The 922,746-nt window shown below is 68.3% G+C and carries 663 protein-coding genes, 24 tRNA genes, 3 rRNA genes, 1 other RNA gene, 10 pseudogenes, 1 CRISPR repeat array and 3 riboswitches (2 of these 705 cut by a window edge); of the genes and pseudogenes, 364 read left to right on the top strand and 337 right to left on the bottom strand.

The window, feature by feature from the left end; genetic code table 11:
• The 9 genes from tuf to ABYF38_RS06595 all read right to left on the bottom strand — a co-directional run.
• Positions 1 to 835 carry the 5' portion of an elongation factor Tu gene (tuf, locus tag ABYF38_RS06635; RefSeq protein WP_371151599.1) on the bottom strand. It extends 356 nt beyond the left edge of the window, so only the first 835 of its 1,191 coding nucleotides appear in the window; its start codon is at positions 833 to 835; its stop codon lies beyond the left edge, outside the window.
• A 121-nt stretch (positions 836 to 956) separates the two neighbouring features.
• The gene (gene fusA, locus ABYF38_RS06630; RefSeq protein ID WP_371151598.1) at positions 957 to 3,077 is read right to left on the bottom strand and encodes an elongation factor G; all 2,121 of its coding nucleotides are present in this window, start codon (positions 3,075 to 3,077) and stop codon (positions 957 to 959) included.
• Between the two features lie 30 nt (positions 3,078 to 3,107).
• Entirely contained in the window at positions 3,108 to 3,578 is a 471-nt protein-coding gene (rpsG, locus tag ABYF38_RS06625) for a 30S ribosomal protein S7 (RefSeq protein WP_371151597.1), read from the bottom strand.
• On the bottom strand, positions 3,578 to 3,952 hold the full coding sequence (rpsL, locus tag ABYF38_RS06620; protein ID WP_371151596.1) for a 30S ribosomal protein S12: 375 nt from the start codon (positions 3,950 to 3,952) through the stop codon (positions 3,578 to 3,580). The genes rpsG and rpsL overlap by 1 nt, the downstream gene beginning before the upstream one ends.
• Before the next feature lie 431 nt (positions 3,953 to 4,383).
• Positions 4,384 to 8,250, bottom strand: a complete 3,867-nt coding sequence (locus ABYF38_RS06615; RefSeq protein WP_371151595.1) for a DNA-directed RNA polymerase subunit beta' — start codon at positions 8,248 to 8,250, stop codon at positions 4,384 to 4,386.
• A gap of 107 nt (positions 8,251 to 8,357) precedes the next feature.
• On the bottom strand, positions 8,358 to 11,813 hold the full coding sequence (gene rpoB, locus ABYF38_RS06610; protein WP_371153011.1) for a DNA-directed RNA polymerase subunit beta: 3,456 nt from the start codon (positions 11,811 to 11,813) through the stop codon (positions 8,358 to 8,360).
• Positions 11,814 to 12,167: 354 nt separating this feature from the next.
• Positions 12,168 to 12,554 carry a 50S ribosomal protein L7/L12 gene (gene rplL / locus ABYF38_RS06605; RefSeq protein WP_371151594.1) on the bottom strand — a complete coding sequence of 129 codons (387 nt, stop codon included), beginning with the start codon at positions 12,552 to 12,554 and terminating at the stop codon, positions 12,168 to 12,170.
• A gap of 66 nt (positions 12,555 to 12,620) precedes the next feature.
• Positions 12,621 to 13,142 (bottom strand): 50S ribosomal protein L10, encoded by a 522-nt coding sequence (rplJ, locus tag ABYF38_RS06600; protein WP_371151593.1) that lies wholly within the window; start codon positions 13,140 to 13,142, stop codon positions 12,621 to 12,623.
• A gap of 287 nt (positions 13,143 to 13,429) precedes the next feature.
• On the bottom strand, positions 13,430 to 14,143 hold the full coding sequence (locus ABYF38_RS06595; RefSeq protein WP_371151592.1) for a response regulator transcription factor: 714 nt from the start codon (positions 14,141 to 14,143) through the stop codon (positions 13,430 to 13,432).
• A gap of 1,438 nt (positions 14,144 to 15,581) precedes the next feature.
• Between ABYF38_RS06595 and ABYF38_RS06590 the strand changes: the two genes are divergently transcribed.
• Positions 15,582 to 16,268 (top strand): hypothetical protein, encoded by a 687-nt coding sequence (locus ABYF38_RS06590; RefSeq protein WP_371151591.1) that lies wholly within the window; start codon positions 15,582 to 15,584, stop codon positions 16,266 to 16,268.
• Positions 16,269 to 16,402: 134 nt separating this feature from the next.
• Here the strand turns inward: ABYF38_RS06590 and rplA are convergent, their stop codons facing one another.
• The 5 genes from rplA to ABYF38_RS06565 all read right to left on the bottom strand — a co-directional run bounded on the left by rplA (position 16,403) and on the right by ABYF38_RS06565 (position 19,049).
• Positions 16,403 to 17,116 carry a 50S ribosomal protein L1 gene (rplA, locus tag ABYF38_RS06585; protein WP_371151590.1) on the bottom strand — a complete coding sequence of 238 codons (714 nt, stop codon included), beginning with the start codon at positions 17,114 to 17,116 and terminating at the stop codon, positions 16,403 to 16,405.
• 72 nt (positions 17,117 to 17,188) lie between these two features.
• Positions 17,189 to 17,620, bottom strand: coding sequence for a 50S ribosomal protein L11 (gene rplK, locus ABYF38_RS06580; protein WP_371151589.1), 432 nt, complete (start codon positions 17,618 to 17,620; stop codon positions 17,189 to 17,191).
• A gap of 212 nt (positions 17,621 to 17,832) precedes the next feature.
• Positions 17,833 to 18,636 carry a transcription termination/antitermination protein NusG gene (nusG, locus tag ABYF38_RS06575; RefSeq protein ID WP_371151588.1) on the bottom strand — a complete coding sequence of 268 codons (804 nt, stop codon included), beginning with the start codon at positions 18,634 to 18,636 and terminating at the stop codon, positions 17,833 to 17,835.
• 42 nt (positions 18,637 to 18,678) lie between these two features.
• Positions 18,679 to 18,915, bottom strand: coding sequence for a preprotein translocase subunit SecE (gene secE, locus ABYF38_RS06570; RefSeq protein WP_371151587.1), 237 nt, complete (start codon positions 18,913 to 18,915; stop codon positions 18,679 to 18,681).
• Positions 18,916 to 18,973: 58 nt separating this feature from the next.
• Positions 18,974 to 19,049: transfer RNA gene (locus ABYF38_RS06565), tRNA-Trp, on the bottom strand.
• A gap of 166 nt (positions 19,050 to 19,215) precedes the next feature.
• Here ABYF38_RS06565 and ABYF38_RS06560 point away from each other — a divergent pair.
• Positions 19,216 to 20,418 carry a pyridoxal phosphate-dependent aminotransferase gene (locus ABYF38_RS06560; RefSeq protein WP_371151586.1) on the top strand — a complete coding sequence of 401 codons (1,203 nt, stop codon included), beginning with the start codon at positions 19,216 to 19,218 and terminating at the stop codon, positions 20,416 to 20,418.
• Between the two features lie 110 nt (positions 20,419 to 20,528).
• On the opposite strand, the gene ABYF38_RS06555 is transcribed toward ABYF38_RS06560, so the two are convergent.
• The gene (locus tag ABYF38_RS06555; protein ID WP_371151585.1) at positions 20,529 to 21,509 is read right to left on the bottom strand and encodes a ribose-phosphate diphosphokinase; all 981 of its coding nucleotides are present in this window, start codon (positions 21,507 to 21,509) and stop codon (positions 20,529 to 20,531) included.
• 213 nt (positions 21,510 to 21,722) lie between these two features.
• Positions 21,723 to 21,794, bottom strand: a tRNA-Gln gene (locus ABYF38_RS06550).
• 107 nt (positions 21,795 to 21,901) lie between these two features.
• On the opposite strand from ABYF38_RS06550, the gene ABYF38_RS06545 reads away from it, so the two are divergent.
• Together ABYF38_RS06545 and ABYF38_RS06540 are read left to right on the top strand one after the other, a co-directional pair.
• Positions 21,902 to 22,507 carry a TetR/AcrR family transcriptional regulator gene (locus ABYF38_RS06545; RefSeq protein ID WP_371153010.1) on the top strand — a complete coding sequence of 202 codons (606 nt, stop codon included), beginning with the start codon at positions 21,902 to 21,904 and terminating at the stop codon, positions 22,505 to 22,507.
• 291 nt (positions 22,508 to 22,798) lie between these two features.
• Complete coding sequence (locus tag ABYF38_RS06540) at positions 22,799 to 27,859, top strand: S8 family serine peptidase (protein WP_371151584.1); 5,061 nt, start codon at positions 22,799 to 22,801, stop codon at positions 27,857 to 27,859.
• A gap of 342 nt (positions 27,860 to 28,201) precedes the next feature.
• Here ABYF38_RS06540 and ABYF38_RS06535 read toward each other — a convergent pair whose 3' ends face one another.
• The 6 genes from ABYF38_RS06535 to ABYF38_RS06510 form a co-directional block, all read right to left on the bottom strand.
• Positions 28,202 to 29,143, bottom strand: a complete 942-nt coding sequence (locus ABYF38_RS06535; protein WP_371151583.1) for a hypothetical protein — start codon at positions 29,141 to 29,143, stop codon at positions 28,202 to 28,204.
• Positions 29,140 to 30,054 carry an anchored repeat-type ABC transporter permease subunit gene (locus ABYF38_RS06530; RefSeq protein WP_371151582.1) on the bottom strand — a complete coding sequence of 305 codons (915 nt, stop codon included), beginning with the start codon at positions 30,052 to 30,054 and terminating at the stop codon, positions 29,140 to 29,142. Before ABYF38_RS06530 ends, ABYF38_RS06535 begins: the two co-directional genes overlap by 4 nt.
• Positions 30,051 to 30,821 carry an anchored repeat-type ABC transporter ATP-binding subunit gene (locus tag ABYF38_RS06525; RefSeq protein WP_371153009.1) on the bottom strand — a complete coding sequence of 257 codons (771 nt, stop codon included), beginning with the start codon at positions 30,819 to 30,821 and terminating at the stop codon, positions 30,051 to 30,053. The genes ABYF38_RS06530 and ABYF38_RS06525 overlap by 4 nt, the downstream gene beginning before the upstream one ends.
• Before the next feature lie 101 nt (positions 30,822 to 30,922).
• Complete coding sequence (locus tag ABYF38_RS06520; RefSeq protein WP_371151581.1) at positions 30,923 to 32,062, bottom strand: choice-of-anchor M domain-containing protein; 1,140 nt, start codon at positions 32,060 to 32,062, stop codon at positions 30,923 to 30,925.
• 12 nt (positions 32,063 to 32,074) lie between these two features.
• Positions 32,075 to 33,649: an anchored repeat ABC transporter, substrate-binding protein gene (locus ABYF38_RS06515; protein ID WP_371151580.1), complete on the bottom strand. Its 1,575-nt coding sequence runs from the start codon at positions 33,647 to 33,649 to the stop codon at positions 32,075 to 32,077.
• Entirely contained in the window at positions 33,637 to 36,309 is a 2,673-nt protein-coding gene (locus ABYF38_RS06510) for a TIGR03773 family transporter-associated surface protein (RefSeq protein WP_371151579.1), read from the bottom strand. Before ABYF38_RS06510 ends, ABYF38_RS06515 begins: the two co-directional genes overlap by 13 nt.
• Before the next feature lie 189 nt (positions 36,310 to 36,498).
• On the opposite strand from ABYF38_RS06510, the gene ABYF38_RS06505 reads away from it, so the two are divergent.
• Positions 36,499 to 38,457, top strand: a complete 1,959-nt coding sequence (locus tag ABYF38_RS06505; RefSeq protein WP_371151578.1) for a cell wall-binding repeat-containing protein — start codon at positions 36,499 to 36,501, stop codon at positions 38,455 to 38,457.
• 98 nt (positions 38,458 to 38,555) lie between these two features.
• On the opposite strand, the gene ABYF38_RS06500 is transcribed toward ABYF38_RS06505, so the two are convergent.
• The 6 genes from ABYF38_RS06500 to ABYF38_RS06475 form a co-directional block, all read right to left on the bottom strand.
• Positions 38,556 to 39,383, bottom strand: a complete 828-nt coding sequence (locus ABYF38_RS06500; RefSeq protein WP_371151577.1) for a Cof-type HAD-IIB family hydrolase — start codon at positions 39,381 to 39,383, stop codon at positions 38,556 to 38,558.
• A 58-nt stretch (positions 39,384 to 39,441) separates the two neighbouring features.
• A complete protein-coding gene (locus tag ABYF38_RS06495; protein WP_371151576.1) occupies positions 39,442 to 40,704 on the bottom strand; it encodes an ATP-binding protein in 1,263 nt (420 codons plus the stop codon).
• Between the two features lie 130 nt (positions 40,705 to 40,834).
• Positions 40,835 to 42,757, bottom strand: coding sequence for an ABC-F family ATP-binding cassette domain-containing protein (locus tag ABYF38_RS06490; RefSeq protein ID WP_371151575.1), 1,923 nt, complete (start codon positions 42,755 to 42,757; stop codon positions 40,835 to 40,837).
• Complete coding sequence (locus tag ABYF38_RS06485; RefSeq protein WP_371151574.1) at positions 42,758 to 44,044, bottom strand: 4-(cytidine 5'-diphospho)-2-C-methyl-D-erythritol kinase; 1,287 nt, start codon at positions 44,042 to 44,044, stop codon at positions 42,758 to 42,760.
• A complete protein-coding gene (gene rsmA, locus ABYF38_RS06480) occupies positions 44,041 to 45,000 on the bottom strand; it encodes a 16S rRNA (adenine(1518)-N(6)/adenine(1519)-N(6))-dimethyltransferase RsmA (protein WP_371151573.1) in 960 nt (319 codons plus the stop codon). The genes ABYF38_RS06485 and rsmA overlap by 4 nt, the downstream gene beginning before the upstream one ends.
• A 205-nt stretch (positions 45,001 to 45,205) precedes the next feature.
• On the bottom strand, positions 45,206 to 46,363 hold the full coding sequence (locus ABYF38_RS06475; RefSeq protein WP_371151572.1) for a transglycosylase family protein: 1,158 nt from the start codon (positions 46,361 to 46,363) through the stop codon (positions 45,206 to 45,208).
• 897 nt (positions 46,364 to 47,260) lie between these two features.
• Between ABYF38_RS06475 and ABYF38_RS06470 the strand changes: the two genes are divergently transcribed.
• Positions 47,261 to 48,187, top strand: a complete 927-nt coding sequence (locus tag ABYF38_RS06470) for a TatD family hydrolase (protein ID WP_371151571.1) — start codon at positions 47,261 to 47,263, stop codon at positions 48,185 to 48,187.
• A 177-nt stretch (positions 48,188 to 48,364) separates the two neighbouring features.
• On the opposite strand, the gene metG is transcribed toward ABYF38_RS06470, so the two are convergent.
• Both metG and rsmI read right to left on the bottom strand, forming a co-directional pair.
• On the bottom strand, positions 48,365 to 50,170 hold the full coding sequence (gene metG / locus ABYF38_RS06465) for a methionine--tRNA ligase (RefSeq protein ID WP_371151570.1): 1,806 nt from the start codon (positions 50,168 to 50,170) through the stop codon (positions 48,365 to 48,367).
• 117 nt (positions 50,171 to 50,287) lie between these two features.
• Positions 50,288 to 51,202, bottom strand: coding sequence for a 16S rRNA (cytidine(1402)-2'-O)-methyltransferase (rsmI, locus tag ABYF38_RS06460; RefSeq protein ID WP_371151569.1), 915 nt, complete (start codon positions 51,200 to 51,202; stop codon positions 50,288 to 50,290).
• Positions 51,203 to 51,244: 42 nt separating this feature from the next.
• Between rsmI and ABYF38_RS06455 the strand changes: the two genes are divergently transcribed.
• Positions 51,245 to 53,419 (top strand): dolichyl-phosphate-mannose--protein mannosyltransferase, encoded by a 2,175-nt coding sequence (locus ABYF38_RS06455; RefSeq protein ID WP_371151568.1) that lies wholly within the window; start codon positions 51,245 to 51,247, stop codon positions 53,417 to 53,419.
• 642 nt (positions 53,420 to 54,061) lie between these two features.
• On the opposite strand, the gene ABYF38_RS06450 is transcribed toward ABYF38_RS06455, so the two are convergent.
• The 8 genes from ABYF38_RS06450 to ABYF38_RS06415 form a co-directional block, all read right to left on the bottom strand.
• Positions 54,062 to 55,153, bottom strand: coding sequence for a hypothetical protein (locus ABYF38_RS06450; RefSeq protein WP_371151567.1), 1,092 nt, complete (start codon positions 55,151 to 55,153; stop codon positions 54,062 to 54,064).
• 432 nt (positions 55,154 to 55,585) lie between these two features.
• On the bottom strand, positions 55,586 to 56,377 hold the full coding sequence (locus tag ABYF38_RS06445) for a class I SAM-dependent DNA methyltransferase (RefSeq protein ID WP_371151566.1): 792 nt from the start codon (positions 56,375 to 56,377) through the stop codon (positions 55,586 to 55,588).
• Between the two features lie 101 nt (positions 56,378 to 56,478).
• Positions 56,479 to 59,265 carry a class I SAM-dependent DNA methyltransferase gene (locus ABYF38_RS06440; protein WP_371151565.1) on the bottom strand — a complete coding sequence of 929 codons (2,787 nt, stop codon included), beginning with the start codon at positions 59,263 to 59,265 and terminating at the stop codon, positions 56,479 to 56,481.
• Positions 59,266 to 60,480: 1,215 nt separating this feature from the next.
• Positions 60,481 to 61,782 carry an ISL3 family transposase gene (locus tag ABYF38_RS06435; RefSeq protein WP_371151564.1) on the bottom strand — a complete coding sequence of 434 codons (1,302 nt, stop codon included), beginning with the start codon at positions 61,780 to 61,782 and terminating at the stop codon, positions 60,481 to 60,483.
• Between the two features lie 911 nt (positions 61,783 to 62,693).
• A 5S ribosomal RNA gene (gene rrf, locus ABYF38_RS06430) occupies positions 62,694 to 62,810 on the bottom strand.
• A gap of 88 nt (positions 62,811 to 62,898) precedes the next feature.
• A 23S ribosomal RNA gene (locus ABYF38_RS06425) occupies positions 62,899 to 66,021 on the bottom strand.
• Positions 66,022 to 66,445: 424 nt separating this feature from the next.
• A 16S ribosomal RNA gene (locus ABYF38_RS06420) occupies positions 66,446 to 67,987 on the bottom strand.
• The 16S, 23S and 5S rRNA genes sit together here, the layout of an rRNA operon.
• A 1,744-nt stretch (positions 67,988 to 69,731) precedes the next feature.
• Positions 69,732 to 70,553 (bottom strand): siderophore-interacting protein, encoded by an 822-nt coding sequence (locus ABYF38_RS06415; RefSeq protein WP_371151563.1) that lies wholly within the window; start codon positions 70,551 to 70,553, stop codon positions 69,732 to 69,734.
• Between the two features lie 236 nt (positions 70,554 to 70,789).
• On the opposite strand from ABYF38_RS06415, the gene ahpC reads away from it, so the two are divergent.
• The 3 genes from ahpC to ABYF38_RS06400 all read left to right on the top strand — a co-directional run bounded on the left by ahpC (position 70,790) and on the right by ABYF38_RS06400 (position 73,997).
• Entirely contained in the window at positions 70,790 to 71,353 is a 564-nt protein-coding gene (ahpC, locus tag ABYF38_RS06410) for an alkyl hydroperoxide reductase subunit C (RefSeq protein WP_371151562.1), read from the top strand.
• Positions 71,354 to 71,443: 90 nt separating this feature from the next.
• Positions 71,444 to 73,018 (top strand): alkyl hydroperoxide reductase subunit F, encoded by a 1,575-nt coding sequence (gene ahpF / locus ABYF38_RS06405; RefSeq protein WP_371153007.1) that lies wholly within the window; start codon positions 71,444 to 71,446, stop codon positions 73,016 to 73,018.
• The gene (locus tag ABYF38_RS06400; protein ID WP_371151561.1) at positions 73,005 to 73,997 is read left to right on the top strand and encodes a LysR substrate-binding domain-containing protein; all 993 of its coding nucleotides are present in this window, start codon (positions 73,005 to 73,007) and stop codon (positions 73,995 to 73,997) included. The genes ahpF and ABYF38_RS06400 overlap by 14 nt, the downstream gene beginning before the upstream one ends.
• Positions 73,998 to 74,083: 86 nt before the next feature.
• Here ABYF38_RS06400 and ABYF38_RS06395 read toward each other — a convergent pair whose 3' ends face one another.
• Positions 74,084 to 75,934, bottom strand: a complete 1,851-nt coding sequence (locus ABYF38_RS06395) for a phosphoenolpyruvate carboxykinase (GTP) (protein WP_371151560.1) — start codon at positions 75,932 to 75,934, stop codon at positions 74,084 to 74,086.
• Between the two features lie 465 nt (positions 75,935 to 76,399).
• On the opposite strand from ABYF38_RS06395, the gene ABYF38_RS06390 reads away from it, so the two are divergent.
• The 4 genes and pseudogenes from ABYF38_RS06390 to trpB all read left to right on the top strand — a co-directional run bounded on the left by ABYF38_RS06390 (position 76,400) and on the right by trpB (position 82,054).
• A complete protein-coding gene (locus ABYF38_RS06390; protein WP_371151559.1) occupies positions 76,400 to 76,924 on the top strand; it encodes a PadR family transcriptional regulator in 525 nt (174 codons plus the stop codon).
• Positions 76,915 to 77,589, top strand: a pseudogene (locus ABYF38_RS06385) (ABC transporter ATP-binding protein); the annotation flags it as partial. The gene ABYF38_RS06390 and the pseudogene ABYF38_RS06385, both read left to right, overlap by 10 nt.
• 236 nt (positions 77,590 to 77,825) lie before the next feature.
• Complete coding sequence (locus ABYF38_RS06380; protein WP_371151558.1) at positions 77,826 to 80,018, top strand: ABC transporter permease; 2,193 nt, start codon at positions 77,826 to 77,828, stop codon at positions 80,016 to 80,018.
• 833 nt (positions 80,019 to 80,851) lie between these two features.
• On the top strand, positions 80,852 to 82,054 hold the full coding sequence (gene trpB, locus ABYF38_RS06375) for a tryptophan synthase subunit beta (protein ID WP_371151557.1): 1,203 nt from the start codon (positions 80,852 to 80,854) through the stop codon (positions 82,052 to 82,054).
• 79 nt (positions 82,055 to 82,133) lie between these two features.
• Here trpB and ABYF38_RS06370 read toward each other — a convergent pair whose 3' ends face one another.
• Both ABYF38_RS06370 and ABYF38_RS06365 read right to left on the bottom strand, forming a co-directional pair.
• Positions 82,134 to 83,834, bottom strand: a complete 1,701-nt coding sequence (locus ABYF38_RS06370) for an ATP-binding cassette domain-containing protein (protein ID WP_371151556.1) — start codon at positions 83,832 to 83,834, stop codon at positions 82,134 to 82,136.
• Positions 83,834 to 85,225 (bottom strand): ABC transporter permease, encoded by a 1,392-nt coding sequence (locus tag ABYF38_RS06365; protein WP_371151555.1) that lies wholly within the window; start codon positions 85,223 to 85,225, stop codon positions 83,834 to 83,836. The genes ABYF38_RS06370 and ABYF38_RS06365 overlap by 1 nt, the downstream gene beginning before the upstream one ends.
• 112 nt (positions 85,226 to 85,337) lie before the next feature.
• Here ABYF38_RS06365 and ABYF38_RS06360 point away from each other — a divergent pair, with 112 nt between their 5' ends.
• A complete protein-coding gene (locus ABYF38_RS06360; protein WP_371151554.1) occupies positions 85,338 to 86,021 on the top strand; it encodes a TetR family transcriptional regulator in 684 nt (227 codons plus the stop codon).
• A gap of 899 nt (positions 86,022 to 86,920) precedes the next feature.
• Here the strand turns inward: ABYF38_RS06360 and ABYF38_RS06355 are convergent.
• From ABYF38_RS06355 to ABYF38_RS06330, 6 genes are all read right to left on the bottom strand, one after another.
• Complete coding sequence (locus ABYF38_RS06355; protein WP_371151553.1) at positions 86,921 to 92,881, bottom strand: SdrD B-like domain-containing protein; 5,961 nt, start codon at positions 92,879 to 92,881, stop codon at positions 86,921 to 86,923.
• Between the two features lie 299 nt (positions 92,882 to 93,180).
• Positions 93,181 to 93,256, bottom strand: a tRNA-Ala gene (locus ABYF38_RS06350).
• A gap of 102 nt (positions 93,257 to 93,358) precedes the next feature.
• Positions 93,359 to 94,645, bottom strand: coding sequence for a hypothetical protein (locus ABYF38_RS06345; protein WP_371151552.1), 1,287 nt, complete (start codon positions 94,643 to 94,645; stop codon positions 93,359 to 93,361).
• A gap of 345 nt (positions 94,646 to 94,990) precedes the next feature.
• Positions 94,991 to 95,770, bottom strand: coding sequence for a GNAT family N-acetyltransferase (locus ABYF38_RS06340; RefSeq protein ID WP_371151551.1), 780 nt, complete (start codon positions 95,768 to 95,770; stop codon positions 94,991 to 94,993).
• Positions 95,771 to 95,780: 10 nt separating this feature from the next.
• The gene (gene glp, locus ABYF38_RS06335) at positions 95,781 to 96,995 is read right to left on the bottom strand and encodes a gephyrin-like molybdotransferase Glp (RefSeq protein WP_371151550.1); all 1,215 of its coding nucleotides are present in this window, start codon (positions 96,993 to 96,995) and stop codon (positions 95,781 to 95,783) included.
• Positions 96,992 to 98,014 (bottom strand): UTP--glucose-1-phosphate uridylyltransferase, encoded by a 1,023-nt coding sequence (locus ABYF38_RS06330; protein ID WP_371151549.1) that lies wholly within the window; start codon positions 98,012 to 98,014, stop codon positions 96,992 to 96,994. Before ABYF38_RS06330 ends, glp (ABYF38_RS06335) begins: the two co-directional genes overlap by 4 nt.
• 70 nt (positions 98,015 to 98,084) lie before the next feature.
• On the opposite strand from ABYF38_RS06330, the gene ABYF38_RS06325 reads away from it, so the two are divergent.
• The 3 genes from ABYF38_RS06325 (at position 98,085) to mscL (ending at position 100,037) form a co-directional block, all read left to right on the top strand.
• A complete protein-coding gene (locus tag ABYF38_RS06325) occupies positions 98,085 to 98,708 on the top strand; it encodes a 5-formyltetrahydrofolate cyclo-ligase (RefSeq protein WP_371151548.1) in 624 nt (207 codons plus the stop codon).
• A 256-nt stretch (positions 98,709 to 98,964) separates the two neighbouring features.
• Entirely contained in the window at positions 98,965 to 99,639 is a 675-nt protein-coding gene (locus ABYF38_RS06320; RefSeq protein WP_371151547.1) for an SAF domain-containing protein, read from the top strand.
• Positions 99,640 to 99,647: 8 nt separating this feature from the next.
• Positions 99,648 to 100,037 carry a large conductance mechanosensitive channel protein MscL gene (mscL, locus tag ABYF38_RS06315; protein ID WP_371151546.1) on the top strand — a complete coding sequence of 130 codons (390 nt, stop codon included), beginning with the start codon at positions 99,648 to 99,650 and terminating at the stop codon, positions 100,035 to 100,037.
• 250 nt (positions 100,038 to 100,287) lie between these two features.
• Here mscL and ABYF38_RS06310 read toward each other — a convergent pair whose 3' ends face one another.
• The 5 genes from ABYF38_RS06310 to ABYF38_RS06290 all read right to left on the bottom strand — a co-directional run bounded on the left by ABYF38_RS06310 (position 100,288) and on the right by ABYF38_RS06290 (position 107,959).
• On the bottom strand, positions 100,288 to 100,602 hold the full coding sequence (locus tag ABYF38_RS06310) for a hypothetical protein (RefSeq protein WP_371151545.1): 315 nt from the start codon (positions 100,600 to 100,602) through the stop codon (positions 100,288 to 100,290).
• Positions 100,602 to 105,242: a hypothetical protein gene (locus ABYF38_RS06305; protein WP_371151544.1), complete on the bottom strand. Its 4,641-nt coding sequence runs from the start codon at positions 105,240 to 105,242 to the stop codon at positions 100,602 to 100,604. Before ABYF38_RS06305 ends, ABYF38_RS06310 begins: the two co-directional genes overlap by 1 nt.
• A 53-nt stretch (positions 105,243 to 105,295) precedes the next feature.
• On the bottom strand, positions 105,296 to 105,877 hold the full coding sequence (locus tag ABYF38_RS06300) for an NUDIX domain-containing protein (protein ID WP_371151543.1): 582 nt from the start codon (positions 105,875 to 105,877) through the stop codon (positions 105,296 to 105,298).
• Between the two features lie 244 nt (positions 105,878 to 106,121).
• Entirely contained in the window at positions 106,122 to 106,283 is a 162-nt protein-coding gene (locus ABYF38_RS06295) for a hypothetical protein (protein WP_371151542.1), read from the bottom strand.
• Positions 106,284 to 106,285: 2 nt separating this feature from the next.
• Complete coding sequence (locus ABYF38_RS06290) at positions 106,286 to 107,959, bottom strand: FAD-dependent oxidoreductase (protein ID WP_371151541.1); 1,674 nt, start codon at positions 107,957 to 107,959, stop codon at positions 106,286 to 106,288.
• Between the two features lie 94 nt (positions 107,960 to 108,053).
• Between ABYF38_RS06290 and ABYF38_RS06285 the strand changes: the two genes are divergently transcribed.
• Complete coding sequence (locus ABYF38_RS06285; RefSeq protein WP_371151540.1) at positions 108,054 to 108,560, top strand: metal-sensitive transcriptional regulator; 507 nt, start codon at positions 108,054 to 108,056, stop codon at positions 108,558 to 108,560.
• Between the two features lie 112 nt (positions 108,561 to 108,672).
• Here the strand turns inward: ABYF38_RS06285 and ABYF38_RS06280 are convergent, their stop codons facing one another.
• Complete coding sequence (locus ABYF38_RS06280) at positions 108,673 to 109,722, bottom strand: hypothetical protein (RefSeq protein WP_371151539.1); 1,050 nt, start codon at positions 109,720 to 109,722, stop codon at positions 108,673 to 108,675.
• A gap of 411 nt (positions 109,723 to 110,133) precedes the next feature.
• Positions 110,134 to 110,847 carry a metal ABC transporter ATP-binding protein gene (locus tag ABYF38_RS06275; protein ID WP_371151538.1) on the bottom strand — a complete coding sequence of 238 codons (714 nt, stop codon included), beginning with the start codon at positions 110,845 to 110,847 and terminating at the stop codon, positions 110,134 to 110,136.
• A 51-nt stretch (positions 110,848 to 110,898) separates the two neighbouring features.
• Between ABYF38_RS06275 and aztB the strand changes: the two genes are divergently transcribed.
• From aztB to aztC, 3 genes are read left to right on the top strand one after another with little or no spacing between them, the layout of a single operon-like run.
• Positions 110,899 to 111,783: a zinc ABC transporter permease AztB gene (gene aztB, locus ABYF38_RS06270; RefSeq protein ID WP_371151537.1), complete on the top strand. Its 885-nt coding sequence runs from the start codon at positions 110,899 to 110,901 to the stop codon at positions 111,781 to 111,783.
• Between the two features lie 18 nt (positions 111,784 to 111,801).
• Positions 111,802 to 113,079, top strand: a complete 1,278-nt coding sequence (locus tag ABYF38_RS06265; protein ID WP_371151536.1) for a hypothetical protein — start codon at positions 111,802 to 111,804, stop codon at positions 113,077 to 113,079.
• Entirely contained in the window at positions 113,076 to 113,990 is a 915-nt protein-coding gene (gene aztC / locus ABYF38_RS06260) for a zinc ABC transporter substrate-binding protein AztC (RefSeq protein ID WP_371151535.1), read from the top strand. The genes ABYF38_RS06265 and aztC overlap by 4 nt, the downstream gene beginning before the upstream one ends.
• Positions 113,991 to 114,122: 132 nt before the next feature.
• Here aztC and ABYF38_RS06255 read toward each other — a convergent pair whose 3' ends face one another.
• Entirely contained in the window at positions 114,123 to 116,324 is a 2,202-nt protein-coding gene (locus ABYF38_RS06255) for a DUF6541 family protein (protein WP_371151534.1), read from the bottom strand.
• 139 nt (positions 116,325 to 116,463) lie between these two features.
• On the opposite strand from ABYF38_RS06255, the gene ABYF38_RS06250 reads away from it, so the two are divergent.
• The 3 genes from ABYF38_RS06250 (at position 116,464) to ABYF38_RS06240 (ending at position 121,652) form a co-directional block, all read left to right on the top strand.
• Positions 116,464 to 117,399: a glycosyltransferase gene (locus ABYF38_RS06250; RefSeq protein ID WP_371151533.1), complete on the top strand. Its 936-nt coding sequence runs from the start codon at positions 116,464 to 116,466 to the stop codon at positions 117,397 to 117,399.
• Positions 117,400 to 117,969: 570 nt separating this feature from the next.
• Positions 117,970 to 119,574: an ABC transporter ATP-binding protein/permease gene (locus ABYF38_RS06245; protein ID WP_371151532.1), complete on the top strand. Its 1,605-nt coding sequence runs from the start codon at positions 117,970 to 117,972 to the stop codon at positions 119,572 to 119,574.
• Positions 119,571 to 121,652 carry an amino acid ABC transporter ATP-binding/permease protein gene (locus ABYF38_RS06240; RefSeq protein ID WP_371151531.1) on the top strand — a complete coding sequence of 694 codons (2,082 nt, stop codon included), beginning with the start codon at positions 119,571 to 119,573 and terminating at the stop codon, positions 121,650 to 121,652. The genes ABYF38_RS06245 and ABYF38_RS06240 overlap by 4 nt, the downstream gene beginning before the upstream one ends.
• Before the next feature lie 152 nt (positions 121,653 to 121,804).
• On the opposite strand, the gene ABYF38_RS06235 is transcribed toward ABYF38_RS06240, so the two are convergent.
• Genes ABYF38_RS06235 through ABYF38_RS06225 form a run of 3 tightly spaced genes read right to left on the bottom strand, consistent with a single transcriptional unit; the run spans position 121,805 to position 123,846 of the window.
• Positions 121,805 to 122,599: a hypothetical protein gene (locus tag ABYF38_RS06235; RefSeq protein WP_371151530.1), complete on the bottom strand. Its 795-nt coding sequence runs from the start codon at positions 122,597 to 122,599 to the stop codon at positions 121,805 to 121,807.
• A 1-nt stretch (position 122,600) separates the two neighbouring features.
• On the bottom strand, positions 122,601 to 123,461 hold the full coding sequence (locus ABYF38_RS06230) for an ATP-binding cassette domain-containing protein (protein ID WP_371151529.1): 861 nt from the start codon (positions 123,459 to 123,461) through the stop codon (positions 122,601 to 122,603).
• Between the two features lies 1 nt (position 123,462).
• A complete protein-coding gene (locus tag ABYF38_RS06225; protein WP_371151528.1) occupies positions 123,463 to 123,846 on the bottom strand; it encodes a GntR family transcriptional regulator in 384 nt (127 codons plus the stop codon).
• 977 nt (positions 123,847 to 124,823) lie between these two features.
• Here ABYF38_RS06225 and ABYF38_RS06220 point away from each other — a divergent pair.
• From ABYF38_RS06220 to ABYF38_RS06205, 4 genes are all read left to right on the top strand, one after another.
• Positions 124,824 to 127,190: a glycogen/starch/alpha-glucan phosphorylase gene (locus ABYF38_RS06220; protein ID WP_371151527.1), complete on the top strand. Its 2,367-nt coding sequence runs from the start codon at positions 124,824 to 124,826 to the stop codon at positions 127,188 to 127,190.
• A 342-nt stretch (positions 127,191 to 127,532) separates the two neighbouring features.
• Positions 127,533 to 127,895 carry a GntR family transcriptional regulator gene (locus ABYF38_RS06215; RefSeq protein WP_371151526.1) on the top strand — a complete coding sequence of 121 codons (363 nt, stop codon included), beginning with the start codon at positions 127,533 to 127,535 and terminating at the stop codon, positions 127,893 to 127,895.
• A gap of 4 nt (positions 127,896 to 127,899) precedes the next feature.
• Positions 127,900 to 128,661 carry an ABC transporter ATP-binding protein gene (locus tag ABYF38_RS06210; protein WP_371151525.1) on the top strand — a complete coding sequence of 254 codons (762 nt, stop codon included), beginning with the start codon at positions 127,900 to 127,902 and terminating at the stop codon, positions 128,659 to 128,661.
• Complete coding sequence (locus tag ABYF38_RS06205) at positions 128,658 to 129,470, top strand: hypothetical protein (protein ID WP_371151524.1); 813 nt, start codon at positions 128,658 to 128,660, stop codon at positions 129,468 to 129,470. Before ABYF38_RS06210 ends, ABYF38_RS06205 begins: the two co-directional genes overlap by 4 nt.
• A gap of 69 nt (positions 129,471 to 129,539) precedes the next feature.
• Here the strand turns inward: ABYF38_RS06205 and ABYF38_RS06200 are convergent, their stop codons facing one another.
• From ABYF38_RS06200 to ABYF38_RS06180, 5 genes are all read right to left on the bottom strand, one after another.
• Positions 129,540 to 130,535 carry a cation diffusion facilitator family transporter gene (locus tag ABYF38_RS06200; protein WP_371151523.1) on the bottom strand — a complete coding sequence of 332 codons (996 nt, stop codon included), beginning with the start codon at positions 130,533 to 130,535 and terminating at the stop codon, positions 129,540 to 129,542.
• A 180-nt stretch (positions 130,536 to 130,715) separates the two neighbouring features.
• A tRNA-Arg gene (locus tag ABYF38_RS06195) sits at positions 130,716 to 130,788 on the bottom strand.
• A gap of 100 nt (positions 130,789 to 130,888) precedes the next feature.
• Complete coding sequence (locus tag ABYF38_RS06190) at positions 130,889 to 131,818, bottom strand: universal stress protein (protein ID WP_371151522.1); 930 nt, start codon at positions 131,816 to 131,818, stop codon at positions 130,889 to 130,891.
• Positions 131,819 to 131,973: 155 nt separating this feature from the next.
• Entirely contained in the window at positions 131,974 to 132,753 is a 780-nt protein-coding gene (locus ABYF38_RS06185) for a C40 family peptidase (protein ID WP_371151521.1), read from the bottom strand.
• Between the two features lie 3 nt (positions 132,754 to 132,756).
• Positions 132,757 to 132,910: riboswitch (cyclic di-AMP (ydaO/yuaA leader) on the bottom strand.
• Positions 132,911 to 133,276: 366 nt separating this feature from the next.
• The gene (locus ABYF38_RS06180; RefSeq protein WP_371151520.1) at positions 133,277 to 133,945 is read right to left on the bottom strand and encodes a metal-dependent transcriptional regulator; all 669 of its coding nucleotides are present in this window, start codon (positions 133,943 to 133,945) and stop codon (positions 133,277 to 133,279) included.
• 126 nt (positions 133,946 to 134,071) lie between these two features.
• On the opposite strand from ABYF38_RS06180, the gene serC reads away from it, so the two are divergent.
• Positions 134,072 to 135,199, top strand: a complete 1,128-nt coding sequence (gene serC / locus ABYF38_RS06175; protein WP_371151519.1) for a phosphoserine transaminase — start codon at positions 134,072 to 134,074, stop codon at positions 135,197 to 135,199.
• A 572-nt stretch (positions 135,200 to 135,771) separates the two neighbouring features.
• Here the strand turns inward: serC and ABYF38_RS06170 are convergent.
• From ABYF38_RS06170 to ABYF38_RS06160, 3 genes are all read right to left on the bottom strand, one after another.
• Positions 135,772 to 137,256 carry an NCS2 family permease gene (locus ABYF38_RS06170; protein ID WP_371151518.1) on the bottom strand — a complete coding sequence of 495 codons (1,485 nt, stop codon included), beginning with the start codon at positions 137,254 to 137,256 and terminating at the stop codon, positions 135,772 to 135,774.
• A gap of 138 nt (positions 137,257 to 137,394) precedes the next feature.
• Entirely contained in the window at positions 137,395 to 138,159 is a 765-nt protein-coding gene (locus ABYF38_RS06165) for a DUF3027 domain-containing protein (RefSeq protein WP_371151517.1), read from the bottom strand.
• A 10-nt stretch (positions 138,160 to 138,169) separates the two neighbouring features.
• Positions 138,170 to 138,535 carry a cold-shock protein gene (locus ABYF38_RS06160; RefSeq protein WP_371151516.1) on the bottom strand — a complete coding sequence of 122 codons (366 nt, stop codon included), beginning with the start codon at positions 138,533 to 138,535 and terminating at the stop codon, positions 138,170 to 138,172.
• Between the two features lie 271 nt (positions 138,536 to 138,806).
• On the opposite strand from ABYF38_RS06160, the gene ABYF38_RS06155 reads away from it, so the two are divergent.
• The 3 genes from ABYF38_RS06155 to ABYF38_RS06145 all read left to right on the top strand — a co-directional run bounded on the left by ABYF38_RS06155 (position 138,807) and on the right by ABYF38_RS06145 (position 141,259).
• On the top strand, positions 138,807 to 139,424 hold the full coding sequence (locus ABYF38_RS06155) for a nuclease (RefSeq protein WP_371151515.1): 618 nt from the start codon (positions 138,807 to 138,809) through the stop codon (positions 139,422 to 139,424).
• A 61-nt stretch (positions 139,425 to 139,485) separates the two neighbouring features.
• A complete protein-coding gene (locus ABYF38_RS06150) occupies positions 139,486 to 140,211 on the top strand; it encodes an ATP-binding protein (protein ID WP_371151514.1) in 726 nt (241 codons plus the stop codon).
• A gap of 256 nt (positions 140,212 to 140,467) precedes the next feature.
• On the top strand, positions 140,468 to 141,259 hold the full coding sequence (locus tag ABYF38_RS06145) for an NADPH-dependent oxidoreductase (RefSeq protein WP_371151513.1): 792 nt from the start codon (positions 140,468 to 140,470) through the stop codon (positions 141,257 to 141,259).
• 349 nt (positions 141,260 to 141,608) lie between these two features.
• Here the strand turns inward: ABYF38_RS06145 and ABYF38_RS06140 are convergent, their stop codons facing one another.
• The 6 genes from ABYF38_RS06140 to ABYF38_RS06115 all read right to left on the bottom strand — a co-directional run bounded on the left by ABYF38_RS06140 (position 141,609) and on the right by ABYF38_RS06115 (position 148,371).
• A complete protein-coding gene (locus ABYF38_RS06140; protein WP_371151512.1) occupies positions 141,609 to 143,198 on the bottom strand; it encodes a lysine--tRNA ligase in 1,590 nt (529 codons plus the stop codon).
• An 11-nt stretch (positions 143,199 to 143,209) separates the two neighbouring features.
• Positions 143,210 to 143,668, bottom strand: coding sequence for an aspartate 1-decarboxylase (panD, locus tag ABYF38_RS06135; RefSeq protein WP_371151511.1), 459 nt, complete (start codon positions 143,666 to 143,668; stop codon positions 143,210 to 143,212).
• Positions 143,665 to 144,516, bottom strand: a complete 852-nt coding sequence (gene panC / locus ABYF38_RS06130; RefSeq protein ID WP_371151510.1) for a pantoate--beta-alanine ligase — start codon at positions 144,514 to 144,516, stop codon at positions 143,665 to 143,667. Before panC ends, panD begins: the two co-directional genes overlap by 4 nt.
• 419 nt (positions 144,517 to 144,935) lie before the next feature.
• Positions 144,936 to 145,847: a Rossmann-like and DUF2520 domain-containing protein gene (locus ABYF38_RS06125; protein WP_371153006.1), complete on the bottom strand. Its 912-nt coding sequence runs from the start codon at positions 145,845 to 145,847 to the stop codon at positions 144,936 to 144,938.
• Entirely contained in the window at positions 145,847 to 147,886 is a 2,040-nt protein-coding gene (locus tag ABYF38_RS06120) for a PH domain-containing protein (protein ID WP_371151509.1), read from the bottom strand. Before ABYF38_RS06120 ends, ABYF38_RS06125 begins: the two co-directional genes overlap by 1 nt.
• On the bottom strand, positions 147,883 to 148,371 hold the full coding sequence (locus tag ABYF38_RS06115) for a PH domain-containing protein (RefSeq protein ID WP_371151508.1): 489 nt from the start codon (positions 148,369 to 148,371) through the stop codon (positions 147,883 to 147,885). Before ABYF38_RS06115 ends, ABYF38_RS06120 begins: the two co-directional genes overlap by 4 nt.
• Before the next feature lie 171 nt (positions 148,372 to 148,542).
• On the opposite strand from ABYF38_RS06115, the gene ABYF38_RS06110 reads away from it, so the two are divergent.
• The 3 genes from ABYF38_RS06110 to ABYF38_RS06100 all read left to right on the top strand — a co-directional run bounded on the left by ABYF38_RS06110 (position 148,543) and on the right by ABYF38_RS06100 (position 152,473).
• The gene (locus tag ABYF38_RS06110) at positions 148,543 to 149,268 is read left to right on the top strand and encodes a response regulator transcription factor (protein WP_371151507.1); all 726 of its coding nucleotides are present in this window, start codon (positions 148,543 to 148,545) and stop codon (positions 149,266 to 149,268) included.
• Between the two features lie 4 nt (positions 149,269 to 149,272).
• Complete coding sequence (locus ABYF38_RS06105) at positions 149,273 to 150,970, top strand: sensor histidine kinase (protein ID WP_371151506.1); 1,698 nt, start codon at positions 149,273 to 149,275, stop codon at positions 150,968 to 150,970.
• 108 nt (positions 150,971 to 151,078) lie between these two features.
• Positions 151,079 to 152,473 carry a hypothetical protein gene (locus tag ABYF38_RS06100; protein WP_371151505.1) on the top strand — a complete coding sequence of 465 codons (1,395 nt, stop codon included), beginning with the start codon at positions 151,079 to 151,081 and terminating at the stop codon, positions 152,471 to 152,473.
• 17 nt (positions 152,474 to 152,490) lie between these two features.
• Here ABYF38_RS06100 and ABYF38_RS06095 read toward each other — a convergent pair whose 3' ends face one another.
• The gene (locus ABYF38_RS06095; protein ID WP_420492504.1) at positions 152,491 to 154,092 is read right to left on the bottom strand and encodes an IS1634 family transposase; all 1,602 of its coding nucleotides are present in this window, start codon (positions 154,090 to 154,092) and stop codon (positions 152,491 to 152,493) included.
• A 130-nt stretch (positions 154,093 to 154,222) separates the two neighbouring features.
• Between ABYF38_RS06095 and ABYF38_RS06090 the strand changes: the two genes are divergently transcribed.
• Complete coding sequence (locus tag ABYF38_RS06090) at positions 154,223 to 154,660, top strand: hypothetical protein (RefSeq protein WP_371151504.1); 438 nt, start codon at positions 154,223 to 154,225, stop codon at positions 154,658 to 154,660.
• 39 nt (positions 154,661 to 154,699) lie between these two features.
• On the opposite strand, the gene ABYF38_RS06085 is transcribed toward ABYF38_RS06090, so the two are convergent.
• From ABYF38_RS06085 to ABYF38_RS06055, 7 genes are all read right to left on the bottom strand, one after another.
• Positions 154,700 to 155,164, bottom strand: a complete 465-nt coding sequence (locus tag ABYF38_RS06085; RefSeq protein WP_371151503.1) for an Imm61 family immunity protein — start codon at positions 155,162 to 155,164, stop codon at positions 154,700 to 154,702.
• Positions 155,165 to 155,295: 131 nt separating this feature from the next.
• The gene (locus ABYF38_RS06080; protein WP_371151502.1) at positions 155,296 to 155,823 is read right to left on the bottom strand and encodes an Imm61 family immunity protein; all 528 of its coding nucleotides are present in this window, start codon (positions 155,821 to 155,823) and stop codon (positions 155,296 to 155,298) included.
• A gap of 59 nt (positions 155,824 to 155,882) precedes the next feature.
• Positions 155,883 to 156,317 carry an Imm61 family immunity protein gene (locus ABYF38_RS06075; RefSeq protein ID WP_371151501.1) on the bottom strand — a complete coding sequence of 145 codons (435 nt, stop codon included), beginning with the start codon at positions 156,315 to 156,317 and terminating at the stop codon, positions 155,883 to 155,885.
• A 146-nt stretch (positions 156,318 to 156,463) separates the two neighbouring features.
• A complete protein-coding gene (locus ABYF38_RS06070; protein WP_371151500.1) occupies positions 156,464 to 156,922 on the bottom strand; it encodes an Imm61 family immunity protein in 459 nt (152 codons plus the stop codon).
• Positions 156,923 to 157,044: 122 nt separating this feature from the next.
• Complete coding sequence (locus ABYF38_RS06065) at positions 157,045 to 157,575, bottom strand: Imm61 family immunity protein (protein ID WP_371151499.1); 531 nt, start codon at positions 157,573 to 157,575, stop codon at positions 157,045 to 157,047.
• A 2-nt stretch (positions 157,576 to 157,577) separates the two neighbouring features.
• Positions 157,578 to 159,047 (bottom strand): glycohydrolase toxin TNT-related protein, encoded by a 1,470-nt coding sequence (locus tag ABYF38_RS06060; protein ID WP_371151498.1) that lies wholly within the window; start codon positions 159,045 to 159,047, stop codon positions 157,578 to 157,580.
• A 349-nt stretch (positions 159,048 to 159,396) separates the two neighbouring features.
• Entirely contained in the window at positions 159,397 to 159,864 is a 468-nt protein-coding gene (locus ABYF38_RS06055; protein WP_371151497.1) for a hypothetical protein, read from the bottom strand.
• A 219-nt stretch (positions 159,865 to 160,083) separates the two neighbouring features.
• On the opposite strand from ABYF38_RS06055, the gene ABYF38_RS06050 reads away from it, so the two are divergent.
• Positions 160,084 to 160,374: a WXG100 family type VII secretion target gene (locus ABYF38_RS06050; protein WP_371151496.1), complete on the top strand. Its 291-nt coding sequence runs from the start codon at positions 160,084 to 160,086 to the stop codon at positions 160,372 to 160,374.
• A 149-nt stretch (positions 160,375 to 160,523) separates the two neighbouring features.
• Here ABYF38_RS06050 and groL read toward each other — a convergent pair whose 3' ends face one another.
• Entirely contained in the window at positions 160,524 to 162,152 is a 1,629-nt protein-coding gene (gene groL / locus ABYF38_RS06045) for a chaperonin GroEL (RefSeq protein WP_371151495.1), read from the bottom strand.
• A gap of 230 nt (positions 162,153 to 162,382) precedes the next feature.
• Complete coding sequence (locus ABYF38_RS06040; RefSeq protein ID WP_371151494.1) at positions 162,383 to 162,997, bottom strand: LytR C-terminal domain-containing protein; 615 nt, start codon at positions 162,995 to 162,997, stop codon at positions 162,383 to 162,385.
• Positions 162,998 to 163,239: 242 nt separating this feature from the next.
• Here ABYF38_RS06040 and ABYF38_RS06035 point away from each other — a divergent pair, with 242 nt between their 5' ends.
• Positions 163,240 to 163,917, top strand: a complete 678-nt coding sequence (locus ABYF38_RS06035; protein WP_371151493.1) for a uracil-DNA glycosylase — start codon at positions 163,240 to 163,242, stop codon at positions 163,915 to 163,917.
• Between the two features lie 139 nt (positions 163,918 to 164,056).
• On the opposite strand, the gene ABYF38_RS06030 is transcribed toward ABYF38_RS06035, so the two are convergent.
• Positions 164,057 to 169,474 (bottom strand): glycoside hydrolase domain-containing protein, encoded by a 5,418-nt coding sequence (locus ABYF38_RS06030; RefSeq protein WP_371151492.1) that lies wholly within the window; start codon positions 169,472 to 169,474, stop codon positions 164,057 to 164,059.
• A gap of 361 nt (positions 169,475 to 169,835) precedes the next feature.
• Here ABYF38_RS06030 and pulA point away from each other — a divergent pair, with 361 nt between their 5' ends.
• The gene (gene pulA, locus ABYF38_RS06025) at positions 169,836 to 176,810 is read left to right on the top strand and encodes a pullulanase-type alpha-1,6-glucosidase (protein ID WP_371151491.1); all 6,975 of its coding nucleotides are present in this window, start codon (positions 169,836 to 169,838) and stop codon (positions 176,808 to 176,810) included.
• 154 nt (positions 176,811 to 176,964) lie between these two features.
• A complete protein-coding gene (locus ABYF38_RS06020) occupies positions 176,965 to 177,897 on the top strand; it encodes an SGNH/GDSL hydrolase family protein (protein WP_371151490.1) in 933 nt (310 codons plus the stop codon).
• 44 nt (positions 177,898 to 177,941) lie between these two features.
• Here ABYF38_RS06020 and ABYF38_RS06015 read toward each other — a convergent pair.
• The 3 genes from ABYF38_RS06015 to ABYF38_RS06005 all read right to left on the bottom strand — a co-directional run bounded on the left by ABYF38_RS06015 (position 177,942) and on the right by ABYF38_RS06005 (position 181,197).
• Positions 177,942 to 178,014: transfer RNA gene (locus ABYF38_RS06015), tRNA-Thr, on the bottom strand.
• Between the two features lie 122 nt (positions 178,015 to 178,136).
• Positions 178,137 to 178,979, bottom strand: coding sequence for a DsbA family protein (locus ABYF38_RS06010; protein WP_371151489.1), 843 nt, complete (start codon positions 178,977 to 178,979; stop codon positions 178,137 to 178,139).
• A 121-nt stretch (positions 178,980 to 179,100) separates the two neighbouring features.
• Complete coding sequence (locus ABYF38_RS06005) at positions 179,101 to 181,197, bottom strand: serine/threonine-protein kinase (RefSeq protein ID WP_371151488.1); 2,097 nt, start codon at positions 181,195 to 181,197, stop codon at positions 179,101 to 179,103.
• A gap of 204 nt (positions 181,198 to 181,401) precedes the next feature.
• Here ABYF38_RS06005 and ABYF38_RS06000 point away from each other — a divergent pair, with 204 nt between their 5' ends.
• A complete protein-coding gene (locus ABYF38_RS06000; RefSeq protein WP_371151487.1) occupies positions 181,402 to 182,520 on the top strand; it encodes an ABC transporter ATP-binding protein in 1,119 nt (372 codons plus the stop codon).
• 912 nt (positions 182,521 to 183,432) lie between these two features.
• Here the strand turns inward: ABYF38_RS06000 and ABYF38_RS05995 are convergent.
• Positions 183,433 to 183,693, bottom strand: coding sequence for a GlsB/YeaQ/YmgE family stress response membrane protein (locus ABYF38_RS05995; protein WP_371151486.1), 261 nt, complete (start codon positions 183,691 to 183,693; stop codon positions 183,433 to 183,435).
• Between the two features lie 305 nt (positions 183,694 to 183,998).
• Between ABYF38_RS05995 and ABYF38_RS05990 the strand changes: the two genes are divergently transcribed.
• Both ABYF38_RS05990 and ABYF38_RS05985 read left to right on the top strand, forming a co-directional pair.
• Positions 183,999 to 185,342, top strand: coding sequence for a DUF4032 domain-containing protein (locus tag ABYF38_RS05990; RefSeq protein WP_371151485.1), 1,344 nt, complete (start codon positions 183,999 to 184,001; stop codon positions 185,340 to 185,342).
• On the top strand, positions 185,342 to 186,088 hold the full coding sequence (locus ABYF38_RS05985) for a glycerophosphodiester phosphodiesterase family protein (protein WP_371151484.1): 747 nt from the start codon (positions 185,342 to 185,344) through the stop codon (positions 186,086 to 186,088). Before ABYF38_RS05990 ends, ABYF38_RS05985 begins: the two co-directional genes overlap by 1 nt.
• Positions 186,089 to 186,197: 109 nt before the next feature.
• Here the strand turns inward: ABYF38_RS05985 and ABYF38_RS05980 are convergent, their stop codons facing one another.
• From ABYF38_RS05980 to ABYF38_RS05940, 9 genes are all read right to left on the bottom strand, one after another.
• Positions 186,198 to 187,424 (bottom strand): hypothetical protein, encoded by a 1,227-nt coding sequence (locus ABYF38_RS05980; protein WP_371151483.1) that lies wholly within the window; start codon positions 187,422 to 187,424, stop codon positions 186,198 to 186,200.
• Positions 187,425 to 187,474: 50 nt separating this feature from the next.
• Complete coding sequence (locus ABYF38_RS05975; protein ID WP_371151482.1) at positions 187,475 to 189,709, bottom strand: beta-galactosidase; 2,235 nt, start codon at positions 189,707 to 189,709, stop codon at positions 187,475 to 187,477.
• Between the two features lie 115 nt (positions 189,710 to 189,824).
• Entirely contained in the window at positions 189,825 to 190,847 is a 1,023-nt protein-coding gene (fbaA, locus tag ABYF38_RS05970; protein ID WP_371151481.1) for a class II fructose-bisphosphate aldolase, read from the bottom strand.
• Between the two features lie 179 nt (positions 190,848 to 191,026).
• Positions 191,027 to 191,785, bottom strand: a complete 759-nt coding sequence (locus ABYF38_RS05965) for a TrmH family RNA methyltransferase (RefSeq protein ID WP_371151480.1) — start codon at positions 191,783 to 191,785, stop codon at positions 191,027 to 191,029.
• Entirely contained in the window at positions 191,786 to 192,361 is a 576-nt protein-coding gene (pyrE, locus tag ABYF38_RS05960) for an orotate phosphoribosyltransferase (RefSeq protein WP_371151479.1), read from the bottom strand.
• A gap of 75 nt (positions 192,362 to 192,436) precedes the next feature.
• A complete protein-coding gene (locus ABYF38_RS05955) occupies positions 192,437 to 193,198 on the bottom strand; it encodes an SDR family NAD(P)-dependent oxidoreductase (RefSeq protein ID WP_371151478.1) in 762 nt (253 codons plus the stop codon).
• Positions 193,199 to 193,362: 164 nt separating this feature from the next.
• The gene (locus ABYF38_RS05950) at positions 193,363 to 194,310 is read right to left on the bottom strand and encodes a carbohydrate ABC transporter permease (RefSeq protein WP_371151477.1); all 948 of its coding nucleotides are present in this window, start codon (positions 194,308 to 194,310) and stop codon (positions 193,363 to 193,365) included.
• The gene (locus ABYF38_RS05945; protein ID WP_371153004.1) at positions 194,310 to 195,272 is read right to left on the bottom strand and encodes a carbohydrate ABC transporter permease; all 963 of its coding nucleotides are present in this window, start codon (positions 195,270 to 195,272) and stop codon (positions 194,310 to 194,312) included. Before ABYF38_RS05945 ends, ABYF38_RS05950 begins: the two co-directional genes overlap by 1 nt.
• A 135-nt stretch (positions 195,273 to 195,407) precedes the next feature.
• Positions 195,408 to 196,751: an ABC transporter substrate-binding protein gene (locus ABYF38_RS05940; RefSeq protein ID WP_371151476.1), complete on the bottom strand. Its 1,344-nt coding sequence runs from the start codon at positions 196,749 to 196,751 to the stop codon at positions 195,408 to 195,410.
• 226 nt (positions 196,752 to 196,977) lie between these two features.
• Between ABYF38_RS05940 and ABYF38_RS05935 the strand changes: the two genes are divergently transcribed.
• Positions 196,978 to 197,760, top strand: a complete 783-nt coding sequence (locus ABYF38_RS05935; RefSeq protein ID WP_371151475.1) for an exodeoxyribonuclease III — start codon at positions 196,978 to 196,980, stop codon at positions 197,758 to 197,760.
• Positions 197,761 to 197,924: 164 nt separating this feature from the next.
• Here the strand turns inward: ABYF38_RS05935 and ABYF38_RS05930 are convergent, their stop codons facing one another.
• From ABYF38_RS05930 to ABYF38_RS05880, 11 genes are all read right to left on the bottom strand, one after another.
• Positions 197,925 to 198,731 carry a serine hydrolase domain-containing protein gene (locus ABYF38_RS05930; protein ID WP_371151474.1) on the bottom strand — a complete coding sequence of 269 codons (807 nt, stop codon included), beginning with the start codon at positions 198,729 to 198,731 and terminating at the stop codon, positions 197,925 to 197,927.
• 182 nt (positions 198,732 to 198,913) lie between these two features.
• Positions 198,914 to 201,514 carry an ATP-dependent chaperone ClpB gene (gene clpB / locus ABYF38_RS05925; protein WP_371151473.1) on the bottom strand — a complete coding sequence of 867 codons (2,601 nt, stop codon included), beginning with the start codon at positions 201,512 to 201,514 and terminating at the stop codon, positions 198,914 to 198,916.
• A 680-nt stretch (positions 201,515 to 202,194) separates the two neighbouring features.
• On the bottom strand, positions 202,195 to 203,550 hold the full coding sequence (locus ABYF38_RS05920; RefSeq protein WP_371151472.1) for a hypothetical protein: 1,356 nt from the start codon (positions 203,548 to 203,550) through the stop codon (positions 202,195 to 202,197).
• Between the two features lie 77 nt (positions 203,551 to 203,627).
• Entirely contained in the window at positions 203,628 to 206,633 is a 3,006-nt protein-coding gene (locus ABYF38_RS05915; RefSeq protein ID WP_371153003.1) for an FAD-binding and (Fe-S)-binding domain-containing protein, read from the bottom strand.
• A 395-nt stretch (positions 206,634 to 207,028) separates the two neighbouring features.
• Positions 207,029 to 209,764 (bottom strand): pyruvate, phosphate dikinase, encoded by a 2,736-nt coding sequence (gene ppdK, locus ABYF38_RS05910; RefSeq protein ID WP_371151471.1) that lies wholly within the window; start codon positions 209,762 to 209,764, stop codon positions 207,029 to 207,031.
• A 372-nt stretch (positions 209,765 to 210,136) separates the two neighbouring features.
• Positions 210,137 to 212,770, bottom strand: a complete 2,634-nt coding sequence (locus ABYF38_RS05905) for an ATP-dependent Clp protease ATP-binding subunit (RefSeq protein ID WP_371151470.1) — start codon at positions 212,768 to 212,770, stop codon at positions 210,137 to 210,139.
• Between the two features lie 1,758 nt (positions 212,771 to 214,528).
• Complete coding sequence (locus tag ABYF38_RS05900) at positions 214,529 to 218,260, bottom strand: proline dehydrogenase family protein (RefSeq protein WP_371151469.1); 3,732 nt, start codon at positions 218,258 to 218,260, stop codon at positions 214,529 to 214,531.
• 318 nt (positions 218,261 to 218,578) lie between these two features.
• Positions 218,579 to 219,121, bottom strand: coding sequence for a D-aminoacyl-tRNA deacylase (locus tag ABYF38_RS05895; RefSeq protein WP_371151468.1), 543 nt, complete (start codon positions 219,119 to 219,121; stop codon positions 218,579 to 218,581).
• A complete protein-coding gene (locus ABYF38_RS05890; RefSeq protein WP_371151467.1) occupies positions 219,121 to 220,395 on the bottom strand; it encodes a YgfZ/GcvT domain-containing protein in 1,275 nt (424 codons plus the stop codon). Before ABYF38_RS05890 ends, ABYF38_RS05895 begins: the two co-directional genes overlap by 1 nt.
• A 10-nt stretch (positions 220,396 to 220,405) precedes the next feature.
• Entirely contained in the window at positions 220,406 to 221,029 is a 624-nt protein-coding gene (locus ABYF38_RS05885) for an FABP family protein (protein ID WP_371151466.1), read from the bottom strand.
• Positions 221,030 to 221,183: 154 nt separating this feature from the next.
• Positions 221,184 to 222,245, bottom strand: a complete 1,062-nt coding sequence (locus tag ABYF38_RS05880) for a hypothetical protein (protein WP_371151465.1) — start codon at positions 222,243 to 222,245, stop codon at positions 221,184 to 221,186.
• 513 nt (positions 222,246 to 222,758) lie between these two features.
• Here ABYF38_RS05880 and ABYF38_RS05875 point away from each other — a divergent pair.
• Both ABYF38_RS05875 and ABYF38_RS05870 read left to right on the top strand, forming a co-directional pair.
• On the top strand, positions 222,759 to 223,379 hold the full coding sequence (locus tag ABYF38_RS05875) for a DUF47 domain-containing protein (protein WP_371151464.1): 621 nt from the start codon (positions 222,759 to 222,761) through the stop codon (positions 223,377 to 223,379).
• A 2-nt stretch (positions 223,380 to 223,381) separates the two neighbouring features.
• Positions 223,382 to 224,440, top strand: a complete 1,059-nt coding sequence (locus tag ABYF38_RS05870; RefSeq protein ID WP_371153002.1) for an inorganic phosphate transporter — start codon at positions 223,382 to 223,384, stop codon at positions 224,438 to 224,440.
• Positions 224,441 to 224,800: 360 nt separating this feature from the next.
• Here the strand turns inward: ABYF38_RS05870 and pstB are convergent, their stop codons facing one another.
• The 9 genes from pstB to ABYF38_RS05825 all read right to left on the bottom strand — a co-directional run bounded on the left by pstB (position 224,801) and on the right by ABYF38_RS05825 (position 235,922).
• On the bottom strand, positions 224,801 to 225,580 hold the full coding sequence (gene pstB / locus ABYF38_RS05865; protein ID WP_371151463.1) for a phosphate ABC transporter ATP-binding protein PstB: 780 nt from the start codon (positions 225,578 to 225,580) through the stop codon (positions 224,801 to 224,803).
• A gap of 247 nt (positions 225,581 to 225,827) precedes the next feature.
• Positions 225,828 to 226,877 (bottom strand): phosphate ABC transporter permease PstA, encoded by a 1,050-nt coding sequence (gene pstA, locus ABYF38_RS05860; RefSeq protein WP_371151462.1) that lies wholly within the window; start codon positions 226,875 to 226,877, stop codon positions 225,828 to 225,830.
• Complete coding sequence (gene pstC, locus ABYF38_RS05855; RefSeq protein ID WP_371151461.1) at positions 226,874 to 227,845, bottom strand: phosphate ABC transporter permease subunit PstC; 972 nt, start codon at positions 227,843 to 227,845, stop codon at positions 226,874 to 226,876. The genes pstA and pstC overlap by 4 nt, the downstream gene beginning before the upstream one ends.
• 147 nt (positions 227,846 to 227,992) lie before the next feature.
• The gene (pstS, locus tag ABYF38_RS05850; RefSeq protein ID WP_371151460.1) at positions 227,993 to 229,081 is read right to left on the bottom strand and encodes a phosphate ABC transporter substrate-binding protein PstS; all 1,089 of its coding nucleotides are present in this window, start codon (positions 229,079 to 229,081) and stop codon (positions 227,993 to 227,995) included.
• 139 nt (positions 229,082 to 229,220) lie between these two features.
• Positions 229,221 to 230,201 (bottom strand): NUDIX hydrolase, encoded by a 981-nt coding sequence (locus ABYF38_RS05845; protein WP_371151459.1) that lies wholly within the window; start codon positions 230,199 to 230,201, stop codon positions 229,221 to 229,223.
• Between the two features lie 82 nt (positions 230,202 to 230,283).
• Positions 230,284 to 232,878, bottom strand: a complete 2,595-nt coding sequence (locus ABYF38_RS05840) for an RNA degradosome polyphosphate kinase (protein ID WP_371151458.1) — start codon at positions 232,876 to 232,878, stop codon at positions 230,284 to 230,286.
• A 153-nt stretch (positions 232,879 to 233,031) separates the two neighbouring features.
• Positions 233,032 to 233,580 carry a hypothetical protein gene (locus ABYF38_RS05835; RefSeq protein ID WP_371151457.1) on the bottom strand — a complete coding sequence of 183 codons (549 nt, stop codon included), beginning with the start codon at positions 233,578 to 233,580 and terminating at the stop codon, positions 233,032 to 233,034.
• A gap of 1,215 nt (positions 233,581 to 234,795) precedes the next feature.
• Positions 234,796 to 234,868, bottom strand: a tRNA-Lys gene (locus tag ABYF38_RS05830).
• A gap of 562 nt (positions 234,869 to 235,430) precedes the next feature.
• Positions 235,431 to 235,922, bottom strand: coding sequence for a hypothetical protein (locus tag ABYF38_RS05825; RefSeq protein ID WP_371151456.1), 492 nt, complete (start codon positions 235,920 to 235,922; stop codon positions 235,431 to 235,433).
• A 317-nt stretch (positions 235,923 to 236,239) separates the two neighbouring features.
• Between ABYF38_RS05825 and ABYF38_RS05820 the strand changes: the two genes are divergently transcribed.
• The gene (locus tag ABYF38_RS05820; protein WP_371151455.1) at positions 236,240 to 236,914 is read left to right on the top strand and encodes a metal-dependent transcriptional regulator; all 675 of its coding nucleotides are present in this window, start codon (positions 236,240 to 236,242) and stop codon (positions 236,912 to 236,914) included.
• 222 nt (positions 236,915 to 237,136) lie between these two features.
• On the opposite strand, the gene ABYF38_RS05815 is transcribed toward ABYF38_RS05820, so the two are convergent.
• The 7 genes from ABYF38_RS05815 to ABYF38_RS05785 form a co-directional block, all read right to left on the bottom strand.
• Complete coding sequence (locus ABYF38_RS05815) at positions 237,137 to 238,084, bottom strand: metal ABC transporter permease (protein ID WP_371151454.1); 948 nt, start codon at positions 238,082 to 238,084, stop codon at positions 237,137 to 237,139.
• Positions 238,081 to 239,067, bottom strand: a complete 987-nt coding sequence (locus ABYF38_RS05810) for a metal ABC transporter permease (RefSeq protein WP_371151453.1) — start codon at positions 239,065 to 239,067, stop codon at positions 238,081 to 238,083. The genes ABYF38_RS05815 and ABYF38_RS05810 overlap by 4 nt, the downstream gene beginning before the upstream one ends.
• Positions 239,068 to 239,919: a metal ABC transporter ATP-binding protein gene (locus tag ABYF38_RS05805; RefSeq protein WP_371151452.1), complete on the bottom strand. Its 852-nt coding sequence runs from the start codon at positions 239,917 to 239,919 to the stop codon at positions 239,068 to 239,070.
• A 130-nt stretch (positions 239,920 to 240,049) separates the two neighbouring features.
• Positions 240,050 to 241,009, bottom strand: coding sequence for a metal ABC transporter substrate-binding protein (locus ABYF38_RS05800; RefSeq protein WP_371151451.1), 960 nt, complete (start codon positions 241,007 to 241,009; stop codon positions 240,050 to 240,052).
• Between the two features lie 338 nt (positions 241,010 to 241,347).
• A complete protein-coding gene (gene msrB / locus ABYF38_RS05795) occupies positions 241,348 to 241,821 on the bottom strand; it encodes a peptide-methionine (R)-S-oxide reductase MsrB (RefSeq protein ID WP_371151450.1) in 474 nt (157 codons plus the stop codon).
• A gap of 1 nt (position 241,822) precedes the next feature.
• A complete protein-coding gene (locus tag ABYF38_RS05790; RefSeq protein ID WP_371151449.1) occupies positions 241,823 to 242,920 on the bottom strand; it encodes a mechanosensitive ion channel family protein in 1,098 nt (365 codons plus the stop codon).
• Between the two features lie 190 nt (positions 242,921 to 243,110).
• Entirely contained in the window at positions 243,111 to 243,515 is a 405-nt protein-coding gene (locus ABYF38_RS05785; protein ID WP_371151448.1) for a metallopeptidase family protein, read from the bottom strand.
• 176 nt (positions 243,516 to 243,691) lie between these two features.
• On the opposite strand from ABYF38_RS05785, the gene ABYF38_RS05780 reads away from it, so the two are divergent.
• The 14 genes from ABYF38_RS05780 to ABYF38_RS05715 all read left to right on the top strand — a co-directional run bounded on the left by ABYF38_RS05780 (position 243,692) and on the right by ABYF38_RS05715 (position 263,323).
• Positions 243,692 to 243,764, top strand: a tRNA-Glu gene (locus tag ABYF38_RS05780).
• Between the two features lie 28 nt (positions 243,765 to 243,792).
• A tRNA-Asp gene (locus tag ABYF38_RS05775) sits at positions 243,793 to 243,866 on the top strand.
• A gap of 46 nt (positions 243,867 to 243,912) precedes the next feature.
• Positions 243,913 to 243,985 (top strand) — tRNA-Phe (locus tag ABYF38_RS05770).
• Between the two features lie 193 nt (positions 243,986 to 244,178).
• Positions 244,179 to 247,172 (top strand): CRISPR-associated helicase Cas3', encoded by a 2,994-nt coding sequence (gene cas3, locus ABYF38_RS05765; RefSeq protein ID WP_371151447.1) that lies wholly within the window; start codon positions 244,179 to 244,181, stop codon positions 247,170 to 247,172.
• Positions 247,169 to 248,818, top strand: coding sequence for a type I-E CRISPR-associated protein Cse1/CasA (casA, locus tag ABYF38_RS05760; protein WP_371151446.1), 1,650 nt, complete (start codon positions 247,169 to 247,171; stop codon positions 248,816 to 248,818). The genes cas3 and casA overlap by 4 nt, the downstream gene beginning before the upstream one ends.
• The gene (gene casB / locus ABYF38_RS05755; protein ID WP_371151445.1) at positions 248,815 to 249,498 is read left to right on the top strand and encodes a type I-E CRISPR-associated protein Cse2/CasB; all 684 of its coding nucleotides are present in this window, start codon (positions 248,815 to 248,817) and stop codon (positions 249,496 to 249,498) included. Before casA ends, casB begins: the two co-directional genes overlap by 4 nt.
• 1 nt (position 249,499) lies before the next feature.
• On the top strand, positions 249,500 to 250,630 hold the full coding sequence (cas7e, locus tag ABYF38_RS05750; RefSeq protein WP_371151444.1) for a type I-E CRISPR-associated protein Cas7/Cse4/CasC: 1,131 nt from the start codon (positions 249,500 to 249,502) through the stop codon (positions 250,628 to 250,630).
• A complete protein-coding gene (gene cas5e, locus ABYF38_RS05745; RefSeq protein ID WP_371151443.1) occupies positions 250,630 to 251,349 on the top strand; it encodes a type I-E CRISPR-associated protein Cas5/CasD in 720 nt (239 codons plus the stop codon). Before cas7e ends, cas5e begins: the two co-directional genes overlap by 1 nt.
• Positions 251,330 to 252,016 carry a type I-E CRISPR-associated protein Cas6/Cse3/CasE gene (cas6e, locus tag ABYF38_RS05740; RefSeq protein WP_371151442.1) on the top strand — a complete coding sequence of 229 codons (687 nt, stop codon included), beginning with the start codon at positions 251,330 to 251,332 and terminating at the stop codon, positions 252,014 to 252,016. The genes cas5e and cas6e overlap by 20 nt, the downstream gene beginning before the upstream one ends.
• A 2-nt stretch (positions 252,017 to 252,018) precedes the next feature.
• On the top strand, positions 252,019 to 252,951 hold the full coding sequence (gene cas1e / locus ABYF38_RS05735) for a type I-E CRISPR-associated endonuclease Cas1e (RefSeq protein WP_371151441.1): 933 nt from the start codon (positions 252,019 to 252,021) through the stop codon (positions 252,949 to 252,951).
• Positions 252,945 to 253,337: a type I-E CRISPR-associated endoribonuclease Cas2e gene (cas2e, locus tag ABYF38_RS05730; protein WP_371151440.1), complete on the top strand. Its 393-nt coding sequence runs from the start codon at positions 252,945 to 252,947 to the stop codon at positions 253,335 to 253,337. The genes cas1e and cas2e overlap by 7 nt, the downstream gene beginning before the upstream one ends.
• Before the next feature lie 56 nt (positions 253,338 to 253,393).
• A CRISPR array of direct repeats spans positions 253,394 to 261,902; the repeat unit is 28 nt; unit sequence GTCGACCCCGCGCAAGCGGGGATGATCC.
• A 73-nt stretch (positions 261,903 to 261,975) separates the two neighbouring features.
• Positions 261,976 to 262,278 (top strand): hypothetical protein, encoded by a 303-nt coding sequence (locus ABYF38_RS05725; protein WP_371151439.1) that lies wholly within the window; start codon positions 261,976 to 261,978, stop codon positions 262,276 to 262,278.
• Between the two features lie 637 nt (positions 262,279 to 262,915).
• Positions 262,916 to 263,071: a hypothetical protein gene (locus ABYF38_RS05720; RefSeq protein ID WP_371151438.1), complete on the top strand. Its 156-nt coding sequence runs from the start codon at positions 262,916 to 262,918 to the stop codon at positions 263,069 to 263,071.
• A 3-nt stretch (positions 263,072 to 263,074) separates the two neighbouring features.
• Positions 263,075 to 263,323 (top strand): helix-turn-helix transcriptional regulator, encoded by a 249-nt coding sequence (locus tag ABYF38_RS05715; protein WP_371151437.1) that lies wholly within the window; start codon positions 263,075 to 263,077, stop codon positions 263,321 to 263,323.
• A 77-nt stretch (positions 263,324 to 263,400) separates the two neighbouring features.
• Here ABYF38_RS05715 and ABYF38_RS05710 read toward each other — a convergent pair whose 3' ends face one another.
• The 3 genes from ABYF38_RS05710 to ABYF38_RS05700 all read right to left on the bottom strand — a co-directional run bounded on the left by ABYF38_RS05710 (position 263,401) and on the right by ABYF38_RS05700 (position 272,715).
• Positions 263,401 to 264,135: a nitroreductase gene (locus tag ABYF38_RS05710; RefSeq protein ID WP_371151436.1), complete on the bottom strand. Its 735-nt coding sequence runs from the start codon at positions 264,133 to 264,135 to the stop codon at positions 263,401 to 263,403.
• Between the two features lie 307 nt (positions 264,136 to 264,442).
• Positions 264,443 to 268,948, bottom strand: coding sequence for a glycosyl hydrolase family 95 catalytic domain-containing protein (locus ABYF38_RS05705; protein ID WP_371151435.1), 4,506 nt, complete (start codon positions 268,946 to 268,948; stop codon positions 264,443 to 264,445).
• A 149-nt stretch (positions 268,949 to 269,097) separates the two neighbouring features.
• Positions 269,098 to 272,715 carry a family 20 glycosylhydrolase gene (locus ABYF38_RS05700; RefSeq protein WP_371151434.1) on the bottom strand — a complete coding sequence of 1,206 codons (3,618 nt, stop codon included), beginning with the start codon at positions 272,713 to 272,715 and terminating at the stop codon, positions 269,098 to 269,100.
• 313 nt (positions 272,716 to 273,028) lie between these two features.
• On the opposite strand from ABYF38_RS05700, the gene ABYF38_RS05695 reads away from it, so the two are divergent.
• From ABYF38_RS05695 to ABYF38_RS05685, 3 genes are all read left to right on the top strand, one after another.
• Entirely contained in the window at positions 273,029 to 273,556 is a 528-nt protein-coding gene (locus ABYF38_RS05695; protein WP_371151433.1) for a phage holin family protein, read from the top strand.
• The gene (locus ABYF38_RS05690) at positions 273,553 to 273,840 is read left to right on the top strand and encodes a DUF3618 domain-containing protein (protein WP_371151432.1); all 288 of its coding nucleotides are present in this window, start codon (positions 273,553 to 273,555) and stop codon (positions 273,838 to 273,840) included. The genes ABYF38_RS05695 and ABYF38_RS05690 overlap by 4 nt, the downstream gene beginning before the upstream one ends.
• 203 nt (positions 273,841 to 274,043) lie before the next feature.
• A complete protein-coding gene (locus ABYF38_RS05685) occupies positions 274,044 to 274,229 on the top strand; it encodes a DUF3073 domain-containing protein (RefSeq protein ID WP_371151431.1) in 186 nt (61 codons plus the stop codon).
• Between the two features lie 197 nt (positions 274,230 to 274,426).
• On the opposite strand, the gene purM is transcribed toward ABYF38_RS05685, so the two are convergent.
• From purM to ABYF38_RS05665, 4 genes are all read right to left on the bottom strand, one after another.
• Positions 274,427 to 275,596 carry a phosphoribosylformylglycinamidine cyclo-ligase gene (purM, locus tag ABYF38_RS05680; protein WP_371151430.1) on the bottom strand — a complete coding sequence of 390 codons (1,170 nt, stop codon included), beginning with the start codon at positions 275,594 to 275,596 and terminating at the stop codon, positions 274,427 to 274,429.
• On the bottom strand, positions 275,597 to 277,324 hold the full coding sequence (gene purF, locus ABYF38_RS05675; RefSeq protein ID WP_371153001.1) for an amidophosphoribosyltransferase: 1,728 nt from the start codon (positions 277,322 to 277,324) through the stop codon (positions 275,597 to 275,599).
• A gap of 100 nt (positions 277,325 to 277,424) precedes the next feature.
• Positions 277,425 to 279,134, bottom strand: coding sequence for an RNB domain-containing ribonuclease (locus ABYF38_RS05670; protein ID WP_371151429.1), 1,710 nt, complete (start codon positions 279,132 to 279,134; stop codon positions 277,425 to 277,427).
• Positions 279,131 to 279,682: a sterol carrier family protein gene (locus ABYF38_RS05665; RefSeq protein ID WP_371151428.1), complete on the bottom strand. Its 552-nt coding sequence runs from the start codon at positions 279,680 to 279,682 to the stop codon at positions 279,131 to 279,133. Before ABYF38_RS05665 ends, ABYF38_RS05670 begins: the two co-directional genes overlap by 4 nt.
• A 183-nt stretch (positions 279,683 to 279,865) precedes the next feature.
• Between ABYF38_RS05665 and ABYF38_RS05660 the strand changes: the two genes are divergently transcribed.
• Entirely contained in the window at positions 279,866 to 280,615 is a 750-nt protein-coding gene (locus ABYF38_RS05660) for a RelA/SpoT domain-containing protein (RefSeq protein ID WP_371151427.1), read from the top strand.
• Between the two features lie 19 nt (positions 280,616 to 280,634).
• Entirely contained in the window at positions 280,635 to 280,874 is a 240-nt protein-coding gene (locus ABYF38_RS05655) for a hypothetical protein (RefSeq protein ID WP_371151426.1), read from the top strand.
• Between the two features lie 174 nt (positions 280,875 to 281,048).
• Here the strand turns inward: ABYF38_RS05655 and ABYF38_RS05650 are convergent, their stop codons facing one another.
• Together ABYF38_RS05650 and ABYF38_RS05645 are read right to left on the bottom strand one after the other, a co-directional pair.
• Positions 281,049 to 283,058: a PTS fructose transporter subunit IIABC gene (locus ABYF38_RS05650; RefSeq protein WP_371151425.1), complete on the bottom strand. Its 2,010-nt coding sequence runs from the start codon at positions 283,056 to 283,058 to the stop codon at positions 281,049 to 281,051.
• Between the two features lie 115 nt (positions 283,059 to 283,173).
• Entirely contained in the window at positions 283,174 to 284,169 is a 996-nt protein-coding gene (locus tag ABYF38_RS05645) for a 1-phosphofructokinase family hexose kinase (protein WP_371151424.1), read from the bottom strand.
• Positions 284,170 to 284,250: 81 nt separating this feature from the next.
• On the opposite strand from ABYF38_RS05645, the gene ABYF38_RS05640 reads away from it, so the two are divergent.
• On the top strand, positions 284,251 to 285,009 hold the full coding sequence (locus tag ABYF38_RS05640; RefSeq protein WP_371151423.1) for a copper homeostasis protein CutC: 759 nt from the start codon (positions 284,251 to 284,253) through the stop codon (positions 285,007 to 285,009).
• 296 nt (positions 285,010 to 285,305) lie between these two features.
• Here ABYF38_RS05640 and gdhA read toward each other — a convergent pair whose 3' ends face one another.
• The 4 genes from gdhA to purS form a co-directional block, all read right to left on the bottom strand.
• The gene (gene gdhA / locus ABYF38_RS05635; RefSeq protein WP_371151422.1) at positions 285,306 to 286,646 is read right to left on the bottom strand and encodes an NADP-specific glutamate dehydrogenase; all 1,341 of its coding nucleotides are present in this window, start codon (positions 286,644 to 286,646) and stop codon (positions 285,306 to 285,308) included.
• A 380-nt stretch (positions 286,647 to 287,026) separates the two neighbouring features.
• Complete coding sequence (purL, locus tag ABYF38_RS05630; RefSeq protein WP_371151421.1) at positions 287,027 to 289,366, bottom strand: phosphoribosylformylglycinamidine synthase subunit PurL; 2,340 nt, start codon at positions 289,364 to 289,366, stop codon at positions 287,027 to 287,029.
• On the bottom strand, positions 289,363 to 290,094 hold the full coding sequence (purQ, locus tag ABYF38_RS05625; RefSeq protein WP_371151420.1) for a phosphoribosylformylglycinamidine synthase subunit PurQ: 732 nt from the start codon (positions 290,092 to 290,094) through the stop codon (positions 289,363 to 289,365). Before purQ ends, purL begins: the two co-directional genes overlap by 4 nt.
• Entirely contained in the window at positions 290,091 to 290,351 is a 261-nt protein-coding gene (gene purS / locus ABYF38_RS05620) for a phosphoribosylformylglycinamidine synthase subunit PurS (RefSeq protein ID WP_371151419.1), read from the bottom strand. Before purS ends, purQ begins: the two co-directional genes overlap by 4 nt.
• A gap of 371 nt (positions 290,352 to 290,722) precedes the next feature.
• Between purS and ABYF38_RS05615 the strand changes: the two genes are divergently transcribed.
• The 6 genes from ABYF38_RS05615 to ABYF38_RS05590 all read left to right on the top strand — a co-directional run bounded on the left by ABYF38_RS05615 (position 290,723) and on the right by ABYF38_RS05590 (position 301,366).
• Positions 290,723 to 291,724 carry a phosphoribosylaminoimidazolesuccinocarboxamide synthase gene (locus ABYF38_RS05615; protein ID WP_371151418.1) on the top strand — a complete coding sequence of 334 codons (1,002 nt, stop codon included), beginning with the start codon at positions 290,723 to 290,725 and terminating at the stop codon, positions 291,722 to 291,724.
• A gap of 198 nt (positions 291,725 to 291,922) precedes the next feature.
• On the top strand, positions 291,923 to 293,314 hold the full coding sequence (locus ABYF38_RS05610) for an ATP-binding protein (protein ID WP_371151417.1): 1,392 nt from the start codon (positions 291,923 to 291,925) through the stop codon (positions 293,312 to 293,314).
• 263 nt (positions 293,315 to 293,577) lie between these two features.
• Entirely contained in the window at positions 293,578 to 294,810 is a 1,233-nt protein-coding gene (locus ABYF38_RS05605; protein ID WP_371151416.1) for a type II toxin-antitoxin system HipA family toxin, read from the top strand.
• Between the two features lie 66 nt (positions 294,811 to 294,876).
• Positions 294,877 to 295,680 carry a hypothetical protein gene (locus tag ABYF38_RS05600; protein ID WP_371151415.1) on the top strand — a complete coding sequence of 268 codons (804 nt, stop codon included), beginning with the start codon at positions 294,877 to 294,879 and terminating at the stop codon, positions 295,678 to 295,680.
• Between the two features lie 185 nt (positions 295,681 to 295,865).
• A complete protein-coding gene (locus ABYF38_RS05595) occupies positions 295,866 to 296,375 on the top strand; it encodes a toll/interleukin-1 receptor domain-containing protein (RefSeq protein WP_371151414.1) in 510 nt (169 codons plus the stop codon).
• A complete protein-coding gene (locus ABYF38_RS05590) occupies positions 296,372 to 301,366 on the top strand; it encodes an NACHT domain-containing protein (protein ID WP_371151413.1) in 4,995 nt (1,664 codons plus the stop codon). Before ABYF38_RS05595 ends, ABYF38_RS05590 begins: the two co-directional genes overlap by 4 nt.
• Before the next feature lie 94 nt (positions 301,367 to 301,460).
• On the opposite strand, the gene gndA is transcribed toward ABYF38_RS05590, so the two are convergent.
• The 4 genes from gndA to ABYF38_RS05570 all read right to left on the bottom strand — a co-directional run bounded on the left by gndA (position 301,461) and on the right by ABYF38_RS05570 (position 305,428).
• Entirely contained in the window at positions 301,461 to 302,918 is a 1,458-nt protein-coding gene (gene gndA / locus ABYF38_RS05585) for an NADP-dependent phosphogluconate dehydrogenase (RefSeq protein ID WP_371151412.1), read from the bottom strand.
• Between the two features lie 9 nt (positions 302,919 to 302,927).
• Positions 302,928 to 304,223 (bottom strand): phosphoribosylamine--glycine ligase, encoded by a 1,296-nt coding sequence (gene purD, locus ABYF38_RS05580; protein WP_371151411.1) that lies wholly within the window; start codon positions 304,221 to 304,223, stop codon positions 302,928 to 302,930.
• Positions 304,224 to 304,507: 284 nt separating this feature from the next.
• Positions 304,508 to 304,705, bottom strand: coding sequence for a phosphoenolpyruvate carboxykinase domain-containing protein (locus ABYF38_RS05575; RefSeq protein WP_371153000.1), 198 nt, complete (start codon positions 304,703 to 304,705; stop codon positions 304,508 to 304,510).
• A gap of 48 nt (positions 304,706 to 304,753) precedes the next feature.
• Positions 304,754 to 305,428 (bottom strand): hypothetical protein, encoded by a 675-nt coding sequence (locus ABYF38_RS05570; RefSeq protein WP_371151410.1) that lies wholly within the window; start codon positions 305,426 to 305,428, stop codon positions 304,754 to 304,756.
• A gap of 146 nt (positions 305,429 to 305,574) precedes the next feature.
• On the opposite strand from ABYF38_RS05570, the gene ABYF38_RS05565 reads away from it, so the two are divergent.
• Positions 305,575 to 305,916 carry a PadR family transcriptional regulator gene (locus ABYF38_RS05565; protein ID WP_371151409.1) on the top strand — a complete coding sequence of 114 codons (342 nt, stop codon included), beginning with the start codon at positions 305,575 to 305,577 and terminating at the stop codon, positions 305,914 to 305,916.
• Complete coding sequence (locus ABYF38_RS05560; protein WP_371151408.1) at positions 305,913 to 306,440, top strand: hypothetical protein; 528 nt, start codon at positions 305,913 to 305,915, stop codon at positions 306,438 to 306,440. Before ABYF38_RS05565 ends, ABYF38_RS05560 begins: the two co-directional genes overlap by 4 nt.
• Positions 306,441 to 306,620: 180 nt before the next feature.
• On the opposite strand, the gene ABYF38_RS05555 is transcribed toward ABYF38_RS05560, so the two are convergent.
• A complete protein-coding gene (locus ABYF38_RS05555; protein ID WP_371151407.1) occupies positions 306,621 to 308,459 on the bottom strand; it encodes a phosphoenolpyruvate carboxykinase (GTP) in 1,839 nt (612 codons plus the stop codon).
• A gap of 843 nt (positions 308,460 to 309,302) precedes the next feature.
• On the opposite strand from ABYF38_RS05555, the gene ABYF38_RS05550 reads away from it, so the two are divergent.
• Entirely contained in the window at positions 309,303 to 310,358 is a 1,056-nt protein-coding gene (locus tag ABYF38_RS05550) for a hypothetical protein (protein ID WP_371151406.1), read from the top strand.
• A 245-nt stretch (positions 310,359 to 310,603) separates the two neighbouring features.
• Here ABYF38_RS05550 and ABYF38_RS05545 read toward each other — a convergent pair whose 3' ends face one another.
• Positions 310,604 to 310,771 carry a hypothetical protein gene (locus tag ABYF38_RS05545; RefSeq protein WP_371151405.1) on the bottom strand — a complete coding sequence of 56 codons (168 nt, stop codon included), beginning with the start codon at positions 310,769 to 310,771 and terminating at the stop codon, positions 310,604 to 310,606.
• A gap of 445 nt (positions 310,772 to 311,216) precedes the next feature.
• On the opposite strand from ABYF38_RS05545, the gene ABYF38_RS05540 reads away from it, so the two are divergent.
• On the top strand, positions 311,217 to 312,026 hold the full coding sequence (locus ABYF38_RS05540; RefSeq protein WP_371151404.1) for a hypothetical protein: 810 nt from the start codon (positions 311,217 to 311,219) through the stop codon (positions 312,024 to 312,026).
• 432 nt (positions 312,027 to 312,458) lie between these two features.
• A complete protein-coding gene (locus ABYF38_RS05535) occupies positions 312,459 to 313,376 on the top strand; it encodes a hypothetical protein (protein WP_371151403.1) in 918 nt (305 codons plus the stop codon).
• Between the two features lie 217 nt (positions 313,377 to 313,593).
• Here the strand turns inward: ABYF38_RS05535 and ABYF38_RS05530 are convergent, their stop codons facing one another.
• The 3 genes from ABYF38_RS05530 to cysS all read right to left on the bottom strand — a co-directional run bounded on the left by ABYF38_RS05530 (position 313,594) and on the right by cysS (position 317,930).
• On the bottom strand, positions 313,594 to 314,877 hold the full coding sequence (locus tag ABYF38_RS05530) for an adenylosuccinate synthase (protein WP_371151402.1): 1,284 nt from the start codon (positions 314,875 to 314,877) through the stop codon (positions 313,594 to 313,596).
• A gap of 445 nt (positions 314,878 to 315,322) precedes the next feature.
• Positions 315,323 to 316,312, bottom strand: a complete 990-nt coding sequence (rlmB, locus tag ABYF38_RS05525; protein ID WP_371151401.1) for a 23S rRNA (guanosine(2251)-2'-O)-methyltransferase RlmB — start codon at positions 316,310 to 316,312, stop codon at positions 315,323 to 315,325.
• A gap of 82 nt (positions 316,313 to 316,394) precedes the next feature.
• Positions 316,395 to 317,930, bottom strand: a complete 1,536-nt coding sequence (cysS, locus tag ABYF38_RS05520; RefSeq protein ID WP_371151399.1) for a cysteine--tRNA ligase — start codon at positions 317,928 to 317,930, stop codon at positions 316,395 to 316,397.
• Between the two features lie 360 nt (positions 317,931 to 318,290).
• Between cysS and ABYF38_RS05515 the strand changes: the two genes are divergently transcribed.
• Positions 318,291 to 319,268 (top strand): hypothetical protein, encoded by a 978-nt coding sequence (locus ABYF38_RS05515; protein WP_371151397.1) that lies wholly within the window; start codon positions 318,291 to 318,293, stop codon positions 319,266 to 319,268.
• Between the two features lie 367 nt (positions 319,269 to 319,635).
• On the opposite strand, the gene ispF is transcribed toward ABYF38_RS05515, so the two are convergent.
• The 6 genes from ispF to ABYF38_RS05485 form a co-directional block, all read right to left on the bottom strand.
• Positions 319,636 to 320,115, bottom strand: a complete 480-nt coding sequence (gene ispF, locus ABYF38_RS05510) for a 2-C-methyl-D-erythritol 2,4-cyclodiphosphate synthase (RefSeq protein WP_371151396.1) — start codon at positions 320,113 to 320,115, stop codon at positions 319,636 to 319,638.
• On the bottom strand, positions 320,115 to 321,764 hold the full coding sequence (locus ABYF38_RS05505; protein WP_371151395.1) for an MFS transporter: 1,650 nt from the start codon (positions 321,762 to 321,764) through the stop codon (positions 320,115 to 320,117). The genes ispF and ABYF38_RS05505 overlap by 1 nt, the downstream gene beginning before the upstream one ends.
• Before the next feature lie 66 nt (positions 321,765 to 321,830).
• Positions 321,831 to 322,688: an IspD/TarI family cytidylyltransferase gene (locus ABYF38_RS05500; protein WP_371151393.1), complete on the bottom strand. Its 858-nt coding sequence runs from the start codon at positions 322,686 to 322,688 to the stop codon at positions 321,831 to 321,833.
• Between the two features lie 66 nt (positions 322,689 to 322,754).
• A complete protein-coding gene (locus ABYF38_RS05495) occupies positions 322,755 to 323,249 on the bottom strand; it encodes a CarD family transcriptional regulator (RefSeq protein ID WP_371151391.1) in 495 nt (164 codons plus the stop codon).
• Between the two features lie 75 nt (positions 323,250 to 323,324).
• A complete protein-coding gene (locus ABYF38_RS05490) occupies positions 323,325 to 324,011 on the bottom strand; it encodes a response regulator (RefSeq protein WP_371151389.1) in 687 nt (228 codons plus the stop codon).
• Entirely contained in the window at positions 324,008 to 325,153 is a 1,146-nt protein-coding gene (locus tag ABYF38_RS05485) for a sensor histidine kinase (RefSeq protein WP_371151387.1), read from the bottom strand. The genes ABYF38_RS05490 and ABYF38_RS05485 overlap by 4 nt, the downstream gene beginning before the upstream one ends.
• Before the next feature lie 197 nt (positions 325,154 to 325,350).
• On the opposite strand from ABYF38_RS05485, the gene phoU reads away from it, so the two are divergent.
• Entirely contained in the window at positions 325,351 to 326,028 is a 678-nt protein-coding gene (gene phoU / locus ABYF38_RS05480) for a phosphate signaling complex protein PhoU (RefSeq protein WP_371151385.1), read from the top strand.
• Between the two features lie 84 nt (positions 326,029 to 326,112).
• Here the strand turns inward: phoU and ABYF38_RS05475 are convergent, their stop codons facing one another.
• From ABYF38_RS05475 to ABYF38_RS05455, 5 genes are all read right to left on the bottom strand, one after another.
• Entirely contained in the window at positions 326,113 to 326,853 is a 741-nt protein-coding gene (locus tag ABYF38_RS05475; protein ID WP_371151383.1) for a phosphoglyceromutase, read from the bottom strand.
• Positions 326,854 to 326,890: 37 nt separating this feature from the next.
• On the bottom strand, positions 326,891 to 327,226 hold the full coding sequence (locus tag ABYF38_RS05470) for a histone-like nucleoid-structuring protein Lsr2 (RefSeq protein ID WP_371151382.1): 336 nt from the start codon (positions 327,224 to 327,226) through the stop codon (positions 326,891 to 326,893).
• 869 nt (positions 327,227 to 328,095) lie between these two features.
• Positions 328,096 to 328,168 (bottom strand) — tRNA-Thr (locus ABYF38_RS05465).
• Between the two features lie 924 nt (positions 328,169 to 329,092).
• The gene (locus tag ABYF38_RS05460) at positions 329,093 to 330,760 is read right to left on the bottom strand and encodes an alpha/beta hydrolase (RefSeq protein ID WP_371151381.1); all 1,668 of its coding nucleotides are present in this window, start codon (positions 330,758 to 330,760) and stop codon (positions 329,093 to 329,095) included.
• A gap of 86 nt (positions 330,761 to 330,846) precedes the next feature.
• A complete protein-coding gene (locus ABYF38_RS05455; RefSeq protein WP_371151380.1) occupies positions 330,847 to 331,998 on the bottom strand; it encodes a DNA polymerase III subunit delta' in 1,152 nt (383 codons plus the stop codon).
• A 406-nt stretch (positions 331,999 to 332,404) separates the two neighbouring features.
• On the opposite strand from ABYF38_RS05455, the gene ABYF38_RS05450 reads away from it, so the two are divergent.
• Positions 332,405 to 333,703 (top strand): GmrSD restriction endonuclease domain-containing protein, encoded by a 1,299-nt coding sequence (locus ABYF38_RS05450; RefSeq protein WP_371151378.1) that lies wholly within the window; start codon positions 332,405 to 332,407, stop codon positions 333,701 to 333,703.
• Positions 333,704 to 333,862: 159 nt separating this feature from the next.
• Here ABYF38_RS05450 and tmk read toward each other — a convergent pair whose 3' ends face one another.
• From tmk to ABYF38_RS05415, 7 genes are all read right to left on the bottom strand, one after another.
• Entirely contained in the window at positions 333,863 to 334,519 is a 657-nt protein-coding gene (tmk, locus tag ABYF38_RS05445) for a dTMP kinase (protein ID WP_371151376.1), read from the bottom strand.
• 129 nt (positions 334,520 to 334,648) lie between these two features.
• On the bottom strand, positions 334,649 to 337,468 hold the full coding sequence (topA, locus tag ABYF38_RS05440) for a type I DNA topoisomerase (protein ID WP_371151374.1): 2,820 nt from the start codon (positions 337,466 to 337,468) through the stop codon (positions 334,649 to 334,651).
• 167 nt (positions 337,469 to 337,635) lie between these two features.
• A complete protein-coding gene (locus ABYF38_RS05435; RefSeq protein ID WP_371151372.1) occupies positions 337,636 to 338,145 on the bottom strand; it encodes a DUF6301 family protein in 510 nt (169 codons plus the stop codon).
• A 53-nt stretch (positions 338,146 to 338,198) separates the two neighbouring features.
• Positions 338,199 to 338,558 carry an NTP pyrophosphohydrolase gene (locus ABYF38_RS05430; RefSeq protein ID WP_371151370.1) on the bottom strand — a complete coding sequence of 120 codons (360 nt, stop codon included), beginning with the start codon at positions 338,556 to 338,558 and terminating at the stop codon, positions 338,199 to 338,201.
• A 202-nt stretch (positions 338,559 to 338,760) separates the two neighbouring features.
• Positions 338,761 to 339,270: a DUF6301 family protein gene (locus tag ABYF38_RS05425; protein WP_371151368.1), complete on the bottom strand. Its 510-nt coding sequence runs from the start codon at positions 339,268 to 339,270 to the stop codon at positions 338,761 to 338,763.
• A gap of 58 nt (positions 339,271 to 339,328) precedes the next feature.
• Complete coding sequence (locus ABYF38_RS05420; protein WP_371151366.1) at positions 339,329 to 341,140, bottom strand: hypothetical protein; 1,812 nt, start codon at positions 341,138 to 341,140, stop codon at positions 339,329 to 339,331.
• A 491-nt stretch (positions 341,141 to 341,631) separates the two neighbouring features.
• Positions 341,632 to 343,350, bottom strand: a complete 1,719-nt coding sequence (locus ABYF38_RS05415) for a DUF7059 domain-containing protein (RefSeq protein WP_371151364.1) — start codon at positions 343,348 to 343,350, stop codon at positions 341,632 to 341,634.
• 51 nt (positions 343,351 to 343,401) lie between these two features.
• Here ABYF38_RS05415 and manA point away from each other — a divergent pair, with 51 nt between their 5' ends.
• On the top strand, positions 343,402 to 344,802 hold the full coding sequence (gene manA, locus ABYF38_RS05410) for a mannose-6-phosphate isomerase, class I (protein ID WP_371151362.1): 1,401 nt from the start codon (positions 343,402 to 343,404) through the stop codon (positions 344,800 to 344,802).
• Between the two features lie 78 nt (positions 344,803 to 344,880).
• Here manA and ABYF38_RS05405 read toward each other — a convergent pair whose 3' ends face one another.
• The 14 genes from ABYF38_RS05405 to ABYF38_RS05340 form a co-directional block, all read right to left on the bottom strand.
• Entirely contained in the window at positions 344,881 to 345,390 is a 510-nt protein-coding gene (locus ABYF38_RS05405; protein ID WP_371151360.1) for a DUF6301 family protein, read from the bottom strand.
• 53 nt (positions 345,391 to 345,443) lie between these two features.
• The gene (locus tag ABYF38_RS05400; RefSeq protein WP_371151358.1) at positions 345,444 to 345,752 is read right to left on the bottom strand and encodes an NTP pyrophosphohydrolase; all 309 of its coding nucleotides are present in this window, start codon (positions 345,750 to 345,752) and stop codon (positions 345,444 to 345,446) included.
• A 150-nt stretch (positions 345,753 to 345,902) separates the two neighbouring features.
• On the bottom strand, positions 345,903 to 347,504 hold the full coding sequence (locus ABYF38_RS05395) for an IS1634 family transposase (RefSeq protein ID WP_420492503.1): 1,602 nt from the start codon (positions 347,502 to 347,504) through the stop codon (positions 345,903 to 345,905).
• Between the two features lie 102 nt (positions 347,505 to 347,606).
• Complete coding sequence (locus ABYF38_RS05390) at positions 347,607 to 347,921, bottom strand: hypothetical protein (protein ID WP_371151356.1); 315 nt, start codon at positions 347,919 to 347,921, stop codon at positions 347,607 to 347,609.
• Between the two features lie 67 nt (positions 347,922 to 347,988).
• Positions 347,989 to 348,498: a DUF6301 family protein gene (locus ABYF38_RS05385; protein ID WP_371151355.1), complete on the bottom strand. Its 510-nt coding sequence runs from the start codon at positions 348,496 to 348,498 to the stop codon at positions 347,989 to 347,991.
• Positions 348,499 to 348,542: 44 nt separating this feature from the next.
• Positions 348,543 to 349,052, bottom strand: coding sequence for a DUF6301 family protein (locus ABYF38_RS05380; protein WP_371151353.1), 510 nt, complete (start codon positions 349,050 to 349,052; stop codon positions 348,543 to 348,545).
• 47 nt (positions 349,053 to 349,099) lie between these two features.
• A complete protein-coding gene (locus ABYF38_RS05375; RefSeq protein ID WP_371151351.1) occupies positions 349,100 to 349,609 on the bottom strand; it encodes a DUF6301 family protein in 510 nt (169 codons plus the stop codon).
• 44 nt (positions 349,610 to 349,653) lie between these two features.
• The gene (locus ABYF38_RS05370) at positions 349,654 to 350,163 is read right to left on the bottom strand and encodes a DUF6301 family protein (protein ID WP_371151349.1); all 510 of its coding nucleotides are present in this window, start codon (positions 350,161 to 350,163) and stop codon (positions 349,654 to 349,656) included.
• A 53-nt stretch (positions 350,164 to 350,216) separates the two neighbouring features.
• Entirely contained in the window at positions 350,217 to 350,525 is a 309-nt protein-coding gene (locus tag ABYF38_RS05365; protein ID WP_371151347.1) for an NTP pyrophosphohydrolase, read from the bottom strand.
• Positions 350,526 to 350,790: 265 nt separating this feature from the next.
• Positions 350,791 to 351,300: a DUF6301 family protein gene (locus ABYF38_RS05360; protein ID WP_371151345.1), complete on the bottom strand. Its 510-nt coding sequence runs from the start codon at positions 351,298 to 351,300 to the stop codon at positions 350,791 to 350,793.
• A 60-nt stretch (positions 351,301 to 351,360) separates the two neighbouring features.
• On the bottom strand, positions 351,361 to 353,172 hold the full coding sequence (locus ABYF38_RS05355) for a hypothetical protein (protein WP_371151343.1): 1,812 nt from the start codon (positions 353,170 to 353,172) through the stop codon (positions 351,361 to 351,363).
• A 220-nt stretch (positions 353,173 to 353,392) separates the two neighbouring features.
• Positions 353,393 to 354,100, bottom strand: a complete 708-nt coding sequence (locus tag ABYF38_RS05350) for an anaerobic ribonucleoside-triphosphate reductase activating protein (protein WP_371151341.1) — start codon at positions 354,098 to 354,100, stop codon at positions 353,393 to 353,395.
• Between the two features lie 213 nt (positions 354,101 to 354,313).
• Positions 354,314 to 356,350 carry a ribonucleoside triphosphate reductase gene (locus ABYF38_RS05345; RefSeq protein ID WP_371151339.1) on the bottom strand — a complete coding sequence of 679 codons (2,037 nt, stop codon included), beginning with the start codon at positions 356,348 to 356,350 and terminating at the stop codon, positions 354,314 to 354,316.
• A 474-nt stretch (positions 356,351 to 356,824) separates the two neighbouring features.
• Positions 356,825 to 357,976 (bottom strand): phosphatase PAP2 family protein, encoded by a 1,152-nt coding sequence (locus ABYF38_RS05340; protein WP_371151337.1) that lies wholly within the window; start codon positions 357,974 to 357,976, stop codon positions 356,825 to 356,827.
• Positions 357,977 to 358,134: 158 nt separating this feature from the next.
• On the opposite strand from ABYF38_RS05340, the gene ABYF38_RS05335 reads away from it, so the two are divergent.
• Complete coding sequence (locus tag ABYF38_RS05335; protein ID WP_371151335.1) at positions 358,135 to 360,735, top strand: DEAD/DEAH box helicase; 2,601 nt, start codon at positions 358,135 to 358,137, stop codon at positions 360,733 to 360,735.
• Between the two features lie 76 nt (positions 360,736 to 360,811).
• Here the strand turns inward: ABYF38_RS05335 and ABYF38_RS05330 are convergent, their stop codons facing one another.
• From ABYF38_RS05330 to ABYF38_RS05275, 12 genes are all read right to left on the bottom strand, one after another.
• Positions 360,812 to 361,426: an Eco29kI family restriction endonuclease gene (locus ABYF38_RS05330; protein ID WP_371151333.1), complete on the bottom strand. Its 615-nt coding sequence runs from the start codon at positions 361,424 to 361,426 to the stop codon at positions 360,812 to 360,814.
• Entirely contained in the window at positions 361,423 to 362,607 is a 1,185-nt protein-coding gene (locus ABYF38_RS05325; RefSeq protein ID WP_371151332.1) for a DNA cytosine methyltransferase, read from the bottom strand. The genes ABYF38_RS05330 and ABYF38_RS05325 overlap by 4 nt, the downstream gene beginning before the upstream one ends.
• 171 nt (positions 362,608 to 362,778) lie before the next feature.
• Positions 362,779 to 363,084, bottom strand: a complete 306-nt coding sequence (locus ABYF38_RS05320; RefSeq protein WP_371151331.1) for an Rv3654c family TadE-like protein — start codon at positions 363,082 to 363,084, stop codon at positions 362,779 to 362,781.
• Between the two features lie 8 nt (positions 363,085 to 363,092).
• Entirely contained in the window at positions 363,093 to 363,419 is a 327-nt protein-coding gene (locus ABYF38_RS05315) for a TadE family type IV pilus minor pilin (RefSeq protein ID WP_371151330.1), read from the bottom strand.
• A 43-nt stretch (positions 363,420 to 363,462) separates the two neighbouring features.
• Positions 363,463 to 363,645 (bottom strand): DUF4244 domain-containing protein, encoded by a 183-nt coding sequence (locus ABYF38_RS05310; protein ID WP_371151328.1) that lies wholly within the window; start codon positions 363,643 to 363,645, stop codon positions 363,463 to 363,465.
• 406 nt (positions 363,646 to 364,051) lie between these two features.
• Complete coding sequence (locus ABYF38_RS05305) at positions 364,052 to 365,188, bottom strand: ABC transporter permease (protein WP_371152999.1); 1,137 nt, start codon at positions 365,186 to 365,188, stop codon at positions 364,052 to 364,054.
• 5 nt (positions 365,189 to 365,193) lie between these two features.
• On the bottom strand, positions 365,194 to 366,072 hold the full coding sequence (locus ABYF38_RS05300) for an ABC transporter ATP-binding protein (protein WP_371151326.1): 879 nt from the start codon (positions 366,070 to 366,072) through the stop codon (positions 365,194 to 365,196).
• 85 nt (positions 366,073 to 366,157) lie between these two features.
• Positions 366,158 to 366,805 carry a response regulator gene (locus ABYF38_RS05295; protein WP_371151324.1) on the bottom strand — a complete coding sequence of 216 codons (648 nt, stop codon included), beginning with the start codon at positions 366,803 to 366,805 and terminating at the stop codon, positions 366,158 to 366,160.
• Complete coding sequence (locus ABYF38_RS05290) at positions 366,802 to 368,019, bottom strand: sensor histidine kinase (RefSeq protein WP_371151322.1); 1,218 nt, start codon at positions 368,017 to 368,019, stop codon at positions 366,802 to 366,804. Before ABYF38_RS05290 ends, ABYF38_RS05295 begins: the two co-directional genes overlap by 4 nt.
• Positions 368,020 to 368,169: 150 nt before the next feature.
• On the bottom strand, positions 368,170 to 369,510 hold the full coding sequence (locus ABYF38_RS05285; RefSeq protein WP_371151320.1) for a type II secretion system F family protein: 1,341 nt from the start codon (positions 369,508 to 369,510) through the stop codon (positions 368,170 to 368,172).
• A 13-nt stretch (positions 369,511 to 369,523) separates the two neighbouring features.
• Positions 369,524 to 370,708, bottom strand: a complete 1,185-nt coding sequence (locus tag ABYF38_RS05280) for a TadA family conjugal transfer-associated ATPase (protein WP_371151318.1) — start codon at positions 370,706 to 370,708, stop codon at positions 369,524 to 369,526.
• Positions 370,705 to 371,643 carry a hypothetical protein gene (locus ABYF38_RS05275; RefSeq protein ID WP_371151316.1) on the bottom strand — a complete coding sequence of 313 codons (939 nt, stop codon included), beginning with the start codon at positions 371,641 to 371,643 and terminating at the stop codon, positions 370,705 to 370,707. Before ABYF38_RS05275 ends, ABYF38_RS05280 begins: the two co-directional genes overlap by 4 nt.
• Before the next feature lie 190 nt (positions 371,644 to 371,833).
• On the opposite strand from ABYF38_RS05275, the gene ABYF38_RS05270 reads away from it, so the two are divergent.
• Positions 371,834 to 372,757 (top strand): HAD family hydrolase, encoded by a 924-nt coding sequence (locus ABYF38_RS05270; RefSeq protein WP_371151314.1) that lies wholly within the window; start codon positions 371,834 to 371,836, stop codon positions 372,755 to 372,757.
• A gap of 135 nt (positions 372,758 to 372,892) precedes the next feature.
• On the opposite strand, the gene ABYF38_RS05265 is transcribed toward ABYF38_RS05270, so the two are convergent.
• Positions 372,893 to 373,822 (bottom strand): hypothetical protein, encoded by a 930-nt coding sequence (locus tag ABYF38_RS05265; RefSeq protein ID WP_371151312.1) that lies wholly within the window; start codon positions 373,820 to 373,822, stop codon positions 372,893 to 372,895.
• Positions 373,823 to 373,930: 108 nt separating this feature from the next.
• Between ABYF38_RS05265 and ABYF38_RS05260 the strand changes: the two genes are divergently transcribed.
• Together ABYF38_RS05260 and ABYF38_RS05255 are read left to right on the top strand one after the other, a co-directional pair.
• Entirely contained in the window at positions 373,931 to 376,444 is a 2,514-nt protein-coding gene (locus tag ABYF38_RS05260) for a hypothetical protein (RefSeq protein ID WP_371151310.1), read from the top strand.
• 102 nt (positions 376,445 to 376,546) lie between these two features.
• The gene (locus ABYF38_RS05255) at positions 376,547 to 378,166 is read left to right on the top strand and encodes a hypothetical protein (protein ID WP_371151309.1); all 1,620 of its coding nucleotides are present in this window, start codon (positions 376,547 to 376,549) and stop codon (positions 378,164 to 378,166) included.
• On the opposite strand, the gene nth is transcribed toward ABYF38_RS05255, so the two are convergent.
• Entirely contained in the window at positions 378,112 to 378,792 is a 681-nt protein-coding gene (nth, locus tag ABYF38_RS05250; RefSeq protein ID WP_371151307.1) for an endonuclease III, read from the bottom strand. The two genes, ABYF38_RS05255 and nth, sit on opposite strands and share 55 nt — an antisense overlap.
• A gap of 121 nt (positions 378,793 to 378,913) precedes the next feature.
• Here nth and ABYF38_RS05245 point away from each other — a divergent pair, with 121 nt between their 5' ends.
• Entirely contained in the window at positions 378,914 to 379,591 is a 678-nt protein-coding gene (locus ABYF38_RS05245) for a Crp/Fnr family transcriptional regulator (protein WP_371151305.1), read from the top strand.
• 156 nt (positions 379,592 to 379,747) lie between these two features.
• Here the strand turns inward: ABYF38_RS05245 and ABYF38_RS05240 are convergent, their stop codons facing one another.
• The 3 genes from ABYF38_RS05240 to ABYF38_RS05230 are packed head-to-tail and all read right to left on the bottom strand — an operon-like array spanning position 379,748 to position 380,718.
• The gene (locus ABYF38_RS05240) at positions 379,748 to 380,206 is read right to left on the bottom strand and encodes a RidA family protein (protein WP_371151303.1); all 459 of its coding nucleotides are present in this window, start codon (positions 380,204 to 380,206) and stop codon (positions 379,748 to 379,750) included.
• Complete coding sequence (locus tag ABYF38_RS05235; RefSeq protein WP_371151301.1) at positions 380,203 to 380,367, bottom strand: hypothetical protein; 165 nt, start codon at positions 380,365 to 380,367, stop codon at positions 380,203 to 380,205. The genes ABYF38_RS05240 and ABYF38_RS05235 overlap by 4 nt, the downstream gene beginning before the upstream one ends.
• Before the next feature lie 45 nt (positions 380,368 to 380,412).
• On the bottom strand, positions 380,413 to 380,718 hold the full coding sequence (locus ABYF38_RS05230; protein WP_371152998.1) for a WhiB family transcriptional regulator: 306 nt from the start codon (positions 380,716 to 380,718) through the stop codon (positions 380,413 to 380,415).
• Positions 380,719 to 380,920: 202 nt separating this feature from the next.
• Here ABYF38_RS05230 and ABYF38_RS05225 point away from each other — a divergent pair, with 202 nt between their 5' ends.
• The 3 genes from ABYF38_RS05225 to ABYF38_RS05215 all read left to right on the top strand — a co-directional run bounded on the left by ABYF38_RS05225 (position 380,921) and on the right by ABYF38_RS05215 (position 384,439).
• Positions 380,921 to 383,164, top strand: a complete 2,244-nt coding sequence (locus ABYF38_RS05225) for a transglycosylase domain-containing protein (protein WP_371151299.1) — start codon at positions 380,921 to 380,923, stop codon at positions 383,162 to 383,164.
• A complete protein-coding gene (locus tag ABYF38_RS05220) occupies positions 383,164 to 384,189 on the top strand; it encodes a metallophosphoesterase (RefSeq protein ID WP_371151297.1) in 1,026 nt (341 codons plus the stop codon). The genes ABYF38_RS05225 and ABYF38_RS05220 overlap by 1 nt, the downstream gene beginning before the upstream one ends.
• A 173-nt stretch (positions 384,190 to 384,362) precedes the next feature.
• Positions 384,363 to 384,439, top strand: a tRNA-Pro gene (locus ABYF38_RS05215).
• Between the two features lie 354 nt (positions 384,440 to 384,793).
• Here ABYF38_RS05215 and ABYF38_RS05210 read toward each other — a convergent pair.
• On the bottom strand, positions 384,794 to 384,946 hold the full coding sequence (locus ABYF38_RS05210; RefSeq protein ID WP_371151295.1) for a hypothetical protein: 153 nt from the start codon (positions 384,944 to 384,946) through the stop codon (positions 384,794 to 384,796).
• Positions 384,947 to 385,052: 106 nt separating this feature from the next.
• Positions 385,053 to 385,349 (bottom strand): ArsR/SmtB family transcription factor, encoded by a 297-nt coding sequence (locus ABYF38_RS05205; RefSeq protein ID WP_371151293.1) that lies wholly within the window; start codon positions 385,347 to 385,349, stop codon positions 385,053 to 385,055.
• A gap of 55 nt (positions 385,350 to 385,404) precedes the next feature.
• On the opposite strand from ABYF38_RS05205, the gene ABYF38_RS05200 reads away from it, so the two are divergent.
• Positions 385,405 to 385,845 (top strand): RNA-binding S4 domain-containing protein, encoded by a 441-nt coding sequence (locus tag ABYF38_RS05200; RefSeq protein WP_371151291.1) that lies wholly within the window; start codon positions 385,405 to 385,407, stop codon positions 385,843 to 385,845.
• Positions 385,846 to 385,979: 134 nt separating this feature from the next.
• Here ABYF38_RS05200 and ABYF38_RS05195 read toward each other — a convergent pair whose 3' ends face one another.
• The 5 genes from ABYF38_RS05195 to ABYF38_RS05175 form a co-directional block, all read right to left on the bottom strand.
• Complete coding sequence (locus ABYF38_RS05195) at positions 385,980 to 387,122, bottom strand: endonuclease/exonuclease/phosphatase family protein (protein WP_371151289.1); 1,143 nt, start codon at positions 387,120 to 387,122, stop codon at positions 385,980 to 385,982.
• A gap of 233 nt (positions 387,123 to 387,355) precedes the next feature.
• A complete protein-coding gene (locus ABYF38_RS05190; RefSeq protein ID WP_371151287.1) occupies positions 387,356 to 389,254 on the bottom strand; it encodes an alpha/beta-hydrolase family protein in 1,899 nt (632 codons plus the stop codon).
• A gap of 166 nt (positions 389,255 to 389,420) precedes the next feature.
• The gene (locus ABYF38_RS05185; protein WP_371151285.1) at positions 389,421 to 391,049 is read right to left on the bottom strand and encodes a dihydrolipoamide acetyltransferase family protein; all 1,629 of its coding nucleotides are present in this window, start codon (positions 391,047 to 391,049) and stop codon (positions 389,421 to 389,423) included.
• Between the two features lie 2 nt (positions 391,050 to 391,051).
• On the bottom strand, positions 391,052 to 392,053 hold the full coding sequence (locus ABYF38_RS05180; RefSeq protein ID WP_371151283.1) for an alpha-ketoacid dehydrogenase subunit beta: 1,002 nt from the start codon (positions 392,051 to 392,053) through the stop codon (positions 391,052 to 391,054).
• Positions 392,050 to 393,162, bottom strand: a complete 1,113-nt coding sequence (locus ABYF38_RS05175) for a thiamine pyrophosphate-dependent enzyme (protein ID WP_371151281.1) — start codon at positions 393,160 to 393,162, stop codon at positions 392,050 to 392,052. Before ABYF38_RS05175 ends, ABYF38_RS05180 begins: the two co-directional genes overlap by 4 nt.
• A gap of 611 nt (positions 393,163 to 393,773) precedes the next feature.
• On the opposite strand from ABYF38_RS05175, the gene ABYF38_RS05170 reads away from it, so the two are divergent.
• Together ABYF38_RS05170 and ABYF38_RS05165 are read left to right on the top strand one after the other, a co-directional pair.
• Positions 393,774 to 394,583: a YwiC-like family protein gene (locus tag ABYF38_RS05170; RefSeq protein WP_371151279.1), complete on the top strand. Its 810-nt coding sequence runs from the start codon at positions 393,774 to 393,776 to the stop codon at positions 394,581 to 394,583.
• A gap of 446 nt (positions 394,584 to 395,029) precedes the next feature.
• On the top strand, positions 395,030 to 396,031 hold the full coding sequence (locus tag ABYF38_RS05165; RefSeq protein WP_371151277.1) for an Abi family protein: 1,002 nt from the start codon (positions 395,030 to 395,032) through the stop codon (positions 396,029 to 396,031).
• A 159-nt stretch (positions 396,032 to 396,190) separates the two neighbouring features.
• Here ABYF38_RS05165 and ABYF38_RS05160 read toward each other — a convergent pair whose 3' ends face one another.
• From ABYF38_RS05160 to hisC, 3 genes are all read right to left on the bottom strand, one after another.
• Positions 396,191 to 400,303 (bottom strand): type ISP restriction/modification enzyme, encoded by a 4,113-nt coding sequence (locus ABYF38_RS05160; RefSeq protein ID WP_371151275.1) that lies wholly within the window; start codon positions 400,301 to 400,303, stop codon positions 396,191 to 396,193.
• Positions 400,219 to 400,998, bottom strand: a complete 780-nt coding sequence (locus ABYF38_RS05155; RefSeq protein WP_371151273.1) for a DEAD/DEAH box helicase family protein — start codon at positions 400,996 to 400,998, stop codon at positions 400,219 to 400,221. The genes ABYF38_RS05160 and ABYF38_RS05155 overlap by 85 nt, the downstream gene beginning before the upstream one ends.
• Before the next feature lie 581 nt (positions 400,999 to 401,579).
• On the bottom strand, positions 401,580 to 402,758 hold the full coding sequence (hisC, locus tag ABYF38_RS05150) for a histidinol-phosphate transaminase (protein WP_371151271.1): 1,179 nt from the start codon (positions 402,756 to 402,758) through the stop codon (positions 401,580 to 401,582).
• A 56-nt stretch (positions 402,759 to 402,814) separates the two neighbouring features.
• Here hisC and ABYF38_RS05145 point away from each other — a divergent pair, with 56 nt between their 5' ends.
• Positions 402,815 to 403,204, top strand: a complete 390-nt coding sequence (locus tag ABYF38_RS05145; protein ID WP_371151269.1) for a phage holin family protein — start codon at positions 402,815 to 402,817, stop codon at positions 403,202 to 403,204.
• Here ABYF38_RS05145 and ABYF38_RS05140 read toward each other — a convergent pair.
• Together ABYF38_RS05140 and ABYF38_RS05135 are read right to left on the bottom strand one after the other, a co-directional pair.
• Positions 403,170 to 405,170: a hypothetical protein gene (locus ABYF38_RS05140; RefSeq protein WP_371151267.1), complete on the bottom strand. Its 2,001-nt coding sequence runs from the start codon at positions 405,168 to 405,170 to the stop codon at positions 403,170 to 403,172. The two genes, ABYF38_RS05145 and ABYF38_RS05140, sit on opposite strands and share 35 nt — an antisense overlap.
• Positions 405,163 to 405,417 carry a hypothetical protein gene (locus ABYF38_RS05135; protein WP_371151265.1) on the bottom strand — a complete coding sequence of 85 codons (255 nt, stop codon included), beginning with the start codon at positions 405,415 to 405,417 and terminating at the stop codon, positions 405,163 to 405,165. The genes ABYF38_RS05140 and ABYF38_RS05135 overlap by 8 nt, the downstream gene beginning before the upstream one ends.
• Positions 405,418 to 405,750: 333 nt before the next feature.
• Here ABYF38_RS05135 and purB point away from each other — a divergent pair, with 333 nt between their 5' ends.
• The 5 genes from purB (at position 405,751) to ABYF38_RS05110 (ending at position 410,688) form a co-directional block, all read left to right on the top strand.
• Positions 405,751 to 407,220 (top strand): adenylosuccinate lyase, encoded by a 1,470-nt coding sequence (gene purB, locus ABYF38_RS05130; protein WP_371151263.1) that lies wholly within the window; start codon positions 405,751 to 405,753, stop codon positions 407,218 to 407,220.
• Between the two features lie 166 nt (positions 407,221 to 407,386).
• Positions 407,387 to 408,307: a DsbA family protein gene (locus ABYF38_RS05125; protein WP_371151262.1), complete on the top strand. Its 921-nt coding sequence runs from the start codon at positions 407,387 to 407,389 to the stop codon at positions 408,305 to 408,307.
• Positions 408,304 to 409,401 (top strand): cytochrome c biogenesis CcdA family protein, encoded by a 1,098-nt coding sequence (locus ABYF38_RS05120; protein ID WP_371151260.1) that lies wholly within the window; start codon positions 408,304 to 408,306, stop codon positions 409,399 to 409,401. Before ABYF38_RS05125 ends, ABYF38_RS05120 begins: the two co-directional genes overlap by 4 nt.
• Before the next feature lie 29 nt (positions 409,402 to 409,430).
• Complete coding sequence (locus ABYF38_RS05115; RefSeq protein WP_371151258.1) at positions 409,431 to 410,132, top strand: DedA family protein; 702 nt, start codon at positions 409,431 to 409,433, stop codon at positions 410,130 to 410,132.
• Positions 410,133 to 410,148: 16 nt separating this feature from the next.
• Positions 410,149 to 410,688: a hypothetical protein gene (locus tag ABYF38_RS05110; protein WP_371151256.1), complete on the top strand. Its 540-nt coding sequence runs from the start codon at positions 410,149 to 410,151 to the stop codon at positions 410,686 to 410,688.
• 184 nt (positions 410,689 to 410,872) lie between these two features.
• Here the strand turns inward: ABYF38_RS05110 and ABYF38_RS05105 are convergent, their stop codons facing one another.
• Positions 410,873 to 414,466: a family 20 glycosylhydrolase gene (locus tag ABYF38_RS05105; RefSeq protein WP_371151254.1), complete on the bottom strand. Its 3,594-nt coding sequence runs from the start codon at positions 414,464 to 414,466 to the stop codon at positions 410,873 to 410,875.
• A 1,301-nt stretch (positions 414,467 to 415,767) separates the two neighbouring features.
• Positions 415,768 to 424,308 carry a SpaA isopeptide-forming pilin-related protein gene (locus ABYF38_RS05100; protein ID WP_371151253.1) on the bottom strand — a complete coding sequence of 2,847 codons (8,541 nt, stop codon included), beginning with the start codon at positions 424,306 to 424,308 and terminating at the stop codon, positions 415,768 to 415,770.
• Between the two features lie 587 nt (positions 424,309 to 424,895).
• Here ABYF38_RS05100 and ABYF38_RS05095 point away from each other — a divergent pair.
• The 5 genes from ABYF38_RS05095 to ABYF38_RS05075 all read left to right on the top strand — a co-directional run bounded on the left by ABYF38_RS05095 (position 424,896) and on the right by ABYF38_RS05075 (position 432,001).
• A complete protein-coding gene (locus ABYF38_RS05095; protein WP_371151251.1) occupies positions 424,896 to 425,177 on the top strand; it encodes a metal-sensitive transcriptional regulator in 282 nt (93 codons plus the stop codon).
• Positions 425,178 to 425,204: 27 nt separating this feature from the next.
• Positions 425,205 to 425,462, top strand: coding sequence for a heavy-metal-associated domain-containing protein (locus ABYF38_RS05090; protein WP_371151249.1), 258 nt, complete (start codon positions 425,205 to 425,207; stop codon positions 425,460 to 425,462).
• Between the two features lie 28 nt (positions 425,463 to 425,490).
• Complete coding sequence (locus ABYF38_RS05085) at positions 425,491 to 427,986, top strand: heavy metal translocating P-type ATPase (protein ID WP_371151247.1); 2,496 nt, start codon at positions 425,491 to 425,493, stop codon at positions 427,984 to 427,986.
• Positions 427,987 to 428,177: 191 nt separating this feature from the next.
• Positions 428,178 to 429,095 carry a hypothetical protein gene (locus ABYF38_RS05080; RefSeq protein ID WP_371151245.1) on the top strand — a complete coding sequence of 306 codons (918 nt, stop codon included), beginning with the start codon at positions 428,178 to 428,180 and terminating at the stop codon, positions 429,093 to 429,095.
• 71 nt (positions 429,096 to 429,166) lie between these two features.
• Positions 429,167 to 432,001: a lysylphosphatidylglycerol synthase domain-containing protein gene (locus ABYF38_RS05075; protein WP_371151243.1), complete on the top strand. Its 2,835-nt coding sequence runs from the start codon at positions 429,167 to 429,169 to the stop codon at positions 431,999 to 432,001.
• A 164-nt stretch (positions 432,002 to 432,165) separates the two neighbouring features.
• Here ABYF38_RS05075 and ABYF38_RS05070 read toward each other — a convergent pair whose 3' ends face one another.
• Complete coding sequence (locus tag ABYF38_RS05070) at positions 432,166 to 435,615, bottom strand: choice-of-anchor M domain-containing protein (protein ID WP_371151241.1); 3,450 nt, start codon at positions 435,613 to 435,615, stop codon at positions 432,166 to 432,168.
• A gap of 195 nt (positions 435,616 to 435,810) precedes the next feature.
• Positions 435,811 to 437,145, bottom strand: a complete 1,335-nt coding sequence (dnaB, locus tag ABYF38_RS05065; protein WP_371151240.1) for a replicative DNA helicase — start codon at positions 437,143 to 437,145, stop codon at positions 435,811 to 435,813.
• 579 nt (positions 437,146 to 437,724) lie between these two features.
• On the opposite strand from dnaB, the gene ABYF38_RS05060 reads away from it, so the two are divergent.
• Complete coding sequence (locus ABYF38_RS05060) at positions 437,725 to 439,527, top strand: MATE family efflux transporter (RefSeq protein WP_371151238.1); 1,803 nt, start codon at positions 437,725 to 437,727, stop codon at positions 439,525 to 439,527.
• A 615-nt stretch (positions 439,528 to 440,142) separates the two neighbouring features.
• On the opposite strand, the gene rplI is transcribed toward ABYF38_RS05060, so the two are convergent.
• From rplI to ABYF38_RS05035, 5 genes are all read right to left on the bottom strand, one after another.
• The gene (rplI, locus tag ABYF38_RS05055; RefSeq protein WP_371151237.1) at positions 440,143 to 440,592 is read right to left on the bottom strand and encodes a 50S ribosomal protein L9; all 450 of its coding nucleotides are present in this window, start codon (positions 440,590 to 440,592) and stop codon (positions 440,143 to 440,145) included.
• Between the two features lie 16 nt (positions 440,593 to 440,608).
• Complete coding sequence (gene rpsR, locus ABYF38_RS05050) at positions 440,609 to 440,851, bottom strand: 30S ribosomal protein S18 (protein ID WP_371151236.1); 243 nt, start codon at positions 440,849 to 440,851, stop codon at positions 440,609 to 440,611.
• A gap of 55 nt (positions 440,852 to 440,906) precedes the next feature.
• Complete coding sequence (gene ssb, locus ABYF38_RS05045; RefSeq protein WP_371151234.1) at positions 440,907 to 441,488, bottom strand: single-stranded DNA-binding protein; 582 nt, start codon at positions 441,486 to 441,488, stop codon at positions 440,907 to 440,909.
• A gap of 38 nt (positions 441,489 to 441,526) precedes the next feature.
• The gene (gene rpsF / locus ABYF38_RS05040) at positions 441,527 to 441,817 is read right to left on the bottom strand and encodes a 30S ribosomal protein S6 (protein ID WP_371151232.1); all 291 of its coding nucleotides are present in this window, start codon (positions 441,815 to 441,817) and stop codon (positions 441,527 to 441,529) included.
• A gap of 233 nt (positions 441,818 to 442,050) precedes the next feature.
• A complete protein-coding gene (locus ABYF38_RS05035) occupies positions 442,051 to 444,456 on the bottom strand; it encodes a transglycosylase domain-containing protein (RefSeq protein WP_371151231.1) in 2,406 nt (801 codons plus the stop codon).
• A gap of 253 nt (positions 444,457 to 444,709) precedes the next feature.
• Between ABYF38_RS05035 and ABYF38_RS05030 the strand changes: the two are divergent.
• From ABYF38_RS05030 to ABYF38_RS05020, 3 genes and pseudogenes are all read left to right on the top strand, one after another.
• A pseudogene (locus ABYF38_RS05030) lies at positions 444,710 to 444,949 on the top strand (PadR family transcriptional regulator); the annotation flags it as partial.
• 21 nt (positions 444,950 to 444,970) lie between these two features.
• On the top strand, positions 444,971 to 445,267 hold the full coding sequence (locus ABYF38_RS05025) for a hypothetical protein (RefSeq protein WP_371151229.1): 297 nt from the start codon (positions 444,971 to 444,973) through the stop codon (positions 445,265 to 445,267).
• A gap of 15 nt (positions 445,268 to 445,282) precedes the next feature.
• Positions 445,283 to 446,362, top strand: coding sequence for an inositol-3-phosphate synthase (locus tag ABYF38_RS05020; RefSeq protein WP_371151227.1), 1,080 nt, complete (start codon positions 445,283 to 445,285; stop codon positions 446,360 to 446,362).
• A gap of 189 nt (positions 446,363 to 446,551) precedes the next feature.
• Here ABYF38_RS05020 and ABYF38_RS05015 read toward each other — a convergent pair whose 3' ends face one another.
• From ABYF38_RS05015 to ABYF38_RS05000, 4 genes are all read right to left on the bottom strand, one after another.
• The gene (locus ABYF38_RS05015) at positions 446,552 to 448,651 is read right to left on the bottom strand and encodes an ATP-binding protein (protein ID WP_371151225.1); all 2,100 of its coding nucleotides are present in this window, start codon (positions 448,649 to 448,651) and stop codon (positions 446,552 to 446,554) included.
• Between the two features lie 213 nt (positions 448,652 to 448,864).
• Positions 448,865 to 449,542, bottom strand: coding sequence for a DNA-binding response regulator (locus tag ABYF38_RS05010; protein ID WP_371151223.1), 678 nt, complete (start codon positions 449,540 to 449,542; stop codon positions 448,865 to 448,867).
• A gap of 57 nt (positions 449,543 to 449,599) precedes the next feature.
• Positions 449,600 to 451,723 (bottom strand): sensor histidine kinase, encoded by a 2,124-nt coding sequence (locus tag ABYF38_RS05005; protein ID WP_371151221.1) that lies wholly within the window; start codon positions 451,721 to 451,723, stop codon positions 449,600 to 449,602.
• 411 nt (positions 451,724 to 452,134) lie between these two features.
• On the bottom strand, positions 452,135 to 453,706 hold the full coding sequence (locus tag ABYF38_RS05000) for a CCA tRNA nucleotidyltransferase (protein ID WP_371151219.1): 1,572 nt from the start codon (positions 453,704 to 453,706) through the stop codon (positions 452,135 to 452,137).
• A 61-nt stretch (positions 453,707 to 453,767) separates the two neighbouring features.
• Here ABYF38_RS05000 and ABYF38_RS04995 point away from each other — a divergent pair, with 61 nt between their 5' ends.
• The 10 genes from ABYF38_RS04995 to ABYF38_RS04950 all read left to right on the top strand — a co-directional run bounded on the left by ABYF38_RS04995 (position 453,768) and on the right by ABYF38_RS04950 (position 469,894).
• The gene (locus ABYF38_RS04995; RefSeq protein ID WP_371151217.1) at positions 453,768 to 454,277 is read left to right on the top strand and encodes an NUDIX hydrolase; all 510 of its coding nucleotides are present in this window, start codon (positions 453,768 to 453,770) and stop codon (positions 454,275 to 454,277) included.
• Positions 454,278 to 454,279: 2 nt separating this feature from the next.
• Positions 454,280 to 457,012, top strand: coding sequence for a DUF6049 family protein (locus ABYF38_RS04990; RefSeq protein ID WP_371152997.1), 2,733 nt, complete (start codon positions 454,280 to 454,282; stop codon positions 457,010 to 457,012).
• Entirely contained in the window at positions 457,009 to 460,605 is a 3,597-nt protein-coding gene (locus ABYF38_RS04985; protein ID WP_371151215.1) for a lipid II flippase MurJ, read from the top strand. Before ABYF38_RS04990 ends, ABYF38_RS04985 begins: the two co-directional genes overlap by 4 nt.
• 52 nt (positions 460,606 to 460,657) lie before the next feature.
• Positions 460,658 to 461,599 (top strand): thioredoxin-disulfide reductase, encoded by a 942-nt coding sequence (gene trxB, locus ABYF38_RS04980; RefSeq protein ID WP_371152996.1) that lies wholly within the window; start codon positions 460,658 to 460,660, stop codon positions 461,597 to 461,599.
• A gap of 3 nt (positions 461,600 to 461,602) precedes the next feature.
• Complete coding sequence (gene trxA / locus ABYF38_RS04975) at positions 461,603 to 461,932, top strand: thioredoxin (RefSeq protein ID WP_371151213.1); 330 nt, start codon at positions 461,603 to 461,605, stop codon at positions 461,930 to 461,932.
• 1,112 nt (positions 461,933 to 463,044) lie between these two features.
• Positions 463,045 to 464,901, top strand: a complete 1,857-nt coding sequence (locus ABYF38_RS04970; protein ID WP_371151211.1) for a D-glucuronyl C5-epimerase family protein — start codon at positions 463,045 to 463,047, stop codon at positions 464,899 to 464,901.
• Positions 464,902 to 465,000: 99 nt separating this feature from the next.
• Positions 465,001 to 466,359: a PLP-dependent aminotransferase family protein gene (locus ABYF38_RS04965; protein WP_371151209.1), complete on the top strand. Its 1,359-nt coding sequence runs from the start codon at positions 465,001 to 465,003 to the stop codon at positions 466,357 to 466,359.
• 36 nt (positions 466,360 to 466,395) lie between these two features.
• Positions 466,396 to 467,379: a D-alanine--D-alanine ligase family protein gene (locus ABYF38_RS04960; RefSeq protein WP_371151207.1), complete on the top strand. Its 984-nt coding sequence runs from the start codon at positions 466,396 to 466,398 to the stop codon at positions 467,377 to 467,379.
• A gap of 41 nt (positions 467,380 to 467,420) precedes the next feature.
• Positions 467,421 to 467,972 carry a hypothetical protein gene (locus ABYF38_RS04955; RefSeq protein WP_371151205.1) on the top strand — a complete coding sequence of 184 codons (552 nt, stop codon included), beginning with the start codon at positions 467,421 to 467,423 and terminating at the stop codon, positions 467,970 to 467,972.
• Positions 467,973 to 468,139: 167 nt separating this feature from the next.
• Positions 468,140 to 469,894 (top strand): cation:proton antiporter, encoded by a 1,755-nt coding sequence (locus ABYF38_RS04950; RefSeq protein WP_371151203.1) that lies wholly within the window; start codon positions 468,140 to 468,142, stop codon positions 469,892 to 469,894.
• Positions 469,895 to 470,303: 409 nt separating this feature from the next.
• On the opposite strand, the gene ABYF38_RS04945 is transcribed toward ABYF38_RS04950, so the two are convergent.
• The 8 genes from ABYF38_RS04945 to rpmH form a co-directional block, all read right to left on the bottom strand.
• Positions 470,304 to 471,833, bottom strand: a complete 1,530-nt coding sequence (locus ABYF38_RS04945) for a ParB/RepB/Spo0J family partition protein (protein WP_371151201.1) — start codon at positions 471,831 to 471,833, stop codon at positions 470,304 to 470,306.
• Positions 471,826 to 472,755: a ParA family protein gene (locus ABYF38_RS04940; RefSeq protein WP_371151199.1), complete on the bottom strand. Its 930-nt coding sequence runs from the start codon at positions 472,753 to 472,755 to the stop codon at positions 471,826 to 471,828. The genes ABYF38_RS04945 and ABYF38_RS04940 overlap by 8 nt, the downstream gene beginning before the upstream one ends.
• Positions 472,756 to 472,788: 33 nt before the next feature.
• On the bottom strand, positions 472,789 to 473,442 hold the full coding sequence (rsmG, locus tag ABYF38_RS04935) for a 16S rRNA (guanine(527)-N(7))-methyltransferase RsmG (RefSeq protein ID WP_371151197.1): 654 nt from the start codon (positions 473,440 to 473,442) through the stop codon (positions 472,789 to 472,791).
• A complete protein-coding gene (locus ABYF38_RS04930; protein ID WP_371151195.1) occupies positions 473,439 to 473,981 on the bottom strand; it encodes a protein jag in 543 nt (180 codons plus the stop codon). The genes rsmG and ABYF38_RS04930 overlap by 4 nt, the downstream gene beginning before the upstream one ends.
• Positions 473,982 to 474,029: 48 nt before the next feature.
• Positions 474,030 to 475,145 (bottom strand): membrane protein insertase YidC, encoded by a 1,116-nt coding sequence (yidC, locus tag ABYF38_RS04925; RefSeq protein WP_371151193.1) that lies wholly within the window; start codon positions 475,143 to 475,145, stop codon positions 474,030 to 474,032.
• Between the two features lie 105 nt (positions 475,146 to 475,250).
• On the bottom strand, positions 475,251 to 475,529 hold the full coding sequence (yidD, locus tag ABYF38_RS04920) for a membrane protein insertion efficiency factor YidD (protein WP_371151191.1): 279 nt from the start codon (positions 475,527 to 475,529) through the stop codon (positions 475,251 to 475,253).
• Complete coding sequence (gene rnpA, locus ABYF38_RS04915; RefSeq protein ID WP_371151189.1) at positions 475,526 to 475,963, bottom strand: ribonuclease P protein component; 438 nt, start codon at positions 475,961 to 475,963, stop codon at positions 475,526 to 475,528. The genes yidD and rnpA overlap by 4 nt, the downstream gene beginning before the upstream one ends.
• A 1-nt stretch (position 475,964) precedes the next feature.
• The gene (rpmH, locus tag ABYF38_RS04910; protein WP_371151187.1) at positions 475,965 to 476,102 is read right to left on the bottom strand and encodes a 50S ribosomal protein L34; all 138 of its coding nucleotides are present in this window, start codon (positions 476,100 to 476,102) and stop codon (positions 475,965 to 475,967) included.
• A 449-nt stretch (positions 476,103 to 476,551) separates the two neighbouring features.
• On the opposite strand from rpmH, the gene dnaA reads away from it, so the two are divergent.
• The 11 genes from dnaA to ABYF38_RS04855 all read left to right on the top strand — a co-directional run bounded on the left by dnaA (position 476,552) and on the right by ABYF38_RS04855 (position 489,388).
• Complete coding sequence (dnaA, locus tag ABYF38_RS04905) at positions 476,552 to 477,979, top strand: chromosomal replication initiator protein DnaA (protein ID WP_371151185.1); 1,428 nt, start codon at positions 476,552 to 476,554, stop codon at positions 477,977 to 477,979.
• Between the two features lie 612 nt (positions 477,980 to 478,591).
• A complete protein-coding gene (gene dnaN, locus ABYF38_RS04900) occupies positions 478,592 to 479,731 on the top strand; it encodes a DNA polymerase III subunit beta (protein ID WP_371151183.1) in 1,140 nt (379 codons plus the stop codon).
• A 3-nt stretch (positions 479,732 to 479,734) separates the two neighbouring features.
• Positions 479,735 to 481,030 (top strand): DNA replication/repair protein RecF, encoded by a 1,296-nt coding sequence (gene recF, locus ABYF38_RS04895; protein ID WP_371151181.1) that lies wholly within the window; start codon positions 479,735 to 479,737, stop codon positions 481,028 to 481,030.
• On the top strand, positions 481,027 to 481,686 hold the full coding sequence (locus ABYF38_RS04890; RefSeq protein WP_371151179.1) for a DUF721 domain-containing protein: 660 nt from the start codon (positions 481,027 to 481,029) through the stop codon (positions 481,684 to 481,686). Before recF ends, ABYF38_RS04890 begins: the two co-directional genes overlap by 4 nt.
• Before the next feature lie 172 nt (positions 481,687 to 481,858).
• Positions 481,859 to 483,868 (top strand): DNA topoisomerase (ATP-hydrolyzing) subunit B, encoded by a 2,010-nt coding sequence (gene gyrB, locus ABYF38_RS04885; protein WP_371151177.1) that lies wholly within the window; start codon positions 481,859 to 481,861, stop codon positions 483,866 to 483,868.
• Positions 483,869 to 483,919: 51 nt separating this feature from the next.
• Positions 483,920 to 486,517, top strand: coding sequence for a DNA gyrase subunit A (gene gyrA, locus ABYF38_RS04880; protein ID WP_371152995.1), 2,598 nt, complete (start codon positions 483,920 to 483,922; stop codon positions 486,515 to 486,517).
• 22 nt (positions 486,518 to 486,539) lie between these two features.
• Positions 486,540 to 486,932, top strand: coding sequence for a DUF3566 domain-containing protein (locus ABYF38_RS04875; RefSeq protein WP_371151175.1), 393 nt, complete (start codon positions 486,540 to 486,542; stop codon positions 486,930 to 486,932).
• Positions 486,933 to 487,016: 84 nt separating this feature from the next.
• Positions 487,017 to 487,090: transfer RNA gene (locus ABYF38_RS04870), tRNA-Ile, on the top strand.
• A 35-nt stretch (positions 487,091 to 487,125) separates the two neighbouring features.
• A tRNA-Ala gene (locus ABYF38_RS04865) sits at positions 487,126 to 487,198 on the top strand.
• Positions 487,199 to 487,872: 674 nt separating this feature from the next.
• The gene (locus ABYF38_RS04860) at positions 487,873 to 488,289 is read left to right on the top strand and encodes a hypothetical protein (RefSeq protein ID WP_371151173.1); all 417 of its coding nucleotides are present in this window, start codon (positions 487,873 to 487,875) and stop codon (positions 488,287 to 488,289) included.
• Between the two features lie 178 nt (positions 488,290 to 488,467).
• On the top strand, positions 488,468 to 489,388 hold the full coding sequence (locus ABYF38_RS04855; RefSeq protein WP_371151171.1) for an EamA family transporter: 921 nt from the start codon (positions 488,468 to 488,470) through the stop codon (positions 489,386 to 489,388).
• 21 nt (positions 489,389 to 489,409) lie between these two features.
• Here the strand turns inward: ABYF38_RS04855 and ABYF38_RS04850 are convergent, their stop codons facing one another.
• The 3 genes from ABYF38_RS04850 to ABYF38_RS04840 all read right to left on the bottom strand — a co-directional run bounded on the left by ABYF38_RS04850 (position 489,410) and on the right by ABYF38_RS04840 (position 493,615).
• Positions 489,410 to 490,882 carry a glycoside hydrolase family 1 protein gene (locus ABYF38_RS04850; protein ID WP_371151169.1) on the bottom strand — a complete coding sequence of 491 codons (1,473 nt, stop codon included), beginning with the start codon at positions 490,880 to 490,882 and terminating at the stop codon, positions 489,410 to 489,412.
• Positions 490,883 to 491,121: 239 nt separating this feature from the next.
• Complete coding sequence (locus ABYF38_RS04845; protein ID WP_371151167.1) at positions 491,122 to 492,750, bottom strand: MFS transporter; 1,629 nt, start codon at positions 492,748 to 492,750, stop codon at positions 491,122 to 491,124.
• 262 nt (positions 492,751 to 493,012) lie between these two features.
• A complete protein-coding gene (locus ABYF38_RS04840; protein ID WP_371151165.1) occupies positions 493,013 to 493,615 on the bottom strand; it encodes a hypothetical protein in 603 nt (200 codons plus the stop codon).
• Positions 493,616 to 493,902: 287 nt separating this feature from the next.
• Here ABYF38_RS04840 and ABYF38_RS04835 point away from each other — a divergent pair, with 287 nt between their 5' ends.
• A complete protein-coding gene (locus tag ABYF38_RS04835) occupies positions 493,903 to 494,424 on the top strand; it encodes a peptidylprolyl isomerase (protein ID WP_371151163.1) in 522 nt (173 codons plus the stop codon).
• Positions 494,425 to 494,641: 217 nt separating this feature from the next.
• Positions 494,642 to 495,523 carry a rhomboid family intramembrane serine protease gene (locus tag ABYF38_RS04830; protein WP_371151161.1) on the top strand — a complete coding sequence of 294 codons (882 nt, stop codon included), beginning with the start codon at positions 494,642 to 494,644 and terminating at the stop codon, positions 495,521 to 495,523.
• A gap of 495 nt (positions 495,524 to 496,018) precedes the next feature.
• Here the strand turns inward: ABYF38_RS04830 and ABYF38_RS04825 are convergent, their stop codons facing one another.
• Together ABYF38_RS04825 and ABYF38_RS04820 are read right to left on the bottom strand one after the other, a co-directional pair.
• Entirely contained in the window at positions 496,019 to 496,219 is a 201-nt protein-coding gene (locus tag ABYF38_RS04825) for a hypothetical protein (protein ID WP_371151160.1), read from the bottom strand.
• Between the two features lie 915 nt (positions 496,220 to 497,134).
• Positions 497,135 to 497,401, bottom strand: coding sequence for a cell division protein CrgA (locus ABYF38_RS04820; RefSeq protein ID WP_371151158.1), 267 nt, complete (start codon positions 497,399 to 497,401; stop codon positions 497,135 to 497,137).
• Positions 497,402 to 497,686: 285 nt separating this feature from the next.
• Between ABYF38_RS04820 and ABYF38_RS04815 the strand changes: the two genes are divergently transcribed.
• Genes ABYF38_RS04815 through ABYF38_RS04800 form a run of 4 tightly spaced genes read left to right on the top strand, consistent with a single transcriptional unit; the run spans position 497,687 to position 500,167 of the window.
• Positions 497,687 to 498,487 carry a DUF881 domain-containing protein gene (locus ABYF38_RS04815; RefSeq protein WP_371151156.1) on the top strand — a complete coding sequence of 267 codons (801 nt, stop codon included), beginning with the start codon at positions 497,687 to 497,689 and terminating at the stop codon, positions 498,485 to 498,487.
• Positions 498,484 to 499,329 (top strand): class E sortase, encoded by an 846-nt coding sequence (locus ABYF38_RS04810; RefSeq protein WP_371151154.1) that lies wholly within the window; start codon positions 498,484 to 498,486, stop codon positions 499,327 to 499,329. The genes ABYF38_RS04815 and ABYF38_RS04810 overlap by 4 nt, the downstream gene beginning before the upstream one ends.
• Positions 499,329 to 499,484 carry a hypothetical protein gene (locus tag ABYF38_RS04805; RefSeq protein WP_371151153.1) on the top strand — a complete coding sequence of 52 codons (156 nt, stop codon included), beginning with the start codon at positions 499,329 to 499,331 and terminating at the stop codon, positions 499,482 to 499,484. Before ABYF38_RS04810 ends, ABYF38_RS04805 begins: the two co-directional genes overlap by 1 nt.
• On the top strand, positions 499,484 to 500,167 hold the full coding sequence (locus ABYF38_RS04800) for an anthranilate synthase component II (RefSeq protein WP_371151151.1): 684 nt from the start codon (positions 499,484 to 499,486) through the stop codon (positions 500,165 to 500,167). Before ABYF38_RS04805 ends, ABYF38_RS04800 begins: the two co-directional genes overlap by 1 nt.
• A 104-nt stretch (positions 500,168 to 500,271) precedes the next feature.
• Here ABYF38_RS04800 and pknB read toward each other — a convergent pair whose 3' ends face one another.
• From pknB to ABYF38_RS04760, 8 genes are all read right to left on the bottom strand, one after another.
• Entirely contained in the window at positions 500,272 to 502,167 is a 1,896-nt protein-coding gene (gene pknB, locus ABYF38_RS04795; RefSeq protein WP_371151149.1) for a Stk1 family PASTA domain-containing Ser/Thr kinase, read from the bottom strand.
• An 18-nt stretch (positions 502,168 to 502,185) separates the two neighbouring features.
• Positions 502,186 to 503,688: a serine/threonine-protein kinase gene (locus ABYF38_RS04790; RefSeq protein WP_371152994.1), complete on the bottom strand. Its 1,503-nt coding sequence runs from the start codon at positions 503,686 to 503,688 to the stop codon at positions 502,186 to 502,188.
• A gap of 1 nt (position 503,689) precedes the next feature.
• Complete coding sequence (locus ABYF38_RS04785; protein ID WP_371151148.1) at positions 503,690 to 505,144, bottom strand: peptidoglycan D,D-transpeptidase FtsI family protein; 1,455 nt, start codon at positions 505,142 to 505,144, stop codon at positions 503,690 to 503,692.
• Complete coding sequence (locus ABYF38_RS04780; RefSeq protein ID WP_371151147.1) at positions 505,141 to 506,766, bottom strand: FtsW/RodA/SpoVE family cell cycle protein; 1,626 nt, start codon at positions 506,764 to 506,766, stop codon at positions 505,141 to 505,143. Before ABYF38_RS04780 ends, ABYF38_RS04785 begins: the two co-directional genes overlap by 4 nt.
• Positions 506,766 to 508,175 (bottom strand): PP2C family protein-serine/threonine phosphatase, encoded by a 1,410-nt coding sequence (locus ABYF38_RS04775; protein WP_371151145.1) that lies wholly within the window; start codon positions 508,173 to 508,175, stop codon positions 506,766 to 506,768. Before ABYF38_RS04775 ends, ABYF38_RS04780 begins: the two co-directional genes overlap by 1 nt.
• Positions 508,172 to 508,708, bottom strand: a complete 537-nt coding sequence (locus ABYF38_RS04770; protein ID WP_371151144.1) for an FHA domain-containing protein FhaB/FipA — start codon at positions 508,706 to 508,708, stop codon at positions 508,172 to 508,174. Before ABYF38_RS04770 ends, ABYF38_RS04775 begins: the two co-directional genes overlap by 4 nt.
• Entirely contained in the window at positions 508,705 to 509,403 is a 699-nt protein-coding gene (locus tag ABYF38_RS04765) for an FhaA domain-containing protein (RefSeq protein ID WP_371151143.1), read from the bottom strand. The genes ABYF38_RS04770 and ABYF38_RS04765 overlap by 4 nt, the downstream gene beginning before the upstream one ends.
• 127 nt (positions 509,404 to 509,530) lie before the next feature.
• Positions 509,531 to 509,613: transfer RNA gene (locus ABYF38_RS04760), tRNA-Leu, on the bottom strand.
• Between the two features lie 874 nt (positions 509,614 to 510,487).
• On the opposite strand from ABYF38_RS04760, the pseudogene ABYF38_RS04755 reads away from it, so the two are divergent.
• The 18 genes and pseudogenes from ABYF38_RS04755 to moaC form a co-directional block, all read left to right on the top strand.
• A pseudogene (locus tag ABYF38_RS04755) lies at positions 510,488 to 510,757 on the top strand (glycosyl hydrolase family 28-related protein); the annotation flags it as partial.
• Between the two features lie 36 nt (positions 510,758 to 510,793).
• Positions 510,794 to 514,966, top strand: a complete 4,173-nt coding sequence (locus ABYF38_RS04750; protein ID WP_371152993.1) for a cell wall-binding repeat-containing protein — start codon at positions 510,794 to 510,796, stop codon at positions 514,964 to 514,966.
• Positions 514,967 to 515,229: 263 nt separating this feature from the next.
• Positions 515,230 to 516,810 (top strand): aspartate:alanine exchanger family transporter, encoded by a 1,581-nt coding sequence (locus ABYF38_RS04745; RefSeq protein ID WP_371151141.1) that lies wholly within the window; start codon positions 515,230 to 515,232, stop codon positions 516,808 to 516,810.
• A gap of 15 nt (positions 516,811 to 516,825) precedes the next feature.
• Positions 516,826 to 517,200, top strand: coding sequence for a thiamine-binding protein (locus tag ABYF38_RS04740; protein WP_371151140.1), 375 nt, complete (start codon positions 516,826 to 516,828; stop codon positions 517,198 to 517,200).
• The gene (locus ABYF38_RS04735; RefSeq protein ID WP_371151138.1) at positions 517,197 to 517,565 is read left to right on the top strand and encodes a hypothetical protein; all 369 of its coding nucleotides are present in this window, start codon (positions 517,197 to 517,199) and stop codon (positions 517,563 to 517,565) included. Before ABYF38_RS04740 ends, ABYF38_RS04735 begins: the two co-directional genes overlap by 4 nt.
• Before the next feature lie 233 nt (positions 517,566 to 517,798).
• Positions 517,799 to 518,311, top strand: coding sequence for a MogA/MoaB family molybdenum cofactor biosynthesis protein (locus tag ABYF38_RS04730; protein WP_371151136.1), 513 nt, complete (start codon positions 517,799 to 517,801; stop codon positions 518,309 to 518,311).
• Positions 518,312 to 518,500: 189 nt separating this feature from the next.
• A complete protein-coding gene (gene mobA / locus ABYF38_RS04725; protein WP_371151134.1) occupies positions 518,501 to 519,211 on the top strand; it encodes a molybdenum cofactor guanylyltransferase in 711 nt (236 codons plus the stop codon).
• A 167-nt stretch (positions 519,212 to 519,378) separates the two neighbouring features.
• On the top strand, positions 519,379 to 520,524 hold the full coding sequence (moaA, locus tag ABYF38_RS04720) for a GTP 3',8-cyclase MoaA (protein ID WP_371151132.1): 1,146 nt from the start codon (positions 519,379 to 519,381) through the stop codon (positions 520,522 to 520,524).
• A gap of 381 nt (positions 520,525 to 520,905) precedes the next feature.
• Positions 520,906 to 522,249 carry an MFS transporter gene (locus ABYF38_RS04715; RefSeq protein WP_371151130.1) on the top strand — a complete coding sequence of 448 codons (1,344 nt, stop codon included), beginning with the start codon at positions 520,906 to 520,908 and terminating at the stop codon, positions 522,247 to 522,249.
• A gap of 53 nt (positions 522,250 to 522,302) precedes the next feature.
• Entirely contained in the window at positions 522,303 to 526,079 is a 3,777-nt protein-coding gene (locus tag ABYF38_RS04710) for a nitrate reductase subunit alpha (protein ID WP_371151128.1), read from the top strand.
• Complete coding sequence (narH, locus tag ABYF38_RS04705; RefSeq protein WP_371151126.1) at positions 526,079 to 527,623, top strand: nitrate reductase subunit beta; 1,545 nt, start codon at positions 526,079 to 526,081, stop codon at positions 527,621 to 527,623. Before ABYF38_RS04710 ends, narH begins: the two co-directional genes overlap by 1 nt.
• Positions 527,620 to 528,300, top strand: a complete 681-nt coding sequence (narJ, locus tag ABYF38_RS04700; protein WP_371151124.1) for a nitrate reductase molybdenum cofactor assembly chaperone — start codon at positions 527,620 to 527,622, stop codon at positions 528,298 to 528,300. The genes narH and narJ overlap by 4 nt, the downstream gene beginning before the upstream one ends.
• A gap of 5 nt (positions 528,301 to 528,305) precedes the next feature.
• Positions 528,306 to 529,094 (top strand): respiratory nitrate reductase subunit gamma, encoded by a 789-nt coding sequence (gene narI, locus ABYF38_RS04695; RefSeq protein WP_371151123.1) that lies wholly within the window; start codon positions 528,306 to 528,308, stop codon positions 529,092 to 529,094.
• A 71-nt stretch (positions 529,095 to 529,165) separates the two neighbouring features.
• Positions 529,166 to 530,161, top strand: coding sequence for a MoaD/ThiS family protein (locus ABYF38_RS04690; protein WP_371151122.1), 996 nt, complete (start codon positions 529,166 to 529,168; stop codon positions 530,159 to 530,161).
• Positions 530,162 to 530,276: 115 nt separating this feature from the next.
• On the top strand, positions 530,277 to 530,696 hold the full coding sequence (locus ABYF38_RS04685) for a molybdenum cofactor biosynthesis protein MoaE (RefSeq protein WP_371151120.1): 420 nt from the start codon (positions 530,277 to 530,279) through the stop codon (positions 530,694 to 530,696).
• A 113-nt stretch (positions 530,697 to 530,809) separates the two neighbouring features.
• On the top strand, positions 530,810 to 531,577 hold the full coding sequence (locus tag ABYF38_RS04680; RefSeq protein ID WP_371152992.1) for a HesA/MoeB/ThiF family protein: 768 nt from the start codon (positions 530,810 to 530,812) through the stop codon (positions 531,575 to 531,577).
• A gap of 108 nt (positions 531,578 to 531,685) precedes the next feature.
• Positions 531,686 to 533,089 (top strand): gephyrin-like molybdotransferase Glp, encoded by a 1,404-nt coding sequence (glp, locus tag ABYF38_RS04675; protein WP_371151118.1) that lies wholly within the window; start codon positions 531,686 to 531,688, stop codon positions 533,087 to 533,089.
• Positions 533,067 to 533,588, top strand: a complete 522-nt coding sequence (gene moaC, locus ABYF38_RS04670; RefSeq protein WP_371151116.1) for a cyclic pyranopterin monophosphate synthase MoaC — start codon at positions 533,067 to 533,069, stop codon at positions 533,586 to 533,588. Before glp (ABYF38_RS04675) ends, moaC begins: the two co-directional genes overlap by 23 nt.
• 68 nt (positions 533,589 to 533,656) lie before the next feature.
• Here the strand turns inward: moaC and ABYF38_RS04665 are convergent, their stop codons facing one another.
• Positions 533,657 to 534,151 carry a MogA/MoaB family molybdenum cofactor biosynthesis protein gene (locus ABYF38_RS04665; protein WP_371151114.1) on the bottom strand — a complete coding sequence of 165 codons (495 nt, stop codon included), beginning with the start codon at positions 534,149 to 534,151 and terminating at the stop codon, positions 533,657 to 533,659.
• Between the two features lie 207 nt (positions 534,152 to 534,358).
• On the opposite strand from ABYF38_RS04665, the gene modA reads away from it, so the two are divergent.
• Both modA and ABYF38_RS04655 read left to right on the top strand, forming a co-directional pair.
• Positions 534,359 to 535,180 (top strand): molybdate ABC transporter substrate-binding protein, encoded by an 822-nt coding sequence (gene modA, locus ABYF38_RS04660; RefSeq protein WP_371151112.1) that lies wholly within the window; start codon positions 534,359 to 534,361, stop codon positions 535,178 to 535,180.
• A 98-nt stretch (positions 535,181 to 535,278) separates the two neighbouring features.
• On the top strand, positions 535,279 to 537,348 hold the full coding sequence (locus tag ABYF38_RS04655) for an ABC transporter permease (RefSeq protein ID WP_371151110.1): 2,070 nt from the start codon (positions 535,279 to 535,281) through the stop codon (positions 537,346 to 537,348).
• 94 nt (positions 537,349 to 537,442) lie between these two features.
• Here the strand turns inward: ABYF38_RS04655 and ABYF38_RS04650 are convergent, their stop codons facing one another.
• The 5 genes from ABYF38_RS04650 to ABYF38_RS04630 all read right to left on the bottom strand — a co-directional run bounded on the left by ABYF38_RS04650 (position 537,443) and on the right by ABYF38_RS04630 (position 543,941).
• On the bottom strand, positions 537,443 to 538,609 hold the full coding sequence (locus ABYF38_RS04650) for a hypothetical protein (RefSeq protein WP_371151108.1): 1,167 nt from the start codon (positions 538,607 to 538,609) through the stop codon (positions 537,443 to 537,445).
• Between the two features lie 117 nt (positions 538,610 to 538,726).
• A complete protein-coding gene (locus tag ABYF38_RS04645; RefSeq protein WP_371151106.1) occupies positions 538,727 to 539,962 on the bottom strand; it encodes an MFS transporter in 1,236 nt (411 codons plus the stop codon).
• A 493-nt stretch (positions 539,963 to 540,455) separates the two neighbouring features.
• The gene (locus tag ABYF38_RS04640) at positions 540,456 to 541,055 is read right to left on the bottom strand and encodes a hypothetical protein (protein ID WP_371151104.1); all 600 of its coding nucleotides are present in this window, start codon (positions 541,053 to 541,055) and stop codon (positions 540,456 to 540,458) included.
• A 1,522-nt stretch (positions 541,056 to 542,577) separates the two neighbouring features.
• Positions 542,578 to 543,330, bottom strand: a complete 753-nt coding sequence (mtnN, locus tag ABYF38_RS04635) for a 5'-methylthioadenosine/S-adenosylhomocysteine nucleosidase (RefSeq protein ID WP_371151102.1) — start codon at positions 543,328 to 543,330, stop codon at positions 542,578 to 542,580.
• A 119-nt stretch (positions 543,331 to 543,449) separates the two neighbouring features.
• Complete coding sequence (locus ABYF38_RS04630; protein WP_371151100.1) at positions 543,450 to 543,941, bottom strand: S-ribosylhomocysteine lyase; 492 nt, start codon at positions 543,939 to 543,941, stop codon at positions 543,450 to 543,452.
• Between the two features lie 172 nt (positions 543,942 to 544,113).
• Here ABYF38_RS04630 and ABYF38_RS04625 point away from each other — a divergent pair, with 172 nt between their 5' ends.
• Together ABYF38_RS04625 and ABYF38_RS04620 are read left to right on the top strand one after the other, a co-directional pair.
• Positions 544,114 to 545,211, top strand: a complete 1,098-nt coding sequence (locus tag ABYF38_RS04625) for a Fic family protein (protein WP_371151098.1) — start codon at positions 544,114 to 544,116, stop codon at positions 545,209 to 545,211.
• 23 nt (positions 545,212 to 545,234) lie between these two features.
• A complete protein-coding gene (locus tag ABYF38_RS04620; protein ID WP_371151096.1) occupies positions 545,235 to 546,932 on the top strand; it encodes an L-serine ammonia-lyase in 1,698 nt (565 codons plus the stop codon).
• A gap of 76 nt (positions 546,933 to 547,008) precedes the next feature.
• Here ABYF38_RS04620 and ABYF38_RS04615 read toward each other — a convergent pair whose 3' ends face one another.
• The gene (locus tag ABYF38_RS04615; RefSeq protein ID WP_371152968.1) at positions 547,009 to 548,382 is read right to left on the bottom strand and encodes a Fic family protein; all 1,374 of its coding nucleotides are present in this window, start codon (positions 548,380 to 548,382) and stop codon (positions 547,009 to 547,011) included.
• Between the two features lie 610 nt (positions 548,383 to 548,992).
• Between ABYF38_RS04615 and nrdH the strand changes: the two genes are divergently transcribed.
• Genes nrdH through nrdE form a run of 3 tightly spaced genes read left to right on the top strand, consistent with a single transcriptional unit; the run spans position 548,993 to position 551,823 of the window.
• Entirely contained in the window at positions 548,993 to 549,262 is a 270-nt protein-coding gene (gene nrdH / locus ABYF38_RS04610) for a glutaredoxin-like protein NrdH (protein WP_371152967.1), read from the top strand.
• A gap of 18 nt (positions 549,263 to 549,280) precedes the next feature.
• Entirely contained in the window at positions 549,281 to 549,691 is a 411-nt protein-coding gene (gene nrdI, locus ABYF38_RS04605) for a class Ib ribonucleoside-diphosphate reductase assembly flavoprotein NrdI (RefSeq protein WP_371152966.1), read from the top strand.
• Positions 549,676 to 551,823 carry a class 1b ribonucleoside-diphosphate reductase subunit alpha gene (nrdE, locus tag ABYF38_RS04600; RefSeq protein WP_371152965.1) on the top strand — a complete coding sequence of 716 codons (2,148 nt, stop codon included), beginning with the start codon at positions 549,676 to 549,678 and terminating at the stop codon, positions 551,821 to 551,823. The genes nrdI and nrdE overlap by 16 nt, the downstream gene beginning before the upstream one ends.
• A gap of 157 nt (positions 551,824 to 551,980) precedes the next feature.
• Here nrdE and ABYF38_RS04595 read toward each other — a convergent pair whose 3' ends face one another.
• Positions 551,981 to 552,457, bottom strand: a complete 477-nt coding sequence (locus ABYF38_RS04595; protein WP_371152964.1) for a hypothetical protein — start codon at positions 552,455 to 552,457, stop codon at positions 551,981 to 551,983.
• Between the two features lie 536 nt (positions 552,458 to 552,993).
• Between ABYF38_RS04595 and ABYF38_RS04590 the strand changes: the two genes are divergently transcribed.
• The gene (locus ABYF38_RS04590) at positions 552,994 to 554,727 is read left to right on the top strand and encodes an ABC transporter ATP-binding protein (RefSeq protein ID WP_371152963.1); all 1,734 of its coding nucleotides are present in this window, start codon (positions 552,994 to 552,996) and stop codon (positions 554,725 to 554,727) included.
• Positions 554,724 to 556,772 carry an ABC transporter ATP-binding protein gene (locus ABYF38_RS04585; protein WP_371152962.1) on the top strand — a complete coding sequence of 683 codons (2,049 nt, stop codon included), beginning with the start codon at positions 554,724 to 554,726 and terminating at the stop codon, positions 556,770 to 556,772. Before ABYF38_RS04590 ends, ABYF38_RS04585 begins: the two co-directional genes overlap by 4 nt.
• Positions 556,773 to 556,822: 50 nt before the next feature.
• On the opposite strand, the gene ABYF38_RS04580 is transcribed toward ABYF38_RS04585, so the two are convergent.
• The 3 genes from ABYF38_RS04580 to ABYF38_RS04570 are packed head-to-tail and all read right to left on the bottom strand — an operon-like array spanning position 556,823 to position 558,570.
• Complete coding sequence (locus ABYF38_RS04580; protein WP_371152961.1) at positions 556,823 to 557,449, bottom strand: hypothetical protein; 627 nt, start codon at positions 557,447 to 557,449, stop codon at positions 556,823 to 556,825.
• Positions 557,450 to 557,452: 3 nt separating this feature from the next.
• A complete protein-coding gene (locus ABYF38_RS04575) occupies positions 557,453 to 558,250 on the bottom strand; it encodes an ImmA/IrrE family metallo-endopeptidase (protein WP_371152960.1) in 798 nt (265 codons plus the stop codon).
• Positions 558,247 to 558,570: a helix-turn-helix domain-containing protein gene (locus tag ABYF38_RS04570; RefSeq protein WP_371152959.1), complete on the bottom strand. Its 324-nt coding sequence runs from the start codon at positions 558,568 to 558,570 to the stop codon at positions 558,247 to 558,249. The genes ABYF38_RS04575 and ABYF38_RS04570 overlap by 4 nt, the downstream gene beginning before the upstream one ends.
• A 203-nt stretch (positions 558,571 to 558,773) precedes the next feature.
• Between ABYF38_RS04570 and ABYF38_RS04565 the strand changes: the two genes are divergently transcribed.
• The 5 genes from ABYF38_RS04565 (at position 558,774) to ABYF38_RS04545 (ending at position 565,164) form a co-directional block, all read left to right on the top strand.
• A complete protein-coding gene (locus ABYF38_RS04565) occupies positions 558,774 to 560,258 on the top strand; it encodes an amidohydrolase (protein ID WP_371152958.1) in 1,485 nt (494 codons plus the stop codon).
• Between the two features lie 104 nt (positions 560,259 to 560,362).
• The gene (locus tag ABYF38_RS04560; RefSeq protein ID WP_371152957.1) at positions 560,363 to 561,157 is read left to right on the top strand and encodes a TetR/AcrR family transcriptional regulator; all 795 of its coding nucleotides are present in this window, start codon (positions 560,363 to 560,365) and stop codon (positions 561,155 to 561,157) included.
• A 163-nt stretch (positions 561,158 to 561,320) separates the two neighbouring features.
• Entirely contained in the window at positions 561,321 to 562,295 is a 975-nt protein-coding gene (nrdF, locus tag ABYF38_RS04555) for a class 1b ribonucleoside-diphosphate reductase subunit beta (RefSeq protein WP_371152956.1), read from the top strand.
• Between the two features lie 4 nt (positions 562,296 to 562,299).
• A complete protein-coding gene (locus ABYF38_RS04550) occupies positions 562,300 to 564,501 on the top strand; it encodes a cell wall-binding repeat-containing protein (RefSeq protein WP_371152955.1) in 2,202 nt (733 codons plus the stop codon).
• A gap of 96 nt (positions 564,502 to 564,597) precedes the next feature.
• Positions 564,598 to 565,164, top strand: coding sequence for a low molecular weight protein-tyrosine-phosphatase (locus ABYF38_RS04545; RefSeq protein ID WP_371152954.1), 567 nt, complete (start codon positions 564,598 to 564,600; stop codon positions 565,162 to 565,164).
• 10 nt (positions 565,165 to 565,174) lie between these two features.
• Here ABYF38_RS04545 and ABYF38_RS04540 read toward each other — a convergent pair whose 3' ends face one another.
• Entirely contained in the window at positions 565,175 to 565,630 is a 456-nt protein-coding gene (locus tag ABYF38_RS04540; protein ID WP_371152953.1) for a SprT-like domain-containing protein, read from the bottom strand.
• 163 nt (positions 565,631 to 565,793) lie between these two features.
• On the opposite strand from ABYF38_RS04540, the gene ABYF38_RS04535 reads away from it, so the two are divergent.
• Together ABYF38_RS04535 and ABYF38_RS04530 are read left to right on the top strand one after the other, a co-directional pair.
• Positions 565,794 to 567,404, top strand: coding sequence for a Na+/H+ antiporter NhaC family protein (locus ABYF38_RS04535; RefSeq protein ID WP_371152952.1), 1,611 nt, complete (start codon positions 565,794 to 565,796; stop codon positions 567,402 to 567,404).
• A gap of 176 nt (positions 567,405 to 567,580) precedes the next feature.
• Positions 567,581 to 569,110, top strand: a complete 1,530-nt coding sequence (locus tag ABYF38_RS04530; RefSeq protein ID WP_371152951.1) for an ATP-binding protein — start codon at positions 567,581 to 567,583, stop codon at positions 569,108 to 569,110.
• 187 nt (positions 569,111 to 569,297) lie between these two features.
• Here ABYF38_RS04530 and ABYF38_RS04525 read toward each other — a convergent pair whose 3' ends face one another.
• On the bottom strand, positions 569,298 to 574,478 hold the full coding sequence (locus ABYF38_RS04525) for a DUF3418 domain-containing protein (protein WP_371152950.1): 5,181 nt from the start codon (positions 574,476 to 574,478) through the stop codon (positions 569,298 to 569,300).
• A 79-nt stretch (positions 574,479 to 574,557) separates the two neighbouring features.
• On the opposite strand from ABYF38_RS04525, the gene ABYF38_RS04520 reads away from it, so the two are divergent.
• The 10 genes from ABYF38_RS04520 to ABYF38_RS04475 all read left to right on the top strand — a co-directional run bounded on the left by ABYF38_RS04520 (position 574,558) and on the right by ABYF38_RS04475 (position 587,219).
• Complete coding sequence (locus tag ABYF38_RS04520) at positions 574,558 to 576,045, top strand: endonuclease/exonuclease/phosphatase family protein (RefSeq protein WP_371152949.1); 1,488 nt, start codon at positions 574,558 to 574,560, stop codon at positions 576,043 to 576,045.
• Positions 576,046 to 576,296: 251 nt separating this feature from the next.
• Positions 576,297 to 577,265 carry a methylenetetrahydrofolate reductase gene (locus ABYF38_RS04515; RefSeq protein WP_371152948.1) on the top strand — a complete coding sequence of 323 codons (969 nt, stop codon included), beginning with the start codon at positions 576,297 to 576,299 and terminating at the stop codon, positions 577,263 to 577,265.
• Positions 577,266 to 577,279: 14 nt separating this feature from the next.
• Complete coding sequence (metE, locus tag ABYF38_RS04510) at positions 577,280 to 579,643, top strand: 5-methyltetrahydropteroyltriglutamate--homocysteine S-methyltransferase (RefSeq protein WP_371152947.1); 2,364 nt, start codon at positions 577,280 to 577,282, stop codon at positions 579,641 to 579,643.
• Positions 579,644 to 579,826: 183 nt separating this feature from the next.
• Positions 579,827 to 580,102 carry a YtxH domain-containing protein gene (locus tag ABYF38_RS04505; RefSeq protein WP_371152946.1) on the top strand — a complete coding sequence of 92 codons (276 nt, stop codon included), beginning with the start codon at positions 579,827 to 579,829 and terminating at the stop codon, positions 580,100 to 580,102.
• Positions 580,103 to 580,112: 10 nt separating this feature from the next.
• Positions 580,113 to 581,312: a VIT1/CCC1 transporter family protein gene (locus ABYF38_RS04500; RefSeq protein ID WP_371152945.1), complete on the top strand. Its 1,200-nt coding sequence runs from the start codon at positions 580,113 to 580,115 to the stop codon at positions 581,310 to 581,312.
• Positions 581,313 to 581,320: 8 nt separating this feature from the next.
• Positions 581,321 to 582,139: a trimeric intracellular cation channel family protein gene (locus ABYF38_RS04495; RefSeq protein ID WP_371152944.1), complete on the top strand. Its 819-nt coding sequence runs from the start codon at positions 581,321 to 581,323 to the stop codon at positions 582,137 to 582,139.
• A 4-nt stretch (positions 582,140 to 582,143) separates the two neighbouring features.
• The gene (locus ABYF38_RS04490) at positions 582,144 to 582,860 is read left to right on the top strand and encodes an SOS response-associated peptidase (protein ID WP_371152943.1); all 717 of its coding nucleotides are present in this window, start codon (positions 582,144 to 582,146) and stop codon (positions 582,858 to 582,860) included.
• 140 nt (positions 582,861 to 583,000) lie between these two features.
• The gene (locus ABYF38_RS04485; protein ID WP_371152991.1) at positions 583,001 to 584,245 is read left to right on the top strand and encodes an AAA family ATPase; all 1,245 of its coding nucleotides are present in this window, start codon (positions 583,001 to 583,003) and stop codon (positions 584,243 to 584,245) included.
• A 339-nt stretch (positions 584,246 to 584,584) separates the two neighbouring features.
• A complete protein-coding gene (locus ABYF38_RS04480; RefSeq protein WP_371152942.1) occupies positions 584,585 to 586,033 on the top strand; it encodes an ATP-binding protein in 1,449 nt (482 codons plus the stop codon).
• A gap of 154 nt (positions 586,034 to 586,187) precedes the next feature.
• Positions 586,188 to 587,219 carry a VIT1/CCC1 transporter family protein gene (locus ABYF38_RS04475; protein WP_371152941.1) on the top strand — a complete coding sequence of 344 codons (1,032 nt, stop codon included), beginning with the start codon at positions 586,188 to 586,190 and terminating at the stop codon, positions 587,217 to 587,219.
• A 52-nt stretch (positions 587,220 to 587,271) separates the two neighbouring features.
• Here the strand turns inward: ABYF38_RS04475 and ABYF38_RS04470 are convergent, their stop codons facing one another.
• Both ABYF38_RS04470 and pgm read right to left on the bottom strand, forming a co-directional pair.
• Entirely contained in the window at positions 587,272 to 588,363 is a 1,092-nt protein-coding gene (locus ABYF38_RS04470) for an App1 family protein (protein ID WP_371152940.1), read from the bottom strand.
• Positions 588,364 to 588,568: 205 nt separating this feature from the next.
• On the bottom strand, positions 588,569 to 590,239 hold the full coding sequence (gene pgm / locus ABYF38_RS04465) for a phosphoglucomutase (alpha-D-glucose-1,6-bisphosphate-dependent) (protein WP_371152939.1): 1,671 nt from the start codon (positions 590,237 to 590,239) through the stop codon (positions 588,569 to 588,571).
• Between the two features lie 134 nt (positions 590,240 to 590,373).
• Here pgm and ABYF38_RS04460 point away from each other — a divergent pair, with 134 nt between their 5' ends.
• The 6 genes from ABYF38_RS04460 to ABYF38_RS04435 all read left to right on the top strand — a co-directional run bounded on the left by ABYF38_RS04460 (position 590,374) and on the right by ABYF38_RS04435 (position 596,723).
• On the top strand, positions 590,374 to 590,721 hold the full coding sequence (locus tag ABYF38_RS04460) for a rhodanese-like domain-containing protein (protein WP_371152938.1): 348 nt from the start codon (positions 590,374 to 590,376) through the stop codon (positions 590,719 to 590,721).
• Between the two features lie 27 nt (positions 590,722 to 590,748).
• On the top strand, positions 590,749 to 591,603 hold the full coding sequence (locus tag ABYF38_RS04455; protein ID WP_371152937.1) for a DUF5926 family protein: 855 nt from the start codon (positions 590,749 to 590,751) through the stop codon (positions 591,601 to 591,603).
• 165 nt (positions 591,604 to 591,768) lie between these two features.
• Positions 591,769 to 592,578: a glycosyltransferase gene (locus ABYF38_RS04450; RefSeq protein ID WP_371152936.1), complete on the top strand. Its 810-nt coding sequence runs from the start codon at positions 591,769 to 591,771 to the stop codon at positions 592,576 to 592,578.
• Between the two features lie 55 nt (positions 592,579 to 592,633).
• The gene (gene pheA / locus ABYF38_RS04445; RefSeq protein WP_371152935.1) at positions 592,634 to 593,695 is read left to right on the top strand and encodes a prephenate dehydratase; all 1,062 of its coding nucleotides are present in this window, start codon (positions 592,634 to 592,636) and stop codon (positions 593,693 to 593,695) included.
• 11 nt (positions 593,696 to 593,706) lie between these two features.
• Positions 593,707 to 594,858 carry a diacylglycerol/lipid kinase family protein gene (locus tag ABYF38_RS04440; protein WP_371152934.1) on the top strand — a complete coding sequence of 384 codons (1,152 nt, stop codon included), beginning with the start codon at positions 593,707 to 593,709 and terminating at the stop codon, positions 594,856 to 594,858.
• A gap of 365 nt (positions 594,859 to 595,223) precedes the next feature.
• On the top strand, positions 595,224 to 596,723 hold the full coding sequence (locus ABYF38_RS04435; RefSeq protein WP_371152933.1) for a hypothetical protein: 1,500 nt from the start codon (positions 595,224 to 595,226) through the stop codon (positions 596,721 to 596,723).
• A 72-nt stretch (positions 596,724 to 596,795) separates the two neighbouring features.
• On the opposite strand, the gene ABYF38_RS04430 is transcribed toward ABYF38_RS04435, so the two are convergent.
• On the bottom strand, positions 596,796 to 598,172 hold the full coding sequence (locus ABYF38_RS04430) for an alpha-amylase family glycosyl hydrolase (protein WP_371152932.1): 1,377 nt from the start codon (positions 598,170 to 598,172) through the stop codon (positions 596,796 to 596,798).
• A 155-nt stretch (positions 598,173 to 598,327) separates the two neighbouring features.
• On the opposite strand from ABYF38_RS04430, the gene serS reads away from it, so the two are divergent.
• From serS to ABYF38_RS04385, 9 genes and pseudogenes are all read left to right on the top strand, one after another.
• A complete protein-coding gene (serS, locus tag ABYF38_RS04425) occupies positions 598,328 to 599,599 on the top strand; it encodes a serine--tRNA ligase (protein WP_371152931.1) in 1,272 nt (423 codons plus the stop codon).
• Between the two features lies 1 nt (position 599,600).
• Positions 599,601 to 600,512: an HAD family hydrolase gene (locus ABYF38_RS04420; RefSeq protein WP_371152930.1), complete on the top strand. Its 912-nt coding sequence runs from the start codon at positions 599,601 to 599,603 to the stop codon at positions 600,510 to 600,512.
• Between the two features lie 205 nt (positions 600,513 to 600,717).
• Complete coding sequence (locus ABYF38_RS04415) at positions 600,718 to 602,046, top strand: AGE family epimerase/isomerase (RefSeq protein ID WP_371152929.1); 1,329 nt, start codon at positions 600,718 to 600,720, stop codon at positions 602,044 to 602,046.
• Between the two features lie 514 nt (positions 602,047 to 602,560).
• Complete coding sequence (locus ABYF38_RS04410; protein WP_371152928.1) at positions 602,561 to 603,166, top strand: NYN domain-containing protein; 606 nt, start codon at positions 602,561 to 602,563, stop codon at positions 603,164 to 603,166.
• A 70-nt stretch (positions 603,167 to 603,236) separates the two neighbouring features.
• Positions 603,237 to 604,889, top strand: coding sequence for a MurT ligase domain-containing protein (locus tag ABYF38_RS04405; protein ID WP_371152927.1), 1,653 nt, complete (start codon positions 603,237 to 603,239; stop codon positions 604,887 to 604,889).
• Positions 604,886 to 605,635 (top strand): type 1 glutamine amidotransferase, encoded by a 750-nt coding sequence (locus ABYF38_RS04400; RefSeq protein ID WP_371152926.1) that lies wholly within the window; start codon positions 604,886 to 604,888, stop codon positions 605,633 to 605,635. The genes ABYF38_RS04405 and ABYF38_RS04400 overlap by 4 nt, the downstream gene beginning before the upstream one ends.
• 144 nt (positions 605,636 to 605,779) lie before the next feature.
• Positions 605,780 to 605,870: transfer RNA gene (locus ABYF38_RS04395), tRNA-Ser, on the top strand.
• 81 nt (positions 605,871 to 605,951) lie between these two features.
• Positions 605,952 to 606,040 (top strand) — tRNA-Ser (locus tag ABYF38_RS04390).
• A gap of 438 nt (positions 606,041 to 606,478) precedes the next feature.
• Positions 606,479 to 607,462: pseudogene (locus tag ABYF38_RS04385) on the top strand (IS256 family transposase).
• A 281-nt stretch (positions 607,463 to 607,743) separates the two neighbouring features.
• Here the strand turns inward: ABYF38_RS04385 and ABYF38_RS04380 are convergent.
• Positions 607,744 to 607,816: transfer RNA gene (locus ABYF38_RS04380), tRNA-Arg, on the bottom strand.
• Positions 607,817 to 608,058: 242 nt separating this feature from the next.
• On the opposite strand from ABYF38_RS04380, the gene ABYF38_RS04375 reads away from it, so the two are divergent.
• Positions 608,059 to 608,598 carry an NADPH-dependent FMN reductase gene (locus tag ABYF38_RS04375; protein WP_371152925.1) on the top strand — a complete coding sequence of 180 codons (540 nt, stop codon included), beginning with the start codon at positions 608,059 to 608,061 and terminating at the stop codon, positions 608,596 to 608,598.
• Between the two features lie 76 nt (positions 608,599 to 608,674).
• Here ABYF38_RS04375 and ABYF38_RS04370 read toward each other — a convergent pair whose 3' ends face one another.
• Positions 608,675 to 610,615 (bottom strand): cell wall-binding repeat-containing protein, encoded by a 1,941-nt coding sequence (locus tag ABYF38_RS04370; RefSeq protein ID WP_371152924.1) that lies wholly within the window; start codon positions 610,613 to 610,615, stop codon positions 608,675 to 608,677.
• Positions 610,616 to 610,969: 354 nt separating this feature from the next.
• Positions 610,970 to 614,023 (bottom strand): cation-translocating P-type ATPase, encoded by a 3,054-nt coding sequence (locus ABYF38_RS04365; RefSeq protein ID WP_371152923.1) that lies wholly within the window; start codon positions 614,021 to 614,023, stop codon positions 610,970 to 610,972.
• Between the two features lie 199 nt (positions 614,024 to 614,222).
• Between ABYF38_RS04365 and ABYF38_RS04360 the strand changes: the two genes are divergently transcribed.
• The 3 genes from ABYF38_RS04360 to ABYF38_RS04350 all read left to right on the top strand — a co-directional run bounded on the left by ABYF38_RS04360 (position 614,223) and on the right by ABYF38_RS04350 (position 617,191).
• A complete protein-coding gene (locus ABYF38_RS04360; protein ID WP_371152922.1) occupies positions 614,223 to 615,143 on the top strand; it encodes a DUF3800 domain-containing protein in 921 nt (306 codons plus the stop codon).
• A 516-nt stretch (positions 615,144 to 615,659) separates the two neighbouring features.
• Entirely contained in the window at positions 615,660 to 615,947 is a 288-nt protein-coding gene (locus tag ABYF38_RS04355) for a helix-turn-helix domain-containing protein (RefSeq protein WP_371152921.1), read from the top strand.
• The gene (locus ABYF38_RS04350; RefSeq protein ID WP_371152920.1) at positions 615,944 to 617,191 is read left to right on the top strand and encodes a type II toxin-antitoxin system HipA family toxin; all 1,248 of its coding nucleotides are present in this window, start codon (positions 615,944 to 615,946) and stop codon (positions 617,189 to 617,191) included. The genes ABYF38_RS04355 and ABYF38_RS04350 overlap by 4 nt, the downstream gene beginning before the upstream one ends.
• Before the next feature lie 691 nt (positions 617,192 to 617,882).
• Here the strand turns inward: ABYF38_RS04350 and ABYF38_RS04345 are convergent.
• From ABYF38_RS04345 to ABYF38_RS04330, 4 genes are all read right to left on the bottom strand, one after another.
• Entirely contained in the window at positions 617,883 to 620,957 is a 3,075-nt protein-coding gene (locus ABYF38_RS04345) for a type I restriction endonuclease subunit R (protein WP_371152919.1), read from the bottom strand.
• Entirely contained in the window at positions 620,954 to 622,105 is a 1,152-nt protein-coding gene (locus ABYF38_RS04340) for a restriction endonuclease subunit S (protein WP_371152918.1), read from the bottom strand. The genes ABYF38_RS04345 and ABYF38_RS04340 overlap by 4 nt, the downstream gene beginning before the upstream one ends.
• Positions 622,102 to 623,676 carry a type I restriction-modification system subunit M gene (locus ABYF38_RS04335; protein ID WP_371152917.1) on the bottom strand — a complete coding sequence of 525 codons (1,575 nt, stop codon included), beginning with the start codon at positions 623,674 to 623,676 and terminating at the stop codon, positions 622,102 to 622,104. Before ABYF38_RS04335 ends, ABYF38_RS04340 begins: the two co-directional genes overlap by 4 nt.
• Positions 623,677 to 623,810: 134 nt before the next feature.
• Positions 623,811 to 624,761: an Abi family protein gene (locus tag ABYF38_RS04330; RefSeq protein ID WP_371152916.1), complete on the bottom strand. Its 951-nt coding sequence runs from the start codon at positions 624,759 to 624,761 to the stop codon at positions 623,811 to 623,813.
• 521 nt (positions 624,762 to 625,282) lie between these two features.
• On the opposite strand from ABYF38_RS04330, the gene ABYF38_RS04325 reads away from it, so the two are divergent.
• From ABYF38_RS04325 to ABYF38_RS04315, 3 genes are all read left to right on the top strand, one after another.
• The gene (locus ABYF38_RS04325; RefSeq protein ID WP_371152915.1) at positions 625,283 to 626,530 is read left to right on the top strand and encodes an ATP-binding protein; all 1,248 of its coding nucleotides are present in this window, start codon (positions 625,283 to 625,285) and stop codon (positions 626,528 to 626,530) included.
• 310 nt (positions 626,531 to 626,840) lie between these two features.
• A complete protein-coding gene (locus ABYF38_RS04320) occupies positions 626,841 to 628,877 on the top strand; it encodes an AMP-dependent synthetase/ligase (RefSeq protein ID WP_371152914.1) in 2,037 nt (678 codons plus the stop codon).
• A 227-nt stretch (positions 628,878 to 629,104) separates the two neighbouring features.
• Positions 629,105 to 629,473 (top strand): PH domain-containing protein, encoded by a 369-nt coding sequence (locus ABYF38_RS04315; protein WP_371152913.1) that lies wholly within the window; start codon positions 629,105 to 629,107, stop codon positions 629,471 to 629,473.
• Positions 629,474 to 629,501: 28 nt separating this feature from the next.
• On the opposite strand, the gene ABYF38_RS04310 is transcribed toward ABYF38_RS04315, so the two are convergent.
• From ABYF38_RS04310 to ABYF38_RS04275, 8 genes are all read right to left on the bottom strand, one after another.
• The gene (locus ABYF38_RS04310) at positions 629,502 to 630,059 is read right to left on the bottom strand and encodes a PIN domain-containing protein (RefSeq protein ID WP_371152912.1); all 558 of its coding nucleotides are present in this window, start codon (positions 630,057 to 630,059) and stop codon (positions 629,502 to 629,504) included.
• Between the two features lie 2 nt (positions 630,060 to 630,061).
• Positions 630,062 to 630,493 (bottom strand): helix-turn-helix domain-containing protein, encoded by a 432-nt coding sequence (locus tag ABYF38_RS04305; protein ID WP_371152911.1) that lies wholly within the window; start codon positions 630,491 to 630,493, stop codon positions 630,062 to 630,064.
• Positions 630,494 to 630,597: 104 nt separating this feature from the next.
• Complete coding sequence (locus tag ABYF38_RS04300) at positions 630,598 to 631,167, bottom strand: PIN domain-containing protein (protein WP_371152910.1); 570 nt, start codon at positions 631,165 to 631,167, stop codon at positions 630,598 to 630,600.
• Between the two features lie 62 nt (positions 631,168 to 631,229).
• Positions 631,230 to 631,730 carry a hypothetical protein gene (locus tag ABYF38_RS04295; RefSeq protein ID WP_371152909.1) on the bottom strand — a complete coding sequence of 167 codons (501 nt, stop codon included), beginning with the start codon at positions 631,728 to 631,730 and terminating at the stop codon, positions 631,230 to 631,232.
• A gap of 9 nt (positions 631,731 to 631,739) precedes the next feature.
• Entirely contained in the window at positions 631,740 to 632,711 is a 972-nt protein-coding gene (locus tag ABYF38_RS04290) for a PRD domain-containing protein (RefSeq protein ID WP_371152908.1), read from the bottom strand.
• A 71-nt stretch (positions 632,712 to 632,782) separates the two neighbouring features.
• Positions 632,783 to 634,810, bottom strand: coding sequence for a glucose PTS transporter subunit IIA (locus ABYF38_RS04285; RefSeq protein WP_371152907.1), 2,028 nt, complete (start codon positions 634,808 to 634,810; stop codon positions 632,783 to 632,785).
• A gap of 361 nt (positions 634,811 to 635,171) precedes the next feature.
• Entirely contained in the window at positions 635,172 to 636,296 is a 1,125-nt protein-coding gene (locus ABYF38_RS04280; protein ID WP_371152906.1) for a hypothetical protein, read from the bottom strand.
• Positions 636,297 to 636,368: 72 nt separating this feature from the next.
• Positions 636,369 to 637,442, bottom strand: coding sequence for an alpha/beta hydrolase (locus ABYF38_RS04275; protein ID WP_371152905.1), 1,074 nt, complete (start codon positions 637,440 to 637,442; stop codon positions 636,369 to 636,371).
• Positions 637,443 to 637,593: 151 nt separating this feature from the next.
• Positions 637,594 to 637,687, top strand: a riboswitch (SAM riboswitch).
• 4 nt (positions 637,688 to 637,691) lie between these two features.
• Here ABYF38_RS04275 and ABYF38_RS04270 point away from each other — a divergent pair.
• The 3 genes from ABYF38_RS04270 to ABYF38_RS04260 all read left to right on the top strand — a co-directional run bounded on the left by ABYF38_RS04270 (position 637,692) and on the right by ABYF38_RS04260 (position 640,590).
• The gene (locus ABYF38_RS04270) at positions 637,692 to 638,699 is read left to right on the top strand and encodes a methionine ABC transporter ATP-binding protein (RefSeq protein ID WP_371152904.1); all 1,008 of its coding nucleotides are present in this window, start codon (positions 637,692 to 637,694) and stop codon (positions 638,697 to 638,699) included.
• Positions 638,696 to 639,472: a methionine ABC transporter permease gene (locus ABYF38_RS04265; protein ID WP_371152903.1), complete on the top strand. Its 777-nt coding sequence runs from the start codon at positions 638,696 to 638,698 to the stop codon at positions 639,470 to 639,472. The genes ABYF38_RS04270 and ABYF38_RS04265 overlap by 4 nt, the downstream gene beginning before the upstream one ends.
• Before the next feature lie 233 nt (positions 639,473 to 639,705).
• On the top strand, positions 639,706 to 640,590 hold the full coding sequence (locus tag ABYF38_RS04260; protein WP_371152902.1) for a MetQ/NlpA family ABC transporter substrate-binding protein: 885 nt from the start codon (positions 639,706 to 639,708) through the stop codon (positions 640,588 to 640,590).
• Positions 640,591 to 640,773: 183 nt separating this feature from the next.
• Here ABYF38_RS04260 and upp read toward each other — a convergent pair whose 3' ends face one another.
• On the bottom strand, positions 640,774 to 641,415 hold the full coding sequence (gene upp / locus ABYF38_RS04255; RefSeq protein WP_371152900.1) for a uracil phosphoribosyltransferase: 642 nt from the start codon (positions 641,413 to 641,415) through the stop codon (positions 640,774 to 640,776).
• 201 nt (positions 641,416 to 641,616) lie between these two features.
• On the opposite strand from upp, the gene tadA reads away from it, so the two are divergent.
• From tadA to ABYF38_RS04235, 4 genes are all read left to right on the top strand, one after another.
• On the top strand, positions 641,617 to 642,078 hold the full coding sequence (tadA, locus tag ABYF38_RS04250) for a tRNA adenosine(34) deaminase TadA (RefSeq protein ID WP_371152899.1): 462 nt from the start codon (positions 641,617 to 641,619) through the stop codon (positions 642,076 to 642,078).
• 734 nt (positions 642,079 to 642,812) lie between these two features.
• Positions 642,813 to 645,335, top strand: a complete 2,523-nt coding sequence (locus tag ABYF38_RS04245) for a cell wall-binding repeat-containing protein (RefSeq protein ID WP_371152898.1) — start codon at positions 642,813 to 642,815, stop codon at positions 645,333 to 645,335.
• Positions 645,336 to 645,569: 234 nt separating this feature from the next.
• Entirely contained in the window at positions 645,570 to 648,173 is a 2,604-nt protein-coding gene (locus ABYF38_RS04240) for a cell wall-binding repeat-containing protein (RefSeq protein ID WP_371152897.1), read from the top strand.
• Between the two features lie 119 nt (positions 648,174 to 648,292).
• Positions 648,293 to 648,379 (top strand) — tRNA-Ser (locus ABYF38_RS04235).
• Positions 648,380 to 648,469: 90 nt separating this feature from the next.
• On the opposite strand, the gene ABYF38_RS04230 is transcribed toward ABYF38_RS04235, so the two are convergent.
• Entirely contained in the window at positions 648,470 to 649,222 is a 753-nt protein-coding gene (locus ABYF38_RS04230; protein ID WP_371152895.1) for a glutamine amidotransferase-related protein, read from the bottom strand.
• Between the two features lie 59 nt (positions 649,223 to 649,281).
• The gene (locus ABYF38_RS04225) at positions 649,282 to 649,632 is read right to left on the bottom strand and encodes a hypothetical protein (RefSeq protein WP_371152894.1); all 351 of its coding nucleotides are present in this window, start codon (positions 649,630 to 649,632) and stop codon (positions 649,282 to 649,284) included.
• 253 nt (positions 649,633 to 649,885) lie between these two features.
• Between ABYF38_RS04225 and ABYF38_RS04220 the strand changes: the two genes are divergently transcribed.
• Positions 649,886 to 651,256, top strand: a complete 1,371-nt coding sequence (locus ABYF38_RS04220) for a uracil-xanthine permease family protein (protein ID WP_371152893.1) — start codon at positions 649,886 to 649,888, stop codon at positions 651,254 to 651,256.
• Between the two features lie 442 nt (positions 651,257 to 651,698).
• Positions 651,699 to 655,688 (top strand): cell wall-binding repeat-containing protein, encoded by a 3,990-nt coding sequence (locus ABYF38_RS04215; protein ID WP_371152892.1) that lies wholly within the window; start codon positions 651,699 to 651,701, stop codon positions 655,686 to 655,688.
• Between the two features lie 85 nt (positions 655,689 to 655,773).
• Here ABYF38_RS04215 and ABYF38_RS04210 read toward each other — a convergent pair whose 3' ends face one another.
• On the bottom strand, positions 655,774 to 656,448 hold the full coding sequence (locus tag ABYF38_RS04210) for a LytR C-terminal domain-containing protein (RefSeq protein ID WP_371152891.1): 675 nt from the start codon (positions 656,446 to 656,448) through the stop codon (positions 655,774 to 655,776).
• Positions 656,449 to 656,808: 360 nt separating this feature from the next.
• On the opposite strand from ABYF38_RS04210, the gene ABYF38_RS04205 reads away from it, so the two are divergent.
• A complete protein-coding gene (locus ABYF38_RS04205; RefSeq protein ID WP_371152890.1) occupies positions 656,809 to 661,392 on the top strand; it encodes a cell wall-binding repeat-containing protein in 4,584 nt (1,527 codons plus the stop codon).
• Positions 661,393 to 661,825: 433 nt separating this feature from the next.
• On the opposite strand, the gene ABYF38_RS04200 is transcribed toward ABYF38_RS04205, so the two are convergent.
• Positions 661,826 to 661,913, bottom strand: a tRNA-Ser gene (locus ABYF38_RS04200).
• Positions 661,914 to 662,311: 398 nt separating this feature from the next.
• On the opposite strand from ABYF38_RS04200, the gene ffs reads away from it, so the two are divergent.
• The 6 genes from ffs to ABYF38_RS04170 all read left to right on the top strand — a co-directional run bounded on the left by ffs (position 662,312) and on the right by ABYF38_RS04170 (position 670,044).
• Positions 662,312 to 662,407: signal recognition particle sRNA small type (gene ffs, locus ABYF38_RS04195), an RNA gene on the top strand.
• A gap of 112 nt (positions 662,408 to 662,519) precedes the next feature.
• On the top strand, positions 662,520 to 665,744 hold the full coding sequence (locus tag ABYF38_RS04190) for a DNA polymerase III subunit gamma and tau (RefSeq protein ID WP_371152889.1): 3,225 nt from the start codon (positions 662,520 to 662,522) through the stop codon (positions 665,742 to 665,744).
• A 132-nt stretch (positions 665,745 to 665,876) separates the two neighbouring features.
• On the top strand, positions 665,877 to 666,497 hold the full coding sequence (gene recR, locus ABYF38_RS04185; RefSeq protein ID WP_371152888.1) for a recombination mediator RecR: 621 nt from the start codon (positions 665,877 to 665,879) through the stop codon (positions 666,495 to 666,497).
• A gap of 236 nt (positions 666,498 to 666,733) precedes the next feature.
• Positions 666,734 to 668,056 (top strand): aspartate kinase, encoded by a 1,323-nt coding sequence (locus ABYF38_RS04180; protein ID WP_371152887.1) that lies wholly within the window; start codon positions 666,734 to 666,736, stop codon positions 668,054 to 668,056.
• Positions 668,053 to 669,099, top strand: coding sequence for an aspartate-semialdehyde dehydrogenase (locus ABYF38_RS04175; protein ID WP_371152886.1), 1,047 nt, complete (start codon positions 668,053 to 668,055; stop codon positions 669,097 to 669,099). Before ABYF38_RS04180 ends, ABYF38_RS04175 begins: the two co-directional genes overlap by 4 nt.
• 606 nt (positions 669,100 to 669,705) lie before the next feature.
• Positions 669,706 to 670,044 (top strand): hypothetical protein, encoded by a 339-nt coding sequence (locus tag ABYF38_RS04170; protein WP_371152884.1) that lies wholly within the window; start codon positions 669,706 to 669,708, stop codon positions 670,042 to 670,044.
• 62 nt (positions 670,045 to 670,106) lie between these two features.
• On the opposite strand, the gene trxA (ABYF38_RS04165) is transcribed toward ABYF38_RS04170, so the two are convergent.
• Entirely contained in the window at positions 670,107 to 670,484 is a 378-nt protein-coding gene (gene trxA / locus ABYF38_RS04165) for a thioredoxin (protein WP_371152883.1), read from the bottom strand.
• Between the two features lie 593 nt (positions 670,485 to 671,077).
• Between trxA (ABYF38_RS04165) and ABYF38_RS04160 the strand changes: the two genes are divergently transcribed.
• The gene (locus ABYF38_RS04160; protein WP_371152882.1) at positions 671,078 to 671,326 is read left to right on the top strand and encodes a hypothetical protein; all 249 of its coding nucleotides are present in this window, start codon (positions 671,078 to 671,080) and stop codon (positions 671,324 to 671,326) included.
• A 297-nt stretch (positions 671,327 to 671,623) separates the two neighbouring features.
• Here ABYF38_RS04160 and ABYF38_RS04155 read toward each other — a convergent pair whose 3' ends face one another.
• Positions 671,624 to 672,757, bottom strand: coding sequence for a hypothetical protein (locus ABYF38_RS04155; RefSeq protein ID WP_371152881.1), 1,134 nt, complete (start codon positions 672,755 to 672,757; stop codon positions 671,624 to 671,626).
• A gap of 73 nt (positions 672,758 to 672,830) precedes the next feature.
• Between ABYF38_RS04155 and ABYF38_RS04150 the strand changes: the two genes are divergently transcribed.
• Complete coding sequence (locus ABYF38_RS04150) at positions 672,831 to 673,571, top strand: type I 3-dehydroquinate dehydratase (protein ID WP_371152880.1); 741 nt, start codon at positions 672,831 to 672,833, stop codon at positions 673,569 to 673,571.
• 95 nt (positions 673,572 to 673,666) lie between these two features.
• Here ABYF38_RS04150 and ABYF38_RS04145 read toward each other — a convergent pair whose 3' ends face one another.
• Together ABYF38_RS04145 and ABYF38_RS04140 are read right to left on the bottom strand one after the other, a co-directional pair.
• Positions 673,667 to 674,371 (bottom strand): TetR/AcrR family transcriptional regulator, encoded by a 705-nt coding sequence (locus ABYF38_RS04145; RefSeq protein ID WP_371152879.1) that lies wholly within the window; start codon positions 674,369 to 674,371, stop codon positions 673,667 to 673,669.
• Between the two features lie 92 nt (positions 674,372 to 674,463).
• Positions 674,464 to 674,940, bottom strand: coding sequence for a (deoxy)nucleoside triphosphate pyrophosphohydrolase (locus tag ABYF38_RS04140; RefSeq protein WP_371152878.1), 477 nt, complete (start codon positions 674,938 to 674,940; stop codon positions 674,464 to 674,466).
• 262 nt (positions 674,941 to 675,202) lie between these two features.
• Here ABYF38_RS04140 and ABYF38_RS09205 point away from each other — a divergent pair, with 262 nt between their 5' ends.
• Positions 675,203 to 675,790 (top strand): transposase-like zinc-binding domain-containing protein, encoded by a 588-nt coding sequence (locus ABYF38_RS09205; RefSeq protein WP_420492507.1) that lies wholly within the window; start codon positions 675,203 to 675,205, stop codon positions 675,788 to 675,790.
• Positions 675,791 to 676,258: 468 nt separating this feature from the next.
• Here ABYF38_RS09205 and ABYF38_RS04135 read toward each other — a convergent pair whose 3' ends face one another.
• The gene (locus ABYF38_RS04135) at positions 676,259 to 677,239 is read right to left on the bottom strand and encodes a pseudouridine synthase (RefSeq protein ID WP_371152877.1); all 981 of its coding nucleotides are present in this window, start codon (positions 677,237 to 677,239) and stop codon (positions 676,259 to 676,261) included.
• A 798-nt stretch (positions 677,240 to 678,037) separates the two neighbouring features.
• Between ABYF38_RS04135 and ABYF38_RS04130 the strand changes: the two genes are divergently transcribed.
• Positions 678,038 to 679,182 (top strand): IS3 family transposase gene (locus ABYF38_RS04130; RefSeq protein WP_371152876.1). Its coding sequence is split into 2 segments (ribosomal slippage): positions 678,038 to 678,323 and positions 678,323 to 679,182, totalling 1,146 coding nucleotides; the frame shifts between segments, so codons are not numbered across the junction.
• Positions 679,183 to 679,606: 424 nt separating this feature from the next.
• Here the strand turns inward: ABYF38_RS04130 and ABYF38_RS04125 are convergent.
• The 3 genes and pseudogenes from ABYF38_RS04125 to ABYF38_RS04115 all read right to left on the bottom strand — a co-directional run bounded on the left by ABYF38_RS04125 (position 679,607) and on the right by ABYF38_RS04115 (position 681,995).
• Positions 679,607 to 680,835, bottom strand: a pseudogene (locus ABYF38_RS04125) (IS3 family transposase).
• An 83-nt stretch (positions 680,836 to 680,918) separates the two neighbouring features.
• Positions 680,919 to 681,428 (bottom strand): annotated as a pseudogene (locus ABYF38_RS04120) (transposase); the annotation flags it as partial.
• A 496-nt stretch (positions 681,429 to 681,924) separates the two neighbouring features.
• Positions 681,925 to 681,995: transfer RNA gene (locus ABYF38_RS04115), tRNA-Gly, on the bottom strand.
• A 143-nt stretch (positions 681,996 to 682,138) separates the two neighbouring features.
• On the opposite strand from ABYF38_RS04115, the pseudogene dcd reads away from it, so the two are divergent.
• Positions 682,139 to 682,738 (top strand): annotated as a pseudogene (dcd, locus tag ABYF38_RS04110) (dCTP deaminase); the annotation flags it as partial.
• A 144-nt stretch (positions 682,739 to 682,882) separates the two neighbouring features.
• Complete coding sequence (locus tag ABYF38_RS04105; RefSeq protein WP_371152875.1) at positions 682,883 to 683,923, top strand: hypothetical protein; 1,041 nt, start codon at positions 682,883 to 682,885, stop codon at positions 683,921 to 683,923.
• On the opposite strand, the gene ABYF38_RS04100 is transcribed toward ABYF38_RS04105, so the two are convergent.
• Positions 683,920 to 686,475, bottom strand: a complete 2,556-nt coding sequence (locus tag ABYF38_RS04100; RefSeq protein ID WP_371152874.1) for a (Fe-S)-binding protein — start codon at positions 686,473 to 686,475, stop codon at positions 683,920 to 683,922. The two genes, ABYF38_RS04105 and ABYF38_RS04100, sit on opposite strands and share 4 nt — an antisense overlap.
• A gap of 788 nt (positions 686,476 to 687,263) precedes the next feature.
• On the opposite strand from ABYF38_RS04100, the gene ABYF38_RS04095 reads away from it, so the two are divergent.
• The 5 genes from ABYF38_RS04095 (at position 687,264) to ABYF38_RS04075 (ending at position 693,348) form a co-directional block, all read left to right on the top strand.
• Positions 687,264 to 687,542, top strand: a complete 279-nt coding sequence (locus tag ABYF38_RS04095) for a DUF4235 domain-containing protein (protein ID WP_371152873.1) — start codon at positions 687,264 to 687,266, stop codon at positions 687,540 to 687,542.
• Between the two features lie 536 nt (positions 687,543 to 688,078).
• Positions 688,079 to 688,187: riboswitch (TPP riboswitch) on the top strand.
• 29 nt (positions 688,188 to 688,216) lie between these two features.
• Positions 688,217 to 689,302: a thiamine ABC transporter substrate-binding protein gene (locus ABYF38_RS04090; RefSeq protein WP_371152872.1), complete on the top strand. Its 1,086-nt coding sequence runs from the start codon at positions 688,217 to 688,219 to the stop codon at positions 689,300 to 689,302.
• 60 nt (positions 689,303 to 689,362) lie between these two features.
• On the top strand, positions 689,363 to 691,021 hold the full coding sequence (locus tag ABYF38_RS04085; RefSeq protein ID WP_371152871.1) for an ABC transporter permease: 1,659 nt from the start codon (positions 689,363 to 689,365) through the stop codon (positions 691,019 to 691,021).
• Positions 691,018 to 691,827, top strand: a complete 810-nt coding sequence (locus ABYF38_RS04080; protein WP_371152870.1) for an ABC transporter ATP-binding protein — start codon at positions 691,018 to 691,020, stop codon at positions 691,825 to 691,827. Before ABYF38_RS04085 ends, ABYF38_RS04080 begins: the two co-directional genes overlap by 4 nt.
• A 357-nt stretch (positions 691,828 to 692,184) precedes the next feature.
• Positions 692,185 to 693,348 carry a glycosyltransferase family 2 protein gene (locus ABYF38_RS04075; RefSeq protein ID WP_371152869.1) on the top strand — a complete coding sequence of 388 codons (1,164 nt, stop codon included), beginning with the start codon at positions 692,185 to 692,187 and terminating at the stop codon, positions 693,346 to 693,348.
• A gap of 47 nt (positions 693,349 to 693,395) precedes the next feature.
• On the opposite strand, the gene ABYF38_RS04070 is transcribed toward ABYF38_RS04075, so the two are convergent.
• From ABYF38_RS04070 to ABYF38_RS04055, 4 genes are all read right to left on the bottom strand, one after another.
• Positions 693,396 to 694,700 (bottom strand): DUF4921 family protein, encoded by a 1,305-nt coding sequence (locus tag ABYF38_RS04070; protein WP_371152867.1) that lies wholly within the window; start codon positions 694,698 to 694,700, stop codon positions 693,396 to 693,398.
• 201 nt (positions 694,701 to 694,901) lie between these two features.
• Complete coding sequence (locus tag ABYF38_RS04065; protein ID WP_371152866.1) at positions 694,902 to 695,327, bottom strand: cupin domain-containing protein; 426 nt, start codon at positions 695,325 to 695,327, stop codon at positions 694,902 to 694,904.
• 402 nt (positions 695,328 to 695,729) lie between these two features.
• A complete protein-coding gene (locus tag ABYF38_RS04060; protein ID WP_371152865.1) occupies positions 695,730 to 701,543 on the bottom strand; it encodes an endo-alpha-N-acetylgalactosaminidase family protein in 5,814 nt (1,937 codons plus the stop codon).
• 470 nt (positions 701,544 to 702,013) lie between these two features.
• The gene (locus ABYF38_RS04055; RefSeq protein ID WP_371152864.1) at positions 702,014 to 702,874 is read right to left on the bottom strand and encodes a septum formation family protein; all 861 of its coding nucleotides are present in this window, start codon (positions 702,872 to 702,874) and stop codon (positions 702,014 to 702,016) included.
• A gap of 218 nt (positions 702,875 to 703,092) precedes the next feature.
• Here ABYF38_RS04055 and ABYF38_RS04050 point away from each other — a divergent pair, with 218 nt between their 5' ends.
• The 3 genes from ABYF38_RS04050 (at position 703,093) to ABYF38_RS04040 (ending at position 705,608) form a co-directional block, all read left to right on the top strand.
• Positions 703,093 to 703,536, top strand: coding sequence for a GNAT family N-acetyltransferase (locus ABYF38_RS04050; RefSeq protein ID WP_371152863.1), 444 nt, complete (start codon positions 703,093 to 703,095; stop codon positions 703,534 to 703,536).
• Entirely contained in the window at positions 703,529 to 704,458 is a 930-nt protein-coding gene (locus ABYF38_RS04045) for an aldo/keto reductase (RefSeq protein ID WP_371152862.1), read from the top strand. Before ABYF38_RS04050 ends, ABYF38_RS04045 begins: the two co-directional genes overlap by 8 nt.
• Positions 704,459 to 704,549: 91 nt before the next feature.
• The gene (locus tag ABYF38_RS04040) at positions 704,550 to 705,608 is read left to right on the top strand and encodes an SDR family NAD(P)-dependent oxidoreductase (protein WP_371152861.1); all 1,059 of its coding nucleotides are present in this window, start codon (positions 704,550 to 704,552) and stop codon (positions 705,606 to 705,608) included.
• A 93-nt stretch (positions 705,609 to 705,701) separates the two neighbouring features.
• Here the strand turns inward: ABYF38_RS04040 and ABYF38_RS04035 are convergent, their stop codons facing one another.
• Both ABYF38_RS04035 and ABYF38_RS04030 read right to left on the bottom strand, forming a co-directional pair.
• Positions 705,702 to 706,145 (bottom strand): GNAT family N-acetyltransferase, encoded by a 444-nt coding sequence (locus ABYF38_RS04035; RefSeq protein ID WP_371152860.1) that lies wholly within the window; start codon positions 706,143 to 706,145, stop codon positions 705,702 to 705,704.
• 2 nt (positions 706,146 to 706,147) lie between these two features.
• Entirely contained in the window at positions 706,148 to 707,407 is a 1,260-nt protein-coding gene (locus tag ABYF38_RS04030; protein WP_371152859.1) for an SAM-dependent methyltransferase, read from the bottom strand.
• An 86-nt stretch (positions 707,408 to 707,493) separates the two neighbouring features.
• Between ABYF38_RS04030 and ABYF38_RS04025 the strand changes: the two genes are divergently transcribed.
• Entirely contained in the window at positions 707,494 to 709,374 is a 1,881-nt protein-coding gene (locus tag ABYF38_RS04025; RefSeq protein ID WP_371152858.1) for an acyltransferase family protein, read from the top strand.
• Here ABYF38_RS04025 and ABYF38_RS04020 read toward each other — a convergent pair.
• Positions 709,371 to 710,480: a glycosyltransferase family protein gene (locus tag ABYF38_RS04020; protein ID WP_371152857.1), complete on the bottom strand. Its 1,110-nt coding sequence runs from the start codon at positions 710,478 to 710,480 to the stop codon at positions 709,371 to 709,373. The two genes, ABYF38_RS04025 and ABYF38_RS04020, sit on opposite strands and share 4 nt — an antisense overlap.
• Before the next feature lie 15 nt (positions 710,481 to 710,495).
• On the bottom strand, positions 710,496 to 711,767 hold the full coding sequence (locus ABYF38_RS04015; RefSeq protein ID WP_371152856.1) for a glycosyltransferase: 1,272 nt from the start codon (positions 711,765 to 711,767) through the stop codon (positions 710,496 to 710,498).
• Positions 711,768 to 711,856: 89 nt separating this feature from the next.
• On the opposite strand from ABYF38_RS04015, the gene ABYF38_RS04010 reads away from it, so the two are divergent.
• Both ABYF38_RS04010 and ABYF38_RS04005 read left to right on the top strand, forming a co-directional pair.
• Positions 711,857 to 713,470: an asparagine synthase-related protein gene (locus ABYF38_RS04010; protein WP_371152855.1), complete on the top strand. Its 1,614-nt coding sequence runs from the start codon at positions 711,857 to 711,859 to the stop codon at positions 713,468 to 713,470.
• Positions 713,463 to 715,412 (top strand): DUF6020 family protein, encoded by a 1,950-nt coding sequence (locus ABYF38_RS04005; protein ID WP_371152854.1) that lies wholly within the window; start codon positions 713,463 to 713,465, stop codon positions 715,410 to 715,412. The genes ABYF38_RS04010 and ABYF38_RS04005 overlap by 8 nt, the downstream gene beginning before the upstream one ends.
• Here ABYF38_RS04005 and ABYF38_RS04000 read toward each other — a convergent pair.
• Positions 715,409 to 716,620: a glycosyltransferase family 4 protein gene (locus ABYF38_RS04000; RefSeq protein ID WP_371152853.1), complete on the bottom strand. Its 1,212-nt coding sequence runs from the start codon at positions 716,618 to 716,620 to the stop codon at positions 715,409 to 715,411. The two genes, ABYF38_RS04005 and ABYF38_RS04000, sit on opposite strands and share 4 nt — an antisense overlap.
• Positions 716,617 to 717,804, bottom strand: coding sequence for a hypothetical protein (locus ABYF38_RS03995; protein WP_371152852.1), 1,188 nt, complete (start codon positions 717,802 to 717,804; stop codon positions 716,617 to 716,619). Before ABYF38_RS03995 ends, ABYF38_RS04000 begins: the two co-directional genes overlap by 4 nt.
• Positions 717,805 to 717,984: 180 nt before the next feature.
• On the opposite strand from ABYF38_RS03995, the gene wecB reads away from it, so the two are divergent.
• Positions 717,985 to 719,115, top strand: coding sequence for a non-hydrolyzing UDP-N-acetylglucosamine 2-epimerase (gene wecB, locus ABYF38_RS03990; RefSeq protein WP_371152990.1), 1,131 nt, complete (start codon positions 717,985 to 717,987; stop codon positions 719,113 to 719,115).
• Positions 719,116 to 719,179: 64 nt separating this feature from the next.
• On the opposite strand, the gene wecC is transcribed toward wecB, so the two are convergent.
• The 4 genes from wecC to ABYF38_RS03970 form a co-directional block, all read right to left on the bottom strand.
• Positions 719,180 to 720,436, bottom strand: coding sequence for a UDP-N-acetyl-D-mannosamine dehydrogenase (wecC, locus tag ABYF38_RS03985; protein ID WP_371152851.1), 1,257 nt, complete (start codon positions 720,434 to 720,436; stop codon positions 719,180 to 719,182).
• Between the two features lie 43 nt (positions 720,437 to 720,479).
• On the bottom strand, positions 720,480 to 722,258 hold the full coding sequence (locus ABYF38_RS03980; protein WP_371152850.1) for an ABC transporter ATP-binding protein: 1,779 nt from the start codon (positions 722,256 to 722,258) through the stop codon (positions 720,480 to 720,482).
• A gap of 183 nt (positions 722,259 to 722,441) precedes the next feature.
• Positions 722,442 to 724,127 carry a glycosyltransferase family 4 protein gene (locus tag ABYF38_RS03975; RefSeq protein ID WP_371152989.1) on the bottom strand — a complete coding sequence of 562 codons (1,686 nt, stop codon included), beginning with the start codon at positions 724,125 to 724,127 and terminating at the stop codon, positions 722,442 to 722,444.
• 610 nt (positions 724,128 to 724,737) lie between these two features.
• Positions 724,738 to 725,796 carry a hypothetical protein gene (locus ABYF38_RS03970; protein WP_371152849.1) on the bottom strand — a complete coding sequence of 353 codons (1,059 nt, stop codon included), beginning with the start codon at positions 725,794 to 725,796 and terminating at the stop codon, positions 724,738 to 724,740.
• 641 nt (positions 725,797 to 726,437) lie between these two features.
• On the opposite strand from ABYF38_RS03970, the gene dnaK reads away from it, so the two are divergent.
• The 5 genes from dnaK to ABYF38_RS03945 all read left to right on the top strand — a co-directional run bounded on the left by dnaK (position 726,438) and on the right by ABYF38_RS03945 (position 733,295).
• The gene (gene dnaK, locus ABYF38_RS03965) at positions 726,438 to 728,294 is read left to right on the top strand and encodes a molecular chaperone DnaK (protein ID WP_371152848.1); all 1,857 of its coding nucleotides are present in this window, start codon (positions 726,438 to 726,440) and stop codon (positions 728,292 to 728,294) included.
• Between the two features lie 145 nt (positions 728,295 to 728,439).
• Complete coding sequence (locus tag ABYF38_RS03960) at positions 728,440 to 729,156, top strand: nucleotide exchange factor GrpE (RefSeq protein ID WP_371152847.1); 717 nt, start codon at positions 728,440 to 728,442, stop codon at positions 729,154 to 729,156.
• Between the two features lie 155 nt (positions 729,157 to 729,311).
• Positions 729,312 to 730,382, top strand: a complete 1,071-nt coding sequence (locus ABYF38_RS03955) for a DnaJ domain-containing protein (protein ID WP_371152846.1) — start codon at positions 729,312 to 729,314, stop codon at positions 730,380 to 730,382.
• Positions 730,383 to 730,436: 54 nt separating this feature from the next.
• Positions 730,437 to 730,922, top strand: a complete 486-nt coding sequence (locus tag ABYF38_RS03950) for a heat shock protein transcriptional repressor HspR (RefSeq protein ID WP_371152845.1) — start codon at positions 730,437 to 730,439, stop codon at positions 730,920 to 730,922.
• Between the two features lie 159 nt (positions 730,923 to 731,081).
• Positions 731,082 to 733,295: a prolyl oligopeptidase family serine peptidase gene (locus ABYF38_RS03945; protein ID WP_371152844.1), complete on the top strand. Its 2,214-nt coding sequence runs from the start codon at positions 731,082 to 731,084 to the stop codon at positions 733,293 to 733,295.
• Between the two features lie 188 nt (positions 733,296 to 733,483).
• Here ABYF38_RS03945 and ABYF38_RS03940 read toward each other — a convergent pair whose 3' ends face one another.
• The 5 genes from ABYF38_RS03940 to ABYF38_RS03920 form a co-directional block, all read right to left on the bottom strand.
• Positions 733,484 to 734,164, bottom strand: coding sequence for a hypothetical protein (locus ABYF38_RS03940; RefSeq protein ID WP_371152843.1), 681 nt, complete (start codon positions 734,162 to 734,164; stop codon positions 733,484 to 733,486).
• Positions 734,165 to 734,321: 157 nt separating this feature from the next.
• Entirely contained in the window at positions 734,322 to 734,522 is a 201-nt protein-coding gene (locus ABYF38_RS03935) for an Rv0909 family putative TA system antitoxin (protein ID WP_371152842.1), read from the bottom strand.
• Between the two features lie 103 nt (positions 734,523 to 734,625).
• Positions 734,626 to 735,726 (bottom strand): alpha/beta fold hydrolase, encoded by a 1,101-nt coding sequence (locus tag ABYF38_RS03930; RefSeq protein WP_371152841.1) that lies wholly within the window; start codon positions 735,724 to 735,726, stop codon positions 734,626 to 734,628.
• Between the two features lie 83 nt (positions 735,727 to 735,809).
• Positions 735,810 to 737,135 carry a homoserine O-acetyltransferase MetX gene (gene metX, locus ABYF38_RS03925; RefSeq protein WP_371152840.1) on the bottom strand — a complete coding sequence of 442 codons (1,326 nt, stop codon included), beginning with the start codon at positions 737,133 to 737,135 and terminating at the stop codon, positions 735,810 to 735,812.
• Positions 737,136 to 737,173: 38 nt separating this feature from the next.
• On the bottom strand, positions 737,174 to 738,538 hold the full coding sequence (locus tag ABYF38_RS03920) for an O-acetylhomoserine aminocarboxypropyltransferase/cysteine synthase family protein (protein WP_371152988.1): 1,365 nt from the start codon (positions 738,536 to 738,538) through the stop codon (positions 737,174 to 737,176).
• 212 nt (positions 738,539 to 738,750) lie between these two features.
• Between ABYF38_RS03920 and ABYF38_RS03915 the strand changes: the two genes are divergently transcribed.
• The gene (locus tag ABYF38_RS03915; protein WP_371152839.1) at positions 738,751 to 740,109 is read left to right on the top strand and encodes an NlpC/P60 family protein; all 1,359 of its coding nucleotides are present in this window, start codon (positions 738,751 to 738,753) and stop codon (positions 740,107 to 740,109) included.
• A gap of 92 nt (positions 740,110 to 740,201) precedes the next feature.
• On the opposite strand, the gene ABYF38_RS03910 is transcribed toward ABYF38_RS03915, so the two are convergent.
• Positions 740,202 to 740,702 (bottom strand): inorganic diphosphatase, encoded by a 501-nt coding sequence (locus tag ABYF38_RS03910; RefSeq protein WP_371152838.1) that lies wholly within the window; start codon positions 740,700 to 740,702, stop codon positions 740,202 to 740,204.
• Positions 740,703 to 740,798: 96 nt separating this feature from the next.
• Between ABYF38_RS03910 and dacB the strand changes: the two genes are divergently transcribed.
• The 11 genes from dacB (at position 740,799) to disA (ending at position 755,167) form a co-directional block, all read left to right on the top strand.
• The gene (gene dacB, locus ABYF38_RS03905) at positions 740,799 to 742,250 is read left to right on the top strand and encodes a D-alanyl-D-alanine carboxypeptidase/D-alanyl-D-alanine-endopeptidase (RefSeq protein ID WP_371152837.1); all 1,452 of its coding nucleotides are present in this window, start codon (positions 740,799 to 740,801) and stop codon (positions 742,248 to 742,250) included.
• Between the two features lie 6 nt (positions 742,251 to 742,256).
• Complete coding sequence (tilS, locus tag ABYF38_RS03900; protein ID WP_371152836.1) at positions 742,257 to 743,447, top strand: tRNA lysidine(34) synthetase TilS; 1,191 nt, start codon at positions 742,257 to 742,259, stop codon at positions 743,445 to 743,447.
• A 74-nt stretch (positions 743,448 to 743,521) separates the two neighbouring features.
• Positions 743,522 to 744,082 carry a hypoxanthine phosphoribosyltransferase gene (hpt, locus tag ABYF38_RS03895; protein WP_371152835.1) on the top strand — a complete coding sequence of 187 codons (561 nt, stop codon included), beginning with the start codon at positions 743,522 to 743,524 and terminating at the stop codon, positions 744,080 to 744,082.
• Positions 744,083 to 744,262: 180 nt separating this feature from the next.
• Entirely contained in the window at positions 744,263 to 746,443 is a 2,181-nt protein-coding gene (gene ftsH, locus ABYF38_RS03890; RefSeq protein WP_371152834.1) for an ATP-dependent zinc metalloprotease FtsH, read from the top strand.
• Positions 746,440 to 747,216, top strand: coding sequence for a GTP cyclohydrolase I FolE (folE, locus tag ABYF38_RS03885; protein WP_420492506.1), 777 nt, complete (start codon positions 746,440 to 746,442; stop codon positions 747,214 to 747,216). The genes ftsH and folE overlap by 4 nt, the downstream gene beginning before the upstream one ends.
• Complete coding sequence (gene folP, locus ABYF38_RS03880) at positions 747,213 to 748,217, top strand: dihydropteroate synthase (protein ID WP_371152833.1); 1,005 nt, start codon at positions 747,213 to 747,215, stop codon at positions 748,215 to 748,217. The genes folE and folP overlap by 4 nt, the downstream gene beginning before the upstream one ends.
• An 89-nt stretch (positions 748,218 to 748,306) precedes the next feature.
• Positions 748,307 to 750,790 (top strand): 2-amino-4-hydroxy-6-hydroxymethyldihydropteridine diphosphokinase, encoded by a 2,484-nt coding sequence (gene folK / locus ABYF38_RS03875; RefSeq protein ID WP_371152832.1) that lies wholly within the window; start codon positions 748,307 to 748,309, stop codon positions 750,788 to 750,790.
• Between the two features lie 12 nt (positions 750,791 to 750,802).
• Positions 750,803 to 751,288: a DUF3180 domain-containing protein gene (locus tag ABYF38_RS03870; RefSeq protein ID WP_371152831.1), complete on the top strand. Its 486-nt coding sequence runs from the start codon at positions 750,803 to 750,805 to the stop codon at positions 751,286 to 751,288.
• A 482-nt stretch (positions 751,289 to 751,770) separates the two neighbouring features.
• Positions 751,771 to 752,352 carry a hypothetical protein gene (locus ABYF38_RS03865; RefSeq protein WP_371152830.1) on the top strand — a complete coding sequence of 194 codons (582 nt, stop codon included), beginning with the start codon at positions 751,771 to 751,773 and terminating at the stop codon, positions 752,350 to 752,352.
• Between the two features lie 146 nt (positions 752,353 to 752,498).
• Positions 752,499 to 753,893, top strand: coding sequence for a DNA repair protein RadA (radA, locus tag ABYF38_RS03860; RefSeq protein WP_371152829.1), 1,395 nt, complete (start codon positions 752,499 to 752,501; stop codon positions 753,891 to 753,893).
• Between the two features lie 200 nt (positions 753,894 to 754,093).
• Positions 754,094 to 755,167: a DNA integrity scanning diadenylate cyclase DisA gene (gene disA / locus ABYF38_RS03855; RefSeq protein WP_371152827.1), complete on the top strand. Its 1,074-nt coding sequence runs from the start codon at positions 754,094 to 754,096 to the stop codon at positions 755,165 to 755,167.
• 17 nt (positions 755,168 to 755,184) lie between these two features.
• Here the strand turns inward: disA and ABYF38_RS03850 are convergent, their stop codons facing one another.
• The 3 genes from ABYF38_RS03850 to ABYF38_RS03840 form a co-directional block, all read right to left on the bottom strand.
• Positions 755,185 to 755,541: a hypothetical protein gene (locus ABYF38_RS03850; protein WP_371152826.1), complete on the bottom strand. Its 357-nt coding sequence runs from the start codon at positions 755,539 to 755,541 to the stop codon at positions 755,185 to 755,187.
• 670 nt (positions 755,542 to 756,211) lie between these two features.
• Complete coding sequence (locus tag ABYF38_RS03845; RefSeq protein ID WP_371152825.1) at positions 756,212 to 756,877, bottom strand: potassium channel family protein; 666 nt, start codon at positions 756,875 to 756,877, stop codon at positions 756,212 to 756,214.
• Between the two features lie 166 nt (positions 756,878 to 757,043).
• Entirely contained in the window at positions 757,044 to 758,420 is a 1,377-nt protein-coding gene (locus ABYF38_RS03840; protein WP_371152824.1) for a TrkH family potassium uptake protein, read from the bottom strand.
• Positions 758,421 to 758,703: 283 nt separating this feature from the next.
• Here ABYF38_RS03840 and ABYF38_RS03835 point away from each other — a divergent pair, with 283 nt between their 5' ends.
• From ABYF38_RS03835 to ABYF38_RS03825, 3 genes are all read left to right on the top strand, one after another.
• Positions 758,704 to 758,802, top strand: coding sequence for a 30S ribosomal protein bS22 (locus tag ABYF38_RS03835; RefSeq protein ID WP_003792170.1), 99 nt, complete (start codon positions 758,704 to 758,706; stop codon positions 758,800 to 758,802).
• A gap of 105 nt (positions 758,803 to 758,907) precedes the next feature.
• The gene (locus tag ABYF38_RS03830; RefSeq protein ID WP_371152822.1) at positions 758,908 to 759,504 is read left to right on the top strand and encodes a MarR family winged helix-turn-helix transcriptional regulator; all 597 of its coding nucleotides are present in this window, start codon (positions 758,908 to 758,910) and stop codon (positions 759,502 to 759,504) included.
• 9 nt (positions 759,505 to 759,513) lie between these two features.
• Positions 759,514 to 760,194, top strand: a complete 681-nt coding sequence (locus tag ABYF38_RS03825) for a histidine phosphatase family protein (protein ID WP_371152821.1) — start codon at positions 759,514 to 759,516, stop codon at positions 760,192 to 760,194.
• A gap of 30 nt (positions 760,195 to 760,224) precedes the next feature.
• On the opposite strand, the gene ABYF38_RS03820 is transcribed toward ABYF38_RS03825, so the two are convergent.
• The 3 genes from ABYF38_RS03820 to ABYF38_RS03810 form a co-directional block, all read right to left on the bottom strand.
• Positions 760,225 to 760,767 carry a PLDc N-terminal domain-containing protein gene (locus ABYF38_RS03820; RefSeq protein WP_371152820.1) on the bottom strand — a complete coding sequence of 181 codons (543 nt, stop codon included), beginning with the start codon at positions 760,765 to 760,767 and terminating at the stop codon, positions 760,225 to 760,227.
• A 27-nt stretch (positions 760,768 to 760,794) separates the two neighbouring features.
• Positions 760,795 to 761,790 (bottom strand): 1,4-dihydroxy-2-naphthoate polyprenyltransferase, encoded by a 996-nt coding sequence (locus tag ABYF38_RS03815; protein ID WP_371152819.1) that lies wholly within the window; start codon positions 761,788 to 761,790, stop codon positions 760,795 to 760,797.
• A 331-nt stretch (positions 761,791 to 762,121) separates the two neighbouring features.
• Positions 762,122 to 763,993 (bottom strand): AMP-binding protein, encoded by a 1,872-nt coding sequence (locus tag ABYF38_RS03810; RefSeq protein WP_371152818.1) that lies wholly within the window; start codon positions 763,991 to 763,993, stop codon positions 762,122 to 762,124.
• Positions 763,994 to 764,125: 132 nt separating this feature from the next.
• Between ABYF38_RS03810 and ABYF38_RS03805 the strand changes: the two genes are divergently transcribed.
• The gene (locus tag ABYF38_RS03805) at positions 764,126 to 764,350 is read left to right on the top strand and encodes a hypothetical protein (protein WP_371152817.1); all 225 of its coding nucleotides are present in this window, start codon (positions 764,126 to 764,128) and stop codon (positions 764,348 to 764,350) included.
• A 697-nt stretch (positions 764,351 to 765,047) separates the two neighbouring features.
• On the opposite strand, the gene ABYF38_RS03800 is transcribed toward ABYF38_RS03805, so the two are convergent.
• The 3 genes from ABYF38_RS03800 to ABYF38_RS03790 form a co-directional block, all read right to left on the bottom strand.
• Positions 765,048 to 771,128, bottom strand: a complete 6,081-nt coding sequence (locus ABYF38_RS03800; protein ID WP_371152816.1) for an SdrD B-like domain-containing protein — start codon at positions 771,126 to 771,128, stop codon at positions 765,048 to 765,050.
• A gap of 529 nt (positions 771,129 to 771,657) precedes the next feature.
• Positions 771,658 to 778,635: an SdrD B-like domain-containing protein gene (locus ABYF38_RS03795; protein WP_371152815.1), complete on the bottom strand. Its 6,978-nt coding sequence runs from the start codon at positions 778,633 to 778,635 to the stop codon at positions 771,658 to 771,660.
• 773 nt (positions 778,636 to 779,408) lie between these two features.
• The gene (locus ABYF38_RS03790) at positions 779,409 to 780,485 is read right to left on the bottom strand and encodes a 1,4-dihydroxy-2-naphthoyl-CoA synthase (RefSeq protein ID WP_371152814.1); all 1,077 of its coding nucleotides are present in this window, start codon (positions 780,483 to 780,485) and stop codon (positions 779,409 to 779,411) included.
• Positions 780,486 to 780,554: 69 nt separating this feature from the next.
• Here ABYF38_RS03790 and ABYF38_RS03785 point away from each other — a divergent pair, with 69 nt between their 5' ends.
• The 14 genes from ABYF38_RS03785 (at position 780,555) to ABYF38_RS03720 (ending at position 810,736) form a co-directional block, all read left to right on the top strand.
• A complete protein-coding gene (locus ABYF38_RS03785) occupies positions 780,555 to 781,835 on the top strand; it encodes an arginine deiminase (protein ID WP_371152813.1) in 1,281 nt (426 codons plus the stop codon).
• 319 nt (positions 781,836 to 782,154) lie between these two features.
• Positions 782,155 to 783,342 carry a hypothetical protein gene (locus ABYF38_RS03780; protein WP_371152812.1) on the top strand — a complete coding sequence of 396 codons (1,188 nt, stop codon included), beginning with the start codon at positions 782,155 to 782,157 and terminating at the stop codon, positions 783,340 to 783,342.
• Between the two features lie 511 nt (positions 783,343 to 783,853).
• Positions 783,854 to 786,991, top strand: a complete 3,138-nt coding sequence (locus ABYF38_RS03775) for a hypothetical protein (RefSeq protein ID WP_371152811.1) — start codon at positions 783,854 to 783,856, stop codon at positions 786,989 to 786,991.
• 2 nt (positions 786,992 to 786,993) lie between these two features.
• Complete coding sequence (locus tag ABYF38_RS03770; RefSeq protein ID WP_371152810.1) at positions 786,994 to 790,050, top strand: hypothetical protein; 3,057 nt, start codon at positions 786,994 to 786,996, stop codon at positions 790,048 to 790,050.
• Between the two features lie 55 nt (positions 790,051 to 790,105).
• Complete coding sequence (locus ABYF38_RS03765; protein WP_371152809.1) at positions 790,106 to 791,299, top strand: hypothetical protein; 1,194 nt, start codon at positions 790,106 to 790,108, stop codon at positions 791,297 to 791,299.
• A gap of 158 nt (positions 791,300 to 791,457) precedes the next feature.
• Positions 791,458 to 797,565: an Ig-like domain-containing protein gene (locus tag ABYF38_RS03760; protein WP_371152808.1), complete on the top strand. Its 6,108-nt coding sequence runs from the start codon at positions 791,458 to 791,460 to the stop codon at positions 797,563 to 797,565.
• 37 nt (positions 797,566 to 797,602) lie between these two features.
• Positions 797,603 to 798,559, top strand: coding sequence for an AAA family ATPase (locus ABYF38_RS03755; RefSeq protein ID WP_371152807.1), 957 nt, complete (start codon positions 797,603 to 797,605; stop codon positions 798,557 to 798,559).
• A 7-nt stretch (positions 798,560 to 798,566) separates the two neighbouring features.
• Positions 798,567 to 799,892, top strand: coding sequence for a DUF58 domain-containing protein (locus tag ABYF38_RS03750; protein ID WP_371152806.1), 1,326 nt, complete (start codon positions 798,567 to 798,569; stop codon positions 799,890 to 799,892).
• Entirely contained in the window at positions 799,889 to 802,780 is a 2,892-nt protein-coding gene (locus ABYF38_RS03745; protein ID WP_371152805.1) for a transglutaminase-like domain-containing protein, read from the top strand. Before ABYF38_RS03750 ends, ABYF38_RS03745 begins: the two co-directional genes overlap by 4 nt.
• Positions 802,781 to 802,782: 2 nt before the next feature.
• Positions 802,783 to 804,213, top strand: coding sequence for a hypothetical protein (locus ABYF38_RS03740; RefSeq protein WP_371152804.1), 1,431 nt, complete (start codon positions 802,783 to 802,785; stop codon positions 804,211 to 804,213).
• A gap of 117 nt (positions 804,214 to 804,330) precedes the next feature.
• On the top strand, positions 804,331 to 805,341 hold the full coding sequence (gene argF, locus ABYF38_RS03735) for an ornithine carbamoyltransferase (protein ID WP_371152803.1): 1,011 nt from the start codon (positions 804,331 to 804,333) through the stop codon (positions 805,339 to 805,341).
• 59 nt (positions 805,342 to 805,400) lie between these two features.
• Entirely contained in the window at positions 805,401 to 806,510 is a 1,110-nt protein-coding gene (locus tag ABYF38_RS03730) for an enolase C-terminal domain-like protein (RefSeq protein ID WP_371152802.1), read from the top strand.
• Entirely contained in the window at positions 806,507 to 808,480 is a 1,974-nt protein-coding gene (menD, locus tag ABYF38_RS03725) for a 2-succinyl-5-enolpyruvyl-6-hydroxy-3-cyclohexene-1-carboxylate synthase (RefSeq protein WP_371152801.1), read from the top strand. Before ABYF38_RS03730 ends, menD begins: the two co-directional genes overlap by 4 nt.
• Positions 808,481 to 808,849: 369 nt before the next feature.
• Positions 808,850 to 810,736: a S1C family serine protease gene (locus ABYF38_RS03720; protein ID WP_371152800.1), complete on the top strand. Its 1,887-nt coding sequence runs from the start codon at positions 808,850 to 808,852 to the stop codon at positions 810,734 to 810,736.
• Positions 810,737 to 811,034: 298 nt separating this feature from the next.
• Here ABYF38_RS03720 and ABYF38_RS03715 read toward each other — a convergent pair whose 3' ends face one another.
• Complete coding sequence (locus tag ABYF38_RS03715; RefSeq protein WP_371152799.1) at positions 811,035 to 812,534, bottom strand: isochorismate synthase; 1,500 nt, start codon at positions 812,532 to 812,534, stop codon at positions 811,035 to 811,037.
• A gap of 69 nt (positions 812,535 to 812,603) precedes the next feature.
• On the opposite strand from ABYF38_RS03715, the gene ABYF38_RS03710 reads away from it, so the two are divergent.
• The 17 genes from ABYF38_RS03710 to ABYF38_RS03630 all read left to right on the top strand — a co-directional run bounded on the left by ABYF38_RS03710 (position 812,604) and on the right by ABYF38_RS03630 (position 832,330).
• Positions 812,604 to 813,299 carry a demethylmenaquinone methyltransferase gene (locus ABYF38_RS03710; RefSeq protein ID WP_371152798.1) on the top strand — a complete coding sequence of 232 codons (696 nt, stop codon included), beginning with the start codon at positions 812,604 to 812,606 and terminating at the stop codon, positions 813,297 to 813,299.
• A gap of 416 nt (positions 813,300 to 813,715) precedes the next feature.
• Entirely contained in the window at positions 813,716 to 814,075 is a 360-nt protein-coding gene (locus ABYF38_RS03705) for an NADH-quinone oxidoreductase subunit A (RefSeq protein ID WP_371152797.1), read from the top strand.
• 16 nt (positions 814,076 to 814,091) lie between these two features.
• A complete protein-coding gene (locus tag ABYF38_RS03700; protein WP_371152987.1) occupies positions 814,092 to 814,649 on the top strand; it encodes an NADH-quinone oxidoreductase subunit B in 558 nt (185 codons plus the stop codon).
• A gap of 53 nt (positions 814,650 to 814,702) precedes the next feature.
• Complete coding sequence (locus ABYF38_RS03695; RefSeq protein ID WP_371152986.1) at positions 814,703 to 815,392, top strand: NADH-quinone oxidoreductase subunit C; 690 nt, start codon at positions 814,703 to 814,705, stop codon at positions 815,390 to 815,392.
• Positions 815,392 to 816,753, top strand: a complete 1,362-nt coding sequence (locus ABYF38_RS03690) for an NADH-quinone oxidoreductase subunit D (protein WP_371152795.1) — start codon at positions 815,392 to 815,394, stop codon at positions 816,751 to 816,753. The genes ABYF38_RS03695 and ABYF38_RS03690 overlap by 1 nt, the downstream gene beginning before the upstream one ends.
• Positions 816,750 to 817,523 carry an NADH-quinone oxidoreductase subunit NuoE gene (nuoE, locus tag ABYF38_RS03685; RefSeq protein WP_371152794.1) on the top strand — a complete coding sequence of 258 codons (774 nt, stop codon included), beginning with the start codon at positions 816,750 to 816,752 and terminating at the stop codon, positions 817,521 to 817,523. Before ABYF38_RS03690 ends, nuoE begins: the two co-directional genes overlap by 4 nt.
• Complete coding sequence (nuoF, locus tag ABYF38_RS03680; RefSeq protein ID WP_371152793.1) at positions 817,520 to 818,833, top strand: NADH-quinone oxidoreductase subunit NuoF; 1,314 nt, start codon at positions 817,520 to 817,522, stop codon at positions 818,831 to 818,833. The genes nuoE and nuoF overlap by 4 nt, the downstream gene beginning before the upstream one ends.
• Positions 818,830 to 821,340 carry an NADH-quinone oxidoreductase subunit G gene (locus ABYF38_RS03675; RefSeq protein WP_371152792.1) on the top strand — a complete coding sequence of 837 codons (2,511 nt, stop codon included), beginning with the start codon at positions 818,830 to 818,832 and terminating at the stop codon, positions 821,338 to 821,340. Before nuoF ends, ABYF38_RS03675 begins: the two co-directional genes overlap by 4 nt.
• On the top strand, positions 821,340 to 822,680 hold the full coding sequence (gene nuoH, locus ABYF38_RS03670) for an NADH-quinone oxidoreductase subunit NuoH (protein ID WP_371152791.1): 1,341 nt from the start codon (positions 821,340 to 821,342) through the stop codon (positions 822,678 to 822,680). The genes ABYF38_RS03675 and nuoH overlap by 1 nt, the downstream gene beginning before the upstream one ends.
• Entirely contained in the window at positions 822,673 to 823,329 is a 657-nt protein-coding gene (nuoI, locus tag ABYF38_RS03665; RefSeq protein WP_371152790.1) for an NADH-quinone oxidoreductase subunit NuoI, read from the top strand. Before nuoH ends, nuoI begins: the two co-directional genes overlap by 8 nt.
• On the top strand, positions 823,326 to 824,345 hold the full coding sequence (locus ABYF38_RS03660) for an NADH-quinone oxidoreductase subunit J (protein WP_371152789.1): 1,020 nt from the start codon (positions 823,326 to 823,328) through the stop codon (positions 824,343 to 824,345). The genes nuoI and ABYF38_RS03660 overlap by 4 nt, the downstream gene beginning before the upstream one ends.
• A 3-nt stretch (positions 824,346 to 824,348) precedes the next feature.
• A complete protein-coding gene (gene nuoK, locus ABYF38_RS03655) occupies positions 824,349 to 824,648 on the top strand; it encodes an NADH-quinone oxidoreductase subunit NuoK (RefSeq protein WP_371152788.1) in 300 nt (99 codons plus the stop codon).
• Positions 824,649 to 824,659: 11 nt separating this feature from the next.
• The gene (nuoL, locus tag ABYF38_RS03650; protein ID WP_371152787.1) at positions 824,660 to 826,615 is read left to right on the top strand and encodes an NADH-quinone oxidoreductase subunit L; all 1,956 of its coding nucleotides are present in this window, start codon (positions 824,660 to 824,662) and stop codon (positions 826,613 to 826,615) included.
• Between the two features lie 12 nt (positions 826,616 to 826,627).
• On the top strand, positions 826,628 to 828,172 hold the full coding sequence (locus ABYF38_RS03645) for an NADH-quinone oxidoreductase subunit M (protein WP_371152785.1): 1,545 nt from the start codon (positions 826,628 to 826,630) through the stop codon (positions 828,170 to 828,172).
• Positions 828,169 to 829,746, top strand: coding sequence for an NADH-quinone oxidoreductase subunit NuoN (gene nuoN, locus ABYF38_RS03640; RefSeq protein WP_371152784.1), 1,578 nt, complete (start codon positions 828,169 to 828,171; stop codon positions 829,744 to 829,746). The genes ABYF38_RS03645 and nuoN overlap by 4 nt, the downstream gene beginning before the upstream one ends.
• On the top strand, positions 829,743 to 830,732 hold the full coding sequence (locus ABYF38_RS03635; protein WP_371152783.1) for a polyprenyl synthetase family protein: 990 nt from the start codon (positions 829,743 to 829,745) through the stop codon (positions 830,730 to 830,732). The genes nuoN and ABYF38_RS03635 overlap by 4 nt, the downstream gene beginning before the upstream one ends.
• 203 nt (positions 830,733 to 830,935) lie before the next feature.
• The gene (locus ABYF38_RS03630; protein ID WP_371152782.1) at positions 830,936 to 832,330 is read left to right on the top strand and encodes an FAD-dependent oxidoreductase; all 1,395 of its coding nucleotides are present in this window, start codon (positions 830,936 to 830,938) and stop codon (positions 832,328 to 832,330) included.
• Between the two features lie 210 nt (positions 832,331 to 832,540).
• On the opposite strand, the gene ABYF38_RS03625 is transcribed toward ABYF38_RS03630, so the two are convergent.
• Positions 832,541 to 833,038, bottom strand: coding sequence for a YajQ family cyclic di-GMP-binding protein (locus ABYF38_RS03625; RefSeq protein WP_371152781.1), 498 nt, complete (start codon positions 833,036 to 833,038; stop codon positions 832,541 to 832,543).
• A 166-nt stretch (positions 833,039 to 833,204) separates the two neighbouring features.
• Here ABYF38_RS03625 and ABYF38_RS03620 point away from each other — a divergent pair.
• From ABYF38_RS03620 to ABYF38_RS03585, 8 genes are all read left to right on the top strand, one after another.
• Positions 833,205 to 833,288, top strand: a tRNA-Tyr gene (locus tag ABYF38_RS03620).
• Between the two features lie 126 nt (positions 833,289 to 833,414).
• Positions 833,415 to 833,487: transfer RNA gene (locus tag ABYF38_RS03615), tRNA-Thr, on the top strand.
• A 40-nt stretch (positions 833,488 to 833,527) separates the two neighbouring features.
• Positions 833,528 to 833,601: transfer RNA gene (locus ABYF38_RS03610), tRNA-Met, on the top strand.
• Between the two features lie 56 nt (positions 833,602 to 833,657).
• Entirely contained in the window at positions 833,658 to 833,828 is a 171-nt protein-coding gene (rpmG, locus tag ABYF38_RS03605; RefSeq protein WP_371152780.1) for a 50S ribosomal protein L33, read from the top strand.
• 1,310 nt (positions 833,829 to 835,138) lie between these two features.
• Complete coding sequence (locus ABYF38_RS03600; protein WP_371152779.1) at positions 835,139 to 839,737, top strand: DUF5979 domain-containing protein; 4,599 nt, start codon at positions 835,139 to 835,141, stop codon at positions 839,735 to 839,737.
• Positions 839,738 to 839,898: 161 nt separating this feature from the next.
• Positions 839,899 to 840,873 (top strand): MaoC/PaaZ C-terminal domain-containing protein, encoded by a 975-nt coding sequence (locus ABYF38_RS03595; RefSeq protein WP_371152778.1) that lies wholly within the window; start codon positions 839,899 to 839,901, stop codon positions 840,871 to 840,873.
• A gap of 84 nt (positions 840,874 to 840,957) precedes the next feature.
• The gene (locus ABYF38_RS03590; protein WP_371152777.1) at positions 840,958 to 842,244 is read left to right on the top strand and encodes an MFS transporter; all 1,287 of its coding nucleotides are present in this window, start codon (positions 840,958 to 840,960) and stop codon (positions 842,242 to 842,244) included.
• A gap of 122 nt (positions 842,245 to 842,366) precedes the next feature.
• Positions 842,367 to 843,518 carry a UDP-N-acetylmuramate dehydrogenase gene (locus ABYF38_RS03585; protein WP_371152776.1) on the top strand — a complete coding sequence of 384 codons (1,152 nt, stop codon included), beginning with the start codon at positions 842,367 to 842,369 and terminating at the stop codon, positions 843,516 to 843,518.
• A gap of 140 nt (positions 843,519 to 843,658) precedes the next feature.
• On the opposite strand, the gene ABYF38_RS03580 is transcribed toward ABYF38_RS03585, so the two are convergent.
• Entirely contained in the window at positions 843,659 to 844,690 is a 1,032-nt protein-coding gene (locus ABYF38_RS03580; RefSeq protein WP_371152775.1) for an adenosine deaminase, read from the bottom strand.
• A gap of 224 nt (positions 844,691 to 844,914) precedes the next feature.
• On the opposite strand from ABYF38_RS03580, the gene ABYF38_RS03575 reads away from it, so the two are divergent.
• The 8 genes from ABYF38_RS03575 to ABYF38_RS03540 all read left to right on the top strand — a co-directional run bounded on the left by ABYF38_RS03575 (position 844,915) and on the right by ABYF38_RS03540 (position 855,317).
• Positions 844,915 to 845,214 carry a 50S ribosomal protein L25 gene (locus ABYF38_RS03575; protein WP_371152774.1) on the top strand — a complete coding sequence of 100 codons (300 nt, stop codon included), beginning with the start codon at positions 844,915 to 844,917 and terminating at the stop codon, positions 845,212 to 845,214.
• A 285-nt stretch (positions 845,215 to 845,499) separates the two neighbouring features.
• Positions 845,500 to 846,093, top strand: a complete 594-nt coding sequence (gene pth, locus ABYF38_RS03570) for an aminoacyl-tRNA hydrolase (protein WP_371152773.1) — start codon at positions 845,500 to 845,502, stop codon at positions 846,091 to 846,093.
• A gap of 198 nt (positions 846,094 to 846,291) precedes the next feature.
• Positions 846,292 to 850,023 carry a transcription-repair coupling factor gene (gene mfd / locus ABYF38_RS03565; protein ID WP_371152772.1) on the top strand — a complete coding sequence of 1,244 codons (3,732 nt, stop codon included), beginning with the start codon at positions 846,292 to 846,294 and terminating at the stop codon, positions 850,021 to 850,023.
• A 34-nt stretch (positions 850,024 to 850,057) separates the two neighbouring features.
• Entirely contained in the window at positions 850,058 to 850,612 is a 555-nt protein-coding gene (locus tag ABYF38_RS03560) for a hypothetical protein (protein ID WP_371152771.1), read from the top strand.
• A 202-nt stretch (positions 850,613 to 850,814) separates the two neighbouring features.
• On the top strand, positions 850,815 to 852,095 hold the full coding sequence (gene eno, locus ABYF38_RS03555; protein ID WP_371152770.1) for a phosphopyruvate hydratase: 1,281 nt from the start codon (positions 850,815 to 850,817) through the stop codon (positions 852,093 to 852,095).
• 391 nt (positions 852,096 to 852,486) lie between these two features.
• Positions 852,487 to 853,608: a septum formation initiator family protein gene (locus ABYF38_RS03550; protein ID WP_371152769.1), complete on the top strand. Its 1,122-nt coding sequence runs from the start codon at positions 852,487 to 852,489 to the stop codon at positions 853,606 to 853,608.
• Positions 853,605 to 854,147 (top strand): DUF501 domain-containing protein, encoded by a 543-nt coding sequence (locus tag ABYF38_RS03545; RefSeq protein ID WP_371152768.1) that lies wholly within the window; start codon positions 853,605 to 853,607, stop codon positions 854,145 to 854,147. The genes ABYF38_RS03550 and ABYF38_RS03545 overlap by 4 nt, the downstream gene beginning before the upstream one ends.
• A 30-nt stretch (positions 854,148 to 854,177) precedes the next feature.
• Positions 854,178 to 855,317: an exopolyphosphatase gene (locus ABYF38_RS03540; protein WP_371152767.1), complete on the top strand. Its 1,140-nt coding sequence runs from the start codon at positions 854,178 to 854,180 to the stop codon at positions 855,315 to 855,317.
• A gap of 782 nt (positions 855,318 to 856,099) precedes the next feature.
• Here ABYF38_RS03540 and nhaA read toward each other — a convergent pair.
• Positions 856,100 to 857,500 (bottom strand): Na+/H+ antiporter NhaA, encoded by a 1,401-nt coding sequence (nhaA, locus tag ABYF38_RS03535; RefSeq protein ID WP_371152766.1) that lies wholly within the window; start codon positions 857,498 to 857,500, stop codon positions 856,100 to 856,102.
• 40 nt (positions 857,501 to 857,540) lie between these two features.
• On the opposite strand from nhaA, the gene ABYF38_RS03530 reads away from it, so the two are divergent.
• Positions 857,541 to 857,614: transfer RNA gene (locus ABYF38_RS03530), tRNA-Leu, on the top strand.
• A gap of 246 nt (positions 857,615 to 857,860) precedes the next feature.
• Here the strand turns inward: ABYF38_RS03530 and ABYF38_RS03525 are convergent.
• From ABYF38_RS03525 to ABYF38_RS03505, 5 genes are all read right to left on the bottom strand, one after another.
• The gene (locus ABYF38_RS03525) at positions 857,861 to 859,351 is read right to left on the bottom strand and encodes a DUF1846 domain-containing protein (RefSeq protein ID WP_371152765.1); all 1,491 of its coding nucleotides are present in this window, start codon (positions 859,349 to 859,351) and stop codon (positions 857,861 to 857,863) included.
• A 118-nt stretch (positions 859,352 to 859,469) separates the two neighbouring features.
• Positions 859,470 to 860,153, bottom strand: coding sequence for a response regulator (locus tag ABYF38_RS03520; protein WP_371152764.1), 684 nt, complete (start codon positions 860,151 to 860,153; stop codon positions 859,470 to 859,472).
• Positions 860,150 to 861,898: a sensor histidine kinase gene (locus tag ABYF38_RS03515; RefSeq protein WP_371152763.1), complete on the bottom strand. Its 1,749-nt coding sequence runs from the start codon at positions 861,896 to 861,898 to the stop codon at positions 860,150 to 860,152. The genes ABYF38_RS03520 and ABYF38_RS03515 overlap by 4 nt, the downstream gene beginning before the upstream one ends.
• Before the next feature lie 150 nt (positions 861,899 to 862,048).
• A complete protein-coding gene (locus ABYF38_RS03510; RefSeq protein WP_371152762.1) occupies positions 862,049 to 862,930 on the bottom strand; it encodes an ABC transporter permease subunit in 882 nt (293 codons plus the stop codon).
• Positions 862,927 to 863,847 carry an ABC transporter ATP-binding protein gene (locus ABYF38_RS03505; RefSeq protein ID WP_371152761.1) on the bottom strand — a complete coding sequence of 307 codons (921 nt, stop codon included), beginning with the start codon at positions 863,845 to 863,847 and terminating at the stop codon, positions 862,927 to 862,929. Before ABYF38_RS03505 ends, ABYF38_RS03510 begins: the two co-directional genes overlap by 4 nt.
• 199 nt (positions 863,848 to 864,046) lie before the next feature.
• Between ABYF38_RS03505 and ABYF38_RS03500 the strand changes: the two genes are divergently transcribed.
• The 32 genes from ABYF38_RS03500 (at position 864,047) to rplQ (ending at position 882,582) form a co-directional block, all read left to right on the top strand.
• A complete protein-coding gene (locus ABYF38_RS03500) occupies positions 864,047 to 865,054 on the top strand; it encodes a Bax inhibitor-1/YccA family membrane protein (protein ID WP_371152760.1) in 1,008 nt (335 codons plus the stop codon).
• Between the two features lie 168 nt (positions 865,055 to 865,222).
• Positions 865,223 to 865,624, top strand: a complete 402-nt coding sequence (locus ABYF38_RS03495; RefSeq protein WP_371152759.1) for an FKBP-type peptidyl-prolyl cis-trans isomerase — start codon at positions 865,223 to 865,225, stop codon at positions 865,622 to 865,624.
• A gap of 742 nt (positions 865,625 to 866,366) precedes the next feature.
• Positions 866,367 to 866,675 carry a 30S ribosomal protein S10 gene (gene rpsJ, locus ABYF38_RS03490; RefSeq protein WP_371152758.1) on the top strand — a complete coding sequence of 103 codons (309 nt, stop codon included), beginning with the start codon at positions 866,367 to 866,369 and terminating at the stop codon, positions 866,673 to 866,675.
• A gap of 10 nt (positions 866,676 to 866,685) precedes the next feature.
• Positions 866,686 to 867,348 (top strand): 50S ribosomal protein L3, encoded by a 663-nt coding sequence (rplC, locus tag ABYF38_RS03485; protein WP_371152756.1) that lies wholly within the window; start codon positions 866,686 to 866,688, stop codon positions 867,346 to 867,348.
• A 1-nt stretch (position 867,349) separates the two neighbouring features.
• Entirely contained in the window at positions 867,350 to 867,991 is a 642-nt protein-coding gene (gene rplD, locus ABYF38_RS03480) for a 50S ribosomal protein L4 (RefSeq protein ID WP_371152755.1), read from the top strand.
• Entirely contained in the window at positions 867,988 to 868,293 is a 306-nt protein-coding gene (rplW, locus tag ABYF38_RS03475; protein WP_371152754.1) for a 50S ribosomal protein L23, read from the top strand. The genes rplD and rplW overlap by 4 nt, the downstream gene beginning before the upstream one ends.
• A 30-nt stretch (positions 868,294 to 868,323) precedes the next feature.
• On the top strand, positions 868,324 to 869,160 hold the full coding sequence (gene rplB, locus ABYF38_RS03470; RefSeq protein ID WP_371152753.1) for a 50S ribosomal protein L2: 837 nt from the start codon (positions 868,324 to 868,326) through the stop codon (positions 869,158 to 869,160).
• A gap of 12 nt (positions 869,161 to 869,172) precedes the next feature.
• The gene (gene rpsS, locus ABYF38_RS03465) at positions 869,173 to 869,454 is read left to right on the top strand and encodes a 30S ribosomal protein S19 (protein WP_371152752.1); all 282 of its coding nucleotides are present in this window, start codon (positions 869,173 to 869,175) and stop codon (positions 869,452 to 869,454) included.
• A gap of 33 nt (positions 869,455 to 869,487) precedes the next feature.
• Positions 869,488 to 869,853 carry a 50S ribosomal protein L22 gene (gene rplV, locus ABYF38_RS03460; protein WP_371152751.1) on the top strand — a complete coding sequence of 122 codons (366 nt, stop codon included), beginning with the start codon at positions 869,488 to 869,490 and terminating at the stop codon, positions 869,851 to 869,853.
• On the top strand, positions 869,853 to 870,659 hold the full coding sequence (rpsC, locus tag ABYF38_RS03455; protein WP_371152750.1) for a 30S ribosomal protein S3: 807 nt from the start codon (positions 869,853 to 869,855) through the stop codon (positions 870,657 to 870,659). The genes rplV and rpsC overlap by 1 nt, the downstream gene beginning before the upstream one ends.
• Before the next feature lie 3 nt (positions 870,660 to 870,662).
• Positions 870,663 to 871,082 carry a 50S ribosomal protein L16 gene (gene rplP / locus ABYF38_RS03450; protein ID WP_371152749.1) on the top strand — a complete coding sequence of 140 codons (420 nt, stop codon included), beginning with the start codon at positions 870,663 to 870,665 and terminating at the stop codon, positions 871,080 to 871,082.
• Positions 871,082 to 871,315 (top strand): 50S ribosomal protein L29, encoded by a 234-nt coding sequence (rpmC, locus tag ABYF38_RS03445; RefSeq protein WP_371152748.1) that lies wholly within the window; start codon positions 871,082 to 871,084, stop codon positions 871,313 to 871,315. The genes rplP and rpmC overlap by 1 nt, the downstream gene beginning before the upstream one ends.
• 5 nt (positions 871,316 to 871,320) lie before the next feature.
• Positions 871,321 to 871,602: a 30S ribosomal protein S17 gene (gene rpsQ / locus ABYF38_RS03440; RefSeq protein ID WP_371152747.1), complete on the top strand. Its 282-nt coding sequence runs from the start codon at positions 871,321 to 871,323 to the stop codon at positions 871,600 to 871,602.
• Between the two features lie 74 nt (positions 871,603 to 871,676).
• The gene (rplN, locus tag ABYF38_RS03435) at positions 871,677 to 872,045 is read left to right on the top strand and encodes a 50S ribosomal protein L14 (RefSeq protein ID WP_371152746.1); all 369 of its coding nucleotides are present in this window, start codon (positions 871,677 to 871,679) and stop codon (positions 872,043 to 872,045) included.
• Positions 872,046 to 872,049: 4 nt separating this feature from the next.
• Complete coding sequence (gene rplX, locus ABYF38_RS03430) at positions 872,050 to 872,394, top strand: 50S ribosomal protein L24 (protein WP_371152745.1); 345 nt, start codon at positions 872,050 to 872,052, stop codon at positions 872,392 to 872,394.
• An 11-nt stretch (positions 872,395 to 872,405) separates the two neighbouring features.
• Positions 872,406 to 872,948: a 50S ribosomal protein L5 gene (rplE, locus tag ABYF38_RS03425; protein WP_371152985.1), complete on the top strand. Its 543-nt coding sequence runs from the start codon at positions 872,406 to 872,408 to the stop codon at positions 872,946 to 872,948.
• Between the two features lie 2 nt (positions 872,949 to 872,950).
• On the top strand, positions 872,951 to 873,136 hold the full coding sequence (locus tag ABYF38_RS03420; RefSeq protein WP_371152744.1) for a type Z 30S ribosomal protein S14: 186 nt from the start codon (positions 872,951 to 872,953) through the stop codon (positions 873,134 to 873,136).
• 68 nt (positions 873,137 to 873,204) lie between these two features.
• The gene (rpsH, locus tag ABYF38_RS03415) at positions 873,205 to 873,603 is read left to right on the top strand and encodes a 30S ribosomal protein S8 (protein ID WP_371152743.1); all 399 of its coding nucleotides are present in this window, start codon (positions 873,205 to 873,207) and stop codon (positions 873,601 to 873,603) included.
• A 13-nt stretch (positions 873,604 to 873,616) separates the two neighbouring features.
• On the top strand, positions 873,617 to 874,153 hold the full coding sequence (rplF, locus tag ABYF38_RS03410) for a 50S ribosomal protein L6 (protein ID WP_371152742.1): 537 nt from the start codon (positions 873,617 to 873,619) through the stop codon (positions 874,151 to 874,153).
• The gene (rplR, locus tag ABYF38_RS03405; RefSeq protein ID WP_371152741.1) at positions 874,153 to 874,524 is read left to right on the top strand and encodes a 50S ribosomal protein L18; all 372 of its coding nucleotides are present in this window, start codon (positions 874,153 to 874,155) and stop codon (positions 874,522 to 874,524) included. The genes rplF and rplR overlap by 1 nt, the downstream gene beginning before the upstream one ends.
• A 32-nt stretch (positions 874,525 to 874,556) precedes the next feature.
• Positions 874,557 to 875,261: a 30S ribosomal protein S5 gene (gene rpsE, locus ABYF38_RS03400; protein WP_371152740.1), complete on the top strand. Its 705-nt coding sequence runs from the start codon at positions 874,557 to 874,559 to the stop codon at positions 875,259 to 875,261.
• Positions 875,261 to 875,443, top strand: coding sequence for a 50S ribosomal protein L30 (gene rpmD / locus ABYF38_RS03395; protein WP_371152739.1), 183 nt, complete (start codon positions 875,261 to 875,263; stop codon positions 875,441 to 875,443). The genes rpsE and rpmD overlap by 1 nt, the downstream gene beginning before the upstream one ends.
• 2 nt (positions 875,444 to 875,445) lie before the next feature.
• The gene (rplO, locus tag ABYF38_RS03390) at positions 875,446 to 875,931 is read left to right on the top strand and encodes a 50S ribosomal protein L15 (protein ID WP_371152738.1); all 486 of its coding nucleotides are present in this window, start codon (positions 875,446 to 875,448) and stop codon (positions 875,929 to 875,931) included.
• A gap of 222 nt (positions 875,932 to 876,153) precedes the next feature.
• Positions 876,154 to 877,443, top strand: coding sequence for a preprotein translocase subunit SecY (secY, locus tag ABYF38_RS03385; RefSeq protein WP_371152737.1), 1,290 nt, complete (start codon positions 876,154 to 876,156; stop codon positions 877,441 to 877,443).
• Complete coding sequence (locus ABYF38_RS03380; RefSeq protein ID WP_371152736.1) at positions 877,440 to 878,033, top strand: adenylate kinase; 594 nt, start codon at positions 877,440 to 877,442, stop codon at positions 878,031 to 878,033. Before secY ends, ABYF38_RS03380 begins: the two co-directional genes overlap by 4 nt.
• Positions 878,034 to 878,915, top strand: coding sequence for a type I methionyl aminopeptidase (gene map / locus ABYF38_RS03375; RefSeq protein ID WP_371152735.1), 882 nt, complete (start codon positions 878,034 to 878,036; stop codon positions 878,913 to 878,915). It begins immediately after the preceding gene.
• Between the two features lie 729 nt (positions 878,916 to 879,644).
• Positions 879,645 to 879,866 (top strand): translation initiation factor IF-1, encoded by a 222-nt coding sequence (gene infA / locus ABYF38_RS03370; RefSeq protein WP_371152734.1) that lies wholly within the window; start codon positions 879,645 to 879,647, stop codon positions 879,864 to 879,866.
• Between the two features lie 41 nt (positions 879,867 to 879,907).
• Entirely contained in the window at positions 879,908 to 880,021 is a 114-nt protein-coding gene (gene rpmJ, locus ABYF38_RS03365) for a 50S ribosomal protein L36 (protein ID WP_371152733.1), read from the top strand.
• Positions 880,022 to 880,148: 127 nt separating this feature from the next.
• Positions 880,149 to 880,523, top strand: coding sequence for a 30S ribosomal protein S13 (gene rpsM / locus ABYF38_RS03360; RefSeq protein ID WP_371152731.1), 375 nt, complete (start codon positions 880,149 to 880,151; stop codon positions 880,521 to 880,523).
• A gap of 46 nt (positions 880,524 to 880,569) precedes the next feature.
• Entirely contained in the window at positions 880,570 to 880,974 is a 405-nt protein-coding gene (rpsK, locus tag ABYF38_RS03355; RefSeq protein ID WP_371152730.1) for a 30S ribosomal protein S11, read from the top strand.
• Positions 880,975 to 881,088: 114 nt separating this feature from the next.
• A complete protein-coding gene (locus ABYF38_RS03350; RefSeq protein WP_371152729.1) occupies positions 881,089 to 882,093 on the top strand; it encodes a DNA-directed RNA polymerase subunit alpha in 1,005 nt (334 codons plus the stop codon).
• A 30-nt stretch (positions 882,094 to 882,123) separates the two neighbouring features.
• Entirely contained in the window at positions 882,124 to 882,582 is a 459-nt protein-coding gene (gene rplQ, locus ABYF38_RS03345) for a 50S ribosomal protein L17 (RefSeq protein ID WP_371152728.1), read from the top strand.
• A 107-nt stretch (positions 882,583 to 882,689) separates the two neighbouring features.
• Here rplQ and ABYF38_RS03340 read toward each other — a convergent pair whose 3' ends face one another.
• Both ABYF38_RS03340 and ABYF38_RS03335 read right to left on the bottom strand, forming a co-directional pair.
• On the bottom strand, positions 882,690 to 883,358 hold the full coding sequence (locus tag ABYF38_RS03340) for a YbjN domain-containing protein (protein WP_371152727.1): 669 nt from the start codon (positions 883,356 to 883,358) through the stop codon (positions 882,690 to 882,692).
• Between the two features lie 9 nt (positions 883,359 to 883,367).
• A complete protein-coding gene (locus tag ABYF38_RS03335) occupies positions 883,368 to 883,841 on the bottom strand; it encodes a YbjN domain-containing protein (RefSeq protein WP_371152726.1) in 474 nt (157 codons plus the stop codon).
• Between the two features lie 151 nt (positions 883,842 to 883,992).
• Here ABYF38_RS03335 and truA point away from each other — a divergent pair, with 151 nt between their 5' ends.
• The 3 genes from truA (at position 883,993) to rpsI (ending at position 886,198) form a co-directional block, all read left to right on the top strand.
• The gene (gene truA, locus ABYF38_RS03330) at positions 883,993 to 884,886 is read left to right on the top strand and encodes a tRNA pseudouridine(38-40) synthase TruA (protein ID WP_371152725.1); all 894 of its coding nucleotides are present in this window, start codon (positions 883,993 to 883,995) and stop codon (positions 884,884 to 884,886) included.
• Between the two features lie 352 nt (positions 884,887 to 885,238).
• Entirely contained in the window at positions 885,239 to 885,682 is a 444-nt protein-coding gene (rplM, locus tag ABYF38_RS03325) for a 50S ribosomal protein L13 (RefSeq protein WP_371152724.1), read from the top strand.
• A gap of 30 nt (positions 885,683 to 885,712) precedes the next feature.
• On the top strand, positions 885,713 to 886,198 hold the full coding sequence (rpsI, locus tag ABYF38_RS03320; RefSeq protein WP_371152723.1) for a 30S ribosomal protein S9: 486 nt from the start codon (positions 885,713 to 885,715) through the stop codon (positions 886,196 to 886,198).
• Between the two features lie 503 nt (positions 886,199 to 886,701).
• On the opposite strand, the gene ABYF38_RS03315 is transcribed toward rpsI, so the two are convergent.
• Positions 886,702 to 888,111, bottom strand: a complete 1,410-nt coding sequence (locus ABYF38_RS03315; RefSeq protein ID WP_371152722.1) for an IS3 family transposase — start codon at positions 888,109 to 888,111, stop codon at positions 886,702 to 886,704.
• A gap of 527 nt (positions 888,112 to 888,638) precedes the next feature.
• Here ABYF38_RS03315 and glmM point away from each other — a divergent pair.
• A complete protein-coding gene (gene glmM, locus ABYF38_RS03310) occupies positions 888,639 to 889,991 on the top strand; it encodes a phosphoglucosamine mutase (protein ID WP_371152721.1) in 1,353 nt (450 codons plus the stop codon).
• Between the two features lie 408 nt (positions 889,992 to 890,399).
• Complete coding sequence (locus tag ABYF38_RS03305) at positions 890,400 to 891,176, top strand: DedA family protein (RefSeq protein WP_371152720.1); 777 nt, start codon at positions 890,400 to 890,402, stop codon at positions 891,174 to 891,176.
• Here ABYF38_RS03305 and coaA read toward each other — a convergent pair.
• Positions 891,173 to 892,120, bottom strand: a complete 948-nt coding sequence (gene coaA, locus ABYF38_RS03300; RefSeq protein ID WP_371152719.1) for a type I pantothenate kinase — start codon at positions 892,118 to 892,120, stop codon at positions 891,173 to 891,175. The genes ABYF38_RS03305 and coaA overlap by 4 nt on opposite strands.
• 79 nt (positions 892,121 to 892,199) lie before the next feature.
• On the opposite strand from coaA, the gene ABYF38_RS03295 reads away from it, so the two are divergent.
• From ABYF38_RS03295 to ABYF38_RS03230, 14 genes are all read left to right on the top strand, one after another.
• Positions 892,200 to 892,550: a holo-ACP synthase gene (locus ABYF38_RS03295; protein WP_371152717.1), complete on the top strand. Its 351-nt coding sequence runs from the start codon at positions 892,200 to 892,202 to the stop codon at positions 892,548 to 892,550.
• Positions 892,547 to 894,697: a bifunctional ADP-dependent NAD(P)H-hydrate dehydratase/NAD(P)H-hydrate epimerase gene (locus ABYF38_RS03290; RefSeq protein ID WP_371152716.1), complete on the top strand. Its 2,151-nt coding sequence runs from the start codon at positions 892,547 to 892,549 to the stop codon at positions 894,695 to 894,697. Before ABYF38_RS03295 ends, ABYF38_RS03290 begins: the two co-directional genes overlap by 4 nt.
• Positions 894,694 to 895,941, top strand: coding sequence for an alanine racemase (locus ABYF38_RS03285; protein ID WP_371152715.1), 1,248 nt, complete (start codon positions 894,694 to 894,696; stop codon positions 895,939 to 895,941). The genes ABYF38_RS03290 and ABYF38_RS03285 overlap by 4 nt, the downstream gene beginning before the upstream one ends.
• Positions 895,938 to 896,525 carry a tRNA (adenosine(37)-N6)-threonylcarbamoyltransferase complex ATPase subunit type 1 TsaE gene (tsaE, locus tag ABYF38_RS03280; protein WP_371152714.1) on the top strand — a complete coding sequence of 196 codons (588 nt, stop codon included), beginning with the start codon at positions 895,938 to 895,940 and terminating at the stop codon, positions 896,523 to 896,525. The genes ABYF38_RS03285 and tsaE overlap by 4 nt, the downstream gene beginning before the upstream one ends.
• On the top strand, positions 896,525 to 897,193 hold the full coding sequence (gene tsaB, locus ABYF38_RS03275; protein WP_371152713.1) for a tRNA (adenosine(37)-N6)-threonylcarbamoyltransferase complex dimerization subunit type 1 TsaB: 669 nt from the start codon (positions 896,525 to 896,527) through the stop codon (positions 897,191 to 897,193). The genes tsaE and tsaB overlap by 1 nt, the downstream gene beginning before the upstream one ends.
• Positions 897,190 to 897,636: a ribosomal protein S18-alanine N-acetyltransferase gene (rimI, locus tag ABYF38_RS03270; protein ID WP_371152712.1), complete on the top strand. Its 447-nt coding sequence runs from the start codon at positions 897,190 to 897,192 to the stop codon at positions 897,634 to 897,636. The genes tsaB and rimI overlap by 4 nt, the downstream gene beginning before the upstream one ends.
• A 306-nt stretch (positions 897,637 to 897,942) precedes the next feature.
• Complete coding sequence (tdh, locus tag ABYF38_RS03265; RefSeq protein WP_371152711.1) at positions 897,943 to 899,001, top strand: L-threonine 3-dehydrogenase; 1,059 nt, start codon at positions 897,943 to 897,945, stop codon at positions 898,999 to 899,001.
• A gap of 71 nt (positions 899,002 to 899,072) precedes the next feature.
• Positions 899,073 to 900,269 (top strand): glycine C-acetyltransferase, encoded by a 1,197-nt coding sequence (locus ABYF38_RS03260; protein WP_371152710.1) that lies wholly within the window; start codon positions 899,073 to 899,075, stop codon positions 900,267 to 900,269.
• 345 nt (positions 900,270 to 900,614) lie between these two features.
• Positions 900,615 to 901,328: a succinate dehydrogenase cytochrome b subunit gene (locus ABYF38_RS03255; protein ID WP_371152708.1), complete on the top strand. Its 714-nt coding sequence runs from the start codon at positions 900,615 to 900,617 to the stop codon at positions 901,326 to 901,328.
• Between the two features lie 8 nt (positions 901,329 to 901,336).
• Positions 901,337 to 903,295: a fumarate reductase/succinate dehydrogenase flavoprotein subunit gene (locus ABYF38_RS03250; protein WP_371152707.1), complete on the top strand. Its 1,959-nt coding sequence runs from the start codon at positions 901,337 to 901,339 to the stop codon at positions 903,293 to 903,295.
• Complete coding sequence (locus tag ABYF38_RS03245) at positions 903,292 to 904,041, top strand: succinate dehydrogenase/fumarate reductase iron-sulfur subunit (protein WP_371152706.1); 750 nt, start codon at positions 903,292 to 903,294, stop codon at positions 904,039 to 904,041. The genes ABYF38_RS03250 and ABYF38_RS03245 overlap by 4 nt, the downstream gene beginning before the upstream one ends.
• A 95-nt stretch (positions 904,042 to 904,136) precedes the next feature.
• Positions 904,137 to 905,183, top strand: a complete 1,047-nt coding sequence (gene tsaD / locus ABYF38_RS03240; protein ID WP_371152704.1) for a tRNA (adenosine(37)-N6)-threonylcarbamoyltransferase complex transferase subunit TsaD — start codon at positions 904,137 to 904,139, stop codon at positions 905,181 to 905,183.
• A gap of 104 nt (positions 905,184 to 905,287) precedes the next feature.
• A complete protein-coding gene (locus tag ABYF38_RS03235) occupies positions 905,288 to 905,431 on the top strand; it encodes a hypothetical protein (protein WP_371152703.1) in 144 nt (47 codons plus the stop codon).
• Positions 905,428 to 905,808: a hypothetical protein gene (locus ABYF38_RS03230; RefSeq protein ID WP_371152702.1), complete on the top strand. Its 381-nt coding sequence runs from the start codon at positions 905,428 to 905,430 to the stop codon at positions 905,806 to 905,808. Before ABYF38_RS03235 ends, ABYF38_RS03230 begins: the two co-directional genes overlap by 4 nt.
• Before the next feature lie 31 nt (positions 905,809 to 905,839).
• On the opposite strand, the gene ABYF38_RS03225 is transcribed toward ABYF38_RS03230, so the two are convergent.
• Entirely contained in the window at positions 905,840 to 907,198 is a 1,359-nt protein-coding gene (locus tag ABYF38_RS03225; protein WP_371152701.1) for a THUMP-like domain-containing protein, read from the bottom strand.
• A 217-nt stretch (positions 907,199 to 907,415) separates the two neighbouring features.
• Between ABYF38_RS03225 and groES the strand changes: the two genes are divergently transcribed.
• On the top strand, positions 907,416 to 907,712 hold the full coding sequence (groES, locus tag ABYF38_RS03220; protein WP_371152700.1) for a co-chaperone GroES: 297 nt from the start codon (positions 907,416 to 907,418) through the stop codon (positions 907,710 to 907,712).
• 137 nt (positions 907,713 to 907,849) lie between these two features.
• On the opposite strand, the gene ABYF38_RS03215 is transcribed toward groES, so the two are convergent.
• A complete protein-coding gene (locus ABYF38_RS03215; RefSeq protein WP_371152698.1) occupies positions 907,850 to 908,140 on the bottom strand; it encodes a WhiB family transcriptional regulator in 291 nt (96 codons plus the stop codon).
• A 211-nt stretch (positions 908,141 to 908,351) separates the two neighbouring features.
• Here ABYF38_RS03215 and guaB point away from each other — a divergent pair, with 211 nt between their 5' ends.
• Positions 908,352 to 909,866 (top strand): IMP dehydrogenase, encoded by a 1,515-nt coding sequence (gene guaB / locus ABYF38_RS03210; protein ID WP_371152696.1) that lies wholly within the window; start codon positions 908,352 to 908,354, stop codon positions 909,864 to 909,866.
• Positions 909,867 to 910,075: 209 nt separating this feature from the next.
• Here the strand turns inward: guaB and ABYF38_RS03205 are convergent, their stop codons facing one another.
• From ABYF38_RS03205 to ABYF38_RS03185, 5 genes and pseudogenes are all read right to left on the bottom strand, one after another.
• Complete coding sequence (locus tag ABYF38_RS03205) at positions 910,076 to 910,258, bottom strand: hypothetical protein (RefSeq protein ID WP_371152695.1); 183 nt, start codon at positions 910,256 to 910,258, stop codon at positions 910,076 to 910,078.
• A 52-nt stretch (positions 910,259 to 910,310) separates the two neighbouring features.
• Positions 910,311 to 910,712 (bottom strand): annotated as a pseudogene (locus tag ABYF38_RS03200) (transposase); the annotation flags it as partial.
• A gap of 22 nt (positions 910,713 to 910,734) precedes the next feature.
• Entirely contained in the window at positions 910,735 to 911,010 is a 276-nt protein-coding gene (locus tag ABYF38_RS03195; protein ID WP_371152694.1) for an integrase core domain-containing protein, read from the bottom strand.
• A gap of 13 nt (positions 911,011 to 911,023) precedes the next feature.
• Positions 911,024 to 911,236 (bottom strand): annotated as a pseudogene (locus ABYF38_RS03190) (DDE-type integrase/transposase/recombinase); the annotation flags it as partial.
• A 367-nt stretch (positions 911,237 to 911,603) separates the two neighbouring features.
• Positions 911,604 to 911,753 (bottom strand): hypothetical protein, encoded by a 150-nt coding sequence (locus ABYF38_RS03185; RefSeq protein ID WP_371152693.1) that lies wholly within the window; start codon positions 911,751 to 911,753, stop codon positions 911,604 to 911,606.
• A gap of 984 nt (positions 911,754 to 912,737) precedes the next feature.
• Here ABYF38_RS03185 and ABYF38_RS03180 point away from each other — a divergent pair.
• The 3 genes from ABYF38_RS03180 (at position 912,738) to thiL (ending at position 915,614) form a co-directional block, all read left to right on the top strand.
• Positions 912,738 to 913,850, top strand: coding sequence for a hypothetical protein (locus ABYF38_RS03180; RefSeq protein ID WP_371152692.1), 1,113 nt, complete (start codon positions 912,738 to 912,740; stop codon positions 913,848 to 913,850).
• Positions 913,850 to 914,497, top strand: coding sequence for an HIT family protein (locus ABYF38_RS03175; RefSeq protein ID WP_371152691.1), 648 nt, complete (start codon positions 913,850 to 913,852; stop codon positions 914,495 to 914,497). The genes ABYF38_RS03180 and ABYF38_RS03175 overlap by 1 nt, the downstream gene beginning before the upstream one ends.
• Positions 914,498 to 914,603: 106 nt before the next feature.
• Positions 914,604 to 915,614, top strand: a complete 1,011-nt coding sequence (gene thiL / locus ABYF38_RS03170; RefSeq protein WP_371152689.1) for a thiamine-phosphate kinase — start codon at positions 914,604 to 914,606, stop codon at positions 915,612 to 915,614.
• 312 nt (positions 915,615 to 915,926) lie between these two features.
• Here thiL and ABYF38_RS03165 read toward each other — a convergent pair.
• Together ABYF38_RS03165 and ABYF38_RS03160 are read right to left on the bottom strand one after the other, a co-directional pair.
• Positions 915,927 to 917,133 (bottom strand): annotated as a pseudogene (locus tag ABYF38_RS03165) (IS110 family transposase).
• Between the two features lie 544 nt (positions 917,134 to 917,677).
• Positions 917,678 to 918,373, bottom strand: coding sequence for an exonuclease domain-containing protein (locus tag ABYF38_RS03160; protein WP_371152688.1), 696 nt, complete (start codon positions 918,371 to 918,373; stop codon positions 917,678 to 917,680).
• Positions 918,374 to 918,442: 69 nt separating this feature from the next.
• Here ABYF38_RS03160 and ABYF38_RS03155 point away from each other — a divergent pair, with 69 nt between their 5' ends.
• Both ABYF38_RS03155 and ABYF38_RS03150 read left to right on the top strand, forming a co-directional pair.
• Complete coding sequence (locus tag ABYF38_RS03155) at positions 918,443 to 919,564, top strand: GuaB3 family IMP dehydrogenase-related protein (RefSeq protein ID WP_371152687.1); 1,122 nt, start codon at positions 918,443 to 918,445, stop codon at positions 919,562 to 919,564.
• A 71-nt stretch (positions 919,565 to 919,635) separates the two neighbouring features.
• Positions 919,636 to 919,902, top strand: a complete 267-nt coding sequence (locus ABYF38_RS03150) for an HPr family phosphocarrier protein (protein WP_371152686.1) — start codon at positions 919,636 to 919,638, stop codon at positions 919,900 to 919,902.
• A 91-nt stretch (positions 919,903 to 919,993) separates the two neighbouring features.
• Here ABYF38_RS03150 and ABYF38_RS03145 read toward each other — a convergent pair whose 3' ends face one another.
• Complete coding sequence (locus tag ABYF38_RS03145; protein WP_371152685.1) at positions 919,994 to 921,691, bottom strand: fumarate hydratase; 1,698 nt, start codon at positions 921,689 to 921,691, stop codon at positions 919,994 to 919,996.
• A gap of 330 nt (positions 921,692 to 922,021) precedes the next feature.
• Here ABYF38_RS03145 and ABYF38_RS03140 point away from each other — a divergent pair, with 330 nt between their 5' ends.
• Positions 922,022 to 922,746: the 5' portion of a class II fumarate hydratase gene (locus ABYF38_RS03140; protein WP_371152684.1), read on the top strand. Its footprint extends 664 nt past the window's final position; the window shows 725 of its 1,389 coding nt (coding positions 1-725); it begins with the start codon at positions 922,022 to 922,024; the stop codon falls past the right edge of the window.

Genomic DNA, 922,746 nt, shown 5'->3' with positions numbered 1-922,746 from the left:
GACCACAGTTCTCACCAGCCAGAGCCTCGTCCATCTGCTTGTGGAACATCTCGATACCGGTAACGGTGGTCTTCTGCGGGGCGCGGATACCGAGGATCTCGACCTCGGAGTTGATCGGCAGGCGACCACGCTCGGCGCGGCCGGTCACCACGGTGCCACGGCCGGTGATGGTGAACACGTCCTCGATCGGCATCAGGAACGGCTTGTCGAGGTCACGCACCGGCTCCGGCACGGACTCGTCAACGGCGTCCATGAGCTCCTCGATCTTGGCAACCCACTCGGCGTCGCCCTCGAGGGCCTTCAGAGCGGACACGCGAACGACCGGAGCGTCGTCGCCCGGGAAGCCCTGGGAGGACAGCAGGTCGCGAACCTCGACCTCGACCAGCTCCAGGATCTCCTCGTCGTCCACCATGTCGGACTTGTTCAGGGCCACCAGCAGGTAGGGAACGCCCACCTGGCGGGCGAGCAGCACGTGCTCGCGGGTCTGGGCCATCGGGCCGTCGGTGGCGGCAACCACCAGGATGGCGCCATCCATCTGGGCCGCACCGGTGATCATGTTCTTGATGTAGTCAGCGTGACCGGGGGCGTCCACGTGAGCGTAGTGACGCTTCTCGGTCTGGTACTCGATGTGCGCGATGTTGATCGTGATACCGCGCTGACGCTCCTCGGGAGCCTTGTCGATGGAGTCGAACGGAGACGCCTCGTTCAGGTCCGGGTACTTGTCGTGCAGCACCTTAGAGATGGCAGCCGTCAGGGTGGTCTTACCGTGGTCAACGTGACCGATGGTACCGATGTTGACGTGCGGCTTGGTGCGCTCGAACTTGGCCTTAGCCACTTGTGTCCTCCTGGGACTCGGGTAGTTGTCTCACACTTGCACCGGTTCGGTTGAACCGGCTGGGGCGTGGGTTCCTACGGGTCGGATTTTGTTAATGATACTTCGGGTCGACCTGAGGGACTCACTCGCCCCGGGTCTTGGCGATGATCTCCTCGGCAACATTCCGGGGGACCTCCGCGTAGCTGTCGAACTGCATGGAGTAGACGGCGCGACCCTGGGTCTTCGACCGCAGGTCACCAACATACCCAAACATTTCCGAAAGCGGAACCTGCGCACGCACAACCTTCACACCAGACGCGTCGTCCATGGACTGGATCATGCCGCGACGGGAGTTCAGGTCACCGATTACGTCACCCATGTACTCCTCGGGCGTACGCACCTCGACGGCCATGACGGGCTCGAGGAGGACGGGCGAAGCCTTCTTCGCACCCTCCTTGAACGCCATGGAACCGGCGATCTTGAAGGCCATCTCAGACGAGTCAACGTCGTGGTATGCACCATCAAGAAGAATTGCCTTGACGCCAACCATCGGGTAGCCGGCGAGAACACCGGACTGCATGGCGTCCTGGATACCGAGGTCGACGGACGGAATGTACTCGCGCGGAACGCGACCACCCGTGACCTGGTCCTCGAACTCGTAGAACTTGCCCTCTTCGTCAGACTCGTAGGGCTCGAACGAGAGCTGGACCTTAGCGAACTGACCGGAACCACCGGTCTGCTTCTTGTGGGTGTAGTCCACGCGGTCGACCTTGGTGCGAATGGTCTCGCGGTAGGCGACCTGCGGCTTACCCACGTTGGCCTCGACCTTGAACTCGCGACGCATGCGGTCCACGAGGATGTCGAGGTGGAGCTCACCCATACCGCCGATGACGGTCTGGCCGGTCTCCTCGTCCAGGCGGACGGTGAAGGTCGGGTCCTCCTCGGCCAGCTTCTGGATGGCCGTGCCCAGCTTCTCCTGGTCGCCCTTGGTCTTGGGCTCGATGGCCACGTGGATAACCGGGTCGGGGAAGGTCATGGACTCGAGCACGATCGGCGCGTTGATGGCGCAGAGCGTGTCACCGGTGGTGGTGTCCTTCAGGCCCACGACGGCGTAGATGTGACCAGCGTGCGCAACCTCGACCGGGTTCTCCTTGTTGGAGTGCATCTGGAAGATCTTGCCGATGCGCTCCTTCTTGCCCTTGGTGGAGTTGACCACCTGGGAGCCGGAGGCGACCGTGCCGGAGTAGACGCGGATGAAGGTCAGCTTGCCGTAGAACGGGTGGACCGCGATCTTGAAGGCCAGGGCAGAGAACGGCTCGTCCTCGGAGGCCTTACGGGTGGCGACCACGTCCTCCTTGCCAACCTCGTGACCCTGCACGTCCGGAATGTCCAGCGGGGAGGGCAGGAAGTTGAGCACGCCGTCCAGCACCAGCTGGACGCCCTTGTTCTTGAAGGCGGAGCCACAGTAGACCGGGAAGATCTCGCCGGCGATGCACTGCTTGCGGATACCGGCAATGATCTCCTCGTTGGTGAGCTCGCCGTTCTCCAGGTAGGCCTCCATGAGGGACTCGTCGCCCTCGGCGGCGGCCTCGATCAGGGCCTCGCGGTACTCCTCGGCCTTGTCCTGCATGTCGGCCGGGATTTCCTTGCGCTCGATGAGCGAGCCGCGGGTGTCGTTACCCTGGGCGTCCTTCTCGGGGAAGTAGACGGCCTCCATGTTGAGCAGGTCGATGACGCCCTCGAAGTCGTTCTCGGCGCCGATCGGCAGCTCCATGACGACCGGGTTGGCGCCCAGACGCTCGCGGATGGTGCGCACCGAGAAGTAGAAGTCGGCGCCCAGCTTGTCCATCTTGTTGATGAAGCAGATGCGGGGGACGTTGTACTTGTCGGCCTGACGCCAAACGGTCTCGGACTGGGGCTCCACACCCTCCTTGCCGTCGAAGACGGCAACGGCACCGTCGAGCACACGCAGGGAACGCTCCACCTCAACGGTGAAGTCCACGTGGCCGGGGGTGTCGATCACGTTGATCTGGTGGCCCTTCCAGAAGGCGGTGACGGCGGCAGACGTAATCGTGATGCCGCGCTCCTTCTCCTGCTCCATCCAGTCGGTCGTGGAGGCGCCGTCGTGGGTCTCACCGAGCTTGTAGTTGATGCCGGTGTAGAACAGGATGCGCTCGGTAACGGTGGTCTTACCGGCATCGATGTGGGCCATGATGCCGATGTTGCGGACCTGCGTGAGGTCGGTAAGCACTTCAAGTGCCACGTGGGTGTCCTTCGCTCGGGGGTGGGTGGATTACCAGCGGTAGTGAGCGAAGGCCCGGTTGGACTCCGCCATCTTGTGCATGTCCTCGCGACGCTTCACGGCGGCACCGAGGCCGTTGGAGGCGTCCAGGATCTCGTTCATGAGGCGCTCAGTCATGGTCTTCTCGCGACGCTGGCGGGAGAAGTCCACCAGCCAGCGCAGAGCCAGCGTGGTGGCGCGGGAGGCGCGCACCTCGACGGGCACCTGGTAGGTGGCACCACCGACGCGGCGGGAGCGGACCTCCAGCGCGGGGCGGATGTTGTCCATGGCGCGCTTGAGCACGGAGACCGGGTCCTGGTCGGTCTTGCCACGAACGCCCTCGAGGGCGCCGTAGACGATGCGCTCGGCGGTGGACTTCTTGCCGTCCAGCAGCACGCGGTTGACCAGCTGGGTCACCATCGTGGAGCCGTAGACGGGGTCGTTGACGAGGGGGCGCTTCGGCGCGGGGCCCTTACGAGGCATTACTTCTTCTCCTTCTTAGCGCCGTAGCGGGAGCGGGCCTGCTGGCGGCCACGCACGCCCTGGGTGTCCAGGGCGCCGCGAACGATCTTGTAGCGAACACCCGGCAGGTCCTTCACACGACCACCGCGCACCAGCACGATGGAGTGCTCCTGCAGGTTGTGACCCACGCCCGGGATGTAAGCGGTGACCTCGATGCCGCTGGAGAGGCGCACACGGGCGACCTTGCGCAGGGCGGAGTTCGGCTTCTTCGGGGTGGTGGTGTACACACGGGTGCAAACGCCACGACGCTGCGGGCTGCCCTTAAGGGCCGGGGTCTTGCTCTTCCCGGGCTTTACGCTGCGTCCCTTGCGGACGAGCTGCTGAATAGTTGGCACTACGTCTCCGTCTCAATTGAGCGAATAATCAGCCTGCCGGCTCCCCCTGGGCATACGTCACCGCATGGGGGCCAGCCCGCCTACTGGAGACGTCTGGAGCTCGCGCGGTGTGCGGATCGAGCCCGATGGAACGCATGGTTCCGAGGGTTGCCTTTAGGCACCGGGTGCAACATTAGTGGCCGCCGCCCGCCTTTTCCAGTGGCTGACGGAAAACCGCGTGTGCCTCTGCTCACGCGCCTACCTGGGGGACGACGTTGCCGCCCGGCCGCCCCGCCGCGCGGCCGCCGCGCGCATCGGCAGGCGGCCACGTCGTGCCCGGGGCGCGCTATTGCGTGGGCCGGTGGGGCGTCGTCCAACCCGATAAAACTGGCGGAGATAGGCCGCGGGGCCGGGCGCTCAAATCGCACCCGGCCCCGTCAGCTCTCCCCTGCTCAGCGGAAGGAGAAGTCACCACCGTAGAACGTGTCGTCCTCCAGGGAGGAGGCGTCGTAGTTCACGAAGTTCTGGCGGTTGTAGAAGGACGCCATGGCCTCCTCGGTGGGGGCGACGTCGATCTCGTGGTAGCGGTTCAGACCGGTACCGGCCGGGATCAGCTTACCGAGGATGACGTTCTCCTTCAGGCCCAGCAGCGGGTCGGAGCGGCCCATCAGCGCGGCCTCCGTCAGGACCTTGGTGGTCTCCTGGAAGGACGCGGCGGACAGCCACGAGTCGGTCGCCAGCGAGGCCTTGGTGATACCCATCAGCTCGGGACGGCCGGAGGCGGGCTTGCCGCCCTCGGCCACGACGCGGCGGTTCTCCTCGCGGTAGCGGGCCGCCTCGATGAGCTCACCGGGCAGCAGCTTGGTGTCGCCGGAGTCCAGCACGGTGACGCGGCGCAGCATCTGGCGCACGATCACCTCGATGTGCTTGGAGTGGATGTCCACGCCCTGGGAGCGGTAGACCTCCTGCACCTCGTCCACCAGCTGCTTCTGGGTGGCGTTGGGGCCCTTGATGCGCAGCATCTTCTTCGGGTCGATGCGGCCCTCGGTGAGCTGGTCGCCCACCTGGACGTGGTCGCCGTCGTTCACCAGCAGCTTCTGGCGGCGGGAGACCTCGATGACCAGGTCCTCCTCGCCGTCGTCGCGGGTGACGACGATGCGGCGCGCCGCCGGGTCGTCGTCGTCGATCTTGACGCGGCCGGAGGCCTCGGTGATCTCAGCCTCACCCTTCGGGGTGCGAGCCTCGAAGAGCTCCTGGACACGCGGCAGACCCTGCGTGATGTCAGAGTCGGAGGCGGCACCACCGGTGTGGAAGGTACGCATCGTCAGCTGGGTACCGGGCTCGCCGATGGACTGCGCGGCGATGATGCCGACGGCCTCACCGATGTCCACGCGCTTACCGGTGGCCAGCGAGCGGCCGTAGCAGGCGGCGCAGGTGCCGACAGCGGACTCACAGGTGAGCACGGAGCGCACATGAATCTGCGAGATGCCGGCCTCGATCAGCTTGTCGATCAGCACGTCGCCGACGTCCTCGCCGGCCGTGGCGACCACGGCACCGGAGGCGTCCAGCGCATCCTTGGCCAGGGTGCGGGCGTAGGCGGTGGTCTCCACAGTCTTGGAGCGCACCAGGCCCTCGCTGGCCTCCTCGGCGATCACCATGAGCAGGCCGCGGCGGGTGCCACAGTCCTCCTCGCGCACGATCACGTCCTGGGAGACGTCCACCAGACGACGGGTGAGGTAACCGGAGTCGGCGGTACGCAGAGCGGTGTCGGCCAGACCCTTACGGGCACCGTGGGTAGCGATGAAGTACTCCAGCACGGACAAGCCCTCGCGGTAGTTGGACTTGATCGGGCGCTCGATGAGCTTCTGCTTCGGGTCAGACACCAGGCCACGCATACCGGCGATCTGGCGGATCTGGTCCCAGTTACCACGGGCACCGGAGGTGACCATGCGGAAGACCGTGTTGCGGGCCGGGAAGTTGTCGCGCATAGCCTGCGCAACTTCCTTGGTCGCGGCGGTCCAGATCTCCACCAGGGCGTTGTAGCGCTCGTCGTCGGTGATCAGACCGGCGTTGAACTCGCCCATCACCTTGGCGGCGCGCTCCTCGTATCCGGCCAGGATCTCCGGCTTGTTGGCCGGGCCCACCACGTCCGGGAAGGAGATGGAGATGCCGGACCAGGTGGCCCAGTAGAAGCCGGCGGCCTTCAGGTTGTCCAGGGCCTCGGCCACCTCGACACGCGGGTAGCGCTCGGCCAGGTCGTTGACCAGGGCGCCCAGGGCCTTCTTGTCCACCACGCCGGTGACGAACGGGTAGTCCGCCGGCAGCAGCTCGTTGAAGAGGCAGCGGCCCAGGGTGGTGTCCAGCACGACGTCGTCGCCCGGCTCCCAGCCCTCGGGGGCCTGCCAGCCCACCGGCGGGGTGACGCCGCGCAGGCGGATGCGCGCCACCTGGTTCAGGTCCAGGCGGCCGGCGTCGAAAGCCATGATCGCCTCGGCGACCGAGGTGAAGGACGGCACCTCCTCGGGCAGGTCCAGCTCCGGGTCCACGTCGGAGGTGAGGTGGAACAGGCCGATGATCATGTCCTGGGCGGGCATGGTCACGGGGCGACCGTCGGAGGGCTTGAGGATGTTGTTGGAGGACAGCATCAGGATGCGGGCCTCCGCCTGCGCCTCGGCGGACAGCGGCAGGTGAACCGCCATCTGGTCACCGTCGAAGTCGGCGTTGAAGGCGGCACACACGAGCGGGTGCAGCTGGATGGCCTTGCCCTCCACCAGCTGCGGCTCGAAGGCCTGGATGCCCAGGCGGTGCAGCGTGGGGGCGCGGTTGAGCAGCACGGGGTGCTCGCGGATGACCTCGTCCAGCACGTCCCACACCTGGGAGCGCATGCGCTCGACCATGCGCTTGGCGGTCTTGACGTTCTGGGCGTACTTCAGGTCCACCAGGCGCTTCATCACGAAGGGCTTGAACAGCTCCAGCGCCATCGCCTTGGGCAGACCGCACTGGTGCAGCTTCAGGGTGGGGCCACCCACGATCACGGAACGACCGGAGTAGTCCACGCGCTTACCCAGCAGGTTCTGGCGGAAGCGGCCCTGCTTACCCTTGAGCATGTCACTGATGGACTTCAGGGCGCGGTTGCCCGGGCCGGTGACCGGGCGGCCACGGCGACCGTTGTCGAACAGCGCGTCCACGGCCTCCTGCAGCATGCGCTTTTCGTTGTTCACGATGATCTCGGGGGCACCGAGGTCCAGCAGGCGCTTGAGGCGGTTGTTGCGGTTGATGACGCGACGGTAGAGGTCGTTCAGGTCGGAGGTCGCGAAGCGGCCACCGTCCAGCTGCACCATCGGGCGCAGGTCCGGCGGGATGACCGGGATGGAGTCCAGCACCATCACCTCGGGGCGGTTGCCCGTGGAGAGGAAGGCGTTGACCACCTTCAGGCGCTTCAGGGCGCGGGTCTTGCGCTGACCGGTGCCGGTGGCGATGATCTCGCGCAGCTCCTCGGCCTCGGCGGCCAGGTCAAAGGACTCCAGGCGGCGCTGGATGGCCTGCGCGCCCATGGCGCCCTTGAAGTAGATGCCGTAGCGCTTGACCATCTCGCGGTAGAGGCGCTCGTCGCCCTCCAGGTCGCCCACCTTCAGGCCGGTGAAGCGGTCCCACACGGCGTTCATGAAGTCCAGGTCGTCCTGGGCGCGGCGGCGGATGTTGGCCATCTCGCGCTCGCCGGCCTTGCGGAGCTTCTCGCGGGCGTCGGCCTTGGCGCCGGCCTCCTCCAGCTCCTTCAGGTCGGCCTCGAGCTTCTCCATGCGGAAGGCGATGTCGGCGTCGCGCTTGTCCTCCAGGCGCTTGCGCTCGACCTCGATCTCGTTGGTCAGCATCGCCATGTCCTCGTGGCGGCCCTCGGTGTCGACCTCGGTGACCATGTGGGCGGCGAAGTAGATGACCTTCTCCAGGTCCTTGGGCGCCAGGTTCAGCAGGTAGCCCAGGCGGGAGGGCACGCCCTTGAAGTACCAGATGTGCGTGACCGGGGCGGCCAGCTTGATGATGCCCATGCGCTCGCGACGCACCTTGGCGCGGGTAACCTCCACGCCGCAGCGCTCGCAAACGATGCCCTTGTAGCGCACGCGCTTGTACTTGCCGCACGCGCACTCCCAGTCACGGGTGGGGCCAAAGATCTTCTCGCAGAACAGGCCGTCCTTCTCCGGCTTGAGCGTGCGGTAGTTGATGGTCTCGGGCTTCTTGACCTCGCCGTAGGACCATTCGTCGATGTTCTCAGCCGTGGCCAGGCTGATGTGGAGCTTGTCGAAGGCGTTAGCGTCGAGCAAGGTGTCCTCTTTCCGGGTAATTCACCAATTCCGTATGGCCGGTGTCGGCCGGTGGGGTGGCCCGCCGCAGCCCGCCCGCGGGGAGCGGGCGGCGGCGGGTACCCGTTTTAGAGCTCTTCGAAGTCGCGCGCGTCGGGGCGGCGGCCCAGGTCGATGCCCAGTTCCTCGGAGGTGCGGAACACGTCCTCCTCGGTCTCGCGCAGCTCGATCGCGTTGCCCTGCTCGTCCAGGGCCTCCACGTTCAGGCACAGGGAGCGCATTTCCTTGACCAGAACCTTGAAGGACTCCGGGATGCCCGGGTCTGGGATGTCCTCGCCCTTGACGATCGCCTCGTAGACCTTGACACGGCCGGTGACGTCGTCGGACTTGACCGTGAGCAGCTCCTGCAGGGCGTAGGCGGCGCCGTAGGCCTCCAGGGCCCACACCTCCATTTCACCGAAGCGCTGGCCACCGAACTGGGCCTTACCACCCAGCGGCTGCTGCGTGATCATGGAGTACGGGCCGGTGGAGCGGGCGTGAATCTTGTCGTCCACCAGGTGGTGCAGCTTCAAGATGTACATGTAGCCCACGGAGATCGGGAACGGGAAGGGCTCACCGGAGCGGCCGTCGAACAGGCGGGCCTTTCCGTTGACGCCAACCAGGCGGTCGCCGTCGCGGGTGGGCAGCGTGCAGTCCAGCAGGCCGGTCAGCTCGTCGGCCTCCAGGCCGTCGAACACCGGGGTGGCCACGCGGGTGCCGGCCGGGGCGGCAACGCCGTCGGCGGGCAGCTTGGCCGCCCACTCCTTGGCCTGCGCCAGCGCGCCGGTGGCGTCCCAGCCCTGGGAGGCGATCCAACCGAGGTGGACCTCCAGCACCTGGCCGATGTTCATGCGGCCGGGCACACCCATCGGGTTGAGGATGATGTCAACCGGGGTGCCGTCCTCTAGGAACGGCATGTCCTCGACGGGCAGGATCTTGGAGATAACACCCTTGTTGCCGTGGCGACCGGAGAGCTTGTCACCGTCGGTGATCTTGCGACGCTGGGCGATGTAGACCGTGATGCGCTGGTTCACGCCTGCGGGCAGCTCGTCGTCGTCGCCGGACGCCTCCTTGACGCCGATGACGATGCCGGACTCGCCGTGGGGCACGCGCAGGGAGGTGTCGCGCACCTCGCGGGCCTTCTCACCGAAGATGGCGCGCAGCAGGCGCTCCTCGCTGGTCAGCTCGGTCTCACCCTTCGGGGTGACCTTGCCGACCAGGATGTCGCCGGCACCCACCTCGGCACCGATGCGGATGATGCCGCGCTCGTCCAGGTGAGCCAGGGTCTCCTCGCTCACGTTGGGGATGTCGCGGGTGATCTCCTCCGGGCCCAGCTTGGTGTCGCGGGCGTCGATCTCGTGCTCCTCGATGTGGATCGAGGTGAGGACGTCCTCGCTGACCAGGCGCTGGGAGAGGATGATGCCATCCTCGTAGTTGAAGCCCTCCCAGGACATGAAGGCGACCAGCAGGTTCTGGCCCAGGGCCAGCTCGCCGCCGGCGGTGGCGGGGCCATCGGCGATGACCTGGCCCTCCTCCACGCGGTCGCCCTCGTCCACGGTCACGCGCTGGTTGTAGCAGTTGCCCTGGTTGGAGCGACGGAACTTGGCCAGGCGGTAGGTGTGGTTGGAGCCGGAGTCCTCCATGACGCAGATGTAGTCGGCCGAGACCTCGGTGACCACGCCGGCGCCGCCCTTGCGGACCACGATCACGTCGCCAGCGTCCACGGCGGCGCGGGCCTCCATGCCGGTGCCGACCAGCGGGGAGACGGGGCGCAGCAGCGGCACGGCCTGGCGCTGCATGTTGGCGCCCATGAGCGCGCGGTTGGCGTCGTCGTGCTCCAGGAACGGAATCATGGAGGTAGCCACGGACACCATCTGGCGGGCCGAGACGTCCATGTAGTCGATGTCCTCGACGTCCACCAGCGCCGGCTCGCCACCGGAGACACGGCACAGCGCCTGCTTCTCCACGAAGCGGCCGTTCCTGTCCAGCGGAGCGGATGCCTGGGCGATGGCGTGACGGTCCTCGTCGTCCGCAGTCAGGTAGCGGGTCTCGTCGGTGACCTGGCCGTTCTTGACCACGCGGTAGGGGGTCTCAACGAAGCCGAAGGGGTTGATGCGGGCGTAGGTGGCCAGCGAGCCGATCAGACCGATGTTCGGGCCTTCAGGGGTCTCGATGGGGCACATGCGGCCGTAGTGCGACGGGTGGACGTCACGGACCTCCATGCCGGCGCGGTCACGGGACAGACCACCGGGGCCCAGCGCGGACAGACGACGCTTGTGGGTCAGGCCGGCCAGCGGGTTGTTCTGGTCCATGAACTGGGAGAGCTGCGAGGTGCCGAAGAACTCCTTGATCGCGGCCGTCACGGGACGGGTGTTGATCAGGGTGGTCGGCTGGATCGCCTGGGCGTCGGTGGTGGTCATGCGCTCGCGCACCACGCGCTCCATGCGGGACAGACCGGTGCGGACCTGGCCCTGGATCAGCTCACCGACGGCGCGGATGCGACGGTTACCGAAGTGGTCGATGTCGTCCTGCTCCACCGGGATCTCGACGTCCTCGCCACCGCGGCGACCGGGCAGGGTCTCCTCGCCCTTCTGCAGGGCCAGCAGGTAGCGCACGGCGGCCACGATGTCCTCGCGGCGCAGCAGGGCCTCGTCCAGCGGGGCGTCCAGTCCCAGCTTCTTGTTGATCTTGTAGCGACCAACCTTGGCCAGGTCGTAGCGCTTGGGAGCGAAGTAGTAGTTCTCCAGCAGGGCGCGACCGGCCTCGACGCTCGGCGGCTCACCCGGGCGGATCTTGCGGTAGATGTCCAGGAGCGCTTCCTCCTGGGTCATCGACCCGTCCTTGTCCAGGCCGGCCAGCAGCAGCGGGTAGTCGGCGAACTGCTCGCGCAGCTCGGACTCGCTCAGTCCAAGGGCGCGCAGGAACACGGTGATGGACTGCTTGCGCTTGCGGTCGATGCGCACGCCCACGGCGTCGCGCTTGTCGATCTCGAACTCCAGCCAGGCACCGCGAGAGGGGATGACCTTGCAGGAGAAGGTGTCCTTGTCGCTGGTGCGGTCGGAGGAGCGCTCGAAGTAGACGCCGGGGGAACGCACCAGCTGGGAAACGACCACGCGCTCGGTGCCGTTAATGATGAAGGTGCCGCGCTCGGTCATGAGCGGGAAGTCACCCATGAACACGGTCTGGCTCTTGATTTCACCGGTGCCGTGGTTGATGAACTCGGCGGTGACGTAGAGCGGGGCGGCGTAGGTGTGACCCTTTTCCTTGCACTCCTCGGCCGTGTACTTGGGAGGCTCGAGGCGGTGGTCACTGAAGGACAGCTCCATCGTCTCGGCAAAGTCTTGAATCGGAGAAATCTCCGTAAAGATCTCCTCCAGGCCAGAGACGGACGGCAGGGCGTCGGCGTCTGGAGCGGCCGCGAGGCGCTCCTTCCACCGCTCGTTGCCGAGCAGCCAGTCGAAAGACTCGGTCTGCAGACCCAGCAGGTCCGGGGCCTGGAGCGGCTCGTGAATCTTGCCAAAAGAAACACGCTTAGAAGCGTGCATAGCGGGGGTGCGCGAGGCAGCCAAAAGAGGTCCTTCCCTCCGGTGGAGAACAGACAACGCCGCGCCCAGAACTTCGCCCGATGTCAAAGCGAAGGCAGGTTAAGCGCAAAAATACATATTAGCCGACTTGACAGAGTTCGGGGTTGTGTGTTTCGTCACGAGCGTGGTAATGGGCTTTTGATGGCCGACGTTCCGCCCGCCACCCGGCCCACGCCCCCCCGCCCGGCGTACCACCAGACACTCCGCCAGGTGCGCAGCCAAGTGCGCGGCCGGGCGAGCGTGGCGGGCGCGCGAACATAAAGGAGGGCGGGGGCCGCATTCGCGACCCCCGCCCTGCCAGCGTTTAGATCAAGCTCACTTGAGCTCGACGGTGGCGCCAGCCTCCTCCAGCTGAGCCTTGGCCTTCTCAGCGGTGTCCTTGTCAACACCCTCGAGGACCGGCTTCGGGGCGCCGTCAACCAGCTCCTTGGCCTCCTTCAGGCCGAGGGAGGTGAGGGCGCGCACCTCCTTGATGACCTGGATCTTCTTGTCGCCGTGAGCGGCGAGGATGACGTCGAAGGAGTCCTTCTCCTCGGCGGCCGGGGCGTCGCCGGCGGCCGGGGCAGCAGCCACGGCAACGGCGGCCGGGGCGGCAGCGGTGACCTCGAAGGTCTCCTCGAACTGCTTCACGAACTCAGACAGCTCGATGAGGGTGAGCTCCTTGAAAGCGTCGATGAGCTCGGCGGGGGTGAGCTTCGCCATGATGGCGTTCCTTTCGGTTGGGTCCTGCTACGCGAGCAGGCAGGGTTTTTATGGGTTTGCCTGGGATCAGGCTTCGCCAGCCTGCTTTTCGCGCAGGGCCTCGACGGTGCGCACAGCCTTGGAGGCAGGTGCGGTGAACATGTAGGCAGCCTGGTAAAGGGCAGCCTTGAGGACGCCAGCGGACTTCGCCAGCAGAACCTCGCGGGACTCCAGGTCGGCAAGCTTGAGCACGCCATCCTTGGAGAGCAGAGCACCCTCCAGGACACCGGCCTTGATAACGAGCTTGTCGTTGGTCTTGGAGAACTCGCGCAGCGCCTTCGCAGCCTCCACCGGCTCACCGGTGACGAATGCGATGGCGGAGGGGCCAACGAGCTCATCAGCGATGATCTCGAGACCGGCCTCCTTGGCCGCGATAGCAGCCAGCGTGTTCTTCACGACCGCGAAGCTGGCCACACCCGCCAGGGAGCGACGCAGCTTGGACATCTCAGCAACCGTGAGCCCCCGGTATTCGGTCAGCAAAACGGCGTTCGCGTCGCGGAAACGCTCCGCGAGCTCAGCAATCGTTGCTGCCTTGTCAGGCCTCGCCATGGGCCCTCCTTCCGTGTCTGCCGCCGAGCCATGCCTCGCCAAAAACAAAATCCCCGGGCGCAGGCGCACGGGGACAGGGCTCCAACGGAGCAGTTCACGTTCACCTGCGCTGGCTTCTCGTTTAAGAACTTGGCCCCTCGAACGAGGGTGACCAGCGGTCTTGGGCTTTGCACAGCTTAGCGGCCCAGCCCGCGCCCGCTCAACAGGGCGTCCAGTGAGTCCGCTCACCCCACCTCGCTGCGGCCGTCATGGCAGGGCGGCGGGCGGCAACGTCGTCCAGCTAAAGGCTAGAAGCGGCGCGGAGTCAGGTTCGGGGCGCCGGGGTGGGAGACGCCACCCAGACCAAGCTCGCCGCCCCGGATCGGACCGCTCGGCAGCGTGGTCTCGCCGGCCCGCCACGCGGCCACGGCCTGCGCGCGGTTGTGCACGCGCAGCTTGGGGTAGGCCGAGTTGAGGTAGTTGCGCACGGTGCGCAGCGACAGGAAGAGCCGCTCCGCAATCTGGGCGTTCGTCAGGCCAGAGGAGGCCAGCTGCAGCACCTCCGCCTCGCGCCGGGTGAGCAGCAGACGAATCTTGTTGTTCACGCGCTGCGGCAACTCGGGCTGCACCACCGCCTGCGCGTTCGGCTGACGCAGACGGGACAGGCGGCGACGCTGGGCCGCGGCGATCGCGTCGCTAACCTGGCGCAGATTCAGCTTGCCCAACACCAGGCAGCCGGTGGCGCCCGAGGCCATCGCCCGCTCGATGAGGGCCTGCTCGTGGTGCTCGGTGATCATGATGACCGAGGCCGTGCGCGCCAACTCCTGCAGGCAGCGGAAGAGCTCCACCAGGTCGGGGCTGAAGTCGAGCAGCACCATGTCGGGCATGACCTCGCCCGCGACGCGCATGGCCTGGGAGCAGTCGCGCGCCTCGTAGATGGAGAGATCGTCAGCGCAACGGGAGAGGAGTTCTCGCAGCCCAGCACGTACAACGATCGACGGGTCCACAATGAGCACCCGCATGGCTACCTCCTCCATTCCTCGCTTGAGGCTAGCGCCAGTTCGACGGGGAACAGCATGCGAGGCTCCCCGTTTACGACTATCTAGGTTATTAAACCATCACTGTGACCTAAGGCCCGGCCGCATGGGGGAGCTGGGAGTGCCGAGTGAGCCACATTTAGGTGAGGCAAACGCGGTCTTGACAGGAGGCCCGCGCGCCGCTGCGGCGGGGAGCGCGCCGCCGACTGCGCGGTGCTCTCAGCTTCCCCTGGCGCGCGGCCCGGCGGCGGGGAGCGCGCCGCCGACTGCGCGGTGCAGCGAGACCTGCCTGCGGACGTGCGCAAACGCCTTCGCCTTTGTTGTTCCCGTTGGGCCTTTGTTGCACCGGTTGTAGCTTTCTTGCACCTCCTGTGGCGCTATGACGCCGATTAACGCCTCAACAGGTCGCCCAAAGGCTCAGACGCTGCAAGAAAGGCTCGGGAGCTGCAACAAAGGCTCAACCGCTTGCGCAATGCCCCACCCCCGTTGGTAGCCGGCCGGCCCCGCCTCAACCGCTTGCGCAATGCCCCACCCCCGTTGATAGCCGGCCGGCCCCGCCTCAACCGCTTGCGCAATGCCCCGCCCCCGTCGACAGGCAGCCGCGCCCCTTCGATGGCTTGCTCGACCGCTCATCCAGGCCCCCACCGTGGACGACGTTCCACCGGCCGCCCCGCCCAGCCCGCCGTTCGTGTGCACGGCCCGAGCCAGGGAGCGGACCGGCCGGGGTTGCGCAAACGATTGAGGGGTTACGCGACCTATTGAGCCCTTGGTGCACCTCTGGAGCTTTTGGTGCACCTATTGAGGGGTTACCCGACCGGGTAAGCCTACGACTGGTTCACTAAACCCACGAGAGGTCCACCAACCCTACGAGAGGTGCACTAAGCCCTCAATCGTTTGCGCACTACCAGGGCGAAGCCGGTGGAAAGGTCCGCGCGCACCCAGGGCGCGTCCAGCAGAGAAGCCCGCGCATACACCGAGGCCGGTGGAGATGTCCGCGCGCGCCGAGGGCGCGGCCAGCAAAGAAGCCCGCGCACACCCAGGGCGGACCCGGCGGTGGTTGCCGCGGACCCTCGCATGGTCGGGGGCACCCGCGCCACAAATGTTGCAACGGGGTACATCCGACCGCTTGGTGCCGCGCCCCCGGCCGGTCGCATGTACCCCGACCCTACGCTTGTACGCTCGGGGGCAGCACGCCCCAGCCACCCGCAGCCGCCGCCCGGCACAACCACCGACCGCACGGCGCCACCCGCCTCCAGCCGCACCCGCCATCGCCCCCGCCGCCCACCTCCAGCAGGTCAGCCCGGGGGCGCCGCCAAGCGCCCGACGAGGTGGCGCGCATCGCCCCTCTCCCCCACAGGCGCGGCGGGGAGCTTTTGCCCCGGCGCGCCTTTCTGGTTGCCTTGGGGCGGGGAGGTGAGACCGCGTGCACTGGCAGCTGTGGACCTACGGCGCGCTTGGCGCGACGTGCTGCGCGCTCGGCGCGGGGTGGCTGTGGCGGCTCCTGCCCTCGCTGGCCCGCAACTACCTTGGTGCCGGGCGCGGTCCCGACCCCCGCTTTGCCCCCGTGCCGGACACCCTTCGCCTTTGTCTGCCCATCGGAGTCTTCTGGGCGGCCCTGGTGCTCCTGACACTGCCCGCCCCGGCTGGTTTGCTGCTGGCGACGCCGCTACTGTTCGCGCCGGCGCTGGCATTGCTCGACGCTGAGAGTCACAGGCTGCCAGACACCCTCACCTCCGCCCTCTGGGCCAGCCAGTCGGCCCTGCTGCTGGCGGCTACCTCCGGGCTACTCGGGCCATACGGCCTGTCCCCAGCCAGCACCGCCATCGCGGCCCTGGCCTGGCTGGCCCTGGCGGTAGCCGGGCTCGCGGCCGCCGCCTTCCCCCTCGGGATCGGACTGGGCGACGCCAAGCTCGCCGCCCCCATCGGCGCCACCCTCGCCGCGCTCTCCCCCGCGCTGCTGTGGGCCTGGCTCACCTTGGCCGTTGTCCTGGCCGGCGCCTGGGCGGGGATCGGACTGGCGACGGGCCGATACGGCTGGCGGCAGTCGATCGCCTTCGGCCCGCCCCTGCTGCTCTCGCTAGGACTGCTCGCAGCCGCTCTGGCCGCCTAGCCGTCACCCGGTTGGCCGACGTTCCACCCGCCGCCTCTTTGCCGCCCCCGCCCGGATACGAGCGGGCCCGGATACGGCAGTGCGCCGGGGTACCTGCAGGTACCCCGGCGCACTAGCTCTGCTTACGCGCTACCTCAGGAGGCGTCCGAGGCGAGCAGGTTGCGGGTCTTCGTGATGTCCAGCGGGATACCCGGACCCATCGTGGTGGTCATGGTGCCCTTGACCATGTAGCGGCCCTTGGAGGTGGCCGGCTTCAGGCGCAGGATCTCCTCCATCGCAGCCGCGTAGTTCTCCACCAGCTGCTCCTCGGAGAAGGAAGCCTTACCGATGATGAAGTGCAGGTTGGAGTGCTTGTCCACACGGAACTCGATGCGGCCACCCTTGATGTCGGTGACGGCCTTGGCCACGTCCATCGTCACGGTGCCGGTCTTCGGGTTCGGCATGAGGCCACGCGGACCCAGCACGCGACCCAGGCGACCCACCTTGCCCATCAGGTCCGGGGTGGCCACGGCGGCGTCGAAGTCCGTCCAGCCACCGGCGACCTTGGCGATCAGCTCGTCGCCGCCCACCTCGTCGGCGCCGGCGGCGAGGGCCTGCTCGGCACGCTCACCAACGGCGAAGACGATCACGCGGGCGGTCTTACCCGTACCGTGCGGCAGGTTGACGGTGCCACGCACCATCTGGTCAGCCTTACGGGGGTCAACGCCGAGGCGGAAGACAACCTCGACGGTGGGGTCGAACTTAGCGCTCTGGCCCTTGGCCAGGCGCACGGCCTCCAGGGGGGTGTAGAGCACGCCGGCGTGGATCTTCTCCGCTGCGGCGCGGTAGCTCTTGCTGCGCTTTACCATAGCTTTACTCCTTGCTATTCGTGGTGAACGGGCCGCGCAGGCCCTGCCACTGTTCGCCTAAGCGAACTACTTTCAGTCGGTAACGGTCACGCCCATGGAGCGCGCGGTGCCGGCGATGATCTTCGCGGCAGCGTCCACGTCGTTAGCGTTGAGGTCGGGCAGCTTGGTCTCCGCGATCTCGCGGACCTGAGCGGCGGACAGGGTGGCAACCTTCGAGGCGTGCGGGGTCGCAGAACCCTTCTGCACACCGGCGGCCTTCTTGATGAGCTCCGCGGCCGGCGGGGTCTTGGTCACGAAGGTGAACGAGCGGTCCTCGTAAACCGTGATCTCGACCGGGATAACGTTGCCGCGCTGAGACTCGGTGGCAGCGTTGTAGGCCTTGCAGAACTCCATGATGTTCACACCGTGCTGACCGAGGGCGGGACCCACGGGCGGCGCCGGGTTGGCTGCACCGGCCTGAATCTGCAGCTTAATGAGGCCGGTGACCTTCTTCTTCGGGGGCATGGATGTACATCCTTCTTGTATTCCACTTACGTCAGGGGCTGTCTTCCTGGCCCCTGCCGGTTGGCGCCAAAGCGCCGGTGCACCGCGAGGGCGCACAAACGAGCATTTTACCGCTAATTGCGGACACCTCACCGGTGTAACTCGTCACAGCAATCTCCACCCAGAACGGCGCTGGCCGGGGCACAGCCCCGGCCAGCGACCACTTGGGAGGATCAGTTCGTGACCTTCTCCACCTGGCCGAAGCTCAGCTCCACCGGCGTCTGACGCTCGAAGATCGTCACCAGCACCGTCAGCTTGCGAGCCTCCAGGTGAATCTCGGAGACCTCCGCCATCTGGTCCTCGAACGGACCGTCGATGACCTTGACGATCTCGCCGACCTCCAGGTCGATGAACACGTCCGGGGCGGCGGCAGCCTGGTCCTCAGCGGAGACGCTGTCCAGGGTCTTCTGGTGCTCGCGCACCGCAGCCTTGATCAGCGGGTCAAACATGTTCATGACCTCGTCCTCGCTCAGCGGGACGGGGTTGCGAGCGTCACCCACGAAACCGGTGACGGCCGGGGTCTCCTTGACCAGGCGCCAGGCCTCGTCGGTCAGGTCCATGCGCACCAGCACGTAGCCGGGGATGCGGATCCGGGAGATCGTCTTCTTCTTGTTGTCGGCCTTGAGCTCCACGACCTCTTCCATCGGCACCTCGACCTGGAAGATGTAGTCCTCCATCTCGAAGTTGGCGATGCGGGTCTCCAGGTTCGCCTTCACCTTGCGCTCGAAACCGGCGTAGGAGTGAATCACGTACCAGTCACCGGGCAGGGAGCGCAGGTTCTCGCGGAACAGCTCCACCGGGTCAACGGCCTCAACTTCGCTCTCCGCCTCCTCGGCAGGAGCGTCGGCGGCAACGTCGTCCACCTCGGCTACCTCGACGTCGGCAACAACCTCGGCCTCGTCAGCAACGGGCTCAACCGCGACGTCGTCCAGCACCTCATCAGCAAGGGGCTCAAAGGGGTTTGCATTGGCAGTCACGATTGACTCCTAGGAAGAATCGACTTCGGCAAAAGCTCCTGCTCAGCCAAAGACGAGCTTGGCCAGCTGGTTGAAGATGAAGTCCAGAACACCGACGAAGGCCATGACGGCCAGCACGAACACGACCACTACCAGGAAGTAGGTCCACAGCTCGTCACGAGACGGGGTTACGACCTTCTTGAGTTCAGCGATCACCTGGCGGATGAACAGTGCGATGCGAGCGAAAAAGCCACGGCGCTGCGCGACCGACTGCTCTTGGCCCTTCTTCGCCTCGCTCATCAAGTACCCCCAGGTGTTGCTTGTACCAGGTATGCGGTTCAGCTTCGCCGATCCAGCATGGCAGGGCAGGCGGGACTCGAACCCACAACCGCCGGTTTTGGAGACCGGTGCGCTACCAATTGCGCCACTGCCCTTCGTCGTTTCCACCGGCCGCGTGAGCGTCCCGTGAACCTCGACCTGCGGAAGTCTACGGGGTGAACGCGAAAAACCCAAATGCTGTGTCGGCCACACCAGTTTCAGATAGCAAAATTGGGCGAAATCGCGTTGAACGCCCCGGGGCATCCGTGCCACGATCGTGCCGTGAACACTTCTCGCATTTCCCCCCGTCTTGCCGCCATCGCCGAGTCCGCCACGCTGGCCGTGGACGCCAAGGCGAAGGCCCTGAAGGCCGCCGGCCGCCCCGTCATCGGTTTCGGTGCCGGCGAGCCCGACTTCCCCACCCCGGACTACATCGTCGAGGCCGCCATCAAGGCCGCCTCCGACCCGGCCATGCACCGCTACTCGCCCGCCAAGGGCCTGCCGGCGCTGCGCGAGGCCATCGCGGCCAAGACGCTGCGCGACTCCGGCTACGAGGTCCACCCCGATGACATCGTGGTGACCAACGGCGGCAAGCAGGCCGTCTTCCAGGCTTTTGCCGCGATCATCGGGGAGGGCGACGAGGTGATCCTGCCCGCCCCCTACTGGACCTCCTACCCGGAGATGATCGCCCTGGCCGGTGGCCGCACCGTCTCCGTCTTCGCCGGCGCCGAGGCCAACTACAAGGTCACCGTCGAGCAGCTGGAGGCCGCCCGCACCGAGCGCACCAAGGCACTGCTTTTCTGCTCTCCCTCCAACCCGACCGGCTCGGTCTACACCCCTCAGGAGGCCAAGGCAATCGGCCAGTGGGCCCTGGACCACGGCGTGTGGATTATCACTGACGAGATCTACGAGCACCTGCTCTACGAAGGCGCCGAGCCCACCCACCTAGTCAAGCTCCTGCCCGAGTTGGCAGACACCACGATCGTGCTCAACGGCGTGGCCAAGACCTACGCGATGACCGGTTGGCGAGTCGGCTGGATGATCGGCCCCAAGGACGTCATCAAGGCCGCCACCAACTTCCAGTCCCACCTGACCTCCAACGTGTGCAACGTCGCCCAGCAGGCGGCCCTGGCCGCCGTGGCCGGCGACCTGACTGCGGTGGACGAGATGCGCGGGCACTTCGACCGCCGCCGTCAGCTCATGGTGAAGCTGCTCTCCGAGATCAACGGCTTCCAGGTGCCCGTGCCTCGCGGCGCGTTCTACGCCTACCCGAGCGTGGAGGGCCTGATGGGCACCCAGATTCGTGGCCGCGACATCAACTCCTCTGCGGACCTGGCCACCGCCATCCTCGAGGAGGTCGAGGTGGCTGCGGTTCCCGGCGAGGCCTTTGGCCCCTCCGGCTTCCTGCGCTTCTCCTACGCGACCTCCGACGCCGCCATCGAGGAAGGCATCGGGCGCATCAAGGAGCTCATCAACAACGGCTGATCCCGGTACGCCAAAGAGCGGGTGGCCCCTGGGATTTCCCAGGGGCCACCCGCTCTTTCCCCTCGCTCACCGCGCCGCACGCGGCGCAGCCCGGTTGGGCACTAGGGGGCTCAGTGCGTGTCGTCGAACAGCGAGGCCACGGAGCCGTCGTCGAACACCTCGCGGATGGCGCGGGCCAGCAGCGGGGCGATCGAGAGCACGGTCAGGCCCGGGAAGCGCTTCTCCGCCGGCAGCGGCAGGGTGTCGGTGATGATGACCTCGCGCGCGCCGGACTCGGCCAGGCGCTGGCAGGCCGGGTCGCTCAGCACGCCGTGGGTGGCGGCGATCAGAACGTCGGCGGCGCCGGCGTCCTTCAGCACGCGCACCGCGCCGGCGATCGTGCCGCCGGTGTCGATCAGGTCGTCCACCAGCACGCAGGTACGGCCCTCCACGTCACCCACCACGCGGTTAGAGACTGCCTGGTTCGGGCGCGTGGTGTCGCGGGTCTTGTGCACGAACGCCAGCGGGCCACCGCCCAGGCGGGCCGCCCACTGCTCGGCCACGCGGATGCGGCCGGCGTCCGGGGAGACCACCGTGATGTTGGAGGTGTCCACGCGGGAGCGCACGTACTCGGTCAGCACGGGCATGGCCCACAGGTGGTCCACCGGGCCGTCGAAGAAGCCCTGCGCCTGGGAGGCGTGCAGGTCCACGCTCATCAGGCGCTCGGCGCCGGCGGTCTTAAACAGGTCGGCCATCAGGCGAGCGGAGATGGGCTCGCGGCCCTGGTGCTTCTTGTCCTGGCGCGCATACGGGTAGAACGGCATCACAACGGTGATGCGCTTGGCGGAGGCGCGCTTGAGGGCGTCCACCATGATCAGCTGCTCCATCACCCACTGGTTGATCGGGGTGGTGTGGGACTGCAGCACAAAGACGTCGCAGCCGCGCACAGACTCGTTGAAGCGGACGTAAATCTCACCGTTGGCAAAGTCGTAGCTGGTGGTGGGCAGGATCTCAATGCCCAGCTCGTCTGCCACCGCCTGCGCGAGCTCGGGGTGTGCCCGTCCCGTAACTAGTACCAGTCGCTTTTCTCCGGAGGTGATGATCCCGGTCATTCCCTAGCCTTCCACGGTGGGCGCGCCGAACCGTCGGTGGCTGCGGCGGCGGATTGAGGTACTGGGCCATTCTAGCCGTCCACAGGCAGTGGTTGTACGCCTCAGGTCCGCCCCATCTTGTGGTAGCGGCGACATCTGCGGGCCCGGAACGGAAAGGGGCGGGGGCCGCCGCGCGACTCCCCGCCCTAACCGGCGCTGAGGCGCCGCAATCCGCTCCGCCCTTAGGATTCGAACCCAAACCGCAAGGCACCAAAAACCTGCGTGCTGCCATTACACCAGGGCGGACTTGCCCGCTCGGCCACAACTGACACTCCACCGGCCGGAAACGGGCAGTGAACATTGTGCCATCTTCCGGGCAAAATGGAGACATGGAACCTACCCGCCGCACCCGCATGAGCGGGGTACAGCGCCGCGAGCAGCTGCTAGCTGTTGGCCGTGAAGTGATCGCCGAGAAGGGCTACGAGGCCGCCAGCGTCGAGGAGATCGCCGCGCGCGCCGGGGTTTCCAAGCCGGTCATTTACGAGCACTTTGGCGGCAAGGAGGGCCTCTACGCGGTGGTGGTGGACCGCGAGGTGCAGGCGTTCACCTCCGCGATCCGCGATTCCCTGGCGGCGGGCGGCAACCTGCGGGAGATGGTGGAGCGCACCGTCTACACGCTGATGACCTACATCGAGGAATCCACCGACGGTTTTCGCATCCTGGTGCGCGATTCCCCGACGGCCTTCACCTCCAGTTCCTCCTCCGTGATGGGCGAGGTGGCCGGCGCCGTGGAGGACCTGCTGGCCGAGGCCTTCGCCCGCCGCAACTTCCCCACCGACGTCGCCCCGCTCTACGCCCAGATGCTGGTTGGCCTCTACGGCCTTACCGGCCAGTACTGGCTCGAGGACGACTCCCGCACCAAGGACGAGGTTGCCACCCACCTGGTCAACCTGGTGTGGAACGGCCTTCGGGGACTTGACCCGCACCCGCGCCTGCTGACCATTTCCGCCGAGCAGTAGGAAAAGGCCCCACCGGCCCCTAACGGCACCGGCCGCATCGATCAAGGCGGCCGGGCGGAACGTCGTACCCACGTTGGCCGACGCCGCCCACCGGCCGCACCGATCAAGGCAACCGGGCGGAACGTCGTACCCCAGGCGCCCCACCTATAAACGCCGCCAATATCACACTATTGCGTCCCGCCGCATGTGGGAACTTCTCCCTGTGTAAAGGACAATTCTTCAGACAACTTCCCAGCACCGGAGCTAGGGAGGCGAATGCCGGAAGATCCTTTAAATCGATAAGGAAACACCATGACAAAGGCCCGCTCACGCTGGAACGCCTTGGTTGCTGCCCTTGCCGGTAGCGCCCTGGTGGCGCTAGGCGCCCAACCAGCGGTCGCCACACCGTACGAAAACCCCACTCCCCCAGCAGTCGCTGAGGACGGCACGGACGCGGACTACAACACCGCGGAAGACTTCATCGACTACACCTCCCAGGAGCCAGGCACCTACTTCGTCAGGCTCCGCACCGAAAACACCGCTACCCGCGCCTTCGCCGCCGCGCACGGCCTGGAGGGCGAGGAGGCAGAGCGAGTAATTGAGCAAGTCGCGCAAGACACCCGCGACGAAATCGAGGCGAAGATCGACCAGATCACCGAGCTGGTCCCCGAAGCCGAGGAAGTATTCCAGCTCACCAACTCCGTGCCCGGCGTGGCCCTGGACGCCACCGGCGAGCAGCTCGCCGCCCTGGCAAACCACCCGCAGGTGGCCGGCATCGAGCCCATCCGCAAGGTCTACCCGATGAACGGCGCCACCACGGCCTCCACCCACGCCGACCTGGCCTGGACCGCCGGCAAGCTCGGCGAGGGCGCCCTGGTAGCGGTCGTGGACTCCGGCATCGACTACACCCACAAGACCTTCGGCGGCGACGGCAACTACGAGCAATACCGGACCGACCAGGCCCGCAAGAACAACGCCGACTCCGCCGACTACCCCTCCGCCGTGGTAATCGGCGGCCGCGACTTCGCCGGCGACGGCGCCCCCATCAGCGGCCAGAACCACCACGACAACAACCCGCTCGACGCGGCCCCGGCCGTGGTCTGTCCGAACGCCGCCCACCCCTCCGGTGGTCACGGCACCCACGTGGCCGCCACCATCGCCGGACGCGGCGTGAACGCCGACGGCTCCACCTTCACCGGCGACTACGCCACCCTCACCCCGGACCAGCTCGCCAAGATGAAGACCCCGCCGGGCATGGCCCCCAAGGCGCGCCTGCTGTCCCTGCGCATCTTCGGCTGCTCCGGCGGTGGCTACTCCGAGCCCGCCCTCGACTGGCTGCTCGCCCCCGAGCGCGCCACCGAAGGCACCTTCCCCGACGTGGTCAACATGTCCCTGGGCTCCCCGTGGGCCCCGCACGACGACATCGGGCGCGTCCAGGTTCGTCAGCTCACCGAGCGCGGCGCCCTGGTGGTGGTCTCCGCCGGCAACGACGGCAACCACGCCGACATCGGCGGCTTCCCGGCCGGCTCGCCCTACACCCTGACCGTCGGCGCCACCCGCTACGACAACGGCGACTGGCCCCAGCTGCAGGGCAACACCGACTGGGAAGAGGCCCGCGCCAAGCGCGATATGCGCGTCACCTTCTTCACTTCCCGCGGTAAGCACGGCAGCCACGGCATCATCAAGCCCGACGTGGCCGCCCCGGGCGCCGGCATCACCTCCGCCGCCGTCGGCACCGGCGACGGCTCCGTGGCCCAGACCGGTACCTCCATGGCCGCGCCCGTCGTTGCTGGCGCCGCCGCCGTGCTGGCCGCCGCGCAGCCCACCTGGGAGCCCAAGCGCCTCAAGGCCGCCCTGATGAACTCCGCCGTCGAGATCAAGGACGGGGTGGGCAACCCCGCCAGCCCGATCCGCGGTGGTGCGGGCCTGGTGAACATCGACGCCGCCACCAAGTCCAAGGTCATAGCCACCTCCCGCGACAACACCGACCTGGTCTCGCTCACCTTCGGCATCGTGGACGTTCCCGCCGCCGGCTGGAGCAAGACCAAGGAAGTCGTGCTGCAAAACCTCACCAACGAGGCCCAGGAGCTGGACCTCAGCTACCGGCCAGCCGTTGACATGGCGGGCGTGAACGTCACCGTCGAGCCCGCCCAGGTCACCGTGCCCGCCCCGGTAGCGGGGGGTTCCGACGGCAGCGTCACCGTCAGCGTCAAGGTGGAGGTGACCGACCCCAGCGTCATGCAGCGCCTGGGCGATGGCACCGAGGAAGACAAGCTTGACTACGTCACCCAGGAGGCCGGCTGGCTGGTGGGCACCGGCGCGCAGAACCTGCGCCTGCCCGTCCACGTAGCCCCCCGCCCCGCCAGCGACGTCACCGTCGCCAAGAAGGTGATGCTGCCCTTCGAGAACGCCGGCGCCTCCAGCCCGGTGACCATGCAGGCCGCTCTGACCGGTGACTCGATCTCCACCGGCAGTGGTAAGGGCAAGTTCGAGAACTTCGCCATCACCACGCGCCTGCTGGTGGAGCGCCCCGTCCAGCCCGCCTTCGCCAACTCCTCCCAGGCGGCAATGGACATTGTGCGCGTCGGTATCGCCACCAACCTCGACGACATGATCGCGGCCGGCCAGCCCGACAACGCCTCCGTGCTGATCTCAGTCGAGACCTCCAACCCGTGGGACCGCCTGGGCACCGACTTCGGCCGCTTCCACGTCAAGATCGACCGCACCGACGCCGCCGACAACGGCGACATCTACCACGCGGTGGTCAAGATGGGCGGCGACAAGCACACCAAGACGTTCATCCACAACAAGACGCAGGACGACGCCACCCGCCAGGCCGACCCCAAGGCGACCCTGCACCCGGTGGCCACCACCGAGCTGTTCGGTCTGCCCCAGGACAGCGACATGCCGGTGTTCGACAGCAACGTGGTCGGCATCGAGGTGCCGCTGCGTGCCCTTGGATACACCGCTGAGCAGATCAACAACCGCCAGGTGGCCTTCGGCTTCTCCGTGGCGGGCCTGACCGGGCTCGGCTCCCAGTGGGTTCCCGACGCCGGCTCCAACGGCATGCCGCCGGTGATCAACAACAACCTGGCGTTCGCCCCAGACCACGCCCGCATTCTGGCCCCCGAGATCACGCGCGCCGGTAACTACGCCGTCCCGGTGGACGGGCTCTCCGCGCTGCCCATCCGTGCGGCCGGCCCGATCACGAACATCCGGCTCTCCACGTTCTTCACCCGCAACCTGGCCACCAGCCGGATCCAGTCCACGCAGATCACCCGTCACATTCCCACGGTGGAAAACCCGACGATGGTCACGCCGTTGGCTCCCGAGTTCGTTGACCCGGACCCGAACACGGCCGAGGGCGACAAGATCGTGATCCCGAACGTGACCGGCGTGGTCTACCGGATCAACGACCAGATCGTCACCGGTGACTACACGGCCTTCACTCGTGGCGAGGTTGTGGTGGTGACCGCCGAGCCGGCGCACGGCTACGCGTTCACCGCCAACTCCCCCTCCGAGTGGAGCCACGTCTACCTGGTCCCGGCCGACGTCGCCACGCCGGTCGCCCCCACCTTCGTTGACCCGGACAAGACCACTGCGGAGGGTGACAAGATCGTCATCCCGATCGTCCCCGGCGTGGTCTACCTGGTAGACGGCCAAGAGGTTTCCGGCGACGTCTACAACGTCAAGCGCGGCGAGGAGACCGTGGTGACCGCAGTGCCCAAGGGCGGCTTCGTGTTCACCCCCGGCAGCGTCACCACCTGGCGCTACACCTACGCGCCCGTTGCCCTCGAGGTGGCGCCCGAGCCGCCCAGGTTCGTTGACCCCAACCCGGCCACCGCCGACGGGGACATGCTGGTGATCCCCAGCGTTGACGGTGTCATCTACAAGATTGGCGGCACCCAGGTCACCGGTAACTACACGAGCTTCACGCGCGGCACGCCCATCGTGGTCAAGGCGGAGGCCAAGCCCGGCTACGCGCTGGACAAGGACAAGCCTGCCGAGTGGAGCTTCACCTTCCCGGTGCTGCCGAAGGTGGCTACCCCGACCGCTCCCCGGTTCGTGGACCCCAACCCGGCCACCGCCGACGGGGACATGCTGGTGATCCCGAACGTGCCGGGCGTGGTCTACAAGATCGCCGGCCGGGAGGTTTCCGGTAACTACACGAGCTTCACGCGCGGCACGCCCGTCGTGGTCAAGGCGGAGCCAAAGGCCGGCTATGTGCTGGCCCCCACCGCCCAGAAGCAGTGGAGCTTCACCTTCCCGGTGCTGCCCGTACAGCCGCCGAGCGCCTCCGCTTCCGCTTCCGCGAGCGCGAGTGTCACCGCGAGCGCGGCGCCCGGCTCGTCTGCCAGTGCGTCTGCAAAGCCGTCGGTGACCGCCACCGCTACCGCGACGCCCAAGCCGACGGCAACGCCCGAGCCGACCGCCACGGCGACCGTTCCCACCCCGCCTGGGACCGAGCCTTACTCGTTCGGGCGTCTGGCCGGTAGCTCCCGTTACGGCACCTCCATGGAGATCGCTGCTGCGGGTACCTGGGGTGACACCGTGGTCCTGGCTAGCGGCGCCAACGCCGCCGACGCCCTGGCGGCCACTCCGCTGGCGGCTGCGCTGAAGGCCCCGGTGATTCTCACCCCGGCCGGCACGCTGGACCCGAAGACCACCGCCGCGCTCACTGCGGCAAAGGCCGCCGGCGCGGTCAAGGTCTTGTTGGTTGGTGGCTACGGCACGATCTCGCGGGGTGCCGAGCGCGCCGTGCGAGACATGGGCTTCACGGTGGAGCGCCTGCAGGGAGGCAACCGCTTCGAGACGGCCCAGAAGCTGGCCGACCGCACCCGGGACGTCTACGCGGGCCGCAACGTCAAGGTTGGCCGCGTTGTGCTGGTGGACGGCACCAACTTCGCCGACGCCCTTGCCGGTGGTCCCGTGGCCGCTGCAGGCAACGGCGTGGTGCTGCTGACCAACGGCAAGTCGATGCCTTCCGCTGTGGCGGCTCAGGTGCGCCGCTTGGGGGCCCCGGAGGTCGTGGTCCTGGGTGGCGCGGCCGCAGCTGCGGCCGGCGACCTGGCCACTAAGCGCGTGGTGGGTGCAGACCGCTACGACACGGCCGTTCGCGCAGCCGAGCAGTTCATCCCGAACGCGAAGTCTGTGCTGGTGGCCAGCGGCGAGAGCTACCCGGACGCCCTCTCGGGTGGTGCGCTCATGGCCCAGCGGGGCGGCATCCTGCTGCTGACCCCGAAGGCGGCGCTCTCCTCCCGGGTGTCCACCTTCCTGGGTGCGCGTTCCTTCAACTGGGTTCGCGTGGCCGGCGGTGACGGGGCCGTCTCCAACCTCGTGGCCATCCAGCTGCAGGCGCTGACGCGCCCGTGAGCTAGACGGTAAACCGCGGCGGGGGCGGGCTGTTTTCCTAACAGCCCGCCCCCCGCCTTTGCTCGCGCCGGAACTTGTCCACTGACGCCGAAACTTGTCCTTGGAGGGGCCACTATCGACAAGGCTCGGCGCGCATTGACAGGTTTCGGTGGGATTGGGGGCCGGGGACGTCTCGGCGCGCATCGCAACTCGACGTTCGAGTGCTCAACTCGACGTTCGAACACTCAACTCGACGTTCGCAACCAAGCTAACGTCGAGATTCACCGCCAAACGTCGAGATTCACCGCCAAACGTCGAGATTGGATCCAGGGCTGGGCCGAGGCGCGCGCCAGTTCGGGGGCCTCAGCGCCCGGACGGGCTCTTGTCGGCCAGCTGCTGGGCGGCGTCGGCGACGCGGTTGTTGTACTCGGCGGAGTCGTTGTAGGCCTTCACCGCCGCGATCCAGTTCTCCGCCACGGAGAGGTCGCGGCCGGCCGAGCACAGGTACCGGGCGGCCGCCAGGGCAGCGTCGTCCAGCTGGTCGGGGCTGGCCACACCGTCGGCGTTGCCGTCGCTGGCGTAGCTGGCCCACGTGCCGGGCAGGAACTGCATGGGGCCCACAGCACGGTCCCACTGCGGGTCGCCGTCCACGCGGCCGCCGTCGGTGTCGGGGATGCGCGCCAGGCTCTGTCCGGCCTCCTCCTGCCCGCGCAGCTGCACGCCCCGGATGCCGGGCTTGACCTCGCCGCTCGCGGTGAGCTTGGCACCGTTCAGGCTGCCGTGCTCGCTTTCCACCTGCCCGATCGCGGCCAGCGTGTTCCAGCCCAGGCGGCACGCCGGCTGCGTCTGCTCCAGGTGGATCGCCGCGCCGGCGTAGGCGGCCAGCGCGCGCTCGGGGACGCCGGTGGCCCGCGCGGTCTGACGCAGCCACTTGGCGTCCACCAGTTCTGTCAGCGCCCGTTGCGGGCCCGCCTGCGCACTCGCCGCCTCGGTGGTCGACGTTCCGCCCGCCGCCCCGCTAGCCGCGCCGCCGCCAGTAGCGACCGAAGCGCTGGCCCCGGTGGCGGCTGAAGTGGCCGCCGCGGCCGGGGCGGCCGTGGTGGGCAGGACCGTGGTGGGCGCCGTCGGAACGCCCGTGGGCAGGACGGTGGGCCGCACCGCATCCGCCACAGAACCCGCCGCAGCGGCATCCTGCTCGCCGTTCCCCTGGGAGGCCAGGATCCCGGCGCCGGCCAGGGCGGCCACGGCCAGGGCGGCGGCGCTCACGGTCCCCACGGAGAGCCAGAGCTGCTTGATCTCGTTCACGCGCGCACCTCGCTGGCCTGGGCCACGGGGCGCATGCCGGCCCGCTCGGCGGCCTCCGTGTGGGAGCGCAGGCGGGCGGTGAGCACCCCCTGGCGGGGCGCGAACAGCCAGGCCAGCAGGAAGAAGCCGGACAGGACCAGTACCACGGTGCCGCCGGTGGGCAGATCAAAGGACCAGGACAAGTAGAGGCCTACGAATGCGCTCAGTACGCCCACAGCCGGGGCCAGCAGCATCATCGTGCCCAGCTTGTCGGTGAGCAGGCGCGCCGTGGCGGCCGGGGTTACCAGTAGTGCCAGCACCAGGATGTTGCCGATCGTCTGGATGGAGATCACCACGGCGAGGGTGACGAGCACGTAGAGCAGCAGGTCCAGCCAGAACACGGGCAGGCCCAGGGCGCGCGCGGACTCGCGGTCCAGGGAGACGGTGACCAGCTCCTTGTGGAAGACCCACAGGAGCAGCAGGATCGCCAGCCCGGTGCCGCCCACCACGTAGAGGTCCTCGGTGGGGATGCCGGTGATGGAGCCGAACAGGAAGCTCTGCAGGGAACCGGCGTAGCCGGGGGCCTGGGAGATGATGACCACGCCGAGCGCGAAGGCGGCCACGAAGAGGATGCCAATGACCGAGTCCTCTTTCAGCCGACGGTTGTACGACAGTACGGCCACCAACACTGCGGTGAGCACACCGGCCACGGTGCCGCCCAGCACCAGGTTGCCGCCCACCACGAATGCCACTGCAAGCCCGGGGAAGACGGCGTGGGCCACGGCGTCACCGATGAAGGCCATCCCTCGCAGGACCACGTAGGTGCCCACCACTCCGCAGACCAGGGAGCTCATCATGGCTACGGCCAGTGCTTTGGGGAGGAAAGCCAGGTTGGGGTTGAACAGGTCAGCAAAGAAATCGAGCGGGTTCACTTCAACGCCACCTTCATCATGCGTACTAGGGCGGAGTCCTGACTCACGCCAAAGGTTTCCACCCAGGCACCGGCGTTCTGGGCGAGCTGTGCAGGCGGCGCGTCGGCCACCACGGTGCGGTTGAGCAGGATCACTCGATCGGCGCTGTCCATTGCCCCCAGCAGGTCGTGGGTGGTCATCAGGACGGCGCGTCCCTCGTGGGCCAGCTCCACGAATAGTGCGGAGAGCAGTTCCTGCGTGGGCATGTCCAGGCCGGTGAAGGGCTCGTCCAGCAGCAGCAGGGCGGGGGCTAGGGCTAGCGCCCTGGCCACCAGGACGCGCTGGCGCTGGCCGCCGCTGAGCTGCCCGACGGGCCTGGTGGCCAGGTGGTCCATCTGCACGCGCTCCAGGGCCTCGTAGACGGCCTGCCAGTGCTCGGCGCGGGCGCGGCGCAGCCAACCCAGCTTCCCGGTCAGCCCGGTGAGCACCACCTGGGCCACGGAGAGCGGGAAGTCCCAGGCGAACTCGTGGCGCTGGGGCACGTAGCCGATGGCCACCTTGCCGGGCGAGACGCGCTTGCCCTCCACGCGCACGCTGCCCTCGGCTGCGGCCTGCAGGCCCAGCACGGAGCGCAGCAGGGTGGTCTTGCCGGCCCCGTTCGGGCCGATTAGCGCGGTCAGTTCGCCGCACCGCACGTCCAGGTTGACGTCGGTGAGCACGCGCCGCCCGCCCAGGTCCACGGCCAGGCCGCTCACCTCTAGCGTGGCCGCCTTGCCCGGCTGGTGCAGGCACGACGTCCCCGCCGGCGCCTTCTCCGTGGAGGCCTGCGCCGCCGCCTGGGCGCGGTTGGCCGACGTTGCCGCCCTAGCGCCCCCTACTACCGCCTGGCTCACTTGTTCTCCTGCCCGCTGCCGCGCTGGGCGGCGTCGTCCTGGCCTGCGGCCTGCTTGGAGGCGCGGGCGCGTTCCATTCCCTCGCGCTGGCGGGCCCGGTTGGAGCGCACCAGGGTGAGGACCACGCCCACCACGAGCGCCAGGGCCACCACGGCGATGGCAACGTACAGGACCACCACCAGGCCCGAGCCTGCGGCGTCGGCGGGCAGTGCGGCCTGCGTGGGGGAATCTGCGGGCGCGGCAGCGTCGTCCCCATTAGTGCTGGCCTCGACGGAGGGCGCGGCGCCGGGAAGCTGGACGGCCAGGGCGTCGGCGTCGGTGGTGGCGTCCCCCACCGCGAAGCGCAGCACCTGCACGTCCTCCACGGTGGAGCCGTCGATCAGGTCGGCGGCCACCTTGACCTCGGCCAGGTAGACGCCCGGCGCGGTGAAGACCCAGTTGGAGTGGGTGTGGGTGTTGACGTCCACCCAGATCGACTGCGGTTCGGTGACGCGCGAATCCCACAGCAGCTGGGGTTCACCGAAGGAGCCGGACTGCAGGTACATGGTCATCACACCGGGGCCCTGCACGCGCTGCAGGCTCATGGTTACGCCCCGGTCGATGCGTTCCATCACCTGCGGGTCCTGGGTGTTCCAGCCCAGCCACACCACCTGCGGGTTCTGGGTCTGGGGGATGACCCAGACGTCACTGCCTGCCGGGGCGCCCACGAACTCGTAGGCCGGGTCTGCGGGCACGGGCAGCTTGCCGGCGTCCGCTACGCGCAGCACCGTGTTGTCCGGGTAGCGCCACACGGAGGCCGCGCCCTGCTCCAGGCGGGCCAGGTCGTCGTGGATCATCAGGCGCCACTGGCCGTCAGCGAACTTGGGGCCCATGTCCACGTGCCCGATGTCCAGCGTGCGCTGGTCGGTGGCGATGGCCAGGTCGCCCAGCTGCTGGGTCAGGTTCGGGTCCTCGCTCGGGTCCGCCTCCGGCGCGACGGGGAGGGCGACGGGGAGGGCGGCAGACTCTGCGGCCCCGGGCTGCGCGGCGGGCAGCGGCGCGGCGGGCGCGGCGGGCGCGGCGGCGGGGGCCAGCACGGCCAGGAGGGGCAGGGCGGCGCCGGCAACCCAGGCGCCCAGGCGGGTCAGCTTCTTCATGGTCTTAACTCCTTAGTTCTCCGCCAGGCAGCGGCGCAGCGACTGCGCGTTGAAGCGCATCAGGTCTATGTAGCTAGCTACTTGCGCGTCCAGGGTGTCCCCGTAAAGCGGGCAGACCTGCACGCCCTGCTCGGCCGCCACCTCGGTGAGGGTGGAGGCGCGGGCGGCCAGGTTGGGTTCCAGGAACACGGCCGGGACGTGCAGGGTGCGGATGGTCTCGCTCAGCTTGCGGCGCTGGGCCAGGGACTCCTCCACCGCCGGGTTTGGGGTGACAAAGCCCGCCACCTGCAGGCCGTAGGCCTTGGCCAGGTAGCCGAAGGCGTCGTGGGTGGTGATGAGCTGGCGCCGGGCGGGCGGGATCTGCTCTACGAGGGCGCGCACGTCGGCGTCCACCTGCTCCAGCTGGGCCAGGTAGGTGGCGGTGTTGCGCATGTAGTGGGCCGCCCCGGCCGGGTCCACCCCGATCAGGGTGTCACGGATCAGCTGGGCGTAGGCCATGACGTTGCGCGGGTTGTGCCACAGGTGCGGGTCGATCTCGCCGTGCACGTGCTTGCCCAGCACGGCCTGCGGCAGCTGGTAGACGTCCTGGCCGGGCTTGCCCAGGAACCGGAACTGGCTGCCGGCGGGGATCTCGGCCAGCGCTTTGGGCGGCACCACGATCACGGCCCGGGCCGGGTCCAGCGGCTCCTGGGAGTGCTCGCCGCCGCCGGTGGGGTCGTAGACGATCCCCAGTCCCCCGGCGTCCACGTCCACCGAGAGGTCGGCGTGGCCCTCGCTGAGCAGCTGGGCGCCGGGCATGTTCGCCTGCGCCGGGTCCACGCCCACCGCGAAGGTGTAGGTGGCCTGCCCCAGCTGGACGGGCTTGGAGGTCTGGTCCACCTGCAGGGAGGCGGCCAGGGTGAGGGTGTAGATGCCGGGCTGGCTGAACGCCCACGACAGGTGGGTGTGCGCCCCGGCCGGCAGGGTGGCGGTGTCCTGCTTGTAGCCGGTGGTGGCGTCGAAGCCGTCGGCGGAGTTGAAGTAGACCTCGGTGTAGCCGAACGTGCCGGTCAGGTAGCCGTAGACGTGGCCCGGCCCGGTGGCGGCGATGGCGCTGAGGCGCACCTCGCTGGTGCGGTTGGCGCCGCGCTCGCGCCCGGTGCCGGCGGCGCGCAGCCCCAGCCAGATGGTGTCCAGGTTGACGTTCTCCACCAGCGGGATGATCTCTGCGGCGTACTTGATGGACTCCTCCGCCAGCGCCACGTTGGGCACACCGGGCCGGATGTTGGCGTCCAGGGTCTTGATGACGCTGGCCTCCTCCAGCATGGCGTAGTTGGAGAAGGCGGCCTCGGCGTAGACCACGTTGCGGGCGTCGCGCAGGGTGGGTTCGTAGGAGTGCGGGTCGGCGCCGTCCGGTACCAGCGAGACCACGTCTACCCGTTCGCCGCCCACGTTGCGGACGACGTCGGCCAGGATCGTGGTCGTGGTGACCACGCCGACCTTCGGGGAGTCGGCGGGCAGGGCGGGCTTGTGGACGCAGCCGCTCAGCGCGAGCGCGGTCAGGCCGGCAAGCGCGGCCAGGCGGGAGGCGGCCTTCACGCGCGCCACCTCGCCAGTCCCAGGCCGGACGCAGCGAGCGCCAGCAGACCGCCCAGGGTGGCCAGCAACGGCACTGGGCGCGGGTCGATGGGGGCCGACGCTGCCGCAGCGGCCGCCCGGTTGGGCCCGGCCGCCTGGCTACCGGCCGGTGTGGGCGCGGCGGCAGCCTTCATCAGCCCGGCCACGCCGGCGGCGACGGCACGCGCCTGGGTGGCCGCGCGCAGGGTGGGGGCGGAGTCCGGTGCCGCCACGGCGCCGACGGGGGCGGCGCAGTTGGAGGTGGTGGCGATCTTGTCGATGTCCACGTCCCCGACCGCGATGGTCATGGTCTCGGTGTCTGAGGCGGTGGCGCCGCTGGCCAGCTGCACGGTCTGGGTGGAGTTGATCTTGTAGACGCCCGGGGCGCTGAATGCCCAGTTGGCGTGGGCGTGCACGCCCAGCGGGATCTGGTAGCCGCCACCGTTGTTGAACACCATCTCCTGTACTCCCCCGAAGGCGCCGGAGAGGAACACGCGCACGGTGCCCGGTCCCTCCACGGAGTTGATGGTCCAGGTGACGGAGCCGCGCGCGTTGGCGCTGGTGAGGGCCTCGGTGGACCAGCCCAGCCAGATCAAGGCCGGGTGCTGGGTCTGGGGAATCTGCCAGACCGTGGTGCCGGGGACGCCCACCGCGCCGAAGCCTGCGGGCAGGGTGACCTCGCTGCCGGGCTTGAGCCACAGGATCGTGCCGGCGGGCTCGCGGTAGACCTTGGGGCCGCCGGTGTCGTCCCCCAGCAGGGACTCGACGCCGCCGCCCACCAGGCGCGTGGCGTAGTCGATGTGACCGCTATCCAGGACGTGAAGGCGTGTGGTGCAGGCATGCGCGCTGGTGGAGGGCGAGGGGGTGGCGCTCGGGACGGCCGGGCGCGGCGCGGCGGGCGGGGCCACCGGCGGCGGGGCGGCTCCCCCACGCGGGGCGCAGGCTGCCGGGTTCAGGCGGCTGACGTCCGCCTCCCCCACGGCCAGGGCCAGGGTGAAGTCGGAGGACACCGTGGCACCGCCGGGCAGCTGCGCGGCGCGCTGCATGGTCAGGCAGTACAGGCCCGGCGCGGTGAACGCCCACGAGCCGTGCGCGTGGGTGCGCTTGGGGATGACCGTGTAGTCGGCCTGCCCCACGCCGTCTGCGGTGGCGAAGTAGACGCGCGGGTTACCGAAGGTGTCCGTGTCGAAGACGCTGACGTGCCCCGGGCCGGTGGCGCTCACTAGGCGCCAGCCGATGCCGCCGGTGGTGGCCGCCGCGTCGATGTGCTCGGTGGACCAGCCCGGCCACAGGATCCCGTCGCGCTGCTTCTGGGGCAGCAGGTAGACCGGGGCGCCGCCGGCGCCGATGAAGCTCCACTTGGAGTTGTGGGGCAGGCGCACCTGGGAGGCGGGCAGGGCCTGCAGGATCGTCTTGGCCGGGTCGCGCCAGATGGGCTCCCCGCCGGTGGTCGTGTCCTTGATCCAGGTGACCAGGCGCCCGTTTTCCAGCGTGGAGGCCACGTCCACGTGCCCGTCGTTGAGCACGGTGGCGCCGGCGGCGTTGACGTAGCGGTTGGGCACGCGCCACACCGCGGGTGCGCTGGCGCTCGGGGCGGGCGCGGAGGGCCAGCCCGGGACGTCCAGGGAGGGAACGGGAGAGGCCGAGGAGGCGGCGGAGGCCGACGGGGCGGAGCTGACCGACGGCGCTGCCGAACCAGACGGGGCGGCAGAAACGCTAGGGGCGGCGGAGACCGACGGCGCGGCCGAGCCTGAGGGCGCGGCGGACGCGCTGGGCGCGGGCTGCGCCGGCGCGCTCACCGAGGGCTGCGCAGACGGCTGGCCGGAGGGCTGGCCGGAGGGCTGACCGGAGGGCTGACCGGAGGGCGGCGCGCTCTGGCTCGGCTCGCCGGGCGTCGTCGTCCCACCAGGCTCGCCGGAGGGCGGGGAATCCTGGCTGGGGGCGGCGGTGGGAGCGTCGTCCACCTGGCAGGTCACGCTGAGCGGGTCGACGTCCCCCACCGCGAAGGCGAGGGTGGAGGTGACCTGCTGGTCCTGGCCGTTGACGGTGGCCAGGCGCGTGGAGGAAAGGCAGTAGCCGCCGGGCGCGGTGAACACCCAGGTGCCGTGGACGTGTTTGTCCGGGCCGATCAGGAAGGAATCGGCCTCCCCCAGCCCGTCGGTGGTGTTCCATAGGACGGTGTTGCCGTCGATGAAGTCGGACTGGAAGACGGCCACGTCCCCCGGCCCCTCCACCGAATCCAGGCGCCACTGCACCCCGCCGGGGGCAGCGCCGGCCGGCATGTGCTCGGTGGACCAGCCGGGCCAAACGATGTGGGTGACGGAGGTCTCCGGCAAAAGCCACACCTCCTGGCCCTCCTGGGCGATGAACTCGAAGCCGCCGGGCAGGGTACGCTTGGCCGCTGGCAGGACGTGAAGCACAACGGCCCCGAGCTCACGCATTTGGTAGCCCGACTCCCCGGTGGAGTCCTTCAGCTTGGTCACCAGGCGCCCGCCCTCTACCAGCGAGGCCACGTCCACGTGGCCGGCGGAGATGACGGTGCGGGTGTCGTTTGGTGCGGCGGTGGCGGGCAGCGGAGCAATAGCGCCGCTCAGCCCGCTTATGGCGATAGCACCGGCGGTGAGCAGGACTGATAGTTCCTTGCGGGGCACGGTGGGCTTTCTAGGTAGGGTGTTCACACACGAACCGTTGTGCGAATGGTTATCAATATGACTGCACTATCCTGTCTGTGGCTTCGCGGGGTGTCAACTGGACTCCCCCGGCCGCAAACATCACAAGATTCGCGCAATTTGGCGTGTTTGGGGCGGCCCCGTCCCTGTGGCCGCCCCGGAAAGGAAAATATGCGTAACAGTTCTCACGTGTCCGGCTGGCGGCGCTTTGCCGCAGCCGGCGTGGCAGTCGGCGTCGCCATCGCCACCCTGGGCGCGACCCTGCCGGCTCTGGCGGACGACGCCGCAGCGGGCGACAACGCACTCGCCGCCGACGCCCCGCAGCTCGGCCCGATCCAGCCCGCCCCGCTCGGCGACCTCACCGAGGGCAACGCCCCGGCCCCGACCAGTCGGCTGATCTTCGATCGCGGCCACGCCGATGCGATCTCCACCCGCCTGGAGGACGGCCAGCTCAAGCTGATCTCCCGCGTGGACCAGCCTGGCGAGCTGGGCAAGGTGTTCCCGGCAGACAACGTCCGTTTCTGGATCAACGACGTTGCCCGCACCACCCTACGCAATGATTTCTCCCCCGCCGGAGCTGCCGGCGAGACAATCTGGCTGGTCCACCAGTCCGGCATGCTCCCCACCGCCCTGTGGCCCGGCTTCTCCACCGAGCTGGTTCCCGCCGGCGCGCTGGAGACCCCAACCACCTTCACCCTGGACAAGGTGGAGGGACCTGCGGACTTCCGTCTGGTCCTGTTGACTGACGACCTCGCCGCCGGTCGCCAGATCTGGTGGCACGTCTCCCAGCAAGGCACCGTCAAAAACCAGTTCTCCCTGGGCCGCCAGCACGCCCACAGCTACTGGGCCTTCTCCAAGCCAGGCGAGTACAAGCTGACCGTGACCGCTAGCGCACGAATCGGCGGCCAGGAATCCAGCGACACCAAGACCTACCACTTCGTGGTAGGCCCCCAGCTCCCGGCCGCTCAGCAGGTCTCCCTGTCCCTGCGAGGGCAGTCCGCCCTGGTTGGAGAGACCATCAGCTACACCGCCACCGTCGAGCCGGCTGCCGCAGGATACGTGGAGTTCTATTCCGGCGAGGAGTTGATCGGCCACAAGGCCGTGGTAAACGGCACGGCCACCTATTCCTTCCAGTCCCCTGACCTGGGCCGCTACTCCGTCTCCGCGCGCTTCGTGCCGGCACGTTCTGACCAGTTCCAGGCCGCCGAGGCCGCAAAGGTAGAGGTCTTCTCCCGCGTGCTCACCCGCCTGTCTGGTCCCTCCCGCTACGCCACCTCCGCTGCCCTACTGGAGGCCGGCAATTGGGCGAGCGACTACGTGGTGCTGGCCTCCGGCGAAGGCTTTGCAGACGCGTTGGCCTCCACCCCGCTGGCTGGCGCCCTGCGTGCCCCAGTGCTGCTCACCAACTCCAAGCGCTTGGAGACCGAGACGGCCAAGGCCCTGCGCTTCTCCCACGACGGGGGCGTGCGCAAGGCTATCCTGGTGGGTGGCACCGTCTCCATCTCCCCCGCCGTTGAGGAGGCCGTGCGCGGCGCCGGCTTCGAGGTGGAGCGCCTGGCCGGCCCGTCCCGCACCGCCACCGCTGTTGAGGTTTCCAAGCGGATCGAAAAGATCCTCACCGGGCGCGGCCAGAAGGTGAACCAGATCATGCTGGTTGACGGCAGCAACTACCCCGATGCGCTGTCGGCCGGCCCGATCGCGGCCGCCAACCACGGCGTGCTGCTGCTGTCCACCGGCGCCAAGTTGTCCAGCGAAACCCTGGCGCAGGCTAAGGCACTGGGCGCACCCATCACGGCCGTCGGTGCCGCCGCCCGCGCGGCCGGCAACCTGACCCAGGACAAGGTGGTCGGCGCGGACCGCTACCAGACCTCCGTGCTGCTGGCGGAACGCTTCCTGCCTGGCACGCCGATCGTGGTTTTGGCCGCCGGCAACGGTTTCGCCGATGCCCTGTCGGCGGGAGCCTTCGCCTCCCTGGAGCGCGGCATCGTGCTACTTACCTCCCCTGCCAAGCTACCGGCGGAGGCCGTTACGCTGCTGGGCAAGGGCGCGGTGGAGTTTACCGTGCTCGTGGGCGGCCCCAAGTCCATCACCCCTGCCGTCGCGGACGAGGTCAAGCGCCTGATCCGATGATGTAGGCGCCCAAAGTGGGGCGGGCAGCGCGAGAAATCGCGCCGCCCGCCCCGTGCTTTGTCCTCGCGGGCCCACCAGCGTCCCGGCGCGGGCCTCGGCTATCCCGCCAGCCCCGCGAGCGCCCTGGTCACGGTGAGGACGCCGTGCTCGGTGTTGGCGGGGGCTAGGTAGTTGGCCCCGGCGATCACGCCCGGGTGGGCGTTCGCCATGGCGAAGGAGTAGTCCGCCGCCTCCAGCATCTCCACGTCGTTGAACAGGTCCCCGAAGCTGAGGGTCTGGGCCGGGGTGATGCCGAAGCGCTCTTGCAGCATGCGCACGCCCACTCCCTTGTTGCAGCTGAGGTCCATCACGTCGATCCACGCCTTGCCGGAGACCACCACCTGGTTTCCCTCCCGCAGCGGGGCTAGCAGGTGGACGGACTGGTGGGGGTCCACCGAGTCGTAGACCGCCATCTTCACGATGTCGTCCGTGACCTCTAGCAGGTCGTCCACGATGTTGAGGCTGGCGTAGTACTGCGCTGTGTCCGCCAGGAAGGTCTCATCGCTGCGTTCCACGTAGGCGCCGTCGGCGCCGCAGGCCACCACGGCGTGACGCACGGGGTCCAGGGTGCGGATGAGGCGCACGGTCTGCTCGTAGACCTCGCGGCCCAGCTTGATCAGGGAGATGCGCTCTCCCCCGGCCACCACCACGCCGCCGTTCTCCGCGATGTAGGCCAGCTCGGGGTCCTGGAACATGTGCAGCAGCGTGTGGTACTGCCGCCCGGAGGCGGGCACAAAGCGAATCCCGCGCTCCTTCAGCTCCGCCAGGAACTCCCAGATGCCGGGCGGGAACTGCCCCTGCCCATCCAGCAGTGTGCCGTCCATGTCCGCCACCACCATGCGCACGTCCACGCCGGCCGGGTCGATCTGGGTCCACGAAGTAGTCATGGGCCTCATTGTTCCCTGTTTGCCAACGCGAGGCACACGGAACGGGGCCGCCCCAGCTTCACGGCCCCAACGCCGCGATGGGGACGACGTGCACGCCGTCCTCGCGGGTGTATGCGAGGTTGCCGCCGGTGAGGACCAAGGCAAAAGATGGAGCCCCGAGTTTTCCCTGGTCCACGCGGGCAGCCAGTTTGAGCAGGTTCGCGGCGGCTTCGTCGGCGCGGTGTTGCCCCAGCTTTACTTCGACGATTCCCCATCTCCCGTCTGGCCAAACCACAACGGCGTCTGCTTCTAGCCCCGTCTTGTCCCGGTAGTGGTAAACCTCAGCCCCATACGCTTGGGAGTAGACGCGAAGGTCGCGCACGCACATCGATTCGAACAGGAAGCCAAAGGTCTCCATGTCGCCTAGTAGAGCCTCGGGCCCCGCACCTAGCAGAGCCGCAGCGATGGAGGGATCTACGAAGTGTCGAGTGGGAGAGGTCCTAACCGCAGTCTTTGACCTCAGCGCGGGATTCCAGGCTTCGAGGTCGTCAAGGACAAACACCCGCCTGAGGGCGTCCAAATAGTCGGCCAGGGTGTTGGGAGACAGAGCGGAGTCGGCCTGCGCCATGTCAGCAGCGATCACGCTGTTCGAAGCCTGGGTACCTGTGTTGCGCGCGTAAGAGCGCATGAGGGCGCGCATGCGCCCGGCGTTACGGTTTACGCCGTCGATGCGGGTTACGTCCGAGTCGAGCAGGCCCGCAACGTACTCCCGGGCCACCCGCAAAGAAGCCTGCCCCTCCATGCGCACAACGGCTGCCGGCCAGCCCCCGCGGCACACGATGTGCGCCAGTTCTTCGACGTCTGTCTTGCTGGTGGCCGCGTCAATGCCTGCACCGCTCGCGAGAGCCGCCAGAGAGACAGCCCGGTTGGATTCTCCCGACTCAGATAGCGTCATGGGGCGCATGACTAGGCGCGCGATCCTCCCCACCCCCGAGTGCATGGTTTCCTCGCCCGGCACGGTGGAGCCGGTGAGGATGAACTGCCCTGGTGCTCCCCCACGCTGGTCTACTGCGAAACGCACCGCGTCCCACAGCTGGGGTGCCATCTGCCACTCGTCGATCAGGCGGGGAGTCTCACCTTCGAGCAGGAGGGAGGGCTTGATCCGCGCCATCTCGATGTTGGTTGCGGCCTGGTCGGGGTCTTGCATGTAGACCACGGACGCGGCTTGTTGGCCCGCGCTGGCGGTCTTGCCGCACCATTTGGGCCCCTTGATTTGGACCGCGCCCGAGGTCCGGAGAGCAGCCTTCAGTTCCGCATCCACGATCCTTGGACGATACTCCATGCGCTCCCCACTTTTCCTTGGAATTACGGGGAATCGTAGCACAATTGAGCGATTTGGACCGGTTTTATTGAGTCATTTGGACCGGTTTTATTGCGCGGTTTGGACCGTTTCTGCTGTGTGACTTGGCCGCTCAGCCCTCGGCAATCTCCAGTGCCTCGAGCCACTCCTCCTCCAGCGCGGCGTGCTGCGACTCGAGCTCGCCCAGCTTCCCAGAGAGGGCTTGCAAGCGCTCCAGCTTGCCCGCATCCGCGCTGGCAGTCGCCATGTCCGCGTGCACCTTCTCGATCTGCGCAGCCACCTTCTCCAGGCGCCGCTCGGCGCTCGCCGCCGCCTTGCGGGCCGCGTGCTTCTGCGCCGGGGTGTACTGGCTGGCCGACGCTGCCGCCCCGCCGCCCCCACCGGCGCCCGCAGCGTCACCCGCCGCCTCCTGCGTGCCGGCCGCCGCGCCGGGGGTAGCCAGGGAAATGGCGCGGGCGGCAACGTCGTCCCCCTGCTTGGCGGCCTCGATCTGGGCCTGGCGCATCTCCAGGTACTGCTCCACGCCGCCGGGCAGGTCGCGCACGCTGCCGTCCCCCAGCAGGGCCACCTGGTGCTCGGTGACGCGCTGCAGGAAGTAGCGGTCGTGACTGACCACCACCAGGGTGCCCGGCCAGCCGTCCAGCAGGTCCTCCATGGCGGCCAGCGTGTCCGTGTCCAGGTCGTTGGTGGGCTCGTCCAGCAGCAGCACGTTCGGTTCGTCCATGAGCAGGCGCATGAGCTGCAGGCGGCGGCGCTCGCCACCGCTGATCTCCCCCACCGGGGTCCAGGCGCGCTCGCGCGCGAAGCCCAGGCGCTCCACCAGCTGGGAGGCCGTCAGCTCCTTGTCCCCCACCATCACGGATGCGCCGCGCTCGGCCACGGCCTCCACCACGCGCAGGTGGGCCACCGCGTCCAGCTCGTGCGTGGACTGGGACAGCACGGCCAGCTTGACGGTCTTGCCGCGCTTGATCCGTCCGCTGCTGGGCGGCAGCACGCCCTCCAGCAGGCGCAGCAGCGTGGTCTTGCCCGCACCGTTGACGCCCACGATCCCCACGCGCTCGCCCGGGGCCAGGCGCCAGGTGACCTCTCGCAGGATCTGGTTGTCCCCGTAGGACAGGCTGACGTTCTCCAGGTCGATCACGTCCTTGCCCAGGCGGGCCGTGGCCATCTTCATCAGCTCCACCGTGTCGCGCGGTGGCGGCACGTTCTCGATCAGCTGGTTGGCGGCGTCGATGCGGAACTTGGGCTTGGAGGTGCGCGCCGGGGCGCCCCGGCGCAGCCACGCCAGCTCCTTGCGCAGCAGATTGTTGCGCTTCTCCTCAGCCACGGCCGCGCGCCGGGCCCGCTCGGCGCGCTCCAGGATGTAGGCCGCATACCCGCCGTCGTACGTCTCCACGCGGCCCGGGATCTGGGTGCCCGGCTTGTCGATGCAGGGCACCACCTCCCACACCCGGGTGCAGATCGCATCCAGGAACCAGCGGTCGTGGGTGACCACGGCCAGGGCGCCCATCTCCCGCCCGCCCCGCCGACCGCGAGCGCGCAGGTGGCGGGCCAGCCAGTCCACGCCCTCCACGTCCAGGTGGTTGGTGGGCTCGTCCAGGATCAGCACCTCTGCCTCGGTGGTCAGGACGGCGGCCAGGGCCACACGGCGGCGCTGGCCGCCGGAGAGCTCGCCCACGCGCGCGTCCAGCGCGATCCCATCCAGCAGGCCCGCGTGGATGTCGCGGATGCGGGCGTCGGTGGCCCACTCGTGCTCGGCCTTGCCGGGGTGGATCACGTCCACCACGCGGGCGTCTGCCGGCAGCTCGTCGCCCTGGTCCAGCATGGCCACGCGGGTGGAGCCGGCCAGGGTCACGCGCCCGGTCTCCGGGGCCAGCTTGCCCGCCAGCAGGCGCAGCAGCGTGGACTTTCCCGCGCCGTTGGGGCCCAGGATGCCCACGCGGGTGCCGTCCTCCAGGCCCAGGGTCAGGCCCGCAAAGACCTCCCGGACGCCCAGGTGAATGCCTACCTCGTTCAGTCCCAGCAGGTGGGCCACTTAGTTCTCCTCGTCGATTCGGGTGCGGGCGCCGGGGACGCCGCCGGCGGTGAGGGCCACACTGGCGCCGCCCGGCACGTCGGTGCCGGCGCCAGGGCCGGTGCTGGTCGCGCTCGCGCCGGGGACGGGCCCGGAGGCCACCACCGCGCGCAGCGGGTAGCCCAGCTCGTCCTCGCCGAGCGCGGCGGTCACTGCGGCGGCCACCTGCTCGGCGTGCTCGCGCGAGCTGCACAGCGCGGCGATGGTGGGGCCGGAGCCGGAGACGAATGCGCGCAGCGCCCCGGCCTCGTGTGCGGCGGCGATGGTGCGCTCCAGCTCGGGGCGCAGGCGCAGGGCGGGGGCCTGTAGCTCGTTGGCGATCAGCCCGGCCAGGGCGGCGGCGTCCCCGGCGCGGGCGGCCTCCAGCAGCGCGGCGGGTGCCACTCGCGGGGCGGCGGCGTCGGCAGCGTCGTCCACCCCGGTGGCCTCGCTGGCCCGGTCAGACTCGCTTGCCCGGTCGAACTCGCTTGCCCGGTCGAACTCGCTTGCCCGGTCGAACTCGCCGAACACGGCCGGGGTGGAAAGCCCCAGCGGGGAGGCGAAGAAGGCCAGGTGGAGCTGCGGGGCGCCGGGCAGGGCGGCCATTGCCACGGGTTCGTCGCCGCGCGCGCCGGCGTGGGCCAGGCCGCCCACGAGGCCGAAGGGAACGTCGGCGCCCAGGCGGCGGCCCAGCGCGGTCAGCTGGTCCAAATCCAGCCCGGCGGCCCACAGCTCGTTCAGGGCGCGCAGGGTGAGGGCGGCGTCGGCCGAACCACCGGCCATGCCCGCCGCGATCGGCACGCGCTTTTCCACCTCGATGCGGGTGGGCAGGGCGTAGCCGAGGTGGGTGGCCAGCGCCACCGCAGCGCGCACCACCAGGTTGGTGGCGTCCACGGCCAGCTGCTCGCTGCCCTGGCCGGCGAAACTAACCTCCAGCCAGTTCGGCAGTGCACCGACCGCGCCCGCTGCCGCCCCTGCCGGCCCGGGCTCGCTGCCAATCCGCACCGGCTCGGTCCCCAGCAGGGTGGCGCTTCCGCGCTCCTCCAGGTCCACCGCCAGGAACACGGTGTCCAGCAGGTGGTAGCCGTCGGGCAGGCGCCCGCCGCAGCCCAGGTACAGGTTGACCTTGCCGGGGGCGCGGGCCTCCACCCGGTCGCCCACGCTCACGCCCCGCACCGGCTCGCCTTGGCCGCGCACCGCCTCGGGGGACGACGTTGCGCCCACACCCCCCACCGGCACGCCTTGGCCGCGCACCGCCTCGGCGCTCACTTGCCCGCGCCCGCGCCCGGCTGGGCACCGGCATGGCCGCCCGCCTTGGCCTGCAGCTCGGGGGCAAGCTGCTCGGCGATGGCGGCGAACTGCGCCACGGTCAGCTTCTCCCCGCGCGCCTGCGGGTCCACGCCGGCGGCCACCAGGGCCTCCTCGGCGCGCGCCGGGGAACCGATAAACGCCCCCAGGGCGGCGCGCAGGGTCTTGCGGCGCTGCGCGAAGGCCGCGTCCACCACGGCAAACACCTGCTCGCGGCTGGCGGAGGTAGCCGGCGGGGCCCCGCACACCAAACGCACCAGGGCGGAGTCCACGTTGGGGATGGGCCAAAAGACGTTGCGGCCGATTGCACCGGCCAGGTGAGCGTCCCCGTACCAGGCGGCCTTCACGGAGGGCACCCCGTAGACGCGCGAGCCGGGCGCAGCGGCCAGTCGCTCAGCCACCTCCGCCTGCACCATCACCAGCACCTCCTTCAGGGAGGGCAGGGCGGCCAGCAGGGTCAGCAGCACCGGGACGGCCACGTTGTAGGGCAGGTTGGCCACCAGGCGCGTGGGCTGGCTCCAGTCCCCGGCAAAGCCGGCGGCCAGCGCGCGTTCTTCCAGCAGCTGCGCGCTGGTGACTGAGAGGGCGTCGGCCTCCACCACGGTGAACTGCCCGACCGCCTGCGGGGCGCGCTGTGCCACCGTGTCAGGCAGCGCCTTGGCCAGCACCGGGTCGATCTCAATGGCCGTAACGCGCGCACCCGCCCCCAGCAGCGCCAGGGTGAGCGAGCCCAGGCCGGGCCCCACCTCCAGCACGTGCTCGCCGGCGGACACATGCCCGGCGGCGACGATCTTGGTCACCGTCCCGGAGTCGTGCACAAAGTTTTGCCCCAGCGTCTTGGTGGGGCGCACGTTCAGGCGAGCACACAGCTCGCGCACATCAGCGGGGGCCAGTAGGCGCACAGCGGGAGTTTCCATAGGCTCCCAGCCTAACCGGGCGGTGGCGGTGGCGGCGCGGCCGGGCGGCGACGTCGGCCACCATCAGACACATTCTGACGGCCGACGTTCCTCCCGCCACCCCGCTCACCCCGCCGTTCCTCACCCCACCGGAGGCACAAAGAGGGCGGGCGCGGGGCAGTGTTTCCACTCCCCGCGCCCGCCTTGTGTACGGCAGCTAGCTGGCCTAGCGCAGCCCCAGCATCGCGGTGCAGGCGGGCCACTGGCCCCAACCGGCGCGCTGCTGCAGGATCTGGGCGCGCATGGTCTGCTCTGCGGCGGAGGCCTCGGAGGGCAGGCCGGTGCCGCCCACGGAGTACCAGGTCGGCAGGGAGAACTGGTACATGCCGTAGTAGCCGTTGCCGGTGTTGGTGGCCGGGTTGCCGCCGGACTCGCACTGGGCGAGCGCGGCCCACACGTCGCCGCCGACGGTGTAGTTCACGCTCTCCTGGGAGCCACCGCTGGCCTGCTGGCGCACGGCCGGGCGCTCCTTGGTACCGATGCGAACGATCTTCTTGGTGGGCTGAGCGGCCACGGTTTCACCGGTCTTGACGCTCACCACGGCCTTGCCGTCGCGGGTCTCGGTGTAGGTGTGGGTGACCAGCTTGCCGGGGGCGCCCTCCTGGGCCACCTCGGACTCGTCCTCGTAGAGGTCCTCGGTGTGCTCCTCGACGGTCTCGAAGGCGATCTCGCTCTCCGCGTCGGTCACGGCGCGCACCACGCGCACCACGGTCACGGTCACGGCGCCGTCAGCGGAGATGGCGGACTTGACGTGGTCGATCGGGGAGACCTCCACGCCGGCCTGCTTGAGCACACCCTCGACGTCCAGGGCACCGGCGGCCACGAGCTCGGTCTTCTTGCCGTCGGCCATGACGGTGACCTTGTCACCCTCGGCCACGAGCGGCAGGGCCGCGATCTCCTGACGCAGCACGGCGCGGGAGGCGGAGAAGCTCTCCAAGCCACCCTTGGCGGCGGCAGCGGCGGCCACGGTGCCCTCGGTGGTCCACACGGTGGAGTCGCCCAGGGTGAGCGGGGTGGCGCGCTTGATGGTGATGGTGGCGCCGGAGCTCAGCGCGGCGGAGGGGGCGGGGACAACCAGGTCGTGCTCGCCCACGGCCACGCCGGCGGCGGCGAGCGCGCCGGAGACGTCACCGGAGAAGGTGGAGATGGACTGGTTGGTGCCGTCCACGGAGATGTTGACGGTCTTGTAGTTGGCCAGGGCCACTGCCCCACCGGCCACCAGGAGGGCGGCGGCGGAACCCGCGCCAATCCACTGGATCATGCTGCGCTTGGAGCGCGGCTTGCGCTTGGAGGGGGCCAGGGTGTTGGGCTCGGTGACGGTCATGCTGTCCTTTGCTGTTCGTGGGCGGCCAGCGAGGTTGTCTCGCGAGGGATGGCCACCCGGCGTCATCACGCGGGTGATGCAGGGTCCGGGCCACTCATGGAAAGTGGCCGCGCTGATCGTAACCAGTTTGTTACACAGTTTGTCTACCGGTTGGGCCCGATTCACATGCGCGTGGCGGTGCTCACTGCGCACACACCAGGGTGTTTACCCCGGCATTGCAACGCTTCAGCGGGACACGGGGGCGCCGGCGCCCAGACTATTCCCAGGCGACGGGGCAGGCCGGACGGGCGGCGGGGCGTGCTCGCGGCCGAAGATGTTGGCGCGGTAGAGCCGGCCGCCGTACGCACAGGCAGCGGGGAGATGCGGCCGAAACGCAGTGCGCGCAGGCAGCATGGGCCAGCTACGGCGGTGCCGTGCGCGCAGGCAGCAGGCGCCAATCCAGCATCTCCCGCGCTCTCCGCCCCAACCTCGGCGTCAAAACTGGTGGCTCGGGCGCGGGTGTGCGCAAGCGATTGAGGGCTTAGTGCACCTCTCGTAGGGTTGGCCCACCGATCGTGGGCTTAGTGAACCTCTCGAGGGCTTACCCGAGCGGGTAACCCCTCAATCGGTCCACCAAGCCCACAAAAACTGCAGCAAAAGCTCAAAAGGTCGGATAACCCCACAACCGTTTGCGCAACACCACCCGGCGCCGCCCCGGCGAACGCTCCCGGACCGGAAAGACCGGAGGCCGACAGCACACGGGTCGGCCCGGCGTTGGGAGAGGTCTCGAAGTTGGCGATGCCGGAGGCCGACAGCACACGCGCCGACCCAACGCCCAGCACCCAGCGCCCGGCCCCCAGCGAGGATCACGCCGGCACGTGCGCGGCGCCGCCTACGGCCTTGCTTACCCTGTTACCCATGACTGCTTCCAAGAAGTCCCGCCGCTGGCCGGACCTGCCGGAGCCGCTGGCGGCCCCCGTTACCGATAACCACACGCACCTGCCGCTTCGGGTGGAGGAGATCCCGGAGGTGCAGGGCGAGCGGCCCAGCCTGGAGGAGCAGTTGCGCCGCGCGGCGGCCGTGGGGGTGCACCGGATCGTCACGGTGGGCTGCGAGCTGAATGACCTGGAGGCGGCGTGCGCGCTGACGCGGCTGCCGGGCGTGTTCGCGGCGGTGGCGATTCACCCGAACGAGGCGCCGTTGCACGCCGGCGCGTTGCGGCACGTGGCGGCCGACGCTCCCGACGGCCTGACCCCGACGTTGCGCCCCCACCACGAGGTGGATTTGGACGACGCCCTGTCGGCCGTTGCGAAGGCGGCGCGCCACCCCGACGTGGTGGCGATTGGTGAGAGCGGGCTGGACTTCTTTAGAGGCGGGCCGGGGGCGCGGGCGGCGCAGGTGGCGGCGTTCCGCGCCCACATCGCGCTGGCCAAGGAGCTGGATTTGCCGCTGCAGATCCACGACCGGGACGCCCACGCGGAGGTGATCGAGACGCTGCTGGCGGATGGCGCCCCGGAGCGCACCGTGTTCCACTGCTTCTCTGGGGACGCGCAGATGGCGCAGGTGCTGGCGGAGCACGGCTGGTATGCGTCCATCGCGGGCCCGCTGACCTATCACGCCAACGACTACGCGCGCGCCGCCCTGGACCGGCTGCCGCGCGAGCTGGTGCTGGTGGAGACGGATGCCCCCTACCTGGCCCCGCACCCGCTGCGCGGGCGCCCCAATGCCTCCTACGTGATGCCGGTGACGGTGCGGGCGATCGCCCAGCGCTGGGGCGTGGATGAGGCCGCCGCGTGCGCCCAGCTGGAGGAGAACACGCAGCGCGTCTACCGCTTCGCGGCCTAGGCACACCCCGCCACCGGGGCGCCGCTCGGTCGCTGGCAAAGGGGCCACCGGGGCACCGCGGGCCGGCGGCACGCAGGGAGCCCGGGGCTTCCCCGGACGCAAAAAAAAAGGGGGTGGTGGCCCGCAGCGAAAGCTGCGGGCCACCACCCCCTTTTGCAGAACCTCGACCTGTCGGGCCTAACCGGCCATGCGGGCCAGCTCCTCCTCGATGACGGACTCGTCCAGCTTGACGAACACCGGGGTGGGCTTGGCGATCGAGGTACCCACCGCGAGCGGCTGGCTCTTCCAGCGGCGCACGTTGCTGTAGTCACCGGTGATGATCGGGTAGTCCAGCGGGGAACCGTCCTCACGGCTGACGTCCAGGTCCACCACCTCCTCGATGCGAGGCATCGGGGCCAGGTCGCCTGCCCCGCCCAGCACCTTGTCGATGGCGTTGGCGGAGTGCGGCAGGAACGGGGACATCATCACGTTCAGGTCCGCCACGCTCTGGGCCAGGGTGTGCAGCACGGTGGCCAGGCGCTGGCGCTGCTCCGGGGCCTTCAGGCGGAAGGGCTCGGTCTCGGTGACGTACTTGTTGGTCTCGCCCACCAGGCGCATGATCTCCGCGATGGCGGCGCGCTGGCGGTGGGCCTCGATCAGCGAACCGACGGCCCCGAAGCCGGCGGTGATCGCGTCGCGCAGCTCCTGGTCGATCGGCTCCAGCTCGCCCGGGGCCGGGATCTCCCCGAAGTTCTTGGCGATCATCGCGGCGGTGCGGTTGACCAGGTTGCCCCAGCCGGCCACCAGCTCGGAGTTGGTGCGGCGCACGAACTCCGCCCACGTGAAGTCGCTGTCCTGGTTCTCCGGGCCGGCGGCGCTGATGAAGTAGCGCAGCGCGTCGGGCTGGTAGCGCGCCAGCACGTCGCGCACGTAGATGACCACGGAGCGGGAGGTGGAGAACTGCTTGCCCTCCATGGTGAGGAACTCGCTGGAGACCACCTCGGTGGGCAGGTTGAGCACGCCCAGCTCGCCGGGCTGACCGCCCTTGTCGCCGCCCCCGTTGTAGGCCAGCAGCTCGGCGGGCCAGATCTGGGAGTGGAAGACGATGTTGTCCTTGCCCATGAAGTAGTAGGACAGGCTCTCGGGGTCGTTCCACCACTTGCGCCACGCCTCCGGGTCGCCGCTACGGCGGGCCCACTCGATGGAGGCGGACAGGTAGCCGATCACCGCGTCGAACCACACGTACAGGCGCTTGTTCGGCTGGTCCTCCCAGCCAGGCACCGGGATGCCCCAGTCGATGTCGCGCGTCATGGCGCGCGGGCGGATCTCCTCCAGGATGTTCTGGGAGAAGCGGATCACGTTGGGGCGCCACGTGCCGGTGGCCTCGCGCTCGTCGAGCCACGCCGACAGGGCGTCGGCCAGCGCCGGCAGGTCCAGGAAGTAGTGCTCGGTCTGCACAAAGTCGGGGCGCTCGCCGTTGACCTTGGACTTCGGGTCGATCAGGTCGGTGGGGTCCAGCTGCTTGCCGCAGTTGTCGCACTGGTCGCCGCGGGCCTCGCCGTAGCCGCACAGCGGGCAGGTGCCCTCGATGTAGCGGTCGGGCAGGGTGCGCCCGGTGGACGGGGAGATCGCCGCGCCCATGGTGCGCTTGATCATGTAGCCGTTGTCCCGCACCGTCTCGAACATGGCGCGCACCACCTGGTAGTGGTTGCCGGTGGTGGTGCGGGTGAACAGGTCGTAGGAAAGGCCTAAGGCCACCAGGTCCTCGGCGATGATCCGGTTGTTCTTGTCGGCCAGCTCACGGGCGGTGATGCCCTGCTGGTCGGCCGCCACCAGGATGGGCGTGCCGTGCTCGTCGGTACCGGAGACCATGAGGACGTCGTGGCCCGCCATGCGCATGTAGCGGGAGAAGACGTCGGAGGGAACGCCGAATCCGGCGACGTGGCCAATGTGCCGCGGTCCGTTGGCGTAGGGCCAAGCCACGGCGGAAAGTACGCGAGTCATGCCCGCAATCCTATCGAACGGCGCGCCCGCCCCTTGCAGTGGCGTGGTGAGCCAGTTGGCCGACGTTGCCGCGCCCGCGCCTCCCAAACCCCGCCCGCTCTGTGCGCCAGCGCCGTCCTAGCTGCGGGCGGCCAGTGCGGCCTCGTAGAGCTCGCGCTTGGAGACCCCGTGGGCGGCGGCCACCTCCGCGACGGCGGGCTTGAGCCTGGCGCCGGCCTCAACCAGGGCGCTGACTTTGCCCACCAGGGCGGCAGCGTCGGCCACTTGGGCGGGTGCGCCGGCCACCACCAGCGCCACCTCGCCGCGAGCGCCGTCGGCAAAGCGCTCGGCCAGCTGCCCCAGCGGCGCACGCACCACTTCCTCGAACGTCTTGGTCAGTTCGCGGCACAGCGCGGCCGCCCGCTCGCCCCCAAAGGCCTGCGCCAGGGCGGCCAGGGTCGCGGCCACGCGGTGCGGGCTCTCGAAGAAGACCAGGGTGCGCTCCTCGGTCGCCAGCTGGGCCAGGCGGCGGGCCCTCTCCCCCTCCTTGCGGGGCAAGAATCCCTCGAAGCAGAAGCGGTCGGAGGCCAGCCCGGAGATCGCCAGCGCGGTCAGCACCGCAGACGGCCCCGGGATCACCGTCACCTCCACGCCCTGCGCGGCGGCCAGCGCCACCAGCCGGTAGCCCGGGTCGCTCACCGACGGCATGCCCGCGTCCGTCACCAGCAGCACGCGCTGCCCCGCCCGGGCGGCCTCCAGCAGCGCCGGGGCTTTGGCGTCCTCGTTGTGCTCGTGGAAGGCGGTCAGCCGGCCCGGGGCGCGCACCCCCAGGCGGCGCAGCAGATCCACGGTGCGGCGCGTGTCCTCCGCCGCGATCACGTCAGCCTGCTTAAGGGCGCTCACCAGCCGGGCGGAGGCGTCCCCCACGTTCCCGATCGGGGTGGCCGCCAGGGTGATCACCCCTGCGCGCAGCGGCCAGAGCGTGGGGGCGGCGGGGGCGGCAGCGTCGTCCACCGGATCCAAATCGACGCGGTCATTGACACGTTCAAGCACGGCTACCTCCCAATAATTTGGCTCCATCGTATGCTTGCGGGCGTGAATGCCACTGCCACCAACGCCGCCGGCCGGACGCGCACCCCCGCGCGCACCAAGGCCAAGCCCAGCGCGGCCAAGACACGATCGGGGCGCAGCGCGGGCAGCCGCCGCGCCGAGCTGACCGCTTCTCAGCGCGTGGAGGAGGTGTACTGGCGCACCCGCCTGGGGCTGGGGACCGTGGAGAGCGCGAAGGACCGCCTGGCCGCGTGGATCATCCCGGCCCTAGTGGGCGTGTTCGCGTTCATCCTGCGCGTGGTCCACCTGGCCCACCCGCAAAAGCTGGTCTTTGACGAGACGTACTACGTCAAGGACGCCTACGCCCTCATGACGCTCGGCTACGAGGCGGACTGGAGCGGGGACAACGTCAACGACCTCTTCGAGGCCGGCGACTACTCCGCCATGACCACCAACGGCGCATTCGTGGTGCACCCCCACGTGGGCAAGTGGATGATCGCCATGGGCATGCGCCTATTCGGCCCCGAGACCGGGTTCGGGTGGCGCATCTCCTCCGCGTTCTTCGGGACGCTGACCGTGATCCTGCTGGCCTGGCTGGTCGGGCGCGTGCTCAACAACGCGGCCTTCGGCATGGCGGCCGGCCTGTTCCTGGCCGTGGAGGGCCAGCACCTGGTGCAGTCGCGCACCGCGCTGCTGGACATCTTCCTGACGTTCTGGGTGGTCGTGGCCATGTGTCTGGTCTTCGTGGACCGCCAGTCGATGCGCGCCCACATGGCCCGCGACCTGGCGGTGCGCGCCGGCGGCAAGCGGCACGGGCACGGCATCGTGGCCCGCACCGGGGTGCGCTGGTGGCTGCTCGGGGCCGGCGTGGCGTTCGGCCTGGCCACGGGCGTGAAGTGGTCCGGCCTCTACATGCTGGCGGTGGCCGGCATCCTGGTGGTGGTGTGGGACGCCTCCGCCCGCCAGCTGGCCGGCAGCCCGAAGTGGGCACTGCAGTCCCTGGTGCGCGGCGCGATCCCGGCGTTCTTCGCGATGGTGGGCCTGGCGCTGGTGACCTACGTGGCCTCCTGGTGGTCCTGGCTGGCCACCCCCGGCGGGTACAAGCGCGGTTGGGCCGCCACCGAGCTGGCGGAGGGCCGCGTGCCGTGGACGCCGTCCTGGCTGCCGCTGGGCCTGCAGGACCTGCTGGACTACCACAAGGCCGCCTACGACTTCCACGTCGGTGTCTCCTCCGAGCACTCCTACATGTCCCAGCCCTCCGGCTGGCTGCTGCAGACCCGACCGACCAGCTTCTACTGGCCCACCGACTTCTCCCACCGGGGCGGCGCCTCCTGCGGGAGCGACAACTGCGTGGAGGCCATCTTGTCCGTCGGTAACCCGGCGATCTGGTGGCTGGGCTTCCTGGCCCTGGCCGTGGTGCTCTACGGGGCCCTGTGGCGCCTGGATTGGCGCGCCTGGCTGGTGCTGGCCGGCTACCTGGGCCTGTACGTGCCGTGGTTCCAGTACACCGAGCGCACCATCTTCACCTTCTACACGGTGGTGTTCTCCCCGTTCGTGGTGTTCGCCCTGCTTTACGCCGTCTGGTTGCCTGGGCACATTTTCCAGTTGCGGCGATCGGCCGACGACGCTGCCGCCGCCGAGCTCGCCTACGAAGCCGCCGAACGCGAGGCCGCCGCGCTTGCCACTCAGAGCGAGGCCGACGCGGAGGGCGGGGCCGATGCGGAGGGCGAGGCCGTGGGCGCCGGCGAGGCTGGTGACGCCGGGGCCGGTGCGCGCGCTGAGGTGAGCGCGAACACTGAGGTAGGCGGCGAGGTTGCCGTTGCGGCAACGCCTAGGGCCGGTGCGCGCGCTGAGGTGAGCGCGAACGCTGAGGTAGGCGCCAAGGTTGCCGTGGCGGCAACGCCTAAGGCCAGTGGCGGTAAGGCCGGTGGCGGTAGAGCCGGTGGCGGCGCGAAGGCGCGCGACCGTGCGGTGCCGGCCGGCGCGGCTGTAGCCGGCGCGGTGACGGTCGAGCCGGAGGCTGGCTCCGAGAGTTGGGCCGAGGCCCTGGAGCGCGTCAAGGCGTCCTTCCTGGGGACGGAGCGGCGCACGTTGGTGACCCTGAGCGTGGTCACCGCGCTGGTGCTGGCTCTCGGGGTCTACTTCTGGCCCATCTATGTGGGCGACTACATCCCCCACCACGAGTGGTACGAGCGCATGTGGTTCCAGTCCTGGATCTAGGTCCGGGGCGCTGGCTGTAGGGCCGCTGTGGGCCGCCGTTCGGCGGCGCCCAGCGGCCCTTAGCTTTTGCCCGCGCACGCACTTCGTCAGCCACGAACAGGCCCTGCTCCGGCTCCGGCTCCGGGCACGCCCGGCGCCCCGATACGGCCCCTCGCCTCTCTCCACGACGGCCCCTCCCAGCGCCCCGCTACTCCCCCTCCCAGCCCCCCGCTACTCCCCCTCCCAGCCCCCAGAGTCACAAATGCGAGTACGGGGTACATCCGACCGCTTGGGGGCGCGGCACCGACCGGTCACATGTACCCCAACCGCACACTTGTACGCTCCGTGCCACCCACCCACAGCCACACCAACGCACCCAGCGCCTCCCTACGCCCCCTCGCAGCCCCCAGAGTCACAAATGCGAGTACGGGGTACAACCGACCGCTTGGGGGCGCGGCACCGACCGGTCACATGTACCCCAACCGCACACTTGTACGCTCCGTGCCAACCCGCTCTTAGGGGCGTGACCCTCGAGGCCCGGCCCGCAGGCCCGTCCGGGCCAGCCGGTGCGTCGAGGCCCCGCTAGCGTGGTTCGCCGCAGGTGCGCGTGACAAAAGCGGGCGGGGCGGTGAGTATCTACTCACCACCCCGCCCGCTTCTTGCCTACTTGCTAGTCTTGACTAGCGACACGAACTCGAACGAACCCGCGTCGTCAGGCTGGACCAGAAGCAGGCGCTCCCAGGTGTGCTCCTCATCGCTCGGCAGCTGGATAGGGCAGAAGAACTGCCCCGGCTTGAACTCGGGCTCCCCGCCAACGAATTCGAAGCCGTCAATGCTCTCGTAGTACACGAAGCCCTTGGGCGCGGCCAAGAAACACTCGGCAATGCCGGCGTCCTTCTGCAGGAAGACCTCGGAGTACTTCTTGTGCTTCGGGTCGTCGCAGCCGCCCACGCAGCCGGTCTTGACCTCGTCTAGCTGTTCCTTGGTCATGTGTTCGAGGGCGGCGGCGTCATCCCCGTCTCGAAGCGCCTCGAAAAGGTCGATGGCGTCGTCCACCTCGGGGGCCGTCACCTCACCACCGCTGATCTCGTAGCGGGCCTCCGTGACTCGCACCGTGTTATACGTGTCGCTGAATTCAAACCGGAAGTGGGCCACGCCGGTGCGCGGACCGCCGGCGGCAACGTCGTCCCCCGCCACGCCAATCTCCTTCACCGTGGCGTAGAAGGCGTCCTCCTCCGCCTTTACGTCTGCGAAGGTCTTGGTCCCGTAGTCGAGCTCGGGCAGGGTGGTGCCGCCCCACTCGACTCCATCCAGGTACTTCCCGTCCTTGGAGTAGAGACCAAGGGATTCGAAGGGCTCGTCGTACTTGGGGGTGCACTCGAACTGCACGACGGTCAGTTCGCCTTCTTCCTCAGCGTGGTAGCCGCTCTGCACAGACTTGATCGTGATCTTGCCGGTGTTCGGCTCGTCAGAAGTAGCAACACCCGCCTTGAAGCTGACCGGTTCTTGGTTGTACTCCCCGTAGCGTTCCATCAGCGTCGCTTCGAAGCACCTGCGGGGCACCTCGATGGAGGCGTCGTTCAGCTCTCCGCCGTTTCCAACCGCTGCCGCGTCGTTCTGCCCCTCGCCGGAGGCGGCGCCGTCGGTGCCTGCGGAGTCGGTCTGCGCGCTCGTCGCTGCCGCATCCTCGCCCGCGTTGTCCTCCCCACTCCGGAAAAAGAAAACCCACGCCAGTGCCACAGCAATGACGCTCACAAGTGCCGTTACAAGAATGACCATGTTCCGCTGGCCGGTTGCGCCAGCCGTTCCGTAGTTTGACATGCAGACCATGTTCTCACCGGCACGCTCGGCTCGCGCAGAATCCCGACGTTTGGCAACCGTCTGTGTCCACTACCACTTCGCAATTGCAGCCATGCGTGGCGGCTAGTGGAAAGGCGGCGCTGGACCGTCATCGATCTCGTTTCGGAGCGCGCGGCCCTTGGCTCTGCCCGCGCCCGCCCAACGCTGCCTACGAGCAGCCCCAGCGCCCCGCTACGCCCCTCCCAGCCCCCAGAGTCACAAATGCGAGTGCGGGGTACATCCGACCGCTTGGGGGCGCGGCACCGGCCGGTCATACGTACCCCAACCGCACACTTGTACGCTCCGTGCCACCCGCCCACAAACACACCAACGCACCCAGCGCCCGGGTTACTCGTCGAGCGGCCTTTGGGCTACGAACACCATGAGCCGCTGGTCCTTGCCGCCCGTGAATGGCGTTCTTTCCCAGTCGCGGTAGCAGGCCACCAGTTCCAGGCCCGCGCACCGCAGGTCCCCTACCACTTGGTCAAAGCTGCGGAACTGGAGCCGTTGGGTGAAGGAGGCGTCGTAGCCGTCTGCCAGGAACAGGTTTTCCAGGTGCATGGTAACTACGCCGGCGGAGTCGGGCGGGTCCGTGCGCCAGGTTTCCTTCAGCGGGCCGATGGGGGTATCCCGCACGGTTTCCGCTCCGTTCCATTCGAGCCAGGCCCGAGCCTCGGGGTTGCGTGTCTCGAAGGCGAGCGTGCCGCCGGGGGCCAGCGCTTGGGCGACGTCGCGCAACGTGGCCAGCCATTCCTCGCCCAGGATGTGCATGGCGACGTTGCCTGTCATGAGCACGAGGTCGGCCCGCAGGTCCAGCCGTCGCAGCGCGGCGCTGGTGCCGCACACCCACTCCACTTGGTCGCCGTGCTGCTGGCTGCGGGCAACGTCGAGCATCGCCTGGGCCGGGTCGATCCCCACCACGCGCCGTGCGAGAACTGACTGCCCCGATTCGCCGACGCTCTTGGCGTTGCCGGGGTCTACCAGCTGCGCCGTGAGGAGGCCGGTGCCGCAGCCCAGGTCTACGACGGTGCGCGCGCCTAACTCATCGACCAGGGCCCGATAGAAGGCGTGGTCGTCCCCGGAGGGGTTGTCGTGGTCGTAGATGGCGGCCAGGTGGGCGTCGTCGTAGTCGTAGTTCATTGGGTCCTTGGGACTATCGGTGGTGGGCAGTGCCGCGCGCCTGCCCCAGACCGGCGACTGCGCGCAAACAATTGTGCAAGGCGGCTACTGCGTTGAGCAGTTCAGGCTGGCGCGGCGGTGAGTTCGCTGTAGCGGGCGAACAGCACCTGCAGGCGCTCGGTGTTATCGGCGAGCGGGTGCTGCGCGCCGAACGCCTTGTCCACCAGCAGGTCTAGGGCGTCGTGGGCGGCTTGGAGCTCCGGGGAGAGCTTGCCGGGCTCGTAGTGCTTGGCCAGGGAGCGCTCCGGGTGCAGCGCGCGGGCGGCGAGCACGGCCTTGCCCGCCGCGATGATCTGCGCGCGCAGTTCCGGCGCCACAGGCGGCAGCGGCAGGTTGTTCCAGACCACGGTGTTAGAGAAACGCAACCGCGACTCCAAGCGGCCACCGACGGTCTTCTGCCAGGTGATGAACATGGACGAGCTCACGATCGCAAAGACGAAACCGTCCTCGTCCGGGCAGGTGAACACCAGATCGGACGCGATCACCTCTGGACCTAGGTAGTCCGCAGTGAAATAAGCACGGTTCTCGCTTGCCACCTTCGGAATACATACGTATGAAAGCTCAGGTTGCCGGCGTTCCGCGAACAGGTGCGGGATTTCTGCCAACGCTGCCGTTGCCGCACGCTTCGAGCTCAGCCGCTTCTCACGTACCGCATTTGTCAGCGCCTGCAGGTGACGGCTAGCGGTGATGTCAGCCGGCTCGAACGCCTCCGTGTCCAGCCAGTAGCACCATCGTTCCTTCGAATGGATCAACTCCTCTGATCCCACGAACCTGTGAAGGTACTTTGACGCGATCGCGTCGCTCCTTACCTCGTCAAGATCATCAACGGAAACCACAAAAGGTGCCGTCGGATTTGCCATTGAACCGAAACTGACTGCGGGAAGGGCTGTAGAAACCGGCTTCGTCCGTGACTGCACGTTTACCGATGCAGAGTCCATCAGGTACGCGTTTATGTTGGTAGCGCTGATCTCCACTGCCTCATTGTTGCCCACGCCGTATGTGAACAGCCTAGGCGCGGTTGCCCTTTGCCTGCTGAATCCGACTATCACGCAGTGGACTGCCGCTGCACCCGCCGACTCCGTGGTCCAGGGGAAGGACTGGTGAGCAAAGGAAATCTTCCATCCGGCCCCCATGATAGGGTCAAACATGGTAGCTACCGGCTCGCCCTGAACAATCGAGTTAGTAGATACGAACGCAAACTTGGCGGCGTCTACCGCACCAAGGTAGTCGCTCGCCTTCTTGAACCAGCACGTCACATAGTCCAAGTTCCCCGACCGCGGCCCCCAGGTGTCGGTAACGTCTTGCTTTTGCTCCTTGGTCATCAGACGCGCACCTGCGAACGGCGGGTTGCCCATGACGTAGTCACAACGCTCGGCCGGCAGAACGTCGTTCCAGTCCACCCGCAGCGCGTTGGCGTGCAGGATGTTCGGCCGCTCCACCAGGGGGAAGTCCTTAGAGGCGATGTCGTAGAGCATCTCCGAATCGCCGTTGGCCTTCAGCCGCGAAATCCACAACGCCGTCTCGGCAACCGTCACCGCGAAATCGTTGATCTCGATCCCGTAGAACTGGTTGAGCGAGACGCGGTCCCCATCCAAAGCCTCGTCCGCGAAAGTGAAACCAGCCTGCCCGTCCATGAGCTCGTGCAGAATCTCATCCTCCAACGCACGCAGGCACAGGTACGTCTCGGTGAGGAAGTTACCGCTCCCACAGGCCGGATCAAAGAACGTCAGCCCGCACAGCTTCTTGTGAAAACGCTTCAGCCGGTTCTTCTTTGCGCGCGGCGTCTGCCCCTCCTCCGTCCGAATGGCGTTGAACTCGGCGTACAGCTCATCCATGAAGAGCGGGTCGATCACCCGGTGAATGTTGCGCGGGCTCGTGTAGTGCATGCCGCCAGCCCGGCGAGTCACCGGGTTGAGCGTCGACTCAAAAATGCCACCAAAGATCGTGGGCGAAATCTTGGACCAGTCCACCGGGCCAGACACCTGCTCCAACAGGAAGTCCTTCATCTCCGGCGTGAAGTTGGGAATTTCCGTGTCCTCGCGGAATAGACCACCGTTCACGTAAGGGAAGGGCTTCAGGTCCAGGTCGTACTGGTCGCGGTCCGGGATGTCCGTGTTCAAGGCGGCAAATAGCCGCTTGAGCTGCGTGCGCACGTGGGCCGGCGGAACGTCGCGCAAAAACTGGTGAAAGGCGTCCTTCGGGAACAGGTCCGCGTCCTCGCAAAACAGGCAAAACACGAGCCGCACGCACAGCACGTTCAGCGCGTGCATCGTCTCAGGCGAATCGGTGTCCAGGTAGCCCTGGCGCATCTGGTCGTAAAGCCTGCCAATCAGGGCACCAGCCTGGATGGAGACCTGCTTCTCCTTCTCCAGGCGACTGTTGGCCGGGTCCAGAATGAACGCCAGGTACTCCGGGTGCTCAGCCAACTCCCGCAGGCTGAACTCGAAGGCGTTGGCCGCCAGGTCGGCTTTCGCGTGCTTGTCGCGGTCGTACACACGGAACGTGCCGAAGTTGCAGGTGACCACGTAGCGCGGCTGCTCCACACGCGGCATGTTGTCCACGTAATCAAGCGCCTGGACAAGCGGCGTCTTCAGCTCGCCCTGTCGCAGTTCGGCCTTGTTGAGGTCGACGTTCATGCCCTTTTGCTCCACGAGCACGCTCGCGTCCCGCAGCCACACGTCCACGAAACCGCCGTTGGGTAGCCGGTGCTCGAACTTCACCTCGGTGGCGTGCTGGTAGCCGATCGCCCCAAGCAGCTCCAGCCAAAACTTGTGCGTGTCGCCCTTTTCGTAACCCTGGCCGTCCCAGCGCTCCACGAATGCCCGCACCTGCTGCTTGTTGACCGCCACCTTGCACCCTTCTGTTCGAAGCCATGCAAAGCCTACCGCGCAGCCAGGGGCTCCTTTCTGTACGTTCCGGCAAGGGTCGGTTACAGCGGCACGCGACGGAATTGCCCGCGAAATGGTGGCCGGGGGGTGCGTGCTGAGAAAGCTACTTCATGGCTGGGCAGCTCATGGCTGGGCAGCCCTCTCGGTAGTCTGGACGTTTGCGCCTACAACCCGACGTTTGCCACTTCGTCTCGACGTTTGCGTCTTCAGCTCGACGTTTGGGTCTTCAGCTAGACGTTTGGGTCTTCAGCTCGACGTTTGGGTCTTCGACTCGACGTTTGGCCCTTCAGCTCGACGTTCGGCTTTTCAGCTCGACGTTCAGCCCGTCAACTCGACGTTTGGCACTGGTTTTCGTCGAGTTGAAGCTTCGAACGTCTAGTTGGGGTGTCGAACGTCGAGTTTCACGTTCCGAGTGGGGTGGTCCTGGCTGGCTTGGTTGATGACGCCCCACCGACGCTGCGCGGGTCCCCCAGTCAACTCGACGTTTGGGTCTTCGTCTGGACGTTTGAATGCTCGGCTCGACGTTTGGGCTGGTTTTTCGTCGAGTTGAGGCATCGAACGTCTAGTTGGGGTTTCGAACGTCGAGTTGGGGTTTCGAACGTCTAGTTTCACGTTCCGGGTGCGGTGGCTCTGGCTGGCTTGGTTGATGACGCGCTCCCGGCTTGGTGCGCGGGTCCCCCAGTCAACTAGACGTTCGGCTCTTCAACTCGACGTTTGGGTCTTCAGCTCGACGTTTGGCCCTGGTTTTCGTCGAGTTGAAGCTTCGAACGTCTAGTTGGGGTGTCGAACGTCGAGTTTCACGCTCCGGGTGGAGTGGCCCTGGCTGGCTTAGTTGATGACCTCCCACCGGCGCTGCGCCGGTCCCCCAGTCGTCTCGACGTTGGGCCCTTCAGCTCGACGTTCGGCTTTTCAGCTCGACGTTCAGCCCGTCAACTCGACGTTTGGCACTGGTTTTCGTCGAGTTGAAGCTTCGAACGTCTAGTTGGGGTGTCGAACGTCGAGTTTCACGCTCCGGGTGGAGTGGCCCTGGCTGGCTTAGTTGATGACCTCCCACCGGCGCTGCGCCGGTCCCCCAGTCGTCTCGACGTTGGGCCCTTCAGCTCGACGTTCGGCTTTTCAGCTCGACGTTCAGCCCGTCAACTCGACGTTTGGCACTGGTTTTCGGGCTCTTCCCATTTAAGGGTGTAGTTGGGGTTTGAATCCGCCTGCTTCGAGCAGGCTGCGGGTGATGTAGTTGGTCAGGTTGCGAAAGCCGAGTGCTGAGCCGCGTAGGTGTTCCAGGCGTCCGTTGAGTGCTTCGGTGGGGCCGTTGCTGGTCCTGGGATGGTCGAAGTAGGCCAGGATGTCACCGGCGCGTTTCTTCAGCGTTCGTCCCAGGGTGATGACCTCGCTCAGGGCGGCAGGTACGCCGCTAGAGATCGCGGTGATCAGTTCTTGCATGAGTCTTTTGCCCTTGGCCCGCTCGGGCTGACGGTAAGCGGCCACCATCTTCTGGTACACACCCCAGGTGACCTCGACTTGGGCATGGTCATCGTTGGCGAAGAGCGCGTCTAAACGCTTGCGCTGGGCAGGGGTGAGCAGGTCGCTACCGGTGTGCAGAGTACGGCGGGCCTTGTACAGGGGATCATCAGCCCGTCCCCGCCGTCCATGTAGTTCTTGCTGAACACGCCGACGACACTCATCAAGCGCCTGGCCTGCCAGGCGTACTACGTGGAAGGGATCGAGCACGGCCCTGGCCTGGGGCATTTCCTCGGTGGTGGCGGTTTTAAACCCGCTAAAACCGTCCATCGCGACCACTTCCACGCCATCTCTCCATGCTCGGGGCTGCTGGGCCAGCCAGCCCTTGAAAGCCTGCTTGGAGCGGCCCTGGACCATGGCGAGTAGCCGGGCAGGGCCAGTGCCATCCTTGACGGGGGTTAAGTCGATGACCACGGTTACGTACTTGTCACCTGCGCGAGTATGGCGCCAAACATGCTCATCCACGCCGATAACTCTGACTCCTTCAAGCCGGACGGGGTCGTTGATCAAGAGGCGCTGTCCTTCGGCCAGCACAGCATCGTTGGCGGTGTCCCAAGCCACGGACAGGCCCTGAGCGATGCGGGATACGCTCAGGTGTTGACACACCAAGGCTTCCAACGCCCAACGCACCGCACGCCTCGATAGGCGTGCCCTGGGCTCAGCTGCCAGGTCCATGTTCTGACGCCATACGTGTGCGCATTCCTGGCAGCGGTAACGACGCACTCGCACTTCCAGTGTGGTGGGACGCCACCCAAAGGGCTCGTGAGCCAGCCGGCGCTTGACCGTGTCACGTGCCAGGCCTTGACATCCACACCGCCCACACCAGTCATCAGGCTCGACCAGGCGGCATTCCAGTATCGCCCGCTCAGGCTCGACACGCTGGCCAGTAACGACAAGACCAAGCTCGTCCAAGCCAGCAAAAGTAGTCAGATCAGGCGCGACGAAGGTAGCGTTGGACACGTTGAGGTCTTTCGTGTGGGCGGTGTGATGACTCCCATCATCGGAAGACCTCAACCCCTACCCACACACCAACACACCCTCCCCTGGATCACACCACCAATACACCCTCAATTGGGAAGAGCCGGTTTTCGTCGAGTTGAAGCTTCGAACGTCTAGTTCGGGTTTCGAACGTCGAGTTTCACGCTCCGGGTGGAGTGGCCCTGTCTGGGTCATTTAAAGACGCGCTCCCGGCTTGGTGGGCCAGTCCCCCAGTCAACCAGACGTTGGGCACTTCAACTCGACATTCAGCCCTTCAACTCGACGTTTGGCACTGGTTTTCGTCGAGTTGAAGCTTCGAACGTCTAGTTGGGGTGTCGAACGTCGAGTTTCACGCTCCGGGTGGAGTGGCCCTGGCTGGCTTAGTTGATGACCTCCCACCGGCGCTGCGCCGGTCCCCCAGTCGTCTCGACGTTGGGCCCTTCAGCTCGACGTTCGGCTTTTCAGCTCGACGTTCAGCCCGTCAACTCGACGTTTGGCACTGGTTTTCGTCGAGTTGAAGCTTCGAACGTCTAGTTGGGGTGTCGAACGTCGAGTTTCACGTTCCGAGTGGGGTGGTCCTGGCTGGCTTGTTTGATGACGCGCTCCCGGCCGCTGCGCGGGTCCCCCAGTCAACTAGATGTTCGGCTCTTCAACTCGACGTTTGGGTCTTCAGCTCGACGTTTGGGCTGGTTTTTCGTCGAGTTGAGGCATCGAACGTCGAGTTGGGGTTTCGAACGTCGAGTTTCACGTTCCGGGTGTGGTGGGTGTGGCTGGTTTTGTCACTTGAGTCGTGCGTCTTTAGTGACCCAGGGGGTTGGGTGTTTGTGGGTGTGGGGACGGCCCCCGTTGCTGCGGTTTGGTTCGCGCTACGGGGGCCGTTGTGTTGTGGTTGGTGGCGGCGGTGTCCTACTCTCCCACACCCTGGCGGGTGCAGTACCATTGGCGCTGGCAGGCTTAGCTTCCGGGTTCGGTATGGGGCCGGGCGTTTCCCTGCTGCTGTGACCGCCGCACGTGTTTTAACCCTTGGTGGGTTTGTAACCGTATAGGGGGTGTAAGCGTGTGGTGTTGTGTTCGGGTTTGTTGTTTGGCGTGTTTTGGTGTTTGTAGTTGTTTGGTCGATTAGTACCAGTCAGCTTCACGTGTTACCACGCTTCCACGTCTGGCCTATCTACCCCGTGGTCTGCGGGGGACCTTCAACACTTGTGTGTTTGGAGACCTGGTCTTGAAGCAGGCTTCCCGCTTAGATGCTTTCAGCGGTTATCCTTTCCGAACGTGGCTAACCAGCGGTGCACCTGGCGGTACAACTGGCACACTAGAGGTTCGTCCGTCCCGGTCCTCTCGTACTAGGGACAGGTCTTCTCAAGTTTCCTACGCGCGCAGCGGATAGGGACCGAACTGTCTCACGACGTTCTGAACCCAGCTCGCGTACCGCTTTAATGGGCGAACAGCCCAACCCTTGGGACCTACTCCAGCCCCAGGATGCGACGAGCCGACATCGAGGTGCCAAACCATGCCGTCGATATGAACTCTTGGGCAAGATCAGCCTGTTATCCCCGGGGTACCTTTTATCCGTTGAGCGACACCCCTTCCACAAGGTGGTGCCGGATCACTAGTTCCTACTTTCGTACCTGTTTGACTTGTCAGTCTCACAGTCAAGCTCCCTTGTGCACTTACACTCGACATCTGGTTGCCGACCAGATTGAGGGAACCTTTGAGCGCCTCCGTTACTTTTTGGGAGGCAACCGCCCCAGTTAAACTACCCACCAGGCACTGTCCCTGGTCCGGATTACGGACCGAGGTTAGATGACCGCTTCAACCAGAGTGGTATTTCAACAATGACTCCGCCAACACTGGCGTGTTGGTTTCATAGTCTCCCACCTATCCTACACAAGCTGAAGCGGGCACCAATACCAAGCTATAGTAAAGGTCCCGGGGTCTTTCCGTCCTGCTGCGCGTAACGAGCATCTTTACTCGTAGTGCAATTTCGCCGAGTTCATGGTTGAGACAGTAGAGAAGTCGTTACGCCATTCGTGCAGGTCGGAACTTACCCGACAAGGAATTTCGCTACCTTAGGATGGTTATAGTTACCACCGCCGTTTACTGGGGCTTGGATTCAAAGCTTCACCCGAGGGTTGACCTTTCCTCTTAACCTTCCAGCACCGGGCAGGCGTCAGTCCGTATACATCGTTTTGCAACTTCGCACGGACCTGTGTTTTTGGTAAACAGTCGCTTCTCCCTATTCTCTGCGACCTTTCGCGCTAGCCCGCGAGGGGCTTCACGTTCCAGGTCCCCCTTCTCCCGAAGTTACGGGGGCATTTTGCCGAGTTCCTTAACCATGATTATCTCGTCGCCTTAGTATTTTCTACTTGACCACCTGTGTCGGTTTGGGGTACGGGCGGCTAGTCCCTCGCGTCGAGGCTTTTCTTGGCAGTATAGGATCACCCTGCTTCCCCACGAGTGTGGGTCACCATCACACCTCACCCTGGTGTTACCCGGATTTGCCTGGGTAACGGGCTGCGTGTTTAGACGGGCCATGCCATAAGACCCGCGGTGGCTACCTTTCTGCGTCACCCCTGTTAATACGCTTGGCTACTACTGGTATCGGTCCCACGAGCCCGCCCCAACCACACCCGAAGGTGTGGATGGTTTGGGTTGGTGGTTAGTACTACCAGGCTCACCATGGACGGTCCTTCGCCGGTACCAGAATATCAACTGGTTGTCCATCGACTACGCCTGTCGGCCTCGCCTTAGGTCCCGACTTACCCAGGGCGGATGATCCTGGCCCTGGAACCCTTGGTCAATCGGCGCTAGGGATTCTCACCCTAGTTTCGCTACTCATGCCTGCATTCTCACTCCCACGCAGTCCACCCATCCTTCCAGATGAGCTTCACCCCACGTGGGACGCTCCCCTACCCAACAACACCCCTGCACACCCAACCAGCTCGAAAGCTTTAGGTGTGTGGGTTTTGTGTTGTTGCCACGGCTTCGGCGGTGTGCTTGAGCCCCGCTACATTGTCGGCGCGGAATCACTTGACCAGTGAGCTATTACGCACTCTTTCAAGGGTGGCTGCTTCTAAGCCAACCTCCTGGTTGTCACTGCAACTCCACATCCTTTCCCACTGAGCACACGCTTAGGGGCCTTAGCCGGTGATCTGGGCTGTTTCCCTCTCGACTACGAAGCTTATCCCCCGCAGTCTCACTGCCGCGCTAACATTACTGGCATTCGGAGTTTGGTTGACCTCAGTAACCTTGTAGGGCCCATCAGCCATCCAGTAGCTCTACCTCCAGCAAGCAACACGCGACGCTGCACCTAAATGCATTTCGGGGAGAACCAGCTATCACGGAGTTTGATTGGCCTTTCACCCCTACCCACAGTTCATCCCCTCCATTTTCAACTGAAGTGGGTTCGGTCCTCCACACGCTCTTACACGTGCTTCAACCTGACCATGGGTAGATCACTCCGCTTCGGGTCTACGGCATGCGACTCAAGCGCCCTATTCAGACTCGCTTTCGCTACGGCTTCCCCACCCGGGTTAACCTCGCCACATACCAGTAACTCGCAGGCTCATTCTTCAAAAGGCACGCAGTCACCCCAACAAAAGAGGGCTCCTACGGTTTGTAAGCATCCGGTTTCAGGTACTATTTCACTCCCCTCACGGGGTACTTTTCACCATTCCCTCACGGTACTGATCCGCTATCGGTCACTAGGTAGTATTCAGGCTTAGCAAGTGGTCTTGCCAGATTCACACGGGATTTCACGGGCCCCGTCCTACTCGGGAACACGCACCGACCACAAGCAATGATCGTTTCAGTTACCGGGCTCTCACCGTCTACGGCTGGCTTTCCCAAACCATTCACCTACAACCACGCTTGGAACCACTGGCCGGCAGACCAGACACGCACGCGTCCCACAACCCCACATCCGCAACCCCTGCCGGGTATCACACGAACATGGTTTAGCCATCATCCGCTTTCGCTCGCCACTACTCACGGAATATCTTTTCCTGCGGGTACTGAGATGTTTCACTTCCCCGCGTTCCCCCCACACGCCCTATATATTCAAGCGCGGGTAACCAGACATGACTCTGGCCAGGTTTCCCCATTCGGACACCCTCGGATCAAAGCTCGTTTGTCAACTCCCCGAGGCCTATCGCGGACTACCACGTCCTTCATCGGCTCCTAGTGCCAAGGCATCCACCGAATGCTCTTAGAAACTACAAACAAAACACTAATACAGAAAACAATAAACCATGAACACAACACTACGTATCATGCTCACACCCACTATACAGTTACAAACCAACCAACCAACAAACCACCAAACCAAACCAAAAAACCCAAGGCCTGCTCAGCAGCAAGTAGTCAAAACACCCAAACCACAAGTGTGGCCTGGAAACCCAATAGCATGCGGCCTGTTCTCCACTACACCAACCCCGAACCCAGCCCCGGGAACCCAAAAGCCCCAAGGACCAAGCAGACACGAGGAAAGTGTGTCTAGTGTCTTTTCCACTAAAAGCAACCCACCAAGCCCCCCAGAAGCCAGACACAACACGCGCCTGAAACAAACAACCAGGAAACCCACAAACACCAAACCAACACACAAAAACGCGCACCAGCCTGATAGGTGGAAAAAGTTGCTCCTTAGAAAGGAGGTGATCCAGCCGCACCTTCCGGTACGGCTACCTTGTTACGACTTCGTCCCAATCGCCAGTCCCACCTTCGACCACTCCCCCCAAACGGTTAGGCCATGGGCTTCGGGTGTTACCAACTTTCGTGACGTGACGGGCGGTGTGTACAAGGCCCGAGAACGTATTCACCGCAGCGTTGCTGATCTGCGATTACTAGCGACTCCGACTTCATGGGGTCGAGTTGCAGACCCCAATCCGAACTGAGACCAGCTTTAAGGGATTCGCTCAACCTTACGATATCGCAACCCTCTGTACTGGCCATTGTAGCATGCGTGAAGCCCAAGACATAAGGGGCATGATGATTTGACGTCATCCCCACCTTCCTCCGAGTTAACCCCGGCAGTCTCTCACGAGTCCCCACCATAACGTGCTGGCAACATGAGACAAGGGTTGCGCTCGTTGCGGGACTTAACCCAACATCTCACGACACGAGCTGACGACAACCATGCACCACCTGTACACCCCCAACTAAATGCGCCCACATCTCTGCAGACTCTGGATGTATGTCAAGCCTTGGTAAGGTTCTTCGCGTTGCATCGAATTAATCCGCATGCTCCGCCGCTTGTGCGGGCCCCCGTCAATTCCTTTGAGTTTTAGCCTTGCGACCGTACTCCCCAGGCGGGGCACTTAATGCGTTAGCTACGGCGCAGGAACCATGGAAACAGCCCCCACACCTAGTGCCCAACGTTTACGGCATGGACTACCAGGGTATCTAATCCTGTTCGCTCCCCATGCTTTCGCTCCTCAGCGTCAGTAACGGCCCAGAGACCCGCCTTCGCCACCGGTGTTCCTCCTGATATCTGCGCATTCCACCGCTACACCAGGAATTCCAGTCTCCCCTACCGCACTCAAGCCTGCCCGTACCCACCGCAAGCCCACAGTTAAGCTGTGGGTTTTCACGACAGACGCGACAAACCGCCTACGAGCTCTTTACGCCCAATAATTCCGGACAACGCTTGCGCCCTACGTATTACCGCGGCTGCTGGCACGTAGTTAGCCGGCGCTTCTTCTGTAAGTAAAGTCAACCCAAACAAAAGCCTAGGCCTGCGTCCTTACTGAAAGAGGTTTACAACCCGAAGGCCGTCATCCCTCACGCGGCGTCGCTGCATCAGGCTTTCGCCCATTGTGCAATATTCCCCACTGCTGCCTCCCGTAGGAGTCTGGGCCGTATCTCAGTCCCAGTGTGACCGGTCACCCTCTCAGGCCGGCTACCCGTCAAAGCCTTGGTAGGCCATCACCCCACCAACAAGCTGATAGGCCGCGAGCCCATCCCCCACCAGAAAAACCTTTCCACACACAACCATGCGATCATGCGTGAATATTCAGTATTAGCAACCATTTCTGGTCGTTATCCCAAAGAAGGGGGCAGGTTACTCACGTGTTACTCACCCGTTCGCCACTCTCACCAAACAAGCAAGCTCGCTTGGATCCCGTTCGACTTGCATGTGTTAAGCACGCCGCCAGCGTTCGTCCTGAGCCAGGATCAAACTCTCCAACAAAAACCAAAACCAACCAACCCACAACCGAGCCAGCCAGCCAAAGCCCCTGCCAGAAACCCTGACAAAAACAACACCCAACCAAAAAGGCCAGGCAAACAAAACAGACCAACCAAAACAGTCAGCCCAAAAAACAAACACTAAACAAAAAAACAAACCACACACTATTGAGTTCCCAAACAACACCCACACCCACCAGAACACCAGCCCCAAACAGAACCAGCACCCCAACAAGATGGCTTGTCGTTGGCCCTTTCGGGCCGGTTGACTACTTTACCGATCAACTCGGTAGCGAGTCAAATCGAAGCAATTTCTTGCCTCTGCGGAATTCGCTTTCACGCTTTCCGGTTTCCGCTTTGCTCAGCGGCAACGAGGGAAAACATTAGGCGGGTTCTGCCAGCCAGGTCAAATTCTGCGGGCGTGTCCTCGCCCACACGAGTGTGACCCGGCCCGAACAGGGGCTAGTTTTCCGCATGTTTTCAACACTTCGACCGCAGGAAGATTGGTCCAGTCGGCGCCCACTCATGCGGCCACTGCGGGCAATTCTTCCCCGGACCCGGACTTGAAAGGGCATCGTCGTGCGGTGCGACACATTTGGCGCATCTTTGCAGAGTGCGCGGATGAGCCAGCTGGCGGACAGTGGGATAGTTCGTCGCTGCGTCGGCGGTGTCGGAGGTGAGAGAGCGGGCAACGCGGCGAGTGCGGGCAACGCGACGAGTGCGGGCAACGCGACGAGTACAGGCACTCGGCGGGCAGCGCGCTTAGTAGGCAGGGTGAGGGCGCCGCAGCTGGTGCGCCGACGCGCAAGTCCACGCAAGTGCTTCCGGCAACGGCGCGCTGCGAGGCTCAGGGCTTGTGTGGCTGTGTGCAAGCGCCGCAGACGCCAACGAGCACCTTGGCCGGCGGCAGGCCGCGCGGCATGGGCGAGCAAGCGCTGCCGGCGTCGGTTGGCACCTAGGCGGCTTGCCTGCGCGCGTGCGCAAATCGTTGAGGGCTTAGTGAACCTCTCGAGGGGTTGGTGAACCAGTCGTGGGCTTAGTGAACCTCTCGAGGGCCTACCCGAGCGGGTAACCCCTCAATCGGTGCAGCAAGCCCACAGGAGCTGCAGTAAAAGCTCAAAAGGTCGGCAAACCCCACAACCGGTTGCGCACGACCATCCCCGCTCCGGCGCAACCTCCGGCACGCCACCTGGGACCGGCAGAGCGAGAACCAGGCACCCGGACGGCGGTCGGCCCAGCTCACGGCGCAGGCCGGGCCTTGCGCAACCGGTCGAGCCTTTGTCGCAGCTCTTGAGCCGTTCTTGCAGCTCTTGAGCCTTTAAGCGAGCTCTTCGGGCGTTAATCGGCGCCATAGCGCCACAAGAGGTGCAAGAAAGCCACCACCGAAACAACAACGCCTCAACGGGAACAACAAAGACTCAATCGTTTGCGCACGCCGGCTCGGGCCGTGCGTGGAACGTCGGACACCACCCCAGCCCCGCACCCAGCGAGCGGCACATTGACCTGGCGGGGAGGTATCTGGCATAGGCGCGGCTGGGCTGGGGCCGCTCCTGCCCGGCCCCGCGAGAAGGCTCGGTATCTGGCATAGGCACGGCTGGGCTGGGGAGAGCAACACATCAGGACTACCCACAGCCCACCGCCCCGGAGCTAACCGTCCCGCAGCCCACCGCCCCACAGCCCACCGCGCCGGAGCTAACCGCCCCGGAGCTAACCGCCCCACACACGCCCGGCCCTCGGCACGCCGCCGGTTAGCGCTGCGCGCTCCAGTAGCGCCCCACCTCGACGCGTCCGGCGCCCACGATTCCCTCGAGCAGCTCGCGCAGGTCGGAGGCCAGGGCGCTTTCGCCCGCCACCCACGCGAAGCCCTCTCCCCCGCCGGTGGCCAGGGTGAGGGCGGCGCGCTCGGCGGCCCGCAGTAGCCCGGAGTTGCAGCGCCCGGGCCCGGCCTGGCCCACCATCCAGTCGATGGAGGCGTCGGCGGCGGTAGCAAGGGGGCGTACCTCGGCAACGTCGTACACGGAGATGACGGCGGCGGCGCGCACCCCGGGGGCGGCCTGTTTCATCCAGCGTTCCACGGCCGGTAGGGCGGCCTGGTCGGCAACGAATAGGTACCAGTCGGCGTGGGGCGCGGCGGCGGTGGCGCGGGGACCGCCGAGGTAGGCAACGTCGCCGACCTGGGCGGTGAACGCCCACTGGCCTACTAGTCCGCCTTCGTGGCGTAGCACGTCTAGCCAGAGCTCGCCGGCTGCGGGGTCCCAGTGGCTGATGGTGTAGTGGCGTCCGCGGCCGCGCAGGGAGTCGGGTAGCCCCGCACCTGTTTGGCCTGGGGCGGCGCGCTCCACCTCTACTCCGGGTTGGGGGATGAGGAGTTTGCAGTGGTCGTCGAAGTTGGGGGAGGCGAGCGGCGTGCACTGGCCCCAGGGCATGTGGCCGGCTAGTTCGGGGCCGGAGAGGATTAGGCGGCGCATGCGTGGGCTGAGGCTGACTGCGCGGGCCACGGTGACTTGGCGCAGGGCGGTCGGCAGTTCGGTTCGCGGCCGCAGGGCGTCGTTACGTTCGGAGTGGGCCATCGTTCCGCCTCTCTGCGGGGCCACCGTCCGGTTCGCCCCGACTTAGGTCCTAGCGCCTAGACCAACGGTAGCGGCCAGCGTGAGACGAAAGCCAACCGAGCGCCCCACCCAGATAGATTCACTCTATCTATCAGTACAGGAAGTAATGATAGACATTGCCTTGTAAAGCGCTGCCAGAGTGGATACAGTCAGAAAAACACCCGCGAGAACCGCGGCCCCACTGAGAGAGGCGCAAAATGTCCCTGATCAACACCAAGATCAAGCCCTTCAAGACCACCGGGTACCGCAACGGCGCGTTCGTGGACGTGACGGAGGCAGACCTGGCCGGCAAGTGGAACGTCGTCTTCTTCTACCCGGCGGACTTCACCTTCGTCTGCCCCACCGAGCTGTCCGACCTGCAGGGCATCTACGCCGAGCTGCAGGGCATGGGCGTGGAGGTCTACTCCGTCTCCCGCGACTCCCACTTTGTGCACAAGGCGTGGCACGAGACCTCCCCGGAGGTCGGCACCCTGACCTACACGATGCTGGGCGACGTGCAGGGCGTCATCACGGAGAACTTCGACAACATGCGCCCGGAGTCCGGCCTGTCTGACCGCTCCACCTACGTCATCGACCCCGACGGCGTGATCCAGTACCTGGAGACCACCCCGGAGGGCGTGGGCCGCAAGGCCGACGAGCTGCTGCGCAAGATCAAGGCCCTGCAGTACGTGCGCAACCACCCGGGCGAGGTGTGCCCGGCCAAGTGGGAAGAGGGCGACGAGACCCTGACCCCGTCCTTCGACCTCGTGGGCAAGATCTGATTTAGCGCGGAAAACTGCGGGGCCGGGCCGATCTCGGTTGGCCTGGCCCCCTCCCCGCGCTCGCCGATAGGAGCTGATGTGACTGTGGCCATTTTGGATGCGGCTGCCACGGCGCAGCTGAAGCAGTACCTGGAGCTAATCAAGCTGCCGGTGGAGCTGGCGGTGTCGCTGGACGGCGGCGAGTCCTCCGCCAAGACGCGCTCGCTGGTGGAAGAGATCGCGGCTCTCTCTGAGCTGGTGAGCGTGGTGGAGGAGCCGCACGCCTACACGCCCTCCTTCGCGATTCGCCGCGCGGGCACGGACGTGTCGGTGCGTTTTGCCGGCGTGCCGCTGGGGCACGAGTTTTCCTCGCTGGTGCTGGCGCTGGTGCAGGTTGGCGGCCACCCGCCGAGGCTTGAGGACGACGTCGTCGCTGCGATCAAGTCCCTTGAGGGCGGCGAGTTCGTTACCTACATGTCTTTGACCTGCCAGAACTGCCCCACGGTGGTGCAGGCCCTGAACACCATGAGCGTGCTGAACCCGAAGATCCGCCACACGGCGGTGGAGGGCGGCGTGTTCCAGGAGGAGATCAAGGCCAAGAACATCCTGGCCGTCCCCACGGTCTACAAGGACGGCGCGGTCTTTGACCAGGGCCGCATGGACGTGGCGGACTTCGTGGCGAAGCTGGACGCTGGTGCGGCCGCCCGGGCCGCAGCCGCGCTCTCCGAGAAGGAGGCGTTCGACGTGCTGGTGCTGGGCGCCGGTCCGGCGGGTGCCACCGCCGCGATCTACGCGGCCCGCAAGGCGCTGCGCACGGGCCTGGTGGCGCAGCGCTTTGGCGGCCAGGTGCTGGACACGATGGCGATCGAGAACTTCATCTCCGTGCCCTACACAGAGGGCCCGCGCCTGGGTGCGGCCCTGGAGGAGCACGTGCGCGCCTACGACGTGGACGTGACCACCGGTGTGCAGGCGAGCGCTCTGCGCAAGGGTGCCGACGGCCTGCTGGAGGTGGACTTCGAGGGCGGCGGGCGGCTGCGCTCGCGCTCGGTGGTGCTGGCCACGGGTGCCCGCTACCGCACGCTGGGCGTGCCGGGCGAGGACGAGTACCGCAACAAGGGCGTAACGTTCTGCCCGCACTGCGATGGCCCGCTGTTCAAGGGCAAGCGCGTGGCCGTGATCGGCGGCGGCAACTCCGGCATCGAGGCGGCTATCGACCTCGCGGGCGTGGTGAGCCACGTGACGGTGGTGGAGTTCTTGGACGAGCTGAAGGCGGACGCCGTGCTGGTGGCCAAGCTGCGCTCGCTGCCGAACGTGGAGGTGCTGACCGGCACCCGCGTGGTGGAGGTACTGGGCGACGGCGCGCAGGTGACGGGCCTGCAGGTGGAGGAACGTGCCAGCGGGCAGCAGCGCCGCATCGACCTGGCCGGCGTGTTCGTGCAGATCGGTCTGCTGCCGAACACGGACTGGCTGGCGGGCTCGGTGGAGACCAACCGGGTGGGCGAGATCGTGATCGACCCGCGCGGCGCCACCTCCCTGCCGGGCGTGTTCGCGGCCGGTGACTGCACCAACGTGCCTTACAAGCAGATCGTGATCTCGCTGGGCGCGGGCGCCACGGCGTCGTTGAGCGCGTTCGATTACCTGATTCGTTCCGGTGCCGAGGGGGCGAGCAGCGATGAACCTGCGTGACCTCGAATACCTGGTGGCGGTGGCCGATGCCAGGTCCTTCCGGGCGGCGGCCACGAATTGCGGGGTTTCGCAGCCCACGCTGAGCGTTCAGATCAAGAAGCTGGAGACGGAGCTGGGCGTCTACCTGGTGGACCGCACGGCCAACCCGGTTTCCATCACCCCCGTTGGGGAGAAGGTGGTGGAGCGGGCGCGCCTGGCGCTGGAGGAGGTCAAGGCGGTCCGCGCGATCGCGCTGGCTGAGACGGGCTTGCCGCACTCTGTGCGCCTGGGCATGTTCCCCACGCTGGGCCCGTACCTGGCGCCGCACGTGCTGCCTGGCCTGCGCAAGGCGCTGCCGGGTGTGGAGGTGCTGCTGGCTGAGGACAAGTCCGCCTCCCTGTTGGCGTCGCTGGAGGCCGGCAAACTGGATGCGGCGCTGGTGGCGCTGCCGGTGGAGAATCCGCGCCTGCACGCCCTGCCGCTGTTCCGCGAGGAGTTCGTGCTGGCCGCCCCGACGGGGCACCCGGTGTTGGCCGATTGCGGGGTTGGGGTGGACGACGTTGCCGCCGGCGCCCCCTCCGCCGCGCCTGCTTCTGCCGAGGCCGGCCTGGCCGGCCCGGCGCGGGTCAATGCCCGCAACCTGGAGGGCGCGGAGCTGCTGCTGCTTTCGGCCGGGCATTGCCTGGGTGACCAGGTGCGCGAGTGGGTGGAGGCCAACGGCTCGTCCTACCGGGGTGACTACATGGCCAGCTCGCTGGAGTCCATGCGACACATGGTGGCGGCCGGCAACATCACGCTGCTGCCGGCGCTGGCGGTAGCGCCGCCGGTGGCGGCCACGCCCGGGGTGGAGTTGCGCCGGTTCGCGGCGGATGCGCCCTCGCGGGATATCGCGCTGGTGTGGCTGGATAACTCCCCGCGCACGGAGCTGTGGGAGTCCCTGGCGGCCACCCTGGTGCCGAAGGTGAGCGCCCTCCCGGAGGGCATGATCCAGCCTCTCTAGGGGCTGCCGTTTTCCCGCCCGGCCGGGGTTGCCCGGGGGCTGGCCTTGGGGTGGGGCGCGAGTTCTCGCGCCCCACCCCACCGCTTTTACTCCGCTTCCAGGGCCGTGAGCACGGAGCGGTGGGCTTCCCAGATCTCCACGGGCATGCCCGGGAAGGAGGCCAGGTGCTCGGCGCGGCGCTCCATCTCTGCCTTCCACTTGGGCACGTCGATGGTCAGCAGCCGCTCCAGGTCCTCGGCCGGCAGGTCTAGCCCGGTCAGGTCCAGCTCCTCGGGCAGCGGCACGATGCCCACGGGGGTCTGGCGGCCCTTGGCGCGGCCTTCCTTGAGGTCCATGAGCCAGAGCAGGGCGCGCAGGTTTTCGCGGTAGCCCGGCCAGATGTAGCGGCCGTCCGCGTCACGCTGGAACCAGTTGACGTGCGCGAAGATGGGCTGCTCCTTGGCGGCGCCCACGATGCGCAGCCAGTGCTGGGCGTATTCGCCCTCCGGGTAGGCCATGAAGGGGCGCATGGACATCGGGTCGTAGCGCAGCACGCCCTCCTTGCCCTCGGCGGCGAAGGTGGCCTCCACGCCCAGGGTGAGACCGTCGTAGACGCCCTCGGCAAGGGAGCGCATGGCGCGGATCAGCGGCTCGCGGTCCTTGGCGCGCCCGCCGAAGATGATCGCGTCGATGGGCACGCCCTCGGGGCGCTCGAAGTCCGTGGCCACGTTGGGGACGTTGGCCAGGGTGGTGGTGAAACGGGAGTTGGGGTGGGCCCAGGCGTCCTCCTTGGCGCCGGAGCGCTGGCGCTCCACCGGGCGGTCGGAGATGAGCTCGCCCTTCCAGTCGCGCCAGCCAGTGACGTCTACCGGCGGCTGCGGGGTGCGGCCCTCCCACCACACCTCCTGGGTGAGCTCGTTGTAGGCCACGTTGGTGAACAGGGTCTTGGTGCCGGGCGCGATGGACTCCACGGCTGTGGGGTTGGTGACCTCGTTGGTGTCCTTGGCGACGCCGAAGGCACCGAACTCGGGGTTCATGCCGTACAGGCGGCCGTCTGCGGGGTTGACCCACAGCCAGGCGATGTCGTCGCCGTAGAACTCGACGTGGTAGCGCTCCCCGAGGGCGTCGGGGGCCAGCATCATCGCCAGGTTGGTCTTGCCGGAGGCGGAGGGGAAGCCGCCGCAGATGTGGTAGCGGCGCCCGGTCTGCTTGTCCGTGATGCCGATGAGCATGAACTGCTCTGCCAGGAACTCCTTGGAGGCCCAGCCGTCGTAGCAGGCCTGGCGCAGGCCGTGGGCGATCTTGCCGAGCAGGGCGTTGCCGCCATAGGAGGAGCCGAAGTGGAGGATGGTGCGCCGGTCGGCGACGGTAGCGAACAGGCGCTGATCGGCGTCGGTGCCCTGCCCCAGGTTCTCCAGGTCGCCGGTGACGTGGACGGCGCGCACAAAGTGGTCGGGCTCCGCGAGGTTTTCCACGTACTGCACGCCCACGCGGGCCATGCGGATCATGTGGTGGACCACGGTGCGCGAGTCGGTCAGCTCCACGCCCACCGCGTACTTCTCTAGCGGGCAGCCCACCGGGGACATCAGGTAGGGCACCACGTACATGGTCTTGTCCTCTGAGGCGCCGCGCATGCGCTCGGTCTGAATCTCCACGGTCTGCGCCGCGTCGCGCCAGTTGTTGTAGGCGCCCTTCTCCGCCGGGTCTGCGGTGGCGACCACGGTGCGTTCCTCGGAGCGCGCCGTGTCCTTCCAGTAGGAGCGCGAGTAGTACAGCCCGCCCTTGACGGGCAGGATTTCCCCGTACTCCAGGGATTCGGCCAGCAGGCGGTCGTCGTCGGCTGCGTCTACGACCTCGATGCGGTCGGGCTGGGTGATCTCCGCCCACTCCTTCACGTAGGCCCGCACGTGGGGGTTGTGCAGACCGGCCTGATCCAGGATGGCGTCAACGTCCTTCATGGCTCCTTCTTCCCGCGCCGCGCGCGTCGGCAGACTTCGTTGTGCCGAACATTATTGTTCGCACGCACTAATCTAGCGCCGCGCGCGGCGGATTTCCAGCGCGCACCGAAAGGGGGCAGCCCCAAGCCCGCCCAGGCTCGTCCCGACGGCGGACCGGCCGGGCCGCGCAACGCGCCGCCCTCCGGAGGCGCGGGAGCGCCCCACGTCCGCACCCAGCCCAAGCCCGCCCAGCCAGCCGCCGCGCGGGCCACCCGCACACCCACACCCCACCCAGCCCCAAGCCCGCCCAGCCAACCGCCGCGCGGGTCACCCGCACACCCACACGCCCACGCCCGCACCCCACCGCCCGAGACTCGCCCCGGCGGCGGACCAGCCGGGCCGCGCCCTTCCTCCCGCAGGATGAACTTCCGACCAATTCCCCTGCTGCTATACACCGCGTACATACGCCGCGTTTATAGTGGCGCCGTGGACACGAGACTGACCCTGCTGGGCCTGCTCAACGCGGGCTCCGGCTACGGATATGACCTGAAGAACTCCTGGGACCGCTGGTTCGCGCAGACCAAGCCCCTGGCCTTCGGGCAGGTGTACGCCACCCTGGCGCGCCTGCTGCGCGACGGCCTGATCGTCACGGCGGGCGCCGAGCCCGGCGCCGGCCCGGAGCGAAAGCGCTACCAGATCACCCCGGCCGGCCGCGAGCTGGTCGCCAACTGGCTCTTCTCCCCCCAGGTCGCCGCCACCTCGATCCAGGCCGAGCTGTTTGCCAAGACCGTCATCGCCCTCCTTTTGGATGACGACGCCCAGCGCCTGCTGGACCTGCAACGCCTGGAACACATGGCCCAGCTGCGCGAGCTCACCCGCCGCAAGCAGGGTGCGGACCTGTCCACTGTCCTGATCGCCGACCACGCGATCTTCCACCTGGAGGCCGATCTGCGCTGGATCGACCTGACCAGCGCCCGCCTGGGCGCGCTACGCAAGGAGGTATTGGCGTGAACGCCCCCATCCTTTCCGCCCGTGGACTGCACCTGTCCTACGGCCCCACCCACGCCCTGCGTGGGGTGGACATCGACATCGCCGCCGGGGAGATCCTGGCCGTGACGGGCCCCTCCGGCTCCGGCAAGTCCTCGCTGCTGCACGTCCTGGCCGGCGTGCTGCTGCCCGACGCCGGCAGCGTCATCTTTGGCGGCCGCGACGTGACCAAGTGCAGCGAGGACGAGCGTTCCCGCCTGCGCCTGCGCGAGTTCGGTTTCATCTTCCAGTTCGGCCAGCTGCTGCCGGACCTCTCCGCCGTGGACAACGTGGCCCTGCCGCTGCTCTTGACGGGCGTCAAGCGCCGCCGCGCCACCCAGATCGCCCGCGAGCGCCTGAGCGCCCTAGGCCTGGACGCGGAGGCCGACAAGCTGCCCACCGCCATGTCCGGTGGCCAGGCGCAGCGCGTGGCCGTGGCCCGCGCCCTGGCGCTGCACCCTAAGATCATCTTCGCCGACGAACCCACCGGCTCCCTGGACTCCCTCTCCGCCGAGCAGACCATGGAGGTGCTTATCTCCACCGCCCGGCAGGCCGGCGCGACCGTCGTGATCATCACCCACGACCCGCGCACCGCCGCCTACGCCGACCGTGAGGTCATTGTGCGCGACGGCCTGATCACCGCCGGCTCCCTGCTAGAGCCCACCAACCGGTTCACCGGCGCCCCCACCACGATGCCCGCCCTTCTACCCGGCCAGGTCGGGATGGCCGACGTTGCCGCCCACGCCCCCGCCACCGCGCCCGGCCCCCTGCCCGGCCAGGTGGGGCAGGCCGGCTCCACTGCGGCCGGTTTCGTGGGGGCGGCGGGAGGAGCGTCGTCCACCCAGGGCGTAGCAGGACTCGGTGCGCTGGGAGGGCAGGCGGCCCAATGAGGAATCTGGACTTCGTTCGCACCGTATCCATCTCCAACCGCTCCAACCGCAACCGCCTGTTGGGGATCATCGCGGGCGTGATGGTGGGCGTAAGCCTGGCGCTGCTACTGCTGGCCGCCTCCAACTCCTTCCCCACCCGCAACCTGCGCTCCACTTGGGCGGAGAACAGCGGATCCAGCTACGACTTCGATCCCTCCAACGCGCAGGTGGGAGCCGACCAGATGCTGGTGAGCGCGACGATTGACCACTACGCGGGCAACAAGATCAACGTGCTGTTCTTCCACGCCCAGCCGGAAACGACCGCCACCATCCCGGGTGTGCCGCGGCTGCCCAAGGAGGGGACCTTCCTGGTCTCCCCGGCCCTGGCCCAGCATGTGCGCACCGCGGGTGCGGGCGAGCTCTCAGAGCGGTGGGGCACCCTGGCAGGCGAGCTACCCACCAGCGCCCTGCGCGGGCCGGACTCGCTGGTGGCCCTGGTGTCCACCGACCTGGAGACCGTGCTGAACACACCCGGAACGGACAGCCCCATCTTGGTTCGCGAACTGGTTGGGAAGGACTTCTCCAGCACCGCCTACCGCATCGTCGCCTTGATCGGCGCGGTGGCCGTGCTGGTACCGGCCCTACTACTTATCGGCATCGTCACCGAGCTCGGCGCCGTGCAGCGCCAGCAGCGCTTCTCCACGCTGCGCCTGATCGGGGCAACCCCGGGCCAGGTGGCCGCCGTCTCCGCGCTCGAGACTGGAGTGACCTCCCTGGTCGGCTCCCTGCTGGGCATCGGCCTCTACCTGGCCGTGGTGCCCCTGGCCGCCCAGATCCCTATCGAGGGCTCGCGCTTCTACCCCGGTGACCTGATCCTGGCGCCCCTGCCGATCGCGCTGACCGTGATCGGCGTGGTGACGCTCTCCACCGGCTGGGCCTGGCTCAAGGCACGCCGCCTGGGCCGCAACCCGCTGCTGCAGGCGCGCAGCAAGTCCGAGCGCAAGCCGCGCTGGTGGACCATCCTGCCGCTCCTGGTTGGCGTGGCCGCGTTCGCCGCGCCTGCGGTGGCCAAGCAGTTCGACCAGGAATCCACGCTGCTGAACGTCTACTCCGGGGTGCTGCTGCTGGTCGGCTTCCTGGGCACCGCCTTCGGGCTGCTCTGGGCCGGGCCGTGGTTGACCGCCCTGGTGGCGCGCGCGACCAGCGGCCTGGCAGGCTCCCCCGCCCTAGTGGTGGGGGCGAACCGGGTGGCCCACCACCCGCGCGCCACCTTCCGCTCCGTGGCCGGCATGGTGATCGCGGTGTTCACCGTCACCTTCTTCTCAGTGGGGATCACCTCCGCCGCCTCCGAGTTCAAGGGAGACTCCGGGCCCGGCGCGCTGCCTGCCCGTGCCCTGGTTAGCCGGGTCTACGAGACACCGGAGGCGATCGAAGCCGCCACCACCGCCGTCCGTGGCGTCGAGGGAGTCACCGACGCGTTCTCCCTCCACCCCTCCTACCTGGAATCTCACCCGGACGGCTCCTACAGCACGCTGCTCGCCACCGACGCCGTCAAGCTGGGCCTGGACGTGCCTGCCGGTGCCGAGTGGGTGGCCGTCAACGAGGGTTGGCTGACCGGCTACGAGGAGGCCAAAGTGATCGAGTCCGCCCAGCCGGTCAAGGGCCCGGACTCCCTCACCGAGCTCGTGGTGCTCACCGACGGCAAGACCGCCAGCGTGGAGCGAGCCCGCACCACTCTGCTCCTGCGCCAGCTGAACTTTTACTCCTCTCCCCGCACGCCCGCAGACACCCGCAGCTGGTACAACGACGCCCCCGAGATCGAGTTCTCCATCCTGGCTTCCATAGGCATCCTCATCGCCGCCGCGATCTCCACTGTGGCCCTGGGCGTCTCCACCTACGCGGCCTTCGTGGACCGGCTGCGGGTGTTCGGACTACTCAGGCTATCCGGCATGCCCCGCAAGGTTTTGGGCCGGATCACCGCCTGGGAGGCCGCGCTGCCCGTGGCCACCGTATTCCTGCTCTCCGTGGGCCTGGGGGCGTTCTCAGCCTGGGCGCTGGTCACCGGCGTCTCCCAACGCAAGGTGGGCGTCCCGGGCCCCATCTTCCTGGTCACGCTGGCCGCCTGCCTGGCCTTGATGATGGCCGCAGTCGCCGCGACCTCGCGGGCCGCAGCCAAGGCGGACACCGGCGGGATCACCCGCTTCGAGTAGCCCCGGGCCCGGGATGGTGGGAGACGGCCCGGGCCGTGCCCACCAATGCCACCCTCGTCCCGCTCGCCGGTACCGCAGCACACTGCGGGGCCGGCGAGCGGGCGTGCGCAAACAATTGAGGGCTTAGTGCACCTCTCGTAGGGTTGGCCCACCGATCGTGGGCTTAGTGAACCTCTCGAGGGCTTACCCGGGCCGGTAGCCCCTCAGTCGGTGCACCAACCCCGCAATAGGTGCACCAAAAGCTCAATAGGTCGAGTAACCCCACAGTCGGTTGCGCAACAGTGCCCGACGCCGTCCGGGCGGGCGTCCCCGTCCGGCAGATAAGCAAGGCACTAGGCAGCCCGAACCCCGGGGCGGCCGACCAGCGCACCGCGCCCGGCCCCAGTCCTCGGCCGCCTGACCGGCGCGTCCGTTCCAGCGCACCGCGCCCGGGCCGGTCCCGGCGCGGTGCCTGCGCGGTCAGCACAGTCTGGCCCGGGCCCCGGGGCGACCGGACCAGCCATCTTCGTCGATGGGCCGCTGCAGACCGACCTTGCGCAAACGATTGCTCCTTTATTGCAGTCATTGAGCCGTTGTTGCAGCTCTCCTGGCCTTGGGCGACCTATTGCGCCTTTAATCGGCCCCGTAGCGCTTCAAAAGGTGCAACAAAGCCACGACCGGTACAACAAGGGCTCAACGGGAACAACAAAGGCTCAATCGGTTGCGCACGGCGGCTCGGCCCGCACGAGCCGCCCGCGCCGGGGTGGTGGGAGCCGCGCTCCCGGCTCCCACCACCCCGGTTCACGTTTTGACCAGCTTCGCCCACTAGGCGGACACGTGGTTAAAGTTCGTCCATGACTTCGCTAGTGCACGCCGACGAGGGCGGCTTCTTTGGTTCGCACGGTGGGCGCTTTGTGCCCCCGCAGCTCGAGACTCCCATCGCTGAGGTGGCAGCGGCCTACGCCGAGGCCCGCCAGGACCCCGAGTTCCAGGCAGAGTATGAGGCGCTGCTGGCCGACTACGTTGGCCGCCCCTCCCCGCTGTTCCTGGCCGAGGGCTTGAGCCGCGAGCTGGGCGGCGCCAAGATCTACCTCAAGCGCGAGGACCTGAACCACACCGGCGCGCACAAGATCAACCACTGCCTGGGCGAGGGCCTGTTGGCCAAGCGCATGGGCAAGAAGAAGCTGATGGCTGAGACGGGCGCCGGCCAGCACGGCGTGGCCCTGGCCACCGCTGCTGCTCTGCTTGGCCTGGAGTGCGAGATCCACATGGGCGCCATCGACGTGGAGAAGCAGCGCCCCAACGTGGTGCGCATGCAGATGCTGGGCGCCAAGGTGGTCTCCGTCGAGTCCGGCGGCCGCTGCCTGAAGGACGCCGTTGACTCCGCGTTCTCCGTGTTCGCGCGCGACTACAAGGACACCTTCTTCGCCATCGGTTCCGTGGTGGGCCCGGACCCGTACCCCTCGATGGTGCGCGACTTCCAGTCGATCGTGGGCCGCGAGGCCAAGAAGCAGATCCTGGCCAAGGAGGGCCGCCTGCCCGACGCGCTGGTGGCCTCCGTGGGCGGCGGCTCCAACGCGCTGGGTCTCTTCACCGAGTTCCTGGAGGACACCGAGGTGAAGATGTACGGCGTGGAGCCTGCGGGCCGCAACCTGGACGTGGTGGGCGAGCACGCCGCCACCATGACCTTCGGCACCCCGGGCATGCTGCACGGCATGAAGACCCTGGTGCTGCAGGACGAGGCGGGCGAGCCTGCCCCGGTTCACTCCATCGCCTCCGGCCTGGACTACCCGGGCGTTGGCCCGCAGCACGCGTTCCTGAAGGAGGTGGGCCGCGTGGAGTACGTGCACGCCTCCGACGCCGAGACGCTGGCCGCCTTCCAGATGCTGTGCCGCACGGAGGGCATCATCCCGGCGCTGGAGTCCTCCCACGCGCTGGCGCACGCCATCCGCCTGGCCCCGACGCTGAACAACGACCAGATCGTCGTGGTCAACCTGTCCGGTCGCGGCGACAAGGACATCGACTACGTGGCCGAGCGCCTGGCCGAGCACGCCTAGGTCAATCGGGCCCCATCCGGTGGGGGCGGCGGGATTTCTTCCCGCCGCCCCCACCGTCGTTTCACGCGTGAAACATCTGCTATCTGCTGAACAGTCCGGCCAGGTCCAGCTCCGCCGGCGCCCCGGCCCCGATCACCTCCCCTTCCCGCAGCAGCACCAGCTGGTCGCACTGCTCGGCCTCCTGCAGGTAGTGGGTGGTCACCAGGATTCCCGCCCCGGCCCGCGCGCGCATGCGCAGCTGCTGCCACAGGCGCGCCCGGCCAAGCGGGTCCAGCCCGGAGGTGGGCTCGTCCAGGATCAGCAGGCGAGGACGGTGAACGTTGGCTGCGTGGAAGGCCAGCACGCGCCGGGCCCCGAGCGGCAGCCCGCCCGCCGGCGCGCCTCCTAGCTGGGCGGCGAAGGCCGCCGCCTCAGTCCCGATCTGCGCGCCGTGCACCCGGGCCACCAGCTCAAGGTTCTGCCGGGCATTCAGGCTCGGGTACAGGCCCAGGCCCTGCGCCAGGTAGCCGATGTGGCGGCGCCCCTGCCTGCCCGGGGCCAGCCCCATCAGCTCCGCCCGCCCGCCGCTGGGCTGCTCCAGGCCCAGCAGGATCCGCATGAGCGTCGTCTTACCGGCCCCGTTCCCCCCGATCAGCCCGACCACCTGGCCCGGCCTCACCTCCAGGTCCACGCCCTTGAGCGCCTCAAAGCTGCCAAAGCGGCAGCGCACCCCGGTGGCCCGCGCCAGCGGTCGGCCCACGCCCACAGCCGTGCCCGCAGCCTCCACACCGACACCCACGCCCGCAGCCGTGCCCGCCCCCTCGACGCCAACGCCCACGGCCCCGGCACCCGCGTCCTCTGCCCGCACGCCGTCCGTGCTCCCGCCCCCTGCGCGCTCGGCGCCGCGTTCTCCGGGCGGTGGGGCGGCAGCGTCGTCCATCCCCTCCTGCCTGGCCAGCAGCAGCGCGATCGCGGCGTTCTCCAGGCTGGGGGCGCGCTCCTCTTGCGCTCCGGCCGGAGGCGTTTGCGCGGTGGGCGTCCAGCCGTAGCGCGCCCGCCCCACGTTCCAAGTGCGGCCCTCCGGCAGGCACTCCTCCCCTTCCGGCAGGCACTCCTCCCCCTCGGCCAGGCGCCAGATTCTGCCGGGGGCCTGCGCGCAGACCTCGGCGGGCGTGCCGACTGCCAGCAGGTCGCCGTCGGCTAGGAAGAAGACGCGGTCGGCGCGGGCGGCCTCGTCCAGGTAGGTGGTGGCCAGCACCACGGTGGCGCCCTCCCCCGCCGCCGCGCGCAGCAGGGCCCAGATTTGGGCGCGCGAGTCGGGGTCCACGCCGGTGGTGGGCTCATCCAGTAGGAGCAGGTCGGGGCGATGCAGCGCCGCCAGCACGAAGCCCAGCTTCTTGCGCATGCCGCCGCTGAGCCGTCCCGCCAGTCGCCCGCCTACCTCCCCCAGGCCGGCCAGGTCCAGCAGTTTCTTGGCGCGCGGTTGCCACGTCGCGGCGGGCAGGCGGTGCACCCGAGCGGCGAATTCGACGTTCTCTGCCACGCTCAACTGCCGCCACACGCCGTCGCCATCCCCCTGGTAGCCCACGGTTGGACGACGTTGCCCCTGCGGCCCCTCCCACTTCACCGCGCCCGGCGTGGCGGCGGGCACCCGCCCGGCCAGGAGGCGCAGCAGGGTGGACTTGCCGGCCCCGTCCCCGCCCACCAGGGCTGAGACGGTGCCGGGGCGGAACTCCCCGGACAGGGCGGTGAGGGCCGTGGCGCGACCGTACCTGACTGTTGCGTCTTGGAGGCGGAGCATCAGCGGCCTCCTCCGTGGGCCAGGCTGTAGCGCATGCGCGCCGTGGCCGCCCCGAAGATTCCGAGCGCCATGGCGGCCATGATGGCCAGCGGCAGCCACATGGTCTCCAGTCCGGCGCCGCGCAGCATGACCCCCAGGGAGAACTGGCGGAACCAGGTCAGGGGCAGGCAGTAGCCGATGGCCCTGATCCAGGCCGGCATGGTGCCCAGCGGGTAGATGAGGCCGGAGAGGATGATCTGCGGCACCACCATCATGATCGCCAACTGGATCGCCTGTCCCGTGGTTTGCGAAATGGACGAGATAAACACGCCCACCCCCAGCACCACGAAGGCGAAGAGCAGCACCCCGAGGGCGAACAGGAGGGCCGAGCCTTCGAAGGGGACGCCGAACAGGGTGAGGGCTACCACGGTGACGACGGCCATGTCCAGCACTGCCAGCAGGAAGTAGGGGGTGATCTTGCCCAGGATGATGTCCACCGGGCGCAGCGGCATGACCGCCAGTTGCTCCAGGGTGCCCGCCTCCCGTTCCCGCACCAGGCCGATGGAGGTGATGAGGACCCCGATGAAGACCATGATGAGCCCGACCAGCGGCGGCACCATTACCCAGGCGGTGGACAGGTCTGGGTTGAACATGACGGTGACTAGGGAGTCGGCGTCCAGGCTGGGCACCTGGGGTAGCTCCGGCAGTTCGGGCAGGGCGGGCAGCTCGGTCTGGGACGGGAGGGTGGGGAGGGCGTCGCCGGCGGGCAGGTCCGGCAGCGGCGGGAGGGCCGGCATGGGGGCGCCCGGGGGGAGCTGGCTGAGCCCGTCTAGCGTTTGGGCGAGCTGCGGCAGCACCTGGCGGAGGTTTTCTAGCTGCGGCAGGGCGGCGCGTAGTTCTTCGAGGGGGGCTCGGAACTGTTCGAGGTCGGCGCGCATGCCCGCCATCTGCTCCAGCTGCGCCTCGGCCTGGGCCTGGGCGTCGCTGGCGGCGAGCTCCACCACGTAAGCACGCGCGGCCTGCGCCATGAAGAGCTCCGAGCCGTCCACGTATGCGCGCATCCGCTCCGAGAGCGGCGCGGCGGCCGTGGTGGCACCCTGAGTGGTTTTGGTCAGGAGTACGACGTCGTAGCGCTGGCCGCGCAAAAGTTGTGCCGCGTTTTCTGCGCCGGCGGGTGGGGCGTCGTCCACTAGTTCGATGTCGAAGTGGGCGGCGCCGACCTCGTTTTGCCTGATGTCCTGGCTGAGGGCGGTGGCGCCGGGGCCGATGACGGCCACGCTGACGCGGTCGACGCGGAAGGAGGCGGCGTAGCCGAAGATGATGAGCAGGACTACTGGGAGGGCCACCAGCATGGTGAGGGTGCGCCGGTCCCTGACGAGCTCGCGAAACTCCTTGATTATGAGCGCTTTCATCGCACCATCCCCCATTTCATCGGCTGATGAATTGGATACTAGTCCATAGTTTCCCCGCGTGGGGAAACTAGGGGTGGACAATAATGGATCGGGGGGAGGAAAGGAGGTAGACGTGCAGGCACTGTCGACGGCCGGGGCGGGCCAGCCGGCCGGTCGGAGGCCACGCCGAGGCGCCACCGCCGGCGCACGCGGGCCGCGCACCGAGGCCCGCGACTGGCGGGCGGAGATCCTGCAGGCCGCGCAACTGGAGTTCGGCGCGAAGGGCTACCAGGCCACCTCAATCCGGGCGATCGCCACACGCGTGGGTGTGGACGCCAAGCTGGTGCACTACTACTTCGGCTCCAAGCTGGAGCTATTCAACACCGCCCTTCAGGCAGCCGTGGAGAAACTGGGCGTCTTCCAGGTGCTGGACCAGCCGGTGCCAGCCCCGGGCCAGCCCTGGGCGGGCACCGGCGAGCGCTACCTGAACCTCATCATCTCCGCGCTGGACCGCCCGGAGATCGGCCCCGGCTACATCGGCCTCATCCGCACCATCGTCACCCACGGTGAGCTGCGCGACTACTTCCGCGCCTTCATCGAACGCAACATCGTCGAAAGGCTCAAGCGAAACCTCACCGGGGACCACCCGGAGGTGCGCGCCGTCCTGGTCGGCAGCCAGGTGGTCGGCATCATCATGGCCCGCTACATCATCCAGGCCGAGCCCCTGGCCTCTATGCCGGCCGCGCTCATAGCCGAGCTGGCCGGCCCCACCCTAGACCGCTACATGCACGGCGAGCTCGGGCGGTTGGGTTGGTAGCGCCTGGTCTAGTTGCCGAGATTTGCGGCAGGCTACGCCAGCTCTTGTGTTGTTAGGGGGCTGGGTTGGTGGGGCCTGGCCTAGTAGCCGAGGTTTGCGGGAGGCTACGCCAGCTCTTGTGTTGTTAGGGGGCTGGGTTGTTGGGACTCGACGTTCGTGGCTTGGACTCGACGTTGGGGTGTTCAACTCGACGTTCTGCCCCTGGTTAACGTCGAGTTGAAGCTCCAAACGTCGAGCTGGAACACCAAACGTCGAGGTGGGGCGTCAAGGGACCGGCCCCTGGTGACACCAGCCCCTGCGCCGTTGGCAGGCGCACCACCGCGACCCGCCACCCCAGACTCCACCACCAGCCCCTGAGCCGTTGGCAGGCGACTGGGTTGTTGGGACTCGACGTTCGTGGCTTGAACTAGACGTTGGGGTCTTCAACTCGACGTTCCACCCCTGGTTAACGTCGAGTTGAAGCTCCAAACGTCAAGCTGGGGCACCAAACGTCGAGCTGGGGCGTGAGGAACCCGAGCCCTGGTGTCCGGTGGCAACAGCCCCTGCGCCGTTGGCGGGCGCACCGCCGCGACCCGCCGCCCAGACTTCACCACCAGCCCTTGCGCGGTTGGCGGGCGACTGGGTTGTTGGGACTCGACGTTCGTGGCTTGGACTCGACGTTGGGGTCTTCAACTCGACGTTCTGCCCCTGGTTAACGTCGAGTTGAAGCTCCAAACGTCGAGCTGGAACACCAAACGTCGAGCTGGGGCCCTGAGTGTCGGGTTCGGGTTAGTGGCCGAGGCTTGTGGGTGTGGCAGGGCCCGGGCTGGTCCGTTTGTTGGTGGTCCAGTCCGGGCCCTGGGGGTTTAGGAGAGTTTGCCTGTTTTAGGGGTTTGGTCTCCTGGTTCTAGCGTTGTGGGCTAGTTCTTCTTGCGGCGTAGGAGGAGGAGTGTGCCTCCGGCTGCCAGCAGGGTTAGGGCGTAGGGGGCTAGGGTGAGGGCGTTGGTGCCGGTCTTGGCCAGCTTGCCTCCCTTGCCGCCCTTGGTGGTGGGCTTTTTGAAGCCGAAGTCCAGGGAGAGGTCCTTGTCTCCGTCCTTGGTCAGGCCGATGGTGGTGGCCTTGTCGGTAGAGGAGTCGGTTTCCCGGGTGCCCTGGCCGGTCTTGGCCGGCTGGTAGCCCGCGGGCGGGGTGATGGTGACGGTGTAGGACTGGTTGTCCTTCAGAACGGGCAGGTTGTCGAAAAGGTACTTGCCGTTCTCGTCGGTCTTGACCGGGCCAACGGGGTTGCCGTTGACGTCGGTGACGTCCTTGCCGTCGGGGCCGGTGATCTTCAGGGTCACACCAGCGATGGGCTTGTCGGTGTTGTCCTGGATTCCGTTGTCGTTGAGGTCTTCAAAGACGTAGTCACCCACGGTAACTGAGGGCTTGTAGTAGCCAAAGTCCAAGGTCAGGTCGCTAGCGCTGTCGGTGGACAGGTCTGCCAGGCTGACCGAGGTCGCAGTAGAAGAGTCGTTGGCTCCCTGGCCGTTGTTGGTACCGGCCTTGGTGGGCAGGTAGCCGGCCGGGTCGCTGACCGTGACGGTGTAGGACTCACCCTGGGGTAGCACGGGCAGGTTCTCAAAGAGGTACTTGCCGTGCTCGTCGGTCTTGACCGGGCCAACGGGGTTGCCGTTAACGTCGGTGACGCTCTTACCGTCCGGGCCGGTCAGGGTCAGGGTGACGTCCTTGATACCGGGCTCGCCGGTGTCTTGGAGGCCGTCCTTGTTCTTGTCGAACCAGACGTAGTCACCCACGGACACCTTGGCCTTGATGAAACCAAAGTCCAAGGTGGGGTCGTTGGCCCCGTCGGTGGACAGGTCTGCCACGCTGGCCGAGGTCTGGGTAGAAGAGTCATCACTACCAGCACCGTTGTTCATGCCGGCCTTGGTCGGCACGTAACCGAACGGGGCGGTAACGGTAACGATGTACTTCACCTCACCGGTGAGGACTTCCAGACCAGTAAAGGCGTACTTGCCGTGCTCGTCGGTGGTGGTGGTCAGCTCGGTGCGGGCGGTGTGGTCAGCGTTGTTGACCGGCTTACCGTCGCTACGAGAGATGGTCAGGGTGACGTCCTTGAGTGGCACATCAGTGCCGTCTTGCAGGCCGTCCTTGTTGACGTCGTACCAGACGTAGTCACCCACGCTGACCTCGGGGAAGAAGAAACCAAAGTCAAGGGTGAGGTCCTTAGCCCCGTCCTGGGTCAGTTCCTGGGCGGTAGCACTACCAGTAGAGGAGTCCTTGGCCCGGTCGCTGCCCGCCTCGGCCTTGGTGGGTACGTAGCCGGCCGGGTCGGTGACAGTAACCACGTACTTCTCACCCGCTGGCAGCATCTCCAAGTCCTTAAACAGGTACATGCCGCTAGCGTCGGTAGTGGTGGTGGTAACCGGGTTGCCATCAGCGTCCTTAACGGGCTTGCCGTCCGTACGCGAGATGGTCAAAACCACGTCCTTGATGCCCTTTTCGTCATCGTCTTGCAGGCCGTCCTTGTTCGCGTCGAACCAGACGTAGTCACCCACACTCACCTTGGCCTTAACAAAACCAAAGTCCAAACTCAGGTCCTTGTCCCCATCATTAGGCAACACGACCGCGGTCTCGCTACCAGTAGAGGAGTCCTTGGCCCGGTCACTGCCAGCCCCAGGAGTGGTGGGAACAAAACCACGCGGGTTGGTAACCGTCACCACGTACTTCGCGCCTGCCGGCAAGATCTCCAGGTCAGCAAACAAGTACTTACCGGTCGCGTCGGTCGTGGTGGTGGTAACCACGCTGCCGTCGACCTTCTTGGCCGGCTTGCCGTCCGTGCGAGACAGGGTCAAGGTCACATCCTCCAACGCCACGTCGCTGGCGTCTTGCAGACCGTCCTTGTTGGCGTCGTACCAGACGTAGTCACCCACACTCACCTTGCCGCGCTTGGCGTGCCAGTTATCGCTATCGGTGAGCTTGTCACCACCAGCCACCGGGGTGGCCTCCACCCGGGCGGTGTTAGCGTGCTTGGCCGCATCCGTCATGGCCGCCAGGGTAGCGGTGCACTCAAACGAAGCCTTGGGCGCAAACACCCAAGCCGCCGGAGCACTAACCACACCATCAACAGCCACCACATCAGCGCCATCAATACGGCACTTGAAGTCGGTTAGGGCCGGGCCAACAATCGTGGTGTCAGAAACCTTGACATTGTTCAACTCGCCCTTACCAGTGTTAGTCACGGTGAACTTCACCGGCTGGGCAGCCAGACCAGAAAGCACCAGGGCCACATCCTCGGTGTCACGGTCACCAGCGGGCAAGACCTTGGGCTGGCCATCAACCAGTTCGGCGTTACCGTCCTGGTCGAAGGTCACCCCACTCCAAGCACCGTCGTACTTCTCAATGTCGATACCCGTGGGCTTCTTAACAAAACCAAAGTCCAGCGTGAGGTCCTTGTCCCCATCGTTGGGCAGCGCACCGGCAGTAGCAACCGTGGTCGAAGAGTCCTTCGCGCGGTCGCTACCAGCACCAGCAGTGGTCGGCTGGTAGTTGGCCGGGTCGGTCACGGTCACCTTGTAGAAGACGTCCTGCGGCAGCACCTCGAGGTCGGCGAACAGGTACTTACCCTGCTCGTTCGTGGTCGTGGTGCTGACGGCAGTGCCGTCGATCTTCTTGGCCGGCTGGTCGTCGGAACGAGAGATCGTCAGGATGACGCCCTGCAGCGGCACGTCGCTGGCGTCTTGCAGGCCGTCCTTGTTCGCATCGAACCAGACGTAGTCACCCACGGACACAGACGGCTTGATGAAGCCGAAGTCCAGGGTCAGGTCAGAGGCACCGTTGGTGGTCAGGGCAACGGCGGTCTCCTTGGTCGTGGAGGAGTCCACGGCCTTGTCGGTGCCCTGGTTCGCCTTGGTCGGCACGTAGCCGGCCGGCGGGGTAACGGTCACCACATACTTCTCGCCAGCCGGGAGCAGCTCCAGGTCAGCGAACAGGTACTTGCCCTGCTCGTTCGTGGTCGTCGTGGTGACGGGGGTGCCGTCCACCTTCGACACCGGCTTGTTGTCGGTGCGGGAGATGGTCAGGGTGACGTCCTTGAGCGGCACGTCGGTGTCGTCCTGCAGACCGTCCTTGTTCTTGTCGTACCAGACGTAGTCACCCACGGACACGGACGGCTTGATGAAGCCGAAGTCCAGGGTCAGGTCAGAGGCACCGTCGGTCTTCAGCTCCTTGACGGAGGCAGAGGTGGCGGTGGAGGAGTCAGTCTCACCAGCACCGTTGTTGGCACCCGCAGTCGTCGGGATGTAGCCCTCCGGCGCGGTGACGGTGACGGTGTACTTCTCGCCGTCGGCAAGAACAGGCAGGTTCTCGAACAGGTACTTACCACCGTTGGCGGTGATGGCCGGCGCAACGACGTAGTTGTTCACGTCGGTGACCGGGCCGCCGTCGGGGCCGGTAAGGGTCACGGTGACGCCGTCCAGCGGACGGTCAGTGTCGTCCTGCAGGCCGTCCTTGTTGACGTCAAACCACACGTAGTCACCGACGGAGACCTTGGCGGCGCGCTTGGCGTGCCAGGCGTCGCTGTCGGTCAGCTTGTCGCCGCCGGCCACTGGGGTGGCCTCAACGGTGGCGGTGTTGTCGTGCGCCAGGGCCGTGCCCAGGGCGGGCATGGTGGCGGTGCACTGGAAGGAAGCCTTCGGGGCGAGCACCCAGCCGGCCTCGGCGGTAACAACCAGGCCGTTGGCGCCGGCAACGGCAGCCACGTCGGCGTTGTTGATGTGGCACTTGAGGTCGGTCAGGGCCGGGCCACTACCGGTGCGGTCAGAGACGACCACATTGTTCAGGCCGGTGTCACCGGTGTTGGTGACGGTGAACTTGACTTCCTGGGACTGGTCAGCGCGCAGCAGCAGGGCCTGGTCGGCACTGTCGCGGTCGCCAACCGGCAGAACGGCGGGCTGGCCGCCGGTCAGGTTCGGCTTGTCGCCGGTGAACTGGACGCCGTTCCAGGTGCCGTCGTACTTCTCGATGTCGATGCCGGGGGCGTCCTTGACGAAACCGAAGTCCAGGCTCAGGTCCTTGTCGCCGTCGCGCGGCAGCGGGTTGGCAAGAGCGAAACCGGTGGAGGAGTCCAGCGCCCGGTCGCCCTGACCCGCCTGGGTCGGACGGTAGCCGGCCGGCGGGGTAACAGTGACCTTGTAGGTCGCCCCCTCGGGCAGCAGCGCGAGGTCGGGGAACAGGTACTTACCCTCGGAGTCGGTCGTGGTGGTCAGGGGGGCGTCGGTACCGTCGAACTTCTTCACCGGCTGGTTGTCAGTGCGAGACAGGGTCAGGGTGACGTTGTTCAGCGGCTTGTCCACGGCGGGGTCGCCGCCCTGGCGGCCGTCCTTGTCGGTGTCCTCCCAGACGAAGTCTCCCACGGAAACCGAGGCCTTCTTCTTGGCGTTGTTCTCAGCGCCTACCTCGGTGACCTTGCCGCCTTCGATGGTGAATGTCGCTACGGCGGCACTTGTCCTCTCTACGGTGAGAGTAGGTTCTCCCCACTGAATGTGTCCGGGAAGAACCGGCTCGGCGAAGGTCACGTCCTCTTCCATGCGAATCTGAGTGCCTTCCGGGAAGGGCTGCGCGTTCGGGAAATAGGTGCCAGTCTGGCCGATAGCTACCTTGAAGTCGAACGGGTTGGAGGCAGGAGCAACCCACTCGGGGTTGTCAGAGGGGTTCCATCCCTGCGGCAGGGTGTAGCCCACCTTGAACTTCACCTGGGTACCGGGAACGACCTCGCCACTAGCAGCTCCCCCGAGAGTCTTAGTGAGCTTAAAGGTGCCATAACTAGGACGCAAGTTAGCCGTCGCTCCAGCGGACTGGACGTAGCGGGTGCTAACAGTCCTCGAGAAGTTGGTACCAGTCAGGGTCACGCTGTTTTGGTACTTCAATCCCGGGTTGATCACACCGTTAGCGGAGGTCGGTGCTGTGTTGTAGCTGAGCAGGTAGAGAACGTCCTTGCTCCACTCACCAGCTTCCTTATAAATCTTGTAGGTGGCTTGGGTCCTGTCCTCGTTGTACTCGACCTCCACCCGAAACATGCCGATGTTGTCTTCCGGCGTCACCATGGGGAAGCCAGATGGCTTGGATCGCCAGTAGATGCGACGTTGGTCAATACTCGGCCTGTCTGGCGTTTTCAACGCAGCGAGGGAGACATGGTCGTGGTACTTGTGGCCCGGCCCCAACGTGTCGGTGAACACCAGCGGGTTTGGGATCTCCCCGTTCGGGAACCTGTCACGCAGCTTGTCTCCGGTCCACACGATATTCCAGCTGATCGACCTGCTGGAGGAGTTCACGCCGTCAGAGGCCTTGGAAAGATCCTGCGGGTTAAACGAGTACACTAGCGGAGCAATGGCGACTCCCCCAGGGTTGGCTACCGCCTGCGTCACGCCGTTGAGGTCAAAGTCGGTGGTGGTCTCCTTCACCGCCTTCGTGGTGCGCGCAACGAACCAACCGGTCCCCTTAACAAAACTCTGGCCGACCGCATACTGGGCAGACAGGCCGCCATCGAAGGTGCAGGTGACAGTGCGATAGTTGCTAATGTCGCAGTTTCCCACGGAGACACCCGGAGAGACTTCAAGAGCAAAGCGGGCAGTGTCCTGCAACCGATATGCGTCAGAGATGGTAAAGCTAAAGGAGTCGCCCTCAACCGGCCTCGGCTGAGCACCCTCTGAACTCCAGGCCCAGGTACCGTACACCAATTCGTTGTGGCGGACCGCCCCATCCACGCCAGTATTCTGCGTGGCGTGTTTCCTTTTTATCACCATGTCGGTGACCTTGATACCCGGATGGACAGCCGCGTCTGCCGCACCGGTGGCCAGCTGCGTTAATCCTACGCCACCGAGCACTACGGCTCCTGCCGCACCCAGCACAGCCAGGCGGTTGCTCCACCTGCTCCGCGTTCGTTGCATATGTTCTCCCGTTTTCTTGATTCTGTTGCCTGTATTCGGGCAGCACTCGTTGCCTGCAGAATGCAGACGACTCGCGCCAGGCTAACGACCCCACGCCGCCTATAGGAACTAACGAGTCGATAGGCACCAAAAATAGGGGCGCGCGGCCCCCGCGCAGGTAATCCCGCAGCCCGTGTGCGGGCTGCGAGCGAACAGAAAACGGGCGGAGAGCATCAGCTCTCCGCCCGTATTTCTGTTGGTGGAGCTAGGGGGATTCGAACCCCCGACCTTCTCATTGCGAACGAGACGCGCTACCAACTGCGCCATAGCCCCTCACACCCAAGGTGCTTGGCAATGGTAGCAAGCCCATTGACGGATGTAAAAACCGGGTGGGCGTGGCGCCCGCCACGCCCACCCGGGCATCAGCCTTCCGGGTCAGCCCACTGCCCGGCGACGCTCCAGCACGTTCTCGATCATCTGCGCGGTTTCCGCTTCCAGCCTGGCGGCCCCGTTCAGGGTGCGCTCGACCTCGCGCAGGTCAGCCGCCGTCACCGGGGTGCCCTCGTGGCGCGCCGAGCGCTGCGTGGGTGCGGCCGCCTCGTACGGGTTGGCCACGCGGCGGGTCAGGCGCGGCTGGCGCGCGTAGGTGGGCTCGGGGACCGGGCGGGGGGTCCAGCCCCGCTTGGCGGGACGCGTCCCGCCCCGCGCAGCCCGGGACGCAGCCTGCTTGACCCCCTCGACGGGAACCTGCGCGGCCTCAGCGGCCTTCGCGGCCTCCGGCGCGGCAGGCGCCTCGGCCACCCCTGCGGCAGCCTCCTGAGCCGCCCCCGCAGCAGCCGACGCGGCCACGATTTCGCCCGCAGCCTCGCCGTCCACGGACTCGACCACCTCACCGGTGCCCGCAGCCTGAGCAGCTTCGGCGTGCGCGGTGATCGCGCCCACCGTCTCGTCCTGATCGGCGTCGAAACCGGGGGCTTCCACCAGGGACTCGCTGCCGCCGGCCACCGCGCGCGCCTGCGCCGGCAGCACCAGTCGTCCGGCCGCACCGCCGGCAGCACCAGCACCGCCGGCAGCACCAGCACCGCCCGTAGCACCGACACCGCCGGCAGAACCGTTCGCCTTCGCGGCGGCGGACACCGGCACGCGCACGGTTCCGCGCGGGGAGGTGATCACCCCGGCCTCCTGGCGCGCCTGGGCGATCTCCGCGCGCAGGTCCTTGTCTTCCTCGACCCACCGGTCGGTGAGCTGGCGGGCGGCGACCACGCTGAAGGCGGCCACGACCGCGCTGGCGGCGGCGCTCCACCACGGCCAGGTGGTGAGCGCAGAGGCGATCACGCTGCCGACCAGCGCCACTGCGGCGACCAGGAACACGTAGCGGTAGGCGGCGGCCCAGCGGTTGACGCTGGCCACCCGCGCACTGCGCTGCGCCACGAGTTCCTCGAACGCGGCCAGCTTCTCAGCCCGACGCTTGTCGACAATCGCGGGACGCTTCATTCCGGTTCCTTTCGCGCCGACTGGAAGCAACTGGGGGCGGTGGGTCTGGAGGGGGTCAGCCACCACCGGGCGGGTAGAACGCTGCGTGGCCAGCACGCGAATTCCGCCGCTGAACCTGTCTTCCGTCCGGGATTGGGCCTCGCGGTTCTTGCTTTTCAGCAGCGCGGGAAGCACAAACGCGGCGACCACGATCGCCACCACCAGCATCCCGAACACGTGAGGGTCCACGTGCGTAACTTAAGCCGCGCGTGGCCTTGGAATCGGCAGGCCGGGCGGCGTGTTCGCAAACCGACCTTTCCGCCTCGCGTCGCGCCGCCCCTGCGGGGCCCCTTGGTGGCCGACGTTCCGCCCACCCCGCACCCCACAAGGCACCGCCCGCTTTGTCACCGCCCGGGTGGCCGACGTTCCGCCCGCCCCGCACCCCACAAGGCGCCGCCCGCTTTGTCACCGCCCGGGTGGCCGACGTTCCGCCCACCGCCCCCAGTACTTCCCCCGGATTCCGCAGCGCGGCGGCGATTTCCTGCCCGCCCCGGCCCGGTGGCCGTTGCGCGAGCCGGCAGGCAGGCACGCGGGCTAGAGCCTGGGGCCCGACCGGTGCCGGGCGGCCGCCTCCAGGCGCCCAACTAGCCCGCCCTCGTCCAGTTCCTCGGCGGTGATAGCGAAGCTGCGGTGGTCCGCCCAGGCGCCGTCGATGTGCAGGAAGCCGCGCCGCTCGCCCTCGTAGCGCAGCCCCAGCTTGGCGGGCACGCGCAGGCTGGGGGCGTTCTCCGGGCGGATGTTGATCTCCACCCGGTGCAGCCCGCCGTGCAGCAGCAGGAAGTCGATGCTCATCGCCACCGCTAGGGGCATCACCCCGCGTCCGGCCACTGCCTGGTCCACCCAGTAGCCCAGCGGGGTGGACAGCCCGGCCCCCCACTGCACGGCCCCCACGCTGATCTGGCCCACCAGCGCGCCGTCCAGTTCGATGGCGAACGTGAAGTTCTCTCCTCGCCGCGCCTGGCGCGCCAGCTCGCGCCGCCAGGACTGAAAACTCTGCGAGATCGCTCTCTGCCCGGGCGGGGGAGTCGGCTCCCACGGGGCCAGCCAGTCGCGGTTCTCCCAGCGCAGCCGGTGCCACTGCCCCTCGTCGGAGCGGCGCAGCGGCCGCAGCGCCAGTACCTCGCCGGGCAGCTCCGCCCCCACCGCGTCCCGGTAGTCGAGCGAGGAGGGGCCGGCGGCAACGTCGTCCACTCCCCCGGCCTCCCCCACAGGGGGCCGCAACAGGCCGCGAGCGCACAGGTCGAACTCGATCAGCTCCACGGGCCAGGGCACGGCGCTGCGGCCGGGCAGGCCAAACAGGCGGCGAATCTCCATGCGGACGGGCCTAGGCGTCGTCCAGCACGAAGCAGGGCAGGCGGTCCCCGGCGCGCACCACGGTCTTACTCTCGGGCACCACGGCCAGGGCGTTGGAGCGGGCCAGGGCGCTGATCAGGCGCGCGCCGGGCTCGCCCTGCGGCTCTGCCAGGTAGCCGGCCGTGGGGTCACCGGTCAGGCGCACCCGCACGAACTCCATCTTCCCGGCCGGGGAATTCCAGCCGCGCGTCACCCTGCCGGTGACCGTGGGGCGGTAGAGCTCGGCCCAACCCGCCATCTTGCGCAGCGCCGGGCGCACGAACACCTCGAAAGCGATCTGGGCGGCCACCGGGTCGCCCGGCAGCGCGAACAGGGCGGTCTCCCCGATGGTGCCGATGCCGATCTGGCGGCACGGGTCCATCGCCACGAAGTCGAAGCGCACCGTCCCCAGGGGGCTGAGCACGTCCTTGACCGTGTCCCCCTCGCCGTAGGACAGACCACCGGTGGTGACCACCAGGTCCGCCCGCACCAGCTGGTCGCGCAGCAGGTCCATCAGGTTGCCGCGCTCGTCCGGCACCGCGCTCACCCTGAAGGTCTCCGCCCCCGCGTCCCGGGCGGCGGTGGAAAGGGCGTGCACGTTGGCGTCAAACACCTTGCCGGGCACCGCCGGCCGGCCCGGCTCCATCAGCTCATCGCCGATGGAGACGATCACCACGCGCGGGCGCGGGTGCACCGAGACGCGCAGGCGGCCCACGCCGGCCAGCAGCGCCACCTGGCGCCCGCCCACCCGCTCACCGGCCGCCAACACGACCGAACCGGCCTCCACGTCCTGCGCCCGGGGGCGCACGTTCTCCCCCGCGCGCACTGCGGCCTTGACCTGTACGCGCACCTGACCACGATCGGTTGCCTCCACCGGCACCACGGCGTTCGCGCCCGCAGGCATCGGGGCGCCCGACGCGATCGCCACCGCGCCTCCCCGCACCAAGCGGACGTGCTCCACCGAACCGGCCAGCACCGTGGAGAGCACCTTCAACTCCACCGGGGTGGCGCTAGAGGCACCCGCCACGTCCTCCGCGCGCACCGCGAAGCCGTCCAGGCCCGCCGAGTCCGCGAAGGGCAGGTCGAAGGGGGCCACCACGTCCTCGGCGAGGATGCAGCCCACCGCCTCCGGCAACGCCACGTCCAGCGGAGGCTGCGGGGCGCAGACCTCCAGGGAGGCACCGATCAGGTCAGCGACGCTCTTCACCCATTCACCTCCGGGGCCACGCCGGCGGCGTCACCCACAGCAGTGGTCGCGGCGGCGGGAGGAACGTCGTCCCCCTTCTCCCCACCCGGAAGCGCGGGCACGAACCCACGCAGCCAAGCCACGAATTCCTCGCCCAGGTCGGCGCGGCGGGCGGCCAGCTGCACGGTGGCCTTGACGAAACCCAGCTTGTCGCCGGTGTCGTAGCGCAGGCCCTCGAAGATCACGCCGTGCACGCCACCGCCCTGCTCGGCGGGCACGTCGATCAGCTTCGCGATCGCGTCCGTCAGCTGGATCTCGCCGCCGTGGCCCGGCGGGAGGGTTTCCAGGATGTCGAACACGGCCGGGTCCAGCACGAAGCGACCCACGGAGGCCAGCAGGGAGGGGGCCTCGTCCGGCTTGGGCTTCTCCACCAGCTCGGTCACCCGCATCACGCGGCCCTCCAGGCCATCCGGGGCGTTGGGGGCCTCGAACACGGCCGCCGAGCCGTACAGGGAGATCTCCTGGCGGGTCACCGGCATCAGGCAGAGCACGGAGCCGCCCAGTTCCTCGCGGACGCGGATCATCTCACGCAGGATCACCTCGTCCTCGTCCATCAGGTCATCGCCCAGCAGCACCGCGAACGGGTTGTCGCCAACGTGGTGGCGGCCCTGCAGCACGGCGTGGCCCAGGCCCAACGGGTCGCCCTGGCGCACCGAGTGCAGGCGCGGCAGGCCGTCCGGGGAGAACTCTCGGCCGCTCAGGCGTTCGTTCGGGTCCATCGGGGTCTCCAGCGGGCGGTCGCCGGTGGTGTCAAAGTGGTCCTCGATGGAGTGCTTGCCGCGCCCGGTCACCAGGATCGCGTCCTCGATGCCGGAACGCCCGGCCTCACGCAGGACGTACTCGATTGCGGGCCGGTCAACTACCGGCAACATCTCCTTGGGTACTGCTCGGGTGGCAGGCAAGAAACGGGTGCCTCGACCGGCCACGGGGACGATTGCGTGAGTCACGCGGGACTTAGCGAAGGTCGGCTGAGAAGTCATGGAAATTAGCGTACTGAGAAATCCCCGCCTGTCAGGCGCTCCCCGCCGAGCAAACTGGGAAACTTCAAGCATGTTCAACGCCCAACCGTTTGCCGCCCCGCTAGGACTCGACGTAGAGGACGCAAAGCAGGCCATGCGCAAGCACATTCGCGCCACCCGCCTGAGCCGGGCGCGCAAGGACCACCAGGAGGCCAACTCCGCCCTCACGCAGAAGGTGCTGGAGGTGTGCGAGGGCGCCCAGAGCGTGTGCGTGTACGTCTCGGTTGACGGCGAGCCCTCCACCCTGGAGGCGCTGGAGGCGCTGCGCGAGCGCGGTCAGCGGGTGCTGGTGCCCGTGCTGGGGCCGGGCCTGGCGCGCACCTGGGGCGAGTATCGGGGTGCGGAGGACTTGCAGCTGCGTAACCCGGGCCGCCCGCCGGAGCCCTCCGGCGAGGTGCTGCCTGCGGAGGCGCTGGAGGCGTGCCAGGTGATCATCACCCCGGCGCTGGCCGTCGACGCCGCCGGCAACCGCTTGGGGCAGGGCGGGGGCTGGTACGACCGCGTGCTGCGCCACGCCCACCCCGACGCCCGCGTCTACGCGATGGTCTTCGACGACGAGCTGGCCCCGCTCGGGGTGCTGCCCACCGAGGACCACGACCTGCCCGTTCACGCCGTCATCACCCCCACCCGCGTGGTGCGGGTGCGGCGCGGGTAGGACGCGCGTGCGGCGCGCGGGGCTGAAAGCGCGCAGGGCTGAAAGCGCGCGGGCCGGGCGCCGGTAGGGCGCCGGTAGGGCGCCGGTAGGGCGCGCCGTGTCCTGAATCGGCGGGGGCGCAGTCTTTTCCCCCGGCCGGAGCGGATGGTCGTGCCTGTGGATCGTCGCGCGGCGCCCATGGCTGTGGATAGTGCCCGCGCCGCGTCGTGCGCACCCGCCCTTTCGTCGGCCCGGCCCGCGCGGGCAGCCTTGCCCCATGCGGACCTTGTTTTCCCGGTACGGCCGGCTGCTGGCGGTGATAGCCGTGGTGGCCGCGCTGCTGGTGGCGTGGACGGCAATGCGACCGCCCACCCGCACTGCTGTGGTGTTGGTGGACGACGTTGCCGCCGGCCAGCCGATTGCCGCCGCCTCACTGGCGATGAGGCCGCTGAGCGTGGCCGGGGTGCCGGCGGACTGTATCGGGGTGGTGGCGGAGGCGAGCGGGCGGGTGGCGGCCGTGGATCTGCGCGCGGGCACGGTGTTGAGTCACTCACTGCTGCTGGGGGCGCAGCGTCCCTTCGTCGCGCTGCCCGGGCAGGTGCTGGTTCCGGTCGAGGTGGACGATCCGGTGACCTGGCAGCTGGCTCGCGTGGGCGATTCGGTCCGGGTGTTGCTGCCCGCGAGCGGCCTGTCGCCGCCAAAATCGCAGACCGGCGAGCCGCCAGTGGTGCTGGCACACCGAGCCACTTTGATAGGGCGGGTCGATCAATCTGCCGAGGTCGCTGAACAGGGTCTATTGGGCGGAGTGGCCGGGTGGGAATCCCCCGGTTTGTCCACAAGACGCTTTTTTCTCCTGAGCGCGGAGGAGTCCGCCGCTAGCATGATCGTGTCGCGCAGAGGCGAGGGCCGTCCAGCGCTCCTCCTTCTGGGACCAGATTCATCCCGAGATTAGGAGAGAAAATGCTCAAGGGTTTCAAGGACTTCATCACCCGTGGCAACGTTGTTGACCTGGCCGTCGGTGTGATCGTCGGTGCCGCCTTCTCCGGCATCGTCAACGCGCTGAACGAGAAGTTCCTCAGCCCGCTCATCGCGGGCATCTTTGGCCAGCCCAACTTCGACGCCATCGGTCAGTTCACCGTCCGTGGCGCCGTCGTCCAGCCCGGCGCCATCGCCACCGCCGTGCTGAACTTCCTCATCGTCGCCGCCTCCCTCTACTTCTTCGTGGTGCTCCCGCTGAACAAGATGGCCGAGGCCCGCAAGAAGAACGAGGAGGAGGCCCCGGAGGCCCCCGTCAAGACCGACGAGGCCGTGCTGCTGGAGGAGATCCGCGACCTGCTGAAGAAGCAGTGACCCACTCACGTTCCGCATCACCCGCCCGGGGCGAGCTGCCCGGGTAATGGCGAGCGGCGGCAGATGCAGCAGTGGGGGTTGGCGAGCTAGTGCTCGCCAACCCCCACTGTTTCTTTTGCGACCAGCCCGGGCCCTGGGTCTACTCGCCGAGACTTGTCCAATCCCCGCGAGACTTGTCCTTAGCGGGGTGGCTAATGGCAAGGCCCGGCGCGCTTTGACAAGTTCCGGCGGGGAACTGGGAGGCACGGGGCTACCAGTGCGGCGGTACCTCGCGCTTCAGCTCAGCCTCCCGCTGGGCCTGGGCCTGCCGGGACGCCAGTAGCTCGCGCAGGCGCTCGGCCCCCTGCCCCTGGCCGGGAGAGGTGGGCGTGCCCGCAGCCTCTGCCTCCGCCGCGAGCAGGGCCTCCTGCTCCGCGCGAAAGGCCTCGCGCGCCTTGGAGCCTGCCACGATGCGCACGTTCCTCTCCTGCGGCAGCTCCGCCGGCAGGCGAAAGCGCAGCTCCCGCTTGCCTGGGGAGACGTCCTGCGGCTGGGTCCGGGCGCCGCGCCCGCGCCTGCCCACCATCACGACTGGTGGGCGCGGCGCACCACGTGCCCCAGCACCGCGTCTGCCTGCGCGCCCCGGCGCTTGAGTCCGAGCTCCTTGCGCAGCTCCTCCACCAGCTCCTCGTGCGAGCGCTCCAGGCCGTCGGACTCGATCCAGGCCAGGAGCTCGTCCAGTTGGTCGTCGCCGTACGCGGCCAGGGGCAGCCCGGAGGCGGTGGGCGGCCGCACGCCGCGCGGCCGCCCCACGGGCGCGGCCGGCGCGGCCGCGCCCTGCTCGCCTTCGTCGCCGCTTTGCGCCGCCTCGGCGTCGGCCTCCGGCTCATCGCTCGGCACCCCGGCTGCCGCAGCCTCGGCGTCTTCCTGGCGCTTGCGTTCCAGGGCGCGCTCGCGCAGCACGTCTACCACCAGGGATTCCAGGTGGTCGGCCTGCCACTGGGGGTCTAGGAAGATCGCGGCGGAGGAGGCGGTGTGGACCACCCAGCCTCGGTCTTCTAGGCGCTCCACCCAGTGCCGGTCGCGGCGGCGCTGGGAGGGTTCGGCCACGTAGTCGGCGTTGTCGGTCAGGAGGGCCACCACGTACTCGTCGGGCAGGTCTGGGTGTCCCAGGGCCAGCGGGATGCGAATGCCGCCGGGGGTGCCGTAGTTCGCGGTGACGGTCAGGCCCTTGCGGAAGAGGCGCTCGGCCAGGTCCACGAGCAGCGGGTCGGGCTCGACGTCGCTGCCCGCTCCCGCTCCCACGCCCGCGCCCGCTCCCACGCCCACGCCCGCGCCCGCGCCGACCGTCGCACCGGCGGTCGCCGCCTCGTCGCTGCCGACGCCAGCACCACTAGCACCGCCAGTCCCGACACCACTGGCACCGACCTCACCAGCGCCCCACGCACCGGTCACGCCGGCACCGGCCGCACTGCCATCCCCGCTGGCGGCAGCGGCACCGTTGGCCGCGTTGTCGCTCTTGCCCTCGGCGGCAGCGTCGTCCCTGCCGGCGGCATGCGCGCGCTGCGGGCCGCGCTTGGGGGCGGCCGCCACGGTGCCGGATCGGCCGACGCCGCTCGCGTTGTCCGCCTCGGCGGGGGCGGCGGGCAGGTCCAGCAGCTCCAGCTTGCCCTCGGCCGCCAGCAGCAGGTCGCGCAGCAGGCGCGGGCCGGGGGCGAGCAGGCGGTGCGGGTCCAGGTCGTCGCCGTGCAGGCAGGAGACCACGCTGAGGCGGGAGCGCACGGCGTCCAGGGTGTCCACCATGCCGGTCAGGCCCTCGGGGGTGGCCAGGGCGCCGAAGCGGTGCAGGACCCGGTTGGACTGGGTCTTGGCGAAGCCGACGGCCAGGATCACGTGGTCGCGGCGCAGGCCGGCCACGTCCTCGACGGCGCGCACCTGGAACGCCTCCGGGGTGTCGGCGTAGATGAAGTTGGCCAGCTCCACGCTCTCCTGGGCGGCGCGGTGGATCGCGTCGGTGATCCGGCCGGCGTGGAAGGCGTTGAGGGCGGTGACCGCCAGGGTCTGCTCCGGGAAGACGGTGGCGTGCTCGCACACCGCCTCCACCACGGCCGCCACCTCCGGGTCCACGGACTGCACGTTCTCAGCGCCCGGGTTGGGGGTGCCCCGTCCGTCCACGAACAGCATCCGCAGCCGGGAGATTCGGCGCGGGGAGGGCACGGAGCGCACCAGGCCGCCGTGCCCGTAGGCGGCCAGCAGGGCAGAGATCTCGCCGTCGCGGTCGGCGCGGTCGGTGGGCAGTTCCAGGGTGGGCAGCAGCTCGCGCACCTCGGCACCGATCCCGCCGGGGCGGTGCAGCTCACCGGCGATAACCACCTGGTGGGCGCGCGCCACCAGGGAGATCACGCGCTCGATGGGTACGTTGGCCTCCACGATCAGCAGGTCGATCGGGGTCTCGTGCGGCAGTAGGGCGGGGGCCAGCAGCGCCGGGATGGACCACATGGGCAGCAGGCGGCGGGCCAGCGGGTAGTCGGCCAGGGTCTGCGCCAGCTGCCCGGCGTGCTCGGGGGCCAGGCAGTAGTAGAGCTGCCCGGCGCCCTCGTAGTCGCGGTCCACCTGTTCGCGCACGCGCGCCACGGCGGCGCGCAGCAGCGGGCCGGCCAGGGTCTGCACGTGCTGCTTGTCCAGGTTGCGCACGGAGAAGGACAGCTGGCTGAGCGCCTGCCCGTCCAGGTTCTGCAGGTGCGGGTCGCCGGTGAGGATGTGCTGCAGCACGGACACCCACCAGGCCAGCTCGAACTCCTTGATGAGCATGTCGCTCTCGACTCGCCTGCCGCGCAGGTCGGCCACCAGCTCGGTGAGGCCCAGCTGGGCGATCTCCTGCGTCAGCTGCGCGTGCAGGGGCAGGCGCTCGGTGTAGGCCGGGGAGGCCAGGGCCGCCAACAGGCGGGCCAGCGGCTCGAAGGCCACGTCAGCCAGCGCCACTCCCCCGGGCTTTGCCACCACGGCGTCCACCACTTCCAGCTCCGCAGCCACCCGGTCGGCGTGGGCGCGCAGCTCGGCCAGACCGGTGGGCAGCACGGGCCACCCGCCCTGGGCGGCGTAGCGGCGCCAGATCTCGCGGCGCTGCTGCACCTTGACCAGCTCCCCGTGCAGGTCGTCCACCGTGCGCCCGGGGCGCACCAGGGACTTGGCCTGCTTGGCCAGGCGGCGCCGGTCGCGCCACTTCATCGTGTAGGCGTGCTCGCGGCGCCACTCCTTGGTGGCCGTGGCGATCACCATGTCCGCCGCCGAGCGCTCGAAAATGGTCGGTAGGAACACGTCTAGGGAATCGCGCACCCCGTCCAGCATGTCCAGCTGTTCCAGCCACTGGTTCACCGTCTCGGCCTCAACCAGGCCGGTCTCCTCGGCTACGTCGTGCACGTCCACCCGCAGCGTCTCCAGCATGCCGGCCTCGGCCAGCGGCGTCTGGCCCGGCACGTCCACGGCCTCGGTGCCGGGCTCGCCGTGCAGGGCCAGCACGGAGGCCACCACGGTCTCGGCGTGCTCCGGGCTGTCCAGGTCCGCCCCGAACCAGGGCGTTGTGTGCGGCTGGGCGGCCAGCAGACCGGACTCGTCGGTGCGGCGCAGCAGGTCGTGCGCCGCCTGCCGGCCCGCCGCAGAGATCGTCTGCAGCTGCTGGGAGGAGAACTGCACTTTGGTGCGCGGGCAGGGCCTGCCGGAGGTGAGGCCGGAGAGCTCGCCCAGCACCTTGTGCATGGAGGCGCCCCACTCCTCGCGGTGACGGTAGAGGGCGTCGATGTAGTTGGCCAGGCCGGTGCGGGCCGCCACCAGGCGTTCGCGAATGTCGGCAATCTCGTCGTCGTTGATGTCAACGGACTCGCGACTGATGGCGGCGCGCAGGGAGGCGGCCAGGCCCGCCTGCCAGCCGTCCTCGCGGGTGGCGTCAGCGAACAGGCAATCCAGGCCCAGGTCCGTGACCGTGGCGCTCAGGGCCGCAGCGGTACGGCGGGAACCGGGCACGAACACGCTCACCCGGCCGGTGGCTGCAGCGTCGGCCATCACGGCCGCCACGGTGGCCGCCAGGTTGGAACCGGCCGGCGCGTTCACCGCCAGGTCGTTGCCGGCCACCACGGCGTCGATCACCGCCAGCTGGTCGGGGTCAAGGTCTCCCGCGCCGCGCTCCAGCGACGGCTCCCGGTCGGTCTCCACGCGGGCCGGCAGGGCGGTGTTCAGCACGGACAGCGCGCCCTCGTCGCCCACGATCGCCGCCACCAGCGCGGAGGAGCGCAGCTCCGGCAGCGCCTCCTCGAAGGCGGCCAGCAGGTCCTCCTCCGGCTGCACCACCAGGCCCAGCCGCAGCGTGTCCACCTTCTGGAAGCCCGGCAGGGCCTCGCTACCCAGCTGCTGCAGGAAGTCCAGCGCGGCCTGCGGGGAGAAACCGCGCGGGGTGACGCAGGCGTCCACCAGGGCACCGCTGTCCACGTGGATGCCGCGCGCCCGCACCGCGCGCACGAAGGCCGGGGCCACCTGCAGCGCCGTGTCCACCGTGAAGGTGACCGCGTCGTCCGTGGCGCCCGTCAGCTTCACCGGGCACAGCAGCAGCGGCGCGTGGGCGCGGCTGGGCTGGCTGGCCTTCACCCCGATCGTGTGGTCGGCGCGCTCGTTCAGCTCCCGCACCGAGGTCTCGCCGCCCACCTCCTCGGTCCACGAGGCCTCACCGATCGCCAGGTGGATCGGGGCCACCACGTTGTTGGAGCGGGCCTTGGACAGCGCGCGACGGATCGCCCGCACCGTCTTTTGCGCCTCCGCCAACGCGGCCGGCTCCCGCAGCAGGTTGGCCAGGCGCGTGGGCCGGCCCGCGAACAGCTGGGCGTGCCCGCTCGGGTGGGCCTGCGCCAGGTCCAGGATCAGTTCGTCGCCGCCCAGGTCCGTCTCCTCCACCAGGCGGGTGGCCCACTCCAGCAGCTTGTCCTCTACCGCCCCCCGGTGGTCCTCCTCGCTGAGGATGCCCGCCTCGCGGTCGGCCGCAACCTGTTGGCCGACGTCGCCGCCGCCACCTTCCTCCTCGCCCGGCGCCTGCGCGGGGGCGGCCAAGTCGGAATCGGCGGGGGCTGCGTCAAAGATCTTGCCCTCCAGGGGGGAGGCGTCTCCACGCCGCGCCTCGCTCCCCGAGTCGGGCTTGTCAGCGTCGCTCTGGGACCGGCGGAAAAGAGAAAAGGGACTCACGCGCCCACCCTATGCGGAAAGGGGCGGAATATCGCGGATTTTCCCCGGCGCGCCTACACCGAGAAGTGCGCCTCACATTGGCCGCCCAGGGCGCGGGCGACCGCGCGGGAAAAGCGCGGGTTGAGCGGGGGCAGCGCGTCGGCGCGCACGAACCGGGCCGCCACGTTCTCCCCGTCCGCCGGGTGGGGTTCGCCGGAGATCCACTCGTAGGCGAACGCGATGTCCAGGTATGAGGTGACGTCCCCGTTGGGGTAGGTGACCGGTCCCACCACCTCGGTGGAGAGCAGCCGCACGGCGCGGGCCTGGACGGCCGCCTCCTCCTCGATCTCGCGGGCACCGGCAACGGCCGGTTCCTCGCGCGGGTCGATTATGCCGGTCACCGGCGTCCAGTGGCCGTTGTCCGCGCGCTGCACCACCAGCACCTCCACGGCGGCGGGGTCCAACGGGGCGGACCAGTCCAGGGCGGGGCGCGTGGCATCGGCATCGGCGGCGCCGTCCGGGACGGCTGGGGCCGTGGCGGCGGCGCCGTCCGGGGCGGCAACGGCGCGCACCACGACGGCGGTGACACCGGGCAGCCAGAGCTCGGTGTTTCCGATCTGGGCGCGCAGTTCAAGGATGAAGTCCGGGGTGGCCATGGACGAAAGGCTACCGCGCGCGGCCGCGCTGGCCCGGCCCGCCCCACGCCTGCCCGGCCCGGAGTTGGACCCGCGCACACCCCGACCCGCCCCGGACCTCCCGCCCCGGCTGCCCTTGGCCGCGCTGGCCCGGCCCGCCCCACGCCTGCCCGGAATCACCGGCCCGGTGTTCCCGGGCGCAAAGCCTGCGGGGTGGGGAGGGCGTTTCCGCCCTCCCCACCCCGCAGCCCAGGTATGGGTTAGCTCAGTTGCCGAACAGGCGGCCGAGCCAAGAGCCGCCGCCCTCGCCCTCGTGCCCCTGGCAGCGCTCGGACTGGGGAACGCCAGCCAGCGCCTGCTCGATGTGCTGACCGCACCCGGACCAGGTGGCCTTACCGCACTTGCGGCACGTCACTCGACTACACATGTTCAGTTTCCTTCCTTAACGAGGATCTCTGCAGCCCGCTTCCCGAGGGTGGTCCGCATGGTCAGCATGCCTCCACTCATGTTGGCGGCCTCCAACCCAGCCGCCAGCAGGACGCGGGTGGCCAGGTAGGAGCGCATCCCGGAGGCGCAGTGCACGTGGACCTTGCGGCCGTCGGCCGCAGCGCGCACCTCCTCCAGGCGCTCGCGCAATTCCGTGTGCGCGATGTTCATGGCGCCGGGCAGGTGCCCGGTCGCAAATTCGGCGGGGCTACGCACGTCAAGCACAAAGCCCCCACTGGCCAGAACGTCGTCCACCTGGGAGGCGTGCCAGAGCGGCATGGTCCCGTCCAGGACGTTCGTTGCCATCATGCCGGCCATGTTGACCGGGTCCTTGGCGCTGCCGAACGGCGGCGAGTAGGCCAGGTCCAGGTCGATCAGGTCGGCCATCTGCATGCCCGCCTTCAGGGCGGTGGCGAAGACGTCGATGCGCTTGTCGACGCCGGCCTCGCCCACGCCCTGCGCGCCCAGCAGCGCGCCGTCCATCCCGAAGTGGACCACCAGGTGCATCTGCACCGCGCCCGGGAAGTAGCCCGCGTGGTTCATCGGGTGCAGGTGGATCGTCTGGTACTCGATGCCTGCGGCGTCCAGGGAGGCGCGGTTGGCGCCGGTCAGCGCGGCGGTCAGCTTGCCGGCGCGCACGATCGCGGTGCTGGCCAGGCGGGGCAGCTTGTGGTGGGTGCGGCCGCTGATGGCGTCGGCCACCAGACGACCGGCGCGGTTGGCCGGACCCGCCAGCGGGACCGGGCGGCGCATGCCGGTGGCGCTGTCCACGCTCATGGTGGCGTCACCCACAGCCCACACGTTCTCCACGTTGGTGCGGCCCAGCTCGTCGATCAGGATCGCGCCGCGCTCGCACTCGACGCCGGCCGCCTCCCAGGTGGCGGTGTCCGGGCGAACGCCCACGCTCAGCACCACGAAGTCGGCCTCCAGGCGGGTGCCGTCCCCCAGCTCCACCACGTCGAAGTCGGCGCCCGGCTCGATCGAGGTGGCGGCCACGCCGTCGTGCACACTGACGCCGATGCGCTCCAGCTCGGCGCGCACCAGCACCGCCAGCTCGGACTCGAGCGGGGGCAGCACGTGCGGGGCGAGCTCCACCAGGCTCACCGCCAGGCCCCGGTGGGCCAGCGCCTCGGCAGCCTCTAGGCCGATGAAGCCGGCGCCCAGCACCACGGCGCGCTTGGACTGTCCCGCCAGGCGCTCCAGCTCCAGGGCGTCCGGCACCGTGCGCAGCGTGTGCACGCGCGGGGAGTCAATGCCCGGGATCGGCGGGCGCAGGGCGCTGGCGCCGGGAGCCAGGATTAGGTGGTCGTAGCCCAGCGTGTAGGTGCCCTCCGGCCCCTCCACCGTCACCTCGCGGGCGGCGGTGTCCAGGGCCGTCACGGCGGAGTTGATCCGCACGTCCAGGGCCAGGGCGGCGCGCAGCCTGCTCGGGGTCTGCACCTGCAGCGCGGACTCGTCCTTGATCTCGCCGCCCACGTAGTAGGGCAGGCCGCAGTTGGCGAACGAGACCTCGCCGCCACGCTCCAGCACGATGATCTCGGCGTCCTCCTGCAGGCGACGCAGGCGGGCGGCGGCGCTCATTCCACCGGCCACACCACCAACCACAACGACTCGCATGGTGTCACTTCCTCCCCCGGGGCGCTCGCCCCAATCACCTTCCAAAAATACCCCGGGGGGTATACGCTGGCAAGCGGTAAACGGAAGGACAAATATGACCGCGCCCACACCCGCACCGGAGGACAGCGCCGCCTCCCACCGCCGCATCCTCAACCGCCTCAAGCGCGCCCGCGGCCAGCTCAACGCCCTCATCGAGTCCTTCGAGTCCGGCGCCGACTGCCGCAGCGCGGTCACCCAGCTCGCCGCCGTCACCTCCGCCCTGGACAAGGCCGGCTTCGCCATCATCGCCGCCGCCATGCGCAACTGCGCCATCGCCGAGGCCACCACCGGCGCCGCAAACTCCGCCGCGAGCGCTGAGACCGCCACCGGCGCCACAAACTCCGCCGCGAGCGCTGAGACCGCCACCGGCGCCGCCACTTCCCCCACCGGTTCGGGCTCCCTTTCCCCCGATTCGCCCGCCACGCAGGCCGGAGTGGACGACGCTGCCACCGGCCACCCTTCCAACGCGACCAACACCGGCAACGCAGGCAGCACGGCCAACGCCGCCAATCCCCCACTCACCCAGGCGGAGCTGGAGAAGCTGTTCCTCTCGCTGACCTAACCGGGCCGGCGCGCGAAGGCGCGAACCGGGCCACGCCGACGCGCACCTTCGCGCGACAGGCCCAGGCACACCGCCCCCTGCCGCCAAGCCCGGGCCACGCCGACCGGGCGGGTCACCTCCCCCACCGTTCCAGCTCGGCTTTGCCCGGCGGAATCCAAAGGGAGGTGTGGGCCCCGGCAACGTCGTCCCCCAAGGCACCATCCCGCACAAGGGCCGACCTCAACGCAGACAAGTCCCGCAGGTCCTCCCAGCGGTAGCGCACCACCCGCCACCCGGCGTTCACGATCGCGGCCTGGCGCTCCACCCACGCGTAGCGCGACTCGCGCAGCTCCCGGTCGGTGCTCCCCAACTTGGAGACACCATCGAACTCGATAGCCAACCGAAGATGCGGCACCGCCAAATCCACGAAGTAACTGCGTCCCCCCGCCTCCACGCTCTGCTGGCAGACAACCGGCGCGCCCGTCAACGTGGAAAGCACGTACAGCACCACTCGCTCCCCCAGGCTCTCGCAGCCGGGGTCGGCCGCGTTGATGAGCTGGTGGGCACGCCGCCGATCCGGGACGTAGCTCAGCCCCTCCACCAGCCCGTGCAGGCGAGCGCGCACCTGCGGCGCCTGGGCGGCGATCGCCTCCCGACTCGCCCGGCCCCCGCAGGCCTCCAACACCATGAGCCGCATCAGGCCACTCAGCGCCACAACCGCCTCGAGCGGGTGGCTGGTCGCGGCGAAATGAACCGCGACGACAGCCGGATCGTCCACCATCACGCCCCGGCATCGGCGCGGCGGCAGCGGGGCGCGCGCCCAGCTCTGCCTGCGTTCGACGCCCGGCACGACGGTCTTGCCCACCTGCACGGCCGGGAGAGTTTGCGGCATTTTCCGCCCATCGCACCTGACCAGCACATCGGGGTTCTGCACCCACCCGTCGATGCCCATTAGCAGCAGGGCGGACTCGTTCGTGAACACCAGCGGCAGCTTCGCAGTCGCCTGCGTGGCCAGGATCCGGGCCTGCCCGACCGCACTGACAATCTCCCACCGTGGCGCACCGACTGCCCCCGGCGGCAAGCGGAGCGCCACGCCCCTACGGATGCGCACCAGCTGCCCTGGCTCGAAACTGGCGGCCTCACGCCCAGCGGTGAGGACAAGGTCTGACATGTTCACTTGCATGCCTCTGATCTAGCCGCACCAACTCGACAAACGCGATCCGCCCTCGCATTTGTGCAGCTCCGAGAGTTTTCCACAGGCAAGGCGCCGCCTAGCGTTGCGCAACCGTTCGAGGGCTTAGTGAACCTCTCGTAGGGTTGGTGCACCTTTCGTAGGGTTGGTGCACCTCTCGAGGTGTTACCCACTCCGGTAAGCCCTCAATCGGTGCACCAAAACCTCAATCGGTCGGGAAAACGCTCAGTCGGTGCACTAACCCCTCAATCGGTTGCGCACTGCCCGTGCCACGCTTGGCGAAATGGCCGCCCGGCGCAGCGCCACCTTCATGCACGACGCCCCACCGACCCCGCACCGGAACAACCCGCCCGGCGCAGCGGCCACCAAACGGCCCCACCGCCAGCCGCCTGTCCGGGGCGCCTAGGCGATGATCCGCCCGGCGCGCATCTCGACGACGTGATCGGCCAGCTCGCGCACCTCGGGGTCGTGGGAGGCCACGACCACCACGGCCCCACGGTCGGCCTCCTCGCGCAGCACGCGGTGGATGATCTCGGTGGAGGCGACGTCGGCTGCGGCGGTGGGCTCGTCGGCCAGCAGGATGGGGGCGCGCTGGACCAGGGCCTGCGCCACCAGGGCACGCTGGCGCTGACCGCCGGAGACGCGGGAGAGTTGCCGCCCGGCCAGGTCGGTGATGCGCATGACTGCCATGGCGTCGTCCACGCGCTGCCGGTCCCGCGCAGTCAGGCCGGCCATGAGCCCGCGCGCGGGCCAGCATCCCATCTCGACTGCGGCGCGCACGGTCAGGGGCAGGCGCTCGGGGGTGGGCGGGGCTTGCGGCACCAGGGCGACTCGCTGCCCGGCCAGGCCGTCGATGTGTCCGCCCTCGATCTCGAGGCAGCCGGCCAGCGCCAGCAGCATGGTGGTCTTGCCGCATCCGTTGCCGCCCCACAGGAGGGTGATGGCGCCTGCGGGCAGGTGGACGTCGACGTCGTCCAGGGCAAGGATCTCGCCGCGCCGCACAGTCACGCCGTGTAGGCGCAGGCCCTGCGCGGCGCCCTCGGCCCCTTGGCGGGCGCCGGCTAAACCGGCGCCTCCGGGGACGTCGGCGGGGCTGGGCATGGAGTCGGCGCGCATGTGACCAGACTACCCCTGCCAGCGAGAATGATTCGCATTTAGACTGGCGCCATGTCGATTCTCCAGGCCCTGCTGGAACCGCTCGAGGCCGCCTTCTTCACCAACGCCCTGTGGGGCGGCATCCTGGCTGCCTTGATCTGCGCGGTGGCGGGGACCTGGGTGGTGGTGCGCGGGATGGCCTTCCTGGGGGAGGCCGTCTCCCACGGCATGCTGCCCGGCGTGGCGATCGCGGCGGTGGCGGGCGCTTCCCCGCTGCTGGGCGCGGGCATCTCTGCGCTGGTGATGGCGATGGGGATCGGCTGGCTCACCCGCCGCGCCAGGTTGAGCCAGGACACGGCGATCGGTATCGCCTTCGTCATCATGCTGTCGCTGGGCGTGATCATCGTGTCGCGGTCGCGCAATTTCGCCACGGACCTGACCACGATCCTGTTCGGCGATATCCTGGCGATCTCCACCCCGGAGCTGTGGATCCTCTCCGGTGGCCTGGCCTTGACGGTGGCGTTGGCCTTCCTGCTGCGCCGCCCGCTGACCGCGCTGGCCCTGGACCAGAACCTGGCCAAGACGCTCGGTATGCGCCCGCGCCTGGCCCAGGTGGCGTTGACGATCCTGGTGACTATCGCGGTGGTCGCCTCTTACCGCGCGATCGGTTCGCTGTTGGTGGTGGCGCTGCTGGTGGCGCCGGCGGCCACGGCTTCGCTGTGGGCGCGCTCGATCCCGGCCGTGATGGCGTGGGCAGCCCTGTTGGGGTCGGCCGCCGTCGTGGTCGGCCTGTACATCTCCTGGTTTGCAGCCACTGCCGCCGGGGCCTCGATCTCGGTGGTCTCTGGCATGACCTTCTTGGTCTGTGCCGCGCTGCGGCCCGCCTTTTCCCGCCGCCGCGCGGCTGAACCGACCCATTTGGCCGACGACGCCCTCCCGGCCGCCCGGACCAACTAGCCCCGATTTGGAGTAACCATGTCCCGCACCCTGTCTTTCAAGCTGGCAGCCGTCGCCGCCGCGAGCGCCTTGGCGCTCCTGGGCGGCTGCTCCACCCACGACCATGACCATGACCACGAGCACGGCCACGAGCACGGCCACAGCCACGAGGGTCACGACCACGATGGCCACGACCATGAGGGCCACGACGACCATGAGGGCCACGGCCAGGTCGAGGGCGCCGAGCAGCTGAAGGAGCCGGCGCTGTCCCTGGTGACGCTGACCGGGGATGGCCACGTGTCCTTGGTGGACCTGGCGGAGTTGAAGAGCCAGGAGATAGCGCACGTGGACTCGCCGGTGGCGCTGGTGGGCGATGGCCGTTACGTGGCGGTGCAGACCGGCACGGAGGCGCACCTGGTGGACTCGGGCGTGTGGTCTTGGAAGCACGGCGACCACTTCCACTACTACCGCGCTGCGGCCGGCATGGTGGCGCATCTTCCTGGCACGGGCGCGGCGGCAGCGTCGTCGGAGGATTTCGCGCTGGTGCGCGCCGGTGACTCCGCGCTGGTACTGGACAAGGAGGCGCTGACCCCCGGCAAGGCCACCGAGGCCGGCCTGGAGGTGCCCGGGGTGCAGTTCGCGGCGCTGCTGGAGGACACGCTGGTGAGCGTGGAGGGCGGCAAGCTGGTCTCGCGTGAGCTGGGAGACCACCTGCCTGCGTCCCTGCCGGCGGCGCAGTCCCCGATCGACTGCGCCGACTTCAAGGGCGGGGCGGCGATCCGCGACGCCCTGGTGGTGACGTGCGGCAACACGGTGCACACCGCGACCGTGGACCACGCGGCGCAGGAGCTGGTGTTCGCCAGCCACACCCTGCTGGACGTCGAGGCCGGCGCCCTGCCGGTGAGCTTCTGCGGCCGCGCCGATCAGACTCAGCTGGCCGCGACCTCCGGGGACGGCTCGGCGCTGTGGCTCATTGACGCTGCGGGCGCTGAGGTGGGCCGCGTCGCTATCGACGCCCCGGTGGCCTCCGCCTGCGCGCTGGGCGGAGACTCCCACCGGGTGGTCGCGGTGGACGCGGCCGGTGCGGTGCGCGTGTTCGAGGGCAGTAGCGTGATGGGTCTGAACCAGGCCGCCGTCACCGAGGCGGTAGCCTCCCCGCAGGCTGCCAAGCTGGGCATTGCCGTCACGGAGAACCGCGCCTACGTGGTGGGCGCCAAGGGCGATGAGGTACTGGAGATCGACCCGGCCGACTCCGCCCGCGTGGCCCGCACGATTCCCGCCCCCGGCGTGGTGGCGCTGGCGACGGTGGGCCTGTGAGCCGGCGGCTGCGATTGGCCGCGGCGGCGGTGGGCGTCGCCGCACTGGCCGCGCTGGGCGGCTGCAGCGCCACCGGCGACGACGGCAGGGCGTCGGTGGTGGTGACCACGAACGTGCTGGGCGACGTGGTGACCAACCTGGTGGGCGACCAGGCCGAGGTCACGGTGCTCATGCCCCCGAACGCGGACCCGCATTCCTTTGGCGTCTCCGCCCAGGACGCGCTGAAGATGCAGAAGGCGGACCTGCTGGTCTACAACGGACTGGGCCTGGAGGAGGGCCTGCTGAGCCACGTGCGCTCGGCCGCGGACGCCGGCACGCCCACCTTCGTGGCAGGCGACCACGTTGAGCTGCTGGAGTACGCAGGCGGTGAGGCCTCCGGGCCCGACCCGCACTTTTGGACCGACCCCACCCAGATGGTGGCGGTGGTGGAGGCGCTCACCGAGGACCTCGCCAAGATCGAGGGCATAGACGCGGCGAAGTTGAGGGACGACGCTGCCGCCTACACCGCCCTGCTGGAGGAGGCCGATGCGCGGGCCCGCGCCGCGTTCGAGGCGATCCCCGCGCAGCAGCGGGCGCTGGTCACGAACCATCACGTGTTTGGTTACCTGGCGCGCCGCTACGACTTCAGGGTGATCGGCGCGGTGATTCCCGGCGGGGCAACGTTGGCGGCGCCTTCTGCGGCGGACCTGGCCGACCTGGCCGACGCGGTGAAGGAGGCCGGGGTGGGGGCGATCTTCGCGGACGTCTCCAGCCCGGACAAGCTCATCAACACCCTGGCCGAGCACACCGGCATGGACATCGAGGTGGTGCCGCTGTTCACCGAGTCCCTGTCGGAACCCGGCGGGGAGGCGCCCACGTACCTGGAGATGCTGCGGGTCAACACGGAGCGAATCGCCCGGGCGCTCGGCTAAGCCGGGCGGGGCCGCCCGCAGCCTGAGGCTCGCGGGAGTAAGGCTGAAGGGGGGGCGCCGCTTTACCAAGCGGCGCCCCCTTCACTCATTTGCTCAACACCGGGGCTCTTGGGCGTGCCCCGGCGCCGGCGGCTACCTGCAGGCGGTGATCTCGAAGAGGTAGGAGCCCTTGCCGTTCTCCATCACCGTCGTGTACCCCTCCCAGCCCGGCGGGACATCCATGCCGTACCAGCGCGTGTAGTCGAAGTGGATGGCGGTGCCACCGTCCTTCGGGGTGTTGTTCTTGGGCATGGAGAGCATGTAGCGGATGCCGTTGCGCTCCAGCAGCTCGCACACCTCAGGGTCCTTGGCGGCGTAGATCGGGCGCGTGCGCAGCAGGTCCTGCTCCGGGGTGGGCTTGCCGATCCAATTCGCCTCGAAGGAGCGGAACACCACGTTCAGTCCCACCAGCGAGTAGCCGAAGGCGGAGCCGTCGTAGGGGTAGTTGATGATGCGCGCGTCGCCCACGCGGTCCTTGACCTGGCGCATGAACTCCAGCTCTGAGGCGGTCAGCGGCGGGTCCTCGTCCAGCACCGTGTAGCGGTAGACGCGGTCGGCCCTATCGGCATAGTTCTGGCTGTTGACTGTGCGGTGCACCAGCACCCCGGAGGCCAACACCGCCACCAGCACGGCCGCGGCTGCGGGCACCAGGCGGCCCCAGCCCCGCTCCCCCGCGCGGGACAGCGGGCCGGTCACGGCCCCCAGGCCCTGCTCCACCAGCCGGGCCAGCGAGTCCACGCCGGCGGCAAGCAGCACCACGGCCACCAGCACCGGGATGGCGGCCAGGCGCCGCTGGTCGTGGTACCAGAACCCGGTCAGAATGTCTCTAAGGATGGACTTCAGGGCGAAGCCCGTGACGCTCACCGAGGGGACCCCGGAGCCCACCACGTACACGCCCATGGAGACCAGCAGCGCGCCCACCAGCCACAGGCCCCGGTCGCGCCTGAGTACGCGCTCCACCACCCAGATCACGGCCGAGGCCACCACGGCCACCCACAGGAAGGTGGTGGCGGCGAAGTCCGGGGTGGCCCCGGTCAGCACCTCCTTCACCGCGCCGGGCAGGTCCGTGTGGGCGGGCCAGTCCACCAGGATGGTGCGCTCCATCAGCTTGGTGCGGTGCAGCCCGAACCAGGCCAGCGCCAGCGCCCCCAGGAAGCCGGCGCACGCGGCCAGGGCCCACCAGGTGGCGGAGGCAAGCGGCCTGCCCCCCGGGCGCATCCCGGTCACCAGGCGCCAGATCTGCCCCAGCAGGAAGGGAGTGAGCAGGATCGCGCCCGTGAAAACGCCGTTGGGCTGGGCCAGCGCCACACCCACGAAGGCCACCAGGAAGCCGAAGCCCTCCAGCCACAGGGAGGCACCGCGCAGGCTCCAGGCCCGCACGAACAGCGCCATCGCGGCGGGCAGGATCGCCCAGGATAGGGCGTTGGAGTACAGCACGCCCCACATGAGGAACTGCACCGGGAAGGCCGCGAACAGCGCGCTGGCCACACCCGTGGTGAACAGGGCCAGCGGGCGCCCGGGCAGCAGCACCCGGGTCAGGGCCATGGCAGACAGCGGCCACACCACCAGCAGCATCGCGTACACGTTGGCGTTGACCACCACCGGCAGCCACGCGCCCGTGGACTTGACCACCAGGGCCACCACGCCGTGCCACGCGGCCGGGTAGAACGAGGAGCCGATCGTGTTGTCCACCAGGGCCGCCCCGATGGAGGAGCCGTTGGACTCCTGCAGCATGTAGGTGATGACTGAGAAGTGGAAGGGGGTGTCGTAGGTCTGCGTGATCGCCTCCGGCCCGGCCAGGCCGCGCAGATAGGTGTACCACTGCACCAGGCCACCCACCACGACGCCGCCGGCCACGGCGGCCCACACCGGCCAGCCGCCCGCGCCCTCACCGGCCCGCCCGTCGCCGGCACGCCCATCGGCGGCCCGGCCGCCAGTCCCGCCCCCAGACCGGCCTCCAGACCGGCCTCCAGACCGACCTCCAGACCGGGCGGCGCGGGAGGAGGCAGGCGAGGCGGCAGCGTCGTCCACCCCACGCCTACCCAGCAGGGCGGACAGAAGGTAGACCACCGCCGCAATCACCACGCAGGTGGCCAACACGAAAGGCAGATTGAAAGGCAACCCCGCCTTCCCCAACAAGATGGCCGCGCCACCAACCAGTCCCACGGACAAGACGGGCGCGAAAAGCAGCACGTCCACGCCGCGCTTGCGGATCGCATACGCCAGGGCCGCACCGGGCGCCACGTAGACGAGCGCGCTAAGCAGGGTGGGCAAAACGAGTGCAGTAGCGTTCACCAGCAACTCCCTTGAACCGTTCAACCACTCCACCCTAACCCGGCCGTTTCTTCGGAGCGCAGGGGCGCGGCGCGGTAGTGTGGTCGTGGTCCATCCACAGACCCGCGTTTCTCCGTGCCCTGACGAGTTAAGGCCTGCCGTGAACCTAGCCGACCTGAAGATCGCCGCGATCATCCCCTGCTACAACGAGGAGGCGGCCATCGCCACCGTAGTGGCAGACCTGCGCGCCGCCGTCCCCTCGATGGACATCTACGTTTACGACAACAACTCCACCGACCGCACCAGCGAGGTCGCGCGCGAGGCCGGCGCGATCGTGCGTTTCGAGGGCCGCAAGGGCAAGGGAAACGTGGTGCGCCGCGCCTTTGCCGACGTGGACGCCGACGTCTACCTGATGATCGACGGCGATGACACCTACGACGCTGCCGCAGCGCCCGCAATGATCGAGCTGCTGGTGAAGGAGAACCTGGACCACGTGCTCGGCTGCCGCGAGGACGACAAGGACAACTCCGCCTTCCGTCCGGGGCACGCGCAGGGCAACAAGGCGTTCAACGCGCTGGTGAGCTGGCTGTTCAAGGAGAAGGTGACGGACATGCTCTCCGGCTACCGCATCTTCTCGCGCCGTTTCGTGAAGTCCTTCCCGGCGCTGTCGCGCGAGTTCGAGATCGAGACGGAGCTGACCGTCCACTCCATGTCCCTGCGCATCCCGCAGCGCGAGTACGGGGTGGGCTTCAAGGACCGGCCCGAGGGCAGCGAGTCCAAGCTCAACACCTTCCGCGACGGCTTCAAGATCCTGGGACTGATCTGGCGCCTGCTCTCCCACGAGCGCCCCACCCTGTTCTACGGCCTGTGGGCCACCCTGTTCGCGCTGGCCAGCCTGGGCCTGGGCGTGCCCGTGATCTGGGAGTTCGCGCAGACCGGACTGGTGCCGCGCCTGCCCACCGCCGTGCTCTCCTCCGGGCTGGGAATCATCTCGGTGCTCACCGGCGTGGTCGGGGTGATCCAGTCCGGCATCCTGAAGGGACGCCAGGAGGCGATCCGCCTGGCCTACCTGTGCTACAAGACCCCGCTGGGCTGAGCGCGCGCCGACCAGTGAGGCGCGGGCTGAGCGCGCCGCGCCGCCTCCTCCCGGGTGGGGCGTGGCCCAACCTCGACGTTCGCGCCGCCGCCTCCCCGGTGGGGCGTGCCCCAACCTCGACGTTCGCGCCGCCCCGCCTCCTCCCGGGTGGGGCGTGCCCCAACCTCGACGTTCGCGCCGCCTCCTCCCGGGTGGGGCGTGGCCCAACCTCGACGTTCGCGCCGCCCCGCCTCCTCCCCGGCCGGCGCGAAACTAGACGAAAGGCCCTTCAACTCGACGTTTGACCCTTCAACTCGACGTTAGACCCCCGACTAACGTCGAGTTGAAGCCCCGAACGTCTAGTCGAGACCCCGAACGTCGAGTCGAGACCCCAAACGTCTAGTTGGAGCCACCTTCACCAGGCTGCAGCCACCACCCCCAACGCCCAAAAACCATCCCACCCCACCACCTCCCCCAACTTTCCTGACATCGCGTCACCAGCTTTCCGCTTCAAGCTCACACACCCCCGGTAGTGACACCCCGTCAGCTCCCCTATTAGGCTTGCCTTAGCTGACTTTCTGGGAGGGTTGGATGCGAAAGACACCCGTGATCGCACTGGCATTGGGCTCCTCTGTGGCCCTGGCCGGCACCTACCTGGCCGTCGGGCGGGGCGTGGACCACCTGCTGGCGCGCCAGTCGCCCGCCGCACCCCTGGCGCTGGCCGCCGCGTTGGCGGCCTTGTCCGGACTGGCTGCATGGGCCGTCGTCCGCCTGACCACCGCCGCGCAGGCGCAGGTGGAGAGCCAGACCCGCCACGAGCTGCTGCGCCACCTGTTCTCCCTGGGCGTCACCCAGCGCACCCGGGAGCGTGCCGGGCGCCTGGTGAACACGGCCACCGACGGGGTGGAGCGCTACGCGGTCTACCGCACGATCTTCCTGGCCCCGCAGATCGCCTCCCTGCTCACCCCGCTCCTCGTGGTGGCGATCGTGGCGTTGGCAGTGGACTGGGTGAGCGCCGCGATCCTGGCCGTCTCCATCCCGATCGTCCCGCTCAGCATCACCCTGTTCCAGCGCGCCTTCAAGCCGGTCTCCAAGCGTTACCGGGCCTCCTCGCGCGCGCTGGCCGCCCAGGAGCTGGACGCCATCCAGGGCCTGTCCGCGTTGGTGCAGATGAACGCATCGGGCAAGATGGCAGCAACGCTGGCCGCCGCCGCGGAGGAGGTGCGCGTGCGCGTCATGCGCTACCTGGCGGGCAACCAGCTGGTGTTGTTCATCGTGGACGCCGTCTTCAGCCTGGGCATGATCACCGCCGCGACCGGCCTGGCGCTGTGGCGCTACCAGTCGGGCGCGATCACGGCCGGGCAGGCGTTGGCGCTGGTTTTGTTGAGCGCGATCATGCTGGACCCGCTGGACCGGATCGGCCAGTTCTTCTACCTGGGCATGGGCGGCATGGCGGCCGACCGCGAGATCAAGCGCATCCGCGCCGAGCAGCCCGCCTCCGCCGACTCCCCCGGCCTCACCGCCCCCACCACCGTGCCCTCCCCCGGCACCATCGAGGTGGACGACGTTGCCTTCAGCTGGGAAAAGGACGTGCCGGTTCTCCGCTCGGCCAGTCTGGAGGTCGGGGCCGGGCAGAGCGTCGTCCTCACTGGCGAATCGGGGGCGGGCAAGTCCACGCTCTCCGCCCTGCTGCAGGGCCACCGCCGCCCGGAGAGCGGCGCGATCCGCGTGGAGGGCCTGGACCTGCGGGAGGTTCCGCTGGATTGGCTGCGCTCGCGCCTGGCCGTGGTGGAGCAGACCACCTACCTGTTCTCCGGGACACTGCGGGAGAACCTGGCGCTGGCCCGCCCGGAGGCGAGCGACGAGGAGATGCTTTCCGCGCTGCGCACGGCCCGCCTGGGCGAGCTGCTGGAGCGCCTGCCCGCCGGCCTGGACACGGTGGTCGGCGAGCGCGGCCTGGCGCTGTCGGGCGGCGAGGCTCAGCGCCTGGCCGTGGCCCGCGCGCTGTTGAAGGACGCCCCGATCCTGCTGCTGGACGAGCCCACCGCCCACGTGGACCTGGCCAGCGAGGCCGACCTGCTGGCCGCCCTGGCCGAGGTTGGTAAGGGGCGCACCACCCTGACAATTTCCCACCGTGCCGCCACGATCGCTGCGGCGCAGCGCGTGGTGGAGCTGAAGGACGGAGCACTGCGATGAGCGCTCACCTGCACACCCCTGCCGCCGGGGCACCTGCCGCCGAGCGGGGCGGTACCCCACACTCCGGTCCCGTCGGCGGGGAGGCGGGGGCGGCAGCGTCGTCCGCGTTGCAGGCCCCGGCATACCTGTCGGTGTGGCAGCTCTCGCGGCGCCTGCTGCAGGTGGCGCGGCCGGTGATCGCACCGCTGGGGATCTCCATGCTGGCGCGACTGGCGCAGCTGCTGGTGGGGATCGCGATGTTCGGCCTGGCCGGCTGGCAGATCGCCGCGACCGCAGCGGGTGAGGCGGCGCTGTCGCTGCCCGCCACGCTGTGGTGGCTGGTCGGGCTGGCGTTGGCCAAGGCGCTGCTGCGCTACCTGGAACAGTTCGCCGGGCACTGGGTGGCCTTCCGTTCGCTGGCGCTGCTGCGCGGCTACTTCTTCACTTCGCTGGAGCCGCAGGCCCCGGCGCTGACGGAGGCGATGGATTCGGGAGACCTGCTCTCTCGCGTCACCAAGGACGTGGACCGGGTGGAGGTGTTCTTTGCGCACACCCTGGCGCCGCTGACCACGGCGGTGCTGGTGCCGGTGGCGGTGTTGACGCACCTGGGGATGAGCACGTCGTGGTGGGTCGCACTGGCGTTGGCGCCGTTCCTGGTGCTGGCCGGCGCGGTGGTGCCCGCCCTGGGTGGGCGCGCCAGCGAGGCCGCGGCGGTGCGGATCAGGCGGGCGCGCGGGGCGCTGTCCCACCAGGTCACCGACTCGGTGCAGGGCGTGCGCGAGGTCCTGGCCTTTGGCGCCCAACAGCGCCGTCTGGACCAGATGGCGAGCCACGAGGAGCAGATCGGCGCCGGGCTGCGCACGGCGGGCGGCTGGGTGGCGGCCCGGCGCGGCCTGAACCAGGCGCTGCTGGGCGGGGCCGTGGTGGCTATGACGGGCGTGGCCGGGCACCTGTGGCTGGCCGGCGAGCTCAGCGCGGGGCAGCTGGGCATGGCGGTCGGCGTGGCGCTGGCGGCATTCGCGCCCGTGCTGGCCGTGGAGGACTTCGCGGTGGACCTGGACCAGGCGTGGGCAAGCGCCCGGCGCATCTTCGAGGTCACCGACCGCGCCCCGCTGGTGGCGCAGCCCGACTCCCCGCTGGAGCTGGCCACCGGCGGCGCGGTTGACGGTGGCGGCTCGTCCGAGGGCGACGCCGCTGAGGGCGGCGGCGCTAACGGCGGCGCGGTGGGCACTGCTAAAGGCGGCGCGGTGGGCGTGCGCGTGCGCGGCGTGGACTTCACCCACCCCGCTCTGCGTGAGGCGCTTACCGCCCCCGCGCCCACCGGCAAGGGGGACGACGTTCCGCCCGCCGCCCCAAGCACCGGGCCCGGTGCCGCTCCGGCCGCCCAGCGACCCCAGGTGTTGCACGGCGTGGACCTGGACATCCCGGCGGGGAAGGTGACAGCGATCGTGGGGGCGTCGGGCTCGGGTAAGTCCACGCTCGCCTCCCTGCTGACGCGCACGTGGGACACGGATGCGGGCAGCGTGGAGCTGGTGGGCGCTAACGGGCAGGCGGTGGATGTGCGCCGCCTGGACCTGGCCCGCCTACGCGAGGTGGTGGCCTACGCCCCGCAGCGGCCGCACGTGTTCAACATGAGCGTGCGGGAAAACCTGCGCCTGGCCGCGCCGGGGGCGTCGGAGGAGGCGGTGGCGGCCGCGTGCAGCGCCGCAGCCCTGGACGAATGGCTGGCCACCGAGCCGGCCGGCCTGGACACCAAGGTGGGCGAGATGGGCGAGCGCGTCTCGGGCGGGCAGCGCCAGCGCTTGGCGCTGGCGCGGACCCTGCTGCGCGCCGCCCCGGTCACCGTGCTGGATGAGGCCACCAGCCAGCTCGATGCCGCCACGGAGGCGCGCGTGCTGGACGGGATCACCCGGGCCACCCGGGGCCGCACCCTGGTGGTGATCGCGCACCGGATCTCCACGGTGAGGTACGCCGACCAGATCGTGGTCATGGATCGCGGCCGCGTTGTCGAGGTGGGCCGGTGGGACGAGCTCATGGCGAAGCCGGACGGCGCCCTGGCGGCGCTGGCCGCGCGGGAGTCGGCCGCCACGGGCGCCTGACCCTGCCGCAAAGCAGAGGGGGCGGGCGGACACGTTGCGTGTCCGCCCGCCCTTTGCGTTGCCCCGCAGGCTTGCCTTCCCCGTCCGGCCAGCGCGGGCCCAGCTGCCCCTCCCGGGCGGGGCGGCCTTCCCGCCCCGCCCGGGTGCTTGCCTTACAGCGTGGTGAGCCTGATCTTGCGCCCCCAGGCGACGCTGGCGGCGACCAACACCGCCCCGACCAGCGGGGCGCCCCAGCGCGGCAGCTGCAGGAAGTCGCCCACCGAGGCCTGCCCGTACATGGGCACGAAGAACAGCACCACCACGGCCGCCAGCGCCAGCCAGGGGACGATGAGCGCCACCCCTGCGGTCCAGTGGAGCCTGACGAAGCCGATGCCGATCAGGCGCCCGGCCGCCGCTAGGGCCACGATGGCAAACACCATCGCCAGGCCGTGCCAGACGGGCTCTGCACTGTAGAGCTCGTACCCGGCCCGGGAGGCCCCGGGGAAGAGCATTCGCGCCACTGCGGGGAGGATGAAGACCAGCGGAACGACGACTGCCATAAGCGCCAGGTCCGCCGTCCAAGACGCTGCGATCTGGCGCAGCCTCGATGCCCCGCTAGTCGAGGCGACCGAAGGCACCGCGTACTCCAGGACGCCCATGACCAGCACGAAGCCCCACGCCACGGTCATCATCCCGAAAATCAGTAGCTCAGGGCTGGTGGGCTTGTAGCCGGCGATCAGCCTCACGGCGACGTTGATGGCAAAGTTCCCCACCACGATCACGGGGACCGTGAGAAGAAATCCCTTGCTCATCTTTAGGTTTGCCTTGGCCAGGTCCCAGAACCTGGGCGGTGCGGGCAAAGCCGGCACACCAGAACCAGCCGGACCGGCCGGAGCCCCCGGACGACCCTGGCCGCCGGGCGCCGCCGCAGCCGCCGAGGGGATCGAGTGGGTCAGTTTCGCAGCCATTTCAGTTCTCCTCCTGGATCAAGTGGACAAAGGCGTCCTGGAAGGGGACGGGGCTTATCTGCACGCCCTGGGCGGCGAGCCCAGCCAGCAGGGAGCGCTCCGGGTGGCAGTCCAACACCACTTCCCGGGTGGGCCCGAGTTCGCGGGAGCTGACCACCTTCCAGGCGTTTTCCCGCACTGCGGCCGACAGGACGTCGGCGGGGCCAACCAGCGCGGTCAGGCGGGAGCGCAGCTCCTCCGCAGGCCCGGCGGAGAGCAGCTTGCCTTCCTTGAGGATCACCACGTCCTCCACCAGGTTTTCCAGTTCGGAGACCAGGTGGGAGGAGACGATGATGGTGCGCTCGCCCTGCGCGGCGATCCTGGTGATCTCCTCGTAGAGGGCGTAGCGGTTGGGGACGTCCATGGTGGCCTGGACCTCGTCCAGCAGCACTACCGGCGCCCCGCTGGCCAGCGCGCCGGCGGCCACCAGCATGGTGGACTGGCCGCGCGAGTACTTGGTCACCTTGTCCTTCAGGGAGAGCCCGAAGCGGGACAGCAGGCGGTCGAACATTCCCTGGTCCCAGGTGGGACGGCAGGCGGCGTAGCCGGCGTAGTACCCCAGCATGCCGGTGGAGGTTTCCGCGATCTGGCCGGCGTATGCACACCATGCCAGGCGCGCGTCCACGTCTACCTCCCGCCCGTTCAGGGTGAACTGACCGCTGGTCTGCGGCAGGTAACCGGCCATCGACTTCATCAGGGTGGTCTTGCCCGAGCCGTTGGGGCCGATCAGCCCCGTAACTACGCCCGGCCGCAGGGCCACGTTCAGCCCGTCCAGGGCGGTCTTGCGCCCGTAGCGGTGGCTGAGGTTATTCAGGGTGAACATGTCATTCCTTCCCGGGGGTCGCCCAGCCGGAGAACTGGGTGGCAACGAACGTTTGGATTTCGGTGGCGCCGATCCCGAGCGCGCGGGCCTGCTCCAGGGCGGGGGCGAGCACGTCGGTGAAGTACGCGTTTCTGCCTTCCTCCCGCAGCTGGGCCGGGGCCCCTGCGGCGACGAACATGCCGATGCCGCGACGCTTTTCCAGCAGGCCCTCCTCGATTAGCTGGGCAAATGCCTTGGCGGCGGTGGCCGGGTTGATCCGGTAGGTGGTGGCGTATGCCGTGGTGGACATGACCTGGTCTCCTTCCCGCAGGGTGCCTGCCAGGATTTGCCTGCGCAGGTCGTCGGCTATCTGCACGTAGATCGGCGTGACGGAGTCGAACTGCATTCCCCCTCCTTCGCTCTCTCACCGGCCCCTCGCTTCGCCGGTTCATTACATGACTAATTAACCACCTAACCAATGGGGTTGTCAAGCGGTTGTGCGCACCTCCCGCCCGGCATTTCCTGCGCCCCCCATCCCCCACCTCGACGCCCGGGCGCACGCCCACAGCCCGCAAACCCGCCGGCCTGCAACGCGAGATCCACTCGCCCTCCACCACAAGCACCCAACGCCAACGAATGCAACGCGCAGCCGGGGCGGGCGAGCATGGACGCGACTGGGCCGACCCCGCCACCAGCACGGGGAGCCGGAGTGGGCGGACGCGGTGGAGGTTCCCGCGCACCCGCCCGGCGTGACGACGAGCGCCGAGACAACTGGGCTGCCCGCACCACCCGGGCTGGCGAGATGGCGCTTTCCTCGTGCGCACCCGGGGTGAGGACAGACGGCCCCGGACGCGCCCACTGTCCCCCAGGCTCGCAAATGCGACAACGGGGTACATCCGACCGACCGGTGCCATGGCACCAAGCGGTCGGATGTACCCCGGACTCGCTCTTGTACGCTCGGGGGCGGCGACCATCGGACACCCCCCAGGGAGCACCCTCCACAGGGCGACGCCTGCAAGAGAGCCCCACCGAAACACCCCACACGGCGCCACCCCACCGGAACACCCTCCACGCGACGCTCCCACAAGAGCACCCAGCAGGGACAGCCTCCACGGCGACCCGCCCAAACCAGCGACCCGGCGAGATTGGCGGGGCGACGGGAGGAACGTCGGCCACGAACCCCCAAAAACCACCCCTGAAAGAAATTGCAGTAATGTTGCAAGGGTGCGGTTCGCAAGCGGGCAAGGTAACACCAACCTGCCCCCAACGGCCCCCGCCATTGCGAGACAATGGGACCGGGCCGGCGCTTCGGCGCCACCGGGGACCCCACAGGCACCCGTTGAACCGCGCCCACTGACCAGTAAACGAACAGGGGAAGAACGTATGTCTCACAACCTGACCGAGACCCTGTCCTCGCAGGTGCGAGCCGGCTCCGGCCGCCCGCTACGCGCCTCGACCCTGATGGAGGTGTGGCAGGGCCTTTCTGCCACCGTCATCGACAAGATCGCTGATCGCTGGCACGCCACCGAGCGCACCTACGCCGCGGGCCGCCAGGAGCACTACTTCTCCGCCGAGTTCCTGATGGGCCGCGCCCTGCTGAACAACCTGTCCAACCTGGGCATGGTTGAGGAGGCCCGCGCCGCCCTGGACTCTTTTGGCCTGAACCTGTCTGAGGTGCTGGAGCAGGAGCCCGACGCGGCCCTCGGTAACGGCGGCCTGGGCCGCCTGGCCGCCTGCTTCCTGGACTCCTGCGCCACCCTGGACCTGCCCGTGACCGGTTACGGCATCCTGTACCGCTACGGCCTGTTCAAGCAGCTCTTCGACAACGGCTTCCAGACCGAGCACCCGGACCCGTGGATGGAGGAGGGCTACCCCTTCGTGGTCCGCCGCGAGGAGGCCCAGCGGATCGTCCACTACGCGGACCTGACCGTGCGCGCGATCCCCTACGACATGCCGATCACCGGCTACGGCACCAAGAACGTGGGCACCCTGCGCCTGTGGAAGGCCGAGCCGATGGAGGAGTTCGACTACGACGCCTTCAACTCCCAGCGCTTCACCGACGCGATCGTGGACCGCGAGCGCACCATGGACATCTCCCGCGTGCTCTACCCGAACGACACCACGTTCGAGGGCAAGGTGCTGCGCGTGCGCCAGCAGTACTTCTTCTGCTCGGCCTCGCTGCAGGCGATCGTGGACAACTACGTGGAGCAGCACGGCAAGGACCTGAGCGACTTCGCCAAGTACAACGCGATCCAGCTGAACGACACCCACCCGGTGCTGGCCATCCCGGAGCTCATGCGCCTGCTGATGGACGTGCACGGCCTGGGCTGGGACGAGGCGTGGAAGGTCGTCACCGCCACGTTCGCCTACACCAACCACACGGTGCTGGCGGAGGCGCTGGAGACCTGGGAGATGAGCATCTTCGACCGCCTGTTCCCGCGCATCGTGGAGATCGTGCGTGAGATCGACCGTCGCTTCCGCGAGGAGATGGCGGAGCGCGGCCTGGACCAGGGCACGATCGACTACATGGCCCCGATCCAGCACAACATGGTGCGCATGGCGTGGATCGCCTGCTACGCGTCCTACTCGATCAACGGTGTGGCGGCGCTGCACACGGAGATCATCAAGCGCGAGACGCTGGGCCACTGGCACGCGATCTGGCCGGAGCGGTTCAACAACAAGACCAACGGCGTCACCCCGCGCCGCTGGCTGAAGCAGTGCAACCCGCGCCTGGCCGAGCTGTTGGACGAGGTCACTGGCTCTGACGCCTGGGTGCGTGACCTGTCCACGCTCTCCCAGTTCACCGACGCCGGCACGGACTGGATCTACGACCGCCTGAACCAGATCAAGCACGCCAACAAGGTGGACTTCGCCGCGTGGGTGGCCGCCCGCGAGGGTATCGAGATTGACCCGGACGCGATCTTTGACGTCCAGATCAAGCGCCTGCACGAGTACAAGCGCCAGTTGCTGAACGCCCTGTACGTGCTGGACCTGTACTTCCGTCTGAAGGAGAACCCGAAGCTGGACGTGCCGGCTCGCGTGTTCATCTTCGGCGCGAAGGCGGCCCCGGGCTACATCCGCGCCAAGGCGATCATCAAGCTGATCAACGCGATCGGCGAGCTGGTGAACAACGACGCGGACATCAAGGGCCGCATCAAGGTGGTCTTTGTCCACAACTACAACGTTTCCCCGGCGGAGCACATCATCCCGGCTGCGGATATCTCTGAGCAGATTTCCACCGCCGGTAAGGAGGCCTCCGGTACCTCCAACATGAAGTTCATGATGAACGGCGCGCTCACCCTGGGCACGCTGGACGGCGCGAACGTGGAGATTCTGGACGCGGTGGGCCCGGAGAACGCCTACATCTTTGGCGCCACTGAGGACGAGTTGCCGGAGCTGAAGCGCAACTACGACCCGCGTTGGCACTACGAGAACGTGCCGGGCCTGCGCCGCGTGCTGGACGCGCTCACTGATGGCACGCTGGACGACTCCGGCTCGGGCTGGTTCCACGACGTGCGCCACTCCCTGCTGGAGGGTGGCTACGAGCCGGCCGATGTCTACTACGTGCTGGGTGACTTCGCGGCCTACCGCGAGGCGAAGGACCGCATGGCCGAGGACTACGCCGACCAGCGCGCCTGGGCCGCCAAGGCGTGGGTGAACATCACTCGCTCTGGCCGCTTCTCCTCCGACCGCACGATCAGCGACTACGCGCGCGAGGTGTGGAAGCTGGACGCCACCCCGATCGACTGATTTGGGGTTGATCGCGGGGCGGGCTGCCGATTGGTGGCCCGCCCCGCTTCGTTTTTGCGTGGCCGACGTTGCCGCAGCGCCGCCCGGATTTTGCGGCCACCCATGTACGACGTCGCCGCCGCGCCGCCGCGATGAGGCTGCCCGCCGCGAGACCGGCCGTACAGTGCCCGACCGAACCGTGCCGACCACACCGTGCCGGCCACGCCGCGCCGGCCGCCGCGACGGCGCGCCGCAGTGTGCGGGGCGGCGAGTGGGGCGTCGTCCACTTGGAAGGCTTGACACCACCCACCAAACGTGTCACTGTATTAGTGTATTAATACAGCAAGGCAGAAGGGAGCGGCGGTGCAACTAGACGACAACCGCCCCATCTGGATCCAGCTGGTGGACAGCTACCGCCAGCGCATCGCCACCGGCACCTGGCCAGCCGGGGCAAAGATCCCCTCCGTCCGCGAACTGGCCCTCGAGGGCGGGGTGAACCCCAACACCGTCCAACGCGCGCTGGCGGAACTGGACCGCGCCGGCCTGACCCGGTCGGAGCGCACCACCGGCCGCTTCGTCACGGCCGACGCCTCCACCGGCCCCGCCACGCGCACCACCCTCGCCACCGAGGCAACGGACGCCCACATTCGCACGCTGCGCCAACTGGGCGTGGACCTCACCGAGGCCACCGCCCTGCTGGCCGCACGCTGGCAAGCCAAGGAATGAACCGATGACAACGCAATCCCCACCGCTTAGCACGACCGTCGCACGGGCAGTGGACGACGCCCCGCCCGCCGCCCTCATCGACGTCTCCCACCTCTCCAAGCACTACCGCAAGGTGGTCGGGCTCGACGACGCCAGCCTGACGCTGGGTCCGGGGCAGATCGTCGGGCTGCTGGGGCCCAACGGCTGCGGCAAGACCACCCTTTTGAAGATCCTGGCCGGGGTGCTCTCCGACTACTCGGGCCGCGCCACCGTGGCCGGGCTGGCACCGCACAGCCCGCAGGCCAAGGCCCGCGTGGCCTTCCTACCCTCGGCGCAGTTCCTGGACCCGCGCCTAACCCCCACCAAGGCCATCGAGCTGTTCGCGCGCTTCTTCCCGGACTTCGACGCCGCCAAGGCGGCGCGGACCATCGAGTTCTTTGGGCTGCCCTTTGACCGCCCGCTGAAGCAGATGTCCAAGGGGATGGCGGAGAAGGTGCAGATCGCACTCATCATGGCGCGGCGCGCCCGCGTCTACCTGCTGGACGAGCCCATCAGCGGGGTAGACCCGGCGGCGCGCGAGGTCATCATGCAGGGCATCCTGCGGGACTTTGACCAGGACGCGCTCATGGTGATCTCCACCCACCTGATGCAGGACGTGGAGCCGATCATCGACACCGCCGTGTTCATGCGCGACGGCAAGGTCACCCGCGTGGGCAACGTGGACGACCTGCGCGCCGAGCACGGCCTGTCCCTAGACGCACTGTTCAAGAAGGAGTACCGGCCATGATCGCCAAGGTTTTTGCGCAGGAGGCGCGCGAGCACGGGCGCACGCTGCTCATCAAGTGGGCCTTCGGCTACGGCCTGAGCGCTCTGTTCCTGGCAGGTAGCTTCCTGCCCGTCCCGCTCATCTCCGCCCTGACCAAGGGGGCCGTGTTCGGTGCCCTCATCGCGTTGCCGCTCGTGGTCATCGTGATCATGACCGCCGCCTACTGGCGCTCCATGTACGGCGAGCGCGGCTACTTCACCCACTCCCTGCCCGTGCGGGGCCGCGACCTGTTCTGGGGTAAGGCGCTCTTCATGCTGGCCGCCACCAGCGCCACCGCCCTCCTGACCGCGCTGGCCGGGGCGGGGGCCCTGCTCACCGTCAGGGCCCAGCAGATGGGGGTGGAGAGGGCGCTGGAGAACGCGCGCCAAGCCCTGCACGTGGTCGGGCCGCGCGGCGCCCTGCTCGCAGTGGTGATCACCCTGGCCTGGCTGTTTGCCAACAGCGTCGCCATCCCCGCCATGCTCAGCGTGGGCGCCCAGGCCCGCTGGAACGCCTGGGGGTTCGCGGTGCCGGCCGCCCTGCTGGTGGCCTACTACCTGGTCAACCAGATCCTGCTGCTCGCGGTCACCTTCCTGGTGCCGATCGGGGTGAACACCACCACCGGCGAGCTGACCTACACGTGGATGCTGGAGGATGTGGTGGCAAACCTCGCGCACGGCTCCCCCGTCAGCCAGGTGGGGATGGCCGGCATCGTCACGGTCCCGCTGCTGGCGCTGGGCGCGGCGGCATGGGCCGTGCGGGTCATCTCCACCCGCACCTCCCTGCGGTAGGCTGGGCGCCTCGGGAGGAAATGCGGCGGGGGCGGCAGGCTTGCGAGCCGGCCGCCCCCGCCCGCTGCGCTAGGCGTGCCGGGCCTGCTCCGACTCCGAATCCACGATCCGGGCGGTCTCGATCTGGAAGGTGGAGTGCTCGATGGAGACGTCGAAGTGCTCGGCCACGCACCGCCTGACCGCCACCAGCATGTCCACGGCGTGGCCGTCGTGGAAGCACTCCTCCTCCACCACGATGTGGGCGCTCAGCGTGGGCAGCCCCGTGGCGACGGTGCTGGCGTGAACGTCGTGCACGTCCACCACGTGGGGAAGGGCGCGGATGTGCCCACGCACCTCCTCCAGGTCCAGGCCGGGCGGGGTGAACTCCATCAGCACCGCAGTGGTCTCCCGCATCAGCACGAAGGCGCGCGGCACTATCAGGCCGGCGATGAAGAGTCCCGCGATGGAGTCGGCCTGGGAGAAACCGGTCGTGGCGATCACGATGGCCGCGGTAATCACGCCGGCCGAACCCAGCGCGTCGTTCAACACCTCCAGGAACGCGGCGCGCATGTTGAAGTTCGCGCCGCGCCGCGCGGAGAGGACCGCCATCGCCGTCAGGTTGGCCACCAGGCCCAGCACACCGAATACCAGCAGCTCGGTGGAGGGCACCTCCGCCGGCTTGAACAGGCGCTGCACGCCCTCCACGGCCGTGTAGACGCCCACCGCCAGCAGCAGCGTGGACTGCGCCAGCGCCGCCAGCACCTCGATACGGCGATAGCCCCAGGTATGCCGGTCTGTGGGCGGGCGCAGGGCCAGCTTGCCCGCTATCAGGGCCACCAGCAGCCCGGAGGCGTCCACGGCGGCGTGCGCCGTGTCCGTCAGCAGCGCCAGGCTCCCGGTCACCAGCGCCCCGATCAGCTGCGCCACCACGATCGCGCCGGTGATCCCGAACGCCCAGGCCAGGCGCACCCGGTTGGCGCGGGAGGTCGCGTCAGCGGCGTGGGAGTGGGCGTGGGAGTGGGCGTGGGCGCCGGCCTGCGCGCGGTCCCGGGGTTCGTTTTGAGCGCTGTCCTTCTGGTTGGCCATCTGCACCCTCCCTCTCGTCTCCGGCGCCGCTCACGTTTGGCGAGGTCAAGCCCCTTTCCTGCAGCTGCTCGCTGCACTCGCGCGGGGCGGCTGCCGGTGGGGACGGGCTTTGCGAGGAACCCTACTCCCGGGTTTAAGACTGCGGGTCAGATGCACGGCCGCAGCGCCGGCCAAGAGAAGTGCCCCCGAGACGATTCGAACGTCCGACACCCGCTTTAGGAGAGCGGTGCTCTATCCACTGAGCTACGAGGGCCCACCCCGGCGCCCGGGGGCACCAAGGAAGTACCCCGGTAGCGTACCGGGAAAGCGGGGGTGCGGGAAACTCCCGCACCCCCGCGTCCATCACACCCGTCCTAGCGCCGACTCCAGCGGCCCGTGTACGACGGCTCGCCTTCCTTCTTCTTGTTCGGCCCCGGCACCACCATGACCGGGCAGGTGGTGTGGTTCAGCAGCGCCTGGCTGGTGGAGCCCAGCAGGAGCCCGGCAAAGCCGCCCCGCCCACGGGTACCGACCACCACCAGGTCCACGGCGGTGGAGAACTCGGCCAGCAGGGCGGCCGGGTTGCCGTCCAGGGCGTGGCGCCGCACGTTCACGTCCCGCCCGCCCAGCACGCTCTCGATGGTGGCGTCCAGGCCGGCGCGAGCGTCGGCCACCACCGTCTCGCGGTCCACGGAGGTCGGGATCCAGGACAGCGTGCCCATCCCGGTGGTCATGGGCACGGCCGCCACGGCGGTCAGCTCGGCGTTCCACAGCATCGCTTCGTCGATCGCCAGGGAGAGGGCGCGGGCGGCAACGTCGGACCCATCCACGCCCACCACGATGCGGCGGATCGGCGTGAACTCGCTGCCGGACTCGTGGCGCGGCACCACCACGACGGGACAGTGGGCGTGCGCGGGCACGGCGGAGGAAACCGCGCCCAGCAGCCGGTCGGCGAACCCGCCGCCACCGCGCGTGCCGACCACCACCAGCCAGGCGTGCTTGGAGCGATCCACCAGCACACCGGCCGGGTCGCCCGTCTCCAGGTCAGCCTCCGCCTCGATCCCGGCGTCGCGTACGCGCGCCATCGCCTCGTCGATGACGGCCCGCGCACCGGACTCGATCGCGGCGTCGTCGGCGATCGCGAACCCGCCGTCCAGGGAGGCTGCGGTGAATGAGGGCAACGAATAGGCACACACGAGCCGGAGCGGCGCCTCGTGCGCCTTGGCGACGTCGATGGCCCACTGGAGCGCATCCTTGCTCTCCACCGAGCCGTCAACCCCTACGACGATTTCCTTGCTCACCATTGCCGCCTCCTTGCGCTTGGGTCACCTCAATTGTGCCCTACAACACAGTTTCGCGGGTGGTGGTTTAGCGGTTAAGTGTGGCGCCACGCGTCGGCGCACAGCAAAGCGGGGCCGCAGCTCGATGCTGCGACCCCGCTTCTGCCTCACGCGCTAGCTCAGCCCACGCGCACGAACCACGGAGAGCCGTAGATGGAGGCGATCTCCACGCTGCGACCGAAGTCGGGGGCGTGAATGATCATGCCGTCACCCAGGTAGATCGCCACGTGACCACCCCAGGCCACGATGTCGCCCGGCTGCGCCTCGGCGTAGGAGACGATGGTGCCGGCGCCGCCCTGGCCATAAGAGGTGCGCGGCAGGCCAATGCCGGCCTGGGCGTAGACGTACTGCACGAAGCCGGAGCAGTCGAAGCCGTTCGGGTCGGAGCCGCCCCACACGTAGGGCACGCCCAGGTAGCGCTGGGCGATCTCGACGATGGAGCCGGCGGCGGCGTTGACGGCGGGAGCCTGGTAGGTGGTCTCCTGCGCAACTTCCTCGGCGACCTCGGGCGCCTCCTCGGGCGCCTCCTCGGCCTGCACCTCCTCGCGCTCAGAGTCACGGGAGGCAGCCTCCTCGACGGGGGCCTCGACGACCGGGGCCGCAGCGGCCTCGACGACGGCGTCGTCCAGGGAGAAGGCGGCGTCCGGGGCGACGGTCACCGTGGGGTTGGTGGCCAGCGCACGGCGCGCGTCGCGGGTCAGGGCGGAAAAGTCAACGGGCTGAACGTCAGCCGGAGCGGCGAAGGCCGGGACGGAGGACAGCGAAAGCGCGAGTCCACCGGAGGCGACCACAGCGAGGGTGGCGCGGCCCGACTTGGCGGCCTGCTGAGCCAGCGGGGTGAAGACCGTGGCGGGACGGCAGGCGGCGCGGTGACGCGCCTTCCGGGTCTGCGAAGTCATATGAGTACCTCTCCTTTGCGCTTGCGAGGTGAGCTGTCGGGTTCGGGCCGAGGAATCGCCCGGGGCAGCTAGCTACCCTTCACCCCAAGGTCCGCTTGCGCGAACCGATTTGGTTCCCCCGCTCCTGCCGTTTGCGGTCTCTGAGCTAGTCACGCGAAGGCGGCAGGACTAGACGCCCTTCGCGCGGCGGCCGGACTTGAGGATGTCCAACCACGAGGAAAACGCTAACCCACCCCGCTTTGTTACGGGAATGTAACAGCCCACTTTGGGGTGCACCTCACATTTCCCGTGACCGTTTCGTGACAATTCCGCGACGCGGGGCCACCGCCCCCTGTCTCACATCGTGGACGACGCTCCTCCGGCCGCCCCGATCACACGCCCTTCGCGGCCCGCGCCACCGGGCGCACGCCCAACACGGCGGGAAAACGGGCGGGTGGCCCGTCGCGTTAGCGCGACGGGCCACCCGCCCCAGCCTTCCGGGCCAGCCCGGCCCTTCGGGCCGGCCCCAACCTCAGGATCCGGCTCAGCCGTCCAGGGATTCGGCGAACACGTGCTTGGCCAGCGTCGAGTTCAGGGTGACCTGACCGTTGAGGCCTCCCACGATCACCCCGCCGTGGCGCTCGCCCATCAGGGTGACGTCGGTACCGGGCAGGATGCCGGCGGCCAGGAACTCGCGCAGCAGTCCGGGCTCGGCCTGCACGGGCTCGCCCAGGCGGGCCAGGCGCACGCGCACCCGCTCACCGGCGATCTCAAGGGCGTCGGGCAGCGCCACCAGCGGAGCGGACTCGTGGCCGGGCAGCGGGTTGCCGTAGGGGTCGGTCAGGGGGTTCTTCAACAGCACGTCTAGGCGGGCGCGCACATGGTCGCTCATGACGTGCTCCCAGCGGCAGGCCTCGTCGTGGACCAGCTCCCAGGGCATCCCGATGACGTCGAGCAGCAGACGCTCGGCCACGCGGTGCTTGAGCATGACCTCGCGGGCAACCTCGCGGCCCCGGTCGGTGAGCTGGATGCGCCGGTCGCCGGCCACGACCAGCAGGCCGTCGCGTTCCATGCGCGCCACGGTCTGGGAGACGGTGGGGCCGGAGTGCCCCAGGCGCTCGACGATCCGGGCGCGCAGCGGCGGGACGCCGTCCTCCTCCATCTCGTAGATGGTCTTGAGGTACATCTCTGTGGTGTCGATCAGATCGCTCATCGTGTCAGTTCCTCGCTGGCCAGGTGCTTTGGTGTCCTTTCTACCCTTGGTTTGGTGCCGATAGTGCGACTTACTCGACGCGGCGCGCCCTGTTGGCGGGCATTGGTGAGGTGAAAGAATTGCGCCATGGTTGACTTCGCTGCCCGTGACATCAAGATTCCCGCCAATCTGCTGCCTTCCGACGGCCGTTTCGGGGCCGGCCCGTCCAGGATCCCGGCCGCGCACGTGGCGGAAATTGCTTCCTGCAACTTGATGGGAACTTCCCACCGGCAGGCCCCGGTGCGCGCCTTGGTGCGCGAGATTCGGGAAGGGTTGGCTGACTTATTGCGCATTCCTGCCGGCTACGAGGTGGTGCTGGGTAACGGCGGCGCCTCGGCTTTCTGGGCGCTGGCCACGGTCGGCCTGGTGCGCAACCACGCCGCCCACGCGGTCTTTGGCGAGTTTGGTGCCAAGTTCGCTAAGGAGACGGACCGGGCCCCGTTCCTTGCCCCCTCGACGGTGTTCAGGGCGGAGCCAGGCCAGCTGGCGGTGGTGGAGGCCGTAGAGGGCGCCGACGCCTACTGCTGGCCGCAGAACGAGACCTCTACGGGCGTGATCTCCCCGGTTGCCCCGGTGGCGGGCGCGGCCCCGGAGGCGTTGACGATCGTGGACGCCACTTCTAGCGCCGGCGCGGTGGAGGTGGATTTCGCGGGGATCGACGTCTACTACTTCTCCCCCCAGAAGGCCTTTGCCTCCGACGGCGGCCTGTGGATCGCCGTGATGTCTCCGCGCGCTGTTGCTCGTGTGGAGGAGCTGGCTGGGGCGGGCCGGTGGGTGCCGGACTTCTTGTCCCTGCCGATCGCCCTGGACAATTCCCGCAAGGATCAGACCTTCAACACCCCGGCGCTTGCCACCCTGATCCTGCTGCGCGCCCAGGTGCGCGAGCTGCTTGCCTCGGGCGGCCTGTCTGCCAGCGCGGCGCGTGCCGCCGCCGCCTCCGGGCACATCTACACCTGGGCGCAGGAGCGTGCCTTCGCTTCCCCGTTCGTGGAGCGCCCGGAGTGGCGTTCCCCCGTGGTGGCGACGATCGATTTCGAGGGCGTGGACGCCACCGACATCCAGGCCGCCCTGCGCGCCAACGGCGTTCTGGACGTGTTCCCGTACCGCTCGCTGGGACGCAACCAGTTGCGCGTGGCTACCTTCCCGGCCGCTTCGGTGGACGACGCTGCCGCCCTCACCGCCTCGATCGATTACGTGGTGGAGGCGCTGGCCTGATCGGGCCTCCGCTGCCCGGTCGGCACGCACGCCGCAGCGACCAAGTGCCCCGGGCAGCAGGCACGCCGCAGCGACCAAGAGCCCGGGCAGCACGCACGCTCCTGCTGCACGCCCCGGGCAGCAGGCGTCCCTGATTACGCTGCGGGGCACATGGCCGTGGCGGCGCTGCCACTAAGGCAATGGGCGGCGTCGTTTTGCCCCCGAGCGCACAAGAGTGCGGTCGGGGTACATTCGACCGCTCGGGGGCGTGGCACCGAGCGGTCGAATGTACCCCGTTGCAACATTTGCGGCGTGAACGCGGTGGTCTTGGCCGTCACCCGGGCCCGGCCATCGGGCGAGGCAACGGCGCGGTCATCGGGCCGCTCACCGGCGCGCTCGATCCGGCCATCCCCATCGACGGGACGCAAGGCTTTCCCGCGCGGAGGTCTACGGGCACCGCCGGGGCGCGTCCGCGCCGCGATAGCCCACCCGCGCCGCACCGCCTCACCGAGTAAACGGAAGCGGGGGCGCTGCCGCCAGGCAGCGCCCCCGCTCCTTTGCTCCCGGGAAGCCTTAGGCCCCGGGCCCTTGGATCAGACGTTCAGCAGGTCGCGGATCGGGCCAAGGGTGAAGTAGATCAGGAAAATGAAGGAGATCAGCCACATGAGCGGGTGGATCTTCTTCACGGCACCCTGGGCGATGCGGATGACCACGTAGGTGACGAAGCCGGCACCGATACCCACGGTGATGGAGTAGGTGAACGGCATCAGGATGATGGTGAGGAAGGCCGGGATGGCGATCTCGAGCTTCTTCCAGTCGATCTCAACGACCTGGGTCATCATCAGGTAACCGACGATCACCAGGGCCGGGGTGGCGGCCTCGTAGGGCACCATCTCCACGACCGGGGCGATGAACATGGACAGCAGGAACAGCACACCGGTGACCACGGAGGCCAGACCGGTGCGGGCACCGTCGCCAACGCCGGAGGCGGACTCGATGTAGGAGGTGTTGGAGGAGACACCACCCATACCACCGGCGGCGGCGGCCAGGGAGTCAACCACCAGGATCTGGCGGGTGCGCGGTGGGTTGCCGTCCTTGTCCAGCAGGTTGCCCTCGGCACCGATGGCGACCATGGTGCCCATGGTGTCGAAGAAGTCGGCCAGCATGAGGGTGAAGACGGTCAGAACAACGGCCACCACGCCGATCTTCTCGAAGGAGCCAAGCAGGGAGAACTGGCCCAGGGTGGACAGGTCGGGCACCTGCACCGGGGAGCCGTTCAGGCTGGGCACGGCCAGGCCCCAACCGCCGGGGTTGGTGCCGTCCACGCCCTTGGGGCCAACGTGGTAGATGCGCTCGACGGCGATGGCCAGGGCGGTGGCCACGGCGATACCGATCAGCATGGCGCCACGAACCTTGCGGACCATGAGCACGATGATGAGGAACAGGCCGACCACGAACACGACGGCCGGCCAGCCGCGCAGGGAGCCGCCGATACCGAACTGGACCACGGGGATGGACTGGCGCACGATGCCGGCGTCGACGAGGCCGATGAACGCGATGAACAGGCCGATACCGACGGAGATGGCGACCTTCAGCTGGGCCGGGACGGCCTTGAACACGGCCTCGCGGAAGCCGGTCAGCACCAGGACCAGGATGATGACACCCTCCAGGACCACCAGGCCCATGGCGTCGGCCCAGGTCATGTTCGGCATCGTGGTGATGCCGTAGGCGACCATGGCGTTGATGCCCAGACCCGCAGCCAGGGCCAGCGGGAAGTTGGCGACCACACCCATGAGGATGGTCATGATGCCCGCGATGAGGGCGGTGCCGGCCGCGATGGCGGGGATGTTGGCGGACTCGCCGCCACCCAGGAAGCCGCCGGAGGCGTCCGGGCCGGACAGGATGATCGGGTTGAGGATGAGGATGTAGCTCATCGCGAAGAACGTGACCAGGCCGCCGCGGATTTCCTGCGGGATGGTGGAGCCACGCTCAGAGATGCGGAAGAAGGAGTCGAGGACGCCAGCGAGGCCGGCCTTGGTGGTGGCGCGCGACTCTCGCGCCTGCTTGGTGTTGCTCACCCGGTAATTCTTCCACCCGCATTCAGGTTATTCCCAGGCCGGGCCGCCATTCGTGGGCAGATTCACGCGGGCACGGTGGCGGGACGACGCTGCCGCCGCGCCGCCCGGATTAGCCACGCCCTTCGGTGCCGACCGGGCTCACCGCTGGAGCTCGACCACCTCGATGTCGGACTCGTTGACGCGCGTGGGGGTGAGGGGCCATTCCTCTTCCTGCGCGGGGGCCTTGATCTGGGAGTGCTGCCCGCAGCCGTGGTCCAGGGCCACGGCGCTGCCGTCGTCGCTAGCCCACTCGTTGGCGCACACGCCGAACACGCTGCCCACGGCGCCCTCCATGGGGAGCAGGAAGCCGCAGGTGCCGCAGGAGGGCACGCCGCGCGGCCGGCCGCTCGGGCCCTTGTCGGAGTCGTACCAGCGCTGCGCGGCCTGCGCCCGCCCCTCGGGGGACAGGACGCGGTGGCGTCCCAGCGTCTCCTCCATCCCTTCGGGCACGTCCAGCGCAACGTCGTCCAGCGCAGCACGCTCCGCCTCGGTGTCTACTAGCTCAAGGCGAGCGTCGTCCACCGCAGGCGGCATGATGTCGCTGCGGCCAAGGTCGCCGGGGCGCAGGCGGTCCTTCCACGGCACCCACTCGGGGGCAAGCAGGGCGCCCTCACCGGGGGCCAGGCTGACCTCGCAGACGGTGGCGCGGCGCGAGCGGGGCGCGCGGGCCAGGCTCACCGCCCAGTTCCAGCCGGCGTATCCGGGCTTGAGGCAGGTAAAGAGGTGCGTCACCAGCCGTTCGCCCTCGGCGCGCACCCCGGCGGCCTCCCCCACTTCGTCGGGGGAGGCGATTTCCAGGGCGGCGGCGCGCGCTACGTCAACGGCGCTCGCCAGGTTTGCATCGGGTCGACTGGTAGTTGCCACGCGTCAGACCTTAGTCAAAGTCGGCGGCCACCGCGCGCAGCACGGAGGCGATCTTGCGGGAGTTGTCCGGGTAGCGGCCGGCCTGCAGGGAGGTGGCGGCGTCGTCCAGGACCTTGATGAGGGTCTCGATGCGCTCGGCCATCTCCGCCGGGGCCAGGCGGCGCGAGCGCTTGGGGGCCTCCAGGATGGTCAGGGAGAGCACCTGGGGGCCGCGCCGGCCCTCGGCGATCGAGTATTCGATGCGCGTGCCCGGGGCGATGTCGTCCACGCCGGCCGGCAGCGCGGTGGCGTGCAGGAACGCCTCGCGGCCCTCGTCGTCGGCCACAAAGCCAAAGCCCTTGTCCGTAAAGAAGCGCTTTACCTTGCCGGTAGGCATCGATTTTCCCTTTCTTTTCCCAATCTTGCCGGGCCCAACCCGGAAAATTACAGGGTCACCCAGCATAGCCCGTGCCCCACCCGATGGGCCAGGCGGGGGCCGGGCCGTTTGCGTCACTTCCCCGGCGGGACGTGCGCAGAACCACAGGGCAGGCCGGCCGCCCCACCCCGGACCGTGGCGGCCGGGAATCCGCGCCGTTCAACGCGTGGGCCCACTGCCCGCCTTGTGAAATCCATTCCCTCCCGCGAGGGGTGGGGCTTACAGTAATCACATGGCTTTTACGTATTTATTAGTCGATGGTGAAAACATCGACGCTACTTTGGGTTTAAGTGTTCTGGGGCGCAGGCCCGAACCGGCTGAGCGTCCCCGCTGGGACCGCGTGCGCGCCTTCGTGGACGAGGACTGCGCGGGTGCCCCGAAGGTCAGCGTGGATGAGGACGGCGAGGAGGAGGCTCCCACGCTGCGCTCCACGCGCTCTGCGGCGCTGTTCTTCCTGAACGCCTCCAACGGCTCCCTGCCGATGAACTTTGTGCAGGCGCTGCTGGCGATGGACTACCGCCCGATCCCCCTTTCCGGCGTGGGCCCGGAGAAGGTGGTGGACATCGGTATCCAGCGCACCTTGAACGCGATCGCTGACCTGCCCGAGGGCGATGTGATCCTGGCCAGCCACGACGGCGACTTCATCCCGCAGCTGGAGCGCCTGCTGGGCCAGGGCCGCAAGGTGAGCGTGATCTGCTTCCGCGAGTACCTGAACTCGCACCTGGCGGCGCTGCAGGACCGTGGCCTGAAGGTCTACGACATCGAGCACGACATCCACGCCTTCCGCGAGCCGCTGCCGCGCGTTCGCATCATCCCGCTGGCGGAGTTCGACCCGCTGCAGTTCATCTAGCGGTTCTTGCTGGGTGGCCCGGTGCGCGTTGCGTGCCGGGCCGCTCGCTTAGCATTGGCGGGTGCCCTCCCTCCCGCCGTCCCCAAGTGCTGACGATTCCACCGACCAGTTCAGGTTGGACGACGCTGTGCCCTACCGCAGCGACCAGGAGCCGCTCTTTGATTTGCCGCCCGGGGTAGTGCCGCAGCCTCCGGCTCGCGTGGTCTTGCTGGCCGGCCCGTCCGGGTGCGGCAAGACGTCCATGACTAGGCGGCTGGGCCTGCCGGTGGTGAACCTGGATGAGTTCTACAAGGACGACACGGCGCCGGGCCTGCCGATGTTGAGCGGGTCGCTGGTGGACTGGGACTCGCCGGAGGCGTGGAACACCGAGGAGGCGCTGGCGGCCCTGGTGGAGCTGGCCTTCCACGGCAGCTGCGAGCTGCCGGTGTATTCGATCCCCCTCAACCGCCGCACGGGGTTTGCGCAGATGTCCCTGGGTGAGCACCGCGTGTTCATCGCGGAGGGCGTGTTTGCCTCCCACATGGTTTCTCACGCCCGCAAGGCCGGGATCCTGGCCGACGCTATCTGCATCAAGCGGCCGCGCTGGAAGAATTTCTGGTTCCGCCTGCTGCGGGACGTGGCCGAGGGCCGCAAGTCGCTGCCAGTGATTTTGCGGCGCGGCTTCAGGCTGCTGCGGCTGGAGCCCTCCTTCATTCGCGCCTGGATGGCCGACGGCTGTGAGCCGATGGATGTGCCGCAGGCCGAGGCGCGCATTAGGCAGCACGCCACCCACCCCGCAGGCGGCTAGGCACCAGGGCGGCCGCTCCTCGATTCGCTGAGACTTGTCCAAACCTCACGAGACTTGTCCTTAGCGGGGCCGCTAAGGACAAGGCCCGGCGCGGTTTGACAAGTTTCGGCGGGGCGGCCGGAAGGCGCGGCGTCGTCCCACGGGCAAGGCGCAATGCGGCCGCGCTCAAGGCCGGTACCACGACACCGGATTGGTCAGGGCCAATCACGCCCGCTGCCGGCGGAATGAGGGGCAAAATGGGCGCGAGGAGGCCGCCATGACCCTGCAGAAGCTGAACACCCCCGAGTCCACCCCGGTGACCAACCAGACCATCAGTGTCCAGATGAATCACCGCACCATCCGGGCCTTTACCGGGCAAAAGCTCACGCCGCAGGAGGTGCGCACCCTGCTAGAGGTGGCCCGCCACACTGCCAGCGCGGCGTTCCTGCAGCAGTGCACCGTCATCCACGTGGTGGACCCGGAGGTGCGCGCCGAGCTGCACGGCGCCTCCGGCCAGCCGTACGTGGGCGGGGACAAGGGCGAGCTGTTCGTGTTCGTGGTGGACCTCTACCGCAACTCGCGTATCCGCGCCGAGGCGGGGCTGGGCAACGAGCCGCTGGCCCGCATGAACCTGTTCCTGGAGGCGGTGGAAGACACGACGCTGGCGGCACAGAACATGGTGGTGGCCGCCGAGTCCATGGGGCTGGGCACCTGCTACCTGGGCTCCATCAACGCCGACCCGCGCCGCGCGATCGCCGCCCTGGGCCTGCCCAAGCTGACCTATCCCCTGTTCGGGCTGCTGGTGGGCCACCGCGCCCAGGAGCCGCAGTTCAAACCGCGCCTGCCGCTGGAGGTGATGAGCGGGGTGGACTCCTACCCGTTCGTGGACTCCTACGCCGAGGCGCTGGCGGAGTACGACGCCGTGATCCAGGAGTACTACGAGCTGCGCGAGGGCGGCGGGCGCCTGGACTCCTTCACCAACCAGATCCGGGTCAAGCCGGGGCGCGGCCCTGCCGAGGCCTCCCCGATGCTGGAGATCCTGCACGAGCAGGGCCTGGCGCTGCTCTAGGACCCGGGCGGGCGGCTCGGGCGTTTGCGAGGCTCGACGTTTGAGCCTTCAACTCGACGTTGCCCGCCGAATCTCGACGTTCGCACCCCGGCAAACGTCGAGATTCAGACCAGTTCGTCGAGACTCAAAGGCAAACGTCGAGATTCACTGCCCGGGCCCAGCCCGCTGCGCAGCCTAGTCACCGGGACCACCAAGCCGCCGGGCCGCCATGACCCGGGGCCTCTCCCCCGGGGCCTCTCCCCCGGGGGTCACCGGGGTGCCGTGTCACCGGACCGCTACGAACCGTGGCCCGAAAGCCAAGCGGGGTGGGGACGCTACCAGCGTCCCCACCCCGCTTGACGTTGCTCGTCTAGAGCGACTTCACCAAGGGGAAGGTGATGGTCTCGCGGATGCCCAGGCCGGTCAGCGCCATCAGCAGGCGGTCCAGGCCCATGCCCATGCCGCCTGCCGGCGGCATGCCGTACTCCATCGCCATCAGGAAGTCCTCGTCCAGCACCATGGCCTCCGGGTCGCCGTTGGCCGCCGCCAGGGCCTGCGCCTCGAAGCGCTGACGCTGAATGACCGGGTCCACCAGCTCGGAGTAGGCCGTGGCCAGCTCGAAGCCGCGCACGTACAGGTCCCACTTCTCCACCACGCCCGGCTTGGAGCGGTGTCCACGGGTGAGCGGGCTGGAGTCCTCCGGGTAGTCGCGCACGAACGTGGGCTCCCACAGCTTGTCGCCCACGGCGGCCTCGAAGATGACCTCGGCCACCTTGCCCGGGCCCCAGTGGTCGGCCACGTCCTCGCCCAGCTCCTCTGCGATACGCACCAGCTCCTCCAGCGGGGTCGCCGCAGTGAACTCGCGGCCCAGCGCCTCGGCCGTCGCCTCGAACATGGAGATCTCGCGCCAGGTACCGGACAGGTCGTAGCTGGAGCCGTCGGCCAGGGTGACCACCTCAGTGCCGAACGCGTCACGGGCCGCCTTCTGCACGAACTCGCGGGTGCGGCGCGCCATCGTGTCGTAGGAGCCGTAGGCCTCGTAGGCCTCCAGCATCGTGAACTCCGGGGAGTGGGAGGAGTCCGCGCCCTCGTTGCGGAAGTTGCGGTTGATCTCGAAAACCTTGTCCACGCCGCCCACCACGGCGCGCTTGAGGAACAGCTCCGGGGCGATGCGCAGGAACAGCTCCGTGTCGTAAGCGTTCATGTGCGTGGAGAACGGGCGGGCAGCCGCGCCACCGTGCAGCGTCTGCAGCATCGGCGTCTCGATCTCGATGAAGCCCGCCTCGTCGAAGTACTCGCGCAGGGACTTGACCACCTTGGCGCGCATGCGCACCATGTCGCGCGCCGCCGGGCGCACGATCATGTCCAGGTAGCGGCGGCGCACCCGCATGTCCTCGGACAGCGACATCTCGGTGCCGTCCTCGGCGGTGTAGCTCTTGGGCAGCGGGCGCAGCGTCTTGGCCGCGATCTGCCACGCCGGCACCGGGTCACCCTCGGCGATCCCCGGGGTGAACAGGCCGGCCGGGGCAACGCCCGGACGGGCCATGATGGACAGCTCGCCACGGCGGGAGCTGATCACGCGGCCGTGCACAAACAGGTGGTCGCCCAGGTCCACGTCCGTCTTGTACTCCGCCAGGGACTCCGCGCCCACCTCGGCGGCAGAGAGCATCACCTGGATGCGCTCGCCCGCGCCGTCCATCAGGGTGGCGAAGCACAGCTTGCCCGTGTTGCGAGAGAGCACCACGCGCCCGGCGATACCCACCAGGTCCTCGGTCTCCTCACCGGTCTCCAGGTGGGCGTACTGCTGGCGCACCTGCGCGATCGTGGTGGTGATCGGCAGGACTACCGGGTAGGCCTCCTGGCCGGACTCCAGGAGCCGGGCACGCTTGTCAGCGCGCACCCGCACCTGCTCGGGAACGTCACTCTCGGGGGTAGCCGCAGGGGCCTGGTTCTCAGTCACAGGGCGAAATCCTAGTCTCGGAAGGGCAGGGAGGCGCTGATCAGCTCAGCTCCCGTGTCGGGGGTGGTAGCGCCGGCGGGGGCGGCACCCGGGTGGGCCCCGGCCTCCACCAGGCGGTTGTCCGCGTCCACAAAGGCCACGTGCGGCTGGTAGGTACGCGCGTCGGCGTCGCTCATCACACCGTAAGAGATGATGATGACCACGTCACCCGGCCCCACCAGGTGAGCGGCCGCGCCGTTGATACCGATGACACCGCTGCCGGCCTCGCCCCGGATCACGTACGTGGTCAGGCGGTTGCCGTTGGTGCAGTTGACCACGTCAACCTGCTGACCCGGCAGGAAGTCCGCCGCGTCGCACAGGTCCGCGTCGATCGTGATCGAACCTACGTAGTTCAGGTCTGCCTGCGTCACCGTGGCCCGATGAATCTTGCCGATCATCATCGTGCGCTGCAGGGAGGCGGGGGTAGTCATCGGGCCATTACCTCTATCTCTGCGTTGTCGATCAGACGGGTGGTGCCCACCCGGGCGGCCAGCACCAGCAAGGCGCCTCCCACCCCACCTGCCGGGAAGGGCTCAAAAGTCTTGGGGTCCACCAGCTCGGCGTACTCCAGCTCCACACCGGGGGCCACCTGCAGGAACGAACGGGCCGCTGCGGCAACGTCGTCCGCCTGCTCACCACGCGCGGCGGCCTGCTGCGCCAAGCGCAAGGAAGCGGACAGCGCCAACGCCTGCTGGCGCTCCACCTCGCTCAGGTAGGCATTGCGCGAGCTCATCGCCAGCCCGTCCTCCTCGCGGCGAATCGGCACCGGCAAAATCTCCACGGGCAGGTCCAGGTCCTCCACCAGCTGCCCGATCACGGCCAGCTGCTGGGCGTCCTTGCGACCAAACGCCGCCACATCCGGACGGGTCAAGCCCAGCAGCTTGATCACCACCGTGCACACGCCCGCAAAGTGGCCAGGCCTGCGCGCCCCCTCCAGCGGGGCGCCCGCGCTCCCGGGCTGGATCGTGGTGGTGGGCGCCCCGTGCGGGTACATCTCCGCCACGCTAGGCGCAAACACCACGGCGGCCCCGGCGCCCGTCAGCTTGGCGAAGTCGCCCTCCAGGTCGCGCGGGTAGGCGTCCAGATCCTCGCTGGGCCCGAACTGCAGCGGGTTGACGAACACGGTGGCCACCAGGTGGTCGCACACCTTCGCGGCGGCGCGCACCAGGTCCAGGTGGCCCTCGTGGATCGCGCCCATGGTCATGACGACGCCCCGGCGCCCCTCCAGGCGGGAGAGAGCGTCGGCCAGTTCAGCGCGCGTGCGGGCAAGGATTTTCACGCCTTCCAGCGTAGGCGCCTGGCCCGGCCGGGCTCCACCCCGGGCGACCCGTGCCGGGAAACGTCACACTGCTGCGTCACCACGGATGTGCTGCTGCGTCACCGCAGGGGCGCGGCGGCACCCCGGGTCCCCACCCGAGACCGGGCGCGGCTGCACCCCGGGTCCCCACCCGAGACCGGGCGCGGCTGCACCCCGGGTCCCCACCCCGGCCCGCCCGCCCACTAAACCGCTCGACCTAGACCTTGTGCACTCGACCTAGACCTTGCGTAGCGTTCTCAGGTCTAGGTCGGCTGCATAAGGTCTAGGCCGTACGAATTTGAAACAAACACCCGGGCCAAACCCGGGCCAAACCCGGGCCAAACCCGGGCCAAACCCGGGCCAAACCCGGGCCAAACCCGGGCCACCCCACCGGGCACCCCTCAACCGGCCAGCGCCTGCCCTAACTGGCGCACCTGCTCGGGGTTGAGCCGCCCCAGCGCCTCGCAGCGCTCCACCGTCGCGGTGGCCAGGTGCCGGTAGGTGCGCGCGGCGGAGGCGAGTTCGGCGGCGACGGCCGGCTCGTCGTCCACCCGCGCCCCCACGGCCGCGGCCTCAATGGCCTCCAGGTGTCCACGCACGGTTCCCGAATCTCCTCGTGAAACTGGCCCGGTCAGGGCCGAGTCGCTCTCCCGCAGGGCTCGGTCTAGAGCCGTTTCCAGCAGCGGGCGCAGCGCCCCAGCGTCCCTCACCCCGGCGGCCTGCGCCAGCCGCACCGCCTGGTTCACCAGCGTCACCAGGTGGTTGGCGCCGTGCGCCAGGGCCGCGTGGTAGAGCAGCCGCGCCTCCTCGGCGACCACGAAGGGTTCGCCGCCCAGCTCCACCGCGAGCGCCTGCCCGATCGGCAGGATCCCGGGGGCGGCGGTCACCGCTATGGGGCAGCCGGTCAGGCGCGGCAGGTCCAGGGAGGTGCCGGAGAACGTCATGGCCGGGTGCAGCGCCACCCCGATCGCCCCGGCGGCGGTGGCGGGGGCCAGGACCTCCACCCCGAATCGCCCGGCGGGGTGCACCACGATCTGTCCCGGTTTGAAGCAGCCCAGCTGGGCCAGGCCGGACACCAGGCCGGGCAGGGCGTCGTCGGGCACGGCGAGCAGCACCAGTTCGCTGCGTGCCACCACCTCTTCCACTTCCAGCACGGGCACGCCGGGCAGCATCACGTCGGCGCGCTCCCGGCTGGCCTCGGAGGAGGCGGATACCGCTACGACGTCATGCCCGGTGGCGCGCCACGCACTGCCCAGCACGGCGCCCACGCGACCGGCCCCGACGATGCCGATGCCGAGCCGGCCGGTGGCGATCACTGCGCGGCCCCCTGACCGGGCTCTTGGTGGCCGACGTTCCACCCGCCCCCGCCAAACTGCACGGCCCCCTGACCGGGCCCCGCCGGGGCGACCGGTGCCCCGGGCACGCCCACCGGGGCGACCGACGCCCCGGCCACGCCAACAGATGCAGACGCAGCCCCGCCCCCGCCAACCGGCACCGGCGCAGGCACGCCACCCGGCGCGGGCGCGGCGGGGACCTCCACGCCTACGCGGGTCATCCACTGCTCGGGGGCCTCGCGGTGGCGGTCCTCCCGGGACAGGCGCACCAGGTTTTCCTGCAGGTAGGCGGCGTAGCCGGCCTCGACGTGCTGGACGCGCACGGGGGCGGTGTTTGCCACCGCGAGGGTCAGGCAGGCCACCCCGGCGGCACGATCGAGTGGGCCGGCCTTTGCCGTGACGCCCTGCAGGCGCACATGAGGCACCACCTGCAGGGAGCGCCTGATGCGGCCGCTGCGGTAGAGGGTGGTGCGCTCGGCTAGGCGCACGCCCAGGCGGCGGAACTCGATGGGGTTGAACCAGCGGGCGCCACGTGGGCTGACCACGAATCCTGCGGCCTCGCCCTGCCCGGTCAGGCCGGCTGCCAGCACCTCTGCCGGGCTCTCGCCGGGCAGCAGCCCCAGCTCCGGCACGGCCAGCCAGAGCGCGTAGAGCGCTTCCTCTCGCGAGCCGACGGGCAGCAGCGTGATGTCGTTCTCCAGCTTCTGGTTGTTGCCGTCTTGGCGGCTTTGGCCGGCCACCTGCACGGTAACGCGCCACCAGTCCTTGCCTCGCCACAACAGCGGCTGGGTGAGGGTGACGGCCTGGATGCGCCCGGGCGGGATGGTCTGCGCCACGGTCTGGGTCAGGCCCCGGTGGATGCGCACGCCGTCGGCGGACAGCGCGGCCCGGAAGTTGTATTCGCCGGCGAAGCGCTGCCACAGGAAGCCCGCGAAGGCGATCACCATGGGCAGCAGGTAGGCGGGGCCGGCCAGCAGCACCTCGATGTGCCCGAGCGCGGTCAGTACCAGGGTGGCGGTCACGACCCCCAGCAGGGCGAGCGCCGCGACCCAGACGGCGAGGTTGCGCATGAGCGCGCCGATGAGGTTGCTGGGCGGGACGCGGTAGATGAGCCGCTCGGGCGCCACCGGGGAGCGCCGTGCCTCCATGGACATGTCCACGCGCTGGCCGCCCTGGAAACCGCTCAGAGCCGCTGGGGCAGTCTGCTGCCCGTGCGGAGCCGGCGCCACCGGGTGCGCGCCCGTCTGCGCGGCTGGCGGAGCCACCGCGATTGCCGGCCCTGCCGCCGGCATTGCCATGGCCGACGCTGCCGTCCCGGCCGCCCCCACCTGTCCAGGCTGAGCGGCTGGGACGAACTGGGTGGGCGCTCCCGGCGCGACGGGCTGGGCCAGGCCAACGCCCTGGCCCACCTTGACGCCGGCGGCGCGGGCCAGCACCTCCGCGCGCAGCTCGTTGAGCTCGCGCTCGGGGAGGAAGCCGATCTTGACGCTGGAGTCGGCGCCACCGGCCGCCTCCACGGTGAGCTCGCCGAGCCCCAGGATGCGGCCCAGCAGCGGCCGGGTGATGTCTACCGTCTGGATGCGCGTCAGGCGCAGCACGCGCTGCTGCTTCATCAGCACGCCGGTGTTCAGATGGACGCCGTCGGAGGAGACCGTGTAGCGGATAGCCCGCCATTGCAGGAAGAAGCCCAAGGCCACCAGCCCCAGTAGCAGTCCGGCCCCGCCCAGCGCGTGGAGGGTGTAGTCCTCCACGACTCCGGCCAGGGTGCCGAAGAAGCCGGTGCTGCGGAAGTCAGACATGAGCTCCACAAAGACAGCGAAGAGAACTGCGGCCAGCGCCACCACTGCCTGCCAGGAGCGCACGATGGGGGTGACACCGTGCACGCGGCGCCAGATGACCTGTTCCGGGCCGCGCTCCAGCATCACCGTGCCCACCTCGCCCTTGACCTCGCCGGCAAAGGACAGGGGCGCGGCGGTGGGGGGTGCGGGCGGAACGTCGGGCATCATGGGCGCGCTCACAGGCCCGCCAACTTCGCCTCGCCGAGCGCGGTCAGGCGGGCGCGCAACCGGTTGGCCTCCTCCAGGGGCAGGCCGTTGATGACCACGTCGCCCTCCATGGCGGCGGTGTGCATCTTCAGCTCCGCGATCCCGAAGGCGCGGGCGATGGGGCCGGCGGAGACGTCCACGTACTGCATGCGACCGTAGGGCACCACGGTCAGTTGCTTGAACATGACGCCCTTGCGCCACAGCAGCTCCTCGGCGCTTTCCGCGTATCCCATCGCCTTGACCTGGCGGGAGACCAGCAGGCTCACCCACAGCGCGATCACAGCGAAGAAGCCCGTGCCGATGTAGAACCAGGGGCTGACCAGCACGGCGGGGATGGCGAAGGCGATCGCCCCGATTCCGCAGGTGATCCAGGTGCCTGCCAGGCGCACCGGTGCGAGCTTGGGCGATACCGGCTGGAAGACCACGCCTGGCGGGTTGAACGGGTCGGCGGTGGGCATTGATAACTCCTCGGTTCAGGACGGGCTTTGAGAATTATCGCTGCTCGGGTCAACTCCAAGCTCGCCCCGAGGGAGGACTGGGGAAAAATCGAGGCTCCTCCGGGCGACTCTCCATCCACAGCCCACTCAACTTCCAGCCAACCTCCAGACAAAAGGGGGAATAATTGATTTATGAACGCTTCAACCCCTGAGGCTCGCCTGCTGGTAGTGGATGACGAGCCGAACATCCGCGACCTGCTGGCGTCGTCCCTCCGCTTCGCGGGCTTCGAGGTGATCACCGCCTCCAACGGCACCGAGGCGGTCACTGCCGCACTCAACGAGAACCTGGACCTACTGGTCCTGGACGTGATGATGCCCGACATGGACGGGTTCTCCGTCACGCGCCGGCTGCGCGAGCGCGGCATCCTCACCCCCGTCGTGTTCCTCACCGCGCGCGACGACATGCAAGACAAGGTCCAGGGCCTGACCGTGGGCGGCGACGACTACATCACCAAGCCCTTCGGCCTGGAAGAGGTGGTGGCCCGCATCCGCGCGGTGCTGCGCCGCACCAAGAAGGACGACGGCGGCGACGACGGCGTGTTGCGCGTGGCCGACATCGAACTGGACGAGGACGCACACGAGGTGCGCCGCGCCGGCAAGTCCATCGAGCTCTCCCCCACCGAGTTCAAGCTGCTGCGCTACCTCATGCTCAACGAGGGCCGCGTGGTCTCCAAGAGCCAGATCCTGGACCACGTGTGGGAGTACGACTGGGAGGGCGAGGCCAACATCATCGAGTCCTACATCTCCTACCTGCGCCGCAAGATCGACTCCGTTGCCCCGGAGGGCGACGTGCCCGCCACCGAGCTGATCCAGACCCGCCGCGGGGTGGGCTACATGATCCGCGCTCCGCGCCAGTAACCGCGTGGCAAGGCAGCAGGGGGGCGGGCGCGCTGGGATCAAGGCGCGCTTTCACGACAGTTGGCACGCGGCGCCGCTGACGCAGCGGCTGGTGGTGCTCACCACGGCGCTACTGACGCTTGGCCTGGCGATCGCCTCGATGGTGACCGTCACCCTGCTGAACAACCACCTGATGGAGCAGCTGGACCAGAAGCTGACCGGGACCGCGCCGGTGATCGCCACGCGCGCCCTGCAGCTTTCGCTCCAGTCCACGCCCGGTGACTTCAACTTCGTGGGCGACTACTACGTTCACATCAAGTTCGACGGCTACGACACCACCACCCTGCTGTGGTCTGAGCTGGAGAAGTCCTCCGGGCGGCCGGTGGACCTGGGGGTGAGCTACGCGGACGCGGTGGTACGCCTGTCGGAGTCCGGGGACCCGGTCCCCTTCACCCTGGCGTCCAACATTCCCGGCAAGACGTGGCGCGCGGTGATGATCCCTATCTCCCCTCGCACCACCTCCCAGGCGCGGGGCGTTGCGATCGTGGCGTTGTCCACCGAGCCGCTGAAGGCGACGATCCTGCGCACCGTGGGCGTGATGATCGTGGTGGCCACCGTGATCCTGCTTATCTCCGTGGTGGGGGCTAGTTACCTGGTCCGACGTGCCCTGCGGCCGCTGCGAGAGATCGAGCAGGTGGCCGGGCAGATCGCCGGCGGTGACCTGGCGGTGCGTATCCACGCTGAGCCGCCCTCCACCGAGGTGGGCTCCCTGGCCGGTTCCCTGAACCTCATGCTGGCGCGCATCGAGCAGTCCTTTGCGCGCGAGCAGGAGCTGCGGGAGAACATGCAGCGCTTCGTCTCTGACGCCTCACACGAGCTGCGCACACCCTTGGCGGCCGTGCGGGGCTACGCCGAGCTCTACCGCATGGGCGGTATTCCCGCCGATCAGGTGGGCTCCACGATGCGCCGCATCGAGTCCGAGTCCAAGCGCATGGGGGGCCTGGTGGAGGACCTGCTGCAGCTGGCCCGCCTGGACGAGGGCCGCCCCCTGCAGTTCAGCAACGTGGACCTGAGGCGCGTGGCGGCCCGGGGCGTGGAGGACCTGCGTGCCCTAGCCCCGGACCGCGAGGTGAGCCTGCTGCTACTGGCAGACAACGCCCCTCAGCTGGGCGACGGCACCCCGGCCGATCCCACCGACTTCACCCGGCTGCCCGCGCAGAACGGCGCCGACGCGCACCCGACCGCCCTCGGCCAGATAGCCCCGGTCAGCCCCAGCCAGCCCGCCCCGCTCCTGGCGGTGGCGGACGCCGACCGGATCACTCAGGTGGTCACAAACCTGCTCGGCAACATCCAACGCCACACGCCCCCCGGCTCCCCGGTGGAGATCGCCGTGGGCAGGCGCGGCGGGATGGGGGCCATCGAGGTGCGCGACCACGGCCCTGGTATTCCCCCAGAGGCATCCTCCCGAATTTTCGAGCGCTTCTTCCGCACAGACACCTCCCGGGCCCGCGCCACGGGCGGTTCTGGCCTGGGCCTGGCGATCGTCTCCGCGATCATGGCCAAGCACGAGGGCACCATCCGGGTGCTGGACACCCCCGGCGGTGGCGCCACCATGCGGATCGAGGTGCCGCTCGCTGGCCCCAAGGCAGCACGCACAAAAGCCGTCTCCAGCGGGGACGAGGGTGGGACGTCGGCCCCAGCGGAAGCCAAAAAGCGGCGCTAAAACACGCAGGCGGGGCGTGAATCGGTCCCCAGCCAGGCAAAACGAACTGGACAAGTCGCGGCAAGCGGACCATTCTTTAACGCTGATAGGCAAGCAAGGGAGTACGCAGTGACTATTGCCGCGTGGTTGCTGCCGGCGTTCATTCGCTCGGTGCAAGCGCTCGGAGCACAGGCCGATGAGGAGAAGATCAGCAGGATTGGTCGGGCCCTCATCGATTCGTGGCAATCTCCCGAACGCACCTTCCACTCCGTCAAGCACCTGGTGGCGGTGCTGGAGCGCCTGGACATTCTGGCCATCGCCTCCCACCACCCCGACGCGCTGCGCGTGGCCGCCTGGTACCACGGCGCCATCTACCGCACCCCGGCCCCCGGGCTCGACCCCCGCAAGTTCGGGGAGGACACCCAGGCCGGCGCCGTGCGGGCCCGCCTGGAGCTGACCGAGCTGCGCGTGCCGCCCGCCATGATCGACTACGTCGAGAAGATGGTGATGAACATCGGCGGGGCAGGCCCGCGCGACGTGGACTGCGCGGTGCTGTGCGACGCCGACCTGGCGATCCTGGGCGCCACCCCGCAGAAGTATCGCGACTACCGCACCAAGATCCGTGAGGAGTACCGCGAGCTGGACCCGCTCACCTACGTGGTGGGCCGCCTGGCCGCGCTGGAGCGGCTGTTGGCGCGCCCCGCGATCTTCCGCACCTCGGCCGGGAAGCAGTGGGAGGAGGCGGCCAGGCAGAACCTTGCCTCCGAGCAGGCCCGCCTGGAGGCCGAGCTTGCCGAGCTGGACCCCGACGGCAGCCTGCGCGCCGAGCTCTTGGCGCACGCCGAGGTGGACGCCGCCGGGGAGGTGCCGGCGCCGGGCGTGCCGGAGGCTACTACGCCGCGTCTGATCGTTGCCCCCCTCCCCCAACCGGTCGCCCCCGCTGCCGTGGCGACGCCGATTCCCGGCGGGCGGGGCGCCCACCCGGCCGTCGTGAGTCCCCCGGTGGACGACGCTGCCGCCCGGCCGACCGCCAAGTCCGCCGAACTCCTGGGCGGTGAGAAGGCGGTGGCCGGAGCTGCTAAGCCGGTGGTAAGCGCTGCTAACCCGGCGGCCGGTGCCGCAAAGCCGGTTGCCGGCACTGCTAAGCCGGTTGCCGCCGACGGCAGTGATGGCGTGCACCGCATGGAGGTGACGCAGCGGATCGAGCCGGTGCCGGGTCTGGAGATCGACAGCACCCAGGCGCTGGCGCCCGTGGTTGCGCCCGCCCCGCAGCGGCGCAGCGTGGCCGAGCTGATGGCGGCCCTGGACTGTCCGCGCGCGGCCGAGGACGACTTCTCCACCCTGGAGACCTGCCTGGAGGACCTGGACGCCTTTGACCCGCGCCCCGCAGCGCCGGTTGCCGCGAAGCGTCCCGCAGCGCCCGTGACCGCTGCCGAGCCGGCAGCGGTGGAGGTGGGTAACGCCGGGCTACCCACGGCGGGCGGCGAGGGCCTTGGTGCCGCCACTGACGGGCCAGAGCTCTAGCCTGACTTTTGACACCGTTAGTGACCCATTTTGTTGGTGAGGCTGGCCAGGATGTTGGCGGCTTGGCCTTGGGGTTGGCTGGTGGCTGTGAGTTCGTGTCCGTTGATGTTGATGGTGACGTCAATGACGGGCCTGAGGGCCTGGATGATCTTCTTGATGGACAGGCCGGTTCGGGTCTGTAGGTGGCGGGCTATGGCCAGGGCAGCGGTTACCACGGTCAGGTGAGCCTGGATGGATTGGTGGGTGTGGTGGAAGACCGGGCGGGCGCGTAGATCGTGTTTGGACATGCGAAAGGACTGTTCCACCTTCCACAGATCGTGGTAGTCAGCCACAATTTCGGCCGCGCTCATGGCCTGGGCTGGGATGTTGGTGACATAGCCCTTAAGCCCGACTAGACGCCGCGCCCTGGCCAGGGCCTTTTCATCCAGGCCCCTTCCTTGGGAGCTAGTGGTGACGAACCTGGCTGAGCGCATAGCTTTTTCCCCAGCAACGATGGCTCTAGCCCGGTTCTCCTGGAGAGTAAGGGTCTTGTTGTCCCTGGCGGCACGCTTTGATGAGTAGACCCAGATCGCCCGCCACGAGCCCGGGTGTGTTTGTGGGTGCCAGACCGGTTCGGCCTTGAGGCGCTGATCGCGTTCTTGTTTGCCGGCGTGGCGTGGGGTGATGGTCTCAATGATCTGCCCATCAGTGAAGTAGTCCCCGTGCCAGAAGAAATGCGCTTGGAGGTCCAGGGGCGCTTTGGTCTGCCTGGCCCCGACAATGAAGCCGTAGCCAGCCTCGTTGAGGGCTTGCAAGTTAGCCCGAGAGAGCATGCCAGCATCAGCTACCACCACCAGGTTTTCCACCCCAGCGCGTTGCTTGAAGGCCTCGATGGTAGGGATGAGGGTATGGGTTTCGCACTTGTTGCCCTCCCAACAGGAGGCCTCTAGGGGAAAACCGTTGCGGTCTACCAGCAGGCCGACCAGGATCTGGGGATCGACGCGGCGTTCCTTGGAGTAACCGACCTTGCGTAGCGCGTCTTCTTCCTCGACTTCGAAGTACAAGGTAGTCACGTCGTACAACACCAAGGACACATCCCCATACGCCAGGCAATGCGCCAAAGCCGCGCGAGCCAAAGCGCAGCGGTAATCACGCTCCACACAACGGGCCAGGGCACGAAAGTGGGTGCGTGAGTCAAAGGATTCCAGCCCCAGGCTGGTCAACATTGCTGCTATAGCGCTCTTGCTGGTGGGTTCGATCAGCCGGGCCAGGACAATCTGTTTGAAGGCCTCATCGCCTACCGCTTGGTCAAAGCCAAGATCCCGCCAAGCATCGCAAAGGATCTGCCACAACAAGCCGCTACGGTGGCCAACCACGCGCGCTGCGCTACTGGCCGCCTGCCGGTAGTCCTCCAGGCCACCCGGCGCGGAGTCTGCCCACCCCGATGAAAGGTCCAGGTCTAGCTCGAGCTGGCCAGGATGGAGCTTTTCCCGTGCGATCTGGACCAAGGCAGCAAGCTCGCCAGGCGTACGAGCCGAACCAATGTGCTCAACAATCCTGTTACGCCGGCCTTCCTTGATCACGATCTGCACAGCCGTGGCCCCCGAGGCAGTACGCACTTGACGGATGAACGGGCTCACAAACCCTCATCATAGCCACCCCCTTAGTGACCCAAACCAACCCCCACACCCGCAGAAAATCAACGAAAACCCGACCCAAACCACCCAGCTCCATACCAAGTGTCAAAAGTCAGGCGGAGCTGCTAAGCCGGTGGTAAGCGCTGCTAACCCGGCGGCCGGTGCCGCAAAGCCGGTTGCCGGCACTGCTAAGCCGGTTGCCGCCGACGGCAGTGATGGCGTGCACCGCATGGAGGTGACGCAGCGGATCGAGCCGGTGCCGGGTCTGGAGATCGACAGCACCCAGGCGCTGGCGCCCGTGGTTGCGCCCGCCCCGCAGCGGCGCAGCGTGGCCGAGCTGATGGCGGCCCTGGACTGTCCGCGCGCGGCCGAGGACGACTTCTCCACCCTGGAGACCTGCCTGGAGGACCTGGACGCCTTTGACCCGCGCCCCGCAGCGCCGGTTGCCGCGAAGCGTCCCGCAGCGCCCGTGACCGCTGCCGAGCCGGCAGCGGTGGAGGTGGGTAACGCCGGGCTACCCACGGCGGGCGGCGAGGGCCTTGGTGCCGCCACTGACGGGCCAGAGCTCTAGGAAGCGAGGGGCGGGCGTCCGTGCCGCAGCCGTGTCCCGCTAGTCGGGTCGTTTCACCACGTAGTCGCTGAGCAGCGGTGCGCCCGCCGGGTCCATGTAGGACTGGGCCAGATCACCCACCGGCAGGTCGGCAATGTGGGAGTACTCGACAATGCGACAGTATCTCCCAGTAAAATCTCCCGACATTGTAATGGGGACCGTTGTTCCATCACTCCTGTCCAAGGTGGACCAGGCTGCACCAAGCGCACGCACCTCGTAACCGCCCCTCACCTCGGCCGCATCGCCCGGCAGCTCGATCTCCGGCAAACTCATAAAGTGCCTATGAATCTCTCCAACACGCTTAATGAACCATCTCTCAGCTGCATCTAGCCGAGAACTGAAAAGCTCGGCCCAAATGCTGCTGGCACGCTCGGAGCCTCCCACCTTATATAGCCCCCGCTCTTTATAAATGTGAATATACAAATCGCCGGCGAAGCCGAACGCGTACCCGCTGCCGGACTCCATGTTTGTCGACCTAAACGAGCACGTTTGCATCCGCGCTAACTCTTGCGTGTAGCGGTTGAGAATCCTCCACAAGACCACTTCAGCACTCCTCACGCGTAGACCTCGCCGTCACGCCCAATCCTGGCAATTCGTCATCTGCGCACATAGTCGCTGAGGAGCGGTGCGCCCGCCGGGTCCATGTAGGACTGGGCCAGATCACCCACCGGCAGGTCGGCAATGTGGGAATACTTAGCAATGTCGGAATAGTCCTCCCAAACAGTACCTAGAATCGCCACCGGCACCTCGGTCCCGTCGCTCCTGACCAGAGTGGACCAAGCACCCTCGAGCCCGCGAACTTGATACCCCGCACGCACATCTTTTAAACCTGCGGGCAATTCAATAGTGGGAGACCCGTCGTACGTACGCCGTACATCCCCCACACACTTCACAAACCACCGCTCGGCGGCATCAAGTCTCCGACTGACCACGTATGGAAAGACTGAACGATCACGTGACGCCGTACCAACCTTATAGAGCCCCTTCTCTTTATATATATGGATATACAAATCTCCGGCGTACCCGAACGAGTACCCGCCACCGAACGTGATGCTTGTCGACCTGAATTCGCAATTCGAAATTCGCGCCAACTCTTGTGTGTAACGGTTGAGACTCCTCCACATCACGGTTTCACCACCCCCTGTACGTAAGCCTCGCCGTCACGCCTAATCCAGGCAACACGTCATCTGCGCACATAGTCGCTGAGGAGCGGCGCGCCCGCCGGGTCCATATAGGACTTTGCCAGCTCACCCACCGGCAGGTCGGCAATGTGGGAATACTCAGCAATGTTGGAGTGTCGCTCGGTAACAGTCCCCAGCACCGCCACCGGCACCTCGGTCCCGTCACTCCTGACCAGAGTGGACCAAGCACCCTCGAGCCTACGAACTCGATACCCCGCACGCACATCACTTAAACTGCGAGGCAATTTAATCATCCGCAGGCCTCTATACCTTCTGCAAATCTCCCCCATGCGCATTACAAACCATCTCTCAGCCGCGTCAAACTGCGGACTGACAAACTCGACGAACACGTCACCGTCGCGCGACGACTTCCCAACCTTATACCTCCTCTTCTCTCTAAATATGTGAAGATATACATAGTCTGCGTATTCAAACACATACCCACCAGTTCGGCTCGACCACCTCAGGTCACAACCGTGCACGCGCCCCAACTCTTGTGTGTAGTGGTTGAGACTTCTCCACACCGTTATCTCAACACCCCCTTCGCGTACGCTTCATCGTCAGACCTAATCCTGGCAATGGGTCATCTGCGCAAATAGTCACTGAGGAGCGGTGCGCCCGCCGGGTCCATGTAGGACCGGGCCAGCTCACCCACCGGCAGGTCGGCAATGTGGGAGTACTGGACAATGCGACAGTATCTCCCAGTAAAATCTCCCGACATTGTGATGGGGACCGTTGTTCCATCACTCCTGTCCAAGGTGGACCAGGCCGCGCCAAGCGCACGCACCTCGTAACCGCTACTCACCTCGGCCGCATCGCCTGGCAACTTAATCTCCGGTAGGCCCCTGTAGTTCCTATGAATCTCGCCCACGCGTTTTATAAACCATCTCTCGGCGGCATCAAATCGAGAACTGCAAAGCTCGGCAAACACACCGCCGTCACGTGAGGACTTACCGACCTTATACACCCCTCCCTCTTTATATATGTGGAAATAAATATAGTCCCCGAAACCAAACATGTAGCCGCCAGTCTTGCCGGTCACCCCCAGGCTGCAACCCTGCACCCGCCCCAATTCTTGCGTGTAGCGATTCAAAATCCTCCACAAGACCACTTCAGCACTCCTCACGCGTAGACCTCGCAGTCACGCCTAATCCTGGCAATGCGTCATCTGCGCACATAGTCACTGAGGAGCGGTGCGCCCGCCGGGTCCATGTAGGACTGGGCCAGCTCACCCACCGGCAGGTCGGCAATGTGGGAATACTTAGCAATGTTGGAATAGTCCTCCCAAACAGTACCTAGAATCGCCACCGGCACCTCGGTCCCGTCGCTCCTGACCAGAGTGGACCAAGCACCCTCGAGCCCGCGAACTTGATACCCCGCACGCACATCTTTTAAACCTGCGGGCAATTCAATAGTGGGAGACCCATCATAATAGGCACGCCGCACATCCCCCACACACTTCACAAACCACCGCTCGGCAGCATCGAGCCTCCGGCTCACAAGGTCAACAAACACATCTTCATAACGCTCCGACGCCCCGACCTTATACAGCCCCTTCTCTTTAAATATATGGATAGACAAATCTCCGGCGTACCCGAACGAGTACCCGCCACCGAACGTGATGTTTGTCGACCTGAACTCGCAACCCGAAACTCGGACCAACTCTTGCGTGTAGCGGTTGAGACTCCTCCACATCGTTACTTCAGCACACCTCCCCCCTTCAGGTCAGCCCCGGTCCAGACGATACCCTTAGCCGTTTCAATGAACTGGACCTGAATCCCACCACCTGGAGAACCCAGAGCGGGGGCGATTTCCCCGACTTTGATCATAAACCCGTCTAGCGAGCCAGTTATCTGATACGAATAATGGGGGTGATCGTAGCCGCGCGGATCGATTCCTCGTTTCTCAGCCGAGATGGGCACACCGCCGGGCGCCTCAGCAAAGAACTTCCCACCTGGATGGCCAATCCTATCTAGGTGAAGGTCGTGCCCCGCCGCCAGATACTCCTCCAGGGAGTTATAGAATCTCTCCGTACCTGGAACAAAACCATTATTTGGCGGAAGATCTGGAATCAGGGAGTTGTCTTTTATATTCCACACGAGGAACTCATTCTCCCATTCAACCTGCGACCTGGGCGTTCCGTCCGCCTTCGCCCCGTACCTGAATTCAAGGTCCTCGACAAGGTGAATACTAGATTCCGAATCCCATTGATGCCGCTCAAAATTATCCCAGTGAACGTTTTTTCCCTCCAGATACTTGAACTTTGCGCGCGATGCTTCCCGCTCGCCCGGCGTCATCATCGCGCGACCTTCGCGAGGCTTCGTCATGTCAATCATGCGATTGCGAATTTCCATTACGGAGGCATGCATTCTGCGCACAGTCTGAACTGGATGGCGCAACGCTTTTGGTAGCATACGCACTGCATTCAATCCACCCACAGCAAGGGCCTCGCCTGTCTTGCGGATATTTCTTCCGTAGCCGAACACAAACCCCTTGAGGCTCGCTCCCTTTGTGGCTTTTCCCATCGCGAAGAGAACCTTGGGAGACATGTTCTTGACGGCTCCTGCAGCCCCCCGCAGCCCACCAAGCCCCACGCAGCCAAGCGCGGCAAAACCTACCGACACAACCACCTCGAGCAGCGTCTTTTCGCCCGCCACATACAAGACAATGTCGGCCATGGCCGCCACCACTCCAGTAACCGCGGCAATCGCCCCGAACCCTGCCGCAAGTACCGGCCCTACAACTGGAATAAACGCAAAGACCAACGCGAGAATGCCGGCAAACTTTGAGATTGCGCCCGCTACGGCAGATATCCAGCCGATGACCTTGGAGCCCCAGTCATCCCACAAGGAATCTGAAAGACCATCCGCTTCCACAGCCCCCTTGATCGCATCGATCGCGTTCTGTGCCGCCTGATCGCGTTCACTTACAGCAGTCTGGATCGCCTCAACCTGACGCCCAATCTCCGCTTCCGCGTCCGCAACGTCCTCGTCCGCCCAGCCGGCAAGCCGCGTGTAAAGGGCGTACTGGTCTTGCCCGTGCTCATCGGCTGCCGCCTCGTAGTCCTCGGCAAGTTCCTCGAACTGGCGCCTACGGCGTGTGGCATCCTCCCGCACCGCCACAGCGTTCTGAGCAGCGTAGAGCGCAAGGAGAGTGTCAGACTGCACCTGGTCTAGCCGAAACGCGTAGGTTTCGAGCGCACTACCGGCGCTCCTATAGCGCGCCTCTGCGGCGTTTACGCCGTCCACGATCGTGTCCCGCGTTTCCATGAGCGCCCGCACACTCTCGGCCTGGCTGGAGTCCCCCGCGTCCAGGGCACGCAGATTAGCCGCGCACGCCTTTATCGCATCAGCGACCCCCAGGTAGCGCTGCGCGCCATCTCGAACAACCGCTGGGTCTCCCGGAGTGGGGTCGGCGGGCAGACCAACGGCGCTCCAATCTGTTGGACGCCCGCTCATTGGCTCATCGCGGCATTGGACAGAGGGAGGCGAGGCTTCTGGTCCACACCGGTTCCCACTAGAACATTCCCTTGCGGGCCATCGCGGCGTACCCCGAAATCTCGAGAGAGGAAAGGTACTGGGTGAAGACTTCCGGGTTCTCCCGGTCCTGTTCCCTTAAAGACTCCAGTTTGGCGTCCAGGATGATGCGGTCCGTATTGTTGAAGAACGTGAATCTCACAGGGAAACCCATTGATTTGCTGTCACCGGCGACGACCAGGATGTCGTGCTCCGTGGCTGCAACGCTCCTTCTCAGGTCTCCGTTTACCCTTGCGAGTTCCTCCGTGATCCTGCGGTTCTCCTCGCCTCTCAACCCCACTTCCACCAGGTGGGTTGGGTCGAACTCCGTGTAGAGAATCAACTGTGCTGTCTCCAGGATGAAGTCCCACGTGGAGCGCCACGTACCGTAGAAGTGGTAGCTCGCCCAGACACCATTGTCCGACTTGACAACCTCTTTGAGCCTCACTTTTTCCTCCGATGTCCGCACGGATTACACCTTGAAACTATTGCCAGGCTAACACCGCACGCGAATGCGCTCTGCGCAATGGGCGTCAGGTGACCGATCCAACGCTTCCTGTGGACGGGCGCTATCCACAGCCACGCCCCGGCCCGCCGCTTCCTGCACGCCGCGCGCTCCCCCTTCTGGGGCCCCTCCTCCCCTGCCTAGCTTTGGGGGCAATCCCCTAACGAGACGGAAGGAAATCCAATGCGTTTCCAAGTTGATTCTGCAGAAGTGGCGGCCGCTGCCGCCCGCACGCGCGCCTCAATGGGCTCCATCTCTGCCGAGGTCTCGGCAATGATGTCCCACCTGACCGCCTTGCAGTCTTCGTGGACCGGCTCCGCCTCCGCTGCCTTCGCTGCGGTGGCGGAGGAATGGCGGGCAACCCAGGCGGTGGTGGAGTCCAACCTCGAGATGATCGGCCTTCAGCTGGACGCCGCCGCCAACACCTACTCGGCCGCCGAGTCCCAGGCCGCAGGCATGTTCGGCGGAAGGTAGCGCCCCGCCCCGGCACGCCGCGCCAATGCGGCTTTGGCCCCGGCAGCTACTGCTGCCGGGGCCAAAGCCTCCTGCGGAGAACCTAGCTCCGTCGTTTGCGTCCGCCCGCACCCCTACCGGGAACCGCGCGAGCCTCCGCTAGAGGGCGATCAGAAGCCGCCCATGCCGCCCATGTCGGCGCCGTGACCAGCAGCCGGGGCCTCCGGCTCCGGCTTGTCGGCCACGACGGCCTCGGTGGTCAGGAACAGACCGGCGATGGAGGCGGCGTTCTGCAGCGCAGAGCGGGTCACCTTCACCGGGTCGTTGATGCCGGCAGCCATGAGGTCCTGGTACTCGCCGGTGGCGGCGTTCAGGCCGTGGCCCACGGGCAGGTGGCGCACCTTCTCAGCCACGACGCCGCCCTCGAGGCCGGCGTTGACGGCGATCTGCTTCAGCGGTGCCTCCACAGCCACCTTGACGATGGCGGCACCGGTGGCCTCGTCACCCTCCAGGTTCAGGCCCTCGAAAGCCTTGGTGGCGGCCTGAATCAGGGCCACACCACCACCGGCAACGATGCCCTCTTCGACGGCGGCCTTAGCGTTGCGTACGGCGTCCTCGATGCGGTGCTTGCGCTCCTTGAGCTCCACCTCGGTCGCGGCGCCGGAGCGCAGCACGGCCACACCACCGGAGAGCTTGGCCAGGCGCTCCTGCAGCTTCTCGCGGTCGTAGTCGGAGTCGGTGTTCTCGATCTCGGCGCGGATCTGGGCCACGCGGGCAGCGATGGCCTCGGCGTCGCCGCCACCACCAACGATGGTGGTCTCATCCTTGGTGACAACCACCTTGGCGGCGGTGCCCAGGTGCTCCAGGTCGGCGTTGTCCAGCTTCAGACCAACGGTTTCGGAGATGACCTGGCCGCCGGTCAGGATCGCCATGTCCTGCAGCATCGCCTTGCGGCGGTCGCCGAAGCCCGGGGCCTTGACGGCCACGGACTTGAAGGTGCCGCGGATCTTGTTCAGCACCAGGGTGGTCAGGGCCTCGCCCTCGATGTCCTCGGCGATGATGGCCAGCGGCTTACCGGCCTGCATGACCTTCTCCAGCAGCGGCAGCAGGTCCTTGATGTTGGAGACCTTGGACTCCACCAGCAGCACGAAGGCGTCCTCCAGGACGGCCTCCTGGCGCTCGGCGTCGGTGACGAAGTAGGGGGAGATGAATCCCTTGTCGAAGCGCATACCCTCGGTGACGTCCAGGGACAGGCCGAAGGTGTTGGACTCCTCGACGGTGATCACGCCCTCCTTGCCAACGCGGTCCAGAGCCTCGGCGATCTTGGCGCCGATCTCGACGTCGCCGGCGGAGATGGCGGCGGTGGCGGCGATCTCCTCGGTGGTCTCGACCTCCTTGGCGTCAGACAGCAGCTGGGCCACGACGCGCTCAACGGCCTTCTCGATGCCCTTACGCAGCGCGATCGGGTTGGCACCAGCGGCCACGTTGCGCAGGCCCTCACGGACCAGGGCCTGGGCCAGCACGGTGGCGGTGGTGGTGCCGTCACCAGCGACGTCGTCGGTCTTCTTGGCGACCTCCTTGACCAGCTCGGCACCGATCTTCTCGAACGGCTCGTCCAGCTCGATCTCCTTGGCGATGGACACACCATCGTTGGTGATCGTGGGGGCGCCCCACTTCTTCTCCAGGACGACGTTGCGGCCCTTGGGGCCAAGGGTGACCTTGACGGTGTCGGCGAGGATGTTCAGGCCGCGCTCCATGCCGCGGCGGGCCTCCTCGTTGAAAGCAATGATCTTGGCCATTTACGTTCCTTCACGAATACGTGTGGGTGGTTGGCCACGCCCGCGACGGACGATCTCTTGGGCCGCCACGCGATTGCGGCGCCCCGCCTTACCTCGCGGCTCAACCGGGTTGTCTTGTCACTCCCACCTGGGGAGTGCTAACCCAACTCTGGCACTCTGCCCCCGAGAGTGCAAGTGTGCCCCTCGCGTTGTTCGCGAGGGGCACACCCGTTTCAAGCCGCAGTTTCTCCCTACTGTGTAACCAACACAACGACAACGGGAGCCGACTGCGCGGCGGCAGCGTCGTCCACCACTGCGGTGATACCGAGCGCGGCGGCCACCTCCTTCGCCTCAACGGCGTTGGCCTCACCGGCGTAGTAGACGGTGTTCTCACTCGGGGCGGTGCCCTCAAAGTTCTTGGCCGCAGCGTTGGTGTATCCAGCCGCCTTGGCCTTGTCGGCGGCTCCACCAGCCAGGCCCGCCACGTCAGTGGCGTTGTAGACCACCACGTTGATACTGCGGTCAGCGGGCTCCTCTGCGGGCGCTGCCTCCTCAGTCGGCTCGGCCGGCGGTGCCTGCGTCTCCGCCGGGGCGGTGGTCTCCTCCGGGGCCTGCGCCGCGGCCTCCTCGTTGGACTGCTGCGTGGGAACAGCCGGCGCCACGGCCGACGGCGTGGTGGGGGTGGTCGGGTTGGTGGCCCCCATCTTGGACAGCAGCGCCACGCCCGCCCACGCCACCAGCGGCACGGCCACGATCACGACCAGATAGGGCAGCAGCCCGCGCCACCACGGCTCAGGGGCGCGGTGCACGCCCTCCGGCACGCCTTCTGCGGCGCGATCGAACTCGTCCTCTGGATACTCACTCACGTTCGCAGATTACCGCGCCGCGTTACCTACCGCACGGTGCTGCCCGCGCGTGTTGATTAAATCCGGGCACTTCGCGCCGCTTTCACCCGCCCCGGCGAACCTTACGGACCCCCTTCCGTGGCGAGTACGGACGACGTCCCGCCCGCGCCCCTCCAGGCGACACCGCCCCCGCTCGGACCGCTCCCACCGACGCCGGCCCCGAGGGGCATCCGGGGGCACCCGCAAGCGCTTAGGGTGGTGGGGTGAGTCATTTCCCGCCCCTGACCCAGATAATGGCGCCCGACTGGGCACGCGCATTGGCCCCGCAGGAGGAGGCACTGGCTGCGCTGGGTGACTTCCTGCACGCCGAGCGCGCCGCCGGGCGCCCCTACCTGCCGGCCGGGCAGCACATCTTGCGAGCCTTTTCCCAGCCGCTGCGGGACGTGCGCGTGCTGATCGTCGGGCAGGACCCCTACCCCACGCCGGGGCACGCGGTAGGCCTGGCCTTCTCCGTCGCCCCCGGTGTGGCCCCACCACGCAGCCTGGTCAACATCTACCGGGAGCTGCAAGACGACCTAGGGGTGGCGCTGCCCACCACCGGAGACCTCACGCCGTGGACCGAGCAAGGCGTTTTGCTGCTCAACCGGGTGCTGAGTGTGGGGGTGGGCGAGCCCGGATCGCACCAGGGGCGCGGCTGGGAGGCAATCACGGAGGCTGCCATCCGGGCGCTGATAGCGCGCGGCGGCCCGCTGGTGGCGGTCCTGTGGGGAGCCAAGGCGCAAAGCCTGGCCCCGCTGCTGGGCAGCACCCCGATCATCGCCTCCCCCCACCCCAGCCCACTTTCTGCCTCACGCGGCTTCTTTGGCTCCCGCCCCTTCTCCCGGGTTAACTCGGCCCTTCAGGCCCAAGGGGCCGCCCCGATCGACTGGCGTCTGCCCTAGGTAGCCCGGTTTCCTTACCTGAGCCCCTTCACCGCCGCCCCACCTGGAGAGCGCGGCATTCGCCTCTGCCTGGCAGTACGGAAACACGCGGAAAAGAAGGGGCGGGCTCACCGAAGTAAGCCCGCCCCTCGCCGCTTAGTTAGCGCAGCAACTGGCGCAGCGCGCGTTCCACGCCGGCGTTGACCGAAGCCATACCGCCAACGATGTCAACGAAGCGTGGCTTGCGTTCAGTTATCACCGCGCTCGCCGCAGCAGGCAGCGTCGAGGCGCGGCTGAGAAGCAGCACGCCGTCATGGCTAGCCGCCAGGGCCCCGCCTGCCAGGGTGTCAGCGTACGTAGCGCCCGAAACCACCACCACTCGTGTACCCGCCGGGGCATATGTACTGACAAGATCGGCTGCCGTCTCGTAGCGGGTGGCACCCACCACAGTCTCCATCGTGAGGCCCGCGATGAAACCGTTCTTGCTCAGGGCGTGTGCCGCCGCACCGACTCCTACCACGCGTAAACCCGCGTTCAAGTACCCATCGGTCACCTGCGGCAATGCCTTGCCCGCACTGAACACCACTACCCCACCGGTACGGCCAGCCAAGGCCCCCGCCGCCACACCGTCAGGAAAGTTGGTGCCGTCAACGACGTAGACCATCTTCTTAGAGCCGGTCACGCGCTCGGTGGCTTTGGCCACCTGCACGGCAGTGTCGTAACGGTCTACACCAAACACGCGCTCAACTCCATGACCAGCGCGCTGCAAAGCAGCCAGCTTGCCGGGAGAGACGGAACCGGAGCCGCCTACGACAATCACCTTGGTGATGCCCTTTTCTCGCAGCACGCCGAGCACCTCGGATTCGAGTTGGGCGCCGGTGGTCAACAAGACCGGGGCGTTGTGGGCTGCCGCCAGCGGACCGGCCGCCAACGCATCTGCGTAGTTGTTTCCAGAGGCCAGGATCGCAGTTCTCCCCCACTTTTCCGCACGGGCGACCTCGATAGCGGTCTTGACTCGATCGACACCGCTCAAACGGCGTACTTGCGCAGGGACAGTTGGAACCGTAGGCGGAGCCGTCGTAGGCGGAGCCGTCGTAGGCGGAGCCGTCGTAGGCGGAGCCGTCGTAGGCGGAGCCGTCGTAGGCGGAGCCGTCGTAGGCGGAGCCGTCGTAGGCGGAGCCGTCGTAGGCGGAGCCGTCGTAGGCGGAGCCGAGGTCGGAGCCGAGGTCGGAGCCGTGGTCGGGATCTCCACGTTGTCTGAACAACGCACCCACATCCCGGCCCAATCGGCGTGGTCTTGTCCGTTGCGTCCCTGCGGATCCACCAGCAGGGAAAGCTGCGTCTGCCCATTGAGGGCAACCCTGGCACTCCCCGTAGGAGTCGAAGCCGTCATCAAGCCAGAGCGCCACAAGCTCGTGGCACCGGACTTGACCTCAAACACCACGGAGGCTGCGGAACCAGGCCTGCGCTGCACATCATCAATGCCGTAGTCGAAGATCAGCTCCTTGCAGTGAGCCGGCACGGTCACGTCCACCTGGGAGGCCGCGTGTGTCCCCAGCCCCTTGGAATAAAGCTTGCCGCCCATCCGCAACGGGCCGCCGTCACCGGCCTGGTCCTCTCCATTGGAGCGGTCCTTCTCCACCGGTCCCCACCCATTGCTCACCTGGGTCCAGGTCTGGTCAGAGAGGTAGAAACCACCCGCCACCACCGGGAATGACTGAGAAAACAGCTCGCTTGGCCCCGCACTCACTCTGATCTGGACGGTATCGATGCCCACCTTGCCCCGGGTGGAGAATTCGACTTGGGCGGTCTTTGCCTCCAGTGGGGCCAGCGTTACCGTGGTAGGAGCCGCCGCAAACAGTTCGCCAACCACATTGACGGTCACTGTGCGCTCCTGGTCGGTGATGTTGCGCAGCTCCACGCTGGCGGTAATCGGATTGCTCGGATCCTCTACCGCCGTGCGATCGAGTTGCACCTTCCCCACCGTCACGGAAGTAAGGTTCTCGTCCCCCAAAGCCGCGAGCAGAGCGTCGCGCAATCCGTTGAGCTTGTCGAAGTTGGTGCGCGTGGCATCGTCCTCCGCCCGCACGCTGCTTAGTGCAAGGCGCAGCGTGGCGTTGCCCTGCCCTAGTTTCTCCTTCGCCAAGTTCAGCAGCTCGGCATCCTCTAGGCCGTCCTTGAAGACCTCCCACCGAATGGAAGAAACCGGCCCCTGCTCACCGGGATAAATCACGTACTCATCGCCCTGCCCGTAGCGGAAGCTGGGGTTGTTATAAACGTCTAAGGGCCATGAGTTGAAGGTCCACCGCAGGTAGCCGTCCAAGTTGCGTTGCTCCACAACCCAACCAATGGTGCGGGCGTTGAAGGGCGGGGTCTTGACCACCGTGTTCGGTTTGGCCGGCTCGTTCCATGTGTAGAACAAAGTCGGTTCTCCCGCCCTGCGGCGTCGCTCAATCAAGTCCTGAGAAACCTGATCCAGGAACGTGTAGTTGAAGGAGATGAAGTTAGCCAAATCGGCTTCCGCCAGAGTGTTTGCGGCCAGCGCGATCTTGGGTTCCCAAGCGGGGTCGGCCTCCTTTATGAACGAAAAGGCCTGTTCCATGCGGGCAGCCGGCTGCTCGTCGAAGGCCAACGACGTGTCATCGAACCAACCTTGCTGAATCAGGTGGCGCTTGAAGTCGCGCAGGAAGGCAACCCACGCCGCCCGGTAGCGCTGGTCCGTGATACCCATGGACACCGACACGTGCTTCCCGGTGGTGGTGTCCAGGTAGTAGAGGCGGTCCCGGGACTGGAACTGGAGGGGCGCAAAGGCGTGGATGCGTTTGCCGATTCCATTGGACCGAGCCTCGGTGACCAAACGGTCAAATACCGTGTAGTCGAATGACCAGCTGGTCCCATCAAACTTCCACTCCACCGTGGAACGGTATGGGAAGGCAGTCTGAGCATGGATTGTCCCAGTGTTGAGCTGGACCAACCAGGGATCCTCCACCACCGCCAGGTCCAGGACGTCTTGACCTGCCTCTGCCTGCTCCTTCCAGTAGGGGACCAGAGCCGCGAAGTGCGCGTCTGACCACGGCTGCAGCTCGTTGTAGTCCGCCACTGCGTCGGGGTGGAACCACATGTCCAGGATGAAGGGGCGCTTGGCCACTGGACGCAATTTGGCCTTGGGGACCGTGACTTCCAACGGGTAGCTTGCAACAAGCTTGTCATCGGCTTTCACCTGCACGGTGGCGCGGTAGGTGCCCTCCTTGGCGTTCTCGGGCATGCGGACCGTGAACCACACCGGCTGGTTGTAGTTGGCGCCCACCTCAATCGTGTTTTCGCTGCTGAGCGGATCGGCAACTAGCTGGCCCGGGTTGTTCAGGTCAGGGATGTAAAGCGGGTAGCGCACCTGCACAATCTGGCCCAGGTCGTGCTCTGCTTGCTTCAGGGCAGAGACCTCCACTTGAAGCTTAGCTACGTCCTTTTGGGGCGTAACCACCAGCTGCGCCGAAGAGCGGGAGTTGGCCGGTACGGTCAGCTTCAACGGCGTGCCGGGGGGCGCCTCGTCACCGATTGCCCCCACCAATGGCACACGAGTAAAGGATGAGGTGGCGAAGGTGGTGTTGATCGGAGTCCACACTCCCACCTCGGTGCTGAAGCTTACGGAATCCTGTACGTTGACCGGCACCAATTTTGCGCTAGCCTCCACGCTCTTTCCCCCTCCGGTAGCTGTGGCGGTGTAGGTGGTGCTCCAGTCGCCAGCAATCACGTCTTCCTGTGTCACCACGTGGGAGGGGCTGTTGTTTCGGCATACGCTGGTGGCCCCCGGGGCCAGGTTGTTGACGTTGCAGTTCGCGGCACCGGCCGGGGCGCTGAAAGCCACGTTGACCGCTACGTTGCCGGAGTTTACCACCTCGACCCAGGGTTGAATCTTGTCGCCTACTATGCCGTCCACTCCGCCTGGGTAGATAGCATCCAGCACGGGCCTTATCTCCACGTTGGGAGCTGCCGCCTCGGCAGGAAGGGGGGAGTTTACTTCCACGACCGCGTTGAACTGGGCACTTCCGGCTGCATTGGTGAAACGAACCGTAACCGGGTGTCTACGTTGGTCCGCCCCAGCTGGAATGGTCAGCTGGACGTTGGCGGTGGCCTTGCCACCGGCCAAGATTTGGGCAACGTTTACGGGAGCGGCGGCCCAGCCCGGGGTGACTACCTCCAGTTGACCGGCCGCCAGGTCAGCCCCTGACTGGTTGGTTATTTCTACCGGCACCGTGACCTGAGCCCCCTGGGTTCCAGTCACCTCACTGGTCTGCCCCATGGAGGCGCAAACACCGCCTAGCCACTCCAAGTCAAAGCTCGTGTAAGACAAGTATCGGTAACCGTCACGCTCGTAGAAGAGCCCGTACTTCCCACCCCGTTCTCCGCTGCCCTCCTTGAGCGCGGTGAGGGTGGAGTACGCCGAAGCGCCCGACTGCACTACCTTGGAGACCGGCCAGGTCTGGCCGTCATCGCATGACATTCGTACTGTCAGGTTGCGGCGTACGTTGGAGTTGGCAGTGTTGCTCATCAGTAGCATGCGCGCCTGGGGACTGTTGGGCGCGGCGTCGGGGAAGGCCCGGATGATGCTGCCGTTGTTGCCCGGATCGGGCAGGTTAGGGTCAGTCTCGAAGGGGCTGTAGGTCAGTCCTGCGTCGTTAGAGCGGGCAATCTTGCGGGCTGGGGCAGCGCGCGAAGACAGCAGCACTGTGCCGTCGGAAAGCTCAACCACCTTGTTCTCATCTGCCCCGGGTCCCACAAGCCCACCGGCGTGCCAAGTGGCGCCGTGGTCATCGGAGTAGACGGACAGAGCGTAATTGCCTGCGCCCTTGCGCACCGTGTACTGCTGGATCAGGCGGCCGGCCTTTTCCCCTTGGCGTAGTTGGAGGCCTTCACCCGAGGCAGCGAACATGCCCGCCATGTCCGTGCTGCCGGCTTTGATGTCAGCCGTGATGCGGTGATGGCTCCAGGAGACCCCGTTGTCCTCACTGACGGAATAGTCGGCGTGCAGCACGTTCGGGTCGGTTGCACCGGCTCCAGTGGTGGAATTGGCGAAGCCTGCGTTGATGGAGGCTGCGTAGAAGACGAAGACCTTTCCGGTTTGGCGGTCCACGAGCAAAGAGGGGTCCCCAAAACCATTCGGTGCCGACTCTTGGCGGATTACTTGGGCGCCTTGCCAAGTCTTTCCGCCGTCAGTGGAGCGGCGCATCAGTAGCGTGATGTTACTGGGCAGGTCACGCATGGTGGGTCGGCCGTCGAATACGGCAAGCAGGTCCCCGTTGTTTAACTGAGTCAGGGCAGGGATCCGGTAGCGCATCCATCCCCCCTGCCCGCGCACCGCCAGGTCAGTCAGGGTCAGGTCCTCATTGATGCCATCTCCCAGGGCGGCCTTTCCTGCCATCACTACGGTGGAGGAGGCGACGGAACTGGCCGGTGCGGCCCGGTTTGGATTCGCCTCGAGGTCGGCCATTGCTGGACTGGACAGGGTGAAGATGGAGGATAGAAGGACCCCAAATGAGGCGGACAGCGCCACTGACCGCGCGGGATGCTTAGTTTTCATGTGACCAGCTCCATTCCAGATCGAACTGCGCCCAGCAGAGCTTGGGCGGCTGCTACGGACTGTATCAGCAGCGCCACATTTGCATTCTGCTTACTTGAATATTTCGCCCCTTGGCTTGCCTGGGTCAGCCAGGGCAGGCAGCCCTCCTGCCTGCCCTGGCGTTTGGGGGTTTGTTCTTCGTTTCCTGCACCTGGCACCCTCGCTGCCTTCACTCCCTCTGCCACTACCGATTGCTTGTGCTTCTGCCCGGCTCGCCGACGGCGGTCCAACCGTGTTCGCCGACGTCGCCTACTTTTCCACTCTGTACTTTGCGATCTTGCTCACGTAGCATCTATTGCAACGTTTCAGAGAATGGACTGCAATGTTTTCAGTACGACGGCGTGTTGTGGCCACCCTCTGCGCGATTGCGCTAGCCACTTCCGGCCTTGTGGCCGGCCTGTTCACCGCATCCACTCCCGCTGCTGCCGCCCCTGCTCGCACCGCCACACTGGTTGGAGACCTCCAGACCCAGCTTGGTTGTGCATCCGACTGGGATCCGGGCTGTGCTAGCACGCTCATGCAGCAATCTGCCACCAACCCCAACCAGTACGAATTCCGGGGGCAGCTTCCAGCCGGCTCTTACCAGTTCAAGGTGGCCATGGACGGCACCTGGAACGAGACCTACGGCAAAGAGGGCTTTACCAACTCCAACATTCCTCTGCGCCTAGCTGGCCCCACACAGATTTCCATCACCTTCGACTACACCACCAAGCACATCGGGCTGCGTCTGCCCGACCAGGAGCCTGCCCTAACGGAAGCCGATTCGGCCCTCATTCAGGCCCCAGCAACCCACCCCGGCGCAGGTCAGCGCTTCTATTTTGTCCTAACGGACAGGTTCCATAACGGCGACCCCACGAACGACCGCGGTGGTGCCACCGGCGATCGCTTGACCACCGGCTTCGACCCCACCGACAAGGCGTTCTTCCACGGTGGGGACCTCCGCGGAATCATCGCCCAACTTGACTACATCCAAAACTTGGGCACCACCGCCATCTGGCTCACCCCTTCATTCCAGAACCAGGCTGTGCAGGGCGAGGCGGAGCAGGCTTCTGCCGGGTATCACGGTTACTGGATCACCGACTTCACTCGCATCGACCCGCACCTGGGCAGCAACGAAGACATGCGCGAACTCATCGCCCAGGCCCACTCGCGTGGGATGAAGGTCTACTTTGACATCGTCGTCAACCACACCGCTGACCTCATCAGCTACGAGGACAACACAGAGCAGTACATTGACCTGGCCACCCGCCCCTACAGGGACGCAACCGGGGCGGAAATAGATATCTCAGCACTCGCCTCGAGTCCCGATTTTCCGGCTCTGGACGCCACCATCTCCTTCCCCCACCGGCCTACACGTCGAGAGTCTCCTCGTCTAGTGCCGGACTGGCTCAACGACGTCACCCTCTACCACAACCGCGGGGCGATGGACCCGAGCGGTCAGGGGGAGAGCGCCCTGCTGGGGGACTTCGGCAACCTTGATGACCTGATGACCGAGCATCCCCGCGTGGTACGGGGAATGGCTGACATCTACAACACTTGGGTGGACATGGGCCTGGACGGCTTCCGCATTGACACGGTCAAACACGTCAACATGGAGTTCTGGCGGGATTGGACCAAGCTGGTCCATCAGCACGCCAACGAAGCCGGGCGCCCCGACTTCTTCACCTTCGGCGAGGTATATGACCGACCGGCCCACCTCTTGGCAGCCTACGTGCGCGGCACGGACATGTCTGCGGTACTGGACTTCGGCTACCAGCACCGAGCCACGGAGTTCGCGCGCGGCAAGGGAGGCGATGCCACCCTCAAGCGCCTATTCGCAGACGACGACTACTACACCACCCCCACTTCCTCCGCTATCGTCTTGCCGACCTTCCTGGGCAACCACGACATGGGCCGGGTAGGATTCCTACTCCGCGAATCAGACAACGCAATGGCACGGGCCGAGTTGGCTCACAGCCTGCTCTACCTCACGCGCGGCCAACCGGTGATCTACTACGGAGACGAGCAAGGCTTTGTTGGAGTAGGCAACGGCACTGACAAGCATGCCCGCCAGGACATGTTTGCCACCGCCACCACAGAGTACGCCGAACAACCGCTACTGGACGGCACTCAACTGGGCAGCTCCGATCGTTACGACCAGTCCGCGCAGCTCTACCGCCATATCTCCGCCCTAGCCAAGTTGCGCCAGGATCATCCAGCCTTGAGCGCCGGCGCGCAGATAGAGCGCTGGTCCAGTTCCGGCTCCGGCATGTACGCCTTCTCCCGGGTGGAGCGCGCCGAGAAAGTGGAGTACCTGGTAGCTGTGAACAACTCCGCCGCCCCTGTCACCAATTCAGTCACGGCCTTGTCCAAGGACGCCACCTTCGCCCCGGTGGGCGCTAGCGGTCCCTCTGTCCGTTCCGATGCCGACGGACGGGTGGAGATCACCGTGCCGCCCTTCGGTGCCGTCGTCTATCGCGCCGATGCTCCTCTCACCGAGGTCGGCGCGGCCCCGGCCGGACAGCCCACCCGAGTCACAGGTGGTCTTACACTCGCAGGCCACCGCCTGACCGGGCTGGCTCCGGTAGGCACAGACATGAGCGGCCTAGAGTGGTCTGAGACCTCCTTCTCATACCGGCTGGCAGGCGAGGAACAATGGCACCCTCTCGGGGTAGACACCGGACAGGACGCGCGTGTCTTTCACGACGTCTCCGCGCTTAGCGCGGGCACCGTTGTGGAATACCGAACTGTAACTGTGGACGCCAACGGGAACCGGCATGCCTCTGCTGGCTACGGCGTGGTGGGCGTTGACCTGACTACAGGGACACAGGTGCAACAAACCGGAGTGCTGGTCACAGTTCCCGGAACCTTCAACTCCGAGTTGGGCTGCACCGGGGGCGTGGACGGGGACTGGGATCCGGCCTGCCTGCACACGAAGCTAAGCAAAGACCCAGAATCAGGACTATACGTGGGCAAGTTGTCCCTCCCCGCAGGCGAGCACCAATACAAGATCGCCGTGGGCGGATCTTGGGAAGAGAACTATGGCACGCCCACCGGGGAAAACGTCTCCCTATCTTTGCCCCAAGCCACGGAGGTGACCTTCATCTACGATCACTCCTCCCATGCCTTCTTCACCTCTCCTCCCTTCCCGCTCGTCACCCTGCCCGGTACCTTCGGTGCAGCGCTTGGCTGCACGCAGGGGGACCTGGAAGGAAACTGGGCCCCGGCCTGCCTAGCAGGGCTAATGTGGCCGGGGCAGGACGGCAAATTCCACTTCACCTCCAAGCGGATTCCTGCCGGAGAGCACGAGGTCAAGGTGGCCCACGGCCTATCTTGGGCAGAGAACTACGGGGACGGCGGGCAGAACTACCGTTTTACCCTTCCTGCCGGCCAGGCCCCGGTCTTCACCTACAGCCCGGACACCCACCGCCTGGAGATAACCTTCACCGACCTGGGCAGCATGCAGTCCACCGCCGCCCGGGCCATCTGGGTAGACGGACGCACCTTGGCGCTACCAACCAGCCAATTCGACGGCCACAATCCCGCCCAGGTCGAGGTGGCTTTGTTGGTCTCCCCCACCACGCAGGTTGAGTTGCGCGGCGGGCGTCCCCACGCTGCGGACGGCGAGGCGTCGTCCCTACCATTGACCCGTGCAGGCGCCACCCCCACAGCCGCTCAGCTCGCCAAGTACCCGCACCTGCGCGGATACTCCATCTACACGCTCAGTGACGCAGACGCTGCCAGGCTGGGGCAACTGCTCACCGGCAGCATGGCGGTGCTCGTTTCCCAGGGGCAGACGCCACTGACTCTGACCGGCGTGCAGATTGCTGGCGCGCTCGACGCGCTGTACGCACCCGCTGCAGCACAGACCCGGCTAGGCGTGACCTGGACCGCTCCCGGCACCCAGCAGGCCTCGCCCACCCTGCGCCTGTGGGCACCCACCGCCAAGCAGGTCCGCCTCCAGCTCTGGGACAATCCCGAAGGCACCGGCGAGCCCACGCAATATTCCGCCACGCGCGACGAGGCGAGCGGAACGTGGAGTGTGGAGGGCAGCCGAGAGTGGAAGAACCGGGCGTATCGCTACCTGGTGGACGTATACGTCCCCAGCGAGGCGAAGGTAGTCACGAACGCGGTAACCGACCCCTACTCGTTGGGCCTAACCACGGCCTCAACCCACTCTGTGCTGCTAGACATGGCAGATCCGGCCCTCGCCCCGCCGCAGTGGCAGGATCTACGCGTCCCGGAGGTGAAGCGCTCGGTGGACCAGATGATCTACGAGCTGCACGTGCGCGACTTCTCGATCACCGACCAGAGCGTCCCGGCTGCGCTACGCGGCACATACAAGGCCTTCACAGTGAGCGACTCCGCCGGTATGCGCCATCTGCGTGAACTGGGGCAGGCCGGGGTCAACTCCATCCATTTGCTCCCCACCAACGACATCGCCACCATCCCGGAGCCTGCCTCCGAGCAGGCAGTGGCTAGCATTCCTGCCGCTGCGCCGGACTCTACCGAGCAGCAGGCCGCAGTGGCTGCCGTGAAGGACCTCGACGGATTCAACTGGGGCTACGATCCCTACCACTACTTCGCACCGGAAGGCTCCTACGCCTCCGACCCCAGCGCCGCCGGACGCGTACGTGAATACCGTGAAATGGTGGCCGCCATAGGCCATGCCGGCATGCGAGTGGTGGCGGATCAGGTCTTCAACCACACGGCATCCTCCGGGCAGGGCGGCACAAGCGTTCTGGATAAGGTGGTACCGGGCTACTACCACCGCCTAAACGCTGACGGAAAGGTGGAGAACTCCACCTGCTGCGAGAACCTGGCCACGGAGAACGCCTTGGCCGAGCAGCTAATGGTGGACGCAGTCACCACCTGGGCACGCGACTACAAGGTTTCCGGCTTCCGTTTCGATCTAATGGGGCACTCCTCCCGGGCCAACCTGGAGGCAGTTCAGGCCGGTCTGCGTCAACTCACCCTAGACAAGGACGGAATAGACGGAGCAACCATCCACCTCTACGGCGAGGGCTGGAACTTTGGCGAGGTAGCCAACAACGCCCGCTTCTACCAGGCCACCCAGGGCCAGCTGAATGGCACAGGCATCGCCACCTTCAACGACCGCCTTCGCGACGGGGTACACGGCCACGAGGGCCACACCCAGGCTTTTGGAACCGGGCTGGTGACTGATCCAAACGGCCACCCACAGCAGGGCGTGGAGCACCTGCGCTATCTCACAGACTTGGTGCGCCTGGGCATGGCAGGCAACCTGGCCAGTTACTCCTTTGAGACCAAGGACGGCGTAAAATCCGGGGCCGAGCTCAGCTACGGTTCCGGGCCTGCCGGGTATGCCAGCCAGCCAGGGGAGAGCGTCAACTACGTGGACGCCCACGACAACCAGACACTGTATGACCTCTCTGTCTTGCAGCTGCCGGTTTCCACCTCGCGTGCCGACCGTGTGCGCATGAACAACCTGCAACTAGCCACCGTTGCCCTTGGGCAGTCACCTGCCTTCTGGCACGGCGGCACGGACCTGTTGCGTTCCAAGTCCCTGGACCGTGACTCCTACAACTCCGGCGACCACTTCAACGCGATCGATTGGAGCGGGCAGCAGCACAACTTCGGAGTGGGGCTTCCCCCGGCGGAGAAGAATCAACAGCTGTGGGAGCAGCAGGCTCCACTACTGCGTAACCCGGAGTTACGCGCTCAGCCGGCGGACTTGGAGTTCTCCCGTCAGCTCTCCCTAGAGCTAGTGCGGTTGCGCTACGCCACACCCCTGATGCGGTTGGGTAGCGCACAGGCCATCCAGGAAAAGGTCTCCTTCCCGGCCGGTGGCCCTAACGCCCAGCCCGGTCTGCTGATGATGCTGATCGACGACACCGCAGGCGCTGACGTCGATGCCAAGCTCGACGGCGTGTTGACGGTATTTAACGCTTCTCCACAGCAGCTCACTCAGCGGGTTGATTCCCTTGCTGGCCGCCGCTTTGCGCTCTCCGCTATCCAGGCTGAGGGAGTGGATCAAGTAGTCAAACAGACCATGTGGGACGCGAATAGCGGCACGGTTATTATTCCGCCCCGCACCGTGGCTGTGCTGCACGAACTTGAGCAGATTCCGACGCCGCCGACGCAGACGCCAACGGTCGCGCCACCCCCGACGCAGACCCCGACGCAGACCCCGACGCAGACCCCGACGCAGACGCCAACGGTCGCGCCACCCCCAACGCAGACGCCGACGCAGACGCCAACGGTCGCGCCACCCCCAACGCAGACGCCGACGCAGACGCCAACGGTCGCGCCACCCCCAACGCAGACGCCAACGCAGACCCCGACGCAGACGCCAACGGTCGCACCACCCCCAACGCAGACGCCGAGCTCCACACCGAGCACGTCGATATCTGCCATCCCCTCTCCCGGCCCGGCAATCGTGCACCGCGTTTGGGGAGCCGACCGAGTCGAAACCGCCTTGGCGGCAGCGCGTGCCGGTCGTTTTAGTGGCACTACTGCGGTAGTAACAAGCGGGCTGGGTTTCGCGGACGCAGTCACGGCAGGGCCGTTGGCCGCCGCGATTGACGGTCCACTGCTACTAACTACGGCGAGCACGGTGGAACCCGGAGTCCTGGCCGAGCTGCACAACATGCAGGTCACGGAGGTTTACCTGGTTGGCGGCACCGGCACGGTGTCCTCGCTGAAGGAAACACAGCTGCGCCGAGCGGGCTTCTCCGTGCGCCGCTTGGCCGGTCCGGATCGGTTCTCCACCGCCACAGCTGTGGCCGCAGAGGTGGCCCGCATCAGTACGGTGGAACGAGTCTTCCTGGCCAACGGGATGGACTACGCGGACTCTCTAGCGGCAGGACCAACTGCCGCCCGTCACGGTGGCATCGTGCTGCTGACACGGGCAGCCCAGCTTCCGCCTGCGACTAGGGCCTACCTGGCGGCTCACGACTCACTGCCTGTTGTGGCCGTAGGTGGGCTGCCTGCGCAGTCCTTGCGCGGTTCTCACTACGTGTCGGGAATCAATCTCATGCCGGTAGTGGGGGCGGATCGATACGCCACCGCTGCGCTACTAGTCCAACGTTTCCACTCCGCTCCCTCTGCTCTGGTGGTAGCAAGCGGGGCCACCTTTGCAGATGGTCTCCCCGGAACCGCGTTGGCCGCAAACCTGCGTGCGCCGCTACTACTCAGCCGCCAGACCGCTCTCAGCCCGGAGGTGGCCAGCTACCTGACTGCCACCTCCACGGTGCGGCGGGTAGAGCTGCTGGGAGGCACAACCACCCTGCACCCGGCGGTCCAAAGCGCATTGGAGAGGCTGCTGAAAGACCGTTGAGCACAGCGTGGGTCGCCCGAGCACCGATAGGTCTGGGCGACCCACGCTGTTTCAACCACACCCGCCGGTAGGCACGCATAACGGAGGCTTCCTCCCCCTATGCTGTGTGAGGGCAGACGCAAGCTTGACTGCTCTGATCGCGCAAGGAGGATTCATGCCCTCAGCTCACCCCGGCTCCACCTCATCCGCCCACACAAGCACACCGGCGGGAGGAGCGTCGTCCCACCCAGACCTCTACTGGGGGGCTCCACTGCGAGGGGGGCGGGAGCACTTTGGCCGCACTGCCCTCCCCCTGGACCTGTCTGCGGTAGAGCGGTACGTGGCGGTGGGTGACTCAATCAGTGAGGGGCTGGAAGATCCACGCCGTGCGGGCCGCATGATCGGGTGGGCAGACCGCCTAGCCGTGGAGCTTTCTGCCGCCCGGCAGGACGGCGGCATGGCGCCACTGCGGTATGCCAATCTCGCCATTCGTGGCCGGCTGCTGGGCAACATCCTGGGTGACCAACTGGAGCAGGCGTTGGCGATGCGCCCAAACTTGATCTCCATTTGGGGCGGCGGAAACGACGTCATGCGCCTGCAAGCCGACGTCCGTGGGCTTCTACAAGCGTTGGACAAGGCCGTTGCGCGCGCCCGCGACACGGGCGCAGAGGTGCTCACCTCCACCTTTGTCGACTGCTCCGATTCCCCTCTCTTGAAGGCGATCAGTCCGCGCATGATGGAGTTCAACGAGGGGGTGCGCGTGATCGCGCAGCGGCGTGGCTCGCGAGTAATCGATCAATTCCGCATTCCCTCTTTGAAGGATTGGAACGCCTGGGCCCCCGACCACATCCACTTGTCATCTTCTGGGCATCAGATCGTCACCCAGGCGGCACTGGAGGCACTCGGCATGCCCACCGACCGCACTCAGTGGGCTCCGCGGCCCGCGTCGGCGGTAAAAAAGCTGACCCTGCGCCAAAACATTGCCTGGTTCCAAAGAGATGTCCTGCCCTGGATTGGGCGCCACATTAACGGACGCTCTAGCGGCGACGGCCTCGCCCCCAAGTTTGCACAATACGTTGAGGTGCCCAGCTCAGGGTTCCTGGACTAGCGGAAAACAAAGCCCCCTAATTCCGGCGGGGAATTAGGGGGCGGAGCCACCTGCGGGACTCGAACCCGCGACCGTCCGCTTACAAGGCGGGCGCTCTACCAACTGAGCTAAGGTGGCGCGGCGCTGAAACGCCAGCGCCGAGTATAGCGGAGGGCCCGCAGCGCACGCGCTGCGGGCCCAGTGCTTTGGCGGACCTGCACCCATCGGGCGGGCCCGGCGGTGGAGGGAGCCTTACCGCCTTACTTGGTGGTCTCCGTGGCCGCCGGGGTCGGGTATGTGTTGGTGCGCACCCACTGGTCCAGCCCGCCGGGCTGCATGATCAGCGCGAAGTCAGAGGGCTTGCCGTCCTTGACCACGGTGGGCGTGGCGGCGCGCTTGTCCTCGCTGAGCTCGCCGCTGTTGGAGCGGGTAACGAAGTCAGTGGTGGAGGCGGACACCAGCGGGGCGTAGGTGTTCTTGGAGAACGCGTCGATGGTGGACTGGGGCACGCCCAGCTCCTTGGCGGTGTTCTGGATCGCCTCGAAGCTCAGCTTGCTGGCGTCCTGGGCCTGGTTGGCCTCCAGGAACACGGTGAACAGCTTCTCGTGGAACTGGTAGGCCAGCTCCGGGTTCTTGTCCACCACCTCGTAGAAGGCGTTGGCGGCGGCGTCGGTGAAGGTGGAGCCCAGGATGGAAACGGGGTGGAGCACCACGTTCACGGCGTCGTCGTCCAGCAGCTTGGCGAGGGTCTCGCGCTGGGCCAGCTCGAAGTGGGCGCAGGCGCCGCAGGAGTAGTCGAAGTAGACGTCCAGGACCGGCTTGCCGTCGCTGCTGGTGCCGGCCTTCTTGGCCGGCCCGGCGAAGGACACGCCGCCGTTGTCGGTGACGATCGCGGGCTGGTCCACCTTGCCCGCGTTGGCGTTCTTCTTGTAGACGGCGAACACGATGGCACCGACCGCGACCACCAGGCTGGTGGCGATGGCGATGATCATGAGCATGCGGTTGCGCGAGTCTCGCTTGAGCTGTTCTGCCCTGCGCTGCGCAGCCTGGTTGCGGGCTGCTTCGCGGCGCTCGTTGCTTGTGGGTCGAGACTCTTTCGCCATGTTTTCTTCCCTTACGATTTCGCGGTCAAACGCGATCACTCTAGCGGCTTTGGCTGGGAATGTACTGGTGGCCGACGCCGCCCCGGCGCCGCCCCGTTGTCGTTGTCGCCTTTCGCGCCGGCTATGCGCTGGTACCGCTCTGCGTTAGGGCGTAGGCGGCCAGGAGGACCAGGAGGAAGCTGAGGGTGACCACCGCCCGGCGGGGAAGCTCTGCCAGCAGGGCGGCGGTGCCCACCCGCGAGTGGCGGGCCAGGGGCGTGTGCCACAGCCCCACCCACACCAGGAAGACGAGGGCTGCTTTCGCGCCGCTTTCTCCCAGTGCCGTCAGCTGCACGTGGGAGAGGTGCGCGGAGGCGCTCAGCCACGCCCCGGCGCGCCAGGCGAGCCATATCGCTGCTCCGACCGGCGCCAGCATTACTGCTTGGCGTACCAGGTAGAGCGGGACGTTCAGCGCGGCGCGCCACCAGGGCTGCTGGCGGGCCGTGCTTTCTCCCACCACTGCGGTGAGTAAGGCCAGGGTGGCCGCGCATATGGCCGCGTAGCCGGCATACGCCCCTAGGCTCATGACTGCCAGAACTGCGCCCACAGCCAGGGCAAAGACCGTGCGCACCCACGCGGGAGCCAGGGCCGGGCCGGTGGAGGCGCCTACCGGGCCCTGCCAGGCCGCCGGTTGCGTTCCCTGCCACTGGCCAGCCTGAGCTAGAGACGCCCAGTGCACGGGGGGCACCGACTGCGCGAGTTGCTCCCCCGGCTGCGGCACGTACTGCCCCGGCGTGGCGTGAGACGGCAGCTGCATGGCCGCCTGGAACAGGGCCGATTTACTGGGCACGCCCAGTGGGAAGCCCGGTGGGGTAGGAATTGGCGGCGGGGCGCCCAGGGCACCGGGAACCGGGGCGATGGGCTGCCCATTCCAGTAGGCAGACGCGTTAGGTAGGTTGGTTGGCTGCTCCACTTGGGCCTGCTGAGGGAAGGGCGCGGCGTTCGCGTACCTGCCGGGGGCAGCGGGCATGGCGGTGGTCTGTCCGTCGCGCGCCGCCTGGTCAAACTGCGGCCGGTTTTCGGATTGGTAGTAGTGGCCGACGTCGTCCCCCCGGCCCACGCCTAAAACTTGGGTGGGTAGATCACAGGCCTCCTGCGGCAAGGTGGCGGGGGCGGCGTCGTGCAATTGCTCACCTGCCCAGCTGCCCAGCACGGCCGTGGGAATCGCTTCCTGCGCCAACTCTCCCCTGGCAGCACTTGAGAGCAAATCCGTCTGGCCGGCGTCCGCTGAAAACTCGGGGACCGGCGCTGTTGGCAGGGCGCCCTGGGCAGGCAGCCACTCCCCCAGAATCTCGGTGTTGGCCGCCGCCTGGCCGTGCACCAACCAGTCGGTCTCCACAGGGCTGCCAGCGGGAACAACCTCGGTGGGTGCAAACGCGGCATCTGCCAGGTCAGAAAGACCCTGCAGCGTCTGCGTCGGCTGCCCCCTGCGAGCCGGGTCAGGATGGAGGGCAGCGCGCAGCAGCTCGGCTAGGTCGTGGCCCAGCCCGGCCACGTCAACCTGCCCACGCTCAGCCCGCTCTAAAATCGCCACCGGGTTACCGGATCCAAACGGCGGCCTCCCCGTAGCGGCAAACGTCAGCACGCCCGCCCAACCCCACCAGTCGAAAGCTGGCGTCATCTCTTGCGCGCTACCACGCCAATACTCGGGCGGGAAATAGCCGGCTGTTCCTATTACCAGGCCGGCTCCGGTGACGCGCTCTGAACCCACCCACTGCGCAATACCAAAGTCGATCAGTACGGGACCTGACGCTGACATGATCACGTTGCGCGGCGAGACATCGCGGTGAACTGCCCCGGCGGCGTGCACCAGGTGCAGCCCGGCAGCAAGATCCTCCGCCAGGTTGGCCAACTCCACTGGCCCCAACGGGCCATGTGTGTCAACGAAAGCGGCCAGAGTGGGCCCCTCCACCAGCCGGGAAACAATGAACGGCTCGTCCCCGTCAATCTCAAAATCCAAGACTCCCGCGATGGAACGGGCATCCAACTGGGTTATATGGGCTTCCCGCTTGAGCCGCTCCCGGGCCACGGGGTCACTGGCGACGTGGGGATGCAACAGTTTCAACGCGACCTCTTGGCCGCTGGGAGCGAGCGCCCGGTATACAGTGCCACTTCCTCCGGACCCCAAGCAGGCGCCCAGTTGGTAGCCGCCAACCACACGCACCCTTTGCCCCGACATGGAGCCAGGCTAAGTGGGTCCACACCCCGTGGCAAACACTGCCGGAAAAGATTCCAGCAATTTTTCACACAATCTCTACCTTCCAGGCAGGCTGATGTGGCAGACTGCTTCAAGTGGCAACCGCCACGAGTGTCAACGTGGACACGTTTGACACCTTCACTCGGATCGTCGGGCACGTACCTGCCCGTGAAGGGAAACCGAAAAATGGCAACCGTAACTTATGACAAGGCCACGCGCGTCTACCCCGGCGCCGAGCGCCCCGCCGTTGACGCCCTGGACCTGGAGATCGCCGACGGCGAGTTCCTAGTGCTGGTCGGCCCGTCCGGCTGTGGTAAGTCCACCTCTCTGCGCATGCTCGCGGGCCTGGAGGACGTCAACGCCGGTCGCATCTTCATTGGCGACCGCGACGTCACTGACGTCCAGCCCAAGGACCGTGACATCGCCATGGTGTTCCAGAACTACGCGCTCTACCCGCACATGTCTGTGCACGACAACATGGGCTTCGCCCTGAAGATCGCCGGCACCCCGAAGGAAGAGATCACCCGCCGCGTGAAGGAGGCTGCGGAGATCCTCGACCTGACCCAGTACCTGGACCGCAAGCCGAAGGCCCTCTCCGGTGGCCAGCGTCAGCGCGTCGCCATGGGCCGCGCGATCGTGCGCAAGCCCCAGGTGTTCCTCATGGACGAGCCGCTGTCCAACCTGGACGCCAAGCTGCGCGTGCAGACCCGCACCCAGATCGCCTCCCTGCAGCGCCGCCTGGAGGTCACCACCGTCTACGTGACCCACGACCAGACCGAGGCTCTCACCATGGGTGACCGCATCGCCGTGCTGAAGGACGGCCTGCTGCAGCAGGTCGGCACCCCGCGCGAGATGTACGACACCCCCGCCAACGAGTTCGTGGCAGGCTTCATCGGTTCCCCCGCTATGAACCTGGGCACCTTCACCGTCAACGGCGGCTGGGCCGTGCTGGGCTCCGCCCGCGTGCCGGTCTCCCGCGAGACCGTTGCCGCCATGAACGCTGAGGACAACGGCAAGATCACCATCGGTTTCCGTCCCGAGTCCCTGGAGCTGGTCTCCGCCACCGACGAGGGCTCCATCCCGATCAAGGTCGAGCTGGTCGAGGAGCTGGGCTCCGACGCCTACATCTACGGCTCCCTGGTGGGCGAGCACGACGGCAACTTCGGTTCCGGCCACGAGTCCAACCAGCTGATCGTGCGCGTTCCTCCGCGCACCGCTCCGGCCCCGGGTGGCGTTGTGCACGTCCGCATCCGCCCGGACCACCAGCACAACTTCTCCGCTTCCACGGGCCTGCGCCTGCCCTGATGCTTCGGGAAATTGGGGGTGGGGCCCCGGCCAACTGGCCGGGGCCCCACCCCGTTTTGTGCCCGCGCGCCTCGCTTCTCGTTGCGTCGCGCAGCGCCCCGGCGCGGCGCGCCCGGGTTTTGACGCAGACATCCACCAGGAGCCGCGCCCTGCGCCCCGGCGCCGCGCGCCCGGGTTCGCCGGTTGCGTCTCGACTGCATTTGCGGCCCGGCCCGGGGTCTGGTAGGCGGTGGTTGCGCAAACGGTTGAGGGGTTAGTCGACCTATTGATCCCTTGGTGCACCGATTGAGGTTTTGGTGCACCTATTGAGGGGTTACCCGACCGGGTAGGCCTACGACTGGTTCACTAAGCCCACGAGAGGTGCACGAACCCTACGAGAGGTGCACCAAGCCGGCTCTTCACAGCTGAAGGTGGGGCTGTGGTGGGTGGTGGGTGGTGGCGCGGTGCCCCCGAGCGCACAAGCGTGCGGTCGGGGTACATGCGACCGAGCGGTGCCATGGCACCAAGCGGTCGTATGTACCCCGGTGCAGCATTTGCGAGGCAGGGGTGTGCCGGTCGCGTTCGCGCATGCCGTCCACCACCTGGCCGGTGTTCTGGCGCTGTTCCCGCTCCCACTTAACGCTGCCACCGCTCCACCAGGACGGCGCCCCCAAGACAGCCCCAGTGCCGAGCCACCAGCGATCCCAACGGCACAGGCACCACGGAGGCAACGGAGTCGCTACCACGCGCGACGACCACCCTCACCCCAGTAACACCCTCATCTGTGAAGAGCCACTAAGTCCTCAACCGCTTGCGCACGCGCCCACGCGCCTAGCTGCGCACACGCGCGCCTGGGCGATCCCGCCCACGGCAGAAAGAGAAGTCCCGCCGCAGCTTTCGCTGCGGCGGGACTCAGCTCACCGAGAGGGTGTGTCAGCGCTTCTTACCGGTCAGCGCGCCCCAGACGGCCAGGACCACCAGGGAGCCACCGATCGCGAGGACCCAGGACTTCAGGTCCCAGAAGTTGCCCAGCTTTGCATCGAGCAGGATGCCGCCCAGCCAGCCGCCGACCATGGCGCCGATGACGCCCAGCACCAGCGTGGCAATCCAACCCCCCTCCTGCTTTCCGGGCATCAGGGCCTTGGCAATCGCGCCGGCGATGAGCCCCAGGAGGAGAAATGCAATGAAGCCCATATTGGCTCCCTTTCTGTTGATTCAAACGGCTGCAGGTGCAACCACTGGCATCAACTTTACTAGAGCTTTACTCGCGGTGCAGCGCGAACCGAAGATTCGGAGGTAACATGTAAGGTTCGCCCTCACTCCGGGTGACCTAAGTCCCAGGCGGGTCGGGCGCTTGTCCCGGCCCGTCCCCGCAGCTCGGCCGCCACCGCCAACTCCACCGCGCCGGGCCCATTCCTACTTGTCCTGGCGCCAACCTGGGCCCGCCCCTCTGGAGGCGGAAAGTGACCAACCCCCGCACAGTTTGAGAGACTTAATCCATGCCCGCTTCTATGCAGATCACCGCCGCGCGCGTTGACCCGGCTTTGTTGGACCTCCCCTGGGAACTCCCGCTGCAGGACTGGCCAGAGTCCGTCCTGGCTGCCCTCCCCCGAGGCCTGTCTCGCCACGTGGTCCGCTTCGTCAACCTGGACGGTCGCGTGTTGGCGGTCAAGGAGATCGGCGAAACGGTGGCGCACCGCGAATACGGGCTTCTGCGTGACCTCTCCCGCCTAGAGGTTCCCTCAGTCCAGCCCACCGCGGTGATTACCGGGCGGCGCGACGAAAACGGAGAAGAACTCAACTCCGCCCTCATCACGGAGCACCTTCAGTTCTCCCTGCCTTACCGGGCCCTGTTCAGTCAGTACATGCGGCCCGAAACGGCCACCCGCCTCATCGACGCTCTAGCCGTCCTACTGGTGCGCCTGCACCTACAGGGTTTCTACTGGGGTGACGTCTCGCTCTCCAACACCCTGTTCCGTCGCGATGCAGGTGCATTTGCCGCCTACCTGGTGGACGCGGAGACAGGCGAACTTCACCCAGAGCTCTCTCGCGGCCAACGCGCTTACGACGTGGACCTGGCCCGCACCAACATCATCGGTGAACTGATGGACCTGCAGGCCGGAGCGCTGCTGGAGCCCAACATCGACACCATCGAGGTGGGAAACCGCATCGTGGAACGCTACGAGTCGCTGTGGCGAGAACTGACCGCTGAGGAGACGTTCGACGCCAGGGAGCGTTGGCGCGTCTCTGCCCGGATCAAACGCCTGAACGAGCTCGGCTTCGACGTCGGAGAGATCTCCATGTCCACCGACCTCGGCGGCACCTCCCTCTCCTTCCAACCCAAGGTGGTGGACGCAGGGCACTACCACAGGCAGGTCATGCGACTCACCGGCCTCGACGTACAGGAACGCCAAGGTCAGCGCATGCTCAACGATCTAGAGGAGTTCCGCGCCATCAACGGGCTGGGAGGCACCCCCATCGAGATTGTGGCCCACAAGTGGCTTGCTGAGGTCTTCGAGCCCACCGTGACCAGCGTGCCGTTGGAGCTGCAGCGCAAACTGGAGCCCGCAGAGATCTTCCACGAGGTGCTTGAACACCGCTGGTACTTGAGCGAAGCCGCCGGCTACGACGTGGCGCTTGCCCAGGCCGTTGCCAGTTACGTAAGCGAAGTGCTGCCCAGCAGGCCCGACGAGCAGTCCTACCTTTCGCTGGGAGACACTGAAGAGATGGACGCGATCTTTGACGACGAGGAAATCCATGACGCTGGCGCCTGGATAGCCGATTCCCCCCGCAGTCGCGTAGCCACAGCTAACAGCGAGCTCTGGGACAACTTGCAACCCTAATGCGCATTTTTGCCCACCGTGGGGTCAGTGCCCTTGCCCCGGAGAACACTCTTAGCGCCGCCCGCCTCTGTAAGCGCCTTGGTGTTAGCGCTATCGAGTTCGACGTGGACGTGCTTGCCTGTGGCACTCCGGTGGTGATCCACGACTCGACGCTGGACCGAACCACCAACCTCAGCGGCCCCTATTCGCATCTACGGGCGACCGATCTCTCCCGCGCAGATGCCGGGGCGTGGAAAGCAGCCCGCTACGCCGGGGAACCCCTGCCGTTGCTAGACGTCTGGTGGGAGCTACTGGGCCGGGACCGGCTCTATGCGAACCTGGAGTTAAAGAACCCGGCCTCCGGTGTGCGGGCACACCGCGCCCTGGTTGAGGCGGTGGCCGCCAGCTGGATGCGAGCAGGGCAGCCAGGCACGCTCATCTCCAGCTTCTCCCCCGCCCTATTGCGCTTAGCAGCACACCTCATGCCGCAGGCACCCCGGGCACTCTTGGTTGACCGCGTCCGGTGGCCCACCGCCGCCACTGTGACCAGCTGGCTCCGGCAAGCCAGGCAGCTGGGAGCCACTGCCCTGCACCCGGCGAATGGCAACGTCACCAGGGAGCTGATTCAGCGGGCTCACGACGCGGGACTTGCTGTGAACGTCTGGACCGTGAACTCGGTGCGGCGCGCCGAGCAGCTAGCTGCTTGGCGCGCCGACGGGGTCTTCAGCGACTACCCCCACCGTTTGGTACACCTCGAGGCTCAGTAGCCCCGGGGAGGAAACCGGGTGACTGCCACTCGCGCGATGTTGCTAAGGCCAGCCCCAGTAGGCCCCGGGAATTAGCCTCGGCTCCCAACGGACTCTGGGCGGAGGGAACCTACTCCTGGTCTGACTTGCCGCGCCTGCGCAGCCAGGCCGCCAGCGCCAGCTCCGAGGCGGCGTCCAGCAGGAAGCCCGCACCGACCAGGCCCGCCAGCACCCGCTTGGGGGCACTGAAGCGCTTGCGGCTGGCCACGTACAGTAGCGCACAACCGATCGCGCTCTCCGCCGCCGCCAGCGCACCGATGAGCTTGGGGCGCTCCTGCACCACCTGCTCGTAGCCGCGCCACCAGGGGGACTCGGTGGCCGCGCTGTCCTCCCACATCTGGATGGAGCGGCCGATCGCGTTGGCCACGCCGCGCGGCTCGTGCAGCACCACGTCGTCCAGACGGGTCAGCTCCCCATTGCCCATCACGTAGTCGGCCAGGTCTGCCGGCGCGCCCACGGCGGCCAGGGCGTAGCGCACGGCCTCGTCACCGCCGCTCAGTGTGGACAGCTCCAGGGCCTCGGCGTCCACGCCGGAGACGTGCTGGGCCAGGGCCGGGAAGGAGCCCTGCGGCGCGGCCAGCACGGACTCGGCCATCCCGGTGGCTGCGGGCCCGGTCAGGGCGCCCGCCACCACGCGGCGCTGCACCGACCAGTCGTGGATGATCCAGTCACTGTGGTCCTGCCCGAACACGGCCAGCAGGTGGGCGTCCGCGTTCTCGCCCGGGGCGGCGTCGACCGGCAGCACCTCGCGGCGGATCATCACCGCCTCGGGCCACTGCAGCAGGTCCGGGCCGTCCCAGTCGGGGGTCTCGCACACCAGGAAGGTGCCCGACTCGTTCTCGCGAGCCGCCATGGTCACGCCCTCGCCCTGCGCCACCAGGGGTGCCACGAAGCCCCGCACCGGCACGTAGATGAGGCAGCGCACCGAGCGCGGCCGCTCGTCGTCGCCCACGGGCAGCACCGCCACGTCCACGGGCAGGGTGTCGGCCACCTCCAGCCCGATGCGGGCGTCCACCTCGAAGCGCTCGGTCAGGCGCGCCAGCACCTCGGCGGGGGCCGGGCCCGGCACCAGCACGGGCTCGCGCTCGTCCCCGCCCACGGCCACCAGGTGACCGTCGGCGATCGCCAGGCACACCAGGTAGACGTAGCCGCGCTTGCTGTCGTCCTCTGCCTCCGGCGCGCGGCTGGCCTCCCACTCGACGGCGGCAAGCAGTCCCTCCTGCGCCAGGAACTCGCAGAGTTCCTCCACGCGAGGGGCGGCGAAGATGAGGTTTCCGTATGTCAGTTCGGTCAGCATGGGCGCTCCTTCCGGTGCCTCTATCGAATCACATGGACTCGCGTGCGTGTCTAGTGCCCTTGCGCAACCTTGGGAACAACCACCGCCGCGGACCGGCCCGGGATGAGCACGTGCCCGCCCACCTGCTCGCCGGTGAGCAGCTCCACGCCGTTGAGCCCGCCGATCTGCGCGGTGGTGTCGGCGTGGTTGAGCAGGAACAGCGCCTCGCCGCGCCGCACTGCCTCCACGCCGGCGGGCAGCCCGGCCAGCGGGTTGGGGATCCGCGCGTAGGCGGCCGCCACGGCCACCACCACGGCCCGCGCCGCCCCGTCCAGCTCGGTGCCCACGTACCAGATGGCCCCCTTGCCCACCTCGCGGCGGGTGATGGCCGGCAGTCCGTTCAGCTCGCCGCCCCGGAAGGTGGCCAGCACCTGCGTGTCCTCGTCCACGGCCAGCAGCTCCGCCCAGTTGCGCGCCTGCAGCACGCTGCCGTCCCCGCCCAGCAGCCGGGAGGCGGCGCGCCGCAGCGGCCCCTCGGCCACGTCCAGCGCCATAGCCCGGTTGGCCGCCGGGGCGCTCACCCGCGCCGTGATCGTCTCCGTGGGCAGCACCGGCTCGTCCAGCCAGGCGCACACCTCGCCGGTGGCCGGGTAGTAGTCCAGCACGCGCACGCCGGCCTCCGGCAGCTGCGAGAGGTAGCCGCCCTGCTGCGCCACGCCCGCGCCGTCCAGCATGCCGGTGGTGGCACCCACGATCACCTGCGCGCCGCCTCGCGCCCAGTCCGCGATCCGCTGCGCCGTGGCCGTCGAGAGCATGAACTGGGCCGGCACCACGATCAGAGGCGGCGCCGCCACCTCTGCGGCGCTGTTAGGGGACGACGTTCCGCCCGCCTCCCCCTCACTGCGGCCGGTCTCAGCGGCGGCCGGTGCGCACACCGGGTGCGCGCTGGGGGCGGCGGGGAAGACGTCGTCCACCCCGGCAGGCTTGTCTGCGGGCGGCAGGAAGTCCACCACCATGCCGGCGTTGAAGAGCGTGGAGTACCAGCCGCGCACCGCCTGGAACGTAGCGGGCTCCACCGGGCCGATCGCGCTCTGCCGCGCCCAGTAGGAGTCCCAGTCGAACAGCATGCCGGCGTGCGACCGAACCCGGCTGCCCACCACCGACTCCAGACGCTTGAGGCTCTGGCCCAGGTCCACCACCTCGCGCCAGGTGGGGCTCTGCGTGCCGGAGTGCGGCAGCATCGCCGAGTGGAAGGTCTCCGCGCCCTGGACCGACTGGCGCCACTGGAAGAACAGGATCGCGTCCGCGCCGCGCGCCACCTGCTGCAGGCTCCACAGCTTCAACTGGCCCGGCTGCTTGCGGGAGTTACGCGCCCGCCACTGCACCAGCCCGGCCGTCTGCTCCATCAGCCAGAACGGCCTGCCGCCGCCCAGGGAGCGCATCAAGTCCGCGTTCAGTGCGAAGTCGGCCGCCGCGCGCGGGTCTGCCGGGTCCGGATAGCAGTCGTTAGAGATCACGTCCATGCCGCGCGCCCACTGCCAGTAGTCGCACGTGTCGAACATGCCCAGGAAGTTCGTGGTCACCGGGATGTGCGGGGTGACCTCCCGCAGCACGGCAGCCTCCGCCGCGAAGCAGGAGTAGAGCGCGTGGTCGCTAAAGCGCCGCCAGTCCAGGTTCTGGGCCGGGTTGGCGTACGTGGGCAGCGGCGCCGGCGGCTCCACCTCGGCGAAGTCGTAGTAGGTCTGCGACCAAAACGCCGTCCCCCACGCCTGGTTCAGCGCCTCGATGCTGCCGTAACGCCCCCACAGCCAGGCCCGAAACGCCTCGCGGGACTCCTCGCTGAAGCACTCCTTGATGTGGCAGCCGTACTCGTTGGACACGTGCCACATCACCACCGCCGGGTGGGAGCCGAAGCGGGTGGCCATCTGCCGGGTCAGGGCCGTGGCCTTGGCCCGAAAGAGCGAGCTGGAGGGGCTGTACTGCTGGCGCGAGCCCGCCTTCAGGCGCACCCCGGCCGCCGTCACCGGCAGCGTCTCCGGGTAGAGGCGGGCCATCCACGGCGGCGGGGAGGCCGTGCCCGTGGCCAGGTCCACCTTGATGCCCGCCGCGTGGAGCTGGTCCAGCAGCTCCCCCAGCCAGTCCAGCTGGTAGTCGCCCTCCCGTGGCTCCAGCTTCGCCCAGCTGAAGATGCCCAGGCTGACCAGGTTCACCCCGGCCTGGACCATCAGCTCGATGTCCTGGCGAACTGTGGCTTCGTCCCACTGCTCGGGGTTGTAGTCACCGCCGTAGTAGATGGGCTGGGTCATGGCGCGGTTCCTCTCTGCGGCCTGGAACAAAACTGGGGAGAACGGGCGGGGTGAGGTCCCACAAAGCAGGGCGGGACCCCTCTGCCGAGGGGTCCCGCCCAGCCTAGCGGTGGGTTCAGCCGAGCTTCTTGCCGACGGAGCCCAGGCGCTCGCAGGCCTCAACCACGCGGGCGGCCATGCCGGTCTCGGCGGCCTTGCCCCAAGCGCGCGGGTCGTAGGTCTTCTTGTTGCCGACCTCGCCGTCGATCTTGAGAACGCCGTCGTAGTTCTTCAGCATCCAGTCAACGACCGGACGGGTGAAGGCGTACTGGGTGTCCGTGTCAACGTTCATCTTGATGACACCGTTGGCCACGGCGGTGGCGATCTCCTCCTCGGTGGAGCCGGAGCCGCCGTGCATGACCAGGTCGAACGGACGGTCCTTGCCGACCTTGGCACCGACCTCGGCCTGGATCTCGCCCAGGAGCTCCGGGCGCAGCTTGACGGCACCCGGCTTGTAAACGCCGTGCACGTTGCCGAAGGTCAGGGCGGTCAGGTAGCGACCGTTCTCGCCCAGGCCCAGGGCCTCGACGGTGGCCAGGGCGTCCTCAGCGGTGGTGTACAGCTTCTCGTTGATGGCGGCCTCGTGGCCGTCCTCCTCGCCGCCCACGACGCCGATCTCGACCTCGAGGATGGTGTTGGCCTTGCGGGCCAGCTCCAGCATCTCCTTGGCGATCTCGAGGTTCTCCTCCAGCGGCACGGAGGAGCCGTCCCACATGTGGGACTGGAACGGGGCCAGCTTGCCCTCGGCGACCATCTGGGCCTCGATCGCCAGCAGCGGCTTGATCCAGGAGTCCAGGTTCTGCTTGGCGCAGTGGTCGGTGTGCAGGGCAACGGTGATGCCGTAAGAGTCGGCAATCTCGCGAGCGTAGGCGGCCATGGCCAGGGAGCCACGGACGCGGTCCTTGATGGTGGAGCCGGACCAGTACTCGGCGCCACCAACGGAGACCTGCAGGATGCCGTCGGACTCCGCCTCAGCGAAACCACGGATAGCGGCGGTCAGCGTCTGGGAAGAGGTGACGTTGATAGCCGGGAAGGCGAAGCGCTCGTTCTTCGCCTTGTCGAGCATTGCGTTGTAGACCTCAGGGGTTGCGATGGGCACGTGGGCCTCCTGTGTAAGTGGCTGAGCTAACGGGTTAATTCTGCCACTTCCCCACCACCGTCGGCATGGGACTTAGATACGCCATTCGCAAACAGTGCGCTTCGGGCCGGAAAACCGGGGCTCGTCTTGCCGAAAAACGGGGCGAAACCGCCCCGATTCACTTGCCTGCCTCCGGGGGGCTAGCCTATCCGGGCGTGCTGCCTGATCCAGGCGTGCATCGCCACCGCCGCGGCCGCCCCCACGTTGATGGAACGGGTGGAGCCGAACTGGCTGATGTGCAAAACGCGCTCGCACTGGGCCAGCAGCTGTGCGGAGATCCCGCGCGACTCCTGCCCGAACACCAACACGCAGCGCTCCGGCAGCTGCGCCAACTCCAGCGGCTCGCTGCCCTCGCAAATGTCCATCGCGATCAGCGGCAACCCCTGCGAAGCCGCCCACCGCGCGAACTCCAGCGCGTCCGGGTGGTGGTCCACGTGCTGGTAGCGGTCGGTGACCATCGCGCCGCGCCTGTTCCAGCGACGCCTGCCCACCACGTGCACCCGCCCGGCCAGGAAAGCGTTGGCGGTGCGCACGATCGAGCCGATGTTCGCGTCGTGCTCCAGGTTCTCGATTGCCACGTGGAAGCCGTGGCGGCGCGTGTCCAGGTCCGCCACGATCGCCTCGCGACTCCAGTAGCGGTAGTGGTCCAGCACGTTGCGCCGATCCCCGTTCGCCAACAGCTCCGGGTCGTAGTGCTCGCCCTGCGGCCAACACTCCGGCCCGCCGGGCCACGGCCCCACCCCCACCTCGGGGGCCAGCAGCGGCTCGGCGTAGACCTCATCCGACCGGGCGGACCAGTCGGCGCTCACACCGGCGCTGTCCACCGAAGGCGGCGCGGCAACGTCGGCCACCCCGGCGCCAGCGGAATCCGGCTGCGGGGCGGCAGGCAGGTCAGGCATCTAGGCCAGGTCCAGGTCCGCCAGCGAGAGCGCGGCGTAGTAGGGCACACCGGCCTGCGCGGTGATGCGCTCGGCGGCACCAGTAGCGCGGTCCACCACCACGGCCACCGCCACGACCTCGGCGCCCGCCTCACGCAGCGCCGCCACCGCCTCCAGCGGGGAGCCACCCGTGGTGGAGGTGTCCTCCAGCACCACCACGCGCTTACCGGCCACCTCCGGGCCCTCGATGCGGCGCTTCATGCCGTGGTCCTTGGCCGCCTTGCGCACCACGAACGCGTCCAACGCCAAGCCGCGCGAGGCCGCTGCGTGCAGCATCGCGGCCGCCACCGGGTCCGCCCCCATGGTCAGGCCGCCCACGGCGTCGTAGTCATCCGTGGTCAGGCCGGCCTCCTCCAGCAGGTCGATCATGACGTGACCGATCAGGACAGCCGCCTCGTGGTGGAGGGTGGCGCGGCGCATGTCCACGTAGTAGTCGGACTCGCGGCCGGAAGCCAGGATCACCTTGCCGTGAACCACGGCCAGTTCCTTGACTAGTTCTGCAAGACGGGTGCGCTGGGTGTCATTCGGGGTGCTCACGGGCAAAAGCCTAGCGGCCTAACGCCTGGGGCGGGAACATCCCACCCGAGCCGCCGGCGTGAAACACCGCTTGTTTCACGCCTCCGGGCGGGGGCGGCGTGCCCGGCGCACCACCGCGCGCGGCAGCAGCCGCATCGCCACCTCCACCGCCTGGTAGCGGATGGACGGCGTCACCAGCACCCGGCCACGCCCTACCGCCTGCAGCGACTCGCGCACCACCCGGGCGGCCGGCAGCCAGGCGAACTCGGGCACGCCACCCAACCCCATGTCAGCCACCTCGTGGAACTCCGTGTGCACCAGTCCCGGCATCACCGCTGTGGCCGTCACCCCGGTGCCGGCCAACTCCTGCGCCAGCGCCTCGGTGAACGTGCGCACCCACGCCTTGTGCGCCGCGTAGGTGCCCATCGCGGAGGAGGCCGTCATGGAAGAGACGTTCAGGATCGCCCCGCGCCCACGCTCCACCATCCCGGCCGCCGCCGCGTGCGACAGCTCCAACACCGCCCGCACCATCACGTCCAGGCCAGCCTGCTCCCGGCGCAGGTTGCCGCCCACAAACGCCTGCCCCAGCCCGAAGCCCGCGTTGTTCACCAGCAGCCCCACCGGGTGCTCGGCGGCGCGCAGCCTGGCCGCCACCGCCGCGCGACCCTTGACCATCGCCAGGTCCGCCGCCAGCACCTCCACCCCCACGCCGTGCCGGGAGCGCAGCTCCCGCGCCAGTTCTTCCAGGCGGTCCTGGCGCCGCGCCACCAGCACCAGCGCGTGCCCGCGCGCCGCCAGTTGGCGCGCGTACTCCGCGCCCAGTCCCGCGGAGGCCCCCGTGATCAGTGCAGTACCCATGCCCCCAGGGTAGCCAGCCCGGCCGGCGCCCGTGCCCGCGCCCGCGCTTGTGCCCGTACGCATACCACGCCGGCGCTTGTGCCCGCCGGCGCGGGCAAAGCAAAAGCGGGCCGGGGCGCAAGGAAACCCCTTGCGCCCCGGCCCACCCCGGTTTGCGGACCCGATCAGCCCTTCACGGCACCGGCGGAGAGGCCGGACTGCCAGAAGCGCTGCAGACCCAGGAACATGATGATCAGCGGGACCACGCCCATGAGGGAGCCGAGCAGGGTCGCGCCACTGTCAGCGTTGTGCTTGGCGGCGGAGTACATGCCGTACAGACCCACCGTGACTGGCTTGAGCTCGGCCTGGTCCAGCATCATCAGCGGCAGCAGGAAGTTGTTCCAGGAGGTCACGAAGATGAACAGGAAGATCGTCACCATGGCCGGGGCCAGCAGACGCATGACGATGGTGAAGAAGATGCGGATCTCACCGGCGCCGTCGATGCGAGCGGCCTCGAGCAGCTCGTCCGGCACCGTGTCCGCGTAGATGCGACCCAGGAACACACCGAAGGGGCTCACCGCGCCGGGCAGGATCACGGCCAGTGGCGTGTTCAGCATGCCCAGCTTGAAGAAGACCACGTAGAGCGGAACGGTCAGCAGCGCCACCGGCATCAGCAGGCCGGCCAGGATGGCCACCTGCGCGCCGCCACGGCCCGGGAAGGCGAACTTGGAGATCGCGTAACCGGCGGAGACGGAGATGAGCACGCCGATCAGGCCGGCCGCACCGGAGTAGAACACGGAGTTCAGGATCCAGCGCCAAAACATGCCGCGTTCCTCGCCGTAGGCCATGAGGAAGTCGAAGTTCTTCACCAGCTCGGTGGTGTCACCGGTGAACCAGAAAGGGTTGGTGATGGTGATCTCGAAGTCGCTCTTCGTGGCGGCCACGATGAGCCACCAGATGGGGAAGAGGAAGTAGAAGGCCACGATCGCCAGGGTCAGGCGGGTGGCGAACTTCGCCACGACGCTGGGCTCCAGGGAGCGCGGGGTGTTGGACTTCGAGGTGCGGAACTGGCGCCCGTCGGGCAGCACGCCGTTCTTCTTGTAGTTTGCCTTGGTCATTGCAACAGCAGTCATTAGTCCTTGTCCCCAATCCTGGACTGAACGAAGGCGTAAACCGCAGCCAGCAGGCCGGCGATGATCGCCATGACGATGGAGATCGCGGAACCTGGGCCAAGGCCGTTAGGCGTGTAGGCGGTGTTGGTCGCGGCGTTGTAGGCCATCATCATCGGCGTGTAGTCCAGGTTGCCTAGGCCCTGGTTGGTGGCGGTAATGACCTGCGGCTCGTTGAAGAGCTGGATCGTACCGATGATGGAGAGCAACACGGCCAGCAGGGCGGCGGACTTCACCATCGGGATCTTGATCTTGCGCACGATCATCCAGCCGGTGGCGCCGTCGATGCGGGCGGCCTCGTACAGGTCGTGCGGGATGGACTGCAGCGCAGCCAGGAAGATCAGCATGTTGTAGCCCATGAAGGTCCAGGTGGTCATGTTGGCCATGGAGGCTAGAACGATGCTCTTGTCGAAGAAGTTGACCTCAAGCCCAAACTTGGCCAGCAGCTTGACGATCGGGGAGACTTCCGGGTGGTACAGGAAGGTCCACACCATCGCGGCGATAACGCCCGGGATGGCGAAGGGCAGGAAGTAGACCAGTCGGTAGAAGGACACGTACTTCGCGGCCAGGGAGTCCAGCAGTAGTGCCAGCGCCAGCGCGCCCAGGATCATCATGGGGATTTGGAAAGCGCCGAACAGCATCACGCGCTTGATACCGGCCCAGAAGCGCTCGTCGGTGACCACGTGCTTGTAGTTGTCGAGGCCAACGAAGACGGAGACCTTCTCACCGCCACCGAACAGGCCGCCGCCGGCCGCCTTCTCCTGGAAGAAGGAGGCGTGCACGGAAATGACGATCGGCACAAGGAACGAAAGGGTGAACAGCAGCGCGAACGGGGAGAGGAAGCCCCAGCCGTAGCGGGCGGCTCGCCTGCGGCGTGCCCTGACGCTCGCCTCGTTTGATACCGGAGCTTCGCCGCGCTCCCTCAACTCGTCTATTCGTGTCGTGGCCACGAGATCTAATCCTTCTGGTCGATAAGCCCGAATATGGGTTTTAACCCGAAGTAGGGGGCTGACTGACCGAGGCCAGCCAGCCCCCTACCGAGTTTGGGTTGCTGGGTTAGATCACTCAGCGACCTTGAGGCCGGCGTCCTTCAGAGCCTGGACACCAACGGCCTGGGACTCGGTGATCATGTCAGCGAACTTCGCCTCACCGGTCTTGATCTTGCCGGCAACCTCGCCCAGCTTCGCGCCCACGGCCGGGAAGGACGGGGAGAACGGGAAGTCAGCGTTCTGGGTGGCAGCAATCTCAGAAAGGGTCTTGTAGACGTCCTGGTCACCGAAGATCGGCTTGAGGTCGGCCGGGGTGGTCAGCTCACCCTTGGCGGCCGGCAGCAAGCCCTGGACCTGCATGGCCGGGATGTTGGTGTTCAGGAAGTCGGCGAAGGCAACGGCCTTCTCCACGTTGGAGCAGCCCTTGATGACGGCGACGGCGGAACCACCGTCCATACCGGTGGCGGGCTTGGCGGCGTCGAACACCGGGATCGGGGCAACGGCCCAGTCGGTCTGGCCCTCGAATGCCCAGGTGGCGGCCTCCCAGGAGGCGCCGACGTAACCAGCGATGGTGCCGTCGGTCAGCTTGCCGGCCCACTCCTCGCCCCAACGGTCGAAGGTGGCGACCAGCTTCTGGTCCACCAGCTCCTGCCACAGGGCGGCGGTCTTCTGGGTGGCCTCGTCGTTGATGGTGACCTTCCAGGCGTCGCCCTCGGTGGAGAACCACTTGGCGCCGGCGGAGGCGGCAACACCGGAGAAGAGCATCATCTGCTCGTCAGGCTGGAACACGCCGATGTACTTGCCCTTGTCGGCAGCGGTCTTGGCGGCAACCTTGAACTCGTCCCAGGTCTTGGGCACCTCGATGCCCAGCTCCTTGAAGGCGGCCTTGTTGTAGAAGTAGACCAGCACACCGATGTCCTGCGGGATACCGACGGTCATGTCGCCGACCTTGGCGGAGCTCCAGCCAGCGGCGCCGTAGTTGCCCTCGAACTGGGCGGCGGCGGCGGAGACGTCCTCCAGGGAGCCCTGCACGTACAGGTCGCCGAGGCGCTCGTAACCGGCCTGGGCCAGGCAGGGGGCGTTGCCGGCCTTAACGGCCTGGCCGATCTTGGTGTAGGAGTCAGCGGCGGAACCCTCGAACTTGGTGGCCTTGACCTGGGCGTCGGGGTTGGCAGCGTTCCACTCGGCAACGACGGCGTCAACGCCAGCGGCGTCGGGCAGACGGTGCCAGTACTCGATTGCGTCGCCAGCGGGCGCCTCAGCCGCAGACTCGGTGGCCTCGGCAGCCGGGGCCTCAGAAGCCTTAGCTTCCTTGTCCTTGGTGTCGCCGGAGCAGCCAGCGAGAACCAGGGAAGAAGCGGCCAGCAGGCACGCAGCGACGGCGGCCTTGCGGGCGCCAGCCTTACGGATGCTCATATTTTGCCTCTCCGTTGAGATGAAGCGAAGCAATCACCAACTGATCACTTCTGCAAGTTTGTGCGGCTTTTTGCCGTACCGAGCGCAAGTTTATGCATCGGGAGGGTGGCCCGCAACACCTTTCGATCACATTTGCGTTTCATCCGGGTCAACGCCACCCGCCGACCACACCCCCGCCCGGCAACCCGGGACCATAGCCCCGGCCGGATCGTTCTAGGCTGTCGCCATGCGCATTGCGACCTGGAACGTGAACTCTGTCCGTACCCGCGTGGAGCGGGTGATTGCCGCACTGCAGCGCCACGATTTGGACGTTTTGGCGATGCAGGAGATCAAGTGCAAGGACGCCCAGTTCCCGCGCGCCGCGTTCGAGGAGGCGGGCTACGAGGTGGCCACGTGGGGCGAGAACCAGTGGAACGGCGTGGCGATCGCCTCCCGGGTGGGCCTGACGAACGTGATGCGCGGCTTTGCTGGGCAGCCCGGCTTCGCCAAGGAAGGGGAGCCCGTGGTGGAGGCTCGCGCGCTGCGAGCCACCTGCGGCGACCTGGACGTGTGGAGCCTATATGTGCCCAACGGGCGCGAGCTGGACGACCCCCACTACGCCTACAAGCTGCAATGGCTGGAGCGCTTCGCCGACGTCGCCGCGCAGGCCGCCCGCAGCGGCGATGCGATGGTGGCGATGGGCGATTTCAACGTGGCGCCGCGTGATTGCGACGTGTGGAGCCCGGCCTTCTTCGAGGGCAAGACCCACACCTCTGCCCCGGAGCGCGCCGCCTTTGCCGCCCTAGAGGAGGCCGGGTTGACCGAGGTGACGCGCCCCCACGCCTCCGGCTACACCTACTGGGACTACCAGCAGCTGCGCTTTGCGAAGAACGAGGGCATGCGCATCGACTTCGCGCTGGCCACCGCACCGGTCGCGCAGCGCGTCACCGGCGTGCTGCTGGACCGGGAGGAGCGCAAGGGCAAGGGCGCCAGCGACCACATTCCCGTCGTGATCGACCTGGCCGACTGATTCCGCCCGCCCTTGGCTCGAAACCGCCCTCCTTTGTGCGGCGGGTGGCCGACGTCGTCCATCCGCGCCATGCGGATTGACGGCCGCAGCGTTAAGAGGTGTCGGTGGCCGACGTCGTCCACTTACCGCCCGGTAGGAGCGGCGCGGCGTGGGCAGAGGCCAGGTCAGGTCGCCGCGATGCGAAGGAGCTCGGCGTTCAGGCGGGGCCACAGCTCGCGGTGGGTCTGTCCGAAGGGTTGCGCGCCCAGGAAGACGGCGCAGGCAGAGAGCTCCGGCTCGCACCACAGGAATGAGCCGGCCTGCCCGAAGTGGCCGTAGGCGCGCGCGGTGTGGGCGTCGGACAGCCAGTGCGGGGACTTGACGGCGCGAATCTCAGGGCCCATCCCCCACAGGTTATCGGCCTGGCGCCCGTAGCCGGGCAGCACGCCGGGCAGGCCGGGCCAGGCCGGGGAGGTCATGGCGGCGTGGGCGGGCGCGGTGAGCAGGGTGGGGGTGAGCAGCTCGCGGGCCAGCAGGATCAGATCCGTGGCCGGGCCGGTGGCGCCGTGGGCGGTGTTGCCGACCTCGGTGGCGGGCATCCCGAGCGGGATAAGGACCTCCTGCTCCAGCCAGTCGGCGGCCTCCATGCCGGTGGCCTGCGCCAGGACCCGGCCCAGCTCCTCGTGGCCGAAGTTGGAGTAGATGCGACGGGTGCCCGGCGCCGCCAACTGCTGGCTCGAATCCAGGTCCACCCCGCCGGTGTGGGCCAGCAGGTGGGCAACCGTGGCGCCCTCCACGCCCGTGGAATCCTCCAGGCTGAGCAGGTGACGGTCTACCGCTAGGTGCACGCCCAGGGCGGTGAGCAGCTTGGATACCGAGGCCCAGCGGAAGGTGGTTTCCACCTCCCCGGCCCGGTAGACCTCCCGGCCGTCGACGCTGAGGATCACCGCCGTCGGGAAGGGGAAGTCTGCCAGGGTCTGCACGTTTGCCATGCCCCTACCTTGCCACGTTCGCGGCGACGGGCCGCTCTTCGCTGCCCCGGCGCGCGGGGCGAAAGCGGGGGCCGGGCGGCCGGCGGCGGGGCGGAAGCGGAGGCCGGGGTCGGGCGGAAGCGGGGGCCGGGCGGCCGGCGCAAACGCACCGACCGCCCGGGGCAGGCGCTCCACGCCCGTGGTTAGGCCGCGCGCACCTCCAGGCCCTCACCCCCCTCGGCCACGTCCACCGAGACCACCTGGCCGTCCTCCACGGCCCCGCCCAGCAGCAGGCGCGCCAGCTGGTCGCCGATCTCGCGCTGCACCAGGCGGCGCAGCGGGCGGGCACCGTAGGCCGGGTCGTAGCCCTGACGGGCCAGGAACTGCTTGGCCTCCTCGCTCACTCGCAGGGTGATGCGACGCTCCGCCAGGCGGGCCTCCACCCGCGCCAGCTGGATGTCCACGATGCGGGCCAGCTCCGTCTCGGTGAGCGGGTCGAACACCAGAACCTCATCCAGACGGTTGAGGAACTCCGGCTTGAAGGCGCGGCGCACCGTCCCGAGCACCGCCTCGCGCTTGTCCTCCTGACTCAGCTCCGGGTCCACCAGGAACTGGGAGCCCAGGTTGGAGGTGAGCACCAGGATCACGTTGCGGAAGTCCACGGTGCGGCCCTGGCCGTCGGTGAGGCGACCGTCGTCCAAGACCTGCAGCAGCACGTCGAACACCTCCGGGTGGGCCTTTTCCACCTCGTCCAGCAGCACCACGCTGTAGGGGCGGCGGCGCACAGCCTCCGTCAACTGGCCTCCCTCGTCGTAACCGACGTAGCCGGGGGGCGCGCCCACCAGGCGGGAGACCGAGTGCTTCTCGCCGTACTCGGACATGTCGATGCGCACCATGGCGCGCTCGTCGTCGAACAGGAAGTCAGCCAGCGCCTTGGCCAGCTCGGTCTTGCCGACGCCGGTCGGGCCAAGGAACAGGAACGAACCGGTGGGTCGGTCGGGGTCCGCCACCCCGGCGCGGGCGCGGCGCACAGCGTCGGCCACTGCGGCCACCGCCGCGCTCTGGCCAATCAGGCGCTTGCCGATCTCCTCCTCCATCGCCAGCAGCTTGGCCGTCTCGCCCTGCAGCAGGCGGCCGGTGGGGATGCCGGTCCAGGCGGCCACCACCTCGGCGATCTCGGCCGGACCCACCTTCTCCGCCACCAGGGGCTCCACCTGCTCGGTGTTGTCCGCCTCGCGCTGCTCGGCCTGGGCCAGCTCGGCCTCCAGGGCCGGGATCTCGCCGTAGAGCAGACGGGAGGCCGCCTCGTAGTTGGACTCGCGCTGGGCGTTCTCCGCCGCAGTGCGCAGCTCGTCGAGCTTCTGGCGCAACGCGCCCACCCGGTTGTGGGCACCCTTCTCCGCCTCCCAGCGGGCGGTCAGGCCCGCCAGCTCCTCGGAACGATTGGCCAGGTCCTCGCGCAGGCGCGCCAGGCGCTCGCGGGAGGCGTCGTCGTCACTGTCGGCGAGGTAGGACTCCTCCATGCGCAGGCGGTCCACCTGGCGGCGCAACGCGTCGATCTCCACCGGGGAGGAGTCCAGCTCCATGCGCAGGCGGGAGGAGGCCTCGTCGATCAGGTCGATGGCCTTGTCCGGCAGCTGGCGGCCCGTGATGTAGCGGTCACTCAGGGTAGCGGCGGCCACCAGGGCACCGTCACTGATGGTGACCTGGTGGTGCGCCTCGTACTTCGGGGCGATTCCGCGCAGGATCGCCACCGTGTCCTCCACGCTCGGTTCGCCCACGAAAACCTGCTGGAAGCGGCGCTCCAGGGCCGGGTCCTTCTCGATGTACTCGCGGTACTCGTCCAGGGTGGTGGCGCCCACCATGCGCAACTCGCCGCGCGCCAGCATGGGCTTGAGCATGTTGGAGGCGTCCATGGCGCCCTCTCCCTTGCCCGCGCCCACCACGGTGTGCAGCTCGTCGATGAAGGTGACCACCTCGCCGTCGCTGGACTTGATCTCCTCCAGCACGGCCTTCAGGCGCTCCTCGAACTCGCCGCGGTACTTGGCGCCGGCCACCAGCGCGCCCATGTCCAGGGCGATCAGGCGCTTGCCGCGCAGGGACTCGGGCACGTCACCGTCCACGATGCGCTGCGCCAAGCCCTCCACCACGGCGGTCTTGCCGACGCCGGGCTCACCGATCAGCACCGGGTTGTTCTTGGTGCGGCGGGAGAGCACCTGCACCACGCGGCGAATCTCGGTGTCTCGGCCGATCACCGGGTCCAGCTTGCCCTCGGCCGCCGCAGCGGTGAGGTCACGCCCGTACTTGGTCAGCGCCTGGTAGGTGCCCTCCGGGTTGCGGGAGGTGACGCGGGAGTTGCCGCGCACCTTCGGCAGCGCCTGCGCCAGGTTCTCACGGGTGGCGCCGGCGTTAGCCAGGGCGCGCGCGGCGGCGTCGGTGCTCTTCTCCCCCTGCGCCGGGGCCAGGGCCAGCAGCAGGTGCTCGGTGGAGACGTACTCGTCCCCCAGCTCCTTGGCCTGGGTGCGGGCGCGCTCCAGCACGCCGGCCAGCGCCGGGGAGGCCGAGGCCTCGCTGACGGCGGAGCCGGAGGCTGAGGGCAGGGCGGAGAGGGCGGCACGCACGGCCCGACCCACGGCGGCACGGTCCGCACCGGCGGCCTCCAGCAGGCCAACGGCCACGCCCCCTTCCTGCTCTAGCAGCGCGGAAAGGAGGTGGACGGGCTCGATGCGGGGGTTGCCCGCAGCCTGGCTGTGCTGGATGGCACCGGAAAGCGCCTCCGCAGCCTTGGTAGTGAAGTTATCCATTGGGTTCCTCCTGATTGGTCAGTGTCTACCCGGTACAACTCCGGCAAAGTTGAGTCTATTCCACTCAACTTTGCCGCGCGACGATTTCGGTCCCGGAGAACACTGCGGCCCGGCGGGCAAACCCGCCGTTCGCGCCCTCAACTCGACGTTTGGAGCTTCAACTCGACATTCGCTCCCTCAACTCGACGTTCGCACCCCACCTAACGTCGAGATTCAATGTCAAACGTCGAGACGGGAACACAAACGTCGAAATTCAACACAGAGCCACAGCCCGCCAAGCCACCAGGCACCCAGAACATCGGGACACCCGGACACCGGACACCCGGACACCGGACACCCGGACACCTAACCACCCGGGCCGCCGGGGCGCCGAGCCACCCCGGCCCCAACACCACCGCCGGCAAGACCCACCAAACTCGACGTTCGCACCCCCAACTCGACGTTCGCACCCTCAACTCGACGTTCGCACCCTCAACTCGACGTTCGCACCCGCAACTCGACGTTCGCCCCCTCAACTCGACGTTCGCACCCCACTTAACGTCGAGATTCAATGTCAAACGTCGAGACGGGAACACAAACGTCTAGTTTCAACACTGGGGAGCATCAGCACGGCCAGGCACAACAAAGCCCGGCCCAGCCCGGCACCGCGAGGCTGCGGCGCGGCAAACCGCCTTGGGTGCCTAGCGCGCCCGCCGGCCGTGTCCGCGCCTGCCGCTGAACTCCGCGATCTCGCGGCGCGCCTCGGTGAGGCTGGGGCCCCGGTGGCTGCCGATGCGCCAGCAGTCCCAGGGGTCCTGCTCCTCCCCCACCTGGGGGGCGGCCAGCACCGGGGTGGGCCAGACGGTCCCGGCCACGTCGATCCCGCCTGCGGCGAAGAAGCCCATGGGCTCGACCGGCAGGTCGTGGTCCGGCACCACCCAGTAGAGCGGGGTGCCCTGGCCGGCCTCCTTGGCGATTGACTCCAGCAGGGCGGCCTCCGCCAGCTCTTGCGGGGTCAGCTCATCCACGGGGTCCGCCTGTGCCCGCACCTCGCGGCGGCTGCGCACGGGCCGGGCCACGGCAGCGATCTCCTTGGTATCGAGCTCTGGCGCCGCCGGGGTCTCCTGTGTCGGGGTCTCCTGTGTAGCGTCCACCGCCACCTCCGTCGCTCGCTGCGGGGCCTCTTGTTTGGCCGCCTGCTGCGGCGCGGGCTCCTCGGCCGCCTCGGCCTTCGCCCGCGCCTCCTCTACCGCGCCCTTTTGTACGTTCTCAGTGGCGGTGTGCTCCTGCGGGATGCGCGCAGCGTGGTTGAGCAGCGGGGCCTCGTCGGGCAGTGCGGCCAGGGCCGGCTCGGGCCCGCCGGTCTGCTGGTATTCGACGCCGGGAGTGCGCTCCTGCGGCTGGTCTGCCTCCGCCGGGGTGGCGGCGTGGTGGGAGACGCTGGCCCACCCCAGCAGGCCCTGCGCGCGCCGGCCGCCCACCAGGCGGTTGTGCCCCAGCGGGAAGACGGCCTCTAGGGGGCGCACGTCCACGAACCGGCGCCCGTCGGCCAGTTCGCGCACGTTGAGCTGCAGTACCTCCACGCCCACTCGGGAGAGGAAGTCCAGGGAGGGGCGCACGGCCCCGTCCACGGCGGCGGCCACGATGGTGAGCTGGGGGCCGGACTCCGGCTGCGGGGGCAGACCGCCACGGAACTCGGCCCACCGGGTGCGGAAGGTGCCAGGCCCGTCGGCGTAGAGGGCGGCCAGGTCGTTCCAGCCCAGGGACTGGACCTCGGCGGAGCGGGCAAGCGCGTCCACTAGCCCGTCGGCGGTGAGGCGGGCGCACACCTCGACGTTGACGGCGAAGCCGGCGGCGTCCAGGGCGAGCATCCACTGCACCACGCGCTCGGAGTCTGATTTCAGGCTGTCCCAGGCGATCGGGAAGAGGGGGCGTTCCAGCACGTCGCTGATGTTGTCGCGGATGGAGCGGAGCAGTTCGTCAGAGACGTCGTCGCGTACCGATCGCCCGTATTGGGCTGGCAGCAAACGCCCGTCTTCGAACTCGAACAGCGCCATTGTCCGTCCTTCCCCCGCACCGACCCGCCCATTGTTGCACGCTATCTCGAGTTCGCTAAGAGGGGGGGAGGTTTTTGCTACTCGGCAGTCAGCTGCCCGAGGAGGAGCTGTGCCAGGTGGACGCCGCGCCTGCCGGCCAGTTGTTCGGCCTGGGTGCGACAGGAGAAGCCGTCGGCCAGGTAGACGGCGTCGGGCGCCGCCGCCAGCGCGGGCAGTAGGGCGTTGCCGGCCACGGCCACGGAGACCTCGTAGTGGCCTTGCTCCATGCCGAAGTTGCCGGCCAGGCCGCAGCAGCCCGAGAGCTGCTTGATCTTGGCGCCGGTGCGCTGCAGCAGGGCGGCGTCGGTGCGCCAGCCCATCACGGAGTAGTGGTGGCAGTGCGGCTGGGCCACCACCTCCACCCCGTCCAGGCGGGGCGGCTGCCAGTCGTGCGGCCCCAGGGGCGCGGGGGCGGTGAGCAGTTCGGCCAGGGTGAGGGTGGCGCGGGAGACGGCGCGGGCGTCGGCGTCTCCGGGCAGCAGGTCGAGCATGTCGTCGCGCAGCACGGCGGTGCACGAGGGCTCCACTCCGATGATGGGGATGCCGTGGTGGGCGAATGGGGAGAGTACCTTGACCAGTTCGCGCAGGCGGCGCCGGGCGGCGGGGAGTTGGCCGGTGGAGATCCAGGTCAGGCCGCAGCAGGCGTCCTGGTCGGGGATGAGCACCTCGTAGCCGGCCTCAGTGAGCAGGCGGTACATGGCCCGCGCGCCGGCGGTTTGTAGGTATTGGCTGAAGGAGTCGGCCCACAGCACCACGAACCGCCGCCCGCTCTTGGCCTCCATCTCGGCAAAGAGCTTGGTGAATGAGGCCGCGCCGTGGGGAACGGGCATGGTGGCCGACGTTGCCGCCGTGCCGCCCCCATCCGCCGGCCGCTTCGAGGTTGCGGGGGCAAGGCCCAGCTCCTTGCGGGCGGCGGAGGTGGTGGCGGCATGATTCTTACGGGCCCAGCGGGGGAACGTCGTCGTCGCCAGGGGCGCCATGAGGCGGCGCGGGTCGATCCCGGCCAGGCGGAAGAAGGTGCGGCGCAGCGGCCCGACCGCGAGCGCGGCGTTGCCGAGGTGGGCCATGCCGGGCACGGAGCCGGCCAGTTTGAGCCACTGCGGCAGGCGGCCTAGCAGGTAGTGGGGGCGTGGGCGCAGCTTGCCCAGGTAGGCGCGGTGCAGGGATTCGCTCTTGAGGCGGGCCAGGTCCATGCCGGTGGGGCAGTCTGCGGAGCAGGCTTTGCAGGACAGGCACAGGTCCAGGGCGTCCATCAGTTCCGGGGAGCCGAAGCCGGCCACCAGCTGGCCGTTTGAGAGTTCCTGCAGTACGCGGGCGCGGCCGCGGGTGACGTCCTTTTCGTCGCCGGTGGCCTGGTAGGAGGGGCACATGAAGCCGCCGGCGCCGGAGTTGTCGGCCCGGCATTTGCCCACGCCGGTGCAGCGGTGCATGGCGGCGGTGACGTCGCCGTGGTCGTGAGCGAAGGCGAAGCCTGCGTCCTTGCCGGTGAGGGCGGCGATCGGCCGGGCCTCGGGTAGGCGCAGGTTCGCATCCACCGGGTCTGGGTCCACCAGCACGCCCGGGTTGAGGGCGCCGTGCGGGTCGAAGAGGTGCTTGACGCCCCGGAACAGGGCCAATTCGGCCTCGTTGTACATGAGCGGCAGCAGCTCGGAGCGGGCGCGCCCGTCTCCGTGCTCGCCGGAGAGGGAGCCGCCGTAGGAGGCCACCAGCCCGGCTGCCTCGGTGAGGAAGTCGCGCATGGCGCGCTTGCCGCCCTCTTCGCGTAGCGGGAAGTCCAGGCGCACGTGCAGGCAGCCGTCCCCGAAGTGGCCGTAGAGCAGGCCGTCGATCCGGCAGCGCTTCATCAGGGCGGTGAAGTCGCGCAGGTAGTCGCCCAGGCGTTGGGGCGGCACGGCGGCGTCCTCCCAGCCCGGCCAGGCGGGGTCCCCGGCGGGGGTGCGCCCGCCCAGGCCGGCGCCGTCGGCACGGATGCGCCACAGGGCGGCCGCCTCGCTGCCCGGCGGGTATATGCGGGCGGCCAGGGCGCCAGCGTCGGCCACTATCGCCTCTGCGCGCTTGAGGGCGGCCGCAAGCAGGTCCGCACCGTCGGCGCCGGAAGCGCCGGTGAGCGCGCTGGTGGGGGCGGCGGCGTCCACCTCCACCATGAGCCAGCCCTCGCCCTCGGGCAGGGCGGGCACGGCGCCGGGGCCCTTGTGGCGACGCACCACGTCCACCAGGCGGGAGTCCATGCCCTCCACCGCCAGGGGCTTGTGGGCCAGGATGGCGGGCACGGCGTAGCCGGCCTCGATCATGTCCCGGTAGCCCAGCACCACCAGCACGGGCGCCGCCGCCAGCGGCACCAGGCGCAGCCGCGCGGAGAGGGTGGTGGCCAGTGTGCCCTCGCTGCCGGTGAGGAAGCGGGCCAGGTGGCGGCCGTTTTCCGGCAGCAGGTGCTCCAGCGAGTAGCCCGATACCTGGCGGCCGAACTTGCCAAAGCCGGTGCGGATGGTGGCCAGGTTGGCGGCCACCAGCTGCTCCAGGCCGGGGATTTGGGCCACGGACTCGCGGCCGGCGGCGGCCAGGATGCGCCGCCCGTCGCCGGTGAGGGCGTCTAGCTCGATCACGTTGTCTGCGGTGCGGCCGAACGCCACCGCGTGCGGGCCGCAGGCGTTGTTGCCGATCATGCCGCCCAGGGCGGCGCGGGTCCACGTGGAGGGGTCGGGGCCAAAGCGCAGCCCGTGCGGGGCGGCCGCACTCTGCAGGGTGGCCATCACCGTGCCGGGCTCGACCAGGGCCCAACCCTCGCTCGGGTCCAGCTCCAGCACCCGGTTCATGTGGCGGGAGAAGTCGAGCACCAGGCCGGGGCCTATCGAGTTGCCGGCGCAGGAGGTGCCGGCCCCCCGGGAGGTGAGCGGCACCCCGTACTCGCGGGCCACCTGGGCGGCGGCGAGCACGTCCTCCACGCTGCGCGGGAAGGCCACCACCTGCGGGGGGATGCGGTAGTTGGAGGAGTCGGTGGCGTACTCGGCGCGGCGCCGGGCGCTGGCGTCCACCTCCCCGCTCATGGCCCGCTGCAGGGCCCGGACGAAATCGGCCAGGGCGGTGGGGCTGGGAGCGGTGGTCATGGCTAGATGCTAGCGCCGGGCGGGGCGGGGGCGGCCCGCGCGTCAGCGGGCGGACGCCGCCCGCGCCGCCCGGGCCCAACTTTGGCGCGCTTCCACCGTTTTCGCCCCGCAGGGTCGTGGGGGTGCCCGCGCGCAGCGCACCCGGGCCGCTCGCGGGGCCGGGCGGGATTAACGAAACAAGGTGCGCCAAAATGCGCCCCGGGGGCGGTGGCTCCACGCCGCCGCCCCCGGGCTCACCTCGGGCCCCGGCCTCGACCGCCCGGGCCCACGGCTTGGCGGGAACGCCCCGACCTGCGCGGTGGGCAACCCATCCCGCGCGGTCGCGGCCCTCCCATCTACGCCGTGGCGTCACCCCCGGCCATGACTGCGGCGCGCCCGGCCTCCAGGCGGGCCACCGGCACCCGGAACGGGGAGCAGGAGACGTAGGTCAGGCCCGCGCGGTGGAAGAACTCCACCGACTCCGGGTCACCGCCGTGCTCGCCACACACGCCCATCTTCATGCCCGGCTTGGCGGACCGACCGGCCTCCACGCCCATGGTGACCAGCTTGCCCACGCCCAGCGAGTCGATCGTCTCGAACGGGCTCACGCCCAGCACGCCGTTCTCCACGTACTGCGGGAAGAACGTGGACTCCACGTCGTCGCGGCTAAAGCCCCACGTGGTCTGGGTGAGGTCGTTGGTGCCGAAGGAGAAGAAGTCGGCCTCCTCCGCGATGCGCTCGGCGGTGAGGGCGGCGCGCGGCAACTCGATCATGCAACCAATCGGAATGTTCAACTCCACGCGGGCGGCGGCGGCAACGTCGGCCACGATCTTCTCCGCCTCCGCGCGCACCAGCTGCAACTCACGCACCGAACCGATCAGCGGCACCATGATCTCCGGGCGCGGATCCCCGCCGGCCTGCAGGCGCGCCACCGCGGCCTGCGCCACCGCGCGGATCTGCAGGGCGAACAGGCCATCCAGGGTCAGGCCCAGGCGCACGCCGCGCAGGCCCAGCATCGGGTTGGCCTCGTGCATGCGCTGCACCGCCAGCAGCAGCTTCTCGTTGCGGGCCAGCTCCGCCTCGTCAACGCCCTCGCCGCGCGCCGCCTTGTCGCGCTGGAGGGCCACCTTCACGCTCAGCTCCGTCAGGTCCGGCAGGAACTCGTGCAGCGGCGGGTCGATCAGGCGCACCGTCACCGGCAGCCCGTCCATGACCTCGAACATCTCCTCGAAGTCGCCCTGCTGCAGCGGCAGCAGCGCCGCCAGGCTGCGCTCGCGCTCCTCCTGCCCCTCGGCCAGGATGACCGCCTCCACCAGCGGGCGGCGCTCACCCAGGAACATGTGCTCGGTGCGGCACAGGCCGATTCCCGCCGCGCCCCGGTTGCGGGCCCGCCGCGAATCCGTGGGCGTGTCAGCGTTGGCGCGCACCTCCAGGCGACGCACCTTGTCCGCGTGGCTGAGCAGGCGGTGCACGGCCGTGACCAGCTCGCGCGTGTCCTCGTCGGCGGCGGCCTCCAGGCCCGCCTCCAGGCCCTTGGAGATGTAGGTCATCACCGGGGAGTCCACCACCGGTACCTCGCCCAGGAACACCTCGCCGGTGGTGCCGTCGATGGCGATCACGTCGCCCTCCTTGAGCACCACGTCCCCGAAGCGGACCGTGCGGCTCTCCATGTCCACGTGCATGGCCTCCGCGCCCACCACGCAGCACTTGCCCATGCCGCGCGCCACCACGGCCGCGTGACTGGTCTTGCCGCCCCGCGCCGTCAGCACACCCACAGCGGCCACCATGCCGGGCAGGTCGTCCGGGTTCGTCTCGCGGCGCACCAACACGCCCGTCACGCCGGCGGCGGCGCGAGCCTCGGCGCGCTCGTTGTCCAGCACGATCTCGCCGACGGCAGCGCCAGGCGAGGCCGGCATCGCCCGCGTCAACAGCTGCGGGGAGGCCGCCGAATCGAACTGCGGGAAGAGCAGGTTGGTCAGCTGCTCGCCGCTGACGCGCCCCAGCGCCTCGTCCATCGTGATCAGGTGCTCGTCCACCAGCTGGCAGGCCACGCGGAACGCCGCCGCGGCAGTGCGCTTGCCCACGCGGGTCTGCAACAGCCACAGCTTGCCGCGCTCGATCGTGAACTCGATGTCGCACAGGTCCCGGTAGTGGGTCTCCAGGCGGCGCATCACGGCGCGCAGCTCCTTGTAGGAGTCCGCGTCCAGGCGCTCCAGGTCAGCCAGCGACAGCGTGTTGCGAATGCCCGCCACCACGTCCTCGCCCTGCGCGTTGACCAGGTAGTCGCCGTACACGCCGGAGGTGCCCGTGGAGGGGTCGCGGGTGAAGCACACGCCCGTGCCGGAGGTGTCGCCCATGTTGCCGAACACCATGGTGCACACGTTCACGGCCGTGCCCAGGTCGTGCGGGATGCGCTCGCGGCGGCGGTAGATGCGGGCGCGCTCGGTGTTCCAGGAGCGGAACACGGCCTCGATGGCGGCGTCCAGCTGGGCGCGCGGGTCCTGCGGGAAGTCCTTGCCGGTGGCCCCGCGCACGATCCCCTTGTAGATGTCCACCAGGGCCCGCAGGTCCTCTGCGGTCAGGTCCACGTCAGCGGTGATGCCGCGCTGTGCCTTCTTCGCCTCCAGGGCGTCGCTGAACGCCTCGCCGTCGATGTCCAGCACGGTCTTGCCGAACATCTGGATCAGGCGGCGGTAGGAGTCCCACGCGAAGCGCTCGTTGCCGCTGACGGCGGCCAGGCCCTCCACGGAGACGTCGTTCAGACCGATGTTCAGCACCGTCTCCATCATGCCGGGCATCGAGAACTTGGCGCCCGAGCGCACGCTCACCAGCAGCGGGTCAGTGGCCGCGCCCAGCTCGCGCCCCAGCTGCTCCTCCACCTCTCGCAGCGCGGTGGTCACCTGCACCCGCAGGACCGGCGGCACCTCCCCCGTGGCCAGGTACTCCCGGCACGCGTCCGTGGTGATGGTAAATCCGGGCGGGACCGGGATCCCGAGCCGGGCCATCTCCGCCAGGTTGGCGCCCTTTCCTCCCAGCAGGTCCTTCTGGTCCTTGTTTCCTTCGCTGAAGCGGTATACGAACTTGTCCGCCACAAGATCCTCCAAACGTGATGACACACACCCTCGTGCGACCTACGTCACGTTTATACACCGTCAGGGCCGCTTTTCCAGAATCGAAGCGACCCTCCCGCCGAGACTTAAGTCCCGCCGCCAAGAGGCCCTATTCCGTGGGCAATGAGCACCCCGCCGCCGCACCAATTTTCGGTCAAGCGGTCGGCCCTTTGGCAAAGTGGCCGACGCTGCCGCCCCGCCGCCCCGAGCCCGCCACCGCCCGGCCCCGAACCAGGCTCCCCGGGGCCCACCCGACAGCACGGCAGTGGGGGCGCCGCGCACAGCGCGGCACCCCCACCTACTTCACCTTGCCGGACCTCAGCCCCACTCGGCCCACCCTGCAGGCTGCGACCCCTAGGCCTGCCCGGGCTCCCCGGCCTGCGGCCAGGCCGGCGCGTCACCCAGCTCCACCGGCGTGGCGGCAGGCGCGGCAGCGTCGTCCACCGGTGCGGCGGCGCCATCGGCGTGGCCACCAACGGACTCGGCCCCCTCAGCGGGCGCGGCCTCCCCCGGGGCGGCGTCCTCCACCACCAGCTCCTGCGGGCGCGGCGTGAAGCTGAACGTGCCCAGCTCGCCCTCACCCACGGCGTCCACCAGCACCACCTGGCCGGGCAGCACCTCGCCGAACAGGATCTTCTCGCTCAGCACGTCCTCGATCTCGCGCTGGATGGCGCGGCGCAGCGGGCGGGCGCCCAGCACCGGGTCGTAGCCCTTGTCCGCCAACAGCGCGCGGGCCGCGTCCGTCAGCTCGATGGTCATGTCCTGTTCGCGCATGCGCTTGTCCAGGCGAGCCACCATCAGGTCCACGATCTGCGCGATCTCGGACTTCTCCAGCTGCGGGAAGATCAGCACCTCGTCCACGCGGTTGAGGAACTCGGGGCGGAAGTGCTGACGCAGCTCCTCACGCACCTTGCCCTGCATGCGCTCGTAGTCGGTGGCCAGCGCGCCGGTGGCCTGGAAGCCGGTGATCACGCCCTTGCCGATCTCGCGGGTACCCAGGTTGGTGGTCATGATGATGACGGTGTTCTTGAAGTCCACCACGCGGCCCTGGGAGTCCGTCAGGCGGCCCTCTTCCAGGATCTGCAGCAGGGAGTTGAACACGTCCGCGTGTGCCTTCTCCACCTCGTCGAACAGCACCACGGAGAACGGCTTGCGGCGCACCTTCTCGGTGAGCTGGCCGCCCTCCTCGTGTCCCACGTAGCCGGGGGGAGCACCGAACAGGCGCGAGGCGGTGTGCTTCTCGCCGTACTCGCTCATGTCCAGGGTGATCAGGGCGTCCTCGTCGCCGAACAGGAACTCCGCCAGCGCCTTGGCCAGCTCCGTCTTACCGACACCCGTGGGGCCGGCGAAGATGAAGGAGCCACCGGGGCGGCGCGGGTCCTTCAGGCCCGCGCGGGTGCGGCGGATCGCCTGGGAAAGCGCCTTGATGGCGGCGTCCTGGCCGATCACGCGCTTGTGCAGCTCGTCCTCCATCTTCAGCAGCTTGGCGGACTCGGCCTCGGTCAGCTTCACCACCGGAATACCGGTGGACATGGCCAGGACCTCAGCGATCAGGTCCTCGTCCACCTCGGCGATGTCAGCCTGCTCGGTGCCGCGCCACTTCTCCTCGCGCTCGGCGCGCTCCTCGATCAGGCGCTTTTCCTTGTCGCGCAGGCTGGCGGCGCGCTCGAAGTCCTGCTCGTCGATGGCCGACTCCTTCAGGCGCTGCAGCTCCGCGATGCGCTCGTCCATCTCGCGCAGCTCCGGCGGCGCGGTCATGCGGCGGATGCGCAGGCGCGCGCCGGCCTCGTCCACCAGGTCGATGGCCTTGTCCGGCAGGAAGCGGTCGTTGACGTAGCGCTCGGAGAGCGTGGCGGCCGCGTGGATCGCCTCGTCGGTGATCATGACGCGGTGGTGGGCCTCGTAGCGGTCACGCAGGCCCTTGAGGATCGCGATGGTCTCGGGAACGTCAGGCTGCTCCACGCGCACGGGCTGGAAGCGGCGCTCCAGGGCCGGGTCCTTCTCGATGTGCTTGCGGTACTCGTCCAGGGTGGTGGCACCGATGGTCTGCAGCTCGCCGCGCGCCAGGAGGGGCTTGAGGATGTTGGCGGCGTCCATGGCGCCCTCGGCACCGCCGGCGCCGACCAGGATGTGCACCTCGTCGATGAACAGGATGATGTCTCCGCGCTGGCGGATCTCCTTGAGCACCTTCTTCAGGCGCTCCTCGAAATCACCGCGGTAGCGCGAGCCGGCCACCAGGGCGCCCATGTCCAGGGAGTAGATCTGCTTGTCCTTCAGCGTCTCCGGCACGTCGCCGCGCACGATGGCCTGAGCCAGGCCCTCCACCACGGCGGTCTTGCCGACGCCGGGCTCGCCCACCAGCACCGGGTTGTTCTTGGTGCGGCGGGAGAGGATCTGCATGACCCGCTCCATCTCATCCTTGCGCCCGATCACCGGGTCCAGCTTGCCCTCGCGGGCGGCCTGGGAGAGGTTGCGCCCGTACTGGTCCAGCACCGCAGAGCCCGACGGCGTGGCCTCCTTGGGCCCGCCGGCGGTGACGGGGGCGCGGCCCTGGTGGTCTGAGACCATCTTCAGCACGGTCTCGCGGATCGCCGCGACGTCCGCGCCCAGGTTGGAGAGCACCTTGATGGCGGTGCCTTCGCCCTCCTTGAGCAGGCCGAGCAGCAGGTGCTCGGTGCCGATGTAGTTGTGGCCCAGCTGCAGCGCCTCGCGCAGCGCCAGCTGGAAGACGGACTTCACTCGCTGCGTGAAGGGGAGGTTGTTGGTGGGGGCCTCGCCGGACTTGCCGATGAGTTCGACCACCTGTTCCCGCACGGCCTCCTGGGTGACGTCGTGGGATTCGAGGGCCTTGGCGGCCACTCCCTCGCCCTCGCTGATGAGGCCGAGCAGCAGGTGCTCGGTGCCGATGTAGTTGTGCTCGAGCTTGCGGGCGGCGTCCTGCGACAGCACGACGACGCGGCGAGCCCGGTCTGTAAACCGCTCGAACATGTTTTACCTCCTGCGGGCATGGATCGCCCTTTACCTTCCCCCACAGTAACGAGGCCGCCTGGCGGGCTATTGCGGGTTTCGCCTGCGGCGTGAGCCTGGCGCGCTATTTCACCCTGGGCAGACCTGCCGGCTTTCCGCCCTGCCTTCACTAGCCGACGCCCCACCCACCGTACCAAGCCCCCGCCGCCCGGCCCACCGCCGACGCGTGGCGGCCCCCTCCCTCTGCCGGCTCATGGCGACCCCCTCCCCCAGCCGCCGCTTGGTGGCCGACGCCCCACCCACCGCACCCAGTACCCCGCTGCCCGGCCCACCGCCGACTGCCGAAACTCCACAGCCCACCGCCGGCCTCCCCCGGCTTCGCGGGCTTCACGCGTGGTGCCGCCGCTGTGGCGCGGCCCCACGCCACCCTTGCCGCTAATGAGAACCATTCCTACAATGGTGGGTGTGGCGGGGACGCCACACCCACCTTCCGGGCCTTCGAGGATCGGCCCACACCACGCGCAGCGATTGGACCCGGTGCGCCGCAGGGGCGGGCAGGTTTTCCACCTGCCCGCCCCCGCCCCTTTTTGGGCTCTGCGCGGTTGCGGGCGCGTCGACTGCTGCGGCTTAGCGTCAGAGATGTGTGTGTACAGGTTCGGCGTGTTCGGGCTCGGTTTAGCGGCTTCTGCCTGCCGGCTCCCACCGGGTCTGGCGGCTCCTCGATTCGCCGAAACTTGTCCAAACCCCACGAGACTTGTCCTTAGCGGGGTGTCTATGGACAAGGCCCAGCGTGGTTTGACAAGTTTCGGCGAGGGGACCGGGTGACACGGCGAACTCCCCGCACACGCATTCCCGCCGCTAACCCGCTGCGCGGGGCCTTACCGAGCACCTGCCGACCCCGTCCCGCCCCGGCGCAGACTCGGGCAGCCGGTATTGCGCAACCGGTTGGGCCTTTGTTGTTCCCGTTGAGCCCTTGTTGTAGCCGTCGCGGCTTTGTTGCACCTCTTGTAGCGCTATGGGGCCGATTAACGCCTCAATAGGTCACACAAAGGCCCAAGGGCAGCAACAATGGCTGGAACACTGCAACAAAGGCTCAACCGTTTGCGCACGAACCCACCGGCGGTGACCTCCCGCACCCTGTCGGTACGCATGACGAAGCCCGGCTGGACGCGGGCCAGGCGGCGAGCGCTAAGGGGATGCGTGCTCGATCGCACTGGCCCACTCGCCCGACCCAGACGAGGGCGCAGTCCGACGCGATAGAGGCGCTGATCGACGCTACCTACTCGCCCGACCCAGGCAGGGGCACGGTGCGCTGGACCGATAGCGAGGGGACCGCTCGCGCGGTCCCGCTCCGCCGAAGGCCGGGCGGGACTTCCGTGCGGTCAGCAGCGTCACACCCGCCCGGGGCCCGGCCCCGGGATCCCGGGGGACCGGGCCGAGGTGCGCAAACAGTCGAGGGGTTAGTGCACCTGTCGCGGGGTTTTGCGACCTGTCGTGGGGTTACCTGGCCGGGTAACCCCTCAACCGGTGCACCAAGCCCTCAATTGGTGCACCAAAGGCTCAATAGGTTGGGTAACCCCTCAACCGTTTGCGCACACCCGCACCCCGCCTCCCCCGGTTGCTCTAGGCACCCCTTCTTCTCCCAGCACCTGCCCATAGCCCCAGCAGCCGCGTGCACTACGAGGCCGGGGCGGGCAGGTGAAAACCTGCCCGCCCCAGCGCGCGCTTTCGAAAACGGTGCGAATCCCGCGCCCAGCTAGGCGGCGCCCGCCCCCGTGGCTAGGCGCGCGGCACCCCGGCCAGCACCTGCTTGGACAGCGGGGTGGAGTTGCCGAAGCGGTGGTTCGTGATGCTAACGGCCTGCTCCCGCACGAACGGCAGCACCTCGATGCGCGCGTGCCCGGTGACCGGGCCGTCCCACACTGCCAGGTCGATGCTGCCGCGCAGCTCGCTTTGCAGCTGGGCGGCGCTGCCACCCACCAGCCGGACGCGCACGTCCAGCCCCTCGGCGCTCCCGCCACCCGCGGGCGCACCGGCGGCCGCCAGGCGCGAGCGCAGCCTGGCCACGTACTCGGCGTGCTCCTCCTGGCGCACCTCCACCTTGTAGCGGGCCAGCAGGGCGCGCAGCTCGCCGGGCAGCACCCCGGAGAGGCTGAGCTCGATCGGCTGCTCGGCGCTGGCATTCCCTGCGGCGCTGCGCCCACGCGAGGCAGCCACGGAGGAGCCGGCGGGCACGTCGAACTCGCCCACGGCAAGCGCGGCGGCCAGCACGCGCAGCACGTCGAGCGTGCTCGCCCCCGCCTCCACTCGCACCGAGGCCGGGGCCGGCTGGTAGCGCAGGTAGTTGCGTTCCACGCCCAGGGCGGTCGGGTCGTGCAGCACGTCGAACTCCGCCTCGCACTGCCTGGTCAGGCGCAGGCAGTGCTCGCGCAGGGCGGCAACATCGCCTGCCGCGTAGCCGCAGCGCTCGGCGGCCCGCACCAGACCCGCCAGTTGGGGCTTGAGGCGCTCGTCCCTAACGGCGGCCACCCCGCCGGCGGCCACCCCGGCGACGATCCCGCCGTCCTCACCGGCCCCGCCCTGCGCACCCGCGCCGTCCCCGGGCAGCACGCGACCGAAACCGTAGAGGTAGTTGGGTCCGCCGGCCTTGAAGGTGGTGCCCACCGTAGAGCGCTTCCAGCCGCCGAAGGGCTGGCGCTGCACGATCGCGCCGGTGATGCCCCGGTTGACGTAGAGGTTGCCGGCCTGGACGTGGTCCAGCCAGTAGCCGATCTCCTGCGCGTCCAGCGAGTGCAGTCCGGCGGTGAGGCCGAACTCGGTGCCGTTTTGCACGGCCACGGCCTCCTCCAGGCTGTCCACGGCCATGACGCCCAGGATGGGGCCGAAGTACTCCACCAGGTGGTACTCGGTGCCGGGCCGCACCCCGGAGCGCAGTCCCGGGCTCCACAGGCGCCCGGTCTCATCCAGGCTACGGGGCTGGAGTACCCACTTCTGCCCGCCGTCCAGGCGGGTTAGGCCCCAGCGCAGCTTGTCCGTGAGGGGCACGGACAGCGGCCCCATCTGGGCCAGCGGGTTGGTGGGCCAGTCAACGGTCAGGGAGGAGACGGCGTCGATCAGCTGGTCCCTGAAACGCCGCGAGCGCGCCACGCTGCCCACCAGGATGACCAGGGAGGCCGCCGAGCACTTCTGGCCGGCGTGCCCGAATGCGCTGGCCACCACGTCCTTGACGGCCAGGTCCAGGTCTGCGGCGGGGGTGACGACGATGGCGTTCTTGCCGCTGGTCTCCGCCAGCAGGTCCAGGTCCGGCCGCCAGCTCTTGAACAGGCGGGCGGTGTGGGCCGCGCCGGTGAGGACCACGCGCGCAACGCGCGCGTCGCGCACCAGGGCCTCGCCGCGCTCGGCGTCGGGGACCACCAGCTGTACCACGCCGGCCGGCACGCCGGCCGCCTCCATGGCCTCCACCAGCAGGGCGCCGCAGCGCACGGCGGCGGGGGCGGGCTTGAGGATCGCGGGCGAGCCGGCCGCGAGCGCGGCCGCGACACCGCCGAAGGGGATGGCCAGGGGGAAGTTCCACGGCGGGGTGACCACGGTGAGGGCGGCGGGCTCGAAGCGGGCGCCGTCGGCCTCCACCGCGCCACTCATCCGCACCGCCTGGGTGGCGTAGTAGTGGGCGAAGTCCACGGCCTCGCTGACCTCGACGTCGGTCTGGTCAAGGGCCTTGCCGAGCTCGCTGGCGGCCACCTCGATCAGCTCGGCCCGGCGGGCCGCGAGCTCCACACCCACGCGGTGGAGCACCTCGGCGCGCTCTGCGGCGGGCAGGGCGGCCCACTCGCGCCCGGCAGCGAGCCCGCGCACGATCACGGCTTCCAGTTCGCCCGCGCTCTCCACGCGCGCGGCGGCCACGCCGGCCACGCCCAGCTGGGAGGTGGGCACGCGCCCCATGATGGCCTTGGCCCACTCGCGGTTGGCGGGCAGGGCCGGGTCGGTGTCTGCCGTGTTGGCAAAGGGCCATCCCTCAGCCTGCCCCGCCGCTGCGGCCAGGGATTCCCGCGTCTCGGCGCCCCGGTCCTGGGTCCGGTTGGGGCGGCACAGCTCGTGGCCGCGCCCGCTCTCTCCGGCCGGTGCGGCAGCGTCGTCCATCTCCTCGGGGAGGAACATCGCGGCGGCCTGCCTGAACCGGGCGGCCTGGTCGGCAAAGGCGCCCTCCTGGGCGATGTCGAAGGAGGCGCTCATGAAGTTCTCCGGGGCGGAGTTTTCTTCCAGGCGGCGCACTAGGTAGGCGATGGCGACGTCGTACTCCTGGGGGCGCACGACGGGGACGTAGAGCAGCAGGTTGCCCACCTCGGCGCGCACGGCCTCGGCCTGCTGGGTGGCCATGCCTGAGAGCATTTCCACCTCCATGCCGTCGCGCGCGCCGCGCAGCCCGGCCAGCTCCCACGCGTAGGCGAGGGTGAAGAGGTTGTGGCCGGCCACGCCCAGGCGCACGTTGGCGGTGCGCTCGGGGGTCAGGGCCCAGTCCAGGACGCGCAGGTAGTTGGCGTCGGTGTGGGCCTTGGAGGGCCAGGTGGCCAGTTCCCAGCCGTGGGTGGCGGCCTCGACGCGCTCCATGGCCAGGTTGGCGCCCTTGACGACGCGCACCTTGATGCCGGCCCCGCCGCGTGCCCGGCGGGCCGCAGCCCACTCCTGCAGGCGCTGCATGGCGGGCAGGGCGTCGGGCAGGTAGGTCTGCAGCACGATCCCGGCCTCCAGGTGCAGGTGCTCGGGGCGGTCCAGCAGGCGGGTGAAGACCTCGATGGTCAGGTCCAGGTCGCGGTATTCCTCCATATCCAGGTTGATGAACTTGGGGCGGCCGGCGGCGCTCTCCTGGGCGGCGTAGGTGTAGAGGTGGGCCACGCGCTCCACGGACTGGGCCACCACCTCGTCGAAGCCCCACGGGTTGTGCGGGCCGGAGATGGCGGAGACCTTGAGGGAGACGTAGTCCACGTCGGGGCGGCGCAGCAGCTCCTCCACGGCGCGCAGGCGGCGGGCGGCCTCCTTCTCCCCCAGCACGGCCTCGCCGAGCAGGTTGATGTTGAGTCGTGCCCCGCCGGCGCTCAGGCGCGCGATAGCCGCGCCGAGCTTGGCGTCGGAGACGTCCACCACCAGGTCCCCCACTAGGGACTGGAAGATGCGCCGCGCCATGGGGACCACGACCGAGGGGGCCAGCTTGGCGAGCTTGCCGCCGGCGGAGGCGGGCATGCCCAGCCAGGCGGGCAGGAAGTCGGGGCGCTGCTTGGTGAGGCGGGCCAGGTTGCGGGCGGCCACGCCGATGTCCTCGGTGCGGACCACGCCGTCCACGAAGCCGACGGTGAAGTCCAGTCCGCCCTCGGTGGCCAGCACGTCGGCCAGCAGGCGGGCGGCGCGGTCCTCCGGGTAGGTGGCGGAGGCCTTTGCCCACCGACGCGCCGTCTGGACGGCCAGGTCGATGGCGGCGAGGTGGCTGGGCTGGGCGGGGACGCTCGGGGTGCTCATGGTCTCCTCCGTTGGCTGACCGTCACGATGGGCCGCCGTTTTTCGCCACGACGGCCCACTATTTGTTATGCAGCTCACACTAGCGAGAGCGCGTGGTATTTGCAGCCATTTAAGCACCCTGCCCCACCACTTTAGCACCCCTTAAGTGGCGCTGTAGAGGGACGACGCTCCGCCCGCCGCCCCCAGCGCGCCCCGCGCCGGCCTGCCCGCGTCCCGGCGGGCGCGCGAACCCAAATCCGGCCCGGCGGATACGCACCGACCGGCATAGGAGCTGACGGCCCGGCGGCCGCGCCCCGCCCCGAAGGCGGGGCGCTCGGTTCAGCGGCGGGGGTCGGTGGAGTCCAGGATCAGGGTGAAGGGACCGTCGTTGACGGACTCCACCTGCATCATGGCCCCGAAGCGACCGCTCTCCACGTGCAGCCCGTGCCCGCGCAGCAGCTCCTTGACGCGCTCGACCATCGGCTGGGCCACCTCCCCGCGCGCGGCCGCGCTCCAGGACGGACGGCGCCCCTTGCGCGTGGCAGCGTGGAGCGTGAACTGGGAGACCACGAGCACCGGCGCGCCCACCTCGGTGGCCGAGGCGTCCTCCTGCTGCGCGCCGACATCACCTTCAGGGCAGCCCTCGGGGCCGGCCTCGCCCCGGTCGCTCTCCGCCGGGTCCGCGCCGCAGCCGGGCTGCGCGTACGAGGGAGGCAGGATGCGCAGTTCAGCGATCTTGCGGGCGATGTAGGCGGCGTCCTTCTCTGCGTCCTCGGTGGAGACGCCCACCAGGGCCAGCAGGCCGGGGCGGGGCAGCTGACCCACCACCTCGCCGTCCACCAGCACGCGGGCGCTGAGCACCCGGGTCACCACGGCGCGCATCAGCGCCCGCGCAGTTCCGCGCCGGGGCGCTGGGCCGGGGAGGCGGAGGATTTGCCCTCCGGGTTCACGATCTCCTCCTGCGTGGCGGGCACGTCCACGACTACCTCCTCACCACCCTCGGTGGGCACCTGGGCGCGCACCAGCAGTTCGGAGTCAATCGCCACCGAGCGCTTCAGCATGGCCAGGGCCACTGGACCGAGCTCGGGGTGCAGCACGGCGGAGGTGACGGCACCGACGGGCCTAGCACTCGCCGCGTCCCCACTGCCCGGCAGGACCGGGCTGCCGGGGGCGGGCAGCACTTCCTCACCCCCGTCCAGATGCAAGAACGCCAGGCGCCGCGGAGGACGCCCCAGGTTCACGATGCGGGCGACTGCCTCTTGGCCTCGGTAGCAGCCCTTGTCCAGGTGGACGGCGCTGCGCAGCCAGTCCAGCTCGTGGGGCACGCAGCGCTCGTCGACTTCGCGGCCCAGGCGGGGGCGCCAGCGCTCGACGCGCAGGTCCTCCCAGGCCAGGAAACCTGCGGGCGCCAAGCCCGCCGCCAGCAGGTCTGCGGCCGGGGTGGCGGCGCCCACCAGGGCCAGGCCTACGGCGCTCTGCTCGCCCGGGTGGGCCCCGGCGTAGTAGGTCGCGGAGCGCGGGTCGGGCCCCGGCCAGGGGTCCACCCACACCAGGGAGCTGCCGGTGGCCCGCTCCAGCAGGGAGCGCAGGGCCAGACGCAGCCGCTCGCCGGTGCCTGCACCGGCCTCGCCACCTCCCGCCACGCCGACAGGGGCGCCGGCGGCAACGTCGGCCACACCGGCGGCAACGTCGGCCACGAAATCCAGGTGGAGGGCGGCCCCCACGGCGCGCAGGTCGGGGCGCGCTTCCACCTCGACGCGCAGCATGAAACGCATGGAGGCAAGGAAGTCGGCGCAGGCGGCGGCGCGGCCGGCGTCCAGCACGAGGTAGGTGGTGGTGGCGTCGTCCAGTACGAAGGCGGCGTGCTCCACGCGCCCGTTCGGGTCCAGGATCAGCAGCTCGCGGCTCTGCCCGGGGGCAAGGGCGCGCACGTCCTGGGTGGACAGGGTGGTCAGCCAGCTCAGGCGGTCGGGGCCGCTGACGGTCAGCACCTCCATGTGCCCCAGGTCCACCAGGGCACGCCCCGCGCACAGGGCACGGTACTCTCCGGCGACGTTGCCGTAGTGCGCTATCGCGCCATCCAGCCGGACCGCGCCCTGCCCCAGGGCACGCGCCCCCGCCGCGCCGATCGACTCGGCGGCAACCGCAACGCTCACGACGGCGCGCCTACTCGGCCACGCGGGCCATGCGCCCGGAGAAGTAGGCCTGCTCCTCCTGGCCGAAGGCCGCCATGTAACCGACCACCATCAGCTCGGAGTTCACCAGCCCGTAGTGGCGGCGCACCGACTCGACCACGGCGGCCTGCGGGGTGCCGGCCACCTCGATCGTGGCCACCTCGATGCGCGGGCCCTGCGCGGCGCCGCGCCATGTGGCGGCGTGGCCGGCCGGGTCGGCGCTGACCAGCTCCAGGGCGGCGATGGGGGCCTCCACGCCCGCGCCGCCTCCCTCGGGGGCTTCCACCTCCTGGCCCGGCAGGCAGCGCCAGTAGGTGGTTTCGGTGAACCAGATCTGGTCCTTCTCCAGGTGCGCGTACCCCTGCGCGCCGGTGACGTCCACCCGCACCGCGCCGGTGGATCCGCGCAGGCGCTCGGCGCCCTCGGGGCGCGTGGTCCAGGTGGTCCACGTCTGGCGCAGGTAGGGGCCGCCGTCGTGGTCGAAGGTCATCTCGTGAATCACCAGGCCGGCGTCGATGCCGGGGTAGGCGAGTTCACCGAATCCCTGCCAGGAACCCACCAGCCAAGCCAGCGGGTAGACCTCGGGAGCCAGGCCGTCAGGAAGAGAAAGAGTCATGGCACCAAGCCTACTCGCGCCGTCGCGGCCGTGCCGGGGCGGGCAGGCGCCGGCGCAGTGTTTGCCGGCCTCACCGACCCCGGGCCACATCGCCCCCGGGCCAACCCCCGGCCTCACCGACCCCGGCCTCACCGCCCTCGGGCCGCCCCGGCCGCTACCCGACCAGCACCCGCGCCACCGCGTAGACCACCACGCCGGTGAGCATGACGGGCAGGGCGTAGGCGGCCAGCTCGGCGCGGTGCAGGCGCAGCCCGCCCTCGCGGTTAAGCAGGGCGGGCCAGGCCGCCAGGCGAACGAACGCGACGGTCAATCCCACCAGCAGGCCCAGCAGCCCGCCCACGAACAGGTGCTCCCCCGCGCTCAGCGGCAGCAGCCATCGGCTCGCCCCGTAAGCCCCGCCCACGGCGGCCAGGGTGCAGGCGGCCAGGCGAGTGGTCCAGTTGCCGGGGATCGCGGTGACCAGGCCGGCCGCCGCCAGGCTGATCCCGCCCACCCCAACGAAGGGCAGCATGGCCGCCGACGTCGTCAACGCCAGCCAGCCGGTGCCCGCCAGCGCGATGAGCGCACCGGTGACGATCCCCGCCACCGACTCCACCAGGCCCGGCCGGCCACCCTCGCGCGCCATCTGGTGGATGAACGCCGCGATGAGCGCGAAGCCCATCACCACCACGCTCCACGCGTAGTTGCCGGTGAGCTGCAGCAGGATGATGGCCGAAAGCCCGGAGAACGCGATGACCAGTGGGCCGCCGCGCCGGCTGGGGATGCCGATGAGCGAGGGCCAGCCGTAGGCCAGCGATGCCAGCAGCGCGAAGGTCGGGTAGGCCTCCATTCGCTGCGGCAGGCGCGTGGAGATATAGGCGAAGGCCAGCGCGATCGCGGCCGAAACCAGCGCGATGGTCACCCCCGGGCGCGTGCCGAAGTTCGCTTCGAGGCTGGTGGCGTCGCTGGCTAGACGGCTGACGTTTGCCGCCCGTAGTCGCGGCCGCTCCACCGTCACGTGCACGCCCCCCTGACTTTCCTTGGTGTCCGACGACGCCTCCGCCGCCCCTCCGCCTGCCAGCGCCGCCCCGCCGCCTGCCGCAGCGAGGGGGAGGGCGGGGGCAACGTCGTCCACCTGGGGCCCACCAAGGGGGGCGGTGGGCGTACCGGCGGTGCCGCTCTGGCCGCGGGCGGTGGTGCGATCTGCCGGGTCTAGGGAGGCTGATTGGGAGGTCACGCCTGCAATCGTCCCATAGGGGGCAACCCAGCCCAACCATCGGTGCGAGCTGAATCACACAATCCGCGAGCGCGGCTTGGGTGATGGGTTACACTTGGGGTGACGTCGGGCCGCGAAAGCCCCGGGCTCCAACTAGAGCCGCTTCGAGCGGCATACGCGCCGACAGGCGCCTTCCGGCCCGGCGTCCCCATAGCTCCCTCCGCTGGAAATGCGCCCCGAACCGGCGCGGTTCCGGCGGTTTTCTCATTCCGGCCACCCGGAGGGGTCCCGGCGCGGGTGGGCACCCAACGTGGCGAATCTCAATCCCCTCCCCCTCCGGCCAGCAACGTGCCAAAAGTCCCTGGCTTAGAGCCAAATGCGCCGCTCGCCGCTCGCGCTTGCGCCTCCATCGCGGCCGCACGGGACAACCGGGCTCCCTTAGCACGCTCGCCAGGGTGCATACTGAGAGCGCGGACCGACCGTTCCCGGTTTGGCTATCGCTCGTTAACCCGATGCCGCGATAAGGAGACTCCGGTGCGATTGCGCCCAACGCCCACCAACGGCCACCTTTTTGACCTCTACGCCCAGGTGGGAACTCACCTGACTGCTGCGGCAGCTGCGCTGTCGAAACTGATCTCGGCGGACATGCACGAGCGCGAGGCGCTCATGGACGCTCTGCACGAGGCCGAGCACGGCGCGGACGACGCGATTCACGCCGTGTTCGAGCGCATGAATTCCACGTTCGTCACCCCGCTGGACCGCGACGACCTGGCCGACCTGGCCACCACGCTGGACGACTGCGTGGACCTGATCGACGAAGCCGGTGAGTTCTTCTACCTCTACAAGGTTTCCCGCGTCCCCGCCGAGCTGGTGGAGCAGGTCTCCCTGGTGGAGAAGTGCGCGGAGATCACGACGGAGGTGCTGCCCAACCTGCGCACCCCCTCCAACCTGCGCGAGTACTGGATGGAGATCAACCGCCTGGAGAACGCGGGCGACCGCGTCTACCGCAAGTGCGTCGGCAACCTGTTCGAGAACGAGAAGGACCCCATCGAGCTGATCAAGCTCAAGGAGGTCACCTGCGCGCTCGAGGCCGCCATCGACTCCTTCGAGAAGTTCGCGCACGTGGTGGAGACGATCGCACTTAAGGAAGCGTGATGCTGAACCTAGCCCTGGTGCTGGTCGTTACCGTCATCGTTTTGGCGCTTGTCTTCGACTACACCAACGGATTCCACGACGCCGCGAACGCTATCGCCACCTCGGTTTCCACGCGGGCTTTGACGCCCCGCGCGGCACTGTTGATGGCTGCGGTCATGAACGTGATCGGTGCGCTGCTGGGCACGGAGGTCGCCAAGACCATCGGTGACGGCATCATCGACGTCAAACACTTCACAGCCGACGCCGATCCGATGATGCAAGTGCACGGTTTGGCGATCATCCTGGCCGCCCTGGTGGGCGCGATCGTGTGGAACATGATCACCTGGTGGTACGGCCTGCCGTCCTCCTCCTCCCACGCCCTGATCGGTGGCCTGGTCGGTGCTGGTCTGGCTAGCGCCACGCAGGTGCACTGGAATGGCATCTTCTGGAAGGTCGTTGTGCCGATGGTGGCCTCGCCGCTGATCGGTTTCCTGCTGGCCTACTTCGTGATGGTGCTGGTGCTGTGGCTGGTGCGCAACCTGCCCTACCACAAGACCAACAAGCGCTTCCGGGTGCTGCAGACCATCTCTGCGGCCGCCATGGCGCTGGGCCACGGCCTGCAGGACGCGCAGAAGACCATGGGTGTCATCGTGATGGCCCTGATCGCGGGCGGCTACGGCCACCACCACCAGGTGTTCGACGCCTCCGGTGAGATCGTGGTGCCGCTGTGGGTGAAGATCGCTGCTGCGCTGGCGATCTCCGCCGGTACCTACGCGGGTGGCTGGCGCATCATGCGCACGCTGGGCCGCAAGGTGATCGAGCTGGACCCGGCCCGCGGCTTCGTGGCCGAGGGCGTGGCCTCCGGTGTTCTCTACACCGCCGCCTACGTGTTCCACGCCCCGGTCTCCACCACCCACACGATCACCGCCGGCATCATGGGCGTGGGCGCCACGCGCCGCCTGTCCGCCGTGCGTTGGGGTGTGGCCGGAAACATCGCGATGGCCTGGGTGCTGACTATCCCGGCCTCCGCTGCGGTGGCCGCCGGTCTCTACTGGATCCTGGCCAACACGCTCGCGGTCTGACTGGGCCGCTCTCAAATGCCTGGGGTATGCCGGTAGCTGATGTGGTTGGTCCCCGCAGGTTTCACCTGCGGGGACCAACTGCTCTCTGCGGCAAAACCCGGGCTCTTCCGCGCCACCCTTGGGCTCTCGCACCCGCGCTCCGCACCGCCGCGGGCGGCGTGGGACCTGCGCAACCGGTTGTGGGCTTCTGCGACCCTTCGAGGGCTTAGCGCTCCGGTTGTAGGGTTACGCGACCAGTTGAGGGGCTACCCGCCCGGGTAACCCCTCAAGAGGTCCACCAACCCCTCAACTGGTGCACCAACCGCGCAATAGGAGCACTAAGCCCTCAACGGGTTGCGCACGCAGCCCCCGCCGCGCGGATCAGCCGAAGCGACCCGAGATGTAGTCCTCGGTGGCCTTGTTGGAGGGGTTGGAGAACATGACGTCGGTGGGCCCCACCTCCACCAGCTGCCCGGGCTTGCCCGTGGCCTCCAGGTTGAAGAACCCGGTGGTGCCGGAGACGCGCGCGGCCTGCTGCATGTTGTGGGTGACGATCACGATCGTGTAGTTCTCCTTCAGCTCGTGGATCAGGTCCTCGATCGCGAGAGTGGAGATCGGGTCGAGCGCGGAGCAGGGCTCATCCATCAGCAACACCTCGGGCTTGACCGCGATGGCGCGCGCGATACACAGGCGCTGCTGCTGCCCGCCGGACAGCGAGGAGCCGGGCCGGTCCAGGCGGTCCTTGACCTCGTTCCACAGGTTGGCCCCACGCAGGGAGGTTTCCACCAGCTCCTCTGCCTCGGACTTGCGCATGCGGCGATTGTTGAGCTTGGCGCCGGCCAGCACGTTGTCCGCGATGGACATGGTGGGGAAGGGGTTGGGCCGCTGGAAGACCATCCCGATGGTGCGGCGCACCTGCACGGCATCCACTGACGGGTCGTAGAGGTTGATTCCGTCCACGATCACCTCGCCCTCGACGCGCGCGCCGGGGATGACCTCGTGCATCCGGTTCAGGGTGCGCAGGAAGGTGGACTTGCCGCAGCCGGACGGGCCAATCAGGGCGGTGACGTGGCGCGGTTCGATGGAGATGTTGACGTCCTTCACGGCCAGGAAGTTGCCGTAGTAGATGTTCTCGCCTCGAACGTCGATTCGCTTGGACATTGTTACTTCGCCTTTCGGGACGATGCGGGGTGGGGGGAACGTGGGGGTTGGGGCACTGGCCTGCACGCGCGCGCGGCCGCACACCGACCTGACGCTGGGGCCGACGCCCCGCCGGCCGCCCCGAGAAACAGCGCTCCGTGCAGCAGCGCGGCGTGCGAATTGGCCGACGCCCCGCCGGCCGCCCCGAGCAACAGCGCGGTTCGCGGGGCGGCCGGGGCGGCGACGTCGGCCACCGGAAGCGGCCTCATCACCGGGCGCCCTTGGGTGAGAAGGCGCGGGAAATCAGGCGTGCCACGAGGTTTAGCAGCATGACGATGATGATCAGGGTGAGGGCGCCACCCCAGGCGAGGGCGAGGTCGTCGGCCTGGCCCTTGTTGTAGCGGTCGTAGACGAAGACGGGCAGGGTGGCCATGGCACCGTCAAAGGGGTTGAGGTTGTAGGCGGTGGCGAGTTTGACGGTCAGCAGCAGGGGCGCGGTCTCGCCGATCACGCGGGCCACGGCGATCATGACGCCGGTGGTGATGCCGGCAACTGCGGTGCGCAGCACGACCTTGATGATGGTGAGCCACTTGGGGACGCCGAGGGCGTAGGCGGCCTCGCGCAGGTCGTTTGGCACTAGGCGCAGCATTTCCTCCACGGAGCGGATCACCACCGGGGTCATCAGCAGGGAGAGGGCGATGGCGCCGATGGCGGCGGACTGGTAGCGCGGCCCGAACAGCAGCGAGATCAGGGTGAAGGCGAACAGGCCGGCCACGATGGAGGGGATGCCCGTCATGACGTCGGTGAGGAAGGTGACGGTGCGGGCCACCCAGCCGCGCCCGTACTCGACCAGGTAGACGGCGGTGAGGATGCCGAGCGGCACGGAGATGGCGGAGGCCAGCAGGGTGACCCACAGGGTGCCCAGGATGGCGTGGCCGATGCCGGGGGCTTCGCCGCCGCGCACGCCCTTCATGTCCTCGGTGAAGAAGTCCCAGGACAGGGCCTTGATGCCGTCGGCGGCCACGGTCCATACCAGGGAGACCAGGGGGATCATCACGGCGATGAACGCGAAGACCACGAGGGTGGTGACGAGCGTGTTGGTGCCCCACCGGCGGCCCTCGACGATCCAGGAGGCGCCGGTCATGACCACCAGGTAGAGCAGGCCGGTCAGGGCGAGCGCGGCGAGCGGGTTGAGCCCGCCGGCGGCGAGCGCCCCGAACCCGACTGTGGCGGCGCTGGCACCGGCCACCGCCGCCCAGGTCCACTTGGGCAGGCGCCTAGGCTTCATGGTCGATTCGGTCAGCACGGCGGCGCTCATGCGTTTGCTCCAGAGAACTCGGCGCGGCGCGCGATGATCCAGCGGGCCAGCATGTTGACGGCGAAGGTGAGGACGAACAGGACCAGGCCGGAGGCGAACAGGACGGAGCGGGACAAGCCGAATGCCTCGCGGAACTGGGCGGCGATGTTCGCGGCGATGGTCTGGTGCTGCCCGGCCTGGAGGATGTTGAGGTTAATGAAGGCGCCCGGGGAGAGGATCATCAGCACGGCCATGGTTTCACCCAGTGCGCGCCCGAGCCCGAGCATGGAGGCGGAGATCATGCCGGAACGCCCGAAGGGCAGCACGGTCTGGCGGATCATCTCGAAGCGGGTGGCGCCGAGGGCCAGGGAGGCTTCCTCTTGGAGGCGCGGGGTTTGCAGGAAGACTTCTCGCATGGTGGCGGTGATGATGGGCAGGATCATGACCGCCAGCACCAGCCCGCCGGTGAGGATGTTCTTGCCGGGGGCGGAGTAGCCCGCAAACAGGGGGATGAATCCCAGGTTGTCGGTGAGCCACTGGTAGACGGGTTCCATGAGGGGGCGCAGCCACAGGAAGCCCCACAGGCCGTAGATGACGGAGGGGATGGCGGCCAGCAGGTCCACCAGGTAGCCGAGCGCCTGCGCTAGGCGGCGCGGGGCGTAGTGGGAGATGAACAGGGCCACGCCGGTGGAGAGCGGCACGGCGATGAGCAGGGCGAGGGCGGCGGCCAGGAGGGTGCCGAAGACGAGCGGGGCCACGTAGGCCCAGAAGCTCTTGCCGCGCATGAACCCGACCTCTGCCAGGGCCTGCCGGTCTGCGGTCAGCGCGTCCCAGGAGCTCCACAGCAGGAAGCCGGCCACTGCCGCCAGCACGATCATGATGACGATGCCGGCGGAGTATGAGATTCCCGCGAACAGTTGGTTTCCGACGCGCCCTGGGGCCTTCTTGCCCAGTTGGCTGGCGACGTTTGGCGCCTGTTCGGCTGCCATGCGTTCTCCTTGCTGTTTGCTGCGTTGTGGTCTGGTGGTGTCCGACGCTGCCGGGGGGCTGCCCCGCTCAGCGCGGCCTTTGTGCGCCCTTGCCGGTGCGGTTTCGCCGGTTTCCTCGCGGCGGACCGGGCCGGTGCGGGGCCGGGGCTAGTCGGTGACTATCTGGGCGATGGCTGCATCGACCTTGGCGCGCAGGGCGGGCGAGATGGGGGCGGCGCCGGCCACGTTCGGGTCTGCGGCGATCTGTTGGCCTTCCTCGGAGGCGATGAAGGCGAGGTATGCCTTGACGGTGGCGGCCACGTCCGGGTCTTCGTACCGGGAGCAGGCGATGAGGTATGAGACCAGGACGATCGGGTAGGTGCCCGGCACGTCGGTGCGCAGGTCGTAGACCAGGCGCAGGTCGGTGGCGTCGTCGGCCAGTTCGGAGGCGTCGATGGTCGCTGCGGCGGCCTGCGCGGTGAAGGGGGTGAAGTGGCCGTCGGCCCCGACCGCGACGGTGCCGAGTTCGGGGGTGACGCGGGAGGCGTCGGCGTACCCGATGGCTCCGCTCGCGGCGGCCACGGTGGCGACCATGCCGGAGGTGCCGTCGCCGGACTGGCCGCCCTCGATGGGCCAGGTCTCCTCCGCCTTGTGGGGCCACTGGGTGGGCGCCACCTTGGCCAGGTATGCCTGGAAGTTCTTGGTGGTGCCGGACTCGTCGGAGCGGTGCACGGGCACGATCTTCAGCTTCGGCAGGGCGGCACCGGGGTTGAGGGCGGCGATGCGGGCGTCGTCCCAGCTGGTGATGGTGCCGTTGAAGACGTCGGCGATCACGTCCGGGGACATGTTGATGTGATTGTCTGCCGCGAAGCCGGGCACGTTGTAGAACACCGCGATCGGGGAGATGTAGAGGGGCAGCTCGAGCGCCTCCGTGCCCAGGCAGCGCGCCCTGGCCCGGTCCAGTTCGCTGGGCTTGAGGGGGGCGTCGGAGCCGGTGAAGTCCACGGCGCCGGCCATGAACTGTTGGCGGCCGCCGCCGGAGCCGACCGGGTTGTAGGTGATGATGACGTGGTCGTTTGCCACCATGAACGTGTCGAACCAGGCCTCTTGGGCCTTGCCCTGGGAGGAGGCTCCCGCGCCGGAGATGTCTGCGTGCAGGCTGCCGTCGGCGGGGCGGGTGGAGGCTCCGCAGGCGGCCAGGCCCAGCGTCAACGCGCTGAGGGCTGCCGCTGCGGCCAGGCGACGGTTGAGGGTCACGTTAGCTTCCATCCTGTCGGGTAGCGGCCAGGCTCTGTTGTTGCCTGGCCTGCTCCCCAAGCTAGGGCCGCTATCTGACCGGTGCGCTCCTTGCCGGTTAACGGAGGGTTAACGGCTTTAGGCGCTCCTCACATCTGGGCTAGGGCTTGACCTTGCCGGCGCGCAGGTACTCGGCGGCAACCACCACGGCGCCGCGCTTGCGGCGCACCATGTGCAGCACCAGGCATTCGCCGGGGCGCAGGTAGGGGTCTTCCAGGCGCAGGGAGCGGCGCACCCGCCCGGGCGCCTTGTCCAGCACCTCGTCGAGGACGGTGGGCAGCACCGGGCGATGGGTGCACAGGGCGAAGGGCTCGTCGCGGCGCAGGATCTGGGCCCTGACAAGGCGCGCCACGGGGGCGCTACGTTCCTTATGGGCGGCCTCGGTGAGTTCCGCGCGAAAGTCGATGGGGATGCCGGTGGTATTGGCGTAGGGGGCCAGGGTGGCCGCGCACCGCTCCCACGGGGAGGAGATCAGGTTGCGGATCCCGAAGGCGGAGAGCAGGGGCACCAGCGCCCGGGTCTGCTCCCGGCCCGCCTTGGTCAGCGGGCGGTCGTGCTCGGTGCCGGGCTTCCAGGCGTGCCGTTTGACGGCGCGGGCGTGGCGGGCGATCACCAGGGTCCAGGTGTCCAGGCGGTCGTCGGCGTAGAGGTCGGCCACCTCGTCCAGGCGGTCCCGGTCGTGGGGGTAGGTCAGGCGGGCCTTGGCTTCCTTCACGGTGAGCCACTCGACCTTGTCGATCTCGCTCTTGGGGGCGCGCAGCGGCACGGTGCGGCCGTTGAGGGCGGGGTGGTCCTCCCCCACCTCGCGGGCCACCCAGTAGGTGGACTGCTTCCAGCGCCCGTCGCCCAGCTGGTAGCGCACGGGCTCCAGGCGCTGCCCCAGCTGGACCAGCAGGCCGGTCTCCTCGGCCACCTCCCGCACCGCGCACTCGGCTAGTCCCTCGCCGGGTTCCAGCTTGCCCTTGGGCAGGCCCCAGTCGTTCCACTTGGCCCGGTGGACCACCACCACTTCCAGCTTGCCTCGGCGCACGCGCCAGATCACGGCTCCGGCAGCGTGGACGTCGACTGGCTTGGCAGACATGGCGCTCCTTTGGTTAGGGGACGGTCCGGGGAGGCTGTCTTCCGCCCGCCGGGTATGCCCGCCGGCGGGCGGAGTGCCTAGCCTATCGCTTGGCCGACACCCGCTTGCGGGCGTTTTCCATCAGCAGCACCTGGATGTCGTCCAGTGGCTTGCCCTTGGCGTCGCGGCTGTGGCGCTTCCAGGTGCCGTCGGCCTCCAGGTGCCAGGACGCGGTGGTGTCCGCCGCCTCCCGCTTGACCAGGCCGGCCAGGTACTTGACCTGCCCGGGCTCGGTGATGCGCACCAGCGCCTCGACGCGGCGGTCGAGGTTGCGGTGCATCAGGTCGGCCGAGCCGATCCACACCTCGGTCTCGCCGCCGTTGGCGAAGGCGTAGATGCGCGAGTGCTCCAGGTAGCGCCCCAGGATGGAGCGCACCCGGATGTTCTCACTCAGCCCGGGGATTCCGGCGCGGATGGCGCAGATGCCGCGCACCACCACCTCCACGGGCACTCCGGCCTGGGAGGCGCGGTAGAGGGCGTCGATCACCACCTCGTCCACCACGGAGTTGACCTTGATGCGGATCCAGGCGAGCAGGCCGGCCTTCTTGTTGGCGATCTCCCGGTCGATGCGCTCCACCAGGCCGGGGCGCACCGATAGCGGCGCCACCAGGAGCCGGTGGAACTTGGCCCTGGGGGCGTAGCCGGAGAGCTGGTTGAACAGGCGCGTGAGGTCCTGCGCCACGTCCGTGTCGCAGGTGAGCAGGCCCAGGTCCTCGTAGCCGCGCGCGGTCTTGGGGTGGTAGTTGCCGGTGCCCACGTGGCAGTAGCGGCGCAGCACCTCGCCCTCGTGGCGCACCACCAGGGAGAGCTTGCAGTGTGTCTTGAGGCCCACCATGCCGTAGACCACGTGCACCCCGGCCCGCTCGAGCTTGCGGGCCCAGGAGATGTTGGCCTCCTCGTCGAAGCGGGCCTTGATCTCCACGATGGCCACCACCTGCTTGCCGGCGCGGGCCGCCTCGATCAGGGCGTCCACGATCGGCGAGTCACCGGAGGTGCGGTAGAGCGTCTGCTTGATCGCCAGCACCTTGGGGTCGGCGGCCGCGGTGGCGATGAAGTGCTGCACCGAGGTGGCGAAGGAGTCGTAGGGGTGGTGCAGCAGCACGTCGCGCTCCCGGATGGCGGCGAACACGTCCCCCGGCCGGGCGGACTCCACCGGGGCGATCCCCTTCGGGGTGACCGGCACGTAGGGCTGGTATTTCAGCCGCGCGATGTCCAGGTCGTGGATCTGGTTCAGCCCGCGCCGGTCCAGCGGGGCGGGCAGCACAAAGGTGTCCTCGGGGCGGATGCCCAGCCGGGAGACCAGGAAGGAGCGCACGTACGGGCTGATGGTGTCCTCCACCTCCAGGCGCACTGCGGGGCCAAAGCGGCGCCGCATCAACTCCTTCTCCATGGCGGTGAGCAGGTTCTCCGCGTCGTCCTCCTCCACTTCCACGTCCTCGTTGCGGGTGACGCGGAAGGCGTGGTGCTCCACGATCTCCATGCCCGGGAACAGGTGGTCCAGGTGGGCGGCGATCAGCTGCTCCAGCGGCACGAATGCCACCTGCTCCTCCAGCGGGACCGCGCCGGACTCCCTGACCTCCAGGGCCGCGTCCTCGCCGCGCAGCAGGTGGGCGGGGTCAACCTCCACGAAGCGGGGCAGGGACTGCGGCACCTTCACGCGCGCAAAGTGTTCCTTGCCGGAGCGCGGATTGCGCAGGATCACGGCCAGGTTGAGCGAGAGGCCGGAGATGTAGGGGAAGGGGTGGGACGGGTCCACCGCCAGGGGCGTGAGCACCGGGAACACCTGCTTGCGGAAGTAGAGCTGCAGGCGCTCGTGCTCGGTGGCGTCCAGCTGGTCGATGCTGGTCAGCACGATCCCTTCGCGGGCCAGGGCCGGCTTGATGTCGCTGTGGTAGAGCTCGGCGTGCTCGGCCGTGAGGGCCTGGGCCCGCTCCGTGATGGCGTCCAGTTGTTGGCGCGGGGAGACCCCGTGGGTGGGGGTGGCGATGTTCGTGGCGATCCGACGCTTCAGGCCGGCCACCCGCACCATGTAGAACTCGTCCAGGTTGGAGGAGAAGATGGTGAGGAACCAGGCCCGCTCCAGCAGCGGCAGGTCGTGGTCCGCCGCCTGCTCCAGCACGCGCTTGTTGAACGCCAGCCATGAGAGCTCCCGGTTGGCGAAGCGGTCCGGGAAGTGCTTGGGCTTCTTGTCGCTGGTGGGCAGCTCCGGCTCGGCCCGCTTGGCGGCCTTCTTCTCCGCCTTGGCCTCCTTCTTCTCCTCCTTGTCCGACGTTCCGCCCACCTTCCCCTTCTCCCCGGCCGCACCGCTACTGGCCGCAGCGGAGGGGGCGGCAGGCGGGACGTCGGCCACCACGGCCTGCCCGGCGGGGGCCGAACGCGCGGGGGCGGCTGGCACGGGGACCGGACGCGCGGGGGCCGCTGCCACGGTGACGGGACGCGTGGGGGCCGCTGCCACGGTGACGGGCGAGACGACGCCGCGCGGGAAGAGGTCTCGCGGCGTGGGTCGGTGAATCAGGCCGGACTCGGAGCCAAAGTCCTTGTCCTCGTAGTCCACCACTTCCTCACCCGTGAGGAAGTCCTTGGGATCGGCGGGCTCGATCGTGTAGGGCTGAGCGGGCTGGGGATCCTGAGTGTCCATGTGCTTACCGTTCCAGGCAGAAGTAAAGAGAAGGTGAAGAAGGTGGGCGTGTGGTGGGACAGCCAACCGGGATGAGTTGGCTATCCCACCGCGCCAGCCGGCCTATTCCAGGGACTGGCCCATTCCCGGGGCCGGTCTATTCGAGGGGCCGGCCTATTCCAGGGCGCCGCGAGACTGCAGCTGGGAGGCGCGGGCAAGGTCCTGTGCCAGCGCCGGGATGCTCAGCAGCGGCAGCGGCGGCAGGGCGTCCTGGTCCAGGGTGCTGAGCGCCTCGGTGAGGTGGGCGCACGCACGCAGGACGGCCGGGAAGCTGGGGGCGCCGGCGCTGAACAGCGAGGTCAGCTGCACGAAAACGCTGGACGGGTCGATGCCGACGCTGCGAGTGGCCTGGCCGACGCGCTCGGGCGCCGACTGCCACCACTCGTGCAGCAGGTAGAGGCGCCACAGCGTGCCCGGTGTGGTGGAGGCGGGCGACTGCGCCCACAACGCCGCCAGGGCGCTCAACCCGGCGTCCCCGGCGTGGTCCAGCAGCTCGCGGGCGTCGTCGGAGATGTCCGTGGGCAGCGGGCAGGCGTTGATGGTTGCGGCGGCGGAGAGCGCGGCGGCCTCGGCAACCAGGGCCGGGTCTTCCTCGCCGCGGATCGCCTCCGCGTCGGCAGGCTCAAGGATCGCGGGGCGGCGGGGCCGCATGGGCTCGGTCATCGTTGGCCTCCTTCTGGTCGGGCAAGGGGCGGGCGGCCGGGCTGGCCGCGCACTCCTCCCCTCAATTGTGACCCCTCCCACGCGAACTCGCAGCCGGTCAGGGGAAAAGGGCGGTTCGCACGCGCCGCTGCCGCGCCCGGGCCCGGGGGTGGGGCGGGCACGTGGCGGGGCCGGGGCGCGGGCGGCTTGCTCTCCTCCTCCACCCCCAACACCACCTCCCCCACGGACACCTCCACCAGAGCTTCGACCGCAGCCGGGCCCGGTCGACCGCGCGCCCGGGGCTGGGCCGATGTGCGCAAACGGTTGGGCCTTTGTTGTTCTCGTTGAGCCTTTGTTGCACCGGTTGTAGCTTTCTTGCACCTCTTGTGGCGCTACGACGCCGATTACCGCCTCAACAGGTCGCGCAAAGGCTCAGACGCTGCAAGAAAGGCTCGAAAGCTGCAACAAAGGCTCAGCCGCTCGCGCAATGCCCCGGAGTCGGTAGCCGGCCGACCCCGCCTCAACCGCTCGCGCAATGCCCCGCCCCCGTCGGTAGCCGGCTGAAGCCATTCGAGCGGTCTTTCCCCCGCCCGCGCAATGCCCCGGAGTCGGCAGCCAGCCTCGGCCCTTCGAGCGGTCTTCCCCCGCCCGCGCATATGCCCGACCGGCTCCAGCGCTCGCCGTGCGGACCGGTGGCTACTTCGCCGCGCGGCCCAGTACCCACCATGGACGACGTTCCACCGGCCGCCCCGCCCCACCCGCCATTCGTGTGCACGGCCCGATCCGGGGAGCGGACCGGCCGGGGTTGCGCAAACGATTGTGGGGTTAATCGACCTATTGAGCCTTTGGTGCACCTCTGGAGCTTTTGGTGCACCTATTGAGGGGTTACCCGACCGGGTAGGCCTACGACTGGTTCACTAAACCCACGAGAGGTGCACCAACCCTACGAGAGGTGCACTATCCCCTCAATCGTTTGCGCAAGAACCCTTCGGCAGTAGCTCGCAGCCGGGCACTGGGCAAGGCCGGGGCGGACTCGGCCAGGTCGGACTCGGCCGGGCGCTGGGCATGGTCGGGTCGGGCCCGCTCGGGCCGGGTCGGCATCGGCGGCCCCGGCGGCGATTGCCGCGAACCCGGTTGCGCCCGGCCGGGCATGCCACCTGCGCGCGTAGCCGGGGGTGGACGGGGAGACGAGCGAAGTCCCGGGAATCCTTGGCGAATTCCCGGGACTTCTTCCGGTGCCCCCAGTAGGACTCGAACCTACGACCCACGACTTAAAAGGACGCTGCTCTACCGACTGAGCTATAGGGGCTTGTTGGCTGGTGAAACCAAGGGAACAGTGTAGCCGCAAAGCCGCCCTAGGCCTACGGCCCGCGCACAACCCAACCTGGAGTCGGCTCTCAGCCAGGCAGGTCGCCACCACGTTAAGAGACACACCCGCCACCCGACGCCACCCCCGCCGCCGGCGGTCACACCCAGCGCGTAACAAATGCCCGGCAGTCGCGAACTCGGGGACGAGCACCCCAACCGCGTATTTGATCAGTGGCCGCCCGTCGCCGGCGGCGCCTCCACACAGCGGCCCCCCTGACACTGCAAAGGTTGGACCCGCGCTAGGCAGGCACCCGCCCCGGAGCCGGCTCAGCGCACCGCAAAGTCGGTTTAACCCGCACTAGCCAGACTCTCGAAGCCTCACGGGACGTTACCGATGACCAATCCTCAATTGGACCCGCAGTATGCAGACACACGGAACCTCACGGGACGTGACCGCTGCCCAATCCTCAATTGGACCCGCGCCGGGCACGCACCCGGCGCGCACTCGGGAGCATCCCCGTCTCCCACCACCGGGGCGTTGGCCGCCGCCGCCCCAAAGCTGGTTAGAGGTTGCTCGCCACCAGGAAGACGGCCATGGCGCCGGCCGCCACCGCCACGGCCAGCCAGAAGCCCGGCTTGTAGAAGAACTCGCCGCTGCGGGCCCCGGCTTCACCGGCGGCGCGCCGTCGCTCCTGGTCCTGCTCCCGCGCGGAGTTCGCGGCGGCGGGATCCGGCAGTAGTGCGGCTCCGCTCGCGGCCGGGATCCCCCAGGCTCCCTGGGCTAGGAGGTCCCCGGTGTCGCTTCCAGGCTGCCCGCCCTCCCAGTCCTTTCGTTCTTCCGGTAGAGAATCGCGCTCTCCCGGGTCGGTGCCCTGAACAGCGGCACCCTGCACCCCGCCTTGAACAGCCGCGCCCTGCACCCCGCCTTGCAAAGGCACACCCTGCACCCCGCCTTGCCAAGGCGCACCCTGCTCGGCGACCTCGCCCGGCACGGGCAGGACGGGCGGCGGGATTTCCACGACGTGCTCGATGCCTTGGGGCTCTACCTGTTCCATTGCTGCGCCTCCTTCGGGTGGTCGGGGGTCTGCCGCCGCCGGGACGGGCGCCTGCCGGGAACGCACTGCGCTAACCGCGAATGCCCTACCGCAAACCGCGAATGCCCCACCGCAAACTGCAAACGCCGCCGTTAACCGCGAATGCCCCGACTACCCCCAGACGCACCCCGTTACACGCGCGTGGACCGCGCTGCACGCGGGCTCCTCCGGCGGGGCCCTGCCAGACGCGCGGCTGCGCGCGAATCGCGCGAATCCGCCCGCTTCCAGGTCGTGGCTTCGGCGAGAGCAACACTAGCGGCTAGTGCTACGTTGAACCTATGCCGGTTTCGGATCTTTCTAGCAGCTTCCAGAACTACCTGAAGGCCATTTGGTCCCTTCAGGAGTGGAGCGACGATCCCGTGACCACGTCCGCTATCGCGGCGCGCGTGCAAGTGCGCTTGTCGTCGACCTCTGACGCGGTGCGTAAGCTCGCGGCGTTGGGGCTGGTGCGTCACGCCCCCTACGGCGCGATCACGCTTACCCCGCTGGGGCGGCGCTACGCGGTGGAGATGGTGCGCCGGCACCGGCTGCTGGAGTCCTACTTGGTGTGGCAGTTGGGTTACACGTGGGATGAGGTGCACGACGAGGCCGAGGCCCTGGAGCACGCGGTGAGCGACCTGTTCATCGAGCGGATCGACGCCGCGCTGGGTCACCCGGTGCGCGACCCGCACGGCGATCCCATCCCCTCCGCCGACGGCACCCTGCCCTCGCTGGAGGCGGTCTCGCTGAGCGAGGTCGAGTTTGGGACGCCGGTGCGCGTGGAGCGCATTTCGGACGACGACGCCGCCGCCCTGCGCCATTTGAGCACCAACGGGATTGGCGTTGGGACCGTGGTGACGGCCTCCGACGGCCCGCCCTTCTCCGGCACCGCCATCCTGGCGACGGAGGGACGCGAGCCGCTCCCCCTGGGCAAGCCGTTGCTGGAGTCGATCTTCGTCTCTCCGCTCGGATAGGGAGCTGGTATCTGAGCGCGGCCGGGGCCGCAGCTGCGGCTGTGGATGCAGGCTCGCGTGCTCTCGGTGTACCTCGGGGGCGGGCCGCTGACGCGTTTGGCCCGCTGGACCGCGCCACCCAGCCCCCTGCGCACCTCGGGGCGCACCACCTATCGGCTCGAAAACGCCGCCGGGGGCCGGGCGGATGATCCGCCCGGCCCCCGGCCCTACGTTCTGCGAAACCTAGGCGCGCGCCGCGCGCGCCACTGCGGCGGCCCCGGCACCCGCAGCGCCCGCAGCCTGGGCGGTTTCCTCCTGGCCCAGCTGGCCGTGGAGCCGCCTGCGGCGCCACCAGTTGCGCACCTGCACCGACCCGAACGCGATGGCGAAGATGACGCCGTAGAACACGCTCATGCCCGCAGAGGTGGCGACGTTCAGCGAGTACGCCATCTCGAAGCCGGCCCAGGCGCCCAGCCCGGCCACGAGCAGCGTCACCAGGATCATCGACCCCAGGCGCTTGGTGAGCAGGGCGGCCACGGCGGCCGGGATGACCACCAGGGCCAGGATCAGGATCGCGCCGGCCGCGTTGAACGCGGCGGTGACGGTGACGGCCACCAGGAACATGAAGACCGTGCCGAGCATGCCGGTGCGCAGCCCGGCCACGCGGGCGAACTCGCTGTCGAAGGTCGCCACCTTCAGGCGTGGCAGCAGCAGGGCGATCGCGATCGCGTTGATCGCCAGCACGCCCAGCATGACGTAGAGGTACTCGGGGCCGATGCTCTGCCCGTTGACGAACAGGTGCTTGAAGGCCGCCAGGTTCAGGTCTCCCACCAGCACCGCGTGCACGTCTAGGTGAATGTGCGCGAAGTCGGAGGTCACCAGGATCACGCCGCCACTGAACAGGGCCGGGAAGAGCAGGCCCTGCGGGGCGTCGCCAGTGACTAGGCGGGTGCGGGTGAGCCAGTCGCTGCCCAGCACCACGGCCAGGCCGGCCAGGGCCGCGCCGGCCACCAGCAGCGGGGAGTCCAGGTCGTGGGTGAAGTAGAAGCCCACCACGATGCCGGGGAACACGGCGTGCGCAATCGCGTCCACCAGCATGGATTCGCGGCGCAGCACCACGAAGACGCCGGGCAGCGAGGCCGCCAGGGCCGTGACGATGGCCAGCAGGAGTACGCCGGTCGTGTAGCTCATAGCCTTGCCTTCCCCTCAGCTCGCTCCCCTGCGGCCGCCATCGCACCGGCCGGGATGGGCGCGGCGGGGCGGGCGGCAACGTCGTCCCTCCGGCGGCGCAGCTGGTTGCGGGCGATCCAGCGGGCCACCAGGCCACGGCGCGGCGCGGCCAGCAGGGAGAACAGGAAGAACACGGACAGGACCACCACGATCACCGGGCCGGTGGGGACGTTGCCGGCGGAGACGGAGACGTAGGCGCCGATCGCGCTGCCCAGACCGCCCAGGAAGGCGGACAGGACGACCATGGACGGCAGCGAGTTGGTCCACTGCCTTGCGGTAGCGGGCGGCATGACCACAAAGGCCACCATCAGCACCAGGCCCACCGCCTTCACACCAATCACGGTGGCCGCCACGATGGCGGCGAAGAGAGCCAGGTCCAGCCATTTGCCCTTCAGGCCGATCACGCTCGCGTGCGCGGCGTCAAAAGCCCGCAGGGAGAACTCTTTGAACAGCAACAGCATGATCGCCAGCGCAATGCCTCCAACCACCAGAGAGGTGATGAGATCTGCCTGGGTGAGGTGGGAGGCGTTTCCAAACAGGTAGTCCTGGATACCGCCCTTGCCCTTGTACCGGCCGTTGGTGATGATCCGCATCATCACCATGCCGACGCCGAAGAAGACGGTGAGTACTACCACCATGGCGGCGTCGATCGGAAGCTTGGAATGGCTGCGGATGTAGTTGGTCAGCACCGCAGCTAGGGTGCCCGCCACCACGGCGCCCACCGTCAAGGTCACCAGGTTGCGGCCGTCCAGGTCCAGCGCCACGGCGACCAGGAAGGCGCCCAGCGTCCCCGGCAGCGCCGAGTGGCTGACCACGTCAGAGATGAGTGACTGCTTGCGCAGGTAGGCGAAGCAGCCCAGCGCGCCTGCAACCACACCAATAACGGTGGTGCCCAGTAGCACCATCCGGAAGGTGTAGGAGGCAAGGAATTCCGCGATGCTCATTTACTCTCCCACCGCGAAGGAGAGGAAGGACTCGTCGAGCGCGGGGACCTCGTAGGCCGCCTGGATGGCCTCGCGGGTGAAGGCCTGGGCGGTGGTGCCCGAGGCGATCAGGCGGCGGTTGAGCAGCGCCACGTGGTCGCAGTACTGGCCCACAGTGGCCAGGTCGTGGTGAACCAGGATGACGGTCTTGCCTTGCTCGCGCAGGCTGCGCAGCACGTCCAGGATCGCGCCCTGGCTCTTGGCGTCGATGCCGGCGAAGGGCTCGTCCATGCAGTACAGGTCGGGCTCCTGCACCAGGGCGCGCGCCAGGAAGACGCGCTGGCGCTGGCCGCCGCTGAGCTGGCCGATCTGACGGTTTGCGAACTCGCTCATTCCCACCGTCTCCAGGGCCTTGCGGGCGGCGTCCTTCTGCTTGCGGCCGGGCCACTTCAGCAGGCCCAGGCTGGCGTAGGTGCCCATGGTGACCACGTCCAGGACGGTGGCCGGGAAGTCCCAGTCGACGCTGGCGGCCTGCGGCATGTAGGCCACGCGGGAGCGCACGGTGGAAAGCGGCTTGCCGAAGAACTCGACCTCGCCGCGCACCGGGGTGAGCAGGCCCAGGATGCACTTGAGGAGGGTGGACTTGCCGGCGCCGTTGGGGCCAACCACGCCCATGATCACGCCCGTGGGGACGTCCAGGTCGATGTCGGTGAGCACCGGCGCGCTGTGGTAGGCGGCGGTGAGGCCGCGCACCTTGCAGGCGATGGCCTCGCTGGGCGGCGTGGCGGCCGGGGAGCCGGATTGGACGACGTTGGCCGCAGCGGCCGTCGCGTCTACCGCGCGGCCCCCAGTGTTAGCGGACGTGTTGGACACTTCCATCCTCCTTCGGTGGAGGGGTGTTGGCGCTGTTGCGCCGGAGCCGCGCGGCCACCCCCCTCCAACAAGGGTGGCCGCGCGGGGGTTGGAGGGCCCGAGGGCCCCGCTTACCCGTCGCTGAGCGGCCTCACTTTCCGCCCAGCGCCTCCACGATTGCGTCGACGTTGTGCTTGAAGACGCCCAGGTAGGTGTCAACGCCCTCCTCGGCGCCCAGGGAGTCAGCGAACAGCTCCTTGTCGCTGATCTGGACGTCCCAGCCCGCCTTCTTCACGGCCTCCTGCAGGTGCTGGATGGCCTGGGGGTTGGCCAGGTTGTCCTGGAAGATGACCGGGACCTTCTTCTCCGCGACCATCTTGGCCAGCGCGTCGATGTCCGCAGCGGAGAGCTGTGCCTCAGAGGAGACGAAGTCGGTGGCGTGGATCTCCAGGTTGAAGGAGGCGCCCAGGTAGTTGAAGGCGTCGTGGCCGGTGACCAGCACGCGGGTGGCCAGGCCCTCGAAGGCCTTCTCGGCGTCGGCCTTGGCCGTGGCGATCTCGTCCTGGTACTTCTTGGCGTTGGTCTTGTAGGTCTCGGCGTTGGCCGGGTCCACCTCGGCGAGCTTGTCGGCGATGTAGCCGGTGACCAGGATCCAGTTGTCCGGGGAGTTCCAGATGTGCGGGTCGTGCAGCGGGTTGCCCTTGTCGTCGGTCTCGGGCCAGTCCAGCAGGTTCTCCTGCGGCAGCATCTCGCCGACGGCGATCTGCTTGTCGCCCAGGCCCTCCAGCTGGTCCAGCATCTGGGCCTCCATGTGCAGACCGGTCCACACGGTCAGGTCTGCGGCCTGCATGGTCTCCAGGTCCTTGGTGGTGGGCTGGTAGGTGTGCGGGTCGCCACCGGGGCCGACCATCGTGGTGATGTTGGCGTCGGGCGCGATGTTCTTCACCGCGTCGGCCAGGTAGCCGGTGGTGGCAAAGACGTCCAGGCTCTCGGAAGCGGCGCCGCCGTCGGCAGCCGGCTTCTGGTCGCTCTTGGCGCTGCAGCCGGCCAGCAGGAGGGCAGAGCCAGCAGCAACGGCAACGGCGCCGCGCATGAGCCTTGCGTACTTCATAAGTTCCCCTTTCGACATCACCGTAACTTATTGTTCGGCGAGACGTAGTCAGTGAGCGTAGCCTAACCTGGGCTACGGAGTTGAGAATAGTCCTCACAAAGAGGGGTGCCTGGGAACAAAGGCACAGGGAAAACGTGGCATTGCTCAAGAAAATGCGGGAAGGCCACGCGGAGCCGCGCAGCGTCCAGTGTGCACAATCACACGGCGCGCGATCCGAGCTGACGTTCGCGACATAAAGGTGGGGCCGGCCCGCCGAAGCGGGCCGGCCCCACAGCCAGCTCCCAGCCGCATCAACCCGCCCGGAACCCGCCCCCATCGGCGAGTCCCGCCGGCCCTCACTACAGCGGCTTGAACTGAAGCGACACAGAGTTCATGCAGAACCTGTTACCCGTAGGAGTCTGCGGGGCATCCGGGAAGACGTGCCCCAAGTGAGAGTCGCACCGGGCGCAGCGCACCTCCGTGCGCAGCATCCCGTGACTGCGGTCCTCCAACAGCCTCACCGCGCCGCCGTCCAGCGGCGCGTAGAACGACGGCCAACCACAGTGCGAATCGAACTTGGTCAACGAATCGAACAGCTGGGCCCCGCAACCGCCGCAAGAGTAGGTGCCCTCACGGTCCTCGTGCAGCAGCTCGCCCGTGTGCGGCCGCTCAGTGCCGGCCTCCCGCAGCACGTGGTAGGCCAGCGGGCTCAACCGGGCCCGCCACTGCGCCTCCGTGACCGGAAAGTCCTGCCCCTCCCCGGCCTCACCAGAATCGGGCCCCGGGTTGGGGGCGGCAGCCAAGGCGTCGTCGGACACAGAATCAAAAGTCATTTCAGCTCTCCCTCTCAATCGCGCCCTCCACGCGAGTGCGCGGCAAACTCGTGGGGGCATTTTGCTGCAACCAGGACACCACGTGCTCGCGCAACTGGCAGCGCAGCTTCCACACGTCGCCCGGCGTCGCGGCCGAAACCAGCAGGCGCAACTCCACGCTGCCGCCCTTGGCGTCCGTCACCTCCACCGCGCACTCCCGGCCATCCCACAACTCGCAAGACTCCAGGAAACTACGCGCCTCGGCGCGCACCAACTCAACCGGCACCCGCCAATCCACGTCCACGAACACCTGCCCAATCCCGTCCTCGCCGTGCCGCGACCGCGTCTCGAAGAACGTCTTGATGAACAGCGTGGAGGGAACCACCACGTGGCGCCCGTCCCACACGGACAACACCACGTAGGTCAGCGTCACCTCCTCCACCTTGCCCGTGTTCGACTCGATAGTCACCGTGTCCCCCACCCGCACCGCGTTCGTAAACGCCAACTGCAGGCCCGCGAACAGGTTCGCCAAACTGGACTGCGCCGCCAAGCCCGCCACCAGCGAGATCAAACCCGCCGACGCGAGCACCGACGTCATCGCCGTGCGCGCCCCCGGGAACGTCATGATGATCGCCACCGTGCCAGCCACGCTCACAATCGCCACCGCCACCCGGCGAATCATCTGCGCCTGCGTGGTGCGCCGGCGGGCCGTGAGCGGGTCGTCCACACTCAACGCCACCACCCGCTGCTCCGCGTGCACGATCAGGCGCGCCACCAGCCAGGTCGCCACCGCGATCGCGCACACCAGCAAGAAGTGAGAGACCAACTCCACCCAATGCGGCTCCACCGCCAGCGGACGCGCCGCCCGCGTCACGTTCAACACCGCAAACGCGCCCACGGACATGCCCAGCAGCAGCATCGGCAGGCGCAACCGCCGCGACGGCGCCGCCTGGTGACGCCGCAGCGTGCCCACCTTCCACACCATGTAGACGGCCAGGCCCACGCCGGCGCCAACCACCGCGCCAATCAGAATCGGCAAACCGAACTCCAGCAGCGAAGCGGGCAGTCGAAACACAGCCAGATCTGCAGCAAAAACGGGAAGCGGAATCGCGGCGGGCATGCGCCCAGTCTAGGTCCGGCCCAGCGCCACCGCCCGGGAGGCGCCGGTTCCTACCGGCGCCGCGAGGGGACCTAGCCGCCGACAAGCGAGCAGGGCGGGCAGAGGGGGCGGCGGGCGGAACGTCGGCCCCCAATCAAGCGGCGCAGAGCAAAGCGGCAACCCTAGGGGCGGCGGGCGGAACGTCGGCCCACTACCCCCACCCCAACTCGTGCAGGCGATCGTCCTCGATGCCGAAATGGTGGGCGACCTCGTGAACCACCGTCACCGCGATCTCCTCCACCAACTCCTCCCGATCCTCACACATGCGCTTAAGCGGGCCACGGAAGATCGTGATGCGATCCGGCAACGCGCCCGCACCCCAATAGTCGCCACGCTCTGTCAGCGGCGTGCCCTCGTAGAGACCAAGCAGGTCATCGGCGTGCTCCTCACCGCACTCCTCGCACCAAAACGGCTCGGCAGACTCCAGCTGCTCCTCGGTGGGCTCGTCCTCCACCAACACCACCACGTTGTCCAGCCTGCTCAGCAACCCGTCAGGGATCTGCTGCAAGGCCTCCTCGACGGCGGCGTCGAACACATCATCCGGCACGTCAATCACCGCCCCATCCTCCCACCCCCAAGCTCACCGGCGCGGAAAACCCCGCCCAAACGGACCATCTCAGGCCAAAAGTCGCCTGTGTCCCGTCTCACCCGGAGACGATTTGCCCTCCAGGAACTTTTGCCTCTAAGCTAATCCACGTTCCAAAGGGCGCTTCGCCCGGCGGAGCGGCTCTGGCCCCCATCGTCTAGCGGCCCAGGACGCCGCCCTTTCACGGCGGTAGCACGGGTTCGAATCCCGTTGGGGGTACGACAGAGTCAAGGTCTTGTACCAACAAGGCCCCGTAGCGCAGTTGGTTAGCGCGCCGCCCTGTCACGGCGGAGGTCGCGGGTTCAAGTCCCGTCGGGGTCGCGGATGCGAAACTGCCCGGTGACTTCACCGGGCTGTGGAGCATTAAGGCTCTGTAGCTCAGTTGGTAGAGCGTTCGACTGAAAATCGAAAGGTCACCGGATCGACACCGGTCGGAGCCACGAACAGCCCCGAGGAAACTCGGGGCTTTTTCGTATTCGCGGGCGGGGCCGGGGGGCGGACGAGGGCCGGGGGCGGCCGGGCGAGGGCCGGGTGCGGGCCGGGGGCGGCCGGGCGAGGGCCGGGTGCGGGCCGGGTGCGATCTCGCGGGGTGCCGCAGCTTCGAATGTTGGTGACTGCGGGCACACTGTCCCCATGACTCGTTCGCCAGAAATCCCCGCAGCGGCCGACGCGCCACTTTCCGCCGCCGCCAGGTCAGTGTGGGCAAAGTCCGGCTACGACCCGGCAAGCACCCGCTGGCTCCCCCTCTGGCTGCACCTGCTCGACACGGCGGCCGTAGCGCGGCACCTGGCGCTCAACTGGTACGGCCCCACCGTGCCGGACATTCTGGCACGCGAGTTCGCCGACTCCACCACCGGGCTGCCACCCCTAGAGGAATTCGCCGCGCTGGCCGCTTGGATGGGCGCAACGCACGACATCGGCAAGGCAACCCCCGCGTTCGCGCAGCAGGTCCCCCGCCTGTACGACGTGATGCAGGAGGCCGGGCTGAAGTCAGACGTGATTGATCGCAACGAGCGCCGCGAGGCGCCCCACGCGGTAGCAGGGCAGATTTGCCTCAGCAATTGGCTCAATGCCGCGCACGGCTGGACCAGGCGCCAAACTCGAGCACTCACCTCGGTGGTCGGTTCTCACCACGGCCTTCCTCCCACCTTGGCAAAGGTCAACGAGCTCATCAACGGCCTGCGGCCACATCTCTTTGGTGCCAAGACCTGGGAAGAAGCACGGGCAGAGATACTGGATTTCGTCACCACCCGCACCGGCGCCACCTCTCTTCTTTCCCACTGGCGCGGACGCGAATGGAGCCAGCCTTTCCTAGCCGCCCTGTCCGGTCTGGTGATCGTGGCCGACTGGCTTGCTTCTAGCGAGGTCTACTTCCCCACGATGCCGGAGATGGACGACGCCGCCGCACTGCTGCCCCCTTCAGCTCACGCAGTTCGTGTTGAGGCCGCTGTGCAGAAACTGGAGCTGCCAACGCCGTGGCGACCGCTGGATCTGGGAGAATCCCCGGACGAGCTGCTGCAGTCTCGTTTCTCCCTTCCTGACGGCGCGCGCGCCACCGACGTGCAGGCACGGGTGGTGGAAGCGGCCCGAACCATGGAGTTGCCTGGCCTCATGGTGATTCAGGAGTCGACGGGCGGTGGGAAGACCGAAGCTGCCCTGATGGCTGCGGAGGTGCTGGCCGCACGGACCGGTCGGTCGGGTGTCCTGTTCGCGCTGCCTACACAAGCCACCGCTGATGCCATGTTCGCCCGCGAGCTTGCGTGGCTGATGCGCATCCAGGAGCACTACGGCGAGCGTGGTGCTCCCTCGAGCTACAGCGCGAACCTGCTGCATGGACGCGCACGCTTGAATAAAGCTGCCAGAAAGCTCCGCCGAGCTGGGTACGAAATCAGGGATCGTCTACTCGGCAGTGTCGGCGGAGAAATCGGGCTCTCCCCGGTTATGCCCATGCCCCAGGAGGTCGGCAGGGACGAGCCTTTGCCAGACCTGCGCCACGGAGGCAAACGCGTTGCGTTGCCTCACCCGGATGTAGCGATCACGGCCTGGTTTAACGGCAACAAGAAGGCGATGCTCTCTGACTTCGTTGTCACCACAGTCGATCATCTGCTATTCGGTGCGATGCGTTCCCCGCACCTGGCGATGCGCCACCTTGGCCTGTCCCGCAAGGTGGTGATCGTTGACGAGGTGCACTCTTACTCCACCTACATGAACGTCTACCTAGACCGGGTGCTCACCTGGCTGGCCAACTACGGGGTGCCGGTGGCGCTCCTATCGGCCACGCTCTCCCAGAAGCGCTGTGGTGAGCTTGCGGCGGCTTATGGGCGGGGGATCGAACTAGCTGCAGGCGAACTACCCGACGATGTCGACTCCCCTCCGCCGACACGAATTGGTTTCCCAGCGCTGCTAACGATCAGTGCCACCGGCTCGAGAACCGAAGACCTGAACTCTAGCGGCAGACAAAGCACCACCGGTGTGGCACGCCTAGGCAAGGACTGTCTGGTACCGCTACTCGATGACAAGCTCTCCGACGGCGGTTGCGCCCTCATCGTTCGCAACACCGTGAAGCGCGCCCAGGACACCTACCTCGAACTCAAGGCGGTTTTCGGTGACGACGTTTCTCTCCACCACGCGAGGTTCACTATCGCCCATCGGCAGGAGCGTGATAGGAACCTACTGCGCGCGTTCGGGCCTCCTCGGTCAAAGCCACAGCGCCCGCACCGTTCCATAGTGGTGGCCACTCAGGTAGTTGAACAGTCCCTCGATGTCGACTTCGACCTGCTTATTACCGACCTGGCCCCGATAGACCTGGTGTTGCAGCGAATGGGACGCCTGCATCGGCACGTGCGCCCACGCCCTCCCAAGCTCGCCACCCCAGTTGCTTACGTCGACTATCTCCCCTCCACGGCGAGCTCGAGTCCCAGCCTGGAGGGCGGCGCTCGCGCAATTTACGGCGCGCAGGATCTCCTGCTCACTGCGGCCTGCCTGGACCGACTAATCGCTGAGGGGAAACCGGTGGTTGTGCCCGACGACGTACGTACCCTCATTGAGGAGGTATACGGCGACACCGCACGCGTACCGGCTCATTGGGTCGAGCTGGTGGACTCCGCCCGCGCGGAGTGGAACAAGAAGGCACAGCTACTAGAAAACTCAGCGCATAGCTACCTCCTGGCGGAGCCTGACGTAGACAACGGGGCAGGGTTAACTGGCTGGTTGAACACACACGCAATTGCCGACGACGAGGCCGGCCGCGCCCAGGTCAGGGACGGAGAGGACTCTTTGGAGGTGATCCTGCTGGACAAGCGCCTGGTAGGAGGCCAAGAGGAGTACTACACCCTACCGAGCTCTGACGTGCCAGCCTGCCCAGTCCCAACTGACCGGGTTCCCGAACGGGAGGTTGTGGAGGCGATGGCACTATCCGCAGTTCGTCTTCCCTTCACTTTTTCTCGCGGGTCGCTTTTGGATAACTCCATAGCTGAGCTAGAAAAGTGGGTACAAACTGAGTGGCAGGTAGAGCCCGCCTTGCGAGGGCAACTGTTCCTATTGCTCACTGACGGGCGAGCCACTCTGGCCGGAAAGACCTTGGAATACTCACCTGAGTTTGGACTGATGGAGGCGGGCACGGAATGAGCAGCTCTTTCAACCTGGTCGACAAGCCGTGGATACGTGTGACCTACCTGGACGGAAACACAGGGGAGGTTTCCCTTCAGGAGGCCTTCGAGCAGGCAGAACAAATCGCTGCCATCACCGGTGAGCTGGCCAGCCAGGACGTAGCCATCCTGCGCTTGCTACTGGCGATCTGCCACCGAGCGCTGGGGGGGCCGAAGACCGTCAAAGAGTGGAAGCGAGCCTGGGCGGCTCCAGATGTTCTTAGAAGCGCAGCCACCGCCTACCTGGCGGAGCACCGCCCTCGTTTCGACCTTCGTGACCCGGTTGCGCCGTTCTTCCAGGTAGCGGGGATTCGGAGTTCCTCAGGAGCTATTTCGGGGTTGGAAAAGCTGATTGCAGATGTGCCCAACGGGGAGCCGTTCTTCACCACTCGGCGCGGTCGAGGGCTCAAGAGCATCAGTTGGGCCGAGGCCGCCCGCTGGCTGGTGCACGTACATTCTTTTGATCCTTCAGGCATTCGCAGCGGCGCGGAAGGAGACCCAGCGGTCAAGGGTGGCAAGGGGTATCCGATCGGGCCCGGCTGGACTGGACAGATTGGCGTCGTCTACGTGAAAGGCGAGAACCTGGCCAAGACTCTCCTGCTCAACACGGTGGTGTGCAAGAAGGTCCCGGACATGCACAGCGTTTCCGAGACAGCAGATTTGCCCCCCTGGGAGCGTGAACCGAGTGGGCCGGCGGGAGCGGAATCGTTGCCGCCAACCGGACCAGTGGCGTGCTACACGTGGCAGACCCGTCGAGTGCTCCTGCATGGCGACGAACACCGTGTGCACGGGCTGTTTCTGGGTAACGGTGACAAGGCCACGCCGCAGAACCGATTCAGCGTCGAGCCGATGACTGCGTGGCGGTACTCAAAGCCGCAGAGTACCAAGTTCAAGACTAAGGTCTACATGCCGCGCAAGCATTCTAAGGAGCAGGCGTTCTGGCGCGGACTGCCTTCTCTGGTTTCTCAGCTGAGCCCGGAAGTGGCTGGGAAGGACGGCGGCTCCCAGTTTAGGCCACCAGCGATCCTCGATTTCTACCAAGTTCTTGTTAGTGAGGAAGTTGTTCCTGTTCAGGGCCTGGTACATGTAGTCGCTACCGGCATTGAGTACGGTTCTAACGAGTCAGTAATCGACGAGCTCATTAACGACTCCCTGCAGTTGCCTACCAAGCTGATTCGCCGCGATTCCCCGCTGATCACCTGCGTCCGCGACGCGATGTCTGAGGCGGATCTGGCTGCCTTTGCAATCCGGAATCTTGCAGCCAACCTTGCCAAAGCATGCGGTGCAGAGCCAGACAAGGCCAGTGCCGCAGGCGATGCGGCCAGGGCGGCGATGTATGCGGTTCTGGACCAGGAGTTTCCCAGCTGGCTTGCCTCGCTCGAGAAGACTGACCAGGCAAAGGCCCGCGACGCTTGGCGGACTTTGTTGCATCGTGAGGCCAACCGGCAAAGCCTGGACCTAACTGCAGCGATCCCCGCTACGGCCTTCGCCGGTCGAGGAACCGGCGACGCCCGCATGGATGCCGGCAAAGCTTTGGCATTCTTCCGTTCGGCACTGCGCAAGGGGATCCCGTACCCCACCCAAGAGAAATCATCCACCAACGAGACAGAAAGGACCACGGCATGACCACCCTCGATCCGGGCAATACAGCGGTGACTCCGGGCGACCCCCCGCCCCGCAAAAGTAGGAGGCCGTTTGGCAACAAGACTGTCGAGACGGCCAGCAGGGTCCTCGAAGGCGAGCGCGGGCTTCAGCGCCGGTACTTGGAGGGTGAGTCACGTGCCAGGGCGGAGTTAGCACAGCTCCGTAAAGCAGTACCCAGCTCTCCCGGGGACGTTCCGGCCATCTGGCATCTCACTTCGGTCGAGGTTCCGACTGGTGCTGGAGACGAACCAACTTGGGAGGAGATTGCGGTTCACACCGCGCTGACCCTTTACGCGGTGCATCAGCAATCCAGGTCGGAACCGATGCATGTCCGCGACCAGGGCTTGGGGCACGCGGCTCGTGCACTAGTCGGGACAGGGACCGACGAGAACGATTCGCTGAGGGCGCGCTTCAACGCCCTTGTAACGTCTTCCACGATCACGGAACTGCGCCACCACCTGAAGACCTTTTCCTCACTTCTGCGCGCCAAGGGCATTCCCATGGACTATGTCCTTCTGGCCGGCGATTTGGTTCGTTTCCAGACTCCCGGTGGCGCCAGCGCCATGCGGCTGACGTGGGCTCGCGAGTTCGCTGCGCTCCCGCCCGTTCAGCTCTCCTCTTCTACAACTTCCCCTTCCCCTTCCAACGACTTGGAGCACTGACATGACTACCTTTGTTGACCTGCACATCCTTCAGAACCTGCCGCCGTCGTGCGTGAATCGCGACGATTCTGGCTCTCCTAAGACCGCCGTTTACGGCGGTGTTCGGCGCCTACGGGTTTCCTCTCAGTCGTGGAAGCGGGCCACCCGGCAGTTCTTCGAGACCCGATTGGACCCCACCGAGGTTGGCATCCGCACCAAGCGCGTCGTTGAACTGGTGGCCTCCCGCATCGCCGCTCAGGACCCCGACCTGGCAGGAAAGGCTGAGGAGCTGGCCAAGGGCGTGTTCGCGGCAGCCAAGATCAGGGTGGAGCCGCCCAAGAACAAGAAGGATGGCACCCCGGAGTCGGGCTACCTCCTCTTCCTCTCCCCTTCCCAGGTCGACCGCTTGGCCCGACTTGCGGTTGCTGCCGAGGAGCAGGAGGAGAAGGTGGACGCGAAGATGGCCAAGGCCATTTTCAAGGAGGACCACGCAATCGACATGGCCCTGTTCGGACGTATGGTGGCCGAGGACACCGACCTGAACATCGACGCTTCCTGCCAGGTTGCGCACGCGATTTCCACTCACCCCGTGGAGACGGAGCACGACTTCTTCACGGCAGTGGACGATGCCAAGGAGGACTCCGAAGAGAACGAGGATGCTGGCGCCGGAATGATGGGAACGGTTGAGTTCGCCTCCGCCACCATCTACCGCTATGCGACGGTGAACCTGGACATGCTGAAGGAGAACCTGGGTAGTCCCGAGGCCGCGCTGCGTGCCCTTGAGGTTTTCATCGATGGGTTTGCCCTTGCCATGCCCACTGGCAAGCAGAACACCTTTGCCAACCGGACCCTGCCGCACCTCGTGTCCGTCTCCGTCCGAACGGACCAGCCCGTTTCGTTGGTGGGTGCCTTTGAGGAGCCGGTAAAGACCGACGCGACCTCCGGTTACTTGGGGAGGTCCGTTAAGCGCTTGACAGAGCACGCAGCTGCGATCGGGGAAGAGTTTGGGCTCCGCCCCGCGACGAGCTTTGTGGCTGGCCTGGCTGACCAGGAAATCACCGCTCCTCTGGGCGAGCACGTTGGCTACGCAGAGCTGGCAAGTAAGGTCCGCGACGCCGTCTCTCCGCTGCTGAGCAAGCAGGAGTCTGCCTGATGTCCACCTTGCTCCTGCGTTTGGCAGGTCCTTTGCAGTCTTGGGGGGTGAAATCGCGTTTCGCGGTGCGAGGCACTGAGCTTGCCCCCACTAAAAGCGGCATTATCGGCATGCTCGCCGCAGCTTTGGGGAGGCGTCGCACTGATCCCTTAGAGGATCTACTCCAGCTTCGGTTCGGGGTGCGGAAGGATCAGCCTGGCCGCCTCCTACGGGATTTTCACACCGCCCACGACCGCAAGGGAGGGTCGATGCCGCTCTCTGAGCGGTATTACCTGTCCGACGCTGTATTCCTTGCCGGCATCGAGGGAGAGCTCGAACTATTGCGCGGCCTTCATGAGGCCGTGCGCAACCCCCAGTTTCCTCTCTACCTGGGCCGGCGTTCCTGTCCACCCAGTCGCGCGATCCCAATAGACGTGAGAGACGGCGACTTGTACACCGTTCTATCGTCGGAGCCGTGGCAGGCGTCAGACTGGTTCAAGAAGCGCAATAAATCCATCATCGCTGAGCTCCTTCTCGATAAGGAAGTCGTGCCTGACGAGATCAGCGTTGGCGACATCCGAACCTCCCGGGACGTTCCCCTCTCGTTCGATCCCGAGTTCCGAGACTACGGCTTCCGCGAGGTCGAGCGCCTGACGGTACAGCTCGGAGACGGCTCCGCAGACCCGCACGACCCGATGACGACTGTGGAGGAGGCCGGCAATGTACCTAACCAAGCTTGAGATTGATCCTCGCCGCAGACTTGCCCGCAAGTTTCTGGGATCGCCCCAGGCGATGCACGCCGTTGTGGCCAAGGCAGCGGGAGATTCAGGGCAGGATTCCGAGGGACGGGTGCTTTGGCGGGTCGACCGGCTCTACTCGCACACCTCGCTCTTCATTCTTTCTCCACAGGCACCGGACTGCTCCCAGATTGAGCAGGAAGCTGGCGTGGCTGGGAGTGTGGCCCGCACGCTCGACTACCGCCCGTTCCTGGACAAGCTAGAGAACGGGCAGGAGTGGAGTTTCCGCCTGACAGCCAACCCAGCACGCGCCATCGCGCAGGGGGCAGGCAAGCGCGGAAAAGTTACCGGGCACGTGACCGTGGCACAGCAACAGGAATGGCTGACAACGCGAGCGCAGCGAAACGGCTTCGAGCTCCTTGCTGTGCCCGGTGTAGAGCCCGACTCCTTGGACGCTGCGGCCTCGGTAGCACACCGAGAAAAGCCGGTGTTCCGCCGCGCCCGGGAGGACGGTGGCAGGGACATCGTCACCATCAACAGGACAGTCTTTGAGGGAGCCCTGCGAGTCACAGACGTGGACGCGTTTAGGACCGTGCTTGTCAAGGGACTCGGGCGCTCAAAGGCCTACGGGTGTGGCCTGCTGACTCTGGCAAAGAGCTCAGGGAGCTAGCCATGTCCAGGCTGCTTCCCGTCCCGGTCACAGCACTGCCTAGGGTGCAGGATCGCTCGTCCTTCCTCTATCTGGAGCATTGTGTGGTCCATCGGGAGGATGGTGCCCTGACCGCCAGAAACGATCAGGGCACCATCCGGGTACCCGCTGCATCACTGATCGCCGTGCTGCTAGGACCCGGGACAACGGTGAGTCATCAGGCGATGGCATTGCTGGGCGAATGCGGCACCACGGCAGTGTGGGTGGGCGAAAGAGGCGTGCGCTACTACGCGCACGGCCGCTCGCTGGCCACGTCCAGCCACCTGCTGATAGAACAGGCCGCACGGGTCTCCTCGCCACAAAAGAGACTGAAGGTGGCACGGGCCATGTACTGCATGAGATTCGCCGGGGAGGACGTCGGCGGACTAACCATGCAGCAACTACGCGGCCGCGAAGGGGCGCGGGTAAGGGCGATCTACCGGAAGGAGTCTCGTCGCACCGGCGTACCGTGGACTGGGAGGGACTACAAGGCAGACGATTTCGAAGCATCGGACCCGATCAATCAGGCTCTCTCCGCAGCAAACGCCGCGCTTTACGGGGTGGTTCACGGTGTGATCGTTTCCCTGGGGTGTTCACCGGGGCTGGGAGTAGTCCACACCGGGCACGAGCGCGCATTTGTTTACGACATCGCCGACCTTTACAAGGCGGAGGTGTCTATTCCCATCGCCTTCGACGTCGTCGCGGAGGGAATGCAGGACCTAACCGGAACGGTAAGGCGACGGGTCAGAGACCGAATCTTCGAAGCACGAATCATCGAACGATGCGTTGAGGACATTCGCAATCTACTCGGTGACGCCGAACGAACCGACCTCGCGATCAACGTAGTCTCGCTGTGGGACTACCAGCAGAAGGTTATTGCGGCAGGACAGAACTACGAGGAAGTCGGCGGATGGTAGTGCTGCTCTTATCGGCTGCGCCCGCTGGACTACGCGGTGCAATGACCCGCTGGATGATGGAACTGGCTGCTGGCGTATTCGTGGGTAATCTCAGCGCGCGGGTGAGAGAACAGGTGTGGGAGCTCGTGGCACAAAACCTAGGTCAGGGCAGGGCTCTTCTATTGTGGTCTAGCCGTTGCGAACAAGGATTCGAGGTGGCCTCACTGGGGCATGAGCGCGTTCCAACTAACCTTGACGGATTCCTAGTGCTGCTGGAGCCCTACAAGACTGAAACATCTCCAAACAGGCTGACTGGCAGCGCCCCGGCACGCCAAGAAGGGTGGTCCGTGGCCGGCAGACGACGCAAGTTCCGCAACTCCACGGAGCGGGCTCTGGGTAATCAGTAAAGGAAAACTCTGTACAATCCGGAACAGTTACCCTGGAGATTCAACGATTTCCAAGGGTGGACCCCGCGCAAGCGGGGATGATCCCTCCTCGCGCCGCTTGATCGCCTCAACGAGCTTGTGGACCCCGCGCAAGCGGGGATGATCCAACGTGTAGTGAATTTGGGCGTTTCGCTGCCCAGTGGACCCCGCGCAAGCGGGGATGATCCCATCTGCTCCGCCCTCGTCATGGACTCCACCGAGTGGACCCCGCGCAAGCGGGGATGATCCTACAGGTCGCCGGGGATGATCTGGCCGGCACCGGTGGACCCCGCGCAAGCGGGGATGATCCCACAAGTTGGCGCGTGAAATCAAGAGTGAGGCGGTGGACCCCGCGCAAGCGGGGATGATCCCCGCCCCAGCGTCGCCTTCACCGCCGGCAACTCGTGGACCCCGCGCAAGCGGGGATGATCCCCCGCACCCAAAACCGCCCACGGAACGCCCGCCGTGGACCCCGCGCAAGCGGGGATGATCCTGGCCCAGCGGTTAGCAATGTGTTTCAGATCACGTGGACCCCGCGCAAGCGGGGATGATCCTGGTGTATGACGGGGGCTCAATTCCGTTATTAGGTGGACCCCGCGCAAGCGGGGATGATCCCCGGGTGATCGGTCTCGCCGGTGATGGTCAAGGGTGGACCCCGCGCAAGCGGGGATGATCCCGTCACGATCCAGGTGGCGGTCTGCCCGTTAGCGTGGACCCCGCGCAAGCGGGGATGATCCGGGGCTGCCCACGAGATCACCCGCGCCCCCCTGGTCGACCCCGCGCAAGCGGGGATGATCCCCGCACGGGGTACTCGTTTTCAAGTGGTCCGAGGTCGACCCCGCGCAAGCGGGGATGATCCCAGGCCCCACACCCACAGCCAGAAAGGGCAGACGTCGACCCCGCGCAAGCGGGGATGATCCCGAGATATGGGAGCTCATCCGTGAAGACCTCGGGTCGACCCCGCGCAAGCGGGGATGATCCGCGACTAGGATCGGCCGGTTCTCGGCCTTGAGGGTCGACCCCGCGCAAGCGGGGATGATCCCCAATTGGTGTGTGTATACACCATTTGACTAATGTCGACCCCGCGCAAGCGGGGATGATCCTGGGGCGCGCGTCGTCTGGAATATCGTCAAGGAGTCGACCCCGCGCAAGCGGGGATGATCCCCAGGCGTTCCGTGAGGGCACGGCGCTGGGTGAGTCGACCCCGCGCAAGCGGGGATGATCCCAAGGTTGTCGAGGTCATTAATACCTACGTAATGTCGACCCCGCGCAAGCGGGGATGATCCTACGACCCCATAATCCTCAACCGGTTGGGCCTAGTCGACCCCGCGCAAGCGGGGATGATCCCGACGCCCTCCTCACTCTGAATAAGGAAGGCGGGTCGACCCCGCGCAAGCGGGGATGATCCCTTGGCTGCGTCGGTCTCGTAGCGGCGCGCGGCGTCGACCCCGCGCAAGCGGGGATGATCCGGCGATGTTGGTGGCGATGGCATCTTTGCCGAGGTCGACCCCGCGCAAGCGGGGATGATCCCTCTTGAAGTGAGAACCCGGTCAGCTCGCAAATGTCGACCCCGCGCAAGCGGGGATGATCCTGTCGGGCGCTTCTTGTATGACCAGGGGGGCTAGTCGACCCCGCGCAAGCGGGGATGATCCCTAATTAGTGAAAAAAACCCTATTTGGTGTATTGTCGACCCCGCGCAAGCGGGGATGATCCCTGCCCCACCTGGGGCAGATTCCCGTCCGCGTTGTCGACCCCGCGCAAGCGGGGATGATCCCTCGACCTCTGCGGAGGTGCTGCTGCCCAAGGTGTCGACCCCGCGCAAGCGGGGATGATCCTGCCCAGGCTGCACCGCTTAGCCCCGGTGCTGGGTCGACCCCGCGCAAGCGGGGATGATCCCGCAGGCAGCCTTGTGGAGGGACCATAAACCCGGTCGACCCCGCGCAAGCGGGGATGATCCCAGGTCACCCCGCCCAATCTGTTGCCAACTGGTGTCGACCCCGCGCAAGCGGGGATGATCCGGCGATGGAAAACATGGGGGTGCGCGCTGAGGAGTCGACCCCGCGCAAGCGGGGATGATCCCCTCTAAGCGGCACGGGGCGGGACTTGTGAGGCGTCGACCCCGCGCAAGCGGGGATGATCCCCCGCGAATTCACTGCCGCCCGCGCCGCTGCCGGTCGACCCCGCGCAAGCGGGGATGATCCCGCCGAGCAGAAGGCTCGTGACCACGAGCTGGCGTCGACCCCGCGCAAGCGGGGATGATCCCCAGCCATCGCTGTCGTCGTCCCACGCCTGGTCGTCGACCCCGCGCAAGCGGGGATGATCCTGCTGCGGGCGCTGAGGGCGGGGAGGCCACCCAGTCGACCCCGCGCAAGCGGGGATGATCCCATGGGCGCCTTTGGTAAGGCGGGCGCCTGGATGTCGACCCCGCGCAAGCGGGGATGATCCCTGAGGAATCACTGCTACATCTGCGAACGTTGTGTCGACCCCGCGCAAGCGGGGATGATCCCACCTCCGTGGGGCGGCGCCCCCACGAACGCGCGTCGACCCCGCGCAAGCGGGGATGATCCCGGGATGCTACTGGCGGGCACGGCTGCGGTGGCGTCGACCCCGCGCAAGCGGGGATGATCCCGCGTGTCGGTGACGGCGAAGTTCAGTGCCATAGTCGACCCCGCGCAAGCGGGGATGATCCCGCCGCCCACAACGCCTGCTGCGACTCAGCGAGGTCGACCCCGCGCAAGCGGGGATGATCCTGGGTGTAGGGATCGCCGGGCATCGGCGGTGGAGTCGACCCCGCGCAAGCGGGGATGATCCTCACACGCGCCGCAACAGCGGCGCCACCTACCGGTCGACCCCGCGCAAGCGGGGATGATCCGATCATCCGCGAGCGCTACTTGGACAGGTGTGCGTCGACCCCGCGCAAGCGGGGATGATCCCTGGCAGCGTGAGACTGATTGGCGCATCGTGTTGTCGACCCCGCGCAAGCGGGGATGATCCCCTCTGGGCCATTAAGCTGTGAGGGGGTATATGGTCGACCCCGCGCAAGCGGGGATGATCCCTGGCAGCGTGAGACTGATTGGCGCATCGTGTTGTCGACCCCGCGCAAGCGGGGATGATCCCCCAAAGCATGAGGTGCTGAGCCATGTCCATGTGTCGACCCCGCGCAAGCGGGGATGATCCGCTCCGCATCGAGGGCGGCCTGGCCAAGTTGCCGTCGACCCCGCGCAAGCGGGGATGATCCCAGCCACGACCTCCCCACTCATCTGCACCACACGTCGACCCCGCGCAAGCGGGGATGATCCCTCCCGATGGAACGCAGCGCGGGACATGCCTAGGTCGACCCCGCGCAAGCGGGGATGATCCCAAAATTGTTCAGCATCCGATAGATGCTCGGGTGTCGACCCCGCGCAAGCGGGGATGATCCGGCTCGCTATGTCAAGGACTCCAAGGTTTGGTTGTCGACCCCGCGCAAGCGGGGATGATCCCCGCCACGGTGTGACCACAGCGTCACACCGTGCGTCGACCCCGCGCAAGCGGGGATGATCCCTCATCGGTGACACCCGCCGCCTGCAGCTGCTCGTCGACCCCGCGCAAGCGGGGATGATCCGGCATCACGCCGCGCCTGTCGGCAGTCAGCCCCGTCGACCCCGCGCAAGCGGGGATGATCCGTGGTGGAGCACATCAAGCAGCTGGGGCCGCAGGTCGACCCCGCGCAAGCGGGGATGATCCTGCCCAGCAAGCCCGCCGCGATCCCCGCCTTCCGTCGACCCCGCGCAAGCGGGGATGATCCCCAACCTCGTCAGGGCGATGCCGTCTTTCCGGCGTCGACCCCGCGCAAGCGGGGATGATCCCCACGTCTACCGCAGGGGCGGCGACGTCAAGGAGTCGACCCCGCGCAAGCGGGGATGATCCCTTCGAAGTTGTCGACAGCTTGGGCACTGTCGAGTCGACCCCGCGCAAGCGGGGATGATCCCCGGGCGGCCGTAGGTGCCGACCAGCTCAGCTGGTCGACCCCGCGCAAGCGGGGATGATCCCCGTGCCAGCTGATCGACCGCACGATGCCACACGTCGACCCCGCGCAAGCGGGGATGATCCCGCTAATTATGCGGTCGCCACCAATGGCGTTAAGTCGACCCCGCGCAAGCGGGGATGATCCCGAGTTGCGTTTTTTGTATAGCAGCCGTTCGCTGTCGACCCCGCGCAAGCGGGGATGATCCCGACGTCATCACGCCGCGCCGGATGCCGTGGCTGTCGACCCCGCGCAAGCGGGGATGATCCCTGCCCGGGAACTCCTAACCTGGGAGCAATTAGGTCGACCCCGCGCAAGCGGGGATGATCCCGCCACCGGATCGTCGTCACCGACAAAGACAAAGTCGACCCCGCGCAAGCGGGGATGATCCCTGCCATCGGGCGCTTGCCGTCAAGGGATCGTTGTCGACCCCGCGCAAGCGGGGATGATCCCTGCTCCATCGCAGATGCCTGAATTTCGCTGGAGTCGACCCCGCGCAAGCGGGGATGATCCATCGACTGGTCCACGGTCGAGCCGGTGGACGTAGTCGACCCCGCGCAAGCGGGGATGATCCATCGACTGGTCCACGGTCGAGCCGGTGGACGTAGTCGACCCCGCGCAAGCGGGGATGATCCCAGGATTACTGGCCGGAGCCTTCTTCTCCGCCGGTCGACCCCGCGCAAGCGGGGATGATCCCGTCATCCCGATGGTCACGAACAAGCCGCAGGCGTCGACCCCGCGCAAGCGGGGATGATCCTCATTGTCTCCACCCGTGGCACCGCCGCCAGCGGTCGACCCCGCGCAAGCGGGGATGATCCCACTACGCAGGCGACATGCTCGCCAAGCTGTTGGTCGACCCCGCGCAAGCGGGGATGATCCCCCGCACCCACAGGGACACAGCAGCTCACACTCGTCGACCCCGCGCAAGCGGGGATGATCCCGTGACCGTGCGTTTTCGCGCCAATATCGCCGAGTCGACCCCGCGCAAGCGGGGATGATCCGGCACCCACATGTCTGACCGCTACGACCCTGCCAGTCGACCCCGCGCAAGCGGGGATGATCCCCCGGGTGGTGTGTGGGTGACCCTCCCGTCCTGGGTCGACCCCGCGCAAGCGGGGATGATCCTTCCAGGTCTCTGTGGACAACAAGTCCGGCGGCGTCGACCCCGCGCAAGCGGGGATGATCCCACATGATCTGCCGGCGCGCAGTATCCCGATGAGTGGACCCCGCGCGAGCGGGGATGATCCTGGTGTAAAAGGGGGCTTAATTCCGTTATTAGTGTGGACCCCGCGCGAGCGGGGATGATCCTGGGGCCTAGGGCGGCTTGGAGGGGTCCAGGGGGTGGACCCCGCGCGAGCGGGGATGATCCCGCGTTCTCGCACCCCGCCGTGCAGAACGTCGCGTGGACCCCGCGCGAGCGGGGATGATCCCCGGACGGGTGTGGATCGAAGCTGTCGATGTGGGTGGACCCCGCGCGAGCGGGGATGATCCCACCTCCATGGTCACGTAGTCCAACTCACCCAAGTGGACCCCGCGCGAGCGGGGATGATCCCGCCAATGCCACCGACGCGCCGAGCGTTGACCAGTGGACCCCGCGCGAGCGGGGATGATCCCGGAAAATCTTGCCGGCCAGCTGCATACAGCGCGTGGACCCCGCGCGAGCGGGGATGATCCCCGTCGGCCGCTTCGAGGGCCCATAGCGCGGCGGTGGACCCCGCGCGAGCGGGGATGATCCTAGGCTGCGTGCCCGCGCCACACGCCACTTTCAGTGGACCCCGCGCGAGCGGGGATGATCCCCACATCATGCGGGCCCCGCAGGTCACGTCCAGGTGGACCCCGCGCGAGCGGGGATGATCCGGCGTGGCCTGGGCCAGTGGCGGGCAGGCCCACGTGGACCCCGCGCGAGCGGGGATGATCCCCAGTCCCACCAGGGCATCGTCGCTTACCTGACGTGGACCCCGCGCGAGCGGGGATGATCCGGCCGTGAGCGAACGGCGTTCCGCACGGCGGGAGTGGACCCCGCGCGAGCGGGGATGATCCCACACTCATCGCGCACTCCTCCTGCCACCACGAGTGGACCCCGCGCGAGCGGGGATGATCCGGCTGAAAATGAATCCGCGCATTTCATTGACTGGTGGACCCCGCGCGAGCGGGGATGATCCCAGCGTCGGTGACGGCTTTGGCAATAGCCTTCGGTGGACCCCGCGCGAGCGGGGATGATCCCTCTGCGACGGACGCACTCTGAACATCGCGCCCGTGGACCCCGCGCGAGCGGGGATGATCCCATGGCGGTACAGGCGTCGAATAGCTCGCCACTGTGGACCCCGCGCGAGCGGGGATGATCCGGGGCCACTCATGCGACGCCCAATCCGACGTAGGTGGACCCCGCGCGAGCGGGGATGATCCCGCGTAGCTGTCGCCGCCGGTGACTCGCAGGGCGTGGACCCCGCGCGAGCGGGGATGATCCTTGCTGGTGGGGATGTCTCCCTCACGGCCCACAGTGGACCCCGCGCGAGCGGGGATGATCCCGTCCGCAGGGTCATACCAATTGACACCAGTAAGTGGACCCCGCGCGAGCGGGGATGATCCCTAGTTCTTGTGGTGAGCGTCACACCAAAACTGGTGGACCCCGCGCGAGCGGGGATGATCCCTTGTCCCAGGCGCGGTCACGGTCACGGTCGGTGTGGACCCCGCGCGAGCGGGGATGATCCCGCCCCGGACCCGGTCAAACCACGACGCCGCCAGTGGACCCCGCGCGAGCGGGGATGATCCGGAAGGCGACACGTGGGCGGGAATGTACCAGCGGTGGACCCCGCGCGAGCGGGGATGATCCCGCCAGGAACCCGTCCCTGAACTCCTCGCTCACGTGGACCCCGCGCGAGCGGGGATGATCCCCGAAAACACTGGCGAAAGGTGTAATCAGAAAAGTGGACCCCGCGCGAGCGGGGATGATCCCTCCTCGACGAGGCTCAGGGGCGGCATCGTGTCGTGGACCCCGCGCGAGCGGGGATGATCCCACCTCGGTTGAAGGGGCGCCATGGGCTGGCGAGTGGACCCCGCGCGAGCGGGGATGATCCTGCGTTGCGTGAACAGCGCTCTTTGGCACACACGTGGACCCCGCGCGAGCGGGGATGATCCGCGCCTATCCCCCCTCGACCTGGGCAGGGGTACGTGGACCCCGCGCGAGCGGGGATGATCCTGCGTTTAGCCTGAAACGCATCCATAAACGTTCGTGGACCCCGCGCGAGCGGGGATGATCCGAGAGGTAAAGAGTTGGCAAAGGAAATTGGTTGGTGGACCCCGCGCGAGCGGGGATGATCCTTGGTTGTGGATAAGTCGGGAAAATGTGAGAAAGTGGACCCCGCGCGAGCGGGGATGATCCGGCTGCCGGACGCGGCTAATCGCTCAAGCTGGTGTGGACCCCGCGCGAGCGGGGATGATCCCAACCCCACCGCCTTCTAGGACCCCACCATGAAGTGGACCCCGCGCGAGCGGGGATGATCCTTGGCTTGACTACGTTGAATGGCCTGACGATGCGTGGACCCCGCGCGAGCGGGGATGATCCCGGCGCGGTCTTCTCCTGGACCAGGAAAACCATGTGGACCCCGCGCGAGCGGGGATGATCCCGTGACCGACGCGCAAAACGACGTCATCCCCGGGTGGACCCCGCGCGAGCGGGGATGATCCCTCGCCGCGCTGGTGCGGGGCGAGCGCCAACCAGTGGACCCCGCGCGAGCGGGGATGATCCCTGTCCCTTGTCCTCGCCAACGGCCTGGGCGAGGTGGACCCCGCGCGATCGGGGATGATCCCACCGCCTTCGGCGAGTTCTGGTCCTCCAAGACGTGGACCCCGCGCGAGCGGGGATGATCCCTGGATTTCCCGGAATTACCCGGACTCGCGGGAGTGGACCCCGCGCGAGCGGGGATGATCCCAACTGGGCGGAGGCCGCCGGCCTGAACTACACGTGGACCCCGCGCGAGCGGGGATGATCCCCGACCCGGAACAGATCGCGGTAGGCCGTAATCGTGGACCCCGCGCGAGCGGGGATGATCCTGGGGGCACTGTGCTTAGCGACACTTTGGCCCCGTGGACCCCGCGCGAGCGGGGATGATCCCGCGGCTGCCTGGCCGAATTATCAGCATAGGGCGTGGCCCCCGCGCGAGCGGGGATGATCCCGTAAGCCGGCCCCGCTATGCGGGTTGTCCCAAGTGGACCCCGCGCGAGCGGGGATGATCCCTTCGTCGGTGAGTTCGCCAAGATGAAGTTCGAGTGGACCCCGCGCGAGCGGGGATGATCCCTCGAAGTAGAAGGGAGGCGAAGCGATGATTGAGTGGACCCCGCGCGAGCGGGGATGATCCCATAAGCCGTGATGCACACCACACCAATTTGGCGTGGACCCCGCGCGAGCGGGGATGATCCCTGCCGTCCTGCAAAGCCTCGATGAAACCAGTCGTGGACCCCGCGCGAGCGGGGATGATCCCTCCCGCCCGGCCCCGGCGGCCGGCATGTAGCTGTCGACCCCGCGCAAGCTGGGATGATCCGTCTGACCTGTGGATGTTGTACGGGCCAGAAGATCCGGCCTTCCCAAGTGGGCAGGATCCCTACTATGAGGCCATGGACGCCGAGCTGAATGAGCTTCTACGCCCGATCGACACCTACGATCGCGGCGTAATCGAGGAAGCCTGGCCTCACCTTGATGCCACGGCCCGCGAGGGGGTCCTGTGCGATCTGTCCCATGGACAGCCAGAGTGGGCGCTGGATATTGCACTGCGTGCTCTGGCCGAGCGCAAGACCGCTCTACCTGAGGCTGTGCTGCGTCCAGCAATCGACGCCTATAACGTAGACGACGAGCTATACCAGCGGATTTACCGCACGTTGCGCGCCAATGCGACGCTTACCCCGCACGACCTGGGGTGATCCGTTGTACCACCGCCAACCAACCAATGGGCGAGAGTCCGCCCCGCACAAACGTAGGTGATCCCATGCAGACCGGCGCGTTCTTGTGAGAGCAATGCTCGATGCCAGCGGCGGAAGTTATGAGGAGTTCTCCGCTGGGACAGTACGACAGTTTAGCCATGCTTGTAGTTAGCAACGACAATTGCCACACTTATCCCGCTTGCGGCTAACCGCACCGGTCGGGCCTTTCACTACCCTAGAACTGGCCCAACCGTGCGATGTTCACCATTCAGCGTGAACATCGGCAAAATCGCCCACGATACGCTTACCCACGGCGTCCCTTCGGATGCCGGCAATGGAGCCTGTGGGTATCAGCCACCCAGCCGCCTCGATATGACTAGCCACAAATCAACTACACCTGCCCAACTCAGTAACGGGGGAGCTGGACGGGTCTAGTTATTTACTCGAAAGGAGGTGACGGGACGGACGCACTCCCCGACTACCTCCTCGGGGCTGGAACGCCCCTGCGAGGCCTCGTATCTTCATCATCGCGATCTAAGATCGCCCGAGGGCGTCGGAACCAAAAGCGCGCGGTAGCCGCAGGCAAGGCCTTCCGGCAGTCCACTCGGAAACCCAAATGGCGAGCGTCCTACATCACATGAAAAATGCAATCCCGTCCGCAACAGCCGCAATCGCGATCTGCGCAGCCGGCATCATGGCGTTCGACCTGCCGCTGGCCATCGACGTGGCGCTGGGTGTTCTGTCAGCCGCTGCGGGCGCAATCGCCCTGCATTCCGCTCTATCCAGGAGGTAGACCGTGACAATCCGCTATCTGAGCCTGGCAGGCTTGGCCGTCCGGGTGGGCATCTCTCACCACACTGCCCGCACCTACCAGCGGGACAACCGCCTCCCCGCTCCCGACGCCATCATCGGGGACGGAGGTGGCACCCACGGGTGGCTGCCGGAGACGGTAGACGCCTGGCAGGCTGCGCGCCCCGGCCGGGGAGCGCGCACCGACTTGCGCAAGCCCGTCGACTCACCACGCGGCCCGACCGCACGGGAATAATCCTCGCCAACCGTCGGCAACTCCACGCTCGCACCGGCTCTACGTGCACCTCAGCAGCACCATCACGCCTGCTCTTGTTAGCTCGCGCTACTGCCTGCACGCGAAGGGATCAGCTCCACCGCCGGGCGCTCGGCTTGGAAGTCGTTCACATGGGCACCAGAGCGATATCCCAGCGCAAAGCCAGTGATCAGCTTGTAGTCGCTGGGGACATTGAACTCGGCGTCCACGGGCCTGCGCCAAATGGCTAGCGAACCCAAAGCGCACGAGTCCACTCCGTGTGACTTAGCAGTGAGGAATAGCGTCTGCAGCATGAGGCCCGCATCCAAAGCCGCAAAAGGCATCAGCCCCTTGTGGACAAACACAAATCCAAGTAGTGGCGCCCCAAACCCACTGAAGTTATCCCGCGCCTGGGCATCACGCGCTTCTCTATCTCCCCTCGCAATGCCCAGGTGTTTGTAGAGCGCAGCACCAAGCCTATTGGAGCGGGCTTTTAGAACAGGTGGATACTTCATTAAGGGGTTGTAGTCCCCGTCAGGTAGTTTTCCGCTCAGTGCCAATCTAATTGCTGCGCCCAGCTGTTTTCGCTGAACCGGCACCGTCCGGTCAAACTCTGACTCGTAGAGACGCACTAGCCGTTCCTTCTGCGCGCCCGTGGCTATGGCCAACTGGTAGGGGCGCGTATTAGACCAAGAGGGCGCCAGACGAGCCCCGTCTAGAATCTGCTCAACTACCTCTGGGCTCAACGGGTCTGGTTTGAAGGAACGCGTGGACCGCCGGGAGTCGGCAAAAGATTTGAACTCAGCTGGTTCCATACTTCAAAGCGTACTGATTTCCCCTTGACGGGGGGAGCTACTTGACCGCCCGAACCACACCACGCATCCGCCCGAACCACGCCACCAACCATCCAAACCACGCGCTCGGGCAATAGACACCGCCCCCTCTCCCCGTCCTCTCCCCTACCCGTTCCCCGTCGCGCCTGCTCCTGCGCCCGCGCTTTTCCACCATCCAGAGACACCGCTGCCCATTCCCCACCTGGGCAAAGAGTGGGGGCCGGGTGGCTGCTGCCACCCGGCCCCGGCTCTCGCTCACCCTCACCGTCTTGGTGGGGCTAGCTCCGTGTCACCTCTTGACCAGGTGACGCAACACGCGCTCGACTGCCGTGCTGACGGACTGGGTTCCGCCCACGATCTGGACTTCTTCCAGCACCGCCACTCGGGACTTCAGATCGTCTGATGCCGCCTTGGGCAGCTTCAGTGGCTCAGTGAGCAGCAGCGCACCGTCGCGGTGGGCGACAGCGCCACCCACGGCCAGCGCGTCGGCAGCCACGGACCCGGTCGCCAGGAAGACGATGCGGGCGTCAGCGGCGTACTTCTTCGCGGCGAGCGCGGCGGTGTCGTAACGGGTAGCTCCGCTCAACACCTCCATCGTGGAGCCGGCGATGTAACCGTGGCTGGTCAGCGCGCGGGTGGCCGCGCCACCCACGGCAACGACCGGAGCCGTCTGGTGCTGGGTGAGGAAGGTGCGGGTCACCGCAGGCATCCGGCCACCGTCGGTGAGCACCACCACGGCGTCGTGACGGCCAGCCACCGCAGAAGCGGAGGAGGCGTCCGGGAAGTTGATGCCGTCGGCCACGAACACCTTGGCGATGCGGCCGTTGGCCTTCTCCGCCACCTTGGCCAGCTCAACGGCCGTGGCGAAACGGTTGTTTCCAGCGGCGCGCGTGGTGGTGATGTTCATGGCCTGCAGGGCAGCAACCTTGGCGTCAGAGACGGACTTGGAGCCACCGGCCACGACCACCTCCTTCACGTTCCACTCGCGCAGCAGGTCCACGACGCCCTTCTCCAGGGTGCCACCGACCGTCAGCAGCAGCGGGGCCTCCAGGGCGGCCGCAGCCGGGGCGGCGGCGATCGCGTCCACGAAGTCGCGGCCGTCGGCCAGGACCACAGTGGTGGGCGCGGTGAAGTTCTCGCGGGCAACCGCGATGGCGGTGTCCACTCGAGAGGAGCCCTGGACCCGCTTGATCACGACCGGTCCGGTCGGGTCCGCCGTGGTGGACGGGGCGGGCGTGGCCGTGGCCGTGGTGGACGGGGCGGGCGTGGCCGTGGCCGTGGTGGACGGGGCAGGCGTAGCGGTGGTGGACACCGACGGAGCAGGCGTGGCCGTCGCAGTCGTGGACGGAGCCGGCGTCGCGGTGGTCGACACCGACGGCGCGGGCGTGGCGGTCGTCGTCACCGACGGGGCAGGCGTGGCCGTCGCAGTCGTGGACGGAGCCGGCGTGGCCGAAGCCGACACCGAAGCCGACACCGAAGCCGACACCGAAGCCGAAGCCGAGGCCGACACGGACGCAGAAGCCGAAGCGGACGGGTCCGGCTGGCACGGCTCACCGGTCACCGGCGGCAGCGTGGGAGCGTTGGCGGCGTCCACGAGGCGAGTGGCGGTGAACTCGGACAGCGAGGTGTAGCGAGCCGAACCACCGGAGGCGTTGTAGGCGCTGGTGGAGGTCAGACGCACGTAGCGGGTCTGGGTGTTGGCCGGCGCCTGGACCATCTTCACGGCCGAGGTGTTGGGCCAGTTGCCGGTGGCAATCTGGGTCCAGTCGTTGTTGTTGGTCGGGGAGACCTCAACCTTGTAGCCGTTGATGCGGCCGTTGGAGGCGTTGGAGCGCGGGGCGAAGAACAGCTTGTCCAGCTTCTCCACCTTGCCCAGGTCGAAGATGATGTTGTGCGGCTGCGGGTCCTCGCCACCGGACCACTTGCTGTGCCAGTAGGTGGCGATGTTGCCGTCCAGGGCGTTGGAGCCCCGACCGTTCTCACCGTTGACCTCTTCAGAGTCCACGGACACCACTCGCATGTCCGACTGCGGGATGGCGATCGGGTCGGCCAGGCGCACGCGGAGCACCTTCTGCATCTCCCAGCCCTCGCCCTTCAGCTTCACCTTCAACGCCACCGAGGCGGGCGCGTTCTGGGGCATGGCCGGGGCGATCACGGAGACGGAGAAGTTGCCGTCGGCGCGCACGGACTGCGGGGCCTGCACCTGCCAGCCCTCGGGGGCCTCGACGCTCAGGGTGGCGCAACCGGTGACACCGGAGATCTCGACCGGCGCGGTCACCAGGCCGCTCCAGGTGCCAGAGGCGCCGGAGACACCCATGGTGACCACCGGGGTGACCACGTACTGGTGGCCCTTGACGGCCTGGAACTCAAGGCCGTTGCTGCTGGCGGTGGTAGCAACGTCGGCGCCGGCGGCAACGTCGTACACGCGCACGGGGCCGGACAGGTCGGCAGAACGCACCTTGATAGCGCCGTCGCGGCCGGCCTTCAGACGGGCCTGCTTCACGGCACCGTTCTCCCACGACACGCCAACCTCGTGGCCGCCACGGGCAACCATGCCGTCGAAGGAGCCGGAGGGCCATGCGGACGGCAGGGAGGGCAGCAGGTCGATCGCGCCGGCGTGGGACTGGACCAGCATCTCGGCGATACCGGCGGTGCCACCGAAGTTACCGTCGATCTGGAACGGCGGGTGGTTGTCCCACAGGTTCGGCAGGGTGGAGTTGGAGATGATGTTGGTGACCATCGTGTGGGCGTGGTCGCCGTCCAGCAGGCGGGCCCAGAAGTTGATCTTCCAGGCCATCGACCAGCCGGTGCCGCCGTCGCCGCGCTGACGCAGCGTCTCGCGGGCGGCGTTAGCGAAGTCCGGGGTCAGGGCGTCGCTGATCTCGTTGCCCGGGTAGAGGGCGTACAGGTGGGAGACGTGGCGGTGGCCCGGCTCGGCGCGGCGCTCGGCAGCGTCGATGGCCGCATCCGGCCACTCCAGGATCTGGCCCTCGTCACCGATGGCGATACCCGGGTCGATCTTGGCCAGGGCGGCGTCCAGGCTGGTGACGAACTCGTCGTTGATGCCCAGCTCGGTGGCGGCGGCCTTGGTGCTCTTGAAGAGCTCGGTGACCAGCTGCTGCGTCATCGCCACACCGGCGGTGAAGGGGCCGTGCTCCGGGGAGTAGGACGGGGAGGCCACGAGCTTGCCGTTGCGCTCCACCAGCATGTCCAGCCAGAACTCGCTGGTCTCCTTCAGGATCGGGTAGGCGCGGTCGCGCAGGAACTCGCGGTCGCCCTCGAACAGCCAGGACTGCCAGAACTCCTGGGCCAGCCAGGCGTTGGCCTCCGGGAACCAGAAGGCAGTGGCCCAGTTACCCAGGCCGGCGAAACCGAAGGGGTTGACCTCGTTGCTGAGCATCCAGCCGCGCGCCTCGAACATGGTGGAGGCGGCGTGGCGGCCCGGCGCACGGTAGGAGTCGATCCAGGTCAGGTAGGCCTCGTCCATCTCAGCCAGGTTGGTGATGTAGACCGGCCAGTAGTTCATCTGGATGTTGATGTTCGGGTGGAAGTCCGCACCCCAGGGGGCGTTGTTGGAGTTGTTCCACATGCCCTGCAGGTTCGCGGGCAGCTTGTGCGCCTCGGTGCTACCGGGGCGGGAGGCGGAGATGAGCAGGTAGCGGCCGAACTGGAAGTACAGCTCCTCCAGGGCGCGGTCCTCTGCGGTCTTGCCGCGGTAGGCGGAGCGCATGCGGTCGGTGTAGAGCGCGGCGCGATCGGCACCCTGCAGGTCCAGGCTCACGCGGCCCATCAGGTCGCTGAAGGACTTGACGTGGTCGGAGCGCAGCTTGTCCCACCCGGTGGTGGCGGCGGCGTTGACGGTCTCGCGGACGCGGGCGTCGGGGGCCTCACCACGGTAGTTCGGGTAGACGTTCTTGTAGTCAGTGCCGGCGGTCCACAGGATGGTGAGGGAGTTGGCGCCGTTGACCGCGATGTTGTTCGCGTTCAGGGTGGTGGTACCACCGTCGGCGATGACCTTGGCCTCCGCAACATACTTCATGTTGTTGGGGTCCTTGCCCGTGGTCAGCGCACCGGCCAGGCGCAAGATGTTCTCGCCCTGCACGGTGGTGACGGCGCCGCCCGCGGGCAGGTTGGAGAAGCTAGCGGTGGTGGTGATCTTGCCGGGCTGGTCGGCGCTCAGGCGGATGGCCACCACGTTGCCCTCGTTGGAGGCCAGGTATTCGCGGGTGTACTTCACGCCGTTGACGGTGAACTTGGTGGCGGCGACACCGTTGCGGATGTCGAGCGAGCGCTCGTACTCGGTGTGACCGGCCAGGCCCTGGGAGGTGAGGACCAGCTCACCGAACTGCGTGTAGGAGCCGTAGCAGACGCGCTCGTGACCCAGCTTGCGGGCCACCTGGTTGGGGGCCATCTTGCCCTGGGAGTCGATGGTCGCACGGACCTCGGCGAGGGCGTTGGGGCGGTCGGACTTGTTCCAGACGCCGTAGTTGTAGCCCCGGCAGCCGGGACCGCCGGACCACAGCGTCTTCTCGTTCATCTGGACCTTGTCGGTCTCCACGCCACCGAAGACGTTTCCACCCACGGCGCCGTTTCCGATCGGCAGGGATTCGCGCTCCCAGTTGGCGGCGGGAGCGGCGTAGCGCATCACCAGGTCCTTGGCCTCCGTGACGGAGGGGACGGTGGGCGATTCCGCCGCGTTAGCCGTTGTTCCGGCGGTTACAAGGCCCGCCGCGACGAGCGCACCGGCGGCCAGGCCAGCCACTGCTCGCCGAAATGGGACAGGGGAAAGAGGCATGTTGGCTCCTACACCATTGAAGGATTACGCGCTTAACCCTAGTTTGGCGCTCTAAATCACGCAAGGAATAGTTGTGGGAGGGAGAACAAACGCGTTCTCCCTCCCACAACGTGGACGGGTTTGGACGACGTTGCCGCCCGCGCTCCTCCTTACTTAAGCAGTGCCTGCACTGCCGCGACGACGCTGGCGTCCACCGAGCGCGGCCCGCCGAGCACGTTGACTCGCTTGACCTTGCTGTCCTGGATGGCCTGGCCGGTCACCGCAGGCAGCTTGCCCGGCTCGGTGAGCAGCAGCGGGCCACCGTAGTTGGCCGCCGCGGCGCCGCCCGCGAGGGCGTCTGCGAATACCTCACCGGAGGCCAGGAAGCCCACCTCGGCGCCCTGGGAGTAGCTGGCCAGCTTGGCCGCCGTCTCGTAGCGGGAGGTGCCGGACACTGCGGTCATGGTGACTCCACCCACGAAGCCCTCCTCGGCGAGCGCCTTGATGGCGGCACCACCGGCGGCGACCACCTTGGCGGAGGGGAAGTGGTCGATCACGGCGAGCGATCTGGCGGGCAGCTGGGTGCCGTTGGACAGCACCAGCACGCCCTCGGAGTTGGCTGCCGCGACACCGGCCGCGAGCGCATCGGGGAAGTTGCGCCCGTCCGCCACGAAGATGTGCTTGGGCGCTGCACCCAGGCGGGCGGTCTTGTCGGCCGCCCTGGCGGCGGTGTCGTAGCGGTCGCCGCCGGCGACGCGCTCCACCTTCATGCCGGCGCTGCGCAGGGTTCGCTCGGCGCCGATGGAGACGGACGACGTTCCGCCCAGGATGGTGACCTTCTTGATCTTCGCGTCGGTGAGCGCGGTGAGCACCTTGGCCTCCAGGTCGGGGGTCACGGTGAGCACCACCGGTGCCTTGAGGGCCTTGGCCAGGGGGCCGGCCGCGACGGCGTCCGCGTACACGCGCCCGGTGGTGAGGACTACCGTGTCCGTGCCCTGCGGGCGCAGCTCGAACGCGGCCAGGGCGGTGTCCACGCGGTCAGCGCCGGCCAGTCGGCCCACTCCGGGCTCCATCACCGGCGGCTGCGGGGCCGGGGTGGTCGGCGCCGGGGTCGTCGGTGCAGGGGTGGTCGGGGCCGGCGGCGTCGGCGTCGGGGTGGGGTCCACCGGCGGCGTCGGCGTCGGGGTCGGCTCCTCCACGCTGAAGACCAGGTCCCAGCTGGCCGTGCTGCCCGGGGCCATGAAGTAGCCGGTCTTGGCCATGGCGATGACTCGCACCGCCGCTACGCCGGCGGGCACCTTGTAGATACCCGTGGGCACGGCCAGACCGTTGACGGTGAAGTAGATGCCCTCCACCTCGGGGATGGTGACCGTGTCGTTGCCGGTGCCCGGCTTGTCGTCGGTCACCAGGGTCGCCGGCGGGTTGGCCTGCTTGGGCGGCACCGTGGTGCTGAAGCTGAGCTCGTAGCGGGTGGTTGCGCCCTCGGCCAGCACGTAGCCCTGGGCGGCCTCGGCGGTGACGACCACGGAGGCGATGCCGCTGGGCACCTTCTTCACGCCGGCGCTCTGGGCCACGCCCAGCACCTTGTAGACCACACCCTCGGTGGTCGGGATGGTGTAGGTGTCGTTGCCGGTGCCGGGGGCGTCGTTCTTCTCGATCGAGGTCACTGGGGTGGCGACCTTGGGCTGCGGGGTGGTGGGAGTCGGGGTCGGCTCTGCGGCCACGTCCTGCAGGATCCGGATTTCCGCGGCGCTGGCGAAGCGGCTGCCCACCTGGGCCGTGACGGCCTCGAACTTCACGTAGCGGGCCTCCACCTTGGTGAAGTCGACCTCCTTGGTGATCGCGCCGCGCGGGAACGAGCCGGAGGCAACCGGGTCGCCCCAGGTCTGTCCGTCGTTGGAGACGTAGATGCGGTAGTTGCGCACCATCGAGTTGCTCGGGTCGTCCGCCAGGTCCTGGCGGGAGGTGTAGCGCAGGCCGTTGATCGGGTAGGAGCGCTTGAGGTCGAAGGTGAGCGAGTGCGGCAGGTTGGTGTGGCCGGTGGACCACGCCGAGTGCCAAAGGGTGTCGGTGCGGCCGTCGAGCACGTTGACCGCCCGACCGTCCTCACGGTTGGTCTCCTCGGAGGTCGCGGTGACAGTGATGTCGTCCACCGGGATGGCGCGGTCGGCCGGCGGCTCCGGCGGGAAGCCGGTCTTTAGGCCGTCGATCACGTCCACGCGGTGCTCCCACACCTCGTAGGTGGCCTTGGAAACACCGGGCGAGTAGACCCGCTCGGCCATGGCGGCCAGCGGCAGGCGGATGCCGTTTGCCACCACTTGCTCGGTCTCCAGGTCCGGCTTGTCGGCCCAGATCGCGTAGGAGGAGCCCAGCACGTGCTCCTTGTCCACGGTCTGGCGGCCGCTGAACAGGGTGGGAACCCAGTTCTCGTAGATCGCGGAGGCGGGGACGCGCTGGTTGTAGGCGCAGGTGGGGCACTTGGGCAGCACGTAGTAGAAGAAGCCGTCGTTGTAGTTGATGAGCTTGTGGCCCTTCTCGATCAGCTTGGCGGTGCTGGGCATGGTGCGGTGCCACTTGGTCCAGTAGGTCACCTGCACGTCAGAGGGCAGCGTGCCGTGGGTGCCGGTGTAGAGGGCGTCGTTCCACACGCGCACGGTCTCAAAGCCGGCGGCGTTCAAGGCGGCGTCCACGGTGCCCAGGTAGTGCATGTAGCCATCCATTACCGAGGCGCTCGCGTTGACGTTGTCACGGGCGTACTGGGCCAGCTGCGGGTACTTGGTCGTCAGCTGGTTGAGGCGGTCGGGGTCGAATACCTCGTCGCCGCCCATGTGCCACTTCTTGGAGGGGAACAGCGGGGCGAGCTCGGTGATGACGTCGGTGACGAACTTGCGGACCACGGGCTTGGAGTAGTCCAGCACCTTCTTCCCCACCTCGTCGGTCCCGATGGCCCACTCCGGGTGCGCCTTGAGCACCTGGTGCATGTGGCCGGGCACGTCCATCGCCGGCACCACGTCAACGTGGTACTCCGCCGCGACAGCGATGATCTCTGCCAGCTCAGCCTGGGAGATGAACTGGGTGGAGAGCACCTCCGGGTAGCCCTTGATCTCCAGGCGGAAGCCCTCGTTCTCAGAGAAGTGCAGCTGGATCTCGTTGAGCTTGTAGAGGCTCAGGCGCTTGATCTGCGCCTTGAACCAGTCGGGGCTGAAGTACTTGCGCGCCGCGTCCACGTGCAGGGAGCGGACCTCGTAGTCCGCCCAGTCGATCACGGTCGCGGCCTGCACGGCGCCGGCGCTCTTGAGGGACTGCAGCACGGTGCGCGTGCCGTTCCAGAGGCCGTCCGCCTCCGGGGCGGTGATCCAGACGGCCCGGTTGGCGCCGGCCTCGACCCGGTAGCGGTCAAAGCCGGGGGCGTCCACCTGCCCGACGGTCAGCACGATGTCGGTCTTCTTGACCTGGTCGATCGTGACCTTGACTACCGGCGGGGCTTCGGTGAACACGTCCAGTTCACCCAGGTCACGCGCGAACACCCGGGCCTCGGCCTCGTAGTCCACGCGGGACATCTCATCGAGGACCACCCGGGTCTCGGCGGTGGGACGCCACGGCGCCACTCCGTTGGCCATGTTCACGGTCTTTAGGGCGGGCACGACTCCCAGCAGGCCCTCACCCGTGAGGGCTGCCGGTGCCGGCGTCTCGTCCGCAACTGCCACCTGGGCACCCGCGACACTCAATAATCCTGTTGCTGCCAGCGCCAAACTAGCGGCGAGGGCAGCAAGTCTCTTCGACTTCATCTTTCCTCCACGTTCGCCTTTGAATACGAGGATTTCCGAAACGCGCTGCGTGATGTGCTTGCCTCTTTACAAGCTGTGGGGGACGCGCAGCGCACGTCCACCGTAACAAGCTGACAGGCGCCGCATTGGCACTTTGGAATAACTGACAAAAGGTGATCTTTTGGGCCAAATTCCGTCGATTGTGCGCAGTGTCGGGGTCCCGCCCGCCGGCCCGTCGAGGACACCTCACTTCGCTAGCCCTGCCCCACTAGAGTGCGCGGCGCGGAACAAACAAATAGGCTGGTCCAAACGCCTAGTCCGCAAGGAGTCACCCGTGTCTTCCCCGAACAGTCAGCAGCCCTCAGTGGGAGAGCTCGTGGGGCGCATCTCGCTCTCCATCTCCTCGCTGATCCGTGGCGAGATCGATCTGGCCAAGGCCAAGGCGGCTCTGATCGGAAAGCGCTACGGCATGGCCATCGCCATGTTCGCCGCCGCTGCGGTCCTGGCACTCTTCGCCCTACCGTTCGTCCTCTGGACGATCGTCTACGTGCTGGCCATCTGGCTGCCGATGTGGGCGAGCGTGCTCATCGTGACCGGCCTGCTGTTCCTGCTGATCGCAGTGCTTGGGTGGCGAGGCATCGCCTCCCTCCGGGCCGCGAGCAAGGTGCAGGTCTCCCCCGCTGAGGGGCTGGCCGTCTCCGTGCAGGCCGTCACCACCGGCGTGGCCCAGGGCCAGGCGAAGGCCGCGGCGCAGGAGCAGGCCGCAGCTGCGGCTCGCTCCGTGCAGGACCAGTACGGCGCCGGCGTAGCCGGGGGCACCACCAACACCGTCAAGCCCGCTAGCGAAGGAGAGGCGAAGTGAGCCGCACCCCCGAAGAGATTGAGGCCGAGCTCAACAAGGTGCGCGCCGAGCTCACCCAGGACGTCAGTGACCTGACGCAGCTGCTTTCCCCCGCCAAGCTGGGCGAGACCGTCAAGGAGACGGTCAAGTCCGCGGGCCGCTCCGCCTGGAACGACACCAAGGAGCGCTCGCGCGCTTTTGTGGAGAAGGTCAAGAGCGGGGACAGGGAGTCGATCGCGGCCGCCGCCGTGGGTCTTTCCCTGGTGGCGGGCCTGGTGCTGCTCCGCTTCACCCGCAAGCGCTAAATCCCTGTATTCGAGACGTTTTTTCTCACCTGCTCGGCAGCGAAACGGCGGCATCGGCCCAGTTCGGTGTGCGGTAAAGCTCGCGCCTTGAATGGAAGCGAGCCCCCGGGACGTTGTACCCTGTAGGCACGACACAATTTTGCAGACATTCAACGCAGCCGCACTATGTGCCGCTCGTTCTCAACGGTGGAGGGGGTCACGTCATGGGGCGCGGCCGTCAGAAGGCAAAGCAGACCAAGGTAGCGCGGAGGCTGAAGTACTACAGCCCGGAGACCGACTACCAGGCACTGGAGCGGGAGCTATCCTCCACGAGTAGCGGGGCTGGCTACGACTACGACGACGTTCCGCCGGCCATCGACGACTGGGACGACTACACCCCCACGCGCTGACCGCTCGGTAACGGGCGCCTCGCCTATACAGCAGTTTTCGCCGCCATCTTCTGGTGCGCCCTTTCGCGCGCCCGCGCGCGGGCCGGCCAGACGTGAGGGGATTGGTGTGGTATCTCGCGGGGCGGCCCGGCGGACTCAAAAGGGTGGGGCGGTGCGTCCCACGCACCCCCCCACCCTCAGCCCGGGTCTGCGCAACCTTAGGCCGTCCGGTAGGCGCCCACCATGCGCACGCTGCCACCGGTGACGCCCTTGGCGCCCGTGGTGACGCGAGCCTCGGGCGCCCGCAGGGCCGCGCCCTCCTCGGTGTAGACCTCACCCAGCACCCACGGCTCGCTGCCCTCGCGGCGCGCCGCCGCGAGGGCAGCGTCCACGTGCTCGGGGGCCACGATCGCCACCATGCCCACGCCCAGGTTCAGGGTCACCTCCAGGTCGTCCCAGCTCACCCCGCCCAGGCGGCCCAGCACGTCGAACACCGGCGGCACCACCCAGGTGCCCCGGTCGATCACGGCCGCCAGCCCGGTGGGCAGGACGCGGGCCACGTTCGCGGCCAGACCGGCCCCGGTCACGTGCGACAAGGAGTGCACGCCACCGATCGCGGCGCGGCCGGCGGCAGCGTCGTCCACCAAGGCTCCGGTGGTGCCACCCAGCGCGTCAATCAGGTCCAGGCAGGGGCGGGTGTAGAGGCGGGTGGGCTCCAGCAGCTCCTCACCCATGGTGCGGCCGAACTCCTCCACGTGGCGCTCCAGCGGGGTGCCGCTGACCTCCAGCACCTTGCGCACCAGGGAGTAGCCGTTGGAGTGCAGGCCGGAGGCGGGCAGCGCGATCAGCACGTCGCCCTCGCGCACGTGCTGCGGGCCCAGCACCGCGTCGGCCTCCACCACGCCGGTGGCGGCGCCCGCGATGTCGTAGTCGTCCGGCTCCATCACGCCCGGATGCTCGGCGGTCTCGCCACCCAGCAGCGGCACGCCCACCTCCTCGCAGGCCTCGGCGATGCCGCGCACGATGTTCGCGATGCGCTCGGGCACCACGCGGCCGCAGGCGATGTAGTCGGTCATCAGCAGCGGGGTGGCACCCACCACCACGACGTCGTCCACCACCATCGCCACCAGGTCCTGGCCGATCGTATGGTGGATGTCCAGGGCGCGCGCCAACGCGATCTTCGTGCCCACGCCGTCGGTGGAGGTGGCCAGCAGCGGGCGCGAGTAGTCGCGCAGCGCGGAGGCGTCCACCATGCCGGCGAAGCCACCCTGGCCGCCCACCACCAGCGGACCGTGGGTGCGCCCCACCGCCGCCTTCATCAGCTCGACGGCGCGGTCCCCGGCCTCGGTGTCCACTCCGGCGCTGCGGTAGCTCAACGGCTCGGTCATTTACTTGCTCCCTCGGTAGGCGCTGGGCATGCGGGTGCGGCGGGGCAGCACCACGGGTTCGTGGGTGGAGGTGCCGTCGGTGACGCCCTCCACAGGGATCGGGTATTCGCCGGTGAAGCAGGCGGTGCACAGCTGGTCCTCGCTCTGGCCACTGGCCTCCACCATCGCCTCCAGGGACAGGTAACCCAGGGAGTCCGCGCCGATCGACTCGCACACCTGCTGCACGTCCATGCCGGCGGAGATCAGCTCGGCGCGGGTGGCGAAGTCGATGCCATAGAAGCACGGCCACAGCACCGGCGGGGAGGAGATGCGCACGTGCACCTCCTTGGCGCCGGCCTCCCGCAGCATGCGCACCAGGGCGCGCTGGGTGTTACCGCGCACGATCGAGTCGTCGATCACCACCAGGCGCTTGCCCTCGATCACGTGCCGCAACGGGTTGAGCTTCAAGCGGATGCCGCGCTGGCGGATGGTCTGGGTGGGCTGGATGAAGGTGCGGCCCACGTAAGCGTTCTTCACCAGGCCCATGCCGTAGGGGATACCGGAGCCGCGCGCGTAGCCGATCGCGGCGGGCGTGCCGGAATCCGGGGTGGGGATCACCAGGTCGGCGTCCACCGGGTAGTCGCGCGCCAGCAGCTCGCCCATCGCCAGGCGGGAGGCCTGGATGGAGCGCCCGGCCACCACCGTGTCGGGGCGGGCCAGGTAGACGTACTCGAACACGCACCCCTTGGGGTTGGAGGGGGCAAAGTGCTCGCTGTGCACGCCGTCCTCGTCGATGGCAATGATCTCGCCCGGCTCCACCTCCCGCACGAACGTGGCCCCGATGATGTCCAACGCCGCAGTCTCTGAGGCCACCGCCCAGCCCCGCTCCAGCCGACCCAACACCAGCGGGCGCACGCCGTTGCGGTCTCGCGCCGCGTACAGGGTGGTCTCGTCCATGAAAACCAGCGAAAACGCGCCGTTCAACATCGGCAGCACCTCCCGCACCGCCGGCAGCAGCTGGTGGCGCAGCGCCCCTGCGGGGATGATGCGGCGCGGCGCGCACGCGGAGGTGATCTGCACGCCCTCCACCGGCTTTACTGCCGCGTCCCCCACGCTCGCCCCCGGGGTGGCCGACGTTCCGCCCGCCCCGTCCTCGCTCCCGCCGGCCAGAATCTGACCAGTTGAGCCACCGGCCTGGGCGGCAGCGTCGTCCCCGCCAGCGCCCGCCTCAGCGGCCTGCTGTTGAGCAAAAGAAACGCCACCAACCAGCGAGGCAAGCACTGCGGTGTCTGTGGAGGAGCCCCGCCCAAGCTCACCCGTGAGGTCCTCGCCAAAGCGTTCCTGAATTATCCGCATCAGCGTGCGCGTGTTGGTGAGGTTGCCGTTGTGGGCCAACACCAGCGTGCCGGATGCCGTGGGCCCCAGCATGGGCTGGGCGTTCTCCCACCGGTCCGGGCCTTGCGTGGCGTACCGGACGTGCCCCACCGAGAGATGACCGGGCATTGTCCCCAGCACCTTGTCGTCGAACACCTGCGAAACCAGCCCCATGTCCTTGTAGACGATGATGTTGGAGCCGTCGGAGGTAGCGATGCCGGCGGACTGGGTGCCGCGATGCTGCAACGCGAAAAGACCGTAGTAAGTCAGTTGGGCAACGTCCTCACCCGGCGACCAGACTCCGAATACTCCGCATTCGTCCTGCCCTCCCTCGGTGGGGTCGAGCTCTACGGTGAGGGTGCCATCCGGTCTCATCACAAGTAAATCGTTTCATACCCGACGCCCGGTTTCCAAACACCAGGTCAGGATCTGGGCCACGTTTTTCCACCCGACGGATTGGGGTGACGCGAGGGGGCTACACGACCTTAGCCGTCACCTTACGAGCCGGCACGTCCACCCCGGTCACGCGCACCTCCACCTCGCTGGCCACAGCCAGGCCGCTACCCGTGACGGGGATGATCACGGCGGGCTCGGCCAACATGGCCACGCCCTGCGTGGAGTCGCGGTTCACCTCCAGCAGCACCGCCCGGAAGGTGGCCCCCTCCTGGCCCTCCAGCACCAGCGCCTCCAGCGCGGCCACCGCCCCGGAGTCCACCGCGCGGGCACGCCGCGAACCGGCCGCCATCTGGGCCGGCAGGGCCGGCAGCGCCTCCAGCACCCAGGTCGGCACCGGCCGCCCCTCGACCGCCGCCAGGCAGGCCTCCAGCCCGAAGCGATCCACCAGGCGACGCAGCGGCGCCGTGACGTGGGCGTAGGGGGCGGCGATCGAGCCGTGGGTGATCGCGGCAGCGTCGTCCACCGGCAGTGGCGGGCAGGGACCACCAAAGGGCAAATAGTTGGCGCCTCTAAACAGCGTCGTGGTGGCGGTGAGGAAGGCCGCGTGGGCGGGAATGTGGGACGACAGGCCGCGCACGAACTGCGCGTAACTCTGCTCCTGGTCCCACTCCAAGCCCAGCACGCGGGCAGTCAAGCGCAGCCGGGCGATCTCCTCCGGGCCCGCCGGTGGCAAGGTGCGCAAGATGCCCACCCCCGCCTGGCCCATAATCCGCGCGGCCTCCATGCCAGTCAGCAACGAGATCTGGGCATTCCACTCCTCCACGGGGAGCGTGGCGGCGTAGGTGAGACGGTAACCGCCCTCCACCCGCTCCACCTCCTGGGAGGGCGTGCGCAGGGAGATCCCGCCCCGCTCCAACTCCCTTGCCCGGCGCAGAGTGCCCACCTCCCGCAGTAACTGGGGCAGCTCCGGGGCAGCCTCCAGGCTCTCGCCCGTGTCCAGGGCGTGCTGCACCTGCCCGTAGGAGAGCTGGGCGCGCGAGCGCACCAAGGCGTGGCGCAGGTCCATGGCAATAACCTGGCCCGCACTGTCCAGCTCGAATCGCCAGACGTAAGCCGGTCGGTCTTTGCCCGGCAATAGGGAGGCGGCGCCCTCGCTGAGCACCGGCGGGTGCAGCGCGGTAGCGAAGTCCGGCGCGTAGACCGTCAACGCCCTGGCGCGCACCTCCCTATCCAGCGGCCCACCAGGCGCAACGAACGTGGCCAGCGAGGCGATGGCGTAGTGCACCACGAACGCAGCCTGGCCGCCCGGTTCAGTTGCGCGGTTAGCGGCGCCACGTTCTGGCCGACGTCCCTCCGACGCCCTTTCTATGTGCACCGCCTGGTCGAGGTCGCGCGAGCCCGGCGGGTCTATCGTCACAAGCGGGAGCTGGCGCAGATCCAGGGTCGGGACGCGGCCGGGCAGGCTGGCCCGGGCCCTGGCAACAGCTTGCGGGGGAAGCGGGAGCGGAGCGAATCCGGCGCAGTCTTGCGGGGGACGGCCTGCGGGGCCACCCTCCCCGGGCGTGGCGGGCCCGGGGGTGACGGGCTCGGGCGTGGCGGGCTCGGGCGTGGCGGGCTCGTTCGGCTCGCCCCAGTCCAATTTCTCCCAGGCCCGGGCCACGGCCTCCGCTTCAGCGAGTACGTCGGGCGGGAAGGCGGGCGGGACGTCGTTCTCCTGGCGCAGCGCATCCAGGGCGCGGCGGACGCGGCGGGAGGCGGCCGCGCCGGGGGCAAGGCGGTGCAGGCTCATCGCGCCTCCAATCCAGAAAGTGGGAAGAACGGGGCCATGTCCGCCCGAGAGCCGGAGGCGTGCAGGCGGGCGGTGGCGGTGGCGTCGGCCCAGGCCAGGTGACCCGAGGTCAGGCAGAGGAAGGTCACTGGGTCCGTCTCCACCACGTTGGGGGGCGTACCGCGCGTGTGGCGCGGGCCCTCGATCAGCTGGGTGACCCCGAAGGGCGGGACGCGCAGCTCGACGCTGCCGCCCGGGGCGCGGCTGGCCAGTTCCTCCAGGGCGAATCGCACGGCCGTGGCCAGGTCCGGGCGGGACAGGCCGGGGACGCTGAGGCCCGGCGGGGGGATGAGCGCTTGGGCGGCGGGGGCAGGCACATGGGCGGCGGCAGATTCGGCCTGGGGGACGCAGGTGGCCTCGGCCTGGGGGGCGGTGGTGGATTCGGCCTGGGTGGCGGCGGGGGCGGGCGCCGCAGTGGCGCGGGCGCCGGCCTGGGGGCGCAGCGCCTGCAAGGCCAGTCGATAGGCGCGCTCCCCCGCAGCGGGGTCAATGCGACGACGAGGCGGCATGGGCTGAGGATATCCGCGTTGGGCCGCGCTCTCACGCCCACCCGGCCGGAGAGACACCGATCGAGGCGAAAGACCCCACCGGGCGGGCGCGAGAACGGCCCGGCGGCCGAGTGCTCGAAGGGCCGGACAATCGGTCCTCCCGCCCTCACTTAGATGTTGGTGCTCTTCGCTAACCTCGTCGGCATGGAGCAACCGTCCAAGAGTGCAGTTCGCAAGGCCGGGTCGTGGGTCCGCACCGCCATTCAAAGCGGCGTCTCACTTGAGCAGGTCAAGGAAAGCTCTCAGATGCAAGTGATCACGAACTACAGAAACTGCTTCACCGAACCAATGAGACGGGTGACAGATGGCCTGGTCACCCTACTCAGCGAGCACGGGTTGGCCGGGCAGGTATCCTCACGCCTCAAGCGAGCTGAAACGATCATCGACAAGATCTCCAATAGGGAGCGCGGCCTAGACCTTTCCCGAATGCAGGACATCGGCGGCTGCAGGGTAGTTCTGGACAGCTTGCCGCAGGTACGGACCCTGGAACAAGCTGTCCTATCCCATTGGGCTAGCCGGGTGCTACGCACAAACGACTACTACAAGGAGCCCCGCCCGTCGGGCTATCGCTCGATCCATATCGTGGTCCAAGAGCAAGGTAGACCCATCGAAATCCAGTTGCGCTCACCGCTTGCGCACAGCTTCGCTCAGATGGTGGAAGCACTCAGCCAACAGTTCGGTACCAACTACAAGCAGGATGGCGACTCCCCCGTACATCGCTCTCTCGCGCAGGTTGCACGCCTCGTGTCTGAACTTGAGAGCTCCCAGCCCCACATACACACAATCAGAAGATACGTCACAGAGACTGAAGCGCTGATTTCATCTATAGTTGACGAACTTGGGAGGGGTGATCAAGGTGTCCTCAACGCTGAAGCAGTTCCTACTGATCTATGACCGCAAGGCAGATCAACTCTTGAAACAAGAGGAGTTTGACTCTGACACTGACGAAGCTGTCACCGCCTATCGCGCAGCGGAGCAGTACTACAGGGAGCAGCCATGGATGGACATCGTCCTGATTGGCTCAGACTCTCTCGAGACAGTGAAGAAGACGCACTCCACCTACTTCCCGGGCGCCTACCGACGCATCGTGCAGAGCATTACGGACCTGGATTCCTTCCTCACCAACTCGCAGGCGCAAGCGCAGGGCAGCTAGCCGTCCTCGGTGCCTAGGGAAAACTGAACGTGCAATCTGCCTAATCTCGCCCTTGACACCTGAGAATGGTCAGCCGGGAGCGCCCCGGGGCGTCCACGCGGTCTTGCCGCGCGTCGTCACGGGGCGCTCCCGCTTACTTATCCGGAGCCCGGGAAGCCCGCCTCCGATCGGCGGTCAGGCCTTCTTCTTCATGCCCTTGAGGAGCAGCACGGACGCCGCGCTAACCACCACGCCCACCGCGATGGCGAGCACAAAGAACACGGCACTATCGATGGCGAAGAACACGAAGATGCCTCCGTGCGGGGCGCGCGACTGCACGTCCAGGGCCATGGACAGTCCACCGGTGACGGCACCGCCCAGCATCATCGAGGGGATGACGCGCAGCGGGTCTGCTGCGGCAAAGGGGATGGCGCCCTCGGAGATGAAGGAGGCACCCAGCAGCCAGGCGGCTGCGCCGTTCTCTCGTTCGACCGCGCTGAAGAGCTTGCCTCGCACGGCGGTGGCGAGCGCCATGGCCAGCGGCGGCACCATTCCTGCGGCCATGACCGCAGCCATGACGCGGAAGGAGGCGGCGTCGCCTGCGGCTAGGCCCGCGGTGGCGAAGGTGTAGGCGGTCTTGTTGACCGGACCGCCCAGGTCGAAGCACATCATCAGGCCCAGGATCACGCCCAGGACTACTACTGAGGCGCCGTCCAGAGAGTTCAGCCAGTTCGTCAGCGCCGTCATGAGGGCTGCCAGCGGGCGCCCCAGCACCATGTACATCAACCCACCGGCCACCAGGGATCCCAGCAGCGGGATGATCACCACCGGAATGAGGCCGGCCAGCCAGCGCGGGGGCTTAAAGCTGGAGAGCCACAGGCCGATTCCACCGGCCAGCAGACCGCCGACGATACCTCCCAGGAAGCCGGCGCCCACGGCGACGGCCACTGATCCGGCCACGAAGCCGGGGGCGATGCCGGGCCGGTCCGCCATGGCGAAGGCGATGTAACCCGCCAGCGCAGGGACCAGGAAGCCCATCGCTATGGCACCGATCTTGAAGAAGACCGCGCCCAAGTAGATCATCAGCCCGCCCTCGGGCAGGTTGGCGAAGCTGTTTTCGGCCACCACCTGGTCGGCGACGTCGGTGATGTCGTAGCCTCCCAGCAGGAAGCCGAGCGCGATCAGCAGACCGCCGGCGGCCACGAACGGGATCATGTAGCTCACGCCGGTCATCAGGATCTGGCGCAGGCGCGTGCCCCAACCGGCGTTGGTCTCCGGCTTGACCTCGGCAGCACCCGCCCCGGCCGCGCCCTCGGCGGGCAGGCGGTAGCCGTTCGGGTCGTCGGCCATGGCCAGGGCCTCCTTGACCATCACCTCGGGCTCGTTGATCGCGCGCTTGACGCCGCTGACCACGGCCGCCTTGCCGACGAACCTCTCCTTGCCCTTCACGCCCACGTCGGTGGCCAGGATGACGGCGTCCGCCCCGGCGATCACCTCCGCCGGGATGCGATCTCCCTTGGCGCTGCCTTGCGTCTCCACCACCACTTCGACGCCCAGCTCCTTGCCGGCTCGCTCCAGGGACTCGGCGGCCATGTAGGTGTGGGCGATGCCGGTGGGACAGGCGGTGACGGCCACGATGCGGCGCAGCCTGCCGTCGCCGCCTCCCGCCTGCGGGGTGGACGACGCTGCCGCGCCGCTTCCCGCCGCCATCGCGGCAGCACCGGCCTCGACGCCCGCCGGCTGGGCCACGCGCTCGGGCTCCACCTGGGCGGTGACGATGGCCGCCACCTCCTCGGCGGAGGTGGCCGAGCGCAGCGCGCCGGTGAACTCCTTCTTCATCAGGCCGCGCGCCAGCTTGGCCAGCAGCTTGAGGTGGGCGTCGTCTGCGCCGTCCGGGGCGGCGATGAGGAACACCAGGTCTGCGGGGCCGTCCTTGGAACCAAAGTCCACCGGCTGGGCCAGCCGGGCAAAACCGAGCGAGGCCGTGTTCACGGCCGCCGACCGGCAGTGCGGGATGCCGATTCCGCCCGGTATGCCGGTGGGGGTGATTCCCTCGCGGGCACGGGCGTCTCGGGCGAGCCCGGCCGCCTCAGCGCGGCCGGTTGCCGCCACGACCTTGGCGAGCTCGTCGATCACTTCCAGCTTGGTGGGCCCAAATGGTGCGTCCAGCACCACCAGTTCAGGGCTGATCAATGGTTGGGACATGGCTGATGCCTTCCTAGGTGGGACGTTTTGCGCTTCCGAAGCGCGAAGGGGATGCAGCTGGCAGCTGCGAAAGCCGGTGGGGAACCCGGCGGGCGCGCCGCAGGGGCGCGCGGGGTCAGTACAGCTGGGTCACCTCCGTACTCAGTTGGCCCGCGAGCACGGGGGTGGCCAGGCCGGTGCCGGGCTGGGCGGCGGCCGCAGCGCCGTAGGTGACGGCGGCGGACAGGCGGGCGGGAGCGTCGTCCCCCCGAGAAAGGGCGATCAGGTAGCCGGCCAGCGAGGAGTCGCCGGCGCCGACGGTGGAGGCCACCGTGATGTCGGGGCTGGTGGCGAACCAGGCGCCCTGCGCGGTCACCAGCACCGCGCCGGCCCCACCCAGTGTGGCCAGGACCGTCTCCACTCCCCGCTCGATGAGGGTGGAGGCCACGCGCGCCACCGGCAGGGGGTCACCGGCCTGGGCAGCCGCCTCCAGCTCGGTGCCGTCCACGTCAGCCAGCTGGGCCAGCTCCTCGCTGTTTGGCTTGATCAGGTGCGGGGCTGCCTGGGGCAGGCGGAGGGCGATAGCGGCCAAGGGCTCGTCGGAGGTATCGACGGCCACCTTGACGCCCGCCGCCCGGGCAGTCTCCACCACGCCCGCGTACCAGTCCGGCTCCATGCCCGGGGGCAGCGAGCCGGCCAGCACCAGCCAGTCCAGGCCGAGCAGGCGCTGCTCGATAGCGGCGGACAGGGCGGCGCTGAGCGCCGGGGTGAACGGGGCGCCGGCGCCGTTGATCTTGGTGGTCTTGCCGTCTGCCGAGGTCAGGGCAATGTTGATGCGCGCGGGCCCTGCGGCCGGGGAGAGGGCGTAGTCCAGCCCGAGCGCCGCCACCCCCTCCACCACGGGGTCTGAGGTAGCTGCCGGGGCCTGGCCTAGCCCGGCGGGAACGGTTGGGGAGGTGAGCAGTGCCGTTACTGGCAAACCTGCGCTGGCCAACACGCGGGCCACATTTATGCCCTTGCCGCCAGGCTGGTTGATTGAGTCGACAACTCGATGGACTCCCTCTGGCACCAGCGCCGAGGCGAGGGCAAGGGTTTGGTCTTGGGACGGGTTGGGCGTAACGGTGAGGAACATTCTTCAAATATACGCACTCGATGTGATCTAGGACACCCTTTTCCGAGTCGTGGGCGGGTGGCCACACGGCATACTGGCGCCATGGCTATCGAGATCGCTGTTCAGGACCCGGCCGGCGCGCGCGTGGCGGCCCACGCGGGAGCGGATCGGGTGGAGCTGTGTACCGCGCTCGGCATTGGCGGGCTCACGCCGTCTACTGCGGCAGTGGAGCTGTGCGCGGCGCAGGGAATCGACGTGCACGTGCTGATCCGCTCGCGCGGCGGGGGCTTCGTGTTCAGCGCCGAGGAGGTTGAGCAGATGGCCCGCGAGGCCGCCCAGTGCGTGCGGGCGGGCGCGGTGGGCGTGGTGATCGGGGCCCTGCGGCCCGACGACACCCTGGACCTGCCGGCCCTGGAGCGGATCGCCGCCGCCGCCCGTGCGGAGGATGCCGGCGTGGCGATTACGCTGCACCGGGCCGCCGACGTCGCCCTCGCAGCCCAGTCCCACTCCCCCGGCCAGATCGTGTCAGCCTGCGCGGGCCTGGGCTTCGCGCGCATTCTTACCTCCGGCGGGGCCCCGGCCAGCGGCCAGGGACTGGAGGTGCTGGGGCAGCTGGCCCTTGCCGGGGTCGAATCGGGGGTGGAGATCCAGGCCGGTGGCGGGGTGAAGATCCAGGACTTTGCGTCGTTGGCGGCAGCGGGGGTTCCCAGTGCTCATCTATCTTGCCGGGCGGTGCGCGCGGACGCCGGCTCAGCGGGTCCCGGGGGCGGACCAGCCTCCTTCGACTACACGGACCCGGAGCTGGTGGAGGCCGCCGTGGCTGCGGCCACGGCGGCCGGGCTCACCGCCGCGAGGGCTTAGGACCCCGGCCGGGCCGGCGCTCAACTCGACGTTCGATCTTTCAACTCGACGTTCGCCTCCTCAACTCGACGTTCGCGACCGGGTAAACGTCTAGATTCACCGCCGAACGTCTAGATTCACCACCAAACGTCTAAACCGGATGCCTCGCCCTAGCAGCCCAGCCAACGCGCCTCCGGTACAGCCCACGCGCCCCAGCGCGGGAACAGCGCGGGAACAGCGCGGGAACAGCGCGGGGGCGCGGTGCTCACCGGCACCGCGCCCCCAACCCCAGCCTTCGCCAGGCTTAACCCGACGGGTCAGATCACGCCGTGGGCCAGCATCACGTCAGCCACGCGCTTGAAGCCGGCGATGTTGGCGCCCAGCACGTAGTCGCCGGGGCGGCCGTACTCCTCTGCGGTGGCGGCGCAGGAGTCGTGGATGTCGTCCATGATCGCGTCGAGCGCGGCCTCGGCCGTCTCGAAGGACCAGCGGGAGCGGGAGGAGTTCTGCTGCATCTCTAGGGCGGAGGTGCCCACGCCACCGGCGTTGGCGGCCTTGCCGGGGCCGAACAGCACGCCGGCACCCTGGAAGGCCTCTACGGCCTCCGGGGTGGAGGGCATGTTGGCGCCCTCAGAGACGGCAACAACGCCGTTCTTGATCAGCGTGGCGGCTGCGGCGCCGTCCAGCTCGTTCTGCGTGGCGGAGGGGATGGCAACGTCGCAAGGCACGTCCCAGATGGAGCCGCCGGCCACGTACTGGACGGAGCCGCCCTTGCGCTCGGCGTACTCCTTGATGCGTCCGCGCTCGACCTCCTTGATCTGCTTGACGAGCTCCAGGTCTACCCCGGCCTCGTCCACGATGTAGCCGGCCGAGTCAGACAGAGCCACCACCTTGGCGCCGAGCGCCTGGGCCTTCTCGGTGGCGTAGATGGCCACGTTGCCGGAGCCGGAGACCACCACGCGGCGCCCCTCTAGGTCTTCGCCGCGCGTGGCGAGCATGTTCTTGGCGAAGCGCACCGCGCCGTATCCGGTGGCTTCGGTGCGCACCAGGGAGCCGCCCCAGGCCAGGCCCTTACCGGTGAGCACGCCGGCGTCGTAGGAGTTACGCAGGCGCTTGTACTGACCGAACATGTAGCCGATTTCGCGGGCGCCCACGCCGATGTCGCCGGCGGGCACGTCAGTGTTGGGGCCGATGTGGCGGGAGAGCTCGGTCATGAAGGACTGGCAAAAGCGCATGACCTCGGCGTCGGAGCGGCCGTGCGGGTCGAAGTCGGAGCCGCCCTTGCCGCCGCCGATGCCCTGGTTGGTGAGGGCGTTCTTGAAGATCTGCTCGAAGCCGAGGAACTTGATGATGCCGCCGTTGACGGAGGGGTGGAAGCGGATGCCGCCCTTGTAGGGGCCGAGCGCGGAGTTGAACTCGACGCGGAAGCCGCGGTTGACGCGCACGTTGCCCTGGTCGTCCACCCAGGGGACGCGGAAGATGATCTGGCGCTCGGGCTCGACGATCCGGTCGATCAAGCCGGCCTCTGCGTAGTGGGGGTCCTTTTCGATTAGGGGGCTCAGGGAGGTGAGCACCTCGTGGACGGCCTGGTGGAATTCCACCTCTCCCTTGTTGCGGGAGACGACCGTGTCATATACGCCCTGCAGCAACTGGTGCATGGGCTGTCCCTTCTCACAGGCTCCAACCAGCGGAGCATTAGTTGAAACTTGCACCCAGCCGGTCCGCGTTCTGTGGCCGATTGCGCTGCCGCAGGACCCGGGTCGTCTTCGGCGCCGGGAAGAGTTTGGCACAGTGCGCCCGCTTGAGACTAGTTCGGCCAGCATTTGAAACGCTCTTTACCTTTGCGATCTTGGCCACCCCGCCTTGCCGGCCACCCCCTGGCCTGCTTTTGCTGGACGACGCTGCCGCCCGGCCCGCGCATAGCAGTGGGGGCCGACGCTCCCTCACACCAGCGAGAGGAACGTCGGCCCCCAGTAGCGGCCATAGCGGCGGCCGCAAGAGCGGGCCGGCCTAGTCGGCTCGACCGCCAAAAGGCGCCTTAACCGAACAGGGCCGGCAGCGGGGCGGCCACGGCGGCGCGCAGCTCGGCCACGTCGATGGACTCCACGCCGCGGATCGCCAGCAGCTCGCCACCGGTGGTGCCGATGCGCTGCGCCGGGACGCCGGCCGCGAAGGCGCGGTCCAGCACGGCGGCCACCTTGTCTTCTTCCACGGCCAGCAGCGCACGCGCGCCGGACTCAGAGAAGAGCAGCTCGAAGGTGGAGAGCTCGTCTCGCCCCTCCACCTTGGACAGGTCGAAGGAGCCACCCACGCCGTAGCGCACGCAGCCGTCCACCAGGGCTTGGGCCAGGCCGCCGGCGCTGAGGTCGTGGGAGGCGGCGGCCTCGCCGGCACGCACGGCACCGATCAGGACGTCGGCCAACGCCTTCTCAGCCTTCAGGTCCACCTGCGGGGGGAAGCCGCCCAGGTGGCCGTGCACTGCGCGCGCCCAGGCGGAGCCGTCCAGCTCCGCGAAGGTCTCGCCCAGCAGGATCACGGCCAGGCCCTCGCGGTTCCAGCCGGAGGGGACCACCACGGAGACGTCGTCCAGCACGCCCAACACACCGACCACAGGGGTGGGGTTGATGGAGGAGTTGATCTGGCTCTTTTCCGCACCGGAGGAGTTGTAGAGCGAGACGTTACCACCGGTGACGGGCACGCCCAGCTCCTCGCAGGCCTGTGCCAGACCGTGGATGGCCTCCACCAGCTGCCACATGGCGTCCGGGTCCTCCGGGGAGCCAAAGTTGAGGCAGTCGGTCACCGCCAGCGGGCGGGCGCCCACGGTGGCGACGTTGCGGTAGGCCTCCGCTAGTGCCTGGGCGGCACCGGTGCGCGGGTCCAGCTTGGCGAAACGGCCGTTGGCGTCCGTGGCGATGGCGACGCCACGGCCGCTGGACTCGTCCACGCGGATCACGCCGGCGTCGTCCGGCTGGGCCAGGGCGGTGGCGCCCTGCACAAAGCGGTCGTACTGGTCCGTCACCCAGGCGCAGGAGGCCTGGTTCGGGTCCGTGGCCACCTGCAGGATGGTCTCGCGCAGCGCGGCCTCGCCCTCGGGGCGCTCCAGGCGGTCGGTCGTGTCCGCCACCAGGGCGTCCTGCCAGGCCGGGCGGGCGTAGGGGCGGTCGTACTCCGGGCCGTCGTGGGCCACGGTCTTCGGGTCCACATCCACGATGCGGTGGCCGTGGTGGTCGATCGTCAGGCGGCCAGTGCCGGTCACCTCACCGATCACGGCGGTCTCCACGTCCCACTTGGCGGTCACGGCCAGGAACTGCTCCAGCTTCTCCGGCTTGACCACGGCCATCATGCGCTCCTGAGACTCAGACATCAGGATCTCGCCGGCGGTCAGGGTGGGGTCGCGCAGCAGCACGTCGTCCAACCAGACGTGCATGCCGCCGTCGCCGTTGGAGGCCAGCTCTGAGGTGGCGCAGGAGATGCCGGCGGCACCCAGGTCCTGGATGCCCTCCACCAGGCCGGCGGCGAACAGCTCCAGGCAGCACTCGATGAGCACCTTCTCCATGAAGGGGTCACCCACCTGCACGCTCGGGCGCTTGGCGGGCATGCCGTCCTCGAAGCTCTCGGAGGCCAGGATGGAGGCGCCACCGATGCCGTCGCCGCCCGTGCGGGCGCCGAACAGCACCACCTTGTTGCCGGCACCGGAGGCGTTGGCCAAGTGGATGTCCTCGTGGCGCAGCACGCCCACGCACAGGGCGTTGACCAGCGGGTTGCCCTGGTAGCAGGGGTCGAACTCGATCTCGCCGCCGATGTTGGGCAGGCCCAGGCAGTTGCCGTAGCCGCCCACGCCGGCCACCACGCCGTGCACCACGCGCGCCGTGTCCGGGTTGTCCACCGCGCCGAAGCGCAGCTGGTCCATCACGGCCACCGGGCGGGCGCCCATCGAGATGATGTCGCGCACAATGCCGCCCACGCCCGTGGCCGCGCCCTGGTAGGGCTCCACGAAGGAGGGGTGGTTGTGGGACTCGACCTTGAACGTCACGGCCCAGCCGTCGCCGATGTCCACCACGCCGGCGTTCTCACCCATGCCCACCAGCAGGTGCTTCTTCATGTCCTCGGTGAGGTGCTTGCCGAAGGTGCGCAGGTGCTTCTTGGAGGACTTGTAGGAGCAGTGCTCGGACCACATCACGGAGTACATGGCTAGCTCGGCGTTGGTGGGGCGGCGCCCCAGCAACTCGACGATGCGCTCGTACTCGTCCGGCTTCAGGCCCAGCTCCGCGTAGGGCATCTCCTGGCCGGGGGTGGCCGCGGCGTTCTCTACTGTGTCCGGCACGTGCTCGGTCTTCACAGCCTGCTCCTTGTTCTCGGTCATGCCGGTCTCGCTCATGCCGCACCCACCACGGAGCGCAGGACGGAGGTGAAAATGGCCAGGCCGTCGGTGCCCTGGCGGGGGCCGGTGGCGCCGTCGGGGCCAAAGCCGGCCTCCACGGCGTGCTCCGGGTGGGGCATGAGGCCAACCACGTTGCCGGCCTCGTTGCAGATGCCGGCGATGTCGTTGACGGAGCCGTTCGGGTTGACGTCCATGTAGCGGAAGACCACGCGGCCCTCACCCTCCAGGCGGGCGATGGTCTCAGCGTCGGCCTGGAAGTTGCCTTCGCCGTTCTTCAGGGGCACCACGATCTCCTGGCCCACCTGGTAGTCGCCGGTCCACGCGGTGGAGGCGTTCTCGATGCGCAGCTTCTGCTCGCGGCAGATGAAGCGCTGGTGGTCGTTGCGGATCAGGGCGCCGGGCAGCAGGTGGGCCTCGCAGAGCACCTGGAAGCCGTTGCAGATGCCGAGCACGGGCATGCCGGCCGCGGCGCGCTCCACCACGGTCTCCATGATGGGGGCGAAGCGGGCGATGGCGCCGCAGCGCAGGTAGTCGCCGTGGGAGAAGCCACCGGGCACCACGACGGCGTCGACGCCGGTGAGGTCGGTGTCCTTGTGCCACAGGGCCACGGGGGTGCCCCCGGCCAGGCGCACGGCGCGGGCAGCGTCCCTGTCGTCCAGGGTGCCTGGGAAGGTGATGACGCCGACTCGCACGCCGGCCAACTCGCTGGTCACGGCCTGGTTCACTTGGCGTCCTCGACCAGCTCGTGCACGCTCACGACGTTCTCGATGATCGGGTTGGACAGCAGCTCCTGCGCAGCCTTCTTGGCGGCGGCCAGGGCTTCTTCGGTGACGGGGCCGTCCACGGTCAGTTCGAAGCGACGCCCCTGGCGCACGTCCGTGAAAACCTCGATCCCCAGACGGGGCAGGGCGCCGCGCACGGCCTTCCCCTGCGGGTCCAGAATCTCCGGCTTGGGCATTACCTCAACGACGATCTTTCCCATGCGTTCCTCACATTGAACTGGGGGTGGGCAGTAAGGCCCAGTTTAGCCAGGAATCGCGCCCGTTTTGGGGGCCCATCCGAGCAATGGAGTGCGCCACTTTCGCGCCCGGCGCGGCGGTGTGAGCGTCGTCGCTTCTGGCGGGGTTGGTGGGGGTGATGGCCGACGCTGCCGCGCCTACCTGCGGCGAAATCCCGGGCGCCCGGCGCGCCTGCCGCTACCGCGCGGGGCTGGGCGGTGTGAGCGGCGCCTCGCCGGGCGGACACGGGAGGAAATGGGGTGGGGCGGCAGCGTCGTCCACCTGGGGAGAAAGGAGGCCGGGCGGGCGCGGCTGGAGGGTTGGCCGGGCTGGGGGCGGGTGAAAGGATGGGGGCATGACTGACTCGCCGCTCGCCATCCCCGCCCCGCCGGTCATCGAGGGCTGGCGCCACGTCTATTCCGGCAAGGTGCGCGACCTGTACGAGCCCGAGCCGGGCACGCGCAGCGACGACGCCGTGCTGGTGGTGGCCTCTGACCGGATCAGCGCGTTCGACTACATCCTGCCCACGCCGATCCCAGACAAGGGCAAGATCCTCACCGCGATGAGCCTGTGGTGGTTCGAGCAGCTGGAGGGGATCGTGGCCAACCACGTCATCTCCACCGACGTGCCTGAGGTTGTGGCCGGGCGCGCGATGATCTGCCACCGCCTGGAGATGGTGCCGGTGGAGTGCGTGGTGCGCGGCTACCTGACCGGGTCCGGGCTGGTGGAGTACAACGCCGGGCGCGAGGTGTGCGGGATCCCGCTGCCTGACGGGCTGGTGGAGGCCTCCCGGCTGCCGGCGGCGATCTTCACGCCGGCCACCAAGGCGGCCGTGGGCGACCACGACGAGAACGTGTCTTACGAGGTCGTGGCGCAGAGCGTGGGCGAGGACGTGGCGCGGGCGCTGCGCGAGACGTCGATTGCGGTCTACGAGCGGGCGGCCCAGCTGGCGGCGGCGCGCGGGATCATCCTGGCGGACACGAAGTTCGAGTTCGGGTTCCTGCCGGGGGCCGGCCTGGAGTCTGGCGGCGCGGAGGGCGGGGCTTCGGCAGGCGGGCCGGGCGGTTCGAAGGGCGGGGCTTCGGCAGGCGGGCCGGGCGGCGCGCTGATTCTGGGCGATGAGGTGTTGACGCCGGATTCGTCGCGGTTCTGGCCGGCCGACCAGTGGGAGCCGGGGCGGGTGACGCCCAGCTTCGACAAGCAGTACGTGCGCGACTGGCTGCGCTCCCCGGAGGCCGGGTGGGACCGCGCCGGGGGCGCGCTCCCGCCGGAGCTGCCGGCCGAGGTGGTGGAGCGCACGCGCCAGCGTTACATCGAGGCCTACCAGACGCTGACGGGCAGGGTCTTCCAGGGCTGAGCGGCCCGGGAAGGTGGCTGTGGGGGCCGGGGGATGCACATCCCCCGGCCCCAGCTGTAACACCTACTGTCACCTACTGACTCATTTTGGTGTTACAGCATGCGACAGTAGATGCGACAGTAGAGGGCGGATCGTTGCAATTCCAACGAATCGCGGCTCCGCTACTGACTCATACTGTAACAATGTTACAGTAGGTGAGTGCCATCACACGAAGTAGACTCAGCCCTAGCCAAAGCGGGAGCTGAGCTTGTCACCTCCCTCAGCACGATCGCTGAGGACCAATGGTTTGATCGCAAGTCCGGCCGCATTGCAGCAAAGGACCTAGCCCGCCCACTCATCGCGTTCGCCAATGCTGAGGGCGGGACGATTGTGGTCGGAATTAACAACGCAGCCGTAGACGGCGTTTCCACAGAGCTCGAGAACTCTATTCGACAAGCCCCTATCGACTTTACTGTTCCACCTGTCCGTGCTCGCTTCGACGCCAGGGACGTCGAAGGCAAGAGGATTCTGATTGTGCGCGTTGAGCCCAGCGACACCGTGCATACCAATCAGGCAGGAGACTGCTTCCTCCGGATCGGCGACGAGTCCCGCAAGCTCAACCTGGCCGAGCAGACGGAACTCACTTACGACAGAGGCGGCGGGCCTTTCGAGGCTACGGTCGCCCAGATCTCGGTTGCCGACCTGGACCAGCAGCAACTTGAGGCCTATCGAACGACCATCGGCTCCTCCTCAGTTCAAGAAATGCTTGCCGCCCGGGACCTAGTCAACCGCCGCAGTGAGCTCACTATTGCCGCCGAGCTCTTGTTTGACGAGCGACCACAGCGGGACTTCCCAAGCGCATACGTTCGAGTGCTGCGTTACGACGGAGACACACGGGAGGTGGGGGCGCGCATGAACCTCCTCCACGACTCCCGTATTGAGGGCTCCATCCCGGAGCAGATCAACAACGCTGCAGCAGAAATCGAGCGACTTGTGCCACGCCACAAGCGACTGGTGGCATCTGGACGCTTCGAGCCAGTGCCCATCATTCCTAGAGATGCGTGGCTGGAGGGGCTCGTCAACGCAGTGGTGCACCGCTCCTACAGCACCATGGGCGACCACATACGAGTCGACATCTTTGACCACCGCATTGAGATCTCATCCCCAGGTCGCTTCCCGGGTCTAGTCGATCCCTCCAAGCCACTTGCCATCTCCCGTTACGCTCGCAATCCCCGGATAGCACGCGTGTGCGCCGACCTTGGCATCACTCGCGAACTAGGAGAGGGAATCAAGCGCATCTTCGAAGAGATGAAGATGCGTGGACTTACCGATCCCATCTATCGGCAGTCTTCTTCTTCCGTGACTCTTACTTTGAGCGGCACCCCGGCCACAAACCCGGACGCGTTGAAGTCGCTGACCAAGAGCGCACACACGGTACTTGAAGCGATGCGGCTGGCTGGTAAGCCTTTGAGCACGGGTCAGGTCGCGGAGCTAGCCGGAATTGCGCGCGCCACAGCGGGCCGGGCACTGCAAAGCCTCGTGGAGGCCGGTCTTGTGCAGTGGCATGGCGTCTCCCCTCAAGACCCGAACGCAACCTGGCGGCTGCTGTAACACCTACTGTCACCTACTGACTCATTTTGGTGTTACAGCATGCGACAGTAGATGCGACAGTAGAGGGCGGATCGTTGCAATTCCAACGAATCGCGGCGGCGCTACTGACTCATACTGTCGCATTGTGACAGTGAGTGGCTCATGGCGGGCTACGGCCGCGCGCAACCTGGATGCTCCTCCACTGCGGACCGGTTCGGCAACTCTCCTTGCCATTTGTCGGCAAAATGGCAAGAGGAGCTTTCATCTGCCGATTGGGGGCCACCGTGGCGCGCGAACAGCTCGAGGTGCACTGGACGGAGGAATCCGGGGCTACCCGGCACGTGGGAACGCTCAGACTCCACGGCTGGGCCCAAGCGCAGGAGTTCACCTACGCTTCAACATGGCTCGCCGAGGGTTTCAGCATCGGCGAAGGGATGCCGCTGGTCAGCGGACCACTTTCTCCACCGGGCGGGCTGCTCACATTCGGAGAATTTGACGACTCCGGCCCCGACGCGTGGGGACGCCAGGTTGTTCAGCGCGCACGCTCAGTGTCGGAGTGGGGGAACTCGGTGGGACTCCTGTCCGCCACCCCGGACCTGCCCCGGCAGGGGGCGCTGCGTTTTTCCGATTCGGTCGATGGCCCTTTTCTCCGGGAAATCGAGGAGTCCAGTTTCCCCGCAGGCATCGGCACCCTTTCTGCTATCCAGGCAGATATTTCCTCCTTCGCTAATGGGAGCGACGATCCAGCCCTGTTGCGTCGGCTCTTTGCGGGCTCAAGCAGTCAAGGAGGGGCGCGGCCCAAATCGGCAGTGATCTCGAACGATGGCAGGCTACTGATTGCGAAGTTCCCGGCAGAGACTGACAGGTACGACGTTCAGGCTTGCGAGGCCGTAGCTCTTTCGATTGCTAGGGAAGCGGGGCTACCGACTCCTGCCTTCCAGCTCGAAAGACTAGACGAGAACCGGAGCGTCTTACTACTGGAGCGCTTTGACCGTACCGACCGGGGCAGACTCGGATATCAGTCAATGCGTACGGCCAGCGGAATGGGACCGTACGAAGAGTTCAACTACAAGATGGCTGTGAGCACGGCACGGCACCTTGCCGGGAAGACTGCTGCGCTAAGTATGGTGACGGCCGCCGCGCTCGCAATCTGCGTGAACAACTTTGACGACCACGCCCGCAATTTCGGCTTCTTGCGCCAGGCGGGCACTTGGCGGGTTGCGCCGGTGTTCGACGTTGTGCCTTTCCCTTACGAAGAGAGTGGGACGCCACTGCTTTTGGGCGAAGACCATCGCAGCCTGGAGCAGCTGCTCGACATCGACTGGGGCCTACCCAGGCAGCTGGTGCTCGAGGCGGTTACCCGCGTGGCCGAGGCGGCGTGGCATGCCTGGGACGACGCACCCAGCCGCTTCGGCCTGGCAGAGGACCAGGCCGTGCGAATGCGGGACTACCTCAGGGCCAGGTGCGACTACGAGAGCGTGCTACGCGCGGACGGACCACGTTGTCCGAGACGCTGACCCGTCTGCGGTGCCAGACTGGCCGCACGCACTGTCGATCATTGCCCCCGACTTCGAGGAGAGGACTTGAAGAGCCCAGCCGATCTGATCCTGAAAATGCACTGGATTGGCGTTCACCCAACCCCTAACTGGGCGCTGAAAACATACCTCGACGTCTTCGACCAGTACTTTCCCGAGTTCGCCCCACACCAGTGGGGCCGCCCCAGAAGGCCACTGGACACCGCGGCGAGAAAAATCCTACTCGCCGAAAAACTTCCCGACATCTACATTCGCCTCTGGCATCGCCGGTTCATGAAACTAGCCAGTATCGACTTCCCATTTAGGGTAGAGCATGAAACACTTAAGATAATCCCTGACGCATCCTTAACATATAGCATCAACTGCCTACTAAAGCTCTCCATGAAGTCACTTGAGTCGGACCTCAATAGCGCCGAGCAGCTGCTTGTGAAGATGGCCGATGCGCTCGGCGCAGAGCTTGCAATCTGCTATAAGTACGAAGACATAGTGGGTGAGAGCATTTCAAATAAAGAGTTCACTAGGTTGATGCGCTTAGAAAACAGCTACTATCACGGTGCCAGCATTTACGGCTTGCCAGAGCTGCCCAGCTGGCTCCTCTGGCTCGGGGAGCGTTTTTCTACCCAAATGAATGACTGGCTGCGAGACTCCACCCCGGTCGATTGGGTGGTACGACAGACAGAACAGGGCACATTCGTAAAAATAAGTTCCGAGCCCACGTCACCAACAGAGCAACCTAAAACATGGTTCCCGCGCACATACCTACCGCGACGAACCATCTTCGGCAATTTCAAGCCTGCCAAGACACTCCCACACCTCCCGGGCGTCTACGGCTCGAAGCCGAAGCGCGACTAGAGAACCCTAGGCAGACACGATGCGAGTGCCCAGCCGACGTCACCGTGGCCGCCCAAGCGCCGACCGAGGGGGTACCCGTTCCAGTTCAGAACCCTCGCGACAGTCGTCAGCCGAACGTCAGCGCCTGCTTGCGATCAGCGGATCTGTTCGGTAAGCTGGCGGCAACACCGCCGAAGGGAGTCACGATGAGTGTCGCGCCAGCACCCGTCCCTACCGTCAAGCTGTTTCTTTCTTGGTACTCCGGCGACAGGGAGTTGAAGGAGGACCTCGTCAACCGCCTGCGGATACGCCTCAGGATCGAGAAGGGAATCAACTTCGAGTGGTGGGATGACTCGGAGTTGAGCCTCGGGGAGAACTGGGAAGCCAAGCTCCGCGCCCACGTCGCAGAGGCGGACTACGTGCTGCAGTTCCTCTCCCCCGGTTTCCTCGCCAGCGAGATCATCGAAGAAATCGAACTCCAGAAAGAGGACGGTTCGGAGCTCAAGTTCCTGCCGGTTCAGTTGGTTTACGTCGACCCGCAGGACAAGAGCATCGACTGGAAGGGCCTCGACGAGTTGCAGCAGTTCTTCTCCTCCGGCCGCAGCTACGAGCAGACGCCCAGCAACGAGCGCAACGCCTTTGTAGACGCACTCGTCCGCAAGATTCGCGCCCGCGTCCTCACCACCGACGGCACCACCAACTGGAGCAAGGCATGAGCACCCAACTGACACCCTCCGGGGTCAAGCGAGCCCTCCCCAAGCTGCGCGATCACCTCACACCGATTCTCTACCGCCGCGTGGAGGCCATCGCCGACCAGTTGCAGGACGACGGCCTGATTCGCATCTACGATGCGATCGCCGCCACCGCGACCACCGACAGCCCCCCGTTGAAGGGATCAGCATTCCGGGAGTTCCGGTCCACCGTCGCGAAGGCAGCAGCCGAGGCCGGCATTCGGTTCTCCCTGGAGGCCGACAAGCGCAAGAGCGAGTGGGCCTACTTTGAGGGCGACGATCCGCTCACGGCCGAGATCGCAGCACGCTCGGATAAGGAGGCCCGCGCGGGCCTGCCCAAGGACGTAGTAGAAGCGGACGCCCAAGTGCCCGGCCCGATTCGCGTCTACTTCAGCGCGGCACTCCGGGAGCTGTCCCAGCCGAGCTCCCCGGCATCTGACTTGGTTGCGCGAGTAAAGACTGAGTTGCGCCTCACCGAGGACACTCCGGGCTTTGAGTTCGCCTCATCCGCTGACGCTCTGCTCGGCACCAACCGCAAGGATCATCTCGAGAACGCATGCAGCGGCGCGGACGTGATCATCGTCCTGCTTTCACCGGAGTACTTGCTGCCGGAAAACCGGGAACCGGAGATCGTCCACCAGTCGGGCAAACCAGTGGTGATCGTCAGTCTCCGCTCCGTCTCGGCAAAGGTAGAGATGCGCGGGCTCGAGCGGTCGCACGTCCTGTGGGACAGGGAACCCTGGGAGGAGAAGGACAACACGCAACGAAGCCATTCGATCGGTGACCTGCTGGCCGCTGTGAAGAGGGCACTGTCCCGGGAGAAGCCCCCGGCTCCATATCTCTCATGCACCGACTTGCTCGGAGAGCATGCGCGCAGGACTGCTAAGGGTCTTGGCGCGCAGGAATCGCAGGTCCCGTTGCACGCGTCCAGGGGACGGTTCGACAACACGGATCCTGGAGGAAACTACGACGCCGAGCACCGACTCGCCAAGGATCCGGCAGAAGCCGCCAGCGAGGGCTACACGCCTCGCCACGTCCAGGCGGTACCAGCCCTGCTGGAGTGGTCAAAGAACCGCGCCGAGAGCTCGCCACGCTTCGCCGCGTTGCTCGGCAACGTGGGCATGGGCAAGTCCACCGCGCTTAAGCAGCTGACCCTGCAGCTCCTGGATGCGCGCGAGCAGGACGCTTCGCTCCCCCTCCCCGTCCTCTTTGACCTGCGGGAGCTGAACGGCCGGAGCGTCGACGAGATGAGTGCCTGCGACCTCCTAGATGCCCTACTAAAGCGGACAGAAGACGTTGGGGACACCGCGACCGGCGCAGACGTAATGCAACTCGCCAAACTGGGGAACTGCGTCCTGCTTTTCGACGGCCTAGACGAGGCACTGGTGCACCTGACCGAGCAGCAGGGGCAGCGGCTGATCCAGCGCCTGTGGCAGATCGCGGGCGACAATCCGACCACCAGGCTGGCGATCTCCTGCCGCACCCATTACTTCCGTACCCTCCGCGACGAGGTATCGACATTCCTCAGCCAGGGACGGGAGAGCGTGAACGAAAGCGACTACCTGGTCCTCCACATGCTGCCGTTCACCCAGGAGCAGGTGAGGGAATACATCGCGAGCAACGTCGGTGCAGGCCGAGTCGCTTCGATCATGGCCATGATCCGCTCGGTCTATAACCTCACTGAGCTATCGGCCCAGCCAATGCTGCTGCGGATGATCACGGCAGCACTCGAGCCGCTGCAGCGGCGCGCCCTGCGGGGAGAGACAATGCGTTCGGTCGACCTGTACGAGTCTTTCGTATCCCAGTGGCTTGCCAGGGACGACGGCAAGCACGAACTGCTGCCCGACCACAAGTTGCTGCTGATGGAGGACCTCGCGGCGCAGCTCTGGCGCGGCGGGCGCCGCACCTGGAAGGTGCAGGACCTCGAAAACTGGATGCTCCGCTTCATGCGAAACCACCCGGACATGGAACTCCACTACGAGAAGCGCCTCCCGGGCCTCTGGAAGGACGATCTGCGTACCGCAACCTTCGTGACCCGTAGCGGCGACGACTACGGCTTCGCGCACACGTCCCTGCTCGAGTATTTTCTGGCCAAGCACCTCCTGCGCCTGCTCGCGGCGGGAACCGACGCCGCCCAAGCGGACTGGGCCAAACTTGCCCCCAGCCCCGAGGCGCAGCGTTTCCTCATCGAGGCTCTGCTCGGTCTGCGCGCGGACGAACTGTCTACATGCCTGACGACGCTCGCCGAACTGGGGCGCAGGCAAGAAACCGGCATCCGCGTCCTCAACTTTGCCGCAACAGCCCTCAAGCTCGGTCTGCGGATTTCCGACTTGCGCGGTCTCGACGCGCGGGGAGCAGAGTTGGACGACTTCCGCTTGGAGTCTTCAACTCAACTCGACCTGTCTGGTGCTCGCTTCGACGGCACCTCGTTCCGCCACGCCCGCTTTCAAGGCCTGCTCCTCGACAACGCGAGCTTCGCGGCCTGCGACCTGACCTCCGCCTCCTTCGTCGGCTGCAAGATGACAGGCACCTCGTTCGATAGTGCGACGCTTGCGGGCGCGACATTCAGAAACTCGGCACTTCTAGCGTGCTTCACAGACACGGCCGACTGCTACCACACCGACCTGATCTCCTGTAGGGACGTACCGATCCTTCCCCTTGGGACGCGAATCGCTCCGAGCCCCCAGCTCGGCCTTCCCATCCCCTCCACCCTCACCGGCCACACCAGCCCGGTGTTCTCCGGCGCCTACAGCCCCGACGGCACCACCATCCTCACCACCAGCTACGACAACACCGCCCGCATCTGGGACACCCACACCGGCCAGGCACTCCACACCCTCACCGGCCACACCAGCCCGGTGTTCTCCGGCGCCTACAGCCCCGACGGCACCACCATCCTCACCACCAGCTGGGATGGCACCGCCCGCATCTGGGACACCCACACCGGCCAGGCACTCCACACCCTCACCGGCCACACCAGCCCGGTGTTCTCCGGCGCCTACAGCCCCGACGGCACCACCATCCTCACCACCAGCGACGACAACACCGCACGCATCTGGGACACCCACACCGGCCAGGCACTCCACACCCTCACCGGCCACACCAACCGGGTACGCTTTGGCGCCTACAGCCCCGACGGCACCACCATCCTCACCACCAGCTACGACAACACCGCCCGCATCTGGGACACCCACACCGGCCAGGCACTCCACACCCTCACCGGCCACACCAACCGGGTGACCTCCGGCGCCTACAGCCCCGACGGCACCACCATCCTCACCACCAGCTGGGATGGCACCGCCCGCATCTGGGACACCCACACCGGCCAGGCACTCCACACCCTCACCGGCCACACCAACCGGGTGACCTCCGGCGCCTACAGCCCCGACGGCACCACCATCCTCACCACCAGCGACGACAACACCGCCCGCATCTGGGACACCCACACCGGCCAGGCACTCCACACCCTCACCGGCCACACCAACCGGGTACGCTTTGGCGCCTACAGCCCCGACGGCACCACCCTCCTCACCACCAGCTACGACAACACCGCCCGCATCTGGGACACCCACACCGGCCAGGCACTCCACACCCTCACCGGCCACACCAGCCCGGTGTTCTCCGGCGCCTACAGCCCCGACGGCACCACCATCCTCACCACCAGCGCCGACAACACCGCCCGCATCTGGGACACCCACACCGGCCAGGCACTCCACACCCTCACCGGCCACACCAACACGGTGTTCTCCGGCGCCTACAGCCCCGACGGCACCACCATCCTCACCACCAGCGCCGACAACACCGCCCACATCTGGGATGCCAAAACCGGCCAGGCACTCCACACCCTCACCGGCCACACCAACACGGTGTTCTCCGGCGCCTACAGCCCCGACGGCACCACCCTCCTCACCACCAGCTGGGATGGCACCGCCCGCATCTGGGATGGCACCGCCCGCATCTGGGATGCCAAAACCGGCCAGGCACTCCACACCCTCACCGGCCACACCAACCGGGTGACCTCCGGCGCCTACAGCCCCGACGGCACCACCATCCTCACCACCAGCTGGGATGGCACCGCCCGCATCTGGGATGCCACAACCGGCCAAACCATCCACACCCTCACCGGCCACACCGACTGGGTGGAGTTTGGTACCTACAGCCCCGACGGCACCACCATCCTCACCACCAGCGACGACAACACCGCCCACATCTGGGATGCCAAAACCGGCCAGGCACTCCACACCCTCACCGGCCACACCAACCGGGTGACCTCCGGCGCCTACAGCCCCGACGGCACCACCATCCTCACCACCAGCTGGGATGGCACCGCCCGCATCTGGGATGGCACCGCCCGCATCTGGGATGCCACAACCTGCCAGGAACTCCACACCCTCACCGGCCACACCAACCGGGTGACCTCCGGCGCCTACAGCCCCGACGGCACCACCATCCTCACCACCAGCGACGACAACACCGCCCGCATCTGGGATGCCAAGACCGGCCAAACCATCCACACCCTCACCGGCCACACCGACTGGGTGGAGTTTGGTACCTACAGCCCCGACGGCACCACCATCCTCACCATCAGCGCCGACAACACCGCCCGCATCTGGGACACCCACACCGGCCAGGAACTCCACACCCTCACCGGCCACGCCAACACGGTGGTCTCCGGCGCCTACGGCCCCGACGGCACCACCATCCTCACCACCAGCACCGATTCCACCGCCCGCACCTGGGACACCCACGCCGGCCAGCAAACCGGGATCCAGCTCGACTTCCTGCCGGAGGGCGAGGTAGTGGTCCGCGACGGTGCCACCCAGGAGATCCTGGGCGCCTCCGACGGCGCCTGGCGCTGGCTGGGCATCACCGTGGTGCAGGACGACCGCCTGGTGCGCCTGCCCGCCGAAATGGGCGGCATGCTGCCGCCCCTTTCGGCACTCGGCCGCACCCCCACCTCCCCGGCAACAGCCTGAGCCGCGCGCACACAAAGCCGGGGGCCGGGGGATTGAAAAATCCCCCCCGGCCCCCGGCCCTTGCTCTGGCTCAGCCCAGCCCTATCGGGCTATCTCAGCTCCACTGCTCCTCGCTGCGGTCGCCCGCCCACACCACGTGGAACTTGCCCGCGCGGTCCGTGCGCTCGTACGTGTGGGAGCCAAAGTAGTCGCGCTGCCCCTGGATCACCGCAGCCGGCAGGCGCTCTGCGCGCAGGCCGTCGTAGTACGCCAGCGAGGACGCGAACGCCGGGGCCGGCACCCCGCCCAGCGCAGCCGCGCTCACCACGCGGCGCCACGCCGCCAGCGCCTTCCCAACCACAGGCGCAAAGTAGGTGTCCGCCAGCAGCAGGTTCAGCTCCGGCTGGCGCTCGTAGGCCTCCGTGATGCGGTCCAGGAAGCGCGCCCGGATGATGCAGCCATCGCGCCAGATGCGCGCCATCGCCCCCAGGTCCACGTTCCACCCGTACTCGTCGCTGGCCGCGCGGATCTGGTCAAAGCCCTGCGAGTACGCCACCAGCTTCGAGGCGTACAGAGCCAGGCGCACGTCCTCAATGAACGCCGCCCGGTCCTCCACCTCGATGCGCTGCGCCTCGCCCGGCAGGCTGCGCGCGGTCTGACGCTGCGCCACCGCCCCGGACAGCGAGCGCGCGAACGTCGCCTCCGCGATCCCCGTGACCGGCACGCCCAACTCCAGGGCATTCTGCACGGTCCAGCGACCGGTGCCCTTCTGCCCGGCCACGTCCCGCACCACGTCCACGAACGCCTTACCGGTGGCGGCGTCGGTGTGGCGCAGCACCTCTGCGGTGACCTCGATCAGGTAGGACTCCAGATCCCCCGTGTTCCACTCGGCAAAAATCTCGCCCAGCTCCTGCGCGCTGGCCCCCAGGCCCACGCGCAGCAGGTCGTAGGCCTCGCCGATCAGCTGCATGTCCGCGTACTCGATGCCGTTGTGCACCATCTTCACAAAGTGGCCGGCACCGTCCGGGCCCACGTAGGTGCAGCACGGCACCCCGTCCACCTTGGCGGAGATGGACTCCAGCATCGGGCCCAGGCGGTCGTAGGACTCGCGCGTGCCACCCGGCATGATCGCCGGGCCCTCCAGCGCACCCTGCTCACCACCGGACACGCCCGTGCCCACAAAGTGCAGGCCCCGCTCGCGCAACGCGGCCTCCCGGCGCCGGGTGTCCTCATAGAAGGAGTTGCCGGCGTCCACGATGATGTCGCCCTCCTCCATGCGCTGCGCCAGCTGCTCGATCACGGCGTCCGTGGCCGCGCCGGCCTGCACCATGATGATGGCCACGCGCGGGCGCGCCAGGGAGGCAACGAAGTCGTCCATGCCGTGCGTGAGCACAAACTCGCCCTCGTCCCCGTGGGCCGCGAACACCTGGTCGGCCTTCGCGTCGGTGCGGTTGTGCAGGGCCACCTTGTGGCCGTGGCGGGCGAGGTTGCGAGCCAGGTTGGAGCCCATCACGCCCATGCCGGTCACGCCGATGTCTGCGCTACCGGGGGCGGGGGTCTGGTACTCGGTCATGTCAGCCTCTCAGATCTGCGCAGCGATGTCGCTACGGTGGTGGGAGCCCTCCAGGGCCAGGTGCGAAAGGGCGGCGTAGGCAGCGGTGCGGGCGGCGGGAACGTCGTCCCCCTCACCGACCACGCAAAGGACGCGGCCACCGTTAGCCACCAGTTGGACGACGTCGCCGCCGGCCTCCACGCGCTTGGTACCCGCGTGAATCACGTGGGCGCCTACGCTGGCGTTGGCCGCGTCGATGCCGGTGATCTCACCGCCGGTCGTGACGGTGCCCGGGTAGCCGGGGGCCGCCAACACCACGGTGACTGCGGCGCCCTCGCTCCACTCCAGCGGCGGGTGGGCGGCCAGCTCGCCACGGGCGGCGGCCAGCAGCAGCTGCGGCAGGGAGGAGCGCAGGCGGGCCAGGACCACCTGGGTCTCCGGGTCGCCAAAGCGCACGTTGAACTCGACCACGCGCAGGCCCTTAGAGGTCAACGCCAGGCCGCAGTAGAGCAGGCCGCTGAACGGGGTGCCGCGCCGCGCCATCTCCCGCAGCACCGGCAGCGCCACCGTGTCCACGACCTCCTGGGACAGGCCCGCCGGTGCCCACGGCAGCGGCGAATACGCACCCATGCCGCCCGTGTTGGGGCCTTGGCCGCCGTCGTAGGCGCGCTTGAAGTCCTGCGCCGGGGCCAGCGGGATGGCGCTCTGGCCGTCGCAGATGCAGAACAGGGAGACCTCCGGGCCGTCCAGGAAGTCCTCGATCACCACACGCTTGCCCGGCGTGCCCTCCGCGTCCAGATCCGCGTCCTCGGCCAGTCCCAGGCAGGCGGCGGCGTGGGCGCGCGCGGCGGCGCGATCCTCCGTCACCACCACGCCCTTGCCTGCGGCCAGGCCGTCGTCCTTCACCACGTGCGGGGCGCCGAACTCCTCCAGCGCCGTGTCCACCTGCGCCAGCGTGGTGCACACGCGCGCCTGCGCCGTCGGAACGCCTGCGGCCTCCATGACCTCCTTGGCGAAAGCCTTAGATCCCTCCAGCTGGGCCGCCGCGCCCGACGGGCCAAACACCGGGATACCGGCGGCACGCACCGCGTCCGCCATCCCGGCCACCAGCGGTGCCTCCGGGCCGACCACCACCAGGTCCACGCCGTGTTCCCGGGCGGCTGCGGCCACCGCCTCCCCGTCCAGGATGTCCAGCTCCAGCAGCTGCGCCAGCTCCCCAATGCCCGGGTTACCCGGGGCGGCCAGCAAAACCGTGGACTCGTCATTACGCAATGCACGGGCGATGGCGTGCTCGCGGCCGCCCGAACCCAACAAGAGGATCTTCACGCCCCAAGCGTATCGCGCGATTCCCTGCGGCAAGCGGGGCGTTCACCACACGCGAGGCGCACCCCTTCAATTCACCCACCGGGGCCGGCATCGCCCACCCGCGCCCGGCCGCCCCGCGCCCTGCCTCCTACCGGCCGCCCCGCGCCCGGCCGCCCTTGGCAGACCACTCCGGGCGGCAGCGTCGTCCACCCGCCAGGCCACACAAAAGACCGGGCCCCGCCCTCCCACGTGGGGAGAAGCGGGGCCCGGCCTCTAGCCGCCTAGAGCGGCGGCCTCACCTGAGATCAGGCGCCAGCGCGCTCGCGCAGCTTGGCCAGCTGCTCGCGCACAGCGGCGGGAACCTTGTCACCGAACTGCTCCAGGTACTCCTCGGTCAGGTCGGCCTCGGCCAGCCAGCGCTCCGGCTCGATCTTGAAGAGCTCGGCCCGTGATTGCGATTTCATGAGCCCTTGAGTTCTAACAGTCCCAACATTGCCGCGGATTACACCTACAGGAACGGGATACCTCCCCCTGCCCTAAGGGAATAGTCGCTAGTCCCCCCACCAGTATGAGCTGACTCCACCGTTCGGATAGCCCGTGAGGTCCGCATTGATCGTCCCCAGCTGGAATGCAAGCCCCTTAAGCGGGCCAATGTCATAGTTGAAGGTTGCGGTCAACCGTGCAGTTCGCCCACCTGCACCGACCCATGCCGATTTTGAAGTCTGACCTGTCTTGACTAGTGGGTTCAGGTTACGCACGACAACCGCCTTCGAGTGGTTGATCTTAGTAACCCTTCCACCAGTCACGCGATACCCCACCTCAACTCTATACTCGAGAACCTTCAGGCCGAGTACCTTCACCCATCTATTGGATGAAACCGAGCGATCAGTGGATGCAGCAAAGGGTGATACCGCTACAGAACGGAGTGACGCATCTTGAGCAGTTGCCACTTTGCCTTCGTCCACCCCCTCAAGGCTTCCAGCGCCCTCCGCATATAGCTCAGGATTAGACAACAGCTCCACAAACTTCTGCTGCTCCACTGCGGTGAGAGCTTCGAAATCATCGAGCAACTCAGGTGCTTCATCAGCGAGATATTCGCTGTACTCCGTCACCGTGATCGCCGGGATGTCATCAGCACTACTGGCCTTTGCCGGTGCGGTCAGAAAGAGGGAGAACGCCGCTGCGCACGCGACAACGCTTGCGACCCTCTTGAACATCGATCTCACAATGAGCTTCCTTTCGGGACACAGTGCCAGCCAACACCCTGCACACCGCATCGGGCAGTGCACACCCACAGGCAAGGGATGGAGGCACCCTGACGTACCTCACACTGGCTGGTATCTGACTATAATAGGTACCGGAGGTTTTGCAAATGACCGATGGAGCATCTGCAGTCGTAGTGCAATTGCGGAAGGGAGTGCTGGAGTACTGCGTCCTTCGGCACCTGGACTCAGGACCGACCTACGGACTCGAGCTGGCAAATCGACTGAGCGAAGATGGGCTGATCTCACATGGCGGTTCGCTGTACCCGCTGTTGGCACGGCTGCGAAAGCAAGAAATGGTGGAGACCTTTTGGCAGGAGTCCGAGTCCGGCCCGCCTCGCCGCTACTACCGCCAAACACCTCAAGGTCGAGCAGCGCTACGGCAGTTCCTTGCCGAATGGCGCACATTCACAGAGAAAGTAGACAACCTCATGGAAGGCGTGGACGAATGAGAACAGGTACCGAAATAAACGCATACATGGGCCATCCGCTTGTGCGCACCTACCTAAGCGACCTAGACGCGGCTCTCGAAGGCACCGATTCAAGCGAAGCCCGAATCATCAAACAATCTGTGCGTGAGCATCTCGTTTCCGAGTTCGCCCTCGTCAAGCAAGAGCTCCCAGACCAGCAGATTGTTGCAGAGATACTGGACAGGCTTGGCCCAGTCGACTCGATCGCCAACACACTCGGCGAAGCCAACCTCCCACACGCACGGCGTGACGTGGTACCTCAGAAGACCACCACACCGACAATCATCTTGACCGCACTTTCCGTGGCACTCTTGCCGTTCGCGGCTGGGGTGTCAGCCGCCCTCTCGGCAATCGCTCTAGTGATTGCAGTCCGGTGGAGGCCATCCAGGACTCGACGTTACGTGATTGCGGCAAACGTGGTCGTGCTCGCAGTAGCCCTAGTCCTATTGATCACGGCCTTCGTTACCGCGTCCCTTCTTCTCGGCACAGACGTCGGAGTGGGTTGAGGCCCCTTCAGAGCACTGGAGGAACAATCGGTTAGATCGAGCTGGCGCCCCGTCTCCCTGCGCAGACCACCCCGGGCGGCAGCGTCGTCCACCCACACAAAAGACCGGGCCCCGCCCCTCCCACACCGGGAGAAGCGGGGCCCGGCCTCTAGCCGCCTAGAGCGGCGGCCTCACCTGAGATCAGGCGCCAGCGCGCTCGCGCAGCTTGGCCAGCTGCTCGCGCACGGCGGCGGGAACCTTGTCACCGAACTGCTCCAGGTACTCCTCGGTCAGGTCGGCCTCGGCCAGCCAGCGCTCCGGCTCGATCTTGAAGAGCTCGGCCCACTGAGCCTCGGACATGTCCAGGCCGTCCAGGTTGAAGTCGGCCTTGTGCGGGTAGCGACCGGTCACGCCGTCAACGGCCTCAACCTGGCCGGAGACGCGCTTGACGATCCAGTCGAGCACGCGGGAGTTGTCACCGAAGCCCGGCCACAGCCAGTTACCCTCGTCGTCCTTGCGGAACCAGTTGACCTGGTAGATGCGCGGAGCCTTCTCGCCCAGGGTCTCGCCCATCTCCAGCCAGTGCCCCCAGTAGTCGGCCATGTTGTAGCCGCAGAAGGGCAGCATGGCGAACGGGTCGCGGCGCAGCGCACCCACGGACAGGTCCAGGGCGGCAGCGGTGATCTCGGAGGAGACGGTGGCGCCGATGAACACGCCGTGCTCCCAGTCGTAGGCCTCGGCAACCAGCGGCACGTTGGTGGCGCGGCGGCCACCGAACAGGATGGCGTCAACCGCAACACCCTGCGGGGCCTCCCAGTCCTCGCAGATGATCGGGCACTGCGCGGCCGGAACGGTGAAGCGGGAGTTCGGGTGGGCGGCCTTCTCACCGGACTCGGGGGTCCAGTCGTTGCCCAACCAGTCGATGGCGTGGGCCGGGGCGTCGCCGTCCATGCCCTCCCACCAGACGTCACCGTCGTCGGTCAGCGCGACGTTGGTGAAGATGGTGTTCTCCTTCATGGAGTCCATGGCCATCGGGTTGGTGGAGTAGGAGGTGCCGGGGGCAACACCGAAGAAGCCAGCCTCCGGGTTGATGGCGTACAGGCGACCGTCCGGGCCGGGACGCATCCAGGCGATGTCGTCACCCACGGTCTCCACCTTGTAGCCCGGGATGGTGGGCTGCAGCATGGCGAGGTTGGTCTTGCCACAGGCGGACGGGAAGGCAGCGGTCACGTGGTACTGCTTGCCGCTCTTCTCGTCGGTCAGGCGCAGGATCAGCATGTGCTCGGCCATCCAGCCCTGGCGGCGGGCCATGGTGGAGGCGATGCGCAGGGCGTAGCACTTCTTGCCGAGCAGGGCGTTGCCGCCGTAGCCGGAGCCGTAGGACCAGATCTCGTTGGTCTCCGGGAAGTGGGTGATGTACTTCTCGTCGTTGCACGGCCAGGCGACATCCTCGACCTTGTTGCCGTCAGCGTCGATCAGCGGGTAGCCAACGGAGTGGACGGCGGGAACCCACTCGCCACCCTCGTTGATCAGGTCCATGGCCTTGGCGCCCATGCGGGTCATGATGCGCATGTTGAGGACCACGTACGGGGAGTCAGAGATCTCCACACCGAGCTTGGAGATCGGGCCACCCAGCGGCCCCATGGAGAAGGGGATGACGTACATGGTGCGGCCGGCCATGGCGCCGTCGAACACCTTGTTCAGGGTCTCCTTCATCTCGGCAGGAGCGCACCAGTTGTTGGTCGGGCCGGCGTCCTCCTCCTTCTCAGAGCAGATGAAGGTGCGGGACTCAACACGAGCCACGTCGCTCGGCAGGGAGCGGGCCAGGAAGGAGTTGGGGCGCTTCTCCGGGTTCAGGCGGATGAAGGTGCCGGCCTCAACCATCTCGGTGGAGAGGCGGTCCCACTCTTCCTGAGAACCGTCAGCGAAGTACACGGCAGCAGGCTTGGCCAGCTCTGCGGTGCGGATCACGAAGTCGAGCACGTCAGCCGGGCAGTTAGCCGGCGCGGCTGCGCGGATCTCCTCAACGGTAACGGTCATGGACTTGCCTCCTGGGCTTGAGTTTTTCAGACGTTCCAATAGAACCGCATCACGCCCGCTTTTTTCTTGGGCCAACGTCCCGTCCCCCCAAGTCTGAAGTGTGACGTGCGCCGCACGGCTCTGTGTGATTGGCGCAATTCGCTTGCGAATCTATCCGGTGGGTTTGGGCGGCCGCAATGGGGTGGGCTCGTTTACGCGACTGACGAAAGGGCGGGGCCGCTTTTCCCCCGCGCCGCCCGGTTTTCTCACTCCATGGACGACGCTCCTCTCACCCCTCTTTCCCCCTCGCCGCCCCGGATGGGCCGTCGGGAGGGAGGCGGGTGTGCTCGGTGGTTTTGTCGCTTCCGGCGTAACCGAGGGGTGCCTCGGTGGGTGTGCTCCCCCTGCCCCGCCGGTTGCCCGCCCCCACCGGGTCTGGCCGCTCCTCGATTCGCCGAAACTTGTCCAAACCTCACGAGACTTGTCCTTAGCGGGGTGGCTAATGACAAGGCTCGGCGCGGTTTGACAAGTTTCGACGGGGGAACTGGGTGACACGGCGCCTACCCGAGGCCGCTGCGGGAGGCGCCGGGGTGGGAGTGCAGGGGCGCAGGTCAGGCCGGCGGTGGGGCGGGCGCGGCTAGGGGAGGGTGGGCGGAGCGTCGGCCATGCGGGCGGGCAGGCCAGGTGGGCTCCAAGCGCGAGGGGCGACGCGAGGGGGCGCGGGCGTCAACAGGGTGCAGCCAGCCTCCACGAAAACCGTAGCGGCGTGTAAAACTCTTGCCTGTAGGCCGCGCGCGAGTGCGGGACCGTTTGGCTTTGGCCGCCGACCAGGCGCCGCCGCCGTTAACTGAGAGGCAGATTTAGATGATTTGGGCGTGGATCGGACTGGGGGTGCTGGGACTGGCGCTCATTGCGCTGTCGGTGTACCTGTTTGTGCTTTCTCGGAAGCCGGCCGCCTCCCCCGCCCCCGCAGCCGCGCCGGGCGTGGGCGCGCATGGGGTGGGCTACCCGGGCGGCGTCGGCTATCAGGGCTACGGCCAGGCACGGGGAGCGCCGCAGGCCTACGGCGCTCCCGCTGGCTACGGCGCCGCTGCTGGATACGGCACCGCTGCTGGTCACGGAGCGGTCGGATACGGAGCCGGTGCACCGGGCTACGCCGGCCAGGGCTACGGGGCACCCGCAGGCGGCGAGGCTTATGGCGGCGCTTACGGCGCGCCGGCGCAGCCCTACGGGGCACAAAGCCAGGGCTTCGGGACACCGGGCCAGGGCTATGGGGCAGGCGCCCAGGCCGAGGGCTGGGGCGTGCCTGCGCAGGCCCAGCAGGGCGTCGGACAGCAGTGGGGTGCCGGGCAGTGGGACGCACAGCCGCAGGCTGCCGCTCAGGCACCCACCCAGGTGTTTGCCGCGCCGCAGGGCGCTGGCCAAGCCCCCACCCAGGCGTTTGCCGCGCCGCAGCAAGGCGCCTTCCAGTCCGCTTCCTTCCCGCAGGGCGGGGCGCACCAGGTGGGTGCGGACGCGCCGGCGCAAGCGCCCACCCAGCAGTGGGAGGCCCCGCAGGCTGCCCAGACGGTAGCGTCGGTCACTGAGCCGGCAAGTGAGCCGGTCGCCGCACCGGCTAGTGAGCCGGCGGCGGAGGTTGCCGTGCCGACGGCGGAGGTTGCCGTGGAGCCTGCGCCGGTGGCGGAGCCGGCTGTTGAGGCGGTCCAGGTCGAGGACGCACCCGTTTCTGAGCCGGTTGCCGAGCCTGTCGCTGAGTCGGCACCCGTGGCCGAGCAGAACGTCGCTGTTGCCGCAGAGCTTCCTGAGGCCGCCCCGGCGGCCCCGGCGACCCCGGCCGACCAGGCCCAGCCCGAAGCCCCCGCTCAGCCCGGGGCTCCGCTGAACTGGGGCCCGCCCACGCAGGCACCCGAGCAGCAGTAGTTCTCACCGGGTTGGCCCCTAGTCTTCGGGGCTTCACGATCTGGATTGGGTGGGTCCGACGACGTCGGACCCACCCAATGCTTTTGAGGAGCCTCACAGACGTTGGCGCAACAGCACGCTTCGAGCCCACCGACCGGTGCGCTGGTTCTGCTCTTATCCCCACAGGGGCGGGAGCCGGAGCGAGGAGCGATGGTGCACTCGGGGCGGGCGGCGGCTCATCCCCGCAGGGGCGGGAGCCCGAGGAGCTAGAAGGATTCAGAATGGGCGGGCGCAGATTGGCCGCCCCGGGCCAAGAACCGGGAGCGGGCACCGGCGGACCACGCCGGAGGCTCGGCCGACGTCCAGAACGACGGCTCGCGCTCTGCCTGCGCCAGCTGGCTCTCCGCAGGCTGCGCCGGGTCGGTGTTGCGCAAACGGTTGAGCCCTTGTGGCTCCTGTTGAGCCTTTGTTGTAGCGGTTGCTGCGTTCTTGCACCTCTTGTGGCTCTACGACGCCGATTAACGGACCAATAGGTCGCCCAAAGGCTCAGGAGCTACAACAAAGGCTCGGGAGCTGCAATAAGGGCTCAACTGTTTGCGCACGCTCTCCTCCCCAAGTTCGCACCGGCGGCCATAACGCACCCGGGCACGCATCTGCTCACCCGCCCGCCTCCCCACGCTCGCAACGACGGCATGCCCGAGCGAGCAACGGGATTGGCAGGAGCCACCCGAGAGTGGTCGGCAACGCTGGTCCGGGCGACGGGCCCGGATAGCAGGGGCCCGTCCGGGCCGGCTTTCCCAGCGCCTTAGTCCGCAGGGAAACACGTCACTATCCACACCCATAAGCCCGCGCCTGTTTGTGACGTGAGATACTTGCCGCATGAATAACAGCACTTCATCCCGCAAGCGCAACCGCATTCTGGCTGCGATTCTGCTCCCCGTCGCCCTCCTGCTTTCGGCCTGTGAGGTCAAGGCGGACTGGACCATCAACACCGACAAGTCCCTGGACTTCACGTTCTTCGTTGACGCTCCCGAGCTGGCTGGCTTCCCCGACATGGAGAACTTCTGCTCCGGCATGCAGGAGAGCTTCGAGTCCACCGCTCAGCTCAAGGGCGCGACCATCGAGGTCAAGGACCTGGGTGGAGAGGGTTCCCCGAAGTGTGAGCTGACCGCCAAGGGCATCTCCACCGAAGACGCCGGTTCTGGCTTCAAGTTCGAGGGTGACAAGGTCACCGTCACGATCGAGGGCAACCAGTTCTCTGACATGACCGGCCAGCTGGGCATGCTGGGCGGCGAGATCAAGTTCTCCATGTCCTTCACCTTCCCGGGCCCGGTCAGCGAGGCCAGCGTTGGTGAGATCGACGGCAACAAGGTCACCATCAACAACGTTGAGGACCTGGCCAAGGGCGTCACGATCGTTGCCTCCATGACCTCCTCCGGTGTCGGTGGCGGCAACCTGATGTGGATCCTGCTGACCATCGGTGGTCTGGTTGCCGTGGGCGGTGTGGTTGCCGTCGTGCTGGTGAACAAGAAGAAGGCCCAGGCCGCGCAGGCCCCGGCCGCCTACCCGATGGGTGCCCAGCCGGGTTACCCGGCTCAGCCGCAGCAGCCGATGGCCCCGCAGCAGGGCTACCCGACCCAGCCGCAGCAGCCGATGCCCCCGCAGCAGCCTTACCCGCCGCAGGGCTGAGCAGCGGCTTCCCTAAACACCATGCGCGGTGAATAGCGCAGGTTTCTCGGTTTGTCCGGGACGGCCACTGGCCGTCCCGGACAACCTTTTTCAGCCACCGCTTCGCCACCACGCTCCACCAACCACCGCACCCCTGATCGCGCCGCCTCGCTGTGGCGGACGCCAAGGCAGTGTCGGCAACCTGGACTGCGACCCTCATCGCGCCGCCTCAAGTGAACTGACCCCCTAAAGGGCCTGCCCCTTGGGATCAACCGTGCGCGGGGTTCAACACACCCGGAGCCCAGCCGTGTTCGAGGCTCAACTGGGCCCACGCCACACCCTCACCGGGGTAGGAGCCTCCTGCCGGCACACGGCGGCACACTCCTGAAGCGATGCCCAAAACGCCGCTCTAACCGCCTGCCACGCTAGAAGCCCGTGCGGCATAATCCGCGTATGGCAACAGGTATCAAGACGCGCAAACGCAATCGAATTCTGGCTGCTGTGCTGCTGCCAGTCGCACTACTGCTTTCTTCTTGCTCAATCAAAATGGACATCGGCCTGAACGTCGATAAAACCGTGGACATCGTGTATGAGGTTGACCTCCACGAGATGTACGGCATAGACGGCTCGAACGACCCTGAGGCTTTCTGCGCTTCGATGTTTGAAGAGTCTTCCCAGTCGCTGCCCGAAGGTAGCTTCACCATGGAGAACGTCGGTACCGACACCGCACCAGTTTGCAAGCTGACGGCGCAGAGTGTGCCGGTCGATACCGCCGACGGGATGGGGATCGTTTTCGAGGGCGACACCGTAACGGTGACAATCGACGGTTCCACGTTCAACGATCCCGAAATGGATCGGGTGGAAGGTTTCCTGAACCAGCTCGACTTCTCTTTCACCATGACCTTCCCAGGCAAGGTAAGCGAATCCACGATCGGTTCCATCGATGGCAACAAGGTGACCATCTCCAAATTTGAGGACTTCCAGCAGGGCGGCACCATTGTGGCCTCGATGATCCCTAGCAAGAGCGACTACTTGCTGTGGATCCTCCTGGTAGGCGGTGTCTTGTTGGTTGGAGGTGGTGTAGCTGCCTTCTTCATCATGAACAACAAGAAGAAGGCCGCCGCCGCTGCCTTGGCTCAGCCCTATCCGGTTCCCAACTCATACGGCCCTGGCCAGGCAGGACCTCAGGGCTCTCAGCCCCAGGCAGCGCACCACTTCCCGCCGCAGCAGGCCTACCCGGTTCAGCAGCCGTACCCGGCTCAGCCCCAGCAGCCCGTGGCGCCGCAGCAGGGCTACCCGGCCCAGCAGCCGTACCCGGCTCAGCCCCAGCAGCCGATGCCCCCGCAGCAGCCATACCCGCCGCAGGGCTGACCAAGGGACAACATGGACCATCCCGGGGGCGGCCACACGCCGCCCCCGGGGCTAGTTAACGCGAACTTCCAGCCCTCCCGCACAGCTTGGGCTAGGGGCGCGCTCCACAGCTAGGGACATCGTCGCCGCCAGACTTTTCGCACAGCTAAGGGCTTGGGGGTGACGGTCAAACGACCGTCACCCCCAAGCCCTTAGGTCCTCCCCAGCTGGCTCTTGCCTACAGCAGGGGGAAACGGGAGATGGTGGCCTCGCGGCCCGGGCCAACACCGATGGCGCTGACGCGGCAGCGGCCCAGCTCCTCGATGCGCAGCACGTAGTCCTGCGCCGCCTTGGGCAACTCCTCGAAGGTGCGGGCCCCGGTGATGTCCTCGGTCCAGCCCGGCATCTCCTCGTAGATCGGCTTGGCGTGGTGGAAGGAGGTCTCGTCCATCGGCATCTCGTCCATGCGCACGCCGTCCACGTCGTAGGCCACGCAGATCGGAATGCGCTCGTAACCGGTCAGGACGTCGAGCTTGGTGAGCACCAGGTCGGTCAGGCCGTTGACGCGGGTGGCGTAGCGGGTCACCACGGCGTCGTGCCAACCGCAGCGGCGCGGCCGGCCGGTGGTGGTGCCGAACTCGCCGCCCTTGGCGCGCAGGCCGTCGCCCACCTCGTCCAGCAGCTCGGTCGGGAACGGGCCCTCGCCCACGCGGGTGGTGTAGGCCTTGGCCACGCCCACCACGCGGTCGATACGGGTGGGGCCCACGCCGCTACCGGTGCAGGCGCCGCCGGCGGTCGCGGAGGACGACGTCACGTACGGGTAGGTGCCGTGGTCGACGTCGAGCATCGTGGCCTGCCCGGCCTCGAACAGCACGGTCTTGCCGGCGTCCAGGGCGTCGTTGAGCAGGGCGGAGGCGTCCACGACCATCGGGCGGACCCGCTCGGCGTACTTCAGCAGCTCCTCGGTCACGGCGGCCGGGTCCACGGCGCGACGGTTGAAGATCTTCACCAGCAGGTGGTTCTTCTGCTCCAGCGCGCCCTCCACCTTCTGCGCCAGGATGGAGGCGTCGAAGAGGTCCTGGATGCGGATGCCCACGCGGTTCATCTTGTCCGCGTAGGTGGGGCCGATGCCGCGACCGGTGGTGCCGATCTGGCGGGCGCCCAAGAAGCGCTCGGTGACGCGGTCCAGGGTGCGGTTGTATGAGGGGATCACGTGCGCGTCTGCGCTGATGCGCAGGCGAGAGCAGTCGATGCCGCGGGCCTCCAGGTGGGTGATCTCGTCAAAGAGCACCTCCAGGTCCACCACCACGCCGTTGCCGATGACGGGGGTGACGCCCGGGGAGAGGATTCCCGAGGGCAGCAGGTGCAGGGCGTACTTCTCGCCGTCGATGACGACGGTGTGGCCTGCGTTGTTGCCGCCGTTGAACTTGACCACGTAGTCGACGTCCGCGCCTAGCTGGTCCGTCGCCTTGCCCTTGCCTTCGTCGCCCCACTGGGCGCCGAGCACGATCACTGCGGGCATTGTTTTCTCCTTTTGCGCCGCGGAGTCGTGGCGCAGGTTGGGCTTTCCCGGGCCGCAATGCCGTGCGGCCGGGCGGGGATTCGTGCCCGACGCTCCTCCCGGCGCCCCCTCGATTGGAGGCCGGGCACCGGGCACCTTTTCCCAGGCATGAGTGTAGTTGAGGGGCCCGAGGCCGGGGAGTGGGCGGCCGTGGGATGGGCCTTACAAAAGCGCTCGCGCGCCACGCCCGCCGGGGCCGGGGCGGGGGTGCCGCCGACCCCGCTCCGCGCTAGGCGCCGACGCGAACGGCTCCCCCGGGCATGGCCGTAGGTGGGCGCCCGCAGGCACGCCGCTCGCGTTGAACCCCACAGGCTCCCCGGGCAAAAGCCGGGTGGGCGGCTGGGAAACCAGCCGCCCACCCGGGACCCGCTGCGGACCACCTCCCGGTAGCCCGTGCCAGCAAGCTCTACTCTGCGGCGCGCGCCTGGGCGACCTCGTACAGAGCGATCCCCGTCGCCACGGCGGCGTTGAGGGACTCCACGGACGCGGCGATCGGGATGGAGACGATCGCGTCGCACGCCTGACGCACCAGGCGGGACAGGCCCTTGCCCTCGCTGCCGGTGACCAACACCAGCGGGGAGGTGGCCAGCTCCAGCTGGCGCACCATCACGTCCCCGCCGCCGTCCAGGCCCACCACGAAGCAGCCCTCCTCCTTCAGCCGCTCCAGCTCCTGAGTCAGGTTGGTGGCCATCGCCACCGGCACGCGCGCGGCCGCGCCGGCGCTGACCTTCCAGGCGGTGGCGTTCATGGAGGCGCTGCGGCGCGAGGGGATCAGCACCCCGTCGGCCCCGAACGCGCCCGCCGACCGCAGCACCGCGCCCAGGTTGTGCGGGTCGGTCACGCCGTCCAGCGCCACGATCAGGGGGGCGTGCCCGGCAGCGTCGGCCGCCTCCAACAGGTCCAGGGCGCTGGCGTACTCGTAGCCGGGGATCTCCACGGCCACGCCCTGGTGCACCGCGCCGTCGGTGAGCTTGTCCAGCTCGCCGCGCGTCACCTCGATCACCGGCGCGCCCTGGGCGGCGGCCTCGCGGACCACCTCGGCAACGCGATCGTCGCTCACGCCGCCGGGAGCCATCAGCACCCGCTGGATCGGGATGCCGGCGCGCACGGCCTCACTGACCGGGTTGCGGCCGCTGATCAGCTCGTTACCGGCCTTCGGCTTCAGGCCCGGGCGCAGGCGCGGGGAACGCATGCCCTCCACGGACTTCGCGTCGCGCGCCCGCTTCTCCGCCCTCGCCTTGGCGCGCGCGGCCGGGTGGTAGGCGCGGTCCTCCGCCTTCGGGGTGGGGCCGCGCCCCTCGAGCTTCTTGCGGGCGTGCCCGCCGGTGCCCTTGTGCGCGCCCTTCTTGGAGCCGACCTTTCGCACGGCGCCGCGCCGCTGGGAGTTTCCAGCCATTACTTCTCCTTGCAGTTGGACGACGCTTTCCCTGCCGCCCACATTACTTAGTTAGTCACTGCCCGGCCGGGGCCGGGGCTAATCAATTCTCGTCGACGTGCCAGCGCGGCCCGCTGGGCGAGTCCTCCACCACGATACCGGCGGCGCTCAGACGGTCGCGCACCGCGTCCGCCAAGGCCCAGTTCTTCTCGCGGCGGGCCGCCAGGCGCTCCTCCAGGGCGCTCTTGACCAGCGTCATGAGGGCGCGCTCGCGCGGCTGGGACTGCGCAGCGCCCGTGGCCTGCCCGCGCCACTGCTCGGAGAGCGGATCCAGCCCCAGCACCTCCAGCATGACCCGGACCTCCCGGGCGGCCCGGGCGGCGCTGGCGGCGTCCCCCGCCGCCAGCGCCGAGTTGCCCTCGCGCACCCGCTCGTGCACCACCGCGAGCGCGGCGGACACGTTCAGGTCGTCGTCCATGGCGGCCGCGAACGCCTGCGGGAACGGCACCGCGCTCGCCCTCTCGGCGCCCGCGCCCGCGCCCTCCCCGGCGCCCGCCTCACCGAAACCAGGCTGCTCGGTGGGGGCGGCCGGGGCGGCAGCGTCGTCCACCCGCTCCCCCTTAAGGGGGGCGGCCACCGACTCATCCTGCTCTGCGGCGCGCTCCACAAAACCGCGCAGACGCTCCCACACCGTCGCGGCGCGGGCCAGCGTCTCGTCCGAATACTCCACCGTCGAGCGGTAGTGCACACTCACCAACGCCAAACGCACCACCGCCGCGCTGTGCTGGCGCAGAATCTGCTCCACCACCAGGGAGTTACCGAGCGACTTGCTCATCTTCTCCCCCGCGATCGTCACCCACGCGTTGTGCAGCCAGAAACGCGCCGAACCGTCCCCGGCCGCCCGCGACTGCGCCATCTCGTTCTCGTGGTGCGGGAAGCGCAGGTCGATGCCGCCCCCGTGAATATCGAACTCCGGGCCCAAGAAGCGGCGGCTCATCGCCGAACACTCCAGGTGCCACCCCGGGCGGCCCCTGCCCCACGGCGTGTCCCAGGCGGCGTCGGCCGGCTCACCCGGGCGCGCAGCCTTCCACAGCGCAAAATCGCGCGGGTCACGCTTGTCGCCCTCGCCGTCCTCGCTGGCCTGCGTGGCATCGTCCCCGCCCTGGTTCGTCAACGCCCCATACTGCGGGAAGGACGGCACATCAAAGTAGACGTTGCCCGGGTTGCCCACGTACGCGTGGCCCGCCTCGATCAGCTCCCCGATCAACGCCACCATCTCGCCCACGTAGCCCGTGGCGCGCGGCTCGTAGGTGGGTGGCAGCACGCCCAGCGCGTCGTAGGCGGCTGTGAACTCCCGCTCGAAACGGTAGGCCCACTCCCACCAGCGGCGCCCGGCCTGCGCGGACTTCGCCAAGATCTTGTCGTCAATGTCCGTCACGTTGCGCACGAACGTGACCTCGTAGCCGCTCGCCAGCAGCCAGCGGCGCAGCACGTCGAACGCCAGGCCCGACCGCAAGTGCCCGATGTGCGGGCTGCCCTGCACCGTCGCCCCACACAGGTAGATGCTGGCCTGTCCCGGACGGATCGGGGTGAAGGTACGCACGCTACGGGAGGCGGAATCAAACAGTTGCAGGCTCACGGGCTTTAGCCTACCGGGCTGCCGCTGCGGCGCGGCGGGGCGGGCCCCGGGCGCGGGGGTTGTCCGGCGCGGCGGGCCTCAGACGGGCCAAGGTGTGGCGAGGCGAGGGCGGAACGTCGTTCCCGTATTTCAAATTCGTACGACCTAGACCTTATGCAGCCGACCTAGACCGCAGAACACCCCGCAAGGTCTAGGTCGAGTGCACAAGGTCTAGGTCGACCGGTTTAGCGATCAAGGGAGAGAACCTATCCACAGACCACCCGCCGCAGCTCTATCCCCAGACGCAAGTGACTGACACCGGGCTCACCGCACGCGCATACCCGGTTGGCGCAGCGCGGTCGTCCGTTTGACTGTATGACCATGCCCATCGAAGACGACCTCGCGGAGATACAACTCAGGCTGCGCCATACCAGCCATGACGGCCTTCGCTACACACCCAGCTGCGGCACAAAGATTTGTCGTGGCTGGCACCTGATCCCCAGCTCTGCAGATAATGACCGCTCACCTTGGCAGATTCGCCATCTCATCCACTTGGCAGCCGTCACCGCGACCGCCAAAGCACGCCCCACTCCTCCTGTTTTCACGCGTGAAACAGCACTATTGCTGCACGGCATTCCTACGCTGTACCCACACAGAACCATCTCACTTCGGTCACCCACTCCCACCAAAATGCGCTCGCTGCCACCAGTTGTTCACCAGGGCGTGAGATGCGAGCAACGGCTGCGGCAGGTTTGGAGCGCCCAGCGGCTCCCGCCCATCGAGGTAGCCGGCCTGCTGGTGGACTCTTTGCCGGAGACGGCCGTTGAGATTGCCCTAACCGCTCCGGAAGAGGAGGCCGCCATCGCGGTGAGCGGGATACTGCGCAGGCTAAGCGCCTTCGACCGTTTCGATCTGGTCGGCTCCAGAGCCCGAGAAGCAAGCGCCCGCGCGACGCTGCAGAGACTGCTAGACACCTGCGGGCCAACCAACGGCAGTCGGCGGGCGCTCCAGATACTTCAGTCCGCTGACGCCGGCTGTGAGAACCCCGCAGAGGCCAAGCTGCACCATCTTCTACTGCAGCTCTTCCCCGAACCGCTTGTCACCCAGTGCGAACAATGGGTTGGGCGTAACCGGTACTTCATCGACATGGCGTTGCCTGACCGGCGCCTGGCATTCGAGTTCGATGGGATGGCCAAGCTCGGCACGACCACTGCCGAATTTGAGCGCGCCAAGCGCGAAATGTGGGATCGGCAGCGCGACCTCCAGGATGCGGGGTGGCAGGTGGTGCGCGTCAGGTGGGACGAGTTTTCAGACACAAACCGACTGGTCGGCCGCATTCTGCGCGCGGCAGGCCGGTAGATGGACGACGTTGCCACCTTGCCACACCTTTGCACCTGGCCAGCGGCGCGGCAGGCGGTCCCGGTGAAGTGTTCAGTGTGGAGCAGGTCCCGCGACGCCCTCTCGTAGCCCGCCAGGCTCCGGGCACCGAGCCGCGCGTGGTGTGGGCGGAACGTCGTCCATTTGCTTCAAATTCGTACGACCTAGACCTTATGCAGCCGACCTAGACCTTAGAACACCACGCAAAGTCTAGGTCGAGTGCACAAGGTCTAGGTCGACCGGTTTAGCGCGGGAGACCGGGAGGGGCGGACCTGCGCAGCGCGGGAGATGGCGGCCCCGCTATGGACAAGGCTCAACGCGTTTGGACAAGTTTCGCCGTAGAAACCCCTCAGGCAGCCGGGTAGACCAGCGCCGTCGCGATCGCGGCGGCGCCCTCCCCGCGCCCGGTGAAGCCCAGGCCGTCGGTGGTGGTGGCGCTGAAGGCTACCGGGGCCCCCACGCACTCCGTCAGGGCCGCCTCGGCCTCCCCGCGCCGCCCCCCGATTCGGGGCCGCTGCCCGATCAGCTGCACGGAGGCATTGCCGACCTCGAAGCCTGCGGCCCGCACGCGCCGGCACGCCTCGGCCAGCAGCACCCGCCCGGGCGCCCCGGCCCACTGCGGCTCTGCGGTGCCGAAGTTGGACCCCAGGTCCCCCAGCCCGGCGGCGCTGAGCAGGGCATCGCACAGGGCGTGCGCCACCACGTCGGCATCCGAGTGCCCCTCCAGGCCGGGCCCGTCGGGCCACTCCAGCAGCGCCACCATGAGCGGGCGCTCGGCGTCTGCGCTGAAGGCGTGGACGTCGGTGCCAATCCCGGTGCGGGGCAGCATCACTTCTCCCCGAAGACGTCGCTGGACACGGACTTGCCGTTGCGCGCGGCCTTCGGGGAGGCCACGGCGTGCACGGGCAGCAGGAGCAGCAGGCCCACGAACAGCACCAGGATCAGGCCCAGCAGACCGTAGTGCTGCACGCGCGCGCCCGGCCCCAGGATGCCCTGGGCGAGCTTGATGGCGCCGTAGAACAGGGCCGGGGAGAGGAAGGAGACGGCGCGCCCGGTGGTGGCGTAGAGCCCAAAGATCTCGCCCTCGCGGCCCTTGGGGATCAGGCGGGCCAGGTAGGTGCGGGAGGCGGACTGGGCGGGGCCGATGAAGATGGACAGGATCAGGCCCAGCACCCAGAACACGGCCTTGCCACCGCCGGCCAGCAGGAACACGCCGATGCCGGAGAGGATCATGGAGACCAGGGAGATGATGATGACGGTCTTGGGGCCCAGCTTGTCGTCCAGGGCGCCGAAGATGATGGTGGCGATGCCGGCCACCACGTTGGCGACGATGCCGAACACGATCACCTCGCCGTCGGCGAAGCCGAAGGTGCCCAGCGCGATGATGCCGGCGAAGGCGAACACGCCGGCCAGGCCGTCGCGGAAGATCGCGGACGCGCCCAGGAACAAAAGGGTGGAGGGGCTCTTCTTGGCCAGCATACGGATGGTGCCCCACACGGCTCGGTAAGCGCTAAACAGGCCCTTGCCCTTGGTCTCTGCGGCGGCGGTACGCACCAGGGCGACGGTGGTGGGCAGGTCGGCCTTGGACAGGTCCGCGCGGGCCAGCAGCTTCTTGGCGGCCCGCCGCTTGCCCACGCCGCTCTGCGTGAACAGCACGGGGATGGCGAACACGAAGAACCACAGGGCGCTGACCAGCATGGTGACGCGCACATGCTGCCCGTTCTCGGGGGTCACCCCGAACCAGCCGACCTCGGGGCTGATGAACCCCACGAAAACCAGCAGCAGCAGCACGATGCCGCCCAGGTAGCCCAGGCCCCAGCCGAGCCCGGAGACGCGCCCGATGGTGCGCTCGTTGCTGATGGCGGCGAGCATGGCGTTGTAGTTGACGGAGGCGAACTCGAAGAAGATGTTGCCCAGGCCCAGCAGGATGATGCCGAGCACCAGCATGACCTGGGTGGGTGAGGCGTCGTCGGGCAGGATGAAGTCAGGCAGTGCGCGCATGGCCTGCATCAGCCAGTCGGGCAGGTAGTCGCCGCGCGGGTTCACGAAGAACATCGCCACGATGATGAGGATCATCATGAAGGTGTTGAAGCCAAGCAGCAGCACGCCCTTGCCGGCCTTGTCCGCCTGCTGGCCGTTGATGGGGGCCAGGATGGCGATGATGAGTCCGGCGATGGCCAGGCCGGCGCTGACCTGGGCGGTGGAGACGTCCACGTTTCCGAAGGCCTCGGAGGTCAAGTAGACGCTGAAGACGAACGTGGTGACGATGGCGGCCATCGCGGAGGAGCCCCAGTCCCACAGTGCCCAGGCGATGACTGGCCAGTTCCAGATCTCGTTGTTCTTCTTTTCGCGCCTGCCGCGCTTGCCCTTTCGTTTCGGGGGCGCTGCGGCGCTTTCGACGGTGGCAGCTGCGCCGCCCTCGGTCGCGGCGGGGAGGGCGTCTCCCGCAGGGGCGGAACTGTTGTGGGTTGTGCTCACGCTAGGCGAGCCTAGGGCTTGCGCTAGCCAATTCCCTAGTTCGGCGCACCAGGTGCGGGTTTTTTGTTAATTTCCTGCCGCGTCTGCCGCGAGTTTTTCGGCTAGGTACAAGTCAAGGGGCGTGGTTATCTTCAGCGCGGCCGACTCCCCCGGCACCACCGCCACTACCTCACCGATCGCTTCGGCTAGGGCGGCGTCGTCGCTGGCGGCGTCCTGCTCGTTTCCGGCGCGCCCGGTGCCGGCGGCGTGGGCGCGGGTGAGGACGTCCCAGGTGAATCCTTGCGGGGTTTGCACGGCGCGCAGTTGGGCGCGCGGCGGGGTGGCGGTCACTTGGACGACGCTGCCCTGCCCGCCTACCTCCTTAATCGTGTCGGTCACTGGCAGGCCGGGCACCACCGCGCCGTGTCCGGCCGCCACGGCCTGGGCCACGCGCGCGATGAGGGCTGGCGGGGTGAGGCAGCGCGCCGCGTCGTGCACCAGCACGATTTGTTGGTGGCCGACGTCGGCCTTCTGCCCCTGTGCTGGCGCGCCACCCGGCGTGGCGGCCGGTGCGGCAGCCGGCTCGGTGCCCGGCTGCGCTGCCCACCTGGCGAGCTCGGCCAGCCCGGCGGCGACCGAGGCCTGGCGGGTGGCTCCGCCGGGCACGACGCGCACGTGCTCGGCCTCGCCGGCGCCGCCCGGGGCTCGGGGGCCTGCAAGGGCTGCGGCGGCCCGGGCCACCTCGGTGAACTGGCCCAGCCACTGGTCGGGAGCGGTGACCACGACGCGCTCCACCACCCCGGAGGCCAGCAGGCCGCTCAGGGCGTGGGCGAGCATGGGCGCGCCTGCGACCTCCACCATGGCCTTGGGCAGGTTGGCGCCCAGGCGGGTGCCCGAGCCTGCGGCGGTGAGCACGGCCCAGGCCTGCGGCTGCACGTCAGTCATTTTTGCTCCTTGGCGGGAACGGAAAGCGCCCACACAGCGGGGCTGTGCAGGCGCTTTCGCGGCGGGTTACTCAGAGGCCGGCAGCTCTAGGACCTCGTCCAGGCGGGCCTCGGCCACCGACTCGTCCACGCCCTCTGCCAGGGCCAGCTCGGAGACCAGGATCTGGCGGGCACGCACCAGCATGCGCTTCTCGCCGGTGGAGGGGCCACGCCCGGCCTTGCGGCGGGACAGGTCGCGCACGACCTCGGCCACCTTGACCACGTCGCCGCTGGCCAGCTTCTCGGTGTTGGCCTTGAAGCGACGCGACCAGTTGGTGGGCTCCTCGGCGTAGTCGGCGCGCAGCACGTCGAACACGGCCTCCAGGCCGTCCTCGTTCACCACCTCGCGCACGCCCACCAGGTCCACGGCGTCAGCCGGCACCTGGATGGTCAGGTCTCCCTGGTTAACGCGCAGCGTCAGGTAGGTGCGCTTCTCTCCCCGGATCACCCGCTCCGTGATTGCCTCAACCGTGGCAGCACCGTGGTGCGGGTAGACGACTGTTTCACCGACACTGAAACTCATAATTGAATACTCCTAGGAATTCGCGCCCCCCAAGAATACCACGAAATTCCAAGGAAAACAGGGCAAAGATGAGTTTTACGGCGTGACGAACTTGTACCCCAGGCCGCGCACCGTGCGCAGCAATTGAGGGTTGGCGGGCTCCTCCTCGATCCTGGAGCGCAGCCGCTTGACGTGCACGTCCAGCGTCTTGGAGTCGCCCACGTGGTAGGGCCCCCACACCCGGTCGATGATCTGCCCGCGCGTGAGCACCCGGTCCGGGTTGCGCAGGAACAGCTCCAGCAGCTCGAACTCCCGCAGCGGCAGGGAGATCACCTGCCCGTCCACGCGCACCTCGTGACGCTCCACGTCCATCTGCACCCGCCCCACCTGCAGCACGGTGGTGGCGGGCGCGGCCGCCTCCCGGCTGCCGCGCCGCAGCACGGCCTTTATGCGCGCCACCAGTTCCCGGTAGCTGAAGGGCTTGGTGACGTAGTCGTCGGCCCCGATCTCCAGGCCCACCACCCGGTCGATCTCGGAGCTCTTGGCGGTGAGCATGATGATGGGCACCTGGGAGGAGCGCCGGATCTCGTGGCAAACCTCGGTGCCGGACTTGCCCGGCAGCATCAGGTCCAGCAGCACCATGTCCGGGTCGTGCTGGGCGAACTGCTCCAGCGCTTCGACACCGCTGGCGGCGCCCACCACCTCGAAGCCGTCGCGCTGCAGGGAGAACATGAGGGGCTCGCGGATCGCGGCCTCGTCCTCCACCACCAGGATCCTGGTCATTTCGCCTCCTGCATGTCTGTGGGCAGTGTGGCCACGGGCAGCACCAGCGTGAACGTGGAGCCCTTGCCCGGCGCGGACCACACCTGGATGCTCCCGCCGTGGTTGGCGGCCACGTGCTTGACGATCGCCAGGCCGAGCCCGGTGCCCCCAGTCTCCCGCGAGCGCGCCCGGTCCACGCGGAAGAAGCGCTCGAAGATGCGCTCCTTGTGCTCGGGGGCGATACCGATGCCCTGATCCACCACCGCCACGCGCACTTCCATTCCGACGACGTTCACCCCCACCGCAACGCGCGTGCGGGCCGGCGAATAACGCACCGCGTTGTCCAGCAGGTTGCGCACGGCGGTGGCCAGCAGCCCGGCATCCCCGTAGACATGCACTCCGGTGTCGCCGCCCACGACGAGCTCCACCTGGGCGGCCTGGGCCACCACCTTGACGCGGTCCACGGCCTCCGCCACCACGGCATCCAGCGAGACGATTTCCGGGTCCACCAGGGCGTCGGGCTCCTGCAGCCGGGAGAGGTCGATGATCTCTTGGACCAGCTTGCCCAAGCGCAGCGCCTCCAGGCTCATCTGCCCGGAGAAGCGGCGCACCACCTCCGGGTCGTCCGCGTTCGCCTCCACCGTCTCCGCCAGCATCGCGATAGCCGCCACCGGGGTCTTCAACTCGTGGGACACGTTAGCCACGAAGTCCCGACGCGTGTGCTCCAGCCGCGTGGCCTCGGTGCGGTCGTCCAACAGCAAAAGCACGCGCCCACGGGTCAGCTGCGCCACGTGCACGTCCACGTAAATGAGCCCGCTGCCCTCCAGGCGCGAGCGCTGCAACGCCAGCTTCTCGCTGGCGGGAAGTCCCGTGCGCCGGGTCTCCTCCACCATCTTGGCCACCTGGGCGTTGGCTAGCCGGTCGGCAGAAATAATGCCCATCGCGTAAGCGCCCGCAGAGGCGCGCTGAACGTCGTCGTCCTCATCCAATAGCACCACGGAGGAACGCAGGGCGGAAAGCACAGAAAGGGCGTCCAGCTCAGCGTCGTCCCCCGTTGCGGGGGCGGGCCGCAACTGGCGGTCAGAAAGCTGGAAGGAAAAGACGGCCGCCGCCCCAACAAAGATGCCGAGCAGGCCGGCCAACACGAGCAAAGACTGGGGCATGGGTCGAAGCGTATCGGGCGCACCGGCCAGGACACCCGGCGAGGGCGCAAACTTTGCCGTTTGTTAACCGAGCCTGCGCCGGGCGTTCACTTGCGGCTGGTGAAGTAGTGTCGGCCCTGGTAGGTCAAACACTTGGCGTGCCACACAACTGGGTCCAACACCGGACCTCCCGGTCCAGAGCTTTGGAGGAATAAGACGTGCGCGAGATTTTCCACATGGAACTCAAGCAGGTGGGGTCTGACCTGCGACTGATGGCCGGTTACGTGGCCGCCGCGATGGAAAAGGCCACCGAGGCCCTGGCCACCGGGGACCTGATGCTCGCCGAGCAGGTGATCGACTCAGACGAGCGCATTAACGACCTGCACCGGTCCCTGGACGAGTTCTGCATCTCCCTGCTGGCCCGCCAGGCGCCCGTGGCCGCAGACCTGCGCCTGGTGGTCGCCGCCATGCGCATGTCCCAGACCCTGGAGCGCATGGGAGACCTGGCCCGCCACGTCGCCTCGATCGCGCGCGGCCGCTACCCGCAGGCCGCAGTGGACGCCGACGTCCTTGACCTGCTGGTGAAGATGGGCCGTCAGGCGAGCGCCGTGGCCCGCCGCGTGATTGAACTGGTGGACACCAAGGACCTGTCCATCGCCGCTGAGATCGCCCGCGAGGACGACGTGCTGGACCAGCTGCACCGCCAGACCTTCCAGTACGCGCTCAACGACGACCACCAGATGACCCGCCAGCAGGTGGTGGACACCGTGCTGCTGGGCCGCTTCCTGGAGCGTTTCGGGGACCACGCCGTCTCGCTGGCCCACCGCGTCTCCTACCTGGTCACGGGCCAGCTCACGGCCCAGGTCGAGACCGAGGTGGTGGCCAGCGCAGACTAGCGCCGGGAGGTGTCCCAGATACAGGGGCGGGGCGGGGTGGAACCGATCGGTTCCACCCCGCCCCGTTTTTCGGGCAGCCTGGGATCAGGCCTTGCCCTGGTTGGCCACAGCCTGGATGGCGGCCGCAGCGGCCTCCGGATCCAGGTAGGTGCCGCCGGCCTTGACCGGCTTGAGGTCCTCGTCCAGCTCGTAGACCAGCGGAATGCCCGTGGGGATGTTCAGGCCCGCGATCTCGTCGTCGGAGATGCCGTCCAGGTGCTTAACGATGGCGCGCAGGGAGTTGCCGTGCGCGGCCACCATGACGGTCTTGCCGGCCTTGAGGTCCGGAACGATCTCGTTCTCCCAGTAGGGGAGCATGCGCTCGAGCACGTCCTTCAGGCACTCGGTGGCCGGGATCGGCTCGCCCGCGTAACGCGGGTCGGTGTCCTGAGAGAACTCGCTGCCCAGCTCGATGGCCGGCGGCGGAACGTCGTAGGAACGACGCCACTCCATGAACAGCTCGTCGCCGTACTCGTCGCGGATCTGGGTCTTGTTCTTGCCCTGCAGGGCACCGTAGTGGCGCTCGTTGAGACGCCAGTTGCGCTTGACCGGGATCCAGTGGCGGTCAGCGGAGTCCAGCGCCAGGTTCGCGGTCATGATCGCGCGGCGCAGCAGGGAGGTGTGCACAACGTCGGGGGCGATGCCTTCAGACTTCAGCAGCTCGCCGCCGCGGCGGGCCTCCTGCTGGCCCAGGTCAGACAGCGGAACGTCAACCCAACCGGTGAACAGGTTCTTGGCGTTCCAGTCACTCTGACCGTGACGGAGAAGTACTAGCTTGTAGGTCATATTCCTTCGCTTCCTCGGGTACCGGGATGGAAGGCGCTCAGGCGCCAACCTCAGCGTAGTACTGCTCGCGGACGTCGGCGGGAATTCGGCCGCGGTCCGGCACCTCGATGCCGCGAGAGCGGGCCCAGGCACGGATGGCGGCAGCGTCAGAGGTGCGGCCGGTGGCGGCACCGGCGCGGCGGCGGCGACGACCGCCGGCGCGGCGAGCATTGTCGACGAACTTGGCAAGAGCCTCACGCAGCTCGTTAGCGTGCTCCTCATTCAGGTGGATCTCGTATGCGACACCCTCGAATGCGAACGAGATCTCCTCAGTAGCGGTCGAGCCATCAATGTCGTCGAGCATGAAGCGCTCGGTCTTGGTCTTCCAGGCCATGGAGTCTCCTCAGTATGTGGGACGTGGTTGATTAATTTGAGCAGATCAAAGATCTCGTAACAAACAATAACCTAAAACTGTGCCATTGTTGCAACTCAACAAATGAATTCCGCGTGTCGACGCAGAATGAATAGTGGCAGCCGCAACAGTTCACCCGGGGTGACTGGCCCACCCAGGGCAAGCCACAGGCGCAGAATGGCCAGATCTAGCGCCCCATCGTTACGCGAGGGTGAACACATTGTTAGAGGCGTCTAACCTTGGAAGCCGCGCCTTTTGCCCACGCTACTAAAAGTTCAACTTTGGAACGCGTCGGCACTCAGGCACCTTCACCGGTCATTTCACTCGCTTATCAGCGGGGCTCCAGCAGACATTCAGGACTTGTCTAGATCAGCGCCCCTATTTGGCGAATCCACAATTGCTGGCGGGCCTCCATGTGTACACCGGAGGGCCGAGAGGAGGCGAGTGGCAATGTCTTCACGACGTTTCGCACATGCACTTAGCGACACGCCTTGGCTCAGTTCCTAGCGCGATTGAAGGCCCGGGCAGCCCGTGCACGCCACCGCAGACGGGCGGGGCGGCACCGAACATTTCCCGAGCCGGGCGCGCGTCACAGAGCCGGGCTCGCGAGTTCGGACGGGGCGTCGAAATCGGCTCCGCATCGCCGGCGCGGGCTCCCTGCGCGGGCGAATGTCAGGCCCGCGAGCGGGCCGGGCCAAGAGGCGAAGCTGGCGGCGAAGCTGGCGGCGAGGCCTGGGCCTGGGCCTGGGCCTGGGCATGGGCATGGGCATGGGCCAGCATCCCACCTCCAGGTTTCTGACAGCCGCGCCAGAAAGAGCTATGCCTCCCACGTTCTACGTGGGAGGCATCGGAGCCGCCTAAGGGAATCGAACCCTTGACCTATTCATTACGAGTGAATCGCTCTGCCGACTGAGCTAAGGCGGCGGCGCTGCAAGCAGCACCGTACATGCTAGCGAAGATGGGCCACCGGGCACAAACCGCACTGGCCGTGACCCCCACCACCTGGCGCCGGGCGCAAGGTCCGGCGCCCGACCCCAGACGACCACAGCCCGGGCACCAGAGCCGAGGCACCACACTGGACGCCCCGCACCCAACCACTCAAGCCCAGGCTCCGATTCCGCCCGCTCTCAGGAACACGCCGACGATGCCGTCACGGACTAGGCACCCTATCCACGCCCCTGCCGCGCGATGGGCACGTGCGCAAGCGATTGAGGGCTTACTGCACCTCTCGTAGGGTTTCCCCACCGGTCGTGGGCTTAGTGAACCTCTCGAGGGCCTACCCGAGCCGGTAACCCCTCAACCGGTGCACCAAACCCGCAAAAGGTCGACAAACCCCACAACCGGTTGCGCAACGCCGCCCGCCCCGGGGTCGGTCGGACCGGGGGACGAGACGAGGCGCCAGGGACCGTGAAACCTTCCGGCATGGCGGGGTCGGTCGGGCCAGGAAGGGGGACGAGAGCGACAGGGGGGATGGCCGGAGGAACGTCGTCCATACCGGTTCCCCATGGCCACGCGATGGAGAAACAGCCGCCATACATGGTGAGCGCTGGAGTAGGTCGGCACTGGGGTGGGAGAAGACCGCCCGAACGGGCACGGTGTCGGGGCGGCAAGTGGAACGTCAGGCGCCGAGCGGGCGAGGTGTAGGGGCGGCGGGTGGAGCGTCGGACAACTGGGCGCGTGCGCTGGAGGGCTAGTCAATCTCGCGTTGCGGGCCGGCTGGTTTGCAGGCCGACGGGCTTGCGGGCCGAGCGCCGGGAGCCAAACGCCAAACGCCAAACGTCAAGAGCCGAACGGGCGGGGCGGGAACTCCCCCGCCCCGCCCGCTCAGCGGCGCCGTGTAGCAGTTTCCTACTTGCAGACCTTCCCGTCCTCGGGCACCTTGCCCTCGATGAGGAACGCGTCCACGGTGTCGGCCACGCAGGGCTTGTCCTCGCCGTAGGCGCCGTGCCCAAAGCCGTCGTAGGTGAGCAGCACGCCGGATTCCAGCTGGTCGGCCAGGGACACGGACCACTCGTACGGGGTGGCCGGGTCGCCCTTGCCACCGATCACCAGGATCGGCTTGGCCCCGGCGGCACGCACCTTGCCGAGCTTGCCGGTGGCCTCGAGCGGCCAGGCGGAGCGATCGGCGTCGGAGTAGAGGAAGTACTCGCCGACGGTCGGGGCAGCAGCCAGGATCTCGTCAGCCTGCTTTTCCCACACGGCGGTGTCGCTGGTCCCCACCGGGTAGTCCATGGCGGAGATGACGGGGAAGGCGTCGTCAGAGTTGGTCGGGTAGGAGCCGTCGGAGTCGCGCTCGTTGAGCAGGTCCAGTAGCACCAGCAGGCTGGAGCCGTCGTTCTTCTCTATCGCTGCCCGCATGCCTTCGGTGAGCATCGGCCAGATGTCGGTCATGTACATGGAGCCGAGCACCACGGATACCAGCATGCCGCCGGTGAGCGGGCGCTCCTTGTCTGCGGTGGGCAGCGGGTTGGTGACCGTCTTGTCGAAGAAGGCCTTGAGTTGACGGGCGCCCTCATCGACGCTGCCCTTGAACGGGCAGTCACTGTCCTCCTGGCACACGCGAATGTATTCGCGCACTGACATTTCGAAGCCCTTGGCCTGCCCCACCGCCAGTTCGGCGGAGGACAAGGCCGGGTCCACTGCGGCGTCCAGCACCAGGCGCCCGGCGTTGGCGGGGAACATCTCCGCGTAGCGGGCCCCCAGGTGGGTGCCGTAGGAGTAGCCCAGGTAGTAGAGCTCGGCGTCGTTGAGCGCGTCGCGCAGAATGTCGACGTCGCTCGCGGTGGACACCGTGTTGATGTTCTTGAGCAGCTCGACGTCGGTGTTCTCCATGCAGAGGTCCGCGAATTCCTTGCCGGAGGCCGCGATCTCGTCCCAGGCTTCCTTGCCGCGCACGAACGGGGCGGTGGCCGCGTTGTCCTCGTCGATCTGCTCGAAGGTGCGGCACTTGATCGGGGCGGAGCGGTGGACGCCGCGCGGGTCGAATCCCACGATGTCGTATGCGTCTGCCAGGTCGGTGGTGAAGGAGTAGTCCAGTGCGCCTTCAATGTTGTGGGTGCCGGAGCCGCCCGGCCCACCGAAGTTCACCAGCAAAGAACCAATCGGGTCCTCGGCCTTGTGTCGCTTGAGGGCGATCTCGATGGTCTCCCCGTCCGGCTTGCTGTAGTCCAGCGGGACCTCGACGGTACCGCACGCCCAGTTGCCGCCCGCGCCGTCCTCGCACTCTTCCCACTGGATTTCCTGGCCGTAGAACTGCTCCAGGCCCGTGGGGGCTGCCGGCATGTCGGCCGGGCGCGGGTTGGCGGCGAAGCGCAGCTCTTCGCCCGGTTCGGTGGTCTGGTCCGCGTCCGGGCTCTTGCTGGCGTCTCCGGAGGGGGCGGTCTTGCCTGGCTGCTCCCCGGCGGAGGCGGCGTCGAACGTGGCCAGCTTGTACCCGGCCACGCCCACGGAGGTGGCGCCCAATAGGGCACTTACCACGGCCAGCGTCAGTAGGACATTTGGTTTCTTTGCATTCACGCCCTACAGATTACGGCCCGCGTGTAGGGCAGGCATGACCCTTGAGGATGAATGTGGACGACGTCTCTCCCGCCCTTCTTCCCACTCTAGGCCAGTTGCGCTAGCGGCCGCAGATTCACGGCCATCGCCTCCACCGCGAGCTGTGGCGCAACGTTGGCGGCGATGCGCTGGCGCGCCTGGTTGACCGCGTCGATGCGGAAGAGTGTGCGGCGCGGGTCGCTCTCTTGGGCCAGCTGCCGGACGAGGTCGGCCAGGTCGGCGTTGACCAGTTCCACGCCGGCCCCTACCTGGGCGCAGTAGACGTCGCGGTAGAGGCTGAGCAGGTCCACCAGCACCCGGTCCAGGGTGTCGCGCTGCATTCGGGTCTGGCGGCGTTTCTGGTCCTCCTCCAGTTGACGCACCTGGGCGCGCACGGCCGGGGTGAGGCGTCCACCCTCCTCCGCGCCCAGGGTGCGCAGCAGCTCGGCCTTCTCCGCCTGGTTGCGCTCCTCAGCGCGTTCCTTAGCCTGGTTCGTGGCGAGTTCCACCAGTTCGTTGGCCGCCACCACGCAGTCGGCCACGTTCCGCACCGTCGCCGGCCCGGTCACTAGGCGACGCCGCTGTTCACGTGCCTCCGGGTCGCGCGCCAGGTGGCGGGCCATACCGACATGGCACTGCGCGGCTCTAGCCGCCACGGCGGCCACCTCGGGGTCCACGCCGTCCCTTTGCACCAGTAGGGCGGCAACGTCGTCCACCGGGGGCACCCGCAGGGACAGGCCGCGGCAGCGAGAGCGGATGGTGGTAATCACGTCCAGCGGGGAGGGGGCGCACAGTATCCACACGGTACGGGCGGGGGGCTCCTCGATCGCCTTGAGCAGCACGTTGGAGGTGGACTCCATCATGCGGTCGGCGTCCTCAACGATGATGACCCGCCACTTGCCCGCCGCCGGGGAGCGCTGCGCCAGCGCCACCAGGGAACGCACCTCCGCAATCGAGATCGTCACCTTCTCGGTCGCCACCACCGTCACGTCCGGGTGCTTGCCTTGCATGGAGGTGGTGCAGGCGTGGCAGCTGCCGCAGCCTGCGGGCTGCTGGTCGCACTGTAGGGCCGCCGCGAACGCGCGCGCCGCCACCGAACGCCCCGAGCCGGGCGGGCCCGTGATGAGCCAAGCGTGGGTCATGGAGCGCTGGTCGGCCACGGCACGCGAAAGCACCTCAATTGCCGGCTGCTGCCCAACCAGGGAATCCCACACGCTCATGGAATCACCCTATCCCGAGGCGCCAACATCTAGTCCCTCCGTCTGCGGGCGGTGGGGGCTCGACGGGTTGGGGTAGCGGTGGATGCGCTGCCAGTGCCTCCGTCCGCGGGCGGTGGGGGCCGACGGGAATCCGGCTCCACGGCGCAGATACCGCCCTCTGCCCTGGCGCCAGGCGCCAGACGGCAGGGCCAGGCAGCAGGAGCGGGGTAAGGGTGAGCCGGCACCAGGCCGCCCGCACAGTGCAGCGGGCGGCAGAGACTTTGCCGGGACCGAGACTCCCCCGCCCCAACCGGGGATATCCACAAAGAGAGAAGGGGTCCGGCGAAATTTGCTCAAACATGCTATAGGCACGCACAATCACTCGCGTTGTGTTGGCGTCCCTAATTAGCGCAAGGAATGCAGCAAGATGTCGAAGTTGAAGATGGCCGGGTACGCGATCCTCGGCCTGCTCACACTCGGGGCGTTCGCGGATAGTTTTGGCCTCGGACTGGCCTTTAGTGGGCTCGTTATTGGCATCACCAGCATCTGGCACGCGGTGGCCAAGAAGTCCTTCCTGACTCCCGTGGTGGGCGGGCTAAAGCGGCCGGCTCTATCTGCGGGCCTGGTGGGCCTCGCCATGATCATCGCAGGCGGCTTTCTCGCTCCTCCCACTGCCACGCAGGCCGCTTCTGGTAAGGCGACAACAGCCGCGCCCCCGTCCCCTTCACCTACGCAGACCCCGAGCGCCACGCTTAGCCCCAAGCCCTCACCCACCCCCACCCCTACGCCCACTCCCACTAAGCGGACGGCACTGCTCGATTCGTCCGGAAAGCCAGAAACCGCCTTGAACGTGCTCACCAAGCTGCGGATAAAGGGGCGGGCACAGGCAAACGATTACGACCGTAATCTCTTTGGGCAACGCTGGCTGGACACGGACCGAAATGGCTGCGACACGCGAAATGACATTCTGCGCCGCGACCTCTCTGACCTTGTGGTCAAGCCCGGCACCAATGACTGTGTGGCGGAGAGCGGCACGCTATTCGACCCCTTCACCGGGCAGAAGATCGCCTTTGTGCGCGGGGAAGACACCTCCGAGGCCGTGCAGATCGACCACGTGGTCGCGCTTTCCGACGCTTGGCAAAAGGGTGCGCGCCAATGGGATGACGCCCTGCGGGCCGAGTTCGCTAACGATCCGCTTAACCTCCTCGCGGTCGACGGGCCGTCCAACCAGCAAAAGGGGGACGGTGACGCCGCCACCTGGCTGCCACCGAACAAGCCCTTCCGCTGCCAGTACGTGGCGCGTCAGGTGGCGGTCAAGTACAAGTACGACCTCTGGATGACCGCTGCCGAGCACGATGCGATCGCCGCGATCCTGCAGGACTGCCTGGAGCAGCGCATCCCGCTCGAAGCCGACCGCGCCTGGGACCCCAGCGTCATGTCCACCCCGACTCCTACGCCGGAGGAGGTGGCGGTGCCCAACGACGGTGGCGGCGCAGCACCCGAAGAGCAGGGCGGCAATCCAGATTGGGGCAGCCACGAGCAGCCTGCGGAGCCCGAGCCGGTTTACGAGGAGGCCGCTCCGGAGCCGGCACCGGTGCAGGAGGACGTCTACTTCCGAAACTGCAGCGAAGCCAAGGCCGCCGGAGCCGCTCCGTTGTACCGCGGCGAACCCGGCTACCGCCCGAAGCTGGACCGCGACGGAGACGGCGTGGCCTGCGAGCGCTGACAGCGCGGGATGACGGCGCCCCATAAGGGCGCGCCATGACTCGAACCGAACGGTGGGGCGGACTGGATTACCAGTCCGCCCCACCTGCTTCATCTTGACGTACCCGGTTTCATCCTGACGCAGCGACCTGCACGCCCCGACCAGCGACCCGCCGGCCGCCTACGCGAGCAGCTGCTGCACCCGCGCCCAGATCTGCTGCTCCAGCTCCACCACGCCGGCGCGGGCATCCAGCACCAGGTAGCGCTGCGGGGCCTGCGCCGCCAGGGCCAGGTAGCCCGCGCGCACCCGCTCGTGAAACTGAGCCGTTTCACGCTCCAGGCGGTCCTCGGCGCCCCGCCCTTCGTTGCGTCGCCGCGCCGCGGCCTCCTCCACCGGCAGGTCCAGCAGCACGGTCAGGTGCGGGGCCAGGCCGGCGGTGGCCCAGTGGGACAGCGCCGCCACCTCGTCACCGCCCAGCTGGCGCGCCGCCCCCTGGTAGGCGATGGAGGAGTCCCAGTAACGGTCCGTGATCACAGCGGCGCCGCGCTCCAGGGCGGGTCGAATCAGCTCGTCGACGTGCTGGGCCCGCGAGGCGGCGTAGAGCAGCGCCTCCGCGCGCGCTCCCATGTCGTCACCGTGCAGCAGCAGGTTGCGGATGGACTCCCCCAGCGGGGTGCCGCCCGGTTCGCGGGAGGTGATCACCTCCCGCCCGGCCTCCTCTAGGCGCTGCGCCAGCGCGCGCACCTGCGTGGTCTTGCCGCTGCCGTCACCTCCCTCGAAGGCCACGAACAAGCCGCTGGCGGGCACGACGGGAACGGGGGCAAACGGCGTGTGCATGAGCCAACCCTAGCGCCCACCGGCCTGCGGCCCGACTAACCGCCCGCGCCGGTGCGTCCGAGCAGACCTCATCACCCACGCCGAACAACTCAGCCCGCGCCGGCCTGACTAACCGCCAGTGCCGGCGTCCTACTCGGCCGCGTCGGCCGCCTTCTTGGTCGCGGTCTTCCTAGCCGGCGCCTTGGCCGCCGTGCTCTTGGTAGCTGCGCTCTTGGCCGACGCCGCCTTCGCAGCGGGCTTCTTCGCCGCCATCTTGGTCGTCGTCTTCTTTGCAGTCGTCTTCTTGGCGGGGGATTTCTTGGCCGGGCCCTTCTCCCGCTTGATCTGCAGCAGTTCGAAGGCACGCTCCTGCGTCAGCTCCGCTGGGTCCTCCCCGCGCGGCACGGTGACGTTGGTGGTGCCGTCGGTGATGTAGGGCCCAAAGCGGCCCTCCTTGACGGTGACCTTCTTGCCGCTGACCGGGTCCTCGCCGAACTCGCGTAGCGGCGGCTTGGCGGCCCCGCGCACCCCGCGCGTCTTGGGCTGGGCGTAGATGGCACTGGCCTGCTCCAGGGTGATGGTGAACATCTCCTCTTCGGTGGCCAGCGAGCGCGAGTCCGTGCCCTTCTTCAGGTAGGGCCCAAAGCGACCGTTCTGCGCGGTGATCTCCACGCCGTCGGTGTCCACGCCCACCACGCGCGGCAGCGACAGCAGCTTGAGCGCGTCGTCCAGCGTGACGGTGGCCAGGTCCATGCTCTTGAGCAGGGAGGCGGTGCGCGGCTTGGCGGCCGCCTTCTTGCGGGCGCCCGTCTTGGTGGCGCCGGTGGCCGACGCTGCCTCCTTAGCCGCCCCCTCCGCTTGGCCTTCCTCCGGTAGGACCTCGGTGACGTAGGGGCCGTAGCGGCCGTCCTTGGCGATGATGACGTGGCCGGTGACGGGGTCGATGCCGAGCTCGCGGCCGTCGTCGCTGGCCCGCTCGAAGAGCTCGGCCACCTTCTGGGCGGTGAGCTCGTCGGGGGCGACGTCGCTGGGCAGCGGGGCGCGGCGGCCCTCGGCGTCCTCCAGGTAGGGGCCGTAGCGGCCCACGCGCACGTTCACGCCGCCGCCCACCTCAATGGAGTTCACGGCGCGCGCGTCGATGTCCCCCAGGGACTCCACGGCGGTGCGCAGCCCAACGGCCCGCAGCCCCTCGCCCTCGCCGGAGCCAAAGAAGAAGCGGCGCAGCCAGGCCACGCGCTCGGCGTCACCGGCGGCGATCCGGTCCAGGTCGCTCTCCATGGAGGCGGTGAAGTCGTAGTCCACCAGCTCCGCCAGGTTGTCCTCCAGCAGGCGCACCACGGAGAAAGCCAGCCACGTGGGCACCAGCGCCTGCCCGCGCCGCTCCACGTAGCCACGGTCGGTAATCACGGAGATGGTGGCGGCGTAGGTGGAGGGGCGGCCGATCCCGTTGGCCTCCATGGCCTTGACCAGGCTGGCCTCGGTGTAGCGCGGCGGCGCGGAGGTCTGGTGTCCCTTCTGGTGCGCACCGGCAACGTCCAGCTCCTGGCCGGCGGCGAGCTCCGGCAGGCGCTCCTCGTCGGCCTCCTTGTAGCGCTCGGCGTCCCGGCCCTCCTCGTAGGCGGCCAGGAAGCCGCGCTGGGTGATGACCGTGCCGGCGGCGCTCAGCTTCAACTGGCGCCCCGCCCCGGCCGCGTCGGTGCCGGGCGCGGTCAGCTCCACGGTGGAGGTGAAGCCCTTGGCGTCCACCATCTGGGAGGCAATGGTGCGCTTCCAGATCAGCTCGTAGAGCGCGAACTCGCTGGCATTCAGCTGCCCCCGCACCTCGGTGGGGGTGCGGAAGTTGTTGCCCGCCGGGCGGATAGCCTCGTGCGCCTCCTGCGCGCCCTTCGCCTTGGTGGCGTACACGCGCGGCGAGGCCGGAATGCTCTGCTCGCCGTACAGCTCCACGGCCTGGGCGCGCGCCGCCCGCAGCGCCTCCCCGGACAGGGCCGTGGAGTCGGTACGCATGTAGGTGATGTAACCGTTCTCGTACAGGGACTGGGCCGTGCGCATCGCGTCGCGCGAGCTCATGCGCAGCTTGCGGGAGGCCTCCTGCTGCAGCGTGGAGGTAGTAAAGGGGGCGGCCGGACGGCGCGTGTAGGGCTTGGAGGCAACGTCGGCCACCAGCGCGCTCGCCCCACCAAGGGAGGCGGCCAGGGCGGCAGCGTCGGCCTCCCCGAGCGCAAACACGCCGGCCTTCTGGGCGGCGCTCTTCAACTGGCCGTCGTCCCCGAAATCGCGGCCGGTGGCAACGTTCACGCCGTCCACGCTCACCAGGCGGGCGGCAAAGACCTCCCCGGCGGCGGTGGCCAGGTCTGCGGTGACGGAGTGATAGCCGGCCGGGACGAACGCCATGCGCTCGCGCTCGCGCTCCACCACCAGGCGGGTGGCCACGGACTGCACGCGCCCGGCGCTCAGGCCGGTGCGCACCTTGCGCCACAGCAGCGGGGAGACCTCGAAGCCGACCAGGCGGTCCAGGATTCGGCGCGTCTCCTGCGCGTCCACCAGGTGCAGGTTCACCTCGCGCGTGTTGTCCAGCGCGTTGGTGATGGCCTCCTTGGTGATCTCGTGGAACACCATGCGCCGCACCGGCACCTTGGGCTTGAGCACCTCCAGTAGGTGCCAGGCGATCGCCTCTCCCTCGCGGTCCTCATCAGTGGCCAGGTAGAGCGCCTCGGCGTCCTTCAGGTAGCGCTTGAGCTCCGCCACCTTCTTCTTCTTGTCCGCGTCCACCACGTAGTAGGGCTCGAAGTCGTTGTCCACGTCCACGGCGAACTTGGCGTAGCCGGACTTCTTCAGGGTCTCGGGCAGGTCGCGGGGCTGGGGCAGGTCACGGATGTGACCGATCGAGGCCTCCACCACGTAGTCATCACCCAGGAACGCGCCGATGCGCTTGGCCTTGGCGGGCGACTCCACGATGACGAGCTTCATACCTACACCTGTTTCCTGATTTGGAGGGCTTCTTTTCTGAGGGTACACGGCGCGCCCGGCTGGCTTGCCACCGCAGCGCGCTTGTGGAGCGGCCTTCGGGGTGGACGACGTTGCCGCTAGGCCAGCAGCACCAGCAGCCCGTCCCGCCCACGGCAGACCTCGGCGCGCTACAAGCGCTCGTCCGGGTTCGGGTCTGCGCGCGGGTCAGCCAGCAGGGCTGTCCTGGCCGGGGAGTCGACAGCAACGATTAGAACCCGGGAACTTATCGCGTAATGGATGGACACCCCACTAACCAGATTCCACTCAACTCTTTCCATACCCGAACTTGTTACTTCACGAACAGGGTTCCCATACAGTTGCGTCAATGCATCGACCAGCGCGTTGCTTAGCTCCAGCACTGTCTTACCGCGACTTTGCGCATCCTCCGGGGAAACACGAGTGGTCAGCTGAAACAATACCTTCCAAACACCACCATCGTGGACCAAAAAGTACGCATCATGTTTTGATCTATCGCCGAGCCCGACGTAAAAGAACGTACGCTTTTCCAGATCCTCTACCCAACCCAAATCCGCGCAGATGGCCCGCCCCTGTTCTGGTGTGAGCGGCCAGGGCGCGTCCGCCCACGCCCTAACGGTAGCCACGCACCGCTCTAAGGACATTGCCTCAAACTCGCCCATTGGCGCTCACCTCCACACAACAGCAACTAACGCACTCGCCACGCCGGCATGGATCAAATGTAGACGCGGCGCAGCAACTCGTCGGGTGGGAGCTGGTCGCGCTCGATGTAGTCTCTAAACACCTTCGCGGCCTGCTCACCCGTGAAGACCTCCTCCGGGTGCAGACGCACCACGAACGGCTCTTCACCCCCGTTATCCCACGAGATCGTGGTCCACGCCTCCGGATCCCGTACAGGCTCCCGCGCCACCACGTAATGCTCGAATGACTTATTCGGGTGCGTCACCCGCACCTCAACCGTCATCGCCGCGGTAGAACCCCCGCACTGCATGTAATTACCCCGATGATACGAGTTCTTACGCACATCATCCGGCTCCACACCATCCGGCCCAGCCCACGCAATCAAGGAGAACACGTACTTGCCATCCAGAAGCCTAGGGGAGGTAAGTGAGCGCTCAAAATCGTCAGCAAAGGTCTTTGGCGTGTCCTGAGGACTGTACGTACTGCTAGCCCCGTTCTCACCAATATAAATTGTCTCAAATCGTTTCACTGTCCCACCCAATCTCGACTACCCGACTAAGACATAGCAGCGACTAGCACGCATGACTACCAGCGCGCTACAAGCGCTCGTCCGGGTTCGGGTCAGTGCGGGGATCAGCCAACAGGGCTGTCCAGGCCGGGGAGTCGAGAGTAACGATCAGAACTCGGGGACTTATCGCGTAATGGATAGACACCCCACTAACCAGCTTCCACTCAACTCTTTCCATGCCCGAACTTGTTACTTCACGGAGAGGGTTCCCGTACAGTTGCGTCAATGCATTGGCCAGCGCGTTGCTTAGCTCCAGCACTGTCTTGCCGTTGCTTTTCTCTTCATCTGGGTCAACGCGAGTGGTCAGCTGGAACAAAAGCGACCAAATATCACCATCGCGGACGGAAAAGTACGCATCACGTTTTGATCTATCGCCGAGCCCGACGTAAAAGAACGTAGGCTTTTCCAGATCCTCTACCCAACCCAATTTCGAACAAATGGCCCGCCCCTGTTCTGGTGTGAGCGGCCAGGGAGCTTCTGCCCACGCCCTAACTGTAGCTACACACTGCTCTAAGGACATTGCCTCAAACTCACCCATGCCACTTTTCCTTTCAAGTCAGGTTAATCTCATGGTCAGCGCAACTCGACAGTTCACTCTATTTTAACAAGTCGCCCACCTGCTTGGCCATCGCACCAAGCACGTCATCCGTCATCCCAAACTTCATAACCGTGGATTTAGAACTTGAATCAAGCCCAGTAGTAATAACATGCAACTCGAATCTCATGTCACCGCTGAGCACCTTGCCCCAAACGTCCGGGTTATCGGCGAAGAATGCCGCAACTCGGTCATCCTTTAGCAGTCTATCGCGCGTATATGCCGGCGTCCCCTGCGGGGCAAGGCCCTCGAAGTCAGTACGGCGCGGAGTGCTGTCCAGCCTTCCGCTCACCCCCTTGAACTCGCCAACAATCAACGTCTCACCGTCAGCAGACACCGCCAGTGCATCGATCCTATTAGCCCCCGGGGAAGACATGCTTTTGAATCTATCAACCACAACAGCACCCCCGTCCTCTAGAGTGCCAATCCCACCAACTTCACCGATCCGCTCACTGAATCGGGTGACCTCATTTCGCGAAATCGAGATCGTATTAGCACCATGCTTTATCTCAGCATGCGTATCGATATCTACTGTATTAGTGAGTTCGTCAAGCGTACTCTGTAGATTTTTGCGATTAAAGTCTTGAAGTGTTTTCCCCTCCGGCATGATCTCTTCAAGCCGCTTCGTGGCGTCAATCCGGGTCTGACGAGCCAGTTCTCGCTTTTCTGCTAGCTCGGCTACCTCTTCTTTCCAGTGCCGTTTGACTGCACCCGCAGTATCGTCCCCGACAGCCTTCGCGACGTCATCCGCTACGCCGTCTGCAGCGTTGGCCACGGCCTTTACGCCATCATCGACGACGTTAGCGACGTCGTCGACTACCTTGACCGTCCCACTGCGCAGCGCCCCGGCAGCGTTCTTCAGCGACTGTATTGGGCGTGCAATCAGGTTCTTCCCCGAGGTGAACATCCCCTTCAGGCCACCGATGATTGCCTTGGGCAGTCCGCTTGCGAAGGTGACGAACGCGCCCTTTAGCCCACCAGCAGCTTTGAGTGCCCCACCAAAACCCTTCAGGGCCTTCAGTGATGCGGCAGCCCCGCGCAGGCCGCCCAGGCCGATGCAGCCCAGGGCAGCAAAACCCACGGACCATAGGGCCTCGCGCCAAGTCTTCTCCCCACCCAAGGCCAGGCCGATGTTGGCTAGTGCAGCCACGACCCCAGCGATCCCAGCGATAACCGCTAGTGCTTGGCCTAGTACAGGAACCCAGCACAAGACCAGAGCCAAGATGCCCGCGATATTGGCCACCCATTCAGCGATGGCGGCGATCCAGCCCAGGACCTTAGCGCCATAGTCCTCCCACCAGCCATCATTAAGCCCATCGGTGGCGGTAACACCCTGGATCGCATCAATAGCGGTCTGCGCAGCCCGATCCCGGTCCGCCACAGCGGCCTGGACCACCCGGACCTGATTATCAATCCGCTCCTGAGCGGCCGCCGCATCCTGTCCAGCACTATTAGCTAACCGCGTGTAACGCACCTGCTGGTCATGCCCATAGCCGCTGTCATCGTCGGCGCCCGCGTAGTCGTCGGCCAGGTCCTGGTAGTAGCGCTGGTTATTGCGGGCCTCATCGCGCTCCCACTTGGCCTGCCTGGCCGCATACAAAGCATTCAGCGTGTCGGTCTGCACCCGATCCAACGCCGCCGAATACGTCTCCAACGCCTCCCCGGCCGCGCGATAACGCCCCTCGGCCTTACCGATCCCATCGAGCAGGGTGTCGCGCTGCTCCAGCAGCGCCGTGACACTCTCGGCCCGCGAACTCGCCCCAGCCTCCAGCCCCCGCAGGTTGTCAGCGCAACGCTTGATCGCATCAGCCACACCCCGATACCGGGTAGCGCCATCACGCACCACCACCGGGTCCCCCGGGGTGGGGTCACTGCCCAACCCCAGCGCGCTCCAATCAGAGGGACGATAACTCACCACAAACCCCCAACGGATTAAGCCACTGCCTGCTGCGCACTGGCTAGTTTATGGTCCCCCTCCCCATTTCGCGGGGACTCCAACACAAGACAGTGAATTACCGGCTCTTCTCGAACGAGTGTGTACTGGTGGCCACTTCGAGGTGGTGTGCTGGTGCCCAAGTGGGCCGACGCCACCAGACGGGAACTCTTCCACGCTGTTTGGGCACGCGCGGCGCTACAGGCACGGGAGTCTTGGGAGCTCATCTGACGTAGAGAATGGAAAGGCCTCGTCGTCTAGGTCGCGTGCCCCTAGGACTTACTGACGGCTAAGACGCGTGTCAGAACGTGTCAGCGGGAGAATCAATTCAGCACAGCCTTCCTGGGAGAGTGCGTCGCCTCGCCCGATGCTCAGGCCGGCAGCAACAGCAGCCCGTCTTCTGTCAGCGTGCGCAGCAGCCCCAGCACCTCGCCCGCCACGTCGGCGGCGGGGACCTCCAAGAGCTGGGCCACGGCGGCGATGATCGCGCCGACCGGGAGCTCGCCGTCGCAGGCCCCCACCACGGCGCTCTGGGCGGTGGTCAGCACCACCTTGCGGGCCAGCCCACCGCCCTGGCTCAGGCGCACCAGCTGCGGGTCGGCCGCGCCGGGGGTGTAGTAGCGCTCCTCCACCACGTCCGGAGATAGGCGCAGGGGCAGGGCGGCAAGAGAGGCGTCGTCCAACTGGGCCAGTACGGCGCGGGCGCGCAAGGTGAGCAGGACGTGTGCTGCGGGGTCGGGGGCGCCCAGCCCGGGGGCATCCTCGATCCGCCGCCACGTCCTGTCGGTGGCGCGGGCGGGCCGGTGCAAAATCACCTGGCCAAAGCCGATCGCGTCCACGCCGCGCCGGTCGAAGTCGGCCAGCCAGCGCTCGTAGCTGGCCTCGTAGGCGGCGCGGTCGGTGCGCGGGTCCAGGCCGCCGTCGCGCAGCCACATCTCCACGTACTGGGCCGGGTCCAGCACCTCGCGCTGGATGACCCACGCGCTGATGCCTTTAGGCAGCCAGCTCTCCACGCGCTCGCTCCACTCCTGCCCCGCGTGGTGCTCCCAGTTCGCCAGCAGCTGCGCCACCCCGCCCGGGGCCAGGTGGGCCGGCAGGCACGCCAGGAGACGCGAGACCAGCACGTCCCCACCCAGGCCGCCGTCACGGTACTCCATCAACGGCAGATCCAGGTTCTGGGGCGTGATTACGAAGGGCGGGTTGGACACGATCAGGTCAAACTCCCGCCCGGCCAGCGGCTCCAGCAGGGACCCCAGGGCCGTCTGGATTGGCGCGGGGCGGGAGGTGGCGGCGGCGCGGGGAGCGGCGGGATCACGGGGGTTGGCGGCAGCGTCGTCCACGTGGCCCTGCACCGCGCAGACCGCTTCATCCAGCGCGACGTTAAAGCGGGCAAAGCGCAGTGCACGCTCGGAGATGTCGGTGGCCAGCACGCCGTCCGCCCGGTGCGCCGCAGCAAGCGCCTGGATGCCGGATCCGGTTCCCACGTCCGCCACCGCGCCGTGCCGCCCTCCCGCCACGGCCTCGCGGATGGTCCACGCCGCCAGTGTGGACGACGCTCCGCCCACGCCCAGCACGTGATCTGCCCCCAAGGCGCGCCCGCTGGCCAGCTCGGTGAGGTCTGAGGCCACCCAGTAGTCGCGGGTGTGCAGGTGGTGCGGGGCGACGCAGCAGGTGGCCCGGTATGCGGCCGGCCGCGCCGATTCCGCCGATTGAGACGCCAGCAGACCGAGTTCGAGCGCGCCGGCCAGCGTGGTGCGCGGCAAAGCTAGGGCCACTTCCTGCGCGCTGAGCTGGTCTCCCAACACGAAGAGGCGGGTCAGTAGGGCCAGGGCGTGGGCGGGCGAGCCGGCCTCCACCGCCCGGGCCGCCATGAGGAGCGCAGTGCGCTGCTCGCGCGCCAAGGCCGCCATTTCCCGCGCCCCCAGGTACCGCTCGCAGCCGCTCACCGTCCAGCCTGCGGCAACGAAGTCGGCCGCCAGGTGCCCCACCCACGGGGAGAGCGGCGCCGGCGGTGGCACGCTCGCGCTCCGGGCGACCGGGCTGGGGGACGGGGCGGGCGGAACGTCGGCGGAGGCAGGCTTTGCGTGCATGGCGACAGAATAATTTGCCTCCCTCGCATGGGCGCCCGGTAGATTGGCCGGGTGCAAGAAGAGCCCAGCCCCCTGCTGGCGCTGCACGGCGCGGTGCAGCACTACTCGTGGGGTTCGCCCAGCGCCATCCCTGCCTTCCTTGGTCTGGAAACCGACGGCAAGCCGTACGCCGAGGTCTGGTACGGCACGCACTCTCGCGGCGCCACCCGGCTAGAGACCGGGCGCACCCTGGCCGCACACATCCTCACCACCACCCGCACCAGCCTGGGCGAGGCGGTGCAAAACCAGTTCGGTCCCCGCCTGCCCTACCTGCTCAAGCTCATCGCCCCGGCCGCGCCACTCAGCCTGCAGGTGCACCCCTCCCGCGAGCGTGCCGCCCAGGGCTACGCGGAGGAGGACGAGCGCGGCGTGCCCCGCACCGACCCCAAGCGCTCCTACCACGACCGCAACCACAAGCCCGAGATGCTACTGGCTCTGGAGCACTTCGAGGCCCTGGCTGGTTTCCGGGCGCCGCGCCGCGCCGCCGAGCTCCTGGCCGGGCTGGGCCACCCGCTGGCGGCCAAGCTGCGCGGGATCGTGCGCTCCAGGCCCGGCAGCACCGGGCCGCGGGAGGCCTTTGCCTACCTGATCCAACCCGAGACGCGACCCAGTAAGCAGGCCGTGGACAGCTTTGCGCGGGCCGTGGCCAGGCGCCTGGCGGCGGGGAAGTCACCCTCCGAGCGCACCGACCGCATCGTTGCCCGCCTGGCGCAGGCCTACCCCGGCGACCCGGGCGTGGTGGCCGCGATGCTGCTCAACCCCGTCACCCTGCAGCCGGGCGAGGCACTGTACGTCCCGGCCGGGGCCGTGCACGCCTACCTGAGCGGCTTCGGGGTGGAGATCATGGCGGACTCCGACAACGTGCTGCGCGCGGGGCTGACCAACAAGCACGTGGACGTCACCGAGATGCTGGCCTGCGTGGAGTCCACAGCCGCTCCGCCAGTGCGCATCGCGCCGGAGAGCGCCGGGCAGCGCACCCGCACCTACTACGCGCCGGTGGACGACTTCGAGCTGTGCGTCACCCCCGGCGGCGAGGAGACTCGCGTGCCGGGCGGCGGCCCCCGCATTCTGCTATGCACCGAGGGGGAGGTGAAGGTGCGCGTGCGGCCCTCTGCCGCCTTCGTGGCCGCCCAGAACGGGACGAACGGGAACGGGAACGACGCTGCCGCCGAGGTCGAGCCGGCCGACGCCGCCGGTGGCCTGTGCGACTGCGCCCCCTACCCCGACGTTCCCGCCGACCCCCCTGCCGAAACCTGGGGCGAAGACCCTGGGGAGGCCTGGGAGGCCGACGACCCGGCACGCCCCTGGACCGAGTTGGAGTTGAAACGAGGACAGGCCGCCTTTGTGGCCGCCAGCTGCGGTCGGGTGCGGGTGAGCGGCCCCGGCACCCTCATTCAGGCCGGCGTTCCGTAGCTAACTACGAGTCGTGGCGGGCTGAGGTGCCACGCTGCACATCGCGTCGCACGACCGGGCAGGCCGAGGCGGGGCGTGCTACAAACGCTCGTCCGGGTTCGGATCCGCACGCGGGTCAGCCAGCAGAGCCCGCCTGGCGGGAGAGTCGATGAAGACCACTAAAACCGTCGTATTTGGCGCATAGTGGATGGCCACACCGTTAGCCAAATCCCACTGGACTCTTTCTATTTCCAACGGGCTTCCCTCAACAAAAGGAGTCCCATACAATCGCGTCAACTCACCTATCAGCGAATAACTCAGCTCCAGAACGGCTTGACCGTGGCTTTGGGCACCCTCCGGGGAAACGCGAGTGGTCAGCTGGAACAAAAGCGACCAAACGCCACCGTCCCGGACAGTAAGGGACGCGTCCCGCTTCCAACTATCACCCAGTCCGGTGAAATAGAACTTCTCCTTTTCTGGATCCATCATCCAGCCGAGTTCCGAGCAGATAGCCCGCCCCTGTTCTGGTGTGAGCGGCCAGGGAGCTTCCGCCCACGCCCTAACCGTAGCCACGCACCACTCTAACGACATCGCCTCAAACTCACTCATTGGCGCTCACCTCCATACAACAGCAACTAACGCACTCGCCGAGCGGACATGGCTCAAATGTCGACGCGGCGCAGCAACTCGTCGGGTGGCAGCTGGTCGCGCTCAATGTAGTCCCGAAACACCTTCGCGGCCTGCTCGCCCGTGAAGACCTCCTCCGGGTGCAGACGCACCACGAACGGCTCCTCACCCCCGTTATCCCACGAAATCGTGGTCCACGCCCCCGGATCCCGCACAGGCTCCCGCGCCACCACGTAATGCTCGAACGACTTATTCGGGTGCGTCACCCGCACCTCAACCGTCATCGCCGCAGTAGAACCACCGCACTGCATGTAATTACCTCGATGATACGAATTCTTACGCACATTGTATGGATGCACCTCGTCCGGCCCAGCCCACGCAATCATAGAGAAAATACGCTTGCCGTCAAAAAGTCTTGACTTGAGATCCAACTCGAAATCGTCAGCAAACCTCTTCGGGGCATGTTGCGGACTATAACCTGACTTTTGACACCGTTAGTGACCCATTTTGTTGGTGAGGCTGGCCAGGATGTTGGCGGCTTGGCCTTGGGGTTGGCTGGTGGCTGTGAGTTCGTGTCCGTTGATGTTGATGGTGACGTCAATGACGGGCCTGAGGGCCTGGATGATCTTCTTGATGGACAGGCCGGTTCGGGTCTGTAGGTGGCGGGCTATGGCCAGGGCAGCGGTTACCACGGTCAGGTGAGCCTGGATGGATTGGTGGGTGTGGTGGAAGACCGGGCGGGCGCGTAGATCGTGTTTGGATATGCGAAAGGACTGTTCCACCTTCCACAGATCGTGGTAGTCAGCCACAATTTCGGCCGCGCTCATGGACTGGGCTGGGATGTTGGTGACATAGCCCTTAAGCCCGACTAGACGCCGCGCCCTGGCCAGGGCCTTTTCATCCAGGCCCCTTCCTTGGGAGCTAGTGGTGACGAACCTGGCTGAGCGCATAGCTTTTTCCCCAGCAACGATGGCTCTAGCCCGGTTCTCCTGGAGAGTAAGGGTCTTGTTGTCCCTGGCGGCACGCTTTGATGAGTAGACCCAGATCGCCCGCCACGAGCCCGGGTGTGTTTGTGGGTGCCAGACCGGTTCGGCCTTGAGGCGCTGATCGCGTTCTTGTTTGCCGGCGTGGCGTGGGGTGATGGTCTCAATGATCTGCCCATCAGTGAAGTAGTCCCCGTGCCAGAAGAAATGCGCTTGGAGGTCCAGGGGTGCTTTGGTCTGCCTGGCCCCGACAATGAAGCCGTAGCCAGCCTCGTTGAGGGCTTGCAAGTTAGCCCGAGAGAGCATGCCAGCATCAGCTACCACCACCAGGTTTTCCACCCCAGCGCGTTGCTTGAAGGCCTCGATGGTGGGGATGAGGGTATGGGTTTCGCACTTGTTGCCCTCCCAACAGGAGGCCTCTAGGGGAAAACCGTTGCGGTCTACCAGCAGGCCGACCAGGATCTGGGGATCGACGCGGCGTTCCTTGGAGTAACCGACCTTGCGTAGCGCGTCTTCTTCCTCGACTTCGAAGTACAAGGTAGTCACGTCGTACAACACCAAGGACACATCCCCATACGCCAGGCAATGCGCCAAAGCCGCGCGAGCCAAAGCGCAGCGGTAATCACGCTCCACACAACGGGCCAGGGCACGAAAGTGGGTGCGTGAGTCAAAGGATTCCAGCCCCAGGCTGGTCAACATTGCTGCTATAGCGCTCTTGCTGGTGGGTTCGATCAGCCGGGCCAGGACAATCTGTTTGAAGGCCTCATCGCCTACCGCTTGGTCAAAGCCAAGATCCCGCCAAGCATCGCAAAGGATCTGCCACAACAAGCCGCTACGGTGGCCAACCACGCGCGCTGCGCTACTGGCCGCCTGCCGGTAGTCCTCCAGGCCACCCGGCGCGGAGTCTGCCCACCCCGATGAAAGGTCCAGGTCTAGCTCGAGCTGGCCAGGATGGAGCTTTTCCCGTGCGATCTGGACCAAGGCAGCAAGCTCGCCAGGCGTACGAGCCGAACCAATGTGCTCAACAATCCTGTTACGCCGGCCTTCCTTGATCACGATCTGCACAGCCGTGGCCCCCGAGGCAGTACGCACTTGACGGATGAACGGGCTCACAAACCCTCATCATAGCCACCCCCTTAGTGACCCAAACCAACCCCCACACCCGCAGAAAATCAACGAAAACCCGACCCAAACCACCCAGCTCCATACCAAGTGTCAAAAGTCAGGCGCCACCACGTAATGCTCGAACGACTTATTCGGGTGCGTCACCCGCACCTCAACCGTCATCGCCGCAGTAGAACCACCGCACTGCATGTAATTACCTCGATGATACGAATTCTTACGCACATTGTATGGATGCACCTCGTCCGGCCCAGCCCACGCAATCATAGAGAAAATACGCTTGCCGTCAAAAAGTCTTGACTTGAGATCCAACTCGAAATCGTCAGCAAACCTCTTCGGGGCATGTTGCGGACTATAAGTTCTGATCACGCCATCTTCGCCGACTGTAACATTCTCAAATCGCTTCACTGACCCACCCAATCTCGACTACCCGACTAAGACATAGCAGCGACTAGCACGCAGGACTACCAGCGCACTACAAACGCTCGTCCGGGTTCGGATCCGCACGCGGGTCAGCCAACAAAGCTGTATTAGCAGGGGAATCTATGAAAACCAGGAGAACCGTAGTATTTGCCGCATAGTGGATGGACACGCCATTAGCCAAGTCCCACTGGAACCTTTCCTTCCCCGACTTAGTGAATTCGCGTAACGGGCTCCCATACAATACCGTCAACTCATCAGTCAGCGCACTGGTCAGCTCCAGAACGGTTTGACCGTGGCTTTGGGCATCCTCAGGGGAAACGCGAGTGGTCAGCTGAAACAGAACCGACCAAACATCACCGTCCCGGACGGTAAGGGACGCGTCCCGCTTCCAACTATCACCCAGTCCGGTAAAATAGAACTTCTCCTTTTCTGGATCCATCATCCAGCCAAGTTCCGAGCAAATAGCCTGCCCATCTTCCGGCGTGAGCGGCCAGGGAGCGTCCGCCCACGCCCTAACCGTAGCCACACACCGCTCTAGGGACATTGCCTCAAACTCACCCATCAGCACTCACCTCCATACAACCGTCGCGCACGGCACTTCGCGCGCTACAAACGCTCGTCCGGGTTCGGATCACTGCGCGGATCATCCATTAATGCCGTCCTGGCGGGAGAGTCGATGAAGACCATTAATACCGTCGTGTTTGCCGCATAGCCGATTACCACACCGTTAGACAATCTCCAGTCAACCGTTTTCTTTCCCGATTCCGTCAATCCGCACTGCGGGTTCCCGTACAACATCGTCAACTCTTCAGTCAATGCGTTGGTCAACTCCAGAACGGCTTGACCATGGCTTTGCACATCCTCCGAGGAAACACGAGTGGTCAGCTGGAACACAGCCGACCAAACACCACCGTCGTGGACCGAAAAGTACGCATCGCGTTTTGATCGATCACCGAGCCCGACGTAAAAGAAGGTCGGCTTTTCCAGATCCTCTACCCAACCCAGTTTCGAACAGATGGCCCGCCCCTGTTCTGGCGTAAGCGGCCAGGGCGCGTCCGCCCACGCCCTAACCGTAGCCACACACCGCTCTAGGGACATTGCCTCAAACTCACCCATCAGCACTCACCTCCATACAACCGTCGCCCACGGCAGACCCCGGCGCGTTACAAGCGCTCGTCCGGGTTCGGGTCCGCACGCGGATCATCCAGTAATGCCGTCCTGGCGGGAGAGTCGATGAAGACCACTAAAACCGTCGTATTTGGCGCATAGTGGATGGCCACACCGTTAGCCAAATCCCACTGGACTCTTTCTATTTCCAACGGGCTCCCCTCAACAAAAGGAGTCCCATACAATCGCGTCAACTCACCTATCAGCGAATAACTCAGCTCCAGAACAGTTTGACCGTGACTTTGCTCATCCTCTGGGGAAACACGAGTGGTCAGCTGAAACACAGCCGACCAAACACCACCATCGTGGACCAAAAAGTACGCATCGCGTTTTGACCTATCGCCGAGCCCGACGTAAAAGAACGTCGGCTTTTCCAGATCCTCTACCCAACCCAATTTCGAACAGATGGCCCGCCCCTGTTCTGTCGTAAGCGGCCAGGGAGCTTCCGTCCACGCCCTAACCGTAGCCACACACCGCTCTAAAGACATTGCCTCAAACTCACCCATCAGCACTCACCTCTATACAACCGTCGCGCACGGCACTTCGCGCGCTACAAACGCTCGTCCGGGTTCGGATCACTGCGCGGATCATCCATTAATGCCGTCCTGGCGGGAGAGTCGATGAAGACCATTAATACCGTCGTGTTTGCCGCATAGCCGATTACCACACCGTTAGACAATCTCCAGTCAACCGTTTTCTTTCCCGATTCCGTCAATCCGCACTGCGGGTTCCCGTACAACATCGTCAACTCTTCAGTCAATGCGTTGGTCAACTCCAGAACGGTTTGACCGTGGCTTTGGACATCCTCTGGGGAAACGCGAGTGGTCAGCTGAAACAGAACCGACCAAACACCACCGTCCCGGACGGTAAGGGACGCGTCCCGCTTCCAACTAACACCCAGCCCGGTAAAATAGAACTTCTCCTTTTCTGGATCCATCATCCAGCCAAGTTCCGAGCAAATAGCCCGCCCCTGTTCCGGCGTGAGCGGCCAGGACGCTTCCGCCCACGCCCTAACCGTAGCCACACACCGCCCTAAGGACATTGCCTCGAACTCACCCATTGGCACTCACCTCCACACAACAGCAACTAACGCACTCGCCGAGCGGACATCGATCAAATGTAGACGCGGCGCAGCAACTCGTCGGGTGGCAGCTGGTCGCGCTCAATGTAGTCCCGAAACACCTTCGCGGCCTGCTCACCAGTGAAGACCTCCTCCGGATGCAAACGCACCACGAACGGCTCCTCACCCCCGTTATCCCACGAAATCGTGGTCCACGCCCCCGGATCCCGCACAGGCTCCCGCGCCACCACATAATGCTCGAACGACTTATTCGGGTGCGTCACCCGCACCTCAACCGTCAAAGCCTCGGTAGAACCACCGCACTGCATATAATTACCCCGATGATACGAATTCTTACGCACATTGTATGGATGCACCTCGTCCGGCCCAGCCCACGCAATCATAGAGAAAATACGCTTGCCATCCATGAAACGAGGCGATGCCAGTAGGCGCTCGAAAGAATCTGCAAACCTCTTCGGGGTATGCTGCGGACTATAAGTCCTGATCACACCATCTTCGCCGACGGTCACATTCTCAAACCGCTTCACTGACCCACCCAATCTCGACTACCCGACTAAGACATAGCAGCGACTAGCGCACCTTGACGCACGCAGGACTACCAGCGCATTACAAACGCTCGTCCGGGTTCGGATCCGCGCTTGGGTCGGCCATGAGAGCGGTCCGGGCGGGAGAGTCCACGGTCACCATTAGAACCCGAGGGTTGTGGGCCAAATCGATTGTCACGCCGTCTGCCAACTCCCATTCAATCAGCTCCGCGCCCCTGGGGGTAACTGTGCGACTCGGCTTGCCATATTCTACAGAAATCTGCTCGATGACCGCACTAGCCAATTCCTTTAAGAACGGCGCATTCTTCTCGACTTCATCCACTGCGAGCCGTGTGGTCAAGTAGAAAGTAACCGACCACACCTTGCCATCCTTGGCAACAACGCTGATATCGCGATCCTTTCCATCGTTGAAGCCACTGTAGTAGAACCTCGAGCTCTCAGGATCAGGCAGCCACCCGAGCCTGGAGCAAATGGCGTCACCATCTTCGGGCATAAGTGGCCACGCAGCGTCTGCCCACGCCCTAATCGCAGCCACACTACGCTCTACCGACATCGCCTCAAACTCGCCCACGCCATCTTCCCTTTCCAACTCAGTTTCCACTATCAGTCAACCAATTTCGACAGGTTCACGCTATTTCATCAACTCATTTACCTTCTTGGCCATCGCGCCAAGCACGTCATCCGTCATCCCAAATTCCATAATTACAGATACCGGATCCGCGTCTATTTTGGTAGTAATCACATGCAGCTCAAACTTCATGTCACCGCTGGACACCTTGCTCCAGATGTCCGGGTTCTCAGCGAAGAATGCGGCAACCCGGTCATCCTTTAGCAGTCTATCGCGCGTGTATGCGGGAGTTCCCTGCGCAGCCGGCCCCTCAAATATGGTGGAGCGCGGCGTGGTGTCCAGCTTGGCGCTCGCTCCCTTAAACTCGCCAACAATCAGCGTATCGCCGTCGGCAGAGACGGCCAGGGAATCGAGCTTATTTGCACCAGGCGATGACACATTTTTGAAGCTATCGACTACAACCGCTCCACTATCCTCGAGAGTACCAATCCCGCCAACATCACCAATCTTTTCTCCCAGGCGGCTTATCTCACTTCGGGAGGAAGAGATAGTATCAGCCAATTCCTTCATTTGATCCAACGTGTACGGATCAACCTCACCACTCAAATCGACAAGCGTACCCTTTAGTTTTTTTCGACTGAAGTCCGAAATGCTGTAATCCTCCGGCATCAGGTCTTTAAGCTGCTGCACCGCATCGTCCCGAGTTTTGAAGGCTATTTTTCGCTGTTCCGCCAGCTCGCCGATTTCGTCCTTCCAGCCCCGTTTGACTGCACCCGCAGCATCGTCCCCGACAGCCTTCGCGACGTCATCCGCTACGCCGTCTGCAGCGTTGGCCACGGCCTTTACGCCATCATCGACGACGTTAGCGACGTCGTCGACCACCTTGACCGCCCCACCGCGCAACGACCGAACGACGTTCTTGAGCGACTGAATCGGATGCAGAATCGCGTTCTTCCCCGAGGTGAACATCCCCTTCAGGCCACCGATGATTGCCTTGGGTAGTCCGCGTGCGAAAGCCAAGAAGGCACCCTTCAGGCCGCCGGCTGCTTTTATTGCCTTACCCAGCCCGCCCAGGGCCTTCAGCGATGAGACTGCACCGCGCAATCCCCCCAGGCCGATGCAGCCCAGGGCAGCAAAACCCACGGACCATAGGGCCTCGCGCCAAGTCTTCTCCCCACCCAAGGCCAGGCCGATGTTGGCTAGTGCAGCCACGACCCCAGCGATCCCAGCGATAACCGCTAGTGCTTGGCCTAGTACAGGAACCCAGCACAAGACCAGAGCCAAGATGCCCGCGATATTGGCCACCCATTCAGCGATGGCGGCGATCCAGCCCAGGACCTTAGCGCCATAGTCCTCCCACCAGCCATCATTAAGCCCATCGGTGGCGGTAACACCCTGGATCGCATCAATTGCCGTCTGTGCAGCCCGATCCCGGTCCGCCACAGCGGCCTGGACCACCCGGACCTGATTATCAATCCGCTCCTGAGCGGCCGCCGCATCCTGTCCAGCACTATTAGCTAACCGCGTGTAACGCACCTGCTGGTCATGCCCATAGCCGCTGTCATCGTCGGCGCCCGCGTAGTCGTCGGCCAGGTCCTGGTAGTAGCGCTGGTTGTCACGGGCCTCATCGCGCTCCCACTCGGCCTGCCTGGCCGCATACAGAGCATTCAGCGTGTCGGTCTGCACCCGATCCAACGCCGCCGAATACGTCTCCAACGCCTCCCCGGCCGCGCGATAACGCCCCTCGGCCTTACCGATCCCATCGAGCAGGGTGTCGCGCTGCTCCAGCAGCGCCGTGACACTCTCGGCCCGCGAACTCGCCCCCGCCTCCAGCGCCCGCAGGCTGTCGGCGCAACGCTTGATCGCATCAGCCACACCCCGATACCGGGTAGCGCCATCACGCACCACCACCGGGTCCCCCGGGGTGGGGTCACTGCCCAACCCCAGCGCGCTCCAATCAGAGGGACGATAACTCACCACAAACCCCCAACGGATTAAGCCACTGCCTGCTGCGCACTGGCTAGTTTATGGTCCCCCTCCCCATTTCGCGGGGACTCCAACACAAGACAGTGAATTACCCTCACGGGCACGCGGCTCAGGCCGCCCGCACGTGGAACGTCTCAAAACCCAGCGCGCCGATGGCCTCCACCAGCCCGCCCCACTCGCGCTGCCACACCTGCGCGTCCCAGGCCGTAGCCCCGGCCTCAAACTGCGCCGCCGTCCCCTGCACGCGTGCCTCCTGTAGCGCGAAGGTGGGCGCGCCCGCGCAGCGGGCGCGCCGGGCCACCTCCAGGACATCCTCAGCCGCCACGGACCCCGGGTAGATTGTGGTGCGCACCTCCAGCCCCACGCCCGCGTCCAGCGCCAACTCCAGGCACTGCCAGGGCGCCGTGCCACGCGCCCCCCGGCCCGCCACCGCACCGTAATGCTCCGGTAGCGCCTTCAAATCCAGGCCCACCCAGTCCAGCAGTGGCAGCGCCGCCGCCAACCGGTGCGGATAAGCACCCGCCGTGTGCAGCCCGGTACCAAAGCCCAACTCCCGCACCCGCGCCAACGCCGGGATAAGCGCGCCCTGGCGCGTGGCCTCCCCGCCGGAAAACACCACCCCGTCTAGCAGGCCGCGCCTGCGGCCCAGCAGCTCCTCCACCTCCGCCCAGGCCACTTGCCCCGGTACCTGCGGGTCGATGATCGCCACGTTCTGGCAGTACGTGCAGCTCCACGGGCAGCCCTGCAGGTACAGCGTGGCGCACAGGTGATCGGGCCAGTCCGTGGAGTTAAGCGGCACCACCCCCGCGATCTGCAAGTCCTCCGCCCTCGGCGTCGGCCTCCCCCCACTCGCCTGCGGCGTCGGCCTCCCCCCGGTCAGACGCGGCGCACCACCCCCCGCCCCGTCCGGTACCGGGCGGTGCCTGCTCGCACCGGCGGGCGCGGCAGCGTCGGCCACCCCCACCAAACTCGAAGCGGCCGCAATGCGCGTGCCCGCCGGTGCGACGTCGGCCCCCATACCGCCAGCGCCCTACCGCGCCGCCCGCACGATCGGCCCGTGGCTCGCAGCCGCCGCCTCGGTAAACATCACTCGGTCGTTGTACTCGCCCTTCTTACCCGTGTTGAAACTCTTCACCGGGCGGAAGTAGCCCATCACGCGCGTCCACACCTCACACTCCACCGGCTCACGATCCGGGTGGGCGGCGGCGCAACGCTCACACGTGAAGTGCTCACCCACCAGGTAGCCGTGCGTCGGGCAGATAGAGAAGGTGGGCGTGATCGTGATGTACGGCAGCCGGAAGTTCTCCAGCGCCCGCCGCACCAGCGACTTACAAGCAGTGATCGAAGAAACCCGCTCGTTCATGTACAGGTGAAGCACCGTGCCGCCCGTGTACTTCGACTGCAACTCCTCCTGCCGCTCCAACGCCTCAAACGGGTCATCCGTGAAGCCCACCGGCAGCTGCGAGGAATTCGTGTAGTACGGCTGCTCGTCCGTACCAGCCTGGATGATGTCCGCAAACCGCTTGCGGTCCTCCCGCGCGAAACGGTACGTGGTGCCCTCCGCCGGGGTCGCCTCCAGGTTGTACAAGTGCCCGGTGGCCTCCTGAGCCCGAATCATCCGGTCCCGCAGGTGATCCAACACCCGCACCACCAAAGCGTGCCCGCGCGGGTCCGTGATGTCGTAGGCGTCGCGCGTAAAGTTGCGCACCATCTCATTCATGCCGTTCACGCCCAACGTGGAGAAGTGGTTGTCCAGCGTCCCCAGGTAGCGCTTGGTGAACGGGAACAGGCCCGAGTCGATGTGGTACTGAATCACCTCACGCTTGCGCTCCAACGTACCCACCGCCAGGTCGATCAGCTCATCCAGGCGCGCCAGCAGCCCCGCCTCATCACCCGGGAACAGGTAGCCCAGGCGCGCGCAGTTCACCGTCACCACGCCCACCGAGCCGGTCTGCTCCGCCGAGCCGAACAGGCCGTTTCCGCGCTTAAGCAGCTCACGCAGGTCCAGCTGGAGGCGGCAACACATCGAGCGGATCATGCCCGGGTCCAGCTCAGAGTTGATGAAGTTCTGGAAGTAGGGCAGGCCGTACTTCGCGGTCATCGCGAACAGGCGCGTGGACTCCTCGCTGTCCCAGTCGAAGTCCTTGGTCATGTTGTAGGTGGGGATCGGGAAGGTGAACACGCGGCCCTCCGCGTCTCCGGCCGTCATCACCTCCATGTAGGCGCGGTTGATCATCGCCATTTCCTCCGCCAGGTCGCCGTACGTGAAGTCGCACAGCTCCCCGCCCACCAGCGGCACCTCGTCACGCAGGTCCGCGGGGCAGGTCAAGTCGAAGGTGAGGTTGGTGAACGGAGTCTGGGTGCCCCACCGGGAGGGGACGTTCAGGTTGTAGATCAGCTCCTGCATGCACTGGTAGACCTCCTGGTAGGTCATGTTGTCCAGCCGCACGAACGGCGCCATGTAGGTGTCGAAGCTGGAGAACGCCTGCGCGCCCGCCCACTCGTTTTGCAGCGTGCCCAGGAAGTTGACGATCTGCCCGACGGCGCTGGAGAAGTGCTTGGCAGGACCCGCCGCGATGGCACCCGGGACGCCGTTGAAGCCCTCCTGCAGCAGCGCCTTCAGGGACCAGCCGGCGCAGTAGCCGGCGAACATGTCCAGGTCGTGGATGTGGATGTCGCCGTTTCGGTGGGCCTCGCCAGCGGCCGGTTCGTAGACGCGCGAGAGCCAGTAGTTGGCGATCATCTTGCCCTGCGTGTTGAGCATGAGCCCACCCAGCGAATAGCCCTGGTTGGCGTTGGCGTTCACCCGCCAGTCCGCGCGGGCCAGGTACTCCTCCACCGTGGAGATCGCGTCCACTTCTACGCGGTCTGCCGCACCCTGCGCCGGTGCGTGGAGCTTTTGGCGGCCGACGTCGCCCACCCGCCGCTGCGTTGGCCGCGCCTGCCCCTGTCCGGTCTTGCCGGGGGCGGGGGCGCGCGTGCCGGGGGCGGTGTCTGCACTGTTCGCAGGCGTTGCCGCCGCAGCGGAGTTGGTGTTGGCGGCGTCTGGGCGCGTGGTGGTTTCCATGGCGATTCTCCCGGTCCTCTTTAATGCAGTCTATTGGGCGAGCGGAATCGAAACTACCCCCACACCACAACATCTTGTGGGTGCGACACGCCCATTCCCCAAGATGTTGTGGGGTTGGGCGTGGGCGAACCGGGACCCAAGGCCCTGGCGCACAGCGGACCGATAGGCGAGTACTTGCAGGGGTGCAGCCCGGAGCGGGGCTGGCGCCGCCGGGGAGGGGCTGGCGCCGCCTGCCGGCCAGGTATCCGCTCGGGCGGGGCGGCGGGGCGGGGCCGCAGGGACGGGGCGGCGGGGCGGAACGTCGTCCAATTACTTCAAATTCGGACGGCCTAGACCTTGTGCACTCGACCTAGACCTCAGAGCCCTACGCAAGGTCGAGGTCGACTGCACAAGGTCTAGGTCGAGCGGTTTAGCGCGGGCAGAGCGTCACGCGCCCAGGCGGGCAGAGCGTCACGCGCCCAGGCGGGCAGAGCGTCACGCGCCCAGGCGGCGCGCGGCCAGCAGCGTGGAGGCGACTGCTGCGCAGGAGACGGCGGCGTACAGAGACAGCACCATCACGGCTGCGGCCACGTCCCCTCCGCCCAGACTGGCTGCGGAGAGGTCGCCGCGCAGGAAGTCGGCGGAGTTCTTCGCCCAGAACCCCCGCGTCACCAACAGGGCCAGGCCGGCCACGGGCACGCTGCCGGCCGCCGACAGCCACAGGTGCCGCTCGAGCCGGCGCAGCAGCGGGCCCGGCTCTGCCACCCCACCAGGTTCGGCCCGCAAGGCCGCCAGGCGCCGCAGACGCAACCCGCGCACCAGGGCAAGACTGACCAGGAGGGCGAACGCGGAGACACTGACGGCACCCAGCACGTCGGCGGCCCGATGCCACCCCATCGCCATCATCGCCCCGCCGTTCAGCAGGGGCAGGGCCAGGGCCACCGGCACCACGTGGCGACGCCACGCGCGCGGAGCGGAGACCAGCGCCACCAGGCAGATGACCGCAGTGGCGGTGCCGTGCCCGGAGGGGAAGGAGTTGGGCAGCACCCAGCCCACACCCAGGTCCGGGCGGGTCAGCAGGTAGCGCTTGGCCAGCTGCGTGAGGACCATCGCCCCGGCGGCACCTGCCACGCAGCCCAGCGCCAGCCAGGGACGCCGGCGCAGCATCCCGAGCACGGCGGCCACGGCCATCGCCAAGATGAGTGCCTCCAGTGCGGACTCGTTCAAAATCCGCCCGATAGTGGTCAGGAAGGGGATGGAGGCAGCGTCGTGCATCACGAGGGCGTCTAGCGCTTGTCCCCAAGCGGTGCGCACAAAGAAGTAGTAAAGGCCGCCCGTCACGGCCAGCCAGGCGGCGGCCAAAAGGAGCAGCGGTGCGTCGGGCTTGAAGGAGACCACCGGTGCCGTGTGCGTCTTGCCGCCACGCTCCGCACCGCCCCCCGGCGGGTTAGTGCTCGCCCGGTCGGCACGCCCGTGGTGGCCGACGCTGCCGCGCCCGCCCAACTGATCGGTGCCGGCCGGTGCGCTCTGCGCCGCGCTCGTTCCACCTGCTGGCCGCTGCGGCCGGCGGGCCGCCGGGCGGGGAACCGGGCGGCTGTCACCTAGCGACCGCCCACTCGGGGAGGGCGGATTGGACGGCGGCTGCACTCCTCCACCCTACGTGGAAGGCCGCAAAGTCTCGCGCCCAAGCTGCTGCGGCGCCAAATGTTGGCCGCAGCGGGCACACTTGTGGGGTGCCTGCAGCCAACCAAGTGCCCGCCTCCCCCGGCGGGTTTGGCGTGCCCACCGGGGAAGATGGGCCCAGGGTGCTTGATTCCGGCGGGGCTGTAGCCAGTGCCCCCGGGGACAACCAGGCGGCGGGAGCGCTCCATCGGCAGCTGCTGGGCTTTCTGGGGTGGGCCGGGGACAGGGATTCTCGACTGGTGCACCTGCACTCCAGCCCGGCTCGCAGCGCGCGGCACTCGGCCTGGCCCGCGTGGGCCAACCCGCGGGTGGTGGCGGGTTACCGGGCGCTGGGGGTAGCCGAGCCCTGGGAGCACCAGGTGCGGGCGGCCGATTCCTTGCACGCAGGTAGTCACACGGTGATCGCCACGGGCACCGGGTCAGGTAAGTCCCTGGCGGCGTGGCTACCCGTCCTGTCGGCGCTCGCTAACTCCCAGGAGGCGGCGGGTGGGGGAACGTCGATCGCGGCGTGGCGGGCGCGACCCACCGCCCTGTACTTGGCCCCCACCAAGGCCCTGGCTGCGGATCAGGCGGCGGGGCTGCGGCGCGTGATCGACGCCTGCGGCCTGGACGCGCAGGTGGCCACCGCCGACGGTGACGCCGACCGCGCGGAGAAGTTGTGGGCGCGCGGGAACGCGGACGTTGTGTTGACCAATCCGGACTTCCTGCACCACGCGCTGCTGCCGCGCCACTCCACCTGGTCGCGGCTGCTGCGCGGCCTGGAGACGGTGATCGTGGACGAGTGCCACACCTATCGCGGCGTGTTCGGCGCGCACGTTTCCTTGGTCTTGCGGCGCCTGCTGCGGTTGGCGCGCATGTCCGGGGCGCGGCCGCGCGTGCTGTTCGCCTCCGCGACGGCCGCCGATCCTGCTGGCGCTGCGGCCCGCCTAATCGGGGTGGACCCTGCGCAGGTGGTGGCGGTGACGGACGACGCTTCTCCTCGCGGCCCCCAAATGTTGGCGCTCTGGCAGCCGGCCTATGCGAAGGTTCCGGCAGCCGGGGCGCCTGGCGGGCGCGCCGGGGGCGAGACCGGTGGAAAGCCCGCAGGGGTGGGCGACGCTCCGGGGAAGGCGCCGGCGACAGCGGGGATCGATCCTGCCGAGCGTCCCCGCATCTCGGCCTCCGCCGAGGCGGCCTGGCTGGCGGCGCGATTCACCGCATTGGGGGCGCAGAGCCTGGTGTTTGCGCGCTCGCGCGCCGGGGTGGAGGGGATCGCGGAGCACGTGCGCGACCAGCTGAGCCGGGGCGGGGCACAGCAATTCGCCGCGGGCGTGGCGGCCTACCGGGGCGGCTACCTGCCGGAAGAAAGACGGGAGCTGGAGGCAGCGCTCAGGGGCCGTGACCTGCGGCTGCTGGTGACCACAAGTGCGCTGGAGCTGGGGATAGACGTCTCCGGGCTGGACGCGGTGATAATTGCCGGATGGCCCGGTTCCCGGGCGTCTCTGCAGCAGCAGGCGGGTCGGGCCGGGCGCGCCGGCGCGCCCGGCCTGGCCGTTTTCGTGGCCTCAGCCAACCCGCTGGACCAGTACCTGTTGCACCACCCTGAGTTCGTGCTCGGGGCCCCCGAGGCGACCGCGTTCGACCCGGGCAATCCGCACGTTTTGCGTCCGCACCTGTGCGCTGCGGCTGCGGAGGCGCCGCTGACCGCAGCCGACCTGGAGGTCTTTGGCCTGCCCGGGTGGGGGCTGGTGCGGGAGCTAGCCGCGCAGGGCTTGCTGCGGGAGCGACCCTCCGGCTGGTGCTGGAACGTGGCGCTGGCCCGGCCCGCGCACGAGCTGACCACTCTGCGCGGTGAGATGGATCAGTTGCACGTGGTGGACGCGGACACCGGCGCGGTGATCGCGCTGATCGAGGGCGGGGCGCGCGCGGATTCCACCGTTCACCCCGGCGCGCTCTACGTCCACCAGGGCCGCCTCTACGGCGTGCTGGAGCTGCGCGATGACACGGTGGTGGTCAAGGCCAGGCGTGAGCCGGGCTACCGCACCCGCGCATCGTCCACCTCCACCGTCCTACCGCTCGAGGTGCAGGAGCCGGCCCAGCGGGCCGGGCTTGTTTCCGCCCCCGGCCTTGGCGGCCAGACCGCCATCTCCCCCGCCGCCGGGGAGCATCCCCCGCACTTCGTCGACGCGGTCGCGTCGGCTACGCAGTGCGAGTGGTCGCTAGGCATGGTGGAGGTGACCGGCCAGGTCACCGGCTACGACCGGCTCAGCACCGCAGAGGGCATGGTGTTGTCCCACCACGCCCTGGACATGCCGGTGCGCACCCTGTTCACCCAGGCGGTGTGGTGGACCATGCCCCAGCCCGTCTGGGAGGCAGCGGGCCTCACCTGGGAGGAGCTGCCCGGGGCGTTGCACGCCGCAGAGCACGCCCAGATCGCCATGCTGCCGCTGCTAGCCAACTGCGACCGGTGGGACCTGGGCGGACTGTCCGCCCGCCTGCACCCGACCACGCAGTGCGCCACGGTCTTTGTGCACGACGCCCTAGACGGCGGCGCCGGCTTTTCTCGCCACGGCTACCTGCACCGACACAGGTGGGTGCAGACAACCTTGGAGCTGATCGAGAACTGTCCGTGCCAGGCGGGCTGCCCTCTGTGCATCCAGTCCCCCAAGTGCGGCAACGGCAACGAACCGCTCTCAAAGGCAGGAGCCGTGCGGGTGCTGCGCGCCCTGCTGAAGGCCAGCTAGGCACCCGTTTGGCCGCATCACGGTCTTTCCCCGGCCCGAACCAGGATTTGCGGAGCCAGCCCGAGGCACACAGGCTTCAGTTGTGCCGCTCGCGCAGGTACTGAATGGCGCCCCTCTCGATCAGGGCAGCCTCACCGGGATCGCGCTGAGTCAGCTTTTCGGCCCACGGCCGTCCGGGGTGGAGCGTGTCCCATTGCGGGGCTTTGCCCCGATGGCGCCCCTTGCCAGGGTCGTGGTTGCCAAACCCATCCACCACGGCGTTCCACACCGGGCGCGTACTGCGGATAAGCGTGGACTCTCCCAGGGGGATCCAGATGTCTTCCACCACGATCCACCGCACGTAGAAATCCTCGATGTTCAGATTCCGGGCGGCTTCAATGCTCTTGGCGTGCTCGCGCAAGCGGCCCCACAGTGCCGCACTGTTCGGGTCCTGCCCTAGCTCCAGCCCTTGCCGGCCGCCCTTTGGCACTGCCTTACCAACGTAGATCGGCAAATCCCACTTCCCCTCTACGTTCTGCCTCGCAACGATCTCGTACGCGGGGAAATCTCCCGTGTAGTAGATCGCGTACACTCCAGCGCCCTGGAAGCGCGCAATCCCCTGTAGCGGAACTGGGGCACTCTGCATGAGTCGGCGAACAACCGACTCCGCCAGGGAGTCCATCGCCAGGGGATTGAAGGGTTCGTACGTCATGACACCGCCCGCAAATGGCGCTCTGTGGGGCCTGTCTTTTTCGCGCGTTCTCTAGTCTCTGCCAGCTCCAAGTGCTCGCGCACCGACAGCGCCACGGTCTCAGCCAGCTTCACCGGTACCGCGTTTCCTAGTTGCCGCATTGCCTCGCTCCAGGGTCCGTGCAACGCGTACGTATCCGGGAAGGTCTGCAGCCGAGCCGCCTCACGCACAGTGAAGTAACGGACCGAACCATCCGGCCGCCGCAGCATGTTCTCGCCACCGGGCACACCGTGCACTCCCGCCTTCAACGCCTTCGCAGGTGCGTCGATGTAGGACCCTGTGTGGCCTGGGTACGCGCGAGCTCCCGGTTGAATGATGTGGTTGAGCGCGCCCTTTCGTCCTGGCCTGGGCAGATCGGATATGGCGTCTCGCACCGTCCGCCAGGGCATCATCTCCAGGTCCGCATCCGTGTACCGAGCGCGGACAATTCTCCGCGACTTCTCCGCCACCTGGTGCATTTCCCAGTAGTCGCCGCTCTCCTGGACCCGCCGCAGTGCACCGGCCGAATGGGTCGGCTGCGGGAAGGACCACTCTGCGTCAATATCCGCCCGGAACCCCACTAGGAACACGCGCCAACGCTGCTGCGGCACACCATAATCTGCCGCATTGACCAGAGTGGGCAGGAGGTTGTACTGGAGATCGGAGCTGACGCTCGTGTGTTCTGCCTGCAACCTCGCGTAATGGTCGCCCCAACTCTCGTTCGGGTGCGCCACCAGTTCGGGGTGGGTCAGGCGCAGTTGAACATAGGAGAAGTAGTCGGCGAAGGCCGGACGCATCAGGCCCCGCACGTTCTCCACAATGAAAGCCCTGGGGCGCAGCCGCCGTATAACTTCGGCTGTGGCCGGGAACATGTCACGCTCGTCGTCCGCTGCCCGGCCCCGGCCGCCCGCGCTGAAGGGCTGGCAGGGCGGCCCACCAGAGACCAGGTCCACGCCCTCTGCAAGGCCGGACCAGTCGATGTCCCGCACATCCCCCTCGATCACCTGGGCGCCCGCCACCAGCGGGTGACCATTGCTCTGGTTCTCCCGAATGGTGTCGCATGCCCAGCGATTCCACTCCGCAACCACCTCTGTGCTGAAACCCGCCAGGTGGGTGCCGAGCGCCAAACCGCCCCCACCTGCAAATAACTCGACGCTTCGCACCTTCCCACCCTAACTACTATCGGCTTGCGCCCGCGAGCCGCCGCCACGGGCCACCACTACCGCCCACGGCCCCCGAGCCGCCCACGGCCGCCGCTGCCACACCGGACGGCAGCGGCCAGCCGCAGGCGGCGTTCGGCCTGGAGCCATTAGAGCGCAGCCCACCAACATTTCTTAGGGCACGGCCGGGCCGGCCCTGGCCTGCTCGCTCACCGCCCCCAGCACCAGCCCGCCGGGCGGCGGCACCGGCACGGTGACCACCACGGCAACGTCGTCCCCCAATATCTGGCAGGAGGTCAGGGCGGCGCCGTTGCGGGCCGCCACCTGGACCGCCAAGGTGCAGGGCGCGCCATTTCCACTGCTCAGGGCGGTGGCGGCGGCCAGCGCAGCCATGTCAGCCGCGCCGGCCGCCTGGGCTCTAGCGGCACCCGCCGCAGCGAACGCGGTCAGGGCCAGCCACGCCGCCAACAGCAACGCCACCACCCCCACTAGAGCGGGCGTAGCGCCGCCTCCCTCAGCGCCCAGACCTGCGAGCTGAGCTCCAGGCCAAACCAACGGGCGGGATGGGGAGCGGGGGCTGACACGCTCACCAGCACCCACTCCCCCTGGACCGACACGGACACGCTGACCTGAGGGGCGATGCGCCGAGCCGCCTGCGTTACCTCTTGGCTGCTCACGTCCAGCGAGGCTAAGCGCGCCGCCGTTCTGGTCGCCTCGGCCACCCTGAGCTTGGCCGCCGCCAGGGTGAACGAGGACAGAACCAGGACCACCACGGCCGCCAGCGCCAGGAACCCCAGCGCGAACTCGACAGTCACCGAGCCGCGCTCCGGCTTCGCCCTGCCTGGCCATCTCACCGCGTTATCCGATGCTCAGCGCCGAACGCAGGATGCCCAGCAGGGCATCGCGCAGCTCGCCGGACCGGGCCAACGCCAGCAGCAGGCCGCCAAAGGCCGCAGCCGCGAGCGTCACGACGGCGTACTCAGCGGTCGCCATCCCGTCCTCCGCCTCCAGCCGCTTGCGCCACTTCTCGATGTGCTTCATCGCCAACTCCTTTCGGTTCGTGCGCGGGTGTTCGCGCAAAAACCAAAATCCCAGGCGGGACGGCGCAGAAACAGGGCGGGTGCGCAGGGTGCCGATTCTCGGTTATCCCCAGCCCGAAGCGCCCTCTGGATAACCGGCTCTTCGCAGCTGAAGGTGGGGGCTGTGGTGGGTGGTGCGTGGTGGTGCGGTGCCCCCGAGCGCACAAGCGTGCGGTCGGAGTACATGCGACCGACCGGTGCCATGGCACCAAGCGGTCACATGTACCCCGTTGCAACATTTGCGAGGCAGGGGTGTGCCAGTCGCTTTCGCGCGCGCCCCTGGCCCCGGGGAGCGGAGGCGGGGACTGCGGTCGGTGCGCCACCCCATTGGCGGGATAGCGCACCGACCGCAGTGTGCCGAAGACGCCTCAGGCGTCGCTCTTCAGCGCTTCCTTCCACTTCAGCGGCTTACCGGTACGCAGCAAACCGTTGTCGTAGATCTTGGCCGCGACCAAGATGATCAGCGCGGTCGTGACTGCCAGCAGGACCACCGAGATGACCGGCTCCCACATGGCCGTCTGGCCCAGGAACAGACGCATCGGCACTGACACCGGCGCCGAGAAGGGCACGTAACTCATGATCGCGAGCGCGAGCGGGTTGTCGGAAAGGAAGACCACCAAGAAGTAGGGGATCATGACCATCCACATGATTGGCTGTTGCACGTTCGCGAGGTCTTCCGCGCGTGAGACGAGCGCAGCCGCCGCCGCATAGAGGGCGGCCACCATCACGAATCCGATCAGGAACAGGACCACAAACCAAGCCAGTGGCACCGTCAGATCGGCCACCGGAACCGCGCTGCCATTGATGGCGGTGCCACCGAGGACGACGGCGACGATGAGCAGGATCTGCACCATCGCCGCAGCGGAGTTGCCGACGATCTTGCCGGTAAGCAGTGCCCGGGACGACACCGAGGCCAGCAGGATTTCGACGATGCGTGTCTGTTTCTCTTCCACGACCGAGTTGCCGATGCTCATCCCGAACGTGATGCCGGACATCATCCACAGTGCGCCGAAGCCGATCGCAATGAAGTAGGCGATCATCGGGTTGGGGGCGTTCGGGTCAAGGATCTCCACCTCCGGTCTCTCCGATAGTTCGCTGACCAGACCATCCGGTGCATTGCGGAAGCCGAGCACTTTGAAACCGGTGGGGGAGGCAGCGTCGGCGACGATGGCGGCGTCAACGACCTCGCTCTGCACGGCCTCGCGGGCGGCGGCCTCGTCGGCTACCTCCTGGAACACGACACCTGGAAGCTCTTGGTGCTTGGCTGCCACCTCCGCCGTAGCGGCGACGGTGGTGTCGCCACCGCTTAGTAGCTCGCTCAGTCGGGGGAGTCCGACGATGGCAAAGAGCAACAACACAAGCGAGACGACGGTTGAGATGATGAACGACTTCGACAGGAATCGCTGCACGATCTCGCGCTTTGCGACGATGCCGACCGTGGTCCAGAACGTTGGGCTCGGAGTGAGCGTAGGGGTCTGCATGGGGGCATACGTAGGGGTCTGCATGGTGGTCACTGGGCCAGCTCCTTGTATATCTCGTGGAGGTTACGGCGCACGCGCCCAAACTGTTCGACGTGCCCGCGTCCTGCCGCGTCGACGAGTACGCGCTGCGCGGCAGCCTCGTCGGCCTGAAACTTCACGTAGCCGCCGTCGAACTCGAGCACCTTGACGCCCCTGTCTCGCACCCAGCCGGTGTCGCCCGCAATCTGGAGCTCCCACTCGTTGCGGACGTCAGCGGCAAGGATGTCGGCGCGGGTGCCGGCGGCGCGGATCCGCCCGTGGGCGATGATGACGAGCTCGTCGCAGAGGCGCTCGACGACGTCGAGCTGGTGGGACGAGAACAGCACGGGTGCACCGGTGGCGGCGACGTCGCGCAACACCTCGAGGGTGGCGTCCACGGCCGCCGGGTCTAGCCCGGAGAACGGCTCGTCGAGGATGAGCGCTACGGGATCGTGTACAAGCGCGGCAGCGATCTGCGCGCGCTGCTGGTTGCCGAGCGACAAGGACTCGAGCGTGTCGGTCGGTTTGCCGTTGAGGTTAAGCCGCTCGAGCAGCTCCAGGCCGCGACGCTTTGCGGCGGCGGCAGATTGGCCGTGCAACTGGCCGAGGTAGACGAGCTGGTCGATGATCTTCATCTTCGGGTAGAGGCCACGCTCTTCGGGCATGTAGCCGATGCTGGAGCGGAACCCTGGCGAGATCGGCTTGCCGTCTACAAGCACCTCCCCTTGCTGGGCCGCAAGGACACCCAGAATGATGCGCATGGTGGTGGTCTTGCCCGCGCCGTTGCCGCCGACGAAGCCGGTCATCAGGCCGGGTTTGATGTCGAAGGTGACGTTGTCAAGGACGTGCTTGTCACCGAAGTAGCGGTGGACATTTCGTACGCTGATCATGTCTTCACGCTATTTCCTGCCGGCACCGGCGCGCGTCCCGCATGAGAGGGATTTCTTGGCCTCCCCCGGTCGGGGGAGGCCGTTCTCACCGCGTGACCAGGCCTTGCTCGTGGGCCCATATCGCGGCGGCGATACGGTCACGCAGACCGAGTTTCATGAGGATGTTGGACACGTGCGTCTTGACCGTCTCGGGGCTGACGAACATTTCTTGCGCGATCTCCGCGTTGGTGAGCCCGCGCGCCACGAGCAGGAGCGTGTCGTGCTCGCGCGCGGTGAGCCGGTCATCGGTCCTGTCCGGCGCCAACGGGGTAGGTGTCGCCGCGAACCGCGCGATGACCCTGCGGGTGACCTCCGGGGAGAGCAGCCCGTCACCGCGCCCGAGCGCTCGCACTGCCTCGACGAGCTGCTCTGCTTCCGCAGTCTTCAGGATGAATCCCGCTGCGCCGGCCTGCAGCGTCTCGAACAGGAAGTCGTCACGGTCGAACGTCGTAAGGATCAGCACCGCCGCCCGCGACCCCGCCTGCTGTAGGCGTTTCGTCGCCTCGATTCCGTCAAGAACGGGCATCCGGACGTCCATGCAGACGACGTCGGGGGCGAGCTCGAGCGCTAGGCGAACGCCCTCTTCGCCGTCGGCCGCCTGACCGACCACCTCTATGTCCGGCTCGGTGCCGAGGATGGTGGCAAAGCCGGCGCGGATTAGCGCCTGGTCGTCGACCAGCAGTACCCGGATCACGGGTGCACCACCGTGGGAAGCTCGACGCGGACCCGGTAGCCGCCGCGGGGTTTGGGGCCCGCCTCCACGGTGCCGCCGACGGCCTGCACCCGCTCGCGCATGCCCTGCAGGCCGGTTCCGCTTCCGGTGGATGCCGCGCTCAGGCCGCGCCCGTCGTCGGAGACCTCGAACTCGACTGCGCCCGGCCGGTTGCGGAGCCTCAGCGAGACCTTGGCACCCTGGCCTGCGTGCTTGGCGGCGTTGGTGAGGCCCTCCTGCGCGACTCGGTACAGCGTGAGCTCCGCTGCGGGCGACAGGTCGTGGGGTTCGTCGACGATCACGTAGTCCACGTTCTGCCCACCGGCCCGGGCCTGTTCGACAAGCACGGGCACGTCAGCGAGCGTGGGGAGGTGGTCGGTGGGCTCGTCGGAGTCACGAAGCGTCAGGACCATGGTGCGCAGGTCCTGGACGGCGAGCCGGGCGCTCGCCTCGACTCCCTTGAGGGCAGCGGCGGCTCCCTCCGGATCTCGGTGCAGGATCCGGCGGGCGGCCGCCGACTGCACGGACATCGCCGTGACGTGGTGCGCTACTACGTCGTGCAGCTCGCGCGCTATCCGCAGACGCTCCTCCTCGACGGCGGACGCCACCAACTCGGTCTGCAGTGCGACGATGCGGGCTTGCGCCGCCACGAGCTCGTTGCGTTCCAGCGCCTGCTCGTACGCGCGATCACCGAAGATCCACGCGCCCGTGAAGAAGGCGACGTTAATGATCGCATTGATGGCGAGGCCCGCCAGGAACACCCGCGCGGAGACTGCCTGGGCGCCGGTGGCGTCGAACACTTTGAACATGGCCAGGAGCAGCGCTAGGGCCATCAGCTTCACGACGATCAACCGTGCCAAGAGGGCGCGCCCGCGTTGAGCGCTCCACGCGCCCATGGAGTAGAACCCAAGGAACAGCGCCACCTGGGTCGCGTAGACGTCCATGCCGGTCAGGAGCGAGGCGACGACGTACGCCACCGCCTGCGTTAGGCCGACTGCCAGTGGGAACGGGCGTCGCCACACCAGGGGAAGAGTCACTGCGGCAGAGCCGATCATTTGCTGCCACAGGGGTGTCTTGTAGACGGTTAGCTCGGCAGCGTGGGAGAGGAAGATCATCACCCACCCGATCAGCATGAGCAGGGCGGCGAATAGAAGGTCCGCGCGCAGCCAACGGGCCGGGAGTTGTCGGGTGCGCATGAATCGATCATAATCGGCCCGCCCGCCCGCGATCGGCTGGTTGCTCTGCGCGGCAACGCCATCCTGCGCGCGAGGGCCGTTCGAATCGGCGAGGGTTGGCGGGACCGATCCAGGTCCTGCTGCGCAGCAAGGATTGCCTGCGAGCGCTGCTCAGGAGGCCAACAGGCCAAGCGCCCCGCCCAGCACCACCGGCACGATCCCCAGCGAGATGAACGCCGGCAGCATGCATACGGACACGGGCGCGATCAGCTTGGTGCCGAGCTCGGCGGCGGCCACTCGTGCCCTGCGCACCTGCCTGGCCCGCAGCAGTGCGGCGGCGTGCGCCAGCATCCCCTCTGGCGCCGCCCCATCCTCCCAGGCGGCTCGCAGGGCCCGGTTGAGCGGCAGCAGCTGGGGCTCCACGCGTTCCCACGCCAGCTCCCAGGACGCTCCGAGCAGCAGCATCCGCCCGCACTGTTGGAGCTCCCGCGCCATGGTGGCGTCCTGCCCTTCCGACGCCTCCCCCACTACCTCGGTGAGCGCGGCCCCGATTGCCTGCAGCACCGTCGGCACCGCGCTGCCCGCCCGCATGCAGGCCCCGCACACGTCCACCAGCACCGCCGGGTCTACCCTGGCGCCCTGTTCCTCTGCGGCCCTCACGAGCCGGGAGAGCCACACGTTTCCGACCAGCATCGCTGCCAAGCCAACGGCAAGGCAGGCCACCCCGAGCGGGGAGTCCAACAGCACGCCCAGGGGGTCGACGCCCAGCAGCCCTCCCAGCAGGAGTCCGCCCAGGGGCAGGACACGCAGGACACGCGCGGTGGCAAGCGGCGCGGCCAACTGCACGCGCCGCTCCTGCGCCACCTCCCCGGCCCGGGCCACCCCCTGCGCCACCGCCTCCAGCACCGGCGCCAGCGGTGCGCCCAGTTCGGCCGACGCCCCGCACGCCACGCCCATTGAGGACAGCGCCGTTGCCCCACTGGCCTGTTCTGCCCGCCGACGTCCCGCCCACGCCTCCCACCAGGGTGGCGGAAGTCTTGCGCGCCTGATCGCCGTGGCAAGCGCCGCCGGCAGCCGCCCATCCTGGCTCGGCTCCGCCGGGAGCTTGTCCCAGTTTCGTTCCAGTCCGGCGGTCCAGGCGGCCTCCAGTTCCAATCCGCTGCGCACCAGGGCCGCCACTTCCAGGGCGAGCATGCCGACATCCCTGGCGCCGGACTGCTCGGCCAGGGCCGGCCGCCGCGCCTGGCGGCTTCGCCACCACCGCGCCGGGGTGGGGGACGCTCCGCCCCGCGTGTCCCCGGTGCCACCGGCGCCGCTGGCGTCTTCATCCCCACTACCGCCGACGCCACCCTCCCCCGCCCTCCTGCTCTTTCGCCGTTCGCGGCGGGCGCGCTCCAGCTCCTTGCCGGCACGGTCCAGGTGGCGCCAGTGGGCCGGCAGGGCGGGCACCAGCCCCGCCACCGCCGCCACCAGCAGCGCCATCACCAGGATGAGACTTGCGCTCTCGCTCACTGCCTGCCCCCGCTCACTTCGCGCTGCGGGCCAGGGCCGCGCCGTCCGCCGCTCGGCCCAGCGCCGCCAGCACCACCTGCCTCCCGACCAGCTCCACCAGACCGTCCAGCCCCGGGCCCGCGCTCACCAGCAACCCCGCCTCTTCGTCCCCTGCCCGCACCGCGAGCGCGGGCGCGCACTCCACCCCGGCTGCGGCGCGCTGGACCACCGCCACCTCGCTCACGATGCGCCGCCCGCACTCCAGGCGCCTTAACGCCACCACCGCCTGCACTGCGGCGGCGAACTGGACCTCCACGGCCTGCGGGCTGAGCGCCGCGAGGGCGCCAAGCGCGATCAGGCGGGCGGGCACGTCGGCGGCCCTGTTGGCGTGGAGGGTGGCAAATCCGCCGCTGTGGCCGGTGTTCAGGGCGGTGAGCACGTCACGCACCTCCGGGCCACGGCACTCTCCCAGCACCAGGCGGTCTGGGCGCATCCGCATCGCGGCGCGGGTGAGGTCGCTGAGCGTCACCCGCCCGCTGCCCTCCACGTTCGCCTCCCGTTCCTGCAAGTGGACGACGTGCGGGTGGTTGGGCCGCAGCTCGCTGGTCTCCTCCAGGCAGACGATGCGCTGGTTGGGTGGCACCAGGGTCAGTAGCGCGCCCAGCAGCGTGGTCTTGCCGCAGCCGGTGGCACCGCAGATGAAGGTGGTGGCCCGGCGCTCCACCAGCGCCGCCAGCACCCCGGCCACGCCCGGCGTTAGTGCGCCCGCGCTGACCAGGTCCCCCAGCTCCATCCGCCGCTGGCGGTGCACGCGCAGGGAGAGCAGCGGCCCGTCCGTGGAGAGCGGCGGCAGCACGGCGTGGAGGCGGGTGCCGCCCGGCAGGGTGGCGTCCACGATCGGTGCGGCCTGGTCCAGGCGCTTGCCGCACTGGGCCGCCAGGCGCCGCGCCAGGGCGCCCACCTCCTCGACGCTCATGCGCTGCCCCGTCCTTTCCAGGCCGGCGCCGCGATCCACCCACACCTGCCCGCCGGTGACCAGCACGTCGGTGACCGAGTCCTGCTCCAGCCACGGCTGGAGTACCTCCCCGGCGCCGAAGATGCGGGCGCTGGTGGCCTTCGCCACCGCCTTCACGTGCCCGACGTCCCTGCCCGCGCCCTCCTTCCTCCCCACCGCTTCCAGCAGCGGCACCCCACTGGCCAGGTCCCGGAGCAGGCTCACGCCGCCCTCCTTGCCTGGTGCCGCTCGCGGCGCGCGGGACGGACCGCCCCGCCCGGCAGCCACGAAACGGCGAAATCGGCAGGGACGCTTTGGCTCTCCCCTGTTGGCGTGGCGGGGGCAAGCGACTCCGAGCGAACCGGGAGGAATCGAAACGGCGGACCTGCGCAGCTGGCAGTTGCGGTGTCGGCCGCGCTCACATCCCCGGGGATCCTTGCGCCCACTTCTGCCACCCACTGCGCTAGCGCGCCCGCCACCCGCCTGGCCCCGAGCTGCCCACCCCTGGCGCTCCCCCACCGTGGGCGGCGCACCCGCACCACCTCCAGGCTGCCGTGTTGCGAGCACAACTCCGCCAGCGCCCGGTCCCAGGCGCCGGGACCCGGCCCGCACATGACCAGGCAGGCGGCCCCGGCCGCGCCACCCATCCGCGCCAGCGCCAGCGCGCGGGCCGGCAGGTCGGGCCACAGGTGCGCGCGCCGCCCGGCCACCCCCAGCCAGAGCGCCCCTGCCGGCACGCACTGCGGCGCGGGCTCCAGCACCACCACCCGCCCACGCCCACCCAGGGCCAGCAGCGCCGCAGCGAGCGCCGGGGCCCCGGGCACCCGCAGGGCCTGCCCCACCGCGCCGCGCACGCCACTGCTCAGGTGCCCCACCCCGTGGTGGCTGGGGTGCGGGGGCAGCGCCGCCAGCAACGCCTTCCCGTCCAGCTCCTCTGCCCGCTGGTCCACCTCCGCCCACGTGAAACCACCGCGAGCGCCCTGGAAGGCAAAGGGGCGCGCGTCTACCAGGCAGGCGCCCAGCCGCTCGGCCAGGGCAGCGCCTACCTCCCCCAGGGCCGGGGCGGCGCTCCCTCCCAGGCTCACCAGGCAGACCACCGCCCGCCCGGCGGCCCCAACCACCCCGGTCCCCGGCCGTTCTTTTAGCGCTCCTGCATCCATGCGCACCAAGCTGCCCGCTCGGCGCGGTGGGCAAAAGCGCCACTGCGCACGGGGCGCTCGCCTCCCCCACCCGGCCGATTGTGGACAAAGGTTTTTCCACAGGCGGGCCGGGAGGAGCGTCGTCCACCACCGGGCGCAGGCGGGGCGTTTCCAACTACCGCCCCGCCGCGCAGACCGCTAAGTTTGTGGGGTGACTAATCGACCCAGGTTCTCCTTTCCCGCCCTCATCGCCGGCGCTGCCGAGCGAGGCAGTGGGCGCGCAAAGGCGACGCGCGGCGGGATTACCCGCGCCTTCCGGCCGGCCGGCGGCAACGGCCCGCGCCGCGTGGCAGCGTTCTTTGACCTGGACAAGACGATCATCTCCACGTCCTCGTCGTTCGCCCTGACCCGCCCGCTGTTGAACTCTGGTCTGTTGACCAACATGACGGTGATCAAGGCGGTGCTGGCCCAGCTCCAGTACGCGCTGGTGGGTGCCAACCACGAGCAGCACGAGCGCATGAAGGAGCAGCTCACCTCCCTGGTGCGCGGCTGGGACGCCCAGCAGCTGCGCACCGTCGTGGAGGACGCCTACGAGCGCTACCTGGAGCCGATCGTCTACGCGGAGGCCCTGGACCAGATCGGCCTGCACCGCGCCGCCGGGCACGACGTGGTCATCATCTCGGCCGGTGCCCAGGCCTTCGTCGAGCCGGTGGCGCAGCGGCTGGGGGCGGACTACACGCTGGCCACCGTCCTGACCGAGGACGAGGGCCGCTACACCGGCGAGATCGAGCGCTACGTGTACGGCGAAGAGAAAGCCGCCGCGATCCGCCAGATGGCGGCCGAGCGCGGCTACGACCTCTCCCGCTGCTACGCCTACTCCGACTCCATCACGGACGTGCCCATGCTCTCCGTGGTCGGCAACCCGTTCGCCGTCAACCCCGACCGCGCCCTGCGCAACGAGGCCAACGAGCGCAACTGGCGCATCCTCACCTTCGCTAAGGCGGTGCACCTGCCCACCCGCTCCACCGTCTCAATCGGCGTGGCCGCCACCCTGCTGGCGATCGGTTTCTCCGTGTGGTGGTGGCTGCGCCGCGACAATCCGGGGGATGCCCCGGACCTGCTCGCCGCCCCCTGACGCGCGGTTTTAGCGGCCGGCCTGCGTGACCGGCTTGCGTGGCCGGCCTGCGTGACGGGGCTGCGCGGCCGCCTCATCGCCGCCTGGGGGTGGCCGACGCTGCCGCCCAGGCCGCCCCCATCGGTGCGCCGTGGCTTAGCCGACCGTGCGCCCGGCCAGCACCGAGTCGCACACCGCTCGCCCGATGAGCGCGCCTTCCTCCCACGAGCGGGCGACGAACTCCACCCACTGCACCACCCCGTCCGGGCTGCCGGTGGCGTATGCGGCCAGCGCGCTGCGGTACTGGGCGGGCTCGGATACGGCGAGCGCGCCGGGGTGGGCCACCCCGGTCGGGTCCAGGCCGCCCAGGACCGCCACGTACCAGCCCGCCAGCACCCCCAGCTCCGCCCCGGCCACTGGGAAGGCCGCCCCGGTGGCCAGCTCGGCCTGCACGATCGCGCAACGCACTAGCACGTTCGCTCCCGTACCCTGGCCGGCCCCGGAGAGCACGTCGGCCACCAGCGCGGCGTGCTGCGGGCTGACCGGAATGCCTGGCAAGGAGCGGGCGCCCTCCCAGGCGGCATCTACGCCCGCCGGTGCTAGATCGCTGCCCGTCCTGGTGGAGGTGAGGCTGCGGTGCCACCCGGCCAGCAGCGCCGGGGCGGGCGGGGCTTGGGCGCGCCCGGGCCTGCCGGACAGCGGCGGGAAGTGGCTGACCACGTCCGCCGCGGCGTGCCAGGCGCCCAGGGCGATGGCGAAGTCTGCGGGCACCGCGCCGCCCCCGGCGTCCAGGGCGGGCCCGGCAGGCTCCGCCCGCTGCGTCTCGGGGCTGGGCGCCTGCCGCGCGGTCACGATCCCGGCGCTGCGGGCCACCTCCGCCCGCAGCAGCGAGGCCGGCACGCGCGCGCCGGCGAGCGCGGCCACCCCGACGGCGGTGCGGACAGCGTTCTCGGCGCGGGCCTCGTTCCAGCGCCGCCGCAGGCCCTCGTGCCACCTCAGCTGCGTGGTTGCCTCGCGGACGCGTTGCTCCGCTCGCTGCACCTGGGGCAGGGAGGCGAGTGTTGCGAGGGCGGCGGCGAGGCTCATTGCTTCATCCTACGAGGGCTTTTTCGGCTCATTCCGCGCGCCGACGGCTCTGTCCGGCCCGCCTGGATGCTTTCATGTAGGCAGTTCTGGGCCCACGTAAGGAGCAGCATGAGCGACGACCGCCTCGATGAGAACACCCCGGCCACCCCCTGGTTTATGCGCCAGGTGAGCGAGGAACGGGGAGAGGGTGAGCACCGCCCGTCCTTCCCCGCGTGGTTGCAGCAGGAGGATGACGATTCCGCCGCCGCCGACGTGGCCGCCCTGGCGCACGGCATGGACGACGCCGCGCCCGACGCCACGTTCGTTCCGGCCGCTGTGGACGACGTTGCCGCCGACCCCGCCGAGCAGGAGCCTGGCGAGGTGCCGGCCGACGAGACGGCCGAGGACGGTGCCGAGCCCGCCGAGGACGCCTACGCTGTTGAGACCGCCGAGGAGGATGAGGTCCCCCTGGTGGAGCCGGAGGCCGCCGAGGACGAACCGGTCGCGGCGGAGCCGTTCGTGTTGGACGACGCTGCCGTCGCAGAGCCGCAGCCGGAGGCCGACTCCGTTGTTTCTTACGCCGAGCAGGTGGATTCCGGGCCGGCAGCTGACGCGGAGGCGTTCGCGGCCGGGGATGGCCAGGGCGACGAGGACGCCGCCGCTGCCGTCGAGGCGGCGGAGGCCGCACCTCGGGCAGAGGGGGCGGCGGACTTTGCGCAGCAGGTCCAGGCGCAGGACGAACCGCAAGTCGAGGCTGACCTGGAGGACGTTGAGCCCCAGGAGGACTTCGCTCCCGCAGCGGAAGCGGATTTCGCGGAGGTTCCAGTGGTCGCGGAGGAAGCGCCGGTCGACGCGGAGGAAGCTGCAGAGCAGTGGCACGCTGACGCTGCGGCCGAGGACGCGCAGGCGGCCCTCAGCGAGCCGGCCGAGCTGCCGGCGCAGCCGGAGTCTATTGACACCGAGCCCTCTCCCCTCGCCGCTGCCGAGGACGGCGCGGTTGAGGAGGCCGCTCATGCTGAGGCCGCCCCGGAGGAGACGCCCTTCGAACCCGTGGCAGGCGAGGGAGAGGACGTCGCGGCCGCTGCCGTTGCCGAGTCCCTCACCTCCACCGAGCCGGAGGCCGAGCCGCAGCCCGAGCCCGAGGCCGAGCCGGAGGCCGAGTTAGAGACCGCGCCCCCTGCGGACGTGGCGCCCACACTGGAGGCCGAGCCGCAGCCCGAGCCCGAGGCCGGGGAGGCGCTGCCCGCGCTGCCCGCGCTCGCCGGCACGGAGTCCCCTGCGGAGGACGCCGCCGATGCCGAGCTTGCCGACCAGTTCGCCCCCGAGGCCGCCCCCGCCCCGGAGCAGACCCCCGAGGCGGCCCCGGAGGCCGAGGCGGTGGGCACGGCCCTGCCGCCGCTGCCCTCCCGCCGCTCGCGCCGCCACGCCTCCTGGCTGGACGCCCTGGAGGACGAAAAGCGCCAGGAGGAGCTGGCCGAACAAGAGTTGACGGCACCAGAGCAGCCCGCCCCGGAGCCGGGTGACGGCCCGGACGCGCCGGGCGCCGCGGAGATGGACCAGCCGGTGGCTGACGTCTCCCCCCTTTCCCCCACCGAGTTCGAGCAGGCCGCCGCCCCCGGCTTCGCGCACATCGACGCCGCCGCCCCGACCCCGCAGGGCGTCGCCGCCCCGGCGGACGGCGCGGAGGCGGACGGCGCGGAGGTGGACACCACTGCCGTGCGCCGCTACTCGCTGCTGGCCGCAGTCGGCGCAGCGCCGGCGGCCGCCTCCGCCTGGGCGCCGTCCCAGGCCGGTGAGGAGGGCGACGCCCCGCTCTCCGACGGCTCCTACCGGGCCGCCCCGGCAGAGGCGGTCCTGGGCATGCCCGTCGCTGAGGAGCCCGCCCCCGCGCCGGCCCTGGAGCCGCAGGCCGCCGCCCCGGCCGAGCCGGACTGGCGGGAGGCTCTGCAGGCCACCCGCGCGGACACCGGCGAGGCGGCCGCAACGGCTGCGGGCGCGGAGGAGGCCGGCCCGGCCTGGAACCCGCTCACCGAATCCGACACCGTGACTGCGAGCGCGGTTGCCGAGCAGAAGGACACCGGCGAGGCCGCGCTCCTGGAGGGCGCCTCCATCAAGCCCGCCCCGATCTCCCGGGCCGCGGCGCACTGGTGGAGCGTGTTCTTCACCCTGCTGCTGGTCCCGATCGGCTGGTTCCTGGTCACCGACGCCACCGCCCAGCTCATGGGCGCCCAGCTGCTGGAGCAGGGCCGCGAGGTCAGCCTAGTGGCGCCGCCCGTCTGGGCGATGACGGAACTGGTGCTGGGCGGCATCGCGGTGGCGCTGGCCGTGTTCGTGGCTCGCTGGTCCAGCGTCGGCTCGATCCTGCTGGGCTCGATCCTTGCCGCCGTGGGCGGTTTGTTCGCCTTCGCGCCCCAACAGGTCACGCAGTGGTTCGGCCCGTTGCTCAACGACTTCCTGGTCTACAACGCGGCAACCCAAAGGTTCGTCCTGTCCTTCCTGGCCGACGCCGTCTCCGGCCGCATCCTGCTGGGCGGTGTGGTGCTGATCTTCCTGGGCGTCGTCTCCCACGGTGCGCGCCGCCAGGGCCGCCGCGAGCAGGCCAACTACGACCTGGTTGGTCGCCGCAAGCGCCGCAAGAAGTAGGGCCCGCCCGGAACGCCACCCCTCTCCCGCCTGGGCGTTTGTTTGTGTTGCGCCGGAGCGCAATTACCCTAGTGGGGGTCCTGTAGCCAAGGAGTACTGCGAATGTCTTCCCCGTCTCGGGTGGAGCGCACTGCCGCTTCCACGCCTGTCATCCTGCCCAGCCTCGCCACCAGCATCAGGGCTGGCCAGGCGCTGATCGTGGCCCTGTGGGCGCTGCTGCGCATGCGCACGATCGCCGCCACGTGGGACGGGCCGATCAACGAGGACGTCAACTACTACTTCCGCAGCCTGGAGCAGACCCCCAACTACGACACCCTGGGCGAATACCCGGTCCCCCTGGTGGGCTGGCTGCGCCTGCTGAACTGGGTGGCGCAGGCGAACCATGAGCGTTTTTTCATGCTTTTCCTGGTTGCCTGCGCGGTGGCGGACCTGGCGCTGCTGCTGGCGCTGCTGCGCCGCTCCGGCCAGTTCTCCCGCAGCAACGAAACCCTGGGCATCTACTCCCTGCTGGGCCCGCTCACCTGGGTGGTGTCGATGAACTTCATGGCGCCCCTGGGCTACCACCGGCTGGACCTGTTCCCGGCCGTGCTGGTGGGTGTCTCGCTGCTGCTGATGACCCGACCGGCCCGCTCCCCGCAGGCGGGTAGCGACCAGGCGGGAGTCCCGCCCCTGACCGAGGGGGCGGTGATCGCCAGCGCCTCCGCCCTGGCGGTGGCTGCGATGTTGAAGCTGTGGCCGCTGGCGCTGGTGCCCCTGCTGCTCGCGGTGGCGTGGCGGGTGTCCAACCGTTACGCGGGTCTGTTCGCGGCCGCCTTCACTTCGGTGGCCGGCGCGATCACCCTGTGGTCCCTGGCCCTGGCCGGCTGGAGCCGCTTCATCAACCCGTTCGTGAACCAGGGCGAGCGCGGTTTGCAGACCGAGTCCGTGTGGGCGACGCTGCCGATCATCTCCCGCCTGAGCGACCCCTACTCGACCTACCACGTCTTCGAGTTCGGCGCCGTCAACGTGCACGGTCCCGGCGTTGCCACCGCGCTGCTCGCCTCCCGTATCGCCACGCTCCTGGGGGGCCTGTTCATCCTCTGGCTGGCCTGGCGCCTGTTGCCGCGCGGCCGCGCCCTGCTGCCGCAGAGCCTGAGCTGGTTGACCAACCGGGGCGACCTGGCTGAGGTAGCGGCCGCCCGGAGCCGCCTCGCGGCGGCGCAGAAGGTGAACGACGCTGCCACCGACGCCCCGACGGAGAAGGCAAAGGACGCACAGGCCGCTGCGGAGGGCGAGAAGAAGGAAGCGAAGGCCGGCGGAACGTCGTCCACCCAGAAGCCGGCCCTGGTGGCGCGCGTCTCCACCTGGCTCGGCCTGGACGACCCGGCGATGGTGGCCGTGCTGGGGTCGATGGCGGTGGGGATCGTGCTGATCTCCTCGCCGGTGTTCTCCACCCAGTTCATCATGTGGCTGCTCGCGCCGCTGGCCGTGCTGGCCACCGTGAGCGCGCACAAGCCCGCCATGCAGTGGCCGGTCATCGTCGTCACCGTGGCGCTGGGCTACCTGACCAGCAAGGTCTACCCGGAGCTGTACTGGAAGTTCGTCTCCTACGAGCAGGCGCCGATCACCGAGCCCTACGCGGTCTGGGTGTTCGCTGCCCGCAACTTCCTAGTCGTTGCCTTCACGCTCTACCTGTGCGCGGTGGCCTTCTTGTCCACGTCCCGTCGCGGGCACAAGCCGTAAAGGGGACACTGGCCGCACTTCGGGGCCCGGGCGGAGCATATGCGCCTGCCGTGAAAAATGAGGCGGTGGCAGGTCATGGTCCACTCCTCGCGCGGCAGCAGGCGCATCAAGTCCGCCTCCACCTTCTCCGGGTCGGTGTGGCGGGTCAGCCCCAGCCTGCGCGACAGGCGACCGACGTGGGTGTCCACCGTGATCCCCGGGACGCCAAAGCAGTTGCCGAGCACCACGTTCGCCGTCTTGCGGCCCACGCCGGGCAGCGTGGTCAGCTGCTCCAGGCTGGCCGGCACCTGGCCGCCAAACCTCTCCTCCAGGTCCGCGGACAGGCGCACGATGTGCTCGGCCTTGCGGCGAAAGAAGCCCAGCGGGCGGACGATCTCCTCCACCGCCGGCAGCGGGGCAACGGCCAGGTCTGCTGCCCTCGGGTACGCCGCGAACAGTGCCGGGGTGGCCTGGTTTACCCGCGCGTCGGTGCACTGAGCGGACAACACCGTGGCCACCAGCAGCTCAAAGGGGTTGCGGTAGTCCAGCTCGCAGTGCGCGTCGGGGTGAGTGGCGGCGAGCACATCTAGGAGCTCGGCCACGTAGGCCTTGCTGCCCGGCCGCAGTCTGCGCGCGGGAGTTTCCAAGGCATCCCCTTTCGTATTTGAGACCAATCAGAATAGCTAGAGCGCGCCAAATGTGCCGTGGGCCGCAATCAAGTGGCAAGATGTGACGTAGCAAACCACGACTATTTAGAAGAGGGGATCCATGGACGTCTCTGCGCTGGCAAACGTTCCCTTGTTCGCCGACCTGCCGGAAGATGACCTGCAGGCACTGCGCGCCATGATGCACGAGACCTCGCTGCGTCGCGGCGAGAACCTATTCCACGAGGGTGACCCGGGCGACCGGCTCTACATCCTCCAGGACGGCAAGATCAAGCTGGGCCACACCTCCCTGGACGGGCGCGAGAAGCTCATCGCTGTCCTCGGGCCCGGAGAGATCGTGGGCGAGCTGACCCTGTTTGACCCGGGGCCGCGTTCCACCACCGCTTCCGCCGTTGCTCCCACCCACCTGCTGGTGCTGGAGCACACCGCCCTCATGGCATTCATCGACGAGCGCCCCGCGCTGGCCAAGCTGATGCTGCGCGCGCTGGCTCAGCGCCTGCGCAAGACCAACGTTCAGCTGGCCGACCTGGTGTTCTCTGACGTGCCCGGTCGCGTCGCCAAGGCGCTGCTGGACCTGGCCGACCAGTTCGGCTCCCCCACCGAGGACGGCATGCACGTGCCGCACGACCTCACCCAGGAGGAGCTGGCCCAGCTGGTGGGGGCCTCCCGTGAGACCGTCAACAAGTCCCTGGCCGAGTTCGTCTCCCGTGGCTGGATTCGCCTGGAGGGTCGCGCCGTGACCCTGCTGGACATCGAGCGGCTGGTGCGCCGCGCCCGCTGACGTTACCCAGCGAGCAGGTTGGGGGCCGGATCCAGCGGATCCGGCCCCCACCTTTGTTCTGCTCCCGGCGGCGCGGTGCGCCGCCGGGCCGCGGCTCGACCGCAGACGCGATCGCGGGGCCCTGCCCCGCCGGGGCGCCCTCAGCCTGCGCGCCGCTCAGGCGAGCTCGAAGATGACCTCGACCTCCACCGGGGAGTTCAGGGGCAGCACGGCCACCCCCACGGCGCTGCGCGCGTGCGCGGAGCCGAACACCTCGCCCAGGTACTCCGAGGCACCGTTGATGACGCCAGCCTGGCCGGTGAAGGAGACCTCTGAGGCCACGAAGCCCGTCACCTTCACCACCCGGCCCAGGTTCTGCGCGCCGCCAGCCACCGCCGCAGCGGCCGCGAGCGCGTTGCGCGCGCACTGCCGGGCGTAGGTGTAGGCGTCGGCGGGGCTAACGCTTCCCTCGCTCTCGCCGACCAGTCCGGTGGCCGGGAGGGCGCCGTCGTCCACCGGCAACTGTCCGGAGGTGTAGATCAGGTTCCCGCACTGGACGGCCGGCACGTAGGCGGCCACGGGCGTGGCCACGGCGGGCAGCTCCAGCTCGGCGAGGCGCTGAGCCAGGGTGCTCATGCGTCGCCCTTCGGGCGCTTGAAGTAGGCCACCAGGGTCTCGGGGCCGTTCGGGCCGGGCAGCACGTTAACCAGCTCCCAGCCGTCCTCCCCCCACTGGTCCAGGATCGCCTTGGTGGCGTGGATGAGCAGAGGCGCGGTTGCGTATTCCCAACGAGTCATGGTTCAAGCCTACGGGCGGGCGCGCCGGGCAGGCTAGGGGATCGGTTACGCCGTCTGCTTGAAGGACAACACCCGGGGGCGGTGGCGGGCACGCAACTGCTCAGCCACGAAGTCGTCCGCCTCCAGAATCCAGGTCTCCCAGTCGGTCACGTCCGGGCGGGCCCGCATCAGAGCGCGCCGCTCGCGCTCGGTCAGGCCGCCCCACACGCCGAACATGGAGCCGGACTGCAAGGCATCGGCCAAGCATTGGACCCGCACGGGACAGTCGGCGCACACATCGCGCATCCGCCGCTGCTCCCGACCCGCCACGAACAGTGCGTCCGGCTCGAGCCCGCTACAGGCCGCAGCCACCGTCCAAGACTGATCCGCTTGCGTTGACACGTCCTCACCCCTATCTCCATGTGACTGGTGCAACACCACACAGATTAATAGAAGTGACGTAGAACACCAAATTTGATTACTTCAATGGCAAAACCTGGAGAAACGCGCAGAATCCAGCTATCTCACCGGCGGCTTCCTGCCCCAAAACAGGTCTGACCCTTACCCTTGGACCATGCCTAACGCCAAGCCGCATTCACGCCGACGCATCAAGCCGCTCACCGCCTTAGTTGCGCTGTTGGCCTTCGCCGTGGCGAGCGTGAGTGGTGGCCTAGTGCTCGGCGCCATGATGGTCCCCGCCACCGGGGCGATCGGCGCCATCACCCACGCGGGCACCGACATGTTCGAGGAGCTCCCCGAGGACCTGGCCATGCCGCCGCTGTCAGAGCCCTCCACCCTCCTGGCCGCAGACGGCTTTGTACTGGCCAAGTTCTTCTACCAAAACCGGCGCGTGGTCCCCCTGGCGGAAATCTCCGTCATCATGCAAAAGGCGATCGTCTCCCTAGAGGACCGCCGCTTCTACTCCCACTCCGGCATCGACCCGCAGGGCCTGGTGCGCGCGCTCATCTCCAACAGCGCCGGCGGGGAGACGCAGGGCGCCTCCACCCTCACCCAGCAGTTCGTGAAGAACTACATGGTGGAGGCCGGCATCGCCGCCAACGACCCCGTGGCCCAGGCCGCCGCCACCGGCCAAACCCTGGCCCGCAAGATCCGCGAAGCCAAGCTGGCCCTGGCGCTGGAGCGCCGCATGTCCAAGGACGAGATCCTGCAGGGCTACCTCAACATCGCCCAGTTCGGCCGCTCCGTCTACGGCATCGAGGCCGCCTCCCAGTACTACTTCTCCAAGTCCGCCAAGGACCTCAACCTCGCCGAGGCATCGCTGCTGGCCGGCATCCCGCAGTCCCCGAACAACTGGGACCCCACCATCAACCCGGAGGGAGCGGCCACCCGCCGCACCGCCGTGCTGGACGCCCTGCTGCGGGACGACGTGATCAGCCAGGAGCAGTACGACGAGGTCCAGGCCATGCCGGTGGACTCCTACCTCAACATCACGCCGCTGTCCTCCGGCTGCTCCTCCGCCGGCAGCGCCGCCTACTTCTGCCAGTACGTGGAGGCGGAGATCCTGTCCAACCCCGCCTACGGCGCCACCCAGGCCGAACGCGACGCCCTGCTCAAGCGCGGCGGCCTGACCATCACCACCACCCTGGACCGCCCCACCCACGACGCCGCCGTGCGGACCGTGAACGCCACCATCCCGCAGGGCGACGGCTCGGGCCACAAGATCGCCATCTCCGCCATCGAGCCCGGCACCGGCAAGATCCTCGCGCTGGCGCAGAACACGCGCTTTGGCAACGAGGACGGCAACATGTACGTCACCGAGGTCTCCTACAACGTGGACAAGGCCCACGGCGGCGGGCAGGGCTTCCAGCCCGGCTCCACCATGAAGGTGTTCACCCTGGCGGAGTGGCTGCGCCAGGGCAAGAGCGTCTGGACCCAGGTGGGGCGCCGCTCCACCACCTACACCGACTCCGATTTCGCCGGCCACTGCGGCGAGGGCATCTACTTCGGCTCCTGGACGGTGAGCGAGGTGGAGGGCAAGCGCACCAACGGCACCGTGATGGCCTCCCTGGCCGACTCGATCAACAACTCGTTTGTGGACATGGCCAGCCAGATGGACCTGTGCAACGTGCTGAAGCTGGCCAACGACGTGGGCCTGCACTCCCCGTCCGGCGGCCAGATCGACTCCAACCCCTCCGAGATCATCGGCGCCACCGTGCAGACGCCGCTGTCCATGGCCAACGCCTACGCCACCTTCGCCGCGCACGGCACCTACTGCTCTCCGGTCGCGATTTTGAAGATCGTGGACCGCGACGGTAAGGAGCTGGAGGCGCCCGGCGCCAACTGCCACCAGGTGCTAGAGGCCAAGGTGGCCGACCAGGTCACCACCGCGCTCTTCAAGTCCGTCAACTCCCCGTCCTACGCGGGCGTGGTCAACATCTCGGGCCGCCAGACGGCCGGCAAGACCGGCACCACCGACAACAACGTGGACACCTGGTTCGTGGGCTACTCCCCGGGGATCGCCGCCTCCACCTGGGTGGGGCACTCCGAGGCGCAGGTGCCCGGCTGGGACGTGACCATCAACGGCACCTACTACAGCTACCTGTACGGTTCGACCGTGGCTGCCCCCGCGTGGCGCGATTTCATGGCCGACGCCCTGGCCAACAAGCCCTACGACGAGTTCACCTTCGGCTACCTGGGTGAGCCGCCCAGGCCCACCCCCTCCCCGTCTCCCTCGCCGAGTCCGCGCGGCTCCCAGGGCGCGGTGGCTCCCACCGGCACCGAGTCCGGCGTCCGCCCCGCCCCGGCGCCCTCCTCCCCCAGCGACGGTGAGGCCGACGAGCGCGAGGACGAGAGCTAGTGGCCGCCTGGCGCGGCGCCCTGGCCGGCGCCGCCCTGCTTGGTGGCGGGGCGCTCGCCTACTCCTTCTGGGAGGCCAGGCGGTACCGGGTGCGCGAGCTGACCGTGCCCGCTCCCCGCGCGGAGGCGCGCGGCCTGCGGCTGCTGCACGTGACCGACGTTCACCTGCTGCCCGGCGACCGCCGCCGGGTGGAGTTCGTGCGTTCCCTGGCCGGGTTGGCGCCGGACCTGGTGGTCTCCACCGGCGACAACCTCTCCAGCCCCGCCGCGCTGCCCGCGCTCTTGGAGGCCTACGAGCCGCTGCTGGGCCTGCCCGGCCTGTTCGTCTTCGGCTCGAACGACTACTACGCCCCCGTGCCTAAGTCCCCGTGGCAGTACGTGCGCAAGGCGCTGGGCTGGCAGGAGCTCGAGGGGCAGATCGAGGCCGACCGCCCGCTCTTGCCCACCCAGGCTCTGCGCGAGGCGTTCGTACGGGCCGGCTGGTTTGACGCCAATAACGGCCGCGGCGCCGTGCGCGCCGGTGGCCTGGAGGTGTCCGTGGTGGGCCTGGATGACCCCCACATCGGCCTGGATTGCCTGCCGCCCGCCCCCACTGGCACTTTCGTGGACGACGCTGCCGCCTTGCGCCTTGGAGTGGTGCACGCCCCCTATTCGCGCGCCCTGGAGGCCCTGGTTGACGCGGGGGCTGAGTTGGTGCTGTCCGGGCACACGCATGGGGGGCAGCTGTGCGTGCCGGGCTACGGCGCCTTGGTGACCAACTGCGACCTGCCGCGCGCGGCCGCCTCCGGCCTGTCCTGGTGGCAGGCGCCCGCCGCTCCCAGCGACGGCGCGATGGGTGCCGACGAGGGCGGCACGGGCACGGGCACGGGCACGGGCACGGGCACGGGCACGGGCACGGGCACGGGGGATCGTTCCACCAGGCGGCCGGGCGCGTGGCTGCACGTGGACGCCGGAATCGGAACCGCGCCCCACACGCCGGTGCGCTTCGCCTGCGCCCCCGGCGCCACCCTGCTGACGCTCACCTGACGCGCCCGCGCGGGACGACCGCGCGCGGTGGCGACTGCCTTCCCGGCCGCAGGCCCGAGGGCGCCCACCCATTTCACCGGCGGTCGGCGGCCGGTGGGAGAAGCGTGGCGAAGCTCTCGCCCGCGCGGATTTCGCGGATTGCCTAGGTTCCAGGTATGCTTAGCGAGTTCCACCGGGGTGTGGCGCAGCTTGGTAGCGCGCTTCGTTCGGGACGAAGAGGCCGCAGGTTCAAATCCTGTCACCCCGACCAGATGAAGTCCCGGGGCATCGGAAACGATGCCCCGGGACTTCGCTTTTCCCCCGGAGGGGCCAGGGACTACACCGAAACGGCCGGGGTGGCGCAAACCCGGCGCGGGGCAGGCGCCGGAGCAACGTGGACCGGGCCCCGGCGGTGGCGCCCTGGTGGCACCGAGCGTACAAGCGTACGGCCGGGGTACATGCGACCGACCGGTGCCACGGCACCAAGCGGTCGCATGTACCCCGATGCAGCATTTGCGCACACCCCCGCGCCCGGGCATGCCGAACCAGCCCGCCCCAGACCACCCCGGGCCCCGCAAAGCCAAAGCGGGAGGCGTCTAGCCTCCCGCTTTGAGTGTCTACGCGATCAGTGCTCGTCGTAGTGGTCGCCGTGCAGAGCGTGCTTGTGACCGTCGTGCAGGTAGTCCACGTGGTCGCCGTGGGCCACGGCCTCGTGACCACAGGCCTCGCCGTGGGTGTGCTCTTCGGTGGTGTGCTCAGCGGATGCGTGGTCGCACATGGTGACTTCCTTTCGGTCGAGTGCGCTCAGCATGCCACACATATAACTACATTGCAATATGTCGATGTATTGACTCTCGTTCTCACCAGGCCGGGAATGAGACGGGCTAAGCGGACTCGGCGGCGTGGGCCACAGCGTCGGACACCACGTGCATCACGTGCTGGTCAACCACTCGGTAGTGCGCCTCCTTGCCGGCGCGGCGCACGTCCACCAAACCAGCCGCCCGCAGGGAACGCAGGTGCTGCGAAACCAACGGCTGGGACAGGCCAGAAAGCTCCACCAGGTGGCTCACGGTGCACTCGTGATCCTGCAGATGCAGCAACAAACCCAGGCGGGAGGGGTTACCGAGCGCCTTGAAAGCGCTGGCCGCGCGCTCCACCACTGCCTGGTCGTAGGCCTGCATCCCTCCCCCTTTCCGACACTCACATTGTCCCCCACTGCGCCGCTAGTATGCGCCCATGCCAACTCCAGCCACCCCTCCCGCGCTCGCCGAGGCCGCCGAGGCGCGCGTGGACGTCTGGCTCTTCGCCGTGCGCGCCTGCAAGTCCCGCTCCGTGGCCACCGCTGCGGCCCGCGCCGGGCACGTGCGCATCAACGGCGTCACCGCCAAGGCCTCCCAGCCCGTGCGTCGCGGGGACGAGGTGCGCCTGCGGGTGAGCGGATTCGACCGCGTCCTGACCGTCCAGCGGGTGATCACCCGGCGCGTCGGAGCACCACTGGCGGCCACCTGCTACCAGGACCTCACCCCGCCCCGCCCCCTGCACCTGGCCGCGCCCGTCTTCCAGCGCCAGCGCGGCGCCGGGCGGCCCACCAAGCGCGAGCGCCGCCAACTGGACGCGCTGCGCGCCCAGTCCCTGGGCCCCGCAACCGGCCTCGACCTCGACCTGAGCGGCGACTAGACCCTCACCGCCGACCGCAACCTGAGCCCGGCCCGCGCCCGACCGCCGGCCGCAACCTGAGCCCGGCCCGCGCCCGACAGCCGGCCCGCGCCCGACAGCCGGCCGGGCCCCACCGCCGGGGCAGCCCGGGAGAACTACCGCCCCAGCTCGCGGATCTGCAGCATGGCGTACACGGCCAGGTGGTCGCTGCTCTGCCGGCGCATCACCTCCACGTGCCCCACGCGCACCGCGCCCGGCTCGACGCCCTGGGCTTCCTGCCCCGCCCCGGAGGCCGCCGTGTGCTCGCGCGCACTGGCCGGCACCAGGATGTGGTCGATGGGGGTGCGCCAGATCCCCTCCAGCGAGGTCAGGCCGGGCACGCGGGCGGGCCAGGTGCCCCGCCGCATCGGGTCCACCCACTCGAGCACGTCGGCGAAACCATCCAGGTGGGCCTGCGCGCCGTGCCAGCGGGCCGCGTTGAAGTCGCCGACCACCAGCAGCGGGCGCGGGTCGGCCTGCGTGGGGGCGTAGCGGCCCGCCAGCGCCAGGATGCGCTCCTGGTCCTCAGCCCACTCCGTCAGGAGGCCGGGCAGCGGCGGCGCCGCGTGCACCGCCAGGATGCGCGGCAGCCAGCGCTCCCCGCCGGTGCCGGGGGCGGGCTCCAGCAGCAGGCTGCCAAAGGTCGCCTCCTGCCCCGCGTGCTCCACCGCGCGGTAGGTGCCCAGCCCGCTGCGCACGGCCACGGTGACGGGGGCGATGGAGCCCGTGCTGGCGGACTCGAAGGTCGTGTAGCTGGCCAGGTCCAGCCGCCCGGCCACCTGCTCCGGCAGCACGGCCACGTCCACCACGCGCTCGTACAGGAGGTCGGCGATCTCGCCGGGGCCAACCCTGGAGCCGACGTTCCACTCGAGCACGTTCAGGGTGCGCCACCCCTCGGTGACGTGCCCCGAGGCCACCGCCCGGGCCTCCATCGGGGCCAGGCCAGCCAGCGGGCTGACTGCGGCCACCGCCCAGAACAATGCCGCCACGACGGCCAGGCGGGCCCGGATGCGCCGGGTCTTTGCGCTCTCCTGCCGCTTCCTTGCGGCCTTGTCCCGGCGGCGGCGCCCCTGCTCGGCCCGGCCCGCAAGCTCGGTCGGCCCACCGTCATGGGCCCGCGCGCCCTTGCGGCCGCCGAACTCCGCGACCAGAGCGGCCACGGCGCTGGCCAGGACCAGCAGGATTCCGCCCACCACCCACACGTGGGGGAAGGAGACGGAATGAGCGGCCAGCGGCAGGGAGGTCACCCAGGCCCTCACCCCCGCTAACGGAATCACCCAGGTTACGAGCCCCACCAGGGCCCCTCCCACCGCGATAGCTAAAGCCGCGCCTGCCCTCCACACCTTCATGGGGCCTCACTCATCTTTGACTGCCTAGGCACACTGCCCTGAGCTATTCAGTTTGCCAGCAGCTCCCGCGCTTCCCCACGAAAGACGCCGCCTATCCACAGGGAGCTTCGCCACGCGAATCGTTTAGTGAACGTTAGTTGCGGCTAGTAGCCGGCGCGCGCCTGGATCTCCTGGCTGAGCGCGGCCTCGATGGCGTCCAGCACCGCCGGGGAGTGCCGGCTCCCCCACGGCTCCACGGCCCGGCTCGGGGCCAGCACCTCCTGCCAGACCCGCACCTGCTTGTGCCGGTAGAAGTGGCCGTGCCCCGCAGGCGAACTGCCGGAGAGCACCATGTCCACGCTGACCTGCCAGAAGGTGACCAGCCAGTGCCACCCCATCTGCGGGTTGACGTCGGGGCCGGCGTGCTCGCGCAGCCAGTCGGGCTCCTCCACGGCCAGGCGCGGGTCCCAGAACACCACCGCGTCCGAGGAATGCTGCAGGAACGCCACGCGCGGCAGCTGCCAGACCCCGTAGGGGCGCCCGTAGAGGTCGGCGTCCAGGTTGGCCTCACCGGTCATGAAGCGCACGTGCTCGCCGTTGCCTACCACCGGCACGATCTGCGGGCTGCCGGGGTGGCGCACGGCCGTGATCTCCCGGTGCAGCGGGGTGAAGCCGGGCACCCCGGTCCACACCGCCACGTCCACCCGCTCCAGCATGTCCTGCATGTCGGCAAAGGCCCCCAGGGCGCCGTAGGCCCCCAGGGAAGAGCCGGTCAGCAACAGGCGGGGCCGCCGCTCGGGGGGCATCGCCTCCAGGCGCCCGCTCACGGCATCGAGCAGGGCGCGGGCCGCCTCCACCGGGGCGGAGCGGTCCAGCAGCACGGCGGCGAAGCTGGGCAGCACGGAGTATTGGACGGCGGCGGAGGCAACGTCTCCCCCGGTCAGGTATTCCACGGCGCCCACCGCGTACTCGTCCACCCAGCCGGAGCCGGCCGGGTTGAGCAGCAGGATGGAGCCGCGCTCCCAGGCACCGGTGCGGTCCAGCTTTGCCAGCACCCCCTGCACGGCCTGCTCGATCGACCGCTCACGCGAGGCGGCGGCGTAAACCCGGATGGGGTCCTGGGCGGGCCTGCCGGTCACGGCGGCTATCTGGTCACCGTCCGGGCCCATCGCCACGAATACGCGTCCCTTTCGCCCCAGGGACTCCCAGCTTTCTAGGGACGCTGGCGAGCCGGAACGCAGCGGGGAGAAGGGGGCGGTGAAGCCGGGGTCGGTGCCGGCATCGGCGGCCCGGAAGAGCTCGTAGCCGCGCTCCATCAGGCCGCGCAGCACCACGCCGTTGAACACGAACACCAGGGCCAGCACCACCGCGACGGCGGCCAGCGAGTCCAGGACGGGGAACTTGATCCGACGCCCGATCTCCCGGCGCAGCCACTTCCAGCACTCGCCCGCGAAGTGCAGCACCACGCCCACCGCGTAGGCGATGGCGGCGGCAAAAATGATCGCGCCCGCGAACTGCCCCGGGCTCCACGGCGGCATCTCCACCAACTGGGCGGTCACCAGGCCGGCGCTGTAGGAGCTGAGCAGGGAACCGGCGGCGAACACCACCGCGCCCGCCGCGAGCAGCGGCCAGCCCACCTTGCCCACCCAGGGCGCGACGCTCACCCGCAGCCTGACCAGCGCCGCGATCCTGCCGGCCACCAGGCCGATCACCTTACCCACGCCGTAGAGCAGCACCACCGCGATGCCGGTGACCAGGCCCTGGCTGTCCCACGCGCGCGGCATGAGCGAGGGCGTGAAGGAGGCCAGGAAGCCCAGCGCGGCCAGCACCATGCCGGTGGTCGAGGACGGAGTCAGGTGCCGTGCCACCCGCCCCGCGCGCACCCGCTTCTGGGCGGCGCACAGGCGGGCGTAGAGGCGCTCGTAGCCGCGCCACGCCCCCTTGCCCCACCCGCGCAGGCGGCGGCCCGCCTCCCGCAGCGGGCCTTGGCTGGACGACGCTGCCCTCCCGGCGCCCCTTCCCCGCCCGGGCTGGTTTTCGTGGTGACCTGACCGTTTGGACATGTCTCCCAGCGTAGCCAGGTGGGGCGCGGCGCGGGCGGCGCTCAAGGCTGCGCGGGCCGCCTGGCTACGCGGGGCGGGCCGCCGTCTCGGCGGCCCGCCCCCCAGCCTTGGACCGGATCGGGATACCGACTGCCGGCCGCGAGCGCGCCGGCGCCCCGGCTTGGGCCTAGCCCCAGACCAGGGCCCGGGCCGGGTCCTCCATGACGCGCGCGACGTCGGCCAGCACCCGCGAGCCCAGCTCGCCGTCCACCAGGCGGTGGTCGAAGGAGAGGGCCAGCTGGGTCACCCAGCGCACGGCCAGCTCGCCGTCCACCACCCAGGGGCGCTGAGTGATGGCCCCCAAGCCCAGGATCGCGGCCTCGCCCGGGTTCAGGATGGGCGTGCCCGTGTCGATGCCAAAGACGCCGAAGTTGGTCACGGTGACCGTGCCGCCGCGCAGGTCGGCCAACGGGGTCTTGCCCTCGCGCGCCGCCGCGGTGAGCGCCATGAGCTCGCGGCCCAGCTGGGCCAGGCTCTTGCGCTCGGCGTCCTTGATGTTGGGCACGATCAGGCCGCGCGGGGTGGAGGCCGCGATGCCCAGGCCCACGTGGTGGTGGTAGACGATCTCGCGCGACTGGTCATCCCAGGTCGCGTTGATCTCCGGGTGGCGGCGGATGGCGATCAGCAGCGCCTTCATCACCACCAGCAGCGGGGTGACCTTGATGCCGGCGAACTCGCGGTCCTGCTTCAGCTTGGCCACCAGCTCCATCGTGCGCGTGACGTCCACCGTGTGCATGACCGTCACGTGCGGGGCCGTGAACGCGCTCTCCACCATCGCCGCGGCGGTGGCGCGGCGCACCGAGGAGGCCGGCACTCGCGTGGAGCGCCCGTCCGGGGCGGTGACGCCGCCGGTGAGCCAGGAGGCGTCCAGGCCGCCATCCACCTTCACGTCGTGGGCCAGCGACAGGCCCGGGGTGGCCGCGCTACCGGGCGCGCCGATCGCGGCCGCCCCGTAGATAGCGTCGCGCTGCGCCAGCTCGCTCAGCTCCCCCGCTGCCGGGCTCGACGCGGCGGCGGCGCTGGCCAGGGCGGCCTGCTTGAAGTCGTGCTCGCTGGCGTAGGCCAGCACGTCTGCGCGGCGCACCACGCCGTCCGCAGAGGAGGCCGGCACCTCCGCCAGGTCGATCCCCAGGTCTCGCGCCAGGCGCCGCACCGGCGGGGCCGCCAGGGGCCGCGAGGGCAACTCCTCCGTGACGTCCACGCCCGGCCCGGCCGCCACCCGCTCGCCCGACACCGGCCGGCGGGCCCGGCGCCGCGCCTGCGTGGCCGACGTGCCGTAGCCCACCAGGACGCAACCCGAGCCCTGCTGGGGCGCCTGACTGGACGACGCCCCGCCGCCCTGCTCCCGGATCTCGCCGCCCTGCGCGGCGGCCGCCTTGGCCGCAGACAGCTGCGCGCTATCGCAAGCGGGCAGGCCCGCCCCCGCAGCGGCCGCCTCGGTAGCCGGCCGCTCGCAGGGGGAGGCCGGGGAGGCGTCGTCGGCCAAAACGGCGGGAGAAACGGGGGGCGAGCTGGCGGCGGCGCCGGACTCGATGCGCACGATCTCGGTGCCAACCAGGATCGTCTCGCCGGGCGCCGCCAACAGGGCGGCCACGCGGCCGGCGTACGGGCTCGGCAGCTCCACCAGCGACTTGGCCGTCTCGATCTCGCACAGCGGCTGGTCGATCTCGATCAGGTCCCCCTCGGAGACCAGCCAGGTCACCAGGTCTGCCTCCTGCAGGCCCTCGCCAACGTCCGGCAACTTGAAGATCTGCATGATTACCTCGCTAGGGTCCGGTCGATCGCTTCCAAAACGCGGTCCAGGTTCGGCAGCCACCGCTGCTCCAACATGGCCGGGGGGTAGGGCGTGTGGAAACCACCCACGCGCGCCACCGGGGCGTACAAGTACTCGAAAGCCGCCTCACTCACCGCCGCCGCGATCTCAGCGCCCGGGCCGCAGAACGTGGAGGCCTCGTGAACCACCACCACGCGGCCCGTCTTGCGGGCAGAGGCCACCACCGTCGGCAAGTCCAGCGGAGAGAGCGAACGCAGGTCGATCACCTCCACCTCCTTGCCCTCCTCCGCCAACACCTGGGCGGCAGACAACGCCGTGCGGACCGTCGGGCCATAGGCCACCACCGTCACGTCAGTGCCAGGGCGCACCACGCGCGCCTTGTGCAACTCCAGCAGGCCAGCCTCGCTCGTATCCGGCAGGCTCACGTCAATCTCCGCCTTGTCCCAGTAGCGGGCCTTCGGCTCGAACACGATCACCGGGTCCGGGGAGGCGATCGCCAAGTAGGTCATGGTGAAGGCGTCCTGCACGCTGGCCGGAGTCACCACCCGCAGGCCCGGGGTGTGCATGAAGTACACCTCCGGCGACTCGCTGTGGTGCTCCACCGCGCCGATCCCGCCACCGAAGGGGATGCGGATCGTCACCGGCACCTGCTGCGCGCCACCCAGGCGCTGGTGCAGCTTCGCCAACTGCGTGGTGATCTGGTTGAACGCCGGGAAAACAAAGCCGTCAAACTGGATCTCCACCACCGGGCGGTAGCCGCCCAGCGCCAGGCCGATCGCGCTGCCCACGATGCCGGCCTCCGCCAGCGGAGTATCCACCACCCGGTCCGTCCCGAAGCGCGCCGCCAGGCCGTCGGTGACCCGGAAGACGCCACCCAGCTGGCCCACGTCCTCCCCCATGATCAGCGACTTCGGGTCGCTCTCCAGGGCCGCGGCCAGGGCCGCGTTGATCGCGCCCACCATCGTGAGCTTCCTCAGCTCGCTCATCGGTGCCCCTCCTTGCCGCTCTCCTCCAGGAAGGAGGCCTCGAAGTTCTCAAACCACTCGCGCTCCGCCTCCACCAGCGGGTGCGGCAACGCCGTGACGTTGCGGAAAGGCTGGTGCGCCGGGCCCGGGTCGATCACGTGGATCGCCGCGCGGGCGGCGGCGGCCAGGTCCTTGCCCTCCTCGTCAATGGCGTCCACGGCAGCGTCGTCCAAAACGCCGCGAGCGCGCAGGAAGGTCGCCATCCGGGCGATCGGGCACTTGGCGGCCCACTCCTGCTCCTCCGGAGCCGTGCGATAGCGGGTGGGGTCATCCGAGGTGGTGTGCGCGCCCATCCGGTAGGTGACCGCCTCAATGAAGGACGGGCCCCCGCCCGTGCGGCCCCGCCGCAGCGCCTCGCGGGCCACGGCGTAGGAGGCCAGCGGGTCGTTGCCGTCCACCCGCACCGAGGGGATCCCGAAACCCGGGGCGCGCGCAGCGATCGGCACCCGCGCCTGCACCGCCGTCGGCACCGAGATCGCCCAGCCGTTGTTCTGGCACAGGAACACCAGCGGGGCCTGCGTGGAGGCGGCGAACACCATCGCCTCGTTAACGTCACCCTGCGAGGTGGCGCCATCGCCAAAGCACACCAGGGCCGCACGGCCCGGCGGCTCCGGGGCGGCGTCCCGGGCCAGCGCCCAGGCCCGGCCCGCCGCGTGCTGCGCCTGCGCGCCAATCACCAGCACCGGCAGGTGGGTGTTGGACTCGGTCGGGTCCCAGCCGCCGTGCCCGGCGCCGCGGAACAGGGTCAGCACCTGGGCCGGGGTGATGCCGCGCTCCAACAGCAACAGGTGATCGCGGTAGGAGGGAATCAGGACGTCCTCCGCCTGCAGGGCCTGCGCCACGCCCGCCTGCACGCCCTCCTGGCCGCGCAGCGGCACCCACAGGGCCATCTCGCCGTGACGCTGCAGGTTCGTGGCGGCCGTGTCGAAGTGCCGCGCGCGCACCATCGCCCGATACATGTGCAGCAGGCGCTCGTCTGTGAGGTCCTCCAGGAAGGGGCTGTAAGTCTCGTGGGTGGAGAGCCGACCGTGCTGATCCAGCAGACGCACCGTGGTGGGGACGTTGACCATGCTTGCCTTTCCGCCGCATTGCAGGGGGAAACCGTTTCCTACGCCACCGTAACTTACGCAGGCGTAGGTTATGAGTGGCTTCGGGTGACAAGCTGCGCGGTGGCTTGTGGAGGAAACCTACAAGCGCGGGGCGGGGGCGGGCGCGAGCGGCGCGGCGGCGAGGCGTGGCGTGGGGCGCCCGGTGCCCCGCCCCCTCCCCGCGCCGAAACTTGTCCAAACCTCGCGAGACTTGTCCATAGCGGGGCCGCTAATGACAAGTCTCAACGCGCAATGACAAGTTTCGGCGAGGCGCAGCGGGCCCCCACCCAGCAGCAGCTCCCCTACCAAGGTATGCCTAACTTATAGTTGGCGCCATGTGCCCGAGCCCCGCGAAGCCCGTCCCTGCATCACCGGCCTCTCCCGGCCCGCGAACCCCGCACGCTGAGACCGCCGACGTCGAGACCGGCACCTCCCACCACGCCGGGGACCGTCGCCCCGCACCCCAATCACGCAGCCCCCAGTCCCGCAGCGCCGGCCCACGTACCACCCCGGGCACCCGAAAGCCCACCACCCCGGGCGCGCAGAAGCCCGCCCCGCGCCGACCCAAGCGCGGATCGCGGCGCAAGGCCTGGGTGCCGGACCAGCACGGCGCGTGGGCCATGCTGGCGCTGCCGCCGCTGCTGGGCGTGTTCACCTCGGGGGCGAACTGGCGCCACACCCCTCTGCTGCTGGCCTGGTGGAGCGGGTACTTCACCTACCAGGCGTGGGCGAAGTGGGTGAAGGTGCGCGGCCCGCGCAAGGCGGAGTACCGAGCGCCGCTGGCGGTCTACGGGGCGGTCACTGGTGTCGGGGCGGTCGCCAGCATCGCCTCCGCGCCGGCGCTGCTGTGGTGGGGCCTGGTGCTCGCTCCGCTGATCGCGGTGGCGGTGATCGAGGTCTTGCGCCGCAACGAGCGCTCGCTGCTCTCCGGCGTCTCCACGGTTTTGGCTGCCGGACTCACGCTGCCCATCGCTACCAGCCTGGGCACGGCCGCACTGTCGGCCAGCGCGCCGGTCGGCACCCCTGGGCTGGCGATGAGCCAGGTGGGCTGGGCCGGCACCACCTTGGTGACCGCCTACTTCCTGGGCACTGTGTTGCACGTGAAGGCCCTGATCCGCGAGCGCGCTTCGCTGGTCTACTGGTGGGCCACCACGGCCTGGCACGCTGCCTTCGCCGTCGCGTGCGTGGTTGCGGCCGCCGCTATCCCCGCCTGGTTGGCCGACGTTCCCTCCTGGGTCTTCTGGCTCCAGGCCGCCCTTTGGTGTGGCCTGACGGTGCGGACGTGGGCGATGGTGCGCGCGCAGCACGCCGGGCGTCGCTTCACGCCCAAGCAGATCGGTATTCCGGAGATTGCGATCAGCGTGGCGGTGGGAGGCAGCGTCGTCCCCCTGCTGCTGGGCTAAGACTCGGGGCGACTACGCCTCATAGGGGAGCCGCACAGGGTCCTGCCAGGGCGCCGCGCAGACGTCCCGCCAGGGAGCCGCCCCCGCACTAAACCGCTCGACCTAGACCTTATGCACTCGACCTAGACCGTAGAGCGCTACGCAAGGTCTAGGTCGGCTGCACAAGGTCTAGGCCGTACGAATTTGAAACATTCGGCCGGTCCTGCAGGTCTACACCCCCAGGGGCGGGAGGGTCGCCGTGAGCCGGTTCGTTTCCAGGCTCACCGCCGTCACCTTGCCGATCAGGTCCAGGATGTAGCGCGGGTTGCCCACAGCTCGCCATTACCACGATGAACGGCACACGCCAAAACCCGTGCCCGTCACCACTTTTTCTTGACGCGGAGGCAGGCGGGCGATACACTCACAACAACAGTTCAGCCCGCCTCATCGCACTTAGTGCATTGAGTGTGGGCTGGATCTTTATGCAAGACGCAAGAGAGCTCGCCATGCCAATTCGTCAGCTAAAGCATGCCGCCACCGTCGACGAACAAATTGCTACGCTTCGCGCACGGGGAATGCAGATTAACGATGCTTTCGCCACCCAATGGCTAAACAGCGTCAGCTATTACCGCTTGAGCGCCTACTGGTATCCCGCCCGACAAACTGATCCCGACGGAAAAAGACTTGACTACTTCCGCCCTAAAACTCGCTTCGAGGACGTTGCCCTCCTTTACGAAGCAGATCGAAAACTCCGCACACTCATACATGACGGAGTTGAACGAATAGAAGTTGCACTTCGCACACAACTAATCAACGTCGTGTGCCTACCCGGCGACCGAGATGCCTTATCCTACACAAATCCAGAGTCCTTCCGGCCGACATTCAAACATGCCGATTGGCTTGCTACCATCAACCGTAGGATAGCTCGCGCCGAACGGCGAAACCGTGCCATCCAACACTACAGGTCTCACTATGGGTCGCAGTTCCCCCTATGGGTTGCCGCCGAAACGATGGACTTCTCTGACGCTTCCCGACTCTTCCAAGGCTTGAAATTGGCGGATCAATTCACTGTATCTGAAGCTCTCGGCATTAAAATTGACCTATCCCAACTTATAAAGAACCAATCCCGACAAGCCAAAAAGAAACACCCGTTGACCAGCTGGTTCGAGCAACTTTCAGTGATTCGCAATACATGCGCACATCACGGACGATTATGGAACAAATCTTTTGTACCCGCCCCTACTCCAGCCCTAATTAGCACCGGACACTTCACCTACCTCCCAAGCGGACAAAGCGAGCAGGTTTTCGGAGCACTGGCAGTTATGGCACACCTATTGCGACACATATCTCCTGGCACAACCTGGCCCAACAAAGTGGTAGACCTTCTCAACAACGCATTTATAACAAATCCGCTGGTGAACCCAGAGAGCCTAGGCATCCAAAACGACTGGGACATGGAATCAATATAGCCCGATCTTACAGAAAGGGGATCTACTGCACTTTCCCTTCACGACTCAATGATCACCAGCTCCTAGAATTCTGCAGATCCTCGCCAGTTAAGCTATCCATACACCTATTTGTCTGTCGAAATTCTTTCAACGACCTACACGTCACACTGCGCGTGCAATCTACACCCCCAGGGGCGGGAGGGCCGCCGTGAGCCGGTTCGTTTCCAGGCTCACCGCCGTCACCTTGCCGATCAGGTCCAGGATGTAGCGCGGGTTGCCGACCTCCCGCGCCCAGTCGTTCGGGTCAGACACGATCCCGGAGGCCTTGTCCGTCTTGATCTGGTAGCGGTCCACGATCCAGTCCAGCGCCGAGCGCGCCCCCAGCATGTAGTCGTGCGCCTCCAGCGGGATCCCGGCCACCGTGATGCTCGGCGAGTACTCGATCACGGACTTGTCCTTGCCCTTAGCCCCGTAGCGCATCTTGGTAACCGCGAACCACTGGTATGGGTCACCCTGCGCGGCATCGCCTTCGATTTGCAGGGGGTGAGGGACGACGTTCTCGTAGCCCGCGTGAATATCTAGCAGCCTCTGCCCGGCCTGTGCGAAGGCCAAGAACCGCTCGAGCCCGGGCACGCGCGGGATGCGCGGGAGGGAGCGCTTGAGGTCCACCGCGAAGCGAGAACGGTACTCGGGGCTGTGCAGGATGCCGTAGACGTAGGCGAAGATCTGGTGCTTGGTGACCTCGCTGCCGTACTGGTTGCGGTAGGCAGCCAGCGTGGCGTCGGTGATGTTGTCGACGCGCCGGTAGCGCTCCAACACCACGGACTCCTTGTCCCCCAGCTCAAAAGCACCCTGACCGTAGGTGTCCACCTTCTCCGTAGGCACCCACGTCCAGCGCGGGAAGAACTGGCCGCCTGAGCCCGCTCCAGTGACGTGCAAGTCAGGGATGTCTGCAGTGGCGAGAGTTGAGAAGGGCACCGCTGAACCATTCCCAACCTGGTAGAACCCAAGATTCCCGTGCCTCGGCGTGGGGAATATCCCGGGCAGACCATAGACCATGTCGTTCAACGAGCGGTCAAACACCACGTGACTACGCGTGAACGGTCGGTAGGCGGCCTGGAAAACTCGCCCAGCGTCAAACGTATACAGGTTCTTGCGTCGCACGTTGGCCTTGTCGGCGCGGTTCCAGGAGAACATCGTCGGGTCCAGCACCTGCGGGAGCTGCCCGGCGGCGGCGCACTCGTTGTAGTAGGCCACCATTGCCTTGCCGCGCTCCTCCAGCCCAGCCCGGGAAAAGCCGTAAACCCACGCATCGCGCGCGGTAGCCAAACCACGACTCCTGGAACGGAATATGCCCTCCGGGTCGTCCTTGCCGCCCATGCCCTGCCAGGTAGAGAAGAGCGGGTCGCGCTGGCCCAGCCAGTCCCCCTCCGCGCTGGGAACCACCCGGGTCCACTCCAGCTCCTCCAGGTTCGCCCGAGCCACCCTGGCCAGCTTCTCCTCCCGGCTCAGGTAGTCCCCGATGTCTAGATAGTGCACCCTAGACGGGCCGGCGTGGGCGGGGTTCTTCACCAGCAGGGAGACGACCACCGTGTTGCGGCTCCCCGCCCCAAAAATCTTGCCGCCCTCCCGCTTGGAAAGCTCACCGGCCGTGCGCTGGTTACCCCGCAGGTTGTAGATGTAGACGTCGCTGAACTCCTCGCCCAGGCACAGGCGCACGCCTGCATGCGAGCTAGCCTCGATGAACCCGCCGTTGGTCACAAAACCGATCACGCCCGCGTCCCCGATCCGGTCGCTGGCCCAGCGAATGGCCCGAATATAGGAGTCGTACAAAGAGTTCTTGTTGGTGGCCACAGACCGTGCCGCGTAGGTGGCCTCAATGCGACCATCCAGAGTCGGGTACTTCAGGTTGGCGTTGTTGTCATTCGCGCTGCCCTGCCCCACCGAGTACGGCGGGTTGCCGATGATGCACCTGATATCCAAGGCCTTTTGCGCCTCGGCCCGCTCGTGGTTGGACTCGAAAACGCCCTGGTCCAGCGTGTCCCCCGCCTCGTGCATCTGGAAGGTGTCAGTCAACAAGATGCCGGGGAACGCACCGGGCGTTTCAAGGGAGGCGTCGGCGGCAACGTCGGCCATTGTCACCTCAATATTGGCGGCCGCAATGTAGTAGGCCAGCAGCATGATCTCGTTGGCGTGCAGCTCGCGGGCATACTTGCGCAGCAGATCCTCCGGCCGGATCAACCCAGACTGCAACAAACGCGAAATGAACGTGCCCGTACCCGTAAAGGGATCCAGCACGTGCACAGACTCCTCGCTGATCCCACGCCCAAAGTGGCGCCGTAGCAGCGCGTCCACGCTGCGGTTGATGAAGTCCACCACCTCAATCGGGGTGTAGACGATGCCCAAGGCGTCCGCGGTCTTCTTGAACGCCAGCTTGAAGAACTTCTCATACAGCTCCGCGATCACGCGCTGCTTGCCCTCGGCGTTGTCGATCCCCGCACAGCGCAGTCGAACCGAGGCGTAGAACTCGTCCAGGTCCTGCGTCTCCGCCTCCAGGTTGCTCCCCTCCAGGAGGTCCAGCATCCGCTGCATCACCGCCGCCACGGGGTTGGTGGCCGCAAAATCGTGCCCCTCAAACAGGGCGTCGAACACCGGCTTGGAAATCATGTGCTGGCTAAGCATCTCCAGCGCCGCCTGCGGGGTGATCGAGTCATTCAGATTCGCCCGCAGTCCCTCCACAAACGTCTCAAACTCGCCCGCCACCTCCGGGTTCTCCACCAACGCCTCCAGGCGAGTGCGGTGACGCTGAGCAATGTCCGCGATGTCCTTGGCCCAGTTCTCCCAGTAGCGGCGGCTGCCCACCTTCTCCACCAGACGCGCATAGATGGAGCTGCGCCAGTCCTCCAACTGGCCCAGCGGCAGCTCCACCACCTGCTCACTGCCCGGCGCGTCCACGCCAGGTTCCCCGCCCCCACCCAAGGGCCCCACGGCGATCACCTTGACCTGCGCCGGGCGCTGCTTGTTCAGGTCAATCTTGTTCACCAACGCGTCAAAGCGCTCATCGTGGGCGCGCAACGCCTGCAACACCTCCCACACCACGCGGAAGCGCTCGTTGTCCTTCAACACCTCCTCCGGCTTCATGCCACTCGGCACGGCCACCGGCAGGATGATGTAGCCGTACTTCTTGCCCGCCGCCTTGCGCATCACGCGGCCCACCGACTGCACAATGTCCACCTGGCTCTTGCGGGGATTAAGGAAAATCACCGCATCCAGCGCGGGCACGTCCACGCCCTCAGACAAACACCGGGCGTTAGAGAGCACCCGGCAGGAGGCTTCCTCATCCCCGCCCTTCAACCACTCCAGCTCGTGGTTGCGGGCCAGAATGTTCATAGAGCCGTCAACGTGGCGCACCTCCACCGGCAGCGCGTTCTCAATCGGCGCCCCACCGTGACGCGCCGCATCCACGTAATCGGAAACGACGTCCTCAAACACGTGCGAAAAGTACTGCGAGGTCTTGATGTCGCGGGCAAAGGCCACCGCCCGGCGCATCGGCACGATGTCCGCACCAAAGCCCCCAGAGGGATCCCGCTTAGCCAAACCATTCCAGCAGCCGATGATCCTGCCCAGATCCGGCAGGTCCAGCTCCCCGTGCCTGGACAGCGAATCTTGCATGGTCCTAGAAACCTGGCCCTCGTCCACCGTCAACACGATCACGCGGTAATCAGAAAGCAGGTCGGCCTCCACGGCCTTACCGAAACCAAGCCGGTGGAACTCCTCGCCGTAGACGGCAACGTCGTCCATCGAAGCCAGCACCGCCTGCGACTGACCCGCCCGCGCCTTAGAAGCCTCGTCGTAAATGCGCGGAGTGGCGGTCATGTAGAGGCGCTTGCGGGCACGCAAGAAAGAATCGTCGTGCACCCGCACGAACGCAGACTCCTGCGCCCCCACCAGAGTGGCGCCGGTGGTGCGGTGGGCCTCGTCGCAGACGATCAGGTCAAAGCGCTGCCCATTGCCCGCGCCCCCCAGATCGATCTTCTGCGCCTGACTGACCACGTCGATCGACTGGTAGGTGGCAAAAACTACGGTCAGTTCGCCCTCAGTGTCCGACGCTGCCGCCAACCCTCGCGCCAAAGCGGCAGGATCCGTGGTGGGCGGTTGGGCCAGGTCTACAACAGAGATGTCCTCGTCCTGCTTGCCCCTGCCACGGCCTACCTTGGAATCTGAGCAGACGGCAAAAGAACGGATCGGGACGCTAGCTTGCGAGCACCACTCCCGCATAGTCTGGGAGAGCAACGCGATAGAGGGAACAAGGAAGAGGACGCGCCCCCCCCCGCTCCAATTAACTGCTCAGCGAGCTTGAGCGAGGTGAAGGTCTTTCCGGTCCCGCACGCCATGATCAGCTTGCCGCGATCGGCGGATTCGAAACCACGCAGCACGTCCTCGATCGCCGCGCGCTGGTGCGGGCGCAGCTCCTTGGCCCCCTCCAGCTCCATGACCTCCGGGGTGTCGAAGCTGAACTGGGACCAGTCGATACGGGAATTGGACAGGTCGCTCAGCCCGATACGGCCCACAGGCGGGTTTTGGTTTTGCACCACCTGTTCGGCGTTGCGGTTCCACTTGTCGGTGGTGGAAACGATCAGGCGAGAAGCGAACTGCGTCGTGGAGGACGCCGCCAGGAAGGAGTCCAGGTCCGGCTTGGAGAGCACGTGATCGGGAGAATAGAACTTGCACTGGATGGCGCACAGCTCGCCCGTGGCCCGCTCCACCGCCACCAGGTCGATGCCCGTATCCGGGCGGGCTGCGCGGCCAGGCCAGTCGCTCCACAGCCAAACCTCAGAAAAGCGCTGGATCCACTCCGGCTCGTTCATCAAGAAGGCCCGCACCAGGCGCTCGAACTTGTCGCCCTTTTCCCGCTGGGACTGAGAACCAAAGTAGAAGCGGTCAAGCAGGTGCTCAAGGGTTACGGGATTCGCCGTCGAAGTGCTCACGCCGCACGAGTCTAGCTAGGCGCTACCGGGATCAGCGCTGGCCATTGGATGTGGGTTTGGCCCGATTCGGGTCGGCCGGGGCCGGATGGTCGGCCGGGGCCGGGTGGCCGGCCGGGGCCGGATGGTCGGCCGGGGCCGGGTGGCCGGCCGGGGCCGGGTGGCCGGCCGGGGCCGGGGCCGCCCCCGGTCCCACGAGGAGCCGCCCCCGCACTAAACCGCTCGACCTAGACCTTATGCACTCGACCTAGACCGTAGAGCGCTACGCAAGGTCTAGGTCGGCTGCACAAGGTCTAGGCCGTACGAATTTGAAACATTCCGGCGGGTCAACCGCCCACGCCCTCGCCCCGGAACCGCTCGGAACGTCGCCGGCCCGCCACTGCTCACCGGCCAGAGGCGTGCGCGCACGCGACCAACTCACCCCCGCCTCGCAAATGCTGCAACGGGGTACGTGCGACCGACCGGTGCCACGGCACCAAGCGGTCACATGTACCCCGACCGCACGCTTGTGAGCTCGGGGGCAACGCGCCAGCACCCGCCACCGCTCCCGCCTCCACCTGTGAAGAGCCCCTTTGGGCCGCCGCTTAGCGCTGGCCCAGGGCCGCCAGGAGCGCGTCGTTCTCCGCCCGCGTCCCGATGGAAATGCGCACGCCCTCCGGGAAGGGACGCACCAGCACGTTTCCGGCCCGGCAGCGCTCCAGCACCACCGCCGTGTCCTGCTCCGCAGCGCTCAGCCACACGAAGTTGGCGCGCGACTCCGCCACGCTCCAACCGGCCCGGGCCAGGGCAGCGGCCACCCGCTCGCGCTCCGCCACGAGCTCGGTCACCTGCGCCCGCATGCGCTCCTCCTCCGCCAGGGCAGCGCGCGCGGCGGCCACGGCCAGGGAGTTCACCCCGAAGGGCGTGGAGGTGGCGCGGATCGCGCCGGCCACCTCCGAGCTAGCCACCGCGTAACCCACGCGCGCCCCGGCCAGGGCGTAGGCCTTGGAGAAAGTACGCAGCACCACCAGGTTCGGGTAACGCTCGATGAGCGAGATGCCGTCATGGACGTCGTGGGCCGACGTTCCGCCCGCCGCCCCCTCACTGCGGCCGCCGGGAACGTCGGCCACCACGGCCTGCGCCTCGGAGCTACCGGCGCCGCTAGCCACGCCGCCACCGCTACCGGCGCGGGCGAACTCCAGGTAGGCCTCGTCCAGGATCACCAGCACACTGCTCGGCACGTTACTCAGCAGCCACTCCAGCTCCGCCCGGGTTACCAGGGACCCGGTCGGATTGTTGGGCGAGCAGACCAAAAGCGCCTTCGTGCTGGGGCGCACGGCGGCGGCCAGGGCATGGATGTCGTGGCGGTGGTCGGCGGTCAGCGGCACCTGCACGCAGCGCCCGCCGGCGATCTCCACCGTGATCGGGTAGGCCTCGAACGAGCGCCACGGCATCACCACGTCGCTGGGGGTGCCGGACTCGCACACCGCAGCCAGCACGTGCGCCAGCACGGCCACGGACCCGTTACCAGCGACGATCTGGGCCGGCTCCACCCCCAGGCGCTGCGCCAGCTCCTCCACCAGTTCCCGGGCCGCCATGTCCGGGTAGCGGTTCACGCCGCCAGCCGCCGCCGCGATAGCCGCGACCACCGCCGGGCTGGGCGGGAACGGGTTCTCGTTGCTGGACAGCTTGACCGCCCCCTGGGCGCGCGCACCGGGCACGTACGCGGGCAGCGCGCGAATAGCGGCTCGGATCTGGACGGCGGAAGCATCGAGGTTGGGCATGCCTCCACCCTAGGCCCGAGGCGACAGATTGCACTCGAGGGGCCAAGATGGGAGACATGAAGTTCCTGATTCGCGTTGTAGGTAACGCGGCCGGGCTGTGGCTAGCAGACCGCCTGATCGACGGCGTGAGCGTGGCCCAGCATTCCTCGGCCACCGACCAGCTGCTCACCTACGGCCTGATTGCGGCCGTACTCACCCTGTTCCACACCATCTTGAAGGGGCCGTTGCGCTTCCTGTCCTTCCCGCTCTACATCCTCACCTTCGGCCTGTTCGCGTTGGTGATCAACGCCGCCCTGCTGGGCCTGACCGCCAAGGTCACCAGCGGCCGTTTCGACCTGGCGATCTCCGGCTTCTGGCCCGCAGTTGGGGCCGCGCTGATCATCGCGGTCATCTCCGCAGTGGTGCAGGGCATCATTCGTCCGGCCACCTCGGTGGCACGTCGCTGAGGGCCGGCAGCAGCCTGCCCTCCAGCACGGTCAGCCTCCCGGTCAGGGCAGGGGCCGCCGGCCCCTGCCCTGCCACCATCGCCCCGTGCACCCTCGCGATCCTCTGCTGCAGATCGGCGTCCGGGTAGGCGTCCACCAGCCTGGCTGCCTCACCCATCTCCGGCAGGGAGTGCACGAAGCCGAGATCCACGTGCCGCGTGTCCACTGTCGCGGTGACCACGTTGGGCAGGTTCGCGTTCACGCGCCCGTCCAGGGCGGGCACGAAGTCGTCCACGTTCTCCACCGCGATCACGCTGACCTCCGGCGGCACCTTGCTGTAACCGAGCGGGGAGGCGAAGGTGATCACGTTGTCCACCCCGTACCTGGACTGCAGCAGCGGGTCGCTGGCGATCGCGGCCGCCACGATCCCGCCCTGGGAGTGGCCCACCAGGGTCACATTCGTGCCGGGCTGCACGCCCGCGTACTCCAGTGCCGCGATCACGGTGCGCTCCGAATCGCTACGGATTCCCGCCGCCAGTTCCAGGTTGGATTCCATCGAGGTGGGGCTGGTGGTGATCGGGCTGTATGCGTTGGTGCCGTTGATGTAAACGGTCACCCCTTGACGGCTCTCTAGCACCCCCACCAGCATGGAACCCTCGCGGCGCGGCAGCTCCTCCAACATCTTCACGTGCTCCTGCAGGGTGCGCGGCAGCTGCACCTCCTGGCCGCGCCCGGGCGTGGGAAGCGCCGCTCCGCCGCCGCCCGCCCCCTGAGAACCGTCCAGTGCGACGCCGGTGATGAGGCTGGGCCGACGTCCCTCCCGGCCCCCGGCCCCACCGCCGGCCTGCCCTGCCTGCCCGCAAGCCCGCCCTGCCGGCCCGCTAACCTCACCACAAGCCTGCCCCAACTTCCCGGCCAGCTCCGACTGCCGCGAGCCATAGCCGGAGCGGTGCAGCTCCAGGACCACCTGACCGCCAACGGTGCGCGCTTCGCCGGGCTTGGCACCAAACGGCTGCGAGCGATCCATGGTGTATGCGCCTCCGGCGAGCACGAGGGGGAAGAACGGCCCTGCCTCCGCTTGCGGGCTGGTGGGCAGCACCCGCATGTGGGGCTCCAATCCGACCGCAGCGTTCGGCAGGCCGTAGAGCCAGGCCGGCACGCCGGCGGTCAGCGAGCCGGTGCCCACCGAGTCCAGCATCTCCCAGAAGCCGCGCTCCCTTCCCAACACCCCGGCAGCCGGATCGCGCAGGTAGAGTCCCGGCCTGCCGCCGTGCCGCTCGTACTCCACCTGCTCCAGCCACCGCCGAATCTGCCCGCTGACGCTGTGGCGCCTGACCAGGTGGGGGATCAGCAGGACGCTGAAAACTGCGGTGTCGGTGAAGGCGGAGACGGCCTGCAGGGCGGGCTGCGAGACGCTGCCCTTGTACCAGGTTCCCCGCCCCGCCCCGAGAGCGCGGTTCCTGCGCGCCATGGCCTGCCATCTGCCTCGGGCGCGCAGGTGGATCGGGACCTGGGTGAAGATGCTGGTGGCGCTGCGCTCCACCTCCGCCAGCAGCGCCGCTGACCGGTAGGTGGCCCCCGCCAGGTCGGCCGCTTCCTGGCTGGCCGACGCCGCCTGCCACCCCACCCTCTCCAGTGACGCGAGCGCGCTGGAGAGCTCGGTCAGCGCCAGCTCCGACTGCCCGGCCAGTTCCAGGCGCGCCCCGGCCACCGCAGCCACCGCGTCCTGCAGGCCGGATGCCGCCTGACAGAGCAGGCGCCCGCATTCCTGCACCGCGAACGGGTCGCTGACGAGCACGCTGCTGCCCCCGCCGTGCAGGATGACCCGGCCCATCGACTGTGCCGCCGCCGCGCTCCACCAGGCCGCGCCGTCCTGCCCAGCGGGTACGACGCTCCTCCCGCCGCCCCCGTCGTCGCCCTGCCCGTCGGCGCGCCCGTGCCCGCCGGAGGGCCCGGGGGTGCCGGCCGCCCAATCCACCTCAACCATCTGTTCCTCCGCCAAGTGCTAGCCCGACTCTGACCACCGCCACCCTGTACTGGGCGATGTCCGCCTCCGCCTGGTCCATCGCTTCCTCCACGCTGGTCAGGAGGCCGCGCAGGTCCTCGACGCGGGCGTCGTAGATGCCGCGCCCGGCTCCGCTCCACTGCTCCTGGGGCATCTGGGCGGCGGCCTCTAGCGCCGCCCGGGCTCCTTCCAGGCACTGGTAGACCAGCCAGGTAGATGACGTGGACATTTGGGCCTCCCTTCGTCTCGAGCCTGCCCGCGCCCGCCCACCCGGCTCCATCCCGGGTGCGCAAAACGGGCCCGCCGCGTTCGTCCACAGCTCCGCCGCCGCCGGGGGCCCGGCAGGTTGTGCACAGGCCACCGCACCCTCCCGCCTCGCCCTCGCACCGGCCGGGCGGCACGAGGCTGCGGAGCTTGTGCGTGACGGGGCGGGGCCTCGCCCTCGCACCGGCCGGGCGGCAGCGTCGCCCCTCACCGCCGCTTCCCGGCGAGTGCGCCACCCCACGCCACCAGCGCGTTCCAGCCTGTTCGCAGCGGGGCAAAAACCTGGGAAAATGGGCCCATGACTCCAGCTAGCCCCACGCACGTTGCAGATTTCCCCTCTAACCGCGTCAACTTGGCCGAGCTCCCGCTGGCCCTCGGCCCCCTGGATGGCCGCTACCGTGCCGTGGCGGCGCCGCTGGTGGACCACCTGTCTGAGGCCGCGCTGAACCGTGCGCGGGTGCACGTGGAGGTGGAGTGGCTGATTCACCTGACGGACGGCGGCTTCCTGCCGGGTGCGCCGCGCCTGAACATGCAGGAGAAGGCCTACCTGCGTTCCCTGGTGGCCACGTTCGACGAGTCGACGGTGGCGGAGCTGGCGGAGATCGAGGCGGAGACCCGCCACGACGTGAAGGCCATCGAGTACCTGATCAAGCGTCGCCTGGACGCCGCGCCGGCCACGCTGGGTGAGTCGACGGTGCTGCCGCACGTGCGGGAGATCGTGCACATCTTCTGCACCTCTGAGGACATCAACAACCTGTCCTACGCGCTGACCCTGCGCACCGCGATCGCGGAGGTGTGGCTGCCGGCGGCCCGCAAGATGGTCGACGCCCTGGCCGCCATGGCCCACGAGCACGCTGAGGCCCCGATGCTGGCGCGCACCCACGGCCAGCCGGCCACCCCGACCACGCTGGGCCGCGAGCTGGCCGTGCTGGCCCACCGTCTGCGCCGCCAGTTGGCGCGCGTGGAGCGGGCGGAGTACCTGGGCAAGATCAACGGCGCCACCGGCACGTACGGGGCGCACTCGATCTCCGTGCCGGAGGCGGACTGGGACGCGATCGCCCGCGCCTTCGTGGAGGGCCTGGGCCTGACGTGGAACCCGCTGACCACGCAGATCGAGTCCCACGACTTCCAGGCGGAGCTCTACAGCGACGTGGCCCGCTTCAACCGCGTGCTGCACAACCTGGCCACGGACGTGTGGACCTACGTTTCGCTGGGCTACTTCAAGCAAAACCTGGCGGCGCAGGGCTCGACGGGCTCGTCCACGATGCCGCACAAGGTCAACCCGATTCGCTTCGAGAACGCGGAGGCGAACCTGGAGATCTCTTGCGCGCTGCTGGATTCGCTGTCGGCCACCCTGGTGACCTCGCGGCTGCAGCGTGACCTGACGGATTCGACCACGCAGCGCAACATCGGCGTGGCGCTGGGGCACTCGCTGCTGGCGATCGACAACGTCACGCGGGGCCTGGCGGGCCTGGACGTGAACCACGCGGCCATGGAGGCGGACCTGGACGGCGCGTGGGAGGTTTTGGGCGAGGCGGTGCAGCAGGCGATGCGCGCCGCCGAGGTGGCCGGCGCCACCGGCATGGAGAACCCGTACGAGCGCCTGAAGGAGCTCACCCGCGGCCGCAGCGTGGACGGAGCGGCGATGCGCGAGTTCATCTCCGGCCTGGGCATGCCCGCCCACGTGGAGGAGCGCCTGCTGGCCCTGACTCCGGCCACCTACACGGGCCTGGCCGCGCAGCTGGTGGAGCGCCACCTGGCAAAGTAGCGGCGCACTCGCGCGGGCGGGGAGGGCGCCACCTGGCTTTTGGGTGGACGACGTTCTCCCCGCCCCGCCGTTTCACCGCGACCGGTTTTATTCCCGCCCTCCGGTGGAGTCTTTTCACAGGCAACGCCCTTAGCGGGCGGGGCGCAGCCATGGCACCATGTTTGGCATGTCTAAGCCTGAGAAGCCCGTGACCCGCCCCGCCGACGAGCAGGAGGCGGTGATGGCCTGGGAGGATAAGCCGGCTTTCGCCGGTTCTGCCGCTGTGGCCGCGCCCGCCAAGTCCAGTTCGCCGCTGATCGCCGCGCTGCTGACCGTGATCGCGCTGCTGCTGGCCGTGGTGATCTACCTGGTGATGGCCCAGGGCCGCGCTGAGGCCCCGGCGGGCGCCCAGGCTGGTCCCACCGCCGGCGCGCAGGCGCAGCCGGGCGGGCAGGAGGCGCAGGGCGGCGAGGGGCAGCAGGCTCAGGCCCAGCCGCAGGAGATGCCCTCCTTCGCGCCCTCCCTGACGGACCCGAAGGCGCTGGAGGCTCTGCGCGGTGAGCCGCGCCGCCAGGAGGGTGACCCGTTCGCGCTGGGCAAGGTGGACGCCCCGGTGGTGCTGATCGAGTACGCGGACTTCGCGTGCCCGTTCTGCACCCGCTGGGCGCAGAACACCAAGCCGGAGCTGATGCGACTGGTGGAGGACGGCACTTTGCGCATCGAGTGGCGCAACCTGCCGGTGCTGGGCCCGGAGTCTCAGCTGGCCGCGCAGGGCGCGGTGGCCGCCGGTAACCAGGGCATGTTCTGGGAGTTCTACGACCACCTGTTCGGCACTGCGGACCCGAACTCTCACCCGTCTTACTCCGTGGAGTCGCTGGTGGCGGCTGCCACCGCTATCGGCATCCCGGACATCGCCAAGTTCACCGCCGACCTGACCTCTCAGGCCACGGTGGACGCCGTGCAGGCGGAGCTGCAGCACGCCAACCAGGCGCTTGGCGCGGCCTCCACCCCGCTGTTCGTCATCAACGACACGGCCGTGGCCGGGGCCTACCCGACGGAGTTCTTCCTGGAGACCATCCGCTACCAGCTCCTGGCTGCTCAGCAGTGACGGCCTCCGTCGCGGGCGCCTTTGCCGGCGGGGTGCTGACCCTGCTTGCCCCCTGTTCCGCCCTGCTGCTGCCCGCGTTCTTCGCGTACGCGTTTTCTTCCCCGCGCCTGCTGGTGGCGCGCACCGGGATCTTCTACCTGGGCCTGCTGGCCACCCTGGTGCCGCTGGGCACCGCAGCGGGCGGTCTGGGCCTGGCCCTGCGCAGCCACGCGGGCGCTATCAACAACGTCGGCTCCCTGGCCCTAGTGCTGCTGGGCGCGGCGATGGCCCTCGGGTTTAGCTTCGGGCTGCCCGGCGCGCGCAGGCTGGCCAAGCGCCACGAGGCTGAGGCCGCCGCTAGCGGCGCCCAGGGCGGTGGGGGCGGTGGCGCGGCGACGTCGGCCGCCGTGTTCCTGCTGGGCGCCCTCTACGGCCTGGCGGGCGCGGGTTGTGCCGGCCCGATCCTGGGCGGCGTGCTGTTCCTGGTGGGCCTGGGCGGGCAGCCCAGTTACGGCGCGCTGCTGCTGGCAATCTACGGGGCCGGCATGGCCCTGCCGCTGCTGCTGATGGCGGTGGCGTGGCGGCGCTTTGAGCCGTTCGCCCGCCGCTGGCTGCGCCCCAAGCCCGTTAAGGTGCTGGGCCGCTCCACCACGCGGGGCCAGGTGATCACCGGTGTGGTCATGATGGCACTGGGTGGTCTGCTGTTTTTCTCCCGGGGGACGACGCTGCTGCCCGGCCTGGTGGATACCGGGCACCTGATTGACCTGGAGAGCAACGTGGCGGCCTCCCTCACTCCGCTGCCGAACTGGCTGGTGCTGGCGCTGCTGGTGGCGGTCACGGTGCTGCTGGTCCTACTCTCACACCCGCGCGGGGGGCGAGTCGGCGCTGCCGCAGGGCGCGCTGGTGGCGCAGGGCGCGACAGTGCGGCGGGGTGTGCTGGTGGCGCGGGGCGCGCTGGTGCGGCTGGCGTCGGGGCTGATGCGCCGGCTCAGGCCGGCGGGAGCGCCGATGGTCCAGCCGAGGGCGCTGACGGGCCCACCGGGGCGGATAGGGGGCGCAGCTACTCCATCGCCCGCAGCCAAATCTCGCTCAAAGGTGGGGAAGGCAACAGTTAACGCCAGTTTGGTTGGTTTAGGTTTGGCTCATGATTTTTCCCAGCCTGGCCGCGCTGACGGCTACCCCCACCCCTAGCCCGGTCCCCGCCCCGGAGGCCGAGCAGCTCACCGGCATCGCGGCGTGGGCGGTCAACATCATGGAGACCCTGGGCGGCTTTGGGGCCGCCCTCCTGATCGCGCTGGAGAATCTGTTCCCGCCCCTGCCCAGCGAGGTAATCCTGCCGCTGGCCGGTTTCACCGCCTCCCGCGGCTCCATGTCCCTACCCGCCGTGCTGGCGTGGACCACCGCCGGCAGCGTTGTGGGCGCCCTGGCGCTTTACGGATTGGGGGCGGCGCTGGGCCGCGAGCGAACTCGTAAAATATTTAACAAGTTGCCTTTGGTGAAGATTGAGGATGTGGACCGCACCGAGGCCTGGTTCGTGAAATACGGTAAGTACACCGTTTTCTTTGGCCGCATGATTCCGATCTTCCGCTCGCTCATTTCCATCCCTGCGGGCGTTACGAAGATGAACCTCTGGCTGTTCACCCTGCTGACAACGATTGGCTCCCTCATTTGGAACAGCGTCCTTGTGGGGGCGGGTTACCTGTTAGGCGAGCAGTGGCACGTAGTCGAGGTCTATGTAGGAAACTTGTCGAAAGTTGTCCTCGCCATTATCGTTATTGCGGTAATCGTTTGGGTCGGATTCCAGTTATGGAACCGCCGGAAGGCGAAGGGGTCTTCCTCGCGTTGACGGGATGGGGATGCCAATGGCTGCCAGCACCGAGGCAATCGCGGGCGCTACCAACCGCTCATGGGAGCGCTGGGTGCACACGCTTAACAAGGCCGGCGGCGCCGAGCTCTCCCACTGCCAAATCGTTTCCATCGTCCGCTCAATGCTAGGACCGGAGGTTGTTTCCCCCGACTGGTGGGCGCAATCCGTCACGGTGACGTACGAGCAGCACATCGGCCGTCGCCAGCCCGGCCAAGCCGCCGACGGCTCCTACCAGATGTCCGTCTCCAAGACCCTGCCGGGCGAGCTGGACGAGGTCTTCTCCCGTTGGCTCAACTTCGTTGACTCGGTGCCGGACATCGGCGGGCTGACGTTCCTGAACACCCCTAACGCCTCCTCCACGCCGCGCTGGCGCTACTGGCGCGCCACCCTGGACGACTCGACCCAGGTGGTCATCTCCCTGACCCAGAAGGAGCCAGGGAAGGTGGGCATCACCGTGAACCACTCCAAGCTCTCCGGGCGGGAGTCGATCGGCCAGTGGCGCGCGGTCTGGAAGGACTTCCTGGAGGCCTGGTAGGGCGCTTTCCGGGCCCCGGAGGGAGCGCGGGAGGGCACGGGCTGTCCGACACAATGGGTGGGGCCCCGCACTAGCGTGCGGGGCCCCACCTTTGCTCTTCGGGAAGCCGAACCCTACCTGCAGGCAGCGGTTTCGCGAAGCTGAGCGGTGTCCGGGTGGTGCTCACACCACCCGGACACCGCGCTTACGGACGCAGCAGACGCTCCAGGCTGACCAGAACGCTGTCGTTGATGGACCGCTTGCCACCCAGCACGTCGATCGCGTCCACCTTGGCGCCCACCAGGGCGCGGCGGGTGGCGGAGGTGACGTCGTTGGACTTGACCAGCAGCAGACCCGCGTTGCCGGCCAGGGCCCGCGGACCCGCGGCCAGGGCATCGGCGAAGTCCGTGCCAGAGGCGATCACCAGCTTGTTCGCGTTCGCCGCGTACTCAGTGAACAGCTTGCCAGCGGTGTCGAAGCGGTCCACGCCCATGATGAGCTTGGCATTGCGGCCCGCCAGGCCGGAGTCGTCCATGATGCCGGCAGCGGCGCCACCGACCACCACCACGGGCTCCGTCTTGTAGTCGGCCAGCGTCTCACGCACGGCAGCCGGCAGCTTGGCACCCTGGGTGAGCAGGACCGCACCCTTCTCACGCCCGGCCGCCACGCCCGCGCCCAACGCGTCTGCGTAGGACAGGCCGGAGGCCAGGAAGAACTTCGCCGGGCGGTGGCCAAGGTCGGTGAGCTTGTGGGTGATCGCTACGGCCGTCTCGACGCGGTTGGCACCCGTGATTCGCTCGACCTGGATGCCGGCCAGGCGCAGGGCCTCAGCCTTCAATTCGCTGACGGAGTTCTTGCCGCCGACGATGTAGACCTTCTTCACGCCGGAGTCCAGCATCGCCTGGAGCACGGAGGGCTCCAGCGTTGCGGTCACCGAGAAGTAGAGCGGCGCCTTCAACGCACCGGCCAGCGGGCCGGAGGAGACGGCGTCGGCGTAGTTCTTGCCGGTGGCCAGCAGAGCGGTGCCAGGGGTGAACCCGCCGTCCTTGGCCGCCTCGATCGCCGTGGCCACGCGGTCCGCGCCCGCCAGACGCTTGATGGTCAGCGGCGCCGGCTGCGCCGGGGTGGACGGGACGGCCGGGGTGGACGGGGTGGCGGTGACCGTGGCCGACGCGCTGGCCGAAGCGGACGCGGAGGTGCTGACAGAAGGAGACGTGGACGCGGAAGCGCTGGCCGAAGTCGACGCGCTGGCCGAAGTCGAAGCGCTCGCCGAAGTCGACGCGGAGGCCGACGCACTCGCGGAGGCCGAGGTGGACGGCTCCGGCGCCGGCGTCGTGGAGACGTCGGCCGTGGCGCGCAGGGTCTCGCCGCCAACTACCACCTCGACGGCCAGCGGCCCCTCGAGGTTGGCCTGCTCGGTGCGCACCACGTAGGTGGTGTTAACCGCACGCACGGCACCGTCGTTGGGACGGCGCAGGTCCTGGCCACGCGCAGCGGCCGCCTGGCCCACCAGGGTGGCGGGCACAGTCTGCCCCTTGGCGTCACGCACGGTGACCGTGGCGGCAGCAACGTCGGCCACGGGCGCGCTCAGGTAGGCCAGGTTGCCGTCGGCCTCCACCTTCGCGTCGCCGCGCAGTTCCTTGGCCCACGTAACCTTGGGGTCGCCGTAGAAGTTGGCGCCGGCCAGGTTCAGCTCCACACCGCGAGCCGGCATGCGCTTGACGAAGTCTTCGAAGCTGCGGTCGGCCTGCGGCGTCCACGCCACCTCAGCGGTGGCCATGAGGCGGGGGTAAAGGCGGAACTGGGAGTCCTTAATGCCACGGGTGTGCTCCGCCCAGAAGGCGGCGCTCACACCGAGCATGTGCTGGTCGCCAACGGCCGGGCCGGACAGGGAGGGGTCCCAGTTGTAGAACCGCTCCAGGTCGCACGGGGTGCTACCGCACGCCCAGCTCGGGCCGCCCAGGGCGTTGGTCTGCCGCTGCGGGAAGTAGGTGGTGGTGGCCGGGGACATGATCAGCTTCATGCCGCGCCCGGACAGGATGGCGTTGCGCACCTGCTGCGCGTTGCCGTTCCAGTACTGGATGACGGTCCCGTTGGGCAGCTTGCTCAGGTGAGCGGCAGCCTCGTTCCACACCATCGGGGTGCGACCACGAGCCGCGATCAGGGGCATGGTGCGCTCCATGAACGTGGCGTAGTCGGCCCCGGAGATGTTGTGGGGCTCGTCGCCACCGACGTGCAGGTACTTGCCCGGCATCATGTCGGTGACCTGGCCAAAGACGTGCGCCAGGAACTTGTAGGTGTTCTCGTTGCGAGCGCCCATGTTGGCGTCACCCACGGAGGTGTTGGTGATGACCGGAGTGGTCTGGCCCTCAGGCACCACCGGGTGGGAGCCGCCGCCGTTGAGCTGCGGGATCGCGTGCAGCTGGGCGTTGGAGTGCGCCGGGCCGTCGATCTCGGGGATCACCTCGATGTTGCGGGCGGTGGCGTAGGCGACGATCGCGCGGATGTCTTCCTTCGTGTAGAAGCCGGGGATGCCGGGCACGCGCGCCACGCCGTCGGTGACGGGGTCGTCCGCCTTGACGGAGATCGGAGCCCACTTCGCGGTGAGCACGGCGGTCTTGCCGGAGATGGAGGTCAGGCGCGTGTAGTCGATGTCGTCGCCAGCCACGCGGCCCTCGTTGGTGATCTCCACGCGCCAGGCCTGGTCGTCGGTCAGGTGCAGGTGCAGCTTGTTCAGCTTGACGTGCGCCATCTGGTCGATGATGCCCAGCATCTCGTCCTTGGTCAGGAAGGAACGCACCACGTCAACCATCAGGCCGCGGTACTCGTAGCGCGGCTTGTCCACGATGGTCTGGGCGGGCACCTCCCACGGGCCCTTCACGGCCTCGGTGGAGGTGGCCCACGGGCCGAGCAGCTGCAGCAGAGTGCGGGAGGCGTAGAACAAACCGGCCTCGGTCTTGGCCTTGGCGGTCACCCCGTCGGCCGTCACCTTCAGCTCGTATCCTTCGTCACCGCCCTCGGTCCAGGCGGCGTCCAGGACAAACTTGATCTTGCCGTCCTGGGAGATCGGCAGGTCGTAGCCGGTGGAGCGGCGCAGCAACTCCGCCAAGTCCTTCGCGGCGAACTCGCCACCGCCAGTGAAGCTAATGGAGGCGTTCGCCGGCAGGGTGAAGGTGCCCTCCCCCGCAACGACGCTGTCCGGCAGCGGGACTACCTTGGCGATGTCGGAGGCCGGCGGGGGCGGAGCGTCGGCCGTGCCCCAGATCTCAAACTCCCACAGCGAGGGGCCCCACTGGTTGCGCAGCGCAAAGGACTGCAGGCGCAGGTGGGTGGGCTTCACGCCCGCCGGGATGGTCAACGGGGTCTCGATGGACTTCTTGAAGCACCCATCCCCGGTCTTGGTGACGCGCTCGGAGGCGGGCTCGAAGGTCTGCCCGTCGGTGGAGTACTGGAACTGGTACTCAGTGGAGCAGGCGCCGGCCCACTGAATGCGCGCACGCTTGGCCACCGCGTTGGGCGGAAGCGTGACGGTCAGGTGGCCGTTGGCCTCGCCGCGACCGGACCAACGGGAGGCATCCGCAGCGCCCTGGTTGGCCGTACCACCGTTACCATCGTCGCCGTCCACGGCCTTCTCGGGCCCCCACTTGCCCGCCGTCTCCACGCTAGAGGCAACCACCTGCTGCCCAAGGGCGATGTTCCGCTCCTCCGGCTCAGCAAAAGCGGAGGTGGTAGAGAGCAGGCTCAATGCGGCAACGCCTGCCAACACCCCCATCGCGCGTTGGGTGACTCGTCTTTGCATCACTTCTCCTTTGGGAGCAATCGCCATTGATTAGCAGCCACTGCTGCTGAACGTTCAAGCAGCAAGATAGGACTCCCCAAATCATGTGAGAAAAATGGCGCGAAATCAAGGTCAACCGAGCAACAAAGATCAGAACGCCTCTGTTCCTGCGGGCCCACCCGGTCTCACCAGGCGAAAAGGGGCTCCTCACTGATGAGAGCGCACGGGCAGGGAGTTGGGCTTCGAGCTGCTCCGCGGCTCAGCGCGCGGCGCTGTGGAGGCGGTGGGCGGCGTGTGCGGTGGCCGGCACCGTCGGCAGTCACCGGCGCGGCGGGCGCAGTGGGTTGCCCCCGAGCGCACAAGCGTGCGGATGCCCTGCTGGAAGTCGCCCACGATCGCGCGGGGCTGCCCCCGAGCGCACAAGCGTGCGGTCGGGGTACATCCGACCGACCGGTGCCATGGCCCCAAGCGGTCACATGTACCCCGTTGCAGCATTTGCGAGCTTGGGGGGCCAGGGATAGAGGCTGCAGCCACGTCAGGAGACACCGGCGCCCCGTGGCAGCCGCCATGCTTGGCCGCCCGTGGTGGCTTGGCTTGGCCGCCCGGCCTTGCCGCCCGAGGTGGCCGACGCTCCACCCACCACCCGGAATCCACGCCGGCCCTCCCCTGACCGGCGCCCCGTGGCGGCCACCCCCGAGCGCACAAGCGTGCGGTTGGGGCACATCCGACCGACCGGTGCCATGGCACCAAGCGGTCGTATGTACCCCGTTGCAGCATTTGCGAGCTTGGGGGGCCGCGGCCGCGCCCGAACTCATCGCTCCTTCCTCTGCCACACCCGCAGGAGGCCAGGCACCCCTTTCCTATCCGCGCCTGCCCACCCCGGCCGGGGTGTGCGCAAACGCTTGCGCCTTTGTTGCAGCTCCCGAGCCTTTGTTGCAGCTCTTGCGCCTTTGGGCGACCTTTTCAGCCGTTAATCAGCCCCGTAGCGCCACGAGAGGTGCAAGAAAGCCACAACCGGTGCAACAAGGGCTCAACAGGAACCGTAAAGGCGCAACCGGTTGCGCAACGACCAGCGGCCCTGCCCGACGCGCCCCTCGGGTCCAGTCCCCACTCTGGTCGCCACGGAAGCCGGTCCAGAGAGAACGGACCTCCCCACCGGACCACCTCAATGGCCCCACACGCTCTCGTCTGAGAAGGGCCTGAAATGGGCCAAAACGAGCAGTCGGCCCTCCCACCGAAGCGGAAGGGCCGACCATGCGCCCCGGGGACCTCACCCGCCTAGGAAGGTGAGTGCCCCAGTGCCTCCCGGCTGTGGTACCCGGCTAGCGGCGCCGCTTGCGCGCAGTGAGCACCAGCAGACCACCAGCTGCCAGGGCTACCGCCCAGGGCAGGACTTGGGCGGCGTCGCTACCGGTCTTGGCCAGCTTGCCCGTGCGCCCCGGGGTCGCAGTCGCAGACGGAGTCGGCGACGGCGCCGCCGGCGGTGCCGTGGGCTGGCCCGGCTGCGAAGGCGTCGGCGTCTGCGACGGCGTCTCAGACGGAGTCGGCGTGCCCGACGGAGTCTCGGACGGAGTTTCACTCGGGGTCTGCGACGGAGTCGGCGTACCCGACGGAGTCTCGGACGGAGTCTGACTCGGCGTCTGAGACGGAGTTTCACTCGGGGTCTGCGACGGAGTCTGGCTCGGCGTCTGAGACGGAGTCTGGCTCGGGGTCTGCGACGGGGTCTGGGTCGGCGTGGGCGGGGTGGCAGGCTCTTCCTTGACGTTAACGATGTCATCCAGGCTCACCTGGCCACCACTTTGCTTCACACTGACCACAACGGCACGCGCGTTGAGCTTGTACCCGGCAGGAGCCTTGGTCTCCACCAACTCATACTCCCCCCACGGCACCGCACCAAAACGCACAACACCATCCACACCAGAAGTCGCGCTAGCAACCACCTTGCCCGCCTGGCGCAGCTCAAAGACCGCCCCCGACAACGGCACACCAGCCTGGTCCTTCTTCACCCCCACCACATCGGCCCGCTTAACCGCGTTGGTCACGCTACCCACATCCACACTCTGGCCCTGGGCAGAAACCCTCACGCTCTCCTTAAACGCAGTGTCAAGCACGTAGTTCTCCAGCGTGGATACCTCCACCAGCTCATACACGCCGTAGCGCACACCCGCAAACGTGGCCACACCATCACCATCCGTGGTGGCCCGGTAGACGTTCTTCCCCGACTGACGCAACGCAAAGACCACACCAGCCAGCTTCTTGGCCGCATCATCAGCATCCACCTTGGTCACCGTCACCGTGCCAGTAATCGGAGCGTTCTCCCAGTCACCCACCGCAACCGTCTGGCCCTGCGTGGAAACCACGACCTCCTTGGTCACGGTCGAGAGCTGGTACCCCGCAGGCGCCACGGTCTCACGCAGCTCGTACTTACCAAACCGCACGTTCGCAAACGTGGCCAGGCCATCGGCCTGCGACTGCGCCGTATAGGCAGCCGCGTCAGCAACCACGCCGGCCTCAGAAACCGGGAACAACCCGAAGGTCGCACCAGGCAGGACCTTAGAGGCATTACCGGTCTCGACCTTCTTCACCGCCACCGACCCCGTGATCGGGCTGTTGTCCCAGTTGCCAACCTGGACCACCTGGCCCTGGCTGGAGACCTGAACCTCCTTGGTCAAGGTCGAAAGCTGGTAACCCACCGGTGCCTTGGTCTCACGCAACTGGTAGGTACCGGCCTTCACGCCCGCGAAGTTGGCAACACCAGAAGGACCGGAGATAGCCGTGTACTTCACCGCCCCGGCCTGCTCCAGCACAAACGTGGCACCCGCCAGCTTCTTGCCCGCGTTACCGGCCTCTACCTTGGTCACCGACACCGCACCAACAATCGCCCGGTTCTCCCAATCACCCACTGCTACGGTCTGGCCTTGGGTAGAGATGACAACTTCCTTGGTCACGGTCGAGAGCTGGTAACCCACCGGTGCCTTGGTCTCACGCAACTGGTAGGTACCGGCCTTCACGCCCGCGAAGTTGGCAACACCAGAAGGACCGGAGATAGCCGTGTACTTCACCGCCCCGGCCTGCTCCAGCACAAACGTGGCACCCGCCAGCTTCTTGCCCGCGTTACCGGCCTCTACCTTGGTCACCGACACCGCACCAACAATCGCCCGGTTCTCCCAATCACCCACTGCTACGGTCTGGCCTTGGGTAGAGATGACAACTTCCTTGGTCACGGTCGAGAGCTGGTAACCCACCGGCGCCACGGTCTCACGCAACTCGTACTTACCAAAGCGCACGCCCGTGAACGTGGCCAGGCCATCTGCCTGCGACTGGGCCGTGTAGGCAGCCGCGTCGGCGACCACGCCGGCCTCGGAAACCGGGAACAGACCGAAGGTCGCGCCAGGCAGGACCTTAGCGGCGTTACCCGCCTCGACCTTCTTCACGCTCACCGTGCCAGTGATCGGGGCATTCTCCCAATCACCCACCGCTACGGTCTGGCCCTGGGTAGAGATGACAACTTCCTTGGTCACGGTCGAGAGCTGGTAACCCGCCGGCGCGGCGGTCTCGCGCAGCTCGTACTTACCAAAGCGCACGCCCGTGAACGTGGCCAGGCCATCGGCCTGCGACTGGGCCGTATAGGCAGCAGAGTCAGCCACCGAACCATCGCCAGCAACAGCGAACAACCCAAAGGTCGCACCAGCCAACGGGGTCGCCGCCGCACCGCCATTACCCGCCTCGACCTTCTTCACACTCACCGTGCCAGTAATCGGAGCGTTCTCCCAGTCACCCACCGCAACCGTCTGGCCCTGCGTGGAAACCACAACCTCCTTGGTCACGGTCGAAAGCTGGTAACCCGCCGGCGCCACGGTCTCACGCAACTGGTACTTACCGAAACGCACGTTCGCAAACGTGGCCAGGCCATCGGCCTGCGACTGCGCCGTATAGGCAGCCGCGTCAGCAACCACGCCGGCCTCGGAAACCGGGAACAACCCGAAGGTAGCACCAGCCAGCGGGGTCGCCGCCGCACCGGTCTCGACCTTCTTCACACTCACCGTGCCAGTGATCACCGCGTTAGGCACCTTGCCCACGTTGACCACCTGCCCCTGCGAAACCACCTGGGCATCCCAAGACTGACCAGACAACTGGAAACCAAGCACCGGAACAAGCTCACGCACCTTGTACGAACCAAAGCGCACATTCTCAAACCGCACCACACCATCACGCCCAGAAACCTGACGATCAACCGGCGCAGCAGCCACCTGCCCATCACCACCAACCGGGAACAAACCAAACTCAGCCCCCGGCAACACCGACACCATGTCCGCAGCATCAACCTTGGTCAACACCACCGAACCAGTAATCGCAGCGTTCTCCCAATCACCCACCGCAACGGTCTGGCCCTGGGTAGAAACCACAACCTCCTTGGTCACGGTCGAAAGCTGATAACCCGCCGGCGCCACCGTCTCACGCAACTGGTACTTACCGAAACGCACGTTCGCAAACGTGGCCTGGCCATCGGCCTGCGACTGCGCCGTATAGGCAGCCGCGTCAGCAACCACGCCGGCCTCGGAAACCGGGAACAACCCGAAGGTCGCACCAGCCAACGGGGTCGCCGCCGCACCGCCATTACCCGCCTCGACCTTCTTCACACTCACCGTGCCAGTAATCGGAGCGTTCTCCCAGTCACCCACCGCAACCGTCTGGCCCTGGGTAGAAACCACAACCTCCTTGGTCACGGTCGAAAGCTGGTAACCCACCGGCGCCACGGTCTCACGCAACTGGTACTTCCCAAAACGCACACCCGTGAAGGTAGCCACGCCATCGGCCTGCGACTGCGCGGTGTAAGCGGCAACGTCGGCCACCACACCGGCCTCGGACACCGGGAACAGGCCGAACGTCGCGCCAGCCAACGGGTTCGCCGCCGCGCCGGTCTCAACCTTCTTCACGCTCACCGACCCAGTGATCGGCGTGTTCTCGAAGTCTCCGAGCGGCACCGTAGCGCCGTGCTCGAAGACCACCACCTGCTTCTCCGCAGTGGAGAGCACGTAGCCGGCGGGGGCGGCCACCTCACGCAACGCGTAGGTGCCCTTGCGGACTCCCGTGAAGGTAGCCACGCCGTCGGCCTGCGACTGGGTGGTATAGGCGGCAACGTCGGCCACCACACCGGCCTCGGAAACCGGGAACAACCCGAAGGTGGCGCCAGGCAGAGCCACACCGGCATTACCGGCCTCCACCTTCTTCACCGTCACAGTGCTCGCGATCGGGGCGTTGCCCACCTTGCCGAGGTTGACCACCTCGCCCTGGGCGGAGATCTGGGCGTCCCACGTCTGGGTGGACAGGACGAAACCAGGCGCGGCCTCGATCTCCTTCACCTGGTAGGAGCCCACCGGGACCGGGGTGAAGCGCACCACGCCGTCGGTGCCGGAGCGTTGACGCATCAGGGGCTGGGCGGCCGGCGCGCCGTCGGGACCGAGCTGGAACAGGCCGAACTCGGCGCCCGGCAGCAGGGAAACCATGTCCGCAGCGTCAACCTTGGTCAGCTCCACGGTGCCGGAAACGGCACGGTTGACGAACGGCTCCGAGCGCAGGTCAATGAAGTAGGCGTCGCTTGCCAGGTACGCCGTATCAACCCGCTCGCTCTTGACGTAGCCGGGCGGCGCGGAGAGCTCGCGCACCTGGTATTCCCCGAAGCTGACGAAGTCGAAACGCACCACGCCGTCCTGGCCGGAGGTCGCCGTGTAGCGCGGGGTGTCCTGGTCGCCGAACCCCATCACCGGGAACAGGCCGAACTCTGCGCCTGGCAGGGGCCTGCCCGCTTCGTCCGTCTTCATCAGCAGCACGGCGCCCTCGGAGCGGTAGTTCTCCACCGTCTTCTCGATAAGGGTGCTGGACTGATCCACCGTCACGTCGAAGGGGGCGCCGGTGGAGAAACCACGCGGCGGCGTCACCTCCACCACCCGGTACTCACCGGGGCTCACCCCGTAGAAGTTGGTGATGCCGTCCATCGTGGTGGGCTGGGAGGTCTGCACGGTGGTGTTGCCCTGGAGCAGCTCGAACACCGCGCCGGCCAGGGTGGTCTGCGGGTCTTCCGCATCAACCTTCGTGATCTGGATCTGGGCACCGGACTGGTGGTTCACCACCCGGTAGGCACCGTCCTGCTCGTTGGACGGGTAGGGGCTGGTGCCGGAGAGGTAGATCGAGAACGGGTCGATCGGGAGGAAGCCGGGCAGTGGCTCCAGCTCGATGACATCGTACTCGCCGAACTCCAGGTTCTCGAAGGTGGCGTTACCAGCGGAGTCGGTCTCGCCTACGCGGGTCTCCTGACCCGGGATCGCCGGGCCGGGAATCGGCATGGGCTGCGGTTTGGGCAGCGGCTGCGGCATGGGCCGGGGGATGGGCCGGGGAATGGGCATGGGCATCGGCCCAGCCTGCGCCGGGTTGACGAAGCCGCCTACGGCCGCAGCCACCGCGCTGGTGAGCGTGGGCAGGCTGACCGCGTCGATCATCGGGGGGCGGCGGCGCAGCTCAAAGCGGACCCCGGGCAGCGGCCTGCCCTTGTCGTCCACCTTGTGGATCGTCAGGTCCCGCCTGCCGGGCACGATACCTATGTTGCGGCTCGGGAACGGGTTGGTGGTCGAGACCGTGAATACGCCGGTGGCGCCTTCGTTGCCGGTCACCGTTTCGATGTGGGAGATCGTGCCGTTTCCGGTCGCGTTGGCGGGGCTGAATGCCTCCGCGTCCTGCTTCTGGGTGACCAGCTTGTACTCGCCGCGCTTGTCCACGGTAAAGCTGAACTCACCGAACGAGGGGAAGGTGCCGTCGATCTCGGTGCCGTCGGCGTTCCGGGCCGGACTGCCGTCGGCATTCTTCACGTAGACCAGCTGCCCGTCTCCGGGGTAGTCGTCACTGTCCTCGATGCCGTTGGCGTTGCGGTCCATGAAGACGCGGCCGGTGATCGTGTAGTTCCTCGTGTTTACCCGCGAATTGTTGGTGTCGAAGAACGTCCCGTCGCTGTGGGACACGATCATCGAGTTGATGGCAGCCTGGGTGTTGAGGTACGGCCGGTTGTAGCCGCTGGGCGGCATCTGGTGCTTGGAGACCAGGTGAGCCGTGTAGCCCGGTTCCAGGCTCTGGCCCGGCTTCAGGACGGCCTTGGTCATGCGCACGTCCGCCCAGGAGGCGCGGTTTTGCGCCACCTGCTGCGCCAGCTCCTCCTCCGTGAGCCAGGTGACCTGCAGCACGGAGTTGAGGTCGGGGCCCTGCTCGATCAGGGAGTAGTAGAGGTCGAACTTCTGCAGTGTCTGCGCGTTCTCCGGTAGCTCGCTGAGGGGGCCGGCCAGCGGCGCCCGGAACCCGGAGTGGGTCATCTCCTCCGGGCTGCCGCCGTAGTCGCTCTCGCGCAGCCAGGTGCGCGGGGCGTAGGCGCCGTGGGCGTCCGGCACGATCGAGTGGTCGTTCACGTGCGGGAAGACGTCGATGAACTGCACGCGGTCAACCGGGGCGTCGGTGCCGTTGGTGACGGACTGGCGCCAGTAGAAGTAGTCGCCCTTGTCCACCATCGGCGAGCTGACGAACCAGTCGGTCCCGTTGGCGGATACCTCTAGGCGACCGCTGACCTCCTTGGCGCCGACGATGTTGATCGTGTGCCGGTTGGTGAGGAACGCCTCCGTGGTGTTGCCGTCCTTGTCGAGGTCCAGGGCGTCCACGTAGCGGTGGGTGCCGTCCTCGGCCGTGACCTCGCGCTCGCCGTTGTCGCGCCAGATCGAGTAGGAGTCGATCACGTTCTCACCCTCGGGGGCGAGGCCGGTGGCGCGCAGGTAGTAGCGCAGGGAGAGGGTGGCGTTGGGCCGGTCGGCGGACTTCACCACGCGGTTGACGCCCAGGTCCACCACCAGCGCGTCGCGGCCGTCGCCAAGGTAGTTCGGGTGGACTTGGGTGGTGTAGCTGTCGCGGGACTGGGTGTAGTTGTTGAACCTGACGTCCCAGAGGCGATCGAATTCGACGCCGGGCGGGAGCATGACCACGTGCCGCAGCCGGTTGACCGTGCCGTTGCCGGGCGCCCACTTACCGGTGGGAACCAGGGTGTCGGTGAACAGGTAGAGCATGGGGCAGGAGCTGATGGGGCTCTGGCCGGGATTGAAGCCGGGGCAGCGCTGGTAGGTGCGGGGGCCGTAGTTGGTGGCCCCGCTCAGGTCGAGCTTCGGTTCGGGCAGCTTGATGGTCACCGTGTCCGTGGCCACCGGGCTGGTGGCCGCAACACCGGTGACCTTGTCGGTGGCGGTGAAGGTGGCGCTGTTGCTGTACTCCTGTGGGGTGCCGTACTCCTTGCCGCCCCACTTCTGCACCTCGGCCCGCACCATGTCCGTTCCCACGGTGAACTCGTAACCCACGGAGTTCATGGCCAGGCCCCTGGGGAAGTCGAGTTCCAGGGCGACGAAGCTGCGGATCTGGTCGTTGACCGTCAACTCGCGGCCCACCTGGAGGTTACGCCCGATCTCTACGCGGTAGCCGTTCGCGCGCACGCCGTAGAGGATGTTGAAGGAGTTGTTGAGCGCCTCCTCCACCTGACGGTCGGCGGCCTGCGGGGCGCTGAGGCGGTAGCCGCGGCTGATCTCGAAGGTGTCGTAGTACAGGCGCGGGTCAAGGGAGTGGTCGGAGACGCGCTTGGCCAGGTGGGTGTCTCCGTCCTGGCTCCAGTTCAGGGCGAACTTGATCCGGCCGGAACCCTGCTCCGGGATGGAGCTTCCCTCCCGCCAGAGGCTGTCGTGGCCGTAGGTCAGCTGGGGGGTCTTGGCGGTCTTTTCCAGCTGCAGGGCGGCGGGGGCGGCGGGCGGTCCGTAGGCCCGGAACTCCGCCCAGGCGGTGTCGGTGCTGGACACCATCGTGTCGGTGCCCTCGTAGGTGAGGAAGGCGGTGCCGACGTTTTGGTGCATTAGCGGCGTGCCGGCAGGTGCCTTGATGGCCACGTTCTTGTAGAGCAGGTGGATCCGCTTGAAGTAGCCGCGAGTGTCTGTTGCCTCCGCGTCCCATGCGTCGGAGAAAACGGCCTTGTTCCCCTGCACGCTCCATCCCTCCTGGATGGACTGCGGGGCGAGCTCTACGCCCTCGGCGAGGGTGTTTTCGAAGCGAACCATGGAGGGGAAGAATTGGCCGGCCCCGTCCGGCGCGCCGGAGGCGGGGTCGGGAATGACGTGGAAGTCGTAGCTGACCAGGACGCCCTCGACGGGCGTGTGGGTGGCGTCGCTCGCCTCCTGCTCGGAGGCAAGCTGGAACGTTGCCTGCGCAACGCGCTCCCGGTTCTGCTGGCCCTCGACGTTCTTAACTACGCCCTCCGATGCCTGCATGCTGAACTTGTAGGCAGTGGAAGCCTTGGCGGTGAACGTGGCGGTGGCGGAGGCCAGTTCGGTGCGCTCGTCGGAGAGCAGGATCCAGGTGGGCGTCACGGTGGTGCCGTTGGGGGCAGCGCCGTTGCGGAAGGTGAGTGAGAAGGGCGCGCTGATGGTGGTCTGATCGGCCAAGTCGTCTACGTAGTATTCGACGAACCAGCTGGACTCGTCCTCTGAGCGGACGGTGTATGAGGATTCGCGCGGCTCTAGGAACTCCACCGCCTCGATGTATTCGGACTGCTTGGGAATGGAGAGCCTGAATAGGACGTTCTGGAGCCCCTCTCCTATTCCGGAGACGTGCGCATGCGCCACCGCCTCGATCGGCACTCCGCTCCAACCCGTCAGGTCCGGCTCGCTGCCATCCTGGAGCGCGTCGAAGGTGGTGATCTTGAGGTCGTAGTTTGCCGGCGCGGCAGAAACGGCCTTGGCCGCAAAAGGGGTAAACGCCATCTGGGCAAGCAGGAGCACGGTTAGCGCCAGCGCCAACCAAGCTCCTCGCAGAGGCATAGTTCTGCTAATTGAGTTCTTCATGTGCTTTTTGTCCTCAGTACGTGGGAAGGAATGAGGTCATCTGACGACACGAAAGCGCGTAGTCGCGTCTCAGCATAAGCAAAATGGCAGACAAATGATAGTCAGCGCCTAAATGCTTGCTTGACTCCCGCGCATTTGGGGATTTGTGCCGTTAAATACGGGTCGGGGTCCAGCACCGCGTCCCTTCGATGCTGGACCCCTTTCCCCTCTTGAAGCTCGGGCCCGCTCCTCTAGAGCCTCCGCGAACTCCAAGCCTTGCCCCAAGGCCGCGCTTGCGTGCGCGCTTTGGGAAGACCCAGGTGAGTGTCGATCACTTTTGATCACTTAACACTGGGCATGAATGTAGTGGCACAGGCCGCCAAGTGGTACATACCAATCGTGTTGGACTGCCCACACTTCGCCGCCCCGCCAGCCTTGCATCCGTACCCCCAGGGGGTATACTGAGGCGCGAAAACACGGCACTGTGTGGGCGGCCGCCGCATCCCCCACCCACTGCCACTCCCCCAGACCTAACTTCCATTCAACCGCCCGATCGGAGCCCCATGGCGAGCTACTCAGACAGCAAGCCGGCCCTGCAGGCGCGGCTACGCCGCATCGAGGGGCAGGTGCGCGGGCTGCAGCGCCTGATCGAAGAGGACACCTACTGCATCGACGTGCTGACGCAGATTTCCGCCACCACCAAGGCGCTGCAGGCCGTGGCCAACTCGCTGCTCGCGGACCATATGAACCACTGCGTCATTCAGGCCGCCCAGTCCTCCCGGGCCGAGGGGGAAGAAAAGGTCCAAGAGGTAATGACCGCACTCAACCGTTTTATTCGCGCCTAACCGCACCCACCCAAGAAGGAGAATTCCATGAGCACGGAGCCCACCACCTTTGACCGCACCATCGAAATCGACGTGGACGGCATGACCTGCGGCCACTGCGTCAGCCACGTGACCGACGAGCTGAACCTGCTGCCGCAGGTGAACAACGTGTCCGTGCTGCTGCGCAAGGACGCCACCTCCACCGTCACCGTGGTGATCAGCGAGCCGGTGGAAGACGCCGCCCTGAACGCCGCCATCGACGAGGCCGGCTACGACGTCGTCGCCATCCGCCGCGACGAGAAGTAACCGGGCCCCACCCAGCCAGGAGGAACCAGTGGCCAGCGAGGAACGCTTCATCGACCTGAACGTGGAGGGCATGACGTGCGCGTCGTGCGTCAACCGCGTGGAGCGCAAACTCAACAAGTTGACCGGCGTCTCGGCGCTGGTCAACCTGGCCACGAACTCCGCCCGCGTCGAGGTCACCGACCCCTCTGTCGGCGCCGAAGAGCTGATTCAGGCCGTCCGCGCCGCCGGCTACACCGCCTCCCTGCGCGTGCCGGCCACCGCTGCGGCCCAGTCCACGCCGCCTGCCGGGGTGCACGACGCCCCGCCCGCCGCCCTCACCGCTGCGCCGCCCGGCGCTGCGGCCGCTGCTGGGGGCGGCGGGGCGGCAACGTCGGACAATCAAGCGCCCGCCACGGCGGCCGGCCTGGGCACGCACCTGGCGGTGTGCGCGGTGCTGGCCGCGCCGGTGATCGCGCTGTCCATGTTCCCGCCGCTGCAATTCCCGGGCTGGCAGTGGGTGATCGCGCCGCTGGCCTGGATCGTGGGCGCGTGGGGCGCCTGGCCGTTCCACGTGGCGGCGGCGCGGGCCGCGCGGCACGGCGGTTCCACCATGGACACGCTGGTGTCGCTGGGCGTGCTGGCCTCGCTGGCGTGGTCCACGTGGGCCCTGATCTGGGGCGGCGCGGGCCAGATCGGCATGCGCATGTCCATGACGCTGCTGCCGCGCCACTCCACCCACTCGATGGGCGCGGAGCTCTACTTCGAGGGCGCTGCGGCGATCGTCGTCTTCCTGCTGCTGGGCCGGTTCCTGGAGGGCCGCTCCCGGCGCCAAGCCGGAGACGCGCTGCGCGCACTGCTGGAGCTGGGCGCGAAGGAGGTGGACCTGGTCACGGACCTGACCACGCGCGCCACCGTGAGCGTGCCGGTGGAGCAGCTGCGGGTGGGGGACCACTTCCTGGTGCGCCCCGGCCAGAAGGTCGCCACGGACGGTGTGGTGGTTGACGGCACCTCCGCCCTGGACGAGTCCCTGCTCACCGGGGAGCCGGTGCCTGTGGACGTGGCCCCCGGCGACCGGGTCACCGGCGCCACGCTGAACACCTCCGGGGCGCTGCTGGTGCGCGCCACGGCGGTGGGGCAGGACACGGCGCTGGCGCAGATCAGCGCGCTGGTGACGAACGCGATGGCGGGCAAGGCGCCGGTGCAGCGCCTGGCGGACCGGATTTCCGCGGTGTTCGTGCCGGTGGTGATCTCGTTGAGCCTGCTCACCTTCGGGGCTTGGTGGCTGTGGGGCCCGTCCCTGACGGCGGCGTTCACCGCCGGGGTGGCGGTGCTGATCATCGCCTGCCCGTGCGCGCTGGGCCTGGCCACGCCCACGGCGCTGCTGGTGGGCACCTCTGCGGCCGCCCGGCGCGGCATCCTGATCAAGGGGCCGGAGATCCTGGAGTCCACGCGGGCGCTGGATACGGTGGTGCTGGACAAGACCGGCACGCTCACCCAGGCCCGGATGCGCGTGGAGGCCGTGCTGGCCGCCTCGCCGGGGGCGGCCCCGCTTCCGCTGGCGGGGTTGGCCAACGTTGCCGCCGGCCCCGCCCACGGCGAGGCGTTGACCGCGCTGCGGCTGGCGGGCGCGGTGGAGGCGAACTCCGAGCACCCCATCGCTGCGGCGGTGGCCGAAGCCGCCCGGGAGGCCTCGGAGCGGCTTGGCGCCGGCGCGCTCCCGCCGGTCGCCGCGTTTAACTCCTCCACCGGTTACGGGGTGCGCGCCACCGTCGAGGGGGCCGAGGTTGCGGTCGGACGCCCGCAGTGGGTGGCTCAGCAGCTCGGCGGCGGCGCGACCGACGGAACGGACGGCGCAGACCGGGCCGCAGCGGATGCGGCCGGCGCGGACGCGGATGAGGCGGCGGCCTGGGAGCGGCGGGCACGGGAGCTCTCCGCCCAGGGCGCCACGGTGGTGGCCGTGGGCTGGGGTGGGCAGAGCCGCGCCCTGCTGGTGCTGCGCGACCCGCTCAAGCCCGAGGCCGCGCAGGCCGTGGCGGAACTGAAGGCGCTGGGGCTGACCCCGTGGCTGGTCACCGGCGACAACCCGGCCAGCGCCCAGTTCGTGGCCCAACAGGTCGGCATAGAAAACGTGCGCGCCGGCGTGCTGCCGGCAGACAAGCTGGCCATCGTGGAGGAGCTCCAGCGCTCGGGCGCCACCGTGGGCATGGTGGGCGACGGCGTGAACGACGCGGCCGCGCTTGCCGCCGCCGGCAAGCGCGGCCTGGGTATCGCCCTGGGCACCGGCACCGACGTGGCGATCGCCGCCGCGGACGTCACGCTGGTGCGCACGGACCTGCTGGCGGTTCCCGCAGCGATCCGCCTGGCGCGCGCCACGCTGCGCACCATCAAGCAGAACCTCTTTTGGGCCTTCTTCTACAACGTGGCCGCCATCCCCCTGGCCGCGTTCGGCTGGCTCAACCCGATGATCGCCGCCCTGGCGATGGCATTCTCATCCGTGCTGGTGGTGAGCAACTCGCTGCGCCTGCGCGCCGCCCTGCCGGCCTAGGCCCGTCCACAAAAAGCCCGCCGCGCCGCGCGCGGCGGGCCAGCCGTTATTAAAATCGCTCTCGCCGGTCCCCCACTCCGCCTTCCAGCAGTGGAAGACTGGTATTAACTATCGCCATAGCTGAGCGGATTTAGCGCTCTAGGACAAAGGCCCTACAGTTACGTGGGCACTGCCAGACGAAAGGGGAAAACGTGTCATCAGCACAACAGTCCACCGGTTCCCCTCAGGATCCCGGTCAGCAGAAGCAGACTGCCTCCTCCCCCCAGTCCCCCGAAGCCCGGGGCCTGTGCGTGCCCATGGGGAGCGGATGGACCGCCCTGGACCTGACCGCGTCGGAGAACGAGCTGGTCAAGCAGGTCGAGGACCTCTCTTCCATCCACTTCCCCGAGAGCCAGCGCGCCCGCACCTGGCTGGGCGAGATCGCCGAGCAGGTTGCGCTCAACGACGGGCGCTCCCTGGCCTTCCTCTTCGCCTGCGCCGACACCCCGCATGGCCTGCCCGCAGGAATCCCGATCTCCGCCGCCAGCTTCTGGCACTACCTGTCCACCCCGAACCGGCCCATCACCCTGCCCGTGGTCGCCCGCTCCATCAGGGCCGCCGCCCTCCCGGGCGACGAGTTCGAGCAGCTGCGCCTGGCGGGCGTGTGCGCCTTCCGGCGCGTGCGCATCGCCTCCGGCCAGGCCGAGGAGGACGGCGAGTCCACCCCCGTCCTGTGCGTCGACTACTGGATCGCCGCGCCCGGCGACCGCGCGATCGTGCACATCGCCTTCTCCACCCCGTGGACGCAGTTCGCCAAGGAACTCGTGGACTACTCCCACGACGCCCTCAACCGGGCGCAGTGGAGCTTCTACCACGACAACGACTTCTCAGTCACCGACCTGCCCTGCCCGGCCCCCATCGACGAGGACGCCCTGCTGGCCCTAGAGACCACCAGCGACGACGACCTGGACCAGGTCACCCTGGCCCCGACCGAGGAAGACAGCCTGGACCCGTGGTGGGCCAACCTCAGCACCCAGATGTCGTACATCGTCACCCTGGTCTCCGAGTGGGCCCAGACCCAGTCCGGCGTCCTGCTCACCAGCGCCAACCCGGAACACGCCCACCGCTAGAGGCACCGATTTGGGGCCGCACGGCCCCGCCGCAGTTCCGCGCGCCCGCATAGCTTCGTAGACTCGCCCCCATGACTAAGGAACCGCAGGAAAAGCAGCCACAGCCAACTGCCGAACCTGCGCAGTCCACGCACGCGCCGGAACAAGGGGGGCAGGCGGAGGCAACGTCGTCCACCAAGAGGCGCTGGTGGCAGGCCGGCGACCTCTCCGAAGCCATGTCCATGGCCCAAGAAGAGGAAATCGACCCCCGCCAGGCCGCCGGCCGCCAAGCCGTGGAGGCCGGCACCGCGCGGCGTGCCCAACTCAGCGCCACCGACTTCGGGCACAGCCCCTCCGTCAACTGCCTGGTGATCGACGTCCCCGAGCACCGCACCCGCAAGGTCACCGACCTGGTCTCCATGGTCCTCAACCTGCTGGGGCTCCTGGCCGTGCTCCTCCTGTCCGTCGTCGCCAGCAACGTCACCCACGGCGTCACCCTCGACGTGCAAAACGCCGTCACCACCGCCATGCGCCAGGTACTGCTGGTGCCCGTCAACGTGGTGGAGAGCATCCTCACCTTCTTCGCCCCCATGCTGGTGCTGGCCGAGCTCCTGCTACGCCGCCGCTACCAGGAGACCGCCACCGCCCTCGTGTGCGCCGTGCTCGCGGCGGCCACCGGCCTCGGCGTCTCCTACCTGCTGTCCAACTGGGCCCCCGAGGCCCTGGTGAGCGGCCTGACCATCACCAACGACGGCGTGGCCGTGGCCTCCATCAACATGGCCCTGGCCGCCATCACTGCGCTCCTGGCCGGCGTCGGCAACCGCGACCGCCTCCCCTCCGTGCGCTGGAGCTGGTACCTACTCGGCCTCGTCATGGCCTTGTCCGTGGTGCGCGGCGCACTCACCCTGCCCGGCGCGATCATCACCATCCTGCTGGGCCGCGCAGTCGGCCACGCCGTGCGCTACATCCACGGCGTCGAGCCCTCCCGCGCCACCGACGCCAAGCTCGTGGCCGCAGTACGCCGCGCCGGCATCCCCGCCAACCAGCTCATCCGCCTAGGCGTGGCCAACCCCGCCAGCGCCGAGGCCGTCCTCGTCACCACCGAGACCAGCCTGGGCGCAGCCGAGGTCCGCTCGCGCGAATTCGCCACCAGCGCCACCGCGAGCGCCGAACGCGACCTGATCGGCTTCGGCGTGGCCCCCGCCCCGCTCATCGACGTGCCCGCGATGCTCGCCGACGTCGAGACCGGCGTGGTGCCTCGCCTCCACGTGCCCGCCTCCCGCATCTACGCCGCCCTGGACGACTCCGGGCAGCGCACCGACGTGGTGGTGCTGGACGACGACCGCGAGGTCATCTCCATCCTCTCCCACCTGTGGGACCGCCTGCGCCTCCAAGGCCTGCGCACCACCCCGGCCGTCACCCTCACCACCACCGCCAACCACGCCCTGCTCATGACCCAGCAGGCCAAGGCCGCCGGGATCAACACCCATACCTTCACCGGCGTGACCGGCGTGGAGGACTCACTGGTGCTCACCGCCCAGCACCCCCCGCAGCTCCTGCCCCTCTTCGCGCTCGCCGCCCTCCCCGAGCCCATCTCGCCGGAGGACGCGGCCCGCCGCGTCTGGGAATCCGTGCGCCGCGCCCACAACGCCGGCCTCTCCCACCGCTCCCTGGACGAGAACACCGTGTGGCTGGACCAGGACGGGCAGGTGTGGATCACCGACTGGGACAACGGCGAGGTCGCCACCAACGACCTGGCCCGCCGCATCGACCTGGCCCAGACCCTGGCGCTGCTCACCGCCCAATACGGCGCCGAGGTTGCCCTGCAGACCGCCGCCGAGTACATCAGCGAGCAGCAGCTGGCCACCCTGGCGCCCGTCATGCAGCGACTGACCATGCCCCGCAGCACGCTCGCCGCCGTCGGCAAGGACGGCATGCAGCTGCTGCGAGACGTCCTGGTCAGCCTCATGCCCGAGGGCGAGGCCGCCGCACCGCCAGTGCAGGTCGCCCGCTTCTCCGTGCGCAACCTGGTGATGATCGTCTTCGTCGTCTTCCTGGTCTGGGGCGTGCTGGGATCCATGAACTTCTCAGAGATCGCCACCGCCATGGGCACCGCCAACCCGTGGTACCTGGCCGCCGCGTTCGGCATGGGCCTCTTCTACTTCCTGGGCGGCGCCCTAGCCCTGCAGTCCTTCGCGCTCAAGGCCTTCCGGCTGTGGGACGCCATCGTGGTGCAGGCCGCCTCCACCATCGTCTCCCTGGTGGCGCCCGCCGGCATGGGCCACGTGGCCGTCAACCTGCGCTTCGTGCTCACCCGCGGCGAGACCATGCCCCAGGCCCTGGCCACCGTGGCCCTCTGGCAGACCTCCCAGGTCACCGTCACCCTGGTCTTCCTGGCGATCCTGAGCCTGTTCTCCGGGGACTTCATAGACTTCTCCCTGCCCAGCTCCACCGTCATCTACGCCACCGCCGGCGCGCTGGTGCTGATCGGCCTGCTGCTCCTGCTCAAGCCCGTACGCGCCTGGCTGTGGAAGATCACCGGGCCCACCCTGAAGCAGATCTGGCCCCGCCTGGTGTGGATGGCCGGCAACCCGCTGCGCCTGGCCCGCGGCGTGAGCGGCAACCTGCTGCTCACCCTGGCCTTCGTGCTCACCCTGGACCTGGTGCTGCTCGCCTTCGACCAGCACATCCCGCTGGCCACCGTGGCCATCACCTTCCTGGCCTCCAACGCCGTGGGCTCCCTCATCCCCGCCCCCGGCGGCATCGGGCCCGTGGAGGCCGCCCTCACCGGTGGACTCTCCCTGGCCGGCGTGCCCGCCGGCGCCGCCTTCTCCGTGGCGCTGGTCTTCCGCCTCATGACCATGTGGGCGCCGTGCATCGTCGGCTGGTTCGCCCTCAAAAGCGCCGAGCGGCGCGGGCTCATCTAGGCACTGGCGGCGGCCCCAAGGGGCGCCGGGCTCCCGAACGCGGGCTCATCTTGGCACTGCCGGCGCGGGCCGGCGCGCGGCGGGCTGATGCGGCACCAAAAAGGGGCGGGTGGGGAGAACCGTTTGGTTCGTTCTCCCCACCCGCCCCGGGTAGCTGGGCTTGCTCAGCGCATCAGCTTGTTCAGCTCGGCCAGCACCACGCCGCTCACGGAACGCTCACCGCCGGTGATGATGACGCTGGCGGGCTTGCCCAGGTGGGCCAGGACCGTCCGGCTGGGGGCGGGCAGTAGGCCCGCCTTGGTCAGCACCAGGACGCCGTTGCTGTTGGCGGCCAGGGCGCCGCCGCCCAGGGCGTCGGCGAAGACCTCACCGGAGGCGACCACAACGGTGGCGCCCTGCGGGGCGAACTGCTTGGCCAGCGCTGCGGCGGTCTCGTAGCGGTCCGGGCCCACGAACTTATGCGCCACCGGGAGCTTGGCCGCCGCGACTGCCGCCGAGGCGCCCGCGCCCACCACGGAGATCTCCAGCCCGGACTTGGTCAGGAAGTCGGCCACCTGGGCCGGCAGCTTGGCGCCGGCGGACAGGACGGTGACTGACTTGGCCGGGCCGGAGATGCTGCCCGCCGCCAGGGCGTCGGGGTAGTTGGTGCCGGTGGCAACCAGGACTCGCCCGATGGCCGGGTCGATCTGCTTGGCGCGCTTGGCGACCTCGAGGGAGGTGCTGTAGCGGTCGGTGCCGGCCACGCGCTCCACCTCGATCTTGGCGGCGGTGAGCTGGGCGGCCACGGCGGCGGGAACGGCGTTCAGGCCGCCCACCACGTAGACCTTCTTCACCCCGCGCTCGGTCAGGGCGGTGACCACCTTCGCCTCCAACTGGCCGGCGGAGGTGAGGTAGAGCGGTGCCTTCAGGGCCCGCGCCAGCGGGGCGGCGGCCAGCGCGTCGGGCCAGTTGCGCCCCGTGGAGAGCACGGCGGCGTCCGAGGCCACCGGCATCTCCTTGGCGACCGCGAGCGCGGTATCTACGCGGTTAGCGCCCGCCAATCGCTTGACGGAGGTAGTGGGAGCGGGCGAAACGGACGGCGTGACGGACACGCTCGCAGACGGCGTGACGGACGTACTCGCAGACGGCGCCGCACTCGCAGACGGCGTGACGGACGCACTCGGGGCCGGCTCCTGCGTCTCCTGTGCGCGGTCCTTGACCACGAACACGATCTGGGAGATCGGGGTGGACAGCGCCGCACCCTCCTTGGTGGTGAGGCGGTAGCGCAGGTTGACCTTGTACTCGCCGGGCTGAGAGAAGGCCCATGCGGGGTGGGCGTGCACGGCGCCGTCGATCTCGAGGGTGGTGGGGTTGCCGGCGCGGTTGCCGAGCAGCACGCTCACCTGGCGCTCAACGGCGTCGAAGGTGTAGAGCGCGACCTCGCCGGGGCCCTCCACGGAGACCAGGTCCAGGAAGGTGGCGCGGTTGTACTTGGAGTAGGTCAGGTGGTCGGTGGAGTAGCCGGGCCACGGCATTCCCGCCTTTTGCACCTGCGGTAGGTGCCAGCCCAGGCTGCCGTCGGCCGGCAGAATCTGCTCCCACCCCTCGCCGGAGGGGGCACGCTTCAGCTTGGCCGCTGCCGGCACCACGATGGCGACGTGGCAGGCCGACCGCAGCACCGAAGCACGGCTGGCGGTGCGGGAATCGTCCTTCACGCGCAGGGCGATCGAGTCTGCCTCTTCCACTGCAGCCAGGTCAAGGTGCCCGGACTCGACGGCGATGCGCCCCTTATACGTCTCGAACTCCATGCCCTGGTCCACCTGCGGCTGGCCAGCGGGGCACTGCTCCTCTGCCTGCGGGCTGCCTTGGGAGGCACTCACGCTGGGCGCCGGGCTGGCGCTTGTGCCCTGGGACGGGGACGACGTTGCCGATGCGCTCGGTTCTACAGTCGCACCTGCCGAAGCTGAGGCCGACGGCGCGGGATCCGCAAAGGCCGAGGCGCTCACACTCGCCGACGCGCTCACGCTGGGCGCGGCGGTGACGTCGGCGCTGGCAGACGGTTGCGGCTGGGTTTCCTCAAAGCGCGGGATCCGCATGGTAGCGGTGACGGTTTGGGCCGGATCGTAGGAGGCGACCACCTCTGCGGTTGCGCGCTGCAGGTTTGTCACCAGCGGGTGGGGGACAAAGCGCAGCTGCAGGTAGTAGCCGTTGTAGTAGTAGTCGGCTCCGCTCAGCGCGAGCTCGTACTCGGTGGGTCCGCCGGCCACAAATCGCAAGGTGGCCTCCGGCGACTTGTCGGCCTTGTCGGCAAAGAGCGCCAACTCGGTAATGCCTGCGGCGGCAGCGTCGTCCAACTTGAACTTGGCAACCAGGGTGTCCTTGGGGCCGGAGGAAACCTCCACGGCCACGTTGGGGTCCTTGTCAGCCCGCACTTCGGTCGCGGCGAAGACATTGGTGGGGGCGGGCGTGCGCGGGGCGAGTTCTGGCGCGTTCTGGCTGGTGGTAGCGCTCTGGCCGCCGTGCCGGTAGGTCACCGGGGCGGAGGTGAAAAGGACCTGCCCATCGGCCCCCTTCACCTGGACCTGAATCTGGTTTTGGGCACTGCCCAGGAGCTCGGCAAACTCGGCCACACCGCCGCTGAGGGCAACGTCGGCAAGCTTGTAGCCGTTAAGCAGGAAGGTGGCCGTGCCTGCAACGTCGGCGCCCATGTCTACGCGCAGGCGGTCCAGCAGAGGCACAACGGAGGCATCCGGCTCCCTCGCGCCCGTTGCCGCACCTACGGTCAGGGTGGGGGTAGAGGCCTCGGCTGTGGCTGAGGTGGAGGTGACCGTGGCACCGGGGCGGGCACCACCCACCTGCCAGCGCAGCACCCGCTCGGGACTGGTTAGGAGGGTGCCGTCAGTCTTGCGGGCGGTGACGCGATAGGTCATCTCGTAGCGGCCCGGCGCAGAAAACATCGTGTAGTTGTGCGTGTGGCTGCCCGGAGAGAGGAAGTAGCTGCGGTAAGCCGGGTCCGTGGAGGACAACAAGCGGGTGGCCTGTCCAGCCGATTCTTCGTCGTCCCCAGCAAACCAGTTGAGCAGCTCTACCCGGCCGGGCCCATCCACGCTAACCAGGTCCAGAGAGAAGGTCGCGTTTCTAAACTCCTCGGTCGGGATGTTGGTGTCCGCCCCGAAGCCGGACCAGATAGCAATCTTGGCGACTTCCGAGTTGAAGTGGGCCATGTACCAGGTCTCGCCCTCGCTGCCCAGGAAGGCGAGCTCTGGGGCATCGGCCGGGATCGTGAAGGCGTACTTTTGCACCCCTCGCCGGTAGCTCTTGCCCAGGTGGTTGATGGTGGCGTCCACCCGCTCCTTGGTGGTGGCACTCAAGTCTGCGTAGAGCTCAAAGTTGCCGTTTTCAAAGTAGGTCTTTGGGCTGTCCACGTGGCCGATCGGGGCCACCGTGAGCCCGGAGTCGTCCGGCAGCGCGTTGGTGGCCGGCTGCGGGGCGGCGGGGGCGGGAACGGGTGCGGTGGCGGCGAGCGCGTCGGCGGGCAGGAGGATTCCTGCCGCCGTCAGGGCGATGGCGGCTGCCAGGGCGCCCAGGCGCCCAGCGCGCGCGCCGCGCGTGGTGGCGAGGGTGGAGTTGGTCATCAGTCTCTTTCTAAGACAGGCCTACACAAGTGACCTCGAAATGATAACCATTCGCACTAAGGATGGGTGGGAGCGCCCCTGTCGGCTAGCGCACATGGCCACGCCCGCAGCGGCACCCCATGACCGTGCCCGCCACTAAGACCGGCCGCACGTAGCGAAGGCCGCAACGGCAACGTCGTCCCCCAGCGAGAACTCTTAGTCCAGGTGCTTGTCCACGAAGCGCGAGTAGTGGCCCTGGTGGATCACGGGGATCGTGTCGGTGGGGCCGGCGCGGTGCTTGTCCACGATGATGTCCACCTCGCCCTTGCGCTCGTCCTCCTTCTCGTAGTTGGGACGGTGCAAAAGGATGACGATGTCCGCGTCCTGCTCCAGCGAGCCGGACTCGCGCAGGTCGCTCATGGTGGGCTTCTTGTCGGAGCGCTGCTCGGAGGAGCGGTTGAGCTGCGCCACCGCGATGAGCGGCACCTCCAGCTCCTTGGCCAGCAGCTTCAGCGCGCGGGAGAACTCCGAGACCTCCTGCTGGCGCGACTCCACCTTGCGACCAGAGCTCATCAGCTGCAGGTAGTCCACCACGATCAGCTTCAGGTCGTGCTCCATCTTCAGGCGGCGGGCCTTGGCGCGGATCTCCGGCAGGGTCAGGTTGGGCGAGTCGTCGATGAAGAGCGGGGCGTCGGCGATGCGACCGATCACGTCACCCAGCTTGAGCATCTGGTCCTCGGTGAGCGCGCCGTTGGCCATGGCGTTCTGGAACACCTGCGCCTCCGCGGACAGCAGGCGCTTGGTGATCTCAGCGGCGCTCATCTCCAGGGAGAAGATCACGCAGGTCTGGTTGTTGCGGATCGCGGCGTGGCGGCACACGTCCAGGGAGAAGGTGGACTTACCGACACCGGGGCGGGCGGCCACGATGATCATCTGGCCGGGGTGGAAGCCGTGGGTGAGGTTGTCCAGGTCGCGGAAGCCCGTGGGAACCATTCCCTCGCTGACCTTGCCGCCCCGGATGGCCTCCAGCTCGTCGAAGACGGGGTTGAGGGTCTCCCCCAGGCGCACGTAGTCGGTGCGCTGGCGCGACTCGGTGGCCCGCATAACCTCCGCCTGGGCCTGATTGACGATCTCGTAGGCATCGCCGCCGTCACTGGCGTATCCCAGCTGGACGATGCGCGTGCCCACCTCCACCAGGCGGCGCAGCATGGCCCGCTCGCGCACCAGGGCCGCGTAATACATGGCGTTGGCGGCGGTAGGCACCGAGGCGACCAGGGTGTGCAGATAGTCGGCTCCACCCACGCGGGCCAGCTCGCCGCGCCGAGAGAGCTCGCCGGCCACGGTGATGTTGTCCGCCGGCTCGTTCTTGCCGAACAGGGAGATGATGACGTCGTAGATCATCGCGTGGATCGGCTTGTAGAAGTCCTCCGCGCGCAGGATCTCACTGACCTCGCTGATGGCCTCCTTGGACAGCAGCATGGCACCCAGCACGGACTGCTCCGCCTCCACGTTTTGCGGGGGCGTGCGGTCAAAGTCGTCCCTGCTGTCCATTGCGCCCTCCCGTCCTTTGCTGGCCTCGCGCGAAGGTACCGCCTCGATTCCGCCCCCGCAAATTGCCTGTGGATAACATGTGGACGACGTGCCGGGAAACCGCACCGCCCCTGTGGGTAACGTGGGGATTGTCCGATGCTGCCGCCGCCCACCACCTGGAGTTTGTGGCGGAATCGTGCGGATTTCAATTCACATACCCACCCAGTTTCCAAATGCTGAGATGCGGACAATTAGCGGGTTTTCTATCCACAACCCTCCAGCCAAGGTTGAGCTAGACGCCCGCATCGGGCGCGTCTTGCGCATTGCTCACCCGTTTCGCTCAAGCCGGACACGCGCCCGCCACGACCCTCGCTGCAACTGACTGTGGACGAAAGCGCCCGCCCACTCCACACCATCCACAGCGAACTTCCAGCATGTTTTCAGGCATTGGCGCCTCGTTTTCCCCAGGGGATACACACAAGCTGTGGATAAACCTGTGCATTTCCCCCGGATCGACACGCCCGGCAGCTGCACGCACTCTCAAGTACAGCTTTAAAGCTGTGCGCGCATAGGCTGGGAGCACCCGACGCAAGGAAATCCATGCCCTCGCCAACTTCGCCAGGCCTGCCCGGTCAAACCGGCCCCGACGCCCCCGCCACGCCATCTGCTGCGTCCACGCGATCAATCAGCGCAGCAGCCCCTGCCGATGCCGGTAATCACGGGCATTCTGGGGCGGGTGTTGCCATTCCAGGAGCCCAGGCAGCCGCGGAAACTGACAAAGGTCCGGGCGGAGCTGCAAGCGGCGGGCCGGGTGCACCTGCAAGCGGCGGGGAGCTTAAAGGCCCGGACGATGCGGCACCCGAAGCTCCTGCCAACAGCAGGGCCACCGAGCGGCGCTCACTGGATCGGCAGATCCTCGCGATCGCGCTGCCATCTCTGGGGACGCTGTTGGTTCAGCCACTCCTACTAATCGTGGATTCGGCGATGGTGGGACACTTGGGCACCACTGCGTTGGCCGCCCTAGCGCTGGCCTCCACGATCGTGTCCACACTTGCGGGTTTGTGCATATTCCTGGCCTACGCCACCACCGCCACCGCTTCGACTCACCTGGGTGCCGGCCGGCCCGACCTCGCCTTGCGAGCCGGCATGGATGGAACCTGGTTGGCAGCGCTCCTGGGCACGGCGCTGTTTGCGCTGCTACTCCTGGGCGCAGACCCGATTGTGGGGCTGTTTTCTCCCCCTGCCGACGTCTCCCCGGGTGCCACCGCCTACCTTCGTTTCATCTCCCCCGGGATGGTGGGGATGCTGGTTGCGATGGCGGCCACGGGCGCACTGCGCGGCATGCTCGATGCCCGCACCCCACTGTGGGTAGCCACTGCAGGCGCAGTGATCAACGTGCCGCTGAACTACCTATTCATCTACGTGGCCGGCCTTGGCGTGGCCGGGGCAGGGCTGGGCACAGCGATCGCCGAGCTACTCATGGGCGGGGCACTGGTCGCGGCGGTAGTGCGTGCCGCCCGCGCACAGGGAGTCTCGCTGCTGCCGCACGGGGCGGGGGTGCTAGCCAGCGCCAGCCAAGGCTGGCCGCTGTTCGTCCGCACCCTCGCTATGCGGGTGGCGATGGTGGCCGCCGTGTGGAGTGCCACCGCAGCCGGCGCCGTGACGTTGGCCGGATACCAGGTGGTCAACTCGGTGTGGAACCTGGCGGCCAACGGCCTGGACGCACTGGCCATCGCGGCACAGGCCCTCACCGGCGCCGCAATCGGCGCCGGTGACCACACCCGCCTCCGGGCCACACTGGCACGCTGCACGCGCTGGGCGGTTGGCACCGGCCTGGTAGTTGGAGCCGCAATAACGCTTCTCTCTCCACTGCTACCACTCATTTTTGGTGCACATCCGGGAGAGTTCGGGGCAACACCTGGGGGCGGGATTAGCACCGCCACACCATCCCCCAGCGCCACCAACACCGGCGAAGCGGCACTAATAGGGCCGCCTCCCAGCGCTACCGCCGCCCCAACGCTAGCCGCAGATATCTCCCAGGGTGCCTGGTGGGCCTCACAATGGGCCGCCCTTTTGGCGGGAGGAACCGTACACGCCTCGGCAACCTGGGCCCTGGCCCTGGCTGGCCTACTCTTCCCGCTGGCTGCCTACGTTTTCATCCTGGACGGCGTGCTGATCGGAGCTGGCGACGGCCGCTACCTGGCCAAGGCCAGCCTGATCATCCTGGCCGTTCACCTGCCCACTCTGGCTGGCCTGACCCTCGTGGCCCGCTCAGCCGCAGAGCCCTGGGCTCTTTCCATCCTCACCCTAGGCTTTGCCGGCGTCTTCATGGTGGGGCGGGCGATAGCAAACGGGCGCCGGGCGGCAACGTCGTACTGGTATGCCATCCCCTCCACCAGCTGATCCACTCAAACCACCCCGCAGTAGGCGGCAGCCAAGGAAGGTAGCCAATGGCGGGCACGCGGTTTCTCCACGCGCCGTGTCTACCGCGCTGCGCTCACTTACTGCCTGCGGCAGCGGCCTGCGCGAGCCTCACAGCCGCCGCCAAGCCAGCTTCCTCCGCCGAGCCGACGACGTGCACCTGCTCCCACGCATTGCCGGGCCGCGTGCGTCCCCAACCGCACAAACGTACGCCCCGGGAAAATGCGACCGATCCGGGCCACGGCACCAACCGGTCACACCAACCCCAACCGCACATGAGTACGCACGGGGTAAATCCGACCGATCCGGGCCACGCCCCCAATCGGTCACACCAGCCCCAACCGCACATGAGTACGCACGGGGTAAATCCGACCGAACCGGGCCACGCCCCCAATCGGTCACACCAACCCCAACCGGTCGCACCCACCATCCCACCACCCCACGCGCCCAACCCACACCCCCAACCGGTCACACCAACCCCAACCGGTCGCACCCACCATCCCACCACCCCACACGTCCACCCCACACCCCCAGGCACGCGCAAAAGGAGCCGGGCCGCAGGGAAAACCCCTGCGGCCCGGCCCTCGCGACCAAAGGTCAGGCAGCCACCACGGCAACCTTCACGTTGGCGACCACGTCGTCGTGCAGGCGCACGGAGACGGTGTAGGTGCCCACGTTCTTGATCGGGTTCTCGATGTGGATCTTGCGACGGTCCACGGCCACGTCGTGAGCGGCCTTGATCGCGGCAGCCACGTCAGCGGTGGAGACGGCACCGAACAGGCGGCCGGCCTGGCCCACCTTGGCGGTGACGGTGACCGGGCCAGACTGCACCTTGTCGCGGGCGTTCTGCGCGGCGTCGATCGAGGAGATCTCGCGCGCGCGCGCGGCGGCCTTCATCTGGTCAATCTGACGCTGGGCGCCCTTGGTCCACGGGGTGGCCAGGTTGCGGGGAACCAGGTAGTTACGGGCGTAACCGTCCTTGACCTCCACCACGTCGCCGGCCTTGCCGAGCTGCGGAACCTCGTGCGTGAGGATCAGCTTTGCCATATCAGTCGATCCTTTCTCAGCGAGCCGCGTGGGAGTAGGGCAGCAGGGCCATCTCGCGGGCGTTCTTCACGGCGCGAGCGATCTTGCGCTGGTCCTGCACGGACACACCGGTGACGCGACGAGAGCGGATCTTGCCGCGGTCGGACACGAACTTGCGCAGCAGCGCAACGTCCTTGTAGTTGATCGGGCCCGTGACCTTGACGGCCTTCATCGGGCTGACCTTCTTCTTCATGGGCTTGCGAAGAGATGCCTTCGCCATGTTGGTCTCCTTGGTTTCTGGGGCGGGCGAGCCACCCGCTTAAAAGATCTGTTGTTTAGAAGGGGGCGTCGTCGCTGTAAGCGCTCGAGCCACCCTGGCTGGCCCACGGGTCATCGTTGCGGCCGCCCTGCGGGGCGCCGTAACCGGTGTTGCCCTGGCCGTAACCGCCGCCGCGGCCGCCCTGCGGTGCACCGTAGCCACCGCCCTGGGGCGCGCCGTAGCCGCCACCGCCCTGAGGAGCGCCGTAGCCGCCGCCACCCTGGCCGCCCTCGCGGCGCTTGCGGGTGATCTGCCCGGTTGCCCACCGCAGGGACACGGCGACGTCCTCCGCACGCAGCTCAACGCTGGTGCGCTCCACGCCGTCGCGGCCCTCGTAGATGTTCTGGGACAGGCGGCCGCGCACGATCACGCGGGTTCCCTTGGTCAGGGTCTCCGCCACGTTCTCAGCCAGTTCGTTCCAGGCCTCGACGCGGATCGAAATGGACGCACCGTCCTTCCACTCGTTGGTGGCGCGGTCGAACTGGCGAGAAGAGGAAATAACGCGGAAGTTAGCAACCGGGGTGCCGTTCTGAATGAAGCGCAGCTCCGGGTCAGCGGCAAGGTTGCCGGTAATGGTGATTTCGTTTTCGCCAGCCATTGTTCGTCCTTCTCAGTGCGGCTAATGCGGGCCCTAAATCAGGCGGCGTCCGGGCGCAGCAGCTTGGTGCGCAGCACGGCCTCGTTGAGGCCCAGCTGGCGGTCCAGCTCCTTAGCCTGGGCGGGGGTGGTGGTCATGTCGACAACCACGTAGATGCCCTCGGACTTCTTGTTGATCTCGTAAGCGAGGTGACGCTTACCCCAGATGTCAACGCTGTCAACGCTGCCACCATCGGTCTTCACCACGGCCAGGAGCTTGTCGAGGGACGGGGCGACGGTGCGCTCGTCCACCTCCGGGTCGAGGATGAGCATGAGCTCGTACTTGCGCATGCAGTGTTCTCCTTCGGTCTAAACGGTCACGGTCTTTCCGTGACAGGAGTGAGTGTTGGCCCCGCGCCATGCGCGGCACGGACCAAACGACAACGCTACCGCATCGTGCGGTGGCGCGTCACGGCTAGGCGGCTGTGAACTGCGCGGCCGGTGGAACGTCGTCCATCCCCGGCTGGCCCAAACAGGGGGCGGCCCCTCCCACCCACGCCGGTGGGTGAAAGGGGCCGCCTCTGTCAGTTACCGGAGTCACCGCCGGGCGCCTCCGGTTGCCCGCCTCTCTCTGGTGGGTTTGGGCGGTCCTCGCCACCACTCCCAGGCGGCGTGGCCTCCCCGCCGCCCGGCGGGGAGTCGGTGGCCTCGCCGCCCGGGCGCTCCTGGGTGGGCTCGGCGCTGGGCTCCTCCGGCTCCGCCGGCTTGGACGGGGTGGGCGCAACCTCCGTGGGCGTGGCGGCCGGCGGCGGCGCCACCGTGGATGGCGCCGGGCTCGGCGAGGCGGTGCTGGGTGAGGCGCTAGGCGTGGCGGTGCGGCGCGCCTTGGGCGCCCCCTCCCCCCACGGCGGGGTGGGGAAGTTCTTGACCTCCATGCCATCGGTCACCTTGGCCATGTACGCCGTCCAGAGGTCCACCGGGACCGTGGAGCCGGTGATCTCGCCATAGCCGCCGAACGGGGTGATGGACTCCTCGGCGCCGTCCGCGCCCACCTGGTAGAGCGCCACCACGGTGGTCAGCTGCGGGATGTAGCCGGCAAACAGGGCCGACTTGTTGTCTGAGGAAGAACCGGTCTTTCCGGCCACCGGGCGGTTGAGCTCGAGGGCCGTCTCAGCCGAGCCGTCCTTGACCACCTGCTCCAGGGCGTAGGTGAGGGCCGCGGTGTTGTCGCCGGAGAACTGGCGGGTGCCGTTGGTAGGGCCGGAGTAGAGCACGTCCCCGTTGGCCGCCGTCACCGAGCGCACCACGTGGGTCTCGTAGCGGTTACCGCCCGAGGCGAAGGTGTTGTAGGCGGTGGCGAGGTCCTGCACCGTGGTGGAGGCAAAGCCCAGGGTGTTACCCACCGACTCGTCCAGGCCAGGGGCGTCCGCAGAGATACCGGCGCGCACCGCCACCTGCTTGGTGGTGGCAGGGCCGATCTGCTCGTTCAACTGGATGTAGGCCGTGTTCACGGAGTTCGCGGTGGCCTCCACCAGGTCGATCTCGCCGTAGGAAACCTCACCGAAGTTGGCGTACCACAGGTCCGTGCCCTCCACGTTGTAGGGGGAATCGCCGTCGAAGGTGTCGGTAAGCGGCACCTTGTTCTCCAGCGCGCCCATCAGGGTGAAGGGCTTGAACGTGGAGCCGGCCTGGACGCGGTCGTCCGTAGCGGCGTTGCGCTGGATGGTCAGGTAGTCCGGGCCGCCGTACATGGCCTTGACCTCGCCCGTGTTGGGTTCGACGCTCAGCAGCGCCACCCCCAGGTTGTTGGGCTTGTCCTCCGGCAGCTCGCCCACCGCCTCCACGGCCTTGGCCTGCATGGCCGGGTCGAACGTGGTGACGATCTTGTAGCCGCCGGTGGCGATCTGGTCCTTGGTCAGGCCCGCCTTGGCGGTCAGCTCGTAGCGCACCTCCTCCAGCAGGTAACCGTTCGGGCCGGCGAACCACTCGGTGGTCTTGACCTCCAGCGTCTCCGGCATCTTGGCCTCCTTGGCCTGCGCCGCAGTGATGAAACCGCCCTCCTGCATGTAGCCGAGCACCCGGTCGAAGCGGGCCTGCGCGATGTCCGGGGAGACGCGCGGGTCGTACTCACTGGGGGCCGGGATCACCCCGGCCAGCAAGACCGCCTGGGACAGGGTCATCTTGGCCGCCGGCACCCCGAAGTAGGCCTGCGAGGCGGCCTCGATGCCGTAGGCGCCGCGCCCAAAGTAGATCGTGTTGAGGTAGTTGCCAAGGATCTCCTCCTTGGTCTGCGACCGGGTCACCTTCAGCGCCAAGATGGCCTCCTTGGCCTTGCCGACGTAGCTGAAGGTGTCGCCCTGGTAGTAGCGCTCGATGTACTGCTGGGTCAGGGTGGAGCCACCCTGGCGGTCCCCGCCCTTGAGGTTGTTCCACAGGGCGCGCACCGTGCCCTTGATGTCCACGCCCGGGTTGGTCCAAAAGCCGCGGTCCTCAGAGGCCACCACCGCGTTGCCCACGTAGGAGGGCAGGGTGGAGAAGTCCACGATGGTGCGGTTGTACTCGCTCAGGCGCCCGAGCTCCGTGGTGCCGTCCGCGAAGTAGACGGTGGTGGTCTGCGCCCCGGCGTACTTGTCCGGGTCCGGCAGCTCCAGCGCGTTGTAGGCCCACAGAAACGCCAGCGACCCCAGGATGCCGGAGAGCAGGAAGAACCCGGTCACCCACAGCAAGATGGTGCGCCACAGCGGCCGGCGCCGCTTGCCCTTTCCCTTGCCGTTCTTACCGTTGCCGCCCTTGCCACCGCCATTGCCGCCGCCGTGCTTGCCGCCCGACCGGCCGGGCCCGCCGGCCTGAGCCTGCGCCTGCGCGGCCCGCCGCGAGCGCCGGGTAGGGGCGGGCGCGCCCCCGGGCTCCGGGCTGGGCCAGGCCGGGGTGGAAACCGCGCGGGAGCGAACTGGTTTGGTGGGCTGAGAGCCGGGTGCGCTTGACGTCAAGATGGCCTCCAATTGCGGTTCGGTCTTTAGCAAGCTGCTGTCTCTACTAAACCAGTATCGCGCCGAAGCTGGGATTTTCCTCCACGTCGGGCGGCCGGCGGCACAGTCCACGCCGGCAAATCCGGGCGCGGGCGCGGCAGCGTCGGCCACCCCGACCAACGCGCGTCGATATATCAATCCGATAGGTTCGGTGGTAGGCTCACAGCGACCGTGACCCAAGCCACCCTAGTGGGAGGCGCCTGCGGAAGGAAGCATTCTGGGCGCAAGAAGCGACGTTCTGGACCTGGCCATCCTGGGCCAGCTGCGCCGGCCTGCCCACGGCTACGAGCTGCGCAAACGCCTGGCCGCCTCGCTCGGCACGCTCCGCACCTGGTCATTCGGCTCGCTCTACCCCGCGCTGCGCCGGCTCACCGGCGCCGGTCTCATCGCCGCAGAATCCGCCCCCACCGGCGCGCGCAACAAGATCGTCTACCGCCTCACCCAGGCCGGCACCCGCCACCTCTCCCAGCTACTCATGCTGGCCGGCCCCGACGCCTGGAGCGACGCCTCCTTCGCGGTCCACTTCGCCTCCTTCGGCTCCGCCGACACCCCCACCCGCATGCGGCTACTCGAAGGCCGCCGCGCGCTGACCCTGGAACGGCTGGCCAACGCCCGCAGCGCCACCAGCGCCGCGCAAACACACGCCGACGCCTACGCGGCGGCCCTTGCACGTCACCTCGAAACCCAGCTCGAAGCCCACCTGGCCTGGATCGATGAGGTGATCGGCGCCGAACGCGCCGTACAGATTCCCTCCACCAGTGTTGTTTCCTGAATCTAGGAGTTTGAGATGAGTGAGATTCGCGTAGGAATCGTGGGCGTGGGCAACTGCGCCTCATCCCTGGTGCAGGGAGTCACCTACTACCGTGACGCCAAGCCGACCGACACCGTGCCCGGCCTGATGCACGTGCAGTTCGGCGACTACCACGTCTCCGACCTGAAGTTCGTGTGCGCCATCGACGTGGACGCCGCCAAGGTGGGCCTGGACCTCGCCGACGCGATCAACGCCTCCGAGAACAACACCATCAAGATCGCCGACGTCGCCCCCACCGGCGTGACCGTCCTGCGCGGCCAGACCCTGGACGGCCTGGGCGAGTACTACCGCGCCACCATCGAGGAATCCGACCAGGAGCCCGTGGACGTGGTGGCCGCCCTGAAGGAGGCGCGCGTGGACGTGCTGGTCTGCTACCTGCCCGTGGGCAGCGAGGAGGCCGCGAAGTTCTACGCCCAGTGCGCCATCGACGCCGGCTGCGGCTTCGTCAACTGCCTGCCCGTGTTCATCGGCTCCACCAAGGAGTGGAGCGACAAGTTCGAGGCCGCCGGCCTGCCCATCGTGGGCGACGACATCAAGAGCCAGGTGGGCGCCACCATCACCCACCGCGTGCTGGCCAAGCTCTTCGAGGACCGCGGCGCCATCCTGGACCGCACCTACCAGCTGAACGTGGGCGGCAACATGGACTTCAAGAACATGCTGCAGCGCACCCGCCTGGAATCCAAGAAGATCTCCAAGACCCAGGCCGTCACCTCCAACCTGCGCGACGGGCTGGACCCGCACGACGTCCACATCGGCCCCTCCGACCACGTGGCCTGGCTGGACGACCGCAAGTGGGCCTACGTGCGCCTCGAGGGCCGCAACTTCGGCGACGCCCCGATCTCCCTGGAGTACAAGCTCGAGGTGTGGGACTCCCCCAACTCCGCCGGCATCGTGATCGACGCCGTGCGCGCCGCCAAGATCGCCATGGACCGGGGCGTGGGCGGCGAGCTGCTGAGCGCCTCGGCCTACTTCATGAAGTCCCCGATGGAGCAGCGCCCGGACGACTACGCCCGCGCCTGCGTGGAGGAGTTCATTCAGGGCCAGCGCGAACGCTGATCTTCTCCAGTTGGGGGTGCGTGGCAAAGGCCCGCGCCCCCAACTCTCGTCTCCGCCCAGGTGAGGGGCGCACCCCTAAGTCAGGCCCCGCGCAGCGTGCGCGGGCGCACCTGGATGGTGTCGCCAGCGACCGCGCTGTCGGTGGGCACCGCGCAGCGTGCGCGGGCGCGGCCCCTAGTCAGGCCCCGCTCAGGCCCGGGACACAACCACCAAATCGATACCGGCCTGGGAAACCTGGAGCAGACAGTCCCGGGTAGCTGGCGGCACGCGCACCACCACCCGGCCCGTCTCTCCGCGTTCCCGTACCCTTTCCAGCGCCTGCGTGGCGGCCTGCACCACCTGTTGCTGCTCGGCTGCGGGCAGGGCTCCTTTCGAGTCGTCCAGCAGGATGACCTCCAAGCCCTGCGCTCGAAGCTGCCGGGCGCAGCGGGCCACCGGGGTGCGCGTGAAGCACGCCGCACGCAGTTCGTCTCTCAGCTCGGCTTCCAGGAGTTGCGCCTCTAGCCTCACGGCCGCACTGGCGCCCTCCCCGTTAACGAGCCGGATCAAGAGTGGCTGGATGCGTGCGCGAAGTTCGCTGCGGGTCCGATTCAGTTCCTTCTGCGCCAGCCCTTCCACCTGCATCCAGTACTCGAGCTCGTTGCTGTGGTGATTCTCTGCGGCGATGCTTTGGGATGCCCGCTCTGACCATGCGCTGAAGACGTGCCAGATGATTAGTTGGAAGACGTGTCCGGCCAGGTACTCGGTGAGCTTGTTCCAGTCTTGTGCGAAGTGGGCTGTGGAGGCTACGGACAGCAGGCAGATGCCGACCATGCCGGCCCAGCCAAAGCCCGGCAGTCCCCGCAATAGCAGGGCGCAGAGCACAAACACCCCGACGCTGGGAGCCCAGTGGTCCCAGCTCGCAATGGTCGGTGAGGTCGAGAACGCGTTTTGTAGGCCCGTGGAGACCAGTACTGCGCCAACGATCAGGGCCGCAGTGAGGCGGGGTCTACTCCCCTTCCACTGCGGCCGCATCACGCCCCAGACGGCCCCGGCCATCAGGGCCAGGGCGGCCACCTGTACTCCGGGGACGGTGTATGCGTTCCACTGGAATACGGTCGCCACCGCTATGTAGAGGATTGCCAGGGGCGCAAACCTGCGCGCGACGCTAGAGAGCAACAGTTGCTGAAATGGAGCGTGCTTACTTTCGACTGCTCGGACTCGAAAGACGATGCTGGTTCCTTGACCTGGGGCACTCTTCAGCTTGACTTCGATACCGGATTCTTGGGCCCGCCGCTTTATCGAGTTTGCCAGCCCGTGCCGGTTTGAGGCGGCTGCGTGGTTAAAGCCCACCCCGTTGTCCCACACTTCGACGCTGAGAGCGTTGGCATCGCTTTGGAGGCGGATTTTGCGTTGCACTGGTTGGCCCGACGTTCCCGCGTGCCGCAGCGAGTTTCGCACCGCCTCCTTGACGGCGTCTTGCAGGGCTCTGCTCACTCCACTGACCAGGAGGAAGTCGTTCTCTATTGCCGCCTCCACCGCCACTGGCTCACTGCAGTGTGTTAATTCCTCGCTCAGTAACTGTTTAAGCTCGGTGGCGCAGTTCGCGGTGACGATGGGTGAATCAGGACACAACTTTTCCATGAGGGAATTGGAGGTCGCAGCCATACTCAACGCGCCGATTTCTCCCTTGCTCACAAGCAGCAGCACCGAGAGGACCTCGTCGTGTACAAAGTCGTCAGCCCGTTCCTTGGCAAGGGTGACGCCCCTTTGGTTGGCTAGCGCGATCCGCTGGGCTGCGCTTTCGCGTTCTGAGGTGTCCAGTTGTTCGCACCGCCCGATCACCCAGAGCATCGCGTACAGGTGGACCAGGTTGTAGAGACCGAAGAAGAGGGCGTGCTGTATTGCTTCTAGGAGTTCTCCCTGCGACTGCGTAAGCCCACTCAACAACAGAAATGGCATGGCACTGAACACGACGCGTTTGGCCCAGGCGGGCGAAAGTGCTGCCACCGACACCTGGCTCAGTACCGAGAAATAGAGCGTCATGACAGATCCGGCCGATGCTGTGGCGTCGGTTAACCCAATGGCGGCTTCTCTGACATCACCAATCGGCGCTAGGAGCAGAATCCCTGCGGTGAGCGAGAAGAAGAAAAAGGCAAGCGGGTAGAGGTGCCCGACGGCGCGCCAGGCCTGAGACACTTTGCACGCACTGTTTTGGTAAGGGGTTTTTCGCAGGGCGATCGCCACCACTGCCATGGCGCCCACGAGAACGGGAACCGTGGTGACAATCGTCTGCGATACCTCCAGCACTTGGACCATCCACCCGTGTCCGGCCGGCGGGGAGGAGGGTTCTTGCCGCAGAGCCAGAAACAGAGCGGTAGCTCCACTCCCGACGGCAAATGCGCTGCGTCCGTAGTCGGCGTGGCGGTATCGGCTACACACTTTGCCATTGTGTCCGCCATGGCAACTGAGCTTGAAGCCGGGCGGAGCAGGAACCCCGCCAGGTTGATTCATAATAAGACTCTATTCGCCGCAAGCCGGAGGCGGCACCAAACCGTCCTCCACCGCGCGGCGGTAGAGATCCACGCGAGAATCTGCAGGACGCCCCACCTCCCGGTATCGGGTGCGAATGCGGGAAATGTAGGTGTTGACGGTGTTTTCCTTGATCCCCTCGGTGTGTGCCACCTGGGTTGCGGACTTGCCGGCCGCGTAGGCAGCCAGCACGCGTGCCTCGACCTTGCTGAGATAGTTGGCAACAAAGTCCTCGTCTTGATCCAACGCGCTTGCCCAGTCTAGGTTCGCCCTCACCTCCCCGCACTGGGCGGCCCTGACCGCATCAATGAGATCCTGAGTGGGAGCGCTTTTCCGCACAACCGAAAGGGCTCCGCCTTTGATTGCCTGGCGGATTAGGAACGGGTTATCACCGGAGGTGAACACAACCACCTCGTGCTTAGACTCCGCCAAAATGGGGATCATCTGATCCGGCCCCATAGGGTCAGGCAATCGCAAATCCAGCACCACGACGCACGGAGGGAAGCGGTGCAACTCCTTGCGGGCGGCAGCAAACGAGGCAAACCATTCGTAACCGCAGGCCACCCCCGCATTCACTAGCGATAGCCCTACTCCTTCACCTGTAGTTTGGTGGTCATCTATCACCAAGACCACCGAACCAGCAGTTTCCGGTGGATCAACCTCGTTCACTGTTCCCGCCCTGCCTTCGCATAGAAACCTTTCAGCTATCTTCGGTTACCAACGCTGTTAACGCAAGGGCCATTCTCGTCCTTGGGATAGGGCCTCTTTCGAGGTCGCAGTTCTTTGTCTCGCCTCTACAGCCTCTGGCATCGGAGTAAGGGGGCGCGGTATCGACACGATTTGGGTGCCGCCTTGAGACACGACCACCAGCGTAGGCCGGCTGACCGGTAAAACTCGCACCACCACTTGCCCATCATCCCCTGAGTTTGAGGCAAGGTGAAGGGCAGCATTGACTGCTTCCACCATTACGGTGTGCTGCCAAGGGGGTAGGCGACCGTCTGAGTCGTCCAAGAGCACAACTTCTAGCCCGCGAGCGCGTAATTCCCGCGCGCGCGCAGGCACGCCACTTCCAGTGAAACACGGCGCGCGCAGTTCGTCACGCAACTCCGCCTCGATGAGTAGTGACTCCAGTTGCACATCTGGATCATGAGCATGACCACCGATGACCTGATCCATAAGTGGCCGTACCCTGCTTTCGAGTTGTTCCCGCGTTACCCTGAGTAGTTCTTGCACCTTTTCTTCCACGCTCATCCAGTACTCCAACTCGCGGCGTAGCAGATTCTGTTCAGCAATTCGATGCGCGGAGCGTTCTGACCAAGCCGCCAAAAGTTGCCACAGAAAAAGCAGGAACACGTGCCCGACCAAGAACACGAACAGGTCGGATAGACCGCCCACAAACACAGCTGCCGCCAGCGCCGCCGCAACACAGATTCCTGCCATACCCACCCAGGCCGGAATCGAACTCCTTCTAAGGGCTAGCACGCACATGAGGAGAGTCCCAATTCCGGTTGCCCACGATTGCCATGAAACCAGGGTGCCTGCCGTTACACAGGGGAGCTGCACAAGGTTTGCTCCAAACGCCAAGGCAGCTACCACCCATGCTTTTCCCTCGTTGGAGGCGCCGTTTTCCCCCTTGGCGGTAGCCAGCCAGGTAGCAATCGTCAACGCCACGACAGTAGCTACAGCCACACCGGGCAAGGTGTAGTCGTCCCAGTGAAACATGGCCGCGATCATGCTGTAAGAAAACGAGAGAAGGGTGAGCACACTGCGGGGGACGGCGTCCACTGCATGGTGTAGTGGTGTGACTACATTGTTGACCGCCGAACTGAGTTCGAAGCTGACCAATGTGCCAACACCAGGCCTGGAGACAAGGGAGACCCGCACTCCGCTATCCTGCGCCCGGCGCATGATCGAGTTCTTCAGGCCGTGACGATCACGCGCCAGACCGGGGTCAAAGCCAACGCCGTCATCCCATACCTCTATGCGAAGCGTGTCGACCGCGCTGTTGACTCGCACTTCTCGACGCACTTTCCGGGTAGAGGTTTCGGCGTGCTCTATCGAATTGCGCACCGCCTCCCGCACCGCCGCCATCAGCGCCTGCGCCACCCCTACTGGGAGAAAACGATCTACTTCTACCTGCCCGTCAACGGACACTCGCCCCAACCACTGCTCCGACTCTGCACGCACCCAATCTAAGAGCTCGCTAGCGCTGCCAGGCAAACGCTCGCGTTCGCTACCCTCCAGTTTCGTAAGCACCTGTCTGGCGATATCTGCGGCTCGCTCGGTGGAGAGCTGCCCTCTACTGACCAGGATCAGCGCAGAGAGTATCTCGTCATGCACGAAGTCCTCTGCCCGCCGGCGCCCCAACGTTGCTGCCCGTTCCGTCACCAGTGCGGCGGCGTTTTTCGCCTGCACCAGTTCAGCCTCGTCCAGCTGTTCGGCACGGTCAAGCACCCAGCTCAACGCGTAGATCAATACCAGTAGGAAAAGGACGTAGTAGGTAGTGCGTTGCCACGCCAAGTCAGAAAGAGGTCCAGCTTCTAACCAACCCGCAAAGAAAAGGCCTGGTGAGGCCAGCAAAACGGCCCACTTACCCCACCTTAAGGGCATGAACGCGACAGCCATCAGTGGCACCACAGGGCTAACCATGACGAATACGTTCGCTAACTGGGCTAGATCGGATTTGCTGCTATGCAACGCGTTGAAACTCAGAATTATGGCAACCGCCCAGTAGACAGCCAGGTAGAGCCAGCCCACAAAATAAATGATCCACGCGAACGAGGTCGGTAAGTCCGCGTTGCGCCAGCCCGCGACCAGGGTTCCAGCTAACGCCAGAACGGCGATCAGCACAGGCAAGAGTAGGGTAACGCCCAACAGTAACTGGGCAACGCTGGCTGTTGGCAGTTTCCAGGCTGCCGCTCGGGCCGTGGGCAGCATTGTCACGCACAGAAGCCCGGTGACGCCTCCTGTCAAGGCGTAGGTGCGTCGAACGAAGTCGGCATGCGAGGACCCGCCGACTTTGTAGGTCCTATTCATCACGTGCCATCCGTAAAGCCATCACGCCCCCGGAATTCTCTGCCAACTGGATTGAGTATTACCCAATTGTGCGTCGAGCGATTAGTCAGCTATCCGGTGCGGCCTGTCTGACTTCCTGTATTCAGATGCCGAGAAGGAAAGCACACGCACCCACAGCGACCAGTTACGCTCACGCTCTCCAGCAGGGGAGGCCGATGCAACCGGTGGCTTTGGGCGCGCCCCGCACTAGGTGGTGTGCGGAACGTCGGACTCCCTGCGCTTTGCCACCAGCAGGTCGCGCTGCTCGCGCGGGTCCAGCTCGCTGATCGCCTTGCCCTCGGCCTCCCACCAGGCCAGCAGCTCCTGCTGGGCGGCCTCCCGGCCTAGGAGTCCCCGCTCCAAGCGCAATTCCATGAGGAAGTGGCGGGCGTGTCCCACCATGATTCCAGGGGAGATACCGAGTATTTCTCCGATTTCTGCGCCATCCAGGTCTGGCCGCAACGAGGCCATCTCCTCGGCCTGGGCCAGGGCAGCGATGCGTTGCTCTAGGTCGTCGTATGCAGCGTGCAGAATGAGGACCTTGCGGCGGTTGCGGGTGGTGACGTCCGCTCGGGTGAGCCGGTGGAGCCGCTCCAGCATCTCCCCGGCGTCGGTGACGTAGCGCCTGACCGCACTGTCGGTCCATGCGGCCTCGCCGTAGCCGTGGAAGCGCAGGTGCAGGGCCACCAGCTTGACCACGTCCTTGGTGGTCTTCTTGTCGAAGCGCAGGGCCTTCATGCGGGCCCCGGTCATCTTCGCGCCCACGATGTCGTGGTTGTGGAAGGTGACCTGGCGGCCCTCGAAGCGCCGGGTGGCGGGCTTGCCGACGTCGTGCATCAGGGCGGCGAAGCGCAGGCGGAAGTCGGGGCGCGGCACGGGGCCGTCCGCGTCCGTCTCCAGCGCGATGGCCTGGTCCAACACGGTCAGGGTGTGCTCGTAGACGTCCTTGTGGCGGCCGTGCTCGTCCACGGTCTCCTGCAGGCCGGACAGCTCGGGCAGCACCACGTCGGCGACGCCGGTGTGCACCATCAGCTCCAGGCCGCGCCTGGGGGCCGGGGAGAGGATGAGGCGTTCCAGTTCGCCGCGCACGCGCTCGGCGGAGACGATCTCCAGGCGGGTGGCCATCGCCGTCATGGCGCTCATGACGTCGGGGTCCACGTCCAGTCCCAGCTGGGCGGTGAAGCGTGCAGCACGCATGATGCGCAGCGGGTCGTCGTCGAAGGACTGCGCGGCGCCCACGGGGGTGCGCAACAGCCCGTCGGCCAGGTCGTTCAGTCCGCCGTGGGGGTCCACCAGCTCCAGGCTGGGCAGGCGCAGCGCCATCGCGTTGACGGTGAAGTCGCGGCGGGTCAGGTCGCCCTCCAGGGTGTCGCCGTACTCGACCACGGGCTTGCGACTGCCGGGCTCATAGGCCTCGGTGCGGTAGGTGGTCACCTCCACCACCACGCTGCCGCGCCTTGCCCCGATGGTGCCGAAGTCGCGCCCCATGTCCCAGGTGGTGTTGCCCCAGGCGGCCAGGATCTCCTCAGTCTGCTCGGGGCGGGCGGAGGTGGTCAGGTCCAGGTCGTGCGGGGCGATGCCCAGGAACGCGTCGCGCACCGGCCCGCCCACCAGCGCGATCTCGTGGCCGGCGCGCACAAAGGCGTCGGCCAGCTCCATCAGGCTGCGCGGCAGGTTGGCCCCCACGTGGGCGCCGCGAGCGCGCAGCTCGTCCAGGCTGCCGAGCTCGGGCAAAACGGTGGGAAGAGCGGGCTGTTCCGGGGTGATTTGCGTGTCCATCGCTACAAGCGTGCCACGACCGGACGGGAACTAATAGCCGCGCTCGCCTAAAGTGGTGCCCATGTCCATTCCCGTGCCCAAGCCGCGCGCCCCCCTGCGGGGTATGCGCTCTCCCTTGGAACGGCAACTTCCCGTGGTTGACGAGGTGAGTGCCGGCGGGATCGTGGTGGACGTGGTGGACGGCAAGGCGTTTGTGGCGGTAATCGCACGCCGCAACCGGGCCGGGCGCCTGGAGTGGTGCCTGCCTAAGGGGCACCTGGAGGGCACCGAGACCGCCCCGCAGGCCGCAGTGCGTGAGATCAGCGAGGAGACCGGCATTTCGGGCCGGGTGCTGGCTCACCTGGACACCATCGAGTACTGGTTTGCGGGCTACGACCGCCGCGTCCACAAGGTGGTGCACCACTACCTGCTGGAGGCCACCGGCGGGGAGCTGACGGTGGAGAACGACCCGGACAAGGAGGCCGAGGACGTGGCGTGGGTGCCTGCCCACCAGGTCGCCGAGCGCCTGTCTTACCCCAACGAGCGTCGCGTGGTGGCCCTGGCCCTGCGCCTACTGACGGAGCCGGCGTGAGGATGGCGCGCCGCGCTGTACTGGCTGGCGTGGCGGCGCTGGGTGCCCTCTTGCTGGTGCCGGCCGCCCTGCCTGCCGCCGCCTTTTCCGGCCCCGCCGCGCTTTCTTCCGCCCCCCTGTCCGCGCCTTTTGGGGTGGCCGACGCTGGCGCCCCCGCCGCCCGGACCGGTGGAGCCCTTCTTGCCGCCGCCGCCCCAGCCGCCCCCGCCGCCCCGCATGACTCGCCGGGCCTGCGGGTGGAGCTGACTTCCCTGGAACCGGCGGTGATCCAGGCCGGGGCCACGGTGTCCCTGAGCGGGCGGGTGACGAACCAGCTGGCGCAGACCGTGCAGGGGGTGGAGCTGGAGTTGCAGCTGCATTCCTCGTCCTCGCTCACACGGGCGGGTCTGTACCAGTTCCTCTCCACCGGTGAGGTGGACGGCGGCGTGGATCAGCTGGTGGGGGTGCTGCCGTTGGCGGTAGAGCTGGCGCCGGGCACCGCCACTGAGTTTTCTCTTTCTATCCCGGCCGCGCAGCTGCCGGACTGGGGGGAGGATGGCGGGCCGCGCGGCCTGACGGTGGCCGCCTATGCGCTGCAGTCCGCGCCCGAGCCGGCGGCGGCGCTGGAGTACCGGTGGCCCACGGATAGCGGCGAGGACGGCCCGGAGGGATGGGCGCGTACCTTCCTGGTGGGCGATTCTGGGCAGCGGGCACGGCCCGTGGAGGTGGGGGTGGTGGCCCCGCTGGCGGCCACCGATGCCGAGCTCGCGGCGGCCCTGCGCCACGGCGCCCCGGTGGCCCGCGTCGCGCAGCAGCGGGCGGCTGACCTGGCCCAGGCCGGCGCGCTGCCCGGGATCACGCTGGCGGTGGACCCGATGCTGCTGCAGCCTGACCTGGAGACCAGCCAGTTCCTGCGGGCCGACCTGAGCCCGATCAGCGCGCTAGATCCCTCCGCGCGCCGCGCCTCCACGCCGTTCAAGCTGGCCTCCTCCCCCACCCCCTTGCCGTCCGCCACTCTTGCTGACACCGGCCCCGCCCCGACCGGGCCGAGCGCTGCGCCAAGCGCGCCCGGCTTGGCTTCGGCTTCCGCCGCACCGGCAGCCACGACTGCGGGCACGGAGCCCGGCGCGGCGGCCGCTGCGCCTAGTGCGCCGCAAAGCGAGGCGGCGGGGGCGGCAGCGTCGGCCACCCCGGGTGAGACAGGTGGGGCGGCGGCGTCGACCAGTCCTACCCCCCAACCGAGCGTGGCGGCCAACGACAAGTGGGCAGCGCTACCGCTCGCCCACGCCCTACGCTCGGATGATGAGATCATGTGGCTCACGCCCTGGGATGTGCCGGGCGGGCGGGAGTACCCGACGGAGGTCGACTGGCTACCGCAGGCCCTGCCGGGCGTGCCCACCCTCAGCAAGGTCGCGTGGGCAGACTCGGCCTCCTGGGACAGCCTCTCCCTCTACTCCCCCGTAGAAGGCGGCCAATTCTCCGCAGTCATCGCGCCCGTCGCCCCCACCTTGCAGGCGGACGACGCCCCGCCGGCCACCGAGCTGCAGCTGGCCGGAGCGCGCGGCGCCTACCAGGTGGCCGGCGTGCGACCGGACCGGCCCCTCTCCCTGGCTGCGGCCGGCAAGGACCTGCAGGGCAAGGCGCTCACCGCGCTGGAGCGTCGGCAGCTGCTGATCTCCCAGACCGCGCTGCTGGCCGGCGCCGCCAGCGGGGAGCCGGTGTTCCTGGCCGCTATCGAGCGCGGCAACGCGGTCAGCGCGGCGGACCTGGCGGCCGTCTCCGCGGCCCTGGAGGCCAGCCCGTGGGCAACCCCCGTCCCGCTCAGCCGCGTCCTGGGCGTCCCCGCAGAGCAGGCCGCAGCGGCAGACGCAGAAGGCGCATCCCCGCAGGAGAGCGCATCCCGGCAGGAGAGCGCGTTACCGCAGGAGAGCGCGTTACCGCAGGAGGGGTCCGGAGCGGGGGACGCCGCCGGCAACGCGCAGGCCAACTCCGCCGGGCCGGCCGCCCAGGTGGAACTGGCCCCGCCGGACTCCGCCCACGTCGCCCGGCTGATGCAGGTGCGCACCGGGGTGGAGTCGCTCGACGCGCTACTGCAACGCTCCAACGCCCAGTCCGCGTACTGGGCCGTGGAGGGGGCGGCGGCCCAGCTCAGCTCGAGCGCGTGGGCCCACCCCACGGACCCGGCCGCGGCGGGGGTGTTCGCCGACTTCCACCAGCGCCTGGACACCGTGAACCAGGCGGTGGGAATCAACTCTCCCTCCACCATCAACCTGATCGACTCCTCGGCCCAGGTGCCCCTGTCGATGCACAATCCGCTGCCCGTGCCCGTGCGGGTGGGGCTGCTGCTCACCCCCCACTCGGCGCACCTGCGGTTCGAGGAGGTCACGGTCTCCCTGGAACCCAAGCGCCACCAGGTAGTGCACGTGCCGGTCAAGGCCGTGGGCAACGCGGACGTGGACGTGCTGGCGGAGCTCTACGGGTACGACGGCACCGTGGTGGGCAGCCCCATCATGCTGCAGGTGCGGGTGCGCGCGGACTGGGAGAAATTGGGGTTTGGCACGGTCTCCGCGATCGGTCTGCTCCTGTTCGCCCTCGCGCTGGTGCGAAACTACGTAAAGCGACGCCACACCGGACCAGGTGAGGAAAACGCGCCCGGGGAGCCGGCCAACGGCTGGATCCCGCCCCGGACCACAACGCGGCCGCCCCAGCCCGAATGGGCGAAGCTGCTGGACACCGACGAAAGGCAGGACGGATGAGTCAGCCAGAGCGCTCGACTTCCCTGGCGCGCAGCTCAACGATCATGTTCTCCGGCACCCTCGTGTCGCGCGTGCTCGGCTTCATCCGCAACGCGCTGCTGGTGGCGGTGATCGGCGTCGCCGGCGCCAACGACGCGTTCACGGTGGCCAACACGCTGCCGAACACCGTGTTCAACCTGCTGGCCGGCGGCGTGCTCAACGCCATCCTGGTGCCGCAGATCATCCGGGCGCTGCGCTCCAAGACCGGCGGTGAGGAGTACGTCAACCGGCTCCTAACCGTCACCGGTGCGATGATCCTGGGCCTGACCGTGCTCTCCACGGCCTTCGCCCCGCTGCTGGTGCGCCTGTTCGCCGGCGGCCTGGACGCCGGCTGGTTCAACCTGGCGGTGGTCTTCGCCTACTGGTGCCTGCCCCAGGTGTTCTTCTACGGCGTGTTCGCCCTGCTCTCCCAGGTGCTCAACGCCAAGAACTCCTTCGGGTGGCCCATGTGGGCCCCGGCCATCAACAACGTGGTCGGCATCGCCGGCCTGCTGGCCTTCCTGTTCGCCTTCGGGCGCATGGACTCCGTTGGGGACCCGACCGCGTGGGGCACCGGGCCGATCCTGGTGCTGGCCGGCTCGGCCACGCTGGGCGTGATCGTGCAGGCGCTGGTGCTGATCCCGCCGCTGCGGCAGGTGGGGTTCACTTGGAAGATCCAGTGGGGCACCGCCGGGCTGGGCCGGGCCTCCCGGGTGGCGATGTGGGCGTTCGCGGCCCTGCTGGTGGGCCAGGTGGGCTACATCGGCTTCTCCCGCGTGGCCTCCTCCGCTAACGCCGCCGCCGTGGCCGACGGGATGTTCTACCCCTCTACGGCCGCCTACACGGTGGCCTTCATGCTCTCGATCCTGCCGCAGTCGCTGATCACCACCTCGATCGTGACGGCGATGTTCACGCGGATGAGCGACCACGCGGCGGCTGACGACTCCGCCGCCGTCAACAAGGACCTGGAGTTGGGCCTGCGCACGGTGGGCGTGTTCACGGTGCTGTGCTCCGCCGGCCTGGTGGTGCTGGCCCTGCCGCTGGTGCAGGCCATCGCCCCCACATTGAGCGTGGCGGAGGCCAGCGGGGTGGCCATGGTGCTGGCCTTCCTGTCGCTCGGGATCGTGGGGCAGGGCGGGTGGACCATGGCCCAGCGCGTGCTCTTCGCCTACGAGGACACGCGCACCATGTTCCTCATCCAGATCCCGATGGCGGTCATGACCCTGGTGGGCGCGTACGGCGCCTACTTCCTGCTCTCCCCGAAGTGGTGGGTGGTGGGCGGCTCCCTGGGTGACGTGGTGGCGATGTACCTGGGCACCGTGGTGGGCCTGGAGGTGCTGCGCCGCACCCGCCTGCCGCAGCTGAACCTGCTCTCCCACGCGATCTTCCACGGCAAGCTCCTGGTGGCCGTGGCGCCCGCGGCCCTGGTGGGCTACGGCGTGCTGAAGCTGATCGGCGTGGCCAACTCGGGCGCCTGGCTCTCCGGCCTGGTGGGCGCCACCGCCGGCCAGCTTTTGGGCGCGCTGTGGCGCCTGGGCGTGGTGGCCGTGGTGATGACGGCCGTGTACGTGGCGATCTTGCTGTGGTGGCGGGTGCCGGAGATCTCCAAGCTGCTCTCCCCTGCCCTGGCGATCCTGGGCCGCGTGGGCGCGCTGCTGCCGGGCAAGGCGGGGGCCGTGGTAAGCGCGGCCGCGTCCAAGTGGCGCGGCCAGCTGGCCTCCTCCGCCCCGGTGCCGTTCACGCCTGGCCCGGAGACCCTGGTGGCGGAGGCGACCAGCGGCATCGTGATGGCGGACCTGTCCTTGGTGCCGCGCGCCGGCCACCAGGTGGACGACCGCTACGAGCTGGTGCGCACCATGCCGGTCACCCTGCCGGGCACGGTGCGCTGGGAGGCCAAGGACACGGTCACCGGCATCCCGGTCTACCTGTTCATGCTCTCCCCGGGCGCCGCACGCACAGACGCGATCGTGGCGGCAGCAACGCGCGCCACCGCGCTGACCGGCCCGTCGTTCCTGCGCGTCTACGAGGCGGACGCCGCCGAGGGCTTCCTGGTCACCGAACCGGCCCTGTCTCCGTCCCTGGCCCGCACGCTCGCCACGCAGACGTTGGCGCCGCAGGAGGTGCGCGAACTGGTGATCAAGGCGGCGGGCGCGATGCACCAGGCGGCCGAGGTGGGCGTCGGCCACGGCACCCTCTCTCCGCGCGATATCTACGTTTCTGAGGGCGAGTTGCGGATCGGCGGGATGGAGGTGCGCGCCGCCGCGACGGGCGTGGAGTTCGACGACGCCGCCGCCAGGCAGGCAGCCGACGTGCGCGCCCTGGCCGAGGTGGCCTACCTGTGCCTGACCAGGCGTTGGCCGGGCACCGGGCAGGGATTTGTGCGTGCGCCGCGCGCAGGTGGCCTCTACACCGCGCCGAGCACGCTGGTGGACGACGTGCCCGCCGACCTGGACGAGGTGGTTACCGCCCTGGTCAACGGCGCCGGCCCGCGCTCCTTCGCGGCGCTGCTGGAGTGGTTTGGCGAGAGCGCACCGCCGGCGCAGGCGGCCCCCGAGGACCTGGGGGGCGCCGAGGGCCCGGGCGGCGCGGGCGGTGACGCAGCCGCGCAGGCGGCCACGGCCGGTGCTGCGGCCGCGCTGGTAGGAACGGCGCAGCTTGTTCCCGTGGAGACCGCAGGCGACGCCGATGCGGGCGCTTTGGCCGGCGGCGAGGGCGGCGCCCAGCTTGGTGCGAAGGCCGGCGCCGGTGAGGAAGACCTTGGCGCGCTCGGCGTCGAATCTGGTGGCGCGGGGGGTGGCGCGGGGGTGCTCGCGCCGCCTCCGCCGGCCCCGCCCGCCCCCAGCGATGGGTCCGGCGGCGCTGCGGCGGGCTTCGGCTTTGCTCCGGTGGTGGCGCACGCGCAGGTGCAGCGCGCGCAGGCACCGACTGCGGGCAGCAAGTCCTTCTTCCTGCGGCGCGTGAACCCGACCCCGGTGGTGCTGGCCGTCTTCTTGGTCTTCGTGGTGGCGGCGACGGTGTGGGCGTATAAGTCGATCACGGCCCCGCCCACGCTGATCCAGGGCGACCCCTCCGGGCTGTTCCAGAACCCGGCCACCGTGGCAACGGCCTCCCCCGGGCAGTCTGAGGCGAGCGCCGCGCCGGCACCGGCCGGTCCGGCCCAGGTGGTTTCTGCGGCGATCGTGGACCCGGGCGGGGACGGGGACGAGCACCCCGAGCTGGTGGCCAACCTGTTCGACGGCGACGAGAAGAGCGAATGGTATTCGCGCTTCTACCAAACCTCCCAGTTCGGTGGCCTGAAGCAGGGCTTTGGTATCGAGCTGAAGCTGGCCGAGCCGCGCAAGATCTCCGCCGTTTCCGCTACGTGCAATAGCGAGGGCGGCCTGGTGCAGGTGCTGGTGGGCGGCCAGACCCCGGCGGATGCCAAGCAGCTGGCGCAGGGGCCGATGAAGCAGAAGATGGACTTCACGTTCGAGCCCACGGAGGCGTCGTCGGTGGTGATCTGGATCAGCGAGCTGCCCACGTCGTTGGCGGACGGCAAGCTGCGCGCCGAGATCAGCGAAATCGTGATCCGCTAGGCGGGAACAGGCTGGAGCGCTCCTGCGTTAGTAGGGGCGAGGAAAGGAAGAAATTGTGACTGTGCACGACGTTGTCATCGTGGGCTCCGGCCCGGCCGGCTACACCGCCGCCATTTACACGGCCCGCGCCGGCCTGAAGCCGATCGTTTTCGCCGGCTCCCTGGCCGCCGGTGGTGCCCTGATGAACACCACCGAGGTGGAGAACTACCCGGGCTTCCCGGCCGGCATCGACGGCCCGGACCTGATGGAGGCCATGCGGGAGCAGGCGGAGAAGTTCGGGGCGGACATCCGCTACGAGGACGTCACCGGGGTGCAGCTGGATGGCGCGGTGAAGACCGTGGTGAGCGAGGGCGGCGAGAGCCTGCAGGCGCGCGCGGTCATCCTGGCCACCGGCTCTGCCCACCGCAAGCTAGGCGTGCCCGGTGAGGAGGAGTTCTCCGGTCGCGGCGTGAGCTACTGCGCCACCTGCGATGGCTTCTTCTTCCGCGACCAGCACATCGTGGTGGTGGGTGGCGGTGACTCCGCCCTGGAGGAGGCCATGTTCCTCACCCGTTTCGCCTCCAAGGTGACGCTGGTGCACCGCCGCGGCGAGCTGCGTGGTTCCAAGATCATGCAGGAGCGTGCCCTGGCGAACGAGAAGATCGAATTCGCGTGGCACTCCACGGTGGCGGAGGTGCGCGGCGAGGCCGGCGGCTCCATGACCGGCCTGGTGTTGAACGACGTTCGCACCGGCGAGCAGCGCGAGCTGGCGGCCGGCGCGATGTTCGTGGCGATCGGCCATGACCCGCGCGTGGAGCTGGTGGCCGGCCAGGTGGAGCTGGACGGCGAGGGCTACATCAAGGTGGCCGATCCCTCCACCCGCACCAACCTGGCGGGCGTGTTCGCGTGCGGTGACGTGGTGGACCACTTCTACCGTCAGGCGATCACTGCGGCCGGTACGGGCTGCCGCGCCGCCCTGGATGCCGAGCGTTACCTGGCCGCGTTGGAGGGCTGAGCGGTGGCGAGCGGAGCTATTCACGTGGACGACGCCACCTTCAAGAAGGTGGTGCTGGACTCCCCGGTGCCGGTGCTGGTGGACTTCTGGGCTAAGTGGTGCGCGCCGTGCCGCCAGATGGGCCCGATCGTGGACGAGCTGGCCGGCCAGTTTGAGGGCCGCGCCCGCGTGGTGAAGGTGAACGTGGACGACGCCGCGCGCACTGCCAGCAAGTACGGCATCCGTTCTATCCCCACCTTTGGGGTGTTCTGGGAGGGCGAGCTGGTCTCCACGCTGGTGGGGGCGCGCCCGAAGCCGGAGCTGGTCAAGGCGCTGGAGCGCGTGGGCGCGTAGAGACTTGCAGGCCAGGTGCGCGGACAGGTAGCCGCGCCCGCGTCCAAAACAAGCCGCCGGGAGGGGCGCACGTGACACGCCCTAAAGGCGGCAGGCGGTGGCGGCGGGGTGGCGGCGGGTGCCCCCGAGCGTACAAGCGTGCGGTCGGGGTACATCCGACCGACCGGTGCCATGGCACCAAGCGGTCGTATGTACCCCGGTGCAACATTTGCGAGCTTGGGGACCGCCCGGGCACACCCGGGTTCGCGGCAATTGGAGTCGACGCCGCCCCCGGCGCTATCCCGAGTCGGTCCCGGCCATGCCCATTGACAGGTGGCGGGCTACCGCCGAAGGGTCCTTGCGCAAGCGATTGAGGGGATAGTGCACCTCTCGTAGGGTTGGTTCACCTCTCGTAGGGTTGGTTCACCCCTCGTGGGGTTGGTTCACCTCTTGAGGGCTTACCCAATCGGGTAACCCCTCAATCGGTGAACTAAAGGTTCAAGAGCTACACCAAACGCTCAAAAGGTCAAGTAACCCTACAGTCGTTTGCGCACCGCCGCCCCCGGCGCTATCCCGAGTCCAGGTCCCACCCCGGCCCCGAACGCACTGCGCGCGCACGAACTTCGCAGCAGGCTCCCGCCCGGCACCGAAAGCCCACCCGTGCACCGGCACGGTAACCGGGGCCACCAAACACCGTCATTGGGGGAGATCCGAGGAACGGGCGTATGCGCAGGGGCTTTGGAAGAGCCCGGTTATTTGCGGCTCGTCCCGCTCCGTCGCCTCCCCATCTGGGGGCTGCTCGTTGTCCTTGTCCGCCCTGCGGCGCCTCGCTAGGATCGCCACATCGGCTAAATTCCAACAGTTGTTGCCACGCGCGATGCTAGTTGGCATCCCCACAACCCCGCCTTGGAGGAGCATTGAGCGCGATTGGGAGTTCTGCCCGCGCCGCCGTGGCCGCAGTAGCAGTGGCACTCACCTTGAGTGCATGTAGTGACCAAACCACCTCTGCGCAAACACCGCCCCCGTCGATGCCGGACCAGGGCATGTGTGCTCGGTTCGGTGCCCGCGAAGACGTCACTGCGCCGGCACCGAGTCTGGAGTCTGACGGTTACTCCTTGCCGTCGGCCAGGGGTGTGCAGTGGCTAGTCAACGGCCACCCGAAGAACGCCGGTTTTCATCCGCTGCAGACGGAAAAGGAACGCCGCCGCCTGGTTGTTTCTGCAGTGAGCACGGACAAGAACACCTACTGCGTTTCAGGCGCCACGTCGTGGGTGCTCCGCGCACGGACGCACGTCGATGCCAGCGGGAGCGCCAGAAACTCATTCAGCTGGGGACCCGACCGCAAGATGGGCGAGGGGTGGACGGGCCCGATGTCGCCGGGTGGAGACTTCGACTCCAATGGGTCTAAGGACATTCTTCGAATAACTCCTAAGGGGGTGCTCGTCGCCTACTTGACCGTCGGCGAGTCTCGGCTCCAGTGGCCAGCCAGGGAGTTGGAGGGTGGTTGGCAAGGTACCCGGATTTTGGCCGGTGGCGTTGACCTGACCGGAGATGACCACCCGGACGTGCTGGCGCTGCAAGAAAACGGCTCGTTGCTGTTTGCCGCTGGTGACGGCGCCGGCGGATTGGCAACAAAGCCCGCGCCCTTGGCGGGGGAATGGGGCACAGCCAAGCTTTTCACCGTCGGCCCGGACCCCGCCCCGCTAGAGGGGGAAGGGGCTCCCCGCAAGACGGCGCGGGTACTCTTCGCAGGCGACGACGGGCGGGTATTCGCCCGCCAGGTCCAGCCAAACACCGAGTTCGCTGCCGCGCAGGAAGTGGGGACCCTGGACATAGGTGTGCGCGCAATCTACGGCCAGGACGACTGGAACCACGACGGCACCGCTGATCTGCTCGCGCTCACCGATGATGGTCGGCTGATGCTGTATCCCGGGGAAGGCGCAGGTTTTTCCGAGCCGGTGTTCGTGAGCGACGGATGGGAAAGCACCAAGAGTCTCATTCCCATGGCCGGCCCGAACGAGAACATTCTGTGGACGCAGGACTCCACTGATGTCGTTTGGCGGCGGTCCAACACACAGAGCGGACACATCCCAACGGGCGGAGACTTTGACACCTCCCTTGGCTACAACCTGAGCGGTGCGCGGTTCCTGGCGGAGTTCAACTACGCCTACTCTCACCGGGAGAAAGACCTGGGGCACGAAGTCAACCCGGACGGCACTCCGATAATCAAGGTGGAGGGCCTGGAAGGCGGCAAGCCGATTTTCCACCCCCTGGCGCACGCTCGGTTCGTGTTAGGCAACTGCGAGAATTCCATCTCCACCTTCGATGATGAGCGCAGGAAGGAGTATGTGCGCCGCGCCGTCGCCACCGGCGAGCTCATGCTCTCCAAGGCAATCGTGCATGAGGACGAACTGTGGTTCCCCTACTCGTTCGACTACGAGGCCATGCACCACTCGGAGAACACGTTGCCCAACCCGTGGTTTTCCTCTATGGCGCAGGGATACGCCCTGGCCGCTTTCGTGCGCCTGGAGCAGGTCACCGGGGACTGGAAGTGGCGCGCAGCTGCCGATCAGGTGCTGGCCGGCTACTACGCCCGCCCGGGAGACCCCTACTGGTTCGCCCAGGTCGACCCCGACGGCTACCTGTGGCTGGAGGAGTACCCCGGCTCCACCTTCCAAACCAAGGTCATCAACGGCCACCTTTTCTCCGTTGACGGACTGAGCTACTACTGGCTCCACACCCACAACGAGGAGGTCAACCTGTTGGCCGACGGGGCGATCACCGCAGTGGAGGCGGGCTTCAACGATTTCCGGGTGCCCGGCAATCCTTCTGCCTACTGTGCGGGGCTGTTCTGTTGGGCGCAACAGTTCAGGCCGATGGACTACCACAAGATCGTCTCCAATCAACTGCGCGACCTCACCCGCCTGACCGGCCAAACCCGCTTCACCGAGCTGGCGGACACGCTTAAGCAGGACGCATGGGAAGAGTAGGGCCCCGGCAGCCCTGGGCGTAACATTGGGCAGGTGCCCGCTACCGGCGGGACCGCCGCACCGCCTTGCCGGACGCGGCGGGTACGGAAAGGCTTGGCGATGACTAACAGCACCCCCGGGCGCGGAACGCGACTGGACCCCTGGATCGATTCCTATGCGCAGCGGGCCGGTGGCCTGCGCTCCTCCGAGATCCGAGCCCTCTTCGCCGTCGCCTCCCGCCCCGAGGTGGTCTCCCTGGCCGGTGGCATGCCCAACATCGCCGGCCTGCCGATGGAGGCGCTGGCTGACACGATCGCCAAGCTGACCTACGAGCGCGGTACCACCGCCCTGCAGTACGGCTCCGGCCAGGGCGACCCGCTGCTGCGCGAGGGCATCGTGGAGGTGATGAAGCACGAGGCGATCCGGGAGGACCCGGACGACGTCGTGGTCACCACCGGTAGCCAGCAGGCCCTGGACCTGGTCACCGAGATCTTCATCGATCCGGGCGACGTGATCCTGGCAGAGGCGCCGTCCTACGTGGGCGCGCTGGGCGTGTTTCGCGCCTACCAGGCCGACGTCGTCCACGTCCCCATGGACGACGAGGGCCTGATCCCGGCCGCCCTAGAGGAAACCATCAAGGACGTGAAGAAGTCCGGTCGGCGCATCAAGTTCCTCTACACGATCCCGAATTACCACAACCCGGCCGGCGTGACGCTCTCTGAGGAGCGCCGCCCGCAGATCGTGGAGATCTGCCAGCGCCACCGCATCCTCATCCTGGAGGACAACCCTTACGGCCTGCTGGGTTTTGACGGCAAGACGCAAACGGCCATGAAGTCAATGGCCCCGGACGACGTGGTCTACCTGGGCTCGTTTTCTAAGATGTTCGCCCCCGGGTTCCGGGTGGGCTGGGCGGCCGCTCCCCCGGCGGTGCGCGACAAGCTGATCCTGGCCTCCGAGGCGGCCATCTTGTGCCCGGGCAACTTTGGGCAGATGACGATCGCGGCCTACCTGCGTGACTTCGACTGGTTTGGGCAGATCGTGGAGTACCGCGACATGTACCGCTCGCGCCGCGACGCCCTGCTGGGGGCGCTGGAGGAGTACCTGCCGGAGGCGAAGTGGACGGTCCCGGCCGGCGGCTTCTACTCCTGGGTCAAGCTGCCGGAGGGCCTGGACGCGCGCGCCATGCTGCCGCGCGCCATCACCTCCCTGGTGGCCTACGTCAGCGGTACCGCGTTCTACAGCGACGGGCAGGGCAGCGACCACATTCGCCTGTCCTACTGCTACCCGAACGAGGCCACGATCCGCGAGGGCGTGCGCCGCCTTTCCGGCGTGATCAAGGCCGAATACGAGCTGGTGCGTCTGTTCGGCACGAACGTGCGCGAGGACGGCCCGGACGACGTCAATTCGATCCGGGCCGCGGCGGAGCGCTACGCCTCCACGGCCCCGCAGGGCAAGGCCCCGTCCCCGGACCAGGTTTAAGCGTTAGCCCACCGGCGAAGCAGACAGGAGAGAGCAATGAAGGTCACGATCATCTGCGGCGGTCTTACTCACGAACGCGATGTCTCCCTGCGCTCCGGGCGCCGGGTGGCCGAATCCCTGCGGCACTTGGGTCACGACGTGGCGGTGCTGGACGTGACCTCCGAGCTGATCGCGCAGCTGGAGCAAAGCCAACCGGACGTGGTGTGGCCGCTGGTGCACGGCAGCGTGGGCGAGGACGGCTCGCTGCAGGCCGTGCTGGACCTGATGGGCCTGCCCTACGTGGGCACGGGCGCGGCCGGGGCGATGCTGACCATCTACAAGCCGAGCGCGAAGGAGCTGGTGCGCCGCGCCGGCATCCAAACGCCGCCGGCGGTCTCGCTGCCGCGCGTGCTGTTCCAGCAGTTGGGTGCCGGCGGCGTGGTGGCGGCCCTGATGGAGCGTTTCAGCTTCCCGATGGTGATCAAGCCGGCCCAGGGCGGTTCCTCGCTGGGGGTGACGGTGGCGAAGAACCAGGACGAGCTGCGCATCGGCCTGGTCAACGCCTTCTCTTACGGGGAGACGGCGATGATCGAGGGCTACGTGGCGGGCAAGGAGGTGGCGGTCTCCGTGATCTGCACGGACGAGGGCCCCGTCGCCCTGCCCCCGGTGGAGATCGTCACGGAGGGCGCCTACGACTACGACGCCCGCTACAACGCCGGCCGCTCCGAGTACTTTGTGCCGGCCCGGCTGAGCGAGGAGGAGCGGCGCTCCGCTGAGGCTGCGGCCGTGGGCGCACACGTGGCTTTGGGCTTGCGCGACTACTCTCGCACCGACCTGATCGTCGACGCCGAGGGCCGCGCCCAGTTCATCGACTGCAACACCTCGCCCGGCATGACGGACACCTCCCTGTTCCCGCTGGCGGCGCAGGCCGAGCGCGGCTTTGACGAGATGGTGGCCTTCCTGGTGGAGCGCGCCGCCGCCCGGGGCGGTTCGGTGATCGCTCCGGCCCCCACCGGCATGGACGACGCCCCGCCGGCCTGATTTTCCCCGCACCGCCCGGCGATACACCTAGGAGGCATCCGGTGGAGCTAGAGGAGTTCTTCGAGTTCGAGCGGCGCTTCCTGGTGCCCGCCGGCGCCCTGCCGGAATTGCGCGGGGGCACGCTGCTGCTGCAGGTATACCTGACGGCCCGGGACGGTTTCTCGGTGCGGATGCGCCTGGAGGTGGCCGACTCCGTCCTCTCCCCGGCCCAGCTGGAGGGACCCGCGAGCCTGGCCGAGCTGGTGGAGTCCTGCGCTCCGGCGTGCACCGCTGCCTGGCTGGCGGTCAAGGGCCCGGGCGTGGGCGGGGTGCGCTTCGAGCGGGAGATGGAGCTGCCCGCCAGCGTGGGCGTGGAGCTGGCCCGCCAGGGCTCGGCCTTCGTGCTGAAGACCCGCTACTCGCTGGTGGAGGGGGAGGACCTGTGGGAGATCGACGTCTTCCACGGCGCCAACCATCCCCTGGTGATCGCCGAGTGCGAGCGGGCCAGCGGCGTGGAGCGGGTGCAGCCGCCGGCCTTCTGCGGCCGCGAGATCACCGAGGACGCCGCCTTCTCCAACGAGTCCCTGGCCTTCAATCCGCCGCTGGCCGGCTGATCCCTCGTATGGCGCCCGGTGGGGCGCGGCCGCCGTGAGGGGGCGGCAGGTGGACGACGTCGGCCACCCACCACCCCCAGGTGCCGGCCGGACGCCCGCTGCGGGCCGGTGCGAGGCGGCGCGGCGCGGAGGTGGAGCTAACCGTGCCCGCCTGGGAAAATTGGGCCATGACAGTCGCCATCGTCGTTACCGTTGCCGCCCTCCTCGTGATCGCGTTCTCCGAACCGCTCGGGGAGAGGGTGGGCATCGTCGCGCCGGTGGTGCTGCTGCTGGCGGGGGCTGCGGTGAGCTTCGTGCCCGGCATGCCCGAGCTGCACGTGGAACCGGACCTGGTGCTGCACGTGATCCTGCCACCGCTCGTCTTCTCCACCGCCGTGGCCATGCCCGTGCAGGATTTTCGGCGCAACCTGGGCGCGATCTCGGTGCTGTCTGTGCTGCTGGTGGTGGTCACCGCCGTGCTGCTGGGGGCGATCATCAGCGCCATGACCGGCATGCCGCTCGCCCTCGGGATCGCGGTGGGCGCCATCATGAGCCCCACCGACACGGTGGCCACCATCGTGGTGCGCAAGCAGGGGGTGGCCGAACGCCTGGTGACCATCATGGAGGGCGAGGGGCTCATCAACGACGCCTCGGCGCTGGTGATCCTGCGCTCCGCGCTGGCTGCGGCCGCCGGGGCCGTCTCCATCTGGCAGGCCGGGGCGGACTTCCTGTGGGCCGTGGTCGGCGCGGTCCTGGTGGGCTGGGTGGTGGGCCGGGTGACGATCTGGCTGCGTGCCCAGGCCAAGGAGCCCTCCACCTCCACGGTGATCTCCCTGACGGTCCCCTTCCTGGCGGCGGTCCCGGCCGAGCAGCTGCGTGCCTCCGGCCTGGTGGCCGCCGTGGTGGCCGGGCTGGTGACCAGCAAGGAGGTGGCGCGCTGCGTGCCGCCCGCCCACCGGCTCAACGCCAAGCAGACGTGGCAGACGATCGGCCTGATCCTGGAGTCCGCCGTCTTCCTGGTGATGGGTTTGCAGGCCTCGACGTTGCTGCACGAGCTGTGGGGCGCCGGGCAGGGCCTGGGCAACGCAGCGGTGTTGGCGGGCGTCACGCTCGCCGTGGCGCTGACCGTGCGCGCGCTGGTGGTCTTCCCGCTGATCGGTGCCATGCGCCGCAACGCCGTGCGCCGCCAGGCCCGCGCCTCCCGGGCGGAGACGGTCACGGCCATGCTGGACGCGATGGAGGAGGGCGTGATCACCGGCCCGGGCGCCCGCAAGATCGACCAGCGGCGGCTCGAGCGCATCCGCTTCCGCCTGGCCAGGCGCGTCTCGGACGCCCAGTACTACCAGGACGCCCACCTGGGCGCCCGCGACGGCGCCATGATGTGGTGGGCCGGCATGCGCGGCGGCGTCACCCTGGCCGCCGCGCAGACGCTGCCCACGGGCACACAGGACCGCGCCCTGCTGCTGTTCGCGGCCTTCGCGGTGGCGGCGTTCTCGCTCATCGTGCAGGGCGGCAGCCTCAACCTCGTGGTGCGTCTGCTGCGCCCCACCTCCGCGCGGGTGACCAGCCACGAGGAGCGCGAGGAGGTGCGCTACCTGGTCCACGCCGCCGGCCGGCAGGTGGAACCCCCCGAGCATCTGCGCGAGTGGCTGGGCAAGCGGTGGCGTGCCGGGGCGCCCGCGCCGAGCGCTGCGGACCTGTGCCACCGGATCGACGTGGTGGCCGCCGCAGAGGAACGCGACGAGCTCAAGGTGGAGGCCATCGAGTGGGCCCTGGCGCGCATCCGTGCCGAGCGCCTGGCCATCATCGAGCAGCGCGACGCCGGCAAGTTGGACGCGGGCCTGTTCAGCTACACGCTGGGCCTGCTCGACGCCGACCAGGTGCGCCACGAGATGCACCTGGAAGCCGCCAGGGCGGGCATGGAGGGCCTGGTTGATGACTAGGCCCACCCGGAGGGATTCTGGGCGCTTCTAGGGCCGTTTCCTCGCTGCTCGGCGGGGCCCGCCCGCGCGGGCGGCCCGGACCGCTCCCCCTCTCGACCCTTACCTGACATAACGTTGGGGCCGGTGGCTATTGTGGCTGGCTGTTTGGCGCTGGGGCTGGGTCGTTGCGGAAGGGTCGGTCGTCCCGACCGCTCCGCCCCGCTCACCCCGGCCCGTGGCCCGCTTCCTGCGGGCTCGGCCCTGTGCATTCCCTGTGGAAAGGATTTTCCGTTTTCCACTTCGGTGGGTAAACCTGTGGATTATTCGGCTCGGGGAAAGACTGCGGGGGTGGATGCCCGCGCATCCACCCCCGTTTCACGTGAAACCGTTGGTCCGGCGCCGCCACGAACGGCCGCTCCCCTGCTTGCTCCTAGGCTCCCGGCGCATCCTGCCCGGAAACGTCTCCCGCCGGCGCCGGCGCCTTGTAGCCGATCTCCGGCGAGAGCACCGCCAGGATGCGCTCCAGGTCCTCAGCGTCACGGAAGTCGATGGCGATCTTGCCCTTGCGGGCGCCCATCGTCACCTTGACCCGCGTGGCGAAGCGCGAGGCGAGCTGGTAGTTGAGCGCGGTGAACGCGCCCTCCCCGCCGCCCCGGCGCGGACGGTACTCACGCCGCTCCTCCACGGGCTCGTCGCCCTGAGCCACCAGCTCCTCGACCGCCCGGACGGAAAGGCCCTCTGCCTCGATGCGCTCGGCCAGCGCCTCCATCGCCTCCGCGTCGGGCAGGCCCAGCAACGCCCGGGCGTGGCCGGCGGAAATGCGGGACTCGGCGACGCGCCGCTGCACCGTGCCGGGCAGCTTCAGCAAACGCATCGTGTTGGAGATGTGCGGCCGCGACCGCGCGATCCGGCGCGCCAGTTCCTCTTGGGAGCAACCGAACTCCCGCAGCAACTGCTCGTAGGCGGCCGCCTCTTCCAGCGCGTTAAGTTGAGCGCGATGCAGGTTCTCCAGCAGCGCGTCGCGCAGCATGTCCTCATCCGCCGTCGAGCGAACGATCGCAGGCACCTCTGCCAGGCCGGCGAGCTGGGAGGCCCGCAGCCGGCGCTCGCCCATGATGAGCTCGTACTCACCGGCGATGACCTCGTCAGAGTCCTCCGGCGCACCCGCTCGGCGACCGCTGTGCCGCCGCTCGTCGTCAGCGGCCAGCGGGCGGACCACGATGGGCTGAAGCAGTCCCACCTCGCGGATCGACGCCGCAAGTTCCTCCACTTCCGATTCCACAAATACCTGGCGCGGCTGCTTCGCATTGGGCACGATCACGTCCGGGCTCAGCATCGCCAGGAACACGCCCGGCACCGCCACCAGCTCCGGCTCTTCCGTTTCACGTGAAACGTCCGGTTCCCCGCTCGCCGGACCGGCAACCGCGCCGACCGCCGAATCGCTAGCCTTCGCGACCTCTCCACGACCGTCCTGAACCGTTTCACGTGAAACGGGGGAGGCCGCCGTTGGCCCTACTCCCGCGCGTTCAAGCACGCAGGGCGATGCGACCTTCTTCTTGGCGGTGGCACGCTGGGCCTCCAGCACCTCGCTTGACGCGGCCACAGCACCCGCAGCGCCCGTTTCACGTGAAACGGTCTCACCGGCTGCCGCCGGCTTCGCCTGCGACGCGCGCGCCTTCGTCGCTCGCTTGCCGCCCCTGCCACTCTCCTCCGTTTCACGTGAAACAGAGTCGACGTCCTTCTTGCCGCGCTTCAGCGGGGGAGAGAGCAGCGCGGATATCTCGCTGCGCCGCTGCACGTCGCCGCCACCGAAGTAGAGGTCAACCGGTCGGCTCGTGCGTTCCCCACCGCCCGTCCAGCCGGACTGTGCATTGCCGAGCTCCGCATTTGCCCGCATTGCCTCTTCGTCGTCCCGGATCAGCGCACCCAATCCGCGCCCAAGCCCCCGCCGCTCAGCCATTCTTCACGCAGCCTTCCTTGGCCATGATCTCCCGCGCGGCCTCACGGTAGGCCAACGCGCCCGTCGACTTTGGATCGTACTGCAGCACCGTTTGCTGGTAACTAGGGGCCTCGGCGATCCGCACCGACCGCGGAATCGTCACCTCCAACGTTTCCTCTGCGAAGTGCGCTCGCACCTCCGCCGCCACCTCCGAGCTAAGCCGCGTGCGACCGTCGAACATAGTCAGCAGGATCGTCGAGATCCGCAGCTCCGGGTTCAGGTGCTTCTGAATCCGCGCGATGTTCCGACTCAGCAGGCTGACTCCCTCCAGCGCGTAGTACTCGCACTGGATCGGAATCAATACCTCGCGCGCGGCCACCAGCGCGTTCAGCGTGAGCAGGCCCAGGCTCGGCGGGCAGTCGATCACCACCACGTCCGTGCGCCGCTCGCCGGCCTCCGCCTCGGCCCGGAAGAACTCGTTCAGGGCCGCGCGCAGCCGGTGCTCGCGGCTCATCGCCGCCACCAGCTCCAACTCCGCGCCGGTCAGGTCGATCGTGGCCGGGGCGCACCACAGACCCTCGACCTCCGGGCTCGGCTGCACCACTTCGCGCAGCGTCCGTTCCTCTACCAGCACGTCGTACATTGACGGCGTCCCCACCCGGTGCTCGATGCCCAGGGCGGTGGAGGCGTTGCCCTGCGGGTCGAAGTCGATCGCCAGCACCTTCAGCCCGCCCGCAGCGAACGCCGCTGCCAGGTTCACGGCGCTCGTTGTCTTACCCACGCCACCCTTCTGGTTGACGACGGTGAAGATGCGCGGCTCGGCCGGGGGAGTGAAGGAGACGCCGGCCAGCTTGGCCCGCAGCCGCATGTCCGCCGCCAGCTGGGCGCCCACCGGGCTGTCCTGCCTGCCGCCCGCAGCAAAGCGCTCTAGGGAATCAGTCACCTGCGTTCCTTTCTCTGCCGGATTCGGCCAAACCTATGCTAACCGCCTGGCCCGGATCAGCCTGGCCGGCACCTCGAAGATGTGCTCACCGTCCACCACCGGATCGACTTCCTCCACGCGCGCCCCACCCAACCTAAACCGGTTCAGTAGACCGGCGCTAACGGCCTCGTCCAGCTCCGACTGGGCCTTAGCGCCCTTGAGCGCCACGAACTCGCCACCGTCCACCAGCAGCGGCGCCACCCAGGCGATCAGCTCACCGAAGGAGGCCACGGCCCTGCACGTCACGGCGTCCGCCAGAAGCTCGCCGTGCAGCTCCTGGGCCCTGGCCCGGGCGATCGACACGTTGTCCAAGCCCAGCTCGTCTGCGGCGTAGCCCAGCCAGTCCACCCGCCGCTGCATCGGTTCAATCAGCACCACGTCCACGTCCGGCCGCAGCACAGCCAGCACCAGGCCGGGAAAGCCCGCCCCGGAACCCACGTCGGCAACCAGTGCCCCGGAGGGAAAAACGCCGGCCACGGCGGCCGAATTGAGCAGGTGGCGGCTCCACAGGCGCGGCAGCTCCCTGGGCCCGATCAGGCCCCGTTTCTCGCCCTCACGCGCCAGCAACTCCGCCAGCGCCTCCATGGGCACGGCCCGCGCCCCCATGAAGGCGCGGGCCGGACCCGACAACTGCTCTAGCTCGCTCACGCCTGCTCGGCTCCGTCGGCCTCTGCGGCAGCGTCGTCCGCCTCCACCGGCGCACTGGCGTAGACCACCACGTAGCGCTTGGGCGCCACGCCGGCCGAATCGCTGAACAGGCCGGCCGCGGCAACCACGTCGTGGCAAACCTTGCGCTCGAAGGGGTTCATCGGCTCCAGCTCCACCGGCTCGCCGCTCTCCTTGACCTGCGCGATCGCGGCCTCGGTCAGGGCGGTCAGCTCGGCGCGGCGCTCGGCGCGGTAGCCGGCCACGTCCAGCATCAGGCGGGAGCGCTCGCCGGTCTGGTTCTGCACCGCCAGGCGGGTCAGCTCCTGCAGGGCGTCCAGCACCTCACCGTCGCGGCCCACCAGGCGCTCCAGCTGCCGGCTGGACTCCTCCACCACGATTGCCACGGAGGCGCGGTCGCCATCTACGTCGATGTCGATGTCGCCGTCCAGGTCGGCAATGTCCAGCAGCTCCTCCAGGTAGTCGGCCGCGTGCTCGCCCTCGGCCTCTAGCTGGGCAACGTCCACCTTGATCTCAGTCATGTGCATCCTTTACACGGGGTGGGGGATACCCCCGAAACAAAATCCTTGTTACTTCTTCTTGCCCTGCCGGCGGCGCGCCATGCGGGCCTGGTAGCGCTTCATCTCGCGCTCGGCGGCGGTCAGGCCACCCGCGTCCCGCGCGTCCTGGCTCGCCTCGGCCTCCTGCTGGCCCTCCAGCAGCTCATCGACGCTGGAGGCCACGGGACCGGAGTGCTTCTGGCGCGACTTGCGCACGGGCTGAACTCGCTGGCCCTGGCGCGCTGCCGCTGCGGCGGCCGCCTCCTTCTCCGCCAGCTCCTCGTCGGTCTCCGGCGGCAGGCCCTTGGCGATGCGCTTGGCGCGGATGCGCTCCTTCATGGCGCGCTCGGCCTCGGAACCCGGGGCCGGCATGCGGCGGATGGCGTACCACTGCTGGCCACCGGTCCACACGTTGGAGGTGAGCCAGTAGATGAGCACACCGATCTGGAAGTTGATGCCCGTGACCGCGAACAGCAGCGGGAACAGGTACATCATGATCTTCTGCTGGCGCATCATCGGGTTCTCGCCGGAAGTGGCGGAGGACGGCATGTTCTTCATGGTCAGCTGACGCATGGTGAGGAACTGCGATGCGCTCATGGCCACGATCAGCACGACGGTGATGATCTTGACCTGGGAGTCGGAGGAGGACAGGAAGGTCTCAGAAAGGCGCGCCCCGAACAGGGTGGCGTCCTGCACCTTGGCGGCGACCTCGCGGGTGAGCGGACCGATCGGGTTCGCGGTGCCAGCCGCGATCGCGCCGGCGTTGTTCAGCACGCGGAAGAGCGCGAAGAAGATCGGCATCTGCAGCAGCAGGGGCATGCAGGAGGAGAACGGGTTGGTGCCGTGCTTCTTGTAGAGGGCCATCATCTCCTGCTGCATGGCCTGCTTGGAGGCGGGGTCCTTGCGGCCCTTGTACTTCTCCTGCAGCTTCTTCAGCTCCGGCTGCATGATCTGCATGCCGCGCGAGGCCTTGATTTGGCGGAAGAACAGCGGGATGAGGGCGATGCGCACCACCACGGTGAGGCCGACGATGGCCAGCACCCACGCCCACGAGGAGGCGTCCCCGAGGACGATGGCGAAAAGGTCATGCAGCTTCACCATGATCCAGGCGACCACGTACATGATGGGCTTCAGAATGGTGTCCAACACAGGCTCCTCTGGGAATGGCACGTCAGTGCCCGCAACGTCCTAAATCTACCGTGCGCCCCCGCCGGCCTGCTTGCGCAGCCGAGGGGGCCTGGTCACAGCGCTTTAGAGGTCAATCTTTGTGCCGTCAGGCAGCGTCCGGTTCTGCGCATCGGTTGAGCGCCACCGTCCGGGTAGTGGGACCATGTCCACGCCGCCGGGGCTCCAGGGCCAGCAGCGCAGCAGGCGCCAGGTGGTGAGCAGGATTCCCTTGCCCACTCCGTGCTGCTTGACCGCGCCGGCGGCGTAGGCCGAACAGGTGGGGTAGTACCGGCAGGTGCGCGGTCGCCCGGCGCTGATCTTGTCCTGATAGAAGGCGATCATCCCCAACAGGATGCGTTTCATTGCTCCTCCTGGCCGCCCGGGGTGGTGGGCTGGTTGGCGGTGACGGTTTGGGTGGCCGACGTCCCACCGGCCTCCCCCTCGCCCTGCCGGGCCGCCAGTTTCCGCTTGGCGCGCTTGACGCCGGTGCGCAGCTGCTCGCCCAGTTGGGCGCTAGTGAGCCCGTCGGCACCGGACTGGACCCGCAGCACTAGGAGCGCGGCGGGGCCCAGCTCCGCCAGGAGCTCGCGGCACAGGTGGCGCAGCCGCCGCTTGACGCGGGCGCGGTGACTGGACAGGGGGATTTGCTTTTTGGGTACAACGAGGCCGATGCGGGCAGCATCGCTGCCTGCATCGGCCAAGTGAATGATGAGGTCCGCGCTCCGCACGGTCACGCCAGCACGGGCGGCGGCGCGGAAGTCCTCCGGCCGCACCATCCGGTGGCGGCCCGGCAGCACGTCAGGCGGACAGCTTGGCGCGGCCCTTGCGGCGGCGCATGGCCAGGATGGCGCGGCCGGCGCGGGTGGACATGCGCAGACGGAAGCCGTGCACCTTGGCGCGGCGGCGGTTGTTGGGCTGGAAGGTCCGCTTGCTCACGGTCACTCCTCCTTGCAGTTAGGGCGTCTATCGCCGGTATTGGTCCTTTAGCGCCCAGATAGGCACAACGGCCTTCAATGCTAGGGAGCAAAAGCGCCGCCGGTCAAGAAATACGGGCGCGTCACCGATCACACTTCGCCCGTTTCGGGCCGCCAATTGCTCCCGCCCGGTGGCCGCCCGCTCGCCCGGGCCCTGCCGGCCCTCCTGCCCGCCGGCGCTATCCCGTAGGCGGCCGCGCGCGGCGCGCTGCCTAGCCTACCCACACTGTGTGAGTAGTGGTAGCTACCACCTTGTGGAAAGTGGGGGAGCGAACCGGCAGCCCGCAAAGCCCGTATTTCCGTGATTTCGGGGCTCTTTGGGCGGGGCCTCCCCCAATCCCCAATTGTGGAAAACTGTGTGGACGCAAGGCAGCGGGCAGGGTAGTTTGGGGGCGCCGAAAGGAGCCCCACGTGTCCGCACCGCAGCCAATTACCGAAAGCTGGCCCGACGTCCTGCGTCTGCTGCAGGAGGGAGACAAGATCTCCAGCGGCCAGATGGGTCTGATTCGGCGCGCCAAGATCCTGGGTGACGTGGACGGCACCCTGCTGCTGGCGGTGCCCTCTAACTTCTCCAAGGAGTACGTGGAGGTGCGGGCGCGCAGCATCATCACCGACGCGCTCACCCAGGTGCTGGGCCGGCCCATGCGCATCGCGGTGACCGTGGATCCCTCGCTGGCCAGCGGGGAGGAGCGCGAGGAGGTGACGATGCTGCCGGTGGAGCCGGAGGAGGACCTGGCCCTTTCCTCCCGGATCGCGGCGCGGGAGACCGAGCGCGGCGAGTCGCCGGCGCCGGTGGAGGCGGACAACTCCCGCCTGAACCCCTCCTACACGTTCGAGACCTTCGTGCCGGGTTCCTCCAACCGCTTCGCACACGCCGCCGCCACGGCGGTGGCAGAGCTGCCGGCGCGCGCCTACAACCCCCTGTTCATCTGGGGTGGCTCCGGGCTGGGCAAGACCCACCTGCTGCACGCGATCGGCCACTACGCCCGCAACCTCTACCCGCACCTGAAGGTCAAGTACGTCAACTCCGAGGAGTTCACCAACGACTTCATCAACTCCATCCGCGACGACCGCGCCGAGGCCTTCCAGCGCCGCTACCGCGAGGTGGACGTGCTGCTGATCGACGACATCCAGTTCCTGCAGGGCAAGGAACAGACGATGGAGGAGTTCTTCCACACCTTCAACGCGCTGCACAACGGCGAGAAGCAGGTGGTGATCACCTCCGACGTGCCGCCCAAGCAGCTCGATGGTTTCGAGGACCGCCTGCGTTCGCGCTTCGAGTGGGGCCTGATGACGGACGTGCAGCCGCCGGACCTGGAGACCCGCATCGCCATCCTGTCCAAGAAGGCGGTGGCCACCGGCCTCGAGGTCAGCCCCGAGGTGCTGGAGTACATCGCCTCCCGCATCACCTCCAACATCCGGGAGCTGGAGGGTGCGCTGATTCGCGTCTCGGCGTTCGCGAACCTGAACAAGCAGCCGGTGGACCTGGCGCTGGCGGAGCTGGTCTTGAAGGACCTGATCTCCACCGAGGATGAGGTGATCACGGCCTCCTCGATCATCGCGCAGTCGGCGGAGTACTTCCAGATCACGATCGAGGCGCTGCGCTCCACCGACCGCTCGCGCGTGCTGGTCAACGCCCGCCAGATCGCCATGTACCTGTGCCGCGAGCTCACCGACCTCTCGCTGCCCAAGATCGGTCAGCAGTTCGGCGGGCGCGACCACACCACGGTCATGCACGCCTACCGCAAGATCACCGAGCAGATGAAGACCAAGCGCGAGACGTACACGCAGGTCACCGAGCTGACCAACCGGATCAAGCAGCAGGCCCGCGCCCGTTAGCGCTGCGGCCCGCTGGAACCGGGCGGTGGGGCGGCAGCGTCGTCCCCCTCGCGGGAACTTACGTGCCGTCCCTGCACCACCGCGCCGCTGTGCTGCCGGCCGCCCCCTAGAGGCAGCGTGCGCTGTACTTGGCGGCGACCGACGTCGACCACTGACCTCACCCTTTTGCCCTACCGCCCCGACCAAGCGGCGTTATTGCAACGAAAACCGCGTGATTCACAGGGGGTGTGGGCAGGATGTGGGCAAGCGGGCTTCTCTTGTGTGTAATTACAAGATCTGCTGTGGAGGGCGGTGCGGGCCGGTTTTGGAATCCACAGACCGCCGGGCTTCTCCCACCGCCTACCCACCGGCGGGCACACAGGCCAGATTCTTGTAATTACAAGCCAAAGCGGGATTTTCCCCAGTTTCCACAGGGCTTACTACTAGGACTAACCAAGTAGGGGAGGGGAAATCTGTGGAACACCAACGCAAGGCTGCTGACGCCCAGGCCGGGGGTGGCAGCTTGGGCTTCTCTCGGCGCGCCGAGTTGCTCTAGCCTTGATCAGGGGTTTGTCCGCGACGGCAAACTTTGACCGAGTTGCGGAATAATGGCGGCAAAGCCAAGGAGGATCGATGAAGTTCACTGTGGAGCGCGACGTTCTGGCAGAAGCCGTCTCTTGGACCGCGCGCACGCTGCCCGCCCGCCCCGCCGTCCCCGTGCTCGCGGGCGTGCGTCTGGCCGCGCAGTCCAGCGGAGAGGTGGCGATCTCCACGTTCGACTACGAGGTCAGTGCCCGCAGCGTGATCGAGGCCAACGTCGAGGAGGCGGGCACCGTGCTGGTGCTGGGCCGCCTGCTGGCCGACATCGTCAAGGCGCTGCCCAACCGCCCCGTCACCCTCGCCCTGGAGGGCGCCAAGGTGGAGGTGCGCTCCGGCTCCTCCCGCTTCACCCTCATGACCATGCCGCTGGACGACTACCCCGAGCTGCCGGCCCTGCCGCCCGTGCTCGGCAACGTGGACGCCCACCTGCTGCAGCAGGCCGTGGCCCAGGTCTCCCTGGCCGCCTCCCGCGACGAGACCCTGCCCCTGCTGGGCGGCGTACGCGTGGAGATCGACGGCGAGCGCATGCGCCTGATGGCGACCGACCGCTACCGCCTGGCGGTGCGCGAGCTGCTGTGGCACCCCTCCGCCACCGGGCTGGAGGTGCAGGCCCTCATCAAGGCCAAGACCCTCTCTGACGTCTCGAAGTCACTGTCTAGCGGTGGCGCGGTGGAACTGGCGCTGTCCACCCAGTCCGAGCCCGGCATGCCCTCCCTGGTGGGTTTCGCCGCCGGCGGGCGCACCACCACCTCGCTGCTCACCGAGGGCGACTACCCGCCCGTGATGCGGCTCTTCCCCACCGAGACCCCCGTCTACGCCGTGGTCCGCACTGATGACCTGATCGGTGCGGTCAAGCGCGTCAGCCTGGTGGCCGAGCGCAACACCTCCATCCGCCTGTCCTTCACCTCCGAGGGCCTGACCCTGGAGGCCGGGCAGGGCGAGGACGCCCACGCGGCCGAGGAGATCGGCGTGCTGCTCTCCGGCGAGGAACTGGTCACCGCCTACAACCCGCACTACCTGCTGGACGGCCTGAGCGCCGTGGGCACCGAGTACGTGCGCCTGTCCTTCTCCCACCCCTCCAAGCCGGCCGTGCTGACCGGGCAGAACGAGGAGGAGGGCGAGTCCCTGCCGGACTTCCGCTACCTGCTCATGCCGATCCGCTTCGGCAACTAGCGCGTGTACGTCTCCAACCTGGCGCTGGACGACTTTCGCTCCTACCGGCGCCTGGTCCTGGAGTTCCCGCCCGGGGTGGTGGCCTTCATCGGCCGCAACGGGCAGGGCAAGACGAACATCGTCGAGTCCCTGGTCTACCTGTCCACCTTCTCCTCCCACCGGGTGGCGGCCGACGCTGCCCTGGTACGCCGCGCCCTAGACGGCGGCCCCCAGCCCGGCGGGGCGATGGTGCGGACCAAGGTGCGGCGCGGCGAGCGCGCCGAGGTGCTGGAGCTGGAGATCGTGGCCGGGCGGGCCAACCGGGCCCGCCTGAACCGGGGCACCTGCCGCCCGCGCGAGCTGCTGGGACGGCTGCGCACCGTGCTGTTTGCCCCCGAAGACCTCTCCCTGGTCAAGGGAGACCCGGCCGGCAGGCGCGACTTCCTGGACGCCCTGCTGATCCAGCACACCCCCCGCCTGGCGGGCGTGAAGGCGGACCTGGACAAGGTGCTGCGCCAGCGCGGCGCCCTGCTCAAGCAACTGGCCGGGACCGGTCGTGGCCCTCGCGGCGGCTACGGGACCGGGCCCGATGCCGGGTACGGCGCGGCGGAGGAATCGCTGCTGGCCGTGTGGGACGAGCAGCTGGTGGAGCTGGGCGCCCAGCTCCTGGCCGCCCGCCTGGAGCTGGTGGAAAAACTGGTCCCGCTGGCCGAGCGCTACTACCGCGAGGTGGCTGACAGCCAGGACCTGCTGCGCCTGGAGCTGGTGGTCAGCGCCCGGGAGCACGCCGCCCGGGGCGGTTACGCCCCGCCAGAGGCCGCGGGGGCCGGCGCGGCGGAGCTGGACGAACTGCGCCGGGTGCTGCGCGCGGCCATCGCCGCCAGGCGCGCCGACGAGCTGCGCCGGGGAGTCAACCTGGTGGGCCCGCAGCGCGACGACCTTACGATCAGCCTCAACGGACTGCCCGCCAAGGGCTACGCCAGCCACGGCGAGTCCTGGAGCTGCGCGCTGGCGCTGCGCCTGGCCTCCTTCGAGTTGCTGCGCGGCCTGGACGGCGACCCGGTGTTGATCCTGGACGACGTCTTTGCCGAGCTGGACGCCAAGCGCCGCGCCGCCCTGGTGGGCGTGGTGGCCGGGGTGGAGCAGGTCTTCATCACCGCCGCCGTGGGGGAGGACGTGCCAGCGGAGCTGGATGCGGCCAGGTTCGCGGTGGCCGGCTCGCAGGTCACCAGCCTCGACGGCCGGGGCAGCGTGGGTAGTGCGGGGGGAGAGGGCACCGGTGAGCAAACCGAGGAATCCCCGCCGGGCGGGCCGCAGTGAACGGCGAGCAGGACAGTTGTGGGCAGGCCGAGGTACGGGGGCAGGCGGGTGGAGCGTCGGCCACCGGCGGCCTGCCGCGCCAGGCCTGGGAACCGACCGAGGCGGACGTGGCCGGGCTGGCGCTGCGCAGCCTGGATAGGTTCCGCGCCGCCGCCTTCGAGCGCGGAGACAAGCGCACCAGCCTGCGCAAGCGCACCGCCGGGCTCGCCGCCCTCGAGGAGGGCGAGCAGATCGAAAACGAGGGCGGCTACCAGCCCCCGCCCGGAGTGAAGTTCTGGGGCAGCGGGCCGGGCAAGTCCCGGCGCACCCCCAAGAAGCTCGGGGCGATGAGCGACCGCCTGCTGGAGCGCCTGGGCCTGAGCGGGGCGGTAGCGCTGGCGCGCGTGGCCTCCCAATGGGACGCGATCGTGGGTGAGCAGATCGCCGCCCACACCAGGGTGGAGACCTTCGAGAACTCCATGCTGGTGATCCGCGTGGACTCCACCGCCTGGGCCACCCAGCTGCGCATGCTCACCCCGCAGCTGCTGCGCAACATCGCGCAGATCGCGGGGGAGGGCGTGGTGACCAACCTGCAGATCCTGGGCCCGGCCGCGCCCTCCTGGAAGCACGGGCCGCGCAGCGTGCGCGGGCGCGGCCCCAGGGACACCTACGGCTGAGCCGGGCGGGCGGCGGGCCGCGAAGCCAGGCAGGGCCGTGGCGGCCCCTAGAAGGCCCTGGACCCCGCCGGTGCCACCCACCTAGCCCCACGGTGGTTCAGGGCCGCAAAAGCGGGTAGAATCGACGAGGTCCTATTTTGGGGCCGGTTCTTGCCCCGAATAGAGGAGACCCGTGAGCGAGGATTCGCAGCGTCCGGCAGAGTACGGCGCCAGCAACATCACCGTGCTGGAAGGCCTGGAGGCGGTGCGCAAGCGCCCCGGCATGTACATCGGCTCCACCGGTGAGCGCGGCCTGCACCACCTGGTGTACGAGGTCGTAGACAACTCCGTCGACGAGGCCCTGGCCGGCTACTGCACCCACATCGAGGTGGTCTTGCAGGCGGACGGCGGCGTGCGCGTGAGCGACAACGGCCGCGGAATCCCGGTAGACATTCACCCCACCGAGGGCAAGCCCACCGTCGAGGTCGTCATGACGATCCTGCACGCGGGCGGCAAGTTCGGCGGCGGCGGCTACGCCGTCTCCGGTGGTCTGCACGGCGTGGGCATCTCCGTGGTCAACGCCCTGTCCACCCGCGTGGAGACCGAGGTGCGCCGCCAAGGCCACGTGTGGCACCAGTCCTTTGCCAACGGTGGCCACCCGGTGGGCACCCTGCGCAAGGGCGAGGCCACCGAGGAGACCGGCACCACCCAGACCTTCTACCCGGACCCCACCATCTTCGACACGGTGGACTTCGACTTCGAGACCCTGCGCTCGCGCTTCCAGCAGATGGCCTTCCTCAACAAGGGCCTGTCCATCAAGCTGGTGGACGAGCGCGAGGACGCCATCGACGCCGGCGACGAGGTCACCGGGGACGACGTGCCGGACCCGGCGCGCGGCCACCGCGAGGTGACCTACATGTACGAAAACGGCCTGCGCGACTACGTCGAGCACCTGAACAACACCAAGCGCGCCGAGATCATCAACCCGGAGATCATCGCGGTCGAGGCCGAGGACACCGAGGCCGTGATGAGCCTGGAGATCGCGCTGCAGTGGACCACCGCCTACAGCGAATCCATCCACTCCTACGCCAACACGATCAACACCTCCGAGGGCGGCAGCCACGAGGAGGGCTTCCGCGCGGCCCTGACCTACGTGGTCAACACCTACGCCCGCGAGAAGGGCCTGCTGAAGGAGAAGGACGACAACCTCACCGGCGACGACATCCGCGAGGGCCTGACCGCCGTCATCTCCATCAAGCTGGGCGAGCCCCAGTTCGAGGGCCAGACCAAGACCAAGCTCGGCAACGCCATCGCGCGCACCTTCGTGCAAAAGCAGCTCAACTCCCAGCTGGCCGACTACTTCGACTCCCACCCGGCCGAGGCCAAGAACATCATCGGCAAGGCCCAGGCCGCCGCTGCGGCCCGCATCGCCGCCCGCAAGGCCCGCGAGGCCACCCGCCGCAAGACCGGCCTGGACTCCGCCTCCATGCCCGGCAAGCTGCGCGACTGCTCCTCCCGCGACGCCTCCAAGTGCGAGCTCTTCATCGTCGAGGGCGACTCCGCAGGCGGCTCCGCCGTCGGTGGGCGCGACCCCGAGGTGCAGGCCATCTTGCCGATCCGAGGCAAGATCCTGAACGTGGAAAAGGCCCGCATCGACAAGGCCCTGTCCAGCGAGACCATCCAGAACCTCATCACCGCCTTCGGCACCGGCGTGGGCGAGGAGTTCGACCTGGCCAAGCTGCGCTACCACAAGATCATCTTGATGGCGGACGCGGACGTGGACGGCCAGCACATCGCCACCCTGCTGCTGACCCTCGTGTTCCGCTACATGCGCCCGCTGGTGGAAAACGGCCACATCTACCTGGCCATGCCGCCGCTCTACCGCCTGAAGTGGTCCAACGCGCCCCACGAGTTCGTTTACTCCGACAAGGAGCGCGACGAGCGCCTGGCCGCCGGCCAGGCCGCCGGCCACCGCCTGCCCAAGGACGGCGCCATCCAGCGCTACAAGGGTCTGGGCGAGATGAACGACCACGAGCTGTGGGACACCACCATGAACCCGGCCGCGCGCATCCTCAAGCAGGTCACCCTGGGTGAGGCCGCCGCCGCGGACGAGGTGTTCAGCGTGCTGATGGGTGAGGACGTGGAATCGCGCCGCGCCTTCATCCAGCGCAACGCCCAGGACGTCCGCTTCCTCGACATCTAAGGAAAAGCCAAGAACATGAGCGAGCAGCTAAACGAGGAAACCACCACGGTGATGGGGGCGGACGGCGGCAACGTCGGCGGCGAAGACCGCATCCGGGCGGTGGACCTGAAGAGCGAGATGCAAAAGTCCTACCTGGACTATGCAATGAGCGTGATCGTGGGCCGCGCCCTACCGGAGGTGCGCGACGGCCTGAAGCCGGTGCACCGCCGCGTCCTGTACGCGATGTACGACGGCGGCTACCGACCCACCGCAGCCTTCAGCAAGTGCGCCCGCGTGGTCGGCGACGTGATGGGTGAATACCACCCGCACGGCGACGGCGCGATCTACGACGCCCTGGCCCGCCTGGTCCAGCCGTGGTCCATGCGCGCCCCGCTGGTGGCCGGACAGGGCAACTTCGGTTCCCCCGGCAACCTGGGCCCGGCCGCGCCGCGTTACACCGAGTGCAAGATGGCGCCCCTGGCCATGGAGATGGTGCGCGACATCGACGAGGAGACGGTCGACTTCACGCCCAACTACGACGGCCGCTCCCTGGAGCCGACCGTTTTGCCGGCGCGCTTCCCGAACCTGCTGGTCAACGGCTCCGAGGGTATCGCGGTGGGCATGGCCACCCGCATCCCGCCGCACAACCTGCGCGAGGTGGCCGAAGGCGTCCAGTGGTACCTGGACCACCCGGAGGCCAGCCGCGAGGAGCTGCTGGAGGCGCTCATGGAGCGCATCAAGGGCCCCGACTTCCCGACCGCCGCCACCATCCTGGGGCGCAAGGGCATCGAGGACGCCTACCGCACCGGCCGCGGCTCGATCGTGCAGCGCGCCGTGGTGGAGGTGGAGGAGATCCACGGCCGCCAGTGCCTGGTGGTCACCGAGCTGCCCTACCAGGTCAACCCGGACAACCTGGCTGAGAAGATCGGCCAGTTCATCAAGGACGGCTCCCTGCAGGGGATCGCCGACCTGCGCGATGAGTCCTCCGGCCGCTCCGGCCAGCGCCTGGTGATCGTGCTCAAGCGCGACGCCGTGGCCAAGGTGGTGCTCAACAACCTCTACAAGCGCACCGCCCTGCAGACCGCCTTCCCGGCCAACATGCTGGCCCTGGTGGACGGCGTGCCGCGCACCCTGTCCCTGGACGGTTTTGTGCACCACTGGGTCAAGCACCAGCTCGACGTGATCCAGCGGCGCACCCGCTTCCGCCTGCGCGAGGCGGAAAAGCGCCTCCACATCCTGCAGGGCTACCTCAAGGCCCTGGACGCGCTGGACGAGGTCATCGCCCTGATCCGCCGCTCCCCCACCGTGGAGGAGGCCCGCACGGGCCTGATGGAGCTGCTCAAGGTGGACGAGGTGCAGGCCAACGCCATCCTGGAGCTGCAGCTGCGCCGCTTGGCCGCCCTGGAGCGCCAAAAGATCCTGGACCAGCACGCCGAGCTGGAGGCCAAGGTGGCCGACATGCGAGAGATCCTGGCCTCCGACGCCCGCCAGCGCGCCCTGGTCAGCGAGGAGCTGGCCGAGATCGTGGAGAAGTACGGCGACGAGCGCCGCACCACGATCCTGCCCTACGACGGTGACATGTCCGTGGAGGACCTGATCCCGGAGGAAGACGTGGTGGTCACCATCACCCGCTCCGGTTACGTCAAGCGCACCCGCACCGACAACTACCGCTCCCAGCGGCGCGGCGGCAAGGGCGTGCGCGGGGCGGCGCTGCGCCAGGACGACGTGGTGGAGCACTTCTTCGTCACCACCACCCACCACTGGCTGCTGTTCTTCACCAACCTCGGCCGCGTCTACCGCGCCAAGGCCTACGAGCTGCCCGAGGGCGGCCGCGACGCCAAGGGCCAGCACGTGGCCAACCTGCTGGCCTTCCAGCCGGACGAGGCCATCACCCAGGTGCTCGCCATCAAGGACTACGACCAGAGCGACTACCTGCTGCTGGCCACCCGCCGCGGCCTGGTGAAGAAGACCGCCCTGAGCGCCTACGACTCCAACCGTTCCGGCGGCGTCATCGCGATCAACCTGCGCTCCGACGACGAGGGCGAGTCCGACCAGCTGGTGGCCGCCGTGCTGGCCAATGCCACGGACGACGTTCTGCTGGTCAGCCGCGCCGGGCAGTCGCTGCGATTCACGGCCTCCGACGAGAGCCTGCGCCCCACGGGCCGCGCCACCTCGGGCGTGACCGGCATGCGCTTCCGCGAGGACGACGAGCTGCTGAGCATGGACGTGGTGCGCCCCGACGCGGACCTGTTCGTGGTCACCGAGGGTGGTTTCGCCAAGCGCACCGCAGTGGACCAGTACCGGGTGCAGGGCCGTGGCGGCCTGGGTATCAAGGTGGCCAACCTGGTGGAAGAGCGTGGCAGCCTGGTCGGCGCCCTCATCACCGGCGAGGACGACGAGGTGCTGGTGATCATGGAGGGCGGCAAGATCGTGCGCTCTCGTGTTGCCGAGGTCTCCCGCACCGGCCGCACCACCCAGGGCGTCACCTTCGCCCGTCCCGACGACGGCGACCGCATCATCGCCGTGGCCCGCTCCCTGGAGCCCGCCGAGGACGAGGACGACGAGGGCGCCGGCCAGGGGGCGGCTGCGGGGGAGCAGGGGCAGGGCGGCGACGTCGTGCCTGTGGAAGTAGCCGGTGAGGGCGGCGAGTCTGCGGTAACTTCTAACTAGGCCCAGATAGGACGGAGCAACGGTGAGCCAGAGCGAAGAAGTAGTTGTAGCTGACGAGCCGCGCCGCGTGAACCTGGTGATCGCCAAGGTGGATGCCTGGTCGATCATGAAGATGGTGTTCCTGCTCAGCGTCGCGCTCGCGATCATGGGCGTGGTGGCGGCGGCCTTCATCTGGAAGGTGCTGGACTCCATGCAGGTGTTCGCGCAGATCCGCGACCTGGTCACGGCCGTGGGCGCCGACTCGCTGCTGAACCTGCTGGCCTACACGGAGTTCAACCGCGTGGTGGCGGCCGCGACCGCGATCGGCGTGGTGAACACGATCCTGTTCACCGCGCTGGCCACGCTCGGGGCGTTCCTGTACAACCTGTCGGCCGCGCTGGTGGGTGGCATCCACGTCACCCTGACGGACGAATAGTTATCTGCCGCACTTTCCCGGGTATCGATTTGGTGGTGCCCGGGAAGGTGCGGTAGTCTCATCCAGCACGTTCCGGTGCGGTGAGGGCCTATAGCTCAGTCGGTTAGAGCGCTTCCCTGATAAGGAAGAGGTCGCTGGTTCGAGTCCAGCTAGGCCCACTCAATCCCTTCGATCGCCTGATCGAGTAGGACTCGGGGCCTTGGCGCAATTGGTAGCGCACCTGCTTTGCAAGCAGGGGGTTAGGGGTTCGAGTCCCCTAGGCTCCACAAACAATTGCGCCGAGTGGGGAGCAGGTTTTTCTGCTCCCCACTCGGCGTTTTTGGCAGGTGCGCGCCGTGCGCGGTCCCGCGCGACGGCGTAGCGCCAGCCAAAAACTCTCGGGGTAGCACGTCAGTGCTACCCCGAGGCAATTGCGGTTTGTTGGAGGGCGGCAAAGCTGCCCGATCACCACCGGTGCGGGTGCTGGTGCTGGCCGGCGCTTGGCGTACACGCATTGCTGCCTTTAACCCCGACCTCCCTGCCTTTAACCCCGAACTCGCAAATGTTGCATCGGGGTACATGTGACCGCTCGGGGCCACGGCACCAAGCGGTCACATGTACCCCAAGCTCACTCTTGTACGGTCGGGGGCTGCCGGGTCGCCCGAACACCACCGTTCGGGTGCCCGCCAACCCTGCGTAGGCGCCGTGGCACCGAGCTTCCCCGCCGAAACTTGTCAAACCGCGCCGGGCCTTGTCATTAGCCACCCCGCCAAGGACAAGTTTTGTGAGGGTTGGGCAAGTCTCGGCGCATCGAGGGACGGCTGGGCCGGCACGCACCCGCCGGTCGCGTCCCCAGCTGTCTGCCTGCCAGCCCTATCCCCAGCCGGGCCGTTTCTCCTTGCCGGGGACCCGAACAGGTCCATAGGGTGTGTGGTGAAAGCCACGATCCCAGGAGGTGCCCGTGTCTGACCACTCGCGTTTCGAGCTTTACCAGTCCGAGGTTGATGGGGATTCCTTTGACACGCGGCGCTCGATGCCCGTCGCGGTGATGTTGATGTTGTTTACCGGCCCGCTGGGTTTCGGAGACTTCTACCTGGGCTTCAAGAGCAAGGGATACACGCGTCTGTTGGTAACGCTGGTCTCTGTGGCGCTGATGCTTTACATCGGCTACGCCTTGGTGGACGCAGCTGAGGACGTGGCAGAGTTCGGTTACCGCAGTGGGCAGCTTGGCCGCCTGCGCTTCTTGCAGGAGGTCGTGAACTACCCCCGCTACTTCCTGATCGCGAATTCGATCTGGTCGGTCTTCTCCACCCTGAATGTCGCGATGCGCAAGGGCATCTACGAGACCGACGCGGACGGCCAGCGCCTGGTCCTCTGACCGCGCCGGTCCCCGGTGCTGCGGGCAAGCCCATGCCGCCGGCCCCACGCCCGGCCTGCAGCCTGCGGCCCACGCCTCACGCCCGCTCCCGCCCACGCCTCACGCCCGCTCCCGCCCATCCCACCGTCCTCGCCCGGCCCGCCAAGTCGTCCGGCCGCCGGGGTGGCAAAATGGCCTGATGCCCGCCCGCCCCACCGGTTCTTCCGCCGACGTTCCGCCCCCGCGCCGCCCATCGCTTGGCCGCGCGGCCTCGGGCCGGCGCGTGCCGGCCTGGCTGCTGGTGCTGGGGGCGATCTTCTCGGTGCAGATGGGCTCGGCCCTCACGGTGACCCTGATCGACGAGGTGGGCCCGGCGGGGGCCGCCTGGCTGCGCCTGAGCGCCGGCGCCCTGTTCTTCGTGCTGCTCTCCCCGCCCAAGCTGCGCACCCTGCGCCGCGCGGACCTGCCCCTGCTGCTAGGGCTGGGCCTGTCCACCGGCCTGATGACCACCTGCTTCCTGGCCTCAGCAGCGCGGTTGCCGCTGGGCACGGCGGTGGCTATCGAGTTCCTGGGTCCCCTGGGGGTGGCCGCCTGGCGGGCGATCCGTGGCGTGGGCGCTAGGGCGCTGCTGTGGCCCGCCCTGGCCCTGGCGGGCGTGTTGCTGCTGCAGGAGCCGTGGCGGGCCAGCGTGGACGCCCTGGGCGTCCTGCTGGCCCTGGCGGCCGCCGCCGGGTGGGCGGGCTACATCGTGCTCACCCAGCGCGTGGGGGACCGCTACACGGGACTGTCCGGCCTGGCCCTGACCGTGCCCATCGCGGCGGCAGTGGCGGCCGTGCCCGGCGTGGGGCAGGCCCTGCCGGGCCTGACCTGGACCGTGGTGTGGCAGAGCCTGGGGATCGCGCTGCTGGTGCCGCTGGTCCCGTTCGTGCTGGAGCTGGTGGCGCTGCGCCGCATGAACACCCTGGCCTTTGGCACCTTCATGGCCCTGGAACCCGCCGTGGCGGCCCTGGCAGGCGCGGTGGTGCTGCAGCAGATTCCCGGCCCGGTGCCCCTGGTGGGCATGGCGTTCGTGGTGGTGGCCGGCGTCGGCTCCCAGCGTCTGGCGGCCCGCGAGGCCTAGCCGCGCCCGCCCGCGCACCCCCTAGAGTTCGGCGCCGTTGCTGGCGATGACGCGGCGGAACCACTCAAAGGAGCGTTTGGGGTAGCGCTCCAGGGTGCCGGAGCCGTCGTCGTTGCGGTCCACGTAGATGAAGCCGTAGCGCTTGGACATCTGGGCGGTGGAGAAGCTGACCAGGTCGATCGGGCCCCACGCGGTGTAGCCCAGCACCTCCACCCCGTCGGCGATGGCCTGGGCCAGCTGCTGCAGGTGGGCGCGCAGGTAGTCGATGCGGTAGTCGTCGTGGACGGTCAGGCGCCCGTCCTCCTCCACCAGCCGGTCCACCGCGCCGAGCCCGTTTTCCACGATGAACAGGGGCTTTTGCCACCGGTCCCAGTACTGGTTGAGCACCACCCGCAGGCCAACGGGGTCGATCTGCCATCCCCACTGGCTTGCCGCCAGGGTGGGGTTCTCCACGCCGGGCAGCACGTTGCCGGCCACCATCGCCTCCTGCCGGGGCGCGGCCGATTCGCACAGGCTCATGTAGTAGCTGAACGAAACGAAGTCCACGGTGTGGCGCAGGTCGGCCCGGTCCTGCTCGGTGATTTCCAGGTTGATGCCGTTTTCTCGCAGGAAGCGCAGCGCGTAGCCCGGGTAGTAGCCGCGCACGTGCACGTCCCCGAAGAAGGTGCTGCGCCGCTCGGAGTCCAGCGCGGCCCACACGTCGGCCGGGTCCGGGGTGAGCGGGTAGACGGGGGCCGCCAGGAGCATGCAGCCCACCTTCGCGCCGGGGAGCGTCGCGTGGGCCAGGGCGGTGACGCGCGCTGAGGCCACCAGCATGTGGTGGGCGGCCTGGTAGATCTCCGCCTGCCCAACCTGGTCGGTGGGCTTGTCTATCCCGGCCAGGAACGGGAAGTGCAGCATCGAGTTGATCTCGTTGAAGGTGAGCCAGTACTTCACGCGGGCGCCGAAGCGCTCGAAGCAGGTGCGGGCGAAGCACTCGTAGAAACCGATCAGGGCCCGGTTCGCCCAGCCGCCGTAGTGCTCTGCCAGGTACAGCGGGGTCTCGTAGTGCGACAACGTCACCAGCGGCGTGATGCCGTGGCGCTCCAGCTCGGCCAGCACGGCCGCATAGAAGGCCACCCCCTCCTCGTTGGGTGCGTCCTCGTCGCCGCGCGGAAAGAGCCGCGACCAGGCGATGGAAAAGCGCAGCACCTTGAAGCCGAGCCGCGCAAAGAGCTCGATGTCATCCCGGTAGCGGTGGTAGAAGTCGATGCCCACCTGCTTCAGGTTGTCTGCGGTCGGGGTGGCGGTGCGCGGCGCCGTTATCCCCCCAGGCAGCACGTCCTGGATGGAGGGGCCTTTACCGCCGACGTTCCACCCACCTTCGATTTGGTTGGCGGCCACCGCTCCGCCCCACAGGAAACCGGGCGGGAATGCGGCCGGTGGGTCCTGTTGCAGTATCTGGTGAGCGGGGGCGCGATCCGGGGGCGTTGAGCTCGCGGTGGGGACGGTCATGGCGTGCTCCTCTCCTAGGCCTGCCACGCTACCGCGCCCCGGGCCCGCGTCGGCGGGTACCGGGGCGACGCAAGGCCGGCGCGGGGCCGAGCGGGGTAGGCGCGTGGCCGAGCGGGGTAGGCGCGTGGCCGAGCGCTGGCCGGGGTGGGGCCGGAGGCCGGCCCGGCGCAGGACTGCGACCGGGGAGCGGGGCGAGACGACTGAGGGGGCGTGGGTGGGGCGTCGTCGGACCTAAGAGGTCAGTAGCGGGCCGAGCGCATGGTGCGGGCGGCCATCACCACGGACGCCGCCATCACGACTGCGGCCAGGGCGGCGGTGAAGACCACGCCGGAGTCGAAGGCAGTGCGCGCCGAGTCCAGCAGGGCCTGCGCGGCGCCCGGCTCCAGGGACTGCGCCACCGTGGTCGCCCCGCCCAGGGTCTCGGTGGCGGCGCGCTCCAGCTCCGGCGCCAGGCCGGCCGCTACCTCCACGCGAGCCGAGTAGGTGGCCGTCAGGATCGAACCCAGGATCGCCGCGCCCAACAGCACGCCGACCTCGTAGGCGGCCTCGCTGATCGCGGAGGCCGCACCGGCCTTGGTGGGCGGCACGGAGGACATGATCAGGTCGTTGGAGATCGTCTCAGCCACGCCCACACCGATGTTGATGGAGATGAAGCCGATCAGCAGTACCACGTCGGTGTGCACCCAGTTGTTCGTCAACACCAGCAGGTAGCCCAGCAGCGAGAACGCGTTACCGGCCGCCACCAGGGTGGCCGGGCGGGCAAAGCGGGTAAAGCGCACCACCACGATCCCCGCCACGATGCACGTGATCATGCCCGGCAGCAGGAACAGGCCCGCCTCCATGGGGGGCATACCGCTGACCAGCTGCAGGTGTTGGGAGATGAAGAACAGGAAGCCGACGATCGCGAACGTGGCCAGCAGGTTGGACAGGATGGCGCCGGTGAAGACCGGGTTGGTGAACAGGCGCACGTCCAGCATCGGGTTGTCGCGGCGCAGCATCCGGCGCGCGAACAGGGCAAGGAAGACCGGGGCGGCCACCGCCAGGGCCAGCGTGACGGCGTCGAGGTTGCCGTGGCTGGCCTCCTTGATGGTCCACACCAGGGCCGCCATGCCGGCCAGAATCAGGAACATGCCCACCAGGTCCATCGGGCCCGGGTTCGGGTCCCGGGACTCGGGCACCAGGACCGGGGCGGCCACGAGGAGCGGGACCAGCACCGGCACCGCCATCAGGAACACCGAGCCCCAGTCGAAGTGCTGCAGCAGGAAGCCGCCCACGATCGGGCCCAGCGCCGCGCCGGCGCTGAAGCCCGACGCCCACACCGCGATGGCCAGGCGGCGCTCGCCCGGCTCGGTGAAGATGTTGCGGATCAGGGAGAGCGTGGCCGGCATCAGCATCGCACCGAACACGCCCAGGGCGGCCCGGGCGGCCACCAGCCACCCGGGGGAGGGGGCGAAGGCCGCGGCGGCGGAGATGGCGGCGAAGCCGGTGGCGCCGATCAGGAGCACGCGGCGGCGCCCGATGCGGTCGCCCAGCGAGCCCATCGGCACCAGGAGCCCGGCCAGGACCAGCGAGTAGATGTCGGTCATCCACAGTAGCTGCACGCCGGTGGGCTCCAGGGCGGCGCTGATCGCCGGGACCGCGAAGGTGAGCACCGTGTTGTCCACGCTGATCAGCAGCACCGGGAGCATCAGCACGGCCAGGGCCGCCCAGCGGCGGCGCCTGCTCAGCGCGGGAGTGGGGGCCGTGACGGGGCCCGACTCGCTTGGAGCTGCGGGGCCCGACCTGCCTGTGGCCGGGCTGGCGCCGGCGGGATTCACGTGCTCAGAGGCGTGCTTGGAACGGCTGGGGGACGGGGTGGAGGTGGACACGAATCGTGCTTTCTCATCGCGAAGCCGCACAGGGTTCTAGGCAAGGCGGCCAATCCAGCTTAGGGCAGCCCCGCCGGGGCGGCACTGTGAGAGCCCTCCCAGCGGGGCCCGACCGGAGCACCGCACCCGGCGGCCCGGTCCCCGGACGAGCGCCCCGTTTCCGGGCAAAGGAGAGGGGGAGCGTGCGCAGCACGCTCCCCCCGATCAGCCTCCGGGCAGCCTCAGCCCCTCACGAGGGCCGCTGTACCGGCAAGCCAGCAGCTCAGGCCTTGTCCTCGCCCAGCTCCTCAGCCTCGAACTCCAGGTCCTCGACCTGGTCGGCCACGGCCTCCACAGCCTCCTCAACCTTGGACTTCGCGGACTCCACGACCTCGCCGACGCGCTCGCCCAGGTCCGTGGAGGTGCTCTCGGCCCAGTAGTCCTCGGCCCACGGGTCCTCCACCGGCTGGGTGCGGCGCCACGCCACGTAGGCGGCACCCGCAGCGGCCACGCCCAGCAGGACCCAGCCGACGGTGCGCCACGCCGAGCGCTTCTTCACCACCGGGGTGGGGGTGACCAGGGCCTCGCGGGCGTTGTTGAACGCCAGGGAGGCGCGCTCGGAGAGCTTGCCCTCGCCACGGCTGGCCTCGGCGGCGCCCTGCCAGGCGCGCTCCAGGCGCGGCACGTAGTCCTCGCGCAGGCGAGCACCGGTCGCCAGCGCACGGGCCTGCGCGGAGGCGAGCGCGCGCTCGGCGCGCGGCGCCAGCCACTCCACGCCGTCGTGCGCGTAACCCAGGGCCTTAGCGGAAAGGTCGGACGCGGCCTCTGCAGCCTGCCCCACCAGGGAGCGGCCCGCTGCCTCAATCTTCTTGGTCTTCCTGGCCATTGCCACTCCTAACGTCGTTCGCCGAAATCGGCGCGTACATTGCCCCCATTATCGCTGTTTTGGCTTAACCGCGCAGCCCCGCGCAGAAAAATGATGGTGAATACGCCGCGCGGCCGGAGGAACGCGGCGGCGGGCGCAACGTCGTCCCACTAAGGCAGCGTCGTCCACCCGCCGGCAAAACCGGCGCCCGCCAATCCGCCGCCCCGCCCGCACGAAGGCGACGCGGCAAAGATACGCCCACGGCGCAGGCACCGCCGCGACACTCAAGCGCGTGCGAGTATGGCGTCATGAAGGCAACCATTCACACTTCCGCTGGCGACATCGTCGTCAACCTGTTCCCCACCTCCGCCCCCGTCACGGTCGAGAACTTCACCGGCCTGGCCACCGGCGCCAAGGAGTGGACCCACCCCGCCACCGGCGAGACCATGAATGAGCCGCTCTACAACGGCACCATCTTCCACCGCGTCATCGACGGCTTCATGATCCAGGGCGGCGACCCTCTGGGCATGGGCGTGGGCGGCCCCGGCTACCAGTTCGACGACGAGATCGACCCGGCCCTCTCCTTCGACCGCCCCTACCTGCTGGCCATGGCCAACGCGGGCATCCGTGGCGGGCGTGGCACCAACGGTTCGCAGTTCTTCATCACCGTCGTGCCGACCGGCTGGTTGACCGGCAAGCACACGATCTTCGGTGAGGTGGACGACGCTGCCTCCCGCGCCGTCGTTGACGCGATCGCCGGCGTGGCGGTCGATGGCCGCGACAAGCCGCTGCAGGACGTGGTCATCACCTCCATCGACGTCGAGGCCTGAGCCAAGACAGAGGAGCTGGAACCGGGCGGTGCCTAGCGGTGGCCGCCCGGTTCGCGTATGCGCGTCGCGGCGGCACACACCGTGGTGCGGTCAAGGCAAAGCCCAGCAAACTGTGACAAGGTGGGGTGCGCCCGCCCGCGCCCGAATAGGCCCGCGCGGCATGGACGGGCCGGCGCGGCTTGGACAGGCCCGCCCGGTTAGAGAAGGAAGGCGATCCATGAGCGAGACCACCATGCCGGCAACTCCCCGCTGCCGCGCCCACGGCCGGCCCAGCTGGGTGCTGTGCCAGCGCTGCGGCAACGCGGTGTGCCCGGACTGTCAGGTGCGGGCCGCAGTGGGCGTGCACTGCACCTCCTGCGCCAAGGCGGGCCGGCCCAGCAGCGCCGTGGCCGCCAAGCTCTCCCGGGTCCAGGGGCCGCTGGTCAGCTACGTGCTGATCGCCGCGTGCGTGCTCGTGTTCCTGGCCGAGCAGATCAATCCGAAGCTCTTCTACACCCTGGCGTTCTCCCCGGCGGCCGGTGAGGGCGAGTTCTACCGCTTCCTCACCACCACGTTCCTGCACGGCGGCCTGGCCCACCTGGCGTTCAACATGTACGCCCTCTACCTGCTCGGCCGCACCCTGGAGACCGCCCTAGGGCGCGCCCAGTTCCTGTCCCTCTACCTGCTGGGGGCCCTGGGCGGGTCCGTGGCCGTCCTGTGGCTGTCCGACCCCACCTCCGCTGCCTGGGTGAGCGGCACCGTGGGCGCCTCCGGCGCGATCTTCGCCCTGTTCGGCGCCATCTTCGCGATCCAGCGCTCCCTGAACGCCGACACCACCCAGATCCTCATCGTCCTGGGTATCAACGCGCTAATCAGCTTCACCCTGCCCAACATCTCCTGGCAGGGCCACCTGGGCGGCCTCGTGGTGGGCGTGGCCGCCGGCTACCTGCTCATGAGCGCCCGCGCCGCGGACCGCAAGCGCGGCGCGGCGGCATTCCGCGCCGGCAAGCGCGGGGCAGCCCTGTGGGGGGCCCGCAACGCCCGCACCCTGGCATCCCTGGCCGTGCTGGGCGCCCTGGAGGTGGGCGCTGTGGTGCTGCGCTACGCCCTAGTGGCGTAGGTTCGCGCGCACGAGCGTTGGCCGCCCGGTTCCCCGGTGGGGAACCGGGCGGTTCGCTTTGCGGCCTGGCCTGGGCTGGCCTGGGCGGGGCGATTGGCGAGGGGGAGGCGGGGCGTCGGTGGGGGAATCGGTGGCCGGCGGTTGCGCAAACGGTCGAGGGCTTAGTGCACCTCTCGTGGGGTTGGTGAACCGGTCGTGGGGTTGGTGCACCTCTTGAGGGGTTACCCGAGCGGGTAACCCCTCAAGAGGTGCAGCAAAGGCTCAAGAGCTGCAGCAAAAGCTCAATTGGTCGACTAAGCCCACAATCGTTTGCGCACCGGTGCCTCGCGCGGCCCCCAGGGCGGGGCCGGGCCGGTGCGACGCTGCTGATCGCACGGAAGCCCCGCCCGGCCCTCGTCGGGGCGGGACCGCTTTAGCGGTCCCGCGCTCTGCTCCACTGCCTGAGTTGGCTATTGGTAGAGGCCGTGTGTTCGAGTACCTAGCTCCTAGTCCCCTTCAGGCGGGCTGAGGCGGCGGGGTGGTGCGGGCCGTGGTGCCCACGCCCAGGGTCCCCGCCGTGGCGGTGTCCGCGCTATCGGTCCAGCGCACCGTGCCCCTGCCTGGGGCGGGGGAGTAGGTAGCGTCGATCAGCGCCTCCATCTTGTCGGACTGCACCCTCGTCTGGGTCGGGGGAGTGGGGCCAGTACGATCGAGCACGCATCGCCTTAGTGCCCGCCGCCTGGCCCGCGCCCAGTCGGTCCCAGCCATGCCCGCCGGCAGGGGGGCGGGAGGTCACGGCTGGTGGGTTCGTGCGCAAGCGGTTGAGCCTTTGTTGCAGTGTTCCAGCCGTTGTTGCTGCCCTTGGGCCTTTGTGTGACCTATTGAGGCGTTAATCGGCCCCATAGCGCTACAAGAAAGAAAGCCGCGACGGCTACAACAAGGGCTCAACGGGAACAACAAAGGCCCAACCGGTTGCGCAACACCGGCTGACCCGGGCGGGCACCGACAAGGAGATGCCCACAGGCTTTCCACAGGCTGTGGGAAGAGTGTCCACTGCGCCATTTGGCGCGAAACCCGCGGCCGGGGGAGGGTCGTGCCGGATCCGAGCACCCGATTTCCCACAGTTATCCACCCACTTATCCCCAAAAGCTGTGGAGAAGGCGAGCGTTGCGGGAATCCTCCAACGAAAGCGCGCCAGGAGGGCCAGAGTTGGTGGGAAACCGGGAGTCGCCGGGCAGGGGCATGGGGCAAACCTCCAGGAAGCTGGGCCGGCGCGGCCAGGTCTTACACGCTTGTAATTTCCCACAGGTGTGGAAAAGCCTGTGGATAACTCGGTGGGTGGGGAAGGCCAGATAGGGGCGGCGGTGATCGACGGAATCGGCCGGCGGGGCGTCGGCCGGGCGGGGTGGCCAAGGAGGGCGCCTGAGTTGGGGAGGCGGGCCGGCGGGAGACGGGAGACCGGAGGAGGCCGGCAGTGCGTCGACGGGGCGACCAGAGGCGGGCCGGCAGGGTGCCGACGGGGCGACCAGAGGCGGGCGGTGCCGGGCGGCGGACAGCAAAAGGTGGGGCGCGCCCACGATCATCACGGCGCGCCCCACCTGGAGGCATTCGGCTAGGACCGAGTGGCTGGGGTTACCGCCAGCGCAGGGTCATCAGGAAGCCGACGATCATGACACCGAAGCCGATCGCCTGGTTCCAATCCCCGATGCCGGGAATCGGGTAGAGGCCGTTGGCCAGGTGAGTGACGACAACCCAGACCAGGCCCACCACCATCAGGATCAGCATTACCGGGGCCCACCAGCTCGGGGCGGGCTTGATGTCGTCGTTCCACGAGGGGCGGATCTCGGTGTCCGCGTGCACGGTACGGCCGCGGTGCTTCCGCTTCTTCGACTCAGGCACGAGTCCTCCTTGAATCTTTGCTCGCCGCGTGGGAGAGCTGCTCATTGTCCGCCCCTTAGCGTAGCCTTTTGAAGGCCGCTAATCACAACGTGAAGGGTCCGCGCCGTGCACGATCAGCCGCCAAGTCAGCAATCAGCGCAGCCTGACCAGCCCACGCGGCGTTCGGTTCGCGATTCGCTGCGGCTGCGCACGCGCCCGGGACGGCTCTCGATTCACGACCCGCGCCGCCTGGATACCACGCATCTGCGGGCCATCAGGGCGCCGCTGCGGCACGAGACACGCGTGATGGAGCCCCTGGATGTGGAGGCTATCGCGGCGCGCGCGCAGGGGCGGGGCAGGCCCGGACTGGTGCTGCGCCGGTGGCTGACTAGCGCGTTGGCGTTCCCGCGCCTGTCGTGGTCGTCGCTGGCGGTGCCGGTGGTGCTGTTCCTGGGGGCGGTGCTGGCGACGGTGAACATCGGCACGAGGCAGGACACGGAGAGCGCGGAGGTGCGCGACCTGGTTTCGTTGGCGCAGTCGCGGGCGGAGAAGTTTGCGCAGGCGGAGCTGGTGAACCAGGAGCTGCGTGAGCAGGTGGCGCAGATCCTGAACCGGGCCTCCCCGGGCGCGCTGCCGGCCCCCAATGGGGCCCGCTCGGTGGCTGCGGGCCGGGTGGCGGTGACGGGCCCGGGCGTGCGGGTGAGGCTGTGGGACGCCAAGGTGCCGGACACGGGCCCGGGCGAGTTCACGAACGACGACTACGTGGTCCACCAGGGTGACATCGAGGGTGTGCTGAACGCCCTGCGGGCGGGTGGCGCGGAGGCGCTGTCGGTGCAGGGGCACAGGATCGTGTCCACCACGTCGATCAGGTGTGTGGGCAACGTGCTGTACATCAACGGTTTTCACTATTCGCCGCCGTACGTGGTGGAAGCGATCGGGGATCCGGCTGCTCTCACGGCGGCGCTGGACGCCTCCCGGCAGGTGCAGATCTACCGGCAGTACGTGCAGGTTTTGGGTCTAGGCTGGGAGCTCAGCCCCGTCGATGCGTTGAGTATCGCCCCGCATACGGGGGCAAACGTGTTGCTTTATGCGAAGGTAAGCGAGTGAGCGCTAACTATTCTTCCGGGGACGGTGGCTTCGTCCGCGACGGTGACAACCCGCAGGCCAACAACCCGCAGGCCGACGAGCTGGAGGGCGAGGCGAGGCGGGAGCCGTACCGACCGCGGCACGTGGCGAAGGTGGCGCCGCCGTCGGTGACGGTCTCCGGGGTGATCGGCGAGCTGTTGCTGACGGCCGGCGTGGTGATGGCCCTGTTCGTGGTGTGGCAGGTGTTTTGGACCACCTGGCAGGCGCAGGTGACGATGCAAAAGGGCCTGGAGATCTTCCAGGAGCAGGTGGCCAAGGTTCCAGCGCCTACCACCCCGGCGGTGGAGGAGCAGAAGCGGCGGGATAACCCGCCCGTGCACCAGCCTGCGGACGATTACGCGATCTTCGGGACGATTCACGTGCCCAGGTGGGACAACATGGCGATCCCGCTGGCGGAGGGCACGTTCGCGGCGGGCCTGCTGGACCTGGGTTACGCGGGCCACTACGTGGACACGCAGCAGCCGGGCGAGCTCGGCAACTTCGCGGTGGCGGGCCACCGGCAGACGGCGGGCCACAACTTCCGGGACGTGCACAAGCTGCAGACGGGTGACCCGGTGATCGTGGAGACGGCGGAGGCCTGGCTGGTTTACCGGGTCACGAGCTACGAGATCGTGGACCCGGATCAGGTGGAGGTGATCGCGCCGGTGCCGCACGCCCCGGGGCAGGAGCCCACGAAGCGTTTGATGACGATGACGACGTGCGACCCGGAGTGGGGTAACACGCACCGCTACATCGTCTACACGGAGTTCGATTACTGGCTGCCGCGTGATGCGGGCCGCCCGGCAGAGATGGGGTCTAACTGATGTATGCCGCCTTGTTCCGTGCGTTGCCCGGCCCGAAGTGGCTGAAGGCGCTGCAGTGCCTGTTGTTGTTCGCGGCCGTGGTGTTCGTGTTGTTCCAGTGGGGTTTTCCGTGGTTCGTGCGGGTCACTGGGATGAATGAGATCACGGTGGAGTGATGATGGACGACGTTGCCGCTGACGCCCCCCAGGCGGGGCCGGTTCCCGGTGAGGCGGGGTACGCCCCGAGGGTGCTCGTGGTGGATAACTACGACTCGTTCGTGTACACGATCGTGGGCTACTTGGAGCAGCTGGGTGCGCGCGTGACGGTGGCCCGCAACGACGTGGTGCCGCCGCTGGATGGTTTCGATGGGGTGTTGATCTCGCCGGGGCCGGGCGCGCCGGCGGAGGCGGGCCAGTCGATGGATGTGATCCGGCAGTGCCTGGAGCGGGACATCCCGATGTTTGGGGTGTGCCTGGGCATGCAGGCGTTGGCGGAGGTGTGTGGGGCCACGGTGTCGCACGCGCCGGAGCTGATGCATGGGCGCACCTCGCTGGTGGAGCACGAGGGCGTGGGCGTGTTCGCGGGCGCGCCGCAGCCGGTGCGGGTGACGCGCTACCACTCGCTGGCGGTGCGCCCGGAGACGCTGCCGCAGGAGGTGGAGGTGACGGCCCGCACCGAGAACGGGATCATCATGGGTTTGCGGCACCGCTCAGCGCGCGCGGAGGCGGTGCAGTTCCACCCGGAGGCGGTGCTCACGCAGGGCGGTCACCGCATGTTCGCCACGTGGCTGGAGGAGATCGGCGGGGCCGGGGCGGTGGAGCGCTCCCTGGGTTTGGCTCCCGCGGTGGCCGGGGGCTAGGCCCGGCGCGGATACAGCGGGGCGGGGGTGGCCAGAACGCGAATTGAGGTTCTGGCCGCCCCCGCCCCTTCTCGTGGACCTGGCAGGCCCGAGCGGCGTGGGTGTTAGCCGCCGCTGCCGGTGGGCTCCGCGGAGGCGGAGGGGTCCTCTGAGGGGGTGCCCGGCTCGGGTGCCTGCGTGGAGGCCGGCGGCGGGGTGGGCGTGGGCTGCGGGGTGGGGGTGGAGCGTTCGCGGGCGACTAGCAGGTTCACGCGCGAGCCGCGGCCTACCTTGCCGGTGGCGGGGTTTTGCTGCAGCACGGTGCCGGGGGTGAGGTCGGACTCCTCGTAGGTGATGGAGGCGGTGATGCCGTTGTCGGTGAAGAACTGTTCGGCGTCCACGAGCATCTTGTTGGTGAAGTCCTGGATGGCGACGAGGCCGGTGGAGTAGACCAGGTCTACCTTGTCGCCGGCCTTGACGGGGGTGCCGGGCTCGGGGTTGGTGCGGATGACGGCGTCCTGCTCGTGCTTGCCGGAGTCTTCGCTGGTGAGGGCGCCGACCTCTAGGCCGAGCGCGGCCAGTTCGTCGCGGGCCTGCTGCAGGCTGCGGTTGCGCAGGTCTGGCAAGGCGAAGGTCTGTGGCCCGCCGGAGAAGGACACCTTGACCACGGAGCCGGGCGCCACCTGGCTGCCGACGGCGGGGTCTGCGGAGACGAACTTGCCGCGCTCGACGTCGGCGGAGAGGGTTTCGGGGCCCAGCTCGAACTTGAGTCCGGCTTCGAGCAGCACCTGCTGCACCTGGCCCTGGTCCAGGCCGGCCAGTTCGGGGACGGCCACGGTGGTGGGCTCTGCCTCCTTGCCGTTGAGGATGGCGAATGCGCCCACGCCGACGACTAGGACGGCCAGGGCGACGGCGATCCAGGTCCACAGGAGGCGCTTCTTGCGCTTCTGCTCGCGCAGTGCGGCCTCGCGGCGCCTGGAGACGTCCTCCGGGGCGCCGTGCATGGAGGAGGACTGCGCGGAGTCGCTCAGCACGGGCGGGGCGGGCGGGGCCGGGGCGGGCACCGCCGGGGTGAGGGCGGTGGCCGCGGCCAGGGCAACGGTGTTGGCGGCGGCCGGGTTGGGGGCGGTGGCCCAGTGGGAGACGGCGGGGGCGAGCACGGGCTGGCCCCGCTCGGCCTTGAGCAGGTCGGCGCGCATCTCGGAGGCGTCGCGGTAGCGGTGGTCGCGGTTCTTGGCTAGGGCCTTCAGGACCACGCGGTCCAGGTCGCCGGGGATGTCGGCGGCCAGCGACGAGGGCGGCTTGGGCAGCTCCTGGACGTGCTGGTAGGCCACGGAGACGGCGGTGTCGCCGGAGAACGGGGGGCGCCCGGTGAGCAGTTCGTAGAGCACGCAGCCGGTGGAGTACAGGTCGGAGCGGGAGTCCACCACTTCGCCGCGGGCCTGCTCGGGGGAGAGGTATTGGGCGGTGCCCACCACGCCGTGCGTCTGGGTCATGGAGGACTGGGAGTCCTCCATGGCGCGGGCGATGCCGAAGTCCATCACCTTCACCTGGCCGGCGGTGGTGAGCATGATGTTGCCGGGCTTGATGTCGCGGTGGACGATCCCCTCGCGGTGGGAGTACTCCAGGGCGGAGAGGATGCCGGCGACGATCTCCACGGCCTCGGGGATCGGCACCGGGTCGCCTTCGCTGAGGAGCTCGCGCACGGTGTGGCCCTCGACGTACTCCATGACGATGTAGGGGATGGGGCCAACGGTGCCGTCGGCGGCCATCATGTCCTCTTCGCCGGTGTCGTGGACTGCCACGATCGCGGGGTGGTTGAGGCGGCCGGCGCTCTGGGCCTCGCGGCGGAACCGGGTTTGGAACATGGGGTCCCGCGCGAGGTCTGAGCGCAGCAGCTTGATCGCCACGGTGCGCTTGAGGCGCGAGTCGAAGCCCACGTACACGTCGGCCATCCCACCGCGTCCGATGAGGTGCCCGATCTCGTATCGGTTGCCTAGAAGTTTGGGAAGCTGCGTCATTTTTATCCTTTCAACTCCCTAACCTGCCAGAGCCAGGACTGCGATGCTGAGCAGTACGGCCAAGATTGCGCTTCCGGCGCCCAGGACCTTGGTGCGCGGCAGGGTGCCGAGCGAGCCTAGGCCGGAAAGAATGTGTGGTTCGGTGGCGGCGTGGGCCGGCGCGCGCCCGGCGGGTGCGGCGGCCTCGCTGCCGTTTTGCTGAGCGGCGCCGACGTCGGGCCACCGCAGTGTACGGCGCTCCTGGCGCGAGGTGGGGGGTCCGTCCGTCGCGCGCCGCTGCGTGGGACGCGCCGCCTTGGCTGGGACGTGGGTGGCCGACGCTGCCGCCCCTACCTGCGGCCCGGTGGCGCTGCCCGCGCCGGGCGCGGGCACGCCAGCCGGTGCGGCCGGGCCAACGGGCGCGGCAAGAGCGGCGCGGCGGGCGCGGGTGCGGCCCGCATTTGCGTGGTCGGTGCGGGCGCCCTCCACGGCGGCGTGGTCGCGGTGGCCGACCTGGGCGCGTTCGGCGCCGGCGCGCGGGGCGGGCGTGCCCGTGGGGACGGCGGGCGGAGCGTCGTCCATGCTGGCGCGGCGCGCGCGGCGGCGCAGCCCACCGATGGCGGCACGGGCGACCCGAGCGGCCTCCACCACGCGGCCGGGCTCCTCCTCGGCGTCCTCGGAGTCATCGCGCGGGCTGGAGTGCTCCAACCAGTCGGTGCCGCCGCTGACAGGGTCCAGCTCCCAGGCCAGGGATTCGAGCTGGCGCGCCACGGAGTCGGCGTTGCGGGGCCGGCGCGTGGGGTCCTTGACCAGCAGGGACATGACCAGCTGGGCCAGGGCGGGCGGAACGTCGTCCGGGAGGGGCGGCACCTCGTCGTTGACGTGCGCGAAGGCGATGTCCACCTCGTTCTTCCCGGTGAACGGGCGCCGCCCGGCCAGGGCCTCGTAGGCCACCACGCCCAGCGCGTACAGGTCGCCGGCCGGCGTGGCCGGGCGCCCCATCGCCTGCTCGGGGGCCAGGTACTGGGCCGTACCCATCACCTGGCCGGCCTGCGTCATCGGCGTCTGGTCGGCAGCGATGGAGATGCCGAAGTCGGTGAGCTTGACCTGCCCGGCGGGAGTGATGAGCAGGTTGGAGGGCTTGACGTCGCGGTGGATGATCCCGCCCCGGTGCGCCGCCCCCAGGGCCGCTGCGGTGGCCGACAGCACGTGCGCCACGCGCGCCGGGGCCAGGCGCTGCCCGCCGCGCAGGAAGTCGGTGAGCGGCCGGCCCTCCACCAGCTCCATCGCGATCCACGCGCTCGGGCCGTCCACGCCGTAGTTGAGCACCTCCGCCAGGCCGGGGTGGTGCAGGCCGGCGGCGTTGCGGCCCTCGGCCTCCATGCGCAGCAGCAGGGTGCGCTGACCGGCCAGGTCCGGGCGCAGCACCTTCAACGCCACCTCGGTGCCGGGCATGCGCTCGTCGGCGGCGCGCCAGACCTCTCCCATCCCGCCGGTGGCGATCTTCTCCACCGGCCGGTACCGGCCCCCGTAAAGCTTCATCTCAATCAAGGAAGGCCTCCAGGATCTGCCGGGCGATCGGGGCGGCCACGCTGCCGCCCGTGTCCTCGCCGGCGGCCTGCTCGCCGCCCTCCACCAGCACCGCGATGGCGATGCGGGGGTTGTCTGCCGGCGCGAAGCCCACGAACCACGTGTGGGGGCCGCCCACGTCGCTGCCGGTCTGGGCCGTGCCGGTCTTGCCGCCCACGCTCACGCCCGGGATGGCCGCGGCGTTACCGGTGCCGTTCTCCACCTCGCTGACCATGAGCGCGCGCAGCTGGGCGGCCACCTCCGGGCTGGTGGACTGGCGCAGCTCCTTCGGACTGGAGCTGGAGATCACCTGCAGGTCCGCGTTCAGCTCCCGCTCGATCAGGTACGGGCTCATCTGCTTGCCGCCGTTGGCGATCGTGGCGGCCACCAGGGCCATCTGCAGCGGGGTGGCGCGCACGTCGAACTGGCCGATCGCGCTCATCGCCACCTCGGACTTGCTGGCGGTGGCCGGGTAGACCGAGGCCGTCACCGCAAGCGGGATCTCCAGCTCGTCCCCGAAGCCGTAGTTGGCGGCCTCCTTTGCCAGCGCCTGCCCGCCCAGCTCCATGGCGTAGAGCGAGAAGGGGGTGTTGCAGGACAGGTCGAAGGCCTCCTGCAGGGTCACCGTGCCGCTGCCGCAGGAGGCCCCGCCGTAGTTGCGCAGGATCGAACTGGAGTCAGGCAGGGCCAGCTCTGCGGGCGCATCCAGCAGGGTGTCCGGGGTGACGGTGCCGCTGGTGAGCAGCGCGGAGGCGGTGATGATCTTGAACGTGGAGCCCGGGGCGTACAGGTCGCCCGCGATGGCGCGGTTCATCAACGGCCTGCCCGGGTCCTCAGACAGCGCGTGGTAGGCCGCCTCGGCCTCCACCCGGTTGTGGACCGCCAGCTGGTTCGGGTCGAACGACGGCTTGGACACCAGCGCCAGGATGCGCCCCGTGGCCGGCTCGATGGCCACCACCGCGCCGCGCTTGTCCCCCAGCGCGTCCCAGGCCGCCTGCTGCGTCGCCGCGTCCAGGGTCAGCTCCAGGGCCCCACCGCGCGGCTGGGAGCCGGCAAACAGCTGGGCGATGCGGGAGAACCACTGGGAGGAGGCGGTGCCGCTGAGCACCGGTCCGGCGGCCTGCTCGAGCCCGGTGGCCGAGGCAAAGACCGTGGAGTAGTAGCCGGTCACCGGCGCGTAGAGCGGACCGTTGGAGTAGGAACGCAGGTACTTAAAGACGTCGTTGACCGGGGAGGAGGACGCCACCTTTTCCTCCCCCACCACGATCGGGCCGCGCTCGCGGCCGTAGGTCTCGTAGATGGCGCGCACGTTGCGCGGGTCCGCGTTCAGGCCCGGGGCGGCGATCACCTGCACGTACGAGGCGGCCGCGAAGAGCAGCACAAACAGGAGCGCAGCGATGCGCGCGGTGGTCAGGATCTGCTTGTTCACAGCCGCACCACCGTGGTCGGGTTGTCGTCCGGCTCCACCGGCGCGGCGCCGCCCTGCAGCACTGCGCCGCCGGACTCCTCGCCCCCGCAGGCCGCGTCTCCCCGGGCGTCACCGTTGAAGCAGTCACCGTTGAAGGGGGCGGCGCCATCGTGCCCGCCGGTCGCGGCCGCGCCGAAACGTGCGGGCGCCAAGCGGGCAGCGTCGGCCATACCAACCCGGGCCTGGTCGCGGTCCAGCTCACCGATCAGGGCGGCCGGCAGCGCGGCGTCCCCCAGCACGGGGGCGGCCTGCGGGCGGCGGGCGGCGTCGCTCATGCGCAGCAGCAGGGCGATGATGATCCAGGAGGACAGCAGCGAGGAGCCGCCGGCGGCCAGGAACGGCGTGGTCAGGCCGGTCAGCGGCAGCACTCGGGTCAGGCCGCCCACCACCACGAACACCTGCAGGGCGATGGAGAACGCCAGGCCGGTGGCCAGCAGCTTGCCGAAGCCGTCGCGCGCGCCGATGGCGATGCGCAGCCCCCGCTCCACCAGGATCCCGTACAGGGCCAGGATGGCAAACACCCCGGTCACGCCCAGCTCCTCCCCGAAGGAGGCCACGATGAAGTCAGAGTTCGCAAACGGCACCAGCGTGGGGTGGCCGTTGCCCAGCCCGGTGCCGGTCAGCCCGCCCGTGGCGAAGCCGAACAAGCCCTGCACCAGCTGGAAGGAGCCGCCGCCGCTGGCGTAGACCTCCGGGTCCAGCGGGTGCAGCCACGCCACCACGCGGTTGGCGATGTGCGGCTTGAGCAGGTAGGCGCCGTAGCCCGCTGCCGCGGCGGCCAGGAAGCCGATGGCGATCCAGGCGGGCCGGTCCGTGGCCACGTACAGCATGATCACGAACAGGCCAAAGAGCAGCACGGAGGTGCCGTAGTCGTTTTGCAGCACCAGGATGCCCACGCCCACCAGCCAGGCCACCAGCAGCGGGGTGGTGTAGCGCAGGCGCGGCAGGCGCATCCCCGCCAGCTTCCTGCCGGTCAGCGCCAGGTTGTCCCGGTTGTCGGCCAGGTAGGAGGCAAAGAAGACCGCCAGCAGGATCTTGGCCAGCTCCGCCGGCTGGAAGGTGGCCACCTTCAGGTCGATCCAGATGTTCGCCCCGTACTGGGAGACACCCAGCCCGGGCACCAGCGGCAGCAGGAGCAGCACGACGCTGGCCAACAGCGACAGGTAGGTGTAGCGCTTCAGGTTGCGGTGGTCGCGCACCAGGAACAGCACCGCCAGGGCCGCGATCAGCCCCACGGCGGTGACCAGGAGCTGCTTGTTACCCACCACCTGGTCGTAGTGCTCCGCGGCCAGGTAGCTGATGTCCAGCCGGTAGATCATCGCCAGGCCCAGCCCGTTGAGCGCGAAGGCCACCGGCAGGATCACCGGGTCCGCGTAGGGCGCCAGCCACTTCACCGCCCCGTAGGTGACCAGGCCCGCCCCGGCCAGCGAGGCCAGGTGGGTGCCCAGGCCGGGCGGGAGCTGGCCGGTGTTCCCCACCACGACCAGCAGGTAGGCGGCCACCCCCACGCCCAGGGCAAGCAGAAGGAGCGCCACTTCGGTGAAGTAGCGCCGCTTGCCGGGGGTGTGGGAGACCGTTGCCATTACTCGCTACTGCTCGTGGGGCTTGGCGAGACTACGGCGGGGGCCGTGGACGCGGCCGGGGTGGCCGTGGCCGGCGTGCTCGGTGCCGGGGAGGCCGGTGCTGGGGAGGCCGGTGTCGGTGACGGCGAGGCCGGGCTGTACAGGCCCGGGGTGGCGCCGACGTCCGGCGTGGGCGTGGGCACGGCCATGCGCTGGACCTCCAGCGAGCTGACGTAGTCGCGCGCCTCCTGCAGCGAGGGGCGGATCACTGCCGTCTGCAGGCGGGCGCGCACCCCGGGGGCCAGGCTCTCCACGCTCACGCCGGTGTCCTCGTACTTCTCAGACAACTGGATGGGGCCCAGCTGCTGCGGGATGCCCCGATAGATCTCCACCGTGGCGCCGGTGCCGATCACGTAGTAGTACGACTGCGCCCACATCGACGCGCCGAACAGCAGCGCCCCCAGCAGCACCAGGCCGGCAAAGGAAAAGGCCAAACGCCGGCGCCACCTGCCCCGTTTGCCGCCGGTGGACGACGTTTCCTCCGCCCGCTCCGATTCGCCACCCTCGCCCTCAGCGGCGGGGCTGGTCAGGGCGGCGGCCCGCGCGGCGGCAGAGGTGCCGCCCCGGCTGCGGGCCAGCCGGTTCGTCGCGGCGCTGCCAACAACCTGGGGGGCGGTGGGCAGGCCAGAAACGTCGGAGGTAGCGTCGTCCAAAACGTCCACCACGACCACCGAGACGTTGTCGGGGGCGCCGGCCCGCAGGGCCAGGTCCACCAGGACGTCGGCGCACGTGTCAGGGTCCGTGCCGGCGCTGACCACGGTGGCGATCGTGTCCGCAGAGACCACGCCGGACAGGCCGTCGGAGCACAGCAGCCAGCGGTCGCCGGCCCTGGCCTCCCGCACGGACTCGTCCAGCTCCAGGGCCTCCGTGGAATCGCCCAGGGTGCGCAGGATGACGCTGCGCTGCGGGTGACGCGCCGCCTCCTCCTCGGTGAGCCGGCCGGTCTGCACCAGGAAGTTGACGAAGGTGTGGTCAGTGGTGACCTGGGTGAACTGGCCGTCGCGCAGCAGGTAGGCGCGCGAATCGCCCACGTGCACCATGGCCAGCTTGTTGCCGCTGCGCAGCAGGGCGATGCAGGTGGTGCCCAGGCCGGCCAGCTCCGGGTCCAGCGTGGAGCGCTCCTTGAGCTCCTGGTGGGCGTCGTTGACCGCGCCGCGCAGCAGGCTGAGCAGGTCGTCCGCGCCGTGCGAATCGGAGTCCAGGGCGGAGAGGTGAGCAACCGCCACCGAGGAGGCGATGTCGCCGCCGGCGGGGCCGCCCATGCCGTCGGCCATCACCGCCAGGTGCGGGCCCGCGTAGGCCGAGTCCTGGTTGTTGCGCCTGACCAGCCCAACATCTGAACGGGCCGCGTAATTGAAAACTATGCTCATCGGCGCGGCTCAATCACGGTCTGGCCAATGCGCACCGAGCTGCCCACCCCGACCGGGGTGGCGGCCTTGATCTTCTCGTTGTCCACCAGGGTGCCGTTGGTGGAGCCCAGGTCCTCCACGAACCAGCCGCCGTCGCCCGGATAGAAGCGGGCGTGGCGGGAGGAGGCGTAGCCGTCATCCAGCACCAGGGTGGAGGAAGGGGAGCGGCCCACCACCACGGAGGTGCCCACCAGCGGGATCGAGGTGCCTGCCAGCGGCCCCTGGGTGACCAGCAGCCGCAGCGGCGGGGCCGCCACGGCGGCGGGGGAGTCGTGGGAAGGGGCGGCAACCGGGCCGGCCCCGCCGCGCCCCAGCCGCGAGAGGGTGCGTTGACCAACGGAGGCAGGCGGGGTCGGGGCAGGCCTGCCCGCGCCCCGGGAGCGCACGGTGGGGCCAAACAGGTCGCGGCGCAGCACCCCCACGATCAAGGCTATGAACACCCACAGCAGCGCCAGGAAACCGAAGCGCAGCAGGGTGAAGGCGAGTTCGCTCACGCGACGTCCCCAGGGGAGGTCCAGAAAAGGAAGCTCGTGCGCCCGATCGTGACCGTGTTGCCGTCCACCAGGGTGGCGGCGTCCACGCGGTGGCCCTCCACGAAGGTGCCGTTGGTGGAGCCGAGGTCGGTCAGGATCGTGCCCTGCGGGGTCACGCTGAGTTCACAGTGGACCCGGGAGACCCCGGAGTCGTCCACCACGATGCCCGCGCCCGAGCCGCGCCCGATCGTCACCCGTGGTCCGGTCAGCAGGTAGCGCCGCCCGGCGATCTCCACCACCGGGTGGGCCGGGCTGGCCGGGATCGCCCCGGCGGGGGCGACACTGCCGCGCTGGTTGGCGCCCATCACCAGGAACTGGCCGGAGACCATCTCCGGGTCCGTCTCGAATGCGACCGTGACGGGACCGATGAAGGAATATCCCTGGGAAAAGCCGTGGTCGGTGGCGGCGGCCGCGAACTCGTCGGTGAGCACGTCCTCGCCAGCCGTGGCCAGCTGCGCCCGGTCCTCCGCCGCCAGGCGGATAACGAAGGCGTTGTGGGCCACCACGCGGTCGCGATCCAGCGTGATCACGTTGTCGTCCATCGTCTTGCGCACTGCGGAGATGAGCTCCACGGGCTGCAGGCCACCACGGTTGAGGTCAAAGGCGCCCTTGAACAAGCGCTCGATACGGTGCTCTACCCGGTCAAAAACGCCCATGCTGCCTCCTATCGCAGTAGATAGTTACATCCGATGGTAGCGGGACAGGCTAGGGGATGCTCGCCACGACGCCTCAGGGAAGTTATGCCGCAAACAAAAAACCGGCGGTAGAAACCGCCGGCATTTGTGCGCGAGGGGGGAGTTGAACCCCCACGCCCTCACGGGCACACGGACCTGAACCGTGCGCGTCTGCCATTTCGCCACTCGCGCTAGTGGTCACGGACTTTGCGGTCCGCAACAGCTCGATAAATCTAGCACGGCCCCGCACGACCCGCCAAATCGAGCGCAGTGGCATCGGCCACGCCAAAGTGAGCGGGGATACGGGGCCGGGGCGGGCCGGGGCGGGGTCGGTCGGGGTCGGTGCGGTGCCCCGGAGCGTACAAGAGTGCGGTTGGGGTACATGCGACCGGCCGGTGCCGTGCCCCCAGGCGGTCGGATGTACCCCGTTGCAGCATTTGCGAGCTTGGGGGGGCGGTGGGGCGCGTCGGGGTTCGCGGCAGTCATCGCCCGGCCCCCGCGCACGCCCGGCCACGGCGTGCACACGCCAACTGCCGCCGGGCTCGCCATGGCCGGCCCGGGTCGGGGTCGGCCGGTGCCCCGGAGCGTACAAGAGTGCGGTTGGGGTACGTGCGACCGGCCGGTGCCGTGCCCCCAGGCGGTCGGATGTACCCCGTTGCAGCATTTGCGAGCTTGGGGGGGCGGTGGGGCGCGTCGGGGTTCGCGGCAGTCATCGCCCGGCCACCGCGCACGCCCGGCCACCGCGCGCACCGGGCTGCCGGGATCGGCGGGGCACGCGGGCCGCCCCTGCGCACTCCAGGGGGCGGGCGCTGAGGGGAGGGGAGGGCGGAACGTCGTGCACCAGGGGCCACTAGGGAGGACGGCGGGCGCATGCCGGCGGTATTCGCCGAGCACGCAAGAGCATGGTCGAAGGCGCGGCACCGGGCGGTCGGATGAACCCGAGTGCGGCATTTGCGGCGCGGGCGGCGGGCGCGCATATCGACGGCCGCGAGATGGGAGCCCACCGCTAACTAATTCGACGCTCAAAGCCGGCACGCGCAGCTTTGGCGGCCCATAAACTTCACCCATGACGCAACGACGCGCATTTTTTGGGGTGTCAGCTTGTCTTGCAGCAACGGCGCTAGCAATGACAGGAGCACTGACCGCACACGCCGCGGAGCCGGGCGCCGTTACCGCTCCGCAGACCGTTTCGGCGGCTGAACCGATTGCCGGAACCATCGTTGATGTAACCAAATTTGGGGCTGACCCAACCGGAACCAGGGACTCCCAGCCCGGGGTGCAGGCCGCAATCAGGCACGCGAAAACCCTGACCGGGCCGGTAACGATCTATTTCCCTAAGGGCACCTACGACCTCTATCCAGACCAAGCCGAGGTGCGTGAACTCTATCCGTCCAACACGGTAGGTGAGCGCCCGCAATACAAGGACAAGCGCATAGCAATCCTGCTGGAAAACATGCAGGACGTGACCGTGGACGGTGGGGGTTCTCTGCTGCGCCTCCACGGACAGCAAACCACCTTCGCCGCCTTGCGCTCCCAGCGCGTCACGTTCAAGAACTTTTCCACCGATCACGTGGCGCCCCGCGTGTTGGACCTGACGTTTACCGGCGCGGGCACGCTAGACGACGGAAGACTGACCAGAGAGGTGCGTATCCCGGAGGGGTATCAATACTCAATCTCGGGGCGCAACCTAACGATCCACAGCGATAACTCCCCCTACACGAATCGGCCCTACTGGTCGTACGACCCGCTGAGGCTGCCGTCCAACCCCGGCAATACCTCGCTGAACGACATGTACGAGCAGTTGCTGGACCTGGACACCGGGCACGCCTTCCGGGCCTCGTGGATGCTCCCGGTCGAGCCCCTGTTCACTGGGGTGCAGTCAATTCGAGAAAAGGCCCCCGGCCTCCTGGAGTTCACCTACCGCGCCGGCTCTGCACCGGGCGGGGTGGGCCGCTCCTTCCACGTGCGCACCTGGTGGCGCGACACCCCGGGCGCCTTCGTGTGGGAATCGAAGGACATCAAGCTAGAAGACCTCAACGTGGGGCACCTGCACGGCTTTGGCATCCTGTTCCAGTTCAACGAGAACGTCACGGTGCGCAACGTCGACTTCCGGCCCCCGCCGCAGTCCTACCGCACCACCGTCGGTTTCGCTGACCTCATCCAGGTCTCCGGGGACAAGGGAGAGGTGCTGATCGATAACTGCCGATTCGGCTTCGCGCACGACGACCCGATCAACGTTCACGGCACATACGTGCAGATGAAAAACCGGCACAGCAACCGGCAGGCCACCTTCCGCTACATGCACCACGAGACTGCCGGCTTCCCTCAGTTCTACGAGGGCAACGAGGTTGCTCTGGTTGACCGCAACACCATGCGGGACCTGCTAGACAGCGACGGGCAGCCGTGGCGCGGCCGGGTTGTGAGCGTGGATGGCCCCACGGGTGTCGATTCCAGCCACGACCTGCGCACCATGAAAGTGACGTTTGATCGCGACATGCCAGCCGGTGCCCGCGTGGATGCCGTGGTGGCAGAAAACGTCACCTACAACCCGAAGGTGACGATCAGTAACTCTCACTTTGAGTCGATCCCGACTCGCGGCATTCTCATGACCACGCGCCGCCCGGTGCTGATCGAGAACAACGTTTTTGACCAGATGGAAATGGCATCCATTTACGTCTCGGGTGACGCCAACCAGTGGTACGAGTCCGCGATGGTTAGTGACTTCACCATCCGTGGCAACACGTTCCTGCGCCCAGCCAGGGACACATACAACAACCCTGCTCCGGTGATCTTCTTTGAACCCACCTCGGGCGGGCAGAATCCGCAACTGGCCGCGCACTCCAACGTCCTGATCGAGGACAACACGTTCCTGGTCAACGACCGCACGATTCTGGACGCCAAGAGCATCAACGGTTTGACGTTCCGGAATAACCGGGTGATGCGGTACGAGGAGTCCAGTGCTCCCACGTTGGAGCTGGCCTCTAACCGCGTGGGCGTCGGTGCGCTCACTACGGCGCGCGTAGCCGCACCAACAGGAGGGGTGTCGCGCCCCGCGTTCGTGCTGCGCGGTTCAAATAACGTGGTGCTGGAGGGCAACACCTACGGAGAGGGCATCATCCGGGGCGTTCAGTTGCACCACATGACGGGCGCCAACGTGGACATTCGCGACGAGGGCGTGAGTGTGGGCGGCAGGAACTCGACTGCAAACCAGGTTTTCTACTTCTCCTCAGCACCGCAAATCGCGGCGGTAAACCAGCAGGGGCAGATCCTGGGCAAGCAGGAGGGTGAGGCCCAGATTCATGCCGTGGTGGTCACCCCCTTCGGGCAGGCCACCACCGCTCCCGTGACCGTCACGGTGGGGCAGACGGAGCCCACCTACGAGCTGATCCCGTTCGAGGTGATCCGCCCGAATCCGGCCCACGCCCGCATCGAGGGCAAGGGTCTCAGGTTGGTGCCCTCCGGTTTGGGTTCCCTGTGGTTGGACGACAACCGGGCGGGCAACATTCACCTGCTGCCCGGCAAGCAGCTGGGCGTGGGGGAGTCCGTGGTCGTGAAGATGACCGGCAGGACGCAGGACTGGTACGAGGAGGCCGGTCTGATCCTCTACGAGAACGACGACAACTACGTCACGATCCAGCGCAAGCACAACAACGGCTCCCCGTCGATCACCGTGGTCACGGAACAAAATGGGCGAGCTGAAGAGGACTCCCGCAAGGTCACTGACCCCACCCAGCAGGAACTGTGGTTGAAGCTGACTCGGCAGGAGGACGGGATTCAGGGCGCCTATTCGTTGGACGGAGTCGAGTTCTCCAATTTGGGCACCCCAGTTGTTAACTCGTCCGTGGGAGCCTCTGCTCGCATCGGGCTGATGGCGTCACTGCGGCGTAACTCGGCGGCGGATAACCACCCCTTTGTGTTCACTGACCTGAACGTGGCCGGCACGCCGGTTGAGTTGGTGCGGGAAGTGGGCAGCGGGGAGCCGGGTGCCGGTTTCGACGTGGTGCCGACCTTGCCGGAGGGCAAGCTCTCTCGCCTGGCTGACCTGGCCGGCGCGCAGTTCTCCCTCCCCATGCCGTCGGACGGCGCAAACCTGGCCGCGAAGGATGGTTTCGTGGTCAAGGCCGACCCGGCTGTTACCAGCTACACCGCTAAGCTCACGCCGGTTGCAGAAGGCGCCACGATGGTGGCCACGGTCAACGGCAAAAAGGTAATGCCGGACGGAAGTGGCAGCTACACGGTGCAGGTGGGCCGAGGGATCAACGTCTTCGAGGTGTATGTGACCGCCCCGAACCAGTTGCAGCAGCGCATCTACCGGTGGGTGGTGCTCTCAGATCAGGCCGCAGCTCCCGGGCCGATGCCTGACCCGACGCCGTCGGTGACGCCTGCTCCCTCGGTGACGCCGGATCCGACGTCGGCCCCCACGCCGCCCCCATCGACGGCGCCGAGTGTGACACCTAGCGTTTCGGTGACGCCCGCTCCGTCGGTGACGCCGGATCCGACGTCGGCCCCCACGCCGCCCCCATCGACGGCGCCGAGTGTGACACCTAGTGCTTCGGTGACGCCTGCTCCCTCGGTGACACCGGTGCCGTCCGCGTCTGCCACGCCCGCCCCGACGGCGGCTCCGATTGCCGAGTTGCCTGGTGGAAAGGTGGCCCGGATCGCCGGTTCGGACCGGGTGTTGACGTCCGTGGAGGCAATGCGCCAGTCCACCGCCGTGACCAAGACGATGGTTTTGGTCGATGGGCGCAATTTCGCGGACGCGGTGGCGGCGGGTCCGCTGGCGGCCGCTCACGGCGCCGCCCTGGTGCTCACCACCGCCCCACAGTTGGAGCCAGCCATCGTTGAGGCTGCCCGGCAAAAGGGCGTGGAGACCGTCTTGATTGTGGGGGCGGAGAACTCCGTGCCCGCCAGCAAGGCGGCAGCGCTGACGGGTGCCGGGTTCACCGTGAAGCGAATTGCTGGCCAGTCACGCTACGAGACGGCCGTGCAGATAGCCGGTGAGGTGGCGCAAAAGAACGGCGCGCCGGCACGGATCTATGTGGCCAGCGGACTGCACTACGCGGACGCGCTAGCTGCGGGCGCGGTAGCAGGCCGCACGGGAGGCGTGGTGCTCCTCAGCGCCGGCAGCAGCCTGCCGGCCCAGGTCCGGGTCATGCTCAAGCGGGCGCCTGGGGTTGAGGTGGTGGCCGTGGGAGGCCAGGCCGAAGCCGCCCTGCGAACGGCCGGACTGGCCGCGCAGGGCAAGACCCGCACGGTGGTAGGCAAGGACCGCTACGAAACGGCTGCTATGCTGGCCCGCTCCTTCGTGGCTGACGCCAAGCTGGTGGTACTCGCCTCGGGAGAGAGCTTCCCGGACGCGCTCTCCGGTGCGGCCCTGGCCGCCAACCACGACGGGGTACTGCTGCTCACGCGGGCCGGGGCGCTTCCACCGGCCACGGTGGCGGAGCTGGACGCGCGGGAAAAGGTAGCTCAGCTACGAGTGATGGGCGGCGCGAAGTCCGTCTCCCAGAAGGTCCTCGAGGCGGCCGCGCTCAGGTTGAACTAGCGTCCACGTCAGCCTGACGGGTGGGGGCCTGCGGCGACGCCGCAGGCCCCCACCCGCATCCATGGCCAGCCCGCTAGGTCCGGTTCGGTGCGAACCCGGCCCGAACCTAGGGCGGTGCCCACTGGCGCGGGCCGGGTAGAGCGTCGTCCAACCGGCTTGGCGAAGGCGGCGGCGTGGCGGAGGCGGCGGTGTGGCGGAGGCGCGGCGTGCTGCGGTGAGGCGGTCTGGCTGACGCCGGCAGGGCGCACGCGTAGGCTGAAAGGATGAACGCGATCGTGGACGTCCTGCTCATGTCTCCGCTCCTGACCATCTTCCTGGTGGTGGCGCTCGGTTCCCTGGTGGGCTCAATCCCGCTGGGGCCGCTGCGTTTGGGCGCTGCCGGCGCGCTCTTTGTGGGCATCGCCATCGGGGCGCTAGACCCGCGCCTGGGTGAGGGACTCAAGCTGGTGCAAGGAATCGGCCTGGCCCTGTTTGTCTACACGGTGGGACTGACCGCCGGCACTACGTTCTTCCGGGAAATCAAGCGCTACCTGAACTTCATGGCCATCACCGTGGTGGGCCTAGTGGGCGTGGCCGGCCTGATCTACCTGGTGGGACCATACTTTGGGCTCTCGCGCGAGATGACGCTGGGAACCTTTGCCGGTCTGCTCACCTCCACCCCGGCGCTGTCCGCCGCCACCACCGCCACCGGAGGCAACGAGCCGGCGGTCGGTTACGCACTGGCCTACCCGATCGGCGTGGTGGTCTCCTTGCTGTTCGTTTCCTTCACCCTGGCCCGCAAGTGGCCCGGCCCCCGCGACACCCCCTCCTTGGCCGGCTCCGGCCTGTTCGCCACGTCGGTGGCAATCGCTGGGAACTTCACGCCGGCCGACGTGCCGGCCCTGGCGCGCGGCGACGTGCGCATCTCTTACCTCTCGCGCGGTGGTAAAACCCGCGTCTACCGCCAGGGCGAGAACCTGGAGGACGGCGACTGGGCAGTGATCGTGGGCGCCGAGCCCAGGGTGCGGGAGGCGATCGCGGTGCTGGGAGAGGAGACCGAGGAGCACCTAGCGGACAAGCGCCACGAGGTAGATCACCTGCGTTTCGTGGTCTCCTCCAAGGCCGTGATCGGCCGCTCGATCGGGCAGCTGGACATCCCGGGCCGCTTCGACGGCGCGATCATGCGGGTGCGGCGCGGCGACCTGGACCTACTGGCCCGCGAAGACCTGGTGCTAGAGCCCGGCGACCGGGTACTGGCCGTAGTGCCTGCCGGCAAGCTGCAGGAGGTGCGTGCCTTCCTGGGCGACTCCGAAAAGGGCGTGGGAGAGATCGACCCGGTCTCCGCCGGTCTCGGTTTGGGGCTAGGCCTGGGCCTGGGCCTCATCACGATCCCGCTGGGCGGCGGGGCCACCCTGGCGTTGGGCGCCGCGGCCGGCCCGCTGCTGGTGGGCATGATCCTGGGGCACTTCGAGCGCACCGGTCCGATGATCTGGCAGCTGCCCTACGCCGCCAACCTGACCATCCGCCAGCTGGGCCTGCTGCTCTTCCTGGCCTGCGTGGGGCTGGCCTCCGGCCCGGCCTTTGCGGCCCAGGCCTTCTCTCCGCTGGGCCTGAAGGTGATCGCCATTGGCGCGGTGCTGTGCGCGGTGGGCTGCCTACTGTTCGTCTTCGCCAGCAAGCTGCTGGGCCTGTCCTCCCCGCGCATGGCCGGTGGCCTGGCCGGCTTCATCGGGCAGCCGGCCCTGGTGGCGGCGGCCAACTTGCAGTGCTCCGACGAGCGCATCGATGCCGGTTACGCCACGCACTACGCTCTTTCCATCATCACCAAGATCCTGCTGGTCTACGGGCTGGCTGCGGTCCTCTAGCCCTTTAGGAGTGCAATGCTGCTCGCCTTCTCCGTCGCCCCGCTGGCCGGGGTAGATGACACCGGTTCCGTCAGCGCCGCCGTGGCCCGCGCCGTGGCGGTGGTGCGCGCCTCCGGCCTGCCGCATGAGACCACCGCGATGTTCACCACCCTGGAGGGCGAGTGGGATGAGGTGATGGCCGTGGTCAAGCAGGCCACCGACGCCGTCCTGGAGGTGGCCCCGCGCGCCTCGCTGGTCATCAAGGCCGACGTTCGCCCCGGCTTTACCGGCGAGCTGCAGGGCAAGCTGGACCGCCTGGAGGCCGCGCTGGCCGACGCTCCGGGCGGTGAGCGCGCGGGGGAGGCCGGCGGGAACGTCGGCCACCTGGACGCTGCGGAGGGGCGCCGTTGAACTGGGCCCGCCCGGTACTGGGGGCGGCTCTGGTCGCCTTCGCCGTGCTGGTGGCGCGCGGCTGGTGGGTGTTGGCCGCTTCCGGCGACGGTGAAGCGCGCTGGATGCTGGCCGCGATGGCCGTGCTGGGCACGCTCGCCTGCGCCGGGGGAGTGCTGGCGTGGTGGAAGGGCCGCTACTCCCTGGCCGCCTCCGCCCTCCTGCTGGCCCCGCTCACCCCGGTGGGCGGCTGGCTCGCGGCCGCGCTCGCGGTGGCGCTGGTCGGCCTGGTGGTGATCGCCTTCAAGCCGGTCAGGCGCCCCGCCCCCACGCTGGCGGAACTGGAGGGCGAGGCCGGCCTGGGAGTGGACGACGCTGCCCGCTAGGCCTTCCCGCTCATCGCGGCCGCAGCGCTGCGAGGGCGGTGGTGGCGCCGGAGTGCCCCGGACGCGAGCCTTGTCAAAAGCCGCCGAGACTTGCCCTTAGCGGGGTGGCTATTGACAAGTCTCGCCGACTTTGGACAAGTTTCGGCGCGGCGGGGCTAGTGTCTGGAAGTGAGCAGATCGACCAAGCCGGCGGGCAGGGAAGCTCGTTCGCGCACCAAAACAGGGGGATAGCCATGCCAGCCAGTACCGAATACGACCTCGGCTCGATCGCGGCCGCCGTCATCACGTGCTCCGACCGCGTCATAGCGGGGGTGAAGGAGAACAAGGCGGGGCTGCGCTGCGCCCAGCTGCTGCAGGAGGCGGGGCTGGGGCAGGTGGCGACCTCCGTGGTGGCGGAGGACCGCAGCCAGTTGGAGGCGGCGGTGCGCCAGGAGCTCGCCGCCGGGGCCCGCCTGGTCATCATCCTGGGGGCATCCGGCTTCGGCCTGGGCAACTACTCGCCGGAGGTGGTGCGCTCGGTGATCGAGGTGGAGATCCCGGGCATCGCGGAGCAGATCCGCGCCTACGGCCTGCGTTCTACCCCGCTGTCCGGCCTCTCCCGCGAGGTCGTGGGCGTCACGGCGCGCGACTCCTCCGGCGCCCTGGTGCTCTCCTCGCCGGGCTCGGTGGGGGGAGCTGGCGACACGCTGGAGGTGCTAGTCCCGCTCCTGGGCGCCATCTACAGTCAGCTCGACGAGGAGCGCTAGGCCGCCGTTTCCGGCCCGCCTGGGTGGGCCTGGCCCCGGGGGCAAGGCGAAACTGCCCGGGAAAGCGGGCGAAGCCGCCCGCCAGAGGGGGCAAAGCCGCCCGCGATGAGCAAAGCACCGGCGCGGGCCGGCGCCCACGCCCCGGGCGGTTGGGTAGAGGCGACTAGGGCCAGGGAAGGAAGGTAGGCCGTGGCGGAGAACGCGCAGGATCGGCCGCAGCAGCGGCGAATCGACGCAGTGGTGCTCGCGGGCGGGCAGGGCAGCCGCCTGGGCGGGGTGTCCAAGGCCGACCTGGATGTGGGCGGGCGCCTGCTGGACCGCGTCATCGACGCGCTGCGCCCGCACGTCACCGGCACGATCGTGGTGGTGGCGCCGCAGGACGTGGCCGTCCCGGCCGGCGTGAAGCGCACCATGGAGGAGCCCCCCGGGGGTGGCCCGCTGGCGGGGATCGGCGCGGGGCTGGGGGAGCTGGAGCCCGGGGCGGCGGGCGACCTGGTGATCGTGTGCGGGGTGGACACCCCGGGCCTGGCGGGCCTGCTGGCGCGGCTGGTGCCGGCGGCGCTCGCGAGCCTGGAGGCCGGCGGGGACGGTGCCCTGATCCACGGCGGGGAGCCCGAGCCCTTCGACCAGTACCTGCAGGCCGCCTACGGGCTGGGGGCGCTGCGAGAGGCTCTCAGCGCCCCCGCGCTCGCGGGCCCGGGTGCCCGCCCGGGCCCGGCCGGCCCAGCCGGGCCCGGGCAGTCCTCCCGCGCAGCCGGGCCCCCGCCCGCGCTCCACGGCCGGGGCGTGCGCAGGACGTTCAGGCACCTGCGCATGGAGCGGGTTCGCGCCAGTCAGGAGGAGTGCCTGGACCTGGACACCCCGGCCGACCTCACCTACTGGCGGCAGCGGCTGGGCTAGCGGCCAGCCAGGCCGTGCGGTCGGCCAGCCGCGCCGTGCGGCGCCCCCGGCTGCGCGCGGCCGGGCCACCCCCGCCGTTGGGCCACCCCCGCGCGCGGTCGGCTGCCCGTCCCCAGCCGCACATTTAACAGGGCTCCAACCCTCCGATAAGCCTGTACTGTGTTCGCATGCACCCCACTGCCCCCGCCGCCGGCGCCGGACCGGTCCCCGTGGCCCTCCAGCTCAGGCGGCCCGGCGCGCCCAGCGCCGCCGCCGCAGCGACCGGAGCGCCGCACGCGGCGACTAGCCCCGCCGCCACCCCGGCTGCGGAAGTGCTGATCGACCGTTTTGGCAGAATAGCGCGGGACCTGCGGGTTTCCCTCACGGACCGCTGCAACCTGCGCTGCTCCTACTGCATGCCCCCCGAGGGGCTGGAATGGCTGCCCACCGAGGACACGCTCACCGACGCCGAGGTGGTCAGGCTCTGCCGCGTGGGCGTGGAAACGCTGGGTATCCGTCAGATCCGCTTCACCGGCGGGGAGCCGCTGCTGCGCGCCGGACTGGAGGGCATCATCGCCGAGTGCGCCAAGCTGCGCACCGACCAGGGCCTGGCCCCCGACCTGGCCCTGACCACCAACGCCCTGGGCCTGGACAAGCGCGCCCGCTGCCTGGCGGCCGCCGGTCTGGAGCGCGTCAACATCTCCCTGGATACCCTGGTGCCCGAGCACTTCAAGCAGATCACGCACCGCGACCGCCTCCCGGACGTGCTGCGCGGCCTGGAGGCGGCGGTGGCCGCAGGGCTCAGCCCCGTGAAGGTCAACGCGGTCGTCATGCGGGGGATCAACGAGGCCGACGTGCCCGATTTGCTGGATTTCTGCCTGGAACGGGGCATCGAGCTGCGCATCATCGAGCAGATGCCGATGGGCCCGATCGGCTCCTGGAGCCGCCGCACCCTGGTGACGTTTGACGAGATCGTGCACCTGCTGCAGACCCGCCACACCCTCACCCCGGCCGAACGCTCCGACCCGCACTCGCCCGCGCAGAGCTGGATTGTGGACGACGATCCCTCCCGGCAGGTGGGAATCATCGCCTCTGTTTCTGCGCCGTTCTGCCAGGCCTGCGACAGGACGCGCCTGACCTCGGACGGCCAGATCCGCTCCTGCCTGTTCTCCACCACGGAGACGGACCTGCGCTCCGCTCTGCGCTCGGGCGCCTCCGACGCGCAGATCGCCCGAATCTGGTGCGGCGCCATGTGGACCAAGCCGGCCGCGCACGGCCTGGACACCCACGACTTCGCAATTCCGTCACGCACCATGAGCAGAATTGGCGGCTGATCCGGCGTGCTAGGACCGGTTTGGCGCCCTCCGTGCACCGCCGCCGGGCACCCGATTTTTCCCGCCCTCCCTGCGGGGCCCCGGGCCCGGCCAGCCCCGCTGCGCCGCCACGAAGGGGCGTAATTGCAGCGAAACGGCGGGGCGGCAACGTCGTCCAGCAGAGGGTGGGGCGCGGCGCGGCGCACAATCCGCGCGGCGGGGCGTGTTTGAGCGGTGTTGACCTCCTCAAAAATCATCCCCCCAATAATTAACCTGTTACGATCCCGCTAAAAGAAGTGTGGTCCAGGGCACAGAGTGGCAGGCCTCCCCAGCCGTGCCAAAGAAGGCGCCCCCAGGCCACGCCAAACCCACATCCCCACACAGAATTCCAAGGAGGGGGCCATGAGCGCCGCCACTCGAGGCAAAGTCCTCACCGACTGGAACACAGAAGACCCCACCAAGTGGAATTCCAAAGTCGCTTGGACCACCCTGGTCGTCACCACCTACTCGCTCTTCCTGGGCTTCGCGGTCTGGTTCCTCCCCAACGCGATCGCCTCCAAGCTCACCGAGATCGGCTTCAACTTCGGTAGCCCCGAGGAAACCAAGGCGGCCCTGTACTGGCTCACCGCCATGCCCGGACTCTCCGCCGCCGTGCTGCGCCTGGTCTACGTCTTCATTCCGGCCACGGTCGGCACCCGCAAGATGGTGATCTGGTCCTCGCTGCTCTACGTCCTGCCCATGGCCGGCTGGTTCTTTGCCGTCCAAGACCCCACCACCCCCTACTGGGTGCTGCTGCTCCTGTCGTTCGCCAGCGGCATCGGCGGCGGCGTGTTCTCCGGCTACATGCCCTCCACCGGCTACTTCTTCCCCAAACGCCTGCAGGGAACCGCGCTGGGACTCCAGGGCGGCCTGGGCAACCTGGGCATGTCCTTCATCCAGCTCGGCGCCCCGCTCCTCATGAGCGCCAACCTGGTGGGCGTCACCCTGCTGGCCCCCGACGCCGACCCGTCCAAGCCGATGGTCGTCAACGCCGTCATCTTCATGGTGCCCTGGGCGATCCTGGCCGCCGTGCTCGGCTTCATCACCCTGCGCGACGTGCCGGTTAAGGCCAACTTCCGCCAGCAGCTGGACATCTTCGGCAACGCCAACACCTGGTACATGACCGTCCTGTACATCATGACCTTCGGCCTGTTCTCCGGCTTCGGCGCCCAGACCGCCCTCATCATCAACGCCAACTTCGGCAAGCTCTCCCCGCTGGCGGCCACGCACGACCCGTCCACCCTGCCCGTGGGCCTGTCCTACGCCTTCCTGGGCACCCTGGTCGGCGCGCTGCTGCGCTTCGCCTGGGGCCCGCTGTGCGACAAGTTCGGCGGCGCGATCTGGACCTTCGTCTCAGCCATCGGCATGGGCCTGTCCCTGGCGTTCACCGGCTGGGTGCTCATGACCACCGACTCGCCCTCGGACTTCACGCCCTTCCTGATCGGCATGCTCGTGATGTTCCTGTTCGCCGGCATCGGCAACGCCTCCACGTTCAAGCAGATGCCCATGATCATGCCCACCCGGCAGGCCGGCGGCGCCATCGGCTTCACCGCCGCCGTCGCCTCGCTCGGCCCCTTCCTGGTCGGTGTGGCCCTCACCGCCGTGTCCGCCCACACCTTCTACTTCTTCGCCGCCGCCTACTGCGCAATCTGCGCCGTCCTCGCCTGGGTGCGCTTCGCCCGCCCGGGAGCGCCCTTCCCCGGCTGACCCCAACCGCCGTTCCAGCACAGTTGCCCTCTTAATCCACTCCGGGAGACCCAATGACCACCGAGAAGCAGACACCCCGCAGCGTTGCCGGCGTAGACGCCCTCACCTCGCCCCTGTTCAAGATGGGATCTTGGCTGCGGCGCGGAAAGGCCAGCACAGATTCGCGGCAGATCTTCCTGGAGGGCGGGCGCGAGGCGGACGTCTTCTACCGGCAGCGCTACCAGTACGACAAGGTGGTGCGCTCCACGCACGGCGTGAACTGCACCGGCTCGTGCTCCTGGAAGATCTACGTCAAGGACGGCATCATCACCTGGGAGTCGCAGGCCACCGACTACCCCACCACCGGGCCGAACATGCCCGAATACGAGCCGCGCGGCTGCCCGCGTGGCGCGGCCTTCAGCTGGTACGAGTACTCCCCGACCCGCATCAAGTACCCCTACATCCGTGGCGTGCTGCTGGACATGTTCCGGGAGGCCAAGGCGCGCCTGCAGGACCCGGTGCTCGCGTGGGGAGACATCGTCTCTGACCCCCAGCGCGCCATGTCGTACAAGTCCCAGCGTGGCCGCGGCGGACTGGTGCGCGCCACCTGGGAAGAAGCGATGGAGATGCTGGCGGCGGCCTACACCTACACGCTCAAGACCTGGGGCCCGGACCGCTGCGCCGGCTTCACCGTCATCCCCGCGATGTCGATGATCTCCTACGGCGCCGGCGCCCGCTTCCACCAGCTCATCGGCGCGCCCATGCTGAGCTTCTACGACTGGTACGCGGACCTGCCGCCCGCCTCGCCGCAGGTGTTCGGCGACCAGACGGACGTCTCTGAGGCGGGAGACTGGTACAACAGCCAGTTCCTCATCATGTGGGGAACCAACCTGCCCCTCACCCGCACCCCCGACGCCCACTTCATGGCGGAGGCCCGCTACCACGGCCAGAAGGTCGTGGTGGTTTCTCCCGACTACGCGGAGAACACGAAGTTCGCCGACGACTGGCTGCGCGTCCACCCCGGCACCGACGCCGCCCTGGCCGAGGGCATGGCGCACGTGGTGTTCAAGGAGTTCTACGTAGACCGCAGCGAGCCGATGTTCCGCGACTACGTCACCCGCTACTCCGACTGCCCGTTCCTGGTGCGCCTGGAGGAGGTGGGCGCGGACAAGCTCGCCGGCGTGGTGGGCGCCGAGGGCATGAGCAGCGCGCTGCGCCCCGGCAAGTTCCTCACCGCCTCGATGATGCCCGAGGGCACCACCGAGCGCACCGAGAACAACCACGCCCGCCCCCTGGTCATGGAGGCCGACGGCACCGTCAAGGACCCGGGCGGCACCCTGGCGGACCACTACGGCGAAGAGGGCATGGGCAAGTGGAACCTGGGCCTGGAGGGCGTCGAGCCGGTCCTGTCCGTCATGGACAGCGACCAGTGGGAGCCCGTGGAGGTCCTGCTCAACCGCTTCGACCTGCCCTCCTCGCAGGGCACCACCTCCGTGGGTGCCGGCGTGATCCGGCGTGGCGTGCCGGCGCGGCGCGTCAACGGCTACATGGTCACCACCGTCTTCGACCTGATGCTGGCCCAGCACGCCGTGGAGCGCCCCGGCCTGCCCGGCCAGTGGCCCACCGGCTACGACGACGCCGACTGCCCCGGCACCCCCGGCTGGCAGGAGACGATCACGGGCGTGCCCGCCAAGGCCTGCGAGAAGATCGGGCGCGAGTTCGCCCTCAACGCCGTGGAGTCCGGCGGCCGCTCCATGATCCTCATGGGTGCCGGCACCAACCACTACTTCCACTCCGACCTGATCTACCGCGGCTTCCTGACGCTGACCACCATCTGCGGCTGCGAGGGCAGGAACGGCGGCGGCTGGGCCCACTACGTGGGTCAGGAGAAGGTGCGCCCCATCACCGGTTGGCAGCAGTACGCGCTCGCCCTGGACTGGCAGCGCCCGCCCCGGCAGATGATCTCCACCGGCTGGTACTACATGACCACCAGCCAGTGGCGCTACGACGGTGCGCGCGCCGAGGCGATGGCCCACCCGCTCGGGGCCGGCACCCTCGAGGGCAAGATGATCTCAGACACCCTGGTGGAGTCCGCCCAGCGCGGCTGGATGCCCTCCTTCCCCACCTTCGACCGCTCCGCGCTCGAACTGGGCCGCCAGGCCAAGGAGGCCGGCATGAGCCCGGCCGACTACGTGGCCCAGGAGCTCACCGAGGGGCGCCTGAAGTTCGCGGTCACCGACCCCGACCACCCCAACAACCACCCGCGCATCCTGGCCAACTGGCGCACCAACCTGCTGGGCTCCTCCGCCAAGGGCACCGAGTTCTTCATGAAGCACATGCTCGGCACGGTCAACCACGTCAACGCCGAGGAGCTGCCGGAGGGCCACCGGCCCAAGTCCATCAAGTGGCGCGAGCCGATCAGCGGCAAGCTGGACCTCATGTGGGTGGCGGACTTCCGCAACACCTCCACCACGCTGCACTCCGACATCGTCCTGCCGGCGGCCACGTGGTACGAGAAGCACGACCTGTCCTCCACGGACATGCACCCCTTCATCCACTCCTTCAACGCGGCGGTGAGCCCGCCGTGGGAGGCGAGAAGCGACTTCGAGATCTACCGCACCCTGGCCCACCTGGTCTCCGAGTTCGCCGTGGAGCACCTGGGCACCCAGACCGACGTGTTCGCCGCGCCGCTCTACCACGACAGCCCCGACGAGTACACGCTGCACAACGGTGTGGTGCCGCCGCGCACCGGCTGGCACCCGGGCGTGGACATGCCCAAGATCATCCCGATCGAGCGCGACTACACGATGATCGGCACCAAGTTCGAGCGCCTGGGCCCGCTGTCCGCCAAGGCCGGCCTGCCGCAGAAGGGCTTCCTGTTCAACCCGGACAAGGAAGTGGTGGCGCTGGCCGAACGCAACGGGCGGGCGCCGATGGACGGCAAGCCCGGCGAGGGCAGCGCCCTGCTGGACACCGACATCAAGGCCGCTGACATGGTGCTCATGTTCTCCGGCACCACCAACGGGCGCCTGGCCTACACCGGGTTTAAGACCCTGGAGGCCCGCACCGGCGTGAAGATGCACCACCTGGCCGAGGGCGATGAGGAAAAGCGCATCACCTTCCAGGACACCGTGATCCAGCCGCGCTCCGTGGTCACCTCCCCGGAATGGACCGGTTCGGAGACCGGCGGGCGGCGCTACTCCGCGTTCTGCCAGAACATCGAGCAGCTTCGCCCCTGGCACACCCTCACCGGCCGCCCCCAGTTCTACCTGGACCACGACTGGATCCAGGACATGGGCGAGTCCCTGCCCGTCTTCCGTCCGCCGCTGGACATGGCCCACATGTACGGCGAGCACCCGGTGGGCCACGTGGGCACCAGCCAAGAGGGCTCCATCGAGGTGGCCGTGCGCTACCTGACGGTCCACAACAAGTGGGCCATCCACTCCCAGTACTTCGACAACCCCTACATGCTCACGCTGGGTCGTGGCGGCCAGGTGATCTGGATGAGCCCGCAGGACGCAGAGAAGATCGGGGTGCGGGACAACGAGTGGGTGGAGGCCTACAACCGCAACGGCCTGGTGGCCGCCCGCGCGGTGGTATCCCACCGCATGCCAGAGGGAACCGTCTTCATGCACCACGCCTCGGAGCGAATGGTGGGAACACCACTGACCGAGCGCACCGGCAAGCGCGGCGGAATCCACAACTCCCTGACGCGCATCGCCATCAAGCCCACCCACGTCGCCGGCGGGTACGGGCAGATTTCCTTCGCGTTCAACTACTACGGCCCCACCGGAAACCAGCGTGACGAGGTCACTGTTATTCGGCGACGCAGCCAGGAGGTGCAGTTCTGATGAAGGTCATGGCGCAAATTGCGATGGTGATGAACCTCGACAAGTGCATCGGGTGCCACACCTGCTCGGTCACGTGCAAGCAGGCCTGGACCAACCGGGACGGCACCGAGTACATCTGGTTCAACAACGTGGAGACCCGCCCCGGCGTGGGCTACCCGCGCGGCTGGTCCGACCAGAACAAGTGGCGCGGCGGCTGGCGCCGGACGGCCTCCGGCCGACTGGTGCTCAAGCAGGGCGGCAGGCTGGCCACCCTGGCCAAGATCTTCCACAACCCGTCCATGCCCACGCAGGACGACTACTACGAGCCGTGGACCTACGAGTACGACAAGCTGCTGCAGACGCCCGCCAACCAGGGCTCCATGCCGTCTGCTCGGCCGATCTCCCACATCACCGGCGAGCCCATCGACACCATCTCGTGGGGCCCGGCCTGGGACGACGACCTGGGTGGCTCGATGGAGACGCTGGACTCCGACCCGGTGCTGCACCAGATGAACCTGCGCGTGTCCAAGACCATCGAAGACGCGTTCATGTTCTACCTGCCTCGCATCTGCGAGCACTGCCTGAACCCCGCCTGTGTGTCCGCCTGCCCCTCCGGCGCGATGTACAAGCGCACCGAGGACGGGATCGTGCTGGTGGACCAGGACAGGTGCCGCGGCTGGCGCATGTGCGTCTCCGCCTGCCCCTACAAGAAGGTCTACTTCAACCACAAGACCGGTAAGGCAGAGAAGTGCACGCTGTGCTACCCCCGCCTGGAGTCCGGGCAGCCCACGGTTTGCTCCGAGACCTGCGTGGGCCGACTGCGCTACCTGGGCGTGCTGCTCTACGACGCCGACCGCGTCACCGAAGCGGCCTCGGTGGAAAACGAATGGGACCTCTACCCGGCCCAGCGTGACATCCTGCTGGACCCCTTCGACGCGGACGTGGTCGCCCAGGCCAAGGCCAACGGCGTGCCCCACTCCTGGATCATCGCGGCCCAGCAGTCCCCGGTGTACAAGCTGATCCACGACTACCAGGTGGCGCTGCCGCTGCACCCTGAGTTCAGGACGCTGCCGATGGTCTGGTACGTCCCGCCGCTCTCCCCGGTGGTGGACGAGGTCACGGCCTCCGGCGCGGACGGCGAGGACCACAAGGTGCTGCTCTCCGCGATCTCGCAGATGCGCATACCCCTGGAGTACCTGGCCGGCCTGTTCACGGCCGGCGACCCGCGCCCGGTGGAGCGCTCCCTGCGCCGCCTGGCGGCCATGCGCTCCTACATGCGCGACGTCTACAACGGCGTCGAGGGCGATGAGTCCATCGCCGCCGCCGTCGGGATGACCGGGGAGAAGATCCAGGAGATGTACCGCCTCATGGCGATCGCCAAGTACGACGACCGCTACGTCATCCCCACCGCCTCCCCGGAGATGCCGCGAGGCATCGCCCAGCTGGAGGGCTGCCCGGTCTCCTACGACGTGGAGGCATTCCACGGCATGAACGCGGTCACCCCCTCCGGTAACTCCACGCAGCCCCAGGGCCGCAAGATGCTCCCGCTCGAGGTGCGGCGATGAGGACGTTCGTGGGGGTGCCGCGCATGCCCGCCCCGGCGGCGCAGGCGATCACCGGGCAGCAAAAGCGCGTGGTGCGCATGGCCTGCTCGCTGCTGCTGGACTACCCGCAGCAGGACATGCCGGCCAAGCTGGCGGCCGTGCGCCAGGAGCTGCCCGGCCTGCCGGACTTCGTGGCCCGGCCGCTGCGGGCGTTTTGCGACCTGGCGGAGGCCATGACGGTGCGCGACCTGCAGGTGCTCTACGTGGAGACCTTCGACCAGAAGCGGCGCTGCGCGCTGGGGCTGACCTACTACAGCCACGGCGACACGCGCTCCCGCGGTCAGGCCATCATCGGCTTCAAGGAGCTGCTGCGGCGCGCCGGCTTCGAGCCGCGCCGCAACGAGCTGCCGGACCACCTGCCGGTGATCCTGGAGTTCGCCGCCCTCGATGAGACGGGCGCGGCGGAGAACCTGCTGGAGGCCAACCGGCACGGGGTGGAGGTGGTCCGCTCCGCCCTCAGGTCCACCGGTTCGCCGTGGGCGCACGTGCTGGAGGCGCTAGTCCTCACCCTGCCCGAGCCCACCCCGGAGGTGGTGGCCGCCTACGAGAAGCTCGTTTCGCAGGGCCCGCCCACTGAGCTGGTTGGCGTGGGCAACCTCTTTTCCACTCCCTCTCCCGTTCATAGCCAGGAAAGGTGAAAGCCATGTTTCTCCTCAAAGCCGCGACCCTGGCCGGGGACCCCGGCAACCTTCCTGGAGTGCCCAGCCGCGAGCTGACGTTCCTGGACACGCTGCTGTGGGTGGCGCTGCCCTACGTCTCCATCGTCGTGATCGTCGTGGGACTCGTGTGGCGGTTCAAGACCGACCAGTACGGCTGGACCTCGAGGTCCTCCAACTGGAACGAGTCCGCAATCCTGCGCTGGTCCTCTCCCATGTTCCACTTCGGCATCCTGGGCGTGGCGCTGGGCCACGTGGGTGGACTGTTCGTGCCCCGGGAGGTGACCGAGGCCCTGGGGATCACCGAGCACATGTACCACACGGGCGCGGTGGTGGGCGGCGGCATCGCGGGGCTGGTGACCATCATCGGCCTGCTGGGGCTGATCTACCGGCGCGTCGTGGTGAAGTCGGTGCGGCTGGCCACCTCCCCGATGGACATCGTCACCTACGTCCTGATGTGCATCCCGATCTTCCTGGGCGCCTACGCCACCCTGGTCCACCAGGTGCTGGGCGGCGAGCACGGCTACGACTACCGCTCCACCATCTCCGTGTGGTTCCGCTCCATCCTGCTGCTGCAGCCCGCCCCGGAGTACATGATCGACGTGCCGCTCTCGTTCCAACTGCACGTGGTGGCGGGCATGCTGCTGTTCTGCCTCTGGCCGTTCACGCGCCTGGTGCACGTGGTCTCGGCGCCGGTGGGTTACCTGACACGCCCCCATGTGGTGTACCGCTCACGGGATGAGAGGAAGGCTGTTCACCGTCCCCGCGGCTGGTAGCCTGCTATGGCCTCTCAGGCGCCCTGAATGTCGGCTGACCGGAGACTTGCCAGAGACGACACGGAGACCAAATGAGCACCAGCGAACTCACTGAGGACATCCCCGCGGACACCGGGGAGATTCTCAGGCGCATGGCCTCGCTCACCGGCGCGCAGCAGCAGCTGCTGGGCCGGATCGCCAACCGGGCCGAACCAGTGACGGTGACGGAACTGGCCGAGGAGGCCGGCCTGCACGTCTCCTCCGTGCGCGAGACCCTGGACGCCCTGTACGGGCAGGGGCTGGTGCTGCGCAGGTCCCTGCCGGCGCAGGGGCGCGGCCGCCCCGCCCTGGGCTACGTCACCTACGTGCCGGTGGACCCCGGTTTCCCGGCGCAGCTGCTCAACCAGCTGGTCAATTCGGTGCTCACCTGGCTGCGGGAGTGCGAGATCGACTCCGTGGTGGCGGCCCGGGAGATCGGCGCGCACTGGGCGCACGCGGCGCTGCGGGCGATGCACGTGCCGGACCACAGCGCCCACAAGGTGGCCGGCCCGGACTTCTCCCTCGAGGCCCACATGGGCAAGATCCGCATGTTCCTGACCACGATGGGCTTCGCGGCCCGCCCGTGCGAGGACGGCGAGACCTCCTTCCTGGTCACCGCCCTGCCCTTCGGGGACTCCACCAACCCGGAGCCCCTGGCCCTGGAGCTGAGGCGCGGGCTGATCGTGGAGGTGCTGAAGCTGACCTCGGCGGGCACGGCGGACATCGAGTACGTCCCGGACGAGTCCAACCCGCTGTGGGCGCGGATCAACCTGATCCCGCGCCCCGCCGGGGCGGGCTCGGACGGGGTGGTGGTCCACTTCTACGGCGGCTCCGCAGAGGCCGCCGGGGGCGAGCGGATGGTGCTCCCCGCCCAGGCGGTGCCCGCCACCCTGGGGGCCCTGCTGGACCAGTTGTGCGAGCGCCGCCCGGAGCTGGCCGGCGTGCTGGAGGTGTGCAGCTTCCTGGTGGGCGGCCGCACCGCTGACCGCGACTCCCGGCTGGGGCGCGGCGACCGCGTGGACGTGCTGCCTCCCTTCGCGGGCGGATAGCCCCAGGCAGGCCTCTGCCCGCGCGCATTCTCCTCTAATGTGGGGCACGAGCTCGATTCGTTAGGGACCGGCAGCCCCCAACGCTCCGTTCCCAATTCGACATCAGGAGATACCAATGCCCCGCGTGCACACCTCGGTTTCGTCCGCCCCCCTAGACCCCGCGCGGATCGAGGCCGCCGCCTTCGACGAGCGCTGCGGGGCCGTGGCCTCCTTCCACGGGATCGTGCGCAACCACGACGGCGTCCTGGACGTGGCAGGCATCGACTACTCGGCGCACCCGAACGCGGCGGTCGTCCTGCGGGAGATCGCCGAGCAGTTCGCGAACAAGGCGGGGGTGCACGTGATCGAGGCGTGGCACCGCGTGGGCTCGCTCTCCGTCGGGGAGCACGCCATGGTGGTCGCGGTGGGAGCGGAGCACCGGGGCCAGGCGTTCACCACCGTGGAGGCGCTGGTGGAGGAGATCAAGGCCCGCCTGCCCATCTGGAAGAAGCAGGTGCTGGTGGACGGCTCGCACAGCTGGTCCGGGCTGCCGTGAGCCCCGCCCAGGACCCAGCCGTGCGCCCTGCTCCGAGTCCTGCCCTGCCCCCTGCCCAGGCTGACAGCGGGCGGGCGCGGGCGGAGGGCGGCCGGGCGGCAACGTCGTCCCCGGTGCGCATCCCGCTGGCTGCGATCCCCACCGACCTCAGCGAGGGCGACGCGGCCGCAGAGCGCTACCGGCGCACGTGGCTGGTGGACGGGGTGGGCCTGGAGGGCCAGGCGCGCCTCGCTGCGGCCCGCGTGCTGGTGGTCGGGGCCGGCGGGCTGGCCTCCCCGGTGGTCATGTACCTGGCCGCCGCGGGGGTGGGCACGCTCGGCATCTGCGACTCTGACGCGGTGGAGGCATCCAACCTGCAGCGCCAGATCCTGCACGGCGAGGACGCGGTGGGGACGAACAAGGCGCAGTCGGCGCGCCGGGCGGTGGAGCGCCTGAACTCGGGCGTGCGCACGCACCTGTACGGGCACGTCTCGCGGGACTGGCTGGAGGAGCACGGCGGGCAGTGGGACCTGGTGGTCGAGTGCACCGACACCTTCGCGGCCAAGTACATGGTGGCGGACTGGTGCGCGCAGGCTGGCGTGCCGCTGGTGTGGGGCACCGTGGTGGCGATGAGCTACCAGGTCAGCGTGTTCTGGTCCCAGCCCCCGCCGGGACTGCCGGCCACCACGCTGCGGATGCTGCACCCCAGGATCCCGGCGCCCGGCACCACCCCGTCGGCCGCGCAGGCGGGCGTGCTGGGGCCGGTGGTGGGCCAGGCCGGCGCGGTCATGGCCACGGAGGCGATCAAGCTGATCACTGGCGCGGGCCAGCCGCTGCTGGGACGGGTGATGGTGGCCGACGCTGCTCGCGGCCGCTTCGACGTGCTGCCGTTTGCAGCCTAGCCCGGCGGCGGGTGGCCGCGTGGCGGGGCGGTGGGTGGCCGACGTCGGCCGCCTTTAACCCCCTGGGTGCGGCCGCCCTTTTGCCCGGCCGGCGTGGGAAAATTGGGCATGGCTTCGTTGAGTGTTGACCAGCACCGCGCCCTGCTGGCCGATTTGGTTGCGCCGCTAGCGCCGCAGGTCCTGCCCGTGGCCGACTGCCGGGGGCTGGTGCTGGCCCAGAACGTCGAGGCGCGCGTGCCGGTGCCGCCCTTCACGAACTCCGCGATGGACGGTTTCGCGCTCAGGGCCAGCGACCTGGCTAGGGCGGCCCCCACGCGCCTGCCCGTGGTGGGCGACGTCCCGGCCGGCGCCACCGAGGAGGTGAGCCTGCCGCCGGGCAGCGCGGTGCGGATCATGACCGGCGCGCCCGTGCCGGCGGGGGCGGACACCGTGGTGAAGGTGGAGCTGACCGACCACGGCGGCCTGGGGCCCGCCCCGGAGGCGGTGACCATCGAGGCCGGCGCGCCTGCGCGCGCGAACGTGCGCCTGCAGGGCGAGGTGGTGGGCGTGGGCGCCACGGTGCTGCGGCGCGGCAACGTACTGGACCCGGTGGGCATCTCTGCGGCGGTGAGCGTGGGCTACGGCGAGCTGCTGGTCCACCCGCGCCCGCGCGTGGCCGTGGTCGCCACGGGCAGCGAGCTGCGCCCACCGGGCCAGCCCCTTGGCCACGGCCAGATCCCGGACTCTAACTCGCTGCTCATGCGCGGACTGGTGGAGGAGGCCGGCGCGCAGGTGGTGGCCAGCATCGTGTGCGGCGACGACCCGGCCGAGCTGCGCCGGGCCCTGGCCGCCTGCCCCGAGCTGGACCTGGTGGTCACCGCCGGCGGGATATCTGCCGGCGCGTTCGAGGTGGTGCGCCAGACGCTGGCCGGCGGCGCCGTCTTCCACCACGTGGCGCAGCAGCCGGGCGGACCGCAGGGCTGCGGGCACGTCGCCCTCCCGGGGGGCAGGAACGTGCCGGTGATCTGCCTGCCGGGCAACCCCGTCAGTGTGTACGTGAGCTTCTACGCCTACGTGCGCGGGGTGATCGGCTGCCTGCGCGGCGAGGCGCGCACCGTGCTGCCTCCCCGCACGGTGGCGGCGGTGGCGGGGGCCGACTGGGCCGCGCCCGCCGGCAAGGTGCAGTTGATTCCCGTGCGCCTGGTGGGCAGCGCGCCGAGCGGAGTGCCGCTGGTGGTGCCCGTGCACGAGCTCGGCTCGCGCTCCCACCTGGTCACGGCGCTGCCGCTGGCCGACGCCATCGCCGTGGTGCCGCCCCGCCCGGCTGGGCCCGCCGGTGAGGCAGGAGTGCGGCGCGCTGGCGAGCTCGAGGGAGCGGGGCTGGCCGGCGCTGCCGCAGCGCCGCGCGGCCAGCGCGGCGTGAGCGCGGGCGACCGGCTTGAAATAATCCCGGTGGGGTGGAGCGCCCAGCCCGCCCAGCATCCCGCAGACTACGAAGAAAAGGACAGCGATGACCGCCCCCACCCTGCCTAGCCCCGACCGGGCCGCCCCCGCCCTCTGCCTGACCCACCTGCGCGCGGACGGCGCGGCCTACATGGTGGACGTGACAGCCAAGCACCCCACCGTGCGCAGCGCCACGGCGGTGGCGCAGGTGGTGGTCTCCGAGACGGTGATGGGGGCGCTGCGTGGCGGGACGGTGCCCAAGGGCGACGTGCTGGCGGTGGCCCGCATCGCCGGGATCCAGGCGGCCAAGCGCACCCCGGAGCTGCTGCCGCTGGCCCACGTGATCGGGGTGCACGGCTGCGAGGTGGACCTGGCGCTGGAGCCCGACCACGTGGCCATCACCGCCACCGTGCGCACCGCCGACCGCACCGGGGTGGAGATGGAGGCTCTCACAGCGGTGACCGTGGCGGCCCTGACCGTGGTGGACATGGTCAAGGGGGTGGACAAGTCCGCCGCCATCCGTGAGGCGAAGATCGTGGCAAAGTCCGGTGGGCGCAGCGGCGATTGGGTGCGGCCACAGGCCGGTTAGCGGCTGCGCCTGCGGGCCGGCTAGTGGGTGCGCCTGCGGGTCCGGTCGCGGTTGCGTCGGCGGGCCGGCTAGCGCGGGTGGTCGCCCCCGTTTAGTTGGTCGATGACGTGGGAAATGAGCGGGCCGACCACCTCGACGGCGTCTGAGACGCCGCCGCGCGAGCCCGGTGCGTTGACCACCAGCGCGGCCTGCGGCCCGCGCGAGGTTATGCCCACCAGGCCCCTGCTCAGGCAGGCCATGGGGGCGTGCTGTTCGCCCCGGCGCCGGATCGCGTCCGCGACGCCGTCCAAGCGGGCGGCCAGGAGCGGCGCGGTGGCCTCCGGGGTGACGTCCCGGGGGGAGACGCCGGTGCCGCCGGTGGTGAACACCAGGCGGGCGCCTGCGGCGATGGCGCGGCCAATGGCGGCCTGGATCTGGGCCTGGTCGTCCGGTACGACGTCGACCTGCCTGGCCTCCACGCCGTACTCGGCCAGCAGCTTCGCCGCCAGGGGGCCGGAGAGGTCGGTAGCCTCGCCGCGCGAGCAGCGGTCCGAGACGGTGATGACGTGGGCCGCGATGGTCATGGCGTTTCTCCTTCCACCGCCGAGCCTAGTGGGCGGAGGAGGGGCGGGTGGCAGGTAGGGGAGCGGCGAGGAGCCCCCCGGAAGCCATATAAGCGGGCGGCACCCCTGTTAAAGGGGGAAATTGGGGGTGGAAAACGGCCTCCAATCGCTTTCCGGCGGGATGGACCCCAATTTACACTGGCCGAGTCCGCTCTATTTGGAGGCATCATGAAGTATCGTTCCCTCGCCGCACTCGGCGCCGTAGTCGCAGCACTCGCGCTGGCGGGCTGCTCGTCCTCCGGTCAGACCCCCGCCAAGGAATCGGCCGCGCCGGCCGAGAGCCAGGCCGCCACCCAGGCGGCGCCCGCCGAGGTACAGGACGCCACCTTGACGGTGTTCGCCGCCGCCTCCCTGAAGGAGACCTTCACCGAGATGGAGGCGATCTTCGAGGAGGCCAACCCGGGCGTGGACGTGGTGCTGGACCTGCAGGGCTCCCAGGACCTCGTCGCGGCCCTCGAGGCGGGCGCGCCAGCCGACGTGCTGGCCACCGCCAACACCTCCACGATGGAAAAGGCCCAGAGTGCCGATCTGGTAGAGGAGCCCGCTGCCTTCGCCACCAACGTGCTCACCCTGATCGTCCCCGACGGCAACTCGGCCGCTGTGAGCGGACTGGACGCCTCCCTGGACGGCAAGAAGCTAGTCATCTGCGCCCCCGAGGTCCCCTGCGGCAAGGCCACCAAGAAGCTGACCGAGGCGCTCGGCGTCAGTCTGACCCCGGTGTCCGAGGAGCAGAAGGTCACCGACGTGCGCGGCAAGGTTGCCTCCGGTGAGGCGGACGCGGGCATCGTCTACCGCACCGACGCCAACGCAGAAAAGGACCGCACCGACGAGGTCCCGATCGTGGGCACCGAGCAGGCCACCAATACCTACCCGATCGCCGTGGTTAAGAATGCCCCCAACCCCGAGCTCGCCAAGAAGTGGGTGGAGCTGGTCCTATCCGACCAGGGCCAGTCCATCCTGAGCAACGCGGGATTCGGTCCCGGCAAGTAACGCCGGTGCCGGTGCGGGGTAGCGGGCAGCGCGCCACCCTGCACCGCCGACAAGTCAGGTACGCCCGCCGCCCGCAAACCAAAGGAAGGAACTAAAAGGTGCTGATCGGTCTGCGCAGGCGCACCCCAGACGCCTCCCCACTGCCCGGCTGGGTTAGCCTGCTGGCCCTGCTGGGCCTGGCGTTCATGGTCGTACCGATGCTGCTCATGGCCAGCCGCGTCCCCTGGGCGCAGCTCCCTCAGCATCTATCCGCCAACTCCTCCCAGGACGCCCTCTGGCTCTCGCTGCGCACCAGTGCGCTCGCTGTGGGAATAGACCTAATCCTGGGAATCCCGCTGGCGGTCTGGCTGGCCAAGGGATTTAAGGGGGTGCGGGCTGTGCGCATCGCGGTCGCCCTCCCGCTAGCACTTCCACCGGTCGTGGCCGGAATGGCGCTGCTCTCCGCCTTCGGGCGCAAGGGGCTGATCGGCGGATTCCTGGACTCCATTGGCCTGGGGGTTACCTTCACCACCACCGCCGTTGTCCTGGCCCAGGTGTTCGTATCCCTGCCCTTCCTGGTGGTCACGTTGGAGGCCGCGCTCCGGGCCCGCCCGCGCGGACTGGAGGAAACCGCCGCCTCCCTGGGGGCCAGCCCCACCCGGGTGCTGCGCAAGATCACGCTGCCCATGGTCCTGCCCGGCCTGGCGCGCGGGACCGCCCTGGCCCTTGCCCGCTGCCTGGGAGAGTTCGGCGCCACCCTCACCTTCGCGGGCTCCCGCCAGGGAGTCACCCGCACCATGCCCATCGAGATATACCTGGCCCGTGAGGACGGCCAGGACGCTGCCCTCGCCCTAGGCATGCTGCTTGTTTTGATGGCCATCGCGGTGGTGGCGGTAACGGAGTGGCCGGGGCGGCGACGTCGTACAAACGGCGCGGACGCGCAGGCAGATAGAGAAGGCGAAACAGCCGGCGACGGTGAAGTCCTACCCGGCCCCGGTCGGGGCGCGCCGCAGGGGCAGGCGAACCCAGGGGGAGAGGTTAAAGGTGTGGGAGAGCCGGCCGGTGTCCTCGTCAACGGCAAGATCGCTCAGCGCGGCTGGGAGATTGACCTGCGCCTGCCGGCAGGGCAGGTCAGCGCCATCATGGGTCACAACGGGGCCGGCAAGTCCACTCTTGCAGAGGTCCTTTCCGGTCGCCTAGCGCTGGACACCGGCGAGGCTCGCATCGGCGAGCAGATGGTGGACGGCCCGCACACGTTCGTGCCCGCCCGCAATCGCGGGGTGGCGATGCTCAGCCAGGATCCCAAGGTATTTGGGCATATGACCGTGCTAGACAACGTGGCCTTTCCGCTGCGTTGCCAGGGTTATCCGCGCGCCCGCGCCCGCGCAGTGGCAATGGAGCAGCTGCGGTTGGTGGGCTGCGCGGGCCTGGCGCGCAGTAGGGGCGATGAGCTCTCCGGGGGGCAGGCCGCCCGCGTGGCGCTGGCCAGGGCGCTGGCCCTAGAACCCCGACTGTTGATATTGGACGAGCCCACCGCCTCCCTGGATGTGGAGGCCACCGCGCTCGTCAGCCGCATCGTGGTGCAGCGTCTGGCCCGCTCGCGCACCACCACCCTGCTGATCACCCACGACCTCGCCGAGGCCATGCAGCTGGCCTCCCACCTAGTGGTGCTCGACAGCGGCAGGGTGGCCGAGGAGGGCCAGACCGCCAAGATCATGGCCCGGCCCGGCTCCGCCTTCGGTGCCCGCCTGGCCGGCCTCAACGTGATCCAGGGCCTGGCGCGCCCGGACCAGGACGGCCTTTGGGGAATCCAGGTGGGGCCCGCCCGGCTCGTGGCGGCCGCCGAGACGGGAGAGGCGCGCGCGGCGTCCGGCGACCTGCCGGGCGGCGGCCCGGCGGACGGCGGCGTCCCGATGGCCATGCTGTTCGCGCCGGAGTCCGTGGCCCTATTCCCCACCGCCGCCCACGGCTCGCCCCGCACCGCCATCCCGGCCACCATCGAGGCGGTCGAGATTCAGGCGGGCCTGGCCACGACCACGCTGCGCGTCCCGGACGGCCAACTCATCCGCGCCCGCGTCACCGCAGCGGCGTGGGCCGAGCTGGGGCTGGCCACCGGGCAGCGCGTCGAGGCGCAGGTCAAGGCCACCCAGGTGCGCGCCATCCACCTCCCCGCTAGGAGCGCCGACTAGCGGTGTCGGCGGGGATCATCACGCCTCGGGCGGCCAGCGCTCTGGGCCCTAGGCCTGCGTTGGCCAGGGCGCGCGGAGCCAGAGCTGCGGGGGCCTAGAATCGCGGGCCAGGCTCGATGAAACCGGGTCCGCCGCGCAGCGTGTAGGCCAGGAACGAGCGGAAGTCATCGGTGACCGAGACCTCGAGCAGGTCCTCGTCCCCGAGCGCGGTCTGACCGGTCAGGCCAAGGGTCTCCAGGCTGGCCAGGGTGGGGGTGGCGGCCTCCAGGACGTCCTCGGCGCTGACGGGAGAATCCTCGTCGAACTCCCAGTCCAGGCCCTCCATCATCTCGCTCAGGCGCTCCAGCTTGGCGGCCATCAGCTTGCCCATGGTCGCTTCGCGGAAGTGGAGCACCTCCGCCACGGCGGCGTCGTCGGGCTCGTCCGGCAGCGCGTCCCACGGCGCGTCCAGCTCCGCCTGCAGGTCGGTGAGGCGGGGGGAGCGCGCCATGTCCAGCAACACGAGCAGGGAGGCCTCGTGCTCGAACTCGTTCAGGGAAATCGGCAGGTGCGTGGCGATCTGGTGGGCAAGGCGGAACGGGTCCTTGGCGCAGACGCGGGCCGCAGCGGTCAGGACCAGGCGGCCGTCAACGAAATCGGCCAGGTCCAGGTTACGCAGGGCCACTGTGATCACCTCGCCGGTGGTGATCAGGACAGAGGCCTGGGCGGCAGTGCGCGTCGCGGAATCCGCGTCAACGCTCCCCTCGGCGGTGTCGGCGTCGGCGTCGCAGGCGGCGGCGTCGGTGGCAACGTCGTCCGCCCACATGGCCGCCATGCTCTCCAGGCCGTCGGCGAGCAGGAACTCATCCGCAAAGAAATCCGGATCCCGCAGACGGTCCAAGACCTCCGGGCTCGGGGTAAGGCCGACTGCAGACCCCAGGGCGATGTACGACTCACCCGTTAGGAAACCCTCCTCGTCAGTCGGCAGGCCCTCCCCGATGACCGCCAGCACGTTGCGCACCTTTTCGGTGACGCGCGCCGCGATGTCGTCGTCCATCTGCACGATCTCGTTCAGCTTCGCGGCCCGCACCGCGTCGATCAGCCCCCGCTCCCCGGCCAGGGAGGTGTTCCCGAGCATCTGCACCAGGTCCGTGCGAGCCACCGGCAATCCCACCACCTCAGTGGGAGGCAGCGCGTGCGGGTGCGCCTCGTAGAAGTCGGGCGGGAACTCGTTGAGCGGTTCGGGATAGTTCAGGCCGAACGCGGCTCCATTAGCGGCCACGGAAACCTCCAGGGGTAGAAACGGACTGCGCCGCGTTGACGCAAGGCTGGGGCGGGTTGGAGCAGGGCGGGGTAACCGTGCCGTTACCCCGCGCCGCGTTACTGCAGCAATCTTGCCCTATCGGGCGGTGCTGGGGACGTCGATGTGGTCCGCAGTCGGTGCCTGCTGCTTCATCTTGCGGATGACCAGGTGCATCCAGATCAGCGTCACGCCGGTGATCAGCGTCATCACGACGAACGGCGTGGAGACGATCCCGGTCCACTGCTTGATGTAGGCAAACATCGGGGGCAGGAAGAAGCCACCCAGGCCACCCAGCATGCCAACCAGGCCGCCGACGCTACCCACGTGGTGCGGGAAGTAGGTGGGAATGTGCTTGTAGACGGCGGCCTTGCCGATACCCATCAGGCAGCCCACCAGGAACACCAGCAGCACCACCAGCCAGAGCGGCAGGCCGTAGGCATTGTTGTTGTCGTCCACGCCGCTGGGGATGGACAGCACCGTGAAGAGCGCGCCGATCGGCACGAACGTCAGGTACATGGTGGCGCGGGCGCCCCACTTGTCCGACATCCAGCCGCCCAGCGGGCGCAGCAGGGAGGCCGGGAAGATGAAGCTGGTGGTCAGCAGCGCCGCCGTGCTCAGGTCAGTCTTGAAAACGTCCTGGTAGTAGGTGGGCAGGATCGCCGAGTAGGCCACGTAGGCACCAAAGACGATGACGTAGTAGAGGCTGAAGCGCCACACGCGGATGTCCTTCAGGGGCTCCAGCATCACCGACATCTTGGCCGTGGCGCCCGGCTTGCGGTCCGGGGTGGGCGTGATGACCCACTGCAACACGCCGACGATCACCAGCAGGATGGCGTAAACGATAGGAATGAGGCGCCAGCCGCCGGGCAGGAACCCCATGACCACGGTGCCCGTGGTGGCCGCGATGATGGTCGGGCCGATGATCTTGGTGACCGAGGCGCCTACGTTGCCGGCGCCGAAGATGCCCAGCGCCAGGCCTTTGCGGTGCTGGGTGAACCAGGCCGAGTTCCAGGCGATACCGGCGGAGAAGGAATTACCGACGATGCCGACGCAGAAGGCCAAAACCAGGAGCATCGCGTAGCTGTCAGCGAAGGAAACCGCTAGTGAAGCCACCGCGCCTACGGCCATCATCACCGTGGTGACGATCTTGCCGCCGTAGCGGTCGGCCAGGATGCCCGCAGGCAGGCGCCACATGGAGCCGTTCAGCACGGCCACCGCAGCGATCCAGCTCAGCTGGACGTCGTTCAGACCGAACTCCTTGGCGATTGGCTTGCCAAGAATGCCGAACATGAGCCACACCGCAAACATGAGGGTGAAGGAGATCGTAGACATTGTGAGGACGCGGTATGCACCTGGCGCCTCTCGATGGACAGCTTTTGTTTCCACGGGTGACCTTCCAGCTACGGGGAGATAGAGAGAAGCAGTTCACAGACTAGTCGCAGCGGAAAGTATTTTGCACGGGTTGGGCCGTTCTGGATCGTTTTCCTTGGCGGCGGGGGAGTGCGGCGGCGGGGATTTGCCTGGGGTGCGCCTGACCGTCTCCAATGGGCCCTTTTCAAGGGTGTATGCCAGCAAATTATTGAGGCGTGGAGTATGGGTGTGCGGCTGGCGCTGGTGAGTGCCTCCTGGTAGGGGCTCAGCAAGCCGCCGCGATGCTCACCGCCAACCTGGAACTCATCGGTTGCCGTCGGGCCGCGCGTGAGCGCTGAGCCGTATGTCTTGCGGGGGAGCTGAGCCGTGGGGCGTGGCCCACAGCGCCGAAACCTGCCCGCAGCCGTGTCGCTTTGGGCAGGTTTCGACATAGTGGCCGGAGCCGGTGTTGGGCTCAGCGGTACCTGACGTCCGCAGAGAGCGTGTCCCAAGCCGCCTCGGCAGCGGCACCCACGTCGTCGGGGAACTCCAGGGAGTTCATGAACGTAAGCAGGTCGGGGTCGTCGGGCGCCAACTCGAAACCGGTGACCTCAACCGCGCCGCCCTCGACGTCGGTGTAGAAGGTGACGCTGGGCTTGTCATTCCACTCGAACAGCTCCACCTTCCAGGTGCGACCGGCGAACTGAACGTCCTCACCCGCCGTGCGGTCGTCAAAGAGGCCCAGATTGCGGTCCAACTCCTTCTGGGCGGTCGTGTGGGACTCGAAGGAGGGGGCAATCGTCCGGTCGTCCTCGGTCTTGAACCAGGCCTCCATGCACGAATCCCCGTTGTAGGGGTACAGCTCGAACCCGCCTGGGATCTCGGCTTTGAACCAGACGAAGTCGCCCTTGCCGTCCCAGGCTGGCTCGGCGGTCTCGCTGGACGTGGTGGCCTCGGCGGGGGCCGACGCCCCGGCAGTGGCCGGCTTGTCCACCTTGTCGCTGCAGCCAGTCAGTCCCAGCGGCACGCACAAAACCAGCGCGCACACTCCAAACAGTAGGCTCGTCTTTCGCATGACCATTCCTTTCTCTAGTGCGTGGTCCGGCGAAGTCCAAAGGCGGGATGGTGGAGCGGGAAACTACCCCAAGTGTAATGCAGGTCTCACAAAATAGGGGCGCTGCGCAGGGTTGGAGGTAGGTGCTGAGCGCAACCTTTCGCTGGAGCTCCGGCCGTAGAAGCGCCACGCAAGTTTGCGGATAGGCGATTGCGCCGGTGCCAGCCGGGGCGTGGGGGCTCCAGCCTTCCGGGGTTCGGGTGCAGGCTCGGTTCAGACCGCCGCAGTTTCCAGCAGCGCCAGCACGGCGGTGGCGGATCGCGCCGCAGCCACATCCACCCCCACGTGGAACTCCCGGTCTGCCACCTAATCCACAGCCACTTGATTCGCTGACTGGCCAGAAGTGGCTTCGTTTGTGGTCGCAGCGGTCGCCGTAGGAAAAGGGGAGCCCCGGCCGCATGCGCTACGCAGAGGCGGATCCGGGGCGTTCAACTCGAGTGAAGCGAACGTCTGGAGGGCAGGGAAGTGGGCACGTTTGATGTGGAGAGGGTCCTATCCGTCCTCCCAACACCGAGGCTTGCTCCCTACTTGCGTGAGACTGACGGAGACCAAGCGAAAGCTCTTGAGTTGTATCTATGGAACGCGAGAGTGGCGGGGGCTGCTCTGGAGCAAATTAGCCATTTGGAAGTTCTCTTGAGACACTCCGTAGATAGGTGTTTGAGAGATGCGGCCCGGGAGCGGGTTGGGGGAATTCCTTGGTTCTTGCTGCCTGAATTCATGAATGGTGAAAGTGAGAAGGCGGTTGAGGCCGTCCGAATTCGTCTCCGCCCACAAGGTAGGGAGACGCGAGATCAGATTGTCGCGGGATTGTCCTTTGGGTTCTGGTCAGGATTTTTTGGGTCAAAGCGGGAGGAGCTCTGGAGATCAAAGTTGCATCACGTATTTCCCAACGGGAATGGTCAGCGGAAGCAGGTGAGCTCCCTGGTAGACCGGATCCGCAAGTTCCGGAATCGGGTGGCTCACCACGATTCGCTGTTAAGACAAGACGTGATGTTCCAGATCTCCCAGATTCAGCTACTCGCAGAGCTGATCGACAGGGATTTTTCCGAGTGGATGAGGGAAAACGATCGGTCCAGCGAAATCATTGCCGCGCGTCCGGTAATTAAGAAGGACGAAGTCTGCATCGTGGCGGGGAGAAACGTGTGGAGCAACTACGCGAAGGCGGGGTGGATCGACCTTGTGGCATGGATGACGTTGCCTGTCAGGACCGTCCGCTCAGTGCCCACACGGCTGCGGTTGCGTGCATGTGCGCGAGCGATTGAGGGGTTAGTTGCACCTGTCGAGGGGTTAGTGGACCTATCGAGTAGTTACCCCAGCAGGTAACCCCTCAATTGGTGCACCAACCCCTCGGGAGGTGCACCAAAGGCTCAATAGGTCGACTAACCCCTCAACCGTTTGCGCAACACTGGCCCGGTACGGCCCGGGTGGCGGTCCGAGCGGTTGCCCGGACCGGCGGTTCGGGTCGGGGAGGGTGGCACCCGGTTCAGGCCGCAGCGGTCTCCAGCAGCGCCAGTACGGCGGCGGCGGACCGCGCCGCCGCCACCTCCACCCCCACGTGGAACTCCTGGTCCGCCGCCGGGCCGCAGAGATCGGAAACCCCCCGCACGGACACGAACGGCAACCCGTAGTCGCGTGCCACCTGGGCCAGTGCGACCGACTCCATGTCCACGCTCACCGCGCCCGGGAACAGCTGGCGCACCTGGGTGGCCGTGGCTGCGGTGACGAAGGAATTGCCGGTCAACATCAAGCCAAAGTGCACCCCGGCGCCGGGCGGCTCCTGGCCGGCCTGCGCCGCAGGGGCAGTCCGCCGCGCAGCAGCCACCAGGGAGGCATCTGCCTCGAAACGCGCCGGCTGGCGCGGCACCTGCCCCAGCTCGTAGCCAAAGATGCGCGCATCTGCCTCGCTGTAGGCCAGGGTGGTGGAGACGCACACGTCGCGCACGTTCACCTCCACGCCCAGCCCCCCGGCCGTGCCCGCGCTCACCACGGGCACCGCCGCGCCCGGGTGGCGGGCCGCCAGCAGCTCCAGCGCCTGGGTGAGCGCGCTCGCCGCAGCCACCATGCCGATGTTGCACTCCACCAGCCACAGGCTCCGGCCCTGCACGGTCAGCGCGTGCGCGGGCACGCGCACCGGCAACTCGGTGCTGGCCTCGGCCGCCGCGTGGAACGGGGCGGCCTCCTCACTCATTGCCACCACCACGATCGCGGCAGGCGCGGCTAACTGAGAAACGCTCATCGAAACTCCTTGGTGCAAAAGCGGTCACGGCGCGGTGCGGGCCCTCCCAGAGCCCGGTCCGGGTCCCTTCGGCCCGGGCCGGGCTCATCCGGCCCGGCCGGCAGCCGCGCGGGCGGGGTTTAGAGGGCGGCGGGAGAGGCGTCGTCGGCCAAAACCTGCTCCCACTCGGAGCGGTGCTCCAAGAAGGCGGCCACCGCAGCCTGCGCGCCGGTCAGGGAGTGCGACGCCCCCCACCCGCACTGCACCTCGTTAGCCGCAGGAACCTGCGCGGCGGCCAGGATGTCGCGGCAAGTGGCCTCCAAGATCGGCAGGAAGTCGGCCGGCTCGAGCCCCAAAGTGAGCGCGTAAAAACCGGTCTGGCAGCCCATGGGGGAGAAGTCGATCAGCTTGTCCGTGTGGTTGCGCATCAACTCCGCGCTCAGGTGCTCAATCGAGTGCACCGCCGGCATCGACAGGTGCGCCACGTTCGGCTGGGCGAAGCGCACGTCGTACTTGATGAGCACGTCCCCGCCCGGCAGCACCTTGCGGTCCGCCACCCGCACGTACGGGGCCGCCACCAGGCGGTGATCCAGGTTGAAGGACTCGGTGTTCATGCGCGGGGAATCAGTCATGCCCCCATTGTGGCAGCCGCGCCGCGCCCTGCCTCAGCTCGGCGTCCGCGACATGTACTCCACGGATACATATCGCGACGACGTGTACCTTTTGGCCCCGAAAAGGTACACGAAGGCCGGTTTGTGTACCTTTTGGCCTCGAAAAGGTACACGTCGCGTGTAGTGTGGCGGCGTGTGGACTAACCCGGACCTTCCGTACCAGGACCTCCCGCCGCTGCCTCCGGCGCAGGAGGTGGAGACGCGGGATGTGCTGAAGGCGGTGATCGGCGCAGCCCGCTCGCTGGCTGCGCTCGACGCCGCCTGTCTGCGCCTGCCCAATCCGGACATCCTGTTCAACATGATCCCGCTCCTGGAGGCTCAGGCCTCCAGCGAGATCGAGAACATCGTGACCACGAACGACGAGCTGTTCCGCGCCGCTCACCTGCCCCAGGAGGGGGCACTCACCCCGGCGGTAAAGGAGGCGCTGTCTTATCGGCAGGCGTTGCGTGCGGGTGCCCAGTCACTGCAGGAGCGCCCTCTCCAGCTGAACACCGCAATCGAGGTGTGCAGCGTCCTGCAGGGACACGCCGTATCGATTCGACAAACCACGGGCATATACATCGGCAACCCGGTTACCAAGGCACGCATCTACACCCCGCCGGAGGGAAAAGAGGTCATCACCCGTCACATGAGCGCCTGGGAGCGCTTCCTGCACGGTGCTGATGGAATCGACCCCCTAGTGGGCATGGCGTTGCAGCACTACCAGTTCGAGGCCATTCACCCGTTCCCGGACGGCAACGGCCGAACCGGGCGCATCATCAACCTGCTCTACCTGATGGATAAGGGGGTGATCCGCCAGCCGGTGCTCTACCTGTCGGGCTACATAGTGCGCCACAAGGACGAGTACTACCGTCTGCTGCGCGCCGTCACCCGGGAGGACGCCTGGGAGGACTGGGTGCTGTTCGTGGTGCGCGGCTGCGACGAGGTGGCGCGCTGGACGCTCCAGCTGGTCGACGACATTGCCGAGCTGCAGCGGGAAACGGAGCAGGCGGTGCGCACGGTGGTGCCCCGCGCCCCGGCGGCGGAGTTGGTGCGGCTGCTGTTCACAAAGCCGTACGTGCGCATCGACGACGTCGTCTCCGCAGGCCTGGCCCAGCGCGCGGCCGCCTCCCGCTGGCTGGATAGCCTGGTGCAGGCGCAGGTGCTCACTTCGGAGAAGGCGGGCCGAAGCCTGGTGTTCGTCAATTCCCCGTTGTTGCGCCTGATGTTCGGCTCGGCGCTGTCGGCGTGAGCACTCGTGCGACCATTGTCCACATGTCGGATACGTTGCGAGCAGGAGTGAAAGTGAGCGGGGAGGCCACGGCGCAGCCCGTGCTGCCCGCCGCGATGATGGCCGGCAGCGCGCCGGCGGCCACCGCCCAGCGCCCGCTGTCCGTGTTCGACATCTTCCGCGTCGGCATCGGCCCGTCCTCCTCCCACACGGTCGGCCCCATGCGCGCCGCCTACGTCTTCGCCCGCCGCCTGGGCGCCCTCCTGGACGCCCCCGCCGGCCAGAGCGCCGAAGCCGCCGAGCCCTCCCCCGCCGGCCAGCCCCCCGAAGCCGCCGCCCGCCTGGGCCGCGTCACCGTGGAACTGTTCGGTTCCCTGGGTGCCACCGGGCGGGGCCACGCCACCGACCGCGCCGTCCTGCTTGGCCTGGCCGGCCACAAGCCCGAGACCGTCACCAGCGCCCAAGTGGCCGACGCCCTGCCCCACCTTGCCGCCACCGGCACCACCCCCGTGGCCGGCCGCGAGCTGCCCTTCGACATGGCGCGCGACATCTTCTTCCTGCCCGGCACCGTCCTGCCCTACCACGTCAACGGCCTGCGCCTGCGCGCCTACGCCCAGGTGGACGACGCTCCACCCGCCTCCCCCCTCAACGCGGCCGCCCCGAGTGGCGGTGCTGGTGGGGGCGGCGAGGAGGGCGTCGTCGGCCCCGAAAACCAGGCAGGGGCACTGCTACTAGAGGGCGTGTTCTACTCCGTAGGCGGCGGCTTCGTCATGGAGCAGGTGGGCGGCAGCCTGGAGGAGCCGCAGTGCCAGGCCCTGGCCAGCGCCTCCACGCGCGCACTGCACTCCATCCCCGCGCCCTACCCGTTCACCACCGGAAGGCAGCTACTGGAGCACGCAGAGGCTGCCGGACTGCGCGTCTCAGAGGTGGTGCGCGCCAACGAGGAGGCCGCCCGCTCGCGCGAGGAAGTGGATGCCTACCTGGATCGCATCATGGCCGTCATGGAGGAGTGCATCGAAGCTGGCTGCACCACCCACGGTGTTCTGCCCGGCGGTCTAAACGTGCCCCGACGTGCGGCCGTGCTGTCTCGCCAGCTCATGAGCCGCTCACCCTACCCCACCAACACCTGGCGCGACGCCAGCGACCCCATGGCCGGCATCGACTGGGTCAATCTCTACGCGCTCGCGGTGAACGAGGAGAACGCCGCCGGGCACCGGGTGGTCACCGCCCCCACCAACGGCGCCGCCGGGGTAGTGCCCGCCGTGCTGGAGTATTACCTGCGGTTCGTGCCCGGCGCCTGCCACGAGGGCGCGCGCGACTTCCTGCTGGCCGCCACCGCTGTGGGCGCTTTGATCAAGACCAACGCCTCCATCGCCGGGGCAGAAGTGGGCTGCCAGGGAGAGGTGGGATCGGCCGCCGCGATGGCCGCCGCCGGATTGGCCGACGCCCTGGGCGGCACCCCCCTCCAGGTGGAAAACGCCGCAGAGATCGCCATGGAACACAACCTGGGCCTCACCTGTGACCCAGTGGCCGGGCTGGTGCAGATCCCCTGCATCGAGCGCAACGCGATCGCCGCCGTGAAGGCCATCAACGCCGCCCGCATGGCCCTGTGGGGAGACGGGCGCCATCAGGTCAGCCTGGACACCGTCATCGAGACGATGCGCCAGACCGGGCAGGACATGCTCTCGAAGTACAAGGAGACCTCGCAGGGCGGGCTGGCCGTCAACGTCGTGGAGTGCTGAGCGCGGCGCGGTGCGCCGGCGGGGGCGGCGGGTGGAACGTCGGCCAAACTCCTAATTTAGGGGCAATTAGGAGGTGTCAAGAGCTTGTTAGTTGGCGCATGCGGGAAGGAAAGTCTCGCGCCGTCCACCACTCCATTCGTTTGCCGCTGCGGCTACCGACGATCAGGCCCGCTTCTTCCAGTCCTTGGAGATCAGTGCGGGCAGTCTGGTTGGAAACCTCGTAGCGCTCCTGGTATCCCGACACGGTAAGCATGACCGAAGGCTTCACGAGCAACGAGGCGAGCAGGTCGCATTGCCGAGAGTTGAATCCGGCGCCTGCCAGTGTGGGAGACAAGGTCAGGCGCTCATGCTCCTTCCTAGCCAGGTATGTCTCGAGGTCGTTGATCGCGCGCACGACGATCCGGGCCTGGTGGAGCAGGAAGTGGGTCAGGTCGCCCTCGTCGTACTCGACGTGTAGGAACGCGCGGGCGTACTGGGCCGGGGCCTGGCGCAGGAGTCGGGAGATGGAGAGGTACTCGGTAAGGAAGAAGCCGTGGTGCAGCATCGACCAGTAGAAGATCGCGCGGGCCAGGCGGCCGTTGCCGTCTGAGAAGTAGTGGTCGTGGCCCACCATGAAATGCAGGACCATCGAGCGGATCAGCGGCGGGGTGTAAGGGGAGTCGCCGCCGTCCCACCCGGCGTTGGCGAAGTCGCAGACCGCCTGCAGGCGGGCCGGGAGCTCGGCGGTCGGGGGCGGGACGTGGAGCACCTGCTCATCGGTGTGGTCGGCGTAGATACGCACGCGCTCCTCGCCGGGCTGCTGCAGGCGACCGGCCTGACCGGCAGGCAGAGTCCCCGCGGTTAGCACCCGGTGAAGCTGGCAGACAAACTCGGGGGTGAGCGGGGCCTGGCGCCGCTGGGAAATGAGCTGCATGGCCGCGAAGTTGTTGGCCACCATCTGCTCGCCCTTGTCCCGAGGCTTGCGGCGGCTGCGCAGCATCTCCTTGGCCACGACGCGAGTGGTGGAAGCTCCCTCCAGCTGGCTCGAGGTGATCGCCTCCTCCTGGAGCGAGGTGAGGAGGTACTGGCGGGGCGAGTCTGCCAGGGAAGGCTCCGTAGTCTGGAGGGAGCCGGCCGCGCGCCGGGCGATTTCTTCGATTAGGCGCAGCAGCTCGCCGGGGATGTTGTAGGTGAGCTGGGTGCCGTCCATGAGGGTGAAAGGCGTGGGGTGGGCCGACTGGTGGCGGCCGTACTTGATGTTGGCCCAAACGAGTTCGGGGGATGGCAGGCCGGCTACTAGCGGGGAGTAGCGGACCTCGTCCCAGGTGGGGTAGCCCGCTTGGCTGAGCTGGCGGGCGGTGGCGGTGGCGGGTTCAGTTATGTGCTTTAGCTCGTTGAGCGTCAGGTGCGCGCCGTAGCGCATGAGTAGATCCAGCGCTGTGTCTGTGGGGGGAGGGGTCGGCGTCTTCATGGCGCAACCCTAACTCGCTACCTCCTAATTTAGGAGGTGATTAGGAGTAATTAGGAGTTCGCGAGGGCGGGGTTGATGGTGGGCTGCGGGTGGGGGCGCGGCTTGGGTGGCAGGGCGTGGCGGCGGCGGGGGATGGCGGGGCTGGTGGCCAGTTGGCCAGGGATGCTCCGACCCTCCCGGAGGCGAGCGTTATCAAATCGTTATATCCACCGTTGTGGAGGGATGTGCATAGAGGTTATCCCCAGGTGTGAATAACACCGGTGTAGTTCACCGCGACTATCACCGGGCGATCGGCGCGAGGGCGAGCGGGCCGCGCCGGCGTGGCCGGATGGCGGAGTGGAGCCAAATGTTAGTGGCGGGTGAGACGGTGGTCGCATGTTCTTTTCGGTCGCGGTCAGCGCGGTTGGGGCGGGTGGGCAGCGTCGGCCATGTGGGCTATCCACAGGGGGCGGCGCGCTTCTGAGGGCGACACGCCCGACCACAGCATGTTGGGGTGGTGGAAGCGTCTCACCCCAAGGGGTAGTGTTCAAACCCGTCGCACCGGCACGGCCGCGAACAAATGACATCTGTGTAGTTTGGGTGGATTTCGCCCCGAAACAAGGAGCCAGCAATGAGCATCACGGTCTACTCCAAGCCCCGCTGCGTGCAGTGCGACGCCACCTACCGCGCCTTCGACAAGGCCGGCGTGGATTACACCGTCGTTGACCTCACCCAGGACGCCGCCGCCCTGGACATGGTGCGGGAGCTGGGCTACTCCCAGGCGCCCGTCGTCATGGCCGGCGACGAGCACTGGGCGGGCTTCCGCCCCGACCGCATCAAGGTCGCCGTGGCCGCCGTCCAGGCCGCCGCCACCCCCGCAGCGACGCTCGCCGCGATCTGAGACTGAGGGGGAAGGGCGATGGAAGGGCAGCCGTACCTCGTCTACTTCTCCTCCACCACTCACAACACGCAGCGGTTCGTTGAGCGGCTCGGGGTGCGCAGCGCGCGTATCCCCCTCCTGCCGAAGGAAGCACCCCTGGAGGTGCACGAACCCTACGTGTTGGTAGTGCCCACCTACGGGGGCGGCTCCATCAAAGGTGCCGTCCCCAAGCAGGTCATCAAGTTCCTCAACGTGAAGGAAAACCGAGACCTCTGCCGGGGAGTCATCACCTCCGGCAACATCAACTTCGGAGAGGCCTACGGGCTGGCGGGAGACATCGTTGCCGCCAAGCTGGAAGTTCCCCTGCTCTACCGATTCGAACTAATGGGAACACAAGACGACGTGGAAACCGTCACGGAAGGGTTGAGGAAGCTGTGGCAGAAACTTTGACGGACACCGGGGTGGAGGAAAGCGGCCCGGGCCTGGACTACCACGCCCTAAACGCGATGCTCAACCTGTACGACGCGGACGGCAAGATCCAGTTCGACGCTGACCGCGCCGCCGCCCGCCAGTACTTCCTGCAGCACGTCAACCAGAACACCGTGTTCTTCCACGACCTGGAGGAAAAGCTCAAGTACCTGGTGGACGAGGGCTACTACGAGGGCCACGTGCTGGACCAGTACGACCCCGCCTTCATCAAGGCCCTGTTCAAGCAGGCCTACGCCCACAAGTTCCGCTTCCAGACCTTCCTGGGCGCCTTCAAGTACTACACCAGCTACACGCTCAAGACCTTCGACGGCAAGCGCTACCTAGAGCGCTTCGAGGACCGCGTGTGCATGGTGGCCCTCACCCTGGCGCGTGGGGATGAGGAACTGGCCAAGCAGCTCGTTGACGAGATCATCGAGGGCCGCTTCCAGCCCGCCACCCCCACCTTCCTCAACTGCGGCAAGGCCCAGCGCGGCGAGCTGGTCTCCTGCTTCCTGGTGCGCATCGAGGACAACATGGAGTCCATCGCGCGCGGCGTGAACGCGGCCCTACAGCTATCCAAGCGCGGCGGCGGCGTGGCCCTGCTGCTGAGCAACCTGCGCGAGTACGGCGCCCCCATCAAGCGCATCGAGAACCAGTCCAGCGGCGTCATCCCGGTGATGAAGCTACTGGAGGACTCCTTCTCATACGCCAACCAGCTGGGAGCCCGCCAGGGCGCGGGCGCGGTCTACCTGCACGCCCACCACCCGGACATCATGCGCTTCCTGGACACCAAGCGGGAGAACGCGGATGAGAAGATCCGCATCAAGACCCTCTCCCTGGGCGTGGTGGTCCCAGACATCACCTTCGAGCTGGCCCGCAACAACGAGGACATGTACCTGTTCTCCCCCTACGACGTGGAGCGCGTCTACGGCGTGCCGTTCGCGGAGATCAACGTGACCGAGCGCTACCGCGAGATGGTGGACGACGGCCGCATCCGCAAGTCCAAGATCAAGGCCCGCGAGTTCTTCCAGACCCTGGCGGAGATCCAGTTCGAGTCCGGCTACCCGTACCTCATGTTCGAGGACACGGTGAACAAGGCCAACCCGATCGAAGGCAAGATCACCCACTCCAACCTGTGCTCGGAAATCCTGCAGGTCTCCACCGCCTCCAAGCTGAACGAGGACCTCTCTTACAGCCACGTGGGCAGGGACATCTCCTGCAACCTGGGCTCCATGAACATCGCCATGGCGATGGACGCCCAGGACCTGGGTAAGACGGTCGACGTCGCAGTGCGCGCCCTGACCGCGGTCAGCGACTTCACCTCCATCAAGTCCGTGCCGTCCATTGACCGCGGCAACCGGGAGTCCCACGCCATCGGCCTGGGCCAGATGAACCTGCACGGCTTCCTGGCGCGCGAGCACATCTTCTACGGCAGCGAGGAGGCACTGGACTTCACCAACGTCTACTTCGCCACCGTGCTGTTCCACGCCCTGAAGGCATCGAACAAGCTGGCCATCGAGCGCGGCGAGCGCTTTGCGGAGTTTGAGAAGTCCACCTACGCCAGTGGCGAGTTCTTCGAGAAGTACCTGACCACCGAGTTCGCGCCCACCACTCAGCGGGTCAAGGAGCTCTTCGCCGGGCACACCCTGCCCACCATCGAGGACTGGAAGGTGCTGGCCGCCTCGGTGCGCGAGCACGGCCTCTACAACGCCTACCTGCAGGCCATTCCGCCCACGGGCTCGATTAGCTACATCAACAACTCCACCTCCTCCATTCACCCGATTGTGTCCAAGGTGGAGATCCGCAAGGAAGGCAAGCTGGGGCGCGTCTACTACCCGGCTCCGTTCATGACGAACGACAACCTGGAGTACTACCAGGACGCCTACGAGATCGGGTATGAGAAGGTCATCGACACCTACGCGGTGGCCACCCAGCACGTGGACCAGGGCCTGTCCCTGACGCTGTTCTTCAAGGACACGGCCACCACGCGCGACATCAACCGCGCCCAGATATACGCCTGGCGCAAGGGCATCAAGTCCATCTACTACATCCGCCTGCGCCAGATGGCACTCAGCGGCACCCAGGTGGAGGACTGCGTCTCCTGCGTCCTGTGACCTGACCGGGTGAAAGCCACTGTGGGGGCCGCCGAAAGGCGGCCCCCACCGGTGTTTATGCCACCCCGGGCATTTGCACCCAGCCGCGATGGCCGGGGCCCGGCTGCTTAGTTTCTCCTACCCCAGTCGTCGCGCTAGGCGTACCTGGGCAGTCCGCCTACTCGTCCCCGGGCAGCGGGACGTCGTCCACCCCGTCCAGGCCGGTGCCGGACAGCGGGCCGGGGGTCACTAGCGGCACACCGTAGACTTTGCGCAGCACCCCCACAGCCACGTAGTGCCAGCAAGTCAGCACTAGGAAGGCCAACAGCCCGCCGCCTCCGGCCAACGCGACGAGCCGGTAGGTAAAGGTGCCGCCGGCGGCGCAGATGATGATGTTCTGGAGGTCCTTGTCGAACTCGGTGTGCCTCCGGTGTCGCCAGAAGTAGGCCACCCGGAATACGCCGAGCAGGGCGCTGAGCGCCATTCCCGTGTACAGGAACTGGACGGCGTAGGCGGGGAAGAAGCGTTCCATGGCCAGCAGCAGCCCCAGCGGCACGAATGCCGCCACGGCGCCCACCGCGAGGGAGCGGCCGGTCAGGCGTTCTAGCCACGCGGGCGGCTTGAGCAGGCTGTATTGGTGCGCGGGAGTCTCCACTGGAACCTCGCTTCAGGTCTTGGGCCGGGTGTCGGGCCGGTCCGCTCTGAGTTGCTGCGCTATTGCAGCATTCCGTGGCGGCGCGCCCGGCCCCGGTCGTTGGGCCTTTCCTGCCGAGAATACGGGCAGCAGAGGGCGGACGTCCCCGGCCGCCCACGCCTTGTCTCGACAACGCCAACATACGGGTTTCTCTCCGCCGCGTGCGCCCTCCCGCAGGAGCGCGCGTCCGTCGCCTTCTCCTCCTCACTGACGATGCGCCCCGTTTGCTGACGCGATATCCTGAACCCGGTCCCGCGCGCGGAAACGGCAGGCCAGCCGATCCCGGCTCGTCCCTTCGCCTGCCGTCCGGGACACCTGCCCTGACTCGCTGGGGTGCTTGCCTTGACCGATCGGGGTGTTTGCTCTGACTGGCCGGGGCGCCCGCCCCGGCCCGCCAGGGCCCCGGCTGCGGCCCCACCGGCCGCAGCCACGCAATTGGCGGCGCCGCGCTCTACCCAGTAGCCACGGCGCCGCCCCCAGCTCTGGGAAGGCCCCCGGTGTTAATGAAACTCCTGGCGCGCTACTCGCGCCCATACAGTTGGCAGATTGTGCTTGTCGTGGCGCTGCAGGCCGTGGCCGTGGCGGCCATGCTGTACGTGCCCACGTTGAACGCTGACATCATTGATAAGGGCGTGGCCACGGGAGATACCGACTTCATCTGGCGCACCGGCGGCTACATGCTGCTGGTCAGCCTGGGGCAGATCGTCGCCTCCATCCTGGCCACCCTGCTGGGCGCCTACGTGGCGATGGCAGTGGGCCGCGACCTGCGCGCGGACATGTACGGCAAGATCAGTTCCTTCTCCTCGCGCGAGATCGCCAAGTTCGGCCCCGGCTCGCTCATCACCCGCTCCACGAATGACGTGTTGCAGGTCCAGACCCTGCTGATGATGGGCTCGACGATGCTGCTGATCGCCCCGCTCATGGCAATTGGCGGTGTGGTGTTGGCGCTGCGGCAGGACGCCAAGCTCTCCTGGTTGCTGGCTATCTCCGTGCCGCTGCTGCTGGGCATCATGGGCCTGATCGTGGCGCGCATGGTCCCGGCCTTCCGCACGTTCCAGGACAAGCAGGACGCGATCAACCGGGTGATGCGAGAGCAGCTCACCGGCATCCGCGTGATCCGCGCCTTCGCCCGCGAGAAGGTGGAGCAGGACCGCTTCGATACCGCCAACCGCGAGCTGACGTACTACGGCGAGCTGATCGGCCGCCTGTTCGTGGTGATGTTCCCGCTGGTCATGCTGATCCTCAACGTCACGATCGTGGGCGTGATCTGGTTTGGCGGTATTGAGATTGACCGGGGCACTACCCAGATCGGCACCCTGTTTGCCTTCATGAGCTACGTCATGCAGATCCTGATGGGCGTGGTGATGGCCTCCTTCCTGGGCGTGCTTGCCCCGCGCGCCGCCGTCTCTTCCCAGCGCATCGGGGAGGTGCTGGAGACCAACTCCACGCTGGTTGCCCCCGCCGCCCCCGCCAGAGAGCACCCGCGCCCGGGCGAGGTGGAGTTTGACGACGTCACCTTCGGCTACCCCGGTGCGGAGGCGCCCGTGCTGCACGGCCTGTCCTTCACGGCCGCCCCCGGCTCCACGCTGGCAATCGTTGGTGCCACGGGCTCGGGCAAGACCACCCTGGTCTCCCTGATTCCCCGCCTGGTGGACGTCACCTCCGGTGCGGTGCGCGTGGGCGGCGTGGACGTGCGGGACACCGCCGCTGCGGACCTGGTGGGGCGCGTCTCGCTGATTCCGCAGCGCCCCTACCTGTTTGCGGGCACCATCGCCTCCAACCTGCGCCTGGGCCGCCCTCAGGCCACCGACGAGGAGCTGTGGCACGCCCTGGAGATAGCCCAGGCCCGCGACTTCGTGGCAGCCAAGGAGGGCGGCCTGGAGGCCAAGATCGCCCAGGGCGGCACCAACGTCTCCGGTGGCCAGCGCCAGCGTCTGTCCATCGCCCGCGCGATCGTGCACCAGCCGGACGTGTTCGTCTTCGACGATTCCTTTAGCGCCCTGGACCTGAACACAGATGCGCGCCTGCGCGCCGCCCTGTGGGAGGCGCTGCCCCACACCACGAAGATCGTGGTGGCGCAGCGCGTCTCCACCATCACGCAGGCGGACAAGATCGTCGTCCTTGACGAGGGCCGCGTGGTGGGGGAGGGCACCCACGACGAACTGCTAGCAACCAGCGAGGTCTATCGAGAGATCGTTGCCTCCCAGCTCGGTGCGGAGGTGGAGCGATGAAAAAGCACGCAACCAAGCAAACAGTGGACCACGCGACCGGCCACGCCAACGCGCGAGCAGCCGGCCACGCCAACGCCCACGAGGACGAGGCGGACCTGATCGAGAAGGGCCGCCAGGCCTCCAGTGCGATGGGCCCGGAGCAGGCCCCCGGCAAGGCGGCCAACTTTGGCCCCTCCTTCCGGCGCATGCTGGGCATTTTGGCCCCGCACAAGGGTAAGGTGATCGCTTCGGTCGTCCTGTCTGTGGTCTCTACGGCCCTGATCGTGTGGGCCCCCAAGGTGCTGGGACGCGCCACCAACTTGATCTTCGAGGGCTTCATCTCCCGTCACCTGCCCGCAGGTCTTTCCCAAGAGCAGCTGGTGGAGGGTATGCGCGCCCAGGGGCAGGAGCGGATGGCGGACATGGTTGCCGTCATGGAGCTCACCCCCGGCATGGGCATCGACTTCGTGGCCTTGGCGTGGGTGCTGATTGGGGTGCTGGCGATCTACACGGTGGCTGAGGTGATGGCGTGGTGGCAGGCAGACCTGCTCAACCGGGCGATCATGGCCTCGATCTACCAGCTGCGCGAGCAGGTGGAGGCCAAGGTGCACCGTCTGCCGCTGACTTACTTCGACAAGATGCCGCGAGGCGAGGTGCTCTCCCGGCTCACGAACGACATCGACAACCTGACCGTGACCATGCAGCAGCAACTCAGCGGCGCCATCACCCAGATTCTTATCGTGGTGGGCGTGCTGGGAATGATGTTCGTGCTGTCTTGGAAGCTGGCCCTGGTGGCGCTGATCGCCTTGCCGCTGTTGGGTGTGATCTTCTGGATCATCGGCCCGCGCTCGCAGGCCGCGTTCAAGCAGCAGTGGCTCAAGACCGGCCGCTTGAACACGCGCGTGGAGGAGTCCTTCTCCGGGCATGAGCTGGTGCACATCTTTGGGCGTGGGCAGGCCATGCGCGCCGAGTTCGCTGAAGAGAACGATGAGCTGTTCAGGGCCGCTTTCAAGGCCCAGTTCCTCAGCGGCATGATGATGCCGGCGATGCAGTTCATCTCCTCCGTCTCCTATGTGGCCATCGCCGTGCTGGGCGCGCTCATGGTGAGCAACGGCTCCCTGCGCCTGGGAGACGTGCAGGCCTTCATCCAGTACTCCCAGATGTACCGCCAGCCCCTGGCGCAGCTGGGCGGCATGGCCGTGTCCGTGCAGTCCGGCGTGGCCAGCGCGGAGCGGATTTTCGAGTTCCTGGATGCGCAGGAGGAGGCGCCGGACGCCCCTGACGCTCCCGCCCCCACCGACGGCGATGGCACCATCGAGTTCCGGGCCGTGGACTTCAGCTACTCCCCGGACACCGAGCTGATCCGCGACCTCTCCTTCACGGTCAAGCCGGGCCAGACGGTGGCGATCGTTGGTCCCACCGGCGCGGGCAAGACCACGCTCATCAACCTGGTGCAGCGTTTCTACGAGCTGGACGGCGGGCAGATCCTGCTTAACGGCCAAAACATCGCCGCCCTGCGGCGATCTGACGTGCGCGGCCGCACCGGCATGGTGCTGCAGGATCCGTGGCTGTTCCAGGGCACGATCATGGAGAACATCCGCTACGGCCGTCACGACGCCACTGACGCGGAGGTGATTGAGGCAGCGAAGGCCGCCTACGTGGACCGCTTTGTGCACACCTTGCCCGAGGGCTACGACACGCTGCTGGAGGAAGACGCCGCCAACGTCAGCGCCGGTGAGCGCCAGCTCATCACCATCGCGCGTGCGTTCGCGGCCCGCCCCGATCTGCTGATCCTGGACGAGGCCACCTCTTCCGTGGACACCCGCACCGAGCTGCTGGTGCAAAAGGCGATGGCGGCCTTGCGGCAGGGGCGCACCTCCTTCGTGATCGCCCACCGCCTGTCCACGATCCGTGACGCCGACCTGATTCTGGTGATGGAGCACGGCCGCATCGTGGAGCAGGGCACGCACAAGCAGCTACTGGAGGCCGGTGGGGCCTACGCGCGTCTGCACGCCGCCCAGTTTGAGGGGGCATTGGTGGACGACGTTCCGCCAACCGCCTCCTGATTCCAGGCCGCTCGGCGCAAGACGACCAGGCTCACCGGGCTTCGAACGGACTACTGCCGATCCCAAATCTCGCTACGTAAAAGGCCGGTTTGGTCGATGTGAACCAGTCCATCATCGAGCAACCTCATCCGTTCATAAAGAGCGCGCATTTCGTTCTTGCTCGATATTATTTTGCGTCGTGCGGCCTTTTCAAGCACTTGAATTGTACCAGTCAAGCCCAAAGAGCCCACTGCTGGATTATTGGCCTTGAGTTGGCAGATAATATTCGCTGCTCTCATGGCCAGTCGTTGTCCTTGTTGATCGTCAATCATCAAGGTGACATCCATTCCCTGTTTCGCGCGAATGAATCCGTGGGAAATAACCATCAATTCGCCAAGGTCCTTGCGCCGACCCAATCGCTCCTGAAGTGTTGTGCTTTGAAGTGCGAACACGGCGTTAGTCATTTCGGGCGTGGCGTCGTCACAGAGGATCTGCAATAAACTTTCGGGCAATCGATCTAGTGTCCGTTTAGCTGGCGCGAATCTTGTCTGCCTAGCTTTGTTCACGATCTCGTCACGCACGGTTTCCGGCATCGCAAGTGCGCCAACCGTCTTCAAGAGCAAGCGTTCCTGGTTGCACGCAAAAAAGTTCAGACTTGGACCAGCGTCAATGAGGATGCGATCTTCGCGGTTGGTCACGACTTAGTCCAGTTCGCTCAGATCGATGTCCACATCAGGTAGTTCAGAGAATTTGATTCGTTCCTCTCCAAAGGTGCCGTTAGGGTCTATCTCGGAGAGGTCTGCCAGCGCTGTCTCTAGATCAACTCCGCGCAAGGTGGCAATAATCTGCGCAGAAACAAGTCCTTTGGAATAGGCGTCGATTGCTCGTTTTAACAGGTTTTGTGGCACACGGGTTTGGTCGGATTCTGCTTGCAGTGCCTTGTACTGGTCTGCCCAGCCGAATCTGTTAGCCAACTTCTCGGTTGTCAATGCCCACCAGCTCTCCACTGTCTCCTGGTTGATGAAACCGTTTTTTTGCAGGGCGATGCACGCCATCTGTGGAGAGACGAGGAAGTGCTGGACCACTTCAGAAAGGTGTTGCAGAGTGAGTTCTTCTCCTTTCCTAAGCAAGGCATGTAATCCGCCTGCAGGGATGAGAAGATGGCGTGCAAACGAGTCTGCCCGCCGTTCTTTGCTGCTGCGCTCACCGAGTATCTCTATGCTGTCACCAAATAGTGCATGGCCCAGCTCGTGGGCCAAGGTGCTGCGCTGGCGCATGTAGTGCGGTGTCTTGGCTACGGCGATAAGGGTTCTGTCGCGGAGTGGGTCGCGCATCTTTAGCCCGTGTGAGCCATCGGCTGTGGCGATCACCGCAACACCGATCCCAGTGGTCTTTTCGATGAGTACGGCCAGGTTCGTGAGAGGCTGCACGCCCAGGCCGTGCTCAGTGCGGAAGTGTTCAGCCTTCGTTTTGGCTTCGCTTTCGATGTCGCTCATCATTCAGTTGCGCCTAGTAAGTCGAGTAGGGCATCAATCTCCAGCATGTGAAGCAGCCGTTGCTTCATTTCGTGTGGATAGGTGCCTTCGTTGGCGCGCGCTGCGCATTCAACTCGCGCGCTGATCCCGTTGCCAGTGAGTTGGGAGGTGCTGCAGCCAATGGCGTCAGCGATTAAGATCAGCTCTGGCATTTTGGGCACGCGTTCTCCGCTCAGGATGCGACTCAAGGTGGGCTGCGAGATCCCAGTTTTTCTCGCCAGGGCGCGCTGAGAAATGTTAGCGGCAGTGCGAGCGCTTTCAATGACATGCACGAAGCCTTCCATGGCATTCCTCCCCTGAATCACGTGTGCGGACATGATTCAGTCTAGCCTGGTCAGGCTCGGAAGTCCGCGGAATGTGAGGAGGATTTCGGTGCGCATAGGGCCAGTTCGGAGGGCGTTTTGCGGCTCGAACCCCTAGAGCCGTGGACAGCGGGCGGCGAGCGGGCGGTGGACACTCGGCAGGGTCGGGAGGAGACAATGGAGCCGTGAACCGCGTTGACGCCTCCCAGCTGACCACCCCCACCGCCCCCTCGACCGCCTACGCCCAGATCGTGGCCGATGGGATCGCGGCCCGCGCTGGCGAACTCGCTTTGAGTCTGCCGGCCGAGCGTGGAGCGCCCGCACACCTGCACGACTCCTTGCTGGCCGCCGCCCGCGCGCTCGGCCCCCAGCTGGTGGACCTGTCCCACTTCCTGCACGCCAATCCCGAGCTGGGCTACGCCGAGCACCAGGCGGCCGCGGCCGTGGCCGACCTGGCCGCAACCGCCGCTACCGCTCCGGTGGAAGTTGGTGTGGGCGGCCTGCCCACCGCCCTGCGCGCCCGCCTGGACTTCAAACCGGGCCCAGCGTTAGGCACACCGGGCGCGGCAGCAGGCACACCGGGCGTAGCACCAGGCGCGCCAGCCCCTCAGCCGCACCCTGATCCAAACCCCGAGCCGCACCCCGAGCCGCTGGCCGCGCCGCACGCCCCCACCATCGCCATCGCCTGCGAGTACGACGCCCTGCCGGAGATCGGCCACGCCTGCGGTCACAACGTCATGGCCGCCACCGCAGTTGGGGCCTTCCTAGCTCTGGCCGCCCTGCGCAGGCAGCACGGTGAGGGGGCGGTGCCGGGCAACGTCGTACTTTTGGGCACCCCGGCGGAGGAAGGCGGCACCGGCAAGGAGGTGCTGATTCGCGCCGGCGTGTTCGACTCCCTGGACGCCGCTGTCATGACACATGCCTACGGCTACGACCTAGCCGACCAGCTTTGGCTGGGCTGCCGTCGCCTGACCATCACCTATACGGGCGTCTCCGCTCACGCCTCCTCCCAGCCGCACATGGCCCGCAACGCCCTAGATGCCGCCGCCCTGGCCTACCAGGGGATCGGTATGCTGCGCCAGCACATGGCCCCCGGGGACCGCCTGCATGCCGTGATCGTTGAGGGCGGGCGGCGCGCCAGCATCATTCCCGAGCGGGCTCAGCTCAAGCTCTACGTGCGCTCGGCGGCGGCCTCCACGCTGAAGGACCTGTGTAGTCGTGTGGACGACGTTGCCGCCGGCGCCGCCCTCATGACCGGCTGCGGCGTGGAGGTGGAGTGGGATCCCTACCTGCCGGTTATGCCCGTGCGCACCAACGCAGCCATGACCCAATCCTGGGTGCGCGCCCAGGAGATGACGGGCCGCCACCCGCTGCCGCGCGGGGTGGTGCCGGAGACGCTGGCCGCCTCCACCGATTTCGGCAACGTCTCCCACCTGGTTCCAGCCATTCACCCGCTCATTAAGGTGGCCGGGGAGGAGGTGGCGCTCCACACGCGGGCCATGGCGCAGGCCGCTGGCTCGCAAAGCGGAGACGCCGCCTGCGTGGACGGTGCCTACGGCCTGGCGGCGGTAGTCCTGGACCTGCTGCACGATTCGGCCTTGCTTGCGCAGGCTCGCGCGGAGTTCGAGGCCGCCGGCGGGGTGCTGACCACCTCGCAGCTGTTCGCCTGACCCAGCCCGCACGTTCGAGGAGAGCCAGCGACTGGTGGCCGGCGAGCTGGGAGAAACGGCAGGACACTCCAGCAACCGGGAGAGGCAAAAGTAGAGTGAGGGACGTGAAGACACAAGGGCAGCTGCGGGGTGCGGCCAGTCTGGACGCGGCCAGTCGGGGCCTTACCAGTTTGACCGGGGCCATCGCGGCCCAGCGCGACCTGCTGCTGATCCGGCGCCTTGAGCGCTGTCCGGCCTCCCCCCGTCGCGCCCAGACCCGCGAGCAACTGCTCCGCGCTGGCCACACCCTGGCCCGCACGCGGGGGCTGGGTGCAGCCAGCGTGGGAGAGATAGCGCGGGCAGCCGGCTTCACCCGTGGCGCCTTCTACTCCAACTTCTCTGACATGGCTGACTTCCTAGTGTCCATCGCGCAGGAGCATCACCTTGACCTGCTGGACCAGTTGGAGCAGGGGCTGTCCTGGTCCCTCGAGCCGCCAGCAGGCGGCGCCGGATGCGCACGGGCCCCCTTCGCCGCGACAGCGGAGGCGATCTTGCGCCTGGTGCCAAGTAGCCCAGAAAGCTATTTCCTGCGCGCGGAGTTGGCGCTCCACGCCGCGCGCGTCCCGGCTAGTAGCGCAGCCATCGCGGAGCTGGCGGCTGACTACGCCCAACTGCTGGGGGAGGCGATCGGGCTGGTCGAACGGGAGAACGGGCTGACCCCGCTGGTTTCACCCCTCGAACAGGCCAACGTGATCCTCGCCTTAGTGGATCACCTGAGCGGCCAGCTGCTGGCCGGCCCGCAGGAGGGCGGCGCCGAGGTGGACGGGGCGGGAGGAGCGTCGTGCCTGGCCACGCAAGTCTTGCAAAGAGGCGTTCCCCTCCTGTCCGCGCTACTGGCGGGGATGGCGAAAAGCACCTAGCAAAAAGCCGCCCAGCACGTGAAATCCTTAAAGCTCACGTATAGGCTCAGGCTTGCGCAATGGACGGTGCGCACCGGTAGTGTCGAACGTTCGGGCCCCAAGCGGCACAAGCGCTAACCCGCCCCGGTCAACACGTAAGGCGAGAGCCGAAAGGAAGAGGCAAGTGGGAGAGAAGATCAAGCTGGTCGAGGCTGTTCACGCCATCAACTGGAACCGGCTCCAGGACGAAAAGGACCTAGAGGTCTGGGACCGCCTGACGGGCAACTTCTGGCTGCCTGAAAAGGTGCCGCTCTCCAACGACATCCAGTCCTGGCACACCCTGACCCCGCAGGAACAGGAGATGACCACCCGCGTGTTCACCGGCCTGACGCTGCTGGACACCGTGCAGGGAACCGTCGGCGCGATCTCCCTGATCCCTGACGCCCGCACCCCCCACGAAGAAGCGGTCCTCACCAACATTGCCTTCATGGAGTCCGTGCACGCCCGCTCCTACTCGTCCATCTTCTCCACCCTCATCTCCACCAAGGAGATCGACGACGCCTTCCGCTGGAGCGAAGAGAACCCCAACCTGCAGCGCAAGGCGGAGATCATCCTGAGCTACTACCGCGGCGACGACCCGGAGAAGCGCAAGGTGGCCTCCACCATGCTGGAGTCCTTCCTGTTCTACTCCGGCTTCTATGCCCCCATGTACTGGTCCGCCCACGCCAAGCTCACCAACACCGCAGACCTGATCCGCCTGATCATCCGCGACGAGGCCGTACACGGCTACTACATCGGCTACAAGTACCAGCTGGCCGTCCGCGAGGCCTCCGCCCAGCGTCAGCAGGAGCTGAAGGACTACACCTTCGAGCTGCTCATGGAGCTCTACGAGAACGAGGAGCAGTACACGGAGGACCTCTACGACCCGCTGGGCCTGACCGAGGACGTGAAGAAGTTCCTGCGCTACAACGCCAACAAGGCGCTGATGAACCTGGGCTACGAGGCCCTGTTCCCGAAGGACAGTGTGGACGTCAACCCCGCCATCCTGGCCGCGCTTTCCCCGAACGCCGACGAGAACCACGACTTCTTCAGCGGCTCCGGCTCCTCCTACGTGATCGGCAAGGCGGAGGCCACTCAGGACGAAGACTGGGAGTTCTAACTACATGACTTCAACGCGCCGCAGTGTCCTTGGCGCTGCAAAACTCGCCGTGCTCTCCGGCGCGGCCCTTTCCCTACTCATTCCCCTCGCCGCCCCCGTGGCGGTTGCCGACGCCTCCGCCCCCGCGCCCGCCCCCTCGCAGTCCGTGGTGGCCGACGCTGCCGCCGGGCAGGGCACTAAGGACGCCGGGACGCAGGCCGGCCAGCCCGAGCCGGGCGCTACCGGCGGTGCTGGCGATTCGGGTGCCCCGGGTGACCAGGCCGGTCAGCCGGGGCCGGGCGCCGACAGCCAGGAGAACCAGGCGGCCACCCCGGCCGCCGACGGCCAGGAGAACCAGGCCGCCACGCCGGGCGGCGTGGGCACGCAGGAGGCGGGCGGAGCGTCGGACACCACGGCCGATCCCAGCGCCACGCCGGCGGCCTCCGCCAGGCCGCTGCCCAGTGCCGCCAACAACCCCTACCCGGCCAGCGGCCAGGAGGGCAACGACGGTCTGCGGGCGGTGCGACCAGGGCCGATGCAGCCCTTCTCCACCTTCGGCTACAAGCCCAAGTTCAGCTTCGACAAGAACCTGCTCATCACCGACTCGCTCTTCTTCCGGGGCGGAGACATGAGCATCGCGGAGATCCGGGCGTTCCTCAACGAAAAGGGCAAGAACTGCAAGTCCTCCCCGTGGGGCACCTGCCTGAAGGACTACCGGATCACCACGGTGGATGAGAAGGCCTCCCGCGCCTGCCCCGTGGCCTACAAGGGCGTCAAGGACCAGGACATCGCCTCCATCATCTACTACACCTCGCTGGCCTGTAACGTCTCCGCGCGCGCCCTGATGACCACGCTGGAGAAGGAACAGGGCATGATCACCGCCAGCAAGCCCCCGGAGGGCTGGCGTTACGAGTCCGCCATGGGATTCGGCTGCCCCGACGGCCAGCCCTGCTTCGAGTGGGCCAAGGGCCTGGCCAACCAGCTCTACCTGGCCGCCCAGCAGTTCCAGCGCTACCGGCTCAACCCGGGCGGCTTCAACTACGCCAAGGGCAAGACCAGCAGCATCGACTACCAGGCACTCGATAAGTCCTGCGGCTCCACCACGGTCACCCCGCGCAGCGCCGCGACCGCCGGCCTGTACAACTACACCCCCTACGTGCCCAACGCCGCAGCGCTGCGCGTGGGCGCCTGGCAGACGGGCGACCGCTGCTCCACCTACGGCAACCGCAACTTCGTCTACATCTACGACGAGTGGTTCGGTGACCCGCGCCAGGAGGTCGGCGCGAACGCCGCCCCGCCCGGGTTCGACGTCCCCTCCCGCCGGGCCGGGGGCAGCGACCGCTTCTCCACTGCCATCGCGGTCTCCCAGGACGCCTACCCCCAGTCCGGGGTCGCCAAGGTGGCCTACGTGGCGCGCGGCGACCTGGTGGCCGACGCCCTGGTGGCCGGCTCCATGACCGACGGGCCGCTGCTGCTGGTCCCCGCCAAGGCCACCGCCCCCAGCGTGGCCCTGGTCAACGAGATCAAGCGCCTGGGCGTGCAAAAGGTGGTGCTGGTGGGCGGCGAGAGCTCCATGAGCGTGTTCTTCGAGGGCGCCATGCACGGCGCCACCCGCAAGCCCGTGGGGCGCGCCGCCGGTGACAGCCGCGTGGGTACCTCGATCGCCCTGTCCAAGCTGCGCTACCCGGGCCGCGCCCAGACCGTCTACCTGGCCGACGGCGTCGGCCCCAGTGGCGAGGGCTCCCCGGACGCCGTGGCCGGTGCCGTGCTGACCGACGGGCCCATCCTGCTGGTCACCGGCGCCGGGGCGGACCTGGAGCGCGTGAAGGAGGAGGTGGCGCGCCTGGCCCCCTCCAAGGTGGTGGCCCTGGGCGGCGAGAGCGCCGTGCCCACCTCCCTGCTGGCCGACGTCGCCGGTGGGCGGACCACCGCCCGCCTGGCGGGCGACTCCCGGTTCACCACCGCCACCGCGATCGCCGAGCACGCGCTCACCCAGCTGAACCTGCCCAAGGACAGCGCCTACCTGGTCAACAGCGGCTCCCTGGTGGACGCGGTGGTGGCCGGCTCCTACTCGCGCGGGCCGATCCTGCTGACCTACCCGCAGGCGCTGGCCGTGCCCACCCGCGCCTTCCTGACCCGGCACAAGCCCAAGAGCGTCACCGCCGTCGGTGGGGTCAACGCCGTCAGTCAAGACACGCTTAACTGGGCCGCCTACTACGCGAAGTAGAGCTGGCGGGGTTTTCGGATACGGTGGTGCCCGGCGCTTAAAGCGCCGGGCACTGCCCGTTTTCGTGCCAGATCGGTCCAACCCTGGGAGGCAGCCATGAACCAGTCCCCGCGAGTCTTGATGGTGTGCACCGGCAACATCTGCCGCTCCGCCATGGCGGAGGTGGTGGTGGGTCTGCGCGCCCAGCAGGCCGGGGTGGAAGCCCAGGTCACCAGCGCCGGGGTCTCCGATGAGGAGCACGGGCGGCCCATGGACCGCCGCGCCGTGCGGGTCCTCGCGGAAAACGGCCTGCCCTCCGGGCCCAGGGCCACAGCCCACCGGGTTGCCGACGCGGAGCTGGCCGCCCAAGACCTGGTGCTTGCCATGACCGCGCAACACTACCGGGTGCTGCGCTCCCGTGCTGCCGCAGCCGGTATCGAATTGCTGGGCGCACAAGAAGCCGCTGCCGCACGCGCTCGGGGCGAGCGCGTGCGCGAGCTGCGCATGTTCCGCGAATTCGAGCCCGGCGCGCCGCAGGGGGTCGATGCCCTAGAAAAGGCGCGCGAGCGCGGTGAGCTGGACGTGCCCGACCCTTGGTACGGCTCCCACAGCGACTTTGTGGAAACCCTAGCCACCATCGAGGCCGCCGTTCCTGCCCTGCTGGGGCACCTGCGCCGGCTCTAGGGTCCGCTTCTCAGCGGGCGGGCCGCTCCTCCCAGACGATCTGGAAGCGCTTGTCCGGGCGTGGGTTGCAGCGCGCGCAAGAGACCGGGCGGGGGGAGGGGCGCCGATGGCGGTGCACCTCGTGCCCGTTGGGGCACCTGCCCACCCACTGGCCCGGCACCGAGGGAAGGTGAGCGGGCAGCCTGGTGGCACCGCTTGCCCCGATCTGTTGGGCCTTGGCGCGCCACACCGAGTCGTGCCCGTGCCGGTCCCCAACCAGGGCGTGGGCGATCTCGTGCAATATGGTCTCGCGGACGGCGTCGTGCCCAAATAGCTCCATCAGGGCGCGGGAGAGGGAAATAGTGCGGCGCGTGGAGGAGCAGGCGCCGGCGCGCTTGCGGGCGCGGTCGAACTTGAAGGTCCAGTTGGTCAGCCCGTGCTGGTCCATGAGCGTGCGCGCCATGCGCTCCACCGCCGCCAGATCCATTCGCCCTCCCGAGTGTCGGCGCCCATTGTGGCAGGTGGTGGCCCGGGCGACGGCGCACCCCGGACGGCCCTGTACAAATAGTGAGCGGACCTTATCAAATCCTGGACGCCGACCTACTCTTTGCCTAATCCCTCCCAAAGACATGCCCAAAGGAGAGGCGAAGATGACCATCGTCGAGTCCTACCCAGCCCTGTCGATCCTGCCGCCACTGCTGGCGATCATCCTGGTCATCTGGACCAAAAAGGTGCTGCCCTCCCTGGGACTCGGCGTGGTCACTGCGGCGCTGCTGCACGCCGGCGGCAACCCCCTCAAGGCGGGCAAGCTACTGTGGGATTCCTTCGCCGGAATCTTCTGGGACTTCGAGGCGGGCGAGGCGAACCTCTACTACATCTTCATCCTCGCCTTCCTGCTCATCCTGGGCGTCATCACCTCACTGGTCATGATGGCCGGCGGCACCAGCGCCTTCGCCGAGTGGGCCATGAAGCGGATCAAGACCCGCAGCGGCGCCCAATTCCTGGCCGCCGCGCTCGGCGTGGTCATCTTCATCGACGACTACTTCAACGCCCTCGCCGTGGGGCAGGTGGGGCGCCCCATCACCGACCGTCGCCACGTCTCCCGGGCCAAGCTCGCCTACCTGATCGACTCCACCTCCGCGCCCGTGGCCGTGCTCGCCCCCTTCTCCTCCTGGGGCGCCTCCATCATCGGCACCATGGCCCCCATCGTCGCCGCCTCCGGACTCGCCCTCTCCGGGGCCGGGGCGTTCATCCGGGCGGCCGGGATGAACTACTACGCCATCGGCGCGATCATCCTCATCTGGTTCGTCATCGCTTGGGACATCGACTTTGGCCCCATGCGCGCTGAAGAACGCCGCGCCATCGTGGAAAAGGCCACCTTCGACCCGGCCCTGGCCGTGCCAGGCCAGCTCACGGACGACCTGCCCCGCTACGAGCCCGGCGCTCGCCGCGCCCTGATCGTGCCATTCTTCGCGCTCGTATTCGGGGTGCTCGGCGCGATGGTGTGGACGGGGCAGCGCTCCGGCGGCTCCTGGGCCGTGCTGGACATCCTGGCCAACACCGACGTCTCCATGTCCCTCATCATCGGCGGTGGCGTTGGCCTAGTGGCCGCTTTCTACTACTACCTGCGCTATACGCTGCGCAGCCCCGACTTCGGCTTCAAAGTGCTCGGCAAGGGAGTGGCCAGCGGCGCCGGTTCCATGCTCCCGGCCATTTACATCCTGCTGCTGGCCTGGACACTGGGTTCCCTCATCTCCGCCCTCGGTACCGGCGAGTACCTGGGCTCCCTGGTATCGGCGGCCTCGGTGCCCGCAGTCTGGCTAGTGCCAGTACTCTTCCTGTTCGCTGCGGGGATGGCATTTGCCACCGGCACCTCTTGGGGCTCCTTTGGGATCCTGCTGCCCCTGGCCGGGCAGATGCTCACTGCCGTGCCCGGCGGTGAGGAGGTCCTGGTCGCTGCCTTCGGGGCGGTCCTGGCAGGAGCCGTGTTTGGTGACCACTGCTCCCCGATCTCCGACACCACGATCCTCAGTTCCACGGGAGCCAGCTGCAATCTCACTACCCACGTCAACACTCAGCTGCCCTACGCCGCTGTGGCAGCGGCAGCCTCCCTGCTGGGATACGTGACCTTTGCTCTCACCACGAGCGCCTGGATCGGGTTCGCGGTCATGCTGGGAGCTGTGGTGGCCTTCGCTTTCTTTGCCCGCGTCAAGTGGCCATCCATCTCGCAGGAGGAGCTGGAAAAGCGCGTCGACGCCTGAGTGCGGCTGGATCGTGGCTCGGTGGGCCCCAGTGCATCTCACTGAGGCGTCACTGAATGAAGTGAGGCGCTCAGTGAAGAAAGTGGCGCTCTCACTGAAGAAACAGGCCTCTTCAGTGAAGCAAAACGGCCCGTCACTCTATTGAGTGACGTGCTCAGTGAAGATATGCTCGCGTCATGAGCATCACCCGGGACCAGGAACTTGCGGCGACGATTGCGCGGTTGCGTCTGCTTGGGGCAGAAACCCAAGGCGTGGAGGTGAAAGCAGCCGAGAAGGGCCTGGGTAGTTCGGTGTGGGAAACCGTTTCGGCGTTCGCAAACACCTCGGGTGGCACGCTCATTCTGGGATTGGACGAGCATGCTGGTTTTACGCCGGTGAAGGAGTTCGAGGCGAGCAAGCGGCAACAGTCACTTCTTGACGGTCTTGGGGAAGGGGCCGGGCAGAAGGTGAGCCCCATCCCGCGCGTGCGTGCGGACATCTTCCCGTTCGAGGGCGAAAGACTGGTGGTTGTCGAAGTCTTCCCGGTCAACTACGAGACCAGCGAGAGCCCCGGCCCCTGTTACGTGATGAGCAAGGGCAAGGAGAACGGCTCGTTCAAGAGAGTGGGCGACCAGGATCGTCTGCTCACCCGCAACGAGATCTTCGCGATATCGAGCAAGTGGATCGAGCAGAGGTACGACGCCAAGGCGATTGAAGCGGTGACCCTGGCAGACCTGGACCGGGGTTGGATTGGGCAGGCGATCGAGCGCATCGAAGCGAGCGGATCGCGGATGCTGACCGGTGCGGACACTGAGGAGCAGGTGCTGCGTCGGATGGGCGTGATGGATCGCGACGGGAAGGTGACCGTGGCCGGTTACCTTACCTTCGGGCAGTACCCGCAGCAGGAATTCCCGCAGCTCGTGATCGACGTGACCGTGCATCCCGGAATCCGGAAGAGCGAGGATGCGCAGACCCGTTTCCTGGACCGCCAGGTGTGCGACGGTCCCATTCCGCTCATGATCGACGACGCGTTGAAGCGAATCATGCTCAACTTGAAGGTGCGGCGAGAGGTGAAGGGGGTGGAGGGCCTGGATGTGCCGGAGATCCCCGTGGAGGTGCTGCGTGAGGCCGTCACCAACGCGGTCATGCACAGGGACTACTCCGAGTACAGCACCGGGACGCCCGTGTCGGTGGATGTGTACCCGGACCGCATCGAGGTTTTCAACCCCGGCAGTCTGTGGGGTGGCATCACTCCCGCGAACATCTTCGAAGGCCGGAAAGCCGAGCGGAATCAGACGCTGAGCAGGCTGTTGCGCGGGGTTCCAGTGCCTGGCGGGCAGGGGTCGATTGCGGAAGCCCAGGGCAGTGGGGTGCCGCGCATCCTGCAGGCGTTGGAGAGTGCCGGATTGCGCAGGCCCACATTTGTGGAGCGCGACGGGGCCGTCCTGCTGACCATATTCAGGCAGGAGAGCCGGACGGCCGACGCGCAAGAGGTGAAGGGTGTCTGGCTGGACGTGCTGGACCGGTTGGAGCAGTCGGTGCCGATCTCTGCCCGCGAACTGGCGGCAGCACTAGGTGCAAACGTGACCTCGCTGCGCCCACATCTGCGAGAGATGGTGGACCAGGGCTTGATCGAGGCCACCGCCCCTGCAACCTCTCGGTTGCGGGCCTACGTGCTCACGGAGAAGGGCAGGGCCGTGCGTGATTCCCGCCTGAGTACCGACTAGGGGTGGGGCTCGGTGGGCCTCAGTGCATCTCACTGAGGCGTCACTGAATGAAGTGAGGCGCTCAGTGAAGAAAGTGAGGCCCTCACTGAAGAAATGAGGCCTCTCAGTGAAGCGAAATGGCTCATCACTCTATTGACTGAGGCCTCAGTGAACCTCAGTGAGGGTTGAGTGACGCGGGCGCGGCCGGTCAGCGCAGCTTGGCGGCCTCCTGCAGGGCGGCGCGCACCCGCTTCTCGCTCACCTTCACCGGCGTGCCGAGCGCCTGGGCGAACAGGCTCACCCGCAGCTCCTCTAGCAGCCAGCCGACGGACTCCAGGCGCCCCAGCGCCTCCTGCCCGGCGCTGCCCGCCCCGCGCGCGGCCTCGAAGGCGGCCGCCAGCTCCCGCTCCAACGTCTCCACGACGCGGGCGGCGGCCTGGTCGCCGCCCGCGTCCACCCCGGCCCGCTCGAAGCGGCGCGTCAGCGCCTTGACGTAGCGCGCCAGGTGCTGCAGCACGGTCACGGGGGTCGAGCCCAGGAAGCCGGCCGTCAGCAGGTGCTCCAGGTGCGCGCGCACCTGGGCCGCCACCCCCACCAGGGCCAGCGTGGTGCCCTTGGAGAGGGCCTTGTCCACCGCGCGCGCCTCGGTCAGCGCGGCGGCGCACCAGCGCAGCACGCGGTAGACGGCGTCCTCGAAGTGCTGGCGGGCGTAGGCCAGCAGGGCGACGAACTGGGCCGGGTGGCGCACCGCCTGAGACTGCCCGCTGGCGCGGCCCCACTCGGCCAGCACCAGCCCGGCGGCGGCCCACTGCGCGTCGGCCACGAGCGCGGAGGTACTGGGGTAGGGGCTGGCGGCCAGCGTCAGGGCCTCGGCCCCGGTCCAGCGGGAGGTCACGCGCGCCTCGCTGAGCGCCACCTTTTGCAGCAGCAGTGCGCGCACGCCGAGCAGGTGGGCCCGGGCGGCGCCGGCGGCGGTGGGCAGCAGCTTCAGGTCCGCGCGCGCTTGCGGCGGTGCGGCTGCCACCAGTGCCGGGTAGGCGCGCACGATTCCGCTGGCGGCGCTGACCTCGACGTGGTCGGGCAGCGGCTGGGCGGGGAAGTCCTTCAGGTCGCTGGCCTCCATCGCGGCGGCCTGCACGGCGCTGAGTGCGCCACCGCCCGGATCTGCCGGCGCATTCAGGTGGCCGACGTTCCCGCCCGCCCCCGCCTGGGCCCGCGCGCCGCCCCGCGTGGCGGCCGCAGGGGACGGGCCACCGGACCCGGCCGCCTGCCCGCGCTTGGCGCCCTGAGCGTCGCCCGCCTGCGCAGTGCCGGGCTGCGGTTCAGTGCCGGCCTTCTTGCCCTTGCCGCGCCGCTGGGTTTGTTGGGCGGAGCGGGCCTCGTCCAGCGCCAGGGCCAGGGCGCCGCGCACCACGCTGCGCACGGCGTCGGTGGAGGCGGGCTCCAGCTCGCGCTGGAGGGCGCCCAGGTCCTTGCCCTCGGCCAGCACCGCGCCGCGGGCGCTGACCACGCGGAAGGTCATGCGCAGGTGGTCGGGTAGCTCCACGCCCTCCCAGGCCTCGACCGGGATGACCACGCCGCGCGCGGCCTCCACCGCGCGCGTGAAGGCGGTGCGGAAGGAGCGGTCCGGCGCCCCGTCTGCCCCAGTGCCCCGGGGGCTGGCCGCGTCCGGGCGAACCCCGGCCCTAGCTGCCACGCGGGCCGCCTCGCGCTCCTCGGCCTGGGCGCGCAGCAGCGCCCACGCGTCGCGCATGGAGGCCCCGGGCACCAGCGTGCGCGGCAGCGCCTTCGCGGCGCTCGCTCCCTCGGGCCCGGCGCCGCCTCCCGTCGTGGACGCGTCCGCACCCCGGTCGCTCGTCGGCCCGTCGCTTGTCTCGGCGTCGCCAGCCGCAGTCGCGCTCTTGGGCCCGGCCCCCGCCTTCCCCGCGCCCCCACTGGGGGCGGGCGCGTCCTCGCTGCGGCCGGCGGCAACGTCGTCCCCCACCAAGACCGGGTGGGCGGCGCGCAGCACCTCCACCACCTCCTTGGCCACGTCGGGGGCGGGCACCAGCTGGCGGCGCACGGCCTTCGGCAGGGCGCGCAAGGTGGCAAGCACCAGCTCGTCCAGCACGCCGGGCACCATCCAGTCAAAGCCGTCCGGGCGTACGGCGGCCAGCAGGTCCACTGGGATGACGGCGGTGACACCGTCGTCGCTGCGGCCGGGCGTGAACTCGTAGCGCAGTTCCAGGCGCATGTCCCCCTGTTGCCAGAAGTCCGGGTAGCCCTCCACGCCCGCGCCGCGCGGGCGCAGCAGCTCCTCTGGGTAGGTGAGGAGGTCGGGCTCGGTGGTGCGCGCCCGCTTCCACCACTTGTCGAAGGCGGCGGCGCCGGTGACGTGGGCAGGCAGGCGGGCGGCGAAGAAGGCGGCGCGGGCCTCGGCGTCGGCCACCAGGGCGTGGGTGCGGGTGCGGCGCTCGACCTCGTGGGCGGCGGCCACGCGCCGCTCGTTCTCCTTCACGAACGCGTGCCGGCCGTGCCAGTCGCCCTCCACCAGGGCGTGGCGGATGAACATCTCGCGGGCCAGCTCCCGGGCGGTGACGTCCCCGATCGGCGTCTCGCCCAGGCGGCCCAGCAGCACCTCACGGGCGGCCACCAGGGTCAGCCCGTAGAGCTGGACCTTCTCGTTGATCATGGCGGCCCCGTTGCGTCGGGACCAGTGCGGCTCGTTGTAGGAGCGCGCCACCAGGTGCCCGGCCAGCTCCTCTACCCAGCCCGGCTCGATGCGGGCCACGGTGCGCGCGAACAGGCGGGAGGTCTCCACCAGCTCAGCGGTCATCACCCACGCCGGGGTGCGCCGGGCCTTGACCAGGCCGGAGCCGGGCCAGATCGTGAAGCGGGTGCCGCGCGTGCCGGCGTACTCCTTCTTGCGCTCGTCCCAGGTGCCCACGTTGGACAGCAGGCCGGTCAGCAGCGAGCGGTGGACCGCGGCCTCGTCCGCGCCGCGCCCCGAGGAGGCGAACGCCACGCACGCGGCGGCCACCGCGCCCGACGTGCCCGCCCCGCCGCTCAGCGCAGCCCCGCCCTCCGTGAGGGCGGCCGCCACCAGGTCCTCCGTGTCCGGCAGGGCGATGGGGGAGAGCTTCAGGCCCAGCGGGCGGGCCAGCTGGCGCAGCTGCGTAACTAGGTCCTGCCACTCGCGCACGCGCAGGTAGTGCAGGAACTCGGCGCGGCACATGCGCCGAAACGCGCTGCCGGACAGCTCGCGGCGCTGGGTGCGGATGTAGCGCCACAGCGTGATGTAGGTGAGGAAGTCGCTGGTGGGGTGGGCGAAGCGCCGGTGAGCGGCGTCTGCGGCGGCGGCCTTGTCCGCCGAGCGCTCGCGGACGTCCTGCATGGACAGGGCCGCCACGATAACCAGCACCTCGGCGGCGCAACCGGCCTCGTCGGCGGCGATCAGCATGCGGGCCAGGCGCGGGTCGATCGGCAGGGAGGCCAGGCGGCGGCCGATGGCGGTGAGCGCGATGTCCCCGTTCTCTTGCCGCACCGCGCCGATCTCTGCCAGCAGGGTGACGCCGTCGCGCACGGCGCGCGCCTCGGGCGGGTCCACGAACGGGAAGTCCTCCACCCGCCCCAGCCCCAGGGCGGTCATCTGCAGGATGACGCTGGCCAGGGAGGTGCGCAGGATCTCCGGCTCGGTGAACTCGTCGCGGCTAGCGAGGTCGGCCTTGGAGAACAGGCGGATTGCGATGCCCTCGGCCACGCGGCCGCAGCGCCCGGCGCGTTGGTCCGACGACGCCCTAGAGACCGGTTCGATCGGGAGGCGCTGCACCTTGGTGCGGTTGGAGTAGCGGGAGATGCGCGCCAGGCCCGGGTCGATCACGTAGCGGATGCCGGGGACGGTCAGCGAGGTCTCCGCGACGTTGGTGGCCAGCACGATGCGCTGCAGTGAGTGCGGTTCGAAGACCCGGTGCTGTTCCGCGGTGGTCAGGCGGGCGAACAGCGGCAGGATCTCCACCCCGTCGGGGCGGTGGCCGCGCGCCTTCGGGTCCGCCACGTATCGCGAGCCCAGGTGCTCGATCAGCGCCGCGTGGGTGTCGCGGATGTCGCGCTCGCCGGCCAGGAACACCAGGATGTCGCGGCCCGAGCCGTCGGCGGGCAGGGCGGCGGACTCCGCCAGCAGCTCGTCCACGGCGGTGCAGATGCCGCTGACCTGGTCCATCTCCTCGCTGGGGAAGCGCTCGTCGCCCTCGAAGAGGAGGTCCAGGGGCTGCTCGGGCGGCTGCGGCGCACACGATTGCCGGGTCGGCTCGGGCGCGGCGGGTGCCGCTGCAGGCTGCGCCGGCAGCGGCCGGGCCTGGCTGGCCCCGGGCTCGTCGGGCTGCGGCGCTGGGGCGGGCGCTGCCAGCTCGGGTAGCTGCACCACTCCCGGCCCGCGCGCGGCGCTGGCCCTGAGGGCGGCGGCGAAGGCGGCGGCCTCCAGGTCGGCGCGGGTGGGCGCGGCAGCGCCGTCCTTGCCGGTGACGCCGACGCCGGTGCCGGCGCTGCTCGCGGTGGCATTGACCATGCCGGCGGGGCCGGTCGGGGCCTTGCTTGCCGGTGAGGCGGCGGCCCGGGCCGGGCGGGTATCCGCAGCGGCCGCCCGGGTATCTGCGGCGGCGGGCGTCGCTGCGCCAACCTCCTGGGGGCGGCCGGCGGCAGCGTCGTCCCCCTCCAGCTCGCGCTGCGGTACCAAGGGCCGGTAGCGGATCTCCACCGGGAAGGTGCGGCCGCTGACCTCGATGATCGGCACGGGCGTGGCCGCGAAGCGCTCGAAGTGGGCGGCAAAGCGGGCGGAGTCGATGGTGGCGGAGGTGATGACCACCTTCAGGTCCGGGCGCAGCGGCAGCAGGCGGGCCAGGTAGCCCAGGATGAAGTCGATGTTGAGGCTGCGCTCGTGGGCCTCGTCCACGATCACCGTGTCGTAGCGGCGCAGCAGGGGGTCGCGCTGCACCTCGGCCAGCAGGATGCCGTCCGTCATTAGCTTGACCAGGGTGGTCGGGGCGGTCTCGTCGGTGAAGCGCACCTGGTAGCCCACCGCGCCACCGACCTCCACGCCCAGCTCGAAGGCCAGGCGCTCGGCAACGGAGCGCGCGGCGATGCGGCGCGGCTGGGTGTGCCCGATCAGCCCGGTGACGCCCCGCCCCAGCTCCAGGCACATCTTGGGCAGCTGCGTGGTCTTACCGGAGCCGGTGGCGCCGGCCACCACCACCACCTGGTGATCGCGGATGGCGGCCAGGATCTCCTCCCGGCGGGCGCTCACCGGCAGGTCTGGGTAGGTCAGGGTGGGCACCGCCGCGCGGCGCTGTTCGATCTGTTGCGGGGAGAAGCCGCGCTGGGAGTCCGCGCGGCCAGCGCGGGAGCCAGCATTCATGCCACTCATTCTAAATGTGGAGGCAAAAGCCGCCCCTCGGGGGACCCGCGCCCGGCGGGCGGCGTGCCAAGATGTTGGCGTGAACACTGGGAAAGGCAGCGACGCCTTCAGCGCGGGCGCGGGCGCGGGCGGCGGAGATAACCCGGCGGGCGGAAGTGGCTTCGGCGCGGGGGAGTCGGCGGAGGCTGCGGGCGCGCAGACGGGCGCGCAGGCGGGCGAGGGTGGCTACTCGCGCTACGAGGCCGTGGGTCCCAAGGAGGACGCCCTGGTCACCGAGATCAAGCAGGTGATCGGCGACCGCCCGGTGCAGGACGTGGCCCGCTCCGTCTCCTCCGGCGCGTGGCAGGCGGTGATGAACAATCTGCCCAGCCCGCTGGCCCGCCTGCGGTCGGGCGCGATGACCCTGCAGGAGCGCGTGCGCGCGATCTTCTGGGGGGCGGTGGCTTTCTTCCTGTTCCTGCTGGTGGTCTTTTCCACCAAGCCGGACGCGTTTTCCGACCTCTTTGGCAGGTTTCCGGCCTCGCTGACCTTCCCGTTCGCGCAACTCATCGCCCTGCGCAGCGTGGTGGCGATCGGCTTCGCCCTGTTGACGCTGGTCTACCTGGTGATGGCGCTGTGGCGGACGTTCACCACCCGCACCGGCCGCTACCTGTGGATCGTGACGTTGATATTCGCGCTGGGGGTGGGCCTGCACGTCAGTTCGGTGCGCAGCGCCGGCATCAACACGGGTGCCCGCGTGGGCCCGGACCTGGGTTGGAGCCTGACCCGGCAGGGCGGGGCGGTGACGGTGCTGGTGGCCAACCTGGACGGCCGCGTGACGCTGGCGAGCGACGTGGCGTTGTTGGCTGAGCAGGCCGGCGCGGACGTGATCGTGCTGCCGGAGTCCTCCGCAGAGATGGCCGCGCAGGTCGCCAACGATCTCACCAAGCTGCACATGGCGCATCTGCCGAGCGACGCCCTGCCGGTGTTCGACGAGGCGGTGTTCCAGGACCCGGCGGTCATCAAGCCCACCGGTGCCTTCACCGTCTACGCGGCTGCGGGCAGCGACCTGCTGGTGGACGGGGTCAAGCCGCAGTCGGGCGTTCCTCCCCGGCGCGGGGCCACCACCACGGTGCTGGTCTCCACGGCCCTGGGCCCCTACCGGCTGGAGCGGGAGCTGGGCACGGCCAACGGCTCGGTGCTGCTGGCCCCGGTGACGCAGGGGGCGCCCACGATCGCGGCGGTGCACGGCGCCTCCCCGAAGCGGGACAGCATGGTGCAGTGGCGCGCGGACCTGGAGAAGGTCACCTCCCTGTGCTCGGACCGTACCCGCACCGGCCTGATCGTGGCCGGCACGCTGAACTCGACGCGGGACCACGCCCTGGTGCGCTCCTCCCAGTGTGGCCTGGCGATGCACCAGCTGGGGCAGGGCTCGGTGGGCACGTGGCCGGTCGGTGTGCCCGCCCTGCTGGGGGCCCCGATCGACGGTGCGCTGATCGGCCCGGGCGTGACCCCGGTGGCCGCGGAGGTGCTGAATCTGGAGTACACCGATCACCGCGCCGTGCTGATGCGTTTTGAGCTGAAGTAGTCCGACGTCCCGCGCATCCCCGCGTCGAAGGCGCCGCCCCGCGTGGAGGCCGTGTCAGGGGAGGGGGCGGTGGAACGTCGACCCCGCAAGGCAGAATCTGAACGCCTGCGTATCAAATGCTGGACGTGCAGTGCGGGTGGGAAAGGCGGCCTGAGAAGGTAGGCGAACCATCCAGAGCGATCGAGAGACCTGGCTCTAAGACGTCGCAGCAACCCCTGAGGGTGCTTCAGCCAGGATCGATGGGAGAGGAAGTGTCTACCAGAACGCTATTCACCGCCAAGCGGGACCGGCCGCTGGTTTCCTTCGAGTTCTTCCCGCCGCGTTCCAGGGCAAACCTGTCCCTGGCGTGGGCCGGGATCGACAAGCTGCTGGCCAGCGAACCGGACATGGCCACCGTCACCTACGGCGCCGGCGGGTCCACGCGGGACGTCTCCATGGCCGTGCTTGCCCACATCCTGGAAAAGACCAGCCTGAAGCCGGTGGCGCACCTGACCTGCATCGGGGCCACCCGCGCGGAGCTGACCGCCACCATCACCGAGCTGCTGGCCGCCGGGGTGCGCGACTTCCTGGCCCTGCGTGGCGACCTGCCGCGCGGCGAAACCTGGGCCACCTACCGGCCCTCGGCCGGGGCGCTGTCCACCGGAGCGGAGCTGGTGGCGCTGATCCGTGAGATCGCCGATTCTCAGCTGCCGGGCGAGGACGTGTCCATCTGCGTGGCCGCCTATCCCGGCTCCCCCGGCGCCCAGTTCGACGCGGGCCTGGCCGCCCTGAAGGAAAAGACTGACGCGGGGGCGGACTACTCCATCACCCAGGTCTTCTTCGAGGCCGCCGACTACGCGCGCCTACGCCAGGCCGCCGACGCCGCCGGCGTCACCGCCCCCATCCTGCCCGGCTTCGCCCCGCTCACCGACCCGCAGCGGACCCAGCGCATCGCCGAACTGGCCGGACTGGAGGTGCCCGACCACCTGGCGGCCGCGCTGTGCCAAGCCGACCCGGTGGAGCGGGTGCGCGCCGGCCTGCGCGCCACCCTGGACCTCATCTCCGGGACCCTGGCCGCCGGGGCGCCGGGCGTACACCTCTACACCTTCAACCGTCCCCGCCCCAGCCTGGACATCCTGGAATACCTGTTCGCCACCAAGTTCCTATCAACCACCACCGACCGTCGCTTCACCGAGGACCTCGTAGAGGCCACGCTCACCGCCCTCACCCCGGCCCGATAAGGAGATTCACGCACATGAGCACCCCCTTCCCCGCCGCCACCATCCTCGGTTACCCGCGCATCGGCCGGGACCGCGAACTCAAGCGCGCCCTAGAGTCCTTCTGGGCCGGGCGCTCCAGCGCCGCAGAGCTGCGGGCCTCCGCCGCAGAGCTGCGCGCCGGCACCCGCGCCCGCCTGGGCGAGCTGGGATTGAGCGGCGCCGGCGTGCCGCTGGACTTCCACTACTACGACCAGATGCTCTCCATCGTGGCCACCATCGGCGCCGTGCCCGAGCGCTTTGCGCACCTGCTGGACGCCGAGGGCAAGCTGAGCCTGGAGGGCTACTTCACGGTGGCGCGCGGCAAGGGAGAGCTGGCCCCGCTGGAGATGACCAAGTGGTTCGACTCCAACTACCACTACCTGGTGCCGGAGATCGGCCCTGACACCCCGCTGCGCTACGTCGACTCCCACGTGGTGGACTACCTGCGCGAGGCCGTGGCGGCCGCCGAGCAGGGCGGCGCGGGCCAGGGGGAGGCCGGCGGGACGTCGGCCCCCCGCCCGGTCCTGGTGGGCCCGGTGACCTTCCTGGCGCTGTCCAAGGCCGCAGACTGCGCCCCCGGCTTCGACCCGCTCACCCGCCTGGAGGATCTGGTGGAGCAGTACGCGGCCCTGCTGGCCGACCTGGCCGGCGCCGGGGCGCAGTGGGTGCAGCTGGACGAGCCCGCCCTGGTGGCCGATTTTGCCGACATCGACCGCGCCCGCCTGGTTGAGGCCGCCGCCTCCGCCTACGCCAAGTTGGCCGACGCCGCCTCCCGCCCGCGCATCATCGTGGCCACCCCCTACGGCACCGCCCGCGCCGCTCTGCCCGCGCTGGCCGCGACCGGCGTGGAGGGCTTCGCCCTGGACCTGGTGCGTGGCGAGGTGCCCGGCGAGGACGACCTGGCCGCCCTGGCCGGGCGCACCGTCCTGGCCGGCGTGGTCTCCGGCCGCAACATCTGGCGCACCAACCTGGAGGAGGCCCTGGCCAAGCTGGAGCAGGTGCGCGCCGGGGTGGGCCCGCAGGCCAACGTGGTGGTCTCCACCTCCACCTCCCTGCAGCACGTGCCCTACGACGTGGATCGCGAGACCCAGCTGGACCCCGAGCTGCGCTCCTGGCTGGCGTTCGCCGACCAGAAGGTGGCCGAGGTGGGCGTGCTGGCCCGCGCCCTGAGCGAGGGCCGCGACGCGGTGGCCGCCGAGTTCGCTGCGGACGCCGCCGCCCGCGCCTCCCGCGCCGCCCACCCCGGGGTCAACCGCCCCGAGGTGCGCGCCGCCGTGGCCGCCGTGGTGCCCGCCGACCGGGAGCGCGAGTCCTTCGAGGAGCGCGACGCCGCCCAGCGCGAGCGCCTGGCCCTGCCGCTGCTGCCCACCACCACCATCGGCTCCTTCCCGCAGACCACGCAGATCCGCAAGGCCCGTGCCGCCCACCGCAAGGGCGAGCTCACCGACGCCCAGTACGAGGACGCGATGCGCGCCGAGGTGGCCTCCGTGGTGGCCCTGCAGGAGGAGCTGGGCATCGACGTGTTGGTGCACGGCGAGCCCGAGCGCAACGACATGGTGCAGTACTTCGCCGAGCTGCTGGACGGCTTCACCGCCACCCAGCACGGCTGGGTGCAGTCCTACGGCTCGCGCTGCACGCGTCCCTCGATCCTGTGGGGCGACGTCTCCCGCCCGGCCCCGATGACCGTGGAGTGGGCCAAGTACGCCCAGTCCCTCACCGACAAGCCCGTCAAGGGAATGCTCACCGGCCCGGTCACCATCCTGGCCTGGTGCTTCGTGCGCGACGACATCCCGCTGGGCCAGACCGCCGACCAGGTGGGCCTGGCGCTGCGCCAGGAGATCGTGGACCTGGAGGAGGCTGGCATCGCCGTGATCCAGGTGGACGAGCCCGCCCTGCGCGAGCTGCTGCCCCTGGAGGTCAAGGACCAGGCCGAGTACCTGGAGTGGTCCGTGGGCTCCTTCAAGCTCTCCACCTCCGGGGTGCGCCCGGACACCCAGATCCACACCCACCTGTGCTACTCCGAGTTCAACGTGGTGATCGGCGCGATCGACGCGCTGGACGCCGACGTCACCTCCATCGAGGCTGCCCGCTCCCGCATGGAGATCCTCCCGGCGGTGGGCGAGCACGGCTACGAGCGCGGCATCGGCCCGGGCGTGTACGACATCCACTCCCCGCGCGTGCCCTCCGTGGAGGAGCAGGTGGAGCTGCTGCGCTCCGCCGCCGCAGCCGTCAACCCGCGCCAGCTGTGGGTCAACCCCGACTGCGGCCTGAAGACTCGCGGCTACGAGGAGACCAAGGCGGCGCTGGACAACATGGTCGCGGCCGCGCTGCAGGTGCGCGCCGAGATCGAGTCCCGGTGAGCCGGTGCGCTAGCTAGCCCGGGGCGGGCCGGCCCCGGAAAGGGGCAAGGCCAAGCCCGGAAGGGGCTGGACGGGGGCGGGGCGTCGCGCGGCGGCGCCCCGCCCCCTTGCCCCGTCCACGTGGCCTGCACTTTTGTGCAAGAGCGCTAACGCATAGGCTTGAGGCCGAACGGAAGGAAACAAATGGGCAAGAAGTTCACGCTGCTGGTCGGTATGGGTCTGGGTTACGTGCTGGGCACGCGCGCTGGCCGCGCGCAGTACGAGCGCATGAAGACCATGGCCACCAACTTCCTGGAGACCCCGGTGGTGAAGTCCACCGTCGAGAAGGCCACCTCCAAGGTCTCCGAGGTCTCCCGCAAGGTCGGCACCGACGTCACCGACCGCATGGCCGGCATTGTCAAGGAGCGCATGTTCGGGGCGCAGCAGGACGGCGGCAAGACCACCCCCACCGACGCCTAAGCTAGGCGCCTTGGAGACGGGGCCGGGCGCTCGCCAGCCGGCGGGAGCACAGGAGCAGTGGGCGGCAACGTCGGCCACCAACTCAGGCGTACCCGCAGGGGCTGACTCGCCGCAATACGCAGCCTGCGAGCAGGGAAACTGCGGGCACACCCCGGCCCAGATCAAGCGGTGGCGCCGCCGCCTAGCCGAGGAGCGGGCGGAGGCCGACGCCTACCGGTCGCTGGCCGAGCGCCGCGACGGCGAGGAGGGCCAGATCCTGCGCAAGCTGGCCCAGGCGGAGGCGCGGCACGAGTCCCACTGGCTGCAGCTGCTGGGGCCACACGCCTACCCGCCGCCGCGCCGCCACCCCCTCACCCTGCCGATGCGGGCCCTGTCCCGCCTGTTCGGGCCGGTGTTCGTCCTGGCGCTGCTGCAGCGCGCCGAGCAGCGCAGCGAATACCCGCAGGAGCCGGACGCCACCGCCCAGATGGTGGCCGACGAGCGCGTCCACGGCGAGGTGGTGCGCTCCCTGGCCCAGCGCGGCCGCCAGCAGATGAGCGGCACCTTCCGGGCCGCGATCTTCGGCGCCAACGACGGCCTGGTCTCAAACCTGGCCCTGGTGCTCGGCATCGGCGCCACGGGCGTGGCCACCTCCACCGTCATGGCCACGGGCCTGGCCGGCCTGCTGGCCGGCGCGCTGTCCATGGCGGCCGGCGAGTACGTCTCCGTGCGCTCCCAGCGCGAGCTGCTGGAGGCCTCCCGCCCCGACCCGGACGTCACCGACGTGCTGCCGGAGCTGGACGTGGACGCCAACGAGCTCGCCCTGGTCTACCGGGCGCGCGGCGAGGACCCGGACTTCGCGGAGATGCACGCCCAGCGCACCCTGAGCGCCATCCGGGCCGGCCTGGACGCCCAGACCGGCTCCTTCGAGCAGGTGCAGACCTTCGAGGAGGTGGGCGAGGCCGGCAAGGCTGCGGCGTCCTCGTTCGCGTTCTTCGCCTCTGGGGCGCTGGTGCCGGTGCTGCCCTACCTGTTCGGCGCCACCGGGCTGGCCGCAGTGCTGTGGTCGGCGCTGCTGGTGGGCGCCTGCCTGCTGGGAACTGGCGCGGTGGTGGGCCTGCTGTCCGGATCTGCGCCGCTGGTGCGGGCCCTGCGCCAGCTGGGGATCGGCTACGGCGCTGCCGCGATCACCTACGGGCTGGGCCTACTGTTTGGAACTCAAGTGGGCTAGGCGGGTCAATGCTCTCTACCCTCAACTCGCACCTGCCGGACCTGTTCCGCGCCATCGACCTCACCGGGGTGCTGCTCAACGGCATCCTGGGCGGGCGGATCGCCCGGCAGAAGGGCTTTGACGCGGTTGGCTTTGCCATCTTGGCGATCATGTCTGCGATGGCGGGCGGCATGGTGCGAGACACCCTGTTGCAGGCCGGCCCTCCCTTCGCCCTGACCGACCCGTACTACATCGGGGTGGCCCTGGTGGGGGCGGCCATCTCCATGCTGTTCCGCTTCGAGTCCCGCTGGGCCGGGCGCCTGCTGGTGGTGGCCGACGGCATCGTGCTCGGCACCTGGGCCGCCACCGGCGCCATCAAGACCCTCTCGGTGGGGTTTGGGATCATGCCGGCGATCATGCTGGGCCTGATCACCGCCGTCGGGGGCGGCATGCTGCGCGACGTCTGCGCCGGCATGGTCCCCCAAGTCTTTGGCGGCAACAACCTCTACGCCGTCCCGGCCATCACCGCCTCCGCCGTCATGGTGCTGTTCTACTACCTGGACGCGGACATGGTGGGCATGCTCGTGGCCACCGTGGTGGGCGCGGTCTTCACCGTGGTGGCGCATTGGCGGCGCTGGCAGCTGCCCCGCGAGGACTTCTCCCTGCCCGAGTACATCGGCAAGCTGCGCCAGCGCGGCTGGTCCGTGCGCGGCCTGCGGTCGATTCGCGGCCTGCGCGCCGCCCGCCGGGGCATGCAGACCGACCCGCGCGAGGGCAGCGAGGGGATCTTCGCCCCCGCCTTCGAGCCCGTGGACGACGTTCCGCCCGCCGCCCCCAGCAAGGAGTAGCGCGGTGTGCGGCCGCTTTGCCATGTTCATGACGGACGCCGATTTCATCGAGGAGTTCGGGGTCGAGCGGGTGGCCGACCCGTTCCTGCCGCCCTCCTGGAACGTTGCCCCCACGCAGGCCGTGAACCTGGTGCGCGTGGCCGGGGACGGGGTGCGCGAGCTGCGCCAGGCCAGGTGGGGGCTGGTGCCCTCCTGGGCCAAGGACCCGGCAATCGGGGCGCGGATGATCAACGCCAGGTCTGAGACCGCCGCGCACAAGCCTTCCTTCGCGGCGGCGCTGCGGGCGCGACGCTGCCTGGTGCCTGCCTGCGGCTACTACGAGTGGCGGGCGGGGGCGGCCGGCGTGGCCGGTGGGCGCGCGGGGGCGGGCGCCGCCAAGCAGCCCTTCTTCATCAGCGACCCGTCCGGGGCGCCGCTGGCGCTGGCCGGGTTGTACGAGTCCTGGCGCTACCCGGCCGGGCCGGAGGCGGGGCGCTGGCTGCACACGGTTACGATCCTGACGCGCGCGGCCACCGAGCACCTGGCGCCCATCCACGACCGCATGCCGGTGGTGGTGCCGGCGCAGTTGCGCGGGCAGTGGCTGGCACCGGGCGAGTTGAGCGCGGGGGAGGCGGCCGGGCTGCTGGACTGCCTGCCCCCGGCGCTGCTGGAGGCGTGCGCCGTGGGGGCGGGCGTGGGCAACGTGCGCAACAACCACCCGGGCCTGCTGGCGCCGGTCTAACTATTGGGCCCGAGCCCGGCCCGGCCCGGAACCGGCGGGAGTCGTGGCCGGAGCCGACGGGAGAGCGTTGATAAAATTATCAAGACCTCACCCCGTTGATAAAGTTATCATGCCGGTACATGCTTGATAAAATTATCAACATGCGTCGCGCTATAGATTCGCCGTTCAGTCCCGGCTCTGACACCGTGCCCCAGGTGTGGGCGGGCCGAGTCTCCCAGCTGGCCGACTGGAGGGACGTGTTGCGGCCCCGTCGCCTGCTGGGAGTCCACGAGCGGGGGCGCACCATTCTGGGAGAGGCCGGTACGGGCAAATCCGCGCTGGTGCGCCGCATTTGCCAGGACGCGCAGTCGCGCGGCGACTGGGTGACCCCGCAGTTGCGTATGGCCTCAGGGGCCGACCCGCTCAAGCGATTGGCGGCCGCCTTGCTCGGGTTGGCGGAGAGCGTGTCTTTGGCAGCAGCCAGAGAGGATCGGATTGCCGCGACGCTAAGGCGCGTGGAAAGCGTGGCCGTGGCGGGAGCATCGCTCTCACTCCGGCAGGGAGAGGCGCCCGAGCCTCACGTCGCCCTGACCGAGCTCCTCGTTGAAGTAGGGCGCGAAGCGCTCCGCAGGGGAGACACGATGGTGGTCATCCACATCGACGAGGTGCAGAACATCGGCGATGAGAACGCGCTCTCGCAGCTCCTCATCGCCCTGGGGGACGCACTCTCTCACGAGGAACAGGTTGAGGCGCCCGGCAGAATGTTGATTAACCGTGCGCTGCCGATCGCTGTCTATCTTTCGGGTCTGCCGGAGTTTGCTGACCTGGCCGGGGCAAGGACCGGTGCCACTTTTGCTCGCCGTTTCCAGGTGGTCAACCTGTCATCCATCTCCGATGGGGACTTGGAGGCCGCGCTTCAGCCCTTCGTCTCGGAAGGTTGGCCGGTGCCCAACCAAGACGGAGGGCTGGATCGCGTATTCATGACTCCGCAGGCGCAGGGCGCCATCGTCGAGTTGGCGTGCGGAGAACCCTTCCTGTTCCAGCTGGCCGGTCAGGGGGCTTGGTTCGCTGGGGCTAGTGACCTGATCACCGTCGATGACGTCTATGCGGGGTGGGCGGAGGTGGCCCACGAGGCCGAAGCGCACGTGCTGCGGATCCTTGACCGGTTGCCGGCCAGGGAGCGCGAGTTCCTAGAGGCGATGGGCGAGGTTGAGCCTGAGCGGCGCACTCTGAAGGAGATCGCGGCCGCAGCGGGATTCAAGTCATCCAGCGCCGCTGGCCCATCCGCGCAGCGGTTGGACATCGTTCGTGGCCTCATCAGTCGGGGGCCGGCCTACGGCTTTAGGCGCCGGGCGGTGGAGGCCTATCTGACCTCCGATTGGCCGCGCCCCGGTGCCCCCAGTTAGGCGTCCGGGGCCGCGGCCGGATACAAAGGACGCGCCCTTGTGCAACATCGGCGGCTGGTGGCGCGTTACCCCGGGCGTACAAGCGTGCGGTCGGGGTACGTGCGACCGGCCGGTGCCATGGCACCGAGCGGTCGGATGTACCCCGTTGCAGCATTTGCGCAGGTCTAGTCGACCGCACTCGTGCTGGCCCGCCTCCCGTCCGTGGCATCTACTGGCCAACTACTGCCGCGCCCCGGCGCCCGCAAGCTCGAGCTTGACACCGAACTTAACACTCAACATAACACCGTGTGAAGTTAAGTGTTATGTTGGGTGTTAAGTTGCGAGCGATGGGGGGAACGTATGGAACCCGCAGAACTAGCTGACTTGGTCTCGAAGCTGCGCCTGGTTGGAACTGATCAGCAGCGGATCGAGGTGAAGTCGGGCGTCGGCAAGGGGGTCAGGGAGACCCTGAGCGCGTTTTCCAACGCCTCCGGTGGAACTCTACTTGTTGGACTGTCAGAGGCAGATGGCTTTGCGCTGGTGCCGGGGTTTGACGCCGTGCAGGCTAGGGATCAGCTAGCGGCTCGTTGTGGCCAACTGGAACCCGTAGTACGCCCGGATGTGGAGATTGTGCCGTTCGAGGGGCAAGCCGTCCTCGTTGCGCGGATTCACGAGGTGGAGCCGCGGCTAAAGCCCTGCTACGTCGTTGACCAGGGGCAATACAACGGCTCCTACTTGCGAAGCGGTGACGGTGATCGGCGGATGACGACTTACGAAGTCAGCCGATTGCTGGAAGAGCGCTCTCAGCCGCTCTGGGATGAGCAGCCGATTGAGGATGCTGAGATTTCCGATCTGGACCAGGTGGCCCTAGGACGATTCCTGGATGGGCAAAGGGAGATTCGCAGGCGGACCTTTGCCGATGGTGTAGAGGTGGCCCGTGAGCGCTTGCGGGTGACCAAGCAGGGGCGGCCAACGCTCGCCGCCCTCCTCGCGCTGGGGGAATACCCCCAACAGTTCTTCCCGCGCCTGGCCGTTAGCTTCGCTCTGTTCCCTGGAACTGATCGTGGCGAGGTCGCAGAGGGAGTGCGGCTCCTGGATAGCGCCATGTTCACCGGGCCAATCCCGGAGCTGGTGGAGGCCGCTGTAGACGCTGTGCGGCGAAATATGCGCACAGCCGGCTTGATCGGCGAGGCCTTTCGCACCGAGCTGCCCGACTATCCGTTAGTGGCGGTCAGGGAGGCGATGGTCAACGCGCTCATGCACCGGGACTACTCGCCGGAGGTGCGCGGCGCGCAGGTGCAGGTGAACATGTTTGTGGACCGGCTGGAGATCACCAATCCGGGCGGGCTTTACGGGGCGGTTACGGTGGAGACGCTTGGGAAGGCTGGGGTAAGCACCAGTCGAAACCAGCGTCTTTCCACCTTCCTGGAGTCAATCTCATTTGCAGGCGGCGGTCCGGTGGCTGAAAACAGGGGGACCGGGATAGCCGCGATCCGATCGGCACTAGCGGAGGCCCTGCTGCCGCCGCCAGAGATCAGTAACTCAGTGACCAGCTTTACGATCACGTTCCGACGTCGACGGGTGGCACCGCTGGAGCGGTATGCATCCGCGCAGGAGTTGGTGCGCGGTCACCTGGTGGAGTATGAGAGCGCAACAACTTCCGACCTGGTCGACAAGTTCGGGCTGAGTAGGACAAGCGTGCAAAAGGCGCTCAGGGCGCTGATAGATGCTGGGGTGGTGGAAGCAACCGAGCCCCCGCGTAGTCCCAAGCAGCGTTACCGCATGGTCCGCCAGGGATGGGCAACTTAACACTCAACATAACACCGCGTGAAGTTAAGTGTTAAGTTCGGTGTGATGTCCTGTTTTGCCCGGAAAATAGCGGATTTGTGACATGTAGGCCAGCCTGACCTAGCGAAGGATGGGCTTCCTATCTTTGCGTTCTTAAGGCCCCTAGCGTGGGGGTATGAACATCGAGCTGACCTCTCCTAGCGCCTCCCGCAGCCGGGCCGCGCTGCCCGCACACCCCGGCTGCCCCACCGCCCGGGCCCTGCGCATTTCGCGCGCCCGGCGCTGCGCCTGCGCCGGTGGCGAGGCGGCCGCTCGATGCGTCGGCCCGGCGGCAACGTCGGCCACCCCGCTCGCGGCCAGCAAGGGGGCGGCGCCCACGCTCGGGGCGGCCGGGCCCGCAAGGCTAGCGCCCGTAACGCCCGCGCCTGCGCCGCAATCCGACGCGGCCGCAGGGCCAAATCCCACCGCGCCCGCTCGTGAGGCAGAAGCCCTCGCAGGGACCGAGAGCAACGGCAAGTCGGCGCGCTCGGCCCTCACGGCCCGCCTGAACTGGCTGCGCGCGGCGGTGCTGGGGGCAAACGACGGCATCGTCTCCGTGGCCGGCCTGGTCATCGGCGTGGCCGCCTACGACCCAGCCAACACCACCGCCATCATGCTGGCCGCCGTCGCGGGCCTACTGGCTGGCGCCTTCTCCATGGCCGCCGGGGAGTACGTCTCCGTTTCCTCCCAGCGCGACTCCGAGGCCGCGATCGTCGCCGCCGAGCGCGCCAAGCTGGCCGCAGACCCGGAGGGCGAGCTGGCGGAGCTGGCCCGCATGTACCAGGAACGCGGCGTCTCAGCCGCCACGGCCATGCAGGTAGCCAAGGAACTCTCCGCCAAGGACGCCCTGGCCGCCCACCTCGCCCTGGAGACGGGCATCGATCAAGAAGCCCTGGTCAACCCGTGGAGCGCGGCGATCTCCTCTGCCATCTCCTTCACCCTGGGGGCGCTGCTGCCGATCGTGGCGGTGTGGCTGGCCCCGGCCACGTGGGTGCGGGTCCCGGTCACCTTCGTCTCCGTGCTGGTCGCCCTGGCCCTGACGGGGTGGGTGAGCGCCCACCTGGGCGAGGCCGGGAAGGGCCGCGCGGTGGTGCGCCTGCTGGTAGGCGGTCTACTGGCCATGGCCGCCACTTGGGGAATCGGCGCCCTGCTGGGCGTGTCGGTCTAGGCCGCCGACGTCCCACCCGCCGCCCCGAGCACGGTCACCCCCGGCGTGGCGGTCAGGGCTGCGGCAGGGCGCCCAGCAGCTCGCTGAGCTCGAAGCCGTCCGCCCCGTAGAGCTGAGGCACGGGCGCGGCCAGCACGGAGTCCGGTCCGTAGACCTCCAGCGGTGCCGGGCTGAGGTGGCTGAGCACCTGCTGGGAGGGGGTGAGCTGGCGGATGGCGATGGCGTGCACGTTCTCCGAGTGCTCGCGGGCCACCTCGCTGTAGATGATCGGGTCGTGCTGGCCGTCGTCGCCGATCAGCAGCCACTTGATCTGCGGCAGGTCCAGCATGAGGCGGCGCAGCTGGGTGCGCTTGTGCCCCTGGCCGGAGCGGAACCAGCCGGTGTTGGTGGGCCCCCAGTCGGTCATCAGCATGGGGCCCAGCGGGATGCCGTGGCGCAGCATGAAGGAGCGCAGGGTGGGCACCACGTTCCACGCGCCGGTGGACAGGTAGATCATGGGCGAGGCCGGGTTGGCCGCCTCCAGGTGGCTGAGCAGCTGCGGCATGCCGGGCACGGCCTCGCGGGTGTCGGTGTACTTGACGAACCCGTTCCAGAAGGCCACCAGGGGGCGGGGCAGGTGGCTGACCATCACCGTGTCGTCGATGTCGCACACCACCCCGAAGCGCACCGCCGGGTCCACCACGTGGATCTCCGTCTCCACCGGCTCGGAGGCGGGCCCCTCGATGAGGGCGTGGTGCAGCCCGGGCGGGAGCTGGTGGTCGCGCACCACCAGGTCGATGATGCCGGAGCGGTCCGCCCTGGCCTCCATCCGCGCCTGCCCGAGCGTGATCGTGACGGGGTAGAACGGCACGGCGGAGCCGATGAACTGGCGCCAGCCGCGCTGGGCCTGGCGCAGGCTGCGCACCGTGGCCTCGCCGATCTCCCGCAGGGGCGCGGCCGGGTCCGGCAGCTCGTTGATGAGCGTTCCCTCCAGGGGGCTGCCGGGCTTGGCCATGAGCACGCGGGCCAGCACGCGGGCCTTGTCGACGCTGCCGTAGGACTCGTAGCCGATGATGCGGGGACGCCAACCCACCTGGCGCAGCATGTGTACGCCGCGCCGGTTGAGTTGGTCCTCCAGGCGCGCGCCAAGGTTCCGGTTGCTCATGGCCCCGATCCTAGCCTCGCGCGCTTTTCTTCCTCCGCGCCCGGGCGCGTGAGAATGGCCGACGCCCCACCGGCCGCAGCGAAAAGAGCGGCGGGTGGAGCGTCGGCCATCACGTGTGCCCACGGTCCGGTGCCTCCCGCCGGGCGGGCGGTCATGTGGACGGGGCGGGTGGCCCGGATAAGGGGCCGGGCGGTGAGAGCGGCGGCTAGGCCTGCAGGGCGGCGGAAACCACCTGCTTGGCCTCCTCCTGCACCTGGGCCAGGTGCTCGGCGGAACGGAAGGACTCTGCGTAGATCTTGTAGACGTCCTCGGTGCCGGAGGGGCGGGCGGCGAACCAGGCGGCCTCGGTGGTGACCTTCAGGCCGCCGATGGGCGCGTCGTTGCCGGGCGCGTTGACCAGGCGGGCCGTGATCGCGTCGCCGGCCAGGGTGGTGGCGGTGACGTTCTCCGGGGAGAGCGTGGCCAGCTTGGCCTTCTCCGGCTTGGTGGCCGGGGCGTCGATGCGGGCGTAGTGGGACTCCCCGAAGCGGGAGACCAGCTTGGCGTGGTGCTGCGACGGGGTCTTGCCGGTCACCGCCGTGATCTCGGAGGCCAGCAGGCACAGGATGATGCCGTCCTTGTCCGTGGACCACACGGTGCCGTCTCCGCGCAGGAAGGAGGCGCCGGCGCTCTCCTCGCCGCCGAAACCAACGGAGCCGTCCAGCAGGCCGGGCACGAAGTACTTGAAGCCCACCGGGACCTCCAGCAGCTTGCGGCCCAGGGAGGCCGCCACCTTGTCGATGAGGGCGGAGGACACCAGGGTCTTGCCGATCGCCGCGTCTGCGGGCCAGCCGGGGCGGTGGCCGAACAGGTACTCGATGGCCACGGCCAGAAAGTGGTTGGGGTTCATCAGGCCGTCGGCGGTGACGATGCCGTGCCGGTCGGAGTCCGCGTCGTTGCCGGTGGCGATGTCGTAGGCCGCCTCGGGGCCCTGCATGCGCTCCAGCAGGGAGGCCATCGCCCAGGGGGAGGAGCAGTCCATGCGGATCTTGCCGTCCCGGTCCAGCGTCATGAAACCAAACTGCGGGTCCACGGTCGGGTTGACCACGTCCAGGTTCAGGCCGTAGCGCTCCGCGATCGCGCCCCAGTAGTCCACGGAGGCGCCACCCATCGGGTCCGCGCCGATGCGCACGCCGGCGGCCCGGATCGCCTCCAGGTCCACCACGCTGACCAGGTCCTCCACGTAGGCGGACAGGTAGTCGTGGCGCACCAGGTACTCGCTCTCCTGGGCGGCCGGCAGGGCCAGGCGGGGCACCTGCTTCCAGTCGCCGGCCAGCAGCTCGTTGGCGCGTGCCGCGATCCACTTGGTGGCGTCGGTGTCAGCCGGGCCGCCGTGGGGCGGGTTGTACTTGATGCCGCCGTCGCGGGGCGGGTTGTGGGACGGGGTGATGATGATGCCGTCGGCCCGGTCCGGGCCCTCCACGCGCACGCCCTGGGCGGAGCCGGCGCCGTTGGCGCGCAGGATCGCGTGGGACACGGCGGGGGTGGGGGTGAAGGAGCCGCGCGCGTCCACGGCGATGGTCACGCCGGCGGCGGTGAGCACACCGACCACGGTGGCCCAGGCCGGCTCGGAGAGCGCGTGGGTGTCGCAGCCGATGTAGAGCATCCCGGTGGTGCCCTGCAGGCGGCGGTACTCGATGATCGCCTGGGTGATGGCGACGATGTGTGCCTCGTTGAAGGCGGCGTCCAGGGAGGAGCCGCGGTGGCCGGAGGTGCCGAACACGACCTGCTGGTTCGGGTCCGTGGGGTCCGGCTCGATTTCGTAGTACGCGGTGAGGAGCGCGTCTACGTCGATTAGGTCTTCAGGAAGGGCTCGTGTGCCTGCTCGTTCGTGCATGGGCCCAATTTTCTCACTGTGATGGGGCTAACTGTGGGCCCTCTGGTCTGTTTTATTTGGGCTTCCGCTGGTGGCTAAAGAAAACTGCCGTCTCGAGCTTGGGGTGGCGCGGCGGCCGTGCTTATGGTGGCGGCATGACTCTTCCTGTTTCTGGTGACATCACCGTCGACATGCTGGACTTCGACACCCCCGTCCCGGAGGGCTACACGCTGATCGACGTGCGCGAGGACGACGAGTGGGAGGCCGGGCACGCCCCCGGTGCCATCCACATCCCCTCCGGTGAGCTGGCCGACGCCCTGGACGACCTGCCCGAGGGTGAGCTGATCATCGTCTGCCACGGCGGGGGCCGTTCCTCCCGCGCCTGCAAGATGCTGGCGGAGAACGGGATCGACGCCCTGAACCTGGCCGGCGGGATGGTGGCCTGGGCCGAGGCGGGCCTGCCGCTGGTGAGCGAGGACGGCGACGTCCCGCGCGTGGACTGAGGGCCCCAGGCCGCTACGCTGTGCGTCATGGGTAAGAAGAACCGCAAGTCTGGGGCGCCCAAGCGCGCCCGTGTTGCCTACGTGGACCGCCCCTTCGAGGGCCTGTCTGGCGAGGCCGACCTGGTGGCGATGCGCGAGCTGCTGCCTGCCGCCTCCGCGAAGCTGCGCACCAACGCCGACTACGGCAGCCAGGACGTCCTGTTCGTGACGGTGCTGCCGAACATGGCCCCGGCGCTGCGCCGCCAGGACGGCATGCTGCTGATCGGCATGCAGACGCAGGCGAAGTCCGGCGACGTCTCGCGTGACTACGCCGCCGCCATCGAGGCCGGCCTGGAGCTGGAGCCGGGCAACCTGGTGGGCACGCTGGGCCTGCTGGAGCCGGGCGCGCGCCTGCAGGACATCCTGGACCCGGCCGTGCCGGTGGCCGCCGAGCTGCACAAGGACTTCTCCTTCTGGCTGGAGGAGGACGCCGAGCGCACCGCCGAGCTGGAAAAGGCGCTAGAGGAGTCCGCGCAGGGCATGGTCCCCTCCGAGCGGGTGGCCGGCGTGGAGGGTGCCTTCTGGTGCTCCATGAACCACGAGTTCGTGCGCTGGGTCTACCCCGGCGACGAGGACGAGCTGTGGGACGCCCTGGCGCGCCTGCAGGCCGAGGGCAAGTGCAACCTGGGTGAGGGCACCCGCTTCGTGGGCGCCTTCCGCTCCTACGGCGTGCTGGTCCCGGTGTGGGAGCTGGCCGACGGCACCGGCGCCGAGGGCGTGGCCGCGCCCCTGGCCGAGCTCGCCAAGCGCCTGGAGGAGGCCCTCAAGGACGACTCCCCGCTGTCTGCGGACGCCCGCCGCGCCCGCGCCGGCATGGTCTCCCGCCAGGTCACGCTGCGCTAAGCAAAACAGGGGCGCGGCGCGGCAGCGTCGTCCCCCAAATCGGTCCCCGCGAGGCGGGGAGGGTGCAGGCAAATCGCCGCCCTCCCCGCCTCGCGGGCGCTTTGCTACCAAATAGAAATAATGGCCGGTGGGCCGCCCCTGCCCGGCGGCGTTAAGGTAGGGGGCGTGGAGCTAACGCAGGCAGCAATTGGCGCGCACGCAGATCAGCGCGTCGCAGTGGTCATTCCTGCGTACAACGAGGCCCCGGTGGTCGCCGCCACCGTGCGGGCCTGCCGCGCGATCCCGGCCGTCGACCTGGTAGTGGTGGTGGACGACGGCTCCACCGACAAGACCCAGCACGCGGCCCGCAGCGCCGGCGCCGTGGTGGTGCGCCACTCCGTTAACAGGGGCAAGGCGTCGGCCACCGAGACCGGTATCAAGGTCGTGGCGATGCGCGACGTGCCCGGCCACCCCGAGCGTCACATCCTGCTGATGGACGCCTGGCTGGGCGATTCGGCCGCCGAATGTACCCCCGCCGTCACCGCCGTGCTGGACGGGCAGGTGGACTGCGCCATCGCCATCTCCTCCGACGCCCCCGCGCTGGGACGCGCCGAGGTCAGCGCCCGGCGCGGCATGGCCCGCCTGACCGGGTTCGTGGCGGAGCAGCCGCTCAGCCCCCACCGGTGCATGACTCGCGCGGCCGCCACCGCCGCCCTGCCCTTCTCCAAGGGCGGCGGCCTGGAGCCGGGAATGACCGTGGACATGCTGATGGCTGGCCTGTCGGTGCAGGAGGTCGTGTGCGACGTGCCCACCACGCGCCGCGCCGGCCTGGGCCGCTCCTCCCGGTTCAGCCGCCTGCGGGACGTGCTGGCCGCGATGTGGTCGCGCCGCCTGTTCCGGGTGCGCCCGCCGCTGGCCGCCCGCATGCGCGCCCAGGCGGGCGCCAAGCCGGGCCAGCCCTTCCGGATCGACTCCATGGGCAAGTCCGGCCGATAGGCGCCGCTGCCGCTAGTCTGTGCCGCAGGTGTAGGCGCGGCGGTGAAGGAGAAGCATGGACACGCCCGAGGTGGATTACGCATTCCTGGGCCCCCACGGCACCTTCACCGAGATGGCGCTGCGCCAGGTGGCCTCATACGGCGACACCGACCTGCCCTGCTCCTCGGTGCCGGCCGCGCTCGCGGCGGTGCGCTCGGGGCGGGCCAGGTACGCGGTGGTGCCGATCGAGAACTCCATCGAGGGCGGCGTGAACGCGACGCTGGACGCCCTGGTGGCCGGCGACGAGCTGTGGATCAACCGCGAGATGGTGGTGCCGATCAGCTTCGTGCTGGCCGCCCGGCCGGGCACGCGCCTGCAGGACGTTCGCCGCGTGGCCACCCACCCGCACGCGTGGGCACAGTGCCACAAGTGGGTGGCGGCCAACATTCCCTCCGCCGTGCACCTGCCGGCCACCTCCACGGCCGCCGCCGCCGAACTGTTGGCGCCCGGCCAGCCCCACCCCGGATACGAGGCCGCCCTGTGCAACGCGCTGAGCGCGCAAAAGTACGGCCTGGAGATTTTGGCCGACGACGCCGCCGACAACCCCGATGCGCGTACCCGCTTCGTGCGGGTGGGCCGCCCCGCCGCGCTGCCCCCAGCGACGGGGGCGGACAAGACCACCCTCATGGTGCAGCTGGGGGACAACGAGGCCGGTGCGCTGTTGAACATGCTGGAGCAGTTCTCCGCGCGCGGCGTGAACATGTCTCGCATCGAGTCCCGCCCTGTGGGCGACCGCCTGGGCCGCTACGCCTTCTCCATCGACATCGACGGGCACGCGGCCGAGGAACGCGTCCAGGCCGCCCTGCTGGGCCTGCACCGGGTCAGCCCGCGCGTGCAGTTCCTGGGCTCCTACCCGAAGGCCGACGGCGTGCCCGCCATCCCGCTGCCGGGCACCCTGGACGCCGACTTCGTGGCGGCCCGGGCCTGGGTGTCCCGGATCGTGGGGCGGCTGGCCGGCTCCACCGGGAACAGCGCGACGCAAGATGCCGGCGGTGCCGCTAGTGGCGGCCCTGCTAGTAGCGGCGCGGTGGGCGATGTGGCCGGGGGGAGCGTCGACCAGGCTAAGGCGAGCCACTAGGAGGGCGACGGATGGAAGCGGTGACTTGGATCGCCCTCGGTGTGGCCCTGGCCGGCCTGGCGGCGGGACTGGTGGCACTGGCCGTGGCGCTGCGCCTGCGCGGTGAGCTGCGCGGCGGCAAGGGCCAGGAGGGGATCGCCCCGGCCCCGCAGGTCCGGGCAGCAGGCAGCCCCTACGTCATCCACAACCCGTCCAAGCTGGAGCGCACCGAAGAGCTGGAGGCCCTGGTGCTGCGCACCGCCATGGACGCGGGCCTGGCAGAGCCCGTCTGGCTGGAGACCACCGTGGAGGACCCGGGCACCGGCCAGGCCCGCCAGGCAGTGGAGGCCGGGGCGAGCGTGGTCGTGGCCGTCGGGGGCGACGGCACCGTCCGCTCGGTGGCCGCCGGACTGGCCGGCAGCGAGGTGCCCATGGCGATCCTGCCGCAGGGCACCGGCAACCTTTTGGCCCGCAACCTGGAACTGCCCCTGTCCTCCCTGGCCGAGCAGCTGCGGGTGGCCTTCACCGGCCACAACCGCCGCATGGACGTGGGCTGGTTGGCCGCAGACGTCACGGAGGACGCCGGGCAGCAGAGCGTGGAGCCTGGCTTCGACGTGGAGCCCGCGTTTCCGCCCGCCCCGGCCACCACCACCCGCACCATCCAGCCCTTCCTGGTCATCAGCGGGGTCGGATTTGACGGCGCCGTCATGGAGTCCGTGGGCGATGGCCTGAAGGACAGGGTGGGGTGGATGGCCTACGTGCTAGCCAGTACCAGGCACCTGTGGGGCAAGCGCATGCGCGCCCGCCTGGAGCTCGGCGCCGGGGAACAGGAGAACCTGGCCGCCCGCTCGGTGCTGATCGCCAACTGCGGGCGGCTGCAGGGCGGGGTGCAGCTGGTGCCCGACGCACAGCTGGACGACGGCTGGCTGGATGTGGTGGCGGTGGACACCGCCGCCGGGCCGGTGGGCTGGATGGCCCTGGCCGGCGGCGTGATGACCCGGGGGATCGGGCCGCGCCGGGCGGTGACCGGGGCGCTGGCCAACATGATCATGCGCCGCACCCGCACGCTCTCCCTGCGGCTGCGCTCCCCGCAGCCGACCCAGGTGGACGGCGACTACCTGGGGCGGGCCGTGGCCCTGCACGCCCGGCTGCAGCGCGGGGCGCTGCTGGTGCGCGTCCCCTAGTCGGCAAGCTGGCGGCGTGGTTTCCCGTCGGGGTGGCCCGGCGCCCCCGAGCGTACAAGAGCGAGTTCGGGGTACATACGACCGACCGGTGCCATGGCACCAAGCGGCCGGATGTACCCCGTTGCAACATTTGCGAGCTTGGGGGACGGTGGGCGCGTCCGGACCGCGCTAGACGCGCCTGGGCACCGCAAGGGTGCTCGCTGGGCGGCGCGAGGGTGCGCGTTGGGCGGCGCGGCTAGGACGCGCACGTGTGAGTTGCCTGCCCCATGCGGGGGTGAGCGCACAGACACTCGACTACCGGTTGCGGCCCGGGGGCCAGGTAATACGATCGATGAGTAAACGTTTTCGGTAGATGAGGTCTCCCAATGTCTTCGCAGACTCCCACTCCCGGTCAGTTCCCCGCGCCCCAGCCGATGGGGCAAGCCCCGCAGGGCTACGCAGCACAGCCCCAGGCACTCGCCGCACCGGTACCCGCCAAGCGCCCCTACCGCAAGGGCCTGGTGGCGGCCGCCGCAGCCAGCCTGGTGGCGGGCGTCGCGGCGGTCTCCGTGGCCGGGTACATGACCTTTGCCCACAACAGCACCGGCGCCTCCAGCCCCGAGGAGCTGGTTTCCAGCCTGGATGCCGCCATCGAGAAGTCCGACCTGGTGGCCCTGTCCGGCCTCATCTCGCCGGCGGACATGGCGAACGCGGTGGAGGTGCAGGACGTGGTCGGGGACCTGTTCAAGGTGGATGAGCTGGTCGGCACGGACGCGCTGCGCGCCTACGGCAAGCACATCGTGGTGCACGACAACACGCTGGAGACCAGCGTGGAGAAGTACACCGACGACCTGGCCAAGATCAACATCAACACCTGGAAGATCGACCTGGAGGTCAAGTCGGAGCTCGGCAACGAGCTGGCCGAGCGCTGGCGCGCCGCTCGCGGGGACAAGATCACCCCGATGGAGAACCTGGCCCTGTCTCAGGTTGGGCAGGAGTTCAAGAGCGAGCGCACCCAGATCGACGTGGTTAACGAGGCCACCAATTCCGGCGCGGCCCTCGCCCTGATGGCGGTGCGCGAAGACGGACGCTGGTACGTCTCCCCGAGCCTGAGCCAGGACGAGTCCACCGCAGCCAGCAGCGGGATCGTCCCGAACTACCAGGCCGACTATTTGAACATTAAGTCCGACGCAGGTACTCCCGAGGAGGCCGTGCAGCGCTTCGTCGAGGCCCTGACTAAGGTCAGCCAGCCGCAGGACTTCGCTGCCGAGGACGTGATCCGCTACCTGCCGCTCGCCGAGCGCCGCCGCGCAGCCATCTACGGCGCATCCGCCCTGGAGCAGCTCAGTGAAACGGTTGCGAAGCCCAACTTCGGTGACGCGCACGGCGTGGAAGAGATGATCTCCGCGTTGAACGGGGCAGAGATCACCTGGGCGCTCACCTCCACCGAGGTGGATGGCGGCGCCATCGTCTCCCTGGGCTCCACCGTCGTAGACTTCAAGGGCGGCTTCCCCGGTAAGCGGGGCGCCTACCGCCTCCAGTACGACGGTGCCGCAATCACTGCGACCGAGGACGGCATCCTGGAGGGCGAGCTCGACCTGAACGACCGCGTGGCCCACCCTGAGCGCTTTGGCATCTTCACTGTTCAGGAAGACGGTGGCTGGCGGATCTCCGCTACCTCTAGCGCGCTGAACCTGTTCACCCTCGGCGCCAGCGAGTCGACGCTGGCCAGCGTGGGTTCCCTGATGAGCGGCGCCGACCCGTCGCTGTCCCTCATCTTCGGCGGCGCCGACACGCTGGTGGAGATCGGGCGAGGCTCGCCGCTGGTGGGCACCCTGATCGCCTTCTTCGACGCGATGGCTGAGCTGAACTCCCCGAACCTGTAGGGCAGCCGAACTCAAGCAACGTGGGGGGTGGCCCAGCCGGCAGGCTGGGCCACCCCCCACCACGTCTGGCGGCTACTCCACCGCCAACAGCGCCCAACCGTGAGGAGCCAACCGGACTCGAGCCAAAGAACCACTCCCCAAAACCTGTGAGTGAGTCCCGGCTTCCACGTGCGTGGCACCCGGCACCGGCAACTCCACAATCTCGTCACTCAGGTTGATAGCCAAGCGGGCCTCGCCACTGGGGGCGGCCGGGAGGGCGTCGTCGTCCCCCCAAATCCCCTCCGGGCGCTCACCCGGGCGAATCGCCACCACCGCAGACTGGTTGGTCAATTCCAGGACCTCCGTACGGGCGGTGTTCACCCACGGGTGGGAAGAGCGCCAGCGCAGCAGGTGGTAGTGCAGGCCGGCGGCGGCATCCTGCTCAGGGCGCGGGTGGAAGTCCCACGGCGGCGGGAAGGTGGGGCGAACCGCGTCGTCCCCGCCGGGGCGGTCCTCCTTCACACCCTCCAGGCCGTACTCGTCCCCGTAGTAGACCAGCGGGGTGCCGCCCACGCTGAGCAGCACAGCCACCGCGATCGCGGCGTCGCGCGGGTCCGGCAGGGCGGAGGCGATGCGGGTGACGTCGTGGTTACTGACGAACGTCACCGGCACAAAGTGGTCCAGCATCGCGTTGTGGCGGCGCAGGTTCCACTCCAGCTCGAACAGGTTGCGGTCGCGCAGCGAGGAGCGGATCGACTTCCACAGCTCGTACTGCGTCACAGAATCCACGCCGCTGCGTTCCACGAACTGGCCGTAGTCGCCGTGGATCATCTCCCCGTAAATGAAGGCCTCCGGGAAGCGCGAACGCACGCGCTCCACGATTGCCCGCAGCGGGGCAGGGTCCAGCGTGTAGGCAGCGTCTAGGCGCCAGCCGTCCACCCCGCGCTCCATCCAGTGACACATCACGTCCACTATGTAGTCCTGCACGCGGGGGTTGCGCAGGTTCAACGTCACCAGGTCCGGGTGCCCCTCGAAGTTGTGGAAGTACGGGCCCTCGCCAGTGGCGACGTTCCAGGACACGTGGAAGAAGTCGTAAAACTCGGAGTCGCGGCCCTGCTGGCGCACGTCCTCCACCCACGGATGCTGGGCGCCCACGTGATTGAACACGCCGTCCAGCAGCAGGCGCATGCCGCGAAAACGCAGCGCGTCCACGAGGCGGCCGAAGGCGGCGTCGTCCCCCAGCCTCGGATCGATACGGAAGTGGTCCACCGTGTCGTAGCCGTGGGAGGTGGAGGCGAAGATCGGGCCCAACTGCAGGCCCCTGAAGCCAATGCCCTTGGCGTGGTCCAGCCACGAGGAAACTATGTCCAGGCCGCCCGGATCGGGGTTGTCGGTGCGCGGCCCGTGCAAAACACCAGCCATTCCAAGGGGAAAGACGTGCCAGAAGCACGTGCTGTCAACCCAGCTCATTACTAATGCAGCTCCCTCGCTGTTAAGACTGTGGACCGGGCGCCGGGCGGCACCAGACCCGCTCCCATTGTGCCGTGGATCACTGATTGGCGCTAGTTTGCTGGCGGCAGTGTGGGCGGTCCGGGGATGAAGTGGCCCCGGGCTAGGCTTATCCCATGATCGACCTGCGTGCTCTGCGTGAAAACCCCCAGATTGCCCGTGACTCCCAGCGCGCCCGTGGCGCCGACGAGGCCCTGGTGGACCAGATCCTGGCGGCTGACGAAACCCGCCGCGCCACCCTCACCCGTTTCGAGGAAATGCGCGCCGAGCAGAAGCGAGTCTCCCAGTCCGTGGGCAAGGCCTCCCCGGAGGAGCGGCCCGCCGTGCTGGCCCGCGCAAAGGAACTCTCTGCGGCCGTGAAGGAGGCAGAGGCGCAGGCCGACGCCGCCGGGGCCGAGGCGGACAAGCTGCTGCGCCAGCTGCCCAACCTGATCCAGGGTGCCCCCGAGGGCGGCGAGGACGACTACGTGGTGCTGGAGCACGTCGGCAAGATCCGCGACTTCGCCGCGGAGGGCGTGGAGCGGGTGCGCGACCACCTGGAACTGGGCGAGGGCCTGGACGCCATCGACACCAAGCGCGGCACCAAGGTATCCGGGGCGCGCTTCTACTACCTCAAGGGCCTGGGCGCCCGCCTGGAGATGGCCATGCTGGCCTGCGCGCAGGACCTGGCGCTCGCCCACGGCTTCACCCCGATGATCACCCCGACGCTGGTCTCCCCGCAGGTCATGAGCGGCACCGGCTTCCTGGGCGAGCACAGCGACGAGATCTACTACCTGCCCGCCGACGACCTCTACCTGGTCGGCACCAGCGAGGTCGCCCTGGCCGGCTACCACGCCGACGAGATCGTGGACCTGAGCGACGGACCGATCCGCTACTCCGGCTACTCCTCCTGCTACCGCCGCGAGGCCGGCTCCTACGGGAAGGACACGCGCGGCATCATCCGCGTCCACCAGTTCAACAAGGTGGAGATGTTCTCCTTCTGCCGCCTCGAGGACGCGCAGGAGGAGCACAAGAAGCTCCTGGCCATGGAGCAGGAGATGCTGGCCAAGGTGGAGCTGCCCTACCGGGTGATCGACGTTGCCGCCGGTGACCTGGGCACCTCCGCCGCCCGCAAGTTCGACTGCGAGGCCTGGCTGCCCAGCCAGGAGCGCTACATGGAGGTCACCTCTACTTCGAATTGCACGACGTTCCAGGCGCGCCGCCTAGGAGTGCGGGAGCGTTTTGAGGGCGGCACGCGGCCCGTCGCCACCCTGAACGGCACGCTGGCCACCACGCGCTGGATCGTGGCGATCTTGGAAAACCACCAGCTGCCGGACGGCTCCGTGCGCGTCCCTGCGGGGCTGCGTCCCTACCTGGGCGGGCTGGAAGTGCTGGAGCCCAAGGCCTGAGGTGAGTGCGGACCAGCTGCACGACCTGGGGGCTCGTAGCGACCTGAGCGCCCGGGAGTGGCGGGGGCGCATCCGGCGGGCCCTGCCGCGCGCCCTGCCAGCGGCAGGGCCGGAGCTGATGATCTGCCTGGACATCGACGGCACCCTGCTGGGGCACGACCAGGCCGTCTCTGCCGCTGTCCGGGAGGCGCTCGCGGCGCACCGGGCCGCCGGGACCAGGCTGGTGTTGGCCAGCGGGAGGGGGCCGCGCGGTATCCGCGCGGCCGCCGAGCTGCTGGGACACACCCAGTGCTGGGCCGTGTGCTCTAACGGGGCGCTCACGGCCCGCCTGACGGGGGAGCGCGGCGAGGGCGAGACGGGTTTCACCGTGCTGACCGAGCACCTGTACGACGCGAGTGCCGCCCTGGAGAAGCTGCGCCAGGCCGTCCCGGACGCGTTCTTCGCCACCGAGACCGGCGAGGGCGGCATGAAGGCCAACCGCCCCTGGCCGTTCGAGGAGTTCGCCGACGCGATCAACGTGGTGCCCTTCGAGGAGCTGAGTGCCGACCCGGTCAGCCGCGTGGTCATGGTGGCGCGCGGCATGGAGGTCAGCGAGTTCTCTCGCCGCATCCAGGCGATCGGTCTGGAGTCCGTCTCATACGCGATCGGCTGGGAGTCCTGGTTGGACCTCACCCCGCCGGGGATCAACAAGGCCACCGGCTGCGACACGCTGCGCGAGCAGTTGGGCATCTCCCGCCACGCCACCGTGGCCATCGGGGACGGCATGAACGACCTGGAAATCCTGGACTGGGCGGAGTTCTCCGTGGCCATGGGCCAGGCCTCCCCGGTGGTGCGCGGCGCGGCCGACTTCGTCACCGCCCCCGTTGGTGAGGACGGTGCTGCCCTGGTGCTGCAGTCCCTGTTGGAGCGGTAGCGGGCGAGTGCGCCGGGCGCGGGCGGGCGTGGGCTGCCTAGTGCCGGCCGCCTAGCGCCGGGCGCGCCGGAGGCTCCCCTCCTGGTCCGCGCCCAATTTCCCCCACATTTGCACCTCCAAGATTTTCCGAATGTGGGGGCGGTCACGCTAACCTAAGTTGTCGCTGCGTGGACGCGCGGCGCCTCGGTGCGATCAAGGAGGATCGATGAGCTGGTTCAACGCAACGGAACACGTGCGCTGGCTAGGAGACGAGGCGCGGGCCTTGCTGGAGTTTGGCCGTGCCTCCCGCCTGGATGCTGGGTTCGGCTACCTGGACTCCAAGGGAAACCCGATGCCGGGAAAGGAACTGGAGCTCTACATCCAGTGCCGCATGACGCACGCCTACTGTCTGGGGGCCATGCTGGGCCTGCCGGGTTCGCGCCGGTTTGCTGACCACGGCGTGCGCGTGCTGCGCACGGTCTTCCGCGACCACGAGCACGGCGGCTGGTTCAGCTCCATCTCTCCCACCCTGGATTCGGGGCACGGTGTGCCGATCGGGGAGGGCGGGGCCCGCAAGAGCGCCTACGCCCACGCCTTCGTGGTGCTGGCCGCCGCGTCCGCGACTGCGGCGAACCGGCCGGGTGCCCACGACCTGCTGGAGCAGGCGCTGCTGGACCAGGAGCAGCACTGGTGGGACGACCACGCGGGCATGGTGCGGGAGTCCTACAACCGCGACTACACGGAGTGCGAGCCCTACCGGGGCGCGAACGCCGCGATGCACACGGTGGAGGCGTACATCGCGGCCTCGGACGTGACGGGAAACTACGTGTGGCTGCGCCGCGCCCTGCGGATCGCCGACCGGGTGATCAACATGGAGGCCCGTGCCCACAACTGGCGCATCCCGGAGCACTACACCGAGCAGTACCAGGTGGACCTGGAGTACAACCGCGACTACCCGGCCGACCCGTTCCGCCCGTACGGCGCTACCGTGGGGCACGCCCTGGAGTGGTCCCGCCTGCTGGTGCAGCTGCGCGCGGCGCTGCGGGTGGCGGACATCGAGGCCCCCGACTGGCTGCTGCCGGCCGCGGAGGAGCTGTTTGAGACCGCCCGCACGGACGGCTGGCGCGTGGACGGGGCGCCCGGCTTCATCTACACCACGGATTTCGACGGCGCCCCCGTGGTGCGTCAGCGCATGCACTGGGTGGTTGCCGAGGGCATCGCTGCGTCCGCCGCGTTGCGCCGCGCCCTGCTGGACGACGGCGCGGGCCAGGGCAGCGTGGAGCACTACACGCACTGCTACCGCTCGTGGCTGGACTACGTGGAGGAGTTCGTGCGCGAGCGCCCGGGCGCCTGGATCCACGAGCTTGGCCCGGACAACCGCCTGTCCACCGGCACGTGGGAGGGCAAGCCTGACATCTACCACGCGCTGCAGGCGATGCTGATGCCGCGCCTGTCCCTGGCGCCTTCCTTCGCGAGCGCGCTGGCGGCCGGGATGCTGGATGAGACGGAATGGTGCGTGAAGCAGGAGGAGCGCAAGAAGCGTCGCTGGTTCTAGCTATCCGGCTTTCTCTCTGTGACGCCCGGTAGCTGTCGGGTACCTGAAAGGTACCCGACAGCTACCGGTGCGCAAACAAGACTTATCCACAGGGGATGTCTGCGTCTTGCAAGGAGTACAGAGCCACAGTTAGGATTGCTGGCAGTTGGGCGTTATGAACTACGCGCCCGACTTATGGCCCCTCTCGAGGGGCCTATTCTTCTTTCTGCCTGGGGGCGATGTGGACGGGTATGCGCTGCTCGTTGACGCGGGATACTTCTTCGCGGCCGGAAGCAGTGCAGCGTTCGGGGAGGCCGTAGAGCGCAGGCGGCTCAGACTCACCGATCCTGCAGAGTGCATCAGGTCCCTAGTGCATGAGGCCGAGAAGCTATGTGATGGTGCAAAGATCCTGCGCACATACTGGTATGACGCCGTTCCGGGAGTTGAGTTAACCGCAGCTCAAGCGGAGCTCGCCGTTCTCCCGTCTCTTAAGCTTCGGTTGGGAGTCATAAACGGGGCCGGGTAGCAGAAGGGCGTGGACACCCTGATTGTTACTGACCTGGTTGAGTTGGCACGAAACAGAGCGATCAGCGACGCCGTGGTTGTGTCCGGGGATGAGGACATTCGAATCGCGGTGAGTCTGGCGCAATCGTTCGGTCTGAGGGTCCACTTGCTTGGGGCCGGCAATATAGCGAGGAACATGAGTCGAACCTTGCGGCACGAGGCAGACACCGTGGCTGTCCTCCCCGAGGAATGGCTCAAGAATCACCTGGAGCCTGCCCCGGAGAACAGTGCAGTTGGGCAAAGCGTGCAGCCGGAGGCTCGGTCGCGTGTCTGTGCCGGTCAGCCTGAACCTGAGGCCAGTCGCATACAGGTCGATTTGGAAATCGTCACTGGGGAGGAACTCGACGAGAGTGCTCGCAGGGTGGCTGCCAGTTTGATCGCACAGGTTGACGCCAGGCGTCTGGAGCAGCTACGAGCCCAGCTCGAGAGCACGGGCAAGATTCCCAGCGAGTTTGACCGCCCGTTTGTAGGAGCAATCGCAAGACTGCAAGGTGGAGGGCGCCTTAGCGGGGGAGAGCTTGGGAAGGCACGCAAGGTTTTCAGGCAGTGCGTTTGCGCAAACCCTCAGACTCGTTGAAGGTCCGACGTTCCACCGCCCGCCCCGCCTTAAGGCGGCCCGCGCCCGGGAAGCGTTTTAGGCTTGGGGCATGACCCATCGCAGCGCGCCCCGAGGCGGGCAAGCCCCGCCGCCGTCCAGCCACACAGCTAGCGCAGCCGCAGGTCTCCCACCTCTGCCGGCGCGCACCCGCCTAGCCACGCTCCTGGGCAACAGCGCCAAGTACCTCTCCCGCACGCTGAAGGTGGGCTCGGGCGGCATGATCGGCGGCAAGGTGGCCCTGCGTCTTGACCCGCACCTGCTGGAGCGCCTGGCCCGGGGCCGGCGCGTGGTGCTGGTGACCGGCACGAACGGCAAGTCCACCACCACGCGCATGATCGCGGCGGCGCTCAGCAGCGTCGGCCAGGTGGCCACCAACTCGGGGGGCGACAACATGCTGGACGGCATCGCCTCGGCGTTCATGGCCGCCCCGCGCGCCCCGTTGGCGGTGCTGGAGGTGGACGAGATGCACCTGCCGATGGTCGCCAAGGCCACCAGGCCGGCTGCCTTGGTGCTGCTGAACCTGTCGCGCGACCAGCTGGACCGGGTGGGGGAGATCGGCACCATCGAGCAGCGCCTGCGCGAGGCCGTCAACGCCTGCCCGGACGCGCACGTGATCGCCAACGCGGACGACCCGCTGATCGCCTCCGCCGCCTGGGACTCCGGGCGCGTGACCTGGGTGGCGGCCGGGACGGGCTGGAACCTGGACTCCGTCACCAGCCCGCGCACCGGCACGCCCGTGTTGCGCGACGGCGAGCACTGGTACGCCGCCCCCGCCCTGGAGGGCGCCGCCGTGCAGACCGGACCTGGCCAGGTGCCCGTAGCCGAGTTCGTGCGCCCCCGCCCCCAGGTGTGGGTGGAGCGCGGCACCGAGACCCCCAGCGGCAGCGAGTTTGTGGTGCGCCTGGAGCGCTCCCTGCTGGGCGGGATGGACGACGCCTCTCCCGCCGCCCCGATCACGCGGCCTGACCTCGCTGCGGTCGGGGGGCAGGGGGGCGCGGGTGGAGCGTCGTCCACGGATGAGGCCGTAGCGGTGAAGGTGCGTCTCAACCTGCCCGGGCGCGCCAACCAGGCCAACGCCGCCCAGGCCCTGGCTGCGGCGGTGCGGCTAGGCGCGCAGAGTGCGCTCGCGGCGGCCGTGCTGGCCGAGCTGCGGGAGGTGGCCGGGCGCTACTCGAGCGTGCGCGTGGACGGCCGCGAGGTGCGCCTGCTGCTGGCGAAGAACCCGGCCGGCTGGCAGGAGTCGATGAGCATGTTCAACCCGGACGCGGACTCGGTGCTGCTGGCCGTCAACGGGCAGATCCCGGACGGGGAGGACCTGTCCTGGCTGTGGGACGTGGACTTCACCGCCGTCAAGTGCTACGCGGACGCCGGCGGTCCCGTGATCGCGTGCGGCGAGCGCGTGGCCGACCTCTCCGTGCGCCTGACCTACGCGGGCATCCCGCACAGGGTGGTGGAGACCCCGGCGCAGGCCGTGGCCTGCTGCCCCAACGGCACCGTGGAGGGGCTGCTGAACTACACGGCCTTCCGCGACTACTACCGCGAGCTCACCCTGGCCGGCTACTTCACCCCCACGGGCAGCGCGGGGGCCACCCTGACGGCCCGCACGGGCGCTTCCGGGGCCGGGGCCGCCTGCGAGAGCGCGGTGACCGGTGGGGAGCCGGAGGTCAGCGGCGGCGAGAAGAGCGAGGAGGCGCGGCGATGACCCTGCGCATTGGTTTGATCCTGCCGGACCTGCTGGGCACCTACGGTGACAGCGGCAACGCGGTGGTGTTGGCGCACCGGGCGCGGGCGCGCGGGCACGACGCCCAGGTGCTCACGGTCCACTACGGCGAGCCGATCCCCGACTCCCTGGACATCTACGCGCTGGGTGGCGGGGAGGACGTGGCGCAGTCGCTGGCGGCTGCCCACCTGCTGGCCGACGGCGGCCTGGCCCGCGCCGTGGAGCGCGGCGCGCCGGTGCTGGCGATCTGCGCCGGCCTGCAGGTGCTAGGGGAGTGGTTCACCGACGCCGAGGGCCGCCGCGTGCAGGGCTGCGGCCTGATCGACGCGCGCACCACCCCGAGCGGGTCGCGCATGATCGGCGAACTGGCGGTCAAGCCCTCCAGCCTGCTTGCGGATTGGGCAGTGGACGACGTTCTGCTGGGCTTTGAAAACCACGGCGGCCGCACCGAGCTGGGGCCGGACGCGGCGCCGCTGGGCGAGGTGCTGTCCGGGTGGGGCAACGGCGCGAAGGACGGGGCCACGGACGGGCGGTTGGACGGGGCCATTGCGGGCTCCGTGCTGGGCACCTACGCGCACGGCCCGGTGCTGGCGCGCAACCCTCAGCTGGCTGACGCGCTGCTGGCCCGCGCTCTCGGGGTGGGCGTTGCAGACCTGGCGCCCGTGGAGGTGGAGCTGCAGCAGCGGCTGCGCGCCGAGCGCGCGGCGGCGGCCAAGGTCAAGCTCTAGCGCGTCCGCGCGGCGGCGTGGCGGCATGGCTGCGCGGGTCCACTGCTGGGCCTGGCTGCGTGGCGGGGCTCGGTGCGCTCCCACGCGCGATCTTCGCTGCGGTTTTGCCGACCCTGGCGGGAAGCTGCCAGAATGGGCGGGCAAGGAGAGTTGTCCGAGCGGCCGAAGGTGACAGTCTTGAAAACTGTTGTGCGGTGACCCCGCACCAAGGGTTCGAATCCCTTACTCTCCGCCAGAGGAGCCCGGGAGTGGTGATCAACCACTCCCGGGCTCAGGTTTTGCGTGGCAGTGGACTTTGGTTAAGATAGGCGGGCCTGGAGACGTCGCATAGCCAGGTCGAGTGCGCCTCCCTGCTAAGGAGGTAGGGGTTCACGCCCCTCGCGGGTTCAAATCCCGCCGTCTCCGCGAATGCCCGGAGCCCGTCAGGGTTCCGGGCTTTTGCGTTCCCGAGCGGCGTGCCCGCCCGCTCCTCGATTCGCCGAAACTTGTCAAACCGCGTTGGGCCTTGTCCGTAGGCACCCCGCTAAGGACAAGTTCCGTGGGGGTTGGACAAGTTTCGGCGGGGGAGTGCTGTGACAGGGCATCGACGCGGAGCCAGCGGGGCGCCTTGAGGGTCGGTGGGCCGCCTTGAGGGTCGGTGGGCCGCCTGCTGGGGCGATGGGCCGGTGGGCCATGTCTGGGGTTATAGGACAAAATGTGTTGCTTTTGGGTGGGTGGGGTTGCAGTTGAGTCCCGCATTGTGGTGTAACCACTTGGTGGTCGGCCCGGCTTGTGGATGTAGGCGCGGTCACCGTGTGATCCTTCGAGGAATCTCCTACAACCCGCTCGAAAGGACTCGTTACGATGACCGCTCCTCATATTGTCGATCCTGCCGGCCTGCTGAGTGAAGCTCTGGCCGAAGCTTGGCCCGACCTGATGCGTGATCTGCTGCAGACGGTGATCAACGCGCTGCTGTCTGCCCACGCGCACGCCGTGTGCGGCGCCCAGTGGGGCCAGCCCAGCCCCGAGAGAGTCACGCAGCGCAACGTTTAGCGCCACCGCCCCCTGGATGAAGCCGGCCCATTCACCTTCGTGGCTGCCGACGCACTGACGATGAAGGTCCGTGAAGGTGGACGCGTCGTCAACGCCGTTGTCATGGTTGCCACCGGCGTCAACGCTGACGCACGCCGCGAGGTCCTGGGCACCCAGGTCGCCACCGCCGAGACCGGCACGGCAGGCAACGCATTCTTCGCTGACCTGGTCGCCCAAGTCCTTGGCGGGGTGCCTCTGGTCACCAGCGACGCTCACGCAGGCCTAGTTGACGCGATCGGAGCGAACCTACCAGGGGCCTCCTGGCAGAGGTGCCCTACCCACTACGCCGCCAACTTCATGAGCGTCACCCCCAAGAGCCTGTGGCCCGCCGTCAAGGCGATGTGGCCCTCCGTCTACGACCAGCCCGACGCTGCCAGTGTCCACGCTCAGTTCGACCGACTACTGGACTACGTTGCCGACAAGAGCCCTGCAGTGGCCGAGCACCTGGACGCAGCCCGGGCGGATTGGCTGGCCTTGACCGCCTTTCCCAAAGACGTATGGCCCCAGATCTGGTCCAACAATCCCCATGAGCGCCTCAACAAGGAGATCCGCCGCCCAACCGACTCAGTAGGAATCTTTCCCAACCGAGAGGCCGTCACCCGCCTCGTCGGAGCCGTCCTGGCCGAACAAACCGACCAATGGGCCCAACGACGCCGCTACCTCAGCCTCGATGCCCTCACCCGCTGTCGTCTCCACCTCGTCCCCAACGACGACATCCAAACCATCACCCACCCCCTCCCCGCACTAACCGCCTAACCCCTTACCAGCACCTTGAAGGACTGTTACACCACTCAAAGGGACTTGACCCGAAGACGGCAACCACACACGCAAAGGCTGGGCAGGAAGAACCACCTGAACACCCCAAGACACGCCCGAGATTTACACACTTTTTGAGCATAGGCCCCAACTTCAAACCCCACTTTGCCCAGCAAACACAACGAAAACCAAGCCCAAAAGCAACACATTTTGTCCTATAGCCCCGATCCGGTGCTCGGGCAACAAAAAATCCGCTACGCGATTGCGGAGCGGATCCTCTGCGCGCCCGAAGGGACTCGAACCCCTAACCTTCTGATCCGTAGTCAGATGCTCTATCCATTGAGCTACGGGCGCATTGCCTTGCGACTTGAGAAGTCTAACTGGCGGTGGGTGTCGAACGCAAATCCAGCGGCTGTGATCCGTCGCACCGAGCCCTCGTTGCAAGTGCTTCAAAGTAAAAATAATATGGCGGCTGTGCCGGCGGGCAGCCTCGCGTGGCGAGGCTGCTTCGCGGCTCTACGGTGAACTAGCGCCAGTATTCTCGATAATGCAACGGTACCTAGCGTCCGGAGCTGGACTGCTTGGAAAGGAAGAACATGCGCATTGCAATCATTCTTGGCTCCACCCGTGAGGGCCGATTTGGCGACCAGATTGCCAAGTGGGTTGACGGTATCGCCCAGGGGCGCAGTGGCGAGGCGGTCTATGAGCTGGTGGACCTGGTGGACTTTGAGCTGCCCTTCTTCAACGGGCCGGTTTCCCCCAAGGGCATGAACAAGGAATACTCGGACCCTCGCGTCCGGGAGTGGTCCGCCAAGATCGATTCCTTCGACGGGTTCGTGTTTGTTACCCCCGAGTACAACTACTCCGTCCCGGCCCCGTTCAAGAACGCAGTGGACACCCTGGGTGAGGAATGGCAGGGCAAGCCCGTTGCCTTCGCCGGGTATGGATACGGCGGCGGACTAAAGGCCATCTCCGTGTGGCGCAACACCGCGGCCGGATTCAAGATGCCGGAGGTGGAGCAGGTGCTCTCCTTCAGCCTTGTCTCCGAGGTCCAGGACGGCGCCTTCACGCCGGCAGAGGGCCAGGAGGACAACGTAAACGCAGTACTCGACGCATTGGAGCAACTAACTGCCTAGCTAAAGACGGAGGCGGTAGAAAAGGGTGGGGCAGCGGGCCAAATGGCTCGCTGCCCCACCCTTAGCCTTGAGCGCCTTAGCGCTTGCTGATGATGCCGACCACAGAACGCTGGACGGCAGCCTGCAGGGTTCCTGTGCCGCCGATGATCTCCACGTGGCTGATCACCTTGTGATCCTGCAGGTACTTGGCGGTGGCTGGGGAGAGCGCGGCTTGCTTGCTCAGCAGCAGTGGGGCTCCCATGGCGGCAGCCAGTGCGCCGCCCGGCAGGGCGTCGGCGTAGGTGGCGCCAGAGGCCAGCACTGCGGAGGTTGCCTGCGAGGCAAAGCGCTCGGCCAGCAGGGCAGCGGTGCCCTCCCTGTCTGCGCCGGCCACGACCGTCAGCTTGCCGGCTCCGCCTGCCAGGGCCTTGGCGGCAGGGCCACCCACTGCCACCTTTCCAAGGGCGGCGTGCTTGGCCAGGAAAGCCTTAGTAGGGGCAGGAAGGGTGGCGCCGGCGGAAAGAACGATCACGCCGCCGCTGCGGGCGGCGGCCGGCCCGGCCGCCAGCGCGTCGGGGAACTGGGTGCCGTCGGCAACGAAGATTCGATCCACTGCCCCGTTAGCTGCCACCTCCTTGGCGACGGCAACGGCAGTCTCGTAACGGGTGCCACCCGCCACGCGAACAGCGTTGAAGTTGGCTGAGCGCAGAGCGGCCAACTTGCCTTCCGCCACGGAAGCGGTGCCGCCCACCACGTAGACCTTCTTAATGCCCTTGTTCTTCAGCACCTCTAGCACCATTGGCTCCAGCTGCTTAGCCGTGGTCAGCAGGAGGGGGCCCTCTACTGTGGCAGCCAACGGTCCGGCTGCAACGGCGTCGGCGAAGCCGCTACCGGAGACGAGCACGGCAGCGTCGCCGGTGAAGACGGCAGAGTTAGCTGCCTTCACGGCGGTTGCTACGCGGTTGTCCCCAGCGATGCGGTGCACGGTGCCCGGAGCCGGGGCTGCGGACGGGGTGAGGCTCGGCTCGGGAGTGGGCGTGACGGTGGGGGTCATCGAGGGTTGCGGCGTGGCAGTGACGCTGGGCTTGGGGGTCGGAGTGACGGAAACGCTCGGCTCGGGAGTGGGCGTGACGGTGGCGGTCATCGAGGGTTGCGGCGTGACAGTGACGCTGGGCTTGGGGGTCGGAGTAGGCGCTGGGTCAACCGGGATAGCCGGCTTGACCTTGGCGTGCCACTCGTCGCTTACTGTCAGTTCGTCGCCGCCAGCGACGGGGGTGCCGGTGAAGGTAACCACGTTCGCGTGGGTGGAGTAGATCCGCATAGCGGCCATTTCTGCGGTGCAGCTGATGACTCCCTTGGCGGGGAGGCTGTAAGAGGGGTCCGGTGCCACGCGGCCGTTGGCTGCCTTGTAATCGTGGGAACCGATGCGGCAAGAGAAGTTGCTCAGCGCCGGGCCGTTTTCAACCTCGTAGCTAATGGAAATGTTCTTCAGCGGGTGCATGCCGGTGTTGGTGACGCGGACCTTGACCTGCTGCGGGGCATCCTTCGCGACTTCCAGGGCAGTGGCAACGGTGTCGTGGTCTCCGGCAGGAAGCGGGTCGGGCTCGCCGTCCTTGAGAACGGGGGCATCTCCCTGGAAGACTACGCCGCCCCACTCGCCGCTATAGGTCTCGATGTCCACGCTGGACGGCAGACGCACAAAGCCAAAGTCGATGGAGTTGTTGGTACCGCCGTTCTCATCCACATTGAAGACGTGAGAGGGTGTTTCGTTGGAGTCCAGCTCGTTGTTTCCGCCCTGCTTTACGAGCGTTGGCTTGTAACCCTGCGGGGTACGGGCAAACACCTTGTAACGCACTCCGTAGATCGGTACGGGCAAGCCAGTGAAGGAGTAGTGGCCAGATGCGTTCGTGGTAGTAAACGGGCGCAGAGGGGGGCGGATCGGTTGGTTGTCGGTGCGGCTGAGGAAGACGCTCACATTGGGAATACCGGGTTCTCCCTCCTCCTGGATGCCGTTTCCGTTCTTGTCTTCCCAGATCAAGTCCCCAATGTTGATGACACTTTCATTGGCTGCCACTGCGGCAGGAGCGGTCTCGCTTAGCGGAGTGGCCAAGGCTGCCGGCGCAGGGGAAAGCAACCCCAAGGCGACTGGAACAATCGCCAGGGTGGGCAGAGCCCTGCGGGATATTGAATTTGAATGGAAGAGCACGTTGCCTCCGAAAGGGGGATTAACGCCGCAGCAAGGTTTAGCTGCGGAGGGGGATTCTTTGCCGCCGGGCGGGGCCGCGAAGCCAGTGGGTGACTGCTCCTCAGCTCCTAATCAGCGCAGTTGCGCAAGGCTAAGGCAATCAATGAGTTTAACGCGGAGCAGGTAAGAGGCAAGAGGAGAGCCCAGTTAGTTGCCCAGCCCACCACCGCCCCGCTTGCCGCTAGCCGCCCGGGCGCGCGTCACCGCCTTGCGCAACTCGTCGTACCAGAGCACTACGCTCGCCATGCCCACGCTGATTGCCCAGTGCCGCAGGTCCAGCGCGGCGGTGGAGAAGGCGGCCTGGAAGAAGGGCAGTTCCACCACCGCCCACTGCAGCACGACTCCCAAAGCGAGCGACGCCCACAACCAGCCGTTGGTGAAAATGCGGGTGAAGGCGCTCAGCTCGTCGGAGCGGGAGTTGAACGTGTTGAAAAGCTGAGCGAACACCAGGGTGGTGAACGCGGCCGTGCGCGCCACCTCCACGGAGTCGGTGCCGGCAAAGAGGCCACCCGGCAGGAAGTAATCGAAGGTCAACAACGTCACTGCCGCCATCACCGCCCCCACGCCCAGAATGCCGCCCCACATGCGCTTGTCGATGATGCGGTCGGTGGTTCGGCGTGGGCCGCGCCCCATCAGGTCACCAGTGGCGGGGTCCACGCCCATCGCCAGGGCGGGGCCGGAGTCGGTGATCAGGTTGATCCACAGGATCTGCGTGGCCACCAGCGGCACAATCACGGCGCCGGACTCGCCGCGCAGTCCGAATATGCCCGCCAGCAGCACGCCGCCGAACACGGTCATGACCTCACCCATGTTGGAAGAGAGCAGGTAGCGCAGGAACTTACGGATGTTGTCAAAGATGCGGCGGCCCTCGCGGACGGCGGAGACGATCGTGGCGAAGTTGTCGTCAGCCAGCACCATCGTGCCGGCCTCCTTGGTCACCTGCGTGCCCGTGATGCCCATGGCCACACCGATGTCTGCCTGGCGCAGCGCGGGTGCGTCATTCACGCCATCGCCGGTCATTGCCACCGTCTCACCATCGGCCTGCAGGCACTTCACGATCGCCATCTTGTGGGCGGGAGCCACGCGCGCGTACACGCTCACCTCCCGCACGGCCTGGCTAAGCTCGGCAGGGCTGAGCAGGCTCAGCTCCCCACCGGTCAGTACGCGGGCACCCACTGGGGCAATCCCCAGGTCCGCAGCGATACGCCCAGCTGTGGCCGGGTGGTCGCCCGTGATCATCATGACTCGCACCCCGGCCCGCAGGGCCTCAGCCACCGCCGCAGCGGCCTCCGGCCTGGGCGGGTCAATTATCCCGACGATGCCGGTCAGGATCAGGCCGGACTCCACCTCTTCATCGCTGGGGGCGGCAGGAGAGGCGTCGTGCACAGGGGAGTCAAAGGCGGCGGCCTCGCTGTCTGAAAGCGGGCGGTAGGCGGTGGCCAGGGTGCGCAGGGCGCGGCCGGACATGTCGCTTACCTCGGCGAGCAGGTGGGAGCGCGTGGGCTCGTCCAGGTCCACCACCTCGCCGCCGCGCACGATGCGGGTGCAGCGCTCCAGCAGCACGTCGGGCGCGCCCTTGGAGAAAACGAAGACCTGCCCGCGCGGCTCGTGCCGGCAGATCACGCTCATCATCTTGCGGTCCGAGGTGAAGGGGATGGAAGACAGGCGCGTGTAGTCCTCTGCGCGGCGGGAGGGGGCGTCGGCGGTGTCGTTGCCGCTCAGGGCCAGTTTGCCCTCCGCCACGAAGAACGCGCCCTCGGTGGGGTCGCCCAGGATGCGCCAGGTGCCGTCCTCGCCGCGCGCCAGCTCCGCGTCGGAGGCCAGCGTGCCGCCCAGCAGCGTGGCCGTGACCTCGTCGCGGCGCGGCCCGGTCAGGGCGGGGGAGTCCATCACGTAGTCGCGGTCGGCGTCCGGGCCCAGGTCCCCCTCCGGCAGGTAGCCCACCCCGGAGACGATCGTGGCGCCCGAGGCGGTGACCACCTCCTGGATCGTCATCTCGCTCTTGGTGAGTGTGCCGGTCTTGTCCGAGCAGATCACGCTGGCCGAACCCAGCGTCTCCACGCTCGTCAGCTTCTTCACCACCGCGCGATGGGCCGCCATGCGCCGCACCCCCAGCGCCAGCACCAGTGAGAGGATGGCAGGCAGGCCCTCCGGCACTGCCGCCACCGCCAGCGACACGCCCAGCAGCAGCGACTCGATGATCGCCTGCGGGGTGTCCACGCCGTTGATCGCCAGCATGACGGCCACCACCGCCACCGCGATCAGGCCTACCACGATGCCGAGCACCTTGGAAACCTGCGTGATCTCCCGTTGCAGCGGCGTGGGGGCGTCCTCCACCGAGTCCAGCATGAGCGCGATCTCGCCCATCTGCGTGGCGCGCCCCGTGGCCGTCACGAGAGCCGTGGCGCTGCCCTGGGCCACCGACGTGCCGCGAAACACCATGTTGGTGCGCTCGGCCAGCGGCGTGTCGGTCGGCAGAGTCCCGTTGGTGGCCGTGTCTTGCTGCGGCGAAGCGCTGGGGGCGGTTTGGTGGCCGACGTCGTCCACCCGCCGCTCCGATGAAGGCGGCGTGGTTTGCGTTGCGGCCGGCGTGGGGGCTGATGTGGTGGTGGGGGCGGCGGTGGTTTTGGTGACGGGCTCGGACTCGCCGGTGAGGGAGGACTCGATGACGCGCAGGGCCTCGGCGCGCAGCAGGCGGGCGTCGGCGGGAACCTGGTCGCCCTCGGCAAGCAGGATCACATCACCGGGGACCAGCTGGGAGGCGGGCAGCTCGGTGCGCTGGCCGTCGCGGATCACGGTGGCCTGCGCCTGGGTCATCTTCTGCAGGGCGGCCACGGCGGAGGCGGCCTTGGACTCCTGGATCAGGCCGATGGCGGCGTTCAGGACGATCACGGCCGCGATCACCAGGGAGTCGATGGGGGCGCCGTGGGCACCCTCGATAGCCCACGCCACCGTGGAGATCACGATGGCGACGAGCAGCAGGATCACCAGCGGGTCGCGGAACTGGTCCAGCACGCGCCGCCACAGGGGAGTGGGGGGCTTGGAGGGCAGCTCGTTGGGGCCGTGCGTGGCGAGGCGGGAGGCGGCGTCGGCGGCCGAGAGCCCGGAGGTGGCGCTAGCGCCCAGGTGCTCCAGCAGGGCGGCGGTGGCCGTGGCGTGGGGGTGGGCGAGGACAGGTGAATCGGATGGGACGCCACTCATGCTTCAAGGCTAAGCGGGCGGCGGGGCCGGCGCTGGGTATGAGGGGTGGGGTACTTCTCATTCCACTTGAACAGAGGCCCGGAACAGAGTACGGTGAAACCGGCGTCGAGCTCACATGCGAGCCGCGAGCCACTTCCGGGGGTCTAAGGCTAAGGTCTTAGGCCCCCGTGCTACACCTTGCTACGTCTAAGGGGCTTGGGTGCTGATTGCGTACCTGGATGAGTTTGGTCATGTCGGCCCCTATTGGGGGTCCGACCATCCCAAGTATAGCCATAGTCCAGTCTTTGGCTATGCTGGCTTCGTCCTTCCTGATGGTTATCTTCGCCAGTTTTCCAAGTGTGTCCATGTAGCCAAAAGTAGCTACTTTGTCAACGAAATCAGCGATGCTGAAGATCCCCATTCGTGGGAAAAGAAAGGGGCAGAGCTACTAACTCGCGGCGCATACGAGAAGTATGGGAGCGAGACGACTCGGCTGCTTGTTCAGTTGGCGTGGGGGCTTCGAAGGAATCATGGCAGATTCTTTTTCTATGGCGAGTTGAAGCCGCGCAAAGAAAGCCCCAAGGATAGGCAGCGCATCCGAGAACGGTCGTCGTCAGCGCTTATTGGTGCCGTGCATCGCATTGCCCGTTTCGCGGCAAGTCAAGAGAAAAATGTTTACATTTTCCTAGACCAGGTTGATGACGCTAACAGGAAGCATGCGATCGACGTGATCTCTGCCCAGATGTTTGCGCAAGGTCAAGAGCATATGGTTCGGCTGGTGGAGATTCCTACGCAGGTAGAAAGCTCACGATATGCGGCTATGCAGTTCGCGGACTGGTACTGTGCTCTGCTGTCTAGAGTTGTAAAAGAGAAGCTTACTAGCAATTCTGACTTCGCATGGGCACCTGCTTTGCTTGGTAGTGTAAGTGGGGCGTGCTCATTTGTGAAGGAATCGAGAATCTGGAATCCCCAGGCGCAGAGGGCAATTAAGAGTAGCTTGCTTGTTGAAGGGGCAGGCCGGATAGACCTAGAAAACCTGGACAGTTACGAAGGGGTCGGGATAACCCAACGCTTGGGTGATCGTCCTGCATTCGCGGATATTGCTGCTCGCATTCATGCTGCGTCAAACAGTGTTGGGTAGTGCGAGGAGCGGTACCTTTGGTAGCTCTTCACAATCCGGGGCGTGGGTGTGCCCGGTCGTTTCGAGCGACAGTCGACTCGGGCGACAAGAGTCGCAACGGGCGACAAAACTTGGTGTTGGGTGGTTTTGATGCCCCGGAGGAACTGCCCCACGGCACCAAAACCACCCAACGTCAACTAATGCAGCGTTTCGCCGATGCTGGGTTCACCTGGCGCAGCGCTGGGCGCCCCAAGCGGCATGGAAGATTCCCGCCCAGCGGGGCTTGGCCCGCCCGAGTACAGACCCGCCGCCTCGAGATAGCCACAACGACGCCCTCCTCTGAGGAGAGCCGGATGAGGGCGGGGTGTTGGTCGAAGTAGGGAGGGTTAGCGAGTGGCGGTCAGGTGCGGGAATTGCGCTTGGCTCCCGGTGGTGGGCAGCCTGCGTGGTCGTCACACCTCGGGTTTGCCAATGGCGGCCATCATCGCCGTAATCGGGAGTTATGACTAAGATCAGCGTCATAAGGGGGTGGGAGAAGTGGCCGGTTATCGCATCCAGCGGGAGTTGAAGGAGTTCGGTGAGCACATCCGCCAGTGGCGCATGGTGCTGGGAGTGACCGCGCAGCAGACGGTTGAGCGTGCGAGCATCTCGCGCGACACGCTGCGCAAGATCGAACAGGGGGATCCGACTGTGTCCTTCTCCTCGGTCGCGCAGGTCTTGCGCGCGCTGGGGCAGTTGCAGGCGGTGGTGGACGCCACGGACCCGCTGCGAACGGACATCGGAAAGCTGCGCGCGGACCGGCTCACCCGCAGGAGGGCGCAATGACCCGGGTAGAGGTCTATCTGGATGTGGCCGGCGTGTCTGGGCAGACGGGCGTCCCCGTTCTTGTGGGGCACGCGTTCTTCACGCGCAGTAGGGCCGGGGTGACCACCACCTTTGCGTACGACCCCACCTACCTGAACGCGGGCGGACCCAACATAGACCCGAACTTGACCCTGGGCAGCAGCCCGCAGTACTTCCCGGGCTTGTTAGGAGCCTTCGGGGATACGGCCCCCGACAGGTGGGGACGCAACCTTCTGGACAAGGCTGAGCGGCTGCGGGCGGCGGAGGAGAAGCGTGCGCCACGGAAACTGGATGACCTGGACTACCTGCTGGGGGTCTCTGACAACACCCGGCAGGGAGCGTTGTGGTTCAAGGCTCCTGGCGGCGAGTTTGTTGGCAGGGCATCCGTTGTGCCGCCGATGGTTTCTCTGCCGCATCTGTTGCACTTGGCCGATCAGGTCTCGGGGGATGAAGACCCGGGGCTGGCCGTCAAGGCATTGCTGGATACGGGGACCACGGGCCTAGGTGGGGCGCGCCCAAAGGCGTCGGTCACGTTGGGGGATGGGGCTTTGGCGATCGCAAAGTTCCCCCACGCCTCCGACCAGTGGGACGTGCTGGCGTGGGAAGGTGTTGCACTGAGTATCCTGCGGGCAGCGGGCGTGGGGGTGCCGGAGTTCGAGGTGGCAAAGGTGGGGCCGCGCAACGTCCTGATCGTGCGCAGGTTCGACCGTGACCGCGACGGGACAAGGGTGCCCTACATCAGCGCCATGACGGCACTTGGTATGCGCGATGGCGAACACGCCGACTACCTGGACCTGGCTGATTCGGTCCGGGATCTGTCCGGCAGTCCGGCGCATGATCTGGGCGAGTTGTTTGATCGCGTGGTGCTGAGCGTGCTGCTTGGAAATACGGACGATCACCTGCGCAACCACGGTTTTCTGTGGCGCGAGGGAGGGTGGAGCCTGGCCCCCGCCTTTGACGTCAACCCGAACCCGCACCCGGGGGCGCGGCGGTCAACGTCAATCATGGGTGCTGACACGTTCCCGGAGGAGATGGACGCCCTGATCGGATTTGCTGAGGCGTGCGACGTTCCGCCGGCCGACGCAAGGGTGCGCATCTCCGAGTTGCGGCTGCTTGTTGCCGGCTGGGAGCAGTACGCGCGGCGCGCGGGACTTGCCGGGAAAGACGTGTCTGTCATGGAAGAGGCGCTGGCCCAGAGAACGGCGCCGCGTCCGTTCGGGGCGTAGGAGGCGCAGAAGCGTGTTGGGGGCAGCTGCCGAAGCAGCTGCCCCCAACACGTCGAGACTCCTGCCGTCTAGTGCATGGCTCGCTGAATGAACATCCACGCATCGCCGGGGCGTGGCGTCAGAGGGAGCGTGTCTCCCTTACGTGCCATGATCTCGAACGGGTGACCCGCAGTGCCATCCATTGAGGTGGTTATCCACCGGCCAGTCGTGTGGGCAGGGGCGCCCGGAGGGAGCAGAATCATATCGATCCTCCTGGTTTTGTATCTGGCCATGAGCGCTATGCCCATGGGCAACCCCAGGTCGGGTAGACTCGAAGCATCAGGAAGCAAATTGATGCTCAGAGCCCGGCAGGCGTCGCCCAGACGTATTGCCGGGCTCTGCTGCGTTGCGTGATCGACTATAGCAGCTTTTTTCGAACTGTAATGGAGGATGCGATAGCGCATTAAGTGCATGCTGTGGCTACAATTGAGCTTGCTGACACCTTGCGCTAGCAGGGATGACCCGTGTAACGGAGCGGCGATGGCGCTCAGGTGGGAATCGACCCCGCGCTAGCGGGGATCTGGTCGGCGACGCGACAAACCGCCGGGTGAGCCTGTCTATGGGCCTCTAGGCCCTTCAGTAGGCTCACCCGGCGGTTCTGTGGTCTTTTGGGCTGCCCGCGCCGCTGAGCCGTAGCCCGGGAGCGCCGTGCCTACCGCCCGTTGTCGTTCCCGAACCTGCCCCACCACGCCTTGAGGGCGTCGATTACCTTCTCGCGTAGCGTCGCCGCTCGCGGGTCGAACATGTCCAGGCTGGGCAGCACCGGGTCTAGTACGTCTCCCTCGAGGCGCATGGATCCGCGTGGCCCGAACCTTTCGACCAGAGCCCGTAGGGCGTCGCCGTCTAGCTCGTAGATGGCGACGATCTGCCCCAGCTCCTCCTGGCGCTTCTCCTCTTCGAACTCCGGCCACTCGGGCGCGGTGTCCGGGGCGACGGTGACCCGTTCGATGAACTCCTGGATCAGGTCGCGCTTGGAGCGCAGCGAGGGGCTGGCGTCCACTAGCTTCATGATGTTCGGGTCGATGCGGATCTTTCCCTGGTTCTTGCCGTCCTCGCGCGCCTGGCCGATCAGGTGCAGCACGTAGTCCAGGTTGATCTCCACCTGCTTGACCAGTTCGATCTCGAAGACCAGATCGTCCTCGATGTTTTCCTTCTCCGCGTCGGTGCGTTTGCGGTGCTTTTCCCAGAGTTCAACGTAGACGCTGCGGTAGTCGGTGTACTGACCGGGCGGCAGGAGATCGGCCAGCGGCGGCTCGGTGGGCACACCGTTCTCGTCTGTGATGCCGTTGTGCCACTGGTCAAACGTCTCCAGCACGTTGCGAAGACGCAGGATCGCGGACATGAGCTCCACGAATTCCTTCTCCGCCTGCTCTCCCACCGGCCGCTCCCCGGGCGGGCAGAGGGCGCGCAGCTTGGCCACCGCGTCCATGTACTTGTATGCGTAGTACTCGTATCGCTCCAGCAGGACGTAGCTCGACGCGTTGGCGTCCCCGAATAGTTGGATGGACTCGTTGGTGGCGTCCTCCAGGTTGCGGAAGCAGACGATGTTGCCGAACGTCTTAACGGAGTTAAGGATCCGGTTGGTGCGCGAGTACGCCTGCATGAGGCCGTGCATCCGAAGGTTCTTGTCCACGAACAGGGTGTTGAGCGTGGTGGCGTCGAACCCGGTGAGCAGCATGTTGACCACAATCACCAGGTCAACTTCGCGTTCCTTGATGCGCACCATCAGGTTCTTGTAATACTCCTCGAACGCGCCTAGTCCATTGTAGTTGCAGCCGAACTCTTGGTTGTATTCGTGGATGGCGGCGGCCAGGAAGTCCTTGTCAGTAGAGGCCATGCCAGTCATGGAGACTTCCTCCTCTGGCAGTAGGCCGTCGGGCTCCTCCTGGTTGGGGGCGTAGCTGAACACGGTGGCGATGCGCAGGCGCTTGTTTTCGGGAAGCAGCGCCATCTGTCGCTTGAACTCTTCGTAGTAGAGCCGAGCGGCCTTGATGGACGCCACCGCGAATAGCGCGTTGAAGCCGCTCAGACGCTTGCCCTTGTGGGTGTAGTGCTCGCTACGCTTGGTCTTTTCGTCGAAGTGCCGCAGGATGTAGCTGGTCACTCCGGTGATCCGCTCCGGCGAGAGCAGGGCCTCCTCGGACTGGATCCCCGCCACGACCCGGTCTTCGATCTCCGTGGCGGCAACGGTGTTCACGTAGTCAACCTTGAAGGGCAGCACGTTCTCGTCGCGAATCGCATCGGCGATCGTGTAGGTGTGTAGCTTGTCGCCAAACACCTGCTCGGTGGTCTTGGCAACCGGCGCTCCGCTGACCGCGTTGGCGGTGAAGATAGGCGTGCCCGTGAAACCAAACAGGTGGTAGTTCTTGAACGCCTTGGTGATCTGCCGGTGCATGTCACCGAACTGGGAACGGTGGCATTCGTCGAAGATGATCACCACCCGTTCCTTCAGCAGCTCCTTGCCCTTGGCGGCGGCCACGTAGAGCGCGAGCTTTTGGATGGTGGTTACCACGATGCGCGTGTTGGGGTCATCCAGCTGCCGGGTCAGCGCGGCGGTCGAGGTATTCCCGCTCACGCAGTCGGGATCGAAGCGCTGATACTCCTTGATGGTCTGGACGTCTAGGTCCTTACGGTCCACGACGAACAGCACCTTGGCCACGCCCTCCATCTGGCTGGCAAGCTGCGCGGTCTTGAATGAGGTGAGGGTCTTGCCTGAACCGGTGGTGTGCCAGATGTAGCCGCCGCCCTGAATCTTTCCACCCAGGTTGTTGTTAATCCCGGTCTTGACGCGCAGCAGGATCCGTTCCGTGGCCGCGATCTGGTAGGGCCGCAGGATAAGGAGCGTGCGCGAAACGTCGAACACGCAATACCTGGTCAGAATGCTCAGCAGCGTGTGGGAGGTCAGGAAGGTGGCGGCGAAGTCGCGTAGGTCGTTGATCGGCTTGTTGTCTGCGGCGGCCCAGTAGGAGGTGAATTCCCACGAGTTGGACGACGTTGCCTTCCGGCCGCCCTCAACCTGCTTGTCGATGTGCTGCCAGTGGGTGGAGTTCGAGTAGTACTTAGTGAGCGTGCCGTTGGAGATCACGAAGATCTGGACGTACTCGTAGAGGGCAAGGCCGGCAGAGAACGTCTCTCGCTTGTAGCGGTTGATCTGGTTGAAGGCTTCCCGCAGGTCGCCGCCGCGTCGCTTGAGTTCGATGTGAACAAGCGGGAGGCCATTGACGAGGATGGTGACGTCATAGCGGTTAGCTGTGCGGGCGCCGGCAGAGTCGAGCGGAACCTCCATCTGGTTGATGACCTGAAGGCGGTTGCGGTGGATGTTCTGCTTGTCGAGCAGCATCACGTTCTTGGTGGTGCCGTCGTCGCGAGTTAGTAGCTTGATGTGGTCCTCTTGGATGGACCGTGTCTTTTCTAGGTAGCCGTGCGTGGGGTTCGCGATGACCTCCGCCAGGAAGCGCGCCCACTCAGCATCGGTGAACTCGATGTCGTTAAGAGCTCCAAGCTGGGCGCGCAGGTTAGCGACTAGCTGGGTCTCGTTGGTGATGTTTGGGCGAGAGTAGGCACCCTGCTGGAGAAGCTGCTTTATCAGGTCAGCTTCCAGTTCTCCCTCCGACTGGAAACCCAAGTCCGGGCGGACGGGCGCGACGTACTCATCCACCACCGTGTGCTCGTTGGAAACAACGATCGGAGTGAACGGGACATTGGGAAGGGAGGGCGAGGAGGTCACTGCAGCTCCTTGAAGGTCAAGAGTCGATCGCGGTAGTACTCGTACTGCTGGCGGCGCGCCGTGATCTCGGCGGGGAGGCCATCGACATGCGACGAAACCAGGTTTGAAAGATTGTCTAGCATTCGCGCGCAGCTCTGCTGTACCTCAATGGGAGGAAGCTTGATTGGAAGACTCTTGATGATGGAGTGGTTTAAATCCCCACGGGCCCCGCGCCCCATGTTTTTGAGTACTAGGTAGTTGGAAGCTAGCCAGTGGTAGACGTAGCGGAGATCTGCCTTGCTGGCGTCGATTTTCAGACAGCAACAGTGCTGGTTTGTGGTTGTGGGAAACGCGTTGGTTGCAGATCGGCCAGCTGACGCGCCAGATATGGCAACAATCAAGCAGTTGGAGGGGATCATCTGCAAAGACGTTTCCCTCAGGGCCTTTTCGGTTATGAATGAAGTAGCGTTTTGAATTATGTTGAAATTGATATCCTGGCTACGCAGCCAGGGAATGGTTCCGCCGTCGTAGTACCTCTTTTCCGTGGCCCGAGGTGTCATGCCAGAATAGCTTTCAACCGTGATGGTAGATAAGGGGGCTGCGGTGTAGTCTTCGAGGTTCGTGAATAGGGATTCTCGAACGGCGTTAAGTTGCGTATTCCGTGCCTCTAGCTCTGCCTCTAGCTCTGCCTCTAGCTTACTGAATTTGTCAAGGATTTCAACGATTTCGCGCTGCACTGCTAGGGGTGGGGTCGGGACTACTATCTTTGCGATGTCTTTAGCGTACACGTGGGGAACGCCTCCGCCAGCTTTGAGGGAGTGGAGTAGATCCTGTTTCCATTTGAGAAGGTGGAAGGCGAAGCGCGGGAGCAGGGATAATGGGTCTGTTTCAATCGAGGATGCGTCGGAAACGAAAATGGGCTGTTCCCAGAATGACACAAAGCCAGCATACGCTCCAGAGCCGGCTACGGTGATCAGTGGGCCAACTCGATTCGCTTCGGCGTGAAAGTAGGCGGGGGTGCGGCCGCCTGCGATGACTGGAACCTCTCCGGGGCGAATGTCCTTCTTAGTGATGGAAGTCCCCCGTTTTACAAGGGCCACCTGCCCGAGAGGTTTGAACGGTACTCCGTCAGGGCACATCTCCTCGATTAGGCGCTCAATGTGGTTCACTGCTCTGCCTCCAGCTCTGCCACGATTGCGTCAATCTCGGCGCGCAGCTTCGACTGCCGCTCTACGATCCCCGCAATGCGAGCATTGAGCTCCTTGATGTCCACCTTCTCGCGCGTGTCCTCCTTCTCCACGTATGCGGAGACCGAGAAGTTGTAGTCGTTGGCAGCGATTGCCTCCGGTGAAACACGTGCAGTGAAGTGCGGCTTCTCGGAACGCTGGCTAACTGCGTCGAGGATCGTCTGCCGATGCTGTTCGGTCAGCTTGTTCTTGTTGCCTTCGCGAGTGAACAGCTTGGAAGCGTCCACGAACAGGACGTCAGTGGTATCACGGGACTTCTTCAACACGATGATGCAGGTTGCGATCGTGGTGCCGAAGAAGAGGTCGGGCGGAAGCTGGATGATGGCTTCGACGTAGTTGTTCTCCAGTAGGTATTGGCGGATCTTTCGCTCGGCGCCGCCTCGGTACAGCACCCCTGGGAACTCGACGATTGCGGCGGTTCCCTTCGGGTGAAGGTGGTAGAGCATATGCATAGTGAACGCCAGGTCGGCTGCACTCTTTGGTGCCAAAACACCCGCCGGGGCGTAGCGTTCATCCTGGATCAGGACAGGATCGTCCTTGCCGATCCACTTCAGAGAGTACGGCGGGTTGGAGACGATGCACTCGAACTGGGCCTTTTCGTCGCATTTGGGGTCAAGAAGCGTGTCGCCGAGTTGAATGTCGAAGTTGGCGAACGAGATGTTGTGCAGGAACATGTTGATCCGGCACAGGTTGTACGTGGTCAGGTTGATTTCCTGCCCCTCGAACATTCCAACGTTCTCACGGCCAAGTGCCTTCGCGAAGCGAAGTAGGAGGCTGCCGGACCCAGCGGCTGGATCATAGACGGACTCCACTCGAGTCTTGTCCCCGATCGCCAGCCTGGCCAGTAGGTCGGAGACCTCCTGGGGGGTGAAGAATTCGCCGCCGGACTTACCTGCCTGGGAGGCGTACATCTGCATCAGGTACTCGTAGGTGTCGCCAAACAAGTCGATGGATTCGTCGCTGGCTGGATCGCCCAGGGGGAGAGCGCCGATTGCGTCCAACAGGCCTGCCAGCTTCTCGTTGCGCTTGAGTACGGTGTCGCCGAGCTTGGGGGAGTTCACGTCGAGGTCGTCAAAGAGACCGCGTAGGTCGCTTTCAGACGAAGCCCCGATCGCGGAGGCCTCGATGTTGTTGAAGATCCGGGCCAGTTCCTCGTTGAGCCTGTGAAGCTCTTGAGGCTTGCGGGCGCGCGCACGGACGTTCTCAAACAGGTCAGCAGGTTCGATGAAGAACCCCTTGGCGTCGATGATCATCTTGCGCATCGGGGCTGGGATCTCTCGCTGCTCCTGTGCATAGGAGTAGTCAGCGGCTCCCGCGCTGCGCTGGCGCTGATCCACGTAGGAGCTCAGATTCTCAGAGATGAATCGGTAGAACAGCATCCCTAGCACGAAGGACTTGAAGTCCCAACCATCCACGCTCCCGCGCAGATCGTTGGCAATCCGCCAGATCGTCTTGTGTAGTTCCTGGCGCTGAGCTGCCGACGTAGTAGCCATCTATCAAACCTCCTGTGGTCGCAGGGCAACCATAGCGGCGATTGCCTTTGCTGAGACAACGCCGCGCTGGGTCTTGATGGGAGAAAAGCGTCAATCTAGCTGTTTCTTGAAGGAATCGACCAGAGGGCGGTTACTCATGGTGTGTATTTTTGATCTGGCACCAGGAGGGTGGGGGATAGCTCGCCAAAATTGCATGGGCGCTTTATTCCAGCTTCCAGCAATGGATTAGAACGCAAAAGGGGTTCAATGTGGTCTGCGAGCCAGGTGGAGTGCAGGCTGGCTCTACGTGCAAACTCGTCGAGTGCTACAAGTATCTTGTAGATTGAGTGGTCGCTGTAGTGTCCGTACGCCTTTTTTGTTTTCTGTTCGAGCTTTCGAATCAAGCCGGGCTTGTCTAGGACGGAATGATTCCAAATTCGCGACGCATGTGCGACTCGATTGCGCAGGTAGACGAATGAACGAAGCTGGCTTGCCAAGAGGGACTTGGGCACGTTTAGAGAGGCAGCCATGGCATCGCGAACTCCCGATTCTGCTGAAGCTTCAACTAAGCGAGAAAGTGTTCCGAATGAGAATGCCTCTACTGCTACCCAAATCGGCATCTTATGGTAAGGGTCGACAGTCGCCTGGTCTGGCGAAATGGGATTTCTGTAGTGGCGAATGAATCCTTCCTTGCTCCTGCCTAGGTCGCGAAGAGCGTGTTCTTGAACAGGCTCGGAATTTGGGTTGACTGACTGTGTAAATCCCTTGCCTTCCGAGAATCCGCCCACGGGTGAAACGAGCTCGGAATAGTGGTGCGCAAACCGTGTTCTTGCAACTATCTCAACTGTGCGCAGCAGTTCCGAGCAGGTGAGGGCAAGGGTGTTCTCCGCTTGGTATAGGTCTCGGATGGTTGAAAAGCGTGAACCTTCGATGAATTGATTGTCACCGTTAGCGGGATCGCGCTGCCAAAAGCGGAAGTAGCCGGAAGCTCTGTAGTAGCTTACTCGAGATAGGAATGTCTCTGCCTCTGCCGGGTCTTCGATGTGGAGGCCTCTTTTAGTCAAAAGTCTGAGTTGCTCGGTGTAGCTTAGCCATTGCTTGTCCATTGCCGCTCCTTTGCGGAAATGAAAGGCCCCGATCATTTGTGCGTTACCGCTAAGGCAAGAGGCCGATCGGGGATCTATCGCTTCTCAGGCTACACGCAGCAGAGGCTGTTGGCAATCCCTCCACCCACTCGCTCGAGTCCCTCACCTCGCCCATTCCCGGGAGTAAACCGCATAGCGGCCCGCTATCAGTAGCACGCCGCAAAGATCGGGCCGGACTGGGTGCTCTCAGAGGATCTCTTGTTCTCAAGTCCGTCGGGTGCAGCCGTGTTCGTCGCAGGGGTATGCGCAGTGGGCTCACGTCTTGGAAGAACGAATCCGGCGTGACGCTTAAGGACTTGGAGCGGCGGGGCATGTCCTAACGATCCTTCGGACGGGCGTCGGGCCGAACATATTGGCCGTGAATGGGCTAGTTCATGGTCCGTGGATGAGATAGTAGCGGGGTCGTGAACGGACTAATTCGTCGCCCGTGGATGGACTAGTTCAACTGCCGTGAATGGGCTAGTAGGGTAGGGTCTGGTCTCATGGAGTACCTGCCACGCACGGTGGATGCCGAGTTGGACCAGCTTCTGGCTGAGGTCCCCGCGATCGCATTGGACGGCCCCAAGGGCGTAGGGAAGACTGCCACGGCTAGTCGGCGCGCTGATTCGGTTTGGCAGTTGGACGACCCAGCCCAGCTGGAGGTTGTGCGGGCTGACTTTTCGCTCTCCACGCTCGCGTCAGGTACGGCGCTAATAGACGAGTGGCAGCGCTTGCCGCAGGTTTGGGACGCGGTGCGGCGGAGTGTGGACAGCGGTGCCCCTCCCGGGCGTTTTCTACTCACTGGCTCTGCTACGCCGGTCGATTCCGTCGGTACGCATTCGGGTGCGGGGAGAATTCTCTCCTTGCGGATGCGGCCCATGGCGCTGCATGAGCGGGGTCTTTGCACGCCCGCGGTTTCTCTCTCTGCCCTTTTGAATGGAGACAGGGAGGTGACAGGCGCCTGCAGATTCGAGCTAGCTGACTACGCGCGGGCAATCGTTTCGAGTGGCTTGCCAGGCATCATGGGTGCAAGCCCCAGGGCCAGGCGGGCGCTGCTGGACTCCTACCTGCAAAGGGTGATCGATCGAGACCTCCCCGACCAGGGATATGACGTGCGCCGTCCTGAGGTTCTTCGCAGATGGCTAGCTGCTTACGCTGCAGCGTCTTCCACGACCACCTCTTACTCAAAGATTCTTGACGCAACCACCGGCGGGGATGGGAGTCAACCCTCCAAGGCCACAACCGAGCATTACAGGGAGCACCTGGCACGACTATGGCTTCTCGATCCCATCCCGGGCTGGCTGCCTAGCAACAATCCGTTCAAGCGCCTACAGCAGGGGCCAAAGCATCAGCTTGCCGACCCTGCCCTAGCGGTAAGGCTGTTAGGCCTGACTGAGGCGACGTTGGTCTCTGCAGGTGGAGCGCACATGGTGGGACCGCTCTTTGAGTCGCTAGTTGCTTTGGGAGTGCGTGTAATGGCGCAGGCCGCAGAAGCGACTGTCGCGCACCTTCGCCTGTTTGGAGGAGATCGGGAAGTCGACTTGATCGTCGAGGGGGCAGAGGGACAGGTGATCGGGGTTGAGGTGAAGCTCTCTGGTGCCGTTACCGATGCTGACGTTCGTCACCTGTTGTGGTTGCGTGAGCAGATGCCTGGTCGCGTAGTTGATCTGATGGTTGTCAACACAGGCCCAGTCGCCTACCGCCGCCCGGATGGAGTCGCTGTAGTGCCCCTGGCGTTGCTCGGCCCGTGAGAGCCGGACTGCGTGGAGGCAGCGCCTTTCGTGGGGTGCACCCCATCCCTGCAGGGACGCACCGGGTGGTTCAAATTCGTACGGCCTAGACCTTGTGCAGCCGACCTAGACCGTAGAGCACCACGCAAGGTCTAGGTCGAGTGCATAAGGTCTAGGTGGTCCAAATTTGGAATGAATTGGGGTCCCAATGCGCCAGCCGCCATTTCCCGCCCACGTTCCTGAGTCCCCCACCTCGCCCACTCACGGGAGTAAGGTGCATAGCGGCCCGCTATCAGTAGCTTGCCGCGCCCCACAAACTAAGGACTCAAGAATGAACCCGGCCCCCGCCAGCCAACCCGCCAGCCAACCCGCCAGCAACCCCGCCGACCGCCCGGCCACCACCCCCACCTCGGGCGATCACCCCACCCCCGGCACACCCACCCCCGCCCCTGCCGCGCCCCACCCCGCCGCAAACCCCCAACGCGCGCAGGGGCCGCGCGGGAACGTCGGCGAACCGACCCGCGCCGCCGACGGCCGCGTGATCCAGTGGACTGCCCCGCGCCTGGTGGAGGTCACCGAGCGCACCACGATCCCCTCGCTGTTGGCGGCGCGCGTGGAGCGCAGCGCGGACCGCCCGCTGCTGGCGGTGAAGGACGCGCTGGGCACGAACTGGCGTTACCTCACGGCCGCGCAGTTCAGTGAGGAGGTGGAGTGCACGGCAGCCGGCCTGATCGGGCTGGGCCTGGAGGCGGGGGCGCGGGTGGCGATCATGTCGCGCACCCGCTACGAGTGGACACTCCTGGACTACTCGTGTTGGGCGGCGGGCCTGGTGCCGGTGCCGATCTATGAGACCTCGTCGGGGGAGCAGATCGAGTACATCGTGCGGGACGCGGACGTGCGCGCCGTGGTTACGGAGACCACCACGCAGCTGGAGTTGGCGCGCGCCGCCTGCCAGGCCGCCGGGCTGCCGCAGGCGCACCTGTTCTCCCTGGACACGGACGCGATTGACCAGATTCAGGCGATGGGGGCCGACGTTCCGCCCGGCGCCGTCGCGGAGCGCACCGCCGCGCTGACCACGGCGAGCCTGGCGACGATCGTCTACACGTCGGGCACCACGGGCCGCCCCAAGGGCACGGTGATTACGCACGGTAACTTCACGGACCTGGCGGTCAACTCCCACGCGTGGATGCCGGAGGTGGCGATGGGGCAGGACTCGCGCCTGCTGCTGTTCCTCCCGCTGGCGCATGTGTTCGCCCGCTTCTTGCAGGTCTTCCAGCTCTCCGGCGAGGGCATCTTGGGCCACACCCCGGACACCAAGAACCTATTGGCGGACCTGGCCACCTTCAAGCCCTCCTACCTGCTGGCGGTGCCGCGGGTGCTGGAGAAGATCTACAACTCGGCCGACGCGAAGACCGGTGGCGGGTTGAAGCAGAAGCTGTTCCGTTGGTCGGCCAAGGTGGCGATCGCGTACTCGCGGGCGCTGGAGAAGGGCCCGGCCCCTGCTTCCTTGCGGCTCCAGCGTGCCATCGCCGACCGCCTGGTGTACGCCAAGATCCGTGCCCTGGTGGGCGGCAACGCGGGCTTCATCATCTCCGGTGGTGCGCCGCTGTCCACGCGTCTGGCGCACTTCTACACGGGCTTGGGCTTGCCGGTCTTGGAGGGCTACGGGCTGACGGAGACGGTGGGCCCGCTGTCGGTGAACACGCCCACGCTTTCCAAGATCGGCACGGTGGGTCCGGCGCTGCCGCCGCTGCAGGTGCGCATTAGTGACGACGGCGAGATCCTCATCAAGGGCCCCTCGGTGTTCCAGGGCTACCACAACGCCCCGGAGGCCACGGCGGCCGCGTTCACCGAGGACGGCTGGTTCCGCACGGGCGACCTGGGCTCTCTGGACTCCGACGGCTACGTGCGCATTACGGGCCGCGCCAAGGAAATCATCGTCACGGCGGGCGGCAAGAACGTGGCCCCGGCGGCCCTGGAGGACCCGCTGCGCGGCCACCCGCTGATCAGCCAGGTCGTGGTGGTGGGCGACCAGCGTCCGTTCGTCGCCGCCCTGGTGACCCTGGATGAGGAGATGCTGCCGGGCTGGCTGAAGAACCACGCCCTGCCCGCCATGCCGGTCACGGAGGCCGCTACCCACCCGGAGGTGCTGGCCGCCCTGGACCGCGCAGTGGAGCGCGCCAACAGGCACGTCTCGCGCGCGGAGGCGATCCGCAAGATCAAGGTCCTCACCACGGACTTCACCGAGGCCAACGGCCTGCTCACCCCCTCCCTGAAGGTCAAGCGCGCGGAGGTCATCGCCCGCTTCGCCGCCCAGGTGGATGAGATTTACGGCGGCCCGGTTCGCCCCGCCGGCGAGGAGGAGTAGGCCAGGAGGGCCGACGCTGCCGCCCCGCCGCCCCGATTCCCTGCCCGCCCTGCGTGGCGGCCGCAGGGGAGGGGAGGTGGGGCGGCGGCGTCGTACCCCACGCCCCTGCGTGAAAAATGGTGTTTCACGCGGCGGGGGTGGGGCAACAAGAGGGCGCTAAGGCGCTGACAAGGGGCGGGCCGGCGCGTAGCCTGAACGGCGAAACCGCAACGCAGCGAGGAGAAGCGATGGAACCGGCAGCAGTAGTGGAGTGGACCCTGATCGAGGAGTGCCCCTTCCCCAAGGACCTGCCCGAGATCCTGATTGAGGGCGAGGTGCCGGTGCGGGCCTTCAAGACGCTGCGGGATGCGGCCGTGTTCACCAACCTGCGCCTGATCGTGCGGGACTCCCAGGGGATCACGGGCAAGAAGGTGGAGATGTATTCGCTGCCGTACCGCTCGATCAACATGTGGTCGTCTGAGACGGCCGGCTTCTTGGGCGCGAACACGGAGATGGAGCTGTGGACGCGCGCTGGCCAGATCAAGCTGAAGCTGGGTGACCGCGTCGACGTGCGCGAGCTGGACCTCTTGATCAGCCGGGTGGCGCTCATCCCGTAGCCGCGCGCAGGCTTCCCGTGGGATGGGCTTAGTGAATGACGCGCAGTGCCGCCGCAGAGAGTAGTTGTCCGTCCTTCTGGAGCGAATCGAGCACGTCGTTGACGTCCTGCGGCGGCTTCTTCCTGCTTGCGGCGATCTGAGCCACGATGCTCACGAGGGAATCGCGGGCAAGGTAGATCTGATCGAGAATGAACGCGTCAGCGGTCTTTGCCTCGATGCCAAACTGGCTGAGCTGATCGGCGGGAAAATCTGCGACGTTGTTTGTCACTATGACCTGCGCGCCGCAGCGGATCGCCGCTGCAAGGACGTGGCGGTCGTCAGGATCGGGCAAGACCAGGGCGCCTTCGAGGGATTCGTATCCCTCCACTAGGCAGTCCCGTACGGCCTCGCACATTAGTGACTCAAGCCGGGTCGCCTTCTCCTTCGTGATGTTGGGTCTGTTGCGCCGCAGGGCGTCGGTCATCTCTGTGAGTATCCGCTTCGTCCACTTCGCCTGCACTAGCCCCGCTTGGGCCACCCGAACTAGAACGTCTCGGGTCGTGTTCGGGTACAAGACGTTTGCGTCGTAGATGACCGTGAATCCCATGCTCAGTAGAGACCCAACTCCTCGGTTAGAGCTGTGAGCTCGTCAGCCGCAGCGCGCCGCTCGGCGTCGTCGGCCTTCTTGAAGTCGTGCAGGTCTGAGAACCGGATGCGGCGGTGGGTTCCCACCTTGCGGTGGGGGATCTTCTCGGTCTCCAACAGCTTGATCAGGGTGGGCCTAGAGATGTTTAGGTAGTTGGCGGCTTCTTGTGTGGTCATCTCCTTGTGGGCGGGCACCACGGACACGGGGTCACCGTTAGCCAGGTGGGCAAGGACGCGGCACAAGAGTTCCGCAGCGGAGCGGGGCAGGGTGAGCCTGTCCTTGCTGCCCTCAACGTCGAGAGTCAGGTTGCCCTCCTCAGTCTGGAGGCGAGCGCTGATGATTCCGAGGGCCTGGGAGGCGAGCTGGGCGTCGGGGCAAGAAACGAGCGGCGACATGTCTCCTCCAATCGAAATAATCGAAACCGTGGCTTCAGTGTGCCACGTCTTGAGGGCCATGTCTCCGTAACGAGATTCACGATTTTGCGCGGGCCGGGTGGCGCTCATTCCGTAGCCGCGCGGAGGCGACGGGCCAGGGCCGGTAGGCCGGACCTTTGTAGTGCCAGCCCCAGTTCCTTCTGGCTCCACCCGCGCGCGCCGGCCAGGCCGCGAGCGAGTTCGGCAATCGTTGCGGCTGCATTGGCCGACGTTGCCGCCCGCCCCTCCGCCCCCGCACCGCCCGGCGGGGTGGCCAGGGAGGACAGGAAATCGTCTGGTGTCTGGGCGAGCAGGCCGCGCCGGGTGAGCACGTGCGCGGGGAAGTCCCTGGTGTTGGCGGTGACGATCACCTGGGCCCCGCAGTTGATGGCGGCGGCGACCACGTGGCGGTCGGCGGGGTCGGTCAGCCCGATCCCGGGCTCCAAGGCCTCGTAGTCGTGCACGAGTACGCTGGATCCCCATTCGATCAGCTCGGCGTGCACCTGTTGCGGATCGCCCAGGTGCGCGCGCCGCACGGTGGCAGTCACCTCCCCGGCGATCCGCAGGGTCCAGCGGGGCTGGAACAGCCCGGCTCGGGCGCACCCCAACAGCAGGTATCGCAAAACCTCTGGCGCGAGCACGCAGGAGTCAAGCACCACAATTGGCTCTCGCTGCTGCTTTTTTACGTCAGTGTGGCAGGCGGTCAGGCCGGTGGGTCTCAAAAGCGCAGGTAGATCCCGTAGTAGAAGGACACTGCGAAGACTGTGGTCATCAGGATGTAGTAGAACCACTTCCACGCGGTGGGCACCCACTTTAGGCCCTCGGGGATTGGCCACTCCCGGTAGACGGTCATGTGCCACTCCTTTTGTAGGCGTCCCGAGCTGCTGCCCTTGGTGGTCACCCAACCCGTGTCGACGGTGTCACCAGTGCTGGGCGCGGTGGGCTGGTAGCGAGCAAAATCCTGCCCGCTGGGTGCGCCTGGGGCGCCGGGTGTGGGTGCGGGTGTGGGGGCGGCCTGCCCGCCCGCCAGGGAGCCTTGCGCGCCGGGGAAGGCAGGCATGTGGGCCGCCCCCGGAGCCATGGCCGCGCCCTGAGGCATGTGGGCCGCCCCCGGAGGCAGCGGAGCTGCGGGTGGCATTTGCGCTGCAGGCGGCACGTGCGGGCCGGGAACAGGGCCAGGTGCGGGCACGAACGGGGCGGGGTTTTGGTTGTGAGTCACGGAGAGAGCCTAGAAGCTGGGGGAGTGAGTTTGGTTGTGGCCGCGGTCGTCGGCCAGGCGGGCCACGTGGAGGGTCAGGTAGGCAACCTCGTCGTTGGTGAGGCGGGCGCCCAGGCGCAGCTCGATCAGGCTGGCGAGTTTGAGGGCGCACTGGTGGGCGCGCGGGTAGGCCTCGCGGATGGCCTTGCCGATGCTGCTGGCCTTCTCCACTAGCTGCTTGCCTTGCCCGATGCGCACGAACAGGTAGCGGACGTGGGTGATGAAGCGGCCTTCGGAGACGGAGACAGTGGCGGCTTGGGGGGCCGACGCTGCCGCCCACTCCTTTGCGCGGCCGCGCTCGCCCGGCGTGGCGGCCGGGCCGGGGCTGGGCAGGGAGCCGAATGCCTGCTCCACCACGGCCAGCATCTGCTGGATCACGCCGGTCATGGTGTAGGTGTAGCTGAGGTCGCCGGTGGAGAAGCCGGCGTTGACCAGGTGGAGGGTGAAGGCGGTGGCCTCGCCAAGGGGGAGCACACCGCCCAGCTGCTCATTGAGGGCGGCCAACAGGGCCACAGCCTGGGAGTACTCCTCGGAGTAGAGGGACTGCACCTCGGTGCTGATCGGGTACTCGAACTCGATGCCGGCCTCGATGCGTTTGATGGCGAAGGAGATGTGGTCGGCCAGCGCCATGACCAGGGTGACGGAGCTGGTCAGGCTCTCGGGCAGGCCGGCCCGGGCCATGGCCTCTCCCACCAGGGAGATCTGCTCGGGGGAGATGTCCGCGAGCAGCTGGCCCATGTGGTCGGGGTCGCGACCGTCTTCGGGCACGAACTTGCGCACCACCTTGGCGGGGTCGATCGTTTGCCCGGGTTTGAGCCCGAATCCCAACCCTCGCCCGGTCAGGATCACCTCGAGTCCCCCAACGGAGGGGTCGCGGGCAAGGACCACGTTGTTGTTGAAGACGCGCAGAAGCTCCATCGGCGCCTGCGTCCTTCTTTCCATGAGAGTCAATCTACGCAAAGGACCGGGGGTGGCGCACCCAAATGGGCGCGCCACCCCCGGGACGGGCTCGGTTATCGAGCCACCTTCAGGACCGGGTCACCCGCGTCCACGCTGCCACCCACCAGGGGGGTCACCTGGGACAGCGCAGCGGTGTTGGTGACGGTCATGATCGTGGTGGTCGGGTAGCCGGCACGCTCGATGGCCTCGAAGTCGGCGGTGACCAGCAGGTCGCCGGCCTCGACGCGCTGGCCGCGCTGCACGGCCACGGCGAAGCCCTCACCCTGCAGCTTGACCGTGTCGATGCCCACGTGCACCAGCACCTCCACGCCGTCGTCGGTCTTGATGCCGAAGGCGTGACCGGACTTCGCCGCGGTGGCGATGGTGCCGGAGACCGGGGAAACCACCTTGGTGGAGACGGGCTCGATGGCCACGCCCTCACCCAAGGCCTTGGAGGCGAAGACCTTGTCGCCGCACTCCTCCAGGCTCATCACGCGGCCGGCCACGGGGGCGCCCACGGAGGTGGTGGCAACCATGGTCGCGGTGGCGGCACCGCCGGCGGACAGCGGCGCGGCAACCGGAGCGGCGGCCGGGGCGGCAGCGTCGGCCACCTTCGCCAGGGCAGCGGCCTTCTCCTCCGGGGTGCGGTAGTCCATCACGATGATCAGGATCATCGCGGTGAAGAACGCGACGGCGATGGCGATGCCGTAAACCCACATCGGGGAGAACACGGGGATGGTCAGCAGCGAGGTGAACGCGAAGGCGTTGGTCTTCACGCCCTCGAAGGGCAGGCCCAGCAGGGCGATGGTCAGACCACCCGCGAAACAGCCGATCAGCATGCGGGAGTAGACCTTCTTGAAGCGCAGGTGAATACCGTAGAGGGACGGCTCGGAGATACCACCGAACAGACCGGCAGCCAGGGCACCGGTGGCGGTCTGGCGCATCTGGACGTCCTTCTCACGCATGGACAGGTAGAGCACACCGGCGGTGGCGCCGAAGCAGGCGAAGTTCCACGCACCCATCGGGCCCTGGATGAAGTCGAAGCCCAGGGTGTCGATGTTGACCAGCATGAGGGCGTTGAGCGGCCAGTGCAGGCCCAGCGGCACCAGGAACGGGTAGAGCATCGGGATCAGGATGGCGAACACGAATGGGGCGTTGGCGTTCATCCAGGCCAGGCCGGTGCCCAGGCCGTTACCCAGCCACACGCCGGAGGGGCCGATGATGAAGGCGGTCAGCGGGATCATCACGGCCAGCGAGATGAAGGGCAGGAACACCATCTGCACGTTGTTCGGGATGACCTTCTTCAGGCCCTTGTAGAGCAGGCCCAAGATGGCCACCATCATCAACGGCACGAAGACGTTGCCGCCGTAGCCGTTGAGCTGCATCGGCAGGCCCCAGATCTCGGTGGTGCACTGCAGCTCGCCGTGCAGGACCTCGTTGGGGACACAGGTGGTGCCGGGGAAGCGGTCCGGGTTGACCAGGCTCTGGAACTCGGGGGTCATGAGCGCACCCATGACGGCGGCACCCACCCACGGGTCAACGTTGAGCTTCTTGGAGGCGTTGTAGGCAACCATGATCGGCAGGAAGTAGAACACCGCGCGCCACATAGCGTCGATGAACACCCAGGTGGCGCCCTTGGCGGGGTCGCGGAAGTCCACGATGTGCAGGGCGTCCAGCACCGCAGCGGAGGCGATGATCAGGGACGCACCCAGCAGCACGCCCAGGATCGGGCGGAACGAATCAGACAGGTACTCGAAGAACGAGTCCAGGATGGCGGACTTGCCGCGCGCCTTGGCGCGGGCAGCGGCCTTGACGTCAGCGTCGCTCTGGTCACCGGAGTGTGCGGACTTGCTGACACCGGGCAGTGCGACCAGCTGGTTGAAGACGCTTTGGACCGCGCCACCGATGACCACCTGGAGGCGGTCGCCGGACTGGGGCACAGCGGCCAGCACACCGGGGGTGGAGTCCAGCTTGCCCTGGTCTACTAGGGATGCGTCACGGAGCTCGAAACGCAGGCGCGTGGCGCAGTGCGTCAGGCTCGTGATGTTTTCAGCGCCGCCAACGTGGGCCAAGATGGCCTTGGCGGTCTCGAGTTCAGACACCGTCGTCCTCCTTGAGGGTAGAGCAGGGTTGTTACTCCGGGGACGGACCCGGGGAGGTCACCGCCGCGGCTCCTTACCGCGTTCAGTGCTGTTTGGGCTTGAGCAGCTCAACGGAGAAAAAAAAGACCTGAGAGCGCACGCGAGTGCGTCTCAGGTCTTGCCTCGTATTGATTGCTCAGCGGAGTAACAACCCTGCAGCCTTTCGGCCGTTTATGTTGCCAGGCTACCACCCAGCTTGTCGGTGGGCAAGGAGTTGGGGAGGTGCCGGTTCGCGGCCCGCCCCGGCCCGAAAGGCGGGCTGGGGGTGGCGGGGCCGGTACGGCGCCGCCACCCCCACCTCAACTCTGGGGGAGAGCCGGGTTTACTCGAAGAGCACCCGGTGGTCGTCCAGCCAGTTGTCGACGTAGAACTGCACCGGCTTGCCGGGGGTCACCCAGAAGGCCAGCTTGTAGGTGATGGTGGCGCCGGGCTCGATCGTGTCCATCGGGATGAAGTCCAGGTCCGGGTCGTCCAAGTCAACGATGCCGTCTGCCTTCTTGCCTTCGGTGACCATGTCGAGGTCCAGCTCGATGGTGTCAAACTTGCTGGAGGTGTCGTTCTTGATGGTCACCGTGACCTCTAGGGGGCGGTCCTGGCCCGGGTAGACCGGATCGGTGGCGTACTTGCCCACCGTGTATTCCTTGGGCTCAGAGACGGTCACCAAGATCTTGTTACCCATGTCAACGGTCTCGCCCCACTTGGCTGACTTCGCGTCAGAGGCGATCTTGATGGCTTCTTGTTCGGGGCTGCCGCCGGGGGCCTCGGTGGGCTGGGCGGTTTCCTCCTGCGTGGGCTCCGTGGTGGCGGGGGCGGTGGCGGTGGGCTTCGGGCTGGGGGTGTCCTTGCCCTTGTTGTCGTCGCCGCCGAAGAACAGGAAGTAGACCAGCAGGCCGATCAGCAGCGCGGCCACACCGCCCGCGATGCCCAGGATCATGCCGGTGTTGGACTTGCCGGAGCCGCCGGTGCCACCCGGGCCCTGCGGGGCGCCGTAGGCGGGCTGGGCACCCGGGTAGCCGCCCTGGCCGTAGGCGGCCGGGGTGCCGTAGGCGGCGGGCTGGGTGCCGGGGGTGCCGTAGGCGCTCTGGCCGTAGGAGGCGTCGGCCTGACCGTAGCCGGGCTGGGCACCGTAGCCGCCCTGGCCGTAGGCGGCCGGGGCGCCGTAGGCGGCGGGCTGGGTGCCGGGGGTGCCGTAGGCGCTCTGGCCGTAGGAGGCGTCGGCCTGACCATAGCCAGGCTGGGCGCCGTAGCCGCCCTGGCCGTAGGGCTGGGGCGTGGACGGGTAGGCCATGGTGGCGTCGGTGGGAGCGGCGCCTACCGGGCTGGCCGGCTGCGCCGGCGTGCCGAAGTCTGCCGCCTGCGGGGCCGAGGCCTGGCTCATGTCAGCCGGGCCAGAGGGAACTCCGCCTGGCGTGTTCGGGAATTGAGGCTGGTCGGGCTCGTTGCTCATTGGATCCTCCATTTTGGGTGGTCTCTCTTAAAGACTACTCCCCAAGTTGTGACCTAGAACCAATACGCTGCTTCAGAGTTTTGGTAAAACCGCGCTCGCCCATTGGGTTATCCGCGCAAAGTAGTTGGCGCGCACTTCGGGGCTGGACAGTGCCAGGTCGTGTTTTCCGCCGGGGATCACCGCGACTTCCACCTTGGGGCCCAGCCCCATCGCGCGCTTGGCTATCGCCTCCACGTCCAGCACCAGGTCCGCGTCTATTTCTGCGGTGTCCTTGCGGCTGCCTATTTTCAGGCCGAGCTCGGATTGGTCGGAGTGGCAGACCAGTACGGGCAGTGGCAATTCGAGCCCGGCCGCCACGGCGTCCTGCGCGGCCACCACGGAGGATAGGAATCCGGCCCGGGCTGGCGCGCCGCTGAGTATCTTTCGGGCCAGCGAGAACCTGAATTCCCCGCCGGTGGAGTAGTGGAGGCTGGCGGAGTTGGTGCCGTGCAGCACCGCCAGCACGGCTTGCCGGTTGACTGCGGCGGTGGCGCGGATGGCCGCGCGCTGGAGCCGCTTGGCGGCCCTGCCGCCGGAGAGGTCCAGCCACGGAGAGTTGAGGACCAGGGCGTCCACCGCCTCGGGGAAGGCGTGGGTCCACACGCTCACCAGCAGCGCGCCCATGGAGTGGGCGTTGATGACCACCTGTTGGGCGCCGGCGCTGCGGATCATGTGCACCGCCCGCATCAGGTCATCGCCGTAGGCGCGCAGGTCGTCCACCCGCCCCACCTCTGCGGCGCCGTCCCACGCCCGCCCGCAGCCGCGCAGGTCCAGCGCGAAGAACGTGAAGCCGGCCTCCTCCCAGGCCCTGGCCAGGTGGGGGTGGAAAAAGTAGTCCTGGAAGCCGTGGACGTACAGCACGGCCCGCCTGCCGCATTCTGTGGGGAAGGGATGGCCGACGTCCCCTGCGGCCGCGTCGAAAACCGCGCCGGTGCTAGGGGCGGTGCCGGCGGCAGCGTCGTCCAAACCGTGCCTAGTCCCCAGGGTGCCGGGGCGGTGTACTAGGACCGCCACGTTCTGGCCGGGCACGCCACGGTGGGGCCGCACGGCGAAGGTGGTGGCGTGCCAGTTGACCCCGAGCTCGTCGTCCACGACCGTGCCAAGCATTTCGCCTCTCCTTTGCGCGTTGCCTCTAGGGGGCAATTGTGCGCCTCGCCGCTGCCGGCCGCGCGGCCGTTATCAATCTGAAACAGGGGGCGTGAGCAGTAGCACCCCTACTTGCGTTGACCGGCAAAGCGGGCATTGCTTATCGTGTTCGCAACCATCCAGAGCAGCACCAGAGACCTGGCTCTACGACGCTGCAGCAACCCCCTGCTTGCGGGTGAGGGTGCTTCCGCCAGGACCGATGGAGGAACAGTGACCAAGAGGGCTAAGCACGCCGAGGTAGCGATCGAGCTGCGCGACGTGGTCAAGACCTACGTGACCGGCGGCAAGCAGGTAAACGCCCTGGACGGCGTCTCCCTCACCGTGCCGCGCGGCGCGATCCACGGGATCGTGGGCCAGTCCGGGGCGGGCAAGTCCACCCTGGTGCGCTGCCTGACCGCCCTGGAGACCCCCACCTCCGGCGAGGTGCTGGTGGACGGGCAGAACATCGCCGCCCTCAGCTCCAAGGAGCTGCGCGCCGCGCGCCGCAACATCGGCATGGTCTTCCAGCACGCCAACCTGCTGGACGCCCGCACGGCCGCCGCGAACATCGCCTACCCGCTCAACCTGGCGGGCGTGAAGGGAGAGAAGGCAAAGGCCCGCGTGGATCGCCTGCTGGCCGTGGTGGGCCTGGAGGGGCGTGGCCACCACTACCCCTCCGAGTTGTCCGGCGGCCAGAAGCAGCGCGTGGGCATCGCCCGTGCCCTGGCCGACGAGCCCGCCGTGCTGCTGTGCGACGAGCCCACCTCCGCCCTCGATTCCGAGACCACCCGCCAGGTGCTCTCCCTCATCAAGGACGTGCGCGACCGCCTGGGCGTGACCGTCGTGATCATCACCCACGAGATGAGCGTGGTGCGCTCGGTGTGTGACTCGGTCACCCTGTTGGAGGCCGGTCGCGTCAGCGAGCACGGCACCCTGGAGGAGGTGCTCAGCCGCCCGTCCTCGCGCCTGTCCCGCGAGCTGGTGCCACCGCCCGCCGTGGCGAAGGACGCCGGCACGATCGTTGACATCGCCTTCTCCTCCCACCCCGGCGAGCCCACCGGTTCGCGCGTCATGGCGCTGATCGCCTCTTTGGGGGCCGACGTTGCCGCCGGCGTGTTTGAGACCGTAGGCCAGGCCCAGATCGGCCGCCTCGCCCTGACCTGCGGCGGGCGCGACCCGCACGAGCTGGTGCGGGCCCTGCAGGACGCCGGCATCGACGCGGAGGTGCGGGCACGATGAGCGTGTTGAGTGTGATTGCGGGTCTGCCCGGCGCAGTGGCGCAGGCGGGTAACGGCCTGGCCGCGCAGGCGGGCGTTGCCCTGGCTGGCAGGGACAAGTCCTTCTTCGAGGAGCTCGTCAGCAGCCCGGTGATCCGCAAGAAGTTGTGGCCCGCCGTGGTGGAGACCCTGCAGATGACCGGCCTGTCCACGCTCGTGGCGGTCCTGGTGGGCCTGCCGCTGGGCATCGCCCTGGTGGCCACGGCCTCTCGTGGCCTGCGCCCCAACCGGGTGGTCAACGCCGTGCTGTCCGCGATCGTGAACGTGGGCCGCTCGGTGCCGTTCATCATCCTGCTGATCGCCCTCATCCCCTTCACGCGCTGGCTGGTGGGGGACACCCTGGGCTGGCTGCCCGCCTCCGTGCCCCTGTCTATCGGCGCGATCCCCTTCTTCGCCCGCCTGGCTGAGAGCGCCATCCTGGGCGTGGAGAGCGGCAAGATCGAGGCCGCCCAGATGATGGGCGCCACCCGTCTGCAGATCATGTGGGGCGTGCAGGTGCGAGAGGCCCTGCCCACGCTGATCCAGCAGATCACCGTCACCGCCGTGACCCTGGTCAGCTACTCCGCCATGGCCGGCACCGTGGGCGCCGGCGGCCTGGGCAACCTGGCCATCCTGTACGGCTACAACCGCTACAACACCCCCGTCATGGTGGCCGCGATCGTGGTTATCGTGGTGATCGTCCAGCTCATCCAGTGGGTGGGAGACATGCTCAGCCGGTGGGTGGACCACCGGTAAGCAGCCACCCGCCGGAGCAACAGATCCAACTGTTTCCAGGCTTCCACCGGCAGCCACGCGCCAGGGCCCAGCGGCCAGGCAGCAGCGCTGCCACTCCCTCCCGGAAAACCACACCCGCCGCCGCGCGGGGAAGAAGAACAAAAGACCTCGGGCGGGAACGGGAAACTCCCCGTCCCCCTGCCGGGCGTAAAGCCCACCGGCCCAGCCGGACCTCCAAGAAAGGACCCCTCAAAATGCGCACTTCTCGCGTCATCACCGCCGTAGTCGCCTCCGCCGTGCTGGCACTGGCCGGCTGCTCCACCGACACCTCCAAGCCCGCCGGCGCCTCCGCCCCCGCCGGCAGCGGCTTCACCGAGGAAGTGGTCACCGACGGCATCACCGTGGAAGACGGCGTCGCCACCATCACCATCGGCGTCTCCCCCGTGCCGCACGCCCAGGTGCTGCAGTTCGTGCAGGAGCACCTGGCCGCCGGCGCCAACCTGAACCTGGACGTGGTGGAGTTCAGCGACTACCAGCTGCCCAACTCCACCCTGGAGAGCGGCGACCTGGCCGCCAACTACTTCCAGACCCCGAACTTCCTCAAGCAGCAGGAGGCGGACAAGGGCTACGACTTCACCGAGTTCCTGCCCGGCGTGCACATCGAGCCGCTCGGCTTCTACTCCGACAAGTACAAGAGCGTCGAGGAGCTGCCCAACGGCGCCCGCATCGCCCTGAACAACGACCCGGCCAACACCGCCCGCGCCCTGAAGCTGCTGGCTGAGAACAAGCTCATCGAGCTGGCCGACGTTGAGCTGCCCTCCGACCTGGACGTGACCGCCAATCCGAAGAACTTCGAGTTCGTGCTGGTGGACGGCGCCCAGACCGCGCGCGCCCTGGCCGACGTGGACGCCGCCGTCATCAACGGCAACTACGCCATCGAGGCCGGAAAGGTGCCCTCCAAGGATGCCCTGCTGCTCGAGGCCGGTACCGGCTCCCCGTACGCCAACCTGCTGGTCGTGCGCACCGCTGACAAGGACAACGCCGCCCTGCTGAAGCTGCAGGAGCTGCTGACCTCCCCGGAGGTCAAGGAGTTCATCGAGTCCACCTGGACTGACGGCTCCGTCATCCCGGCCTTCTGATAGGCCCGGGCTGACCCAAAACAAAGGCCGGTGGGGGTGAGCAGTTCAAAAGCTGAACTGCTCACCCCCACCGGCGTTTTGCCCCTCCCGCGCCCAGTTATTGCGGCGGTGCGGCGGTGCGGGAATCGGCCGGGCTAGGCGGGGCGGTAGGGCGGCAGCGTCGGCCACCGCCGGGCGAGAAAACTACAGGTCAACCACGCCGTAGAGACGGTCACCGGCATCGCCCAGGCCGGGCACGATGTAGGCGTGCTCGTTGAGGCGCTCGTCCAGGGAGGCGCACACGATGGTGACGTTGGCGCGCTCCCCGATGGCCTCCTCCAGGGCGGCCAGGCCCTCCGGGGCGGCAATCAGGCAGATCGCCGTCACGTCGGTGGCGCCGCGCTCCAGCAGGTAGTTGATGGCCGCGATCAGGGTGTGACCGGTGGCCAGCATCGGGTCCAGGATGAAGCACTGCCGCCCCGAGAGGTCCTGCGGCAGGCGGTTGGCGTAGGTCTCGATCTCCAGCGAGTCCTCGTCACGCTTCATCCCCAGGAAACCGACCTCGGCGGTCGGCATGATCCGGGTCATGCCATCCAGCATGCCCAGGCCGGCCCGCAGAATCGGCACGACCATCGGGCGCGGCTCCGCCAGGTAGGTGCCGCGCGCGGGGGCAACGGGGGTAACAACATCCACCTCGACCGTGCGGATATCCCGAGTGGCCTCGTAGGCCAACAGCGTCACCAGCTCGTCGGTGAGCTGCCGGAAGATCGGCGAGGGAGTGGTGGCGTCACGCAAAACGGTGACCTTGTGGGCGATAAGCGGGTGGTCCGCGACGTGCAAGCGCATAGGTCGAACCTACCTTGCCCGGCGGGCACTTCGCATCCACCTTGGTCCCGTTTTCGCCCAATCGCGGGCGGAGGTGGTGGGGTAGCGGGGTGTGGGGTGGTCGGGAGGGTGGTGCGGCGAAGGGGGCGGTCGGGAGGGCGGTGTGGCGAAGGGGGCGGTCGGGAGGGTGGTGCGGCGAAGGGGGCGGCTAGGCTGGGCGTCGTGATCCCCACTCCCGCAGAGATAGAGGCGATGCGTCGCGCACTGGAGCTGGCCAGGCGCGCCGGCCGGGCTGGTGACGTGCCCATCGGCGCGGTGGTGATCGCCCCGGACGGCACCGTGCTGGGGGAGGGCTACAACCGGCGCGAGGCGGACGGGGACCCCACCGCCCACGCCGAGATCCTGGCGCTGCGGGCGGCGGGCCGGGCGCGGGGAAGCTGGCGCCTAGAGGACGCCACCTTGGTGGTGAGCGTGGAGCCCTGCACCATGTGCGCCGGGGCGGCAGTGCTGGCGCGAGTGCGGCGGGTGGTCTTCGGGGCGTGGGAGCCCAAGACCGGGGCGTGCGGCTCGATGCGGGACGTGGTGCGCGACTCCCGCCTGAACCACCAATGCCAGGTGGTGGGAGGCGTACTAGGGGACGACGCTGCCGCCCTCATGGCCTCATTCTTTGGCGGGCAGCGCTAAAGCCCCAATTCCCTGGGGCATTGCGGATCTGCGCAGACGCTGGCGCGCGCGGGACGTGACGGTGGGTGCTGCGCAAGCTGTCGTGGGGTTTGTAGACCTTTTGCGGGTTTGGTGCAGCTGTTGCGGGTTTGGTGCACCTATTGAGGGGTTACCGGCTCGGGTAGGCCTACGACTGGTTCACTAAGCCCACGACTGCTGGGCCAACCCTACGAGAGGTGCACTAAGCCCTCGATCGTTTGCGCAAGGACCCTCCGGCGGCAGCCCGCCGCCTGGCCCTGGGTATGGCCCTGGGCATGGCCGGGGCGGACTCGGCCTAGGCGGACTCGGCCGGGCTGGCCGCGCTCACTGTCCCCCAAGCTCGCAAATGCTGCAACGGGGTACATGTGACCGCTTGGGGCCATGGCACCGGTCGGTCGGATGTACCCCGACCGCACGCTTGTGCGCTCGGGGGCGCCAAGCCGCCCCCTGCCCACCGCCCGGCGTCTTCGCCCCACGGCCTGCCCGGGGGCGAGCCGGCCCGATGCTCAATGACCTCGTTTGGGAATAGCCAGTGGCGCGCATGCAGGTACCGGTGCCGCCGCCGAACCAACTATCTATCTGTGCAGATCTAGTTATCCACAGGCGAGCCGAACCTATATTCGGGCGCTCCGGGCTGCGCGAATAATGAAAGCGATGTGGGCAATTTGGTGCCCTGTCGCTGCAAATGGAGCCGTCTTCCGCCAAAGGGGCACGCCGTGAAGAGAACTGTTGCGAGCGCGCTAGCAACCGCAATCGTCCTGAGCCTGTTGCTGCCCGCTGCGGCCCTCGCCACCGATTCGCAGCAGGGGCAGTTGGGGCTGCCCGGCGCCGGCGGAGAGGCTAAGGCAGGACTTGAGACGGGCGCCGAGGTGGGCGCGGTCGACCAGCCGGTCCTGGAGTCGGCGGGGGCGCCGGTGCGCGAGCCTGCACAGCAGCCAGAGGATGAGCTGGGGCGAAGCCAGGCGGGGGCGCCGGTGCGCGAGCGTTCGCAGGGGCCGGCGGATGAGCCAGAACTAGAGTCCGCGCAGGAACCGGCGGAGGAGCCGGGACTCGAACCGGTGGATGAGGCGTTGCAGGAGGCGGCGCGGGAGAGCGCCAATGCACCGGAGCTCGCACCGGGGCTGGCACCCGGGCACGAGCCCGTGCAGGAACCGGCGGAGGAGCCGACGCAGGAGCCCAGGCGGCCCGACCTGCTGGATCAGGGCGCCAGCAACGACGGTGACAATGATCGCCCGGTGGGCGTGATCAAGAAGCAGATCGACGGCAGTCAGGGTTTTTGTACCGGCACCCTGATCGGCAGGGCCGGGGAGTCGCAGAGCAAGTGGGTGCTCTCTGCCCGCCACTGCTTCGTGGACGACGACCACGCCTACGACCCGCGCATCACCACCGACCCGGAGTCCCTCTACTTCTACCCGAGCGTGGACGGCACCGGGCAGGCCTACCAGGGCAGGAACATCATCGTCGACAAGAACAGCGACCTGGCCTTGGTGGAACTGCAGAGCTTTGTCCCCCGCGCCCCGTGGCAGGTGGCCGCGCAGGAGCCGGGGCGTGGCAAGCAGTTCGAGTCCTTCGGCTACGGCGCGGACAAGTCGAAGCCGAACACCGGCAAGCTGCGCCGCAACGTCGGCAAGATGGCCGTCTCTGGCTACATCTCCCAGCCCTCGGTGTTCTGCGGCGACTTGATGTTGACCGGGCACGGCGCCGGCATTGATGCCCAGGGCTGGAGCGCGCAAAACATCCAGGGTGACTCCGGGGGCCCGGCGGTGGCGGACGGCAACCAGATCGTCGGCGTGATGAGCGGTGGAGAGATAAACGCGTTCTACGGCCCCAAGGGGGAGCTGCTGCTGGCGCAGAACGCGCAGTCCGGCTCCTCGTTCTGGGTGGCCGCCAGCGTGATCAAGCGCTTCGTCTACGACCACCGGGAAAAGCTGGGTTTCGATTTTGGGCCGGGCTGGGAAAGCGGCGCATGCGAGGGGCGCTCCCCGCTGGTTTCCGCCACCATCTTGTCCTCCACCGACCCGGACGGGCGCTGGGCCGCCGCGGTGCAGGACGGCCAGACCTACTTCTTCCACCCCTCCGGTTGGCAGAATCGGGTGGAGGAGCTGGGGGCGCCGGTGGTGTTCAACGTGCGGCGCTGCTACCTGAACCACGCCGGCTGCACCACCTCGATTGACTGGCTGCTGCCGCCCGGCTGGCAGTGGGTGAGCGGCGCAGACCCCACCGTGCCGGCCTACGCGCACTCCGGGGCGCAGTGGGTCAAGACCTACTACGAGTCCACCTGGGGCAGTAACGACGCGGCGGCCAAGTTCCCCGGGCGTCCCACCGGGGGCGCGGGTCACCCGGCCATTAGCCGCATGGGCGGGGCCTCCCGCGTGGACACCGCCGCTGCGGTATACCGCCAGTCCGGCTACCGGGAGCAGTCCCGCCACGTGGTGCTGGTGAGCGGGGACAACTTTGCCGACGCGGTGGTGGCCGCGCCGCTCGCGGCGAGCTACGGCACCGGCATCCTGCTCACCTGCAACGCCAGTGCGCGCCTGGAGGGCGCGGTGGTGCAGGCCCTGGAGTACGGGGGTGTCACCAGCGTTCTCATCGTCGGCTCGACCGGCTCAATCAGCCGGGCCAAGGAGGAGGAGCTACGCGCTCGCGGGCTGCAGGTGAGCCGCCTGGGCGGGGCGGACCGTTTCGCCACCTCGGTGGCGGTGGGTAAGCACCTGCGGGGGCGCGGCTTCAACCGGGTGGCGCTCATGGCTGACCACGAGGCATTCCCGGACGCGCTGGCCGCCGGCGCTGCCGCCGGCCAGCGGCGTGGGATCGTGTTGCTTACCCGCGCGGAGCTGGTTGACGGCGCCTGGCTGGACCAAACCCCTGCTGCGGTGCAAGACCTGGCGCTGCTGCAGGCGGAGCGCTACTCGGTGGGTGGGGGAGCCTACAGGGCGGCCTTCAACTGGGATGGTTTGAAGCCGGTGGTCGGGTACGACAGGTATGAGACTGCGGCTTCGCTGGCTCGCGCGTTTAGCTCGCAGGACAGCGTGGTGGCGGCGACTGGGGACAACTTCCCCGATGCCCTCACCGCCGGGGCGCTGGCGGCCAATCGGCAGGGTGTCTTGCTGCTGGTGCCCACCGGCGGGGCGTCGGCGCACGCGCGGGTGCTGGGCCGAGAGCTGGACGTGGACTCGCTGACGGTGGTGGGAGGGCCGCGCTCCCTCAGCGACCAGCAGGTGCTCAGCCACGTCCGATAGATGAGATAAATCTGTCCAGGTGGGTGGTGGCGGGCAGGTGGCCCGCGCGGGCTGGAAGTGGCGGAAGTCACTGAACGTGCACATGTGTGCAGTGCAACGCCCTGGGCGCCCTTGCGCGGCACGGAACGCCTGCGGCCCGCTAATTTCCGGGTTAATAATGGCCGTGCTGCGGGCCGCCGCGTCCTTCCCGTTCGGTGCGCCGCAGTGCCGTAAGACCCCTCACAAAGGTTGATCGTGAAGAAGAAAACTGCGAGCCTGCTTGCCGCAGCGGCTGCGTTTGCGCTGCTGCCGACTAGCGCTCTAGCCACCGCACCTTCTGCCGCGCAGCTGCCCGAAGGCGTTGCCGCAGCACCCGGGCTCACCCCCACCGCGCTCGAGGCGCAGGGGTGGGTGCGTGGAAGCGCCGTCCCGGGCGGCAACCACGCGGATTCCCCCTATGTGGCCGACGTTGCCGCCGGCGAGGACTCCGCTCCCGCTGACGAGGCGAGCCCGGCGCAGAGCGAAGATGCCGCTGCCCCGTCCGCCTCTCCCGCCCCCGGCGGCGCGGGCGAGGACGCCACCATCGAGCCGGGGGACGACGCGACCGCGCAGCCGTCGGTTGACGCGAGCCCCGCTCCGAGCGGTGCGCCCGGTGACGAAAGCGCCGAGCCCGGCGAGGCGACGGGGGAGGAGAGCGCGGCCCCGACGGAGTCCGCCAGCCCCTCCGCGTCGGCCAGCGCCGAGCCCAGCCAGTCCGCTTCGGCCAGCCCGTCGGCCTCCGCGAGCGAGGAGAGCCTGGAGCCCGACCAGCTGCCGGTGGTGCCGCACCTGCTGGACAACGGCTCCACCAGGGACCACACCACCACCCGCCCGGTGGGCCTGATCTTCATCCGCTCCTACGGAGACAGCGGCTCGATGTGCACGGGCAGCCTGATCGGCCCGGCCGGCAGCGCCCGCTCCAAGTGGGTGCTGACCGCGCGCCACTGCTTCGTGTCCGGTTCCGACCAGCACAAGTTCAACCCGAAGAACACCGTTAACGTCTCCAAGGTGACCTTCCACCCGACCCCGGACGCTCGCGGCCAGTCCTACGGCGTGAAGAAGGTCTTCCTGGACCCGCGCAGCGACCTGGCCCTGATGGAGCTGACCAGCGAGGTGCCCAACAGGCGCCCCTACCAGGTGGCCAAGGCCGAGCCGGTGCGCGGCTCCAGCTTCACCGCCTTCGGTTACGGCCCCGACGCCCAGAACCCCGGCCCGCCGCGCCGTAACTACGCGAGCGTGACCGTGAACGGCTACGTTTCCACGCCCAGCCAGTTCTGTGGCGACCAGACGATGGCGGGTACCTCTTTCGGTATGACCATCCAGGGTGACTCCGGTGGCCCGGCCGTAATGCGTGGCACGGAAATCGTGGGCGTGCTGAGCGCCGGCGCGCTGTCTGGCTTCAAGGGTCCCAAGGGCGAGAAGCTGATCGCCCACCCCCAGGACGCCGGCCTGGCCTACTGGGTCTCTGCGGACGCGATCCGCCAGTTCATCTACGAGCAGCGTGGCACGCTGAAGTTCGACTTCGGCCCGGGCAAGAAGTCCGTGGACTGCAAGGGCAACCACAAGCCGATCTCCGCCACCATCGTGTCCAGCACCGACTACGACGTGCGGTGGGCTGCGGCGGTGTCTAACGGCGACATCTACTACTACCACCCGGCCGGTGCCCGCGAGCGGGTGCGTGCAGTGGGCAAGCCCGTGGTGATGAACGTCCGCATTTGCTACATGAACGCAGCGGGCTGCATCACGCTCCAGGACTCGCTGCTGCCGAGCGGCTGGACCCAGGTGAACGCTGCGGACGGTAGCCGCAACCCGTTCTACGCGCAGTCGGGCGTGCAGTGGATTCGCTCTTACGCCCGCACCCAGTGGGGCCACAACGACTCGGCGGGGAAACTGCCGGGCCGCCCCGCCAACCCGAAGGCCAACATCGGCCTGACCCGCATCGGCGGCGCCTCTCGCGTCGATACCGCAGCGAACGTGTACCGCCAGGGTGGCTTTGCCAACTCCTCGCGCTACGCGGTGCTGACGAGTGGAAACAACTTCGCCGATGCCGTTGTTTCCGCGCCGCTGGCGGCCCAGTACGGCACGGGCGTGCTGCTCACCACCTCCGGTGGGAAGCTAGAGCCCGTGGTGAGGGATGCCCTCTCCTTCGGGAAGGTGAACCACGTGTTCATCGTCGGCTCCACCGGCTCGGTGAGTGCCGCGAAGGAGGCTGAGCTGCGCGGGGCCGGTATCAAGGTCACCCGCCTTGGTGGCGCGGACCGTTTCGCCACCTCGGTGTCCGTGGGCTCCCACCTGAAGGCGAAGGGCGCCAACCGGGTTGCCCTGCTGGCCGACTACCAGTCCTTCCCTGACGCCCTGGCGGCCGGTGCGGCGGCGGGCCAGCAGGGTGGCTTCGTGCTGCTGACTCGCATCTCTTGGAGCAACGGGCAGTGGCGCGACAGCACGCCTGCGGCGGTGCGCAACCTGGCCATCGGTCAGCGCAACCGCTACGCGGTGGGTGGCAAGGCCTTCACGGCCGCCCGCGGCTGGAGCAACGTGCGCGCGATCATCGGTAACGACCGCTACGAGACCTCGGCCGCCCTGGTGCGTGCCTTTGCCTCCAGCAACAACGTCGTGGCCGCCACCGGAGAGAACTTCCCGGACGCGCTCTCCGCAGGTGCGCTGGTTGCTAAGCGTCGCGGCGCGCTGCTGCTTGTGCCGCGCCAGGGCATCTCCCCGCAGTCCCGCGTGTTGGGCCGCGAGCTGAGCGTCAACTCCATCACCGTGGTGGGTGGTACGAGCTCGCTTAGCGACGCCCAGGTGAAGAAGCACCTGCGCTAACCGGCCCGGGCCCCCCTGAGCCCCGCCGTGGTTCTTGCTTCTCGGCGCTGTAAGTCACAGCGGCGGGAAGCGGGCTGCGGTGGGGCTCTGGCCCGCCATCGGGTACGATGTCTGCCCGAGGTAGTGTGTCCGAGCGGCCGAAGGTGCAGCACTCGAAATGCTGTGTGGTGTAACAGCCACCCTGGGTTCGAATCCCAGCACTACCGCAGATCGCCCCGGAGCCAAGCGGCTCCGGGGCTTTTCGCTGCAGTGGGGGCAGGTGGCAGGGTGCTGCGGTCAGGCAGCGGGCCAGCGGGTCAGTGGGCCAGGCTGCGCAGCTGTGCGTTGTGCTCCACGAAGTTGCGGATGATGCGCCCGGCCGGGTGGTCTCCCTTGCTGGCCGCGAAGGCGATGCGGTACAGGAAGGAGTCGTCGTCCGGGTAGAAGCCCGCTTCCTCATAGGCGTGCAGGCGGTCGTGGAGGGTTGCCCCGTCCACCTCGGGGTTGAACTGGACTCCGTAGATCTCGGTGCCGTAGCGCATGACCTGCACTGGGCAGCGGCGCGAGGAGGCGAGCACCACCACGTCATCCGGCAGCGTCGTGCAGCCGTCGTGGTGGGCAACGAACGGCGTGAAGGTCTCGGGTAGGTCGGCCAGGAGCGGGTCCTGCCGGCCCTCGGCGGTCAGGCGGATTTCCTCGCCGCCCACGGGCTGCTCCGGCAGGGTGGAGACCTCTCCGCCCAGCAGCCGCACCAGGGCTTGCAGGCCGTAGCCGGTGGCCAGGCAGGGAACGTCGCGCTCGACCACCTGGGTGAGCACCGTGTTCAGGTCGCGGTCCATGCGCTCCTGTGTGGGGGTGCGGCGTCCCTCCGGCGTGGTGTGGCGGTAGGGCGAACCGCCGATGATGAGGCCTGAGTAGGCGCCCAGCTCGAGCTCGGGCAGCGGCGCCACTTCGAGGCTGACCAGCTCCAGCTCGTGCGGCTCCAGGTTGCCCAGGGAGGTGAAGAGCTCGTACTCGCGCCGGATCAGGGATTCCTCGGGGCGCAGCGACAGCAGGAGAAAAGGCTTCATATCTTCACCTTAGTTTCTTCAAGAGTTGGCAAAGTGGGTCGGTGGGCCCAGGGTTTGCGTCAGAAGCTATCGAGGTTCGCCAGCAACAACCCCGTGGCCAGGACAGCCAGGGAGGTCCAGCCCATCACCCACACGAACTGGGTCAGGGCGGCGCCTCCCCTGCCGGGGCGGGCGACGTCCGAGCGCGCCAGGTAGGCCAGGAAGATCACCAGCGCGGGGACAACAAGGGTGGCCGGGGGCCACCCGACAAACAGCCACACCAGCAGGGCGAGCAGGGGGGAGAGCAGCAGCGTGGCCAGCGAGAGCAGGGCCAGGGTGCTAGTGACGCGCTTGGGTGAGTTATAGCCCGGCCCGGAGAATACCTCTTGGGGATTCACCATCTCGGTGCCGGGAAACTGCGGAGCGCTCATGTCCCAAGCATGGCACAGGCCCGGCCTCAAGTCCTCCTGGCTCTAGCCTGCCGGATCGCTGCACCATGCGCAGAAACGTTGTCCACCTCAAGCTCGCCTGGCTTTAGCCTGCCGTTTTAGGTGGGGGTGGGGCGTGAGTTTGGCGGCATTTTGCCCGCAGGGCCCGCTGGCCTCTCGGCACCCAGGTTCCTCCCAGGTACGCTCGAATCCCGGCAGTCGCGCACGCGCGATCATTCAAGACCGGGAGACCCTGTTGAAATCTAAGTTCCTGCCGAACTTCTGGAAGCTGCACGGTAACGGCGTTTCCATTGCCCCGGGCGCGGTTGTGCGCCCCAACGAGCGCCTGGCCTGGCCGATCACCATCGGCATTGGTGCCCAGCATGTGGTGGCAATGTTCGGTGCCACCTTCCTGGTACCGCTCATCACTGGCTTCGACCCCTCCACCACGCTGTTCTTCAGCGCCCTGGGCACGCTTGGTTTCCTGCTGATCACCGGTGGCCGCCTGCCCTCTTACCTGGGCTCCTCCTTTGCTCTGATCGCCCCGATCGGTGCCGCCGTGGCCTCTCACGGCCCGGCCGCCGCTCAGGGTGGCGTGGTCGTGGTGGGTCTGCTGCTGGCCCTGGTCGGCACGATCGTCCACTTCGCGGGCACCCGCTGGATCGACGTGGTCATGCCGCCGATCGTGACGGGTGCGATCGTGGCGCTGATCGGCCTGAACCTGGCCCCGGCGGCGTGGTTCAACGTGCAGCAGGGCCCGGTCACCGCGGTGGTGACGATCGCGGCGATCGTGGTTTCCACGGTCCTGTTCAAGGGCATCCTGGGCCGCCTGTCCATCCTGCTGGGCGTGCTGGTGGGTTACGCCGTGGCCGTGGTGCGTAACGAGGTGGACTTCTCCAAGGTCGCCGCCGCGGACTGGGTGGGCCTGCCCCACTTCACCGCCCCGGAGTTCGTGCCCTCTACCTGGGCGTTGTTCGTGCCGGTGGTGCTGGTGCTGGTGGCTGAGAACATCGGCCACGTGAAGTCCGTTGCCGCCATGACGGGCGACAACTTGGACCCGGTGACGGGCCGCGCCCTGCTGGCGGACGGTCTTGCCACCGCCCTGGCCGGTTCCGGTGGTGGTTCGGGTACCACCACCTACGCGGAGAACATCGGCGTCATGGCCGCCACCCGGGTGTACTCCACCGCCGCCTACGTGGTGGCCGGTTTCTCTGCCCTGCTGCTGTCCATGTCCCCGAAGTTCGGTGCGGTCATCAACACGATCCCGGCGGGTGTGCTGGGCGGCGCGGCCACCGTGCTCTACGGCATGATCGGCCTGCTGGGTGCTCGCATCTGGGTGCAGAACAAGGTGGACTTCGCCAACCCGGTGAACCTGAACACCGCCGCCGTGGCGCTGATCGTGGGCATCGCCGACTTCACCTGGTCCCCCGGTGGCCTGACCTTCAAGGGCATCGCTCTGGGCACCGCCGCTGCGCTGGTCATCTACCACCTGATGAGCCTGATCTCCCGCCTGCGCGGCACGAACCTGGAGGCCGCCACCCCCGCCTCCGCGCCCGCCGGCACGGAGTTGGAGTCCGACGCCTACCGCGACCGTCGTGCCAAGGAGGCCGCCCCCAGCGAGGGCTGATTTAGTTTGGACGACGACGCCCGGGCGGCCGCCCCCATTTGTTTGGGGGGTGGCCGCCCGGCCTAGTTTCCTTATCTCCCATTAGTGGGGGCGGTGCGAGGTGGGCAGGGTCGGTGGAACGTCGTCCACCTCCCCAAAGGTGTCCCAAGAGCGCGTATTGCCGGGGCAGAGAATCCTGCCTTAAAGTGAGTGTATGGATGCAAAGACGCGTGCCTATCTGCCAACTGCTGCTCTTTTGACAGGCGCTCTAGCGGTAGCAACATTTTCTCCCGTTGCGCAGGCTGCAGAGCCGTCAACGATTTATGTGGATTGTTCGTCCACGCAGGGACAGGGGGTGGGAACACTCGAATCACCGTTAACTACCGTGGCGCAGGTCAATGCACTAAACCTGGAGCCGGGGACCACGCTCGCGTTTAAACGTGGCGTCACCTGCACTGGCGCTGTGACGATCACGCCGCAAGGAACTGCGGCTGCGCCTATCACCGTCACCGACTACGGGGAGGGGCCAGAGCGCGCTGGCATCAACGCTGGCGGTGCCCGGTGGGCGCTGCAGATTGAAAACCCGAAGTATGTCACGGTGGAAAACCTGGAGTTACAAGCTCCGGGTGATAACCGTTCGATGCGTCGCGGACTTTCCGTGGTAGGTACGGACGCAGGCGAGCTTCCCCACTTCACGGCCCGCAACCTTTACATCCACAACGTGGGCGGTTACATGCCTTCCACGACGAACGCTGAGCCGTGGGCTTTTGTGGGCAAGGGCCCCAACGCGGCTGGCGGTATTATCGTCGAGACCCTGGGCAGCGCCACCCCCACCTACTTCACCGATCTGGTGCTGGCAGGCAACGTAATCGAGGACGTTCAGCGCCAGGGCATCTACTTCTGGTCCAACTGGTGCCGCCGCCCCGAGCTGCGACGGTGGGAGGACAAGTGCCACGCCGCATTCACCCCCAACCGCAACGTGCTGGTGACCGGCAACCGTCTGACCAACATCGGCGGTGACGGCATCGTGCTACACAACATCGTGGGGGGCGTTGCCGAGCACAACAGGCTGGACCGCTTCAACACCGGTGTGCGCGCCTACAACGCGGGTATCTGGATGGCTAACGCGGAGAACATCGTGTTGCAGTACAACCACGTCTCCGGTGGCGTGGGCAACACGCTGGACTCCAACGCGTTTGACATCGACCACGCGTCGAAGAACGTGGTGGTGCGCTACAACCTCTCCCACAACAACCAGGGCGGCTTCCTGCTGGTGTGCCCGGACCCGTACACGGCCCAAGGCTATGGGGGACTCAACCACTTTGCGGTGCACAACAACGTCTCCATCGACGACGAGGCCCGCACCTTCATGCACGGTTGTGGTGGCTCCCTGCAGGGTGGCGTGATCGCCAACAACACCTTCTACTACTCCAAGGGCATTCCGCGCACCACGGTGTGGTCTGACGCCAACGGCGCCTCCCCGCAGGTGACCATCGTCAACAACCTCTTCTACGCCGAGCCCGGGGCTGCCGTTAACTTCGTCAAGCCCGCCGATGGCTTGATCATCAACAACAACCATTTCACTAACATCTCTGCCCCTGCTGGGGCCACCAACAACGTGGCCGGTTCGGCCGCGTTCTCTGGCACGGTTGGCGAGCTAAACCCGTACGCCTACCAGTTGGCTACCGCCCCCACCGGCAAGAGCGTTGCCTGGAACTACCTGGACTGGGCGGGCAAGCTGCGCGACTACGCGGGGCGTCCCTACAGCGCCGCTGGTGCTGAGCTGGGTGCCTTCCAACCGCCGCTGGCGCAGCCGCTGGTCACCGCCGCCGGTCCGGGAGAGGCGCAGACCTGTCGCGTATCCCTGACCCCGAAGGCTCAGCTGCGCATCGAGAGCGGCACTGCTGTCAGCGCCGCGTTCGACGCCTCCTCCACCTGCCACCGCGACCTAGACGTGCAGGTTGGTGTGGCCGGCGCGGTTGGTCTGAGCGGTGACTATGTGCAGGCCCAAATCCCCGCAGAGGGCTCTGCCGAGGTGACGGTGCCCTTGAACCTGGCTCCGGCCGTGCATGACGGCACTTACGCTCTCATTGCCTCCGCATTCGCTGGCGAGACGCCGGTGGCGGCCAGCCCGGTTGAGCTGACGGTGGCTCGGACCAACCCGCCCACCGGGTGGGGGCAGGACTTCGAGCAGGTTGACGAGGGCGCAGTTCCCGCCGGCTGGACCCGCTCCCAGAACCCCACACCTGGTGTGGTGACGGACGCAGACAACCGCCTGCTCAGGCTTTCCCGCAGCGCAATGAACAACCCGCCGACCACAAAGGTGGTCATTCCGCTCGGAAACGCCGCCCCCAAGGTGGTCAGCTTCACCGTGACCGCCAAGCAGCTCGACGCGGCGCTGGGTATCCACCTGCTCACCCAGGATGAGCGCCCGGCTGCCTTCGTGTCCCTGGCGGATACCGGCAAGCTGGCCTACACCGACAACGGCACCTGGGCTACCACGGATATGGCCTACCGGGCCAACGAGCCGCTGCGCGTGAGCCTGGTTCTGCCCGGCGATGGCACTTACAAGTGGTTCATTGACGGCGTGGAGAAGAAGTCCGCCCGCATGAAGGATCCTGCTGCCAACAAGCTGCGCCTGCAGATCCCTTCCAGCGTGAAGGTGGCCGCCGAATTCGATATTGACGCTTTGGATGTGGATGTTGCTGACTCTTGGCGGGTCCCGTTCGAGGTGACCCCGCAGCCCCTTCCCGACCAGGTGACGCAGTTTGCGGCCACCCACCTGGCCCCGCACATCGCCGAGCCTGGCAACAGTGCAGTGGTGGTGCTTGAAGGCGCCACGCCTGGCGAGGACGTGGAGGTCACTCTCGCCAATGGCGCGAAGGTGCTGACTGCCGTGGGGCGGGTTAGCGCCGACGGGCAGGCCCGGATCCCGGTGCTCATCCCGGCCAACGCCACTGGCGGCGACTACGTTGCCACCATTAAGTCCCCTTCCAAGGGCCAGCTGAGTCTGCCCAAGCCGGTGCGGGTGGACAGGGAGCTTCAAATCGTCACGCCATTGGCGCCGACGTTCCACGACCCCGAGGGCATCGACGGGGACAAGATCACCATTCCGAGTGTGGAGGGCGTGGTCTACAAGCTGAATGGAAAGGCAGTGACCGGGGAGGTGGCGGTGCCGGTGCGCGGCCAGGCAACCGTTATCACCGCTGAGGCTGCAGAGGGCTTCCAGCTGGCTCAGGGGGCACAGGCTTCCTGGAGTCACACCTACGCAGTTGCTGTGACGCCGGAGCCGTCTGTTTCCACTACCGCGACGCCAGAGCCGTCTGTTTCCACTACGGCCACGCCGGAGCCGTCTGTTTCCACTACCGCGACGCCGGAGCCGTCTGTTTCCACTACCGCGACGCCAGAGCCGTCTGTTTCCACTACGGCCACGCCGGAGCCGTCTGTTTCCACTACGGCCACGCCGGAGCCGTCTGTTTCCACTACCGCGACGCCGGAGCCGTCTGTTTCCACTACGGCCACGCCGGAGCCGGTGCGCGGCAAGCGACTGGCCGGCCCCGACCGCGTGGTCACCTCCCTGGCAATTTGGGCGGAGCATCCCACTAAGTCTGGGGTGGTAGTACTTGCCACGAGCGGTTCGTACGCAGATAGCCTGGCGGCGGTGCCGCTAGCGGCAGAGTTGGACGCACCGGTGGTGCTCAACCCGGCAGGCGCCCTGGACGCAAGGGTTTCGCGGGCGCTCGCGGTCAACAGCATCAAGACCGTTTACCTGGTTGGTGGGACCGGTTCTTTGAGCCAGCGGGTGGAAAGCCAGGTGCAGGGCCTGGGAATCCAGACGATCCGGCTCGGTGGCGCTAACCGCTTCGCAACTGCTGCGCAGATCGCGGCACGCACGGACCAGCTGCGTACCGGTGAGGGCGGCCAGACCCGTGGCGTGTTCCTGGTGGATGGCACCAACTTCGCCGACGCCCTGTCAGCGGCCCCCATCGCGGCCAAGAAGGACGCGGTAATCCTGCTGACTGACGGCAAAAAGGTCCCTGCTGAGACCCGCACCTACCTGAATGCCAACGCCAAGCAGAAGGAGCTCTACGCCGTCGGTGGCAAGGCCGCCAAGGCTGCAACCAGCTCCCTGGGGCAGATGGGTGCTTTCGATGTATTCATTGGGGCCGACCGCTATGACACCTCCGCCAAGCTGGCCCGCCGATTCGCTCCCAACGCTGGCAAGGTTGGATTCGCATCGGGCGAGAATTATCCCGACGCCCTCACCGGTGCCACCTTGCTGGCCCGGCAGGGGGGAGTGCTGCACCTAGTGCGGGCAGCCAGCCTGCCGCAGCCGACCTTCGAGGTGATCAAGGATATTCGCCCGACTGGGACCGTCTACTTCTTTGGTGGAACCAAGGTGATCCAGCCTCAAGTGCAGTCCCGCATCGAGGGCCTGCTGCTGGGTAGGTAGCTAGGCGCCTGAGCTCAGGAAACGGCTCGGGGTGGCCCCACCGAAAGGTGGGGCCACCCCGAGCCGTATTCGATTCGAAGAAGCGCTACTCCGCCTTAGTGGTTTCTGCCGGCGTGGCGGTCTCTGAAGGCTGTATAGCGGTGAGGACCCGGATGGGTGGGAGCTTTTCAGCGGTCAGGCTCTCGAATGGGACGCAGCCGCGCGCTGGCTGCAAGGGGGGCGGCGTCGATTCGGCAGTGGGGGAGGCAACGTCGTTCATGGAGGTGATTTTCTTGCCTAGCACTATCTCCACCGTTGCCCCCGGGCGAGCGTCAACATTGATTACTGGTTCGTCAAAGAGCTGCGCCACGGTGTAGGCGGCTCGCACACCCTCCAGGCCGCTCTGGACTAGGACGGTGCCGGGGTAGGACTCCTCGATGTAGTTACCGTACTGCTCGACAGTGAAACCTCTACCCTCCAGGTTGGAGGACACGAGTGTGGCGAGACCCGTGAGGGGAGAGCCGTTGTAGACGTTGACAGTGATCTCTCCGTACGGCAGGGCAGTGGCGTCCTGCGGTGGGCAGGGCACTACGGAACCGGGGTAGGGGCGCTCCTCTCCGGTGAAGCCAACGTCAAACGGGCCCTGGATCGCGCCAGTGGCAACCAGGAAGGAACCCACCCCAACCGCAGACATCCCCACTAGAAGAGCGCCGTAGATCATCGTCTGGCGGCGTTGGAGCGCTTGTTTGCGTTGCTGCTTCGGGGTGAGCGTAGGGGGCATGGGCAAACGATAACGCGACACAAGGGCAAAGCAGTGACGTAACGGTCCTCCTGGGGACTGAGCGGAGGCGCCATTCCTTGCGTTGTTGGGCAAAACACCGGGCGGCGTTGGGGTGGCCACCACCCAGTCTGGAAGGAGATTGCCTGAAATGAAAAGACCCTCTAGGCTCATGTATATCCCTGGCAATGACGCCCAATAGTAAGGATTCCAATGAGCTTCAGCATGTTCCCCGGCTGGCGGCCGTTGGCTCTCGGCGCCACTTTGGCGCTGTTTGTGCCACCGATAGTTGCTTCTGTAGCTAGTGCCTCGCCAGACACTGACCCCAGTTCGGTGGTGAGTCCAGCGGCGGCAGTCCCCGGTGTGACGCCGATTCCGGCTGGCCAACTCAAGGCCTTCGACGCTGACGAGCGCGGTTCCGGCGCTGCGGTGGACCCCACGGTCTCCGAGAACAAGCAGGTGCTGGCCCGTGGTGGAGAGGGAGGATTCCGCTGCTACCGCATTCCGGCCCTGGCCACCAACAACGACGGTGAGATCATCGCGCAGTGGGACGGCCGCCCGAACAACTGCGGGGACTCTCCCGAGCCAAACTCGATCGTGCAGAAGACCTCCGCCGACAACGGCACCACCTTCGGTGCCCAGACTGTGGCGGCGGCGGGGCAGCCCGCCGCGCCGCGGCACGGCTACTCCGACCCGTCCCTGATCGTGGACCGCAAGACCGGTCACGTCTACTCCTTCTTTGTGAAGTCCTACGACCAGGGCATCTGGGGCTCTCAGCTCGGTACCGATCCGAGCAACCGCAACGTGCTGCACGCCGTTTACGTCAAGTCCACCGACGGCGGACACACCTGGGGGCAGCCGGTCTTCGTCACGGATGCCATCACGAAGGGGCACGAGAACGAGTGGAAGGGTAGGTTCGCCACTTCGGGCAACGGTATCCAGCTCCTCCACGGCACCCACGCGGGCCGCCTGCTGCAGCCGTACTCCGTGTGGAACAAGAACGGCCAGAAGCACGCTGTGGTGCTCTACTCCGACGACGACGGCGCCACCTGGCACCGCGGCGAGCCGCTGGGCGACAACTTCGACGAGAACAAGCTGGTAGAACTCTCTGACGGTTCCGTCATGATCAACTCCCGCCAGACCACCCGCCACGGCGACCGCTACGTGGCCGTCTCGCAGGACGGCGGCCAGACCTGGGGCTCCTACAAGCGCGACCCGCAGCTGGTGGACCCGGGCAACAATGCCTCCATCATCCGCCCCTTCCCGAACGCGCAGCCGGACGACCCGAAGGCGAAGATGCTGCTGTTCTCCAACAGCGCCAACCGCTCCAGCCGCGTCAACGGCACCATCAAGCTGTCCTGTGACGACGGCCAGACCTGGACCGCTGCCAAGCAGTTCAAGGACGGCGCGATGGCCTACTCGGTGATGAGCGTGCTGGGCGATGGCAACATCGGCATCCTGTACGAAGCTGAGAACAACGACATCACCTTCGCTCGCTTCAACATGGACTGGCTGGGCGGAACCTGTGCGGCAGCGTCCGTGGGGACCACCCCGATTGACATCCACCGTGACCAGACTGTGCAGGTTCCGGTCACCATCACCAACCCCGGCCCCGGCGCTCTGGCGTCCGGCAGCGTGACCATCACCGGCCTGAGCGGCTGGACCTTTGGCACCGCAGAGGTGACGAACCTGGAGGCTGGCCAGTCCACCACCGTCAACGTGTCTGCCAAGCCCTACCCGTACGCAAACGCGGGCCAGGCGACAGGCCAGGTTGTCTTCACCGTAGATGGCTCCTCTTCTTCCAAGCAGGTCACCTTCAACGTGATTCTGCGTGAGGGCGAGTTCCCGGTCGTCCCGGTGGCACCGGACGGCGTGACCGTTGTGTCCCACTCTTCGCAGCAGAACTCTTCCTCTGACGCGGCCGCAAACGCGGTGGACGGCAGGCCCAACACCTCCTGGCACACCTCCTGGACCTCCCCGGTGCCGCTGCCCCACCAGATCACGATTGACTACGGCGCGGTTCACCAGGGCGTGCACCTGAGCATCCTGCCCCGCCAGGACGCGTCTTTGAACGGTCAGATCAAGGACTACGAGATCTGGGCTGGCGAGACGCAGGAGGGAATGACCAAGGTTTCTGAAGGCACCTGGGACACCTCCAAGGCTGCGCGCATCGTCCCGCTCAATGGCGCGAACGTGCGTTTCGTGAAGGTTGTTTCTAAGGGAACTTACGGTGACCAGCTGAACAAGTGGACCTCGCTTGCCGAGGTGACGCTATACAGCCTCTCCGATGTGGCGGTTTCTCACCTGACCGTGGTGGACAACGGCCTGCACTCCGTGGTTAAGGCCAACGACGCTGACGAGAACACCTACTCTGTGGGTGACAAGCTGCGCTGGACCTTCCGGGTAACGAACTCCTCCACGCGTAGAGTTACCTCCTACCCGCGTAGTGGGAACTTTTCTAACTTCGCCCCGCCTGCTGCTCCGAACTGTCGTTGGGCGAACTTGGAGCCGAATGCCTCATACACCTGCGCCTCGAACGCCGCTAACGCACCGTTCCACACGCTGACTGCCGAGGACATGGAACGGGGCTACTTCGTTTCGCAAAGCTCATGGGATGCCACCACTGAACGGGAGGGAACGGTGGTTCTCTCCACCACTGTCCCCGAGGGCAAGCGGGTTATCCTGCGTCCGTTCAATGCCACGTTGGACACAACTAAGTTCCAGCCCAAGGAGAACTACACGGTGGGCGAGGTGATCGTTATCCCGATCCGCGTTAAGGGTCAGGAACTCCGCGCTAACCGCTACAACGTTGAGGCGGTTGCCGGTGACGGTCTGACCACTTTCACGGGTACCTACGCCTCCGGCAGCGGTACTGACCGCTGTGGTTGGAACAATGTCCACGGTGAAGACGGCTACACCTGCTACCCCAAGTACACGGTGAAGGCAGAGGATCTGGAGGCGGGCTACGTCGTCTTCAACACGAGCTGGAAGGCTCGCCGCACCGGCAGCGCCGGCATCAACGCGGAGTACATTGCTCCGATTCGCATCGAGCTGCCCTCCGAGACCGCCTTGCAGACGGTGACGCCGGCGGCGCCGACCTTCGTGGACAACGACGCCACCGCTGATGGCGACAAGATCGTGATCCCGACCGTTGAGGGTGTGGTTTACACGATCAACGACGAGGTGGTTACTGGTGAGATCACCGACGTTCAGCGTGGCGTGGAGACCGTGGTGGTTGCTGAGGCAGCCGACGGCTACATCTTGGCTGACGGAGCTACCGCCGAGTGGAGCCACACCTTCGCAGTGGTGGCGCCGCAGCCGACTGTGGTTGCACCGGTGCCTGTACGTTTCGTTGATCCGGACGGCGAGGACGGCGACAAGATCGTGATCCCGACGCTGACCGGCGTTGTTTACAAGATCGATGGCCAGGTTGTTTCCGGTGACGTGACGAACGTCAAGCGTGGCGTGGAGACCGTGGTGGTTGCTGAGGCCACCGAGGGTTACGTGCTGGCTGAGGGTGCCACTGCCGAGTGGCGTCACACCTTCGCTGCGGCTACCCCGCAGCCCACTGTGGTCACCCCGCAGGCGGTGGAGTTCGTTGACCCGGACGGTGAGGCTGGCGACAAGATCGTGATCCCGACGCTGACCGGCGTTGTTTACAAGATCGATGGCCAGGTTGTTTCCGGTGACGTGACGAACGTCAAGCGTGGCGTGGAGACCGTGGTGGTTGCTGAGGCCACTGAGGGTCACGTGCTGGCTGAGGGTGCCACTGCCGAGTGGCGTCACACCTTCGCTGCGGCTACCCCGCAGCCCACTGTGGTCACCCCGCAGGCGGTGGAGTTCGTTGACCCGGACGGTGAGGCTGGCGACAAGATTGTGATTCCTGCCGTTGCTGGTGTGGTTTACAAGATTGATGGCCAGGTTGTTTCCGGTGAGGTCACGAACGTCAAGCGTGGCGTGGAGACCGTGGTGGTTGCTGAGGCCACCGAGGGTTACGTGCTGGCTGAGGGTGCCACTGCCGAGTGGCGTCACACCTTCGCCAAGCCGGCGCCGGTGGAGACCACCAAGCGCGTATTCGGTGCTGACCGTGTTCAGACTGCCATCAAGGTGATGGAGCAGGGCAAGTTCGGTAAGACCGCTGTGCTGGCCTCCGGTCGCAACTACGCGGACGCGCTGGCTGCCGGCCCGCTGGCTGCAGCCGTCAATGGCCCGGTGCTGCTGACCTCGGCTCCCGCCCTGGAGGCTGACGTTCTCAGCGCGATGCTGAAGGCAGACATCGAGAAGGTGTACATCACGGGTGGAACCTCTTCAGTTCCTGCCGTGGTGGAGAGGGCGCTCAAGCGGGCCGGTATTACCGTGGTCCGCCTGGGAGGCTCCAGCCGCTTCGAGACGGCCCAGCTCATCACCGGCGAGGTCAACCGCCTTGCCCCGATTAAGCGGGTCTTTGTGGTGGACGGCCTGAGCTACGCGGACGGCCTGTCTGCTGGCGCGGTGGCGAGCTTGGCTGACGCCGCGATCGTGCTCTCCAACGGCGACCAGATCGACCGTTCTACCCAGATCTTCCTGCAGCGCTTCAATGGCGACGTAGTGGCTGTTGGCTACCGTTCCGCCGGTGCGCTCACGAACGCTGGTTGGATTGCTGGTCAGAACCTGCGGGTAATCGGCGGCGAGGACCGTTACGCCACTGCTCTGCGCCTAGCTGAGGCCTACGCTCCGGACGCGAAGAACGTTGTCCTGGTCTCCGGCCAGGGTTACGCGGACGCCCTGTCGGGTGCTGCGCTGGCCGCCAACCGTGACGGCATCCTGCTGCTGACCGGCCAGGGTGCACTGCCGAACTCGGTGGTGCAGTACCTGAGCAAGCACAAGCCCGCTGAGGTCACCATCCTTGGTGGCACCGGTGTGGTGAATGGTCGAGTAGAAGGACACGTGCGTTCTCTGCTGAAGTAGCACTGCACTGAAACGGTGCCCCGCCGCTGGTTCGCTAGCGGCGGGGCACCGCTCTATCTGCGTGAAACCCCCGCGTTTCACGAGTCGAGGGGGAGGTGCAACGTGCCGCTGCGGGGACCCATCGCCGACAATCAGTGAGCTGCCCAGCGCAGACCGGCGCAGGCTGATGGCCCGGGCAACAAGGCAGGCTTGGCGCGAATACGAGCGACTGGGGTAGATACGACCGATCCGGGTAGATGCGACCGAACGGTTCCACGTCCCCAATCGGTCGCATGTACCCCGACCGTTCGCTTGTGTGGTTGGGAACGCCCGGGTGGTGCCGTGCCGTTGCTTCGTCAGCGGTGGGGAACTGCTCCGCCTACGCAAAAGGGAAGGCTCCGACGCGGACCAAAACGAGTTTGCCCCCGGCGTCGAAACGCCGGGGGCAAACAATTGGCGGAGGATGGGGGATTCGAACCCCCGAGGGCTTGCACCCAACACGCTTTCCAAGCGTGCGCCATAGGCCACTAGGCGAATCCTCCAGGCAACGAGAAGTAATGATACGCAATGTAACCACTTGGTGCCAATCCTGTAGGCATGGGCCGCGTCACGCTTTTGGCTAGCCTTCGCCCGCCTTGCGCTTCGCACGCGTTGGTGCAGGAAGGGGGCGGCGGGCGCGGCAGCGTCGGGCACGGTGAGGTAAGCGGGGCGTGGGGGCCGTCGAAGCGGTGGTGCGCGGCGGCAGCGTCGGGCACGCGGAGGCAAATCCAAGCGGGGCATCACCAACCGCCGTCTGCATACCCTCTGGCCGGTCGGGCGAGTTGGGGCCGCGCCAGGGGGCGTCCCAGGTGCAACCGCCGCCCAGCTAGGAGGAACATATGCCTGGCCGTCCCGCTCGCAACCCCGCTCTGCCGGTGCGGCCACCACCTGTTAGAATGGCGGCGGTCCTCCGCGTGGCGGCACCATTCGAACCTCCCCAGGGCCGGAAGGCAGCAAGGATAAGGATGCTCTGCTGGGTGCGCGGAGGATCCTTTTGTGCCCGCGCGGCGCAGTAAACAGCGAAAGCCAGGCGCACCCAAATCACTGCCGCGCACAAATCCGTCCCTCCGGTTCTCCAAGTGTTGGTGGCAGCAACTAGCCTTAGAGGCGTGACCACAGCTCTGTATCGCCGCTACCGCCCGGAGTCCTTCGCGGACGTTATCGGTCAGTCCCACGTGACTGAGCCGCTGATGGCGGCCCTGCGTGCGGACCGAGTGACGCACGCCTACCTGTTCTCCGGCCCGCGCGGCTGCGGCAAGACCACCTCCGCGCGCATCCTGGCCCGCTGCCTGAACTGCGCACAGGGCCCCACGGACACCCCGTGCGGGGTGTGCGATTCCTGCCGCGAGCTGTCGCGTAACGGCGGTGGCTCCCTGGACGTGGTGGAGATCGACGCCGCCAGCCACAACGGCGTGGACGACGCCCGCGAGCTGCGGGAGCGCGCCGCGTTCGCCCCCGTGCGGGACCGGTACAAGATCTTCATCCTGGATGAGGCCCACATGGTCACCCCGCAGGGATTCAACGCCCTGCTGAAGCTGGTGGAAGAACCGCCGCCGCACGTGAAGTTCATCTTCGCCACCACCGAGCCGGAGCGGGTGATCGGCACGATCCGCTCGCGCACCCACCACTACCCCTTCCGGCTGGTGCCCCCGGAGGAACTGACGCGCTTCCTGGAGGAGCTGTGCGCCCGCGAGGGCGTGCGCGTGGAGGGCGGCGTTCTGCCGCTGGTGATCCGGGCCGGCGGCGGGTCCGTGCGCGACTCCCTCTCCGTGCTGGACCAGCTCATCGCCGGCACCGTGGGCGGCCAGCTGGATTACCGCCAGGCCGTGGCGCTGTTGGGTTACACCGATGAGACCCTGCTTGACCAGATCGTCTCCGCCTTCGCCGCTGACGACGGCGCGGGCGTTTTCCGCGTGGTCGAGCGCGTGATCGAGGCCGGGCAGGAGCCGCGCCGCTTCGTTGAGGACCTGCTGCAGCGCCTGCGTGACCTGCTGGTGGTGGCCCTGACCGGGGAGAACGCGCGCGACGCCCTAGCCGGCCTGCCAGCAGACGTCTTTGCCCGCATGAGGGACCAGGCCAAGGCGCTGGGCGCGCCCGCCCTGTCCGCCGCCGCCGACCTAACCAACGAAGCCCTGACCTCCATGGTGGGGGCCACCAGCCCGCGCCTGCACGTGGAACTACTGTGCGCCCGCGTGCTGCTGGCGCTGGGGGAGCTGCAGGGCATCGCCCCCGGGCGCGGCGACCACGCCGGTCGCGCCGCCGCCGGGGTTGAGGGGCGCGGTCACGCGCCGGCTACTTTTGGCCAGGGCGCGTCCCCCGCTGCGGGCGCTTCGCGGCCCGGCCCGGCTGCGCAGCCCGCCCCCGGTGGGCACGGCGGCCACCCCGACCACCGCCTGGGCCACCCGGACCAGCGGCCCGGCTACGGTGCCCGCCCCGCGCAGGAGCGCCCCGCCGCCTCTGCCCCGCAGCAGGCCGCCCCCGCAGGCATGTCTCCGGCCGACGTGATCGCCTCCGCCGCCGCCGACTGGGGCGATGACTTGTCGCAGCCCGCCGCCCCCACACGCGGCCGGGGGATGGACGACGCTCCGCCCGCCGCCGCTACCCCTGCGGCCGCCCCCTCCTCGCCGGAACCCGCAGCGCCCCGTCAGGAACCGCCCGCACTGCAGCGCGGTCAGGGCGACCAGGACTGGGGTACCCGCGAGTTCCTCCCGGCCGAGCACGGCAGCTACGGTGGCGGCGCGCCCGCGCAGCAGGCAGGCCCCACCGCAGGTGCGCAACGCGAGCCCTGGGGCGGGGAGCCGCAGCGGCGAGCAGAACACCACGACCAGCCCGCCGCCCGCTCCCGCTTCGACTCGCCGCAGCAGTGGGAGGAGCGCCGCCCCGAGCCCAACTGGGAGCAGGGCGACGCTCGCACGCAGTCGCGCGGCGAGTACCCGGCGCAGCGCGCCGCAGCGTGGCCCACGGCCGCCCCGGCGGCGCCGCAACACCAGCAGCCCGCACCTCAGCCGGTGGCACCCCAGCAATCCGAGCCGCAGCCCGTGGTACAGCACCCCGAGCCGCAGCACGGCACCACGCTCTCCGACTCCGGCACCGCCGGACAGGCTGAGATGATCCGCGCCCGCTGGCCCGAGGTACTGGGCGCCCTGCGCGGGATCAGCCAGGTCACCTGGGCGTTGGTGAGCGCCAACGCCCACCCCGGCCCCGTCACCGACGGCACCTTCGCCGTGCACATCCCGGCCCCCGGCATCCTCACCGCCTTCCACACGCGCAACATGGGCCAGGCCGTGCAGCAGGCCCTGCGCGAATCCCTGGGCCTGGACCTGGCCGTCGAGGGCGTGCCGGGCGGACCGGCCCACCCCGACGGCGCGGGCGGCCAGCCCCACCCCGGCGAGGCACGCAACCACCCCGGGAACCAGGGCCACGGCGGTGATGCCGCCCCTTTCGTCGATAGCCGCGCAGCGGCCGCCGACGAACCGGAAGAAAACGGCCGCGCCCACGGGCACCCCGCCCCAGCGCACCACGAGCCCGCCCCCCGGCCCGTAGCGGCCGAGCGGGACACCGAGAACGCACCCCCGGCAGCCCAGGCGCTCCCGGTAGCCCCGGCGCGCCCCGAGCCCGCCCCGGCCCCGGCCCTGCGCGGCGCCCCGGCGCCGCTCGCCCCGAGCACGCCGGAACCAGTCGCCCCCGCTTTGGCCCCCACGCCGACTCCGACCCCGGCTCCCGCCCAAGCTCCGGTCCCGGTCGCCGAGGCCGGGGTTGGGGAGGACGACTGGCCCGAGGTCGCCCCGGTGGGTGGCGCGGCCGCCCGCGCCGAGGAGGCCCCGCCCACCCCGCGCAACCCATTCGCCTCTAATGACCTGCCCCCGTCCGTCGCCGAGGCCGCAGTGGCCGCGATCGTGGACGCCTGGCCCGAGGTGCCCGCGCAGCTGTCCTCCAACTTCGCCCCTCCCGCCCCGGAGCCCTGGGCCCCGGTCCACGACATCCGCTCCGGGCGGCGAATCGACGGGGGCGGCGGGGGGAACGTCGTCCAAACCGACGGGCTAGAAGACCAGCAGGAACAGGCAATGGCCGCCCACCCCTCCGCCGCCAGGCCGCTTGGCGTCGCGGGCAATTCGGCGCGGCCGGCAGGCAACCCGGCCGCAGCCGCAGGAAACCCCGCCGGCGGGATGCAGGTGGGAATCGTGCAGCCGGCCGGGCGGGGCGACGACTACGACGACAACGAAATCAGCCTGGACGACCCGGAGGTGCAGATGAGTGCCGAGGCCGGCGTGCATGTGATGCTGCGCGTGCTGGGCGGCCAAATCCTGGAGGAGCGCGACCTCACCCAGAACTAGCAAACGCGCCCGCCCCTCCCGCCAGCCGGGAGGGACACCCCCGCAGCACCCCCGGCGCGCGCTGACCCGCCCGCCCCTACCTAGCAGACCACCAACTGGCAGCAGCCACCCGCCGCGAGAAAAGGAGTGACGGTGTACGACGGTGCCGTACAGGACCTCATCGACGAACTGGGCAGACTGCCCGGCATCGGCCCCAAGAGCGCCCAGCGCATCGCCTTCCACATCCTGGCCAGCGAGGCCACGGACGTGGAACGCCTGGCGCGCGCGTTGACCGAGGTCAAGGCGCGCGTGCGCTTCTGCGTCACCTGCGGCAATATCGCCGAGGGCGAGCACTGCGCCATCTGCCTGGACCCGCGTCGCAACGACCAGGTGCTGTGCGTGGTGGAGGAGCCCAAGGACGTCGTTGCCATCGAACGCACCCGCGAGTTCCGGGGCCGCTACCACGTGCTCGGCGGGGCGATCGACCCGCTCAACGGCATCGGTCCGGCCCAGCTGCGCGTGCGCGAGCTGCTGCAGCGCGTGGGGGAGGGCGACGTGCAAGAGGTCATCATCGCCACCGACCCCAACATCGAGGGCGAGGCCACCGCCGCCTTCCTGGTGCGCACCCTGCGCACGCTGGAGGTGCCCGTCTCCCGCCTGGCCTCCGGCCTGCCCGTGGGCGGCGACCTGGAGTACGCAGACGAGGTCACCCTGGGCCGCGCCTTCGAGGGGCGCCGCCTGGTGGGCGGAAACCCCACCCCGGCGACCGAATAGTGAGAACGTCGCCCGTGAATTGAACACACTTCGGGGGGACGACGCCCCGCCCGGCCGGGCAAAAACCACGCCCGAGCGCCAATAATGCGACCAAGGCGACAAAAGAGACGCTTTGGGTTCGTGCAAGAATCGACAAAGCGTTGCGCGGGCGGGAAATGAGCCGCCCGCGCGCGACGCCCCTAGCCCGCTTCCGCCCGGCCCCGCAGGCCGCAGCGGAAATGACCAAGAGGAGCAACGTGAGCCTGATTGTGCAAAAGTTTGGCGGCTCGTCCGTAGCCGACGTCGACGCGATGCGTCGCGTGGCCAAGCGCGTTGTTGAGACCAAGCGGGCCGGACACGACGTAGTGGTGGTGGTCTCCGCGATGGGCGACACCACCGACGAGCTCCTGGACATGGCCGCCGAGCTCAACCCCAACCCCAGCCCGCGCGAGATGGACCTGCTCATGTCCTCCGGCGAGCGCATCTCCATGTCCCTGCTGGCCATGGCCATCGAGGCGCAGGGCGAACGCGCACACGCATTCACCGGCCGCCAGGCCGGCATGCACACCGACACCCGCTTCGGCAAGGCCTCCATCGTCGGCGTGGTCCCCGAGCGCATCGTCCAGTGCGTGCGCGACGGCGCCGTGGCCATCGTGGCCGGCTTCCAGGGCCTCTCCGACAACGACGACGTCACCACCCTGGGCCGCGGCGGCTCCGACACCACCGCGGTCGCCCTGGCCGCCGCGCTGCGCGCCGACGTGTGCGAGATCTACACCGACGTCGACGGCCTGTTCACCGCCGACCCGCGCGTGGTCCCCTCCGCGCGCCGCATCTTCAACCTCACCGCAGAAGAGACGCTGGAGCTGGCCGCCCAGGGCGCCAAGATCCTCCACTTGCGCGCCGTGGAGTACGCCCGCCGCCACAAGGTAGCCCTGCACGTGCGCTCCTCCTTCAGCGACAAGGACGGCACCTGGATCGCAGACCACGCCGTCAACCCCGCCATCGTTCGCCTCTTGGCCCCCACCATCGCCGACCAGATCATCGCCTCGAAGGAGGACTCAGTGGAAGCGCCCATCATCTCCGGAATAGCCCACGACCGCTCCCAGTCCAAGATCACCCTGGTGGGTGTGCCCGACCGCCCCGGCCTGGCCTCCCGCATCTTCGCGATCGTGGCTGCCGCGGACGTGAACATCGACATGATCGTGCAGAACGTCTCGGTGCGCGACAACTCCACCGACATCTCCTTCACCCTGCCCTCCGGCGACGGCCAGGCCGCCCTGGAGGCCCTGGAGGCCGTGGCCGCCGAGATCGGCTACAAGGAGATCTTCCTGACCGAGGAGATCGGCAAGCTGTCCGTGGTCGGCGCCGGCATGCGCTCCCACCCGGGTGTCTCCGCCAAGCTGTTCGGCGCGCTGTCCGACGCCGGCATCAACATCGAGATGATCTCGACCTCGGAGATCCGCATCTCCGTCGTTACCGCGCTCAGCGACCTCGACGAGGCCGTGCGCGTTGCCCACACCGCCTTCGACCTCGACTCCGCCGAGGCCGAGGCCATCGTTTACGGAGGAACTGGACGATGAGCAACCTGACCTTTGCTGTAGTTGGCGCCACCGGCCAGGTGGGTCGCGTGATGCGCGCGCTCCTGGAGGAGCGCGACCTGCCCATCGCCAAGATGCGCTACTTCGCCTCCGCCCGCTCCGCGGGCACCGTGCTGTCCTTCCGGGGGCAGGACGTGGTGGTGGAGGACGTTGCCACAGCTGACCTGTCAGGAATTGACGTGGCCGTGTTCTCCGCCGGTGGGGCCACCTCCAAGGAGTACGCCCCCAAGTTCGCCGCCGCCGGCGCCGTGGTGATCGACAACTCCTCCGCGTGGCGCAAGGACCCGCAGGTTCCCCTGGTGGTCTCTGAGGTCAACCCGCAGGCCCTGGCCGAGCGCCCCAAGGGCATCGTGGCCAACCCGAACTGCACCACCATGGCCGCCATGCCCGTGCTGGGCCCGCTGCACCGCGAGGCCGGCCTGAAGCGCCTCCACGTCTCCTCCTACCAGGCGGTCTCCGGTTCCGGCCTGGCCGGCGTGCAAGAACTGGCCGGACAGATCCGCCACGGCGTCACCCAGGAGATCGAGGCCCTGGCCCTGGACGGACGCGCCGTCACCGGTCTGGAGCCGAGCGTCTACGTGGCCCCCATTGCCTTCAACGTGGTGGCCCTGGCCGGCTCCCTGGTGGACGACGGCTCCGGCGAGACCGACGAAGAGCAGAAGCTGCGCAACGAGTCCCGCAAGATCCTGAACGCCCCGGAGCTGGCCGTGTCCGGCACGTGCGTGCGCGTGCCGGTCTTCTCCGGTCACGCCCTGGCCATTCATGCAGAGTTCGAGCGCCCCATCAGCGTGGAGCGCGCCCGCGAGCTGATCGACGCCGCCCCCGGTGTCGAGTACGTAGATGTCCCCACCCCGCTGGATGGTGCCGGACGTGACAACGTGCTGGTGGGCCGCCTGCGCGCCGACCATGCCGTCGAGGGCGGCCGCGGCCTGGCGATGTTCATCGTGGGCGACAACCTGCGCAAGGGCGCAGCCCTGAACGCGGTGGACCTGGCCGTGCTGGTCGCGAAGGAGCTGGCTGCCTAATTCCAAGCTGCAAAGCAGCGGGGGCACGGTGGAGATTCATCCACCGTGCCCCTTTCGTTCGCCGGGCTGAAATCAGTGGAGTGCGTTAGTTTGCTAGGTCTGTTCCCGCCAAAAAGGTCAAGCGATTTACCATACTTATGAGTACCGAAAGAGACGCAGCTCACCTGAAGTGCTTGGACGGTTGTTCGCGTCCAGCACTGGGCTGGCTGCGCGGCACAAGGAAGGAGCTATGCCGTGAACGCCAACCGCAAGGTCGCGTATGTTTCGATCCTGGCCCTCGTAGCTGCCGTGATTGCCATCGTGATAGCTGTTCTTGCCATGACTGGCGTGTTCTCCAGCAAGGACCAGCCAGCCGGGGCCGGAGCCACCCCCTCCAACGGGACCTCCCCAAGCGAAACAACCACCCCACCAGCCACTGCCAGCGAGCAGCCAAGCGAAAGCTCATCTGCTCTCCCAACGGAACCTGCTGAGCCAAGCAGTGAGCCTTCCGGTGAACCAACCAGCGGAGCGCTTAGCCCCGCGCCGCTTCCGCCCCCGCCGGCCACGGGGGTGCCTGGCATCCCCGATAAGGAAGCTGACGGGGCTAGGCCCGCGCCCGGAGGCGTGATGTGGAAGGACCGTTACGCCTTCTTCTCACCCACTCACAACATCTACTGCGAGATGAGCCCTGACGTGGTCAACTGCGGCATCCTGCAGCGCAACTACACCCCGCCCATGCCGTGCGAGAACTCCTACCACATGATCGAACTATCTGCGGACAGCGGCGCTATGCGGGAGTCCTGCATCATGGGTAACCCCGGGCTCGACACCGAGGTCCTGGCGTATGGCATGTCCGCTTGCACGGGCAACCTCACCTGCCTCTCCCAGGAAGCTGGCGTCGTGTGCTGGAACAACCGGCTCGCAAACGGATTCCTGATGAACCGGGACGGGATCACCAAGTTCTAAACGGAAGACGGTTGGGGCGGGGAAAATGACTTCCCCGCCCCAACCGTTGTCCGAAAGCTAACTCAGCCCTCGTTCTCCTTGGCCTCGGCCTCTGCGATCTCCTTGCGGACCGCCTCCATGTCCAGCTCCATGATCTTGCCAATGAGCTCACGCAGCTGAGCCTCGCGCAGCGCACCCGGCTGGGCGAAGATCAGCACCTTCTCGCGGAAAGCCATGATGGTCGGGATGGAGGTGATGCCGAACTCGGCTGCAAGCTGTGGCTGAGCCTCGGTGTCAACCTTGGCGAAGACAACCTCCGGGAAGTCCTCGGAAACCTTGGAGTAGACCGGGCCGAACTGGCGGCACGGACCGCACCACTCGGCCCAGAAGTCAAGCAGAACGATGTCATTGTTCTCGATGGTCTGGGCGAAGGACTCGGCGGTCAGGTCGATGGTGGCCACGTTTACTCCATTCCGGTTGCGGTTCAATGCTCTCCACTCCAACCTAACGGATGGCTCCACTCTTCTATTCCCGCAAGATCTAAAGGTGGCCTAACTCGCTTCCGGGCGCAGGAATTCAGTAGGCGTACTGGAGATCCGCGCTCAGATAAAAGCCGTTTCCAGTAGTCATGTGCCAGCAGTTGGCCCCGTCGTAGTCAATTACGCACGCGTACACCCCGGTAGTGAACGCGGAGCCAGCCGGAGCCGTATCCACCAAGCCGCCATCGCTGAAGTTACACGTGTACTGGATTGCGTTAGTCCCGTCCATGCTCATGATGAAAACTGCCCCGGGGTCGCACTGGATGGGCGGAACAAAGTTCCAAACCTCTGTGGCGCAATCCAACGAATGGACCGAGCCGCGGCAAAGCACCGAGCCCGAGGGGGTGACGAAGGAAAAGTACTCGCCAAAGACCGCGTCCTCTGGAGGGGGGAAGGCGGGCCCTTCGGGGACAGGGGGACCCGGCGGCGGCTCTGGAGCGGGTGGTGGGGCTGGCGCTGGCGGCGCCGGCGGGGGAGGGGCAGCCTGCGCGGTTTGAATGGCCTGCGCTGAAGGAGTGGCAGCAGAGCTCGGAGAGACCTTACTCAGTAGCGGGGAAGCGGATGGGCGCACCGACTGGGAGGGCGTCTGCGTGGCCAGGGCTGTGCCCTGCACGTTGGCCGCAGTAGTGGGCGCGGTGGGGGCGGCAGCGTCGTCCGTCCCCCGGCCGATGAAGAAGGCCGCCACGGCCACCAGCGCGACGCCGCACACGGCCGCCACGATCGCGTACACGCGCGACCAGGGGGTGGCGCGCGGCGGGCGCTGACCGCTCAACGGCTGCATCGGGGGAGGCTGCACCGTCGGCGGCATGGAGCCGGGCTGCATGGGCGGCGGAGTGGGCGGCAGCGGGCCCGGCGGCATCGGCTGGGTTCCCCACTGGTTGTTCGTCACGGCTCTGCCCTCCCCACCGGGGCAATACGCAGGCCCGAACGCGCTGCCCCGGGCGCGTGAAACGGGTGGCGCCAACACGAGCCACCCAAGGGCCCGCCTATAGACCCAGCCTACGCAGCCGGGCGGGACTAGGGGCGCAAATGGGCGGCCCGGAAACGGGATGCGGCTGGACCTAGTCCTTGACGATGGCCTCGCGGGAGAGCTTAAAGCCGCGCCCGGTGGCCCTGTGCCAGCACTCCATGCCGGACTCGCTGGAGGTGCACGCGAAGTGCTGGTTCGCGGCGGTTTGGCCGTACTCGAGGGTGGGCAGCTCGCCGTCGGCGCCGGAGCACTCCTCAGAAATGCGGCCCTCGTTGTCGATGGTGACCACCACGGCCTGCTCCGGGGTGCAGCCGGCGGAGGTGGTTTGGTTGTGCTTGTACAAGACGCACCAGGCCTGGTCGGCCTCCAGGGAGCAGCCGATGTTGCCGGAGGGGGAGTAGAAGGCGGGCAGGTCCAGGGCATCGGCCGGTACCGGGCGGCCCGCGTCGGAGGGCGTGGGGGTGGGACTGGTGCTAGGCGCCTCGCTCTCCTGCGGGGTGGCGGGCGCGGCCGGGGCGGAGGGGGTGGCCTGGGCGCCGGGCTTGTGGTCCACGTTCCGGTTGGCCGGCCCGAACAGGGTGAAGGCCATATAGATGATGACGCCCACCAGGATCAGCGCCAGCGTTCCGATCACCCAGGGCAGGGCGCCGGCGCCGCGCGTGTCCTCGTCCTCCGTGTCCGTGCCCGCGCCGCCAAGCGGGTCGCCCTGGCGGGCAGCGGCCGCGCCCACGGGGGCGAAGGGGCTGGCGGAGGCAACCGCGCCGCCCTGAGCGCCCTGAGTGGGGAAGACAGCTGAGGCGGCAGGGAAGGCGCCCGCGCCGGTCGGGGCGGGGAACACGGCGGTCTGGGCGGTCTGGGAGGAGGGCAGCGTGGGGCCGGGCTGACCGTAGGGGCTACCGGCTGGAACCGGGCCGGCCGCGCCGCCGGCGTAGGGGCCGGCCTGGGTGGCGGCGGCCTGCGCGGGGGTGGCCTGCGCGGGGGTGCCCGACCAGCTCCCCGGGGAAGCGCCGTAACCTGCGGCGAGGTACTGGGCGCGCTGGGCCAGGGCGGCGTCAACGGCGGGGTCGTGCAGGTCTCGCAGCCACTCCAGCAACGCCGGGTAGGTGGAGGGGTTCAGGGCAATAGCCGAGCGCAGCCCGGGATAGTTTTGCGCCAGTTGCTGGAGTGTCTGCAGCGGGGTGGCCGGGTCCTGGGCCAGTTGCAGCAGCTGAGAGTTCTGCGCCAATTTCCCTCCTACACGAACGTCCAGCAAGATTTTAGCTAGGTACGCAAACAGATTTGGGCAATAGACTGGTTGAGTGTTACCCGCGCCCCTGTTTAGTGACGCCCAGTCCTTTCCCCTGGTGATCGTGCCCCTGCAGGGCGACCACGCGCAGTGCCTGGCTCAGGCCGCCGCGCTGCGCGGGAGCGGCGCCCACCTGCTGGAGTGGCGCCTGGACACCGACCCCACCTGGTTGGACGACGCTGCCGCCTGGGCCGAGCGTGCTGCCGCCTACCGCGCGGCCGCCGGCCTGCCGGTGCTCGCCACCATCCGCACCACGCGGGAGGGGGGAGAGGCCGAGGTGGACGACTCCACCTACGCCGGGGCCGTGCTGCGCCTGGCCGAGTGCTGCGAGGCCGTGGACTTCGAGGGCTCGCGGGGGCCGGAGACGGCGGCGCGACTGCGGCAGGTGGCTGCGCGCGCGGGCTGCGCGGTGATCGCCTCCAGCCACAACTTCCAGACCGTGCCGGCGGACGACCAGCTGGACCGGACGCTCAGCGAACTCCACCAGCGCGGCGACGTGGTGAAGATAGCCGTCATGCCCGCCCAGGAAGCGGACGTCTCCAGGCTGGGCGCGTCGGCGCGGCGCTACGCCAGCCGCGCCGACGCCAAACCCGCCATCGTCATCGCCATGGGCGAGCTGGGGCGCCAGGGCCGCCTGGAGCCCGCCAGCCTGGGCTCCTGCGCCACCTTCGCGTGCGCGGACAAGCCCAGCGCTCCCGGCCAGGTGCCGGTGGGCCAGGTCGTGGCGGCTTTGAACGCGCAGGCCGCGCGATAAGGGAGGCCGGGCGGCAGCGTCGTCCACCTGGCAGGCGGGTAGAAAAGGCGGTGTCCCCAGCGGGGTGCCGGGTAAAAGCCGGTGAAGCCGGCCGCTCAGGCGGTGTGGTGCACGGGGCAGCGGCTGGCGGGAACGTCGGTGGAACCAGCACCCTGGGCCGCCAAGGCCGCGATCTCCTGCAGGTGGGAACGCACCACGCTCTCCGCGCGGGCCGTCTCCACGCCCACCGCCCGCATCACGAACAGCAGGCAACCCACCACGAAGCGCGTGCGCTGCGAAGGCGCCGCAGAGGGCCGGGCGGCCAGCGTGGAGTTAACCAGGGGCACCAGCGTGTCCAGGTCGGGCGGCGGAATCAAACCGGCGCGGGCGGCGCGAACCAGGATGTCGCGCAGGATGGTCTCCACCTCGTGACCATGCTCTGCCAGACGCCGATAAGTAGAAGGGTCAACGACGTGACGCAGATCCGGGCCCGGGGCCAGGTGATAGGCCGAACGCAGGTTCAGCTGCTGCTGCACGTAGATGCGCAACTGATTGATCGGGTCCTCCACCCCGGTCAGGGCCTGACGCAAGCGGGCAACGTAGGCCGTGGTCTCGTGGGCAATGAAGCCCAGCAACAGGGAGTCCTTGTCCTTGAAGTGGTTGTAGACCGCCGTGCGGCCCACACCCGCCTCCGTGGCGATTTCGGCCAGGGTGATGGAATCGAAGCCGCGCTGCTCTAGCAACGTCGCCAGGGCCGCGAACAGCTTGTCGCGAGTGCGGGCGCGGTGTTCCGCCAGGGTGGAGCCGATGATCTTGGGCATAGGCGCAGTCTGGCAGATGGTGACGTCAAGCGCAAAAGTGTCGTATTAATCGCCAAGGGGTGGCGGGTGGCTTCGCCATGAGGCGGGCGGGTTCAGGCGCCGTGACGGGCCAGCGCGGTGGGTGAGGCGCCGATCGTCGCGACGCGCGCAGCCTCAAAGCACGCCTCGGCAATAGGGGCGTTGGTGGGCAGCCAGGCCAACTGGGCGCTCGCGGTGCTGTTCACCCAGCGCACAGAGTTGTGCGCCTCGCCCGGCTGCGGCAAGTTTCGACCGGTCAGATAGGCAAGCCACACCCTCATGCGCAGGCCGTCCAGAATCGGCCAGCCCTCTTGCGGGGCCGGGGCGAAAACCACCTCTGGGCCCAGCTCGACCGCGATGCCCAGCTCCTCTTGCAGCTCGCGGTGAAGAGCCTGCTCCGGAGACTCGCCTGCCTCCACCTTCCCGCCTGGTAACTCCCACTGGCCAGCCAAGTGAGCCGGATACGAACGCTGGGCGGCCAGAAGCCGAATGTCCTGGGCGCGCAACACCCGGTCAGGGGCCACCACCGCAGCTGCAACAACAAGAGGCATGGGAAACAGGGTAGTGCGAGCAAGAATCCTAGCTGCCTCCACCTCGGGAATAACCTTCTCATGCGCAACGTGGAGCTTGCTCATGTGCGCTGGGCCGCGCCCAGTAACGGGGCTAATGGAGATATTCCCATTCCGGGGTGTTGGTGTGTCGATGGCGTCGAGCGAGGGGCGTCTCGGGCGGCGAGCTCCGCAAGGGCAGACAAAACTTGGTGCTGGGTGAGAACACGCCCTGGGGCAGCTCCCCAGGGGGTTAGCGGCAGGAATGTGTGTACGCGAGGGGCTCTTTTCCTTTGGGGGAGTAGGTGAGAGTCTGGTTGAACATGCTTTGAGAGCATGTTCGGTGAGCGTTACTAGGAATTCGCCGTGTTGTGGTGTATGTGAAGCGAAGATGGTCAGGAATGGCCAGACCAGCACGGGCAAGACTAGGTGGCGGTGCAAGACCTGCGGCGGATCGAGCGTTCAGCACCGGCCAGACATCACCAGACGCGCCCAGGCAGAGGCGTTCGCGGCATGGCTCTTAGGGCCGGTTCCTCAGTACTCAACGGGCGGGACGGGACGTTCCTTTCGGGCCCAGACGGCCTGGTGCTGGAACATTGAGATCCCGCAGCCCGCCCCAACTGGTGAAGTCCACCCGGTGATCATGCTGGACGCCACCTACTTCCAAGGCTGGTGTCTCCTTGTGGCTTACACCGGCAAGCATGTCATTGCTTGGCAGTGGTGCGACCAAGAGAAGAAAACGGCCCGGCAAGCCCTCCTAGAGCCTCTACCCGCTCCCGACATGGTCGACCGACCACATTATTTCAACTTTGTACGGCCTAGACCTTATGCACTCCACCTAGACCTTGCGTAGCGCTCTAAGGTCTAGGTCGGCTGCACAAGGTCTAGGTCGACCGGTTTAGCAAGGCAGGTGAGGCAAGGCGGTGGGAAGGCAGCGCAGGACTAGGCGAGATATCGGGACGCACCCCACGCTGCGCGCTTCCTCATGCCTGACCTGATTCGTGCAAATGGTGGTGATTTGGGGGGCAGTCCTGATGTCCCACGCCCAAGAGCTACTCACCCTCCTAGGACACTAAAGTGGCGCAAGCCAGGTTGGATTCTCCGCTCGACGTTTGCCTGGTCAGCTCGACGTTTGTTACCCAAACTCGACGTTTGGACCCCTCAAAACGTCGAGATTCATCCCCAAACGTCGAGTCGACCAGTCAAACGTCGAGATTCACCCCCAGTGTGTGGTGCTGTAGTCGGTTGAGGTGGTGCGGGCTGTAAGGGGTGACAAGACTTGGCGTTAGGTGAATTATGTCGCCCGCCAAACTCTCAGGACCTACACAACGACCTTGTCACGGAGCCAGAGCGCAACCTCCTGGCCAGTTTGCGGGTCAGTGAACTCCAAACCGGCGGCGTGAAGCTGAAGAGAGGTGGCCGTGCCCGGGGCCTCGGCCGCCCCGTAGGGCGCAGCGTCGAAACCGCCGTAGAGCGAATCCCCTACCAAAGGCAAGCCCAGGGCCGCGAAATGAACACGAATCTGGTGGGTCTTGCCGGTGGCCGGGCGCACCTCGTAGAGCGGAAAGCGCAGCCCGCGCACCGTGACAGCCTCGGCGGTCGGGCGCAGGAAGGTGACCGCGTTGCTCGGCAGCCGTCCCGCAGTGGAGGTGACCCGGATGCCCGTCTTTGCCAGCCGGCTCTCCAAGCGCAGCCAGCCATCGGCGGTCACGGTAACCGCCACTTGCGGGCTGCACCAGCCTGCCACCCGCTCAGGCCGGACGCAGGGGCGCGGGCTGGAGGGGGAGGCGGGCGGCAACGTCGGCCACGAAGAAGGCGGGGCAGGAGCGGCGGCAATATAGGTCTTGCGCACGTGCTGCTGCGCAAAGAGCTCCTGGTAGGCGCGGCGCAAATCCGGGCGCGCGGTGAACAACAGCAGGCCGGAGGTGCCGCGATCCAGGCGGTGGGCGGGCGTGAGGTCCGCGTTGTTCTCCTGGCGGCGCAACGCCACCGTCACCGAGCGGGCCACGTAAGCCCCGCGCGGCATGGTGGCCAGACCCTTCGGCTTGTCCACCACCAGCCAGCCGTCGCCCCGATGAACAACGGGGATAGGCGGCAGAGCGGTTTCGTCAGGCAGCGGCCGGTAGAGGTAGACCGGGCGCTCCAAGGCCGTGGCCGGCGTGTCCCACGGCAGGGGATGCCCCCACGCGTCCACCACGTCCCCGGCCGCGAAGGCACGCTCAACCTGGCGCGGCTCCAGGCGCGGGATGTTCGCGCCGACCCACTCGCCCAGCGTGCAGGTCAGTGCCCGGGCCTGACTCACGCCCAACCGCTTGCCCAGGCGGGACGGGCGCAGGCCGTCCCGGGCCGGCAGCGGCTGGGGGCGGCGCCGGGGATGAGCGGGTGTGGAGAGTGGCGAGGGTGTGGGGAGGGGCGAGGGTGTGGGGAGGGGCGAGGGTGTGGGGAGGGGCGAGGGTGTGGGGAAGGGCGAGGGTGTGGGGAAGGGCGAGGGTGTGGCTTGCGCGGTCTTTCCCTCGGGCGCACTGGGCGGCGCGGGGTCTGGAGGGGAAGCGGGGCTCATGACGACCATGCTGGCAGATCGTGGGGGAGCGAATCTCGACGTTTGGGTCTTCAGCTAGACGTTTGGGGTCGAATCTAGACGTTAACTCGGTGGCGAACGTCGAGTTGAGGGGGCGAACGTCGAGTTGAGGGGGCGAACGTCGAGTTGAGTAGCGGAATGTCGAGTTGAGCGCGGGGATGTCGGACTGAAGCTACTCGGGCGTGAGGCCACGCTGTGGGGGCTTGGTATCCAATCTCGACGTTTGGGTCTTCAGCTAGACGTTTGGGGTCGAATCTAGACGTTAACTCGGTGGCGAACGTCGAGTTGAGGTGGGGGTTAATGCTCAAAAAGTGTGTAAATCTCGGGCGTGTCTTGGGGTGTTCAGGTGGTTCTTCCTGCCCAGCCTTTGCGTGTGTGGTTGCCGTCTTCGGGGCTGAAGGCGGTGTCGTACAAGGGCGTTTTTAGGTGCTTGTGGGCGGGGGGGGGGGGGGGGGGGGGGGAATGGTGTAATGGTTGGTGTCACTGGTTGCGGGGCTGTTGGTCTCGCGGGAAGGGGCTGTGATGCCCAGGAAGTATGCGCCGGAATTCCGTCAGGATGTGGTGCGTTTTGCGTTGAATCGTCCTGCTGGGATGACGTTGGCGCAGGTAGCAGCTGATTTTGGGATTGGGGGTTCGACTCTGGATGCTTGGATCAGACGCGAGCAGGTTTCTAAGGGTGTGCTCAAGGCTAGTGCGGGTGAGGACAAGGCCCGCATCGCGCAGTTAGAGCGCCAGTTGCGGTTAAAGGAAGAAGAGTGCTTCATCCTTAGAAGGGCGGCGGCTTACCTGGCCCGTGATGTGAACCCAAAATGATCTACCCCCTGGTAGAAGAACTAGCTGGTTTGGGCATAGCGGTTAGTCGGATCTGCCGGGTGCTTGGTATCGCCCGCCAGCCTTTCTACCGGTGGCGCGGGTGTAGGCAAAGCCGGCTAGAACAACGCCGTAGCTACTTAAAGGAACGGGTGAGGGCCATCCATAGTGCTGATCCTGCTTTTGGCTACCGGCTGATTACCGATGAGCTGGCCCGCCAGGGAGTCAAGGTGGCTAGCCGCACGGTGTGGTCGATCTGTCACGAGTTGGGCATTAGGTCTATTACTGCACCCAAAGGCAAGACCAAGACCACCAAGAGCGCTAGAAGCGTTGGGGTTGATCTGGTTGGGCGGGTCTTTCATGCCGATGGGCCTAACCGTCTCTGGCTTACTGACATCACCGAACATCCCACCACTCAGGGCAAGTTGTATGTGTGTGCGATCAAGGACGTGTGGTCTAACCGGATCGTGGCTCTTAGCAGTGCTACGTCCATGAGCGCTTCTCTCGCGGTTAACGCTTTGGCCCAGGCGGTAGCAGACCGCCACCCACCAGCCGGGTGTGTAATCCATTCAGATCGTGGTGCGCAGTTCACTTCCACGGCCTACCGGCAAGCTGCCCTCGCCTACGGGCTGGTCCAGTCCATGGGACAGGCCGGTACATGTGCGGACAACGCTGCCATGGAGTCCTTCTTCGCGCTTTTACAGAAGAACGTGCTCAATACCCGCAAGTGGGAAACCCGTCAGGAACTAGCCACCGCCATCCGCCACTGGATCGAATCCACCTACCACCGCCGACGCCGCCAAGCCCGCCTAGGCAAACTCACCCCAATCGAATACGAAACAATCTACACAAACTGACACCAAAACTTGCACCAGACCCGGGATCGCGGGTTTTGAGGCCCGGGTTTTCGCTTGGAGGATTTGGCTTGTTGAGGGCCGGTAGGGCGAGACTGTTTGGGTGGTGAGGAACCACTCCACGGCGCGTTGGGCGTGTTGAGGACTGTGTCCTCGGTGTTGGCGTTGAAGGTCTTTGATGGCTTTGTTGATCCCTCCTTCCAACGGTGAAGTCGTGCGGGGTCTGGGAGGGCAGAACTCTAGGTAGGTAAACAGTTGGCTGGTCTTGATTAGATGCCTGAACAAGCCGCGTACTCGTCGCAGGCGAGGGTGGGTGTACCACCAGGTCTGGTTGGCTTTGGCCCAGGCGGGGCGGTTGGTGGTCTTATCGCGCGCGTAGGTGCGTTGGGCTAGGAAGTCGTGCCATGAACCGTCCTGGGTTTGGTTCCTAGGCGGTGCTCATTTGGTGGGTGTGGTGTTGGTAGTAGCGGTCTTCGGTTTCTTGGGGTGTGACATAGCCCAGTTCGCTGTGCAGGCGGGTGTTGTTCCACCAGTTCACCCAGCATAGGGTCGCCCATTCGACTTCGGTCAGTCCGGCCCAGTGCTGGGAGTAGATCAACTCGCTCTTGTACAAGCCGTTGACAGTTTCGGCCAGTGCGTTGTCGCAAGTATTCTCCTTCGGTGCCGGTAGAGGCATCAATTCCTGCTTCGACCAGGCGTTCATGGTAGGCGACACAGACGTACTGGCTGCCGTGATCGCTGTGGTGGACCAATCCCTCGACACTGCCCTTGGCAGTAGCGATAGCTCGTTCCAGGGCCTGCAGGGGTAGAGCCTGGGCATTGAGTGTGTTACTCACTGCCCAGCCAGCGATCTTGCGGCTGAAGGCATCTGTTACGAAGGCGGTGTAAACGAACCCGCTGCGGGTGCGAACGTATGTAATGTCGGCCACCCACAACTGGTTAGGGGCACTGCGCGCGAAGCGGGGGTTCAACCAGATCTGGGCGCGTAATCGGTCCCAGGAGCACTCCAGCTTGGCGCCTACCCGGGGCAGACACAACGCCCCTGAGCCCGGCAAATCTCCCTCGCCAGCTGGGGCCAGTATTGTTCGCGCCCCACGTCCTAGCCTTCGCGTTTGAGGGCATGCCACATCTAGCCACCCGTACACGTAAGTGTTCTCTGCCTGGATGAGCTTGATGACTGGGATCAAAGCGGCATCTCGTAAGCAGCGCTGCCAGGGCGTACGGTTCTTGGCCTTGCCATACCCTCGCACCCGTGATGAAGGCGCCTTGGCGGTGTTCGGTGAGAGTCTTGCAGATGCGTTCAACCCCGGCACTTGGCTCGGCCCGCGTCGATGAAAGCGATCATTTCGGGTACCGGGGGTCGAGTTCTTTGGCGAAAAAAGCCGAGGCTGCCTTCAGGATCTCGTTGACCTGGCGGAGCTGAGCGTTTTCCCGCCGCAGGCGGGCCACCTCGCACTCCTTGATGGGGCATGTTCAAGATCCTGTCTCAGGCTGGGATCGCGATACCAGCGGCGCATCGTCTCATACCCCACCCCGAGATTGACGCTCTTCCTCACGTAGAACACTGGTGAGAGAGACTGTCTGCTCCGATGCCAGACGGTCGCTGACAAGACGAACAGCACGCGACTTGAACTCTGGGGAGAAACGCTTCGGCATAGGTCAATCCTTTCAGGCTGACCACCGGAACCAAACCCAGGACGGTTCAGCCATTTGGTCTCCCAGGCTTGGTATTGCTGCATCCAGGCACGGGCTTGGTCTTGGCTTTCTACCCGGCTTAGTCCTTGGGAAAGGGCCTTGATTTCACGGCCTGCTTCTAGGCGGGGCTGGCGGGTTAGGTGCTTGGTGATGGTGGCTTGTAGGTGGAAGAGACAACGCTGGGTCTTGGCCTGGGGCCATAGGTCTTTAACAGCACGCGCGGCGGCGTTAGCCCCGTCGAGAATGACCAGGTCGGGTTGGGGCAGGTTGGATAAGAGCTGGCGGTAGGCTGGTGCGTTTTCTCGCTCGCACCATTGCCAGGACACCACTTGTGTGCCATCGAAAGCGATTAACAAGCACCAGGAATTGAAGTACGTGCCATCGATTTGCAGGTAGTCATGGACCTGCCCGGTGGGCTTGGGAGGTAGTACTTCAACCTGCCAGCACCATGCCAAACGACGGCGAAATGTGGCTAGAGACCAGCCCCTGGCGGCAGCCAGGCTGCGGGCGTCTTGCTTGCCCCATACCCACTGCAGGAAGAGGCCGAATTCCATCAAGGCCGTCTTGTCCACACGCTTGACGCTCAGCGAGGCGTTACAGCCCAGGCAGCGCCAACGCATCTTGCCGGTCTTGGACCGACCGTTCTTCACGCACTTGCGATCGCATACACCACAACGAGGACGATTGCTAACACCAGACACCGCACATGCTCTCAGAGCTTGTGCACCCCGACTTTTACCTACGGCCAGTACGGAAAAGTCCCCACTTCATACACACTTTTTGAGCATTAACCCTGAGGTGGCGAACGTCGAGTTGACGAGGCGAACGCCGAGTTGAGGAGGCGAACGCCGAGTTGAGGAGGCGAACGTCGAGTTGAGTAGCGGGATGTCGAGCTTCGAGGAGGGCCCGGGTCGGATTGCTGGGATTCGGCGGGGGATGCGGGCGGCGGGATCCCCACTGCCGCTGCGCGTCAGCGTGGGCCCACTCGACTGCCCGGGGCGCACATAAGGCAAAACCCCGGCAGTGTTCCTGCCGGGGATTTTCCCTAAGAGCGGGCGACGGGAGTCGAACCCGCCTCTGAAGCTTGGGAAGCTTCCATTCTACCGATGAACTACGCCCGCACGACGCCGGTTGCGGCGTGCCCAGACAGTGTAACCCGCGCGGTGCGGGGACGCCACTTTCGCCCACCTGACGGGGAAATCTGCGGCAGATTCGGGCCCTCCAGCCCTCCTGCTGGCGGGCTAGGAACGCCATAATGGCAGGCATGCTGCTTTCTGATCGAGACATTTGCGCCCAGGTTGAAGTCGGCCAGATCTCTCTGGACCCGTGGGACCCGGCGATGGTGCAGCCCTCCAGCGTGGACGTGCACCTGGACCGCTTCTTCCGCCTCTTCGACAACCACCGCTACCCGGTGATCGACCCGGCCGCCGATCAGAGCGACCTCACCCGCCTGATCGAGGTGGACCCGAACAAGCCATTCGTGCTCCACCCGGGCGAGTTCGTGCTGGGCTCCACCTTCGAGCTAGTGAGCCTGGGGGACGCCGTCGCCGCCCGCCTGGAGGGCAAGAGCTCCCTGGGGCGCCTGGGCCTGCTCACCCACTCCACCGCAGGATTCATCGACCCCGGCTTCACGGGGCACATCACCCTGGAGCTTTCCAACACCGCCACGATGCCGATCCTGTTGTGGCCGGGCATGAAGGTGGGCCAGCTCTGCTTCTTCCAGCTCACCTCCGCCGCGCTGGCCCCCTACGGGCAGGGCGCGCAGGGCTCGCGTTACCAGGGGCAGCGTGGCCCCACCGCGTCGCGCTCGCACCTGAACTTCTCCCGCGCCGACGTCTCTCGCGGCTACGTCCCGCCCGCCGAGCACGCGCCCGCCGAGCACGCGCTTGCCGAGCACGCGCCCGCCGAGCAGGTGGCCGACGTTGCCGCGCCCGCCCCTTCTTTCCCCGCGCCTACCGCAGCGCCCACCGAGCAGACGCCCACCGAGCCGCGCGAGGGGGAGTGAACCATGGACCTGCTTGAGATCGAGACCGGGCGCTCCTTTGCGCTGCTGGCGGTGGCCGAGGACGTGGCGCCGGAGGAAATCGAGGCGCTCGCGGTCTCGCTGGACCCGACCGCTGGTTGGCTCATGCCGGGCCTGCTGCACCTGACCGGGGAGGCGAGCCTGACCGGCCCGTGGGCGGTGGACAACGCCACCCGCATGGCCCTGGAGCTGCCGGCGTGGACCGCGCAGGCCTACCTGCTGCGCTGCCCGCAGGTGCGCAGCGGCCCGCTGCCGGTACAGCTCTACGGGGCGGACCCGTTGATGGACCTGTTCCCGGCGGGCGTGCCCGCCGGGGACGAGCTGGCCGCGCTGGGCATGCTGCGCCGGATGGCCCGGCGCCTGGCGGGCGCCCTGCGTGTGGCCGATTCGCCCCAGCGTCCGGGCGCGGGCGTGCTGGTACCGGACCCGGATTCGGCCGTGAACATGACGGTGTACGCGCCGATCTGGCTGGAGGAGCCCGCGGCCCTGGCGGTGCTGAACACGGTCCACCTGCCCTTCACCTCGCTACCGGAGCCGGACCTGGATGCCGCCCCGGCCGCCGCCTCCGCCGCGCGCTCCCGGGTGCAAAACCGTGGCGTGGCCCTGGCCCGCGCCGCTTCTGCCGACATGAGCGAGGAGGAGCGCGCGGAGTTGCACGCCAGGGTCGACGCCGCCGACGCGGCCGCCCTGTCCCGCCCCGCCGTCCGCATGGGATACAACCTGCGCCTGCCTGGCCGTTCCTACCAGATAGACCTGGCCGCCACGGGAGAAGAAAACCCGCCGCTGGTGATCCAGGGTGAGGCGTGGGCCCCGGCGGGCGTGGTGTGCTACCAACTGAAATGGCTCCCCAACGACTACACGATGACCGGCCCAGTGCGGGTGCCTCGCTCTGTACGGCGTGACCGCCTAGTGGCCGCCCAGCAGATCGAGTCCGCCGCCGCAGCACTAGCGCAGGCATCCGGCGGGCGCGTCGTGGACGAGGACGGCTTCCTAGTGGAGTTCGTCCCCGAAGAGGACGCTAACTAGGACTCCTGCTCCTGCCCGCGCCGCACGGCCTCCAGCATCAGCTGGGCCACGTCACGCACCTCGAGGGCCTGCCCGTCGGCGCCGGCGTTCTTGTTGGTGCCGTCGGTGAGCATCGTGGTGCAGAACGGGCAGGCCGTGGCCACCACCTGTGCACCCGTGCTGGCGGCCTCCGCCGCGCGCGTGGCCCCAATGGAAACGCCCAGGGACTCCTCCATCCACACGCGCGCACCACCGGCGCCGCAGCACATGGCGTTGTCCCGGTTGCGGGGCATCTCCACCACCTGCGCGCCGCCGCTGGCGGCGGCCAGCAGCTCGCGCGGCGGGGTGTAGACCTGGTTGTGGCGGCCCAGGAAGCACGGGTCGTGGAAGGTGACCTGGCGGGCCTGCCCCGCCGGCGGAGGCACCGGCCGCAGCCGCCCCTCGCGTACCAGCGTGTTGAGCACCTGGGTGTGGTGCAGCACCTCGAAGCTGCCGCCCAGCTGCGGGTATTCCCGCGCGATCGTGTTGAAGCAGTGCGCACAAGAGACGATGATCCGCTTCGCCTTGGCCTCCTGCAGCGCCTCGATATTGGCGGAGGCGAGTAGCTGGAACAGCACCTCGTTGCCGGCGCGCCTGGCCGGGTCGCCGGAGCAGCCCTCGCTGGAGCCCAGCACCGCGAAGCTCACCCCGGCGATGTGCAGCAGCTGCGCGATCGCGGCCGTGGTCTTCTTGGCGCGGTCCTCGAACGCGCCCGCGCAGCCGACGAACATGACGAAGTCCACCTCGGTGGCGTCCTCCACGTCCTCGCCCAGCACCGGCACGTCAAAGTCCAAACCCTTGGCCCACTCCATGCGCTTGCGGGCCGCCGCGTTCCACGGGTTGCCCTTGGTCTCCAGGCCCCGGAACACCTTGCCCAGCTCGCTCGGGAAGGCCGACTCCATGAGCACCTGGTGGCGGCGCAGGTTGACGATGTGGTCCACGTGCTCGATGTCCACCGGGCACTGGTGGGTGCAGGCACCGCAGTTGGTGCAGCTCCACAGCACCTCCGGCGTGATCGCGCTGCCCACCACGTTCGGCAACCCCTGACTGGCGATCTGGCGCGCGGTCAGCTCCCGCGCCTCCGGCGCCGCGCCCACCGCCATGAGCGCCCCCAGCAGGTCGCTGCCGTGAATAGAGGCAGGGGTGGCCGACGCTCCGCCCGCCTCCCCCCGGTCCTCGGCCGCAGCGAGGTCGGCCGCATCGGCAGACGGGCCGGCGGCAACGTCGTCCACCTGAGTGCCCAGGGCGGCGGCGGCCCGCATGAAGGGGGCGGCGGCGTGGTGGTGGTCCCGCAGCGACATCACCAGGAGCTTCGGGGAGAGCGGCTTGCCGGTATTCCAGGCCGGGCAGACCTCCTGGCAGCGGCCGCACTCGGTGCAGGTGGAAAAGTCCAGCAGACCCTTCCACGTGAAGTCGGCGATGGTGCCGGTGCCAAGGACGGCGTCGTCGTCCAGCTCGTCGGTTAGCTCCGGGGTCAGGGGGGTGCCGTCCACCAACAGCGGGGCCACCGGGCCCAGGGCCTTGGAGCCGTCCAGCTCGCGGCGGCCGTAAATGTTCACGAAGGCCAGGAAGCGGTGCCAGGCCACGCCCATCGCGGGCGAGAGGCCCACCACCGCGAACCAGGCCGTCGAGATGAGAATCTTCGCCAGAGCCGTCAGGGTGATCGCTGCTTGCAGGGTGGGCAGCGACAGGCCGCGCAGCGCCTCGCCCAGGAACCAGGTCAACGGGTAGACCCACTTCGAGGGGGCGGCGGGGGCGGGGGCGTCGACCGGGAGCGAGTGCGCCAGGGGCGCGGCCGGGTCGGTGCCGTACGGGTTGAAAGCGGGGCCGCCAGAGCCCTGCGCGCCGCCCGGCAGCAGCCAGTAGGCCTCGAATAGATTGGCGGCGTACGCCCACTCCAGGGCCCGCAGCGCCAGCACGCACACCACCACGCCCAGGATGGTCCACTCCACGTAACGGGCCTGCCACCAGGAGGAACCCAGGAAGCGCGAGAGCCGGAAGCGGGTGCCGGCCGGGGCGGCGGTTGCGGTGGTTTCGGTGGTTTCGGTGGGGGTTTCGGGGGCGGCTGGGGTGCTGGCTGCGTCGGGGGCGGCGTCTGGGGCGGCGTCGGCGGGGCGGCCGCGCCCGGTCAGGCTGCGCACCACCATCAGTGCCACGATGCCGAGCGTGCCCGCCCAGGCGAAGAGCTCAACCAGCCACGTGAAACCGGGCCACTGGCCCACCAGCGGAAGATGGAACGTGGGGCTAACCAGCTGGCCGTAACTGCCCAACAAAGTCAGAACCAGCACCGGGAAAGAAACCATCACCACCCAGTGCGCGGCCCGAATCAACGGGCGCCCCCGGAAGGCCTGGTGACCCACCGCCTGGGCGAGGCTCAGCCAGACGCGGCGTGCGGGCTGCCCGGTGCGGTCGGGGGCGGGGCGGCCCACGGACATGTTGCGCACCAGCACGGCCGCGCCGCGGCCAAAGAGGACCACCCCGGCGGCGGTGGCGGCCAACGCCAACGCGAGCGAGACAACTGAAAGCAGCGGCAAGGTGGAACTCCGAAACGGTCTGGGCAGTGGGGTGGCTAGCGGCACCGGGCCGAGCCGCGCAGCGGGGCCGGGCCGTGCTGCGCAGTGGGGCAACGGCGAGAGGGACGGGACAGATCGTGCCCGCCCGCCCACCGAAGACACCCCCGGTAAATCTACCGGGGAGGGGGTGCGTGGCGCCCGCGCGAGCCCGCGCGGGCTCAGCTCCGGCGGGGAAAAGTGGCCGGGGAGGCGAAAACTCGCGGCCCCGCGCGCCCGGTGGGGTGCCCGCAAGCGCCGGGTAATTGAGCAAAGGGCGCACCAGGAAAACCGAGCGCTTGGGTTGCGGCGCGGGGTGGTGGAGTGGGGCCGGGGTGGTGTTGGGGTGGGGTTTGTGCCCCCGATCGTACGGTTGTGTGGTTGGGGTACGTGCGACCGCTTGGGGGTGTGCCCCCGGTCGGTCGTTTGTACCCCGAGCTCGCTCTTGTGCGCTCGGTGCCACGGTGCATCGCCGATGCGGGTGGGGGTGGAGTCAGTGCGGGTGTAGATACCCGTGCGGTGCGCGGGGTGGTTGGTGTTGGGGTGGGGTTTGTGCCCCCGATCGTACGGTTGTGCGGTTGGGGTACGTGCGACCGCTTGGGGGTGTGCCCCCGGTCGGTCGTTTGTACCCCGAGCTCACTCTTGTGCGCTCGGTGCCACGGTGCATCGCCGATGCGGGTGGGGTGGAACCGGGGGCGCGCTAGGCGCGAGGCGAACAAGCCCGCCGCTTCCGGGCCCGGCGAATGTAGGGTTGATCCCGGAAAGGGGCACACATGGACATTGGATGGAAGGTCACCCAGGTGGCCGCCGCCGCCGTGGCGGGTTTCGCCGCGAACTTCCTGCTCAAGAAGGCATGGCAGATCTCCACCGGGCGCGAGGCCCCGGCGGACTCGAACGACCCGGACGTCAGCATCGGCGAGGTGCTGGTGTACGCGGCGGTCTCCGGCGTCGTCTTCACGCTGCTGCAGCGTGGCGCCGTGGGCGCTGCGGCGCACATGTACGGGCCCAAGGAATACGACCCGCGCCGCAAGGCTCAGATCGAGAAGGCCTAAGGTAGGCAAACGCCTCAGGTGACTGGGCGCTGAGCAGGCGGGGGAGCGTTGAAACGCTCCCCCGCCTCGTCACGTCCCGGGCCAGACCGGCCTTCGGTGCGGAGCTGCGCTGGAACAGGCCCAGGCCGGCGGGCAGTTGCGCAAACGGTTGCGCCTTTGGTGCTCCCGTTGCGCCGTTGCGGCACCGGTCCTAGCTTTCTTGCAGCTCGTGTAGCACTACGGCACGGATTAACGCTGCAACGAGTCGCGTAAGGGCCCGACGAGTTGCACCAACGACTCGGGAGCTGCAAAAGAGGCTCGACCGTTTGCGTACGGGCTGAGCGCCAAGGACCCGATGCCGTCGCTCGGCGGCGATCCAGCCCTTTGCTCAGCCCGGGGCCCAACTCCCTCATCTGGGTGGAGCCGCAGAAAGGGGGCGGTGGGGTGTCAGCGTCGTCCCTGGGGGCGGTGGGGCGGCAGCGTCGTCCCCCGAGTCGGGGTGACAAACGTCCCGGCAGCGGCGTGGCGGGGGTGAAAACGGGCCCGGGTAGAATCGTTATCTGCGACAGGGGAGCAAAGCCCACGGGCTGAGCTGAGAGTGCCACCAGGCAGACCCTCGAACCTGATCCGGTTAGTACCGGCGAAGGGAGTCGAGATTTCTCATGCACCCCTTCACACCTAGCTGAAGGAGAAAAATGCGCATCAAGCACACCATCGCCGTGGCCATCGCTGCGGCCTCCGCCCTGGGCCTGGCGGCCTGCTCCGCCTCCACCCCGGCGCCGGCCGAGTCCAAGGAGGGCGCGGCCGCCTCCACCCGGGCCGGGGGCGAGAAGAGCGTCACGGTGGTCACCCACGAGTCCTTCAACGTCCCGGACGACCTGAAGGCGGACTTCGAGGCCCAGACCGGCTACAAGCTGACCATCGTCGAGCAGGGCGACGCTGGCGAGCTCACCAACGCCCTGGCCCTGTCCAAGGACGCCCCGCTGGGCGACGCGTTCTTCGGCGTGGACAACACCTTCGCCTCCCGCCTGATCGACGAGGGCGTGACCGTTCCCGCCACCGTCACCCTGCCGGCCGGCGCGGAGAACTTCACCATCGAGGGCGCCCCGGGCCTGGTCCCGGTGGACATGGGCGACGTCTGCATCAACGCGGACAAGACCTGGTACGCGGAGAAGAACCTGCCGCTGCCGGCCACGTTCGAGGACCTGGTCAAGCCGGAGTACAAGGACCAGCTGGTGGTCATGAACCCGGCCTCCTCCTCCCCGGGCCTGGCCTTCCTGCTGGCCACCGTCTCCCACTTCGGTGAGGACGGCTACCTGAACTACTGGAAGCAGCTGAAGGAGAACGGCGTTAAGGTCACGGCGGGCTGGTCGGACGCGTTTGGCACCGACTTCTCCGCCGGTGAGGGCAAGGGCGCCTACCCGCTGATGGTCTCCTACGCCTCCTCCCCGTCCTACTTCGTCAACGAGGCCGGCACCGAGGCCTCCGTGGCCAACCTGGACCAGACCTGCTTCCGTCAGGTGGAGTACGCCGGCGTGCTGGCCGGCGCCAAGAACCCGGAGGGTGCCAACAAGTTCCTGGAGTGGATGCTGTCCACGCCGGTGCAGGAGTCCATCCCGGACAACATGTACATGTACCCGGTGATGTCTGAGGCCGCCCTGCCGGAGGCGCTGGTGAAGTTCGGGCCGCTGTCCAGCAAGCCGGAGTTCGTGGCGCCGGCCGAGATCGGCAAGCACCGCACCGAGTGGATCGAGGCCTGGACCGAGGCCGTGGCCCAGTAGGGGGTGCCTTGGCCCGGGGTGGGCACACCCACCCCGGGCCAAGCCCTATCTTGGATGGCGATGCGCGATTTGCTGGGACGGTTGACTTGGCGCACCTGGTGGGTGGCCACGGCCGTGGTGCCGCTGGCCGTGCTGGCCGTGTTCTTCGCGTGGCCCGTGGCGGCCCTTTTCATGCGCGGATTCTTCCCGGACGGCGCCTGGGACGGCAGCGGGGCCCTGGAGGTGCTCACCAAGCCGCGCACGTGGCGGATTTTGCGCCAGACCCTGCTGCAGGCCAGCGTGGCCACCGCCCTGTCCCTGGCCCTGGGGTTGCCGGCGGCGCACGTGCTCTACCGGCGCTCTTTCCAGGGGCGGCTGGCGTTGCGCGCCCTGGTGGCGATCCCGTTCGTGCTGCCCACGGTGGTGGCGGGCACAGCCTTTCGCAACCTGCTGGATAAGAACGGGCCGTTTGCGGCGCTGGAACTGGACGGCACGATGACGGCCGTGGTGATTGCCATGGTCTTCTTCAATTTCCCGCTGGTGGTGCGCTCGCTGGGTTCCACGTGGGCCGCGATGGACGACCGCCCCGCCCAAGCCGCCGCCGCCCTGGGTGCCCGCCCGGCGCGCGTGTTTTGGACCGTGACCCTCCCGGCGCTGGCCCCGGCGATCACGTCTGTGGCGAGCCTGGTCTTCCTGTTCTGCGTGACGGCCTTCGGGATCGTGCTGATCCTGGGCGGCCTGGGTGCGGGCACCATCGAGACGGAGATCTACTTCCAGACCGTCTCGCTGTTCAACCTGCGTGCGGCCGCCGTGTTGTCGATCGTGCAGCTGGTGGTGGTGGCCGGCGCACTCTACGTCTCCGGCCGGGCGCGCGCCCGCCGTGAGCGTGCCGTGGCGTTGCGTGGGGTGGCCGGCCCCCAGCCGCGCCTTGGGAGGGCCGACGTTCCCGCCGTCGCCGTCACATCGCTAGGCCTGTTCTTGATCGCCGCCCCGATCGCTCAGCTAGTGGTGCGTTCCCTGCAGCGTTCCGGGCATTGGACGGTGGACAACTACGCGGACCTGTTTCGCGCCCCGCGCGATTCGGCGATGCTGGTGACGGTGGGTGAGGCCGCCCTCAACTCGCTTCACATCGCCGCCTGGGCCGCGCTGCTGGCCGTCACTTTGGGCGCCGCAGTGAGCCTGCTTTTGGCACGACGTCCCCGCCGCCGCCCCGCCCGCGCGGCCCTTGCCCTGCTGGACGCCACCTTCATGCTCCCGCTGGGGGTGAGCGCCGTGACGGTGGGTTTCGGCTTCCTCATCACCCTGAACCGCCCGCCCCTGGACCTGCGTTCCTCGATCGTGCTGATCCCGATCGCGCAGGCGATTGTGGCCATCCCGCTGGTGGTGCGCACCGTTTTGCCCTCCCTGCGGGCGATCGACCCGCGCCAGGCGGAGGCCGCCGCCGCCCTGGGGGCCTCCCCGTGGCGGGTGCTGGCCACCATCGAGTTCCCGGTGCTGGCCCGGGCCCTGGCACTGGCCGCGGGCTTCGCCCTGGCGGTGTCCCTGGGCGAGTTCGGTGCCACGAGCTTCCTGGCCCGCCCGGAGGGACCCACCCTGCCCGTGATGATCTTCCGCCTGCTTTCCCGCCCCGGTGCCTACACGCAGGGCATGGCCGTGGCAGCCTCGGTGCTGCTGGCGGTGATGACGGCAGCGATCATGCTGCTGGTGGAGAAAGCCCACCCCAAGGAGGTGTCCTGGTGAGCCTGGAAATCGACGACGTCACCGTGCGCTACGGGGACCTGGCCGCAGTGGACCGGGTCAGCCTCACCGTGGGCACGCCGCCCGCTGTTGGCGAGGGTGCCTCCGCGCCCGGTGAGGCTGGTGGCGGGGAGATCGTTGCCCTGCTGGGCGAGTCGGGGTCGGGGAAGTCCACGCTGCTGCGCGCCGTGGCCGGGTTGGAGCCGCTGGCGGCCGGGCAGATCCGCTTTGGCGGCCAGCGCATCGACGCTGTTGCGGTCTACAAGCGCGGCTTTGCCCTCATGTTCCAGGACGGCCAGCTCTTTGCCCACCGCGACGTGGCGGGCAACGTGGGCTACGCCCTGCCCAAGGAGCTCTCGAGGCCGGAGCGGGAGGAGCGGGTGGCCGAGCTGTTGGAGCTGGTGGGCCTGGGGGGCTACCAGCGGCGCCCCATCGGCACGCTCAGCGGCGGGCAGGCCCAGCGCGTGGCCCTGGCGCGGGCGCTCGCGGCCAGCCCGCGCCTGCTGCTGCTGGACGAGCCGCTCTCCGCCCTGGATCGCACCCTACGCGAGCACCTGACGGTGGAGCTGCGCGGGATCATCCGGGCGGCCGGCATCAGCGCCCTGTACGTCACCCACGATCACGACGAGGCTTTCACCGTGGCCGACCGCGTAGGGGTGATGGTGAACGGGCGCCTGGAGCGGCTGGGCACCCCGCGCGAGGTGTGGGCGCAGCCGGGCAGCGCGGCCGTGGAGAAGTTCCTGTCCTTCGGGCCGTTCCTGGAGGCGGTGCGCTGGCGCCTGGACGCGCTCGGTGAGCGCTCCGCCTAGCCGCAATAGGGCGCAGGGGCATCGAGCGGCGGCGTGCCCAGCCAGGGCTGCCCGCTGTGCGGAAGGCTGGCCAGACCGTGAGGAGCCGCTCACCAGGTGGTCGGAGCCAGCAAGACCCGCGCCCAATCCTTGCCCGCCAGGTGGCATTGATAGACTTCGTCAGGCCTTGGTAGTGACTGCGCGCCGTCACAGTCGCAGGGAAATACCTAACACGGGATGAGAGTAGGCACAGCCCGGCAACGGTATTCGGAGCGGTTCGCGGCGACCCGCCGGATCAGTACCACGAGTCCTTTGCCAGGCGAGGGTTCAAGACAGTTGGCGCATGGTGCCGATCCGACCGTGGAGGGGAGTTTAGGGATGCAGGAGCAGGCAGATTCCCGGTCCGTCCCCACCCGGGCAGATGCGCCCAGGCAGGCGCGGCGGGCGCAGGACGCGACCGGCGGGGCCCGCCCGCTCGTGGACGTGGTCATCGCCGTGCACCGCGCTGAGCGCCCCATCGCCCGAGCCGTCGCCTCCGTGCTGACGGGCAACTCCACTCCCACACGAGCGATCGTGGTGGCCCACAACATCGAGCCTGCCTTGATCCAGCAATCTCTGGGAGAGTGGGCGCAGGATCCGCGTGTCTTGCTGTTGTCCCACATGGACGGGATAGCCAGCCCAGCTGGCCCCATGAACGCTGGCTTTGATGCCGCCACGGCAGAGTTTGTGAGCCTGCTTGGCTCAGATGACACGTTTGAACCCGGCACCATCGACCGGTGGGTGGAATGGGCCAACGCCCCCGACGGGCCATTCGACTACGTGTTGGCAAACCGAGTCGAGCCAGATGGCACCAACGCCCCCACCCCGCCGGTCAGGCTGAACAGAAGGAAGCACCTAGACGGCGTGCGCGATCGGCTGGTCTACCGCATGTCTGCCCTCGGGCTCATACGGAGAACGGCCCTGGGGGAGCAGCGCTTCCCGGAGGGCGTGCCCACGGGGGAGGACATCCTGTTCGCCACCCGATTCTGGTTTGGCGGCTTCAAGGTGGCTTTCGCCTTTGGGCCCCCGGGCTACCTAGTGCACGACGACCAGAAGGTACGCGCCACCACCACGGACCGTCCGGTAGGCGAGGACCTGAAGTACCTGGACGAGCTGCTTGCCCCCACCCAGCCGTGGATGCGCAACAAGGCACAACGGCGCTCGCTGTTAGTAAAGCTGCTGCGGCAAAACCTGCCCGACGTCGCCATCAAGCGCCTAACGCTCGGGTGGGATGAGCAGTCAGTGGCGGAGTTGGCGCAGAAGACTAGATGGGTGCTCAGCCTGGACCCCGGGGCCGCAGCCTGCCTGTCGCGAAACGAATGGGCCCTGATCAAGGCACTCAGTACGGGGCAGTCCAGCCGGGACCAGACGGAGGCGCTGGTCAAACGGCGCTCCCGTCTGCGTTCGCTGGGCACGATCCTGCCCCACCGGTGCTGGGCGCTGTTCCACCCGCAGGGCCCTCTGCGCTACCAGTTGGCCGGTTCGCGGCTGGCGCGCGCCTGAGGAACGGCCCGAACCACCCCGCGCCAGGCGCCAGGTAGCCGGTTCAGCTAGCTGCGCAGATACGCGAGCGGATTAACCGGCAGCGAAACCTCCTCGGCGATGGCCAGGTTGGCGATCGCGCCGCGCTCGCGCAGCTCCCGCAGGGCGGCCGTGACCCGGTCGCGTAGCGTGAACGGGTCGATGGTATTTGTGTTGATCTTCGAGCCACCCTCGAATCCCGCCAGGGTGGAGACGCGCCACTTGATCACCACGCGCCAGGGCATTGGCGTGATCGCATCCGGGGGCTGGTGGTGCCACTCCTCGTTGCTGGGCAGGTGTGCGCCGGCGGCGGCGTGTAGGGCGTGCAGCAGGTCGCTCATCGCGTCGCGCTCCGCAGCGCTCACCTCCCAGGGGAAGGTGGCCGAGCTTCTGGAATAGACCTCCAGGGACGGGTAGCGGTGCCCAAAGCCCGCGAATGCCACCGCGTGCTCGTTGGCGGCCACCATCAGGTTGTGTCGGTGGGCATAGTTCACGCCCCAGTCGTTGTACAGGTTCGGGTTGGCGTGCGCCTGGGCGATCTCCAACTCGATGTTCCCGCCGCGCTCGTCGATGCCGACCAGCTGCTTGTGCAGGTGGTCAAAGCTCGCGCCCGCCGGCGCCAGCCAGTTCTGGAACACCTGCACGTAGCGCACGTAGCGGTTCGAGGCGTACAGGTCCCGCAGCGCGTCCACCGTGATGGCCACGTAGTCGCGGTGCTCGGCCGGGCTGAGCGTGCCGCAACTGGCCAGGTCAGCCGTGGTGGTGGCTTCGTCCGTGTAGTGGCGGCGGGCCACGATCACGTCGTGGCTGCCCCCGAAGAACGGGGCGGAAAGCTCCCGGCGCGCCCGCTCATCCAGCCGCTCCCAGTCCGCCTCCGCTCCGCTCGCCCCGGCGGCGCGCAGCTTGGCCTCAACCACACCGGCCACGCGCTCGCGTCCCAGCGGGTCAGCCAACCACTGCTCCTGGCGGGCGGCGGCAGCGTCGTCCAATCCAAAGTCGTAATTGCGGCGCCAGTAATCGAAGGAAACGATCTCAAACAGGTTGGGGATGCGCCGAAAATCGGCCGGCAGGGCCGCCAGCGCGGGATCGGCGCCGCGCACCAGCTCGCCGGCGTGCAGGCGGGTCTTCTCCGGCGGGGTCTGCGCGGTGCGGTCCGAACAGAACGCGCAGGTGGCCGTGTGGGCGTCAGGTCCCAGCGGCTCGCTCACCGCCGGCGGGCGGCCGATCGGGCGGTTCCCCCGCCCCGGCACCGTCCACACCTGCGTACCAGAGAACGGATTGACCTGCTTCAGCGTCCCATCCGCCATCCACGTCAGCGGCTCGCGCGTCATCATCACATCGCCTCCTTGCCAGCGCCCACGATACCGCCGCGCCGGGTAGTGGGCAGCACGCTAAGGCGGGAATCGGCCGGGCTGCGGCCGGTTGAGAGGGAGGGGGAGGCGGCCGGTTGGGGGGAGCGAGAGGCGGCGCGAAAAAGGGGACCGCCGCCCTCCCAGCGCGGAAGGGCGGCGGATTTGACGCCTAGATGCGAGCGATCAGTGCTCGTTCGGGTCGGCCTCGGCGTCGGCCTGGGTGTCGTGCACCGTGCCGGCCACGTGGTCGGCCGGACCGTACAGGGTGTAGAGCTTGAGCGGCTCGTCGCCGATGTTGGTGATGTTGTGCCAGTAGCCGGTGGGGACCAGGATCACGTCGTCGTCCTCGACCTCGCGCACGAAGTCCAGGTTGTCCTCGGTCAGGCCCATCTCGCAGCGGCCCTTACCGGCCTCGATGCGCAGGAACTGGTCGACACCCTCGTGGACCTCCAGGCCGATGTCGCCGCCGACCGGGATGGACATGACCGTGAGCTGCAGGTGCTCGCCGGTCCAGACGGTGACGCGGAACTTGTCGTTGTCCTTGGTCATCTTCTCGATGTCGGTGACCATGGGCTGCTTGCCGGCGTCCGGGCCGATGTAGTAAGCCATCTTTCCTCCTGTTGACTCAAAAAATGGGCTAAGTCCAGTCTAGGGGGAGTTTGGCGTTATCTCCACCGAATTGGGGGAGCAATTTCGCCGCCCCAGGCAATTTGGTTCGGCGTACCTAACCTGTGCCGCGCGGGCGGGGGAGAAGGTGGACGCCGTGGAGGCAGCGGGCGGTGGGGAGCGGTGGTGGTGGGGGTTGCCCGCCGGGGTGGCGGGGTGGTTTGCCCCCGAGCGTACAAGTGTGCGGTTGGGGTACATGCGACCGACCGGTGCCGTGGCACCAAGCGGTCGGATGTACCCCGTTGTCACATTTGCGAGGGTGGGGGCGGTGGGCGCGTGGGAGACAAAAGGCCGGTGGGGTGGAGCCTTGCGGCCCCACCCCACCGGGAGTGAACTCGAGGAGAGTTACTTGATCAGTCGCTCAACCTCGGCCTTGACGGACTCGGCGATCGACGCCGTGCCACCCAGCAGGGTGACGCGGGTCGGCTTGTTCGCGCGCAGGAACTCGGCGGCACCAGCCGGCACCTGAGTCTTACGCACCAACAGCACCACGCCGTCGCGCTCGTTGGCCAGCGCACCACCGACCAGGGAGTCGGGGAACAGCGCGCCGGTGGCCAGAACAACGTTCTTGGCGCCGGAACCCAGGCCCGTCGCAACCACGTCGGAGGTCTCGTAGCGGTCAGCACCGACGTAGCTGTTGAAGGTGATGCCCTCAACGAAGCCCAGGGACCTCAGCGCCGCAGCGGACTTGCCACCGACCGCGCTCACCGCACGACCCATCTGAGCACCGTCCAGGAAGCTCTTCGTGGCCGCAGGGATCTTGTTGCCGGAGGAGAGGACCACGACCGCGTTTGCGCGACCGGAAACACCGGAAGCGGAGACGGCGTCAGCGAAGTCGTTGCCGTCGGCAACCAGGACACGCGTCAGGTCGGGGTTCATCGCCAGGGCGGCGCGAGCGAGCGCGGCAGCCGTGGCGTAGCGGTCCGTACCGGCAACGCGGTGGACGGAGATGCCCGCGCCACGCAGAGCCTTCTCCACATCAGCGGAGACGGCCTGGACGCCACCAGCTAGGTAGACCTCCTGCACGCCGCGCGCCTTGAGGGCGGACAGCACGCGAGGCTCGAGCACCTTGCCGTTGGTCAGCAGGACCGGCGCGTCCAGGGTGTCAGCCAGCGGAGCGGCAGACAGAGCGTCGGCGAAGGAGGCCGAGTTAGCCAGCACCGCGAAGCGCTTGCCGAACGCCGGGTCCGCAGCCACGGCCAGGGCGGTGTCCACGCGGGACGGGCCCTGGATGCGGTCCACCACCGGGCCGGACGGCTGCTCGGTCGGCTGCTGGGTCGGCTGCTGGGTCGGCTGCTGGGTCGGCTGCTGGGTCGGCTGCTCGGTCGGCTGCTGGGTCGGCTGCTGGGTCGGCTGCTGGGTCGGCTGCTCGGTCGGCTGCTCGGTCGGCTGCTGAGACGGGGTCTGCGACGGGGTCTGCGACGGGGTCTGCGACGGGGTCTGCGACGGGGTCTGCGACGGCTCCTGAGACGGGGCAGTGCCACAGGTGACAGCGGCCTCACCCCAGTTGGCGTGGTCGTTACCGATACCGTTGCCACCGTCGGTGACCACCAGCTTCAGACGCTTGACGTTGGTGATGTCCACGTTGAAGTTGTGGGTCAGGCTGCGGGTCAGCAGGCCCGTGTTGGCCAGCTTGCGGCCATCGCCCCAAACCTCGAACACAACGGAACCCTTGGCCTGCTGGTAGTCGGCCACACCGACCTTCGCGGTGAAGGAGGTGCAGCGACCGGCCAGGTCGAACTCCACGGAGGAGCGGGCGTGGGTACCCAGACCCTTGGCGAAGGTCTGGTCGGTACCGATCTTCAGCGGACGACCGTCGCCGGCCTGGTTCTCACCGTTGGCCTGGTCGCGCTCGATCGGGCCCCAGCCGTTGATCTCGTTCAGGAACGGCAGGTCAGACAGCCAGTTCTTGCCGTCCTGCAGGCCGCGCAGCACCACCATGGCGCGCTCCGCCGTAGCGGCGGTGGCGCCGTGCGGGCCGGTGTAGGCGATACGGGCGGCCAGCTTGGTGTCCGTCGGGGCGGCCGGCGGGGTCACGTTCCACTCGGCGTAGGCGGTCTCGCCCGGAGCCAGGGAGGCAACCTCGACCGGGTAGGTGGAGGAACCGGTAGCAGCAACCGTCCAGCCCTCGGGGGCCGTCAGGGTGTGCTTGATGTTGGTGATCGCCACAGACTCGTTGTTGGTGATCGCGGTGTAGACCTTGCCGGTCTCGCCACCAACCAGGGAGACGGTGCCCTGCGGCAGACGGATGTCCGCAGCGGCGCACGGCGGCACCTCGGTGGCGTTGCCCAGCTCCTCGACACGCAGGTTGTCGATGATCAGGTCAGACTGCAGCGGAGCACCACCCAGGGAGTCGATACCCACGAAGTAGGCGCCACAGCCACCGGCCACGAACTCGTGGGAGAAGGTGGTAGTGGTCTGCTTCACCGGCAGGGCAACCTGGTCCAGGATGGTCTGGTTCGGGCGAGCGCCCTGGCGGGCGGAGTCGTAACCGACCACGAACTTGTAGTACGGGGCAATACCGTTCTGGTAGTCGAAGGACACGCGGTAGCGCTTGCCCGCCTTGAACGGCATGGACTGCTGCGTGGTCTTCAGGACTAGGCCCTGGTTCTCCTCGTGGAGCTTCAGGGACCACTCGCCGTCCAGAACGTCGTCCACCAGCTTGCCGTTAGCGCCGTAGTTGCCCGGGTTCCAGCCCTTCTGGGTGAAGGGGGCGTTCAGGCGAGACAGCTGGGTGCGCGCGTCGCCGCCCTGGGCGGGACCGGTGACGAACGGCCAGTAACCGGTGTCGGTGTGCTCGAAGTCCTCGAACAGGATGGTCTTGTCCGTCGGGGCCTTGTCGTTCGGCTCGGTGAACTTCACGATACGCAGGTCGTCCACGTAAACCGGGGTCGCGCCGTCGCCGGCCTCAACCTTGAAGGTCACCGGGGCGGAACCGTCGGTCTTGAAGATGACGCGAGCGCGCTGGTAGTAGTAGCGGAACTTCTGGTCAGACGCGGTGGCGTTCAGGGCCGTGGTCTGGGACAGGCTGGTGGTGGGAACCTCGCCAACCTTCTCCTGGTACTTGCCCGCAGTGACGCCGGCGCCGGAGACGGACAGCTTGACCGGGCGGACGCCAGGAGCGGCGTTCTCGCCGATCTGGACGTAAGCCCACACGTCGTAGGTGCCGGCCGGCAGGGCCTGGTTGTTGTTCAGCTTCTGCGCCAGCGAAGAGGCGCCCTCGCCGAGCTTGGCAACGTACTGAGCGCGGTCGTTCTTGGCGACGGAGACGTTACCGGTGGTCTCGTAGTCGGTCAGGGCGTTCGAGTTGAAGCCCGGGTCCTTGATCATGGAGTGCTTACCCCACTCGGGCGCAACCGGCGTCGGCAGGCTGGTGGAGGGGTAGATGACGTAAGGCTGGTTGGCCTCCGCCTCGATCGTGACCGTCTTGGTGGCGGAAACCGGCAGGTCGCGCACCTCGACGCGGCCCTGGTCCGTCAGCTTGTACAGCTTCAGGGAGGTCTGGGTCTTCCACGCGTCGGTCAGGGTCCAGGTGGTGGAGCCACCCTCCGGGTTGAAGTGGTACAGACGCTTGGCGCCCTGCGCGGTGCCGTTGTCGGTCCACGGCAGCAGGTACTTGGTGCCGCGCAGCACCTCGGCACCGTCGTAGGTGAAGGTGGTGCCGCTACCGGAGTTGAAGTTGCCGGTCAGGCCGGAAGCGCCGGAAGCAACGGTGCCGTTCTTGAAGGTGATACGGCCGGCAGCGTCGTCCCACTTCATGATCGGGGAAAGCTGCAGGAACTTCACCGGCAGGTTGTTCTCCCAGATGTTGCTGTAGAAGACGTTCCAGTCGACCTTACCGGTCCAACCCTCGAAGTCCTTGACCTGGGAGTAGCCCAGCAGCGGGTGCGGGTTGAAGTTGTCCTTGTTGGAGTTGTCGATGAAGCGAATGATCTGGGAGTTAATACCCTTGTTCGCCTTGCCACCGTACTTCTCGTCGTTGGCCCAGTGGGACCAGATGGAGATGCGCTCGAACTTGTCGGACCACTCCGAGCCCACGCGCCAACCCTGAGCGTTGAGCTCACGGGCCAGGCGGTCAGCCTTCCAACCAAAGTCGTAGAAGACGTCGATGTAGAGCCAGTCCAGGTTGCGGTGCGCCTCGTCGCGGAACTGCTGGAAGCGCTTGAGCACCTTGCCGGAACCCAGGTCAACACGGCCGTTGATGTACCAGGACTGGTTCATCCAGTTCCAGCCACGGCTGTTCATGTGGTACGGGGTGTCGGCGAAGTTGCGGGCCTCCGGGTACTGCTCGGTGACGTTGACGTGCACACCGATGGAGGTGTTGAACTTCTCCGCCTCCGCAGCCAGCTTGTTGATGTCCTCCAGGCCACCGGCGCGGAAGTTGTAGTTGCCTCCGTAGTCCGGGTGGGCCGCGTCGTGACCCTCAGCCTGGTAACCCTTCAGCATGGCCTGCTGGCCCAGGAAGTCGGTGGCCAGGGCCACGCGCTTGGTGTCGTCCAGCGTCTTCAGGAACGGGTGCGTGGCCTGGGAGACGATGTTGAACGGGATGCGGGTGATGACCGTGGTGGCGACCTTCTCGCTACCACGGGCCTCGATGTCGATGTCACGGTAGCGGATCGCGGAGTCCTGCCAGTCAACCTTGGTGTCGTTGTTCTGGTCGGCGGCGAAGGCAACCTTCACGAACGGCGCCCACTCGGCCTTGGTCTTCGGGGTCAGCTTGGAGTGGGTGGCCAGGCCGTCCTCGGCGAACTGGGACTCCACGGTGAAGGAACCGGCGCGGATGGTACCGAAGCGGGCGCCCTCAGCGGCGCGCACGGAGGAGTACCAGCGGTTGAGGTCCATGTGGGAGACGTGCGTGGTGCCGTCCTCGCGCTTGTCGTCGACGATCGCGTTGGTCTCCAGCGCGGCAGCAACGCCACCGGTGTTGGCGAAGGCGTAGGTGGAGCCACGCTGCTCGTACAGGCGAGCAGAGCCGTTGATGGCGATGAACTCGTCGGTGCGGCCCGTGTTGTCACGGTTCACGTCCAGGCGGGCGAGCGCCAGGGCGGCGCCGTCCTGGGCGGCGACGGCGGAGACCAGGTCCAGCGTGGGCATCTCCACGGAGGTGATCTTGGGGGAGCCGGTAGAGGCAGCCACGTTCTCCAGGGTCATGGTGACCACGCCGTCGGCGAGGGTGTAGACCACGTCCATGGTGCCGCCAGTGAAGGTCAGCGGGTAGCGCACCGAGGTGGCGGTGGCGACCGGAGCGCCGACGGTGGCGGTGACGGTGGAGGAGCCGTTGTTCAGGCGAACGGTGACCGGGGCGTTACCGATCTTGCCGCGCATCTGCTGCGTGGAGGCCTTGTCCGTGTAGTTACGCACGTAGGGCAGGGTCGGGTCCAGCTCAACCTTGAGCTTGGAGTCCTCGATCACCTTGACGCCGGCGGGAACGGCCGGCAGGGTGCCGGGGCCCTCGGGCGTACCGGGCGTGGTGGCGGAGCTGCTGGGCTCCGGCTCTGGGTCGCCGGTGGCGGTGTAGGGGATGAACTCACCCATGGAGGTGACGTTCTCGGTGGAGCCTTCCTTACCGCCCCAAGAGGACTTGGCCACGAACTTGAAGTGGGTGGCGGTGATCAGACGCGGCAGAATGATGGACTTGGTCTGCAGACGGTTGGGGTGGTCCTCCGCCCAAGCGCCGGAGGCGATCTCCTCCCAGTTGGCGGAGTTCTGGATGTCGTCAGACACCGAGTAGAACAGCTGCCACTCGTGGGTGCGGCCAGAGGCGTTGGAAGACTGGCGCGGAACGACGTCGATCTTGCCAATGTTCTGGATGCCGCCGGCCTCGCCGACCTTGATCACGATCTCGTGCGGCGGAGCCGGGACCGGGTTAACGTTCGCCCACTTGGTGTGCCAGTAGGTGTCGTTGTCACCGTCTACGGCCTTCTCCTTGGCGCCGTTGGCGCCCTCGCCGGTGAGTTCTTCAGAGTCGGCGGAGACAGCGGTGAGCTGAGTGTGAGGGACACGGGTGTAGGTGTACGCGTCGGGGACCACTTCGGCAGCCGAAGGCGTTACCTCACCCACCCCCTCATCTGCTAGGGCGGCTGGCGCGAGCATCGCCGAAGCGATGAGCGCTACCGCGGCGGAACCCGCGATAAGGCGGGCACGGGAACGTTGAGGCATCTTTGACTCCCTGTCGCTGGACAAAGTGTGGGTTCAGCATATGGAAAGCCGCCCAACAGTGCAATCACGTGAGTGAAATTGCTGTTTCAGGGCAAAAACGCTCAGGGGACGGGTCGTTTTGTGCGCGGGGCGCCCGGATGGGCGCAGGTGCGCCCCGGAGGCGGAGCGGGAGGGGCCGTGGCAAGCGCCGCCCCCGCGTGGGCTGCCTCCTACGTGCGACGCCCCTGCGTGCGGCCCTCTGCGTGCGACGCCCCTCCCGCACGCCGCCCCCTGTGTGCGCCGCCCCCGCGTGGGGTGCCTCCTACGTGCGACGCCTCCGCACGCCGCCCCCTGCGTGCACCTCCCTTATATGCGGCGCTCCCGAGGCGGGAGCCCCCGAGGGCGGGAGCCCCCGAGAGCGGCAGCCAGGCGACGGGTGGAAGGCGAGGGGTCGGCGGCTCACAGCCGCCGGCCCCACCACACCCGGTTTGCTACCGCTGAGAATCCTTCACGGAGCCCTCGAGCTTAGAGCCGTCCGAGGTGTGCGCGATGCACGCGAACTCCCGCTCTCCGTCCTCCCACCTGGACTGGCGGGCATCGAAGTAGCTGCCCGACAGGGCCGACTGGGAGTAAGCCACACCTATATAAGAGTCGAACGCGTCGGTGCACACCGGCAGGATCACCTCGTGGCGCGAGAGGAAGTCGAAGCCCTCCGGCACCGTGCCGATGGCGATGACCTCCCCGTCGTGGGCCTTGGCGCAGTCCGTGACGATCACGGGCTTGTCGGCGCGCTTGACCACGTCGGTGATGTTCTCCCAGTTCACGCACTGCCCCACCGTGAGCTCGCCGGGAGCGGCCCCCTTGTCACCCAGCATGGAGGCCCCGAGCCACGCGCCCACGCCGACGGTCACGGCGGCGGCCACCGCGCCCACGCCGATCATGGCCCTCTTCCCCTCGCCCGAAGAGCGGCGCTGCTGGGCCCGCCTGCCGGCGCGAGGAGCGGCCACCTTGGACCGGGCGGCAGGCGCGGCGGCGTCGGCCACCCCGACCGGCTTAGCGGAGGGTGCCTGTACCGGGGCGGCCTGAGCCGAAACAGTCGCGGCGCCAGCGGGCGCAACCGCAGCGGCCGGCGCGCCCTGGCCGGCAGGGGCACCGCTCGGCACGGCGGCCTGCGGGCCTGAGGCCTGCGGCACTGAGGCCTGCGGTGCGGCGGCGCCACCCGGCTGGGAGGGCCAGATCGGGGAAGCGTCCACGCCGATCGGGGGCCGGTAGGCGGGAGCGGGGGCAGGAGTGGCGCCTGCCTGCGGCTGGCTCGCGACTGGCTCAAACCCGGGGGTGTTGTTCTGCGACATGACTGTAATACTGGCGCGTTCGGGCCCAGCGCGCCACCGACTTGCCGACCGGTGGGGACGAAAGCGCCGCCCCGCCGCCGGCCCAACCGCGCGCCCCGCCTCCCGGCCAACCGCCCCGCCGCAGGCAATCGCGCCCCGCCCGGCGCTTTCCTGAGCGGGCCGGGCGCGGGGAGGGCAAAATCGATACATCACGTCCCGCCCGCCGCAAGGAGGAAGCCTTGGCAGTTGAGCTAGTTACCGAATACTCCCCGGAGTTATTGGAGATGTTTGCGCGGCTGCTGCCCCAGCTCTCGCGCTCCGCCCAGCCGCTGGACGAGCAGTCGGTGCGCTCCCTGGTGGAGCAGGACTGCCTGGACCTGTTCGTCTTCCGCTCCGATCGGCCCACCGCAGACGGCAGCCTGCCCCTGCTGGGCACGCTCTCCCTGGTCACCTTCACGATCCCCACGGGGGTGCGCGCCTGGATCGAGGACGTGGTGGTCGATGAGGCCGCCCGCGGGCAGGGGGCGGGTGCCGCCCTGGTTTCCGCCGCCGTGGCGCACGCCCGCGAGAAGGGCTGCCGCACCGTGGACCTGACCTCGCGCCCCTCCCGCGAGGCCGCCAACCGCCTCTACCGCCGCTGCGGTTTTGCCACCCGAGAGACGAATGTGTACCGCCATGACTGACCAGTTCTCCCCCTCCGCCGCCAACATGGACGACGCTGCCGCCGGCGCCGCCCCCACCTCCCGGCCGTCCGTTGCCCTGCCGCAGGTGCGGCTGTCCAGCGGATACACCATGCCGGCCTTCGGCTTTGGCACCTACAAGCTGCGCGGGGAGGAGGCCGTGGCGGTGTTCCGCGACGCCGTGCGGGCCGGCCACCGCCACTTCGACAGCGCCCAGTTCTATCTGAACCACGCCGAGCTGGGGCGGGCCTTGCGGGAGGCGATCGCTGACGGAGAGGTGAGCCGCGAGGAGCTGTTTGTTACCTCCAAGCTGCACAACCAGAAGCACCACCCGCGCGACGTGGGCCCGGCTTTCGAGCAGACCATGGAGGAGCTGGGCCTGGACTACCTGGACCTGTTCCTGATCCACTGGCCGGTGGTGGACCGCCATCCGCTGCAGGAGACCTGGGCGGCCATGGAGGAGCTGGTGGGCACCGGGCGCCTGCGTTCCATCGGCGTGGCCAACTTCGAGGTCGAGCACCTGGACCTGATCATGCCGGGGGCTCGCATCGCCCCGGTGGTCAACCAGATCGAGTGCCACCCGTACCTGCGCAACGAGGCCCTGGAGCGTTACAGCGTGGAGCGGGGCATCTACGTGCAGGCCTGGAGCCCGCTGGTGCGCGGCGCCTGCTTCGGGGAGGAGGCCATCACGTCCATCGCCGCCCGCCTGGGCGCCACGCCCGCCCAGGTGGTGCTGGGTTGGCACCTGCGCCAGGGGCGCGTGGTCATCCCGAAGTCCACCTCGCCGGCACGCTGCCGCGAGAACCTGGCCGCCCTGGACGTGGCTGGCCTGCTCACGGACGCGGACCTGGCGGCGATCGACGCCCTGGACCGGGGCGAGGAGGGCCGCACCGGGCCGCACCCGTGCGCGGAGTGCACCTTCTGAGCGAGCCGGTGACGCTTCACACGTCACTAATGCTCACTTGTGGCGTCCTCCCTTAGCGCAATGCCAGGGCGGGGAACTAGACTCGTTGGCCGTGACAACAACGCTGCCTTCTTTGAACAACCCCGCTGACTGGGACTGGTTGGCTCACCGCATCGGCGGTGGGCTGGACACCGCTCCCGAGATTTCTGACGCGGTTCGCGCCCAGTTCGCGGGCAAGCGTGTGTTGGTGACCGGCGCCGGTGGTTCCATCGGTACCGAGCTGTGCCGCCAGATCTACCAGCTGAAGCCGGCCGAGCTGGTGCTGCTGGACCGCGACGAGTCCGGCCTTCACGCCACCCAGCTGCTGCTGGAGGGCCGCGCGCTGCTGGACAACGCCCACGTGGTGCTGGCGGACCTGCGCGACACCGAGCGCATGGAGCAGATCTTTGCCGAGAAGCGCCCGGAGATCGTGGTGCACGCCGCCGCGCTGAAGCACGCCCCGCTGCTGGAGCAGTACCCGGCCGAGGCCTGGAAGACCAACGTGTTGGGCTCTGACACGGTGCTGTCCCTGAGCGTGAAGTACGGGGTGAAGCACCTGATCAACATCTCTACGGACAAGGCCGCCTCTCCCACCACCGCGCTGGGCTTCTCCAAGCGCGTGGCCGAGCGCCTGACCTCCTGGTACGGGCAGACCCAGGAGCTGGAGTACTGCTCGGTGCGCTTTGGCAACGTGCTGGGTGCGCGCGGCTCGGCCCTGTGGGCTTTTGCCAGCCAGCTCAACCACGGCCAGCCCGTCACGGTGACGGACCCGGACGTGGTGCGCTACTTCATGACGGTGGCGCAGGCCTGCCAGCTGGTGCTGGAGGCCGGCGTGGAGGCCGCCTGCGGCGACGTGCTGGTGCTGGACATGGGCGACCCGGTGCGCATAGTGCGCGTCGTCGAGGAGATGGCCGCAGAGGCGGGCGTGGAGCCTCACTTCGAGTTCACGGGCCTGCGCCCGGGGGAGAAGCTGGAAGAGATCCGCCTGGACCCGAACGAGCAGCTGGTGGCCTGCAACCACCCGCACGTCAGCCGCGCCCACGTGGAACCGCTGGACCCGGCCGAGCTGGCCAAGGCCGCCGCCGACCTCCCGGCCCACCTGGACAAGGAGTTCTGGGCCTCCCTCATCTAAGGACCGGCTGGGCCCGGCCCACCTAGGGCCCACCTGGCGCCCGGCGGCCCACCTAGGGGCCGTCTCCCAGTGGCCCGCCTCCCTCAGGTGTGCTCAGGGGGGCGGGGTGAGCAGCATCTTGACGTGCTCGATCCCTGCATCCAGGAAAGGCTCGCCCTGGGCGGTGAAGCCCAGTCCCTGGTAGAAAGCCAGTGCCTGCGTCTGCGCCTCGATCCTGACGCAACCGGTGCCGAAGTGGTGGTCGAGTGCCGCCAGCCCGGCGCGCACCACCGCCGTGCCCAGGCCCTGCCTGCGCCGGGTGGTCAGGATTCGGCCCAGCGAGGCTTCGGCGAACTTGGCCCCGGGCGGGAGCGCTCTCAGGTAGGCCACTATCTGACCGTCGTCCTCCAGCCAGACGTGCAGGCAGAGCGGGTCCAGGCCGTCGGCGTCCGGGTAGAGGCAGCTTTGCTCCAGCACAAACACCTGGGCGCGTACCTGCAGGATCGCGTAGAGCTCGTCGCGTGTGAGCTCCCGGTAGTGCTTGACGACCGTGCGCATCCTCAGTCCCTCTCCAGCAGCACCGCGACCTCGCAGTGGGAGGTGTGCGGGAACATGTCGAACAACTGCCCCTCCACGGGCCGCCACGACGGTAGGCGCTCCAGGTCGGTGGCCAGTGTGGCCGGGTTGCAGGAGGAGTAGATCAGGGTGCTGGCCGCGCACTGCTCCAGCCAGTGGGTCATCAACTCGCCCACCCCGCGTCGGGGCGGGTTGACGATCACGGCCGCCCCCGCCGGCACCTCCAGGTCCACCAGGCGCGTTAGGTCAGCCACGTTGAAGTCCGCCGCGAGCCCGGCCGCCCGCGCCGCGCGCCTGGCGGAGGCGATGGAGGCGGCGCTGACGTCCACCCCCTGGATGGTCACCGCTCCGGCCGGCCGCTCCGCCTTCCCGCCGTCAGGGACGACGTTGGCCTCCCCACCACCCGGCGCGGTGGAGGGGGAGGTAGGGGCGGCGACGTCGGCCGCCGCCGCTGCGGCGTGCAGGGCGAAACCGCCCATGCCGCAAAACAGATCCACCACGTGGGCCGGGCGGCGGGCAGCCAGCCACGCCCCGGCGCGCCGGTAGAGCTGGCCGGCCACCTGCGTGTTGGTCTGCAGGAAGGAACCGGGGTGGGCAAAGAGCGTCACGTCCCCCACCGGTAGCGGCAGGTAGGCCGGGCCGGACAGCGCGATCTCCTCCTGTCCGGTGGGCAGGGCCACGTGCTCGGGCAGCAGGTTGGCCGTCACGATCCGCAGCTTGGGCAAGCGCCGGTGCAGCGCGGGCAGGGCGGCGCGCAAGGCCCCCAGGCGCTCGCGGGAGCGCAGCACGAACCGCACCATCAGCTCGCCGCGCTCGCTGACTGTGACCAGCACGTTCTTCAGCTCTCCCCGGCGGCGCGGCACGCTGTAGGGCGTGAGGGCCGCCTCGGTGATCGCCCGCTTGAGCGCGGGCAGGGCGGCCTCGATGCGGGCGTCCACGATGGGGCAGCGCGAGAGGTCCACCCCGGCAAAGTCCGCCCCGGCGATCCCGAGCTTGGGGCGGGCGGCGCTGCCGCCGGCCACCAGCTTCACGGAGGTGCGAAAACGCTCCGGCGCGCTTCGCTGCGGCGCCAACCACGCGGGTACGGCCGGCAGCAGACGTTCCAGCTGCGCCTGCTTGGCCGCCACCTGCTGGCCGTAGGGGACGGGCAGCTGGGAGCAGGACCGGCAGGCCCCGGCGTCGAAGTAGGAGCACCGGGTGGGCCGGACCTGGTCGCGGCGCAGGCGGGCAGAAGAAGTGGACATTGCTCCGCATTGTTTCACAAGAGCCGATTGCCGCCGCAGGCAGGGCCTCAGCCACAATAGGGACTCAAGCCCCGGCAAGGAGAAACATGAACCACCAGGACGCCGCCAAGGCGCTGCGACCCCAGCGCATGCCCGGACTAGACGGCCTGCGCGCGGCAGCGGTGGTGCTGGTGCTGGGCTACCACCTCTTTCCCCTCTGGGTGCCGGCCGGCCGCGTGGGCGTGGACTTCTTCTTCGTGATTTCCGGCTTCCTGATCACCTCCCTGCTGTTGCTGGAGATCAGGAACAAGGGCAGGGTGGACATGCGGGCCTTCACCAAGCGGCGGCTGCGGCGCCTGTTCCCGGCGCTGGCCACCGTGGTGTTGGTCATCGCGGCAGTCGCGGCGGTGGCCGGGGTGCCGGACATGCTGCTCAACATGCGCCGCCAGGTTGCCTCCTCCCTCCTGTTCGTCAGCAACTGGGCGGACATCTGGGCGGGGGCCAGCTACTTCGAGCGCGGGCTGCCCCAGCTCTTTACCAACATCTGGTCCCTGTCGGTGGAGGCCCAGTTCTACCTGGTGTGGCCGTTGGTGCTGCTGGGCGGATTCTGGCTGGCCAACCGCGCCTTTGCCCGGCCGGTGCCCAGGCGGGCGGCGTTGAGCGCCGGAGCGATCGGGCTCGCGCTGCTGTCCATCTGGTGGGGCCACCACCTGCGCGGCGCCGGCGCCGACCCCTCCCGCGTCTACCTGGGCACAGACACGCACGCCTTCGGTCTCATGCTGGGCGCGGCGCTGGCCCTGGCCCACGGCAGGGCGCTCCTGCCGGCGGCCCAGGTGCAGCGCCCCTCCCGCGGCTACCGGGCGTGGATCTGGGCGCGCGGCTCGGCCGGGTGGGTGGCCGGCCTGCTGGTGGCCGCCGTGGCCCGCAACCTGCCCCTGCCGGGCCTGGCGGGCATGAGCGACGCCGCCCAGTCGATGCTCCCGCTCATCTACGCCTCCGTGCTCGCCGTGGCGGTGCTGCAGGCCCTCACCCCGGAGGTGGTGGCGCAGCCCGGCCCGGGCCGGTGGCTGGCCCAGGTGCTGGAGCTGCGGCCGCTGGTGTGGCTGGGAGAGCGCTCGTACGCCATCTACCTGTGGCACTGGCCGGTGCTAATCATCAGCTACTACACGCTGCGCCACCTCAACAAGTACGGCCGGCTGTGGGGGGTGGCCCTGGTCAGCGTGCTGCTGGCGGCGCTCTCTTACCGCTTCGTGGAGCAGCCCCTGCGGCGCGGCGGCCTGGCTGCCCTCAAGCGCCTGCGGGGCGGGCCCGTCCCGCTCCGCCTGGCGGTGGCCGGGCTGTGCGTGGCCCTGCTTGGTGGCACGGCGGTGGCGCTGGCGCGCCAGCCCGCCCAGTCCAGCGTGGAGTTGGCGATCACGCAGGCGGAGGTGGCCCAGCGCGAATACCTGGCCCGCACGGGCGGCGCCCCCACCGCAGCGGCAGGACGGCTGGACGGCACCAAGGTGACCGTGATCGGGGACTCGGTTACCGTGCTCGCCTCGCAGGCCCTGCTCCGGCAGGTCCCGGGTGCCCACGTGGACGCCAAGAAGAGCCGGTCTGCCCGCGATGCCCTGACCCTGCTGCGAGCCGCCGACCAGGCCGCGGGAGAACGCCCCCTGGTGGTGGTCGCCCTGTCCACGAACGACTCCGCCGAGGTGGCGGACTTCGAATCCCTGCTGGACTACATGGGACCGCAGCGCAAGCTGCTGCTGCTCACTGGGGCCGCGCCGGAGGCGAACTCCTGGGTGGAGAAGGCCAACGCGGCCGTGTGGCAGGTGGCCGCCGCCCACCCGGGGCGGGTGCGGGTGGCCGATTGGAAGGAAGCAGTGGCCGGCAAGCCGGAGCTGCTCTCGGTGGACATGATCCACCCGCTGGCGCCCGGGCAGGAGCTCTACGCCCAGCTGGTGGCCACCGAGCTTGCCTCCCTGGAGGCGACCGGGAACAACTAGGCGCCGGTGAGGTCGTCGCGCACCTGCGCGGCCCGCGCCAGCCAGGTGTGCTGCGGCGCGATCTGCCGCACCCGCTGCGCGGCGCGCTCTACCTCCTCGGGGTGCTCAGCCAGGTGGGTGAGCAGCTTCGAGAGGGCGGTGCGGTTGTAGGGCAGCGTCCAGCCCAGGCCGTGCTCGGCCACGAACTCGCCCGTTAGCGTCCCCTCCGAGGCCAGGATCGGGATGCCAGCCCCGATGTACTCAAACAGCTTGAACGGCATGGCGAACTCTCGGTACTCCTGCGGCGCCGTGAACAGCACCCCGATGTCGGCGCTGGCCAGGCGGCGCGCCACGTCCGCCCCGGACTCGTGCACCACCTCGGTGTGGTCTCCGATCACGCCCTCGTAGTCGGCGCGGGCGGCGCGCCAGTCGGCCGGGCGCGTGCACAGCCACAGCCGCGCCGGGGAGTCCTGCACGCCGGCCACGCACTCGTGCAGCCCGTAGTGGGCGCCCACCCCGCCCACGTAGAACAGCTGCAGGCCGGCCTTCTCCAGGCGGTCGGCGGGAGCGTCGTCCGCAATGGTGCAACCGGGGGGAAGGGCGGCGAACTGGTGGGGGGCCACGCCCTGCACGTAGGGCGCCATCGCCAGCGAGGGCAGGTAGAGGCGGGTCAGGATGCGGCGGTAGCGGCGCAGGTCCCAGCGGTAGAAGAACGACGTGGCGGTGGAGATCAGCGTGCCAACGCTCTGCTTGTACTCCGGGAAGGCCCAGTAGATGTCCCGGTAGAACAGGCCCACCGGCACGCCGTGCTTGGCCAGGCGCTCCAGGAAGGACAGGTCCAGCCACGGGTGGGTGGGCACGTGCCGGGGGCTGGTCAGCGCGGTGGGCAGGGTGGAGGACTCCGAGTAGGCGAAGTCGATTCTGCCGCCCGCCGCCAGGAAGCCGGCCACCTTACGCATCTGCAGGCGGCGCTGGGCCACGCTGCCGGCCACCGTGAACACGCGGTAGCCCAGGTCGGCAAACGCCTGGCGCATCTTCACCGGCCGGATGCCGGAGGCGCTGGTGGCGGCCGGATTGAGCGGGTAGGGCACGTGGTAGACCATCGCCGGGCGCTCTAGAGGCTGCATTTCTTTTCTCTCTCCCTACCTGGACGACGTTGCCGCTTGCTGGTAAATCTCCCGCCACCGCGCGATCCACGCCTGCGCCCCGAACCGTTCCACGCAGCGGCGGGCGCGCTCGGCGCGCACCCCGGCAGGCTCGGGGGTGAAGGCGCAGTCACCGGCGGCGCGGGGGTCGGGGCCGGCGGTGTTGGCGCCGGCCGGCCGGGGGCCGGCCAGCTGGGCGCGGATGGCGGCGGCGAGGGCGGGGGCGTCCCCGATGGGAACCAGGTGGCCGTCGCCCTCCTGCACCACCGAGCGCCCTCCCCACGTGCGCGTGGCGATCACGGGGGTGCCCTGTGCCAGCGCCTCGATGGCGGCCACCCCGAAGGTCTCCGTGTCGGAGGGCAGCAGGAACAAGTCCAGGCCGGCGCAAAAGGCGGGGATCTGGGCGCGCTCCAGCTGCCCGGTCAGCTCGATCTGCTCGCGTGCCGGGCTGGCGGCCACCTGGGCGCGGGTGCGCTGCCCGTCCGGCCCGTCCGTGGGGCCCGCGATCCGCAGCAGCGGGCGGGAGTGGGCCGGGGCGCCGCAGGCGCGCCAGTGGGCGTGCAGTTCCTCGAAGGCGGCCACGATCAGGTCCGTGCGCTTCTCCTCCCCCAGCAGGGAGAGGTGACCCAGCACCGGGCCGCGCCCGGCCGGTGCGCTCGCGCTCGCGGGCGCGGCCTGATCCACCTCGGGCTGCCCCAGCGGCAGCAGGTTGGGGGTGTAGAGCCACGCGCCGGACTGCGGGCCGAAGCGCTGGGTCAGGTGGTCGGCCTGCCCCCGCGAAACGGCGGTGCGGTGCGTGGCGGCGGCCACCACGGCCCGCTCGCTGGCCCGTCCCGCCCAGGTGCGCACGGGCATGTGCGTCAGCGAGCGGTGCTCGGTGTACACGAAGGGGATCCCCTCCCGCCTGGAGAGGTGGGCGGCAAAGAAGGCGCCGGGGTAGAGGGAGTGGGCGTGCAGGACGTCGGGCACCCCGTGGGTGCGCACGTAGGCGGCGTAGGCGGCGTGCAGGGCGGGGGCGGCCCACAGGGTGGACAGGCGGCGCGTAGTGGCGATCACCTGCGGGGCGGCAAAACGGGCCACCGCCACCCCGCCCTCCTGACTCAGGCGCACCGGGGTGCGGCGCGGCAGGGCGAAGTTGACCGGCTGCGGGGCCAGCACGCCCACCTCCAGCCCGGCCCCCGCTAGGGCGGCAGCCTGCTCGGTGAAGAAGCTGCCCGCCATGTCGCCCGCGAAGGCGGAAAACCAAGAGGGAAGCCACAGCACGTGCATGGTCGAATTGTCCCATAGTGGCTGCTGCGGCGCCGTTGCTAGGCTGGAGCGGCGCCGGTCGGCCCGGCGGGAGCGAACCTGGAGGAAGCATGCGTCGAGTTTTTGTTGCCACTCGCCACTTCACCGGCTACCTGGCTCCGGGCCAGCAGGTCACCCTCAACGCGCTCGGCTCGGCGCGCCTGGAGAGCGCCAACCCGGCAGCGCTGGCCCAGGCCGCCACGGGGGGCGGGCTCAGGATCGGGCAGGCCGGGGTGAGCGTCGGCCAATCCGAGCTGGTGCTCGCCACGGACATCCCGCGCTCCTACCCGCTGCTGTGGGCGGACACCGGCACCGAGATCGTGGTGGCAGACCGCCCCTCCCAGCTGGGCGGGCGCGGCATGCGGCTGCGCCTGGACCCGGTGGCGCAGCAGCAGTTCTACGCCAGTGGATTCGCGTGGGGCGAGCGCACGCTGCTGCAGGGGGTGCGCCAGCTGCAGGGAGGCTTCACCGTGCGCGTGGACCTGACCACCGGCGAGCACGACCGCACTCTGCCCTCCTTCCAGGTGCCCGCCGCCCAGCGGATCACCGACCCGCAGGAGGCCGACGCCGCCTTCAGCGCCGCCCTGGATGAGTCGATGGCCGCGATGGTGGAGCGCCTGGGCCGCTTCCGCCTGATCATCCCCCTCTCCGGTGGCCTGGACTCCCGCCTGCTGGTGGCCTGGCTGAAGAACCACGGCGTCACCAACGTCCTGTGCTTCACCTACGGCTTGCCCGGCTCGAAGGAAACCGAGGTCTCGCGCCGCCTGGCCGCCCTGGGCGGCTTCGACTGGAAGCTGGTGGAGATGCGGCGCGGCGCCGTGCAGGCCGCCTGGGCCGGGCCGGATGCCGCCGAGTTCATCCAGTACGCCTGGGGCGCCACCTCCTTGCCGCACGTGCAGGACTGGTACGCCATCAACGCGCTGGAGAAGAACGGCGTGATCGGCGGCAGCGAGGACGTGGTGCTGCCCGGCCACACGGTGATCGGCAACCTGCACGATGAGGACCTGCTGCTGGCCGGCGGCATGGATATGGACCAGCTGTGCCGGATCATCTACCACCACCACTGCGCCCTGGATCGTGGCCTGGCGCCCTCCGTGCAGGACAGCGTGCGCCAGGAGGTGGCCTGGATCGTGGACCAGTTGGAGGCCACCGGCCGCTACCGGGGCGGCGAGGACCGCCTGCTGTGGGCCGACGCCGTGGAGATGGTCAACATCACCGAGCGTCAACCCAAGTACATCAACAACTCCATGCGCGCCTACGAGCAGGCCGGGCTCGCCTGGGACCTGCCGATGCTGGACGCGCCCATGTGGGAATTTGCGGGGCGAATCAGTCAGGAGCTGGCCTACAACCGCGACTGGTACCGCCGTTACGTGGAGCGCTACTTCGCGGCCGCCACCGGCCAGGAGGTGCCCGAGCACCGCCAGCAGGCCGTCTCCGCCTCCGCGAGCGCCAAGATCGGTAGAGTTCTGGCCGCGCTGCGCGTGAAGAAGGCCCTGAACAACCTGTACGTTGCCCAGCACGTCATGCGCCACCCGCTGGGGCTGGACATGCACGCCGGGGACATCTCGCGGCCCGCGTTCGCCGCCCAGCTGGCCAGCGGGCGCCACCCGCTGGGTGTTTTCGCCCGCCAGTTGCTCACCGGGCGCTGGAATCCGCTCGTCGGCCTAGGGATCGAGAATGACTGATCTTCTACCTGCCCGTCCGCTGACCGCGCACCTGGGGGTGAACCGCCGGGTGCTGGTTGCCGTCGGCGTGCTGGCCCCCGTTTTCGCGCTCGCCTGGCGGGTGGGGGAGCGGGTGGAGGCCTACGACCAGGTGCTGCCCAACACGGACGGCGCCCTGCGTGAGCTGCTGGTGCAGAGTGGGGCGAGCACGGTGGGGCTCTTTGCCGCGCTGGCCGCCCTGTTTGCCGCGATGAACGCCTGGCTGGACCGCCGCGCGGTGGGTCAGGCCGGCGGCGGGGGCGGCGGGGTGGACGACGCTGCGCCGGCCGTGCGCCAGGACGCCGCCCCCAGTGGTGGCGGCTCCGAGCGTGGAAGCGGCACCGGGGCCGCCGGTAGCGCCGGGGCCGGGGCCGAAGACGGCGGCGCCGGTGCCAGTGGCGCTAGGGCCGGCGGTAGCGCTGGGGCCAGTGGCGCTAGGGCCGGCGAGCCGGCCTGGGTGGGCTGGGCGCAGTTCGCGCTGCTGTGGGCGGCGTGGCTGCCCTACTGGTTCATGCTCTGGCCGGGCATGACCTCGTTCGACTCCTACAACCAGCTGATGCAGGCCCTGGGTCACTCCGGCTACTCCGACCACCACCCGCTGGCCATGACGGCGGTGATCGCGGCGCTGCTGGTCCCGTTCAGGTGGCTGACCGGTTCGATCGCCGGGGGGATCGGGTTGGTCACCCTCACCCAGCAGGCGGTGCTGGCGGCCCTGTTGGTCTGGTCCCTGCGCGGCATGCGGGAGCTGGGTGTGAGCGCCCGGGCCCGCTGGGTGGCGCTGGCCTTCTACGCGCTCTTCCCGATCGTGGCCTGGTATTCGGCCAGCGTCTGGAAGGACGTGTGGCTGGCAGTCATCACCGTCCTGACCACCGTCACCATCCTGCGGGTGGTCCGCGCCGTTTCTGCGGGCACCGGCGTGCCGGTTCGCCTGTGGATCATCCTGGCCGGCGGGGTCGTGGCCATGGGCCTGGCAAAGAAGACAGGCGTCTACGTGATGGTCCTGGTGGGCGTGGTGGGCGCCGCGTACCTGTGGTTCACGGGGCGGGCCGCCGGGCGCGCCGGCGGCCGGGAGTCCACCGCGCCGGCCTGGCGGCGGACGCTGCGCGTCCCCGCAGTGTCGTGGCTCCTGTCCATCTCGGTGGGCCTGGGCACCTACACGCTGGCCCACGCCGGCCTGATGCGATTCCTGGACGCCAAGCCCGGCTCGGTGGTGGAGGCCTACTCCGTGCCCTCCCAGCAGATCGCCGGCATCGTGCGCGACCACCGCGCGGAGCTGAGCCCGCAGCAGCTGGCGGAAATCGAGCGCTTCTACCCGGGCGTGGACCTGGCGGAGATCTACCGGCCGAGCCTGGCCGACAACACCAAGGGCGCGCTGGACGCCGTGGCGCTGGAGGCACACAAGTCCGACTACGCGCGCCTGTGGCTGGGGCTGGTCAAGCAGCACCCGCGCACCGCGCTGAACGCCACCCTGGTGGGCACCCGAGGCTACTGGTACCCGGGCACCCGCTACTGGAAGGTGGGGGCCTACGACTGGTTCTCCATCCTGCGGTTAATCCACGGTGACAGCGAAGAGGACATCGCGAAGATCGATCCGGCGGCCGTGCACCCGCCCGTCCCCAAGGAAGACATGCGCGGCTACGCGCAGTTCATTAACGAACACGCGCAGGGCACCCCGCTGGTGGGCTGGACCCTGTCCGTGGGCGGCTGGGTCTGGGCGGCCGCGATCCTGCTGGCCGGCCTGTTCATCAGGCGCCGGGAGGGCACCCTACTGCTGGCCGCGATGGTGGCCGGCCACTGGGCGATGTGCATGATCTCCCCGGTGCACGCCGAGGCCAGGTACGCCTACCCGCTCCTGCTGCTCCTGCCGGTGCTGGCGGCCCTGCTACTGGGCAGCCGGGAGCGGCTAAGGAGCGGGGCCGCCTAGCCCCGGTAGAGCGCCAGGTAGGCCCGGGCCAGCGCGGCGGCGGAGTAGTCGCGGCGCAGCTCGGCCCCGATCTCCTGCGCGCTCAGCTCGTCGCAGTCGGCGAGCACGGCCTGAACGGCGTCGGCGAAGGCAGCCGGGTCCTGCCCGGCCACGATCCGCCCGGCCGGGGGCAGCACGAAGGCGGCGTGCCCGCCCTCGCCGCCCGCCACCACGGGCCGGCCACTGGCCAGCGCCTCTGCGGCGCCCAGGTAGAAGGTCTCGAACGCCGTGGTGCCCAGGAACAGGTCGAAGTCCCGGTAGCGCTGGCGCAGCTCACCGTGCGGCACGAAGCCGGTCAGCGTGAGCGGCACCCCGAGCCGGCTCGCCAGCTCCTCCACCTCGGCGCGTAGCTCCCCGTCTCCGAACCAGGTCAGGTCAGCTGCCACCCCCCGGCGGCGCAGCTCCGCAGTCACCTCCACCGCCAGCAGCGGCCGCTTGCCGGGCACCAGCCCGCCCACGCCCATCAGGCGCAGCGAGCCGTCCGCGCGTCCCCGCGCACCCACCGGCGTGCGGGGGGCGGGCGGCGGGACGTCGACGATGTTCGGCACCGCCACCACCGGGCGGCCGGTCAGCTCCTCCAGGCGGCCGGCCAGGAAGGCAGAGACGCCCACGGTCGCGTCGGGGCGGCGCAGCAGCCGGGCGGCCAGCCCGGGCAGGCGGCGACGCCAACCGGTGGCTGGCTGGACGAACAGGGACCAGTGCTCGGTGTGCACCCACCGCTTGCCGGGCCGGCGTGCCAGGAACGGCAGGGCGGAGGAGAACGCCATCGTGTGTACGACGTCGCACGCGGAGGCCAGAGCGCGCAGGCGGCGCCGCGCCGCGCCCCACCGCCACGGCCGGCCCGGCTCGAACGCGATGCGCTCCACCGGCACGCGCCGCTCCCCGGCCGCGATCGAGTCCCGGGCGGGCGCACCGGCCAGCAGGCTCGGGCGGCACAGATGCACCACCCGCACGTCGGCCACCGCAGCCAGCGCCGCGATGTCACGCTGCACAAAGGAACCCATCACCGGGTGGGCGGGCGTGGGCAGCCAGGTGGTCACCACCAGCACGCGGGGGCGGCCGGCGGGGCGGTCCCCGCCGGATACGGGCCCGGGGGAGGAGGCCCCAGCCTCGTGGAGGGCACCGGCCTCAGCACCGGTCAAGGAAACACCGGGATCGTTGGGGTTCAAGCCGCGTCCTGTCCGGGCAAGGGGGCCAGGAAGTCATCGGCTTGCGCGCCAGGGAAACCACCGCGCCGCAGGATCGCCCGCAGCGCCGCGTCCCACTTGGGCACCTCACGCTCCGAGGACCTCTCGAAGGCGGCGGCGTGGGCGGCGGCCTTGAACTCCGCCACCCTCTGCGGGGTCAACTCCCGCAGCACCTCGATCATGTCCTTTGCGCTGTGCCCCTCGGTGACGACGCCGAAACCGGTCTCCCGGACCACGTCAGCCATTGCCTTCGGGGTAGGGCCAACGATGGCACCGATTCGCCCCTGCAGGAAGTCGAAGATCTTGTTCGGCATCGTGTTGGCGAAGTTGTAGTTGATCGGGGGCAGCAAGTGCAGGCCCAGGTCGTACTGGTTGAGGGTATCGATCAGGTCCTCGTAGGGCACCGGCTCGTGCAGGGTGACGCGCTCCTCCCGCCGCGCGATCTCGGCGAGCTCGGCCAGGTGCGGCGGGTCGTTCTTGGTCAGGTACAGGTCCAGCGTGTAGCCCGGCGTGGCCACCACTGCCTCCACCAGGGACATGATGTTGCGAGCACGATCAGAGGTGCCGGAGTGCACGCAGCGGATGGGGGAGCGCACCTCGGTCGGCTCGATGTCGTGAAACGGCGTGTTGTTCCCGACGAACCCGACCTCGACACCGAAGTTGCGGCTGAACTCCTCAGCCACCACGCCCACCACCGCCGTGGAGCTGGCCGCGCGCGGCAGGTACTTCTTGCACAGCCAGAAGTACCAGGGGCCGATGCGCTTGGCCCACGGAGCGTGCTCCTCGTTCATGCGCGGGTAGTACTCGTGCAGGTCCGCGTGCACCCCGCAGGTGGGCCGCAGGCAGAGCGCCAGCGGCAGCGTCTCGATCTCGTTGGCCAGGATCACGTCGAACTTCCTGCCGCGCAGCAGGGCCTTGGCCTGCTTGACCATCGGCATCATCCAGTAGCCGCGCGTGTAGAGCTTGAACTCAAGCAGCACGTCCCACAGCTTGCTGGGGGAGGCGTACTGCATCTCAAGGTGCTGGTCCACGCCGTCGGGCGCCGCCCCGAAGCCGCAAGTGGTGACGTGGTAACGGCCAACCGCCATCCGGATCTGCTTCAGCAGCCGCGCGTCCGAGCGCAGGGACGAAAAGCTAATGATCAAGAGCTTCGGCTTGGCGGTCATTAAAGTCTCCCCGTGGGGTCAGCACATTCGTAACGCAACTAGTCTCCCACCTTCCCCGCGCGCCCGGCCCGGCATGCCAGTGAGCGCGGCCTCACAGCGCGCCTAAGATAGGCAGCAGTTTTAAGGCCCGCCCGCGCTCGCGGCGGGGCCAGAAAGGGGAGGCCCGTGCAGCCCTCGATCATGGTCATTTACGGCACCCGCCCGGAGGCCATCAAGTGTGCTCCGGTCATCAACGCGCTGCGCGAATCGGATCAGCTGCAGCCCTACTGCGTGGTGACCGGGCAGCACAAGGAGATGCTCACCCAGGTCAACTCGCTGTTCGGCATCACCCCGGAGGCGGACCTGGACGTCTTTGCCCAAGGGCAGGGCCTAAACCAGCTGGCCGGCAAGATCCTGCACCGCCTGGACCCGCTGCTGGCTGAGGTGAACCCGTCTGCCGTGCTGGTGCAGGGCGACACCACCACGGTGGCGGCGGCTGCCCTGGCGGCGTTCAACCGGCAGATCCCGGTGGTGCACCTGGAGGCCGGCCTGCGCTCGGGCGACCTGGCCAGCCCCTTCCCGGAGGAGGGCAACCGCCGCCTGGTCTCCCAGATCGCCCAGCTGCACCTGGCGCCCACCCCGCAGTCGCGCGACAACCTGCTGCGCGAGGGCGTGGACCCGGCCGCCGTGACCGTCACCGGCAACACGGTGATCGACGCGCTGAAGTACGCCACCGCCCGCCCGGCCGCCTTCGAGTCGCCGGGGCTCACCGAGGCGGTGGCCTCCGGGCGGCGCATCCTGCTGCTGACCGCCCACCGCCGCGAGAACTGGGGCGAACCCATGGCCCGGATCGGGCGGGCGCTGGCCGTGCTGGCGCGCCGTTACCCGCAGGACCTGATCGTCTACCCCATGCACGGCAACCCGGCGGTGCGCGCCCAGATCCTGCCGCACCTGGAGGGCCTGGAGAACGTGGTGCTCACCGAGTCCCTGGACTACAACCAGTTCAGCCACCTGATCGCCGCCAGCCACGTGGTGCTCACCGACTCCGGCGGGGTGCAGGAGGAGGCGCCCTCGCTGGGCAAGCCCGTGCTGGTGCTGCGGGAGAACACGGAGCGCCCCGAGGCGGTCACCGCCGGCACCGTGAAGCTGATCGGCACCGACCTAGACCGCATCGTTGCGGAGGTCAGCGCCTTGAAGGACGACGTTGCCGCCTACCAGTCGATGGCGATGGCCGTGAACCCCTACGGCGACGGCCTGGCCGCCCAGCGCTCCGTGGCGGCTATCGCCGCGCTGCTGGGACGCGGGGAGCGGATGGCGGACTTCGCCGCCTAGCGGCCCCACCCGCGCGAGCAGAGGGGGCGTCGGAACCGTTCCGACGCCCCCTCTACTCATTCACCTAGCGCCAAAAACCGCGGGTGTCCACCACCGGCAGCGACGCCGGCAGGCACTGGCCTAGCGGGGCGAAGGCCGCGTGATCCACCAGCAGGACGGCAACGTCGGCCAACTCCAAGGCGGCCCGGGCGTCCGCCAGCTCCACGTTCGCCAGGCCGGCCAGCTGCTTGGGCAGCTCCGTCACGTGCGGCTCCACCGCCAGCACGCGCGCCTGCGGCAGCTCCCGGGCGAGGGCGGCGGTGATGGCCACGGCGGGGGACTCGCGCAGGTCGTCGATGTTGGCCTTGAACGCCAGGCCGAAGGCCGCGATCACCGGCTGCTCCTTGCCGGCCACGGCCGCCTTGACCTGGTCGATCACGAAGCTCGGCTTGGCGTCGTTGACCTCGCGGGCCGTGCGGATCAGGCGGGCCTGCTCCGGCAGCGCGGAGACGATGAACCACGGGTCCACGGCGATGCAGTGGCCGCCCACGCCCGGACCGGGGCTGAGGATGTTCACGCGCGGGTGGCGGTTGGCCAGGGAGATCAGCTCCCACACGTCGATGTCCAGCTTCTCGCACAGCAGCGAGAGCTCGTTGGCGAACGCGATGTTGACGTCCCTAAAAGAGTTCTCCACCAGCTTGGCCAGCTCCGCCGTGCGCGCGTCGGTCAGCACGATCTCGCCCTGGCAGAAAGAGGCGTACAGGTCGCGGGCCCGCTCAGCGGCCGCGCGGGTCAGGCCACCCACGATGCGGTCGTTGGTGACCATCTCTTCCATGATCCGGCCCGGCAGCACCCGCTCGGGGCAGTGCGCAAAGTGGACCACCGCCCGGCCCTGCGAGCCGTCCAGGCTCAGGTCGGGACGCTCCGACAGGATCACCTGTGCCATGAACTCGGTGGACGACGGCGGGGAGGTGGATTCCAGGATCACCAGCTCGTCACCCTTGAGCTGCGGGGCGATCGAACGCGACGCGGCCTCGATGAAAGACAGGTCAGCCGCGTGGTTGTCCCCCTTGAACGGGGTGGGCACCGCCACGATGTAGGCGCTGGCCGGCGGCACCTCCTTGGTGGCGCGCAGGCGGCCGGCGCGCACCTGCTCCGCCACCACCTCGCCCAGGCCGGCCTCCACGAACGGCAGCTCGCCCCGGTTGACCGCATCGACGTGACGGTCAGAGACGTCCATGCCGATCACCTCGTACCCAGCCTGCGCCAACACGGCCGCCGTAGGCAGGCCGATGTAGCCAAGGCCCACCACGCAAACCGTTTCGTTTCGCACCTGTGTCATGTGTGTCTACTTTCGTCAACCTTGTGAAGGAAATCGAGAAAACCTAGACCAGGCCAGCCAAGTGCGCCTGGATGGCGAAGTCCGGCTCCGCCTCCACCAGCTCCTCGAAGGTGCCGGTGGCGGTGATGCGGCCGCCGCGCATGAACGCGATCTGGTCGTTGTGGCGGATCGTGGACAGGCGGTGGGCGATCGAGATGACCGTGACTTCGCCGTGCAGCTCCCGGATCGCCTGGGAGACGGCGTCCTCGGTGGCCGTGTCCAGCGCCGAGGTGGCCTCGTCCATCACCAGCACCAGCGGGCGGTTGTAGAGAGCGCGGGCGATGCCCAGGCGCTGGCGCTCACCACCGGACAGGGCGATGCCGCGCTCACCGATGCGGGCGTTGATGCCGCCGGGGCGCTCCGCCACCATCTTGCCGAGCTGGGCGCGCTCCAGCGCCCACATCACGCGCTCCTCGTCGATGTCCTCGCCCCAGGTCAGCGCGATGTTCTGCGCGATCGTGGCGTCGAACAGCGCCACCTCCTGCGGCACGTAGCCCACGCGGGAGCGCCACGCCTGCAGCACGTCGGGCAGGTCCTTGCTGCCGATACGCATGCTGCCCTCGCTGGGCACCAGCAGGCCCAGCAGGATGTCCACCAGCGTGGACTTGCCGGCCCCAGAGGAGCCGACGATGCCCAAGGAAGAGCCGATCGGGATAGTCAGGTCGATGTCCTGCACCGCCGGCTCGGGGGCACCGGGGTAGGTGAAGGAGACGCCACTGAGCACCACCTGGCCCGGGTCCTCCTCCAACGGCTCCTTGCCCACCTGCTCGGCGCGCGTCACGTAGCCCTCGGCGGCGCGGATGTCACGCATGACCGCCTCCAAGTGGGGCAGCGTGTTAGCAGTCGTAGTCATGACCGACTGGAACGTCACCAGGGAGGGCACCATGCGCATTCCGGCGATACCGAACAAGGCGATGGACGCAAACGCCTGCTCCGGGCCGCTCAGGAAGTAAGAGATCGTGCCGATGAGCACGAAACCGAACACGAGGGCGGCCTCCATCAGGCGCTGCGGCACCGAGGAGAGGAACTGCAAATTGGCCCGCGCCCGCGTGGAGTGCTCACGGTTCTCCCGCACCACGCGCGCCACGTCCGTGAACTGGTCGCGCAGCGTGATCTCCTTCAACGCCGCCACCATCTCAGTCATCAGGCGGGTGATCTTCATCGAATAGCGCAGATTCACGTTGCCCGCAGTCACCAAGGAGCGCGACAGCCCAAAGTACTGGAAGGCCGCGATGATGCCCAGGTAGATCAGCGTGATGGCCGCGATGGACGGCTGGGCGATGAACAACACCACCAGCACCGACAGGAACGTGGCCACCTGCTGCGGCAGGGAAATCGCGGGCATCAACACGCCCGCGATCGTGTTCGCGATGCCGACGTCCGCCAGGCGCACGATCTGGGAGGTGGAGCGCGCCAGACGATCCGTCCACGGGGAGCGGATGTAGGCGTTGAACAGCGAATCGCCCACCTGTAGTTCGTAGCGCGCAAAGGTGCGGGTGGCGAACCACTGGATGACCAAGGCCAGCACGCCCTTCAAGATCATCAACGCGCACGCCACCAGCAGCAGCGGGCCGTAATAGCTGGAAGGAATCTCGCCGACCAGCGGCACCGAGGCCGCGTCCCCGGTCAGCATCGGCGTCAGGATGGCCGCCAGCAAACCGAGCGCGAACAGGTCGAGCAGCGCCAGAGCGGAGGTGCTCACCACATAGATGAGCAGGAACCGATTGGTGCCGGCCGGCAGCACCGGCAGCAGCTCCTTGATCGCCAGGTAAAGACGCTTCATGTTCTCCCATTCCTGTTGGCGTCAGCCACTTTACCCCGCCCCCGCAGGGCCAAGTAGGGATCGTGACGCGTGCCGCTCTCCACCCAGCCCCCAGCGATGAGCGCGCACACAAAAGGCGGCGAATCAGGCAGCCCAACTCCACTGCGGGCGGCGGGCGGCAACGTCGGCCAATAGCTCGTCAAATCACGCGGACTGGCGCGAGGAAAGGGGGCGTCCCAACACCACGTCGTCCAACCAAGGTCCCGCAACGGACTCGTCCCACCGAGACAAAACGTACTCCTGGGCGGCATCATCCAGACGGCCGTCCCACGCCAAGATCCGTTCCGCCGCCTCCTCGGGCGAAGACACCACCCACTCCTGCGGGAAGTTAGCCGTAGCGCCCCCGATTGCCGCCACATGCGGCCAATCCCGCACCACAGGCAACGCCTTACTCGCGGCCCCCTCCAGCACCGCCGCGTGCGTCCCCTCCACCAGAGAGCTAGAGAGAATCACGCCGACATGCTGCAAAACCTGCGGAATATCGGTGCGGAAACCCAGCTGGGAAACCGAATCGCCGGCCCGAGCCAGCGCGGAATGCACCCGCTCAACGTAGGCCCGCTCCTCGTCCGACTGCACCAGCGACGAAGTGAGCACATCGCCCACAAGATGCAGCCGCCATGCCGGATCAACCGCCCGCAGCCTAGCCAGCACCTCCAGTGCCCAAGCCGGGTCCTTCACCGTCGAGCCGCAGCCGACTAGCGCCAAAGTCTTACTCCAGCTACCCAACTTCGGCAGCGCACACTGCTGCAAGCGACACTCCAGCGGCACCATCGCCACCGGGACCGAGGCCGCAGCCTCCCCCATCGAGCGCTCCCACGCCGTGCGCACCGAATCAACCTCAAAAATGAGCGAATCTATCTTGCGCAGGTTGAACAACTGCGGCATCACCGTGAAAGCCTCGAATCGGTGAATACGCACCAACAGGCGCCCTGGGAAGTCCATCCCGGAGATGCGGGCCGCAGCCGCCTCCCCCCACTCGATCAAAACCGTGTCAGCCCAGGCTAGGTCTGCTGCCAAGAAGTCCGGGATGGGCGTGGGGGAATTCGTCAACCGCAGTCGCAGGGTCTCCCGGAGGTTCCAATCCCTGCCCTTCAACTGCTGGAAACGCACCTCCACGCCCGGCGTGCTCTTCCACCGGTCCACCGCCGCCGCGATGAATGCGTCCTTGCCGTCCGCCAACACCAGCAGGCGTTGCGGACGGGTCGATGCGGGCGTGGCGGCGTCGTCACGCGGGGGAGTGGGCGTGGTGGCGTCGGGCTGGTGCGGTGCGGGCGTGGCGGCGTCGTCACGCGGGGGAGTGGGCGTGGTGGGAAGGTAGGTGCGCACGCCTTCGCGGATAAACGGGCGATCCAACAGCGCGTGTGTCCGGGTGGCGGACTCCACCAGGGGAGAACCGGCGCGCTGCTGAATGCCGGGATGGAAGGCGAGTGCCAGCGTCTCCAGAGCCAGGTCCAGGGCAATGGGCGTGGGGTGCTGTAGCGCGCCCGCTGCCCACATCTCGTCTAACAGGTCCAGGGCCGTCCGTAGCGTCGTCTCCCAGATGGCGAGCTGCGTGGCAGTGACCTCCGTGACCGTGCTGACCGTCTCTGCCTCCGGGCCGTGTCCGTTGAGAGTCAACCGGGCTGCCCGCACGCCTGCCAGCGCCCGCTCCACCGCGAGAGCGGGAGAGGTGGCGGTGCGAAAGACACGGTTAAACAGGAACCAGGCGGCCGTGGGGTTGCCCTGGTTGGCGGCCACCTGCGCGGCGCCCAGCGCGAAGCGGTAGCTGGCGCGCAGGGGTACAAGGCTCAGCGCCGCCGAAGCCGCAGCGGGCAGCAACTTCGCTTTCATGCTCACGTCAAGGTCCTTTCCGTCCGCCCCAGTCTATGGAGGCAGGGGCGCTGCGGTCGCGTTACGAGGCGCAGGCGGCGTGCGGGCTCGCGGGGTGGCGCTAGCGAGGGTTTGCGGTGGCGCCGGGCGCGGGCGATCGGGCCTGGCGCGGTGCTTGGGGTGGTACCGAGCGTACGAGTGTGTGGTTGGGGTACGTGTGACCGCTCGGGGGCGTGGCACGAAGCGGTCGGATGTACCCGGTTGCAGCATTTGCGAGCTTGGGGACGGGCAGGGGGGTCTGGCTCGGGCGATGGGCGGGCGGGCCTGGGCGCGGTGCTTGGGGTGGCACCGAGCGTACGAGTGTGTGGTTGGGGTACGTGTGACCGCTCGGGGGCGTGGCACGAAGCGGTCGGATGTACCCGGTTGCAGCATTTGCGAGCTTGGGGGCGGGCAGGGGGTCTGGCTCGGGGGATGGGGCCCGGGCGCGGTGCTTGGGGTGGGGGCCTGGGCTGGCGGCGGGATCGGGGTAGGGCCCGGGGACGTCTGCCCGGGAATGGGCTCGGGAATGGGAGCAGGGCACCGGGTGGTGGGCCGGACGCCCCGCGACCGCCTCCCGCAGTGACCGGGCAACCTACGAAAACGACCTTGGCGGCTCCGGAACCCAAAGGCGGCGATGCTCGGAGGGCAAGCGAGTGGACCCTATCGAGAGATGTTGACAAAGCAGTGCCCGCAGGTGGTCAAAGGAGTCAAAGTCTCTCCACTGGTAGCGCAGCACCCTCAGCCCGGCACGCTCCAGCCGCAACTGGCGCTCCATCTGCTCGCGGCGGGAGTTGGCGAAGTCAATGTCGTTGTCACCCATCTTGGTCGCGCCGTCGAATTCCAACACGGTGCGCTCTCCGGCAAGGAAGAAGTCCGTGAAGTAGACGCTCCCCTCCAATTCCCAGCGGCACTGAGTCTCCGGGCGGACGGGAGAAACGGTCAGGAGGGCCCACAGGAGCGCACGTTCTCCAACTGACTCGGCGGCAGCGTCGGCCAACGAAATAATCGCGTGGGCGCGGGCAAAATTGCGCAGCGGCTTCTCAGCCAACAGGCTCAAAAGGCGCGCTCGGGCGGCCTCCTCGCGTTGGCGCGATTCTTCGAGGGCGAAGCGGTCGAAGGAGCAAAGGCGCCGCAGGATCGCGCAAACCGCAACGAACCCCTCCAGCGGGTGGAGCCGGGCAGCGCAGATTATCGCTGTGTCCTCCAAGGAATCCACGCGGGCGGTGGCTGGGAAGGGGGCAGCGAGCGTCAGCGGCTCCAACAACGAGGAGGTGCGCTCGATCCGGGTGCGGCATTCGGCTAGCTGAATCAAGGGGTCGGTGAGCGCGTTGAATGGGTGGCTACAGAAACTGTGTTGGCGCCGAATGTTCACCTCCGGGCACGCGCGCCACGTCGGGATAGCGTGCAATGCCAGGGCGGAATGGAGGGTGAAGTGAGCGTCGGCGTGCTGGCGTGCGAACGACAGGAGCCGCGCGCGGTGAGAGAACAAGCGGCGTTGGATGCGGGAGCGGTCGGCAAAGTCGCTGGGCAGGGACAGCCAGCAGCCGAGCCGCAACTGCGCGGCCCCGTTCGGGAGTGAACGGCGTCGGATTGATCGTGAACTGACGTGCAGGTGGGAGGCGATCTCATCCCAAGGGTTTCTGGAGGACATACGTCAACGTTGATGCGCCCGTGAATGGGCACGCAACGCCAGGTGCGCACGGTAGGGGAGCGCGCGGTGTGCGTCGAGGTTGTGGATAGAAGTTATCCACCGGAGCGGGCAGTCGAGAGAGGTCGTGGGGCTGCGGGCGCTTGGGGTGGCACCGAGCGTACGAGTGTGTGGTTGGGGTACGTGTGACCGCTTGGGGGCGTGGCACGAAGCGGTCGGATGTACCCGGTTGCAGCATTTGCGAGCTTGGGGGCCGGGGATGGGCGCCGCAGGAAGAGAGGCCCGGGAAGAGGGGCGGGTCCAGCGCGGGCAAACGAACGGCGGGGCCGCTCCCTCCCCGGAGCGGCCCCGCCTACTGCATCCCTCGGGAACAACTGTGACACCGGAGCCTGGTGGGACCCCAAAGGATTCCTGCGCAATCCCTGGGAGATTGTAGTGATGTGCGTCACCCTCTCCTGCGCGCATCGCTGGGAATAGCCTCGCCCTCCCCAACGTTGAGCCAAGTAGACTCAACTTTGAGCGAACTCGGATTGACACACTCCGGCTCAACTTCGAAGATTGAGTACATCTGACTCAACCTGTCGCGCAGAAATGCGAGGCAGCCCAACCAAGCGGCAAGAGCCGCAGCAGAAAAGGAGCCAAACATGGCACGTGCAGTAGGCATCGACCTGGGCACCACCAACTCGGCCCTCGCCGTGCTCGAGGGCGGCGAGCCCACGATCATCGCCAACGCTGAGGGCGCCCGCACCACCCCGTCCGTCGTCGCCTTCTCCAAGTCCGGCGAGGTCCTGGTCGGTGAAGTGGCCAAGCGTCAGGCCGTCACGAACGTCGACCGCACGATCTCCTCCGTCAAGCGCCACATGGGCACCGACTGGAAGACCGAGATCGACGGCACCAACTACACCGCGCAGGAGATCTCCGCGCGCATCCTGGCCAAGCTCAAGCGCGACGCCGAGGCCTACCTGGGCGAGCCGGTCACCGAGGCCGTCATTACCGTCCCGGCCTACTTCAGCGACGCCGAGCGCCAGGCCACCAAGGACGCCGGCGCGATCGCGGGCCTGAAGGTGGAGCGCATCGTCAACGAGCCCACCGCTGCGGCCCTGGCGTACGGCCTGGAGAAGGGCAAGGAGGACGAGCTGATCCTGGTCTTCGACCTGGGTGGCGGCACCTTCGATGTCTCCCTGCTGGAGGTCGGCAAGGACGAGGACGGCTTTGCCACCATCTCCGTGCGCGCCACCTCCGGTGACAACCACCTCGGTGGTGACGACTGGGACCAGCGCATCGTCGACTGGCTGGTCAGCCAGGTCAAGGCGAAGGACGGCGTGGACCTGTCCAAGGACAAGATCGCGCTGCAGCGTCTGCGCGAGGCGGCGGAGCAGGCCAAGAAGGAGCTGTCTACCGCCACCTCCACCTCTATCACCCTGCAGTACGTCTCCATGGGTGAGAACGGCCCGATCCACCTGGACGAGAAGCTGACGCGCGCCCAGTTCGAGCAGATGACTGCCGACCTGCTGGAGCGCACCAAGGCCCCGTTCCGTTCCGTGATCGCGGACGCTGGCATCTCGGTCAGCGAGATCGACCACGTGGTGCTGGTGGGTGGTTCCACCCGTATGCCGGCCGTCTCTGACGTGGTGCGCGAGCTGACCGGCGGCAAGGAGCCCAACAAGGGCGTCAACCCGGACGAGGTCGTGGCGGTGGGCGCCGCCGTGCAGGCGGGCGTGATCGCCGGTGACCGCACCGACGTGCTGCTGATTGACGTCACCCCGCTGTCCCTGGGCATCGAGACCAAGGGCGGCGTGATGACCAAGCTGATCGAGCGCAACACCGCGATCCCGACCAAGCGCAGCGAGGTGTTCTCCACGGCGGACGACAACCAGCCCTCGGTGCTGATCCAGGTGTTCCAGGGTGAGCGTGACTTCGCGCGCGACAACAAGCCGCTGGGCACCTTCGAGCTGACCGGTATCGCCCCGGCCCCGCGTGGCGTGCCGCAGATCGAGGTCACCTTCGACATCGACGCCAACGGCATCGTGCACGTCTCCGCTAAGGACAAGGGCACGGGCAAGGAGCAGTCGATGACGATTACGGGCGGCTCGGCCCTGCCGAAGGACGAGATCGACCGCATGATCAAGGAGGCGGAGGCTCACGCTGAGGAGGACCGCAAGCGCCGCGAGGAGGCTGAGGTTCGCAACAACGCCGAGCAGCTGGCCTACCAGGTGGAGAAGGTGCTCAAGGAGAACGAGGACAAGGTTCCCGCCGATGTGGCCACCGAGGTGACGGACGCGATTGCTGCGGTGCGCACGGCCCTGGAGGGCACGGACGCCGACGCGATCAAGGCCGCCGCGGAGGAGCTGAGCCAGAAGTCGATGAAGATCGGCGAGGCTCTTGCGGCCGCAGCGCAGGCTGACGCCGCTGGTGCTGGCGCCGGTGCCGAGGGCGCTGCCCCGGCCGATGACGACGTGGTGGACGCCGAGGTCGTCGAGGACGAGGACGACAAGGCCTGATTGGTCGCCGGGTTGGGTGGCGGGTGCCGTTAGGTGCCCGCCACCCGGCCCGGCCGCCCGGCCACACCGGCTGGCTTGACTGGGCTGGCCGCTGGAGAACTTTTCGATTCGGATCGCGGGGCCCGGCCCCGGCCTGGAGGAAGCTATGAGCAACGAGAACGATGGCGTGACGCCTGACGCGCACCTGGTTGACGCGATTAACGAGGCCATGAGCGAGGCCGCTTTGGTGGACGACGTTGCCGCCGCGGCCGCTGCTAGTGGCCAGGCCAGCGAGGCTGGGACCGGGACCGGGGCTGGTGTCGGCGCGGGCAGTGAGCCCGAGGACGTGGCTGCTGCCGATGGCGCCGGTGAGCCCGGGGATGCCGGGGAGGGCTGCTGCAGTGGTGACGGCGGGGAGGGCGCTGTGCCGGCCGAGCCGAGCCTGGAGGAGCAGCTGGCGGCGGCGCGTGAGGAGTTGGCGCGGGCCCGGGCGGATCACTTCAACCTGTCGCAGGAGTATTCCAACTTCGTGCGTCGTTCCCGCGCCGAGGCGGCGGCGGCGAAGGCGGCGGGGGAGCACGCCCTGTTGGAGGCGCTGGTGCCGGTGTTGGACGACATCCACTTGGCGCGCGAGCACGGCGACCTGACTGGCCCGGTGGGCGCGATCGCGGAGAAGCTGGAGCACGTGCTGGCCAGCCGGTGCGAGCTGGAGCGTTTCGGGGCGGCGGGGGACGAGTTCGACCCGACTCAGCACGAGGCGCTGTTTGCTCAGCCTCACCCGGAGGTGAGCGTGGAGACGGTGCACCAGGTGATTCAGCCGGGTTACCGGGCCGGGCAGAAGGTGCTGCGCGCGGCGCGCGTGGCGGTGCACCAGCCCGAGTGATCGGCGCTGCGGGAGCTGCCCTGAATGGGGCATCCGAGCTGGCGAGCCGCCCGGAATGGGGCGCCCGAGCTGGCGGGCCGCCCAGGACGGGGCGGTGCGCGCCGGCGAAACATAGACGACTGAACCAGTGGCCTCGCTAGAGGGAGGAGGAGAGCATGGCTAGTCAGGATTGGCTAGAGAAGGATTTCTACAGCGTGTTGGGGGTTTCTAAGGACGCCTCTGACAAGGAGATTAAGAGCGCCTACTTCAAGCTGGCGCGCAAGTACCACCCGGACCACAACAAGACCCCGGAGGCGGAGGAGCGCTTCAAGGCGATCTCTGAGGCCTACTCCGTCCTGTCCAACGCGGAGGACCGCAAGCAGTACGACGCCCTGCGTTCGATGTACGGCGGTGGGGCCCGCTTCCGTGCCGGCGGGCCGGGCGGCGCGGGCTTCGAGGACATCCTGGGCGGCATGTTTGGCGGCCCGGGTGGGGCTCGGGTGCGTTTCAGCACCGGCGGCAACGGCGGGGCTGGCTTCGAGGACATATTGGGCGGCCTGTTCGGGGCCGGCGCGGGCGCGGCCGGCGCCGGCGGCTTCGCGGGCTTTGGTGGCCCCGGTGGGGCGGGCGGATTCGCCGGGCCCGGGGGCTTTGGGGCCGGGGCGTCTGCGCACGCCCCGCGCCGGGGCGCGGACGTTAACGCCCACGCCACCATAGGCTTCTTCCAGGCGCTCAACGGAGACACGGTGCACCTGAAGGTGGGGGACCGCGCCGTGTCGGTGCGCGTGCCGGCCGGGGTGGTCAGCGGAAAGAAGCTGAAGGTGCCGGGCAAGGGTCAGCTGGCCCCCGGCGGGGGCCAGCCCGGCGACCTGTACGTGAAGGTAACGGTGGAGAAGCACCCGGTGCTGCGCCTGGTGGACGGCAGGGTGCACATGGACCTGCCGATCACGGTGGGCGAGGCGCTGCTGGGGGCCGTGGTGGAGGTGCCGAAGCTGGATGGCACGTCCACGAGGGTGAAGATCCCGGCAGGCAAGGGGCCGCAGACGCTGCGGGTGCGCGGTGGCGCCTCCACGGCGGGCACCGAGCGCGATCTCTTCCTGGACGTGACGGTTGTCTACCCGGCAGACATGAACCGGGAGGCAACGGAGCACGCCCGGGATCTGGCGGCGGCGCTGGAACAGGCCAACCCCCGCGAGGGGTTGGCGCAGCAGGTGCGTGCGGGGATGCCCAAGGCGTCGGAAAGCTAGGTCGCGGGCGGGGGCGGTTAGCCGCCCCCGCCCCGAACAGTAGGGGGTGGAGAGGTGGAGCAGTTTTCTCAGGCAGAGCCGGCGTCTAACGCCGCACTGTTCGTCATTTCTGTGGCGGCCGAGTTGGCTGGCATGCACCCGCAGACCCTGCGCCAATACGACCGGCTCGGTTTGGTTAGCCCGCGCCGCACTTCCGGGCGGGGGCGGCGCTATTCGAGCAGTGACGTGAGGGACCTGCGGCGGATCCAGGAGATGCGCGCGGAGGGCATCAGCTTGGCGGGCATTGCGCGAGTGCTGGAGCTGGAGCGCGCCCTGGAGCGCGCGGAGGCGGAGAACGCGGTGCTGCGTTCCCAGGCGGCGGCGTTGTCCACGGAGGTGGTCAGGCTGCGGCAGCGCACGGGTGAGTCGCACGCCGTGTTCACGGCCTCCGCTGGGGGAGAGGTGAGCGCTGCCCGGCAGCGGCCGTGGCGGGCACAGGCGGCGCCAAGCTCGCCCTCGCGCTCCGCGCTGGTGCTGTGGCGCCCGCAGCGTCCCTACTAGCCGACCCGGTGTGGTCCGGCACCGGACTGCCGCCCGCTCGAGCCGGCTCGAGCGGGCGGCCGCGGTTTGGGTGGGCTCGGTTTTTCGTGGAGTGGCGGGCCGCGCGGAGGCGGTAGGCTCGAGGCGGCCGCAAACGCCCACCATGTGGAAGGACCCACCGTGACCGATTCCCCGCACGCCGCGAACACCACCCACCCGCTGCCGTCCAGCGCCCCGGAGGCGGACATCGCCTGGCTGGATGAGGTGGAGGGCCCCGAGGCGCTGGCGTGGGTGCGTCAGCGCAACGAGCACTCGGAGGCGGCGCTGGCGGCCCTGCCGCACTGTCAGGCCACGGAGGCCAAGATCCGCGAGATCCTGGACGACACCCGCAAGATCGCGATGGTGGCGGAGCGCGAGGGCCTGCTCTACAACTTCTGGAAGGACGCCCAGCACGAGCGCGGCCTGTGGCGGCGCACCACGTGGGAGTCTTACCGCAGCGGCGAGCCGGAGTGGGAGGTGCTGCTGGACCTGGACGCGCTGGCTGAGGCCGAGGGCGTGAAGTGGGTGTGGCACGGCGCCCAGGTGCTGCGCCCGGCCTGCGAGCGCGCCCTGATCACCCTCTCCCCGGGTGGTAGCGACGCGGACGTGACCCGCGAGTTCGACCTGACCACGCTCTCGTTCGTGGAGGGCGGCTTCTACCGGCCCGAGGCGAAGGGCGCCCTGGATTGGGCTGACGAGGCGGGTGACACGACGCTGCTGGTCACCGACCGGGGCGAGGGCACCATGAGCACCTCCGGCTACCCGACCACTGTGGCGGTGTGGCGGCGCGGCACGGACATGGGCGAGGCCGTGGAGGTCTACCGCGCCGATGAGAGCGACATGGGCGTGTGGGTGTCTCACTCCCGCCGCCCGGGCTACGTGCGCGACGAGATCGCGGTGAGCCACAACTTCTACTCCCACTCCCTGGGCATCGTGGAGGGCGGTTTTGCCGCCTACCCTGACCCGCTTGAGGCCCCGATTTCCTGGATCGACGTGCCGCGCGTGCACGAGCTGGGCGTGTGGAAGGACGTGCTGTTCGTGCGCACGCGCGAGGACTGGCAGGTGGGGGACCTGGACGTGGCCTCCGGCTCGCTGGTTGCCTTCGACCTGCCCGCCTTCCTGGCCGGTTCGCGCGAGGGCACGGTGATCTTCACCCCGACGCAGAACGCCGCCCTGGAGCAGTACACCTGTACCGACGACCTGCTCTTGCTGACCGTGCTGGAGGACGTGGCCTCCCGCCTGGAGGTGCACTACCGGGTGGCCGACGTTGCCGCCGGCGCCGCCGATTCGTCGGCCGCCGCGAGTGGCGGCGAGGCGAAGGGGACGGCGGGTGAGGCGTCGTCCAAGCTGGTGTGGCGCGGCCACGCGCTGCAGGTGCCGGTTGCGCAGGGCGAGCGGCTCACGCTGGGCGTGGCGCCGGTCAACGCGCTGGAGAGCAACGACGTGTGGCTGACCGCCACCGGCTACCTGACCCCGACCACGCTGGGCGTGCTGCGGCTGAGCGAGCGCGGCGAGGTGAGGGGATACGAGGCGCTGGCCAGCGCCCCGGCGTACTTCGACGCCGCCGGCTACAAGGCCGAGCAGCACTTTGCGACCTCGCTGGACGGCACCCGCATCCCGTACACGGTGGTGACCCCGCCCGGTTTCGTGGCCGACTCCAGCGCCCCGGCGATCCTGGCCGGCTACGGCGGTTTCGAGGTCTCTTACCTGCCGGGCTACGCGGCCGTCATGGGCGCCACGTGGGTGGCGGAGGGCGGCGTCTACGCGGTGGCTAACATTCGTGGCGGCGGCGAGTACGGGCCGCGCTGGCACGCCGCGGCCCTGAAGGAGAAGCGCCACAAGGCTTACGAGGACTTCGCGGCAGTGGCGGCGGACCTGGTGGAGCGCGGCTACACCAGCGCTTCCCGCCTGGGCTGCTGGGGTGGCAGCAACGGTGGCCTGCTGATGGGCAACATGCTCACCCAGTACCCGGACCACTTCGGGGCGATCGTGTGCAAGGTGCCGCTGCTGGACATGCGCCGCTTCCACACGCTGCTGGCGGGCGCCTCCTGGGTGGCGGAGTACGGCGACCCGGACGACCCGGCCCAGTGGGAGTTCATGCGCACCTTCAGCGCCTACCACCTGTTCGACCCGCAGGCCGACTACCCGCCGATCTTCTTCACCACCTCCACGAAGGACGACCGGGTGCACCCGGCCCACGCCCGCACCCTGGCCTACCGGATGCTGGGGGCCGGCAAGGACGTGACCTACCACGAGAACATCGAGGGCGGTCACGGCGGGGCCTCCACGAACGCGCAGGCCGCTCGGGTCCAGGCGATGGAGCAGGAGTTCTTCCGCTCGCGCCTGGCCGGATGAGCACGCGACTGAGCCGCTGAGCTGGCGCCGGGCGTCGGGCACCGGGCGCCTGGCACCCCGGAGCGTGGCACCCCGAGCGTGGCGCCGGGCACCGGGCGCGTGGTGTTCGCCGGCAGGCGGGGCGGCGCGAGAACGACTGTGGGGGCGGGGTTCTGTAGAACCCCGCCCCCACAACTCGTGCGCAAACGTCAGGAATACATCTGCGGGTAGGCGCCCTGCTTGGCCAGCTTGATCGCCTTGTTGCGCTTGACCAGCCACACGATCGAGATGATCAGGCAGACGAAGGCCACGAAGCCGACGACCATGCCGATGATCACCGGGGCGACGAACTCGCCCAGCGCGTCGAGGTTGATGGCCTTCATGATGCTGACCTGCGGGTAGGGGCAGTCGACCAGGTAGTTGCCGTCGGCCGGAACGGTGTAGATGGGCAGGTCGCCCATGCCGGAGATGCGGGTGGCGAAGACGGTGGAGCCGTTGTCACCCACCAGGGTGCAGCTGGCGATCAGGCTCTCCGAGTTCGGGGTATTCCCGGCAGCCAGGGCGGGGGTGATCATCTTGTCGCCCGCAGTCAGGTGCACCTGACCGCCGGAGTCGACCGTGACGGCCGTGGTGGCGATGTCCATGAGCGGCACCATCACGCCGACGACCATGATGATCGGGGCGACGATGAGTCCAACGATGGAGAGGACCAGCATGGTGACTGGGCCGGTGCGCTTGGGCACGGGGCCGGCGGTCACCACCGGGGCGGGGCTGACCGGCACGGAGCCCACCGGCGCGTAGGCGCCGTAAGCGGGCTGGCCGCTCGGGGCGGAGTACGGATCGGTGTTCGGCTGCTCGGGCTGAGTGCCCGGGTAGGAGGGGTAGCTCATGAATTGGCTCCTTTCTTATGGGTAAATCATGCGCCATCGCGGGAGCGTTGCGGCTCATACGCGGGGAGGAAAACGCGACGGCGCCCGGTTAGTCCCAAATGGGGAGCGCCCAGGTGGTTCCACCTGGGCGCTCGGTTTGGGCTGGCAATGCGTGCGCTTACTTGCCCAGCTTCTCGTCGATGGCGTCGCGGGCGGAGGCGATCTTGTCGGTGAACTTCCCGCCGGTGACCTTGTCCGCTGCGGTGGCGGCGCCGTCCAGGACCTTGTCGGTCACGGCCTCTACCTTGTCGCTCCCCAGCGCCTCGGCGGCCTTGTCCTTCAGCTCAGTGGCCTTGCTCTTGATGTCGTCGAGGTTCATTCTGGCTCCTTTCGATTCAGCCAAAACAAGTATTACCCACCCGGTGGCGGGGCGCGAGATGGTTGTGGACGAGCGCCCCAAAACCGTTTGAGTTACCGGCGGTTCAGATCACGTACAGGCCGGAGGCGGGGGCGGTGGGGGCGCTGGCGGCCTCGGCCAGCAGCGGGGTGAAGGCGGGGCGCACCAGCACGTTGCCGACCAGCCAGGCGGCCAGGGACCGGTAGAGGCGCTCGCGCACGGGCGGCTCGGCCATCGTCACGTCGTGCGGGGCGCGCAGCTTCAGCAGGGTGACCTCGTCGCCCAGCTGCATGCCGCGCTGCACCATCAGGTCGACGTCCAGCACGGTGTCCGCGTAGCGGGTGGAGACGTCGTTGCCGTCCGGGGCGGCCGAGGCGTGCGAGTGGGCCAGCAGTATCGGGCAGTCGATGTTGACGCCCGCCGTGATCTCCATCTGCGCGTGCGCGATCGCTCGCGCCCACCCGGGCCTGGCGATCATGTAGGTGGTGGTGCAGTAGCCGTCGATGAAGTCCCAGCCCACCAGTGCCGGGTCGTTGGGGTAGTCATTGGCCCACTCCGGCTGCTCGCCCCACTTTTCCAGCCACGGACCGCTGAGCTCCTGGTAGTCCGGCGGCACGGCCAGCTTGTACTCCGAGCGCGGCGACATGCTGCCCAGGGCCTCCAGGAAGCCGTGCAGCAGGGTGCGCCCCACCAGGGTGCCCTCCGTCTCCAGCCAGGGGGAGTTCAGGATCAGGCCCGCCAGGGCGCCGGGGTTGCGGTGCGCCCACAGGGTGGAGATGAGCCCGCCCGTGGAGTGCCCCATCAGCACCAGCGGCAGGTCGCCGTGGACGGCCCGGATGTGGGCGATGGCGGCGCCGATCTCCTCGTCGTAGGTGGAGATGTTCTCGATGTAGCCGCGCGGGTGGCCGGGCCGGATCGAGCGGCCGTACCTGCGCAGGTCCAGCGCGTAGAAGGCCCCGCCCATGTAGGCGATCTGGTGGGCCAGCTCCACCTGGTGGAAGTAGTCGTTCCAGCCGTGGATGTGCAGGAGCGCGAAGGTGGGCTGCTCGGGCTGGTTTTCCTCCTCCAGGCGCACCAGGGTGGCCAGGGTGGGGGTGTCCTCATCCGGCTCCAGCTCGATGACGCACTGCTCGAATCCCACCAGCACGTCTGGGACCCAGTCGGTCAGCTGCACCTGCTCGCTCATGCCTCTACTTTGCACGACGTTCCTCCCGCCCGCCTCCCCACCTCACGCGCAGCGAAACCGGCCCGGCCCCGGGCTCGGGTGGCTCAGCGGCGGGTGTCGTACCAGCCGCCCCTGGCGTTGGAGGTGCGGCGGCGGGCGAACAGCTCGGTCAGGCGGGCAGTGGAGCTCTCCTCGCCGCCGTCCGGGGCGGCGCCCCCTGAGGCGGGCGGGGCGGCAGCGTCGGACGCGAAATCCACCGGCTCCAGCAGGGGGGCCGGCTCCAACTGCGGGGCGGTGGCCAGGAACTCCCGCAGCGCGGCGGCCAGCTCCTCGCTCTCCACCAGGAAGCCGTCGTGGCCGCAGGGGGAGGAGAGCATCATCAGCTGGGCGTCGGGCACGTGGGAGGCGATCAGGTGGGACTCGGCCGGCGGGAAGAGCCGGTCGGAATCCACCGCCACCACCAGGGTGCGCGCCGCGATCTGCTGCAGGGCGCGCACGTAACCGCCCCGGCGGCGGCCCACGTCGTGCCTAATCATCGCGTGGGTCAGGGTGCGGTAGGAGCCGGCGTCGAAGCGCACCGCCAACTTGGTGGCGTGGTACTCCAGGTAGGACTGCACGGCGAAGCGGCCGCCCGTGAGCGGCTCCTCCGTCTTCTGCGGCACGCGGCCGAAGCGGGCGTTGAGCTCGTCGGCAGTGCGGTAGGTGGCGTGCGCGATCGCCCGCGCGATCCCCAGACCGCGGTAGGGGCCCTGGCCGGGCGGGGCGTCGTAGTAGTCGCCGTCTTTGAAGGCCGGGTCCAGCTCCAGGGCCGCCAGCTGCGGGTAGGCCCAGCTGATCTGGTCCGCCGTGGTGCGCGCCCCGGAGGCGATCACCACCAGGTTCTCCACGCGGTCGGGGGACATGAGCGCCCACTCCAGCGCCCGGTGCCCGCCCATGGACGCGCCGATCACCAGGTGGAAGCGGGAGATGCCCAGGTGGTCGGCCAGGCGCATCTCCGCCGCCACCTGGTCGCGCGGGGTTAACTGCGGGAAGCGCGAGCCCCACGGCCGCCCGTCCGGGGCCAGCGAGGACGGGCCCGTGGAGCCCTGGCAGCCGCCCAGGATATTGGCGGCCACCACGAAGTAGCGGTCGGTGTCGATCGCCTGGCCCGGCCCCACCAGCTGCGGCCACCACGGCCCGTTCGGGTGCCCCGGCCCGGCCTGGCCGGCCACGTGCGAGTCCCCGGTCAGGGCGTGCAGCACCAGCACCGCGTTGGAGCGCTGCGCGTTGAGCTCCCCGAAGGTCTCGAACGCCAGGCGGATGGGCAGCTCCTCGCCGGACTCGGTGCGCAGCCAGCCCAGCTCGGCGAACTGGCGGTTGCCCACTGGGTCGCCCTCCAGCCAGCCGCCGCTCGCGCGCAGCTGGCTGGGGTCGTGGCCGGGCCTGCTCATCGCTCCACCTCGCTCCTGGGATGTGACGGGAGGGCGGCCTAGAGGGTGCCAGCGGCCTTAGCTGCGGCCTGCCCGGCGGCGAGCGCCTGCTCCAGGTCCGCGATCAGGTCCTCCGGGTCCTCCAAACCGACCGACAGGCGCAGCGTACCCGGGCCGATGCCGGCGGCGCGCAGCTGCTCCTCGGTGAGCTGGGAGTGCGTGGTGGAGGCGGGGTGGCTCACCAGGGAGCGCACGTCACCGATGTTGACCAGGTGCAAGAACAGCTTGGTGGCGTTGACGAACGCGCGCCCGGCCTCCAGGCCGCCCTTGATGTCGAAGGAGAACAGCGCGGAGGCGCCGCGCGGGTAGTAGCGCTGGGCCACCTCGTAGTAGGGGGAGGAAGGCAGGGAGGCCCAGTGCACCGCCTCCACCGCCGGGTGGTTCTCCAGGAACTGCGCCAGCACGTGGGTGTTGGCGACGTGGCGGTCCATGCGCAGCGAGAGGGTCTCGATGCCCTGGGCCAGCAGGAACGCGGAGAACGGGGACAGCGCCATGCCCAGGTCGCGCTGCAGCTGCACGCGGGCCTTCAGGATGAACGCCAGGTTGGCTCCCAGCGGGCTGCCCACGCCCAGGTCGCGGGCGTAGACCAGGCCGTGGTAGCTGGCGTCGGGCTCGTTGAAGCCGGGGAAGCGCTCCGGGGAGGCGGAGTAGTCGAAGTTGCCGGAGTCCACGATCGCGCCCGCGATAGTGGAGCCGTGGCCGCCCAGGTACTTGGTGGCGGAGTGCACCACGATGTCCGCGCCGTACTCGAAGGGCCGGATCAGGTAGGGGGTGCCCACCGTGTTGTCCATGATGAGCGGCACGCCCACCGCGTGGGCGGCGTTCGCCACGGCCTCGATGTCGAAGACGTCGCCGGTCGGGTTGGGCACGGTCTCGCCGTAGAAGGCCACCGTGTTCTCATCGGCCGCGGCCCGCCAGGAGTCGGGGTCCTGGGAGTCCTCCACCCAGTGCGCGGTGATGCCGTACTGCGGGAGCACGTTGGTGAAGAGGTTGCGGGTGCCGCCGTAGATGGAGCGGGAGACCACCACGTTCTTCCCGGCGCGCGCCAGGTTCAAGATGGCCAGGCTCTCCGCCGCCTGCCCGGAGGAGGTCAGCAGGGCGCCCACGCCCCCCTCCAGGTTCGCGATGCGCTTCTCCACCACGTCCAGGGTGGGGTTGCCGATCCGCGTGTAGATGGGGCCGCCGTCCTCCAGCCGGAAGCGGGCGGCGGCCTGTTCCGCTGAGTCAAAGACAAAAGCGGCGCTCTGGTAGATCGGCAGCGCGCACGCGCCGCTACCAGGGGCGGGCTCCTGCCCGGCGTGAATCTGACGAGTGGTAAAGCCCCAGCCCTGGGGGTCTTGCGCAGTGGGAGTCACGCCGCCCAGGGTAATGCCCCGGGGCGCGCCGCTCTATACCGTGTTCGGGGCTTGGAAGGGCGGGGCGGCGCGCCTACGTTTTCACCCCGCAATCGCCGTGATTCGAGTCTCGTTCGGGCGCGGAGCGTCCACACTGCGCTAACCTGAACCTCGACCTGAGGGAGAGGGTTTTGTGCCCCGGGGTGTTTTCTGATTCACGTTAGAGGAACTCGATGAGGCAAATGCTGGCTCGGCGACCGCGACGCGTTGCGGCGTCCGTAATCGCTGCGGTCCTTGCGATCGGTGGCCTGGCCACGGTGGCGCAATCCGCCCCCAGCGACTCCGATATTGAAGAATCCCGCCAGAAGGAGGCAACCCTGGCGGGCTCCGTCGCCTCCCTGGAACTGCAGCTGATCGACATCTCCGCGCGCCGCGACGCCGCGCAGCTGGAGGTGCAGATCGCCTCAGAGGACTACCAGTTCGCCCGCGACCAGCTGGACGCGGCCACGAGGGTGGCCGAGGAGGCCCGCAACTCCGCCTCCGCCGCCCGCGAGCAGGAGCAGACCGCCCGCTCCCGCCTGGCGCAGGTGGCCGCCAACGCCTACCGCAACGGCGGCGGCTCGCTGACCGCCTTCGAGCCCTACCTCACCGAGGGGGGCCTGACGGAGATCGACCTGAAGGCGGCCGCTGTGGACCGCCTGGGTACGCGCGCCGAGTCCGAGGTGCAGAGCTACAACGCCCTGGAGCAGGCGGCCACCACCCTGGAACGCCGCGCCGTGGAGGCGGAGGAGGCCCAGAGCCTGGCCACCGCCGAGGTGGAGACCCGCTTCCAGCAGGCGCAGGCCAAGTCCAGCGACCTGACGGCGCAGGAAGCCGCCCTGGACGAGGAGAAGACCAACGTTCTCAACCAGTTGGCCACCCAGCGCGGCACCACCGCAGAGCTGGAGCGCCAGCGCGACGAGGAAAACGAGCGCATCCGCCGCGAGCAGGCCGAGGCTGAGGCCCGCCGCCAGGCGGAGGCCGAGGAGGCCGAGCGGCAGGAGCGCGAACGCCTGGAGCGCGAGGAGCGTGAGCGGCAGGAGCGCGAGGAGGCCGAGCGGCGCGAGAACGAGCAGAACTCCGGTTCCGACGGCGGCTCCGGTGGCAGCTCCGACGGCGGCGGCTCCACGTGGGCCCCGCCTCCGCCGGCCGAGCCCGCGCCGCCCCCGCCGCCCCCTCCGCCGGTGTCCAACGGCAACGGTTGGGGTGCGGTGCAGTTCGCCCGCAACGCCATCGGTGTGCCCTACGTGTGGGGCGGAGACTCCATGGCCGGCTACGACTGCTCCGGCCTGGTGCAGGCCGCCTGGGGCTCCCAGGGCTACTGGCTCTCGCACTCCTCCCGGATGCAGTACGCGGAGACCACGCGCGTCCCGCTGAGCGCGCTGGAGCCCGGGGACCTGGTGTTCTGGTCCTCCAACGGCACCCGCTCCGGCGTCTACCACGTGGCCATCTACTCCGGCAACGGCATGATCATCCACGCCCCCCAGCCGGGCGCCTACGTCACCGAGATCCCGCTGTACTACTCCGGCGGCATCATGCCCTACGGCGGCAGGGTCGGTTAGCAGCCCCCGGCCGGCGCCGACGCCGGTACTAAGCGCGCAAACGCCTTGGGGCGGGAGGAATCATCCTCCCGCCCCAAGGCGTTTGCGTTAGCTCAGTGGGCCTGGTGGCCGGCCTCGCGGAAGCGCTCGTAGGAGCGCAGGATCTCCGCCTCGGTCTCCTCGCGGCCCGTCCAGTAGGCGCCCTCCACGGACTTGCCGGGCTCCAGGTCCTTGTAGACCTCGAAGAAGTGCTGGATCTCCAGGCGGTGGAACTCAGAGACGTCCTCGATGTCGGTGCGCCAGGAGGCGCGCTGGTCGGAGGCCGGGACGCACAGCACCTTGTCGTCACCGCCGGCCTCGTCGCGCATGCGGAACATGCCCAGGGCGCGGCAACGGATCAGGCAGCCGGGGAAGGTGGGCTCCTCCAGCAGCACCAGGGCGTCCAGCGGGTCGCCGTCCTCGCCCAGGGTGTTGTCGATGAATCCGTAGTCGTCCGGGTAGCGCGTGGAGGTGAACAGCATGCGGTCCAGGCGGATGCGACCGGTCTCGTGGTCAACCTCGTACTTGTTGCGGTTGCCCTTGGGAATCTCGATGGTGACGTCGAACTCGAGCATTGCTGCTTCCCTTCTCTGGCTACGAAGCGGACTACAACTATTGTCCTATCCTTACACGGAGGGCAGAACAGCTCAGCATAAAGAGAGGCGTGAGCTTTGGAGAAATCCGCTTGGGTTGCCGCAGGCTTGACGGCGGCGTTGGTCTCAGCGTCGGTGGGATACGTGGTGTTGGACGTCTTGGACGTGGCGCCCGGAATGCTGACCACGCAGGAGCCGCGCGCGGCCGCCGCGCCGCCGCCTACGTTGCCCTCCCTCGCGGTGGGGGTCAACGCGCGGGGCCAGGAGATCGGCCCGCCCCTGGGCGCCGATTCCGTGGCCGCGATCGAGTCCGCGGTGGCCGACTTCGCGGGCGCGCAGCTGTTCGCGCGCCAGGAGGTCACCGAGGAGCCGGCGGCGGAGGGCGGGGCCACCCCGGCCCCCACAGTGCGCGTGGTGCCGCCCGCCGCCACCGCGGTCCTGATCTCTGACGCCGTCACCGGGGAGGTGGTGGCGCAGCACAACGCGGGCCAGGCCCTCACCCCGGCCTCCACCATGAAGACCCTGGCGGGCATCGCCGTGCTGGGCCGCGTGGGTGGCGGCAAGCGCCTGGAGACCGCCACCCTCATCGAGGGGCAGACCGTCTACCTGCGCGGCGGCGGCGACATCTACCTGGCCCCGGACGCCGGCAACCCGTACGGGGTCAGCGGGCGCGCCGGCCTGGGCGACCTGGCCCGTTCCACCGCTGCGGCGCTAAAGGCCAAGGGCCTCTCCTCGGTGCACCTGGCGCTGGACGACACGCTCTTTCCCGCCTCCGACGCCTTCAACCCGAACTGGGAGGGCAGCGAGGACTACGTGGGCAAGGTGGTGCCGATCGCCATGAACGGCACCTTCGAGCCCGAGGTGGGCTACTACGACGACCCGGCGCTCGCGGCGGCCCAGACCTTCCGGGGGCACCTGGAGGCGGCCGGTATCGCGGTCGAGGGGGAGCTGGAGCGGGCGGCCACCCCGCAGGAGGCCGTGGGCCTGGCGGCGGTGGAGTCCGCCCCCGTCTACGAGCTGGTCAGCCGGTCCCTGAAGGAGTCCAACAACACCTCCACCGAGGTGGAGTGCCGTCTGGTGGCGGTGGCGGCCGGCAAGCCTGCCACGTTCCAGGGGGCCACGGAGGCGGTGCGGGAGTTCCTCACCGAAGTCGGGGTGGACACCGAGGGCCTGGTGATGAACGACTGCTCCGGCCTGTCCGACGTCTCCAAGGTCTCCCCGCGCACGCTGGTGAGCGTGTTGCAGGTGGCGCGCGGCTCGCAGCGCTACCCGCAGCTGCAGCTCTTCGACTCCGCCCTGGCCTTCGCCTCGGTGGACGGCACGCTGGGGCGGCGCTACCTGGAGGACACGCCGCTGCTGCGCGGCAAGACCGGTTCGCTATCCAACGTGGCCTCGCTGTCCGGCACGCTGGTGACCAAGTCGGGCCGCCCGCTCGATTTCGCGATCATCTCTGACGGCTTCGCCGAGGGCGGCCTGTGGGGGGCGCGCCTGGAGATCGACGCGCTCATCTACGCCATCTCCGAGCAGTAGCCGCCCGTGCCGGCCCTTTGCAGCCCTCCCGGCCCCGGCGCGCTGCCCGCCCTGGGCGCGGTGAGGCGATGCCTGGACGACGTTCCGCCCGGCGCCCGGATCCTGGTGGCCTGCTCCGGGGGCGCCGATTCCCTGGCGCTGCTGCTCGCGGTGGGGGAGCTGGTGCGCCCGGGCGGGGCGCGTGAGGACCTGCGCGGCGCGGCCCGCGCGCTGCACGTGGATCACGGGCTGCGGCCCGAGTCGGGCGCGGAGGGTGACTTCGTGGCTGGGGTGTGCGAGCAGCTGGGACTGCCGCTGCTGCGGGTGGGCGTGGACGCCCGGGTGGGCCGGGATGGCCGGCGCCGGCCGGGCGGACCGGAGGCCGGGGCGCGCGCGGCGCGGCGCGAGGCATACGCGCGCCACCTGGAGGCGGGCGACTTCCTGCTGCTGGGGCACACCGCGGACGACCAGGCCGAGCAGGTGCTCCTGGCCCTGGCCCGGGGCGCCGGGCTGCGGGCGGTGGCCGGCATCTCCCCGCGCGCCGAGCTGGCCGGCGCGGTCATCCTGCGCCCACTGCTGGGGCTGCGCCGGGCCCAGACGGAGGCCGCCTGCGCGGCCTTCGGCACGCACTACGTGCGCGACCCCTCCAACCGGGCCGACGGGCCCTGGCGGGCCGCCGACGGCAGCGCCCTGCGTCGCGCGGCCGTGCGCGAGCGCGCCCTGCCGGCCCTGGCCGCGGCGCTGGGGACGGACCCGATCCCCGCGCTGGCCCGCACCGCCGCCCAGGCCCGGGCGGACCTGGAGGCCCTGGACCTGCTGGCCGCCCGCCTCTACCGGGAGGCCCTCCTCCCCGGCGGCGGGCCGGCGCTGGCCTCGCAGGCAGGGGGCGGCGCGGCGGCGACGTCGGCCACCAACGCCCACCGGGAGGGCGGCCGGGGTGGCGAGGCGGCGGGCGGAGCGTCGGCCAACCAGGGCGGCGAAATCCGCCTGGACTGCGCCATCCTGGCCGGCGCGCCACGGGCGCTGCGCACCCGCGCGCTCCACCTGGCCGGGCAGGAGGCGGGGTGGGAGCCCAGCGCCATCAACGCCAGCCACATCGACGCCCTCGACGCGCTCGTCACCAGCTACCGGGGGCAAAAGGAAACACACCTGCCAGCAAACGTGCGCGCCCACCGCAGCGGGCCCGCGCTCAGAATCTGGCGGAAAAACGGGCCGTAACGCCGGGCGGGCCTGACCGGTGCGCAATCGTGGCAAGATTTCCTTGACGGCACCGCGCAACCACGGAGGGCAAGTTGGACAGCAGCGACATGGGCAATGACCTGAAGAGCATCCTGGTCACGGAAGAGCAGATCCAGGAACGACTGACCGAGATGGCCGCGCAGATCGACGCGGACTACGCGGGCCGCGAGATCCTGCTGGTGGGCGTGCTGCGCGGCGCCATCATGGTGATGGCGGACCTCTCCCGCAAGCTCCACACCCCCGTGCAGATGGACTGGATGGCGGTGTCCTCCTACGGCTCGGGCACCAAGTCCTCCGGTGTGGTGCGCATCCTGAAGGACCTGGACTCCGACATCACGGGCAAGCACGTCCTGATCGTGGAGGACATCATCGACTCCGGCCTGACCCTGTCCTGGCTGCAGGCCAACCTGCGCACCCGCGGCGCCGCCACCGTGGAGATCGCCACCATGGTGCGCAAGCCCGAGGCCGCCAAGGTGGAGGTGGACGCCAAGTACGTGGGCTTCGACATCCCCACCGAGTTCGTGGTCGGCTACGGCCTGGACTACGCGGAGAAGTACCGCACCCTGCCGTTCATCGGCACCCTGGCCCCTCACGTCTACGGCGCAGAGGGCTAACCCGGAAAACCGGGCAGGGGCGGCGCGGCGGGAACACCGCCCCGCCGCCCTTTCCCGTTGCCCGACTGCGGGCAGTGGCACCGGCCGGGCGCCGCCACTGCCCTACGCGAAACTCTCAGGCGCCCCCCAGCACTATCGGCTACGGTGCTGATACCTGTAACTAGAGGGAAGCCCAGGTATATGTCCGAAAAGAAGAAGCCCGCGCAGTTCTTCAACGCCCGCCTGTTAATGATTGTGGTGGCGGGTGTTGTGATGTTCGGTTCGGTTGCCTACGTCTTTGGTAGCCCGTACAAGGAGATCGACACCTCCTCCGGCCTGGAGCTGATGGCTGGCAAGACCGTGGAGCGTGCCGTGGTCACCGAGGGCATCCAGACCGTGCGGCTGGACCTGACCGAGGACTTCACGGCGCCGCCCTCCTCCAAGGCCACCAAGGAGAAGAACGTCGGCAAGCAGGTGCAGTTCACGTACGTGGACGCGCAGGCCGACCAGGTGGCGGGGCTGCTGAAGAACGTCGGTAAGTACGGCTACAACTCCGTGGTCCCCACCTCCCCGTGGTACCTCAGCCTGCTGTCCATCTTCCTGCCGATCTTGCTGCTGGTGGGCGCCTTCTGGTTCCTGTCCACCCGGATGCAGTCCGGGCGGATGGGCGGCTTTGGCAAGTCCAAGGCGAAGAAGTACAACAAGGAAAACCCGCCGGTCCGGTTCACTGATGTGGCGGGCGTGGACGAGGCCATCGAGGAGCTGCAGGAGATCCGCGAGTTCCTGGCCGACCCGCGCAAGTTCCAGGCCGTGGGCGCGCGCATCCCCAAGGGCGTGCTGCTCTACGGTCCGCCCGGTACCGGTAAGACCCTGCTGGCGCGCGCCGTGGCCGGAGAGGTGGGCGCCCCCTTCTACTCCATGAGCGGTTCGGAGTTCGTGGAGCTCTACGTGGGCGTGGGCGCCTCCCGCATGCGCGACCTGTTCGAGCAGGCCAAGGACAACGCCCCGGCGATCATCTTCGTTGACGAGATCGATGCGATCGGGCGCTCGCGCGGTTCCGGCCTGTCCGGCAGCGGCGAGGAGCACGACCAGACCCTCAACCAGCTGCTGGTGGAGATGGACGGCTTCGACGACAACGCCAACGTGATCGTCATCGCAGCGACCAACCGGCCCGAGGTGCTGGACCCGGCACTGCTGCGCCCGGGCCGCTTCGATCGCCAGATCGCGGTGGAGGCCCCGGAGCTCAAGGGCCGCGAGGCGATCTTGGCGGTGCACGCCAAGGGCAAGCCGCTCACCCCGGACGTGGACCTGAAGGCGCTGGCCAAGCGCACCCCGGGCTTCACGGGCGCGGACCTGGCCAACGTGCTCAACGAGGCCGCCTTGCTGACCGCCCGCTCCAACGCGCAGCTGATCGACAACCGGGCCCTGGACGAGGCCATCGACCGGGTCATGGCGGGCCCGCAGAAGCGCACCCGCGTGATGAACGACGTGGAGAAGCGGATCACCGCCTATCACGAGGCCGGCCACGCCCTGGCGGCCGCGGCCCTGCGCTACACGGACCCGGTGACGAAGGTGACGATCCTGCCGCGCGGCCGGGCGCTGGGCTACACGATGGTGCTGCCCACCGAGGACCGCTACTCCACCACCCGCAACGAGCTGCTGGACAAGCTGGTTTACGCCCTGGGTGGGCGCGTGGCGGAGGAGCTGGTGTTCCACGACCCGACCACCGGCGCCTCCAACGACCTGGAGAAGGCCACGGCCACGGCCCGCAAGATGGTCACCCACTACGGCATGTCCGCCTCGGTGGGCCTGGTGAAGCTGGGCGAGCCGGAGCAGAACGCGAGGTTCTTTGGCGGGCAGGGGCGCGACTACAGCGATGCGGTGGCCGCCCAGGTGGACGCCGAGGTGCGCGCCCTCATGGACGCGGCCCACGCCGAGGCCTGGGAGATCCTCACCCAGTACCGCGACGTGCTGGACGCCCTGGCGGCGGCCCTGTTGGAGCGCGAGACGCTGCTGGAGGGCGACCTGCGCGAGGTGTTCGCGCCGGTGGTCAAGCGCGCCCCGCGCGAGCAGTGGTCTATCGCCGCCGACCGCGTGCCGAGCGGGCCTGCGGTTGCCTCGCCCGGTGAGCGCCTGGGCAAGGTGGCCGACGCTGCCGCCCTGGCCGCAGCGAGCGAGCCGGCCGCCCCGCAGGGGCCGGCGGTGCCGGGCGGCGGTTACGCCGACTCCGGGGAGGCCGTGACGGCGGAGATACCGCTTCAGCCCGCCCCTGCCGCCGACGGTGCGGGTACTGACGGCGCGGGTAGCGACGGCCCGGGTACGGGCGCGGCCGGCGCCGGTACGGGCGCCGACGGCGTCGGCAATGGCGAGGTGGCCCGGTGACGCGGCGGCAGTTGCGCCAGGCGGCGCAGGAGGCCGCCCAGTCCCAGGTGACCGGCCCCGGCCAGTCCACGTCCCGCGCGGCGGGCGAGGGCGGCGAGAAGAAGCCGCGCGGCGCCCGGGCCGTCGAGGCGCGCGCGACCGAGCACGCCCAGCAGGCGGCGCAGTCCACCGGCCGCAAGGCAAGGCGGGCCAAGCACTCCGGTCAGTACGACGCCGCCGCGGTGGAGCGGGCGATCCGCGACCTGCTGGTCGCGGTGGGGGAGGACCCGGACCGCGAGGGGCTGCGGGACACCCCGGCCCGGATGGCCCGGGCCTACCGGGAGCTGTTCGGCGGGCTGGAGCAGGACCCGGCCCGCCACCTGGAGGCGGTGTTCGACATCGGCCACGAGGAGCTCGTGATCGTGCGGGACATCCCGTTCTACTCCACCTGCGAGCACCACCTGCTGCCCTTCCACGGGCAGGCGCACGTGGGCTACATCCCCGGCCCGGACGGTCGCGTGACCGGCCTGTCCAAGCTGGCGCGCGTCGTGGAGGGCTTCGCCCGCCGCCCGCAGGTGCAAGAGCGCATCACCTCCCAGGTGGCAGACGCCCTGGTGGAACGCCTGGGCGCCCAGGGCGTGATCGTGGTGCTCGAGGCCGAGCACATGTGCATGTCCATGCGCGGCGTGGCCAAGCCCGGGGCGCGCACCATCACCTCCGCCGTGCGCGGGCAGCTGCGCAACGCCGCCACCCGCGCCGAGGCGATGAGCCTGATCCAGGGCGGGCGGGCGTGACCGACCCGCTAGGGCTCCCCACAGCAGCGCTCCCGGAGCCGGCCGGCGCACAGGCCGGCCCCGGCCCGAGCGGCGCCGCGGCGGCGGCCCGCCGCGGCGCCAGCCTCGCCGCCGAGCTCCTCGGCGGCGCACCCGGAGCGGCCCAGCTTCCCCTGCTGATGGGGGTGGTCAACGTGACCCCCGATTCGTTCTCGGACGGCGGGCGCTTCACGAGCGTGGCCGCCGCCGTGGCGCACTCGCGCGCCCTGGTGGACCAGGGCGCGCAGATCCTGGACGTGGGCGGCTACTCGACCCGGCCCGGTGCCGCCCCGGTGGCTGCCGCCGAGGAGGCCGAGCGCGTGGTGCCCGTTATCGCGGCGCTGGCCCGCGAGCTGCCCGGCGTGCCCGTCAGCGTGGACACCTTCCGCGCCGAGGTCGCCGCCGCTGCGGTCGCGGCCGGCGCGGTCATGGTCAACGACGTCACCGGCGGCGCCGACCCGCGCATGCACGCCACGGTGGCGGCGCTGCGCCTGCCCACCGGGGCGGCCCCGATCTACCTGTGCCAGCACATGCGCGGCACCCCGCAGACCATGGACTCGCAGGCCACCTACACCGACGTGGTAGCAGACGTGAGGGGAGAGCTGGCCGCCGCCGTCGAGCGCTACCTGGCCGCGGGCGGGCAGGCCGACCGCCTGGTCCTGGACCCCGGCATCGGCTTCGCCAAGGACGCGGCGCAGTCCTGGACGCTCCTGGCCCACACCCCCACCCTGCTGGAGCTGGGCTACCCGCTCCTGATCGGCACCTCCCGCAAGCGCCTCCTGGCCGCCGCACTGGGAGAGGCCGACCAGGGGCCCACCGGGCGGGACGTGGCCACCGCCACCACCACCGCCCTGGCCGCACTGGCCGGCGCCTGGGCGGTGCGCGTGCACAATGTCGCATACTCCCGCGACGCGCGCGCGGTGGCCGCAGCGTGGGTGGCGGCGGGCGGCAGCGTCGTCCAACCACACCCACCGGGCGGCTGAAACACAAGACAAATAGGGCGCGCGGGCCGGCAAAGACCTCCGCGCACGTTTGCTGGCAGGAATAATCGGTAAGGGAAAAGGAGGGGCAAATGCAGCGCAGGTCCGATCGCATCACTCTTAAGGGCATCAGTGCCCGGGGCTTCCACGGCGTGTTCGAGCAGGAGCGCGAGGAGGGCCAGCTGTTCGTGGCCGACCTGGTGCTGGAGGTGGACACCCGCGCCGCCGCCCGCTCCGACGAGCTCGCCGAGACGGTGGACTACGGCGCCGTCAGCGAGGCGGTCGTGGCCATCCTGGCCGGCCAGCCGGTCAACCTGATCGAGACGCTGGCCTCCCGCGTGGCCGCCGTGGCCCTGCGCGACGAGCGCGTCCACGCCGTCGAGGTGACCATCCACAAGCCCGAGGCGCCCCTGAGCGTGCCCTTCGACGACGTGGCCGTCACCATCTACCGCCGCAACCTCTCCGCCCCCGCCGAGCAGGAGGAGGCGAGTCTGCCCGCCGCTATCGACGCGGTGGCCGACGTGCCCGCCGGCCGCTTCGCCCCCGAGGCCGCCCCCCAGGGTGGCGTCGAGGGCGCCGAGGGCGACGAGGCGGGTTCAGGCGGCGGCCAGACGCTGGGCGAGTCGGGCGGCGAGTCGGCCGACGTCTCCGCAGGCCTCACCGCCGGCGCGGGCGCCATACTGGCCGGCGCAGCCGCAGCCACCGGGGCTGCCGGGGCTGCCGCTGCGGGCGGCGACCTGGCCCCCGCGAGCGCCTCGGTGTTCGCGCCGGAGGGGGAGGCCGACCTGCGGTGGCCGGCGCCCGGCGAGGTCCAGGCGGCAGAACCGGAGGAGGCCGCCCCGGCGGCGGACCTGCACGCCGCGCCGCAGGGCCAGGCGGCGGTGGTCATCGCCCTGGGCGCCAACCTGGGTGACCCGGCCGGCACGCTGGCTCGCGCCGTGGACAGGCTGCGCGGCCTGGAGGGGCTGAGCGTGGAGCAGGTCTCCCCGCTGGTGGTCACCGCCCCCGCGCTGGCGCCCGGCCAGGAGGACCAGCCCAACTACTACAACGCCGTGCTCACGGGTGCCACCACGCTCGCCCCGGCCGCCCTGCTGGCGGCCCTCCACGCGGTGGAGGACGAGTTCGGGCGGGTGCGCCAGGAGCGCTGGGGTGCGCGCACGCTGGACCTGGACCTGGTGGACTACCAGGGCGTGGTCAGCGCAGACCCTGAGCTGACGCTGCCCCACCCGCGCGCCGCCGAGCGCGCCTTCGTGCTCTACCCGTGGGCGCTCATCGCCCCGCAGGGCCGTCTGGCCGACCAGGCCCTCACCGCAGCCGAGTTGAGCGAGCGGGCCGGGCACGCCCAGATCCTGCAGGTGATCGAGGAGTGGCCCACCCTCGCCGCGCCGGCCGCCGAACCGGCCGCCGAACCGGGCACGGAGCAGGGCGGCGCGCCGGTCGAGCCCGAGGTGGAGGAAGCCGCCGGCTGGGCACCGGTCGAGCCGGCCCACCAGGCGCCCGCCGAGCACACCGACCAGGCCCCCGCCGCAGAGGCGGCCGGCTTCGAGCCGGAGCAGGCCGAGCTCGCCCACACCCCCGTAGCAGACTTCCCCATCACCGAGTCGCCCTTCGGCGCCGCCGAGGCCGTGGGGGAGGAGACGGCTGGCGGCGAGGAGGGCGAGCCTGGCGCTGCCGTGGTGTTCGAGCCCGTGGTGGCAGGCGAACAGGGCGAGGGCGCGCAGGAAGCCTGGCCCGGCCAGGAGGAGCCGACCGGAGACCAGGCTGGCGAGGCCGGTGACGCGGAGCAGTGGCAGGCCGAGGGCGAGGACCAGGCAGGATTCGGAGCCGAACTGCCGGCCTTCGCGCCGGTGGTGGACCTGTCCGCGCTGGCCGCCCCGGCCGGGCAGCCCGTGCTCGCGTCCGCGCAAGAGGAGGGCGGCCAGGAGGCCGCGCACGAGCCTGGCCCGCTGGACGCCCACCCCTTCGAGCCGATCTTCGTTCCCGTCACCGCCCCCGAGCCCCAGGAGGAGGCGCCCGCGCCGCCCCAGGCGAGCTGGGAGGTGCCGGCCCCCGACCCGAGCGACGTGCCGGCGCTGGAGACACCGGTGCGGATCGACGAGTCCGGCTGGCCCACCCCGGCGCCCGCCGGGCAGGAGCGGGACGCTGAGCTCCCCGCAGGGGCGGGCGAAGCCGCCGCCGACGTTGCCCCCGCCCCGGTCCCCGAGCCCGGCGAGCAGGCGGATGGGGCGCACCCCTTCGATCCCGCCTTCCTGCTGGGGGAGGCCGAGTACGTGGACGCCCCGGCCACCATGCCGCCCTCCTTCGCGCCCACCGGGCGCACAGCTGAGGTCACCCAGACCCTGGCGGAGAAGGCGGGCTACGGCGCGGCCGCCGACCTGGAACTGGCCAACGACGCTGCCGCCCAACAGGCAGACGTGCCGCCGGTTCCCGCCCCGGCTCCGCCGCCGGAGGTGGGGGACATCGCGCCGCTGCCGCCGGCCCCGCCGGCGCCCCCGCTGTTAGGCGCTGACGGCGCCGAGGCGGGTAACGATGACTGGGAGGCCAAGCCCTCCTGGGACCAGGTGCTGGGGCAGTAGCGGCTCGGCGCCATGCAGAGGCTAAGACTGGTCACCCTCCTGCAGGTGGCGGGGGCAGTGTTCATCGTCGCCCTGGCGATGCTGCTGGCCGCAGACCGCATGGGGGTGCTTGCCCCGCCCGTGCTGTGGGTGACGGCGGTGCCGTTGTTCATCACCGGGGTGGTGACCCTGGGCGTCGGGCGGCAGGTGCGCCGCCGGGACGGCAAGCGCGCCCTGACCGGCGTGGCGGCGGCCCGGGTGGTGGCGTTGGCCTTCGCCTGCGCCTACCTGGGCAGCGGCCTGCTGGGCTACTTCGCGGCGCACCTGGTGGCCGCCCTACCGCACCTGTCCGCCCCCTACCCGCGCGAGCAGGCGCTCTACGCGGCCGCCTGCGCCGCCGCGTCCGTGTTCCTGGTGGTGAGCGGGCTGGTGGTGGAACGCTGGTGCCTCCTGGACGACGATGACGAGGGCACCGACTCCAGCCGGGGCGCAGACCCGGCGGCCTCGGCTCCCAGCTAAGTCCCGGCGCGTCTAGCCGCCCTCCCTCGGGGCCAACCCGTAACGTCGAGGGTATGCAGGAGCCCACCCCACCACGTTCCCCGTTCGGCAAGCCCGGCGGGCGCGGCCCGCGCCGGCCCAACAGCGACGGCAGTTGGGCCAGCGGCGCGGCGGGGCGGGCCGGCCGCCCACCGCGCCCGGCCGCAGGCGGCCAGTGGGCCGGCCGGACGGGTACCGGGCAGGCGGCTTTCCCACGCGGGGCGGCAGGTGCCGCGGGCAGGGGCCCTGCGCACGCCCACGGTGAGCGCGCAGGCTCGACCGGCGCAGCCCAGCGGGGCGCGACTCCCGGCCGGCAGGCGCCGGCGCGCCCACCGGCCGGTGCGGCCGGCACGGGCCAGGCCGCCAGGCGGCCTACCCCCGCCGCTCGCCCGAGCGTCCAGTCTCGCGGCCACCAACGCGGGGCGGGCGAGGGCTCGGGGCGGCCGGCGGGGCGTCGTCCAGCCGTGCAGCCCACGCTGCGGCGGGCAACTCCGTTCGCCTCGGCTCTAGGCCAGTGGTTTGCCACCAACTGGAGGCGGCTCGCCTCGGTGCTCACCGTCATCGTGCTGATCCTGCTGATCGCCCTCCTAGCGGTGCCCATGCTGGTCAAGCAGCTCCAGGGCGATCCCCTACCCAAGCCCTCGACCATCCCCACGCCGGTCGCCTGCCCCGCGCAGGAGGTGCGGATAGAACCGGCCATCCCCGCCACCGCTGCGGCCGGCAAGCCGATCACCGTTGAACTGGCGGTCTCCACCACCTCCGCGCTGCCCTGCCTGGTGCAGGCCGGCCCCGGCACGCTGGGCATGGTGATCACCTCCGGGCAAGAGACGATCATCAACACGCTGGTGTGCGCCGGGGAGCAGCCCCCCACCAAGCAGCTGCTGCTCAAGGCCGGGGATAGCTGGAAGGGCAGCCTGTCCTGGGACGGCGTGGTGCGGGCAGAGGGCTGCGCCCCGGCGGGCGAGTCCCGGCCCGGCACCTACGTGGTCCAGCTCATGCTGGGCGGAGAGAAGATCGGCGGCCAGCACGTGCTGGTACTGGAGTAGCGCCGGCGCGGCTGCCGGTACCAGTGCGGGCAGCGCGCGTTGGGCGGTGGCGCCGGTGCAAGGCCGGCGGGTCGGCTATCCCAGGCAGGAACCGGCCCGAGCGGAGGCGAGCAACCAATGTTGGTGGCGGGCGCTAACGTGAGGGCATGGCAAGAAACGCTACGCAGTACCGGTGCTCCGCCTGCGGCGCCAAGCCCGTCAAGTGGACCGGGCGGTGCGCCCGGTGCGGCGAGTTCGGCACCATCGCGCAGGAGGCCGCCCCAGCGGCGCTCTCCGCAGGCGGGCAGGCGCCCGTCAAGGTCAGCGCCCCACGCCAACCCGCCAAGCCGGTCACGGAGGTGATCCTGGCCGGACCCGCCACCAGGCTCAGCACCGACTGCCCGGAGTTCGACCGCGTGGTGGGCGGGGGCCTGGTGCCCGGCCAGGTTCTGCTGCTCAGCGGCGAACCTGGCGCGGGCAAGTCCACCCTGCTGCTCACGGTGGCCAACTCCGTGTGCGCCACCTCCGGCGGCAGCGTCCTCTACGTCAGCGGCGAGGAATCGGTGGAGCAGATCGCCGTGCGCGCCCGCCGGATAGGCGCGAACTGCCCGGGGCTGCTGCTCAGCGACGAGACCGAGCTCGGTGCCGTGATCGGTCTCATCACGGACACTGCGGGCCTGGAACTGGTGATCGTGGACTCGGTGCAGACCATCGCCTCGGCGCAGGTGGAAGGCCGCGCCGGGGGAGTGGCTCAGGTGATGGCCGTGGCCCAATCCCTCACCCGGGTGGCCAAGGAACTCGGGGTACCGCTTTGCCTGGTGGGGCAAGTAACCAAGGAATCGGTGGTGGCCGGGCCGCGCGCGTTGGAGCACGTCGTGGACACCACGCTCTCCCTGGACGGGGACCGGCACACCTCCCTGCGCCTGCTGCGCACCGTGAAGAACCGCTACGGTCCGGCCGACGAGGTGGCCTGCTTCGAGCAGACCGACGCGGGGCTGGAGGAGGTGCCCGATCCCTCCGCGCTCTTCAGGTCCCAGAACGGGCAGGCCGGGCCGGGGGTGTGCCTCACCGTCACCGTGGAGGGCCGCCGCCCGCTGCTGGCGGAGGTGCAGGCACTCACGGTGGCCTCCACCGTCCCCAACCCGCGCCGGGGAGTCTCCGGGCTGGACTCCTCCCGCTGCGCGATGCTCGTGGCCGTCTCCGAACGCACCGGCCGGCTGCGGCTGGGAGACAAGGACCTGTTCCTGGCCACCGTGGGTGGGATCAGCCTGCGCGACCCGGCGGCGGATCTGGCCGTCTGCCTGGCCGTGATGTCCGCCGCCCGGGAGGTCGCCCTGCCCGCCGGCACCGGGGCGATCGGCGAGGTCACGCTCGCCGGGGAGGTGCGCCCCGTGCCCATGATCGCCCAGCGGGTGGCCGAGGGCGTGCGGCTGGGGCAGCAGCGCATCCTGGTGCCCGCCGGCACCGCCGCCAAGGTGGCCCGTGCCCACCAGCGCCACGTGGTGGAGGTGGGCACCCTGGCCGACGCCGCCGCGCAGGTGGGGCTGGCCCGCGCGCGCTGACCGGTCCGGGGCCTAGTCGGCAGGGCCGGTGCGGGGCCTAGTCGGCAGGGCCGGTCCGGGGCCTAGTCGGCAGGTCCCGCAGGGAATGTGACGAGGGGTTTGGGGCGGTGGATGCGGAATCGTAACCGTGCCGAAGGGCGGCCGGCGGGGCGTCGGCCATAGGCTTTACCGCAGTGTTTTGGGAAGGGGGCAGGCAGAGGGTGAGCGAGCACGCGGGTGCACTGATCATGAAGGAGGCGCTGCGCGCCGTCGCGCCTGGCACCGAGGTCAGGGACGGCTTGGAGCGCATCCTGCGCGGCCGGACGGGCGCGCTGATCGTCCTGGGCTGGAACGAGCAGGTGGCGCAGCTGTGCTCCGACGGCATCGAGCTGGACGTGGAGTTCTCCGCCACCCGCCTGCGCGAGTTGGCCAAGATGGACGGTGCCGTGGTGGTGGACCACTCCCGCGGGCGGATCGTGCGAGCCAACGTGCAGCTCACGCCTGACACCGCCATCCCCACCACCGAGACGGGCATGCGCCACCGCACCGCCGCCCGCGTGGCGCGCCAGACCGGCCTGCCGGTCATCACGGTCTCCAAGTCCATGGAGGTGGTCGCCCTGTTCCTGGGCGCCGAACGGCACGTGCTGGAATCCTCCACCGCCATCCTGGGGCGCGCCAACCAGGCGATCGCCACCCTGGAGCGCTACACCACCCGCCTGGAGGAGGTCTCCAGGGCCCTGACCGCCCTGGAGTTCACGGACATGGTCACCATCCGCGACGTGGCCGTGGTGCTGCAGCGCCTGGAGATGGTGCGTCGAATCGCTGCGGAGATCGACGACTACGTGGCGGAGCTCGGCACGGACGGCCGCCTGGTCGCCCTGCAGCTCGACGAGCTCAACCGGGGCGTCTCCAGGGACCGCTCCCTGGTGCTGCGCGACTACGTCGCCTACCCGAGCGAGCTGGGTGCCGCCGAGTCCCACCTGACTTGGCTGAACTCCTCCGAGCTGGTGGACTTCAGCATCGTCGCGCGGGCGCTCGGGTGGAAGGACCCGCAGGGGCTCGGGCTGGACCTGCCGGTCACCCCGCGCGGTCACCGCATGCTGGCCCGCATCCCGCGGGTGCCGTCGGTGGTCGCGGACTCCATCATCGCCCAGCTCGGGCCGCTGCCCGCCATCCTCGCGGCCAGCGAGGAGGACCTGCTCACGGTGGACGGGGTGGGGCCGCTGCGCGCCCGGGCGGTGCACGACGGCCTAGACCGCCTGGCCCAGGTCACGGTCATTGACCGCTTCGTGTGACCCGGGCCAGGGGCCGGTTACTTGATCTCAGTCCAGCCGTCCCGGTTCACGGTGAAGCCCTTCTTGTACACCGTGTTCCAGCAGGACATGCCGGTCTCTGCGGAGCGGCAGACGCTGTCGCCGTACCTGACGCTCTGCCCGTAGCCGAGCACCTGTGGTGCGGTGCCGTAGAGGCCGGCGCAGGCGGGCGCGTCGCCGCGCCCGGAGGCGTAGAGCGAGCCGTCCTCCTCTAGCGACACCTGCATGACGGGACGTCCCAGGTCATCCAGTCCGTAGGGCTTGTCCGTGCTCCAAGAGCTGACGACGCAGTAGAGGGCGGAGTCCTTAAACATGTCGCAGCAGATGTTCCCGGACGGGGAAACGATGATCGCCACGGCTACACCGTCAGGGTTGTGGATCGACTGGGGCGGCTGGGCGGCCGGGGGAATGTCGAACACAGGCGCGGGCGCCGCTGTGGGCTGCGGAGCCGGTGGTGCCTCAGGTGTTCGCGTGAGGGCCGGTGGCGCATGGTCGGTTGGTGCCGGTGGGGCAGGACTCTCCTCACCGGGAGCGGTGGCTGCTGGGCTGTCGGTCTGTGTGGGAGCCGCAGCGGAAGCAGCGGGTGGGGTGGTGTGGCCTTCCCCGTCGGGCCGGGCCTCGGAGCCCTTGCCACAGGAGGAAAGCGAGAGGGGGACAAGCGCCAGGAGCGCTATGCCGGTAAGAACTCGTCTCGAATTGTGCGAGCGGAACATGTGAGCTACCTCCCTTCATCTTCCAGGTTATCGGAGGAAGGGAAGGGGAGATTGGAACTCCGGGCGGCGAATGTGGCTCGTCGTGGATGACGGTCGCACGGCCCTGGCCCCCAGGCTCGCAAATGCTGCAACGGGGTACATGTGACCGCTTGGTGCCATGGCACCGGTCGGTCGGATGTACCCCGAACTCGCTCTTGTGCGCTCGGGGTTACGGCGCCGGGCGAGGGGCCGCAGGCAAACCCCTGCCGCGCGGATGGGGCGCAGGCAGGGGCTTGCTACCGGCCGGGCGGATTGACCCAGCCCGAGGGTACGCTCACGGGCGGGCCGCGAAAGCCTCCAGGAGAGAGGCGTCCCCGGAGACGATGATGACGTCGTTGGGCTGGATCATCGTGTCCTTGGAGGCGTACTCGAAGGGCTCGCCGGGGCTCATCACGCCCAGCACGGTCACGCCGTACTTGGTGCGAATCTGCGACTGCGCGAGCGTGAAACCGTGCGTTTCACGCGGTGGGCGCATCTTGACGATGGAGAAGCCCTCGCGCTGCATCTCGATGTAGTCCAGCATGCGCCCGGAGACCAGGTGGGCGGCGCGCTGGCCGGCGTCGTACTCGGGGTAGACCACGTGGTGGGCGCCGATGCGCTTGAGGATCCGGCCGTGTTCCCGGCTGGTTGCCTTGGCCCAGATCGAGCCGATGCCCAGGTCCACCAGGTTGGCGGTGGTGAGCACGGAGGCCTCCAGCGACGACCCCACCCCGACCACGGCTGAGGCGAACTCACGGGCACCCAGCTGTTCCAGGGCCTCCAGGTTGGTGGCGTCGGCCTCGGCAAGGGCCAGGCGCCCCGACCACTTCTGCACCTTGGCGGGGTCGCGCTCCACCGCGAACACCTCCCGCCCCAGGCGGTCAAGTGTCACGGCCACGGCGGAGCCAAAACGGCCCAGTCCGATTACGAGGGTGCCCGAGCCGGGTGCCTTGTCTGCCACGGCTGCCTGCCTTCCTAGAGTGGTGGGGTGAGCCCGCAGCGCGGGTCACGCTGCAATTGTGGCGCACGGCGCGGCGCGGCGAAAGTTACCTGCACCAGTGGGCGGCGAAAGCGGCAAGCCGCAGAGCGGACGCCGCCAAGCCCAGTAGTCCGCCTCCGGGCGCGCATTAACCGATGAGCGGGGCTTCCTCTGGCATCCGCACCACGCGGCGGCGTTGACGCATTGCCAATGCCGCAGCCAAGGTCATGGTGCCCGTACGGCCCAGATACATGAGGGCTACAAGCACCGCCTTACCGGAGGTGGGCAGTTGCCCGGTGCGACCGGTGGACAGACCGGTGGTGGAGAAGGCAGAGATGGCCTCGTAGAGCATCATGTCCATGCTGAATGGAGTGAGGATGAGCAGGGTCAGGGTGGCGGTGCCCACCAGGAGGGCGCCCATGAGGGCCACGGACACGGCCAGGCGGACGGTGGAGGGCGGAATGCGGCGCCCAAATGCCTCTATGTCCCTGTCTCCTCGCGCTTCGGCCACGATAGCGAAGATGAGGACCGCCAGCGTGGTGACCTTGATACCGCCGGCGGTGGAGGCAGAGCCACCTCCCACGAACATGATGGCGTCTTGCAGCAGCCAGGTGGCGGAATCCATGTCCTCCACCGGCACGGTGGAAAGTCCTAGCGTGTGTGCGTTGAAGCCGGAGACCAGGGCGGCCTGGATTGCCTCGTTCCAGGTCAGATTGCCAAACGAGGCCGGGTTGTCGCGCTCCAGGAACCAGACGCCCAATCCTCCCAGCGCACTGAGGCTGAGGAAGAAGGTGATGGTGATTTTGGAGTGCAGGGCCCACTTCCGGGGGGTGCGCCAGCGGGGAAGCACGTCCAGGAGGACGGGGAATCCGATGGCTCCCATGCTGGTGCCTAGCACCAGCGGGATGGTCATTCCCCAGTCTCCCACGTAGGCCTCTAATCCCTCCGGCAGGATGGAGAATCCCGCGTTGTTGAAGAAGGACGCGGCCATGAATGCGGCGAAGAACGCGGAATCGCCAGTGGGGTGGCCTAGCGCCTGGAAGTGTATGAACAGGGAGACGAACCAGATCGACTGCACTGCCAAGGAGGCAATCAGTACCACCCTGACCAAGGCTCCCACTTCCCCCAAGCGGCTGGAGCTGGCCTCGGAGGCAAACAGGAGCCGCTGGGTGAGGCCGATGTGGCGGGAGACCGCCAGGCTGAGGATGGAGGACAGTGTGATGACTCCCAGGCCGCCCACCATCATGGAGAGCATGATGACGGTTTGGCCAAAGCGCGACCAGTACTCCACCGTGTCGACGGTAGTGAGGCCGGTGACGGAGACGGCGGAGGTGGACACGAAGAGCGCGTCGATGAAGGGCGGGCGGTGCCCGTGCCGGGTGGCCCAGGGGGTCCACAGCAGCAGGGTGGAGATGGTGATGACGGTGGCGAAGACGCCCAGGGTCATGCGGGCGGGGGAGGTGCGCGCGACGTCGTCGATGAAATCGCGGGTGCGCCTGGTCAGCGTCTTGATTCTTTTGCGCACCGATACCTCCTTTCCGCCGTTGTGCGGGCGGGCCGGCTGAGGGGCCGACGTTGCCGCACTGCCGCCCCGTGCGCTGCCGCGCCGCCATTTTGCGGTTTTGGGGGCGAGAGCCGGGGCACGCGTGAGCATACTCGTCTTCGACGTTAGGGGGCAGTGGCGCTAAGTGCTTGACGCAACGCCGCTAATTTTGGCTTCGGGTGGGTGTTTCCCGGTATGATCGCGCATCAGGCGTGTGGCATCGCTGCGCGCGACTTGCCACCTGGCCTATCGAAGGAGGGTACGAATGGGATCCGTCATTAAGAAGCGCCGCAAGCGCATGGCGAAGAAGAAGCACCGCAAGCTGCTTCGCAAGACCCGTCACCAGCGTCGCAACAAGAAGTGAGCTCTTAGGGCCCGGCATTTTGCCGGGCCCTTTGCTTTTGTCCCAGTTGGTGGGGTAGGTCTACGGGATAGACTGCCAAGGGTGTGATGGAAGCGGGGTGTGCCGGTGGGGACTAGGAACGTTTCACGCGGTGTTTCTGGCGAGGGGCTGGACGCTGCCGACCTGCTGCCGTGGGAGCACACGGAGGAGCAGTGCCAGGCCCACCAGGTTGCTTTCGGTCTGGATCCGAGCGCGGTGGAGGGACACTGGCACTTCTCTGAGGCCGAGTACACGGCCTGGCGTGGGCTGCTGCACGGCTCCCTGGCGCTCTACGACGATCTGAACAGGAACCTGGAGGCCAACTGCGGCATCACGCTGGGCGAGTACGAGGTGCTGGTGACCTTGGTGGATGCCGAGGGGCACCGGCGCCGGATGGCGGAGCTGGCCGACCTGGTGTCTTTTTCTCGCTCGCGCCTGACGAACACGGTCAATCGCCTGGAGGCGCGGGGACTGGTGACGCGCGTGTCTTGCAAGAACGACGGGCGCGGGGTGATCGCGGTGTTGACGCGGCGGGGCGCGGAGTACCTGACGGAGGTGGCGCCGGTGCACCTGCGCGCGGTGCACGAGCGCCTGGTGGAGCGGCTCACTGCGGAGCAGCTGGTGCAGTTGGCGCAGATCATGGAGGCCTTGGTGCCGGGCGTGTGCGCCCCGAAGCGGAGTTAGGAGGCGGTCATGGCCCGCACTGTTGTTCATTTGATGCGTCACGGCGAGGTGTTTAACCCGGAGGGTGTGCTGTACGGCCGGGCGCCGGGCTACCACCTGTCCCAGCGGGGGGAGGCGATGGCGCAGCAGGTGGCCGACGTCCTTGTGGCCGGCGGCCACGACATTCGCGCCGTGATTCACTCGCCGTTGGAGCGGGCCGAGGAGACGGCCACCCCCACGGCCCACGCTTTCGGGGTGCCTTTGCAGGCCGATCCGCGCCTGATTGAGGCGGGAAACCTGTTGGAGGGGCTGCCGGTCAATCGGTCCCGCGCGGTGTTGGCCAACCCCCGCTACTGGTGGTACTACCGCAACCCGTTCAAGCCTTCCTGGGGGGAGAGCTACCGGGAGCAGGCGCAGCGCGTGACCGCAGTGGTGCGGGACGTGCTGGGGCAGGTGGAGGGCGGTGAGGCCCTGCTGGTCTCCCACCAGCTGCCGATTTGGGCCACGCGCCTGTTCCTGGAGAAGCGCTGGCTTGCCCACGATCCGCGCAAGCGGCAGTGCGCGCTGGCCTCGCTCACCTCTTTGACGTTCGAGGGCAGGCGCCTGGTGGGGCTGTCTTATTGGGAGCCGGCCGCCGAGCTGGTGGCGCAGGCCAGCGACATGGTGCCGGGCCGTTCCGGTGCGGCGTTGAACACCGGCCAGTCCGGGTAAGGGCTAGGGGGACGACGTTCCTCCCGCCTCCTAGCTCTTGTCGGCGCCCCCCTGACCGTCCTGGTCGTCGGGGGCGCCGGCTTCGTTGTGGCCGCCGCTCGCAGCGGGATCCTGATGGGTGGGGCCGGCGGCAGCGTCGTCCGTCCCGGCCTGACCGCGCGGGCGCAGCAGGTCGCGGCGGGCCTGCTCCTTCTTGGCGGCGTCCTGGGCGGCGCGGCGGCGGCGCAGCTCCTCGGCCTTGAGGCGGAAGAGGAACTCGGGGTCGTCGTCGGGGGCGAGCTGTGCGGGCGCCTCGTCCTCGTGGCGGCGCTGGAAGCCCACCAGCGCGCCCAGGGAGGCGCCGGCGGGGGAGCCGCTGCGGTCGCGGGAGTCGCGCTCGGCTTGGATGCGCGGCATCGCCTTGGTGACCACCAGCCAGACGATCGCACCGATGGCCGGCTGCACTAGGGCCACCACGATGAACCAGACCAGGCGGGGGATGCCACCTACGCGTTCGTCCTCGGTGCGGGCCACGTCTACCAGGGCGTAGATGGTCAGGACCAGGGGAAGCAGGTAAAGCACGATGCGAGGCATGGCCCAAGCCTAGGCGTTAAGGCGCCGTTACAGCGCGGCGAACACCCACAGGAGCACCCATGTGGCGGAGTAGGCCAGGGTGAGGGCGGAGGCGCGCTGCAGGGCGGTGATCAGGTCGCGTCCCTGCGCGCCTCGCAGCACGGGCAGGGCGATGACGGCGGCCGCCAGGGCCAGCAGGACCGCGAAAGGGAAGGCGGTGCTGAACGGCGCGGTCATGACGGCGGCAAGGGGCGGGACGGCCAGCAGGGCGGTGAAGGCCCAGCGGGCACCGCGCGTGCCGAGGCGGACGGCCAGGGTGTGCTTGCCGGCGGTGGTGTCCGTGGCGATGTCGCGGATGTTGTTCACCATCAGCACCGCGCAGGCGTAGGCGCCCATCGGCAGGGCGAGCCACAGGTCACCGGCCACCAGGTAGTCGCGCTGCACGTAGAGGATGCCCAGCACGGCCACCAGACCGAAGAAGATGAAGACGGCCACCTCGCCCAGGCCGGCGTAGCCGTAGGGGCGCTTGCCGCCCGTGTAGAACCAGGCTGCAGCGATCGCGGCCACGCCCAGGGACAGCAGCCACCAGTGCCCGGAGAGCGCCACTACCGCCAGGCCCGCAGCCGCCGCCACGCCGAAGGAGACGAAGGCGGCGGCCCTGACCTTTTCGGGGCGGGCCAGCCCGCCGCCGGTGAGGCGGGCGGGGCCAAGGCGCACGTCGTCGGTGCCGCGCACGCCGTCGCTGTAGTCGTTGGCGAAGTTCACGCCCACGGTGAGGGCCAGGGCCACCAGCGTGGTCAGCGCGGCCACGGCCCAAAAGTAGGGCTGGCTGTAGTCCTGGCCGGGCGCTGCGGGGCCGGGCAGCCCGGGCGCGGAGGGGGCCAGGGCGGGGGTGAGCCTGTTGGCGGGCGCACCGTGGCCCTCGATGTACGCGGTGCTCAGCGTGCTGAAGTAGGCCGCTCCGTTTGCAAGCAGGGCCGGGGCCAACGCCAGCGGCAGGGTGCGAAGCCGGGCGCCCTGAATCCAGAGCCCAAGGTTAGCCATCTCTCCTCCTCATTGACCGGGCCAGTCTAGGCCGCTCGGCCGCGGTGGCGAGGACTTGGGCGGCGGGGACCTGGGCGGGGCGCGGCGGGGACATGGTCGGCGAGGACGCGGGTGGCGAGGACGTGGGCGGCGCGCGGCGTTCGATCGGTCGCCGACACCCTCTGCGCGAGTGGCTCGCGCCCCCGGTGCTGCTTGCCTCCCCTGGCGGCGAGGGGGCTATCTTTCCGCCGGGGCGGCAGGCGGTCTATCCCTCCACCGAGACGCCAGGCGGGCTCTCCTTCCGCCGAGCAGCAGCGCGCCGGACTCAGATGCCCTCGCGGGCGTGCGGCGGCTATTGCCCGCCGCCGTCCCGAGTCGCGCTGGGCGGGGCGGCGCGTCCCTGCGCGGCGGCCAGTTCCCTGCAGGCCGCCCTGTCCGTCTTCCCGCCGGGCAGCAGGGGTAGCTCCGGCCGGACGACGATGCGCTTGGGCCGCCAAGCCGCCGGCCACGATCGCGCGGCGGCCACCAGTTGCCGCTCTAGGGCGGCAGCTTGGTCTGCGGGCAGAGGGGCTGCGGTGGGGGTCGGGGCCGCTGGTGAGACGAGGGCGACCACCGCCTGGCCCCAGCGCTCGTCCGGCACGCCCACCACGCAGGCGCCGGCAACTAGCCCAGTGGCCAGCAGGGCTTCCTCCACCGCAGCGGGGGCAACCTTCTCCCCGCCGGTGTTTATGAGGCCGTCCGCGCGCCCCAGCACGCGCAGGCGGTGGCCGTCCCAGCTGCCCAGGTCGCCGGTGCGGTGCCACCGGTCGGAGGCGGGTGCGGTTGGGGCGGGCGGAGTAGCTGGGCTGGTCGGCAGCGGCCCGGGGGCGCCCGGACTCACGGGGACGACGACGGGAAAGGCCGCCTCGGTCAGCTTGGCCTCCCCCAGGTAGCCCTCCGCCAACGCGGGCGGCCGCAGGTAGATGCGGCCGACCACGGCGTCGTCGTGGTCGGCGCCAGCTGCGGGCGCTCCCGGCTCGCTACCGGCCGCGCCCGGGGTAGTCGAGGGGGCCGGGGTGATGGTCGGCGGGGCCGGGGAGTCCGGGGCGATGGCCAGCGGGACCCGGGAGCCCGGGCCTTTGGCGCTGACCGGGCCGGTGGGTTCCACGTACACCAGGGTTCCGGGCAGCGGGACGGAGCCGTAGACACAGCCGCCGCAGGTCTCCGTCATGCCGTAGGTGGTCGTGACGCTGATGCTGGCCGCGGCGGCCGCCGCGGCCAGGGAGGGGGCTAGGGACGCTCCGCCCACCAGGACAGTCCTGGCCCTGGACAGCGCGGAGGAATCCGTCCGGGACTCCAGCACCCGCTGCAACTGGGTGGGCACCAGGGACACCACGGCAGTGGCCGTAGGCAGGGCCCCCAGGCAGGCGCTGAGGAGCGCCGGGGAGAATCCCCCCGTCAGGTCCACCACCGCCGGGCGCGCGCCCTGGAGCAAGGCGCGCCAGAGAACCAGCAGCCCGGCCACGTGGAACGTGGGCAGCGCGAGCACCCAGTGCAATGAGCCATCGCCGGCGCCAGCCTTCCCGTCACCCGCGCCGACCTGCCGGTAGCCGGCGCCAGCCTCGCCGTCGCCGGCGGTGATGTCGTCCGCTAGCGAGGCGGCAGTGGCGGAGGCTGCCGCCACAGGGCTCCCTGAAGGCGAGCTGTCTGACCCCGTCCTGCCCGAACCCGTCCTGACCAGAGCCGAGCCAATCGGCGCCACAGGCGTGCCGGTGGGCGTGGGGAGAAGGCCGCAGGTCGGGTCCGTTCCCGGCCCGCCGGGCAGGCCCGGCCCGCCGAATCCCTCGGCGTGGCTCGGCCCTCGCCGCAGCGTCGGCGAGGGCCGAGCACCCAGATGCTCCAGCGTCGCCAGACAGGACAGGGTCAGCGCACGTGCAGATAGCCCCACCAGGCGAGGCACACCGGTGGAACCCGAAGTCGCCACCACTACGTCCGTACCGGGCAACCCGGGCAACCCGGACTCGATCCGCTCGCGCAGGCCGACAACCTCCCGGGACGAAAGAGCAGGATCGTGCACGAACACCACCGGCAACTCGCCGGTGCGCCGCCGGTCCGCTCCTAGCACCGGGCGGGAGGCAACGTCGTCCACCCCGGCGCGAACCAGCGGCAGCAGCGCGGTGGTAAGGGAGGCAACGTCGTCCACACTGCACCGGCCGGGCAGCACCAGGAGGGGGCGGCAAGACATGCCGACAGCATATCCAGCGCGAAACTCATCCCGTGGGACGACCCCCGTAGCCCAAACGGGCTAGTTACGCGCGCCACAGAAAGGGCCATCGGGTGGATCACGCGCCGAACGGGTCGGGGCCAGAATTAATTCATGAGCAGGCCCCAGGTTTCGCCGCGAGATCACCTCTCAAGCGAGCCCGGCCAGTCAGGGAAAGAGACCGAACGGAAAACGCGAATGCTAGACGGTTTGAGGGAGCCGATCTCGTGGTTCGCGTTGGCGTTATCAGCCACGTCGCTGATCGCACTCGTATACGGGATCACCCGGCTGGTGGGCAAACTGCTCTTGGCTGTCACAGGGCTAGTTGGCAGCCTCTGAATGTGTGCCGGGCAGGAGTTGGAGGGCTCCTGCCCGGCACCTTTTTGTGTCCGACGGCGCTGGGGTTGTTGGGACTCGACGTTCGTGGCTTGGACTCGACGTTGGGGTGTTCAACTCGACGTTCTGCCCCTGGTTAACGTCGAGTTGAAGCTCCAAACGTCGAGCTGGAACACCAAACGTCGAGTTGGGGCGTCAAGGGCCCGGCCCCTGGTGACACCAGCCCCTGCGCCGTTGGCGGGCGCACCGCCGCGACCCGCCGCCCAGACTCCACCACCAGCCCCTGCGCCGTTGGCGGGCGCACCGCCGCGACTCGCCACCCAGACTCCACCACCAGCCCCTCCGCCATTGGCGGGCGACTGGGTTGTTGGGACTCGACGTTCGTGGCTTGGACTCGACGTTGGGGTCTTCAACTCGACGTTCTGCCCCTGGTTAACGTCGAGTTGAAGCTCCAAACGTCGAGCTGGAACACCAAACGTCGAGCTGGGGCACCAAACGTCGAGCTGGGGCGTCAAACGTCGAGCTGGAACACCAAACGTCGAGCTGGGGCCCTGAGTGTCGGGTTTGGGTTAGTGGCCGAGGCTTGTGGGTGTGGCAGGGCCCGGGCTGGTCCGTTTGTTGGTGGTCCAGTCCGGGCCCTGGGGGTTTAGGAGAGTTTGCCTGTTTTAGGGGTTTGGTCTCCTGGTTCTAGCGTTGTGGGCTAGTTCTTCTTGCGGCGTAGGAGGAGGAGTGTGCCTCCGGCTGCCAGCAGGGTTAGGGCGTAGGGGGCTAGGGTGAGGGCGTTGGTGCCGGTCTTGGCCAGCTTGCCTCCCTTGCCGCCCTTGGTGGTGGGCTTTTTGAAGCCGAAGTCCAGGGAGAGGTCCTTGTCTCCGTCCTTGGTCAGGCCGATGGTGGTGGCCTTGTCGGTAGAGGAGTCGGTTTCCCGGGTGCCCTGGCCGGTCTTGGCCGGCTGGTAGCCCGCGGGCGGGGTGATGGTGACGGTGTAGGACTGGTTGTCCTTCAGGACGGGCAGGTTGTCGAAAAGGTACTTGCCGTTCTCGTCGGTCTTGACCGGGCCAACGGGGTTGCCGTTGACGTCGGTGACGTCCTTGCCGTCGGGGCCGGTGATCTTCAGGGTCACACCAGCGATGGGCTTGTCGGTGTTGTCCTGGATTCCGTTGTCGTTGAGGTCTTCAAAGACGTAGTCACCCACGGTAACTGAGGGCTTGTAGTAGCCAAAGTCCAAGGTCAGGTCGCTAGCGCTGTCGGTGGACAGGTCTGCCAGGCTGACCGAGGTCGTGGTGGAAGAGTCGTTGGCTCCCTGGCCGTTGTTGGTACCGGCCTTGGTGGGCAGGTAGCCGGCCGGGTCGCTGACCGTGACGGTGTAGGACTCACCCTGGGGTAGCACGGGCAGGTTCTCAAAGAGGTACTTGCCGTGCTCGTCGGTCTTGACCGGGCCAACGGGGTTGCCGTTGACGTCGGTGACGCTCTTACCGTCCGGGCCGGTCAGGGTCAGGGTGACGTCCTTGATACCGGGCTCGCCGGTGTCTTGGAGGCCGTCCTTGTTCTTGTCGAACCAGACGTAGTCACCCACGGACACCTTGGCCTTGATGAAACCAAAGTCCAAGGTGGGGTCGTTGGCCCCGTCGGTGGACAGGTCTGCCACGCTGGCCGAGGTCTGGGTAGAAGAGTCATCACTACCAGCACCGTTGTTCATGCCGGCCTTGGTCGGCACGTAACCGAACGGGGCGGTAACGGTAACGATGTACTTCACCTCACCGGTGAGGACTTCCAGACCAGTAAAGGCGTACTTGCCGTGCTCGTCGGTGGTGGTGGTCAGCTCGGTGCGGGCGGTGTGGTCAGCGTTGTTGACCGGCTTACCGTCGCTACGGGAGATGGTCAGGGTGACGTCCTTGAGTGGCACATCGGTGCCGTCTTGCAGGCCGTCCTTGTTGACGTCGTACCAGACGTAGTCACCCACGCTGACCTCGGGGAAGAAGAAACCAAAGTCAAGGGTGAGGTCCTTAGCCCCGTCCTGGGTCAGTTCCTGGGCGGTAGCACTACCAGTAGAGGAGTCCTTGGCCCGGTCGCTGCCCGCCTCGGCCTTGGTGGGTACGTAGCCGGCCGGGTCGGTGACAGTAACCACGTACTTCTCACCCGCTGGCAGCATCTCCAAGTCCTTAAACAGGTACATGCCGCTAGCGTCGGTAGTGGTGGTGGTAACCGGGTTGCCATCAGCGTCCTTAACGGGCTTGCCGTCCGTACGCGAGATGGTCAAAACCACGTCCTTGATGCCCTTTTCGTCATCGTCTTGCAGGCCGTCCTTGTTCGCGTCGAACCAGACGTAGTCACCCACACTCACCTTGGCCTTAACAAAACCAAAGTCCAAACTCAGGTCCTTGTCCCCATCATTAGGCAACACGACCGCGGTCTCGCTACCAGTAGAGGAGTCCTTGGCCCGGTCACTGCCAGCCCCAGGAGTGGTGGGAACAAAACCACGCGGGTTGGTAACCGTCACCACGTACTTCGCGCCTGCCGGCAAGATCTCCAGGTCAGCAAACAAGTACTTACCGGTCGCGTCGGTCGTGGTGGTGGTAACCACGCTGCCGTCGACCTTCTTGGCCGGCTTGCCGTCCGTGCGAGACAGGGTCAAGGTCACATCCTCCAACGCCACGTCGCTGGCGTCTTGCAGACCGTCCTTGTTGGCGTCGTACCAGACGTAGTCACCCACACTCACCTTGCCGCGCTTGGCGTGCCAGTTATCGCTATCGGTGAGCTTGTCACCACCAGCCACCGGGGTGGCCTCCACCCGGGCGGTGTTAGCGTGCTTGGCCGCATCCGTCATGGCCGCCAGGGTAGCGGTGCACTCAAACGAAGCCTTGGGCGCAAACACCCAAGCCGCCGGAGCACTAACCACACCATCAACAGCCACCACATCAGCGCCATCAATACGGCACTTGAAGTCGGTCAGGGCCGGGCCAACAATCGTGGTGTCAGAAACCTTGACATTGTTCAACTCGCCCTTACCCGTGTTAGTCACGGTGAACTTCACCGGCTGGGCAGCCAGACCAGAAAGCACCAGGGCCGCATCCTCGGTGTCACGGTCACCAGCGGGCAAGACCTTGGGCTGACCATCAACCAGCTCAGCGTTACCCGCCTGGTCAAAGACCACCCCACTCCAAGCACCGTCGTACTTCTCAATGTCGATACCCGTGGGCTTCTTAACAAAACCAAAGTCCAGCGTGAGGTCCTTGTCCCCATCGTTGGGCAGCTCTACCGCAGTCTCGCTGTCGGTGGAGGAGTCCTTGGCGCGGTCGGTCCCGACACCAGCAGTGGTGGGCTCGTAGTTGACCGGGGGTGCGACGGTGACCTTGTACTTCACGCCTGCCGGGAGGATTTCCAGGTCGGCGAAGAGGTACTTACCGGCCGCGTCGGTCTTGGTGGTGGTAACCACGCTGCCGTCGATCTTCTTGGCCGGCTTGTCGTCCGTGCGGGACAGGGCCAGGGTGACGTCCTGCAGCGGCACGTCGCTGGTGTCTTGCAGGCCGTCCTTGTTCGCGTCGAACCAGACGTAGTCACCCACACTCACCTTGCCGCGCTTGGCGTGCCAGTCGTCGTTGTCGCTGACCTTGTCACCACCAGCAACCGGGGTGGCCTCAACGGTGGCCTTGTTGGCGTGCTTGGCAGCGTCCGTGATGGCCGGCAGGGTAGCGGTGCAGTCAAAGGAGGCCTGGGGTGCGAAGATCCAGTCGGCCGGAGCAGTGACCACGCCGTTAACAGCAGCAATGTCGGTGCCGTTGATGTGGCACTTCAGATCGGTCAGGGCCGGGCCGGCCAGAGTCTGGTCGGTGACCTTGACGTTGTTCAGCTCGCCCTTACCAGTGTTGGTAACGGTGAACTTCACCGGCTGGGCAGCCAGGCCAGAAAGGACCAGGGCCGCGTCCTCGGTGTCACGGTCACCAGCGGGCAGGACCTTGGGCTGGCCGTTAACCAGTTCGGCGTTACCGTCCTGGTCGAAGGTCACCCCGCTCCAGGCACCGTCGTACTTCTCGATGTCGATACCCGTGGGCTTCTTAACAAAACCAAAGTCCAGGCTCAGGTCCTTGCCGCCATCAGTGGGCAGCTCTACCGCGGTCTCGCTACCAGTGGAGGAGTCCTTGGCGCGGTCGCTACCAGCACCAGCAGTGGTGGGCTCGTAGTTATCCGGGGTGGTAACAGCAACCTTGTACTTCACGCCTGCCGGGAGGATTTCCAGGTCGGCGAAGAGGTACTTACCCGCAGCGTCAGTGGTCGTGGTGGTCACCACGCTGCCGTCGATCTTCTTGGCCGGCTTGTTGTCGGTGCGCGAGATGGTCAGGGTGACGTCCTTCAGCGGCACATCAGAGTTGTCCTGCAGGCCGTCCTTGTTCGCGTCGAACCAGACGTAGTCACCCACACTCACCTTGCCGCGCTTGGCGTGCCACTCATCGCTATCAGTGACCTTGTCACCACCAGCAACCGGGACAGCCTCAACCGTGGCGGTGTTGGCGTGGCTGGTGTGGTAGGCGCCAGTGGCGTCAGCCTCGGCCAGCTTGGGCAGCGTACCGGTGCACTCAAACGAGGCCTTGGCAGCAAACACCCAATCAGCCGGAGCAGTGACCACACCATTAACCCCAGCCACGTCCTTGTTGTCGATGCGGCACTTGAAGTCGGTCAGGGCCGGGCCACCATTAGTACGGTCGGTGACCACCACGTTCTTCAACGCGTCCTCACCAGTGTTAGTCACAGTGAACTTCACCGGCTGGGCCTCCAGGCCAGAAAGCACCAAAGCCTGGTCAGCACCATCACGGTCACCAGCAGGCAACACCGCAGGCTGACCATTACTCAACACCGGCTTATCGCCATTGAACTGAACACCAGCCCAAACACCGTCGTACTTCTCAATATCAATACCCGGCGCAGTCTTCACAAAACCAAAGTCCAACGTCAGGTCTGCATCCCCGTCGTTGACTAGGTCGCCGGACTCGGCGCTACCGGTAGAGGAGTCGAGAGCCGGGTTGGTGCCGACGTTGGCCTTGGTCGGCTTGTAGCCGGAAGGATTAGTGACGGTGACGACGTAGTGGGTACCGGCAGGCAGCACCTCCAGGTTGTCGAAGCTGTAGGCGCCGCTGGCGTTGGTCTGCGTGGAGGTGTTCGGGTAGGCCGAGCCGTCTGCGCTGTTGACCGTGGCGTTGTCTGAACGCGAGATCGTCAGGGTGACGTTCTGCAACGGTTCGTCGGTGTTGTCCTGCAGGCCGTCCTTGTTCTTGTCAAACCACACGTAGTCACCCACACGCACCTGCTTGAAGCTGGCGGAGTTCGTGAGCTGAACGGGAGTGACGCTTCCGCCCGCGATGTCGAACGTAGCGGTGGAGGTGGTATTGCTGTTTGCGCCGATCTGGAAGCGGGGGTTACTCCAGATGATCTCGGGTCCACCGGGAGCTGCCGAAGCCTCGCTGATTTCAATCGTGGTGTCCGCGGGGAACGGCAGCGGGTTGGGCAGGTAGCTCGTGATCTGGCCGATGGGCAGAGTAAGCGGGAACGGGTTGCTGGGCGGGGCAGTCCAGCCCGGGTAGTCGGCTGCGGTCTTCCCGCCCGGCAGGGTCCACTTCACGTTGACGACCACTCGGGTGTTGGGGTCGACCAGATTTGCGGCGGGGCCATCGACCAGCTTGACCACGGAGAACGAGCCGTAGCCGGCGGTCATCGTGGCGCTACCGCCCGCAGCGGCCACGTAGTTCTGGTTGTTGGTGATCGTCTCGCCCAGTCCGACAATCTCGACCTTGTTGGAGTAGATGATGCCGGGGTCGGCCACGCCGCTGTCCGTCTTTGGCAGGGTGGCGTAGGAGATCATGTAGTTGGTGTTGGGCTCCCAGTCCGCTCCGTCGTTCGGGCGGATAGCCAGGGACATCTTGCTGTCGCCCTCAGAGAATGTCCGCTCGATGGAGAAGGTGGTGCGGCCCTCGGCGTTGATGATCGGGGCGCGGTTCGGGTCGGTGGTACCAACCCGGATCGTCTTGCCCGGAGACGGCTGGCTCTGAGAGTTCAGCACGCGGATGGTCAGAGGGCTGTCGGTCTGGAACTTGTGGCCCGCGCTAGTGACGTCGCTAATGAGGAGCGGGTTGGGGATGGAGCCGTTGAGGCGGCGGGCAAGCACGTTGGAGTTGAAGCGAATGTGCCACCAGATGCGCTTAGTGTCGTGGCGAACGCCATCGGAACCCTTATCGATGGGGCGCTCCCAGTAAGTGCCAGGGCCGGGGGCGGGGATTGGATTGCCGCCCGGGTAGTTCTCGCTCTCGACCTTGCCGTTGAGGTCGAAATTGCCGGAGACGGAGTCATCTACGTGGTGTACGCGAGCTGCGATCCAGCCGTCGCCAGTGAGGTGCTCGTTGCCGAGCTCCTGGGCGTGGGTAAGCCCCTCGTCGAAAGTACAGGTGACGCGGGCCGGAGCCTGGTTGGTCTGCTGGCGTAGCACGCAGCTGCCGATCTTCTGCATCGTGGTCTCGCCGGACTGCACGTTCACGATCGGGGTCTCAAGGTCGTAGGGGGCTACGTCGTTGAGCGTGAAGTTCTGCGGCAGGCCCAGGTAGAAGCTGTCCCCGGCCTTGGGGTTGGCCTGAGAGGCGTCCCACTTCCAGGTGATGCAGACGCGAGCGCCGTGCGTGACCGGCCGGTCATCGCAGGTGGGCGGTGCTCCGGCGCCGACGTAGCGCTGCACCTTCACGCTGTGGACGACGATGTCCGTGTTGGTGGTCGCTGACGCGCCGGGAGAGATTGACAGCACCACCGCGATAGCTGCCAGCAAAAGGCTTAGCGCGGTGGCGAACGATATTGCTCGATTCCTCGTTGAACTATGCATGGTGCCTCGATTCCGAGTAAGGACGTAGGCAGACCACGTGGGCTGCCAACTTGGAAGGCTGAGAGAGGCCGCTTAGCGATCACTCTATATTGACTAGACCTATTCAGTTCGAGTTTCGAGCTAGCAGTATGGGCCCGCAAGCCACAAGGGGCGATTTAGTTGTTTAGTGAACTTGTTGTCTGTGTCGTAACACTCGTTTTGAGCTGATATTCCGCCAGTTCTGCCCCCTTGGTGCAGGTGTGAGGGGTGGCAATTGCAGAAGTCGCCAAAGAGTGCAAACTTGCGAATATGCGAATGCATGACGGTGCGGGCGCGGCGCTCCTCGCTATTGAAAAGCATTCGCAAATGCCAGGGCCCGGGCTGGTCCGTTTGTTGGTGGTCCAGTCCGGGCCCTGGGGGTTTAGGAGAGTTTGCCTGTTTTAGGGGTTTGGTCTCCTGGTTCTAGCGTTGTGGGCTAGTTCTTCTTGCGGCGTAGGAGGAGGAGTGTGCCTCCGGCTGCCAGCAGGGTTAGGGCGTAGGGGGCTAGGGTGAGGGCGTTGGTGCCGGTCTTGGCCAGCTTGCCTCCCTTGCCGCCCTTGGTGGTGGGCTTTTTGAAGCCGAAGTCCAGGGAGAGGTCCTTGTCCCCGTCCTTGGTCAGGCCGATGGTGGTGGCCTTGTCGGTAGAGGAGTCGGTTTCCCGGGTGCCCTGGCCGGTCTTGGCCGGCTGGTAGCCCGCGGGCGGGGTGATGGTGACGGTGTAGGACTGGTTGTCCTTCAGGACGGGCAGGTTGTCGAAAAGGTACTTGCCGTTCTCGTCGGTCTTGACCGGGCCAACGGGGTTGCCGTTGACGTCGGTGACGTCCTTGCCGTCGGGTCCGGTGATCTTCAGGGTCACACCAGCGATGGGCTTGTCGGTGTTGTCCTGGATTCCGTTGTCGTTGAGGTCTTCAAAGACGTAGTCACCCACGGTAACTGAGGGCTTGTAGTAGCCAAAGTCCAAGGTCAGGTCGCTAGCGCTGTCGGTGGACAGGTCTGCCAGGCTGACCGAGGTCGTGGTGGAAGAGTCGTTGGCTCCCTGGCCGTTGTTGGTACCGGCCTTGGTGGGCAGGTAGCCGGCCGGGTCGCTGACCGTGACGGTGTAGGACTCACCCTGGGGTAGCACGGGCAGGTTCTCAAAGAGGTACTTGCCGTGCTCGTCGGTCTTGACCGGGCCAACGGGGTTGCCGTTGACGTCGGTGACGCTCTTACCGTCCGGGCCGGTCAGGGTCAGGGTGACGTCCTTGATACCGGGCTCGCCGGTGTCTTGGAGGCCGTCCTTGTTCTTGTCGAACCAGACGTAGTCACCCACGGACACCTTGGCCTTGATGAAACCAAAGTCCAAGGTGGGGTCGTTGGCCCCGTCGGTGGACAGGTCTGCCACGCTGGCCGAGGTCTGGGTAGAAGAGTCATCACTACCAGCACCGTTGTTCATGCCGGCCTTGGTCGGCACGTAACCGAACGGGGCGGTAACGGTAACGATGTACTTCACCTCACCGGTGAGGACTTCCAGACCAGTAAAGGCGTACTTGCCGTGCTCGTCGGTGGTGGTGGTCAGCTCGGTGCGGGCGGTGTGGTCAGCGTTGTTGACCGGCTTACCGTCGCTACGGGAGATGGTCAGGGTGACGTCCTTGAGTGGCACATCGGTGCCGTCTTGCAGGCCGTCCTTGTTGACGTCGTACCAGACGTAGTCACCCACGCTGACCTCGGGGAAGAAGAAACCAAAGTCAAGGGTGAGGTCCTTAGCCCCGTCCTGGGTCAGTTCCTGGGCGGTAGCACTACCAGTAGAGGAGTCCTTGGCCCGGTCGCTGCCCGCCTCGGCCTTGGTGGGTACGTAGCCGGCCGGGTCGGTGACAGTAACCACGTACTTCTCACCCGCTGGCAGCATCTCCAAGTCCTTAAACAGGTACATGCCGCTAGCGTCGGTAGTGGTGGTGGTAACCGGGTTGCCATCAGCGTCCTTAACGGGCTTGCCGTCCGTACGCGAGATGGTCAAAACCACGTCCTTGATGCCCTTTTCGTCATCGTCTTGCAGGCCGTCCTTGTTCGCGTCGAACCAGACGTAGTCACCCACACTCACCTTGGCCTTAACAAAACCAAAGTCCAAACTCAGGTCCTTGTCCCCATCATTAGGCAACACGACCGCGGTCTCGCTACCAGTAGAGGAGTCCTTGGCCCGGTCACTGCCAGCCCCAGGAGTGGTGGGAACAAAACCACGCGGGTTGGTAACCGTCACCACGTACTTCGCGCCTGCCGGCAAGATCTCCAGGTCAGCAAACAAGTACTTACCGGTCGCGTCGGTCGTGGTGGTGGTAACCACGCTGCCGTCGACCTTCTTGGCCGGCTTGCCGTCCGTGCGAGACAGGGTCAAGGTCACATCCTCCAACGCCACGTCGCTGGCGTCTTGCAGACCGTCCTTGTTGGCGTCGTACCAGACGTAGTCACCCACACTCACCTTGCCGCGCTTGGCGTGCCAGTTATCGCTATCGGTGAGCTTGTCACCACCAGCCACCGGGGTGGCCTCCACCCGGGCGGTGTTAGCGTGCTTGGCCGCATCCGTCATGGCCGCCAGGGTAGCGGTGCACTCAAACGAAGCCTTGGGCGCAAACACCCAAGCCGCCGGAGCACTAACCACACCATCAACAGCCACCACATCAGCGCCATCAATACGGCACTTGAAGTCGGTCAGGGCCGGGCCAACAATCGTGGTGTCAGAAACCTTGACATTGTTCAACTCGCCCTTACCCGTGTTAGTCACGGTGAACTTCACCGGCTGGGCAGCCAGACCAGAAAGCACCAGGGCCGCATCCTCGGTGTCACGGTCACCAGCGGGCAAGACCTTGGGCTGACCATCAACCAGCTCAGCGTTACCCGCCTGGTCAAAGACCACCCCACTCCAAGCACCGTCGTACTTCTCAATGTCGATACCCGTGGGCTTCTTAACAAAACCAAAGTCCAGCGTGAGGTCCTTGTCCCCATCGTTGGGCAGCTCTACCGCAGTCTCGCTGTCGGTGGAGGAGTCCTTGGCGCGGTCGGTCCCGACACCAGCAGTGGTGGGCTCGTAGTTGACCGGGGGTGCGACGGTGACCTTGTACTTCACGCCTGCCGGGAGGATTTCCAGGTCGGCGAAGAGGTACTTACCGGCCGCGTCGGTCTTGGTGGTGGTAACCACGCTGCCGTCGATCTTCTTGGCCGGCTTGTCGTCCGTGCGGGACAGGGCCAGGGTGACGTCCTGCAGCGGCACGTCGCTGGTGTCTTGCAGGCCGTCCTTGTTCGCGTCGAACCAGACGTAGTCACCCACACTCACCTTGCCGCGCTTGGCGTGCCAGTCGTCGTTGTCGCTGACCTTGTCACCACCAGCAACCGGGGTGGCCTCAACGGTGGCCTTGTTGGCGTGCTTGGCAGCGTCCGTGATGGCCGGCAGGGTAGCGGTGCAGTCAAAGGAGGCCTGGGGTGCGAAGATCCAGTCGGCCGGAGCAGTGACCACGCCGTTAACAGCAGCAATGTCGGTGCCGTTGATGTGGCACTTCAGATCGGTCAGGGCCGGGCCGGCCAGAGTCTGGTCGGTGACCTTGACGTTGTTCAGCTCGCCCTTACCAGTGTTGGTAACGGTGAACTTCACCGGCTGGGCAGCCAGGCCAGAAAGGACCAGGGCCGCGTCCTCGGTGTCACGGTCACCAGCGGGCAGGACCTTGGGCTGGCCGTTAACCAGTTCGGCGTTACCGTCCTGGTCGAAGGTCACCCCGCTCCAGGCACCGTCGTACTTCTCGATGTCGATACCCGTGGGCTTCTTAACAAAACCAAAGTCCAGGCTCAGGTCCTTGCCGCCATCAGTGGGCAGCTCTACCGCGGTCTCGCTACCAGTGGAGGAGTCCTTGGCGCGGTCGCTACCAGCACCAGCAGTGGTGGGCTCGTAGTTATCCGGGGTGGTAACAGCAACCTTGTACTTCACGCCTGCCGGGAGGATTTCCAGGTCGGCGAAGAGGTACTTACCCGCAGCGTCAGTGGTCGTGGTGGTCACCACGCTGCCGTCGATCTTCTTGGCCGGCTTGTTGTCGGTGCGCGAGATGGTCAGGGTGACGTCCTTCAGCGGCACATCAGAGTTGTCCTGCAGGCCGTCCTTGTTCGCGTCGAACCAGACGTAGTCACCCACACTCACCTTGCCGCGCTTGGCGTGCCACTCATCGCTATCAGTGACCTTGTCACCACCAGCAACCGGGACAGCCTCAACCGTGGCGGTGTTGGCGTGGCTGGTGTGGTAGGCGCCAGTGGCGTCAGCCTCGGCCAGCTTGGGCAGCGTACCGGTGCACTCAAACGAGGCCTTGGCAGCAAACACCCAATCAGCCGGAGCAGTGACCACACCATTAACCCCAGCCACGTCCTTGTTGTCGATGCGGCACTTGAAGTCGGTCAGGGCCGGGCCACCATTAGTACGGTCGGTGACCACCACGTTCTTCAACGCGTCCTCACCAGTGTTAGTCACAGTGAACTTCACCGGCTGGGCCTCCAGGCCAGAAAGCACCAAAGCCTGGTCAGCACCATCACGGTCACCAGCAGGCAACACCGCAGGCTGACCATTACTCAACACCGGCTTATCGCCATTGAACTGAACACCAGCCCAAACACCGTCGTACTTCTCAATATCAATACCCGGCGCAGTCTTCACAAAACCAAAGTCCAACGTCAGGTCGCTGTTGCCGTCGTTCGGAAGGTCCTTGGCGGTGGCGTTGTCGGTGGAGGAGTCGTTGGCTCCGGAGCCGTTCTGGGGACCCTCAACGGTCGGCTTGTAACCAGCCGGAGCGGTGACGGTGACCTTGTAGTTCACGCCTGCCGGCAGGATCTCCAGGTCGGGGAAGAGGTACTTGCCGTTGGCGGCGGTCTTGGTGGTGGTTACCACGCTGCCGTCGATCTTCTTGGCCGGCTGGTTGTCGGTGCGGGACAGGGTCAGGGTGACCTCGCCCAGCGGGACGTCGGTGTTGTCCTGCAGGCCGTCCTTGTTCTTGTCAAACCACACGTAGTCACCCACGCTGACCTTGCCGCGCTTGGCGTGCCACTCGTCAGAGTCGGAAACCTTGTCGCCACCGGCCACCGGGGTTGCCTCGACGGTCGCGGAGTTGGCGTGCGTGGTGTGGTAGGCGCCGGAAGTGTCAGCCTCCGAGAGCTTGGGCAGGGTGCCGGTGCACTCGAAGGAGCCCTTGACCGGCAGCACCCAGTCGGCGGGGGCGGTGACGACGCCGCCAACCGCAGCCACGTCCTGGTTGTTGATGCGGCACTTCAGGTTGGTCAGCGCCGGACCGGCGCTGGTGCGGTCGGTGACCACGATGTTCTTCAGGCCGTCGGTACCAGTGTTGGTGACGGTGAACTTCACCGGCTGCGCCTCCAGGCCGGAAAGCACCAGGGCGGTGTCCGCACTGTCGCGGTCACCCGCAGGCAGCGTGGCGGGCTGGCCGTTGTTCATCTCCGGGGTGTCGCCGTTGAACTTAACGCCGGCCCAGTTGCCGTCGTACTTCTCGATGTCAATACCCGGAACGGTCTTCACGAAGCCGAAGTCCAAGGTCAGGTCGCTGTCGCCGCCGTTGGGAAGTTCGCGGGCCGTGGCGCTCCCCGTGGAGGAGTCCTTGCTGCGGTCGGTGCCCTGCTCAGGCTTGGTGGGTAGGTAGCCACTCGGTGGAGTCACCGTCACCTTGTACTTCTGGCCGGCCGGGAGGATCTCCAGGTTGTCGAACAGGTACTTGCCCTGGGAATTGGTGGTCGTCGTGGTAACCGGGGCACCGTTGACGTCCTTGACCGGCTTGCCGTCCGTGCGGGAGATGGTCAGCGTGACGCCGTTTAGCGGCTCGTCGCTGTCGTCCTGCAGACCGTCCTTGTTCTTGTCGAACCACACGTAGTCACCCACGCTGACGGCCTTGAAGGAGAAGGTGTTGGTGTACTCGGCCTCAATCACCTTGTTGGACACGATCACGAAGGTCGCAACGGGGGTGCTGGATGCTTGCCCGCCATCGATCGTGACAGAGGGGGTCTCAAACTTGATGCCACCGGGCAGACCAGAGGAGGTCCAGTTGGTGTCCTCGGTCAGCGTGATGGTGGTGCCTGCCGGGAACGGCATGCGGGTGTTGGTTTCCGGGAGGTAGGTTACGACCCGGTCAAGGGGGACCTCGACGTAGAGCGGGCGGTTTGGCTCCACCCAGCCCGGGTGGTCGGATGCGTTCGGCTTGTTAGCCGGCAGCTGCCAATCCACCAGGAAGCGGACGCGCTCGCCGTCGGGCAGAGCAGTCTTGGCCTCGCCCTTGGCGATCTTGCTGATGGCAAAGGTGCCGTAGCCCGGGTCCATTTGCGCGGTACCACCGGCGGTGACGCGGTAGCGGGCGCTGGAGTAGAGCTTCTTGTTAACGCCCTCGATACGAGCCTCGTTGGAGTAGGTCGTGTTGATGTCGATCTTCTCGTTCGGGGTGGTCGGCTTGGTGCGGTAGGTCAGGCGGTAGTTGACGTCGTCACGCAGCGGCGCACCGGTCCGGCGGATCGTGAACTTAGCTGCGCGGTTGCCGTTGCTGAACTCGGCCTGCACCGTCACCTCGCCCAGATTGCCCAGGGAGTGGCCGGGGCGCTTGGGGTAGGGGAATGTCTCCACGCTGCAGATGCCGGCGTGGTCGAAGATGCACAGGTCCTCAATGTCGCCCTCGGTCGGCAGGTCCACTGCGGTCGCAACGAAACCGTAGCTGCCCTCGTAAACCTGGCCCTGGCTCAGGGAGTCGTGAATGACGATCTCGTCCGGAATCTGGCTCTTGTTCATCATCTCGCGCAGCACCTTGCCGGAGAACTGCACGTGCCAGACGATGCGGGCCGTCTCTGAGGTAACACCCCAGTTGGACTTGTCCGGCGGCTGGATCCAGTAGTTGCCGATCGGAGCCGTGATGGGCTCGCCACCCGGGGTGGGAACCATGATCTTGGTGCCGTTGGCGTTGAACTCAAGTTCCGTCTTGCCGTTGGACTCGTGCGCTACGGACTCGATCCAGGCGTTTCCGCGCAGGTTGGATAGTCCCTGCTCCTGAACGGCGGTGGTCAGGCCGTCGGTGAACACACACTTGATGAAGGGCTTGGCTTCGCCGGGGCCACGGTTCGGGTAGCAGACCGCGATGGTCGGCTTCGAGCCCTGGTCCAGCTTCAGCTCGAACTCCTTGGTGTCTACGAACTTGTAGGACACGGGCTCGAAGGGGAAGCCGAGGGTGAAGTGCTGGCCCACCTGGGGGTTAGCGTTGCGGGCGTCCCAGTCCCACTTGACGTTAACTCGGCTCCACTTGTGGGCCACATCGTCGGTTTCGACGCCACCGGTGAGCTTCTTGACAGTGATGTTTGTGATCGTGACAGCTTCGTTCTGTCCGGGCTCTCCTGCCTCAGCGTCGCCGTTGAACAGCGTCACTAAGCCTATTGAGGTCAGGAGGACCGCCAGAACAGAAAGCAAGCTCAGCCATTTGGCCTTGACTTTGCCCTGCATGTGTTTCCTTCCAAAGAGCGGCGACTTTGCGCCAGGGGGTGCCGGGATGGCGTGGGGAGGTTGGGCCGCCGACTGGGGGTCGGTTGCCCGCTACGCCGCCAAGTAAATGGGGCGCCTTGCCCTTCGCCTCGGCACGCCGGGGCGCACCTGCGCGGAGGTGTAGATAAACCTTCTCCCGGCAAGCGTAACCGCCTCGGCTGTGGTTCGGTAGGAGTTGGTGGAGCCTTGTGGATAGGTGCGGCAATGGAACGCCGAGCGCATTGGCTCATTTCCGGCACTTTGCGGGCCGCCCCTGTACAAAGGTGGCGTCAGTCACAAAAGTGATAAAGGGGCGCAGAAACCGGTTTAGCTTGCGGTAGTGCGCCGCACGGGTCGAAGCGCCGCCCGGGTGCGTGCCCCAACAGGGGCGCTTGCGCGCCTGTTGGGGCGGGCGTGAGAGGGGGAGTCGCGCCACCCCCGCGCCCGCGTAACGGCAGACGCCGCACCCCGGCGACGAGCGCCGCTACACCCCGTTTCGCAGCGCCGCCACACCCCGCACCACAGCTCCACCCCCGGCGCCGCAGCTCCGCCCCGCCGCGTAATGGGCCGCCATTGCGTTTCCGGAGGGGGTGATTTCTGGGCCGACAATATCCCGCTCGAAAGAAATTGGTGGGCGGGGGATTCTTATCCCCCGCCCATAACGCCCGTTTTGATTAACCTCAGAAGTAATAAGGGAAGGCCGACCAATCCGGAGCTCGGCGCTCCAGGAATGCGTCGCGGCCTTCCTGCGCCTCGGCGGTCATATAGGCCAGCCTGGTGGCCTCGCCCGCGAACACCTGCTGCCCGGCCAGGCCGTCGTCGGCCAGGTTGAAGGCGAACTTCAGCATCCGGATCGCCTGCGGGGACTTGGTGGCCACGATCCGCGCGTACTCCAGCGCCCGCTCCTCCAGCAGCGCGTGCGGCACGGCCTCGTTCACCACGCCCCAACGCTCGGCCTCCGTCGCGTCGTACTCCCGCGCCAGGAAGAAGATCTCCCGCGCCCGCTTGTCGCCCACCTGGCGGGCCAGCAGTGCCGAGCCGTAGCCGGCGTCGAAGGAACCCACGTTCGCGTCCGTCTGCATGAAGCGCGCGTGCTCCAGAGAGGCCAACGAGAGGTCGCACACCACGTTCAGTGAGTGTCCACCCCCGGCCGCCCAACCGGAAACTGCCGCGATCACCACCTTCGGCATGGTCCTGATCAGGCGCTGCACCTCCAGGATGTGCAATCGCCCCGCCCGGGCGGCGTCCAAGCGGGCCCGCGTGGCGGCGACGTCGGCCAAGTGGGCGGCCTGCGCGTCGGCCTCCTCCTGTGCGGCGCCGGCCAAAGCCCCGCCGGCCCAAACAGCGCCCTCACCCTGCGGGGCGCCGGGGGCGACGTCGGCCACCCCGCCAACAGAAGAAGCTGCCGCCTCCTCCGGGCGCTCGTAGCGGTAGCCGTCCTTGCCGCGCACGCGCTGGTCCCCGCCGGAGCAGAAGGAATAGCCGCCGTCCTTGGGAGAGGGGCCATTGCCCGTCAGGATCACCGCAGCGACGTCGGGGCTGCAGCGGGCGTCGTCTAGGACCCGGTAGAGCTCGTCCACGGTGTGCGGGCGGAAGGCGTTGCGCACCTCCGGGCGGTCGATCGCCACGCGCACCACCGGCAGCGCCCGGCCGTGGCCGTCCACGCCCCGGTGGTAGGTGACATCCGTCAGCCCCTGACCGATGTCGCGCCACCGGGCCGGATCGAAGGTGTCAGAAACGAAAGGAAGGCTGCTCATAGCCCCCAGCCTAGCCACCGGCGGCGCAGAGGCACGCAGCGCGCAGTCCGCCCCGCTACTCTGGAAGCCATGAGTGAAACCGCCCCAAATGCCTACTCCACACCTGCGGAGCTGCCGCGTCGCGTGGAAAGCGAGGTGGGGCAACTGCGTGAGGTCATCCTGCACCGGCCCGGCCTGGAGATGACCCGCCTGACCCCGTCCAACAAGGACGACCTGCTCTTCGACGACATCCTGTGGCTGGAGCGCGCCCAGGAGGAACACGACCGCTTCGCCCAAGTCCTCCAGGACAACGGCGCACACGTCCTATATATGGCCGACCTGCTGCGCGAGTCCCTCACGGTCGCCGAGGCGCGCGAGATGGTCATCAACCGCACCTTCGACGAGCACACCTACGGCCCCATGGCCTACGAGCCGCTGCGCGACCTGGCGCGCTCCATGGACCTGGCCGAGCTCACCCAGCTGCTCATCGCCGGCATCACCAAGCGCGAGATCCTGGAACGCATCGACGAGCCGCGCTCGGCCTCCTTCCGGCTGTGGCACATCGACGACTTCGTGCTGGCCCCCCTGCCGAACCACTATTTCACTCGCGACACCTCCACCTGGGCCTACGGCGGGGTGTCCATCTCTTCCATGCGCAAGGTGGCCCGCTGGCGCGAGACCCTGCACTACGAGGCCATCTACCGCTACCACCCCGACTTTGCCGATGCCGTCACCCCCGTTTGGACCGAGGAGTCCGAGCACGGCACCGCAGCCATCGAGGGCGGGGACGTGCACGTGGTCGGAGGCGGCGCCCTGATCGTGGGATTGAGCGAGCGCACCACCCCGCAGGGCATGGAGCGTTTTGCCCAGCGCGTCTTCGAAAGTGGGAAGGCAGACCGGATCGTCGCCCTGGCCATGCCCCACGCCCGCGCCTACATGCACCTGGACACGGTCATGACCATGATCGACCAGCGCACCTGGACCAAGTTCGCCGGCCTGGGCATGCTGCCGAGCTTCACCCTCACCCCCGCCGGGGCCGGCAACGGCTCCTCCGGCAGCGGCCTGCACATCGTCTCCCACCCGGCCGAGCGCATGCACCACGTCATCGCCGACACCCTGGGAGTGGACGGGCTGCGCATTTTGACCACCCCGCAGGACGGCCTGGCTGCCGAGCGCGAGCAGTGGGATGACGCCTGCAACCTCCTGGCCCTGGCCCCCGGCGTGGTGGTGGCCTACGAGCGCAACACCGCCACCAACAAGTACTTGGCGGACAACGGCGTGGAGGTCATCGCCATCCCCGGTAACGAGCTGGGCCGTGGCCGTGGTGGGGCGCACTGCATGAGCTGCCCCACCCGCCGCGACCCGGCCTGACCTGACCCGGCCTGACCTGGCCCGCGCTCCGGCCGCGCCTCGTCAGCGGCGGGCGTGTTTGGTGGTCTTGGTTGGACGACGTTGCCCCCGGCGCCGATTCCGGTAGCGGCGGGCGGCGGGGCGATGGAGCGGGGCGCAGCGGCGCGGTGGGGAAGGTGCGCGCGGCGGCGCGGTGGCGCGGAGGGAAAGGTGCGCGCGGCGAGTGCCGCGTGGCCGGCGGCTTCGCTTTCCCACAGGGCAACCGGCGGGAGGCAGCCAAAGCCCGGCCCTGCGCGTAACCTCTTTACGACATTGGTGCGCCGGCAGTGAGAGGGGAGCGATGCGCAAGGAACCCGACGCAGCGAAGCCCGCAGGCGCCGGGACGGGTGCCGGCGACGGGGCCGGGACGAGGGCCGCCGACCGGGCCGGGACGAGGGCCACCGACCGGGCCGGGACGAGGGCCGCCGACCGGACCAGCCAGGGGCAGAGTGCCGGGGCAGGTCAAGCCCAGAGTGCCGGGGCCGGCCAGCAGGGGCAGACTCCCCCCGGCTTCCCGCCCATCTCGGAGGAGCTCATCAACCTGCTGCTGGGCGCGTGCGGGCAGGAGGAGCGGGAAAAGCCCTCCAACCCCTTCCTTGCCGCCGGTCAAGGCGCGGTCTGTCCCGAGAGCCAGGCGCAGATGTCCGCCGCCCAGTTGGCCGAGCTGGCCGGCGTCTACCCGCAGCTGCGCCGCCGTATCCTGTCCCACCCCAACTGCAGCGAGCGGGTGCGCCAGTGGATTCAGCGTGAGGACCCCGTGGCCTACCAGACCTGGGTGAAGGAAACCCTGGCCGAGCAGGCCCGCGAGCAGGCTGAGCAGGCGCGCCAGTTCCAGCGCGACCGGGAAAACCAGGCCGCCACTGCGGCCAAACGGGCCGCACTGCTGGCCCAGAAGAAGCGCGACATCACCCGGGTGCGCGTGCGCAAGCGCGTGCTCAAGCCCGTCGCCATCGCGCTAGGCGTCCTCGCCGCCCTGGCATTGGCCGTCTACGTCACCTACCTGGTGGCGCTGGAGAAGTCCGCGCCGCAACCGGTACTGGACGCCGCGCCAGCGGTGAGCGCGCAGCCCACAGCGTCCCCGACCCCGACCCCGAGCCGCGACGAGGACGACTGGGCCCGCCCGGTGGACTTCAACGCCTCCCAGCAGGGACTCGTCTCATCCCCGGACGGGAAGGTGATCTGCCACCTGCAGGACCTCCAGGCCGGGTGCAGTATGGCGGAGAGGTCCTTCGCCGCAGCCGGGCTGCAGGACTGCGCCCAGTCCGTCTTCTCCCTGGCCGTGGACCCCACCGGCACGAACCTGGCCTGTGGACAGGACTTCCGCCCCGCCGAGGGTACCTACGTCTACGTGCTGCAGCCCGGAGAGCAGGTCTACTGGGGCGAGTTCGCCTGCACCTATCTGGACGAGTCCGTCTCCTGCTGGAATCAGCGCACCGGCGTGGGCTTTGAGCTCTCCGAGCAGAAATACTCCCTCGGCGAGGGGCGCTAAAGGGAAACTCCCAGCGCTGGGTGCGGGCCGTCGGCGAGGTGATCGGCGGGCCCAGGGAGAGGGAGGCTCCCCGCGCCGGAGCTCAGCTCGACGTTCGGGGCTTCGACTCGACGTTTAGGGCTTCGACTCGACGATTTGCCCCAGGCTAACGTCGAGATTGGGCTGCGAACGTCGAGATTGGGATGCGAACGTCGAGATTGAACTGCGAACGTCGAGATTGGGGCGGCAACGTCGGGTTGAAGCGCCAGGCCCCGGCGCGCGGGAAACCCACAATTCGAAAGCGCCACTAAACGCGCGAGGCGGATTTAGTGGGGTGGCGGGTGGAACGTCGGCCAAAATGCCCCTGCGAATGGCGGGGCGAGTGTAGGTTTCCCACCGGCAGAAGGGGAGAAGTAAGCTGTCCCAATGTGGAGCTTGCCCAGCCAGGGCGGCGAACGCGTTTGGCCCGCAGGTCCCAGCCGCGCGGAAGGGAATCGGGCACCGGCCGTTCGTTCCGTGAGGAGATGACCCGATGAATCGATTGAATTGGCAGCGGTACCAGATCGCGATCATCGCTTGGTTTGAGGCGCAGCCAATTGAACTGCAGGCCGCCTTCCCGATGAATAGGTGGCGCAGCCTATTTCGCCTCGGCTCCAAGGGCCGCGAAATACCCTTCTTCGACGCCGAGGAAATGCTCCACTCGATGCTCGACGGCGACCAGAGCCTGCGCACGAGCCTGGTCGAGCCGCTGTGTGCCCACCTGAACGCCGCCTTCGGGCACAACCCCCCGGCGGTGCCGGCGCAGGGGGCGTCCCCGCAGGGTGGGGGAGCGGGGCAAGGCGTCGGCGGCGGTGAGGGGGCAGCCGGAGCGGGCGACGCGGGCGGCCCGGTAGATGAGGGAACGGACGACGCTGCCGGCGTGGTGTTCCCCGGGTACGCGCCCGGTGGCGGGGCGGCCTTCGGTCCAAATCCGCTGGCCATGCTCTCCCCCTACGACATGCCCTGGGTGGACGACGCGCCGGCAGAGGTCGGCGGCGCGGACGCCCCTGCCGAGGCCGAGCAGCATGCCGGCACGCAAGAGCCGACGGCAGTGCCGTCAGGACCGGTGGTTCCGGTTGAAGCGGGCGAGCCCGGTGAGCCTGGCCAGCGTGATGAGGCGGTGGTTCCGGTTGAAGCGGGCGAGCCCGGTGAGCCTGGCCAGCCCGGTGAGGCGGTGGAGCCCGCCGGTCAGGTCGCGGCGCCGCACAGCGAGATCGCCCAGGCCACCGAGGCCGAGTATCCGGCGGCAGAGCCGGCAGAGCCGTTCGTGGCGGTGGCTGGTGAGGCCGTCGAGGTGGACGCCGTGGCGGCGGTCGGCGGCGCGGACGCTCCCGTCGAGACGGTCGAACCCACGGTGACCGAGCCCGTGGAGCCGGAGCCAGTCGAGCCCACGGTGGCGGAGCCCACTGAACCTGCGGAGGCCGAGCCTGTCGAGCCGGCGGAGCCAAGGTCGGTTGAGCCCAGGGTTGCGTCGGAGACGCAGGCGGCCCCGGACCCGGCGGCCCACCCCGCTCCCGTCGCGCTCGCGGGCCCACGGCTGCCGCTTGAGGACACCGTGGAGATGGAACTGGACTCGGGAGGTAACCTGGTTGCGGCCGGAGCCTCGACCGCCCAGGTGAGCCCGGAGCGCGGCACTGCCCCCGCAGCCGCCGGGTCGGATAACCCCGCAGCCGCCGGCCCGGAAACCGCCGCAGCCGCCGGCCCGGACGCCCCCGCCACCGCCGCCCACCCCGCGCCCGCCGCGCCGCGCCTGGACCCGACCCAGGAGGCGGCCATCGCCGCCGCCACGGGGCAGGACGCCGCGGGCGCTGCCCTGCGCGCCGCGACACCCGCCCCCGCGCCCGGGCGCGGCGAGGACGGCCAGGAGTGGAACTTCCCGGAGTACGACTTCTCCCGCCCCGACCTGGAGCCGCTGGTCTCGGTGCGCTCGGAACGCACCCGGGAGGGCCTGCGTTACACGTGGCGGGACGCCGGCGACGGCGAGGTCTACCGGGTGGTGGTGGAGACCGGCGGCTTCTCCACCGACGTGGAGCTGGGGCGCACCGTGTGCTGGACCAAGCGCTCCCACGCGATCGACCCGCAGCCTGCGGACTCGCCCTGCCGGTTCATCACCGTGTGGGGCTACGAGGACTTGGGTGACGGAGAACTGGGCCAGTGCAGGCGGGTGGCCGCCGGCGTGAACATTGCCCAGGTGGAGAACCTGCGAGTGGAGGTGGCCGGCCCCTCCGTGCGCGCCCAGTGGGAGGTGCCTGGCGCCCCGGTGGGCTCCCAGACGGACACCGAGGTGGTGGTGGCCCGCCTGCCCGGAGACGCCAACGTGGGGATGGAGATTCAGACCGAGTCCTGGCTCAACCACACGCTGGCCTCCAACATGTACAACTGCCTGGACGGGATCGACGACTCCACCGGCACCCCCGGCCAGCGCTACGTCTACCTGGCGGCGGTAAAGGTGCGCGTGGGCAACCGCTTCGAGATGGGCCGGCCGGTGGTGTTCCGCGCCGACCTGCAGCAGGCGCCCCTGGCCAAGCCGCAGCACTTCAGCGTGAACGCGGACGTCTCTGCCGGCGGCAACGTCTGCACCCTCACCTGGCAGGCCGTGCCGGGCACCCGGGTGCGGGTGTTTCGCACCACCCGCAGCCCCCACAGCGCTGCGGCGGAGCAGCCCACCGTGGGGGTGGAGCAGCTGGTGGACGCCGGCCTGCGCCCCGAGGACGAACTGCACGGCACCCCCACCCCCTGCCCGGGGCAGGAGGGGCGCGGCCTGGTGCAGCTGACGGGCGTCGAATGGCCCGACGGCGCCGAGTACGACCGCCTCTACTTCACCCCGGTGGCGACCCGCGATGGCCTGGCCAGCGTGGGGCGCACCCAGGTGCTGGTGCGCTCCGGCGAGATCGCGGACGTGCGCTTGGTGCAGCGACTCGACTGGCAGCTGCTCACCTTCGCCTGGCCCGGCGAGGCCGCCTCCGTTCAGCTGCGCCGCACCGGCGGTAACGGCCCGGTGCCGGTGGAGGGCGCCCAGTGCGCCCCGGCGGACCTGACCTGCACGCGGCAGGAGTACAGCCGCCAGGGCGGATTCGTCATCAGCGGCGGCGGGGACACCTGGGGCAGCCAGGTCCAGCTCAACGCGGTCAGCTACTACGACGGCCAGCCGATCTACGGCCGCCCCGCGCTGGTGGACCTGGATCCGCTCTACCGCTTCGAGTACAGCATCGAGTGGCCCAGCGCGGCGCGGGCGGTATTCAAGCTGCTCGGCAAGTCCAAGAACCTGGTGCGCGTCACCGTCAGGGCGGCAGCCGGCACGCCCTGCCCGCCCGAGCTGCTGCCGCACCTCATGCTGGTGCACAACCCCCAATACCTGCCGCTGCACTGGCGCGACGGCACCCCCGTGGCGGTCAGCCCCAGCCCGGACGGACGCGAGCAGGCCCCGCAGGTCACCGCCTTCCCCGCCCCCGGTGGCGAGGTGGACGTGTACTTCCCCGCCGACGACCTGCAGGGCGGTTACGTGCGGCTCATGGTGTGCGCCGAACCGGAGGCGGTGCACGGCCGCGCCAACACGGCGGCCTGGGCGTACGCCGCAGAGCGTTACGCCCTGACGGACCCCGACGCCGAGAGCCTGCAGGTGGAGCGCTGAGCATGTACCAACTGACCTACGCCTCCCTGGACCACGAGGTGGCCGGTGTGCGCCACTCCGGCTGGCACGTGATCGAAAAGAGCGCAGAGATGCCGCCGCAGGTGGAGGAGCTGCTGGTGGGCCTGATCCGCTCCCAGATGGAGCCGCTCAACCCGCTGCCGGGTTTCCCCACCACCGAGCAGCTGGCCAAGGCGGAGATCCGCTTCTACCAGTTCGCCACCGCCGCCGGCACCGTGCTGATCCACACCGCCGAATCCGGCTACGACTCCCTGGGCCGGCCCAGCACCTTCACCCACGCGATCCTGCTAGACGAGGCCGAGACCGGCGCCCCGCTGGGGGTGGCCGCCCCCGAACTGGGGCGCGTGGCGGCCCAGAGCCTCCAACTGGCCGCCGCTCCGGGCGAGTGGGCAGGCGCGGCGGTCGGTGGGACGTCGGCGGCCGCAGTGAAACCAACCGAGGCGCCGGCCCTTGCGCACTGGCGCTCGATTAACGCGTGGCGCGCCCCCTTCTGGCGCCGACCCTTCGGGGCCGACGCTGCCCGCGCCACCGCCCTGCCCAACGAGGCCGAAGTGCGTGCCACCCCCGAGGTGGGGCGCGCCTACGCCCAGCGCTGGCTGGCCCACCCCAGCCGCATGCAGATGACCGCCAGCATCGCCGCCGCCCTGGACCAGGAACGCCAGCTGGCAGGTGCGGGCAAGGAGCGGCGCACCGTCGTGGTGGGCGTGGAAAGCTGCGACGAGGCCGCCGGTTGGCTGTGCGCGCTGGCCTACCTGGCCACCCCGGCCGCCTCCCGGGCGATCAACTACTCCTCCTGGGAGCGCGCCCGCTCTTCCAGCCAGGCCGAGGGGCTGCGCAAGTCCGGCCTCGACCTGGCCTTCGTGCCCAGGGCGGACCTGCCCACCGCCCAGGCCAGCCCCGCCGTGGTGGCGATAGACGCCCACGTCCTCACCAGCGCCGCCCAGGGGCAGCCCGGCGCCGCCCATGCGCAGGGCGGCACGGGGACGCAGGGTGGCACGGGGACGCAGAGCAGTGCGGGAACGCAGGGCGCCGCGGGAACGCAGAGTGGTGCGGGCACGCAGGGCAGTGCGGGAACGCAGGGCGGCGCGGGCAGCACCACGACCGCGGGCGAGGCGGGCGAGGCGGGCGGGAGCTGGGGCGCGCTCATCGCGGCGGCCCTGAACGCCCCCGCCCCGCAGCTGCCGGGCGCGGTCCAGCGGGTGCTAGACGCCGTGCACGCGGTGGAAAAGGTGGGCGCGGGCTGCCTGGCCGAGCCGCTGGGCTGGGCGCTCGCGGTGGTGGAGGCCGGCGCTCCCGGCACCGTGGCCCAGGAAAGTGGCGGCCTGGCGGCCACCATTGACGCGCTGCTGCTGCGCAGCCCGGCGCAGATGCTGGAAAACGAGGCGGTGCGCGCCCTGCTCGCCGCGCGCTTCTCCGGCGCCCAGACCAGGGACGCCACCCACTGGAACCGCGTGCTGCAGGCCACCGGCCCGGTGGAACTGACCCCCATCACCGCCGCCGCAGTAACCAGCTACCTGCGCGCAGTAGTGGCCGGGGCGGGGGTGGAGCAGGCGCTGGCCCAGCCCAGCGGCGTGCGAGCCCACCTGGGCGCGCAGTGGGCCGCGCTGCCGCCCAGTCAGGCCGAGGTCGACCGGCTCCTGCCGCAGGCAGCCAAGCAGCTCCAGCAGAAGCTGGTAGCCGGTGGGCTGCCCGCAAACCTGGCCCAGACGGTGGCCGGCCTGCGTGCCGTGGACTGGCTCGCCGTAGAAGGCTGCCTGCTGCCGCACCATCCGCGCGTGGCCGGCGTGCTGAACACGGCGGTGCGCGCCCTGAAGGACCCGCAGGACGGGCAGAACGTGATCACCCACCTGGACGGCCTGAGCACCCCGGTGGTGGCGGCCCTGGCGGCTAGCCTGTCCAACGCGCTCGCGGCGGTGGACAAGCCGCAGTTCCCGCAGCTCCAGCCCGCAGTGGTGGAGTGGCTGCGCGCCGCCCACCCCACCCTGACCGCGCCCCTGCGCCTGGAACTGGCAGCGCTGGACTGCGTGGCCTCCCAGCAGCCGAGCGCCAGGGTGGAGATCCTGGGGCTGCTCAAGCGCGCCCCGCAGGGCTGGTCCCTCAGCCGCGAGCTGGACCTGGCCATTGCTGCCTCGCTCAGCCCCGCCGAGCTCACCACGCCGCAGGAGTGGCGGGTGGAGGCCGGGCCGTCCACGGCCCTCGCGGCCGCCTGGAACCGACCCGTCGGGGCGGCGCAGGACTGGTTCGAGGCCATAGAGAACGCCGCCGCCCACACCCTGCTGCCCGAGCCGCGCGTGCAGGGCCTGCTCCAGTTGCGCGCGGCGCTGCGAGAGATCGAGCGCGACCCGATCCGGCTGTGCCCCTGCGAGGGAGGGTTGCAGCTGGCGGCCTTCATCATCAACCAGACCGTGGAGCTGGCCAACGCCACCCCCGACAAGGAGGAGGCCATCCACGCGCACATGGCCGCTGGCGTGGAGGAGGCGGTGCGCCTCTACGTGTTCCAGGCCTACGCCACCTGGCAGGACCAGAGCCCCCTCTACCTGCCTGGGGACGACTACGCGCGCCGCGTGCTCGCCGCGCTGCTGGCGGAAAAGCGCCTGCACCCGACCCCCGCCACCGGCGCGCCCGCTCCCGAGGGCAGCCCCCCGATTGGGGCCATGCGGGCCAACTCGCTGGTCCCCGCGGCGGTGGCCGCCACCGTGCTTTTCGAGGCCCCGGCGCGAAACAGCAAGTTCGCCGGCACTGGGGCGGAGGAGTGGCTGGCACTCCCGCTGGCGGAGGTGGGCGCGTTCGACCTGCGCTCGGCCGTGCGGCAGGACCACCGCTTCGCAGCCGCCGCCAGCGAGGCGGTGGACGCCACCCTGCGCCAGTGCCTGCCCATATGCGAGGAGAACGAGGTCGACTGGCTGGCCGTGCAGGCCAAGACCATCGCGGCCGGGGCCGGCGGGCTCTCAGTTGACCTGGATGCCCGCGTGGACAAGACCATCACCGCCCTGCGCAACGGGCCGGCCCGCAAACTGTTCCGATTCCTGGGGAGGGGATGACGGTAATGAACACCAACCGCCGCCGTGCCCCGCGCCAGGCCCGAGGAGGACGCAAATGACCGCCTGCCCGTACTGTTTCGCGGAGCTCTCCACCCAGAAGGTCGCCTACCGGTGCACCTCGGGCCGCTGCCCGGAGGTGATCGACTACGAGGCCTCCTCGCTGGCCGGCTTCCAGCTGCTCTCCACCACGCCGCTGATCCTGGACGCCTCCTCCAGGCACGCCTTCCCCACCTCGGTGCCCTGCATCTCCTGCAACTCGACCTGCACCCAGGAGGTCTGCATCGAGTGCCTGCGCGACATTCCGGCCGGATGGAGGGAGGGGGAGACGCTCACCCTGGCCGTCACGGGGGCCGTGGGCGTGGGCAAGTCGGTGTGGATCGGCGTGCTGGTCAACCAGCTGCAGCGCCTCGCCGCCGCCCGGCAGGTGGGCTTCTCAGCGTTCAACAACTCCACCAAGGAGATCTACGAGGCCAACTACCAGCGGCCCATGTACGACTCCAACGGGGTGCTGCGCCCCACCCCGCCGCTGGCGGACAACGAGGCCTACCAGCGCGAGCCGCTGATCTGGCGCTTCGGCGGCCTGGCGGGCGGGCGTGACCTGTTCCTGGTGCTGCGAGACATGGCGGGCGAGGACCTGGAGCGGGCCCACCAGGCCGAGCCGCGCTTCCGCTACCTCGGCAACGCCAACCTCACCCTGTTCCTATTCGACCCGTTCATGGTGCCGGGCTTCCTGGACCTGATGGCGGGCCGGATCGAGGCGGACAGCGGCCGCTTCGGCTCCCCCGCCAGCGAGGTGCTGCCCTACCTGCTGCAGCAGATCGAGGAGGGGGAGTGCAAGCTCGGGTTGGTCATCTCCAAGTTCGACGCCGTGCAGGACCTGGCCGGGGTCAACTCTCCCTTCGCGCCCATCTTTGCCAACCCGGCCACGATGATGAGGCGGGACAACACCTTCACCCACCCGGACGCCTCCGCCCCGGAGGTATTGCTAAGCCGGGCCGACTACCTGAGCCAGTCCCGGCTGTTGGAATTGGAGATCGTCTCCCTGCTGCGCGCGCTGCGCGAATCGACGATAACGGCCATCGCGAACACCGCCGTGCGGGAAAAGCGCGTGCGGGCCGTGCGTCACTTTGCGGTCTCCGCACTGGGAGAAACACCCAAGCACGCCGACAGGCTGACGGTGCGCGGCATTTCCCCGTTCCGGGTGCTAGATCCCCTGCTTTGGGAGCTGAGCGAGCGCGGCTACTTCTAGCTGTCCCCAGGCGTTAATCAACCGGTTGAGAAGTACCAAAGCGCCCGTATCTAATAGGATTACTGCAATTTTCCAACCCAAAATCGCCCCGGGAACTAGCTGCCGATTGAGGTTGCGCAACTATGAGATTAGAACGCCTTCGCAAGCAAGGGGTCGCCGTGGTGACCACCTTGGCGGTGGGCGTTTTGGCTGTTTTGGCCGCCCTCAGCCCCGGGCAGGAGACCACTGACCTGAGCCTGACCGACGGCGGGGTCTGGATCACCAACTCCTCCGCCCGCCTGGTCGGGCACCTGAACTCCGCCTCGCGGCGAATCGACGGCGGCATGCGCGTGGCGGCCAAGCGGGTGGAGCTTTTCCAGCAGGGGCAGGACGTCTTTGCCTCCCTGCCGGAGGAATCCCACCTCAACCGGGTGGACGTGTCCACCGCGACGCTGGGCGCGGGCCTGGCCCTGGAGGGGCTGGGCGCTCAGGTGGGTGGCGGCACCGTCACCCTGGTGGACGCCGCCGGCGGGCGCCTGTGGTCCATGGACGCGGCCGACTTCTCCTCATTCGTCCCCTCCGCCGTGCTCAATCCGAAGTCTGCGGAGCTCAGTGCCCTGGCCGCAGCAGAGCTGGAGCCCACCCCGGGCGCCTCGCCCGAGGCGGCTGGGCACTCAGACACGCGCGCCACGGTGCAAAACATGCCGGGGGCCGTCGTGGCCGCCGGCGTCGACGGCAGCGTCCACGCCGCCTCCGCAGCGGCCGGGCAGGCGGCGACAATCTGGCGCAGCGGCGAGCAATACGCGTCGTCCACCCGCCCCATCGGTACCGGCGCGCTGGCCGAGCTCGAGGTGGCGGGCGTGGGTGCCAAGACCGTGGTCCTGGACCGCGCGGCCGGCGTGCTCTACCTGCCCGGCGGGGTGGAGGTAGAGGTGGCGGGCGCCAAGCCCACCCTGCAGGAATCCGGGCCGGCCGCCAGCGAGGTCGCCGTGGCCACCACCACCGAGCTGCTCATCTACCCGATCACCGGCGGGGAGCCGCAGCGCATCGCCACCCCCGCCATCGGCACCCCAGTGCGCCCGGTGCTGCACGCCCAGTGCTACTACGCCGCCTGGACCGGCTCCGGCGCCCACGCCCGCCACTGCGCGGACGCATCGCGCAACCTGCGCGCCATCGCCCCCAGCCTGGCCGGAGCGAAGACCGCCGTCTACCGCACCAACCGGGACGTGATCGTGTTGAACGACACCACCACCGGCAACGTGTGGCTCCCCGAGGACGGCATGGACCTGGTCAACGACTGGGACGCCCTGCTGCAGGACATCGAACAGCGGGAGCGGGAGAACAAGAACAAGGTGGTCACCAGCGAGCAGCTGGCCCCCGAACGCACAGAGAAGAACAACCCGCCGGTGGCGCAGGACGACGACCTGGGGGTGCGCCCCGGCCGCTCCACCGTGCTGCCGGTCGTGGCCAACGACACGGACCTGGACGGGGACTTCCTCACCGCCAAGCCGCTCTCCCAGCCCTCGATAGGCCGGGTGAGCGTGGCGCGCGCCGGTGCCGCGCTGGCGATCGAGGTACCCGGGGACGCCAGCGGTACCAGCACCTTCGAGTACGAGGTCAGCGACGGGCGCGGCGGGACCGACCGGGCCACGGTCACCCTGACCGTGCGCGGAGAGCGGGAGAACCACAAGCCAGTTCAGCGCGTGCCGCTGGCCGTCACGCTGGGGCAGGGTAAGTCCGCCACCGTGAACGGGCTGGACGGCTGGTGGGACCCGGACGGTGACCCGATCTTCATCGACGCGGTCATCCCCCCGAGCGGGCTGCGCGCCCGCGCCCTGCCGGCCGGCACCGTGGACCTGCGCGACGCGGGCCTGGGGGCAGGCAGGTACAACGTCCCCCTGCTGGTGTCCGACGGCCGCGAGAGCGGTGAGGGAACGCTGGCCGTGACCGTGGTGGGGGCAGCCAACCTGCCGCCCGTCACCAACGCCGACTTCCTGGTGGTGCGCGTGGGCTCCACCGCCACCCTCAACCCCCTGGCCAACGACACGGACCCGAACGGCGACGAGCTGCGCCTGGTGAAGCTGGACGACGCCCCGCTCGGCCTGAGCGCCAAGATGGTGGTGGAGGACAAGCTGGTGGTAGTGCAAGGCACCAAGGCCGGCACCTACTACCTGAACTACCTGGTGGCCGACGGCGCCGCCACCACGCCCGGGACGATCCGCGTGGACGTAGTGGAGGGCAACGACCAGGCTCCGCCCTCCGTGGAGGACGACCTGGGGGTGCTGGACTCCACCGGGCAGGTGCTGGTCAGCCCGCTGGTCAACGACACCGACCCGACCGGCGGGGTGCTGACCATCAACGGCGTGCACGTCCCTCCCTCCTCCTCGCTGCAGGTGGCCGTGATCGAGCATCACCTGCTGCGCGTGACCGCGCCGCGCGGGCTGGCCGCCCCCCAGACCTTCACCTACACGGTCTCCAACGAGTTCGGCTCGGCCGTCGGCACGGTGACGATCATGCCGGCCAGCGGCAATGACTTGTCCGATCCGCCCGAACTGAGCGACGACACCCTGGTGGTGCGCAGCGGCGACGTGGGCGCCGTCAAGGTGCTGGCAAACGACCGCTCGCCCGGAAACCTGAAGCTGACGGTGCTGCCCACCCTGGAGCAGGACTTCTCCGCAGACCTGGCCACCGTGTTCGTGAGCGACAACGTGGTGCGGGTGCGCGGAGGCGCCAGCGGCGGCAGCGGCAAGATCGTCTACACGGTCCAGGACACGGCCGGCAACGCCGTCTCCGCGCAGATCAACCTGACCGTCGTGCCCCTGGACGCCGCCAGCAACCAGGCGCCGCGCCCCAAGGACCTCACCGCGTGGGGCCGCGCCGGCGGGCAGACCAGGATCCCAGTCCCCCTGGACGGGATCGACCCGGACGGCGACTCCGTCTCCCTGGTGGGGCCCGCCTCCCCGCCCAGGCAGGGGATCGTCGAGGTCCGCGAGGGCCTGCTGATCTACACGGCCAACAAGGACGCAGTGGGCACCGACTTCTTCACCTACGAGGTCGAGGACAAGCTGGGGCGCCACGCCACCGCCTCCGTGCGGGTCGGGATCGCCCCGCGCAGCGGCGTGAACCAGCCCCCGGTGGCGGTGCAGGATATCGTGGTCACTCGCCCCGGCTCCCGCATCGGTGTCCCCGTGACCGCCAACGACCTGGATGCCGACGGCGACCAGCTCTCGCTGGTGGAGGACTCCGTGGTCTCGCAGGCATCCTCCCTGCGGGCCGCGGGCGTGGGCGGGCGGATCGTTGCCACCGCGCCGCACGAGGAGGGCTCCTACACCGCCGCCTACGACGTCACCGACGGCCGCGGCGGCAGCGCCACGGGCATCCTGACGGTCACGGTCCGCAAGGACGCCCCGCTGCTGGCCCCGATCGCGCGGGACGACGTGATCGACCGCGCCAGCCTGAGCGCAGACCAGGCCACGACGGTGGTGGACGTGCTCAAGAACGACGAGGACCCCGACGGGGACATCGGGCAGGCCGAGATCGCCTCCAGCGACCCCGGGGTGAAGATCAACCCCGACCGCACCGCCACCGTGGCGCTGCGGGCCGAACCGCAGATCCTGGTCTACACCGTCACCGACACCGACGGGATCTCATCCTCCGCGTTCATTCGGGTGCCCGGCACCCAGGTCACCCGCCCGATCCTGGACACCACCAAGGTGCCCGTGGTGGTCAAGGCCGGCAGCAGCGTACAGATCAACCTGAACAACCTGATCATCCGCCGCCCGGGCCGCAACGTCCTGATCACCGACGCCTCCAAGGTGTGGGCCGGCCCCGGCCACGACGGCTCCACGCTGGCGACCAGCCAGTCCACCATCACCTTCGGCACCGACCGGGCCTTCTCCGGGCGCACCAACGTGGTGGTGGAGGTCACCGACGGCAAGGACCTCAACGCCCCCGACGGGCGCGTGGCGACGGTGACCATCCCCATCGACGTCACCCCGGGCGACAACCGGCCCCCGGTATTCGACGCCACGGCGGTGCGGGTGGCCGCCGGCGAGGAGGCGGTGGCGATCGATCTAGCCGAGATGGTCACCGACCCAGACGGGGACTCTCCGGCCCGAATGACCTACACCCTCACCGGCGAGGTGGAGCCAGGCCTCACCGCCTCCATCAGCGGCACCGTGCTGCGGGTGGCCGCAGACCTGAAGTTCCCCAAGGGGCCGGCCGGAAACCTCCAGATCACCGTGGACGACGGGCGCGGCGGCGTGGTCACCGGGCAGCTGCCCGTGACGGTGGCGACCTCCTCCCGCCCGCTCATCCAGTCCGCGCCGATCAACCTCACCCTGGCCGGGGACCGGGAGGAGACCGTGGACCTGGCGCAGCTGGCCACCAACCCGTTCCCGCAGACCCCGCTGACCCTGGTGGGCCGCCCGGCGGTCACCGAGGGGGGCGTGGTGAGCGCGGAGGGCACCGTCTTGAGGATCAGCGCGGCGCCCGGCTTCTCCGGCCGCTTCACCGTCACCTACACGCTGGCCGACGCCACGGCGGACCCCGACCGCCACCACACCAACGTCATCAACGTCTCCGTGCTGGGCAAGCCCAGCCCACCCACCGCGATCACGGTGCGCACCACCGGCTCGGGTGAGGTGGAGATCTCCTGGTCCCCGGCCGAACCCAACGGCTCTATCGTCTCCCTCTACCGCGTCAACGTGGTCAGCGAGGGCAACCGGGAGGTGACCTGCACCCAGGCGACCATCTGCAAGCTGGGCGGGCTGCGCAACGGGCAGGAGCACTCCTTCACCGTCAGCGCCCTGAACGAGGTCGGGTGGAGCGCGCCCTCGGCGGTGCGCAACCACTACGTGGACGTGGTGCCGGGTGCCCCCTCCATCCTGGCCGCGGAGCCCGGCGACGGTCACGCCCTGCTCACCTGGTCCGCCCCCGCCAACGAGGGATCCGCCATCACCGGCTACGAGGTCTCCATCCTCGGCATGGGCACGCGCACCTTCGCCCCGAGCACGGCCGGCGTCCCCCAGAAGATCGACGGCCTGAAGAACGGCACCGTCTACTCCTTCACCGTGCGCGCCCAGAACTCCGCGCGCGCCGACCAGGGCTGGGGGCCGCGCTCGGTCCACTCCAGGGACGTGGTGCCCTACGGCAAGCCCGGCCCGGTGGGTAACCTCACCGTCCAGGCCGACTCGATCGGCACCGGCACCGGCCTCACCGAGACCGTGCGCGTCAGCTGGACCCCGCCCACCTTCAAGAACGGTCGGGAGATCGAGCAGTACACGGTCTCGCTGGCCGGCATCTCCAAGAACATCAGCCCGGAGCAGACCTCGGTGAACTTCGAGGCCAGCTTCTCCGACTCCGCGCTCGAAGTCTCCGTGGTGGCCATCAACGACTTCGCCCGGTTCGTGCACTCAGAGCCCGCGCTGGCCAAGGTGTGGGTGCTGGGCCAGCCGCCCGCCCCCACCCTGAGCGCGGTCACCGCCACGGGCGACTTCGGCACCGCCACCCTGAACTGGGCCCCCTCCCCGGACGGGCGCGGCTGGCGCGGCAGCGAGCTGTCCTACCAGTGGAGCCCGGGCGGGGGAGAGTGGCACCCCCTCAACCACAACACCCTCACCGGGCTCCCCAACGGCACCCCCGTGACGATCAAGCTGCGGGCGGTGGGCGTCAAGGGCGGCGTCACCGCGTTCTCCCCGGAGGCGGTGGCCCCGGCCCCGGTGACCCCGTACGGGCCGCCCACCAGCCCCACCATCTCCTGCGCCTCCGAGGTGGGCAGGGTGCGCTGCACGTGGAGCGGCGGGGCCGACGGCGGCATGACCACCCGCTACGTGCTCAGCGGGGATGCCTCCCAGGAGGTCGGGCCGGCCGGCTCCATCACGCTGAAGGGGGCCGCCCACAGCCTCAAGGTCGCCTGCATCCAGGCGGTCCAGGCCGGCGGCAACGTCGGCCCGCGTAACTGCGCCAGCGGCACCATCCAGGAATTCCTGCGCAAGTACGACGTCGTAAAGGGACAGAAGGCCGACTGCAACTGGGACGGCTGCGGCGAAGGCGAATACCACCGCGTAGACCTGCACCTGATCGGTTGGCCCGACGACGCCACGGTGCGGTGCTTTGGCAATTTCGAGGGCGTCGATGTGGAAACCTACGTGCAGATGGGTGGAAACACTGACGTTAAGCTCACTCCGGAATTCATTGGGTGGCCCAGCCTCCAGCTGATCACCGCAAACCCGGAGATATTCACCACCCCGTGGCTCACCTGCGAGGGCGGAGTATTCCAACCGTAGGAACGGCAAAGCGTGGGATGGACATGAAGGAGAGATTGTGGCAGTCACGGTAGAAAAGGCCCGCTGGTTCGCGGAGGCCTTCAACACGATTGTCGACAACATCGGGCGGGCCCTGCTGGGCAAGCAGGACGTGGTGCGCCTGGCGGTGACGTGCATGCTCGCCGAGGGGCACCTGCTGCTGGAGGACGCCCCCGGTACCGGTAAGACCGCGCTGGCGCGCGCGATCGCGGCGACTGTGGACTGCAGCCACTCGCGCATCCAGTTCACGCCAGACCTGTTGCCGCTGGACATCACCGGCACCACCATGCCGGACAAGTCCGGGCGGTGGGAGTTCCGCAAGGGCCCGATCTTCGCCTCCATCGTCCTGGCCGACGAGATCAACCGCGCCTCGCCCAAGACGCAGTCCGCCCTCCTGGAGGTGATGGAGGAGGCCAAGGTCACCAACGACAACGTGCGCCACGACGTGGGCCGGCCCTTCCTGGTGATCGCCACCCAGAACCCGATTGAGCAGGCCGGCACCTACCGCCTGCCCGAGGCGCAGCTGGATCGCTTCATGATGAAGTGCTCGCTGGGCTACCCGGCCCGGGCTGCGGGCGTGGAGATCCTGCTGGGCTCCGGCAACCCGGACCGCTCCCAGAGCCTCTCCCCGGTGCTCAACGGCCGGGCGGTGGCGGACATGAGCGACCTGGCCAAGCAGACGCACGTGAGCGAGCCGGTGGCCCTGTTTGTGCAGCAGCTGGTGGAGCAGACCCGCGCCCACCCGGCCGTGCGCCTGGGCGTCTCCACCCGTGGCGGCATCTCGATGATGCGCGCCGCCCGAGTGTGGGCGATGGCGCAGGGCCGCCACTACGTGGTCCCCGAGGACATCACTGCGCTGGCCGAGCAGGTGTGGGCACACCGCATCGTGATGGACCCCGACGCCGAGTTCTCCGGCGCCACCGCCCAGCAGGTGGTGGCGGACTCCCTGGCGGCCGTGCCCGCCCCGACCGCCTAGGAAACTCGTGGCCGTCCAGCCCGATCCGCGCGCCTCGGCGCCCCGAGTGCCGCCCCGAGCGCTGCCCGCGCAGCAGCCGGGGCCGGTTGGGCGCGCCGAAAAGGCCAGGCAGGCACTGTCCGCGTGGCGCGAGGCCGCCAGCGGGCGCGTGGAGTCCCTGCCGGTGCTGGGGCGGGCATGGTCGTTCGTGGAGGGGGTGACCAGGCTCGGGTGGGCAGTGGCCTGCTTCGGTGCCCTGGCCGCGCCCGCCGGCTGGTGGCTGGGCTGGCTGGAGCTGCTGATCCTGGGCATCCTGGCGCTGGCCTGCATGGTGCTGGCGCTGTTGCTGGCCGTGGGGCGGGCCAGCTACGAGGTGCGGCTGCGCCTGCTGAAGGACCGAGTCACCGTCGGTTCGCGCGCCACCGGCACGCTGCAGGTCATCAACCGTTCTGGACGGGCGGTGCGCTCCTCCCTGATGGACCTGCCGTTTGGACAGGGAATCGCCTCCTTCCGCGTGCCCGGGCTCTCCAGCGGAGGCCAGCACATCGAGGGATTCGAGCTGCCCACCGAGCGGCGCGGCGTGATCACGATCGGCCCAGCCGAGGCCGTGCGCGGCGACCCGCTGGGGCTGGTGCGCCGCACCACGGTGTGGGACGAGACGATCGAGCTCTACATCCACCCCCAGATCGTGCCGCTGTCCTCCAAGGCGGTCGGGTTCATCCGGGACGTGGAGGGTGCCACGGTCAACCAGCTCTCCTCCTCAGATGTCTCCTTCCACGCCCTGCGTGATTTCACGCTGGGTGATGACCGGCGCAACATCCATTGGCCTACGACGATCCGCGTGGGCAAGCTGATGGTGCGCCAGTTCGAGGAGACGCGCCGCGCCCACCTCCTAGTGGTGCTGGACCGCAGCGTGGAGGCGTGGGAGGACGAGGAGGACTTCGAGGTGGGGCTGAGCGCCGCCGCCTCCCTGGCCGCTGCCTCCCTGCGGGACGGCAAGGAGGCCACGGTGGTGTGCCAGGACTCCAGCTGTTTTCCGAGTTCCGCGATGCGCGCGATGGACTACTTCGCGGCGCTGGAGCAGGCCGAGGGGGTGGCGGACCTGGTGGCGGTGACGAAGGACGCCCTGCTGGAGGCGCCCGAGGCCTCCGTGGTCGTGGCGATCACCGGGGCCAACAACCCGATCGACGTGGTCCACCGCGCCCTGGCCACCCTGCCCCTGAACGTCGCCAAGGCGGCGCTGCGGGTGGATGCCAACTCCGCGCTGAGCGTTCGCACCGTGGACGGCTTCCCCGTGGTCACCTTCCCCGACCGCGACGAGCTGCCACGCGCGTTGAAGCGAGCACTGCAATGACCAAGCAAGCAGCCTTCCCCGCCAGCGGTGCGGGAGCACAGGGGGCACGGGGCACGGGAGCGCAGGGGGCGGCGGCGCGCGCCGCGACCCTCGGTGCGGGCGCGCAGGGCGCGGCCGTTCAGGGCGCGGCTTCCCAGGTCCCGGCCACCCAAAGCCCTGCTGCGCAGGCCGGTCAGGCACCGGGCAAGCGGGCCGCGAGGCGGCGCCCGCCCAGGCGCCTGGGCGGGCGCAAGGCCCGCCTCCCGGAGAGGACCGGGGTCTCGCTGCTGATAGTGGTGGTGGCGCTCCTGCTGGCCAGCCTCACGCACGGCCCGGTCTTCGGGGACGCCTCCGGCTACGTGGCGGCCGCAGGCGGCACCCTGCTCGGCACGGGCGTGGCCCTGCTGGCCTGGCGGCTGCGCCTGGGGTTGGGCGTGACCACGCTGCTGACCCTGCTGGTCTATTTCCTGTTCGGCGGCGCCCTGGCGGTGCCCTCCACCGCCATCGGCGGGATCGTGCCCACCACGGGCACCCTGAGGCTGCTGACCGAGCTCCTGGCCCGGGTGTGGATGGACCTGCTCACGGTCACCACCCCCGCCTCCATCTTCGTTGGCCCCGCGGCCCTGCCCTACCTGACGGCGCTGGTCTGCTCAGTCCTGGCCGCCTCAGCGGTGCTGCGCCTGCGCCGCCCCCAGTGGGCCGCGCTCCCGGTGCTCTCCCTGGCTGTCATAGGCATCCTGTGGGGCTCCCAGCGCGCCCCGCTAGCGGCGGTAATCGGCGCTCTCAGCGGCGTGGTGATGCTGGGCTGGCTGGCCTGGGTGGGGCGCCAGTCCGCCCGGCACACCGGGGTCGGCACAGTGCGCTTCACCTCCGGCAACTCCGCCTACCGGGGCATATTCGTGCGCGCCGGAGCGCTGCTGGCGGCGGCCGTCACGGTCGCGGTGGCCGGCGGCCTCTACCTGCTGCACGGCAGTCAACGGGTGGTGCTGCGCGACTACGTGGAGCCGCCCCTGGACCTGAGCCTGTACCACTCCCCAATCGCACCCCTGCGCGCCACGAACACCGACCACGCTGACGACGTGCTCTTCACTGTCTCGGGGCTGCCGGCCGGCACCCCGGTGCGCCTGGCCGCCCTGGACTACTACGACGGCACGGTCTTCCAGCTGTCCCCCACGGGCTCCAACGTGGCCTTCCACCGCATCGGTCAGAGCGTGGAGCGTCCCGCGCAGGCGCCCCCAGCCACCACCACCGCCAGGATCACCATCCGCTCCTACCGGGGCAACTGGGTGCCCGGCGGTGGCGACCTGGCCGGCTTGCGCTACACCGGGGACCGCGCCGACCAGCTGAAGTTCACCAGCTACTACGCCGCCCCCCTCGGCACGATCCTGACCAAGGAGGGGCTGCAGGAGGGCGACTCCTACGAGGTGGACCTGGCCCCGGCCGTGACCCTCAGCGACGACATCCTCAAGGGCGTGGCGTTCGCCGAGTTCCCATACGAGGATGCCGGCGTGCCCCCGGTGGTGGCCGAGCGCGCCCCCACTCTGCTGGGCAGCGCGGGCAGCGCCATCGAGCAGGTGCGCGCCATGGAGCGCCACTTTGCCAGCAACGGCTACTTCGCCAACGGCGTTGATTACCCCTCCCTGCCCGGCCACCGCGCCTCCCGCATCACCCGCCTGCTGGAGGAGGAGCTGCTGGTGGGGGACGACGACCAGTACGCCCCCGCCATGGCCCTGCTGCTTAGGGCCCAGGGCATTCCCGCCCGCGTGGTGGTGGGCTTCGTGCCCGCCGGCACCGGGGAAGAACTGGAGGTCAAGGGCGCGGACATGCGCGCCTGGGTGGAGGTCAACTTCTCCGGCGCCGGCTGGCAGCCCTTCTTCCCGACCCCGCCAAGGGACCAGGTGCCGCCGGACGAGAAGCCGGAGATCAAGCCCAACCCGCGCCCGCAGGTCATCCAGCCGCCCGAGGCTCCCGAGGAGCCTGCCGAGCTTCCCCCGGATGTGCTGGAGGACGACAAGGAAGAACCGGACACCCCCGAGCTGACCGTGCCCTGGCTGCAGATCGCCGTGGGGGTGGGGGCGCTCGCGGCGCTCCTGCCGCTGCTGCTGATCCTGTTGGCCAAGGCCCGCCGCCGCTCGCGCCGTGCGCGGCGCGGGGACGCCAACGAGCAGACGATCTCGGCGTGGGAGGAGCTACTGGACAGGGCCGCCGACTACGGCGTAGCCGTCCCGGGCGGCGCCACCAGGCCGGCCCAGGCCCAGCTGTTGGCGGACGTGTTCTCCGGCCGCATCGCTCTCAAGCGGTCCAGGGCGAAGAAGGGCGGGCGGAACGTCGGACAAGAAGACGCCCAGGCGGCGCAGCGGGCAACCGGCGGGCAGGCCGCCAGGGCGCTCGCGGCAGGAGGGCGAGCGGCTGAGGGGCGCTTCCCCCGCAAGAAGGGCAAGCAGCTGCCGGCGCGGCCGGTCGCCGAGGTCAAGCCGGTGCCGTTCAGGTGGGTGCGCGGCGAACAGGAGGCCGTGGTGTTGGCGGCGCTGCTCAGCGACCAGGCCGCCTTCGGCGACATCGAGGTGAGCGGCGAGCAGCGCGACCGGACCTGGGAGCTCGTGAGCGACGTCGAGGCCCAGCTGCGCGCCACCCCCGGCACCCGCACCACGCTCCGCGCCAAGTTATCCACAGCCTCGCTGCGGCGGAAGAACGTGGCACAGGAGGCCGCCCGCGCGGACGCCCGCGCCCAACGCAAGCTCGAAAGGGCCCAAATCAAGCAGGAATCCAGGCGCGCCTCCCGGCACGCCAAGGACATGGCCCGGCGCGCCAAGGCCGCCGAACTGGAGGCCAGGAAGGCCGAGGCCGCTGCGGCCAAAGCAAAGGCCGATCTCAGCGCTACCATGCCCTCAGGGCCCAAAAAGGAGTAACCATGGCAGCGAACTGGATCCCGGGTGACTTCATCGGCGCGGTGTGCCCGCAGGGAATGTTGCTCGCCGAGGGAATCAGCCGAGGCTGCGCCCTGGAGGCGTGGGAGGCGCTGCGGTGCGGCGCGGCCCTGGAGGACGTGGCAGAGTGCGTCACCGCCGCGCGCGCGGCCAGCAGCGACGTGCGCTACGCCATCAGCAGCTGGGACGGCACGACGCTGCGCGTGCTGGTCTCCGCCGGGTTCGCCGCCCGCGTGCAGGCCGGTGGCGAGGAGGTCCTGATCTCGCCCGACGCCCCCGGCGAGCCCGTTCACGCCTTCACCGACGTGCACCTGTGGGAGATCAGCGACTCCTGGTACGCCCAGGTGGGCAGCGACCAGAGCCCGTGGCCGATCGTCGAGGGCATCGTTCACGCCGAGGCCCTGCGCGCCCGCCTGCCGCTGGAGGTGGCCACCCCGTTCGGGGGCGTGGCGGCGCTCGGGGCGCTGCAGGCCGAGCCCGTGGCGGGGGAGGACGCCGCCGTCGCGGGGGAGCCGGCGCCGGGGCTCGCCGTCGCGGCCGGAGCGGGCCCGGGGGAGCCGGCGCCAGTTGAGGAGGCAGCCGAGGCGGCGCCGCTTGTGGCAGCAACGGTCGAAGCGGGAGCGGATCTGGCCGGTCCGGCTGAGGTCTCGCCGGCTGAGGCCGCGCCGGTTGTGGCAGCGCCGGCGTGGCCCGGCATGGATGTCCCCTCCGCCCCGACCCCGCAGGCGGCCGACACGCCCTCCCCGCCCGCTCAGCAGGTGTCCTGGCCGGCCCCCGCGGGCCTGCCGCAGCCTGCGCCCGAGGGCCTGCGGCAGCCGGCCCCGCCCGCTGCCGAGCCCACCGCCGCCCCGGTGACAGCCCCGGTGACAGCGCCGGTGACAGCGCCGGTAGCGAAGCAGCCGGCCCCGCCAGCGGTGGAGACGCCGCTCCCCGCGATGCAGCCCGCCCCGGCGGCCGAGCCGGCCCCGGTAGAACCGGAGCCTGAGCCAGCGGCGGCACCGTTCGCCCCCGTGGTGGCGGAGGTCTCTCCGTTCGCGCCGGAGGCGGAGGCCGGCTTCGGCGCTACCAGGGGCCCCAACGACTCGGTGTTCGCCCCGGTGACCCCGGTGGAGGGCGCGAAGGTGACGCCGGCGCCCACCCCCTCGCTGCAGCTGCCTGTGGTGCTGCCCGCTAGGTCAACGCCTGCGGCTTACGCGCCGACCACGGCGCGCGTGACCCCCGCCCCGGCGGCGCAGGCCGCGTCGGCCTCCGTCCCGGTGTTCTCTCCGGCGGGCGCGGGGCAGGCTGCGGCTGGGGCGGGCGCGGTGGGCCAGCCGGTCCGAGCGCAGGCCGCCCCGGGCAAGCAGGTGGGGATGGAGGAGTACCCGCCCAACCCGTTCGTGGCGATCTTTGGCGCCGCCCCTCCCGGGAACTGACCGGGTCGCGGGCCCGCCGTCCGCCGCCCGCGCGCTAGTCTTGGCGGCAGTGCCCGCGCTGCCAGGACGCGAGGATCCTGCCGGCGGGCAACCCGCACCCCTTAGAAAGGCACCGCAATGGAATTTCCCCTGGCTGGTCGCTCGTTCCTGCGCGAACTGGACTTCACCCCCGCCGAATGGCTGTCGTTCATCGACCTGGCAGCCGAGCTGAAGGCCGCGCGCGCGCAGGGCCGCGAGGTGAAGTACCTGGAGGGCCGCGTCATTGCGTTGATCTTCGAGAAGACCTCCACGCGCACGCGCTGCTCCTTCGAGGTGGCCGCTTACCACCAGGGTGCGCAGGTGACCTACCTGGACCCCACCGGTTCGCAGATCGGGCACAAGGAGTCCATCGCTGACACGGCGCAGGTGCTGGGCCGCTTCTACGACGGCATCGAGTACCGGGGCGACTCGCAGGAGAAGGTTTCCACGCTGGCGGAGCTGTCGGGTGTGCCGGTGTGGAACGGCCTGACGGACGACTGGCACCCCACGCAGATGCTGTGCGACGCCTTGACGATGCGCGAGCACGCAGGCAAGCCGCTCAACCAGATCTCTTACGCCTACGTGGGGGATGCCCGCTCCAACATGGGTAACTCCATGCTGGTCTCGGGTGCGCTGCTGGGCATGGACGTGCGCATGATCGCCCCCAAGGAGCTGTGGCCGGCGCAGGACGTCATCGACGCCGCGAACAAGGTGGCGCAGGAGACGGGGGCGAAGCTGACCATCACCGAGGACCTGGCTGCGGTGGAGGGCGTGGACTTCATCCACACCGACATCTGGCTGTCGATGGGCGAGCCCAAGGAGATCTGGGACGAGCGCATCCGCCTGCTGCGCCCCTACCAGGTCAACGCGGAGCTGATGGCGGCCACGAAGAACCCGGACGTGAAGTTCATGCACTGCCTGCCGGCGTTCCACGACCGGGAGACCACGGTGGGTGAGGAGATCTACCAGGCCACCGGTCTGGACGGCCTGGAGGTGACCCACGAGGTCTTCACCTCGCCCGCCTCGATCGTGTTTGACCAGGCGGAGAACCGCATGCACACGATCAAGGCCGTCATGGTGGCAACGCTGGGCCGCGAGCCGCGTGCCTGAGTTGGCGCCGCGCCCGGCCTTCCCGGCCGGATGGACGACGCTCCGCCCGCCGCACTGACATGAGAACCGCCCTTACCACCACCGCTCTGCCGGTACCGCCGTACCTGGGGGAGCGCGGGGTCGGGGCGGTTTTCGCCTACCGGGTGCCGCTGCGCGCCCGCTTTCGGGGGCTCTGGGAGCGGGAGGGGCTGCTGCTGGCCGGGGCTGACCGGGAGGCGGTGGCGGGCCCGGGGGCGGGCTGGGGGGAGTGTTCCCCGTTTTGGAACTACGGCCCGGAGGAGAGCGCGGCGTGGCTGCGCGCCGCGCTGGCTGCGGTGGCGGGTGAGCTGCCTGCCCCGGCGGCGCTGGTGCCGGTGAACCTGACCGTGCCCGCACTGAATGGCGCGGAGCTGGAGGCGTACCTGGACCGGCTGCTGGGGAGGCAAGCTGGCGCGCCGACCGGCCCCGCCGAGGCGCCGGGCGGGGGCGGGCTCTTCGCGGCGGCCAAGGTGAAGGTTGCCGAGCCCGGGCAGGAACTGCGGCAGGATCGCGAGCGGTTGGAGGCGGTGCGCCGCCGCCTGCCCGCAGCGTCGATAAGGATCGACGCGAACGCGGCCTGGAGCGTGGAGCAGGCCCTGGCGGCGCTGCCGGTGTTGAACCAGGCGGCCGGGGGGCTGGAGTACTGCGAGCAGCCCTGCGCGTCCGTAGCTGAGCTGGCCGAAGTGCGCGAGGCGGCGATCTGCCCGGTGGCGGCCGATGAGTCGATCCGCCGGGCCGCAGACCCGCTGGCGGTGGCCGCTGCGGGCGCGGCCGACTACATGATCGTCAAATCCCAGCCGCTGGGGGGCGCGCTCGCGGCCGCCCAGCTGGCCGCCCGCGTGGGGCTGCCCGCCGTGGCCTCCAGCGCGATTGAGACCAGCGTGGGGCTGGCGGCGGGCTACCGCCTGGCAAGCGAGCTGGCGCGCGGCGAGGGACTGGCGGTGCCCAGGCCCGCGGGCCTGGGCACCGCGACCCTGCTGGCCGGGGACGTCGTAGATTTGCCCCTGACCCCGCGCGGCGGGGCGCTGTGGGAGGTGGACCTGCCCGGATACGCGGAGATTGCCGCCGGCGTGGAGTCCCGGTTGACCGAGGATGCGGACCTGCGCGCGCGCTGGGGCGCACGGCTGGATGCGATGGGAGAGTACCTGTGAACGCGACTCTGATGGCGCAGTCGATCGTGGCGAACCTGGTGGCCGCCGGGGTGGGGCACGTGGTGGTGTGCCCCGGCTCGCGCTCGGGGCCGTTGGCGCTCGCGGTGGCGCACGCTGCGGAGACGGGGATGGTGCGCGCCCACGTGCGTCTGGACGAGCGCGGCGCGGCATTCTTCGCCCTCGGGTTGGCCAAGTCCCTGCTGATCTCGGCCCCGGACGAGCTCGCCGCAGCCGCCTCCGGGGCACCCGGCGGCGAGCGGGCCGGGCGCAGCCCGGGCCCCCTGGTGGCCGTGGTGGTCACCTCCGGCACGGCGGTGGCCAACCTGCACCCGGCGGTGCTGGAGGCCAGGCACGGGCGTGTCCCGCTGGTGGTGGTCACCGCCGATCGGCCCCACGAGATGCGCGGCGTGGGTGCCTCCCAGACCACGAACCAGGCGCGCATCTTCGGTGAGGCGGTGCGCTTCTTCGCCGACGTGCCCGCAGAGGGGCCGGTGGGCAGCGTCGTCCAACGGGCGGTGGCAAGCTCGATCGGCTACTGGCGCCTGCCGGATGGCGCTGTGGGCCGGATCGACGAATTGCGGCGGCAGGAGGCGGCCTGGGGCTACCGGGACGTGGACCTGAGCATGCTGGACTGGTCCGAGCGCTCAGGCTGGGGGCCGGTGCACCTGAACGTGGCCTTCCGGGATCCGCTGCTGCGCCCACACGAGGGCGCCGACTCTCTCTACGAGGCGCACGGGATTACCCCGCCGCCGGGCGGTCACCTGCCCACAAGCGCCCAGCCGGTCGCGGCCACGATCGCTGTGGGCCCCGGCACGGTGGTGCTGGCCGGGGACGGCGGCATAGAGGCGGGCCGATTTGCCGGCCAGGCGTTCCTGCCGCTGCTGGCGGAACCAAGCAGCGGTCTGCGCACGCACCCGACGGCCGTGGGCCCCTATCGGGACCTGCTGGACTCGCCCCTGGGCGAGGCGATCACCCAGGTGGTGGTCTTTGGTCACCCCACGCTATCCCGGCCGGTCTCCGCTTTGCTGGCCCGCCCGAACGTCCGAGTGATCGTGGTGGACGACGGGGCGGAGTGGACCGACGTTGCCGCTAACGCCGCCGCAGTGTTCCCCGCCGTCGAGCCGGAGCTGGAGCTGCGGGCGGGGGATCTCCTGGGGGCCGACTGGGCGGACCAGGCGGGGCGGGGCGGGCAGGAGCAGCCCAGCGACTTCCACGCTGCTTGGACCAGCACCTGGGTGGCGGCCGGTCGGCTGGCCCAGGAGTCGCTCTCTGCCCTGCTGGTGCAGGAGGAGGGCATGACCGCGTGGGGGGCGTGCGCGCGGATCTGGGAGCAGCACCTAGCCGACTGGCGCAAGGGCAAGGAGCCCGTTTTGACCATCGGCGCGTCCGCGGCGATCCGCCACTTCGACCTGTTGGCCGGCTGCGCGCTGGGCAGCCCTGACGAGCCCGGGCGCACCACGTCAGCGCAGATGCAGGGCCAGTTCCGCGCCGGGGTCAACGTGTTGTCCAACCGGGGCCTGGCGGGTATCGACGGCACCATCGCCACCGCAGTCGGGGTGGCTGCCAGGACCGGGCGGCCCGTGCGCTGCGTGGTCGGTGACCTGACCTTCCTGCACGACGCCGGCTCGCTGCTGCGGGGCGTGCTGGAAGAGGAGGTGGACCTGGACGTGATCGTGCTCAACGACGCGGGCGGAGCCATCTTTGCCACCCTGGAGGCCGGGGACGGGCGCACGGGCGAGCACTTCGACCGTTTCTGGGGCACCCCGCAGGACGTGGAGATCAAGGCCCTGGCTGCCGCGTACAAGTGCCGCTACACGCGCGTGGAGAGCGCGGCGGACCTGGCCCGGGCCCTGGGGAGGCAGCCCAAGGGACGGCGAGTGATCGAGGTTCGCTGCGAGCGCGGCGAGCCGAGGGCGGCCGGGCAGCGGATGGCCGGGGCGGTGCGCGAAGCGTTGGCCGACCTGGCCTAGCTCGGCGGCCCGCCCTGCCGGGCAGCGTGGTCCTGCGGGGCAGCGTGGTCCTGTCGGGGAAAGCGCGCCGCACGGGCTTCGCCCTGCCGATGAGCGTGGTCCTGCGGGGCCTTCCTGTTGCCCGGCAACGCGACCCCGGGGCTGAACCGGTCGACCTAGACCTTGTGCAGCCGACCTAGACCTTAGAGCGCTACGCAAGGTCTAGGTCGAGTGCACAAGGTCTAGGCCGTACAAAGTTGAAGTAATGTGGCTGGCCCAACGTGGGGCGCCGCGTCCACAGCAAACGTCGAGCAACTTTCCAGAGACGGGCGAGGCGACAATGATTAAGTGGCGCCGTCAAAAATCTGTGCACCACAGGAAGGCACGTTCGTGGACAATCGCGTAAACGAAACCGCCAGCTTTGACCTGCCGCGCCCGCTGGCGCCCACGCCGCAGGCAGCCCCGGCTCCTGCCGCCGCACCCGCCGGCGCCGAGGTGAGCCCCCCGGCCCAGCCAGCGCAGGCGGCCGCCCCGCTCCCGTCCGCGCAGGCCGATGCCTCCGGGCCGGGCCCGGCAGCAGCCGCCACCGGCCCGCTCGCGCCAGCGCCGGGGGAGGTGACGGCAACCGAAGCGATCACGGCCGTGCTCCCGGCACCCGCACCGCCGGCCGCCCCCGCCCCCGCCCCTGCCGGCACGAGCAGCCCGATGGGCCAGAGCGCACCCTCCCTGCCGGCCGCCCCTGACGCCGGCCACAGCGTGAGGGGAGGTGGGTGGCCGACGTCGGCCACGGAGGCGATTTCCTCCCCGCAGGCCGCCCCCATCGCCATCCAGCCGGCGAGCCCGGGGACCGTGCAGCTGACCGGGCAGAGCGCCAGCTTCCTGGCGGAGCAGTCGGCCGTCCGGCGCGGCGTCCCGCAGACCAAGCCGGTGCCCAGTCCCTACTCGCCCTGGCGGCCGGCCGGCGCTGCCATGCCCGACTACGGCCAGCAGACCGGCACCAACCACCTGCCCGCCTACGTGCCGGCCACGGGCAGGGCCCTGCCGGGTGGCGCGCAGGCGGCCGGCTTCTCCGGCGGCTACGGCGCAGAGTCCCACCCGGGCGTGGCGCCCGCGAGCGCAGCTCACCCGGTCGGCGAGCGCGAGCAGCCGGTCAGGACGCGGCGCGGACCCACCTGGCTGGGCGTCACCGGCATCGCCCTGGCCTGCTCGCTGGCCGCCTCCGCAGGCACCTTCGCCCTCATGGGCGGCGGGCAGAACCAGGAGCAGGCGAGCGCGGGCGGCGTCACCACGATCGCCCCGCTGGTGGACGCCAACGGCGAGACCCCCAACTGGCAGGCCGTGCAGCAAGTCGTGGGAGACTCTGTGGTCTCAATCGAGCTGGAGGTCCCCGGTGGCGGCTCGTCGGGCTCCGGCGTGGTGATCGACAAGGACGGCCACATCGTCACCAACCACCACGTCGTGGCCGGTGCCATCGAGGGCAAGGTGACCGTCACCCTGGCCGACGGGCGCATCTACGACGGGCAGGTGGTGGGCTCCGACTCCGCCACGGACCTGGCCGTGGTGAAGCTGGACAGCGCGCCGGCTGACCTGAGCGTGGCCACCCTGGGCAGCTCGGAGAACCTCCAGGTGGGCCAGGCGGTGGCCGCGATCGGCAACCCGCTGGGCTACGCCTCCACCATGACCACCGGCATCATCTCCGCCCTGGACCGGCCCGTGTGGACCGAGCAGGACGAGGCCACCGGGGACGCCGCCTCCGCGCTGACCGTCACCAACGCCATCCAGATCGACGCCTCCATCAACCCCGGTAACTCGGGCGGGCCGCTGTTCGACGCCGGCGGGCGCGTGATCGGCATCAACTCCTCCATCGCCACCATCAAGGAGTCCTCTGAGGACGAGGGCGGCTCCATCGGCCTCGGCTTCGCCATCCCGGTGGACGTCGCCAAGCTCATCGCGGACCAGATCATCGAGAGCGGCACAGTGCAGCACGCCTTCCTGGGGGTCTCCCTGGCCGAGGGCGCCGTGGAGCTGAACGGCGCCGGCTACACCGGGGCCAAGGTGGTGGAGGTGACCGCAGGCAGCTCGGCCCAGAACGCCGGGGTGCAGGCGAACGACGTGATCGTGGCCCTGAACGGCAAGTCCGTGGCCTCCGTGCCCGCGCTCATGGCCGCCGTGCGCGCCCAGCCCGTCGGGGCGCAGGTCAAGCTCGCCGTGGTGCGCGGCGGGGAGAAGCTGGAGCTCAACGCCACCCTGCAGGCCCGCAGCGAGACGGAGAACTAGCCAGGCCGGGCAAGCTCCCGCTCGCCCGGTCCTGGCCCGCCCGTCGCGGGCGGTGTTGCGCAAACGGTTGTGGGGTTAGTCGACCTATCGAGCTCTTGGTGCAGCTGTTGAGCTGTTGGTGCACCGATTGAGGGGTTACCGGCTCGGGTAGCCCCTCGAGAGGTGCACCAACCCCACAACCGGTGCGCCAACCCCACGAGAGGTGCACTAAGCCCTCAATCGTTTGCGCACGCCCGCACAGCCTCCGCGAGAGCCAGGAAGAGGCAAAGCCGCGCCGCGCCGGCCCGCAAGACCAGCGCTAGACGTCCAGCGCGTCGGTGGCGCCCAGCGCGCCCAGCATCGGTTGCAGCTTGGCGCTGGTCTCCGCCACCTCCGCCGCCGGCACGGACTGCGGCAGGATGCCGCCGCCCGCGAACAGCCGCACGGTGGAGCCGGCCCGTCCCGCAGCGTCGCCCGGCTGGGGCTCGATCACCCCGCAGCGCAGGGCGATGCCCCACTCGCCGTCGCCGGTGGCGTCCATCCAGCCCACCGGGCCGGCGTAGTTGGCCCGGTCCATGCCCTCCAGCTCGGCGATGATCTGCTGGGCGGCCAGCTTCGGGGTTCCCCCCACGGCCGCCGAGGGGTGCAGCGCCCCGGCCAGGGCCAGGGAGGTCACCCCGGTGCCGGCGGGGAGCACCCCGGTGACATCCGTGGCCAGGTGCATCACGTTGGGCAGGTGCAACACAAAGGGCTGCTCCGGCACGTTCAGGGTGGTGCAGAAGTCGCCCAGCGCGTGGGCCACGGAGTCCACCGCGAACTCGTGCTCTGCCAGGTCCTTGGAAGACCGGGCCAGGTTGCCGGCCCGCAGCAGGTCCGCCTCGTCGTCGCCGGTGCGGCGGATGGTGCCGGCCAGCACGCGGGCGGCCACCAGGCCCCGGTCCAGGCGCACCAGCAGCTCCGGGGTCGCCCCCAGCCAGCTGCCCACCTGGAAGGTCCAGCAGCCCGGGTAGTCGCGGCCCAGGGCCGTTAGCGGAACGCGCGGGTCCAGCGCGTGCTCGGTGTGCACGTAGACGTCGCGCGCCAGCACCACCTTCTGGGCCCGGCCCGTCTCCATCTGTGCGATCGCCTGCCGCACCACCCCGTCCCACCGACTGCGCGGGTGCGCGCCGGGGGAGGTGGTCACGCGCCCCGGCTGGCGCGCCGGCGCGGCCCCAGTCTCCAGGAAGGCGGCCAGCAGGGCGTCCAGCTCGCCGGCGCCGCCCTCGGGAGATGCGGCGCCCCCCGGCGTGAAGGCGCCCGCGCGGCCCGGGCCCTCCGAGCCGGCGCGGCCCGGGCCCTCCGAGCCCGCGCGGCCCGGGCCCACCGAGCCGGCCCCGCCCCCGGCGGGCGCGCCGCTGGCCGCAGTGATCGCAGCGGCGGGCGGAGCGTCGTCGGCCAAAAAGATGTGGGTGAACCACCAGCGCTCGTCGCGGCAGCCCAGCACGAAGCGCGGCACCAGCAGGAAGGACTCGCACTCGGAGGAATCGGCGAAGGCGAACGAGCCGGCGGCGATCAGGCCGGTGCCGGGCAGGCCCACCGCGTCGTCCACCTGCGCCAGCGCCACCACCGCCCGCCACTGCCGATCCAGCGCCGCGAAGCGCTGCGGGCCGCGCGCCGAGAGCCGGGCGGTCACCCCGCCACCAACAAAGCCCACGCCGGTGCGCACCCAGGCAAGAGCGTCGGCTGCGGGCAGCGCCCCTAAAAGAGAGGTCGGTAACAACGGGTGGCCCGTCACGTCGAAAGTACGGGCGCAAAGCTGGGGAATAGCCGGGGCGATCATCGCCGCCAATCTAGCCGCAATCGGTCCCGGGCTGCAGCCACGGGCGCCAACCTGCCAGAATTAGCCCCCATGAGAGCTGACCTGGACAAGGACCCCAACGCGATCGCGGGCATGTTTGACCGCGTGGCTCGCCGCTACGACCTCACCAACGACGTGCTGTCGCTCTGGTGCGATCGTGCCTGGCGCCGCGCGACCCGTCGCGCGCTCGGGGCCCAGCCGGGCATGCGAATCCTGGACCTCGGGGCCGGCACCGGCACCTCCGCCGCCGGCTACTACGAGGACGGCGCCGACGTGGTTGCCTGCGACCTCTCCGAGGGCATGATCGCCGAGGGCCGCCGCCGCTACCCCTTCCTGGAGTTCGTGCAGGGAGACGCCACCGACCTGCCCTTCGAGGACAACAGCTTCGACGCCTCCACCATCTCCTTCGCGCTGCGCAACGTCCAGGGCACCGAGAAGGCACTGCGGGAGTTGCTGCGCGTCACCAAGCCGGGTGGGCACGTGGTGATCTGCGAGTTTTCCACCCCCAGCACGCGCGTGGTGCGCGGCCCCTACAACTTCTACCTGGGCACCGTGCTCCCGGCGATCTCCCGCATGGTCTCCTCCAACGGGCGCGCCTACGAGTACCTGGCCGAGTCCATCCTGGCCTGGCCCAACCAGGCCGAGCTGGCTGACATGATGCGCAGCTGCGGCTGGGAGAACGTGGGCCACCGCAACCTCTCTGCGGGCATCGTGGCCCTCCACCGCGGCTTCAAGCCCGCCAACTGAGTAGGCGCCGGCCGATAGCGGTCGGCGGCCGGTGGCACGTGGCGGCGCCGGTCCCCCTAGCTCCGGCCACCCGGCTCCGGCTGGCCGGCGGCAGCGTCGGCCCCCTGCACCAGCGCGCCAAGCCCAACGCCGCCGGGCGGCGCGCGTGAGCTGAGCAATACGCACCACGGCCTTGCCGTAATTAGTTTGCGCGGCGGCCCCTGTGTGGCCTGAGCGGCACCCGATTGGGGCGGCAAAAAGGGCGGAATTGGGCCAAAAGTCTTGCGGGTGCCCTGCTTGGGCGGGCGGCGAAAACGAGCGCCGGTAGCCTCGCTACGTCGCCAGCAGTGCGTCGGCTTGTCCGTGCGCGCGGCCGGGTGGCGCTAAGTCGTGTGCAAAAGCACCAACCAAACTGATCCACCGAATAGGGAGAACCGATGGAAAACTACCTCCCCTTCCTCATCATGCTGGGGGTGGCGATGCTGGTGGCCGTGGGTGGTCTAGCCATCTCCGCCATCGTGGGCCCCAAGCGGTTCAACCGCGTCAAGGTGGAGAACTACGAGTGCGGTATCGACCCCACTCCGAGCGCCGGTGACCACGGCCGTTTCCCCGTGAAGTACTACCTGGTGGCGATGACGTTCATCGTCTTCGACATCGAGGTGGTCTTCCTTTACCCGTGGGCCGTCTCTTTCGGCACCCTGGGCCTGTTCGGCCTGGGCGCTGCCTTCTTCTTCATTGCCCTCATCACCGTGCCGTTCATCTACGAGTGGCGCCGGGGCGGCCTGGACTGGGACTGAAAGGACACCAGTGAAGATCGGAATTGAGGAGCAGGTACCGGCCGGTTTCCTGCTGACCAGCGTCGAGAAGCTGGCAGGCCTGGCCCGCGAGACCTCCATCTGGCCCGTCACCATGGGTCTGGCGTGCTGCGCCATCGAGATGATGTCCACCGCCGGCCCGCGCTTTGACATCTCGCGTATCGGCATGGAGGTGTTTCGCGCCTCGCCGCGCCACGCGGACCTGATGATCCTGTCCGGCCGCCTGTCCCACAAGATGGCCCCGGTGGTGCGCAACGTCTACGACTCCATGGCCGAGCCCAAGTGGGTTTTGTCCATGGGCGCTTGCGCCTCCAGCGGCGGCATGTTCAACAACTACGCGATCGTGCAGGGCGTGGACCACGTGGTGCCGGTGGACATCTACCTGCCGGGTTGCCCGCCGCGCCCGGAGATGCTGCTCAACGCCCTGTTCGAGCTGAAGCGCCAGTGCGTCAAGGGCCAGCCGCTCGGCGCGAACCGTGCCAAGGTGGCGCGCGCCGTGGAGGCCGCCGCCCTGGCCGCCACCCCCACCCACCAGATGAAGGGCTTGTTGGCGTGAGCGAGAACCAGATTATCGACGTGAATGACGGCGTGGTGGTCGACGCTGCCGCCGTGGCCGACGTTCAGCGCGGCCGCCCGGAGGGGGACGTGGTGGAGGTGCGCACCGGCCTGTTCGGCGTGCACGGCAGCGCCGACACCTCCGGCATGGGTGGCCTGGTGCGTCCGGTGGTCCTGCCGGGTGAGAGTCAGCGCCCCTACGGCGGCTACTTCGACGAGATCGTCGACGTGCTGGAGGAGGTGCTGGAAGAGCGCGGCCTGAACGTGGCCGACGTGATCGAGCGCGTGGTGGTCTACCGCGACGAGCTGACCATCCACGTGGCGCGCGAGCACATCGTGACCGTCTGCTCCATCCTGCGCGACGACCCGGACCTGCGCTTCGAGCTGTGCCTGGGCGTCAACGGCGTCCACTACCCGGGGGACAAGGACCGCGAGCTGCACGCCTGCTACGCCCTGACCTCGGTGACCCACAACCGCCAGCTGCGCCTGGAGGTGGCCTGCCCGGACGCCGACCCGACCATCCCGTCTGTCGTCTCCGTCTACCCGGCCAACGACTGGCACGAGCGCGAGACCTGGGACCTGATGGGCATCGTGTTCACCGGCCACCCGGCCCTGACCCGCACCGCCATGCCGGACGACTGGGTGGGCCACCCGCAGCGCAAGGACTACCCGCTGGGCGGTATCCCGGTGGAGTACAAGGGCGCCACCGTTCCCCCGGCCGACACGCGGAGGTCTTACAGCTGATGAACGCAAGCACTGTTAACGGCGCCGGTGGCGTGCGCGCCACCGCCCCGGCCCTGCCGGTTGGGGCCGACACCCCGGAGTTCACCGCCTTCGGTGGCGACTGGAGCGACATCGCGGCCGAGGCCGAGGAGCTGGCCAACGAGCGCATCGTGGTCAACATGGGCCCGGTGCACCCCTCCACCCACGGCGTGCTCCGCCTGATCCTGGAGATCGACGGCGAGACCGTGCGCGAGCTGCGCGTGGGCACCGGATACCTGCACACGGGTATCGAGAAGAACATGGAGTTTCGCACCTACACGCAGGGCGTCACCTTCGCCACGCGCATGGACTATGTGGCCCCCATCTTCCAGGAGGTGGCCTACTGCCTGGCGGTGGAGAAGGCCCTGGGAATCACCGACCAGATCCCCGAGCGCGCCAACCTGATCCGCGTGCTGATGATGGAGCTCAACCGCATCGCCTCCCACCTGGTGGCCCTGGGTACCTCCAGCAACGAGCTGGGCTCCACCACGATGATGACCATCGCCTTCCGCGCCCGCGAGGAGGTGCTGCGCATCTTCGAGCGCGTCACCGGCCTGCGCATGAACCACGCCTACATCCGCCCCGGCGGTGTGGCGCAGGACCTGCCGGCCGGTACCACCGACTACGTGCGCAGCCTGCTGCCCAAGATCCGCAACGACGTTGGCGAGATGCGTGACATCGTCATGGCCAACCCGATCTACAAGCTGCGTCACGTGGACGTGGGCACCATCGACCTGAGCGCCGCCATGGCGTTGGGCCTGACCGGCCCGTGCCTGCGCGCCGCCGGCCTGCCCCTGGACGTGCGCAAGACCCAGCCGTACTGCGGGTACGAGACCTTCGACTTCGACGTGCCCACCTACAACAAGTCCGACGGCTACAACCGCGCCCGGGTGCGCTTCGACGAGATCTACGAGTCCATCAAGATCGTCGACCAGGCCCTGGCCCGCCTGGACGCCACCCCCGGCCCCGTCATGGTGGCGGACAAGAAGATCGCCTGGCCGGCCCAGCTGTCCATCGGCGCCGACGGCCAGGGCAACTCCCTGGACCACATCCGCGAGATCATGGGCACCTCCATGGAGGCCCTGATCCACCACTTCAAGCTGGTCACCGAGGGCTTCCGCGTCCCGGCCGGGCAGGTGTTCAGCCAGGTGGAGCACGCCAAGGGAATCATGGGCGTCCACCTGGTCAGCGACGGCGGCACCCGCCCCTACCGCGTGCACTTCCGCGAGCCCTCATTCAGCAACCTGCAGTCTGCGGCGATGATGTCCGAAGGCGGCCAGCTGGCCGACGTCGTTGTCACGCTCGCTTCGATCGACCCCGTGTTGGGAGGCGTGGACCGATGACGCAAACCTGGGAACCGGAGGTGGAGGCGCAGCTGCGCGCCGACGCCGCCGAGATCATTGCCCGCTACCCGGCCGGCTACGAGCGCAGCGCGCTCCTGCCGATGCTGCACCTGATCCAGTCCGTGGACGGCTACACCTCCCCGCGTGGCGTGGTGCTCTGCTCCGAGCTGCTCGGGATCTCCCGCGCCGAGGTCAGCGCCGTGGCCACGTTCTACAGCCAGTACCGCCGCCACCCCGGCGGCGACTACCACGTGGGCGTGTGCACCAACTCCCTGTGCGCCGTGCTGGGTGGTGACCAGATCTGGGAGGCAGTCTCCGCCCACCTGGGCATCGGCCACAACGAGGCCCTGGAGGACGGCTCCATCTCGCTGGAGCGCCTGGAGTGCAACGCCGCCTGCGACTACGCCCCCGTGGTGATGGTCAACTGGGAGTTCTTCGACAACTCCACCGTGGAGGGCACCATCAAGCTGGTGGACGACCTGCGCGCGGGCAACCCGGTGGCCCCCACCCGCGGCCCCGAGCAGGTGCCCACCTACAAGCAGGTCTCCCGCACCCTGGCCGGTTTCGAGGACGGCCTGGCCGACCAGGGCGGGGTGGGCGAGCCCACGCTGCGCGGCCTGCGCATCGCGCGCGAGCGCGGCTGGACCGCGCCGCAGCCCGCCGCTGGCGCGCAGGCCGGGCAGGGCGTCGCTGAGGCACAGTCCGGTCAGGGCGCCGCTGGCGCGCAGGCCGGGCAGGGCGCCGCACCGGCAAAGGAGGAGGAGAAGTGAGCCAGACGTTCACCACCCCCGGCACCCTGGCGCCGGTACTGAGCGACATTTGGGACGCCCCGCGCTCCTGGACCCTGGATGCCTACCGCGCCGTCGGCGGCTACCAGGCCCTGGAAAAGGCGTGGGACATCGAGCCGGCCGAGCTGACCAACCTGGTCAAGGCCTCCGGCCTGCGCGGCCGTGGCGGCGCCGGCTTCCCCACCGGCCTGAAGTGGTCCTTCCTGCCCCCCGCCGACGGCGGCCCCCGCTACCTGGTGGTCAACGCCGACGAGTCCGAGCCGGGCACCTGCAAGGACATCCCCACCATGATGAACAACCCCCACTCGCTCATCGAGGGAGTTGCCATCACCTCTCGCGCCATCGGTTGCGAGCACGCCTTCATCTACCTTCGTGGCGAGGTAGTGCACGTGTACCGTCGTCTGCTGGCGGCCGCCCGCGAGGCCCGCGAAGCGGGCCTGCTGCGCACCGCGCGCGAGGGCGGGGAGCTCAAGCTCACCGTCCACGCGGGGGCGGGCGCCTACATCTGTGGTGAGGAAACGGCTCTGCTGGACTCCCTGGAGGGGCGCCGCGGCCACCCGCGCCTGAAGCCGCCCTTCCCGGCCGTGGCGGGCCTCTACGCCCGCCCAACCGTGGTCAACAACGTGGAGTCCGTGGCCTCCGTGCCCGGCATCGTCCGCTTCGGTGAGGACTGGTTCAAGGCGATGGGAACCGAGCGTTCCCCCGGCCACGGCCTGTTCTCCCTCTCCGGTCACGTGGAGCGCCCGGGCCAGTTCGAGGCCCCCTTCGGCATCACGATGCGGGAGCTGATCGAAATGGCCGGCGGCATCCGCGCCGGTCACCGCCTGAAGTTCTGGACCCCGGGTGGTTCCTCCACCCCGATCTTCACCGAGGAGGAGCTGGACATCCCGCTGGACTACGAGTCCGTGGGTGCGGCCGGCTCCATGCTGGGCACGCGCGCGCTGCAGGTGTTCGACGAGACCACCTCGGTGGTGCGGGTGGTTTCCCGCTGGACCGACTTCTACGCGCACGAGTCCTGCGGCAAGTGCACCCCCTGCCGTGAGGGCACGTACTGGATGCGCGCCATCATGCACCGCCTGGAGGCGGGCAAGGGCGTCGAGGGCGACGTTGACCTGCTGCTCGACATCGCGGGCAACATCGCCGGGCGTTCCTTCTGCGCGCTGGGCGATGCCTCCGCTTCCCCGATCCAGAGCGGAATCAAGCGGTTCCGCGACGAGTTCGAGGCCGGCTACCACACGCCCGCCCGCGAGCTCTTCCCCTACGAGGCCTCCGCGCTGGGAGCTGCGTCATGAGTGAACTTGTTTCTGTGACCATCGATGGCCAGGCGGTGGAGGTGCCCAAGGGCACGCTCATCATCCGCGCGGCCGAGCAGGCGGGCATCCACATCCCGCGCTTCTGCGACCACCCGCTGCTCAAGCCGGTGGGCGCGTGCCGCCAGTGCCTGGTGGACGTGGCCATGCCGGACCGCGAGGGCGTGGTGCGCCCCATGCCCAAGCCGCAGGCCTCCTGCACCATGACGGTCATGCCGGGCATGGAGGTGAAGACCCAGCTGACCTCCCCGGTGGCCAAGAAGGCCCAGGAGGGCGTGCTGGAGTTCCTGCTCATCAACCACCCGCTGGACTGCCCGGTCTGCGACAAGGGTGGCGAGTGCCCGCTGCAGAACCAGGCCCTCACCCACGGCGCGGCCACCTCCCGGTTCATCGACACCAAGCGCTCCTACCCGAAGCCGATCGCGATCTCCACGCAGATCCTGCTGGACCGCGACCGCTGCGTGCTGTGCCAGCGCTGCATCCGCTTCTCCAAGGAGATCGCGGGCGACCCGTTCATTGACCTGCAGACCCGTGGCGCCAAGGCGCAGATCGGCCCGTTCGACTCCGCCACCCTGGGCTACGAGGACCCGGACTTCTCCGGCCGCGAGTCCGCCCCGCAGTACGCCGGTCCCGCCGGCGAGGCGGGTTACGGCGGCGCGCTGCACCCCGGCCCGATCGGGGCGGCTGAGGAGGACCTCTCCGGGCGCGCCTTCGCCTCTTACTTCAGCGGCAACACGATCCAGATCTGCCCGGTGGGTGCGCTGACCAGCGCCTCCTACCGCTTCCGTTCCCGCCCGTTTGACCTGATGAGCCTGGAGTCGGTGACGGAGCACGACGCCTCCGGCAGCGCGATCCGCGTCGACGTTCGTCGCGGCACCGTGCTGCGCCGCCTGGCGGGCAACGACCCGTCAGTCAACGAGGAGTGGATCACCGACAAGGACCGCTTCGGCTTCCCGTGGCAGTCCCTGCAGCGCTTCACGGCACCGATGGTGCGCAACGAGGCGGGCGAGCTGGAGCCGACCTCTTGGGCGGACGCCCTGGACGTGGCCGCCTCCCTGCTGCGTGGGGCCGATGGCGTGGGCTTCCTGCCCGGTGGCCGCCTGCCCTTCGAGGACGCCTTCGCGTGGTCCCGCTTTGCCCGCGTGGTGGCGGGGACCAACAACATCGACGCCCGCGTGCGCGCGGTCAGTGACGAGGAGACGGCCTTCCTGTCCGCCAAGGTCCTGCCCCAGGCGCCGGTGACCTACACCGACCTGGAGAGGGCCGGCCAGGTGCTGCTGGTTGCCTTCGAGGCCGAGGACGAGTGCGGCAGCGTGTTCCTGCGCCTGCGCAAGGGCGTGCTGGCCGGCACGGTGAAGGTGGCCACGGTGGCCCCGTTCACCACGCGCGGCAGCGAGAAGATGCGCGCCACCGTGCTGCACGCCGCCCCGGGCACCGAGTCCGAGGTGATCGGCACCATCGCCGCCGGAGGTGAGAACGCCGCGTTGGCCGACGCTCTGGCCGGCGGGGTGATCGTGGTGGGCGAGCGCGCCACCGCCGTGCCCGGCTTGCTCTCTGCGGTGGCCGCCCTGGCCGAGCGCGTGGGTGCCCGCCTGGCGTGGATCCCGCGCCGCTCCGGTGAGCGTGCCGCCCTGGAGGCCGGCGCCGTGCCGAGCCTGCTGCCCGGCAACCGTCCGGTGGCCGACGCTGCCGCCCGCGCCTCCCTGTGGGACGGGCTGGCCCCCGCGCAGGCCGGCCTGGACAGCGCCGGCATGCTGGCCGCCGCCGCGGCCGGCGACCTGTCCACCCTCGTGGTGGGCGGCGTGGACGTGCGCGACTTCCCGGACGTGGCCACCGCGCGTGCCGCCCTGAAGCGCGCGAACGTGATCTCCCTGGAGGTGCGTCCCTCCGAGGTGACCGCCCTGGCGGCCGTGGTGCTGCCCGTGGCGCCCCCGGTGGAGAAGGGCGGCACCTACATCAACTGGGAGGGCCGCCGCCGCCCGTTCGGCCAGGTCCTCACCTCCCGCGCGATGCCCGACCGCGAGGTGCTCACGCGCCTGGCCGCCGAGCTGGACGTGGAGCTGGGCACTGCCCGCCTGGACGACGTGCACGCGCTGCTGGCCCAGCTGGCCCCGTGGAACGCCCCGCTCACCTTCGAGCCGGTGGCCCCCGCCCCGCTGGCCGCCCCGGCCGCAGGCGAGGCCGTCCTGGCCACTCACAAGCCGATGATCGACAACGGCGCCTGCCTGGTGGGCGAGCCCCACCTGGCCGGCACCGCCCGCCGCTCCGTGGTCGCCCTGGGCGCCTCCACCGCCTCCGCGCTGGGCGCGGTGGAGGGCCAGGCCGTGACCGTGACCGGCCCGACCGGCTCCATCACCCTGCCGTTGGTGGTCACCGACCTGCCTGACCGGGTGGTCTGGCTGCCGCAGTGCTCCGCAGGCAGCGACGTGCACGTAACCCTTGGCACCGCCGCCGGCGGCGTCGTCCAGATCAAGGTAGAGGCGAACTGATGAACGTCATTTCCGCACAGCACGCCGGACCGGCGTTTACCTTCAACGACCCCTGGTGGATCTCCCTGATCAAGGCCGGCGCGATCATCACCTTCCTGCTCCTGTCGGTGCTGCTGGCACTGTGGGTGGAGCGGCGTGGACTGGCCCGCATGCAGACCCGCCCGGGCCCGAACTACCACGGCCCCTTCGGCCTGTTCCAGGCCATCGGTGACGCCGCCAAGCTGATCCTGAAGGAGGACTTCTGGCTGGGAGGGGCGGACAAGTTCATCTACGTCCTGGCCCCGGTCATCGCGGCCCTGACGGCCTTCACCGTCTACTCGGTGATCCCGTTCGGCCCGGAGGTGTCCATGTTCGGGCACACCACGCCGCTGCAGCTGCTGGATTCCCCGGTCTCGGTGCTGATGATCCTGGCGATCACCGCCTTCGGTGTCTACGGCATCGTGCTGGGTGGTTGGTCCTCCCACTCCACCTACCCGCTGCTGGGCTCGGTGCGTTCCTCCGCCCAGGTGATCTCCTACGAGCTGTCCATGGGCATGAGCCTGCTGTCGGTCTTCCTGGTCTCCGGCTCCATGTCCACCAGCCAGATCGTCAACCAGCAGACCGAGCTGTGGTGGTTCATCCCGCTCTTCCCGGCCTTCGTGATCTACGTGATCTCGATGATCGGTGAGGTCAACCGTCTGCCCTTCGACCTGCCGGAGGCCGAGGGCGAGCTGGTGGCCGGTCACATGGTGGAGTACTCCTCCATGAAGTTCGCCTGGTTCTTCCTGGCGGAGTACATCAACATGCTCAACGTGTCCGCCGTGGCGGCGACCCTGTTCCTGGGCGGCTGGCGCGCCCCGGCCCCGCTGTCCATGATCGGCGGCGGCGTGCTCAACACCGGCTGGTGGCCCATCCTGTGGTTCGTCGCCAAGGTCTGGCTGTTCATGTTCTTCATGGTCTGGACCCGAGGCACGCTGCTGCGCTTCCGCTACGACCAGTTCATGGCCATCGGCTGGAAGATCCTGATCCCGGGCTCCCTGGTGTGGATCGTGGCCCTGGCCACCCTGCAGGGCCTGCGCCAGTTCGCCAACTTCACCGCCACCGAGCTCTCCCTGGGCATCGGCGTGGTGGCCCTCATCGCCATGGCGATCATCTTCATGATCCCGGAGAAGGACGAGGCGCAGGAGCAGGCCAAGCTGGCCGGACCGGCCCCGCAGGAGGGCGAGTTCGACCCGTTCGCGGGCGGCTACCCCGTCCCGCCGCTGCCGGGCCAGACCCTGCCGCCCTCCCCGCGCGCCGCGCGCCGCGCCGCCACCGTGGAGGCCGTAACCGTTTCTGCTGAGGAGAACACCGATGACTGACCGCGAGTACACCACCGCGGCTGGCTTCACCTACCAGCCCACCGTCAGCTACGAGCCTGACGAGAAGGGTGCGCTGGGCAAGTTCTTTGCCCCCGTGGCCGGTTACGGCATCACGCTGTCCTCGATGTTCCGCCCCACGGTCACCGAGCAGTACCCGTTCGAGAAGGTGCCCACCCAGCCGCGTTTCCACGGCCGCCACCAGCTCAACCGCTACGCCGACGGCCTGGAGAAGTGCATTGGCTGCGAGCTGTGCGCCTGGGCCTGCCCGGCCGACGCGATCCTGGTCGAGGCGGGCAACAACACCCCGGACGCCCAGTACTCGCCGGGCGAGCGCTACGGCCGCGTCTACCAGATCAACTACCTGCGCTGCATCTTCTGCGGCATGTGCATCGAGGCGTGCCCCACGCGCGCGCTGACCATGACCAACGAGTACGAGCTGGCGGACACCACCCGCGAGTCCCTCATCTTCGAGAAGAAGGACCTGCTGGCCCCGCTGGGCGAGGACATGCTGGAGGCCCCGCACCCCATGGTGCCGGGCACCACCGACGGCGACTACTACCGTGGTGCCGTCACCGGGGTCCACCCCGACCAGCGCGCCTGGGTGGAAGCCAACCGCAGCGCTAGCGAGACTAAGGAGGTGCGCCCGTGAACGACCTGACCCCGATTGCCGCCCACGCGGCCAATCAGCTCAGCATGGGGGAGACCATCCTCTTTTGGGTGTGCGCGCCGCTGATTGTGGTGGCCGCCGCCGGTGTGCTGCTGGCCAAGAAGCCCGTGCACGCGGCAGTGTCCATGATCTTCGTGATGATCCCGCTGGCGGTGATCTACTTCGCGCAGGAGGCCAGCTTCGTTGGTGCCGTCCAGGTGATCGTCTACACCGGTGCGGTGATGATGCTCTTCCTGTTCGTCATCATGCTGGTGGGCGTGGGCGCCACCGAGACGCGCCGTGAGCGCATCCGGGGCCAGCTGCCCGCCGCTGTCCTGGCCGGACTGGGCACCGTGATCCTGCTGGTCACCCTGGTGGTGCGCGGCATGTCCGGCGCGCAGGCCCGCGGCTTGGAGCTGGCGAACTCCGAGACCAACCCGGTGGGCCTGGCCAAGCTGCTGTTCGGCTCCCACGTCGGTGCCATGGAGCTCACGGGCGCGCTGCTGATTGTGGCCGCGCTGGGCGCCATGACGCTCACCCACAAGCACCGCCACGGCCCTAAGGCCGACCTGGCGGCCACCGCCGCCGCGAAGATGAAGGCGTTCGCGGAGAAGGGCACCCACATCGGGCAGCTGCCCACCCCCGGTGTCTACGCCTCCACCAACGCGGCCACCGCGCCCGCGTTCGGCGCCGGCGGCAAGACCATCGAGGCCTCCGTGCCGCGCGTCCTGCGCGTGCGCGGCCAGGCCCAGTCCCTGGCGGAGGTCGCCCCTGCGGTCGTCGCCACGGTCGCCCAGGGCGGCTCCACCCACGGCGCGCAGGCCTCGCGCGGGGTTGGCCTGTCCGGCGGCATCGGCATGCCGGGCCGCGAGAAGGCCCCGGAGATCGCCCCCCGCCCCACCGGCGGCCTGCTGGGTGGCGCCTTCGCCGCCCCCGCCGCGCAGCTCGACGCGGCCGCGCCGAGCGAACCGGCCGGTGAGGCGTCGGCCACCCCGACCACGGAAAAGGAAGGTGAGTAAGCCATGACGCTGACCGCGTACCTAATCCTCTCGGTGGTGGTGTTCACCATCGGAGCGCTCACCGTGCTGCTGCGCCGCTCGGCCGTCATCTCCCTCATGGGAGTGGAGCTCATGCTGAACTCCGCCAACCTGGCGCTGGTCACCTTCTCCCGCCTCCACGGCAACCTGGAGGGGCAGGTCATGGCCTTCTTCGTGATGGTCGTGGCTGCGGCTGAAGTGGTGGTGGGCCTGGCCATCATCGTGTCCATCTTCCGCAACGCAAAGTCCGCGTCCGTTGACGACGTGACGCTGCTCAAGAACTGAAGGCAGGGACGATGAACTTCTTTGCCACCGAAATCGTCATGCCGCACCTGGTGCCGGCCAGCGGCGCGGCCGCGTACGCCTGGCTGCTGATCGCCGTGCCCCTGGCCAGCGCGATCCTGCTGCTCCTGGCCGGCAGCCGCACCAACAAGTGGGGCCACTGGGTCTCCGTTGCGGCCTCCAGCTTCTCCGCCGTCTACGCGATCGTGCTGCTGTTCCAGCTGATCGGCCTGCAGCCCGGCGCCCGCAAGATGGTGGTGCCGCTCTTCAACTGGATCAACGCCGGCGGCATCAACGTGGACGCCGCGCTGCAGGTGGACCCGCTCTCGCTCACCTTCGCGCTGCTGGTCACCTTCGTGGGCACCCTGATCCACTTCTACGCCGTGGCCTACATGGAGCACGACGTCGCCCGCCGGCGCTTCTTCGCCTACCTGAACCTGTTCATCGCGGCGATGCTGACCCTGGTGCTGGCCGACTCCTTCGCCCTTCTGTTCGTGGGCTGGGAGGGCGTGGGCCTGGCCTCCTACCTGCTGATCGGCTTCTGGAACTTCAACCCCGCCTACGCTGCGGCCGCCAAGAAGGCCTTCGTGATGAACCGCGTTGGTGACGTGGGACTGCTGCTGGGCATGGGAAGCCTGTTCGCCACGATCGGCTCCACCAACTTCGTGCTGGTCTCCGCCGGCGCCCCGCACGTCTCCGAGGGCTGGCTCACCGCCATCGGTTTCTTCCTGCTGCTGGCCGCCTGCGGTAAGTCCGCGCAGGTGCCGCTGCAGGCCTGGCTGGGCGACGCCATGGCCGGCCCCACCCCGGTCTCCGCGCTGATCCACGCCGCCACCATGGTCACCGCCGGCGTTTACCTGATGGTGCGCTCGGCCCCGATCTACGCCGGTGCCCCCACCGCGCAGATGGCCGTGGCGATCGTCGGTGCGGTCACGCTGATCTTCGGTGCGATCGTCGGCTCCGCCAAGGACGACCTGAAGAAGGTCCTGGCCGCCTCCACCATGAGCCAGCTGGGCTACATGATGCTGGCCGCCGGCCTGGGGCCGATCGGCTACGCCTTTGCGATCTTCCACCTGCTCACGCACGGCTTCTTCAAGGCCCAGATGTTCCTTGGCGCCGGCTCCGTGATGCACGGCATGAACGACCAGGTGGACATGCGCCGCTTCGGTGGCCTGTCCAAGGCCATGAAGATCACCTGGATCACCTTCGGCATCGGTTGGCTGGCCATCCTGGGCGTGCCGCCGTTTGCCGGCTTTTTCTCCAAGGACAAGATCATCGAGGCCGCGTTTGTGGGCGAGGGCGCCACGCCGTGGGTGTTCGGCACCGTCACCCTGATCGGTGCGGGCATCACCGCCTTCTACATGTCCCGCCTCTTCTTCATGACGTTCCACGGCAAGCGCCGCTGGACCACCAAGAAGGAGACGGAGCTGGGCGGCGATGTGCACCCGCACGAGTCGCCGCTGCTGATGACCGTGCCCATGATGATCCTGTCCGTGTTCTCGGTGGGCCTGGGTGCCTTCCTGGCGGTCGGCGACAAGTTCACCACCTGGCTGGAGCCGGTGGTGGGGCACGCCGAGCACCACGAGCCGGTCATCCCGATCCCGCTGATCATGGGCCTGACCCTGGGCCTGGTGGCCGCTGGCGTGGCCCTGGCCTACTACATGTACGTGCGCCGCGACGTGCCGCTGACCGCGCCGACGGGCGCGCTGCCCACGGCCGCCCGCAACGACCTGTACGCCGACGCGATCAACGAGAACCTGTTCATGAAGCCCGGCCAGGTGCTGACCAAGGCCGTGGTGGCCACGGACACGCACGTGGTGGACGGGGCCGTCAACGGCACCGCCGCGCTGGTGGGTGGCTCCGGCCGCTGGCTGCGCCCGCTGCAAAACGGCTTCACCCGCTCCTACGCCGCCACGGTGCTGCTCGGGATCGTTGTTGTCACCGCCGCCGTCCTAGTGGCGAGCCTGTAAGGGGAAAAGAACATGGAATCTACTTGGCCTCTTCTCTCCCTGATGGTGGCGCTGCCGCTGGTCGGCGCGCTGCTCCTGTGGCTGGTGCGCCCCCTGGCGCGCTGCGGCCGCTCCATCGGCATGGCGTTCGCCCTGGCCACGCTTGGCCTGGCGGCCTACGCCGTGGCGATGTACGACGTTGCCGCCTTCGCCCCGGTTCAGTTGGCGGAGACCTACGCCTGGATCCCCCAGATCGGGGTGTCCTGGGCGCTGGGCGTGAACGGCCTGGGCCTGGCGATGGTGGTCCTGGCCGCCGTGCTGGTCCCGGTGGTCATGCTGGCCGCCTGGAACGACTTCGCGGGCGATGACGAGCAGGCGGCGCGCAGGCGCACCGGCTTCGTGGCCCTCACCCTGGCGCTGGAGTCCTTCATCGTCTTGATCTTCACCGCGCAGGACGTCTTCCTGTTCTACCTGGCCTTCGAGGCCATGCTGGTGCCCGGCTACTTCCTGGTCGGTAACTACGGCGGCCCGCGCCGGCGTTACGCGGCTTTGAAGTTCCTGCTGGTGAGCCTGTTCGGTGGACTGGTCATGCTGGGCGGTGTGGTCGCCCTGGGCGTGATGGGCCCGGGCGGCGAGCACGCCTTCCTGCTCTCCACGCTGACCGCGGCGCCCGTGACGGGCACGGCCGCGCGCTGGATCTTCCTGACCTTCTTCCTGGCCTTTGCGATCAAGGCGCCGATGGTGCCCGTGCACACCTGGCTGCCGGACACCGCAGAGCAGGCCCACCCCGGCGTCTCCGCGATCCTGGTGGGCATCCTGGACAAGATCGGCACCTACGGCATGATCGTGCTGTGCCTGCCGCTGTTCCCGGAGGCCTCCCGCTGGGCCGCTCCGGTCATCATCGTGCTGGCGCTGGTCTCGGTGATCTACGGAGCCATCATGGCGATCGGCCAGAAGGACCTGATGCGCTTGGTCTCCTACACCTCGATCAGCCACTTCGGCTTCATCGTGCTGGGCATCTACGTGGGCAACACGGCGGCCCTGACCGGCGCCATGCTCTACATGGTGGCCCACGGCCTGTCCATCGCCATCATGTTCCTGCTCACCGGCTTCCTCACGCGCCGCGCGGGCACGCAGAAGATCGAGGACTACCGTGGCATGCAGCGCGTCACCCCGGTACTGGCCGGCCTGTGGCTGTTCGGCGGCCTGGCCTCCATCGCCCTGCCCGGCCTGTCCGGCTTCGTGCCGGAGTACCTGGTGCTCATGGGTACCCTGTCCACCCAGCTGTGGGCCGGCGTGGTGGCCATGGGCGGCGTGGTGCTTAGTGCCCTCTACATCCTGTGGCCCTACCAGAAGGTCTTCACCGGCCCGAAGGAGGAGGCCAAGGTGGGCACCAAGCTGAGCGACCTGCGCGGCATCGAGATCGCCGCGATCGCCCCGCTGGTAGCGCTCATCGCCTGGGTGGGCGTGCAGCCTAACCACACCATCCGTTACCTGGAGCCCGTCACCGAGCATGTGTCCGTGCACCTGACCGACGACTCCGTCGCAGTTAATGCGCAGGAAGGAACCAACCAGTGAACGCATTTGTAGCCCCTGAGATCCAGTGGGCCGCGCTCAGCCCGCTGCTGATCGTGCTGCTGGCAGGCGTGGTGGGCGTGCTGGTGGAGGCCTTCGTTGGGCCGCGCCTGCGCCGCCCCGTCCAGCTGGTGCTCTCGATCGGCGCCGTGCTGGGCTCCCTGGTGGCGATCGCCCTGCGCTGGCTCGACGTGGCCCCCGGCACCGACCGGATCATGCCGCAGGAGCTGGTGGGCGGTGCCTTCATTGAGGACCCGGCCGGCCTGGCCGCGCAGGCCATCATCGCGCTGTGCGGTTTCGTGGCCCTCCTGGTGATCGCCGACCGCACCGCCGCTGGGGACGGCGCATTCGTGGCCCACGCGGCCGACCGCCCGGGCAGCGCCCAGGAGACCGCCTCCCAGCGCGCCGGCCTGGTGCAGACCGAGCTGTTCCCGCTGGTGCTGTTCGCGCTGGGCGGCATGATGGCCTTCCCGGTGGCCGGCACGTTCGTGACGCTGTTCGTGGCCCTGGAGGTGCTCTCCCTGCCGCTGTACGTGCTCACCGCGATGGCGCGCCGGCGCCGCCTGCTCAGCCAGGAGGCCGCGCTGAAGTACTTCCTGCTGGGTGCCTTCGCCTCCGCGTTCACCCTGATGGGTATCGCCTTCCTGTACGGCTACGCCGGCTCCCTGCGCCTGTCCGCCTTCACGGTGGCGCCCTACCCGGGCAACGGCCCGGACGAGCTGCTGCTGGGCGGCATCGTGCTGGTCACGGTGGGCCTGCTGTTCAAGATCGGCGCGGCCCCGTTCCACTCCTGGACCCCGGACGTCTACCAGGGCGCCCCCACCCCGATCACCGGCTTCATGGCGGCCGGCACCAAGGCCGCCGCCACGTTCGCGCTGGTGCGTTTCTTCTACGTGGTGGGCATCTCTCGCGGCTGGGACCTCACCCCGCTGATCTGGATCGTCGCCATCACCACCATGGTGGTCGGCACCGTCATGGGTGTGGTACAGAGCGACGTCAAGCGCATGCTGGCCTACTCCTCCGTGGCGCACGCCGGTTTCATCCTGATCGCCGTGTTCTCCATGCAGCAGCAGGGAATCGCGGCCTCCCTGTTCTACCTCCTGGCCTACGGCCTGGCCTCGGTGGGCGCCTTCGCGGTGATCTACCTGGTGCGCGAGGTGGACGCGGACGGTAACGTGCTGGGCGAGGCCACCAACATGAACCAGTGGGCGGGCCTGGGCCAGCGCCACCCGGTGCTGGCGGCCCTGATGAGCCTGTTCCTGCTCTCCTTCGCGGGCATCCCGCTCACGGCGGGCTTCCTGGGCAAGTACCTGGCCTTCTCCGCCGGTATCGCCGGCGGCGCCACCGGCCTGGTGGTCGTGGCCATCCTGTGCTCGGCCGCCACCGCCTACTTCTACGTCCGCCTGATCCTGCTCATGTACTTCACGCCCGCCCAGAGCGAGCGCGTGGTGGGCGTGAAGGTGGAGGGACCGGCCCTGGTGGCCCTCGCGTTGACCGCCGCCGCGACCGTGATTTTGGGTGTTTACCCGGCTCCGGTTATCGCTTGGCTGGAAAATGCGGCATTCTTGCTCCCATGACAGTAACCAGCCCGTTCAGTGACGACCTCCTTGCTGACCTCAAGGAGGTGGAGGATCGTCTAACGGAGCTGGTCAAGGACGCGGATCCGGTCATCAGCGAGGTGACCGGGCACCTGCGCGCGGCAGGTGGCAAGCGCATGCGCCCCGCGTTGACCCTACTCACGGCGCGGCTGGGCAGCTTTGCTGACCCGGCGCGCCGTGAGCTGGTCATGGACGCGGCCCTGTCCGTCGAGCTGACCCACCTTGCCACGCTCTACCACGATGACGTCATGGACGCCGCCCCCGTGCGGCGCGGCGCCCCGACCGTGCACCGCCTGTGGGGTAACTCGGTGGCGATCCTGGCCGGGGACGTGCTGTTCGCGCGTGCCTCGCGGCTGACTGCCCAGCTCGGGCCGGCCGCAGTAATGCTTCACGCAGAAACCTTCGAGCGGCTGTGCCGGGGCCAGCTCAACGAGACGATCGGGCCGCGCGGCGACGCCGACCCGGTGGCGTTCTACCTCCAGGTGCTGGCGGACAAGACCGGCTCCCTGGTGGCCCTGGCCGCCCGCTTCGGCGCGGAGGAGGCCGGCGCCCCCGAATACGGCCCGGCCCTGGCCGAGTACGGCGACAAGGTGGGCGTGGCCTTCCAGCTGGCCGACGACGTGATCGACCTGTCCGACGCCGACACCGGCAAGGTGGCCGGTACCGACCTGCGCGAGGGCGTGGACACCATGCCCGTCCTGCTGCTGCGCGCCGCCCAGCGCGCCGGCACCCTGGACGCCGACGGGCAAAAGATCCTGGCCGCCCTGGAGGGCGATTTGCACGACGACGCCCACCTGGCCGGCGTGGTCAAGGCCCTGCGTGAGCACGACGTCACCGCCCGCACCGCCGCGATGGCGCGCCAGTGGGCCGACGAGGCCGTCGCCGAGCTCGCCGCCCTGCCGGCCGGCGAGGTGGTGGACTCGCTGCGCGAGTTTGCCCGCTACTCGGTGGAGCGCACGGCCTAGGAGCGGCCGGGGCGGCAGCGTCGGCCACCCGAACCCACGCGGGTGGGCAGTGCGGCGCGCTGCGGCCGATGGTGGCGGCGTGGCGCCCTCAAACCGCGCGCCGACTAAAGCACTGTGTGGCGCAACGTCACGTCTACGGCCCCTAAGGGGCCCGGTTAGGCCCGGCTAAGATGCCAGGCAGGAAAACCCAGCAAAGGACCCCAATGAGCGTATTGAACGTGGCCGTGGTGGGCGCAGGCCCCGCCGGAATCTACGCGGCGGACATCCTGTCCAAGTCCGGGCGCGAGGTGAAGATCGACATCTTCGAGCGCCTGCCCGCCCCCTACGGCCTGGTGCGCTACGGCGTGGCCCCCGACCACCCGCGCATCAAGCAGATCATCAACGCCCTCTACGGCATCATCGCCAAGGGAGAGGTGCACCTGGTCGGCAACGTCGAGGTCGGCAAGGACGTCACCATCGAGCAACTGCGCGAGCACTACGACGCCGTCATCATCGCCACCGGCTCCGACCTCGACGCGCCCCTCAACATCCCCGGCGTGGACCTGGAGGGCTGCCACGGCGCCGCCGACTTCGTGGCCTGGTACGACGGCCACCCCGACTACCCGCGCGAGTGGAGCATCGAGGGCGAGCACGTCGCCGTGCTGGGCGTGGGCAACGTGGGACTGGACGTGGCGCGCATCCTGGCCAAGGACGTCGAGGACCTGATGGTCACCGAGATCCCCGCCAACGTGGAGGCCGTGCTGCGCCGCAAGCAGGTCACCGACGTGCACGTCTTTGGCCGGCGCGGCCCCGCCCAGGTGAAGTTCACCCCGCTCGAGCTGCGCGAACTGGGCCACGTGCCCGGCGTGGACGTGGTGGTGCGCGAGGAGGACATGGAGTTCGACGAGGGCTCCCAGGCCGCCATCGCCGCCTCCAAGCAGACCAAGATGGTCGTCAAGACCCTCACCGACTACGCCATGGTGGAGGACGAGGAGCGCACCGCCCCGCGCCGCATCCACATCCACCTCTTCGAGTCCCCCGTCGAGGTGCTGGGGCAGGACGGACGCGTGGTGGGCCTGCGCACCGAGCGCACCCGCCTGACCGGCGACGGCAACGTGGAGGGCACCGGCGAGATGACCGACTGGCCCGTCTCCCAGGTCTACCGCGCCATCGGCTACTTCTCCTCGCCCGTGGCGGGCGTTCCCTACGACCCCAAGCGCGGCTTGGTGCCCAACGCGGGCGGCCGCGTGCTCACCGGCCCCGAGGAGGGCGCGCAGACCGTGCCCGGGCTGTACGCCACCGGTTGGATCAAGCGCGGCCCCGTGGGCCTGATCGGCTCCACCAAGTCCGACGCCCAGGAGACCATCGCCAACCTGCTGGCCGACGTCGACGCCGGCGTGGTGGCCGGGGACGGCGCGGAGCGGCACGGCGCGGCCACGCTGCTGCCCTGGCTGGAGGAGAAGGGCGTGGAGTACACCACCTCCGACGGCTGGATCACCCTCGACGACTACGAGCGCAAGCTGGGTCAGGCCGCCGGGCGCGAGCGCGTCAAGGTGGTCTCCCGCGAGGCCATGACCGCGATCTCTCGCGGCCAGGACTGGGACGGCCCCCTGCTGTAACCCGGCGCGAAACTGATGGGCCCGCAACCATGTCGGTTGCGGGCCCATCAGTTTGAGTCGGGCGCCTGCGGTCAGTTGCCGGGCGGGCGTCCCGGAAGGTGGGGTGGGTGGGGCGTCGTCCCTCGCGGCCAACCGCCGGGCGGGCGGTGGGGGAGTGTGGCGGGAGGGACGTCGGCCACCCAGAGGTCACCTAGGGGGCGCCTAGCGCGCTCAGCGGTAGTTCACGAACTGCAGCGCGGCGTCGAAATCGCGAGACTTCAGCAGCGCGATCACGGCCTGCAGGTCATCGCGGGACTTGGAAGACACGCGCACCTCGTCGCCCTGGATCAACGCCTTGACGCCCTTGGGGCCCTCGTCGCGGATCGTCTTCGTGATCTTCTTGGCCACCTCCTGCGTCAAGCCCTCCCGGATCGCGCCGGCCAGGCGATACTCCTTGCCGGAAGCCTTCGGCTCGCCGTCACCCAGGTCCAGGGCCTTCAGGGAAACGCCCCGGCGGAACAGCTTGGTCTCCAGCACGTCCACGATCGCCTTCACACGCTCGGCGGAGTTCGCGACCATCGTCACAGTGTCGCCCGCCAGCGTGATCGACGCGCCCACGCCCTTGAAGTCGTAGCGGGTAGAGATCTCCTTCGCGGTCTGATTCACCGCGTTGTCCACCTCCTGGCGGTCAACCTTGGAGACGATGTCGAAAGAGGAATCGGCGGCCATGAGGGCTCCTTCTCGGTAGAGTGATCCAGTTCCAGTCCGGGCACCATTGTGGCCTGAAAACGGGAAAATTGCGCGGAAAACAGGGCTCGGCGCGGCGCGGGTGAGGCGGCTCACGGCATCTCCGGTTGGCAAAAGCGCCCCGGCTTCTGTAAAGTCATCCGCGCCTGGCAGGTTACCCGAGTGGCCAAAGGGAACTGACTGTAAATCAGTCGCGCAAGCTTCGGGGGTTCGAATCCCTCACCTGCCACCAAGCTCCGGTTCGCCGGAGTTGACGAGCGCAAGTTCGTCGCCCAGAACGCAAGTTCAGAGTATGGCGGGAACCACACAGTTCCGATTTGGCAAATGCCAAAGAAGTCCGGTAAGGTTTCTGCTCGCCGCCCCGATAGCTCAGTCGGCAGAGCGTCTCCATGGTAAGGAGAAGGTCAAGGGTTCGATTCCCTTTCGGGGCTCTGAGTTTGCCCCCAGCGCGCTGGGGGAAGAACTCAACGTGGCGGGGTAGCTCAGCTGGTCAGAGCGCACGACTCATAATCGTGAGGTCGCGGGTTCAAGCCCCGCCCTCGCTACTACTGAAGTAGACAACAGTGGCCATACGGCCGGATTTTGAAAGAAGTGAGGAATCGTGGCTTCGAAGTCCGCGGATGTGCGCCCCAAGATCACGCTGGCTTGCAGCGGCTGCAAGGAGCGCAACTACATCACCAAGAAGAACCGCCGCAACACGCCGGATCGTCTTGAGATCAACAAGTACTGCCCGCGTTGCAACGCTAAGACCGCGCACCGCGAGACCCGCTAAGGCATAGGGCAAGAGCGGAAGAAGGGGCGCCCGGGAGGAAATCCTCCCGGGCGCCCCTTCCGTCATGCCCGCAGGGTGCGGTTTGGGTGGTGCGGGGCGGTGGGGCGTCGGTTCGGCACCGCGCGGCGTGGCGGGGTTCGGGGTGTGCCTGCGGGTTGCGGTTCGGGACGGCCCAGCGCGGTGCGGTTGGGGTGGCTTGGTCAGCTGCGCAACCTCTCGGGCCTTTGTGCGACCAGTTGAGGCTTTCTTGTACCTCCTGAGCCGTTGTTGCAGCAGTTGGTGCGCTAGGGCAGGCCGTAACGGCGCAAAAGGTCGCATAAAGGCGCAAACGCTGCAACAAAGGCCCGACGAGTCGGCTAAAGGCTCAATCGTTTGCGCAAGCGGGGGAGTGCGGGGAGCTCGGCGGCGTACTGGCAGTGCCCCGCCCTGGGTGCCGCGGCGGAGCGCGGCGCCCAGGGTGCTGTGCAGCGGGTATTGCGCAACCGGTTGAGGGGTTATCCGACCTTTTGAGCTTTTGGTGCAGCTCTTGCGGGCTTAGTACACCGATTGAGGGGTTACCCGCTCGGGTAGGCCCTCGAGAGGTTCACTAAGCCCACGACCGGTGGATCAACCCCACGAGAGGTGCACTAAGCCCTCAGTCGTTTGCGCAAGCGGGGAGTGCGGGGAGCGTAGTGCCGGGCGGTTGCCGGTTTCCGCAGCGGTGGCTACGCAGGCGGCTGGGGGCCGGGGGCGGGGTCGGTGGCGCGTTGACCGTTCGCACGAGTGCGGCGCGGGGTGGACCCGCCGGTCTCCGGGGGCCGGGGGCGCCTCGTGGCGGCGCGGCCCCGGCGCCAGGCGGCTGTGCAGGTCTCCCAGTCGCGGCGCCCGGAGGCGAGGAGGGCGGGCCCGCACCCTTCCGATGTGGCGCGCATAACATTTGCAATAGTCTCGATGTATCGCCGGTTGCGGGTTAGCATTTCGCTTGGTTGCGGCGCGATGTGGCGCCGCCGCCATATCGAGAACTGAAGCGTGAGAAACGTCACTATTGATCCCGTGGGGGCTCCTGGTGGCACCGGTTTTGTGCTTTGTCCACAGGTTGATGGTGTGGGCTTGACAAATCGCCACGTGTTCTCAACGTTCCTCGTGGCGATGTATCGAAAAAGTATGTCGGTGGCGGCAGGGGCGCCGAAAATGGTCTTCAGGGCCCAGCGCCCCTAGAGTCCGCGCGCCCGCCTCCAAGCCCTTTAGGGCCGTTGTTTAGCCCCGTATAGTCCTTTCGGTTCGGCCGGGAAGTCACCGTGCTCCCCGGCGTGTTGTTCGAAAGGCAAGCAATGAGCGAAAGATCAGGGGCGTCGTTGATGCAGCGCACCTCGACTCGTGTTCTGGCTCTGCTGGCAGCTATCGCTGTCGTAGCGGTCGGAGTGATCTGGGGCGCGGCGCCGGCAAGCGCCGCCGTGAACCCCAACATTTCTTTCTCTAACATCAGGATCCAGAAGCTGGATGCGAGTGGCGAGCCCGTTCTTCCCACTGACACCACGCAGCTGACGGTGCAGGACACCGCGCGGTTGTCGTTCAGCTGGGCGCTGGCGAAGGGCAGCCCCCTGGCGGAGGGAGACTCCTTCTCTGTCACCCTGCCCCCGCAGCTGAAGGCGGCGATCACCAGCGCCGGCGGTCTGGGGACCGTCCCGCTCCAGGTGGACCACCAGCCCAAGGACGGCACGCCTGACACCACGATCGCTTCGTGCCTTGTCACCGAGTTCAAGGTCGAGTGCACCTTCAACGCCAAGGCGCAGGAGCTCGTGACCGGTGGCTGGGACAACATCACCGGTAACGCCACCGTGAAGCTCTCTGCTGCGGAGGCCACCACCAGCGACACCCTGCCCTTTGAGTTCTCCGGCACCCCCGGCGTGGTCCAGGCGGACCTGCCCGGCGTGGGCGGTATCAAGGCCAAGATCCTCAACCCGTTCACCTTTACCCCGTCGCAGTTCGCCAAGGGTTCCACCGGTATTGGCTCGGGCAGTACGACCGTGGACTACAACGTGCCGCTGGGCTTCGGTGCTCACGGCAAGAGCCTGGGGCAGCACCTGAAGAACGCCAACGACACGCGAGTCTTTGACGGCGTGCAGGTTCACACCGTTACCTTCACCGACACGCTCGGTTCGGGTCAGCGCTTCTTCGGTCCGGCGAACTGGCGGCTGAACCTGGAGGCCACCCGCGCGGATGGCCCGCGTAAGGCCGTGCTGGACACCGGCGCTCCCGGCGCAACCGTTAACCCGGACTTCGGCACCTTCGAGATCAAGGTGGAGGCGGACCAGGCCACCGCCGATGGTCAGATGGCCAGCATCTCGATCACGGGCCCGTTCAGCGCTGACGCCAACTACAGCCTCACGTACTCTGCGTGTGCGCTGGAGGCCCCCACGTGTGACGTGCCGGACCGCAAGACGCTGCCCAAGCTGAAGCCCGGCTTCAACTACGACAACAACATCGTCGCCGACGGCACGCAGGGCACTGCTAACCTGACCCGTTCCTTCACGGCCGCGTTCACCTCTGACGTGACGATGTCGCTGAACTACGGCACTTTCTCCATCACGAAGTTCGTGGCCGGCCCGGGTTCGGCGCTGGTGCAGGAAGGCGCGCCGTTCACCGTGAACGCCACCTACACCCTGCCCGCGCCTGCGGACACCACCTACCCGAACTGGACTGCGCCGGGCACCCTCAACGCTGACCAGCTCACCGGCACCCTGACGATGGAGGCCCAGGTGGCCAAGAAGGTCACCTTCTACGGTCCCTCCGCTCCGGTCACCTTCCCCGCCGGTACCCGGATCGTGCTGAGCGAGCAGGTCAACCCGGCCGCCGCGCCGGACGGCTACCGCTGGGACGGCTTTGGCTTCGAGGTTGGTGGTAAGCGCACCAACGAGCTGACGATCGTCAGCGAGGCGATCGTGCCGGTGAAGCTGACCAACCGCCTTGCCTCCCTGCCGAAGTTCCCGATCGCGGTGAAGAAGGCACTGGTGGGAACGCCGGCTGAGGCGCAGAACCACGACTTCACCTTCGACTACCGCTGCAGCGACGGCCAGACCGGCTCCCTGACCGCGAACGGCAACGGCACCCCGGCGGAGTCCACCGCGCGGTTCCTGCCGGGCACCACTTGCACGGTGACGGAGAACGCTGCTGACGCGATCTTTGCCGGCTACACCCTCACCCCGCCGGCCCCGGCCCAGGTGGAGGTTGTGGCAGGCGACCCGGTTCCGGTTGTCATGACCAACACCTACGTACAGGACATGGGCACCTTCAAGGTGAAGAAGACCGCCACCGGCCTGCCGCAGGGCGTGGCCGAGGCCAAGGACTTCGTGTTCGACTACGACTGTGGCGGCACCACCGGTTCCGTGACTGTGAAGGGTGACGGCGTGGCCGTGGCGGTGAACCGCGAGTTCCCGTCCCTGTCCTCCTGCACCGTGACTGAGAACGCGGCCTCCGCTGCCGTGCCCGGTTACTCCCTGGTTGCCCCGCCGGCCCAGACGGTGGAGATCGTGGCTGACACCGAGATGGAGGCCGTTTTCACCAACGCCTACTCTCGTGACGCCGGTTCCTTCGAGGTGAGCAAGGCCGTTGCCGGTGACGGCGCGGACCTGGCTGCCGGCAAGCAGTTCAACTTCGCCTATACCTGCACCGACGCCGCTGGCGCGCAGACGCAGGGCAACTTCACGCTGGCCGCCGGCGCCACCCACGTGGTGAACGACGTTGCCGCCGGCCGCTGCTCGCTGACCGAGACGGGCGGCGACGTGGCGAACACGGACCTGGCCACCTCCTTCGACGTGGGTGGGACCAAGACCGACGCCGCGACCGTAGAGTTCGCTGTCGCCAAGGGCGCCAAGACCACCGTGGCCGCGACGAACACCTACACGGCCCACGTGGGCACCTTCTCCGTGGCCAAGACGGTCACCGGCGTGGAGCCCGCTGACAAGGACTTCACCTTCGACTACGTGTGTGGCGCCGAGCGTGGCACCATCACCACCAAGGGCAACGGCGTCGCCGTGGCTGCGGGCAAGAACTTCCGCGTCGGCACCAGCTGCCGCGTGACGGAGAACGCCCAGGGCGCCATCATCGGCGGCTACAACCTGAGCGTCCCGGCCCCGCAGACCGTGACGATCGCGAAGGACACCACGGTCGCGGTTTCCTTCACGAACGCCTACAGCCGCAAGGTCGGCACCTTCTCCGTGGTCAAGAACGTCGCGGGTGCCCCGGCGTCGGCCGCCACGAAGGACTTCACCTTCAACTACACCTGTGGCGCCGAGACCGGCACCGTGGTCGCTAAGGGTGACGGCGTGGCCGTGGCCGTGGGCAAGAACTTCCCGGTGGGCACCTCCTGCACCATCGGCGAGGACGCTACGACTGCCAACATCGCCGGCTACACCCTGACCGCCCCGGAGGCGCAGACCATTCAGATCGCGGAGGGTGCCACCGGCACGGAGGTCACCTTCGTCAACACCTACTCGCGCGACATGGGTGGCTTCACCCTCACCAAGCGCGTGGCTGGTACCGGCGCGGACATGGTGGCCGGCAAGGAGTTTGCCTTCACCTACGCCTGCCGTGGCCTGGACGGCACCGAGATTCAGCGCGACGTCACCGTCACGGCCGGCACCCCGCTGGTTGTCACCGACGTCCCCGTGGGTGCTTGCGCCATTGCCGAGGCGGACGCCGGCATTGCCAACGCCGACCTGGTGGTTTCCTCCACCGTGGATGGCACCGCCGTCACCACCGAGTTCATCGGGGTTCCGGTCCTGAAGGGCCAGAACGCGGCGGTGGAGGTCACCAACACCTACACCAAGCACCTGGGCACCTTCTCCGTGGTCAAGAACGTCACGGGTGCCCCGGCGTCGGCCGCCACGAAGGACTTCACCTTCAACTACACCTGTGGCGCCGAGACTGGCACCGTGGTCGCTAAGGGTGACGGCGTGGCCGTGCCCGTGGGCAAGAACTTCCCGGTGGGCACCTCCTGCACCGTCACTGAGGACTCGGACAAGGCCGCAATCGTCGGCTACACCCTGACCGCCCCGGAGGCGCAGACCATCGAGGTCGCCAAGGACGCCAACACCGAGGTTACTTTCGCTAACGCCTACTCCCGCGACCTGGGCGGCTTCACCGTCTCGAAGGCCGTGGCGGGCACCGGCGCTGACCTGGCCAAGGACAAGTCCTTCAACTTCTCCTACGTGTGCACCGGCATTGACGGCACCGAGGAGAAGGCTGACTTCGCCCTGACCCCGGGCTCCATGATGCGCGTGACCGACGTGCCGGTGGGCAAGTGCACGCTGACCGAGGCGGACGCGGCCATCGCAAACACGGACCTGGCCACCGCCTTCTCCGTGGACGGCACCGCCACCGACGGCAACAAGGTGGAGTTCGACGTCGCCAAGGGCGCCAAGCTCGAGGTGACGGCCACCAACACCTACACCGCCCACATGTCCACCTTCTCCGTGGCCAAGACCGTCGCCGGCGCGCCGGCGGACGCGGCGGGCAAGGAGTTCAAGTTCAACTGGACCTGTGGCACCGAGTCCGGCACCGTGGTCGCTAAGGGCGACGGCGTGGCCGTGCCCGTGGGCAAGGACTTCCGCGTGGGCACCTCCTGCACGGTGAGCGAGGACACGGCCTCCGCGCAGATCGCGGGCTTCAACCTGGCCAAGCCGGCCGACCAGAGCGTCGTCCTGCCCGCCAAGGGCGAGGTCGCTGCGGTCGCCTTCGAGAACACCTACACCAAGGTGATCGTGCCCACCCCGGCGCCGTCGGCGACCCCCAGCACCCCGACCCCGGGCAAGGGCAAGGGCGGCAAGCTGGCCAAGACCGGTAGCGATGCGATCGTGGTCGGTAGCGCCGCGCTGGCCCTGCTGGCCGGTGGCGCCCTGCTGATCGGCATGCGCCGCCGCAAGGGCTAGTAGTCACCCGCCCGTGAGCGGGCGGCAGTGAGCGGGGGTCGTGGCGACTGGTTAGTCGCCACGACCCCCGCCCCTTTTGGTCGGAACCGCTAAGCCGACGGGCAAGACCGTGGCGGGAAAGCCCAAAGCCCTGCCCGCGCCTGCTTGGCTAGGCTGTGGTTATGGACAATTCCTCGCTGCCCACCTACGCCCCCATCTCCTACCACGTGGGCGTGGAGCACCTGGCCTCCTTCAACACCGCCACCGCCCGCCCGTGGGGGCAGGCCGCCCCCGGCATGGGGGAGCCCGCGCCGCTGCACCCGGTGGCCGGGATGGACGACGTTCCGCCCGCCGCCCCCACGTTCGCGGCCGTCGTGGCCCAGCGGGCCGCCGCCGTGCTGATCGCGGACCCGCAGCTGGGGATCGACTTCTCCCGCGTCCTGCACGGTAGCGAGTCCATCGAGTTGCACGAGCCGATCCGAGCCGGCGACCAGCTCACCGTGCTTCCCGGCGTCAAGCGCGTGGTGGAGCGCGGCCCGCTGCGCACGCTCGCCTCCCGCACCGAGGTGCACGGGCCGCGCGGCCTGGCGGCCGTGGTGGAGTCCACCCTGGCCGTCATGCCCCCGGCCCAGCCCGCGCCGGCCGCCGCTGCGGCGGCGCTCCAGCCCGCCGACGCCGCGCCCGCCCAGCCGGGCGGCGCCCCGGCAGAGGCCGCCCAGACCGCCCTGGAGGACGGCGCCAACCTGGCCCAGTGGAGCCTGGTCCCACCCACCCTGGAGCCGGCGGAGGTGGAGGGCGCCGACTTCGCCTACCGCGTGCGCCTGACCCTGACCGACCTGGTGCGCTACGCCGGCGCCTCGCGGGACTTCAACCCGATCCACCACAACCCCGCCGTCGCCAAGGCCGCCGGCCTGCCCGGCGTGATCGCCCACGGCATGCTCACCCTGGCCCTGGTGGCCTCCAGCCTGGAGGCCCACGCCGGCCTGGGCAAGGTGCGCCAGCTGCGCGCCAACTTCTCCGGCATGGTGGTGGTAGACCCCGTGCGCGGCGCCGAGCTGACCATCTCGGGGCAGCGCGGCGAGGACGGCAAGGTGACCCTGAGCGTCACCTGCGCCGGCCGCGACGTGCTGGCCCGCGCCAGCGCACTGCTCGCCTGAGGCCCGGGCCACCGCACGGCGTGGCGCCCAATCCCACACTCACTCAACTTGGCGCCGCCCCAGTCCGGCGCGGATGATGGAGGGGTGAGCGCTGCGCCAGACGAACCCACCCCCGCCGCCCGCCCCGAAATCACGGAGGCGGGCGGAACGTCGTCCACCCCGGCGCCGGCAATAAGTAAGGCCATGCGGCGCACCCAGTGGGTCACGTTCCTGTCCTACTTCTGGCCCGGCCTGGTGTTCTCCGCCTGGATGAGCCGCCTGCCCGCCGTGCGCGACGCCCTAGACCTGACCGCCTCCCAGCTGGGGCGCATCATGTTCGTCGCCTCCCTGGGCTCCATCGCCATGCTGCCCATCGCCGGGGCAGTCACCGCCCGCATCGGCGTGCGCCGTGCCGTCTTCCTGTTCTACCCGCTCATCGCGCTCGGCTACGCGGCCGCCGCCGGCCTCACCGTGGCCGGCACCATGGTGGCCGTGGCCAGCGCCCTGTTCGTGGTCAACATCGGCTTTGGCCTCTACGACGTCGCCGTCAACGTGCACGGCGCCAACGTGGACCGCGCCAGCGGCGAGGAGCGCATGCCCCAATTCCACGGCGGCTTCTCCCTGGGCACCGTCACCGGCGCGGGCCTGGGTGCGCTGGCCTCCGCCCTCCACGTGCCCATCCACTGGCACGTAGGCGTACTGGGCGCCCTGACCGTCCCCGCCGTGTGGATCTCGCTGCGCTGGTTCCTGCCCGACGCCCCCACCCGTGGCGCCAAGAGCACGGCCCAACGCTCCTACCCGCGCTACTCCTCCGCCCGCGCCTGGCGCGAGCGGCGCACCTGGGCCCTGGGCGTGGTGCTGCTCGGCATCGCCCTGACCGAGGGCGCCGCGGCCGACTGGCTGGCCCTGGCCAGCATCGAGGCCTTCGGCATCTCCAACGCCTGGGCAGCAGTGGGCTACGGCATCTTCGTGGTCGGCATGACCTCCGTGCGCTTCGCCGGCACCGCCCTGGTGGCGCGCGTCGGGCGCGTGTGGGCCCTGCGCCTCTCCTTCGCGCTCGCCCTGGCGGGCGTGAGCGTGTTCGTGCTCTCCCCGTGGGTGCCGCTCGCCTTCGTGGCCGCGCTGGCGTGGGGCGCGGGCAGCGCGCTCGGCTTCCCGCTGGCCCTGGCCGCCGCCGGGGACGACCCCATGAAGGCCGCCGCCACGATCTCCGCCGTCTCCACGCTCGGCTACGGCGCCTTCCTGGTGGGCCCGCCCCTCATGGGCGAGCTCGCAGAGCACATCGGCTACCGCCCCACCCTGGCCGTGCTGGCCCTGCCCGTCGCCATCGGCCTGTTCTTCAGCGGCGCCGCCAGGCCCCTGCCCGCAGCCTCCCCGCGCGGCAGCGACTAGGCCGCTTGCTGCACAGCGACCACGCCCGCGTTCCGCGCGGCGGCTAGGAGGTCTGCCCGCAGGGCGCCCCGGCGCGGGCGGCCCACCGAACTGGCCCGCACGCGCTGCGCTAGGGTGTGCGCATGAGTAACCTCGTCCCGCCCGTGCCCTGCCTGCGCGCCCCGCTCGGCGCACTGACCAACCCCCGCCTTTCCGAGCTGACCACCCTGCGCGTGGGCGGCCCGATCGGCGGATACGTCGAGGCCACCAGCGAGGCCGAACTCATCGAGACGATCAAGGCCACCGATGCCGCCGGGCAAGGCCTGCTGGTGCTGGGCGGCGGCTCCAACGTGCTGGCCAGCGACGCCGGCTTTGACGGCGTGGTGCTGCGCGACGCCCGCCAGGAGATCGAGGTCACCTCAGCCGACAGCTGCGGCGGCGTCTCCCTGCGCGTCACCGCCGGCCTGCCCTGGGACGAGCTGGTGGCCCGCGCCGTCGGCGAGGACTGGATGGGCCTAGAGGCACTCTCTGGCATCCCCGGCACCGTGGGCGCCGCCCCCGTGCAGAACGTGGGCGCCTACGGGGCGGAGGTCTCCCAGACCCTGGCCAGCGTGCGCGTCTACGACCGCGAGCGCCAGCGCACCCGCATGCTGGCGGTGGGGGAACTGGAGCTGGGCTACCGCACCTCCCTGCTGAAGACCTCCCGCCAGTCCGGCCAGTGGGGGCCCACCGGCCGATTCGTGGTGCTGGAGACGCACTGGCAGATGCGCATGGCCTCCCTGTCCGCCCCGATCCGCTACTCCGAGCTGGCCCGCGCCCTGGACGTGGAGCTGGGCGCGCGCGTGCCGAGCGTGGACGTGCGCGCCGCCGTGCTGGACCTGCGTCGAGGCAAGGGCATGGTGCTGGACGCGCGCGACCCCGACACCTACTCGGCCGGTTCCTTCTTCCTCAACCCGATCGTGGCGTCCGACGCTGCCGCCGACCTGCCCGAGGGTGCACCGCGCTTCGAGGTGCGCGATGGCGCCCTGGCCACCAACATCGGCGACCCGGGTCCGGTGGTGCCGGGCGTGGTGAAGACCTCCGCCGCCTGGCTGATCTCACAGGCCGGCTTCGAGCGCGGATTCGGGCTGGACCTGACCGGCGGGCGCGCCTCGCTGTCCACCAAGCACTCCCTGGCGATCACCAACCGGGGCGAGGCCAGCGCGGCAGACATCGAGACGGTGGCGCAGGCCGTCGTCGACGGGGTCAAGGAGCGCTTCGGCATCGAGCTGGAGGCCGAGCCGGTTCGGGTCTGAGTGCCCCCCTCCGGCCCGCCCTCGTCCCTCTCCGGGCGGTGCGGGCCGGGCGGTGCGCCCCGTGCGGTGCGGCCGGTGCGGCAACGTCGTCCATCCCGGAAAACCAAGGCAGGCGTGCACCGGCGGCAGCTTCGGCGCGCTCAGGCGGCCGCAGCGGCCTCCCAGGCGTCGATCTGCGCCAACCACAGCGACTTGGAGGACTCGCTCGCCAGGCTCGCCAGCACCGACGTGCGCGCCATCTGGGCCATCTGGGCGTTAGAGAGATCGTGGCTGTTTTGCGCCGCCTCGTACTGGGCGGTCAGGCGAGAACCGAAGATGAGCGGGTCGTCGGCCCCGAGCGCGATCATGGCGCCGGCGTCCATCAGCTTCTTCAGCGGCACGTGCCGGGTCTCCGTGAAGACCCCCAGCGAGACGTTCGAGGCCGGGCACACCTCGAAGGCGATGCCGGCGGCCACCACCTGCTCCAGCAGCGCCGGGTCCTCCGCCGTGCGCACCCCGTGCCCCAGGCGGGTGGGGCCCAGGTGGTTGACCACCTCGCGGACGTGGTCCGCCCCCAGCAGCTCCCCGCCGTGCGGCAGGGCGGCCAGGCCGGCGTCGCGCGCGATCTTGAACGCCCGCGCCCACTCAGAGGTGGTGCCCCGGCGCTCGTCGTTAGAAAGGCCAAAGCCCACCACCTCGCCCGGGCCCTGGCCGGCGTACCGCGCGGCCAGGCGGGCCAGCGTGCGCGCCTCCAACGGGTGCCGCGTCCGCGAGGCGGCCACGATCACCGCCACCTCCACACCCGTGGCCGCGCTGGCCAGCCTCGCCTCATCCAGCACGATCTCCAACGCCGGGGTGATCCCGCCCGTGAACGGCGCGTAACTGGTCGGGTCGATCTGAATCTCCAGGCGGCGCGAACCCTCCGCCGCATCATCCTCCGCGGCCTCCCGCACCAGGCGGCGCATCACCGCCTCGCTGCGCACCAGGGCGCGCGCGGCGTCGTAAGAGCGCTGGAAACGAAACCAGCCGCGCTGATCGGCGGGGACGTCGTAGACGTCGTCCGTCAACGTGGCGGGCAGGCGCACCCCCTGCTCGGCGGCGAGATCGCGCAACGTCGCCGGGCGCATCGACCCGGTGAAATGCAGGTGAAGGTGCGTCTTGGGAAGCAGGTTCAGGTCACGCACGCCGCCCATTGTTCCACGGCCGGCGCGGTGTGCCGCCCGGGCGCGGGGCGGGTGTGACCGGGGCCGCGCCGGCGGGTGTGACCGGGGCCGCGCCGGTGGGTGTGGCGGCGCGGGCCGCGGGCTCGGTAGAGTTGACCAGTACCTCGGCGAGGAAAGCGACAGCTTTCGTTATCGACGCGGTGTGGGCCAGCGGCCCGCATTGCCCGCCGCCCACACTGACAAAGGAGAGCCAAATGGCTGAGATCATCGAGGACCGTTCCCGCCTCACCGCTGAGACCCGCACCGAGTTCGGCAAGGGCGTTGCCCGCCGCCTGCGCGCCTCCGGCAAGACCCCGGCCGTCCTGTACGGCAAGGGCCAGGAGACCCTGCACCTGATCGTCCCGGCCCACGCCCTGTTCCTGGCCGTCAAGGGCAACCCGAAGGCCGAGCTGACCGTCACCCACGAGGGCACCGAGTACAAGGTGCGCGTGCAGGACATCCAGCGCGACCCGGTGACCACCATCATCGAGCACGTGGACCTGCTGGCCCTCTGAGCCCAGCTGCTCCAACGCTGAGCTGAACGCGGCCCCGCTTCCTTGCCGAAGCGGGGCCGCTTCGCGTTCCAGCGGGGTAACGGCCGGCGGTGGTCGTTCCCCGTCCGCCGGGTGCCGCAACGCGGGGCGAGCCGGCGGCTGGTCTAGGTCGTTCCCCGTCCACCGGGTGTCGCAACGCGGGGCGAGCCGGCGGCGTCCGTGCCCGGCGAGCCGCCGCGAGAGGCGCGGGGCTGCCGGTGTCTTTGGCGGCCCGGTAGGCTCTGCCCCGGGAAAGAGGAGGCACCAATGAGCGAGACCTGGCTGATCGCCGGCCTGGGTAACACGGGCCGGAAGTATGAGGGCAATAGGCACAACGTCGGGCGCATGGTGATCAACGTGCTGGCCAAGCGCGCCGGCGTGACGCTCTCGCGCCACTCCTCGCAGACGATGATGGCGGAGGCCCGCCTGGGGATGCTGCCGGGCGGCGTGCCCGGTCCGCGCGCGGTCCTGGCCCACACGATGGGCTACATGAACGTCTCCGGCGGTCCGCTCAAGGCCCTGGCCGGCTACTTCCAGATCCCGCCCGAGCGCATCCTGGTGGTCCACGACGAGCTGGACCTGCCGGCCTGGACGCTGCGTCTCAAGCGCGGCGGCGGCGAGGGCGGTCACAACGGACTGCGCTCGCTCTCGCAGTCGCTGGGTACGCGCGACTACCTGCGCCTGCGCTTCGGGGTGGGGCGCCCGCCGGGCAGCCAGGACCCGGCCGACTACGTGCTCTCAGACTTCGCTGCCGGGGAGCGCACCGACCTGGCCCTCAGTCTGGAACTGGCCGCCGATGCCGTGGAGGACGTGACCGCGCGGGGCCTGGAGCTGGCCCAGATGCGCCTGCACGCCTCCTGACCGGGCGGCTTGCCGCTGCCCAGCGAGAGGCCGACCGTTCTTGAAACTTGACCAAAGCCGCCGAGCCTTGTCAATGGCCTGCCCGCTATGGGCCAGGTTCGGCGGGCTTTGACAAGTTTCGCTGAGCTCGTACCCGCCGAAGCTGAGTCCGTTCCGGTCCAGGCTGAGCCCCCGCCCGCCAGCGCGTAGGCTTTAGTGGTGAGACTTTCCGGACTGCTGCCACTGCTGCTAACCGACCCCGTCTTCGCCGCCGCCCAGGAGGCCGCGCCGGGGCGGGGGGAGCGCACCTTCTCCCTCCCGCTGGCCCCGCGTGGCGCGCTGCTGGCCGCGCTGAGCGAGCAGCGTCCGCTCACGGTGCTGACGGCCACCACGCGGGAGGCGGAGGACCTGGCCGCCGCCATCCGCGATCACCTGGGCGCAGCGCAGGCCGGCACGGTGGCGGTCTTCCCGGCGTGGGAGACGCTGCCGCACGAGAAGCTCTCGCCGCGCGCGGACACGATGGCTAAGCGCGCCGCGATCGCCCGCCGCCTTGCCCACCCGATCGAGGGGGACGCGCACGCCGGCCCGATCCGCGTGCTGCTTGCCCCCGTGCGCGCCGCGGCCGCCCCGCTGGTGGGCGGGCTGGGGGAGCGCGAGCCGCTGCACCTGCGTGTGGGCGACGAGATGCCGCTGGAGGAGGTGGTGGCGCGCCTGTCCGCCGGTGGTTATGCCCGCGTGGACATGGTGGAGCGGCGCGGCGAGTTCGCGGTGCGCGGCGGCATCCTGGACGTCTTTGTGCCCACCGATGCCCACCCGCTGCGGGTGGAGTTCTTCGGCGACGAGGTCGATGAGATTCGCGCCTTCACCGTTGCCGACCAGCGTTCCATCGCGCCCGCTCCCGCCGCCTTGGAGGTGGACGACGCTGCCGCCCGGCCCACGAAGAAGGCGGCCTCTTCGCTGTCGGCGCCCCCGGCGCAGGGCTCCCCGGGCGCCGCGGCCGATGCGTCGGGGGCCGTCGGCGCGGCGCGGGCCGGCAAGGCGCCCCTGCAGCTGTGGGCCCCGCCCTGCCGGGAGATCCCCCTCACTGCCGAGGTGCGCGAGCGCGCCGCGAAGCTGGTGACGACGCTGCCCGGTGCGGCCGAGCTGCTGGAGCGGATCGCGGATGGGCAGACCCCGGAGGGAATGGAGGCCCTCACCCCGGCGCTGGTGGGCCAGCTGGTGCCGCTGCTGTCCCTGGTGGATGCGCAGAGCCTGGTGCTCCTGCACGAGCCGGAGCGCATCCGCCGCCGCGTGGAAGACCTGCTGGCCACCACGGACGAGTTCCTGGCGGCCGCGTGGCACTCGGCCGCTGCGGGCGGCGGCATGCCCATCGACCTGCGCCGCGCCTCCTTCCTGGCCCTGCCCGCCATCCGCTCCCTGGCCCTGGAGCGGGGCCTGGGCTGGTGGCAGCTGACCTCGCTGCGGCCCATGGAACTGGACGAGTCCGGCGCGGCCCCGGCGCCCGACCCGGCGGGGGAGAGCGACGCCGATGGTGCCACGGAGGGCGGCGCGGGAGGCACCGCGCTGACGGAGCTCAGCCCCTACCGAGGCAACATCCCCCAGCTTTTCACGGACGTTTCACGCTGGCTGCGCCAGGGGCGCCGCGTGGTCGTCACCACCCAAGGCCCCGGCATGGCCCGACGCTTCCGGGAGCAGTTCGCCGCTGCAGAGCTGCCCGCCCGGGTCGTGGACGCCATCGCGCAGGCCCCCGAGCCCGGCAGCCTCACCATCACCACCGCCTCCCAGCTCGCCGGCTACCACGCCCCCGCCGCCGCCCTCACCGTCATCGGCGAGGCCGACGTCACCGGCAAGGCCGCGCGCGAGCAATCCAGGGACAAGGCCGTGCCCGCCCGGCGCCGCAACGCCGTAGACCCGCTGCAACTGCAGGCCGGCGACTACGTCGTCCACGAAGTCCACGGGGTGGGGCGCTTCATCGAACTGATCTCGCGGAACGTCGGCCACGGTGCCAAGGCCGGGCGGCGCGAATATCTAGTAATCGAATACGCGCCCTCAAAGCGCGGCCAACCGGGCGACCGCCTATTCGTCCCCACCGACTCCCTGGACCTGGTCACCAAGTACACCGGCGGAGAGGCCCCGGCGCTGTCCAAGATGGGCGGCGCCGACTGGGCCAAGACCAAGGGAAAGGCGCGCGCGGCCGTCAAGGACATCGCCAAGGAGCTGCTGCGCCTCTACGCCGCCCGCATGGCCACCAAGGGCCACGCCTTCTCCCCGGACACGCCCTGGCAGCGCGAACTGGAGGAATCCTTCGCGTTCGTGGAGACCCCCGACCAGCTAGCCACCATGGACGAGATCAAGGCGGACATGGAGCGCGAGGTGCCGATGGATCGGCTGCTGTGCGGGGACGTCGGCTACGGCAAGACCGAGCTGGCGGTGCGCGCCGCGTTCAAGGCCGTCCAGGACGGCAAGCAGGTGGCGGTGCTGGTGCCCACCACGCTGCTGGTCAGCCAGCACCTGGAGACCTTCACCTCCCGGTATGAGAACTTCCCGGTGCGCGTGGCCGCGCTCTCCCGCTTCCAGAGCGAGAAGGAAGCCCAGGAGGTCAAGGAGGCCACCCGCAAGGGGGAGGTGGACGTGCTGATCGGCACCCACCGCCTGCTCACCGGAGAGGTGCGCTTCAAGGACCTGGGCCTGGTCATCATCGACGAGGAGCAGCGCTTCGGCGTGGAACACAAGGAGACCCTCAAAGCCCTGCGCGCCAACGTGGACGTGCTGGCCATGAGCGCCACCCCCATCCCTCGCACCCTCGAGATGGCCGTGACCGGCATCCGCGAGATGTCCACCCTCACCACCCCGCCCGAGGACCGCCACCCGGTGCTCACCTACGTGGGCGGCTACGAGGACCGGCAGGTGGCCGCCGCCATCCGCCGCGAGCTGCTGCGCGACGGGCAGGTGTTCTTTGTGCACAACCGCGTCCAGTCCATCCAGGACACCGCCGCCAAACTGGCCAAGCTGGTGCCGGAGGCCCGCATCGCGGTGGCCCACGGGCAGATGGGCGAGCAGCAGCTGGAGCGCGTGATCGAGGACTTCTGGAACCAGGAGTTCGACGTGCTGGTGTGCACCACCATCGTGGAGACGGGCCTGGACATCTCCAACGCCAACACGCTGATCGTGGACCGGGCCAACGCCTTCGGGCTCTCGCAGCTCCACCAGCTGCGCGGGCGGGTGGGGCGCTCGCGGGAGCGGGCCTACGCCTACTTCCTCTACCCCACCCACACTCCGCTCACCGAGACCGCCCATGAGCGCCTGCGCACCATCGCCGCGCACACCGACCTGGGCAGCGGCATGCACGTGGCCATGAAGGATCTGGAGATTCGCGGCGCCGGTAACCTGCTGGGCGGGGAGCAGTCCGGCCACATCGCCGGGGTGGGCTTCGACCTCTACGTGCGGATGGTGGCAGACGCCGTGGCCCAGTACCGGGGAGACAAGAGCCCGGTGGAAGAGGAGGTGCGCCTGGACCTGCCCGTGGACGCCCACGTGCCCACCTCGTACGTGGAGCACGACCGGCTGCGCCTGGAGATCTACACGAAGATCTCCGCCGCCCGCACCGAGGCGGACCTGCGCGCGATCACCGAGGAGCTCACCGACCGCTACGGCGCCCTGCCCGAGCCGGTGGTGCGCCTCCTGGAACTGGCCCGTCTGCGCGCCACCGCGCGGGAGCTGGGGCTGAGCGAGCTGGTGGCCGTGGGCAAGCAGGTGCGCCTGGCGCCGCTGGAGGTGCCCGACTCGCTGCAGCTGCGGCTCAAACGCCTCTACCCGGGCTCCTCCGTGAAGCCCGCCGTGCGCGCCGTGACCGTGCCCATGCCGCGCGGCACCGGCCTGGGGGCCGCGCCCCTGGAGGACGACGCCCTGCTGGAATGGGTGGGGAACCTGTTGCGCGCGATCAAGGCGTAGTGGACTAGGCTGGCCCGCTAGGAAGGAGCGTGTGATGCGCAAGGTTATTTCTAGGCTCGGTGTGGCCGCAGCGGCCGCCCTGGCCGCCACCCTGCTGGCTGGGTGTTCAACCAGCCCGAACAACGCCGCACTGGTCTACGACGAGGCGATCACCTACGACTACCTGGAGGAGTTCGCCGACCAGGCCACCAAGCTCACCGGCACGCAGACCCCGGCTGACGCCCTGCTGGGCCCGGCGGTGCGTGCTCGCTTCGTACTGGAGGTGGGCCAGTCCTTCGACGTGCCCGAGGCCGACGTTATCGCGGGCATCAAGAGCGGCGAGGCCATCCAGGGCATGCCCGGCACGCTGGACGAGGGCGAGGAGCCGGCCCAGGCGCTCGTGGACTTCTTCCGGGGCGCCCAGATGCTGGAGAAGATTGGTGAGGCCGGCCTGGACGGCGCCTTCCAGGAGGCCTTCTTTGGGGCCGTGCAGCACGGGGACATCCGCGTCAACCCGCGCCACACCCCGCGCAACGAGGACGGCTCCCTGGCGCACGAGTGGCTGCTGCCCGACCCGAAGCTGGCGCAAGGCCCGCTGCCCCTCAACTGACCCGAGGGAGGAACCAGGCGCCAAGCGGCATAGCAAAGGGCGGCAAGGCAAGGGCCTTGCCGCCCTTTTCTGCGCCCAAATCGCAGGTCAAATCCTCCTTCACCGCTCGCGAAACGGCCCTAAGTCATGGCCTAGGGCATACCGGGCGCATTAGGGTTAAAGGTGTTCGATGAGCATCGACCACTGAACTGAAGGAGTACATGTGGCTACCATTCTCGCTATCGGCGGCCGTGAGATTCTCGACTCGCGCGGCAACCCCACTGTTGAGGTCGAGGTAATCCTTGACGACGGCACGATGGCTCGCGCCGCCGTCCCCTCCGGCGCTTCCACCGGTGCTTTCGAGGCCGTTGAGCGTCGCGACGGCGAGGCCCGCTACGGCGGCAAGGGCGTGCAGGGCGCTGTCGATGCTGTTGACGACATCATCGCCCCCGAGCTCGTTGGCTTCGAGGCCTCCGAGCAGCGTCTGATCGACGAGACCCTGATCGAGCTGGACGGCACCCCGAACAAGTCCAAGCTGGGCGCCAACGCCATCCTCGGTGTCTCCCTGGCCGTGGCCAAGGCCGCTGCCGACTCCGCCGGCCTGCCGCTGTTCCGCTACCTCGGTGGCCCGAACGCCCGCGTGCTGCCGGTCCCCATGATGAACATCCTCAACGGTGGTTCTCACGCAGACTCCAACGTTGACATCCAGGAGTTCATGATCGCCCCCGTGGGCGCCCCGACCTTCAAGGAGTCCCTGCGCTGGGGCGCCGAGGTCTACCACGCCCTCAAGGCCGTCCTGAAGGGCCGTGGCCTGGCCACGGGCCTGGGCGACGAGGGTGGCTTCGCCCCCAACCTCGACTCCAACCGCGCTGCGCTGGAGCTGATCGTTGAGGCCATCGAGAAGACCGGCCTGAAGGCTGGCGACGACGTGGCCCTGGCCCTGGACGTCGCCTCCACCGAGTTCTTCAAGGACGGCGCCTACAACTTCGAGGGTGCCGCCCAGTCCACCGAGTACATGGTGGACTACTACACCAAGCTGATCGAGGACTTCCCGGTTGTCTCCATCGAGGACCCGCTGTCCGAGGACGAGTGGGACGCCTGGAAGGCCCTGACCGTCGCCGTCGGCGACAAGGTGCAGCTGGTGGGTGACGACCTGTTCGTGACCAACCCGGAGCGCCTGGCTCGCGGTATCCGCGAGGGCATCGCCAACGCCCTGCTGGTCAAGGTCAACCAGATCGGCTCCCTGTCCGAGACCCTGGAGGCCGTGGAGAACGCCCACCGTGCGGGCTTCGCCTCCATGACCTCTCACCGTTCCGGCGAGACCGAGGACACCACCATCGCCGACCTGGCCGTTGCCACCAACTCCGGCCAGATCAAGACCGGTGCCCCGGCCCGCGGCGAGCGCGTGAACAAGTACAACCAGCTGCTGCGCATCGAGGACGAGCTGGACGACGCCGCCGTTTACGCCGGTCGTTCCGCCTTCCCGCGTCGCTACGGTCGCTGAGGAAACCACTAGGCGCTAGCGTCTAGGGGCTCGGGCCCGCCACCTGCAAGGGTGGCGGGCCCTTTTCCGTTGCCGGCGATGCAGGCGGGGGCGCTGGTGGGGGAGGCGGGCGGAGCGTCGTCCCTGCCGGGGTAGCGGCTGCCGGGCAGGTTGGGCGCGGTGGTGGGTGGGGCGTCGGGCGTGGAGGGCGGTGCGCGGCGCGGGCGGGTTGGGCGCGGTGGTGGGTGGGGCGTCGGGCGTGGAGGGCGGTGCGCGGCGCGGGCGGGTTGGGCGCGGTGGCGGGTGGGGCGTCGGGCATTGAGGGCGGTGCGCGGCGCGGGCGGAGGGGTGAGGTATGCACAATTGGTGTGTTCGGCTTGGCCTGCCCGCCCGGGTAAGGGAGCATAGAGACATGCCCACAGCTCCGCGCCGCCCAGTCATGCCCCGTAACAGGGACCGCTCGGGCGCGTCGGCGTCGGCGCAGCAGCCGGGCGGGCAGCGGGCCGCACTCCCGCAGCGTCGAGCCTCGGCGCAGACCAGGCAGTCCGCGCAGACCAGGCAGTACGGGCAGACCGGGGTGGCTGGGCAGACCGGGGTGGCTGGGCAGCGTCGGCCCGCAGTGCAGCCCGCCGCGCCCTCCCGGGGAGCGGGGCCGCAGCAGGAGACGCGGGCTCAGCGGGGGCTGGCCGCGCAGCAGCGGCCCACGGCCCAGCAGGGCGTGGCGGCACAGCATGGCGCGCCGGCACAACAGGGCGCTCGGGGCGCGGTGCTGCACATGGGTACCACCAAGATCGACCGCACGCCGCCGACCGGTCTTGCCACGACGCGCACTGCCGGCTCCGCGGGCACCGGTCTTGCTGCGGCGCGGGGCACCGGTACGACGGTAGGCTCGGCCGCAGGACGCTCCAGGCAGCCCAGGCTCGGCGGCTATGGCGGTGGCGGGCGCGCGGCGGACCGCCCGGGGGCCCGCCCGGATAGGGGCACGGCCTACTCGGCGCGCCGCCGCCCGGACCGGCCCGGTTCGCGCCAGGCGGAGGAGGCGTGGCAGTCGAGCGGGCCGGAGACCGGCCCCACCGAGCAGGTGGCGCAGGAGAAGGCCATGTCCCGCCCGATGGCGGTGCTGTTCCTGGTGGCGTGCATGGTGGTGGCGGCGTTCATCGTGATGAGCCCGCTGCGCACTCTCATGGACCAGCGCGCGGAGCGCGCGGACCTGGTGGAGCAGATTGCGCAGGCCCAGGAACGCAACGAGAAGCTGCGCCAGGAGCTGGCCAAGTGGGAGGACCCGAACGTGGTGCGCCGGGAGGCGCGTGAGCGGCTCGGATTCGTCCAGCCGGGCGAGAAGGTCTACATTGTCACGGACTCTTCGGTAGCCCAGCCGGGCCCGAGCGAGACCGAGGATCCCGCGCTTCGGCCCGTTATCGAGCCGGACTCGTGGGTGCGCACGCTGTGGCAGGGCCAGGCGCCCAGCTCGATCCCGCTGCGGGATCAGCCCACGGCCCCGCCCGGAATCATCAAGCAAGACGGAGAAAAATGAGCCAGGAAACGCCCACCCCCACGCCCGCTAACGTCCCGGCAGAGCAACAGGTGAGCGAGGCCGATATTCAGGCGCTGGCTGAGCAGCTGGGCCGCCCGCCGCGCGGGGTGCACTCGATCGCGGCGCGCTGCGTGTGTGGCCGCCCGGCGGTGGTGCGCACGCTGCCGCGCCTGGACGACGGCACGCCGTTCCCCACCACGCTCTACCTGACCCACCCGGGCGCGGTGAAGGCGATGAGCACGCTCGAGGCCGAGCACACCATGGAGGAGCTGAAGGCCGAGCTGGCGCAGAGCGAGGAGATGCGCGCCGCCTACGAGCGCGCGCACGCCGCCTACCTGGCCGACCGGGCCGCGCTGGGCGAGGTCCCGGAGATCGCGGGGGTGAGCGCCGGCGGCATGCCCACGCGCATCAAGTGTCTGCACGCCCTGGCGGGGCACGCGCTGGCGGCGGGCGAGGGCGTCAACCCGGTGGGTGACCGGGCGCTGCAGATCGCCCAGGAGCGCGGTCTGTGGGATAAGTCCAAGTGCTCGTGTGAATGAACGTAAGTGGTAGGTGGCAGCATTGTTCGCATGACCCGAATTGCTGCCATCGACTGTGGAACTAACTCCATCCGCCTGCTCGTCTCCGAGGTTGGGGCTTCCGGCCGCCTGACCGACGTGTTGCGGGAGATGCGGATCGTGCGGTTGGGGCACGGCGTGGACGCGACGGGCATGCTGGATCCTGCCGCCCTGGAGCGCACCTTTGCTGCGGCCAGTGACTACGGCGAGTTGATGCGCGGGCATGGCGTGGAGGCGGCGCGTTTTGTGGCTACCTCCGCTACGCGCGACGCCGGCAACCGCGAGGTCTTCGTGGAGGGAATCCGTGCCGCCCTGGGCCTGGAGCCGGAGGTGATCAGCGGAGACGAGGAGGCCACGCTCTCCTTCACCGGCGCCCTGGTGGCGGTGGGCGGTGCCAGTGGTGGCGCTGGGGTGGACGACGCTGCCGCCCCGGCCGCCCCGCCCAGTCAGGCCGGACTGCTGGCTGGGGCCGGGGCTACGGGTGGGGCCGAGGGGTCGGCTGAGGCCGGGGCTACGGCTAGGGCTGGGGGGCTGGCTGGGGCCGGGGAGCGTGCCCAGGGCGAGCCGCAGCGCACCATCGTGGACATCGGCGGCGGCTCCACCGAGCTGGTGCGCGGCACGCGCGCCCCCGAGGCCGCCCTGAGCCTGGACATGGGCTGCGTGCGCATGACCGAGCGGCACCTGGCTGCGAGTCTGGACGCCGCCGGGCGGCCGAGCCCGGCGGCGGTGGAGGCCGCGCGCGCAGATGTGCGCGCCCTGCTGGCTCCGGCGCTGGAGAGCCTGCAGCTGGGGTTGACTGAGGAGCTGGTTGGTCTGGCGGGCTCGGTGACCACCCTAACCGCGCACGCCCTGGGTCTTAGCCGCTACGACCGCTCCCGCATCAACGGTGCCCGCCTGAGCGTGGAGCAGGTGCTGGAGTCCTGTCAGGAGATGCTCGCCTCCACGCGCGCGCAGCGCGAGGCGATGGGCTTCATGCACCCGGCGCGCCTGGACGTGATCGGGGCGGGCGCGATCGTGTGGTCGGAGGTGGTGGGCGGCATCGCCCGGGCCGTGGCGGCGCGCGGCGGGCAGCTCACCCACGTGGTGACTTCTGAGCACGACATCCTGGACGGCATCGCCCTGTCCGTGGCCCAGCGCCTGACGGTGGCCTAGCGGAGGCGCCCCAGGTTAAGGAGGTCGGGGTGGGCACGCACCGCGTGCCCACCCCGACCCTTCCTGGTTCCCTGCGCTGCCTACTCTGCGGGGGTCGGCCTCCCGCGTTTCCTCAGGGGCGCGACGTTCCACCCGCCCATTTCCTCAGCGCCCGTCCCTGGAGTGAGCCCCGCGACCCGCGTGCCCCGGTGATCGCGGTGATCGAGGTGGGGGCTGGACCCGGTCCGGCGGTGCGCAAACGATTGTGGGGTTACCCGGCCGGGTAACCCTCCGACCGGTTCACTGAGCCCTCGATCGCCTGCGCACTTCGCCACTTACGAGGCGCACCGGCGTCCAGCTTTGGCCCCCAAGCTCGCAAATGCTGCGACGGGGTACGTGTGACCGCTTGGTGCCGTGGTACCGGTCGGTCGGATGTACCCGGAGCGCACGCTTGTGCGCTCGGGGGCACCGAACCGCCACCGCCCGCCACCGCGCGTCGCCAGTGCCTCCTGGTGTGACCGTGGCGTCCAGCTTTGGCCCCCAAGCTCGCAAATGCTGCGACGGGGTACGTGTGACCGCTTGGTGCCGTGGTACCGGTCGGTCGGATGTACCCGGAGCGCACGCTTGTGCGCTCGGGGGCACCGGGGCGCCACCGCCCGCCACCGAACCGCCACCTGCACAGCGCCGGCCGGGCGGAAGCAAACCGGCCTCAAGTCCAGCGCCCTGGGCCGAGGAACGCCCCGACGAGGTTGGGGTGGGCACGCGCCGCGTGCCCACCCCAACCTTTCCGTGTCCTCCGTTCGCTACTCTGCGGGGCCGTCCTCCCGCAGGTGGACCACGGCACGGTGGTGCACCAGGGCGCCACCCACCAGGGCGGAGACCAGGGAGCCGATGATGACGGCGATGGCCGCGTGGTCTGAGGCCACCGGCTCGGCGGGGAAGGCCAGGGAGGCGATCAGCAGGGAGACGGTGAAACCGATGCCGGAGAGCAGGCCGACCGCAGAGATGTCGCGCATGATGACGCCCTTGCCCAGTTGCAGCGGGGTGAACTTCAGCAGCAGCCAGACGGAACCGGCGATGCCGATGAACTTGCCCAGGGGCAGGCCCAGGTAGACGCCGATGGCGACCGGGTCGGTGAGGGCCGCACCGACGCCCCCCTCGGTGCCGATCACGGTGACGCCGGCGGCGAAGAAGGCGAAGATGGGCAGGGCCAGGCCGGCGCTGAGCGGGGCGATGCGGTGGGCGATGGCGTGGGTGCGCCCGCCGTGGGGCAGGTCCGCGTCCAGGTCGGCGTGGCGGCGGGCTGGCACAACCAGGCCCAGCAGCACACCCGCGATCGTGGCGTGGATGCCGCTGCGGAAGACGAAGTACCAGGCCAGCACGGCCAGCGGGATGAGCAGCCAGCGGGAGAAGATGCGCTTGCGGGCCAGCACGCCGAAGACGAAGACGGCGGCCAGGGCGGCGCCGAAGTAGGCGAGGTTCAGCTCGGAGCTGTAGAAGACGGCGATGATGATGATCGCCAGGAGGTCGTCCACCACCGCCAGGGTGAGCAGGAAGGTGCGCACGCCGGAGGGCAGGCCCTTGCCCATGATGCCGAGCACCGCGACCGCGAAGGCGATGTCGGTGGCCGTGGGGATGGCCCACCCGTGCATGTGGTGGTCGCCGGTAAAGACCTGCGTGCCCCAGTAGATGACGGCCGGGCCCACCATGCCGAAGGCGGCGGCGATCATCGGCAGGGCCGCCTGCCTGATGTCGCGCAGCGCCCCCACCGAGAACTCGGTCTTCAACTCCAGACCCACGATGAAGAAGAAGATGGCCAGCAGGCCGTCGGCGGCCCAGTGCTCCAGGGACAGGTTGATGCCCCACGAGGCGGGCCCCACGTGCACGTCGGCCAGGTGGTGGTACCAGTGCTGGGCCGGGCTGTTGGCGAGCACCAGGGCCAAAACGGCTGCGGCGATCACCAGCACGCCGGCGAAGGTCTCGTCGCGCAGCTTGCCGGGCACCACATCGAACAGCGCACCGAACGCGGGGTGCTCGGAGATGCGGCGGGTGATCCGCTTGCGCAGGGACTTCTTGCGCCCGGAGTGGGGGTCGCGCGTCTTGCGCAGCGGCTTGCTAGCGCCGTGCGCGCTCTGGGGGTGGGAGGCCCGGGGCTTCCGCTGCGAAGACCTGCTGGTTGGCTTGGTGGGCTTGCGCTTGCTCATTACTATCCTTCCCGGGCTTCCTCTAAGATAGAGGGCCGCAGCCTCCATGGCCCAATTGGCAGAGGCAACCGACTTAAAATCGGTGTGTTGTGGGTTCGAGTCCCACTGGAGGCACCTACCCCTATTCCCGGCAGGGGGGTAGGGGTTTTGCTTTTGACTGGGGGCTGCGCTCGCGCATCTAGGTTAAGCGCATTCGGCCACCCATTTTGCCATTGGAAAGGATGAAAGTCCTTTCGTGGGCGCCGCGCTCTTCCTCACCGTTTCCTCGGCAGGCCCCCACCCAGAAGCTCCCGGGCGCCAGCCGCGCGCGCCCAATGCCAGCCCCGGCGGGGCTGCGCGCCGGCGCGGCCGGCTTGCGGTCTAGCGCTTTCGGTACAGGCTCTTGGTGGCGTAGACCGGCTCGTTGGTGACCTGCACCCCGAGGGAGCGGAAGATGCCCTCGTCCACCGAGCCCAGGATCGTGGAGGTGTGGACGTCGCAGCCGCGCAGCTCACCGAGGCAGGCCAGGGCGCGGCGGGCGTTGTCGTCGCCGTTGGCGGACACGGCCAGGGCGATCAGCACCTCGTCGGTGTGCAGGCGCGGGTTCTTCGAGCCCAGGTGCTTGGTCTTCAGGGTCTGGATCGGCTCGATGGAGGCCGGCGCCAGCAGGTCCACGCTCGCGTCGATCCCCGCCAGCCGCTTGAGCGCGTTCAGCAGCATGGCCGAGCAGGCGCCCAGCAGGGCGGAGGTCTTGCCGACCACGATCTCGCCGCTGGCCAGCTCGATGGCCGCGGCGGGCGCATCCGTCTGCCGCGCCAGCTCCAGGCAGGGCCCCACCACCGGGCGGTCGTTGGTGCCGATCCCGAGTGAGCCCATCAGGAGGGCGATCTTGGTGGACTGGTCCGGCTCCACCTCGTCGCGGCGCTCCTGCACCAGGGCCTTGAAGTAGCGGCGGATCACCTCCTGCTTGGAGGCCTCGCGGCAGGCGTCGTCGTCGCTGATGCACAGCCCGGCCATGTTCACGCCCATGTCCGTGGGGGAGGCGTAGGGGGAGGCGCCCAGGATCTGCTCGAACAGGCGGCTGAGCACCGGGAAGATCTCGATGTCGCGGTTGTAGTTGACCGTCTGCTCGCCGTGGGCGGCCAGGTGGAAGTGGTCGATCATGTTCATGTCGTCCAGGTCCGCCGTGGCGGCCTCGTAGGCCACGTTCACCGGGTGGTCCAGCGGCAGGTTCCAGATCGGGAAGGTCTCGAACTTCGCATACCCGGAGGAGATGCCGCGCACGTGATCGTGGTAGAGCTGGGACAGGCAGGTGGCCATCTTGCCGGAGCCGGGGCCGGGGGCGGTGACCACCACCAGGTCGCGGCTGGTCTCCACGTACTCGTTGCGGCCGTAGCCCTCGGGGGAGACGATCCGGGCGACGTCGTGCGGGTAGCCGGCGATGGGGTAGTGCCGGTAGACGGGCAGGCCCAGCTTGATGAGCTTTAGCCTGAAGGCGGCGGCCTGCGGGTTGTCGTCGCTCCAGTGGGTGATCACCACGGAGCCGACGTGCAGGCCGTAGGCGCGAAACTCGTCCACGTGGCGCAGAACGTCGTCCTCGTAGGGGATGCCCAGGTCGGCGCGCACCTTGTTGCGGGCGAAGTCGGCGGCGTTGACCACCACCACGATCTCCACCTCGTCGGCCAGCTCGGCCAGCATGACGATCTTGTTGTCCGGGGTGAAGCCCGGCAGTACGCGGGAGGCGTGCATGTCGTCTACCAGCTTGCCGCCGAACTCGAGGTAGAGCTTGCCGCCGAACTGGGCTCGCCTCTCGGCGATGTGGCGGGACTGCAATTCGAGGTACTTCTCGCGGTCGAAGCCGATCCGGTGCATTCTTCCTCCCGTCGCTGGCGTCACCGCTCCCGCCGAGGGGCGGCGGGAAACGCCACCGCAGAATTGTAGCCAGCCTGGCGCGCTGGAAAGCCGCCGCGCCCCTGTGGCGGTGGACGCGCTAGCGGCGCATCAACCCGGCCTCGTAGGCGCGCACCACGGCCTGCACGCGGTCGCGCACCTCCAGTTTGGCCAGGACGTTGCCCACGTGGGTCTTGATGGTGGTGGAGGAGAGCACCAGGTGCTCGGCGATCTCGGCGTTGCTCATGCCCTGGGCGATCAGTTCCAGCACCTCGCGCTCGCGGGTGGTGAGGGACTCGATGCCCGGGTCCACGGTGGGGCCGCCGTCCGCGCCCTGCTCGGCGTGGCTGGGCAGCTGGCCGGCGAACATCTCCAGCATTCGGCGGGTGACGCGCGGGGAGACCACGGCCTCGCCGCTGGCGACGGTGCGGATGGCCTCGGCGAGTTCTGCCGGGCGGGTGTCCTTCAGCAGGAAGCCGGAGGCGCCGGCGCGCAGGCCGGCGAACGCGTACTCGTCCAGGTCGAAGGTGGTCAGGATGAGCACCTTGGTGGTGGGGAACTCGGCGGCGATCTGGGCGGTGGCGTCGATGCCGTTCATGCCGGGCATGCGCACGTCCATCAGCACCACGTCGGGGCGCAGCGAGCGGACCATGGAGATGGCGGTGGCGCCGTCTGCGGCTTCGCCGATCACCTCGATGCCGTCCTCGGCGTCCAGGACCATGCGAAAGCCCATGCGCATGAGTGACTGGTCGTCCACCAATAGCACGGTGATGTTCTCAGTCATCGCGGCATCATCCACGGGGTAACCTCGCTCTCGGCTTCGTTCCAGTGCATTATCGCGTTTACTTGCCAGCCGCCCTCGACCGGTCCAGCCTGCACACGTCCACGATAGACGGCTGCGCGCTCCTGCATCCCCACTAGGCCCTTGCCGGACCCGCGCATTGGGGTGGTTCCGGTGCCGGTCGCGTTGCGGACGGTGAGTTCCACGGTGCCGGTGGTGCGGGCCAGGCGCACCAGGATGTCCGGGCTGGTGGGGGCGTAGCGCAGGATGTTGGTCAGGGCCTCCTGGGTGATTCGGTAGAGGGCAAGCTGGAGGCCCTTGTCCTCGGGCAGGGGGCCGCCGCTGCGTTCGAAGCGCACGGGCAGGCCGGTGCCCCGGAACTGGGAGACCAGCTCGGCGAGGTCGTTCTCGGCGGGTGCCGGCCCCAGCGGGACGTCGGTGTCCGGTTGTTGGCCCAGGATGACGGCATGCTCCTGCTGGTTGGCCCGCTCCAGGATCGCCTGGTTTGCTTCGAGGCGCTGCTTGGACGACGTCTCGCCGGCCAGTTTCTCCCCGAGGCGGGCAAAGAGGCCGCCTATGCCCGGACGACGCTTCGCGGCAGCCGGCCCGGGCAGGGAGGCGGGCAGCGTGGCCAGTGCCTCCGATTGGGCCAACTGGGTGGCAACTGGGGTGGTGGGGGCGCCCCGGGTGGCGCCGCCAGCTGCCACGGTGGGGGCACCGCCCGCGCCGGGAGCGGCGCCAGTCCCGCCGCCCGCGATAGGGGCAGGTTGGGTGGTGGGCGTTAGCGCGGGGCGGGAAGTGCAGGGGGTGGCGGGCGCGGCAACGTCGGCCAGCACGGGGGAGGGGACGGTGGCGGGCTCGGTGCGCAGCACGCCGACCAGGCGGCGGGTGTCGGCCAGGGCGGCGCGGCCGGTGGAGGAGAGCTGCTCGATCGCGGTGGCCGCCATCTTCGGATTGCGTTCCAGGTTGGCGGCGGCGCCGTCGGCCATCGTCACGATGATCGCCAGGGAGTGGGCCAGGACGTCGTGCATCTCGCGGGCGATGCGGGTGCGCTCCGCGGAGACGGCCAGCTGTTCGCGCTGGTCGCGCTCCAGGGCCAGGCGGGCGGCCAGGTGCTCCAACTGCAGCATGCGTAGTCGCTGCAGGCGCACGGATACGCCCAGCAGGGTGACGATGATTAGCGACATGGCGTACAGCAGCACCACGAACACGGTGGCCTTGGGGGTGTACTCGCGCAGGTAGGTGTCGATGGCGTACAGGCCGATCGCGAAGGCCGTGGCCGTCCAGGTCACCGCCAAGCGGTAGAGGGTGGCCACCGTGAACAGGGCGAGCGCCACCGCGCACAAGCTGATCAGGAAGGAATCGGGGCCCAGCGCGGAGGAGACCCACGGGCGGGGCAGCTCCTGCTGCGTGAGGCGGGAAACCAGGTCCACCACCACGGGCGGGATGGTGGTGGCCGCCAGCGCCACCAGCGGCAGCGTGCGGCGGATCGCCACGGCCAGCACGTAGGTCAGGATCAGGGCCAGATCTGCGGCCGGGTGGCTGTGTGCGGTGCCCTCCCCGCCCACGAACGGGGCGGAGGAGAACGACCACACCACCGCAGCCAACAGGGCGAAGCCCAGCGTCGTGACGGCGTCGGTCAGGGCCGCGTTGGCCGTCAGGCGCGAGAACCAGGTGTAGGCCTGGCTGGGCCAAGCTGCCGAGGCCGGGTCGGGGGCGGTCAACCAGCGCGGAATCTTCACTCTCACAGCCCTAATCATGCGGCCCGGCCGGGCGCTTTCGCACCCGGCCGGGCCAGCTTGCCTATCCAAGCGCGCAGGTTACGCGCCCGGGTTCCGCTTGGGGCAGGCGGCGGGCCCCGTTCGCCCGGGTTGGGCGGTAGGGCCCCTTTGCCTGGCTCAGGCGTCGCGGCGCTTGAACAGGATCGCGCCGGTGATCAGGGGCACCAGCACCCAGACCAGCAGGATCAGCAGGTTCTTGCCCACGCTTTCGCCGGCGATCATCGACATGCCGGCGTTGGCGGGCAGGTACTTGTCCAGCTTGCCCAGCGGCTCCCAGATGCGAGCCAGGAAGATGCCGGCGATCTGCAGGGCGATGATGAGCACGAACAGCTCCACCGCGACAACGGTGATGGCGCCCGCAGTGTGACGCAGCAGGAAGCCCAGGCCGGCGCCCATCATCGCCATCAGCAGGTGGAACAGGGCGGTCAGCAGCACGGTCTTGAGCGTGCCGGTGGTGAAGACCTCGATGTCACGGCTAGAGAGGAACAGGTGGAGGAACGGCAGCGTGAGCAGGTTGCCCACCAGGGAGATCAGCGCGGCGGAGACGCTGACCACCAGCACCTTGGCGGTGGACACCGGCCAGCGGCTGGGCACGGCCGCCAGGGTGGAACGGATCTGGCCGGTGGAGTACTCCGTGGTGACCGCCAGCACGCCCAGGGCGGCGGTGATCATCGCGACGAAGTAGGCCGGCAGCGAGAAGATGGCGCTGAGCATCGCCGGCGAGGCAGACATGTCAGCATCCAGCTGCGTGATGCCGAAGCCCATCAGCGAGCCCAAACCAATGGTTAGGACGATGCAGATGGCCGCCACCCAGTAGGTGGAGCGCAGGGACCACAGCTTGATGCGCTCGGAGCGCAGCACGCTGAACAGGCTCACGTTGGAGGTGCCGACTGCGCGCACGCGCTGCGCCGGGGCGGGCATGACCGGGGCGCCGTTGGCGGGCATGACCGGGGCGCCGGGGTGCATCGCGGGGCTTGCGGCGGGGGTGGGGGTGCTCATCGGGTCTCTCCCATCTTCACAGTGCGGTACTCGACCTGGTCCGCGGTCAATGTCAGGTAGGCGTCCTCCAGGGAGGCCTTCAGGGTGGTCAGCTCGTGCAGGGCAAGACCGTGCTGGGCGGCAAGCTCGCCCACGGCGGCGGCGTCCACTCCGGTGATGCGCAGGGTGCCGTCGCCGCTGTTGGAGACGGTGGCCCCGCTGTTGGCCAGGAGCTGGCCCAGCTCGCCCAGGCGCGGGGAGCGCACCTGCACGGAGGTGCTGGTCACGGCGGCGATCACGTCGTCCACCGGGCCCTGGGTGAGGATGCGTCCCTTGCCGATCACCAGCAGGTGGTCTGCGGTCTGGGCCATCTCGCTCATGAGGTGGGAGGAGACGAAGACGGTGCGTCCCTCGGCCGCCAGCGAGCGGCACATCTCACGCACCCAGCGCACGCCCTCGGGGTCAAGGCCGTTAACCGGCTCGTCGAAGATCAGCACCTGCGGGTCACCCAGCAGCGCTGCGGCGATGCCCAGGCGCTGCCCCATGCCCAGGGAGAAGCCGCCGGCGCGCTTCTTGGCGACCTCGGTCAGGCCGGTGATGGCCAGGACCTCGTCGACCCGGCGGGCGGGGATGTTGTTGGAGGCGGCCAGCGCACGCAGGTGCGAGCGGGCGCTGCGGCCGGGGTGGATGCCCTTGGCGTCCAGCAGCGCGCCCACCTGCTGGGCGGGGTTCTTGTGCTGCTGGAAAGGCTTGCCGTTGACGGTAACGGTGCCGGCGGTGGGGGAGTCCAGTCCCATGATCATGCGCATGGTGGTGGACTTGCCCGCGCCGTTGGGGCCCAGGAAGCCGGTGACGCACCCGGCTGGAATGGTGAAACTGACGTTGTCTACGGCGAGCTTGCTGCCGTAACGCTTGGTAAGGCCCTCTGCCTGAATCATTGTGGCTCCTTTCGGCTGCATCCAGGTTACGGCGAGGGCATCTGGCTCCCCTTCGACCGTGTGGTTGAAGTTGGAGCGGCGGGCTCGTGCGCTGTTCCGGGGTGGGACTCGTCCGCTGGTATGAGTTGGGTGCTGCCTACTGTGCTAGCGCCCCGCCGCCTTGTTACCGTTGGGGCAGATCTAGAACACAGGAGGGGTAATGACTAACCCGGTGCTGTCTAACAGCAGGATCTTTGGCGACAAGGCGCCCAGCCAGCCCGTGGCCGCGCAGGCGACGAATCAGGGCCAGTGGGCGCAGTATCAGGCCCCGGCGGGCTACCAGCAGCAGGGCGGCTTCCCTGCTCAGCCCAGCTACGGCGCGCCGGTGCAGGGTGGCTACCAGGGGCAGCCGGGCTACGGCGCCCAGCAGGGCGTGCCGGGGTACGCGCAGCCGGCGATGGACGCGCACGCGGCCTACGCCGCGCAGCAGGCGGCTCAGCCCTACGCGGCCCAGCCCTACCTGGGGGCGCCGGCGTACGGCGCGCAGGCCGCGATGACCTACGAGGACGTCACGATGCGCACGGGCATGGCCCTGGGCGTCGTGGTGGTGGGTGCGGCGATTTCCTGGTCCCTGCTGGGCACCGGGATCGGCTACACCCTGATGATCGTCGGCTTGTTCGCGGGCATCGCCCTGGGTCTGGTGAACGCGTTCAAGCGCGAGCCCTCCCCGGCGCTGATCCTGTCTTACGCTGCGGCTGAGGGCCTGTTCCTGGGTGGTCTGTCCGCCTTCTTCGAGGCGACCTACCCGGGCGTGGTGATGCAGGCGGTGCTGGCCACGGTGATCACGTTCTCCGCGACGCTGCTGCTCTACCGCTCGGGCAAGGTGCGCGTCACCCCGAAGTTCCAGCGCTTCATGCTCATCGCGCTGATTTCGTACGCCGCTTTCTCCCTGGTCAACATGCTGCTGGTCTTCACCGGCGCGATCCAGAGCCCGTGGGGCGTGCGCGGCATCGAGGTCATGGGCATCCCGCTGGGCATCCTGGTCGGTGCGGCGGCGGTGCTGCTGGCGGTGTTCTCGCTCATCATGGACTTCGAGGCCATCGGCAAGGGCGTGGCGACCGGGGCTCCGCGCAAGTACGCGTGGAGCGCCGCCTTCGGCCTGCTGGTGACCCTGATCTGGCTCTACGTGGAGTTCCTGCGCATCCTGGCGATCTTGCGGGATAACTGAGTCTTCGCGTAGTCCCGGCTACCGGGGAGGGCCGCTCGCGGCCCTCCCCGGTGCTTCGTTCCGGGCCAGCCCCGGCGTGCGGCGTCGCGCGCAGCGGGGGCTGGAATGGCCCATAATCGACCTATCGCGCCGGGCAGTGGATCTGGCGCCCCACGACCTAGGAGCACAATGAGCACCAACATCACCGTTGCCGGCGAGTACGGCACCAAGCCCGCCCTGTCCTTCCCCGCCGGTCCGGCCCCGGAGGGCCTGCAGGTCGAGGTCCTGAAGGAGGGCGCGGGCGCCGTGGTCGAGGCCGGCGACACGATCGTCTGCCACTACCTGGGCCAGACCTGGGCCGGCAAGGTCTTCGACAACTCCTTCGACCGTGGCCAGCCCCTTTCCTTCATGATCGGCGTGGGCCAGGTCATTCGCGGCTGGGACGACGGCCTGGTGGGTCAGCGCGTGGGCTCCCGCGTGCTGCTGTCCATCCCGGCCGAGCTGGGTTACGGCGAGCGCGGCGTGCCGCAGGCCGGCATCGCCGGCGGTGCCACCCTGGTGTTCGTCACCGACATCGTGGGCGTGCTCTGACGCCCTCCAGCTAGACGCGGGCGCTCTAGGCGGCCGGACGGCTGCCGCTGACACCCGCTTTCGCCCCCGGCGTGGCCCTCCCTGGTGAGGCCGCGCCGGGGGTTCCCGTTGCCCGACGTCCCTCCCGCCGCCCCGATCAACGCCCGCCCGGGCAGCGGCCCCGCTCCGGTTGGCAAGCGGCCACCAATGTGACGTTGCCGCCAGAGCCGCGCGGCGGGAGGGCGACGTCGGCCACCACAGACCCCCGCACTCGGGCGTGTCGCCACGAACCGGCAAATTCGCGCCATTGTGCGCCTCCCGCTCCAATCCGACCGCCCCACCCGGCCCCCGCACTCGGGCGTGTCGCAGAGGGGGCGCGGGTGAAAACCGCGCAAATTCGCCAAAACCACGTGAGGCGGCTCACCGGCCGGGCGGCCACACTCGGCTTGCGCGGTGCCGGGCAGGCCTTGCTAGAGTTGCCGGGCCGGAAAGGGGCGTGAGGCGCCGGGCTGCGCATCGCTGTAGCTCACCTCACTACCCGAGTTGCGCGAAAGGGCTGGATTCCCAAGCCCCTCGTGTGACAAAATTGTCCGGTTGCCTGATTTAGCTTCAGGTTTCATATAGACGTCCGGGCCTCGGGTTTCCCCGAGGACACAGGATTTCGGCCCCGCCACCAGGTGAAGCAACCGGCGGACGCAGCTTCTCAGTTGCGACACGCGCGGATGCGGGGGCCGGCTGGTAAGTAGAGAGGTAGATCGACGCCATGGCGGAACAGAAGATCCGCATCCGGCTCAAGTCGTACGACCACGAGGTCATCGACAGCTCGGCGCGCAAGATCGTCGAGACGGTAACCCGCGCGGGCGCGCGAGTCGTGGGCCCGGTGCCGCTGCCGACCGAGAAGAACGTGTTCGTTGTTATTCGGTCGCCGCACAAGTACAAGGACAGCCGTGAGCACTTCGAGCAGAGGACTCACAAGCGGCTGATCGACATCATCGAACCGACGCCGAAGGCCGTCGACTCGCTCATGCGTCTCGACCTGCCGGCTGAGGTCAACATCGAGATCAAGCTCTGAGGACTCCGATATGACTGCTACTTATCGCGACTCCATTAAGCGCAAGGCCGTTTTCGGCAAGAAGCTCGGCATGACCCAGGTGTGGGACGCTGACGGCCGTCTGGTTCCCGTCACCGTCGTCCAGGTCAGCCCCAACGTTGTCACCCAGGTCCGCAACGTCGAGACCGACGGCTACGCCGCCGTCCAGGTTGCCTTCGGTGACATCAACCCCCGCAAGGTGAACAAGCCGCTGACCGGCCACTTCGCCAAGGCCGACGTCGCCCCCCGCCGCCACCTCGCTGAGATCCGCACCGCGGACGCCAACGAGTACGCCGTGGGCCAGGAGCTGACCGTCGAGGTCTTCGAGACCGGCGCCAAGGTCGACGTGACCGGCACCAGCAAGGGCAAGGGCACCGCCGGTGTTATGAAGCGTCACGGCTTCGCCGGTGTTTCCGCCTCCCACGGTGCGCACCGCAACCACCGCAAGCCGGGCTCCATCGGCGCCTGCGCCACCCCGGGCCGCGTGTTCAAGGGCCTGCGCATGGCCGGCCGCATGGGCAACGCCCGTCGTACCGTCCAGAACCTGACCATCCACGCGGTGGACGCCGAGCGCGGCGTGCTGCTGGTGACCGGTGCCATCCCCGGCCCGAAGAACGGCGTGGTCATGGTCCGTACCGCTGTGAAGGGGGCATGAAATGACCACCCAGACCGTGGACATCCTCAACGCTGAGGGCAAGAAGGCCGGCACCGCCGAGCTGCCCGCCGCCATCTTCGACGTCGAGCCGAACATCCCGCTGATCCACCAGGTCGTGGTGGCCCAGCGCGCCGCTGCTCGCCAGGGCACCCACGCCGTGAAGAACCGCGCCGCGGTCTCCGGCGGTGGCCGCAAGCCCTACAAGCAGAAGGGCACCGGTAACGCTCGCCAGGGCTCCATCCGCGCCCCCCACTTCACCGGTGGTGGCGTGGTGCACGGCCCGCAGCCGCGCGACTACAGCCAGCGCACCCCCAAGAAGATGAAGGCCGCCGCCCTGCGTGGCGCCCTGTCTGACCGCGCTCGCAACGGCCGCGTTCACGTGGTGGAGAACTTCGGTGTCACCGACACCCCCTCCACCAAGGTCGCCAAGGCTGCTCTGCACAACATCACCGAGCGTCGCGCTCTGGTGGTGCTGGACCGCTCCGACTTCGCTTCCGCGCTGTCGCTGCGCAACCTGGCCGAGGTTCACCTGCTGTGGGCCGACCAGCTGAACACCTACGACGTGCTGGTTAACGAGGACGTCGTCTTCACCACCGAGGCGCTCGCTGCGTTCCTCGGTACCGACGAGGAGGGTGCCAAGTGAGCATCGAGTCCGCGAAGAACCCGCGCGACATCATCCTCGGCCCGGTCGTCTCGGAGAAGAGCTACGCGCTGATGGACGAGGGCAAGTACACCTTCCTGGTGGACCCGCGCTCGAACAAGACCGAGATCAAGATCGCGATCGAGAAGATTTTCGACGTCAAGGTGGAGTCCGTGAACACGGCCAACCGCCAGGGCAAGACCAGCCGGACCCGTTTCGGGGCTGGCCGCCGTAAGGACACCAAGCGAGCGATCGTCACGCTTCGTGAGGGCACCATCGACATCTTTGGCGAAGTCGCGCTCTGAGCGCGGCCGCTAACGAGATAGAGGATCGTTATGGGAATCCGTAAGTACAAGCCGACGACGCCCGGCCGCCGTGGCGCGTCCGTGGCCGACTTCGTTGAGATCACCCGCTCGGAGCCGGAGAAGTCGCTGGTTCGCCCGCTCTCCAAGACCGGTGGTCGCAACGCGTCTGGTCGTATCACCACTCGCCACAAGGGTGGCGGTCACAAGCGCGCCTACCGCGTGATCGACTTCCGTCGTCACGACAAGGACGGCGTGCCGGCCAAGGTCGCTCACATCGAGTACGACCCCAACCGCACCGCCCGCATCGCCCTCCTGCACTACGCGGACGGCGAGAAGCGCTACATCATCGCCCCCGCCAAGCTGCAGCAGGGTGACCGCATCGAGCAGGGCCCGGGTGCCGACATCAAGCCCGGCAACAACATGCCGCTGCGCAACATCCCGCTCGGTACCGTGATCCACGCTGTGGAGCTGCGTCCGGGTGGCGGGGCCAAGATCGCCCGTTCCGCCGGCGCCTCCGTGCAGCTGGTGGCCAAGGACGGCCCGTACGCCCAGCTGCGTATGCCGTCCGGCGAAATCCGCAACGTTGACGCTCGCTGCCGCGCCACCATCGGTGAGGTCGGCAACGCCGAGCAGTCCAACATCAACTGGGGTAAGGCCGGCCGTATGCGCTGGAAGGGCATCCGCCCGACCGTGCGTGGTGTGGTCATGAACCCGGTGGACCACCCGCACGGTGGTGGTGAGGGCCGCACCTCCGGTGGTCGTCACCCCGTGAGCCCGTGGGGTAAGCCCGAGGGTCGTACCCGCCGTCCGAACAAGCCGTCCGACAAGCTGATCGTGCGTCGTCGCAAGACCGGCAAGAACCGCTGAGGGGGATAACAGATGCCACGCAGCCTGAAGAAGGGTCCCTTCGTCGACGACCACCTGTACAAGAAGGTGGACGCTCAGAACGAGGCGGGTACCAAGAACGTCATCAAGACATGGTCGCGCCGGTCGGTCATTACGCCCGACTTCCTCGGCCACACCTTCGCTGTGCACGACGGACGCAAGCACGTGCCCGTCTTCGTCACCGAGTCGATGGTGGGCCACAAGCTCGGCGAGTTTGCGCCGACCCGCACTTTCCGCGGGCACGAGAAGGACGACCGCAAGGGGCGTCGCCGCTAAGGCGCGCCGCTAGCTGAAAGAATGGGGCAGCACATGGAAGCCAAGGCGCAGGCGCGGTTCGTCCGCACCACGCCGATGAAGGCGCGCCGCATCGTGGACGTCGTCCGGGGCAAGCGCGTTGCAGAGGCAATTGACATTCTGCGTTTCGCACCGCAGCAGGCGGCCGAGGTCGTCCGCAAGGTGGTCGAGTCCGCAGCCGCCAACGCTCAGGTCAAGGCCGAGCGCGATGGCGAGAAGTTTGAGTACGACAAGCTGCGCATCGTCGCCGCTTTCGTCGACGAGGGCCCGACCCTCAAGCGGATCCGTCCGCGCGCCCAGGGTCGCGCGGGCCGCATCCTGAAGCGGACCAGCCACATCACCGTGGTGGTCGGCAACAACGAGGGGAAGGAGACCAAGTAATGGGTCAGAAGGTAAACCCCACCGGTTTCCGCCTGGGTATCACCACGTTCCACCGCTCCCGGTGGTTCGCCGACTCCACCAAGCCGGGTCAGCGCTACGCTGACTTCGTCAAGGAGGACGTCGCCATCCGCCGCCTCCTGGAGGAGGGCCTGGACCGCGCCGGTGTCGCCAAGGTCGACATCGAGCGCACCCGTGACCGCGTCCGCGTCGACCTGCACACCGCCCGCCCGGGCATCGTGATCGGTCGCCGTGGCGCCGAGGCGGACCGCCTGCGCGGCACGCTGGAGAAGCTCACGGGCAAGCAGGTGCAGCTGAACATCCTCGAGGTCAAGAACCCCGAGATCGAGGCTCAGCTCGTTGCTCAGGGCATCGCCGAGCAGCTGGCCTCCCGCGTTTCCTTCCGCCGCGCCATGCGCAAGGGCATGCAGTCCGCCATGCGCGCCGGTGCCAAGGGAATCCGTGTTCAGTGCTCCGGCCGTCTGGGCGGCGCTGAGATGAGCCGTTCCGAGTTCTACCGCGAGGGTCGCGTGCCGCTGCACACCCTGCGCGCGAACATCGACTTCGGCTTCTACGAGGCTCGCACCACATTCGGTCGCATCGGCGTGAAGGTGTGGATCTACAAGGGCGACCTCAACGAGAAGGAATTTGCCCGGGCCCAGGCCGAGGCCGCTCCGCGCGGTCGTGGCCGCGGTGAGCGCCGCGGTGGCCCGCGTCGCGACGGCGGACGTGGTCCGCGTCGTGACGAGGTAACGACGAACGACGCTCCGGCCGCCGCGCCGGTGGCCGACGCAGGAACGGAGGCCTGAGCCATGCTCATCCCCCGACGGACTAAGTTCCGCCGCCAGCACCGTCCGCACCGCACCGGTGCGGCCTCCGGTGGCACGCAGGTCAACTTCGGTGACTACGGCATCCAGGCCCTCGAGCCCGCCTACATCACCAACCGTCAGATCGAGGCCGCGCGTATCGCGATGACCCGCCACATCAAGCGTGGCGGTAAGGTCTGGATCACGATTTTCCCGGATCGCCCGCTCACCAAGAAGCCGGCCGAAACCCGTATGGGTTCCGGTAAGGGTTCCGTTGAGTGGTGGATCGCCAACGTCAAGCCCGGCCGCATCATGTTCGAGCTGGGTGGAGTTCCCGAGCCGCTGGCTCGCGAGGCCATGCGCCGCGCGCAGCACAAGCTCCCGATGAAGACTCGTTTTGTAGTTCGTGAGGGTGGTGACCGCTGATGATCGGTTCCAAGGGTCTGTCCCCCAAGGACCTCGACACCATGGACAACGAGCGTCTGGCGAAGGAGCTGGAGAAGGCAAAGGCTGAGCTGTTCAACCTGCGCTTCACCGCTGCTACCGGTCAGCTCGAGGACCACGGCCGTCTCAAGGCTGTACGCCGCGACATCGCCCGCATCTACACCATCGTGCACGAGCGTGAGCTCGGCATCCGTACCGCCCCGAGCGAGAAGTGAGCGAAATGTCTGAGAACACCGAGTCCACCGCCCCGGTGCGGGGCGAGCGTAAGGTTCGCCGCGGTTACGTGGTGAGCGACAAGATGAACAAGACCGTTGTGGTTGCCCTGGAGGACCGCGTGAAGCACTCCCTCTACGGCAAGGTCATGCGCCGCACCTCCAAGGTGAAGGCACACGACGAGCTCAACGAGTGCGGCGTGGGCGACCTCGTCCGCATCATGGAGACCCGCCCGCTCAGCGCGACCAAGCACTGGCGCGTGGTGGAGATCATCGAGAAGGCCAAGTAAGCTTCCTCAGTCCAGTATTTGTTCGGCAAGGCTCGGGAAACCGAGAACCGGCTCGACGACAGGAGTAAATACTCATGATCCAGCAGGAGTCGCGGCTCAAGGTCGCCGACAACACGGGTGCAAAGCAGCTGCTGTGCATCCGCGTGCTCGGCGGCTCTGGCCGGCGCTATGCCGGTATCGGCGACACGATCGTCGCCACCGTCAAGGACGCAATCCCTGGCGGCAACGTCAAGAAGGGCGACGTGGTCAAGGCCGTCGTCGTCCGTACCACCAAGGAGCGCCGTCGTCCCGACGGTTCCTACATCCGTTTCGACGAGAACGCGGCCGTCATTCTGAAGAACGACGGTGAGCCTCGCGGCACGCGCATCTTCGGCCCCGTCGGCCGCGAGCTGCGTGACAAGAAGTTCATGCGCATCGTCTCCCTGGCCCCGGAGGTGATCTGAACCCATGGCGAAGATCAAGAAGGGTGACCTGGTAGTGGTCATCGCTGGCCGCGACAAGGGCCAGCAGGGCCGCGTGCTCGAGGTCCGCCCCAAGGAGGACCGCGTGGTGGTCGAGGGCGTTGCCCGCGCCACCAAGCACGTCAAGGCTGGTCGCTCCCGCCAGGGCGCGACCCAGGGTGGAATCGAGACCATCGAGGCCCCGATCCACATCTCCAACGTGATGCTCGTTGACCCGAAGACCAAGAAGGGCACCCGGGTTGGCTACCGCATCGAGCAGGTTGAGCGCGATGGCCGCACCCGCGAGGTTCGCATCCGCGTTGCCAAGCGCAGCGGGAAGGACGTGAAGTGAGCGAGCAGACCATGCCTCGTCTGAAGGAGAAGTACCGCAGCGAGATCCTCGGCGCTCTGCGTGAGGAGTTCGGCCACGCCAACATCCACCAGGTTCCCGGTCTGACCAAGATCGTTGTGAACATGGGTGTGGGTGAGGCCGCTCGCGACGCCAAGATCCTGGAGGGCGCTATCCGCGACCTCACCGCGATCACCGGTCAGAAGCCGGCGGTCACCAAGGCCCGCAAGTCCATCGCGCAGTTCAAGCTGCGCGAGGGCCAGCCGATCGGCGCGCACGTCACGCTGCGCGGCGACCGCATGTGGGAGTTCTTGGACCGTCTGCTGTCCCTGGCTCTGCCCCGTATTCGTGACTTCCGTGGCCTGTCCCCGAAGCACTTTGACGGCAACGGCAACTACACCTTCGGTCTCACGGAGCAGTCCATGTTCCACGAGATCGACCAGGACAAGATCGACCGCGTGCGCGGCATGGACATCACCATCGTCACGACCGCGAAGAACGACGACGAGGGCCGCAGCCTGCTGCGCCGCCTCGGCTTCCCGTTCAAGGAGAACTGACGATGGCGAAGACCGCACTGATCAACAAGGCGAACCGCAAGCCGAAGTTCGGCGTTCGTGCCTACACGCGCTGCCAGCGCTGTGGCCGTCCGCACTCGGTCTACCGCAAGTTCGGCCTGTGCCGTATCTGCCTGCGCGAGATGGCCCTTGCTGGCCAGCTCCCGGGCGTCACTAAGAGCAGCTGGTAACGACTACGCCGTAGGTCCTTCGGTGAAAAGCACCGCAGGAAACCGCGACGAGGAAGGGCATCCGCCCAATGACAATGACAGATCCCATTGCGGATATGCTCACGCGTCTGCGTAACGCCAACTCGGCTTACCACGACTCCGTGTCCATGCCGCACTCCAAGCTCAAGGCAGCGATCGCTCAGATCCTGCAGACCGAGGGTTACATCGCCAACTTCGTTGTCGAGGACGCCGAGGTCGGTAAGAAGCTCACGCTCAACCTGAAGTACGGTCAGCGTCGCGAGCGCGCCATCTCTGGCGTCAAGCGCGTGTCCAAGCCGGGTCTGCGCGTGTACGCGAAGTCCAGCAACCTGCCCAAGGTCCTGGGCGGCCTGGGCGTGGCCATCCTGTCCACGTCCTCTGGCCTCCTGACCGACCGCCAGGCAGCCGAGAAGGGTGTGGGTGGGGAAGTCCTCGCCTACATCTGGTAAGGGAGGTATAGGCATGTCTCGTATTGGCAAGCTGCCCATCGCCATCCCTGCTGGCGTGGACGTAAACATCAACGGCGCCGAGGTTGCGGTCAAGGGCCCCAAGGGCTCCCTGACCCACACCGTCGCCGCCCCCATCGTGGTGGCGATCGAGGACGGTAACGTCGTCGTGACCCGCCCGGACGACGAGCGCCTGTCTCGTTCTCTGCACGGCCTGACCCGCACCCTGATCGCCAACATGATCCAGGGCGTCACGGCCGGCTACGAGAAGAAGCTCGAGATCGTTGGTACCGGTTACCGCGTGATGGCCAAGGGCACCTCCCTCGAGTTCGCCCTGGGCTTCTCCCACCCGGTTGTCATCGAGCCGCCGGCGGGCATCACCTTCACGGTTGAGGGCCCGAACAAGTTCACCGTTGCTGGTATCGACAAGCAGCTGGTGGGCGAGGTCGCCGCGAACATTCGCAAGATCCGCAAGCCTGAGCCCTACAAGGGCAAGGGTGTGCGCTACGCCGGCGAGCAGGTCAAGCGCAAGGTCGGAAAGGCTGGTAAGTGATGGCTATCTCGATCAAGGGCAAGGGCAAGGCGGTTGCGCGCAAGCGCCGTCACCTGCGTCTGCGCAAGCGCATCGTTGGTACTGCCGAGCGTCCCCGCCTGGTTGTCACCCGCTCCAACCGTCACATGGTTGCGCAGCTGGTGGACGACACCGTGGGCCGCACCATTGTCTCCGCTTCCACCCTCGAGGCCGAGCTGCGCTCTGTCGAGGGCAAGAAGGTGGACAAGTCCCGCAAGGTCGGCGAGCTGATCGCCGAGCGCGCCAAGGCTGCCGGGGTCGAGACCTGCGTGTTCGACCGTGGCGGTAACAAGTACCACGGCCGAGTCGCTGCGGTCGCCGATGGCGCCCGCGACGGCGGTCTGACCCTGTGACGAGCGCGACCCAGGAAAGCAGAGGAACAGATATGGCTGCACCGCAGCGAGGTAGGGCCGGAGCTGCCGGCTCGAACGAGGCTCGCGAGGGTCGTGACTCCGAGCGTCGGGGTCGTCGCGACGAGCGTCGTGACTCCAACCGTCGGAATGACCGTCCCGAGCGCGACCAGTTCATTGAGCGCGTCGTGACGATCAACCGCGTCTCCAAGGTGGTCAAGGGTGGACGTCGGTTCTCCTTCACCGCCCTGGTCGTTGTGGGCGACGGCGATGGCACCATCGGCGTCGGCTACGGCAAGGCAAAGGAAGTTCCCGCGGCGATCGCCAAGGGTGTCGAGGAGGCGAAGAAGAACTTCTTCCGCATCCCGCTGGTCCGCAAGACCATCCCGCACCTGGTGCAGGGTGAGGACGCCGCTGGTGTGGTGCTCCTGCGCCCCGCTTCCCCGGGTACCGGTGTTATCGCCGGTGGTCCGGTGCGTGCGGTGCTGGAGTGCGCCGGCGTGCACGACATCCTGAGCAAGTCGCTCGGGTCCTCCAACGCAATCAACATCGTCCACGCTACTGTGGCTGCCCTCAAGCAGCTGGAGCAGCCGGAGGCCGTGGCGGCTCGCCGTGGCCTGCCCCTGGAGTACGTGGCCCCGGCCGCGCTCCTGCGGGCTCGCGCCGAGGGCGAGGCTGAGAAGCGTGAGGCCAAGGAGAAGGCTGAGGCTGAGGCCGCAGCCGGAGGGGTCGGTGCGTGATGGCACAGCTCAAGATCACCCAGAAGAAGTCGGGCATCGGCGGTAAGGACTACCAGCGTGAGACGCTGCGTACCCTGGGCCTGCGCAAGATCGGTCAGAGCACCGTTCGCCAGGACACCCCGACCGTGCGCGGCATGATCGCCACGGTGGCCCACCTGGTCACCGTCGAGGAGGTCGACTGATTATGGCGAAGTCCGAAGAGACCGTCGAGGAGACCCGCGGCACGGGCAAGATCCTGCGCGTCCACCACCTGCGTCCCGCTCCGGGCGCCAAGACCGAGCGCACCCGCGTCGGTCGTGGTGAGGGAAGCAAGGGTAAGACCGCTGGTCGTGGTACCAAGGGCACCAAGGCTCGCTACCAGGTTCCCGCAGGGTTCGAGGGTGGCCAGATGCCGATGCACATGCGTCTGCCCAAGCTGCGCGGCTTCAAGAACCCGTTCCGCGTGGAGTACCAGGTTGTCAACCTGGACAAGATCTCCGCTCTCTTCCCCGAGGGCGGCAAGGTCGACGTCGAGGCCCTGATCGAGGCCGGCGCGGTTCGCCGTGGCCACCCCGTCAAGGTGCTCGGCACCGGCGAGATCACCGTGAAGGTGGAGCTCGTTGTGGACGCCTGGTCTGCCTCCGCTAAGGAGAAGGTCGAGGCGGCCGGCGGCAGCATCGCTGCCGAGTGATTCGCAGTGCGGGCGGTCCGGTGAGAAACCGGGCCGCCCGCACGGCGTGAAGCCCCGGGATTAAGTCCAGGGCTGACAGGGCCACAATTCGGCCCGAAACCTAATGATTTAATCTAGAAATGCCGCCCGGCGGGCTATCGGCCCGCGGACCCGCGCGATGAAGCGTGTAAGGTTTGGGCGTTACCCAAGCGCCCTGCGGGCGCCTGCCCCCGAGGAGGAAGTTTGCTTACCGCATTTGTCCAGGCGTTCCGCACGCCGGATCTGCGACGCAAGCTGTTGTTCACGCTGGCGCTGATGGCGGTGTTCCGCCTCGGCTCCTACATCCCGACGCCGGGCGTGAGCTACAAGAACGTTCAGCTTTGCTACGCCAACCAGCAGAGCTCGGGCTTGCTCGATCTGGCCAACATCTTCTCCGGCGGCGCTCTGCTGCAGCTCTCCGTCTTCGCGCTGGGCATCATGCCGTACATCACGGCCTCGATCATCATCCAGCTGCTGCGCGTGGCGATCCCGCGCTTCGAGGACCTGCACAAGGAGGGGCAGGCCGGTCAGGCCAAGCTGACGCAGTACACCCGCTACCTGACCATCGGTCTGGCGGTGCTGCAGTCCACGGTCATGATCACGCTGGCCCGCACCGGTCGCCTGTTCGCCGGCTGCCACCACGACATCGTGCCCAACGAGTCCGTGTGGGCACTGCTGCTGATGATCGTGACGATGACTGCGGGCACCGGCCTGATCATGTGGCTGGGTGAGGTCATCACCGAGCGCGGCATCGGTAACGGCATGTCCCTGCTGATCTTCACCTCCATCGTGGCCGGCTTCCCGGGCTCGATGTGGGCGATCGCCCAGTCCAACAACGGCTGGACCAAGTTCTTCGTGATGCTGGCGATGGTCCTGATCATCACCCTGGCCGTGGTCTACGTGGAGCAGTCCCAGCGCCGCGTCCCGGTCCAGTACGCCAAGCGCATGGTGGGCCGCCGCCTGCTGGGTGGCACCACCACCTACATCCCGATCAAGATCAACATGGCGAACGTTATCCCCGTCATCTTCGCCTCCTCGATCCTGGCGCTGCCCGGCCTGGCCGTGCAGTTCGCCCAGCCCACCTCCGCTTGGGCGATCTGGATCCAGACGCACTTCCAGCACCAGTCCTGGGTTTACCTGACCCTGTACGGCCTGCTGGTCCTGTTCTTCACCTTCTTCTACACGGCCATCACCTTCAACCCGGAGGAAGTGGCTGACAACATGAAGAAGTACGGCGGATTCATCCCGGGCATCCGCGCCGGCCGTCCCACCGCTAACTTCCTGCGCTACGTGGTCAACCGCATCACGACCGCTGGATCTCTGTACCTGCTGATCATCGCGCTCACGCCGACCATCATCATGAACCTGATGGGTATTCAGCAGCTGCCGTTCGGTGGAACCACCATCCTCATCATCGTGGGTGTCGGTTTGCAGACGGTGAAGGAAATCAACTCTCAGCTGCAGCAGCGGCACTACGAAGGATTCCTGGCATGACCCGACTCGTAATTCTTGGCCCCCCGGGGGCCGGCAAGGGCACTCAGGCGGCGCGCATCGCGGCCGAGCTGAACATCCCGGCGATCTCCACCGGTGAGATCTTCCGCTCCAACGTGGCGCAGGGCACCGAGCTGGGCAAGCGCGCCCAGCAGTACATGGAGGCCGGCGAGTACGTTCCGGACGAGGTGACCAACCTGATGGTGGACGCCCGCCTGCAGGCGCCGGACGCCGCAGAGGGCTTCCTGCTGGACGGCTACCCGCGCACCGCGGACCAGGTGGTTGAGCTGGACAAGATGCTCTCCTCCCGAGGCCTGGGCCTGGACGCCGTGGTGGAGCTGACGGCCGACACCGACGAGGTGGTTGCTCGCCTGCTCAACCGCGCCACCGAGCAGGGCCGCGCGGATGACACCGAGCCGGTGATCCGCCGCCGCCTGGAGGTCTACGCGGAGCAGACCGCGCCGCTGGCCGCCGCCTACCGCGAGCGTGGCCTGCTGGTGCAGGTTGACGGCATGGGCGACATCGACGAGATCACTGAGCGCCTGCTCGCCGCGATCCGCGACGCCCTCACCGACGACCCGGTTGGCGCCTGAGTGCGGCTGACGGGTAAGCGACACAAGCTCCTGGGCGACCGGGAGCTTGTGCATATGCGCCGAGCCGGCCTGGTGGTGGCCGCGATTCACGCCGCGCTGCGTGAGGCGGTGGCCCCCGGCAGGACTACCGCCGAGATGGACGAGGTCTCCGCCGCCGCGATCGAGGCGGCCGGGGCCCGCTCCAACTTCAAGGGCTACCACGGCTTCCCGGCCACCGTGTGCATCTCCGTTAACGAGGAGATCGTGCACGGCATCCCCGGCAAGCGCGTCCTGAAGGAAGGCGACGTGGTCTCGTTCGACTGCGGTGCCTACGTGACGGACGAGATCGGCCGCCAGTGGCACTCCGACGCATGCTTCACCACGATTGTCGGTGGACTGGAGAGCGGGTCCGTGGAGGACCGTGCGCTGTTGATGGCCACGGAGGAGGCCCGGGACGCAGCCATCGCCGCCGTTGCCCGCAACGCCGCGAAGAACGCTGCGCACGTGGGTGACGTGGGCGACGCCGTGGAGAACGTGATCAGCCGCTGGATGGGCAAGACCGGACACGAGTACGGCATCCCGGAGGAGTTCACGGGGCACGGCATCGGCAACGTGCTGCACGACGAGCCCGAGATCCTCAACTACCGCACCCGGTCGCGCGGCCCGCGCCTGCGCCCCGGACAGGTGATCTGCATCGAGCCGATGCTGACGATCGGGAGCGGGGAGAACAAGACGCTGGCCGACGGCTGGACGGCCGTGACCCGCGATGGTTCCCGCGCCGCCCACTTCGAGCACACCGTGGCCATCATGGACGGGGGAGTGTGGGTGCTGACCGCGCCCGACGGGGGAGAGGCGCTCCTTGCCCCCTACGGCCTGAAGCCGGTCACCCTCCCCACCGACTAGCCACCGCCCTCAGGTCAGGGACATGGTTCCGGCCCGGCACTGCGCAGTTTGTGCGCGGGCCGGGCCCGAACCCTTAGCCGCCCCCCACGTGGGCCTGCATAGGTGTACGACGCTCCGCCCGCCGCCCGGTGAGGGCGAACCGGTTGGAGGCGGGCCCATTCGGGGTGCTCCCACACGAGGATGCACCGGTTGCGGCCAGGAGCCTAGGGTGGAGGAGCCCGGTCGAGCGGCGCGAGCGAAGCGGGCGCTTTCCAGGGGGACTAGCGGCGCGGTGCCGTGCGGTGCGCTGCGCTTCGGCGCGGCGTGCTGCGGTGCGCCGCCGGGGCTCAGTGCCGAATCTCGACGTTTGGCGCTTCAACTAGACGAATGGCAGTGAATCTAGACGATAACCCGGCCCGGAACGTCGAGCTGAAGGCCCGAACGTCGAGTTGAGGGAGCGAACGTCGAGTTGAGCACCCGAACACCGAATTCACCGCCGGGCGGCGTGGCGCACGGGGCGGCCGGGCGGCAACGTCGGACAATCCGGGCCCGGCGTGGGCGGACTCACGCGCCACCGGCCGGCAAAGGCCTAGAAGCGAGGCCGAAAAGCACGTATGCTTGCACGTCGGACGTGCGCCACCTTTGCCGCAGCCTGCCCGGAAAGCAGGCCAAGCAAACCGACGGGTGGCGCGGGGGAGCCCCTTCGGGGCGCCTCAAGTTCAGTCGAGAAGTGAGGAACCTGGTTCATCCATGGCCAAGAAGGATGGCGTTATCGAAGTAGAGGGCACCGTCGTTGAGGCGCTGCCCAACGCGATGTTCCGCGTCCAGCTGCAGAACGATCACGTGGTCCTGGCTCACATCTCGGGCAAGATGCGTCAGCACTACATCCGCATCCTCCCCGAGGACCGCGTGGTCGTAGAGCTGAGCCCGTACGACCTGTCGCGCGGGCGCATCGTCTACCGCTACAAGTAGAACCCAGTACGCCGCCGTGAGGTGGCGAGAGGAAAACACCCATGAAGGTCCAGCCGAGCGTTAAGCCGATTTGCGACAAGTGCAAGGTCATTCGTCGCCACGGCCGCGTCATGGTTATCTGCGATAACCAGCGGCACAAGCAGCGCCAGGGCTAATCCCTGCGCGACGCATCGTCAGTTATTGACAAAGCGTCCTTCCACCAAACCCCCCGGACTCGGAGGCCGGGGCCGGCAATAAGGCCGGAAGGAAGGGCGACGGCCTCCGAACACCACAGGAGAAAAAGTGGCACGTCTTGTTGGCGTTGACCTCCCCCGCGAGAAGCGGCTCGAGGTTGCGCTCACCTACATCTACGGCGTTGGCCGTCACCACGCCAAGGAGGCCCTCGCGGCCACCGGTATCAGCCCTGACCTGCGCGTCAAGGACATGACTGACGACGACCTCGTCGCGCTGCGCGACTTCATCGAGGCCAACTACAAGGTGGAGGGTGACCTGCGCCGTGAGGTGGCTGCCGACATCCGCCGCAAGGTCGAGATCGGCTCCTACCAGGGTCTGCGTCACCGTCGCGGCCTGCCCGTGCACGGCCAGCGCACCAAGACCAACGCGCGCACCCGCAAGGGCCCCAAGCGCACCGTGGCCGGTAAGAAGAAGGCCAAGTAGTAGGCGAGCCTAGGCTCGCATCGACGACCTCGAAAGCAGGATAGAAATGCCCCCCAAGTCTCGTATGGCTGGCGCGCGTAAGCCGCGCCGCAAGGACCGGAAGAACGTTTCCCACGGTCACGCCTACATCAAGTCCACCTTCAACAACACCATCGTGTCCATCACGGACCCGACCGGTGCGGTGATCTCCTGGGCCTCCTCCGGCCAGGTGGGTTTCAAGGGCTCCCGTAAGTCCACCCCCTTCGCCGCCCAGCTGGCCGCCGAGGCCGCTGCCCGCCGCGCCCAGGAGCACGGCATGAAGAAGGTTGACGTCTTCGTCAAGGGTCCCGGCTCCGGCCGCGAGACCGCGATCCGCTCCCTGCAGGCCACCGGCCTGGAGGTCGGCTCCATCAAGGACGTCACCCCTCAGGCTCACAACGGCTGCCGCCCCCCGAAGCGTCGCCGCGTTTGATCTTTTCCGGTGCGGCGGCCCGGCAATTGGGCCGCCGCACCAACCCAGCTTCACGCAAAAGCGTGAAGCCTCCCCCGGCGTCATATAGCGGATGCCGATAGGAAAGGAACCCCATTGCAGATTTCGCACCGCCCGGTACTGTCCGAGGAAGTTATCTCCGAGCACCGTTCCCGGTTCTACATTGAGCCGCTGGAGCCGGGCTTCGGCTACACCCTGGGCAACTCCCTGCGCCGCACGCTGCTGTCGTCCATCCCGGGCGCCGCAGTCACGTCGATCCGCATCGACGGCGTGCCGCACGAGTTCCGCACCATCCCTGGTGTGAAGGAAGACGTCACCGAGATCATCCTGAACATCAAGGACATCGTGCTCTCCTCCGAGGTGGACGAGCCCGTGGTCATGTACCTGCGCAAGCAGGGCCCGGGCGAGGTCACCGCTGGTGACATCACCCCGCCGGCGGGCGTGGAGGTCCACAACACCGACCTGCACATTGCGACTCTGAACGAGAAGGGCAAGCTCGAGATCGAGCTGACCGTGGAGCGTGGCCGCGGCTACGTTTCCGCCGCTCAGAACAAGGATGAGAACGCGGAGATCTCCCGCATTCCGATCGACTCGATCTACAGCCCGGTCCTCAAGGTGACCTACAAGGTTGAGGCCACCCGTGTGGAGCAGCGCACCGACTTCGATCGTCTGGTGCTGGACGTGGAGACCAAGGAATCCATCCTCCCGCGCGACGCCGTTGCCTCCGCCGGCACCACCCTCGTCGAGCTCTTCGGCCTGGCCCGTGAGCTCAACGTGGAGGCCGAGGGCATCGACCTGGGCTCGTCCCCGGCCGACGCCGCCCTGGCTGCCGACCTGGCCCTGCCGATCGAGGACCTGAACCTGATCGCCCGTTCCTACAACTGCCTCAAGCGCGAGGGCATCCACACCGTGGGTGAGCTCGTTGCCCGCTCCGAGGCGGACCTGCTTGACATCCGCAACTTCGGCGCCAAGTCGATTGACGAGATCAAGAAGACCCTGGCTGGCCTGGGCCTCGCCCTGAAGGACAGCCACCTGGAGTCGCCGGTTAGCGAGGACCCGTTCGCGGGCAACCTCTCCTTCAGCGACGAGTTCAACAACTAACCGGCACGCCCCGGAAATCTAGGAGACATCATGCCTAAGCCCACTAAGGGTCCTCGCCTGGGTGGTTCCCCGGCGCACGAGCGTCACATGCTCGCCAACCTCGCCAAGTCTCTCTTCGAGCACGGCGCCATCACCACGACCGAGGTGCGCGCCAAGCGCCTGCGCCCCTTCGCTGAGCGTCTGATCAGCAAGGCCCGTCGCGGCGACCTGCACGCACGTCGCACCGTGCTGAAGGTCATCACCGACCGCGGCATCGTTGCCAAGCTGTTCGAGGAGATCGCCCCGGCGATCGACCCGGACCGCAAGGGCGGCTACACCCGCATCATCAAGCTCGGTCAGCGTCGCGGCGACGCCGCCCCCACCGCCCAGATCTCCCTGGTGACGGAGAAGCTGGCCAAGCGTGAGGTCGTGCGCGAGGCCGAGGCCGTCGCCAAGGCCGCCGACGCCAAGGTGGAGGCCGCCGAGGCCGAGACCAAGTCCGAGGACTGATCCGGCGGCGCGGGCGCGGCTCAAGCCGCGCCCGGCGCACCCAAAAGCGGGGCGGGAGAGTGGGAAACCACCCTCCCGCCCCGCTTTTGCGCGCGAGCAGCCGGGACTTACTCCGAGTCCTCCGGCGGCGCCGGGTACAGCTCCGCCAGGTCATCGAGAGCCTGGCCTTCGTCAGGGATCTTGCCGTCCAGGAACTCGTACAGCTGCAGGGAGGTGGAGATGCCGCAAGACAGCAGCGTGGAGAGCTGCTGGTCGGTCACGCCCTGCTCCAGGTCCGTGATGTGCTCGGCCGTCACGCGCAGCTGGTCACCGTCGATGCGCGAGACGTAACACATCGGGAAGATGCGGTCCCGGCACCACTCGTTCAGGGCCTCCAGCAGCGGGTAGTGCGCCTTGAGGGGCTTGGTGTGCTGCCAGCGGGAGCGGATCACCAGCACCTCGTTGTACTTACCGGTGATCTGGATCATGAACGGGGAGGAGTCGAAGCCGGTGAGCAGGTCACCGTCCTCGTCGACCTCGTAGCGGTAGTCCTCCGCCTTGAAGTAGGCCTCGACGCGCTGCATGGTCACCGGGCCCAGCGTGAGCGCGTCGACCGGGTCCAGCGCGCCCCCCTCTGCCTCGTCCCCACCAGCCACTGCCAGACCGCCGGCGCCGGCCGCAGCGGGGCCGGGCGTCACGGGCGGGGCGGCCTGGAGGTCGGCGTCGTCCGTGTACGGCTCCTGCTCCGGCTCCTGATCCTTCGACTTGCCGCCGAACAGGGAAGAAAAGAAAGACATTGCGGCCTCCTAGTTGTCGAAGCGGGTGTCGGGGAAGTGGCTGTCCAGTTCGCTAAAGAGCTGCATCGCGGTGCCCACGCCGCAGTCCACCAGCTGCTTGAGCTGCAGGTCACTGACGCCGTGCTCGAAGTCGATGGAGACCTCCGTGTGCACCTCCACGGTGCCGTTGTCCCGCGAGACCAGGTAGGCCTTGGGCCAGAAGTGGTGGGCGCACCAGTTGTTGATCACATCCAGCAGGCGGTAGCGCGCGGTGGCCGGCGCGGACACGTTCCACTGCCCGCGCACGGTGCAGATGTAGTTGCCGCCGCCATTGCCGAGGATCAGGAAGCGGTTGCGCCCGAAGTAGGCGTAGACGTCACCGTCGCTGTCCACCTGGTACGAGTAGCCCTCCCGCTCCATGTGGGCGGCCAGGCGGGCGCGACTAAATGGCTTGATGTCGTTGTCCCCAGGCAGGGGGTTTTCAAACGTGGTGTGTTCGCTCACGCTGATTCCTTCCGTGTGACTGCTCCCAACTTTAGGGCGTGGGCCACACTTCGCGGCGGCCAGCGGAGGTGCTTTCGCCGCGCGCCGAACCTTCGCGCCCCGCCCCGTGGCGGCCCGGTGGGGTGGGGTGCGAGGCGCCTAGGCTGAGGGGGTGGAAAAGACTGCGCGCGTGATGCTTCGGATCGCCTACAACGGGGCGGGTTTCGCCGGGTGGGCCACCCAGCCGGGCCTGCGCACCGTGCAGGGGGAGTTGGAGGCGGCGTTGGCCACCGTGCTGCGCCTGGACTCCGCCCGCCTGACGGTCGCCGGCCGCACCGATGCCGGGGTGCACGCCCGGGGTCAGGTGGCGCACGTGGACGTGCCGGTGGAGACGCTTGCCGCCGCGCCCGGCCGCTCAGACCGCCCCCCGCTGGTTGCCCTGCGCCACCGCCTGAACGCCGTGCTGCAACGGGCCAGCGGTGGGCAGGCGGACGTGGTGGTGGCCGACGTTGCCGCCGCGCCGCCCGGATTCGACGCCCGCTTTTCCGCGAGCTGGCGGCGCTACACCTACCGGATCAGCGACCACGACTCCACGCGCGACCCCCTGCGCGGAGACGTCACCTGGGTGCGGGCGCGCAGCGGGGAACTGGACGTGGCCGCGATGGACGCCGCCGCCCGCCTGCTGCTGGGCGAGCACGACTTCCTGGCCTACTGCAAGCCCCGCGAGGGGGCCACCACGATCCGCACCCTGCTCGACTTCGGCTGGCAGCGGCCCACCGAGGGCGCCGACGCCGGCCTCGTGGTGGCCGGCGTGCGCGCCGACGCCTTCTGCCACTCCATGGTCCGCTCCCTGGTGGGCGCGTCCCTGGCCGTGGGGGAGGGGCGACGCCCCATCGAGTGGCCCGCCCAGCTGCTCGCCGACGCCCAGCGCACCTCCCACATCACCGTCGCACCCGCCCAGGGGCTCACTCTGGAGGAGGTGGCCTACCCGGCCGACCACCTGCTGGCCGAGCGCGCCGAACAGGCCCGCGCCACCCGGGGCGAGGTGTGGGGCGGCGCCCGCTAGAGCTGGGCCGGGCGATAGGTGGAACGTCGGCCATCCACAGACGCGGAAGCAGGCCGGGCGGCGGGGCGAGGCGGTGGGCGGGACGTCGGCCACCACCACGCTCCCCGAAACGCGGCCACGACGCGCGCACGACCGCCAAGCTGTGGGCAAACAAACAGAACAGGTCCAATCCCTACCTTTGACCGGGCGGGCACAAATTAGTAACCTAGTTGCCGTTGTCCGCTCCCGTTCACAACCGGCGCTCCCACTCGCCGAAGCCCCAGGGAAGCGGCCCAGCCCATGTCCACGGCGGAACTTCCATACCCCTTGGGTATCTAAGGCCCGCCGCCGAAACGAAACGAAGGCAACGCCCGTGCGCACCTTTACTCCGAAGCCCGGCGACATCGACCGCAAGTGGTACGTCATCGACGCCACCGATGTTGTGCTCGGCCGACTCGCGGCCCAGGTCGCGAACCTGCTCCGTGGGAAGCACAAGCCGACCTTTGCCCCGCACGTTGACACCGGCGACTACGTCGTCATCGTCAACGCGGACAAGGTTGTTCTCACCCGTGGCAAGGCGGACAAGAAGTTCGCCTACCGTCACAGCAACTACCCCGGTGGTCTGACCGCCGTTTCCTACCGCGACCTGCTCGCCACGCGCCCCGAGCGCGCGATCGAGAAGGCCGTGCGCGGCATGATTCCGCACAACCGCCTTGGCCGTGAGCAGCTCAAGAAGCTGAAGATCTACGTGGGTGGCGAGCACCCCCACGCCGCTCAGCAGCCCGAGGTTTTCACCATCGACCAGGTCGCCCAGTAAGCGGCTACCTAGCAGGATTTGAGGAATAACGTGGCAGACACGACCACTGAGTTCGACGAGTTCGACGCTCCGGCGAGCTACACCACCGAGACCGAGGTTCCGGCCGCTGGCCTGGGCAAGTCCATCACCGCCCCCGGCTCCGCCCTGGGTCGCCGCAAGGAGGCTGTTGCCCGCGTTCGCCTGGTGCCCGGCACCGGCGAGTGGAAGCTCAACGGCCGCACCCTGGAGGACTACTTCCCGAACAAGCTGCACCAGCAGCTGGTGCGCTCCCCGTTCACCATCCTGGACCTCGAGGGCCGCTTCGACGTGATCGCCCGCATCAACGGTGGTGGCATCTCCGGCCAGGCCGGCGCCCTGCGCCTGGGCATCGCCCGCGCCCTGAACGAGATCGACGTTGAGGCTAACCGCCCGACCCTGAAGAAGGCCGGTTTCCTCACCCGCGACGCTCGCGCGATCGAGCGCAAGAAGGCCGGTCTCAAGAAGGCCCGCAAGGCCCCGCAGTACTCCAAGCGTTGATCTTGGCTGCATAAGACGGCCCCTGGTCGTCAACGGGTGGTGCCCCGCCGATTGCTCGGTTGGGGCACCACCCCTTTTTGTGTCCCCGCAGTGGGTGGGAGGGGGCGTGGGCTGGAGGGTGCGCTGGCGCGGTGGGTGTGCCGGGCGTGGTGGGTGTGCGCGGTCCGGCGCTGGTGTGCCGGTGTGCAGGCGCGCCGGTGCGGCAGGCTTCCCCCGAGCGTACAAGCGTGCGGCCGGGGTACATGCGACCGCTTGGGGGCGCGGCACCGGTCGGTCGGATGTACCCCGTTGCAGCATTTGCGAGCTTGGGGGCCGGGGATGGGTGCTGTGGGCCTCGATGGGGCGCCGGTGCTCGCCGTAGGTGCCGGGTGTGCGCAAGCGATTGAGGGCTTAGTGCACCTCTCGTAGGGTTGGTGCACCTCTCGTGGGCTTAGTGAACCAGTCGTAGGCTTACCCGGCCGGGTAACCCCTCAATCGGTGCACCATGGACTGACCCCTGTTTGTTAGACAGTGAGTTTGTAGTGTTGTTGCCGGTAGTTTACCGGACTTGTGTGTAGTTTGCTTACGATTCGTTCTTCGTTCCACCATGTGATGTATTGGCTGATTAGTTCCTCCAGGCTTTCATAGTCGTCGTGGGGGTTTGAGTTGAGGTTTAGTTCGGTTTTCAGGCGGGCGAAGAATGCTTCGGCGGGGGAATTGTCCAAGCAGTTGCCTTTACGAGACATTGACTGGCAAGCGCCTAGGGATTCAATCAGCTCGCGGTAGTCGTATGAGAAGTATTGCCCGCCTTGGTCGGTGTGGATCACTGTCCCGGTCAAGTCTGCTTTTTGGGCATACTGTTTGATCATGTTGGTAACTAGTTGTGTGGTGGCGCTTTTGCCTAGCTGCCAGGCCACGATCTCGTTGTTGTACAGGTCCAGCAAGGGCGAGAAGTAGTACCAGGAGCCCGCCCAGGAAATCTGGGTGATATCAGTAACCAGGCATTTACCGGGCTTGTCGGCATGGAACCGACGTTGGAGACGATTAGGGATTTTGGCTTGAGTGCCAGCAAACGAACGGTAGTGCTTACGACGCGGGCAGGCCCCCTTCAGTCCGGCCATCCTCATCAGTCTGGCGACCTTCTTGTGGTTGAACACCTGGGGTGGGTAGTTGCCAAAGCCCTGAGCGATCAACGCGGTGATGCGCCGACACCCATAGCGGCCTTGGGCGTAGTCAAAGGCTGCCTTGACTACCTCTAGGTCCGGGTTGGGCTGGTTCGAGCGTTTCCGGGCCCAGTAGTAGGTCGAGCGAGCAAGCCCCACGATCGCGCACAGTCTTGATACCGGGTGTATGGCTTTGAGGGTAGTGACCAAGAGGATCAAGAGCTCTTGCCACGTATCAACCTCATCCCTCAAAGCACAAGATTTTTCCAGCAGCTCCACGTGTAGCGCGTCCAAAGCCTGGCGTTTTTCTTCGTTGGGGGCTTGAGCCTTGGCTGTTTCGATGTGGTGGCGCATTTCTTGCAGCCATTTACCCCAATGCTCGAATCGGTATCCTGCTTTCTGGGCGCGGTTAATGCGCTCGTATGCGGCTTTAGCGCTTGTTTCAGGGTCGACCATTTTTCTGTCCTCTAGCCAGCGTCCGAAAATGATCGGGTAAGAACCGGCCGGTAGTCCGTACTCGCGAGTGAGTTTGCCCGCGTTTTCACCAGCAAGCCATCTCATCCCGATCTCGGTCTTTAATTCTACCGGCCAGAAACGCGGCACGCGTTCTTGACGGGCTAGGTCAAAACCATCACGATCAGCTTCCCGACAAATCCGGCGTGCTGTCTCATACGACACGCCCGCACGCGCAGCACACTGACTAACCCGCAAGCCCTGCTCATACAAATCCAGCACCATCAACCGACGCTGAAAACGCTCCTCTATCGACACAATCCCTCCCAAGACCAGGACTGTCCAACAACAAGGGTTCGGTCCACCAAGAGCTCAATAGGTCGGGAAACCCTACAACCGTTTGCGCAACGCCGGCCGGCCCGGCCCCGGCGAGGCGGGGCCGGGGGCGCGGGCGGGAGCGGCGGGCTGCCCCTGAGCGTACAAGCGTGCGGTCGGGGTACATGCGACCGCTCGGGGGCGCGGCACCGGTCGGTCGGATGTACCCCGTTGCAGCATTTGCGAGCTTGGTGGCCGGAGGAGGGGTGCTGTGTTTCGTGCCGGTGGTGGGGGCCACGGAATCGCGTTGAGTGGTGGCGTTGACACGTCCCGGCGCCGGAGCGCGTTGACCGCCGCGCTGGGGTGGCCCCACCCAGGCGTGAGCGGAGTTGACGCGAGCGTGCGCCATCCGCTTAGGAGTGAGCGCTAATCGTTGTGATCTTGCGGAAAACGGCCAAATGATGCGGCGCGGAGGGCGGCGGCGTGCCAACATCGAGGTGCCGCGCTGGCGGTAGAAGGAAGGACGTTTCATGGCTCGACTCTTTGGCACTGACGGCGTGCGGGGACTCGCAAACGCCAAGATCACCCCGGAGCTGGCGCTCTCCCTGGGCGTGGCGGCGGCGGGCTGGCTGCGCCAGCACCCCCGCCCGGACGGGGAGAAGCCGCAGGCCGTGGTCGGCCGCGACACCCGGATCAGCGGCGAGTTCCTGGCGGCGGCGGTCGCCGCTGGACTGGCCTCCGGTGGTGTGGACGTCACCCGCGTGGGTATCGCCCCCACGCCGGCGGTGGCCTACCTGACCGCCTCCCAGGACTACGACCTGGGCGTCATGATCTCCGCCTCCCACAACCCTATGCAGGACAACGGGATCAAGTTCATCGCCCGCAGCGGTTACAAGCTGGACGACTCCGTGGAGGATGAGCTCGAGTCCCTGCTCTCGCAGGACTGGGAGCGCCCCACGGGCGCCGGAGTGGGGGATATCCACCGGGACATCTCCCGCTCCGACCACGCCTACGTGGAGCACCTGGTGGGGGCGGTGGGCGCCAAGCGCCTGCGCGGCCTGCGCATCGCGGTGGACTGCGCCAACGGCGCCGCCTCCCAGATCGGTCCGTGGGCGCTGCGCGAGGCCGGCGCGGACGTGGTGGTCATGAACGCCTCCCCGGACGGGGAGAACATCAACAAGGCGTGCGGCTCCACTCACCCGGAGCAGCTGCAGGCCGTCACCGTGGCCTCCGGCGCTGACTTCGGTGTGGCCTACGACGGCGACGCGGACCGCTGCCTGGCGGTGGACGCTCAGGGCAACCTGGTGGACGGTGACCAGATCATGGGCCTGCTGGCCGTGGCCATGAAGGAGGAGGGCACCCTGGCCCAGGACACCCTGGTGGTCACCGTCATGTCCAACCTGGGCCTGAAGCTGGCGATGCGCGAGGCCGGGATCACCACCGTGGAGACCGCAGTGGGTGACCGCTACGTGCTGGAGGAGATGCTGCGCGGTGGCTACACCCTGGGCGGCGAGCAGTCGGGTCACGTCATCAACTCTCGTTACGCCACCACCGGCGACGGCATCCTCACCTCGATGCTGTTGGCCGCCCGCCTGAATGACACGGGCCGCTCCCTGGCGGACCTGGCCAGCCTGGTGAAGCGCCTGCCGCAGACGCTGGTGAACGTTGCCGGCGTGGACAAGGCTCGGGTGGACGACGATGCCGAGCTGGCCGCTGCGATCGCGAAGGCCGAAGCCTTCCTGGGGGACTCCGGGCGGGTGCTGCTGCGCCCGTCGGGCACCGAGCCGCTGGTGCGCGTGATGGTGGAGGCCCGCACTCAGGAGGAGGCCGACGCGGTGGCTCACCGCCTGGCCGCCGTGGTCAAGGACCGCCTGGCCCTGTAGCTGCGGCCGTGGCCGGCCCGGGCCCCCACCACCGGGCGCAGGCTCCGCCCGCCGTGCCCGCCGTGCCCGCCGTGCCAGCTGCGCCCGCCGTTCTCGCTGTGCCCGCCGTGCCGGGCACGCCGGCTCCCGCTGGCCACTGCTTGTTAGCCGTCGGCGGCGCGCCGCAGAACTCGACGATGGGTGAATGTGTCTCCGTGGGGAACGCCCCCGGGCCGCGTTTTCACCCATCACCGAGTTCTGTTTGGGGCCGGGCTGGAACTCCGGACCGAAGCGAGTGGGCCCAACGGAGGGGAGGGGAGCGTTTGCGGCGGGGTCCTCGCGGAGGGCAACGCCGCGCACTTCTCACCCTTGGGGACGACGGGCGCGGGTGCGAAAGTGGGCTACCTTTGCAGGGTCGAAGGAGGCGAAATGCACTGGTTGGAAGCGATGCTGCTGGACCTGGGGGCAACCCCCTGGGCGATGGCCGCGCTGTACGTTCTCTGCGTGGTGGACGGCGTGTTCCCGGCCGTGCCCAGCGAGTCCGTGGTCATCGGCTTCGCGGTGCTCAACGCCTCCCACGGCTTCCCGTCGCTGTGGCTGCTCTTCCCGGTCGCCGCGATCGGCGCCTTCACCGGTGACGTGATCGTCTACCACCTGGGCCGCAAGATCCCGCTGGAGCGGATCTGGTTCATGCGCGGCCCGCGCGGCACCGCCGCCCTGGACTACGCCCGCAAGGCGCTGGCCAAGCGCGGCACGCTCTACATCCTCTCTGCGCGCTTCATCCCGATCGGCCGCGTGGCCGTCAACCTGGTCTCCGGGGCCACCGAGTTCCCGCGCCGCCGCTTCGTTGCCACCGCCGCCCTGGCGGGCTTCGTGTGGGCCGGGGTGGGAATCCTGATCGGCTCGGGCGTGGGTGCGTTCCTGCACCACAACCCGCTGCTGGGCATCTTCGTGGGCATCTGCGTGGGTGTGCTGGTGGGGATGCTCGTGGACAAGCTGGTGGCCCTGGTGGGGCGCGCCTTTGCTCGCCGCTCCCCGGAGGGACAGCAGCTCACCCCCGCGGCGCTCGCGGCCATCGACGTGGCCGAGGCCGTGGCCGTGCAGCCCACCCGCCTGGACCACCTGCGGGCCCTGCGCAAGGAGCGTAAGGATCGGCGCAACGCGCGCCCTAGCGCCAGGCGTACCGCCCGCCGGCGCACCCGCTAGGGTTTGCGCAGCAGGAGCCGCTGGATGGAGTGATCCGCCCCCTTGGACAGGATCAGGTTGGCCCGCCCCCGCGTGGGCGCCACGTTCTGCACCAGGTTGGGCAGGTTGATGGTGCGCCAGATCCGCTGGGCGTGCTGCACCGCCTCCTCGTCGCTCAGGTGCGCGTAGTTGCGGAAGTAGGAGTCCCGGCGGGAAAAGGCCGTGGTGCGCAGGGCCAGGAAGCGCTCGATGTACCAGTTCTCGATGTGCTCCGGGCGGGCGTCGACATAGATGGAGAAGTCGAAGAAGTCGCTCACGGCAAGGTGGAAGGTGCCCTGCTGGGTGGCGCGGGCAGGCTGGAGCACGTTCAGGCCCTCCACGATCAGCACGTCGGGAGACTCGATGGTCTGCTCCTGGCCGGGCACGATGTCGTAGACCACGTGGGAATACACGGGGGCCGAAACGACGGGGCGGCCGGACTTAACGTCGGACATAAAACGCAGCAGGGCGCGGCGGTCATAGGATTCGGGGAATCCCTTGCGGTGCATCAGCTCGCGGCGTTCCAGCTCGGCGTTGGGCAGCAGGAAACCGTCGGTGGTCACGAGTTCCACGCGTGGGGTGGCGGGCCAGCGCGCCATCATCTCCCGCAGGAGGCGCGCCGTGGTGGACTTGCCCACGGCCACCGAACCTGCCACCGCGATCACGAACGGGGTGGGGCGCCCGCCACGGCCCAGGAAGTGGCGCGAACGCTCGTTCAGGTCCCGCTTCGCGGCCACGTAGAGCTGCAGGAGGGCGGAGAGGGGGCGGTAGATGGCGTCGACCTCGTCCAGCCCGATCGGGTCGCCCAGGGAGGACAGGCGGCGCAGGTCGGCGTCCGTGAGCGGCAGGGGGGTGGCCTCTGCCAGCGCGCTCCACTGGTCGCGGCTGAACTCGGTGAACGGCGTGACTGCCGGGCTAGAACTCACGCAGAGTATTGAACAACACGCGCGGGCGGGAGCGGGCAACAAGCGGGTGGGCAAAGTGGGGGAGGGGTAGGCTGCGGCCATGATCGTGGGCCTGGGAGTGGACATCGTGGACGTGGACCGGTTCGAGCGCGCCCTGGCCCGCTCCCCACGCCTGGGCCAGCGCCTGCTCACCCCCGCAGAACTGGAGGGAAAGCCCGCCTCCCGGGCCGCCCGCTTCGCCGCCAAGGAGGCCTTGGCCAAGGTGCTGGGCGCGCCCCCCGGCCTGCGCTGGCATGACTGCGAGGTGGTTGGCGGGGGCAATACGCCGCCGACGTTCCGCCTGACCGGCACCGTAGCTGCGGCCTGCGAGCAACGCGGCATTACGGACCTGCTGCTCACCCTGTCCCACGACGGCGGCATGGCCGTGGCCGTGGTGGTGGCCCAGAAATGAAGGCCGCCCACCTGGCCGGGGACGTGCGGGCGGCGGAGGCCGCGCTGGTGGCGGCCGCGCCGCCAGACCACTGGATGCGGCAGGCTGCGGCCCACGTGGCCCGGGCTGTGCGCGGGGAGATCCGGGCACGTGGGCGGGGCGTGTACGGGGCGCGCGTGCTGGTGCTGGCGGGCGCGGGCGACAACGGGGGCGATGGGCTCTACGCGGCGGCCTTGCTGGCCAGGGGCGGGGTGGAGGTGCGCGCGGTGGCGCGCCGGGAGGCCCCGGAACAAGGCGGGGACGCGCCGCAGGCGACTGCGCTGGATGGGCTCTGCGGGCCGAAGGCGCCGGGGCCGGCTGGGTTCAGCCGGCCGAAGGCGCCGGGGCCGGCTGGGTTCAGCCGGCCGCAGGTGTCGGGGCCGGATGGGGCGCGCAAGTCGGCGGCGACCGGGCAGGACGCGAATGGGCAGGCGCCTGCGGTGCTGGGCACCGGTTGGCGGGCCCACCCGCGCGCACTGCAAGAGGCCCTGCGCGCCGGGGTGCGGCTGGAGGCCGAGGTGAGCGCGGAGTTGGCCGAGTGGGCCGCGAGCGCAGATGTGCTGGTGGACGCGCTGACCGGCACGGGCGTGGGGCGAGGGCCGGGCAGCGCCCTGCGCGGCCCGGCCCGCAGTTGGGTGGAGAAGCTGTTGCATTTGCTGCCGGGGGCCTGCGGGGAAAGCGAGTGGGCGGCCAACGCGCGGCCGCTGCCCGCTGGGGAAGCTGGGCCGAGCGCGCAGGCCGTGGAGTGGTCAAGTGGCGCTCCCCAGAAGGCGTTGCGGGCGGGGCCCGCCGTGGTGGCCGTGGACCTTCCCTCCGGGATCTGCCCGGACAGCGGGGAGGTGCACGGGCCCGCGCTGCCAGCGACGCTCACCGTCACGATTGGCTCGGCCAAGGCGGGCCTGCTGCTGCCGCCCGCGGCGCACCTATGTGGACGCGTGGAGCTGGTGTTGCCCGAGCTCTTCCCCGCATCGGCCGCCCCGGCCGATGCGGGCCCCGCCCCCGCCGCTTCCGGTCCCGCCCACGCCGTCCCGGCGGTGCTGCGCGTGGAGGACTCCGACGTGCGCGCCCACTGGCCCGTCCCGCCCGCCCGGGCCCACAAGTACACCCGGGGCGTGCTGGGACTGCTGGCCGGCTCGCGCGATTACCCGGGCGCGGCGGTGCTGGCCGCCACCGCCGCCGTGGAGGCGGGGGTGGGAATGCTGCGCCTGCTGCCCGGCACCACGGAGCAGAACCACCCCGCGCAGCCCCGCCCAGCACAGCCCCGCCCAGCACAGGCCGACCCCGAGCAACCTCACTCCGCGCAGCCCCAGGCCGCGCAGGCCGTGCTGGCCGCCTGCCCCGAGGCCGTGCCCGGCGAGGGGCGCGTCCAGGCGCGCGTGCTGGGCCCGGGCCTGAGCGCCGCCGAGCTGCCCGCCGCCGGCCGCCTCATCGAGGCGGCCCGCGCCGACTGCCTGCCGCTGGTAATCGACGCCACCGGGCTGGGGGCGGTGGAGGGGGCGTCGTCCATCCCACTGCCGCCGCTGACGGTGCTCACCCCGCACGCCGGCGAGCTGGCCCAGCTGCTGGCCCGCCTGCCCGGTGCCGTGCCGGACCGCGCCGAGGTGGAGGCCCGCCCCGCCCACTGGGCGCGCCGGGCCGCGCAGCTGACCGGGGCGGTGGTGCTCCTGAAGGGGGCGGTCACCGTCGTGGCGCCCCCGCACGGCAGCCTGCTCACCGCCACCGGCGCGCCGGCCTGGCTGGCCACAGCCGGGGCCGGAGACGTGCTCTCCGGTCTGCTGGGCGCTCTCCTCAGCGCTCGCGGCGAGCACCTGAGCCAGCTCTGCGCCAGCGACCCGGCCGCCGCCCAATCCGAGCTGGCCTGCCTTTCAGCCCTGGCCGCCCACGTGCACGCCCGCGCCGCCGCGCAGACCAACCCGGGCGGTCCCCTGCGGGCCCTGGCCGTGGCCCGGCAACTGCCCGCCACCCTGGCCGAGTTGCTGGCCGCCCACCCGGCCCCTCCGCCGGGCGGCGTGCCGAGCAAGGCGGCGGGTGGAACGTCGGCCATCCCCGGGCGGGCAGGGCGTGCGGCGGCGTGGCGCGCGGCACCGCAAATCTCGTCCCGGCGCGGGCGTGGAAGAATGACCCCATGACCGTCGCGCCCGCATTCCCCGGCCGCGCCCTCATCAGCCTGCCCGCCCTGCGCCACAACCTGGCGCTGCTGGCCGGCCTGACCCCGGGCGCGCAGCCCGTCGCCGTGGTAAAGGCCGACGCCTACGGGCACGGCGGCGCGATCGTTGCCGCCGCCATGCTGCGCGCGGGCGTCAAGCACCTGGCCGTGGCGCAGCTCAGCGAGGCGCTCGAACTGCTCCAGCGCCTGGAGGAGACCGGCTGCCCGCTGCCCGCCGACGGCTCCATGCTCGCCTGGATTTACGCCCCCGGCACGGACCTCTCCGCTGCCGTGCGCGCCGGGGTGGACCTGACCGTCTCCGCCCCCTGGCAGTGGCGGGCCGTGGCCGCCGCCGCCCGCGCCACCGGCCTACCGGCCCGCGTGCACATCCAGGTGGACACCGGCATGACCCGCGCCGGCTTCCGCCCCGAGCAGCTAGACGACGCCCTGACCGAGGCGCGGTCGCTGGCGGGAGAGGGCCTGGTGGGCGTGCGCGGCGTGTGGACCCACCTGGCCCGCGCCGACTCCCCGCAACCCGGCGCCGTCGCCGCCACGCGCGCCCAGTTGGAGAGCTTCACCGCCTGCGCCGAGCGCGTGCGCGCCCACTTCCCGGCCGCCGTCCGGCACGCCCTGGCCACCTCCGGCGCGATCTACTACCCGCACTACGCCTTCGAGCGCGTCCGCCTGGGCATCTCCCTGTACGGCCTGGCCCCCAACGCGCACTGGGAGGAGGAGTACGCCGGGCTGGACGACGCTGCCGCCCCGGCCGGTGCGCTGGCTGAGGCCGCGCGGCGGTGGCGCCAGGTGAGCGCCCAGCTGCGGCCCGCGATGAGCCTGCGAGCCCCGCTGCTCCAGGTCAGCCGCGTCACGGCGGGCACGCCCGTCAGCTACGGTGGCACCTGGCAGGCCCCCACCGAGCGGTGGCTGGGTACGGTTCCGCTGGGCTATGCCGACGGGGTGCCGCGCCACGCTAGCAATGCCGTACACGTGTGGGCGGCAGGCGCGCTGCGCCAGCAGGTGGGCCGGGTGTGCATGGACCAGTTCGTGATAGACCTGGGGCCGGTTTTAGGCGAAGAGCCCCCGGCCGTCCCGGGGGATGAGGTGGTGCTGTTTGGCGCCGCCCCCGCCCCGAGCGCCGATGACTGGGCCGCCGCGTGCGGCACCATTGGCTACGAGATCGTGACCCGCGTGGGGGCGCGCGTGCCGCGCGTGGAGGAGGAAGAGTGAACGAATACGGACCCGTAGAGCTGGCGGACGCCCAGGCCACGCGCGCCTTCGGGGCCCGCCTGGCGCGGCTGGCCCGCCCGGGCGACCTGCTGGTGCTCTCCGGCCCGCTGGGGGCCGGCAAGACCACGCTGACCCAGGGTCTGGGGCAGGCGCTGGGGGTGCGCGGGCGCGTCTCTTCCCCCACCTTCATCATCGCCCGCGTCCACCCCGGCCCCACCCCGCTGGTGCACGTGGACGCCTACCGGATCACCTCCCTGGACGACCTGGAGACCCTGGACCTGGACGCCACCCTGTACGAGTCCGTCACCGTGGTGGAGTGGGGCAGCGGCAAGGTGGAGTCCCTGGCCGACTCGCGCCTGGAGATCACCCTCTCGCGCCCCGAGGGCGGATTGGACCTGGGCGAGGACGGCGGGCGGGGCGCCGCGTCGGGCAGTGAGAGCGGCGAGAACGGTGAAGGCGGCGCGGGCGCCGAGGACGCGGGCGCCGACGCGGAGGCGGAGCCGCTGGCCAGCTCCCGCTTCGTGCGGCTGCGCGGCTTTGGTCCGCGTTGGGAGAACGTCGATTTCTCGGTTTTGGAGGCGTGATGCGCGTTTTGGTGATCGATTCCTCTGCCGGTTCTCTGGCCGCGCTGGTGGACGTGGATGGCGGGCGCGCCAGCGTGCTCGCCCAGGCCGCTAACGCCAGCGCCCGCCAGCACGCAGAGTCCCTCTCCCCGCTGGTACGCCAGGTGCTTGCTGAGGCCGGTACCAAGTTGGCCGACGTCGACCTCGTGGTCGTCGGTACGGGCCCCGCCCCCTACACGGGTCTGCGCGCCGGGATCGTCACGGCCAGGCTGCTGGCCAGCGCCGCCGGGGTGCCGGTGACCGGCGTGTGCCCGCTGGACGTGCTGGCCGCCCAGGCCTTCGCCGGCGGGGCGGACGGGGAGGTGCTGGTGGCCACCGACGGGCGGCGCCGCGAGGTCTACTGGGCCACCTACCGGGCGGACGGGGACGACGTTGCCCGCGTGCACGAGCTGGCGGTGGAGACCCCTGCTGCCGTGCGGGCCTGGCTGGCCGGTGAGGGCGCGGGCGTGGCCGGGGTGACCGGCCCGGGCGTGGGCCTCTACGACCAGGCCCTGGAGGCGCGCGGGGAGCAGGCCGGGCAGCTGGAGGCAGGTGCCTTCGCGCGCCTGGCCGCCGCCCGCTACGCGGCGGGCACCGTGGGTAGCCTGGAGCCGGCCTACCTGCGCCGCCCGGACATCCACGGCCAGTGAGTAGCTCCCTGGAGATAGTGCCGCTGGAGGCGCAGGACGCCGACGCGCTGGCCGTGATGGACCAGCTGCTGTTCGGGGCCGAGGCCTGGGGACCAGGAGCCTTCGAGAGCGAGCTGGCCAACCCCGACCGCACCTACCTGGGCCTGGTGGAGGGCGAGACCCTGTGGGGCTTTGGCGGGATCTCTCTGTGTGAGGACGCCGAGCTGATGACCATTGGGGTGCTGCCGCCCTGGCAGGGCAAGGGCCAGGCCGGGCGCTTGCTGGACGCGCTGCTGGAGGCCGCGCGGGCGGCCGGGTCGGTGCGCGTGCTGCTGGAGGTGCGCTCCCAGAACCAGGCGGCCCAGCGTCTCTACGCGTCGCGCGGCTTTACGCAGATCGCGGTGCGGAGGCGCTACTACCGTCTGCCCACGGACGACGCGTTGGTGATGGAAAAGCCGCTCTAGAGCCCAGCAGGGGCAGGGCGCCTACGAGTGCGCGCGGGGTGTCTGGCGCGTCCTGCTTGCGGCGGCGCGGCGGGGCCGGGGAGCAGTGGCGTGCACAGTGGGAGGGGTGGCCGGCGGCAGCGTCGCCCACGAGGCCACAAAGCGCGGGACTGGCCGCAACCACCGGCCCAGCCAGCAACACGTAGACAACTACCAACGCCCCAAAATCGGCGCGCACGGCAAGCGGAGCGGGGCAAAATGGGACTGCGCAAAGTGAACCTGGCCTCGCTGCCGACGTTGCAGAGCCAACTGTCAAAGGAGACGTAAGTGCGTGCCCTCCGCAAAACTGCGCCGGCCCCGGGGCTGGAGCTGTGCGAGATCCCCGAACCGATGGTCGGCTACGGGGAGGTCAAGATCCGCGTGCAGCGCGCCGGCCTGTGCGGCACGGACGTCCACCTCTACAACTGGGACGGCGGCGCGCCCGGCTCCCTCACCCCACCGCAGACCCTCGGGCACGAGTTCTGCGGGCAGATCGTGGAGGTGGGCCCGGGTGTGGTGGAGGGCTACGGCCCGGACGAGTTGCACGTGGGCCAGCGCGTCAGCGTCGAGGGGCACATCGTGTGCGGGCGCTGCCGCAACTGCCGGGCCGGACGGCGCCACATGTGCATCCGCACCATCGGCATCGGCGTGAACCGGGACGGCGGATTCGCCGACTACGTGGTGGTGCCGGCCCGCAACGTGTGGGTGCAGCCGGAGGAAATCGATGTAGAGCTGGGCGCCCTCTTTGACCCGCTGGGTAACGCCGTGCACTCCTGCCAGCCGCTGGAGCTGACCGGCCAGGACGTGCTCATCACCGGCGCGGGACCAATTGGGGTTATGTGCGTGGCCCTGGCCAAGCACGCCGGCGCCCGCAACATCGTTATCACAGACATGCAGGCAGATCGCCTGGAGCTGGCGCGCCGCGCCGGGGCCGACGCTGCCGTGGACATCACCACCGATTCGCTGGCCAGCGTGATGACCGCCCTGGATATCCGCGAGGGCTTCGACGCGGGCCTGGAGATGTCCGGGGCACCGGGTGGCCTGTCTACGCTGATCGATTCCTGCACCCACGGCGCCACCATCTCCCTGCTGGGGCTGCCCAAGGGCCCCTTCCCGGTGGAGTGGGGCAAGGTGATCACCTCGATGCTCACCATCAAGGGAATCTACGGGCGCGAAATGTTCGACACCTGGTATCTAGCCACCTACATGATGCAGACCTCGGCCCGCCTGCGGGAAACGGTGCGCTCCATCATCACCCACCGCTTTGCCCCCGAGGAATGGGAAGCCGCCTTCCAGGTGGCCGCCTCCGGGAGTGCCGGAAAGGTAATCATCGACTGGGAGCGCTAAGGAACGCCTAGCCGCACCCAGGCGCGGGCACCGCCCGCCCCCGCCACCCGAAACGAGCACAGGAGAAAACAGTGGACACCCTCACCCCGCAGCTGGAGCAGGCGCTGGAGCAGATCCGGGCCGCCGGGCTCTACAAGTCCGAGCGCGAGATCCTGGGCAAGCAGGGCCCGCGCGTGGAGACGGCCGCTGGGCAGGCGCTGAACTTCTGTGCCAACAACTACCTGGGCCTGGCCGGGGACCCGCGCCCCGCGCAGGCCGCCAAGGAGGCGCTGGATAGGTGGGGCTTTGGCCTGTCCTCCGTCCGCTTCATCTGCGGCACCCAGGACCAGCACCGCGCCCTGGAGCGGGAGATCGCCGCGTTCCTGGGTAAGGAAGACGCGATCCTGTTCTCCTCCTGCTTCGACGCCAACGGCGGCGTGTTCGAGGCGCTGTTCGGGGCGGGGGACGCGATCGTGTCCGACGAGCTCAACCACGCCTCCCTGATCGACGGCATCCGCCTGTGCAAGGCCGCCCGCTTCCGCTACCGCAACGCCGATCTGGCGGACCTGCGCGCCCAGCTGGAGGCCGCGCGCGCCGGGGAAGCGCGGCAGGTCGTGATCGTGACCGACGGCGTGTTCTCCATGGACGGCTCCTACGCCCCGCTGCCCGGCATCTGCGACCTGGCCGAGGAGTTCGAGGCGCTGGTGCTGGTGGACGACTCCCACGCCACCGGTTTCGTGGGCCCCGGCGGGCGCGGCACCGCCGCCCTGTTCGGGGTGGAGGAGCGCGTGGACATCCTGACCGGCACCCTCGGCAAGGCGCTGGGAGGGGCCAGCGGCGGCTACGTGGCCGGCCCGGCCGCAGTGATCGACATGCTGCGGCAAAAGGCCCGCCCCTACCTGTTCTCTAACACCCTCGCCCCGGCGATCGTGGCCGGCTCCCGCGAGGCCTTGCGCCTGGCGGCGGGGGCCGACGCTGAACGCGACCACCTGGAGAAGATGGCCGCCTTGTTCCGTGGCCTGATGGAGCAGGCCGGCTTTGAGGTGCTGCTGGGCAGCCACCCGATCCACGCCGTCATGTTCCCCGGCGAGGACGGCGCCCGCCTGGCCGGCCAGATCGCCGCCAAGATGCTGGAGCTGGGCGTCTACGTCACCGCCTTCTCCTTCCCCGTGGTGCCGCGCGGCAAGGCCCGCATCCGCGTCCAGCTCTCCGCCGCGCACAGCGAGGACGACGTTCGCGCCTGCGTGAGTGCTTTCGAAGCCGCCCGCGCTGCGGTGAGCACCAGCTGAGGAGCGCACCGGCCGGTTGCGGGTCGGGCGCGCTCGCGGGGCGGTGGGGCGGCGACGTCGGACACCAAAGAAGGCCGGTACGGCGCCCAACCAAGGGGACACAGGCCGCCGCGCAGGCAGGGCAGCGAGCCGGGCCTAACGGGCCGCACAAAGGGGGCGAGCCATTACCGGACGGGCCGGTAACTAAAATCGTGTCCTAATTCGCTTCACACCGGCTCTTTCTGACTAAAGGCAGGGGCGGCGTCTGGCCCCAAAACCCAGCAATCTAGCCAAAAACTCCCAAACCTCGCCCGGGTGCGCCATAAGTCCTAATAGGGCACGCGGCGGCTCGGTAGCGTTCGGCACGTGGCCAAGAAAGTAACTCCCCGTACCGCCGGACGCACCAACGTCGCGCTCAAGCGCACGATGGCCGTCACCGGCTTCCTGTTCATCTTCTTCATCCTGATGCACTCCTACGGCAACCTGAAGATGTTCCTCGGCGAAGAGGCATTTGACGGGTACGCCCACTGGTTGCGCGACCCGCTGCCGCACATGATCCCGCCGGGCTGGTTCCTCTACGCCTTCCGGGCCCTGCTGCTGCTGGCACTCGTGGTCCACTTCTACGCCGCCTTCAAGATGTGGCACCTGGGTGCCAAGGCGCGCGGACGTGACCGCTACGTGGTGAAGAAGTCCATCTCTGCCTCCCCGGCCTCCCGCTACGCCCACCTGACCATGCGTTGGGGCGGCGTGGTGCTGGCCCTGTTCATCGTCGCCCACATCCTGCAGTTCACCACGCTGCACATCCAGTGGGGCGGCGACTACCTGGCAGAGGGAGTGGGCCCCTACGACCGCATGGTCATGGCCTTCCAGCTCTGGTGGGTCTGGGTCATCTACTTCATCGCCATCCTGGCCCTGAGCCTGCACATCTGGCACGGCGTGTGGAGCGCCATGCAGTCCATGGGGTGGGTGCGCAAGTCCACCCTCGACGGCACCAAGCTGGTCGCCTCCCTGGCCGCCCTGGGCATCCTGGTCGGCTTCATGGCTCCCCCCACCGCCATCCTGCTTGGCTTTATTAAGTGAGGTTAGACGTGACTGAAGAACTGATCGACGGCCTGTACCGCGAGGGCGAGGCCCTGGTGGACGGCAAGTGCCCCACCGGCCCGCTGGCCGAGCGTTGGAGCAAGCGCAAGTTCGACGCGCGCCTGGTCAACCCCACCAACCGCCGCAAGCTCTCCGTGATCATGGTCGGCACCGGCCTGGCCGGCGGCGCCGCCGCTGCCTCCCTGGGCGAGATGGGCTACAACGTCAAGGCCTTCTTCTACCAGGACTCCGCCCGCCGCGCGCACTCCATCGCCGCGCAGGGTGGTATCAACGCCGCGAAGAACTACCGCAACGACAACGACTCCGTCTACCGCCTGTTCTACGACACGGTCAAGGGTGGCGACTTCCGCGCCCGCGAGTCCAACGTCTACCGCCTGGCTGAGGTCTCCGCCGCCATCATCGACCAGTGCGTGGCCCAGGGCGTGCCCTTCGCCCGCGAGTACGGTGGTCTGCTGGACAACCGCTCCTTTGGTGGCGTGCAGGTCTCCCGCACCTTCTACGCTCGTGGCCAGACGGGCCAGCAGCTGTTGATCGGCGCCTACCAGGCCCTGGAGCGCCAGGTGAATGCCGGCACCGTCAAGGAGTACAAGCGCCACGAGATGGTGGACCTGATCGTGGTGGACGGCCGCGCCCGCGGCATCGTTGCCCGCAACATGGTCACCGGCGAGATCGAGACGCACCTGGCCGACGCCGTGGTGCTGGCCACCGGTGGCTACGGCAACGTCTTCTTCCTGTCCACCAACGCGATGGGCTGCAACGGCACCGCCATCTGGCGTGCGCACCGCAAGGGCGCCTACTTCGGCAACCCCTGCTTCACGCAGATCCACCCCACCTGTATCCCCGTCTCCGGCGACTACCAGTCCAAGCTCACCCTGATGAGTGAGTCCCTGCGTAACGACGGCCGCATCTGGGTGCCCAAGAAGGCCGAGGACTGCTCCAAGGACCCGCGCGACATCGCCGAAGAGGACCGCGACTACTACCTGGAGCGCATCTACCCCGCGTTCGGAAACCTGGTGCCGCGTGACATCGCCTCCCGCCAGGCCAAGAACATGTGCGACGAGGGCCGCGGCGTTGGCCCCGGTGGCCTGGGCGTGTACCTGGACTTCGCCGACGCCATCGAGCGCCTGGGCCGCGACGCGGTCAGCGCCAAGTACGGCAACCTGTTCGACATGTACCAGCAGATCACCGGTGAGAACCCCTACGAGGTGCCCATGCGCATCTTCCCGGCGGTTCACTACACCATGGGTGGCCTGTGGGTGGACTACGACCTGCAGTCCACCATCCCCGGCCTGTACGTGACCGGTGAAGCCAACTTCTCCGACCACGGCGCCAACCGCCTGGGTGCCTCCGCCCTCATGCAGGGCCTGGCCGACGGCTACTTCGTGTTGCCCAACACGATCAACGACTACCTGGCCGACGGCCCGTTCGAGAAGATCGACGAGTCCCACCCGGAGGTCGTTGCCACGCTGCGCGACGCCCAGGAGCGTTTCGACAAGCTCCTGTCCATCAACGGCGAGCGCTCCGTGGACTCCTTCCACAAGGAGCTGGGCCACATCATGTGGGAGTACTGCGGTATGGCCCGCGACGAGGAGGGCCTGAAGAAGGCGATCGGCCAGATCCGCGCCCTGCGCGAGGAGTTCTGGCGCAACGTGCGCGTGCCGGGCACCGGCAACCAGCTCAACCAGTCCCTGGAGAAGGCCGGCCGCGTGGCCGACTTCCTGGAGCTGGGCGAGCTCATGTGCATCGACGCCCTGCACCGCCGCGAGTCCTGCGGTGGCCACTTCCGGACCGAGTCCCAGACTGAGGAAGGCGAGGCCATGCGTCACGACGACCAGTTCGCCTACGTGGCGGCCTGGGAGTTTGGCGGCGACGGGCAGGCGCCCATCTTGCACAAGGAAGACCTCGTTTACGAGTACGTCGAGATGAAGCAGCGGAGCTACAAGTGAACATCAACCTTCGAATCTGGCGACAGAACGGCCCGGACGCCAAGGGCGCCATCCACGAGTACCAGCTCAAGGGCATCTCTGACCACATGTCCTTCCTGGAGATGCTGGATGTACTCAACGAGGAGCTGTTTGCGAAGGGCGAGGAGCCGATCGCATTCGACTCCGACTGCCGCGAGGGCATTTGTGGCCAGTGTGGTGTGGTGATCGACGGTTTGGCCCACGGCCCGCTGCGCACCACCACCTGCCAGCTGCACATGCGCTCCTTCAACGACGGCGACACCATCACGATCGAGCCATGGCGTTCCACCGCGTTCCCGATCATCAAGGACCTGGTGGTTGACCGCACCGCCTTCGACCGGATCATCCGCGCCGGTGGCTACATTTCCGTCAACACGGGTGCCGCGCCGGACGCGCACGCCACCCCGGTGCCCAAGCCGCACGCCGAGCGCTCCTTCGAGGCCGCCGCGTGCATCGGTTGCGGTGCCTGCGTGGCCGCGTGCCCCAACGCCTCCGCCATGCTCTTCACGGCAGCGAAGATCACCCACCTGGGTCTGCTGCCGCAGGGCAAGCCGGAGCGTATGGCCCGCGTGGTGTCCATGCTGAACCAGCACGACGAGGAAGGCTTCGGTGGCTGCACCAACATTGGTGAGTGCGCCGCGGTCTGCCCCAAGTCCGTGCCGCTGGAGACCATCTCCATGCTCAACCGCGAGCTGGGCCGCGCCCGCTGGGCCGGCGTGCGCGTCTGAGCTGGAATGCCGCGTCAGGGGCGGCGGGTTCGCGTGAGCGGGCCCGCCGCCCCGGCGTTTTTCCGGGGAGGCTGGACAGCGCTAGGCTGGAGGGTGTGGAACCCTTGATCCTTGGCATTGAATCCACCTGCGACGAGACGGGTATCGCCCTGGTGCGCGGTCGCACCCTGCTGGCCGACGTCACCGCCACCTCCATGGAGGAGCACGCCCGCTATGGCGGCATCATCCCGGAGATCGCCTCCCGCGCCCACCTGGAGGCCATCGAGCCCACCCTGAACGAGGCCCTGGAGCGGGCCGGGGTGAGCCTGGCGGACGTGGACGCCATCGCGGTGGCCGCCGGCCCCGGCCTGATCGGTTCCCTCACCGTGGGCGTGTGCGCCGCCAAGGCCCTGGCCCTCGCCCTGGACAAGCCGCTGTACGGCGTGAACCACGTGCTGGGCCACCTGGCCGTGGACGAGCTGGTGGACGGCGAAATCCCGCCCGGCTCTATCGGTTTGATCGTTTCCGGCGGCCATACCAACCTGCTGCACTTGAAGGATATGGCCCGCGACATCGTGGAGTTGGGCGGCACCTTGGACGACGCTGCCGGTGAGGCCTTCGACAAGGTGGGCCGCCTGCTTGGCCTGCCCTACCCGGGTGGCCCGCACGTGGACCGCCTGGCCCGCGAGGGCGACAAGCAAGCCATCCGCTTCCCGCGTGGCCTGTCCACCGGCAAGCACGTGGCCGCCCACCCCTACGACTTTTCCTTCTCCGGCCTGAAGACCGCCGTGGCCCGCCACATCGAGGCCCTGGAGGCCAAGGGGCAGGAGCTGCCTGTGCAGGACATTTGCGCCGGCTTCTCAGAGGCCGTCAACGAAGTCCTGGTGGACAAGGCCTTCGCCGCCGTCAAGGCCTTCGCCGCCCCGGCGCTGATCGTGGGCGGCGGCTTCTCCGCCAACTCCCGCCTGCGCGAGCTGCTCAAGGCCGGTCAGGAGAAGTACGGCGTGGAGGTGCGCTTCCCGCCGCTGAAGTACTGCACGGACAACGGCGCCCAGATCGCCGCGCTCGGCTCCATCCTGGCCCGCGCGGGCGTGGAGCCCAGCCCGGCCGACTTCGCCCCGGACTCCTCCCTGCCGCTCTCCCAGGCCAGCCTGCTGCCGTAGCAACGACGGCCCGCGCGCTGACGGACGCCCCAGGGGCGCGCGGGACGGCGCGCGGCAAGCCGTCCCCCCCCCCCGCCCCACCCCAAGCATGATTGAATGTGACCATGGTCACTTCGTCTCGGTCTGTTGAGCCGCGCCCCTTCACGGTCAAGGCCGTGGCGCTGCTGGTGCTGTTCGGGGTGGGCATCCCCGCCCTGTTCGTTCTCGCCGTCTCCCTGTGGAGCCTGGTCGCCTGGGGTGCGTCGTGAGCGCCCGCCTCTCCTGGCCCGCCCTGCTGGCGGGCGTCATGTTCGTTGCCGCCTACACCGCCGCGCTGCGCTGGGTGGACGGGTTCGCTCAGATGGTCGGTGACTCCAAGGGCCTGTCCGCCCTGTTGGCCGCCGCCCCGCTGGCCGCGTTCCTGTGCTGCCTGGTGGAGTCCTACCGCTTCGGTTGGGGCGTGCTGCGCCCGATCGTGGCGGCCGTGGCCTTGTCGGTGACGGTGGCTGCGGTTTACGGCTTCCTGCTGGACCAGCCCGACGCCGTCGCGGTCTACGCCGCCGGTTTTCTTGCCCCGGCGTTGGTGGGGGAGGGGGCCGGCCAGCTGGTGCGCCGCCTCACCCGCCCTAATCCGCAGCCGCGCTAGCCAGATTTGGCCGCAGCCGCGCTAGCCGCCCCTAGCCGAGCGGTTCCACCACGATGGCCCGGTGGCGCCCCTCCACGCGCGTAGCGATGAGCGTGGCAGCCCCGGACCCGCGCAGCTTGGCCGCCGCCCGCAGCGTGGCCGGGTCCAGGTCCGCGCCGCGCTTCTTGATCTCCAGCGCGCCAACATCGTTTGCCTTGGCCCACTTGGAGATCGCCGCCGCCTTGAGCGGCAGCACCTCCAGCATCCGGTAGGAGCGGTAGAACGGGCTGGCCGACGCCCCCTGCGCCGCCGCCCCCTCCGCAGCCTTCTCCGCGCCGCCCTCCGGCGCGCTTGGGGTGGCCGACGTCGCCGCCCCACGTTCCTTCTCCTCGGCCCGCTCCTCGCTGCGGCCTGCGGGGGCCGGGGGCGGGGCGGCAGCGTCGTCCACTCCGGCCGGGAGGCTGGGGCCGGTCAGGTAGGCGATGGCGGGGGAGATGGGGGCGGCGTCCAGGCTGGCGGCGATCTGGGGGATCAGGCCGGCGCGGATGACGGCGCCGTCGGGCTCGAACAGGTACTCGCCGAGCGCGGTGGGCTCTAGCTGCTCGTGGGGGCGGCTGGGGTCGCCGGCCTCGCTGAGCACGTGGGCGGCGCCGTCCCGGATCACCAGCGCGCTGCGGCCGGGGCCTTCCAGGGCCAGGGGGCCGCACCAGATGGCGGCCTCCACCACCTCGCCGTCCACGCTGGCCCACTGCACGTGGGAGTCGGCGGGCAGCAGGGATAGGTCTATGCCGGGGGCCACCTTCACGCCCAGGGCCGGGACGTGCCGGCGCCACGAAAACACGGTGGATAGGGAGGGGGACCAGTCCTCGGGGCGGCTCAGGCGCCCGCCGCCTGGCCGGCGGCGGGCCGGGTCGGCAAAGAGCGCGTCCGCCCCCAGCGCGGCCAGGTCCAGTGCGGTGGCGTCCGCGTGCAGCACCCGGGCCGACGGGAACAGGGCCAGGTTCACCGTGGCGCAGGCGGCGGTGACCTCATCGCGCTCCACCGCGGTCACCTGCAGCCCCCGGGCGGCCAGAGCCAGGGAGTCGGCCCCGATGCCACAGCCCAGGTCCGCCACGTGCGTGGCGCCGGCGGCGGCAAAGCGCTGCGCGTGGTGCGCGGCCACACTCAGGCGCGTGGCCTGCTGCAGGGCGTCCGAGGTCAGCAGCAGGCGGTCTGCAAACGGGCCGAACTTGGTGGCCGCCGCCGCCCGCAGGCGCGACTGGGTGAGCAGGCTCGCCACCAGGGCCGGCTCCAGGCCGCGCTCGCGCAACTTCTTGTTCAACCCCGCCGCGCCGGCCCCCGTGTACTGCGGCAGCTGCGCCAGCAGGGCCTGGCCGGTGGCGGTGAAAAGCGCGGGATGAAGCTCAACCATGGCGACATTCTTTCAGAGCGGCGCGGCGCGCCGGTGGCTGAGTGGGCCCCCGCAAAATGCGCTGAGAGCGCATTGGCGCCGCCCGGTTGGCACTCACCTTGACCGAGTGCCAGCCCCGCCCTAATCTGAGTCCGTGGCGCCTAGGCGCTGCGTGCAGGCCGGCCCCCGCGACGGCGGCCTACAGACTTTGTAGATCACTCAAGCTAGGAGAACCTGCATGTCGGTTACTTTGAAGCCGCTCGAGGACCGCGTGGTCATCAAGGCCCACGCTGCTGAGCAGACCACCGCCTCCGGTCTGCACATCCCGGACACCGCCAAGGAGAAGCCCCAGGAGGGCGAGGTCGTGGCCGTTGGCCCGGGTCGCGTTGACGACAAGGGCAACCGCGTTCCCGTCGACGTCGCCGTTGGTGACCTGGTCATCTACTCCAAGTACGGCGGCACCGAGGTCAAGTACGGCGGTGAGGAGTACCTGATCATCTCCGTCCGCGACCTGCTGGCCGTCGTGGAGCGCTGAGCCAACGGCTCATAGATAAAGGTTGTGGCGGGCACCTTCTAGGTGCCCGCCACAACCTTTTGTACTTCCCGCCCGCTTGGGCCGGTGCGCCGGGCGGCCAAGCGGTAGCGCGCGGCCGGCGGAGCGTCGTGCCCCTATCAGGCGCTGCGGCGCTGGCGCTGGGAGATCAGCAGGGCGCGCTCGTCCTCAGACAGGCCGCCCCACACCCCGTAGGGCTCGCGGGCCTGGATGGAGTGCTCGCGGCATTCCATCATCACGGGGCAGGTGCCGCAGATCGCCTTGGCGCCGGCGATGCGGCGGCGGCGGGACATGCCGCGCTCGCCGTCCGGGTGGAAAAACAGGGAGGAGTCCATACCTTGGCAGGCTCCTTCGAATTGCCAGTCCCAGGCGTCCAGGGCGGGACCAGGCAGGCGGGTCAACTCAGCCATATTCACTCCAATCGACAGATTCACTGCCTCGAACTTACCAACGAAATCGCCGTAATTTCAAAATTGCAGCAAAGTTGCAAGTTCTTCCCAGGCTGCTTCCAGGAACGGCGTGATATAGCGAAAAAAGCCGCCCCGCCGGGCGGCCATACGTGCCGATTGCCACGCCCGCAGCGGGCGATTGGGGCGGGAGGGCGGCGCTAGAATCGCTGTGGTGAGCATCGATTTCCGTGCGGCCCTGGAGCCGCTAACTGGCCTAACGTATGACGACGTCCTGCTCCTGCCGGAGCTCACCGATGTGATCCCCTCTGAGGTCTCCACGCGCACGCGGCTGACCCGGGAGATCGAACTCAACATTCCCATGCTCTCCGCAGCCATGGATACCGTGACCGAAGCCCGCATGGCAATCGCCATGGCCCGCCAGGGCGGCATCGGCATTCTGCACCGCAATCTCTCCATCGAAGAGCAGGCCCAGCAGGTGCGCCAGGTCAAGCGCTCGGAGTCCGGCATGGTCAACGACCCCGTCACGGTGCGGCCGGAGGCATCAATCGCCGAGCTGGACGCACTGTGCGGCCACTACCGAGTCTCCGGCCTGCCGGTCGTAGACGAGTCGGGCATCCTGGTTGGCATCATCACCAACCGCGATCTGCGCTTCGTGCCGCCGGAGACCTGGGGCACCACGCAGGTGCGCGAGTGCATGACCCCCATGCCGCTGGTGACCGGCCACGTTGGCATCGACCGCGAGGAGGCCAAGCAGCTGCTGGCTAAGAACCGCGTGGAGAAGCTGCCTATCGTGGACGACGATGGCCGCTTGCAGGGTCTGATTACGGTAAAGGACTTTGTTAAGACCGAGCAGTACCCCAACGCCTCGAAGGACGCCGACGGGCGTCTGCTGGTCGGCGCTGCGGTGGGCTACTGGGGTGACACCTGGGAGCGCGCCACGGCGCTGCGTGACGCCGGCGTGGACGTGCTGGTGGTGGACACCGCCAACGGTGGTGCCAAGCTGGCGCTCGAGATGATTTCTCGCATTAAGTCTGACCCGGAGTTCGCCGGCGTGCAGGTGATCGGCGGTAACGTCGCCACCACCGAAGGTGCGCAGGCCCTCATCGACGCCGGAGCTGACGGCGTGAAGGTGGGCGTGGGGCCGGGCTCCATCTGCACCACCCGCGTGGTGGCGGGTGTGGGCGTTCCCCAGATCACCGCCATCCAGCTGGCGGCCATGGCCTGCAAGCCGGCTGGCGTGCCGCTGATTGCGGACGGTGGCCTGCAGTACTCCGGTGACATCGCCAAGGCCCTGGTGGCCGGCGCCGACGCCGTCATGGTCGGCTCCCTGCTGGCCGGCTGCGAGGAGTCCCCGGGCCAGCTCGTGTTCACCAACGGCAAGCAGTACAAGCAGTACCGCGGCATGGGCTCCCTGGGGGCCATGAGCTCGCGCGGCCGCAAGTCCTACTCCAAGGACCGCTACTTCCAGGCCGACGTGGACAGCGACGACAAGATCGTGCCCGAGGGCATCGAGGGCCAGGTGCCCTACTCCGGCTCCCTCAGCGCCGTGATGAACCAGCTGGTCGGCGGCCTGCAGCAGTCGATGTTCTACACCGGCGCGCGCACCATCACCGAGCTGAAGAACAACGGTCGCTTTGTGCGCATCACGGCCGCTGGCCTGAAGGAAAGCCACCCGCACGACGTCCAGATCACCGTGGAGGCCCCCAACTACACCGGGCGTTCCTGAACAGGGCTGAGCTGGTAGCAGATAGAGGCGGTGGCCGGGCAGTTCAACTGCCCGGCCACCGCTTTTTGTTTCCGCCGACGTTCCCGCCCGCCTGTGGCATACATTCGGCCGACGCTCCACCCGCATACACGTTGAATGCGGCGGGAGGAGCGTCGGCGGACAAAATCAGCGTGGGCACGCGCAGGAATCAGGCGCGCAGCGGCGCGGCACTACGGACACTGGGTGTCGGCCAGGTTGGTGGTGCGGCCGTGGCGGCGCAGCCAGTCGTTGAAGCTCTCCGCCCACTTGCGGTGGGCCTCTCGCTGCCAGTCGTAGCGCTCGGCGGGGGAGAGGGTGGCGAACTCGGGGTAGCGGGCCAGGAGCACGCGGAGCACGTCGAGGGTGGCGCGCACGTCAACGTTGGCCGTGTGCAGGTCCCCGGCGGGGGTGCCCCTATGTTGTTTGTCAAGCGGCTTGAACGAGTTTTGGGCTTGGTTGTGGGTCGTAGAGGGTGCCTGTGCGGATCATGGCGTGCAGGGTGAGGATGCGGCGGTGGGCCAGGGCGAGGAGTGCTTGGTTGTGGCGTTTGCCTTGGGCGCGTTTACGGTCGTAGTAGGTGCGGGAGGTGGCATCGCTTCGTAGGGAGGCAAAGGCAGCTAGGAACATGGCTCGTTTGAGGCGTTTGTTGCCTGTTCTGGATACGTGTTCACCTCTGATGGAGCTGCCCGAGCGTCTGGTTACCGGGGTTAGACCGGCGTAGGAGGCTAGGTGGGCTGCGGTGGGGAAGGTCTTGCCCAGGGTCTCGGCGAGGAAAACAGCTGCGGTCCTGATTCCGATCCCGGGCATGGAAGTCAGGACCAGGAAAAGTGAACCGTCCTGGGTTTGGTTCCTAGGCGGTGCTCATTTGGTGGGTGTGGTGTTGGTAGTAGCAGTCTTCGGTTTCTTGGGGTGTGGCATAGCCCAGTTCGCTGTGCAGGCGGGTGTTGTTCCACCAGTTCACCCAGCATAGGGTCGCCCATTCGACTTCGGTCAGTCCGGCCCAGTGCTGGGAGTAGATCAACTCGCTCTTGTACAAGCCGTTGACAGTTTCGGCCAGTGCGTTGTCGCAAGTATTCTCCTTCGGTGCCGGTAGAGGCATCAATTCCTGCTTCGACCAGGCGTTCATGGTAGGCGACACAGACGTACTGGCTGCCGTGATCGCTGTGGTGGACCAATCCCTCGACACTCCCCTTGGCAGTAGCGATAGCTCGTTCCAGGGCCTGCAGGGGTAGAGCCTGGGCATTGAGTGTGTTACTCACTGCCCAGCCAGCGATCTTGCGGCTGAAGGCATCTGTTACGAAGGCGGTGTAAACGAACCCGCTGCGCGTACGTGAGTAGTGTCGGCAATCCACAACTGGTTAGGGGCACTGCGCGCGAAGCGGGGGTTCAACCAGATCTGGGCGCGTAATCGGTCCCAGGAGCACTCCAGCTTGGCGCCTACCCGGGGCAGACACAACGCCCCTGAGCCCGGCAAATCTCCCTCGCCAGCTGGGGCCAGTATTGTTCGCGCCCCACGTCCTAGCCTTCGCGTTTGAGGGCATGCCACATCTAGCCACCCGTACACGTAAGTGTTCTCTGCCTGGATGAGCTTGATGACTGGGATCAAAGCGGCATCTCGTAAGCAGCGCTGCCAGGGCGTACGGTTCTTGGCCTTGCCATACCCTCGCACCCGTGATGAAGGCGCCTTGGCGGTGTTCGGTGAGAGTCTTGCAGATGCGTTCAACCCCGGCACTTGGCTCGGCCCGCGTCGATGAAAGCGATCATTTCGGGCAGCCGGGGCCCGTGTTCTTTGGCGAAAACAGTCGAGGCTGCCTTCAGGATCTCGCCGGCCTGGCGGAGCTGAGCGTTTTCCCGCCGCAGGCGGGCCACCTCGCACTCCTTGATGGGGCTTGTTCAAGATCCTGTCTCAGGCTGGGATCGCGATACCAGCGGCGCATCGTCTCATACCCCACCCCGAGATTGACGCTCTTCCTCACGTAGAACACTGGTGAGGGAGACTGTCTGCTCCGATGCCAGACGGTCGCTGACAAGACGAACAGCACGCGACTTGAACTCTGGGGCCAAACGCTTCGACTGAGGCAAATCCTCTCAGGCTGACCACCGGAACCAAACCCAGGACGGTTCACTAGTACTGCCTTGATCAACTCGGGCAGGAACCCGCCCGGCCCGGTCAGTTCAGTACCACGCTCACCAGCCGCTGCCGTGAGCTGGTCAACCAGCCCATCAGGGATCCCACTACCAGTGGTCTTACCAGGGCCCTGACCCCGCGCGTCAGTCTCAGTCATAGTCAAACAACCTTTCGAAGATCGACCACTTACACAAACAATCTGACACCCTCCGGCCAGCACCACGGTCACCAGCACCGACACCCACGTGTGCGTTAGACCTCGCTACAAGCGGGTCGTCCCCCTAATCAGCTGTTACCAGCGCCCAACTGTCGTGGGTGACAACACCCCTCGGATCATTGGTTAGACAGGGGCAAACCATCATGCCCACAACAGCTGGCTGAGCCCGGAACGACCGAGCCACAAATAAGGTAACGGGCGGACACGCCGTAGTGGTCCATCATCGATGCGAGGGTGCGCTACCGCGGTGCGAGCGCTGAACGGGCCTATTCGAAACCTCGACTTCTTGGGACTATGGGCCTAGTCTGTGTTGGGGTATGCGAGGGGCGACAGCGGGAAGTGTAGAAAATATTGGTGAGTATAAGCCAAACGTTGCCCGCCGGAGCCAATGGCATGTGCGGCGAATCACAGGTGTGTCTCCTAGGTTACTCCTGGTCAATCGACTGGGTTGTGGCATTTACTGTCCATGACAGCAAAGAGCAAACTTCTCGAGAGCTAGGGAGGCGCCATGGGTGTCAAAGTCATTAACGCTTCGATTCCGGAGGCTGACATGGCTCTGCTGAAGAAAGCTGCCGCAAAGTTGAAAAGGGCAGAGGTCGAGGCTCACCCTCTTGCCCGGTATGGCTATTCTGGAGCGCGGATCTACGTTATCAAGACGCCGTCTTTCGGCAAAAAAGCACACTTGCCACATGTGGTTAAGATTGCGACTCCGGAAGAGATTGAGCGGGAAATAGAAGGTCACCGGATTGCGCAGAACAATATTAGGAACGTGAAGCCAGGCTATGAGGTGCGGAAAAACGGTTCGGTGGCAATATTCTTCCAGCTTGTATCCGATTCGGATGGGAAGGTTGTTGACGCCGCGGACGTGTATGAAAAGTGCATGCGAAATGAGGTAGACGCAAAAAGCACGCTTTTACCACTCTTGGGGCAGAGTTTGGATCTTCTGCAGACCGCGCACATTGTTATCAAAGGGCAGGGCGGGTTTTACGGCGATTATCTAGAAGAGTATACCCGGCCGCGACGGAAAAGCAGGGCGTCTCGAATGTTCGAGTGTGGTGAGTTAGAGTATGGCGGAACCGTAGTTGCGAAAAACCCCGTACTGGTTTTGCCTGAGCTTATAGTCGAAGAGGTTGGCGAGTTTGTGACCGAAGTCAATCACGGCGATTTTCACTTGAGCAACATCGTGGTCGATCGCAACGCAACTAACCCATGTTTGATCGACTTTGCTTGGACAAAGTCCGGGGGGCACGGGCTAATTGACTACGCGATGCTTGAGTCGTCATTGCGCTTCATGAAGTTCCCTACGGATGTCAATCCGCGCCTGTTGTTAGAGATTGATCAAAGACTGACGCGTACCCTGAGCGTCGCAGATGCGCGTGCTCGCATCAATGAAATTGGCGATTGTGATACGCGTGCGCGACTGACTGCTATGATTGATAGCGTTGCAGTCGTTAGGGAGAAGATGATCGACGCTTTTGATGAAGCAAGTAATCACAGTCTTTGGCTAGAGTATAATCGCGTTATGTTCCTAGTGCTGGCTGGTCAGGAGAAGTTTGAGAGCTTTCCGCTTGAGCGCACTATCGTGAATTTGGACTACCTGCGGAAACAGATAGGCATGTGATGAGCGGTCTATACTGCGATGAATCTGGATTGTGCGAAGAGATCGAAAGAATTCGATCAGGCGGTTCGTGCGATCGGCTCGTGGCTTCCTCTAATGACTGGCTGGCATTGGTGGATATTTCGCCCTTGGTGGAGGGGCACTTGTTGATATGTCCGACCAGGCATGTGCATTCTACGTTAGACCTGCCTTTTCCAGAAAGTACTTGGCAGTCTCTTCATGAATACGCCGCGCTGACCGCGAAGCGCTTTGGATATGCGAACTATATGCTTTTAGAGCATGGTACTCGGAGCCATTACTGTGGGCCGAGCTGTGTCAAGCATGTCCATGTTCACCTTGTCTTAGGCCAAGGGGTAAATTGGGAAAACGCGCTTAATGGCGTTGCGGAATGGTATGTAGATTGTGAATCATTTCATGGCGCAAGGGGTTGCATTGAAGAGGTTGCAAGCTATTTGATTCTCTCATCCAGTCCTTTTGACTGGCGGGTAGCAATTCCGAAAGGCGGAATCCGGCAATGTAGTCGCGCGTTAATTGCGCGCGCGGCTGGTGTTGATGAGAATCGGGTCGATTGGGTTATCTGGGCAGAAGGAGATGACCATCGGAAGGCAGTTGCCCATTTCGTTCGCTCCGACTCCAATCGGTTGAGATAATTTTTGCGGCAGGCTAATTTGGGTCCAGAATCAGGGGAAAATAGTTTTGACTAATTTCGTAAGTCGTGGGAATGATCAGAGAGAGCGGCTAGACGAGCCTCAGAAATTGGAAAGGATCGTCGTACCCCTTCTTGAGCGTGATAAATCGCAAACGGTCGCGCTCGAAGGGGTGGGGGTGGCGAGTCTGTTGCTCGGCGTTCCAGCGCAAGATGACTGTGCCGCATACTCTATAAAGGGAGACGTGGTTCTCGTAGCCGGCTCTGATTATATTCGCGGTGTGGGTTTTGATTTATATAGAATGGGATATCTCAACGAGTATGACCTAGGTTGGTACTTGGCGGGCGCTAATTTTAGCGACGTGGTATCTATGGGTGCAAAGCCCTTAGGGTTGCTTTCCGTTATTCGTTATCCCAAGGACCTACCGGATGAGGTTTTTGCGTCGATCTTGGAGGGCGTGGCGGACTCTTGCAGGTCAATTGGTGCGATTAATGTTGGTGGCGATATTGGCTCTGCGGAGAGCGTGGTTCTTTCGGCAAGTGCGTTTGGGCTCGTCGAACCACAGTCGCTGTTGCGCCGGGGAGGGGCGCAGGTTGGCGACTATCTGATCGTCACTGGGCAGACAGGTGAAGCTGGTGCTGCGATGAAATTGGCCCGCGCTGAAAAGCTGGCAACGGTTGATGAGGCGGAGCGATCCAAGCTTCTTGGTAGGTGGCGCCGCGTGCGGCCAAGGGTCGACGCTGGACGTCTGCTCGCAACTAGCGGTTTTGCTACGGCTTGTGTCGACACATCGGATGGTCTCAAAGCCGCCATCACAGCGATCGCGTCTTCAAGTAACGTAATGATTGTCGTTGAGGCAGATTGGGTTCCAGTTTCGAAGGGATTGAATCGTGCTGCGGCCCTTTTAGAGTGCCCAGTTGAGTCGTTAGTCTTCGGTGATTCAGTCGATTTTGAGCTCGTCGCGACGGTGCGGCCAGAAGGGCTGGAAACAGTGCTCAGAAAGTGCAATGACAAGGGGTTGAGTTTTCATGTGATTGGCCGTGTTGAATCTGGAATGGGGACGCGATTCCGCACGCGAGAAGGAGATACCGAGATTCCGGGTCGGGAGTGGAGGCACTAGTTATCACTATCTAGACCGTTTGGGGAATCGTACTCTAGGGGAGAAGCTCCTTTCGTTGGGCTGATTGCGTGTACCCCCTATGTGAGGGGTCCTCGGTCGATTACTAGCCCAAAGACCGTGTAGGGAGGTGGGGTAAAGGGGCTTTAGCGCCGCCAATGTGGTGATGAAGCAGCATATTTAAACGGTAGGGTCTGCGGCTGAGCGGTATCTTAAATATGCTGGACGTAGACGGGCGTGCTGCTTTTGGAGCGTCATAGGGTACTATCAAATTCCCACATGCTGGCTAATAACCCCTGGGGCCTATGCTGTTCTTCAAGGGGCTTGGGCGAGTTTTGGGCTTGGTTGTGGGTCGTAGAGGGTGCCTGTGCGGATCATGGCGTGCAGGGTGAGTATGCGACGGTGGGCCAGGGCTAGTAGTGCTTGGTTGTGGCGTTTGCCTTGTTCTCGTTTGCGGTCGTAATACGCGCGGGAGGCGGGGTTTGTTCTTAGGGCGGCGAAAGCAGCTAGGAACATGGCTCGTTTGAGGCGTTTGTTGCCTGTGCGTGAGACATGTTCTCCTCGGATCGAGGCTCGAGAGCGCCTTATTACTGGGGTTAGGCCGGCGTAAGAGGCAAGGTGGGCCGAGGTTGCAAAGGTCTTGCCCAGGGTTTCGGCGAAGAAGATCGCGGCGGTCCTGACTCCAATCCCGGGCATGAAAGTTGGACCCACGAAAAGAGGGTGGGCCTGCACTAGAGCCTCAACTTGGACGGCGATGTCTTTGCGTAGGGCATGCAGGTTGATTAGCTGCCTTGCAAGGTAGGGCAAGACAGCACCTGCGGCATCGGTGCCGGCTACTACCACGCTTTGTTTAGCTAGGGCTTGGATGATTTGTTTATCCCAGTGCTTGTAGAGCAAGGCTGGCTTGGCTTTGAGTTTGGCAGCAATGCGTGCTTGCCGGCCCTCTTCAACTGCGCTGGTGTGGGGGAGGAGGCAATGAGTTCCACGACGGGGGCGTGTTCGAGTTTGGGGCCTAAGACGGCTTCCAAGGCAGGGTGGATTTGGGTGTAGAGGCCACGGATGCTGTTTGCTGTTTGGTTGACCTGGCGGGCCAGGTCTAGGTCAAATCCGGTAAGCATTGCTAGAGCTGGGCCGTCTTGGTCTGCTTCTGTAAGAGAGGGCAAGGTGTGGCATGGTGCGGGCAGCGGTAGCGATAACGGCTGCGTCGCGTTTGTCTGTCTTGGCCCTGCCGGGCGTTGGGTCTGCGATACGCCGCATAGATAACCCGGGTAGGTAGGCCACAAGGGTTCCCAGTGCTTGGGCAGCTGCCACGGCCAGTGCCCCGGTGGTGGCTTACTTGGTCGACCAGTACCGAGACTGGGCCGTGTTCGGACAGCTGTTGGTAGATCAGGCGCAGTTTTGCCTCGTCGTTTGGCAAAGCCTTATCCAGTAGCTTCTTGCCAGATGGGTCCTGGGCATGAGCCCAGTGCTCACTCTTACCGACATCTATGCCAACAAGGACTGCAACCTGGTCAATTCCCACGGCCGTCTCCGTGCTTGTTAGCCACGGCCAGCACCACGGTCACAAGTCCCGCACCCACGTGTGCCTTCGGCCTCGCTACAAGCGGGCCGTTCCCCTAATCAGCGTCTCCCCTGCGCCCAACTGTCATGGGTGACAACACCCCCCGGATCATTGGTTAGACAGGGGCAAACCATCGTGCCCATAACAGCTGGCCGAGCCCGGAAAACCGGGCTGCCAACAAGGAGCCGGACAGTCTTTCGGGTACGGTTTGTTCCGGTTTTGGAGTTGGCTAGGTCTTCATGTCAGTTTCATCTATTTCAGTTGCAGAATCTCGCACCTAGGCTGGAGTTGTATTTGTTGTCGACGCTACGGCGTAAGATTGTCCTGCGGTAGCGGGTATGCCGGTTTCGTGAACGTTGAAGATCGAGTGTCGGTTATGTGTTTGAAATTTTAGGCTGTAATTGTGCCGTTTTGTTTAGTGTTTGAGGAAGGTGCGTGTTTCGAGTTGTCCTGTTACTCGCGGTGGTGGGGACCTGGGGCTGAAAGGACCCAATGGATTAGACGGCTACGGCCACTGCGTGGAGGCCAGGTTGTTGTCCCTGCCTTGGCGGCGCAGCCATTTGTTGAAGCTCTCGGCCCACTCACGGTGAGCCTGGCGCTGCCACTCGAAGCGCTCGGCCTCGCTGCGCGCGCCCACCTCCGGGTATTGCGTAAGAATCGCACCCAGCACGTCCAGAGTGGCGGCCACGTCAACGTCGGCCGTGTGCAGGTCCCCTTGCGGGGCGGCGATCCCGTAGTGCTCCACCAGGGAACCGAGGGTGCGCTTGCCCTTGCGCCAGCGGTCCACGGCCCGGTCTATCACCAGGGGGTCCAGCACGGCGCGCAGTTCCCCACCCAGGCGCTCCTCCAGTGTGGGCAGGCCGTAGCGGTGCAATTCCTCCCGCAGGATCGCTAGGTCGAAGGAGGCGTTGAAAGCGACGATCGTTCCACCGGAGCTCACCAGCGCAGCCAGGACAGCGGCGACTTCCTCGACTACCTGTGCGGCCGGCCTGCCGTGGGCGCGGGCGTACTCGGTGGTGATGCCGTGAACGTCGGACGCCGCCTGCGGGATCTCCACGCCGGGGTCAGCGAGCCAGGTAAGCACCTCGTCAGGCCGCCCCGGGCTACGCACCACCACGGCGGCGGTGACAATTCGGTCGCTACCTGTATCCACGCCGGTGGTTTCAGTGTCAAAACCAACCAGTACGCCCTGAAAGTCCATCGCTTCCCCTTTCCCTCCCCAATGGTGCCACCTGTGACTCACATTTCCGGCCCCCGCTAGGCTAGAGCCGTGAACGAGATTGAGATTGGCCGCGGTAAGCGCGGGCGGCGGGCGTTTTCCTTCGACGACATTGCGGTGGTCCCGTCCAGGCGCACCCGAGACCCGCAAGATGTGTCTATCTCATGGCAGATCGACGCCTACCACGTGGAACTGCCCATCATGGCGGCCCCTATGGACTCCGTGATGAGCCCATCGACGGCTATCGAGCTTGGCCGCCTGGGCGGCATCGGGGTGCTAGACCTGGACGGGCTCTGGACGCGTTACGAGGACCCCACCCCGTTCTTCGCGGAGATCGCCGACCTGCCGCAGGAGCAGGTCACGCGGCGCCTGCAGCAGATCTACTCGGAGCCGATCAAGAAGGAGCTGATCGCTGCGCGTCTGGCAGAGGTGCGCGCGGCTGGTGTGCCTGTGGCGGGAAAGCTCTCTCCGCAGCACACCCAACGCTACGGGCAGGCAGTGGTGGACGCGGGCGTGGATCTGTTTGTCATCCGCGGCACCACCGTGAGCGCGGAGCACGTCTCTTCCCGCGCGGAACCGCTCAACCTCAAGCGCTTCATCTATGAGCTGGACGTGCCGGTGGTGGTGGGTGGCGTTGCCACCTATACCGCCGCGCTGCACCTCATGCGCACCGGCGCTGCCGCCGTGTTGGTGGGATTCGGGGGCGGTGCTGCGCACACCACCCGCCGCGCGCTTGGTATTCACGTGCCGATGGCTACCGCTATCGCCGACGTTGCCGCCGCCCGCCGCGATTACTTGGATGAGTCGGGTGGCCGCTACGTTCACATCGTGGCCGACGGCGCGGTGGGACGCTCCGGTGACCTGGTGAAGGCTTTTGCTTGTGGCGCCGATGCGGTGATGCTCGGTTCCGCTCTGGCCAAGGCCACCGAGGCGCCGGGGCGGGGCTGGCACTGGGGTGCCGAGGCGCACCACAAGCGGCTGCCGCGCGGCGAGCGCGTCCACGTGGGCACGGTGGGCAGTATGCGGGAGATCCTGCTCGGTCCCGCCACCCAGCCCGATGGTTCTCTCAACCTGACGGGGGCGCTGCGCCAGACGATGGCGACCACGGGATACAGCGACTTGAAGGAATTGCAGCGGATTGATGTTGTCGTTGCGCCCTACCGTGCCGGGTAACGCCGGTTACACTTCTTCCATCGCTCGCGGGTGCATCCGATAGTGCCCGCCACCTTCGATTAGGAGCAGATATGGCACAGCGCACCGCCAAGATTGGGTCCAAGGTTGGCCTGCACGCCCGCCCGGCCGCCACGTTCGTCGCAGCCGTTAACGAGCACGACTTTGACATCGAGATCGCCCTGGAAGGCGGCGAGCCTGTGGACGCCTCCTCGATCCTGGGAGTGATGACGCTGGGCGCCGGATTCGGCGATGTGGTTGTCCTGTCCAGCGACGACGAGGGCGCTGAGGCTGTCCTCGACGAGTTGGCGGCCCTGCTGGAGACCGACCTGGACGCCTGAGTTTGGCCCCCGCGCCGCGAGGCGGCGCGGAGAAAAGGGGTTGGGGCGGTGACTGGAAAGTCACCGCCCCAACCCCTTGTTTTGGACTACCTCAGCAGGACGGGCGCTTGCCGATGGTCAGGGTCACCTCGCCGGTGTGGGCAAAGAAGTCGTTGCCCTTGTCATCGACCACGATGAATGCCGGGAAGTCCTCTACCTCGATCTTCCAGATGGCCTCCATGCCGAGCTCGGGGTACTCCAGCAGCTCCACCTTCTTGATGCAGTCCTGGGCCAGGCGGGCGGCCGGGCCGCCGATGGAGCCCAGGTAGAAGCCGCCGTGCTTGGCGCACGCGTCGGTGACGGCCTGGGAGCGGTTGCCCTTGGCGAGCATCACCATGGAGCCGCCGGCGGCCTGGAACTGGTCCACGTAGGCGTCCATACGCCCGGCGGTGGTGGGGCCGAACGAGCCGGAGGGCATGCCCTGCGGGGTCTTGGCCGGGCCCGCGTAGTAGACCGGGTGGTCCTTCAGGTATTGCGGCATCTCCTCGCCGGCCTCCAGGCGCTCGCGGATCTTGGCGTGCGCGATGTCCCGGGCCACGATCAGCGTGCCGGTCAGGGACAGGCGCGTCTTGATCGGGTACTTGGACAGCTCGGCGCGGATCTCGTCCATCGGGCGGCTCAGGTCGATCTTGACGGCAGCGCCCTTGCCGGTGCCGCTCACGCCGTCGGTGGCGGCGTCCAGCTCCGCGTCGGTGGTCTCGGGCAGGAAGCGGCCCGGGTCGAACTCGAGCTGCTCCAGGAACACGCCCTCGGGGGTGATCTTGGCCTTGGCCTGGCGGTCGGCGGAGCAGGACACGGCGATTGCCACGGGCAGGGAGGCGCCGTGGCGCGGCAGGCGGATCACGCGCACGTCGTGGCAGAAGTACTTGCCGCCAAACTGGGCGCCGATGCCGATCTTGCGGGTCAGGTCCAGCACGCGCTCTTCGAGTTCGATGTCGCGGAAGCCGTGGCCGGCCATGGAACCTTCAGTGGGCAGGGAGTCCAGGTAGCGGGCGGAGGCGTACTTGGCGGTCTTGAGCGCGAACTCAGCGGACGTGCCACCCACCACGATGGCCAGGTGGTAGGGCGGGCAGGCCGCCGTGCCCAGGGAGCGGATCTTGGCCTCCAGGAACTGCATCATGGAGTCGGGGTTCAAGATCGCCTTGGTCTCCTGGAACAGGTAGGACTTGTTGGCGCTGCCGCCGCCCTTGGCCATGAACAGGAACTTGTAGGCCAGCTCGTGGCCGGGGGCGGTGTCCGCGTAAAGCTCGATCTGGGCGGGCAGGTTGGTGCCGGTGTTGCGCTCGTCCCACATGGTGATGGGGGCGTTTTGCGAGTAGCGCAGGTTGAGGTTGGTGTAGGCGTCCATGATGCCCTTGGACAGGTGCAGCTCGTCGGGGCCCTCGGTGAGGACCTGCTGGCCGCGCTTGCCCATGATGATGGCGGTGCCGGTGTCTTGGCACATGGGCAGCACGCCGGCGGCGGCGATGTGGGCGTTCTTGAGTAGGTCTAGGGCCACGAACTTGTCGTTGTCGCTGGCCTCGGGGTCTTCCATAATGTTGCGCAGCTGCTGCAGGTGGCCGGGGCGCAGGTAGTGGGAGATGTCGTGGATGGCCTCCTTGGCCAGCAGCTCCAGTGCGGCGGGCTCCACCTGGAGGAACTTGCGCCCGTCTGGGCCTTCCACCACGCTGACGCCCTCGGTGGTTAGGCAGCGGTAAGGCGTGGTGTCCTCGCCGATCGGCAGCATGTCCTCGTACAGGAATTCGGCCATCTCTACTCCTTCATTGGCATTGGGGGCCAAGCTACGGACGTGGAGGTGCGGGGGAGGGGACTGCGGTCCCGCCTGCCTGCCGCGCGCCCGGAGCGCCCGGTGACAGGGGCGGAAAAACGCCGAAATAGCCCGCAAAAGGCGTGGGAAGGTGTGCCTTGCCTTGCTAGTGGACGACGTTGCCGCCCGGCCTCACCTCGGGGCGGTGGCGGGAGCGCGTGGCGGCCTAAATGAGCGTCGTCCACGTTTTCAAAATCTGGGACTTTGGTTGCCCTAACCTAAGCTGAGGGGTGGCGAGAATTGAGCTCGCCATCAATGCCCCAAGGAGGAGACATGACCGAGTACCGGATTGAACACGACACGATGGGTGAAGTGCGCGTCCCCGTGGACGCCCTCTACCGCGCCCAGACCCAGCGCGCGGTGGAGAACTTCCCGATCTCCGGTCAGGGCTTGACCCCGCACCACATCGCCGCGCTGGGCCAGATCAAGCGCGCTGCCGCCCTGGCCAACGCCGAGCTCGGCGTGATCGCCCCGGAGGTCAGCGCCGCGATCGTGGCGGCCGCAGACCAGGTGATCGCCGGGGAGGTCGATGAGCACTTCCCGATCGACGTGTTCCAGACCGGCTCAGGCACCTCCTCCAACATGAACACCAACGAGGTCATCGCCACCCTGGCCAGCCGCGCCTCCGGCCTCGAGGTCCACCCCAACGACCACGTCAATGCCTCCCAGTCCTCCAACGACGTCTTCCCGTCCTCGATCCACATCGCCGCCTACCAGGCTGCGGTGGAGGTGCTGCTGCCCGGACTGAAGACCCTGCACGCCTCCCTGGACGCCAAGGCCAAGGAGTTCGTGGACGTGGTCAAGTCCGGCCGCACCCACCTCATGGACGCCACCCCCATCACCCTGGGCCAGGAGTTCTCCGGCTACGCCACCCAGGTCGCCAAGGGCATAGAGCGGGTGGAGGCCGCGCTGCCGCGCCTGGCCGAGCTGCCCCTGGGCGGCACCGCCGTCGGCACGGGTATCAACACCCCGGCCGGGTTTAGCGCGCGCGTGATTGA

Source organism: Buchananella sp. 14KM1171, assembly GCF_041380365.1.
Lineage (GTDB): Bacteria > Actinomycetota > Actinomycetes > Actinomycetales > Actinomycetaceae > Buchananella > Buchananella felis.
This window is presented reverse-complemented; position numbering and strand designations above follow the sequence as displayed.

Excerpts from the sequence above, each read along its gene's own strand:
- ABYF38_RS05965 (WP_371151480.1), bottom strand. The coding sequence starts at position 191,785 with ATGCCTGACCTGCCTGCCGCCCCGCAGCCGGATTCCGCTGGCGCCGGG.
- ABYF38_RS05590 (WP_371151413.1), top strand. The coding sequence starts at position 296,372 with ATGAGCACCCAACTGACACCCTCCGGGGTCAAGCGAGCCCTCCCCAAG.
- ABYF38_RS04015 (WP_371152856.1), bottom strand. The coding sequence starts at position 711,767 with ATGCACGTGCTGTGGCTTCCCTCTTGGTTTTCCGCCTTCGCGGGCGAC.
- ABYF38_RS04930 (WP_371151195.1), bottom strand. The coding sequence starts at position 473,981 with ATGACTGAGATCAAGGTGGACGTTGCCCAGCTAGAGGCCGAGGGCGAG.
- ABYF38_RS05995 (WP_371151486.1), bottom strand. The coding sequence starts at position 183,693 with ATGGGCTTCATTGCATTTCTCCTCCTGGGGCTCATCGCCGGCGCGATT.
- ABYF38_RS05140 (WP_371151267.1), bottom strand. The coding sequence starts at position 405,170 with ATGGTTGAGGTGGATTGGGCGGCCGGCACCCCCGGGCCCTCCGGCGGG.
- rpmD (WP_371152739.1), top strand. The coding sequence starts at position 875,261 with ATGGCACAGCTCAAGATCACCCAGAAGAAGTCGGGCATCGGCGGTAAG.
- narH (WP_371151126.1), top strand. The coding sequence starts at position 526,079 with ATGAAGGTCATGGCGCAAATTGCGATGGTGATGAACCTCGACAAGTGC.
- ABYF38_RS06595 (WP_371151592.1), bottom strand. The coding sequence starts at position 14,143 with ATGCGGGTGCTCATTGTGGACCCGTCGATCGTTGTACGTGCTGGGCTG.
- nhaA (WP_371152766.1), bottom strand. The coding sequence starts at position 857,500 with ATGAGCAAGCGCAAGCCCACCAAGCCAACCAGCAGGTCTTCGCAGCGG.
- casB (WP_371151445.1), top strand. The coding sequence starts at position 248,815 with ATGACCACCCTCGATCCGGGCAATACAGCGGTGACTCCGGGCGACCCC.
- rplF (WP_371152742.1), top strand. The coding sequence starts at position 873,617 with ATGTCTCGTATTGGCAAGCTGCCCATCGCCATCCCTGCTGGCGTGGAC.
- ABYF38_RS03305 (WP_371152720.1), top strand. The coding sequence starts at position 890,400 with ATGCACTGGTTGGAAGCGATGCTGCTGGACCTGGGGGCAACCCCCTGG.
- wecB (WP_371152990.1), top strand. The coding sequence starts at position 717,985 with ATGGTCATTTACGGCACCCGCCCGGAGGCCATCAAGTGTGCTCCGGTC.
- pth (WP_371152773.1), top strand. The coding sequence starts at position 845,500 with ATGAGCGAGACCTGGCTGATCGCCGGCCTGGGTAACACGGGCCGGAAG.
- rplJ (WP_371151593.1), bottom strand. The coding sequence starts at position 13,142 with ATGGCGAGGCCTGACAAGGCAGCAACGATTGCTGAGCTCGCGGAGCGT.
- radA (WP_371152829.1), top strand. The coding sequence starts at position 752,499 with ATGGCAAGAAACGCTACGCAGTACCGGTGCTCCGCCTGCGGCGCCAAG.
- ABYF38_RS06500 (WP_371151577.1), bottom strand. The coding sequence starts at position 39,383 with ATGACTACTTCGTGGACCCAGATCGACCCGGCCGGCGTGGACGTGCGC.
- ABYF38_RS06365 (WP_371151555.1), bottom strand. The coding sequence starts at position 85,225 with ATGAAAGCGCTCATAATCAAGGAGTTTCGCGAGCTCGTCAGGGACCGG.
- tsaB (WP_371152713.1), top strand. The coding sequence starts at position 896,525 with ATGCGCGTTTTGGTGATCGATTCCTCTGCCGGTTCTCTGGCCGCGCTG.
- secE (WP_371151587.1), bottom strand. The coding sequence starts at position 18,915 with ATGAGCGAGGCGAAGAAGGGCCAAGAGCAGTCGGTCGCGCAGCGCCGT.
- ABYF38_RS03160 (WP_371152688.1), bottom strand. The coding sequence starts at position 918,373 with ATGGACTTTCAGGGCGTACTGGTTGGTTTTGACACTGAAACCACCGGC.
- ABYF38_RS03180 (WP_371152692.1), top strand. The coding sequence starts at position 912,738 with ATGGGTGTCAAAGTCATTAACGCTTCGATTCCGGAGGCTGACATGGCT.
- cas3 (WP_371151447.1), top strand. The coding sequence starts at position 244,179 with ATGACTCGTTCGCCAGAAATCCCCGCAGCGGCCGACGCGCCACTTTCC.
- ABYF38_RS04685 (WP_371151120.1), top strand. The coding sequence starts at position 530,277 with ATGCCCCGCGTGCACACCTCGGTTTCGTCCGCCCCCCTAGACCCCGCG.
- ABYF38_RS04225 (WP_371152894.1), bottom strand. The coding sequence starts at position 649,632 with ATGAGCGCTCCGCAGTTTCCCGGCACCGAGATGGTGAATCCCCAAGAG.
- ABYF38_RS05900 (WP_371151469.1), bottom strand. The coding sequence starts at position 218,260 with ATGAGCACCCCGAGCGTCCCCGCCCAGCCCAGCCACCTCGCCGCCATC.
- ABYF38_RS03635 (WP_371152783.1), top strand. The coding sequence starts at position 829,743 with ATGACAGTAACCAGCCCGTTCAGTGACGACCTCCTTGCTGACCTCAAG.
- rplL (WP_371151594.1), bottom strand. The coding sequence starts at position 12,554 with ATGGCGAAGCTCACCCCCGCCGAGCTCATCGACGCTTTCAAGGAGCTC.
- ABYF38_RS05670 (WP_371151429.1), bottom strand. The coding sequence starts at position 279,134 with ATGAGCCTGCACCGCCTTGCCCCCGGCGCGGCCGCCTCCCGCCGCGTC.
- ABYF38_RS03225 (WP_371152701.1), bottom strand. The coding sequence starts at position 907,198 with ATGGTTGAGCTTCATCCCGCGCTTTTCACCGCCACCGGCCAGGCCCTG.
- ABYF38_RS06235 (WP_371151530.1), bottom strand. The coding sequence starts at position 122,599 with ATGGCTGCGAAACTGACCCACTCGATCCCCTCGGCGGCTGCGGCGGCG.
- ABYF38_RS03715 (WP_371152799.1), bottom strand. The coding sequence starts at position 812,534 with ATGATCGCCCCGGCTATTCCCCAGCTTTGCGCCCGTACTTTCGACGTG.
- ABYF38_RS05495 (WP_371151391.1), bottom strand. The coding sequence starts at position 323,249 with ATGAGTTTCAGTGTCGGTGAAACAGTCGTCTACCCGCACCACGGTGCT.
- ABYF38_RS04855 (WP_371151171.1), top strand. The coding sequence starts at position 488,468 with ATGCCCGCCCGCCCCACCGGTTCTTCCGCCGACGTTCCGCCCCCGCGC.
- ABYF38_RS04065 (WP_371152866.1), bottom strand. The coding sequence starts at position 695,327 with ATGGCTTACTACATCGGCCCGGACGCCGGCAAGCAGCCCATGGTCACC.
- ABYF38_RS05685 (WP_371151431.1), top strand. The coding sequence starts at position 274,044 with ATGGGGCGCGGCCGTCAGAAGGCAAAGCAGACCAAGGTAGCGCGGAGG.
- ABYF38_RS04475 (WP_371152941.1), top strand. The coding sequence starts at position 586,188 with ATGAACATCGAGCTGACCTCTCCTAGCGCCTCCCGCAGCCGGGCCGCG.
- groL (WP_371151495.1), bottom strand. The coding sequence starts at position 162,152 with ATGGCCAAGATCATTGCTTTCAACGAGGAGGCCCGCCGCGGCATGGAG.
- ABYF38_RS05845 (WP_371151459.1), bottom strand. The coding sequence starts at position 230,201 with ATGTCTGCCAAGCCAGTCGACGTCCACGCTGCCGGAGCCGTGATCTGG.
- ABYF38_RS03790 (WP_371152814.1), bottom strand. The coding sequence starts at position 780,485 with ATGAGCAGCCTTCCTTTCGTTTCTGACACCTTCGATCCGGCCCGGTGG.
- rplR (WP_371152741.1), top strand. The coding sequence starts at position 874,153 with ATGGCTATCTCGATCAAGGGCAAGGGCAAGGCGGTTGCGCGCAAGCGC.
- ABYF38_RS05490 (WP_371151389.1), bottom strand. The coding sequence starts at position 324,011 with ATGACCAGGATCCTGGTGGTGGAGGACGAGGCCGCGATCCGCGAGCCC.
- ABYF38_RS04415 (WP_371152929.1), top strand. The coding sequence starts at position 600,718 with ATGAGCTGGTTCAACGCAACGGAACACGTGCGCTGGCTAGGAGACGAG.
- ABYF38_RS06050 (WP_371151496.1), top strand. The coding sequence starts at position 160,084 with ATGCGTTTCCAAGTTGATTCTGCAGAAGTGGCGGCCGCTGCCGCCCGC.
- ABYF38_RS03145 (WP_371152685.1), bottom strand. The coding sequence starts at position 921,691 with ATGGCCGAATTCCTGTACGAGGACATGCTGCCGATCGGCGAGGACACC.
- ABYF38_RS04005 (WP_371152854.1), top strand. The coding sequence starts at position 713,463 with ATGACTGATCTTCTACCTGCCCGTCCGCTGACCGCGCACCTGGGGGTG.
- ABYF38_RS05565 (WP_371151409.1), top strand. The coding sequence starts at position 305,575 with ATGACCGATGGAGCATCTGCAGTCGTAGTGCAATTGCGGAAGGGAGTG.
- ABYF38_RS03600 (WP_371152779.1), top strand. The coding sequence starts at position 835,139 with ATGAGCGAAAGATCAGGGGCGTCGTTGATGCAGCGCACCTCGACTCGT.
- modA (WP_371151112.1), top strand. The coding sequence starts at position 534,359 with ATGAAGTATCGTTCCCTCGCCGCACTCGGCGCCGTAGTCGCAGCACTC.
- ABYF38_RS03215 (WP_371152698.1), bottom strand. The coding sequence starts at position 908,140 with ATGGCTGAGTTGACCCGCCTGCCTGGTCCCGCCCTGGACGCCTGGGAC.
- ABYF38_RS04315 (WP_371152913.1), top strand. The coding sequence starts at position 629,105 with ATGGAACCGGCAGCAGTAGTGGAGTGGACCCTGATCGAGGAGTGCCCC.
- ABYF38_RS04320 (WP_371152914.1), top strand. The coding sequence starts at position 626,841 with ATGAACCCGGCCCCCGCCAGCCAACCCGCCAGCCAACCCGCCAGCAAC.
- ABYF38_RS03585 (WP_371152776.1), top strand. The coding sequence starts at position 842,367 with ATGAGTAACCTCGTCCCGCCCGTGCCCTGCCTGCGCGCCCCGCTCGGC.
- ABYF38_RS03730 (WP_371152802.1), top strand. The coding sequence starts at position 805,401 with ATGAGAACCGCCCTTACCACCACCGCTCTGCCGGTACCGCCGTACCTG.
- ABYF38_RS05275 (WP_371151316.1), bottom strand. The coding sequence starts at position 371,643 with ATGGATGCAGGAGCGCTAAAAGAACGGCCGGGGACCGGGGTGGTTGGG.
- ABYF38_RS05595 (WP_371151414.1), top strand. The coding sequence starts at position 295,866 with ATGAGTGTCGCGCCAGCACCCGTCCCTACCGTCAAGCTGTTTCTTTCT.
- ABYF38_RS04440 (WP_371152934.1), top strand. The coding sequence starts at position 593,707 with ATGGAAGCGGTGACTTGGATCGCCCTCGGTGTGGCCCTGGCCGGCCTG.
- ispF (WP_371151396.1), bottom strand. The coding sequence starts at position 320,115 with ATGCTGCCCCGCACCGGGATTGGCACCGACGTCCACGCCTTCAGCGCA.
- dnaN (WP_371151183.1), top strand. The coding sequence starts at position 478,592 with ATGAAGTTCACTGTGGAGCGCGACGTTCTGGCAGAAGCCGTCTCTTGG.
- ABYF38_RS05815 (WP_371151454.1), bottom strand. The coding sequence starts at position 238,084 with ATGAGCTACACGACCGGCGTACTCCTGCTGGCCATCGTCACGGCCCTG.
- ABYF38_RS06395 (WP_371151560.1), bottom strand. The coding sequence starts at position 75,934 with ATGAAGGACGTTGACGCCATCCTGGATCAGGCCGGTCTGCACAACCCC.
- pstC (WP_371151461.1), bottom strand. The coding sequence starts at position 227,845 with ATGGCAGCCGAACAGGCGCCAAACGTCGCCAGCCAACTGGGCAAGAAG.
- ABYF38_RS04800 (WP_371151151.1), top strand. The coding sequence starts at position 499,484 with ATGATGGACGACGTTGCCGCTGACGCCCCCCAGGCGGGGCCGGTTCCC.
- ABYF38_RS04615 (WP_371152968.1), bottom strand. The coding sequence starts at position 548,382 with ATGAAGACGCCGACCCCTCCCCCCACAGACACAGCGCTGGATCTACTC.
- ABYF38_RS06010 (WP_371151489.1), bottom strand. The coding sequence starts at position 178,979 with ATGGCGAAAGAGTCTCGACCCACAAGCAACGAGCGCCGCGAAGCAGCC.
- ABYF38_RS04780 (WP_371151147.1), bottom strand. The coding sequence starts at position 506,766 with ATGGCAACGGTCTCCCACACCCCCGGCAAGCGGCGCTACTTCACCGAA.
- rplK (WP_371151589.1), bottom strand. The coding sequence starts at position 17,620 with ATGCCCCCGAAGAAGAAGGTCACCGGCCTCATTAAGCTGCAGATTCAG.
- ABYF38_RS05455 (WP_371151380.1), bottom strand. The coding sequence starts at position 331,998 with ATGAGCGTGTGGGATTCCCTGGTTGGGCAGCAGCCGGCAATTGAGGTG.
- ABYF38_RS05990 (WP_371151485.1), top strand. The coding sequence starts at position 183,999 with ATGCCCGCTTCTATGCAGATCACCGCCGCGCGCGTTGACCCGGCTTTG.
- ssb (WP_371151234.1), bottom strand. The coding sequence starts at position 441,488 with ATGGCTGGCGAAAACGAAATCACCATTACCGGCAACCTTGCCGCTGAC.
- ABYF38_RS05110 (WP_371151256.1), top strand. The coding sequence starts at position 410,149 with ATGGCTGCCAGCACCGAGGCAATCGCGGGCGCTACCAACCGCTCATGG.
- ABYF38_RS06180 (WP_371151520.1), bottom strand. The coding sequence starts at position 133,945 with ATGAGCGATCTGATCGACACCACAGAGATGTACCTCAAGACCATCTAC.
- ABYF38_RS03520 (WP_371152764.1), bottom strand. The coding sequence starts at position 860,153 with ATGACTGAGAACATCACCGTGCTATTGGTGGACGACCAGTCACTCATG.
- metE (WP_371152947.1), top strand. The coding sequence starts at position 577,280 with ATGAGCACCCCCTTCCCCGCCGCCACCATCCTCGGTTACCCGCGCATC.
- ABYF38_RS03705 (WP_371152797.1), top strand. The coding sequence starts at position 813,716 with ATGGAAAACTACCTCCCCTTCCTCATCATGCTGGGGGTGGCGATGCTG.
- ABYF38_RS04375 (WP_371152925.1), top strand. The coding sequence starts at position 608,059 with ATGCGCATTGCAATCATTCTTGGCTCCACCCGTGAGGGCCGATTTGGC.
- narI (WP_371151123.1), top strand. The coding sequence starts at position 528,306 with ATGTTTCTCCTCAAAGCCGCGACCCTGGCCGGGGACCCCGGCAACCTT.
- ABYF38_RS04775 (WP_371151145.1), bottom strand. The coding sequence starts at position 508,175 with ATGAGCATAGTTTTCAATTACGCGGCCCGTTCAGATGTTGGGCTGGTC.
- ABYF38_RS04505 (WP_371152946.1), top strand. The coding sequence starts at position 579,827 with ATGGGCAAGAAGTTCACGCTGCTGGTCGGTATGGGTCTGGGTTACGTG.
- ABYF38_RS03820 (WP_371152820.1), bottom strand. The coding sequence starts at position 760,767 with ATGCCTCGCATCGTGCTTTACCTGCTTCCCCTGGTCCTGACCATCTAC.
- ABYF38_RS05800 (WP_371151451.1), bottom strand. The coding sequence starts at position 241,009 with ATGAAGTACGCAAGGCTCATGCGCGGCGCCGTTGCCGTTGCTGCTGGC.
- ABYF38_RS03765 (WP_371152809.1), top strand. The coding sequence starts at position 790,106 with ATGACCGCCTGCCCGTACTGTTTCGCGGAGCTCTCCACCCAGAAGGTC.
- ABYF38_RS09205 (WP_420492507.1), top strand. The coding sequence starts at position 675,203 with ATGTGTGTACGCGAGGGGCTCTTTTCCTTTGGGGGAGTAGGTGAGAGT.
- glp (WP_371151118.1), top strand. The coding sequence starts at position 531,686 with ATGGCTTCGTTGAGTGTTGACCAGCACCGCGCCCTGCTGGCCGATTTG.
- ABYF38_RS05060 (WP_371151238.1), top strand. The coding sequence starts at position 437,725 with ATGCCCTCGCCAACTTCGCCAGGCCTGCCCGGTCAAACCGGCCCCGAC.
- ABYF38_RS03285 (WP_371152715.1), top strand. The coding sequence starts at position 894,694 with ATGACCGTCGCGCCCGCATTCCCCGGCCGCGCCCTCATCAGCCTGCCC.
- glmM (WP_371152721.1), top strand. The coding sequence starts at position 888,639 with ATGGCTCGACTCTTTGGCACTGACGGCGTGCGGGGACTCGCAAACGCC.
- ABYF38_RS05345 (WP_371151339.1), bottom strand. The coding sequence starts at position 356,350 with ATGGAAACCACCACGCGCCCAGACGCCGCCAACACCAACTCCGCTGCG.
- ABYF38_RS03690 (WP_371152795.1), top strand. The coding sequence starts at position 815,392 with ATGAACGCAAGCACTGTTAACGGCGCCGGTGGCGTGCGCGCCACCGCC.
- ABYF38_RS04965 (WP_371151209.1), top strand. The coding sequence starts at position 465,001 with ATGACTAACAGCACCCCCGGGCGCGGAACGCGACTGGACCCCTGGATC.
- ABYF38_RS06475 (WP_371151572.1), bottom strand. The coding sequence starts at position 46,363 with ATGACCGTCACCGAGCCCAACACCCTGGCCCCCTCCAAGCGCAAGCCG.
- ABYF38_RS04325 (WP_371152915.1), top strand. The coding sequence starts at position 625,283 with ATGGAGTACCTGCCACGCACGGTGGATGCCGAGTTGGACCAGCTTCTG.
- ABYF38_RS04230 (WP_371152895.1), bottom strand. The coding sequence starts at position 649,222 with ATGAAGCCTTTTCTCCTGCTGTCGCTGCGCCCCGAGGAATCCCTGATC.
- ABYF38_RS05415 (WP_371151364.1), bottom strand. The coding sequence starts at position 343,350 with ATGCACGCAAAGCCTGCCTCCGCCGACGTTCCGCCCGCCCCGTCCCCC.
- ABYF38_RS03915 (WP_371152839.1), top strand. The coding sequence starts at position 738,751 with ATGCTGGCTCGGCGACCGCGACGCGTTGCGGCGTCCGTAATCGCTGCG.
- cas7e (WP_371151444.1), top strand. The coding sequence starts at position 249,500 with ATGACTACCTTTGTTGACCTGCACATCCTTCAGAACCTGCCGCCGTCG.
- cas6e (WP_371151442.1), top strand. The coding sequence starts at position 251,330 with ATGTACCTAACCAAGCTTGAGATTGATCCTCGCCGCAGACTTGCCCGC.
- mscL (WP_371151546.1), top strand. The coding sequence starts at position 99,648 with ATGCTCAAGGGTTTCAAGGACTTCATCACCCGTGGCAACGTTGTTGAC.
- ABYF38_RS04640 (WP_371151104.1), bottom strand. The coding sequence starts at position 541,055 with ATGCGAAAGACGAGCCTACTGTTTGGAGTGTGCGCGCTGGTTTTGTGC.
- rpsH (WP_371152743.1), top strand. The coding sequence starts at position 873,205 with ATGACAATGACAGATCCCATTGCGGATATGCTCACGCGTCTGCGTAAC.
- rpsK (WP_371152730.1), top strand. The coding sequence starts at position 880,570 with ATGCCCCCCAAGTCTCGTATGGCTGGCGCGCGTAAGCCGCGCCGCAAG.
- ABYF38_RS05840 (WP_371151458.1), bottom strand. The coding sequence starts at position 232,878 with ATGGACACTCAGGATCCCCAGCCCGCTCAGCCCTACACGATCGAGCCC.
- ABYF38_RS03625 (WP_371152781.1), bottom strand. The coding sequence starts at position 833,038 with ATGGCCGCCGATTCCTCTTTCGACATCGTCTCCAAGGTTGACCGCCAG.
- ABYF38_RS06545 (WP_371153010.1), top strand. The coding sequence starts at position 21,902 with ATGAGCGGGGTACAGCGCCGCGAGCAGCTGCTAGCTGTTGGCCGTGAA.
- moaC (WP_371151116.1), top strand. The coding sequence starts at position 533,067 with ATGACCGCCCCCACCCTGCCTAGCCCCGACCGGGCCGCCCCCGCCCTC.
- ABYF38_RS03340 (WP_371152727.1), bottom strand. The coding sequence starts at position 883,358 with ATGTCTTTCTTTTCTTCCCTGTTCGGCGGCAAGTCGAAGGATCAGGAG.
- ABYF38_RS04035 (WP_371152860.1), bottom strand. The coding sequence starts at position 706,145 with ATGCGCACGGTCGTCAAGCACTACCGGGAGCTCACACGCGACGAGCTC.
- ABYF38_RS03545 (WP_371152768.1), top strand. The coding sequence starts at position 853,605 with ATGAGCCAGGAAACGCCCACCCCCACGCCCGCTAACGTCCCGGCAGAG.
- ABYF38_RS04995 (WP_371151217.1), top strand. The coding sequence starts at position 453,768 with ATGTCCATTCCCGTGCCCAAGCCGCGCGCCCCCCTGCGGGGTATGCGC.
- ABYF38_RS06295 (WP_371151542.1), bottom strand. The coding sequence starts at position 106,283 with ATGTGTAGTCGAGTGACGTGCCGCAAGTGCGGTAAGGCCACCTGGTCC.
- ABYF38_RS04070 (WP_371152867.1), bottom strand. The coding sequence starts at position 694,700 with ATGATGACGCGCGAGCCGCTGACGTGGATGGCGGATGGGACGCTGAAG.
- ABYF38_RS06085 (WP_371151503.1), bottom strand. The coding sequence starts at position 155,164 with ATGGAGTCCGGCAGCGGGTACGCGTTCGGCTTCGCCGGCGATTTGTAT.
- ABYF38_RS05905 (WP_371151470.1), bottom strand. The coding sequence starts at position 212,770 with ATGTTCGAGCGGTTTACAGACCGGGCTCGCCGCGTCGTCGTGCTGTCG.
- ABYF38_RS05555 (WP_371151407.1), bottom strand. The coding sequence starts at position 308,459 with ATGACCGTTACCGTTGAGGAGATCCGCGCAGCCGCGCCGGCTAACTGC.
- ABYF38_RS05095 (WP_371151251.1), top strand. The coding sequence starts at position 424,896 with ATGGCGAGCTACTCAGACAGCAAGCCGGCCCTGCAGGCGCGGCTACGC.
- ABYF38_RS04170 (WP_371152884.1), top strand. The coding sequence starts at position 669,706 with ATGTGGAAGGACCGTTACGCCTTCTTCTCACCCACTCACAACATCTAC.
- ABYF38_RS04105 (WP_371152875.1), top strand. The coding sequence starts at position 682,883 with ATGGACCTGCTTGAGATCGAGACCGGGCGCTCCTTTGCGCTGCTGGCG.
- serC (WP_371151519.1), top strand. The coding sequence starts at position 134,072 with ATGGTTGACTTCGCTGCCCGTGACATCAAGATTCCCGCCAATCTGCTG.
- ABYF38_RS04365 (WP_371152923.1), bottom strand. The coding sequence starts at position 614,023 with ATGAGTGGCGTCCCATCCGATTCACCTGTCCTCGCCCACCCCCACGCC.
- ABYF38_RS04290 (WP_371152908.1), bottom strand. The coding sequence starts at position 632,711 with ATGGAAAGAAGGACGCAGGCGCCGATGGAGCTTCTGCGCGTCTTCAAC.
- ABYF38_RS03550 (WP_371152769.1), top strand. The coding sequence starts at position 852,487 with ATGCCCACAGCTCCGCGCCGCCCAGTCATGCCCCGTAACAGGGACCGC.
- rplO (WP_371152738.1), top strand. The coding sequence starts at position 875,446 with ATGGCGAAGTCCGAAGAGACCGTCGAGGAGACCCGCGGCACGGGCAAG.
- ABYF38_RS05810 (WP_371151453.1), bottom strand. The coding sequence starts at position 239,067 with ATGAGCATCGCGGAATTCCTTGCCTCCTACACCTTCCGGATGGTGCTA.
- ABYF38_RS03825 (WP_371152821.1), top strand. The coding sequence starts at position 759,514 with ATGGCCCGCACTGTTGTTCATTTGATGCGTCACGGCGAGGTGTTTAAC.
- ABYF38_RS04570 (WP_371152959.1), bottom strand. The coding sequence starts at position 558,570 with ATGGAAGGCTTCGTGCATGTCATTGAAAGCGCTCGCACTGCCGCTAAC.
- ABYF38_RS04765 (WP_371151143.1), bottom strand. The coding sequence starts at position 509,403 with ATGGGCGTTTTTGACCGGGTAGAGCACCGTATCGAGCGCTTGTTCAAG.
- ABYF38_RS05245 (WP_371151305.1), top strand. The coding sequence starts at position 378,914 with ATGGACGTCTCTGCGCTGGCAAACGTTCCCTTGTTCGCCGACCTGCCG.
- ABYF38_RS03525 (WP_371152765.1), bottom strand. The coding sequence starts at position 859,351 with ATGCACCGGATCGGCTTCGACCGCGAGAAGTACCTCGAATTGCAGTCC.
- ABYF38_RS04665 (WP_371151114.1), bottom strand. The coding sequence starts at position 534,151 with ATGACCATCGCGGCCCACGTCATCACCGTCTCGGACCGCTGCTCGCGC.
- ABYF38_RS04960 (WP_371151207.1), top strand. The coding sequence starts at position 466,396 with ATGAAGGTCACGATCATCTGCGGCGGTCTTACTCACGAACGCGATGTC.
- rplE (WP_371152985.1), top strand. The coding sequence starts at position 872,406 with ATGCCTCGTCTGAAGGAGAAGTACCGCAGCGAGATCCTCGGCGCTCTG.
- ABYF38_RS04210 (WP_371152891.1), bottom strand. The coding sequence starts at position 656,448 with ATGCCCCCTACGCTCACCCCGAAGCAGCAACGCAAACAAGCGCTCCAA.
- ABYF38_RS06400 (WP_371151561.1), top strand. The coding sequence starts at position 73,005 with ATGAACCTGCGTGACCTCGAATACCTGGTGGCGGTGGCCGATGCCAGG.
- pknB (WP_371151149.1), bottom strand. The coding sequence starts at position 502,167 with ATGACGCAGCTTCCCAAACTTCTAGGCAACCGATACGAGATCGGGCAC.
- ABYF38_RS05640 (WP_371151423.1), top strand. The coding sequence starts at position 284,251 with ATGGCTATCGAGATCGCTGTTCAGGACCCGGCCGGCGCGCGCGTGGCG.
- ABYF38_RS04730 (WP_371151136.1), top strand. The coding sequence starts at position 517,799 with ATGCCAGCCAGTACCGAATACGACCTCGGCTCGATCGCGGCCGCCGTC.
- ABYF38_RS04545 (WP_371152954.1), top strand. The coding sequence starts at position 564,598 with ATGAACCAGTCCCCGCGAGTCTTGATGGTGTGCACCGGCAACATCTGC.
- nuoL (WP_371152787.1), top strand. The coding sequence starts at position 824,660 with ATGAACTTCTTTGCCACCGAAATCGTCATGCCGCACCTGGTGCCGGCC.
- ABYF38_RS03940 (WP_371152843.1), bottom strand. The coding sequence starts at position 734,164 with ATGAGCTACCCCTCCTACCCGGGCACTCAGCCCGAGCAGCCGAACACC.
- ABYF38_RS06370 (WP_371151556.1), bottom strand. The coding sequence starts at position 83,834 with ATGCTCCGCCTCCAAGACGCAACAGTCAGGTACGGTCGCGCCACGGCC.
- folK (WP_371152832.1), top strand. The coding sequence starts at position 748,307 with ATGCAGCGCAGGTCCGATCGCATCACTCTTAAGGGCATCAGTGCCCGG.
- ABYF38_RS04020 (WP_371152857.1), bottom strand. The coding sequence starts at position 710,480 with ATGCAGCCTCTAGAGCGCCCGGCGATGGTCTACCACGTGCCCTACCCG.
- ABYF38_RS06280 (WP_371151539.1), bottom strand. The coding sequence starts at position 109,722 with ATGCAAGTGAACATGTCAGACCTTGTCCTCACCGCTGGGCGTGAGGCC.
- ABYF38_RS06555 (WP_371151585.1), bottom strand. The coding sequence starts at position 21,509 with ATGACCGGGATCATCACCTCCGGAGAAAAGCGACTGGTACTAGTTACG.
- ABYF38_RS05435 (WP_371151372.1), bottom strand. The coding sequence starts at position 338,145 with ATGGGCGAGTTTGAGGCAATGTCCTTAGAGCGGTGCGTGGCTACCGTT.
- ABYF38_RS04025 (WP_371152858.1), top strand. The coding sequence starts at position 707,494 with ATGAACCACCAGGACGCCGCCAAGGCGCTGCGACCCCAGCGCATGCCC.
- ABYF38_RS05450 (WP_371151378.1), top strand. The coding sequence starts at position 332,405 with ATGTCGAAGTTGAAGATGGCCGGGTACGCGATCCTCGGCCTGCTCACA.
- ABYF38_RS04585 (WP_371152962.1), top strand. The coding sequence starts at position 554,724 with ATGAAAAAGCACGCAACCAAGCAAACAGTGGACCACGCGACCGGCCAC.
- narJ (WP_371151124.1), top strand. The coding sequence starts at position 527,620 with ATGAGGACGTTCGTGGGGGTGCCGCGCATGCCCGCCCCGGCGGCGCAG.
- ABYF38_RS06340 (WP_371151551.1), bottom strand. The coding sequence starts at position 95,770 with ATGGAGATTCGCCGCCTGTTTGGCCTGCCCGGCCGCAGCGCCGTGCCC.
- ABYF38_RS03505 (WP_371152761.1), bottom strand. The coding sequence starts at position 863,847 with ATGATTCAGGCAGAGGGCCTTACCAAGCGTTACGGCAGCAAGCTCGCC.
- ABYF38_RS04175 (WP_371152886.1), top strand. The coding sequence starts at position 668,053 with ATGAGCAACCTGACCTTTGCTGTAGTTGGCGCCACCGGCCAGGTGGGT.
- ABYF38_RS05650 (WP_371151425.1), bottom strand. The coding sequence starts at position 283,058 with ATGTCCCAACCATTGATCAGCCCTGAACTGGTGGTGCTGGACGCACCA.
- ABYF38_RS06380 (WP_371151558.1), top strand. The coding sequence starts at position 77,826 with ATGAGGAATCTGGACTTCGTTCGCACCGTATCCATCTCCAACCGCTCC.
- rplP (WP_371152749.1), top strand. The coding sequence starts at position 870,663 with ATGCTCATCCCCCGACGGACTAAGTTCCGCCGCCAGCACCGTCCGCAC.
- dnaB (WP_371151240.1), bottom strand. The coding sequence starts at position 437,145 with ATGGACAGCAGGGACGACTTTGACCGCACGCCCCCGCAAAACGTGGAG.
- ABYF38_RS04815 (WP_371151156.1), top strand. The coding sequence starts at position 497,687 with ATGGAGCCCCTGGATGTGGAGGCTATCGCGGCGCGCGCGCAGGGGCGG.
- ABYF38_RS04305 (WP_371152911.1), bottom strand. The coding sequence starts at position 630,493 with ATGTCGCCGCTCGTTTCTTGCCCCGACGCCCAGCTCGCCTCCCAGGCC.
- ABYF38_RS03960 (WP_371152847.1), top strand. The coding sequence starts at position 728,440 with ATGAGCAACGAGAACGATGGCGTGACGCCTGACGCGCACCTGGTTGAC.
- ABYF38_RS04045 (WP_371152862.1), top strand. The coding sequence starts at position 703,529 with ATGACTGACCAGTTCTCCCCCTCCGCCGCCAACATGGACGACGCTGCC.
- ABYF38_RS05300 (WP_371151326.1), bottom strand. The coding sequence starts at position 366,072 with ATGATCAGCGTACGAAATGTCCACCGCTACTTCGGTGACAAGCACGTC.
- ABYF38_RS05515 (WP_371151397.1), top strand. The coding sequence starts at position 318,291 with ATGCCCATCGAAGACGACCTCGCGGAGATACAACTCAGGCTGCGCCAT.
- hisC (WP_371151271.1), bottom strand. The coding sequence starts at position 402,758 with ATGCCCAACCTCGATGCTTCCGCCGTCCAGATCCGAGCCGCTATTCGC.
- rplC (WP_371152756.1), top strand. The coding sequence starts at position 866,686 with ATGACTGCTACTTATCGCGACTCCATTAAGCGCAAGGCCGTTTTCGGC.
- ABYF38_RS05535 (WP_371151403.1), top strand. The coding sequence starts at position 312,459 with ATGGCAACAGGTATCAAGACGCGCAAACGCAATCGAATTCTGGCTGCT.
- ABYF38_RS06065 (WP_371151499.1), bottom strand. The coding sequence starts at position 157,575 with ATGTGGAGGAGTCTCAACCGCTACACGCAAGAGTTGGTCCGAGTTTCG.
- ABYF38_RS06495 (WP_371151576.1), bottom strand. The coding sequence starts at position 40,704 with ATGGAGTATCGTCCAAGGATCGTGGATGCGGAACTGAAGGCTGCTCTC.
- ABYF38_RS04265 (WP_371152903.1), top strand. The coding sequence starts at position 638,696 with ATGAGCGTGTTGAGTGTGATTGCGGGTCTGCCCGGCGCAGTGGCGCAG.
- ABYF38_RS06300 (WP_371151543.1), bottom strand. The coding sequence starts at position 105,877 with ATGGCCACCCCGGACTTCATCCTTGAACTGCGCGCCCAGATCGGAAAC.
- ABYF38_RS05935 (WP_371151475.1), top strand. The coding sequence starts at position 196,978 with ATGCGCATTGCGACCTGGAACGTGAACTCTGTCCGTACCCGCGTGGAG.
- ABYF38_RS05310 (WP_371151328.1), bottom strand. The coding sequence starts at position 363,645 with ATGAAGCACATCGAGAAGTGGCGCAAGCGGCTGGAGGCGGAGGACGGG.
- ABYF38_RS04275 (WP_371152905.1), bottom strand. The coding sequence starts at position 637,442 with ATGCTTGGCACGGTCGTGGACGACGAGCTCGGGGTCAACTGGCACGCC.
- ABYF38_RS05885 (WP_371151466.1), bottom strand. The coding sequence starts at position 221,029 with ATGACTCTTTCTCTTCCTGACGGCCTGGCTCCCGAGGTCTACCCGCTG.
- ABYF38_RS03645 (WP_371152785.1), top strand. The coding sequence starts at position 826,628 with ATGGAATCTACTTGGCCTCTTCTCTCCCTGATGGTGGCGCTGCCGCTG.
- ABYF38_RS03595 (WP_371152778.1), top strand. The coding sequence starts at position 839,899 with ATGGACAATTCCTCGCTGCCCACCTACGCCCCCATCTCCTACCACGTG.
- rpsF (WP_371151232.1), bottom strand. The coding sequence starts at position 441,817 with ATGCGCAAGTACGAGCTCATGCTCATCCTCGACCCGGAGGTGGACGAG.
- ABYF38_RS06265 (WP_371151536.1), top strand. The coding sequence starts at position 111,802 with ATGTCCCGCACCCTGTCTTTCAAGCTGGCAGCCGTCGCCGCCGCGAGC.
- ABYF38_RS06185 (WP_371151521.1), bottom strand. The coding sequence starts at position 132,753 with ATGACTTCGCAGACCCGGAAGGCGCGTCACCGCGCCGCCTGCCGTCCC.
- ABYF38_RS03295 (WP_371152717.1), top strand. The coding sequence starts at position 892,200 with ATGATCGTGGGCCTGGGAGTGGACATCGTGGACGTGGACCGGTTCGAG.
- aztB (WP_371151537.1), top strand. The coding sequence starts at position 110,899 with ATGTCGATTCTCCAGGCCCTGCTGGAACCGCTCGAGGCCGCCTTCTTC.
- ABYF38_RS05500 (WP_371151393.1), bottom strand. The coding sequence starts at position 322,688 with ATGACTGACGTGCAGCCGCAGGCCTGGGCCGTGCTCACCGCCGCAGGC.
- ABYF38_RS05660 (WP_371151427.1), top strand. The coding sequence starts at position 279,866 with ATGGAGCAACCGTCCAAGAGTGCAGTTCGCAAGGCCGGGTCGTGGGTC.
- ftsH (WP_371152834.1), top strand. The coding sequence starts at position 744,263 with ATGTCCGAAAAGAAGAAGCCCGCGCAGTTCTTCAACGCCCGCCTGTTA.
- ABYF38_RS03935 (WP_371152842.1), bottom strand. The coding sequence starts at position 734,522 with ATGAACCTCGACGACATCAAGAGCAAGGCCACTGAGCTGAAGGACAAG.
- ABYF38_RS03780 (WP_371152812.1), top strand. The coding sequence starts at position 782,155 with ATGCGCAAGGAACCCGACGCAGCGAAGCCCGCAGGCGCCGGGACGGGT.
- rplA (WP_371151590.1), bottom strand. The coding sequence starts at position 17,116 with ATGGTAAAGCGCAGCAAGAGCTACCGCGCCGCAGCGGAGAAGATCCAC.
- ABYF38_RS03785 (WP_371152813.1), top strand. The coding sequence starts at position 780,555 with ATGAGTGAAACCGCCCCAAATGCCTACTCCACACCTGCGGAGCTGCCG.
- ABYF38_RS06245 (WP_371151532.1), top strand. The coding sequence starts at position 117,970 with ATGCGAAAGACACCCGTGATCGCACTGGCATTGGGCTCCTCTGTGGCC.
- ABYF38_RS06110 (WP_371151507.1), top strand. The coding sequence starts at position 148,543 with ATGAACGCTTCAACCCCTGAGGCTCGCCTGCTGGTAGTGGATGACGAG.
- ABYF38_RS05115 (WP_371151258.1), top strand. The coding sequence starts at position 409,431 with ATGATTTTTCCCAGCCTGGCCGCGCTGACGGCTACCCCCACCCCTAGC.
- ABYF38_RS05240 (WP_371151303.1), bottom strand. The coding sequence starts at position 380,206 with ATGAGCACCCTGGCTCAGCGCCTCGCCGAGCTGGAGCTGCCCGCCGTG.
- rplX (WP_371152745.1), top strand. The coding sequence starts at position 872,050 with ATGGCGAAGATCAAGAAGGGTGACCTGGTAGTGGTCATCGCTGGCCGC.
- ABYF38_RS04740 (WP_371151140.1), top strand. The coding sequence starts at position 516,826 with ATGCTGCTCGCCTTCTCCGTCGCCCCGCTGGCCGGGGTAGATGACACC.
- ABYF38_RS04140 (WP_371152878.1), bottom strand. The coding sequence starts at position 674,940 with ATGCCTCTTGTTGTTGCAGCTGCGGTGGTGGCCCCTGACCGGGTGTTG.
- ABYF38_RS05485 (WP_371151387.1), bottom strand. The coding sequence starts at position 325,153 with ATGCCCCAGTCTTTGCTCGTGTTGGCCGGCCTGCTCGGCATCTTTGTT.
- ABYF38_RS05185 (WP_371151285.1), bottom strand. The coding sequence starts at position 391,049 with ATGCAGATCTTCAAGTTGCCGGACGTTGGCGAGGGCCTGCAGGAGGCA.
- ABYF38_RS06445 (WP_371151566.1), bottom strand. The coding sequence starts at position 56,377 with ATGAACTACGACTACGACGACGCCCACCTGGCCGCCATCTACGACCAC.
- ABYF38_RS05380 (WP_371151353.1), bottom strand. The coding sequence starts at position 349,052 with ATGGGTGAGTTTGAGGCAATGTCCCTAGAGCGGTGTGTGGCTACGGTT.
- ABYF38_RS05615 (WP_371151418.1), top strand. The coding sequence starts at position 290,723 with ATGACTGACTCGCCGCTCGCCATCCCCGCCCCGCCGGTCATCGAGGGC.
- ABYF38_RS06080 (WP_371151502.1), bottom strand. The coding sequence starts at position 155,823 with ATGTGGAGGAGTCTCAACCGTTACACACAAGAGTTGGCGCGAATTTCG.
- ABYF38_RS05000 (WP_371151219.1), bottom strand. The coding sequence starts at position 453,706 with ATGGACACGCAAATCACCCCGGAACAGCCCGCTCTTCCCACCGTTTTG.
- rplN (WP_371152746.1), top strand. The coding sequence starts at position 871,677 with ATGATCCAGCAGGAGTCGCGGCTCAAGGTCGCCGACAACACGGGTGCA.
- ABYF38_RS03150 (WP_371152686.1), top strand. The coding sequence starts at position 919,636 with ATGGCACAGCGCACCGCCAAGATTGGGTCCAAGGTTGGCCTGCACGCC.
- ABYF38_RS05425 (WP_371151368.1), bottom strand. The coding sequence starts at position 339,270 with ATGGGTGAGTTTGAGGCAATGTCCTTAGAGCAGTGTGTAGCTACAGTT.
- ABYF38_RS03675 (WP_371152792.1), top strand. The coding sequence starts at position 818,830 with ATGAGTGAACTTGTTTCTGTGACCATCGATGGCCAGGCGGTGGAGGTG.
- ABYF38_RS03195 (WP_371152694.1), bottom strand. The coding sequence starts at position 911,010 with ATGAACGCCTGGTCGAAGCAGGAATTGATGCCTCTACCGGCACCGAAG.
- moaA (WP_371151132.1), top strand. The coding sequence starts at position 519,379 with ATGCACCCCACTGCCCCCGCCGCCGGCGCCGGACCGGTCCCCGTGGCC.
- ABYF38_RS05820 (WP_371151455.1), top strand. The coding sequence starts at position 236,240 with ATGCCGGTTTCGGATCTTTCTAGCAGCTTCCAGAACTACCTGAAGGCC.
- ABYF38_RS06285 (WP_371151540.1), top strand. The coding sequence starts at position 108,054 with ATGACCGCGCCCACACCCGCACCGGAGGACAGCGCCGCCTCCCACCGC.
- rpoB (WP_371153011.1), bottom strand. The coding sequence starts at position 11,813 with ATGCACGCTTCTAAGCGTGTTTCTTTTGGCAAGATTCACGAGCCGCTC.
- topA (WP_371151374.1), bottom strand. The coding sequence starts at position 337,468 with ATGAAGCTCGTCATCGTGGAGTCGCCCGCCAAGGCCAAGCGCATCGGC.
- ABYF38_RS06470 (WP_371151571.1), top strand. The coding sequence starts at position 47,261 with ATGACTGCTTCCAAGAAGTCCCGCCGCTGGCCGGACCTGCCGGAGCCG.
- rpsG (WP_371151597.1), bottom strand. The coding sequence starts at position 3,578 with ATGCCTCGTAAGGGCCCCGCGCCGAAGCGCCCCCTCGTCAACGACCCC.
- ABYF38_RS05955 (WP_371151478.1), bottom strand. The coding sequence starts at position 193,198 with ATGGGTACTGCACTGATCACGGGGGCCTCCGCGGGACTGGGCGCGGAG.
- ABYF38_RS03380 (WP_371152736.1), top strand. The coding sequence starts at position 877,440 with ATGACCCGACTCGTAATTCTTGGCCCCCCGGGGGCCGGCAAGGGCACT.
- ABYF38_RS05645 (WP_371151424.1), bottom strand. The coding sequence starts at position 284,169 with ATGTTCCTCACCGTTACGCCCAACCCGTCCCAAGACCAAACCCTTGCC.
- ABYF38_RS05665 (WP_371151428.1), bottom strand. The coding sequence starts at position 279,682 with ATGCCGCCTCGTCGTCGCATTGACCCCGCTGCGGGGGAGCGCGCCTAT.
- mtnN (WP_371151102.1), bottom strand. The coding sequence starts at position 543,330 with ATGAGCGTTTCTCAGTTAGCCGCGCCTGCCGCGATCGTGGTGGTGGCA.
- ABYF38_RS04075 (WP_371152869.1), top strand. The coding sequence starts at position 692,185 with ATGCAGGAGCAGGCAGATTCCCGGTCCGTCCCCACCCGGGCAGATGCG.
- pheA (WP_371152935.1), top strand. The coding sequence starts at position 592,634 with ATGGACACGCCCGAGGTGGATTACGCATTCCTGGGCCCCCACGGCACC.
- ABYF38_RS06190 (WP_371151522.1), bottom strand. The coding sequence starts at position 131,818 with ATGGTGAGCAAGGAAATCGTCGTAGGGGTTGACGGCTCGGTGGAGAGC.
- ABYF38_RS03745 (WP_371152805.1), top strand. The coding sequence starts at position 799,889 with ATGACCAAGCAAGCAGCCTTCCCCGCCAGCGGTGCGGGAGCACAGGGG.
- ABYF38_RS04405 (WP_371152927.1), top strand. The coding sequence starts at position 603,237 with ATGACCCATCGCAGCGCGCCCCGAGGCGGGCAAGCCCCGCCGCCGTCC.
- ABYF38_RS04840 (WP_371151165.1), bottom strand. The coding sequence starts at position 493,615 with ATGGCCAGGAAGACCAAGAAGATTGAGGCAGCGGGCCGCTCCCTGGTG.
- ABYF38_RS04085 (WP_371152871.1), top strand. The coding sequence starts at position 689,363 with ATGCGCGATTTGCTGGGACGGTTGACTTGGCGCACCTGGTGGGTGGCC.
- ABYF38_RS05330 (WP_371151333.1), bottom strand. The coding sequence starts at position 361,426 with ATGACGTACGAACCCTTCAATCCCCTGGCGATGGACTCCCTGGCGGAG.
- ABYF38_RS05825 (WP_371151456.1), bottom strand. The coding sequence starts at position 235,922 with ATGGAACAGGTAGAGCCCCAAGGCATCGAGCACGTCGTGGAAATCCCG.
- ABYF38_RS04095 (WP_371152873.1), top strand. The coding sequence starts at position 687,264 with ATGGACATTGGATGGAAGGTCACCCAGGTGGCCGCCGCCGCCGTGGCG.
- ABYF38_RS04480 (WP_371152942.1), top strand. The coding sequence starts at position 584,585 with ATGGAACCCGCAGAACTAGCTGACTTGGTCTCGAAGCTGCGCCTGGTT.
- panD (WP_371151511.1), bottom strand. The coding sequence starts at position 143,668 with ATGACTACCCCCGCCTCCCTGCAGCGCACGATGATGATCGGCAAGATT.
- ABYF38_RS05895 (WP_371151468.1), bottom strand. The coding sequence starts at position 219,121 with ATGCGCGCCGTGGTGACCCGGGTGCTCAGCGCCCGCGTGCTGGTGGAC.
- ABYF38_RS03510 (WP_371152762.1), bottom strand. The coding sequence starts at position 862,930 with ATGAGCACCCCCACCCCCGCCGCAAGCCCCGCGATGCACCCCGGCGCC.
- ABYF38_RS05475 (WP_371151383.1), bottom strand. The coding sequence starts at position 326,853 with ATGACCTACAAGCTAGTACTTCTCCGTCACGGTCAGAGTGACTGGAAC.
- ABYF38_RS04485 (WP_371152991.1), top strand. The coding sequence starts at position 583,001 with ATGCGTCGCGCTATAGATTCGCCGTTCAGTCCCGGCTCTGACACCGTG.
- cas2e (WP_371151440.1), top strand. The coding sequence starts at position 252,945 with ATGGTAGTGCTGCTCTTATCGGCTGCGCCCGCTGGACTACGCGGTGCA.
- ABYF38_RS05375 (WP_371151351.1), bottom strand. The coding sequence starts at position 349,609 with ATGGGTGAGTTTGAGGCAATGTCTTTAGAGCGGTGTGTGGCTACGGTT.
- ABYF38_RS05180 (WP_371151283.1), bottom strand. The coding sequence starts at position 392,053 with ATGAGCGAGCTGAGGAAGCTCACGATGGTGGGCGCGATCAACGCGGCC.
- ABYF38_RS03495 (WP_371152759.1), top strand. The coding sequence starts at position 865,223 with ATGAGCACCAACATCACCGTTGCCGGCGAGTACGGCACCAAGCCCGCC.
- pstB (WP_371151463.1), bottom strand. The coding sequence starts at position 225,580 with ATGTCCAAGCGAATCGACGTTCGAGGCGAGAACATCTACTACGGCAAC.
- ABYF38_RS06115 (WP_371151508.1), bottom strand. The coding sequence starts at position 148,371 with ATGCCCACCGCCGACCCGTTCAACCCGCCAGGCGTGGTCTTCCAGCCG.
- dnaK (WP_371152848.1), top strand. The coding sequence starts at position 726,438 with ATGGCACGTGCAGTAGGCATCGACCTGGGCACCACCAACTCGGCCCTC.
- rpsE (WP_371152740.1), top strand. The coding sequence starts at position 874,557 with ATGGCTGCACCGCAGCGAGGTAGGGCCGGAGCTGCCGGCTCGAACGAG.
- ahpC (WP_371151562.1), top strand. The coding sequence starts at position 70,790 with ATGTCCCTGATCAACACCAAGATCAAGCCCTTCAAGACCACCGGGTAC.
- metG (WP_371151570.1), bottom strand. The coding sequence starts at position 50,170 with ATGACTCGCGTACTTTCCGCCGTGGCTTGGCCCTACGCCAACGGACCG.
- ABYF38_RS04540 (WP_371152953.1), bottom strand. The coding sequence starts at position 565,630 with ATGGATCTGGCGGCGGTGGAGCGCATGGCGCGCACGCTCATGGACCAG.
- ABYF38_RS04550 (WP_371152955.1), top strand. The coding sequence starts at position 562,300 with ATGACTTCAACGCGCCGCAGTGTCCTTGGCGCTGCAAAACTCGCCGTG.
- ABYF38_RS04280 (WP_371152906.1), bottom strand. The coding sequence starts at position 636,296 with ATGAGCAACGAGCCCGACCAGCCTCAATTCCCGAACACGCCAGGCGGA.
- ABYF38_RS03870 (WP_371152831.1), top strand. The coding sequence starts at position 750,803 with ATGCAGAGGCTAAGACTGGTCACCCTCCTGCAGGTGGCGGGGGCAGTG.
- ABYF38_RS05290 (WP_371151322.1), bottom strand. The coding sequence starts at position 368,019 with ATGCGCACCCGACAACTCCCGGCCCGTTGGCTGCGCGCGGACCTTCTA.
- gdhA (WP_371151422.1), bottom strand. The coding sequence starts at position 286,646 with ATGCACCAGTTGCTGCAGGGCGTATATGACACGGTCGTCTCCCGCAAC.
- ABYF38_RS03805 (WP_371152817.1), top strand. The coding sequence starts at position 764,126 with ATGAGCAGGCCCCAGGTTTCGCCGCGAGATCACCTCTCAAGCGAGCCC.
- ABYF38_RS05985 (WP_371151484.1), top strand. The coding sequence starts at position 185,342 with ATGCGCATTTTTGCCCACCGTGGGGTCAGTGCCCTTGCCCCGGAGAAC.
- ABYF38_RS05980 (WP_371151483.1), bottom strand. The coding sequence starts at position 187,424 with ATGCTGACCGAACTGACATACGGAAACCTCATCTTCGCCGCCCCTCGC.
- ABYF38_RS05135 (WP_371151265.1), bottom strand. The coding sequence starts at position 405,417 with ATGTCCACGTCATCTACCTGGCTGGTCTACCAGTGCCTGGAAGGAGCC.
- ABYF38_RS05260 (WP_371151310.1), top strand. The coding sequence starts at position 373,931 with ATGAGCGACGACCGCCTCGATGAGAACACCCCGGCCACCCCCTGGTTT.
- ABYF38_RS06320 (WP_371151547.1), top strand. The coding sequence starts at position 98,965 with ATGCGGACCTTGTTTTCCCGGTACGGCCGGCTGCTGGCGGTGATAGCC.
- ABYF38_RS06505 (WP_371151578.1), top strand. The coding sequence starts at position 36,499 with ATGCGTAACAGTTCTCACGTGTCCGGCTGGCGGCGCTTTGCCGCAGCC.
- purS (WP_371151419.1), bottom strand. The coding sequence starts at position 290,351 with ATGGGAAAGATCGTCGTTGAGGTAATGCCCAAGCCGGAGATTCTGGAC.
- ABYF38_RS05305 (WP_371152999.1), bottom strand. The coding sequence starts at position 365,188 with ATGCAGACCCCTACGTATGCCCCCATGCAGACCCCTACGCTCACTCCG.
- ABYF38_RS05125 (WP_371151262.1), top strand. The coding sequence starts at position 407,387 with ATGTCTAAGCCTGAGAAGCCCGTGACCCGCCCCGCCGACGAGCAGGAG.
- rpmJ (WP_371152733.1), top strand. The coding sequence starts at position 879,908 with ATGAAGGTCCAGCCGAGCGTTAAGCCGATTTGCGACAAGTGCAAGGTC.
- ABYF38_RS04790 (WP_371152994.1), bottom strand. The coding sequence starts at position 503,688 with ATGAAGCTTTACGGGGGCCGGTACCGGCCGGTGGAGAAGATCGCCACC.
- purL (WP_371151421.1), bottom strand. The coding sequence starts at position 289,366 with ATGAGCGAGACCGGCATGACCGAGAACAAGGAGCAGGCTGTGAAGACC.
- ABYF38_RS03910 (WP_371152838.1), bottom strand. The coding sequence starts at position 740,702 with ATGCTCGAGTTCGACGTCACCATCGAGATTCCCAAGGGCAACCGCAAC.
- ABYF38_RS06415 (WP_371151563.1), bottom strand. The coding sequence starts at position 70,553 with ATGGCCCACTCCGAACGTAACGACGCCCTGCGGCCGCGAACCGAACTG.
- ABYF38_RS06145 (WP_371151513.1), top strand. The coding sequence starts at position 140,468 with ATGACCCTGCAGAAGCTGAACACCCCCGAGTCCACCCCGGTGACCAAC.
- ABYF38_RS03710 (WP_371152798.1), top strand. The coding sequence starts at position 812,604 with ATGAGAGCTGACCTGGACAAGGACCCCAACGCGATCGCGGGCATGTTT.
- ABYF38_RS03630 (WP_371152782.1), top strand. The coding sequence starts at position 830,936 with ATGAGCGTATTGAACGTGGCCGTGGTGGGCGCAGGCCCCGCCGGAATC.
- ABYF38_RS05950 (WP_371151477.1), bottom strand. The coding sequence starts at position 194,310 with ATGACTGCTGTTGCAATGACCAAGGCAAACTACAAGAAGAACGGCGTG.
- ABYF38_RS04495 (WP_371152944.1), top strand. The coding sequence starts at position 581,321 with ATGCTCTCTACCCTCAACTCGCACCTGCCGGACCTGTTCCGCGCCATC.
- ABYF38_RS05835 (WP_371151457.1), bottom strand. The coding sequence starts at position 233,580 with ATGACCGAGCCCATGCGGCCCCGCCGCCCCGCGATCCTTGAGCCTGCC.
- ABYF38_RS03560 (WP_371152771.1), top strand. The coding sequence starts at position 850,058 with ATGCGCAAGGTTATTTCTAGGCTCGGTGTGGCCGCAGCGGCCGCCCTG.
- argF (WP_371152803.1), top strand. The coding sequence starts at position 804,331 with ATGGAATTTCCCCTGGCTGGTCGCTCGTTCCTGCGCGAACTGGACTTC.
- ABYF38_RS05930 (WP_371151474.1), bottom strand. The coding sequence starts at position 198,731 with ATGGCAAACGTGCAGACCCTGGCAGACTTCCCCTTCCCGACGGCGGTG.
- ABYF38_RS05020 (WP_371151227.1), top strand. The coding sequence starts at position 445,283 with ATGAGTGAGATTCGCGTAGGAATCGTGGGCGTGGGCAACTGCGCCTCA.
- ABYF38_RS04645 (WP_371151106.1), bottom strand. The coding sequence starts at position 539,962 with ATGTCTACGATCTCCTTCACCCTCATGTTTGCGGTGTGGCTCATGTTC.
- ABYF38_RS04335 (WP_371152917.1), bottom strand. The coding sequence starts at position 623,676 with ATGGCTACTACGTCGGCAGCTCAGCGCCAGGAACTACACAAGACGATC.
- ABYF38_RS04260 (WP_371152902.1), top strand. The coding sequence starts at position 639,706 with ATGCGCACTTCTCGCGTCATCACCGCCGTAGTCGCCTCCGCCGTGCTG.
- ABYF38_RS06330 (WP_371151549.1), bottom strand. The coding sequence starts at position 98,014 with ATGACTTCTCAGCCGACCTTCGCTAAGTCCCGCGTGACTCACGCAATC.
- ABYF38_RS05205 (WP_371151293.1), bottom strand. The coding sequence starts at position 385,349 with ATGCAGGCCTACGACCAGGCAGTGGTGGAGCGCGCGGCCAGCGCTTTC.
- ABYF38_RS05405 (WP_371151360.1), bottom strand. The coding sequence starts at position 345,390 with ATGAGTGAGTTTGAGGCGATGTCGTTAGAGTGGTGCGTGGCTACGGTT.
- ABYF38_RS05200 (WP_371151291.1), top strand. The coding sequence starts at position 385,405 with ATGCCAACTCCAGCCACCCCTCCCGCGCTCGCCGAGGCCGCCGAGGCG.
- ABYF38_RS04690 (WP_371151122.1), top strand. The coding sequence starts at position 529,166 with ATGAGCACCAGCGAACTCACTGAGGACATCCCCGCGGACACCGGGGAG.
- ABYF38_RS03540 (WP_371152767.1), top strand. The coding sequence starts at position 854,178 with ATGACCCGAATTGCTGCCATCGACTGTGGAACTAACTCCATCCGCCTG.
- serS (WP_371152931.1), top strand. The coding sequence starts at position 598,328 with ATGATCGACCTGCGTGCTCTGCGTGAAAACCCCCAGATTGCCCGTGAC.
- ABYF38_RS04055 (WP_371152864.1), bottom strand. The coding sequence starts at position 702,874 with ATGTCGCAGAACAACACCCCCGGGTTTGAGCCAGTCGCGAGCCAGCCG.
- ABYF38_RS03955 (WP_371152846.1), top strand. The coding sequence starts at position 729,312 with ATGGCTAGTCAGGATTGGCTAGAGAAGGATTTCTACAGCGTGTTGGGG.
- pstA (WP_371151462.1), bottom strand. The coding sequence starts at position 226,877 with ATGAGCGCCGCCGTGCTGACCGAATCGACCATGAAGCCTAGGCGCCTG.
- ABYF38_RS06205 (WP_371151524.1), top strand. The coding sequence starts at position 128,658 with ATGATCGCCAAGGTTTTTGCGCAGGAGGCGCGCGAGCACGGGCGCACG.
- ABYF38_RS04715 (WP_371151130.1), top strand. The coding sequence starts at position 520,906 with ATGAGCGCCGCCACTCGAGGCAAAGTCCTCACCGACTGGAACACAGAA.
- rplB (WP_371152753.1), top strand. The coding sequence starts at position 868,324 with ATGGGAATCCGTAAGTACAAGCCGACGACGCCCGGCCGCCGTGGCGCG.
- ABYF38_RS06310 (WP_371151545.1), bottom strand. The coding sequence starts at position 100,602 with ATGGTGGGCAGGCGCGGGCGCGGCGCCCGGACCCAGCCGCAGGACGTC.
- nrdH (WP_371152967.1), top strand. The coding sequence starts at position 548,993 with ATGAGCATCACGGTCTACTCCAAGCCCCGCTGCGTGCAGTGCGACGCC.
- ABYF38_RS04330 (WP_371152916.1), bottom strand. The coding sequence starts at position 624,761 with ATGGACAAGCAATGGCTAAGCTACACCGAGCAACTCAGACTTTTGACT.
- ABYF38_RS05470 (WP_371151382.1), bottom strand. The coding sequence starts at position 327,226 with ATGGCCTGGAAGACCAAGACCGAGCGCTTCATGCTCGACGACATTGAT.
- ABYF38_RS04990 (WP_371152997.1), top strand. The coding sequence starts at position 454,280 with ATGGCGCGCCGCGCTGTACTGGCTGGCGTGGCGGCGCTGGGTGCCCTC.
- ABYF38_RS04530 (WP_371152951.1), top strand. The coding sequence starts at position 567,581 with ATGAGCATCACCCGGGACCAGGAACTTGCGGCGACGATTGCGCGGTTG.
- rsmA (WP_371151573.1), bottom strand. The coding sequence starts at position 45,000 with ATGGAAACTCCCGCTGTGCGCCTACTGGCCCCCGCTGATGTGCGCGAG.
- purF (WP_371153001.1), bottom strand. The coding sequence starts at position 277,324 with ATGAGACCGGATGGCACCCTCACCGTAGAGCTCGACCCCACCGAGGGA.
- ABYF38_RS03500 (WP_371152760.1), top strand. The coding sequence starts at position 864,047 with ATGACTAACCCGGTGCTGTCTAACAGCAGGATCTTTGGCGACAAGGCG.
- trpB (WP_371151557.1), top strand. The coding sequence starts at position 80,852 with ATGACTTCGCTAGTGCACGCCGACGAGGGCGGCTTCTTTGGTTCGCAC.
- gndA (WP_371151412.1), bottom strand. The coding sequence starts at position 302,918 with ATGACCGAGTACCAGACCCCCGCCCCCGGTAGCGCAGACATCGGCGTG.
- ABYF38_RS05790 (WP_371151449.1), bottom strand. The coding sequence starts at position 242,920 with ATGCCCGCCGCGATTCCGCTTCCCGTTTTTGCTGCAGATCTGGCTGTG.
- ABYF38_RS04060 (WP_371152865.1), bottom strand. The coding sequence starts at position 701,543 with ATGCCTCAACGTTCCCGTGCCCGCCTTATCGCGGGTTCCGCCGCGGTA.
- ABYF38_RS05190 (WP_371151287.1), bottom strand. The coding sequence starts at position 389,254 with ATGTCCAAACGGTCAGGTCACCACGAAAACCAGCCCGGGCGGGGAAGG.
- ABYF38_RS04945 (WP_371151201.1), bottom strand. The coding sequence starts at position 471,833 with ATGGCTGAGCGGCGGGGGCTTGGGCGCGGATTGGGTGCGCTGATCCGG.
- ABYF38_RS03980 (WP_371152850.1), bottom strand. The coding sequence starts at position 722,258 with ATGAAGCGTCTTTACCTGGCGATCAAGGAGCTGCTGCCGGTGCTGCCG.
- ABYF38_RS06325 (WP_371151548.1), top strand. The coding sequence starts at position 98,085 with ATGTTCAACGCCCAACCGTTTGCCGCCCCGCTAGGACTCGACGTAGAG.
- pgm (WP_371152939.1), bottom strand. The coding sequence starts at position 590,239 with ATGCACGAACGAGCAGGCACACGAGCCCTTCCTGAAGACCTAATCGAC.
- ABYF38_RS03810 (WP_371152818.1), bottom strand. The coding sequence starts at position 763,993 with ATGTCTTGCCGCCCCCTCCTGGTGCTGCCCGGCCGGTGCAGTGTGGAC.
- ABYF38_RS06290 (WP_371151541.1), bottom strand. The coding sequence starts at position 107,959 with ATGCGAGTCGTTGTGGTTGGTGGTGTGGCCGGTGGAATGAGCGCCGCC.
- ABYF38_RS06000 (WP_371151487.1), top strand. The coding sequence starts at position 181,402 with ATGGCAACCGTAACTTATGACAAGGCCACGCGCGTCTACCCCGGCGCC.
- rpmC (WP_371152748.1), top strand. The coding sequence starts at position 871,082 with ATGATCGGTTCCAAGGGTCTGTCCCCCAAGGACCTCGACACCATGGAC.
- ABYF38_RS04430 (WP_371152932.1), bottom strand. The coding sequence starts at position 598,172 with ATGAGCTGGGTTGACAGCACGTGCTTCTGGCACGTCTTTCCCCTTGGA.
- wecC (WP_371152851.1), bottom strand. The coding sequence starts at position 720,436 with ATGACACAGGTGCGAAACGAAACGGTTTGCGTGGTGGGCCTTGGCTAC.
- ABYF38_RS04745 (WP_371151141.1), top strand. The coding sequence starts at position 515,230 with ATGAACGCGATCGTGGACGTCCTGCTCATGTCTCCGCTCCTGACCATC.
- nuoE (WP_371152794.1), top strand. The coding sequence starts at position 816,750 with ATGACGCAAACCTGGGAACCGGAGGTGGAGGCGCAGCTGCGCGCCGAC.
- ABYF38_RS04850 (WP_371151169.1), bottom strand. The coding sequence starts at position 490,882 with ATGACCGTCCCCACCGCGAGCTCAACGCCCCCGGATCGCGCCCCCGCT.
- tmk (WP_371151376.1), bottom strand. The coding sequence starts at position 334,519 with ATGCACACGCCGTTTGCCCCCGTTCCCGTCGTGCCCGCCAGCGGCTTG.
- nuoH (WP_371152791.1), top strand. The coding sequence starts at position 821,340 with ATGAACGTCATTTCCGCACAGCACGCCGGACCGGCGTTTACCTTCAAC.
- rplI (WP_371151237.1), bottom strand. The coding sequence starts at position 440,592 with ATGGCAAAGCTGATCCTCACGCACGAGGTTCCGCAGCTCGGCAAGGCC.
- ABYF38_RS05210 (WP_371151295.1), bottom strand. The coding sequence starts at position 384,946 with ATGTGCGACCACGCATCCGCTGAGCACACCACCGAAGAGCACACCCAC.
- ABYF38_RS03740 (WP_371152804.1), top strand. The coding sequence starts at position 802,783 with ATGGCAGCGAACTGGATCCCGGGTGACTTCATCGGCGCGGTGTGCCCG.
- purM (WP_371151430.1), bottom strand. The coding sequence starts at position 275,596 with ATGACCGAGCCGTTGAGCTACCGCAGCGCCGGAGTGGACACCGAGGCC.
- ABYF38_RS04455 (WP_371152937.1), top strand. The coding sequence starts at position 590,749 with ATGGGTAAGAAGAACCGCAAGTCTGGGGCGCCCAAGCGCGCCCGTGTT.
- nuoK (WP_371152788.1), top strand. The coding sequence starts at position 824,349 with ATGACGCTGACCGCGTACCTAATCCTCTCGGTGGTGGTGTTCACCATC.
- ABYF38_RS05145 (WP_371151269.1), top strand. The coding sequence starts at position 402,815 with ATGAAGTTCCTGATTCGCGTTGTAGGTAACGCGGCCGGGCTGTGGCTA.
- ABYF38_RS04435 (WP_371152933.1), top strand. The coding sequence starts at position 595,224 with ATGTCTTCGCAGACTCCCACTCCCGGTCAGTTCCCCGCGCCCCAGCCG.
- ABYF38_RS05175 (WP_371151281.1), bottom strand. The coding sequence starts at position 393,162 with ATGGTCAACGTCCCCACCACGGTGCGTCTGCTGGATCAGCACGGTCGG.
- ABYF38_RS06160 (WP_371151516.1), bottom strand. The coding sequence starts at position 138,535 with ATGCCTACCGGCAAGGTAAAGCGCTTCTTTACGGACAAGGGCTTTGGC.
- ABYF38_RS03175 (WP_371152691.1), top strand. The coding sequence starts at position 913,850 with ATGAGCGGTCTATACTGCGATGAATCTGGATTGTGCGAAGAGATCGAA.
- ABYF38_RS04985 (WP_371151215.1), top strand. The coding sequence starts at position 457,009 with ATGAGTCAGCCAGAGCGCTCGACTTCCCTGGCGCGCAGCTCAACGATC.
- ABYF38_RS04525 (WP_371152950.1), bottom strand. The coding sequence starts at position 574,478 with ATGAATGCTGGCTCCCGCGCTGGCCGCGCGGACTCCCAGCGCGGCTTC.
- rpsC (WP_371152750.1), top strand. The coding sequence starts at position 869,853 with ATGGGTCAGAAGGTAAACCCCACCGGTTTCCGCCTGGGTATCACCACG.
- ABYF38_RS05720 (WP_371151438.1), top strand. The coding sequence starts at position 262,916 with ATGAAAAATGCAATCCCGTCCGCAACAGCCGCAATCGCGATCTGCGCA.
- ABYF38_RS05700 (WP_371151434.1), bottom strand. The coding sequence starts at position 272,715 with ATGAAGTCGAAGAGACTTGCTGCCCTCGCCGCTAGTTTGGCGCTGGCA.
- ABYF38_RS06020 (WP_371151490.1), top strand. The coding sequence starts at position 176,965 with ATGCCCTCAGCTCACCCCGGCTCCACCTCATCCGCCCACACAAGCACA.
- ABYF38_RS05530 (WP_371151402.1), bottom strand. The coding sequence starts at position 314,877 with ATGCCCGCAGTGATCGTGCTCGGCGCCCAGTGGGGCGACGAAGGCAAG.
- ABYF38_RS06520 (WP_371151581.1), bottom strand. The coding sequence starts at position 32,062 with ATGAAGAAGCTGACCCGCCTGGGCGCCTGGGTTGCCGGCGCCGCCCTG.
- ABYF38_RS03775 (WP_371152811.1), top strand. The coding sequence starts at position 783,854 with ATGAATCGATTGAATTGGCAGCGGTACCAGATCGCGATCATCGCTTGG.
- ABYF38_RS04010 (WP_371152855.1), top strand. The coding sequence starts at position 711,857 with ATGCGTCGAGTTTTTGTTGCCACTCGCCACTTCACCGGCTACCTGGCT.
- ABYF38_RS03975 (WP_371152989.1), bottom strand. The coding sequence starts at position 724,127 with ATGAAAGCGAAGTTGCTGCCCGCTGCGGCTTCGGCGGCGCTGAGCCTT.
- ABYF38_RS04710 (WP_371151128.1), top strand. The coding sequence starts at position 522,303 with ATGACCACCGAGAAGCAGACACCCCGCAGCGTTGCCGGCGTAGACGCC.
- rlmB (WP_371151401.1), bottom strand. The coding sequence starts at position 316,312 with ATGGCTGGAAACTCCCAGCGGCGCGGCGCCGTGCGAAAGGTCGGCTCC.
- ABYF38_RS06210 (WP_371151525.1), top strand. The coding sequence starts at position 127,900 with ATGACAACGCAATCCCCACCGCTTAGCACGACCGTCGCACGGGCAGTG.
- msrB (WP_371151450.1), bottom strand. The coding sequence starts at position 241,821 with ATGACTTTTGATTCTGTGTCCGACGACGCCTTGGCTGCCGCCCCCAAC.
- ABYF38_RS03580 (WP_371152775.1), bottom strand. The coding sequence starts at position 844,690 with ATGGGCGGCGTGCGTGACCTGAACCTGCTTCCCAAGACGCACCTTCAC.
- ABYF38_RS04470 (WP_371152940.1), bottom strand. The coding sequence starts at position 588,363 with ATGAGCAACCGGAACCTTGGCGCGCGCCTGGAGGACCAACTCAACCGG.
- ABYF38_RS03420 (WP_371152744.1), top strand. The coding sequence starts at position 872,951 with ATGGCGAAGACCGCACTGATCAACAAGGCGAACCGCAAGCCGAAGTTC.
- ABYF38_RS05070 (WP_371151241.1), bottom strand. The coding sequence starts at position 435,615 with ATGACCAACTCCACCCTCGCCACCACGCGCGGCGCGCGCGCTGGGCGC.
- ABYF38_RS03770 (WP_371152810.1), top strand. The coding sequence starts at position 786,994 with ATGTACCAACTGACCTACGCCTCCCTGGACCACGAGGTGGCCGGTGTG.
- yidD (WP_371151191.1), bottom strand. The coding sequence starts at position 475,529 with ATGAAACGCATCCTGTTGGGGATGATCGCCTTCTATCAGGACAAGATC.
- ABYF38_RS06005 (WP_371151488.1), bottom strand. The coding sequence starts at position 181,197 with ATGTCGGGGCAAAGGGTGCGTGTGGTTGGCGGCTACCAACTGGGCGCC.
- ABYF38_RS03995 (WP_371152852.1), bottom strand. The coding sequence starts at position 717,804 with ATGACCGCCAAGCCGAAGCTCTTGATCATTAGCTTTTCGTCCCTGCGC.
- ABYF38_RS04830 (WP_371151161.1), top strand. The coding sequence starts at position 494,642 with ATGAGCGAGACCACCATGCCGGCAACTCCCCGCTGCCGCGCCCACGGC.
- ABYF38_RS06030 (WP_371151492.1), bottom strand. The coding sequence starts at position 169,474 with ATGAAAACTAAGCATCCCGCGCGGTCAGTGGCGCTGTCCGCCTCATTT.
- ABYF38_RS05940 (WP_371151476.1), bottom strand. The coding sequence starts at position 196,751 with ATGAGCATCCGTAAGGCTGGCGCCCGCAAGGCCGCCGTCGCTGCGTGC.
- ABYF38_RS03970 (WP_371152849.1), bottom strand. The coding sequence starts at position 725,796 with ATGTCCTCCAGAAACCCTTGGGATGAGATCGCCTCCCACCTGCACGTC.
- ABYF38_RS04835 (WP_371151163.1), top strand. The coding sequence starts at position 493,903 with ATGAAGGCAACCATTCACACTTCCGCTGGCGACATCGTCGTCAACCTG.
- groES (WP_371152700.1), top strand. The coding sequence starts at position 907,416 with ATGTCGGTTACTTTGAAGCCGCTCGAGGACCGCGTGGTCATCAAGGCC.
- cas1e (WP_371151441.1), top strand. The coding sequence starts at position 252,019 with ATGTCCAGGCTGCTTCCCGTCCCGGTCACAGCACTGCCTAGGGTGCAG.
- upp (WP_371152900.1), bottom strand. The coding sequence starts at position 641,415 with ATGCGCTTGCACGTCGCGGACCACCCGCTTATCGCCCACAAGGTCACC.
- metX (WP_371152840.1), bottom strand. The coding sequence starts at position 737,135 with ATGAGCAGGCCCGGCCACGACCCCAGCCAGCTGCGCGCGAGCGGCGGC.
- clpB (WP_371151473.1), bottom strand. The coding sequence starts at position 201,514 with ATGGATAACTTCACTACCAAGGCTGCGGAGGCGCTTTCCGGTGCCATC.
- ABYF38_RS06275 (WP_371151538.1), bottom strand. The coding sequence starts at position 110,847 with ATGCGCGCCGACTCCATGCCCAGCCCCGCCGACGTCCCCGGAGGCGCC.
- ABYF38_RS05705 (WP_371151435.1), bottom strand. The coding sequence starts at position 268,948 with ATGCCTCTTTCCCCTGTCCCATTTCGGCGAGCAGTGGCTGGCCTGGCC.
- ABYF38_RS03835 (WP_003792170.1), top strand. The coding sequence starts at position 758,704 with ATGGGATCCGTCATTAAGAAGCGCCGCAAGCGCATGGCGAAGAAGAAG.
- casA (WP_371151446.1), top strand. The coding sequence starts at position 247,169 with ATGAGCAGCTCTTTCAACCTGGTCGACAAGCCGTGGATACGTGTGACC.
- ABYF38_RS05915 (WP_371153003.1), bottom strand. The coding sequence starts at position 206,633 with ATGAGCGGGGAGGTGGACGCCAGCGCCCGGCGCCGCGCCGAGTACGCC.
- ABYF38_RS05975 (WP_371151482.1), bottom strand. The coding sequence starts at position 189,709 with ATGACCCAGCCCATCTACTACGGCGGTGACTACAACCCCGAGCAGTGG.
- gyrA (WP_371152995.1), top strand. The coding sequence starts at position 483,920 with ATGGGGGCGGACGGCGGCAACGTCGGCGGCGAAGACCGCATCCGGGCG.
- ABYF38_RS05265 (WP_371151312.1), bottom strand. The coding sequence starts at position 373,822 with ATGAGCCTCGCCGCCGCCCTCGCAACACTCGCCTCCCTGCCCCAGGTG.
- ABYF38_RS04620 (WP_371151096.1), top strand. The coding sequence starts at position 545,235 with ATGTCGGATACGTTGCGAGCAGGAGTGAAAGTGAGCGGGGAGGCCACG.
- ABYF38_RS04145 (WP_371152879.1), bottom strand. The coding sequence starts at position 674,371 with ATGCCCAAGATCATCGGCTCCACCCTGGCGGAACACCGCGCCCGCACT.
- ABYF38_RS05710 (WP_371151436.1), bottom strand. The coding sequence starts at position 264,135 with ATGGAACCAGCTGAGTTCAAATCTTTTGCCGACTCCCGGCGGTCCACG.
- ABYF38_RS04575 (WP_371152960.1), bottom strand. The coding sequence starts at position 558,250 with ATGATGAGCGACATCGAAAGCGAAGCCAAAACGAAGGCTGAACACTTC.
- rplD (WP_371152755.1), top strand. The coding sequence starts at position 867,350 with ATGACCACCCAGACCGTGGACATCCTCAACGCTGAGGGCAAGAAGGCC.
- ABYF38_RS04350 (WP_371152920.1), top strand. The coding sequence starts at position 615,944 with ATGACCCGGGTAGAGGTCTATCTGGATGTGGCCGGCGTGTCTGGGCAG.
- ABYF38_RS06540 (WP_371151584.1), top strand. The coding sequence starts at position 22,799 with ATGACAAAGGCCCGCTCACGCTGGAACGCCTTGGTTGCTGCCCTTGCC.
- ABYF38_RS04030 (WP_371152859.1), bottom strand. The coding sequence starts at position 707,407 with ATGTCCACTTCTTCTGCCCGCCTGCGCCGCGACCAGGTCCGGCCCACC.
- ABYF38_RS04950 (WP_371151203.1), top strand. The coding sequence starts at position 468,140 with ATGACAGTCGCCATCGTCGTTACCGTTGCCGCCCTCCTCGTGATCGCG.
- rpsR (WP_371151236.1), bottom strand. The coding sequence starts at position 440,851 with ATGGCGAAGGCATCTCTTCGCAAGCCCATGAAGAAGAAGGTCAGCCCG.
- nrdI (WP_371152966.1), top strand. The coding sequence starts at position 549,281 with ATGGAAGGGCAGCCGTACCTCGTCTACTTCTCCTCCACCACTCACAAC.
- infA (WP_371152734.1), top strand. The coding sequence starts at position 879,645 with ATGGCCAAGAAGGATGGCGTTATCGAAGTAGAGGGCACCGTCGTTGAG.
- cas5e (WP_371151443.1), top strand. The coding sequence starts at position 250,630 with ATGTCCACCTTGCTCCTGCGTTTGGCAGGTCCTTTGCAGTCTTGGGGG.
- ABYF38_RS04630 (WP_371151100.1), bottom strand. The coding sequence starts at position 543,941 with ATGACTGATTCCCCGCGCATGAACACCGAGTCCTTCAACCTGGATCAC.
- ABYF38_RS05105 (WP_371151254.1), bottom strand. The coding sequence starts at position 414,466 with ATGCAAAGACGAGTCACCCAACGCGCGATGGGGGTGTTGGCAGGCGTT.
- rpsJ (WP_371152758.1), top strand. The coding sequence starts at position 866,367 with ATGGCGGAACAGAAGATCCGCATCCGGCTCAAGTCGTACGACCACGAG.
- ABYF38_RS03235 (WP_371152703.1), top strand. The coding sequence starts at position 905,288 with ATGGTCACTTCGTCTCGGTCTGTTGAGCCGCGCCCCTTCACGGTCAAG.
- ABYF38_RS06220 (WP_371151527.1), top strand. The coding sequence starts at position 124,824 with ATGTCTCACAACCTGACCGAGACCCTGTCCTCGCAGGTGCGAGCCGGC.
- ABYF38_RS05255 (WP_371151309.1), top strand. The coding sequence starts at position 376,547 with ATGTCTTCCCCGTCTCGGGTGGAGCGCACTGCCGCTTCCACGCCTGTC.
- ABYF38_RS05075 (WP_371151243.1), top strand. The coding sequence starts at position 429,167 with ATGACTAAGGAACCGCAGGAAAAGCAGCCACAGCCAACTGCCGAACCT.
- ABYF38_RS05370 (WP_371151349.1), bottom strand. The coding sequence starts at position 350,163 with ATGGGTGAGTTCGAGGCAATGTCCTTAGGGCGGTGTGTGGCTACGGTT.
- nuoI (WP_371152790.1), top strand. The coding sequence starts at position 822,673 with ATGACTGACCGCGAGTACACCACCGCGGCTGGCTTCACCTACCAGCCC.
- pulA (WP_371151491.1), top strand. The coding sequence starts at position 169,836 with ATGTTTTCAGTACGACGGCGTGTTGTGGCCACCCTCTGCGCGATTGCG.
- ABYF38_RS05550 (WP_371151406.1), top strand. The coding sequence starts at position 309,303 with ATGATTTGGGCGTGGATCGGACTGGGGGTGCTGGGACTGGCGCTCATT.
- ABYF38_RS04460 (WP_371152938.1), top strand. The coding sequence starts at position 590,374 with ATGACTCTTCCTGTTTCTGGTGACATCACCGTCGACATGCTGGACTTC.
- ABYF38_RS06225 (WP_371151528.1), bottom strand. The coding sequence starts at position 123,846 with ATGCAGTTCGACTCCGTCACGCCGATCTACGTGCAGATAGCCGACGAC.
- ABYF38_RS05025 (WP_371151229.1), top strand. The coding sequence starts at position 444,971 with ATGCTGGCCGGCCCCGACGCCTGGAGCGACGCCTCCTTCGCGGTCCAC.
- ABYF38_RS05385 (WP_371151355.1), bottom strand. The coding sequence starts at position 348,498 with ATGGGTGAGTTTGAGGCAATGTCCCTAGAGCGGTGTGTGGCTACGGTT.
- rplV (WP_371152751.1), top strand. The coding sequence starts at position 869,488 with ATGGAAGCCAAGGCGCAGGCGCGGTTCGTCCGCACCACGCCGATGAAG.
- ABYF38_RS03815 (WP_371152819.1), bottom strand. The coding sequence starts at position 761,790 with ATGGCTAACCTTGGGCTCTGGATTCAGGGCGCCCGGCTTCGCACCCTG.
- ABYF38_RS03290 (WP_371152716.1), top strand. The coding sequence starts at position 892,547 with ATGAAGGCCGCCCACCTGGCCGGGGACGTGCGGGCGGCGGAGGCCGCG.
- ABYF38_RS05540 (WP_371151404.1), top strand. The coding sequence starts at position 311,217 with ATGAATAACAGCACTTCATCCCGCAAGCGCAACCGCATTCTGGCTGCG.
- ABYF38_RS05235 (WP_371151301.1), bottom strand. The coding sequence starts at position 380,367 with ATGACTCGTTGGGAATACGCAACCGCGCCTCTGCTCATCCACGCCACC.
- ABYF38_RS04805 (WP_371151153.1), top strand. The coding sequence starts at position 499,329 with ATGTATGCCGCCTTGTTCCGTGCGTTGCCCGGCCCGAAGTGGCTGAAG.
- ABYF38_RS03930 (WP_371152841.1), bottom strand. The coding sequence starts at position 735,726 with ATGAGCGAGCAGGTGCAGCTGACCGACTGGGTCCCAGACGTGCTGGTG.
- ABYF38_RS05725 (WP_371151439.1), top strand. The coding sequence starts at position 261,976 with ATGGACGCCGAGCTGAATGAGCTTCTACGCCCGATCGACACCTACGAT.
- ABYF38_RS05920 (WP_371151472.1), bottom strand. The coding sequence starts at position 203,550 with ATGGCGCTGTTCGAGTTCGAAGACGGGCGTTTGCTGCCAGCCCAATAC.
- ABYF38_RS06155 (WP_371151515.1), top strand. The coding sequence starts at position 138,807 with ATGGCTTTTACGTATTTATTAGTCGATGGTGAAAACATCGACGCTACT.
- ABYF38_RS06230 (WP_371151529.1), bottom strand. The coding sequence starts at position 123,461 with ATGTTCACCCTGAATAACCTCAGCCACCGCTACGGGCGCAAGACCGCC.
- ABYF38_RS06200 (WP_371151523.1), bottom strand. The coding sequence starts at position 130,535 with ATGGCCAACCAGAAGGACAGCGCTCAAAACGAACCCCGGGACCGCGCG.
- rpsS (WP_371152752.1), top strand. The coding sequence starts at position 869,173 with ATGCCACGCAGCCTGAAGAAGGGTCCCTTCGTCGACGACCACCTGTAC.
- ABYF38_RS05090 (WP_371151249.1), top strand. The coding sequence starts at position 425,205 with ATGAGCACGGAGCCCACCACCTTTGACCGCACCATCGAAATCGACGTG.
- rplQ (WP_371152728.1), top strand. The coding sequence starts at position 882,124 with ATGCCTAAGCCCACTAAGGGTCCTCGCCTGGGTGGTTCCCCGGCGCAC.
- rpsQ (WP_371152747.1), top strand. The coding sequence starts at position 871,321 with ATGTCTGAGAACACCGAGTCCACCGCCCCGGTGCGGGGCGAGCGTAAG.
- ABYF38_RS04090 (WP_371152872.1), top strand. The coding sequence starts at position 688,217 with ATGCGCATCAAGCACACCATCGCCGTGGCCATCGCTGCGGCCTCCGCC.
- purB (WP_371151263.1), top strand. The coding sequence starts at position 405,751 with ATGACTCCAGCTAGCCCCACGCACGTTGCAGATTTCCCCTCTAACCGC.
- ABYF38_RS04400 (WP_371152926.1), top strand. The coding sequence starts at position 604,886 with ATGACCCTGCGCATTGGTTTGATCCTGCCGGACCTGCTGGGCACCTAC.
- ABYF38_RS05560 (WP_371151408.1), top strand. The coding sequence starts at position 305,913 with ATGAGAACAGGTACCGAAATAAACGCATACATGGGCCATCCGCTTGTG.
- ABYF38_RS05225 (WP_371151299.1), top strand. The coding sequence starts at position 380,921 with ATGCCTAACGCCAAGCCGCATTCACGCCGACGCATCAAGCCGCTCACC.
- ABYF38_RS03575 (WP_371152774.1), top strand. The coding sequence starts at position 844,915 with ATGGCTGAGATCATCGAGGACCGTTCCCGCCTCACCGCTGAGACCCGC.
- ABYF38_RS06240 (WP_371151531.1), top strand. The coding sequence starts at position 119,571 with ATGAGCGCTCACCTGCACACCCCTGCCGCCGGGGCACCTGCCGCCGAG.
- ABYF38_RS04535 (WP_371152952.1), top strand. The coding sequence starts at position 565,794 with ATGACCATCGTCGAGTCCTACCCAGCCCTGTCGATCCTGCCGCCACTG.
- ABYF38_RS04310 (WP_371152912.1), bottom strand. The coding sequence starts at position 630,059 with ATGGGATTCACGGTCATCTACGACGCAAACGTCTTGTACCCGAACACG.